This is a genomic window from Paenibacillus sp. JT31N7 (assembly GCF_059692095.1).
The window spans coordinates 519043-1441788 of sequence record NZ_JCAUAT010000001.1; the positions used below are offsets into that span (position 1 = coordinate 519043).

Genomic DNA, 922746 nt, shown 5'->3' on the forward strand with positions numbered 1-922746 from the left:
CTTGCGCAAATGTTCGGCCAAGCGCGTCCGGCCTTCCGCCGCAGCGCTGTATGCTTGGCGGAATTGGGAGCGGTATGCCGGAATCTCACAGAGATACATGAGAACAAGAGAAGCTGCCATCCCGGCGCATACCCACCAGAGCCGTCCAACTTGAAGCGCGGCCCCGGGAGACGCAAACGGTTCAAAAATGAGTCTTGCCGCTTCCACCAGCAGGACGAACGGAATAATTCCGATCAAGTTGGCCAGCGTTGTATAGAACACCGGCTTGATCAACGCGCGGGGGTTACCTGCCGTGATATTGCGGAGTAAGTCCATCGCCTTTCGCCTCCTTCTTCATGCCGATATGCCATTTTCCCGAATCCGTGTAGGTATGCCACATTCTGGCGTAGAGGCCGTCTGCGGCGACCAGCTCGTCGTGCTTACCTTGTTCGGAAAGTCTGCCGCCGCTCAGAACCAGGATCTGATCCGCATCTCGGATCACATGCAGCCGGTGTGCGATAACAAGGACCGTCTTACCCCGGATTAATTGTTTGAGGGCAAGCTGCATCTCATATTCGTTCTCCGGGTCCGCGAAGGCAGTCGCTTCGTCCAGTATGAGAACGGGCGCGTTTTTCAAGATCGAACGCGCGACGGCAATCCGCTGCTCCTCGCCTCCGGACAGGTAAACGCCGCCTTCACCGATCCGGGTCTCGTAACCATGGGGAAGCCGGCTGATAAACTCATGGCATTGTGCCGCTCTGCCAGCCGCATACACGTCTTCAGCAGGGGCACCGGGGCGGCCCACGGCGATATTGTTATACACCGTATCGTAAAACAGAAACGTTTCCTGGAATACAAAAGCGACCGTGTCCATTAAATCCGTAGTGGTCATATCCCGCACGTCGACCCCGCCGATCCGGATAGCGCCCTGTTTAACATCCCAGAAGCGGGGAACCAGATTCGCTACCGTCGATTTGCCCGCTCCGGAAGGACCGACCAGCGCAGTCACCTGTCCTTGTCCGGCGGTAAAAGAAAGTTCCGAGAGCGCCTCGCCGCTTCCGGGTTTATCCTCGTAAGCGAAGCTTACCTTATCGAAGGTGATGTCATAATGATCCGGCTTAACCGGGCGTTCCGGTTCCGGAATCGGTTTTTCCCCCAAGAGTCGGTCGATCCGCTCTACCCCTTCGCTTATATCGCGCAGGGTTGACATCAGGAACATAATTTTAAACATCGGAGCCGACACGCCTGGCGCCATGACAAGGAAAAACAGGAACACGGAAGCGAAAGCTGCGTTGCCCGGATCGCGGCTGAGCAGAAATACGCCGACCGGCAGCACGAATGCCGCAAACGAAACCAGAATCACTTTAAAAATCAAAAAGCCGTTCTGAAACTGGTCGGTAAATTTCACGCAATAATCACGATAGAAGATCATATCGGCATTAAATTTACGGAAAGAATGCACCGTTTGCCCGAACACCTTAACCGCTGGCATTCCCCGCACATATTGAATCGCCGAACTGTTTAATCTCTCCAGCGCATCGTGGTATTTTTTAACGTTTTTCTTCATCTCCGGTCCTGTCATTAAAATGATTTGTACGCCGAAACCGGCGAAAATCGGCACGATGCAGGCGATTGCCAGCCAGACGTTTAAGGAAAACATGACCGTAATCATAAGAAGGGTTGTCACCACGACGTGAATGAGATCCGGCAGCTGATGGGCGACGAAAGTCTCAATCTTCTCAACGTTCTGCTCCAGCGTCTTCTTGACCGCCCCGGTAGACGTTCCGTTCAGCCAGCCTAAGGGCAGCTTTCCGATATGGGAAGAAAGCTTAACTCGCAGGCCGTACAAAAGCCGGAAGGCTGCGATGTGGGAAATCAATCCTCCCGCGTACATCAGCATGAGACTTCCAATCAGCCCCAGAAGGGCGATGATTCCCCAACGGACCATGAACGCGCCGTCCGCTTCCATAGGATTTGCCGCATGATTGAGAAGCTCTCTCAGGATAAAATATACCGATATGTAGGGAACCAGCTGACCGATCGCGCTAAGTCCGGAAAGAACGCCCGAAGTTACGAGAAGGCCCCGTTTCTCCCCCGCGATCTGCAGCAGCCGACCCACGCCGGTCTTGTTGCTCATAAGATCCTCTCCTATTCTATTAACAGTGGGGTAGGCCTGGTTTAGCTGCCGCTCATGGCTTTCATAATTTCATCGATCGCCACGATTTTTCCGAGCGGCATCGGTCCGATAACCGAGCTGTCGTCCAGGATAAACACATGGTTGTTCTTGACGGCTTTCAAACGGTTCCAGACCGGGTTGTCTTTCATTGAAGCCATCACACCGCCGGCAACGGGTTGAACATAGTTATTCACAACGAACAGATAATCCGGGTCGGCTTCCGCCAGTCCCTCCAGATTAAAATTCCCCCCCTGCTTAAATGCCTCGACCGGTGTTAACCCCAGATCCTCATAGAAAACCCCCATCCGGCTCATATTGAAAGACGTGAATTCCTTTCCGCTGAACATGGCGGCCAGAACCGTTTCTCCGCGTTTAGACGCCAGCTTTTCTTTGTACTCGGCCGCTTTTTTCTCGTAATCGGCAATAACGCTCTCCGCCTTCTTTTCGGCTCCGATTATTTGAGCGATGATCCGAAGCTGCGCCCTCCAGTCCTCATTGTGAGGTATAATGACGGTCGGGGCGATTTTATTGTATTCAGTAAATTTGTTTTCATCTTCCGAGAGGATCAAATCCGGGGATGCGGCCAGCAGCTTTTCCATACTCGTTTCCCGGCCGAGATCCATGACATGCGATCCTTCCAGACGTTTTTTCAAATTCGGAAAGCTAGCGATCATATCCATTCCCTGTGAAGCGTGCGGCGGTTCCCCGAGTACGGTCAAGTAGTCCAAGTAAACGATGTACGGGGTAGCGACTTTCTCCGGTTTCTTGTCGAGCACCAAGGTTCCTTTCTTATGCTGGATCGTACGCGGGAACGCCTCCTTATCACCAGTCGTTTGTGCTGCGGGCACGCTGGACGGACTGCCTGCTTCTTTGGAAGCGGTTTTCTCTGCATTGGAGCATCCCGTCAAAAGTAGAATAAACAGGGCGGCTGCCCATAGAGTAGACGTTATACGGCTGCGGATCATTTTGTGTTAACCCTCTTTCTCAATTGATAATGATTTTCACTTTTGGTCAACCAACATCCTATACCAATTCATTCTTCATTGCCGCCTCTAGACGGATTTTAAAGCGGCCAGACGGATTTTTTTTATCGTGCGAATCTAACAAAAAAACACCGGATACAGGCATCCGGTGTCTCTTAAATGAATGAACGTACCGATCAAAAAACAGTCGAGGAGCTCCTCATGAATTCTCCAGGATTAACTCCATAGTGCTTGCGGAAGGCATCGGCAAAATAACTGGAATTCGTATATCCGACGTATGCAGCAGCCTCCCCCACCCGGAACTGCCCGCTCAGGAGCAATTGTTTCGCTTTTTCCAGTCTTTGCTCGCGTAAATATCCGAATACGGTCGTACCGTAAACTTTCTTGAATCCGGCTTTGAGTTTAAAATCGTTTAACCCTGCGATCCGGGACAGCTCCAGCAAAGACGGCGGAGACTCCATCCGTTCCAGCAATATTTCCCTGGCGCGGTGAATCTTCTCCAGTTCGCTCCGAGTCATGGAAAACGCGGAAGGACCGGATTCGTTCTCAAACAGCAGTTGCTGAAACGCCATAGACAGCATTTCAAGAACCTTGCATTCCACATGGATGTTGCGGACGGCTTGAGCGTAGGGCATATAGACAAGCTGCTTGACCAGTTGAAGCATAACGGGATTTATCGGCTGTCTGTATTGATGGAACGATTTCGTGCCGAGCAGACGATGAAAATCGGCCGTTTTTCCCTCTGCGATGTTTTCCAGATAATAATTGAAAGACGACACGGGAATATAAATACTCGCCGTTATGAGGGAGCGGCCGCCGACAAAACAAAATTCTCCGGCCCCCTGATTCATAAGACCGAGATTGACCGTGTTCGGGACAAGTGGAACCTCAAGACCGTTAACTAGTCCAACTCCCTCACCGTCCAGACAGATCGACAGTTCGACCATGGGAACGTCGAACCGGAAATTAACCTGTTTGTTCTTATATAACGTACAATTGGTGAGAACAACAATGAGTTCAGGTCGAGGCACAATACGCAAAGCAAAACCTTCACCCGCCGAATCGCGTCTCTCCATATTTTCCGTCCGGTTCAAAGAACGATAGAAAAAATCCATTTGATCAAAAAACTGATTCACATTGTGATGAACAGACTCTGTCATACCCTTCCCACCCCCATTCCGAATTCTTATTTGTAGTTGTTTTAATGATAATGATAATCATTTTCATTGTCAAGAAATTCAATTTCTTATTGATGGCGTCAACTTATCATATGAAATCAAAAAAAGCCGCCAATTTGGCGACTTCTTTAAACGTGCGGGAATGCCGATTACCGGTGACCGGCGAGCTGCAACAGCTCGGAAAGCCATTGCCGACGATCCCCTTCCGCCTTGGCGGCCATTTTCTTCAGCTTATCCGTTCCGCCCCAAATCAAGTAATGGATATGTACCACCTCATAGTGCGGAAGGCCGCGAACCCGATCAAGCAGGCTCCTAAGGTGCGAGTCGTCTTCCATATCCGCTTTGATCTTCAGCTTCATCGAATCCGTGCTGTGCAGCATGCATTTCACCAGTGTAGGAATTGTTTCCGGGTTAACGCCATGCCGCTCGGCCAAAGCGACCGTGAAGTGGTTCTGAACGGACTGGTGTTCTTCGTCAACCTTCCCCATGTATTCTTCCACTAACGGAAAATAGATCCGATCCGCCAGTCCGAGGCCGAAGACGGCATAACTGCCCGGCATGCAACTCTTTTCCCCTTCCGTGTCCGCATACCATTCGAACGGTTCCATCGTCGTCCGGGCGTACTCCTCCAGCAAGGGATGCAAATTCGGATATTCCACGGCTTGGGCGAAAAAGCGGTGTGTTCCCGACTTGGCCAGCCCTTTGACGGGCAGCCATTGCTTGACGCCGGATTTCAGCTTGATTTGATAGCTTTTGGGAAAGCCTAGGCTTACCAAGCGAATCAGAAACCGGAGCGCTCGCCCGTAGCTCTCCTCTGTTTCCTGCTTAATAACGAGGGTAACCTCGGCAAACACATCGTTGGCTGTGCATTCCGCCAGTTCGTCGCGAGAGCAGACGTCTTCCTTGGCGAACGTGCCGCTGCCTTCCGCGGTGAGACGTTTTGCCTTGGCACTTCCCAGCTCGATCGCGCAATTCAACATAGCCAGCCCTGTGCTTCTGCTATAGGAAGGTTCGTATTTCAAAATTAAGATGGCGGTATACATAATAAGTTCGATCGGACCCTGCTCGGTATTTTCCAGCCAGGCCTCGCTGTTTTTCTTATATTGTTTCTGGAACTGTGTCCCTACCTGATCAAAATAACGGGGCAGCCATTGATCCTCCGCCCAATTCCGCAAAGCTACCACCAGATCATTCCGATGCTCCGCAAGATGTTTGTTTCCTTTGTTCACTTGTTGAATCTTCTCGAAAAGAGAAATGATCCGCCCGGCATCCATGTCTGGAAACAGCCTCTCGTCCAACAAATGCCTGGAGAGGAAAAACGTCTCCAAAGGTTTGGTCGGATATTTTCCCGCTTCGAGCTTTTTCGCTATATAAGAAGAGATACGTTCCAGCAATTGGTTCTTCTTCGTCTCGTCGACGTATTCGTAAATACGAACGCGTACCTCGCCTTCCCTCGTCCGGAACTTGCCGTCCAGAGTAAAATGATAATCGATTAAAGCAGGCGTCAGAGCATCCAATGTATGCCGGATATAAGAAGCAAGCTCCGGGACGATCATCTCTCGAACTTGTTTCTCGGTCAGCGTTTCCGTAGAATCGCCGCTTCCGGTCGTACTTCCCGACCTTGTAAGATCGAGCTCCTTATCTGACATGTTCGCCCTGCCCTTGGCGTATTCCAGCAGAGCGTAATCGTGAATGCCTATCTGAAGTGAAGTTCGCTTCACGATTTGGTCCGCGTCCTTATCGCTGATATAGGCGGCCCATTTATCGATTTGCCGTTTCATTTCGTCCAGAATCGTTTCCGGAGTGTGATCCATGTCCATCTAGTGCTCCTTTATTTTGCGATATAGATTGATTTGCGCGCTCCCCTTCATCTCTTCAACGAAAAAAAGATAGGTACGCCGCCGTTACATTCATTCTTGCTAACTAAGGATATTTACTTTATTTTACTATACGATAACATCCAGCAGCAGAGCGATCAAATGAAACGTGCTCGGTATGGATGACTTGGGTGGCGCCTTCGACTAATGAACATCAGCGTGCAGAACGTGGGCGGGATCCTTTCCGCAATGTGCTTTTTTGGAGCTATCTGTATTTAAACAAGCCGGCCTGCTCATATTCTTATACAAAAGTACATTTGGGAGGAATTATATGGCGGATGTATTTGTTTCTCGTTCATTAGAGGAGATCAGGTTTTGGTCGCGCATTATGAAAGAGCATTCCTTTTTCTTACGCTTAGGTTTTAGATGCGAGGACACCCAACTGATCCATGAAGCAAACCATTTTTACCGTACGTTTGAGGCAATTGAGCAAAAAGCGCTCTCTTTTCCCGAGGAAACCGATCCGGCTACAATCTGTACCTTTAATCGAGAAGTACACACGGCTGTTTCTCATATTTGGGTTTTTAAACGAAAAGTACTCGGCCTCATTCTAACTTGCCGGCTGCCGGGTCAAACAAACTTCCCTCTCTTAGTGGATCATGTCAGCAGAGAAGCAAGATATTTCCGAAATCGGTTAGAGGAGTTGAATCAAGGGAAACTGGAGCCGCTTCCGGATGCCATTATTGATGAAAACGTTTTTTTCTTACGGATTATGGCGGACCATGCAAAATTTATCGGGCATCTTTTAGACCCATCAGAACGAAAATTAGTGGATCAAGCCAGGGATTTTAGCCATGATTTCGATCAATTGTTGTATCAGGCAAGGGATTTGGATTCTATGCGCCCGCAATCTCAGACAGTCCCCTTGTTAAACCAATTTCTTGATCAGAATCGAGTATCGGTTGCCTCTCTGAAGGATTTCAAGAAAACCGCAAGAGATTTAATTGAACAATGTAAAATCAAAAGCATCATACATCCCTTATTAGCGGATCATGTTTTTCGTGAAGCAGAAAGATTTTTGGAGATTATTGAGATGTTCGAACGGTCATTAACAGGCGTAAGCAGCAGTAGCCCTATACTCCATCATTAGTTAAATATTGAACACACGCATGAATCCTGGCAGCACGCTGCGGTATAAAGATAAAGACACCCCTAACAGCGTCTCTGCTACAAAGAGGTGTCTTCCTTCCATGGAAAATCAACTTACATTCATGATAGGCCGCTAAAAGCTATCCTTACACGGATTTCTTGATGGCTACGATGCGCAATCGGCTAGTGTCGACCATCCACTGACCTTCCCGCTCAAGGTGCGGCTTAACTCTTGCCTCGATGGCGCGGTAGATGGACGCTTTGTCATCCGGGGTGACGTCCGGAAAGAAATAATCTGTGAACTTATCCAGCCAGTTCCTAACTCCCGCCTCTCCCTTGAGCGGAGTGGGCTTGTCGAAGTGCTGAGCCAGCGTGACACGGAAGCCGTTCTGCTCCAGAAGGCGGGCGTATTCGCCAATGGTTGGAAAATACCACGGATTCCGTCCCGCCCACACATACCCATGCTCCTCCAGTACCTGCTCCATGGCGGCGGTCAGCACGGCAACATTGCCGCTGCCGGCGAATTCGGCAACGAATCTGCCGCCCTCCCGGAGGGCCAGCCAGATGGTCCGGGCGGCAGCTGGAGCATCTTGGATCCAGTGCAAAACCGCATGGGAGACCACAGCGTCAAAGGGGACATCCGTTCGGTACTGACAAACATCTTCCTGCTGAATATTCAGTTCAGGGTACTTCTGTCTCGCCCGCTTCACCGTTTCTTCCGACAGGTCGATACCTGTAGGTATGGCTCCGGCGGCTGTGATCTCAGCCGCTAAGTCCCCGCTCCCGCATCCTACGTCCAGAATTCGCTCCCCGGGTTGCGGCATCAGCAAGGACAAGATCCCGTCTCCCGGTTTGACGTTAAAAGACGGCTTAACACGATACACTTCCGAGTTCGAGTGATTGGTACCGGATTTGCTGTACATAGAATAGTCTCCTTTTTATAAGAAATAGGTACAAAAAGATGAATCATTCCATTCTTTGTAGACGTTACAGATATATAATATCTATAATTAGTCGAAACTTACCTTATCTTTTCCATACAAGGACCATACGGCTTGACGGCATCCATCAGGGAATTACTCCGATTTAGTAAGGTGATCTCCTCTAGTCTGTCTTCAGCCGGTATCAGCGGTCTGTCCCCCCGGCGGATCAGTACGTTTTTTTAGCGGTTTTCTCGGCGTTCGCTTATTATGGACTATATGCATCCATAATAACCACGAATGCCTCGGCCTGTCAAGAATCTTTTGGAAGAGCGTTTGATAAGCGAAGGGTTTAGACTTGCAATAACGTTTGAAATAGATTACTTTATACCTGTTGTAGCTTGTCGTCGTACAATAAGAATTTTTGTCAGATGAACGGAAAAACCATATCGCGGGGAGAATGGTCATGGATATTACCCAAGATTTCATGGATGAACGTTTTAAAACTTTTGTTCTCGAGCACTTTTGCGAGAATCGCGGACGGATTCAAAAAGGCGATGTGGAAGGAATCGTCACCCTTCAGCTCGCAAAACTGGGATTTTCCAGTCTGAAAGGGCTTGAACACTTCGCCTCTCTGGAGAAGCTTGATTGCTCGTTTAATAACTTGACGGAACTTGATATCGGAAGAAATGCGAACCTTACATTTTTGGAGTGCAACGGAAACAAACTACATTCTCTGGATACAGGCCATAACTTGAAACTGAAGACGCTGTCTTGCAACAACAACGAAATCTATTCCATAGATTTGACGGCCAATGTGCAGTTGGAAGCACTGGATTGCAGTTTTAACCGACTTAGGCACCTGGATGTCGGCCACAACCCCATGATCACCAAGTTGGTCTGCTGCTGGAACATGATTTCAGAATTGCGTGTAGAGCAAAACACCAATCTACAGGAACTTAACTGCTGCTATAATTCCATATTCAATCTGGAGTTGGATCAGAATACATCCCTCCTGTATCTGGATTGCGGAAACAATTATTTGATCGGCTTGAATATACATAATTGCGCCAGCCTGGTTGAAATCCGCTGCAACAGCAATCATTTGAAGCACCTGGATGTCACCCAAAGCCCGGTTTTAGAGAGCTTAAGATGCTTCCAAAATCATGTTACGAGCTTGGATCTCCGTCATAATCCGCTTTTGAACGAGCTGTACTGCTCGGAAAATAAACTCTCGGAACTCAATATCAGTTCTAATCCGATGCTGAAAAGGCTGGATTATGCCGATAATCTGATTGTTGAACCGGATCATACGATCCCAGGTATGGGAACTTTTCATTACGATAGCTCGTTATGTTCCTATCAAACCACACTTCGCTATAAGAGCAAGGAACTATCCGTTACAGCCGATGTACCCGCCGAGGCGGATATGAAAGCTCTGTCACCGGTGATTAAGAAAACCTGGGAACGATTGGATCAGCTTCATGATCAGGCTGAAGACCTGATTGCCCGGACTCATCCCGACGAAGATGTGACCGAATTAGTCTTGTCCGAGCTTGGATTTAATGATGACGCCACCATTCGGTTAGGGTACGATGCAGGCGATACTCCTGCCGGGCAGCTAACCATTTACGCCGTATTTAATCCTCAGCATGAAATTAACAGTCAACTCATCTATGAAACCTATTAATGAATCTGCCGGAGCCTTTACCGAAGTGGAGTTGGTGTTAACTGGTCCCCCGACATTCTAGAACGGTAAAAAAGCACTTAAGCGGAGCCTGCGAAATCTCAAAATGATTACGGCAGGCTTAAGCAAAAGTGCTTTTCGGCTAGGATTCATTTCTTCTACGATCTTGTGATAATCCTTCCCGGTGTCGTTTGCTTCCAAATCGGCGTTGTTCGGTCTTGGAGTCACTGTTAGTCACTGATTTCGTTAGTCCTTCCGACAATTCACCATTCATCAAAATGTTCCTCGATCAGCGCCTCGAATGAATCCGCTATTAACTCCGTCTCCCCGGTATCGTGATCACAGATAAAAACCTGTCCTGACGGATTGATTATTATCGGATTGCCGGAACCGTCCATAGAGATGACATAGCCGGTTCGCAAAACCTCTGCTAAGGGGAGCCCCTTGAATTGTTCCCGGAACCCCAGCGTCAAATCGACAACCGTTTCATTTCCGAGAGTGGAGCCATTAGAGAATGCATGTACCGCAAGACCTGCGTACGCTCCCCCAAACGTCCGGATAAAATGCGCATAATCCTCATGAAAGCTTACATTCAGCACCTGCTGTGCATGAGCAATTTCCTCTTGGCTCGCCGGACTGCCTACCAGTGTGCTATTATCTTCCCGTTGAAGGAAGACCTTTAATCTCTCCATTAACGCATCTTTCATAAGACAATCCCCCCTCTTCTCCATAAGTTTACCGAATTTCTTCCAAGTGATCAATTCAGCCTATGACAGCCGGGATCATACATTCCTTAATCAGTGTCCACCTGTCACGAGGATGAACGATGAATTCGGATGCGATAGCCACGATCAGGTCTTTTTCCGGGAACCAACAAATGACGTTCCCCCCATCCCCTAGTGCCAAATATGCCTGAACTCCGTCCTCTTCGCGTAACCACCATAAATAACCGTACTTATTGGCGTTCATCGCTGTCGATTCATCAATCCATGCCCCCGAAATAATCTGTTTATGATCCCAGAAGCCGCGGTTCAAATAGAGAAGACCGAAACGTGCCATATCACGGGGAGTCAGCGTAAGTCCCCAGCCGCCCGCGGAATTCCGGTTTGGGTCGTGAACCCACCCTCTTACCTTTTCCCCGAATAAGTCCTCGAACCCGAATGATTTCATTTCATAATCCGGAATTTCTTTCATGCCGATGGGGCTGAATAATCGTTCGTTGGCGAATTCACGGGCGCTTTTTCCTGTGCTGCGCGTGATGATGCTTGATAGCAGGTGCGCACCCCCGGTTGAGTACTTAAAAGTTCCGATTTCCCCATTTTGGCCCAGCATATCCAGCGTATACTTGACCCAGTCAGGCTGCATACACATCTTGTCCAGCGGTTCGTGCCAATCCTCGAACGAATATGGAGCCGTCATAGTGAGAAGATGGCGCAGGGTAATTTCTTTTTTCTGTCTATCAGCAGCTTCGGGAACATATTCGGGAAAAAAATCCAGCACCTTCTGGTCGACATGTTTAATAAAGCCTGCATCTATGGCAAGACCGATGAGGGCGGATAGGATACTTTTCGTTACCGAAGCCACATGATGCGTATCCTCAGGCCCGTAACCATTGTAATAGCTCTCATGAGCGATACATCCGTTTCTCACAATAACGATACCGTTAATATTGCCATATTCGGATTGTACGATAAGTTCAAGTTCTGCAAGCTTTCCCGGGTCCATTCTCACAACTGCAGGGTCTACTTCTTTCCATTCCGTGGTTGGCCAGTCGTTTCTTTTCATGGCAGATACCTCCCTAAGGAAAATGTCAGATCTTTGTGCTACTTTTTCTTTACAGGAAAATACACCTCGGTAACAATATCCCCGGAAGCCTTGGCTTGATCGGGATCGGTTACATATACTTCATAGGGTGATTTCACCAATGCATACCCTTCAGTTTCTATCCACTCCATCAGCTTGGCATATACCGATCTCAATTCTGAATAGGAGTCCTTTAGAACAGACTTCGCACAAAGACCTCCGGGCAAATCCCGTGTTCCCTTTATAATCTCCCCGATAGGGATGGCAAACTCCGTATCATTGCCCGCCGGATTGTATTCAGGGCTGTGATAAATGGTCATTGGCGTACCAAGCATGGTGAGTTTTTCAGCGGCAATCTTTTCATAGAGCCTGTTAAAATACTTTTCATATCCCGGAACAAAGTCATCGCTACTCATCATTTGACGCGTATAAAGGATATTCATGGACGGGGTTTCAACTAGCTGTACGTCTATCTTGTCAAGGTGTGACATAATCGGGATGCCCTTCTGTACATTTAAAATGTCCGTACTTATTTGGTTTAGGGTGTATTCAAAAGCATTCAGCTTATCCTGTATTTCCTTTCTCTTGCGGTTAAGGGCAGAACCAAGCTTCTCTTCCGATTGATCCTCTTCCATTTCCAGCATGGTTTTGATTTCTTCCAGAGAAAAATGATAAGATTTCAACCGGTTAATGAAGAGCATCTCCTTTAGCTGAATAATGGAATAATACCTATACCCGTTCTCAGGGTTAATTTCATCCGGTTTGATTAATCCGATTTCATCATAATAGCGAAGCGTTTTTGTAGATACTTCGCATATCTTCGAAAATTCTCCAATCGATAACAAGAAGTCACCTCTATTCTTTTTTTATTGACTATAAGGTTTACGTATCGCTGTTTTGTTCCATTTCACTGTACAGCTTACCCTAAGGGCAAAGTCAACCGCAAAACTATTGACCTTCCATCCTGCCAGGATGAACATGCGGATGCGATCTGCTGCTATTCAGCGTCTCGCGCCCGGGCAGGCTGTAGCGGTTCATAAAATTATAGCGATCTTCCTTTACATTCTTTCCATAAGATTGCATAATGATCTATTGTAAAGTAGATCGATTTATGTCCTATACTCACCAAAAGGAGAGTGTAATCTTTGCGTGAAACCTGTGTTCCGACTGGCGTGGCGCTTAAAGACACCGGCTTTGGATATACGTTGTCTTTAATAGGCGGTAAATATAAAATGATCATTATGTATTGGCTGGCCGAGAATAAGGTTATGCGGCACAACGAGCTAAAGCGAAGTATCGGCAGCATTTCCTTTAAAACGCTGAGCATCATGTTAAAAGAACTGGAAGCCGACGGCCTTATTCTGCGCAAGGAGTTTCCCCAAGTACCTCCAAAAGTTGAATATTCCTTATCGGAACGCGGTCTGTCTCTGCTTCCCTTGTTAAACATGATGTGCGAGTGGGGTGAAAACAATTTGCCGGCTCCTCGGGCCGTACAGCGATAGGCAAAACAATTTTGTTCCAATCAAAAAGAAGTATCTCCTCCACAAGGAAATACTTCTTTTTACTTGCTTCATTAAGCTGCCTGTTACAGGTTATCAATAAAACTCACATATTCTTGTGCGTTCTTTTCCAGATCGCTTGCAGACGCCTCATTTTCCGCACCGGGTTCATTTTCGCCAGACTCGTTTTCTGTACCGTAATACGCAAAGAACGAGCGATAATCCGCATGGCAGTAATGGAAGGTAGTTTCAAAAGGAGATAATAACTGTTCAAGCGTATAGCGGTATCTCCCCTCTTCCCTATAATCTTCTTTTTTAATTCCGGCAGATACAGCTAGAGCCGCTTTTCGATTTTTTAATTTATCGCCGTTAGAACCATAAGCCCAACCGTAAGTAAAAACGTCATCCAGCCATTTTTTAAGGAGAGGCGGACAATTAAACCAATAAACGGGAAACTGCAAAACAAGATTACCGTGCGATTCAATTAATTGCTGTTCTTTCTCCACATCCATGTTTCCGTCAGGATAAACCTTATGCAATTCGTGTACCGTATATTTTTCCGGGTATTTATTGAGTTCTTCTACCCATCGCTTATTGATGACGGATGTTTCCAGGCTCGGGTGTGTAACAATAACAAGGGTTTTCAAAGATTCGTCCTCCTTAAGATTTATTTACTCCTTGAGTATAAAGTGACTGCTTCAAATATGTAAGTATGCACTTTTATTACAGGTACTTACAAAAAGGTAAGTATCAGCACCCTTCGATTTTGTCCGTTCTCTTGTTCAACCTAAAAATCCCTTACCCGTCTTGGTCAAGACGGGCAAAGGATTTTATTTAGAGCGGCTCGTTCCTCATTCGGACACGGCTTCCTCTCTGATAATAGATTCTGAAACGGTTAAGGTGTTGGCGTACCGCCGTTAGCGTTAAGGGTTTCCCCGCTGATATAGCTGGATTCCTGACTGGCCAAGAAGACAAAGGCCGGGGCCATTTCAGCAGGCTGTCCCGGACGGCCTAGCGGCGTATTCGCACCGAATTCGGCCAACTTCTCTGTCGGTTGTCCTCCCGCAACTTGCAGGGGGGTCCATACGGGGCCCGGTGCCACCACATTTACCCGGATGCCCTTGCCCGCTACTTGCTGTGCGAGAGCTTTGCTGAACGTATTAATCGCTGATTTCGTAGTCGCATAATCCAAAAGAATCGGTGACGGTTTATACGCTTGAATGGAAGACGTATTGATGATGGAACTGCCCGGCTTCATATGTTTGACCGCAGCCTTGCAGAGCCAAAACAGAGAGTATACATTGGTCTTGAAAGTTGCATCGAATTGTTCGGTCGTCAGATCCGCAATGTCCTCTACGAACTGCTGTTTGCCGGCCACGTTGGCAAGAATATCGATCCCGCCCAGTTTGTCTACCGCAGTCGTAATCAGCTGCTCGCAGTACCGCTCGTCCTTCAGGTCACCCGGAAGGGCAATGGCTTTGCGGCCTGCTTCTTCGATCAATTTGACGACCTCCTGCGCATCCGCCTCTTCTTCAGGCAAATAAGACAGCAGCACGTCAGCACCTTCACGGGCAAAAGCAATCGCCGCCGCGCGGCCAATTCCGCTGTCGGCCCCTGTAACCACTGCTTTGCGTCCGGTTAACCGTCCGGTTCCGCGGTAGCTTGTCTCCCCTGCATCGGGCACGGGAGTCATTTTCTTCTGGAGACCTGGCTCAGGCTGCTTTTGTTTCCATTCAGGTGCGGGCTTCGGATATTGTGTGGTTGGATCTTGCACGGTATATTGGTCTTGATCCGGCATAGTCAAGTCCTCCTCCTGGTTTAAAGCTGTATAGGTAAGCAATTGTCTGAAAAGTGTTTAACACTTCTCTTTGTAACCAGGATGAAGGACATTTAAACGGTTTGCGGATTTCTTTTAATCGGAATGTCGTTTACCATGAACTCAATGACCGGATATGAAATCACATGGCGATCGCGGTAGGTAAGGGGAATAAGATCTTCTTTGGCACTCAAAATTCCACGCTGCAAAATGGCGGTCTTAAACCCGCGTTCAATCGCTCCATTGTAGGTAAATAAGACGCAATTTCCGGCGTCAAAGCCCGCTACCACGACCAGGCCAATCTGACGGTCGAGCAGAATTTGTTCCAAATCTGTTTTCCAGAAAGCGTTGGAGAACGTCTTCTTCACAATGAGATCGTCATTCTCCACTTGAATCTCGGGAATAAACGCGAGCCGTTCCGGACTAACCGTCCCGGCCTCTTCTACATCCTGGATATGAATGACTGGGTGTCCGCCGGAACGCAGAATTTGAGCGGTATGGTTAATATACTCGCTTGCGGTTGCCACCGGTTGTTCTTGCAGAAAATCAATTTGCATATCGACGATCAAAAGTGCAATGTTCACCGCTTCACTTCCTGACATCTCTAGTATTTTTTCACTATAAGGGGTCCCGCCAACAAAACGCGAAAAACGTACGTTAAGCGAAAATTATACAAAACAAGCCGTAAATTCCGTACGATAAGGAAATCCGGCTTGTTTTGTATAGCGCTATGGAAGATCCCTCTCTTCTTGACGTGCTTTAACCTTACCATACTATTTGATAAGACGAGCATTTACCCAATCGGCATGGTCACTATTTATACTATCTCCACCATCTGTTACTTTAAGTTTTAGCTCATTCTTTCCGGAAAGATTAACGTTTACCTCTTTTGGTTCTATATTATTATGCATTACACCACTAGAGAATACAACTTGATTGTCTACAACAACTTGGAACTCCACAGAACCTACAGTACCTACCTCCTTATCTACCCCGACTAGCGCGGCAAAGGATGTGTACTGCCCATCCAGTTTGTAGACAATTTCACTGTTAGCATGTGTGCCCAAACCTTTTGTATAGGTCTTGTTAGTTAACGTAAGTGTTTTTCCTTCAACACTCCGATCTTTTTGGATGGTTCCCCAGCCTGTCGTGGCAGAAAACCAATCCATATCGCTAAGATACGTTGTAACAGGTTGTGGTGTTATTGGATCGGTTTCAAAGACTTTAATCTCACTTGCAGATGCAAAACCATTAGTTCCACCACCTTGAGGTACTTCAAGTCGAACATATTTAGCAAGAGCAGGTGTGAAAGTTACGGTCTTTTCTGTTTTGTCCTTTGCCCAAGTGCCTGTGGCAACCTCAGTGAAGGATACCCCATCAAGACTAGTTAGGATTCTATATTTTGTAATAATGCCATTTTCTTGAGTTTGTCGCGGTAGATAGGTTAGTTTGGTGAATGTTGAGGGATTTAGGTACTTTGCTGTAATCTTGTAAGGAAACTGATTTGGTTTACTCCATTCGCTGTGCCACAAAGTATTTGGATTTCCGTCAAATGCATATGCTGCCGCATTATTTTCACCTGAAGTCTCTTGGCTATTTGTTGTTGCCGCAATGATACCCCCAATACCTTTTACCTTATCCATTCCATCAGTCGGTTTAATGATGTTGTAATCTGACCCAAACCAAATTGGTGCAGTTAGAAGAGGTAAACTCAATGAATTAATCTTATTTTTTGTTTCATTTGTTGCAGGTAAACCCCATTTATCAAAGAAAGGCGTCAGGTCATAGTGAGCTACTTTTGAAGTGTTTAGAATAAATGCCTGTTTTTTCTGATCATCAGTAGTTGGCAGATCAGTTATTGCCATCTCACGATATAAGCGATGTAAATCCGGGTAGAAGTTATCTCCAAAAGCAAGATTAAGTTGCCACAACATTTCTAATTTTGAATCAGAGTCTTTAAAATTCTTGGTTGGCTGATCTACAAACGTGAAAGCGGCTAAGTACTCGCCTTGTGACCTTGCAGGCTCAGTAGGTTTAAGGGCCTTCTTAGCAACTATAGAATATAGATTTACTGTCACCTCACCCATCTCACCCCAAGTCCAAGGTCCTTGTTGTCTCAAATGACCTGCCTCATGATACTGTCCCCAACCCATTCTTGTAAGGTTTAACGCATCCGCATTTGCTCCATTCCTTGTAGGCATAATCGCCCCATCCCAAGTTGCCATTGCATAATACGATCCTGTGTCAAATGGTGATTCAATAAAGCCGATCAAATGTTTGTCTAAATGATGTCTAGGATCAGAATCAGAATCTGATAATCCAGAGATTTTATCCTGTGCTGCAATAAACTTATCATAAGTCTGTAAAACAGGAACCGGGTCTTGATTCAAGATATGGTCTTTAGCAGAAGCATATGTGAAGACTAAGAGGGCTTTTTCTGATTGAAGAACAACAGAAGGTGCATTAGGATAAGCACTCATCATTGCCTGCCAATCCGCTTTTGTGTTCTTGCCTAATACAAAGAATGGAACAGGACTGCCCCCGCTCACTACATTTACATGAATACTACCTTCATTATTGCTGTTATCAAAAGACAACAAACCGCCATTTGGTGAGGAAATCGTGTTTTTACCTGCTTTTAACGGATACCTGATCGCCCACTCTTTATCATGACGATGTGTCCCAATAATCGCTGTAATTGGTTTGTCACCTGAGACTTCAATCTCAATTTGTTCATTGGCTTTTGCATATAGACCTGTTGGCTGAAATATTTTTCGAGCATCTGCATACCCCTTCGCTCTACGCTCTCGCTCGCCTTCCGCCCATATATCTCCAAGGGCTTTTACTTCAAAATTTCGCTGAACAACAAGATTACTTTGCTGTGTGACGGCTGCCTCTGAAGTTTGGGCTAGTACCCCAGATGGCGAGACAGATACTATAACTGCTGTTACCACCATTAGAGTTAAAATCTGAAGTGACTTCTTAAGTTTTCTCATCAAATCCTCCTAAATAAATTAAATTTATGCATAGCTAGCATTTAATTGCCGGCATATCCATTTTGGTATGTATTAAATAAATTTCAGACTAAGATGACACTATTCAATTCCTCTTTTTACCCATTAGTTAAATAACACCATTTATCTCTATTACTTCAATACCATCTTTATTCTTCTTTTAATAACACGGCATCCTATGCGGATACGGTTACAGAAAAACGGAGAAAGAGCAGCCGTATAGGCCACTCATTCTCCGCTGTCAAAAGCGTACAGGTACTTTTATGGCAATTATCCCTTTGTCTGCATTTGAATTTGCCGGGCAACCTGTTCTCCCAGTTCTGCCGAGGCTTGGTACAGATAGCTTAAGACGATGCTTTGCGTTTCCTGGGATATGCCGGCAAGATCGGCGGAAAGGTTATCCACCAGATGCTCTTGCTGCACAGGAGGCAGAGCGCGATAGTACTGGCCGGCCTGCGTAAAATTGTCCGGTTTGGGTAGGTCGGACCGCATGAGACGACCCTCCACATATCTACCGTTACCGCTGGTCACAAGGGAATCGGGCGTCCAGTTTTGTTGATGATTGACCGGAATTTTGCGAAAATCCGGCCCTAACCGCCGGCGCTGCGAATCCCAGTAAATATTCGCGCGTCCTTGCAGCATCTTATCGTCCGATAATTCAGCTCCATCCAAGAGATTGGACGGTGAGAAGGCTATTTTCTCCACCTGATCCATATAGTTGTCCGGATTGCGGTTCAGTACCAGCCGGCCAACCGGCATCAGAGGATACTGCCGGTCGTCCCAGACCTTGGTATCATCCAGCGGATCAAAAGAAAGGTTGGCTTCGTCATCCGGGTTCATAAGCTGCACATGAAGGCCATATTCAACCGTATTTCCCGCTGCCAGGGTATCAACTAAATCTTTACCTGCAAGATCCGGATTCTCGGTCAACCGGGCCGCTTCGTGGCGGTCTATAACCTGCACGCCTGCAAACGGAATCCAATGATATTTTACATAAGTGCGGACGCCCTGTTCATTTCTCCACACGTAGGTGTTTACGCTATGACCCGGGATGTGACGGAAACTCTTGACCGTGCCGGCGTCCGAGTAGAGCCAGACCAGGAAATGTGTGGATTCGGGCGCTCGGGCAACGAAGCTCCAGAACCGTTCCGGATCGATCAGGTTGTTTACAGGCGAGGGCAAAAAGGCTTTAATGGACTCCGGAAAGCGAATGGCATCCCGCACGGAAAATACGGGGATATGATTGCAGATCAGATCAAAAATACCTTGTTCCGTATAAAACTTGGTGGCGAAACCGCGCACATTGCGGGAAGTGTCCGGGGTGCCTTTGTTGCTTACGGCAAGGGAAAATCTTACGGTGACGGGGACCTGCTGGCCAGGATTTTGTAAAAAGCAGAGCTTTGTGTAGGGCGCCATGGAATGTACGGTCTGAAAGTAACCGAAAGCACCGTAGCCTTTCACGTGCACCGGCCTTTCTATAATCTTCGTATGTACAAAAGCTTCTAATGTTTCGTGCAAAATATTGTCCTGTTCCAGCACAGGACCTCTTTCACCTACCGTCTGCGAATGGAAAGCTGCCGGCATATCCCCCGTCCACTGCGCAGGAATGCGATCATTAGGAGGCTCCTCTTTCAGTCCATTTTGCGCTTCAAGTCTTTGCGGAGAACCGCTGCGTGAAGATTTGGCATCTGATAGAAACCGTCCGTTGTTTCCTTCCATAATCATCTTCCCTCCCACACGTCCGTTTTTTCCGGATACCCTATTGTATATGTTGAGTTTCGGAATATTTATAACCCCTGTACCCTATATCCGGGAAGAGCAATGACATCATCTCCACTGTCGAGTCTTGAGATCAAGTTGTAGCGAGGCTCAAGGTCACGCGGCCCGGCTCCGGAAGCCCGCATATACAGGTTCGAAAAAAAGACCACTCCTTTGCGAGGAGTGATCTTTTCTCTATATCCATGGATCTTAAAGATGATCGGCCATGTGACCGGACGGCAGGTCTACTGAATCGATTCCAGGTGCCCGCCCAGACGATCCCATGTTTCGGTGATGCCCTGCAGCATGCCCATGTCCATGACCTGCTTCAGGCTTTCAGCCGCTGCATATTCGCCCACGCTGATGACTTTGGTGCCGCCTTCGACTTCAACGAAGGTCAATGTGCAGACCTTAGCCGGCATCGTTTCCGCAATGTTGCCTTCCGCGTCGGAGAAATAGTCCGTATAAACAATCTTCTACGGTGCTTGGATCTCGCTGTATACCCCTTTGCCCCACGATTCCATACCGTAGAACTCGCCCTGATTCTTGTCCTCGCATTTCATAAAATCGAGACCTTTCCGCTCTTCTATCGCCCCCGCAGTCCTAAATCCCTACTCCTTAGCAGGTTAACATGAGTTGAATAAAACGAACAAGCAGCGCCCAAATCTATGAAGAAATAGTAGTCTAGTTTCAAAGTTTAATAATCTGATAGGTTATAATCCAATCAATCGCTAGTAGCCGTTCATATCATATAGCAGAACTAGCGAAAGGAGAGGAATGTATATGCCATTTTCTACAGGTGTAATTACCAATACGAGAGACTTCGGTACCGCATCTTCTAACATTGTGATGAACGTCAGAAACTTGGATACCACAAACCCGGTAACCGTTACGGTGCAGGTATTCGCTTCTGTAAATTCCACTACATTCTATACGGCCTATCTAATAACGTATGTGGTTCCTGCAAATTCTTATAATGTTAGACAATTTTTTATTGCCGGGAACGTCACTTATGAAGTTCAAATTAACACGGCTTCCGTTGCAACTCCCAATGCGTTACTCTCTGTGTTCGGTATCGACGCATTTGGAAACCTTGTCACGGATCAACGTATTCTTCAATCCGAATTAAGCTTTATTTCTTCCCTTAGCCCGGTGATGTAGATAGGATCAGTTCCTTGATCCGTTCTTGCGAGCCTCACGATCTTCAAAGAGAACTATATTCTTCACAATATCTTGTGAAGAATGTACATATGCAGTCTACTTAATCGGAATTGACTTTTTTGCTTGAAATCCAGTGATGCGTTACAAACAGGATCAGCATAATCCAAAAGAGCGTTACGAGTGTATGTCCCATTACTCTTGAAGGTATCGCCCCTGCGATCAGCAATTCCATGGCCAGCTTGCTCATACTTGCCGGATTTAGCAGATCGACGACCGGACTTACCCCCACTATAATTCTGGAGCCGATAAGCAAAACAATCGCTACTACTGCAATCATACTTTGGCTATTAAAAAGAGTGCTGAGCATCGTTATGAAAGAGGTGACAAAAAAAATCCATATCAGATAAAGCAATAAGGAAGTCATCATCTGGGAAAACGGAATTTTTGTAAAAAGAAAATTTACATATAAACAAGAAGCGAAGTATCCCATTGCTACACCAAACGCGGCCAACAAATAATTGGATATGATTTTTCCAGCTAGATAGGTACGGACAGTTACGGGTCGTGTTAGGATGAAAGCCAGCATGCCGTTCGCCTTTTCGCTTTGAATAATCCCCATCATGGAGACGGCAAGAATAATCAGGCCGAGTTGATCAAACTGAGAACCCAAGGTGCCGGCTAGAACTTCCCCGCCTTTTTGAGCAGCCAGGATCGGATCAATGGTGATCCCCTTCCCACTGCCTAATGCTCCCAGAATGGATGGCAAGTAATGAGTGACTATGGGCTGGGTCATTCCCAATAAAATAAAAACCACCGGCAGCCAGAACACTTTTAACTCACGTACCATTTGAACTCCTTCTTTTTTTGCGAGCACATAAAATGTATTCATTTACTTCACCACCAGTTGCAAAAAGATTTCTTCTAACGTGTCGGTATGAATTTCGAATTTTAGGATGTCCACTTCATGAGCAAGAGCGTTTTCCAATAATCTGTTTTTATCTGTTTGGATATTTTCGACTTCTATATCAATCCTGTGTCCGGTAACCTTTATCTCTCTTACGTAAGGCAATTTTTTGGCAACGTCCATCCATTTTAAATCTTTCGCTGTACATTCGATGCTCAGCTTGTTTTTGTTACTGCGGTCGTACAGGTCGGCAATCGTTGTGTCTTCTATTTTGATTCCGTTTCTTATCATGACAAATCGTTCGCATATTTCTTCAGCATCGCTAAGTATGTGGGTGGACAAAATAATCGTGGTATGTTGTTTGATATCCCGGATCAGGTTTACCACTTCCCGCCGGCCAATCGGATCCAATGCGGATACCGGTTCATCCATAACAATAAGCGAAGGCTTATGCAGCAGGGCTTGCGCAATACCGAGCCGCTGTTTCATACCACCGGAAAAGGTGCCGACTTTTGAATTCCCGGCATCACTTAGTCCGACTTTAGTCAAAATCTCCGGGATGGATTTTGTTAATTCTTCTATTTTCAGTCCCGAAAGTTGTCCCATGAACGTAAGAGTTTCCCGGGCTGTCATCCAATGATAAAAGTTCGGGTATTGCGGCAGATAGCCGATTTCTCTTTTCATTTGAGCTATTTTTTTTCCGTTAAGCAAAACTTCGCCTTCGTCCGGCTTGATCATATCTGAAATCATTTTTATTAAAGTCGATTTCCCCGCTCCGTTCGGACCGATCAAGCCGACACATTCCCCCGCATTAAGCTCCATCGAGAAATCATTGACCGCCATTTTATCTGGATAGGCCTTCTTTACATGCTTGATCTCCAATTTCATAGTTTCACGTCATCCTTTCGGCCTAGCACGAAGTACAGAATGGGACCCAGTGTATGAACGAAAAGAATGATACAAGTCCATAGGAGAACGCTCTTTCTCGTCGTCCTGTGCCGGTATAAATCAATTAAGGCAATCAGAACCAGCAGGATACCAATAGCTATAAACGGGAGAAGCATCGGGACAAAAGCCATAAAATCAAAGTTTTTCAATTCGTCGAACCCATAATGCAGCTTCATATGTGTACCATTCCTTCTTTTATTATCGTTATTGATAATGATAATATTACTTGCAAAAGCCCTTTATTGCAATACCTATTCTCATTATTTATAATAAGAATAAAGATATGGAGCATGGAAAACCAATTCATACCCTCAAGGAGAAGATGATGGCTAACAAAGTGGAAGTTTTAATGCATCCGGTAAGAATGAAAATCTCTCAAGTGCTGATGAGGAATAAAGACACGGGCCTGACATCCTTGGAAATGGTCAAAATCATCAAAGACGTACCTCAAGCCACTCTATATAGACACATACAGGTGATGTTGGATGCGGGAATCATACGGGTACTTAAAGAAAAAAAAGTGAAATCCGTTGTGGAAAAATACTATGTTCTGAATGAACTTGAGGCGAAGTTGAATGTGGAAGAATGGAAAAAAGCTTCTCATGAGAAGAAGCTTGATTATGTTTCCTATTATCAGCTATCCCTTATGACTCAATATCAAAGTTATCTCAAAAAAATAGAAGAACAAAACACCCGGGAAGACGGTGCCACTTTTTCATTGGTAGAATTGAAGCTGGATGAGGAACAATTTAGTCAGTTTCAGCACGAATTAAACGAATTGATGACCAAGTATTACCACTCGGGGAGCGAAGATACCGAAGCACCGGTCCGAACAATCGCCTTTACAATTATTCCGGATGCTTAGTGCTGAGATGCTGATACGGCTTGCCTCTAAATTTTAACCGACTTACAATAAGGAGATTTCCAGCTGAATATCACGAACCTCGCGGGTATAGATCGCTTCGTTAATCTCTACTGCCGGAACGCAGCCCATTTTGCGGTAAAAATACTGGGTCGCTACGGATGGGTGGGCACCGATATATAGTTTCTCTGTCCCCATCGATTGGGCTGCTTCTTTTGCGTTTAGAAAAAGAAGCTCGCCCACTTTCTGTCCGCGGGCAGAACGTGTGACATGAAGGTAAGACAGCTCGCGGTAGACGGTACATTCTCCGAAAGCTGCGGATTCGACGACGGCAAACCCGACCAACGATGCGTTCTGCTTAGCAATGAGCACGGCGCCTCCTCCCGCTAAAGCGTGTTTCCATTCCCGGACAATCTCTCGCTTGCGCGCAAGGGTCCAATCGTCCTCGAATTCATCCTCTGCTTCGACCCACAGCCCATGTTCGTACCAGAACACACGGGTCGTCTTCTGTGTGCGCTCGAACTCGTCAAGCATACCTGGGAAAACATGTTCGAGCCGTAAGGCTTCAACGCAGAGCATGTCCTGCATCCTACTCCTTTTTATTAAACTGATGTATACCTAGGATTTACGTGATCTTTTTACGTCTGACGCTATAGCATCTTATCGAGCTGGGAACACCCTTTATCTCAAGAATCCCCTCATAAATCAGCTGTCTCAGCCGGTATTCAAAATAGGCGTCTCCGATAAATTGCTCACAGCAGCCCATCGCTTCTCCAACGAGACGAGCTGCTTTCAGAAAATGGGGATCAGGGGCGGGTCTTAGTTTGTCCAGCTTTTCCAGCAAGTACGTGTCATAATAATCATCCGGCACCTCAGCCACTGCTCCGTCGCGCCAAATTCGAAGTGTTCCGCTTTGCTGTGAGAGAGCCTGCCATTCTCGCTCCAACCCGGCCTTATCCGCATCATTCAGGAAACTGCTGTCGTCCATACGGACAAGCGCCGCCTGCAGATTGCTTGACGGAATCTCTCCCGAGTATCTAAAGCTGTAAGTCGCATCCGGTCGATTAACAAGCTCCTCGCAGATTGCGCACGCATCATAGATCGCTAAAGAATTGGGGCGGCCGCTCAGCAACCGAATCGCGTGGAGCATCCCGATCTGCTCGCTTGCGTTGCGGCTAGCCCAGACAATAACCTTCGCCTGCTCCGGAATTTTGTTGACCCTTTCCAGTAACTGACCGTAATCTTCTTCAGGGTCCCTACTGACTTCAATGGGCTCCGTAATATGGTCCTGAAACCAGTCCCGCCTTGCTTTCCGTCCTTCGTAAGAGTCCAAGCCGCGAAGCGGTCCAATGGCGTAATTCTCGCTCAGCGTAATCACCTTATGTGTGCCCGACCAGTCGAGCTGCTTCAGAGCCGCTTTCATGAGGCCCGCAAAGGAATAGCCCACAACAAAATGGACATGGGTACAGGTCGGAACCGGGTCCCAGACCGCCTTTTTTTCTTCGGATTCGATTAATTCGTCATACAGTTCAATGAGTTCGGAAACCGCTGTTTCCGGCGGCGCTTCCCGCTCTTTCAGCTTCCTGATTTGTTCCAAAGCAAATCCCAAATACATCTTCGCGCTATGTTCCCCCAAACTATCGATTACCTTCGCGATTCCCGGTCTACCTCTCATTTTTATCATCCCTCTCTTTCCCTTTAAAATCTCCTCCACATAAAAATTTCATCTTTTACGCGGTTATCTAGAGAAACTTTAGCAAGATCGACCAAATTACAACAACTATAGGACCTATCACCGCAAACCCGATAAAAACGGCTAAAAATTTATAAGGAGTGGATAATCCTTTTGCTGCGCTTAAATGATCGATTTTTTCGTTTAAGTCCCTTAGTTCTTTTAATATTTCTTTATTGGTTTCATCATTCATAACACATCGCCTCTTTCATAGGTAACGAAGAAATAACGCACTCACTTATTTTACCATAATTAGGATTTGTGATGCTTGTATCTGGCCGTACAAGGATAGAAGCACCGCTTGAGAGCAGGAAAAATATTCCCCAATTGGCGACACCAAGCTGCTGTCCGTACAAAACCGCGAAAGAAAGAATCCCCCCGTACCAGCATATATACGGCTTAAGCAGCACTGCGCCTTAATTCTTCTCCATAAGCTTAGTTAGAGCCGCTTGGCAAGATTAACAGAATCCCAAGTGCGATGATCATCATAAATAAGTACCGCTCAAAATTTCCGGCGGAAATTCGCTTATTCAAGAGGACCCCAAGTCCGGTAGCCGCCAGAATAGCCGGCAAAGAGTACGCATACAAAACAAACGCGTCAAACGTCCACAATCCGCCGAGTGCATGTCCCGTCACAACGAGTAAGCCGGATATAAGAAAATGAGCTTGCAGCGTTCCCCGAAAACGATCCGGATTCCAGCGTCGCAAGGTACCGTAAACAACGACCGGTACACCGTTAAAATTATAGGCGCTGCCAAGAACTCCGGAAGCAAAACCGAACGGCAAAACCCATCCTCGTTTGTTTAGCAGCGGCCGCCCGATTTTCCGGGAAAGCATCTTCTTCAGTAAGGAATAGCACCCGAAAATGATTAAGAAAATACCAAGTGCGGAAGTGATCACGATTGCAGGAATAAGGTGAAGCAGGATAAGCCCGAAGGGAATACCGATTACTGTGGAAACGGCCAAACGAAGCAGGACAGGACGTTCGACATGACGCCAGCCGCTAAACACGGTCAGCAAAGCTACGGTCAGTCCCGCCAAACCGATCAGGGAAACCGACGTTTGCAGAGGCACCGGCAGCAGGGCAAGCAAAGGCATGCTCACGATCGCCTCCCCGAAGCCGAACATAGATTTCATGAAGGCGCCGACAAAAACCGCAGCAACTACCAGCACGATCAGAGAGATAGTCATTGTTCCCTCCCATCGGCTAAATAAGACCGCCTGTTCAACGATTTTGCATCTAACATAAAATAACGCAAAGAACCCCTCCTTTTTATACAGATCTATATAATAGCATACGTTATCCATGTATAAAATACGTGATTTAACGAGTTTTAACCGCTATTTAAACGATTTAAAGAGCATCAATCAAGATCCTATACATGAATTATTTTAAAGCCGTCAAACGTGGATTTAAGTCTTCCGATAAGGCATTAAATTAATGTATTTTTGTCTTGCACTTCCTGGTATATGTATAATTTCTCCACAATACATTCTAAATGGAGTAAACCACACGAAAGGGAGGGATTTGAGGATGAAGAAAAGCGTGGTAGCCGTTCTTTCCGGTTTTGCTTTACTTCGGGTTGAGTATAATGATGTTTGGGGTTTATCAATAGTTCGCAAACAATTTATAGCGGCTTGCTCCGCATGCCGGACCAACTGACGGACAGTGCAGCAACTGCTAGCCGCACTGTCCCGTTTCCTTCTCCTCTTCGCAGTCCGCAATCACCGCAATTTCTCCGGTTGGTTCCCCCTATTGCCTGTTCTTATCGTTAGTCGCGTATTTCACCCGGATCGCTTAGCGTGCTGTACGATGACTTCCGCCAAGTACTCGGCATCCCGGGCCATCCATCCTAACAAAGCGGAGCCGCGGCAGGATTGCCAAGGCAGGCCTAAATAAACCAATCCCTTCGCTTTGCTGACACCGCTGCGATGAATAGGCTTTCCGTTGACATCTACCGCATCCGGAATATCGATCCACGGATAAACCGTCCGGAAACCGGTTGCCCAAATGATGTTAGACACCTTCATTCGTGTTGCATCCTTAAAGAGAATCTCTGCGGAATCTGCATCTACCGCTCTTTGCCTTAAAGAAACGACTCTTTTTTTCAGAAGAGATTTTAATTGAGTCCCGTATACTTGCTCGGGTAGTTTTTTCAGCCAAGAACCAAGGGGAGACTCTGTGTTCGCTTTCAGCAAACCGAATGTTTCAAAATACCAGAAAATGTTTCTGCCGAATACATGCATCGGTTTGAAACTCATGGTCCGGCTCACCGAGATCGTGACTTGTCTGTACTTGGAAAGTTCAACCGCAATTTGCGCGCCCGAATTGCCGCCGCCGACGACCAGTACGGGACCGTCCGCAAGCTGGGATTCATTTTTATAGCCGGAAGAATGCATCTGGACGATTTCTTTCGGCAGTTTTTTCGCAAAATCCGGAATGACAGGTTCATGAAAGGGCCCCGTGGCCACGACCACTTGACGGGCAATAAAAGTTTCCTGTCCGGTTTCAATCTTAAAACCAAGTTCATATTTCGTAAGTGAATGTACGTTCGTCTGATGCCGGATAGGAAGAGCGAAAGCCTTGGCATACGCCTCCAAGTAATCAGCCGTTTCATCCTTGGTAGGCAAACCGCCAGCCACCCCCGGAAACTTCATGCCGGGAAGGCTGTTGTACATCCTCGGTGTAAATAAAGTCAACGAATCATAGCGCGATCTCCAGGAATCTCCGGTCCGTTTATGGGCATCCAGAATGAAGAAGGCTACTCCTTTCTGCTTCAGTAAATATCCCATAGCGAGACCGGCTTGTCCTCCGCCGATTATGATAACTTCCACATGGTTCATTTTCACATTTCCCCTGGCTGCGATAGTATCGTTTATCTATTGTCCCTTCAACAAACCTTGAGCGAATGTACGAACGCCGGACTGTAGAAAATCTTCGACTTTTACGAGTGTTATTTTTTGACCGTAGAGCGAAGCGGATATAAAATAGCCGAGATTCATCCAGATAAAAGTCATCGCCGACGCTTCAAAATCGGTTCGCTGAATGGCGCCCTTCTCGTGCATACGGGTTAAATAGTCGACAAGCAGGTGCTTCAATTGAATCGGTATTGCGGCTGTTTTTTCGTCTAGTTCAGGAAACTGTCCGGTCTCTTTTAATCCGATTAACACCATCTCGCCATTGTGCTTCATAAACTCCTGGTAGGTTCGCGCAATGTGGATCAGGTCGGCTTGAAGCTCTCCCGTCAAGCTGTCAAAGACTTGATGGATACCGGGAACATAGGAATACCGGGCTACTAAGGCGTCCAAAATTCCCTGTTTATTAACGAAATGCCGGAAAATCGTACTTTCATTCACGGCTGCTTCTTTTGCGATTGCCCGTGTAGTCATGCCTTTGTATCCTTTTTCCTTCATTAAAGAGATGGCGGCAGTTAAAATCTTATCCCGGGTTTCTTGCGCATTTTGTTCCATTTGCCTCACCTTTCACGCATGCAAGTACTTGCTTGCATTGAGTATAGCATGTCGGATCACATTTTGAAAGATCATTCCGGCTGCATGGGACCCATTCATAGTGGAGAAGCCGCGGGAAAGTTCTCCTAATTGTCAACACTGCCAGTAGGTGCGGTTATTCTCGCCAATTCGCCGGTTCATTGCTTCAAAATTAATGAACATTTTATTCTAAGGAAGGCGGTTAACTTTTAACCCAGAAGCAACATGGAGGATAAACATAGCCTAGTCTTTAAAAGAACGAACTATTATGCTAGCATGGTTTGTAATCCGCGCTGGATGTCAAAGGAGGAATTTCATTGGAGGATTTAAACAAATCCGATTGGAAGGAAGCTTCCATAAAAGCGGTTCTGTTCGATATGGACGGCGTCCTTATAGACAGCGAACCGATTTATTTTGATATTGAACGCCGTTCGTTCGATCATTTCGGCGTGCCCGTGAGCGAAGAGGACCATCATAGTTTTGTGGGTGTAACGCTGGAATCCATGTGGGAGCAAATACTGGACAAGCACCGGATTCCGTTTGCGCTGGAACAGGTGTTAACGTATCACAAGGACAATGTGATGAATATTTTGTCCGGACATACCGAGCTTACGGCCATGCCTCAAGCGGAACGCTGGTTAAGCTGGCTCAAAGAAAAGCAGATTCCGGTAGCTGTCGCCTCCTCTTCCCCCCGGCCGCTTATTGAGCTGATTATGGACAAGACCGGCCTTGGGCAATATTTCGACGTACGAGTCAGCGGAGAGGAAGTCAATCACGGAAAACCGGCGCCGGACATTTTTCTACATGCGGCCGGCTTGCTGGGAGTGGAACCCTCTTCCTGCCTCGTCATCGAAGATTCCCGCAACGGCGTCAAGGCCGCGAAAAGCGCCGGTATGCGGTGCATCGGACTTCAAAATCCCGGTTCGGGCAATCAGGATCTTTCACTCGCCGATCACCGGATAAGAAGTTTCGAAGAACTCCTGGCGTTAAAAGATTCGCTGCCTTTTGCCCCGCTTTCTTCATTGACTTGAAATTTACAAAAGACGAAAAGAGCTTGCCTTCTAACGAAGACTAGCTCTTTTCGTCTTTCCCACCAGTGCTTTATTTCGCTGAATGCAACATCCCACAGCTTCGCATTTCCTTTAAGGGGAATCGTAAATTCGTTTAGGATCTACTCTTCCTGTACATCCGCGCCTAATTCGCTCGCGACTTCAATGACTAAGGGAATCACGACTTTGTTCGTACCGGACACATAAATGTCACCCTCGTAATGCCTGAATGGAATCCGGGTATCCCCGTCGTAGTTCCACATGAAAAAGTCCCCTTCAATGGACATGCTGGTTGCGCCATTCACCGTAAATACGGTTGTATAAGAAAAATCAGCTTTGGACGAGAAATATTGTTTGCATTCCTCCAAAGAGATGATTTTTGCGGAATTGCCGTTTTCCTGAAACGCCCTTGTAATTCGATAACGCTGGCTCATTAAGTAGCCTCCCCTATTTTTTAGTACATTTATTATATCTCAGGAATGCATAAGGACAAAATGATCATCCTGTGAAAGTCGTGTTGTTCTTCAAGGCATTCTTCCTGGTCTTTAAGTAGACATTCAGTTTTTCCGAGAACAAGAGCATAGCTGCGGCGGACAGTACAATATAGAACGGGAAAACTCCGATGCTGAAACGGGAAGCCAGAATACCGAGCAGAGGAGGCATAAGCGTACTGCCCACATAGGCCACGGCCATCTGATACCCCATAATCGACTGGGAGTGTTTCCGGCCGAAACGCATAGGCGTTTCATGCAGCATACACGGGTAGATAGGCGCCAGACCCAGGCCCGTTATCATAAAACCCGCAAGAGAGAAAACAGGCGGCAATGGCAGAATCAGCAGCGCCGCGCCCGCTAGAGCAGTGATCTGACCCCCCCGGATAAGGGTCCGGTTAGCCACTTTGAACGTAATAAACCCCGTAACCAATCTGCCGACTGTGATTCCGGCATAATAAAGGGACACCCACTGCGCCCCAACCGCGGCCGGCAGCTCTTTCATATTCACCAGAAAGCTGCTTCCCCACAGCCCGATTGTCGCTTCCGCTCCGGAATAAAACAAGAAGGTGACCAAAGCCAGCTTAACTCCCCTGATTCGTAAAGGCTTTACGGAGCCTTCAGTACTCTGATCTCCTGTCCCGTACGGGTCTTCCGTATCTTCGCCTAAAGATGCGTGATTATTCTTTGCTACCCGGCTCCATAACGGCAGGGTGAAGAACAGGAGAATCACCAGGGCAAACTGAATCCCGGCAACCGTCAGGTATCCGTCTCTCCAGGAGTCCGGTCCTGAAATAAATTGTGCCATAATAATCGGTCCGAGCGTAGCCCCCACTCCCCAGAAGCAGTGAAGCCAACTCATATGATGCGCTTTGTAATGTGCGGCAACGTAATTGTTAAGGCCCGCATCTACGGCGCCTCCGCCCAATCCAAGGGGTATCGCGCAGATCATTAACCAGACAAGCGACGGGGCTGCGGCGAAGCCGAGCAGAGCACAGGCCGTCATGATGCAGCTGATGAGGGTAAGTTTCCCCGTTCCGAACCATTTAAGCAGGGTTCCGCTTGCCATACTGGAAACGATCGTGCCGGCTGCGACGGTCATAAACAGCAAACCGGCGGTTTCAAGCGGCGCGCCAAGATCCGTTTGCATGACGGGCCAGGCCGATCCCAATAAGGAATCAGGCAATCCCAGACTGATGAAAGCCATATAAATAATCAATAAAAAGAAAGTAGCCATAGGTCACCTCTTCTCCCGAATCATAAGATCAAGCCCGAGGTTCTGTAACCCGCTTAAATAATCCCTCTTCCAGTCGCTGGTCGTAAGTTCCGGCAGATGTTCTTCCGGTATGTAAGCGGCACTCCTGCTTGCGATTTGATCAAGGAGCTGTCCGTTTACTTCACCGTCGCAAAATATAATCGCGTGCGGATTAAGAATAGCCGTAAACGAGGCGACCAGCCTGCTAATGGCATCTATCTCCTTCTCACGGGCGGTTATCCCCTCCGACCCCGCTTCTCGCTTCAAAGCCTGCAGGAAATTGCGGTCATCATACTGGGGTACGAACGAAACTTCTCCCGAGAAGAACGTGCTTCCCCGTACCACGTCCCCATTGACCAGAATGCCGGCGCCGGGGCCGCTTTGCCCGAAATATAGATAGATCAATGACGGGTTTTCCGACTTGGCCGTGTTTAAGCTATAGCCGAGAATTGCCGCATTCATATCGTTCTCAACCGCTACCGGGATGGAAAAACGCTCTTCAAAGTCGCTTTTCAGATCAAACTGATGAAACTGCTCGTAACCGGGGATATGGATAATGCGGCCATTGTTGACGGCGCCGGGCACCCCGACCGCTATGGACCCGATTTTCGGGTACTTTGCAAGGATTCGCTCGATTTGATCCGATAAGCTGAAAACAGGGTCCAGCAGCACACCGGATGCTGTTCCTTGTTCTTTTATCTCGCCCGAACCGTTAAATATCGTGTAATTCGTTTCGGCTTTTTCCAAAAAAAGAGCCAATCCCAGCAAACAATCCGGATCATATACATATCGTGCGGCTCTTCTTCCCCCGTTTGAGTTATCAAGGCCGGAGGAATAAATTTCCCCGTCCTTCTCCATTTGCGCCAGAAACTTACTGACGGTAGGAAAACTGAGGCCCAGCTTGCGGCTTAACTCAACCTTCGTTGCACTTCCCAGCTCCAGAAGAGCTGCGCGTATACTGCGGAGGATCGCTTTCTTCATGCTGTCGTTGGATGTAGGAGGCAGCTCACTCACCCGTTATCACACTCCTTGCTATCTTATTAAACGAATTTAATAAGTCGTCCTGATCTTAGCAGAAAGTGCCGATGTAAGCAAGTGTGTTTCGAAATATTGATTTTACAATTGTTCTTCACTACGTTACCGGGCCGTAAGCTTTGACAGGACGGATTTTGACATATCCTGGCTATTTACATTTGTCCAAATAATTCATTGCGTTTTTTTCATTGTCCCCCCTTTTCACACAAACTATAATAACTCAGAGAATGATAATCATTTTCAATTGAATGCGAGAAGGAAAGGGGCAACAAGTGTGAAGAGACATCGTGGAAAGCGAATTATGCTATGGGGGGGAATTTTTCTCCTGTTGTTAATAGTATCGGCATGCAGCAATTCTGGAGGCAACGCATCTGATGTACAGGTAGAAGAAAATGAGAAAACATTTCAATATACAACGATTACAGGTGAACAGATTGAAATACCCGCACATCCAAAACAGGTCGTTTATATTGGTCCGACGCTTGGCGATTTCTTGGTGATGGATATTCCAATCGTTGGTAGTAATCTTATCCATACTAATCATAGTTACTATGAAGGTAAAACGGAAGGAATAGTTGATGTTGGCAATCCAGGTGACTTAGAGAAGATTCTAAGTTTAAAACCGGATTTGATTATTAATAGTTATTACAATGCGGATGCAGAGAAAAATAAGGCATTTTCGAAAATTGCTCCTACTATCCCCTTCAACCCCGCTCTTCCTTATACAGAACGTGTAAAGGAGATGGGAAATATATTGGGCCAACAGGAAGAGGCAGCTCAATTGATTGCTAAGTTTGAAAAACAGTCGAAAGAAATGTTTGATAAACTTCATTTAGCAGAAGGAGAGACGGCAACAGTTTTCTACCAGCTAGGTAAAACGCTTTATGTTATGGGCAATCGTTCACTTGGTGCCGTTATTTATGGAGAGAACGGCTTTGCCATCCCGCCGGCTGTACAGAAAAATATTATGGATCAAAAAGGGGTATCTTTCGTTAAGGTTTCGGAAGAGCTGCTTCCGGAGTTTGCTGGTGATCATTTGTTTGTACTTGTACAAGATAATGGTGAAAGTAAAACGGAATCTGACCAACTGCTAAAAAGCCCGATATGGGGAACTCTGCCTGCAGTCAAGAAGGGAAATGTTTACGTTGTTTCTGCTGAATGGAATACAGATGGCTTGTTAGCTTTGGAGCAATTGTTTAAAGAGCTGCCACAATGGATGCACCGGCCGTAAGAAATTGTATCTGCCCACTCCGTTCTTTAACCCATTGGGTTTCTAAAATAATGCATACTCGAACCGCTATAGTTGAAAGCAGGTCATTATATGTTATATAATGATAATGAGAATCATTTTCAACTGTTGGAGAGCTGCTTATGAATCTATCACCCCTGTATATTAGACTGCAATGCTATGATAGGTTTCAAGTTGACCAGATGATGCCGGCGAGAAGCCCTAATGAAGCAATTAATACCAATAAAACAAATTTATGCACATTATTGATAGCACTAAGTCATGGCATACGGCTGTATGTAGACAAAATGGCAATCGATCTGCGACAAGGGAGCTGCATGCTAGTTTTACCTGTACAACACTACACGGTGGAATCAAGTGACGGAGAGGCACAGCTTGCGCGCTTTATCTTTGAAACCTTTGAAGTAGAAGGATTGATTTTGAATCCGGTTGCTCACCCGCCCTTGCTTTGCGGTTATCCTTATAGTCTGTTATTTTCTCAAGTCAATCACGTATTAGGGAATGAAGCATGGATGAAAAATCGTTGCTCCTCCCTATCCACATCAGAAATGGCTATGATGCAAGGCAGACTTCAGCTTATTCTAGGGTTGATGGCCCAGTTAGATCAGCAAGCTACCCATTTGCAGAGCGAAGAAAAGATAAAAATGATTCAACATACTGTACATTATATGGACCAGCATTATGATGAAGACTTGACAGTAGAACAACTGGCTAACATGGCAGGAATGGTCAGATGGCAATATAGTCAACAGTTTAAAACATTGACCGGCCAAAAGCCGACTGATTATTTGGTGCATCTACGTATAAAACATGCCAAGAAACTTCTTTGTAATTCCACCGAGCCATTGAGCAAAATATCTCGACAAATTGGGTTCAAAGATGAATACTATTTCAGCCGGTGCTTTCGTAAATTAACTGGAAACACTCCGCGTGAATATGCCAATATCCATCTACATACTCAGCAAAGAACCGTTATCGATTCACTTGGCAGAAAAGTTCATGTTCCTAAAAATGCAACGCGTATTGTGACGGATGGCAAATATACACTGGGAGAATTACTCGTTCTGGGCATATCCCCTATTGGAGCGGCCATCTCTATGAAAAATAATGTGATTTATCACAATAAGTTACGAAATATTCAAAATATCGGGCACTGGGCAGATCCCGATAAAATAGCACAGCTGCAGCCTGAGTTAGTGTTGCTTAGCTATCATCATCATGCACAAGATTTACAAGTACTAGATGCAATCGCTCCTACTGTTGTGTTGGACAATAAGTTTAGACTATTTGATCGGTTACGATATATCGCTAAACTATTTGAGCGTGGTAGAGCGGCGGAGAAGTGGATTACTACCTATGAGGACAAAGTAAGACGGGTACGCAGGCAATTAGCAGATGCTTATGCTGCCGGGGAGACGGCTACTGTTTATCTCAAGTTAGGTGCAAAACTTTATATTATGGGCCACAGCGGGTTTGCAGCCACCTTGTATGAATCACTTGGCTTTCGTCCCGCTGCCAAAGTGATGCACCTAATCGAGCAAGGGCAATCATGGATAGAAATTCAGCAGCATCAATTGAATCACTATGCTGGAGACCGCAATTTCATCTTGGCTTCTCCCCTAGATTTGCAAACAGCTGCTCACTGTCCACAGATCGAGGCTATAGCCGAGTTTACTCCCGGTAAGATTCATTATATGGATGCTACATGGAATTATGAAGATCCCATCACACGTGGACGGTTGTTAGAGATGCTGCCGTATATTTTTAAGAGGAAAACGATGTGATTAGATTTAGTATCAAAAAAGGTACACACCCGTGTACCGTAGCTTAAACCCGCTAACTGAGATGCGAATCGGTAATAATTGAACTTTGGGAACGGCATTGCGCTCTTCCATATCGCTTGATCTGCACGGTTTGCATAAAAGTGAAGGAAATTAAGGACTTAAACCATACAGGAGGTAGCGGCATGACACAGGCGTTGGAGCTTTATGATATTACGATCATTGGCGGGGGGCCCGCCGGGTTGTATGCGGCTTTTTACAGCGGCATGCGCGATTTGAAAACGAAGCTGATCGAAGCGAAGGAGGAACTGGGAGGACGGCTGTTGATTTACCCGGAGAAAATGATTTGGGATGTCGGCGGAGTTACGCCAATCCGTTGCGAGCACCTCATCCAGCAAATGATCCAGCAGGCTCATACGTTTGATCCGACCCTCGTATTGGGACAACAGATCAGCGGACTGGAGCGGCTCGAGGATGGGACCATGCTTCTGACCGCCGTAACGGGGGAGCAGCACCATACACGTTCGCTCGTTTTGGCGCTGGGATATGGCGTGCTGAAGATGGCGAAGCTGGACATCGAAGGCGCTGAGCGTTATGAAGTGACGAATTTGCATTATACCGTACAGGAGCTTGAAGGCTTTCGCGGCAAGCGGGTGCTCATCTCCGGTGGCGGTGATTCGGCAGTTGACTGGGCCAACGCACTGGAGCCGATTGCCGCAAGTGTCACTGTCGTGCACCGCCGTGAACGCTTCGGCGGACATGAGAAGAATGTGAAGCGGATGAAGGAATCATCTGTCGATGTTCGTACGCCGTATGCGGTGAACCGGCTTCATGGCAACGTTAGCGGTGACGCCATTGAAGCGGTATCGATTGCAAGGGTGAATGCAGAGGGCATTGTAATGGAAGAAACGGAACAATTAGTGATAGATGCCGTAATCGTCAATCACGGGCTGCGCGGTGACTTCGGTCCGATTGTCGATTGGGGTATGGATATGGGGCAATGGAATATTAATGTGAACGAGAAACTCGCAACCAATTTGCCTGGTATTTTTGTGGCCGGGGATACGGCGAACTACCCATCTAAAGTAAATCTGATCGCCGGGGCTTTTACCGATGCAGTGTTGGCAGTCAATAGCGCCAAGCTGTACTTGGAACCGGCGGCAACGAAAATGGCCTATGTTTCTTCGCATAATGCCAAGTTCAAGGAAAGGAATAAAGCACTTGGCATGGCGGAGGAAGATGCGTAGAATGCTTCTATTAAAACAGAAAAATGGCAAACCAGATCGAAAGACTGGGACGCAAAGCCACGGGTCTTCTGCACGAGTGCAATGACCGGCGGGTTATGCGGTAACCCACCGTCTATTTATTCCAACTGACAGACGATAGGAATATATAGACTATGAAAGCCGCATAACCTGCGGCTTTTTTTGTTTTAAGTACCCAAGTTCTTGTTGTCCTAACTCCATGACGGGAACTTGAGTACTTTGCCGAAAATGACAAGAACTTGCGCACATACCCGATTAGCTGATTGTCTAATGTGAATCAAGATCGCAAAAATCGAATTTTCTCGACTATTTTAAAACAGAAGAATCGTACACGTTAGCCCTATATACAAACAAAGCGGACTATAGAACCACGTATCATTTCTTGCAAATACCGTGTGCTTCACTTTCTTGAAAAATCCTATATGTCTAAAGTCACCAACCGCCCGTAAAAAGAAAACAGAAGCGCAAACGATACACCCCATTCTTGTAAGGGTATTAGCTGGAAATCGCTCTATATAACCGCCTTGCACCAGGAGTATGAAACAAACCATTAAAAGAAAAACAGCCACTAAAAGCGTAGCCGACTTCCCAGGAATAAAAGCAGGCTTGTGCTCCCCCGCTTTCGAAGGTATGGCAGCACCGATTCCCCAGCGCCCCCCATAGGCCCAATAAATATGTAAGATGCTAATCAGAGCCAAAATACTTACGGTTGACAAAGCCAACCCATACAGCTGCATTGGGACACGAGTGTTCATATCTTTAATAAAATCTCAAACATTTTGTCTATATCAAAATTGGTATTGCTCTCAAACCGAGTCATCCATCCTACATAAGTTAAATAGGTAAGTCTGGACCTGTCTGCGGCCTCTGATAACGAAGATAAAGGACCCTCACTTCAAAGATTCCAGTTCATGGATCAGTTGCTTGAGAGTGCCTTCTTTTTCCGGCTCACTTTGCTCGTCATATAAAAATTGTTCCATGAATTCCCAAATATCTTCAAGGAGTCTCCTGATTTTATAAAATCGGAGCGCTTCTTCATCCATGACATAGTTGGGATGTACTTTTTTATATAAAGCGAAGAAATCGTGAAAATAAGTTTCATCTGTCAGGTGCATCAAGTCGGCTTCCACCGGTGCCAGCTTCAAACCTTCCCAATCAATCAAAATCAGCTGATGATCGCTCTGCATCATGTTCCAGGGATGAATATCCGTATGACACCAGCGCAAGGGCAGCATGCGACCGGCCAACTTCAAAGATAGGTCCTGCAAAATGGATATCTGTTCAAACAAAACGTTTTCGTAGGGTTTTATTGCGGATCTTAATCTTGGAGGCAAAGGGCGGGCTGCCATCGTTTCGTTAAGTTCGTTTATAAAAGGGACATGAAAATCCTCCGTCAGTTGTTCCGCAGGCACCGGGATGGAATTTCCGACCTTATGCAGTTCGGCCAATATCGTTGTCAGTTGTTCGGTCTGAGCTTGGTTTAAAGCTTTTTCTCCGATCGTTTCTCCATGAATATACTCGTAAAGAAGAAAAACACCATCCACATTTTCACATACATATTCCCCCGATTGAGTTTTCAACGGCACCGTGATTTTACCGGCCAGGTTCGTGTTTTCGTTAAGCCAGCACGTTACGGGGATATATGTATCCAGCCGTGAGGTTAATTTTGGAGTCGACGCCCGCTTTTTCTCATACTCTTTCAAAAAATAGGTCGAGTTACTTGGGGTCTCGATCCGGTACGCCAAGGAAGCCCAGCCTCCTTGCTGCCGGTTGATGCTAAGCGGCTCCAGATGATAATGTTCCGTAACCAATTTTGTGAGCCGGGCGAGCTTCAAGCTCTCTGTCTCCATTCCTTTTCCCCTCCAACGTCTGTAAATTCGTTAACCTTATTTTAAAACAGTCTGCGGACAGCAGACATACCCCCGTCTTTTAGCCATGAATTCACACCGGCGCTACCTTGGGAACTTTGAGAATTTTTGCTATAATACTCATTATAGTCCCCCTATAAAAAATAAGGTGAAATTACATGCTCTCATTTACCCGATTGATCAAATGCAAGCCCCCTATCCCGTAATACCCGGGACGAATTGAGATTTTTCAATTTATAGGGGGCATGAACTGTGTTAACAAAAAAAATCTCAACACCATCCATCTTGCTGTTTATTATTCTTGTGGGTTTCCCGCAAATTAGTGAAACGATCTATACGCCTTCTTTACCGGATATCGCGGATCATTTCCAAGTCAGCCGGAACTTGATTCAACTGACGCTTAGTATCTACTTCCTGGGATTCGCCCTTGGTGTTTTTTGCTGGGGAAGGCTCTCGGATTCAATTGGACGGCGTCCCGCGCTGCTTTGGGGAATTCTCGTTTATGGCCTCGGAAGCTTGGGCTGTTATTTGTCCGGCACCGCCGAATGGCTGCTGGTAAGCCGGTTCGTTCAGGCTTTTGGAGCCAGTACCGGCTCGGTTGTCACGCAAACCATCCTGCGCGAGAGTATCGACGGAGCCAAACGTCACGCCGTGTTTGCCCAAATTTCCGCAGCGCTGGCCTTCACTCCGGCGATCGGCCCGTTAATCGGCGGTTGGGTAGATCAAGCGCTCGGTTTCAGGGCGGTTTTCCTCACGCTCGTTATCATGAGCGCGGCCGTTTTTGCGTATACGTTCGCTGCACTTCCTGAAACAAAAGGAGCCATAACAACGAACATCAAAATCCGGTCTGTGCTCCGGCGCATGCTTGGCGATAGAAAGTTATGGGCATTCGGTTTTCTCATTGGCGCAACCAATGGTCTTTTGTTCAGTTACTATGCCGAGTCACCGTTTATCTTTATGGAGTATTTTCATCTGACACCGGGCGAATTCGGTATTTTCGGCGTTCTAGTGGCGCTTTCTTCTATTCTGGGCGCCTTGTTATCGAAAAAACTGTTAACGAGATTGACCGCTGAAAAGATCATCGTCACCGGTACGGCCGTATCCGCTATCGGAGCGGCCTGCATGATCGCCATCATCTTGTATAAGGCGAGTCCTTCCGCAATCTTTCTAATCCTTCTCGCCATCTGTATCTTCATCTTCCTGCTGGGAATCGGGATGGCTATACCCAACTGTCTAAGCTTGGCACTACTCCGATACAGCGATGTACTCGGGACTGCGGGCGCCATCTTCGGTTTAGGCTACTATATCCTTGTCAGCTTGATCACGAGCGGTATGAGTTACCTTCACAATGATTCATTACTCACCATGCCGCTTTATTTTCTCGTCTTGTCGCTGATGATGGTATTCGTAAGTAAAAAGCTGCTGCTGACCGTAAAATAAAGCGGCAATCTCAGGTAAGCGTTCTTCAAAGCCGATTTTCTGTATTCAGAAAATCGGTTTTTTCTTTTAGGCTATGTTAAATTTTATTGTTGATTTTCATGTTAAATAATCGACCGCTTGTTCTGCGGTCGATTATTCTTCTAATTTTTGTGACTTTCCTATCTTAATAATAGTGAAAGCAACTCTTCTAGATGACCTTCATTTTGATTTAACCAGTTATCGCGCTCAATTAGTTGATTCGCAATGTAGGCAAAAGCAGTAGAATTGTCCTTACCTCCCCCGTATTGTCCAATATATATGTGTAGGACAGCAATATGGTACAAACGGGTCAATGTGCGTAGTTGCAGCAATTCCTCAGATGAGCAGGTCCGAAACACAGCATACCCTTCAATAAAAGCTGCCGCCATTTCAAGTGAGCCGCCAGACATCTGGAGAACATGATTAAGGCTTATCACGAATTCCAAAAATGAGATATCGACCGCAAGGAAATCAAAATCTAAGACCCCCGTAATACAGCGGTCCACCGATAATAAGTTGAAGACCAATAAGTCGTGATGGACCAGTTGTCGGGGCAAGGACAATAGAGCTTCACGATTTGCCTTAACAGAAATCAGTGCTTCGTTATAAAAATGTTTTTGCTCGTCTGTAACTGGAAAAGGCGGTCGTTTCCAGAAAGAAGCTACATTTTCCGCACTAGCAAGAGGATGTAGCCGATACAGGTCAGTAAATTGGATTCCATCGTATTTTGTATCTTTCGGTCTTTCATATTCGCTCAGTCTCGCACTGACTTCACCGACGACGCGACCCAATAAGTGTGCATCATCTGGTGTTTGAAGCGGTGGAACCGTGCCCTGAATATAAGATACGAGAGCACCCATTGTCCCATCTGATAACGTCACAGACATGTTTCCATCCTGCGTTGGCAGAAACGAAGGGATATTAAACGAAAGAGTCGAGCGTAGCAGAAATGATGTTACTTCCATTTCTAAGTGCAAACTTTCTACGGACTTGGTATAACGGTCGTAATGACGAGCTACGTATTTTTGGTCGCTTACCGTTACGAAACAGGTTGTATTCGTTAACCCGAACGGAACAGGTTCAGTATTTACAGTTTCTAGAGGAAAGTAATGTTCAATAATTGATTGCAATGCATTTGTTATAAAAATACCCCCTATGCCAAAACAGCCAATACTTTGTTTGTTGGGCATGTTCTACTTGCTTACCAAGGCTATCCGTAAGCCAACTTTCTTAGTTTTGCGTTCGTTTCCCTGACTGAAAACAAACACGATGTTACCAACATATTCTTCTTATTCGACGTTGTATTTTCATCCTCCTTGCTATCGAGGTAGCGAAACCAAGCCAGATAGTGTTCCAGATACTTTGTTGCAACCCCATTGAAGCGGTCCATCCATTTTTTCAGTCGGCTATGGTAGCTGTTGACGTTCTGGATATGGTAAACGCCCTTGCTTTTGCTCTTGAATTTCATCAATCACTCGTACAGGTTCCGTCGTATTTTTGTTACGGGACTGCAAAAAGACCATGCTTATCCTTATTGTCCAACCCCTCAACAAGTTTAAACGGTTCCTTCAAATCCATAGGGTAATCAGCTCCGAGCCATATGATTACCCTAAATACGGAACAAACGTTCGTAAATTTCAAATATCAACAATGAAGTTAAACAAAGCCTTCTTTTAAAAAACCTTATGTTTATGCTCCCTCACCCTTAATGATCTCTTCCGACTATATAAATCAATAAATGCTTCAGGAAAGCGGTATTGCGTGGAATCTCTTTCAGGGTTTCCATAGCCAGGCAGTAATGTTCCCACATCTCTTTACCCGCGCCGTCCTGTCCCAATATCGTCACGAAAGTCGAGTTGTTGTTTTCAATATCCTTGCCAGCAGGTTTACCGAGCACATCCACGTTTCCTTCCGCATCAAGCAAATCGTCTTTGATCTGAAAGGCTATACCCGCATGATAGGCGAATTTTTTCAAAGCTTCTATCTCGGCAACCGAAACTTCCGCAAGAATGGCCGGCATAACGAGAGCCGCCTCGAATGCGATGCCGGTTTTATAAAAACAGATCAAGTTCAACTGTTCCAGGGTCAATGCTTTTCCCCTGGCCTGTAGGTCCATCGCCTGTCCCATACACATCTCTTCGGTCTTTTCGGCCGAATAGCGGATAAGTGCAAGGACGGATTTAGCCGGAAAACGGTCCAGCGATGTCTGCTCTTGGGTGGCCTTCTGGATCAGGTACAGACCGGTCAGTTCAGCGGTGGCAATATTATGCACCTGATGCAGGGTCGGCCGTCCTCTCCTCGTGGACGCATTATCCTGGGAAGGCAGATCGTCGAAGATCAGGGAGGCGGTGTGCATATATTCGAGCGATCTGAGAAGCGGGACGATTTCTTCCGCTTGCAGGCCGTATTCGTTTACGCCCATAACCCAGGTCAAAATAGGCCGGATACGCTTCCCCGATCCTTCCAGACTGTAATTGGCGGCATCAACAAGCGCTTCTTTCATTGCGGGCATTCCGTGAGGCTTGGAAATGTGCAGGAAGCTGTTGATCTGATCCCGGACAGCTCCGATCGTATCGGAGAAAGCCTCTTTCTCCCTCCGGTTGTTTTGGAGAACGGCAACCACCTGATCCCGCAGCAGTTTATCGAAGAAATCCACATGATCCGCTTTGTGCACCATGTGCTGCACGAGACGATTGAATTCGGGATTTCCCGACGCAAATATCTCCATAATCTCGTTATACTTGTCGGCACCGAGACGTTCTCTGCATCGTTTGAGTCCGTTGATCGCACGATCAAGGATGACCTCACGGGTCTTCGCATCGGACCGGTACACGTTATGAATCAGATGGGAGATGACCGTCCAGTACAATTCATAGGGGTTGATCAGATCCGGGCGGCGATCCCGGTATTTTAAATAGTAGGTATAGGGGGTTACCGCACCGTCTTTCCTGTCATCGAACATATCGGCGAAATCATCGGCCAACTGATTGTAAATGCCATAATAAAAGGTCCGGTTATCAAAGCCTTCGTCCTCGTCCGCGCTAAGTACGGAACGCACAATCAACCGGGAAGAAGAGGATTTTAAAATGATAGGGATATAAAGCTCTTCATTCGTGTAAGCCTCATAGGACAGATTCTTTACACGGTCCAGCTCCTGGGAGTGGAAAAACACATACGATTGTTCGTAAAAGGTTTTTAAGGTTTCCGGCCGCTGATATGCCTGAATTGACTCGAACGCATCCCGGAGCTCCGCATGAACGAATTCCAGCAAAGCCCGGTTATTTTCGGACCAATCGCCTAATTCAGGCACGGAACCCGTCAGAAGCGCGGTACGTATCATGCCGGTAAATTGTTCTTTCTCCCGGTCCGTTAAGATCCCCGAATCGAGAAGATCGTCGATGAACGGATAGGTCAGACCATACGAATATCCGAGCCGGATGGCTTCATCCAGTCTGCGGGAGCGTTCATCCGGCGGCGTTTCATCCTCCATATCGTCGTTTACGTGCAGAATGACTCCGAGAATGATTTTGAGCAGTTTGCGCTGGGCTTGCTCGGCATTCATTTCTTTCGGGATACGGGAAGAAACGTTTTTGAGCTTGGCTATTAACCAAATGGTGGCGGTTTCGATACCTTCCTTCTGGGCCCAGCGGTATAAACCCGCCCAGCTTATATATTCCGGCTGATCTCCCCCGTCTGCTTTGCCGGAATCCATCAACTGTTTCCGGACATCGCCGATTACGCGCCGGACCTTCTTCTGTGTGCCGGGGGAATCCAGGGCTTGGCCCAGATCCCGCAAATAAATGTAAGAGATGCTCCGGTCCAGGTAATCGTCCAATTTTCCGGTATAACGGAGCCATTGGATATAGCGGGAATAATCCCGGGAATCGGGCTTTCTTTTTCTCCGGGATAAGAAGGAAAACAGCGAAAAAGGCGGGATATGATTTTTTTTCCAGACATGGATATCTTCAGTCAGGACCGGCACATAGCTCTTCTCCGCGACCTGCGCATAAAGCGATCTGAAATACTGAGCAGCCCTCTGCTCAGCCAACCGGTACCAGGCATCTGCCTGGTCTGTAAATGTCTGATTCATAAGATGCACGACCTCGACTTCTATTTGGTTAAACCGTATTTGTCGGGAGGAATGGCGGCCTCGCCGGACGGCAACCGATTTTGTTCTATTTATACGGGAAAGAATCGTTTGGGTTACGAAATGTTTATCCTTGTCAGCAAAAAACCATTCGAAAAGGATGCGAAGTGAAAAATATAAGAGCGTCCGTGAGGGCAACGGCGCTCTTATTGGGGACATCTCCGCGTAATCTGTGCCGGCATATCAGCGGGGCTTCAATTCGACTGCATGTTATACAGCTTCGCGTACGTCCCTCCCTGTCTCATTAGCGTCTCATGAGTTCCCTCCTCGGCGATCCCCTGTTCCGTAAGCACAACAATCCGGTCGGCATTCCGGATCGTGGACAACCGGTGGGCAATGATCAAGGCGGTGCGGTTACAGGCCAGCATCTCCAAACTGTGTTGAATGATTCTTTCGCTTTCGTTGTCAAGTGTGGAAGTGGCTTCGTCGAAGATCAGGATGGCCGGGTTTCTGAGTATAACGCGGGCGATGCTGATGCGTTGTTTCTGTCCGCCCGAAAGTTTGGTTCCCCGCTGGCCGACAAAGGCTTCATAAGCGCCCGGTAAACCCGTAATGAATTCATGAGCATGAGCCAGTTTGGCGGCGGCTATAATTTCCTCGTCGGTTGCGTCCGGTTTTCCGTACCTAATATTTTCTCGTACGGTGCCCGCGAATAAATAAACGTCCTGCTGCACAATTCCGATTTGGCTGCGCAGCGATTTTAGCTTCACGTCTTTAATATTCGTATCGTCCACGTATACATTTCCTTCACAGGGGTCGTAGAAACGGGGAATCAATTGACACAGGGTAGTCTTGCCTGCCCCGGACGAACCGACAAGCGCAACGGTTTCACCTGGAAATACGGTTAAGTTTAGATGACTGAACACGGGGGAATTGTCGCCTGAATACCGGAAACCAACGTTTTCGAATCGGATTTTTCCTCGGACCGGGTTTAACGTCACTGCGTCTTCCGAGTCGGTTATATCGGGTTTTATCGAAAGGATTTCTACAAACCGCTCGAAACCCGCCGCCCCGTTTTGCAGATTTTGCGTGAAGTTAACCAGTCTTTTCACCGGATCGGTGATGGTGTTTATATAAAGCAGAAAAGTAATCAATTCCGTCAAGAGAAGCCTGTTATAGCTGATAAGGAGCGCACCCGCGACAACGACCGCTATATTCATCAAGGACATGAATGAAGTCAATCCGTTGAAAAATAAAGCCTCGGCTTTATAGCCTTTTTTCCTGCTCGCGAGGAACAACTCGTTACTGGTTCTGAATTTGGCGATCTCAATCTCTTCGTTGGCGAAAGATTGGACGACGCGAATACCGCCAAGGCTATCTTCCAACTGAGCGTTAAGATCTCCGATCCGTTCGTTGTTCCTTTTCAACGCTTCTTTAACCTTGATACTGTAACGGTAGGCGAACAGGAACATGAAGGGCAGAATCGATAACAGAGTCAGCGCCAATACGGGGTTCAGCAGCCACAAAATAAGCGCCGATCCCGCGATTCTTACGAACGAGATGACCAGATCCTCCGGTCCGTGGTGCGCAAGTTCGGATATGTTAAACAAATCATGGGTGGCGCGGGACATAAGCTGACCGGTAGCTGTCTTGTCATGGTAACTGAACGGAAGACTTTGAACATGCCGAAACAAGTCGTTTCGCATATCGGCCTCCATGGCGGCACCCATCGCATGTCCGTAATAGTCCGTATAAAAGCTGCTTCCATACTCGACCGCCATCAAAAATAAAAAAACGGCGATCATTTTGATAAGAAGCGCCGCTGCTATTCCCTCTTCACTGATCGCGTTCGAGGTCATAAAATGGACCAGCATCGGATAGGCAAGCGCGCACATGGAAGCAAGCGCCGCGAATATCAGATCGGCGATGAGTACTTTTTTATAAGGCTTGTAATAAGTCGCGAACCTTTTTATCATTTTCACCCGGATACCTCCGTTGGGTTTGGATTACACGGCCGGCTTTTCCAGTACAAATGACGTTCCTTTTAACTTTGGCTGCCGGGTAAAAAGTCATGGTTATCACTCCCGTTGTTTTTTATCAGGGTATCATTGCTGAAGTTTTATAGACAAAGGATAAATCGGTTTGCAGTTGTTTTTTACAAGTTTTTTTAGATCGTTTCAGGCATAAAAAAGATGCCCTCACTGTTAATAAGGCCATCTTTAAAGATGTTTAAGTGTATCAGAAATAAACGCTTCCAATACTCGGATTTAGACTCGGCTCTGCCGGTACGCCGCCTTCACTCCATCATGCAAGCGAGAGAGCTTGAAAAATAAAAACCGCGCAATGCGCGGCTTACGGATGGATTCACTTCTCGACGATGCACGATTTCTCCCGCTTGATTGCCGAACGATATTCCACCTACCACACGGTAAGAAACAAACTGCTTTTTTTATTTACAGAAAAACTTTAAAGTGCGCTTGAAGCTTGGACAACCAGAGGAACCAGAAGCCCGGAATCAAACGTCTCCCCTTTACGCAGCTTCAACGTTTTTCTTTCTGGAGGACCGTCAAACATTCCTTCTGGGAGCTGAAGATCGGAGGCGTTAAAGATCGTAAAGCTCACCGCATCTTTCGAGGTGGAGATGACGGCGGCGTATTTTCCGTTTTTCAGAAAATGCGGCTTTTTGTATTGAATCCGTTCCGCCACATCGGGGATAGCCTGGTGAACGACCTCACGCAGCCCGGCGGACAGTTCTTTCTGCCATTGTTCCTTCAATGCTTCAATAAACTCGGTTACTTCCTGGTTCGCGGGGGTCATATTTTCGTCTCCTTTAGGTATGTTTCAGCATATCGAGCTGAGTTTTCAAATCGGCTTCCAAAGCCCGTTCCAACGGTTCTTTTGCCCGATCGGACTGCTCAGTGAGCTCTCGGACTTCAATATCGAAAGTCCCGTGTACGGGCGGAACCGGCATCAGTCGCGCCCAGTTTACGGCTTCCTGTTCGGCATTCACCTCAATGAGTGTGTAGCCCGCCAAAAGCCCCTGCCCGGTTTGAAAAGGCCCCGCCTCGAACACCGGCTCCTCTCCATTCGGAGAATACCCTATCCGGATTCCGGTGGAGCTCGGCTGCAGCTCTTCCGCTGCAAGCAGCACACCGGCCTCTGCCAGTGACTTGCGGTACGCAGCCATCGCTTCGCTGTGCGCCTGGTCGGGTTTTACACCTGCCTCCGAAAAACTTGTCGCTTTTACAATCAGCATAAATCGCATCCCCGTTTCCTCCTTGCGGGAAGAATGCTTGCGGCAGTTTACTGCACAGCTCTTCCCCTTATTAAGACAACGAACGAGAAGCCTTGCGATCGACAAGCGGGCACAAAATTATTCGGGGGCTTCGGCCTTGCATTCAGCGGCCCGGCTCAGCAAGAGATCCCGTTCCCGGGCATTCCGCGTCATAGAAGCCGCCCGTTCGAATTCCGCACGGGCTTCTTCCGGCCGTCCGAGCTTCACCAGAAGGTCGCCGCGGACGCTCGGGAGCAGATGATATCCCTTAAGAGCAGGCTCGCCGCTCAACTCGTCGACTATCTGCAGCCCGAAGGCCGGACCGAATGCCATAGCGATGGCGACAGCCCGGTTTAGCTCGACAATCGGCGACGGCGCTGCTCTTGAAAGGGCTTCGTAAAGAGCAGCGATGCGGATCCAGTCGGTCTCCGAAGCGGTTGGCGCCTGCGCATGGCAGGCGGAGATAGCGGCCTGCAGCGCGTAAGGACCGAGCGGGCGTCCGAGCTTGCGGCTCCGTTCAAGTGCCGCCAATCCCCGCCGGATCAGCAGACGATCCCACTGCGCGCGGTTCTGGTCCATCAAGAGGACGGGTTCGCCCGCAGCGCCAATCCGTGTTCGAAACCGCGAAGATTGAATTTCCATCAGGGCAACCAGACCATGAACTTCCCCTTCCCCGGGAGCGATCTCTGCTAGCACGCGCCCCAGTCGAAGCGCTTCCCGGCACAGCAGCGGCCTGATCCAGTCTTCTCCCGAAGTTGCCGAATAGCCCTCGTTGAACATGAGGTAAATGACCTCAAGCACGGCCGTTAACCGTTCCTTAAGCGCTTCCCCGGCCGGTACTTCAAAAGGTACTTTTTGCGCGTTTAACGTTTTCTTGGCTCGCACGATCCGCTGGGCAACCGTTGACTCCGCAATCAGGAAAGAACGGGCGATTTCATCCGTAGTTAGCCCGCATAACAGGCGGAGCGTCAGCGCGACTCTGGCTTCCTGCGACAGCACCGGATGGCAGGTCATGAAGATCAGACGGAGGAGATCGTCGCCGATCTCCCCGTCCAGTGTGGGATTGAGGTCTTCCTCCGTATACAAATCCATGGTGCGGGACATTTCGGCATATTTCCGGTCACGCACTTTCGTTCTCCGCAGAAGGTCGATCGCACGCCGCTTCGCCGTCGTCATCAGCCAGGCTCCGGGATTGTCGGGAATGCCGGAGACCGGCCATTTCTCCAGCGCGATCACGAGAGCATCCTGCGCGAGATCCTCTGCGAGTCCTACGTCCCTCACCATACGCGTCAGTCCCGCGATAAGTTTGGCCGATTCGATACGCCATATCGCATCGATCGTCCGGTGTGCAGGGGACCGCGTCACGCTTTCTTCTGCTCCTCAACCTGCTTGCGGAGTGTTTTTTCCTTCTCGACCGTTTCGGGATTAGGCATCAGATCTTCCACCTCGAACACCTGCCTAAGCTCGATCTCACCTTGTCCGTATCCGTGAGGATCCGGCATACGCATAGCCCACTCGATAGCTTCTTCTCTTGTTTTGACTTCAATAAGCGTGTAGCCCGCAATCATTTCTTTCGCCTCAGTGAACGGTCCGTCCACCACCTTCGGTTTGCCTCCGGGTTCCGGATAGGTAATCCGGATTCCGCTCGAGCTTGGCTGCAGGCCGTCGGCGGCTAGCAGAACACCCGCTTTTACCAATTCTTCGTTATACTTCTGCATCGCCTCGATGAGCTCCTGGCTGGGCAGCGTTCCCGCCTCGGAATCTGTCGTGGCTTTCACAATCATCATAAATCTCATCGGTATATTCCTCCTCTTTTTCGTGAACCTTCATTTATACAACGAATGGGGATCTAAAGAATCGACAGCGGCTCCCATTTTCCCGTTTCGATTTTTTAAATTAATTTTGGTTACTAATTTTCGGCGAAAGCAAGTCTGTTTCCTGCCATTCGGACATATAGGTCATATTCCGGATGCGCCCCTTCCCCCCGCTTACCTGCCGGCTGCAATTCGAACTTCTCTGTTTCCGGTAAAAAAAGCCGAAAGTTCCACTGAAATTAATTTTGCGGGGAGCTTTTTCGTATGCCCGAGTCCTTTCTTGCTGAGCAATTGCGCATTTGGAAGGGCTTGGGCAAGTGCCTGGGCGCCATGTCGCAGACCCACCGGACTTTCCGTGCCTTGGAGCACCAGAACGGGCTGCGTGACGGAGCGCCATAATCCGGCTGGCAATGGCTTTCCTTCCATATAGCCATCGAGCAGAGCGGCATCGTAAGGGAGCGTATGGGCGACGGCCATCAAGTTTGACCAGACACCCGGCATCAGCTTCATCATGCCGACCACGAACGAAGGTGCTCCCATGCCCTGAGTCATAAAATATTTGATTGCCTCTGCACGGCGTCCGTCGGTAATTAGCTCGCTTACATGCTCCGTAAAATTGTGCGGCGGCTTCCGGTCGGCCGGATCGACCACGAACGGTGGTTCGTGCAGAGCCAATTTGGCGATGTCCGCCCCGTTCGCCGCCGCCTGTAGGGCTAGGGCCGCTCCCGAAGACAATCCCCAGACGAAAGCGGAGCCGCCGGCTTCGTCAATAACCGCCTGCAAATCCTCGATTTCGCGTTCGATGGCATAAGGCTGTTTGTCTCCGCTGTCTCCTCTTCCCCGCCGGTCGTAGTTGTACACCGTGAATTGCCCGGACAGCAGCTCCGCCAGCTGCACCTGTCCTGGAAATTTGCGGTAGCTGAACGCTCCCGTCACCAGAATAAGCGCCGGGCCTTGCCCCGTTTTGTCATAAGCGATTGTAGTGCCGTCTTTCGAAGTTACCGTGTTCATCATGCTCGTCTCCTTTTCTGCTACACCGATTATTTTGTTATCTTAAAACGGAACGCTGATTTTGGAAAGGACTGGCCGATGCAGACGGGTGTCTTTCCACCGTGCCTATCTTGAACCGTTACTTTCTCACCTTTTCTTTTCAGCTTTCTCTTGTCCGGATCGTCCCGAATGAATTGCTTCACCTGCCGCCTTCTAGTAAGACGACGAAGCGCAAACGGCTTAATCGACAACCCTGCCCAAAAAAAGAAAATTATTTTTTTCTTCATAAAAGGTCCGCATCTCAGCAACCAAAAAAGAAAGCCTTTCCGGCTTTCTTTCAAGTTCGTTAATTTTGCCCCAAACGCTTCTTTGTCAGACGGCATCCGCTTCCCGCTGGTGGTCGTAGTAGCTGGCAGGGAGCATTTTAAACACGCGTATATAGAGAAGAGAACTGAGGATGGTAACCAAAAAGATAAACCCGAACACCACTTGCGGAGGAAACCAGGCCGAGAACAAAACCGTAACGGGCGCAATCAGCCTGCCGATCGAAAACTGAAGACCCGATGCCCCCATATACTGGCCTCTGGCATGGTCCGGCGCATATTTGCTGATGAAGCTTTCCGTAACCGGGCTGCGTGACACCTCTCCAATCGTGAATATAACCGTGAAAATCAGCAGCAGCCCTATCTGTGTCGTGAACCCGAACATAAACATTCCCGCTCCGAACAGCAGGGAAGACAAGATAAGGACGTTGCGTTCCGGCCATGTTTCAAACCATTTCGTTATCGGCATCACACACAGGACGAACAGCAGGCCGTTCAGGCCGAGGATCAAACCGAATGCCTGCGAGCTGCTGAGGGTAAGGCTCCAATCCCGGATGGTCAGCAGCTTCTGCGCGGGCACATACTCGGTCACGTACACCGCCAGATACATATCCAGCTGCATAAAGGCGATCGTAACCAGAATGCCTGCGGCGATATAGAGAGCAAATAGTTTATCCCGGAAAATAACGCCGTAGCTGCTCGCCTGCTCCTTCAAAATACCGGACAGCTTCATGCCTTGCCGGGCTTCTCCGGCCGCTGCCGGCAGCGTCTCCTTGATCATCAGCAGGATGGCCAGCGAATACAGCAGCGTTACGGCGGTGCAGGTCCAGAGCAGCTCTTGCCGGTACTGGAAAAAGAAGACCGATCCGAGCGCGGGCCCGAACACGGCACCGATGTTCCTTCCGGTCACAAAAGTGGCATAGACCATCCGCCTGTCTTTTGGCGGCGTTATATCCGCCACCATGGCCGAGCTGGCCGGCATGTAGATGGCTCCGCCCAGGCCGATACCGATGTAAGCGAAATAATCCAGCCAATGAGACGAAGATAACGCAAACAGGGCAAACATCGAAGCTTGCATAAACGCTCCCAGCAGCATGGCCGGTCTCCTGCCCAGGCGGTCCGACAGAAAGCCGCCAAACAAGCCCCCTGCCAGGCTGAATATAGGCGGCACAGCCATCAGCACGCTGGCTACGGATTTGCCGAACGCTTCGCTGAAAAATAAGGTGATGAAAGGAAAATACATCCAAAAAAGCAGGTTGAATACGGTATCTCCGGTTAATCTGATTTTCAGATTCAGATCCCATTTGAGCCAATTCATGTGAAGTAATCCTCCCGATTCTTACTGGATAGGAGCTAAATTACCATGAACAGGGAACTTTTACAACCACGTATTTGTAAAGGACTTTCTTATCCCCTCCGTTTTGCTTGCAAAAGAAAGAAAGCAGTGTCCGCACGATGCGGTCGACTGCTTTCATTGTGTTAAACGGGGACATTCGCTCTATCACGCATTTGCAACTGATACATCTGGTAATAGATGCCCCGCTGCTTCATTAATTCGTCGTGATTGCCGCGTTCCGCAATTCGGCCCCGGTCCATCACTAAAATCAGGTCCGCATGATGGATGGTAGATAACCGGTGCGCGATCACAAACGTTGTTCTTCCCTTTTTCAACACTTCCAGCGCCGTTTGGATCATGCCTTCCGTCTCCGTATCGATATTGGACGTGGCTTCGTCCAGGATAAGAACAGGCGTGTTGTAGGCGAGCGCTCTTGCAAAGGAAATCAACTGCTTCTGCCCGACCGATAAGGTGCTTCCTTTTTCGATGACGGGTTCGTCCAATCCATTGGGCAAATGTTGAAGCACGCGCTGGGCTCCGACCGCTCTTAACGAATCTTCGATCAACTCACGGCTGATGGCCGGATTGTCCAAACTGATATTGCCGGCAATGGTGCCTGTGAACAAGAAAGGTTCCTGCAGAACGATGCCGATCTGTTTTCTTACATGCTGCCGGGAAAGGGTCTGGATATCTTGCCCGTCTATCGTAACGGTTCCCTCTTGCAGCTCGTAAAACCTCAGCAGTACGTTCATGATGGAACTTTTCCCCGATCCTGTATGTCCGACGAATGCGACCGTCTGCCCCTGTTTCGCTTCGAAAGAAATATCACGAAGAACGTAATGATCGTCCGAATAGGCAAAGGAAACGTTCTCGAATTTTACGTCTCCCTTCATTCGCGGCGTTTCCCCATCTATGACGTCGGCGCCTTCCTCTTCCATCAGCCTGAAGACCCGTTCGGCCGAGACGAGTGAATGATTCAGCTGAGCCAGCTGATTCACCATTCCCACAAGAGGCTGGAATAAGCGTTCCACATATTCTACAAAGGCATAAATCATGCCGAAGGTAAAAACGGCTTGATGGCTCAAACTGGCTCCGCCAAAATACCAAATGATTGCGGCGAGGGCGAGACTTCTGAGAACCGTAACGAGATTGTTGGAGGTGAGTGCTTTTAAGGTAAGCAGTTTATTGGAATACGTAAAGTAACGTACATTTTTATCCTCAAATTCCTGCCGTACGGTGTGCTGCCGGGAGAAAGCGCGAATGACAGGCATACATTGAATGGCTTCGTTGATCAATCCGTTGATATCGCTCAATGTGGAGCGGATCGTCTGGCTGTATTTGGATGCAAACTTTTGATAAAGCCAGATCCAGCCCGCAAGGGCAGGAATGATAAGCGTGCAAATAAGCGCGAGCCTAACGTCTAATATATAGAGAGCCGTCAAGATTCCGGTTATATAGACGGCTCCGGTGAAGAAATTTCTCAATACGGTAACGAACAATTCTTTCACGGCTTCGGTATCGTTGGTTACGCAAGATACGATCCGGCCGGCCGGTATTCGGTCGAAATACGGAATGGGAATCCGGTGGATTTGCTTTAGAACATCTACCCGCATTTTTTGAATGACACGATTGGAAGAGACTTGCAAGGCATACGTTTGACCGTATTCGAGCAGGCTGGCTGCCCCTACGAATCCGAAATAAAGAAGGATCAAGTTGACGATGCCCCCCAATTCCGGCTCGTAAAAGAGAAACAAGTCACTCGTGGAGAGAATATCGGCCGGATACGTCCCGGTTTCCACATTTCGCTTGACGATGAGCTGTCCGCCTTGTATGCGGCGTTCACCATCAATCTTCACGGCCTCAGGAACGAATACGAACTGCCGCTGCACCTGCAGAATGCGGACTTCTTGTCCCTTCTTTTCATGCTCGTTAAAATAATCGCCCCTTTTATAGAACTTCCCTTTATAGGGCACGGCATTTTCCCCGGGCTCCCGTGTTTCGTACCAAGGTTTTTCAATCCCCAGAATATGTCGGTCGATTAACTGTTTGGCGATAAGCGGTCCGGACAATTCCGCCGCTACCATCAGCAGAAGCAAACAAAGCGCCCCGATAAACGATTTCTTGTAATAAAGAACATACTTGAACAGTTTCTTTCCTACATTCATAGGATTTTCCACGCTCACTTTAACAAGTTCATTTGCAATTTTTGTGATTCGTATTGTTCTTTATACCAACCGTGGCAGGCAATCAATTGAACATGTGTGCCGCACTGGATAATTCGGCCCTGATCCATTACGACGATGAAATCGGAATGTTCCACAGCGGATAACCGGTGCGTCGAAATGAGCGTCGTACGTCCCTTTCGCTCCGCGATAAGGTTCGCGATTATACTCGCCTCCGTTTTAGCATCGACAGCGGATAAAGCGTCATCCAGCAGCATTATTTCGGGTTCGGAAATGATCGCCCGGGCAAAAGCGATTCTTTGCTTCTGTCCTCCCGACAAGGAGACCCCTCTTTCCCCTACCCGTGTATCTATCCCGTCCGGAAGCGTATGAATATCCTGCATAAAGGAAGCCAGTTCCAAAGCGCGGAGCACTTCCTGGTCGGTCGAGCTCTCCCTGCCGAATCGAACATTTTCTTTTACGGTTTTCGAAAATAGAAGCTGCTCCTGAGGGACATAACCGATCCACCGGTTCCAGGTCTCAAGCCGAATCCGTTCCAGGGGGATACCCGAAACGGTGATTTCGCCCCTGTCCGCCGGATACTCCCTAAGCAGTTGCCTTAACAGGGTAGTCTTGCCGCTTCCTGTCCGGCCGACGATACCGATGGTCTGACCGCGGTTAATGTGCAGGGTGATGCCGCTCAGGTTATCGGTTCGGGAAGAAGGATAGCGGAAGCTTACGTGGTCGAATCGTATGGGCTGCGGCAGCGCTATTTCCTCCTCCGGATCTTCCCCATCCTGTACGTCGGGCGGATAACTTATGATCTCATCCAAACGGTCCAAGGAAGCGCTCCCCCGCTGCATAATATTAATCAGTTCACCGATGGCGTACATGGGCCAGATCAGCATGCCCAAATAGACGTTGAACGTGATCAGTTCGCCCAGTGAAATACGCTGATGAAAAACGAGATAAGTCCCGTAGCCGAGTCCGATCAAATAACTGATCCCGATTAACATGCGGATGGTGGGTTCGAATAAAGCTTCGACCCGCGCGATGGCGATATTTTTCCGGAATAAATCTTCCGCCATGGTTTCAAAATTTTTCTGGTTCGCCTCTTCCCGCACATAAGCTCTAACGACGCGAATACCGGTGATGGTCTCCAGCACCCGATCGTTTAACGTGCCGAAAGCGTCTTGGGCGATCGTAAAACGGCGGTGAAGGTATTTTCCGAAGAAGGTAATCACTACCGCGATAAGCGGAAGCGGCAATATGGTAACCAGCATTAAATTCCAATCGATAAAAAAGCCCATCGTAATGAGGATCGTCACGGAAAACAAACAGGAATCGACTAAGGTCAGAATGCCGGAACCCGACGTTTCTCCAATGGATTTGATATCGTTAGTCGCCCGGGCCATGAGATCGCCGGTCCGGTACTTTTCGAAAAAGGCCGGCGTCATCTTCAGCAGATGGGCCATGAAGCGTGAACGCATCTTCAACTGCAGACGATTCGCTCCGCCGTGCAATTGATACATCCAAGCGTAATTCAGGGTATAGATGACGATGGAAAGTCCGAGAATAGACCCGATATACTGCGCCAGACTCGCCGCTGTCAGTGTGTTTTGCTGGATATGGTCCAGAGCGGATCCCAGCAGCAAAGGCGGCAGCATTTCGATCCCATTGACGAGGATCAGGATGAGTACCGCCAGCGTATACCGGATTTTATGCTCTTTAAAAAACCAGCCAAGCCTCAACAAAACAGAAACGATAACGATCACTTCCCTGCTTCCGGATTTCCCGTGTTACGCAGTTACCGCGCGCAATCAGACACTCATATTTTCGGCTATTCTTAAAGCGTTGGCCTGGATCGTCAAGGTGGGATTGACGCCGCCCGCAAAAGGCATGAAAGACCCGTCCGCCGCAAACAAATTGTCGATCGTATGGAATCTGCCGAATTTATCGACAACGGAAGTCAGCTCGTCCGTGCCTGCTCTGCACGTTCCATGCAAATGAGCGCTTCCTAAGTAGTAGTAAGAAGGGTTGCATTGTACCTGCTTGGACCCCATGGCCGTTAAAATTTCTCTGGCCCTCTCGATCATAAAGTTCAGGCGGCGCTTGTCCCATTCATGCGTCTGATAATCAAGAACGATTTTAGGTACCCCCGTAGCTTCTTTATCGTTCGATAACCGGACTCTATTGGACACCATAGGCTGGTCCGCTATGATACATTCCAGTTGAACATACATGCCGCTTCCTTCATTGCCGTAATAGGTCCATGGGTTCGCTTCGTAGATCAGCCCGCCCAGACCGGAATGACAATGCGGGTCTTGATAATAATCCGTAATCGAAACGGTGGAGTATAACCCTTTCAACGGTTCGTTCAGCTGCTCGTAAGGATGATTGTCCACCCAGCCGGATACGTATTCGCTGTTCTTGAAGCTTAGTCCCGAACCGACCAGACCGGATTTGTTCCCTACTCCGTCCGGCCACCATTTGTTCGTTGAACGCAGCACCAGAGCGGCGCTTTGGATCGCGTTTCCGGCCAGCACAAATTGTTTCGCTTTGATGTGGAATCTTTCATTCGTGCTTAGGTCCAGGCATTCCAAAGAGTCGATTATGGATGGGTTCGTCTGGTGGAACGCCAGAGCCTTCGTATTTTTCATCAGCGTCACATGCTCGAGTTTCAGCACGGGCTTCAAAATACGCGTAAAACTGTCCGCTTTGGCGCCGATCGGGCACGCATAATCCGTGCAGCTGGTTAAGTTGTCGCAGCCCGGATAGCCGTTATGATCCGTTGTGTTGACCGCCAGAGGAGTCGGAAACGGATTCAAACCGAGCTCTTTGCCGGCCCGGTCGATCAGGGCGCCCTGCTGACTGTAGGAATGGGCCGTTCGGAGCGAACCGGTACCGGTCCTGTTTTTGAACGGATCGGCATTCAAATCCCCGGACACCCCCAGCCACTGTTCAATCTTGTTGTAGTAGGGATCCAGATCCGAATACCCGATGGGCCACTGGGGATCCATCGCATCCGGCGCCACGTATTCTCTTGCATCGAAGTCGACGTCTTTGTATCGGAACGAGATGCCGGCATAGAAAATCGTTCCGCCGCCTACCGCACTCGCAGACCAGGGGTATCCGTTATCCCCCCAGGTCCCGTCCGATTCTCTCGCGTACGCTTTCTCCGCATGGCTCATAACCGAATCTATATTCGTTCCCGGTTCAATGAGCTCGCCTTGTTCCACGATGACGACTTCCAGGCCTTTCTCGGCCAAATACTTGCTGACGACCGAACCGCTTGCTCCGCTGCCGATCACGCACACGTCGAATTGCTTTGTCAAGGTGATTCCCCCCTACCTGATTATTTCGATTGCCAGGATTAAACGTTTATTCGGGTAATCTTAGTCACGATCTCATCGGCATGTATCAAATAAGGACCTTCCAAATTCATATCCAACGTACAGTCAAAAAGCGATTCAACCCGTTGGACAATTTCAAAGAAATCCCGCTTATCCACTTCCATCGGTCCCTGTTTAAACGTTTCCAAAAGCTCGTCCCCGTCCTCGCCGGTCACTCCGGAAATCGCATAGATCACTTGATACAAACAGTTCCGTTCTTTGTTATCCATCCCATCTCGCCCTCTCTTATCCGGTTGTTTGGAGATGTGAACGGTTGTTCAGACTCTCCAGGAGAAAACTGCTGCTGATCGAATCGTAATGAATGATATGCATCGCCGTATTGCTTGCTTTTATCTGCCACTGCAGGAGCTGTTCATTCCCTAGCCCGAGAAAAAACAGGATAGACAGCTGAATGCTGAAAGCGTGGGTAAAAATAACGATATTGCACGCTTCTTCGGCATGCTTCCGGAACAAATCTTTATAAAAGCACTCGAGCCGTTCCCGCTGTACGTCAAGCGATTCCAGTCCCTTTACGATTTCCAAATGAGGCGACTGGATCCGCTGCTCCAAATATAGATCCCACTGCCTCTGCGTAATCGGCGGGATAAAAGACTCCGGAGCTTTCAGCTCGCTCAAACGCTCGTCTTCGATGAAAGGCACGGCCGGAAACCGCCCCTGAAAAATGGATGCTGTTTCCCTCGCCCGTTTCAAAGGACTTGAATAAATGACCGACGGCGTCAGTGAAACCGGGTATTCATCCCGAAGCTTCACGGCCTGGCCGATCCCTGCTTCCGTCAGCCCGCAATGAGGATCATAAGCGTCCATGAGTGCGTCGTCTTCCAGAATGTTGCAGTGGGCCTGCGCGTGGCGGATTAAAATCAATCGCATGCTATCTCTCCCTCCGTTCGGATTGTTCGCTGCGGTTCCCTAAACCGGATTCGAAATCCCTTCCTTCACCCGGCTGAAATGAATAAAATCCTCCTCGCTGTACATGGAACCCAGCAACACGGCTTTCACGCCGAGCTTATAATACTCGTTCAAATAAGCGCCTACTTGTTCGTAATCCCCGACTAACACGGGGCTGTAAATTCCACCGTTCATGTATCCGCCCATCCAGAAAACCTCATCGTAAGTTTCACTTGCTAAAGCCAGTTCGGCCAGCGTCCGCTGCCAGCTTGATTCCGAATTTTTTTTCATCCGGAGCTGAATCGTCCCCTGCCGGTTGCTGGGATAACGGGAATGAGCGGCTTTCCATGCTTCCTCTGCCGATTCTCTGGCAATAATTTCGATTCTTATGGCACTTTGAACATGCGTTCCTTGCAGTTTTCCGCTAAAATGGTGTTTAAAATGTTCCAGGGGTCCCGGATGAGTGACGACGAAATCCGCTGCTTTTAAACCCGCTTCAAGACCTTCCTCGGAAGAACCGGACATAAAAATGTGGGGGAAAAGCCCCTTGTCCGGCAGCGTGGGCTTAAACTCCAAATTATTCAGTTCATAATAGTCTCCTTTAAACGAAACGGGAGAATCGGATTCCAGCAGCAGACGCAGTACCTGAACATATTCGTGCAGTTTCTTGTAGCGGGACGAATGGTCGATATAGCCCCCTGTTTGCTGGAGTTCGCCGGTTACGGCGCCGGTGATCATATTTAAGTCGATCCGCCGGTTGTATAAATAAGTGAAGCTCTGAATTAACTTGGCTGCCGTATAAGGAGGATACATATAGGGCTGAAGCGCAATAAGAGGAACATGGCGTTCCGTATGCTGCAAAATAACCGAGCTGACGGCCCAGGGGTCCAATACGGAATGGTTAAAAAACGACAGGGACCCGACTATGCCGTAAGAATCGGACAATTGAGCGATTTTAATGGAGTTTTCCATGAATTCTTTTTTGGTGGCATAATGGTTGACGCCTGGAATTTGGCAATAATATTGAATCGTATCCAATGCAATCATCCCCCTGCTTTTCGTATATTGGGCTTTCTATTTATCCACAAAGAGGAGATTGGGTTCCGTCTCTAACTGGGTCGCGACTAAGTCTTCCGCGGTTCCTTTCCGCCTGATTAGCTTGTACGAATCCTCCCGTTTGAGAATTTCAATGGGTGTCGGATGTCCCAGAAAATGAACCGGACTGAAGCTCAGACCGTAGGCGCCCGAATTCAGCACACATACGAGGTCACCCGGATACAGGGCCGGTATATGGACATCCTTGCCTATACAATCCTCGGGCGTACAGAGGGGACCGGCAATGGTGACTTTTTCGAGCTCCTGCCTGCCGGAGTCTTCCCTCATGGGAATGCATTCAATGGGATAATTGCTCCTCATACTTCTTCCCCGGAATGTAGAGGCCGCATGGTGGTGCATTCCGCCGTCTACGATAACGAAAATCTCTCCTTTGGACGCTTTCCGGTAAAGCACCTCGGTTACATACACAGCCGCTTGAGCCAATAAATATCTTCCGCTTTCGATAACAAAGGTCGTTTGAGGGAACAAGGAGTCTCTGGCCTCTTGAACGTAGTCACTGATCGTACGGGTAATTCTGCCGATATCCAGTGCCTTTTCGTGTGAGAAATAAGGTACTCCGAACCCTCCGCCAAGATTAATGAATTCGCAGACGATCCCGTATCGTTCATAAATTTGACGGCCTAAATCGACGGTATATTTCATCGATTCTATGATGCTGTCGGTATTCAGATTCTGGGTTCCCGTATAGACGTGAATCCCGATAAATTTCGTGAATTGAAGAGGACGGATGGCATCAAATACGGCATCCAGCATGGATTCGTCCATTCCGAATTGTCTCGGTACCCCGCCCATTTTGATGGCCGTGCTGCCGAAGCTTTTGTCGGGATTGATCCGGATCGCGACACGGACCGTTTTGTTTTCTTTTTCAGCCAGTTCTTCTATGTATCGGAGTTCCGGAATGGATTCCGCAATGATGCAGTAAATCCCGCTTTTAACGGCGATTTCGAGCTCGCTTCGTTTCTTCCCCGGCCCCGAAAAAATGATGTTTTCGGCTGAAAATCCGGCATGCCGGGCTAAAGCCAGTTCTCCGGCGGATGCAACCTCGACGCCAAGCCCCCACTTCCGGAACAATTTGGCCACGTGGATATTGTTGTTCGCCTTCAGGGACAAATAAAATTGAATAGCCGGGTTCGTCCGGCTTCTTATTTGCTCATAATGCGTTTCGATAAAATCGCCGTCATACAAATAAAAAGGAGTCTCGAATTGTTTCGTTAAGGCTTTGATTTCAGCAGGATCCAGGTTCATCCTTAAGTCCCCCTTCCTTCTTCATGACTTAATGAACACTTGTCGTCATTTTCGTGTTCAGCTCGTCAAGCAGGCTTCGGGCCTTTTTCAGCTGTTCGGAATTGCGGGCAGAGACTAACACAAAGAGCTTATAGGTATTTTTAAAGGCTCCCGAAGCCTTGCAGAAATTGTATAGATCGATTCGGACCGGTAAATCCCGAGTCACTTCCGAGAGATCGTTTACGTAATCTTCAAAATTCAGATCCGCCCTGGAATTGAACACCAGCACCCTGCTTTCGACAAACTCATAACGCTTCTTCTGTTCGATAACTAAAGGAAGAATATACGTGACTTGCGTGAGTCTGGCGTTAATCTCGATAACCGGAATCAGTTCTCCGTTCGTATCGATGATGGAATCGATTCCGAGGACGCCGGTATACCCCATCTGCCGGATCAGTTCTCCTGCCCGCAAAATTTCTTCGCGATAATCGGCCGATTCCGACTTCGATAAGGAAGGGGAGAAATTCGTTCCTTTGTAGACTCCGTTAGGGTCTACGATTTGCTCGGTAACGGCCAGAAGATGGACTTCATGTTCGGAAATAAACAACTGGGACGTTAAGCTGAGCCGGTGGGGATGCCAGCCTTCCAGAAGCAGGTCGACGTTTGTCTGCCGGTTTTGAATATAATTCAGCAAAAAACGGAAATTTCGTTCGTTGTCGATGACTTTGAGCCCTTTACCGGAGGAGCCGTAAGGAACCTTTAACACACACTTGGAAAAACCCGCTGAAACGAGCTGATCGTAGGCATGCTCCAAGCTCGCGATATCGCTGCAGAAATAACCGGTCGTGACGTTGAACCCGTTCTTCTCCATAAGTCTTCTCGTGTTGAACTTGTGATTGATTTCCCGGCAGACCGCCAAATCCGGCGCAATGATATCCATGTGCGGATACCGCCGCTTCAGCTCGAGCAGCTGATCCGAAATAATGAACGGGATAATCGTATAATGCGCAAGATCAGGCACTTGAGAAAGTTCGTCGCAACAAAGTATCGACGGCAAGGAGAGATGGCGCTCTTTCCAGTAATCTAGAAAGGCCTGCTCCGGCATCGTATGAAAAAATACCGTGTCCTGCGGCCTTGCCAGAAAGAGAAGCTGATGCTCCTGCTGCACGACAATCTTCTCGGACTGAGGGTCCTTGACGGAGGGAAAGTAATTCGACGCCTGGCTGTCCTGGTCTTCGCCGATGTTCATGTACCACAGGATTTGTTTGCCGTTCAGACGATAATAATCCAGCGGATGAGTGAACTTCATAGGATTCCCTCAAGTTTAGCCGCCACATGTTCCGTAATTTTCCGCACCGTTGAAAAATTTTCTACGATCAGTTCGTCGTCGTTAAACGTGATACCGAATTGGCCTTCCAAACTGACGATCAGATTAACGGCGGTTACCGAGTCCAGGCCGAGCAGAAACAAATCGGTTTCGGGGGTAATGGATTCCTTCGTCTGTAGAATTTCATTCACACAAGATACAATTTGAGCGGCCCGAACGTTTTCCTGAGTTTCTAGAGACATCACATTCAACTCCTTCTGTATTGGATCGCGGTTTCCTAATAATGATTTATCCGGTAGCTGCCGGAACTAGCTATAACGACTCTTTAGCTTCCGCATAAAGGTGTCCTCTTGTTCTCTTAGTTGCTGAATTTTGCAGGCTGCACCGTCCCAGTCCATTTGTTTCGCGATGATATGCCGCCTGACGATGGTGGCGATATGGTTGGCCAACTGATGATTATGGAGAAGGAGGGCGGATTCCTCCGGAGCGTCATCTATATAATGAAGAAACTTGGCGAAAACATGCCGGGATGCAGCGATTAAACGAAGCCCGTGATCCATCGAGATCAGCCGGTTTTCCTCATAACTCCGCATATCAAGCAGCACCCGGTCGTAGAAGATATAGTCGTCCTCGAAGGCTTGCAGCCACTGCCGGAACAAAGCCAAATCTTCTTGTTTGTTTTCCCGCATTTCCTCGTCGGTAAGTTCCAGAACCAACAAAGTTCTCATCTGCCCGGGCAGGCTGTTGAAAGCCGATTCTATATGCGGAGCCGGCAAATATCCATAAAGCCCGTCCCAATCTTCCACGTAGTACTCCTCGGTCTCACCGTTGTAACGAGTGACGACAAGCGAATGAGTGGAATGAATGGCGTGGAAGGCTTCTTTCCGGTAAGGCAAATAATACTCGTCCCCCCACACGAAAACGACTTTTTGCCGGTCCAGCAGTTCATTCAAGCAGGCGGAAGCCCTGCTAAAGTCGGGAAAAGAAGCCCGAACGGGCGTGATCCCTTTCCGGAGTAAATCTTCGTCGGATAAGGAAGGCTCCGAATACTTCCATTTGCTTTTATTTTCGATAAAGATTTGGCGGTAAATTTCCGATGTACTTTGATAGCTGTTATAAAATAAAGGGATGACGGGGACCCGGTGTGAGTCCAAGTAAGCGATTATTTGGGATTTTCGGCAATCGAAAAATTTCTCGTCATAACGAGTGAGGCACATCTTGCTTCTCCTCTATTCCGGCAGCATGCTGCAACCGGTATTGTTTCCAGTCGGAGAACCTTGTTTCCAGGTAATCGTCCCGGTTGTACACGTACGTCCAAGCCAAATGAGTTTCGTTGTCCGTGTTTACCTGGCATTCGATTCTGTCAAATAAGTTTCTTTCATCCCCGGGACCGAAATATTCTTCCAGCTCATCTATCCGTTTCAGCGTTTCTTCCGAAACTTCATACCATTCACCCGTCACAAGCTGATTGTCCGGCAGTAAGCCGGGGTAACCGTATCCGGTATCCACCAAGGAGCCGGCTATGCTGGCTTGTCGTGAAAGCAGGGTGGCTTCTTTCATATACTTGTAATTGTTTTCTCCCTCACGCAGGGTCCCGTAGACAAATAATTTGGGCATGAAAATTCTCCCCTTTAAACGCTTAGTAAAAGCATTCGCCTAACTGTTCAAAGCCTTAAGTTCCCTCACAGAGGCATGCTGTTTCCAAGATGATCGACAATATTGAAATCATAATCCTTCCCGGGCGATTCGATGATGCGTTCGTACAAATGACGGGAGATTTCACCGGGTTCATAAGGCGCATCCTCTCCCCCCATTTCAGTTTTCATCCATCCGGGATGAACCGCGAGCACCTTGAAGTGCTCCGGCTTCAGTTCTCGCTCCAGCATGCGGGTAAACATGTTAAGAGCGGCTTTGGAGATAGAGTAGCCGTACGTTTTTAAGGGAAGTTCGGAAATGCTTCCGGCCTCGGAGCTGATATTAAGAATGGTTTTGATCTCGCTGCTTTCCATCATAGGCTTGAGGTACTTGATAATGGCCATCGGACCCAAGACGTTCGTTTTCCACGTTTCCTCGAAGTCCGCAAGGTCCACTTCTTGGATTTTTTTGGATCGGATGCCTTCACGGGCCGCGTTATTGATAATCACATCAAGCTTGGGCGTCACGGCGGTAATGAGCGAATAAGCCTGCCGGATTGAATCCTGGCTGCTTACATCCACGGGAATGATGCTCAGCTCTTCCTTGTACTTGCTTTTCACCGGGAGCAGCTGCTCGGCTCTGTTCATGTTTCTCACTCCGGCAAGAACTTGATGTCCCCGTTCCAGAAAAACCTGACAAAGACTTAGTCCCAGCCCGCGGTTCGCGCCGGTTATGAAAACAATCATGGGCTTCCCCCTTATGAGTAGGTCAGAACAACCTGCAGAACCTCATGCGGATGTTTATCGATCAATTCGTATGCTTTCGGTGCGTCGCCGAACGGAATCCGGTGGCTGACCAGGTTACGCAGCTTCAGCTTGAGGAGCAGATCTTTCCCGATATTCCTTCTTCTCGCATCGTTATACATATGGCTGATGGAAGGATCGATCCCGAGGGTCTGGGAAGCGCGGATCGTAATCCGGTTCTGGTGAAATTCTTCGGAAAGATTCAGCACCGAATGTTCGCCTTGATACCAGCCTACGGCTGTAATCACCGTGTCCGGCGCCGCTATGCGAATCGCTTGATTCAAAGCGGACGAATGACCGGATACTTCAAAGACGGCGTCCGCACCCCGGTTATCCGTAATCTCTCTGATTTCTTTGGCGACATCCGTCCGGTTGGGATTAAAGACATGGTCGATTTCAACTTTCTTGGCGATGTTCAGCCTATTCTCAAGCGGATCCACTCCGACGACCGTGGCACCGGACAATTTGGCTAATTGAGCGATTAACTGCCCGACTACACCCAGTCCCGATACGACGACGACGTCACCGATTTTAATTCTCGTGTCCAGTACGGCATTATAGGCCGTCATCAGGTTTGTGTAGAAGATGCCGAGCTCAGGCTCGAGCGTTTGGGGAAGTTTAAAGATTTTTTTATGATGCTTGCATACGATCGTTTGATGCCTCCCGTGGGAAAACACGATATCTCCGACCGAAAATCCTTCCACGTCTCCTGCCACTTCAATAATTTTTCCTACGTTCGAATACCCGATAAACCAGGCATCGTCCTCGCAGCTCCGGATCGGATATTTAATTTTTTGCTCTTCGGCCAGGTCCTCGAATAAGCGGGTTTCATTATCCATATCTCTAGTAAAATAAGGAGCGATTCCTCGATAAGCTCCCATTTCCGTGCCGTGACTGATCCCCGAATAGAGGGACTGAATCCGGCATTCGCCGCTTTTTAAAGGTAATTCTCCTGCCGTTTCCACGATTAATTGGCTTGGACCCGTGTAGGTCAAAATTTCCATGGGAAGCACTCCTTTTTATTTTTGTCAGGTTTGAAGGGGTTCTGGACTTAACGCCCTGAATACCGACCAAACCGGAGTATCCGTTTCTTTTATCCAAAACAGCTCGGTTTGGCTAAGCACTCCGCCGTTACTGATATTCACTTCCGCATTTTCGCCAAACAATCCGAGCAGCTGCGTTTTGTATTCCAATACAGCGGCTGTTTTTACCGAAAGGTAAGCGCTGTTTGTCAATTCCAATTGCCGCCATCCGTCCTGTAAAAATTCATTATGCTGCTGCCAGTACGGAAATTCGGAATAGAAGAGAACCGGATAGCCTTGCGACAGCAATCTCATCCCGGCTTTAGTCAACAGCCGATGATCGACATGTTGGGAGATGGCGGGAAATACCCATGTATAATTTCGGGCCGGGTCGCAGGACAGCAAATAGTTTTCGATTTTGGGCAGGAAGTCTTCTTCATCCCGTTTATCCGGAATGCCGAATAAGTCCTCTTCCGTCCGGTAATAGGGCTGCCCCGCATTTTCCCTGTAAATGGCATCCGGAAAGGAGAGTACTTCAACCTGTACACCGGCAAGATGCCGGAATGCCTGCTGATCCTCCTGGAAGCGACGCGCCACGAGTATGGACAAGTGCTCGCCCTCTATTTCATCTTCGAACAGTCCCAAATCCTCGGCTGCATACTGTCTGACAATCTCGCTGGGTTGGAAGCGAACGGACGGGCAGCCCCCGAATACAGTCAAGACCTTGCAGGTGTGCCCCTGATTCACCATTTGCATTAAAGTCGACGCGCACGACAAAATGACATCATCGAAGTGAGGCGAAATGAACATAAAAGCACGCTTATCCTGCTTCATCCGGACAGGCCTTCCCTAATCACTTCTTTTATCAGCGTTTTTTTGACAGGGGTAAGCAGGGTTTTGTTATATACCGCGGGCTTCCCTACTCCACTTAGCAAAATCATGCCCAAATTATCCTCATCCAGCTTAATGTAGCCTCTTTTGTTATCGTGGATTAAATAATGGAAGATGGATTCCGGGTCTGATTTAAGCGGGATATCCTGCAAAGCCCCTATTTTATTTAAAAGCCAGTAATGCGAGGACACATCATGCTCGGACAGCAGATTCATCCGGTTCGCTATTTTAGCGGCGTAAATCATGCCGACTGCAATGGCTTCGCCATGCGTGATTCCTCCCTGCTCGGCAAGCTCGATCGCATGCCCGATCGTATGGCCGTATTCAAAGATCAGGCCCTTCTTTTTCTCATAAATATCTTCGCTTAGTACCGACATCTTGGCCGATATGCAGAAATTAATAAACGTCTCCAACTGCTTCGGAGAATACACATTAGTTGAATTTAAATCGTCCTCTGTAAATTCCTTGTCGTCGTTTTCCAAAATGAGCATATTTTTTACCAGCTCGCACATGCCCGCTTTGACCTGCCGGGGCGGTGACTCCGACAAGATTCCGGTATCGGCGAAGACGAACCGGGGCGGATAATAAAAACCGACCAGGTTCTTTCCGTTCGTTAAATTGACCGCCTGCTTGATCGAAAGAACGGAGTCGGAAGCCGCCAAAAACGTGGTGGGAACGTGAATTAGCGCGATCCCGCGAAACATCATGCCGGCCGCCACTCCCGCAACGTTCCCGGTTAACCCGCCGCCGACCGCTACGATTGCGGTCCTGCGGTTGGCTCCCAAAGCAATCGCCTGCTCTTGCAGACTGGTCACGGTTGCGAGTGTTTTATATTCTTCTCCCCCCTGGAAGCGAAGAATATGTACGGGGGCAAGCTTGCCGAAGTATTCGGCGGCATGATGAACAATGGAGTCCGGTACACCCGAATCCGAAATCACGATATATTGATCGAATTCATCCCGGGGAATATAATCTTCAATCGATTCCAATACCTGTTCGCCGAATGCAAAGTTAAAACACCGGTCCGCAAAACAAATTTGTTTAGTCGTCATGTTTAGCCTCCACCGATCAAATTATCGAGAAGTTTGAGCTGTTTCTCATACGGGAGCAAATCCGATGCCCCGTCAATCATGTTCCATGCAGTCCTGAACGTTTGCTCGGTTGAAACCTCTTTTCCCCGCAGGTGTTTAAATTGCTCCGATAAGACGTCGGTTACGTTCGTAAACCTGCCGATCATGTCCGTTTGAACGTCTTTGTCCATGCACAGGGAAAGCGATTGATTATCTCCTTCGAATAAAATGAGTCCCTGATTGAAGGCTTCCCGGTAAAATGCCTCCTCCAACTCTCCGTCGCCGAATACCAGCTGAAAAATGGAACTTCCGTTCACTTCGATAGGCAGGGAAGATTGAACAAAAAGCTCTTTTAAGTTCCCGGTCAAGGCTTGACCGTAAGAACGAATCACATCGTAGCCTTTACTGCTTTCCATCTTTTTCAACGTTTCCAGTGAAGACAAGATCGGCAGCATTTGGTAGTAGGATGTATACGTATGTTCCTTGGTCTCCGCCATAATTTCGTCCGAACTCACCACGCATGAGATCCGGTGCCCGTTCGACAAACCTTTTGAGAAGACGTACATATCGGCCTTCTCGGTCGTCACCAGCTCAAGCGAGGAGCCTTGACGGTGCCGGTAGCCTTGTTTCACATCGTCGCAGCAAACCAGGACACCGTGCGCACGGCATACGGATATGATTTTTTCTATCGTCGAAGCCGATAAATACGTATAATCCGGCGAAAATATGACCAGGGCGACTTGATCCTTGTGTGCCTTCAAGGCGCGTTCCAGCAGCTCCGGGATGAAATAAAACTCAATCACACCGTCATCATTTGGTTCCAGCAAGGTCCCCTTTTGTCTCCACATGGGGTCCCAGCCGTGATACCCGGAGCTGAGCACGATTTTCTTGCCGCTGTAATCGCGTGCGGCATATACGGCCGCTCTGCAAGCGGCGGTTCCGGTCGTATAGAACGAAACTCTCGCATCCGGCAAAGCGCTGTCTTTCTTAATCCGTTCGGCCAGTTCAATGATCGGTTTGGAAGGGCCCGTTACAATCTCCCTATCCTGCTCCAGAAAATTCCGCAAAGCGGCATTGACGGCCGCATCGTTATGCCCCAATATAATAGACCCTTTCCCGTTCATCAGGTCGATATAATTGCCGCCGTCGTAATCGAATAAATAAGCCCCGCTTCCCCTTGAAAACATCACTCTTTCATTGCGGAAGGGATCGACCGGCGAATCGATATAAGTACCGAGTACGGATAGCAATTGTTCCGAATTTTCAATAATCTCTTGTTTCATTTCATCGTTCACTCCTTAGTCATGACATGCGACACGGCAGATCAGATATACAAAATTTCTTTTTGAATGTCATATCTCTTTTTCCCGGGACCCGTAAGCCATGTATCCAGCAGTTGATTTTGCGCCTCCGTTCCGGCATATGGGACATACTGCAAATCGTCGGTTAATTGCTGCAAAATGTCTTGATCCAAAGAATCCGCATAAGCGTTGAGCAAAACCTGTTTGGCGCGTTTAAACGACTTGCCCCGTTTGCAGAGCTCCTTGGCCACGTCATTAACGGAAGAAACGGTTTTGAGATATTTGGCCGGACAATAATGCAGCAGCTTGTCTGTCACGCTGGATTGCAGCGCTTTATCCCAGGCCGGCAGCGTCTCAATGACTTTATTCGCGGCATCTTTATGCTTCAGCAAGTTTTTGGACACAAGATCGTAGGTCAACTGCCGGTCATGCAGCGTCTTTAGCTTGTCCACGGTCTCCAGAGGATAACTGGAAGCAAGCAATAAGGCGATATAGGTTGCCGATTCGTAATGCTCCAACCACTCCGAATATTGACCGGCGCGCGCCATCCCGTCTTCCAGTACGGCAAGCTCCCCGACCATACGATCGAACCCTTCCCGGTATAAGGAGAGCAGGCGGCTTCGCAGGGACGATGAAAGACACAGGTACGTAAAGAAAGTGGACATGGCGAACAATTTCAAATTGATAAATTGCCCCTGATCGTCGAAATTGACTCGATAGTTTACCAGCTTCCGAAAAATATCTTTCCATTCCGGTTCATTCAATTGAGCGGGCAAATCCTCAACGGCAGAAAGCGGATTATGCGAAAAATCGTAAGAGCTGTCTAAAACAAACCGGATGATGTGAAAAATAGTTTTGTAATCGCTTTGCTTCAGTGCGCCTTCTCCGCTGGATTTTACAGTCATATAACAGGTCCACGTTCCGGCTACCTTCTCGTAATGAGTACGGAAATGATAGGCCTCGAACCAGTCGTTGCATTTGTTCATAAAGGATGCAAAAGCCGATAATCTCGCGATTTCGTCGTCATGTACGGAAGGAGGCTCGCTAAATTCGACCGAAACGGAGTGCTTGTAGAACATAAACCCTGCCTTGTGCGTACACATCGCCAGCTCGATTTCGAAAAAATCCTTCTGCATCCGCAGCAATCGGTTTTCCTGTTCGGAAAAAGATTGGGCGAACGCCACCATTTCTTGGACGAAAAGAGGCATATGGGCACCCTCCGACGCGGGAACCACATGTAACGACCACTGGTGCAGCACGTTGTGCAGCTGATGCAAATTGGTTAACGACAAATCTCCGGCCTTGCCTGTTTCGGCTTCTTCAATTCTCGTTTTCCAATGAATTTCTTCCAGGAAGTAATCTTCGATTTCCGCTTGCCGGTCTTGTTGGAGCCGTATCCAGTCAAGGAAGGTTTGAATCACTTTCTCGTTCTTATCGAACTGCCGGATTAAACCGAGCCATTCGGTCAACAGTCTGATATACGCTTGATAATAGGACGGACTGCCGTCATCAATCACACTTAAAAGAATTTCTTTGGCCGATTTATCGTACGTTTCAACCACCGTATGAAAAACTGAGCTGCTTAACTCGCCGAGCGACTCGTATTTATTCATCTCATTGTTCAGATCGACGAAAACCTCGTTAAAATACGGAAATCTGCTGATAACGCTCAAATCGTACGGAATGATCGAAAACTCTTTGCTGACTAGAGAATAGTTGCGATAGAGATCGAACAATTCCCGGTTTGCTATGGCATGCTTTAAAAATTGGCACAGGTGCCCGGCATTAAAAATCCCGTTGCGGGATAGATCCAGAACGATTGGCAGATCTTCATCCTCAACCGAAGAAAGAATTCCGATAAAGCTTTGGATCAGTGCCTCTTCCTCCTGCTTCGAATAAATGCACAAGGCGTCCAAATACTGTTCAAATAAAAACAGCACGTCCAGCCGCAATTCGATAGCTCCCGAGTTAGCGTTCATTTCTGCACGGACCCGCTCCAGAAGCGTTTCACGGTCCCGGCTGCCGCACTTGCCCAGCAGAGGATGGATCCGCAGCACTTTCCAGTACACGAGCGTTTCTTTGTACCGGCTCGAGTCTTCCGGCTGCCGCTCGAAATAAGCGGCGATGCTCCTGTCTTTGAGCAAGTTTTTCGCATGAAACAGGGCCAGAAAATAATTGATCGATGCTTCCGGCCACTCACGGCTTTTTAAAAACGCGTCAACCGTTTCACCCGTCAACCCATCGGCGGCATTTGCATAATAGCTCGGTGAACGGACTCCATCTTTTCTGTGAATAATGAAGCTGTAATCCGGATAAGCACTGTTTGCTGCCAAATGCTGTTTAGTCTTTTCCGAGAAGAAGGGCTTGTTTAACACCCCGTTAAAGTACTCATCCGACGATACCGCCTTAGCTTCCGAGAGCTGCTTCTTCCCTTCCATATCTTGAACAAGAATACAGTTATCCGGAAGGGGAATAATTTCCCGGGTCTCGTATTCCAATGTCTTGACTTCTTTATTATGGCTGTACAAACGGCACTGCAGGGAAAACGGATCGAGAACGATATAATTCATACTTTCGGGTATAAGCGTTATCTCGATACGAATGACCGGGATTCCGACCTGGTTAAACATAATTCCGGCATGTTCCGTTCTCGTACCGAATTCCACCAGGATGGCGGCGATGTCCTCTTTATTGTCCTTGCTCGTGTACTGAAGATAGGCGTTCCAGGCCTCGTTCAAGGTGACCGCCTTAATAAATTTGCCGAAGAACGGCTTGCCGCCCTGCGAGATGAACTCTTTGGCATCCAGACAAAGGGCGGAGTCCTTTTCCAATGCCTTTGTGGAGGAATCCGACAGTTCGTAGACATGCTGGAACAAGCGGTAGTTCTTGGCCGGTCTTGTCTGCACCAGAAACAAGCTTTGCATGTTCACTTCCTGAAAAATATGACCCTGCCACAAATTCAAATCTTCGTTCGGCAGCAGATACCGGACACTATTATTCGCTTTCACATGCTGCGTTGAAAAAAGATCGAATCCGAATGCTATCTGCCCGGTGAGGTTCCCGTCTGCAAGTTCTGTTAAACTTGTCATGGAAATCGTTCCGAAATCCGTGTCCCCCACCCATTCACAATCAAGCGCATAATTCGGCATCGTGCCGTGCAGGTTTTTAAGCAGACCGATGATCGTCAGCAAATCCTCTCCCCTGACATAGGGGGTTGCATCGTACGGAACGGGATGGCCCGCATGCTCCGATTGAACCAACGGCTGGACAAAAACGGGAATAGGTTCATGATCGTGCAGATGCCGGTCCACGAAAAGCCGATTCTGATTCCTGGCGTGCTCCGTGCTTCCGCTCAGCATGACCTGCGCCAGCACCTCGTAAAAGTTATCCCTGTGCTCGCAAACTAAACTGAGATAAGCGCCGGCATTCGTTGTTTCGTTCAAGTCTTCTTCCCCGGAACTCCTGATTATCCATGGCAGGTCCCCGCAAACCTTTTCAATTTGTTCGAACGAGGAAGGTTCGCTTTGTTCTATGTACCGGGCTAACCGACCCGGTAATTCCTCCTCGGTTCCGCTGTAGTGTTCCAGGAATTCAACGGCTAGTTTAGGATCGATTGGATAGAGAGGGGGAATATGCGCTGTAAACGTTTCATTGTTCCGCAGCTCCATCAATCTCTCGCACTTTATTCCGAAGCTATTCATACAAAGCCTCCTCAAGCATGGACATGGTTTCGTTCGACCGTGACATTTATTTTACATCCGAAAGCTTCGGCTTCATGGCCTGAAGATACTCGAATGATTGCATCGTTTCCTTCAAAATCAGCTCTTTCGAAAAGCGGCTTTCCCCTTTGGCCTGTTTTAAAAGGTTCGTGATTTGCAGAACGCAAGCGATCGGCAGGGCATCGGTAACCGCTCGAACGGTTAAGGATTCCGTTTCTTTATTCACCCGGTTTACCAGCAGACGGACGTCATCGGGCCTTACCCTGTTTTCTAAAAGAAACGAAGCCAGCTCCACCTCGATGTTTGAAGTGCCTCCCCAGGTTGAGTCGATGTGAAAGCGGTACGCTTTCAAACGTTGACCGGATGAAAGCCCCACTCTCCAGTGCCCGTGTCCGTTTGCGTAAGGCAGCGACGTGTAAACATGAGGGGACAAGGTCCATTCGGTTTGCAAACTGCGTTCGAACCAGTCCATGTCATAGGGCAGCTTTCTCCCGATGAGGTCCTCCATCTCCCCAAGATGAGCATGCCAATGATCGGCTAAAGGATGAACGGAATGACCTCCGCTTACTTGACACGTCTCAAGCAGCGTCTTCCAGTAACCGGAAACGTTATCGCATATATCACCGCTCACGGTCGAAAGCATGGTGGCGAACATTTCTCTCATTTCCCGCAATCCCGGTTCATATTTCGTCATCACATAACCGTCCAGATACGCTAAAACATCAGGGAAATACTTTTCAAACTTTTTCAGCTGATGAAATTGAAAGTCACCGAAAAGGTCTTTCCCTATAAATTTTGCGAAGATGACCGGCTCATTCGTGCTTTTTCGCTGGACGTAAAACGGTGTTTTCTTCGGATTAATCCGAAAGGGAGCTTCATGGCGATACATCGGGTCATTCCAATGAGGCACGGATTTTTTATAAGGGACCACTTCCAAATCCGCCGGACGCGCGTCGGATAAACCCAGCTTCGGCCGAAGAAACTCTGCCAGCTCGTCCGAATTTCCGAGCATCTGCCATACGCGCTTTTTATTCGCCGCATTCAGAGGGACACGATCGGTCAATTTCGCAAGCCGGTTGTTCTCGATTTTAAACAACCGGCCCGGAGACGAGACCCAGACGGGCTTGCTCAACCGATACATGACGCGAAGTCTTCTGGCAAGCTCCAGAACAGTCCCGCCTGTATGCGGCTGATCTTCGAGGATCACGATATCCGTATCCGGCGTTATTGTTGCCGGCAGCATTGAGAGTTCCTCGGGCAAATACAACGACGCACCCGGATCGGTAGGCTTCCGCAGGGCACGAACTGTGCAATAAAGGGCCTCATTTCCCCATCTCTGCTTCAAAGCCGCTGACCAGAACGGAGCGTAGAAAGCGCCTCCGGTTCGAACGCCGATGAGTACAGGCGGTGAAGACGGATCGGCGCGGTCTCTCAACCAGTGCAGAGCATCTTCGGAGCATACCTCCAGATCGCACAAATCATACCCGGAGCATTCCGGGGTTCGAAGCTCCTGCATCACTCTGATTAAAGAGAGCAGCTCCGGTCTTTTCTGCGTAACGGAGGATGTTGCAACCTTATAGTCCGGCCATGCCAGTGTACTCCCCCACGCCTCCTGCGTACCTTCCGCAATATCGGAAGCAGCCTGCACGCAAAGGCTGCGCTGAGAAGCCAGTCGGACAGCCAGTCGATCCCTGTCTTCAGAATGTACGCCGCACCGGCTCAGCAAAAGCAAATCCGCCAATCGCTGCTCCAAGATACAGGCGTACATGTAACGATGAAGACGGTCCTTGCTTCCTCTGACGTAGCTTTCCAACTCGTGAAACAAAGAGATCGGATTATCCTTCATGGACGGCAGCCTCTTTTGAAGAATACAAATTCAAATAATTCGGATACACGCAGTGAGGCAAAAATTTACTGACCACCTCGGGTCTGGAATGCAGCCTGAGGGACTCGGCCACCGTGTCGTTCGTCAATATTTTATAAGCCTCGTCGGCGATTCCTTTTACGTCGCTCGGATCCGTTAAAATCGCGGTTTCTCCGTGAGTGAAAATATCGGCGGGACCACCGTTATTGGTCGAAATGATCGGAACTCCGGCAATGGCGGCTTCAATCAGACTTCCGCCGAATTCCTCATGATGGGAGGGCAGCAGGAACAGCTGGGCATGGTGCAGATAACAGGAAACAAATTTATGTGAAATAAAACCGGTTATGCGGAATTGGTTCTGCAAATTGGCCGCTTTAATTTGTTCTTCCATCGCCTCGCGCTGAGGACCGTCCCCGCATACGATAAATTGCAAATCGTCGATTTTGTTTGCAAGCTCTTTTGCAACGCTTACAAAAGTAGCCCAGCCTTTTTCGTGTGCGATTCTGCCTAGAAACAAAACCGTTTTTTTGCCGAGAAGTTCGCTCTTTAACCGGTTGCAAAAAGGACAATCGATAGAATGACTGAGATGATTCGACCCGATGCAGTCGCTGATCGCGGTCATTTTCGACGAATCCGCAAGGAGACGGTTGTAGCTATCCAGTCTCTTATCTGTAAGAACGACGGCTTTATGACTGAGTTCGATGCTCTTTAATTCCACGGATTTAACAAAACCGTGAACGAATTGATCCCACTTGTTCATGGGCTTGTACGTAAACATCCGGCTGCAATGAATCGTTAAAATCAAAGGCTTCTTTAAATATTTCTGAGCGAACATTCCGGCAAGTAACGGCCACACCACTCCGCTTGCATGGACATGAATCGCATCGTAGTTCTTCTTCTTCCCGTTCAGAACGATCCATTTGACAGCGCCCATGAACCAGCTCTGATCGAGAAACACCGTTCCCGTTTGGCTGGACTTAAACGGCAGCGTCATAAAACGAACGGAATGGACGGTCAACCGGTCCCGGAGCTTTAATGTTCTGGGGATACCGGGAATGCCAGTTGTAAGGACATCCTGCCTGACTCCTTGGTCGGCAAGCCATTCCGTCAAATTCGTAATTTGCACCTGCATGCCGCCCATCGGATCAAACCGGCTTGGCCATTCGGTAGTCTCAAAGTAGTAATGAGGGGTAAGCCGCAAAATATTCAAACGTACACCCCCTCTTCGTTACAGCACATAATCGTATTGTTCTTCGGTTTGCACGCTGACATTGTTGCAATTTTTGCACAAATCCGATTTGCCTCGATGCCCTTCTTTTAACATTTTCCGGAAGGACGTAAATTTGTCATTGTTCCAAATATCCGAAATATGATGTTCGCTGATATTGCCCATAACCATCTTCTGATTGAAATCTTCAAAGCATGGCAGCACATTCCCCAAAACGGTAACAACGGCCAGATTGGATGGCACCATGCACGACATGTTGGCTTTCGAAGCCTGGGGTATGTTATCCAGAATCCCACCGCGATTGGACAGAATCAGCTCCGAATGATCGAGATAGACCACTTTTTCTTTGTCCGCTCCCGCCAGTTGGTCGTATACGCCTCTGAATTTGTGTTTGGCTCCGGCATGCTGGGTCACAATAAATTTTTGAATACCTAGTTCCGTCAAAGTCTGCAGCCGTTTTTCGGTAAGAAAATCCCCGTTTGTGTAAATAATGGGCCTCGCTCTAGGAATATATTCCGTTGTCATGCCCACAAACAAATCGAGATTTTTGCATAAAAGCGGCTCCCCGTAAAAATGAAATGAAATACGACCCGAAAAATCCAGCGAACTTAACTGTTCCATCAGCGTTTTGTACAGCCCGGGGTCCATCTCTCCGTTTTCTTTGCGCGTGGAAACACTATTGGGGCAATACCAGCACGTGCGGTTGCATTGAGAATTCACTTCTACTTCGATCATCGAAAACAGCTTATCCATCCCAATTCCTCCTCGCTAATCATCCTTCGTTAATGAGTCACGCAAAATTTTCGGGCAAGTTCGGCTACGGCATCGACCAGAAGCGACAGATGTGAGGGTTCAGCCAATAAAATAGCATGGTGGATAACGATGGATTGCTCGGAAGCTTGTTCGGACACAGGGTAGTGCAGCCCTCTCCAATAAGCTTCTGTCTTACGAACCGCCTTCGGATAACGGTTCTTAGTCCAGGGACAGAATAGGGGATTTTTGTGGACGGGGAGGTACGGCGGATGCAGGTAAAACGTCCCCATATTGAGCTTATCCCGAAGAATTTCGCAGAACTGATCCGCATTCATCCCGCCGAATTTCACCGGATCGAACCGGAATACATACCCGTAATAAGTTTGTCTGCTGACTTGAGGAGGACGCTTCATCACCTTGATTCCATCAATTTTGCTTAACGCCTCGTTTAAGAACATGGCGTTCTTTTCCCGGATCGCGTTTTTGTCATCCAGCTCCTGCAGTTGATCCAGAAGAATGGCCGATTGAAATTCGGACAAGCAATAGTTAGAGCCTTGAATTTCTCCTTTTTTGACCAGCTGCATGTCACCGTGCATCAACTCGGAGGAATTATCGCAATAAACCCTGGAATCCGCTCTCAATTGTTGGATGAGTTCAAAAAGACGGGGATTTTTCGTCACGATAATCCCCCCTTCTCCGGCCGTTAACACCTTGCCCTGCTGGCAGCTGAACGCCCCGATATCTCCTATCGTTCCTGCACGCTGGTTGTTCCAAACGGAACCGTGGCTTTGCGCGCAATCTTCAATCACGAAGAGGTTGTGTTCTTGTGCAATTCTGCTTATTTCATCCATATTCGCCATGCTTCCGAACAGATGGACAGGGATAATGGCTTTCGTTTTATCTGTAATAGCCGACTTTATCAATTGAGGATCGATACAGTAGGTATCCGCCTCGACATCCACAAAAACAGGAAGAGCATTCACGTTTAAAACGGCGGTAGCGGTTGCAATCCAAGTCAGGCTGGGAACAATAACTTCGTCGCCTTCGCCTATTCCGAGTGCTTCGAGCGCAAGCATTAAAGCGGTGGAGCCACTCGTCGTCGGCACACAGTAGGGAACCCCGTTGAAATCCGCAAAAGCGTTTGCGAATTTCCGTTCCATGCTTTCCTCCCCCGTCCAATATCCGCTTATCGCCCATCTGTTCGACTGAAACACTTCTTCAATTTTCTGGCGGGTACGATCGGAGTGTTGAGGCCATTCTGGCCACTGGACAATTTGAATGGTCATGATAACTCTCCTTTGGACAAATAAAGTCTATTAATCGACTGTAGTTGCCATATTCTGTTATATATGGATACAATTACATCCTATAATTACCATAATTAAATGTCAACTACCATTTTTGGTAATTAAATGGTTTTTAATTTTGTTTTAGAGGTAAAATAAACGAGATATAAACCATAAATATATTCATTTTACCTATATTTGGTTTTTTTATCATCTTTTGCTTCTACGCATAAATCGTGTATCCGTTTCTCCTTTTACGGGAAATGAGGCTTGAGTCACAATGAATAGGTCTGAGCTTTCAATCGCTCAATCATCCTGCCCATCCTTTGTACCTAACGCTTGTCGGCATCGTTGTCGGCATTTTATGACAATATACGCCGAAATATTTGCTGGCTTATAGTCTCAACGCATTATAGGCAGCGCCTCAAAACTATGAAATCCCGTTGTAACGGTTCATTTTTCAGACAAGAAACTTTCCATTGACACCATACTATCTCCAACGATGCTACGTGATAGCCCCCAATGAATTAATTGACACAAAAATACCCCCAATCAAATTATTTGGGGGTATTTAGTGATATAAAGCTTTGTTAAGCTATGCTTAATTCCATCCATGTTAGCAACTACGGCGAACTATTTCAATTGAACTATCGTACCCGATAATTGAATTAGTGCAGGGTGTTGCCATTAAAGGAGTCCCGGTAACTTTTGACGCGCATTGGACACGCTCCATATAATGAAAGAGAACGACAGTGACAGGAGGATATCGAATGGGAGCATGGGGAATCAAAGCGTTGGAAAGTGATGCAGGGTTGGATCTATTGTCAGCGATAGAGGAACTGCTTCCTTGTGAGACGGTGGATTTGTCTGAGTTGATGGTGAAGCTCAGAGCGGATGATTTCCTCTATGACGAAACAGCGCTGGGCCTTGCGGAGCTGTATATCGAATTTCAGGAGAATGGCGGTTGGGATTACGAAGAACGCTCCTTGAAGCAAGTACGAGCGTTCACGGCCGATCATGCCGCGCTTGACGCTTTGCTGCAGCATCTGAAGGTTATTTGGAATGACATTGAGGATGGGGGCGGCGAACGGGATCTGGCGGAGCTGTGGCAGGAAACGCCAAGTTGGGATGAATGGCGGACGCATGTGCGGCAGTTGATGGAGAAATTGGATGCACGACTTGCCAAAGAACGGTAGAAGGATGATTGAACGAGACCACAAGCGCCGCTATCCGATGATAAGGTTCCGGCGTTTTTTTAGCGGATTTCCGCTATTTTCTGCTGTTGTTGTCAACGAACTGGTATGATAGACCCCCGACCGGTTGGTGGCAATAATAGAACTCTATGATAATTTTGCCTATTATGTACTCTATACTAGCGTTTGATTTTCCAATGACATTCCCAAGAGAACGCCTGAGGTGATCATAAACAATCGGAACGTTTGCAAAATTCGCCATAATTCTTCTTGTCGAATGACAGGGTCGATTACCGGGACATTTGATTTTTCCGCACAAAAAAGGCCCGGCTTTCAGGCCCTGATCTTCCTTCGATATAGTCCGTTAATCCTGTGAGCAGTCCGAATCCGTAATTGGAATAACGGTGTCTTCCTTTGGTCTTCGGAGTCTCCGACATGACCGCTTCCGTTAATTGTGACTCCGAATAACCGGCATACGGATTCATGCGGTCTTGAACGGCCGCTTTAAAATTCCCCGGTACCGTCCCAAGTCCTGCCGTATGAGTAACCAATTGAAGCAGGGTCGTCTGCCTGGCAAAAGGACTCGCGGACAAATCCGGAATTAAATCGGCTATCAGGCCGATCCGGGGCGGCATGGGCACTTTTATAGGTCTAGCCGATATAATCTTCAAACACTTTATGCAGCATCAGAGTGGAAGCCCCGATAATGAAGTTATTTTCCCCGTATGTGGCGGGAACGAGCCGGCTTTCTTCGAACGGTATCGGGAACGGAAACTGCAGGAGCCTCCTCTTCAGCTCGTTCATAAACTTCTCCGAGCGGTTCATCCATCCGTGCAAAACGACCGTCTCGGGGCTGATGAATCCGATAACGAAAGAAAGCAGCGTATGAACGAACAGATAACAGGTCCGTCCCATCACTTCCTCGGCCAGAGCCTCTCCCTCTTCATACCAGTCAAGCAATTCGTCGAACGATTGCGGAATGCGCCCGGCGTTTTGTTGGCGGGCGAGATTTTGCGCCTTCAGCAGGATCGACGTCTCCGTTAAGACCGTTTCGATGCATCCGATTTGACCGCACTCGCAAGGCGGACCTTCCGGATCGACCAGAATGTGACCGATCTCACCGGCCGCGCCTTTATAGCCATTGTAAACTTTACCGTCGATAACGAGCCCCATCCCGATACCGGCATCCAGAGAGAGGAAGGCGAGATTGTCCGATCTTTTGGCGCCGCTGCCCGTTTCGGCGAAGGCGGCCGCTTTAACGCCGTTAACGACGAGGACCGGGTAATCGAACTCGCGCCGGAGAAGCTTTTTCACTTGAAGCTTACTGATTTTAAGCCGCGTCGATTTGATGATCGTTTCTCCGAGGTCATCGATTATGCCGGGCGTCGAGACGACGATTCCCTTGATCTCCTGCTCGTCCTTCACCACACCGGATTCCAGCAGCCGGTTAACGGCATCCTTGATGAATTGCAGCACCTGGTCGTTGCCCTCGCAAACCGCCCGGTGAAATTCATAGACAATTTCGCTGCGGAAATTAACTAGTGCCGCGCCTAAACGGTTATTCCCGAGCCGGACCGAAATAATGTACCCTTTGTCCCGGCTGATTTCCAAAGCGATGGCTCTCCGGCCGGCGCCCGGCGAAGATTTTTCGCCGACTTCCACGACAAGCCCGTGCCGGATCAGTTCATCGACCAGCGACGAAACCGTCGTTGCGCTTAGCTTGGACCGCTGGGCAAGTTCCGCCCGTGACAAACTTCCTTCACGCAGCAGCATGTCCAGAAGGAGCGAGCAGTTTATTTTTTTCATCAGCTGCAAATTGCCTTTAACAACCTTCATGGCAGGTGAATTCCTTTCCGAATTAATAAGGACACTTTAATAATAGCGCCGCCGCCGCATAATATCAACAAACCCGATATGCTTAAGATGAAAAGAAACCCCGTGCTCCGTCGCGGTATACGAGGCGGATTACGAGGTGAGTAAGATGCGTCTCCGGCACTAAGTTATATTTCCCGCAGTCAACCGATAACTTCCACTACGTTTCCTTCGCTGTTCTTAATGTTTGTTTTCACGATACGGATGAGCGCTCCCTGCAGGGAAGGAATCTCAAGCACGCTCTCTTTAGGCACTAAGCCTCTGCTCAGCTCGCCGGCAGCCTTCTCATCGAGAATGATCCTGACCTCGTCTTCTCCGGCAGCACACTCCGGCTTTTCTCCCGCTTTAAAGATCACGCGGATTTCCGGTCCCACGAGGGTGAGATCTTTTCCTTTCAAGATCCGCCCTTGCAGCAGTTTGCCGATAATGCCGGCTTGTTTGGCCCCCAGCGTAAGCGCTGCGGGAGTTTTGCTCAGCCAGCCTTTTTTGCCCGGCTCCCAAGCGAGCTGATCCACATACAAAAAACCGGTATTGGAACCATCCTCCCGCATTCCTTTCTCCGCGGCTTCGGAAACGGCCTCCATTTTAAGCAGAGAATCCCGCGATATATTCGTTATGTACTGCGGCATATAGGGCAAACAAGCGGAAAGCATACCAAGCGTATTCCAGGTTTGCATGGCTTCCAGCTCATCTTTCGTAATTCCGACCATCTGGATAAATTGTACCCGCCCGTTAGGCGTATCGGCGGCAGGAAGCTCCGGATCTTGAATAAAAGCCAGAGCGGTCAGCCGGGTATCGGAACCGAGGCAGATCGGACCGTTGGCGTCCATGTAATCACCCGACTGAAAAATATTGCCGCTATTGAATATGTACCTCCCCATATTTTGCAGCAGGTTGAGTGCCCAAGCCGGGGGTTCTTCCTCATCCGCCTCCCGGGCCAGCCGAAACGTCAATTCGAATCCGTAGCCGCTTTCTTCCGGGTTGTCGGATTCCTTATCGTAAAGTTCCGAAAATCCGAACGTTACGAAATGCCAATGCGGAGCAGGCTCGTCCGCTTTGTACGCGCTGATTCCATCCAGCGGATCGGGTCCTCCCAGCGCATAGGAGATAAGCGTTCCGTAATGTTTCGGCTCCTGATCCCCGTAAAGCTTCACGAATTCCTTGTCAATGGCGTCCCAGCCCGCCGTATTCGGTTCTGTGCTCATGTCCGATTCCTCCCGATTTCTCACCATGTGTCTGTTTGGTACAAACCACTCCCATTATACTCTCCCGGAATCCGAACGTCACATAAGCCGAAGTTCCCCTTCTGAGGAACATCGGCTTTGCTTTTTACAGGGAGGCCTGCATCTTTTGTTTCATTTCGCTGATCATTCTCTGCCGTGCGATCCGGGGATCGAGCTCGGGAGTCAAAATATGCCGGACGTACCGTTCGGCGCTGCTCTCGATCTGTTCGTCGGCCGCCTGATTCGCACCGTGAAATTTGAAATGCGGAAGCATCGTCATGCCGATCTGATTGGCAAAAGCTTGCAGAGGGCGGGTCAATTCACTGATCGTGTACCCGATCAACCCGCCTGCCTGATAAGTCTCCTCCGCACCCCCGATGGAAACGGCGAGCAGGAGTTCTTTGCCCGCAACGGCTTTTCCGCCGGGACCGAACAGCCACGCCGTTGTAAACACTTCATCCAGCCACTGCTTCAGGAGCGGCGGTGTGCTGTACCATTGAAGCGGAAACTGCAGCACGAGGCGTTCACATTCCGCCAGTAAAACCTGCTCCCGCCCGATATCCAGTGCCTTCTCCGGATACGAGGCATACAGGTCATGCACGGTTACCTCGCCGGAATGTTTCTTCAATTCTTCCACCCATCTTTTGTTGACGCGGGACTGCTGCAAATTCGGATGAGCCACAACGACTAACGTTTTCAGAAAAACATCACTCTCCTTTACCACATCTTATTTTTGATTGATTTATAAGTCAATATTAAAAGTAAAAAAAATTAGCGGGGCCTTAACATGGAAACGGACGACTCCACCACCTGGTCCAATGCCATGTGCCATTGTTCTTTCTTTTCCGTCTCCGGAATTCCGTTTGCTATCCATTCCTGCTGCGCTTGATCCAAGTAATTCATCCCCTCCGATACCGCTCCCCAGAACTGCCTCGCCATGAGATCGGGATTCCCCTGCCGAATCGCGCCTTCTCCGATCCCTTTTTCAATGGCCTGAGTCATCTCCTGCAAAAAGCTCTGCATCCACGAAAACGGAGAAAATTCCTCCGGCGTATACAAATGATGCACGTCTAAACCAATCCGCATGTAAAAACGCGGGATCTCGGGATTAACCCTAACCCGTTCGCAAACAATCCGGGCATAACTCTCGAACCGTTCCAACACGGACCCCTCTTGCTCAAAATAAGAGTTCGTAAAGCGTTTGGACTCTTCCATCATGGTTTCGTAAAGCTCGCGGAACAACGCTTTCTTGTTTTTGAAATAATAATAAACGAGACCGTGAGCGAGTCCCGCCCGATCCGCTATATCTCCCATTTCGGCCGCCGCGTACCCTTTGTCGACATAGACCAATATAGCCGCCTGCAGCACTTCTTGTTTGCGCTGTTTCCGGATCGCTTCGTTTTGTTCTTTAGTACGTGGAGACATGCCGTTTCACCCTTAGTTCCGTCTTTAAAATCCAAGCAATTATAGATAATATAATGCGGTTCTGTCAACCGGTGTCCCCGTCTTGCGACAAGTAGAACCCGGCACCCCCTCATCGCGGCCGCCGGTTATCAGGTGTATGCCGTCTATCCCGGATGTGGGGCGGTTATTTCACGGAAAGCAGACTTTCCGATATGAATTTCAGTCCCTCCGCCTAATCATGTACCCGCTTAAAGCACTTGCTAAAGTTTTCCGCCTGAACCGGCTGTAGCCGCCTACTTTTTTGAGGCAAGCTTATCATTTGCATACATGTTGTAAGATGAAATTGTATTCCATAAAATGGTTAATGGAAGGGAGATTACACCTCATATGCCTACAACCAAAGCATTAAACGATTTCTTGAAAGAACAGCCGGAAAGCAAGATTGAGGCCGTGGCCGCCTTTATTGAATCTCATGTCCGCGAGAACTGGCAGGAGATTCTGGTTAAAGAGAACGACCGACTGCTTAAAGCTTACGCGGAAGCGGGAGATCCGGCTTACGGAACCTACTTGAACCTGCTCCTCCTGCCCGTGCACCGTCAGCTTAATGAAGCCGGACTGCGGCCGGAACCCCGCCTGCCGGGTAATTTCGACCTTTCCCGCGAATGGGGCCGGAATCCGGACCTAAGCGATCAGGAGCGCTGGATGTGGAGTACTCTTCATACAACCGATGGCTCGCCTGTCGGAACGATTGTCACCATTACCTACCACGACCATACCCGGTTTCGTATTCCCCGCGAGCCGGGAATTATCGCTCTTACCGAGACGAATCAACAGGACATCGTGGAAGCCTTGTCCGGCTTATCCGCCGAATTCAAGCAAGCGCTCGAATTCAGCGTCGAGTATGAGAATTATCTGCGCGGTTTGGAGCAGTAAAAAAGCGGATAAACCAGCGCAGGCTCAGCCTTCGGCACCTGGTGAAGCAAAAAAAACCGTACCGGATATCCGGTACGGTTTTAGCCGATCATTGGTTAACGAAGACTCACAGGCTCAGGATCTGCGCTTCTCTCATCGGCTGGCTGGAGATCTTCATAACCAATGTCAGCAAAACAGCCGAGTCAAACTCCCCTTTCAGTTTTGCCCGGCTTCTTCTTGCAGAAGAGAGTCTCTCACCTCAGTGAGTGCAAAACCAAGCAGGTTTCTCCCCCGCCATTTCATCGGGTTATCCGCGTCGGGATTGTCCTTCGCCATCCCGATTCCCCAAACCCGGTCAACCGGACTCGCTTCGACCAGAATACGGTTTTTCGTCGATTTCAGATAGCTCCATAGCTCCGGGTTTTGCCGGAACTTGGCAAGGTTCCCCTTCTTCACGATATCGTAGCAGCGGCTTTCCCACACATTGGCATCGAAAGATCCGACCGCGCGTCCGAACGCTTTCATCTCTTTAGGATGCCTGGCGTTCATAATCGCTTTGAGCATCTTATCGTCCCCGAAAAGCCGCGCTTTCTCGGCCATCATATACTGCTCCGTGCAGCTGTAAGGCTCGCCGTTCACGATAAAACTAGAGCCCCACCACTGGCTGAAGCAGCTCGAATTTATGCTGCCGTCGGCCGGTGGCGTATGTCCCCAGAAAAAAAGAAATTTTCTTTTCTCCCCCGCTTGATAGGCCTTCCGCAGTTCTTCAATGGTATAGTTCATTCCAATCCCTCCCAATTTCTCCGGTACAGCCGGGAAGGACGGTGCCCGGCATTCTCCGTATATTGATCGGTCTCTTTGACAAGAGGAGCCGTTTTGCGGCGGAAGGCCGCCTTTAGCAGTTCTCTGTCCAATATAACCTCGTATACCTGCTGCAGCTCCGTTAACGTGAAAAGCTTCGGCAGCAGATGCAGGGCGATATCGGTATCATTGAGCTTACCGCGCAGCCGTTCTATGGCACAGCCGATTATTTTGGCATGGTCGAAAGCAAGCCCTGCGTTTGAGGCAATGGCGTATTCAACAACCGAAGAATCTTCCGTCGATTGTTTTCTGCGCTCCACAACAGCCGTTAACGTCTCACGCACACCGGCCAGCTTCAGTTCGTATCTCCTTGTCACGCTGTAACCGTGCTCCAGGCGCTGCTTCTCTTCGTTAAGAAGCCGGCAGGTTACATCGAACCAGGCGGCTTCCGCCGCGTCGTCCCCTGCTTCTATCTTCACCTTGGAACTATCGATCAAGGCCATATAAGCACAGCTCATAACCCAAGTCCGGGGGTCGCGATCAGGCTCGCTGAAGGTATAGAGCTGTTCCAGATACACGTTATCCACAGATGTCTCTTCCCGGAGTTCCCTTCGCGCAGTCTCTTCCGTCGTTTCTCCCGGCCGCACGAATCCTCCGGGCAGCGCCCATTTACCGAGGAAGGGGTGCTCTCCCCGCCGAATGAGCAGAACCCGCAATTTTTTCTTCGGAAGCTTGCGGTAGTTGAACTCCGCGGTATCGGCCACCGTGAAGATCACCATATCTGCTGCAACCGAAGGACGCACGTAATCCCCTGCACGGTATTGTGCAAGGAATTGCTCCTCCGTCAGCCCGTTGCGGTCTCTTTTCATATCATATCCACCTGTTCGTATCAATTACTTATTATCATTTTGTTACTATCAACATACAGAATATGATTTATTTTGTCAACTAGGAATTCTCACGATCTCCAGTCCCGGGAAAGCAACGCAAAAAAAGAAGACTGATTTCCCTCAGTCTTCCGCTGCTGATTGTCGATTTACTCACCGGCTTTTATGAATGATGGCGATCAGGCGGTTTTCGATATCTTCCGCAATTTCCAACCGGTCCTTATTTTGTAACAGCCGGCCCCTATCAGGGATAAATTTTCTCGCCTTTTTCCAGCATCTCTATAAACTGACGGATGCGTTTTTCCCGGGTTTCCTCTTTTTTGACATTCTGGATTCTAAAGTGGATCGCATACTTATTCTGCTTGTTTAACGTGTCGTAAAACGCTTTTGCACGTGCATTAAGCTCCAGCCGGGCGGCAAAATCCTCCGGTACGGTACCGCTTCTTTGCGGTTCGTATGCCTTGTCCCACTGACCGCTCCGTTTGGCGTCTTCAATCGCCTTGAGGCCCGCCGGCTTCATTCTCGAGCCCGCGATAAGCTGTTCCGCCTTATCTTTATTCACCTTGGACCAAATGCTCCCGGCCCCGCGCGGCGTAAACCTTTGAAGCCACGACCGGTCGTCGAAAGTTTTCTTCTGGCTGTCGATCCATCCGTAACACAGCGCGCTTTCGAGGGCTTCCTGATAAGAAACCGTTACAAGCGGAGCATGTTTTTTCGCGATTTGTAAAAGGATTCCGGGCGATGCTGCATGATTGCTTTCGAGCCAAATCTCAAACGCCGCTTGATCCTCAAAGCAAAGAACCGGCAATTCGGGGGCTTTCTTGCTCATGGATTCCGCTTCCTCCTGCCATGAATAGTTCTGTAAGATAATTCAACTATACGTCAAGGAAGGGCATGATTCAATGCGGGTCAAGCTTCCTTCATCCCTGCCCCAATCGAATCCGATACCGCGATCATTACGCTTGAGCACCAATTTGTTTCCCAAGCAGTGCGCAACTTCAAAGAACCGCCGATTGATTCCCTTAATTGATCGTCGCACCGTTACTGTTCAGCTTCGGAATTCTTGTACTCTTCTCCGGCAGCGAATACCGGATACCAGAGAGGCGGCTTAATCAGCGCTTTGCGGCTGAATACCGTTATGCAGCACCACACTGCGTGCCGGAAGCTCCTGCGGCGGGTAAAGGTAGCTGCGGCTACCTTTTTCCAGCGAATAATTCATTCCTCCGACAGCGGCAACCGTACCGGCCGAAAGTATGATCGTGATCAAAACAAGCCGGACGATGCCCTGCAAATTGTCGCGGCTGCCGGGGACTAAGCGCTGCGCCCAAAAGCCTACGGCGGCCCCTAGTGTATTAATCACAATGTCGTTGATATCGAAAGCGCCCAAGCGGGTAATCATTTGCAAAGTTTCGAGAAGCGTAATCGACACCAGGAAGCACAGAATAAACGGGACAAATTTGCAGCGGAACAAAAGCGGAATGAGCAGCCCGAAAGGGACAAAAGCAGCAAAGTTGCCGAATTCGAAAAACCAGCTTCGAAACTCTCTGCCCATCGGATAATGCAGCGGAATTGCTTGCGGAATCAAGTTGTAGCGCATGCCCCGGTCTACGATGTGAGAGCTGCGGTTAAATCCGATATATAAGAAATAAAGAGTCAAACCGGTGTAGAAGCCTAACAAGAGAAATGTCATTTTTCGCAGGTTTCCTTGATACATGGGTGGGTATAATCCTTTCTTCCCTGCAAATTAGCGGCCGCACATGCAGTTTTTCGATGATTGATTTGTCTTGTTGAAGACGTTTGTTTGCATTATACAACGGAGGGCTGCTCTCATTCCGAAACGAAAAATAAATCCTTTATAAAGAAATTGTTACTTTCCTCTATACGCTCGTTTATAAAAGAAAAAAACCGTTCAAATGCTGAACGGTTTTGTTAATGCGTTTTTTAAAGATCCTTTTCTTGTCGGAAAAGGCGTTTATTTGACGGAAAAGACTTTCCGGCCCGGCAGCTCGAGGCAGTGCAGAAACCCTCCATACACGGCACCGCCGTCGATTCCGATGATGTTGTTTTCTCCGAAATAAACATCCTGCTTGCCGTGAAGGGTTTCCGTTATGGTGTGCCCGAACACGACCGTCTTCTTGCCCCGGTAGCCTTTGTGAAACTCGTCGCGGATCCACATCAGCACATAAGCATCCGTCTCTGCAAGCGAAGTCGCGGGATGCACGCCCGCATGGACAAAGATATAATCCTCGGTTTCATAAAAAGTTTGAAGTCCGTCCAAAAAGGAAAGGTGCTCCTTCAGCAGGGGCGTAAGCTCCAATGTTTCGGGAGTAGGAGCTTCTGCAGCGGCACCCGGATGTTCGTAGCTGGTCAATGTCGCACGGGCTCCGTTCCGGAACCAGCGTTCGATGAATACGGGGTCCCGTTCGAACGATTTGATCATCATATGATCGTGGTTTCCCTTGAGAACGATCGCGCCTTCCCGGTGGAGCTCCATGACCTTTTCCACCACTCGTTTGGGATCGGGCCCCTTATCCACGTAATCGCCGAGCAAAATCAGCTGGTCCTGCCGGGGGTCGTAGCTCACCTGTTCCAGCAGCCTTGTAAATTTGTCCATTTCTCCGTGTATGTCACTGACGACTAGAGTCCGTTTCATATCGTTCCTTCTTTCATGTGTGTGTAGATGACAGTGAGGTGCAAAACGATTCAGCAAAAACAATTAATGAGATTAAATATATTATATGATTAATGGCATTAAGTAATTAAAAGAGGCGGTATCGCATGTCTTACGGCTATTAATCCGCTACTTCCTGCCGGACAGAATCGTGCTGGATTGAATATTTTCTCCGAATGCTCCCCTTATGCGGAAAGCGCCGCTTTCAACTTCTCCTTTAACAGGAGGAAGGCTTGCCGGATCTTGTCTTTCGGTACGTTCTCATACCGGTCACCCACGCTGATCTCGGTGTAGCAGGTTCCTTCTTCTCGTTCATGCAGCCAAGAAGTCAATCCTACACCCGTGGCTTCGTATACTTCCGTAAGGATCGGGAGAACGGCCGTCTCCGGCAGCTTAAAATGGATATGGAACATATTGGACACCGGAACCGCGGGTTTTGTATAAACACCCTCGCATTCATTGAAGAAAGCGGCGAGTTCCTTCGCTTCCCCGAAGTACTGTGCCATTCTGCCTATTCTAAGGTCGAAATAATAATCCGACGTGATTATGTACGGGTAAAGACTAATCAGATCGCCCCCGTGGCGTCTCTTCCACACTTTGGACCGCTCCGTAAAATCACTGCTTCCCGCCAGAACGGCTCCTGCAATTCCGCCGATCCCTTTGTAGAAGGACACGTATACGCTGTCAAACAGCGCGCATATGTCAGCGGCCGATTTTTGGTAGTACGGCGTAATTTCGAACAATCTCGCCCCGTCCATATGAAGCTTAATGCCTTTATCGCGACAGTAAGCCGAAATAGCCTCCAGCTCTTCGAATGCCGGCAGTTGGCCGCCGATTTCCCGCTGGGGCAGCTCCAGGAGCAGACAGGAAATCTCCCCGCCTAACCGCTTCACATCCTCAAGGGTAATCAGCCGGTCCTTGTCCGCCAGCAAAACCGGCTCTATGTGGTGCAGCTCCTTCAAACCGTCTTCCTCGTGAATTTCCAGGTGACAGAGCGGATGATACGCGGCCCGCTTGCTTCCTTTCTCATCGCACCAGATTCTTAACGCAATTTGCTGCGCCATCGTTCCGCTCGGGAAAAATACGGCCGCTTCCTTGCCTAAATAGGCGGCTATTTTGCTCTGAAAGTCCTCAATCAGCTTCCCCGTTCCGTAAACGTCGCTTTCCAGCGTGCCCTCAATCTCGTCAAAGACCTGCTTCAAAACTCCCATATCCCGGGGCCCATTACCACCCAACGGATAAGACGTCCGCTTAAACGCTTCTTTTAAAACTTCCTTATTGCTCAACCCGTTTTCCCCCTTCGGCAAAGTCTTATCTCTTAGCATACTAAATCCCGCTCTTCAAAGAAATTGATTTTTAGTTGGTAAGCAATGTAGGACTGGACATACAAGAAGGAAGTTCCCGGTTAAGAACGAATTATACGGTTTCGCATAAAAATTTAAGGGGGCGGCTCAAGTGGGAATGTCTGATTATTATAGAAATCTGCGAGAAAAAGTGGGCTGTGAATGGATCTTCGTGCCAAGTGTGGCGGGAATTGTTCGTAACGAGTCGGGAGAAATTTTATTGCAAAACAAAGGAAACGGCGAGAAATGGAGCCTACCCGCAGGAGCCATTGAACTTGGCGAGGCGCCTGCCGAAGCGGAAGTTCGCGAAGTGCGTGAAGAAACGGGGCTGTATGTTTTCCCGAGCAAGTTGATAGGTGTATTCGGCGGAAAGGAATACCGCTATCAATATCCGAATGGCCATAAAGTGGAATATACCATCTTGATGTTCGATTGCGTCGTTCATTCCGGCACCTTGAATCCCTTGGACAGCGAAACAGCCGAACTTCGTTATTTCAGCCCGGAACAGATGCCTGAACTGGCATTGCCATATCCTGCGCATTTGTTTTCAAGAGAAGAAAAGAAGGAAATTTATTTTCAGTGGAAAGATGACTACTTGAAAAATCTTTTGTAAGCAGGCTGTAAGTCAAGTTGTTTTTTTAAGCGTTATCGAATAAAATTAGAGACAATCTAGCAGAAAAGGAGGCAAAAAGCGATGGAAACGATTTTCGTGCCGGCAAAAAATAAAAGCAAAAAATCCGGGGATCAGACTTTGACGGGATCCGTCTGCCTTTTTTCGGGCAGTGTTAAAACGAAATTTCATAGTGACAACCACCGGATGCTTTTTGCCTCGCGTAATGGAATCTGCAAAGTGAATGGACGTTTCTGATTAACCAGCAGATTTTAATCTAACACGCAACGACTTGGCGCCGGTTTGTGGAGGCGTCTTTTTTGCGTACTTTTTGCCCTTGTTCTTCTGCCTGAAAGGAGGTGACCGTTCGTGATAAATAAAACATGGGATTCCCCTCCTAAGATTGAGCCCACTTTAATTTTAGGAGGCAAACATACATGAACGTTCAAACGGATTCTAAAAAAAACCGGCAGCTTCCCCTGCTGCTTGTACTCGTCTTTTCCTTATTCGTTGCCTGCATGACAGCCGATATGGTCAACCCGGTTCTGCACCTCATAAGCAAAGACTTCGGAGCTTCCGAAGCCCGGACAGGCTGGGTAGTCAGCGGGATTCTGCTCGTGATCGCTATCGGCGTCCCGTTCTATGGCCGCATTTCGGACTTTTTCAGTTTGCGGAGGCTTTATCCGCTTGCTCTCTTGATATTTGCGGCCGGAAGCCTCGTCTGCGCAGTCGCCCCTACTCTTCTGGTTTTGGTACTGGGCCGCATGCTGCAAGGGGCGGGTTCCGCGGCCATTCCGGTCCTTTCCGTCATCACCGTCTCTCAGGTTCTTCCGTCCGGAAGCAGAGGCGCCGCACTCGGCATCCTTGCAGGCAGCATCGGCATCGGAACGGCAGTCGGGCCGATCTTCGGCGGACTTGTCGGCCAGCTGTTCGGCTGGCCCTCTCTCTTCTGGATCACTCTAGCGCTGCTGCTGGCACTTGTTCCCTGCGCTCTTTATGTGCTCCCGGACGGAAGTCCCGGCACCGAAGCCGCACAAGAGCGCCATTTCGACCTGCTTGGCGGCATTCTGTTCGGCCTGGCGGCAGGTTTATTCCTTTTCGGCGTCACACAGGGACAAGCGGAGGGATTCCGGTCGTTATCCTCCTGGGGCAGTCTGGCGGGCGCTTGTCTCATGACAGCCGCCTTCATCTGGCGAATTTACACGGCGGAGCACCCGTTCGTTCCGCCTGCCTTGCTGGCAAACAAAAGCTACGTGGCGACGGTCCTGGTAGGCTTCTTCACGATGTTCGCTTACGTCTCGTCGCTCGTCTTCGTCCCGCTTCTCGTCGTCGAAGTAAACGGCCTCTCCCCAGGGGCAGCGGGCCTTGTCCTGCTGCCGGGTGCCGCGGCCGTGGCCGTCTTCTCGCCTGCGGCCGGCCGTCTTTCCGACCGGATAGGAGCCAAAATTCCCGTCGCCGCGGGACTTTCGGTCATGGTTATTTCGCTCTTGTTCATTTCCACTTTCGCAGCGGGGAGCTCTCCTCTATTGGCCTCGACGGGAATGCTCGGGCTGGGCCTCGGCGTCGCCTTTACGAATTCTCCCGCGAACAACGCAGCTGCAAGTACGCTCGGAAAAGAGCAAGTCGGCGCAGGGCTCGGGATCTTCCAGGGAGCCTTATTCCTCGGGGCCGGAACAGGCGCTTCCGTTATCGGAGCCTTTCTGGCGGCGCGTAAAGAAGCCGCGCAAGATCCGCTGAACCCCTTCTATGTTCTGGGAGCCGCTCCTTACTCTGACGCTTTTCTGGCGATAGCTGCCGCGGTCATTATCGCACTTGTGTTTTCCGCACGTTTGCAGAGCGGCAGACGGGATGGTGCAGCTACACCCCGCGATAATTAAAGCTCATCTGCCTGTCTTTCATTTCTGCTAGACAAAAAAGCACCGGGAAATTCGGGCCAAAGCAAAGGCCCGTATTCCTGGTGCTTTTCTTTCCTGCAAAACTGTATACAATGGGCGAGGGTAACGTTCCTCATTCAAATTCGCGCTTCCGGTTTCCGATTTCGAGAACTCGGTCCACCCAACCCTCATAAAATTTCTGTTCATGTGACACCAGAATCAGGGTGCCGCCGAAGTGGATCAAGGCGTTTCGCAAAGCGTCTTTTGCTTCGGCATCCAGGTGATTGGTCGGTTCGTCCATGATAAGCACGTTGCAGGGCGAAAGCAGCAAGCGGCACAATTTCACTTTCGACTGTTCCCCTCCGCTCAGGGTACGAAGCGTTTGGAAAGCATGCGTTTCGTTTACTCCGCACTGTGCCAAATGACGCCGGATTTCTTTGTTGTTCAGCTGTGGATACCAGTCCGATATATACTGAACCGGTGTCATAGCGTCGTCTTCCCAGACCAAGTCCTGCTCGTAGTATCCGGTCTTCCCATGTTCCGCAAAACGGAATCCCCCGGAAATGCCCGGAATTCTTCCCATAAGCGTTTTGAGCAATGTGGATTTTCCGATTCCGTTGAATCCGGTAATGACGATCTTTTCCCCGCTCCCCACGGAAAAAGTTAACTTGGGCAGCAGAGGCGCCGTATACCCCACTTCCAGCTTGTTTACATGAAGCGCAACCTGAGCCCCTAGCGTGAGCTCCCTGAAGCGGATGAACGGCCTCTCGACAAAAGCAGGCGCAGCGATCCGCTCGATTTTATCCAGCTGCTTTTTACGACCGCGGGCGATTCTGGAGTTAACTCCGGCCCTATTTTTGCGGATATACTCTTCCGTCTTTTGAATCGTTTTCTGCTGGGCGTTGTACTGCCGGATATGATCTTCCCGTAAATGCTGCTTTTGCCGGAGGACATCCGAGTATTTTCCCGGATATTTTTTGATCGTTTCGCCTTCGGGTGGCCTAATTTCAGTCGAACATCAGGTACCAATACAGCGCAATTTCGTTGCTTTGTTTGTCGAGACCTTTATACAAGCAGCTATCGAATCCGCCTAAGACAAACCCGCAGCTTTCATAGAACTTACAGGCCCGGACATTGTTGTTCTGAGTCTCCAGCATGATTCCCGGCATTCCCCCTGCCTTCGCCCAGTTCTTGGCCTGGTCAATCAGCTTACGGCCGACGCCGTATCTCCGGTAGGAGGAATCTACTTTAATGTCCTCGACGTAAGCGTACCCGTTCCAGTTCTTCTTTAGCAGAATTTGACCTGCGATTCGGTTTTCCATGCAGGCCAGATACATGACTTGATCGGGATTCCCGATATAGCCGGCATACCCGGTGTCTTCCGTTTCCCCGTCCGGCTCGTCCGCATATCTTTTCGTATAGCGGGGCACTTCTTCGACCGTATAGCCGATCCGACGGTCCTCAAGTGTAAGGACGAGAATGGAATCGACCATAAAGCTCCCGTCCACCTCTATGCCCTCGAATTTGTCCTCTTCGGTCAACTTCCTGATCCGAATATCCATGTTCTTCCTCCCGACTGTTTGTTTTCCAACCGTAAAAGCATGAAGAACGAACGGATACCCGGCGGTCCGCGGACTTAACGAAACACGTATTTCTCCTTCATCTTTCAACCTCCCCTTTTGAATTCCCAAGGATCTTGCTTCTCCGGCAGCTCATCCGCTTGCGGCAAATATGCCATCTATCAGGCACCCGGTAATCCGTACTTTTCTATCCAGGCATCTATATTTTTATCGAACTTGCTCCGGGTCAAAATCTCGTGTGTGATAAAATGGCCGTTATAAAACAAGCTGTAGCTGGTGTAAGGCGTTGGTGCGGATTGCGCTTCCCAGGTGGACTCGATTCTCCTGACTTCGACCGGAATGGAGCGCTCGCGTGCACAATCCGCAAGTTCTCCCACATAATGATCCGTATAGGGACACTGGGCGGTGTACAAAACCAGAAATCCTTTTACAACGTCCACTCTCTGCTCCCTTACGCTTGGTTTGAATTTCGGTATCGGTGCGTCTTCCTTGAATTTCAGCACGACCAACTCGAAATAAGGAGCCGCCTGATCGCACACTTCGAATCCATTGTGGGTAAAAAACGACTTGTCGGATAAATAGGGCCGTTTGGTCCGGCTCGTTACCGCTATCGCCCCATTCTTCGCGCCCGCTTCCTCCAGGCATTCCCTGAGAAGCTTTTTACCGTATCCCTGGCCTTTGTATGAGCCGGCTACCCAGAAGCAGTTGATATAGATGTAACCGGGAGCTTCTACCGGGCACCAGGCGTATTCCGCCGGAATATATTCGATGAATACTTTCTGCCGGACATCCAGCTTTTTGAAACGCAAACCTTCCTGAAAGCGCTGCTGCAGCCATTCCTTTTTCAGCTTGACTCCGTTGGCGCATTTCTTGTCCGATATGGCACAGCAAATATGTTCCCGGCTGATATTCTCGGTGTCTAACGTTACAATTCCCGGTTCGTTCATCCCGGCCCCTCCCTGATTCGTATACGTTAAGATTACCTCAGCCCGGCGAAAAAAGCACGGATATCCGTCATCCTATTCTGCCTTGCCGGATTCCCGAAACAAATTCCTGCAAATAAAAAAAGCGCATCCTGTCCGTTGGCGGAAGAATGCACTGCGGGAAACACGGGCCGAATTGATTGAAATACAATCCGGCAGGTCCTGGCACGCATTAGCTAAACCTCATGCCAGCACCTTCAATACGTCTTCGATTTTTTTGCCGCGGGAGAGGATGCCGTAGTTCATCCAGGTCAGGAAATCGACCTCATAGACGCTGTTGTTCCGAACTCCGGGCAGCCGGGTGAGCCGCTCGTCTTCATGAACTCCGGCCGTGTGTCCCCAGCGTCTGTCAAACGTCACAAACAGATGATCCGCATCCAGCCCGGCCAGCCATTCCGGACTCAAGGCGGCACTTCTGCGCGAGCGGCCCGTTAATTGGCTGACGAGGCGATGCGGAGTCAGCCCTAAATCTCTGTAAAGAACGGGACCCGTGTAGCCCAGCTCCGGCCCGCCGTACAACGTAACGGCTTCGGCTGAAATGCGCAGGAACGCCACGGTCTGATCGCGTACGGAGCGTCCGAGGGCCTGTCTTGCTCGGTCCGCCCTGCTTTCGTACTCGCCGATAATGTCCCGGACGCGACTCTTCTTTCCGAGCAGATCCGCCACTTTATCCAGCGTAGACCTCCAGTCCTCCCCCGAATGAGCCATCTGGTAGGTAGGAGCGAGGCGGCTGTAGCTTAAAGGATGCGTTCCGGCGTCTAATAAAATAAAATCGGGCTGCTCCTGCGTAAGGCGCTCCAGACTGCCCTCTGAAACGTCGAAAACAGGGACATCGCTCATGTCCAGATAATCCTGTTTTCCCCATCCCTCGCTGTACCACTGCATCACCGGTGTAATCTCCAGGGCCAGCAAAAAATCTTCCAGGCACGGAGCGAACACCCGGACATGCTCCCGGTGATTGCGCCGGTATTGTCCCGGCGTAATGCCGACGGTCTGTTTAAACCGCCGATTGAGATAGTATTCATTGTTAAAACCGGCATGTCCGGCAATACCCGACAAAGGATCGTCGGTCAGCACGAGCAGCTGCTTGGTCCGTTCGATGCGGGTCCGGTTCAAAAAATCGAGCGGAGTCGTTCCCGTCCGTTCTTTAAACAGACGGGAATACTTCCAACGGTCCAAACCGGCGCCCGAGGCCAGCCCCTCTACCGTTAGCGTGCTCCGGTAATTGTCCCGGATCACGGCTATTGAGCGTTCTACCGCCTGCATCGCATCGAGGCCATCGGAAACGGCAGCACGCTGCTGTAGGAGGAAGCGAAGAAATTCCTGAAACCGCACATAGGTATCGAACGATTCGAATTCGCTGGCCGGATGGCGGCGCTCGTACATCGTCTCCAGCATCGTAACGCCGGAAGAAAAGGACGGGCAGGCGATTTCGCCCGGTTCCAGCAAGTTCTCTTTCGCAGCTCCCGGCGCCTGGCAGGACGCATCGTCACGTCGGTCCGCCGCGTCCGCGAAGCCGCCTTCCGCGTTTTCGCCATGTGTTTCCATCGCCAAGACCTCGTATTTCAGGAGGTAATAGCTTAAGTCCGCTGCATCCGACTCCATGCACGCACCGCTTCCGGGAGCGGTCAGATAGCACTTCCCGCATCCGGCAGCGTAACCTACTCCGTCGAGCATCATGCTGCCGCTGCCGCCTGTTACCGCCACAATGAAATGGCTGTCCGCTCCGGCAGCCTCTTGTTTCCAGCCGGAAGAAGCGGTCTCGCGGCTTATGCCCGTCAGCTCGTAAAACGAGGTGCGCCGTGCAAACGGCTTGTTCTGATTGTCATTCATGATCGTTCGTCCTCACGAGTTACTTGACCAGCAGTTTTAACAAATCGTCTATTTTCATGCCGTTGGCCAAAAAGGCGCCAGTTTGCCAGTGAGTACGTTCAACCTGGTATACGTGTCCTTTTTTGACCGCAGGAACCGATTTCCAGAACGGGCTTTTTAGCAATTGAACGGCTTCTTTGTTTTCTTCCGAATCCCAAGTGCCGTTGGAAGGCAGAAGGATAATATGATCCGCGTCGATTTGGGGAATCATTTCTTCGGAGATGATCTGCTGGAACTCTTTCATCTCTTTGGCCATTGGGGGCGGTGTAAGTCCCAGATCGCGGTACAGAATGGAGCCGATAAACCGGTTGTTAATGCCGAACAGCGTAAACGTTTTTTCTCCCACGTTCAAACGGATCACGGCCACCTTCTCTGTTCCGACGGCTTTCTCCAGAGCCGTTTTCGCATCGTCGACTTTTTTCCGGTACTCCTTCAGAATAGCATCGGCTTTCTCCGGCATTCCCAGCAGATCGGCTGTGGTTTTAAGGATGGCGGACGCGTCGGTCAACATTTCGTCGGGCAGCCGGTAAGTCGGAGCGACTTTAGAATACATGTCATATTTGGCTTTGTCCGCCCCGCCATCTACGATAATCAGATCGGGATTGGCCTCTAGAAGAGCCTCGATACTTCCGGTCATATCAAACTTCGGTACATCCAGCTTCAAATATTCCTGAATCCCCCAATTAGGGTTATACCATTGAACAACCGGAGTCACACCGAGAGCCGTTACGTAATCCTCCAGGTAGATGGCCGCCACCCTCTTCGGCTTTGCCGGGATTTTGATCTCTCCGAAAGCGTCTTTGACGACGCGACTATCATCCGTTGATTTCTCCCCTGCAGGAGTACTCTGTACAGCAGTTGCTGCCGTGCTCTCCCCTTTTCCCCCACAACCGGTTAAACTTGCCGTTAGAGCCAGTAGAGCCAGCAGACTCCATACGGCTCTTTTTGGACGTTTCTCTCTCATCTATCCATTCTCCTCTATCAATGATTTTGATAATCATTCTCAACAATGTAGGTTAAGTCTACTTCACTTTCACAGATTCCCGCAATACATATCGGGGATATTTTTTTATACATCCGTGAAAAATGAGTTGTTTTCGATAAAGTACGGCTGTTAAATTGATATCTATCATTTTTCGTTGATTTTTATTATTTACGAAACCCGTAACTCAAATTAACATTAATATGTAATTTTACTAATAATGGTAATTGCTCTTTTTAAAAGTATAGAGAGGAGGTTGTTTTACATGTCTAGCATAAATGAAATACTCGCTCGCAACCGGATTTTCGTGCAGGAAAAACAGGCTCTCCCCTTTCAGACGGCCCCGTGTCCGGACACAAAAATGGTGATCCTCACCTGCATGGACACTCAAATTCCGGAGCTTCTGCCTAAGGCGCTCGGGATCCGAAACGGGGATGCCAAAATCATTAAAAATGCCGGCGCTGTCGTGTCTCATCCGTCCGGAAGCGTCCTGAGAACCATCCTGCTTGCCATTTGCGAACTCAAGGCCAGAGAAGTGTATGTGATCGGTCACCACGAATGCGGGATGGCGAATTTAAGAAGCGCCGATGATATCGAATGCGCCCGGCAGTTCGGCGATCCGGACCCTTATATGCAGACATTGTCGGAAGCCGGCATTGATCTCAACGGATGGCTGACCGGATTTTCCAATATTGAAGAAAGCATTGCGAGCAGTGTCTCTATGATACGTTCACATCCGCTGTTCCCGGAATCGGTTCTTGTGCACGGGCTGGTCATTCATCCTGTTACCGGACGGCTGGATGTAGTCGTTGAGGGTAAACCTCTTCAGCCGAAAGAAGGTGTGAACGTACTTCTAACTTCAGAAGCTGCCCATGTACACACCACAATTGAAAGGGGGAATGAATAATGTAGCAACAAACGGAAGGGTGCCCGCGAGATTAGCGGGCACCCCTTTGTCCGTCTTTACGTATCCTGCCGGAACATGGACGGTTTCTTTCACTAGCCTCTTTTATCCTATAGGCTTGTCCTTTACTTATCGTTACCGATCTCGAGCGATTCTTTCCCCCGTTCGCTCCTTACGATCCGCCTGCGTACATAGAGGAAACCGATAAGCGCGCAGGATAGAGCCAGTCCCGTATAAATAACGGTCGAATAGATGTCCATATAGCCCACAATCGTCTCCCATGATGCACCGACGGCCGCCCCGACATAGACGAGTACACTGTTCCAAATAAGCGAGCCCGCAGTAGTGAGAAGCAGGAACGGGACGAAGCTCATTCCCGCACTTCCCGCCGGAATGGAAATCAGACTGCGGACCAGGGGGACGAGCCGTCCGAGAAATACGGCCCATACTCCGTACTTATCGAACCAGAAACCCGCTTTTCCGATATCTTCGGGTTTCAGGCGTAGAATCTTACCGTGCCGCGCGACTACCGACCTCAAGCGTTCCATCGACATCAGTTTTCCGGCTCCGTACAGGCAGACGGCCCCCAGAACAGAACCGGCGGTTGCAGCCAGAATAACACCGACTGCCGTCAATGCGGACGTGGTCGTCATGAAACCGCCCAAGGTCAATATGACCTCCGAAGGAATCGGAGGAAACAGGTTTTCCAGCGCGATCAGCAGGAAGATGCCGAAATACCCGAATGCCTCCATCGTTTCCGTAATCCACTGCTCCATTCGCATCTCTCCTCTCCATATCTCGTTAAATCGACGGAATTTCGCACGTCAGCGCTATCAGACCGCCGTTTCCTTTTTCTCTTTGGACAGAAACCAGCCGCACACGGCGATAAGAACCAGAACGACATAAAACGTATATTTCCATGCCGGCAGCTTCGCAAATCCTTCGGGCAGAACGGAAAGCGCCGGGTGAGACAGCGTGTATACGATCAGCTTGACACCCACCCAACCCACAATGACAAATGCGGCAATTTCCAGGCCGGGTCTCCGGTTGAGGAGATTTACGAAGTAAGATGCGGCAAAACGCATAATGATCAATCCGATAAGGCCGCCTGCGAAGACGATAAAAAATTGTCCCCCGTCCATCCCTCCGATTTTGGGCAGGCCGCTTTCCGGCAGCGCCACCGCCAGAGCGACAGCCGCGAGAATGGAGTCGACCGCAAAAGCGATGTCGGCCAGTTCAACCTTGAAAACAGTCGCCCAGAATGAAGAGCCTGTTTTGACCGTGTCCTCTTTTTTGCCTCCGCTTTCACCCTTCTTGACCAGCACTTTGCGGAAAATATGATTGAGCGCGATGAAGATCAGATAAACCGCGCCGATAGCTTGAACCTGCCAGACGTCAACGAGAAAAGAAATGATGAACAGGGAAAGGAAACGGAAGACGAAAGCGCCCGCCAAGCCGTAGAAAAGCGCCCTTTTCCTTTCTTCTTCCGGCAAATGTTTGACCATGATGGCGAGCACGAGGGCATTGTCCGCCGCGAGCAGTCCTTCCAGACCGACCAGCACGAGAAGCACCCAGCCGTATTCGAGAATTAGCGAAACATCCATAGGTTATCCTCCTGCGATTTAGAGTTTGCTTAAACCTTTGCCGGGCGGTTATTTCAAGTCTCTGAGCAGCCCGTTCATTTTCTTATAATGACCGCTTACCCTTTCGGCGAAAACCGAATAAGCAAGCTGATTTTTAGCCATCAGGGACATCTCGTAATCCATATCCACACTATTTCCATTGGTATTGAAAACGTACGGACCGAGAACCGACGTTTTGATGGGTCCGGCTTCTCCCGAGGCGAAAATCTTGAAATGCCGCTTATGGGTCATGACCCCTTCCATGGGCATCTTTCCTTCCGTCGCTCTCTCCAGCTCCTCCTCGAAGGAAACAAACTGACTCTTGTAACCAGGGGTATCCGCGTTTGCAAGATTGCTCAGGATCGCCTGATGCCTGGCCGCCGCAATGTCGAGCGCCTTCTCGTTCATCCGGGCAGTTGAAGAAACTAGCATGGTTGACACTCCTCCTCGTATAGTCTGATGCTGCGGTAATGAGTTTCAGTTGATAAACGGCGCCGTTTTTTCCTCCTTCCCCCGAAATAGGGCAAAATAAAAGCAGCCTTCACCGGTTGGCCGGCAAAGGCTGCTGTTTTTCCTAAAAATAAAAGACCAATGCCGTAAGGCAAAGGTCTCGCTAACAACGTGATCCATCTTACGTCGCATGCAAAGCCGGAGGCAATCAAGCCACGTAATGACGACTATGCATGTATAAGCTACTCCCCTTTGTAGGGTATGAAATTAATTTCAAATTAACAGATTCATCTGACCGTGTCAACCTTTTTATAAAAGAAAATTCCGTTATATTCCGCCGAAAATCGGGCGGTGCGTAAAATCAGCTTAAGAAAACCGCCCGATCAAGACCATCCCACAACACATCATCAACCCGAAATAAACATGTTCTTTCTTCGTTGTCGGCATTTCGATCATCCTCTCTGTTTACCTTTGTTAGTATAGGGATCATGGATGGCCCCACATAAGTGACAAGTTTATGAACATTTTGGCGATGAGTGTTTTCGGTTATGTACATTCCCCCGCCGCCTAACTTCGCTCAACCAGCTTAGTCCGGTTGCCCGCCATTTGCCGCAAGCTCTTGAGGTTAATCAGGAGAATGCCCACGATAATGGTGACTCCTCCTACAAGCGACAAAAACGAGAGAGGCTCACCGTAGAGAAAAACTCCCAGACTAAGAGCGATCAGCGGAGAAACATAGAGCCAGGTGGACGGAAAGACGGGATTCGTCTTGGCTACAAGCCAGTAGAATATCGTGTGCCCCATCATCGACCCGAAGACGATCAGATACAGCAACGAAAAAACGGCTTCGGGAACGAGCATCGCTTCCATATGTACTTGCTCCGTGAAAAGCGACAACAGCAGAAGCATGACTCCCCCGTACAGCATCTGCGCCGCATTCAGTGCGATCGGAGACGTATCGGAAAATCTCCGGATAACCCGCCGGGAATACACCGTACCCGCGGAATAAAAAACTTGTCCCATCAGGACCGCTATGCATCCCGTCACCCAAACCGTGCTGAATGCGACGGTCATACCGGGTACAAGCAGAATAACCACGCCGGCAAATCCCACCAGACACCCTGCCCAGGACGAGGCGGACATTTTCTGCCGGGTCATGCCTGTCTGGAGCAGCATAATCATAAGCGGAGCCGTCGCCGACAAAACAGCGGCGATGCCGGAGCTTAAATACTGCTCCGCCCAGTACAGACTCGCAAAAACACCGAAAGTGAGTCCGAGTCCGGTCAGCATCATCTCTTTGCGGAGCAGAAGCGAGATCCGTGCTTTCTTTTGTACAACCATGACAATAAACAGAATGGCGCCGGCAAGAAAAAACCGGACCCCGGCCGAGAAAAAGGGAGACGCTCCGGCGTCGATCCCCACTTTGATAGCCAAAAAAGTTGTCCCGAAAATTAAACACATCAGGATATAGTTGAACGGGATCATTTCCATTCCTCCTTTTCCCCAGTATAAACGGGTTCGAATAGAACAGATCCCAACTAACAGAACAGATTTGCGCCGAAATCGGCTATACTGAAGGAAACCGAACCTGAAGAAAAGAGCGATGTGTTGTGGAAAGAGAAAACCGTTCGAACGCCCCTTCCGATAAGCTTTTCGAACAAATTTACGATTACCTGCTGGAAAGGATCAGGCGCGGAGAATGGAAGGCGCATGACAAGCTTCCTTCTATCCGGTCACTGGCGGCGGACTTCCGGGTGCACCGGCTGACCGTTTTTAAGGCTTATCAACTGCTGAAGCGCAATGGCGATGTGTACGTGAAGGATAAATCGGGCTACTACGTGCACCCCGGCAGCCAGTCGATGCTGGGCCCGCTGAACGATCCGATCGTTTCCGCCTATGTGCATGAAAGCCACCTTTCGGAAATCCATCAGGTGCAGGCGGATTATCAATTTTCCAAAGCGCTGCTCGATCCTAATCTGCTGCCGAACCTTTATTTGTCCGAGTATGTAAAAAAAGTGTTCGATCTGTATCCGAAAGTGCTCGGCACCTACTCGACCGTTCAAGGAGACGAGGAGCTGCGTGAAGCGCTTTGCGATTATTTCACGAAAGGCTTTCATTTCTTCTTGTCTCCCGATGAATTGTTGATTACCTCCGGTTCCCAGGAGGCGATCGATCTGGTCGCCAGAGTTCTCGTAAGACCGAGGGATGTCGTCATGCTGGAGCGGCCTACTTACAGTCCGGCCATAGACGTTTTCAGCCGCCAGGGCGCCAAGATCATCCCGGTCGATATTCATCCGTCCGGCTACGATCTGGAGCAGGTGGAACGGATTATGCAGACCTGCAGGCCGCGCCTTTTTTACCTCAATCCCACCTTTCACAACCCGACGGGTTTCACCGTTCCGGCCGAACAGCGCAAGAAATTGGTGGAGCTGGCGGAGACGTATAAGTGCCTGCTGATCGAAGACGATCCGTGCCGCGATATTTATTTCGGGGATGAGCCTCCCCTGCCGCTCTTTTCTTACGATACCGCAGGGTACGTCATCTATCTCCGCAGTTTCAGCAAATACATCGCTCCCGGGCTCAGCATTGCCGCTGTCGCCTGCCGGCCGTCGTTCATGAACTACTTGATCCGGGCCAAATCGTTATCCGACAGCGGGGCTCCCCTGCTGAATCAGAAGATCTTCCTGCACTATTTCTTTTCCGACCGGATGCAGCAGCATTTGGCGAAACTGAGAATTGCCCTTGCCATACGCAAGGACATCATGGAAGAAGAATTGTCCGGAACCGGGTGGCAGTGGACCAGCCCTGCGGGAGGCTTTAATCTGTGGGTGGAGCTGCCGGTTTCGGTGCCGATGGACCGTCTGCTCAGCCGCTGTATGGAAAAGTCCCTCACCTTCGTCCCCGGTACGATCTGCGATCCGCTGAGAGAGTCGGCCTCCCGGGTGCGCATGAGTTATTCCTATTTGAATGAAACAGAGCTTCGCGCGGGGTTAAGGCGGTTTAAAGAAGTGGTTTTTTCCTTGATGACCTTTTCTTTATAATACTTCTAAACTTAAGGTGTCGTTATAAGTTTGATACCTTTCAGCCATATATTCGAAAAAATAGTGAGGCAGAATAGCCAAAGTGATCTTAAAATCTTCTCTGACTCCTGCGGTTAGAGTCTTAGGGTATTCGTTCGTGTACCATTTAACATTTCGTGCTGTTAACCTAAAATTTTAATAAGAAGTTTAGACAACGCTAACCCTGGGTCATATCCGTACAAAGTGCGATCAAGTTTATTTAACGGCTAGAACATGTAAAGTAAATTCGAGTGTTCGCACCGAGGCAGAAAAATTCCTCGCTAATCGACATAATGCTAAAACGGCAGATAATTATTGCAACATTTTCCAAAAAATGTAGTGATTACTATGGAAGGGATGTATACTACTACGTAGAGGATATTTACGCAGATACCGGACGCAATTGAAAAGAACTGTCTTGAGCGAACCCCAATTGGACGCAGGATATAAAGTTTATATCCCTACTAAAGATTATTACGATAATTAATTTTCTTAGATGATTAACAGGGCGGTGGTAACGTTATGAAAACTCGTACCCAAAGAATAATCCTGACCACCCCTTTTACTCTTGCGGCTCTCCTTATTGCAATAAAAATTGATACAATTTTATTTATTCTTGTGAGTACTTTTATTGTAGGTCCTGTCTGTGCTTGGGCGGGTAGAGGAACTTAAGAGGAATAGGTCAACGCTCTATACATTAGGTAAATAAAGCCCCGTCCAATTGGACGGGGCCTACTTGTTTATATGTAGATTAGGTCTGTTCTAAAACTTAATGCAAGTCACTTTTCTTCTGATAGTGCTGGTGTTTCTTTCTTAGGCTCTCTTAAACTTCATCAGGGATTTCTTCACTATTCATAAGGTCTACAGTCCGTTCATCCTGACTTCATTTTCAAACGGGCTGATATCCTCATTGATCATTCCTTTCGCCAAAGCATTTACCAGAGCTTCCATGCTGCCGTAAGTTATAGCTTGTCAAAGGGAAAAAAGCTGCGTAACGAGGATGCCGATCGAGCGCGGCGGTCCGGCTAACATAAACCGCGCTCCGATCGGAGTTCAGAGGTCAGAAAAGAACAGGCAGGCTGGTGAGCGAGCGCAGCTTTCCGTAGTTATAATCCAGCCGCTCCGGTTCGACTGCCAGACGCAGGTCCGGAAGCCGCCGCAAAAGCGTGCCGAAAGCGATCTGCCCTTCCAAGCGGGCAAGCGGAGCACCCAGGCAGTGATGAATCCCCTTTCCGAAGGCGAGATGTTCGTTCTCTTCGCGGGTGATATCAAGCTTATCGGAATCCGAAAATTTCTGCGGGTCCAGATTGGCGGCCGCCAATGCCAGCAGCACAATCTCGCCTTGGCGTATGACTTTGCCGTGCATGGCGATATCCTCTCCGGCAAACCGGCTGGAGATGACAACGGGGCCCTCCATGCGCAGCATCTCTTCTACGGCACCCGGGAGAAGAGAAGGCGTTTCCCTGAGCAGGCGCATTTGTCCGGGATGCTGCAGCAGCGCGAGCACGCCGTTGCCGATCAGGTTGACCGTCGTTTCATGTCCGGCGATGATAAGCAGCCAGATGGTCGAGAGAAGCTCATTCTCGCTCAGTTGGTCTTCCTGCTCGTAAGCCTGGACAAGGCCGCTCGTCACATCGGTGCCCGGATTGCGGCGTTTTTCGTCCAGCAGCGTCCGGATGTACCCGATGAACTCTTCCAGCGCCTCTTCCACCGCGGAACCTTGGCTTGGGTCCATTGCGGCTTGCAGGAGCTTCTGAGTCCAGCCCCGGAAAAGGTTGCGGTCGGCCGCCGGAATTCCCAGCATCTCCGAAATGACGATAATGGGCAGCGGATAAGCGAAATCCGCGACAAGATCCATCCGGCCCCGCTCTTGGACGGCATCCAGAAGCTCGTCGGCGATCTGCTGGATGCGCGGACGCAGGCCCTGAATCATCTGGGGCGTAAAAGCTTTCGAAGCGAGCCTGCGCAGCCGGGTATGATCGGGCGGATCGGCCGTAAGCATATTCGGCATGTTCCTCAACCATTCAAACAGTTTGCCCACATACGTGCTTGCTCCCGCTGCTTCCGGCTCGTTCTGCGGCACGTATTTCCTCATATCCTTGACCAAACGAGGATCTTTCAGCATCGCGGCCACATCATCGTGACGAAAAGCGATCCAGGCCCCTCCCATCCCGTAAAAATCGTCCAGACGGATAAGCGGCTCCTTCTGTGCAGCCAGCCGCTTATAGAACGCGGCAACATCACGCATCGTTTCCGGCGAATTTAAATCGCCGCCAGTAATTTTTTCCATGGATTTACTCCCTTCTATAAAAAGCGAATAAGCGGAAAAACGGCAAACGTTTATGCGGGAAATATCGTGCTGCGGCCTTAAGCGTGATCCTGCGCGATGCCATGACGGATCATTTTGCAGAACTCATTCATCTTCGTGAACATGTTTTCGATATAAAGGTCGTCGATGGCGCTAAGATCCGTAACCTCCGCTACGAACTTGTTCTCGAAATGCTCCAGGGTAATCATGACCAGCTCAAATGCCTGCTTGCGGTCCACTCCCTCCCGAAGAGGAACTTTTTCAAATAACCGCTCCCAGACCTCGTACTTGGAGGCAAGAACATGCCCGAATTTCTTGGCAATGTCCTCTTTCAGCTCTTCCGGGGTCGAATAGTAGACTTCGTAAATTAATTTGATTTCGTCTTTATGTTTGCGGAAATAATCGAGTTTTTTGCGGCTGTGCGTATCCATCGCTTCAAAAAAATCCCGGTAGTCCGGAACAGCATCCACCCGGAGTTCTTCCCTCGCTTTCTCGAAGCAGTGATCCAGCAAGCTGAGATACAGCATTTTTTTGCTTTTGAAATGGTGAAAAATCAACGCCTTGGAAATTCCGGCCGCCTCTGCCAGCATTCCGGTCGAAGTGTCTTTATACCCGTGGCGCGCGAAAACGGAAAGACAGGCTTCGAAGATTTCGTTTCTTTCGTAAAGTTGTAAAGGCAACCGGGGTCCTCCTTTTGTTATGCTAACCGATCGGTTAATAAAAGTGTAACGGATGCTGACCGGTTAGTCAATATAGAGAACGAAAGACGATTCAAACAAAAAAACGGCCTCGGGAGGGGCTGCTTTTTTTGCCTTCAGTTGATTAAATGGAGGGACTAGGGGTATCCGCTGACGGCTTACCCCTGCATCTGCGCCGTTGCAGAAACCTGAGATTAGATCCGGTTGTCCCAGGCTTCCGCAAGCAGCTCCGTGTTTATGCCCACGGCGGCAAGGGAACCGAGAGAAGCGGCCGTGATCGCCTGATACATTTCGGTTGCGGCATCGCCGGCACTGAAGACGCCCGGTACGTTCGTTTTGCCGAAAGGATCGGCCACGACCGAGCCCCCTTCTGTCATGCGGCAGCCGATTTCACGCGGCAGATCCGAACCGGCAGCGAGCTTGGGCGCAAAGAAAATTCCTTTGCACGGGATCGCACTGCCATCGGCAAGCACAACCCGCTCCGCCATACCGCCGGATGATTCAATTCGCACGATGGGCGAATCAAAAACCGGGATGTGATGCGCCTTGAGCTCCCCGCGCTGTTCTTCCGTCAACTCGTCGGGCCCGTTGGTGCAGATCGTCGTCCGCTTGGACCAGCCTGAAACCGTCCGGGCCAAATGCATGGCGGCCCCTCCCTTGACGATCAGAACAAGGGGCTGGTCCCTTAGCTCCCACCCGTCGCAATAAGGACAGACAAACGCGCTTTTGCCGTAAACGTCCGCTAAGCCGCTAATGTCGAGCGGAAGGTCCTTTTTTCCTGCCGCGAAAAGAATTTTTTTACACCGGTAAACCGATCCTTGCCCTGTGGTGATTACAAAATTGCCGTCCGCCCCCGCGACCGTTACCGCTGAATCCGTAACGAAACGGACCGAAGAATACGCGGCAATCTGCTCCCTCGCAACGCGCCGGAACTCCGCCGGGCTAATGCCGTCCCGTGTCAGAAAGCCGTGCGACTCGCGGGTAACCCGGTTGCGAGGCCGCTCTTCGTCGATGACGACTACGCTTTTTCTTGCCCTGCCCAGCACGAGCGCCGCGCTCAAACCTGCCGGACCCCCGCCGATAATGCCTACATCGATTTTTTGTTCCATATTATCATCCTCCTGGATCTTTAATGTCCATAATTGGTGCACAAGAAGATTATGGCTTCTTGTCAGCTGCCTCGCCGCTTCTGGCGGTAGCCGAGTCGAGAACGGACTGGATCGTGTGCCCCTTTAAATAGTCGTTCATATGCCGTTCGGCGCCCATCATCACTTTTTTGACCAGACACTCTCTATGGTCCGTACCGTCTGACGATTCAGGCTCCAAAACTTCCGATTCGAAAAACATCGGGTGATGCTCTTCACTGATTTTGAAACATTCATACATATGCTGGCGTCCTTCGATCACCTGAATCACGTCGAGAAAGGTGATTTGATCGGTCTCGCGCGCCAGTTCGTAACCCCCGCTTGCTCCCGGTACGGCACGAACAATCCCGTCTTGCCGAAGCTTGGACATGATTTTGGACAAGTAGCTTTCCGACACGCCGAGCCAGGCCGATAATTCCTTAATGCCTACGTTACGGCCGCGTTCCGTATGGGCTAAATGAATCAGTGCATGCAGAGCGTACCCGGTGCTTTTGGAAAATTGCATGATTTGGCTGGCGCCTCCTTCCGGTGCGAATTAAAAATGAACGAAGATTAACGCCGTATTCACCATTTTTAATTATAGATCTATAATGTCTATAATATACAACAATATATGGTTTGGCAAGCGGAAAACTGATTCTTCCCGGGCATGTCAATCGGCCGAACAGCTTCGCTACCAATATTACAATTAATAGGGTAAATTTAACCTGACGAATTCAAGGAGGATTTCTTTCTATGCGATTAAACAGAACGGCGTTTATTTTTATTTGGTTAATCGGGGCTGCACTTGTCTTTTACGGAATCATAAAATTGGAACGGTTCCTGGATGCTGAAAGTATCAAATCTACATACTCAATCATTCTCTTGCTTAGCGGCTTCAAAATTTTGTTGTATATGCTGACCGGGATTTGCAGCGGCACCCTGTTTCTCACCAGTCAACTGACGGTTCACCGGGCCCTATTTTTTGCGGTATTTATTCTGTTTTTCATTTTGAGCTTTTATCCGCTTCTGATATTTGCCATGCCTATGCCGATGACGGATTTCCTTATTCTCCATTACCAAAAATTCGCGTTCATAGCGGGTTTGTGCTTATTTATGTCGCTTTACAAATTCAAGGGAAAATTCCCGGCCCGCCCGCATCAGGCAGGAGAACCCGCAAGTGACCGGGCTGCAGGCTTTCGGGACTGACGGCAGGGCCTGACTTTAGACCATAAAAAAGACACGTTCTTATAAGAGCGTGCCTTTTTTTGTCCGTAAATTCAGAATCTAGCCGATTAAGGTTCAATACCTCATTCTCAAGTTCCTCTTTACTCGCTGGCATAATTTCTCTACATTTTTGTACGAATTCGTCCTCGTAATTCTCCCTAGCATACTTAATTAAAATTCCAGCCCTATCATTCAGAGCCTATCTGATTCGTTCCTTTTCAACCAGTCTTAGTTTATCAAGAATATGTTCCACTTCTCATTCATTAGCCCACGCCTTGTACGCTCGATGGATAGCATCTTAGCTGAAAAATTCTTTTTTAACCAACCCGCGAATTTCCTGACTAATTGGTCCTCAGTCGTCATTGAGTTTCATAATATTCATGGAACGCATGGATCATCGTCAATAAATTAAGGAAAAGCACCATAACCACCGGACATCAATATAGATAAATATCCCTATTCAGAAAAAAAGAGGTGCGTTATGTATCATATGCCTGGAATTGTTTGCCCCTGCTGCGGTGGTTATTATCAAATTCAGCCTTATCGACACAGTAATTTGAACTATCCCACTCAAACGTATGACTCCTTGTATAGACCCCCGATAAGTGAAATCACAACTGTGCTACCTGTTAAGGATGATCCGCAAGCAAAATTAATCACAGACCCTGCACTAATTAAACATTATGCGCAGAAGCTAAATGTTCCGACTACTACACCACAACATCACATATCGCCAAAACCAACACCAATCTCACCAGGGGCGGGCTATCAGCAAAAATCTCCGCCACATGCAGCACCAGGAGGATCTCAAAGTGGAGGCGCCAAACATGGAGGGGCTGGCTATGCATCTAATTTATATCATCGTGAATCGCTGTGGTTGTTTGGTTTTAAATTTCCCGAGTTCAAAGGAACAACATGCTATAAAGTATTTACAACCATATTTGGTAAAAGCAAAATCCCTTATCCATGTTTTTTATCCCGGGATTCCCAGATTGATTATTATGGATGGGTGGAATATCCCCAGAATCTTGAAGCATACCTGAAAGAGCAAATAAACAGTTGTTTATATTATGCCGAAGGGGCGGCCAAAGGCGCCGGAGTCACTGCTTTTATTGCGGCTTGGGAGGGTGGTATAGAAGCTGCCGCTGCAGCTGGACTAAGTGCGGCATTCACAGCGTGGCAGGTCGCAATGAGTGATTGCCTTAAAAAAATACCTGAAAACTTTAGAAATCAGGTTGGTTACGGGATAACTTGGTATATAACTTCTTTAAATGATTGGCATTAAACGTATTTTGTTTAGCTGTAGTTTCTGCCTTCCAAGAGTAGCCATTGGCTACTCCTTTTTCTTTAAAGACACTAAATGAAACGAAAGACATTCCGAGGGGGGGGTTAGGCCGGCATCCTGTAGCCGACACCCATTTGCCTCTTAGCTCTTCAAAATCTAAAAACCTTTCCCCCAACGGAACTTCAATGTGCTCAGTCTCTTTGCAAGTGCAACAGGTAATTCGGCTACCGTCGGGAATAAGATAATGTTCTTGTCACCCCACACCACACGTTATGTTGAATTGGTCTGGTAGAATAGTCTTTAATGGGAAAATTCCCCTTATCGACAATTCAAATTATTCCTGCCCCTCTTTTCGTAAATTTTACCACCATCCTTCCCTAACCCCAAAAAGAAAAGACCGCCTGGCGGCAGTCCTTCTCTCAAGCAAGCAAATTTTCTATTCCACGAGCTCCTCCACTTTCTCCGCCAAAAACAGCGAATATATGCGCACGATAATGATTTTCAGCACAATGTACGCGGGAATCGCGAGTATGACGCCCAGTATCCCTGCAATATCGCCGGCGACCAGCAGTAGAATGACCGTCGTCAGCGGATGGATATCGAGTCTTTTTCCGTAAATGTGGGGGGACAGCAGGTTTCCTTCGATTTGCTGCGCGATAACCGTCACGACAAGCACCCAGGCGACCATGGCGGGCGAAACGGTAAAAGCGACAATAATCGTCGGGATAGCGCCGAGAATAGGCCCGATGTACGGAATAATATTCAAAATCGTCGCCGCAATGGCCAGCAGAAGCGAGTAAGGAAGATCAATGATCAGAAACCCTATGTACAGCATGACGCCGAGCAAACTGGTGATGATCACGCGACCCACGATAAACCCGCTAAGCGCGGAATCGATTTGGGCCAGCACTTCCTTCCCGTCCCGGCGGTAACGCCTTGGAATGACAGTCAGAATCGAAGACGGAATATGCTCGCTTTCCTTTAGCATGTAATACAGAATGATCGGCACCGTCGCAATAATGATCACGAAATTCGTCAAAATCGAAACCACATTGGACACATAGTCGGAAGCCGCCGTAATGCCCCGGTTCAAGTATTCCGAAAGCTTCGTCGACAGATCCGATTCGCTTCCCGCGAACATGGAGAACATCCGGTTCTGCTGCAGACTGGCCATCTGATGCTTGAAATTCTCGATCAGGCCGGGAACCCCGTTCACGAAGTTCTCCACCTGATGCTGAAGTGTCGGCCATACGCCCGCTACGAAGACGGCTGTGATCGCACTCAGCACAAAATACACCAGAAGAATAGACAAGACTTTGTTCAATTTCCGGGTCGTTAAATAATGGATCACGGGACGGAGCAGATAAAAGAAAAAGCCCGCCATCATAAACGGAACGATCAAAATATTGATCATCGTGATCAAGGGGTTGAACACAAAGCTGATTTTGCTGAAAAGCAGAATAATCAGAAGCACGGAGATAATTCCCAGACATACACGGAAAAATCGGCTCTGAAGGTACATGTTCCTCTCCCCCTTCTCCTTTTTGTACGGCAAGCGCCGAATTACGTCCTGCCATACATTACCCGGATCGGAGGAAACTCAATACAAGAAAAAACACAGACCGGGACGCGAAATTTTGCCGCCGCGAGAAGGCCTGTGATAAAGTAAATTTGCAGAGGGAGCGACTATTTTCTTGCGAAAGGAAATTCGAATGTATGGACTTGAAAAAACTGCATTATTTTATCGCCGTGGCGGAAGAGCTTCACTTCAACCGGGCCGCGAAAAAACTGAATATGACCCAGCCTCCCCTAAGCCAGCAAATCCAAGTCTTGGAGGAAGAACTCGGCGTTAAGCTGTTCGAGCGTACCAAGAGACAGGTTCGGCTGACTCCTGCAGGAACCGTGTTTTTAGAAGAGTCCAGAAACCTTGTGGGCCAACTGGAACAGTCCATCAGAAAAACACAGCTCGCCGGACAAGGCAAAATCGGGAATCTGTCCATTGCTTTCGTGGATTCGGCAGTCGGCGGTACCATGGTCGAGGTTTTAAAATCGTTTCGCGAAAAGTTTCCCGATGTTCAGCTCACGCTGACGGAAATGACGACCACCCAGCAGCTGCAAGCTCTGCACGACGCCAAAATCGATGTTGGCTTCCTTCGTTCGGCTGATCCGTCCGCGCATATAACCTCGAGGCTTTACGCAAATGAAACTCTGCTTGCCGTATTGCCCGTTATGCACCCGTTAGCCGGACAAAAGTCCCTGTCTATACATTCTCTGGCAGATGAACCTTTTATCATGTCTCCGCACAATAAAGGGGCGGCTTTTCATGAGTTGATTTTCGATTTTTGCGGGAAGCATGGGTTTCAGCCCCGTATTGTCCAGGAAGCGGTTCAAATGTATACGATCGTTAATCTCGTAGCGGCCGGGATAGGGATTTCAATTGTTCCCTCTTCGGTATCCGCCTTCCGGCGAGAGGATGTCGTCTTCCGCTCCTTTAGTGAACTAGCGCCGTTCGTTCCTCTTTATGCTTCTTGGAAAACAGACAGAAACGAAACCGTTCTGATGAATTTTCTGGACGTCTTGGAAGAAAAAACAGCCGGCGAAGCTTCCCGGACTCCGCATGCTTAACCGGTCTTACTTGGATCAAACTCCGCAATATCACTCAGAATAAGGTCGATTTGCCTCAAGACCTCCGCATCCAGCCGGACTCCCGACGCTTTTACATTTTCTTTTACCTGCTCGGGCTTCGAGGCGCCGATAATAGCCGACGAAACGTGCGGGTTTTGCAAAACCCATGCCAGCGCAAGCTGCGGCATTGTCAAACCGGATTGTTCCGCGAGCGGACGGATCCGTTCGACGGCCTGGAGTACTTCTTTGTGCAGCCACTGTCCGGCCAAACGATCGAAGAACGGGGCACCCGCTTCCGCTGAAGCGCGGGAACCTTCCGGCACCGGCTTGCCGGGCGCATATTTGCCCGACAGAATCCCCTGCGCCAGCGGCGACCACACTACCTGTCCGATGCCTTCACGCTCGCAAGCCGGGATAACTTCGCCTTCAATCACACGCCACAGCATGGAATATTGAGGTTGACTCGCCACGAAGGGAACGTGCAGTTCTCTTGCCAGAGCCGCACCGCGCTTGATCTGTTCCGCGGTCCACTCGCTGACCCCGATATAAAGCACTTTCCCCTGTCGGACGAGGTCCGAAAACGCTAAAAAGGTTTCTTCGAGCGATACGTCCGAATCGAAACGGTGTGCGTAATACACATCGATGTAATCCGTTTGCAATCTGCGCAGAGAAGCGTCGCAGCCCTCCATGATATGTTTGCGCGACAACCCTCTATCGTTAGGTCCGCTGCCCGTAGGATGGAAGACCTTCGTACAGAGCTCTATGCCGTCACGTCGTATCCCCTTAAGAGACACTCCCAGAACGGATTCCGCTCTCGTCTCGGAATAAACATCCGCCGTGTCGAAAGTCGTGATTCCGGCATCCAGTGCGGCATTCACACAGGCTTGCGCCGTACGGTCATCCACTTGAGCCCCGTGTGTGATCCAATTTCCCAAGGCCATTTCACTAACCGATAAGCCGCTTTTTCCGAGTTTCCTGTATTTCATTTTTCTTTCCTCCTTCCGTTTGAATCCGATTATAACAAGCCTCTTTTGATATTAAAAATATATATTAATCACTCTATTAATATGTTTTTCGTATTATTTGTACTGCCTAATAAAAAGGCTGACCGTCCGGTTCCGGTGCGATCAACCTCTTGCGCATACCGGTACAAGCTCCCGGCGTCCGCGCGCTCTATTATTTCCGCTGCAAATCGGTCAGATTCCGCCATTTGATCCGCTTCATATTCTCTTTTGCAAGAATGTAGCGGATAACGACTTGAAGGCCAGGAACAGGTTCCCCTCGAAATTCGTCCGAAAGGAGCTTCGGGCTCCAACCTGTCCCTGCAGACGGAACGATTTTCCGACAAAACTGAAAACCGGAAGCGTAAAATCGCTTCCGGCTAAATGACCGGCACTTTGCGGCCGGCGGTTTTGTATGCTTTTATAGGAGGCTGTACTTGAGAAAGGTATGAATGGTTAGGAAGCTTTGCCGCAAAACCAGCCGGAGTATATCTTATACAGGGGGCAATTATCAGAATACGATACTTATAATCGTCGCCGACAAGAAGCTTACGAGAGCCGCTCCGTACAAGAGCTTAAGCCCGAAACCGGCCACTACGTTGCCCTGCTTCTCGTTCAGCCCTTTCACCGCACCCACGATCGTACCGATCGATCCGAAGTTAGCGAACGAGATAAGGAATACGGACACGATTGCCCGGGTACGTTCACTGAAATCGCCTTGAATTTTCACAAAATCAAGCATAGCCACGAACTCGTTCGCCACAATTTTGGTAGCCATGATGCTTCCCGCTTTTACGGCCTCGTTCCAAGGAACGCCTATGAGGAAGGCGAACGGGGCAAGAACGTACCCGAGTATGTTTTGGAACGAAATCCCGAACACACCGCTGAAAATGCCGTTAATCATGGCGATGAGAGCAACAAACCCGACCAGCATGGCGCCGACGATTACGACAACTTTGAAGCCGTCCATAATATACTCGCCCAGCATTTCGAAGAACGTCTGTTTCGTCTCGTCCCGGGTTTCCAAAATATCTTCTTCCGGCTTCACTTCGTACGGATTGATGATCGATGCGATAATAAATCCGCCCAGAAGATTCAGCACCAGTGCGGCCACCACATATTCCGGCTTCAGCATCGTCATATAGGAACCGACAATCGACATGGATACCGTCGACATTGCGGAAGCGCACAATGTATAGAGCCGGTTTCTCGGCAGCAGCCCGATCTGCTTTTTGATAGAGATAAACACTTCGTTCTGTCCGAGAATCGCGGAAGCTACCGCATTGTAAGATTCCAGTTTTCCCATGCCGTTCACTTTACTTAAGGCAAGCCCGATATATTTGATAATAAAAGGCAGTATTCTGTAATACTGCAGGATTCCGATCAGAGCGGACATGAACACGATCGGCATCAGGACGTGGAAGAAAAACGAGTGAATTTTATCGTTTACGATTCCGCCGAAGACGAAGTCCGTCCCCGCGTTGGCAAAGCCGAGCAGCTTGGCAAACCCGTCCGCAAATCCTTTTACCAGAAATTCTCCTACGCCTGTTTTAAGCAAAACCATTCCTAAAATGATTTGCAGAGCAATCATCACGAGGACCGGCCGGTACTTGATCTTTTTCTTATCCGAACTGACAAGCCATGCGAGCGACAAAATGACGATAAGGCCGATCAGAGCCACCGCATATTTCATACGGTATCCTCGATAATCGTCTGCAGGGCGACTTCGGCCATCTGATTGAAAGATTGCTCGCTGTCTTTGTGCGCGGAACGTTCGTTTGTAAGAAGCTGGCTGCCTACCGTCAAAATACTCAGCGCTTTCACTCCGTATTTGGCGGCAAGCGTATAAAGCGCGGTGCTTTCCATCTCGACGGCGAGAACGCCGAACTCCATAAACGTATGCAGTCTGTCGAGGGTATGGCGGTAAAACTCATCGGAATTGTACACATTCCCGGCAAATACGTTGGCGCCGCTCCGCTTGGCTCCCTGATACGCCTGCATCAGCAAGCCGAAATCGGCCGTGGGGGCGTAACTGCAGCCATGAAACATTTTGTCCGTCATGTTGCTGTCCGTCGAGACCGCCTGGGCCAGCACAAGATCGCGGATCTTGAGATTCGGCTGCATCGCGCCGCACGTGCCGATCCGGATCAGTTTCTTTGCTCCGTAATCCCGGATTAACTCCGTCACGTAAATGCTCATCGAAGGATTGCCCATGCCGGTACCTTGAACCGAAACGGGAACCCCTTTATATAACCCGGTATAGCCGTACATCCCTCTCACTTCGTTATGGCAGCGCACATCATTCAGGAAATTCTCGGCTACGAATTTAGCGCGCAGCGGATCTCCCGGCAGCAGGACGCGTTCGGCGATTTCTCCGGGTTTGGCTTCCAAGTGGATACTCATGTTGTGTTTCCTCCTCGATTGTCGTGGATCGGCGGTTCGCAACCGCTTTCAACCACAGCATAAAAGAATCCGCGGCCGGAAACTAGACACTTATAAGCCGTTGAATACGGAATAATCGGGACCAAGTGTATTACTCAAGCAGTTCTTTCCGAATGTTTTCCAAATCCCTTTTCGTCGGTATGGCGGAAATGATCACGGCGGGCACGGTTTTCAGCGCAACGGGCATCGTACTTATAATAAAATCAATCTCCCGCTCTCGGACGGTTTCATCGCTTAGTTCATGCAGGATGGAGGTTTCAATCGTCAACTCGTCGCCGATCTCCCTTTTAATCCGGTTGGCCACATAATGTCGGACGGAAAATTCTTCACCGATAATGAGAAAAGCCTTTTTGCTTTTATACCGGACATTGGAGCTGACGATAAAACCGAGCTTGACGAGATGGTACGAGCTGACCGATACGGCAGGGTATTCACGGCTCCAACGGTTTATGCACTCCGTTACCCCTTCGTAAATAAGAGGCTCTTCCTGGCGCATGTAGGCGATCAGCCGGCTTTTCGATACCGCCATCAGTTCGGGAATGGCATTATCGATCATCAGCTTCTCGAAAAACTCGCACATTTCCATGACAAACCGCTGGCCGGCAGCTAACGAAGGGAAAGTTTCCCTGAGCAAGGGTACAAGTTTGTTGATCATCCGGTATTTGGGCTCCTCGTTCCTATGGAGAGCCTCCTCCTGCTCCAGGGCCATTTCCCTTTCGTTCCGGTAATGGTACTGACTCAGGCTGAATAACGACTGCAGGAAATACATTTCTTCCCGGGCCATGGCCAGGCCGTATTCTTGTCTAAGCTTTCCGGCTAAACGGCGGACGGATTCATAGAAAGCGCCGTTTTCCCAGTCGTAAAACTCCCCGCTTACCGAAACGGAATGTCCCTGCCGGATTCTTTCCAGCGTAACGGCGATCAGAAAAATCAGACTGCGTTTGGAATTCAAAAAATAAACGATCCCTTGTTCTTCTTCTAATTCCGTTATCCAGTCCTGGATTTGCTCAAAATCTACCTCTGCGAACGGCCAGCCTGAATAAGGATGTGAATCGGAAAACAATTTCCAGTAAAAATACCGGATGTGTATTTCATTTCCTTTAAGCGCCGGAGAAGAATAAGCGAGCCGCAGGCAGGACGGCTTGAGATCTTCCCGATTCAGTTGAATAATGAATTTTTTAAACGACGAAGCGCTCATATAAAGCAGCTCCGCCAGCTCCTCGGCGGAAGCCTGACCGCCGTAGATGAACAACCTTTGCATAAGGCGGTAATAAGATGTCTGCCTGAACTGCTCCACAAGAACTTCCCGGATAGTCGGTCCGTGACGTTCGCGGCGGAAGAAGATGCCCTTGCCCCTGGAAACTTCGATACTCATGGTGCCCGGCATAAGCGTCGTGATCTCCTCCACCAACTTCCGGACGGACTTATCCGATATGCCAAGCTCCCTTTCGGCCTCCCCGAAAGTAAACCACCGCTCTTCGGAATCCAGCAGCTCGATCAATGCCTTCATCATTTTGAAATCCTTGTTCATTTCATCACCTTCCAGACCCGGTATCCCCCGACTTTCGTACCCTCATTATACCGGTATGGAGCGGATTATCCACCCTTCCGGTCCGGATCAATGTGTGCATAACTAAGGCTCTACCACCAAATGTTCCCTTCCGCACGCAAAATAATCCCAGTCCGGTTAACCGGACTGGGATTAGGATGTTCTGCCCTGCGCGGGCATAAGGGTAACTTTCTGCCGTACTGTCAGCCGTACAATCTCGCGTAATAACCGCCCTGTTCCAGCAGATCCCGGTGCGTTCCCCGCTCCACAACCGTTCCCTGGTTCATCACGGTAATGGAATCCGCCTTTTCCACGGTGCTCAGGCGATGGGCGATCAGAATCGTCGTCCGTCCCTTCATCAGCTCGTTCAGAGCCCGCTGCACCCAATGCTCCGACTCGTTGTCGAGTGCGGACGTCGCTTCGTCCAGGAGCAGAATCGGGGCGTTTTTCAGGATGGCTCTGGCAATCGCGATACGCTGTCTTTGTCCTCCGGACAAAGACGCTCCCCGCTCCCCTGCCTGGGTTTGATACCCGCCCGGCAGTTCCTCGATAAAATGATGGGCATACGCGGCCTTGGCCGCCTCGATCACCTCGTCCGCCGTCGCCTGCGGGTTGCCGTAACGGATGTTCTCCTCGATCGTTCCGCTGAACAGAAAAGGCTCCTGCGGCACATAAGCGATCTGGCCGCGAATTTCGTCCAGCGTGTAGGTGCCGAAGAGTTTGCCGCCGAGCAAGATCTCCCCGCTATCCACGGGATAGAAGCCGAGCAGCAGCTTGATCAGCGTGCTTTTGCCGCTCCCGCTCGCGCCCACAATCGCCGCAACCTGTCCCGGATATACCTGCATGGACATTCTGCACAGCACCTTCTTATCCGCCTGATAGGAAAATTCCACGTCCCGGAACTCCACCATCGCCTCCGAGGACTTTTCGGGATCGGGCAATCCCAACCTTTCCGGCTCTTCTTCCTCCGATAAAATTTCCTCAATCCGGTGTGCGCCGGCTAACGAATTTTGCGCCATAGACAGCACCGTCCCGAAATTCATAATCGCATGGGTCAGGTTGATTTGGAGCACCGCAAGCGCCGCAACGCTTCCCATCCCGATCAGCCCGTAAGCATACAGCAGGCTTCCGATGACGATAATTCCGCAGAACGTGACATAGCTGACAAAATGGTTAACGGCGGCCTGCAGCCCGTTCTTCCTTGCGGTTTGCTCGGCAAGCCGGGTCACTTCTTCGTTCAGGCTCCGGTACTGGGAATACACCGGACGGATATGAAACAATTTCACGAGCTGAATGCCGCCGATAAAGTCTTTAAACTTTTCGGTCATCCGTGCTAAAGTTTGCAGCGACTTCTCGGAAAGGACACGGATTTGCCGGGCAAACCGGGCACTGATCGAGAAAGAAACAAGCAGAACGAGCAGCGAGACGGAGGCGAATCTCCAGTCGATCAGCACCATCGAAAGGATGGAGCCGACACTGAACACCACTTGCAGCAGCAGCATGAAATAAATGCTGGAAAAAGTGAGTTCTACCGCGGCCACATCGTTATTTACCCGCGACATCAGGTCTCCGTGGTGCGTCTGTTCCAGATATTTCGGCCGGAGCCGGCAAAATTTCCGGTAAAGACGCTCACGCACGTCCACAATCGTAAATTCGACGCTGCGCTGGTACAAATACGTAAACCAGGGGGAAATGACATTTTCGAGGAGCAAAGCCCCCGCCAGGATATAGAAAGCACGATACATCAGAGCCGAATCGCGGTAATCGGCAAAGTTGACCAGATTCTGGACAACCAGGCTGAAGGAAACGAGAAACAGTGTCTGGTTGACTGCCGTAATACCGAGACCTGTGTAATACTGAATTTTGCGTCTGCGGTTCATGAATCTCATTAAGTACACGAGTTCTTTCACCTGTGAGATTAATCCGCCGCTCTTCATGTGTAAACTGCCTCCTTGCTTTCCGCAAGACCGGTAAACTCCTGGAGGAACGATTGAGCGTACAGCCCTTTCTTCTCCAGAAGCTGCGCATGGGTCCCCGCTTCGACAAGCTTTCCTTGCTCCATGACCCATATTTCGTCGGCATTCTGAACGGTAGACAGCCGGTGGGCGATAACGATTGTCGTTCTTTCGCTCATCAGAACACTCAACGCTTCCTGCACAGCGCCCTCGGATTCCGGATCCAACGCGGATGTAGGCTCATCGAGCAGCAGAATGGGAGCATTCTTGAGAAGCGCACGGGCAATAGCGATCCGCTGACGCTGGCCCCCGGAAAGAAAGCCGCCCCGTTCCCCGACATACGTCTGATATCCTTCAGGCAGACTCATGATGAACGCGTGCGCTTGCGCTGATTTTGCAGCCGCGATCACTTCGTCCATGGACGCGTCTTCCCGGCCGTACGCGATATTGTCGGCTACGGTGCCGCTGAACAAGTACGATTCCTGGGTCACAACGGAGAAGTGCGAACGCAGCTGATCCGGGTTGCTGCCGTTTATCTGCTGGCCGAATACGCGGATGTTTCCCTGCCCGTCCTCCAGCGGATAAAAGCCGCACAGCAGCTTGAAAACCGTGCTCTTGCCTCCGCCGCTTGCGCCCACCAGGGCGATCGTTTTTCCTTCCGGCACCGTAAAGCTCAAATTTTGCAGAATGGGAGAACCGTCTTTATAGCAAAAAGAGACGTTCAGAAACTCGACCGGGGCAGAGGCGGTTTTCGTAATCGCATGCCCCTCCTGATTTTCGGCAGGCTGTTCCAAAATATCGGAAACCCGCTTTAAAGCGCCGGACATCTCGAACGTACGCGTGATAAGTTCGGGAATATGATCGAGCGGCTCCAAGCACAGATTCAGCAGATAAAGAAACGCGATCAATTCTCCGGTACCGAGCTCCCCTTTGGAAATCAGATAACTTCCGTAACTTACGGCAAAAATGATAGGGCTGATCATCAGCGTGGACAAGAGAGGATTAACCCACGCTTCCCTTTTTTTCACGGCCAGTTTTTTCTGCGCCGTCAGCAGCAGAAGTGACTGATAGGAACGGAACAGCAGACCCGACAGCAAATAACTCTTCACCACCGGCATACCGCCAAGTGTATCCTGCAGATTCATATTCATCCGTCCCATATTCGCCTGGGCTTCTTCCGTCAGCTGCTGAAGCTGCTTGCCGATCCAGTGCGATACGAGCAAGGATACGGGAAAAAGCAGCAGACTGTACATCATCAGCTCCCATTGAATCCAGATCAGATAAGTGAAGCAGCCGACGAACAGCAGCGGATGATAGAACCACTGGGCCAAGTCCCGGCTCATAAATTGTTGAATGAGCTGAAGATCGCTGCTGATCCGGGAGAGAATATCGCCGGAATGCTGCTTTTCCACATAATGAATAGGCAATTTGCCGATATGGTTCATCACGTGATTGCGGATATCTCTCACCGCCAAAGCGCTGCTCTTCTCTACTCCGTAGATCATCAAGTATTTCGCGGGCACTCCGATCAGAATGACGAAAAAAACGGTCCATACGATTTCGATGACAACCGGCCCCGCTCCGTTTTCGGCCTGGGATGTCAATTGTTCGATCAAACTGCCCGTCCACACTTCGATGATGGCCGCGGCAATCGCGGATACGGTACCTGCGATCATCCAGCCTCTGTGACGGTTTACAAACGTTAATAACCAGCGGAATGCTTTCCATGCAGCGTATACGCGTTTGCTTTTTTGTGCCGCCATTGGGTCCCCCTTCCCGGCGATGGACCGCCCGTCAGCTTCCATGCAGCACCTTCGGCGTTGCTCCGTTTCGCTGCGCGATTTCATCCAGGATCCGTAGGATGACCTCAGCCGTCCCATCCAGACATTCCGGCTCAAGCAGCTTCTCGTGCGCGCCCGCAAGCTTGTAGTCCGTGTAGATTCCCGGAGCCGCTCCGCGCCATGACGGCAGTCCGTGCTCCAGCCGGAATGCGTCGCTGTCTTCGGCGATCAGCTCGTGGATATGCCCTTCAACCGTTCCTGTGTTTATGAGCTGCGCTTCATACATCAAAGTTGCGCGCACCTTGCTGCTGACACGCTCGCGGATTACGGGGTTCGCCATCAGTTCTTTTTCCGTATCCGACAAATCCTCCAGTATTTCCCGCCATTCGCTTTCGGTCGTCTCCAGAGGCGTCAAAGTTTCCTTGATCCAGGAATCCACCATGATCAAGTCCGAGACGCGATAGCCCCTCTTCTCCATCCTCTGCGCGACTTCAAACATTAAATTCCCGCCGAAACAGTAGCCGAGCAGCACGTAAGGAGCTTCCTCCTGAATGCGCACGATTTCGTCGACATAGTCGTCCAGCATCTCTTCGTAGCTTTCCGAATCTTCGATGAAATCGGTCCCGTACAGGACGAAACGGTCGTCCAGCAGGTTCGCGAGTTCCCGGTACCCGATACCGAATCCGCTTCCCGGCGGAAAGCAAAATACATTCAAGGCTCCGTTTTTATTGAGCTTGATAAACGATTGCCCCTTTATCTCCAGACCCGATTCGCCGCCCCCGAGTGCCATCTCTTCCACGGTAAGATTCTTAAACTGCTGATTCAGCGGAACTTCGATGCCGGTTTCGTCATAGATCGTTTGAATCAGCCGCATAAGACTCAGAGAACTGCCTCCGAGATCGAAAAAGTTATCTTTCACGCTGATGCTCCGAAGACCGAGCACGTCCTTCCAGATTTGGGCGATCTTCACTTCCAGCAGCGTACGGGGCGCGACAGACTCCACCGGCTGCTGCGTGCTTTCTTCCGGAGCGGGCAATGCCTTCCGGTCGATTTTGCCGTTCGGCGTCAGCGGCATCCGGAGCAGCTGCACAAAGTGCGCCGGGATCATGTAGCCCGGCAGCTCTTTAGCCAGCGCTTCCTTAAGCCCGGCGGCCGTCAGCTTCGACTGCGCCACGAAGTAAGCGCACAGCTGCTGACCGTCCGCCACCTCACGGGCGATAACGATCGCTTCCTGTACGGACGGCACTTTCAGAAGCTGCTCCTCGATCTCGCCGGTCTCGATCCGGTAGCCCCGGACTTTCACCTGATGGTCGATCCGGCCCCTGTATTCGATGCTGCCGTCAGGCAGCCACCGGGCCAGGTCGCCGGTCCTGTAAATCCGCTCGCCCGGCGAAAAGGGATTGTCCACGAACTTCTCGGCCGTCAGCTCGGGACGGTTCAAATATCCTCTCGCCAAGCCCGCGCCCGCGATGCACAGCTCTCCCTCTACTCCAGCAGGCACTAGCTGCCGATGATCGTCCAGGATGTAAATCCGGTGGTTCTGAATCGGACGGCCGATCGGGACCGATTTCAGCCCGTTAGTATCGGTACTTGCAGTCCAGACCGAAGTGACGATCGAAGCCTCCGTCGGACCGTAGGCGTTAAAATACCGCACCTTATCTTTCCACTGCTGCACGAATTCGGTCGATACGGCCGAGCCTCCCGTAATCAGTTTTTGCAGACTCGGCATCTGATCCGGGTTTAAATAGGCCGCATATGTCGGCGGCAGGATTGCGGCCGTAATTTCGTTTTCGTGCATGAAGCGCTGGAACGACCGGTTGTCCAGAATCGTGTCGGCAGCCGGGATATAGAGAGCGGCCCCGAAAAACAGCGCCTTGAACACTTCCCAGCACGACGCATCGAACGATAAGCTGGCGAACTGGACAATTCTGTCCGATCCGGTGATGCCGAGTGTATCCTGAAACATGTGCTTCAGGCTGACCAGCCCGTGGTGCTCCACCATCACGCCCTTAGGCTTACCCGTCGTACCGGACGTGTAGATAACATAAGCCAGATGATCCGGCCCGTTAACCGGCTCCGGATTAGTGCCGTCGGCGCTGTAGGAGTTCTCGTCATCGAGCGCCAGTACAGTTCCCGCATATGGAACCCGGTCCAGCAGCCGCCGCTGAGTCAGCAGTAGTTTCGCACCCGAATCTTCCAGCAGGTAGCGGATACGCTCCTCGGGATACTCGGGATCGATAGGCACATATGCGCCACCTGCTTTTAAAACCGCCAAAATACCGACGACCATCTCCAGCGAACGTCCGGCCATCAAGCCGACAAGCTGATCCGGCTGCACACCCTTCGCACGCAGCGTACGCGCCAGCCGGTTCGCCCGCTCGTTCAGCTCCCGGTAAGTGAGACGTTCCTGCTCGAAAACCACCGCTGTCGCATCCGGAACGCGGGCCGCCTGCTCTTCGATCAGCCCATGTATCGTTTTCTCCCGTTCATAGTGTGTTTCCGTGTTGTTAAACTCAACAAGCAGCTGCTGCTTTTCCGAAGGCGAGAGCATATCCGCTCCACCCAGTTCAAGATCCGGCTGAACTAACAGGACGGACAAAATCTGCACGAGATGCCCGGCGGCTTTTTCAATAAAATCGCCGTCATAGCGCTGGTTATGGAAACTCACGTTCATGCCGATGGAATTTTCGTTCAAATCGAATTGAAAAACAGTATCCGCAGCGGCTTTTCCTTGAACATCCGCCTTATGGATTTTTTTGTAGGTAACAATCGTATTCAGGACAGGGGTCCCTTCGGGATTCGTTTCGATATTCAGAGAACCCGTCATTTTCCGGAACGGGAGATGCTGATTTTCCAGCGCTTCGCCGATCGCCAGCTTGACTTGACCAAGCAGGGATCTGAACGTGGTTTCACGGTTTATGTACGTTTTAATCAGGAGAAAATCGTGGATCGACGGTTCTTCCCCGAGTCCCGTTTCGGCAGGGATCCCGACGAGCACATTTTCCCGCCTCGCGTATGTATAGAGCAGGCAGTTTACTCCCGCCAGCATGATCATAAAAACAGCCAAATCCGATCCGTTGGCAAGTCGGAGGATTCTTTCGGACAGCGCCGGCGGCAGTGTGAGGCTGACAGCGTCCGGACTCCCTTCGGAATTCAGGCCTGCTGCGGCCTTCGAGGACTGATTGTACGGAAGAAAGGTTAAGCTGTCTTCGGCATTGAATTTTTCTTTCCAATACATTTCTTCCTTTTCAAACAACGATTTCATGCGTACCTCCCCTAAAATGGATATCGGCCCATACCCGGAGCGCATGCCCCTGGTATCCGGACATACACTCTTCAGGCATGAACAACTAGTACCTGGCAGGGCTTTGTTTAAAAGGCAAATTCAATCGTTTCTACCGAACTCTTCGTGCCGGCCGAAGGCTTGAGGCATTGGATCTCGCTCAACCGGCTTTCGGGATTCTCACAAATCTGGGACAGGACATGCAAGTAATCCTGGACCATTGTCCGGATTCTCGCCGCTTTGAACAATTTCGTTCCGTAAAAGAATCCCCCGCCGAGCGTGCCGTTGTCTTCCGACATGAACAAGGTGAGGTCGAATTTCGCTTCTTCCAGATCGTCCAGCTCATAAGGCTTGAGACGAAGAGTCCCCAGCTCGGCTTCGGGTTCCTCGATATTCTGCATATCGAACACCGTATCGAACAGCGGATTGCGGCCTGCTTCCCGCTTCACATTCAAGCGCTCCACGAGCTCTTCGAACGGATAGTCCTGATGCTCGAAAGCTCCCAGCGCCGATTCCTTCACTTCCTCCAGGAATGAAAGGAAGGTTTTGTCACCGGCAGGCCGGTTGCGGATCGCCAGCATATTGACGAACATGCCGATAACCGGCTCCAAATCGACATCCGTTCTGCCTGCAACAGGCGTTCCGACAATCACATCTTCTTGTCCGCTGTATTTGGAGAGCAGTACACTGTAGGCGGATAAAAGGATCATAAACATGGTGCTTCCCGACCGGGCCGCCAGTTTATTCAGTTCAGCGGTGAGATCCGCACCGACTTCGAATTCCAGATGTGCGCCCTCATAACTCCGTTCCGCCGGCCGCTCATAATCGGCCGGAAGCTCCACGTCGGGCAGATCGCCGGCCAACGCTTGCAGCCAGTACGACTCCTGCTGCCGTGTCCGCTCCCTGTACGTTTCGCTCTGCTGCCATGCCGCGTAATCCTTGTATTGAATTCGCAGCGGAGGAAGTTCTTCTCCCGCATAGAGCCGGGAAAATTCGTCCACCAATATCGACATGGACACACCGTCGGAGACCATATGATGCATATCAAACATAAGAATGTGAAGCTCCGGTTCCAGCTCGATCAAGCCTGCGCGAAGCAGAGGCGGCGTCTTAAGGTCGAACGCACGGACAAAGCTGCGGACGATCTGCTCCGCTTCCTCTTTAGGGGCTTTACTCGTTTCGACCGTAAATTCCATTTGTGCGTATACCCGTTGAACCGGCTCTCCGTGAATCATCTCAAATCCGGTGCGCAGCGTCTCATGTCTCGCGATCAAAGTGCGGAAAGCTTCCTCTATCCGGCCGATGTCCACCGGCCCTTCCAGCTGCAGCATTTCCGGCATGTTGTATAGCTGATCCGCCCCTTCCAGCGTATGTTGGATAAAGAGACGTTTTTGCGCTGACGAGAGAGGATAATATTCCTTCTCTTCGGCAAGAGGAATGGCGACATGTTCCTGCCGTTCCATACGCGCGATTGCCTCTGCCATTTCTTCGACCGTCGAATGACGGAAAACGTCTCTTAACGGCAGATCGACGTTAAGCTCCTTATGCACTTTGCCGACAAGCGTTGTCGCCCGCAGGGAATGTCCGCCGAGGTCGAAGAAGTTATCGCGGATTCCGATTTCCTTCTGAAGTCCGAGTACGTCCTGCCAGATGGCGGCCAGCTTCGCTTCCAGCGGTGTCCTTGGCGCGATATATTCCGCGCCGCCGTCTGCGCCCGCTTCCGGTGCAGGCAGCGCCTTGCGGTCGACTTTCCCGTTCGGCGTCAGCGGAATCCGCTCCAGCCGGATGAAATACGACGGGATCATGTAACCCGGCAGCTCTTGTGCCAGTGCGCTTCGCAGACTGCCGGCGGCAAGCTCGCCTTCGGCCGTGTAGTAGGCGCACAGCGCTTTCTGGCCGCTGCCGTCTTCGCAGACGATCACGACCGCTTCGCGGACGCCATCCGCCTGGAGCAGCTGCGACTCGACCTCGCCGGTTTCGATCCGGTAGCCCCGGATTTTCGCCTGATGGTCGATCCGCCCGATAAAATCCACGTTCCCGTCTGCCGTCCACCGAGCCAGATCGCCCGTGCGGTACAGACGTTCACCCAGGACGAACGGGCTGTTCACAAACTTCTCTTCCGTCAGATCGGGACGGTTCAAGTACCCCCGGGCCACGCCCGGGCCGCCGATGCACAGCTCGCCCAGGACGCCTACCGGCACCGGGTTCAGGTGCGCGTCCACGATGTAGAACCTCGCGTTCAGCCATGCTTTGCCGACCGGTACGCTGCCCGTTTCCGGGAGCCTATCCAGCGGTTCATCGTAGAAGCTGGAATCAATCGCCGCTTCCGTGACGCCGTAGCTGTTGATGATCCGGAACTGCGAGCCGAAGCGCTCCTGCAGCACGCGGTAATCCCCTACGCTGCAGCTGTCGGAGCTGGTAATAAGCAGCTCCATCGAGCTCATCTCAAGCTCGTGCTGCGCAACGTGCTGCATAAACGGCACGATGAGCGCCGGGGTCGATTCGAACACGGTAATCTGTTTGTCTTGAATCCAGCCGTGAAGGCGGGCCGGGTCGATCCGGTCGTCTTTCGGCACGATGACCATCGTGCCGCCGTTGTACAGCGTCCGCGCGATATCTCCGACGAACACGTCGAAGGAGAAGCTCGCGAGCTGGAGCAAGCGGACCGGGAATCGGTCCAGCCGGTATTCCCGGCGGTAGGCGGCCGCCGTGTTCACGAGGCTGCGGTGCTCGATCATGACGCCTTTCGGCCGTCCCGTCGTGCCGGACGTGTAGATCACGTAAGCCAGATCGTGCGGCTGCGTCTCGACCGGGACACCGTCCGGTGTGCCTGCTGCGGACAAGCTGCCGGACGCTGCGCTATCATTCGTATGGCCGATTGCAGCGCCAGTTTCTTGACCGGCAGACATCCCGGCACGCTCTGCGGTGTCGCCCGCATCGCCGATAGTCTGACTGTCGTCAGCCTTGCTTCCGATCGCCGCGTTCTCTCCGTCCCCGCTGTACGACTTTTCGTCGTCCAGGCAAAGGATCGTGCGCAGCGCCGTCTCTTCCGCTTCCAGCCAAGCCTCGGCGCCCTCTCTCAAAGAAGCCTGCGTCAACAACACGGTTGCCCCGCTGTCTTCGAGCATAAAACGGATGCGGTCGGCCGGATAATCCGGGTCAAGCGGCACATACGCGCCTCCCGCTTTCCATACGGCGATCACGCCGACGAGCAGCTCCACCGATCGCTCGGCTAGAATGCCGACGATAGATTCTTTGCCGACACCTCCGGCGCGAAGCGTTCCGGCCAACCGGTTCGCCCGTTCGTTAAGCTCCCGGTAAGATAGCTGCTTGTCTTCGTAGACAACGGCTGCCGCATCGGGAGTGCGGGATGTCTGTGCCTCGAACAGCCGATGGAACGTCTGCACCTGCGGAAGCTCGGACATAGCCGGATTGAACGCTTCGAATAGCTGCTCTTTTTCGGAGAGAGTGAGCAGTTCCAACTCGGCGATTTTCGCCTCCGGCTTTTCCACGATGGCACCCAGCAGCTGCTCGTAATGCTTCGCCATCCGTTCCACCGTTTCTTTTCTATACAAAGCGGTCGAGTATTCAAAACTGTAATCCAAACCGCCGCTTTCTTCCATCACGTCCAGGCTTATATCGAATTTTGCCATAGTGCTGTCGCTCGGATACGAGGTCAGACGGAGGCCTTCGAGTTCAAAGTCTTTGTTATCGGTATTTTGCAGCGTAAACATGGTATCGAAAAGCGGATTGCGGCTTAGATCCCGGGCAACCTGCACCTTTTCCACAAGCTCCTCGAACGGATAGTTCTGGTGCTCGTATGCGCCGAGAGTCGTTTCTTTGACCTCCTGCAAGTAGGAGAGGAACGTTTTCTCAGCGGCCGGATAGCTGCGGATCGCCAGCGTATTAATAAACATTCCGATCAACGGTTCCACATCGCCGTGGTTCCGGCCCGCAATCGGCGTGCCGACAATCACGTCTTCTTGGCCGGTATACTTATGCAGCATAACGGTATAAGCCGCAAGCAGAACCATGTAAAGCGTTGTTCCGGTTTCCGCCGCAAGCTGTTTCAGAGCATCGCTTTTCTGGGCATCCAGGAAATATTCGAGTGTCTGCCCCTCATAGCTTTGGACGGCAGGACGCGCATAATCCGTCGGCAGTTCCAGCACCGGCAGTTCTCCCCGGAAAACATCAAGCCAGTAAGCCTCCTGACGCCGCAGCTGCTCTTTCTGCGCCTCGGACTGCTGCCAGACGGTGTAATCCTTGTATTGGATGCGCAGAGGCTCCAACTCTTCACCGGCATACAAGCGGACAAATTCTTCCACCAGCACGTCCATCGAAACACCATCGGAAACGATATGATGCATATCAAACATCAGAACACGCCGCCCTGCCGCCAGCTCCACCAGGCCAACGCGCAGCAAAGGAGGTTTTGTCAGATCGAACGGGCGGACAAAATCCCGTACCACTTCTGCCGCTTCTTCCTCAACCGTCGAAAAATGCTCCACGGAGAAGTCCACGGCCGCATACACCCGCTGCACCGCTTCCCCGTTTACCATTTCGAATCCCGTGCGCAGTGTCTCGTGCCGCCGAATCAACCTGCGGAATGCTTCCTCGAACCGGTTTTGATCCAACGCCCCTTCGAGCAGCAGCGCTCCCGGCATGTTGTAGCTCAGCTCCGCTCCTTCAAGCTGGTTGAGAATGTACAACCGCTTCTGCGCCGAGGATTGCGGATAATGGTCCTGTTCTTTCGCAAGAGGAATGGCGACATGCTCCTGCCGTTCCATACCGGCGATTGCCTCTGCCATTTCTTCAACCGTCGAATGACGGAAAACGTCTCTTAACGGCAGATCGACGTTAAGTTCCTTATGCACTTTGCTGACAAGCGTCGTGGCGCGAAGGGAATGTCCGCCGAGGTCGAAGAAGTTATCGCGGATTCCGATTTCCTTCTGAAGACCGAGTACGTCCTGCCAGATGGCGGCCAGCTTCGCTTCCAGCGGTGTCCTTGGCGCGATATAGTCCGCGCCGCCGTCTGCTCCCGCTTCCGGTGCCGGCAGCGCCTTGCGGTCGACTTTCCCGTTCGGCGTCAGCGGAATTCGCTCCAGCCGGATGAAATAAGACGGGATCATGTAGCCCGGCAGCTCTTGTGCCAGCGCGCTTCGCAGACTACCGGTGGCCAGCTCGCCTTCGGCCGTGTAGTAGGCGCACAGCGCTTTCTGGCCGCTGCCGTCTTCGCCGACGATGACGACCGCTTCGCGGACGCCGTCCGCCTGGAGCAGCTGCGACTCGACCTCGCCGGTTTCGATCCGGTAGCCCCGGATTTTCGCCTGATGGTCGATCCGCCCGATAAAGTCGACGTTCCCGTCTGCCGTCCACCGGGCCAAGTCGCCCGTGCGGTACAGGCGTTCACCCGGGGCGAACGGACTGTCAACGAACTTCTCTTCCGTCAGATCGGGACGGTTCAAGTACCCCCGGGCCACGCCCGGGCCGCCGATGCACAGCTCGCCCAGGACGCCTACTGGCACCGGGTTTAGGTGCGCGTCCACGATGTAGAACCTCGCGTTCAGCCACGCTTTGCCGACCGGCACGCTGCCCGTCTCCGGGAGCCTATCCAGCGGCTCGTCGTAGAAGCTCGAATCAATCGCCGCTTCCGTGACGCCGTAGCTGTTGATGATCCGGAACTGCGAGCCGAAGCGCTCCTGCAGCACGCGGTAATCCCCTACGCTGCAGCTGTCGGAGCTGGTAATAAGCAGCTCCATCGAGCTCATCTCAAGCTCGTGCTGCGCAACGTGCTGCATAAACGGCACGATGAGTGCCGGAGTCGATTCGAACACGGTAATCTGTTTGTCTTGGATCCAACCGTGCAGACGGGCCGGGTCGATCCGGTCGTCTTTCGGCACGATGACCATCGTGCCGCCGTTGTACAGCGTCCGCGCGATATCTCCGACGAACACGTCGAAGGAGAAGCTCGCGAGCTGGAGCAAGCGGACCGGGAATCGGTCCAGCCGGTATTCCCGGCGGTAGGCGGCCGCCGTGTTCACGAGGCTGCGGTGCTCGATCATGACGCCTTTCGGCCGTCCCGTCGTGCCAGACGTGTAGATCACGTAAGCGAGATCGTGCGGCTGCGTCTCGACCGGGACACCGACCGGTGTGCCTGATGCGGACAAGCTCCCGGACGCTGCGCTGTCAGCCGTGCGGCCGAATGCAGCGCCAGCTTCTTGACCGGCAGACAATCCGGCAGGCTGTGCGGTGTCAGCCGAATCCCCGATTACGCTGCCTTCCAAGACGACTCCGATAACCGCGTTCTCTCCGTCCCCGCTGTACGACTTTTCGTCGTCCAGGCAAAGGATCGTTCGCAGCGCTGTCTCTTCCGCTTCCAGCCAAGCCTCGGCGCCCTCTCTCAAAGCAATCTGCGTCAGCAGAACGGTTGCCCCGCTGTCTTCGAGCATAAAACGGATACGGTCGGCCGGATAATCCGGATCCAGCGGTACATACGCCCCTCCCGCTTTCCATACGGCGATCACGCCGACGAGCAGCTCCACCGAACGCTCGGCTAGAATGCCGACGATGGATTCTCTGCCGACTCCTCCGGCGCGCAGCGTTTCGGCAAGCCGGTTCGCCCGTTCGTTAAGCTCCCAGTAAGACAGCTGCTTGTCTTCGTAGACAACGGCTGCCGCATCGGGAGTGCGGGATGCCTGTTCCTCGAACAGCCGGTGGAACGTCTGCACCTGCGGAAGCTCGGACATAGCCGGATTGAACACCTCGAACAGCCGCTCTTTTTCGGAAGGCGTAAGCAGTTCCAGCTCGGCAATTTTCGCATCCGGCTTTTCCACGATGGCACCGAGCAGCTGCTCGTAATGCTTCGCCATCCGTTCCACCGTTTCTTTTTTATACAAGGAAGTCGCATACTCTAGGCTGCATTCGAGACCGCCGCTTTCTTCCACGACATCCAGGCTGAGGTCGAACTTCGCCATGCCGTACTCGCTCGGATAAGGAGTGAGCTTAAGCCCTTCCAGCTCAAAATCCTTGTTCTCCAGGTTTTGCAGAGAGAACATCGTATCGAAAATCGGATTGCGGCTTAAATCGCGGGCCGTCTGAACGTTTTCGACCAATTCCTCGAACGGGTAGTTCTGATGCTCGTATGCGCCGAGAGTCGTTTCTTTGACCTCCTGCAAGTAGGACAAGAATGTCTTGCCGGCGGCCGGGTAATTGCGGATTGCCAGCGTATTGACAAACATTCCGATCAGCGGCTGCACATCTCCGTGGGTCCTTCCGGCAATCGAAGTCCCTACGACCAAATCTTCCTGAGCCGTATATTTATGCAAAAGAACCGTATAAGCCGCAAGCAGAACCATATACAGCGTCGAGCCGCTTTCTGCCGCAAGACGTTTTAAAGCATCGCTCTTCTGCGCATCCACAAAAAACTCAAGCGTCTGCCCTTCATAGCTCTGTACGGCTGGACGGGCAAAATCCGTCGGAAGCTCCAGTACGGGCAGCTCTCCCTGGAAAACATCGAGCCAGTAAGTTTCCTGCCGTTTCAACTGTTCTTTCTGCGTCTCCGATTGCTGCCATACCGCATAGTCTTTGTATTGAATGGTCAGAGGTTCCAGCTCTTCGTCGCTGTACAGCCCGACGAACTCCTCCACCAGCACATCCATCGACACGCCGTCGGAAACGATATGATGCATATCGAACATTAGGATATGCCGGTCCGCCGTCAGCTCGACCAAACCTACCCGGAGCAAAGGCGGCTCCGCCAAGTCGAACGGTCGGATAAACTGCCGCACGGCCTCGCCCGCCTCTTCTTCGCTTGCCCGGATATGCTCCACCGAAAAGTCCACGTCGCGGTATATCCGCTGCACCGCTTCCCCGTTTACGATCGCAAAACCGGTACGAAGCGTCTCATGACGCGCGATCAGCCCGCGGAACGCTTCCTCGAACCGCTGCCTGTCAAGCTTTCCTTCCAGCAGCAAAGCCCCCGGCATATTGTAACTTTGGTCCGCCCCTTCGAGCTGCTGAAGGATGAACAGCCTTTTTTGCGCGGAAGATAGCGGGTAATAATCGGCTGGCTCTGCCTTGGGGATCGAAGCGAACGAAAGCTGCGTCAGGCTTGCAATCGCTTGTGCCATCTCTTCTACCGTCGAGTAAACAAAGACATCCTTCAGAGGGAAATCTACGTGAAGTTCTTTGCGTATCCGGCTGACAAGCGTTGTCGCTCGCAGGGAATGTCCTCCGAGTTCGAAGAAATTTTCCTTCACGCCAACCTTCTCAAGTCCCAGAACGCTCTGCCATATCGCAGCCAGATCCGCTTCCAGCGGGGTCCGCGGCGCAGTGTGCTCCGTCCCCTCCTGAAGGCTGATTTCCGGCGCCGGGAGCGCTCTGCGGTCCACCTTGCCGTTAGTCGTTAACGGCATCTCCTCCAGCTGAACGAAGTACGAAGGAATCATATACCCCGGCAGTTCCCGGGATAAGGCGCTTCTTAACCGGCTTGCCTGAAGCTCGCCGTCCGCCGTGAAATAGGCGCACAGCTGTTTGTCTCCGCTGGCGGTTTCACGGGCGATGACAGTCGCTTTCCGGATGGATTCCACCTTCAGCAGCTGTGCCTCCACCTCGCCAAGCTCGATCCGGAAGCCGCGAATCTTCACCTGATCGTCCATCCGGCCCACATATTCGATCGTTCCGTCCGGAAGCCATCTCGCCACGTCCCCGGTCCGGTACATGCGTTCTCCGGGAACGAAAGGATTGTCCACGAATTTTTCCGCCGTTAGTTCCGGCCGGCTCAGGTATCCCCTGACTAGGCCCTCACCGGCCACGCACAGCTCCCCGGCTACACCGATCGGCTGCAAATTATTGCGGGCATCCACGATATAGGCCGTCGTATTGCTGATCGGACGTCCGATCGGAACATTCACGGCGTCCTCGGCCACTTCGTTCACCACATAGTACGTAGCGTACACCGTGCTCTCCGAAGGGCCGTACAGATGAATGATTTTGCCCGGACCCAGATGAGCGACCGCTTTACGAACATGACCGACTGAAACACGCTCTCCGCCGAACAGAATGGCCCGCATATGCCGCAAGCAATCCACATTTACATCCACGAGCACGTTGAAAAAAGCGGTCGTAATAAGCGAAACCGTAACCCGCTGCCTTTCGATCAACTCGGCCAGCTGCCCGATTTCCAGCATGATCTCTCTCGGAATGAGAACGAGACCCGCCCCGTTGACCAAAGCGCCGAAAATGTCGGAAATCGACCCGTCAAATGAATAACTGGAAAGCTGAAGAACCCGGTCCCGCTCCGTAATCTCCACATAGTTTGTGTTCCGTGCGATCCGGATAATGTTCCGGTGGGACACCAGGTTTCCTTTCGGCTTCCCGGTCGTCCCCGAGGTATAGATCACACAGGCCAAATCGGCCGATTCGTTGATTCGCTCCAGTTCCGACCCGTCCGGATGATAAGACGTTTCGTCATCCAGTACGATCACGACGCTTTGTACGGGAATCCGCTCCTGCAGATGACGCTGTGTCAGCATGACCCGGGCGCCCGAATCTTCAATCAGATACCGGATACGTTCTTCCGGGTATTCCGGATCGATCGGTACATAAGCGCCGCCGGCTTTCAGTACGGCCATGATGCCGACGATCATCTCGATGGAACGTTCCACAACAATGCCTACGAGACTGTCCCGGCCGACTCCTTCGCTCCGAAGCGTACGTGCCAGGCGATTCGCCCGCTCGTTCAGCTCGCGGTACGTCAGTTCCTTTTGCTCAAATACGACCGCCACCGCATCCGGTATCCGCTCCGCCTGTTCCTCAAACAGCTGATGAAGGGTTTTCTCCCGCGGGAATTCCGTCGTTGTGTCGTTGAACGCTTCAATAATTTGCGATTTTTCAGCCGCCGTCGCGAGCTCCAAATCGCCCACTTCGACCCGGGGATTGCTCACGACTTGTTCGAGCACGTGCAGAAGTTGTCCTCTCAAACGCTCGATGTCCGCTTTCGCAAACACACCCGCATTGTAATCGAAGCGTATTTCAATGGCTTCTCCCGGCACGACAGTCATATTAAAGTCGTAATTCGTCTGTTCCGCCATCTCGACATCCGTAATAGCCAGACCGCCGGTTTGGCTGCCGCCCGCCTGCTGCATCTGCTCGTCCATCGGATAGTTTTCGAACGCGATAATGTGGTGGATAAGATCCTGCTTCTGGGAGCTCCGGGCCTGGATCTCATACAGCGGATAATAATCGTAACGGCCGGATTCCAGCGCCTGCTCCTGCACCTTGACCATGACGTCGGCAAAAGACGTATCCGCCTCGCTCGTTACCCGTACCGGAACCGTGTTGATGAAAAGTCCGATCATCTCTTCGATTCCCGGAATCTCAGCCGGTCTTCCCGAGACGACGCTGCCGAACACCGCATCGCCCGTCCCGTTAATCTTTTGTAAAACGACGCCCCATGCCGATTGCAGCAAGGTATTTAACGTGACCTGATGCTGCTTGGCCACGCGGTCCATCCGTTCGCTCAAGCTTTTGCCCAGTTCGCAAACCACATGCTCGGGAATGAACGGCCCGCTTTTCGCATCGGGCTTTTTCGGAAGCAGCGTCTGTCCTTCATAGCCTTGCAGGCAGCCGGACCAGTAGCGGGAAGCACTTTCTTCATCCTGTTTCTCCAGCCATTCGATGTACTGGTTGTAGTCCGCTGACGCAATCCGCTCCGGCTTCACATTCCGGACATAAGCCGAGTAAGTTTCGAACAATTCCTGCGTAAGCTGCGGCAAACACCAGCCATCCATCAGAATATGCTGGAAACTGAGCAGTACGTGATAGCGCTGTTCATCCGTCCGGAGTACCGTGACGCGCACAAGCGCATCCCGCTCCAGATCGAAGCCCATCCGCCTGTCTTGCTCCGCTTTCTGATCCGTTCGGGCTGTTCGCTCTTCAGGTGCGAGATGACGCAGGTCGTCAAATTCAAAGCCGACCGGCTTGTCCCGGTACACGATTTGCAGAGGCTCTACACCCCCGCCGCTGTAAAAATTAGTCCGAAGCACGACATGCCGCGCGGCCAATTCTGCCCAGCTTTTGGAGAAAACCTCGACATCCAGCTCTCCCAGTAGCGTAAAACGCGCTTGCTCGAAGTATGCGCCCGTCTGCGGGTCCATCGCACTGTGGAACCACATCCCCTTCTGCATGGGCGTGAGTGTGTAGATATTCTCGATCTCGCCGATAGGTGCCGTGTCTTCTGCAATCCGTTCCATGTCAGTAACGCTCAGTCCCTTGAACTGCACGTCGCTCGGCGTCAGCTCCGTCCGTTCCTTTGCCGCGCAGTGGGCAATAATTTCCCGGAGGCTCTGCTCCAGCAGCGAAACCAGTTTCTCTATCGTCGCTCTGTGAAACTGTTTCCGGCTGTAGCTGAGGTCAAGCGACAGCTTGCCGTCCAGGACCATGCCGTTTATGTCCAGCACGAAACTTCGCGCCTGCCGGTCGCTTGCCGGACTGCCACCCGGATATGGCGATAGACCCATCTCGTTATTTTGCAGATCGTCGTCGAACTGGCCTAAATAGTTAAAGTTGATTTCGGGTTCGGCTCCCCATGCCAAGCCGTCTTCTTTTTCCGAAAGGTACCGGCATACCCCGTATCCGATCCCTTTGTTCGGAATCCGGCGCAGACTTTCCTTGACCGTTTTGATTTGATGCGACAAGACTTTGCCGCTCTCCGGCTCCAGCACAACGGGAAACTTGCTCGTAAACCAACCTATCGTACGTGTAATGTCGATATCCGTTCCGATGAACTCGCGTCCGTGACCTTCCAGATTTAAAAGGACCCAGCCGTGTCCGCTCCATTTCTGCACGGCTGTTCCCAGCGCGGTAATCAGGATGTCGTTCATTTCCGTGTTATAGGCCCGGTTTACCCGTTTCAGCAGCAGTTCCGTTTCCTCGGGAGTCAAGACGGCAAAGAGCGATTCGCTGTCCCGCTGCAGGGAATCCTCCGCTTCCATATCCTTCGGCAAAGGAGGCACCAGTGTGCGCTCCACGCCCTGCCAGTAGGCCCGTTCGTTCTCCATGTCCGGGCTTTGCGCATAGGCCGCGAGCTGGTTGGACCAGGCAAGGTAGGAGTCGGTTTTCGCGGGAAAACGGATGTCTTCCCCTTTGCCGGCCTGCTCGTACCCGAGCCCGATATCTTCCATCAAGATCCGCCACGATACACCGTCCACGACGGCATGATGAACCGCGATAAGCAGATGATCTCCGTCTGCGCAGCGGAACAAGCCCGCTTTTACGAGCGGCCCGTCTTCCAATCCGATCCCGCTCTGAATTTCGTTAGCCTTCGCATCGACAGCAGCTCCGGGATTCGCAGCCTCCCTGAAATCGAAGATTTCCAGGCTGTACAACTCGCCTTCTCCGATTCCACGGTTCCAGGCCGTGTAGCCGTGCTCCGTTTTGCGGAACGCCATCCGCAGCGCATCGTGATGCTCCGTTAACTTCTGCAGCACCTTGCGGAGAACCGTCTCGTCGAAACCGTCATTGCGGTGCAGCAGAACGGATTGGTTAAAGTGATGCGCATCGGCGAATTCACGCTCGAAAAACCATTGCTGAATGGGAGTCAGTACGGCTGCTCCGGTCACTTCTCCCTGATCGACCGTCCGGGCGACGGGCTTCACGTGCAGGCTGAGCTGCGCAATCGTCGGATATTTGAACAAGTCGCGGATCTCCAGCTTGTAGCCGGCCTGGTGCAGCCGGGATGAAACCTGAATCGACTTGATGGAATCACCGCCGAGCTCGAAGAAGTGATCCGTGACTCCGACCCGTTCGGTATTCAGCACAGCTTTCCAAACGTCGGCCAGAGTTTGCTCCGCTTCGGTTCTGGGCGCGACATACTCGCCTCCCCCAAGCGCGTTTCCTTGCGGAGCGGGCAGCGCCTTCCGGTCGATTTTTCCGTTCGGCGTCAGCGGCATCCTCGGCAGCTGCACGAAATGCGCCGGAATCATATAACCCGGCAAGTTTTGCGACAGCGCTGCTCTAAGATCACTAACGGTCAGCGATTGATCTCCCACAACGTAAGCGCACAATTGCAGTCCGCTCTCTTCTTCGCGGGCGATGACAATCGTTTCCTGTACGAATGGAATTTTCAGGAGCTGCTCTTCAATCTCGCCGGTCTCGATCCGGTAGCCGCGGATTTTCACCTGGTGGTCGATCCGGCCCATGTACTCGATATTTCCGTCAGGCAGCCAACGGGCGGAATCCCCGGTCCGGTACATCCGCTCGCCGGAGGCAAAAGGATTGTCCACGAACTTCTCGGCCGTTAGCTCGGGGCGATTCAAATATCCCCTCGCCAGACCGACCCCTGCAACGCACAATTCACCGGCTACTCCGGCAGGGACAGGCTGTCCATGCTTGTCCAAGATATAGATCTTGTGATTCTGGATGGGACGGCCGATGGGAACCGATTTGAGGCTGATCTCATTCGGTTCAGCAGCCCAAACCGAAGTGACGATCGAAGCCTCTGTCGGGCCGTAGGCGTTAAAATAACGCACCTTTTCTTTCCACTGCTGCACGAATTCGGCCGATACGGCCGAGCCCCCGGTAACCAGCTTTTGCAGACCCGGCATATGTTCCGGGTTTAAATAAGCGGCATACGTAGGCGGCAGGATCGCGGCCGTGATGCCATTCTCGTCCATGTAGCGCTCGAAAAGCTGATAATCCAAAATCGTGTCGGCCGTTGGAATATAGAGTGCCGCACCGAAAAACAGCGCCTTGAACACTTCCCAGCACGACGCGTCGAACGACAAACTGGCGAACTGGACGACTCTGTCCGATCCGGTGATACCGAGCGTGTCCCCGAACATGTGCTTCAGACTGACCAACCCGTGGTGCTCCACCATTACGCCTTTCGGTTTACCTGTCGTTCCGGACGTGTAGATGACGTAAGCCAAATGATCCGGGCCGTTAACCGGCTCCAGATCGGTACCGTCGGCACCATAGGAACTCTCGTCGTCGAGCGCCAATACGCTTCCCTCGAAAGGGACCCGGTCCAGCAGCAGCCGCTGAGTCAGAAGCAGCTTCGCACCCGAATCTTCCAGCAGGTAGCGGATGCGCTCCTCGGGATATTCGGGATCGATAGGCACATACGCGCCTCCGGCTTTCAGTATCGCCAAAATGCCGACGACCATTTCCAGCGAGCGTCCGGCCATCAGGCCGACAAGCTGATCCGGCTGCACACCCTTCGCACGCAGCGTACGCGCCAGCCGGTTTGCCCGCTCGTTCAGCTCCCGATAGGTGAGGCGTTCCTGCTCGTAAACCACCGCTGCCGCATCCGGAACACGGATAGCCTGCTCCTCGATTAGCCCGTGAATCGTTTTTTCCGTCTCATAGTCCGTTTCCGTCTCGTTAAAAGCGTGAACCAGCCGATGCTCTTCCTCTGTAGACAGCATAGCAGCCCCTGCAACTTCCCGATCAAGGTTGTTTAAACCGCCTGCCAGTAAACGGTCCAGATGTTGGACCACTCCGCTCATAAAGCCCGGATGATACAAAGTTTCGTTGTACAAAATTTGAAGATGGATCGAACCGTCCTCCAGACGGAACTGGAACATGCAGTCGCAGACCACATTCCGGCCGACACCCGTCCCGTGCAGTTCATTCAGAGAAACGAGTGTGTTAACGACCGGCACTCCGTCGGTGTATTGAAGCTCCAGCTTCTCCGTCATTTTGAGGAAAGGAATCTGCTGATGCCGGATAGCCTCGGGAAGAGACAACTTCAATTCGTTCAATACCGATTTAAATGTGGACTCGCTGCCTATCCTATTTTTCAGAACGACCGTATGGTTAATGGGACGCCGCGTCTCCTGCGGTTTCTTCACAACCGGCATGCCGACAAGAATAGCAGAATCACCTGTATATCGGTACAGCAAGACTTGAACTCCCGCCAGCAAAATCATATAGGCGGCCAGAGGCGCGCCCTTGCTCATTTGAATGACCCGCTGTGCCGCCTCGCCAGACAAAATTCCGGAAACCGACTGAACGCTTGAAGCCGCATGGCTTGGAGCTTTACTGTACGGCAGCAGAGTGAGCGAATCATCTTCACCTGTGAATTTTTCGTTCCAAAAAAGGATTTCCTTTTCAAAAGCCACCTTCATCGTTCCCCTCTCTTTTCGTTAAAAAAAGCGATCCGGCGGATTGCGTACCGGAATGTGCCGCACGCACATCCGCCGGGCAAAGCTTTAGAAAACAATATCAATGGCTTCCAGCAAGTCCTCTTCCTGTTCCGAAGAACCGTTTAAAGAAAGATCCTTCAGCAGTACATGAGGCTGCTCGCAAATTTTGGAGAGGATGGTCAGAAAGTCTTCGGCAAAATTGTCGATCATGTTCCGGCTAAACAGCTTAGTCGCATATTCAAAATGACCGCTCATGCCTTCTTCCTCATGCGTAACTTCCAAGGTCAAATCAAATTGGGCGACCGTCTGGGCCTCGAAATAAGGCTCCACGGTTAAGTCTCCGAAGCGGCTGATCCGGTCTTCTCTGGTCTCCATCACAAACACCGAGTCAAAAATCGGATGACGGCTTAGGTCCCTTGCCGCCTGTACTTTTTCCACAAGCTCCTCAAACGGGTAATCCTGGTTTTCGTAGGCCCCCAGCATCGTTTCTTTGATTTCCTCCAAGTAAGAAAGGAACATTTTCTCGCCGGACGGGTAATTCCGGATCGCCAGCGTGTTCACGAACATCCCGATCAAAGGCTCCGTATCCGCATGAGTTCTGCCTGAAACCGGCGTGCCCACAATGATATCTTCCTGTCCGGAATACTTGTGCAGCAGAACGGTGTAGGCGGCGAGGAGAACCATATACAAGGTCGTGCCGTTATCGTCCGCGATTTGCTGCAAGGTCTCGCTTTGCCGCCTGTCGATGGCAAAATCCAGTACATCTCCCTCGTAGCTCCGCACGGCCGGTCTAGCGAAATCGGTCGGCAGTTCCAGCTGTGGCAGTTCGCCGTTCAGTACGTCCAGCCAGTACGCTTCCTGTTTTTTCAGCCGCTCGCTCTGTGCTTCGGACTGCTGCCACGAAGCGAAATCCTTGTATTGAATCCGCAGCGGCTGGAGTTTTTCGCCATTGTACATACGGAGAAGATCGTCGATTAAAATGCCGGTGGACACGCCGTCGGAAACAAGATGGTGAATGTCGAACATCAGAATATGCCGGTCACGTTCCAGTCCAATCAGGCCGACTCGCAGCAGCGGCGGGTGCTCCAGATCAAAGACGCGGACAAACCGTGCGGCAATCTCCCGGGCTCCTTCTTCGTCCGCTTGCCGGTACTCCAGGGCAAAATCCACTTCCAGGTAAATAACCTGCGCAGGTTCGCCGTTTACCATCTCGAATGCCGTACGCAAAATTTCGTGGCGGCCGATCAACCCGTGAAGCGCAGCTTCAAAGCGTTCACGGTCCAGTTCCCCTTTGAGGACCATGAGACCCGACATGTTGTAGCTCAGCTCCGCACCTTCCATCTGATGCTGGATGTACAGCCTTTTCTGTACGGAAGACAGCGGGTAATGAGCGCGTTTTTCAAGCGCGGGAATGGCGGTATGCTCCCGGTGTTCCAATCCGGCTATGGTTTGAGCCATTTCTTCGACAGTCGAATGACGGAAAACGTCTCTTAACGGCAGATCGACGTTAAGTTCCTTATGCACTTTGCTGACAAGCGTCGTCGCCCGCAGGGAATGTCCGCCGAGGTCGAAGAAGTTATCGCGGATTCCGATTTTCTTCTGAAGTCCGAGCACGTCCTGCCAGATGGCGGCCAGCTTCGCTTCCAGCGGTGTCCTTGGCGCGATATAGTCCGCGCCGCCGTCTGCTCCCGCTTCCGGTGCAGGCAGCGCCTTGCGGTCGACTTTCCCGTTCGGCGTCAGCGGAATCCGCTCCAGCCGAATGAAATACGACGGGATCATGTAGCCCGGCAGCTCTTGTGCCAGAGCGCTTCGCAGACTGCCGGCGGCCAGCTCGCCTTCCGCCGTGTAGTAGGCGCACAGCGCTTTCTGGCCGCTGCCGTCTTCGCCGACGATGACGACCGCTTCGCGGACGCCGTCCGCCTGGAGCAGCTGCGACTCGACCTCGCCGGTTTCGATCCGGTAGCCCCGGATTTTCGCCTGGTGGTCGATCCGCCCGATAAAGTCCACGTTCCCGTCTGCCGTCCACCGGGCCAAGTCACCCGTGCGGTACAGGCGTTCGCCCGGGACGAACGGGCTGTCCACGAACTTCTCTTCCGTCAGATCCGGACGGTTCAAGTACCCCCGGGCCACGCCCGGTCCGCCGATGCACAGCTCGCCCAGGACGCCTACCGGCACCGGGTTCAGGTGCGCGTCCACGATGTAGAACCTCGCGTTCAGCCATGCTTTGCCGACCGGTACGCTGCCCGTCTCCGGGAGCCTATCCAGCGGCTCGTCGTAGAAGCTCGAATCAATCGCCGCTTCCGTGACGCCGTAGCTGTTGATGATCCGGAACTGCGAGCCGAAGCGCTCCTGCAGCACGCGGTAATCCCCTACGCTGCAGCTGTCGGAGCTGGTAATAAGCAGCTCCATCGAGCTCATCTCAAGCTCGTGCTGCGCAACGTGCTGCATAAACGGCACGATGAGCGCCGGTGTCGATTCGAACACGGTAATCTGTTTATCTTGAATCCAGCCGTGAAGGCGGGCCGGGTCGATCCGGTCGTCTTTCGGCACGATGACCATCGTGCCGCCGTTGTACAGCGTCCGCGCGATATCTCCGACGAACACGTCGAAGGAGAAGCTCGCGAGCTGGAGCAAGCGGACCGGGAATCGGTCCAGCCGGTATTCCCGGCGGTAGGCGGCCGCCGTGTTCACGAGGCTGCGGTGCTCGATCATGACGCCTTTCGGCCGTCCCGTCGTGCCGGACGTGTAGATCACGTAGGCGAGATCGTGCGGCCGGGTTTCGGCTGGGACACCGTCCGGTGTGCCCGATGTGGACAAGCTGCCGGACGCTGCGCTGTCATTCGTATGGCCGATTGCAGCGCCAGCTTCTTGACCGGCATACACCCGGGCACGCTCTGCGGTGTCGTCCGCATCGCCGATAGTCTGACTGTCGTCAGCCTTGCTTCCGACAAGCGCGTTCTCTCCGCCCCCGCTGTACGACTTCTCGTCGTCCAGGCAAAGGATCGTTCGCAGCGCAGTCTCTTCCGCTTCCAGCCAAGCCTCGGCGCCCTCTCTCAAAGCAATCTGCGTCAACAACACGGTTGCCCCGCTGTCTTCGAGCATAAAACGAATGCGGTCGGCCGGATAATCCGGGTCAAGCGGCACGTACGCGCCTCCCGCTTTCCATACGGCGATCACGCCGACGAGCAGCTCCACCGATCGCTCGGCTAGAATGCCGACGATGGATTCTCTGCCGACTCCTCCAGCGCGGAGCGTTTCGGCAAGCCGGTTCGCCCGCTCGTTGAGCTCCCGGTAGGACAGCTGCGTGTCTTCGTAGACAACGGCTGCCGCCTCGGGAGTGCGGGATGTCTGCTCCTCGAACAGCCGGTGGAACGTCTGCACCTGCGGAAGCTCGGACATAGCCGGGTTGAACGCTTCGAGCAGCTGCTCTTTTTCGGAGGCAGTCACTAGATCCAGCTCGGCGATTGTGGCCTCCGGGCTCTTCGCAACGGCATTAAGAAGCTGTTCGAAATGCTTTGCCATTCGTTCTACCGTTTCTTTTTTATATAAAGAGGTTGCATATTCAAATAAGTAGTCCAGGCCGCCGGAGACTTCCGTCACATCCAGACTAAGGTCAAACTTGGACACGATTTCTTCGCTCGCATAAGGAGCCAATTGGAGGCCCGGAAGCCGAAGCTCCTTGTTTTCCGTATTTTGCAGCGTGAACATCGTGTCGAAAAGCGGGTTGCGGCTTAAATCCCGGGCAACATGCACCTTCTCTACCAGTTCTTCGAACGGGTAATTCTGATGCTCGTATGCGCCCAGAGTCGTTTCCTTGACCTCCTGCAAGTAGGACAGGAACGTTTTCTCTGCGGCGGGGTAATTGCGGATTGCCAGCGTATTGACGAACATTCCGATGAGCGGCTGCACGTCGCCGTGTGTCCTTCCGGCAATCGGCGTGCCTACGATCAGGTCTTCCTGACCTGTATATTTATGCAGCATAACGGTATAGGCCGCAAGCAGAACCATATATAAGGTTGTGCCCGTTTCCGCCGCCAGCCGCTTTAAGCTTTCACTCTTCTGCGCATCCATGAAAAACTGGAGCGTCCGTCCTTCGTAGCTCTGCAAGGCAGGCCGGGCATAATCCGTCGGCAGCTCGAGCACCGGCAGTTCACCCCGGAAGACATCGAGCCAGTAAGCTTCCTGACGCTGCAGCTGTTCCTTCTGCGCTTCCGACTGCTGCCAGACGGCGTAGTCCTTGTACTGAATGCGCAGTGGTTCCAACTCTTCTCCGCTGTATAGGCGGACGAACTCTTCCACCAGCACGTCCATTGAAACTCCGTCGGAGACGATATGATGCATATCGAACATCAAGATATGCCGCTCGACCGCCAGTTCAACCAAGCCGACCCGAATCAAAGGCGGTTTCGAGAGATCGAACGGACGAATGAAATTCCGCACAACTTCTGCCGCTTCTTCCTCGCTTGCCCCGACATGTTCCACGGAGAAGTCCACATCCGGATATACCCGCTGCACCGCTTCCCCGTTAGTCATTTCGAAGCCCGTGCGCAGTGTTTCGTGGCGCTGAATCAGCTTACGGAATGCTCCCTCGAACCGGTTCCGGTCCAGCCTTCCTTCGAGCACCAGCGTACCCGGCATGTTGTAGCTCAGTTCCGCTCCCTCAAGCTGATTAAGGATGTACAACCGTTTCTGAGCGGACGACAGCGGATAGAACTCTCTTTTTTCAACGGCAGGGATGGAAACATGCTCCTGCCGTTCCATACCGGCGATTGCCTCTGCCATTTCTTCAACCGTCGAATGGCTGAATATATCCCGCAGCGGCAGATCCACGTTCAGTTCTTTGTACACTTTGCCGACAAGCGTCGTCGCCCGCAGGGAATGTCCGCCGAGGTCGAAGAAGTTATCGCGGATTCCGATTTCCTTCTGAAGTCCGAGTACGTCCTGCCAGATGGCGGCCAGCTTCGCTTCCAGCGGTGTCCTTGGCGCGATATAGTCCGCGCCGCCGTCTGCGCCCGCTTCCGGTGCAGGCAGCGCCTTGCGGTCGACTTTCCCGTTCGGCGTCAGCGGAATCCGCTCCAGCCGGATGAAATACGACGGGATCATGTAACCCGGCAGTTCTTGTGCCAGTGCGCTTCGCAGACTGCCGGCGGCAAGCTCGCCTTCGGCCGTGTAGTAGGCGCACAGCGCTTTCTGGCCGCTGCCGTCTTCGCCGACGATCACGACCGCTTCGCGGACACCGTCCGCCTGGAGCAGCTGCGACTCGACCTCGCCGGTTTCGATCCGGTAGCCCCGGATTTTCGCCTGGTGGTCGATCCGCCCGATAAAGTCCACGTTCCCGTCTGCCGTCCACCGGGCCAAGTCGCCCGTGCGGTACAGCCGTTCACCCGGGGCGAACGGGCTGTCCACAAACTTCTCTTCCGTCAGATCGGGACGGTTCAAGTACCCCCGGGCCACGCCCGGGCCGCCGATGCACAGCTCGCCCAGGACGCCTACCGGCACCGGGTTCAGGTGCGCGTCCACGATGTAGAACTTTGCGTTCAGCCATGCTTTGCCGACCGGTACGCTGCCCGTCTCCGGGAGCTTCGCAAGCGGCTCGTCGTAGAAGCTCGAATCAATCGCCGCTTCCGTGACGCCGTAGCTGTTGATAATCCGGAACTGCGAGCCGAATCGTTCCTGCAGCACACGGTAATCCCCTACGCTGCAGCTGTCGGAGCTGGTGATAAGCAGCTCCATCGAGCTCATCTCAAGCTCGTGCTGCGCAACGTGCTGCATAAACGGCACGATGAGCGCAGGAGTCGATTCGAACACGGTAATCTGCTTCTCCCGGATCCAGCCGTGCAGGCGGGCCGGGTCGATCCGGTCGTCTTTCGGCACGATGACCATCGTGCCGCCGTTGTACAGCGTCCGCGCGATATCTCCGACGAACACGTCGAAGGAGAAGCTCGCGAGCTGGAGCAAGCGGACCGGGAATCGGTCCAGCCGGTATTCCCGGCGGTAGGCGGCCGCCGTGTTCACGAGGCTGCGGTGCTCGATCATGACGCCTTTCGGCCGTCCCGTCGTGCCGGACGTGTAGATCACGTAAGCCAGATCGTGCGGCTGCGTCTCGACCGGGACACCGTCCGCTGTGCCCGATGTGGACAAGCTGCCAGACGCTGCGCTGTCATTCGTATGGCCGATTGCAGCGCCAGCTTCTTGACCGGCATACATTCCGGCACGCTCTGCGCTTTCATTCGCATCCCCGAATACGCTGCCTTCCAAGACGCCCCCGATGACCGCATTCTCACCGTCCCCGCTGTACGACTTTTCGTCGTCCAGGCAAAGGATCGTGCGCAGCGCCGTCTCTTCCGCTTCCAGCCAAGCCTTGGCGCCCTCTCTCAAAGAAGCCTGCGTCAACAACACGGTTGCCCCGCTGTCTTCGAGCATAAAACGGATGCGGTCGGCCGGATAATCCGGGTCAAGCGGCACGTACGCGCCTCCCGCTTTCCATACGGCGATCACGCCGACGAGCAGCTCCACCGATCGCTCGGCTAGAATGCCGACGATGGATTCTCTGCCGACACCTCCGGCGCGCAGTGTTCCGGCCAGCCGGTTCGCCCGTTCGTTGAGCTCCCGGTAGGACAGCTGCGTGTCTTCGTAGACAACGGCTGCCGCATCGGGAGTGCGGGATACCTGTTCCTCGAACAGCCGATGGAACGTCTGCACTTCCGGAAGCTCGGACATAGCCGGGTTGAATGCTTCAAGCAGCTGCTCTTTTTCCGATTGGGTAAGCAGCTCCAACTGTTCGACGCGGATGTTCGGATCGGCCGCAGCCTGCTCGACCGCCCGGGAGAAATGACCGTGAATCCCCCGGATATCCTCCTCGCTGAACGTGTCCGCGTTATAGGTGAACCGGATCACGATCCGCTCGCCCGGAATAACGGTTATATCGAAATCGTAATTCGTTTGCTCCGGAGCCTGAATGTTGGAAATGGCCAAAGCTCCATTGCCTCCGACAAGCTCTTCGATCCGCTCTTCCATCGGATAGTTTTCGAATACCATGATATGGCTGATGAGATCGCGTTTTTGCTCGCTGAGCGCCTGGATTTCATAAAGCGGGAACGTATCGTACGCACCCGAAGCCAATGCTTGCTCTTGGGTTTTTCGCATAACATCCGCCACGGATTCTCCCGCTTCGCTCCGCACCCGGACCGGAATCGTATTGATAAACAGGCCGATCATGCTTTCCACACCGGCGATATCTGCCGGACGGCCCGAAACGACGCAGCCGAATACAACATCCGGACTGTTGTTATACACCTGCAAAACGAGACCCCAGAGAGTTTGGACGAACGTGCTTAGCGTTACCTGGTTTTGCCTGGACACGCGTTCGATCCGCTCGCTCAGTTCCCGGCTGAATTCGAAATCCAGTTCGACCGCGTTAAAACTTCCCGGCTTACGCTGCGCTTTTTCCTGAGGAAGCTTCGTATGCTGGTCGTAGCCGTTCAAATAACCGCCCCAATAGTCCGCTGCCGCATTCCGATCCTGTTTCTCCAGCCATTCGATATAACGGGCAAACGGGGTGACGGGAGGAAGTTCCGGTTTTCTTTGATCCAAAAACGCGAAATAGCTTTCAAACACTTCCTTGATCATGAAGGACATGCACCAGCCGTCCATCAGGATATGATGATGACTCCAGATAAGATGCCAGCTTTGTTCATCGGTCCGCACAAGAGTCACCCGCATAAGCGAGTCTTGCGCCAAATCAAATTTCCGGGCTTTATCGGCGTTTGCCAGTTCAGCGAGTGCTTGCTCCCGATCCGTCTTGTCGAGTCCGCTTATATCTTCGCAATAAATTTCGCCCTTCCGCTGACGGAACACGATCTGAACCGGTTCATCTTTCCATCCGCTTATAAAATTGGTCCGAAGCGCTTCATGCCGTTGAATCAGCACATCCAGCCCTTTCGCAAAAGCCTCGGCATCGAGGCTGCCCTGAAGGTCGAAAGTCACTTGCTCGAAATAGGCTTCCGAATCGGCGTCCAGCAGGCTGTGGAACAGCATGCCCTTCTGCATCGGAGTCAGCGTGTACACATTTTCCAGCTCGCCGATGCGGGCGGTGCGTGCCGTCAACTGCTCCAGCTCTTCCACGGACAGCTCAGGCAGCAGAACATCGCTCGGTGTCAGCTCAGACAGATCCTTGGACAAGCAGTGCGCAATTACTTCCCGCAAGCTTCTTTCCAGCAGGCTTCCCAGCCGTTCAATTGTCTCCCGGCGGAACTGTGTCGTTCCGTAACGGATGGTAAGCTCAAGCGCGCCATCGGTGACCATACCGTTCATGTCCAGCGCGAAATCCATCGCCGCATTTCCGCTGACATCGTTCCCGGTTGAGAACGGGGAAGGTTCCAGGCCGCTGCTCTGATAATCCTGATCGAACTGTCCCAGATAGTTAAAGCTGATTTCCGGATCGGAACCGAAAAGATCGCCTTTCCGCCCTTCCGACAAATACCTTAGAATGCCATAGCCGATTCCCTTGTTGGGAATACGCCGGAGACCTTCTTTGGTCTGCTTGATGTGCTGCGAAACCGTCCGATCACGACCGCTCTCCAGCACGACCGGAAATTGACTGGTGAACCACCCGACGGTACGTGTGATATCCACATCCGGCAGGATGTCTTCCCGGCCGTGGCCTTCAAGATTCACGAGCACCCGGCTCTGTCCGGTCCAGGCTTGAACGGCCATACCGAGCGCGGTAAGCAGGAGATCGTTCATCTCCGTATTGTAAGCGCCGTGCGCCTGCTTCAAAAGCTGCCCTGTCTCACCTTCCGACCATCTAACGGTCACGACATCGCTGTCTTTGAGCCGTGACTTCTCCTGGCCCAAATCTTTGGGCAGCGGTGTATGTTCGATCTGGCCGATCTGCCTCCAATAAGCCCGCTCGGATTCAAGCGCTGTGCTATCCGCATAGCGGGACAACTGCCCGGCCCATGTCTGGAACGAATCCGTTTTATGCGGAAGCGAAATCGCTTGTCCGCTGAGAGCTTGTTCGTAGCCGGCCGCAAAATCTTCAAACAAGATACGCCAGGATACACCGTCGACAACAAGATGGTGGATGGCCATGAGCAGATGATCGCCATCCGCGCAGCGGAACAGACCCAGCTTGACTAGAGGTCCCTTTTCAAGGTCGATACTTCCCTGAATTTCGCTCGCCTTTGCTTCAACGGCTGCCGCACAGTTTGCGAGACCCGTAAAATCCGCTACTTCCAGGCCGAACAGTTCTTCGTCCGTTCCCCGGTTCCATGCTTCATAACCGGTACCGGTTTTGCGGTAAACCGTACGCAGTGCGTCATGATGCTCGACCAGCTTTGCGATAGTTTTCCGCAGCGCCGTCTCATCGAAGCCTTCCCTACGGTACTGCATGAAGGCCTGATTGCTGTGGTGCGGGTCGGCCGGATTTTGTCCGAAAAACCAGCGCTGAATCGGCGTGAGTGTCACGGCTCCCGTTACTTCTTCCTGGCTGGCCGTTCTGCCGGCCGTCTGAAGCTGCGGACTTAGGGCCGCTATCGTCGGATAGTGGAAAAGATCACGCATGACCAGCTTGTAACCGGCCTGAAGGAGCCTTGAAGAAACTTGCAGCGCTTTAATCGAATCGCCGCCAAGTCCGAAGAAATTGTCCGACAGACCGACTCTGTCCACGCCCAGCACGGACTGCCAGACGGCGGCAAGCGCCTGCTCCGCCGGAGTTCGGGGAGCGATGTATTTGACCTCCGCCTGTACGCTTCCTTCCGGCTCGGGCAGCGCCTTGCGGTCCACCTTGCCGTTCGGCGTAAGAGGCAGCCGGTCCAGACGCATCACGCGAGCCGGCACCATATGCGAAGGGAGCGTCTGCTCCAGATACGCGTGCAATTCTCTGGTATCGATTTCATATTCCGACACCGCGTAGCCGCACAAATACTTCTGGCCCCGTTCGTCGGTACGGTCGGTCACGACCGCCTGGCGGATGCCGTCAAAGCGCAGCATGGCCGTTTCGATTTCGCCGAGCTCGATCCGGTACCCCCGGATCTTCACCTGATAGTCGATCCGCCCGATGAAGTCCACATTGCCGTCTTCCATCCAGCGCGCCAGATCGCCCGTACGGTACAAGCGCTCCCCGGCGTCGAACGGACTGTCCGCAAATTTCTCTTCCGTCAATTCCGGACGGTTCATGTATCCCCGGGCGACACCCGGTCCGCCGATGCACAGCTCCCCCAGGATTCCGACGGGGACAGCGTTCAACTGAGCGTCCACGATATAAAATTTCGCATTTAGCCAGGCTTTGCCGATCGGCACGTTTCCGGCTTCCGGCAGCTTAGAGAGCGGTTCGTCGTAGAAGCTCGAATCAATGGCCGCCTCCGTCACGCCGTAGCTGTTGATAATCCGGAACTGCGAGCCGAACCGTTCCTGGAGCTGCCGATAATCTTCCACGCTGCAGCTGTCGGAACTGGTGATGAGCAGTTTCATTGAGCTCATATCGAGCCCCTGCTGCGCCACATGTTCCATAAACGGTATGATTAGCGCCGGCGTCGATTCGAACACGGTAATCTGGCGGCTCTGTATCCAGCCGTGCAGGCGTGTCGGATCGATCCGGTCGTCTTTCGGGCAGATGACCATGGTGCCGCCGTTATAGAGGGTCCGGGCGATATCCCCGACGAACACGTCAAAAGAAAAACTCGCCAGCTGCAGCAGGCGTACGGGAAATTGATCGAGCCCGTATTCCCTGCGGTAGGCGGCTGCCGTGTTCACGAGGCTGTGGTGCTCGATCATGACGCCTTTCGGCCGTCCTGTCGTGCCGGACGTGTAGATCACGTAAGCAAGGTCCTCCGGCCTGCTCTCCGCCGGCACACGGCCGGTTTCTCCGGCGGCAATGGCCTCGTCCGTGAAGCCGGCCGGTGCGTTCGCCCTTTCTTCGCCGTACGACTTCTCGTCGTCCAGGCAAAGAATCGTATGCAGCGCGCCTCCTTCTGCCTGCCACGCTCCGGCCCTGTCCTTCAGTCCGGTTTGCGTCAGCAGCACCGAAGTCCCGCTGTCCTCGAGCATATAGCGGATGCGATCGGACGGGTAATCCGGGTCCAGCGGTACATACGCGCCTCCCGCTTTCCATACTGCCATGACGCCGACTAGCAGATCGACCGAACGGTCGGCCAAAATACCCACGACCGATTCTCTGCCTATCCCGGCACCACGCAGCGTTCCCGCCAGACGGTTGGCCCGCTCGTTAAGTTCCCCGTATGTGAGCTGATTGTTCTCGTACACCACTGCCGCCGTATCCGGTTTTAATGCGGCTTGTTCCTCGAACAAGCGGTGGAACGTTTTAGCAGGCGGCAGCTCGGGGACCACCGGGTTGAATTCCGTTAAAATCTTATTCTTCTCCTCATCGCTCAGCATAGACAGCTCGCGCACTGTCTGCCCCGGATTAAGGACGATCTGGTCAATAATCGTAAACAACTGCTCCGCAATCCGTAAAATCTCACTCTCATCGAACAATTGAACGCGGTAATCGATATTGAGATCGATCTCCTTGTCGTCCAGCGCATCTACAACGTGTACGGCAAAATCGCCCACTTCATGTCCGGAATGACTGCTCTTGCGGACCACGCTGAGGCCGTCGTAATTCGTCACGGTGACGGGCAAATATTCAATATCGACCCGGAACAGTTCGGGAACGTCCCACTGTTTGTTCCGTTCTCTCAAATCCTGGATGAGCTGGTTGTAAGGATACTTCTGATGGCGGAGATTCGCCTTCTGCTCTTTGGAGATATGCTGCAAAAACGCCAATACATGCTGATCCGGATCGAGCAGCATTCGGGTCGCAACCGTACTTACGAACATGCCCAGCGTATCTTTCTCCTGCTTGGATGTCCGGTTCGCGTAAATCGTACCGACCGTAATATCTTCATTTCCCGTTACCTTGTGAAGCAATATGTATAAAGCCGCCAAAAACACCGTAAAGGTACTGATGTTGCTCTCCTCGCTAAAACGCTGCAGCTGTTCGTAGCGCCTGCCTGAGAAGGGCACACTGACCCTGTCGGCATCCGTACTCACGGAGTAAGGCGAACTCGGTTTCATTCGTGTAATTTCCGAAAAGGACTCAAACTTGTCCAGCCAATAAGCTTTGTCCTTCTGGAAGCGTTCCGAACGTTCATATTCCTGTTCGGCATAGATATATTCTTGATAAGTACCTCTAGCTTTAGCGTCCGGTTCCTGCCCACCGATTATTTTCACGTAATTATCCATAATCGTCGCGCTAAGAAGATGTGACGAGATGCCGTCCGCTATACTGTGGTGAATTTTAATGTTAAACCAATGTTCTTCGTTGTTAAGATTTAGCAGACAGAATTTGTACAACTGATCGTCAAAAATAGACAATGGCGTATGATTGAACCGATCCAGCCATTTTTTGGCCTCGGCTTCATCGCCTATTTCCACATAATCGCACTGCGGTTCGATGTCGGATTCTTCCGCAAACCACTGGACGGGTTCGCCGGCATTGGTAGACGCGATCCGGATACGGAACGCATCATGGTCCCGGACTAGCTTATGAATCGCCTGCATCAAAGCTTCGGTATTTACGGGACCGCGAATAAACAAAGTACCCACGATGACTCCGACCGATGTATTCGGATACATCATTTCCATACTCCATATTCTTCGCTGCGCTTGAGTTAAAGCAAACCGTTTGTTAGTATGTTCACTCACATCGACACTCTCCTGTTATAGAGATTCGTTTTCAGGTATGCAACCCTGTTATCTAATTCCACACTCCGTAATTTTGAAAACTTATTTGAAAAACTTAGATAAAAAGTGAAGGGCAGCCTTCGGCAGGCTCGTCTAATTAATTGTCGGCGGGTGAAAATCCCCTCAAAACTTGACATATGATATCCGGTAGAGATAATGAGTACAGGCGGCCCCCCTTCGCGGGCGTTTTAGCAAATGGGCAAAACCAACCCGGTAACCGGGTTGTACGATAAGAGATCATGTGCTCGAAACGAAACGATCCGTAGTTTCAAAGCTTTGTAGAAGCACCCTTTGCTTCCTCGTCTTATAAAATTGCATAATTCACCATCAATTACCAATTATAACTGATGTCCCCCGAGTAAACATGGTATTTTTGAACTATTTTGTATTAATTTAATAATAAGGTCTATATTTATCCAGTTTTACAAAATAACAACATTCTGTGTGACACTTGTCATTGCTGAAGATCGCACACTTGTCGATTGAACTCGCTTCGCCGTGTAGATGAAGCTATACAAAAAGACCGCATAAAACGGCCCCCTTTTCTCCTGTTTTTTTGACTTACATCAAATTTCAACAGCTGCTTCCGAAATTTTCTCACATTCCTTGCTATTCCACGCATGCTTCTCTCCTGACTGCACGCCAATCCCGTCAAAAAGCCCGAGTTAAATGTTTATCTCCTTCTCTCCCTTCAATCTTCAAGTGGAACGAATTCTCAACAAATACAATTTATTTCTTTTCTTAATTTGGATTAATCCACCTTTTCCAAGAATATAAATAACAAGCCGCTTTCAAAAAACACGGTTTTGAACTTGTAAATGTTCCGCCAATCGTAATTATTTTTCCTTCTAAGGCAGTATTTACATAAATCGTACCTTCTTTTGACGATGAGCTAACAGACGTTCACTATGCTAAATAATAGAAAACGATTCAAATGGAGAATAAAGGAGAGAAAATCGGATGTTTACACGTTTGCTACGCACCACCGCGCTCGTTCTGACCGTCGGTACGACTCTGTTGACCGGAACGGTTATCCAGTCCGCTCCCGCACACGCTGCAAGCAACATGGTACCGGATTACGAAGTAAAGATTTTGATGAATCCGGCGGCCGTTCTGGGTTCGGACAACAAGCTGAAAAGCGAGGTGCTGAATTCGTTCGCCATGCCGTCCAGCGTCACTAAAATGAATGTGGCTTTCCTGGATACGAACGCCAAAGATATTTACTCGGCCGGCTGGAGCACACGCATCCGTAAAAGCGAAGGCGAGAGCAAATTCGAGCTGAGCTACAAAAAGCGGTACCCGATCGCAAACAACGATATCAATGCCGCACTTACGAAGGCGAACCAGGATGGATTCGACTCCGGCGATACGAACTATGAAGCGCAAGTCGAATGGGGGTACCAGAACAAAACCCTCAGCATCACGCGGAGCAAAAATGCCAGCAAATCCGGATACAGCGGCATGGATCTTCCGTCTGTCGGCGACGCCCGCAGCCTGATGATCGGCAACGCACCGGACAAGTTCGATGATTGGCTCAGCGACGGATGGGGCACGAGTCTGCTCGGAAGCTCCCGTTACTACGGGCCGGTGCTCGCCAAACGCTCGATCGGCTCTTGGAACGGCTTGAAGCTGTACATCGAAGTGTGGCCGATCCGGAACGCTGCCGGAACCGGCACCGAATACATAGTCGAAGCTTCGTTCAAGACGACGAGCGAGTCAACCGCTGCCGCGAAGCACGATGAACTGATCGCACTGCTGCAGAGCAAGGGCTGGTTCCTCGCGCAGGATTCGCTGAAAACCCAGCTGATTATGGACCGCTACTGACACGGGACAAAAAAAATAACAGGTGCAGGCTAAAAAAGCCTGCACCTGTTTGCGTTCGTATGCCGCATATACACTGCCCAATGTCCGCTCTCCGGATGAAACTTCAGCTGCTACCTGCTGTGTATGACGTGGTTTCACGCTTCGCGTTGCGCCGTGGTGTAACCACCGCCGTGGTCCAAAACCGCTCTGTACGGAGACGGGCCCGTAGGTTTTCTGAAAGTACATGAAGACCTTCCGGCCCCCTTTTTAACTATAATCTTCGATTAGGAGCAGTTTATCGTCTTTGATTTTAAATACCGACTTTCCTTTGAGAGCGATCTTTTCCCCTGCTTTAGGACCGTGAGGCAGATCAGCCGCTAGAGTTCCTTCATAATCAATCTCAACCACGACCTCGTCACCCTTGACCGCATAATCCGTTATCGTCTGACAGCGCTGGGAGAACAACTTTTTCGATTGTTCGGCTAATTCGCGAAAAGCCTCTTTCCCTTCCGTCTCCGCATTCACGATGCCGTTCGAGATGTTCCGGAACACAATCTCTTCTTGCATCAGCAGAAGCATGCCTTCGGTATCGAAAGCGTTGTAGGCCTCCACATATTTTACAATTAAATTTTTAGCCGCACGGTTCTCCATTGTGACGCTCCTCTCGAATAGTTACCCGGTCACACAGAAATCACGAAACAGCTGTTCTTTCACCTGCCGGACAGGATATTGCTCCGGGTAGGTCGAGATCATAAGAGAAATCCCGTGGATAGCCGAAGAAAAATGAAGAGACCTTATTTCCGGATCGGGAACCCCGAGCTTCCGGAACATCTCACACTGGAGCTGAAACTGCCGGGCCATCTCCCCATTGAGCATCTGGCTGTACCGGGACAACAGCAGATCTTCTTCGGGCTGCGTTTGCAGATGCAAATAAAACCGGTAAATTTTAGGGTGCTGGCACACATTGTCGATGGCGCCGTCGATGATATGCTTCAGCTGCTCGGAGGGGGTACCCAGAGACGCCGCTTTTTGCATAACACCTTCGATTTCTTCGATCCGGCTTTGTACCATATCGCCGAGAAGTTCTTCTTTCCCTGTATAATAATTGTACATGAGGCCTTTGGAAACCCCCGCCCTCTTCGCTATATCGGCAATAGAAGCGTTATAATAGCCCTTCTCTATAAAAACTTGCATGGCCGAAGTCCGGATGGTTTCTTTGGCAAGCTGGCGAACGCGCTCGTTCTCTTCCTTTGTACGCGGCATCAGATGAGTTCCTTCAGGAACTGTTCGATAAAACCGGCTGTTTCCGCGGGATGAGTCAATGTCAGCATATGGTCGGCACCGTCTATCCGCATGGATGTGAAAGAGGGCACACGCTTATACTCCTCCGCTACGCGGTCCATATCCTCCCATTCTACCGTTCCTTGCAGGAACAAGGTATCCGCGGAAATCTCCTCTAATCGCTCGATTGCGGGAGGCTGCGGCCAGATCACTTCGAAGCTCTTCCATTCCGTAAACACTTTTCGCATATAATCGGTATGCATCTCAATCAGAAAATCCCGCTGCGGACTCGACATGGTGACCCGGTAATTAGGACCGGCCAAGGAATAGTCGATCATTTTGTCGAGATCGGGGGCGAAAGAGTTTACCTGGGCCATCCAATCCGTAAATGCCTTCGAGTAAGGAAAGCCGGAAAGCGACGGAGCGAGCAGAATGAGTCGGCTTACCATGGAAGGATAAGACAAAGCGAATTCCGCTGCCGCCTGCCCGCCCATGGAATGACCGACCAGAACCGCCTGTCCGATATTCAAATGCTGAAGCAGCCGCTTCAGATCCTCGACCAAATCGGCCGGAGCGGTCAAAGCCGGAGACCTCCCGGTCCCCCGTCCGTCGAACGTGATCACCTGGAACGACCGCGCCAAAATCGGAGCGATATACTTCCATTCACGAGAGTCTACACCGGGACTGTGGATGAGCACGACCGGAACGCCCTCACCTTGTACTTCATAATACAGATCCATGTCCACAAACTCCTTTCACCATCTAAAATATTCCAAGTACTAGGTTTATTTTATTATTGAATGAACGTACAGTCAATATAAAACTTTAGGCGGCGGTTTTCTATCCTTCGCTGTCCGTTTGTGCTTTCATCGTAACAAAAAGACCCTGACAGCTATGTGTCAGGGTTCTTTTCGTTTCAAAAATTTTAGTACATGTCCCGCGCATCGGGATCAAGGAGTTGAACATCCCGTAAATACCGTTTAATTTTCTCCGCTTCTTCCGAAGGATAAGCGTATCCGAATTCAGCCGCCACTTGGAGGGCAAACGGCTCAAAAAGCTCTCCCATCACGTACAAAGCGTTCCAAACCTGCTCATAACTGCCGTTTTCATAGGTTAACAACAGCTTGTTCCAAGACTCTTCATCCAGGTACCGCTTTAAAAATTTCCCGTTCTTCCCGATACTGAGCGAGAAGCCGGTATCCATCCCGACCTTCCATTCCAGCATGTTGAGCAGCATCGCCCTTACCAGGTTCATGTGATCGATCGCATACAAAATTTCCTGTCTCCACAGTCCTTTGGCGACATAGGTAGACACCCACCAGAATTCGTTGCAGCAATCGGCGTAACGTTGGGCGTCGGGCCGCTGAACCCAGTAGTCTTTATCCGTCGGAGGCGGTACGGCCGGCAAATTGTTGTCCTTGTCGAGCAGGATTACCGTCAGCTTGTCTTCCCGGCAGTACATCTCTTTCTCCTCAAGAGGAATAAGCATCATGTCTATGCGATTCCCGTCTTCAAATAACATGAGATAGGAAAAACGGTTTCCCAGCTCGCTAGGAAACAAAGCCATATCTTCCGGCGTCTGCATAATCAGCCGTTTTCCGAAAACATTCACCCAATCGGGGTCGTTTATAAAAGATTCCATATCCGTGACGAGATAGACGATATCGTAGTCCCTGAACATGTCTTTGGGAACATTCGGATTCGTCCTTGAGCCGTTCAAACCGACCGCTCTTACACGGCTGTCCTTCTTTGCCACATCTAATACCAGATCAAACATTTCTTGTTCCGAACGCATGGATCGGCACCTCCTGAGTTTTCATATTCAAATTTTGAAATGAAGACGTTCCAAGGAGGTCCCCGGATTAACGGTGAATAGAGTTATGTAAAATGTTCCGCGAACGTCATCAGCTTGTCCTCCCTGTTAATTTTGGTAAAACAGGGCCGTTTAAAAGCCCGCTTACGCTGCGTATGTCAGTGACGGCTTTCTTGTTTGGTTCAGATCAGGTTCGGTTCAGTTGGGCTCGCTGCGGTTTCGCACGGCCATGACCCGGTGCTGCGCTTCGTCGGACTTCCGGCGGTTCTTGAAACCTGTCTTTTTACCTTCTAATAAATGTTACCATATTCGTGAAACAGACGGAAATTTTCCGTTTTAGGATGGAAGGAGACACAAGATCCCTACCTTGACAGTGGATAGATAGGGTTCTATATGTTAGGAATAATTCGGAAGAAAGTCTTGTGAAATGTTCTTGCTTGAATGAAAACTTCCTGCACTTGACTTTCCCCTGCACGGGAAACTGTATACTTTCATTAAGGCATAGATTGGAGATGATCGTTTGTTTAAAATCAGTGAGTTTTCCAGAATAAGCAAGGTCTCTTTAAAAACATTGCGCTATTATGACCAGATCGGCATATTAAAGCCGAGAAAGGTAGATCATGACACCGGCTACCGTTACTATTCAGCAGAGCAGCTTCTTGAACTGAATCGAATCTTTCTCTATAAGGAATTAGGGTTCACACTGCCACAAATTATACAGTTGCTTCGTGAAGATATTACATCGGAGCATATTCAAGGGATGTTTAAGCTGAAAAAAAGTGAAACCCAGCATATCATTGATAGGGAACAAGCCAAGCTCGCCCGGATTGAGGAGCGTATGCAGCTTATAGAAAGAGAGGGGCAAGCGGAAACGGAACAAGAAATCAGGATCAAAGCAGAAGGGGCTCAACCGTTTCTTTCTTTAAAAGCACGCGGGAAAGAAGAAGACATTCCAGATTTATTTCGTACATTTAATCAATTATTAACAAAAGAAGCTCGTCATTTGACTCAAACTCCCCAGGTTGTTTTGTGGAAAGAAATAGAAGAAAAAGAGGATGAGTTCGAATTTGAAGTCGGGTGTTTTTTAACCCGCGAGCTTCCATTATCTCTCGATGTACTTCAACTACGGCCCCTTCCTCCTGAGCCGATGATGGCCACCATGACGTTTCGTTCGGATTCTACCTTTGCTTGTACGGCCTGTGTTGATTTAGCTAAATGGATTGAGAAAAATAACTATGTGATCAAGGAAAACGAACCCGGCAGGGAGATCTATTTACCGTTATCTACAAAACAGGATGCACAATTAATGGAAATACAAATCCCGATAATAAATAGATAATTGGACAGGAGTGGTTTGAATTGAAAAATAATCGGATCGTCTATGTCTTGGCACTTCTTGTTTTTCTGATCGGAACCATGGAATACATCATTACAGGAGTCATTGAAATGATCGCCGTGGACTTGGGAGTGTCTACTTCCGAAGCTGGGTTATTAGTGACTGTATTTGCTCTCGCAGCGGCCATTGCCGCTCCGATTCTGATTGCTTTAACGATAAATGTGGATCGCAAGAAGGTACTCATGACTACCGTTAGTGTTTTTATTGCCAGCAACGGACTTATATTTTTAAACCTGTCATACGAAACAGTAGTATGGGTACGAATTATTCAAGGAGCTAGCGGAGGAATCGCTACGGTAGTAGCCATGGCAGTAGCGACACGACTCGTTGAAAAAGAAAGAAGGGGCCGTGCTATCGGTATTATTTTGATGGGGCTTAGCAGTTCGCTAGTGCTGGGTGTTCCAATCGGCACATTTTTCAGCGAGATGTTCGGATGGAGAGTTTTATTTATTTTGATCGGTTTACTAAGCCTTCTTCCATTGCTCATCATCTATAAAAAGGTGCCGGCAATCAAAGAAGAAGAAAAGGTTACCCTCAGGATGCAGCTCTCCATTTTAAAAAATTCAAAAATTCTGACTGCCCTGGTTATTACTTTATTGTATATCGGCGGCTATTCTACACTATTCACTTATATTACGCCCTTCTTACAAGCCGCATCCTCTCTTTCCATAACCGAAATTAGCGGTGTTCTATTCCTGGCGGGAATTTGCAGCTTCGTCGGATCCAAGGTGGGCGGTCAATTGGCAGATGCAAAGGGATCGAAATTCACCATTTGTTTCGGACTCCTGTTACAAGGAGCCACTCTCCTTTTATTCGCTCTAGCCGGTGTCAATCTCTTTATGTTGATCTTGGTTTTAATGATTTTTATGTTAGCAACTTGGAGTATTTCCCCTGCCCAACAGCTATATCTGGTTACTCTGGCACCCCGAAAGCCGGACATTGCCCTAAGCGTAAATACTTCGTTCATCCAATTCGGGTTTGCACTGGGATCCGGATTAGGCGGGCTTGTCATCAGCCGTACATCTGTCCTGTATTTGAGTTGGCTGGGTCTTGCCGCTGTAAGCTTAGCATTATTTCTTGCGATCTTGCTATTCAAAAAAATGGGCAGTGGGATTGGAACCCCTATTGTTACTAAAGAAAATGAAGGATAAATGTTGAGAAAGTGACCAAACGTGTGACCACGCCCCATAATCTTCAACACATCAAGTTCAAGCCTCCAACTCCACCTAACAAAACACGAATCAATAAAAAGAACCCGCTGCCCATAAGAAAATGGCAGCGGGTTCTGTCTTTTATCAGGCTTATGGACAGACGGGCAGTTCTGCCCGCAGTTCCGGCCGTTTACGCGACTCCGTATTTATCGTGAGTCTGAGCACCGATAGGTGCGGCATCGGGTTTCATAGGTTCCGGCTCTGTTACGGCATTGTCCGTTTCATCGAGTCGTTTCATAGCAGCCAGCCCTGCCGTATTAAGCAGGTTCCACGGTTTGTTATAGTGCGGCTGAAAGAAGAAATCCACAAAAGCAAGCTCCTGCACGGTCATCCGGTTCTGGATGCACACCGACAGCGTATTGACGGCCTGGGTCATATCCGCTTTCGACATCACCTGCGCCCCTACCAGGCGGCCTCCTTCCGCTTCGAAAACCAGCTTCAGCATCACGTCGTCGTAGGTCGGCATGAATTCCGGCCGGTTGTTCTCATGAATGAGGACGGCCTTTACGTTCATGCCTGCCGCGGCCGCTTCCGTAACTCCCGTCGAGGCGATGTTCCAGTCGAACAGCTTGATGGCCGAAGTCCCCTGGGTGCCCTGATACCGTACGGCCGGTTTTAGCAGATTCATGGCCGCCAGTGTTCCCATGCGCACCGCATTCGTCGCCAGCGGGATATAAGCCGCTTCGCCCGTCGGATTATACCGGACGGCACAGCTGTCTCCGGCGGCCAGCACGTCGGGATGGCTCGTGCGCATATAATCGTCCACGAGAATAGCTCCGCCCGGCAGCATATCCACCTGGCCTTTGAGCAGATCCGTTCCGGGACGGAATCCGATGCACAGCACGACCATGTCGGTCTCGAAAGTGCCGTCGGTCGTCACGACCTCGCGGACCTTGCCGTTCGTACCGCGGAATCCTTCGACGGTCCGTCCGAGTGCAAGCCGCACTCCCCGTTCCCTAAGCTCATTGTCAGCCAGCGTTGTGAACTCGGGGTCCAGGTACTTGGCCATGACGCGGTCCATGTTGTCGATCAGCGTCACCTCTTTGCCCAGATCGCGGAACGCTTCGACGAGCTCGATGCCGATATAACCCGCTCCGATTACCGTGATGCGCTTTGCGTCCGCTGCCCGTGCGATGATTTCACGGGCATGACCGTAGTTTTTGCACAACTGGATGTTCTCCAGCCCGATGCCTTCCATCCGCGGAATGACCGGCCACGAGCCTGTCGTCACGACCAGTTTGTCGTAGGTGTCGCCGAACTCTTCCCCGGTTTCCAGGTTCCGGGCCCGAAGCGTTTTGGCCTGGACATCGACGGCCAACACTTCGTGGCGCATCCGGGTAACTACTCCGAGCCGGGCAAGCTCTTCCGGGCTGCTGTAGAAAAGCCCCTGCGCATCCCCGATCACTCCGCCGACATGAAGCGCGATTCCGCACGAGAGGAACGAAATATTATCATTGCGCTCGTATACGGTGATTTCCGCGTCGGGATATTGTGTTGCAATGTTTTTAACAGCGGCGGTTCCTGCATGTGTGCATCCGATTACGGCAACTTTGAATGTCATGATGATAGCCTCCCGAAATTTTGTTAGTGAATTTATTCACATACTTTCTTTAAAAAAAGAGCTGTTGGCGATTAACCAAAGCGGGATAAACAAGAAACAACGGATTAAGATTAGTCTGTGAAATAAATCACAATGTCTTTATGGCCTTATCTTACACCTTTGCTTCAAAAGATGCAAGAGGTTTTTATGCCGTTGCAAAATGCCTGTAGAGGCATATGGCAAGAAGCCGCACTTGAGTGCGGCTTTTTCACATCACATGTTCTTGCTCTTGTTCTTGTTCTTGCTCTTGTTCTTGCTCTTGTTCTTGCTCTTGTTCTTGCTCTTGTTCTTGCTCTTGCTCTTGCTCTTGCTCTTGCTCTTGCTCTTGTTCTTGCTCTTGTTCTTGCTCTTGTTCTTGTTCTTGCTCTTGATCTTGTTCTTGCTCTTGTTCTTGCTCTTGTTCTTGCTCTTGCTCTTGCTCTTGCTCTTGCTCTTGTTCTTGCCCTATCTATATCTCTATATCGCTGTAGCTTTCTCTGAACTATCCTTGCAGGTCCGTCTTTTTTCCGGTTCCCTTCGTCTAGGCACTCCTGAACGGTACGGCCCTAATTTCAAAGCGTACGGAAAGTGAGTCCCCGGCAGTCGATAGGGATGCTAAACGTCTGCTCCTCACCGTTGTTCCCGCGGATCGTCACATTCAGAGTGAGACGCTCGGGAGCTTCCTCACTCCACGTACCGCTGCTCAGCCAGCCGTATCTTTCCTTGCCGGGCTGGATCACCGCCTGCTCGAAATCCGGATTAACTTTCGCTGCGAGTATCTTCTCCGAGCTTCGGTTCGGCAGACCTTCGTTCGTTATGACGCTAAAGCTTGCCAGATCCGGTGTGATTGACTCCCGGCCCGAAAGATTTCGGATCGTCACCTCGAAATCCGCCGTGTCGGCCTTAAGTCTGACGGCGTGCACAGTTACTTTGATGTTGTTCGCGGTTCGTGTCACCGGCAGCTGAGCATAAGCCTTCTCGCCACCGGACTCACCCCCGCCGTCAGGCACCGGCACCTTAATGTCTGGGATGCCGCCCGCTCCCGGAACAGCCGCCTTGCCGTCCGCAATACCCGATTCCGGCAGCGCAGGCCGCATAGCAGTTCCGTTCATCATCAGGCTTCCGGAAACAATTAAAGATCCGAGCAGCACACTGACGATCAATTTGTTCATCGTAAAATTTCCTTTCTTACTGCGGATTCGTCCAATTCTGTACCGTGAGTTCCAGCCGCCCGTCAGCTTCTGCCTTGTAAAAGCGCGTAACCGCCTGTCCGGCCCGGTCCGCTTCCACGGCTCCGTCCCCCCGGCTGATCCGGTACTCAAATGCCGCATAAAGGGGAACGTCGAGCCGCGCGGAATATACGTGTGTTTTGCCCGCCTCTTTGCGAAGCGGAACCCAGCTGTATAAGGCCGCATTTTCCGGCGTATCCGCAGGCACATGCACGAGCAGCTCCAGCGCGACATGCTCCTTAAGCTCTCCGGTGACCCGGATCGTCCGGGCTGCGGACAAACCGCCGAAACTCACCGTAACAGAGGTTTCTCCTTCACGCCCGGGCAGCAGGGTGCCATCTTCACGCACCTCTAAAATCTTCCGGTCTTCGGCCGCATAATCCGTCCTTAGCAGCGACATTTTAAACCCGCTGTCAAATTCCGCGATCGGATTCAGACGCATTTCCGGCCCCCGGATACCTGCGGTTTCCTCTCCCTCCAGGCTAAGCCTGGCAGGAGTTCCTTTTTTCCCGAACATATGGAGAAGCGGAGAAGACACTCTTGCGGCCCAGTCCTTTTCCGAATGAGTGCCGGCCGGGTCCAGGTAATAAATAAGCTCTTCATCCGGTTTGTAGCCCAGCCGCAGCAGGCTCTCCGTCACTTCTCGCACATGCTTCTCCAGAATGAGCGTACCCTCGCGGCTTCCCAAATCGATCCAGATCCGGGATAACGGGACCTTGTCCGTCCAGGTATGATACTGGCGCGCTTCCTCCAGAGTCAGGGGATCGACGCAGTAAAAATAAGGCGACAGGATGGCCAGCTTGCCGAACAAGTCCGGACGGCGCATACCGATATGGTAGGTGACTTGGCCGCCCCGGGACGATCCCATCATGGCCGTGTGCTCCGGTCCTTTTTTCGTGCGGAACAGCGAGTCGATATACGGCATCACCTCATCGGTGATGAACTGCTCATAAAGGTGCCCTTTCGGCCGGATGTCCACTTTGTCGCGCAAATAATCGACGCCTTCCAGCTCATGAGTGAATTCATCCGACCGCTCCATGCCCATATTCGCGATGCCTACCACGATGATTTCTTCCATCAGGCCGTTTCGAACGAGCCGGTCTATCGTTTTGTGAACGTTCCATGAATAGCCGTTGAAGGCGGGATGAAAAATGTTTTGTCCGTCATGCACGTACAAAACCGGATAACGCCTGCCGCTCTCTTCGCTGTAACCGGGGGGAAGATAAACGAGCAAATCCCGGCGGTTGTTTAGAAAAGCCGAATAAAATTGTTCGATTTTCAACAAACTCGACAGACTCTTCATCCGTTTGCCGCCCCCCTTGCTTCCGTCTCTAGCGGAACGTCTACCCAATGTTCCACATTGTAAGACAGCTCCAGACCCTCACGGGCCGTAAATTTGCGATAAGGAATTTCCTTTCCGCTTCCGTCCGTCTCGTGCTTGCCGAGGCCGCGTGAAATACGGAACTCGAAGGAAATGCCCCGCGGCACTTGGAACGTGCCTCCATAGAGCCTCTCCCCGATCATCGGCAGTTCGATGCCCGCATAGAGCGTATCCGTCCGGGGCGTGCAAGCAGGCACCTCAACAAACATCGTGACGCTGACCGTATCGGAAAGATATGGAACGACGGTCAGGTCCAGACTGGCCGTCAGCCCCCGCCCTTTGTAACGGACGCCGGCGCTTCCTTCCTTCTTCGGGATCAGCCTGCCTTCGGCCGTTGCTTCGACTATGCCCGGGTCCGTTACCACATAATCCGCGTCCAGGTCAGTCATCATAAAGCCGCTGTCATAATGAACGATAGGATTAAGCGCGCAGGGCGGACCCTGCAGACCGATCTTATCCGGGCCATGCAGATCTACGCGCACGGGAGTTCCGATTTCGCCGAAAAAATACAAAAGAGGCGCATGAACTCTGGCCGCCCAATCTTTCTGGGAATGGCCCGAGCCGACGGCGAAATAGTACATGAAATCGCCGCCCGGCTTGTAGCCCGCTTCCATCAGCGTATCCGCGACTTGTCTCACATGCTTCTCCATAACCGTGAAGCCTTCCGCATCTCCGACATCCATCCATATTTTCAGCGGTTTTTTGCCGGTATAGACGGCGCTCAGCCACCTGTCTTCCATCGTGGCCGGATCTACGCTTACGAAAAAAGGGCAAAGCGCTCCGATCATTCCAAACGTTTCCGGCTGCCGGAAGCCTATGTTGTAGGATACAAGTCCACCGGCGGACGATCCCATCAGAGCGGTATGCTCTCTCTCCGTCAAAGTCCGGTAGGTCTCATCTATGAAAGGCTTCACCTCATGGACGAGAAACGTCTCGTATAGTTCGCCTTGATTCGTAGTATTAAAAATGTTGTGGCCGTCCGGATTGGCGTGCATATATTCGGCGATGCGCGCGTCCTCCACGTGCGAAACGGCGACCACGATGATTTCTCTCATTCTGCCCTGCGCAGTCAGCTCGTCGACGGTGAGATGAACATCCCAGGACTCGCCCTTCCGGTCTTTGAAAAACACATGCTGGCCATCCTGCATATACAGGACGGGATACCTTTTCCGATCGTCTGACTGATAACTCGGCGGCAAATACACATAAATCGTCCGCTCGTTTTTCAAGGTATGAGAATAAAAAGGATTGATTTCGATTAACCGCGATGAACTCACCGTGAACTCTCCTTTGAGACGGATCGTTACGGAGTGCCGGACAAGTAGTAAAATTTTTCAGGATCTACATAGTCCGCATCTTGAATGTAACGATCCATTTTATGGACTATTTCCTGATAGTCATTCAAATCGAACGTAATCCTTCCTACCGTACCGGGAAGGACCTGCGGACAATGGCACGTGCATACGGCGGCGATGCGGGCACTTCTTTTCAGCACCTCGAGCGCCAGAAATTCGTTGATCACGATCCCCGGCTTTCCTTCAAAGCGAGACAGAAAATCGTTCAGCTGTTCCGGATTGTCGTACGTATAAATCCGTTCATCCTCCAAACCGGACTGCTCCCGAATGAAACCGGCAAGCTTCGCGTTATTGTAGGCATCCGTGACGAGAAACTCCGGACGGCCGCCGAGAACGGTTTCGCATGCCCGGAAGCTTTGCGCGAAATCCGGAATGATTTTGTGAAACAGCGAATCGTCGATATAACTGTCGATAACAAAGACGGGAATACCGAAACCGAAATAATTGGAGATCGTGCCGAACTGTTCCTGATCCGCATTAATGAGGAAAACGCCGTCCAAATTCCGCTCCATGATCATTTTGTAATCCGAGAGCTGGCTCCGGACCTGCATAAAAATGACATGATACCCCAGTTGTCCGCAAATCTTTTCGATTTTGCTTACCGTTTTGGCATATTTAAAATCGGACCAGTAGTGGTCGTCGTGCTCCTGAAACAGCAAGATGCCGATCAGGCCCGTTTTTTTGATTTTTAACGATTGAGCGGTCCGGTTCGCCACGTATTTAAGCTGCTGGGCGGCTTTCATCACCTTGACGCGCGTTTCGTCCGAGATGGACTGGGTCTTCACATCGTTCAAAATATACGAAACGGTGGCGATGGAAACGCCCGCCGCTTTGGCTATATCTTTGATGGTTGCTTTCTTCATCCTAATCGCTCCTACTTAAACGTTTAGGTTGATTAAAGCATATCCCCCTGTTCGGTGTCAAACCGCCGTAGGGGCACCGATGCGACGAGCCAGCCGAAAGGCGGCAGCGCTGCCGAGAGGCCGTTTTCGGTCCGGACAAAAGACCCCTGACCGAGAATCACTTCCGCTTCCGGACGGATGCGGCTTCCTCTCTCCGGGACCGGATGCGGCCCGTTTAGCGCATCCGCATCGGAAGACGCGAACTCGGGCTCGAAAACGTGGCAGGAGGCCTCCCGGCTGCTGTTATTCAAGCAGATGTAAAGCTCCTCCTCCGCGTTCTTTCTCAGCACGATAAGCTGATTCTTCTCCGCGTAAACAAACCGGAACGTGCCTTCACTCAAAGCGCGGCGGGTCCGCCGCAGGTCGATCAGCGTGCGGTAAAACGCGACAAGTCCGTGATTTTGCTGCGTGGTATCCCACTGCATCGGCTTCCGGCAATCCGGGTCCGGTCCGCCCTGCATCCCGATTTCATCCCCGTAATAAATGCACGGAGTTCCGGGGAGCGTGAACTGCAGCAGAACCGCCAGCTTCGCTTTCGCTTCGTCCGGCAGCCGGGTCAGAAGCCGCGGGGTGTCATGGCTGCCAAGGATGTTAAAGGCCGCCTCGTTCACCTGCTGCGGATAGGAAGCGAGCAGGCGGTTTATCCGGCTGCCGAGCTCCCGCGCATCGATTTCGCCGTAGGCGAAATAGTCGAGAATGGCGTCGGTGGCGGGATAGTTCATGACCGCGTCGAACTGGTCCCCCTGAAGCCACGGCATGGCATCGTGCCAGATTTCGCCCAGGATGTAGAAATCCGGCTTCAGCGCTTTGAGCTTCTTGCGGAATTCCCGCCAGAACTCATGATCGACCTCGTTGGCCACGTCCAGCCTCCAGCCGTCGATATCGCATTCCCGCACCCAATACTCGGCGACGTCGAGCAAATAGTTTCTGACCTCGGGATTTGCCGTATTGAGCTTCGGCATGTGCGACTCGAACGCGAAGCAGTGATAAGACGGGCTAGGCTCCGTCCGCAGCGGATATTCCTTGATGTGGAACCAGTCACAGTAAGGGGACTGCCGCCCCTTTTCCCGCACATCCCGGAACGGGGCGAATCCTTCGCCGCTGTGATTGAACACCGCATCGAGGATGACGCGGATGCCTCTTTCGTGAAACGCGGCAACCAGCTTTTTGAGCAGCGCCGTATCCCCGAAAGCCGGATCGACTTTCCTGTAATCGGCCGTATCGTACTTATGGTTCGTCGCCGCTTCAAACAGCGGGGTAAAATAGATCGCGTTTACGCCGAGCGAACTCAAATAGTCGATGCGGTCGTACACCCCCTGCAGGTCTCCGCCGTAAAAATCGTACGGCCCCGGATCGGAGTCGCTCCACGGACGGACGCCGGGGGGATCGTTGGCCGGATCGCCGTTCGCGAAACGGTCGGGGAAGATCTGGTAGAAGACGGCTTCCTTCACCCAGGCCGGCGGCTTAAGCACCTCTTGCGGCCATATGAACGGATAATCGAAAAAAGCGAGCGGATCCTGCGGTTTTTCCGTGCCGAATCCTTTCTCCGTCAACCATACGACCTCTTCTCCCGAAATCAGTTTAAAAGCGTATCTCAGCCTGTAATGCGGCGGGACAAGCTCTCCCTGCCAGTAGTCGAACAGCTTATCGCTGCCCGTTTTGTAAAGACGGGTTTCAAGAGCCGTCCGCTCCCAATCGTATTTGTCTCCGTGCAGCGCGTACACCGCGTCAACATCGTCTTTCTTCGTGCGCAGCCGGATATGCACGGTACGCTCATCGTAGGCGTAGCAGTAAGCCTGCCCCGACCGGTGGTCAATCGCTTCCAGTAACATGATCTGCTCCTTTTTCTCCTAGTATTCCGCTCTATTCGCTAGCCTTTGTCTGCCCCTGCCGTAATTCCGTGGATCAGATACTTCTGGAAATACATGTACAGGCACGTAATCGGAAGAGCCACAAGCACGGCACCGGCGGCAAACAGCGTAAAGCTCGAATTCGTTTCGGTGGCTACCATGCTGTACAAGCCTTGGGCCAGCGTCATTTTTTCCGAAGACCTCAGCACGATTTGCGGCAAAATAAAATCCATAAACGGCGTGATGAAGCTGTTCAGGGCGACGAAAGTAACCGCTGGCAGCGACAGGGGGAAAATGATTTTAAAAAACGCGTCGGCATGGCTCCCCCCGTCGATGAAAACCGCCTCCTCCAGGCTCTTCGGGATCGTATCGAAATGGCCCTTCATTACCCAAGTTCCCATCGAAACGGAGCCTCCCGCGTAAATGAGAATCAAGCCCAGGTGCGTGTCCAGCAACTTCGTCTGAAGCAGGAGAACAAATAAGGCCATGACGGATAAAAAGCCCGGAAACATCTGCAGAATGAGCAGGGTCATCAATCCCTGCTGCCTGCCCTTGAACCGGAACCGGGAGAAGGCATAGGCCGTCGCGGCCACAAGCGTTGTCGAAACGACCGCGTTCACCAGGGCGATCTTGACCGTATTGCGGTACCACAGCACAAAGTCCGTCTGCCTGATCAATTCGGCATAATGGGCGAACGTGGGATGATCCGGGATCATCCGGCTCACCAGAAGGCTCTGCCCGGGATTTAGCGAAGTGCCGATCACCCATAGAATCGGGTAAACCGTCGCGACAAGCAGCGCGATAAAAACGAGATAGATCCCCGTAACGGTCAGATTGTCTTTAAATTTCCTCATGCAGACCCATTCCTCTTCTCAAAGTGCCTTCATTCGTCTGTAATTCCATAAGGAGAACAGGGCAATGAACACAAACATAATGATGGAGACGGCCGAGGCCATATTGAACTGGCTCTGATTCAGCGTCATTTTGAAAATCCACGAAATCAGGATATCCGTACTTCCGGCGTAATAATAATCGGGATTGTTCGGCTTCCCGTCCGTCAGCAAATAAATCAGATTGAAGTTATTGAAGTTGAACGCGAACTGCATAATAAAAATCGGTGCCGTGGCGAGCTTCACGAGCGGCAGCGTAATTCCGAAAAATTTCTGCGCCGCGGTAGCCCCGTCCACGTCGGCCGCCTCATACAGATCACGCGGCATCGTCGTCAAGATCCCCGCCATCAGCGCCATCAGAAAAGGAGTCGAGAACCACAGATTCACGAGCAGAATCGACGCTTTGGCCATCGTCGGATCGGATAGCCAGGACACCGGCGGCAAGCCGAGACTGGCCAAAAATTCGTTGACCGGACCGAACGAGCCGTTCAATAGCACACGAAAGACGAGAATCGAAATGAACTGCGGAACGGCCCAAGGAAGCATAAAGGCGGTTCTCCAAAACTTTTTGAAACGGATACGCGGGTGATTGATCATCATCGCCAGAAGGAGTCCGCTAAAAAAGACCGTAATCGTAGAAGCCGCCGCCCAGACGATATTCCACAGCGAGATGCCAAGGAATGTCGACCGCCAAGCTTTCTGGGCGAACAAGTCGTAAAAGGTCCGGAGTCCGGTCCAATCGACCAGCGAACGATCCGGAATATGGCCGGGCGCCGAATAGTTCGTAAACGCGATCATGACGTTAAATACGAGCGGGATCACCGTTACGAAAAGGACAAACACGAACGCGGGCAGCAGAAGCAGGTACGGGAAATGCTTGAACCTCGCCTGCTTCACCGACGCCCAAAATCCGGGAACGGGCTTGCCTCTGTCTCGAAGCTCTCCGTTCTTCCATGCGTCCGCAATGTTCATGGCATAGAATCCGATGAACAAAAGCACGATCACGCATGTCATCACTCCATTGATCATCAGAAAAATGGAATGGTCGCCGGGTACGACTTTACCCCGGACCACTTTGGTCGGCACGTCGCCCAGGCTGATCAGTCCGGCAATTCCCCGTATGGCCAGCGGGCAGTAGCTCCAGATAAACAACTGGGCCGAAAGGAGAAACAGCAGCCCTTTGGCAATCTGCCTGTTGTAGAGCTGCCCCAAGCCGATGAGTACCGCCGAGCCCGCAGCGGCCCGTATCCGGTGCCGGCGATTGGTTGGATTTACTTGCATACGTCAGACCGCCTAACTTAGGTTTTGATGTTCCGCTTATTTCGTTGTTCTCATCGCGGTTTTGATTTGTTCCACGGCCTTCGTTAAGACGGCGGCCGGGTCCTGGTTCTCGTTCCACAGCGAGGAAATAGCGGTTCCCGCCGGCACCCAGACGTTGCCCATCTCGGGAATCGAAGGCATCGGCACCGAATGCTTCGCCTGCTCCAGGAAAGCGGGGGCGTAAGGATCGGAGGTAAGAACCGGGTCCGTCATAACGTCCTGCCTCGGAGGAAGCTGCGCCGTCATTTTAAACCGCTCGATCAGATGGTCCTTACTTGTCGCATAGCTTGCGAACAGCTTTGCCGCATCAGGGTACTTCGTGTACGAATTGACGTACAGCGCCCGGATGCCCGAGAAACTTACGGGATGCTCCCCGTTGGGCAGAAGCGGCAGCGGAGCGACGCCAAACTCGAAATCGGCATTGGATAAGCTGGAAATGAGCCACGACCCGTTAATGACGGAGGCTGTTTTTCCTTCCTGAAAAAATCCGGTGATGATATTATCATTGATATCATGGATATTCAGCGGCAAGATTTTTTTAAGCGATTGCAAGTACTTCGCTCCTTCGACCGCCTTCGGGCTGTTCAGCCCGATATCGTTCGGGTCCGTGCCTTTGCCGCCGAAAACATAGCCTCCGTAACCGGCAAGGAACGAATACGACTGGTACAGCTGCCCGACGTCCCACATCAGGGCGAACTTTTTGTTCGCCGGATCGTTGTAAGTTTCGGCGAACTTTACGATCTCCTCGTATGTTTTCGGAGCCTGGGGCATCGCTTTTTTATTGTAAAAAAGCGCGTAGGTGTCGATGGCCGTCGGAAATCCGTAGAGGGCGCCGGAATAGCTGACGCCTTCCAAAGCCGAAGGAAGCATCTGCTTTTTGTCCTCTTCGCCGAAAGCGTCGTTTTCCAGCACGAGGCCGGTCATAACGGCATTGCCGAGCTGGTCGTGCGGCGCGGAGAACACATCGGCACCGATTCCGGCCGGACCGTCGGTAGTCAGCTTTTTCACGGTATCGATGGCCGGGACGGGCTCCACCTTTACGGGAACCCCGTATTCCTTCTCGAAGCTTGCCGCGACGGTTTTTAAATAATCCAGCTCGGGCCCCTTCGATTCCCATACGACGAGCTTGGCACCGCTTTCGGGTTTAAGCTCCTTCTGCTGCGCATTTCCTCCGCCCTGTTCCTGCGGCTGCACGAAAGGCGAAGGTTGTTCGTTTCCGCAACCGGTTAAGCCGGTCACGCTCAAGAGAACGGCAATTCCGGCGGAAAATAAGCGTTTGGACATGATGTTTCCCCCTTCATTTGAGTGCTGAATCGTTTAAGTACTGAAACGTTTAAGTAATGCTTAACCACATCATAAAGGGTAGCTTTCCGAGGCGTCAATGATAAAAAATGGTAAATGCGATTGCCCTCAGTCATAGGGTGGGCTAACTTGCAGTCGTTCAAACATTTTTAAGCGCTTATGAATTTTGACACCCCATAGGATTTAGTCTACAATCTATTCAAATCGTTCTCTTCGCATGTATAAAGAAAGGGGTATCCGTCCATGAAGAAAAAGTCTTTGGGGTTTCTGTCCGCCGGTTACGGATACTCTACCGCTGTTTTTTTCTAGTATTCACTTTTATGGGTGAAGTCTGTCCAAAAGTGAGTAGTGAAAACGGCAGGTCATTTATAGAATGCGAGGTCATTTAATATGGAAAACTCCAAAATCATCAGAAAAAATCCGGCAGGCGTGTATAGCCCCGTAGGCAACTACACTCACATTACTAAAATTCCTAGAAATTCAGAGCTGTATGTTACTTCCGGTCAGATTGGAACGGATATAAACGGACAGATTCCCGATAGCATGAATGAACAAATCCGGAATACGTTCGATAATATCCAAACCGTCCTGCACTCCGAGGAACTAACATCCGAACATATTATTAAAGTCAACATATGGGCTACCCAAAAAATCGACTGGGATTTTCTATATGAAAAATGGGCGGAATTATTCGGCCGCAATTATCCGGCCATGACGATCGGTTATATTTCCGAATTAGGATTACCCGAACTAAAAATTGAAATTGAACTATGGGCGGCTAAAGTCTAAACCGGTTCACTTCATCTCCCTCACGTAATGATCATTGCGTGGGGGTTTTTGTTGATTTTAAGGCCGGACGGACACTTTTCTTCGTATAAACTTGCGTCAGTCTGAGCTCTCGCCATCTTTCGTCTTAAGCCATTCCTCACTCCCTATCATTAAAATAAAAAGACCGCGGTTATCGCGGTCCTGTAAGTGTGAATCCTGCGGCTCCGCCGGTACATTCAAGGGAACTGCATCTTGTACAGTTCTTTATACCTTCCGTTTCGGCGAAGAAGTACATCATGCTTTCCATATTCCACAATTTCTCCATGTTCCAGAACGACAATCTGATCGGCATTCTGAATCGTGGATAGCCGGTGGGCAATGACCAGACAAGTGCGGCCGGGAAGAAGGCGTGACAGGGCCTGCTGGATTTTTTGCTCGGATTCCGTATCCAGGGCGGCCGTCGCTTCATCAAGGATGATCAAGCGGGGATCTTTCAGGAAGGCTCTGGCGATAGACAGCCGCTGTTTCTGTCCGCCGGACAGTTTGACGCCTCTTTCCCCTATCGGAGTGTCGTAGCCTTGCGGCAAAGCGGTTATAAACTCGTGCGCGTTCGCGGCTCTCGCGGCCGCTTCGATTTGTTCGCCCGATGCGGCAGGCTGTCCGTACGCGATATTTTCGCGGATCGTGCCGTTCAGCAGAATGACTTCCTGCGAAACGATTCCCAGCTGGCTTCGCAGAGACTGCTGTGTGACCGCCTTCAGCGGATAGCCGTCGATGTATATATCTCCCCGCTGCACGTCGTACATACGGGCGATCAGGTCCGCAATGGTAGACTTACCGGAGCCCGACGAACCGACTAGAGCCGTCGTCTCGTTCCCGAGAAGCTTCAAAAAGAAACTCTCGAGCACAGGCTGCCCTTCGTCATAAGCGAAATCAACGTCGTAGAAAACGATTTCGCCCTTAACGGGCGGCAGCACAATCGCGCCTTCCTGATCGCGGACGTCCGGAACCGTATCCAGAATATCCCGGATTCGTTCGAAGGCCGCTGCCGATTGCTGGATTTTCGTAACCATTCTGCTGAAGGAACGGATAGGCGCCTGCAGCAGGCGCAGGTAAGCGAGATACGTGACGACCTCCCCCACAGTCAGGTTTCCCTGCATCGTCTGCCAGGCGCCGAACAGAAGAACGAGCGTCATCCCTATGTAATTGAGCCAATCGGTCAGCGGTGAAAAGAGCGCCGAAAGCCGCGATGCCGAAACCGCCGCGATCCGGTTCCGGTCGCTCAGCTTCACGAACTGCTTTTCTTCGTTTTCTTCGCTTGCGAAAGATTTGATCATGCGGATACCGGACAGGGTATCCTGTAGGAAGTTGTTCAGCTCGGCGGAGATTTGACGCACCCGTCTATAAGCGCTTTTAATCCGCAAGCTGAAAAAACGGGACGATATAAATAAAAAAGGCAGGGTCGCAACCGTCAAAAGCGCCAGCTGCCAATCCACATAAAACAGATAGCCGCATATCGCGACGAAAGTGACAAAATCGGCAAGAATGGATAGGCTTTCGGCTGAAACCAGCTCCTGAAGCTGGTTAACGTCTCCAGTCAATCTCGCCATAAGATCCCCTGTCCTGCTGCGGTCAAAAAACTTCACATCCAGCCTTAACGTATGGGTGTATAGTTTATTGCGCAGCCCCAGAATGGCCTTCTGGCTGACAACGGTCATCACGTAACTTGAAGTAAAATGAAGGAGTCCGAGCACGAGAGCCGTCAGAACAATCAGCCCCCCCGTTTCCAGCAGGGCGTCTACCTTTCTGCCTGGGATAATGTCGTCGATAACGGTTTTTGTCAGCTGCGGAATGATAAATTCACAGAACGAAATGAACAGGACGGCCAGCGCCCCGGTCAAAAGCAGGCCCCACTGGGTCTTTGTGTGTACAAACATCTCTTTGAGCATGCTACGTACGGTCATTATGGAGTGTGACCGGTCCGGCCGGTCTGTTGTCTGCTGCCTTTCTTTCATGAAGATCACGTACTTTCAACTATATTTAATTAGATTATCTAACTATAAAAGCACAATTTTCTTCGCCTCCTTTCATCCCGCTCTTTTTTAGTTAGATAATCTAATCACATGTCCAATATAGCTCATTGCTCCGAATATTGCAATTCCTATGGGGCTCGACCAATCACCGAGCAGCGTTGCAACACGCGCTTGGGATTCGCGCGCGTTGCAAAAGTTCTGCTTCTTACGGCCCGTTCAACCGGTTGAAGAGAGCCGACAGCCCCTCATTGAACAGTCTCCCGGTTCGGTCATCTCCTCTGAATGAATTTTTTCCAAGACCCTCTCCCAAATGTTTAAGCGTTTTAATTTAAAGGCGGTTATGAACTATAAAAGTTTGAATTCCGGACTTCTCCCGCTTCCGCTGCTTAAACAAAGCCGTTTTTCCGGTAATCCGAAGGCGTATAGCCCAGCTCTTTTTTAAAAGCGCGGATCAGGCTCGTTACATCGTTGTAACCGACCTCGCTGGCGATCTGGGGCATCGGCTTATCGCTTTTGAGCAGCAGCTCTTGAGCCCGTTTCAACCGCAGTTGGGTGCGGTAGGCCATATAGGAGATGCCTGTTTTGAGCTTGAACAGATAGCTGAAATAAGGCGCGGAATACCCCACGGACGAAGCCAGTTCTTCCAGCGTGATTTCCTTGTTGAAGTGCTGCTGGATATACTTCTGCGCGTTATAGATCATGCGCTGGTTATCCGTATAAGCCGCCAGCTTCACGGCATGCTGCAGGGCTTTAAAATCGGCCGTGATCCAATTCGTCAACTCGGCGCCGGTTTGACCGTGATAAGGCTGCAGGGAGCATTCGACCTCTCTCTCCAGCTTGGCTCCGGCGCTCTGCAAAAGGATGCGGTGAAAGGCACTATGCCACTTTACGCACAGATAAGGAGGCACCGCATGCAGCGAAGCCAGCCATTTGTGGCCGGCCTTCTCCTGAGCGGAGCGGTTGTCCTGAAGCACTGCTTCAACCCAGGAATCCGCAAGCCCTCTCCATCTGTCCGATGTCTCGCCGATGGAATGAACCGTTTCCGGAAGCTCCTCCAGCGTCCTGCGTACGGAACACAGGAAACGGTCTTTGCTAAGCGGCTTCAAGAGGTAATCTTTCACTCCGCAGAGCAGCGCTTCCCTCACGTAATCGAATTTATCGTGCTCGGACACGATAATGCTCGGCGTGTATCTGAACTCCCTGGAAAGCTGTCGGCACAGCTCCAAGCCCGTCATATAAGGCATGCTTGTGTCGGTGATAACAAGATCGGCCCCATACTCGCGCATCATCCCGAGCGCTTCTTTCCCGTCGGAAGCCTCGAGAATACGCTGAACCGGAAATTTGGAGCTCTCCAGCATATAACGCATCAATTTAATCGTCGTTGATTCATCGTCCACCAGTAAGATTGTATACACCTTACGAATCCCCTTTTCCGCATGTTAAAGTATCCTGACGGACCCGTTTACAACCTGCATCTTAGCGCCATTATAGGCTCATCCGTCCTTTAGGGGCTATCATCAGAAGCTAGAATGAATCATTAAAATACGGAATCGGACCGTTAAATCGCGCCGATCCTTTTCTTAGCCACCGTCCGGGTTCCCGCCCGCCAGACCGGCAGTCCGTTTGGCCGGTTATTCATTCAGATACGTGTTCACACGAATCTGGATCAGCTTGGCCGCTTCTTCCGCCGATTTCTGTCCGGTGAAAAACGCTTTGGTTTCCGTGAGCAGCATATTCTCGACTATAGAGTTATTCGCAGGAACCGGATTGCTCAGCTCTGAAATCAGCCGTCTCTGGTACTCGGCATCCGCCGGTTTAACGTCCACGGTCACGCCTTCATCGGGGCCGGCTTCGATCGTGACTTTGCCGGATTTCAGGACTTGGCCGAGCTGTTTTTCGTAAATGGCCTTGTTCAGGGGAAATCCGTCTAAACCTTTGTAATCCTGCATCTCTTCGGACAGCATAAACTTGATAAACTCCCAGGCTTCCGTTTTCACAGCGGATTTCTCGTTTATGCCCAGAGTCTGAAAACCCGTAAAGAACCCGCCCGGCTTCTGCCCGTCCGCAAGCGGACTCCGGTAAAGCTTGGGCTGCTTATAAAAGGCCCGGGGAAAACTGAAAAATTCCTCGGGATTTTGAATATACGTACTTCTGAAGGAGGCATCTGCCGCCTTGTCCGTAATGACATTTCCGTCGAATAATGCCTTGGTCTCGTTCAGCAGCTTGATAAAAGCAGCTTCACCGAAATTCGTCTTCCTGTGAGGTTCATCCACAAAAGCCGAATAATCGGCTCTGACCCTCGCTGTCAGCATGTTTTGCGGGCTGGCGGTATAGGCGGCCGGCGAACCGCTTTTTTTCAATGCCTTCGCAATCTCGGCAAAATCATTCCAGGTCCATGTGGTATCGTCTATGCGGACTCCGGCCTTCTGGATTGTCCTCTCATTCCCGACCATGATTTCCTGCATGAAGCGCATCGGCATCCCGTAAAGAACTCCGTTTATTTGGAGATTGCCCAAAATGTTGCCGAAGTACAGATCCTTATGGAAGGAAGGGTCTTGAGCCATGAGCCCGCTCAGATTAGCGAGTCCATTTCCGCTCACATATTTCCCTATAGGCAGCGGGTCCATAACGAGTACGTCAGGGCCTTTACCGGAAAGAATCTCCGTGTTCGTCGATTTGACGAACTTCTCCAGATCGCCTTCTTTCCAGTTGTCTTTCGTTTGCACGTACTTGAGCTGAATCTCGACACCCGGATGCTTTTCCTCGAATTTTTTCTTTGCCTCCTTAAACACGTCTTCGAGAAAAAGCATCGAAACGACCACGGTCTTTTTGCCGCTTTTGTCATTTACGCTTAACCTGCCGCCGGAATTGCGGGGTTGCTTCGGCTCCCCTCCTACGCAGGCAGCGGACATCGCAAGAAGCAGCAGGGTCGTGATCAGCCGCAGCATCGTTTTCATTCCAGCTTCCTCCATAAATTCACATGATTTGTACCGCCAACCCTAATAGGTGTTATCTCTAGTTATAAACCCTGCTTGTAAAAGAAAGCTCTCTAACTTGTAAACAAAATGTTTCCATTTTGGAAATCCGCGCCTGAACGAAAAAAAATCCCTGCAGACCGCCTTGGCGGAGACAGGGGGTTGTTTTTGTCCATGAAAGAGTTAAACATACAACAGCTAAAAAGGAAAATTGAAGTTCTTGAATATTGGAATTCAAAGTTTCTTATTTTATCGGAAATCCATTTAACTTTTTTGATAATTGGTGCTTTGCAGCCGTGATAATGTTCCAATTTGTTCAAAGCCGCCATGCATTTGAATTAGATAGCGCAGCTCGTTTTCAAATCGAATGTAGTCGGATTCTAAGACACGAGTTCCGCGACCTCCAATAAGAATGTGAATATTGGGGCTTTTCAGCATATCAAAATCAATGCAAGTATCCTGTCCATAAAGGTTTACGATAGCTAATCCTCCATATAACAGGCTTTGATTGATTCGAATCGAAACTTTTTTTATCATGCATTACCTCCCCTTGGAAATAAAAAAGAGGACGCCGCAATTAGCAGCATCCTCTTAATTCGTCCTATGTTAATGTAGGTTAGCGGCAGTTCGTTCGGGTTGGTTCACATTCCGGAACCATGGTACATTGTTGGACGTGTATGTAAAATTCCGTAAAGGCGCTCTCTTTGCCTGCTCGGTTGCTGAGCAACCAACCAGCCGGTCAAGGATATTGCCGATCGCAATCGTACTTGGAGGCACCTTAACTTCTTTGAGTATCCATGTTATATCCATGCTGAGCTTCCACGAAAGGATTGCGGAAATTGCAAACGGATGATGCGCGTGAACGTTCCTTGGGCCATAGATAAGCCGAAGCACTACTTTACGCTTTACTTTGATGCGCTCATCATTAACTTGGCCAAGGATATGCCGATGAATGCCATCAGCCAGTTAGTAAACGAACATGATACACGGCTGTGGTGTATTCTCCATCACTACGTGGATAACGCTATCGCAGCGCAAGATCTGTCCTATGTCACAAAGATTAGCACGAATGAAACATCAGCCAAACGCGGCCATAACTACATTACGATCTTCATGGATCCTGAGCAAAAGAATGTTATCTTCATAACCAAGTGAAGAGACGCTAACGGCAATATAAGTTAATGGATATCTTTTTTTACGTGATTTTTAACAAATAAAAGCGATGGCGATATTTAATAAAAAGAATATGAAGCGCGCATAAAACAAGGACGGCTGCATATTGTACAATCACAAAATCGTTAGCATCTGTATTGATTTTGGGTCTGTACCATTGCATGAGATAAAAGGGACCCTGACCGGCACCGCCTGTGAATAAACCGAAAAACACGTAAAATAAGGTCAGACATAATCCTATAGCCGAATTTTTAAATAAGGAGACCAGGGTTACCGTCAAGAAAAAAACCAATAGGAACGAAGGAAATGAATTTACTGCCATGTCAGCCGTCTTCGCGAATCCGTTGTTTGAATTGATACAGATTAAAAGAGCTGTTTCATAAAAGAATCCATATAGTACCGATAAGAAGCAAGGATATATCAGCCCGTATCGGACGGATGAAAGAGGAAGAGAAATGAATAACTCCTGCTGCCGGAGAGAGCCGATCTGATACGTGACGGCTACAGCCGGAAATACATGAATCCAAAACCCGACAAATACCATGAATTCTAGCCCGTTGAAATAGCCGTAGTAATTCCCCAAGCAAGCGAATGTGTATACAAGAAATGGCAAACAAATCAATATGGTTTGAGTTCGAAAGATAAAGAACAGCATGCTTAATTCTCGCTTAACCAAATCATATACCCCTCCTCCAGCGAAGGATCGGTGGGTTTAGCGTGTTCAACGGGCCGTTGGTTTGCCAGTACACGCACCGATAGTCTGCCTCCCGTTTCCGATGTGGCAACAATCCGGCACTCATCGCTATCCCTGATTTTCATAAATTCGTCCGGTGAAAGCTCCATACTCCACACTTTGTTTTCGGCCATTTGGGTTACATTTGCTAAAGAATTGTAAAAATCCAGATGCCCATTCTTCATCATGCACACACGATCACAGGTCATAGCCACGTCCTCAGTGATATGAGTGGATAACATAATCACTCTGTGTTGTGCTTGTTGGCGCAGCAGGCTTCGAAATCTAAGACGCTCCTCGGGATCGAGTCCCGCAGTCGGTTCATCGATCAGCAATAACCTCGGCTCATGTAGAATGGCTTGGGCAATGCCCAAGCGTTGCTTCATGCCGCCGGATAATTTTTTTATCTTATCATCACGTTTGTTCTCCAAATTAACCTCTTGCAGCACTTGATCAATTCTTTGGCGACGTTTTTTGGAGTCAGTTAGTTTTCGTAATTGACCTACGTATTCCAGATATTCATACACGGTAATGGATGGAAATAATCCCACATGCTGAGGCAAATATCCACATAGCTCCCTTATTTTTTCTAGGTCATGTTTCCAAGTCCATTCATCTAGTTTGATTTCTCCTTGAGACGGCTCATAAATGGTTGCCAAAATCCGAAAAAGTGTAGTTTTTCCTGCACCATTTGGTCCGAGGACACCTGTTACACCGGTTCCGATGGCAACATTGATTTCCTGCAAAACTTCACGTTTGCCAAAAGATTTTTTTAACCCCTTGATTTGCAGCATAGCAGTAATCCCTCCATATAGAACAACCTCTCACTTTTCTTTATCCGGGAAGAAAACACGGAATATATTGGAATCTATCTTACTCTTTGTAAGTGTAAGAAAATATTCATCAGGATTTGCGCTAAATATAGATCTAGAAGTTACGATAGAACCATGTTGGGGCAATGAAACAACTTTATCCGATGGCTGATGACCAGAATTTATAATTTCGGCTACTCGACTGACTGCTGCTTGCGCTTCCTTTAAAGTAATAAATTTTGGGATTGTAAGATCGGTTTCCTGTGTGTAAGGTCCGTATAGCAGTGTAGGACCATAAGCGACTCCTGTAAGTGTTTGATTCTCATTTTTCGATAAATTAGTTACTAGTCCTCGAAAATCCTTTACATTCACTTTCACAGAAAATTTTTCCTTAATTGCATGATACAACGGATCCTTAGCTTCTTTGGGATCCATAGGATACCAGGGGAGAGTTGATAATAATTCGAAGGAGGTCGGGTTCATGTCTCCGTACTTCTCCGAACGGATATGAAAGGATAATATACCCGTCTCCGTATGTCCGGATGGAAGCTGGACAAACAACAGATTTCGATCTCTGGAAAAGGGAACCGAAGCACCGTTCCAGCTTAAACTTTGAACATCCATGAAGTCCCATAGGGCTAGCGGAATTTGATCGGACTTTGTGCTTACATTCAAGTCTGCGACGTAAGAAAACAAATGATCCTCACGACCATGGTTGATTTGCATGTCATAAGAAGAAATAGTAAAGTCGGCGTAATCCGGAACAGCATCGTTAAACTTGTACTCGCGTGTAACATCCGTTATTTTTTGTGAGGGTGCAAAGCCTGCAAGACAAGTACAAACAAGAAGGTAGACAATCATAAGAATGCGGGCTTTTCTTCCTTTTCTTAACAACGGTATGGAAACGAAGAAAACGAAGAAGCATACGAGCACAGCTAGCGTTCTCTGCCAGAAAGCTCCGTCATTCAGAATCATATGTTCGGATTGATAATAACTTTGAGTTATTGAAAGGTTCGTGTCACCCACAGTCAGAAGAGGCAGCCACGAAGGCGGTATAAATCCCACGAACGAATTATAGGGTCCCAATAATATCCAAATGCTGATTAATACGAGATATGCGGCAAGGGAAGGCCATAACATATAAATGGAGTAACCGAGTACAAGTGAAATGAAAAAGGGAACCAGCCAGTTAAAAAAAGTATAGACCAATGTGATTCGGAACTGAAATAAAGTAGCATCATCATGAATCCCATATATTACATATAACAATGCACAAACCACAAAGATAACATACCAAATTAAAGCGAAGACAAACCAATAGAGAATCTTTTGAAGATAATACCGTTTTCCTTTGGGTAGTGAAGCAATCAATTCCGGAATGTGGTTGTTATGATCTGACCTCGCCTGCTCAGCCCCGTATAAAAGAAATAACAGATTAAAGCCCATTACAAAAAATATAAGGGAAGGAAAGTCCCTTAGTCCTTCCAAGTATTTCATCGGCAATAGGATGGAGGCCAATTCCGCAAAAATAAATAACAAGAGATATTGAGGTTGTCTCATTAATTGCTTAAATTCTTTAAGCATCTATAATTGTCTCCTATTTATTGAAGGATGCAAGAATAAAGAGTTAGGAAATGTCCTAACTCTTTAATTCTCTCAAGCAAAGTCAAGGTTTAATAGTTCCAAACATTTCCTGCAACTTCATCATTGTTATCACCCGTTGCTTTGATGTAAAAGAGAGTACCTTCATTCATATAGTAAGTTTTGAGGTCATATGTTTTACTTGTTCCCAAATCAATAAAATCTACAGCTTGGTCCGGCAATAATGTTCTTTGTTTATAAAAAGCAACTCGGCCGTTTTATATTTGGATATTTACCCAAATTTTACTTATATAAACATTATATCAACCAATAATACTTTGTATATTTTTTATGCTCTACGTGAAAAATAGCAATCTCCCTAATAATAGCACATGAATACATTTCCTGTAAAAAATCAGCCTTCCCATAGATGAGGGACAAGCTGCTTTATTCAGTGTGTAAATCCAACTATTTCATCATCATGGCACCATCTGATAAAGGTTGCTGGCATGCAGTAAATATGTATGGACGATAGCACTTTGTTTCATATCGACGACAACCCGGTGTTTTGTTGAAGTATCGATTTCTAACCTTAGATTTAATTGGACACTCTTACTGAGTTTATTTGAATTCGATCACAAGCGGGGTTTGTTCCACGCTGGCGGCGGAGGGCCCCAAACCGTATGATTTCCAGCCCGTTATCAAAATCTTTTTGTTATCGGGACTCCAGTCCATTTGAGACAACACAAGACCCTTATAAACCAATTTCTCCTTGATCATGTTATTCCCCTGCAGCTTTGCGACGTAGAGAGACTCTTCGTCTTTCGTGTAGGCGATATATTTCTTGTCGCCGGACAGGCGGAAAGTGCTGATCCCGGCAGACAGGGAGACGGTATTCTCATCGCGCAGGTCGTAAAGCGTCAGCGTATTTTTGGCGTCAAGGAAAATAATTTGACTGTCGTTCACATAATCGAACTGCCTCTCGCTGGCCGAATGTTCGAACTTCCGGGCCCACTTGTCCTCCGTTACGGCTCCGAGAGTAACATACGAACCTTCCTCCCCTACCCGCCCCATCAGGGCTGTGTTTCCGTCATCCGCAAATTTAACCGAAATCACATTATATTTGGTATAGCGCTTCAACGACCGTGGAGCGGGCGCCTCGCTGTTTTCCTGCCATCTCGGCAGAGGAATTTCCTGCGAATCCCGGTTTTTCATGTCGTATACGACGACCGACTCGGTCCCGTACTCTCTGCTTTTTACCGTAAAAGACAAGTACCGGCTGTTGCCGGACCAAGTCATGGGGCTTGTAATCCCTTTCCCTCTATCCGGTATCGCAAGGTCAAAGCTTTGCGCCGTGCTTACATCGAGTACAAACAAAGTCTCCCCTGTACCGGACTGCCCCGTATAGGCCATAAACTTCCCGTCGGGAGAAACTTTACCGGCCGCCGTATTCCCCTCAAGCCGGGTTAAGCCTACGGCGGATAGATTCCGGTAATCCACCGTTTGGATATCATGCTCCGTCCCCTGATTCTTGTAGGAACCGAGCAGCAGACGGGAAGACATCCATCCCCATAAATCCACGGCCTTGTTTCCGGGCAAGGAAAGCTTATAAATTTTGTTCGTTTCAAAATAATCGGTGCTGTTCTCTTCCGTTTGCGCGTCTTCTACCGTATTTCCGATCACGATGGTTTTCGCCTTCGGCGAATTCACGCAGCCGGCCAGCAGAGTTAAGACCACCAGAAGAAACGGCACGTTCAGCATGAGCCGTTTATTCATCGCGCTTCCCCCTCCCCCGAAGCTTCGTAAGGCAGTTCGATGACGACCGTCGTTACTTGTTCGGCGCTGTTCATCCGTATCGTACCGCCCATTCCTTCCACAATCGCTTTGCTGATGCTCAGGCCCAGACCGCAGCTGCCGGCTTCCCGTTCGGCCTGTCCGTTTACCCTGTAAAACGGTTCGAAAATTTTAGACAAAGCATCCGGCGGGATCGTATCCCCTTCATTCTTCACCGTGATCAGAACGCACCCCGGCAGCCTCTCGGCTTTGACATGAACTTCCGACGGGGACCGGCCGTATTTAATCGCGTTGTCGATAATATTGATATAAACCTGCCTGATTTTATCCGGATCCGCTGTCAGAATCAGATTTTCACCGGCCTCACAATGAACGGATTTGTTGTACCGCTGGGCTTTCAGCAGCATGCCGTCGCATACGTCGTGCAAAATTTGTCCCGCTTCGATCGTTTCCATCGCGTCCTGCCCGCCGTTTTCCCGGGATAAGGTAAGCAGTTGAAGCACCATTTCGTGCAGACGCCTGCTTTCGTTTACGATATGATTCATTCCTTTGGCAAAAAAAGCTTCGTCCCGGCTGCCTACTTCCCGGATGAGCTCGGCGTACCCGATGATCGAAGTAAGGGGCGTTTTCAATTCATGCGTGACATTATCGAAAAATTGCTTCCGGTGGCGGTTGAGTTCTTCCAGCCGGTCACGGTCCTTTTTGATCCGCTGGATTTGTTTCTTGATCTGCACGATCATATTGCCGAAGTTGTGCGCAAGCTGTCCGATCTCGTCTTTTCTGCGGAAGCCGATCTTGATATTCAAGTTGCCGTTCGTCACTTCCGAAGAAGCTCTAGTAAGCTTAATCAGGGGAATCGTAATGTTTCTGGACAGCAGATAGGAAAAAACAAACGCCGCTACAAAAATAGCAGTCGTTACGGAGGAGAAAACATCCAGAATGTGTTTTCTTTGTTCGTACAATAAAGAAAAATCTTTGCCGAAGCGCAGAATGCCTACTTTTTTGCCCTCGACGATAACCGGATAGGCATAAAACACTTCCGCCTTCTCGTCCATATAGTGAATCCGGTAGGCTGTTTTTCCGTCCAGCGCATGCTGAAGATCCTCCGGGTTCGCTGCCGAAAACCTCGCTTCATCCGAAGCGAAAATCAGCTCTCCTTCCACCGAATAAGCGCTTATATCGCTGGAGGTGACATGGTTCAGATCCCGGACCATTTCCTCCCCCATCTGCTGAAAGTACATGTCATCCGTGTTGAAATGGTTTATCAGAAACGCCTGTTTGACGTAAATGCTGCTGTTGTTTTTGAGCTCAATCAAGTCTTGGGTAATGATTTTCTCATTGCTGGTTTCAATGATCCGGACGACAAAATGATGAAGCAGCAGAAAAGAAACGGAGAAGATCACGAACAGGCCGATCAGAAATTTGGCTCTGATGGTCGATAACACACTTAACACCCTAATCCGCCTGTTTTTCAAATTTGTATCCCACCCCGAATACGGTCACGATCAGATCGCCCGCTCCCAGCTTTTTGCGCAGCCGCTGAATATGAATATCGACCGTTCTCGTATCTCCCGTATAATCGTAGCCCCACACGAAATCCAGCAGTTCCGTCCGGGTAAATATCTTCCCCCTGTATTTGTACAGTGTGAGAAGAAGATCGAACTCTTTGGGAGTCAGATCGACAGCCTCGCCGCCGAACGTGACGATTCTTTCATGCTCGACGATTTCGATGTCCCTGAACCGGATCACGGAACCCGCCGGTACGTTCGCCTGACTGACTCTTCTCAGCACCGTCCGGATGCGGACGGCTACCTCGCGCAAATCGAACGGTTTCGTGATATAGTCGTCAGCCCCGTATTCAAGCCCTTGAATCTTGTCGGTAATATCCGATTTGGCTGTGATCATAATAATCGGGATTTTATGGGAGGCCGTCACCTGCCTGCACACCTCCAGTCCGCTCAGATCCGGCAGCATCCAGTCGAGCAGAAGCAGATCCGGCCGCACCTGGCCGATCTTGAGCAATCCCTCCGCTGCCGAATGGGCCGTGAAAGTTTCGAATCCTTCCCGGTTCAGCCCGTACGCAAGCAAATCCGCAATGGCTGCTTCATCTTCGATAATCAGTAGTCTGGTCTTCTCCATACCTTCACTCCGTTCCTAGATGAAATCGTAGCACAACCGGTGCCGCCGTTACCAGAAACTAATTTACATTTATTTGCACCGGGCGGATAAAAAAAAGCCGCCCGTCCGCTCCGGGCGGACAGATGGCAGCTTTATTCCTGTAAAAACCTTCCGTCATAAACTGAACCATTCCGCTTACCTCATTTTTTTGACCTCCGTTGTCTCTTCCAGGTTAATCAGACAAGCTGACGCCAAGCCTATGCACAAAATCGAAGCGAGCAGAAGGAACGTAACGGGATAGCTGACGCTTTTCATCAAAGAGAGTGATATTACCGGACCGAAGCTCGTTCCCGCAAACAAAATAAACGTATAGACGGACACCGCTATTCCGCGCAGATCACCGCCCAACTGACCCACGAGCGACACGAGCGAAGGAACCGCCAGCGCGATGCCCGCCACGAATACGAGACTTACCGCCACGAGAACCGGCAGATTGGAGATGAGTCCCATCGCAGCTAATCCGGCTGCCGCCAGCGCCAGGAACCCCCGCAGTGTCGGGAGTAGGCCGAAGCGTTTCGAGACACGTCCGGCAAACGGCGACAGAAGCATGGCCGCGATTCCGATGGACCGCACAACCAAAATACCTTGTTTATCCAGACTGAAGGAAGCGCTGCTTAAGTAACTGCCTAGAACCGTATACATGCTTACGAAAGACATCAGCAAAACGAAAGCGACCACATAACTGAGCACAAGCTGTTTGCGGACAAAAACTTGCCCGATCTGTCTGATCGGCTCCCAGATATTCGCGTGAGCTTGCCGGATGCCTCCTTTCGGAAGAAAAACATAAACCAGAACCGCAGTCAGCGCGTAAACGCCGGCAAGCACATAGAAAACCGCATTCCATCCAACCTGTTCGCTGATGAGACTGCTGACCACCTGCCCGGCAATACCGGCTGTCAAAAATCCCGTGCTGATAAAACCGATCGTCGTCACGCGTTTTTCCGCCGGATACATTTCCACGGCATAGGCAAGAGCTACCGGGGAAAAAGTGGCCGCCGCCGCTCCCTGAAATCCTCTTAGAACCACGATCCACTCAAACGTATGAACCGTCCCTAACAGCAGCGAAATAAATGCCAGCACAAGGAGACCGGTAAAAATAACCTTTTTACGTCCGTATTTATCGGACAAAGCTCCATAAATCAGGCACCCGAGTGCAAAGCCGATCGAAAACGTGCTTCCCGCAGCGGCCGCCTCTGTCGGCGTAATGTCATACAACCGGGCAAAAACCGAAATCAGGGGAATCGTCACATACAGACTGGACATGACCGCAAGACCGGACCAGCACAAAATCACGGTCATAAGGGAATAGTTTCTGCGCACGACAGAAGCATCCGTAAGTTGAGTCGGACTATTCATACTTCACCTCATGTACTAAAAATTTAAAAAAAGTAATTAGATTATCTAACTACATGACCAAAAAAATTATCTGCCGGTACCGAGCCGTTTTTCTATTTCTGTGTTCAGCTTCATCAGCACCTTATCGAAAAGCGCCCGCTCCTCTCTGTCCAATTCCTCGACAAGAGATGCGCAGGTGGTCCAGAAAACCGGCAGCACCTTCTTTACTAATCCGCTTCCTTCGGAACTGAGCCGGATATGTGTCATCCGCCCGTCTTTGCTGTACGGCTCGCGGATGATCAGGTTTCTCTCATGGAGCCAGTTCAATAATGACGTAACCGACGAGCGGCGTATTCCGAGCCGGTCCGCTATCGAGGAAGGAGTCACGAGCTCCTTGTCTTGATGAAGGGAGATCAGCAGCAGAATATCCATCTTGCTCTCCGTGATGTCGTATTCGGATAAATGAATATCCATCACATCGAGAACACTGTCCCCCAGCCAAAGCATAAGGAGGCCGGTAAAAGCGGATTCCCGGTCCGTACCGGAATCGGCGGTCTGTTCCAATAAATCCCGGTAAGGTTTCGTTCCGAGCTTCGGCAGCTGTTGTCCGGTCGTGTATTCTTTGGCGGGCTTTCTGTTCACGGTTAGCACTCCCCTTCTCTGCTGTTCGCCGTTTCTTCGTTCGATTGTTCAAAGATAACCTTATCGCTCTTGTTAGTTAGATAATCTAATTAAATATACTATAGCGTACCGGGTTCGTTTTTGCAAGCGGCAGCGTAGATTGCGTGACCTGTCTCCCCTGTCCGCTTTTAACGTGGGGAGAAAAATGATTACGATGCCCGATATCTCCAGTCCCCATACAGAGCCGGTTCCGTCCGCTCCTCTCTTTTATATGCCTTTACGTAGCGCTGAAGTAAACGGCCGGTCCGCAACTTTTGCCGGCAGCGAACGCACGGATTATTTCCGTATTCTCATCGTTCTGGGCGGAAGCGGTGTGCTGCGTATGCATGAGGTGGCCCACGGCTTCGATAATCAGTATCTGGTCTTCTCCGTACCTACTCCGTTCTAGATGAAATCGCAGCATAACCGGTATCGTCGTTACCAGAAACTAATTTACATTTTTTTGCATCGGGCGGACAAAAAAGGCCACCCGTCCGCTCGCTGCGGACAGATGGCCAGACCCATTATTTTAATCTCGTAACCCGGTAGAGGATCACTGCCGCTTCCGCTCTTGTCGTCAGGCCGTAGGGCACAATGCCCGTTCCGCTGCCTTCGACGAGTCTTTCCCGAACGAGGGCGGCTGCGCTCTCCACCGCGTAGGGAGCAAGTTCGGAGGCATCCGCGAAACTCGCCAGATCCTCGGCTCTGCCTGGCTGAATGCCGTAACCGGCCGCATTCAGCGCACGGAAGATGAGCGCCATCATGTCTTGTCTCGTGATGAGCGCGCCGGGATCGAAAGTATCCGGACCGGTGCCTTCCGCGATGCCGAGCGCTTTCGCTATTCCGACCGCGTCGTAATAATACGCGTCGGGTAACACATCCCCGAAGCGGCCCGCCGTGTCGGCCTTTAAGCCGAGCGCCCGCACGAGCAGCGTCACGAATTCGCCTCTCGTAACCGGGCGCGCCGGTTCGAACGTGTCGGCGGTGACGCCTTGTATGACGGCTTTGCCGGCGAGAAGTTCTATCGCGTCTTTGGCCCATGCGAAGCGGCTGTCCACGTCCGCGAACGTTTTTCTCGCAGGTTCAGGCTTCGGCTCCGGCTCCGGTTTTGGCTTGCCGTCCGGATCCACAGGCGGCTTGGTGCCCGGGACGGGCGGAACCGTAGTCACCGGCGGCAGGGATGAGCCGCCGTCTCCTCCGGAAGAGCCGCCGCCGGACGAACCGTTATCTTTCCGGAAGTCGATCTGCACCGCATCGGAATTAGTCCGTACTCCGGCAGCTTTAATGAAGAAGGTATAGCTTTGCTGCGGATCAAGCTTGCCCAGCTCTAGCTTGTAGGTGCCGGAATTCGTTTCGGCCGGCACATATTCGCTCCAGAAGGGACGGATTTTATCGTCCTTCTCGTAAATCCGGTACCCTTTCACCGGCTCTTTGGAGTTCTTCGGAGCGTTCCATGACAGAACCGCCCCGCCGCTTCCGTTTTGTACGGCGGCATTTTCGACCTTCGCCGGTTTCTCGTCGGTCCGTTTAATGCCGTACTGGTCATACGGCTTGACGTCTTCTCCCTTGGCTGCCGTGTACGACGTGAATTTCATCACGTCTTTGGACACCGAAACATCGGTGAACATCTTTTTGAAAGGCTGCTCGTTGATCTTGGCGAAATAATCGTCGTATCCCTTGTATTTCTCGTAAAATTTGCTTCCGACCGTATTCGTCATCAGATAAACCGTTCCCGGTGGATTGAGGGCATTCCCTGCCCCATCTTCCTTGATGTCTTTTATAGGAACATCGTTCAGCATCTGATAAGATCTCATATACATGTGATCGTGGGCTTCGAATACGACATCAATGCCCATTTGATCCAATGCCGGAATTAAGTGTTTCTTGTAAAAGGCGATCCGTTCGCCTTCCCATTCCCCGGCATTGTCACCGGCCGAATAGGGCCCTTTGTGTAACGAAACGAATTTCCATTTCTTGTCGGTCCGGGCCACAACGTTCTTCATCCACTCCAATTGAGCGGTGAATTCCGGGTCCACCCACTCCACCTGGCCGTTGGAATCCAGTCCCCCTTCGAACTGGGTGTTGAACTGGATAAACAGGGCGTCACCGTATTCGAACGAATAGATCGAGCCTTCATGGGTACCCGGGACGATCTGCTTGGGCAGATTAAAATGATAATAAAAGTTGTTGTTTTCGGTATTCTCGTCACCCTCGTAGTCGTGAACCTCATGCCCGCCGAGGATCGGTACGTAAGGCGTGTGAGCCAGCTCGTTCTTGGCCGTATCCAGCAGCCACTGCCACTGCTGCTCCAGATCCCCGTTGTCCACGAGGTCCCCCGTTACCATAAAAAACTTCGGCTGGCCGGCTTTGTCCACCGCTTTGCGGAAAGTATCCTGCCATAATTCGAAGGAAGACTTGCTGGAGCCTTGAGAATCCGATCCCACAATAAAGCGGAAATCTTCGTCGGTCGCTCCATCCGTCGTAAACGATCCGATTGGACTCCAGCCGTCCGGGTCGCCGTTGCCCGCCCGGCACTTGTATACCGTGCCGGGCTTAAGCTTGTCGGCCGTTACTTTATGGCTGGCGAATTTCGTTTTATTGCCGGTATCCCGGTCGCTTTTGACGAAATAAGTTTCAATGACTTCCGAGCTGCCGGAGTATGCGGAAGCTTTCGCTTCCGGGAACACGCCGTCTTTCATTTCGGAAGCTTCGATGACTTGCACGATGGTTCCCGGAATGTCTTGGGGCGTATACCAGGCAAAGCCCATCGACGTTTTCGGGTCCCCGTTAAACGTCATGTTCAGCAGCTTCGGCGTTTTGGGCGAGGTTTGGGTCCTGAAGCTCCAGGTGACATCTTCGGCCAGCGGATATCCGTCCTCGGCCCCTTTTACAAGGCCTTTCGGAACCAGGACCGTATAGGTCTTTTCATACGCAAAAGGGGTATGCTTGATTACTAACGTATCGCCGGATACTTGAAGGAACGTTTCAGACACGTTTCCGTTCTCGTCCGCTACGGTTGCCTGCTTTCCGTTTTCCAGAGCGATTTTTTTATTGAATTTCACGGACACTTCCCGGTCCGCCGCAATTTCTTCCGACTTGTCTCCGGGAAATTCCGCTACTGCCACCGTGGGCACCGTAATATCCGAGCCGGCGATGCGCTCTCCTTTCACTTCGACGGCCCGGATCCGGCTCGAACCCGATCCGCCGATACCCTGCCCGCCGGACGTTTTTTCGTCGGAGCTGACGATCCAGCGGATATATAGCAGAGGCTGGTTATCCGCTTCGGAAGGAAGCGGCAAATCGTTCAATTTGCAGGAATCTCCGCTGCAGTTGTACGACGATTTGGCCATCACCAGATCGGCCACGGGGGTCCATGTCCGCTTGTCCGGACTGATCTCGACTTTAAAATTCCGCGGTCCCGATCCGGAAGAGTTCTGCTGGGACGACAAGGTGATGCTGCGGAATCCTTTGGTCGGGACGGACGCCAGCCAGTACTTGACCCCGTTTCCTTCATCCCATCCCTGATAGCTCAGCGTGTCGTCTTCCACGTACTCGAATACGCCTCCGGAATTGCGGAACGTGGACGCGGTGCCGTAAACTCCGTCCGACGAACGGTAAATTCCGTTGTCACCCGTACCGGCGTTCTTGAAATTCCATTGAACCAGGGTCGCACGATCTTTGCCGACTCCGTATGTGGCGGTTAAAACTCCCTGGTCGGGCTGCATATCCCCCGATCCCCGCTGCTCCGCAATTTGTTCGGCAGGCGCTGCCGTCTGCTGCGGCGCAGCAGCGGCAAACAGGCTGCCCACCGTACTTGAAAACAGGACGGCAAATACCGCCAATACCGTTAAAACGTGATAAAACTTCTTACTCAATCGCATGGCGCTTCCACACATTCCGCTCCCACATCCCTCTCTATTGTCCACAAGAAAAGGGCCTGCATACGGCAGGCGCTTTTCATTCGTTGCTTGTTATTGGCCGGGTGTCCACCAGTTGCCGGAAACGACTATCATACTCAGCAGCCGGATGCTGTTATCGAAATAATAGCTGTCCGAGGTAGGCGAATCGACGATGTCGCTCCACAGTTTGTTCAGCCACTGTTGATTGGACGAGTCTACCATCGCGCTTACCGCAAACGGCGCCGTGAACGCGATCGCGTGATCGGCGTTTTTCACATTGCCCTTCAGATCGTAGCCCGAACCGATTTTGGCGGGTTTGCCGCCCGTTGCGGACTGAATCCAGCCGTTCATCTGGCGGAGCTGCTCCAAAGCGCGTGTATCGCCGCTGATGAGATAATCCGTGGCTATTCTCCACGGTGTACGGGAGGAGTTCCAGCTATATTCGTCATCCGTCGGCTCTTCCAGGTATTCGTCCGGAGCCGGTGCGTATGTTCCGTCCGATTTGCGGACGACGAAATCCGGAAGCAGCCCCGTTTTCGGCGAGTGTTTTTTATAAACGGAGTTGATGATCTTGTAGGTCGTATCACTTACTTTGTCCCAATTCGCATTACCTGTCGCGTCCTTGAACGCTTTGAGATGATGGAGCATGAAATCCGACGGACGCGTGCCCGGTCCGTACTTCGAATCGCTGTCGGAAGCCCAGTCGCCCAGCTTAAGATGAAAATGTTTGGCGTGTACGTCCCGCTTCAGGATCGCATTGATCATCTTGACGGCTTCACTCTTGTAGTTGACCGCTCCCGAGCTGCCCCACTGTTTATCCGCGAGAAGCAGGGCAAAAGCGATGTCCAGATCCCCGTCCGTCGCGGAGTAGGAACCCGAACTGTCCACGATGTTGCCCGATGAGTCCTTGGCCTGCTGCCAAGCCATCAAAGCGGGATCGGCCGAACTCGGATGAGCTTTATAGAACCGGTACAGGCCGTCGAAATAAGTTTGCGCACCGGCGTCGTGCCCCGCCATATAAGCGGTAATGAGCATCCCGTAGCCGTGTCCTTCCGAGCAGGATACCACATTTTTCGGATCGTCCACGATATTTTCCCGGTTATAAAAAACATAATACTGGTTCGAAATTTTCGGATGCTTGACGAGGTATCTGGATTTCCATTCGTCATATTTTTTCTTTACCTGCTGGTCCATCTGATCTTGTGTAAAATGGTTCGGCTTAATCGTGCCGGAGGTGTAGGAAACATGCTGAGGAAACGGCTTCAACGCGGATGCGGCAATCGAAACATTGGAACTTTCCTCATAAAGTGGTTCGGTCTGGATGGATGAAGCCGGTACGGTTTCCTGAGCGGAAGCCGTCACCGGTCCTGCTATCAAAGTGCCTAACAGACAAGCGCAAGTGCTTAATCCCAGCAATCTTTTCTTCATAGATCCTTCTCCTCTCTAAATTGCGTTCCGTTATTCGGTAAACGTCGCTGCCAGCCTTTCTTATCCCGCTTCCGGCCACCTCCCTTACGCATTACACCCGTATTGCCTCCAATTAAATTAAAGCGCTATAACTCTAATTCATGAAGGGAATTCGGATGATATCCTTGTGATCACCGGAAATAAAGATTCCCGGCGAATTAGCGTGGCAGTAAATCGGCCATAACCCAACTAGAACAATAAGCGCTTTAATTTTTAATGTCAACGGCAAGCGTGCCATCGAATTTTAAAGGTTTTATGAAGGCGCTCCGAGTCGCCCTTACCGGCGCATAAGCGTCTAAATCTCCCCGGTAATGGTGCCGGAATGAGATCAAGCTCGGATGCAGAACAAACGCCCCCCGGATGGAGAGCTTCGCTATCAAGAAATCATTTTCCCGTCGGCCGCATTGCTTAAAAAAATCCTATTTCCGCGTAAACGGAACAGGGTCGGGCACTCCGGAGAAGCCCTATAGAAAGGCAGACACAGACTGTACTGCCACGTCCGGACCTGCCCCGGGTCGTTACCGTGCTTCCCGCCCTCTCAGCAGCGTTTCCGCAACCGTAACGACTCGTCTTGCCTGGTGGTTAGTGGGAGCTAGTGCCTTACGTCGAAATTACCGTTCATGTCCACCGTCGTTTCTTTTAGTTAGACAATCTAATCAAATGCCCTATAGCTTATCGTTTTCGTTTTTGCAAGCGGCAGCATGGAGTGCGTAACCGTCCGGTCCGGGTGTCCACTTTTCACGTTAGTTCCGGTCAGGAGCTTTTCAGAAAAATGGTTACGTATGCTCTGATCGTCCATCTTTTGCTATACTGGTACTATAATTGATAATGATTATCACTAAAGGAGAGAAAACTATCACCATGTCCGATATCTCCAATCTACATACAGAGCCGGTTTCGGCCGTTCATCTCTTTTATATCCCTTTTCGTATCACCGAAGTAGACGGGCGGACTATAAATCTTGTCGGCAACGAATGCACGGCTTGTTCCCGTATTCTCATCGTTCTGGGCGGAAGCGGCGTGCTGCGCATTCATGAGGAGGCGTACGAGGTTTCCAGGGGAAGCGTATACCTTTACGACGATTTTCAGAAGCTGGAAGCAACATCCCGAGACTTGCTGAAAGGCGTGCTTATCGAGTACCGCTGCCTGGGCACGGCAGTCGCGGAAACCGGCGTGTTAAACGATCCCGTACCACTGCCAGGCTGCCCGGACAAGCTCCTGAGACAGGCCGGCGAACTGCAAAAACTATGGGTCGAGCCCCGGCTTGGCGGCCCTTTCCGGGTACAGCAGCTGTTTATCGAACTGCTGGACGGGCTGCACGAAGAGCTGGCTTCAAGGAAGAGGCTCGGCTCTCCGTGGCTTAAGCAAAGCGTTTGTTTCATGCAAGCGCACTTTGACGAGGACTTGACGCGGGATCAGCTGGCCGGAAGAGCGAATGTAAGCCCGGAGCATTTTTCCCGAACCTTCCGCAAGTATACCGGACGAACCTTCAACGAATATTTGACGCTGCTGCGGATACGTGGCGCCCAGAAGCGGATTTTGATCGGTTCGCCGGACTTGAATACGCTCGCCCAAGAGATCGGGTACAAAGAAGGGGCGTATTTAAGCCGTAAGTTTAAAGAAACGGTAGGTGTCTCTCCTACCGTTTACCGGGGGCGGCCCAAACGGATCGCCGCGCTTAATCCAAACCATACGGCCATTCTGAACGCACTGGGGATTACTCCCGAGCTCGGCGTGTACACAGGCTGGACGGAGAAAATCGCGGGTGGTTCCGAAATACCGGAGGGACAGAAATTCAACCCTTACGGCCGTACTTCCTCCAGTTTTTATGAAGCGGTTGCCGCAGCCCGTCCGGACGTCATTATCAGCTACGATACGGAAGAGGAAAATAGTTCTCTTCTTCCGCTTGCCCCGGTGCTGGACCTGCCTTTCAAAACGATGAGCTGGCGGGAACAGTTCCGGATGATCGCCGACATCGTAAACAAGCGCCGGGAGGCAGAAGACTGGCTGGCGCTTTACGACAAGCGGCTGGTTCCGATTAACCGGCGGCTGGACCGCCTGCTTGGAAGCCGGGGAACGGCGGCCGTCTGGGAAATCGGCCCGGACAAAGCTTATGGCTTCGGCAGCAGCTTCGGCAGAAGCTGCCAGATTTTGTACGACGACATCGGCTTTCGTCCGCCTGACCGGATGCTGGAGCAGGGCTTATCCTGGCGCGGGTACGTGGAGACCTCCATGGAAGCCATCGTCCAATATGCAGCCGATCATATTTTTATTACCGCGCTGCCCTGCGATCCCCAAGGACGGCAGCGTCTGGCGCGGCTGTTCCGGTCGCCGGAATGGCTGGAGCTCGATGCCGTCCGACAGCGGAGGGTTTACCTGCTGGATCAACCGGAGCTGTTCTTCGGTTTCGATCCGCTCTCCTCGCTGGAGCAGCTTCGCGTATTAACAGGCGTATTGACACCGGATCACAAATTTACATGATCTTATATCATGTACGTGTATCGTTTTGGAAGTCTTTCCGCTGTAAATTTAATGAGAATGATTATCATTTTTATTTAGGAGGACTTATCATGTTTTCTCATCAGCCATTTACCGGATACCGTTTGCAGGCAGCAACAGCGTCTGCCTTACTGCTGCTCGTGGCCTTTATTCTAGCGGGCTGCGGCGGACGTCAGGATTCCGTTTCCGGAAATACCGCGGCCGGCACACCGAACGTACAAGCTTCGGATATGAACGGAAACCGAAACGATACAAAGAAAGAAAAAATGATTTCTACAGTCAAAGGAGAGATTCAAATTCCCGTCCGTCCGCAGCGGATCGTCGCAGAGGAATACCTGGGCAGCTTGATCGCCCTTAATACCATCCCCGTCGGGGCCCCGGGATTAACTCTCAACAATTATTACTTCAAAAAAGCGTTGAATGGAGTTGCCGATACCGGAACTTACGGAAAACCTTCCGTCGAGCGCATAGCCGGCCTGGAACCCGATCTGATCATTACCGGAAACGCGGAGACTTACGAACAGCTCAGCAAAATCGCACCGACCCTGGTTGTACCGTACGGCACGCTGAAAAATGCGCGCGAGGAGCTGGAATACTTCGGCAGCCTGCTCGGCAAAGAAGCCGAAGCAAAGACGTGGCTCGCGGATTACGACCGGCGCATCGCCGCGGCCAAGTCCAAAGTCGATGCCGTCCTGCCAGCGGAAGCTTCTTTTTCCATTATAGAGAGTTCCGATAAAAGCTTATGGGTTTACGGGGATAATTTCGGACGCGGAGGTCAGCCGGTTTACCAGGCTCTGGGCCGAAAGCCCCCTGCCGGAATCTCCGATGAACTCATGAAGAAGCAATGGGCCGAAATCTCGGCCGAAATGCTGGGACGTTATGCGGGAGATTATATCATCGTGACCGCTAACAACAAAACCGCCGAGGACTTCCGCACCGATCCGGTTTGGAGCACACTGCCTGCCGTCAAGAACGGGAGACTGTACGTGTGGCCGGAAGAACGGTCCTGGTACTATGACCCGCTTGCCGTCCTTTCCCAGACCGAAGAATTAGCCGAATGGCTTGTCAAGACCGGCAAGTAAAAGATCTGGCCGGAAGGCACACCTGTTTAGTCTCCCCCCCTAATCTAGCTCTTCTTCATAAATCTGCCCCCTCTCCATCGCATAGTTTTATCCCGGCCGCTCTTCTAGCAAGAGCGGTTTTTCCGTCTATAAAGGACTAAGAACGCTGCCCGTTCCGCGTCGTTAATACACATCGCAGCGCTGCATGTAACCATGGTTCTTCCGCTGGAGGAGAATAAAAAAAGACGGTATCCGAGCCATATTGCTCCGGTACCGTCTTCCGATATTTGCATGCGTGCTTTTTTTATGATAAGCGAAGCCAAGAGGGTTCCCGGCGGTTCGGAAAACTCCGCTTCCGCCGGGGTGGTCTGTCTCGTTACTCCCGCAGACTGGCCGGCCTCATATCGGTCCAGCTGCTTTCGATATAGTCCAGACATTCCTGGCGCGTGCCTTCCTCCAGAACGGCCGTCCAGCCGTCCGGTGTCCGGGTAAAAGCGGGCCAAAGCGAATACTGCCCTTCCCCGTTGACAAGAACCCGGAAGGAACCGCTCTGATCGTCAAACGGATTTCCCATGGAAACTTCCCTCCCCTTCCTTCGTGTTTGCGGACGACAGCTTCCCGGCCAGCATACGGCCGATGATGGACAGCGGTCCCGGCTGGCACAAATCTTTGTGCCGGCATTCGATATCGTGACGCTCGATTGTTCCTCCCACATAAGGAATCCACATGTCGGGATCGATAGGATCGAACCAGTCCGGAATGATCGTCGAATGGAAAAAGAGAAGATCGCCCTCGTATTTCTCCGGCACATAGGCCGCCAAAATCTTGACTGAATTTTCGTAGGTTACACGCAGCTGGCGGATCGTCTCGACACTGAGCGAAGCCAGCGCACTGTTGTCTCCGCGCAAAATCTCAATCGCGGTTTCCATCGTCAGGGGCTCGTCTCCGATGCTGTCGGGATCGTATCCGCCGAGAGCGAGCAGAGCGGTCAGCGCCTCTTCCTCATCCGGCTCGCCCCGCAGCGGCAGATAGTGGCTCGGAAAAGCGTCCAGCATGGCCAGAAACTCGACCGACTCGCCCTCTTTCTGAAGCTGAACCGCCATGGCTTGCGCCACGTTGCCTCCCAGCGACCATCCGAGCAGGCGGTACGGACCCTCCGGCTGAACGGTGCGGATGCAGCGGATATAGTCCTCCGTCATCTCGCCCAGCGTCTGCGGAAGCCGGTCGGGACCGGCTATGCCTCTCGCTTGAAGCCCGTAGATCGGAACGTCCGGATTCAGGTGTTTCATCAGACCGGCGTAGCACCAGCTGAGCCCTCCGGCCGGATGCACGCAGAACAGCGGAGCGCCGGAACCGTGGGACCGCAGCGGCAGAAGCATCTCCAGCGCCCCGTCACCCGTATCCTCCTCAAGCCTTGCGGCAAGTCCGGCAACTGTCGGCGTTTCGAACAGAACACCGATACCCGGCTCTTTGCCCCATACCTCCCGTATCCGGCTCATAAGCCGGACGGCCAGCATCGAATGCCCGCCCAGTTCGAAAAATCCGTCGTCGATGCCGACATCCTCCAAGCCGAGCGTTTCCGCGAACAGTCCGCACAGTACTTCTTCCTGCGGCGTCCGGGGGCTCCGGCTTCCGTTTGCCGCAGCGTAGACGGGAGCCGGCAGCGCTTTGCGGTCCAGTTTGCCGTTAACGGTCAGCGGCAGACTGTCCAGCACGACGATGCCGGAAGGGACCATATGATCCGGCAGCGCCGCGGAGGCATGAAGGCGGATCATTCCCGTGTCCGGCGCCTCGCCGGACTGGGCGGGAACGATATAAGCCGCCAGCCGTTTGTCTCCGGGCTGGTCCTCCCGCAGGACGACGGCCGCCTGCGCAACCGCCGGGTGCTTCTCCAGCACGGCTTCGATTTCGCCGAGCTCGATCCGGAATCCGCGCAGCTTCACCTGCTGGTCGGCCCGGCCCAGGTATTCCAGAGAGCCGTCGGCGAATCTCTTGGCCAGATCCCCCGTCCGGTACATCCGGCTTCCCGGCGGACCGAAAGGATCGGCGACAAAGCGTTGGGAGGACAGCTCCGGCTTTTGCCAGTAGCCTCTCGCGAGTCCGGCGCCGGACACGTACATTTCTCCGCTGACGCCGAACGGAACAGGCTCCAGGTTATCGTCCAGCACATATACGTCCAGGTCGGGAATCGGGATGCCGATCACACTGCCGGACCCCGCCGCCGCGCTGCGGCGGTCTAACGAATGGTAGCTTACGTGCACGGTTGTCTCCGTAATGCCGTACATGTTGACGAGTCTGGGGAAATGATCCGGATGACGGCTGTACCACTCCTCCAGCTTTGCGGGATCGAGCGCTTCCCCGCCGAAAATCACATGTTTGAGCGAAAGAACCGCAGCTGTCCCAGACTTCTCCCGATCCGCCTGAATCAGCTGATAGAAAGCGGAAGGCGTCTGATTGAGCACCGTTACGCCCTGTTCTTCCAGCAGACCCAGGAATTCGGACGGCGAACGGCTCACGGAGAACGGTACGACAACGAGCTTCCCTCCGCACAAGAGTGCGCCCCACAGCTCCCATACCGAGAAGTCGAAGGCGTAAGAGTGGAACAGCGTCCAGGTATCCGTCTCATCGAAACCGAACCATTCCTCTGTCGATTCCAGCAGCCGGATCACGTTTTCGTGAGGAATAACGACCCCTTTGGGCCGGCCTGTCGAACCCGACGTATAGATGAGATACGCAGGGTGGAGGGCGTTAAGCCTTCCCGCACGAAGAGCCGGTTCGGGATCGGTACCCAGCAGCTGCCGCAGGTGTTCCTCGCAGTAAAAATCGCCGAGTATTACGACTTTAAGGCCGCTTCTTTCCGGCAGACTTGCGGCGGCGTCCGCCGAGGTGACAAGAATCGAAGGTCCCGCATCCTCCAGCATGTAAGCCAGCCTGTCGGCAGGATAATCGGGATCGAGCGGCAGATAAGCCGCACCCGTTTTCAGAACGCCCAGTACGGCGGCAGGAAGATCCGCCGACCTCGGCAGAGCCAGAGCTACGAACTGCTCGGGTCCGGCTCCTTCCTTCATCAGGAGGCGGGCAATCCGGTTTGCCCGCTCATTGAGCTGCCGGTAGCTCAGCGTCTCCGCACCGTATACGACAGCGGGAGCATCCGGCCGAAGTGCGGCCTGCCTCTCGAACAGCTCCGCAAGGGTGCGCCCGGTGAGGGACGGTTTACCGACTTCGAGCGTTTGCTCGGCAGCCTCCGGTTTCGGCTTGGCCGTGAGCGCAAGCCTCTCTTCCTCCAGCAGCACGCTTATGCGGCCGACCGGCTGATCGGGCTGCGCCGCAGCTTGTTCCAGCAGCTTCAGAAACCGCCTGGTAAGTGCTTCAGCCGTGTGCGGCAGGTACAAATCCGCGCTGTATTCCAGCAAACCTTCTATGCCGCATGGTTCTCCGTCCGTGCGCCGGTGTTCTGTAAGTTCGAAAGTAAGATCGAACTTGGAAGAACCTGTCCCGCGCAGCTCCAGCTTCGAAGATATTCCCGGCAGATCCAGCCTCGTGGCCGGCGTATTTTGCAGCACAAGCATAATTTGAAACAAAGGATGCCGCGAACGGGACCGCGCCGGGCTCAGCGCCTCGACCAGCCGCTCGAACGGCAGTTCCTGGTTCTCGTAGGCGCTCAGGTCCGTCTGACGTACACGTGCGAGCAGCTCGCGGAACGTGGGTTGTCCGGAAAGATCCGCCCGGAGTACAAGCGTGTTGATAAACATGCCCACAAGCGATCCGGTCGCCTCGTCCGGCCGGCCCGCGGCGGGACTGCCGACCGGTATATCCTCGCCTCCGCCCAACCGGGACAGCAGCGCGGCGAGCGCCGCATGCAGCACCATGAACAGGCTGGCTTTTCCTTCCGCCGCCAGTTCAAGCAGTTGTGCATGCAATTCTTCGCCGATCCGGAACGGAATCATGCCTCCGGCCTTTCCGGATACGGACGGGCGAGGATGATCGGTCGGCAGCGGCAGCTCTTCGGGCAGACCCCGCAGCGCCTCTTTCCAGTACGACAGCTGGCTTCCCATCAGGCTCTCCGGTTCGCCTTCTTCTTCCAGCAGCTTTTCCTGCCACAGCGTAAAATCACCGTATCCGACCGGGGTATCGCCAAGTAAAGGGTCGCGGCCTTCAATCCGTGCCGCATAGGCGGCGGAAAGATCCGACGTGATTACCGAGAGCGACCAGCCGTCGGCCGCGATATGATGCACGACCAGCAGCAGGACGTATTCCCCTTCTTCCCGTTCAAAAAGGACCGCTTTCAGCGGGAGCTCCGAAGAAAGCTCGAATCCGTGCCGAACCTCCCGGTCGAGCGCTTCCTGCCAGCCGGTTCCTTCCAGTCCCCGTGCCGAAAGTTCCTGAAACACGAACATTTCGGCGGCGGCTTCGCGCTCCATTATGCGGATCTGCGGCATGCCGTCAGGCATTTCCGGAAATACGGTGCGCAACGGCTCATGACGTCCGATAACGTCTAGCAGGGCCTGTTTCAGCGCCTGACGGTCCAGCTTCCCGGAAAGTGTACACACCAGCGGGATGTTGTAAGTAGAACTCGGTCCCTCCAGGCGATACAGGAACCACAAGCGTTTCTGCGCTCTCGATAGAGGGACTGTTGCCCCCGGAGCTGCCGGAACGACCGGCGGGATAGCTGCGCCCTTCCGACTGAGCAGCTGTGCCAGCTCACGTACCGTCGGCGCTTCGAATATGCCGGATAACCGCACATCCAAGCCCGTCGTTTCGCGGATGCGCAGAACCGCCCGTCCGGCCAGCAGCGAATGCCCGCCGAGACGGAAGAAATCGTCGTCGATGCCAATCGAGGACAAACCGAGCACCTCCGCGAATACCTGGCAAAGAAGTTCCTCGTGAGGCGTCCGTGCGGAAGCTGCCGTTCCGGTGCCGGACATTTGCGGGGCGGGCAGTGCCTTGCGGTCGACTTTTTTGTTAGGCGTCAGCGGCAGGCTTTCCAAGGTAACCCATACAAGCGGAACCATATATTCAGGCAGCTCCTGGTGGAGCTGTTTTTTCAATTGGGCATGATCCGGTTCATGGAGCTCCTCGGGCACGACATACGCGGTGAGCCTCCGCTCCCCGGGCCTGTCTTCCCTGACCACGACAACCGCTTGAGCTATGCCGGGCTGTCCGGCGATACGGGATTCGATTTCGCCAAGTTCGATCCGGAAGCCGCGTAATTTTACCTGATGATCCGCCCGTCCCAGATAATCCAGGCTTCCGTCCGGAAGCCAGCGGGCCAAATCTCCCGTTCGGTACATGCGCGAACCCGGTTCTCCCCAAGGATCGGCTACAAAACGTTCCGCCGTTTGAACGGGTTTGTTCAGGTAACCGCGGGCGACCCCGGCTCCGGCGATGTACAATTCCCCTTCCGCCCCGGGCGGGACGGGCTGGAGACCGGCGTCCAGAATATACGTCCGGGTGTTGGCGATCGGCGGACCGATCGGAGGCTTGACCATCGAACCCGCCGGAAGTGCCGCCGCGGTAGAATAGATGGCCGTTTCCGTCGGGCCGTATTGGTTGTGCACCTCGCAGCCAAGTTCCTGCAGGGCTAGCTGCAGACTCAGGGGCAGCGCTTCCCCTCCCGCAATGACGCGCAGGCCGTCGAGCCGTCCCGGTCTTGCCGATACGAGTGCCTGCCACAAAGTCGGTGTCGCCTGCATCATGGAGGCACCGGTCGACCGTATTCTGCGGGCCAGTGCTCCCGGCTCGAGAATCAGCTCCCGGGATGCGATATCCAGGCAAGCGCCCCCGGTCAGCGGCAGTAAAATCTCCATCACGGAAATGTCGAACGCGATGGTCGTCACCGACAAGAAGCTGTCTCCTTCTTGAAGACGAAACTTTCTCTGCATGTCGTGGAGCAGATTGGCAAGACCGCCATAGGTAACGGGCACGCCTTTAGGCCTGCCGGTGGAACCGGAGGTATAGATCACATAGGCGGGACTTAGCGGGGACGGGCGCAGCGGAAGACATTCGGCATCTGTATGGACTCCGGTTTCCGGTATGGAGACGGGACTTTCCGCGTGGTCTCCCTTGCCCAGTTGATCGAGCAGCAGCAGGGACACGTTTCCCGTTTCCGGCAGCGAACGCATCGACTCCGTATCCGTCAGGAGGCAGGCCGGCTGCGCATCGTCCAGCATGTAGGCGATGCGTTCCGCCGGATAGTCCGGGTCAACCGGCATATAGGCCGCTCCCAGCCGGAGAACCGCCAGGATGGAAACGACGGCCGCCTCGCTCCGCGGGAGCGCAATCGCGACGAGCCGCTCCGGTCCGATCCCGAGCCGTCTAAGCTCCGCGCCAAGAACCGCTGCCCGGCCGTCCAGCTCCGCGTACGTCAGTGTCCTTCCGCCGCACAGAACGGCCGCCGCATGAGGCGTAAGCTCCGCACGCCGGCGGATCAGCTCCGCGGGTGAATCTCCGGGTACGTCGCAAGCGGTATCGATCCAGCGGTTCAGGAGCAGGTCCTTCTCCGCAGGCAGCAGTGTGTCCAGCAGTCCGGCAGGTGTATCCGGGTCGGCGAAGGCTGCGGATTCGAGGAAACTGAGAAAACGGCGCCGGTGGCCTGAAAGCTCCTGCTCGCTGTAGATGCCGGGATTCCCATCGAAATCGATCTGCAGGCCGTCGCCGTCGGAGGCTTCATAAATATGTAGGGACAAATCATCGGCGGGTCCCGCGTAAAGGGAGTGCCGAACCGTTCTGCCTAAAGCGAAAGAAGGAGTTTCCACGAACGGAATGATGTTGATCATCGGCCCGTAAAGTCTGCGTCTTTCGCCCAGCAAACCCAGATCTCTTACAAGATCATGCTGCCGGTAGCGCTGATGCCTGCGGAGTTTGCGCAGTTCCGCCGCAACTTGCTGTCTCAAGTCTCCCCAGCTCGTTTCCGGCTTGACGGTCAGGCACAACGGCAGGACGTTCATGACCATACCGGGTACATTCAGGGCCGAGCTGCCCAGCCGGTTCATCAAAGGAAGGCCGAGCCGGATATCCACGGAGCCCGTCATCCGGTGCACGTAAGCGGCGGCGGCGGCAAGCACCGCTTCCGCCCAGCTGCATCCGGCCTCAGCGGCGGATTCGGTCAGCACACGGCTTGCCGCGGCGGCAAGCCGTCCCGACTGCCGGAGAGGACTGCCGTCCGGGGCGTTCCCGCCTCTGCCCATTACGGAGGAGTCGGGAGCGTCGCCGAGCTTGTCCAGCCAATACGCCCGGTCCCGCTCGTGCTGCCCCGACGCCCGGTAAGCCTCCTCCTCACGGAGCACCTGCTCGGGAGAACCGAAATTTTCCGGCGGCACGGGTCCTCCGGCTGCGAGAGCGGTATAAATCTGAGCCGCTCTCCGGTGAAGCAGCGCATAGCCATATGCGTCGATCAAAATATGATGGATGCGCTGATACCAGCACCAACGGTCGGAAGCCAGCTTGATCAGCGCCTGGGTAAACAAAGGTCCTTCCGCGAGTTCAACGGGCTTCTGCAAATCCCGGCGCATCCAGGCTTCCGCCTCGGCAAGGGGATTCTTCATCCGGCTTACGTCCATCTTCAGCAGAGTCCAGTCCGTTTCGGGTCCCAGCTCTTGCCACGGTCCTTCTCCGTCCTCGCCAAAACGGGCGTGCAGCCATTTCGCTTCCTGCACCGTGAGCCGCAGCGCTTGTTCCAGAAGTGCCTCGTTCATATCGCCTTGAATTTCCAGCCATTCCGCCGTGTTATAAACGGAACGCTGTCCGTCCATTTGATGGGCGTACCAGATCCCTTGCTGAGCGCCGGAAAGCGGCAGCCGGAGGGCGCTCCCTATCATCAGCGATCCCCCCTTGCGGCCGCATCGTAATAATCCCCGTTCGGAACGAAGGTTACGGTTCTGGAAGCCAGCAGCCTGCTCCAGGCAAGCAGCGTCGGTTCTTCGGCAAGCTCCGCGAACGTAACGGACGCCCCCAGGCTTCTCCAGCGCTCGGCCAATGTCATAATCCGGATGGAATCGAGTCCCCAATATTCCGGCAGATTATCCTCATCCCCTATCGCATCCGGCCGTTCCCGCAAAAGCCCGGCAACCTGCTGCCGCAGAGCCGATAAGGCAAAGGCGTACGGATCGGGAGCGCCCGTCACTTCCGGCCCGTCCGCCGGGCTGTCAGCCGCAGCGGTTTCGGCGATAACGGCGGCTGCGCCGTTTAAGGAGCCGGCTGCGTTTGATGCGGCCCCCGATTCCGCTTGTCCGAAGTTCACAGCCTCGGGAGTCTCTTTTGTCCAATGCGCCAGCAATTGCTCTGTCGTCAGCGTGAACGCGCAGCGCTCAGCCGCGTATTCCAGCGCCAAGTCGTGTTTCTCCCTCGAAAAATCGGCGAGAGCGTCACTGACCACAAACGCTTCGATGTCTCTCATAAAAGCCTCGCAGGCCGTCATCAGGCAGCCGATATGGGCATAAATTCCGACGATGATCAGTTGGTCCCGTCCCATCGCTTTCAGCTGCTCGGCCAAATCCGTCTTCTGAAAAGCGCTGTAGCGCCATTTGGTCAGCCGGATATCGTTTTCCCCGGGTTCCAGCTCCGCAATAATTTGCTGTTCCCGAGGATCGGGTCCGATACCGGAACCCCAAAAATCTTGAAGAAGCTTGCGCTGTTCGGGTGTCTGGGCACCGGGCTGGGCCGAATAAATAACCGGCACCCCAAGCTCTCTGCACCGCTTTGCGAGCAGACGGATATGCTCCGTCAACTCAGCCGCGGGCGACTGGCCCGGTTCGAAGCAGGCCATAAAATACTGCTGCATATCGTGAATCAGGAAAGCCGCCCGGGAAGGGTCCGGTGTCCATGAAACCCGGTTGACCGGCAAATCCTCCGCTGTAGGCATCGGGTATGATTTTACTGATGGTATTGCCATTTCAATCCTCTCCTTGTCAGGCTCTATATAGTAAGCGGGGTCATCGTCGTCCGGTAACCCGCTGTGCGAATCTAGCTTGTAACTCCTGCTTCTTCCAGCAGTTGAGCCGCGATACGCTGGCGAAGCTCCTTTTTGCTAACCTTGCCGACTCCCGTCTGGGGAAACGAATCGATAAATTCGAACCGGTCCGGGATTTTATAAGCGGCCAGGCCGCGGCCGCGGAGGAAGGAACGCAGCTCATCGCTCCCCGTATGAGGGTCCCTCGACAAAATAAAAGCGCAGGAACGTTCGCCCAGAAATTCGTCGGGCATCGCCACGATGGCGGCGTCCCGGACGGCGGGATGGGCCAGCAGATGGTTTTCCACTTCTTCCGTGCCTACTTTGTCGCCGCCCCGGTTAATCTGATCCTTCGCCCTTCCTTCCACCACAAGGTTTCCCTCCGGTGTCAAACGGGCCAGATCCCCCGTCCGGTAAAAGCCGTCCGGCGTAAAGCTCCGTACATTGTGTTCGGGGGCCTTGTAATAGCCGCGGATGGTATAAGGTCCCCGGGTCAGCAGATGACCGATCGTTCCCGTAGCCACCGGACGGTCCTCGTCATCGAGAATAAGCACTTCGTCATGCGGTGACATGGGCCGTCCTTGCGTGCCTGTAATCATGCTTTCCGGATCATCGAGCCGGGTGTAATTCACAAGGCCTTCGGCCATGCCGAAAACCTGCTGAAGCGTGCAGCCGAGCTCCGGTTTGACGCGCTTGGCCGCTTCCTCGCTGAATTTGGCTCCGCCTACTTGAAGAACCCGCAGCGGATGAAGGCTTTCGCCTCTCGTCCGGGCGGCTTCCAGCCAGACGAGCGCCAGCGGCGGAACGACAGCCGCAATCGTACATTGTTCCTTCTTGATCAGCGGGAACACTTCGTCCGGACTGCCCGACCGCGCAAGCACGACCGTGCCGCCGGCATAAAGGGTTCCGAGCGCCCCGGGAGAGCTCAGCGGAAAATTATGCGCGACCGGTAAAGCGGCCAGATACACGCTGCCGCCGTCCAGCCCGCATACTTCCGCGCTGCGGCGAAGACTGTATATATAATCGTCGTGCGTACGCGGAATAAGCTTGGGCAGACCCGTGCTCCCTCCGGATAATTGAAGAAAAGCGCTGTCCCCGGGAGAAGGACCGACATCCGACGTATCCGGCAGCTCATTTGGACCATCGGATGCTTGTCCTTCGGATCTATCCACCTGCAATGGATGTAATTTACCCGGAATAGTCGGAATTTCGTTTATATACATATCTTCCAGACTCAGATGTTCACCCGGATTTCCGGCTACGAGTACATAACGAAGGCCCGGAACTTCGACTTTCACTTCCGAAGCCAGCGTGCGGTAGTCGAAGCCGGCGTATTTGTCGATGGTGATATATGCCGCAGCTTCCGAATAGGAAGCGATATGGACAATTTCGCTCCGGCGATGGAGCGGCAGCGCAAAGACAGGAAGAGCGCCAAGGCGGAACAGCGCAAAAATCACATCAAAGAAAACCGGCACGTTCGGAAGCTGGACGACAACCCGGTCGCCTTTCCGAATTCCGAGCTCTTTCAATCCCGCGGCCAGCCGGTCGGCGTTCAGATCCAGACCGGCGTAGCTGACACGCTCGTCCCCGCCGACAACTGCGGTCCGGTCTCCGTGAGCCGCGGCGCGTTCGCGGAGCATCCCGCCGAACGTTTCACCTCGCCAGCAACCGGCTTCTCGGTACTTCCGGACGAACTCGTCCGGCCAGTACGGATAATCCTCGCTCATACGCTTCCCCCTCCCCCGCCGCTTCCCGTCTGCAGTTCCATTCCCATCGCCAGAAGCAGCGTCTTGAGCTTAGAGGAGGTTTCGGCCAGTTCGGCAGCCGGGTCCGAACCTTCGACAATTCCGGCGCCTGCGTATAAAGTCACGCCATCTTCCCCGATTTCCGCACAGCGGATCGTTACCGCCCACTCGCCGTCGCCCTCCGCATCGCACCAGCCGACCATACCGGTAAAATACCTCCGGTCGAACGATTCGAGCTCGCGTATGGCTGTTCTTGCGGGACCCGTCGGGGTACCGCATACCGCAGGCGTCGGATGAAGGGCGACAGCCAGCTCCAGGGAGCTCGCGGCCGGCTCGAGCAAATCTCCGGTCACCACCGTGGACAGATGCCACATCGTTTTGGTCCCGATGACCGAAGGCTCGGCCGGCACATCGAGTTTCCGGCAGTAAGGCCGGAGCGCGGAGGCTACGGCTTCGACTACAACCGCATGCTCGTGGCGGTCTTTGGCCGACTGCAGGAGAGCGTCGGCACGGCGCCGGTCTTCCGCGGGATCGCTGCTGCGGGCGGCAGAACCTGCCAGGGGATTGGCCGTGACCAGCGCACCCGAGCGCGCGACAAGGAGCTCCGGACTGGCGCCGATCAGGGTGCGTACGGCAGAAGCCGCCGACGTGTCTCCGCCCTGTCCGGCGCTGTGGCCGCTGCCTGCCGCAAAAAGCTGCTGCCCCCGTAAAGGAACGGCAAACGTATAGCCCCGTGTGTTGCCTGCCGCGAGGCGGCGCAGGAGACGTCCCGTTTGAACGGGCGGGCAGTTTTCCAGCCGCAGCGAACGCGACAGGACGACTTTACGCAGTTTGCCGGACCGAAGCTGCTCCAGTCCTTTGCGAACCGCCGCCTCGTAATCGGATTCCGTCGGGAACGAAACGATTTTGAAGGTTCCGCCGTCCGCTTCCCCGGTAAAAACAGAACGGTCCGTATCGCCGGCAATCTCGGCAAGGGCCTCCTCCGCTTCCGCCAAGGGACCGGCCCACCGGGTTTGCCGCGGAACGAACAGCTCCGGTCCGACTCCGCTGTTCACGGTGAACGGAATCGCCCCGACGATTACGGGTTCGGCGGCATTCCCCGCGCGGACCCCCGCCAGCAGATCTGCGACCCGGCGGGGCAGCCGTTCCAGTTCTTCCCCTTTCCCGTCAACGGAAAGTTTGACAAGTTCCCCTTCCGCAAGCAGCGTACGGCGGGGCGATCCGAAATAAAACGCCGAGCCTTCGCGGTAAGTATCAAGCAGGTCGGCCGGGGATAACACTTTTTCCTTTTGTCCCAGCATCATGTTTATCCACTCCTTTTTATCTGTCAGCGGCCGAGCGTGGCTCCGCCGTCGATTCGAATATCGTGAAGCGTTATGTGGCCCGCCTGATCCGACGAGAGAAAAGCCGCCGCCCAGGCGATATCCTGCGGAGTCGCCAATTTACCGAGCGGAATGCCCAGCTTGTACAGCTCCGGCGAACCCGAAATGGTCTTGAATTCCCCGCCTTCGTCTTCCCACATGCCCCGCTGCATCGGCGTGTCCGTCGACCCCGGGGAAACGATATTACAGCGGATTCCCTCCGCGGCATGTTCAAGACCCATGCATTTCAGCATCATGGCCGCGGCGGCTTTGGAAGCGGCATAGGCGCTCATGCCGTGGCGCGGCACGGTCCCGGCATTAGAGCCGATCAGCACGATCGACCCCCGCCGGCGCGCGGACATGCGGCTGATGACGGAGCGGCACACATAGAAGGCGCCGGTCGTGTTTACCGAGAATGTCCGCTCCCATTCCTCGTCACTCATTGAAACGCCGGTGCCGTACTGCAGCACTCCCGCCGCATGGACGAGAATATCGACAGGGCCCAGCTCACGTTCGATGCGGCCGATGACTTCTTCCACGGCCCTGCTGTCCGCCACGTCGGCCGTATAAGCTGCGGCAGAAGCGCCCGAGCTTGCCAGAGCTTCGACAGCGCGCTCCGTCTTCTCGCCCTGGCGGTCTACGGCGGCTATTACGGCGCCCAGTCCCGCAAGAACGGCTGCCGCCGCTTCGCCGATACCTTGGGCGGCACCCGTCACGACAGCAACTTTGCCGGAGATTCCCGTGTACGGCATACCTGCAAACGGGCTTTCTTTCATCCTTCAATTCGCTCCCTTCGATTGGCTGTATTACCGGCTGTTAAGCCCGCTTTCGTCACGGACGGGAAGCGAACCGCAGCCCCCGGCTGATCAATCCCGGCAGTACGGAGACATGGCCTTCCTGCTCGAACGAATGCCACTCCGCGCTTAATCCCCGGCTCTCCATCTCAGCGAGTCTGGCGGCCATCTCTTTGGCCATCCCGTAATTGCCCGACGGATGAGCATTTTCCAGTTCTCCCATCGCAATCATGGCGCGGATACCCGAACTGGCGTGCAGCGAACCCGCATTAAGCGCTGCCGCAAACAGCTTCTCCCGCACCTCCAACCATTCGCGGTTCCAATGGATGGACGGGCTGCCGGCGATATAGGTACGGAAATAATCCGGTCTTGTAAAAAGCGCATGAAGCACGAACAATCCGCCAAGCGAATGACCCATGATCGTCTGATTCAGACGGTCGACGGGATACTCCCTTGCGATGACCGGTTTCAGCTCTTCCTGAATGAAATCGAGGAAGGCAGCCGCGCCCCCCTGCTCCGGAAGCACGGTTCCGTCCGGCTTGCGCGTATATTTGGATGTTTTTTCCGGTGTGTAATCGAAGTATCTTTGCGGATGAAACGGTTCGTCTGTCGGATACCCGATGCCGACGACAAGAGCCGCTTTAACGCCCGTGACCTCCGGACGGCGGCATTGAACCCGCACAGCCTCCACAACGGTGGCAAATACCGAATTGCCGTCCAGGACATAAAAGACGGGATAGCCCGTCGCAGGAGGCGGTCCCGGCGGAAGTGCCGTCATGATCCGGTAGGAAAGATTCGTTTTGGACGAACGCATCACCCGCTGTTCGGTGTTCGGAAGCTCTACGCCCCCATACGCCGTCTCTCCCTGAAAAGTTCTGCGGGGTGTTCCCACACGTGAAACCATTCTTAGCGGCCTCCTAATAAAGAAATGTAAATCAGTTTTCAGTGATATTGATAATCATTTTCAATTAATATTATATAGGCTCCTCTCTCCCCGTCACATGGAAGAAATCCGGAATTTATTTGTTCAAAATCCATTTTTAGCAAATATCACTCACAGAAAAAAACCGTGTCCGGGCTTAGCCCGGGCACGGTTCTCTCTATCATTTTGCAATCAGTTTAACCACATCGTCGATCATCATTTCGTCCGCAATCATTCCACTTCCGAGCCAATATTCGCTGTTTACTTCATAGGCGTGTCCGGATTGCACAGCAGGTATTTTTTTCCAGAATGGACTGTCGGTTATTTCTTTCATCCGCTCAGTCCCCTGACCGTATTGATTCATCATAAATATGTAATCCACATCCAGATCCGGCAGCACTTCAAGCGAGATGGCCGCGGAATTTTTGCCGTCCACCAGCTTGGACATACCTAACCCGAGCTTATCGTGAACGACGGCACCGGCCAGATATTTGCCGCCCATCAGGCTCACGCCTCTGCTCGCGAAACGGATCACGGCGGCTTTTTTCCCCGGCGCAGCCTGCTGCAGCTCGGCTTTCGCTTCCTGCACTTTCTTGTCGTGAGCCTGCAAAGCTTGCTTCGCTTCATCGGTCTTGCCCAGCAGCTCGCCGAGCTTACTGAGTGAAGAAGCCGTGTCGCTTGAAGCGTTTTTGAATACATACGTCGGAGCGATCTTGGAATATTTCTCGTAAACTCCGTTGGATGCGTACGATTCGGTTTGCAGAATAATCAGGTCCGGCTGAAGCTCGATCACGACTTCCGGAGAAGGGGGGCCGCCCGAAAAGTCAAGCTTAGGCACCTGACTCAGCTTTTCCTTCAAGTAACTGTTGCCTTGTCCCCCCGCCGACCACTGGGCGATTGGAGTTACGCCCAGCTTGATCAGCGAATCTTCCAAGTAGGGCGCAAAAACCCGTTTTGGAGAAGCGGGCACTTTCACGGTATGGCCTTGCTCGTCCGTAAAGGTGATCTCCTGCCCGGACGCCGCACCCGTTGGTACCGGCGAAGCACTTGCTGCCTCCGTTTTGCCGTCGGCGGCTCCGGTATTAGGGTTTGCTCCGCATGCGGTCAGCATCAGAGCGGTGCATACGACGGCGAGCACCTTCACCGTAAAGATTTTATTCATGATACCCAGTTGATTCCGCATAAAAAGACCCTGCCTCCTATGATAATGATTCTCATTCACAGGAATTATAAGTCAGCGGGAGGGCTTCCGCCATGCACATGATCCAGAAAGGCGTTTGGACATTTTCCCGTAAACAGCAGCATCGCTTCATCCAGCATACGCGCGACGGCGACCGGGGAGTATTCCAGCCAAGGATCGGCCGATATGGGATAAATGCTTCCCGAACGGACCGCCCGGATCGTTTTCCACTCGGGTGAATGCTGAAGGGCAAGCCAGTAAGCTCTTGACTCCGATTCGGGGCAGACCAGAACGAGAATCCGGTCGGGATCAAGCGCTTCGATCTCTTCCGGCAGGATGGGGACAGACTGCTTACCGGGAGTGACCTGCCGCAGGTTCAAATCTTTGAAAAGCACATCTTCCATTCCCGGGTTCTTGTAGGAATACAGCCCTTTGCCGTACAGGCGCACGATCAGGATCCGGTCATCTCCCAGGACCGCTTCCGACTGAGACCGGGCCTCTTCCGCAAGCTTGTCATAGTCCCGGATCCACTGCTCCGCTGCGCCGGTGCGGTTCAGAAAAGCCGCGACAATTCGCAAATATTCCCGCCACCCAAGCTCTCGTGAAGTCGGGACAAAAAGAGCGGGCGCGATCTTGCGGATGGTCTCCTGCTGATCTTCGCTTAACCCGTCCCCGGCCACGACGGCGTCCGGTCTCAGGCGGGCCATCAGATCGGCATTTTCCTCGAACGTTCCCGTAATATAAGGGTCCGTCAGCTTCAGCGCGTATCTGATTTTTTTCCGGTACGAGTAGTAATAGTGAGCCGTCCACTTGGGATCGAGCGGAGCCGCCAGCGGCGTCAGGCCGAGCGCGATCAGATACCCGGTCATATCAGGGGACCAGGCCGCGATCCGGTGTTTCGAACTCCGTGCGAACTCCGAAGGAGACATGCCCACTTCCTTTTTAAATTTCCGGCTGAAGTAATATTCGTCCTTATACCCTACGTGCTGGGCGATTTCCCTTAGAAGCGGAGGTTCCGGCTCGGACAAATAACGTTTGGCCCGGTTAATCCTCAAATCGGTCAAATAGTCCATGGCACTCTGACCGAACGTTTTTTTGAACAGATCGACAAAATATTTCGGGCTGACATGAACGCGTTCGGCAAGCTGCCGGACGGTCAGCGGCTCGTGGTAATGCGTATCCATATATACCCGGATGTCAGTCAGGTATGGTCTTGTGGCCGCTGCGCGCTCTCCGCGGCCTTCGATGCGTGCCGCTGATTTGCTCGGCTTCATCTGCATTCCCCCTCATCTGGGATTTATAATCATAAATTTCGTGATTCCAGTTCTTCTCTCTATTTTAGTTTAAATGATAATGATTATCAATGATAGCGAAAAAGAAAAACGTCCTGCCTCAAGCATGGAACGCTTTCCAAAATTCCCCCTCCTTGTCGATGATCGTACCGATCTGCGAATAAGGGATAGTAAAAGTCGGAAACCCTGCAGCGTAAGGGGCGATATCGTACGGAAAGAAATAGAGATGAAGAGCCTTTTCGGTCACATAAAACGGCTGATCCGGCTTAATGCCCGTATAGCTGTCCGTAAACACGTACGCATATTGCGGGTCCTCTTTAATCTGCCTGCCCACGATACCGCTCAGTATTTTGACATAATCGCTTCCCGGTTTAAACAAATCTTTAAGTGCGTACATCCGGCCGTTCTCCAGGTTAAGGATCGCATATGTTTTTGAAGGCATGCCATGGGCGGCGCCAAACGGAAAGTTGTACCCGGTCAGCTCCAGCTCAAGCAGCTTATCCTTGTAAAAAGCGACCTCGAAATCGCCGGAATACGAATAATCAAGCTTCCGGTTTCCGGGAACGGGCTTCACCCGGCTCAATTCCTTAAGCTTGGTGTTGACCGTCCGCCGCGCCGCCTCGTCCTTCATCCCTTCGACCTGCGGATAGTAGACGAGATAGTCCCGGTTCGGCTTATATTTCTCTTCTTTTACGGCGTAAGGCTGTCTAAGGGGAATAACGGTGTTCGGATGCCAAACGACCTTCCCGGCCCCGTTCAGATAAGCCAACCTTTGATCGGTGTATGCTTTGATTAGTCCTCCCGGCTCGAGCGTAAGTGTACCGCTTCCTTCCACACGCGGATAACCTGGCGCCGGCTTGCCGCTAAGATTGATGAAATAGGTTTGCTTCACTCCGGATACCGAAGCTAAACCGTTCTTGAAATCGGAAACATCTTCGTACAGAAACTCCGACAGCTGTACACCGTTCGAGTCCGCGATCGCGTATACCGAACCGAGAAAAGGCTGTTCGGGATCTACCGCTCTACCCAGCGCAAACCGCCCCTCCCCCAAATCCCTGATGTCGTTATAAGCGGGCTTGATCACGTACCGGCCCGCCTTGTCGATGACGCCGTATGTCCACTTGTAGTCTTCCGCCGTATTAACAATGGCCCGGCCGTCATGGAAGGGCAGGCCCGTCGTAAACGACGGCGGAATCACGATTTTTCCCCGCTCATCGATGTAGCCGTATTTGCCGCCGGAAGTTTGTTGAAAGGCAAGAAGGCCGTCTCCGTGCGGTCCGACGTATGCATAAGGATAGGATGCCAGCTTGCGGCCGTCCGGAGCGATGAGCGCATAGTCGTTGTCCCGGATCTTGACGACGGCCCTGCCGTCTTCAAAATCGTTGGCTTCTTCGTACTGCGCCGGAATCACCTCTCTGCCCTGTGCATCGAGATAGCCGTATCTGCTCGTTCCGGTATCGCCGCTTCCCCCGTCCGTGACATAGAAAACGGCTCTCCCGTCCTCCATATTGGCGATGAACGAATAGGCACGCCCGGTCAGAACTTTACCCTTCTCGTCGATCAGCTTGAAGCCTTCGCTGTCGATGACGACCGCCCGTCGCCCGGAAAACGGATTGATCGAATCGTAAACAGGCGGCACGACAAAATGTCCGGTCCCCTCGAACAGGCCGTATTTCCCGTTCTGTCCGACAACGGCGAGTCCGTTCTGCTGGAAATCTGCGGCGTCCTCGTAAATCGGCCGGATCGCAAACCTTCCGTCCGGACCGATGTAGCCCCATTTCAGTCCGGACACCGTTTTCAGCGAAGCGGGAAACAGGGCCGGCAACCGTGTTTCGGGTGAGCTGCCGAGGGCCGTCAAAATGTTCCGCCGGAGCTCCAGCAGCTTTTCACGCGAAGGAAAGGGATTAGGAAAAGACAGCGCCTTACGTACCGATACCAGCGCCGCTTCCGGCCTACCTGCCCGGTACTGGGCGTCGGCAAGATAATACCAGTAAAACGTATAATCCGGATGCTTACGGGTCATCGCCTCGTAGTACCGGACCACACGCGGAAAATAATACGGGTAGACATCGGGCGCCGGCACAAACGCCCCCTTGCTCCACCTCAGCACCTGGGCGCGGTAGGCTTCTCCCGTATCGTGAACCCACAGCGCCACTTCGGCTTTCCCGTCACGTCCGGCAAGGCCTGGCATATCCTCCGCTTCTAGATAACTGTAGCTCATGTCCGCAGGCGCGGCATCTTTCAGCCCTTCCCGCGTCCATTCGTAAACCGACAGCTTCGACCAGATCGATCCGATCTGCCAGCCGACGAGTAGATTGTTATGACCGGCCCGCAGCATGGGGGCGGACGACAGCAGCGTTACTGCGTAGCCGGTTCCTTTTACAGTCGCCGCTTTTTGCCAAACGCCTTCCCGGTAAGTCAATATAAGCAGGTATAGTTCACCTTTTAAGCGATAAACCGCCGCAATTTCCGGTATGCCATCCCCTGTTAAATCGGCCGAGTAATTGGCGGGATGTCCGACGGGTTTCTCTATCGTCATCAGTTCCGCCCCTTGCGGTAAAAATCCCGAAACAAGCGAAGTCATCTGCGTCTCGTTAACCGGCATAGTCGATCCTCCTTTTTCCCGTTTCTTCGCCTAATCGTATGCGTTCCTCCGGTAGATATGCTTTCAACAGCGAATTCGTTTTGGGGAAGTTTGAGCGCGGGCAACGGCACCCTATCCACAATCATAGCCTAGCTGTACGGACCTTGCGGACACGGCGAAATTCGGTGTACAATCGCTTCAAGTCTTCAGCAGCTTCCTTCAGTGCTGCCGGTCAAACGTTAATCCTGATTCTGTAAACGTTTATTGCGGAACGCCTTGGTTACAGAGAATCTTGATGCCCGGAATACGGTTACAGCCGATCATCGAAAGATAAGAGGAACTTCAATGAATAAAATCAAGCGCATCCTAAGAAGTAAATTTTTTCTTTTTACCGTCCTGCTCCTGGTCTTCCTTTATGTCTATAACAGCTCCCTTTTCGTCAAAAGGGATACGGGTACTCCCTATCTCCTCGCCCATCGGGGTCTTGCGCAAACCTTCACCATGGAGAATATCGCAAACGACACGTGCACAGCCGAGCGGATTTACCCGCCCGAGCATCCTTATTTGGAAAATACGATTCCGTCTATGGAAGCGGCTTTCGGGGCGGGTGCGGACAGTGTGGAGCTGGATATCAAGCCGACTAAAGACGGTCAGTTTGCCGTCTTTCACGACTGGACCCTGGATTGCCGCACCCCCGCCGCCGGTAAAACCTCATCCTACACAATGGCGCAGCTGAAAGAACTGGATATCGGCTACGGCTATACCCCGGATCACGGGCAGACGTATCCCTTTCGCGGCAAAGGAACCGGGCTTATGCCTTCTCTGCGGGAAGTGCTCGAGTTATTTCCCGAACGTTCTTTTCTGATTCATATCAAAAGTAATGATGCCGCGGAAGGAAAACAGCTGACCGAGTTTCTGTCCGTACGGCCGAAAGAACAGGTGGACCGGCTCACCGTATACGGAGGAGACGAACCTATTGACGCGTTAAAGGCGGAGCTTCCCCGAATACGAGTGATGTCGAAAGCCACGATGAAAAGCTGTCTTCTCCCTTACATAGCCGCTGGCTGGACAGGCTATATACCTTCGGCATGCGAGCGGACACAGCTGCACATTCCGGAGAAAATCGGGCCGTGGTTATGGGGCTGGCCGGACAAATTTCTGAACCGGATGGACGGGGCAAATACCCGCGTTATAGTAGTCGGCGGAGATGGCAGCGATTTTTCCAGCGGCTTCGATTCCCCTGAAGATATCAAACGGCTGCCCTCCGGCTATAGCGGCGGAATCTGGACGAACCGCATAGACAGAATCGCTCCGCTATACGGAAAATAGACTGAAGCCCCGCGGCGAACAGCTCCGCCGCATCGGCAAAAAGAACCGGCCTCTAGGTAGAGACCGGTTCTTTAACGTTCCGCAAGGACAGATGGTGTCCTTACTCTGGGTATTTAAGCGCTTTGGCGAGTTCCGTGAAAATAACTCCCAGCGCATGCGCGCCCGCATCGGGATAGCCGATGCTCCGCTCGCCGACGGTTCCCGCTCTGCCCATCCGGGCGACGATAGTTTCCGTCTCCTTCGCTCCGCGGACCGCGGCTTCGGCGGCGGCCGCTCCGGCGGACAGCAAGTCCGCGCCTGCCGCAGCGCTCGCTTCCCAGGAGTCGGCGTAAGGGACAAGCGCATCGATCAGCGTCTTGTCACCGACTACCGCTCCCCTGCCGAACGATCGCTCGCCCGTGTCCTGAATGCCCCGGACCGCAGCCTGCAGCATTCCGGCGATATCCGCTGCATCCAGGCCGTTTTTGTCCCACACGCTTCTGCCCGCCGCCCGGAAAGCCGATCCCCAGATCGGACCGGAAGCGCCGCCGCAGTGCTCCATAATAATCAGGGAGCAGGCATCAAGGAACGATCCGATATCCGAAGCCTGGGCGGTTAGTTCGTCCCATTCCGTTTTCAACTGCTTGAATCCTTTTGCGATGCTCATTCCGAAATCGCCGTCTCCCGCATGAGCGTCCAGCTCGCAGAACGGCACCTCGTTGTCGATAACGATTTCGCTCATTGTATCGATCAGATAGATCATATTGTCCAAAGACAGCCTGCCGTTATGAACGACGGCGCTTTCTTCCGGGGTGACTACGCTGAAGGAAACCAGTTTGTCCCCGTGTGCCTCCGTCGCCGGAACGACTTCGGCATAGCTCGCAGGCTCCAGATGCTCACGGATGGCGAGAGCGGGGGTATCGCATTCCGCGCGAAGCCATTCTTTCAGCTCGTCGTCCAGCTTCATCAGGGTAAGGGAAGCGCCTTCCATATCGATGCTGGTCATGTAATTGCCGACAAACGTTTTATAAACGGCGACGCTGCGCAAGGCCAGCTCCCTTTGAACGGAATGGTTCAGCAGATACAGTTCCTGCAGCGGGGTGCCGCCGAAACCGTTGACCAGCACGGCCACTTCCGGCGCATGACTGTTATCTTCGGGCAGGCTTCGCAGCAGCTCGGTAACCATTCTGCCGGCCAGTTCATCGGCCGTAAGCAGACGCTCGCGCCGGATGCCGGGTTCGCCGTGAATGCCCACCCCGTATTCCATTTCATTCTCTTCCATCGAGAATGTAGGGGTGCCTTTGGCGGGTACCGTGCACGACGACAAAGCGAACCCGATGCTTTTCGTACGGTCCACGGCCTTCTGCGCCGCCTGCTTTACCTGCTCCAGGGACAGCCCCGCTTCCGCGGCCGCGCCCGCTATTTTATGTACGAGAACCGTCCCGGCAACGCCTCTTCTCCCGACGGTGTACAAGCTGTCCTCTACGGCAATATCGTCGTCCACTTTCACATAATCGACCTGTATGCCGTCTTCTCCCGCAAGATGAGCCGCATTCCTGAAGTTCATGATATCGCCGCTGTAATTTTTAATCAGGAGAAGCATTCCCTTCCGGCTGGCGGTTGAACGAATCGCCTGATACACCTGGATCTGGGATGGAGAAGCGAAAACATCGCCGCAGACCGCGGCATCGAGCATCCCTTTGCCCACAAATCCGGCATGCGCCGGTTCGTGTCCGCTCCCCCCGCCGCTGATCAGCGTCACTTTATCGGGCGAAATCGTCTTTTTGAGGATAATCGTATGTTTACGGTCAAATTCGAGACCCGGATGAGCGAGCACGAAGCCGCTGCACATCTCTTTAACAAGGTTCTCCGGCGTGTTCATAATTTTCTTCATTATCAGGCTCCTCTCGTCGAACATGTTAAAAGGCTTGGCCTGCTGTTTCCGCAGGTTATCGTTTGTCGGCAAACTTGTTATGCTGCTATTATAACAATTCCGCCCTGTATTCTGTCCAGCAGCGCAGGGCCGCGTAGCCGCCCGGTTTTCATGTGCTTTTCAGGCAAAAAGAGCGTACAACCAACGAAACCAAGACTTTCAGACGTTCGTACTAGTAAAATTCGGTAAAAAAGGAGATGCCCGCAATGAATGAAGCACAGCCTTATCTGGAAGCCATCCGCCAGCGTTATCCCGAGTTGCCGCTGGACACGGCGGAAAAAATCGGAGCCGGGCAAAACAACGACGTTTGGCTCCTAAACGCCCGGCTGATTTTCCGGTTCCCCAGATACGAATCGGCCATCCGTGACATGGAAAGAGAAGCCGCTTTCCTGCTTTACGCGGCGGATCATGTGTCGTTGGAAATTCCACGACCGCTTTTTATCCATGCATGCCCCTCACCTAAAGAACACTCCTTCATCGGGTACAACAAAATCGCGGGAGAACCGCTTGAAGCCGATCTTTTGCAAGCCGAGGCATCGAATGATTCTCATAATGAACACGTTCCGAATGAAGCATTTCTGCGTTATATAGCCGGACAACTCGGTGATTTCTTGCAAGAATTGCACGGACTGGACCCCCAGGGTCTGGCGTGTGCGCGGCATGAACCCGGGTATGACGGCTACCGCGAATGGTCGAATATGTATGAACGCCTGCAAAGCCGGCTTTATCCCTGCATGAAGCAGGGCGCGCGTACTTGGACAGACCGGCATTTTTCCGCGTTTCTCGGCTGCAAAGCGAACTTCGAAATCGCCCCTTCGCTCATTCACGGGGATTTCGGGACTTCGAATATTTTGTATGAACCCGTATCCAAACGGGTGAGCGGAGTGCTCGATTTCGGCTCGGCCGGCACGGGAGATCCGGCAGTCGATTATGCGGCTTTACTTGCCTCCTACGGGGAATCTTTCTTCCGGCTTGTTCTGGATAACCCCGAAGCCTGCGAAATGCTGAGCCGGATAATGTTTTACAAGGGAACGTTTGCCCTGCAGGAAGCGTTGTTCGGAGTGGAAAACGAGGACCCCGAGGCGCTAAAGAGCGGACTGGAAACCCTGGAAGCGCTGGAGTAAGTTACGCCGAATCCCCTTATAATTTAATGTCTTGTTCCAACGATCATCCCTGCCGACATTTCGGTCAAGCCAAGGCGTCGGCCCCCGTATTGAACCAGATGTGATAAAAATCGACCCATCCGTAAGAGTTGATTTTTACTCCGCGGACGGATTGGTGGAAGGCGGTGTTCGTCGTTTTATGAACGAGGAACAAAATCGCGTGGGTCTGACGTATCCACCGCTCGAGCTGCGCAAATCTCGCTCTCCGTTCCGCCTCGCCCGGCTCGCGCAAAATCGCGGCCGTCTCCCGGCGGACGACCTTCTCGGTCTCGTTGTCCCAGAGGGCGGCAAAATAATTGTTCTGAAGGTACACCTCCAGTTCACGCACCTCGTCGCCTCCCAGAACAATGCCGTACAGCTGGCAGTCATAGCACTCCAGCGAAGCCCGGTCCGACCATTCTTCCGCGTTTCGGACCCGGATTTCAATAGCAACACCGAACGAGCGGGCGAGTTCCTGAATCCAGCGGGCGTCTTCTTCGTGATAGGAATACGTGACGAGCTCCAAAATTTCCCCGGCATAACCGCATTGCTCCAGAAGCGTCTCAATTTCAGACCGGCTCTTTAAGGGACAACAGGCTCCCGCCCTCTGCCCCATGTCCGCCTGCGGATGAAAACCACGGGCCGGGCATACCCGTTCGCCTTTCAGATCCGCGATCAGGGCTTCCCTGTCGACAATATGATGGAGCGCTTCCCGGAATAAGGGATGATTGTGGGGGCCGTGTTTTCTTTGATTGAACACGAGCATGCTGCTGCAGCTGAACAAGGTCTCCATGTTGCGCCAGCCCCCTCCTCCACTGACCAATGCTTCCCGTCTAGCTCCGGATGTCTCGCCATGGGACGTCATGATGGACGTCCAGTCGGGCTCTTTCAAACGTCCGTATTCCTCCGGCGGGAAAATGAGCACTTCCACACGGTCCAGATGGGCCCGGCCCCGAAAGTGAGCCGGGAAAGCTTCCAGCACGCATCTTCCTTCATTATGGCATACGACCTGAAAAGGCCCTGTGCCTGAAGGCGTCCGTGCAAATCCGGCCTCGTCCCGGCGCACAACATCCTCCGGTACGATTGCGGCCGCGATCGTGCACAAAAATCTCAGGAACAGGTAATTCGGTTCCCTAAGACGAATTACGACCGTTTTCCGGTCGGGAGCGTCCACCCGCTCTATGTCCCGAAACATCCAGCCGCTGTCATAACGATCCGGTTCGTTCCTGAGCCGGTTAAGCGTAAACATCACATCTTCCGCCGTGAGTTCCCGCCCGTGGTGGAACAGGATGTTTTTTCTCAAATAAAAAGTCCACTCTCTGGCGTCCGGACTGCTCTCCCAGGAGTGCGCGATGCAGGGAATAACCGTCTGCAGCTCTTCGTCATATTCGACGAGGGTGTTGAACAGCTGCCGGGCCATATGACAGTCGAAGGCATAGTAGACAAGTCCCGGGTCCAGCGTCGTAATCGAACGGAAAACGGGCATACAAAGCGTCTCCTGCGGGGAATCCGGCACTCCTTCCGTCGAGAAGCCGATGCCTTCGGAAATCCAGTCCATAAAACGGTCCTTGACGGCGGGACCGCCGAACCGGTTCATCAGCTCCATCGCTCCGTGAACCTCCCCCTGCTCCGTGCGTCGGCGGACTTCCTCCAGCAGAAGCTCGTCGGAATCCAGCACGAAGGTCAGTTTCGATTTGTTGCCGCGGCCCCTACCGGGCTGCCAATCGATCCACCCCTGCTCACACAGCGTGCGGACGATCAGCTTCACGTAGCGGGGTGTGCAGTGCCAAATACCGGCCAGCTCATCGATCGTAACGGGAAAGGACTTCAGCGGCTCCCTGTCCCTGAAGGACAGCCGGAGTTCCAAAAAAGGAAGTACGGTCTGCATGTTTTCGTTCCTCCGTTTCAATGCATTCGTTATAAAAGGTGAACTGATTCCGTCAAATCATACACTTTTCATCCCCTTTTGTGTAGCTATACTGAACTTAACGACAAAAAAGAAGGATGATCCCCATGAAAGCAAAAACGACAAAACGATTCCGTATTCCCTCCTTTCACCCTGTTGCCTGGGGAGTCATTATCGGGACCTTCCTGTCCAGAACCGGATTTTTTATGACCATTCCGTTTCTCGGCATTTATCTGGGCAAGGTCAAAGGCATCGATCCCGCGACGATCGGGGCCATCCTCGCCGTAAGCTTGTTCGTGGGCACGCTGGGCAGCTTTGCCGGGGGCGCGCTGTCCGACCGCCTGGGCCGTTATCCCGTGATGATTGCGTCGATGGCGGCCTGGAGTCTGGTGTTTATCGGCTTCGCCTTCGCGGATGCGACCTGGCTGTTTTTTGTCCTCAGCGCTCTGAACGGGCTCTTCCGGAACGTGTTCGAGCCTGCGGCACGTGCCCTGCTGGCCGATGTGACACCTGCCGAAAGCCGCACGGAAGTGTTTAACGCACGCTATTTCGCGATCAATATCGGCGGTGCCGTCGGGCCCTTAATCGGCCTGAAGCTGGGCGTCGGGGGCACGTCGTCCCTGCTGCCTTTTCTGGTCAGCGCCTCCATTTATGCCGTCTATACTGCGCTGCTGGTCGTATTTATGTTCTCCTTCAGGCACCTGCTCCAGAGCAAGGAAGAGCCCGGCGCGACCGTGAAGCAGATGATGAAGATCGTTTTTACCGATAAGGTGTTCCTCTATCTGCTGCTCGGCAATTTTTTCGTCGCCGGCGCCTACTCCCATCTGGACACAACCTTGTCGCAGTATATCGGCCATGACCGGGTAGCGGTCTACTCCAGCCTGTTTGTCGTCAACACGTTATGCGTGCTTGTCCTGCAGTATCCGTTGACCCGGTTTATGAAGCGCTACACGTCCCTGACGGCACTGAAAACGGGCTGCCTCCTGTTCGGGGCGGGACTTTTCGGTTTCGGCCTCTTTGAGAATACGATTCTGCTCTTTTTCTCGATGATTGTGTTCACCATGGGCGAGATTCTGTGCTTCGTCATCGGGGATGTGCTCATTGGCGAAATCGCACCTGAACGTCTCCGGGGCGCCTATTACGGAGCCAGCGGCTTCGCATTCCTCGGGCAGAGCCTGTGCGCCTGGATCGGCGGGCTGCTGCTTAAGGAGCTGGGCTTCGGTCAGGGACCGGTCATCTTCGGCATTTTGACGCTGCTCGCGCTCGCCGCATTTCCGTTCTTTCACCGGGGCCAGCAGCTTCGAGATCATGCGGCAGGCGCGAAATCGTCCGGGCTTTCCGACCCTTGCTGACGACGCAGCGGGAAGAACGTCCCCTTAACGTTAACGGGTGCGTCTTCCCGCTTTTCTTTTGCGTCTAAGCGGCCGCAGGCGAAATACAGCAAAACCGTTCCCAGGCGCTAAGTCCGGGAACGGCTTTTCAAGTTTATACACGTGAAGTGTTCGGTTTAATGGAACCGGTCTCTAAGGTGATCTCACTTTCCAGTATTGAAGAGGTTTAACAGCAAGATGCGAACCTCCAACGTTTACCGTGATCGCAATTCCAATATTAAAACCTGTTTTATCTTCATTTTTCAAACTCTCCATGATTATTATCTACATATAGGGTTAAACGTGCTGCTCTTTTTTATTTTTTCATCATCATTTTTCTGACCGCATTTTCGGCAGCTTCCATAATTACTTCTCCCAATGTGGGATGGGGGTGAATCGTCATAGCCAAATCCTCCACGGTTGCCCCCATCTCGATAGCAAGAGCAAGCTCCGATACGAGTGTGGATGCCTCCACTCCAACGATTTGTGCACCCATCACGATTCCAGAGGCCGGGTCCGCCACAATCTTGACAAATCCTTCGGGCTCCCTCAATGCCAACGCTCGTCCGTTGATCCCGAAAGATGCTTTTCCAATAACAACCGGGATGGCTTTTGCCTTTGCTTCCGTTTCACTCAAGCCGACGCTGGCCAGTTCCGGATTAGAAAAGACGACGAGCGGAATGGCTCTATAATCAACCTCGGACGTAAGGCCTGCGATAGCTTCTGCCGCAATCTTGGCTTCATAGGAGGCCTTGTGAGCGAGGGCCGGACCAGCCGTAATATCTCCAATGGCGAAAATATGCGGGATAGCCGTTCTGCACTGTTCGTCCGTCGTAATCAATCCCCTGCTCGTCACTGGCAAGCCTATGCGCTCCAGTCCCAACTTGCCGTCTGTATTTGGTTTTCTGCCGACAGTGACTAGCACATATTCCGCTGTAACATGATGCTGCTCCTGATTTTTGGAATAATGAAGTGTAATTGTATTTGCGTTCTGGACTACGTTCTCAGCAGTCGCCCCGGTAATCAGGTTCATACCATCAGATTTCAATTGCCGGACAACAGGGCCCACAAGGTCCGCTTCGAATCCGGGCAGCACTTGTTCTCCTCCCTCCAGAATCGTTACCTTTGTTCCGAATTTGGCATACATTTGCCCCAGTTCGACACCGATATATCCACCGCCTATCACGATGAGGCTGGTCGGAACCTCAAGGAGCGACAGAGCTTCAGTGGAAGACAAAATACGTCCTCCAACGGGGAATGCTTGCAGTTCAATCGGGCGAGATCCTGTTGCCAAAATGGCGTACTTAAAAGAAACAGTTTGCTCCTGTCCGGATTGATTGATAACAGCCGTATGTTCATCAACCAAACGGGCCTCTCCTTCCAGAATGCTCACACCAGCAGTCTTTAATAAATAACTAACTCCGCCTGCCTGCTTATTCACAATGCCCTTCTTGAAATCCTGAGCATTTTCAAATGAGGCTGCCGCATCTGCATGATTGAACTGTCTAAGCAAATCATAGCGATGCGATTCCGCTATTAAGGCTTTGGATGGAATGCAGCCCACGTGTGTGCAGACTCCGCCAAGCTGACTGCGTTCGACGATCGCCGTCTTCATACCAAGCTGTGAAGATCGCAGCGCCGCCACATAACCTCCGGGACCTGATCCAATGACTAACGTTTCTACCGATTCAAGCCTACTCATGTTCGGATACCCTCCCGTTGAAGTCGCTATAAAATATGATGATCATAATATATTATAGTCATCATATTTTAGAAACGTCAACATCCGTGATTAGCATTTCGATCATTTTGCATAAACCTAAGCCCTTGACGCGGAAAGACTTTCCAAACATAAAAAGGAATTTACCCTCAACTTGGAGTAGTTTTCAAGCGATCAAACAAGAAAACCCAAGGGAGTGAAGTTGCTCTGTGGGAAACCCGGCAGATCCAGATGATTACACTTAACCGTTAACGGAAAGCTTCTTGATGCTCATGCAGAAAAGCTGCTAGCGTACGGGGCTCTCGATTAAGCAAATGCCTGATCGTGTCCGTAGGTCTTTCCGGAATAACGGTTGCCATAGCTTGGATTTCTATGACATGGTTTGCGATCCAAGGTGGCAGTTGCCCTTGTTCTATTAAATTCCGGTATAATTCCTGAGAAGGAATGTTGATATATCGGATAGGCCGTTCAAGCAAGGCAGTAAGCATGCTAGCAATCTGAGGGTAGCTAAAAGTCTCCGAACCAGTAAGCGTGTAGATTTGGCCAGATGCCTTTCGGTTTGTCAGAACTACCGCGGCAGCGCCTGCGATATCGCGACAGTCAATGAAGTTGCAGGAGGAATCCCCCATGGATCCGAAGAAAATATCTTGCGCAGCTATTGGAGGGGCGAGACGCAGCAGGTTTTGCATGAAAGCATAGGGACGTAGCACCGTGTACAGGAGACCAGATTCCGATAAATTGCGCTCAATTTCTTGGTGCCAACCGGCTACGGCTACAGGCGATTTTTTCTCAAAAGCAGGACTTGAGATTTTGACAAGATGCTCAACACCGCATTCGACGGCAATTTGAATGATCGAACTCTCCAACTCGATTTGTTTAGGACTGTTGGACATGGCCATAAAGAGCTGGCTGACTCCCTTCAAAGCATGTCGCAGCGATTCGGGTTCGGCAGCATCAGCGGATGCTACTTCAATAACGGACCGATCCTTCTCCCCAAGTCGGGCCCGCAGCTTCTCCGGTTCTCTGCTTAGCGCACGGGCGGGCACATCAAGTTCAACCAAACGTTTCAATAAGGCATCCCCTATCGTACCTGTAGCTCCAATGATACCTATCATTTTCATCTTCTCCTTTGTTGGATTGCTTAGATTTGGCGATTTGATTTGACAGCTAAGCGCCACCGCCACGTTACGATTGTACTTGCGATCAATCCCGATAACGGAAAATCGATCCAGGCCCGATGAACCCAGGCCATGTGGCCGATCGAGATGATACTGCTCAGGCACTCCGATATGGCCCACGCCGCAACTAGGCCTAACATCCCCCCTCCCAATCCGAATAGGACAACAACGAGCAAGTGAGGCGCTCTGAGCATCCAGGTTTGATCCATAGGCCCTCCTCGTCTTCGGAGCCAAAGACCGAGCATCCACGCTATCAAAGCCGAGGTGCCTCCTATTGTAGTTAATGCTCCCAGTTGAAGCCCCCTATCTCCAGTAAGCAACCCTCCAATACCTGCCATTGAGGCTGGAGATACAAAAGCCATAACCACTTCACGCCAAAGCACAAATTTACGAGTCCCCGACTTTTTTACGGCTTTCATCTTGTTCATAGTCGTTCTTCCATCCTCTCATGGTCAAAGGGTTGCAAGTGCTTGTATATAATTAGCCGCCTAATTATATGGCGATGAAAAAAGGCTAGTCTAGCTAGCCCCAACTGCCTTCATGCTCATATGGCACATATTCTCTTGCATGCACGCTTTATTCGTCTGTTAGGGCTGAAATACCTTGTGTAATGCGACCTAACAGATCGAGAAAGACGCTGCGCTCTTCCAGAGTTAGCAAGCTCACCATCGCTTCTAACCGGGTAAAATGCTCCTGAGCCATCTCTTGAAGCTTCTTGGCCCCCTTCTCGGTCAGAATCACCGCTTTTTGTCGTCCATCCACTGAACTGGCTCGCCGTGAAACGAGTCCATCTCGTTCCAGAATGTCGATAAGCCCTGTAACCGTAGCACGAGTAACACTTAAGTGCTCCGCCAACTGCGAGGGTAGTTGTTCCCCTTCATGATCTTCCAGATCGGCCAATAAGCGATATCTCCCTGTGGATAAACCGAATCTGGAGAAATGGATCTCCGCGGCGTGTCCAAGCTTCGCCCCGGCCGCCATTAGCCTGGATGCAACGAGTACGGCTTGTGCATCTACGTCTAGGTTATAGCGGTCGATCTGACGCTTCGATTGAGCAAGAGAAGGAATAGCATTCAAGTCATTCTTTTGTAAATAATCGTTGTTCATGTATGTAGTATGGCACCTAACTATATGGATGTCAATATTTTTCCAAGGTTAAAAAGGCGATCTGTTAATTGATCATTTTGCATAACCCTAATTTCTTGAGCTAACAGTTACGGTGCCCCTAAATTGACAGATTTTATTATGATGCTTATAATATTTTGAAATAGTATGAAGCAGCGGGGTGACTATAATGCCGTATCCCAAAGGCCATAAGACAAAAGTGCGCAATAAGATCGTTGAAAGTGCCGCCCAGGCTTTTCGCACCAAGGGTATTCACAATGTAAGCGTTCCGTTCATTATGAAGGGGGCCGGATTGACTCATGGAGGGTTTTATGCGCACTTTGACAACAAAGAACAACTGGTTGCCGAAGCCTGCCGGTATGCCATAACCGATACCATCGCGCTTTTGCAGAAAGCCGCTGATCAGGAGAAGCAGACCCCCAAAATCAATACGGTCATCGATTATTATTTAAGTTCCTACCACCGCGACAAAACGGAGATGGGCTGCATTATTCCCGCCCTTTCTGCCGAAATATCCCGTTCTTCAGAAGAAGTTCGGCAGATATTTACCCATGAAGTGGAGCGGATGATTGCTTTTATCTCCAATCTGGCGGAAATTGACATATCCAAAGGTAGAGCCCTGTTCAGTACCATGGTGGGCTCTCTTATTCTTGCACGGACGGTTAATGATCCTGAACTGAGCGGCAACCTTCTCTCGGCGGGCAAGCAGGTTGCCAAAGAGCTGGTTAGGACCTGAAATGCCTAGTATGATTCAGCTGCCTTAGACGCCTGCAAAATGCTTTTTTCTCAAATGTGAGCTTGCTGGGGCACAACCAAAAGCATTGCAGATTCTCATGTCGAGATTGCAATGCTTCAGACGACTTTCCGTTGACTACTTCTACATAAACATGCCGGCGATCGTACCGCTTAATAGATTAGCTAGTGAAGCTGCAATCACGGCCTTAAAGGCAAGACGACCTACTTCAGTGCTTCGTTCAGGAGCTAACGATCGCATTGAGCCTATCAGGATCCCCATTGAACCGATATTCGCAAATCCGCAAAGCGCAAAGCTAACGATCGCAATCGTCTTGGGTGACAAATGCTCCATTTCCTTAGCAAAGGAACCAAAGGCGATCATTTCATTCATGACGAATTTCTGCCCCAATAAACTGCCCGTTATCGTAGCCTCAGACCAAGGAACGCCGATCACAAAGGCAAGCGGAGCAAACACCCAGCCCAGAATCATCTGAAGGGACAAGTCTCCGTACCCGAACCAGCTGCCGACCCAACCAAGCAGTCCGTTTAGAAGCGCTACCATAGAAACAAACGCGATCAGCATGGCGATAATCTGTACCGCCATCTTCATCCCTGCCGAAGCGCCTTTCGAAATAATATTAATGAGGTTATCCTTCGTTTCCGAATCTTCCTCTTCAAGTTCGCGGGAGCCTGCCTTTATCGGCGTATCGGTTTCCGGAATCATAATTTTCGCAATGATGAGACCCGCTGGAGCCGACATCAAGCTCGCGGACAATAAATAGGCTATCGGAATGCCTAACGCAGCATAGGCAACCATGATTCCTCCCGCGACGGAGGCGAGGCCGCCGACCATGATCGCGAACATCTCTGACCGAGTCAAGACCTTCATATAGGGTTTGATCATGATCGGAATTTCCTGCAGCCCCAGAAAGATATTCCCTGCCGCTGCTAACGATTCCGCACGGCTTGTCTTCAGCAATTTGCCGAGCCCTCCGCCAACAACCCGCATGAAGAACTGCATGATGCCGAATCGGTATAGAATGCCGATCAGCGGCGTAATAAATACAGCCAGCATCGCTACGCGAATGGCGAATATATTACCTGCCGGCTGCGTCTTATCCGCCAAGCTTCCGAATACGAAGGAGAGACCTTCGTATCCGTAATGGAATAAGTTCGTAAACCCTCTGGATACGACCTCCAGCGCCTGTTTGCCGATATCCCATTTGAGTACGATATAACCGAATAACAATTGAATCCCAAGCCCGACGATAACCGTGCGATAATTAATATTTTTCTTATGGTCTGACATCAAGTAGGCAATCCCCAAAATAACCGATAAGCCTACAAGCCCCCATAAAATGCTCATGTTATCAGCTCATTTCTGCTAGTTCGTGGGCATAGGGGATGGATTGAAATGCGCCTCTGCGCTGGACAACAATCGACGAGAAGCGACTGGCAAACTTGACCGCCTCCGCGACATGCTCGAGCTGCTTCCGCTCCTGCCTTCGCAGCATGGTGCAGAAGGATCCTATAAAGCTGTCGCCGGCAGCGGTAGTATCAATCGCGGCAACCTTTTCGGCGGGAATCGATAAATTGCCGTCCGGGTGGCAAATGAGGCTTCCCCGATCACCGAGCGTAACGATCACGCATCCTACGCCTTGTTCAAGCAGAGTCGCTGCCCCTTGCACCATATCCTGTTCGCTGTTCGTATCGCATCCGGTGATCACATGCATCTCGCTTTCGTTGGGAATGAGGAAATCCGTGACTTGAAGCAGCGTCGGCGGAATCGCCTTGGCCGGCGCCGGGTTCAGCACCGTGACCTTCCCTTCTTCCTTCGCAATTGCAAAAACATGCTGAATGGCTTCAATTGGCACTTCGAATTGAGCCAGAATGACATCGGATAATTGGATAATTTCTCTGGATTCCTCCACATCCTGCGCTGTAATTCCCATATTCGAGCCGGCGCTGACGACGATCATGTTGCTGCCGCTGTTGCTGAATAGAATCAAAGCTTCTCCCGTAGGCAAATCCGGATTTACGCTGACATGCTCGGTATGAATGCCTTCCTGCTGTAAGGTAGAGACCAATTCCTTGCCATATTCATCTGCCCCGACTTTGCCGATAAAGTGCACGGAAGCTCCAAGCCGGGCCGCCGACACGGCCTGGTTAAATCCTTTCCCGCCGGGACCGACAAGTTTCCCCGCTGCAAATAGGGTCTCTCCTTCGTGCGGGAGGGATTCCAGCAATAGGCTGGAATCCATATTAATACTTCCTAGTATGCATATCTTTTTCATTTTTCTCTCACTCCAATCCTTTAACACCCTCTGTTTAAGTGTTCTTACACAGCGATCATGTTACCGCTTAAGAGAACATTACGTAGGACAGCACCAGCGTACTGATGATGCCGACTATAATCGGAACAGAGGTCCTCTTGATAACTGCCATCGGGCTTTTCTGAATGATGCTGCAAACGACGATGATACATGCAGCCACTGGTGAAACCGAGCGCACAAGGTTCGCGATCAACTGCATCGGAATCGACAGCATCGCCCCGTCAATGCCTACGTTTTGCGCAATGTCGGGCAGCAATCCGACCGAGGCGTAGAATACCGCCAGTCCGCCGCCGCTGATCAGGCCGATAAGGGCCGTGATTCCCGAGAAAGCAAACATCAGGATCATGCCTGCGCCATTCAAATCTTTTACCGAATCTGTCAGCATGTCTACAATGCCGAGTGCTTTTAGGCCGTCAACAAGCAAGCTAGCGGCAACAAGCAGCGAAACAACCATCGCAAGCCCGTCCCCCATACCCCGGAAGAACACCATCAGTTCTTCGAACACCTGCTGAATTTTACGTTTACGGATCATTTCGACAACGACTGCAACGATCAGCGAAATAAAAGTGATTTCAACAAGACCGATTTTGATCGATTTAACGAAGATACCGAATACCGTAATCAGAACGAGTGGAAGAATCGGAAGGAAGCCATAATAGGTTGGCGGCAAATCCTCGCGCAGTGTTCCAAGCTTCGATTCGTCGATTGTATCGGTTTCGGGATTTTTCTTATCCATATATTTCTGCCAGAAATAATGCGCGATGGTCATCAATATAAGCGTCGGAATCGAAATGACGGCATGATACTTCATGACGTATTCCATTAAATCAATGCCCAGCGTCTGAGCGGCAATGACATTATCCGCGCCGAGCGGTGTCGGGATGATAGTCGCCGTTGTCGCAATAACGGCACCTGCCGTCAATCCGGACATGCCGATTCGCTTCAAAACCGGATACAGCGTAGCCATGAGCAGAATGGCAAGGCTCGAAGCGCTTGGAACCACAAGCGACAGCAGGTTACCGACAACGAAAATGACAGGGACGAGTACATAAACCGATTTGATTCCGGATAACGGCTTCATCAAGGTTTGAACGGTTACTTCGTTCGCGCCGATTTTCGTCATATAGGACGAGAAACCGAATAAAACCATGATCGTCATACCGATATTACCTAAGTTGCCAATAAAATTATTTGTAATCGACTTCATCGGGTCAAACCATCTGGAACCCGTCGCCGCATCCGCAGGCAAAACGTTATGCCCCATAAATACAGCGCCGTATAACAGTACAATTCCTGCAACGAACAAAACAACGGTGGCATTGACTTTCTTAGTAATCATCCAGCCTGCAAGCACGACAACGATTAAGCCAAATATAAGTTCTGCCAAGTGGAGGTCTCCCCTCTAAGTTGTTAAATTTATTTTGCTTTCGCAAGACATTCGATCGCCCATGCACGGAATGCATCGACGTCAATGTCCAGGCAAACGTTTACATTCGGTTCTTTCTGATACCGGTTATTTCGATCCACAATCGTCGTACCGGCCGTGTACGTACCCGCATTCTCAACATCTACGAAGTATTTCTGGGATTTGAACAATTCAGGCTTAACGATATAGGCGATCGCGCATAAATCATGCATTTTCAGGCCGGTCTTTAAGCTGCCGCCGCGATAATGCTGGAACATGGAATACAGCATGTTGCCGGTTTCATTCAAATCGCGAATCTGGACCACATTATCCGGTGTCAAGGTTGCCTTACTGGTTACATCCAATCCCACCATGGTAATATCCAGGCCTGAGGAAAAAACCATCTTGGCCGCTTCCGGATCCGCATAAATGTTGTACTCTGCCGTCTGAGTATGATTCCCTGCAGATGCCGAACCACCCATTAGTACAATCCGTTCAATGCGTGATTTGTATTCCGGGTACATCGCCAGGAACAAAGCGATATTTGTCAGCGGTCCGATCGGCACGAGCGTTACCTTCTCCTCGCTATCCATAATCGTATCGCGAATTGCTCGGACGGCATGTTCGGGATAAATGCTTTTGGTTGGCTCCGGAAACTCGTAGCCACCCATGCCGGACTCCCCATGAATGTGACTGCTATCCTCATATGGAATGCAGAGCGGTTGTTTGGCGCCTTTAGCAACAGGAGTGCCTGTACCGAAGAACTCGATCAGCTTAAGCGCATTTTGGGTCGTTTTTTCAACGGATACGTTCCCGGCGACGGTTGTCAGCAGCTTGACGTCCAGCGATTCATGATGCAGGGCTACACCAATCGCAACCGCATCGTCAATTCCAGGATCCGTGTCAATAATAATAGGAATTTTTCTTACGCTCATTCTGCTCAGCATCCTCTCAAATTAGAAAATTTAACCTTTAGCTTATCCTTCCCTAACAGCTAACAAAATAATTAATTGTGGAATGTGTAACCGGTTACCTACTTCGAGTTTATGTTAATTCAATACGAAACTAATGTCAACAAGAAGATCGTTGGAAAACCTGCATTGACAATCGCATGCCAATACAGTAAGATAATCAATATTTATTTGTGTAATCGATTACACCTTACTAATAGGAGATGAGAGCATCGCAACGATTCGAGATGTTTCTAAATTAGCTGGCGTTTCCGTTGCTACCGTTTCTCGTGTCATTAATCAGAAAGGTTATGTTCACGAGGATACGTTGCAGAAAGTTCATAAAGCCATTAAATTGCTTAATTACATACCGAATGATGTCGCGCGCAGCCTCTCCAAGAAGTCGACCAAGACTATTGCGCTGTTCGTTCCGGATATTACCAACCCTTTCTTTAACGAGCTTGCGCTTGCCGTAGAGAAAGTAACACAGATGTACGGGTATACAACGATCCTATGCAACACCAATGAGTCGGCCAAAATCGAAAGACAATACATCCAGAACCTAAAGCAGAAATATATCGATGGATTCATCATGGCAACCAATACCTTAACGGAGGAGGAAATTGACCAGCTCGATATCCCTATGGTCGCTGTGGACCGCAGCAGCACTCCCGTCGTCCCCACCGTCACTTCGAAGAATCGGGAGGGGGCTCACTTAGCCGTGCAAGCATTATTGCAGCAGGGATGCAACAAAATTGCGCATATCAGAGGGCCTAAAGGTTTGTGGATTGCGGAAGAGCGGTGCCAAGGCTACCTTGATTTGGTTGAAAATAGGTCATGGTTTACACCGAAGCTTATTGCCAATGGGAATTTCCAGTTAAAAGAAGCGACTGAAGCCGCGAAAAAGCTGTTCAAGGAGCATCCGGACATTGACGGGATATTCGCCGGTAACGACCTGATGGCAATCGGTACGCTCCGCGCATTGCAGGAACATGGTATTCGTGTGCCGGATCAAGTCCAAATTATCGGCTATGACGGCATTTCGTTAGCTGAAATGGTCTTCCCTGAATTATCAACGGTATCGCAGCCTATCTATGAAATGGGCATGCTCGCCGCTCGAATTCTGATCAAGAAAATTGAAAACAAACAATTGGATGAGGAAAACCACCAACTGGAGGTAAAGCTTATCCAGCGTGGAACTACACGACATTGACAATTCTCAGGCCAGATCGATTCAGGTTCGATGGGAGGCTTATTTCCCCACCTGTTTTTTTCATACAGGTTTGTCCAATAAAATTTACTGGTTGAAGGTTACAACAAAATAAAAGCTTGGGCCAAATGTAGACTGTACCCCTTGTAAAGGACATTCTTAAAAAGTCTAGGCAGATTGAAGAAGATGATCTCTGTATTGAACAGGGGTCATCTTTTTTAGATTCCATTGATATCGGTAGTGGTTATAATAAGTCATATAGTCCTTAATCTCCCGGTTTAACTCGTCCAAAGTCAAACAGGATTTGATTAAGGCTTGATCTTTAAAATGGCCGAAAAATGATTCCTGAGGAGCATTATCCCAGCAGTTTCCCCGCCTAGACATGGATTGTTTTAATTTCATCTTCTTCACTATTTTTTGAAAATCTGGATGTGTATAATGAGATCCTTGGTCAGAATGAATGAGAGCTCCTTCTGCTTTCTTAAACCTTCTGTTTTTCTTAAGCTTAAGAAGGGTATCTGTCGCAAGCTCCATCGTGATTCGATCTGACACATGATAGGCTACAATTTCATTGGTTGAACCGTCCTTGATTGTGGATAGATAGGCTTTCTTGCCTGAACCGTAACCTAAATAGGTGATGTCCGTCAGTAATACCTTACCGGGAATGTTCTGCTTAAACTCCCGGTTCAGCAGGTTGGGAACGACCCTGTGCTCTTGGGTAGCCTTCATCATCCTTTTATAAGGATTAGCCTTCCTGAAAGGGCACACAATGTCGTACTTTTTCATAATCCTCCTGATGCGTTTCAGATTGTAGACAACCTTAAACTGCCCCTCTAGTGTCATCTTAATGGAACGGGCGCCTTTCTTGCGTTTTTTGAATTGATACGCTTTTAAGATGATTTCTTTTACCTGTTCATCTTGCCGCTCTTGTTGGCTGCTCTTTTGCTTTGCCGCGGAAGACCAGTACCTATAATAACCGCTTCTGGAAACCTCGGCTACGTTACATAAATAGTTGACCATACGATGAAGTTGATAGTTCTGGATGACGGTACGGATGAGAATGTATTTTTGGTTAGGTGGCAGTGCTACCTTTTGCTTTGCCCCCTTTCCGCTAAACGAATCTTTTTTAACAGTTCGTTCTCCGCTTTTAACAAAGCGTTCTGAGCCTCCAGTCTGGCAACCTTCTCTTCCAGCGTCAGCTCTCGTTTAAGGGGTCTTCCTGAAGATTGGCTTCTCGTATCCTGCAAACCTAAGATGCCATTCTCCTGGTAATTCGCACGCCATCTCTTTCCTGAGGATTGAACTCTTTGAATCCCAATGACGGTTACGTCAAAACCACATTCCTCAAATATTTCCCTAGGTAGCTTACCCTTGTTATTTTCTGAGATAAACAATTCCTTAAACGCATCTGTATACGTAATTGCCTTAGAAGAAACAGACTTCACATAAGGATTATTAGATAGCTGTTTGATTTCGTTATCTGTAAATATGTTCTTGCTCATTTCAATTCCATCATCCCCATCTTTCTGCTATAAACAAAAGTACCCTACCGAGAGACTTTTTTAAAGTGTCTTCTCAATAGGGTACAGTTTAATGCGGCACAAGCTTTTTCTAATTTTACAAATCTCCCTTGTTATCGGGGGTCACTCCATGTTGTTCATCATGAGAAAAGCCTATGTCCACCGGTGGTTTGTAGGAACTATGCCCGTCAGAACTGCTGCGCAAAAATTGCACATTAATGGTTCCGGTCGCCGGACAAATAAAGCTCTCTTGCGGTCTGCAGGAACAGTTTCACCCCGTGTGGAGCCTCCTGCAAAGAAGGAACCGCCAGGTGAATCTCTCTAAACGGCTGTGGTTCTATTGTCCGGACGCGGACATTAGGCGGTAGTGCCGACAGCGACAACGAAGTTTTCGATACGATCGAGACGCCCAGCCCTTCTTGAATCATGCTCAACGCCGTGTTTATGTTGTGGCCGTCATATTTGGCGCGCAAAGTGGTTCCGAATTGCCGGAACAGCTCGTAAATCGGCGTTACAAACCCACCTTTGCACACAATCATAGGTTCATTGTCCAGATCCGTGATATGGATTGTCGGGCGGCTTTGCAATGGATGATCATCCCGAAGCAGCAAACATAATTCATCTCGGAAGAACGGAATCGTTTCCAGTTCGTTGCTCGGCGGAATAATCCATCCGACATCGATCATTCTGGAATCTAGCCACTTTTTAATCTCGTCTATGGTCCCTTCGTACAGTTCGAATGTCAGCCCCGGGTATTTCTCCCCGATCACCCGCAATATTTTCGGCAAGAAGTGCGCGGACATAATCGGGAACGCTCCGACGCGAACGGTGCCGACTTCAAACCCTTTTTCAGCCGTTACCTCCTGCTCTACCTTATTGTAGCCGTGCAAAATGTCTCTGAATATGGCAAGCAAGCGCAAGCCAATATCGGTGAGAATGACCCCGCTTTTCCGATCCCGTATCATGAGGGTGACTCCTAATTCCGATTCAAGCGCAGAAATGGCGCGGCTTACAGCAGGTTGCGTCATATTCAATTGCTCACCAGCTTTGGTAAAGCTGCCGGTCTCGACTATTTTCACAAACAACATCAGCTGCGAATGTGTCATAACAATTATGGTATCTCCTCTATAATAAACATGCATTTTATTTATCTAGTGAGCTATTGTACCATAGGAAGCACCATCACACAAAGGAGCTGTAGAACCATGCAACTTTCGCGAACACTTACTTTTATCCTTTTAACGTTTTTAGTTATGCTGTGGGGGGTGAACTGGCCGCTTTCCAAATATGCACTCGAATTCGCGCCACCGTTGCTTTTCGCCGGCTTGAGGATCTTTATCGGAGGTCTCATTTTGCTTCTTTTCGCTTTGCCACGCTATAGAAAACTTAATATGAAGCATACTTGGAACATCTACTTGATCTCCGCATTGCTGAATATCATTCTCTTTTTCGGCTTTCAAACTTTCGGACTGAATATGATGCCGGCCGGTTTGTTTTCGACGATCGTGTTCATGCAGCCCGTTCTACTCGGTATCGGAGCTTGGTTGTGGTTGGGTGAATCCATGACTGGTTTTAAAATAATCGGCTTGATTCTCGGTTTCATCGGAGTCGCTGTTATCAGTATAAACGATGGCTCCGGGAATATTTCGTCCGCCGGCATCTTGCTCGGTTTAGCCAGCACGATTACTTGGACGTTCGGTACGATCTATATGAAAAAAACCTCAACTAGAGTCGATGCGATCTGGTTGACTACTCTTCAAATGATCTTTGGCGGAATTGTATTGTTGGTTGCGGGTACTACCGTTGAAAACTGGACGGATATCGTCTGGAACCAGCCGTTCATCTCGACGTTGACGGTTATTGCGATCTTCTGTACGGCCTTGACCTGGCTCGTTTTCTTTCTGCTTGTCAGATCGGGTGAAGCCGGCAAAATCGGTTCGTTTAATTTTCTGGTCCCGCTCATTGCGATCGTGATCAGCGTTCTCTTTTTGGGCGAAACGGTCACTCCCAAGATGGTGGTGGGACTCATTCTAATTATCATAGGTGTTGCACTGGTAAACCTCAAACTGAAATCTCTGCAAAAGCGGGACAAAAAGCACATGGGGAATATGAAGACGAGGAGAGACCACGTATGACGATATCGTCCTTCTCCACGATGCCGGAGTGCATGTGGAGTTTACTCAAGAAGCATACAGACGTTTAATAGCTTCTAAGGTGCTTTCATTTGAATGACAACCACAAAATCCGGCCTTTTAATTAAAAAAAGAAAATGCTCCCGAACCTTTGGCGAGGACCCTCGGGAGCACTATGTATTAACAGAATTAAGGAGCAGTGAAGCGATGATGGAAGCCTTTGAAATGCGGTTCCATATGGAAACCCGCCGCTGGAGTGTACAGAGGCACAAGGCTGCTTTACCGCCTAAATTGCGGAGACGCTATGCTGTTTCAGATTGGAAGTCCTTACTCCAAACTTTTACGTAAGGAGATTGTCTACATACACTATAGGAAATTACTATCATCGACTGAACAAGAAGAACGTAAAGAGTTACAGTGTTCATTGTAAGGCAATTCGCCCCCGCCGATATGGCAGAGGCCTTTTTGGGCGTACAGATGCCAGTACATCTCGACTGTTAATTAGGGGCAAAGACTTCCGGATTATCGTTTCGCCAGGCGCCTATGCAGCCGATTAAACAGGCCGTACAGCTTATCATCCTGCTGCCGGACTCACTGTTAGCATATTGAATTGCGATATTTATGCCTGGCTTGCGCCATGCCAAAATCCGACCGGAAAATCCGGGCCATTCACATTCTTCATCCAGTTCGGGTTGACCATATGCCTTTATCGACTCATCCGGTGTTGAGCGCATCGTGATTCCTTTGGGAAGATCTCCGGGAAACGGAGTTTTAATTCTGTCATCCGACCCGGGCGCAAGAAAATGTATCGCGCCAATGATCCATCCATCTTCTTTTGTATAATTGAGCCCAGTCAGATCATTTATTTTGGGTGCGCGATAAAGATCGATGCGTATCGATGTTTTCACGGACCAGATGATATCGTCGTTAAAATAGCTGTTCGCGGGCGGCATTCGCTTGATGCCGAATGATTGCAGCAAAGCTTGAACATTCTTGGGACTGTACGGATGCCCAAGCATTTCAATGAGCTGTTCTGATGGTTCTTTCATGCTTATTCCCTTCCTTTCGTCCCCTCAAATGCACACACAACGTGACGCAGGCCCAGCATGTCCCTCTAGGGAGCAAAGGCTTCTGCCCAAATGGCTGTATGAATCTCTTTCAGCCCCGGAACCTCAATCCGTCTGGCGGTCTACAGATTTTCGATGTCCCGCAGCGATATCAAAGAATTCAACTCCAACTGCCGGAGATCATCCATCTTCGAGAAGTCGCACAAGCATTTTATGTATATCGACTAATATCCCTGCAATACATCACGGGCAGAGGCCATATTTTCGCTTGCCGTTTGTTGGAACAGCCAACTTCAAAAATTGAAACCTTTCCCCTTCAAAGGCTGCCGTCCACACGAGGCCATCCAAATAGTAGTTATCCAACTCCTCGGCTCTCCTCGTGGGCGTGCCCAGCTTGGCTTCGATCTGGGCTCTTGAATCGTTTTGTAACAATCCATAGGGAAACGGACCTACATATTTTCCATGTTTCTTATTTTCTTCCATAATTGTCATGGTTAATTCATCAAATATATAATCACCCTCGCTTTTCTTAGTGATACCGTTGTTTTCAGCGCCAATATCGAAATGGAGAACAAGACCCTCTCCACTCACAAAATAGGTCGTATTAAGACTCCTCTGCACATTCGGCCGCCAAGTTATCTTGTCCCTCGAAAGCTGATCGACCAAAGGAGGGTAAACGCTGCTGTGTCCCAAATATTCAATGTAATCCAGAGGGTTCATTCCTTCCACTTCCTTCCTGCCCTTTAGTTTTAATTATCCCGATTATTCGTTCAAGGGTCAATGTCACATATCCTATAAGCTATCGGCAGTATTCCGTAATAACACGAATGTACATGTTTAGTTGAGAATGGTAGGATGAGGAAAACATATTATGCAGTCGAGGAATAAAGGAGAAGAAAGAATTTATGAAAACCTGTGTATACATGGTCAGACACGGAGAATCACCTAAAATGGAAGGGAACGAAAGAACACGCGGACTGACTTTAAAGGGAAAATCGGATGCCCAAATTGTATCTCAAATGTTGAAAGATGAGGGTATAGACACGTTCATCTCAAGTCCATATAAAAGGGCCATATTAACACTAGAGGGACTAGCCCAATCTTTAGGCAAAGAAATGATTGTTATTGAGGAACTTAAAGAAATCGTATTTATTGGTGATGATAAAATACTGCCTGATAAGGAAGTATATCCGTTAGTCAAGAAGATGTTTTCAGACCCAGACTTTTCGTTGCCTGGAGGAGAGTCTTTTACAAATTGTCAAAACCGTGTTGTAACTATTTTTAAAAACATTATAAGCGAATATAAGGGGCAGAAAGTTGCTATTGGAACTCATGGAGCCGTTATGACGATGATGATGGGATATTTCGACCCCCAGTTTGACTTGGACTTTTTATTAAACACTTCAAAGCCTGATATCTACAAGATGGAATTTGATGAAGGAATATTAACTAGTACAGCGAGGCTATGGAAGGTAAGTTTGCCGGAACCTAAAGGGCAATAAAACGTCAGAAGCCTGCCGTTGGCAGGCAGGCTTCATTATTTCAGATGTGTCTCCTATATCGAACACCTATTATTTATGACCCTCGTGTCCTCAAACCCAAAATGAGTTTCCTATTCCTTTCACCGCGAAAACAACGAGGGTTAAAGCATTTATCGGAACACAGTTGAGCAGCAAACTATAGTTTTCCGCTCAAAAGTACAGAGACTGTTTCGAGGAACAGCTGATCGATTATTCGGAGCGGTATAGCTGGCCGCATGCCGCGTTAATGTCCGATCCGAACTGAGTTCGGACGGTGACACTGATTCCCTTTGACTTCAAGATCCGAACAAACGCTTTAATCCGATTAGGTTCAGATTGCTGATAGTTGTCCGGCGTAACTTCGGTCGAATTGAATGGAATCAAGTTAACGTGGTAGAGATGTTCCACAGGTCCCCTTCCCCTCAACAGCTCGGCAACTGCTTCCGCATGCGCCGTCGAGTCGTTGACTCCCCGAAGAAGAATATACGCAATATACACCTTTCTCCCTGTGTGTCGGATGTGACGATCCAATGCGTTCAACACGTCTTCGAGTGGGAATCGGTCGTTGATCGGCATCAGCTCGCTTCGCTGATCGTCGAACGGCGAATGCAGCGAGAAGGTTAGATTGACTTGCGGAAACTCACGTGTCAGCCTATCGATACCCGGCAGCAGACCGATGGTGGAAACCGTAATTCGCCGATGTCCCAAACCAAAGAGATGCGGGTCGGTCAAAATCGTTATGGCATCAAAAATATACGGGTTGGCGAGCGCCTCCCCCATGCCCATAAATGAGACGCTGTCCAAGGCGTGGCCGTTCAAGCGAAAGTGCAGTAATTGGTCGGTAATTTCGTCGGCGGTCAGATTTCGTTTCAGGCCGATGGTACCGGTGGCGCAAAACCTGCACCCGAAACCGCAGCCGCACTGCGTGGAAATGCAATACGATTTCCAGCCCCGCTCATAAGTAAGCCGTACGGCCTCCACGCGCTCGTCGCCCGCAATGGCGAACAGCACCTTGTTAACTTGTTTCGACGTGAGTTCTTTTACCGGAACGATACTGCAGACGTTCGGACCAAGCATACGGGTCAACTCGTCGCGCAAAAGTTGGGGCAGCATGGTCATCCGTCCGTATTCGCCGACGTTGTGCTTGAAAATCGCGTCCATAATCTGAGCATACCGATATTCGGGTTGCTTGAGGTCGGACAATATTTGCCGAATCGTTTCATATTTCGAGGGTAGTCTCATGTCTTCTCCTTACTGCCGGAGAAAACGTAAAAAAAGCAACCGTCAGTCGGCGCTTTGACACGTCGTTAACCAACTATACAGAAAAAGCGCATACAGTTTGCAGATGAATCGCTATGTGCACCTGTCGATAGATGGGTAAACCTCCGGCAACCGAATTGTTTTTTTGTGAACCGCTTCACCTAACAAGAACCGATTCACACAATCATCTACAACCTCGTTCTTCATCGCTTTCATCCTCCTAGAAATGGTTGATCTCTTTCAGCTGCACATTCTTTGTCAACATAAAAAAGAGCCACAAGAAAGTTACCTTTCTTGTAGCTCAAAAAATACGGCACATCCAACCCTATAAAGGGTAGGAAATGGATCTATTTTTTGAGTGAAAAGAATAAGGTAACTTTCTTGCCAATAAAGAATAAACCAAATTTTTGTTTTATTCTTTAAAAAGCGGCAGGAAAACTTACATTATTCTCTTCAACTCCGATCGTTAAGTGTCAGCACGATCTTAACATGCCCGCTTTTACATTGCAATATCCTAGATCTTAATAATCGAGTAGACCTCCATTATCATTCCATTGACCGTACATTTTGTTTTCTCTGGTATTTGTTATGAATTTGTCTAATCTGCTCCTAAACAATTCCGACTGATTCTTATTGCTTTGTATCGTGTCGATCCGAACTCTTTTATAAAGATCCGCAAATGCCACGAAATGATCGTATACTTGCTTTTCCTCTTTTAGCCTTTGCTCTATTTCTTCATCTATTCTAAAACAATTGTGATCCATATTAGGAAGAACCCTTCTTCCTACGTCTCTCATCAACCCCAACTTTTCGAGGCGGCGGGCACGTTCTTTATTTAATTCAGTCCATGAACTTTTTTTACTTCTGGGAGACAACCTCTAAGCCAGCTCCGTTTTGGAAACTTTCTTTTTGACTCCATCAATCCATCCAAAACACAAAGCTTCCTCGACCGCGTCCAAATATAACAACCTATTGGGGGTAATGATCCTTTCTAAATTGATTCCTATTTCCATACTAGCTATCGGATATGTGAGGTTGTCACGCGCCCGAATGAATTACTTTTTGTTAGAAATGACTTGATCAAGAAACTGATCTGCGTCGCTGTTGAATTTCCAGTTAACTCCAAATTTATCAACCAGCATTCCAAAGCACAAAGACCAAGGAGTATTGGATAACGGCATGATGACATGGCCGCCAACAGACAAATTAGTAAAGTATTCTTCCAGTTTTTGCTTATCATCCATGACCAGACTGATCAGAATATTGTTCCCTTTCACCAGCTCGCCTGTTACCGCCTTCATGGAAGGCAAAATATCCGACATCATTATTTTCCCGCCTGAGAATTGTATGGAAGACTCCATGATCATATTTAACTCATTTTCTGGCAGCGGATAGTTTGGATCTTGTGGAAAATCCCTGAATTTAACCTTTTTCACCTCGTTTGCATTTAAAGCCTCCGAATAAAATTCAATCGCTTGTTCTGCGATTCCGTCAAAGTTTACATATACAATAGCTTCCATAAAGCAATACCTCCTTCTTGTTATACATGTAGTATAATCGACTAAAAGTGACATCTGTATGTCACCGTTCTAAAATTAAGTAGAGAAATAAGAGGAGAAATATGGACAAGGTTGAGAGACTTATTTCAATAATAATGATTTTGCTGAAAAAAAATGTCGTTTCATCAAACGAATTCGCGCAATTATTTAATGTTTCCAAAAGAACCATTCTTCGCGATATGGAAACCTTGAGCTTATCCAACATCCCGATTTATTCTATCCATGGAGTTCATGGCGGCTACGGTATTTTGGATGAATACAAGGTTGATAAACGTCTTTTAAGCAGCTCCGACTTAGAGAATATATTGACGGCGCTCGGCGGATTGGAACAAATTCTAATTAGCGAAGAAGTTGAAATTACTATAAAGAAAATAGAAGCGATGGTTAGCCCATTGACTCTGAAAAGTTCAATTCAACTGTCATTTTATGATTGGGAGGGCCGGACTGAGATTATTCAAACCTTGAAGACGTGTCAAGAATCCATAGTAAAGAGAAGGTTAGTTTCCTTTGAGTATATAGATAAAAACGGCACCACGACGAATAGAATTGTCGAGCCCTATCAGCTTCATTTTAGCGAAACGAGTTGGTATCTGAAAGGATTCTGTTTACATCGTATGAGCAATAGAACGTTTAAATTATCTCGAATCGATCATCTTAAAATGGATGAACAAACATTTAACCCTAGAGAATATGTATGGGAACAAGAACGCGAAGCAAGTTATCAACCGCAGCTAGTCGCTATCCAGGCATTGATTTCGCCTAGCATAAAAGATCAATTCATTGAAAGGTACGGTCGAAAGAGTATTGAAAACAATAGTTCTGAATTTTTATTAGCCACCATTTATGTCCCTCAAAACAGTACGGGATTTCAATTTTTAGCAAGTTTCGGCACAAATCTAAAAATCGTAGAGCCCAAAACATATGTTGAAGACTTTCGAAATTATTTAAATAAAATGATGGATAGATATTCCTGAAAATGACACATTCGGCTAATGGTCTGTCACATTTCTTTGACGATATCTCTACTGTTCCTTGAAATACACAATTCCAGAATGTTACATTTAGATCGTGCAGTATAGTCACTACTAAAAATGGAAAGAAGGCTGACAACATGGCAATGAGAGGATATTACTTTTCTATTGATAACGAACTGGTGCAGCAAATCGCTGCAGGCGACATTGCGTTGAAGGATTTGAAAATAGACAAGTATCCCGGACTGGACATTGATAGATCCTGGGAGGCGATTCATTTCTTGCTTTGTGGAAGTATTGCCGATGGTGAGCCCCCTCTTGGCTATGTGGTACCGATAACGTCGGACAAAGGCATCGATTTCGGCTCATTCGGGGCGTTTTCCTTACGCGCCGAGCAAGTTGCCGAAGCGCTTCAGGCTATGTCTGAGCTGGATGAAGCGCAGCTCCGCTTGCGGTATGATTTCCCGGTCATGCTCAAGGAAGAGGTATATCCTCTTGAGGCTGGCATTCATTCAGACGAGGATGCGGACGAGTTTTTTGCCTACATGCTGCAGCATTTCAACGAAATCCGGCGTTTCTTCAGCCAAACTGCAGCCGAGGGCAAAGGTCTCATCTTCTATATTTTCTGATTACATAGGCTCTTGGGACCCACGGCCTTTCATGTTGTTGGACATAAGAAAACGACCCCGGACTTAACTAAAGTTCGAGGTCGTCAACTTTTTTACTCATTATCGATTTGCCCGGCGGTGAGATCCTGCGATAAAGCATGCGAAAGCTCGCGATCCGTTCATTTTTCATAACGTACTACGCCGTAGTTCATAAAAATACTGCACAATGGGATGCTTTAACTTCATCTTCTCGGACATGTTCAAAATCCGCTTTTTTCCAACTCGTCTGTCCACCAAAGCTAGAATATTCAATAAGATATCCTGGCTCTCTATGCTTTCCTCTATAGAAGTGGATAAAAATTTAGTAGCCACAACGATAAAATTTGATTTACTTAACGATGTCTGTGCCGACAAAAGCTCCTTTGCATGTTCTGAACTTTTTCTGCTTCTTGCCATTACTTTTAGACGATCCTCCGGAACTTTCCCTTTCGTTTCTTGTCTGACCGCTTCCATTTCTTCATGGCTGATAGGAATTTGGATATCCGGATCATTCTTAATTTCCAGCTCCGTCTGATACCATCTGATTAAGTTAGTTGCATCGTTCATATTGAGTACGTTCTTTTTATCTACCGTAATATAACAATCCCCTGCTTTATCAGGTAAATAACGGTAACTGGTTGCGCGGTATTCGACCCTGCCATGTAATGCGGGACAGAGAAAACTCTCCAGATTTTGTTTCAATTTGCTCCAGGACATGTACTCACCTTGTTCTTTATTAATAATAACGACCTATTGAGGCAGTCGCTCTATTATCTATCATACAATAACCAGCACTCAATCCTCTATGTTCGAATGAAAATACCTCCACCATCAACCAACCGCCTTTTGTTTTAATAGACTGATATGGAGTGTAGGCATAGAGAAAAACCGAAGGCAAATGTGCTCTCGGTTCTTTTTTGATATCGATACACAAATACCCTGTAACTACGATAGTCTTTTCATCAGTTATTGAATTCTAGATTTTATTGCATCCGAATTTCATTCTTTATCACTGATGTATCCTATGTGTTGGTCTAGGTAAACTAACGTATGCCTTTTCATTAATACCAACTTGGTTCATTATTTTACGTAAATCAGCCACTAACTTCATAAAATAGACTTCTTGAGTGATACTGCCAGCATATTTTTTTAGAGAATAATCATTGGATAACGAATGATACAATCCACCTAAATCATCTACAAGTATACTTTTTATAGCAATAGGTGTAATAGATTGATCTATACTGCATTCATTAACGAGTGCCTGTAATGTTTCATTAAGTGCACGTTCATCATATGATGGATGTGATAATAAATATTTTAAATCATAAAGATCCTTAAACCTTGGTCTCACAATGGTTTGATGTAGTTTCCAAGCAATTTGTATCGAAAGTGGTACCGAATAAGGAACACTGAAAGTATCACCAAGAACTGGTCGATACTCAATTGAAACGGGATCTACTGCCATTTCTAAATTGAATGAAACATCTAGATATATTTCACTATAATGATTTACTTCCCTAGGTTCATCTGTGAAAAAATAAGCAAGATCTGTATTTATTGTAGGAAAATCATCTGACATTGCATAATCTATACACCGCCAAAATGCATTCTCTCGAAAACTTCTAAACGTTATACCATCACCAAGATCCGTTTCAGTCACTTGGATCATCCAATTTGTAAATGTTTCATGTGCATGCTCTACATCTTTGATCTTATCCATATACAAAAAGTCGAGATCTTCAACATGCCTAGTATCTGGGTTATTCAAATATTGTCTTGTTAATAGGCTGCCTTTTAAAACAAATGGCATATTCACAAGTGATATTCTTCTCAAAAGTGCTTCTAAGACAATGAGTTCTCTATCCTCATCATTCATATCTTTTAAATTCTCAAGCTTAATCATTATTGCATCCCTCTATTGTGAAATTTATGAAACCCATCCGCTATCCAGTTCTTCTCTACTGTCATAGATACATAATTCATATTGTTCTTTCAGAACATCTATCTTATTTTCTTGCAAAATAGAATGCAACTTATCTACCCGTGCATAGAATTTTTCCTTACTTTCATATTCTCTGACTGTAATAAATCTTACTTCTCCATTTGTTGCTAAAGAGTTTCTTGAAATATGCCCGCCATGACCCTCACATAAATTTTTTAGCCTGGCAACTTCTTTCACAGCTACTTTGCCATGCCATTCGAAATAAGGCTTAGAATTCCTAGTTACTGGCATATGGAAATACTTTTCCTCATCTGGAGATATCTCTATTTTTGTCCTCATGATAGTAAATCCGTTTTTTTGAAATTTGGTTGCAATTTTCTCAATTTCTTTTTTCGCTTCATAATAATCAATACTTTCAATAATCCCTGTACACATAGGCTGATTAATATAATCCCCTTTGTCTAAGACAATCATAAGAGGCTTCACTTGTTCCAAAATACAAACATTAACAAAAAATTCCTTTTCGCCAAGCTTTAAATTATTGACTGTAATATGAAATTCAAATTCCATTATTTTGCTCCTATGCATTATTAGTTGAATTTGCTAGATTTACTGCACACTCAATATCATTATCAAATTTGCATTTTTAACCATTAGATATTAATCTGGTATTTCAATTAATTTTCTAAGATAATCGCCTTGTCTGATACACATCTGTTGTTTTTCCTGAGTGTACGCCCATCCGTTTTCAATAGCGTAATTAATTAAAGTTGAACATGTATCAGGTAGGTTAAGATTGAAATGCCAAGATTCTTCCCATGAGAAGTAAATTTCAAAAAAAGATGTTTTGGTGTTATGAGGGTACACTCGAAAAGAAACCGAATCATTTCTAAAATACTCATTAATCACACAATGAAATTGATGACCATTTACAGTTACTTTCTTGAAACGTTTTCTAAATGGCTTCAACCATGTCACCTCTAGCGATAATTGTAAACAGAAGCTATATTAAAAATCACACTCATCTATCGTCGAGGTTAACTCAGACCATCTTGCCGATAATAACTTAGCATAATCCAAGGAAACTAACCCATAATGCCCTAAAGAATAGCCATCGTTAACTTCTATTAACAATGTTTCACCTTTATCAGTTAACCCAAAATCTACGGCATAACCATTAGGAGCAGATTCGAATTGAGAGACGACATTTTCAATTACTTTATAATCAAAGTGCACTCTCCAATTCCCTTTATATCTTCTAATGTCTAGTATTTTCCCGTATCTAACAAAACATCTCCACTCTGCTACAAAGTTTACAACTTCCGAACATAATATAGCTGGATCTTCACCATTTGTACCACAACCTATTAAATCCTTAGTACTTCTAACAACAACACCAGTAAACTTTTTATCCTCAACAGGCTTAATAAATACATTCCAGTTCTCAGGGTTGTTTGCTATTACACTTAATTTTGAATTCCAAACCTTCCTACCCAAGTAGTTTTTTAATTCTTCAGGGTAATCAATTTCAGGTGGGATTATATCATGTTTAAAAAGTACTGTTCTAACATCATCAACATAACTAACTATTATATCTTCTTTTTTATTATCAGATAGCTCATCAATATTTTTAAAATAATGAATTTCAAATCCCATTTGTTTAAATCCATCATACGCTGTATAAAAATTGTGATTGGCAATTTCGTTATCAAAACTTTTTCTTATATATACCTTCATAAAAATCACCCGCCTCATTAATAATGCCGACCAATGAGAATGATATAAATTCCTAAATAAAATCTGAATTTTAATACATTAATCATACCAATTTTCACCAAATTAATACATATTAATCGAAGTATGCACAAAAAAAGAACCTCCTCTTAAGGAAGCCCCTCATTATAAAATTAATTAATCCACCCGATATATCCTTACCACGCACTCCACATGTGTCATCTGTGGAAACATATTCACCGGCTGCACCCATTCGATCTGGTAGCCGCCGCGGAGCAGCGTTTCGCAATCCTTGGCCAGAGTGGCCGGGTTGCAGGAGACGTACACGAGCCGCGCGGGCCTGGCTTGGAGAATGGCTTGCAGCAGCGACTGTTCACAACCTCCACGGCGGGTCAACGACAACGACATCGGGCTTGATGCAGCGCCCGACCCATTCCGGCAGCAGCTTCTCGGCGCCCCCCTCGAAGGAATACGCTGCACAAACTGCTTGGAATCCGGCAGCCAGTCCGTAGCGGTTATGAGTGTAAGCTGTACATGCCCCGTCACTTCGCCGACACGGGCGACGACTGTCCACACCACACCTTCTCGTGTACGTTCATTATAAGCGGGAATCTGCAATTCCGTCATACTGGCTTTTACCTGCTCAATCATCTGGTTAACGACAGGATGCTGGACGGCACATCCGCTAATATCGATCAAACGGTGCGAGCCGGAAGCGTAAAGGCCTGTTATGATTTTTTTATCCTCACGCCCTGCCGGCCAACTTCTTCTTCCGGCTATCCGGGCGAGCGGGACATCATGGACAGCATAAATTAAGTTAAGATTGAGCAACAGAGACCTGCTGCGCTTCTTTCTTCACTTTTTTGTCCGACGGCAGGAAAATCGTCAACAGCCCCAACAGCGGCAAGTAAGCGCAGCATTGAATAATGAAATCAATACTTGTTGTGTCGGCCATGTTGCCGAGAATGGCGGAGCCGACACCGCCTAAACCGAAAGCAAGCCCAAAGAAGATCCCGGAGACAAGTCCTACTTTGCCCGGCAGCAGCTCGTTGGCATAAACCATAATAACCGAGAAAGACGATGACAAAATTGTGCCAGCCAAGAAAATCCAGATGATTGAGAAAGTCAGATTGGAGTAGGGCAGCATCAATGCAAATGGCGCGGTGCCCAGGATCGAGAACCAGATCAGTGTCAGCCGGCTAAAGCGGTCTGCCAGCAAGCCGCCAAGCAGCAAGCCTACAACGTTAGCCGCCAGGAATACGAACAGAATGATTTGCGCCTGCCCCATCGTGACACCGAAACGGTCAATGACAAAGAACGAATAATAGCTGCTGATCGCCGCAACATACAAGTTTTTCGAGAATACCAAAATCATAAGAATTGTAATCGCAAGCACAATACGGCCGGTTGATAACCCGGTTGGACTCACTTGACTTTGTTTTGTTTTGGCGCCGGCAGCATCAGCTGGAACCAATTGATTTTGATACCAGCGGGCCACATAAAACTGGGCAAAAAAGCCTACCGCAATCACGATCGAAAGCCAAACGAGCCCTTGCTGGCCGGTAACGACAAACCAGACAGCAGTCAGCACTGGAGCAATCGCTTGCCCCATAAACCCGCCAAATTGAAAAATCGAGGAGGCTGTTCCTTTTTTATCGCCTGCTGCCAGAAACGACACGCGTGCCGACTCCGGATGGAAAATAGCTGAGCCAAGTCCAATCAGCATAACGGCGAACATGACAACCCAAAATTGATGCGCATAAGCAAGTGTGATGACGCCAAGCATTGTAAACAGCATGCCGAACGGCAGCATCATCGGCTTAGCCTTGTTGTCCGTGTAAATCCCGATCAGGGGCTGCATAATGGCTGCAGTCAAATTGATCATTAGTGAAATGAGACCGATTTGAGCAAAATTTAGGGACAATGACGATTTTAAAATCGGGAACAACGACGGGACAATAAACTGAATCGTATCATTCAATAAATGCATCATGCTGATCGTCAGCAAAATGGGATAAATCGTCTTCGCGGCAATTGATGCCGGTTGTATGGTTTTTGTTGCCATTGCAAACCTCTCCTCGTATAGTAGTGGCTTCCCACTCCAGAGAATGAAACTCATTCTCTTAAGATGGCTGACATACAGCCCTTTTTGTGAAAATCATATTATTCTCTCCTTCATCCCCCTCCCATTAAAAAACTCCTGCCGTCCAGATACGCAACACGCGTATAAGGGACGAAAGGAGCGAGTATTCTTCCGCGGTACCACCCATAATTGCTGCATGCATACACAGATAGTTCCGCGTACTCAGTACAGCCACTTCCAATCGGCTAACAGCCGATCAACGGCACAGTAACGTGCGCCACTCCGATTTCCTCTAATCGTTGACTGGTTCAAGGAAATAGCTCCGAGGCGAGTTGGCAGTAGGGTTATGACGATGCTCTCAGCTTCTGCACCGATCTCTGTACATAAGAGCCTCTGCCTGCTCCTCATCATTGCTTCATGTTGTTTGAACGATACAAGAACAAATCTTTATCGTAATATATTGCATATTATATTCTGCATATCTCATAGGCGCAATCTTTTTTTGCGATAAAAATAAAGCTTTTTCTCTTTTCTCTTTCATTGCCGCCCCTTAAGCGCTGTTTCTAATGCTCTTTCAATTGCTTTCAGCTGCAAGATGCGATATATTAAAAATCAAAATATTATGGAATAATGACTGTTGTTTTTGTCTATCAAGGATGAAGAGGATGAATGGAATGCCAATACCTGACAATTATTCGACACCAGTCCGCTCTACAGCCAAAGATCGGACATTGTCACAATTGCAAAAATGGATTATTGACGGCACGCTGCAGCCTAACGAAAAGCTCAATGATGCCGAACTTGCCGCTGCGCTGGGCGTGAGCCGGACGCCGGTTAGAGAAGCGCTGCAATTGCTCGAAGCACAGGGACTCGTCCAGATGTTTCCCGGCAAGGATACGCGAGTGACCCGGGTCGACAAAGACGATATTCATAAGCCGTACGCCCCCCTCGGTGTACTGCACGCATTGGCAGCCGAGACGGCGGCCCAACTGATTCAGCCGGAGCAAATCGAACAATTGCGGGAATTGAATCAAGCATTTACGAAGTGCATTCTTGAAAAGGATCTGTATCAGGCGCTTGAATATGATGAGGAGTTTCACAACCTGATTGTAGAAATCGCAGACAATTCGTATATCACGTCCTTTTGCTCTTCGCTACAATTGCATATCCGCCGCTTTAAATATGTGTTTTTAAACCATCCAATCGGACAGACACAAACGGCCGTTCAAGAGCATGAACAAATCATTCAAGCGCTGCAGGATCGCGATTCGGTAACAGCCGCACGCATTATCAAGCAGAATCTGTCCCGGCCGCTTGACGAGTTTCATAAGCAGTTGCATGAATAATACGGTTGAAACTTAATCGATTAAATACAAAAAAACCTCCCTTAATCGCAAACAAGCTGTCGTCATGAAACGACTTTGCGATTGGAGAGGTTTTTTTATTTATAAACACTTGCTTTCAATGCTATATAAGTTGAATTATTGAATCACTTATTTAGAATCTAACACAAAGACGATCGATGATGGACAAGGGATATTACATGATCTATTGTCAACGCAACGATTTTACCGATTTCCGTAAGACCATCAATATGTTTCTGGGAGCCAATTGTCATAGAAAGACCTCCTATTTTTCATACAATTATTTCACCACATCACACTGGTAGCTTATTCCACTATACCGTCCGTTAGCCATAACAACAGAATTAAAGTGTACACAATCATAAAAACCAATGCATTCGAGCAATACTATCACATCTCACCCTGCATTCTTGGCAGCGCGAACCATTCTGGTTAGGGATTTTTTTGTCAGTCTGATAGTTCGCTATCTTTTGACAAGCGGTGTTTATCGAAATCGGATGGGCGTATGTGCGCGCGATAAGGGATAAAACAAGAGCCGATAATTTGTGATAAGAATTAACTTATGCCATTATTCGTTGCATCACTTTCAGAAGTTTTCTGCTTAAAGTCTAATATTGTGTAGTCATTCCCGTACATGACACCTTCCTCAATTACTTTGTCATTATGCAAAATAAAGTAAGCGTTTCGTTGTTGCCCCTCTCTAAGCGGGTAAGTTATATATTTATCGCCCCCGCCCATGACTTTGATTGTGGACGGCAAGCCTAATTCTTCCGTAATATCGCCGTAAGTCTTTCCATAAGTAGTACCTCGAACAAACCTTGTGGCATAAAGCCCGGCGAGATTATCATTTGTTTCGGCTGTCGGGTTGTCAAAATAATACATAGCCGTGTATCCGGAATCATCATTTTTCAGATCGATGGATGGAAATTCACGAGAAAGTACGCTATGTTCCGTATATATCAATACGGTGGAACCATCGGGCTGCTGCCATATTTCATCCGGTTCGCCGTAACGGTCAGAAACATTCTCAAAAGAATAACCCAAAAACATTCTGAAAGGATATCCGAAGTATAATTCGGGTAATTGGATGTTTGTCGCTGATTTGAATACGCCGATAGCCTGCAAGCTTGAAAATTTTGTGACTGATCAGCATTCAAGTTTATCTTGAGCGGGCAAAAATCTTACGTCGATCATAAGAAAATAAGATCATCAGCAAACCTAAAATCGCACAAATGAGGTACATAAACGAATACGAAGAAAGATCCGCGACGGGGCCCATCACGACGCCGCCCAGCGAAACGCCTAAATCGGCTGTAGCGATAAATAAACCGAGCAGCACATTGCGATCATGCTGCGGCAATACAAAAGTCAAATACGTCGTTAAGGTCGGATAAAGCAGTGCCTGGGCGATGCCCGTTAAACCTGCGCCGACATAAAAAAACACCGTTCCGCCCGCTGCGGAAAAGCTTACACATTGCGCCCCTGCGGCTAAAATCAGCATGATCGCCATCATAAAGGACGAATGCCACTTTCCGTCCGAAGGAATTTTCCTCCTGAGCGTAAAACGGGCTGCCACTACGGCCGTCGCCTGAATCATGAGGTAAATGGCCGCATTTCCGCTTTCGATCTGCGCGGCATACAGGGGAATAAAGGTGGTCACCGCTCCGAATACAAGGGAAGCTGTCAGCATCAGAACACTGCATTTGAATAAATGCGGGTTTTTAACCAAATGGCCGAAGGAATGGAGCATCGTGGCGCCATGCCCGGGCTGACCCGCAGCAGGTTGAGCCTCTTTTTTTTCCATTCGGGCACTATAGCCCACAACTCCGGTAAGAATGGCAATCGTGATCATGGCCGTTATAAAATAACGGTTATCCGCCGTTTGCCACATGCCCAAAGCCAGCAGAGGACCCATAATATTCGGCATGGAAGCGCATAAGGAATACATCGAAATCCCTTGCGACCGGTCCTTATCCGGCAGCGCGTCTATAATACCCAACTGCAGGGCCATGGAGAAAAAAGCGGTACAGACCCCTTGCAGCATACGGGCGGCGAAGTATCCCCCGAGCCCGGTAAACGTGTACAGGAGTAAGGCGAATCCGTTAATAACAAGAATCGTGCGCAGCACTTTAATCGGACCATGCTTGTGAATGATATGACCCGCCCAAGGCCGAAAAAACATCGTTGTAAATAAGTACGCCCCCATAACAATCCCGATCGTTGTATTCGTGGCCCCCAGCGATTCGCCTTTCAAAGGGATGATCACATTTAATATCGAATTAGCGCTGAAATACAATAGAGTCAACATATACAGCCTCAGAAAAGGCCAGGACAAAGCTCCTCTCACCGTTCTTGCTCCTTCCCGAATTCTCTCCGTCCGCCTCATAACGCTAGGTAATGATCATCTGCAATAATTTCCTTGCATACGCGGATTGAACGTCTTTTAACTGTGCGATGTTCACCGTTTCTTCGATTTGGCCCTGTCGCATGAAAATGACCCTGTCGCAAATATAGGCGGCAGCCTGGATGTCATGGGTGATGAAGATGTATCCCATGCCGTAAATTTTCCTCAATCTCTTGAGCAACTCAAGCACCTGGATTTGAACCGAACCATCCAGCGAGCTGATGGCTTCATCCAGCAAAATACATTTGGGCTCGGTTGAAACGGCTCTGGCTATGCACACCCTTTGAGCTTCTCCGCCCGATAATTCATGGGGGTATTTTGTTCGATAGGACGAGTCCAGTCCAACTTGATGCAGCAGCAGATCAATCTTGCCTGAAGCCTCTTTGCGGGCTTTGTTTTGCAGCTTCATGGGTTCCATCATAGCCTGCTCGACGGTATAAAACGGATTAATGGAGGACGTATAGTCTTGAAAAACAGCGCTAATGTTCCCCCGTCTCGCTTTTCGCTCCCCTATCCTTTTTCCCTCGAATAAAACGGTTCCTTGATCCGGCTCCTCAATCCCTATGATCAATCGGCCCAGTGTGGATTTGCCGCTTCCGCTTTCTCCGATGATGCCCAGGCATTCCCCTTGCCCGCATTCGAAGCTAATGTTTGCTAACACCTTTTGTTTTTTCGCGGAAAATAAACCGCCCGTTTTGTACGATTTCTCGACGCCTTCAACCCTCAGCAATGCTGCCGCCTCCCATTATTTTCGTAAAATGATGATTCAGCGAAAGCTTCGAGGATACTAGATAGCGGGTATATTCATGGCGTGCTTCAGAGAAAATGGCCGGAGTCGGCCCTCTTTCCACCACTTCTCCTTCTTTCATAACCAGCACCTCGTCCGAAAGTTTTCGGACAATGCCCAGGTCGTGCGAAATAAAAATCATGGAGCAGCCCATTCTCTTCCGCAATTGCGCAAACTGTTCAACGACCTCGAATTGGGAGATCGTATCAAGTGCCGTAGTCGGTTCGTCCGCGATAACGAGATCGGGTTCCAGCACAATAGCCAGCGCAATCATAACGCGCTGAAGCATGCCCCCCGAAAGCTGGTGCGGATACTTATTCATCACCGCTATCGGATCTTTGAGCATCACGCTTTCCATCGCCTTTTTCATCTTCGCCGTTATTTCGTCACGGTTCCACCCGAAATGTTCGGCAAGCGTTTCTTTTAAGTGAACCCCGACCACGCAAGAGGGATCGAAGGCACGCATGCCGTTTTGCAAAATCATGCAGAGCTGTTTTCCTCTTCTTTTTCTCATTTCTTGCTCGGGCAGTTCGCTTAAGTTGACTCCGTTGAACAGAATGTCTCCGGATTGGCGGATATTGGCTTTAGTCAATCTCATAACGGCCCTGCAGGTCAGAGACTTCCCGCTTCCGCTTTCTCCAACGATGGCCAGACAGCTTCCCTTCCTCACATGAAAGGAACTATTCGGGATAATCACTTCCCCGGTTAAGTTATCCCAAACTTTTAAATGTTTCACTTCTAAACTATTCATAAATGGATTAAGCCACCCCATTTCCTTGAATCGCCGTACCGGAAGCGATGGTCTGACCTTGCAGCTTTTGCTTGGAAGTCCTTAATTTAGGATCTAACGCAGCTTGGAGCGCATCGGACAGAAAGTTGACGGCCGACACGACAAGAACGATCGCTAAACCCGGCGCTAACATAAGTTCCGGCTTCGAGAACATGACTTCCCTGGCCTCATTTAACATCATGCCCCACTCTGCATTCGGAGCTTGAACGCCTAAACCGAGGAAGGAGAAGCCGGACAACTGCAAAATCATGGAACCGAAAGAGCTGCTTGCTAGAACGGCAATGTCGGGAAGCGAAACGGGCACAATATGCTTGATCATAATTCGAACGCTGCCGGCGCCAAGCGCTTTAGAGAACTTCACATAGTCCGCTTCGGCGTATTGCAGGACAGACGTTCGGATGACGCGGGCAAACCATGCCCATTTCGTACATACAAACGCGATCAATATATTTTCAAAGCCTACGCCCACAATACCGATCACGGCCAAGATCATGACATAACCCGGAAAAGAAAGCATCACATCGCAAATCCTCATCACGACGGCATCTGTTCTTCCCCTGAAATACCCGGCAATAAAGCCGCAAAAGGCACCGATCCCTACCGTTAGGATCAAGGCGGCCATCACCCAAAGCACGCTTGGACGGATCCCGTAAATTAATCTGGATAAAACACAGCGCCCCAGGTGATCGTTGCCTAACAGATATTCCGGCGACGGACCCGCAAACCGAAGATCCATATGCACTTCCCCGGGAGCATGCGGCGTAATCAGAGGGGCAAAAATCCCTGCCGCGATGGTTGTGACGATAATGAATAAAGATAGGACAGCCGGCTTGTCTTTCCATATCGATTTAAATCGTTTCATTTACATCCCCTTCCTTAGTTTGGGATTCATCGCCGCAAGAATCATGTCCGACAAGGTATTGAACAGAACGAAGGCCGCCGCCAATACAAGGACATAAGCTTGGATGATCGGGAAATCCCGGCTAAGAATGGCTTTGACACTTAACGTACCCAGCCCGGGCCACGCGAACAGGTTTTCTACAACGACCGTACTTCCCAGAATAATGGGGATGGCCATACAAAACACGGAAACGGCCACCTGAAGCGAATTTCTTAGGATATGCATCGTTATTTTCCTCTCCGGTAAACCGCTTGCCCTGCCGTACAACACATAGTCCTCATTCAACTGGCCGATCATGGAGCTTCTGACGATCCGAAAGTATATGCCTGTGTAACTGACGGTAATCACGGTAACCGGTAAAAGATAACTTTGGAAAGAGTCCATGCCGCTGGTCGGGAGAAGATCCAAATGGACGGAAAAATACCACGCCATGAGCGACGCGAGCCAGTACGGCGGCATAGAAGTCAGCAAAAACGAGACCCCTCTAACCGATTTGTCCATCCTTTTCCCTTCTTTCCATGCGCAGATCACGCCTAGGACAATAGATAGGGCAACAATGGCAGCCATCGAAACCAGCGTCAGCTTTAAGGTATTCAGAAAAGCGGGTCCCAGCAAGGACCACACCGGTTTTCCCGTGACGTACGAATGGCCGAAATCGAGCTGCAGGCAGGAAACGAGCCAGTGGAAATAACGGATTAGAAACGGCTGGTCCAGTCCGAGCGTCCGTTTCGTTTCCGCGATTAATTCTTCGGTTATATCCGGCACGCCTTGCGCGTGCAGGACCACTTCGGCCGGGTCCAAAGGAGACAGATGATTTAGAACAAACGTCAGAAAGGATATGATCACAAGCAAAGGAAGCGATAGTAAAGCTCTTTTGAGGATATAACTGCCCATAGCCCTCTCCTTTTTTATACATGGCACGAAGGGGTCTCCCTGTGCATTCATTAGCTACTCAAAGTACATTCGCTCAAACGGCAGCTCGTATTGCGTTTGCTTAAACGAGATCCCTTTCAAATTTTTGGGAGCCAGGACGGTGACGCTGCCATTGGTAATGGGGATAAAGACACCTTCATCATGGACAATTTTTAGAATATCCGCGTAGTACGATTTCCGTGTCTTCTCGTCGGCGGACACCATCACATCATCGATTTTCGTGTAGAGTTCGGCCGCTTTCGGTATGCCCTTGGTTGTATGCAGATAAGAGCCTTCCGAAGTAAATGCGGCAACTGTACTTTGCGGATCGTACGCGAGCCCCCATGTTTGATTGAACAGCAAATCATAGTCTCCCGTGGCTCTTCTTTTCGCGATAGAAGAAGATTCTTCGCCGATAAGGTCCAGCTTAGCCCCGATTGTTGTCAACGTATGTTGAAGGAATTCAGCCTGCGTTTTTTGGGAGGAAGAATTGACGTCGTAGTAAAGCTTCATGGCTAACGGGTTTCCGGCTTTGGTTCTGATTTCTTTGCCACTCTCCAGGCTCCAGCCCGCTTCTTCCAAAATCTTTTTCGCTGTTTCGGGGTCGTAGCCCCGCTTCTTCAAATCGACGTCCGCATACGGGACATTGGAGGAGAACAGAGTGTTAGCCGCCGTCTCCATCCCGCTAAAAATTTGCTTGCTGACGGTTTCCCGGTCGATGGAATACCAGATGGCCTCGCGAACGGCCGTTTCATGTACGGGGCCTGATTTGCTGCTGTTGGCCACGATCATTTTCGTATTCATCGCTTTACTTCTGACAAGCTGGAAATCGCCCGAACGAACGAACTGATTCATCGCTTCCACATCAATACTGTCCGCGCCTCGATCATCCGTAAAGATAAAATTGACTTCCCCCTTTTTCAGCGCCAAAAATGTCATTTCCCCTGCCGGAAGAACTTTCGCCGTCACTTTCTTCACTTTAGGCGCGCCGCCCCAGTAGGTTTCATTGGATTCAAAAGTGGCGTACTGATCGGTTTTATGCTCTGTGAGCTTATAGGGTCCCGTGCCGTTGTGTCCGTTCACGCCATCCTTGGTCCCCCCGTTAACGAAATTTTTGGGGGAGATGAACACGTAAGGCCTGGTCATCGACAATTCCAATAAAGTCGGATAGTAGGGCTCCGATAGATTCAATTCCACCGTAAACTCATCAAGCACCTTACAGCTCACGATTTTAGTGGATAGCTTGATCCAGGAATGCTTGCTTGCATTTTTTTGCACGGCTTCGATGTTCTTCTTCACAGCCTCCGCGTTAAACGGCTCTCCGTCGTGAAAGGTCACATCTTTTCTCAGGTGAAAGGTGTATGTTTTCCCGTCCTTTGAGGTTTCCCAAGATTCGGCCAGCAGCGGCTTCATTCCGTCTTCCGTATTTTCGACTAACGATTCGTACACCATTCCCTGCGCCGGCATTGAACCCGTATACAAATGGGGATTCATATCGTTAATATCTTTTGCCGTGGCGTATACCAGTTCTTTACTTTGTTCCGTGGGCCCCGTTTTTGCAGCCTTTCCGCCGGTGCAGCCTGCCAGCAGGGCAATGGAAATCATTAAAGCAGCTAATAAAACCGCTATTCTTTTCGTCATGTCGTCTCCTCCAGTATGCAGCGTACTATATGTTCTTTGATCCCAACCTTGTTTCTATTTCACTGCGTATCCTCTTCAAGTCTTCTTCAAAGCTTTGCACGGTGAATGCATCCGACAACAACTCGTCCTTTAGCCTATGTCGGGCCGCTTCCTCTATTTTCCGCTCGTAAGTTGCAATGAATGTATCGATCGTTGGACAGCTTGAATCTACAAATCTCGCGATGCCTTGTATGATTTTTATTCGGTAGTAATCTTCCTTCGGCATGCGCGGGATGTCCCAGTACCCTTCATGGTTCACAAAGATTTGCCGAATGGGGACTGCCGAGAAATCGAAATATTTCCCATCGGGATCCGGCTCGGAAAAAGGATCGATCAACAGCGATGTATACCGGATGTATACCAAATACTCTTGATGGATCGTTTCGAAATGAAGAAAGTTTTCGATCTCGTGACGCGATAAGCTTTCCGGCCGCACCGGATAATTATCGTCTGTCATGAACTTAAGCAAGTTAAGGCCGTCTATATTTAGCTTGCGGATAAGGGCCGTCATCTCTTTCCAACAGGCCACCATATCACGGATTAAACCGGGTGTAATGGGACCTTCGGGAAACATTTTGTATACAAATTTCTTGGGAGCCGCTTCTCCGAACAGGACATTTAACGAAAAGTCATTCATAAACAGAGGCGGGTGGACATATAAGGAACTATTTCTCGTTTCCGCTTCGAATGGAGAACGCATGATTTCCAAGGTTATCCCTAGTGGTTCATACAACGTACAGAGCTTCGTCACATGATCGGATGGAGCCTGCGTCGAGCCAATGAACACTTTTTTCTTGATTCCTGTCGTGATGACCTGATCGGAAGGCTTGTCGTGCCTCCAGCGCGTATCGCCAAGATAGGTGGAAAAGCTAATAATTTCCGCATCCGCACGAATATCTGTCATGTAGTGGCGGATTAAGCTGTTGGAACCGAAGGTCGGAGAAATTAAGATCACACACCTTACTTGCCGTAAAAGCTGTTGAGGAATTTGTTTGAGTACGCCTATGTAAGCATCCGCTGTAACGGACAAAATTATGGTATCCCATCTTCCGGTAATGCTCTCATATCCGTGAAAAACATCATCGATGACGCACTCGCCCTGCAGCCGCCGGTGTTTTTCATTTTGAATGTCTGCGCGGACACGCCGGTTGCTCTGCTTAAGTGCCGCAAAAAAGTGTTCGGAACGCGCAGACTCTCGACCGGCGATTCCTACGCGGCAGTTCGTATATTTTTTCAGCAGGACGGCCAATTGAATCGAAGCCGGACCCGTTCCCAATACTAAGACTCGTTGAAAATCACCCATCTAACCCTTCCTCTCCCCAAATGAAGCCTGTGCTTTTTGATACAAAGCGATATCGAACACATGACCGGGACGTAAAATCGTTTCAACCAAGCTCCATTTGCGGCTATTCACCTCTTGCATGGGGTAATTGAATAACGATTTCAAGCCGCCGCCGTATCTCATGGCCACAATTACATCCCGATTGGTCAGCAGATCCAATTGGTCCAGCAGTTCGTATTTAATGGCAACCGTTGAGCTGAATATGATGTGAGTCACCTCTTGTATACCGTCCAGATGCTCTACGAACACGTTCTCCAGCCTGATTTTTAATCCGCTTCCCAACTCCTGTACAACTCTTCTTCCAAGTTCTACAGCCTCCCTGTCAATATCGATGCCGATCACTTCCGCACCCGTTTGCTTTGCTATGTACAGCGGCGTCATGGGGAATGAACCCGAGCCCACCAATAACACTTTCGAATCGGCAGTCACTTGAAAGCTTCCAAATTCCTTTTCGATGCATGATTCTATATTTCGAAAATACCCCGTCCTTTCCGCGTCTCCATTCAGCAGCTTCCATGCACGGTATTTTTCCATAATCGCGACGCAAAACGCCGACGTCTTCCTCAAATCTTCCACAAGCCGGGACATATGGCCGGGGTCTTGCCGGTTCAATTGTTGCCAGGATTCTTCGTTTGCCCCGTTCGTAATAAAAGCGGAATAGTCATCTAGGATCGCCTCTAACTCGGAGCTTCGCTGGACGGTACCTTCATAACGATCTGCTAAAAGCGCAAATTTTGCTTGAAACTCGGTTAAAGTTCGTTGAAATTGCTCGGTTGTACGCATACCTTACTCCAATCCGGTTTAGGATGTTAAACATCAATAAAAGCTCTGCCTTGGGCTACAATTCCAACGGATCCTTCAATGGTGAGGCTTGTTACCTCATCTTCCTCCCATTCGGCCATGACAGTCATAGTGCCGCCGGGCTGCTTGATTTGCGCAGAAACGGCCCCCTTGTTTTTCCAAGACAGGAAGGCACCAAGTGACGCCGTGCCGGAGCCGCACCCTCTTTCCCAAATCATGCTATCCAAGGGAGGGACATAAATGAGCGGAGCCAATTCATCCGAATCTGCCTTAAATAACAAAATGCCGATCACGCTGGCTTCCGAAGTCGCTCCAAGCAGCTTCGCTAAGGTTTGTGCCCGACTTCTCACTGTCTCATTGAAATGATCGACTTCGATCACAATATGTAGAAAGTCAGGATATCTCACCGTGACAATTTCCAAGTCATCGCCTTCAAACTTGATTGTCTTCCGATCGATTTTTTTGGGCACGGGCATGGCAAGCCGGCACACGTACTCTTCCTTGACTTTTTTCACCTGACAGGTGACTAACTGTTCCGTTCCGGAAGCTTCGAGGACAATTTCCATGAAGTCGTCAGGATTCATTTCTTTTTCAGAGGCAAGAAAAGCGGCTAAAGACATGCAAGCATTCCCGCAAAACTCACCTCCCGCCATTCGTAAATTTGCATCGGCTTCATATTTGCCGGGTTTTTCGATGAAGCCTACTTGTTCGGCGTACACACTGTCGTAGGACATCATTTTAGCTGCGATGGGCTTATACTCCTCAGCCAGGTGATTCGTTCTCACAAGAATGGTCATATTCTGGGTGGGATTGCATTTTACAAAGTCAATTTCACGTTTCATCAGACAACTACCCCTGGACCGATTTTTTTAAAAAATGAAAGATCATGTCGTTTGACCATAACTTAATCGTAATCGTAACGATTACTATTATCATACTCACAATGCAGGACAGCGTCAATAACATAAAAAAGATGCCCCAATCGGGCATCCAAGGTTCCGTTTTATTGAGTTAAGCTAAAGGATTGCCGCCTTTGCTCGAAACTCTTCCCGAAGAAGATATGCGGCCCTTACGATCCGGCAAACAGGAAAAACCCGCTTCCGCGGAAGCAGGTTTTTGCGGCGGTTCCGGCTTTAGGCATATTGTATCCGTAATCGCAGCGGAACGGGGGTTCAATAAAAAAGACTTTGCCCGTACATCCCAGAAGAGGGCGGAGCAGTTCGTTCCGTTTCTCGACTTCGCCGGGACGCAGGACGTTGTAGTCGAATAAGACTTCCTTGGCACGCTGCCGTTCGAGCAGAAGCTCCTCTCCAAAAGCTTTATAGGGTTTACCGGCCAGCATCTTTTGTTTCTCGGTCATAGGCTTCGGGTCCGTCATCGTGTCTGAACTCCTTTGGGTTTCGAACGTCGTAGGTGTCTAATTTACGCACTTTATGGATTTTCTTATCCTCCGCGGGGATATCTTTCAATTGCTCCTTCATACCGTACCTCCTAGGATGTACCGGCACGTTATTTACGTGTAACACGTTTACCCTGTACCGCAAAAATGATAAGCGTTTACATTTCGTATATATACCTTTTACTGGGATTTATGGTAGAATGAATTACGAAAGTATAAGCGCTTTAACTTTTGAAAGGAGGATCGCCTTCGTCTTTAAGCAAACCCTTAGTGCCATTCCAAACCAAAAGGACGTGTGGGAATGATTACGCATTGCAAACAGGTTGCTTTAAGTCTTTGCTTTTGTCTTCTATTTGTTTTAATACCCGTACCGGGATCGGCCAAGGCCGAAAGTGTGCCGGCTCCCTGGAAGCAGCAAAACATCGGTTCGCCCGCTCTGGCGGGCAGCGCCTCCTATGACCCGGGTGCGGGCCGTTTTGAAGTTAGCGGCTCCGGCACGGACATATGGGGCAAATCGGACCAGTTCAATTTCGTCTATCAGCCCTGGACGGGAGACGGCTCGATTGTAGCTCTCGTTTCCTCGCAGACGAATACCCACGATTTCGCCAAAGCGGGCATTACGATCCGGGAAACGCTGAAGCCGGATTCCAAACATGCCGATCTGCTTCTGACGCCTTCCAACGGATTCACGTTCCAGTATAGAACGGAAACCGGCGGCACCTCCGAGAGCGAGAAAATCGCTTCGACCAGCCCCGCCTGGGTTAAACTGGAGCGCAAAGGAAACGTCATCCGGGGATACGTGTCCAACAACGGGCTGAACTGGGGCGACCTGGGGACGCTGACTTTAAAGATGAACGCCTCCGTGTTTGTCGGCCTTGCCGTCACCAGCCACAGCACGTCCAAGCTGAGCACCGCCACTTTTACTAATGTGACGGTAAACGCGGCGGGCGATGTGTTTCCGCCGACCGAACCGACGAACGTTCAGGCCAAATCCGTAACCGATACGTCCGCTGAAATCGCCTGGACTCCATCGCTGGACGATGTCGGTGTCACCGGCTACGATTTGTACAAGGACGATGTTTTGACCCAGGCGAACGTTACCGGTACTTCTTATACCTTTACGGGCTTAAAACCTGCCACCTCTTACCGGTTTACGGTTAAGGCCAGAGACGCGGCCGGTAACAGCTCCGCAGCCAGCGCTCCTCTGACGGTGAAGACAACCAGCGGGTCCGATACGGAGAGCCCGGCCGCTCCCGCCGGACTTGCGAGTTCAAGCAAAACGTCCACGTCCGTCCAGTTAACCTGGACGGCAGCGACGGATAACGTAGGCGTGTACGGCTATGATATTTTCACGAACGGGAAATTGGCCGGCAGCACCGATAAGACCTCATTCAACGTGACGGGGCTTGCCGCCAATACCTCCTACAGCTTCACGGTGAAAGCCCGGGATCTGGCCGGGAACGTATCCCCCGCCAGCAAAGCGCTGTCGGTTAAAACGAACCCGGCCTCTTCGGAACCGTACACGCCTGAGGTCGTCGCTTCCAATCTGGAAACGCCGTGGGCGGTCGACTTCGCGCCGGACGGCCGGATTTTTTTCACCGAACGCAACAGCGGAAGAGTACGTGTCATCGTGAACGGTCAGTTGAAATCCACGCCGGTCATTACGCTGGGAGCGCCTTTTTACTACATGCCCAAGAGCGAGGGCGGTCTGCTGGGACTCGCGCTAGATCCGGACTTCGCCGACAATCATTATATGTACATTTACCATTCCTACAAGACCTCCGATAACAAAGTAGCCAACCGGGTGGTCCGGTTGATCGAAAGCAACAATACCGCCAAAATCGACAAGGTCCTGATCACGAACCTTCCCGGGGCGGTGTATCACAACGGCGGCCGTCTCAAAATCGGCCCGGACAAGAAGCTCTATTTCAGTGACGGCAACTACGGCAACAAGGACGACACGCTAACCTATCTCGGAGGGAAAATATTCCGGCTGAATCTGGACGGCACGATCCCGTCCGATAATCCGTTCGGCGCTTCTTCGCCGATTTACAGCCGGGGGCACCGGAATCCGCAAGGATTGGCCTGGCAGCCCGGAACGAACCGCCTTTTCGAATCCGAGCATGGAGAAGCCTCCAAAGACGAGATTAACTTCATTCAACCGGGAGCTCATTACGGTTGGCCGCAGTACGAAGGCGGAAATCAGAATCAACCGGGCATTACGCCTCCTCTCCTTTACGCCAGCGGTACAACTTGGGCGCCTTCCGGCATCACGTTTGTGACCAAAGGGCCGTGGGCGGGGAATCTGCTTGTCACCAATTTGAAGGGCAAACAGATTATCCGCATGACCGTCAAGGAACAGAACGGCAAGCCCGCCATCGACAGCGGGAATCTGAATTATTTGTACGTGAATAAATACGGCCGCATCCGCGACATTGTCGAAGCTCCCGACGGCTCGCTTTATTTCGTAACCAGCAATAACGGGGACAAGAACGGAGACGGGACACCCGATAAACTGGTCCGGTTAGCGCCTAACTTTTGAACATAGCGTGCGAATGAGAAAAGAGCGGGATCCCCCCGCTCTTTTCTCATTGCAGACAAACTCCCTTGTTTCCATCCGAACCAAGTTTGTTCATTTTTTCAGCTAACAAAAGAAGAATTATAGTGGAGGTAGACCTACACCACCCAACCTTCAGAGCCGGGCGGCTAACTTTTTGAGGTTCATGCAAGCAAAACGAGCATCGTTTGCATCGAAACTTTACATTAAGGGATAAGTTGGATGTCTTTTTTATTCAACAATCGTGCCAGATTGTTGAACTAAGAGGACTGGTCGACTTTACTAAATGATTTCAAGTGTTATTATATATATAACGATCATTATAAAAAGGAGTGCACATCATGGCATCAAAGAAAAGAGAAGCTATATTAAATACAGCAGAAACTTTGTTTTATGAATATGGTTTTCACTCCATTGGGCTGAAAAGAATCATAGCAGAGGCTGATGTAGCTTTAATGACTTTTTATAATCATTTCTCCTCTAAAGAAGATTTGGTTGTGGAAGTATTAAAAAAGAGAGAACTTTATTATTGGAATCTTGTAAGGCCACAAAATAGAGATCCTGAAAAGTGGGATATAGACGATGTGATGAATGGTCACGCTAAATGGCTGACCGAAAAAGGGGAAATCGGTTGTATTTTTTTACGAGCGTTGGAAGAATATCGAGGAAGAAGCGAAGCGATAGAAAAACTTACCATAGATCATAAACAGGCTTTTATGGACTATTTAAGAGATGTGCTATCCCAAAATAACCGTTCGCCAGATTTATATCTTCGTATCCAAACCATTATTGAAGGATCTACTTCCATGGCTGAAATAATTGGGCATGAAAAAGCGATAAAAGAGGCGAGGAGATTGTTAAAAACAATAATAAAATAAAAGAGAAGATCTTTTATTTTTTAGACAAAAATAGAATGATCGTTATATCTAATTTATGAAGGGAGTATTATTCTTTGGCTTATTTATATTTGTTTATTGCTATTTTGTTAGAGGTTTTTTCTTCTGTTCAGTTAAAATTGTCGCAAGGATTTCAAAGATTCTGGCCAGCTTTATTTACTTTAATTGGTTACGGTACGACCTTTTATTTTTTAGCATTGTCTTTAAAAAGTCTTCCCATGGGGATTGTTTTTGCAACTTGGTCAGGTATAGGAACGGCTTTTACCGTTTTCATCGGAATTCTTTTTTTGAAAGAAAAAATAACCATGAAATCCATAACTGGATTATTCGCTCTACTCTTGGGAGTATTTCTGCTAAATTTTGTATGAAGGGATGGGTACAATGTTAGAGAAGCACACTCTTTATTTAACAATTGCTATTGCATGTGGAATAACGGGCGGGACGTTTTTAAATTTGTCTGACGGATTTTCTAATGTATGGTCAACAACAGGCGCGTTGTCTTTTTATTTTGTCGCTTTTTTACTCTTATCTTTTTCTATGAAGGTTGTTCCTTTATCGATTGCCTATGCCGTATGGGGTGGGACTGGAGCAGGTGTGCAGGCTGTTATAGGCATAGCATTTTTTAATGAAAACATATCTGTCATCAAAATCATATCGTTGCTTTTAGTTGCACTAGGCATTGTGCTCATAAACATTTCGAAACCGATTGATCAAAATGAACAGCAGCAATAAAGATGTTCCTCAAACGGGCACGATTATGGAAGATGATGGTTAAGGATTTTGAATCGTTAGTCATTTCATGGTGTAGCAAACCGACGATGACGTGTACGGCATCCCGAACGTTCGAATTAATGATCTTGTGTAAATTCCGAAAGGAACTTTGTCTTCAGGCTGAAAAGAGCGGGATTCCCCCTTACTTTTTCACCTCATTTTTTGCTTCTATTTGCTTCTCTTCGCCTCCTTTTTAAAGCCGCCTGACGGCGGGCTATTCGTTGAAACCGGTTCAACTTAAGCCGTTTCTGCTTACGCTTTTGCTAAAAAACAGGCAAGCCAGTAGAACGGCAAGCATAAGGGAGCTAATCGCCGGAACGACAAGCTGCAAAAGAAGTTCAAGTCCTTTGCCGTCCACTACGAAAACAGCCGCGATCGCAAAAATCAAGATAAACAGGGCCAGAACGGTAAACCAGAAAGGTTTGCCGGAAACCCGCGATCTCTCCTCCACCGGTACGCGTAAATGCCGATGTATCCACCAGGCCGTCCCTATCAACCCGATCAGCGTGCTTCCGTGCTGCGCCGCTTTGTATACGGGAACTTCCAAGCTTCCCGCCGTTATCGTTCCGCTGAGGAAAGAGATATGGTTGACCAGCCAGGCGCCTTTGTGCGTGAATTGGTCCCAGAGCAGGTGGGTGCCGGTGCCTGCCAGGCCCAGAACCGCGACGGTAAGCCAGCCTTTAAAAGTAGCGGGAATTCCGCCTTCCCTTCTCCAGCGGTAAGGAAACCGGCGGGGCAAATAATCGTAAAGCGCCGGCCGGACAACGGTTTCGAAGAGCAGAAACAGCACGAGGATCATCGGAAGATTAAAAAAAATGATCCCCGCTCCATGGTGACTCCAAACACCGGCGGCCCGGAACCGGACAAAATATTCGAAATCCGGAGACATGCACCCGATAATCAGAGCGGATACCGGAAGTGTCGTTTTGTTCCACCACGGCATAACCGCGACGGGATGCGCGAACGTAAAAGGCATGGCTTTCCTCCTGCCTGCTACAAGGGTTTAAGAAATCGGGAGAGCCTTCCATTCAGGAAGGCCCCCTGTTGTTTATGCAAGCCGGGCTTTTATAATGAAACGGTGCTGTGTCGTTTCAAAATAACCCTTTTCTCCGATAATCCGGTGAATTTCGTACAACTTCTCCAGATAGAGGTTCTGCTCAAATCCGGGAACCTGCCAAGGTGTGGCATTCAAATAATAAATCAAGCTGCCGATATCGTAAAATCTTTGCGGAATGAATTCTTCTTTGCCCGTTACGATGTCAAAGCCGTTTGCCCTTAAACCTTCCACTGCCCTATCCAAATTCCAGCCGCTGAATTCTTCGTTCAGCGGAACGCCGAAATATTCATTCAGCTCACGGCAGTCCAGCCCGCCCGACTGCTGGGTCAGAAAAATACCGTCATCCCTGACGATTCTCCTCATTTCTGCCGGGCAGTAGATTTCGTGTTTGTTCAGAATCAGATCGAAGTGCTTGTCTGCAAAGGGCAGCTTGGAATCCTGCCCGATCCCAATCACTTTTACCCCGAGCGGCTCCAGTCTTTGCCTGGCTACGGGCACATTGGGTGCGTAGCTTTCCGTCGCATATACCTGATCGGGCAGCGGTCCCAGCATTGACAGGATTTCTCCCCCGCCCGTTCCCATATCCAGCATCGTAACGGCGTTCCGCACAAGCGGAATAGCCATGCTCCCGTAAGACCAGGAAAGCAGCCCGCTGTCTATACGTCCCGTTCCGGTCATTGATGTGAAATCCCACCCGGTGAAATCTTGATTAGCGCCGGTTACGAAATCCAGAAAAAGTTTATCCATTGTCATCGAATACCTCCTGTGAACTCATTGGTTTACGAATTCTATTCAAATGAGCCCGGTACCGGAGGACCTCTTATTCTCAGGCAAAGGAGTTATATCTCATGCTCCAGCAAATTTAGAATCACACTTGCTATCCTCCTTAAGCGGCAGCCCGGCGTCTGTCAGAAACAACCGCTTTTTTGGTTTATAAGAAAAAAATCCTTTCGCTCCGGGCGGATCTGCCTTTAAAATGGAGGTTGGCTGCTATACACGCATGGTTAAACGAAGGGAGTAACTACAATGTCTCAACCTCACGAAAATCCGGAAACGGGTTCCTATAAAAGCCCGCAGGGGCTCCTGTCCGACTGCGAGAAATGTTTCGGCCTGTGCTGCGTGGCGCTTCCCTACGCGGCATCTGCCGACTTTGCGAAAGACAAGGACGCCGGCCAGCCCTGTCCCAATCTGCAGCAGGATTTCCGCTGCGGCATTCACACCAGCCTGCGCCAGCAGGGCTTTAAAGGCTGCACGGTCTTTGATTGCTTCGGCGCCGGACAGAAGGTTTCGCAGGTGACCTATGCCGGACAAGACTGGCGTCAGGTCCCCGGGTCCGCGAAGCAGATGTACGAGGTGTTCCCGGTCATGCGGCAGCTTCACGAGCTTCTGTGGTACTTGTCCGAAGCGCTGACTCTCCAGCCCGCCCGCTCTATACACACTGAGCTGCGCACCGCGCTGGACGAGACGGAACGCCTCACTTTCCTCGCACCGGTAGCTCTTCTGGAGCTTGACGTCTCCGCACACAGAGGGAAGGTCAACGAGCTGCTTTTGCGGACGAGCGAACTCGTCCGTGCCGACGCCGCGAGCCGGCGGAAAGGCGGTACACCGCGCCGCAAAGTCGGCCGGGGCGCCGACCTCATGGGCGCGAACCTGAAGGGAGCCGATCTGAGCGGCGCCAACTTGCGGGGGGCGTACCTCATCGCCGCCGATCTCCGGAACGCCGATCTGAGAGGGGCTGACCTGATCGGCGCGGATTTCCGGGACGCCAATCTCGGCGGAGCCGATCTCCGCGGGAGCTTATTCCTCACGCAGGCCCAGCTCAATGCGGCGAGAGGCGATGCGCGCACGAGGATTCCGGCAGCGCTCGTCCATCCCTCGCACTGGCCTGCCGCCGGGCATTGAACGACACGGCGGACGACAGTGCGAGCAGGGTTTAAACGAGAGCATGAAGCTCGCTCGTAAGCGGCGGAACGGCAAACCTGCTGCGGAATGTTACGGGAGAAGAAGTACCGCGAACCGAATCGGCTTACGTTCCCGAACGCTCTCTTTTATACAGTATATAACTTTCCTCTTGCAATTTACAAAAAACGGATAATGCCGGTCGGATTCCGATTTAATAATAAGATATAGAAGCCTTCTCTATAAACAAACGTATTAAAGCAAAGCTAAAAGGCGTGAGTCGGCAAAGTACCCAACTCATGCCTTTTAGCACCTAACTGACCTACTTTTTGGAGTCACTTCCCGATAAAATCTGCTTTTTATGACCTGCTTACCATAAACGCATGGAGGGAACCATCGATCGCGGTCCTCCTCCTTATTGTTTGTTTCTAAATTACTTTAATTATGTGCTTTTGGGACCGTCAGGCGCCTCGAATCGCAGTACATACGCCTGCTCGTAAGCATATTGAAGATGGTCGGCCACACGTTGGTACCACCTTTTGCCCGGAGACAAATCGAGATACCATGTCGGGGTCATGCGCCGGATGCCAACACGGAAACCCTCTTGAAAGAACACTTCTGCTATGTGGTCGAGGGTATGCTCCTGCATGGGGATGGAGGCGTTGCTGTTAATCCGCTCTTGGATATAGGGCAGACTTGGATTTTCGCTGTAATCGGCGAAGGTAGCATAATAAACCCCTCCCGGCTTTAGCGCCCTCTTCATCTTCCTCGCATGTTCTCCGAGATCGGGAATCAGATACAGCACCGCTAAACTGAAAGCCAGATCAAATCGTCCCTCGAATTGTTCCGGCTCCGCAGTGGCCACATATTGAATCGGCAAATCACCTTTACGGCTATTGGCCACCTCGACCGATTGACGCGCCAGGTCGGTGCCGATGCCTTCCTTGAAGGGTCTCTGCTCGTAGAGCAGCCGGAGGAACCCCCCCTGATTGCAGCCAAAATCCAGTACGCTGCACTGCGAGAGGTCCTCTTCCGGGATAAAGCTGAGCACCCGTTTCCAGTGGGGAATATGATCGTTTTCCATCCCCTGGTCACCCTCTTCATGATGCTTCCACCAAACATCGTACAAAACATCCTGATTCATTCGCTTTTCCTCCTTGTTTCAACGGACACTTTCTACATTCTAAGCTTTGTCTTAGGACTACCTTGGCGATTCCCTCCGAACAATACCATGCAGCCGGCTACAATCAATACACCGCCTGCGACAGTCAGCAGGTCAGGAACCTCATTCCAGAACAGATACCCGAATAAGACGTTCAGAAATAACCCGAAATAGCTGACTACCTGAACAATTACCGCATTCTCATGGGTAAAGGCCTTCGTCAGGAACAACTGACCCAGCAGCGAGACAAGCCCGATAATCAGCAGCATGACAGCCTCCCGGGCATCCGGTATAACAAACGAGTCCCACATGAAGGGAACGGCAACCAGCGTAGAGGTCGCCACAAAATAAAACACAATCTCATAAGTTGGATGCGTCCTGCTCAGATATCGTATCGATATGCTCGCTGCCGCGGAGAAAAAAGCGCTGAGTAATCCGACGAGCGCATAGACCGAGTAACTAGAATATTCATGCGGTTTCATCAGCAGAAGCGCCCCCGCGAAAATAACAGGAAATACCACCGCTCCCCTGCGACTCAGCTTCTCTTTCAGAAAGAGTACGGATAGCAATGCTACGAAGATAGGCGCCAGCTGTGCCAAGAGACTCGCGTCCGTGAGCGGTATGTTGGATAACGTGTAAAAAAAGGCAAGCATATACAGGCCGCCGCTCAGCCCTCTTACCGCGAGCATCGGAATGCCCTTCCTTGAGAAGGCTACTCCACTGCAGCGCATCAAGATCAAGATGAGGAGGGTTCCTATAAGTCCGCGGAAAAACGCAATTTCGGCGGCGGGGATGGTACTGCTGATGCCTTTCACCAGCGCGTTCATCACACTGAACACGAGGGAAGACAGAAGAGAAAGCAGGATTCCGTTTTTCATATTCACCTCAGACTGCATCCTATTCGCGCATAAACGCCGAAACCAGCTGGCGCGTGTAAGGATGACGTTCTTCACTGCAAAGCTGGTCGACAGGGAAACGGTCAATAATTCGGCCTTCCTTCATTACCAGGATACGGCTGCACATGCGCTGAATAACAGCAATATCGTGAGAGATGAACAAGCAGGACATGCCGAGCTCCTGTCTTAACTGCTTCAGCAAAGTCAAAATTTGCGATTGTACGGTAACATCCAGACTGGAAGTGGGCTCATCACAGATGAGAAGCCTGGGTCTAAGCAGGATAGCTCGGGCGATGGCCACCCGCTGGCGCTGCCCCCCGCTGAGCTCATGGGGGTACCGGTCTCCAAGCGTACGCTCTAGACCGACCATCTCCAGCAGCTTTGCGGCCGTGTCTCTTCGTGACTGCCCCCTCCCTGCAAATTCCGAAAGATCATTCTTTTGAAAATTATCGAGCGGCTCCACAATAGAACGCCAAATGGGCAGCCGGCTGTTCAAAGATGAAGCGGGATTTTGAAAGACGGCCTGTATATTTTTACGTACCAACCGCAGCGCGCGCCCTGTAAGAGCATTCAAGGATACTCCGTCAAAAATCACGTTTCCCGCATCCGGCCGCTCCAGCGCTAACAGCAGCTTGGCGACCGTGCTCTTACCGCTACCGCTCTCCCCGACCAGCCCTAGACATTCCCCTCCATAAATTTCAAAAGAAATTTGCCGGACAGCTGCTTTCTGCTCGGTCTTGGCGTCGTAGCTTTTTACAAGTCCAACGGCTGTCATTAAAGGTTGAACGGGAGCCGTCTGATTCTCACATAAGCCATGATTGTTCTCCGTGCTCGTTAACCTGCCATGAGGTATGATCCGTGGACAAGCATCCCACAATTGCTGCGTATAGTGATGCCCAGGCAGCCTGCAGATTTCAGCCGTTCCCCCCATTTCCAACAATCGCCCCTCCCGCATAACAGCCACCCGGTCGGCAGTACGGTGAACATGGCGAAGATCGTGGGAGATAAACAGCACCGCGCATTCCGTTTGGGCGCGAAGTTCATCCAGCAGACCAAGGACCCGGTCAGCCGAAAGCGCGTCCAACGCTGTAGTCGGCTCATCCGCGATTAACAAGGCGGGTTGCAGCATAAATGCCGCGGCGAGCGCGGCCCGCTGCAGCTGGCCGCCGCTGAGCTGGAACGGATAGCTGTCGAACACACGCTTCGCGGGCAGCATTACCCTCTCCAGCCAGCTCAGCGCCAGAGTCTCCGCGTCTTGCGACGGCATCCTTTGATGGACACGGATCATTTCGGTCAGCTGAGTGCCGATTTTAATCAATGGAGTAAAGCTGCTTTGATAGTCCTGACTCACCCAGCCGATCCTGGGGCCAAGCAGCCCTTTTCTTTTCCTGCCCCGAAGTGTCAGAAGGTCATCTCCTTGAAAGGTGATTGTTCCCAGAGCTACCTGGAGCGATGAAGGCAACAGACCCGTAATGGCCGACGCGGTCACACTTTTGCCGCTCCCGCTCTCCCCGACGATGGCCAGCGTCTCCCCTTTGCGGATGGAAAAGGATATATCTTGGATAATGGGCAGAGACCGATCGCTTCCACTCCTGCAGATACATAACTCCTTTATAACCAGTACCGGCTCATCGGATGATGGGGTTACCTGCTCAAGTTCAATTGCAGACAATGAAGCGCCGATAGCTCCCGGGGACCTTTCTTCATGCTCCGTACGCATCACGAATACCTCCTCTTACGGTGGCTGTGACGGTCGCTCTGAACATCAAGCGCATCCCTCAAACCCTCGCTTAGCAGATTCAATGCGATTACAACAGCCAGAATAGTGACCCCCGGATAGATCATTAACTGCGGCGCCGCCTGGAAATAGGGCCGGCCTTCGCTCAGCATAGCCCCCCACTCGGGAGCGGGAGGTTGTACGCCCAACCCGAGATAAGATAATGCCGAAATAAGAAGGATTGTCCTTCCCACATCCAGGGCAGCCAGTACGGCCAGCTGGGAGGCGATATGCCGGATGAGATGACGCCGAGTCACCGCCCAAGCGGTACTTCCGGCGACGATTGAAGCCGAGATATAATCTTGATTCTTCTCGGACATTACGGTTCCGCGTACCACCCGTGCGTAGCCGATCCACTTGACGCAGGAGATGGCAAGCATAACCTTCATCAAACCCGGCCCCAAGAAACCCGTAACCGTAACGGCAAGCAGAAATTCGGGAAGAGCAGCCGCAGCGTCGGCCAGTCTCATGAAATAAGCGTCCGTGCGGCCGCCCCTATAGCCGGAAAGAATGCCAATCGGAATGCCGATCAGCATAACCACCGTCACGACGAGAAATGAGAGGCCCAGCGTGACCGATGTGCCCGCCAGAAGTCTGGACAGAATGCACCGGCCTAGATGGTCTGTACCGAGTGGGTACTGCAGGCTAGAGGACTTCAGCCGCTCCGACATGCTGATCAGCAGCGGATCATGGGGGGCAAGCCATCCCCCGAACAAGGCCGTCAGGAGAAACATGGCGATCATCAGCATCCCGACGCAGGCCATTCGGTTATGACGCAGCCTGTTCCATGTAGTGTTAGGAGCGAATGCGGTGTTATCCACAATGCGACCGTTCATGCTTCTCTCCCCTTCGAATAACGAATCCTGGGATCCATATACCCCAAGCTGATATCCGACAGCAGATTGGCAAGACCAATGCACAGACCTGAAAACAGAACATACCCTTGAATGATCGGATAATTACGCTGAGTAAAGGCTTCCATCGCAAGGCTGCCGAGACCCGGCCAGCCAAAGAGAGATTCTGTGACGACAGAACCGGCCAGCAGGCTGCCGACGCTCAGCCCGAAGAGCGAGATCACCGGAAGCAAAGCGGCTCTAAGCGCATGGTTGACCATAATCCTCCATTCCGGGATTCCCCTCCCCCGTGCCGCCCGGATATAGGGCTGCGAAAGGGTGTCCAGCAGCCCTGATCGCAGCAGCCGGATATACTCCGGCGCCATTACAAAACCCAGCGTAAGCGATGGCAGGACCAGATGCAGAAGATCTCCTCCGCCCATGACCGGCAGCCAGTTCAATTGGTAGGAGAATAGATAGATAAGCAGCAGTCCGAGCCAGAAGGTCGGCATGGAGATGCCCAGCAATGCGATCACGCGGCTGATATGGTCCGGCCAGCGGCCTTGATACTTAGCCCCCAGTACGCCGAGTGGAACTGCGGTCAGCAGAACGACAAGCATGGCTCCCGCCATCAGGAAAAACGTAGCCGGCAGACGTTCTAGGAGAATATCGAACACATCCCGGCCTGTCGTATAAGATTGTCCGAGATCCAGCCTTAGTACACCGGCAAGCCACCTTGCATACTGCTCGTAAACGGGCATATTCAGACCAAGTTTCTCTTGTACGGCCGCCACATCCACTGCGGATACCGCCCCTTCGTCCGCTTTCAGCACAGCCCGCACCGGATCGCCGGGTGCCAGTTTCATCAGGACAAAGGTAACGATACTCAAAAAGAAGAGAACACAGGCGAAATACGCCATCCGCCTTGCCGCAAGCTTGATCATCTAGTTCACATCCAGCTTATTCGTGACAATGTAGAACTCTTCCGCTCCGGGTTTCCACCCGCTGATTCCTTTGTTTATCCCTACCAGTATATTCGGATAAATAATATAGGAATGAGGGATAGCTTCCGCAATGGCTTCAACGGCCTGCTGTGTGAGCATATTGCGCTTGTCCACTTCCCCCGTTTCGTTCAGTGTCTTCAGCACAGGAGTAAGCTTCTCGACGTTAACCCCGGCGGGGTTAAAGGATTCACCCGGCACATAGGCCGAATTCAGGAACGAGCTCCCATCGCCGCGTGGCGAGGTTAGGTAACTTGATGTCGAAAGGTCCCAATTGTTGTGATCCTTTATATAGACATCCGGAAATTCTACCGAATCGATCTTTAGCTCGATTCCCGCTTTGGCCGCCTCCGATTGGAGCAACTGTGGAATCAGCGGGAGCTCAGGGTTAATTCCGCTGAAGGCAATCAGCTTGAGAGTAAGCGGTTTGCCGTCCTTCTCCAGCTTGCCATTCGCGTTTTTCTTGTATCCTGCACTTTCCAACAGTTGCAGTGCCCCTTGCGGGTCGAGCTTCTGATAGCTGCCTTTCCTGCCGAATGGCAGTGTGCTGTTAAACGGTCCGTTCGCAGGAAGCGCATGACCCAACATCACGTCTTTGACGATAGCATCCCGGTCGATGAGTTTATCTATCGCTTCTCTTACCCGAATGTCTTGAACCGTGGCGCTCTTCGGGTTATACGTAAAATAATGCGTACGGAGACTGGTAACCGATTGTATCGAAAGCTGTCCGTCTTGCTGGATCGCCGCCAGCGCTTCGGGAGCCAAATGATACACAATACCCGCCTGCTTGGACTGTAAAGCCAGCGTCCGTACGTTAGCATCGGAATTAAATTGATACTTGACTTCGCTGAGCTTGGCCTTACCGTCCCAGTATTCGGCGTTACGCACCAAGGTAACCTCTTTCCCCGGAATAAAGGAGGCTACTTTGAATGGCCCCGTACCCACCGGTGATTTATTGAATGCTTCCTTTCCCACAGATTTCTCGGCCGCTGTACTTATGACGCTTGCTGTCGGATGAACCAGCTCAGCCGGAAATGCAGGGAACGGTTCCTTGGTTTTAAAAATCAGCTCTTGTCCGTTTGCTTCAATGGACTCTAACTTCAAAGAAGCGGACAGGGCCGCGCTGTCCGCGATTCCCCGCTCGAATGACGCTTTTGCGGCGGCGGCATCCAGCTTAGTGCCGTCCTGAAAGAAGATCCCGTCACGCAGGGTAAACGACCATATCCGGAAGTCCTTTGTCTCCCACTTTGCGGCGAGCCAAGGCACCACCTGCATCTTTTCGTCCAGACGTACCAGCGTTTCCGAGACACCCGCTCTGAGGGGAACCCAGTTGTTATGCGGGTCCAACGTATCGCTCGGGACACTGTGGACGACGGTTAATTTCTTGGCGGCTTCCCGCTGCGCTGTATCGCCTGTCTCAGACGGTTGTCCTTCCCGCTGCGGAGCGGCTTGATTACAGCCGGTTAACAAGAGTACCGCACACAGCGCGATCATGGCTGAAGTCGTTCTCAACCCGGGCCGGCTTCCCCCTTTTCGTTTGAATAAATCATGCATCCTTCCCTTACTCCTCCCTATCATGAATCGGATTTATAAAAAATCCTATTCCACTTTAATTCCAAGATCGGCATGCCTTGTGACTTGTGCAGCCCAAGAGAGCTCCAGTTCGCTTAGAATAAGGTCTGCCTCACTTTCTGTCGTATCCGTGAAAAGATCGGGCTGGAAGTGCTCCATGCCCTCTTCTTCTACAAGAGAAGACAGCTTGCTCTCAAACTTGGTGATGAAGGCGGACGTTTGCGGCATAGAGAGATTTAACTTTTTCCCTAAACGCTCCACCAGCTTTATTTTCTTATAATCCTCGTACGGCACTCTGGGGATGATCCATTTGCCTTCGGGGTCTTTCGAAATTTGTTTATAAGGAAAAGCCGAGAAATCCGGATATCTGCCCTGTTCATCCGGTTCAGCAAATGGGTCGATCAGAATGGAAGCATATCGGATATACAAGAGATACTCCTGCTTTACCGGATCCGCTTGGGTAAAACCTTCGATATCCTCCCGGGAGAGTGTAGTCTCATGAACAGGATAATTGTCATCGTTAAGGAACTTAAGCAGATTGATCGGTTCAGCGTGCAAACGGGTGACAAGCTCCCCTATTTCCTTCCATAGCAACAGCATAGATTTGATCGCCTGTGGGGTAATGGGTCCTTCCGGGTACAGCTTGTACATATATTTTCTGGAGGGGGTACGGCTAAATATTTCACTCATTGAAAAGTCATTGATGAAAAAGGCCGGATGTACATAAGTCGTAATACTGCGACTTTCGGCAGCTGCAGGATGGGAAGCGCTTTCGAATTGGATGCCGAGCGACTCGATAAACCGTTTTACATCGCCTATCGTCTGACTGTCCGGCTTACTGCTGCCGGCTGTAACTTTGCGCTTGAGCCCTCGTACGATCGATCTCAGCACCGTGGACTGGCCTGCTTCAAATGCGAACCTGGAGGCGCCATAATAGGTGGAAAGAGAGAGGATCTCGATATCGGAGCCCGAGGGTCTCACCAGACTTTGCACCAGCAGATTCGATCCGATCCCCGGCGAAAGAAGCACAATTCGCTTTACCTGAGAGAGGTTCTCCAGCCTTAACGCGCCTATGACATCTGAATAGCTGTCGGATGGCGTACATAGAATCACGGTATGCCACCTATCGTCAATTCCATCGAAGCCATCGTAGTAAGAGTCCAGTCGGACCTCACCTGTAAGATGACTCTTTGATTGAATCTGTACGACAGAAGAAAGGGTATAGCCTTGCCGATCCAGCTCACGTAGGATACGGGTAGAATGCGCTCCCTTGCGATTCGCCAGGCCCAGCCGGCTGCACCATCCCCGGCCTATATCCACAGCGAGATGAATGCCTGCCGGCCCCGCTCCCACGATCAATGTATTTCCCAACGGGGGAATAACCTGCTCAGGACTAATCAAAGGCAATCGTCCTTTCTTGGGATAGTAGTTTGGATTCCATAAGAACCGTGTCGTATAGGCTGTTGTGTCTGACAACGGGCGTCAGATTCCACTCGTAAGACAAGTCCGCATGCAGAGGATAATTAAAAAGCGACTTCAATCCGTTGCCGTAACGTACAATAATTTTGGTGTCCGGCCTCGCCATGCGCCTCACCTCTTCAACGACCTCCAGCTTATTCGCAACGAGAGAAGCGACAAAGACATGGGTAACCTCTTGGATAAAGGGATGGTCCGATAGTCTGCCTCCCGCAAAATCCACTAGGGCTTGCAGTCCGGAAGCGGAGGCAACCTGGAAACCGAGTTCGACGGCTTCCTCGTCAATATCCAGGCACAGCACCTTGGCTCTCGATTCCTTGGCTATCGTTAAAGCCGACAGAGGATAAGCTCCCGAACCGATAAAAAGCACTCTGGATGCCGGGCCGATCCCGAATAAATCAAGCTCCTCCTGAACGGCATGGGACAGCTGCTCGATGTAAGAGGTAGCTTCCAACTCTTTGCTGATCAACAGCTGCGATTGATATTTCTCCATGTCACACAGTGCCTTGACCGATGTCTCCCGTAGTTTCTCGCTGTATTGTTTCACTTCAACATGGTTTCCCCATTCGTGCCAACGCTTTTCATTTTCGTCACTTACCATAAACTGGCAAAGATCATCAAGCTTGATCTTTAGAAGTTCAAAGCATTCCGGATACTCTCTTGAGAACGCATTCAATTGCTTGATTTCATACTCAAACGATTGCAACGAGAGCAAGAAAGCGTATTTACTTTTCACAAATTCACTCCCTCCCATTTTAATCATCCGCTTAGCGTCTTTAAAAAAAGCAATTGTAAGAGGCTCACTCCTTCCTGACTTAAGGTAAAATTGTGAAAGACAGTTTAAATATTACATCAATTGGATTCATAGAAATATAGCTAACTATGGCTATTTTTTCCTTTGCTTTGATTTCAACTGTTGAGCGGGTTGCCCACAATAGCGTATGTGTTACTGGCCCAGCGAATTTACTTCGAGTTTGTTTTTGCATCGAAACGCGCCGATAAATCACCCTATAAGAAATAGTTTAACTTTTTCATGTAATGAAAAAACCAGCAGTAGCAAGGTTTTTGCTACTACTGGTTTTAAATTCAGTCTCCAACATTGACACTAATTTTTCTCGTTTATTGATCAAATGAGTCTCAAGTATAGCCGTTACTCATCATTTAACATTTCTTCTGTGTCAGATGCGGTCTGCCGACTTTACCGGCTACAGAAGCAGCTTCAATTCATGAAGCCGGTCGAAAATAAGCCGGCTGACAGGAGAGACATGGTCCCGGTCCCCGTAAGTTAACCAGACCAGCTCCTCGATTTCGGAAGCCGGGCTTAGATCGCCTTCGAAATCCGCTTGGTAACAAGCCATCCGCACGAGTACTCCTTCCTCTTTTCCGTGAGCCTGAGCTTCAAACGTCCCGAAATGCGACACGGTTTCGGGCTTGATGCGGACGGAAACCTCTTCCTCCACTTCACGAACAAGCGTATCGGTGTCGGTTTCGCCGGGATCCCGTTTGCCACCGGGAATGTAATACGTATCTTTTCCTTTGGAGCGCGCGCTAAGAATGCGGCCGTTCTCCACATAAATCCACGCGATTTTATCAATACCTGCTGCTGACATTCGATGTACCCCCGCTTGATTTTTCTCAAAAGTATACCACCTTCCGCCCTTTTTTCAAAGGCTCCGGAAGCCGGGAAGCACACAAGCGCGCGGGGTAGCCGTGCATGCCTGCTTTCCGGGGAGGTCGACCGCTCATTTCCGGCCGGCGGCCCGAAGCAGCAGCGTTACGGCTTCCGCACGCGAAGCCGGATCAGCCGGCGCGAAAATGCCGCCTTCGCGTCCCGCGACAAGTCCCTGACCGGCGGCTGCGCCGACATATCCGCGTGCCCAGGCCGGGATGTCCCCGTTGTCGGCAAAAGCGGTCCGCGCTTCCGGTTCCGCGGGCAGCTTCAGCGCACGGGCGGTCATGACCGCCATCTCCGTGCGGGTGATTTCCGCCCCGGGTCGGAACGTGCCGTCGTCGTAGCCGTCGATGATGCCGGCTGCGACGGCTTGAGCCGTCGCCGTCCCGGCCCAGGCGCCGATATCGGCCGCGTCGGCAAAGCCGGGCAGGGACGCGGTGCCTTCAAGGTGCAGCGCTCTTGCCAGCAGCACGGTGAATTCAGCCCGCGTCACCCGGGCATCCGGCCGGAACGTGCCGTCGGGATATCCGCCGGCGATCCCGTCCGCAGCCGCGGCCGCAACCGCTTCCTCCGCCCAGTGCCCGGCGGTGTCCCGGAAAAGCGGAGGGGTCTTCGCCTCTTCCTCCATCCCGGCAAAGACGGCGAATATCCCCGTATCGGCCGCCTCCACGCTGATTTTGCCGTCCGCGGCTTCGCCTCCGAGCCGCATCCACTGCTTCCGGACGGGATCATAAGTGAAGACGGCCGCTTGACGATTCACGCCTGCCTTCCCCGCATCGTAAACCAGCGTCAGCTTAATCGGCTTATCCAGAGTACTGCCGGGGCTGCGCGTCACTTCAAAGACTGGGCTGACTCTCTCCCTTTCCCCGCCAGTAAATCCGGAAGGATCCGCTATTTTGCGGATGCCGAACGTGACGGTTTCCTTTGAGGCTCCGGCAGGTATCTCGACTCCGATTTCGTTTCCGAGAGCGGTTCTCCCCCCTTCGCCGGGCTTAATCGTAAGGTTTCCGGTCTCGCCCTCAGGCTGCGAACCTCCTGCGCCGCTTGAGCCGCCTGTAACTGGCCCGCTGCCTCCGTCTCCGGAGCCCGAGTCCGATCCGGGTTGATGAATAGACTTTTTTAAGCGGGCGTTTAAATCGCGGAGCGTGTCGATAACCGTCTCGAAGCGGACGGGATACTGCAGCAGCAGATTCTCTACCTGCCGGCGTATATCCGGGCTGCCTTTTCCCGTAGACAGCAGCTTGACGGATTCGGCGATCAATGCCTGGTAGGGCACCATTTTATCATCGCCGGATACTTCGAACTCATAGATCGAGTACCCGTACTTGGTCCCGTCAACCGGCTTTCTCTCGACTCCCTGAAATTTGACGTACCTCGCCTTTACAGGCTGAAAGTCGATAATGTCCAGCTTGCCCGCGGAAGTCAGTGTCTCGTCACTCCCTTTGACATTGGTCCATGTCTGCTTGTCTTCGGATACGAGAAGCTTAAATTTCTCCGCTGCCGTCTCCCATCCGATCTGGACTTTGTTGATCGTTTGAGATTTGCCGAGATCGACGATCATCCATGAAGCGTCATCGTACGCGCTCGACCACCGGGTGAACAAATTGCCGTCAATCGAATTGCCCGGCGTATGCTCGGGAGCTTCGAGGGGAGAAGACTCCGCTTTTTGATGAAGAGCCAGATTGTTGACATCCAGCAGAGGCAGAAATTCGTTGTAAATGTTCACATTGTCGATCGCACCTTTAAAAGCGTTCGTCCCGCTTCCGATTTTCTGAACCGGCAGCATCAGCGTCTGAATGCGTCTGACCGGCAAAGCGAGTTTTTCGGCGTATTCATTGCCGTTCACATAAAGAGAAACACCCTCCGCATTCCCCGTCAAGTAAAGATGCGTCCATTTGTCAGCCGGTACCTCATAGTTAAAAACACTGTCGTAATCCTCTTTGGAGAAGCCCAATTTGCCCGTTTTTCCTTGTTTCAGCTTGATTTTCCCCACAGACGACTCCATCAGTACGGCATCGTCCGGGTTATCCCGCTCGGGCTTGATCCACATGGATACCGTCCAGCCGAAGCCCATCGTGTCGATCGGGGTTTTGACGTAGCTTTTACCGCCCCGGAATTGGACCGCTTTCCCGTATTTACCTTCTGTAAAAGCAATATTTTCGCCTTTTCCGTGAAGCTTGCTGCCGGAAGTGTCCTGTGTACTTCCGTCGAACGGATACCCGATCACCAGGCCGTCCGGCCGGTCTGTGCGGACCCGGTGAAGGCGGTTTACGCCGGGTGCTTCGCCGATTTCCGCCGCCGTCGCCATAAAAGCGTCATAATCATTGCCTTCCCTCGCTCCCTGCCACATTTTCTCCGAAAGAACCTGCATTGCCGGCAGCATACGGATATGAGAATCGTCCATCGAAATACCGGTTTCGTACGAAATATCGTTCCAGATGGCGAACATGCCGCCTTTGAGCCGCGGAAGCCCGTAGGGCAGCGTAACGCCCGGCCATTTCACAGGCTCCCACTGCCGGTAAAGAAACGGGGTATTTAAATAATCCCGGTACAGCCGCGGAACGAGATACATATAATTGGTATCGAAATTGACGATGTCATAGCCCAAATCCATCGCCTGCTTCGGACCTCCGTACGGCTCATACCAAATGCCCATTGTGGCCTCGTTGCTGATGGGAGTCGTTCCGGCGTATTCATTCAGGCCGCCCCAAAGATACGGATGCTTGCCCTTGCTGTTGATGTGCTTGATTAGCGTATCCATATAGCCGCGGAAAACTTCTTTGGAAGGCCCCCCGTATTCGTCCGTTCCGATATGAACATCCGGCCCGAGAAAAGTCGGTTCCCCGTTGTTGTAGCCGTCGATGTATTCGTCGAAAAGACTTTTGACAAAATCCACGGTTGCGGGCTTCGAAATGTCAAGCGTATGGTCCGTCCCCAGCGAAGGATCGTAGGTCGTGAATATCCGCGAATGCCCCGGCGTGTCGATTTCAGGAATAATGTTGATTCTGTAATCGCTTCCAAGACGTTGCAGATCGCGGAATTCCTCCTTCGTGTAATGGCCGTCGGAGCTCGCCAGTCCGGGATAACGCTCGCTCTCCAGACGGAAGGCGGCCCTCTGTCCGTTCTTGAACGGAACGCCGACATCGTCGTTCAGATGAATCTGCAGATCCGTCATTTTGTACCAGGCCAGCAATTTCACGTAATCCCGCAGAAAATCAATCGTGTAAAACTTCCGGGCGACATCGATCATCAGCCCCCTCGTTTCGTACTTGGGGTAATCGCGCGCCGTTCCGGCCGGAACATGCCGGTGCTCGGGATCTCCTTTCAGAATCTGCAATACCGATCGGGTTCCCCAGAAAATACCTTTCGTTTCCGGAGCTGTAATCGTAACGGACTCTCTCACATCCAGCAAATAGCCGCCCGCGCCGAGATGCTTCAAGGCTGGGTCCAGCATCATGACCAGGTCCCCGGCGGATGCTTTTTTGTCTTGAATGATTTTCGGATTCAATCCGGTTATCTCTTTCAGGTCCGCCCGGACTGTCTCGGCCGTCTTCAACAGAGCGGGGTCGCTGATCACGATCCTGGAAGAGGCCGTCAAGGCGAAGCGGCCTGTTCCACCGGCCCATTCGCGCAGCGAAGGAATGACCTTCGGTTCGGGATTGCGATCCGGCGTCTGGGTGTACAGCCCGGGAACGTACACGCCGATGTTGCCGGTCACAGCTTTCCGGCCGGGATCGGCTTCGCTTTCCACCTGCAGAAGGAGCTGGACGGTGCGGTCCGTTAGCGGCGGGTGAATGCGGCCTTCTTTGTCGATCACCGGCAGGGCGTCACTGCCGTAGACGGATATTTTATAGCCGGGCGGCATGGGCGGCAGCGTAAGTGAGGTCTGTCCCTTGACGACCGGGTCAAGTTTGTGAATGCCGCTGATGATTTTAGCGATAGGGTCCTCTTGGTACACTTCGAATTCGTAAAAAGAATACCCGTACAGGATACCGTCGCTTGCCGGCGCCCGCTCCACTCCCTGGAACTTGACGTATCTCGCTTCACGGGAAGGAAAATTCAGCACCTCCCTGCCCCCTTCACATTGGATCAAAGCGTCGTTCTCCTTAATATTCTCCCACACGTCCCCGTATACGGAAGTAAGTACACGGTATGATTTGGCGGGCGTCTGCCAGTGGATCACCACTTGGCCTATGTCCTTTTTGGCGCCGAGATCCACCTCGAACCACGCATCATCCGTTTTGGCGGACGACCAGCGGGTCCCTTTGTCCCCATCGACAGCCATCTCGGGAAACAGACCGTAATCCACCTCGTTGCCCGAAACTTTAACGGATTTCTTCAAGGCAAAATTTTCGCCGCTGCCGGACGGCGCGATTAGGGGAGACGGGCGTCCAGCCGTTCCGCCGTACGTTTCTTCCGCAACGGGAATAGCCTCCGGAGCAGTTCCCGTCTGCACGTCCGCCGTTCCCAAACTTTTCGGGCTTTGATCGGCATAGACGGCAGGCTGGCCCGCGCTTAAAACGATCGAGCATCCAAGTACAAAAGTGAGTATCCGTGAAAGTTTCGCTTTTAGTCCTTGATTTGTCTTCATTGACTCATCCTCATTTCTTTGTGAAGGAGTTGAGATCGTAATTCCGTCCTGCGTTTTAGCGGCAAGGCTGGGCCCCGCATCCGATTTTTCCGTTTCGTCATTTACCTCCTTCCGATTCTTTATGCGATGAATAGACCCACCCACTGTTAATACTAAAAGTCGACCATCCCCGTAGAAAGAGATCGTTTCTTACATTAATATACAATCGTTTACTTTGGTCATCAGACCCCCCTTCATCCTGATGTATAAAGTGCACCGTTGGATCGCGAGAACCCCAATTCCGCACAAAACAAAAAAAGCCCGTGCGGCGCACGGACTTTTTATCGCAAAACTCCACACTTTTTTTTCTCTTCTCTGTCTGTCATCTGTAAAACGCCGGTTAACCGGCCTATTCTTTAACCGCACCTACAACGATGCCGGTTACGAAATAGCGCTGCAAGAAAGGATACACGAGCAAAATAGGCAGGGCGCTGATAAAAATTTGCGATGCCCGGATCGTACGCTGAGACAGGTTGGCAACGGCTGACGGGTCCAGCTTCGACATGTCGGCCTGCACGATAATCGTCTGCATAAACGTGGCAAGCGGGAGTTTCTCCGAATCCCTGATATAGATGATCCCGTCGAAATACGAGTTCCAGTGCCCGACCATCATAAACAAGGAGACGGTAGCCACGACGGGCAGGGAGACCGGCAGATACACGCTCAGGAACGTACGGAACTGGCCGGCTCCGTCAATGAAAGCCGCTTCCTCCAAGTCTTTGGGCACCGTGCGGAAGAAATTCATGAGCAGAATAATGTTGAAAACCCCCACGAGCCCGGGAAGAATAAGGGCCATCAATGTGTTCATGAGTCCGAGCTTCAGGATCAGAATGTAGCTTGGAATAAGTCCGCCGCTGAACAGCATCGTCACGACAAAATACCAGAGATACAGATTGCGGGCCCGAAATACGTGACTTTCTTTGGACAGCGCGTAAGCGGCAATGATGTTCACGACCAGAGCCAGCGCCGTTCCGATCACGGTTCTCTGCACGGACACCCACAACGACGACAGGAAATTCGCGTTATCGAATGTTTTGGCGTATGCTTCCAAAGTAAATCCGATCGGCCAGAAGGTGACCAGTCCCGCATTCGCCGGAGCAGTAGCACTGAGGGACACCATCAGCAGGTGATACAGAGGAAGCAGGCAAAGAATGGCCAGAACCGTTAAAAACACATTGTTGAACAGACTGAATATCCGGTAAGGCAGTGTTTTATGATACATCCGCTCTCTTCCCTTCTAGAAAATTCGGTACCCGGCAAACCGGTAGGCCAGTCTGTACGAGATCGCGATAAGGATCAGACTGATGAACGATTTGAACAAGCTGACGGCTGTGGCAAAGCTGAACTGTCCGCTGAGAAGACCTTCCCTGTACACGAACGTGTCGATAATATCGCCCTGCCGGTAAATCAGCGGGCTGTACAGGTTGAACACCTGGTCAAAGTTCGCGTTGAGTACGTTGCCGAGCGCCAGAGTCGCAATAACGATCGTAATCGGGATGAGCGCGGGAATCGTAATATAGAACGTCTGCTTCCAGCGTCCGGCCCCGTCCACTTCGGCGGCTTCGTACAGCGACGGGTTAATACCGGAAAGTGCCGCCAGGAAAATGATCGTATTGAAACCGAATTCCTTCCAGACGTCACTGAAAATAATGGTAAACCGGAACCAGCTGCCGTCTCCCAGGAAGAAAATCGGCTTAGTGCCGAACACGGCTGCAAGAAACTGATTGATGAGCCCGGTCTGAGCGAGCATGTCGATCAAAATACCCGAAAGCGTCACCCAGGACAAAAAGTGCGGCAAATAGACGAGCGTTTGAATCGTTCTTTTCAGCGCCATTTTCCGCACTTCGTTAAGCAGCAAAGCAAAGAAAAACGGAATGATCAGATTCATGACCATTTTCGAACAGGCAAAGAACAACGTGTTCCACATGATTTTTAAAAAATAATCGTTTTCCCACATATACCGGAAATGCTTCAATCCGACCCAGGGGGAGCCGGAAATCCCCAGCGCGGGTTTATAGTCCTGGAAAGCCATAATAATCCCCGACATGGGGATATACGAAAATATAAATACGAGAACAGCCGCCGGCAAAACCATAAAGTGAAGGATCCAGGGCTGCTTGTAGCCTTTTTTTCTGACTGTGCGCCGGGCTTTCCCGGCATTCACTTGCTGCACCGTGTTGGCTTCCATCGCTCTCTCCCGCCCCAAAATTATTTTGTGTGTTCGATGAATCTCTGCTATAAATAGTAGCAAGTATTTCGGAAAGCTGACTATAGTACAATGTTAGGCTTCCATAGGGATTTATTAGGGGCAGTGTCTGGAGGAGATCAGGATGGGTTTGGGATTAGCGGGGATATTTAGAAAAATCCAAGGAAAGGCACGGTACAGATTCAGTCTGTTTGCCAAAATGAACAGTTTGATCCTCGTGCTTTTTATCCCGATTATTCTTGTGTATACGTATTCAAACGATGTGACTTTCAATGTCGTCAGCACAGAGCTGCAAAAGTCCAGCACCAAGCAGCTTACTTTTTTAGCCGGTCAGATCGATTCGCGCATTAGTCAGATGATGGATTTCAGCCTGGTCTTCGCGAAAGATCCGAATGTCAGTAAATTCAACGGATTGAATATATGGGAGGACCGCTACGACCGGATGCAGACGCGGTACGTCATTCAGGAGAAAATGGCGCTCCAGTCCCGGGTGACCGACATTTGGCCGGCCCGGTACGCGGTCTACTCCCAGCAGAACAAAGACGTCATCTCCAATTACAAATCGCCGGCCTTCGACGAGGAATATTTACAGAACAACAGGAGCGGAAAATGGACCTACGGGGACGGAACCGGCGAAGCTCCGGGAGGGTTGGACGCTTTTTACTGGTTCTACAATGACTCCTTGGCCCAGCCCGGCATGTTGACGGGCAGCAGTCTCGTCATCGAAGCGAGCTTCAGCTATGAAAATATCCAGAATATGCTGGATACGTACAAAGCGGGCGGACAAGGCGATCCGTTCTTTTACCACAAAGGGGATACCCCGATCTTGAACCGCAGTGCGGATAAGCGCCTGTCGGAAGAATTGATAAGCTATCTGGATGAACATTCCCCCGACAACACGACGCAGCATGTCGTCAAGCTGGACGGCAAAAATTACCTGGTCAGCTCCGTAAAATCATCGTACCTGGACGGGCATCTGGTGGATGTGGTTCCGCTCGATCAGATCCTGGGGCCTATTTCGTTCAGCCGGAATCTGTTCTATTTCTCCATGTTCCTGCTGTTCCTTGTCGGCATCTCGGCTTCGATTCTGCTGTACCGGAACGTCCAGAAGCCGATTCTCAAGCTGATTAACGGACTGCGCCGTGTACAGCGCGGAGACTATACGGTCCGGCTGCATTCGAAAGATCATAACGAATTTTCGTTCCTGTTTTACCGGTTTAACGATATGTCGCGCCAGATCCAGGACCTGATCGAGAACGTGTTCAACGAAAAAATCCGGGCCAGGGAAGCGACGCTTAAACAGCTCCAGGCCCAAATCAATCCTCATTTCCTGTATAACTGCCTGGGCTATATTATTAATATGGCCCAGATGAAGGACGAGGAGGCGGTCGTCGCGATGGCTTATAACCTGAGCGCCTACTACCGCTATACCACACGGATGGAACGGGAAACGGCTTCTCTTGAAGAAGAGATCAAGCTGCTCGTGAACTATCTCGATATCCAGAAGCTCCGGAACGGCCGGATCGGCTATAGGATCGATATTCCCGAAGAAATGCGCAGCCAGTCCATTCCGCGCCTGATGCTTCAGCCGATTGTGGAAAACTCCGTCATTCACGGAGTCGGCAAATCCTATACCTCCGGCGAAATCCGGATCACCGGCGAGATGTCGGACGGTTTCTGCCGAGTGTACGTCGATGACGACGGACCGGGATTGAACGCCGAGCAGGAGAAGGCGCTGAACCGGAAAATGCGGGAGCCCCTACAGGAAGAAATGGGCTGCGGCTTGTGGAATACGAATCAGCGCATCATGCACCAATTCGGCAGCCGGTCCTATCTGGCTTTCGTCAAATCGCCGCTTGGCGGACTCCGGACCGAAATCGCCTGGGAACTCCCCCCTGCCGCCACCGCATCCGACTATCCGAGAACGCAAGGAGACCTTAAACATGCAAATGATCATCGTTGACGATGAAGCCCACTGGGTAGACAACCTGTCGCTGCACAAGCCGTGGCATGAATTCGGAATCGAACAGGTATACAGAGCCTATTCCGCATTCGAAGCGCTGCAAATCATTGATACCCATCCGATCGATATCGTGATCTCGGACGTTCAAATGCCTGAAATGTCCGGGATCGAACTCATCGAACGCATACGAATCCGCGACAAGAAAATGAAGTGCATCATCTTGTCCGGACATTCGGAATTCGAATACGCCAAAAAAGCTCTCCGGCATAACGCCGTCGATTATTTGCTTAAACCGCCGACCGACCAGGAGCTGTTCGGCGCCGTCAAAACCGCGATCCATCAGCTCAACGCGGAATGGGAGCTGGTCAGCTCGCTGGAGCGCACCCGGCATACGCTTCGCGAGAATTTGCCGATCTTGCGCGGGCAGCTTCTGCTCGACGCTCTGCAGGGCCATAGGCCCTCCACGGACGAATGGCTCCGGAAGCTCAGCGACTACGGACTGCCGTTCGATTTCGGGGACAGCGCGTTGATGCTGGTCCGGCTCGAAGAAGAATTCGGCCGGTACAAGAACAACGGACAGCCGTTGATCGAATATGCGATCATGAATATGGCAGAGGAAATTCTCGGCGAATTTATGGAAGTGTGGGGCGTCAAGGAGGAGCACGGCTATCTGGTCTTTCTCCTGCAGCTCAAAGAATCCGCAGGCGACGCGGGACAAGAAACCCTCCTGGAGAAGCTTTCCCAGCAGCTCCAGTACAAAGTGAAGCAGTTCCTGAAAGGCTCCCTCTCCATCGTCATCACGGAATGGTTCGCCTTTCCGGAGCAGCTACCCGACCGTTTCCGGCAGGCTTCCGCCTATTTCCGGGAAATCGTCGGCGACGAAAGGGATTTCGTTGTGCGCGTCAACGAAGTCGACCACACGCCGGCGCTGGGGCCGCTGAACGCGCTGTACGTTCCCCCCTCCCTCATTAATCTCCTTGAGGCCGGGCACTGGGATGCGGCCGAAGCCAAGCTTGCGGCCGTATGTACGGAGCTGGAGGAGAAATGGCCGGAATCGTGGGAGCACTGCATGGAAGCCGGCTTCCTTATCACCGCTTCCTTCAGCAATCTCGCCCACCGCAGCGGCTATACGCTAACGAAGCTGCTCGGAACCGGCGATATGGAGGCGCTGCAGAGCGGAGAGGCTTTCGTTTCCATCAAAAAACTCGGGAAATGGTCGAGGAGCGTGCTTAACAAGCTGAAAGAGGTCAGCTCCGGCAACGTCAAGGACAGCCGCTCCCAATACGTGAAGAAGATACAGGATTATGCGGACAAACATTTGCACGAGGACGTCTCCCTGCGGGCATTGGCGGACCATGTTAACCTGCATCCGACTCATTTGTCCAAAATATACAAGATCGAGACGGGCGAAGGCATCAGCGATTATATTTCCCGGCTGCGCATGGAACGCGCCTGCCATCTGCTCAAGGCAACCGGCAAGAAAGTGTATGAAATCAGCATGGAAATCGGCTACATGGACCCGGCCTATTTTATCAAAGTGTTCAAGCGCCATTTCGGGGTTACGCCTCAGGAATACCGGGACGGGGCTTTATTACCATGACAGATTCCTATCGAAACTAACAAACTCATATAGATGCTTTCCCCGGAAAGTTGATACAGTAACACATGTAAGGATCACACAAGTAGGGGGAAATGAAGAATGGTCAAGTTCAGGAAATTGGGATCGGTTCTCATCGCGGCGGGACTTGTCACGCTTACGGCCTGCAGCGGAGCATCCAATGACACAACGAAAGGCAGTCCTGCTTCCTCCGGAGCCGAAGCCGCCTTCTCCAAAGGAAAATATGATCCGCCGATCGAAATCAGCGCGGTACTGATGCCCAAGAAGTACGTGCAGGGCGACACCAAGGAAAACAACGTCCACGACCGCTGGATGCTGGAAACGCTAGGCATTAAACATAAGGATACCTGGTATCCGGCCAATGATGACCAATATAAGCAAAAGCTTCAGCTTGCGATCGCTTCGGGAGAAAAATTGCCCGACTTCGTATCCGTACCGACTAATCCGGTACTCACCAATCAACTCATCGATTCCGGCCAGTTTATGCCGATTGACGAGCTTTTCGACAAGTATGCCAATAAAATTTTAAAAGATCATTCCGCAGCGCATCCGGAATTATGGTATCCGTTCACGAGAGACGGCAAGAAATACAACATGCCGATTCTCGAGTATACCGACAATGACGACACCCTGCTGTGGCTTCGCGAAGACTGGATGGAAAAGCTTAACCTTCAGGCGCCTAAGACCATTGCCGATCTGGAAAATATTATGGACAAATTCAAAAACCAGAACCCGGACGGTCTCGCTCCGAAAGACGTTTTTCCGCTTGCGATATCGTTGAAAAACAATACGAACACCTGGATGGGCTCGCTTGATTGGCTGTTCGGCGCTTACGGGACGATCCAGGAGCAGTGGAACAAGGACGCTTCCGGCAGCCTTGAATACGGCTCCACCAACCCCGGTGCCAAAGAAGCCCTCGCCAAGCTGAAAGAATGGATGGACAAAGGCTACATCCATACGGATTCCGCTTTGTGGGACGAAGCCAAATCGGCGGAAAGCTGGACCAAGGGAGCCGCAGGCATCCTGCCCGGAGCCAACTGGGTACCGGACTGGCCCGCACCGGATCTGCTTAAAAACGTAAAAGGCGCGAAATATAAAGCTTATCCGGTCCCCTCCGGACCTGACGGTCTAATCGGGACGAAGTGGCAAAATGCCGGCGTTAACGCCAGCATCATGATCAACAAAGACGCCAAACATCCGGAAGCCATTTTCCTGTATTACAACTACCTGCTCGACAATCTGGCCAATCCGACAGCCGGAAGCAAGTACGAATACGGTTTTGCAAAAGGCTACGACTGGGATCTCATCGACGGGAAACCGACCAGCGACAAAGAGAAAATCAAGGATTTCTCCAACGAGTTCCCGTTCTTGACCGGTCCTGCCCGAATCCCGGATCTGTATATGAAAACGCTCGTGAAGCTCGCCGACGGTAAAACACCGGAAACCCCTTACGAGAAGCAGATGGCCGAATTCCGCAAACCGGAAAACTGGGCGGCGGCCAAAGTCGTCATGTCCCAGCAGGGCATCCGCAAGCAGAACTATTTCACAGGGGCGGCTACGCCGACGATGGTATCCAAGTGGAACCTTCTCCGTCAATCGGAAATGGAGACGTTCAACAAAATTATTTACGGCAAACTGCCCATCACCGCTTTTGACGAATTTGTCGCCAACTGGAAAGCAAACGGCGGCGAGCAAATTACGAAAGAAGTCAACGACTGGTACAAGTCGGTTTCATCCAAATAAAGATTTCACCGAAAAAAGCCCGGCAAACGGATCGTTTAGCGATCTGCTGCCGGGCTTTTGGTTTGGAAGGCGGAAGTCCGGTACTTACCTCCGGACGGGAAGAAACCGGAATTCCTAATCTAAAAGATTAAAGTGCTAAGATAATCTTTATGTACACCGCCACCATAAAATCAGCATAATATCGGCGCTTCCTTATCACTTGCATCCATGTTGTATAGTGAGGATATAGGAAGAAAGGAGAGGTGGATATGTACGTTACTTATGAGCGGCCCGGCCCTATGGAGTATGTCGAGCTGCGGAGACTCGCAGGATTGACTCCTTTAGAAGAAACCGCCGCCGCGGCCGGTTTGAACGGCTCCATTTTCACGGTTGTTGTGCGCGACGAGAAATCACGGCTCATGGGAATGGGAAGAATCGTCGGGGATGGAGCCTGCTATTTTCAAGTGGTGGATGTACTGGTGCATCCTTCCTGCCGGAATCAAGGGACGGGTACCGAAGATACGCTTATGAAGGAAATTGTTCATTACCTGGATGAGAATACGTCCGAAGGTGCCCAGGTGATTGTCATCTCGGATATGCCGGGAATCCGGTTGTACCAGTCTTTCGGGTTTAAGCTTATGTACCCGGACTTTTACGGAATGTCGCGGAATTCCCTGCAGCCGGTTTAAAAGGCGCGGAAGATTGATCACGGGTGAGTTTCGCGTCAGCCTCGGGTGAACCTCGGTCCGCTCCGGAGAGCAAATGCCTGCCGGCGTGTCTGAAGCTTCCCCCTCCCGTAGAGAAACGCGCCCGCCCGCCGAGAACGGCCCACGCACGAATAAAAAGGTTCCTGAACCTGCCTGGAGAACAAGGCGGTGCACGAACCTTTTTGGCCTTACAACCGATTCCGGAACGTATCGCGGCTCCTACCCCATCATCTGCTTCACGAGCTCGCGGTTCCGTTTCTTGAAGATGTCGTTATGGGAAGAAACCATGCCGGTTTTATCCGCGCCGGGCTGGATATACTGCTTCGCCTGGTTTACCGCGTTCGCCGCGTCTTGGAAAGCGCCCGCGATTAAATGAAGCTTGCCGTCATGCTTCAAAATATCCCCGGCCGCATACAGCCCTTCCACCGTCGAGACGCTTGAAGCGTTGCCCGCAATGTAAAAATCGTCCGCAAGCTCAATCTCCAGCCCGCTGCTTTTGAGCAGAGTGCTGTCCCGTTCATAGCCGTGATTGATGATCACTTCGTCGACCGGCAGATGTGTGAGTTCCCCCGTCGCATGATTGGTCAGTTCGACATACTCGATAATGTCGTGACTGGAAGCGGCGATCAGTCTCGTGATCGACGAATTCAGGAAGCAGACGGCGGAGCTTTCCATCAACTGCTTAACCTGTGCTTCGTGACCGGTAAGCGCCTCTTTGCGGTGGATCAGATACACTTGCTTCGCTATGGATTCCAGCTCGTTCGCCCAGTCGACCGCCGAATTTCCGCCTCCGGAAATAATCACCGTCTTGTCCTTGAAGCGCTGCAGCGATTTCACCGTGTAGTTTAAGTTCGAAACTTCGTACCGCTCCGCTCCCTCGATTTGCAGCCTTTGCGGCTTCAAGATTCCTCCGCCGACAGCCACGATCACCGTTTTGGAATAATGCGTCTGTCCCGAAGCCGTATGTAAAACAAAATTCCCTTCGTCGTCGCGGTTAATCGACTCCACCTTTTCATTCAGCACCACTTCGGGACGGAACGTCAATCCCTGCTCCACCAGCTTATCAATGAGCTCGGCTCCGGGAAGAGGCGTATGTCCCCCGACATCCCAGATCATTTTCTCCGGGTACACATGAATTTTCCCGCCCAAATGCGGCTGAAACTCGATAATCTTCGTTTTGAGTTCCCTTAACCCACTATAGAAAGCGGAATAGAGCCCCGCTGGTCCCCCTCCAATGACGGTTACATCGAATAGTTCTTTCTCGTTCATGTTCCCTCACTCCTTGCCGTTAAGTTGTGATTGATTATCATTCTCAATAAAATATACGACTTTTTCTTGAATTTTACAAGTTAAAATGCAGGTTGACAAATGATTGGCCCCCATTTAAAGTATGGTATGTGATGACGATGATAATCATTATCAACGAAAACGGCGTTTACTTTTTACACAGCTACTGGGGGTTGCATCATGGTTCGCCTATATACAGATGAACTGAACATTGGGTACGGGGAGCGTTTAATCGTCAAAAATTTGAGCGTGTCGTTTCCCGACAAAAAAATCACGACGATTATCGGCGCCAACGGCTGCGGCAAATCGACACTGCTGAAAGCCGCTACCCGGATTATTTCCCATCAGTCGGGCTCTATCCTCCTGGACGGCGAACTGATTTCCAAAGAAAATACAAAGGTTTTGGCCCGAAAAATGGCCATCCTCCCCCAATCTCCGGAAAGCGCAAACGGGCTAACGGTCGGCGAACTCGTATCCTACGGCCGGTTTCCTTATCAGACGGGCTTCGGCCGGTTAACGAAGAAGGACTACGAGGTCATCGATTGGGCGCTGGAGGTCACGGGCACCAATGAGTTCAAGTATCGCCCCGTCGACGCCTTGTCCGGAGGACAGCGGCAGCGCGTCTGGATCGCCATGGCGCTGGCTCAGGAGACGGAAATTATTTTCCTCGACGAGCCCACCACGTACCTCGATATGGCGCATCAGCTGGAAGTTCTGGAACTTCTGCAAAAGCTGAACCTGGAACAAGAACGCACCATTGTCATGGTTCTTCACGACCTCAACCAGGCCGCCCGGTTCGCCGACTATATCATCGCCCTTAAAGACGGCGAAGTCGTAAAAGCCGGGAGCTGCGAAGAAGTGATCAACCACGAAGTTTTAAAGCAAGTGTTTCAAATCGACGCCGAGATCGGCCGAGATCCCCGCACGGGCAAGCCGATGTGCTGCACCTATAACTTAATCAAGGGAGATTAACATCATGAAAAAACTTCTGCTTCCCGTTCTGCTCGTTCTGGTTCTCGCTCTATCCGCCTGCGGCACCAAGCGGCAAACCACCGCCGATAATGGAGGCGCTTCGGACAACAAACAACCTGCGGCCATTACCTACCAGTCCGAAAACGGTCCGGTTGAAGTTCCCGCAAACCCCCAGCGTGTTATCGTGCTTTCGTCCTTCGCCGGCAACGTGATGGCTCTCAACGTAAACCTGGTGGGCGTGGATTCCTGGTCCAAAAATAATCCCCGCTTCGATAAATTAAAGGACGTTCAGGAAGTTTCCGACGAAAGTCTGGAGAAAATCATCGAACTGAAGCCGGATCTGATCATCGGCCTTTCCACTATCAAAAACGCCGACAAGCTGAAGCAGATCGCTCCCACCGTCACTTTTACATACGGAAAAGTCGATTACCTCACGCAGCACCTGGAAATCGGCAAACTGCTCAATAAAGAAAAAGAGGCCAAAGCGTGGGTTGACGATTTCAAAAAACGCGCGGCTCAGGCCGGTGACGATATAAAAGCCAAAATCGGAGCGGACAAAACGATTTCCGTCATTGAAAGCTTCGACAAGCAGCTGTACGTCTTCGGCGATAACTGGGGACGCGGCACGGAAATCCTGTATCAGGAAATGAAGCTGAAAATGCCGGATAAAGTGAAAGAAATGGCTCTCAAAGACGGCTACTATGCTCTGTCGGCCGAAGTGCTGCCGCAATATGCCGGCGATTATGTCATCTTCAGTAAAAACCCGGATGCCGATCATGCGTTCCAGCAGACGGAAACGTACAAAAACATCCCGGCGGTTAAAAACGGTCATGTATACGAAGCAAACGCCAAAGAGTTTTACTTCAACGACCCGCTTACTCTCGATTATCAGCTCAATTTCTTTATCAAGCATCTAGGCAAATAAGCAGCACCATCCTGAAGGAATTCCAGAATAGAAAAGATGAGACAGATGAACAAACAAAACCCGCGTATCCTTCCCTTTCCATACAAGCTTGCAGCCGGTATCTTCGTATTTGCCGGCATGTTCATGGCGGCTATGCTTTTCGGCGCGGCCGATGTCTCCGTGAAGGATGTCTGGCTCGCTCTCACTTCTTCCTCAGCGGACGGACAGATCACCCTGCTCCGGGAAATTCGCCTGCCGCGCGAGGTTGCCGCCGTTTTCGTAGGGGCCGCGCTGGCCGTATCCGGCGCCGTCATGCAGGGCATGACCCGCAATCCGCTGGCCGACCCCGGCCTGCTCGGTTTGACCGCCGGCGCGAACGCCGCGCTCGCCTTCACGATCGCTTTCGTCCCGTCGGTAGGCTACTTCGGCATCATGACGGCCTGCTTCGTCGGAGCCGTTATCGGAGCCGGACTCGTTTTCGGCATCGGGACGCTCAAAAAAGGCGGATTCTCTCCGCTCAGAATCGTACTGGCGGGCGCCTCCGTATCCGCCTTCCTGTATGCCGTTTCGGAGGGCATCGGGCTTGTTTTCAAAATTTCCAAAGATGTGTCCATGTGGACCGCAGGCGGACTCGTCGGTACGAATTGGAGCCAGCTTCAGGCTATCGCCCCTTTTATCGCGGCGGGAATTCTTATCGCGTTTGTTCTCTCGAAGCAGCTCACCATTCTCAGTTTGAGCGAAGAGGTTGCCGTAGGGCTGGGCCAGAACACGCTCCGGGTGAAAGTGGTCCTCTTTGTCGTCGTCGTTCTGCTCGCCGGCGCTTCCGTCGCCCTCGTCGGTAATATGGCGTTTATCGGCCTGCTGGTCCCCCATATCGTCCGTGTCATCGTCGGAACCGATTACCGGTTCATCCTTCCGATGTCGGCCGTATGCGGTGCGTCTTTCATGCTCTTCGCCGACACGCTCGCGCGGACTATCCACGCCCCTTACGAAACGCCTGCGGTCGCGATCGTAGCTATGCTGGGTCTGCCTTTCTTTCTGCTCATTGAACGCAAAGGAGGGAGAGCCCTGTCATGATCCATCCTTCTCTAATCCGAAAACAACGGCTCCTGGTCGCTGGCGCTATCGTGCTTATCGCCTTAACCATCGTGGCGGGCATGGGCCTCGGGTATTCTTCTTTGTCGTATGACCGCCTGCTTCCCACCCTGCTGGGCCAGGGGTCGTTCAAAGAGAACTTTGTCTTGTTCTCGATACGGCTGCCGCGGATTATCATCACCCTCCTGGCGGGGATGGGACTGGCTCTGTCCGGTGCGGTTCTCCAAGGCATTACACGTAACGATCTGGCCGATCCGGGCATTATCGGGATCAATTCCGGCGCAGGCGTCGCCATTGCCGTTTTCTTTTTATTCGTCCCGATCGATCCGGGGTCATTCGTCTATCTGCTGCCGGTAGTCGCTTTTATAGGCGCACTGATTACCGCCTGCCTGATTTACGTGCTGTCGTACAGCCTCAAAACCGGCCTGCAGCCCGTAAGGCTCGTGCTGATCGGCGTAGGATTCTCCATGGCGCTGTCAGGCGTCATGATTGTGATCATCTCGTCCGCGGAACGGGTCAAGGTCGATTTCATTGCGAAATGGCTGGCCGGAAGCATCTGGGGAGCGGATTGGCCTTTTATCGGCGCCATTCTTCCGTGGCTGATCCTCCTCATTCCGTTCGTCCTCTATAAAGCAAACCGCTTGAATCTGCTCGGCATGAGCGAAAGCGTAGCGGTCGGCGTCGGCGTCTCGGTCGAAAAAGAGCGGGCCGGCCTCCTTCTGGCGGCCATCGCGCTGGCGGCTTCCGTCGTATCCGTAACGGGCGGCATCTCCTTCATCGGTCTTATGGCGCCCCATATCGCGAAATCGCTCGTAGGCCCGCGAAACCAGATGTTCATCCCCCTCGCCATCCTGCTTGGCGGCTGGATGCTTCTGGCTGCCGATACGATCGGACGCAATATCATCGAGCCCGACGGCATTGCAGCGGGTATTATGGTCGCCTTGATCGGCGCCCCCTACTTCATCTATTTATTGCTAAAAAAATAAAGAAACCCGTCGGCGCAGAGGCTGACGGGTTTCTTTTTTGTGCCCGGCTTCGGTAAGACGCTGAGCTCCTTACTCCATTTCAGGTGGTCGGGACCGACCTGTTTTGGCAAGACCGGCGGGCAAAGTTGAGAAAGCCGCTCGGATCGGCAGCTTTTTTGCCATAAAAATTCGGGGTTCCGATCCAGCCGGTAGAGCTGTCAAAACAGCCCCGGACGCGTTTTATTCGGGATCATCGCGAAACTCTTCTCATTGTACCCGCTGTTGACCACCGTCATATGACGCCGAGCACCGCGCGCCGGGAGCTTCGCGCGGTGCGGAAAGTCTACACGGGTATGGATTCGATCAGCGTCCCCTTGACGATAATCCGGTGGGTCGGATTTTTCATCGGATGGCAAGTTATGAGAGTAATTTCACTATCCTTGCCGTTGCCTTGAAGTACCTCCACCTGCTCCGGCAGCACGTACCGTTTCTCTTTGACTTGGTAAATGAACTTTCCCGAGGACGTATCTACTTCTATCGTATCCCCTGCGGCCACTTCATCCAGCCGGTTAAAATTTTTACCGTAGGCGAAGTTCCGGTGACCGGCAATGGCATAGTTTCCGGTTTGCCCCGGCTTCCCCGTTTTGGCGATGCTGGCAAGAGAAACTTTCAAGTTTTCTTTGGTGGCATCCGTCAGAATCGGGAGCTTCAACTGGATTTTGTCGATCACCAGAATCCCCTCCACGTTTTTACCGCCCATCGCAAGCGCAATCGGATCTTCCGCTGTGCTTGGAGCTTGTCCGGCAGAAGAAGCGTCTGTTTCGTTCTCCGGCTCCGATTGATCGATATTTAGCAAATTGGCCTGCCACTGCTCCAGCAGCTTGTTCTGCTGAATATGGTCATAACGGTCCCGGAGAGTCGGATACAGAAAAACAGCGATGCCCAGGATCACGCACAGCAGGGGGAATATCCGTTTTTTCATCTGAACACCCCGCCTTGATTTCTACTGTTTCCGTTCTTTCTTGCGTAGAAAAACCCTTTAAGTAAACCCGTTTAGTCTCTAAACAATGTCTACTTAAAGGGTGTCCGTCATTCAATAGGCGACCTTATTTTTTTACGTTTAATTTTCTTCTCCAAAGCAGTCCGAGCGCAATTAAAGCGAGACCTGCCGCTTGTATATACCAGCGCCCGTATTCACCCGTTTGAGGCAAGACGGCTGCCGGAGCATCGGGGCTTTGTTGGCCGGAGGCCGGCTTTGTCTGTACCGTAACATCAAGAAGCGCGAGTATCGTTTCATTGCCTTGGCTGTCCTTGGCTGCAACGGCAAAGCGGTCCTTACCCGTATAGCCCGGATCGGGGGTATACGTCCAACGGCCGTTATCGTCAACCGTTACTTTTCCGTGTTCCGGCTGCTTGCCGATCGACGGCTTTTGCCCTTCGGGCACATCGACTTTTCCTCCGATAGGCGTATCTTTGTCCGTGGTGACTTTACCTGTCACCGGAGAGGACGTTGACGCCGGCGTTGGTGTCTCCGACGGTGTCGGTGCCGGTGTCTCCGACGGTGTCGGCGTTGGTGTCTCCGACGGCGTCGGGGTTGGTGTCTCCGACGGTGTCGGCGTTGGCGTCACCGACGGTGTCGGCGTTGGCGTCACCGATGGTGTCGGCGTTGGCGTCACCGACGGTGTCGGCGTTGGTGTCTCCGACGTATTGTCGGACGGTGACGATGACGGTGTCGGAGTCGGTGTTGGTGTCACCGGCGGTGTCGGTGTTGGTGTCACCGGCGGTGTCGGTGTTGGTGTCACCGGCGGTGTCGGTGTTGGCGTCACCGGCGGTGTCGGTGTTGGTGTCACCGGCGGTGTCGGTGTTGGTGTCACCGGTGGTGTCGGTGTTGGCGTCACCGGTGGTGTCGGCGTCGGTGTCGGTGTCGGCACAGACACCTTCGCGTTTGTCACGTTCAGCGTAAAGCCCGCTGTGGAATTAATCGTGACGGGACGGTCGGTATTGTCAAGCACGTAGCCGGACGGCGCCGCTTTTTCTTTGATGATATAGTCGCCGGCAAGCAGCTTTTTAAAGACCAATGTGCCTGTCGAATCCGTTGTTCCGCTATCAATCAGGGATCGCGAAGCTCCGGATTTGCGGTACAGCTCGAACACGGCGCCCTGGAGCAGATGCGAACTGTCGGCCGCGTCCGCTTTCTTGACGGTAAGCGAACCTCTGATTCCGCTGCCCGTACCGGAACCGCTGGATACTCCAACGATGATACTGTTGGTGGTTTCCTTCGATACCACGCTTACGTTGTTTCCGCTAAAGCTGACCTTGTTGGAAACCGTATCCTGATCGTTCGCCACGATCAAAGATTGATAATCAAGAACGTAAGGCGCTGTAATTTCGTTGAGGAAATTAAGCTCGAACGTCTGCTTACCGTCATCGTCTGTCCGTATCACAAGGTTGTAATCCGTACCTTTGACCGCCTCGGCACTTTTGACGACGTCTCCGTTAGCGGCTACGGTCGTCGTGTACAGCCGGAAAGATTCAGGCAGAAGCAGCTGGTTCTCCGTAGGCGTATCTACGATTTTCGCGTCCGCTACCGTCGATTGTCCCCGGTTGATGTTGATGGTCCAGTTGATCTTATCTCCGTTCTGGGAACCGCTCTTGTTGACGTACTCGCCGCCTTTCGGAATCGTCACCTTGGCGGTAAGTTTCTCCGATACGGCAGACGCAGCGTCGAACAATTCCGCGGTGTTGCTGACCGTGCTGTCGATAAGCTCCCCGTCCAGACTCGTTTTATAGGCGATGTAGAATGGCGTCGAGGAAGGATTCAGGAGTGTCACCACCAGCTTGTTCGCATTGTCAACCGAATAGCTGTATTCGGAGCTGTCGATGATCGTACCCATGGAAGGATTGCCGTTCGCCGCAATGTTCATTGTATACAGAGCAAGCGAGCCCGGGACCAGGGTTTGTTTCGATTCGAGAAGGTCTTCGACGCTCGGGCTGTTGAGAGGCTTGCTATTGTAATTGACGCCGATCGTCCAGCTTAGCTGTTTCGTCGAAGCGTTGTACGAACCGTTTTTGAATCCGTTGTTTTTAGCCTCGCTGCGCGGGGTGAAAGTAGCCGATACGGACTTTGTTTGCGCTGTGGATGTGCTGTCCTTCCACGTGATGTCCGCATTGTTCACAAAGTTTTTGGTGCTGCCCGGAGGCGTTATCCAGTCGAAATTGTACTCCGTTTTGTAGCTGATCGTGACGGTCTCCGACAGAGGACCCGCGAACGTCAGTTTAAATCCGGAATCTTCCGTTACCGTACCGTCCAGCGTGTAGTCGGCAGGGCTGTTCAAAACCGTGCTTCCCTGCTTGACTTTAAACGTGCCCGGTACGATCTTCATTCCCTTATTCGGGAACGCATCCGTAATGACGACTTCGCTCATGGGCTGTTTATCGCCGTTTACCGATAATGTCCATGCGGCCGTTTTGTCCTGATAGTTAGGGGCATCCATGGTTTTGACCAGAACGACCTGCTTGACGGGACGGTTACCTGTCGCACTGTCGCCGCTTCCGGAAGTCACTTTGTTGTTAACGGTACCGTCTGCAAGCACGCGGTCGGCGGTCTTGGTTTGGTAAGTAATTTTATAGGCGCCGGTGACCGGCTGGTTAAACTGCAGCTTGAATCCGTTCTTTCCGGCAGCGGATGCGGATGTCACCGTATAATCGCCTGCCGGAATTTCGCCTCCGACCGTTTCGTTGCCGGCGCTATCCAGCGTAACCGGGTATACGCGGACCGAATTTGCCGCCAGTTCATGAACATCGTCGAACAAATCGGTCAGAACGGCATTCGTCTGGGATATCGCTCTTTCGTTGTAATTGTACTTGATGTCCCAGCCGATGGTTTGCGTGGCCGCGTCGTAGCTTACGGAGCTCTTGCTTAGCGCGCTTCCGCGCTGCACGGTTACGGTTGCGCTCGCGCTGACCGCGCTCTGATTGCTGCCCTTAAACGTGGCCGTGTTATTGAAGGCCGCCGGTGAACCATCCGTTAGGGGCGTTGTAAACTGAATGCGGTACGCGGTCGTAACAGGACTATCGGCAAAGCTCACCTTTACCGTTCCGCCCGATGTATCCAGGGTATACTTGCCGGGATCGACAAGCGCTCCCTGAACGACCGTACCGTCCAGATTTACATCCAGATCATACACGGCTGCCGTTACCGGAACGGAAAGTCCGGCCGGAAGCGGATCTGTCATCACCGCATTTTCAACGGATTTTAATTCTTTGTTTACGTCCACCGTCCAATCGATATTTTTAGCGTTGTATCCTTGAGGGACACTGCTTTTTCCGATTGTCGAGGCTACGCTCGGTTTAAAACGGAGTGAAAAGACCTGCTCTCCGCCTTTAATCGGAATTTTGATTTTCTGAAGAGTCGAACCGGTGATCTTCTGTTTGTCAAACTGGGTTTTGATCGTTAAAATCCCCTGTATGTCATCATGTGTTTCTATGTAGGAATTGAAGGTCATGACCACTTGACGGGTATCCTTATTGACCGTAAACGAACCCACATCATCCGCTTCGATAAGAAGAGGCCCGGTTATGTTGTTGAAAAGAAGAAACTCCGCAGGCAGGGTAAAAGTGAACGTATCCCCGTCCTTGTAACCGTGCCCGTCAGGCAGAGACCAATGGTAATCCACCTGCACTTTGGAGCCTTGTTCATAAACATCGTTTGTCACGACGTTACCGGCTTTGTCGTACACGGCCAAGGTTACGCTGTCCAAAATAGATCCGGTAATGCCGGCCGCATTCGCCGCGCTCCACTGGCCGAACCCGTTAAAAACCTGGACGAAGACCAGCAGCGCAACAAGGGCAGCGCTAATTTTTTGCTTCAGCATGAACGTTTCACGCCTCCATTCCCTCATTTATTTGCTGAAGTCAATATCACCCTATCTTTGTAGTTAACTTGCAAGAGGATCGATCACCTGCACCGTGCAGGAAGAAGACTCCAGGACGCTGAAGACGTCCGGCTCCTCATCTCTTCGGACAAGTGAATACAAAATGGACAGAGACTTCAACGGTGATTTTTTTGCCGTCCGGCATCATCAGGGTCTGATCTCCAGAAGTTCGCTCCTTTCTCCCGATCGGTTTATGCCGCAAAAAGGCACACTTTGTATTGTAACGCGTCCATCTCGACAAAATCTGAACAAGACGGACATGCAAAAACCGGACTGTGCGCACAGTCCGGTTTTCTTATAAGCAAGACATGGAAAGCAAGAACGGAATCAAGTTCAAAGTAAGTTTCAGACACGTTTCCGCCACTCTTCCATCCACGTTATAACGGATTTTTCTGGACGCACGTCCATCTCCTGGAGCAGCGCAGCCAACCGGCTGAATTGTTCTTCTACGGCCTTACGGTCTCTGAGAGAAGCATACAGCTTCATGAGCGGAAAGCAGCTTCCTTCGAAGTGCGGGTATTTCTCCTGCAGTCGGTTGTAGATCGTGACCGCTTCGTTCAGCTGACCGTGCTCCGTGTAAAATTCCCCCAGTTTCTGAGCATGGCCGATCCACAAAATGCGCAGCCGCTGCCGTTCATTCTCCGCCCACAGATAATCGCAATCCGCCAGAAAGTCTCCGGGATACAAGTCCAGCACCCCCCGGTGCTCCGCCGCATTGCCGGTATGAACGGCTTCCAGCCGGCACAGCTCCCGTTCCCATTCTTCCGAGTCGATCGGGATGTCTCCGGCATCCAGCACATAACCCTCTTTTATGTTCATGCTCCGGATCCCGATGTCCGTTCCCGTCTGTTTTAAGGCCTGCCGGATATGATAGATGGTGGTATAGAGATGAGCGGCCGCTTTCTTGGCCTCCAGATCCGGCCAGAACATCTCCAGCAGGTCGCTTTTACGGATGACCTGTCCCCGGTGATAAAGCAAGTAGGCGAAAAGCTCCTGCGCTTTGGCCGTGCGCCATTTCAGCGTCTCGGCCGTCCCGTTCCGCCGTTCCAATTGTATCGTTTGCAGAAGACGAATACGTACGGGGCGAGACGAATCGTCGGCACGGCCGCTGCGGAAGAGGCGGGCGTTTTCCGTAAGGCGATGGACGGTTTTCAGGAGACGTTCCTTGCGCAGCGGCTTCATCACATAATCGACAGCGTTCAACTCAAACGCCTGAATGGCGTATTTATCGTAGGCCGTAACAAATACGATGTCCAATTCCGGGCAAACCTCCTGCAAAAGCTCGGCCGCTTGCATCCCCGATTTACCGGGCAGATGGATATCGAGGAACGCTACATCCGGCTGCAGTCCTTTGACCATGGCTATCGCTTCCTCCGCATCCGAATAGGAACCCGCCACCTCAATCCCCGGGATTGCTTCCAGCATGCGGTTCATTTGTAAAGCGGCAAGGGGCTCGTCTTCCAGAATAATGGCTTTTAACATCCTCAGTCCCTCCGAATCAACCTCTATTCTTCCATTCAATTATGTACTTATCAGCATGATGTCAGGACACTTAGTCTAAAGGACCAAACAATGAAGGTCTTCGCGTCCCAATCTCTACCATATCAGAAATGTAAGGAGTCTTCCTACCTATTTTTATCAGGCCAAAAGAATTACATAGTAGGAAAACGCGTTTTGAAATGAGAAAGGATTTCTTTCCGTTTTGTCGAAATGCAACAAGATGAAAACGTACAAAAAATGGAGAGTGTTTATATGGGTGCTTCTATTTTTCCTGTCGCTCGGCGGGCTGCGTCTGATTTGGTCTCAAATGACCTCCATTCCCGCTCATCCTCCGGCCGTTAAAGGAACGCTGAATTTGCAAGACTGGGATTTTACCGAAAATCCGCTGGTAACATTGGACGGCGAATGGGAATTTTATCCCCATCAGCTGATTCCTTCCGACAGCGGCTCGGCGGCACCGGCGAGGATGCAGTATTTGCCCGTTCCCGGTTCCTGGGAGGGGGCCTTTGCCAAGGAAGCGAAAGACAGCTACCGCTTCGGCAGTTACCGGCTGCGTGTGTCTCTTCCCCGCGATACGAAGCTGACATTCAGCATCCGCTTTCCCGACATCCGTTCGGCTTCCGGGGTGTTCGTAAACGGTCAGCCGCTCCATCAAACCGGCCGACCGGCGGAGACCGGCGAAGACTTCAGCCCGGGGTACCGTCCCGCCTCCGTCACGTTTACGGCGGACAGCGGCCAAGCGGATCTGATCCTTCATGCAGCCAGTCCGTCCTACATGAAAGCCGGAGGCATTACGGGTTCGGTCCGTTTCGGTGAAAAGGCCGCCCTGACGCGCACCGTCTGGATCGGTATCGGCTCGCAGCTTGCTATTGCCCTCGTGCTGCTGATTCACTCCGCCTATGCGGTGCTGCTTTATTTGATCGGCGCGCAGCGCAGATCCGTGCTCACATTTGCTTCGCTGGGCCTCTTTGCGGCAGTCGCCGTGCTTTCGGACGACGGCAAGCCTCTGGCCGTCTGGCTGAATATGGATTACGATACTACCGCGAGAACGATATTGATTGCCTACACGGGAATCGCTCTTTGCCTGATTCAGCTCGCGAAATTGTGGTTTCTCAAACAGACCGGCAGACGAATTTTTAAACTGCTTCAGTCCGTCTATGTCTTATACACTCTGTTCATTCTGTTCGCGCCCGCTTATATGGTCTCCCGCTCCTCTTTCTTTTTAACGTTATCCGGCTTGTTGACGGACCTCGTCTTTCTTGTTCTTATGCTGAGAACAGTAAAAAGGGAAAAGGAAGACGGCATTTTTCTGCTGCTCGGAATTACGGCGGTCGTCTCCAACGTGTTCTGGGGCGCCATAGAGCCGATAACCGGTCCGGAACCGGATTTTTATCCGCTTGACCTGCTTGCCGCTTTGTTTGCGCTTGCCGCCTACTGGTTTAAACGTTATTTCCGTACGTCCGCCAGGACGGCGGAGCTTGCCGAAAGATTGCAAAGGGAAGACAAACGGAAGGATGACTTCCTCGCCAACACGTCCCACGAACTGAGGAATCCGCTTCACGGCATTTTGAATATGGCACAGGCGGTTCTCCACACGGAACAGGACAAGCTTACGGAGGACAGCAGAAAAAACATGGAACTGCTCCTGACGGTCGGACAGCGGATGTCTCTGCTGCTCAATGATCTGCTGGACATCACGTTATTAAAAGAAAACCGCGTCCGCCTGCAGCCGAAAGAGCTTAACATCCAGTCCGTCGCGGCTGGCGTGGCGGATATGCTGCGTTATATGACTGTCGGCAAGCCCCTGGAGCTTAAGCTGGATATTCCCGAAACATTACCGCCCGTGATTGCGGACGAGAACAGGCTGACCCAGATCCTGTTTAACCTCGTCCACAACGCGATTAAATTTACGAACGAAGGGACGATAGTCATCGAAGCGCGGGTCCGGGAAGGTCACGCCGAAATCCGGATTGCAGATACGGGAATCGGAATGGACGGGCAGCTGCTGATCCAATTATTTCAGCCCTACGAGCAGGCCGATTCCGGGATTACCGCACCTGCCGGAGGGTTGGGTCTTGGTCTGGGCATCTGCAAAAGCCTGGTGGAACTGCACGGCGGTGTACTCGCAGCTTCCTCCGTACCTGGGCAGGGCAGTATATTTGCTTTTACCCTGCCTCTCGCGGAGCCGTTGCGGACCGCTGACTATCCGGCTGATCCGGCCGAGCCGGACATGAACGCTCCCTCCGGAAACGACGCCCCGTCCTCGGCTCCCTTGGCGTCCGCCGAAGAAGAACTCTCCGCAGCCAGCCCGACCGTACGGGTCGCGCAAACCGCCCGGCAAGAAGAAACGGGACGGCTGCCGGAGAAGCTGCCGAATATCCTCGTCGTCGACGATGATCCGGTCAACCTGACGGTGCTTCGCAACCTGCTCGCACCCGAAGGCTACCGCGTCGAAACGGCGGCAAGCGGCAGAGAAGCTGTGTCCCTGCTGGGCGGAAACAGCTGGGATCTTGTCATCAGCGACGTCATGATGCCGCTTATGTCCGGCTACGAACTGACCCGGATCATCCGCGGCAGGTATACGCTGGCCGAACTGCCCGTTCTCCTGCTTACGGCACGCAGCAGTCCGGAAGATATTACGGCGGGCTTTCTGGCGGGTGCGAACGATTATGTCACGAAGCCGCTGGGCGCTTACGACCTGAAGGCGCGGGTCCACTCCCTGATCGGCCTCAAGCTGTCGGTAGAAGAGCGGCTGCGCATGGAAGCCGCATGGCTGCAGGCTCAAATCAAGCCGCATTTTTTCTTCAACACGATTAACTCCATCTCCATCCTCAGCGAGATCGATCCGGCAAAAATGAGATCGCTTCTGGAGGAATTTGCGGCTTACTTGCAGAACAGCTTCGACTTTCAAAACTCGGAGCAGCTTATTCCTCTTCAGAGAGAGCTCCAGCTTGTCCGTTCCTATCTCGCTATAGAAACCGTCCGTCACGGACACAGGCTGGACATTCACTGGGAAGTCGATGACATTCCCGGGCTGAGACTCCCGCCTCTATCCATCCAGCCGCTGGTTGAAAATGCGCTCACCCACGGCGTGCTTGAGAAAAAGTCGGGAGGCGTTATCCGGATCGAAGTGAAAAATCGCGGAAACGGGACGGAAATCCGCATTACGGATAACGGTATGGGGATGGACCCGGCAGTCCTGGAGAAGCTCCGGAGCGGCGCCCACACCGGAGAAGAGCGCCGGGGAATCGGGCTGGCAAACACCGACCGCCGGCTGCGGCATATGTACGGCACGGGATTGACGCTCGAAAGTTCTCCCGGTCTCGGGACCGCCGTTTCTTTCTTCATCCCCGTCAATTAAATGTCAGGCGGCAGCTCACAGCCGCGTAAACAACAGAAAAACGCAGTCTCTCCGGGGAGAGACTGCGTTTTTCATTTTTTTGACTTCCTGCATACCCGTCAGTCCGGCAATCCCTGCGGCGCCCTGCCCGCGGACGGCTCGGCTCCTTGCCTGCCGCCGAATTTGAACAGCACGATGCCGGCGACGATGACCAGCACCCCGATCAGCTTGTTCAGCGTAAACGGCACCTTCTCCAGCCCCAGCCATCCCATCGAGTCCCAAAGCAGGGCAAAACTGAGCTGCGCCGTCAGCACGATTGAAATGGCATAGGTCGGGCCCAGAATCTTCATTCCCTGTACGAGGCAGATGACGACGCCGACGCCGATCATGCCGCTCACCCAATACCACAGCTGCATATTTTGCAGGGCGAAAGTTTGCTTTCCTTCCACAAGCAGACTGATGGTCAACGAAGCCAGGAACCCCATTCCGAGTACCAGGGTGGTCGTTGCCCAAGATCCCGTCCGCTCGTTTACTTTGCTGTTGAAAACCGTCTGCAGGCTGACCAGCGAACCGGCCAGAACCGCCAGGAATAATCCCAGTATCATGGTTTTGCTTCCCCCTCTCTCTAAAATACACTTTTCCGCATCGCATAAACGGTGAGAACCGTTAAACCGATCACTCATAAATATTGTGACCGGCCAGCGCGCTTAGCCCTTCCCGGTCTTTAATCGTGATAAACCCTCTCGTACGCTGAAGCAGTCCTTCGCTGCAGAACTTTTGGATCACCCTGTTCAGATGCCTGTAGCTGGTTCCGATCAAATTGGCCGCATCCATGAGGTGAGTCGTGCTCAGCTGCCCCTGGACCAGATTATCCGACTCTTCGCAGAAAACCGACAGCAGATAGCTAGCCAGCCGAACTTCTACCGGATACATCAAATTAAAACTGGAAAAATTCGAGTCGATGTAAAACTTCTGCGTAATGATTTCCAATAAAAAACGCAGCAGCGGAGCATGATCGTTCCCGTATTTTTTGAGCCAGCGGTGATGGATCCCGATCATATGGACCGTTGATACGGCCTCTACCGTGTTCACGATATCGCTGCCTCTTACATATTCAATATCGCCGATCACTTCTATCGGTGTCTTGAAGCAGAGAATCAGCGTCTTGCCCTCCGCGGAAGACGTGTAAATTTTAATTTTTCCTTTTACCAGCACATATAAATAGCAAGCCGGCTCGCCCCTGGAACAGATCATCTCTCCCTGCTCGAAGCTGAACAGAGACAAATGAGGGTTCAAGGCTTCGTTAAAAACCGTTTCCAACCGGTGTTCCCGCAAATAACGGGCCAACTGCTCCCGATCCTGAATTTCTTTCACTGCCGGTCCACCTCCAGCCTTTTCCTTATCCTGTCCCGGAATCGTTATCCTATCACAGTTTCAGGATCACGACACCCCCGATCATTAACCCGATGCCGATAAACTGCGGCAGTTTCATTTTCTGTTTGGCGACGCCGAACCATCCGTTGATATCGACGAGAAAAGTAAGGCTGAGCTGGGCAATCAGCAGCGCGGCAATCGTAAACGTAACCCCGATCTTCTGGATCGCCGTGACTTCGCTGAAAATAATAACCGCCCCCAGAGCGCCTCCGAACAGATACAGCGGCTTGATCCCTTTGAAACTTTGCCGGTTTCCGTCCCGCACAAAAAGCAGAATAACCAGTGCAATCAGGAAGCCCGTCAGCTGGGTTATCGTGGCGGCCTGCCACGTGCCGATATCGTGGCTGATGCGTGCGTTGGCGACTCCCTGCAGCGTAATGCAGGCCCCGCCTAAAAATGCAAATAAAATCCCTTTCATTGCGGCCGTCTCCTTCGCTTAGAACTTCTTTCTTATTAAATCCCAGCCGGAGGAGTGCAGAAAAGGACATATGTCCTAAAGGTCTAAGAAATGCTTCCTAGCTTACCGCTTCATCGAAAAAAATAACCGGCCTCCGGAGAGGCCGGTTATTCGGGTGCTGCTTTAAAGCGGCAGCGTGCAGAGACCTGCCTAATAGGCTGTTCTGCTTAACTAACAGCACCGGGGCTTAGTCGGTCTTTCGCAAGCTCCGGAGACGGCAAGCAAACGAAGATGAGGAACTAATCTTCCAGCGTAGACAGGTCGCCGGTCGGCAGCCCCAGTTCCCAGGCCTTCAGAACGCGGCGCATAATTTTGCCGGAGCGCGTCTTCGGCAGCTTGTCGCGGAACTCGATTTCGCGGGGAGCCGCATGCGCCGCCAAGCCTTTTTTGACGAACTGCTGAATTTCTTTGATCAATTCCTCGGAAGGTTCGTAGCCGTCTCTCAAAGCGACAAACGCTTTAATAATTTCGCCGCGTACCGGGTCCGGTTTGCCGATTACGCCCGCTTCCGCTACGGCCGGATGTTCCACCAGCCTGCTTTCGACTTCAAAAGGTCCGACACGCTCGCCGGACGTGTTGATCACATCGTCGACGCGTCCCTGGAACCAGAAGTATCCTTCTTCGTCCTTGTAAGCGGAGTCGCCGGAAATATACCACGGCTTCAGCCGGTAATACTCGTCGTATTTCGCGGGATTGTTCCAGATGAGGCGCATCATGGAAGGCCACGGAGCGCGTACCGCAAGATTGCCCATCCGGTTCGGCGGGAGCTCGTTGCCCTGATCGTCGACGATGGCCGCATAAACACCGGGGATCGGCTTGCCCATGGAGCCCGGCTTAATCGGCATCGCCGGATAGTTGCAGATCACCTGCGCGCCGGTTTCCGTCATCCACCACGTATCGTGAATCCGTTTGCCGAATACTTTCATTCCCCAGCGTACCACTTCCGGGTTAAGGGGCTCTCCGACAGACAGGATGTGACGCAGAGAGGACAGATCGAACTGCTTGAGGAGATCGTCGCCGGCCGCCATCAGCAGCCGGAAAGCGGTCGGAGCCCAGTACCAGACCGTGACTTTGTAGGTTTCGATCGTCTGGTAGCTGTCATTCGACGAGAAACGGCCGCCCCGTACAAGCGAAGTCGTCCCGTTGAGCCATGGCGCCCACATTCCGTATACCGTTCCCGTTACCCAACCGGGATCGGCGCAGCACCAGTAAATATCGTCCGGCTGGAGATCCAGGACCGTTTTGGCCGTATGAAGATGCTGGATCATCGCGTTATGGACGTGCAGAACCCCTTTCGGTTTGCCGGTGGACCCGGATGTGTAATGGAGCTGCAAACCGTCTTCCAGTCCGACCCATTCGATTTCGAGCTGATCGGACGCTTTTGCCATCAGATCCTCGTAAGAAATTTCCCTGTCGCCCGGCTCGCTATTCTCACCGACCACGATGACATGCTTGAGCGCGGGCAGCTCGGAAACGGGAATGCGGTCTTTAAGCGCAGGCGTTGTGACAATGGCCACGGCTTCAGAATCCAGAAGCCGGTCCTTCACAGCCGCTTCCATAAAAGCTTCGAACAGAGGGCCGACGATCGCCCCGATTTTTACCGCCCCGATATAAGCCGTATACAGCTCCGGTGAACGCGGCATAAACACGAAAATACGATCTCCTTTGCCGATGCCGAGAGACCGCAGAGCATGACCGAATTTGTTTGAGAGTGCTTTCATTTGAGCAAACGTATACGTTTCTTTCCTTGCCGCGTCCGTGTAAATAAGTGCCGTTTTCTCCCCCCGGCCTTCCTCCACATGACGGTCGAGCGCCTCGTAGGCGATGTTTACTTTCCCCGTGCGGGACCATGTGAATTCCTTTTCCACGTCCGCCCAGTCGAAATTGGCATAGGCCTCTTCATAATCGGCCAGATTATTACCCGATGTCAGAACCGGTATGATTTCCTGCTCTTCCGATTGCATGGTCATCCTTGTCCCCATCCTCCCATTCTCTTTCCCGAATTCAATTTGTAATTTATTCTAATAAATTCCATCGGAATTGATTATATCTTACATTTACGGACTCCACAATAAAAAAACGGTGGAACAAACGGCTTCTTGAACGAAGTAATGAGGCTTACATTCACGGTTAAATTTGCTGTTCCCGTGATGGTTATGCCAATCGGCACAGAGCTTTACGTCTGCTGATGTCCCTCAACAGCTCTTCTCCATGTTCTGCCAAGGTCTGTGTCCTGCCGATGTGTTTGCTTTACCGAGCGCAGATCTGTATTTTTTTGTTGACAATGATAATCATTATCAATATAATGTTGCTTGGAAAAGGTTATCCTTTCAACCTACATATATGGAGGACTTCTACTATGTTTATTCGAAAAAAGACGGGTTCGCTCGCTTTATTTATTCTCCTTCTGCTCGCCTTGACGGCAGGCTGCGGCAATAAGGAGAGCGCACAGCCGCCCCGGCAGCAAACGGTTACGGACGGGATGGGCCACCAAGTGAACATACCTGCCGAGCCCAAGAGAATTATCGCCTCATACCTGGAAGACCCCCTGCTTTCTCTCGGCATCAAGCCTGTGGCTCAATGGTCCGTAAAAGGCGGAAACGTGCAGGAATATTTGCGCCCGCAGCTGGAGGGAATTCCCGCCATCCCCTCGAATCTGCCGCCGGAGACCGTTCTCAGCTTTAACCCGGACCTGATCATCCTCCGCCCGGAAGCCGCCGCTCAAGATAACCTTTACGAGCAGTACGCCAAAATAGCGCCTACCTTCGTCCTCTCGAAGGAGGACGCCGACGATTATAAAAAAACATTAACGAAAATGGCCGAATTGTTAAACAAACAGGAGGAAGCGAAAAAAGCGCTGGACGCCTACGACCGGAAAGCCAAAGAGTCGAAAGACAGCTTGCAAAAAGCGCTCGGAGACAAAAAAGTCGCGGTTCTGTGGCTCACCAAGAAAAACTTCTACGTCGTCAACGGAAATGTTTCCAGCGGAGCGGTGTTGTATGGGGATTTGGGCTTGAACAAACCGACCCTGCTGAATTCTTTGCCGGACTCCAAGGCCAATTGGGTTCCCGTGTCGCTGGAGAAGCTGGCCGAGCTCGACGCCGATTATCTTTTTCTAGTCAATTACGATAAAGGCCAGGCCGGAAACCTGGAAGAAGAACTCTGGAAAAATATCCCGGCGGTAAAAACCGGTCACGTTTATGAGATTGCTTCAACCAGCAGCTGGCTGTATAACGGTGTCATCGCGGCCGAGAAAATCGTCGACGACGTCATGAAAGCGCTGCGTCAATAACGGCCGGACTCCGTGCAGGCGTATACCGCCTGCAGACGTTCGCCCCGACTGCGTCATCCGTTCCGGTTCCGGCTTCGGCTTCGGCTCGACCGACCGCCGCGCAGGGGCGCTACGCGCCGCTTGGGAATCGCGCGCTTTGGAATCCGGGCGGCAGTCTTCCTTTGCCGGATTAGGCGATCCATAAGGGCGGCGCGTCTACATTACCGTGCCTCAGAACAGCAAGCGTCACCAAGAAAAAAGGACATCAGGGCAGCCGCCCCGATGTCCTTTTTACATGACGGTTATCTCACGGTGACGCGGTAATAATCGTTTACGCTGCGCTCGACGAAGCCCACCGATTTGTATAAACCCAGTGCGCGGTCATTGCTGGCCGCCACCTCCAGAGCCAGCTTGCCCGGAAGCTGTTTCGACTCCGCTATCGAGATCGCTTTGCCCAGGATCACTCGGCCGTGACCTTGTCCGCGGTATTCCGGGAGCACGCAAAATCCGGAAATATACCCGCCGTCGTAGAGCTGAATGTTGATTTTCCCGATGGGAGTCCCATCCAGCTCGGCAATCCAGAAGCTTTCTCCGGCCGCGGCTAATTTCTGTTCGTTGTATCCTCTGGCATCCGATTCCGTGACGCCGAACCCGGCAACGTCCAGCCGGACGGCTAAGTCCATATCCGCTTGCTCCGCGGGACGCAGTTTGATTTGACCGGCAGAAATGACGGAGTTCAGCACGTCCCGGTCATAACCCGAGGGCAGCTCCATCCAATACTCGGAAAATTCATAAGCGGCTCCGGCATATCCGGCGAAAGAGCGCCCCGACTCCGACCCCCGCTGCACAATAAGCAGTTGTTCGGGTATCCCGCGCTTTCGGCATTCCTCGGCGGCCGCTTCGAACAGTTTCCGAAAAAATCCCCGGCGGCGGTACTCCGGGTCCACCATGCCGCTGATTTCCGCTTCGCTGCTTTTAAAGGCAAACAGCGCCAGAAATCCGACTGCTTTTCCGTTCTCGACGTAAAGCCAGTCGCTGCACTCTTCCGCTTTCCGGTTTTCGAGCATATCCCAATTCAGTTTTAATGTAATGGAATCATATTCGTTACAGCGCTTTTCCAGCTCTTTCACTTGCGCCAATTGGTCGTGGGTTAAACGATTTACAGGCAGAACAATTCCGGTATCCGGCATTAGGATTCCCCTTATCCATGTAGTAAGAGCCGTGAAGGCTCACAGTCCTATCCATTATAATGGAAAAATAGACCGGGCCGTTAGGGGGGATTTGATTATAGACGTTTTTTCGGCCCGTCGGCTTGCTGCACCTTACAAACTCATCGCGCGCGATTCAGGCGGCAGACATACGGCGCACGTCTCCCGGCGCAATGCGGAGTCGCGTCACGGCAGGGACCCGCTGGCGGCCAGCCACTCGTCTTGGCTCCTGCAAGGCACGCAGAATTCCGCGGGATCGGAAAAGCCCCTGGCGGGGCCGGAATCCGGCCGCGTTCAGGGGCTTCTTTTAATAGGCGGCGGCCAGAGCCTTCTTCAAGAAGCGTCCGGTATGGGAAGCTGCGGCTGCCGCGACTGTCTCCGGGGTGCCCGCGGCCACCACTTCCCCGCCCTTGTCTCCCGCCTCGGGCCCGATATCGACGACCCAGTCGCACTCGCGGATCATGTCGAGGTTGTGCTCCACGACGATGACCGTGTTTCCCGCGTCGACCAGCTTGTTCAGCAGCACGAGCAGCTGCCGGGTATCGCGCGGATGCAGGCCCGTCGAGGGCTCATCGAGCAGATACAGCGTATGCCGCTTCGTTTTGCCGCCCAGCTCCTTGGCAAGCCGGATGCGCTGCCCTTCTCCCCCGGACAGGGTCCGGACCGACTGGCCCCAGTGCAGGTAGCCCAATCCGACCTCGGTCAAAAGCGCAATTTGTCCGTCCATCTTGATTTTGCCCCGCAGCAGGGGCAGGCTTTCCTGGACCGTCATGTTCAGCAGGTCCGAGATGGAATACCCGCCGCAGGTGACCCGCAGCACTTCTTCCTTGAACCGCTTCCCCCGGCAAACCGGACAGCGGACTTCCAAGCCGGGCAGGAAGAACATGTCCATCGGCACGACACCGAGTCCCTGACAGTGCTCGCAGCGCCCGCCCGGCGTGTTGAACGAGAAATGCTTCGCGGTCAGACCCGCCCGCTTCGCTTCGGGCAAGCCGGCGTACAGACTCCGCATGGCCGTGAACACGTCGGTGTAAGTCGCTACGTTGGACCTGCTCATCCGCCCGATCGGCGACTGGTCGACCGTTACGATTCCGCCGATGTCCCCGAAACCGGTGATGCTCCGGCAGCCGTGGCGCTGCTGCTCGTCGCGCCCGCCCGCGGCCACCAGATCGAAAAGCAGGGTCGATTTGCCCGATCCCGAGACGCCGGTGACGGCGGTCAGGCAGCCGAGAGGGAACGACACGTCGATATGCTTCAGATTCCGTTCGAAAGCATCGTACACGTTCAGAGACCGGCCGTTTCCCGGCCGTCTTTGCCGGGTTGCGGCCTGGCCGGAAGACCCGTGAAGGAACGCGCCCGTAACGGAATCGGGGTTATTCATAAGCTCGGCGAGCGTGCCTTCGCCGACAACACGGCCCCCGAAGCTTCCCGCACCGGGGCCCATGTCGATTACATGGTCGGCGGCCTGCATCATTTCGACGTCGTGCTCGATGACGAGAACCGTATTGCCGAGGTCCCTGAGCTGTTTCAACACGCCGATTAGCCCTGCGGTATCCCGCGGATGCAGCCCGGCTGTCGGTTCGTCGAGGATGTACAGCACGCCGGTCAGCCCCGAGCCGAGGATGGAGGCGAGCCGGAGACGCTGCGCCTCCCCTCCGGAGAGCGATACCGTTTGACGGCTCAGGGACAGGTAGCCCAGGCCGACGGCCACGATCCGCTCCGTCCGGACGGTCAGGTCGTGCAGAAGCGACCCGACCATCTCCCTGGCCTCGGGCTGCAGCTCTCCCATCAGCCGCTCCAGCCAGCCGAGCGCGTCCTGCAGCGCCCAACCGGAAATATCGGAGATGGAAGCGCCGCCGACCGTCACCCGCCGGATGCTCTCCTTCAGCCGGGCGCCGTTACAGGTTCCGCACGTCTCTTCGAGGAACAGCGCCGATTCGCCCGATTCGCCCCCTTTCTCCTTGTAACGTCTCCAGATGCCGGTTACAACGCCTTCGAACTTCCCGCCGCTGACCGACTTGGGCGGCTTTACACCGGGAAAATGTGCGGAGAACGCCTCGCTCTCGACCCCGTAGTAAAGCAGGTCGCGCTGGACGGTCCCGTATTCTTCAAGAGGCAGGTCCGCATCGAAGGGGAAGCCGTAATGTTCCCCCGCCGTTTTGAGAATCGAAAGGTTGTATTTCGTAATCATGTCGTACCAGACCGTTACACAGCCGTCCCGCAAACTCTTCTTCTCATTGAAAACGGCATCCACGTTCAGGTTGACCGTATGACCGAGCCCGCCGCATTCTTCACAAGCTCCTTCCGGCGTGTTGTAAGAGAAATACCTGCGCGTCAGACGCTCCATTCCTGCGCCGCAGTGCGGGCACTGTACGGCCGATTGCAAATCCGTCTCGTCTTCTCCGTCTCCCGGTCCGGGCGCTTCGCTGTCAGGCCCCGGAACGAAGCGGATGCCGCAGTGCGGACAGGGCCGCTCGCCCAGCTTCTCGTAAATGACCCGCAAGTACGTGTGAATATCCGTGATCGTACCGACCGTCGATCTCGGATTTCGGTTCGTGACATGCTGCCCGACACTGATGGACGGGGACAACCCGACAATCGCGTCTACCTTCGGCTTGGCAATAGCGTCCGAGGTCATGCCCATCGACTCCATATACTGCCTCTGACACTCGCGCTGGAGTGTATCCATGGCCAGTGTCGATTTGCCGGAACCCGAAGGTCCTGTCAGCACAACCAGTTTGTATTTGGGAATGCGAAGCGTCACGTTCCTCAGATTGTTTTCCCGGGCTCCCCGGATCACGATCTCGCTGCTCACAAGTAAGTCCTCCGTTCGTATTTGATTTTTCTTCCTTATTAGGTGCTTTATTTCCTGTTTCCAGCCGCACAACCTTATTCTATAACATTCATGCAAATGAGAAGGTTGAGGTCTTTTTCACTTGGTATATCAGGCACTTGCTTGTAAAATGTATAGCCATGCACTTTAAGGTTCTAAATAAATTGGAACGACAACTGCGCGGCAAAAAAAACTCGTTCCACGGACAAAAGCTCTCCGCCCAGGAAAACGGCGTGCTTGGCACCGGAAACTTTGTTTCATTAGACGAATGATTGAACGGAAACAAAAAGACACAGCACATAACGTGTTGTGTCTATAAACCGCAGCGGATCGCCTCCGGTCCGGACTTATTCTTTTCTTTTATTCGGGCGGGCCGTAAAATTTTCACCCCGCACTCGCACACATCGTGTACTTTTTTAACTCGCAGGGGTTCGCTGGCTTTACACCGTGATTTCTATGCTATTTCCTTCCGGGTCCAGAACAACACTTTCAAAATAGCCGTCGCCGGTTACTCGGGGCTCGCTCTCGACCGTATATCCGTCACGTCTTAACCGTTCCGTCAGTTCCACGACCTTGTCTTCGCTTCCGGTTGAGAATGCGATATGGGCATAGCCCAGGTAAACCCGCCCCTCTTCTCTCCCGCTGCATGCCGGTTTGGTCATCAGTTCCAGTCTGGCGCCGCCTTCAAACCGCAAAAAGTACGAGTGAAACTGTTTTTTGACGTTCGTATACTTGTCGCCCGCCTCTGCGCCGAAATAAATTTCATAAAAGGATTTCATTTTTTCCAGATCGCTCGTCCAGAGAGCGGCATGCTCGATTTTCATAAAAGTCCGCCTCCCTTCCATAAAAATAACCGTCGCTATTTCAGCTACCTATGTGACGGCAAATGCAGGCTGCGCCTTCAAGCTGTAAATACCCGCCCAGTCGTCTTTGGCGTAGCGTCCCTCCGTCTGCAAACCGTCCAGCCGCTTCCGGGCTTCGTCCGGGCTTACCTGATGAATATTCGCGTAAGCCTGCCGGTTTTCCTCTTCCGCGTCCGGCGCCATCCGGCTTCCGTCTCCGCATACATACAGCCGCCCGCCTTGATCCAGCAGGGCGATCGGCACCGCCGTATTCTCTTTCATCAAGTGCTGCACGTATGATTTCGGCGTTCCTTCCACAGAGGGAGCGGGCGTCCCCCGAATTTCACATGGACAAGGAGAAAAGGGTCTCGCTTGTCGAAGTAGTTTACCAGCAGCCGGTAACGGTTAGAAAAGGAGGTCGACTTATAATGAAGGTTAAACGAATCATCGCGAATCTGGAATCGCCGGATCTTGCGGCGGCCACACGCTTTTATCAAGAGGCGCTCGGTCTCGATTTGCTCATGAATCACGGCTGGATCGCAACCTACGGGAACCGCGAGACGATGAACGTCCAGCTCAGCATCGCTTCGCAGGGAGGCTCCGGCACCCCTACACCCGCTTTATCCATTGAAGTGGACGATCTGGAAGAAGCGCTTGCGCGTATGAAGGAGGCCGGTTTTCCTGCGGAGTACGGACCTGTGGACGAGCCCTGGGGCGTCCGGCGCTTTTTTGTCCGCGATCCGTTCGGCAAGCTCGTCAACATTTTGTCCCATGCGGAAGCGGACTGAACCGGGTTAAAAAATAGGATTCCCCGTAGGGAACCGGACCGGGCATAGAACGCCAACAGCCGTATCCGGCCGTTATCGCAACGGTTCGAATGCGGCTTCCGCCTGTCCGAGCCTGTTCATCCCCTCAACCGGAGGGCTTGAATGAACAAAGCCAGGGCCGCCAGGCACGCGGCCGTACGCACATGATTCCAGGCGGTCCATTTGACGACATAACGCGACCATAAGTCGGCACCTGCCGGACTTCCCGGGTTTACGGCTTCAAGCGCGTTATTCAGCGGAACATTGAAAACCATCGTTACCGCAAAGCCGGCAACATAAACCAGGCTGCCTGCCAGTAACCAGGGACTGTCCGGCTGTCCCCCGTTCAACAACGAAACGACCGCCAGCACGCCGCTGAGCAAAGCCGTTCCCATAAACACGATGAAGAACAGGGGATTCAGGATCGTGGCGTTAATTGACTGCATCGCCGCGATACCCTGCTCCGCCGGAATCCGGGCGAGTGCGGTCATAACGAACGCCGAGAAGGCGAAGAACAAACCCGCGTTCAATCCCGAACCGAGGGCGGAACAAAACGTTAAAACCGTAAGCAAACTGCCGCTCATGACGAACCCTTCCCTTCCGCTAAAGCCGGCTGTATCCGGCTATCTTCTTCTCTCATTGTATATCGGACTGTCATGCCGGGTAAGCAGCATTTTGCTAGAACCGATTTGTACCGAAATCAGGTCGTCGGCAGGGTTTCCGCCGTTTCCTGCCGCTCCTGTATTTTTTGCCACTCCGAATGGGCCGCCTCGACTCTTTTCCAAAGATCGTCCCGTTCCGGCTTGCTGTAGTTGACAAGCTGTTCATCGAACACATCGGCCAGAACGTCGAGCCATTGCGATTTTGAACGAAGCTCGGTTTTCTTCAGCCCGCTTGCGTCCCGTTTACTCCAGATACAGCCTCTGAGTTCATTGCCGTCCTCCGCATTCCTTTGTCGGATCAGAAACTTATTAAACCAGGGAGATTCCTCGGAACGGATATAAAACTCGTGGTTCGGCTTGAACTCTTCAAGATCCGTCAGCACGTCGGGCGCATAATCGACACCCGGAAAAGAAGCGAGCGGATCATGCTCCAGCCGCCAGCCGTCCGCCGCGACTCCCGACTCCGTCACCTTGTAGGTGTAAGGCTCCTGAACATAGCTGCCGTGTATCAGGGGCAGCGGCTCGAAAGGCATATCCCCTAGCCCTACATCCGTGATCCATGTCCCGTCCCCCGCTTCTTCATCGAAGAAATCAACGGTCAGTCCAAGATGAAAAGAATTGATCCTCGGCTCCGCCCCCATCGGCTGAACGCCGGCACGATGCAAATTCACCCTATAGCCGAGAGAATGCAGAAGAATGCCGAAAGCGCCGTTCAAATGGAAGCAGTAGCCGCTTCGCTGAGTCAGAACGAGCGCCACCGACTCTTTAAATCCGATAGGGGCCGGTTTTCCGCCGAAAATGTCCAGCGTCTGCCAGGAAAGATGTTTTACGTGGGCTTTGTGCAGCTCGGACAAATAAGGGAGCGTAGGCGCCCCGATTTCTGCGATTCCGATTCTTTTTAAATAAGCGCGTATTTCTTCCCGCGTCAATGTATACATAAGGAGTCACCCCGGATACCTGTATTACGCCTGTCTGGAAACGAGTTCCTGCCGCGTACTTCCATTCTAGAAGGAATCGGAGACTCCTACAACGCCGAAAAGGAGCATCTGTACCGGTACAGATGCTCCCCGAAAATTGTTGAGTATCTTCGTGCGGCGCCTTACCCCGGGATGAAAAGTTCGTGTGGTGCCTGGCAGCCCGCCCTAAATCCGCTGCGCATAAAGAATACGGGCAGATACTTTCTAGTGGAAGGTCTGCCTGCCGGATAAGCGCACGCGCGAACCCCGGGCACGCGTTCCGGACTGCTTGGCGCCAGATAGAGCGCTGCGGGTCACGGCTCACAGCTGCCTGCCGAACATGACAAGGGGCACCCTCACCATACCTGGTAAGGATGCCCCTTGTCTATAAAAATCACGGGCTTACAAATTACGGCCAATCACTTCCTGCCGGGTTCAATCAGCTCCAGCCCCCCCTTGTCGGACAAGCGGACTCTGCTAGCGCAAGTTTCCCCGGAAACGGTTCCCCGTGCCGACACTTCGACAACTCCGTCCGAAAGCCATCTAAGCTCTGCCGCATGACCGGCCCGGTAGACATGGATAAAATCGGCTGCCGCTCCCGTATGCCTATGCACAATAGCGGTCAGAAGACTGCTGGGGTCGACGGAATCTCCCGGAGTCTGTACGGTAAGCAGCTCATCACCCGGCCTGACAAGCGCCGTGTGATAAACGGATTCGCCGCCGGCCAGCTGGTACCGCATCTGTACGGAAGCCGGAGCCGCAAGGCCCTGCTTCCCGGCTAACTGAAATCTCCCGCCGGATGCCCTCGTGAGCAAATAATTCATAAGGCTCTCCGCAAGAAGAACGGGATTTCCTTCCCCGTTGCCTTCGAACGCTCCGGCCGCGGCCGGATACCCGATGCTCGGCAGTTCTCCGGCTTCCTCCGAAACAGGCAGTGGCTCTGCAACCGGATGCATCCACCACTCTATGGAGCGCGGCCCGCTGTCGCCCGTATTTACCCGGAACCAGTCCAGCAGCCAGCCGTCCGTCAGCAGGAGATGCCGGTCCAAGGTGCAGCCGGGATACGCCCCGGTCGATTGAAACGACGCGTACAGAGCCTCCTCCGTTTCCTCGAAGCGCCTGCACCGCCCCGTATGTGGCGCCTGTGAGAGGCCATCCAGCGTAACGGTGTTGTGGCTTCGCGATTCAGAGTACCACGCCTGACGCAGGGCGGAACCGTAAGGCACCACCCCGAAGTCGGGCGTCAGTGTCCCGGCCGGATGCATCACGGTGAGATGAAGCTTGTCGAAATGGCCGTGGGCCCCGCCGTGCCCGCCGAAATCGGCGAGGAACGAAAGCGGACTTCCGGCCCTCCGGCCGACGGCGAAGCCGGTGTCCGCCCAAAGCCTCGGGCCTCGCCGGGAATCCGTTCCGCCTCCGGCCGCATCCTGCTGTACGTCCTCGCCGTACAGCAGCGCCTCCAGCCCGCAGCGGCCGCAGGGCGAAGCGAGGGTCCCGCCAAGCTGGCGGTACGCCTCGCGGAGGATCGGCCGCAGGCCGCCGATCCCGTAGCGGGACAGCCCCTGCTCCGCGATCTCGGCGATCTCCCGGGCGTAGGGGCCCCGCTCCATCGGGCCGTCGTGCAGGGCCGGGAGCACGCCCCGGTCGTCGGCCAGATCCGCCATGGCCTCGAACATCCCGCGCATCGACTGGCCGGTCCTGCCTTCGCAGGCGTACAGGTCGATGCCGAACCTCTCCGCCATCCGGGCGGAGATGAGATAGGCGCGCAGCACGAACACATGGTAATACGTGCTGCCTTCAAACTCCAGTCCATCCGCGTTTACCCCGATGGACAGATGGTGCCTGAAGCCCCCTTCGCCTTCGATCAGAGCCTCCAGCGCGTCCTTCCGGCCCTGGGCCGCATAGACGCAGGAAAGGGAAGCGTTCAGCCAGGCGGTATAGTTATTCTCGGCATTTTGCCGCTCGTGGATCAGAATATGACGGTATTCCGTCATACTCTCCTCCAGCATTCTCATGAAGATGCCGAGCGTTTGTGTCTCCTCCTCGCTGAACGATACGCCTTCGTCGCGCAGCAGAAGGTAAGCGCCGAGCAGCGTCGTCGACCAGATGGCTTCGGTCAGCGCCTGATGGAAGGCTCTGCCCTTCAGCATCCATCCCTGCGCGCCGGCGTGCACGGGATAGAGCGGGAACTGCGCCGCATACGCGAGAAGCAGTTCCCTGCCGAGCTGCGCGCAGGATTCGTCGCGCAGGGACGCATGCACGGCAGCCGCTTCCAAGGCGGTCCGCGCCAGCGACTGGTGCTTGAACACCAGCCAGGCGCCCCGGTACTCTTCGCCTTCCAGCATGCACCCGTACGGGCAGTGGAACGACGAAGCCTCCGCTTCGGCCGGATCGAACAACAGCTCCGTATGATGCACCGGGCACACATACTGGTGCCACCAGCCGCCAGGGTCATGCGGAATCGCCAGACTCCCTGCGGCATTCAGCCGGAAAAGCTCCTTCCGGATGGCTTCAGCCGTCTCTCTCGCCCAGGGAAAACGGGCCGCTTTGTCCCGGAGGCTGGCCTGTGACAGGGACAGCGGTTCCGAAGATGCAGCCTTCGTACAGGCCTTCCCGCTCAGATTCTTCTGCGGCATGGCCTTTCCGGGTGCGTCCTGAAACTGCCGCCCGGCATTTTCAGTGCGCGGATGCGCGGAATTGCCCGGCCGCTGCTGTCCGGATGCGTTCCCAAGCCCCTGCCGGGATTCACTGCCATCGTGCATCCTCACTCGCTCCCGCTCCCGTTCTCTTGTCATCTCATCATCATCCCGCCGTTAACCTCGATCGTCTCCCCTGTCAGGTAAGATGCCAGATCAGAGGCGAGATATAGCACCGCTCCGGCCACATCCTCGGGCGTTCCCTCGCGCTGAAGCGGAATGCCGTTAATCGTGGCCTGACGGGCGGTATCCGTCGTAAACGTGGCGTGGAACATCGTGTTCCCGATAAACCCGGGAGACACATTGTTGACGGTAATGCCGCTTCCGGCGGCTTCTTTGGCCAGCCCCTTGGCGTAAGCCATTACGGCGCCTTTGCTGGCCGCGTAAATGCTGGAGCCCGGCCCGCCCCCGTTATGGGCGGCGACCGAGGTCATATTGACGATGCGGCCGGAGCCTTTGGCGGCCATGCCGGGCAGCACCCTTTTGCACATAAAGACGGTGCTCTTGAAGTTGACATCCATGATCCGGCCGTACATATCTTCCGTCATTTCGGCGTTCGGAACACGCTGCACCAGGTGTCCGGCGTTGTTCACCAGAATATCGACGGTGCCGCCGAGGGCCGCTTCCACCTCGCTTACAAGACGGTCGATTTGCGCGAGGTCCGTCACATCGGCCTGGACCAGTACGGCTTCGCCTCCGGCTGCGCGGATCGTTTCCACGACTTCCTCACCCTGGGCCGTATTGCTCAAGCAGTTAATGCCGACTTTCGCTCCGTGAGCGGCGAGAGCGATCGCGACGGCGCGCCCGATTCCCGCATTGGAACCCGTTACAAGTGCAATTTTTCCCGTTAAATCGATAGCCATTTCAAATTCCCCCTGTTTATCGGATAGATGTGCGCAGCTCGGTTAAAGCCGGTTGAAGAAGTTGTGCCAAATGTTCCCCCATGCGGATATGCCCGTAATCGGAAGGATGGATTAGATCAGTCGTCAGGGAAATAAAATCGGTCATGATTTCGCTCCCCTCCAGCAGATGAAGATGTGAATGATTCCGGTCGGAAACATATCGTCTCAGAATGTCATTGAAAAGCAGATCCCGCTTCGTAAACACATGTTCCTCATCCTGAAAAAAAGTCGCCCGGTTCGGATAGATCGTCGTGACGAAAACAGGCTTGTGCGGGTTGCGCCCCGTCACCTCATCGAGCAAATACGTAATCCGGCGCTGGAATTCCGGCGGCTCCATGACACTGCGCATATTGACCCCCAGCTCCAGAAATGCGGCATCCCAGCCGCCGCTCTGCGCCAGATAGTCGGCGGTTTCCTTCTCGCAGTAGCACGTTCCGCTGAGCCCCAGATTTACGACGTCCGCTCCCAGCCGCCGGGCAGCCTGCTGCACGTAGCTGTTGGTATGGCTGAGCGAACCCGCGCCCTGCGTGATGGAAGATCCATAGGCCAGCAGAGTCATCTGCGGCATCTCCGCTTTATGCGGCGGCCGGACCTCGTAACCGAAAGCGTCGACGTCATAAAAAACAGCCGTAAAGCGGTCGCAGTAAATGCGCCACACATCGGATGAAAACGCCCCGCTTTGCAGGGCGGACCTGCGCACCTCGGCAAACCTTTCCGGTTCCTCCAGCTGAAGGGTGACTGCCGTTCCGGCCTTCAGGTCATAAGCGGCGTGGAAAAAATCGCCACGGAACGCATAGACGCGGCCGTCTTTTTCCCGGGCACCGAGCGTGACCCGCACATAGGGCGCTTCCGTCACAAAACGGAGCTCGCATCCGCCGGACTCCGCCGCTTTCGTCCGGCCTTTGGCCGACAGTGCTTCACGGACTTCCCGGGGAAACCGCTGAAGGAGGAGGCCCGGCAATCCCGGCCTCTGCTCCAGCTCCGAAACATTATGAAAATACACTCCGTTATGCAGCATGTTTGCGCCTTTCCCCGCTTATCCGAAAGCGGATAAGATGGCCCGGGAATGACTCCCGGGCTTTTAACATTCTTTTTCAAAAGGATTTTGATAAGTTCTGTGCTTAGTTACGGATCAATCGTCGTGATAAGCAGGACGGGTGCCTTGGCCGGATCCGTTCCTTCGAGGGAAGCGATTCTCGCCTCCCGGTCGTTTTCATTCATGCTCAGCCGGAAGCTGAGAACGCCGTCCTGAGCGGCCTGCAGGTTTTTATAAAACTCCGTGACATCGAAAATCACGTAGCTGCCGCCTGCCAAGGGCGTCTTCGTACCGAGCGGGGTATCGGAATAAGAACGCGCGGGCTGGTCGTTTGCGGTTACCGCCGCCGGATTCCAGCCGTCGTTCCGAATGCCTGTCAGCTGCAGGTCCGAACCCGACTGGGCGGAGGTGACGAACAGCTTCAGCTGGACCGAATCGACCGTTTGCGCGAGCGCCGGGAGGGTTACCTTAACGTAACCGTTTCTGCGGCTGGCCGATTTTCGCTTGATCTGCATCTCGGGCTCCGTACTGAAGTTCGTTCCCGCCTTGTCGGAAAGAATATTGTCCACATATGTGTCTCCCCCGATCGCAAACGGATTCGTGGAAGAAGGACGCACCGTGTATACAACCGCCGGGGCGGTTTTGCCCCCGTAAGCGGCGCTTACCGAGGAAGTGCCCGGACCTGTCGGAGTCAGCTTCCCTTCGGCCGAGACAGCCAGCACGCCCGGCTGGCTGCTTGAGAAGACGGCGCCGGAAGGAACGGGTTCCGTAGACCCGTCGGAATAATGCGCGAGCACGGCAAGCTGTTTCGGCACTCCGCCGAGAGCGAGCTGGGCCGGTACGCCCGCGAGGCTGATTCCCGTAAAAGCGGGTGTTGTCACACTGACGGTGTTACTGGCTGTCGCATGTCCCGAGCTGTCCAGCGCTTCGATCTTGAACGTGTAAGCCGTACCCGGCTGCAGAGAACCCGCCTCGTACGACAAGACATCTCCGAATGCCGTGTCGATTAGAGCGCCGTTGCGGTAAATACGGTAACCGGTAACGCCGGTATCGTCCGAGGCGGCTGTCCATGTCAGCTTCACCGTACGGGGGGAAATGCCGTCCGCCGCCAGCGGATTCGGTGACGACCAGGCAGGCGCTGCGGCATCCGTCCTGCCGTCGGCTTTATACTCATCCGCTCCGACATCGGGGATTCCCGTCCGGGCTTCCCTGTCCATGTCTTCCGTTACGAAAGACAGCGGACCGCCGCTCGCGTAATTGCCTTTGGATGCGTCGATAGCCGGACTGTCCGCTGCAAGCTTCTTATAGGCGATATGGCGCAAGGGCTCATACTCGCTGGAAGCCCACAGCCACGGATAGTCTTGAGGCCCAAACTCCACGGTGGCGTTCTCCATGCTCGGATAGATGACCTTGACCTCGTCTTCCGTCAGCGGCGCGGAATTTCCGGTAACGAGCGGTACGCCTTTCTGCGGGAACATGATGTTGCCCGACCACGTCAATCCCGGTATCGGAGTCATGATGCGGATCAGCTCGTCCCTGGAGCCGACAACGATGTTATTGGCGAAAGTGAGATTTCTCGGCGCCGTTCCGTAGCGGACCATACCAAGCTCGATACCGCTTTTGTTGTTCACCAGGGTGTTGTTGGCGATCACGATATTTTTAGCGATATAGTGGTTGTTCGTCGGATCGATGGGACCCGTCATGTTGTCGTTGTCCCCGGTCGTGAACGCAAGCGTAGCGTCCCAGTTCGTGCCGGTCAGACCTTCGAAATAGTTGTTGTACACTTTGTGGTTCTCGCCGTAGACACGGACTCCGCCGGTGCCGAGCGGAGCATCGTCGGGATCGGGGCTCAGCACCTGACGCCCTTTGCCGATGAACATGTTGCCGTACACGCTGGAGCCGCTGCCCGTACGCAGCGTTACGCTTCCGAGCGACTCGACGAAATAGTTGTAGCGGATAGTGTTGGCTCCGCTTTTCACCGAAACGATCTCTGTATCCGAATCGCAGTGATCGAACACGTTGTACTGGATCGTGGCATGGGCATCGAGGCCGGATAAAACCGATACCCCGATGCGGATGGGCTCCGATTCGTTGGACTGCCGCTCCAGCGTATTGCGGAAGACGTTGTACTCGACTGTATCGTACTGGGTAATTTCGTACGGGATGGTCGAGCCTTCCGGTCGGCTGGATACGCCGTCGAACAGAATGAACTTGCCTCTGTCGCGTTTGTTTTCCATCAAGTTGTGATCGATGCGGTTGTGGTGGCTGTTTGTTCCTTTGATATAAATCCAGTTCGACTTGTCCGCAGCCGTCGTCGTGTTTTGGGAATGGAAATAGTTGTTCGTAATCCGGATGTTGTTGGAGCCGTTCAGGTTAATCCATTTGTCCTGCGGATTCATCCGGAACTCCATATCCTGAATGGTGATATACGAGCTCGTTTCGACCGTTATGCCCGTAGAAGGAAAAACGGCTTTGCCCTTGTGCTGCGCTTTCACGACAATCGGATTCTGCGCGGTGCCGTTCTTGCTGCGGACCGTGAAGCCCGTGTAGCTGCCGTCCGCCAGCTCGATCACTTCTCCGGGCACCGCCGCATTGAGCCGGGTCAGCAGCTCCGCCGTCGTCGTAACGGGCGGCTTAGCGGCCACCTGCGGCACGGCGCTCACCGGCGCGCTTGCGCCGCCCTCGCCCGAAGCGTTCACGGCGCTGACCGTGAAATAGTACGTCTGTCCCGGCGTCAAGCCGGCGGCGGTGTACTCCGTCACCGTAACGGGTGACGCGCTGAGCTTCGTGAAAGGTCCGCCGGCGTTCGCGGACATGCTCACGTTATAGCCGGTGGCGGAAGGCGCGGCCGTCCACGTCAGCTTGACGGCTCCCGCTCCCGAAGGGGACGCCGACACGTCCGCCGGAGCGGACGGGACACCCGGCTGTCCGGGTCCGCCGCCCGTGTAGGCCGCCGCCTGAATATCGTCGAAGGCGGCGGTGCCCGATTGGCTGTAGAGGCCGACCTGCCCCGCCGTCAGCGGAGAGGCGTCGGTGCCCGACAGGACAAGCGTGCCTCCGTAGTAGCCGTCCAGCCTAAGGCTGCCGTCTCCCTGGTGAATCACGTCCAGCTTCAGCGGCAGGTAGCCCTGGCTGTCGAAGGAAGGATTCAGCACCGTATTCGAAACCGATACGCCGCTGGCGTTAGAGGTTCCGGGCGTCTGCGGGACGGCCGTTTTGGAAGTCCCCGTCACCCTCTCCAGGTAAAACTGATAGCTGACCGAATTTTTCTTGGTCGTAAACCGGTAATAGGCCGGCTTCGTACCGTTGACCGAATATTTGGCGGCCAGTCCCGCGTAGGTGCTGTTGGCACCGGTAACCTTTACCCGGCCGGACAATGTTATACTGCCGTCCGTAAGGGCGGGATTATCCGTTCCCCAATAGCCGCTCGCGATCAGATAGGCCGTGCCGCTAGCCGGATCTGTCTGCTGCAGGAAATGATTGACCCCGGAAGAGCCCGGTGCAGGCTCCTCGCCTACGCTCCAGACGTCGCTTCCGCCTGTGACCGCTTTCCAGGGCTGGGCGGCCGTCGGGTTGGCGCCGACCGGAGATGTGTATCCCGTCTGGGAAGAACCGTAGCTTTCGAAAGGCTCAAGCCACGGGCCGGTCAAGCCGGCGGCTGGGGCCGGCTCGGTTAATTCCGCAGGCCCGCTTGTTTCGGTAGCGCTTACAGTTGTGACGAAAGCTAAGGAAAGGCATAGAGAGAGAACCAGCTGCAAACTTAGAAAGACACGGACACGTGCCCTAAAACCCGGCATGCTCTTAATCATCCATCCACCATCCTCTCGGTTTCAATTCATGCCTATTATAAGTTCCGCCGGACCGCAAACCCATGACGCCTTTTAATCTGCATTGTGTTTTTTTAATTTCCGCCGCCTCCCGTAAAATAAAAAAACGCCTGCTCTATACGAGCAGGCCCTGCTTGCTATTGCATCCGGCTCAGGACCCGATGTTCGGAAACCGGATGGAAATCGAGGTTCCTTGGCCCTGGACGCTGCTTACGGACAGGCCGTACTTTTCTCCGAATACGAGCTGAATGCGGCGGTGCACGTTCATCAGCCCGATTCCCCCGTGCCCTTTGCGGCCGACGAGCGTGGAATCCGCGAGCTGGTTGGACTCCAGCTGCCGCTGCAGGGAAGCCAGCTTCTCCGGAGGAATGCCTACCCCGTTGTCCTCGATCACGATTACGAGGTCTCTGTCCTCCTCATCCATCCAGGCATCCAGCCGGATATAATGGTAATCGTCGATACCGTCCGCGAACGCGTGCTGAAACACATTCTCGATAAGCGGCTGAAGCGTGAGGCGGGCCGTTTTTTTCAGGAAAAATTCGGGCGTTATCCGCACATCCAATTCGAAATCCCGGCCTACCCGGTGCTTCATGATCGTCATATAATTCAGCACATGCTTAAGCTCGTTGACGATGGCGGTTTCTTCGATATGCGTCTGCACCGAGTAGCGGAACATGGCGGCGATCGCGTCCACGATTTCCGTGATTTCTTCGGACTGCCGGATCACCGCGTAGCAAATAATATTTTCCAGCGTATTGTACAGAAAATGCGGGTTGATCTGGAGCTGCAGAGACTGAAGCTCGGCTTTCTGCCTTTCCAGCTCCGCGTCTTTCTTGCTCAGCTCGGTTTTGTACAAGGTATCCATCAGCTCGGACAGGCTTGCAACCATCAGATTGTAGCGGTCGATAAGCTCGCTGAATTCATTGCGGGTGCGCAGCTGCGGAATCTTCATCCAATTTCCCTGCTCGGTCTGCCGCATGCCTCTTTTGAGAATATGGATCGGTTTCGTGATGACCCGGCCGAACCGGTACGAAATGAGCAGCGCGATAAGCAGGGTGATGCCTCCGACGAGAAACGATAAATACCGGATGCTGGCGATGGGCCTGTTAATGTCTTCGGTCGGAATCGACACCATGAGATTCCATCCCGTGTACGAGGACTTCCGGCTGACGATCATCCGCTCTTCTCCGAACGAGGCGTCCGTGAACGAAGTCAGCTGCTTGTTTTCGAGCTTGGCCAGCAGATCGCCGCCTATGACCTTGCCGATTTGTGTTTTATCCGGATGATGCACAATCCTTCCTTCATGATCCACAATGGAAAAGAATCCGCCTCGTCCGAGGTTGACTCCCTTCCAAAGCGTGGAGAACTCATCCGACTTAATCTGAATCGTCAAAATGCCCTTGAATTCGTTAAATACCTGGCCGTGTATTTTACGCGAGAGCGTAATGAGCTGGGTGTCGCTTTCCGAAAACACGCTGTTATTGATGATCGTCAAATTGCCGTTGGCATCCGTTTCCTTGTCCAGCTCCTCCAGCGTCGCTCCGGGAACAGGGTCCTGGATAATTTTCAGGGCCGGGTTTACGAAGTACACCCAGTTCTTGTTGTAATCCGTCAAATAAACGGTCATAATCTCCGGCGTTTTCAGAAAAAGCGGATCGATGACCTGCTTCTTAAGCGTATCGGTATATTGAAAATACGCATAATCGTCCTTTGGCGGCGAATCGAGAAATTTTCTAATATCCGGGTGGGTAAAAAGGGAAAGATGGGCGCGTTCGTACAGCTTCAAATACAGATCCGTATGGTTGACCGCGTTGGTTACCGCTTCGATCAGATGCTGTTCGTTCTGCTGCCGCAGCTGACTGGAAGAAATATGGTAGGAAAACCAGCCGATCGACGACGCCGTGATAATCACGACAATCGCGATGTAAATAAAGATGGTCCGGGACAACGTCTTCTTCATTTATTTGATGCCCAGCTGCTGCCGGTATTCTAGCGGGGAAACGCCGGTCACTTTTTTAAACATCCGCGAAAAGTGAGGGTAATTCTCGTAGCCGACCTCGTATGCGATATCGTTGGTGCGGTAACGCGGAATTTCCAGCAGCTTTTTGGCCAGCTCGATCCGCTTGAGGATCCGGTACTGGACGAACGTTTCTTTGTGCACTTTTTTGAACAAAAAGCTTAAATACTGCGGGGTGATGCCCAAATAATCGGCCGTGTCTTCCAGCGACAGTTCCTTCGTGATATGAGCGTCCATATAGTCTTTGGCCTTCAGCATCAGATCCTGTCCCCCTCTTTGCAGCGCGAGCTCGTCGATGATTTTCAGGATACTGACGTGCAGCATTTCGAAATAACGAAGATGATCGCCCGAATCCGGAATTTCCCCGACTACCGGGTAAAACCCTTTTAGGGCAAGCCTTTTCTTCAGCATCGGAAGACAATCCTTCAACAGCTGGACAAAATCGTAGTCCGTCCGGGAGGCTGTAAGACAGTAAAGCTTGAGCTGCTCAAAATACGTTTCCACTTCCTCGATCCGCATCGACCACACCGAATCCGCTATGTTCCCGATGAGATCCTCGTACTTGGAAATGGACAGAGCCGGATTCCCCTGCGAAATGAGCCGGCCCAGCAGGTCTCCGATTTTAGCGGGTGTAAACGGTTTCAAAATATATTCTTTTACACCGTACGAAATACAATTCTGCGCATATTCAAAATCCCCGTACCCGGAAATGATCACCTTCTGCACGAGAGGGTATTGGTCATGCACCTGTCTGCACAGCTCCAATCCGTCCATTTTGGGCATACGGATGTCGGTTAAAAGAAGCTGCGGCAGGGACTCCTTCATCCGTTCAAGCGCCTCCTGCCCGTTGCCGGCGGTTCTTACCCACTCGAAATCGTACGGCAGCTGCCCCAGCATGGCGACCAGCCCCTGGCGGATCAACGGTTCATCGTCGACAACCAAAATTCGCTTCATGCCTCCCCCTCCTTCTTATAAAGGATCTGATGTTCTGGATGGCAAAAAACATTTATCCGCCCCGGAGAGTGGATAAATGTTTAATCCCTTATTTCGAATCGCCGAGCTTGACGCCTTCTTTATTGTTATACCGCTCGGTTGCTTCCTTAATGATATCATTTCCGCCTTTGGCTTTCCATTCCTCCAGCACCTTCGGCCAATCGGAAATCGGTTCCTTGCCGTATACCATTTTGAGCATATGGTCGAGGATGACCGGCGGCATATCGGAGAACTTAAGCCCCGCATCGGTGAATTTGGCGCTGGACGTAAGCTCCGGTGCGAACGAGATGCCGTCCCGGCCTTCTTTGGCCACGATCGTATCGAATTGATTGATGAGCTTCTTTCCGTCCTCCGTCTGGTTCAGCAGCGTACGGTTCAGAGCCGTATCCTCGACAAGGCGCAGAATGACCGAGCGGAACTGCTCCTCGTACGTTTCTTCCGGCGTTTTAGGCTGCTTGTAGACCACTTTGCCGTCCTGCGTCTGATACGTGTCGCCTTCGATCCCGAAGTTGAAGAACTTGTCGCCCTGCTCGGTCACCATGAAATTGAGCATTTTGACGATGGCGGCCGCCTTCTCTTTGCTCACCTTGCTGTTGATATATGTCAATCCGCCGGTATAACTGTACTTCATCATGCCGCCTTTGCCGTCGTCGCCGACCGGAGACGGGATGATGACGACTTCGGATTTCGGATTCGTCACCTTCGTCGTGTTGATCCATGTCATGAGCAGGTTGGCGTTGTGATTCCAGATGCCGGATTTGCCCGCATTGATGTTGTTCGTCCATTTGTTGCCGTCCACGCTGGCGAAGTCTTTGGTCATCAGCCCTTCGTCGTACATGGTTTTGTAAACCTGAAGGGCTTTCTGCATCTGCTCGACTTTAAAGAACTTCGGCACGACCTCGTCGCCGATTTTCTCGAACATCGTGCTGTAAGGCATCACATCGTAAGCGCCGAAAATAAAATCGGAATAGACGAAGTTTTGCCGGAAAGCGAACGGCTGCTCGACCCCGTTCTTTTTCATGGCCCGCAGCACATTCAGAAATTCATCGATCGTCTTCGGAGCGGGCAGCCCCGTCGCGTCCAGAAGATCTTTGCGGATAAACGTGGCTCTGCGGGTCGGTACCGATAAGTATTCCGGAATGGCATAGATTTTCCCTTTGTATTTAACTTCCTCCCACGCTTCTTTTGGAATCGCTTTCAATAAATCTTGACCGTATTCTTTCAAAAGATCGTCAAGCGGCATGAACAACCCGCCTTTTATCGCGCCGAGCATATCCGGCCCTTCCGGGAACATACCCTGGATGGTATTCATGACGTCGGGGAGGTCGTTGCTGGCAAACATGAGAGCCGTCTTGGGTTTAAATTCGGCATGCGGTACCAGCTTGATATCCAGCTGTACGCCGGTCATCTCGCCGAGCTTTTTCACCCATTTGTCGTTGTTGATATCGGCGCTGGCGAGCGCATATTTGTTCAAGGAATCGCTCAGCGACAAAGATACTTTCACCGGCCCCGACGATTCCTTCGGATTGGCTCCCTGGCCCGAGCAGGCCGTCAGAGCCAAAGATGCGGTCAACGTGAGGAGCAGCGCGCTTTTTTTCCATCTTTTCATGTGGATATCCCCCTTGAGTACGTGTGCCTAACCTGGTTAAAAGCATCTTGCATTAAGACTTGATCGATCCGATCAGCATGCCTTTAATAAAATGCTTCTGCAGGAACGGATAGACAAGCATGATCGGGATCGTCGCAATGACGATGACCGCCATTTTGAGGCCTTCCGGCGACAAGTTGGCTATATCGCCCGCCGTATTGGCAAGGTCCGAGGAATCCGTGACGACGTATTCCCGCAGCTTCACCTGGAGCGGGAACAAAGCCCGTTCGTTTATATAATAAAGCGCGTTGGAGTAGTTGTTCCAGAGGGCTACGGAATAAATGATGCTCATCGTGGCCATCGCCGGCTTCGAAAGCGGCAGAATCATCGTCCACAGGATGCGCAGCTCCCCCGCCCCGTCTATCCGGGCCGACTCGATCAGTTCGTTCGGGATCGACTGGAAGAAAGAGCGCATCACGAACAGGTTAAACGCGCTGATCGCGCCTGGGAGCATCAGGGCCCACAGGCTGTCGAGCATCCCCAGCGAGCGGATGAGCAGGTAGTTCGGGATAAGCGGCGCGTGGAAGATCATCGTGATCAGCACGAGCACGAGAATCCCTTTGCGCTCCCTGTATTCGGTCCTTGACAGCGGGTAAGCCAGGCTGGCCGTCATCACGAGCGCGATCAAGGTTCCGGCGACCGTAACGAGGGCGCTGATGCCGAACGCCCTCCAGATCGCCGACTGCTGGAGCACGGTGGTATAATTCGACAGCGTCCAGTCGGAGGGCCACAGCAGTACGCTTCCGTCGCTGAGCGCTCCGGCCCCGCTGAACGATTTGGCCACGATGTTCAGGATCGGCAAAATCATGGCAAGTGAGATCAGAAGCAGCAGCACGGGATTGAGCAGCGCCGTCTTGCTTTGTTTTTCCAAGGGAGACAAGCTTGTTCCTCCTTCCTAGTATAATCCTTCTCCGGTAGTTTTTTTGCTGAATTTATTCGCCGATACGATAAGCACAAAACCGATCACGGACTTGAACAGGCCGATTGCCGTCGTGTAGCTGTATTCCCGCTGAATCAGGCCCACTCTGTAGATGTACGTGTCGAGAATGTCGCCGCTTCCGTTCGTCAAGGGATTGAGGAAAACGAAAACCCTTTCAAAACCGAGATCCAGAAAATTCCCGATCTGCAGCAGAAACAGAATCGTAATCGTCGGCATGATCGACGGAATCGTAATCGAGAACGTCTGCTTCCACCGGCTCGCTCCGTCCATCTGTGCGGCTTCGTACAAATCGGGGTTGATGCCGCTCATGGCCGCGAGATAAATGATGGTGCTCCACCCGGCGTCCCGCCAGATCCCTGAGCTTACGATAATGGAGCGGATGTACGAATCCTCCCCCATAAAGTACACCGGTTCCCGGCCGAAGAGGCCGAGGACATAATTGATGGCGCCGCTCGTCGGGGACAGAAGCTCGATCACAATCCCGCCTACGACGACCCAGGACAGGAAGTGAGGCAGATAAACCGACGTCTGGACAAAACGTTTGTAAGCCGCATTGCGCAGCTCGTTCATCATCAGCGCCAGGATGATCGGAATCGGGAAGCCGAACAGCAGCGTGTAAAACCCGATGGCGAGCGTATTCCCCAGAATGCGCCAGAAATCCGCGTACTCGATCATCCGCCTGAAATTGTCGAGCCCGACCCAATCGCTTTGCCAGATTCCCGCGAATATGTTGTAATCCTGAAACGCCATCACAGATCCCGTCAGCGGGATATATTTGAAGATCAGGAAATACGCGATACCCGGGAGTGACAAGAGGTATAACACTTTGAACCGGCTGTAATAGGAGAAAAAACCGGCCTTCTTCCTCGTACGCTGTTTTTTCATTTCGGCTCCGAGACCGGCCCCGCTGTAGCTCACATTCCATCACCCTTGCTTTGTTTGGTATGATTGAAGTGTACCTTACGGGCTGCTCAATCGGGATACCGTGACTTAACATGAGTTATCTTTTTTTAAGGTTCCGCAATTCCTAAGAAAAAACATCAACGGCCCCGTGGTATAGTAAGCTTAGTTTTATCCGCTCCCGAGAAAAGACACCCTTTATTTACGGAGAGGAGGTAACTTTGTGCCGAGTAACATGTCTGACCAACCGGATAAAAAAGCCGCGGCGTCCGGACCGGAATCCGATTTTCCCGCAGGCTTGTCCAAGCCCGCTCTCCGCGCGCTTGCCGGAGCCGGTTTCCTGCGGCTGGAGCAGCTGACCCGGGTCACCGAGAAAGAGCTTCTGCAGCTGCACGGCATGGGTCCCAAGGGGATTGAACTGCTGCGCCCCGCCCTGGCGGCCAAGGGCCTGTCTTTCGCCGCAGGGTCCGGAGCATCCGGTACATCGTCTTGAACAAACGCTGAAACCGCCGCTTTCCGTGCGGAGAAAGGTCCGAGACATGGAGTACTACAAGCCCGTCGACATTGCCCGAAAACTGAACATCAGCACGAGCGCCTTGCGGCATTACGAATCGTGGGGCGTCGTACCGGCACCGGACCGGGCCGCGAACGGGTACCGCCTGTACACGAAGCTGCACCTGGCGTATTTCCGCTGTCTGCGCGCCATGTTCCCCGCCTTCGGCGTCGGACTCAGCTGCGACGTGCTTCGCCATATCCAGCGCGGCGATATGGACAGCGCGTTCTGGCTTGTGAGCCATGAACAGTCCGTCCTCCAGCATGAAAAAGCGGTGGCCGACAAGACGCTCGCTCTCCTTCAGGACCCCGAGCTGCCGATCCTGGCCAACAAAAAGCTGAAAAGCGCGATGACCATCGGCGAGGCCGCCTCTCTGACCGGTGTCCAGGACTCCGCTATCCGTCACTGGGAAAAGGAAGGGCTGCTCAAGCCGGGAAGAGATCCGGACAACGGGTACCGCATTTTTACGCCTATGCACATCCGCCAGATTCTGCTGATCCGCACGCTGCGGAGAACGGTTTATTTTCTGGAACGAATGAAGGATATCGTACAAGCCGTGGAACACCAGAGCATCGGAAAGGCGAAAAAAGTGACGGAGCAAGCGCTCCTAAGCATCCATGAAAGAAACCGGCAGCAGTTCCGGGCTGTCTCTGAGCTCGTCGAGCTTTGCAGAGAAGTCGGATTAATGGAACGGGATTAACCTGATCGGAACGCTTGCATTTTCATACAAAAAAAACCGCCCGCTTCCTTCAAGGGAAGCGGGCGGCGGTTCTTCGGGCCTGACTGTGCGTATACGTGCCAGACGTACGACAGGATCAGGCCCCTTTCTATTTTCAAGTCATCCTTTACCTGTAATCGTTAGTCACTGCTTGCACTCCTTAGTTCATGTACGCAGTCACCGTCCGGAATGAACAGCTCCGCGCCGGTCAGTGCCTACTTCAAGATTTTACCTGCCACGGCAGAGAGGTCCTGATTGTCGATTTTACCGTCCTTCTTGATATCCAGATGCTTGACCTGCTCCCAGTCCGGACTTTGTTTCGTTTTTCCGTACGGAGCCGCCACGATGGCCAAATCTCCAACGCTCATTTTGCCGTCTCCGTTATAATCGCCCGGCACCGATCCCGGGGTTTGTACCGTCAGGGACGAAGGCGCAGCCTCCGCTTCTTTTCCCTCGCGGTCGCCAAGTACCGCACTCGTGACGGAGACGACTCCTTTGATCGTCTGATTATCCTTTTTGCTGTGGAAGGTGAATTCCAGCAGCTTGGCGGGACCCGTCACGGCATGGCTGTCTCCTTGACTGGCCATCAGCAGCCGGAGCTGTCCCGGCGTTTTTTTGTCGGTTTCGAGCAGGGAGATTCCGTCCAAGACGGGCTTCGCGGACACAAACTCCATAAAGGCGGCATCATATTCGACTTTAATATCCTGCGCGTATACCGCCTGCGATCCTCCGGTCAGCCCGTAGGTAACGGAGAACTTCTCCCCCGCCGGAACCGTTCCGCTGCCTGTCAAAACGGTCTGCCAGCCCGTCTGCCCTGCCGCAATCGTCACCGTCACCGTGGCGACGTTGGAATCGTTCTTGCCGTCGCTGACTTTGAACGTGAACGTGTCGGTTCCCGTCTGGCCCTCGCCCGGCGTATACGTGAACGTCCCCTTTGACGCATCCGTCACGGCCGCCTTTCCCTTGGCTCCGTTGCGCACGATGCTGTAAGTCAACGGGTCGCCGTCCGCATCCGCCGCCGGCAGCGTGCCGGAGACAGCCGTATTCGGCGGTGTGCTGAGCGCGCTGTCTGAAGCAACGGGAGCCCCTCCCGCCGGCGCCCCGCCTTTGGTGAACTCGTAGAGCTTATCGTACAGGCCGCGGATTTCCGGATCGGAGCTTGCCGCCGCCTGGGCCATGACAGGCCCGCTGCCTTTATAGTAAGCCTTGAAGGAGCTTCCCTTAAAGCCGAACTGCTCGCCCGCATCCAGGTATTCCAAGAATCTCTTGCGGAATACGGCATCGGTCAGCATCCGGTCGTCAAATTCAAGCTCGACGCCCATTCCCAACCTCTTGGCCGTTTCGGCCGCGTCTTGCAGGCGGTCTATGTTTTGAGGTTCGAAATAATAGTTCGGCTGGTAAGTGACCGCGTCGAATCCCACATCTTTCCACATATAACTTTTGTACGCGAGGGAATGGGGAATCCAGAACGACTTCAGCCCTTTCTCGTGAACGAGACCGTTCGTAAAGCGTAGAAGATCCGGCCCCGTGCTGCTCGTTCCCACCTGCTCCTGCAACCAGTAGTAACCGGAAAGCTCCAGATTGGAATAGTGCTTTTCCTCAAACTTGCGGCTGACCTCGTCGATCCACCAGCGGATCACCTTCTGCCGGTTGGCGATGGCTTTATCCTTGCCGACCACGCCCTCGTTGAAATTCTCGGTGACGCCGTCTCCGTCGATATCCCCGAAATCGGTTGTATATTCGCCCGGATTAGGGATCATCATGACCGTTTTCGTTTTGTGGCCGGGCTGTCCCAGCTTCTGGCCGACTTCCTTCGTCGCTTCGTTCAGCTGATCCAGGTCTCCCTGAGCTGCGAACGTTTTGTCCAGGTACCATTTCCAGTCCGTCAGCAGGCCCCCCCCTTCTCCGAAATCGCGTCCTTGAGGCGACATCAAGCCGAGGACTAGGACTCCGTCAAAAAACCAGTCGACGGGCTTTCCTTCCTTGTTCACGTAGCCGATCTCGGGAACCAGTTTTTCCTTCGTCATTTTGACGCCGTCCGAGTAGTACCCGTTGTACAGCAGCGACAGGTTGCGGATTCCGGCCGTATTTTCACCGGGCTGCATATAGTCGAAAGCTTCCGCAGGCACCTGCTTCGCTCCTTCGATTTTGCCGTCGTCTCCCCAGATCTCGATCTCGTCGATAAACTCCCACGCCTTCGGATGCATAGAGAACATCACTTTGACATAACGAGCATAGGCCATCTTCGCATCGGAGCCCGCATTCGGGATGCCGTCCTTGCTTCCGTCCCACGTATAGAACTGGTCGACAGGAGGACCGTCCACCCACAACTGCTCCGTCGCTTTATGGGCAACCGTGCCCCAATTCTGCTTGTCGTCGGACACATACATGGAGACTGTCAGAGGGAAAAGAACCGCCGATCCCGGCCAATCCTGCATAAAATGCGCCCGGATCTTGGAAATAGACTTGGCCTCGCCCAGATCGAAAACAATTTCACGGGTCTGCTTATTCAAGCTTCCGACCCAGGACGGATCCGTCACATTAGCGCTGCCAATCACTCCGTCGGTAAGCTTACCGGTCGTATCGGGATAGCTTGAATGGGGAGCTTCGGACCATTCGTACTTCAAGCCTTTGGCAAGATTGCGCATTTCAGGCTGAGCCTGGGCGCCGTATGCCTGGGGAAGCATCGTCGCCATCAGGGTCATTCCCAGGGCCAGCGATAGCCATTTTTTCTTCGAACTCATAATTTCCCTCCTAAAATGAATGGTATGTAAGCGTCTACACTGTAACCTTAAGAGACCTGCCTTTCGAATAAAAGAGATAACTTCCGACTTTTATATACACTTCTTTACTTCTTGCCTTCCGCTCTCGCATTCTCACTTATCCCGTGAAAGACCATTACGGCCTTCTATTTTCTTCCCTCTAGACGTAAATGAAACGGACAAAAGGCAAAAAAACCGGGCGACCACGGCATTCCGCGGTCGACCAGTTTTTGAAGGTGATTGGACCCGCCTTCGTTTCCCTCTTCTTTTTTTTGCCGTTCAGGCCGGAGATCTGCTTCACTTTGTTAGCCGGCAAAATCAGCCAACCCCCACAAAAAGTCAAGCTTGATAGCTTCTCGTATGGGCAGATGCATAAGCAGTCGCCTTGATCCTGAATAAAGTGTCTTAGTTCCCTATAGAAAGGCAGGACTGCGATCCATGCTGAAAGCAACCCATATCCAAAGAAAAAAAACACCGAGAGTCATTGCTTCGATACCTGTCGATTCTCCCCTGCATGTGGCCGTTAACCGCAAAACGAACCGGGTGTATGTAACCCGGAGTCTGGATGCGCTGGCTGTCATCAACGGTCTTACAAATCGTGTCATCAAAACCATTCCTATTGACAATGCCCCGAATTACCTTGTGGTCAACGCCCGAAAAAACCGGGTTCACACGTTAAACACGGCGGTAACGGCGAATCCCCGCGGATTTACCGGAAGCGTGAGTCTGGTGAACGGTGCGACGAACCGGTTGGTTTCGTCCGTTAACGTCGGCAAGGACGGCGCGGCTATCGCCTTGAATCTCGCAACCGGCCGGGTATATGCCGTCAATGCGGGCAGCGACTCGGTCACCGTAATCAACGGCCGGACCAACCGCGTCGTCACAACCGTTAAAGTGGGCGACACGCCGTTTTACGCGGCCGTCAATCCGTTCACCAACCGGATCTACGTGTCCAACAACAGCGCCGGCACAGTTTCCGTCATCAACGGAGCCATCAATAAAGTAATCGCTACCGTTAAAGTAGGCACAGGACCAGACACCATAGCGATTAATCCCCTGACCGACCGGATCTTTGTGGCGAATACGAACAGCAGCACCGTTTCGGTCATTAACGGGAAAACGAATAAAGTCATCAAAACGATCCGCGTGGGCGCATTTCCATCCGATATCAAAGTCAACGTAAGAACCGGCCGGGTCTACACCGCAAATTCGTCCGGCAATACGGTTTCCGTCATCAGCGGAAAAAAACTGTCGGTTATCGACACGATCAGGGTCGGAAGCCAGCCTTCCGTTCTCGGTATCGATACAAAGAAGAACCGCATCTTCGTCGCTAACGATTCTCCGAATTTATTGCGGGGAACCGTTTCGGTCATCAGCGGTTTCAAGAACAAGGTTATTGCCACCCTTAAGGTCGGTGCCCGGCCGTCGGATCTCAGCGTCAATTCCAAAACGCACCGGGTGTATGTAACCAACAGCAACGGAGACAGCGTTTCGGTTATCCGGTCTTAGTCCAGGCGCTGGGGACAGCAAGACAACGAGACGGCGGGCAACCACTCGAAGTCACCCCGCGTCCGCGGTCTCTTACCCCTCAAAGATTATCCCTCCGGCCTTGACTGCCGGTAGGGAATAAGGAAGCCCGGTCGTTCATCCGGATGAACGGCCGGGCTTCCTTTCCGCTTAGGATGCGGCATGATTCCCGCAGAAGATGTCCGGGACGGGCCCGCCGCATAAAAAAGATGACTCCCGAATATTCGGAAGTCATCCTGGGACTTGTCAGCGTCGGCTGTTAAGAAATTACTTTCCACACGCCGGAGCTGCTGCTTGGCGTTTCACCTTGCGTCCACCATTTGGCTTCGTAGTTGACGCCGTTGTGAGTCACCTTGCTTCCGCCCGTATAAGCGGTCGAAGCGTTCCAGGCCGGATAAGTCGTGCCTACGATTGTCGTGAAGCTGGCGGTGTTGCTTGCCGCCGATACATTGCCGGCAGCGTCAACCGCTTTGACCGTAATAGCGTAGGCCGTATTCGCCGTCAGCCCCGTCAAGTTGAAGCTGAGCGCTCCGCTGGTCGTGCCGATTTGAGTGGAACCGTTGTAGATCCGGTAGCCGGCTACACCGACATTGTCGGAAGACGCCGTCCAGGATACGGTAGCGCTTGTAGCGGCAACTTTGGAAGCCGTCAGGCCCGCAGGCGCCGTCGGAGCGGACGTGTCTGGAGTTCCCGGAGATCCGCCGAAGTTTACGTCGATTACGTTGTAGAAAGCGTTGGCCGTATCGGCGATTTCCCAAACGGCCAGGATAACTTGGTATCCCGTTCTGCTCGGAACGTTACAAGTGTCGGAATACGAACCGGAAGGTTGCCCCTTGTACGGCACGTTGCAGAAAGGAGTCAGGTCGAAAGAAGCGCGGCTCAGAGGCGCGTTCGGGTTCCAGTCCTGCTTCGTAATGTAATATTTCCAAGCGGACGTGGCATGCGGAACTTTCAGCGTCCAGTTGAATGTCGTCGGGCCCGGGCTGAGGTTTACTTTGGTCCAGCGGGTGGCCGACTGCTCGTCCAGCGGTGCGAACTGGCCGTTGGCGCTTGCGATTTTACCGTCGGCGGGTCCTGCAGCGGGGAAGCCTTTGAGCGCTTCGAGGCTGTAAGGCTCGTAAATAATCAGACCGCAGTTTTTGTTCACACCGCTGGCGCAAAGAGCGGCACGGCTGGACGGGTTACTGACATACCCGTGAGCGGAAGCTTTATTTTCCAGCAGAAGAAGCATGGCGATGGACAGCATGAGCATAATAGCCCCGGCCGCAAGCATCTTGATCATCCCTTGATAGGGCAAACGAATGGTCACTATAAATTCCTCCTTTTAATGGGCAATGAAAATGAGAGCGTTTTAACAAATGCCGGCGCTCAAGCCGGGTCTGGCTTTAAGTTACTAGCGGGCAGCGGCAAAAATTATTCCTGCGGATACCCCTGCATCCTCCTCCTTTCATAGGTTCGCGGCCTGACTCCATACAAAGCTTACCGCCTCTTTCCTCATTGCGTCAGCGTGCGTAAGCGATTTCAAAAACAGCCTGAAAATAAGCTGCATGGCCACAGCCATTCGGCTAGAACGTGGAACCGGGCGCACACCGCCGAAAATACACCTCATATTATACCTCATATTACAAATTATACAAGAAAATGATACAAATGTTTCTTTTCTTTTTGCGACAGCGTAATAACGGTTATTTTCACCTAATTCAAAAAGATACACCCGCAGAAAACGGATGTGTTTTTTAATGCCACGGTTCTATCAAAAAAGAAAGGCTGCCGGTTTCCGGCAACCTATACTTATAAATCCCGTCGGCAACTAATTAGGAAGTGTCGCCTGATATTCCGTCCAAAGCGTATTTACGTTCGTGCCCGTAAGCTCCTGGATTTTGCCCTCTGTCCAGTCCTGTCCGTCGAACGGCGTCAGGCTGGCATTCAGCTGGCGGATAAATCCGGGCTTTTTCGTGTCCTCGATCCAGCGGAAGAAGTTGCCGGTAATGCCGTAGCCGTCCTGCCACGTTCCGCCCTTGGTCATGCTGTAGCGGTCATGGTAGCCGACTGCGAAGCGGAGCGTATCCGCAAGGCCCTCGACCATGTAGCTGACCCCGCCGACACTTTTGTCCGCATACCGGTTGTCGTCGTACTGGTAGCAGTGTGTCAGCTCGTGGTAAAGGACGCCGAGAATTTCGTCACGCACCGATTTGTTCGGATCGTTCGCGATATCACGCAAAAACCGGGAGCTGAAGCCGACCGTTTTCTGGATGTGGTCACCAGACGCCCAAGCCACTCCGGGAACATCTTCGATCGTAACCTTGATTTTCTGCACGCCTCCCTGCAGCTCGCCGGGATTGTTGTACAGCAGCTCATTTACTTTGCGCACGATCACCCGGATATCGTCCGTCGCATTAGGCAGTGCCTGGTCGAACAGCTGACCGTTGCCTGCGGCGTCAAGATTTTGGACCTCGATGACCGGGTTCACGGCATGCCACATGTCATTCTTGCGCGAAAATTCGACTTCAGCGAGCTGCAGGATGCCCCCGCTGTGATTGGTAATGTTGTTCAGCCGGTAGTATTGATAAGCGGTATTATTGCCGTTCAAAACGTAATGATTTCGCTGATGCCGGAGTCTGAACGATTCATTGCTCTTGGTATCCAGATTCGTCCATGTGGCGTTATCGTTAGAGCCTTGAAGCACCCAGCTTTTGGGATCGCGCTCGGGAGAGTCGTTGGCCGCCGAAAGCGCGTAACCGTCGATCGTGACCGGTGTGCCGAAGTCGAATTTCAGCCAGCCCGCAGCATTGAACGTCAGCCATTTGGTCACGCTGGTTCCATCGACAAGATTTTCTTTGCCTTCGCTTGGCGCATTTTCAGCGCTGGCCGTAACGGTCGGCTTAATCGTGGTCCACGTATCGACGGAGCCGTCGAATAATTTGATCTCCGAGATCTGGAGGATTCCACCCGACTGGTTTGTAATGCTGTCAAATTTAAAATATTTAAAAGAGGACGCGTTCGCTAACGAGTAGGATTTTGTCTGATAGCGGTATGCAAAAGCTTCATTTTGCCGGGTATCGAGTACGGTCCACGTCGATCCGTCATTGGAGCCTTTGAGCACCCAGCTTTTCGGGTCTCTTTCGGGAAAATCTTCAGCAGCCGTAATCGAGTAAGAGGTGACCGTTTTCGCGGTGTCGAGTTTGACTTGAATCCAGCCTGTGGAACTGAACGTAAGCCATTTTGAATAAAGAGACTGGTCGAATGCACTTTCCTTGGTCTGGGTCGGCGCATATTCGCCGCTTGCCGTTACGGAGCCTCCCGCCGCCACATTTTTGGGGGTAGTCGTAGACGTCGTTTGAGCCGCCTCTGCCGTAGGAACGCCGAAACCGCCGATCAGGCTCAGTCCCAGAAAAGCCGCTGCCGTCAGGTAAGTCAATTTTTTCATGTTTTCTCCATCCTTCTCTCTCGTTTTGGTCAAATCCGGGGTTCACCGCTTTTGCCGGCAAACTTTCTATCACCTCTCTATCAAAACGGACAAACTCTCTCTCATTTTAACAGAAATATGTAATTTTTATCTATTAAGGTTTTTTGTGACTTTTCTAAAAAAATCTGAATTTATGCCAATTGAAAGCCGCTTCCCGCAAAAGGAAACGGCTCTCAGGAAGATCGCCGGCATATCCGCAGGAATCCGTCTCCCTCTTTATCCGTTCACGCCGACCTCCGCCGCCCCCCGTCTATGATAATCAAGCGGATCGCCCAGGCTCATCGGGCATCAAAAAAAAGCCTCCCCTCTCCCTTGCCCGGAAGAGGGGAATGCTTTCAAAATGCGCGGTTACAGTTTGCCGCCTTCTGTAATGACATCGTTCGGATCGGTACTTGTGCCAAGCTCCTCTTTCACGTACGTGTTGTAAAGCTTCAGCAGGAACTTCTCCTGCCCGAGCGTCTCCAGCTCCTTGTTCACCCAATCCCGGAGCTCGGTATTCCCTTTCTTGACCGCCGGAGCGATCGGCGCTTCTTTCTCCAGCTTCTCCGGAATAAGCGTGAACCCGGGATTTTGGCGGGACCAGGCGAAGAGAACGAAGTTATCCTGAGCATAACCGTCTCCGCGCCCGTCTTTGAGCGCCTGCAGGGATTCCGTATTTTTCTCGTACTTCACCAGCTCTACGTCGGGGCGGTTCTTGGTCAGAAACAGATCGGCTGTCGTGCCCTTCGTGACGATAATTTTTTTGCCCTTCAGATCGGCCAGCGTCTTAAGTCCGCTTTTCTCGGACACGAGGACCTGCGTCGCTACTTTCATTGTGGGATTTGTAAAATCCACCGCTTCCTTGCGCTCGTCGGTCACCGTCATATTCGCCACGATCAGGTCCACCTTGTCGCTTTGCAGAAACGGGATGCGGCTGGCGGGCTCGACCGTCACGAACTCGATCTTCGATTCGTCCCCCAGCAGATCCTTCGCGAAACGCTTGGCCAGATCGCTGTCGAAGCCGATCTTGTTCCCTTTGTCGTCGGTAAAGCCGAACGGGGGCTTGTCCGTGAAAACGCCTACGATCAGCTTGCCCCGGTCTTTGATTTTCTGGATGCTTCCTCCGCCGCTTTCTCCGGCCGATGCGGGTTTAGCGCCGTTTCCCGTGGCGTCTTTCGGATCTTTGGCGGCTCCGCAAGCGGCCAATACTCCCGCAAGCAGGACGACCGTTACCCATACAGCTATTCTTTTTCTCATGCTTCTTCTCTCCCTTTTCCGGTCTCCATTTCGAAAAACTGATTCAAAAATTGCTTCGCACGGCCGCTTTGCGGACGGTTAAAAAAAGTATCCGGCGGTGCGATTTCGCGAATTTCGCCTTCGTCCATAAAAACGATCCGGTCGGCGACCGCACGGGCAAATCTCATTTCGTGAGTGACGATCAGCATAGTCATGCCTTCCCGCGCCAAGTCCAGCATCACCTCCAGCACTTCTTTCACCATCTCGGGATCGAGCGCCGCCGTTACTTCGTCGAACAGCATCACCTCGGGCCGCATGCAAAGCGCCCTGACGATGGCGATCCGCTGCTGCTGGCCGCCCGATAACTGACGGGGATAAGCGTTCTTTTTATCCAGCAGGCCAACGCGTGCCAGCAGCTTTTCCGCATCCGCGGCCGCTTCGCGCCGGCTCCGCTTTTGCACTTTTAGCGGTCCCAGCAAAATGTTATCGAGTACCGTCATATGCGGGAACAGATGATAGCTCTGAAAAACCATGCCGATTTTCTGCCGGGTCACCCGCCACGGCACTTTCCCGGCGTTGGGGTCTTCCCCTTTGAACAAAAGGGTGCCGCCCTGTATCGGTTCGAGCCCGTTCAAACACCGGAGCAGCGTGCTTTTGCCGCATCCGCTGGGGCCCAGAATGACGACGACCTCTCCCGGTGCCACGTCCAGATCGATGTGCTTGAGCACCCGGTGCCCGTCAAACGATTTCTCCACTTGTCTCAGCTGCAGGAGCGCTTCCCCCATAACAGCCTCCTTTCCGAGCCGGTTAGCGGGGGCTAGTCGGCCCATCTTCTTTCCAGTCTGCGCGAAAATACAGACAGCGGGTAGCATAAGGCAACATACAGCAGAGCCATAAGGCCGTAAATCACGACGGAGGCGTAAGAAAGCGTGTAATGACGTTCAATGATCTGCTGGCCCGATTTGATCAGTTCCGTCACCCCCACCAGCACCGTCAGGGAGCTTGTCATGACGATCCGCGTAAACACGTTGATGGCCGGCGGAACCATACGTCTCACTGCCTGCGGGACAAGCACGTAAACCAGCAGCTGCGGCCCGCTCAGTCCTAACGATTTCCCTGCCTCCGTCTGTCCTTTGGGCAGAGATTGCAGGGCTCCCCGGACGATTTCTCCGATTTCCGTCATCCCCCAAAACGACAGGACAAGCAGGGCCGAAGCGAATGCGGGAAGATGGATGTCGAACAGGATCGGCAGCCCGAAGAAAAAGAAAAACAGCCAGACCAGGATCGGAACGCTCCGCACCAGCTCCAGAATCGTTCTGGACAGCAGACGGGCGAGAAACAGGCGCGAAGTTCTGAGCAGCCCGAACCCGATTCCTCCGGTCACGCTGAACACAATGGTCAGAAGCGAGATTCGCAGCGTCTCCCACAACCCTTCCGCAAGCTGCGGCAGGCTCCTCACGAGAAGCTCATAAGCCGAAAGCGCCATGCCGGAACCTCCTTTCCAGATAACTGAGCAGAAAGGACAGGGGCAGAAAAATAACGAGATAGCAGAGCGTCATCATCAGAAGCATTTCGTACGTTTTGTAATAGAGCGAAATATAACTGGTCGTCGTATAGAGAAGCTCCGGTACCGCAATCGCGGACACGACCGTCGTTTCTTTGAGCAGGAAAATAAAGTTCGCGAATAACGACGGAACGGAAATCCGCAGCGCCTGCGGCAGGATGACATACCGGAAAAGCTGCCTTTTCGAGAGCCCGATGGCAAGCCCGGATTCCGACTGCGATTTCTCTACGGCCTCCATTCCGGAACGGAACACCTCCGTAAAATATCCGCCTCCCAGGAAGGTCATCGCGATAAAGACCGCCGTCATTGCGGACAGTTTAACCCCTAGCTGCGGCAAGGCGAAATACAGAAAAAACAGCTGGATAAGCAGCGGTGTGTTTCTCGCTAATTCAATATGCAGCCGGACGGCCCAGGTCAGGGGGCGGATGCGGAAATACAGAATAAACGAATGAATGACAGCCACGAGTAGGGAAAAAAAGATGGCAATGCCTCCGATTCTGAGCGTTTCTCCTCCGGCTCGCACAAAATCGGGCAGATGTTTCCACATAAAGTCCGTATCGAGATGCACAATTCTCCTCCTAGATTTAAACCATCTATTCACACCGGATAACAAGGTTTAAAAGCAGCGCTTGTACCGGTTCGGAATTTCCTCCCACCTCCTGTGTACATAAAAAAACAGCCGCACGGCTATCACCTGTTGGGTCCGCCTGAGGCTGTCTGGATAGGAAAAATCATGCTGTGCAACCCCGCATGGAGCAGGAAGAAGCCGTTATTTCCATATCTTATAACATATTTTTCCAAGCTGTCAACTTGGTTTTATTGCTCTTCTCATTAAACCAATTCGGAAATATAAAGCGGAACGGTTCCCTGCTCCGGCTGAAACCCCAAAGAGCGGTAAAACGATTCCGCCCCCTCGTAAGAGATCAGCACTTTCGTTTTGTACGCCTTATACTTGTCGAGAATCGCGATCATCAGCTTCTTCCCGATCCCGTGATTTTGGTAATCGGGCCTCACCAGCATGTAATGAAAATACGCCGTCATCACCCCGTCGGAAAGAGCGTTCACCAGCCCGACCAGCTTATCGCCGTGCCATGCCGTCACGACCGAGTGAGAATTCAGGATCGCTTCATGCAGCTCGTCGGGGTGCTTCCCCGATTCCCAGTCTACGGAAAGGAAAAGCTCCTGGAGTTGGCTTTTGTTTATATGGCTCGTATGACTATAACGGATATCCAATTTCATGAATCCTCCTTGCCGACTTCAGCTGAGCACCTCGACGACAAAGCCGCCGGGAGCATGGACATAGAATGTCCAGCCATGCATTCTTTGGGGCGGTTCCACCTCGAACCCGTCCTCTTTCAGACGCCGGTTGATCTCGTTCACCTTTTCTTCGCTTTCTTGGATAAAACCGATATGAAACGTTTTCGGATAGCTGACTTCCGCGCCTTTCATCAGGGTCAGGACAGCCCCGTCGTCATCGGATAGAACAGCGAACGCGTTTCCGCGCGTACTCCGGGTTTTCAAACCGAAATACGTTTCCAGAAAAGTTTGGGACGCCTGAACGTCCGTAACTGTCAAATTAAGATGGTTGAGCTTCATCATCCGCACCGCCTTGGAACCAGATTTGGATCGCATGATCCGATAGGTTTAGTTTACACCTTTCCGGTAAATATTGTTGCCTTTTTTGGTAAAAGATGACTAAAGCTCTGCGGATACGATTTTCCACCTAACACGGGAAAAGACATTCACGTAACCCTCGTAAGAAAATCCATTCTACGCATAATCCCCCCGTTTGGTACAATCGCTTCCTCCTAATGACTAGGCGGAACTATCCCTATACCCCCGTACCCAAATCCCGGATGCGGTTCAGCACCGCCTCCCACTCCCGTCTCATCCTTTCCCGCATGTACACATCTTCGAGCATTTCCTGGTGAAAAGAAATCGTTGTCCCGCCCGACTTTGCGTCCGTCAAAGTAATTTGCAGCCGTGAAAAATCCGCCCATTCCTTACGCTTCCATGTCAGGCGTAGCTTCTGAAACGGAACGACCACGGCAAGTTTTCCCGAAACTCCTTCATCGGAGCAAAATTCCGCCCCCTTCTCCAATGGAAACACCGGCACGCTTCCTAACCAAAGCGACAATCCTTGCGGCGAAGTCAGATAGTTCCAGGCTTGCAGAGGGTTCATCGCAACCGTTTTTCTTACTCCGATCTGAACGCCAGCGTCCTTCGTCATACCGACCGGAGTCCGTCCCAAATAGGGAGCGTACATGGCAGCCAGCCATTCTCCCCACTCGTCTGAAACGCCGTAACAGCTGCAAATGTGATCCTTGATCTGCTCGTGCGACCAAAGCTCGTTCACGGAACGCTGGAGCTTGACGACCCATTCGTCCCAGGAAATTTCCGTTTCTTTCCGAACGTTTTCTTTAAAAAGCTCTCCGGGCATTCTCGTCCCTCCTGACAGTCATTTATTGGTAATCGGCACGGTTTCGCAGCCCATGAGCAGCTGCATCGCATTCGTCTTCGCCAGAATGACCGCTCCGATGTGGGGCTGAATCTGTCCGATCCGGACGAAAATGCGCCTCTACAAGCTCGCTCGATGTCCATTTGCCCGCTTTAATTCCACGGGCCATGATACCCCATATTTCTCCACCTGTAAATGGGGAGTTGAGTGCTCTCTTCCTCCGATTTCAGCCCATACAAAAAAGCCTCCCGCTTTGGATAGAATGCGGAAAGCTTCCGGGCAGGCAGCGGCCTTTCAGGGTGAAACGCCTAGGTTTTCTTTTTTTCATTGAGATAGGGCTGTCCCGGATTGGCCGGTTTTCCCGGTTCGCCCTGTACAGAGACCGGCGGTCCGATGCGGACCGTTTCCGTAATCGGCGCGAAGGCTTTGCCGGCAAGAGCGGCATTGACGTTGAAGGCGTTCTGCAGCACTTCGGGCGGAGTCAGCCGCAGAATATCGGAGCCGTGGACCGTCTCGGGCTGCTCGTGATTGAAGAAGGCATGAAGATGCACCTTCTCGGAGACCGGCGTAATCCAGTGCCACCAGCCTGAGGGGACGAAAACCACCTGACCTTCCTTTGCGCGATAGTTCACCAGTTGAGGGCTGTCGGAACTGATCACCGAAATCTCCGCCTCCCCCGCTACAATGACATGAAGCTCCCACGCATTCGGATGCCAGTGAGGCTCCCGGATATGTCCCCTGCTGAGCCGCAGATCCGCAAAAGCTCCGCCCATCATGGACGGCAGCTGCGTTGAAGTGACTTCATACGCCACATTGTCTTCATTGCGCTTAAAAAGCACGTTATCGCGTACGTTAAAAGCGAGATTGGGCATGCCGGAACTTTTTTGATGATTCGTCGGGCCGGCCCTATAACCGTATCCGCTCACAAGCCAGGCTCCTCTCCGCATTCCGTTTCCTGCATTCCTTCATACATATGCGGGCATCCGGAACATTATCCGAAAGCGGAAGAAGTACACGTTCAACACGGCAAAGCAGCGTACGGCATGAGCTTCCCGTTCACAGCGTGCGGTTCACCAGGCTTAACCCTACTCCAGCTCCATCGTCTGCCCGGACGAGAACCGCTTCTCAATCTTTTTGCTGACGATCAGCGATACGGCGACGAAAAGGACGACATAGAGCAGCTGGTACGGATTCTCGATATATTTGGCCACATCGTAGCCGATATACGAAACGGTGAACACCATGATGCCTTTGCCGATCAGAACGGCCATCAGAAACGAACGAAGGCGCATGCCGGCAAGTCCCGCCGCTATGTTAATGACCACGAACGGACCCACGGGAAACAGGCTCAGCAGAAAAACGTAGCTGTAAGCGTTCCGCCGGATCCACTTCGTCGTTCTTGCGATTTTCGGCTTGCGCGCCAGCCTTTCCAGATAAGGATGACCGGCGATTTTGCGGACGATCAGGAACGTTACCAGACAGCCGCTCACGATCCCGATCCAGGAGTAAAGAAAACCGGCCCAGAGTCCGTAAACCGCCGCATTTACCCCTACAATGAGCAAAGTCGGCAGGGGCGGGACAAACGATTTCAGAAAGGTAAGCAAAATGCCCGGAAACGGACCGAGCGACCGGTACTGTTCCAGAAGATTCTTTAAACGGTCTTCATTTGTTACAAAGGACACGATGTCTGATATATCCATGAATTGCGCTTTTTCCTTTCGAGTTCATTTGGACGGTCATTTCCGCTAGCCTAAGCTTACCTTAAAAACCTCCGCTTTCCCACCCTTACTTCCGGGAAAACAAGGCAGCTTTTGCATGCCTGCCGGCAGTTTCCCCACTTTTTTTCCAAAACCAGCTCTTCTCCTCTGTCATCTGCCGCCTCAGTTGGCTCTCCCCCTTAATATACTACGATATCTTAACGGATAAGGAGGTCTCAACTCGTGGTTCATACGAAGACCAAATCCTACACCTATAAAGTGGGAAAAAACAAATTCCTTGTCATCAAAATCGTCCAGTCCGCAGTCGCCAAAACACGCTCCGGAAATGCACTGGCAAGCAACGCAGCAAATGTGAAAGTGTTTAAAAAAGATAAAAAACGTTAATAGGTCAAACCGCTTGGAAAGGAGGTGAAAAATATGTCTAAACACTGGAAGAAACACAAACATGAGAAGAAACACACGAAAGTGAAGGTCACGAAAGTAAAAAAATCTCATACCACTGTCATCGTTAAGCAAGCGGCAAAAGCTCGCACGGGGCAAGGGGGCAACGCAATCGCCATCAATGCTTCTGACGTGGGTGTAGTAAGAACCAAAGTTGGACGTCGATAAGGAAAATCAGGTCAAAGGGAGGACGGCACTGCTGCGTCCTCTCTTTCTATTGCTTCTTGCAAAAAGCGGGGATTAAAAAAGATGACTCCTGTGCCTTACAGGAATCATCTCTTACGTGCTGCTTAGCTCTTTTTTTCAAAGTGTCCTTGACTAAGGGGCCCGCCCGTTTAGTCTGCTTACGGAGGCGGCTGCTTTTCTTTTAAGACGGAGCCGTTCAGTTAACCGTCACCGTCAAATGCCCGCCCAGACGTCTTTGGCGTAGCGTCCGTCCGTCTGCAAGCCGTCCAGCCACTTCCGGGCTTCGTCCGGGCTTACCTGATGAATATTCGCGTAAGCCTCCATCAGCTGCTCTTCCACGTCCGGCGCCATCCGGCTTCCGTCTCCGCATACATACAGCTGCCCGCCTTTATCCAGCAGAGCGATCAGCTCCGCCGCATTCTCTTTCATCAAATGCTGCACGTACGTCTTCGGCGTTCCTTCCGCCCGCGAATACGCAGTGTGCAGCTTGACGAGGCCTTCCCGTTCATACCGCTCCAGCTCATCCCGGTAAATGTGTTCGCTCTCGCACCGGCAGCCGAAATACAGGTGGGCTTCCCCAAGCTCCGCTCCTTCCTGCCGCATTGCGCTGCGGGCCTGCAGGAATCCGCGAAACGGCGCGACGCCCGTGCCGGGGCCGACCATGATGACCGGTGTCTTCGGATCGTCCGGCAGCCCGAAGCCCGATTCCGGCGTCCGGACGAACATGACGATCGCATCGCCAGGCTGGCGCTCCGCCAAGTAGTTCGACGCCACGCCCCGGTACTCGCCGCGTCCGCTCCACGCCCGGCCCTTCACGACCCCGACCGTGATGCTTGCCTCTTCCGGCTGCACCTGCGGGGCGCTGGAAATCGAGTAGTACCGCGGCTTCAGCGGCGGCAGCAGCTCCAGGAAGCGCTCGAACCCCAGCTCGCACGCTTCGTACCGCTCCAGCAGGTCGAGCATGGACACGCGCTTCTTCCACACCTGCTCGCGGTACGCGTCTTCCTCCAGCAAGGCTTCCAGCTCGCGCTTGTGAGGCGGGCACGCCGTGCAGCCCGCCAGTTCGCGCAGCTGGGCCCGTGTGGCCGCTTCCTGCAGGTCCACGCTGTGGCCCAGCAGATCGTCCAGGCTCACCGGGCGGTCCAGCGGCAGATGGGCGGCGCTCCGTCCGCTTCCGCTCAGGATGAGGTGGTCGCTGCCCTGCAGCTCGAACCGGCGGAGCACGCGCGCCACGCTTTCGCGGGAGTTGCGCGGCAGGACGCCCAGGTGATCGCCGACCCGGTAGGTCACGCCTTCGGGCAGCTTCACCTCGATCCGGCGGGTGCTGCGCCCGCTTCCCTCCCCCTGAAGCTCGGTGCTGCCGGCGACGACCGCATGCACGGCATCGTACGATTCCGCCAGAGGCGTACCGGCGAAGCCGCTCACGAACTGCAGGCTCAGGGAGCTTTTTTCCTTCTCCGAAATCTCGGTAAGCTCCAGACCCAGCGCCTTCATGACATCCGGCCACAGCGCTTCGCGCCAGTCTTCCAGCTGCTTCTCGAAATCGCCGCTGGCGTCGCCCTCTCCGCGGCCGGCGAGGCGCTGTCCTCCCTTGGAGGCAAGCAGCTCGTCGGCCCGGCGCGGAACGTCCTGGTACGTGCTCGCCCAGTTATGATCGCCGCATCCGAACACGGCGAACGGTACGCCGGCGATTTCGCCCGGCTCCGCGCTTTCGAGCCAGTCCATGAAATCTTTGGCGTTGCTCGGCGGCTTGCCGTTGTAAGAGGCGGTTACGAGGAACACGGCCCCTTTCTTCGGCAGCTTGCCGGCATAGTCGTTCATGGGAGCGACTTCGGGACGGAAGCCCTGGTATTTCGCCGCATCGGCGAGCTCACGCGCAATGCCTTCGGCCGTACCGAGGTTCGAGCCGTACAGCACGAGCAGCGGCGTGTTATGGGCGTTCACGCTGAGCGGTGCGGCTTGTTCTTTGACCCGCGTGTCCTCCGCCTCGGAAACCGCGGTACCCGGAATAGTGACGGCAACTCCCTGATGGCGCGGTTCCACTTTCATCGTAAAGCCTTCGGGTTTCATCGTCAGCGTTTCTTTTACCTTCAAGACGTAATCCGTATGCTGCCTAATGTTAAAATGCTTCAAAACCATCCCGAGCACAAGCGTAGCTTCCTGCATGGCAAACTGCTGCCCGATGCAGGCGCGCTGTCCGTTGCCGAACGGTTTGTACGCATCGTAAGGGATCTTCCCCGGGTCTTCGAACCGCTCGGGAATGAAGGATTCCACGTCATCCCCCCACACGGTTTTATCCCGGTGGAGCTTCGGAATGAGCACCGTCAGACTGTCCCCTTTTTGCAGCGGATATTGATCGGCCAGCAGGGTGTCTTCTTTGGCATAAAGCACGAAAGCCGGAGCCGTCGGCCATAGCCGCAGCGCTTCGTTCAAGATCATCCGGATGTAATGCAGCTCGCGAACTTGTGCGTAAGTCGGCACGGGATCGGTCAGAACCCGGTCCACTTCTTCATACGCTTTGCGGAGCTTGTCGGGATTCTTGAGAAGGAAATAAAGGGCAAACGACAGCAGTCCGCTCGTAGTCTCATGCCCCGCGATCAGGAACGTAATGATCTGATAGCGGATATTCTCGTCGTCGAGAGATTCGCCCGTTTCCGGGTCTTTGCCGTTCAGCATATGGGACAGCAGGTCATCGATTCCTTCCGTTCCCTGGGCTCTGCGTTCGGCGATTAGCTTGTCCACCAAGGCGAACATAGCCTGGATGTCATGGTTGAATTGTCTTTTCGTAATGACCATCAGCTTGTCCTGAAGCCCGAGACGCTGGGTCTGATTCATCGCTTCGTGAAGCGCTCTTACCATACTTGTAATAAAAGGATGCGGCTGCTCCCGGTAAAAGCTGTTAAAGCGGTAGTTAAATCCGCACAATCCGATTGTGTCCAGCGTCAAGCGCGTCATGTCCTCAGGTACATCGATGATTTCGTCCGCATTGAGCCGGGACCATTTCTGGATGAGCTGGACCGCAATGTCCACCATCATGTTGTGGTATCCCTTCATGGCACGCTGGCTGAACGTCGGCAGCAAAATATGGTGAGCCTTCTGCCAGTTAGGCTCATACGTGTGAGCGGTAAACAGCCCGTCCCCGCCAAACGCACGCACATTCGAAAGAGCGGCCCCGATTTTTTTGTCAAAACGGGATTCGTCGCACGCGTCTGCGACCAGTTCGTGGCTGGAGATCAGCAGCTGCGTTCTGCCGGGCATCTCCAGTTTGAAGATGGGACCCAGCTCATCCGCCAGCTTCATCATCGATTGCAGCGGACTTTCTTTATCAATTAACGGAAGATTTCCGAGCGGCCCGTAGGTTTTGGGCTGCGGAATTGAAGATTCTGATTTAGCCAAAACACTCTCGCCCTCCTTGTTAGTGCTATACGAATATTTACACACCCTTACTACTATTTGAAAAGAAAGGAACGGCTATCCATATCTTTTCAGCCTTTCGTGAGTGTCCACGAAAAATTACCACTTGTATGGATGCCTTATGTAAACATTTCCAGTATAACGCGAAAAATCATCCCCGCTAAATAGACAATTCCAGTGAATTGTCCAAAAACAAAACACTTTTATAGGATTGTCTATGTATACGATTCCGATTTTTCCGTTAACAGAACCGCCCGTAAAGAACACACGATCCCCAATCAACCACCAACATTTTAAAAAAGAAGACTCTTCCTTTATACTGGAAAGTGGAGTGTGGAGAACCATATCGAGGTGACACGATGACCGATTCGCAAATGACCAAAAAAGCGCTCGCCGCATCGCTTAAAAAGCAGATGGAAACGAAACCTTTGGCGAAAATCAGTGTTCAGGATATTTCCTCCGGCAGCGGACTGAACAGACAAACCTTTTATTATCATTTTAAAGACAAATACGACCTGGTTCACTGGATTTACTATTCGGAAGCGGTGGAAAGCATCGCCGATTACCGCGATTACGGGCACTGGAGCGACATGGCCGTACAAATCCTGCATTATCTCATGAAAAACCGGCTGTTCTATATCAATGCGCTCAATACTCCGGGGCAAAATGCGTTTGACAGCTATTTGTTCGAGGCTACCAAAGATATGATCAAACGTGTAGTGGACGATGCTTCCGCCGGCCTTGACGTATCGGATTCGGACAAATGTTTTATCGCGGAATTTTACACCTTCGCGTTCGTAGGCATCGTCGTCAAATGGGTCAAGACGGGTATGAAAGAAATGCCCGAAACGATGATGAAACGGATCAGCGACCTGGTGGACGGTACGCTGATCCGTGCGCTCACCCGTCACGCCGGGTTGCAGCCGGCCGATGCGGCGCCTTAAGACGCCAAAAACGCCACCCCTTCTCGATGAGGGGGCGGCGTTTTTGTGGATGATTGACCCGCATTCTGGCGCTTCTTCCAGGCGCCAGAAGCTTAGCGCGGTGTTGCCGAGCTGCGGGATGATTTTGACTGCCCTAAGCTAGTCGGTGCTGTCCGCGGCCGCGGCCGTCCCTTGCCCTTCGAGAGGAGGTTCCGTCCGGCGCAGCATTAGGGGAACAAGCAGCAGTGCGCCGAGCAAGAAGAGAATTCCGCTTCCGGCATAAACCGTTTGAAGGGACAACATATCCTTCATAAATCCAGCGGCAGACATGCCGATGACCATGAACCCCATAAACATCGGCGTAAGCACGCCCCCCACGCGGCCGATGAAAGCCGCTTCCGTGTTTTTCATCATCATGGTGTTAATTCCGATCATAACGCACGGATAAAACAGCCCATTCACCACCTGGAAAAAGATCGTCAGCGGAATGCTTGTGGACAAGCCGATTCCTATCGTTCCAACGGTGCTGGCGATAAGCCCCGCCGCAAGCAGCGATTGCGGCTGCATTTTTTTCGAGAGTGCCATGACGAACCCCCCGCCTGCCAGCATTGCGATTCCGTTCGCCGCCAGAAGCCATTGCAGAAACAGTTTATCCTGCCCGAGATTTTCGATAGCGATAAACAGCATCAACGGCTGAATAACACCTACCGCCAAGCCCGAAACGGCGAACGTTCCTCCAAGCGTCTTCAATGCACGGCTGTTCCACACGTAACCGAGTCCATCCTTCAGTTCCTGCATGAAATTGCGTTCCGCCTTAGCCGGATTCTCCTGATCGGCCGGGAGTGAAGTAAGAACGGCGGCGGAGGCGATGAAACAAACCCCCATGACCGCAATTGAAATTTCCAGACCGTAGTGCTGGTAAACGAATGTGCCGAGAATCGGGCCGAATACCATAAAGATGGCCATCAACGTCTGGAACATCGCCATGACCCCTTGAAGCTGCTCTTCCGGGACATGCTGTTTGAACAGTTTTAACGCGGACGGCTGGGAGAATTGCGACAAAATCGCCGACACCAGCGTAGCGAAAAACAGCGCGTGCCACGAACCGAACATCACGACGAGCAGGACGGCGAATACGGACAACGCCGAGAGAAGATCGCAAACGATCATGGTCCGCTTCGGTCTCCACCGGTCCGCGAATGTTCCCCCGATAATCGCAAAAAGAAAAATCGGAGTAAATTCGGCGACAGAGATTAACGAAACAAATTTGGGATTGTTGTTCGTTATATCCGTCACATACAGCAAAATGGCAAAGTTTCTTATCCAGATGCCAAGCTGCAGCAGAACGTTGGAAAGAATAATCGTTCGGACAAAAGCATTTTTAAACACAACTGTGTACCCCTTCCTGCGAATCCCTGAGATTCTGTTCAGACTGAAAATAAAACCCTTTTAACTAACAAATATATATTACGTTTGCTAATACATAAACATAATATATTATCGTTTGTTTAATGGTCAACAAGAATTTGTTTTATCCCACAAAAAAAGATTTTATAGTCGGCTCATTCCGGTTTGAGTATCCCTACCCTTCCTTGAGCTTTTCCGAATGTTTCAGTTTTTCTTTCGTTATCCCCAGCTGTACTCCTTTCGGAGAAATCCGCTGATCGAACTGAATCACATCGTTATGAGAAAAATAAACATAATTCACTTCGGGCTCATCCTTGAAAACAACGACCGTATAGAAGGGGGGCATCTTGATTCCCCAAACTCCTTTGACCGATGCCAGCTCTTCTTCTTTGTAGTCTTTTTCCTGGAGCAGGTAGCTCCTAACTCTTTCCGCATAGGCCATTTTATTTCCCTGAACATAAACAAACGGAGCCAGTAAAACGATCAGAACGACAGACAGCGCAAACATCTTTCTCCTGCTTATGTTCCGCACGTTTCCGTCTCGCTTCCAATGTGCCTCGACAAATCCGCGTGCGCCTCTCTAAGCCATGGATGAACAACTCTGAGCGTGTCTTTCCGGCTCCATAAGTAGCGGATATAGGCAAATGCGGCATGGTCTATCGAAAGTGCGAGTCCCCTATTCAGCTCTTCAAGATACGGGGGCGTGCCCATCTGATCCCAGGCAATTTTGTCGGCTGTAAAAAGTAGCTTATCCATTTGCGATGCCTGTTTTTTTAGCGTGGTATGGCATTCAACCGCACTCAAGATGGCAGGGGCCGCCACTCCGAATAAATCCCGTGCTATCGCTTTCGACATCTTTTGGTGAATGATCATCGGAAAGCTTTCTTCCTCTGGAAGCACTTCGATCCCAAGCTGAACCGACACGGAAATACGCGTATCGTTGGAAAAAACGGCGCTGATATCATGCAAATAGCCGGATGATGCCGCTATTTCGGGGTCCGCCCCGAACCGCATGGCCAGTTCCCGGGCCTTCTCGCCCACTTTCATGCAGTGCTCCGCGGTTTCGCGATGTCCGTTTTCGGTCAGAAAAGCATACACATCTTTTTTCAAGTCGCCTGTTAAATTCGGTTGGATCAGATGCTCGTAAACGCTCATTTTCATCACTCCCCGTACGTTTTATAAGGGTCCCTTTGTAAGTATAAAAGGATATTCCAAGGAATTCCAAATAAACCTTTCCTAAAAACAAAAAAGCCTGCCGCACGCTTCCGTAAGAAACGCACAACGAGCTGTATTCCGCAGCCGGGATCGGAGAGGGGATCGCAGCTTTTCTTGCACACAAAGAAAAAGCCAGCCGGCAATCCCGGCTGACTTTTCGTAGATTCATCGCGTTCGCCGCCCCGATTCCAAGGCAACCGTGCTGCACTTTGCGGAATATTAAGCCCAATTTCCTTTGCGGAAAATAGGTTCAAGCGTCCCGTCGGCCAATTCGCCGTCAATGTCCATTTCCGCCGAACCGATCATGAAGTCCACGTGGGTAATACTGTCGTTGAGACCCGCCTTCGTCAGCTCGTCCACGGACATTTTCGTTCCGTCCGGAATGCTGAAGCCGAAGGCTTTTCCCAGGGCAAGGTGATTCGACGCGTTCTCATCGAACAGCGTGTTAAAGAAAATGACGTTGCTCGCGGAAATAGGCGACTCATGAGGCACAAGCGCAACCTCGCCGAGATGGCGGGCTCCTTCGTCCAGTTCGAGAAGTCCTTTTAACGCTTCATACCCTTTCTCCGCCTGAAAGTCCACGACACGGCCGTTTTCAAACGTAAGCGTGAAATTCTCGATCAGATTTCCCTGATAGCTCAGCGGCTTCGTGCTTTGAACAACCCCGTTCGTACCGTCCTTAAGCGGAGAAACGAATACTTCCTCCGTAGGAACGTTCGGATTGAAAGCATCCCCCTTCTCGTTCACAGTCGAGCCTCCGCACCAGATGTGGCGCTCCGGCAGCACTACGCTCAGCTCCGTGCCAGGCGCCCGGTAGTGAAGCTTCCGGTACTGTTTGGCGTTCAGCTCTTCCACTTTGGCCCTGAGCGAGGCATTATGCCGCTCCCAGACCTGAACGGGATTATCCTGGTCCACGCGGGTAGCTTTGAAAATCTCCTCCCACAAAGCGGCTACGGCTTCTTCTTCAGGCAGATCCGGGAATACTTTACCGGCCCAGCCGGTGGAAGGGGCGGCGAGAATCGACCACGTCATCTTGTGGGAGGTCATGTATTCTCTCCATTTGGCAAGCGCCTTGCCCGCGGCCTTGGAATAAGCCGCGATACGTTCCGGCTTCACTCCTTGAAGCAGTTCCGGATTGCCCGATTCGATAAGCAGATAGGCGCCGCCGTTTTCGGCAAGCTCTTCTACCGCCTGCGCTCTCCACGCCGGATAAGTATCGAACGAATCGTCGGGCGCAAGCGTATATCTCAGCTTCGTAATGGTATCATCCATCCATTCGACGTGAACCGATTTCGCTCCCGCTTCGTATGCTTTTTGCGTAATAAAACGGGCTAAAGGAGCCTGCTGAATGGAAGCGTTCACCCATAAGGACTGACCGGGCTGTATGTTCAAACCGACTTTCACCGCCAGCTCGGCGTATTTCTCCAGGTTTTTTTCGAATTGATTCGCCATATTCATTCTCCTTTATACGTAAATTCAATAGTCGGACTGCTCGTTATGTAGGTGTCTCTTACTTCTTCGACTTTCGAAGCGGTATTCCTTGTGGCACGGCCGTAAACGCTCGAAAGCCGGATCATTCGTTTTCTTTCCGGCGTTTCCGGAAGCGCCTGACTTTCATCAGGTTGCCGCACATCTTATCGTCGCACCACCGGGCCGTCCGGCTTCTGCTCTCGTCGAAGAAAACCCAGCGGCAGTCTTCGTTGGCGCAGATTTTGAGCCGCCGCACGTCTTCTTCCGCCAGCAGCCGCGCAAATGCGACGGCCACCTGCCCCATTACCGCGGCCCAGCCCCTATCGTCCGTCCTGCGCTCCAGCCGCCAGCCGCGGCCTTCTTCCCTCGCCAGAACCGGGCGGGAAGACACTTCAGCCATCGCTTCGTTCAGCCTGGCGATGTCTGAATGATCCGGCTCCCTACCTGAGCTTGCGCATTCCGTGATCGCACGCATGGCTTGACGGAGCTCGCCAAGGGCGGCGCGTTCATGGGGCTGCGGAGGAAGAGGTGCCTCCAGCTCCCACTTCTCGAGAAAAGCTTCCAGCCAGCCCGGCCGGTCCAGCCTGTCCTCGCTCCGCCCCGTTCCCCGCCAGTCATGCCACTGGCTGTTCATAAACTCTAAAGCCGAATTTTCCAAAACAACCTCCGGATAAACATTGAGTCTTCTTCCAGTTCATGTTAAAATTCAAACAGATGTAACCATCGTAATTTATTTTGGTGGTTACACACATTGCATGTGCGAGTTCTTCCTTTTCCGGGAAGGCGGATTGCTCGACCCGTCCATGTTCGAATGACTTCGCATTTCTAATTCTACACCATTCTTATTTTAGGAGGAAATCGAATGAACGGATTGGATCTTCTTAAACGCGGCTGGGAACACGCTTACGGTACGGAAGACTGGTATGCCCCTCTGAAAGACGCCGTCAGCGGTATAAGCGCGGAGCAGGCTTCCTGGCGGCCGCCGGGTGAAGCGGGCAATACCATCTGGGAGACAGTCAACCATCTGGTTTACTACAAGCAGCGGCTGCTGGAGCATCTACAGGGCGAGGAACCGGACAACTGGGCCCAAAACAACGACGACACGTTCAAAACGTCCGATACGCACGGTTCCGAAGAAGCGTGGCAGCGGACGCTCCGTGGGCTTGACACCGTTCATACCCGTATCGGCAGCCTTCTGGACAGCAAATCCGATCCGGACATGGACGCTGTATACCGCGATTCTCCGATCGGCTTCCGCATCAGCAGCGTTATCCAGCACGACGCTTTTCATACCGGCGAGATCGTGCTGATTCGCAAGCTTCAAGGCTCCTGGCCGGCCACTCGCCGGTACGAATAGAGACCGCGCCGGCTCCGCTATGCCAGCAAAAAAACCGTCTGAAACTCTTCTTTCCCGGAAGAATCTCAGACGGTTTTTTCAATATGGAACGGTTCATGTTGCCGGCGGCGGCCGGAAAGCACCGCCTCCCGCGCGGCCGCTCACATCCGCTCTCTTACTTGGGCCAAAGCGTCCCGCTTTATTCCTTCCGATTCACCCAAAAGAAGCGTTCCTTTGTCCCTATACACGTTCCGGCTGTCGCTGGACATTGTATTCAAGTTGATTTCCACGGTGATCCAGGCGGATTGTACCGCGGCTTCCAGCATCAGAACGGCAATTCCCAGATCGGACACCACATTCTTGTTGACTTCCGGGACCAGGACCGCCAGCCGCCGCATGACAGCAAGGCAAGCCTCCATCAGTTCCAGCGGCACATCCGCCGCATATACGGAGGCTTCCCGGATGGCGAGACTCCGGCGTTCCTTCTCCTCGGGAGTGGCAGCCGGCAGTTTCAGCGCCTTCATGAACCGGTTGAAGGAAGCCATGTCTTTTTCCTGCAGGGCTTCGAACCGTTCGATGGCCTGCAGGAAAAGCTCCGCGTTCTCAAGCATCGCGGCTTGTTGCTCTTTGAACTTGGCGCCCGTGGTCAACCGGGCCGTCATCGAACCCATGGAGGCTCCGAGGGCCGCGGCCAAAGCGGCAATGCTTCCTCCTCCTGGAACCGGAGAGGCCGAAGAAGCCTCGGCCAGAAATTCGCGAATAGACTGATCGTACACACTCATCAGAGTTTTCCCTCCCCGATCTGCATTCCGACCGCTTTCAACAGATTTTCAAACAAGATGAGCGTCGTTAGCGTTCCTACGCCTCCCGGCACCGGCGTCATTGCTTTCACCCGCTGCAGAGCATCCGGGCTAACATCCCCCGCTATTCCAGTGGCCGTTTCGTTAATGCCCGCATCGACAATCACCAGATCCGGGTGTACCATATCCGCGGTAACCATCCCCGCCCGTCCGGCCGCTGTAAGGAGGATGTCCGCACCGGCAATATGGCGCGCGAGATTCTGCGTGTGCGAATGGCACACCGTAAGCGTCGCGTGCTCCCGCAGCAGCATAGGCATCAAAGGCCTGCCGACGGTTTCGCCTCTTCCGACGAGCACCACATGCCGTCCTTTCAACCCGAATCCGAATTCCTGCAGAATGCGGATACAAGACTGGGGAGTTGCCGGGTACAGTCCCTCCGTGCCGAGGTAACAGGCAAGTTTGCTGCCGGGCGCAATTCCGTCCACATCTTTATCGGGACGGATAAGACCCGCAGCTTCGGCCCCGTTCAAGTGCCGGGGCAGCGGAAGCTCCAGCATGATTCCGTGCACGTTGTTATCCGCGTTCAGCTCCCCGAGATGACCGAGCAGATCCGTTTGCGTAATAGCCGGATCGAATTCCGTCAGACGGTAGCCGATGCCGAGTTTTTGCGCCGTCTTTTCCTTGGCTTTGGCGTAGTATTCGGAAGCCGGATCACCTTTTATGAGCACAACCGCCAGGGAAGGCTCGATTCCCTTCTTTTTCCACATGTCCGTTTCTATTCGGATCGATTCCCTTAACCGACCGGCAAGATCTGCCGTTTTCATTAACATTCCCACGTTTTCCGCCCCCCGATTTATTGGTTCCCTGCAAAAAGAAAACAAAAAAAGTATCCGCGGACACGGTTTCCCGTTATCTGCAAATACTTTCGCCCAGGCGTACGGCTATATTTTCCCGTGTGCTCCCCCGTGGTTCCCCACGTTCCGCCAGTTACACACCGTTCCGGTGGCCTCAGTTTAGCACAGCCGGCGTTTGCGGTAAAGTACCGGAGCCATTTCTTCGCCGCAGGCCGTTTTACACACAGTTTCACCTACAAAGTTTGTGCGTTTTCCGGCTTTCTGCTGCGGCGTTCTTTTAGCATCGTTCTTGTAATGAGCAGCATGGAAACGACAATGAGCATACCGGGGATATAAAAAATAGACGGAGTGATGCCTTCTATAAGCAGCGGCAGGAAATAGCCGACCAGAGAAGCCATTTGGGTAATCACGACGTATAGGCTGGCTCCGAACCCCGTTTTGTGCAAAAACATGCGCTGAACGTAGCCCATTGCCACCCCGAGCAGCACGGCCACGTAAAACGAATACAGCGGCTGCATAGCGAAAAAAAGCGGCAGATAATCCACATTCGCGTACACCACATAGACGATCAGCGCGAACAGGCTGGCGAATAAAATAACCGGCTTGAAGCCGTATTTCAGCGCCCAATAGCCCGCAACCGTCATAAACAACAGCTCGAATACCGCCTGTGCGCTCCATATGTATGACATGAGCTCCGGATTGCCGAACTTCTCGTTCACGACCAGGGGAAGATACAGTCCCCTTATCGCATCGGCGCACGAGAGCATGAGCAGCGCGACCAGCATTGCCAGCGAGAACGGCTCGCCGCTCTTTTTAATAACCGCTTTGGAAGGCGCTTCCACCGTTTCCCGGTAAAACAGCAGAAGAACGAAGAGGGCCGTATATCCCGCAAGATTGCCCCAGAGCACTCCGTAAAAAGTAAACCACAAATAAATGTTCGCACCCAGCAGCAGCCCCGTAAAAAAGCCCACGCTGAAAGACGCGCGCAGCCAGAGCTGCGAAATCTCCACGATGTCCGGCGCCAGCTTCGAGAAATGATTCCGGGCCATGGCAAACATCTGGCCCATCACCATCCCGGACGGGGCCGATGCGATCGACATGCCCACGAGCGCGGATACGTATCCGTCGGCTCTCATATAAATCAGCAGCCCGGCCGCACACACTACCGAAGCCGCCATGGGAATGATCTTCTTCCTCGGAATCTTATCGCTTAGGATGCCCACGCTGATCGTGAAAATCATATTGAGCACAAGCGAAATACCAAAAATCGAAGCGATCTCGCCTTTCCCGAGTCCGACCCCTTCTTTTAAGTAAATGGCGTTCATGGGCGCCAAAATTCCGACGCCGATTCCGTACAGAATCATCGCCAGAACCAGGACCCACGCTTTTTTAACCGAAATAAACATTTTGATGTCTGTCGCCACACTCATATCCGGCTCACTTCCTTCCTGTTCTGCACATGTTTACATCTAATTCGTTCCTTTCGACATATTTCCTTTTATTTCTAAACTTTTTTCCGTTTTGCGACATATACAAAAAAATATCCAAAATTAAAGGATTTTTCGGAGGAGATGTTTTACTATTTACACCATTTTATGTATATAAATAGTTCTAAAGACCTACTTCCATTACTTCTACCTTGTACTATAATATGGATATGAGGAGGTGAAATGAACCGTTTAGACATAAACTGACAGGAGGTAGATGCTAAACATTTTGACAGGCAGGAATTAAAGCTCATTTGCTGTTCTCGGTAGATAGCCATTCACTGCTTACGATGCCGAATCCTGACCTTTCCACCAGATTACTCTGGTTTGAGTCCTTATTGATTCTTGTACGATTCGCGTCAGTATAGCTCTAAATTCCCTGTATTCCAATTTACTAAAATCGGAGGTATTAAACTAATGTCCCAATCCATTTCATGGAACCGCTCTCTTTTCAAAGTTTCTCCTTTTCTCGTAGCATTTGCAGCGCTTGTAATCGGAGCTATCTGTTCGCTCGTTTTCGCTGAAAGCGCTTCCGCACACGGTTACATCACAGGTCCGGCAAGCCGCGCAGCCCTCTGTAATCAAGGCATTAACAAAAACTGCGGAGCCATCGTGTACGAGCCGCAAAGCCTTGAAGCACCTGGCAGCTACCCTGCGGGAGGCCCTGCTGACGGTCAAATCGCCGGCGCTGGCGCCGCTTTCCCTGAACTGAACGCTCAAACTGCAGACCGCTGGTCCAAAGTGAACATCAACAGCGGAAGCAACACGTTCACTTGGAAGCTGACTGCCGCACACGCAACGAGAGAATGGAAATACTACATCACGAAAACTGGCTGGAATCCTAACGCAGCTCTGAAACGTTCCGATTTCGAACTGTTCTGCTCCTTCAACGACGGCGGTAAAAAACCGAATCCTTCCACTTCCCACACCTGTGACGTTCCTGCCCGCAGCGGTTACAACGTAATCCTGGCTGTTTGGGAAATCGCCGATACGCCTAACGCTTTCTACAACGTAATCGACGTTAACGTAAACGGCGGGGGTGGCACACCTACCGACAATCAAGCTCCTACTGCTCCTGCAGGCGTGACTGCTTCCGGCGTAACAGCTAACTCCGTAACTCTGAACTGGAGCGCTTCTTCCGACAATGTCGGCGTAACGGGTTACGATGTATACCAAGGTTCCACTCTTGTAGGAACTTCCACAACAACTAGCTACACGGTAACAGGCCTGACGGCTGACACTAGCTACACGTTCACGGTTAAAGCGAAAGACGCGGCAGGCAACACTTCCGCTGCAAGCTCCGCCGTAACAGCTAAAACAACTGCCGGCGGTAATGGCGGCACTGCACCTGCTTGGAGCGCATCCTCCGTTTACACAGCAGGCAACCGCGTTACTTACAACGGTGTCGTATACGAAGCCAAATGGTGGACACAAGGCGAAACTCCAGGTAAAGCTGACGTTTGGAAAACCGTTTAATTCACTCAACAAGAAGGACCATCCGAGCTCTTATCGGGTGGTCTTTTTTAGTTGGAAAAGATGGGGTTGCACGGCTGCACCGCCCTCTCTTTTTAGTTTATTACGCGGAAAAATGTTTAGCATCGGGCTGAGCGGGTAATTTTCTGTAGAGCCAGCAACCTTAACATACGAGGAGGTAAACGAAAATGGGTAAAAAAATGATGTTTACTGCAATTGGTCTAGGAGCTGCTTACTTACTCCGCAATAAAGACGCCCGCCAGAAATTAAAGGATCAATTTCAGACCTTTGCGGGTTCCGCTAAAACTCAACAGTCCCTGCAATAAAGCATTGGAAAGTTAAAAATCCTCCACACCCTTTAATGGGTATGGAGGATTTTTTTACCACTTTAATTAATTAGGGACTTTTTACCCGGATTACAAAAACATAAGGAAGCTCTGCACGCTCCCTTCCACTCCCCCTCCTTAATGAAGACATTCGGTTTGCCGGTCAGCATTGTTTCCTGTAAAATGAATTTAAACGTAATGATTACGATTTTTTTGCATGTTCGTTCCCGGACAAGCATACAATGAGAACATATCTTTTATTTCAGAAAGGAACTAGAACCGTGAAAATCCCTGTACTCGTACTTAGCGGTTTTTTGGGCAGCGGTAAAACAACGCTTCTGCTCCGGATGCTCGAAGAATCGAAGAAACTCGGCCTGCGCCCGGGGATCCTGATGAACGAGCTGGGCAAAGCGGATGTCGACGGCTTGATTTTGGAAGGGCACAGTTCCGCTTCGATTGAAAAACTGCTGGACGGCTGTGTCTGCTGCAGCAAGAAAAGCGAGCTTACCGGCAGTTTGCAGGCACTGCTTCTGCGCAATCCGGATATTTTATTCATTGAGCTGACCGGCGTGGCCAACCCCGAAGAAATTGCCGATGTGCTCACGGAACCCGGTCTGTTGGACCGCGTTGCCCTCAAGCAGGTCATCACTGTGCTCGATGCCGAAAACTTCATGGACTACAACAGCCTGTTCGCATCGGACAAACAGCTCGTGCGGACGCTTCGCAGGCAGGTCGAAGTTGCCGACCTTATCCTGGTCAACAAAACGGATTATGTGCACCGCATTCGGCTGCACCAAATCGAGAAAGCGATACGCAAGCTGAACGGGCACGCCATGCTCGTGTATACCACTCACTGCCGCATTGAGATTCAGCCGATCCTGGAAGGGATCCAGCCTGCGCAGAATACGCCTCTGACGGTCCGGCCTATTCGGATGACGAAGATTCGGACTCATCCGAAGGAGCCGAGTACGGAAGGCTCAGGAAGCGCCAAGCACCCCGCCGACTCGCCTGCACCGGCGCAAACGGCGCCTTCCCACTCCCGCGTCCGTACCGTCACTCTTCCGTGGAATCAGGCTGCGGGGCTGACCAAAGCGGATGTGGACGCCTTCCTCCAGCGGTGGAAGGATGGTCTGATCCGCGCCAAAGGGTATGTGACCTTCAAGGAATCCGGGCCTACGCATCTGCTGCAGTACGCAGGAAAACGGAGTTACTGGGAGCCTTCCTTTTACCGGGGGAAACCCTATCTCGTGTTTATCGGGATCGATCTGGATGTGGACCGGCTGAGTCAAGAATGGAAACGTCTGCAGGAAATGCCGCTGCCCGTTGAACCGGAGCCGGGCCGCCGGAGGTAGCAACAGGTAAAGTCAGGCAGGTGCCTGCCGCTCGGCGAAATTTATCGTCAAACGCCAGGCATCGCTAACTGGAAACCTTGCGCCGTACGGAACGGTTTTCTTGCACCTGCTCCCAATTCTGTTGATCGTGTCTCCCCGCCAAGTTACCTTCCCCCTACCGGCTCTTGCACCGCACAAAACCGCCTTCCGTCGGAAAGCGGTTTTTGTTTTTGCCCTAGCCTCTACTTCCCCAGATCTGCGAAATCACCGGCATACGGATACACGTAGGGGGACGAAGGCTCTTTGATTTTTTGGATAACGGCTCCCTCCAGCTTCATCACGTCTTTATTTTCGTAGACGGACTTTCGGATCGTGCCTTTCACCGTCACCCATGCGTCCTTGGGATACGATTCCGCACCCGGAGCCTCCACGATAACGCCGTACGGGGATGCATCGGCCGAGCAGCACTGCATCGTCAGTCTTGCGACGACGAACTGGTTTTTGGGCATGCCGTCCTCCCGGTAAACGAAGCCGCTGATTTCCATTTGTTTCCCCGCAAAATTCCCGGCGAACAGATCTACTGCCGTCAGCGTCTCCATAAAGCCTTTCTCACCGATAAGAATGGTTTTGTTTTGATAAAGCCGCATGGCCAGCTTCGCGTACTCTTCCGTAAACCGGCTGCCTTTGAACATCTCCTTAAGCTTGGCTTCTTCCGTATCTCCCTCGCCCTGACTTGCTTCCCCTGATGATAGTTGCTTGTGGGGAGGATCGTCCCGGGGACCTTCGTTCCTCTGCGTCTGGAGGTTGGAGGTATTCAATTGAATCCCTTTAACCTGAACGATATCGCTCCCCGTTATCCGGTCGGGCAGCAGAAAGCCGAGCAGCAGCGGTAAAAGGAACAAGGAATAAGCCGCACCGTGCGAAAGCTTCGATTTCCGTACATCGGGCTCGCATCCGCAGTCGAGTTCCCCGCCTGCGGCGGGCTGCAGAGCCAGATAAATCTGGATCACGGCCAGCACGAACAGGGCAATCGCCGAAGCTTTGACGTACGGTACCAGGCGGGGCGCCAAATAATGCGGCATACTGCCCGTTTTGACGAGATAAACGATATAAAACGAAAACCCGCATAGAATCGCCGCCCTGATAAAATAATGGAAGGCGTAAACGCGCCTGTCTTCCACCCGGTCCACCTCCCGAATTCAAATCCTTATTTGAAAAATAGGTGCTCGACCATAACAGAACCGGCAAACACGGTCACCGTTATTACTGCGGCAAGCAGCAGGACAAACTTCGTTTTGAAAACGGATAGAAGCATCAGCGTGCTTTTAAAATCGAGCATGGGACCGAAAACGAGAAACGTGAGCAGAGAACCTTTGGAAAACGTCTGGAGAAAGGAAGAAGCGACAAATGCGTCCGAGGTGGAACAGAGCGACAAAATATAGGCAAATCCCATCATAAACAGATGGGGAAGCACCTCCCCCTCCCCCAGCGCCGACAAATCGCCTCTCGGCACAAACGCCTGAATAACGGCCGTGATTAGAGAGCCGAAAATAAGATATTTCCCCATATCGAAAAATTCCCCGCCCGCGTGACCCATCATCGTAACGAATTTACCGCCCCCCTGCACGTGCGTGCAGTCTTGTCCGTTTCCGGCGTACAGCGATTTCAGGCTGTGTTTCAGAGGATTTTTGTTTATAAACGCGTAGACGAACAAGCCGATAAATGCGCCCGCTCCCAGGGCCAGCCCCATCCGGGCGTACAGCATTTCGGGATTCATCCGGAAGGCCGTGTACGTAGCCGCATAGACAACCGGATTGACGATAGGGCCTACCAGAATGACGACTACCCCTATGTAGAGCGGCATTCCCTTGTTGATCAGCCGCCGGACGACCGGAATCATACCGCACTCGCAAATCGGAAACAGAATGCCGAGCAGGCAGGCGAACACGAGTCCGAGAAAAGGGTTCCGGGGGATCGCTTTACGGATCCACGTCTCCGGGATATAGACCTGCATGAACGAGGAAAGCACCACACCCAGCATAATAAAAGGAACCGCTTCGAGCACGATGCCGATGAACATCGTCTTGAACAGCCGGATGACCGAGGGGTCCGGCAAAACCGCATTTCCTGTCCGTAAGGCTTGCCAGGCCAGTACAGCCAGGAAACTTCCCGCTGCGATAACCATCAGGTTTCTTTTCCTCATCCTTCTGCTTGTTCCGTCGAAATGCACGATCTCCCCTCCTTTTTGCAGCAGTCACTTTATTTTAATCGTAATTATTACGTTTTTCAACAAAAAAGACTTCTCCCTCAAACGATTCCCGTTATTCATCCCTATGCGAGTCTGTCCGAATCTATGACAAGCCCTTCCCTTGTCCGGTCGTGAAGACAAAAAAATCCCGGCACGCGAAATCGCGTTACCGGGCAAATGCTTCAGCGGGGTCTGATTTAAACCTGCACCAACCGCTTCACTTCCGTGGGCAGGTCGGCAGGTTCCAACCGTTTTTCCGGCTTCCAGTAAAGGAGTGCCGCTTTGAAATGGTGCGGGTAAATCAGCTTGCCGTCTTCTTCACGTACATAAGCGTATAACAGGTCAACCGCCTTCTTGCGGTCATACTCCTTGTCCAAAACCGCGCTCAGGTTGTCTTTCAGCAGCTCTTCCTCCGTATCGTAGGCGTATGTTTTGTGCAGGTTGACGATTTTACAGTTCGCATCGATTCCCAGCTCGTAAAGCAGATTGTGCAAATGGATGTAATCTCTGCGTTGAAACTTGATCCTGCAGCCCAACTGCTCCTGGATGTCTTTGTAATGCGGTCTTTCGGGACCGCTAACCATGCCCGCGATTCCAAGACGCTTCGCCGTGTTGTTGATATGCAGAAGCGCGCGATCGATCTCCTGCATCCGATAGTAACAATTGACGCCGAATACCACGTCGGCTCGCTCCACCTCGGGAAGTTCTTCCCACTTGGCATGCACGAAGTTTACATGATTCCAGCCCTTCCGCTCCGCTGCGGCTTTCAGGAAAGCAAGCACGCTCTCGGAGCTGTCGACGCAGGTGAGGGAACCCGCTTTCTCGGCCGCTTCGAATGTATAGTTTCCCCAGCCGGGACCGATTTCCAGCACATCCTCGCCGGGATCGATAAAAGAAATCAGCTCCTTGCGCAGGTCGGCGACCCAGGAATCCACCCCGGATTGTTCCTTCTTTTTCATAAAAGCGTTCCAGAACCCTTCTTCCTTGACGTCATCCGTCATCCGTACGGGAAGATTTCCGTCCCAGTCCTTCATGCCCTCCTGCCAGAGGGTTTTATAATTCGTATTTAATTTAACTCCGTAATACATCCGTTTTCCTCCCCGGCCCGTTTGAACATTTTTTGTTACGAGCTGCCTATTTTCTTATGCGTAATTAGTACGGTTAAAATGCGGCGGACTTTATTTTGCCTGTATGGCCGGAGGCGTAAATACATCCGAAACAAATAAAAACATCCCGCCGGAGGCAGGATGTTCGGGTTCATCGCATGAATACGCCCGGATTCCTTCTTTTAGCAGATGAAAGCAGAAGGACCCTGACGATTAGGGAGAACATTCGCATCAACGCCATCCTATATCCGCGTAGGAATGAAGTTACCGGTAAACAGGCAGGTCTCCTGACTCGGGAATCCTATGCGCGCCTTCCCGGATTAACCAGTGACGTGATGCGCTTCGGCCGGGGGATTCTCCCCTTTCCCCTTACAGTGGCGGGTCCGTATCGGAATTGCACCGAACTTCCCTTTTAATCCGTTCCCTCTCCCCAGAGAAAGAACCGGAACCTGTTTGATAAAGAATGTTTGATATTCACTTGTCTTAAGAAAAGCATCTATGCCACACAACTTCACGGTTAATAGTAGTCCAAATCCGGCGTTTTGGCAAATGACCGGAGCAAACGGGCAAGCATGTGTACCGGTAAGGCGGGCCCGCCAAACTTCGAACTATAGTGGAGCCGCGACGGGTTATGACTCCGCTATTCCCCTTCCATAATCAGGTTTATTTGATTAATAAACTCTTTTGCTCGTTCAAGCTGTTTATAAGCAAATTCCAAATCCCCGTTGCCTGAAAGTGCGAAATCCAAGTTACCTAAAGTGGACATAAGTATGCGTGCGGTAACAGCAAATCCAAAAGCTTGCTTATCGGCCTGATTATTTATCTGACTCCAGATATATTGAAAGGTTGGCTCCTGAATTCCGTTGAATAAGGCAAGATTGCCTACAAATGAAGCCAAATCCCAGTATGCGGGCATCCAGGATAAATCTTCAAAGTCCGACCAGACCCAGCCTTCAGGACTCGGTAATAAGTTTCTTGAATGGGCATCTCCGTGAGACGGTATTAGCAAGCTTGTTTCGAGACGCATCTGTTTATCAATCGCGAAGAACACATTTAGCAGATCTTGTATACGCTGATCCGGAAGCTTCATTAATCTAAAAGCCGATTGACATGTCCGCTCCCAAACACCAAGCAGAGGAATCTCGCCGGTAAAATCTTTCAGTGCCAGTGAAAGTCTATTAACCAGTTCAACTGCTTCGCTTGGCGAAGGGCATTGCAGTTCTGTGGGGGGAACATACTTCCAAAACGTCATCCATGTGCCGCCAATATCGTATGGTCCTGCATCCGTACGATCAGTTGGCAATAGCACTGGCACACCCTTGGAATGGAGATGACGGGCTGCCCTTAATTCACGGTCAAGTACCTTATACGCATAATCTGCATCATCTTTTGAAAGCACAGTGGCTATTCGGGCCACAATCGGATACGGGGCCAAATGAACGATCAGGTTCCCGCCATTACCAAGCTCGAGAGGGGTAATGTCCTTTAATCCGGCTTTTTCTGCTATTAAAACCGTTTTTGAAATAAAGTGGCTATTATTCGGCACTCCGAGGGCTCCTTAATTAAGGTTAAAAATATTTTAGCATCGTTCTCGTATCCCAGATAGGTATTAAATATTTAACAATCAACTATTCCCCATTAACTCTTCTGTTAACTTGATCTTCCGTCTGGAGGTACTGACAACTTGCGAATTTCCGCTCTTCGACATAGGCTGTCATAACCCACCGCGAACGGAGTCTGAGAAGATGAGCCTGTCAAAGGTCCCCAAGCATCTCGCCTGGCACGAAACCTTGGAGCTTCACGAGCTTGTGAGCCTTCAAACCGGACAACTGATCGCTTTTAAGCAAAAATTGCCGACGCTTACGGACGAAGGGCTTCGAACGCTGTTCAGAGAGGCGATACAAACCTTGGAGCAGAACCTGAAAGAACTGCTTGCGTACTATCCCGAAACGCTTGTCGCCTCCAGGACTAAAAAGCCCGAGCTGCCCGTCCTGGAAACGGGTCAACTTCTCGGTTTTGCTAAAACCGCTGTCCGAAGCTACGCCTGCGCCCTTACGGAAACGGCGACTCCCCGCCTCCGGGCAACCTTTGTGAAGCATCTGCTGAGAGCGGTCGAATTTCACGCCAAAGTATTCAACCGGATGTATGCGGACGGCTCTTATCCCGCTTACGAGCTGAAGGAACTGCTGGAAAGCGACGCGGCAAACGCTCTGGCTGCCCTCTCCCTCGAATAACGCAAAAAAGACCGTCAAGGAACGGTACGACTGTTCCTTGACGGCTCTTCGGCGGTCGTGCGACGGCTTCCGCCTTCGCACGACCCTTATTGAAACCGGTAGGTCCATAACCGCTCGCGGCCGAACCGGTTCTGCACCTCTTCATCGTTCGCGGATTTGCCGCTCAACTGTCCGTTCAGCTGGAACTGGGAGCTGTGGGCAAGTATCGAGCCCAGCTTCTGTCCCAGATACGGTCTGACATCGTTCACGATATCCGCTTTGCCGAGCACCTCTTCGCATCCTTTGGAAAAAGCGATGCAGTGAACGACCGGTCTCTCTTCAAGGGGCATTCTTTGAACCGCATCAATCACGGCCGTACCCGTTGCGTCATGGTCCGGATGCACGCTGTAGCCCGGGTAGAACGTAATCACCAGCGAAGGATTCAGCTCCTCGATGAGTCCGCGGATTTTGCCGACGAGCAGTTCGCGGTCTTCGAATTCAATCGTTTTATCGTGAAAGCCCAGCATGCGCAGATCCTGTATTCCGATTGACCGGCACGATTCCTCAAGCTCGGCTTTGCGGATTTCAGGCAGCGTTACGCGGTTGGCCGTAAGGGGATTTCCCATGTTGCGTCCCATCTCTCCCAGAGTCAAGCATGCGTAAGTCACCGGGGTTCCCTGCCGTATATGGCCTGCAAGCGTACCGGATACGCTGAACGCTTCGTCATCGGGATGCGGCAGGACGACCAGTATGTGTCGTTCCATCTCCATCTACCTTCTCTCTTTGTAAGTTAAAAAGGGGCGCGGCTCAGCTGCAGCGAAACGACGAGCTTGCCGTCCTTATCATGCCCCGACAGTATCAGTCTCTCCGTCTCCGTTTCGTCCCAGTGGGTAAGACCCTCGGAATAAACCCAGCCCTCTTCCATTTTAAGCCCTACCCTGTAGGGACCGTTTCCGGCAATGGAACCCTGCAGATAACGGATCTTGGAATTGCGGATAAACGTCGAGGCCGTATGCTTGGACTGATCCAGATGGGAAGCGTAAGCCCCGTTCGTCATTTCCAGATGAATGTACAGGTCTTGGCCTTTTAGCAGATCAAGAACCTGCTGAACCGCTGCCTGATTAATAAACTGCATGAAGATTCCTCCAGTAATATACTGACGTATTCACCTAAACTATTGTACGCGGCTAATCTATTGTAGGTTTAAATGTAGCTAATTATAAAACATTATGCGCGACTTCACAAATCGCCCCCGGTGCGGATAGACCCGGTAATTCGGCCTTTACAAAGAAAAAACCCGCTTCACGGCGGGTTTTCATGGTTTCTATCATTCTTTTATCCGGGCGGACCACTCGGCAAGCAGACGTTTAAGCTCACCCGAAAGGACCGGTTTGCTGATATAATCGTTCATCCCGGATGCCAGGCACTGCTCTTTGTCTTCCTCTCTGGCAAACGCGGTTACGGCAATAATGACGGGAGATACCGGGTTCTCCCCATATTTCTCGCGAATGAGACGAGTCGCCTCGAACCCGTCCATAACGGGCATCTGCACGTCCATAAAAATGATATCGTACGCACCCTCACCTGCAGCCTGTACGGCCTCCGCACCGCTGTTCACGACATCCGCGGAGAACCCCAGCTTGCCGGTTAACGTATGAAGCAGCATCCGGTTCATCGGATGATCGTCCGCAATGAGCACCCGCAAAGGCACAGGCTGCGCCTCCGGAAGAGACGGAACCGGGGCGGCTGACGCCTCGGGGATGCCGGGATCGGGGTCTGAAGTCTCCGCACTGCCCAAACCGGAGTACAAGGTAAAGAAAAAGGTGGAGCCGGCGCCCTCTTCGCTCTCGACGCCGATTTCGCCTCCCATCAGCTCGACCAGCTTCCTGCTGATCGACAAGCCAAGCCCCGTACCGCCATATTTGCGGTTAATGGCGGGATGGAGCTGGGAGAACGATTGAAACAGCCGGTGGATTTTGCCGGCGGGAATTCCGATCCCCGTATCGCGGATTTTAAACTCCAGCAGCACCGACCGGGAATCGGGAGAAGGCGTCATTTCCACCGTTACCGATACGCTGCCCTTCTCGGTGAATTTGATCGCGTTGCTGATCAGGTTGATCAGCACTTGCCGGATTCGCACCTCGTCCCCTATCACGTACCGGGGCACCCCGGCCGTGATATCGTGCGAAAGCTCCAGGTTTTTCTCCTCCGCCTTAACCCGGAAAAGCTCCATAACGCCCGCCAGCATTTCCCTTAAATCGACTGCGTCCAGGTTCAATTCCATTTTGCCGGCTTCGATCCGGGAGAAATCCAGAATTTCATTTAAAATATGCAGCAGGGCATCGCTGCTCTCCCGGATAATATCCGCGTAGCTGCGCTGCTCTTCGTCCAGCATCGTTTCCTGAAGCAGGCCGGTCATGCCGATAATCCCGTTCATCGGCGTGCGCAGCTCATGGGACATAATGGCCAGAAACTCCGACTTTGCCCGGTCGGCCTGTTCGGCGGATTCTTTGGCCCGGATAATTTCCTTCTCGTTCGTCACATCGCGGAATACGACCACGACGCCTTTTCGCTCTCCCTTATCGAACAGAGGCGTAACTTGATAAGACGCCAGGAAGCTCGTTCCGTCCTTCCGCCAGAATATGCCTTCGCTCGGAGATACCGATACACCGTCCCGTACCGCATGTTCGATCGGCGAGTCTCCGGGAAGATACTGATTGCCGTCCGGGCAAGCCTGTTCAACGGTTTGGAGATGCCGGTTCCCGATCAGTTCTTTGGGGTTAAATCCGAGCACGGATGCGCCGGCGGGATTGATAAACATTCCCTGTCCCTGCAAATCCAACCCGAAAATTCCTTCGGAAACGGAATTGAGAATCAGCGCGTGCTCATAGCTCAGCTTCTCGATCTCTTCCGTATACTTTTTCCGGTCCGTAATGTCGCTCGTCAGGACATACACCCCGACAATGCTGCCCCCGAGTACGATCGGAACATTTATGATACTCGCTTCAATGCGGTGACCGTCCTTATGAATGAGACCTGTTTCGTAAGTCTGTGGTTCCCCTTGTACCGCCAGTTCGAAATTCCGGAGGGTCTTATCGTAATCGGCCGGATGAACAAGCGATGCGAAATGCCCGTCGGTCAGCTCTTTCTCGGAATAACCCGTTAAAACCTGCTGGCCCCGGTTAGCCGTCAGCATCTTTCCTTGCAGATCGAGCGAAGTTACGCCGACCGGATTGTAATCAAACAGCGACTTGTATTCCTGGAGACGGAGCTCCGTGTTTTTACGCTCCGTAATATCGCGGGAAATGGCTACGATCTCCTGATTTCTGCTTTGATCGTCCACGGTGTAGCGGCTGGTCGTTTCAAACCAGACATACGTGCCGTCTTTGCGGAAGAACCGAAACGTAACCTTCTCCGTTCCTTCCCCGTGAAGATTTTCCTGCAGATATTTTTTAACATAGCCGACATCTTCGGGGTGAATGTAGCTCAGGCCCGGTGTGCCCACCATTTCTTCTGGCTCGTAACCGAGCATCGTGCGGCAGATCGGGGACACGAACAGGAACGTCGCCTGCTCATCGACGGCATGTCTGGAAATAAAATCAAGCGAATATTCCGAGATAAGCCGGTAATTCTGCTCGCTTTCCAGAATCCGCTCTTCCATCCGCCGCCGTTCGGTTATATCCTGCACCATACCGATGATTTGGATGGGCCGGTCGAATTCGTCGGTAACAACCTGCCATTGGCCCGCTATGGTATGGACCGACTGATCCGGCAGACAGATTTTGTAGATGAGCTCGCCGGATTCCCCTTTTGCGATCGCATTCCCGATACTTTCGCGGACACGCGGAAGATCTCCGGGGTAAATGCAGCTCATGAATAAATCCGCATTGGAATCGACGGAATGGATGGCATAACCGAAAATACGGCGCATTTCATCCGAGAAAGAAATACGCGAATTAAGCAGATCCCATTCCCACGAACCGATATGCGCGATACGCTGAGCCTCGGCCAGTGTTTCTTCATACTTTTTGCGTTCCGTCACGTTGCGGCCGATCGCTAAAATTTTGATGACGCGGCCCTCGCTGTTACGCACCAGCTGAAAGGCGGTCTCCAGCCAAATATAGTGTCCCTGCTTATGCCGGACCCGTCTTATGAAAACCTCTTTCTCCGAATAAAGCTTGTCACGGTTCCGCATTTGGAAAGCATCTTCGGGGTGATAGAAATCGACACGCTCACGTCCGATCATTTCTTCCGGCTTATAACCGAGGAGCCCTTCCACGGAAGGGGAAATATATAGAATCGTCCCGCTCGGCGAGCTGAACGAAATGACATCCTGAATGTTTTTGGAGAAAAGCAGGGAAAGATCGCGGTTGTCGTCCAGCTCTTTATCGGCTGCTTTTTTGTCCGAAATATCCGTGATTTCATGGAGAAGATAGAGCGGTTGGCCTGTCTGGGCATCGCGTGCGAGAGTTGTGCGGACGGATACCGAAATGACGCTCCCGTCTCTATGGAAATACCGTTTCTCCCTTTCGTAGACGTCCCCGTGAAAATCGGTTAACTTCTTCATCACATGCCCGTGTTCGTCGGCGAACCGGTCATCTGGATGCAGAATCCGTTGTTCGGCTCTCTCGAGCAGTTCCGCTTCCGTATAACCGAGGATTTTGCCTAAAGCCGGATTAACGCTGAGCCACTCCCCGTTTTCAGGAGATGCAATTACAAGACCATTCGCGGCCTGACCGTACAAATGAGTAAAAAGGGTTTCTTTAGCCTGCGAAGGGATGTTCACGGGAAGCCTCCTTGATTTCTGCCCCGAATCGGGGGCTCTGTTTCTCCGAAACCGGCAAACCGGCCGGAAAACAGATAGGTTCGATGTAGTTATTATAACAACAACGAACCATTTAGAAACGCCGAAATTACTTCCTCCCTCTAAAACTTTCAATCTCTCTCCGATCGGCCGAAAAAAAGACCGGATTTCCTTCGCCTGCAAGGATATCCGGCCGGGATCAGGCCCCGTCCCCGGCGGGTCCGGCATGCGGTTGAAATCCGTCATGCGGCTCCTCCCCACGCGCTGCAGTTCGCGCGGTATAACAGCCGGAAATCCGTGGCGGAGTATGGGAGGCTGCTTGCGCGGAGCCGTGACGTGATAGGCGCATCCGACTACCGCGGAGCTGCCGCACCGCGCGGGAATTTCCCGGTGCATCCCGAAGGCCCCCTCTAAACGGCTGCGGAACGAAACGCTGCTCTAGGGGCCGGAGCCGAGGTCCGTTACAGCTTCGGCAGACCTGCCCGGGTTCGCCAGCTTACGGTTACCGACATCCGGAGAGCCGTGCCCAGAGCAAGGAGCCAGATGAGCATCCCGGCGGCTGCCGCGAACGTCCAGGGCGACAGCTCGGCGACGGACATGCCCAAAGCCGTCTGGAGACCGACCCCCGCGACCGCCAGCATCCAGCCGATTGCGCCGGCGTGGACAAGCAGGACTTTGCGGGGCTGCGCTTCGTCCGATTTTTCCAGCAGCCAGCCAAGCAGCGGAAGCGTCTGAACCGCATGAAACCCCAGCCCGTGCAGGACGATCAGATTCCCCGATAAGCCGGTAAAGCGGCTCTGGAGCACGACCATGCCTATACCGGCCGCCACGGCTGCCATTGTAGAGAGAAACCCGTAACGGATGCCGAGAATGACAAGCGGCCGGTCCGCAAAGACCGATTTTCTGTAAAAAGCCGCCGCAAGCCAAACGATGAGCACAATCAGCAGCATGGAGTCAACACCGAAGGTGATGCCTGCGATGCGATCGACGACGGAGCCCGCCTGCGTAAAGCGCGGATTGATTCCCCTCAGATGCTGGACGGACTCCAGCAGATAGGCTGCCCCTGCCGTATATGCGAGCAGCCAGCGGAATACTTTGCGCGAGCGGCTGCCCATTCCGGCCAATGGCAGAATGGCCGCCATCGACAAGATGAAGATGCCTAACGCGGCGTTAAAGGAAAAGGCGCTCTCCACGTTGCCTTCCGGAAGTACCGTGCTTCCGTATAAAGTCATATAAACCGCCATAAAAGCGGCGAGGACCAAACCTGCCAGTCCCGTCCAGATTAATACGCGCTCACCGGAAAACATCGGTTGTGAGCCGTTGAACCCGTTAGAAGAAGATAGTTTCATTAGATTCACGTCCTTTTTAAAATATTTATTTATTAGTCAATAAATGATTCTGCGAAAAAATAGGCAGCCTTAACGTGCCGCCTTGGTCTGTCCTAGCAGTTCATGTCTTTGAAAGGAAGCAGCCCGGGGAGCTGCAGCACATCGGCAGTTACAATAAGGAGTCCGATCGCCATGAAATTGCCGGCGGCCGTCTTGACATCATCTACTCCCGAATCTTCGAATTTCCGTACGATTGTGGCGTGTATCAGCGCAAACTTCTCGCCCATATGCCTGCGGATTTCGGGTTCTGATATGGCAGGCGCCTGCAACACCATCAACATTTCCGCCCGGTTAACCCGCATGAGATCTTTGAACGCCTGGCCCATCGATTCCATAATGAGATCCCCTGGAGCCTCCACCTGTATGAAGACATCATAGAGCCGCTGTACGGCCCGGTCAATCACCGCCTTGAACAGCTCTTCCTTGCTCTTGAAAAAATGAAACACGTACGGCTGAGTCACGCCCGCCGCTTTAGCCACCATGGCTGTCGTTGCTTTGTAATACCCGAGTTCCGCGAATATTCCCACGGCTGCGTCTATAATCTGTTCTTTGCGATCTTCGCGGACAACCAACTCCGCACCCCCTTTTATTTATCGATAAATAAATAATAAAAGCCGAGCAGCTGTTTCGTCAAGAGGCAAAGCTAACTTTTTTTCCCAGCGTGCTCTGAAAGCCTGCTTCCCGCTTCCATATTAGTCGAATTTCTTGCCGACTTCAAAACAGATCGGCCTTGCGTGCAGCGTACAGTGTTATTCAGCCTACATAGGAGGGAAGAACGAATCAGATGTTCCGATTGATTCAGCCCGATACCTGCGGATGTTCCAGCCTTCAGCGAACGTTAAAAAGCCGCCAGACTTGGATGCCCGGCGGCCGTATTTTTAAAGCCTTATTTGTTCAAAATGTCTGTCAGAACGGGAACGATCTGCGATTTGCGGGAAACGACGCCTTTCAGCACCGCTTTGTTGTCGGCAAGCGTTACGTTGTACGCTTCTTCAACCGCTTTGGCGGAGGAGCCGAGCGCCAGACCGATGGAATCGTTGTTAAGAATGTCGGTTACGACAAACAGGAAAAGATCCAGTCCTTTTTTCTCGATAATCGCGTTCAAAGCCGCTTCCAGTTCATCCTGGCGGGCAAGAACATCGTTCGTGTCCACCGCGTTTACCTGCGCGATTTCTACCTTGCGGGAGCCCATCTGGAACTCTTTCGCGTCCAGCGAAATGAGCTGCTCGATCGTTTTGTCGCTAAGGTCCGCGCCCGCTTTGAGCATGTCCAGTCCGTAGCTTTCGAGGTTAACGCCTGCGATCTCCGCCAGTTCGCGGGCGGCCGCCACGTCCTGCTCCGTGCAGGTCGGCGATTTCAGAAGCAGCGTGTCCGAAATAATGGCGGACACCATCAGTCCGGCAATGTTTTTGGGAACGGACTTGCCGTTTTCTTTGTACAGCTTGTTCAAAATAGTCGCCGTGCAGCCGACCGGTTCGGCGCGGTAGTAAAGCGGGCCGCTCGTCTCGAAATTCGCGATGCGGTGGTGGTCGATGACTTCGGCTACGCGCACTTGATCGATGTCGCTTACGCTCTGCTGACGTTCGTTATGATCGACGAGAATAACGGTCTTTGCTTCGCCGGCAACCGTCTCGACAAGACGGGGAGCTTCTGCCTTAAAAGTATCCAGCGCGAATTGGGTTTCGCCGCTTACGGCTCCCAGGCGGACCGCTTCTACGTTTTCGCCAAGCTGGGTTTTCAAGTCTGCATATGCGAGTGCGGAACAAATGGTGTCGGTGTCCGGGTTTTTGTGTCCGAAAATCAATGTTTTTTCCATCATAAAGGCTCCTTACTTCGTTTGAATTTGAAATGGATCGCGTAATAAGCTAAAAATCCTAACTCGATTATAGCGTTAAAATCAGCTTATTCCAATCCCTATACAGAGAATAATCGGACGGCTGCTTTAAAGTCTCCTGCCAATGTACAAAAGGTGCGAGGATGAGCCGAGATTGTACGGATCTTCGGCCGCCTGCAGGATCAGATCCAGCACTCTGCGGGCAACTTCCTCCCCTTGCGAGCGCCAATAATTCCACTGCTCCTCCGTCATTCCGCTGGCGATACTTCCCGAACCGATCAGCTTGACCGTCCCGAAGCCGTTTGTCTCCATAAACGGGACAATATCGCCAACCGGAAAATAGTACGCGCCGGTAAAACGCCCGTCATCGCTGTGATCGAAGCGGCCCGTTTCGGCGAAAGCCTCCAGCCCGCGGACCGTATCGTTCGGCTTCCAGTTCTGCGGAAAGCGCAGGGAATTGGCGAGATGCCTTATCCGCGGCATAAAAGCGACAAAGACCCAGCCGTCTTTGGCGGTTACCCGGTGAAGCTCGCGTACCGCCTTCACCCGGTCTTCAGCGGCTTGCAGGTGATAGAGCGGCCCGAGCATCAGGGAGGCGTCGAACTGCCCGTCTCCGAACAGGCTGAGGTCCCTGGCATCGGCTGCATGAAAGCCGCGGAACCGGTCCAGCAGCCCCAGCTCGCCGGCTTTGCTCCGCGCCGTTTCCACGAGCTTCGGCGTCAAGTCGGCAAGGGTCACGCCATGGCCCTGACGAGCCAGCTCCATGGCGTATTTGCCCGGTCCCGCTCCGTTATCCAAAACAGCGGAGCCCGCGGGCAGGTACTTTTTTATAAAAGACAAATTTATGGTGTACTCCCACGGTTCCCGTTCCAGTCTCCCCCACTCGTCAAATTGGCTGTAGTAGTTTACGATAGGTTCCATTTTTGCACCTCCCGATTGCTGTTATCCAAATCAATTCGAGCCGAAAGCCGTTTTTCCTCTTCCCGAAAAAGGAATTGGGAGACGGATGTTTAATAGGAGTAAAGGTGGAGTTGTTAGAAGACAGAAACCGTATAAAAGGAGAAAAAAAACGATGAACATTACGGAATTGCGCCATGGCGAACCTTATCCGATGGACCTGCTGCTGCTTGCCGATCCTTCGGAAGAACTGGTTCGGGAATACATAGAAAGAGGACGCTGCTTTATCGGCACGGCTGCGGATGGGACCATGATAGGCGTCTATGTGCTGCTGCCGACACGTCCGGGCACAGTGGAGCTCGTTAACGTGGCCGTCCGCGAGGATTGTCATGGCAAAGGCTACGGCAAGCGGCTGGTTCTCCATGCCGTCGGACAGGCCCGGGATTCCCGCTTCAAAACGATCGAAATCGGAACAGGCAGCACCGGTGTCGCCCAGCTTGCGCTTTATCAGAAGTGCGGATTCCGGATTACGGGAATCGACAAGGATTTTTTCGTCCGGCACTATACCGAAGAAATCTACGAGAACGGAATGCAGGTAATCGATATGGTCCGGATGTCCCAGGATTTATAAAATTTTAATGAGGACGCTCTCAACCTCCGACATTTTCTTCGCTTTCCGTTTGGTATGCTTAGAGTGCGCTTAGAGAACTAAGTGTACAATTGGAGGGATGAACGATGGCAGAGTCCGAAAAAGTAATTCAATTGTCTGAAGAAGAAGCCGCAGTCTCAGAAACAGCCGCTGCCGGCGAGGTTGAAGCTGCCGAGGAAGCCCAGGCGGAAGCGGAAAACGCCGCCGAAGCTGCGGAAGACGAAACGGCGGAAGGTGTGGAACCGGCCGAGGATTCCCCGGAAGACATTACGGAAGCGGACGACGGCGAAGTCTCGGAAGCCGATGGAACCGGTGAAACGGATGAAGCCGGTGAAGACGCGGCATCCGAAGAAGTTTCGGATTAAACCCTGCAACCCCTTCGCATCTTATACTTACATCTGCCGAGCCTGTTCCTCCGGGAACAGGCTTTTTATGCGGCCGCATCCTGACTTCATATTACTTCCGGTTCTTCGGCATCCGTACGACGGCAAACGGTTCGACTTCTATTCGGTGTCCATTCTGCAATCACCGGGCGGCCTTTGTTGCGCAGCAAAAAACATGCAAAATAAGGCTTCCCTCCACCATCCGAAGACGGCCAGGTAAGCCTTTTGCCAGAATGACGGGATTGTTAAGGACGAAGAAATGCCCTTTCATCCGCGCCTTCTATTGGTCCTGTGGAAGATGTTCCCTGCAGAACGTATCGACGACCGCAAGCTCTTCGTCTTCAAGATCGAACTCAAGATAGGTATCCGTCGAATTTTCATGGATATCGTACTTGATTATCCGGCTTTGGCCTTCGTCCACGGCGTATATCACCCGCAGATAGATTCCGTTCGCCGTGTACAGCTCGTCGTCTTCCGGTACATCTACCTCCAGATTAAATTCATAACGTTTTCCCGGAATAATCCCGAACGGGTCTTTTACAAATTCTACACTAAAAGCTGTAATCGTTAGCATGTCAGCATTCCTTTCTCATCAAAACCTTCGAAGCCTATTATACACCGAATCCGGAAAATTCCCATCCCCTCTCTTCCGGGCGAATCTTCAGGAAATCAGTCCGAGCGTCTTAGCCTGTTCTTCGGTCAGGACAAATTCCTCGCTGGCCCACACGTCGTCCTCTTGATTCAAACCGAACATTTTCATCACTTCGGGCCAGATTCCCTTGTCCAGCGCCTCGCTTTGCGTAATCATGATTTTCATCTCTTCTTCCCCCTTCGAATGGTCTGTCGCTGCGTCCTGCTTCTACTCATTCATTACCCAGAAATGCAATTTCTATGACAGCGGGAGCTATCTGAATTTAAACGAATAAGATGGCATGCTTGAACGGCAGATTACCTTTACCTTGAAATAATAAAAAAAGCCCGCCGAGCTTGTGGCTCGGCAGGCTTTTCGTAACAACTTTTTATTGTGCAGTGCCGGTCGGTTAAACCGCTCTGGTTGAACGATTAACCTTCAAGCAGCAGGGATTCCGGATCTTCGAGCAGTTCTTTTACAGTTACGAGGAAGCGAACCGCCTCACTGCCGTCTACGATACGGTGGTCGTAGGAAAGCGCGATGTACATCATCGGACGGTTTTCCATTCTTTCCGCATCGATCGCAACCGGACGGATCTGGATTTTGTGCATGCCCAGAATACCCACTTGCGGAGCGTTAAGAATCGGCGTGGACAGCAGGGAGCCGAATACGCCGCCGTTCGTGATCGTGAACGTACCGCCTTGAAGATCGGACAGTGCCAGCGTGTTGGCACGCGCCTTGCCGGCCAGGTCACCGATTTGCTTTTCGATATCCGCAAAGCTCAGACGGTCCGCTTCGCGAACGACCGGAACGACCAGGCCTTCCTTCGCGGATACGGCGATTCCGATATCGTAGAACTGCTTCACTACGATATCGTCTCCGTCGATCTCGGCGTTCAGATGAGGGTATTTCTTCAGAGCGCCAACGACCGCTTTCGTGAAGAAAGACATAAAGCCGAGGCCCACGTCGTGCTTGTCAAGGAACGCCTGCTTGCGGCGTTTGCGCACGTCGAGGATGGCCGTCATGTCGACTTCGTTGAAAGTCGTCAGCATAGCAGCCGTGTGCTGAGCTTCCACGAGACGGTTCGCGATAGTCTGGCGGCGGCGGGACATGCGCTTGCGCTCAACCGGTTTGCCCGGTACCGCTTGCTGTGCGGCTTGTCCTGCGCCTCCTGACTTCGCTGCAGCCGGCGCGCTTGCCGGTTGTGCCGCTTGCGTGCCGTGGGACTTCACGTCGTCTTGGTACACGCGGCCGATCGGATCCTGCGATTTGACCTGGCTCAGGTCGATACCGCGCTCTCTGGCAAGCTTTCTGGCGGCCGGCGAAGCTGCCAATGCCGCGCTGTCGCTTTCCGCTGCGGAAGCCGCAGGAGCTTTGGCAGCCGCTTGAGCGGCCGGAGAAGCTGCAGGAGCTTCTGCCGCTTTCGGAGCCTCAGGCGCTGCTGCAGGAGCCGCAGCTGCCGGTGCGCCGGAGGAAGCGCCGATCACGCCGACGATTTCGCCGACCGATACGTTGTCGCCTTCCTGCTTGCGGATCTCAGACAGGACGCCGTCTTTTTCCGCGCTGATTTCCAGGTTTACTTTGTCCGTTTCAAGTTCAAGCAGCAAGTCGCCTTGACTTACCGTACTTCCTTCAGTCACAAGCCATTTAGAGATGGTTGCCTCAGTAATAGATTCGCCTAATTCAGGCACTTTAATATCAGCCACGATGGTGACCTCCTATGCAGGGTTATTATTCCGGTTGTTTAAGAGCGAGCGAGATAATCTGGTTATGTTCGAACGTATGAATCTCCTGGAAGCCGCTAGCCGGGCTGGAGCGGTCAGGCAGACCCGCGTAACGCACGTTGACTTTGTCCGGCGCAAGGGAACGGATTCTGGATTCCATGAAGTTCCAGGAGCCCATGTTCCGCGGCTCTTCTTGTACCCAGACGATTTCTTTCAGTCCCGGGTACTTCGCGATGATTTCCGCGATATCCTGTTCCGGCAGCGGGTAAAGCTGCTCTACGCGGGCAATATGAAGCCACGAGAAATCGCGGTCTTCGGAAGATTCAAGCGCTTCTTCCAGATCGATCGCCATTTTACCGGTGGTCAGCACAAGACGTTTCACTTTCTTCGGCTGATCGCCAAGACCTTTCTGTTCCATGACCGGCAGGAAGGAGCCTTCGCTGAATTCCTTGCCGTCGGACGACACGCGCGCGTTACGGATAAGGCTTTTCGGCGCCATAATAACGAGCGGACGAGCCTCTTCGCGTTCCGTGATGGCAGCCTGGCGGCGGAGAATATGGAAATATTGCGCCGCGCTGCTCAGGTTAGCGACCGTCCAGTTGTTCTCTGCGGAAAGCTGCAGGAAACGTTCCAGACGGGCACTGGAGTGCTCCGGTCCTTGACCTTCGTAGCCGTGCGGCAGAAGCATCACGAGACTGGATTTTTGCTCCCATTTGGAGCGGCCCGCGGAAATGAACTGGTCGATGATCACCTGCGCCGCATTGGCGAAATCGCCGTACTGGGCTTCCCAGATCACGAGCGTTTCCGGCGAATAGACGTTGTAGCCGTATTCGAAAGCAAGGACAGAGCCTTCGGACAGCGGACTGTTGTAAATAGCGAACGATGCTTGCGCCTGAGGCAGCTTGTGCAGAGGCGAATAGGTCGAGCCGTTCTTCACGTCGTGCAGAACAAGGTGACGGTGCGCGAACGTTCCGCGGCCTACGTCCTGTCCGCTGATCCGGATCGGCTTGCCGTCGGCCAGGATCGAAGCGAACGCCAGCGTCTCCGCGAGCGCCCAGTCTACCTTGCCGCCTTCGTTAAGCGCGTCTCCGCGGCGTTCCAGGATACGCTGCAATTTCGGATAAACGTTGAAATCTTCCGGCCATGTAATCAGCTCGCGGTTGATTTCCTGCAGTTCCGGAAGCGGAACGGCCGTATTGATTTTCTTGAGATCGTCGAAAATAGCCGGCTCGGCGACACGCTTTCCCTTGCCTTGGTGATTTTTGACGAGTTCGTACGCTTCCTGAAGCGTGTTCTGAATGTTCTGGATCATCTGCTGGTAGCCGTTGTCGTCTACAAGCCCTTCCTGCTTCAGCTTTTCCGCATACAGGACGGAGATCGTGGAATGGTTCTTCACCTTGCCGTACATCAGCGGCTGAGTCGTTTCCGGATCGTCGTTCTCGTTGTGGCCGTAGCGGCGGTAACCGATCAGGTCGATCAGGAAGTCTTTCTTGAACCGGTTGCGGTATTCGCAAGCCAGACGCGCCGCCGCTAGGCATGCTTCCGGGTCGTCCGCGTTGACGTGAACGATCGGAATCTCGTAGCCTTTGGCCAGGTCGCTCGCATAGTGAGTGGAGCGGGAATCCGAGCTGTCGGTCGTAAAGCCTACCCGGTTGTTGACGATAATATGGATCGTACCGCCGTTCTGGTAACCGGTCAGCTTCGTAAAGTTGAGCGTCTCGGCAACGATTCCTTCACCCGGGAACGCGGCGTCGCCGTGCATGACAATACAAGCCGCCTTGTTCAGATCCTGTTCTGGATAGCCGGGATTTTCACGATTATCTTGTGCGGCACGCGCAAAGCCCTCAACGACTGCGCCTACAAACTCCAAGTGACTCGGGTTGTTCGCGAGTGTCAGCTTGGCTTCTCTAGTTTCGCCTTCCTTGATTGAGCGTCGTGCACCCAGGTGGTACTTTACGTCCCCTGTCCAGCCGTAGTTGATTCCTGTGGAACCTTCGGACGGAATGATGTCTTTGTTCGGCGCATGATGGAATTCCGAAAAGATTTTCTTGTACGGCTTGCCCAGAATGTGAGCGAGCACGTTTAGGCGTCCACGGTGAGCCATCCCCATCAGAATGTGTTCCGCTCCGTCGTGAACGACTTCATGAACGATTTCGTCTAAAAGTGGAATAAGTACGTCCGTACCTTGCAGCGAGAAACGCTTCTGGCCGACAAACGTGCGGTGCAGGAAGTTTTCAAACTGCTCTGTCTGTACAAGGCGGTCCAGAAGCTTAGTGCGCTCTTCTTTCGTCAGCGGCTCGATAGATGCGCCCGATTCCGCTTGACGGTTCAGCCAGTTACGCTCGTCTTCTTCATGAACATGGCTGAATTCAAAACCGATCGATTGGGAATATCTTTGACGCAGGCGCTGGATCGCTTCCCAGCCGTTCGCCACGTCGGACGGAGCTTCTTCCCAGACGATTGATGCCGGCATAGCCATCAGATCTTCTTTGGTCAGGCCGTATGTGCCCGGCTCAAGCAGTCTTGTATCCGGGTTAGTGCTCAGACCCAGCGGGTCCAGGTTGGCAGCTAAGTGCCCGTATGTGCGAATATTCCACACCAGTTTGCCGACGGCGACGACTTTCTTCAGCACGTTCGGGTCGCTGGTGGTAGTGGTTCCTGCGTTTGCCTGACCTTCGGATTGGACGGTTTGTACCGATGCCGGAGGCGCTCCAAAACGCGCAAACAGGTCCCGATAAGCTGCTTCCACAGAGTCGGGATCGTTCAGATACTGCTCATACTTCTCTTGAATGTAACCTAAGTTCGGCCCGTAATAAGATTCCCAGGGCCATCGACTGCCTTCCACTTCATTCCTCATAGCTGTAATTTTCCGCCTCACTTTTAAGATATTAGTTCTGCTCGTATAGAACTTCTAGCATAACAATAACGATAGCCCTCCTCGTCGAGAATCTCTCCTCAACTTCAGGTATCGTCATCAAATGTGGAAATTACAATACTTATTATAATGCAGTCTATAGAAAAGTCCAAAAAATTTGCGCATTTTGTCACAAGAGTTCACAATTTAACCGGCAATTATGGCTTTTTTGGTAAAAACCTCATAGATTGCCGGTTTTTTCGACAAATTTTCAGACAATTCACCTTAAAAAAAGAGGGAGTTCAGCCGTTATTTCTTCTCCGGCATCGCCCGTTCTTCGAAATGTTCAGAAAGTGTTCGCAATCCTTCCACCAAATCCGATCCGCAAACAGGTCTTCCATGTCCCGTGACGGCCAGAGACGGCTGCAAACCTTCCAGAAACCGGACGGAAATTTGGGCCGCTTCCCAGTCGGTCGTAAAATATTTCGGGGGCCCGTTCACCTCCGGCGTCTGCATGATTACTTTATAAAGCGACTCCTGCTTGACGTTCACGAAAGCGTCGCCCGCGATTAAAGCTTTATCCTTGTCCCGGAAAAGGGAAATGTGACCGGGTGTGTGGCCCGGCGTATGAATCCATCTCCATCCCGGCATTTCGGGAATGGAGCCGCCCGAAGGAAGCTTGCGCAGATAGCTGCCCAGATCGATCCCTTCGTTCGGGAAAGTCGGCGACATTCTCGCGACGAGCCCGCTGTCCACGTCCGGGTCGGCCGGCGGATAGTCCTGCATCCCGTTCAGATAAGGAATCTCAAGCTCGTGCGCGTATACGGGCACGTTCCACCGTTTGACCAGATCGGTAATGGCCCCGACATGGTCGAAATGACCGTGGGTCAATACAATTGCGCGCGGGGGCACCGTCCCGAACCGTTTTTCCGCGGCTTGGATAATCTCATCCGCGGAACGCGGCATCCCGGCATCCACAAGCACCCAGCCCTGCGGATTGCTGACTTCCCCCACAAACACGACGTTCACGATCTGCAGAGTGAGGCAGTAGATATCCGGGGCGACCTCGGTGCCTTCCCCGCTCTTGATAGACGTAACCGGCATCCTTTTGTCTTCAAATGTATTTTCCATCCATCCGGCTCCTTTCCGTACTCCGTAGTTTCCCAGAAAACGCTGTGCCTGCTTATACTTACCCCATTCTCCCCAAAAAAATCGGCTCTTTCCCGGCATTTCTACGAGTTGTCAGGATGCGCATGTGCGTTAAAGCGGCAAATTTGATAGGAGGTATAAATCTTCCCTCTTTTCACAAAATAGGAAAAACGGACGGAGAGGTGATCGGCTATGCGTTTCAAAAAATGGATGCGTTTGTTGTCCGGTACGAATCCCCCTTCGCCCATCACCCGGCAAATTCATGCCGTCCCTCCTGTGCTTGACACGATCAGAGAACAGTTTAAATACTGCAGCGATCTTACCGAGCGGGAATTTCCGGAGCTTGCGATCACGCTTTTTTATTTTAAACATATGGTCAGCCCCGATTTGTTCGAGCGCGAAATTCTGACCCCTCTTGAAAATATCCAGGCGGACGAGACGGACGAGCTGCTGAAAAATTCGATTTTTATCCGTGTGACCGAGGAAAGCATCCTTGTCGAGAAAATCGTCAGCGGCTGGGCCGCCCTGTTCGTCAAGGGAGCCGCCTATGCCGTCGATATTTACGGGCCCGAAGTCCGGGCCATCGAAAAGTCGGAGACGGAAGGCGTTATCGTCGGCCCCCACGACGCTTTTACGGAATCTTTGGAAGCGAACTTGTCTCTCATCCGCAGACGGGTGAAAAGCAATCATCTGAAAGTTCAAACGTTTAACGTGGGTGAAATTACACGCAGCAAAATATTCGTCCTCTACATCGATGGAATCGCCAACATGGAATACGTCAATACGATGACGCAGCGTATAGAGGCCATCGAGACGGACGCGATCTGCGATGCGACCATGCTCGTTCAGCTCATCGACGATTTTCCCAACTCAGTGTTCCCGATTATGCTGAACACGGAACGCCCCGACGTTGCGGCCTCCAAACTTGTGGAAGGCAAAGTCGTCGCCATCGTGGAGCAAAGCCCGTCGGTCATCTGCGGACCGACTTCCTTTTTCGAATTTTTTATTTCACCGGACGACTATTACAGCCGTTGGGCGGTCGGCACCGCGACCCGCTTGCTGCGCTACACGGCTTTTATTATCACGATTTCGTTTACGGCCCTCTACGTCTCCATTACGACGTACCATTACGAGATGATTCCGGACAATCTGATCACAACGCTGACGGAATCCCGCAGCCGGGTTCCGTTTCCGCCCGTTTTCGAAGCGCTTCTGATGGAGACGACGATTGAACTGCTCCGGGAAGCCGGAGCCCGGCTTCCGACCAAAATCGGGCAGACGATCGGCATCGTAGGCGGTATCGTGATCGGACAGGCGGCCGTCCAGGCGGGTTTCACGAGCAATATTCTGATTATTGCGGTGGCTTCTTCGGCGATAGCCTCCTATGTGATTCCGAGCTATACGATGAGCGCTTCCATCCGGCTGATCCGCTTCGGGCTGGTCATTGCCGCCGGCGTACTGGGCAATTTCGGCCTCATGGCCGGTATCGCCCTGATCATCATTCATTTGGCCAAATTAACGAGCTTGGGCGCTCCTTACACCATACCTGTCGCCCCTATTAAATTAAAAGACTGGAAAGACATCTTCATCCGCGCCCCTTTCTGGAGCCTGAAAAGCAGGCCTAGCCAGTCCCTTTCTATGAACAAAAAATACAACAAGCTCAAAAAGTAGGTGGTCGGCTTTGTCCAGGGAGACATTATGTACCCACCATGTCGGGTTTCTCGTTTTCAATACGCAGATGGGTGTCGTATTCTTCACTCTCCCGCGGATCGCGGCCACTCATTTCGGAACGAACGGCTGGGTATCCATGCTTTTCGTCGGGATTCTCGTTACGTTCAATATTTATCTGATCTCGCTTGTCAACAAGCTTGGAAAAGGAGCGTCCTTCTTCGACATCGTGGAGAAGACGATTCCCAAATGGGTGCTGGCACCGCTCTATCTGTTCATGACAGGCGTGTACAGCATGATCGCATGCCTGGTGGTCAAGCAGTATGCGCTCATCTATCAGCTGCTGATTTTTCCTTCCACGCCCGATATGCTTTTGAAAATGGTTCTGGACATTCTGGTTCTGCTGCTGCTTCTCAAAGGCATTTACACCATCTCGAAAGCAAACATCATATTCTGTCTGCTCTTGCTGCTGCTCGTTCCGATCTTCATCGCTTTCACGACGGAGTTTGATTCGGTCCGTCTCACAACTTCCTTTTTCAAAGACGGAGAAAGTATGGCCAAGGGATTCGTCAAAATGTACAGCGCGTTTATGGGCTACGAAGTCAGTCTGTTCCTCATTCCCTATGCCAGCCGGAGCGTGAACTGGATGAAGGGGGCTTACATCGGGAACTTTGTGGTGATGTTCGTATATATGATGGTCACGTTCATCTGTTACGGCGTTTTCAGCTATGTCCAGCTTAAACATCAGTCTTTTCCGCTGCTGGATCTGCTCGCTTACGTGAAATTTCCGTTTATGGAACGCGTTCAAAATTTCCTGTACAGCGTTTTTCTCATTTCCGTAATCGTTACGGCCTCCATGTATTTCTGGAGCAGCAAAGAAACACTGGCCCGGCTGGTTCCCAAAATAAACGCCAAATACATGTCCGCCGCTATCGTGCTTGTCACCTTTCTCATTTCTTACATTCCCAAAACTCTCATCATCGTGGAAAAGTGGTTCGCCAATCTCGGTGTCATGACGATTTGTCTCGCGTTTTTTTTGCCGGTATTCGCTCTCGTTGTCTTACTTTTCCGTAAAAGGAGGCGGGCGAATGTGTAAGCTGCGGATTCTTGTCCTTCCTGCGCTTTTTCTTCTTGCCGGCTGCACAAGCGACCAGAACATCCTGGAAAAGATCGGCTATGTGCAGTCCGCCGCGTATGACTGGGCGCCGGACAACAAAATGAAGGCAACTCTGAGCATCCCGGTTATCGAGAGGGAATCCCAGGACGGGCAGGACGAAATACTGACGGTAACGGCATCGAGCAATAAAGCGGCGAAAAACCTGCTCTCCCGGAAAACGAGCCGGACGCTTGTCAGCGGCCAGCTCAGAAACGTGCTTTACGGCATCGAGCTGGCCAAAACCGGCCTCCGCCAGCATATGGACAGCCTTCTGCGCGATCCCTCCATCTCCAAAAGAGCCAATATCATCCTGACGGAAGGCGAAGCGCACGAGATCATCAGCCGCAATTACCCCGGCCATCCCAAAACGGTGCAGTATGTAGCCAAGCTGGTGCAAAAAGAGTTTCAGCTTCAAAACATGCCACGCATTCTTCTCCATCAGTTTATCCGGGATTATTTCGACGAGGGCATCGATCCGATCGCGACCGTCATCCGCATATCCGGGAAGAATTTGGAGATCAGCGGAATCGGTTTATTCAAGAACGATGTCTATGTCACGAAGCTTCCCACAAAAGACATGATCTTCTTTAATCTGCTGTACCAAAATCAGAAACAGGGTGAATTTTCATTCGCCCTGAACGATGAGGAAGTCAAATCGATCATGTTCAACGCCATCACCAGCAAGCGGAAAATTAAAATCCGTAAAGACGAGAAGGGCGTTATACACGCAGATATCCGAATGAAGGTCCATGGAAGCGTCCTTGAATATGTCGGCAGTCTAAATTTGAGCACGGATGACCGGATCAAGGTGGAGAAGAAACTGGCGGCCTACATCTCGGAGCAGTCCGAAAGGGTGTTCTCCATCATGCAGGAAAACGGGGTCGACAGCATCGGGCTGGGCCGGTATGTTCGGAACAAGCTGGGCTTTAAGGCGTGGAAGAAGCTGGACTGGGAAGAGAGTTATCCGGCTATACAAGTCCATGTCAAAACCGAGTTTTACATCAAAAATTTCGGTAATTTTCATGACTGAACGCAGACAAATGCAAGAATAGACGCGGCAGCTCGTTTGGACGGGTGCCGCGTCTTTTTTGTTGATTTCTTCGAAGCCCGAAAATCAGCAGAAGTACCTATTTTTCCTCCATGCCTTGTGCGAAGCGGGCTTTCCTTGTATACTGTCTTAGCAAACATATGTTTGCATTCCTAACATCGTCAGTCAACGGAGGCATTATGAAAGGTTCAACTCATCTCGCAATCGGCACCGCCATCGGACTTGCCGCGTCCGCTTCTCATCCCTTTACCCTAACGAATTTCGCGGTATACATATCGGTAGCCGCTTTCTCCGCGCTAAGCGCGGATTTGGACGGTCCCAGCATGCTGAGCAGCAAGCTCGGCAAAATTTCCAAATGGCTGCGCGAAGTGTTTCTTTGGGGAGGCGCCTTGCTCCTTGCGGCCGTGGCCTACCTCTTCTTTACGAAGCATCAGTTTTATCCGGAACGGATGACCATCGCGGTTATGATCTTTCTGATCGGCTTCGTGACCAAAGAAGGCATCATCCGCAACGCGCTGGTCAGCCTGGTCGGAGCGGGGCTCATTTACTGGGGCTGGGAGACCCAGATGAAATGGCTGCTCGGGCTCGGCGCTTTTGTCGTCTGGGCTCCCTGGCTGAAACACCGAGGGATGACGCACACGGTATGGGCGCTTGCGGTGTGGGGCGCCATCGGCATGGAGCTGGAGAAACAGCTGCAGCTGGAAGGCATAATGATGGTCGCCGTCGCGGGTTACTTCTCTCATCTGTTCGCCGACACCTTGACGCCAAGCGGTGTTAAATGGCTGTATCCGCTCTACAAAAAGTCTTTCAAAATCCCGTTTCGGTAAGTTTTGAAGGGGGTCGCTCTCCGCCGCCGTCTTATTAAGCAGATCACATAAGGACGGTGGAAGACAATGAATAAATCTCCAGACTTGACAGCATCCTTTTTTTATCTGCTCGCTCTTCTTCCCACGGGACTGTTCGGCTTTGTATATGCAGTCGTAGGAATAGCTTTGTCCATCGCGCTTATGCCGCTATTTATCGGGTTCCCGCTTCTTCTGTTCGTACTGCGGACGAATCGGCACCTGACGGACCTGGACGCCCGCCTCGCCTCCCGTCTTCTTGGCCTGGAACCGCAGACCAAGGAGGAAACTTCCGGCGGCTTATTTGCCGAAGAAGGGAAGTCCTTCTGGGCCCGGCTTGGCGCGGAACTGGTCGACACGCGCTCGTTCAGCGCGCTGCTTTGGCAGTTCATCCGCCTTCCGCTTGGCATTCTCGCATTTGCGTTCGCGGTTTCGATCGCTTCGGTCGTGCTGGCCCTGCTGGTTTCTCCGATTGTGTACGGGGTTCTTCTTCAGACCCTACACATCGATATATTTCATGATCAGCTGAACTTCTTCCTGATGAACGAACGGATCGATTCCATGCAGCTTTCCCTGATCCATACGGGAATCGGCATCCTGGCCGCTCCCGTCGGAATGATCGCTATCCGCAAGCTGGCCCAGTTCATGGGTTCCGTCGCCGTAGAGATGACCCGCATCGGGGCGCCATCGTTTCAAGCCGCTCCCCGGTTCCGGTAGTACAAAGAGCTGTCTCCTTCACAGGGAGACAGCTCTTTATTTAATACATCCTCTTCCGCTCCGGCTCGTTAGGAATTCTATCCCAAACGACAATGAGCAGAGTAGCCAGCGGCCCGATCAGCAGCGAAATAAAAAACCAGTTTAAGCCGCTCCGGTTTTTCCCCTGGGCCAGACCCGCATTGATCAGCGCCAGCGTCAGCCAGCCGATGCCGTTTTCCTCGTTTACCTGCATAGACGCGTACCTCCATTTCCCCTCAGGAAATAACTTGAGAAACAAGCCCTTCATTTCCCGGGCAACCGCATAAAACGCTAAGATGAGCGTTCAGATGACAACCTTCTCCAAAGCCGGTCCTTCCGCATGCAACCAGCACGCCGAAAGATCGTCAGTCCTCCGTAAGAGGAAAATAGTCCGACACCCGGGATTCCAGGAGTTCAATAAGCTCCTCATCCATAAATCCGTACTCGTCCGGAATCTCCAGGCAAATCACCCGTTTCTGCTGCACGATGGAGCTGAATTTTTCCGCAATTCTTCTTTTATGCTTCTTCTCCATGACGAAAACAACGTCCGCCCAGCCGATGTGACCTTCGGTCACCTTAATACGCGCGTTCTCTTCCGTTCCGGCGGAGCGGACCTGCCAATCTTTCACCCCGTTAAATACTTTCTCGGCCGTTAAACTCCGCCACCTGTTTCTGCTGCAAAGAAATAATAGTTTAATCGTCCTTCTCTCTCCCCCGTGCCGCGAAATTCAGCAGAAGCCGGCCTTCGCAGATGCTGCTCTCCAGATTGAGCGCGGAAATGCTGACAAACGCCAGTCCTCCGTATTCAAACAACTTGGCCCCTTTGTACAATGATAGTGTACGGTAAAGGCTGATGGGCTCCCTTCCCGGAAAATTGAACGTATATTCGATTTCCACCTGGGACATTACGTTTTTAAAAACCTGTACGGACAAGTATAATTCGCCTTCCAGACGAATGAGGGCATATTCCTTATGACTTTCCGGATAAACGTTAAAATCCGCGGACTCTACCGCATATTCCGGTGAATATTTCATAATCATATGGAGCTGGTCGCCCGTTATCGGCACTCCAAGCGCTCTCAGATACGCTCCCTGTTGAAAATCCACAAGCTTAGACAAGGACATTAGGACAAAACCACCCACCAAACTTATAAACGCTGCCGGCAGATTGCCTGCCGAAAAAGAGAAAAACGTTCCAAACACGAGCAGAAACAAGCCTGCGATACTTTGAATGGTCGTCACGGCGACTTCCTTTCTAGAACCGAATTTGTTTGAGCTGGGTCAGCAGGCGGTCGGCCTTCTTCCGGATTGTGCTCCTGTTGTCGGGCAGAAGCTGTATACCCGCAATGGCAGCAATCTTCTCGCTTACTTCACCGATGGTCAAGAAATCCGTATCCAGGTGATGTTTGAAAACTTCTTCCGAGAGTCCCTCCCTGCAGCGGTCTATCTGACGGGCCGCCCACGAATTCGGACCTTCCCCTCTCGATCTTAATCTTCTAAGCAGTGTTTCTTTGGACGCACAGAGAGCGAAGTGGTGAACCATCCTGTTATCCCGCCGCAGCCTCCCCACGATCTCATCGAAGTAAACCGGATTGACGAGAGTCATCGGAACGAGAATAACGCCGTCAAATTTGCCGCTTATGTAATTCAGCATGCCGTAATTGCTTTCCCGCCACATCGGATAATCCTGAAAATCATCCAGCGCCGTGGAAGGAGGCACATTTTTGCGTATAAAATATCCCGCATTTTCGGGATCGTATAAAAACGAGCCGGGTATCCGCCGGTGCAATTCGTGCGTCGTTTGGGACTTGCCGGAGCCAAAGGCGCCGTTCACCCATATAATCACGGAAGTCACCCACTTTCTTTAAAATGTGTGGAGACCGCTCTAGCCCTCCAGAGTCAGCACGATCACCGAGTGTTTGTGCGGAATAGACCCCAGGCAAAAGAAGCGGTTGTAAAAATCATCCTTTTAATCGGGGAAATTACAAAACTTTGTCTCCTTACTCGTACTCGGCCATCCCTGCGAATACAAGACGGTTCGCGCCGGGCGCGGCACTTTTTCCCCGGTTATTTAAGGGATAGCTGAAATTGTAAAGGAGCACCACCGTATTCCAGGCGCTCCCCTCGGGAAGACCCTGCGCCTCGAATTGAGGAAGGATCTTTTCGTCGTACGAACATCCTTCCAGGAGCTCCGCTAGCGAAAAGGTTTCCTCCTCAACGAGATAGGCTTCGAAAAAATCTTCGTCGAACCAGCCGATTCCGAAATCGGCGCAAAATGCCGGCGATACGCTTTCTCCGTCTTCATCATACGTAAATTCGGTATACTGCCTGAGGTCTTCATCCTCGCCGAACTGTCCCACCCACAAGGAAACAAAGCCGGGACGTTCCCCTATAAGCTCCTTTTCTTCCTCAACGTCTGGCATCAAGCCCGCCTCCTTCAAGTGTATACTGCGAAGTCTCAGTACATTCTCTTCTCATAGCTTTCCTTCAAGCCTTTGGAAACCTCATCCGCCGTAATGTCCGGACGGTTGGCATGGGCGGCGATCATTTCCGGCACGGAGGGCAGCGACGCGGGCCAGGTGTTCGTATCCCACAATTCGGATCGTTTAAACGCTTTCGCACAGTGGAGAAAAACTTCTTCCACCTCGATTCCGATCGCCAGCTTCGGGATCTTGCCGTGCGCCTCAAGCGGAGCGAGCAGGTCGGGATCTCTCGTCAGGCACGCTTTTCCGTTGATCCGCAAAGTTTCTTCCAAGCCCGGTATAATAAAAATAAGACCGATATGCGGATTCTCCAGGACATTCCGGTATGTATTCATCCGCCGGTTGCCCGGCCTTTCCGGTATAATCAGGTGATGATCGTCCAGCACCTTCACGAAACCGGGCGCGTCGCCTCTAGGCGAAACGTCGCAATTTCCCTGGAGATCGGCCGTTGACGCGAACAGGATAGGCGACAGCCCGATAAACTCCCGGCAGTGCCGCTCCATATAAGTGATTTTCATCGCCTCAACGATTTTGTTGGGATACCCGAGCATCTCCCGCAATTCGGCTTCCGCTTCGATACGATCCTCAAAAAAGTCCATCTATCCAACCTTCTTTCATTGGAACAATTTTACTTTATTTTTGATTATATCGGATTTTATATCTCGCTTGCATCTTTTCGGGTTAAACGTAAGCAGCGTCGCCCTCTGGGTACGCAAAATAGCCGGTAATCTGCCCAAGCAGATTCCGGCTGTACATTTTATCGGGCGGTACTACTGCGGACCTGTTTTACTGCGCATGTAAGACGGCGGATGGACCGTATCAATAAGCAGCAGACCGTCAAACTGATCGCGTGGGATGAAGCTTTCCTGCATCATTCCCCAATCGAGCGAGAGGCGCGGTTCGAACATCCAGGAAGTACCCGGTTTGTCTTTGCGGTATTTGATGTCGACAAACGTATAAGGGTGCCCGTGCTGCTTTAAAATGTCTTCAAGCGAACCCCGTTCCGGTTTCACGATGGGATAGCTCTGCCCCATATTGTTGGCGGCTTCGCCTTGATACGTATACAGGCCGATCACATAGCTCTGTTTCTTTAAACGGGCCGGCATGCTCTCGCCCATAAGGCTCAGACCCGAGTAGGCCGAATTTAATACGGCCGAGTTTTTCTTGCGGATATGTACGTTATGTCCCCAGACGATGATTTTCTTGTCCGGGTAAATTTGTTCGGCAAGCCAGGTCAGATTGCCGGCCATCATCTCGTCACGCATCCTCATCGACTCCTGGAAGGGGACGATATCGTTCTGTTTGATCGCAAGATTGCTGCGGATATTAACCTCGGTATACGTATTAACCACCTCAATTCGGTTATCCAGGACGCGCCGGGTCATCTCGATCAGGTGCGGATTGCGGGGATAGTCCGTTTTCAGCTTATCGGCGTTCTCGTTCACAAACGTTTTCATGCTTTCATACGTCTCAAGGAGGCGCGGTTTCGCCTTGGCGTACCCCGCTTCGTCTTCACTGTAGCTCCAATCGCCCAGCTCCTGCTCCGCATCCACGAACGCTGCGGCCAGTTTGGCGTCTCTGGACCCGATCCAGTCACGGACGAACTCCGAATACGGGGACTGGATCTGCATATCGAACCCGCTCAGGATCAAAGGCTTGTCCGTTGCGAGAGTCTGTTTGATATAGTCAAAAAGCGGGAGCGTCTCCTTGGACCACCACACTCCGAAAATGGCTTCTTTCATCATTTGTTCCGGGGTCGAATCGGCACTCTTGGCAAGGGCGGCGGACGCATTTCCAAGTCCCGATTCGAAAGCGATGACATCGTAACCTAGCTCCTGGTGCAGGTATTGAATAAGGCGGACTTTGGAAGAACTGTATTCCGCCGCCCCATGCGTGTTTTCACCGAGGTAGACCAATTTTTTGTCGATCAGCAGCGGTTTCAGAAATTCCAGATCTTTAAACCGGTCTTTCTCTATGACGCCTTTCTCGCTGGCTTCAGGCTGGATGCGGTCCAGCGCATACGCATGGCTTTGAATCCAGTTCGCCCAGCTGCGGCCGTATTTTTCCGTTGTGCTGACTGCGGGCGGCTTGCTGTCCGCTGCGGTATCGGCGGCTGCCATACCGGCAGCGGGAAACGCTAAGATGGCGGCGATAGTCAAGGCGATGGTCGTTTTGATTGTTTTTAGCTTCAACTGATGTGAATGCAAAAGAAATTCCTCCTATGTAAACCGGTAAGTAAAAGCGTCATAACGAGGATGACCAGCTTTATACTAAACCTTGCGATTTAAAAGGAGGAAGGGTTTTGTTTAAATTTGGTTTAAATTTCGGAAACGATCAGACCGATTTTCCTTGCGGTGCGCTGCCGCTTATCAATGCTTCTCCCCTGCCGCGCTTTACCGCAGCGAGTACGACGATAAACTCCGCCAGCGTTCCGACCGACTGGGCAAATGCGCCGATAGCCCCGTTCCAGCCCGGCGTTAACACGATCAGCAGCACAAGCGAGACGAGCATGACGGTAACGTTGGCCGACTGCGAATAGACCATCGTCCGCGTTTCCCGGCGCAGCATAAGAATGCCGTTGCAGTAATCGAGCCAGGGAAACACGAGCGTGAGAATCATAAACACGCGCAGCGTTTTGATCACTTCCTCCATCAGCCGGTCGCCGACCCCGATGACCTCGGTCAGAAACCACGGTCCGGCAGCCGTATACGCAAGTAAACCGATCAGAACGGATGGAATGAAGCTGATGACCAGCACGAAACGTTTGACGCGTCCGGGATGAATCCGGTAGAAATTCAAGACAATCTGATGGATATACGAAAAAAAACTTTGAACGAGCTGCGTCAAATTGGAAGCGACTGCGAAAGCCGCGATGGCGATCACCGCATCTCCCGCCTTGCCGAGCAGAGCGTTAAGCGACGGACCGATCACAACCGCAATAAACGACGAGAATAGAAGCGGCTTGTAAAAGCGGAAAACATCGCCCGTTTTTTCAACGGTATGCCCCGGGCTCTTCTCCGGTATTTTATGCTTAAGCAGCGCACTGCCCTCCCACACCGCAACGGCGCTCTCGATCACCATGCCCACCAGAAAAATAATCGCGCCCACGCTGCTTCCGGTAACTCCGTGTACCCGTATGTAATACTGCGCGACGAGATACATGCCGAAAAGACGGACAACCATCCCAATCGTGAGCCAGAACGTTCTTTTGTTATAAATAATCAAACCGTGATAAAGGCATCTCAACCCGGAAAACAGACTGACGAACATGAGAATCCGGTATACGTTCAGAACGTTTTCGAGCTGAGCGCCGCCGATGCCGAACACGGCACCCATCAGCCATTTTCCGGGTGGTAAATAAGACAAGATCAGTCCGGCCGCCATAATGGACGCGAATACATAAAACGCGACCCGCCGCATGGCGCGAAACGAGACCCGGTCGCGGACAAGCGCGGAACACGTCTGCCTGAGCAGCACGGCCGGCTTCTCCGTTATGCCCAGAAGGCTCATCGCAATGGCATAGCCCGCGATAACATGCTCGGGATCGGGCGCCCGGGCAAGTGTACTGTTAATGATCGAATGAGACATTGTGACCAGACTGGCCGCTATGCCGAGCGGTACAAAGAATACGAGCAGCTTCCAGAAGGTAACCGCTTCATGAACCGGAGGCGCGTGTTCCTCCCCGCGGTCTGAGCCGGCAGAAATTCCGGCTGGTTTGGCTTCCTTGAGACTTCCGGTTTCCTGTAAATCATCGGGTTCATCATCTGACATAGCGTTGCTCCTCACTCACGAAGTTTGGACTAGAAATCAAGCGCAAGGCACAAAGTTATCTCGATTGTAGCACAAATAAACGGCCTTCCCCCCGATATAGTTATAACTTCGTAAAAAGTGACAAGTAATTCTTATTGAAAAACAACCCCAATCCCTTAAAAACACACAAAAAAACCGCAATTGCTGCGGTTCGCAACGTAACTATTTGTAGGGCGACCACCAGTTCCACTTGCCCAAAAGTTTCATCAAAGCAGGCACCAGAACCATGCGGATCAAGGTGGCATCCAGAAAGATGGCCCCCGCAATTCCGGTTCCCAGCTGTTTGACCCCCGCTACGTCCGCTCCCGCAAACGGAAGCGTGACGGCGATCATGATAGCCGCCGCCGATGTAATGATCCGGCTTGTCGAGGCCAATCCGGCTGCAACTGCGTAATCGTTGTCCCGGGTCTGCCGGTAAACCTCGGCAATGCGGGCAACCAGGAACACTCCGTAATCCATACTGATGCCGAAAACAAGGCCGAAGATGAATACGGGAATCATGATCGCGATAGAGCCGCCGCCTTCCGCCGCCCCTTCCTGAAAAATCCAGGTCAACAGACCGAATGAAGCGGTAATGCTGAGAACATTCATGAGGAGCGTTTTAAGAGGGATGAATACGGACCGGAACGCCCCGTACAGCAGGACGAAATTCGTAAGCGTAACGAATAGCAGGACCTTAAACAGGTTTGTAAAAATGGCATCGTACACTTCCTGACGATACTTAGCCTCTCCGCCTAGCTGATAAGGAATCCGTTCTTGACTTCCGGCCGCTTCCCATTTGCGCAGCCACTCCCTCGTTTCTTCCGAATCCGAATCCGTTCGGAGATAAACGTCCATCACCAGCTGATTATGATAAAAATAAAAGGGAAGCACGGCGGCGTTATCGCGGACAACCGGCTTCTCATAAAGAAGACGGAGCTGTTCGCCGTTCATGTCCAGTCTGGAGAAAACCGAATCCACCCGGACCACTTGCGGGTCCCGCTGAAGCTGCTGAAACACCCTATAAGCATACTCCCAGTCAAAACTTTGTCCGCTGTCCGGGCTTGCATCCGGCACTCCGAGAAGAAGGGTAGCATCCGGGGAAGGAAAACGCGTAGCCAGCCGTTCGGCAGCGGCGCGCGATTCCGTGCCTTCGGGAAGCGATGCCGCGTCCGGAACCGCCAGCTTCATCCGGCCCACTGGCAGGACGAACAGGAAAACGACCAGGATAGCGAGCAGCGCCATCCGCAAAGGCCTTCTCATTACCGCCATAGACAGGCGATACCAGAAACGGCTGCCGGTTCCGTTGGGCCTGACGGCGTTCTCGGCTTCGATCCTCTTTCTCAGGAAGGACAAAACCGCAGGCAGCAGCGTAAATGATAAGAACACGGAGACAAGCAGGACAGTAAAGGCGGCCCAGGCTACCGAGGCAAACATCGGCAGAGGGATGAACAAGATTCCGAGCAGGCCAAGCGCTACACAGCCAGCCGAATACAAGACCGCACTTCCCGAGGTCCGCATAGTAACCCGAAGCGCCTGTTCAGCCCTGCCGCGGCTCAGTTCTTCCCGGAACCGGCTCACCAGCATGAGCGAAAAATCAATGCTCAGCGCCAGCCCCACCATCGGAATGACATTCAGAACGAAATTGGACAAATCCGTCCGCATTCCGATCCCGTAAACGATCCCCATCGAGACGACCGTGGAAACCAATCCGAGTACGACCGGAATCAAAGCGGTCGCCGCTCCGCCGAAGGCTATCCACAGGATAAGAAACGCAGCCGGAAGCCCGATCAGCTCCGCTCTCCTCATATCCGCTTCGCTCGCCGCATTCACATCCGCCTGAACGACCGGCTTCCCGGTGAGCTTCCACGCAAAGCCGGGATGAACGGGCAGGCGTTCGCGCAGCTCCTGGAGCACCGCTCGTTCATCCCGGCGGGTAAAGCGGATATCCAGCAGCGCATAAGCCTTGCCGGAACGCAGCATTTCCCCGTTATCGAGGGGTGAAACGATCCTCTTCAGTCCGGGCAAGCCCTCGGCATTCCGCAGAACGGACCGGATATAAGCTTTAAATTCCTGCTTCGGGCCGGGTGCTCTCTGCTCGAACCAAAGAACGACCGGTTCGGCAGGCCGGTTAAAGCCCGCGTCCAGCCGCTGCCGGACAGTCCCGAACGAGCCTTCGGGGTCCAGACCGTGCCCCTGGAGCACGGAAGGCAGGTTGAGGGCATAGCCCCCGAAGAACATGAGGCAGGCCGTCCAACAGACGATAATGATCTTCGGGCAGCGGAAAGAGAGGACAGCCAGTCTGTGCAAGCCCATGCCCCTCCCCTCTTTCCGAATAGGTACCGAAGATTAGCCTTCTTCTTCCGGCTTCAGCCGGGTGGCCTCCAACAATCCGGAGGCCAGACCCGGCGATAGCTGCGCGAGACGCAGCAGCAGCCGCACCGCAGCCGGACTGCCGAGGGAGGACTGCAGCAGCCGTCCCCACCTCAGCGGCCCCCCGAACGTCCGCGTAACGGCGCGGACGTACTGCTCTTCCCACCCGGCAAGGCTCAGCTCCCCCCGCAGATACCCGTCTGCCAGGGGGGCGCACAGCCGCGCCGAGCGGAGGGCCATGGACATGCCGTCCCCGCACAGCGGGGGAATCATCACCGATGAATCCCCCAGGCGCGGCACCATGTCCCAAGGGTTCAGGCGCCGGTTCAGCTTCACCGGCGCAACCGCTGCCTGTGCACCCGGCACAGGCAGCCCCCGCTTCAGCTTCGAATGTAGCGGGGGGCACCGCTGCGCGGCGGCTTCGAGCAGAGCGAGGACGCTCTTGCCCGCGCCGCGGAACGCATCCCGCGACAGCAGCGCGGACGCGTTGACGAGGCCGTCTTCTATGGGGCACAGCCCCAGGTAGCCGCCGGGGAAGACATACAGCTCGACTACCGGCTCCATCTCGATTCCCGTGTAGTGAGATTTGACGCCCATATAGCCGGAGGTGCGGCTCTCCGGGTTCAAGGTCCGTCGGCTGCGACCCGACAATACGGAGCGGGCCTGTTTTACGGGGCATGCCGGGTTTGATGAGCTTGTCGGGCTTGTCGGGCTTGCTGGGCTTGTTGAGTTTGTCGGATTTTTTGAGCATGCCGGGTTTGATGAGCTAGCTTGGTTTTTCTGGTCTGCCGGGTTCAGTAAATTTAACGGCATGAAAGAATATAGCGGACTCTCCGTTTCCGCGCTTGTCAGGATTGGCGTATTTGGAGGCCCTTGCAGCCTTCCCTGTCCTCCGGGAAATCTACCCTCGCCGGGCTCTCCCGGGCAGGAGGCACCGGTTACGAGAGCCTGCCCGTTCGCTCCCCAGGCGGCAATAACCGTGCGGGCCCGGATGACCTCCATACCGCTTTCTCTCTTCACTCTTACCTCGCAGCTCTCGTCCGCGAGCCTCGTAACCGAGAGAACCGCCGCTGAGGTAAGGACCCGGGCTCCAGCCGCTGCGGCGGCTTCATGCAGCGCTTTGTCTAGCCGGAAGCGGCTGAGTCCCATGGCGGTTCCCGGCAGCGGGATGTCGACATGGCCGCCTTCCGCGGAAATCAGCCGTACCCGCTCCACCGAGGCGGGGCCAAGGGACAACACCCGGTCCAGCAGACCGGAGGCATCCAGCATCTGCCGGACTTCCGGCGACAGAAACTCTCCGCACACCTTATGGCGGGGAAAGCGGTGCCGGTCCACCAGTAGTGTCCGCCATCCTTTCTCCGCAAGGCTTTTGGCAATGAGGCTTCCGGCTAAGCCCGCTCCCAGAACGGCAACGTCCGTCTCGGTTACGGTCATGGCTTCGGCTCCGATCCCTCAGCCGGGTACGGCTGCCGGGGAATAACGACCGCATAGCGGAACAGCGGTCTCCAGGAGACGTGATAACCAGGCGTCTCCAGAGCTTTCCCGAGCACGGACCAATCCTCCGACGAGAATCCTTTGGCGACGGACAGCGGTCCGTCATGGCGGATGTACCGGTTCCCCGACAAAACGCGGGAAGCCAGCCAAACGGCCGACCAGGCAAGCCAGTGGCGGTGGATATCGTTGACGGCGATGCCGATACGGGAAGTCTGGAGCATGGTCCGGACGACACCGGGGAGCTCGTCCGGGGAGAAGTGGTGGAGAAACTGGGTGCCGGTCACAATATCGGCGCACCCCTCGGGAAGCTCGAACAAACTGGCCCGCCTGATCTCCACTCTCGGTTCGCCGCGGAACAGCCGCCGCGCCTCCTCGCAAGCTTCCTCTGTAATATCGCTTAAGATGACGTTCACGCGTACCCTGCGGTCGTCCGCCCAACGGAGCACTTGACGGTTAACGTCGCCGGAGCCGGAACCGATGTCAAGCACGGTCAACTCTTGCGGCTTTCCGGCTGCCGTCCACAATTTTTCGATCCCGTACAAGGTCGGGCCGGACGCCGCAAACAGACGGTTGAGCCTGCGGAGATGCCGCAAAGCTTCCGTGAGTTCGGCTCCTCCGCGGGTGAGGTCGTCCATATACTCCGCTTCCAGCGAACGGCTGCGCAAGCGGTCAAACGGCGGCATCCGCTGTTTTCTCCCGCGCCGCGCCTACCGGTATGTAGGTGAACCGGATAAGCTCCGCCGTTAGTCCGGGACCGAAGGCCAGAGCGATCCCGTCGGCGGCATCCGCTCCCGCTGTCCGGAGCTCCGTTCGCATCTGCTGCAGGACGAAAAAAATCGTCGCGGAAGAGAGGTTTCCGAAGTCGCGCAGCACCTGTCTGCTGGGCGCAGTCTGCTCTTTTGTCAGGCTGTATACCTGCTCGAGCGCATCCACAATCCCCTTGCCTCCGGGATGAATCGCCCACAGCCCGGGAAGGCGTTCCCCGCCCAGCAGTTTGCCGATTTCTTGCGGAATCCGGTTCTTAATGAGCTTGGGTATATGGGGAGACAAATACAGGTCGAAACCGAAGTTGCCGACTTCCCAGGTCATCTCCTCCGCCGCTTCCGGAATTAGGACGGACCGATGGTCGCCGAGCCCGAATATCCCCTGGCGCGATTTTCCCGTGCGCCCGATTACGCAGGCGGAGGCACCGTCCCCGAAGAAGGACGCCCCGAAAAGAGCCTCTTTACCGCCGGAGGGCTGGATGTGAAGCGTGCACAATTCGACGCTTACGATCAGCACGTTCGCCTGCGGAGCCGAATCCGCTATTTCACGGGCCAGGCATACGGCACGCAGTCCTGCCGCGCATCCAATGAATTGAAGGGGAATCCGGGAGACTTCTCTGGACAAGCTCAGTTCTTTTACAAGCGATGCATCCAGTCCCGGCAGGAACTGTCCCGTACAGCTGACGGTGATCAGATGCGTGATGTCCGATGCGGAGAGTCCGCTGTCCGCCAGTGCCTGTCCGGCCGCTTGACGCGCCAGCGGCACCGATTCTCTTTTATAAACCGCCATTCGTTCGGCAGTCGACGGTATAAGACCGGGCTCCGTATCCGGCAAATAGCGGCATGAAGAAACCGGCTCCAGAAGACCGGGTTCGCAGGTGTACCGGGTTTCCACGCCGCACTGTTTGAACAGCCGTTTGGCCCAGCGGGCGGAATCGGGATAACGTTCCAATGCCTGTGCCAATCGGAGGATTACTTCCGATTGATCCAGCGGGTAGGCCGGAACTGCCGTGCCTATTCCCAGAATTGCGGTTGCAGGAGTCGTCTGGTCCATCTACCGGTTCATCTCCTCGTCTATGAATAGGCCTGATCGGCCGAAAACAGCGAAATCGGCAGGCCGGTTCTCATGTTCAATCAGCCTGATCCTTATACTCATCTGTATTCATAGCGGGCGAAGCTTAGTACAGGCTCTCCATTTCGAGCAAAATTATTGCCGTGCCGCTTCATAGGTAAGTAACATGCAGTTGCTAGCGTCATGGGACGCTAAACGCCGTGCTGGCAGCTTCGCGCGGTTTCGATATAGGTTTAATTCTTTTTTACACAGCAGCGTATCCGGATGGAAGAGCACCTTGGACTGCCGGCCCCCAACCGCTTTAGTCAAATAAAAAAAAGCCGCAAAAAGCGCGACTTTTAAACTTATGAATTTTTGCCGAAAAAATAGCCGGTTAGCTTAAGATATTCCGTAAAAGTAACCATTAGGCTCTTATTGTTGCCCCACCATTGCCCGGGAGTAAAATTTTTATCGGGGGCGGCCACGAAATGCAGCTGAATGTCGGAATCTTTAAACGCCCGGTCGAAAAGGAGCTTGACCCGTCTCATATGGAAGTCCGAAGAAACGACGGTCACGGATTTGAACGCATGTTTCTCGATGACTTTTTTGGAAAATACGGCATTTTCATACGTGCTGTCCGCCCGGTCCTCCAGGACGATAGCTTGCTCGGGAACGCCAAGCTCCATTGCGTGTTCTTTCATGAGATCGGCCATTCTGCTGTTCCGGTACACTTCGCCCCCTGACAACATGAGAAAAGGGGCAACTCCGTTTTTGTACAGTTCGGCTCCTTTCTCTGTCCTTTCCCCCCTGTCTCCAGAGAGAACGAGGATCACATCGGATTTGACCGGTTCTTCCGTATAGACGAGGAAAGAACCCGCGTTTTTCATCACGATCATCAGGACAACGAACAGTCCGAAAGCAAGTATGAGTTTAATTTGTTTTTTCGTCAAAAAGCCTCACTCCATTTACCGGGTCCATGCCCCCTATCTTACCACAGATGAACGCCGGATTTCTTCCCGATCTCGTAAACGCGTGCAGCGTGAAGCTTTCACCTCGTTCCGCGTTCTTCTCCGATGAACCGGTTCGCCGCGGCGCCCTGACCGACGACAAAGAGCAGAACGGCGATTGCGGCGAGCAAGAGAAGCGGGGTCGTCCACCCGCCTGTCATGTCGTGCAGAAAACCGAACAAAATCGGACCGGCGGCTGCCAGCAGGTAACCGAACGATTGCGCCATGCCGGACAGCTCGGCGGATTGCTGGGCGTTTCGCGTGCGCAGGCTGAAGAACATCATCGCCAGACTGAACGCACAGCCCCCCGCTATCCCCGTCAGGATAATCCACAGCGGCACAAGAGCCGTGCTTCCCAGCAGCAGTCCGAGAATTCCGGCCAGGAACAGCCCGGACGTGAGGGTAACCAGGAACCGCTGATTGGCCATTCTAGCCGCCAGGATGGGCACGACAAACGAAATGGGCAGAAGCGCCAGCTGCATCAGAGAAAGCATCCATCCGGCATACCCGGCGGAAAGTCCTCTGGTGTTCAGGACAGCCGGCAGCCAGGCGACAAACGCATAGAAAAAGATCGACTGGAGTCCCATAAACAGCGTGACTTTCCAGGCCAAAGGCGATTTCCAGATAGAAATGGTATTATCGCCGGAAAGATTCGCCGAAACAGCGGATACCCTGGCCACCCGGCGCGCTTTGCGGGCGCCGGTCACCTGCGGCAGCCAAAAGAGCAGAGCGAGAACGCTCAGCCCGGCCCAGGCCCCCAGAGCGCCTTTCCAGCCGAGACCCAGGCTGCTTGCCGCCGGTACGCTGATACCCGATGCCGCCGCGCCGCTCAAGTTCATCGACACGGAGTATAAGCCAGTCATCAGACCGATCCGGGCGGGAAAATCCCGCTTGATCAGACTGGGAAGCAGCACGTTGCAAAGGGCGATGGCAACTCCCAACAGTGCGGTTCCCACAAAAAGCGTACCCGCTCCGGACGCCGAACGGAGTAAAATTCCGACCGTCAGGATAGCGGCCGCGGCGAGCAGCACCGTCTCGGTCCCGTACTTGCGCGCCCATTTGGGCGCGAACGGAGAGATGACGGCGAACATCAGCAGAGGCAGCGTCGTCAACATGCCTGCCAGCGTATTGGAGATGCCCAGCTCTCCCTTAATGGTGCCGATCAAAGGACCGACGGATGTGAGCGGAGCCCTCAATACGGCTCCGATAAACAATATGCCGACGATCAGCAGCCAGCCGGCGGTTCGCGCCGTATCTTGATCCTGCCGCGCCAGCGGAAGTTCTTCGGATTGTGTCATGTTCATGATTGTTCCTCCAAGCGTTTCAGATCGTTTCTCGACTGCGAGATATATTCGTGGACCGACTCCACGGCTTCTTCCACATCCTGACGGATGATGGCGTCGATCATTTTGGCGTGACTGCGGTGATAAAGTCCGATTTCCGGGATAAGCCCCGCCAGACTCCGAACGGAATGATCCAGCGCTTCGGTCATGTGCGCATAAAGCTCGCTGAACAGCTCGTTGTGCGCCGCCGCGACGACTGCTTGGTGAAGCCGGATATCCTCGCCCAGATAAGCCGTCATGTCCCCTGCTTCCGCAGCCGCCGCGCACGCTTCCAGATGACGCTTCAGAGAGGCGACGTCTTCATCCGTCCTGCGCTCCGCCGCAAGTCTTGCCGCTTCGCGTTCCAGCGCCTGCCGCACCTCCAGCGTCTCTATCAGCGTGGACTGCCTGACCCGCTTCTGCAGAACGACGCCAAGGATACTGGACGAGCACACATACGTGCCGTCCCCCTGCTTCGTCTGAAGCAGTCCGGCATGAACCATAGCCCGCACCGCTTCGCGGATCGTATTGCGGCTGACGCCGAGCCTCTCCGACAGCTCCGGCTCCGGAGGAATACGCGTTCCGACGGGCCATTGGCCGGATTCGATTAAAGTCTGCAGCTGATCCGCAACTTGCTCGACCAGCGTTAATTTTTTCGGTTTTTCCAACATGTTCTGTAAACCTCCAAACATAGGATGATTGGTCTTTATAAAAAATAACACAACGAAACCGATTTGTAAATCGCCTTCCTGAAAATAAAAAGGATTGCCTCTCTATGAGACAACCCTTTTTACCGCTATCCAGTTGATGCAAAGCCCTAACGTATTTTGCAAGTCTAGGAAGAAAGCTCCCTGCCTTTGGTCTCGTCCCCCCAGAACAGCACAGCCAGTGCGCCGATCAGGATCATGACGAAAAAGAGGATGAAAATCGCCTGAATGCCGATTCCCCATCCGACGAGTACACCGACCAGCAGCGGGGCGACGATGCCTCCTATCCGCCCGAACGAGGCGGCAAGTCCCGCACCCGTCGAGCGGATCGCGGTCGGATACAGTTCCGGCGTATAGGCGTACAGCCCGCCCCAGGCTCCGAGGTTGAAGAAAGACAAGCACATACCCGCGGCGATCAGCATGCCTTCCGTGGAAGCCCCGCCAAACCATATGGCGCTGAAAGCGGTCAGGACGAGGTAGGTGACCAGAACGAATTTGCGGCCGAATTTCTCGATAAAATAAGCGGCCGTAAAGTAACCGGGAAGCTGCGCGAGTGTCATAATCAGCACGTACTGAAAGCTTTTGACGAGCGTAAAGCCTTTCAGCACCATGACCGTCGGAAGCCACAAAAACATGCCGTAATACGAAAATACGACCGTAAACCACAAGACCCACAGCATGACGGTCGACCGGCGGTAATCGCGGGACCAGACGGATTTCACTTTCGCGGCGAACGAAGATTCTCCCGACCGTTCTTTTCGGAAACGGGGCGGATCTTCAATCGCCCGCCTCAAATACAAAGCGTAGAGCGCAGGTACGGCCCCGATGACGAAGGCGGACTGCCAGCCGTACTGCGGGATGACAAAGTAGGCGATCAGCGCCGCCAAAATCCAGCCGCCCGCCCAGAAGCTTTCGAGCAGCACAACCGCTCTTCCCCTGTCCTGCACGGGCATGCTCTCCGACACGAGCGTGGACGCGACGGGAAGCTCCCCGCCCAGTCCGACACCCGCGATAAACCGCAGGATGCACAGAACGGTAAAACCGGTGGCCAGAGCGGACAAGCCGCTGGCGGCCGAAAAAATGAGCAGCGTCCAGACCAGGACGGACTTGCGCCCGTAACGGTCGGCCAAATAACCGGCTATTGCCGCCCCGAAGGCCATCCCGACCGAGTTGATGCTGGTCAGTACACCGACCTGCCCCGCACTGAGCTTCCAGTGGACCGTCAGAGCGGCGATGATAAACGAAATAATGCCTACATCCATAGCATCGAACAGCCAGCTTAAACCGGCGCTGAACAGCAGCTTCCTCTGCTTAGGATTTTGAAGCATCGCGATAGCGCGCATTGGGCTTCTCCCTTGTCTTTTAGTAGGTATGAGTCTGCTTATTCTGCCCTCTCTAACGAGGAGCATTCCGGGGTGCCCCTATTCTTTTCCAGTTAAAAAGAAAAGCGGACCGGGTAATTCACTATTTTACCCCGATTCAGTTAAATTGGCTAACTTTTCCGCACAAAAATAAAGCAGGTTCTAAAACCGGGAGGAAACAGACACCATGACAGCATCTAACGAGACCGAGAGAACTTCCGAAGAAAAGCTTCTGAAGGAGCTGGAAAAATATCCTCGACAGAAACTGCACAAAGAGGATGTCGAACGCGTCACCGAGATGGTCCGGGACTATCAGGGGAAAATCAAGGCGCATTTGCACGAACAGCAGGAGAAAAAGACGAACAATTGGGACCGGATGGCCGATCACGTTGCTATCCTGGCCGGCAGCTGGTGGTTTGTTACGTGCTCCGCGGTCATTATTACGGTATGGATGTTCATCAACAGCGAAAGAAATTCTTTGTTTATTTTAAGCTTCTCCCTGTCCATCCTTTCCCTGTTCCAATCGACGCTGATTCAGAAAAGCCAGAACCGCCAGGCCGCCAAAGACAAACAGGAGCAGATGCTCGACATCGCCATCAATTATAAAGCCGAGCAGGAGAATCTGGAAATTCAGCAAAACTTAAAAGAGCTCGAAGTAAAGCTCCAATGGATCGAGCTCCGGCTGTCCGCCCGTTCACGCGCCAAAGGCCGCCCCGGACGGTCCAAGCCCCCGCGCTCAAAGCGGAAATAAACAGGTTTAAAACAAGCTCCAGTCAAAGTTCCCCGACAGCTTCTCAAGCAGATCGACGCCTGCAACGCTGTTGCCCTTGCGATTAAGCGCGGGCCCGACAAGACCGATTCCGTACCGGCCGGGCACGAGAGTCAGGATGCCGCCGGAAACGCCGCTTTTGGCCGGCAGTCCGACGCTGATGGCGAATTCCCCGGAGGCGTTATACATGCCGCAGGTGGTCATGAAGGTTTTGGCGATCTGAACACAGCGCCGCGGAATGAGCGTTTTGCCCGTAAGCGGATCTTGTCCGTCAAAAGCGAGAATCAAGGCCATCCGCGAAAGATCGCCGCATGTGACCCGGATCGAGCAGTGGCGGAAATACACCTGAAGAACTTCTTCCACACTGCCGCGCAGAACCTCGTTCTCCTTCAGAAAATACGCCAGCGAACGGTTCATATGCCCCGTTTCATTTTCCGACCGGTACACCGCCTCGTCGTAATCCAGCTTGTCGTTTGCGGCGAGCTCCCGGAAAAACGACAGCACTCTCGCCGACTTCTCCTCGGGGCCGTCCCCTTTGATTAACGAGGACACGGCGATCGCTCCCGCATTGATCAGCGGATTAAACGGAATGCCCGGCTCGACCAGCTCCAGCTTCAGCATGGAGTTGAAATCGTCGCCTGTCGGCTCTTTGCCTACCTTCGAGAAAACCGTCTCTTCTCCGTGATCCATTAGTGCGAGAATCAGCGTAAACACTTTGGAAATACTCTGCATCGTAAAAGGCAGCCCGCAGTCTCCCGCGGACAAATGCTCCCCCTGCCCGTTCAGCAGGTGAATGCCAAGTGCGGAAGCCGGAGATTTTGCTAGCTCCGGAATGTAAGACGCCACCTTTCCCAGGGAAGTCAGCTTGCGGCTTTCTTCGATCCACAGCGGAAGCGCCGCCTGGATGGCTTTGAATTCATGATCGGCTTTCACGGACTTCCCTCCTCTGTCTGCATCCGGTTTACTTATTTGTCGTTTTCTTTCCGGATTCCTTCTCTATACGACCAGTATGACCGCCATACGAAAAAAAGATGACAGAAACGCTCCGCGTTTCTGTCATCTTTTATTTAACTTCTTCAACGGCAGCTTCGGTATACTTGTTCAGCATCAGGGTAAAGAGCAAATCCGTCTCTTGCTGCCTATCGCTTTCCGTCCAGATCTGGCCTTCCATAAGGTCTACCAGCTTCTTGCTGATCGCCAGGTCCAGGCTCGTTTCATAGACGGGAACGGACGATGCGCCCGCTTGGCCGCCCGCCGTTTCCAGCAGAAGCTCCAGCTTATCGGGTTTAATGAGCGGCGCTTTGACGGCGAAACGGATATGGTAGGCATCGGGATTCTCCTCATCCGTGAGCTTCACCGCAGCCAAGGTAAGTTCCCCGGATCGGGCGTTCTTGGAGGCGTGATCAAGCAGTTTGAGCAGCACATCCCGGATTTTAACCGGATCGCCGACCACGACGGAAGGAAGTCCGGGCGCCGCGTCGAGGCGGATGGCCCGTCTTCCCGTACTCCGGATTCCGTACAGATTCACGACTTCTTCCAGAGCAGGAAGCAGTTCGAAGGGCTCCGCCTCAACCGCCACGCCGCCCGATTCCATTTTACTGTAGTCCAGAATGTCCGTGACGAGATTAAGCAGCGAGTTATTGCTCGTTTCAATGATGTTCATGTAGCTCTTCTGCTCTTCGCTCAGCTCCGTATCCTGCATCAGATCGGTCATCCCCATGATACCGGTCATCGGAGTCTTGATCTCCTGCCCGATCATGGCAAGAAGCTCGCTCTTGATCCTGGACGACTGCTCGGACGCGGCATGGGAATCCCGCAAAATCTGCTGGGCTTCCCTCAGCTCCGCGACCGCATGTTCAAGCTCCACCACATGGGCAAGAAAGACCGCCATCGCGCTCAGCGTCTTGAGATCCGTCTCCGAAACGGGATAAGACGGATGATCGAGAATACAGATCGTGCCGTAAAAATGCCCGTTCTTCAACATAATCGGCAGTCCGATAAAAGAACGGCTTCCCAGCGCCCGCGTTACTTCCAGATCCGCGGTAAGCGGGCTGGCCGCCGTGTCGGCAATAACGAGAGCCTCACCGATATTGCGTCCCACCAGGCTGCAGTAGCTGATATCGAAAGGGAGCTCATCGCCTTCCTTCACGAGCTGTTCCTGACGGTTGAACGCCTTCAGAATCGTATTCGTCCGTCCATCGTTGGTTGCCACAAAAATCGTATTGACTTGAAGCAGTCCGCTGACGACATCAATAATATGTGCGGCGGCTTCTTCTATATTGTTATAAAAACCGGATGGGTCCTGATACTTGTTTGTCATAGCTATCACACAGCTTTCTATACTTTCAGATAACGATCTTTCTAAGTGTACTATATCTCCGCCTCTTTCAGGCATAAAGGTTTCGAAAAAATAGAATATTTCTAGAAATCCTATCTAAATTCACGGATATAACAACATTTACCGGAAATCTGAAAGATTGTAAAGAAATCACTGGATAAATAGCCTTATACAAACAACTGGACCTTCTTCTCATAGGGGGCGTCGTATACCTTCCCCTTCATAAGCTGTTCCAGGTAAGGACGGATCAGGTCCGCCTGCGTGGAATGAAAGCTCTCGCCGCCCCACCGCTCTATCGCCCGCTGCTGGGTTTCAACGATGGCGATGTCCTGATTCAAGGTTTTTTTCAGAAAAGGGGTCAGCACCCGCTTTTTCAGCCCGTTCGTGAACCGGCCGCGCTTCATCGTGATGACCGCATAAATATCCTGGTAAGCGAACGAAGTCGGTCTCATCACGGCCGTAATGAGCAGCGTCAAGCCTTTGGCCGAAGAATATTCGATCTGGGCGACGCCGGGCATAAAAAACCGGCCGAAGCTCCGCTGCCTGTCCCGCTCGAACAAGCGCGAGATAAGACCGGCCTGCCCGGATTCGCCGGTATATTCGATTTCGACGGCGGCGCCTTCCGCCCGGATGCGGGCGCCCACGGTCTGGCGGCCGCTGTCCGTCCGGACGAGTCCGGCGTGGACATAGTGCGTATGCGTGGCGTCCAGCAGGTTTTCCGCCGCGTTCAGCAGCGAACCCCGAACGGCCGTTTTCCAGACGAAGGAGTAATACTCCGGATTGTTCATAAACGGCAGGGACAACGGCTCGGGCCCAGATACTCCTTGGAGCTTTCCGGCCCGATCCCCTTCACCGAACCGGACCCACAGAAAGCCGTCCCGCTCCCGCAAGGCCACCGGCGACGCGTCTTGATGGGGACCCGGCTTAAAGGTGCACAGCCCGGGCACCCGGGTGCAGGCGCCCGTCCCGTCGAACTCCCACCCGTGGTAAGGGCAGACCAGCTTTCCCGCTTTCAGCCTGCCTCCCGAAAGGGGTACGTTCCGGTGCGGGCAGCGGTCCAGCAGCGCGTGCACGCCCTCTTCCGTGCGGAACAGGACGAGCGGCACGTCAAGCACCGTCAGACCGAGCGGCTTCCGCTTAAGGTCCTGCGACGGGCAGAGGGGGAGCCAGTGCTTTTCCAGCTCCGCATAGAGGGCTTCCTTCCCGCCGTCCGTTTTGCAAACATCATTTCTCGTCAGATTCATAACTGATACTTCCTCATCACGGGTACCCCAACTCCATTCAAAAGATGACTCAATCCGAGCCATACGGCTCGCCGCCTCAGAGGCAGATGCCGGATGTAGACGGCGCTGTATTCGATGGCCGGTCGTCCACCCCGGATACGTTTGAAGTGCGCGGCGCCGGAGCTTAAATGCAGCAGCTTCGCTTCCTCGGCAGCCCGGGTCAGCACGAGATTCATCAGCATCCGGTAAAGCCCGTCCTTTTGCGGAAGAGCGGTGTTGTAGCCGACCAGCGGCGCCGTAAGGACGCCGGCTTTTTCGAAACAGCCGATTACGCCCTGCAGCACCCCCGAACTGTCCCTCAAGCCGCGGATCCGGAGCAGCCCGTGCCGATGGCAATTGGCGATGTAAGCCTCCGTGAAACGCGGATTCAGCCGCGAATATTTACGGATGTACAACTCCTCGTAAAGCTCCACGATGCGCGGATAATCGGAGGGCTTGATCCCCTCGTGCTCCACAATCCGAAGCGGTGAGCGCCCGAGCAGCTTTTGGTCCCATACGTTGTTCGGTTTGTGCAGGTAATCCGGCTTGCGCCCGTCGAAAAAATACACCTGCCTGCTCGGAACGAGAATCCACCCCAGTCCGGTCAGATCTTTCATCAGCTGCGGATTCGTCACCTCATTCAGCGACCTGAAAATGACCGCATGCGACGGAAAACGTTCCAGCAGGCCGTCGGTCAGCGTTCGGATATCCTCTTTCGGCAGCTCCTCATACAAATTCGTGGAGAGCAGCCAGTTATTGACGTGCACGTTCCGGTTGATCCGGGCGCTTTTCAGCAGCGGCGAGAGGAGGCCGATCACTCCCCGTAATACGCCTTTCAGCAGCTCGCTCTTGAACAGAACCAGCTCTTCCAGCGCGTAGGACACGTAGGTCGAATAGGGCGAACAAACATAGGAGTTCTCGTACTCCGTATCGTTCACCGTCACGGGAAGCAGCTGCTCCCCGGCCCGGACCAGTTCCATCTCCGTCCGGACATTCCGGATATACGCTTCGGTACCGCTGCCGATCAGCGGTTCTGTGTAGGCTGTCGTCATCCCGTTAGCCGGATGATCTTTACCGGGGCCGCTTTCATTCACGGAGGAAACCCCCGCTTCAGTCCGGTTCCGGGACGTCGGTCCCGCCTGCCATTTTATAGATTCAGCCGGCTGTGTCATCCTGTTCCTCCCCGGCCGTTTACGTGTAACGGCTGTCTAATTCATCGTCCAGCGAGCTTCTTCCCCGGCACAACGCCTCGAAGGAATCCGCCACCCGGATGCAATCTTCGTACCCCAAACTGCCCGAATGCGCGGCAAGAATAGGATATTCTCCTCCTACCGGCTCTTTTCTCATATCGAAAAGATAATGGTTGCCGCAGCCGTCCATCGCAAACGAAACGGATAAGGGCATGTATTCGGGCAGTTCGTACGCCAGGTTCATTTCCCTGAAATCGGAAGTGGAGAAAAACTGGAAGTATCGTTCTCCGTTCTGAAATTCCCCTCCGTCCGAGTAACGCAGAAATTCCGCATACGCGTCCGGCAGTTCTCCCTGCGGCAAATGCCACGCCATGGGATCGATCGGTTTATATTGACCGTAATAAGGCGAGTTCGCCGGAAAAGGATTTTTCTGTCTCGCGGCGATTTCCTGAATTTCGTCTTCCGTCAAAGGCAGCTTCCATGTTTGGAGAAACCTCTCCACAATTTCATCCGCCGCCCCCGCTTGTTTTACAAACACTTCGTCGAAAAAATGTTCCCGCACCGGCAGGCACCTCCTGTTCCATCATTGGTCTTCCGGTAAAAAAGGCCGTCGAAACGCGGCTGGCCCTCCGTTCAAATCTTCGCCGTCCCATTCGATATCGGCCGTTGCCGCATCCTTAAAACGAATCCGCTTCCGCAGCGAGTCGAAAACCGTTTCGGCCAGACTGCCGGCATGCAGCAAAGGCACCCACGGGTCTTCCCTGCTGAAGAGCACATCGCGCCCGTGCCGGAAATCGTCGAACCACCGCCCGATTCCGGCGGGGCTATAGCCATGGTAAAAGGGATTTGCCAGCATCGCGTACCCGATCATTCGGGGAGTTTCCTCAGGCTCGGGGCTTCCCGAGTTTGACCGCCCTGCCGCTCCTACCGATCGGCTGTTCGGCGCAAGAGCATGGCCTCCCCCGAAAAGCTTTTCCGCGGATGGGTCCGGAATCCTTTCTCCCATGCGGCCGAACGGCTTCATCAGCCCCGCGGAGCTTGCTAGATGCAATCCGCTTGTCGCCCTCGGGTTGCATTCGAGCACATGCAGGGTTCCGTCATTTTCTTCGATGTAATCGAAAGCCACGTGCCCCGTAAAATCAAGCTTGCGGACCAGTTCGGCCGCGAAGCGGTTGATTCGCTCCCGGTGTGCCGGCTTGAAGTAATAGCCGGAAGCCTGGCCGAGCCGGTACAAGGGCTCGTAGGAGCCGGCCGCGGCGATTTCGCCGTTCACGGCCAAATGATAGCTGCAGAGCTCCCGGCCCTGGACATACCGCTGCGCGATCCAAGGCCGGTCCGCGGACGGCGCAAATCCCTCCGGCAGCCGGGACGGAGCCAGAAGCGCCTCCGAAGCGAAGCGGCTGTAAACCGGCTTGAACACGAAGGCGGAAGGATCGCCGAGTTCATTCAGCCGAGCGGCGGACGTGAGCAGCTTCGTCTCCGGAGTCTGCACGGACATTCCTTCCGTCAGTCCGGAAAATGTCCACTTGTTATGCAGCGATTTCAGCACTTCGAAATCGCCGCAGAACACACGGCAGTGACGGGCCAGCTCTTCCCGCCCATGAGCGATATAAAAAATTTCCTCGCTTGTGGGAAGGAGCAGATCGATTCCGGCAGACCGGATAACGGCCGACAGCGCGGAAATGAATTCCCGGTATTCTTCTCTCGGAGAAGGAATATGGAAGAAATGTTTGACCGCCCGTGAGCCGCGGCACACCGGAAATTTGACGCTGTCCGCCGCAAATACATTCCACCCGTAATCCCGGAACCGCCTCGCCAGATCCAGCGCCGTGTAGGAGCGGCAGCCTGTGATGAGTACATTCATGCCAGACCTTTCCACCCGTCTCTTGACGTCGTCTCCGGCTCCACCGCATAGGCGCGCTCAATTCTGCGCAATTTCGTCAAGCCCGGCTGAAACGAGTAAGGCGTAAACGTAATTTCCGGAGGCCGGCAGCCATGCTGCGCGAAAATCCCGGCCAGTTCCCGCCGGAGCGGTCCGGTGACGTCCGGCGCTCCTTCTTTCGTGCGCACCGATACTTCCAAGCGTTCCGGGTCGAGCTGGACGACTTTGTATTCAGCTATTGCGTCCGAAGCCATCATGACCGCGCGCCGGATAAAATCCGGAAAGACCGGAACATCCCGCCCTCCGTCCGTCTTCCGGCCGAAGAACAAGTCGTCCGTGCGTCCGCTGACGGATTCGACCGCCGTGAACACTGAACCGCAGGGGCAAGGTTCGTCCCGGAGCGTGAGCAGATCGTTCAGCCGGTAGCGGATGATGGGCTGGGATGTACGGGAAAAATCCGTAATTACCGGCATAAACATCCGCCGCCCGGAATCTACGTACTCCCGCTGGATCACGGCGATATCCTCGTTGAGATGCAGCGTCCCGTGTTCGCAGGTTGCGCCCAGAAACCCTTCGGTGCATTGATAAATCTGGTGCAGCCGGGTGTTGAAAGCAAGCTCGATCACCTGCCGGTCGACCGGTTCCAGCACTTCCGCGACGGAAATGATTTTGTCCGGCGCAATCGCCAGTTCTCCCCTCTGCTTCGCTTCCGCCAGCAGCCGGAGCATGGACGGCGGGGCGATCAGGAGGGTCGGCTGCAGCCGGCCGAGCTGCTCGATATGATCCGGCACCGGGCGGATCATGTCGAAGAAGCTGAACCGGATTCTCCTGGACTGCACCGTCTGGTACAGGTTGCTGTCCGCCCGGAGAAAGAAGGCGATCCGGTGCTTCCGCAGCAGGGAGCCCGGCAGAGCTTTGGCCAGGGCGGCGCCCGCCCAAGCCGCTCTTTCCTCGGCGCTGACGATGAAGAGCCCGCGGTTGCCAGACGTGCCCGAGGAAAGCCCGACGGTAACCCCGTTCAGCTCGGGGGTAAAGTCGCGTTCCCGCTCGGCTTGAAGGGCCGCATGGAGCGCTTCGTCCTTCGTGATGCCCGCGGTGTTCAGCTCGTCGAAGGCGTCCATCATGGCCGTCTTGTCGATGGTCGGCCATTCGCGCCAGCTTTCCAGCCCGAGGCCTTCATACAAGCGGGCGTAGAATGGCGACTTGCGCCGGGTTTCTTCCAGAAAAGCCCGGACCCGCGCGTTTTGCCAGGCCTCAAGGTCTTCCCGGCTTTTCCATCTTTGCCCGTTCCATTTGGTCCGGACATATTGTTTGAGCAGAAGGGCGAGTTTCACAGGAGTTCAATGCCCTCCTTTCCGCAAAGTTCCCAGGCTTCCGCGCAGTGGGTAAAAAGAAGGCGCATCCCGGGCTGTCTGCGCTGCAGCTCGACGAGATTGCCGAAAGTACGTGTGTAGTCCCGCCTGCCGTCGAACAAGATAAAAGCGAGCGGATTGGGCAGCCGGTTTTCCCGCACGGCCTGCGCCGACCAGCTCGCGTCCGCACCGAGCAGCACGGGATTTCCGTCCGCTCCCCTCAGGAAGACGCCGATCTGGTACGCGGCATGCCCGGCAAGGCCGACGGCGGTCACGCTTCCGTCGCCAAAGAGGTCGTACCCCCGCTCGAACGGGCGGCACGCGGCGGGCAGCGCCGCTTCCGGGCACTGCTCCACCCAGTTGGCCCGGGCTTCGAAATCCCGAGGAATCAAGTCCGGGAGCACCGCCCTTTTTACGGCGGCCAGCCCTTTTAAGGAAGCGACCGAATCGTAGCCCGCTTTCGAGCAGATGAACTTCGCATTCGGAAAGTCTCCCAGCCCGCAGATGTGATCTCCATGAAAATGCGAAATAATGACCGCAGTCACATCCTCCGGAGCATATCCCGCCGCCCTTACATGCTCCGCGGCGGATAAATGCTCCCCCGTCTCCACCGGAGTCGTCCAGCGGTACAGCGCATAAGGCAGCCGCCTCGTCGCCTCCGCAAAACGCGGGGAATATCCCGTGTCAAACAAAATTAACCCTTTGGAAGGATGCTTAATCATGGCAAAAAGACCCGGAAACGCGATGGACCGCCATTTCCCTCCGCGGATGGACAAAGTCTCCATCTGCTTGCAGGTACCTGTGCAGTGCATAGTCAGCTTCATACGCGTCCCCCCTGTTCCCGCCACCACCGGCTGAAGCGCCGGATGCCGTCCGCAACGGACACCTGCGGCTTGTAGCCTAGCTCGCGCCGCGCTTTGGAAATATCCAGTGTCTGGCTGAAAGCGAGCAGCGCCACCGTATATCTCGTGAGCATCGGTTCTTTGCGCACGAAGGGAAGTTCCGCGAACGCTTCCATCGCAGCGGCTGCGCCGTAAGCCGCCGGATACGGAATCTTCCTGGCGCGGAAGGGCATCTCCAGCAGCCGGAAAAGCTCCGCCAGCAGCTCGTAAACATAGACGGGCTCGCCGTTGGTGATGTTGTACTTCTGCCCGTCACAGGTCTTATCGGCGCGGGCGCAGCACAGAAGCGCTTCCGTAACGTTGTCCACGTAGGTGACATCCATAAACGCGCGTCCGCCGCCGAAAACGGGCAGAAACTTCTCCTCGTTGGCCCGCAGCAGACGCGGAAAAATCGCCGTGTCTCCCGGGCCGAAAAGCCCTCTCGGCCGGATCGTGATCACCGGAAGCCCGGCCTTGCCCGCGGCGTCCAGTTCGCTTTCCGCCAGACGTTTCGTCTGGGCATAAGCATTGACGCCTCTGTGCGGCAGCGGTTCTTCTTCGGCGATATCGTAGCGGTCCCGATAGTCGAAATAGATCGACGGCGTCGACACGTTTACGAGCCGCCGGACGTCGTGCTTCATGCAGCCCCGGATGATCTGCCGGGTACCGGTCACATTGGACGTGTAGAAATCCCGGTAAGCCCCCCACGGAGCGGACATCGCTCCGCAGTGGAACACAACCTCGTGGCCGCGCACGGCCTCCGGCATTTCCTCCGACGCCAGGTCCATCCGTACAAAGTCGGCCCCTTCCAGCACAAGTCTTCTTCCGGCTTCCGGGTTGCGGCCGACCGCCGTCACTTCATAACCTTCCTCCAGCAGGCGGCGGATCAGATTTCCTCCGAGAAAACCTGTCGCCCCCGTCACTAACGCTTTCATAGTAACCATTCCATTCGATGTCGTAAGTGGTAATTTCTTTAAGCGGCACGCGTTTTGCCCGCGCCTCTCTCCATAAGTCCAGCAAAATCCGGCCTTGGGCCAGGGCAGGCCCCCAATCGCCCGGACTGAAAATCACGTCCCTGCCACGCGCAAGGCTGGCGATCCAGTGAAGAAGCCCGGCAGGCTTTCCGCATCCGGCCGCCCCGTACATCAGCATCGCAGCGGTAATCATCGCGGGACGGCCGCCGGGCGAAGGGCTTATAACCGTGTCCGTGCAGTCCATCAGGGCCCGGTCTATTCCTTCTTCGGGCGTAAAAAGATGCAGCCCGCTGGTTGCCCGCGGATTGCACTCCAGCGGATAAATGACCCCGGCTTCATTAACGATGAAGTCAAACGCGATCTGTCCCGTAAATCCGATTTCGCGGACAAAATGCTCCACCCATCCGAAGAGATCCTGCCGGCCGCACGATTTAAAATAAATTCCGGCCCCGCGTCCCGCCGTGTAGTCCGCGGCGTAATCCGCATAGGCGGTCAATCGTCCCTTATGTGCGATGGCATATACGCAGTACTCCCGCCCTTCGACGAAATGCTGGGCAACCCACGGATTCTCCGGCGAAACGTCAATCCGGGGCATATCTTCTCCCGGACTGTACAGGCGTACATGGTTCGCAAATCTGGAGAAAACGGGCTTTAGCACCCATTTCCGCGTGCCCTCCCGTTCCAGAAGCGCCTGTGCGTCCTCTTCCGTTTCCAGCAGAACCGTATGAGGTGCAGGCAGTGCCATCTCCTCTACCCGGCGGATAAAGGACGCTTTATCGTGAAGCGCGATCAGCTTGCCGAAATTATCCGTCAGCACGGTACAGCCCTGCAGCTTGTCCTTTATTTGAGCGATATAATAAATCTCTTCGCATGTCGGAATCAGCAGATCGATCCGCTGCTCCCGCACAATAACCTGCAGCGCTTCCGCAAAAGCGGACGGATTTTCCCGCGGCCCCGGAATGCGGGTGAACTTCTCTATGCAGCGGGAAAAGCGCAGCAGGGGGCTCGCCAGACTGTCCGCCGCGTAAATCGTATGGCCGAGTACCGAAAGCTGGCGGGCCAAATCCAGCGCAGCGGGCGCCCGGCCGCCGGTAACCAGGATGCGGCGGCTTTCGGGCTTCTTCCTAATACTCAAGGAGAAGCCCGCCCAGGGACAGCCCGGCCGAGATGCCGATAACGGCCGTCAAATCACCGCGCTTCAGCCGGCCCGATCGGACCGCTTCGTGCAGGCCCATCGGCAGCGAGGCGGCAATCATATTGCCGTGATGTTCGATGATGTTCATCAGTTTGCCGTCCGGGATTTGCAGCTTCCTCTGGAGCAGCCTCATCGCCATGGCACTTCCCTGATGGGGGATGACGAGGGCGATGTCTTCCATCGAGACGCCGCCTTCTCCGAACAGCTTTTTCAGAAATTCGGGCAGCAGCTTGGACGTCTTCTTAAAAAGGGCTTCACCCTGCATATCGAACAGGAAATCCGCTATGCGCTCCGGTTCGTATGCGATCGAGGGCAGCCTGGAGCCGCCGCCTCTCACTTCGGAGAGCGCCGCGCCGGAGCCGTAGGTTTCTATGCGGGAAGCCACGATCCCCGAGCTTTCGCCCGCAGGTGTTTTCCCGACTACCACGGCGGCCGCTCCGTCCCCGAACAAGATCGCGCTTTCCGACTGGCTGTAATTCAGGCCGACCGAGGCGATTTCCGGAGCCACCAGCAGGACTCGCTCATACCGGCCCGCGTCGATCAGGTAGGAAATCAGATCCAGACCGGCCAGAAACGACAGGCAGGTGGAATTGACGTCCAGACACGGGATGCCCGAATCACCCAGCTTCATTTCGTTTTGAATAAGCGCCGCCGTACACGGAATGGGCTGCTCCGGAACCGCATTCGTGCAAATGATGCAGTCAAGCTGCCCCGCTTCCAGACCGGAGTCCGCCAGTGCCGTGAAGGCGGCCTTCGCCCCCATCTGCGAAACACTCTCGTTTTCCGCGTAATGCCTGACCTTCACCCCCGATTTTTTATACACCCAGCCCTCGGGTTTGCCAAGCCTTGCATCCAAATCTTCCGCGGTTACCCGTTTTTCCGGCAGATAGGCTCCTGTTCCCAAGATTTTTACTTGTCTAGTTTTCATGCTGTTTCCGTCACTTTCCGTTTATTTACAAGCTTCCCGCATCTCCGGGCAGTTCCGCCCCCAAGAGGAAATATGAAAAGGACCCGGTGCAGGCAGCGAGTCGAATTGACCTAGGTCTTAAGAATCACATTCGACATTCCGCCCTAGTTTTCCTGCTTTTGTTCATGCCGATAAGGATTCTCTTATCCGGTCTCCGCCCTCTTTTTTCTATTGAAAGAAAGAAGTAGACAGGGACACAAACGGGTTGGACCGCCCTCGCATATCTTACTGCATGACTTTCGATAGATTTTGATAAATGGAGATGAAGCGAGTATGAGCGAAGCTTCCGGAAGCGGCAGAACCCCCATCGATGTGCTGATCCCGGCTATCGACAAAGATTTGGAAACTCTCCCCTTCGTCATTGACGGCCTTCGCCGGCATGTCAAGCATCCGATCGGCAGCATCTATATCGTTTCACCCGACAGTCCCCGGATCAAGAACCTTTGTAAGGTTAAAAAATGCAAGTTTGTGCATGAAAATTCCGTTCTCCCGCTGACGAAAAAAGATATCCGTTACCGTTCCAAACGATGGGACCGCTCCGGCTGGCTGTACCAGCAGCTGCTGAAACTCAACGGCGATAAAATTTGCGCCAACCGCTATTTCCTCGTCACCGATGCGGATACCGTGCTTATACGCCCTCACCGGTTTCTTGAAAACGGCAAGCAGGTGTTTTTTACGCGGAGCTGGAGCCACCCGGAATATTTCCGCATTCATGCCAAGCTTCTGGGACAGAAAGCCACTTCCCGCCCTTCCTATGTCAATCACTATATGCTCTACGACAAAGTCAAGCTGTCCCATCTGAAAAAAGCGATCTCGGCCCGTCACAAAATGCCGTGGTACAGGGCCATTCTCAACAACCTGAATACCACCAAGCAGTTCGGATTTTCCGAGTTCGAAACGTACGGCAACTTCGTTCATGCCCGGTATCCAGGCACTTCCCTGTTAAGACCCGCCCTCAACAAGGAATTCAAGAAAAGCATCCGTTTCGTCCCGAACAGCGAGAGGGAGAAATGGGCCGGCAAATTCCGTTCGCTGTCGTTTCATAAACGGGGAGGCTACTATTTTAAAGCCAAAAAAGCCAAATAGCTGCCGGTCGCCCGGCGAATTTTCCTGACCACAATTTTTCAGACAAGGAGGAAGAGTCGTGAAAATCATTTTGCTGTCGGGGGGATCCGGCAAGAGACTTTGGCCGCTGTCGAACGAAATTCGATCCAAAACGTTTCTGAAGCTGTTACCGGCGCCTGACGGCGGCAGAGAATCTATGCTGCAGCGGGTATGCAGGCAGTTGAATGCGGCCGGTCTGCTCGGCTCGACATCTATCGTTACCCACTTCAGCCAGCTTGAAATCGTCCGAAGCCAGATCGGCGAAAAAATTCCCGTTTTGGCGGAGTCGCACAAAAGAGGGACGTTTACGGCGATCGGCCTTGCCAGCCGTTATCTGCACACCCAGGGCATAAGCCCCGATGAAATCGTCTGCTTTATGCCTGCCGATCCGTTCGTGGACGCCGCTTTCTTCGAGAAAGTCGCCTCCCTCCCCTCCGTTCTCGCACAGTCCGGCGCCCGCATGGCTCTAATCGGCACGAAGCCGTCCTTCCCGTCCACCCAGTACGGATATATCGTACCGGCGGCTGCACGGGACCAGGAGGCAGCGCCGTATCTTTCCGTGGCGGAATTCGCGGAAAAACCGGACGAACAGGGTGCTTCGGCGCTCTTGTCGCGGGGAGCCCTCTGGAACAGCGGCGTGTTTGCTTTTGCGAATTCTTTTATGCTGGAGGTGCTGGCATCGCGCGGTTTGCCGGACGATTACGAGCAGCTGCTCGGCTTGTACGACAAGCTGCCGGAACTGAGCTTTGACGAGGAAGTCGTCGAGAAGACGGAGCCCATCGTCGTTCTTCCTTACGAAGGCAAATGGGATGACTTGGGGAACTGGGAAGCGCTGGCTCCGCATCTGGAAAGCCGGGCCGTCGGACCCGGCCAAGTATCCGACGACTCAGCGGACACGCACATCGTCAACGAGCTTTCTTCCCCCGTCCATGTCATCGACGTGTCCGGGATTATCGTAGCGGCAAGCCCGGACGGAATTCTCGTTGCCAGCAAGGCAGGCAGCAGCCGGATCAAACAGATCAATCCGGGCAAAGGCAGGACTCCCATGTACGAGGAGTACAGGTGGGGCGCCGTCACTACGCTCGGCAGTGCGGAGAACAGCGGAGAAACCGAGGCGGTTATCCGCCGGATTACCCTGCTGCCCGGCAAATCCTTTCCCTACCGGGCCCACGGCAGCGCGAAAAAAAGCTGGACCCTGCTGTCCGGCTCCGGTCAACTGATTCTGGACGGGCGGTTAACCCGCGTAAAAGCCGGGGATGCTTTCCATCTGGAGCCGGACGCAGGGCATGCGCTGCTCGCGGATTCCTCCGGTCCGGTTCAGCTGATCGAAATCGAGTTCGGTCCTAACGATCCAAAACCTGCGCAAGCCGCACCTTCTTTATCTTGGGAAGAAGCGCTGCTGCTGTGCGGGGAGGGCCGGGAGCAAGATCACGGGGATGAATGAGGCCATCTTGAGAGATGGTCTTTTTTTGTTTACAACAATTTTATTTAAATATAAACATTTCACTTGAAGTATTGATATTGAAATTTACATATTTTATAATTAATTACAAATATTGGAGGAAGTGATTTTGTAAAACTTTCTTTTATTCTCTCTCAAAAAACTTAAGGAGGTATTAGCTTGAAAAATTTATTTGCCCTGTTATTGGTCATTACCTTAGTTATTAGTCTCTCGTTATCCCCGATGTATGCTGAACAAGCACTTCCTGACACAACTAAAGATAATCAAAAATTAGTGAAAGGGGATAACAAAGCAAAAGAACAATTAAAAACTCTTCACCAGCTTGGTTATCTTGACAAAGATTATACTAACGAGTTACTTACCGACTATGAGCCAGAAGCTATAAAAAAATATAAAGGCAACTTAGAAGTATTAAACGAAGGTACCTACTTAGTGGCGATCGACACCAATACTAAAAAGCAAATTTCGGATGTTCAAAGTATTATCGAAGCTGGGAAAAATACTTCACTAATATCTCCCCATAAATCAAGCCTTGCTTTCTTTTCAGTAAAATTTTATTTTGTAGTAGGTAACCCAGACACTACAAACGCAGAAATCGTTAATACTGGAACTGTAACCAAGTGTTGGGGCGTTGGCTGTCCTAAAGAGTATGAAGTTAAGTTAAAAATGCTTGTATCAACAAATCAATCTGGTTATTATGGAGTATATTCCCAACAATCTGAAGATGCCAGAGTATTAGAAGATGTTGTTGATATTGAAAAAATCTATAACACGCATTTTTGGAAATATGACAATATTATTTACGCTGAAAAAGATCCAAATTGGCCGGCAGGTTCAGAATCAGGGGGCGCCTTTCTTTTAAATAAAAAAGGAGCCAGTTATCCACTTAACTATTCAGATCCGCAGTCTGGAATCAAATTGTATGTACCTCCAACAAATCTTCCCATTAATCCCATAGATAGATCAAGTGACTATCGATCAAAATTCGAAAGTCATTACGTCCAAAATTGGGGAAATCCGTACAAGTTTTCCTGGAATCAGGTTGAGATACATCACATGAAGCCTTTAAAATATGGAGGAAGCAATGATGTGTATAATTTAATTCCTCTTATGAATTATAACAATTCGTCTAACACTATTCTAAAACATTCACAATTAACAAGCTGGTGGGCCTCATACTGACCCGACACAAGGAGGAAGACATCTTCCTCCTTGTCTTTCACTCATCTACATTTAGAGGAGAATCCGAATGGGACAAACTTTGCTGAAAAAAACTCTCGGGAGCTTAAAAACGAGATACCGCCAAAACTCCGTTCTTACCCTGCAGGGCAGAGACGGCTATTTGGTAGAGACGGTATGCTCTTTCCAGCCTCCGAACCGGCCGGACGCGATTACGAATTTTTTTACAAAAAACCACTGGGCCTTGCCGGACGACTACAGGCTTTTCTTGGAGCTGCATAACGGTGCCGGGCTATTTCAACATGCGGATTCTCAAAGCGGCGGCTTGAATTTGCTGAGCCTTGAGCATATTGCTGCGGTAAGGAAAGAGTACGGGTACCTGTTCTCAAAAGGAAGCTATCCCGTTGCGTTTCTGAACGCTGCCGTACTTTTTATCCGCTCTGAAGATGTGCGGCAAGGAAATCCCTCCTATCTGTACTGGCAGGATTGCAACGATGATACGCCTCTTAATCTGAAGGCTTCCTTCGAAACGTGGCTGGACCTGATTGTTGTCGCCCAGGGGTCGGAATACTGGCTTTGGCCGGCCTTTAAATCGTGAAAAAAGGAAGAAAGTCATGCCGTTCGCCCTTCTTCCTATTCTTTTTCCTTCTATAAATAGTTCGCTTGCATACTGCGGGTGACCGTAGTCATAAGACGCCGCACCCCCGCCGGAGAGTTTTCTTGCTTTTGTGTTTCACCGCTTGCCTCCCTTTCCCGTTTCTTCAACCGGAGGCGATTAGTTTTGTCGTTCCCCCTTTTAGTCATTCACTCTCACATTCACGTTCTTGCTTTCGTCTAGACCGTCGAGAAATTTTTTCACAACGGCATAATACCCATCGGGATCGTCGGAATGAACTCCGTGACCGCAATGTTCAAAAATTTCAAGAGAAGTATTCGGCCTCCGGGATTTCATCAGCTCCGCGTGTTCGGCGTTCATGACAAAGCTTTTTTTGCCGTGAATGAGCAGGATGGGACAAGTCGACGAGAGCCAGTCTTCCCACCACTGCCCGTTACTGTTTTCACAGGAAGACTTCATTCCTTTTAAATCGGTCCGGAATCCCCAGCCTTTCTCATCCTCAAACACGCTTTCGGAAAAATAATCAATCGCTCTAAGTCCCAGCCGTGCCAGCGAATCTCTCAAATCCTGCATGGTCGCGGAACGCTCGGGAAGCTTTTCGGCAAAAGAAAGGTCGGCGTGAATTTCCGCCCCGATGTCTTCCACGATCACCGCCCGGACATATTCGGGATGACGCGCAGCGAACTGATAGGCATTGATGCCGCCCAGCGAATGGCCCAGTATGACAACGGGCTGACCGCCAAGCTCCTGACGGACCAGATTTAGGATATCGGTGACGTAGCTCTCTCGGGAATAATCCGTATCGGCCGGATGTTCGCTACAGCCGTGTCCCCGCTGATCGAGACCGATGACCCTCCAGTCTTTTTTCAACCGAGAGGCCAGATCCGTAAACGTTCCCGCATCGTTCATATGTCCGTGCAGCAGCAGAAGAACCGGTTTATCGTCACCGCCGTAATCCACGTAAGAAAGCTCGTTGGCTCCGGATTTGAAATAGTTACGTACTGCGGATGATTGTTCCTTAAGATGTTCCATCTTTTTAATCTCCTTTTCATCGTTCAAATTTTGAAGAATCCCTCCGGTATGACCGGCTTTTCCGGGCTCCCTTTCGGGAACGTTGCTGGACTTTGTACTCAGTATAACGCATAATAGTGACAACTCTTGTCATAATTAAAAAAATGGAGTCCATACCATGTCCAAATCAAAACGACTCATGGAACTGATGATGACGGTGAACCGGAAGCGTAAGTTTACGGTAGGAGAGCTCGCGCGGGAATTCGGTGTATCGCAGAGAACGATTTTGCGGGATTTGCAGGAACTGGGTGAATTAGGAGTCCCTCTCTATTCGGAAGTCGGTCCGCACGGCGGATATCAAGTGCTGAGGGAAAGACTCCTGCCTCCTATCGCCTTCACCGAAGAAGAAGCCGTGTCTATCTTTTTCGCCGTTCACGCCCTCCGGCACTATTCATCCCTTCCGTTTGAAACGGAGTCTTCCTCCGCCTTGAAAAAATTTTACGCGTACATGCCCGAGGATGTCCGGGAACGTATCGATCAGATGAAAAACCGGGTGGATTTTATCACACCGGCGCGGATGGCTGTCTCTCCTTTTTTATCCGCCCTCCTCGATGCGGCCGTTCAGCAGAACGTGCTGATCATCGGGTATCAATCCCGGGAAAAAAGTTCCGACCGCGAAATCCAGCCGATCGGCATTTTTACGAGAAACGGCCTATGGTATTGCTCCGCCTACTGTTTCCGGTCGGAAGGGATGCGCGTGTTCCGGTGCGACCGCATTCATTCGGCTGCCCCTTCGGCAGCGGAACCGCTTGACCTCCGCCATATTCACCTTGAGAACAAGGCGTCGGCGGGACGCAAGGAGCAGGGCGAGGTACCGGTTTTCGCGGAATTGACCCGTGATGGGGTCGAGGCATGCGAAGCGGAGCCGTGGCCGGAACCCAGGCTTACGGTCCGTGAGGATGGCACCGGCCTACTCCAAGGAACCATCTCTAGAGAGGATCTCCCCTATTTCGCGAAGTTTTTTATAGGCCTGGGCGGTGAAGCAACCGTGAAAGATTCGCCTGAGCTTCTGGCGGAAATGAAAGCCATGCTTGCCGAACTGCTCGGCAAATACAGCTGAGATCCGGACGTTGACGCCGGGCTCGCAGACGCCGGGCTCGCAAACGCAAATAAACCGGATCGTAAACTTCACGATCCGGTTTATTTGGCGTCTTTACTGCCGAGCGGGGACCGCTATCCCTTCAAGCCCGGGAAACGCTTTTCCGCCGCCGCGACTATGTCCGCATAAACGTCCCTAAGCTCGCGTATCGTCAGCAGCTCGGGAACAGCAGCGATTTCTTCCGCTGTATGGTTGGCCAGCACGCTGTTCAACCCGTCCAGATTAAATTTCAGTTCTTGATGGGACTGGCTCAATTTCTCCAGAACCACCCCGATAAGCGTCTGATAGTGCTCCATGTCAATCTCCCATCTTGTTAAGCTTCCGTCGCCGCCTGCCGGAAAACCGGAGCAAGCGCCGGATATAAGTTCAAATAGCGGGCATATTTGGCCTCGTAATGCGCTTTTTTTTCCGCATCCGGCCTAAACGTTTCGCAGTCTCGTTTACTTTTGATCTGTTCGCACAACCGCTCATACCTGCTTTCCCATCCCAAGCCGGGAAATCCGAGTGCCGCTGCACCCAGGCAGGGCAGAAACTGCGATTCCGAGGGAACGGATACTTCCGTCCCGAAAACATCGGCCAGTATCTGGCACCACTGGCGGCTTCTCGCTCCTCCCCCGATAAGGGTCAGAGAAGCGGTCCGGTCAGGCGCTCCGCGCAGCTCCATGACCTGCTTCATCGCGAAGGCAACACCTTCAAGCACGGCGGCCGCCATATCGGCTTTCGTCGTGGAAGGACGCAGACCGATGAAGCAGCCCGACGCCTCCTCATCCCGAACGGGGCATCTCTCCCCGTTCAGATAGGGCAGGAACAAGATCTTGTTCCTGCTCCGGTCGGACGCTTCCACGAGGCGTTCAGCCGCCTCGTACATCTCGCGGCCGTCCGTCCCGGCCGCTTCCGGACCGAACACTTCGGCGGCCCAATGATGGGCATTGCCGGCGTTCGTCAGCGGAGCGACATTGATGTAGCGTCCGGGCTCCGCGTAAGCGAGGTTGAACAGGCCTGCCGCAGGGTCCGCGACTCCGCCGGATACGCCGGCTATCCAACCGGTCGTCCCGATGTAGGCGTACACCTCGCCGGGCTCGTAGACACCGGCGCCAAGCGTCGCGGCTCCCGCATCGCCGATGCCGCACAGCACGGGTGTGCCCTCGGCCAGGCCCGTAAGCCGGCTGCCCTCCGCTTGCACCCGTCCGGCCGTCTCCCCGGAGGGGAGAATGTCCGGCAGCTTGCCGGCGGGCAGCCCCATCCGCACGAGCCAGTCCTCCCTCCACTCCCGCCGCCTGATATCCATGCACCCCGTGGTCGCCGCGGAGGTCGGGTCCGTAACGAAAGCCCCGGTCAGACGCGCGATGACATAGTCTTTCGAAGAAATGAGATAGCAGTTTGTACGTGCGCAGTTGTCCGCCTCATGCGTTTGCAGCCAGAGCAATTTGGGAAACGTCAAAGTTCCGTCCATCCGGTTGGCTGCGCTCCGGAGGATCTCTTCTTCCCCGATTTCTTCGCAGATAAGCCGGGCTTCGGCTCCCGCGCGGCTGTCCGAGTAAAGAACGGCCGGCCGGACAGCATGCCCCTGTTCATCCACCGGGATACAGTCCTGCATTTGCCCGCTGAGCGCGACAAGGCCGATTTGTCCGGCGCCGATCCCGCCCTTAAGCCACTCGCTCACAATGACGCCTACCGCTTTAAACCACTGCTCGGGCTCCTGCTCAATGAAGGGCGGCTCTTGGCGGCAGGTCAGCGGGACATTCTGTTCGTGAAACAGCTCCCCGTCCCTGTCGACGAGAATTCCTTTTACGTGGGTCGTCCCGATATCAAAGGAGGCTATGTATGTCATGATTTTGGTTCCCCCCGGCTCCTGAAATCTTTTCACCCATTATACCAACATCGGGACCCCGCCTACAAAAAGAAAAAAGAGGCGCACCGCCGTCCGGACGCATCACCTCTTAACTTTGGCTTTCTTTCGCTCGTTTACGCTCTAGGCTCTCTGTTGTATCCTTTGTCGCCATAGGGCTGAAGGCGGTCCAGCCACTTTTGCTCCATTTTTTTCAGCGCATCCTTCAGGTCGAAATAGCCGGTTTTTTTCTTCTCGACGATTTCCAGGACCTCGAAAACAAAGTGGTCCTCCCCCAGCTCCGTCCAGTCTTTCTGCAGCTCCCTGTTTAGATGAGACCCTAGGTTGAGTTCAAACTTCCGCCCGTTTAAACCTTTGAAATTAGGGGAACTTTCCACGAAAATCTTGCCGTTCGTCGTATTGCGAATCTGATAAACTCCAGCTTCCGTCTCCGTCTCTTTAAACTGCCGAATCAGCTCTGTCCTTCTGTTCATCGCTCTCTCCTCTTTCATTAACCAAACATTAATTGATTTCGTTTGTATTATATTAGATATTGTAAACTAACGTTTGTTCACAAGTCAATGCGCAATTCATCCGGATTCACACTTCCCTTACACCCGTCCGTCATCTCTAAACAAGCTGTCCGCGGATGTCGATATAAATAAGGATGTTCCCGTTTTTCGGGAACCGGATTTAGCAGGAACAAGGAGACCATTGAATGTCGCTCAGTTTACGCACTACGTTTGCCCTGATTTCCGCCTTGGTCATCTGTCTTCTGACGCTGGTACTAAGCACGGTGATCGGCAAAAAAACGACCCATCAGGTCGAGGAAACGATCGGTACCTCGCTTTCCCAAGTCGCTTATCAAATGGCCGACAAGCTGGACCATTATATGTGGTCTCGCGCCGGTGAAATCGAGGTCTTAAGCGAGCTTCTCTCTTACCGGGAAGACGCCGGAGACGCCAAAGAGCTGAGGAATCTGCTCGAACAGCTGAAGAAAAGCTTCCCCTCCTACACGTGGGTCGCTTTTATCGATCCCGATGGAAAAGTGACGGCTTCGACGGACGGAATATTGACGGGAACCAACATCGCGTCCAGACCCGTTTTCACCGAAGGGAAGAAAGGGCGGTTTATCGGAGACGTCCACGAGGCCGTCCTGCTCGCCAAACTTCTGCCCAATCCGTCGGGCGAACCGCTCCAGTTCGTCGATATCAGCACGCCGGTCTACAACAAGCAGGGTCAGCTTACCGGTGTTCTCGCCGCCCATCTCAGCTGGGAGTGGTCCCGGGAAGTCGAAGCCACGCTTCTGCAGCCGCTCAAAGACCAAATGAAACAGCTTGAAGTGCTCATTGTGAGCAAAAAAGAAAATACGGTCCTTCTCGGACCGAAAGAATCCCTGTATCGTCCGCTGGATACGGTCAGCATCAGTCAGGCTCAGGCAGGAGGCAACGGCTGGCTGACAGAGTTGTACCCCAACGGGCAGACCTATCTGAGCGGCTATGCATACGGTGACGGCTATCTGGACTATCCCGGGCTAGGCTGGTCCGTTCTCGTGAGGCAGCCCTCAGACGTCGCCTTCACGTCCGTTCGCGAACTGAAAACGTACATAACCGCAGCCGGTATTATCCTGTCTCTCGTATTTGCGATACTTGCCGCATTTCTCGCAGGCTGGGTCGTCCGTCCGCTGCAAAAAATTACCCGGTCCGCGGATAAGCTTCGAAAAGGCGAGCCTGCCGCGTTCCCCGCTTTCACGTTTATCCGTGAGATCCGCATCTTATCGGACTCCCTGCGCAACCTCGTCGATAACTTGACGAAAACCGAGAATGCTCTGGATCATATGTCCGATCTGGCCCTTCACGACAAGCTGACGGGGCTCCCGAACCGCATCGCCCTGGACGACTATCTGGAGCAGGCGATGCGGCAGGCGAAAGAGAACGGGACGACTCTGACGTTTCTTTATTTGGATCTCGATGGTTTCAAAAAAGTAAACGATTCGCTGGGACATCTATTCGGAGACAAGCTTCTCCAGCAGACCGCCTTCAGGCTCGCACAAGGAATGAGTCCGGACAGCATCTTGACACGGGTAGGCGGAGACGAGTTTGTCATTGTCCTTCCGACGGGCGCTACCGCTCCCGATCCCGCCGCTATCCGTCTGGCCGGGAGCATTCTGGAGAGAATGAACGAGCCGTTTCTCGTGGACGACCAAGCGTTAAGAATCGGCTGCAGCATAGGCGCGGCGGTATGGCCGCTTCATCATGAAGATCCGATCGAAACGATGCGCCTTGCCGACCAGGCTCTGTATATGTCCAAGCGCAGCGGGAAAAACCGTATGACGTTCAGCCCGGATTCCCGGAGGAACGTGTAATTACATACAAAAAGGCGGTTTCCCGGGGAATGTCCCGTGAAACCGCCTTTTTATATCCGTTAAGGACCCGAACGGGCCGTTTTCGTGCCGCGCTGAAGCTCGGCGATACTTAAACCGTAGCTCAGCTGCAGATGGGGATAGTCGGGGAAATTGGTCCAATCCCCTCCCCATTCGAAACCGAGCTCCTTGGCAATCGCGACGACCTGCATCCAGTCTTTGCGGCCGTCGCCGTTCGTGTCGGCGTTCATGTCCCAGATGATTTTGCCGGATTTCGTTTTCAGGGCAAAATCAATCGCCAGGCCGTAGTTGTGATAAGACTCGCCCGCCTTGGCGTGCGTCACGATTTTTCCTTCGCTTGTCCGGCCCTGGCTGTACAGCTTGTCCTGCTCTTCCATGCTGCGGAAATCGTCCGTAATGACAATCTTAATGCCGATAGCCGCCGTTTTGGCCAGCAGCTCGTCCATTTTCCGGACGACTCCCGGGTCCAGTCCGGTCAACAACCGGGCGCTGTCCAATCCGAGCTCCTCCAGATTTTTCTCGTCCGTTTTCGTCATAAGAAGCTGAATCAGCAGGATGGCGGACAATACGGCGGCCAGTATGGCGAATGCGGCTCTGATCAGCCGTCTTTTCGCGGTCATTCCCGGCTTCTGTCTTTGTTTCAAAGCTCCGGCATTTCTCACTTCACTGCGTCGATCCGCTGCCAATCGCTATCCGTAAACTGGCCCATATACCACAGGGAAACACCTTTTAAACCGTAGTAGCGCGCCAGCCAGATTTTGCGGTCCACGCTGTCGGAATCCTCGTAGAATAATTCATGCGAGCCTCCATCCGTATAGCGGATATGTCCGAGAAGATAAGGGACGGATAAGGTCGACTGCACACCCGGTTTCTTCAGGCGCTCTTCCACGGCCGAACTCGCCGGCGAAGCGTAGGTCGTCGTTCCGCCCTGATCGATAAACTGGTCCGTTTTCTTGCTGATGCCGAGAACGAGTTTCTCAGCCGGCACGCCCGCTTTGATCGTATCCCTCACGGCTTCGGCAGCCAAGGGAAGAGGTGCGGACGGGAGACGGTCCGGCTTGTACAGAAACCCGTACGCCATAAGAATGACCGTGTCCGCCGTCTTTCCTATGGACGGAAGATCATAGCCTTCGAAATAGTAGGTCGGAGGCACCGCTACGGTGAGCGTTTTGCCTTTCGCCGCTTCCTTGACTTCGCTCAGGAAAGCGGCAAACTCCGCTTTCTTGTCCGCTCCGTACAAATCCTCGAAATCGATGCAGACCCCAGTGAAGCCGTATTTCGGATCGGAAAGAGTTTGCGCAAGCGCTGCCGTAAACGCTTTGCGTGCGGCCGCATCGCCCAAAAACTCTTCCACGCGGTGCGATTTATTGGCAAACACCATCAACTCTTTGGCTGTGCTGCCGGAACTTGCGGCCGCCGTCACTTCCTGCCAGCCCTCAGGCTGATTGAACTTGAACGGATCGTTCGACGAACCGAGCTTTGCGGAGCCGGCGCCTTCGTAGCTCAGATGCCACCAGCCAAGGGCAACGCGGTCCAGCAGAGGCATTTTATCCAGGCTGTTATACGACTGCACCGCATAAAACCCGGTGACCTCCAACGGCTTGTCCGCAGCTTCCTTGTGCAGCAGCCGATTGATAACCGCCGCCGCTTCCTGGCGGCTCAGCTGCTTATCCGGCTCAAGGCCGTTCTCGCTGCCTTCCAGCATTCCGCGGTTCACCGCGTAATAGACGTAAGGCTTCAGCGCCTCGTCGACTCCCGCCGCGTCCGCGAACGCCCGGCTGCTCTGCTCCCGCTTCCAGCCGCTCTCCAGCCAGCTTGCGCGTTCGGTTTCGCTCAGCTTGTCCAGCAGCAGGCTTCCCATCGCGTAGGCCACCTCTTCCCTGCGGATCGGTTGTGCCGGATGAAAGGCTCCGCCGCTGTCCACCATCGCTTTGATCCAGCTGCGCTGAAGAGCCGCGCCGATCATCGGGTAGGACCAGCGGTCCCGCCCGACGTCCGTAAGGGTGACGGGATGAGCCGGATCGTACCCGGTTTTTGCCGCCGTGACGAGCAGCTTGATAAATTCTTCGCGGGACATGGCCGCAAGCGGACGAAACCCGCCGTCCTGGTAGCCGTCCAGCGCCTGCACGGCCGCAAGCGTATAAATATGTTCGGCGGACCAGGCGCTCTCCGGCACATCCCCGAACGGTTTCAATCTCGATTCATACGCGTTCGCTGTGGCCGAACTTGCCAGCATACAGCCTAAAACGGCTGCCGCGACCCATTTTTTATTGTTCATTATGTGCCCTCCCCCATGTGTTCGTTTTATTGGACGCAAAAAATGACGAAAAGTTACGGTTTTCGTTTCTAAATGGGCAAGAGAAAAACCACCCTCTCGGATGGCCGTCCCTAAAATACTTCACTTGTAAGGCGCTGTTTCAAAATAGCGGCAAGTTCCTCCGCCGATTCCCATACGAAAGGCCGGATTTTTTCGGAAGGAGATGCGGCCGTCTCATCCCCGACCCGTCTGGACGTCCAGATGACGGGGATATTGCGCCCGAGCGCGTACCCGCCCGCAAGAAACACTTCCGGCCCAGGTGCGCCCAAGTCCGCGATGAGAAGTTTGCTTCCCGCGATCATGCGGAGGCTGTAGTCGGCATCCTTTTCCCTCGCGGTTTTCTCCGCCGTACGCGGCTCGTAGCCGCATTGCTCAATGACGGGCAGCACTTTCTCCGTCCACTGGAGCCGGGTCTCCCCGTCTTCGGGAAGCAGCACGAAGCACGGCTTAAGCCGCTTGCCGCCCAGGCTCTCTTCGGCCGTTTTCCAGCCTTGCGCCGTCAGTTTAAAGCTGGAGCCCATTCGTTCGAGAAGCCGTTCTTCCTTCAGCTTCTCGATGATATAGATCAGCTCCTGAAGGTTCGGCGAATAGGTCAAGTTGTAACTCTTCGGAAGTTGCTGCAGCACGACGGCTTCGTCGGGGCCTCCGCTGTGCCTGTGAAAAAATTGCAGAAGCCGGATGCCTTTGTCTTCTATCGTAACCGGTACTCGGGGCGAGTTCCGGATTCCTTCCAGATCGTCAATGGTAAGGCGAACCGTCTCCCCGCAGTCCGTAAGCTCCCGGATATAGGCGGATATGACGGGAAACATGAGATGTTTGGTCTGATAAGACAAAACACTGTAAGGGTCATAGCTGTCCCGGTGAAGTCCGTAGGAGCCATCCGGCGAGCAATAGCACCCTGTATATAAATCGTACCCGTCCTCACGGCCGATCGGCACGATTTGATCGCAGAATAAACACCGTTTTTTTTCCATCCTTCCAATCCCCCTTCTCCTTTACCTTTCGTACCGCAGTGAAGATATGGGGGTGGCGGGCGGCAACTTCCAGCAATCTACCAGCGGCGGGCTGTTCCCTTTTTAACGGTAAAGACCTGACTCTCTCCGGCATGTATGGTAACATAGAGCGGGTAAAGACTTACAAATAAGAACGTGTTAACGATCAAGGAGAGCTGCCGATGTCCCAAAACCGCCGTTTAACGACCGACCAGGATTTTAAAGAAGCCATGGACCGCCAATCATCGGTCCGCGTGTTCAAAAACGATCATATTATCGATTCGGGAGCCGTAATTACCCGCTTCGACGATTCCACGGTTGTGGTGCAGACAAGGGTCAGCGAGTTGACTTATCACGACCGTCTCGGCTGCGAGTTTTTCGAAATGAGAAAAAGATAAAGACATAAAACAAGACTGTCTCCCCGGGGAGACAGTCTTTATCGTTAACCAACCGCAACCAGCATAGCGGGTTCTTGAACGGCCGGTTTCCAGGACACTTTCTCATCCAGCACACATGCGAATGCCGGACCGCAGTTGGTCGGAATGACCCATACCGTATGATCGTGAATGATCGAGCGCGGCAGGTGATAGCCGGATAAGCCTGCTTGAAGTACCGATGCGTAATCTTCCGGGCTGCTTGTTCTCAGCCTCAGCCGGATCGTGCCGTACACCTTGAAACGGCCTCCTTCACGTATATCCTCCACACGCGTCCACTCGACCGCATCTACGGATTCCATCCGGAACTCGGCTTTCTCTCCATACTCGTTGATCATCTGGACGGGGCTAAGATCAATGCTTTCCCGGTTTAACAAGAAAGCAGCCGTTTCGGCAGCCTGCGATTTACTCCCTGCAGACACGACTAAAGACAGCGAAGCTTGGAACAAAATCACGGGTTCTTCTCTTCTCTCCATAAACAATTAATCTTCTCCTTCTGTGCATATCAATTAGCGTTTACCTGTACTCTACAAAATACTTTATGACCGCACCCGCTTGGATATGTGCGATTACGCGCATAAATGTGATTATAGATCTTATGGGCCGAGATGTTTGTCAAACCTTCGGCGATTATTTCCCAATTTTTTGTTGGAAAATGGAAAAAGACAAGTCGGAATTTTTGAGCGTCCGGAATAGTCCGGTCCGTCTCTAGCAATCTATCTGTTCGGGTCGGGAAACTCCGGATTTCTTTGCGGGCTGATCTCGGGTGTGACCGTCGGCTTGATTTCCGGCGGCGAAGCAGGCGGTGTTTCGGGCACCGTCCGCGGAGCGACTTCCGGCACATCGTTCGGCTTGATTTCCGGTGGCGTCTCGGGTGTTATCTCAGGAGTCTCATTGGAAAAAACGGCCTTGCTGGCTTCCTCATTGTTTCTCATAACCTAATCAACACCTCCTCTCTTCTTACTTAACCAATCCCGGGTAGTTTGAAAGGGGGTTTTTTACAAAAAGACCTTCGGCACGCAGGCAAATATGTTAATATTATGAAAAAAGCGAGTTTCTAGGGGGCTTACTTGATGGAGCGCTTTTTCGGCGCAAACGAAGCGGAGGGGTTTACCGCCTTTTCGGGGGCGCATTGGGCGGCTTTAACGGTTTTTGCGGCTCTCGTTCTTGCGCTCTATTGTGCGAGGAATTGGTTCAGGCAGGGAAACCGGGCTCTCTGGGGACGAATCGCCATCGCTGTTATTCTGGTGCTTTGCGAAGCGGGCCTGAACGTGTGGTACGCGGCGGAGGGAATCTATGATGTCCGGTACACCCTCCCGCTGGAACTTTGCAGCATTTCCCTTTACCTCAGTGTGTTTATGCTGGTTTTCAAAAGCAGGCTTCTGTTTCATGTGGTTTATTTCACCGGAATCGGCGGGGCTCTTATGGCGCTGGCTACGCCCGTACTCTGGTACGCGTTTCCGCACTTCCGCTTTTTTGAATTTTTTGCCGCTCATATCGCCATCATTCTCGGGGTTCTTTATCTGATCTGGGTGGAGGGCTTCCGCCCGGCCTTCAAATCCGTATTCCTGGCCATGGGCTATCTCAATGTGCTGCTTGTAGGGGTCGGGGCCGTGAACCTCCTCACCGGGGGCAACTACATGTTCCTGGCCCGCAAACCCGAAAGTGCTTCCCTCCTCGACTATCTCGGTCCGTATCCGTGGTATCTTCTGTCTCTGGAGGCCGCAGCTTTCGTGATTTTCCTGCTCCTGTATCTTCCGTTCGCCCTCGGCTCTTACCGGTCGAAGAATCCCCGGCTTCCCTACATCCGGTAGTCTTCCGGCCGTCAGCTAGCCATCAGCTATCCACTCCCGCTTCCGTTCCCGCCTAACAAAAAAACCGCAGGTTCCGTTCCGGGTGGAACGAATCTGCGGGTCCGAAAAACCGGAAACTTCCGGTTTTTTTATTTGTAATTGGCAGTAAACCGACAAAGCCCAGCATGCTTCCACGCTCTTTTATACGCGCATAAGGCGGGATGAATTAAGCTCCGATCGGCTGGAATTCGAGCTCCAGTTCGTCTATCGCTTCGTGATAAGCCAGCAGCGACTCCCGGATAATCTCGTCGAGCATCGGGCCGCTCGTTTCCGGCAGCAGCGCGCGGGCGTAAGCCCAAGCGTTTTCTTCGATGCGCAGCGCGGTCCGTCTACGCTCCAGTTCGCTGTCCGACGTGTCCATCAGGGAAGCCAGACGGTCCAGATCCCCGTCCTCGGCGTGACCGATTTCGTGGGCAAGCACAATGTCGACATACGCTTCCAGCAGGTCGTGAGAACCGTAAAGCTGCATGCACTGCGCTTTGATTTCTTCTATATATAACGTGATGAGATGACGGCCCATATTGTACTTTCCGCCGGCCATCCGTCCTCCGGGAAAATGCGACTCCAGCGTGACTTGAACCTGACTGTTCGAATCGTGCAACAGCTGTGCGACACGATTTTCAATCAACCGATTTTTCAACCGATCCTTCAATCCCTTCCTCGATATTCTTCGTTAGTCTTACCCTTTATTATATCGAATCCCGGAAAGGAAATAAACCATCTATTTACCCGTTATCACTCCGGCTGAATCAAACAAAAAAAACTCCGGTTTTTCCCGCCGAAGTCTTTTTGCCTTGCGCATTCTGCCTGCCGTGAGCTTATTCCCAAGGATATTTAGCCGTTAGGAAGTCCGCAAACGTTTTGCTGGCTTCTCTTCTTACCTTGCGGATTTCCGCCCGGTGTTCGGCAGTTTCGTAGAGCTTGTTCTCTTCTTCCGTTTCGGGAATGACTCTCGGAACCGGAACCGCCTTGTTATTATCGTCCAGGCCGACAAAGGTCAGAAAAGCGGTCGCCGCGATTTTTCTTTCGCCGGTCACCAGGTCTTCGGTAATGACTTTAACGAACACCTCCATGGACGTTCTGCCTGTCCAGGTGACGAAGGACTCGAGGGAAACCGAATCGGACGGACGGATCGGGTATAGGAAATCGACGGAGTCCGTTGATGCCGTTACAGCCGTTACCCGGCAGAGCTTGGACGCCGAGATGGAGGCAATATCGTCGATATAAGACATCAGCTTACCGCCGAACATCGTATTGTGGTTGTTTACATCGGGAGGGAATACCCGGGCTACTTTCATACATCTTGTTTCTTTGACAAATTTGCTTTCCATTATGCAGACGCTTCTTTCGTAGTTAGAATTTGGTAAAGGGTTCTATTCCGCGGGGATAACCCTGAATTTTGACGGACTCCTAGTGTAACAATTTCCGTAACGCTTTGTCAAAGCACCTTTTAAGTTTTTCCACTAACCTCCCGTTTCATCCTGCAATCTCCTGTTAATGAATCAAATGAAGCAAAATAAGCTGTCCCGGCAGCCCGTGTGCACCCAAACAAAAAACGAAGCTGATTTTCGCCAACCGAAAACCAGCTTCGTTTTTTATTTTTTCAATCCGTTGATATACCCGATCCATTTCGTCAGCACGTCCTCGATTTCCGCGATCCGGAACGGCTTGCTGACATAATCCTGCATCCCGCTCGCCAGGCAGTTTACCCGGTCCTCTTTGCGGGCGTAAGCCGTCACGGCTACGATGACGGGACTGTTGTCCCCAGGCGCCGCCTGGCGTATTCTTCTCGCCGCCTCAAGGCCGTCCATGTTGGGCATCGCGATATCCATAAAGATGAGATCGTAGGCTTTACGCGCAAAAGCTTCGACCGCCTCGGCTCCGTCCTCCGCGATGTCGGGTTCGAACCCGCGCTTTCTCAGAATCGTCTGCAACAGCTTCCGGTTCATCGGATTGTCCTCCGCGATTAGGATGGACAAGTCCTCCCCTTCCCGGGAATATCTCTTCGAAGGAGCCGTAGGCAGCAGCGAAAGTGCCGGAAATGCCGGACCCGGCGAATCCGAGAAGCGGAATAACAGATAGCCGCCTGTCAGATCCAGCTCCCTGGAAACGGCTGCTTTTTCCGGCAGCCTGATTTTTCTTTCCAATATATACGTACATACTCTCGGCTTAGAGTTTTCGGGCAAGTGTCCCTCGAAACTCGCGTCCGGTCCGCCGGAAGGCCTGCCGCCCTCTCCTTGGTCATAGGGCATCTTCTTTCTCTTTCCATGTAAGTGTATCAAGAGTTCCGGATTCCTCCTTGTAACGATTTGATTCAATAAAAAGCAAGAGCCAAGAAACGCGCTTCCGCGCGTTCTTGGCTCATGACCAGCGTATGTATGATATCTGGGCATTCAGTCCGTCAATTTATTTAAATGTATAGACCAGAACGCTTCTGTCTCTTTCGAAATCCCAGTCCAGATATAAACCGGTTACGGTTCTGCCGATCGCTTGTTCCATATCGACATCATGCAGTAAGAGCTTTTTTTCGAGGGAGATTTTGGCGACCCTCAGGGCGTTCTCGTAGCCCGTTTTAATCAGCTCTTTTTCCAGCATAATGAGCAAGCCTTCCCTGACGATAATGAGCGTTCTCGGATTCGTCCAGAACGAGTATATACGTTCGGGAATTTTTTGTACGTGTGCCGTTACATCGCTCACCTGTTGATGAACTTTCTCGTAGCCGGCGTATTTCTCCTGTATATCCGCATCGAGGGATTTGTTCGTCAAGCCGATCATAATGCCCGAGTGGTCTTCCAAATCCCAGTCATAATAGATTTCCTCAATCGCGATGCCCACGGTCTGGGTAATGAATTCCTTCAAGTCCGGCAGCAGCACATCCATAACCATCTGACGGGTTTCGCGGACCGCTTCGCCTTTCTGCTTATCCAGCAGAATCATTTCAACTGCACTTACGAAATTCCGGAAATGTAGAGTAATGCCGTATTCATTATACGAGATAAAAATGGACTCAGGTCCTTTGCCAAAACGCTCCCTGAGCATCTTTCCCGTCTGGCTTGATAATTGGCTCAGTGCAGTCTTCTTCTCCAAAAGTAACCTTCCTTTAAACCGTTGGCGTCTACGTCCAAGGATCCTAAATTTGTCTGCCCAAAAATCAATGGCGTTCATGTCCAGTGATCCACTAGAAATTATAATACAATTTGCGCGTTTTATAAAGGTATTCTTATCCTGCCCGGTTCCGGACTTTTTATGAAAAAAAGTGAAAGCCGCCCGGACCGCACGGCGGCTCCTCTTTCGGCGCTTAATGCGCTTACCCTTTTACCGCCCCCGATTGAACGCCTTTTATAAAATAGCCCTGGAAGCCGATAAATACGGCCAGAATGGGCAGCAGGGCAATGACCGAGCCTGCCGCGATCAGCCTGGTGTTCGTGACGAACGTGCCTTTGAGCTTGTAAAGGCCGAGTGTGAGCGGATAAAGGCGGTCGTCCTCAATGACGAGGTACGGCCATAGAAAATTGTTCCACGAGCCGATAAAGCTGAGAATGGCAAGCGTGGCCAACATCGGCCTTACCATCGGCATCATGATCAGCAGGAAGATCCGGATCACGCCCGCCCCGTCGATCACGGCCGATTCTTCGATTTCTTTGGGGATGCCGAGGAACCCCTGTCTCATCAGAAAAATGCCGAAGGCCGAAACGGCGGCGGGCAGGATGACGCCTGTATACGAGCCCAGAAGATGGAGCTTGCTGAGGATCAGGTAGACGGGAATCATCGTCACCTCGCCCGGAATCATCATCGTCGCGATAATGACCAGGAATACGGCTCCTTTCCCTTTGAACGTCATCCTTGCCAAAGGAAAAGCCGCCATGGAGCAAAACACGACCGGAAGCAGCACCCCGAAGAAGGCGAGCACGGTGCTGTTCCATACGTACAAAGGCAGCGGCAGGGAGTTCCATACCGTCGCGTAGTTTTCCAGCGTAAACAGCTCGGGTATAAAGCGGGGCGGCATCGAGTAGAGGGTCTCGTTCTGCCCTTTTAAAGAGGTGGACAGCGTCCACAGAAAAGGAAGAATCATGACGACCGCTATCAGAGTCAAGCACACGTAAGAAATAAGGTGCCGGACTCCCGGACGTCTCTTCCGCCATGTCCGCCGGCCAGGGGCAGACGGTACGACTGCCGGTTCTATCCGCATCGCGTCCTTCACTCTCCTTCCATCGAACGCTTGTTAACGAGCGTTAACAGCAGAATGACGACAAAAAGCACGAACGAGATGGCGCTGGCGTAGCCCATATCCAGCTGCTTGAAAGCTTCGTCGAACACCATGTAGACAACGGTCGTCGAAGCCCCGATGGGCCCCCCCTCCGTCATGGTCAGCATGAGCGTGAACTCTTTGAAGGCCCCCATCGTAGATACGACGGAAACGAAGAATATAACCGGCTTCAGCATGGGAAACGTGATGTGGATATGCTTGCTCCAGAAGCCGGCGCCGTCCAGCTCCGCCGCTTCGTACAGATCTTCCGGCACGGCCTGCAATCCGGCCAGATAAAACAGCATATAATAGCCGAGCCCCTGCCAGACGGTTACGATAGCCAGACTCGGCATCACGACATATTTGCTCGTCAGCCACTTGACCGGCTCCGCTCCGAACAAGCTCAGCATATAATTGAAAATGCCTTCGCTCTGAAACATCCAGCCCCACAAGAAGGCGGTGACGACGACCGATACAAGCGCGGGAAAATAGTAAATCAGGCGGAAAACTTTCACGCCGGTCAAGCCCTGATTAACCAGGATGGCAAGAAAAACGGGAAGAATAACAAGGGCGGGCGTAACGAGAATCCAGTAATAGAACGTATTGAACATGGCCCGCCAAAAGTCCGAATCCCCGAGCAGGCTTCGGTAATTGGCCAGCCCTACCCATTCCAACGGTTCGAATACGTTATAAGACGTAAAGCTGAGATAGAGAGCCGCCGCGGAAGGGAAAATGCTGAACAGGAGCAGCAGTATCCCGGCCGGGGCCAGGAAAGCCCAGGCGTGAATCGTCTTGTACATCTCGAAGAGACCTCCTAGTCCGTTCATCACCGGACGGTACACGTGCACAGCCCGGTGACGGGATCATGTCTTCTTCCGTAAAATCGTGATGTCAGCCCGCGCCGACTCGCTTATTTAAGCAGCTTGTTTACGGCCGCTTCGGCATCGTTCAACGCTTGAGCCGGATCTTTATCCTCCAGCAACACTTTATGGAACTCGTCGTTGATGGCTTTATTGATCTTGGAAATATTCTCGACCGGCGGGAACATATTCTCCGAAATCTCCAGCTGCTTGGCCGCATAATACAAGCCTTTCTCCGCGGGATCCGCTGAATCTTTCCCCTTCGTGAAGAACGGATCTTCCGCCGCTTTCTTGACCGACGGCAGAATGGCGACGATTTGGGCGAACTTCAGCTGGTTCTCGCCGTTGGTCAGGAACTTGGCGAAATCCGCCGCTTCTTTTTTGTGTTTGCTTTTGGCGGATACGGCGATGTTCATGATGGCTACATTCACCTTGCCGCTGGAGCCGATCAGAGCGCCGGCGGAATCCGATTCGGCGTACACTTGAGGCGACAAATCTTTCACCTGCCGGAACAGCTGCGGCCCCGTTCCCCAGAACGCGATTTTCTCCTGAGCGAACCACTCCTGCGGCTTCGCCTGGTTCAGCAAAATTTCATCGGGGATTAGGCCCGCTTTATACCGCTCCTTGAATTTCTTGAATATTTCAAGCGTCTTTTCGTTGTTAAAAGCCGCTTTCTTGTAATCGTCGCTGACCAGCTTGATGCCATTCTGAGGCAGATATAAGTGAATGTCTTTCAAGGTATTCCCAAAGGCACCCGTCTTCTCTTTGATCACCCTGGACATTTCCCACGATTCTTCTTCCGTCTTCGGGGGAGCGTCGAAGCCCGCTTTCTTAAGCAATTCCTTGTTATACAGCTGAACGCTGTTCGACAAATACCAGGGCAAGGCGTACGAAACTCCCTGAAACTCGCCGGCCGACCATACCCCTTCGAAGTAATCCTTTTTCACGTCGGCAGCCAGTTCATCCATGTTGGCGACAGCGCCGAGAGCGGCCAGCTTTTTCAAATAATCCGTGTTCAGATTCAGCACGTCGGCCAAGGAGCCCGAAGCAGCAGATGTAAGCGTTTTCTGTTCCATGGCCTCAAAAGGAATGTCCTGCCAGTTCACCCCAACGCCTGGATTTTTACTTTCAAAATCTTTGATGACACCATTCAAGTAATCGTCGAATGTCGGGCTTAACGCGATCGTCCAGAACGTAATTTCCTTCTTATCTCCCTTACTTGACTGCTCTGCGGTAGCCCCCGGCGATGCGGACGTTCCCGGATCTTTTCCGGATTTGGAGCAGGCTGCCGTGAACAGCAGCAGTATGGCAATAACCAATGGAAGCCATCGTAAAGATTTTTTCAATAAAAACCCTCCCCAGACTGAAGTATAGGATAATACTACCTAAATATTGTTCCAAATATGAAATATTCCTTCCACACAAAAGAAATCGCTTTCAAAATGCTTGAAACTAATCTACGCACGCTTCAGGAGCTTAAAAAAGGTCTCCTTATAAATAGACGCCGTTCAGCGGCCATTTATTCATCCGTACACGATTCCATACAATCCTCGGGCAAAAAAAATAGCCCCTTAAGGGGCTATCGGTCGTTCGCATGCGCTTGTCATCTCGACTGCTTACTGGAGAGTCAGCGAATATATGGCGCGTTCCGTTTTCAGCACGACGCTGTCCACGCTTAAATCCGCTACATATAGGCCTTCGAGCGGGATAACGAAGGTGCCTTGAGGAAGAGCTTCTTCGCTGCCGTTATTGAGAACCGTTCCTTCCCCGTAAAGAAGCAAAGCGCTGCCGTTCGTATAGTCGTCCGGAGCATCGGGCTGATACTCCCGGTATTCAAACTGGTTCAATTGAAGATCGACCCGGTCGATATCTTCCTGTTCTTCTTTGGCGATCCGGATTGACTTGTTCGTGTTGGAATTTAACCAGTCCGTGACGGGCTGGAGCTCGTTAGCCATGGGTAACCCCTCCTTCTCGTAATGAGGCTCTATCTTCTTTTACCCCGATTCTGTATAAGTTGAACGAAATCTTTCGTTTTCATTCTCCGGTCCGCCGAAGCAGGAAAAAAAATCAGCCGATATAACGGGATAGGACGGACTCGTACACGGATTTGGGACGCAGCCCGACAAGTTTTTCGACCGGCTCGCCTTTATGAAGGACAAGTACGGTAGGCATCGACATGACACCGAAGGCCGAAGCTGCTTCCGGGGAGTGGTCGCAATCAATTTTCAGGATGTTCGCTTTACCGGCATACTCGGCACTGAGTTCCTCCAGAATGGGCAGAAGCGTTTTGCAAGGCGGGCACCACACGGCGGTAAAATCGATAACGGTCACGCCTTCGTTAGAAATATGATCCGCGTATGTGGCATCGTTTACGGTTGTCAGGCTCATTGAATTTTCTCCTCCTTGGTTCCGTTTTTTAAAATATAATGGATTCTTTCTTCCAGATTCGATTTGATGCTCTGCAATACCCCGATCTGCTCTTCGATTTCAGAAAGCTTCTGCTTGTAAACCGGAAGCACTTCGGAACAGAAGGCTTCATTGTTCATCAGCACGCAGTGAAGAAACCCGGAAATTTGCTCGGTATTCAGGCCAAGCCCAAGGTACAGCTGAATCGTCCGCACCTGTTCTACGGCGAACGGAGCATATTCCCGGTATCCGTTGTCCCCGCGGATCGGCGAAAGCAGCCCCTGTTCCTCGTAGTAGCGCAGGGAGCGGATGCTGACTCCGGTACGGGCGGAAAGTTCTCCGATTTTCATTCCGGCAAACTCCTCTCTGCCTTTATTTGTTCCTGAGGCTATTATAAACCCTCACATTAATGTCAGTGTCAACAGCAAAAAAAGCCCGGACTAAATTCCGGGCCGTACCATTTAAGGAGAAAGCGTGGCGGATCGTTGCCCGCAACGGTTCTTGCGAGGGCAACATTATGGCAGGCTCAGTTGCAGCGTCCGATTCCGTCCGTTTTCTCTTCCATTTCAGTGATTTTGTGACTCATCGAAGGGACTTGGCGGAGCAGCTCAAGGGTCCGTTTCTTCTGATCGGCCGCCAGCGAATAGTAGATCCACTGCCCCTTTCTTGTCTCGCTCACCAGTCCCGCATCCTTCATCTTCCGCAGATGCTGGGAAATGCTGGGCTGGGACATCCCCGTCACGTCCACCAGGTCGCAGACGCAGAGCTCCCGTTCCCGCAGGAGGGCAAGAATCGTCAGCCGGGTTTTGTCCCCCATGAGCTTAAACGTATCGGCCAAACTTTGCAGTTGTTCCACCCTTCAAGCTCCTTCCGTATGTGTATATGCTTACATAATTATATAATGGAATCCGCCGGATGGGCAACTGCGGTCCTACCCGCCTGAAGCGGGAGCGATCCGCCCGTTAAAATCAAAGCAGCCTGCCGGAGCAGACTGCCTGGGGTTGCTTGCTTATTTGTATTTGCGCCAATCCAACTCGCTGTTGGCCAGCAAATGTTCGAAATTGTTGTCCAGCCTTTTCTGCTCGGCCTTGCGGGCCTCCGCCGCTTTCCGCTGCTCTTCCTCGCGCCGATTCGCCTCGTCCGCTTTCATCTGGTCGGATTGGGCCTTCAGCTTCTCGATAACCTGCGGATTAAGCAGGTCTTTAAGCGTTGCGGGCTTATCCGTATCGGCCGCACGCGGCGCAGGGGCGGGTCTTTTCTTCTTCCCCATCACTCATCACCTCGGTTCCCACATTATAGCAGGTTCGCGGGCCGGATTCCAGCCTCCTCGCCTTGCTTCGGGCCGTGCCTCGACCGTCGGCGGCGCAGCGGAACCCGATATTTCCGGCCGAGCTGTCGGGAGTGTTTTACTCCTTGCGGCAGCCCGGTAACGGTTGCAGTAGGAGCCTGTGACAGAGGTAGGAGCCTCCGCATAACGCGGTTACCCCCGGAAGCCGGCCCCTGCGGATTATCGGCGGGGCTGCTTGCGTAATAGGCCGGACTGAGCTCCCCAGACCGCGTTCCTTCCGGCAGGCCTCTAAGTTCCGTGAACTGCCCGCGGCTCCCCTAGCAGCAGCTATTTACCGGTTTCGGCTCCATGACTGTTTTCCTTCGTTGTCGGCGTTCGGCCTTCCGCTTTTTTAACCCCTATATCACATGCCGGAGGGCTTATCTTCCCGAAGTATGTTCCGAAAAAAGTTTTTCGCTCCCTCAGCTTCCTTTCTTCCCGGTAAATGTAAGTAAAGAGAGCTCCTTCCGGTCATACTAAGCGGACCAAGCCCGCACGGGAGGATATGACGGCCTAATGTCTGATTTTACTATCGGCAGCTATGAGGATTTCAAAACGTACTGTTCCCTGGATACTAATCAGGTCCAAAGCAAAATTATCGGGATACCCGGAGAATCCTACGAGCTGTTCTACCTCGACCAACTGATTAACAAAGATATTCTGCACCGCGATATTCTCCATCCGCTGCTGGAGCTCGGCGGGGGCCTCGGGCCGGATCAGCTTCTTTCCTATCTGCCTGTCGGCGGAGGCAAGAAATTAGAGGACTGGGCTGAAATCGCCTCCCTGCTCCTCGCCGGATGGATTTACGTCCATCCGGCGTCTTTCGACAAAGGGGTTATCCTCCAGGCCGACCAGATTCCCGGACGGAGTCTGACGGCAGCCGAGAACGAAAGCCAGATTTTCGGGCCCCAAGTCAGCTTTGCGGAATCGCTGGACCAGAACATGGCTCTGATCCGCAGCATCCTGAACGATCCGCTGCTCAAAACCGAATCGTTCATTATCGGAAAACAGACCCAAACCCGGATCATCATGTGCTACATGGAGGGACTCAACAATAATGCGTACGCCGAAACGATCCGCAAACGCTTGTCCAATCTCAAGACGGACGGCATTCTGGACAGCGGCATGCTCGCCAAGCTGCTCGAAGATAATCCCGACAGCATTTTCCCCATGTATTTCTTGACGGAAAGGCCCGACCGGACCGTCGGCGCCCTGCTCGAAGGCAAAGTGGTCGTGCTTGCCGGAGGCAGCTCCCGGGTCATGATCGCCCCGTCCACATTCATCGACTTTTTCAAAGCCGAAGAAGACCGCTATGTACACTGGCAGATGTCTGCTTTCGTATTCATCCTGAGGATGCTGGCCGTCTTCTTCTCCATGCTGCTGACTCCACTCTATGTGGCCGCGCTTACGTTTCATTATGAGATGATTCCGTCGGCTCTGCTCGACCCTTTGTCGAGCTCCAGGGCGAAGGTTCCTTTTCCGCCCTTATTCGAGGCGCTGCTGCTGGAATTCATCATTGAGCTTCTGCGGGAAGCCGGCGCAAGACTGCCGACCAAAGTCGGACAAACGATGGGCATCGTGGGCGGTATCGTCATCGGACAAGCCGCCGTTCAGGCCGGCTTCACGAGCAACCTGCTTATCATGATTGTCGCGCTCGGTGCGCTGGCCTCCTTCACTTCCCCGGGATTTATGATGGGAACGGCCATCCGGATTCTCCGCTTCCCGATGATCATGATCGCCGGATTTTGGGGCGGGATCGGCATTGTCATCGGCATCGCTTTTCTGCTCATCCATCTCTCGAGGCTCACGTCGCTCGGCACGCCGTACCTGAAGCCGTTTTATCCGTTTGACAGCTCCGAATTTACCGAATTGTTTATCAGACGGCCTTACGGAAAATTCATGGAAAATATCGTTAAAACTTTCTCTTTCCAAGCCCGGAAAAAGAAAGGGCAGGGCTCCGAAACCCCGGATAACCGGCAAAACATAGATTTGTTCGAACAATTCCAAGAAGAAAACTAGGTGACTGACATGAACAGCTATCCGGAATCTCCCCACACTTCACTGCGCGCTTACCTGCTTTTCTTTATCATTACAACGACGCAGATAGGTGTGGGAGGAGCCAGCTTTCAGCGCAAAATTTACAAAATAGTCGGCCAGGATTCATGGGTTACCGTCCTGCTCGCCGGACTGTTCTGCCATCTTGTCGTCTTGGCCATGTTCTCTTTTCTCAAAAAATACCCGGGCAAGGATCTTTACGGCATTCATAAAGAAGCTTTCGGAAAATGGCTGGGCGGCGTTCTGTCCTTCCTTTATGTGGCCTACCTGACACTCATTGCTTTGACGATTCTCCGGAATTATGCGGAAATCGTGCAGACGTGGATTTTTCCGGACATGCCTCCCTGGTTCCTGGCCCTTATGATTCTTTCCCTCACTTTGTACGGTGTGCTCGGAGGCATCAAAGTGATGGCCGGAATCGGATTTATGAGTATTCTGATCCTAACGTTCGAGATGCTGCTGTTGTACTATCCTCTCCAGTATGCGGATTGGGGATATCTGCTCCCCGTCATGAATCATTCTCCGGAGGAATTTCTGAATGGAACGAAGGAAATTTCCTTCTCGGTTGTCGGTTTTGAACTGCTGATGTTTGTTTTTCCTTTTATAAGGGATCCAAAAAAAGCACCGAAATACGCACATTTCGCTATTCTGTTCACTACGGTTACTTATCTCATTTACATGGTTACAGCACTCGTCTATTTCAGCGGAGGGCAGCTTATCCACACCATTTGGCCGACTTTGACTCTGCTGAAAATCGTGGAATTTCCTTTTATCGAGCGCGTTGAATATATTACGGTTTCGCTCTATCTCATTGGGATTTTGCCGAACGTTATGCTGGTTGTGTGGTCCGCCTCCCGCGGTATTCCGAAAATAAGCCCGCTGAAAGAAAAAACGTCCCTTTACCTCGTTGTCGCCATTTTGTTTGTGATTTGCACGCTTTTCAGCAGCAGGCTTGAAATCAAGCGGCTGAACGACATAACCGGGAGAGTGAGCATGTACATGGCTTTTGTGTATCCGCTTCTGCTGGGCATCATCCTTTTCTTTAGAAAAAAGATCGTACGGACTGCGAACGGAGGTGATTCCCCGTGAAAAAAAGGCGGCTCTGCCTTCTGGCCCTTGTGACCGTACTGGTTGCGACGGGATGCGTGGAACGGCGTGTCTTCGAGAGAATCGGTCTTGTGGTGGCGCTTGGTTACGATAAAGGCCCCGACAGCCGCCTCAGCGGCACATCCGTCATGTATACCCTGGATAAAGAATCCGGTCACCGGGCTACGATTCTGTTCAACCAGGCTTACACGACTAAGAAGCTGCGAGAGGACCAGAACCGCAAATCCTCCAAAAAGCTGATGCTGGGCCAGCTGCGCGTCGTCTTGTACGAAGAAGCGATCGCCCGTGACGGCCTGATCGATCTCGTCGATTCTCTGATCCGCGATCCCTCCATCGGCACGAAAATATATCTGGGAATCAGCACCGAAAAAACCGCCGATCTGCTCCAGCATCCGTATAAGAGCATCAGCAATATCGGGACATACCTATAAGTACTAATAGGTTGTGACTAATACCGATAAATTATGTAGACAATCTTGGGGGTAAATGGTATATTTTTCTTGACCGAAAGCATCGGTAAACAAAAAGGCCAAGGGAAAGAATCCCTGGCCTTTTTTATGTATATACGCTTATAATGTCATCCCACTTGATCCAGTCCCAATCGTCATCATAGTCAATCCTCAAACGTTGCAGTTGCATATCAAACTTGGTGACTTTGCCACGCAGCTCTCGATCTTCAAATGGGTCAAAGAGTACCAATGTAACTTCTTTGTCCGCAGCCCTGGCGTCTACAATGTCCAGGAGCATCAATTCCCATGCCTGCTCATCTAAAATTGGCTTCACCCTGCGATTTATCTCCCTCAGCTGCCGCTGGATCGCCTCTTTATGCTCCGGTAGGATCATTCGACTTGATTCGTAAAGGCCATTACCCTCTAACTTCTTCCCCATGATGCCATCCTCCTCAGTCCATCCAAGGGTTTATGTATGTTTTCTTCTCTTCCTTTTTCTCTCTAGGCCATCCTTCAATAATCTTAACTTCCGAGAGCTTTTTGCCCATGATATATCCCTGTTCTCGCAAGGTGCTCAGAGCCTGCTTGATATTTTCCTGGTTGTACCCTGATTTAGTCTCCAACTCGGACAAATCGGGCATACAGTGATGGATATTCGAAAAATTGTACAGGATGCGCAGTACCTTCCGTTCGGTATCACTTAGCACATCATTTCCTCCTTATAAAAGAACGTATGTTCTTATTATAATCGGATTTGGGGCAGAGTAAACAAAAAAATCCCCGCCATTTATAGGCAGGGATCAAAATTACTTCGCTATGCGGTTCATAAGCGTAAACATCAGCCAGGGCAGGTCCTTCTCGATCTCGCCTGCCTGTAACTGTTTCTTCCACATTTCTGCATCGGACAAAATCCCCTTAGCCGCCAGCTCATCCATCGCTGTCATCGCCATATCAAGCTTCCATTTTTCCAATTTCGTCACCTCCAGTTTTTGATTTGGCTGTAATCCGTAATGCTTGACGATCGCATTAACAATGGCTCCTGCGCATGTCTTGCGGTAAGGTTCTTGCTTAAGCAGTTCTGACTCCGCGTGATTGGACATAAAGCCGCACTCGACCAGGATGGACGTCATGTGCGTCTCTCGTAGGACATGCAGGTCACCAAGCTTTACGCCACGGTTGCGGAGACCAGTCGCCATGACCATCTGCTGCTGAACGACTTCAGCGATGGCCCGGGAGTCCTTCGGATTCGACGTGTAAATAAAAGTTTCAATACCACTGGCATCGCTCCATCCCTGACCACCAGCAGAGTTTGCATGGATGGATACAAAAAGATCGGCGCCCCATCTATTGGCTTGGTCTGTACGCTCTTTCAGGGGCACGTCGCGGGCATCTGAGTGCGTGAATTGCACTTCCACCCCTTTATACTCCCGGAGCATGGGAGCTGCGAAATTGGCTACTGCGCGGTTGAATACGTACTCCCTTAGAGTCTCATCCGGCGTTCGTTTGCCTGGCGTGTTCTCGCCGTGTCCAGCGTCTAGGATAATCTTCATTTATCTCACCTCTCTGTCGATCGGTTTCATATCACTCAAAATCTTCTCGACCATTACATACCGGCGCGCAGCCTCTTCAGATTGGACCTCGTTACCGTTCTCCAGCAACTTGTAGTAGTCGTTAATTTGGTTATGGACATTCTCTACACGCTTGTAAATCTCGTTGTGCGTCATGGCTGCTACATCATCGTGTGTGATGTGTGAGGCTTCTTGGATAACATCGCCTTCAGCTTGAATATCTGCGGCCTTCTTTTTCTCATTAGCCACGTCCTTGACTGCTTTAGCTGTGATGTACGTGGCAACCAGACCGGTCAACAGGAACACTTCTTCCTCATTGATTGGGATCCCGAGGTATTCAGAAAATCCGAGAATGAGGCAGGAGATTACGACCGTGACAAACTTCGTACTATTAAAGGTAATCTTCTCGCCGTTTTTGATTTTTTGGATATCGACAACGATCTGTGCAACAAGGAAATTACCCACGATGATGATGGCCGCGACAAGCTTATCAGTCGATACCTGCCAACCAAAATTTTTATTGATAAAGACGGCTATTAATGAAGCAATTACCGTCACAAACTTCGGGTCCACCCATTTACTCATTTATTCCACTCCTTCCCGGGGCTATACCGCCGGTGATGATGGTAAGGATTTCTTTAAGCTCGTCGCTACCTGTTCGCAACATTGCGTCAAATCGCCATAGGCGTACAGAAGCTTGCTCGCTTCCTCCGGCCCGTACAGTTCCCGGATGATTCTGTATGTCTCGTCCTCTACTGCTTTTTCCATCGGTTCTAGTAGCAATGGCAACCCACTCCTTTGCATGCAAAAAGACCGATCGTTTGACCAGTCCCTATTTTAAATTCAGTTCCTTCTTCAGTTCTTTCCGGCCTTTCTCTCCGGCCTTGCTGAGCGCATCGATCATCGCTTTAACCTTTGCATCATCGCTTTTGTTTTCAGGGATCTTGCCAATAAGCCGCGCTGCTTCTTCGCCCACCGATTTCTGATATCGGACAAATTGATCTGGGTTGAGGTCGATTTTCTTGCTCTGCTTCGTGGTCTTGTCGGTTCCCGAGATGTATTTGTCCACCATACGCGGTGCAATGCGCTTGTCACCAGTAGCATTGAGCAGGTCAACAACTTTCTTTGCCTCAGGAGAAACATTGTATCTGTTGGTGAACGAAGGGTTCAGGAACACATTCCATAGGCTATTATCCTGGAAATTAGTCTTGCCTTTACCCAACGTATCCACCGCTTGAGGCAAAGAATCGGACAGTCCAGGGATCTTGATCTTTGCTTTATTGATCGATTTCTGGATGAAGCTAGGATCATATGTCTCTCGCTTCGTATTATCACGGTATTGATTAACCTGATTTACCGCTGTTGGGACGAAAGAGGAAAGCATACCTGAGCCTACATTCTTCAAAAACCCTTCGATGGTATTGTCCTCTCCTGGATTTGTTGAGAAAGCATCTTTAACTCCTTTAAGAACGGACTGTTCTGTGATGGTATTAAGGCCTCCGGTGATTGAATTAAAGGCAGTTGAAAGCAATCCTTCTCCTACTTCTAGGCCCTTCTTACCTTTTTTCTCTGATTCAGAGATATTTGCTCCTGCGGAAAGCGCCATCGAAACAGGTTGAGCCCAGTCATAGTTGTATAAAAGGTCGCCTTCGCGTAGTTTGGCTGCATCTCGCATCGAGTTGAAATTACCTGTAACCAATTCCTTAGCCCAGCGATTAAGTGCGCTACCATTAATTTGGTACTGAGCTTGTCCAGCCTGTCTCTCGAGTTCACGAACATCACGATCGTTATCCGAAGCACCAGTGATAATTCCGATATTTGATAAATAATAACCAAAGCCTGTGATTCCTGTTCCAACTGAAGCTCGCATAGCACTTATAATCACATCTTCCCGAGTTTTCACACTACCCTTTTTAAGAAAGGGTTCAGCCACTTCATACGCAGCTTTCAGGAATCCAGCCGGTGAATACTCTAAAGCGCGTGTAATCAGGTTCCCAGGAGTCTTCGGATATTTTATGACCAATGATCCAATGCCGAAATCTAGATCTTTATTTAAGAACTTTTTTGTTCCTTGCAAGCCTTTGGCGATAAAGCTATTATCTTGGAAGGTAATATATTTTCCATATTCATCAGCAATAGCCTTCACGTTTTCATCGATGTTCATTAAATAACGTTCAGTGTGGCGTTTTCGAGCTTCTCCTTTCAATCCCTTATTTACAGCGTCTAAGTGGGCCATTTCCCGTAGACGTTGATTGACTGCGCGGTTATAGGCAGCATAATCAAAACCTTTAAGAGTAGCGCCTAATGTTTTTTCTAAATATGTCATCGGATTAAGTTTGCTTTTGAATGCTTGGCCCCGGATATCATACTGCGTGGTTAGTCCGTCCGGATTAACACCCTTCCATCCGGCTTTAGTTCCAATTTTTAAACCTTTAAAATAATCTTGTGTGGGCTTAAACCAATCTTCCCAACCATTTCTCGCAATGGTTATTGTTCGGTCTTTACCAGTTAGCTTTGATGTTGCCCAGTCTACAGGAGTAGCTAGTGTTCTGTTTAATCGTTCAACTCGATAAAACAACTCATTACCAACGGCATTACGGATCATTGTTTTCGGATTTAAAAGCTGGCCGATCGTCTGAGCAGAATCAATTTTCCGGAGTAGCCCAGGTCTTTCAAGTGAATTGAGAACTACCTGCAAATCTTGACTTGCCTGAGATTTAGCGTCACCAGCTAAGGAAGATACCTTCTTGGCTAATGCTTCAATTTCGGCGATGCTTTCTGGCGATAAGTCACGATCTTTAATGAAGCGTTCGGCGATTTTCTCGGATTTCGATATGGTTTCATCACTAATTTTCTTGCTGCTGGTGATTAATTGTTCTTGCGCTTTCTCGTATAGCTCCGTGAGATGAGGACGAATCGCTTCGCCGAAATCCCTCACCATCGCAGCGGACCAATCTGCAAACTTAATGGTACCTTGCGCGAGCTTAGATGCACCGATAATCGCGTAGTTTGCCGCAATTGTTGGGTCGATACCAGATGATATCTGAATGCCCTTGGCTCTTAAACGTTCCTTGGCGGCTTGTTCCTGGTCTTCCAAAAACTTGACCACTTTATCTTTAACCCGACTGTCCCCCATTTCCTTTGGAACCTTTGCAGATTTGGGTTGTTTGGTTTTAGTATTTATAAACGATTTTGCATCCTGAACAAATTTTTGCACTGCGGCTTTTTCTTCACTCGTAACGGTTTGTCCAGCACGATATTTTTCAAGAATGTCTACCACGCTCGATGCCGCTGTTTTATTTCCGCCCATTTTCTGTACGGTACCAGCCAGTTCGGTGAGTTGATTCGCCATTTCTGGCGTAATTTTCACTTCTTTGCCTGGAGGAAGCTTTTCAGTTACCTTTTTAGCCACGCGTTGGGCATATACAAGTACGCCTTCGGGAGTGAGGCGGTTATAAATAGTAGCAGCCTGTAAAGTTTGTCCTGTCTTCGTTAGCTTTTCGGCCACTTTCATAGCCACATTGACGGCTCTTTCTATCATACCCTGTGACTGAAACTCATCAATTAATCGGTATCCAGTTGCAAGGTCTTCGGGGCCGAAGTTGTTTTCCTTGTTCATTAATTCTAATTCTGCTTTATTTAAATCTTTAACGCGCTCATTCGCCTTTGCAACCGTCCCGGCGTTCGTTATAGTTTCGTGGTATCTGAATTGTTCAGCGCCTTCCTTGAATGGCTCTGTGGCTTTTGATGACTGGGTTAATGTGTCATATGTGCCACGCTGTTTAAGGACTGGTTGCGGCTCGATTAAGCTATCTGACAACCTAGCCGGTTGGATCTTGTTTTCTGTTTTAGCCGCCGCAAGCAAAGCCTCTTCCTCATCCAAATATCTTTTAAAGTCAGTAAATGAGGGTAGTCCAGTCTTTCCGCCAATCGGCTTACTTGGACTAATTAGAGATTCGTTCAGCAATTCTTTCGGAACGGAAGCAGCGCGAGGTGCAGGAAGCGCTAGTTGTGGCTCCGGTAATGCTAATCTCGGCTCTGGTAAAGCTAATGGCTGCTCTACCGGTGCTGGTCCAAACCGCTTGCCCAATGCCTTAACACCGGCACCTAATCCGCCGAGAAGTGCGCCACCAGCAGCTCCATAAGCACCTTCAATAAGCATATTCTTCGGAATGTCACTAATTTCCCCACCAGTCATTAATGTTCGTGGGGCAGCATATGCAGCGGATCCTAATGCTTCTTGGGCGATCAAACGAGGTACGCCAGTCAATGTCGGAGCACCTAACTTTTGAGTCGCTTTATTAATGGCCGTATTAATCATGGGACCACCAAAAAAGGTATTGGCAACGTTCATTTCTGTCTGTGCCGGATTTACAAATAATCCTCCTGCTGCACCGGCGAATTGGGCGGCAATATCTCCTACCTTACTACCGGTTGATTGAGCAGGATAAGGCATAGGCGCTCCATTCATATGAGAAGCGCCCTGGTTAAAGTTTTGAAGTACTTTACCAGCAGTTGTGTCGTACAGTAATTTATCCATTGCCCCAGCGTAAAGGTCGATCGTATTATTTTTGATGGATTTCAAAATGGAGTTCTGTGGGTCCTGCTCAGCCCTTTTTGCTTCGTTGACGTACATTGGATTCGGCACAATGTCCTTAATCATTTGCCGTGCATTGTACACCGAATTACGTCCAGCTTCAGCTGCTTGTGCCTGGGAGATTGCTTTTAAATCTAATTTTCCAGTTGCGGAACCTAAACCGCTAACAGCACCCATCAAGTTATTAGAAATTTTGGAGGTAAGGGAGGGACGAGTGTCTTCTATGATTCCTAACCTCATCCTGTTTTCATCGAATAGACTTTTGCCGTTAGTGCTCGCAGGCGCATTCCCTGAATTCGAAATACCCAACCGTTTTCTGTTCTCGTCAAAAAGCGATGCCACCGATCTCACCTCCCCATATTACTCATAACTTTAGGCACATAATTTTGTGTCTCTTTCGGCAGATATTTCGAGACGGCGTTCCATTCGCGGGAGCCCGCTTTTTTAATGGCCTTGTCCACGTTTCCGGGACCAGCGTTATATGCGGCAAGCGCCAATTGTACGTTCCCATACTTCTTCAACTGGTAACCGATGTAGGTCGCTCCGCCAAGCACGTTTTGTGCTGGATCATTCGGGTTGACGCCGAGAGACTTAGCTGTGGCCGGCATCAACTGCATAAGTCCAGTAGCTCCGACATGGCTCTTCGAATTTTGATTAAAGGACGATTCCGCCTTTGCGATCGCACCTAACAGATTCACGTCAATGCCGGTTTTAGACGATACGTCAGAAAAGATCCCCCGGTATGCCTGTGGTATTCCACTAGCCCCGGGGGATGTCAGTTTCCCCGTGAATTCAGTAATTTCTTTTGCTCGTCGTTCATTGGCAAGTTGTATCTTGCGAATAGCTTGGCATTTTCATAATCAGACATTCCAGCTCCGAGGATCATCGTTTCCAACTGTTTTGGGCTTGTAGTTATATTTCCGTCATCATCTCTAGTAATTACCTTGTCTATATAACCTGCATAATCTTCAGCGGTAGCTGTCTTCTGGCCTTTATTGTTCAAAGCACCAATCTGAGCATTTTTATATAGGTTATCCGGGTTACTAGGATCTTTACTCCAACCTAAAGTTGCCCATTTATAAGCATTATCTTGTCCCATATTAGCAATGTTCGCTTGTTGGCCTAATCGTTGAAGATCGTAAGAACGATCGCTTTCGAGAACGCCGCGGCTATAATCCCTATCACTGATTGCCTTCTGCCAATCAAATTGCTGTGCATTAAACGGCTTCATACCAGCCACCTGATTAAATGCCACCTGAGTATCATACTTCGGCTGAGCGTCTACACCGTAAGTCTGGCTAAGCCACTGAGCGAGGCCGATGCGTTCATTTTTTTGCTGATTAGCCAGTACATCTTCGCGGTAAGCATTGTCTGTGTCTTGTTGGTTTAGTCCGTTTAACAATTGCGCGAGTGCTGATTGGTTCTTAAATTGATCCTGCCCAGCTTGATAGTTCATACCCTGCACTTGCAGATCTCTATTCGCCTGGTCTGCATATTGCTGATAAGCTTGTGGAATGAGTTGTGTTATCGCAAAGTCACTTGCGCGCCCATATTCCTGGAGTGCACTCTGATCTCCACGATCTTTGGTGATAGTAGAATTTAAGAGACCCCTTTTGTTCATATCTGCAGAGATATTTCCAACCGCTCTTTGGGAATTTACTTCCGCTCTCCTTAACGCCGCTTTATACTGCGGATCATCTTCCACATTGTAGTTAAACTGTTCTGGCGCCTTATATTGAAATGGCTCCCTATTAGCGCTCTGCGTCATCGTATTTACGGTATTGTTGATTTGGTTGGTCCTATCAGAACCACGGTAATCACGTAATGCCTTGGATAGCTCCGATTGAGGGGCATATGTGCTACCCTGTTGGAGTCCATAATCGGCATTCGTCTGCGCTTGCGGGTTCGTTTTATAAAAGTCTTTCCCCTTAAGCTGTACCGTTCGGCTGTTCATATCGTATGTGATATCATCGTCGCCATATCCGTTATCACGAAGGTATTTTCTAATTCCGTATAGTTGTTCGGCCATGTTCCACCCTCCTTTGAGCATTAAAAAAGAGCCCGGCATATGCTGGACTCTATCATTTATGGTATAATCTTCCTCGTACACAGAATGGCTTTTAGTAGGGCGGTTGGCTACTCTCTCTTAGAAGGGAGGGATAGCTATGGAAGTATACCAAGCGATGACGCTTATGATTTCTTTTGCGACGTTGGTTGTGTTGATACTTTCTTTCCATAAACGGAAATAAACCGCCCTCGCCAAAGGATGCGGTTTATTTCTCGACACGTCTTTTGAAGCCGACCGCCCTTAAAAGCGGCTGCTGTACAACCAAGGGGCCAGTAAGCGCTGGCTCCTTACTTTATTTTACCCTTGTTGACTTAATTTTATCACATGGTTACAAGTATTTACAATCCTTCATCTATCCCAAATATCCCTCCTCTGGTAATATCTATACTTATGGGAGGAGGTGTCGAAATATGGCCGCAACATTTGAGCATGAAGTTGCAAAAGAATTAACATTAGTAGCAATTCCTCATTTGAACCTTATCCCTAAAGAAGGTAAGAACAGGAATGAATACATTGCTGAGGAAATCGCGAAATTGTACCAAACTATTCTTGCAGGAGTTGTCAAAGGTTCCGAGATTTAGTTGCTTCAATCAAATTAGCAAGTCCGTTCATAACCTCCGGCAGAATGTGTAGTTCTTGGCTGGAGGTTTTTCTTTCTACTACAAGCTGAATCCAGTCACATGATTTAGTGATCGTTTCATTGATTTTGTTTGCTGTTTCCATATTCATTTTTTCATCTCCTAATTATAAAAGCCCACCATATGGTGAGCTTTTTTTTATTCCGTCGTCTGAATAACGTCATAGGTCAGTTCAGCTTTCTTGTCTTCACTGTTGATGGATGACATAAATAGCACCGTGTACGCTTCTTTTTGATCGCCGTTCAATACTGTAATCACGTTTTCGTTCTGCTGGACCTGTGCATCTGGGTTATGCAAGGAAATCATCATTAGGACTTTAAGCAGTATTTGATTTATTGTCATTTCGGCACCGCCATCATATATTTTGATAGGACTATTGTACCGTTTTATACAGTATTTCTCAAGGAAAAGCAGGTGGTGGGTATGGCCTACTTTCAAGTTGAGCAACACGATATTCTAGACTGCTAATCCTGCTTGATATCGATCCGCCTGGAATAATTAAATCATCGGCATAAATTCTATTGTTCACGACCATTCCCTGAGGGCTGTCAATGTTAAATGCTACAAAACCATTTGCACTAAACGTGAGATCACCCGAGAGATATCTTATAAATGCATCATATCCAGGTGCATTTGAAAAACGAATAGATTTGGTAGTTCCGTCGAATTGATTTCCGAGGTAAACATTATTGCCTATTGTAGCATCGGTTTGAATGTTGATGGTCCCACCTTGAAATTGACTTGCCTTAATGACAACACCTTCAACTATTCCAGCTTTAACATGTCCGATATTTGATGTAATTGCAGACAGTTCATTTACATCCAGCCGATTTGCTGTAATACTGTTTGCTCGAATGTTTTTATCGTCCAATCCCCCTTGAAGCAAATATTCCAGCATCTTTTGGGCTTTGCCGAGCGCTTCCCTGATGTCCTCCAGGCTTGCGTCCCCATCAATCCGACCAAAATTCATTATTGGCATTTCCTCACTCCTATCTCAAAGGCAAATAATCTTCTTCCCGCGCAATTTCGTGCAGCGTCATCGGTCCCGAACCTTCGATCTTGATCCGGATAAACCTCGCATTCGCCGCGATATTTGAGGCAATGCAGAGTGGTGTGCTACTGATCAAACCGGTTGTCGGGATGGAGCGGACAAGCACCCACTGGGAATCGGTGTCCGGTGAGTTGGTAAGGTAAATATTCATCGTATTTCCGGGCCGTAAATTGGCTGCAATCCAAATTTTGAGTCCCCGGATGACCTGAGACATGGACTGTGCGGTAAACGGCTTAGAAACCCACCTCCAGCTAATTGAACCACCATTATCCGTTCCACCGCCTATTTCCAGCACGCGGCCATAGTTGTCGCCGATGTACCACTTGCCAGCCATGCGAGTAAAGCAGGATGGAGAGATGTCATTCCAGACGTACCACGTACCAAATTCCGGGGTAAATTCGATGATCGTGTCTGGTGTGCTGCCGTTCATTGGGATCGCAAAATAGACCCGTTTACCGTCTGTACCGGCACAACATGTCTGAATCGCTGATTTATTCATGTTGTCGATATACCACTGCATGGGGAATGAATATCCCTTGTCCGGTCTCGCGCCGCCCCCATAGCGGTATAAGCCGCGCTCACTTATAAAGTACAGCACACCGTCCAAGAGGGCACTACTTTCGTTATTAATCATGCCAATATCCGGTGCCGCCTCAATCATTCTATAATCTGATGAGCTCGTCCCATAAAGCTCAAATGCTGCGGTTGGGAAGAATACAGTAATGTGTCCGGCCCCTGCTTTCATTCCTGTTATTTTTCGCCCTGTATTGATCTCTTTGATAAACGATCCTGGGTCGCTGTCATCTTGATTTATTTGCGTCCAGTTCGTCGCCACACTCAATTCCGAGTAATATACCTGCGTTCCATCTTTTACACAGTATAACCGGTTGTCATGCTCATCAATAAAGTTGGCTCCCGCAGGCGCCCCAGACAAGTCCGATACAGATGATCCATTATATTTCTTTACAGCGTCCACTCCATTGGCTCCGATAAGGTTGAAATCACCAAAGTTTCCTTTAAAGTTACAAAAGCTCCATTTGGCTGTCGTATTCAGTCCGGACGCCAGCGTGCTCCACGATCCACCATTCCACTTTCTCCATGTCCCATCGTTAAATACAACATGTAGCTCTGTATCTTTCCAGACGCCCATACCAAGTACCTTAGAACCAGCAGAAGTGCCAAGTACTGAATACCCAGAACGGACCGACATGGCCGGGTACGCTGCAGAGGTAAGATTCTTTGTTTCCATTGCAAGCTGAGGTTGCAAAGATAGAGCATCCAACCGACTCTCGCCTTTAAACTCACGTTGTATGATAGCTGGCTTATTTCGTACTGGAGGTAATGGTATCATGTTTCATCACCTTTAATAATTATTTGCGACATGTTTGTTTGTTCCGGTGCCTGAATCACTTATTCCGCCTATCCCATTACCACTAACAAGATTATCTGCAATGATATAACGATCACTCGGACCTCCAGTGACGATTACTCCCCATCCTTGTTTTCCATAATTACCACTGTTGTAGAATGTACAGGACTGGACAATGAAGTCGGTAGCCCCTCCGTTAATCCAGAGCCCGTGCTGAGTGTTTTCAGCAGCTGTAGAGTTTCCTTCGAAAGTACATCCTAAAAATTTGACCCTTTTGCTGGTCGTTTCGAGAATACAACCATTTTTAGCATTATTTACGAAGGAACATTGGCTAAATACAAAATCTGTAACATTACTTACCCTACACCCTGAGCCCGGTCTATTACTAAACCAACATTGATTAAGCATAAAATTGTTAACACTTTCGAATAATGCAGCATCGGCGCACGAGTCAAAATATACTTGTTCGAATCGGCAAAATGAAGGGGCGCTGCTCCCTACTTTTTCTGTTTGGAGTGGGTAGTTGCACAGAACAACTTCAAGGTTAGAGAAAACAGTAGCGTCGCATTTTCCCACCATTTTTATACCAGCAGAGTTAGGAGACGGCGTTCCATTCCCAGCCACTTCGCCGTTTATGAAACAATCACGAATAAAATTATCGTTATTATTCCCGCTAAAATAGAATCCATATTGTTTAAAATGCCACATGTCAATATTTCGGTATTTGTTTGCTTGTGAATTTCGCGTTTCGACTCCATTGAAAGTATGTTCAATCAATATATTCTCGATCCACCCATTACTGCAGTTTGCATGAATAGCTGATCCACCGGTTGGGCTGCCTAAATGTTTAATTGTTAAGTCTCTAATCCCCCATCCACTACAGTCACTTACGTAGATGCCGTGGTTATTTGATGCCCCGCCTAAAGTAATCTTGGTAGCATTACGACCAGAACCAACTAAAAACAAGGATTTATTAAGCATATTAATCGTACCTGTATTGATGTAATAATCTCCTGGAGGAAAGAATATCGTGCCACCTACAGATACAGAATCAATAGCGGCTTGAATTGCGTTTAAATCATTAACAGATCCATCACCACGCGCGCCGAAGTCTTTTACGTTAATTACTAAATTCGGAATGTCTCCAAATTGTTGTATCTTTCCAGCGAAACCACCTACAAATGTAGCATTGTCTCCAATAAAGGATACTTTGTCTGCATTGGTTAACACGGTCACATAGTATTGCCCATGAGGGAAAAAAATTGCTTTCCGGCCTTCGGCTATCGCTCGGTTAATAAGCGCCTGGAGCTTCGCTGTTACGTCTGGTCCGGGAAATATGCCAAAAACGGCGACATTATACATAACTGCATCCCAAACACGTTTGTTGATGTGTGAATTAAAGCCTTCTTGAATCTGTTCTGCTACGCTCTGCCCCATCTCACCACCCCGTTTCGTTCGTTATTGTTATGACTTCCGGATCTTGGAACTCTGTCATGATTTCACGTTCCATATCGTTGTATTGCGATATGTATACGTTAGATACGTCATAGTCTCGAAGTTCTTCTGCTGCTTGTTTACAGAGATAATAGACAAAAATCATGTGGTAATCCTCATGCAATGAGGGAATGTCGCTTGTCTTAGTTATATCTTCCGGTGTCCCGTAGTAATAAACTGTCATCGTTCCGTCGGTTGTTGGTGCCGGATGCAGGATCGTGTACCCACTAAGGTTGGTGTAATACCTACTTGCATAGGAAGATGAAGCCACCAGCTGCTTGGGTCGATACTCTCTTCCATCCACTACAACGGTGATGAATTTTTCGACGTCGATGCCGGTTGGATAATCGGATTGTCCTGCCAAAACCTCGAACGATTCAGCTGCTGGTATCTTAAACTTTCGGTGCAACCGCTTATTAAGATCGTTAATATCGTATAGCTTCTCTGACTCCAATCGGGCATTGGGATATTTTAAATCCGCCTTGGCAATTATTTGAGCTGCCGTCAGTCCCATAACGTCATACTCCTTCAGTAACGAGCAATACTTTGTTGCCGGACGAACTGATTGCATTGATCGCGCCTTGATAGACGTTGCCTTGTGTGGACGTCATTTCAAAGCTACCGCCATTAGGGTTAAGCCTGACACCCGTGTTTAGTGCAGCTGGACCTCCGAAATTGAGGTAGATCACTTCATCGCTGTCATTGATTAACAATAGGTACCTGCGCACGGAACTGATGGTATTAACGGCCGTGTTCGAGCTTCCTACGGTAATTGCGGTATGTTTGGATACGGAATAACTGGACATTAGACAGCACCTCTTCTTTTGCGCTTGATTACTTCCGGACGCTTCGTTTCCTCAGATTTATGTGGACGAGATTCCTCTCGATTCTGTTCTTCGTTATGTTTGTTCGTTGCTTCCAGGTGGTTCAAAATTCGGTTTTGAATCTGTAAAATCTCCCACAGCATTACACGCTCTGGAGTGGTCAAACTTCCTTTTAATTGATCTAATGAGTACATAAACTCTCCCCCTTATTGAAAATAAAAAAGGAGAGCAATTATGCCCTCCTATGACTGATTACGCATCCGGTGTTACACGCTCAACTTGTGTTCCTGCACCATTCACTTGTACGATTGCCGTCTTTCCGGACGCCACAGAGACGGCTGTGCCTCCGGCTACTTTGATACTTGCCACCAGGGCGCCGTCGTTGTTCTTCACAATGTACGCCTTGCCCGGCGTCTTCGGCACGATAACAACGTTCGTCGCGTGCCCGGTAGCCACTTCAATACGCCCAAGTTTTGCTTGATCTGAAGATAACGTCACGTCTCCACCGGCAAGCGTCACGCCGCCGAGAGTCTCAGTCCGCAACGTAATATTTCCGTCGATGTCTAAACCCGTGTAGCCCATCGTTTCACCTCTCTTAGGTCAGAATTGTACCAAGGCCTGGATCTACTTTTACAATTGGTCTCCAGTTGTTTGGAGCTGCTCCGAAACGAGCGCGTCCAGCCCAAACGTTGTTATCCGTGTTGTTATCAACGTAAGATTTCACAGTAAGTGGCAAGCGCTCCAACCAAACTAAACCGGAATAATTCTGATTAAAAGTGCTGTCCATCACATACCAACTATCTGTTCCACCCGTGATACCCGTAGTATTGTTGAGATAAGGGCTGATGATGATATTCCAACGGTCATACTGGTAAGAGAATGAGTTATTTCCTGTGTTGGGAATGCCGTCTGCACCTACAGCATCAAATACAAGCTTCTTAATACGGGCTTTATTCGGAATAATGATCGTATCAGGCATCATGTTAAGTAGATTGCCATCATCATCACGGAAGTTTTGCATAGCTTCTTCGACGAGAGCCAGGGCATCGTAGGAAAACGGAAGACCGAAATAGTTGGATTGAGTTCCATAGTTTCCTGTTGCAGATGGATGATCAATCGCAAATAACGGTTTTTTATCAGCAGCAGTAATATCGAAGATTTTACCATTCGTTCCGAATGCCATAGTCGCTGAGGAACCGTTATTCAGGATACCTGCAGCAAACTTTTCACGACCACGGTTATAAGCAAGTGTGAATTGTCCGGCGCGTTGTTGCATTTTACCGATTTTACCGTCCTCAACCATCTGTTGAGTGATTTCAAAAGAGTTTTTCCACTCTTCAGGTTCGATTGATTTGCTGAATCCTTCTTGGAAGGTGCTTCTTGGATATGCAGCACCTTCTCCAACTGCCTCAAAGTCTCCAAGCGATGTTTCGTAGCTGTATTTTTCGGCGTAATTACTTGTTTCGTCTTCATAAAATACATTTGAGATAATCGAATGTTGTTCAAATGCCTCGATCTGTTGCTCAACATATAGCTTTAGAGGCTCTTGCGATTTTCCAAACACTGAATCATTGACACCACTTGCTTTTGAAATTACTACACCTGCCATATATTTAGCCTCCTATCGACGGAAATACCCGCGTACTTTTGAATTTGGTGTTGCTCCATCTGTTGCGCTAATTAAAAAGACACCACTCGTTGTAGTCGGGGTGACTCGAAGAGCATCCGTATGAAGTGTTACTTTCGATCCCGCCAAGGTTTGAGCGACTGGTGCAGTAGAGGGGACCTCAAATTCCCGCATTTCATCCACTCGAATCACCGGAATCGCCTTGGTGCTTGTCGCCTCGGCAGCCTGCGTACGCATTGCGATAAACTCAGGAGTGACCGTTGCACCCGCTTTAGTCAGACGCCCGTTTGTCTGCACTAGAGCCTCACCAATTACAACGCCCTCATTGTCAGTCATAAGCAAATATTCAAACGGATCACTTGCTCCGTCTAATGATTTAACAGGAATGAATCCCATAGTTCTGCCTCCTTAATTCCTACTTTTCTTATAGTGATTAATAAAATCGGACTCTTTCATCTTTCCGGTCTTAAGATCTTTCGCAAACATCCTGCGGTAATTCGCCATCACGTCATCAGGCACACTCAGCGCATCAATATCGCCACCAGAACCACCAGAAGGCTTGATGTGCTGCTTACTGTTGATGTTGTTCCTAGTGGCCTGTTGTGCGGCTTTGGTGCGCTTTTCAAGGATGGTATCTCGGTTCGTCGTTTCGAACGCATCGAGCAGGGAATAACCACTCGCAATCTTCCTTGCGATCACTTCACCGTTTGGCAGGTTAAGAATGTCCTGCTCATTGTTGAAAGAAAACTTATACTCCGGATATGCTTTGTTGAACTCTGAAACCTCTGCATCAATAGCTGCACGCATGTTGGCTTGCTTGGCTCTCAGCACCTCTGGATGGCTGTCCAATTCTTCCTTGACAGCTTTCTTGACCACATCGTAATCAAGACCTTGTTCGCTGTATTCCTGCCGTCTTTTTTCTTCGGCCAATGCCTTCTGATAGTCATCCCAGGTATGTAATCCGTGTGATTCTCCGAATTGCTGAGAGACCCAGGCGTCACTTTCTTTCAATCTGCGCTCGGCATCTTCTTTTGCACGCCTTAGTTCAGCAAAAGCGCGGTCTTTCTCGAAGTCTCGTTCGGGTACCGGTTCAGTATCATCACCATCTTGCTCTGGCTCCTCTGTTTCCATTTCCGCGTCGAAGTCCTCAACTTCTGTATCTACATAATCAGCGCCATCCGCTGTTTCGATCGATGGTTCAGCGACCTCCATCGTTTCTGCGCTTGTTTCAAATTCTGGTGGCATAAGTCCTCCTTAGAGGGGATTTTTGCGCTGTCCCCAAGCGAGATATAGAGGTTGTTACTTGCTTCCTTTGGTGCGCAGGTCGCCCCCTTTGCGTACGGTCGGCTTCTTGCCTGTTGCGGATGCTTGTGGTGCTTTTACATATGCGCTCGATGCGTTAGATACCTTGTAGCCGCTCTTACTGTTGCTCATGTGTCTCACCACCTTTCAGGTAAACTGATCAAAGGAAAAGGGCACCCACGCGGCGGTGGAATGCCCTGTCATTCTTTCTTTTCAGTTTTTTCAGCCTTGGGTTTCTTCTTACGCGGCTTTTTGTCGCTCTCCTTGAAGATATAAGCCATGTTGTCGTTAAGCGAGTCATCACCATTACGAAGAGGCATTGTAATCACCTCTCTTTAGGAATAAATTCATCATTTCTGGCCAGATCAGATAGGCTCTCTTTTGCCATCTCTAGTGTCCCTAGTGCGCCACGATACGTGTAAGTATCATATACAAAAGTGCATGTACCGTCTTTCATCTGGAACATGCAGATGAATTCGTCGATCTCATGGAAGTTCTGCTCGATCCAGTTTATAACGCCTGTTTTGGATTCCGGGTATATCCTTTTCACGTTTCCACTCATGCCGCACCTCCCATAGCTTGCTGCATGATCGCCTGTTGTTCTTCTGGCGGCAGTGATTGTAATTGTTCCAACTGCTCCGGACTCAGACTAGCAAGCAACTGCTCAGGTGATTGTGGTGCAGGCGGAGCACCTTGCATCATCCCCTGCTGCATCATTGCCTCTTGTTGCATCTGCTCCTCGATCTGCGACTTGATCTGCTTAGCCATTGGGAAGTTAAGCGACTCGAGGATCGTCCAGTACTGCAGCTTATCAATCGCACCCATACCAAGCATTTCTTTGATCTGGTTATACATAAAGATCGGGTCTTTCGGCAGTCCGGATCCTACGTCAGCAGAGAATAGGAAGTCAGTATTGTAGTAAAGCTCCCCATTGTCGTCGCGCATGAGGAACTTGTACTTGTCGAAATCCTTATAAGCATCGTTGCCGTCAATATCCTTAGCGAGATACGGTCTTGGCTCGTCATAGAAGGCCAACTTGAAGTAAAACATCAGTTCAAACAACTCTCTGAAGGATGCGTTTTTGTTGTACTGCTTTGACTGTAGCCGGCCGCTGGCTTGTTGAACCTGTATCTGCTTGGCTATACCGCTCTTTGCACTGTTGTCTTCTTTGCCCTGGAAGGAGTTAGTTATGCCTAGCATTGACTGGGCATTTTCGTAAAGCATTTTTGCGTATGCTATTTCTTGACCTATATCTGCCTGCAAATCTTCGGACCCAATAGCTCCCAGTTGGGGTATAGTTCCTTTAATTATCTGATACGTCACATTTGTGATATTTACGTTCAGTTCCTCAGGCACCTTGATAATAGATCCGGATTGCAGAACCTTTTCTTCCATCTTCGTGACAACTTTTTTGATAGCATCCTGTTGATCACGGATCACATCAATATCACTTTGTCCACCAAAATCAAAGTTACGCGGCACATTACGCCTTATTGCAGCAGGGTAAACTGGGGGAATAAAATAAGGCACCTCAGTGCCCGCAGGAACCGTTGTGCCATCTCCAATTACTTTATCCTCGTATAAAACTTCCTTGTCCTCAACATGCGTTTTAAAGCGCTTAGAACCACACTCCATTTCGATACCATCTACATCGATCGTGTTCTCACATACATCCTCATACGATATCTGTCCACACTCTTGGCAACGTCTCACACGCCGGTAGAAGTACTTTGGCAGGTCCTCTAATACGGTATCGTTGATCCAAACAAACTTACCAATGTCGCCGTCCTCGTCCTTGTACCAGCACACGATTTCGGTTAGTGTGCCATCACCATTGAGAGACGACCTGTTATTACTCACTGATGTAGTACCCGCAAGACTCGTATTCTCCGTGTATTGCTCTTGCTCCCGATCCATGTCCTTTCCATATCGGCGCTCGACGTAATCGGCTGTGACAGTGGAGAGAACAAAGAAGTAATCCATCTTCTGCAGCCGGTACACCCTTGGTTGAGGGATAAGCTGCTTCGGATGCCGGGAGTAGAGTTCCAAGTCACCGCGATACCTCTGGTGTTTGATGTCTGGATTCCAGGAAAGTTCCATGATCGAGTACCCCTGCACCGGTGTAATGCGCTCGTTGGCGTCGTTAATGTCTTCGATGTCAATCCGTTTGAGAGTGTTGGTCACGCTGTCCTCAATCATGCGCGCCTGTTCTGCAAACTCTTGCCGCATACTTTTAACACTCGGCTGCGGGATCTGAGTATTTACCTGCGTCTCAATAAACTCAAATATAATATTATTCACAGTATTCGCATGCTTTGTGGGCAAGTCTTTACTGTTGATGTTCTTGTCCACCATCCGGTTACCGAGGTACAGATATTCGCGTTCGTCCATCAGGTCCACGTTATGCGATGCTTTCGCTGTATCGAACTTCTTCTTCCACTTCTGAAGCCGTTCGCTATTCTTTGCCTCGTCTGCATCTTTGTCGATTGAATCGCTCACCTTATCGACGACATCCTTCACTTTACTCACCACTTTCTTAAATGGAGCCAGTAGGTCCATGTGATCACCTATTCCGTCTTTAATTTAATTTTGATTTGACCACTTGGATTAGCAACAGGTCCATATAATAGGCAAACGTTCGGGTGTTCTTGCACGATAATTTTCAGAGCATCGGCAGTTTTCTTTATGTTACTACGAGGACGCCCTCTCTTGTATCCGCAGCCTTCCGGTATAATATCACCATTAATGACTGTAATTCCGTCCTCCATCCAAGGATAGTCGGGTATTGGAATAGTCTTAACCAAAGGATTTAAATACCGATTCATCCACTTTTTCACGAGTCGCTTTTTCATACAGTCACATCCTCTCTGCTATCTCTTCTAACTTTTGTGCAATGACATTAGCTAGTGTATCCGATAGCGAAATTGTTCGCGTACCTTCAGGATTATCAGCAGTCGCACCGTCTCTTTCCGCCTCTCTTAGGCTTTTTGCCAATTTAACGAGATATTCTTTATCAGTCAGCGTAGTCATTCCCCTTTCGTTAGTCCCCACTTTTGTGCTAGGTACTTCTTCTGCTCCGCATTCGCCCGGTTCCAATCCTCTTGCAGATCGGCCGGCAGCTTGGAGACATCAAATTTAACCTGATTGTTGATCGTGTACGTCTGCTGATCCCTAATCTGGTAGGTAATCGCTAACCCCATAATCAGATCATCCTTACTGCCCTCCTGAGCCTCTGGACGGCCGTTTTGATTCTTGACAAAGGTAAGCATCTCCTCAAGCGTTGAGATGTCATTTATGAGCTCTGGCGACTCTTTAACAATGGTCACGAGGTTAGAGACGATAAGCGGACGCGTGATCTTGTTCGTTTGAAATCCAAATCGTTTCTCGAGCCGGTGCGTGTAGGAGTCTTGAGCTTCCCGGACATACATCTTCGGATAGTGCCATTCCTCCAACTTACGCGTTGGATAGGTCGAGAAGTTGACCTCCAGCCCGATCAGCGCCGTGTTGTAATATCGACCCAGGCAATATATCTGCCGCGTGTAATCGATCTCGTCAAACTGCTGATGGATCCGGGCCACTTGCTTACCGTTGGTGTTGTCGATGACATGTCCGCTGAAGTAATCGCTGCCCTCTCCGGCCGTATCTCCACCGAGTACGTATGGGTGTTTTTCTTTCACATTCTCGAACAGCACGATACTGCCGTCATCGTCATCTTTCCATTTGATCGTGTCGTTTTTCGGTTTGCCGTCCAAATCCAGCTCAAATGCAAAAAAGCCCCGTTTAACCGGCGGCCTTGTTCGTAGATATGAGATTCGCTCGGAAACTATCCGGGCGTTGAATATGGTCTTACCAAGGACACCCCATTCGCCCATTGCGTAAACCTGATAAAAGTATGGGTCCGTCTCTTTAAATGCCTCTAAGACACGAATAGCCTCGTTATCTAGGAACTTATTGTCCTTGTAAGTACTGTGGATCGTTGTGGCATTGGGCTTCGGTTTATCAAAAAACTCCTTTTTGAGCCAATGATTGATATCAATCGGGTTGAATGTAATCATCAGTTGCTTATAGTTGAGTGTCCGGCCCCGAAGACGAATATCCAACTGCCTAAAGTCTTCCGGCATCGTCTCGCTTGCTTCCTCGATCCAAATACTCGTAATGCCCGAGATGGATTTCAGCTTCTCGACATCATCCAGACCGGCGAAAAGGATCTCATTGCCGTTTATGCAGGTGATATGCAGTTCTGAACTGGTTCCTTTGGGTATCTTGAAGAGACTTTCCAATCCCCACCGATAAATGACGTTCTTTATCTCCATGAAAACCGACTCACGAAGAGTCTTGGCTACTTTACGTAGAACCAGGAACCGGTGCTTCTTTTCCGTCAGCATACGGACAATGACCTTTTGAGCCGTAAACACCGACTTACCCGAACCACCGCCACCCATCAGCACCAAGTATCTATCCTTGTTATTGTAGAGTGGATAGAACTTGTCATTGGTCAGGTTCGGAAGCTCGTTTAAATCGACATTAATCGTCGGCATCGTCACCAAACCCTTTCGGCAGACTCACTTTAATGACCATTTCCCCGGTGTGTTCCACCTTATCCTTGAACATGCCGTAGTGCTTGCCCACACTGTCCAATGCTCCTTTAGCAACTGTTGGATCTACATCAATATTATTCTCGATGATATGCTTGTACTTTTCCAATACCCATTGAACGCTCATACCAGAGTCTTTCTGCATTTTGTCCTGTCTTTGTCCGATTTCGGACATCACGTCAACATTTGTCAACAAACGGCTTGCAGCACGACGCGCTGCTTCTTCAGAACAATTGTATCCGGCACGAAGGTAAGCTGCTGTCGCGTTCATGTCCTTCATGTATTCGTTTATGAAATTCATCTGCTTGTCCGTCAATGCCATTGTCATCCCTCCTCATCATCGTTGTAGTATTCAACTACATTTGCATGAGTTTCTCGTAACACGCTTTAATCACTCTGGCATCATGTTGTGCATTGTGCTTCTCGCCTTCGATTCCAGCAAACTCTTCTCGGTTGATATCAGGGTTCACACCTTTGACTTTCATGAGTGTGCAGATATCGAAAGGGATGTAGTAGACGTTTTTCGGAATATTAAAGGCGTGTCCGAACATTTGATTAAACAATACCCAATCGTATGAGAGGCAGTCGGACCAAATTTCCACTTGTTCAAACTGTGATAGCCACTCTTCCATTCTGCTCGCAATTACATTGGAATTGTCCTTAATTATGGAGTCATTATCGGTTATGCGATAATATCGATCTCTTTCGGCGTGGACGATGAGATTATTAATGACGTTTGTTTGCAACCATTCGTCGATCTGACTTTTATCATAATCAGTAAATTCAGCGTAAAATGTCTTTCCATCTTCGCTTATCAACCCAATACTGATTAACGTTGTATTTTGGTGGAGTCCTGTAAACTCCGTATCAAAAAACACCTTCATTCTTCCACGTCCTCTTCGTCGTTATAGTAATCCTCCGTGTACCAAATCGCCTTTAGCCCATACATACAGACCAGCGCTATAAAACACAGTGGATCTAAAAAGTCATATGCGGGATTTGCGAGTAATTGATCCATCGTTGCCCACATATGACCACCTCATCATAATCGAAAAAGAGCGCTATCTACGTCCGGCTCCCGGAGTGGATGCGCCCTATCGTGGGTACGTTGGCATGCCTTTTAACTTTCCCATGGTATAAATATAGCAGGTTCTTCCGGTAATTTGGCGGTAAAAAAACGGTAAATTTCCGGTCATTTAATCTACTTTATAGCGACTTTTAAGCAACTGGACGATTTCATCCATCTTTTCTTGCGCCCATTCCTCCACTTGTGTCTTCACTTCATCGTACGTCTCTCCTTCGAACTCCTTCGCATCTAAGGTGAGGTCGTCCTGTTCTCCAAAACGCAGAAAAAGTTCGCTCTTCGCATGAGGTTTTACGAACTTTCCGCCAATCGGGGTATAGTCGTTCTCCGGCCAGTAACGCGTTGTGATGCTGACGATATTACCGTCGTAGTCCTTTTTCCCTTGGCTATCATCCGTCCATTCAGCGCATAACGCATACTTTTGCAAATTGAGTTCCCCTTTACCGATTAGTTAAATCCTTTATATCACACCACGATCACTTCATCCAGATTGATTATCTCCGGTGTATCCACGAATCTTAGGGCAACGGTCAGTTTGTTTAAGGCGCGCTTATGAATATTCCTCACCGTTTTTTCACACGGACCTCTCCGCTCTGCAATCAATGCCAACGTCAGCGTGTTACGCTCCATATACTTGAGCTCGATCACGTTACGCTCTTCATCATCGAGTACGTCACGTACTGCTCCATCAATCAATGTCACCGCCAGCTTATAGCGTTGATAGTCCATCAGACTGCTTAGAATCGTTCCTCTGCCCCCGAATCCCGCCGGAGGTCTGCTTCCATATCCTCCGCCTAATGGCATGCCTGTGGTGTCGTCTGATTGGTGAGAAGCTACTCCGTTAGAGATAGCATAGCGGTAGCTGCGGTAGTTCTTGAGCATCTCTGTTACTTTATTCTGGTTCATACCCATCCATCCTTTCTAGGAATCATAGATGAATTAACAATGTAAATTGTATTTGGTGGTAGAAAGTTGTTGTACTCTATCTTAAGCAATCCGTGTTTCGTTTTTACACTTGTTGCATTCTTCATTTCCCTAAACGATGTGATAAGTACAGCATCTTCAATGTTGTTGCCGTACTCTATAAAACCATCTATAGCTTCATGATCGAATTTCGGAAAAAATGAATCAACAAGATTCTCAAGATCTTCCCGAGTTAATTTATTTTTATTCATCCAATTCCTCCCTTGTAAAAGATAGCCTCGCTATGTTATATAACGAGGCTTTGTAGCCGGCCCCCGCTTACGCTGGGTTATTCGTTGGCCTTCGGCCGTTTTAAGTTACTCTGATCAGTTTAAACTCCAACCTGCCTTCGGGCTTCGATACGCTGACCAGTTTGCATCCCAGCATCATTTTCCACGCCATATACTGGATTCCACGGGATACATCCTCTACGCGGTCATATTGCTCATATTCGCACTCCACATGGATGTTTATGCCGTTGTCTGTGATCTTCACGCTATGTGCCCTTTTACAAGGCCGTATTCGTTGACGAGCTGCTGGAGCCTTTCTTCAAGCTCCGCTCTTGTGATCGGATCAGACGCTCCTTGTACTTCTCCACCTCGCTCTCCTTCAGCCACTTGAGTTGGTACGGTTGGTATTGGTAGCGCGGGGATTTGAAAGGTTACCTCCTTGTCTGGAGCGTCGGTATCACCCAATGTACGATTTTCATTAGCAAGTTTGGCCTCTTCACGAAATCGCTGCACCTCTTGTTGATCTTCGACGACGTTGTACTTTCCTTGCTCCAGGTAGCTGAATTCGATCTTTTCGTCAGTCTCTACCAACTTCGCCTTGAACCGGGATTGCTTCGTGTCCAGTGGCTGCACACCGTAAATCTTCGGACGTTCTGCTTTAATCTTCATGAGCGCTTCTTTGTACTGCCGTTTCTGCTCCTCCGTATCAATCACCTTGTACGCATTTTGGGCGCCTACAGCCATTTCCTTACGTAGATCGTCTACATGTCCGTTTAGCCGTTCAATCTCTTTCTTAGCCTCTTCTAGTGCCATAGAAGCGTTGTCACGTTTAGCCTGCATGTCAGCCAGTTCGAGTTTAGCGGAGTTGAGTTGTTCCAATGTTAGCTTGTGTTCGTTTTGCAGTGAGTCGAGTTGCCTCTGCAGCTGAAGCTCTCGCTCTTCACTTGCGCGAGCCTTATCCGCATGAGATTTTTGTATCTCGCCGATCTCTTCGCTGAAACGCGCAGCTTGGTCAGCATATTTACGTTGTACTTCGATACGAAGGATCTGATAGTGACTCTCTGACAAGCACATATCACGCATACTCATCCCCTCAGCATCGATCGTATCCAGTAGATAGGAAATTTCCTGAGCTGACGCTTCCACACGTTGCTCGTGTTCTGCCTTTTGGATCTGGTCCATCAGCTCGTTCTCTCGCAATTCAAGTGCGTAAATTTTCCCCGTATCCGCCAATGCCCCGCGCTGCCTCTCGCTTGCCAAGTCCGATTGTACCTTCTCCAGTTCCGCCTGCAGGTTTGCTTTATCCATGTCATGCCTCCGTTATCAATGTTTGATCATATATTCAAATGTATAGGTATATTATACCACAGAATTACGCCATTTTCACTACATAATGTATGTTTTTCTGCAATTTTCTTCGATTTACTACTATATATTGTGTTTGACTTTTCGTGGAGAGCATTTCACCTTAGGCTCCGGCTTTTCTCCCTCCAGCTCGACATATCCTGCCGGTTTTTTGGTGTCATAATAGACATCCTTACCGGTTTCCTCGTCTCTTCCGATGTACATTGTCACGTTTTCTTTCCTCCACTTGATCGCCATAGACTCACCCCACTTTGATTTCTTTTATTGTCAGTTTCGGATACCTGTGCTCAAACCACTTCCGTTTAATGCCGTATACCTCTGTCCGCTTGCCCTTTACGTCGATGATCTCTTCTGTCCCGTCTTTCCAGGTTACGCGGAAGTCGGCTACGTAGGTAATGGGACGATATTTCTTGCCGTGTTTTTTAAATCCCTCTAGCAATACAAATACCGGCTGTAGCTCGATTGATATTACATTCCCTTTATCATTTTCGCTCTTAAGGTACAGGTAGTAATGCGCCTCCGCCTTACTGTCAAACCTAATACCGTCTACCATCGTGGGTTTAGCTCTGTATTTGCTCATTTACCTTCCTCCTTTTGCTCAGACTGCTTTATATGAGCCGTCATGCTTTTCAATAAGCTATTGGCCCTCTCATTCCCTTGTGCCATTAGGTCAATGGCTGTGCTGACATGTTCGATGTGTATCGGTCTGCTCATATCTGTTTATTCCTCCTAAATTTTTCGAATTAGCTATTGACGCATGTACGACAGTAACATATATTTGAGTTAATGACGCACATACGCCAAAAAGGGTGATGATGTTGGAAAATACTATTGATAATCCGTCTCCGTTAGACAAGGTAACCACTGTTAAAGGTTACGCGCTTAAACACAATATGAGTGTTCGTACAGTTCAACGGATGTGTGAGTCCGGAAAGTTAAAATCCAAGTTCATACATGGTGTTTGGCTCATCGAAGATGATAAACCTGCGCCGGTTCCAATAGCCCCAATCGGTTACTACTACGACGATGCTGGGAACTTAAAAGTAAATCCAAATGAGGCGGTCGGTGTAAAGCTCATTTATGATTTAACGAACGAAGGTCTTCACAGTAACGAAGTAGAGGTGCTGCTCAAAGAATTTAACGTCCCCAAGAGAATCGATCCATCCCAGCCGACGCCCATTATCTCCGAAGATATCTTCAAAAGAGCAAAAGAGATTATCGAGAATCGCGTAGATGAAGAAGAACTAGAAGACTAACTTATATGGGGAGGGATTTCCTCCCCTAGTTGATGTCAATCTATGGTCAGTTCCCAATCAACAAGCCCTCTATATTGCCTTTTAGCAGAGACTTCAAAGATATGACCATCTACAGGCGATCCAAAAAGCGGACTATTCTGCAAAGTTCTTACAACTTGAAGTTTGAATTTTTCCCAGTCTGCATTAGAATTATCTTCTAAGATGTTTACCTCTGCTACAAAACCACTCTCTCTATAAATTCCTTTTTTCATATAACCCTCCCTTAGTTGATGTTTAGGATTCCCATGTATTTCTGTGTTAAGCCTGATCGATTCGCTCATAATCCTGACAGTCGGCCACCTCTTCAGACTCGATTCCCCATAGGTCTGTTTCCTTCTTCATGCAAGCCGTTTCGCCATAAGGCGATTCCATGCAGGGCATCATGAACCAGAAGTATTTACAGGTTTCACACTTCATCCCGTGTACACCGTCCTCCCATGTATTTCTGTGTTTAAATACCGTCTTGCTGGACTCGTTCACGGTCAAGGGTAACAATAGTCCCCGACTCTACTTCAACGCTGACTTCGTTGTACTCGGCGTCTGCTCCGACAACCCGTCCACTTACTCCTGCGAGCAATCCGTCGATAATGACGGCTCCCTTATTTATCAAGATTGGTTGCATATAAACCCTCCCTTAGTTGATGTGTGGCCTCCCATGTATTTCTGTGTTAAGCTTCAAAATTAAGGCTGCTCCGGGATAACAAGTGGAGTCCAGTGCGTGTGATAGCCGGGCCATTCAGAATCAAGAGGCGTGCCGCAATACGGCGGTTCTTCAATTGGGAATGCCCACCACAATACAGCTCCGTTATCTTCGTGCCATTCGTCAACCGTCCGCACCTGCGGTATTCCTTTAGCCAATCGGTCAAACGGTTGGCAAGTACCAGATAGAGCTTGTCGAGCGATATCGCGAATACCGTATGCCTGTATTGAGTCAGCTCGATTTTTGATTTCTTCCAACGCACCTCGCAGTAGAGCTGCTTCTCCTTTGATTCGTTCTACTTCCGCGAAAGAGTATCCGTGATCTAATTCCCTTAGACCAGCGGCATAACCGCGAGAATATTCATCACTCATTGTGATTCCTCCCATGTATTTCTGTGTTAGATTTGCTTTTTCATTCGCTCATGCCATACGATTTTGCCTATCAGATCCGCTCGGCAGTCACGACACAAAGAGATTGACGACGTTTGGTTTTCATCATTGCCGACACTAATTAGCAAGTTTCCTTCTTTATTCAAGCAAGAGTTGCACCATTTTTTTGTTTCTTCGCACTTTATCACCTTGTACACCGTCCTCCCATGTATTTCTGTGTTTAGACCTGCTCGTCGGCAGGCATATCGCCTTCGCCGTAACATTCAGGACATTCAGGCTCCGTTCCATCGTCTTCAAATAAGACACCATGCCCGTCACATCTAGCGCAATCTTTTACCAAGTAACCGTCCATTGATGTACACCGTCCTTTAGATGCCCTATAGGGGGATTAATCTGTGGTTCCTTTAGCCCAGCTTGCAAAGGACTTCAGCGATAAAATGTACACGCCGCCCTTGTTTGGTCCGGCTAGCTGCTCATATCTGATACCATCGGGTCTCATTAGTCTGCTAAATGGTTTATGCCAGCCGACACCAATATCCAACACCTTTCGCTCGCTATAGGACCGCGGCCCCGTTTTTCCGTTGTGGTAGGTCTTGCCGGGCATGATTTCATGTGGTGACATTGGCTTCCTCCACCTTATCTAGTAGATCAATCCGATAATACGCGCTTATAAACCACAGTAGCTTCGGGTTGTCTTTCGGTTCCCAATCTACTTGCGCCCGTATGCCACTCTTCGCGATGCCACGAACAAGCCCGCGAACCAAATATTTATCCTTCTTGTGCTTTACAATATCTCCCGGCTTCATCGTTTATCCCTCCGCACTTTCGAGATTTTCAAGACGACAAATATTCCTGAAAGCACATGTCATCCAGTCATATTGATGATTTGTCCAAGCTATATATGCGGAGAGCCCACTCTTAGATAGCCTCTCAATTTCTCCGGTGCCCCAATGTTTATGTTTTTTGTGTGTTACCTTGTCTCCGACTTTAAAGTTCATCTATATTCCCTCCATGTGGGTGTTTAGGCTCCTTTGTGCCTTGTGTTTTGAGTAATGGTACGTCTTAGTGGAAGCCCTAGATTGTCCGTCTCAGGCTTTAAATTACGGTAACGTTCCAACTCTTCAGCGGAGAGCTTATAAGACGTTACAGGGCCATTTACGGGCGTTAAAAGCGATGTCTTGGAGATAGGGTCGTTAGCAAATCGTCCAGGGTATCCCTTTTTCATGCCGTCTCCTCCTCTTTGCTGTTAAATCCGTTTTCAATAGCCCATTGATTGAGCGTAAATCTGGGGATTTTAAATTGCTTTACCAGTTGCGATCTTGGCGTCGTCTTGTACTTCTTTTCGAGCTCCCGGTGTATATCCGGACTAATAGTTCCTTCTCTCAGCTTAGCAGGTGCCCCTGTAACGTTCGCATTCGCCTCATAAACGATTTTTTTGTCGGTCGATGACCACAAATGTCTGACCATCATCATTCCGTCTTATAAGGCCTTTTGCGACGAGCGAAATGAGAGCACCGTGCATTGAGCCGACCAGAATAGAGCAATCATTCACTATTTGCGTCCGAGTTTTACCCTTCAGGATCTCTCCGTATACTTGCATTTGCAGCTTGCTTAGTTTGATCATGGGATTCTTCTCCTTATCCGTTTACTGGTTTAGGGGTGTTAAACATTTCATCCATCTTTCTTGCTTTTTCTAGCATCATTTCAAGTTCGGCTTCGCTAGGCGCCTGAGAATTCGATGACCTTGGAACAACGTGTATCGGCGGCTTACCTTTGCTATAAGGTGATTTAGAATATGACTTGTTCGGAGCAGCTGGCATTTTAACCGGTTCAGCAGCTTTCGCTCTTCTCTCCCTGGCTTTATCAATCACCCAGTTTAAGATGGCTCTGTAATCGCTGGCGTATTTCTTGCCATTTGCGCCTTTATAATTGTCCAGGATGGAAATGCACTCTTTCGTGAATTCTTCTCCATGATCTGTGATTAGTTTTTGATATTCTTCTTCAGATAGTTTTACAAATTCAGCGTAGGCGATCTTAGTATCTATCTTTTCTTTTACTTTACTTTCCTTTACTTTACTTTTACTTTCCTTTACTTTACTTTGTGTACTTTCTGCCTGGGTTTCTTGGGTAGTTTCTGCCTCAGAAACCGGAAGTGCCCGGTTCTTATAGGATTGGCGCATCCTTTCGCGCTTCTCAATGACCACATCAGAGCGTTTTTTGATGCCATTTGACGTTAAAACGTTGCGTTCGTGATAAGATTCAGGGTCAAAACACTCTCGTTTTATCGCCGTCGAAAGCATCTGCTTGAATTCTTCCTCCGTTACTGCGATTTTTTTGGCGAGTATCTGAATAGTTTCTGCGTCAGAAATATCAAGCTCGAAATCGGGCTCCCGGTAGATCATTTCAAGTAAGATGAAGTAAAAAGCGTAACCGTCATTTCCGTATAGCATTCTGAGTGCTTCAATTTTTCTGTCATTTGTCGCGTCTGTATCGTGAGGGAAGTAGTCCATCCCCTCCTTTTTAGGACGAGCCATCAGACTACCTCCTAACCGGCCATAAGCCGTTGTAACTCTGCTTCACATTCTTGTTTTTTCTTGGCCCAGGCTCGTCGGCTGTTGTCGTCATACGATCGCACAATCTGTGCGGAGTACATCATGATCAGTGCCTTCAACAGGTGTTCCCTGCTTACATCTGCGATAGCCATTTGGCGACCCTCCCGGGAATATAGTGACGTACGAACCAAATCAGCGCGTCAGCGTTCTTGTTCATTGTTCATCAGCCCTTCGCGAAATCTTGCCGCCCATTCTCTGCCGGCTTTGGTGTAATCCACTTTCCAGTGACAGGTTCCGGTGTTCACGCTTGGCCCGCACAGCAGGGCAATGTCATTCGCGGTTGTTTCATCTAACTTCCAACGCCGGACCAGATGCGCCCGCTGTAAGCCCCATACTTGGCTTCTGTGGGCTCCGCACCACTCACAGCAGTCATTCGCTCGTTCCTTTACTTCCCGGTCCACAGAAGGGGTTATATCGCCCCTCTGCTTCGCGGTCTTCTTAACGCGCTTACGGCTAACCTGCTGCTCTTTCGTGTAAGGTCGGTATGCAAACATGGCTTGTCCTCCTAAAATGGCAGGTCATCGTCGCTTAAGTCCGTCTGCGGCTTGTAGTCTGGTTCCTGGCGTTCCAGGTTCTGACCTCCACCGGCTGATTCCAGAAACCGTACGTTGTCCGCGATTACCTCAGTCACGTAGACCTTTCGGCCCTCGCTGTTGTCGTAGCTGCGAACTTGAAGGCGCCCTTCGGCTGCGGCTAAACGTCCTTTGCGAAGGTAGTTCGCGCAATTTTCTGCAAGCTGCCTCCAGGTGACAACTGGAATGAAGTCTGCTTCCTTCTCCTGCCCCTGTCTTTGAAATGGTCTGTCAACTGCCAACGTAAAGGTAGCGACTGCAACACCTTGTGGCGTATATCGAAGACTAGGGTCAGCAGTAAGTCTTCCGATCAGAATAGTCCGATTTAACATTGTATTAGGCTCCTTCCGCAGCTTCCTGCTGGTCTTTTTGCTTCAACATTTCAAGAAATTCCTGTCCTTGCGGTTCGCTGAGTTGTTCCAATTTCAATCCATACAATTTGGTTGATTGTGCATCTATATGATCAATGTTCAAACCAAGATCGGTCCATTTTGTCTTAAGCCGGATTATCGTATTGGTTTTGATGAATTCCACACCGGTTTCAAGCCATTCCAGGAGTTGTTGCCCTGTTTCTATTCCCAGTTTGAAGTGCTGTCCATCAAAAAGGCTTGTCCGGTCTTTAGATGCTGAAGCAATGTGTTGTTGCGAAAGATCAAGCATCACTGTGAATTCGTATTCCATACCGTCTCGCTGGATAGGCGCTAAGCCGACCTTGTTAATCTGCGTCTTGCCGCGTTCGTCCTTTTCCTGTACGTATTCCGTTTTAGCCCTCATGGTGCAGATAATATGACACTTACTTTCCAGGATGGCGTCCACTAGTGCATTGTGCTGGGGCGTAACCTCTCTCCATGCCGTGTAGCTGTTGCCACTTCGACTTGCCGATGCAACCGCTGCCTGGATGTCTAGAATGCCTCCTGTGCCCGCCCAGGCATGAGTTAAGGAATCTATAATGATGACTGTAAATCCGGCCTCCTCGAAAGCTTGAATAGCTTTGATGTACTTATCCGGCGTGTACGGCTTGTCTAAATCAATTTTTGAAAACTCTCCAAGGTGAGCATAAAGGTCACCACTGCGATTTTCCGTGTCAATCATGCCGACCTTTTCCCAATCGCCAGCAATGCCATAGGCCATTAACAACGAGCTGTATGTTTTGCCAGCACCACTTGGGGCAGAAATTCCGAGTCTAAGCTTGGCCTTTTTACGTTCAGCTTTGCGAATTTGCATTGAGTTGTTCCTCCTTTTCAAATATCCGCCGTTCAATCTGAACCACCTCAAACCTTTCCGGTTCTTTCGGTGCATGAATGCTCGCATTGAGAAAACGATCAGCATCATCTTTAACCGTGAATTTTATTGCTGAGAACAAATCTGCCGTGACGCCGGACACACGCCGGTCCAGATAACCGTTAGTGCCCTTCAACTTGATTACATAGCCAGTTTGACTCTGCATTCCCGATCACGCTCCATTTGTGGTACAATGTTCGTAGAATAGTTTTCTAGTGGGCGCCAATTCAGCTGCAACTGAAGGGTGCCTTTTTTATATGCGTTAATCAGTAGATTCCGGTTCATTACTTTGTTGTGGGGTCTTTGACTCGCTAACCAGCGGTACATTTCCATTGTCCCCATGCTCCTTTTTGGTGTAATGCTCGATTATGTCTTGTATGGTTTGAAACATGCTGACTCCTTATTTCTTTTTAGGGCAATCCTTGTTAAAGCAGATCCAGTAACCGATAAGTCCGTTTTTCTTGTCTGTTCCTTTAAATGCCATAGGCTCATTACAAAATCCGCAGTTCATAACCCTTCAACCTCCTATTCATACCAATCATCTTCTTCGGTCATCTCCCTGACCGACCCATGTAAAGGCTGATTCCCGCACTCTGGACACTCTTCCCAAGTAACGAACAATCCGTCCACCCATTTGTTTCCGCATTCGCATACCCAAGGAAGTATTTTATTAGCCACTGCATGTACACCCACCTATTCCGTCTGTAATGCAAGCGCAAAGCCGAAAAGTAAAATTCCCATGACAACTATCATGTGACCGATATAAAAGTCTTTTCTTTCCTTCCTGATCACATAGGCGATATTTACGCCTACTGCCATCAACAATGCGCCGGAGCAGAGAGTTACAATAAAGATGAAGTTAATCCAACTGATCATCCTGCAGCACCTTGCTCAATCTCCCGGTTATGACGCCAGTTCCATGTGACTTGCCGATCGTCTCTCTCGATCTCTTCCGTGATCGCTCTCCATTCCAGCACTTTTTTGACCAATTTAACGTTGATAAGGTCTATACGCGGCTCGAAGTGTGGGACTTTCGTATATAGCTCAATGTGCCCCTCTGCACTCTCGCGGTAAGCTGACATTTCGTCTGGACCGTAATACTCAACTACGACGAACTCTTTCCCCTCATGCTGGATTGTCGCACTCATGCTATTTCCTCCTTTACCAGAACCCGTTGCAGGTCCCGAAGTAATTTGATCGTGTCATGATGGTTGTATTTTACGAAGTCCGAGACGGCCTCTTCGTCTTGTGGGATGGTGCTTAAGAATTCGATTTCGTCAATAATCCGAGAGTTGAGTGAATGTGCGATTGGGCTCACTGTATTTCGCTCCTTTGTGATATATTGGGATGGAATTTACTTATTAGCTGCTTGTTTTTGCGATTCTTGAGCAAGCTTGTCCTTGTATTTGTTCTTACATATCTGCCCGACTGCGGCGAAGGTTTTACGAATTACATATGGGTCAGTTGGTTTGTGGAAGATAACCTGCATTCGTTTCACCTTCCTTGTTCCAAGATTCAAACATTTGAGAGAATGCAGCGTAAGTTGCATGCGCCCTATTTATAGGACTTTTCACTGTTCTCGCAAAACAAATAGTCGCAGATAGTTCAGTATTCAACATATTAAGTTCTTCTGCGTCTTTCTTGATCCAATTTAAAACTTCGAAGAGATTGTTATTGCACAATCTAACCATCTGACTGTACAAATCTTCTTTTGCTATACTTAATCTGGATCTCATAACCTGCATTTGGGTTAGCTCCTTTGTGATATATTGGGATGGATTATACATATTGCTTCATCTTATTGACGATCACCCAACCGGCCGCGTGATGCTCGTCTAGCACCCGTTCGACCTCTTCGGGCGTTTCTGCAAAGTAACCGTCACATATATGCACGACACTGTTTCCGTATCGGTAGGTCTCCACGATCTTTCCGGATTGATTAGGTTTCATCTCGTGTTTTTTCACAGTCGCATTTCCTCTAGATCTATGGGCATGCGGCTGGTTCTCTCGGACAATCCAAGGAATTGCTGTCATGGTGTTGGCCTCCTATCCGATTACTTGCAACTTCGTTTCATTGCGTTTCTGCATCCGTTTGGCGATAAAGTCGAATCCTTTAGCTGTTACTTTGGTGACTACATCATTTACGACCTTGTCCCCGGTTGCTCTTGGACGCTCTCTGACAACGAAGTATCCGGCATCAATGTACCTTTGATATGGGATCGTTTGATTTTTAATGATGATGCCTTCTTCGCGGAGGATTTGAAAAAGTCTGGTGCGGCCAGTTCCAAGCGCCTTAGCCACCTCAGCCATTGATTGGTAGTTCATAGCCGATATCGCAAGGTTGTAAATGGCTACTGGCGCCTCTTGTTCCTTCAACTGGCGTTCTTGTTCAGCCGTCTTAAGGGCTAACTTCTCTTTCTCAGCTGCGATTCGGTCATTCTCTTCACTGAGGTTCGCGGCCAGGCGGAGCGCTTCGGATAAAGTCTGAGGAATTTGGAATTGCGGCTTTGTTAGCTCGTCGCGCATCCGGTTGAACTCTTTAATGTAGATTTCTTTGAACCGGGCTGCTTCTTTGCCGGTGTAGCCCATGACAAGGAAGGAAAAACCATCTTGTGTGATTAGATATTTGGGTAACTCCTTGTTCTGAACAGATAGATAGGAGGAAGGTCCGAAATTGGACTCTCTAAACTCATGGCTGCATTCCAAATCTTTAATGTCACGCATTACATGCTTGTGGTCTTTACCGAACACTTCGGCAACAGTTAGGCTATCAGTCACGCTTCTACCACCTGATACAAACACAAGATTTCTCATGCAAGTACCTCCTTATGATATTTTTTGTCGCTTCAAGCGACTTTCATTTTCAAAAAAAAGGGCCCAATCAAAGCCAAGCAACCGAGCAACTTTCTTTGCGTTTTCTACTGTTGGATTCCTGCGCCCAACTTCATACTGAGCATATGTAGAACGAGGAATTCCAGTGAACGATTCAATGTCATCTTGAGTAAAATTCTTTTTTGTGCGTCTTTTAATGAGCCATTCTCTTTTCACTTTTTACCACCCCTTAAGTCGCTTAGTGCGACATTTGATATCTTGATTATAAGTCGCTTGAAGCGACAAGTCAATACCTTTTCTGGCTTACTTGTTATAATGTGCGACATTCATTTTAGGTCGCGTCAAGCAACGGTATAATTATTAATGTTGCACCTTTAAAAGAGTTTAAAAGTCTTTTAAATGTCTCTTAGGAATTGGAGGTGGTTATTCTGCTGGAGCAGAGATTGGTTGAATTGAGGAAAAAACATAAACTTACACAAGCACAGATGGCTGAAAAAATTAACATATCGCGCTCTACTTATGCCCAATATGAAGTTGGGAGAAGAATCCCAGAGTATGCAACCCTGGAGAGAATGGCTGATTATTTCGGGGTTTCAATTGATTATTTAGTAGGTAGAAGTATTCCTCCGACAGAGAAAGTAAATCAGGACAAAACAGACCTGATTGTCAAAGAAATTATCAAGAAACATAATCTTGATCTCTCAGATGATCCAGTAAGTGTTCAGTTGCTTGATGAAATAATTGGAGCAGTTACAAAGAATCGCATTCATCGGAATAAATGAAGTCTACAAAATCTTCAATTTCTTTTAGGAAATCTGTAGGAGTAATTTCTAAGCCAGTTCTCTTGATAAACTCCTGGATCTTGTCTTCATTATTTTCACCCATGAATTATCCGCCCCTTGTTGTTATGTAAGGTTATAATAACAGACTACTTGAATTATAGAAACATATGTTCGATTTTGAGATAAAAAAAATATAAGGTGGCATTGTCATGGTTTTTGAGCCTAAACAATGCCTAATCCCTGAGTTACTTCACAAGATCGGTAAAACGCAGCAATGGCTCTCGGAGCAAACCGGAATTTCGCCCCAACGAATTTCTGATTATAGCAATCTCCGACACGTTATGGGAATCTCTATTGCCAAGCTGGTTTCCCATGCAATTGGCTGCTCTATAGACGATCTTTACACTTGGCGTACCATCAGGGATTAGGAAAGAGTAGAAGTTCTACTCTTTACACCATTCTACCCAATCTTGGGTACTTTAGGCGAGTAGAAAAATATTCATTCCGGACATTGCGCTAATTTACCAAATCTTCTTGCTAGTACTATACCATACACAATATGTTAGATATATAACCTAAATCTGTGACAAGTTGGTTGTTTACAAATGCAAAAGAATGTGATACGGGAAACATTTCAAAAAAACTCTGAATAAAAAACAAAAACCGACAAGAAATGTTAATCTGTCGGACTTTTTCTAGGCAAATGTTTAACCTTGTGCTTGTTAGCTCTTGATACATGGGCGTGTATATTATTGTCGAAATGTGCCAGCATCAGGACTGGGTCATAATATTTTATTTTTTTCATATTCGCAATATGGCCGGCATGAATTTTATCAAAACCGAAACCAGCTAGAAAGGGCACGGCGTAATCAAGCGGCACATAAAAGCACAGCGTTAGTTCTTGATCAGCAGTGACCAGAACATTTTTACCCTTACTAAGGGTCATATAATAGACGTCATCAGGCGATATGATCACCATATCGCCTTTAGAGTTATGACAAGGTAGCATATACATATCCCTACCACACTTTATTTATTTAGCAGTTCTTTTGGAGCTTCAATTTCACCAATTGCGCCTTTGAAGGATACAACAAATACTACAGCAACAAACATAAGTGACATAGAGGCTGCGCGAGCGATATACTTTTTCAAATAGTTCACCTCCTTTTTGGTATCAACAGTAGTGATTGTAGCAGAAATGATACTGCAAGAACGGGCGAAGATATAAAAAAGTTAGAGCAAACCAATAAAATTGCTAAACCCTTAAATAGTGGCTTATTATTCTCTGTTAATCTGGTTCCCGCAAAACTTGTAGGCGCTTTAATAATGACAAGGACTAAAGTGACCAGGCCTAACCAAATTTTAATATCTGTTACAAAGAGTGCCGCATAGGGAACCGATGACAACAAAATCACGGATACGATTACACAAACTTCTAGAGATTTAAAATGAAATCCTCCAGATAACATTCTTAATGAAACAAAAGCCCATATAGCTGCTGCAGTCTCAACAACTTTCCCCGTCATGTATCCAATTACCAAGCACGGTATAACAACAAGTAGAAGGTTGATAAGTATACTAAGAGCATATTTTAAAATATCCAAACTCACAGGGCCTTCTGGGTCAGCTTCCTTAATCCAATGAGCAATTTTGTCAGACATGCGAAGTATCATCGCCCATAATCCCTCCGGTATGAAAAATACAGCAACAAAGCCAGAGATCCTAAAACGGTCGGAATTACGATGTAAAGGCCGTTATGGTAATTAAGTATCCAATACATGGTACTACAAATTACAAGGGCTGCAAGGGTGCTTACAACGCTCCAGAACAGCTTCACACCTTTTAGTTTGTAAAGAAGGAAACTATCGTGCGGCGGCCAGGAAATATGTGAAAATCCAAGATTATAACGGCATACTAGAAACGCCACTAAATAACAGACTACATCGGTTGTGATTTGTATGATCGATGTCCCTAAACCGGTCAGCACTTGGGCATCATCCGTTGTGACTATTGGTGTCAACAGCAGCATTGGATAAACAATAAACTGGATACCGATAAAGGATAGATAGCCCACTGAAGCAAGATCTATCGCATATGGCAGCGCTACTTTAAATATGACCACCAGAATTGTTATGTAGAGTAAAAATTGTATTGCCATATCCCAGTTCGCAATGCCTAAGAGATTACGATTCAAATAAGATACAAACGAAATAAACAAACTTGCAGCCGCGATTTCTTTAAAGTACTGTCGCAAAGGGAAACTAAATATTGCAAACATCAACACAAAGCTAGAAAGTGAATCAAGCATGCCTAAAATTATGTAGATAAATGTATTCATCCCTATCCCCTTTGCCTTTAAAGACGACTGTATTTTCTATTAATAATCATAATCTATACTAAAGCAATCTACTAGTAAGGATTATCCAAAACGTGTCTTAAATAAAGAATTATTTAATAGGAATCATCAGGAAAATGTGATTAAATGAGGATTGTAAATATTTGTAGATTGGAGACGTAAAATGAAAAAGAAAATTATCATGTTGGTCGCTACTTTTAGTGTGTTCGCGGGGGTTGTTTCGGCATCGAGCATTAACGGAGATTATAAAGGGAATGCCATCGTAAAGGTCAAGGTTAACGGTAATTACGTCAACAGTGAGGTCCCAGGGATTAACTTAGACGGCACAACAATGCTTCCTGTACGGGCTATTTCTGAGGCTCTGGGCGCAGAAGTTAAATGGGATCAGAATACATATACTGCAAGTTTAACTACAAATGCTTCTTCTGTGGGAAACGAAGATGTTAGGACACTCAAAATGTATTCAAAACTTGCTGAGCATTATAAGAAAATTCTTGTAGCAGGAGATGTTATAGCTGGGCTTGGTAGTGGATTTAGTAGTAGTTGGAATGGCCTCGCGGCTAACCTTAATAGTGAAAAAGTATTGAATGATGCAAATAAACAACTCAACAACGCTATAGATATGTACAAAGCAACTATCGAAGCTATAGCCATCATGAAAAAAGAAGCCGAAAGCTCTAATATAGAAGGCGCTTATATGTTTGATGCTGAATCAATTTTAAAAGACTATTCAGATGCCATTAATTACTTCAAAGAATCATACAAGGGACTCGAATTATATGCAAAACAAAAAAGCGAAGCTAATTTTAATATATATCTAAACAATAGCTCTAAAGGGTTTAATCTTGTTACTGACACAAGGTTCTATGTCAATGACAGGTACTTTGAATACTACAACAAAATTCAAAATTACTGATTATGAAGGGGTCTGCTCAAGTTTGAGGACACCCCTATGACGTAAGTTCAACTTACCCCATCTCACCTATTTAATCCATAATACAAAGTATTAATAAAAAGACCCTCTTTATGAGGGTCTTTCCTGTTCACTTCAAAAGAATTGCTACGACGCATGCAGCTATTCCGACAATAGTAGCAATTGAGATTGCCGTAATATGCTTATACGTGTTGTCTGTCTTTGATTCGATTTTGTCTAAACGCGATGTAACGCTTGTTTCGATTTTGTTTAATTGTGAATTGAAATTTTGAAATTCCGATTTAATATCATTGCGCATCGATTCAACGAGACTGGTTATTCTATCTTCCCGCTCTTTCGATTCTTGATGATACCTGGATTCCCGTTCTTTGGAGTCATTATGGTAACGTTCTTCACGTTCGCGGGAATCACGTTCTAAGCGTTCCAACATCATTTTTGTTCCGTCATCCATGGTACCACCTCCTTGAGCCGCTGAAGCCATAGTGTTTAAAGTTTCACTTATATTTTCAATTGCGATTTTCATTTTTTCTATTTCGGCTCGCCTCGGCGAAGAATTTTTTCTATTTGGTTCCCTCGACATATAATCAGTTATGTTCGCCGGTGCTTCAGCATAGTAGTCAACCTTGCTTTCTTTAATTATACCGTTTATTTGGTATTCTGGCTTGTATGATTTTTTTTCATCCATTATTCTCACCGGAAGTGTGTTTTATAAGAGCTTCATTCATGTGATTCAATCTTTTTATTATATTCCCCATAAAAATTTGTAGTTCAGATTGGTCCGACTTGCTAAGATCATTTACAAATTCAGCCTGTACAATATCAAGACAACTAGCAATCAAATAACCCATATTATTCATGTTCAAGGAAAAATCAATGCTTTCGTTATCTGCGCGAATAAATCTGAGCGTTGAATCCATATGTGTGATATTTATGATGCTATAGGCATCAAACAGAAATTTACTTCTTCTTAGTACTCCTACTGAAAAGGTACTAACTAAGAATCTAAAAAATTTAGCATTTTTATATTCTTTCATAGAAAGGAATTGTAAAGAATCGGTTTTTGCAATTATTGTGAATTCGAATGCGTATCCAATATTAGTGCCGAATACTTCATCGAATAAATTTCTAAGGTAAATATGATCAACGGAATCTAAATAGTTCTTTATAATTTGAACAACTAATTCTTTTTCAGATGGATCAGCATTAAACCTCTCTTCAAGCACATTAAAACATGACTCAATAACATCATAAGATGGATACATTACATTCTCACCAATTTCCAGTTTATTTTTAGGATAATCTTACCATGTAAAAATTTCTCTGGATAGTGACCGAGTCCTCTATTTATAGTCACATTTTGTGTATTCTTAAGCTTTTATTCGCAAGAAATAAGAACACCCTCTCACTAACATATCTTGTATACTGTAGGTACATCCATGTAGAGGAGAGTCCGTTATGTACAGCTTACCTCCAGGCAAATACTGTGCTTATAAGCGCAAATCCCGGGCTGACAGAGAGTTAGAAGAACGTGGGGAAGAAGATATCTACGTTAAACATCAAAATATTATTATGGAACTCTCGCGTAGATATGGTGTCATTATCACTGAAATTTACAGAGAGAACCCAATGTCCGGGGAGAAGATTTCAGAACGCCCAGAAATGATGCGATTAATGGCGGATGTAGAAGACGGTAAATGGTCGGGCGTCTTTGTTGTTGAGGTAGAGCGTTTAGCCCGCGGTGACACTATGGACCAAGGGTTAGTTGCTCAAACATTTAAGTACTCGAATACGTTGATCGTTACCCCCATGCGTATATATGACCCTACTAATCCAGATGATGAGGAGTACTTTGAATTTGGACTTTTTATGTCTAGGCGTGAATTTAAGTCGATCACACGACGTCTGTTAAGCGGGCGGGTCGGGGCCATAAAACAAGGAAAATATATCGGAAGCATACCGCCATATGGTTATACCAGGGTAAAGCTTTTGAAGGGATATACACTCGCTCCTCATCCAGAAGAATCTGAAATCGTCAAGCTCATATACGACCTGTATACACATGAAGACCCCAAGCAACGTATGGGATCGGATCTAATCGCTCAGTATCTAAATAATAAGAATATACCTTCGGCTAAACAAAAAAAATGGACAGTTCCCGGGATTAATCGGATACTGCGTAATAGAGTTTACATTGGTTTTGTTCAATGGGGAGAGCGGCCGGTTATAAAACGAAGATCAGGAAAAAGCAGACCCCTTCGCGAGCCGCTAACTGTAAGAGGTCTGCATCCAGCTATTATCGAAGAAGCGACTTTCACCAAAGCACAGCAATACTTAAAATCAAACAGTCATCCTCCGGCACCTAGAGGCATTATAACCAATCCACTCGCCGGGTTAATTCGATGTGATATATGCGGCGGACCTATTATTTGCAACCCACCGAGTGGGAACAGCCTCGGCCGTTTACCTATGCTTCTCTGTACCGCAAAAGGATGTCCTAATATAGGCGCATACCTACATCTGGTAGAAGAGAGGTTAATTTTATCGCTGAAGCAATGGCTGAAACAGTACAAGGCTCAATGGTTAAAAAAACAACCACAAAGCAAGAAAGAAGACTCAGTCAAGGTCAAGGTATTTGAAAAAGCATTAGCAGCTGCGAAAAATAATTTAGAAGAGTTAAACGGGCAGAAAGGTAATTTACACGACCTACTAGAGAAAAAGGTATACTCGATTGATGACTTTATAGAACGGTCGAAAATACTTTCAGAACGAATAGATATGGCTAAAAATGATTTAGAACGCGCGCAGGACGAACTACAGCAAGAGAGGGCTAGGATTGAAGCGCAAGTTGACATTATACCTCAATTGGAAAATGTTCTGGAATCCTACGACAAAGCAGATGATCCAGCCGATAAAAACAATTTGCTTCGATCTGTATTAGCAAAAGCAACATACCGTAAAGAAATCGGCGGTAGATGGAAGCCGATTGATAATTTTGAACTGAAATTGTACCCGATTCTGCCAAAAAATCAGTAACATCTCATAAGAGCGTATCTGTATGATACGATCAAACAAAATGTGTTGGAAGGCCAAATTATTTCGCCGACGCTCCACGAATTTCTTCGGGATTTTTATTCCGCGGGCAAAGATGCCGTCCTTCCCGTTTTTATCCGGAAGGGCGAGACCATCGCCTCTGAAAAGACGGCATTATTCCAATCCGATAAAGTTGTCGGAATGCTGTCCAACAGCGACGCCGCTTATATGAAGCTGATCCGCAACCGGTTCAAAGCCGGGACCTTCGAGCTGAAGCTGGACAAGAAGAAGCTGGAGCCTTATTTAAAGGAAAATACCGAGGACCGGCGGGAGCATATTCATACGGTCGTCCGGATTGTCCATTCGAAACAAAAAATCCGTATCACGGACCGCGGCAAGCCCGCTTACGAGCTGAATATGAAGCTGAAATTTGTTCTGGAGGAAATTTCTGCGGGGATCAATTTAACCGAGCCCGAAGTGACGCGCACGATCGAGAAGCTCGTAACCGAGGAATTTACGAAGAAAATGGAAAGCGTGCTCGCTAAAATGATCGAACTAAAAACGGATCCCGTCGGTTTCGGAGAGATCTACCGCCAGTCGCTTCGCGGAAGCACGCTGACCAAAAGCGACTGGCATGAGAAAATGTCCTCCATGTCCGTCGATGTTCACCTGAACATGGAACTGCTCCGCACGGGGGTCGTGGAATAGGGCAGCAGCGCGAGGCGCAAAAAAGAGAGAACGCCACAAGCGTTCTCTCTTCTTGTTCATGCGGACGGCGGAACGGGTTCCTTTAATGGCCCGCATGAGACATGCCCGGCATGTCGGTCTTTCTGGAACCGGAGCCCGTTCCCGCTGCGCCGCCGGTGCCGGAATTTTTACCGGCATCGCCGCCGACTGTCCCGGATTGGTCACCGGCGGCCGGTATACCGGACATGCCGCCATGGCCGCCGTGTCCTCCGCCTGTTTTGGAGACGATTTCGAGCATCGAATCGATCTCGCCCTGGCCCGCAGCCGAAATCGAACGCTCGTCTCCCGTCAGCCACGCGTGGTTGAACGGGCCCTCTACGGGAGACTTGTCGTACTTCGGCTGCACGGACATCAGGTACGCCATGACGGAATCCGGCAGCTTGTCCTTCTCTGTCCAGATGAGGGGCGCGTGCTTGCCGAGATGCGAGAACGGGGCGGCAGCCAGGGCCAGATCCGGGTTCTCCTTGCTGATCAGCGAGAAGTTGTGGCCCGGCGTCGTGATTCCCCAGCCGAAGCCCGTTGCCGGGTCCTTGTACTTGGCGAACGCGATGCTGGTCTCGACGGGGTCTTTCCCGGCTATCCGCACGACTTTGCCGTATTCGCCGAGCTGCTTCTCGACCGCTGCGGAAATGACGGAGGCCGGGCCTAGCAGGTAGATGTTGGCCTTGCCGTTCCGTGTTTTCAAAGCGTCGATCGTCTCCAGGGGAACCTTATCCTTGCTCACGTAGAGCAGAGGCTCGGGCATATGGGAGATCCAGTTGACGGCCGGCATCGTGTATTCCTTGCTCTCGCTGGAGCCTACGATAACGGAGGGCGGATTCTCCTTCGCTACCTTCGCGTAATAAGCATCAATCGCTTTTGCCGCCGCGGCGGGGTTGTCCGCCGTGATCTTGTCCGTTTTCAGGCCCAATTCCTTGGCCTGTTTTTCCACGTTAGGGTCCAGATTCCCGACGAGAATGGCCTGCACGCCTTCGTTGGATTCGACTCCGGCCGGTTTCAGACGTTTCAGCTCCCGCACGGTTATATCCGGGATGCCGTCCTTGTTGACGAAAAGCACCGGCCCGTTATTCGGATGATGAATCAGATCGGCGCTCGCCAAGGCGACCTGCCACTCCTCCGGATTGACAAGCACCACGCCCCCCGGGCGATTGTCGGCGCTTGTCGCCATCCACAACGTACGCGAGGTGAGCACCGCCGCTTCGTAAGGATCGCTTGTATGGATGCGCGTCGTGTTCTTGGACGCGATCCACGGTGCCTTTGAATCAGCTCCCCCGCTGCCCGCTGCCGTCACAGGCTGAGCCGCCGCCGCTCCACCGGCTGTATTTTGGGTCGGAACGTTAAAGCAGCCCGTAAGAGCCAGCGATGCGGTCAAGAATATCGTTCCGACACCTATCCGTTTTTTCATTTGACGGATGCCTCCTTCACAAATTCAGATTGGTCCTATTGATCAGTGTACCCATCAATTATGAAGAACCTGTGTAGGCAAGGCATCCTCCGGCATTTATTTTTAAACGTTACGCATCTCCGGATTCAGGCTCCTGCAAAACCTGCGTCTTAATTGCCGAAAGCGGCGGCTGCGCTGTGGAAAGGATAATCAGGAAAACCGCTCCCCCTTCATTGGCCGCCGAAATCCGGCCTCCGTGCGCCTGCACCAGCTTGCTGACGATGGCAAGTCCGAGCCCGCTGCCTCCGGACCTGCGGTTACGCGACTTGTCACCGCGGTAAAAGCGCTCGAAAATATACGGCAGATCGTTTTCACGTATACCCGGCCCGGTATCTTTGACGGTAATGAGCACCTTGTCTCCCGCACGCCGGCCTTTGAGCGCCACCTCCCCGCCGGGCGGCGTATAGGTCAAAGCGTTGCTGAGCAAATTGACCAGAATTTGCGTGAGCCGGTCGGGGTCGGCATCGAGATACACGCTCCGGGGGGCGTCGACGGTGAATCGGATCCGCTTCTCCAGGAAGGCGGCGGACATGAACGCCTTGACCTTCTCCATCACGGTTTCAAGCGACACTATCGTCCGGTTGAGCCGGAATACCGGCGAGTCCAGTTCGTTGAGCTCTTCCAGCTCGTTAATGAGATCGGCCAGACGGACGATCTCTTCATAACACGAATGGATGCGCTCCGGTGTCGGCTCCCAGATACCGTCCTCCAGCGCCCTCATGTGGCTTTTCAGCTTCGCCAGGGGCGTGCGGAGCTCGTGGGCGATATCCTCCGTCATCGTGATGCGGATCTTCTCCAGCTTCTGCAGCTGCTCCGCCAGCTCGTTGATCGACCGCCCGAGCTCCGCCAGCTCGTCGTCTCCGCCTACGGCGGTCCGGCTGTCGAGCTGGCCTTCGGTCATTTTCTCGGCGACGGCCTTCATTTCCACGAGGGGAGCCGATACCCGCTTCGCTACGAAGAAGCCCATGCAGGCGGCCAGCACGATCGAGCCCAGGAACGTCCAGAGCACCGATTGCATGATAGCCTGTTCCAGATGCGTATTAAGCCGGGGCATATCGTGCATCGCTCCGTCGGCCTGGTTCATGTACATCGTGATATGATAATGCGTGCTGATCAGAATGGTCGCAGTCGAGATGATCAGAATTCCCGTAGCCATCGCGACGATCATCACGGCAAGCCGGACATGCAGCTTCTTCTTCACTTGAGCTCACCGGAGAAACGGTACCCCGCTCCGTAAACCGTCTGAATGTAGACGGGATTTTTCGGGTCCTTCTCGATTTTCTGGCGGACGTTCTTCACATGCTGATCGATGGTCCGTACGTCTCCGTCATAAGCGTAGCCCATAATTTTATCGACAAGCTCGTCCCGCGAAAAGCTTCTTCCGGGATAACGCGCAAGCGCTATCAGAAGTTTGTATTCGATAGGCGTCAGACTTACCGGCTCTCCTTCGCAAAACACGACCTGCCGCAAAGAATCGATCTCCAGATGCCCGTTCCGAAAAGAAATGCGGTCCGCCAGCAGCTGGCTGTCGTCCGAACGACGCAGAATGGCCCTGACGCGTGCCACAAGCTCCCGCGGATCGAACGGCTTCGTCAAATAATCGTCGGCTCCCAGCGACAGACCGTGGATCTGATTATTTTTGGACGCTTTGGCCGTAAGCATCAGCACCGGCAGCGCGTCGGTCCGCCGGATTTCCCTGCACACCTGTTCCCCGTCCATATCGGGCAGCATCAAATCCAGGACGAGCAGGTCGACGCCTCCTAGCCGGACCGTTTGCAGCGCTTCTTGGCCGCAGCCCGCTTCGGCGGTACGAAAGCCTTCTTTTTGCAGATATGATACGATGACTTCCCTGATTTTCTCTTCGTCATCCACTACCAGAATCGTTTTCAGGGCAGATTCCCCCCTTTACTCAGCGTTGCCGGATTAGGTCCGGTCGGGCCCAATTCTACTTTACCAGCACAATATGTAGAAATGATGTAGATCTACTTGTAGTATGGACAGAAAAAAGAAAAGCCGCAAGGAACGCGGCTCATCATCGTCATTTTAGTTATCGGAGCTGCTTTTCGTAGGCCTTGGCCGCTTCGTTCACTGCTTTCAGTTCGCTTCCCTGCACATAGGAAGGGAAGTTCTTGCTGTCTTTGCGGACATAGACGGTGCTGTCCGCTGCTGTCAGCAGCTCGGCGGACACCGGGAAATAATAGAACGTCGTGTCCGCATTCCGGAAAACGGCCGCTCCGCCCAAGTCCTGTTTGACTTTCAAAAGGTCATTATCCGCGCCTTTAAACGTAATCCGGCTCGCTTTTCCCTCGTTATAAGTCACGACGAAATTTTTATAGGTTTCCTGCGGATTGCCGTCCGCTTCGTCCTTGCCTGTTGCGAACGGGTTCCCGAGCAGCGCGTGAACCTCATCCATCGTCTCGCCCGTTGCCAGCCCGTTCAGGATAAACTTGCCGTTCTCCGCTTTCACCTGAAGCGTATCGTGGCGTTTGCCGTATTTGCCGTTTTTTTCGAAGAGACGGTCGATAACGACGGCGGCCTCGGCACGGGTTAAATTCTGGCCCAGCGCCAGGTCGGTATCGGTTCTTCCTTGAAGAATTCCGTTCATCCGGCTGACGTCCGCCGCCGTTTTGTCGTCAACCGGCTTGGAACGAAGCGACGGGTCGATCACGCGGCTGACGATTCGGGCGAGTTCAAGCCTCGAGATCGGCTTGTTCATGTTTTCTTTTTTCACGCTGCCGTCAATAAAGCCCTTGCTCTGCATAGCTTCCGTAAAGTACGGCTGCCACCAGCTGCCGCCTCCGGCGCCGTTTGCCGTAAAGGCTGGGTTATCGGTCATCACGACCATCTTGATGAACTGCGCCCACGTAACTTGGCTCTGCGGGTCGAATTCGTGATCGGCGATGCCGTCGATGACATTCATCTGGTACGCATTGATGATACTGTCCTGAGCCCAGGCGACTTGGTCGATATCTTTAAACAGCCAGTGAGCCTGCGTGGTCGAGTTCAGCGAAAGAAGCAGAACGCCTCCGGCTGTCAGTGCGGTTGTCCATTTTTTGATCCGTTTCATCCTTTATCCCATCCTTTCTCGTTCAATTAGCGGATTTCACATCCGGAAATGCGGCGGCGATACGGACATCAAGCCCTTTCCAGAAAGCGTCGATGCCGGGTTTGGGATCGCCGATGATGCTTTCGCCTTTTTTGCCGGGGTTATAAATAACATCCTTGTTCTCGGTGATCACCGCCAAGTAATCTTGCACGATGCCAGCCGTCTTCGAGTCCGGGTTGTTTTTGACGAGTTTCTCGTAGCTCTGCTTCACCAGCGGAATAAGCTTCATGCTCGGCTCTTCGATCGCCTCGTAGCGGTAGCCATGAATATATTCATGCAAATATTCACTGTATAGAGCTTTCATTTCTCCCGCCTTCAAACTTTTAGGGTAGGCGGTCAAAACTTTCTCCGCAGCCAGGGTCCGTTGTCCAAGCTCGTCACGCGATATTTTCAGGCTGGCATCGGAACGGAAAGGCGTCTTGTTTTCCAATGACTGGATTGCCAGGTACTCCTTCAAATCGTCCGACACATACGGCGCATAGGCTTTGTTCAGCGCTTCATAGTCGACTTTCCAGTAATAGCTGCCCTCTCTATCGGACAGCTGGAGCTTGGCCGCCGTCTGGTTTTTCAGCCACTGCTTCAACGTATCGTCGTTCACGATCTTGTTGAAATCCGCGGGATAGCCGATTTCGCCCATTTTGTCCGCCGTACCGGGCTGGCCCATCATTTCGGTAAAACTGGCGTTCAACCCGGGCAGATGTTTGTCGTAAAATTTCTGAAGCTCGATAAACAATTGGTCCGCCGTCGCTTTATCGGCTTTAGGCATGTTTTCGTCAAGGAAAGCCGTGACCTCCCTGGCTTCTTTAGCCTGGGAGATTTTCAACTGAAGCTTGGCGAGGACATTGTCGCTTGCAGCCGTCCCCGGGCTCGGTGACGCCGTCTGGGCGGAGTCCGGCCCGGCCGGCTCTTTCACTTCAACATTGTGATCTTGGGTTCCGCACCCGGCGAGCAGGGATGCGGTCAGCAGAGCGCAGACCGCCGTTTGTTTGACTAGGTTCGCTTTCAATTTCTCTTCACTCTCTCTGTGTCTGAATCTTTATTTAAATTGATAGAGGGTCGTGAATAATTGGTCCGAAATCTCACCGGACAGAAATTCACTCACCGTAAAGGAGGTCCCCGCAGGGCTCCAGTCAATGACGCTTTTTAAATTAGGCTTATACGAGACGGGGATCATCCGGCCCGAGGCCGTGTCCATCACGTAAAGTCCCGTCATTCCCTGATCCGGGCTGAATACGGAGAAGGCGAGCCGGCTTCCGTCCGGTGACCACGACAGCGGCTGCAGAAGGCGTCCCCTCGCCGCCGTCTTTTCCCTGCCGCCCCGCGCGGCATCGGCCAGTACGAGCGTGCTTTGATCGGGTCCGGTCCGGCTGACCAGAGCAATCTGCTTCCCGTCTGGGGACAAAGCGAAGTCGGATACCCCGCTTCGGGTCCATACCCGGGCGCCGCCTTCCCCCGTTTCCGTGACGGTCAGCTCCCGGTCGCCGCTCAGGACAAACAGCCTGCCGGATTTTATTGCGGCTCTAACGATACCGGACGGCACGTTCTCGTGTTCTACGGGTGTCATTCTGCCGTCGATGTCGAATTGAACCAGCCGGCTCTTCTGCTCCGCGAGAACAGCCAGATACGACTTGTCGTCCACCCACGCTCCCGCAAGCTCCCGGGTCTGGGGTTCGGTCCGGATAGTCCGGCCGGTCTCCAGATTATACAAATCCGCGGCTCCTTCATACCGGTGATAGATCCAGGCATTCTTGCCGTCCGGCGCCATCCGCACCCCTGTCGCCCCTTTTATCCCCATATCGCGGATCTTATCTCCCGCAGCATTCCGGAACTCCAGGGGAGCGCCGACCAGGGAAGCACCCGAGATGCCGATAAGTTCGCCGTGCGGGCTCCAGCCCATCGCATAGAAATGTTCCAGGTGCTGAATTCCCTCCAGGACGGTGTCCCCGGTTTTCCCTGCGGCCGGGGGTTCCACAACGGTCACCATCGGGGAAGGCGACTCGTCGCATCCCGGGGCGGCTGCGAACAGGAACATCACTCCCGCCCATACGGTAAGCCGCCTACCGATTCTACCGAGCTTCAGAATGACGTCCTCCTTTCAAGCTCTACATAGACTATAACCCTCAAAGTTTTCCGCAAGATTTCAACTTGTTTCGAACTTGTAAATGTTTCGGCAAAACTTTTCACCGGGGTCTTGCCGGAAAAGTCACGATAAACGACGTCCCGCCATGGGCGGGATGTTCGACCCGGATTTGCCCGTGCTGCTTGTCTACAAGCTGCCTGACGAGTGACAGCCCGAGGCCGCTGCCTCCCGACTTTCTGGCCCGGTCCTTGTTTACCGTATAAAAAGGTTCGAAAATCCGTTCTCTGCGGTCTTCCGGAATTCCGAGTCCCGTATCGGTGAACTCGACCTCGATTCCCCCTTGTTCCGTGATCCGGCCGCGAATTAGAACGGTTCCGTTCTCAACGTTGTATTTAATGGCATTGTCGAGCAGATTAAGAAAAATCTGAATCAGGCTTTCCCGGTCCGCCCACATTTCCGCCGGTACAAGTTCATGAGAAATGTTCACGCCGAACTTTTCCGCTTTCCCTTTCATACGGGAGGAAAGATCCTCCAGAAGTCGGTCGACCCGGATTTTCTCCGGCTGCTGCTCGAATTCATACTTTTCCAGCGCCGCCAGCTTCAGTACTTTCTCCACCAGTTCGTAGAGTCGCGCCGCTTCCTTGTCAATCACGTCCCGCGCCTCCCGGACGAGTCCGGGGTCGTCCTCGTACATATGGAGCAGATCCGTGTAAGCGCGGATGGAAGTCAGCGGTGTTTTCAGCTCATGGCTGATGTTGTTGATAAACTGCTGCTGTGTCCGCAAACTGCCCTGCAGGGCTTGGCTCATTTCGTAGATGCCGCCGCTGAGCGAGCCCAGCTCGTCTTCGCGCCGGAACGGCGGGGCGTCGATAAAATTCCCGATCCGGATGTCGTCGGCCGCTTCTTTCAGCCGCCGGATCGCCTTTGCCTGACGGTTCATATAGAGGAGACCGAGGACAAAACTGAACAGCAGGACGGCACTGCCCCCCATAAGAAAGGAATTTTGCAAATTCCGGTAAAACGCGTTCTGGGCCGCCAGCGACACCTGAAAATGAAGGACGCCGATTTGTCCGTCAGGACCTCCTGCCGGAGCCAGATAATCCTCCGTATCCCCCAGGATCTTGTAAACGATCTTGTCGTTCAGGGCATGGGAAAGCACGCCGCTTACGTCGGGAGATTCGGCCATGGGAAGCGAATCTCCCGTTTTGGCGCCCGTCCTATCGTAGAGAAGGAACCTCATGCCGCTCGTCGCTCCGATTTCTACGGCCATATTCTGGCCTTGAAGCTGCATGAACGTTTCAGGATCGAAGCGCGTCCCCGTCACATACTGCTGCCAGATCCGGTTATTCGCGATTTCGGCCTGCCGGTTCAGCGTCTTCTCCATCTCTTCTTTCTGGTAACTATGTACGCCGTTCAACACGAGCACGCTGAGCACGCCGATGGCGAACAGAAGCAGCGCGGCGATAAACAGCGCAAACTTCCATTTTAAGCTTATCCGCATGAAACCTCCCCGACGGCTTTATATCCGATTCCGTATACGGTCTGCAGCACATGCTGGTAAGGTTCGCCGAGCTTGGTTCTCAGCCTTTGTACGTGGATATCGACTGTCCGCGTTCCACCCGCGTATTCCATTCCCCATACGAGGTCCAGCAATTCTTCGCGCGAGAAAGCCCTTTTTAAATTCGACAGCAGCAGGGCAAGCAGATCGAATTCCTTGGGGGTGAGATTCAGCGTTTCCCCTTTCAGGCTAACAAGCCGCTGCTCGGGGTGCAGACTCAGCTCGCCGATCTTCAAAACGGAGAGCTCTACGTTGCTTCCGCTTTTATCCAATCGTCTGCACAAGGCTCTTACGCGGGCAATCAGCTCCCGTAAATCAAACGGCTTCGTCATATAATCGTCTGCGCCCAATTCGAGCCCGAGAATTTTATCCACAATATCGTTTTTTACGGTAAGAAGCAAAATACCGAGATTTTTGCGGCTTTCCAGCTTTCTGCACACTTCAAAACCCGTCAGCCGGGGCATCATGACGTCCATGACTAACACGTGAGGCCGGAACGATTCCGTTTTGCGCAGAGCCTCCTCTCCGTCCGCGGCCGTTTCCACAATAAACCCTTCCCGTTTGAGGCCGTATGCGATTGCGCTCGTAATCGTCTGCTCATCATCTGCTACAAGAATTTTATAGTCCATGCCGTTCCTCCGATTTCACTCCGAACTTTTCTCCATTATACACGACCAAGATGACCCGGCACGTCAAGAAGATGTAACCTTGTAACTCGCCTCTCGATGCGATTAAAAGGAGGTATAACGCGTTCCGCCGGATCAAGATCCCGTGAAATACCGGAGACTTCTTATGGCTGTACCTGCTTACCCTTGCGCAAAAAAAGAAAAACCGTGACCGCAGGCAGTCAAGGTTCTTCATGCAATCGTCTTCTTCCGCGGAAGCGGAGGAGACTATTCCCCTTCAGGGGCGTTTAGGATTCCGCAGGACCCGGGATACCCGTCGTTTTCTCTCATTTCGTCCAGATGTTCGCGCATTTCGGGATCGCCGGGAAGATCGGCCGTCAATTTAACCGCCGGCTGCCGGAATTCCACGCGGCCTTTAGGATGCTTGTCCGTCATCGTTTTGCACTCCCTTCGCTTGTAAAAGCTTTCTTTATAGTTTTCCTGCTTGGAAAAATACTATTCGGGAAAGCCCTCCGAGCGTGGAGTCTTCTTTTCACACCGCGTGAAGCTTCCGACAAGCGGCGTGGCGTCGCTTGTCGGCGGTCATCTGCATGAGCTTTCCTTGCTCCCGACGGCATCCAACGACCCGACGTCGGTCCCGGAAGCATCGGCCGACTGGACGGGTTAGGCCCGAATAACCCGCGGTTGACATCCTTGTCGTCCCGGCCTATGCTTAAATCATTGAGAATATTTATCAATGGAAAAGGAAGGTGGCAGCCATGCCTACGGATATGAAGCTCACCGAAGCTATCAGCGGCCGGAGATCCATCGGAAGAGTGAAAGACGAGCCGCTTCCGCGCGAAATCATCGAGGAGCTGCTGGAAGCCGCCAACTGGGCTCCGAGCCACCGCTGCACAGAGCCGTGGCGCTTCTTCGTCATGACGGGAGCCGGACGCGGCGTCCTGGCCGAAGCCTATGCCGATATCGCGGCCGAAGGCTCCGGCGCTTCCGGTGAAGCGCTGGAAGAGCTGCGGGCCAAGCAAGGAAGCAAGGCGTACCGCGCCCCGGTCATCATCGGCGTTGCCGTCTCTCCCTCCGAAGATCCGGCCGTGAACCGGATGGAGGAGTTCGCCGCCGCCCACTCCGCGGTGCAGAACATGCTGCTTGCGGCGCACGGGCTCGGGCTTGCCGCCGTCTGGCGGTCCGGGGATCCCATGTACCATCCCCGGATGAAAGCGGCCTTCGGCTTACAGGAGAAGGACGAGATGGTCGCCCTCGTGTACGTGGGCTACCCGCAGATTGCGCCGCAAGCCGGCAAGAGAAACCCCGTGCAGGAGAAAACCGTCTGGATCACGGAAGGCCCCGCGGCTTCGGCCGAATAACGGGCGTCTCCCGCTTCCGGCGGGAAGCTTCGCACCGTAGAACCCGAGCCTACCGGTCGGTTTCAAAAGAAGGCGCGGCACCCGGCAAGCTCGGACGTCCGATTTGGACCGGCGTGGCGTTATGCCCGGGCGTCCTGCTTTTAGCATGCTTTCTTTTCGTGCGGTAACCGGTGCCAGCATCGGCGCAAATAAATAGCCTCCGTCTCCCTCTATCTGGGGGACGGAGGCTATTTATTTGCCGTTAGCGGACCGTACGGACACCAAGCAGCACTTTACGGTGTTCTGCCTGCTTATTTGTACGAGCGGTGGATTCCCATCATGGATATCTCCCTGCTTTTGTATTTTATTGTTGAACACTATGTCACGTCGTGATATAGTCGAGACACGACATATATACCTGTGACATAGTCAAACGGGTACAAAGACAAGGGAGGTGGATATTCTGGACACTGAAAAAGTGCTGAAAAAGTATGTACCCATGACAGAAACGGCGTTTTATATTCTCCTATCTTTAGCCGAACCGCGTCACGGATATGGAATTGTTAAACACGTGGAAGAAATTTCGAATGCACGAATTCGATTAGGTTCAGGCACCGTATACGGAACTTTAACAAAAATGCAAAAAGACGGGATTATAACCGTATTTTCCGACGAAGAAAGAAAAACCGTATACGAAGTGACTGAGATTGGACATAAATTAATCACGGCTGAGATCGCTAGACTTAAAGAGCTGTACCAGAATGCACTGAAATACGGGGAGGTTTTTTTATGATTACAAAAGTATTTAGGCCGTTCTGGAGCTACGATGTGCAGAAAACCGAAGAGTGGCTCTCATCTATGGCAGAAAAGGGGCATGAATTAGTAAAAATAAATCGAGGAACACGGCATTTTTTCTTTCAGCAAGGCGAGCCGAGAAAAAGAACGTACAGGATCGGGTTCAATAAAATTCAAACCAATTCGCTGTCTAGAGTTTTATTAGATGACGGATGGGTGAAGGTTTCGCAGAGTGGAAACTGGTATGTAACGGCGAATGAACAGCCTCTGGAACAAATTAAGACCTTCCCGGTACGCGAAGGTATAGTCAAACATAATAAGACGACCCTGTACATTTTCGCGAGTGTTTTAATCTATTTAACGGTCCTTGCTATATTTAATCTTATCCTCGGTTCGGTCATATTTTTCCAAGATGTTCCTGGTCATTTTGTCGAAAGTCCTCTTTGGATTTTAACCTACTGTTTAATAGGCATTGGAATTGCCCTATGGGTACTTGCCCTTTATTCTGTTATTAAAATTAATAAGACAAACAAGAGATTGATCGGAGAAAACATACAACGAAAGGAACTGCACGGAAGGCAGCAAGTTGAAAGAAGGCTAAGCAAGGATGAAGAGAAGCGGTTAAGACGTTCAGGTCAACTAATTGTTAAGAGAAGATTTGGATGGATGTATGCTCCGGATAAGCTTGAAAAGTGGCTCGAAGCAATGGAAGAACACGGGCTTAATCTTTATCGTGTTGGTCAAACAGGAACCGTTTTTTATTTTACAATGGGAAGTCCTCGTAAAGTAAGTTATTGCGCGGATTATCAAAATAGGGCGGATGAAGGCTACTTCGACATTCACAGAGATGCCGGCTGGAAGAGTGCTTTTATTTCCACCTCATCTTTTCAAAGATGGACCTTATGGAGCCGTGAATATTCAATGGACGAGGAACAGCCACAAATCTACAGTGATAAGTCACATCAATTAAAACACGCTAGGCGCATAGCCATCACCTATTCTTGTATGTTTCTTCCTTTAGTCATTTCTTATATTTTTATCATTGGGGCTAATATTCACCTGATGTCCAATCACAATCCGGATAACATGCAGATTATAAATATGATTTTGTTTGTCCTCTTAATTCTAAATTTTGGTTCGTTCTCAATCAGAACTTGGCTGTATTACAGGCGGCTAAGTAAGCGTTATAAGTACGATTTGTGATTATAAGAGGGGTATAAGTTTTCCGCTTTTTGTTGGCGGTACCCCGGCTCCGATAGCCAAAGAAAATAAAAATAACAGCAGCCGTCCTACCGGGAATCCCGCCAAAAAAGAGACCCGGCACCCCACCGGGCCCGAATCTCTTTTGATTTTACCGCTTTGCGCGTTCTTCTCCCGCCTGCTCCAGACGGTCGCAATAAATATGCATCGCTTCTTTCAGGAAAGCGGCAAGTCCGGTCCCGTGCCGGTCAATGTTTGCCGTAAAACGTTCGTCGGTGACATACAAGTCGCCGAGTCCCCGGAAAATGTCCGGCGTGCACTCGTAAAAATGCCCGGCAATCCACTGCCGGAGTTCCGCTGCCGCTTCCTGAGCCTGCGGGCTTGACGGACCTTCCGCCATTGCGGCTGCGGCTTTGGCATAAATCCGCTCGGACTGCCCCATGATATCCGCCCACTGTTCCTTTGTATAGGAACCTGCGCGTTTCTCCACGGCATCCATCGCTGCGCTTCCGTACTTTTCGCGCGCTTCGGCGGCAACCTTTTTCTTATGCTCTTCCAGCGGGGACCGGTCGAAACTTTCGAATAATTGTTCTTTTCTCATCGGAATACCTCCCTTGACAGAAGCAATCGTTCTGTCCACGGTGTCGATGATGTCTTCCAGCCGCTTCTTCTTGCGGAGAAGCAGTTCTTTGTGTCCGATCAGCGCGCGTTTACGGTCAAAATCGGGACTCTCCAGCATCGCCTTGATCTCTTGCAGGGCAAAGCCGATTTCTTTAAAAAACAAAATCTGCTGGAGACGTTCCAGATCCCCGTCCGCATACAGCCGGTAGCCGGCGGCGTTAACCGAGTCGGGTACAAGCAGGCCGATTTCGTCGTAATGATGAAGCGTGCGTATGCTCACGCCCACCAGATCCGCCACTTCCTTCACCTTATACGCCACAACATCACCTCGATATGAACTTTACACGATCACGTAACGTGAGGGTCAATCCCCGATTCCGCCTATTTCCATCTTTTCGTCCAGCATCAAAATGTCGCGGATCTCCTGCTCCGTCATCGTAGACACCGATTCTTCCCCCGGCCGGATCACTTCCTCGATAAGCGTGCGCTTTCTCTGCTGAAGCTGGAACATTTTCTCCTCGACTGTGCCCTGGCTGACAAGACGGATCACCTGCACCACTTTCTTCTGGCCCATCCGGTAAGCACGGTCCGCAGCCTGCTGCTCGACAGCCGGATTCCACCACAAATCGTACAGAATGACGGTGTCCGCTCCCGTCAGATTAAGTCCGGTTCCCCCTGCTTTCAGCGAAATGAGGAAAACTTCTTTCTCCCCTTCGTTAAAACGGCTGCAAAGCTCTACCCGTTCGCTTCCTTTCGTTTTGCCGTCCAGGTAAAAATGCGGCACTCCTTCATAGCCGAGTTCCCGGGAAATGAGGCCGAGCATTTCGGTGAACTGCGAGAAAATCAGCATCCGCTTGCCCGCGCTGCGGCATTCCTCCACGATCTCCATCAGCTGCTCGAACTTGGCCGAGCTTCCCTCGTAGCCGTCGACGAACAAAGCGGGATGGCAGCATATCTGCCGCAGCCGGGTCAACCCGGCCAGGATGCGGATGCGGTTCTGCTGGAAGCTTTCTTCGTGGAGATGCTTGAGCGCTTCCTGCCGGAGCTTCGCCAGAAAAGCGGTATACAGCTTCTTCTGCTCCGGCAGCAGCTCCGATGCCTGCACGGTTTCGATTTTGTCCGGAAGCTCCTTGAGCACATCGGTTTTGAGGCGGCGCAGCAGAAACGGTCTGGATCTCCGGGCTACCGCCTCCCGTGACAGCTCGTTAAACGCCTGACGGGCCGGAAAAAGCCCCGGAAAGACGGCGTCGAAGATCGACCACAGCTCTTCGAGCTTGTTTTCCACCGGCGTGCCGGTCAGGGCGAAGCGGTAGGCGGCCCGGATTTGTTTGACGGCCTGAGCGGTCTGGGTCGTGTAGTTTTTAAACATCTGCGCCTCGTCGAGGATCAGCGTGTGGAACGATTCTTTCGCGTAAAGATCCGTGTCCCGCCTCAGCAGCGGGTACGAAGTAAGAACGACATCCGCCCTCGTTCCTTTGCGCAGAGCGCGGCTGCGCTGCGTTTTCGTTCCGTCGGCGATGACGACGCGGATTTCCGGCGCGAATTTTTCCAGCTCGCGAAGCCAGTTGTACACCAGAGAAGCCGGGGAAACGATCAGCGCGGGCAGTTTCTTTTTCCGGATATCCGGCAGCACGGACACGAGAAAGGCAATGCTCTGAATCGTTTTGCCGAGCCCCATATCGTCCGCCAGGATTCCGCCGAAATGGTAATGGGCCAGCGTTTTCATCCATTGGTAACCGAATTTCTGGTAATCCCTCAGAATGGGAGAGAGCCGCTCCGGCACAGGGAAATCCAAGTTGTCCGGATTACGCATATTTTCCAGCAGACGCCGGAACGACTTGCCGAGTTTAACGGAGCTGCCTCTTTCCCGCGCGTCCCTCAAATGCAATCCGCGGTTAACCGGCAGACGGAATCCCGTATCCGTCATGTCCCCTTTCCCGGCTCCGGCCTCGTTCATCAGGGCGATAATCTCCTGGAACTCGGCGCTTTCCAGCGGAACAAGGGAGCCGCCCGGCAGCCGGTGATACTTTCTCTTGATCTGCATGGACCGGATCAGATTCCGGATCTCCGCTTCCGGCAGACCCAGCAGTTCGAATTTGAACTCGAGCCAGTCGGTGCGCTCGTCCACTTCTACCGTAACTTGGGGCGGGAAGCCGGTATAGAGCCTTTCTTTTACGGCCGAAGTCGCATAAATATCCAGCATCCGCTCCAGCAGGGGGACCGTATGATACAGGAACTCATACTCCGCTTCCTCGTCGTCCCAGAAATACCCGCCTTCCGTCTTGGCAAACGAGTTCTGCTCCATAAGACGGATGATGGTTTCTTCTTTCTCGGTGTCCCGCATCACAATATAGTCGGTCCCGCGCTGCCGGCCGGCTTCCTCCAGCGGATTCAGGACCACATTGCCGTAATGGAATTCCAGACCGGCCAGCAGCCGGTCCCTGACCCGGTCCAGGTACAGCTTCGCCTTGAGCGGCGTCTGGTAAATCCGGTCCGACACGGAGGGTGCGATCCGGACCTGCCCGAGCTTCATCAGTCCGGGGACCACTTTCTCCATGAACGGCTCCATCTGGCCCGGCGTAATGATCAGGCGGTTCCGGTGCGCCGTCTCCATCAGCTGCTTCAGCTCCGCCAGCCGCTTGCAGTGGTGAGCCGGAAGCTCCAGCAGTTCTCCTTGGTACAGGACGATTCCGTACGCTTCCATCACCGTAATGCGGTCCAGGCCCTGAACGTCCAACCGGTAGCCGTCCGTTTCCGACCGGTCAAAATCGAACTGGAGCGGAAGCGGCTCGCCCGAAACCCGTATGCCGTCGTATACTCCGTCCGCAAGCTCCAGCTTGACGCCCGGTGCATGAGCGAGCAGCGGCAGCAGCGTCGTCCACGAAAACGGCGGAATGGGGAGCATCCGCTCTCCTCCCGGAAATGCCTTCGCGAAAGATCCGGACGAATGCCCGGTTTCACGGTACAAGCTCTCGTTCTGATAAATCTTGATAAGCTGGCGCAGAACGTCATCATGTTCCTGCCGGAAACCGTGAAGATTCGGCTCATACGTGAACACTCTGGAAAATTCGTACGCTTCTCTGCGGTCGAGCCGCTCCAGGAAATCTCTTATTTTTTGTACGATATATAATCTTTTCGGCCCGATTTTCAGTTCGGCGGCGAACATGACTTTACGGAACCCGTAGGCGAAAGGCCGGACCACGATTTCCAGCTCCAGCGTTTCCCGTTCATCCCGCGTAAACCGGGTGCTCCCCGGCCGCCTGCTTCCTCCGAAAAGCCCCAGCATGCTGCTGGTCAATTCGGTGTCATAAGGGGAAGCTTCCTCCGCTTGAGCGGACTCCGGCAATCCGGAGGGTGCGGCTGCGCTTTCACTCCGGCCTTCGGACGAGCGTTCAAGCAGAGCCGCCCCTGGGAAATCCTTGTCCGTCCGGCTGGAATCAAGCAGCTTGAGCAGCACGGCCGCCGTATGCTTGCAGGATTGTCTGAAAGAAGGAAGCGACGGGCAGGTGCATTCCGCGTTGATGCCGCCTCCGGACAGCACGCTCACTTTTACGAGATAGCTCTCGCGGTCGTCCACAGTCGCCTCCACACTCTGCAGGACGGGATCATGGAAGGTAAAAACAACTTTTCCGGAGCGGTTTAGCGCCTCTCCTTTATCGTAAGCGGTCCGGCCGCATAACAGCTGGATCGCTTTGCGTGTCAATGCAGAACTCATCCGGTAACTCCTTTCCGGCAAAAAAAATCTCTAGTTTGTCCGTCCTGGTTCGGACGTCGTGTCCTCTTATGATACCAGAAAGGACCGGAAAGAAAAGAAAGAGCCTTCCCGAAGCTTCATACGCTTCAGAAAGGCTCTTTACAAGTTTGGTACGGCTCCCGTACGAGCGGCCCGGGCCAATACGCGGATAGGCAGGCAATGGCTCTCACGTGAGCTATCTTGCATCCGAACCGGATGCCGAGCAAGAGTTACAGCTTCACCCGCTGCAGCCTCAGTGCATTCAGCACGACGGACACCGAGCTGAGCGCCATGGCGGCCCCGGCGATCCACGGGGCAAGCAGGCCCAGTGCGGCGACCGGAATGCCGAGCGTGTTGTAGCCGAGCGCCCAGAACAGATTCTGGCGGATGTTGCCCATCGTTTTGCGGCTCATATAGATCGCATCCGGGATCGAGTTGAGATCGCCCCGCATCAGGGTGACGTCCGCCGCCTCCATGGCGACATCCGTACCGGTGCCGATCGCCATTCCGATATCCGCCTGCGCCAGCGCCGGAGCATCGTTGATGCCATCGCCGACCATCGCCACCTTCTTGCCTTGGGCCTGAAGCTTCTTCACTTCTTCGGCTTTGCCTTCGGGAAGTACCTCCGCCCTTACCTGGTCGATTCCGACCTGGCTGGCAATGGCCTGAGCGGTCCGCTCGTTGTCGCCGGTAATCATGATGACTTCGATGCCCATTGCCTTCAGGCGGGCAACGGCTTCTTTCGATGTCTCCTTGACCGTATCGGCGACCGCCACAAGCCCGGCGTAGCTGCGGTTAACCGCCACGAGCATGGCCGTTTTGCCTTCCTGCTCCAGCCGCGCCATCGTTTCGTCCGCATGCCTCGCATCCACCTCGTAGCGGATCATCAGCTTGCGCGTTCCCGCCAGAACTTCCTGTCCGTCCACAACCGCACGGATTCCGAAGCCGGGAATGGCTTCAAATTCAGACGAAGCCGGTACGCGGACGCCTCTTGCCGCAATACCGCCGACGATCGCTTCCGCCAGAGGATGCTCCGAATTTTTCTCCGCGGCGCCCAGAAGCTCCAGGAACCGGCTCTCATCCATCGAATCGGTCAACACATCCGTAAGCTCCGGCTTGCCTTTCGTCACGGTTCCCGTTTTGTCCAGAATAATCGCGTCGATTCCGTGCGTCGATTCCAAATGCTCTCCGCCCTTGAAAAGAATCCCAAGCTCCGCCGCCCGTCCGGAACCCGCCATAATCGACGTCGGTGTCGCCAATCCGAGCGCGCATGGGCAGGCAATCACGAGGATGGCGATCGCTTTTTCTAGAGCTCCCGCAAAATCGCCCGGCGTTACCCAGAAATACCAGATCACAAAGGCCGCGAACGCAATACCGACGACAACCGGTACGAAAATGCCGGATATGACGTCCGCCACACGCTGGATTGGGGCTTTGGAGCCCTGAGCCTCCTCGACCACTTTAATAATCTGGGCCAGGGCGGTATCCTTGCCGACTTTGGTCGCCCGGATTCTCAGGCTGCCGTTTTTGTTGAGCGTCGCCCCGATGACCGGATCTCCGGCTTTTTTGCCGACAGGCAGGCTCTCCCCGGTCAGCATCGACTCATCCACCGATGAGCTGCCTTCCAGCACTTCTCCGTCCACCGGTATTTTCTCGCCGGGTTTGACCAGCACGATATCGCCCGCGATCACTTCTTCCACCGGCACCGCCGCTTCTTTCCCGTCCCGGATCACAAGCGCCGTTTTCGCCTGCAGCCCCATCAGCGATTTGATCGCTTCCGAGGTGCGGCCTTTGGCCAGCGACTCGAACAGTTTGCCGAGAAGAACGAGCGTGATGAGGACCGCACTCGTTTCGTAATACATTTCCGGCCCGTCGTGAACGCTGCCGCCGTGCCCCGCCCACTCCACGGTCAGATACAGGCTGTAAAAATAAGCCGCGGAAGTTCCGAGCGACACGAGCACGTCCATGTTGGCGCTTTTGTTGCGCAGAGCTTTATAAGCTCCCATATAGAACTGGCGTCCGATATAAAACTGCACCGGAGTGGCCAGAGCAAGCTGAAACCACGGGTTCATAAACAAGTCGGGCAGCCAGACCCAGGACATGAAGGTAAAATGGCTGACCATCGACCAGAGCAGCGGCAGGGACAGAATGGCCGAAAGAATCAGCTTGCGCTTGTGCCTCTTAAGCTCCTCCTGCCGGTGAACCGCCGGGTCTCCCTGCTCCTGCTTGAGGAGAGCCTTGTAGCCGAGCTTCTCCACTTTGCGCTGCATATCCGCGGGGGTGACCTCGCCGGACTGATACTCGACATGCGCCGTTTCAAGCGCGAAGTTGACGGTCGCGGACGTGACGCCCGGCATTTTGCCGATTCCTTTCTCGATCCGGCTGGCGCAAGCCGCACAGGTCATACCCGCTATCTGCATGTTTGCCTGTTTCGTTGTCTCTTCCCCGGCCGCTTTCACGTCTGCTGTCATTCCGAAACACCTCTTTCCGCCTCAATATCCGCTTCGTTTTATAAGATAAGAAAAGTACCTCTTGTTCATTCGCTTGATTATAGTATACCCCCCTACCCTATATTTAGCAAGAGCCAATCTCTACTTATTTCAAAAAAGTAACAATCTCCCGAAATGTGCTCCTTAAGACACGCGGAAGGGTAATACTAGTAGAAGACAGAGGATGAACAGACTAAAGCATGTTGGAACAGCATGTATCGAAACGGAGTGATCGCAATGAACACGACGAACCTTCCCGTCAAAAAAACCGCCCTGCTCGCGCTTCTCACGGCGGTATCCCTTACCGCCTGCAGCTCCGCCGGCCCGACGGCAGCGGGAAACGCCCCGGGCAGCGGCAGCGCATCGGCATCGGCGGCCTCAAGCCCGGGCCCGGCTTCCGGAACGGCCGCTCCGGCAAGCGCAGCGCCTGTACCTTCGGTTAAACCGGATCAGATCCAGACCCGGCTGACCGATTTTCAATTAATCTCGGATGAGGCGGGCTTCGCCTGGGGAGAGACGAACGGCTCCCTGCGGCTGTACCGCACCGATGACGGCGGGCAGAACTGGACTCTCCTGAGTCCGTGGGACGATACGTTTAAAAGCGGCGCGCCTGTTGCGGGCGGCTCCCTTTACTTCCTCGACGCACAGCACGGCTGGACGGCTGCCGCGGATGACGGCCGGAAGGCCGTGACCGCTTTTACGGCGGACGGCGGACAGAACTGGACCAAAAGTACGCTGGATAAGCCGACTTATGCGGCCGGTCTCTCCTTTGCCGATCCGCTGCACGGCTGGATGCTCACTTCTTCCGATGCGGCGATGGGCAAATCGGAGAAAACGCTGTACGCCACGGATAACGGCGGCAAGGACTGGAAACCGCTGACGAGCGTTTCCCTGGATAAGCCCGTGCCGGGAGCGCTGCCCCTGTCGGGACATGCATCCGGCATGACTTTCAAGGACGCCGCCAGCGGCTGGATTGCCCTCGCGGGCAATGAAGAAAAACCGGTCCTGTACCGCACGCGGGACGGCGGGAAAACGTGGAACACTGTCCTGATGAAGGTTCCGCAGGAGTTGAACGATTCTTCCGTCACGCTGGACGGGGCGCCCGTATTTTTCAAGGATAAACCGGACAAAGGCTGGATTCCGGTTCGGACGGTGAACGGCAATACGGACAGCCGTGACGCTTATGTAACAGAAGATGGCGGAGAAACATGGACCTACAAGCGAACAGGCATGAAAGACGCCCTTACTTTCGCGGACAGCCTCCACGGCTGGGGAATCAAGGACAAAGTTCTCTATGCGACTCCGGATGGAGGCCGATCCTGGAACCCGGTTCCTTCCGATCCGGTTTTGACGGATACGGTCAACAACAACCCGAACGTGATCCGGCTGGGATTCGCCAACCCGCAGACCGGCTGGCTGCTGCTCGGCACGGAGGACGGCAAGAAATCGAAGCTGCTCAAGACGTCCGATGCAGGCAAGCATTGGACTCTGCTGTAGCTTTCCCTCCTGTCCTGCAGTTGCAACCGTATAACCCAAAAAGCAATCCTTCCATTCGGACGGGATTGCTTTTTCGGGTTATAACGCGCCGATTAATCCAGCAGTTCTTGGAGATAAAACGAACGATTTTCCAGAAACCGGCGGGTAATCCGGTAATGGTCGGTTTCCTCGTACGGGGTGAGGCGGACCGGCGATTCGTTGAAATTGTAAATATCCGCGTGGGGATAGCCCAGCAGAATAGGCGAATGAGTGGCAATGATGAGCTGCGACGTCCGGGCCAGCTCATGGATCATGCTCAGAAAAGCGAGCTGGCGGGCCGGGGATAACGCGGCTTCCGGCTCATCGAGCAGATAGATGCCTCTTCTCCCGAAGCGGTTCTTGAACAAGGACAGGAACGATTCGCCGTGCGACTGCTCATGAAGCGACCTGCCGCCGTAGGCTTCGTATGCCCTGCAGTCTTCCCGCGCCATCTCGTCGATATGACTGGCGAAATTATAAAACGATTCCGCCCGCAGAAAAAAGCCCTCATTCATCTTCGGCATCCAGGAGAGGCGCAAATAGTCTCCCAGCTTTGCCTCCGATGAATCCAGTTCGTACAAATTATTCCGGCTTCCTCCCGCCGTATTGAACCCGCATTGGTAAGCGATCGCTTCCATCAGAGTCGATTTACCGGAACCGTTCTCACCGACGAAAAACGTGACGTTTTTATGGAATTTCAGCCGGTCGAGCTTGCCGATCGCCGGAATATGAAACGGATACTCGTGCGGATTTCGAATTTTCTCGTTCAGTTTGATGACTTCGTGCAGGTATATCATAGCGATCCGGTCCTTTACGGATGAATTAGAAGCGGAACGGATAAAAATCCCGGTACTTCTCCGCCGCTTCTTTCTGTAACCTGCAGACTACTTCTCCTTCCGTGGCGCAATTCCCTTCAATTCTGCCCGGCAAAAAACCGAAAGAGCCGTGATTCCGCCAAGAACCACAGCTCTTCTTCCTTTACACACAGTCTCCGTGCAAGACCGGTTACGGTTTCAAAACGACTTTAATGCAGTCTTCCAGCTTGTTCATAAAGACATCGTAGCCGTGCTCCGCATCCGTTAAAGGCAGCCGGTGAGTGATAATATCCGTCGTGTCGAGCTTGCCAGTCTTGATCTGGCGGTAGAGCTCGGGCATATAATGAATGACGGGAGCCTGTCCCATCTTGAGTGTGATATTGCGGGAAAACAAATCACCCAGCGGAAACATGTTGTACGTCATCCCGTAAACGCCGATGAGCTGGATCGTGCCGCTTTTGCGGACTACTTTCGTTGCGGTCTGGATCGGTCCCAGCGTTCCTCCTTGAAGCTTAAGGGCCGTCTCCACCTTCTCCACGACGGATTTTTCTCCGTCCATCCCCACGCAGTCAATGACCACGTCGGCTCCGCCGCTCGTCAAATCGAACAAATAACCTTCGATATCGTCTTTTTCCTTGAAGTTATAAGCCTCGACCTTGTTGATCTTTCTGGCGTGCCGCAGCCGGTAATCGACGTGGTCGACGGCAATGACGCGCTTGGCGCCCTTCTGCCAGGCGATTTTCTGCGCGAGCAAACCGACGGGACCGCTTCCGAGAATAAGGACGGTGTCGCCTTTTTTGACTCCCGAATTTTCCACCGCCCAGTAAGCAGTCGGCAAAATGTCCGAGAGGAACAGGATCTGCTCATCCTCCAGCTCCGCATCTTCGGGAACGACGAACGGCATGAAATTGCCGTAAGGGACGCGCAGCAGCTCCGCCTGCCCTCCGGGATACCCCCCGTAGGTTTCCGAATAGCCGAGATAAGCGCCCGTATCTTTGGCGGGATTATCGTTGGAGTTGTCGCACTGGCTCTCCATTTGGTTTTTACAGAAGAAACATTCCCCGCAGGAAACGTTAAACGGAATAATAACACGATCCCCCTTCTTCACGCGGGTCACTTCCGGCCCGACTTCCTCTACAATCCCCATAGGCTCATGACCGATGACATAGCCTTCCGGCATACCCGGAACCATCCCGTTCACTAGGTGAATATCGGAACCGCAAATGGCGGTAGCCGTAATCCGGACCAGAATATCGTCCTTTTTTTCGAGAACAGGGTCCTTGACCTCTTTAACTTTTACGTCTTTTTTCCCTTGGTAAGTTACGGCTTTCATGGGCTGGCTCCTTTCGGGTTTAAGAGTTTACTTTTCTTTCTTATCCCGTAAGCCTTATTTTTCCCCAAAAACCGAAAAAACCGACTCTGCTGTGCAGAACCGGTCATTTGCAGCCTTGCTTTGCCGAATGGTTCGAATGGTTTTAGGTATCCGCTAACTTCGTCGTTGCTTCTTTCCGCTTCGTCTTGCTCTGACCTTCTTTCGTATCCGGTCTGGCCGCGAGTTCGTCTTCATATGTATAGCTGATCTGTTCTTCCACAGGTCTGCCGCCGATCAGATGCTCACGGATAATGCGCCGTCCGATTTCCGGAGTCACCTCTTTGTACCATACCCCCTCCGGGTACACGGTAATAACGCAGGCATCCTCGCATCTGCCCTGACAGCGGGTGCGGGTTGTATGGATACGGCCATCGGCTTCCTGCCGCTTGATTTCATCGCGCATCGCCTCGACGACTTCTTCAGCCCCTTTTTTGGTACAGCTGCCCCCATTACAGAAGAATAGATGGTGCTTCATGCCGTTCAGGTTCCAGGTTGTCATCACGGTCTCCTTTTTTAAAGATAGGAATGGGAAAATAATTAATTATTCGTAACTATTACGATAAAACGTATCGTACACAGATTTTCCGGTCCTGTCAACGTATCCATCAAAAAACCGCCTTCCCGCAAGGAGAAGACGGCCTCATGATTCGATATCAAGGGTTCAGTAACGCCGCTCATCTTCAGGCCCTTTACTTAAACGCTCCTGATTGTGATTCTTCTGCGTGTGCTGCGTCTGCATGTCCAGCAAACGATCCAATTTTTCTTCGATTCTCTGCAGCTTGGTCAGCGTAAACAGTCTGCGGTTGACTCTGGTCCGGATAAACATGGATAAACTTGTAATAAAAATGGCGATCATTCCGATGATAATGAGCAAATAAACGATGCTGGTCCAGGTAACAAACCCAATCGTGTCCATTATTCTTTGTTCGACCTCGTTTCGTTAAATCGGTCTTACGTCTTTCCGCTTGTGTCCTTCGTCTTTGCGGTTTGTCCTCTTCAGCCGATCTCTCTCGATAGCACTTCAATCTCGTGTTTATTGCGCTCCCCATGCCCGATACGGAGACGATGCCCATCCAAATCCCGGATCACGAACTCTCTCATTCCCCAAGATTTGGACTGGAGCTCCTCTATGAAATCCACCTGCTGCGTTTTCAAAAATTGGTAGACTTGATCCGCATTTCGGACAAAAAAATAAAGCGTTTGGGCTTCCACCGTGTCCGATTTGGTAAAATGAACCTCGATATTCCCATTGTAGACCGATCCGTATGTATCCTCCAAAACCCAGGCCAGGTCAAACTTAAGCACGTCGCGGTAAAATTCAAGCGCCTTAAATACATCTTTAACGGGCAGTACCGGTGCTTGATGCTGAATATATTTCTTCATCTTCTTCTCCTTATTATAGTGAGCGCAGATGTCTGTCTGTGCGTCTTTCCCCGATGATCCCCACGATCCACACCAATAAATTCAATCCAACGAGATTTGAAACCAGATACATCCACCAGGCGTACAAGCCGAATCCTTCGGGATGCGTGTTCAGGTAAAGCAGCGATAGCAGACAGCTGAGTACAAAATAAGTTCCTTTCTTCATAAGACTCGCTCCCGAAGAAAAATCAACCTCTTCCAGTATATGGTTTATTCCCTGTTGTTACAACTATTTAGCCCGCCATCCCTTTACGGACGGTTCCGCCGCGAAGCCGCCAGACCATCCAGGCGCTTGCCGCATACAGAAACGCGCTCAAATAAAACAACACGTCGATCGTAAGCCAATCGATCAGATATCCGCCGGCAATAACCGCAAATCCGGAAGCGACCGACGTCCAGAAATGATAGGTCCCGAGAGCGGGCCCTCTCTCTCCGCGGTCCGTATAATCGGCGAGCAAAAGCCTCTCGCTCATTCTCTGCATGGCGCTGCATATTCCCATCCCCGCCTGCAGCACGAGTACCCACCCGTAGGAGCCGACCCAGGGAAAAGCCAGCATGGCCGCCGTCATTCCCAGCGAGCTGAGGGCCAGAATCTCTCTGCCGGAGCGGTCAAGCCTCGGCCCCAAATAGCGGGATACCGCCGCGGAACTGACGGTAAAAACGGCGAACGCGAGCCCGTACTTGGAATAACTGTTTCCCAAATTTTTCAGGAAAAGAAGGTAATACGGATAAATCATGCCGGATGCCAGCGTGATAACGCTTTGGAAGCGGATAAGCCACTGGATATTCATCTATTTATCCCCTCTGTAGGTCTCATAAAATTCGTTCATAAACAGATGATCGGGGTCCACCTCGTCTTTTTTACGGAAAAATTGCTCGTACCCCGGGTAAACCTGTCGGAACTGTTCCACGCTCGGATAGGCGGCATAGGGCAAATAGTAAGTCCCGCCGCTCCGGATCACCTCGTCGACAATCCGCCGGATGCCCGTTTTAAAGTGCGCCTGCGCTTCTTCCGACAGTGAGGTGTTAAACAGGCACACCAGAGCCAGCATATCGTCCTGCGCGTAGGAAAGCACGGCTTCTTCATCGCGGTTCACATACCGGACCGTAATGTTCAGCAGGTTCAGGTCCTCTTCCAACAGCACGCCGCGCAGGCGGTCTACAAAACCGGCAAATTCGTCTACCGGGATAAAATATTCCTGAAGCAGGTCGTTCTTCCCCGCCTCCCGGTATTCCATAAAAGCGGACTCCGAACGCATCGCGTTGTTCCTTGACACGATCTCGTTCTGGCGGTAGGAGAAATATTTCTTTTGCAGCGACCAGAACAAATTTTTGCCCCAATCCGAACTCCGGTTGAAGTGAAACAGCATCTTGCTCGGCAGAACTCCGTGCTCCCGCGTTTGAAGGCGGTTGTATTCGGAGAGAGTCAGCGACGGATCGGCTATGTAACGGGTGGCATACATATCCGTCAGGAAATGATCCGGAGCTACCGAGATTCGCGCGATGCTCATGCGGACGTCCGGATTGCCTTTTATCCGTTCCTTGAAATAGGTGCCGAAAGCCTCAACCCGGGTCGCTTCCGTGGCCATCCGGTAAACTTCGTCTTCCGCAAGAGTCAGCGTGACATCCAAAATCACGCCGAACAGGCCGTATCCGCCGAGCACATAGGGAAACAAATCCGCGTTCTCCGTACGGCTGACCTGTTTGATAACTCCGTCCGCAGTCAGGAGCCGGAACGACTCGACGCTGCCGATCAGGGAGCCGCTGCGGATATCCCGGCCGTGGGCATTGATGGAAACGGAGCCGCCGACGGTAAAAATATTTTGGGACTGCATCGTTTTGACGGCCAGCCCGTAAGGATGGACGGTATCCTGTACGTCTTTCCAGGTCGCCCCGGCCTGGACGCGAATGGTACGGGCCGCGGGATCGAATGAAAGAACACGGTTATACCGCGTCATGTCCACGACGATCCCGTCCTTGTAGTACGTATGGCCGCCCTGGCTGTGCCGCTGCCCCGATACGGACACGGTCAGCTTCTTCGCTCTGGCTTCCTCCAGCAGCTTGACGAGCTGTTCTTCCTCACGCCCCTCCACGACGCGCTCCACTTTAACAGGATGCAGGCGGCTGTAGTCCGTAATGAGGTAAGGGTCCTGGTCCGGCGTACCGGTGCGGATGTACTCCAGTATGCATAGGGCAGCCAGCAGGACAAGAGCGGCCGTTCTAACCGCAGAGCCGCTGACAGCGCGTTTGCCGGGTGATACCGGATCGTTTGACGGAGCCTGTGCTTCCGGAAAGCCGCTCCCGAAAGTCCCGTTACTGGTCTTGTTTTCTTCCGGCATAATCCCCTCCAGCCTTCACGTCTCTGTTCCTTAGCCATGTATTCGACAGACTTCCATCTTATCCCTTTTCCTTTTATGTAAGACTATGTAAGATTTTATCCCTTTATCCGACAAACAAAAGACAGCTCCTGCGAGCTGTCTTAAACGCTAGATCGATTTCCGTCTCCGTTTTCCTCTTGAAATGATTCCACGGTCAGCACACGACCCCGTCTGCGGGTCCGGCTACTCCCTGTATTTGCGCAGCACAATAACCGCATTGTGTCCGCCGAACCCGAACGAGTTCGAGAGACCGATTTGAAGCTCCGCTTTTCTCGCCGTACCGGGAACATAATCCAGATCGCAGTCCGGGTCCCTTTGCTCCAGATTGATCGTCGGAGGAATGATGCCTTCCCGCAAAGTTTTGACGAGGGCGATCGCTTCCGCGCCGCCTGCCGCTCCGAGCATGTGGCCCGTCATCGATTTGTTCGCCGTGACGGGTATGCGGAAGGCGTCTTCTCCGAAGAGACTTTTGATCGCGATCGTCTCGGACTTGTCCCCTACTCCCGTACTCGTCGCGTGCGCGCTGATGACATCCACTTCGCCCGGAGCAATTCCCGCGCTCGCCAGAGCCGATTTCATGGCCCGCCGTGCCCCTCTCCCGTCGGGATGAGTCGCCACCATGTGATAGGCGTCGGAGCTTGCGCCGTATCCGGTCACTTCCGCGTAGATGCGGGCATTCCGGCGCTGCGCATGGCTCAGCGACTCCAGAATCAGGATGCCGGCCCCCTCGGCCATCACGAAGCCGTCTCTTCCCGCATCGAACGGGCGGCTCGCTTTCGCGGGCTCCTCGTTGCGCGTGGAAAGCGCCGTGGCGTTGCCGAAGCTCGACAGCGAAATTTCGCTGACGGCCGCTTCCGAGCCCCCGGCGATGATGACATCCGCATCGCCTGTACGGATCGTGCGGAACGCTTCGCCGATGGCAGTGTTGCCGATAGAGCAGGCCGTAACCGGCGACATCGTCGGCCCGAGCGTCTGATGCCGGATCGAGATCATGGCCGCCGCCATGTTCGAGATCATCATCGGCACAAGCGTGGGGCTGACCCTCTCCGGCCCGCGCTCCAGCAGCACCCGGTTCTGCTCCAGCAGGGTGCCGATTCCGCCGATGCCGGAGCCGACATACACCCCGACGCGTTCTCGGTCGGTCCGGTCCAGATCCAGCTCGGCGTCCAGCAGGGCCTGATCGGCGGCGGCCAGAGCGAACTGGCTGAAGCGGTCCATTTTTCTCGCTTCCTTGCGTCCGAATAAAGCTTCTCCGTCAAAATCGCGCACCAGTCCGGCAATTTTCGATTTGTAGCGGGTCGTATCGAACGTATCGATCCGGGATATCCCCGATTGGCCCTGCACCAGACTCTTCCAAAACGGGTCCACCCCGTTGCCCAGCGGCGAAATAATACCCATTCCTGTAATAACGACTCGTTCCATCGTACATCCTCCTCCATAAAAGCTGTCCATATCCCCATCTTGTCACCGGATGTATCCTATTACAAGTTGTAGTTTATTCTAGTATAATTACTACTACGATAAGAGATCCGAGGAGATGAGCGAATGAACAAGGAGGAACGGCTGGAAGCTTTGTCGGCTTTTCTGAAAAGCCAGCGGGCCAAACTGCTCCCGCAAAACATCGGGCTGCCCGCCGGTACCAGGCGAAGAACTCCGGGGCTGCGCAGGGAGGAAGTGGCCCAGCTTGCGGGGGTCAGCACCACCTGGTATACGTGGCTGGAGCAGGGGCGGGATATTAAAGTGTCGGCCTCCGTGCTGGAAAATATCGCTTCCGCGCTGCAGCTTACGGTAGATGAGCGGAAGTACCTCACTTCCCTGGCACTGGAAACCAGCTCGGGCATTCACCTGCTCCATGAGGAGCTTCCGCAAATATCCCCCTCCCTGCAGAAAATCCTGCAGGAGCTGAAAAACTGCCCGACCATCATCTCCGACCGCAGGTGTACGATTGTCGGCTGGAACGAGGCGGCCACGCGCGTTTTTCTCGATTTCGAGAAGATTCCGCCCGAGCAGCGCAACATGATCTCCCTCCTGTTTGCGCGGAAGGAATTCCGCCGGCTGGCGGTAAACTGGGAAGATTTCGTCAGCGGCTTTCTGGCGATCTTCCGCGCCTATTACGGCCAGTATTTTGAAGACGAATGGTACAACGGATTTCTGGCCGAAATGAAGGGAACCTATCCCGAATTCAACCGGCTGTGGGAACAAAGCAAAGTGAGCTCCGCACCGGAAGTTCTAATCGAGTTCCGCCATGCTAAAGCCGGGAAAATGCTGTTCGACCTGACGTCCCTACAGGTTCACGGCAGCACGGATTTGCGCTGCAGCATCTATACTCCCGCACAGGAATCGTCGACGGAAATGAAGCTGATGCAGCTGATGGACCGGAGCTGAGACACCGTATGCGCCAAGCGGCTCCGCACAGCACAGAGAAAGCCGGCGTCCGCTTGCATGAAGCGGACACCGGCTTTCGTGTGCGGACCGGATTGCCGGAAGCATTCCGGAATCCCTTTTTAGAAGCCCGAATGGTACTTGTCCGGACTGGAAGAATCGGACTTCGTAGCGGTCTTGTCCTTTTCTTCCTTCTGCTCCATATTTAAATCTTCCATCGGAATCGGATCGACGTTCTTTTCGCTTTCGTGAAGATCGAACAAGCTCTCCTTGTCGGTCGGATACTGCTCAGGATGGTCGCGGTTGCCCTTTTGCTGAGTCTGGCGTTCCGATTCACGGCTCGTTTTTTGCGGTTCCGTCATGGGACTCACCTTCCTTCGGTAGATATACCATAAGTACCTCAAACAAGAGAATCTTAAACAAAAGCCGCACGATAACGGCTATAAAAATCCGATTCCCCTGCGGAAAAAGCCCCTGCGTTCAGACGAGGGAACGGAGGAAGAGCAGCTGCTCCAAAATTTTTTGTTTGTCCTTTCCGTTCTTCACGAAGCAGACACGGACATTCTCCCCGCAGTTCTCCAGCTTTTCCAGGAGCTGCGGTCTTTTGTGCCTGCGGAAGGACCACACCCATTTGACGAATTCCCAATCGAGCTGTTCCGGACAGCCTTCATTAAGATCCGGCCGCGTCCGGTTGTGGTACATAATCCGGCGTTTAAGAACTCGGTAAACGGTCAGCCAGGAGGGCAAATCGAAAAAAATAACAACATCCGCAGCCTTCAGACGCAAATCCAGTGTCCTTCCGTAATTTCCGTCCATAATCCACGCAGGCTCCCGAATCAGTTTGCCGATAAATTCGTCCCATTCTTCATTCGGAGTCGGCACCCATCCGGGTTTCCAATAGTACGCGTCCAAATGGTAAAGAGGCAGTTCCAGCTTCTCGCCGAGTTCCCGGGCAAAGGTGGATTTACCCGAACCGCCGGGACCGATCAGTAATAGTTTCATCCAAGTTCTCCTATTTCCCCCACTTTAGGCGGTTATTTTCGTTTTCTTCATGACAGCCGGAAAATTTTATCAGGTTCGGCAAAAGAGTACAATAAAAAGTTGGCGGCGATCTTCGGTACGGGAACGGCCTCTCTGTTTGCGGCGGTCATACGCGCCTTGGTTTCCTTTTCTTGTCCTCAGCGGTTGTAAACCGCCTTCTGCTGGCTGTCTGGTCGCAATAACCGGCGGACTTCCCCTTGATCCGATCCCCCTCCCTGGCTGCTCTCTATTCCTTCTCGTTCCTCGGCATCCAGAATAAAGAAAACGCTTGAAGACAAACTAAGAGGACATCACGAGTAAAGGCAGAGGATACGCCATGGCATTCTTTCTTCGCGGTTTTCCCAAAATCGCAAACCGTCCTTCCAAAAGCCAGCCGCGGCAGCAGCCGTCTCCGGGCTCTTCGGATACCGGTTCCGCAGCCGCATCCGGCGTTCCCGGAGAACCGGACGACGTTTCGCTGGCGGAAAGAACGGGCTGGCTGAAGGCGCAGCTCGCCCATTGTTCCGATGTCGTTTATCACACTTTCAAGGCGGGAAAAAATACGCCCTGCCTCCTTGTCTATATCGAAGGTTCCGTGGACCGGAACGATTTGCAGCAAAACGTGCTGAAAGTGATTCTCGACGACCGGTTCGTGCAGGGAGCAGAAAATCTCGCCGGAAACCTTTTCGACCGGAAAATGCTTCCCGCCGACCGGCAGAAAACGCTCCTGAAGATGTCGGATGCGCTTCAGGATATTTTGGAAGGCAGCGCGCTGCTTCTGCTCGATCAAGAGCCCCGCATGATGTCATTCGGGCTGAGCTCCTATATCAAAAGACAAATCGACGAACCGAACAGCGAAACCGTCATCCGCGGGCCGAGGGAAGCGTTTGTCGAAAGCATCCAGGACAATTTGTCCATGCTCCGGAAGCGGCTCCGAACGCACAATTTCAAATGCACGGAACAAATCATCGGCACGAAGACCCGTACCCGGGTCATTACGGCCTACATGGAAGACGTCTGCAGTCCCTCGCTGGTCGATGAAGTGGCCCGACGACTGGCCGGCATCGAGATTGATTCGGTTATGGGCTCCAGCTATCTCGAGGAGTTTATCGAAGACAATCCGTACTCTCCTTTTCCGCAGCTGCAGTATACGGAACGTCCCGATGTCGTCGCCTCCGCCCTTCTCGAAGGGAGAATCGCCATTATTGTGGAAGGTACGCCCATTGTCATTATGGCGCCCACAACCTTGTTCATGATGATGCAATCCGCCGAAGATTATTACCAGCGGTTCTGGGCGGGATCGTGGATCCGCTGGATCCGGTACGTGTTCCTGTTCGTTTCTTTGCTGCTGCCGTCCTTTTATATCGCCGTAACGACGTTTCATCCGGAAACGATACCCGAAAGAATGCTGATTACGATCGCCTCTTCCAGAGAGGTCGTCCCTTTCTCGGCGTTTGTCGAGGCGCTGATCATGGAAGTTTTCTTCGAAGCGCTGAGGGAAGCGGCCACGCGTATTCCGAAATCAGTCGGGCAGGCCGTTTCCATTATCGGCGCGCTTATTATCGGGACGGCAGCCGTACAAGCGGGCATCGCCTCGGCGGCAATGGTCATTATCGTCTCGCTGACGGGCATCGCTTCTTTTATTATTCCGCACTACGATCTCGGGCTCTCCTTCCGGCTGCTGCGCTTTCCCATCATGATCCTGGCAGGCGGATTCGGGCTGGTGGGCATTGCCTGCGCCATGATTCTGATCTATATCCATCTTACGGAGCTGAGGTCGTTCGGCATCCCCTACCTGTCTCCGGTCGTGCCGATGGTTCCGAAAGATATGAAAGACATTTTCGTGAGAGCGCCGTGGTGGAGGATGATCACGCGGCCGAAGTTTACTTCCTCCCGTAATCTTCACAGGCAGAAACCGGACGGCCGCAAGTGGGCAAACCCCGCCGAGGAAGGAGATTGAATGAGCATGCGCATGACGGCAAGATTAGCGGGAATCCTTCTGTCCCTCTTCCTGCTTGCAGGGTGCTGGTCCTCGGTTGAACTGAACGACCGGGCATTCGTGCGGATGGTGATGGTGGACAAGACGGATGAGGGCTACGAGCTTGTGCTGGGCATGCCCCTGGCGAATCGGCTCATCCCCGGAGAAGTGGGAGGCTCCTCCCAGTCGGAAGGACAGCCGTTTACGTACTTTTCCAAAATCGATTCGAACCTCAGCGACGCATTCCGTAAAATCCAGAACGATCTCTCGCGGAAGATCACATTCGGGCAGACCCGCGTCGTCATTATCGGGAACCGGTACGCCGAAGAAGGAATCGGATCGCTTCTGGACCTTATCGCCAGGGAACCCAGAGTGCACATCAATGCGAATTTGTTCGTGACGCACGGCAGCACCGATCAGGTTATCCAGATCCCGTTGACTATGGAACGGTTCCCGTCCGACATTTTCTACTCCTACGGAAGACGGAAAATAGCGACGACCATCAATTTCAAAGATATCTTGAAAGCTCATTATATGGGGGGAGATTTTCTGGCGACCCGACTGGTTTTCGGTAAAACGGGCATTATGAACGAATCCAACGAGGAGAGCTGGATGGGCCCCGACGGCGCGGCGGTATTCAAAGGCGATAAAATGGTCGGCTCGCTTCCCGGCAAAAAGGCCGCCGGGGCATTGTGGATACAGGGTAAGCCCGAAACAAGAGAAATTACGGTCCCTTCCCCGACGGACGGTAAAGTCGTAAGCCTGCTCGTCGAACGGAATTCGACGCGGATCCGGCCGCAGTTTAAGGGAGATACCCTCACTTTCGATATCCATGTCAGTACGGACCTCGATGTCGTCGCTTCTTACTCCGCCATTGATCTAAAAAATCACGAGCAGCTCAAAAAAATGGAAAAAAGTGTAGAAAACAAAATTAAGGAAGACGTCGAGCACTCGATCGAGCTGAGCCGGCAGATGGGCACGGATGCGTTTCAATTAAACCGGTTCCTGGAGTGGAAGTACCCCAAGCAGTGGAACCGTCTCAGCAAAGACTGGAATGAGTTTTTCAGCAAAAAAGTAGAGATCCGCTGTACGACCGACGCCACCATCCGCCGGATCGGAGTGGTCAAGAAAACGTTCTCGCAAGAACCGCACGGGGGCGAGGAGGTTTCGAAATGATTGCGATTCTGCTGACGTATGCGATCGTGATGAGAATCCAATGGAGATATCTGGTGCGCTGCGGCAAAAAGAAGCGGACCTTTGCCGTGTCCCTGAGCGTAACGGGCGTCCTCTGCGCGTGTATCCTGTTTTTGTACTATACGAGAAACGGGGAAACGTTAGTCAACTGGCTCGAAATCGTATTCGGTTCGTTGCATGTGATGTCTTAAAACCGGAGGCTATCATGGACAAAATAACGCCTTTGCAGACTTATATGCTGTTCACGCAGTATCTTCTGTCTACACTGGTCAGCTTTCTTGCGGCGCCTCTTATCCAAAACGCAGGGTATTCGGTCTGGATTCCCGTCATTGCCGGCAGCTTCCTGGGAGGAGTTCTCACCTACCTGGCTTATAAATTAGGCTGCCGCAGACCCGGGCGCTATATGGCGGAGTACGGCCAGGAGATTATCGGGCGGCCCCTGCATTATCTGTTCGTCCTGTTTATGGCGCTTGTTTATTTGTTTACGGCGGCGCTTGTGCTGAGGCAATTGACGGATTTTATCGTCGAAATTTATCTGCCCGGCACTCCCCTCTGGGCCGTAGCCGGCATACTCGGCCTATGCACGACGAGGCTTGTCCATTCGGGAATAACGAACATTTTCCGCTCGACCCAAGGTGTGTTTTTCGTGACGCTGGCTATGGTTGTGCTTGTCGCCGTAGCTTCCTGCCAGGATATCGTCCCCTATTCGGTCGTTTCCCTGGTCACCAACTTTGACGGACACGGCATTTTTAACGCAACGGCCATGATTACGGGACTTTTCGGAGAAATGACGTTTATCGCGCTCTTTTTCCCCAAGTTCAAAGAAACATTCAAGACGATGAAAGCGCTGGTATGGGCTATCGTCACCGCCGGAGTTCTGACGCTGGGGAATCTGATTCCGATGGTGCTCCTTTTCGGTCCTTCTCTGGCAGCCAATCTGACTTACGCCAATCTGGAAATGACCCGCTACATACAGCTGGGCAATTTTATCCAGAACATGGATCCGATTCTCATTCTCATGTGGTTGTTTATGCTGCTCATCAAAATCAGTCTCTTCCTGTATATCTCGGTGATCGCCGTCACGCAGACACTGAAAATGAAAGATACCCGGACGCTCACCCTGCCTTTCGGCGTTACGGTCGTCTTCTTCTGCCTCTGGATGGTGAAATCGTCCGAGACGCTGGACCGGTTCGCCGGTACGGCCCAAGTGCCCATGATCCTGCTGGCGGAGCTGATTCCCGTCGTATATCTGCTGGTCGACGCGCTCCGTTCCCGCTTCAAAAAGCGGCAGCCTGTTCAGGAACCTTCCACTTAATTGACGGAGATGGCCCGCCTGAAGAGTTGTCCTGACGGTCTCCGCACCTAAAAAGGCCGTGCCCGTGTATCGGACCGGCCTGTTTGCCGACTGCTTTTCTCGCTCCGTTTAATCCGTCCCGTCTCCCTTAAGAAGATTATACAATCGCTTCAGAACAACCGCCTCCGCCCACAAAGGAAGCGGCTCGTCAAGTTTGTCTTTCCACGCCGGATCGGTCAGAAGTCCTTTCTCGTAAAGCCAATCCACGCCTTCCGTTTTCCAGGCCGGTATTATTTCCGGCTGCACTCCGGGATTCAGTCCCATCGCTTTTGCCACCCCGTCTCCTATGGCGTTCGCCAGATTTTGAAGCATGCCGGAATTGCCGAGCAAGTTGCCGTCGGTAGCGTTATCAATGAACAGATTTTCAAGAAGCACCGCGGACATATCGGTTTCCCGCAATACCGCGAAATCCGCTTCCTTCTTGCCCCGGTCGGCGGCTCCCAGCGTGCTCAAATAATTCACAACCGTATCGTGCACAATCGTGCGCTTCTGTCCCGTCACTCCGCTAGAAGTGCCCGGATAAACATACGATTCGAATCCTTCCCCGCCCCCGGCGTTGATATGGATGGAGACGAAATAAGCCGCTCCCCAGCCGTTTGCCAGGTTTGCGCGATCGGACAGAGCGACGAAAACGTCCGTGCTCCGTGTCAGCTTGACATTGGCCGCGTAATCGCTTATGAGCCGATCCCGGACCTGCAGCGCCAGCGTAAGCGTCAAGTTTTTCTCCAGCAGGCCGCTGCCCGCAGCGCCGGAATCGGTGCCGCCATGACCTGCGTCGAGCACGATAAGCGGTTTAACGGTCTGCACCGGAACCGGAACAGGAGCCGCCGCCACCATGCTGCCGTACAGCTTGAGGATGGAGTGCCCGTATGTTTCCCCCGCTTCCAGGGCGGCCTGCAGGCTGGCGTATTTTTTCCTGTCATAACCGGGAACGGCCCAACGGCCCGCAAGATCCTCCCAGTTCGGCGCGATGCCGCGCGTGACGAGCGTGAACCGGGGATCGACGACCGTTTCTCCCGCCGGAAGCGGATTTTTGGACGCATAAGCGAAAAGATGCTGAATCTGCGCCGTTACGCCATCCTTGATCGTCGGGAAGCTGTTGCCGGGAACTCCCCCTGTCGCTCCGATACCGGCAAAGTTGTTCTGTCCGGGTTTGACGTCTCCCCCGAACCTGAACCAGTTCGTTTCATGAATAGACTGGGCGACGGCAATATCGCCACGGACGCCGTATTTGGCTCCCACGGTCAGAAATTGCCTGGCTATTTCCGGGTTGAAGGACGGATTAACCTTGCGAATGAATGCTGTGATGATATCCAGCGAAGCTTGTGAAGCTGCCACGATCGGATGCTGGGATACAGCCATTCTCCTCACCTCTTCAACGTCATGTATGATACGACAGAATATGCCGGTTTCCCCCCGGCCGCAAGTGTGTATGTCCCATCTGCTTCCAATATAGCTCAATCGCCCTTGTACACGCGAGAGAAATCCCAGAAGAAGTCAATTTAACCCGGCAGGTAAACAAAAAGACCTTCTCCCGGAAGAGAAAGTCTATTGGGCGGAGCCGAAATTCTTATTTAAATACTTTCACGCGGTCTTCAAGCGGTGCAAACTGTTTTTCGCCGGTTTCTGCGGCAGGCTTGCCGAACGGCATTTGGGCCACAAGTTTCCATGTGGCAGGCACGTTCCATTCGCTGCGAACCGCTTCGTCGACGAGCGGGTTGTAGTGCTGCAGGGTAGCTCCGAAACCTTCGGCTTCCAAACTCGTCCAAACGACGAATTGCAGCATGCCGGAAGAATGATGGGACCAGATCGGGAAATTATCGGCATAGGCCGCGAATTGCTGCTGCAGACCTTCCACGACAGCCTGATCTTCAAAGAACAGGACCGTACCGTAACCGTTTTTGAAAAGAGTCATTTTCTGGGCGGTTGCTTCGAACTGCTCGCCGTCACCGACGATACCGCGCAAAATTTCCTTTGTAAGATCCCAGAACTTGTCATGCTGTTCGTTCAGCAGAACGACAACTCTCGCACTTTGGGAGTTAAAAGAAGAAGGCGTATGTTTAACAGCCTCGTTTACCAGTTCTACGATTTTCTCGTCCGATACGACGGCTTCTTTGCTGATCGCATAGATCGAGCGTCTGTTTTTTACAGCAGTATTGAAATCCATGATTTCTTAGCCACCTCCGTTTAGTAAGTAACGTACTTTTATAGTGTAACCTATTTCGAATAAAAAAGCATCTTTTTTTTAGCGGGTAGCAAATCGTTTTTTTTGCGCATAAAAAAAGGCTGAACCTCCCGCTTCACCTAGTGGAAGCAAAGAGTATTCAACCGTTTTATAAACCGTCAGTGCCTACCCGCCGCGGAGTCGGCCGGCTGTCCGGCGCGTGCGGTGTAGCGCTTGACCATGAAATAATAACAAAGGATGGCGCCAACGTCCGATACCGCGATAACGATCCCCATCGGAACGGCCGTGCCGCTCCCCGCGATCCCCACCAGCGGCGCGACAAGTCCGCCGAAAATAAACGACAGCAGACCGAGCAGGGCCGAAGCGCTGCCTGCGGAATGCCCGTAATTTTGCATCGCCAGTGAAAATCCCGCGGTGTTCACGATCCCGACGCTCGACACCACGAAGAACAGCGGGATCAGGATAGCCGTCAGTCCGGCTCCGGCCAGAATCATCGCAAGAAGCGTGACACCACCGAGACCGGCCATAATCAAGCCGCTGATCAGCAGCGTCGTCTCGCTCACCCTTCCGGCCAGGCGCCCGGCAATCTGACCCGCCAGGATTATGCCCAAGCCGTTGATGGCGAAGAAGAGACTGAACATCTGCGGGGAAGCGCCGAAAATATTCTGGATCACGAACGGCGATCCCGAAATATAGGCGAACATGGCCGCGGCCACAAGGCCCTGCGACAGCGCGTAGCCCATGAAAATCCGGTCGCGCAGCAAGGTTTTGAATGTGGCGACCGTCTGCTTGACGCCGCCCTTTGTCCGCCTGTCGGCGGGAAGTGTTTCGGGAAGGCCCTTCCAGGATGCGAGCAGCATGATCACGCCGATCAGCGCCAGCACGATAAACACGCCCTGCCAGGAGGTGAACTGGAGGAGCTGCCCGCCCGCAATGGGCGCAAGGATCGGCGCCACTCCGTTTATGAGCATGAGGAGCGAGAAGAACCGTGTCAGCTCCGGTCCGCTGTACATGTCCCGCACGACCGCGCGTGACAGCACGATGCCCGCGGAACCGGCCATCCCCTGTATGAAGCGGAGCACGATAAGCCCCCATATGGACGGTACGATAGCGCACAGCAGGGATGCGGCCGTATAAATGGCAAGACCGATCATAAGCGGCGCCCGGCGGCCTTTAATGTCGCTAATGGAGCCTGCGAACACCTGCCCGATCGCGAGGCCAAGCAGACAAGAGGTCAGGCTCAGCTGAGCCAGCGAAGCCGTCGTATGCAGATCGTCCGCCAGCCTGGGAAGCGCGGGCAGATACATATCCAGCGACAGCGGTCCGAAAGCCGACAGAGAACCTAAGATGACGGCGAGCGTAATTTTCCGCGAACGGCCTGCTCCTTCCGCTGCGGCGAGACTGTTGTTCCTCATCCGATTCAACCCTATCTTGTGAATTTTGATTGCATGGTCCGATTTCTACTTTAAACGAAAGTTTCCGTAAAAAGAACAACGTTTACTGTAACTTATAAAGTTACAAGATGTCAACACCCTTCCGGAATCCCGCAAAAAAAGCGGAACGTCCGCATGCAGACGTCCCGCTTTTCCTTTTCTTCCGTGTTCATAGCCCGCCGCGCCGAGACAGCCGCGTTCTCCGCTTGAAGTCCCGGCTTGCCGCCGCAATCGCCCCAACCCTCCCTGGGGCGCCGCCATCATGCCGGCTGCGGCGGAAGCTGCGCCTATCCGCTTCGCCGTATACGCCCTGAGCATACACTCCGGCAGCGCCCGCTGCTGCGGCTCTTACAGATAAGCCGGCCGCACATAGACCGGCTTCGACACCGCGGCCGACTGGCCGGTATACTGCAGCCGGCCGCTGGAGCGGTCCACACGGAACGTCGCGATGTTGTCCGTGTCGCGGTTTGCCGCGATCAGGAACGCGCCGCCCGGCGTCAAGGCAAAATTACGCGGATGCTTGCCTTCCGCGGACACGTGTTCCACAAGCGTGAGCTTCCCGCTTGCCTGATCCACCGAGTAGACGACGATGCTGTCGTGGCCGCGGTTGGAGCCGTACACGTATGCGCCGTCTTCCGACACCAGAATCTCGGCGCAGTAGCTCTCGCCCGTGAACCCTTCGGGCAGCGTCGTCACCGTTTCGATCGGCTCCAGAACGCCCGTCTCTTCGTCGTAGTGAAAAGACGATATCGAAGAGATGAGCTCGTTGATGACGAACGCCAGCTTGCCGCCGGGGTGAAACGCCATATGGCGCGGACCCGCACCCGGTGGCACAGCGGTTTCCCCATGCGGCTTCAGCACATTGTTCTCCGTATCCAGGGCGTAGGATACGATCCGGTCCAGACCCAGATCCGGCACGAACACGAACCGGTTGTCCCGGCTGAAGAAAGCCGAGTGCGGATGAGGCTGCTCCTGGCGCTCGGGATTCGGCCCGTGGCCTTCGTGCTGCTTCTCGTCGAGCAGTCTGCCGATCGTGCCGTCCGCACGTACTTCGACGAGACCGACCAGGCCATCGTGATAGCTCGCCACGACGAGGTAGCGCCCGCTCGCATCTCTTTGGATGTGGCAGGTCGGCGCGTTTACGGTGACGGCATGGTTCATCTCGGTCAGGCTTCCCTGCCCGGGATCAATGGTATATGCATACGCGGACCCCGTCCTGGCGCCCTCGCTCGTCGTTCCCTCTGAAATGGCGTAAAGCTTGCGTCCTTGGACATCCACATTCAGAAACGTCGGATTTTTCAGGCCGGATATTTCATCCAGCTTCGTAAGCGCACCCGTTTCTTCATTTAATTCCATCACATACACACCCGGGCTTTCCGGTTCCGCATAAGAACCGACAAAGACCAGCAAACGTTCACCTTGACCGGACATTCATATTCCTCCTCATGATAAGTGCTTAACAACCGTTATGTAAGTGCTGCGCTTTCTCCTCTAAATGTACACGCTTCTTGCTGTAAAAATCAAACTTCTTTTCCAAAACGAAAAACACCCATACAGGGAAACTCATCCCCGATGGGTGTCCGGCTCCTTCGCGCCTCCGCCCGCCCCTTACTAGCGGGATAAAAGCGGTTTGAGTTCGGTAATCATTCCCTCCATGGACCGGGAGCATTCCTCAAACATCCGTTTGGCTTCCGGATCGTTCGTGGACAGGCCGAACATCTCGATATCGGCCTCGCATTTCTTAAGCAATGCGAGCAAAGCCGCTTTCTTCTGGGGCTGGGGAACCTGCAGCTTGTCGTCGAACAAATCGACGTAAAGCTCGCCGTAGGAGTCCACCTGTCCCAGAAAAACGTTGTCGATGGTCGCGTCCATCGTTTCCAGCTGCGTCTGGAGCCAGCCCCGGTTGAGACCGATGGCGGCCAGGGGTTCATCGAGCGCTTTGCCGTCCATGATAACGGCCTGCGGCTCTTCCGCGGGACCGACTTTGATGCCAAGGTGCTTCGGGGTCAGAGGCTGGTTCTCCTTTTTCAAAAGCACGTTGATCTCCCCGCTCGCTTCCATCACCGCAAATTCAACGTCGGCCGCCTGAAACACGTTTTTCCTGCGCAGGCTTTGCAGCAGATCGTCCGTAGTCAGCCGTTCCTTCTTCAGGTTTTCTTCCATAATTTTCCCTTTTTTGATGAGAATCGCTTCCCGGTTATCGATGAAATCCCGGGCGGCTTTGCTTTTCATCTGGAGAAACCCGATTCCGACGGCGGCCAGAATCCACACAAGCAGAGCTATAATTCCCAAATACCAGTCGGCGGTGCGGCTCAGCGTTATATAGACGGCCAGGACGGCTACGGCAACTCCCGTTGTCACTTCAAAGAACGACAACCGGCTGTTCTGCCTCTTCCCGAGCAGCTTGGCGGCGGCCAATACGATCACGATGACCATCAAGGTTCGTAAAGCAACCACGATCCAATCCGGCATGATCCGGTACCTCCTTCTCTCGTCCTTGAATTCATCCTTCGGTTCCTAAAAAAGTTGTCCTATTCCGGGTCATTTTATTCTTACGCACGGTCATTAGCCCGCCGCTGTTTCCAGCCGTAAACGTGAATGAAACAGGTTCTGTCCGGTTAGATTACGTTTTGTCCATTTAGGATTTCTTGACAAGGAGGTGTTGACCATGACCGTAGGTTCCCAAGTAAAAACTTGCCTGGCTTCCCTGAAAAGCGCCCAAGCGAGCCTAGAGGCATTTGCTCTGAGCACACAAAATCAGGATGCGAAATCACTGTTCGAAAATGCCGCCAAAACTACCCAGGAAGTAGTGACGCAGGTACAAGGCCGCGTAGAGCAGTTGGAAAACGAAGAGCCGCAATACCAAGGTTTCTGACCGCGATAACAAACAGCTCTGCCCGCATAAGCCGGCAGGGCTGTTTTTGTTTTTGCATCGTTCCGTTTACGGGAAATAGGCGGGGTGGCAGGACTTAGCTGCGGGGCTGCCGTGTATTATTGCGGAAGTCTGCAAACAATGAAACCAACTACATGGTGCGAAAAGGATGTGAACCCTTTGACGATCCCTTATGCCGATTGCGATTTTTCACCGATGAAACAAAATTTGAAAGACGATCTGGAGAAGCTGATCCTCCGTCTTCATCGCAGTATTCAAACATTGGACGAAGAAAATCATTGCATGCTGAGCGAAATTGAAGGCATCAAGGAAAACTTCCTGAATATCGAGTCCCGGGCGTCCTCCTTTTACTTAAACTGCTACCTCTCCCCTTTTACCGATAAATATACGGAACTGTCCGTCAGTGTACAAAATTTGTCCAAACGGCGTCACGGTGCCTTGATCGTCGTTCAGCGCAACGACTCGCTCGACGGGCTGCTCCAGCCGGGAGTCGCTATCGGGGCGTCGGTCACACAGTCCTTGCTGGAGTCGTTGTTCTATCCCGGGACGCCTTTGCACGACGGGGCCGTCCTGATCAAGTTCAACGAGATCGTCTCCGCCAAAAACATTTTGCCCCTCTCCCACATCGTCCAGGCGGAGCCTAAACTCGGCACGCGGCACCGGGCGGCCATCGGCATCACGGAACTGAGCGACGCCATTGTCCTCGTCGTTTCGGAAGAAACGGGGCGCGTCTCTTTTGCCTCCAAAGGGTACTTGTACCCGATCGTTCCCCGGTAAGGCCGCTTCCGCACAGCAAAAAAACTCAGCACCGCAGGGATGCTGAGTGAGTGCCCGCCGTAGAAGACCGGGCGAGGCTTCCGCACAGCGCGAAGCTCCCCGCGCGGTGCTCGACGTCACATGACGGTGGTCAACCACTGGCTTTGGGGTCGGTCCCGAATCGTTAGCATGGCCGCACTTTAGGCTGTGACCGGCTCTGTTCGGACTCTGGCCCAGGCTCTGTCTGCGTTTCAGGCTCCTATCCCGCCGTCTATGTTTCCGGCTTTGTTTGTATGGAGCTTGTGATCCTCAGGGCCTTGAGGCTGCGGCTTCAGCTTCCGGGTGCCGTTAACGGCTGCCCCGGCTTTGTATGGCGTTTCTGCAAGCCGCCGGTCCGGGCTGCGTTTCAGGTGCCGATTCCGCGGCGGGATGGTTGCAGCAGCTTGGGATCAGCTTTCCGTCTGCCGGGAGCCGGGAAACAGTCCGTCTACCGCCAGATAGCGGCTGCCTGTCAATACGAGCAGCAGCGAGAGGGCGAATAGCGCCAGATCCAGCTCGAAGCCCGCGGATTGGCCGTTGCCGGTAAATCCGGCGGAAAACTTGACGCTGAACATCGCTCCGATCATCAGCACGCCGAACAGCGCGGCAGCGATCCGGGTTCCGAGGCCGAGAATGACCGCGGCTCCCCCTACGGTTTCGATAATAGCCGTTACATACGCCAGAAAGCCGGGAAGGCCGATACTCTCAAACCAGCCCGCGATGTTCCCCAGTCCGCTTTGAAATTTGTCCAGCCCGTGGACAAGAAACGTTACCCCTAATACCAGTCTGACGATCAGCAGACCGATTTCTGTTTTTCCGTTCATCATTAACATCCTCCCATTAATGGTTTTAATTGGTTTTCGATCTATTCATATGGACCCCGCCCGGGAATCAGAATCAAAACTGCAGGCACAAGTAGCTCAATGTTCCGAATTCGTAACCGCGGTAAATCACCCGGGGCGTCTCTTCTTCGTTTCCGCTGCCGAGCGCAAGGAAAAACGGGACAAAATGCTCCGCTCTAGGCACGGCCATCCGGCTGTGGGGAGCCAGCGTCTCATAGCGGAACAGGGTGTCCGTATCCCGCTCCAGCGTATGCCGGATAAGCCAGTCGTCGAATTCGACGGCCCACGGTTCCGGTTCCTCCTGTCCCCAGTTGACCATCCGCAGATTATGGACGGTTACTCCGCTGCCGATGACCAGGATATCCTCTTCGCCCAGCCCTCGCAGAGCTTCACCGATAGCGGCCTGCTCTTCAGGCGGAAGATAGGGATTGACGGAGAGCTGAATCACGGGGATGTCCGCTTCGGGAAACATTTTGTAGAGCAGCGTCCAAGAACCGTGGTCGAGTCCTCTTCTGGAGTCGGTATCCACTTCAATCCCCCGTTCCCGGAAAAGCCCTTCCAGCTTCGAAGCCAGCTTGACAGACCCTTTGGCCGGATAGGTAATCCTATAGAGTTCGTCCGGAAAACCGTAAAAATCGTAAATCGTCTCGTACGTCCCGTCGGTCGAAGTCACGGTCAGAACCTCGCTCTCCCAATGAGCCGTAAAGACGACGATCGCTTTCGGTTTCCACTGCTGCCCCAGATCCCGCAAAAATGTCGTATACTCCGTATCTTGAATAGCCAGAGCAGGTGATCCGTGCGCTAAAAATAACGAAGGAATCATGATGGGTGACCTCCTTTAAAGTTTATTAAGTTACTTTTCGTAACCTAGTGTATGATTGTAACTTTATAATGTCAAGTAATTTATTTATTTACCGTTACTATATTTTTATTAGTTGAATGAGCGTATACTGGAGGAAGGAGGGATGCCTGATGAAAGAATCTAACTTATGTCCCCGTTTCGAAAAAGGAATGCAGCTCATCAGCAAACGCTGGGCCGGCCTGATCGTCTATCAGCTTTTATCGGGTCCGCAGCGTTTTTGTACGATAGAATCGAATTTGCCTTTAAGCGGGAAAATTTTGTCCGAAAGATTGAAAGAGCTCGAGCAGGAAGGCATTATCCGGCGAGATGTGTATCCCGAAACACCGGTAAGGATCGAGTATTCGCTTACGGAGAAAGGCCTTGCCCTGGAACCGATTATCCGCGAAGTGGAACATTGGTCTTCCGTCTGGATTCAGCCTGAATGACGCGCGAGGATTGACAGCGGGAATGCGCGTACCTATACTATTTAGAAGTTCACACATGCGCGTAAATGATTATCGTCCGCATCTGTTTGACGGAGGTGAGACCCCATGACCATCAGCAGCCGCTTTGCCGTAGCCGTTCACATTTTATCGCTGCTGGAGCTGAATAAAGAAGGACGCAACACGTCCGAGTATATAGCCGGAAGCGTCAATACGAATCCGGTCGTCATCCGCCGAATTACCGGCATGCTGAATAAAGCCGGCTTGACCCGGACGAGCCCCGGAGTCGCCGGCGCCGCTCTGGGCCGGTCTCCCGCGGAAATTAGTCTGCTCGATATTTACCGGGCGGTTCAGGCGGAGATGCAGGATGAGCTATTCGCGATGCACGAGAATCCGAATCCGGACTGCCCGGTCGGCAAGAACATTCAAAGCACGCTCGAAACGCAGTTCAACCGGGCTCAGCTTGCTATGGAACGAGAGCTTGCCGGTGTTGCTCTGGCCGATATCGTAGCGGACCTTGCCCGCTGCGAATAACCCGCCCGCGGATTGATCGGGCGGGCCGTTTGCCCGTGTGGAGTCGCGAAAGCGGATTCAGCAAACAAAAAGACATCGGGACCTGCCATCCAGAGCAGGACTTGATGTCTTTTTTTCCGATGAACATTCCCGGAAGGGCGAACTCCAGCCCAAGCTTATCCGGATGGGCAATACGCTCCCCCATCAGGCCGCCGGCCATAGTCGCCGCGAACCCGATGCTCAATTAACCCAGAAACGTAGGCACGCAGTCCTTGACGATCTGGAAAAAGCTGTCGCCGTCCGCATGCTTCTCCGTTTCCGTTACCGGCCTATTCGCATTCATTCCTCTCGGACCGGCCGTTCTTAGAGCACCGGTCGTCCGGCTTCAGCCCGCTCACACCGTTATTCGCCTGTTCGAATACGCCGACCATTCGCGAGAGGAACGTATTAATGAGATCCAACTGCTCCGGCGTATAAGCCTCGCAAACTTCCCGGGTCATATTTCCCAGCGGCTTATAAAGCGCCCCGATAGCCTTTTGCTTCTCTTTGACCGGAACGATGATGACGCGGCGGCCGTCGTGAGGGTCCTTTTCCCTGCGTACGAATCCCGCCTGCTCCAGCCGGTCGATCAGAGCCGTGACGGTTCCCGTAGTCAACCCGGTCAGCTTGGCAAGCTCTCCTGCCGTAATCGGTCCTTTTTCGTTCAAGATATCCGCCGTTTTCAAATCGGTATGTATGACCCCGAGGGAATGTGCCGCATTTTGCTGAAAAAGAACGATTCGCGTAGTCATTCTACGCATATGACCGATCAGCTCCAGCATTTTATCTTCAGATTCGGGTAAAACGCTTGACAAGTAAAATTCCTCCTCATAAACTAGAAATTATCTTGAAAATCAAGATAATAGGTTGACGAGATTGTTCATTTATTTTAACGAATAAACCTTTTTTTGCAAAGGAGATGTCTTCCAGACGCCGGAGAAGGACCGCTAAACTTGGAACCGCAACTTATTCAGAGGAGGATTTCCCCTTGATTCAGAAAGACAACAACCTTAACCAGGTCGTAGCCGGGCTGCTGCTGGCTATCCTGATGTCGGCCATGGATAACACGATTGTCGCCACAGCCATGGGCACCATCGTCTCGGATTTGGGCGGGTTCGACAAATTCGTCTGGGTCACGTCCGCCTACATGGTGACTACGATGGCCGGAATGCCGATCTTCGGCAAGTTGTCCGATATGTACGGGCGCAAACGTTTTTTTATCTTCGGTCTTATCGTTTTCCTGCTGGGTTCCGCCCTATGCGGAATTGCCCAGAGCATCGTGCAGCTCAGCATCTACAGGGCGATCCAGGGAATCGGAGGCGGCGCGCTGCTGCCGATCGCGTTCACGATCGTCTTCGATATTTTCCCGCCCGAGAAACGGGGTAAAATGACCGGACTGCTGGGTGCGGTGTTCGGCATGGCGAGTGTGCTCGGCCCCCTTCTCGGGGCTTACATCACGGAATACATAAGCTGGCACTGGGTGTTCTACGTCAACCTGCCGATCGGCCTTGTATCGCTGTTCCTCATTATGCGCGCTTACAAGGAATCTCCGCAGCATGTCGAACAGCGCATCGACTGGTGGGGAGCAATTACGCTCGTTGTCGCGGTCGTGAGTCTCATGTTCGCCCTTGAACTCGGCGGCAAGAAATACGCGTGGGATTCCGTTCCTATCGTAAGCCTGTTTGCGGGCTTTGCCGTGTTCTTCATTCTCTTCTTTATTATCGAGCGGAGAGCGAAGGACCCGATCATTTCGTTCTGGCTGTTCAAGCGCCGCCTGTTCGCGACCTCCCAGCTTCTTGCCCTGCTGTACGGGGCCACCTTCATTATATTGACGGTGTATATCCCCATTTACGTGCAGGCCGTCTTCGGCGGTTCCGCAACGAACGCGGGCCTTATCCTGACGCCGATGATGCTGGGAAGCGTGGCGGGCAGCGCGATGGGAGGTATTTTCCAGACGAAAACGAGCTTCCGGAATTTAATGATTATTTCCGTCTTCTCGTTCCTAGTCGGCATGTACCTGCTCGGGGGACTGACACCCGAAACGAGCAGAGCTCTCCTGACCGTATTTATGATCATCGCCGGTTTCGGTGTCGGCTTCTCCTTCTCCCTGCTGCCTACTGCTTCCACCTACAACCTGGAACCGCGGTACCGCGGCACGGCGACCTCCACGAACTCGTTTCTGAGATCGTTCGGGATGACGATCGGCATTACGATTTTCGGCAGCATTCAAGCGAACGTGTTCACCGGCAAAATCCAAACCGCGTTCCAGGGAATGAACGGCGGCGGAATGGCCGGATTCGATATGAGCAATCCGCAGCAGATTTTCCAAGCGGACAAACGCGCCCTGATTCCGCCGGATATTTTAAACAAAATTATTCACGCCCTGTCCGAGTCGATCGCCTTTACCTTCATGGTCGCTCTCATTCCGATCGTTCTGGCCGTAATCATTGTGTTCCTCATGGGGAACACCCGGGTCGTACCCGCCAAAGAAAAAACCGGCCAGCCTTCCTGATCGGGTAAGAAAACGGAGATGAGCAGCCGGAATGCTGTTCATCTTTTTTTTGTTGAAATTTGGCTGTTTCATTCGTTAAAATTCGGGTATATAACCCAAAGGATTAATTTTGAATCTTAATTATTCCGTCTCAAGGAGATGATAACTTACATGACCAGCCTGCAAATTAATCCTCAGTCCCTGGTGGACCACTTGTTTGCCCATACGACAAACGGCCTTGCCTTGTATTCCCGGAACGGCGTTTGGATGCAGGTAAACGAACCCTGGTACCGCCTGTGCGGCTATTCTCCGGAGGAACTCGCCCGCTTCACGTTAAAAGACCTTATACATCCGGACGACTGGAGAGATGAAGACCCGCAAACATCCGCACCGGACAAACACGTTCAAAAAATTCGCTTTCTTCATAAATCCAGGCGCGAAATCCCCGTCCTGCTTACAACAAGCCGTCTGACCGGAAATTCGCCCGGCACACCGGAATGTTATGTCCTGGAGGCGTCCGAGCTTCGACCTGACCAAGAAGACGTACAGACCTGGAATAAAATCAAGCAGCAGTACCAGCTTATTTCCGAACATTCCCGGGATATCTTCTATCATACGGCTTCGGACGGAACGATTTTGGATTGCTCGCCTTCCATCCGGCGGATACTGGGGTATTCGCCGGATGAGCTCATCGGGATCACCGAGGACAAGCTCTACGTCTCTCCCTCCCTTTTGCAAATTCAACCGTCCGCTTCAGCCGCCAATGCAGAAAACACACGGCAGGTCAAAATGGTTCACAAAGACGGCCGCCGGATCTGGTTCGATTTAACCGTAAAAAAGGTGAGCGGTGACAACGGTGAAGATCTTTTCCTGAGAATAGGCCGGGAGATTTCGGACCGCAAAAAGAATGAACATTTCATTGCGGAAGCCCAGCGCATTGCCTTGATGGGAAGCTGGGAATGGGACATTTCAAGCAGCGAGATTCTTTTCTCGGACCAGCTCTTCCTGGTGTCGGGCATTGATCCGGAAACAGCGGCCGATCACGGCATTCTGAGCCTGGTCAGCGAGGATCTCCGCCCTGCTTTTAAAGAAAAACTGGATAAAGCCTTGGTGGACAAGGAGCTCAGTTTCGAGTACCTGAGCCGGCAGGAAGGCGGCCAAGACAAATACCTGCATATCCGCGGCCTTGTTACGTACTCCGACCGGGGAATTCCCCTTAAAATCAACGGTACGATTCAAGATATTACGGACCGCAAGCTGGTTGAACGCAAGCTCCAGGAAACGGTCGAACGCTATACGTCGCTGAAAAAATACAACCACGACGCCGTTTTTTCGCTGGATCTCGAAGGAAAAATCCTCAACACCAACATGATGGCCCAGGAAATGACGGGTTATGCGGTTCACGAGATGATCGGCGTCAGCTTCACGGAGCTGTTCGGTACGGAGGGGATTACGGATATCCTCGAGGCTTCCTTAAAAGATATCTCCGCCGATAAACGCATCGACAAAATTACGGACAAGTACGGCAACACTGTGGAAGTGCTGACAACGATCGCCCCGATCATCATCAGCGAAGCGAACGTCGGGTATTACATTATCGCCAAAGATATCCGGGAACAGAAAAAGCTGATGATCGAGAAGGAAAGCGCGGAAGCCACGAACAAAGCCAAGGGCGAGTTTCTTGCCATGATGAGTCATGAAATCCGCACACCCATGAATGCGGTGATCGGCATGACGGATCTTCTGCTTGAAACGACCTCCCTCAGTTCGGAGCAGAGAGAATACTTGAATATTATCCGCAAAAGCGGCGACACGCTGCTCGGCATCATCAACGATATTCTGGACTTCTCCAAAATCGAGTCGGGCGTAACCGAATTGGTCGAGGAACCGTTCGATATCCGCACCTGTATCCTGGAGTCCGTCGATCTTCTGACGCCCAAAACGATGGAAAAAAATCTCGAGATGACCTGCTCCTTGAGCCAGAATATACCGTCTACTCTGCTTGGCGACGCCAAACGGTTAAAGCAGGTGCTCATTAATCTGATCGGGAACGCCGTGAAATTCACGAGTACGGGAAACATCACGGTTTCCGTCAAAAAGCAGGCACAGTCGCAGGGAACCGTAGAGCTGTTGTTCCAGGTTAAAGATACGGGAATCGGAATTCCGAAGGAAAAAGCCGACATGCTGTTCCAGCCTTTCTATCAGCTGGATAATTTCATGACGCGCGAAACGGAGGGAACCGGGCTCGGACTCGCCATCTGCAAGAAGCTGGTCCAGCTCATGGGAGGCGATATCTGGGTAGAACAACCGGAAGAACGCGGCGCTCATTTCCTCTTTACCGTCGTTCTCAAAGAAGTGACCCGGGAGGCTACGCCTCCTTCTAAAGACATGACCGTAGCGGAGAAATCTTCCGCCCGTTCTCTCAACATCCTCGTTGCGGAAGACAACCGGATCAATCAGCTCGTGCTCGTCAAAATGCTCAACAACCAAGGCCACACCGTCCGCGTGGTGGACAACGGCAGCGAGGTCGTCGAAGCGGCACTGACCGAACGCTACGATCTCGTGTTTATGGATGTGCATATGCCGGAAATAAACGGCCTGGATGCGGCGCGGATGATCAAGGAAGCGCTCAGGCCGGAAGAGTATCCGATCATCGTGGCCGTTACGGCAAACGCGCTCAAAGGCGACCGGGAAAAATGCCTCGCGGCCGGCATGGACGACTATATCAGCAAGCCGATATTCAGCCGGACCGTCACCGAAACGATCCAGAAATTTTTCACTTTCAAGCAGGCTTAACACCGGCATGCGACGATTTACACACAAAAGCTCCGTACAGGCTGCATGCAGCAGCTTGTACGGAGCTTTTTGGCGTATCTTTCCGCTAAATCAAATCATCCAGTACGGATTCTTCTTCGCGGACGGGGTTTTTCTCGCCGCGCAGCCAGACGAGCACGAAGTTTTCGTAAGGAAAATCTTTGCTCTCCGGGAGCGTTTCGCTTCTGCCGAACGCTTTCTCCACGGAGAACCGCTGGGACCGGTGCGCCAGAAGGGCCTGGGCTTTAATCTTCCAGTAGGGCGCGGTTTCGAGCCTGAGCACGGAAGGCATATCCGCCTTTACGCCCGCAAAAGGCAGGTTGTAATAGTATTTCTGAACGCTAGGACACCGTCCGCCGAGAACGGCCTCGTTTACAGCATGATGGATAGCGATGTGATCCGGGTGGCCGCTGATTCCGTCCGCCGGAAATGTCACGACAACGGACGCTCCCGTTTCGTTCAGGAATTCGGCCACCGCATCCGCCAGCGCCGGCCTGTCCATCCCGGCCAGCTTGCCGTCCGGCAGCCCGAGGTGCTCCACGGCCGATACGCCCAGCAGATCGCAGGCGGTCTGCAGCTCGATTTCCCGGGCGGCGGCTAACTGCTCCGGGGTCATGGGACCGAGCGGTCCCGGGCTCCCCGCATCACCGCGCGTAGCGGACAGCAGGACGGTGCGTATTCCCCGATCCGCGAGAGAACGGATCAGACAGGCGCTCGCGAACGATTCGTCGTCCGGATGCGCGTATATAAAAGCGACTACAGGGGCCATTCGTACCCGTCTCCTTCCGGTCTTTAAGTCAGACCCGTTTTCACAGCCGTTTTAGAACAATCTCTTCGGCGATGCCGTCTACGTGGAGATCTTTGCCTTCCAGATACCAGACGTCTTTTTCCTCCATAAAAAAGGTGACGCCGCCGGCTTCGGCCGTAACGGCCGGGTAATGAGGAGCATCTTTAATGATCCCGAATGAAAAGGCATCTTCGCCCCCGCCGCTGTAACGCACAAAAATGCGCACATGATCTCCGCCGCCAAACCCCCAGTCTTTCCTGAAAAGGTCCGTCGCGGCTTCCGTGATTTTAATTTGCATGCTCTGGCGCCTCCTTCCGATGACTCTCTGAATCCGTTGTTCACGATGAGTCCGACTATGTACGTCATTCCGTTCCGAACCGGATTCGGTCCGCCTTCCTCCTTATTATAAACCCTACAAGGCTGTGTCACGCAAGTGCCGCTTGTTTTCCCCGGCTTTAGGACGGGTATGTATAGGTAACCCACACATTTAGGAGGGATTGGACATGGAACAGCCCAAAGGACAAGAAGTGCGCAACGAGAAAAATCCCGATCACAATTCTCCCGAGCAGGAGCACAAGGTGGACCGCAAGCAGGACATCGAGCCTCAGGCGGAGGAATGGAATACACGCAACAAGATCAGCGGCACTCACCAGGACGAGAACAGCCGCAATTTATAAGAAAGGGTTTACACGGTATGAAAATAAAAAAGCTTCGCGCGGTGCGGAAAAGCGCCGGGACTGTAGAAGTCCCGGCGCTTTTCCATGCCATTTGCGTTTATTTGACCCAGTTGCCTTTGCGGAAGATCGGCTCTATCGTGCCGTCCGCAAGTTCCCCGTCGATGTCGAGATCGGCGGAGCCGACCATAAAGTCGACGTGCGTCAGGCTCACGTTGGCTCCTCTCGCCAGAAGTTCCTCCTGGCTCATCTTGGTCCCGTTCTCCAGGGTGAACGGGTAGGCGCTTCCGACGGCAAAGTGGCAGGACGCATTTTCGTCGATACCCGTGTTGTAGAAGATCCGGTTCAGATTCGAAATCGGCGAATCGTGCGGCACCAGCGCCACTTCTCCGAGACGTTTCGCACCCTCGTCGGTATCGAACAGGGATTTAAGGTGCTCCAGCCCGACTTCGGCGGTATAGTCCACCACGACTCCGTCCTTGAACGTGAGCTTGAAATTATCGACGAGCCGGCCGCCCAAATTCAGCGGCATCGTGCTCGATACGGTTCCGTTGACTCCGTCGCGCTTCGGCATCGTGAACACTTCTTCGGTCGGCATGTTGGCGACGAAATAATCGCCCTGCTCGTTCTCGCCCCCGCCGCCGAGCCACAAGTGGCCTTCGGGCAGCTCCACCGACAGGTCCGTTCCCGGCGCTTTATAATGAAGACGGCGGTACTTCTTGCCGGTCAGCCGCTCATGCGTCTCGGACAATTGAGCGATGTGCTCTCTCCAGGCGGCGACCGGGTCGTCTTTATCGACACGGTTCATTTTAAAAATCGTGTCCCACATGACGGAAACGCGCTCGTCCTCGGGCAGGTCGGCGAAAACTTTATCCGCCCACGCTTTAGTCGGCGCTTTGACGAGACACCAGCTGAACTTATGGTTGCGCACATAGCCCTGAAAGCGTTGTCTTGCGATCGAGGCCGCTTTGCTGGCACGTGAAATCTTGCCCGTATCGATGCCCTTGAACAGCTCGGGATCCGGTACCTTGATGTTCAGCAGGGCTCCGTTTCCTTCGGCAAGCTGTTCCATCATTCTCGCCGTCCACTCCGGATAGAAGTCAAACGACTCGTCAGGCGCGGATTCGTACCGGATGCGTGTCGTCTGCTCGTCGCTCCAGTTCACCTCGACGAATTTGGCTCCCGCTTCGTAAGCTTTTCTGACGACATGACGCGTAAACTCCACACTTTCGATCGGCGATTCAATGTACAGAATCTGTCCCGGTTGAATGTTAACGCCTACTTTTACGACCAGTTCGGCATATTTCTCCAGCTGTTTCTGGAATGATGTCATGAAGGACAACCCCCTATGTAAATGATTCTGATGCACCCTTTTACTCTACTCCTCCGTCTCCAAAAAAGAAAGTCCGCTCCATTCTCGGAAAGACCTTTTGAATTTCTTCGCTTTCTGCTCCCCTGGAGACAAGTTTCTTATAAGAAGTCCTTATTTTTTAGAAAAAAGGAGAAAATAAAAGAAAACCGATTATTAAAGCGTTATTATCGGCTGTCAGTGAAATGAAACGCTTCCTTCTCTTCGTTATAATGTCTTGTAGTGATCAACGGCCCCGACTTTCCTGAGAGTGGATAGTCACCCTATTAACCTGCAGGTACAATAACAGAGGAGGATTTCCAACTTGCTTAGACAACTGAATAGAACCTGGTTTTCCAATCCGCGCAGCGATATTTTGTCCGGGATCACGGTAGCGTTGGCGCTTATTCCGGAAGCGATCGCTTTCTCGATTATCGCCGGGGTCGATCCCATGGTGGGACTCTACGCCTCGTTTACGATGGCGTTCGTCATTTCTTTCTTCGGCGGCAGAGCCGGCATGATTTCGGCGGCTACGGGTGCGATGGCGCTGGTTATGGCCCCGCTTGTCAAAGAATACGGGCTGGAGTATTTGTTCGCCGCGACGGTTCTGACCGGAATCCTTCAATACATTCTCGGCCTGCTTAAGCTCGGCAAACTTGTCCGCTTCGTGCCCCAATCGGTTATGACCGGTTTCGTGAATGCCTTGGCGATCCTTATTTTCACGGCACAGCTCACTCATTTTGTCGGTCAAAGCTGGGTCATGTATGCCCTCGTCGGCGTCACGCTTGCCATTATTTATATCCTGCCGAGATTTACGAAGGCGATTCCATCCGCGCTTGCGGCTATCATCCTGGTTTCCACTGCCACCATTTCTTTCGGCATCCCGGTCAATACGGTCGGCGATATGGGCCGGATCACGAGCTCGCTGCCTTTGTTCCATGTGCCGCAAGTCCTGTTTACGTGGGATACCTTGAAAATTATTTTCCCGTACTCCCTGTCTCTTGCTTTCGTCGGTATTCTCGAATCGCTGCTCACAGCCACGATCATAGATGAAATGACCGACACGCCAAGCGATAAAAACCGCGAGGTCCGCGGTCAAGGCACGGCCAATATCGTGACCGGCTTCTTCGGCGGAATGGCGGGCTGCGCCATGATCGGACAATCCGTCATCAACATCAAATCGGGCGGACGGACCCGTTTGTCCACACTGGTTGCAGGTCTGTTCCTGCTCTTCCTGATCCTTGCGCTCGGTCCCGTCGTCGAGAAAATTCCGATGGCGGCTCTCGTCGGTGTGATGATTATGGTCTCCATCGGTACGTTCGATTGGAAGTCCCTCCCCCAATTGACGAAAATTCCGCTGTCCGATGCGCTTGTTATGATCGTCACGGTAGCGATTGTCGTCGCCACTCACGACCTGTCCAAGGGAGTGTTCGCCGGCGTTCTGATCAGCGCCGTCGTTTTCGCCTGGAAGATGGCCAAGATCCGTACGACAGCAAAGCTGAGTGCAGACGGAACTAAAACATACACGGTATCCGGCCAGATGTTTTTCGGCACGATGACACATTTCATCGAGCAGTTCGACTACATGAACGATCCGCAGCGGATCACGATCGATTTCTCCCATTCCCACATTTGGGATCATTCCGCCGTCACGGCTATTTCCAAAGTGGTGCTGAAATACGATCTTCTTCAAAAACGGGTGGCTATCACGGGACTCAACGAAGAGAGCCGCCGGCTCGTAGAGCGGGTCGGCCTCGCGGCCCCCGGCGGACACGGATAAAAAAGCGCATCCCGGTTTTTAACCGGGATGCGCTTTTTGTTATACACACGGGAGGCGTAACCTCCGGTTGTTCACATCTACCGGTTCTCACTTACGTGCGGAAGAGAAACCCTGGACGTAGGTGCACCCGGGCATCAGGTTGTTTTTTTATCTCCGATTGCGTTACTATGGAATAAAAACCGTCGCTGCTTACTGTCAGACGCAAGTAGGAATATTTACGCCTGTCTTCATCCGTGACGGAAGGAGGCCACCATCTTATGGAAGAAGTCATCATTGTAGGAGCCGGTCCTTGCGGAATCTCGGCTGCCGTCGAATTGAAGAAAGCGGGCTGCCCCGCGCTCGTGATCGAGAAGCACTGCATCGTGAACTCCATTTATTTGTACCCGACCCATCTCCAGTTTTTCAGCACGCCCGACCTGCTGGAAATCGGCGATATTCCGTTTACGACGCCGAGCGACAAGCCCAGCCGCCAGGAAGCTCTTTTTTATTACCGGAACGTTGCCCGGCATTACGATTTGAACATCCGGAGCTACGAGGAGGTCACTTCCATCCGTAAGAAGGACGGCCATTTTGTCGTCACTTCCGTAAACCGCGGCGGACAGCACATCGAAACCGAAACGAAACATGTCGTCATTTCAACGGGATATTTCGATACGCCGAACCTGCTCGGAATCCCCGGAGAGGAACTTCCGAAAGTAACCCATTATTACCGGGAGGCCCACCCGTATACGAATATGAAAGTCGTGATTATCGGCGGAAATAACTCGGCTATCGATGCGGCTCTTGATCTGATGCGCGTCGGCGCGGAAGTGACGGTCGTGTACCGGCAGGAGCAGATGTCCCCGTCCATCAAGCCTTGGGTGAAACCGATTTTCGAGAGCATGGTTGCCAAGGGCCATATCCGCATGCTCTACTCTTCGCGTGTCGTACAGATCGACGATCTGACGGTAACCATCGACACGAACGGGACGCAAAGCGTGCTGGATAACGATTTCGTCCTGGCCCTCACCGGATTCCGGCCCGACCGGACCTTGATGATCGAAGCGGGCGTAGAGCTTCAAGGCGAGCATATGAAGCCCGTCTATAATCCCGAGACGATGGAATCCACCGTGCCGGGTCTGTATGTAGCCGGCGTTATCGCTTCGGGCCACAATGCCAACGAGATTTTCATCGAGACGGGCCGCAAACATGGCGTGGCCATCGCGCAGCATATCGCATCGAAGGGGCAAAACGCTTCATCCCGCTAAATTTACCCGGCTGCCGCTGCCTGGCAGAACGCGCCGCCGCGATAAGGAGGAACCGGCTTGTTCGAACGGAAAGATTACTTATTGACGATGATCACGCAGATGACCGAAGCGATTGCGACCCGCATCCTCAAGCTTCGCAAAGAGAAGAAGCATGCGGAAGCGCTGGCCGAGCTCGGCGAGCTGTACGGCCGGATGCAGCTTCCGCCGTCCAAGCTGCTCGGCTCTGTTCCGGAGGAGGACGCCCTCCGCATGATGATGACGGGAGCCTCGCTGAGCGGCGAGAAGCTTCTGGCGGCCGCCAAGCTCCTCCGCGAGGAAGCGGACATTTACGAAGAAATGTCCGGGGAGCGCGAAGCGTACCAGCGCAGGGTCAATGCGCTGTATTTTTATTTGACGGCGGCTGATCTAGGCGCGGAGTCGGACGATATCTCCCTTCACGCGGAGATCGCCTACCTGAACCACCGGCTGAAAGCATACCGACAGTCCGAGACGGTCTTGTACAAGCTCATGGAGTACTGCACCGCTGCCGGAAGCTATGACGAAGCGGAAAACCTCCTCTATGAGCTGAAAGGCAGAGATTCCTCGGGAGACGGAGAGCTTCCCGGGTTGGGCCTTGCCTTCTACCGGCGGCTGCTCGCTTGCAGCGACGAGAAGCTGATCGCAGGTAAGCTTCCCCGCGACGAAGTCGAAGCGGGCCTGCGCGAGTGGCAGGCGGCCTGGCCCCGGATCTCGGCCGGAGGGACAGGCACCCCCGCCGCCGAGAACGCGGAGAGCGCCGGCTGAACGGCGGCCCGCACGGGCTGGACCGGGACGTCCAGCGCTTTATGCACCTGACGCATGAGGTGCCTGACGAGCGGATGGCTGCGCGCCAAGCGCGTGGGTTCGCTCGTCAGGCACGTGGAGCGCCAGACGCGAACGCCCGATCCGGGCCTGCCGGTTGACCGCTTATCGGCGAATTAGCCGCTCCCAGAGCGAAGTGCCGAGCAGGCCGGCTTGACCTTGAGGTAAACGGCCTGCTCTATTGACCCGCTGACGCTTCCAAAGGAATCATGAGCGGGCCGTCAGCGTTTAGCGCCCCCTAAGAGCCAACAGTGCGCAGCGCGGCTTGCCGGGCGGCATTCAACCGCTAACAGCGCATCGCTGCCCCTGGTTAACCGTATGGCTACAGTATCCGTTTGCTCTGCTCCCACAGCAGTAGAGCGCCTCATCCACAAAAAAGGACCGTTCCGGACAGCCTTCAAAGGCTGGCGGAACGGTCCTTTTATTAAACTATCCATGTCGGGCGCTTTAGCAAGTCCGTTAAACTCCGGCTTACTGGAGTCCGCGCACCTCAAATTCGTAAATCCGGGCCGCCGTATCCCCGCCCTGGCTCGCTTTAACGATATTCAGCTTCACATAGCGAGCCTTTACAAGCGCTACGGCGTCGTTCGTCTCGCCCGCCCGGTTTCCTTTTACTTCCAGGATATCCGTCCACGTAACGCCGTCCGCACTCACCTGCAGCGTGTAGTCGCTCGTGTTAAAGCCTGCCCATTCGCCGCCGGCTTCCGCATGTTTAAGGACAAAACCGCTGATCGTCCGCTCCGCTCCCAGGTCCACCGTGAGCCAGTGAGGCAGGCTGCCAAGAGCGCACCATTTGCTGTTGCCCGTGACCTTGCCGTCTACCGCGTATGCCGCTCCTTCCGCAGGACCGCAGGCGTTGTCCGCCTTGGCGGTTTTGCCCAGCGCCAGGTTAACGGCCGTACCGGCGTCTTTGCTGACGGTAATAAGCGCATCCTTGGTCACGGAATCTTGACCGGCGCTGTTTTTGGCCGTGAGCGTTACGCTGTACGTTCCTTCTTTGGCAAACGTGACGACCGGTTGTTTGTCTGTACTTGTAGAGGGGCTTCCCCCCTCTATCGTCCACAGCCATTCTTCGGTGACTTCCGTCGACTGGTCGATCAGTGTCACCTGCTCACCGGGAGCGACAAGCGTTTTATCCGTTTTAAAACGGGCCGCCGGTTTCGGATAAGCCGGCCACTTGATCGCCGCCTTGGCGGCTTGCCCCGCCCGGTACTGTCCGTTGACCGCGACCACTTTCAGTACGGTCGTGTCTTCTTGACTGCTTCTTTTCATTTCGGGTACATAGTAAACGTTATTGGGAGTAGCTCCTATGAACTCCTCTTTACCGTCCGGAAGCACGCGATAAATTTCGTACTGCTTCACGTCTTTGTCCAGGGCCGTCCACTCCAGGCGGGCATCGCCGTAAATGCCGTCGCGAAAATCGGAACCGGTGACCTTGAGGTCCTTGACGGCCGGCAGAGGCGCCTGCTTCTCCTCCTTCGTGCTGCTGACCGAAAGCTTGCCGACGTTGATCGCGTAGGCCGGGATCGTTTCTTTCGAGTCGAACACGAGCGAAATCGACGAAATGCGCTTTCCTTTATAAGGCGTCAAATTAAACGTTTCGGTCGTCCAGCCGGTCTGAACTTTATCTTTTACGTCCAGATAGACGACTTCGTCCTTCGGATCGGCAAAAGTCAGGGCCACTTTCATACTCGGTTTTTGCGAAGTTTTATACGTGACCGACAGTTTAGTGGCCGGTTCGACGGTCAGGTCCGTCCGGTACAGCTTGAGGGTCGTGGCATTGGCCGGACTCAGCGTGCCTTCCACCTTAAGTGAGCTGCCGCCGTAATAGGCGTCCGACCAGTCGAGGCTCGGTTTAAGCGCGGTTCCCTTACTCTCCGCCATCCAGCGCCAGGTCGGCAAAATATCCTGCAGGCTGCGGTTGTTCCAGCCTTTGTCGCGCACGAGTTTGCCGTCCGCGTAGTACTGCTCCCCGCTTCCCGTGTTGAAATGCGTGACGAAAGGCAGCCGGTCAACCGGGGATTGTTCAACCACGTAATGGGCCATGCCTTTCCAGGCTTGATTCGTATCCGTGCTGCGGGGATCTCCGTTCTGGCCGACCCAGAATTTATTCTCCCTCGCGAAAAAGTCCTTCATGCCGTCCGCGCTGTTAAACGCCCAGTCGGGACGGTAGATGCCCAGCGAAGTCGCCGCCGGTTTGCCTTTCGGGAACAGCAGGTCCCACTGGATGCCGGTGTCGTAGCCCTTGGCCTCGACGTCGATGCCCGCGAACAGCTCGTACGGGCTCCGGCCCAGGCTTTTCGCTTTGGCGGCCGAACCCGCCAGATCTCTCCACCAGAAGTTAAGGAACATGCTGTCCGAAACTTTCTGCTGCTTGTCCTGCAGGAACATCTCGTTCTTGTCGTTCAGCGCGTTCTGCCAGCTGATCGAGCCGTCTTCGGTCATGGAATCGTACCACATGATCTGCATGGACGGGGATTTGCGGGCCTCCAGATATTTCAGGAATTCCTTCATTTTCTGGGCATCCGCCGGCGTGCCGCCCTCGGTTTCCTGGTTGATGAACCAGCCGTCGAAACCGTACGTTTTCGCCACTTCGATCAGCTTATCGGCTACCGGGAACGAGCCGTCCGGCTTCTGCTGGAGCGTCTGCTTCACCCAATCGTATTTGCCCCCGTACACGCTCGGCGGGAAAAATACGGTGCCCATGATCGGCACGCCGTTCTTATGGGCGGCGTCTATGGCGTCTGCGCTTGGCGGCACGATGATGCCTTCTCCGGCCGAGCCCCCCCAATAGACGAGCTTGTCCACATACTGCCAATAACCGAACGTATTGGCCGTGAATTTGTCCGAGCCCTGCGAAGGAACGCCGCTCGTTCCCGCGTTAAGGGCGGACAGCGCCACGATTTTGGGCTCCTTGGACGCATTTGCGTTCACCTTCTCGCCCGTAAAACGTTCCTGCAGCGGGATCGAGCTGCGGTTGAATTTCGCATCGGGATCGGATCCCGGGCTCCACTTTAGCAATTGCTCCGGATACCAGTACGAGGAATGGGGCTGCGCTGCGGACGCGGATAAACCCATTGCCGCGAACGCCGCGAAGGATACAGCCAGACTGACGCCAATCTTTTTCATTTGTGACCTCCTATGTAAGTTGAGACATGCACGTGCAGCGGGACGGCAATCGCGCCTAGAGAATGAGGCGCCGGACCGACTCTGCCTGCCGGATGAGAATTCCGAATCATTTCCCTCCTGTTTGTCGCCGGCTTGGTAATGATTACGCTTTCATTATAACAACGAGGCCAATTCGCTTCCTAGTGGTGGAATTAAAGGTTGCATGTACATATTAAATACGTTTGGCGGAGATTTCCTTCCCGTCCTCGCCGTATCCGGAATCCATAAAAAAAGCGGCCGCACGTCTGATATGATCCCCTCCAAGTAGACCATAGTGCGCTTTTCACACACGATCCGCTTAAAGGGGTACTATCACGACCGCGGCCGCTTCTTTACTAGAGAGAACGTACTCTCATTTCTTCTCCGCTTTCCATGTATCGAACTGCTTTTGAGCTTCGGCCATGACTTTATCGAGGCCGGCGGCTTTCATTTTTTCCATCGCTTTCGGCAGGTATTCATTCGGATCTACGGACCCTGTCATAATAGCCGGGTAAAACTCGCGGGCGATTGCGGAAATGGCCGCCACTTCGGTTTTGACCGGATCGACGTCGAAGTTGAAACCGAATGTCGGCGAGACTTTGGCCGAATCGTTAAACTTCTTGAACGCCTCCCATTTGTCGGCCGGTTCTTCTTTGTGCAGGTACGTCAGGTACATGTTTCCGAGCGCAAAGCCCGGCATCTGGTAGCCGTCCTTCAGCGCAGGCAGGTCTTCAATGACATTTTCGGACACTTTCTTGTAGTGCGTGCCTTCGATTCCGAAGCTGAACAGGTTGCGCAAATATTTATCCGTGTTGAGCAGGTTCAGGAACATCATGGCACGTTCCGGATTTTTGGAGTTCGCCGAAATCGCGTGCATCGCGCCGGAAGCCGAGCCGGTGAACACGACCGGGTCCTGCATCGGAGTCGATACGATATCGTAGCCTGCGCTACGGGACCAGCCCAGATCCGCGTACGGCTGAGTGATCTCGCGGTCTACGAACCATTTGCCCGTCTTGATATTGTCGATGCCGTCAAGCGTGGCGACATCCTTGCGCAGATATCCCGCCCGGTAGTAGTTGCGGATCGTTTCCAGAGAAGCTTTCAGCTCGGGGGTCTCCAAAATATTGACGAATTTGAAGTCCGAAGCGTTTTCCTGGATCTTCATTCCGACCGGGAATTCATCCCCGAGAATAAAGTCGTACGGAATATACGGCTTGAATCCCTTCGGTACGGCAAGCGGTGTAATGTCTTCCGGTTCGCCTTCTTTAATCTGTTTCAGGTAAGGCTCCAGGTCTTGAAGTGTACGTACTTTGGTCATGTCGATCTTGTATTTGTCCACGTATTTCTTGTTGAAACGCCATACCCACTGCTCGCCAAGCTCCTTGTTGACCGGAACGGCGTAGTTCTTTCCGTCGATTTTGGTTCCTTCGAGGAATCGGGGATCGAGCTCTTCCTTGATGCCCTTGCCGTATTTATCGAGCAGGTCGTTCAGCGGCATAAACGCGCCCTTAGCCGCATTGGTGCGGTACTCGAACGCCCACGAGGACGTGAAGGCGATATCGAAATTTTCGCCCGACGCGGAAAGCACCTGCATCCGTTTGGAATAATCGCCCCAGTCGATCATCGTAATATCGAGCGTCGCGTTAATCTTTTCCTTTACATATTTATTGATCTCTTCCTGAACTTTAGGCAAATCCCGCTGCGGGCCGCCGATTAGGTACACTTTCAATTTAACTTCCTTCTCGGTCGAATCGCCGGCGCCCTGCTTGCTGTCTCCGCCCTCGCTTTTGCTTCCGCAGCCTGCGAGCAAGGAACTGAGTGCCAGCATCAGTGCGAGCATGAACACAAGTGCTTTTTTTCCCGCCATTCCTGATTCCTCCTGACAAAATAGTAATGATAACGCTTTCTTTATAGGCATGACCTCTCCTACGGCCTTGTAAAGAAGAAGGCCTTGAAGCCTACTCTTTTACCGAGCCGATCGTCAGCCCCTGGATAAAATATTTCTGGAAAAACGGATAAGCGAGCGCAATCGGCAGGGTGGCTAATACGACCATCGCCATACGCACCGTTTCCGTCGGAAGCGAGGCCGCAATATCGTACGACACGACCTTGGAACTGTTCTGAACGACAAAATCCATATTGTTCTGAATACGCATCAGCATCGTTTGAAGCGGGATCAGCGTCGGCTTATCGATATACAGCAGCGCATTGAACCAATCGTTCCAAAAAGCGAGCGTACTGAATAAGCCGATCGTCGCAATGCCCGGCAGTGAAATCGGCAGCACAATTTTCGTAAAAACGCCGAATTCGGTTGCGCCGTCTATTTTGGCCGATTCTACAATGGCGTCCGGAACCGTCGTGGAGAAGAACGTCCGCATCACCAGAATGTAGAAAGCGTTCAGTACCGACGGCAGAATGAGCGCCCAAATCGAGTCGCGCAGATGGAGAAATTGGGTCACCACGATATACGAGGGCACCAGACCTCCCGAGAACAGCATCGTAAAAAAAGCGAGAAAGCTGAATAATCTCCGCTGCTCGAAGCTTTTTCTCGATAGTGCGTACGCATACGTGGCGACGAGATAGAGCGTAAGCAAAGTGCCGAGCACCGTCACCAGAAGCGTGACTCCGAACGACTGAAGCAGCTGCTGCCCCGAGTTCATCAGAAACCGGTACGAAGCTGTGCTTAACTGGCTCGGCACAAGGCTGAATCCTTCGATAGCGAGTGTTTTCTCGTCGGTAAACGAAATGATAATAATAAACAGAAACGGAAACACGCAGGACAAAGCGAACAAACCCACGCCCGCCGAGAACACGAAATTCCAGAACGGCGAAATCGCATTCAAATCTTTCGGCCTCTTGCCCCTTCGGGCTTGCGCCGTCGTCCCTGCCTTAACCGATCCGCTCAAGTCTGACATTGCTGGCACCCCCTAGCCGGATCCTTGCTGCTTTTACGTTTAAAAAACGGCATATTCTTTTTCGATCTTCCGCACCGCATAATTGGCCGTCAGGACCAGAATCAGGCCCACAACCGACTGGTAAAGTCCGGTAGCCGTACTCATTCCCGTATCGCCCATAACCGTCAGTCCGCGGTAAACGAACGTATCGATTACGTCTGTAACCGGATACAAAGCACCCGAGTTTTTCGTCACCTGGAAGAACAAGCCGAAGTCCGAGCGGAAAATACCACCAAGCGCCAGCACGGTTAAAATAATCATCAGCGGTTTGAGCTGCGGAAGCGTTATGTACTTGATTTGCTGCCATTTGCTGGCTCCGTCGATCATCGCGGCTTCGTAATACGAACGGTCGATTCCCGCAATGGCGGCGAGATAGACGACGCTGCCGTAGCCGATGTTTTTCCAGATGCCCATAAAAATCAGGATGTACGGCCAATATTTCGGCTCGCTGTACCAGTTGACGGGATCGGCTCCGAAATACGCGAGAAGCTGGTTGAACACGCCCTTTTCCATATTGAGAAAAATCAGCACAAAGTAACTGATAATGACCCAAGACAGGAAATAAGGCATAAACATGGCCGTCTGATACACTTTGGTCAGCCGTTTGTTCAGCAGCTCGTTCATGACGATCGCGAAACCGACCGCACAGACCAGTCCCAGAAAAATCAAAGCCAGATTGTACAAAATCGTATTGCGTGTGATGATATACGCATCGTTGGTGGAGAACAGAAACTCGAAATTTTTGAGTCCTACCCATTCGCTGTTAAAAACGCTTGCAAAAAAGCCGTCCGGATGAATACGAAAGTCTTTAAACGCTACGATCGTACCAAACATGGGCAGGTAGGCAAAAACGATAAACCAGATCGCTCCCGGCAGCACCAACAAGAGAAACGCCCGGTTTCTCACTAAACTTTTCACGATGCCAGGCACGGCGCTTTTCCCTCCTTTGCCTTTTCTTAGGTTGTCTTCTACGGTTGTTAATCCCCTATAATCAACAACGGTAACTCACGCGGGACTTTCCGTCTCGCTCCCGTTTTCATTATCCCCGCTGACTGCCTCCGCCGTATAGTTGAAAAATCTAATCCAAGATGGAGAAATTAAAGAAATCTTTCGTGATTTCATAAAAAAAAGCACGCCGGTGCAGGCGCACATGCATGCTTTTTCCTATTTTTACCTTTTTGTATACATAGAGCGGAGTTCCGTCGGCGATACCCCGGCGTATTTTTTGAACGTCCTGTAAAAGTAAGACGAGTCCCAATAGCCGACCTCCTGGGCGATCTCGGCCGTCTTCCCCTCCGTATGGAGAAGAAGGTGCGTAGCCCGCTCCACCCGGTACTGGTTCACATAATCCGAGAAGCTGGTCCCCACCTCCTGCTGAAACAGCTGCCCGAGGTAATTCGGGTGCATGTGCAGCTTCTGGCTGAGCGTCTTCAGCGACAGCTCCCGGGAGTAGTGTTCTTTCACCTGCTCCAGCATCGCCGCTACATGAGAGCTGTACTCGCGGACCGCATCGGACTGGCTGTCCAGCATCCCGCTTGCCACCCGTTTGATCTGTGCGGAAAGTCCGCTCAGCGTCTGAATCCGGGAAAGGGCCGCGAAAACTTCGCTGTAATCCGGCTGCTTCTCCATCTCCTTGACCGCCAGCATAAGCTGAATGGCCGCATTGAAGTAAGGCTGCCTCGGGATGGGATTCGCGCTATCGTCCCGGACAAAAAACGTGTCCGCAAACTCGTCGATCTCGTCCCGTTTCCCCTCCGCCAGCAGCTTGACGAACCGGTCCATCGCGGGTTCCAGCTGAGCCGGACGCTCTTCGTCCCGGAAGGCATAAGCCGCCAGGTCGTCGACGATCACACCGGGATGTTCGCTCATTAAGTGTGCCTGATACCACGCTTGAACGGCGCGGGCGCTGGCCGGATACCCCTGATACAGCTCTTCGGGCTGACCCGCCGCGCACCAGACCCGAAACCCGGTGAAGCCGGCGATCCACTCCGCCATTCTCCGCAAGGCCGGAAGCACTTTGACCTCGCTCCCGCTTAGGGCGAACAAGATCGTGATTTCATCGCCGTCCCCCGGAAAAGCGATCACTTCGCAGTTCTCCGGCAGCTCCTCCGTTCCGATCCGTTCGCACTCCTCGGCCAGGCCGGGAAGACGGTAAAACTGGAAGGCAGGCTCGTTTTCCGTCACGATCCGCAGCGCTGCCGAACGGTAAACCTCGTGATCGATAGGAATGCCGAGCATCCTCGCCCGCTCCCTGAACTCCTTGGTGTCGATAGTCCCGTTCGCCCAGCGGTGCAAAATATTGTTGCGCAATATTTTCCAGTCTTCATCCAGGCGGAACCGGCTGATTTCTTCCCGTTCCCAATCCCGCAAAATATGCTTGACCGTCGATTCCAGCTCGTCGATATTGATGGGCTTGAGCAGGTAATTTTCAATGCCCAGCAAGATACCTTCCTTCACGTATTTAAATTCGTCGTAGCCGCTCAAAATAATGAATTTCGTCCGCGGATTCAGCAGTTTGACCCGGCGCAGCAGCTCCAGTCCGGTCATTTCCGGCATCATAATATCCGTGATGAGCAGGTCCACCGGCTCTTCCTTCAGCTTGTCCAAGGCCTCCCGGCCGTTTCGGGCGGAGCCTGCGATTTGCAGGTCGTACTGCTCCCAGGGCAGCAGGTTGTACAGCCCCTGGACGATAAGCGGCTCGTCGTCGGCAAAAAATAGTTTTCTCATGAAAGCACCTCCCCCTGTATCGCCGGAAGTTTCAAAATCACTTCACAGCCTTGATCCGGGCCGCTGTTGACCGCGAGTCCGTATTCGCTCCCGTAGTGGGAGCGAATACGCTCGTTCACGTTGAGAAGGCCCAGCGAACCGCCGCCAAGCGCATCGGAATCCGGCTTCCTCGCCAGCCGCTTGCGGATTTCGGCCAGCTTCTCCGGCGGCATTCCTTTTCCGTTGTCCACCACCCGGACGACGATGTTCTCCTCTTCGCGCACAACGCTTACCGCGATCCGGTTCGAGTCCGATTCGGGCCGGAACCCGTGCACGAGGTAGTTTTCGACGACCGGCTGAATGAGCAGCTTGACCACCTGGCAGTTGGCCGCGTTTTTATCCAGGTAGGTCTCGACCTCCAGCCTGTTTTCAAAGCGGTACTGGAAAAGCTTCAAGTACATGCCGTTCATCTCCATCTCTTCCGCCAAGGTCACATTCGTCTGCTTGCGGATCATGTCCCGGAACAGGGCGGCCAGAATATAGATCATCTGACCGACATCCCTCGCCCCGGACGTGATGGCCTTCATACGGATGCTTTCCAGCGTGTTGTACAGAAAATGAGGGTTGATCTGCGCCTGCATCGCCACGAGTTCGGCATTCTTCTGCTTGATTTCCGAGCGGTACACCTGGTCGATGTACGTTTCGAGCCGGTCGCACATGTAATTGAAATTTTGGGAAATATCCTGCAGCTCATCCTCGCCGGTCAGCACGATGCGTGCGCTCAAATCGCCTTCCTGAAGACGCCGGATGTGCGTCACGATTTTGCGGATCTTTTTGGAATATTGCCGGATGATCGTAAACGTAAACATAAAACTTATCGCAATACAAAGGGCAGTAATCCCGATTAGACTCAGCCGGATTGTATGCATGCTCTGCTCGATCCGGGATTTCGGGATAATCCCCGCGATTGTCATTCCGGTGTTGCCGACGGTCAGCACGTTCACCTTGGACGGCTCTTCGAGCTCCACCCAGTCCTTCTGCTCCTGAAGCTGCTGCCAGTACGGATAGATCTGCCCCTGATAACGATTTTCGGAATCGTAAATGACCTGCCCGCCGGACGTCATCATCAGCATTTTAGCCCCGCGGTCCTTCAGCTTGCTTTCTACCAGGCGCTTGATCGCATCCGTATTCAGATCGAAAACAATGGCCCCGTATTTTTGAAGCGACACGGTATCTTTTAAAATATGGGTGTACGAGTAGACCGGTCCGCTATCTTTCCGCGCCTCCCACAGGACGGATCCTTTGTCTGTCAGCTGCCACTGATGATTGACGGTGGAATCGAACCAGCCGGGGCTGTCCTGCGGAATCTCCGACGGATAATAAAACCGCTGGCTGCCGGGATTCATCAAATAAAAAAAGCGCTCCCCCTTGCTGTACAAAAGAATATTCGCGATGGAAGGCTCGTCTTTGAGAAACGACCGGAGCTGGCTGTCGAAATTTTTGGGTTCCGTTCCGCTGCTCTGGATGTACTGGTTCAGCCGCCTTTTTAAATAATCTTCATACTCGTTCGATAAAAAATAAGTCAAATCCTCGTTAACCGCCGCGTCCGTGTACAGCTGCTGGATGGCCGAATACATCCGTTCGTACAGCTGATTCAAGTTAACGCTTACAAGATCCAGATCTTTAAGGACGCGGTCCGTCTGCTCCCGCACGCTGCGCTGCTCATAGTACTGATAAGCCAGGATGGACACGCCCAGAAACAGCAGCACCATGACAATCGAGTAAAAAAGAAGAATTTTGTTAAACATCCGTTTTTTAAGGTGAATCCGGTAAAACGTTTTTAAGCTCGGCATGGGTCGGCACCGTCACTTTCGGTCAATTCGCGTATAAGCTTATCACCGAAGGGGGAAATTAGGCAATTGCATTCCCCTCTCTCCACGGACTATAATAGAGCCATCCCTATAATCACCCGTACCTCCATAAGACAGGATTTTCCTCCTTTTCTCGCTCCCTAATCAGGTTCCAACAGGGGGTTTCTTCGACATGTTCCTCACCGAACACAAATTGCAGTCACGTATCCGTGAACTATCCGAGCTTCGCTACCGGGATAAGCATCCCATACCGTCTTTTCTTTCTCTTGAAGACAAACGCAAAGAAATCAATCCGAGCCTTCCCGCTCCCGCTGAGGACTGGAAGACGATGAACGTCGGCAATACGTGGACGGGCCGCGATCTTTATTTGTGGCTGTCCGCTGAAATACATATTCCGCAAGACTGGTCCGGCAAACGCATTCTCGGCCGCTTTGATTTCGGCGATACGGGCGGCGGCAACAATTCGGGATTCGAATCTTTGTTTTACTTGAACGGCAAACCGTATCAAGGGGTCGATTCCAATCACAAAGAAGTGTTCCTCCCGGACGATGCGGCGGGTACCTCCCGGGACCTTTTGTTCCGCCTGTGGTCGGGACTGGAAGGAGGCGGGCAGCCCCAAGATCAGACGCATGCCATCCGGCAGGCCGAGTTTTGCTGGCTGGACGAAGCCGCGGACGACCTGTACTTCACCGCGCAGGCGGCACTGGATACCGTCCGCATTCTGGATGCCAACGCTCCCGAGAGAACGGCGCTGCTTCATGCTCTGAATCAGTCGTTTAAACGGATCGACTGGACCGAGCCTGCCTCCGACGATTTTTATGCGTCGGTAAATGCCGCGAGAACCGAACTGAATACCCGTATCGAGCGGATGGACAAAAGATCCGATGTGACCGTGACCTGTGTCGGTCATACGCACATCGACGTGGCCTGGCTGTGGCGGCTCAAGCACACCCGGGAGAAGTGCGCCCGTTCGTTCTCCACCGTGATGCGGCTCATGGAGATGTTCCCGGACTACACCTTCCTGCAGACCCAGCCTCAGCTGTACGAATACGTCAAACAGGATTACCCCGAGCTGTACGAGGCGATCAAGGAGCGTGCGGCGGAAGGCCGCTGGGAAGCGGGCGGAGGCATGTGGCTGGAAGCCGACTGCAACCTCACTTCCGGCGAATCGCTGGTCCGGCAGCTCTTGATCGGCACCCGCTTCCTGGCGGACGAGTTCGGCACGGAATGCAAATATTTGTGGCTTCCGGACGTTTTCGGCTACAGCTGGTCCCTGCCGCAGATTTTGAGGAAATCCGGCATTCATACGTTTATGACGACGAAAATCAGCTGGAACCAGTACAACCGGATGCCGTTCGATACATTCCACTGGCGCGGAATCGACGGTTCCGAGGTGCTCACTCACTTCATTACGACACCGGAGCCGTGGTCCGGACCCGATTCCTGGTTCTATACGTACAACGGCCAGATTATCCCCAAAACCGTAAAAGGTATCTGGGACGGCTACCGCGATAAGGAGATGAACCAGGAGCTGCTGCTTTCCTACGGCTACGGGGACGGAGGCGGCGGTGTCAACCGCGACATGCTGGAGATGCGCCGGAGATTGAACAACCTGCCCGGCCTGCCTAACGTGGAAACGGGGCGCGCCGATGACTACTTTGAACGGCTGCAGGAAACGGCTGCGGACACCGACGCTTACGTGCACACGTGGGACGGGGAGCTGTACCTGGAGTACCACCGGGGCACTTACACGAGCCAGGCTTACAACAAACGGATGAACCGTAAGCTGGAACTCGCTTACCGCGAAGCGGAATGGCTCAATGCCATGCAGAGCGTACTGCATAACGATTGGAGCCTGTACAAAGGCAAGGAACTGACCGAAGGCTGGAAGATCATTCTCCGCAACCAGTTCCACGACATTATTCCCGGTTCTTCCATCCGTGAAGTGTATGAGGACAGTGTCATCGAATACGAAGAAGCGGAAGCGATCGGGCGCGCTGTCGACGAACAAGCGGTCGAGGCGATTACCGCAGGCAAGGATCTTTCCGGTGCAGACGCCTTCATCGTTTGGAACTCGTCGCCGTGGACGGTAACGGAGCTTGTGACGATTGCGGCTCCGCAGCAGGGAAAATCCGGGCAATGGCTTGACTTGCAAGGTCATGTGCTTGGGGCGCAGCTTCATGATAATGTGTGGATCGTGGAAGTGGAAAACATTCCGCCTATGGGCTACACCACCGTCAAGTTCGCGGCCGATTCCGGGCAAGCGGAATCACCGAGTCCTTTCGCGTGGAATCAAAGCGGGATTGAGACGCCGTTTTATGCACTGGAATGGAACGCGCAGGGTCAATTAACCCGCATCTACGATAAAGAGCAGCGTCGTGAAGTGCTTGCTCCGGGCGCAAAGGGCAACGTGCTGCAGCTTTTCGAGGATAAGCCGCTCGCTCACGAGGCGTGGGATATCGATCTTTTTTACCAGGAAAACATGCAGGAAATCCGGGATTTCACAGGCGCGGAAATGGTCGAGGAAGGGCCGCTGCGTGCCGTGATCCGCTTCAAATGGGTGTACCGGAACTCATCCGTCAGCCAAGATCTGGTGGTGTACGCCAGCCACCCGCGCATTGATTTTGTGACGGAAGCCGACTGGCATGAGCAGAAGCAGCTGCTGAAAGCGGCCTTCCCCGTCGATATCCGGACAACGGAAGCGACCTTCGATATCCAGTTCGGCAACGTGAAGCGGCCGAATCACTGGAACACGAGCTGGGACTGGGCGCGGTTCGAGACCGTCGGGCACCAGTGGGCCGATCTTTCGGACCGGGGCTACGGCGTCAGCCTGCTCAACGACTGCAAGTACGGATACGACATCAAGGGCAGCGTGATGCGTCTCACCTTGATCAAATGCGCAACCCACCCGGATACCCATGCGGACCAGGGGCATCATGCCTTCACCTATTCCCTGCTTCCCCACCGGGGAGATTGGCTGCAGGGCCAGACCGTGAAGCAGGCCTGGATGCTGAACAGCCCGCTACGGGCTTCGGCGGGAGCCGCGGAAGTTCCATCCCGTTCGATGTTCACTTTGTCGGGAGACACCGCTATGATCTCCGCCGTCAAAAAAGCCGAAGATTCCGGCAAAGTCATCGTGCGTGTTCACGACTATTCCGGAAGCCGCAACGCGCTTCAGTTGACGAGCGATTTCCGCATCGTTTCCTGGCGGGAAACGAACTTGATGGAGAAGCCCGTAGGGCCTGTCGTCCATGAAGGAACGCTTTCTTTCGTGCTCCAGCCTTATGAAATCAAAACGTTCGAGATTGAACTCCAAGCGTAAGCGTCCCGTCAGATGACGGCTTGGTGCCAACGCGAACACGAAAAAAAGCTTCCTCAGCCATACGGCGGGGAAGCTTTTTTGGGCTGCGGCAGACAACCCGGGTGACGGGAATGGGACTCTATTCCGCCTGACGCTTAAGCGGAAGCCAATCCAGAACCCGGCTGATCTGCTGATCCCAGTAACTCCAGTCGTGGATTCGCCCCTCTTCCTCTTCATAAAGGAGGGGAATATTCAGACTATGCACATAATCGCGGAAGGCGATATTTTCGTCGTACAGAAAATCATCCGTCCCGCAGCACTGGTAAAGAGCCGGCAGCTTCGTCTTCTTCTCTGCCGCATGACGGGCCAGCGCGAACAGATCGCTTGCTTCCAGCAGCTCCCGGTTGTTTCCGAAAACGAGACGGAAATCTTTGGGGAACCGCTGTTCGATCTTGCTCGCCTGAGTAACACCCGACAAACTGGCGGCGGCCGCGAACTGTTCCGGCTTTTTCAGCGCCCATTTGAAAGCCCCGTAGCCTCCCATCGACAAGCCGGCGACAAAGTTGTCCTCCCGGCGGTCCGATAGCGGAAAAAAGGAACGGCATACCTGCGGAAGCTCCTCCGACAGAAATGTCCAGTAATCGTAGCCGTTCTCCATGTCGGTATAGAAACTGCGCGCCGCATTCGGCATCACGACGGCCAGCCCGAGAGGAGCGGCATAACGCTCGATAGCCGTTCTCCGCATCCAGATCGAATCGTCGTCCGACAACCCGTGCAGCAGATACAAGGTCGGGTGCTTGCGGCCCGTCGCGCTGCCCTCTAACCCGATTTGGCTGGTCGTCCGCTGAGGCAGAATCACTTGGATAGAAGTTGACATGCCGAGTACTTCGGAATAAAAATCACATTGGATGAAAGCCATGCTGCCCATCTCCTCCTTGTTTATATTTACCAGGGGTAAAATAACCGTTGACTTCAAAAAATCCTTAGGTTATACTCGGAATTGTCATTTTACCGTCTAATTTCGGACAACCTCATACTATACCGATTCTTATCAAGAGTGGCGGAGGGACAAGGCCCTGCGAAGCCCGGCAACCGATCGCAGCAATATGCGCGATGACAATGGTGCCAATTCCTTCAGGATCCAGGCGGATTCTGGCAGATGAGAAGGTCGTTTTCGATACCGGAAAAGCCCTTTTTGTCTTTACAAAATGGGCTTTTTCTTATTTTTCAAACAAAGAAGGTGAAGCAATTGATCGAAATCAGGAAGCTGCGCAAGCAATACGGCAGCGGATCCCGCATAACACACGCCCTGAAAGAAATTAATCTCACGATTGATAAAGGCGAGATTTACGGCATTATCGGCCACTCGGGCGCCGGCAAAAGCACCCTGCTCCGGACGATCAATCTCCTGGAGCGCCCGACCGAGGGCAGCGTCGTCGTGGACGGCGTTGATCTTACGGCACTCAGTACCAAGAAGCTTCAAGATCAGCGCCGCCGGATCGGCATGATCTTTCAGCATTTCAATCTCCTCTCCTCCGCCACGGTGGAAGAGAACATCGCATTCCCGCTTCGCCTGGCCGGTACGGCCAAATCGGAAGCTCGGCGTCGGGTTGCCGAGCTCCTTGCCCTGGTCGGACTGACCGAGCACGGCAAGAAGTACCCGGCCCAGCTGTCCGGGGGCCAGAAGCAGCGTGTCGGCATCGCGCGGGCACTTGCGACGAATCCGCACGTCCTGCTGTGCGATGAAGCGACTTCCGCACTCGACCCGCAGACGACGAATTCCATTCTCAATCTGCTGCTGGACATCAACCGCAAACTGAAGATCACCATCGTGCTCATTACGCACGAAATGCAGGTCATCCGCTCCATCTGCGACCGCGTTGCCGTCATTCATGAGGGCCAGATCGTGGAGCAGGGGCCAGTGGCGGAAGTTTTCCTGAAACCACGGCACGACGTAACCCGGCAGTTCATCGAACAGGTTGCGGATTCGGTCGAAATCGAGAAGCCGGACGCGGCGGGAGTTCCTGCCCAGGACGGCACGGTGCTGAAAATCACGTTTCTCGGTGAAACTACGTACGAGCCGATTTTATCCAAAACGGTTCAGCAGACAGGCGTGACGTTCTCCATCCTGCAGGGAACCATTTCACGGATGAAAAACACGCCTTACGGCCAGCTCGTCGTTCGTCTGCAAGGCCCGCGGGATGCGGCGGAGAATACGATCCGCCTCCTGCGTGAGCATGGCCTGGATGTGGAGGTGTATTCGAATGGATTGGTCTAAAATCGATTGGAGCGAAATCGGAACCGCCACGAACGACACGATGATGATGCTCGGCCTTTCGGCCCTGTTCACGTTCGTGATCGGGCTGCCGATCGGCGTACTGCTCTATCTGACTTCGAAAGGAAGTCTGCTGGAAAACCGCACGTTCAACATCGTCATCTCGTTTGTCGTCAACGTGCTGCGTTCCTTCCCTTTCATCATTCTGATGATCGCCGCAATACCGCTGACGAAGCTTCTCGTCGGCACCTCCATAGGCGTCAAGGGAACGATTCCGCCGCTTGTCATCGCGGCCGCGCCTTTCTTCGCGCGTCTCGTCGAGACGGCACTGCGCGAGGTGGACCGCGGCATTATCGAAGCCGCCCAGTCTATGGGCGCGGGCAGATTCCAGATCGTCCGCCGCGTCCTGCTGCCGGAAGCTCTTCCCGGCCTTATCGCCGGCATTACGATCACCACCGTTACGCTTGTATCCTATACGGCTATGTCCGGTATGGTCGGCGGCGGCGGACTCGGCGACCTGGCTATCCGCTACGGATACCAGCGTTTCCAGACGGAAGTCATGATTGCGACCGTCGTTATTTTGCTTATTCTCGTGCAAATTTTGCAGATGATCGGAGACCGTTTCGTTCTCTATTTCACACGCAAATGATGCGATAGATAACCGAATCCAAGGAGGAAACCCTGATGAAAAAACGTTCACTGATCGTCTTATTTCTGATCGTCGCCATGACGGCTCTTGCAGCCTGCGGCAAACAAAAAGCCGAACCTTCGGCTACGGCTACACCGGCTTCCGGCGCAGGTACCGACGAGAAAGCCGCCGTTACCTTGAAAATCGGCGCGACTGCCGTACCGCATGCCGAGATTCTGGAGTCCGTTAAAGACAAACTGAAAGCGGAAGGCGTTAACCTGGACATTAAAGTGTTCACGGACTACGTTCTGCCGAACACGCAGCTTAACGAGAAACAGCTGGATGCCAACTTCTTCCAGCATCTTCCTTACTTAGAAGAGTTCAATAAAAGCAAAGGCTCTAAACTTGTCAGTGTTGGAACCGTTCATATCGAACCGTCCGGCGGCTATTCCCGTAAAGTGAAAGCGATCGGCGAACTGAAAGACGGCGCAACGATCGCCATCCCTAACGATCCTTCCAACGGCGGACGCGCTCTCGCTCTTCTGGAGAAGAACGGCCTGATCAAGCTGAAAGAAGGCGTCGGCATTGCCGGAACCGTGAAAGATATCGTAGAAAACAAGAAGAACTTCAAAATCAAAGAACTCGAAGCGGCTATGCTGCCGCGTGTACTGGACGAAGTCGATCTTGCCCTGATCAATACGAACTACGCGCTTGAAGCGAAGCTGGTACCTGCCAAAGACGCTCTTTTTGTAGAAGACAAAGATTCCCCTTATGCCAACATTGTCGCGGCTCGCGAAGACAATGCGAAATCCGAAGCGGTTCAGAAGCTGATCAAAGCTCTGCAAACGCCTGAAGTGAAGAAATTCATTGAAGACAAATACCAAGGCTCCATCCTGCCTGCGTTCTAAGAACGACGAACAGGAACGAAAAACCTTTCCGCCGGATAACCGGCCGGAAAGGTTTTTTTATTCGCGTCTAGCGGCTTAACGATAAGCCTTGATAAATTCGACGGCCTTGCGGATATCTTCCGCGGGATCGTCGCCGACTTCGCGCTCAATCGTCAGATAGCCCTGATAACCGATTTCTTGAAGCGCCTGGAAGTAGCGGTCGAAGTCGACCTTGCCTTCTCCGAGCGGCAGCTCTTCGAACAATTCGCCCTCACGGAGCATATCGGCAATGCGCTCGTGCGCCATCGGCTCGAAACCGACCGCGCCATACAGGATACGGGGATCGAATTCTTTATGGCGCAGGCCGTCTTTTACGTGCGTGTGCACGATATAGTCTTTCAGCGTATAGACGCCCTGAACCGGGTCGTCGCCCGTCACCATAATCATGTTAGCCGGGTCGAAGTTCACGGATACTCCGTTCGTGCTGAGGGTATCCAGGAAGCTCTTCAGGTGAGCGGCCGGTTCTGGGCCGGTTTCGATCGCGAAGTAAGCGTCCACACTCTTGGCGTATTGGCCCAGCTCTTCGCACGCTTCCTGCATCGCTTCGTAAACGTCGTCCTTCTCGGACGGAACGATCCCGATATGGGTCGTCACGATATTGGTGCCGAGTTCCAGAGCCAGGTCCAGAACGCGTTTGGATTTCTCGATCTTTTCTTTGTTCTCGGCCCGGATTTGGAAGCCGTGACCCCCGAAGTCGCCTACGAGTGCCGAAACCTGCAGCCCGAGCGAATCGATGTAAGCTTTAAGCTCCTTACGCTGCGCGGCAGTCAGGTTGTCCGGGTACATTTCGCCCTTAACGGCATAAATCTGTACACCGTCGGCGCCGACATCCTTCGCTTTCTGAAGGCCTTCGCGGACGGGAAGCCCGAAGCTGTCTACGATAACCCCGATCGGGTTCGGAACGCGGATACTCATGATATTGGAGTTCTCCCCTCAACTATAATTAATTCACTTGAATTTCTTTGCCGGCTGCGCTGGATTCGTAGATTCCGCAAAGAATTTTCATCAATTCCAGACCGTCTTCCACAGGCGAAATCGTTTCATGCTTGCCCAGGCAGCAGTCTACGAAGTGCTCGATTTCACGGCGGAATCCCGCTTCGAAGTCGAACGTCAGATGATCGATCTGAGGCGTCGCGTTCAGAATGGTATTATGCTTCTCCGTCACGAGCATCAGTTCCGGCTCGATCTCGGCCCCGCCCTGGTCTCCGAACAGCTTGACGGAAATCTCGTCTTTCTTTGCATGCAGCGTGAAGCTGGCTTCAACGGACAGCGCCGCGCCGTTTTCGAAACGGATCAGGGCGGATGCCATGTCTTCGACCGTATTTTTTGCCGCATCGTAATCCGCAGCTTTATAGAAACTCAAATTCTCGATATGTGAACGGTTGCCTAACTTGTCATATGTAACGGCGGAAACGGATTTCACCTTCGGTTTGCCCATCAGATACCAACACAGATCGATCACATGAACGCCGATATCGATAACCGGGCCGCCGCCGGAACGATCCACGTCCGAAAACCATCCGCCGGGATTGCCCAGGCGTCTCAGTACGGTAGCTTTGGCATAGTAAATGGAACCGAGTTCGCCGGAATCGATAAAGCGTTTCGCAACATTCGTATTCGTGCCGAAGCGGCGTACGAAACCGACCTGCAGCACTTTGCCGGACTTGCGGACGGCTTCCTGCACGGCATGCGCTTCTTCCACGGTTTTGCACAGCGGTTTCTCGACGAGCACGTGCTTGCCTGCTTCAACGGCCGCTTTGCTGATTTCCGCGTGCGTATTGTTCCAGGTGCAGATGCTGACGGCATCGATTTCAGGATCGGCCAGAAGTTGTTTGTAATCGGTAAACGTTTTCACAGCACCGTATTGTTTAGCTTTCTCTTTGGCCCGCTCTTCGTTCAAATCGCAAACGGCATGAATTTCAACTTGCGCATTTTTGGCGTAGGCGCCGAAATGCAGTTCGGAAATCGAGCCGGCACCAATAACGCCGATTTTAAGTTTTGACATGCTTCTCCTTCTCCTCCACATCTATAAGGTTGAATCTATTCCATTCTTACATGAAAAGGAAGCGTCTTCAAGCTTATTTGAAGAAGAGGTGAACACTTTTTTAATTCTATTGATTAATTATATTTATCGGATATCAAAATAATAGTTATTTAAACCAAAAAAGCATAACGGAATTTTCCGTCATGCTTTAATTTTATGAATATTTTTACCATCTAATTTACAGGTTCGTTTCCAGCCTTAAACACTTCCTGCTGGAAAGCGGCGATCGCCGAATATTCCTCTTCCAGCTTGCGTGACAGCCCGATGAAGATCGGGAGAAGCTTGTGGTATATGCGGGCATTGGCCTTATCCGGCTCATGCTTATGCGTGGCTCCGATCATTCCGGAAACGACGCCGAGGGAATCGACCCGGCCTGTCGCATACAAGCCCAGCACGGCCGCCCCCAGACAGGAGCTCTCAATGCTTTCGGGAATGATGACTTCCTGATCGAAAATGTCGGCCATCATCTGCCTCCAGAGAGCCGAGCGCGCAAAGCCGCCGGTCGCGTGTATTCTCGCCGGGCGTCCGATTTTCTCTTCCATGGCCAGCAGCACCGTGTACAGGTTGAAAATGACCCCTTCCAGCACCGCACGGATCATATGCTCTTTCTTGTGGTGCAGGGTCAAGCCGAAGAAAGATCCGCGCGCGTCCGGATTCCACAGGGGAGCCCTCTCCCCGCTTAAGTACGGATGGAAAAGGAGCCCGTCGGAACCGGGGCGAACTTGTCCGGCGATCTGGGTCAGCAGATCGTAGGAGTCGATGCCGAGCCGTTTGGCGGCCTCCACTTCCGAGGCGGCCAACTCGTCGCGCACCCAGCGGAACAGCATTCCCCCGTTGTTGACCGGCCCTCCGATCACCCAGTACTTCTCCGTCAGCGCATAGCAGAAAATGCGCCCTTTCGGATCGGTTACCGGCCGGTCCACGACCGTGCGGATGGCTCCGCTGGTCCCGATCGTCGCGGCGACCACCCCGGGTTCTATCGCGTTTACGCCGAGGTTAGACAGGACGCCGTCGCTCGCTCCGACGACAAACGGCGTAGACGGCGCAAGGCCCATCTCGGCCGCGTAAGACGCGTTCAAGCCTTCGACGACATGAGTCGTCGGTACGGGCCTGGACAGCCTGTCGGGAGTTATTCCGGCAAGCTCGAGCGCCTGCGCGTCCCAGTCCAGCGCCTGCAGGTTGAAAAGGCCCGTGGACGAAGCGACGGAGTGATCGACGAGATACGTCCCGAACAGCTTGGCAAATACATATTCTTTGATCGAAATGAATTTGGCCGTTTGGCCGAAAATCTCGGGATGATCGTGGCGGAGCCACATCAGCTTGGTCAGCGGCGACATCGGATGGACCGGCGTGCCCGTACGCAGGTAAAGCTCGTGGCCGCCCAAGTCTTTTTTGAGCCGCCCTGACCACTCCGCGCTCCGGTTATCCGCCCAGGTCAAGCAGCGCATCAGCGGTTTTCCGTCTCGATCTACCGGAAGCACACTGTGCATGGCGGAGCTGAAAGAAACGAAAAGAACCTCGCCCGGCAGTATCCGGGCTTGGTCCATGACGCTTCTCACCGATTTAAGGACAGCCTGGAAGATCTCATCCGGGTCCTGCTCGGCTGTTGACGAGGTCGGGGTATACAACGGATAGCCGCCGCCCGCTTTGGCGGCGACCTTTCCGTTTTCTTCGAAAAGCACCGCTTTAGTGCTCGTTGTTCCGATATCGACTCCGATCATATAGCGGGTCATGCTGTTCATTTCCTACTCCTTCTTTCTCTCTTAAGACTGACGGCCCGGACGTATGTGCCCGGGCTGTCTGCGGAACGTTCCTTAAACAAACACACTTAGAATCATAATGAAGGCCAGACCGATAACCGACAGCAGGGTTTCCATGACCGTCCATGACTTCAGTGTCTGCGGAACCGACAAGTTGAAAAATTCCTTCACCATCCAGAACCCGGCGTCGTTGACATGGGACAGGACGATGGAACCCGCGCCCGTCGCAAGAACGACAAGCTCCAGGTTAGCGCCCGGCGTTAGCGCGAGCACCGGCGCTACAATGCCGGCTGCGGTCGTCATCGCTACCGTTGCGGAGCCGGTGGCAACCCGGATCAGAGCCGCTACGAGCCAAGCGAACAGGATTACGTTAACGTTAGCCTGTGTAGCGAATTCGGCGATTGCGGCTCCTACGCCGCTGCTGATCAGAACCTGCTTGAACGCGCCGCCTCCGCCGATAATGAGGATAATCGTCGCCGTAGGCGCCAGACATTCGCTCGTGAAGCGCGAGATGTCTTCTTTTTTGAAGCCGCGGGCAAAGCCGAGCGAGAAGAAAGAAAACACGACGGCGATCAGCAGCGCGATAATTTCGTGCCCGATGAATTCGCAGAAAACGGTCAGGCTGCTCGTGCTTTTCGGATCGACAATGTTGGCAACGGAGCCGACCAGCATGAGGATGACCGGCAGGAGAATCGTAAACAGCGTAATACCGAAGCCGGGCAGATTCCGGTTTTCGCTTACGGCAAACTGTTCGGCCAATTTGGCCGGCGGTTCGGCCTGGATCCGTTTTCCGATAAATTTACCGAACAGAGGTCCGGCAATAATCGCCGTCGGCAGTCCGATCAACAGCGAGTAAAGAATCGTTTTGCCTAAATCAGCCTTGTACGCATCAATGGCGATCATCGGAGCGGGATGAGGCGGAACCAAGCCGTGCACCGTCGAAAGACCGGCCAGAATCGGAATTCCGATCTGCAGAAGCGGCATTTTCGTTTTGCGTGCCACGGTAAAGACGATCGGAATGAGCAGAATCAGCCCCACTTCGAAAAACACGGGAATCCCGACGATAAAACCGACGACCATCATGGCCCAGTGGACACGTTTTTCACCGAACCGGTCGACCAGAGTCGTCGCGATTTTTTCGGCGCCGCCGGATTCCGCCATCATTTTGCCGAGCATGGTCCCCAGCGCGATGACGATCGCGATCGTGCCCAAAGTGCCGCCTAAACCGCCGGTGACCGCTTTAATGACATCCTGAGCTTTCATCCCGGACAGAAGGCCGAGCATGAGAGCCGAAATAATGAGGGTAACAAACGGATTCCATTTGAATTTAGCGATAAATACCACTAAAAACACAATCGAAATCAGAGTCCAGACTAATAAAGTGACGGAATGACTAAGTCCGAAAATGCTGTTCATGACTGACCTCCAGATGTGTGATTCAAAAATTTTACCGCCTAATAGCGCTTTCATTCGGTTACTGCCGGAATCGTTATGTTGTATACATGTCGACAAGTTTATTCGTACGCAAGCGCCCTTTTACCGGCCGCTCACATTTCACACGTTTTTTAAGTAGGTAAGCTGTTTTCAAGAGTTTGCCGAGAATCGGCGAAATAATTGCGGACCACTTGCCCGATAACAGCGGGATCATGGGTTTCAAGACCTCTCACGATGGTGCGGTGTTTCTCGATTACGGCCAGGAGCTTCTCTTCTCCCTGCGAAAAAACTTCATCCGTTGTAATGAGCAGAACCGTGATGACGATCTGCCGGATGCTGGTCCACAAATGCAGCACTCTTTTATGGCGGGCCGCTTCGATAATCGTTTCGTGAAACGTAATGTCCTGAAAAGCGAAATCCTCGGGGTCGCCGTGCTTGACCGCCAGCTCCATCCTATCGATAATCTGGTTCAGCTTACCGATCAGTGATGCCTGATTTGCTTGTGCAAGCCTGTCCTGCACGAAACTTTCGATAATAAAACGGACATCGTATAACTCCTGCACATCTGTCTGGCTTAGCCCCAACACGACCGCTCCCATGCGTTCCAGACGGATCAGACCTTCGTTGGACAACACTTTCAGGGCTTCCCGGACAGGCGAACGGCTTGTGCCGAAATCGGATGCGATGCGGTTTTCGGAAATCACTTCACCGGGCTTGATGCTCCCGCTAATAATTTGCAGCCTTAATTCGCTGGCGATGGACTCTCCCAAAGAAACGCCTCTGAGCCACGCAGACGGATAACGCATGATGCACAACTCTCCTTACCATTGGGCTAAAGGTACGCTGACCTTATCCGGCGGATGAAAAGCCGTCCAATCGGACCGCTCTTTTCCCGCCTTCCAAAGTCACGTCAATTGTAGCATATCTTCAGCCGGAGCATCCATGCCGGGGAGCTATCGGTCAGCAGCCTTCCGGCGGTATGCATTCGTATCAATCGCCGCTGCGTACGACGGCATGTCCGCCGAACTCGCCCCGCAGCGCGGCCACAACTTTGCCGTGGAACGTGTCCGTTTCCAGCGAACGGTAGCGCATGAACAAAGACATCGCGATGACCGGCGCATTCGCTCCGAGATCCAGCGCGGTTTCCACGGTCCACTTGCCCTCGCCCGAGCTCTGCATAACGCCGCGGATTCCTTCCAGCTTGGGATCTTTGGAGAAAGCCTGTCCGGCCAGCTCCATCAGCCAGCCCCGGATAACGGAGCCGTTCGACCATACTTCGGCTACCTTCTCGTAATCGAAGTCGAAGCCGCTTTTATCGAGCACCTCAAAGCCTTCCGCGATAGCCTGCATCATCCCGTATTCGATTCCGTTGTGAACCATTTTAAGGAAATGGCCCGAACCGCTTTTGCCCGCATATAGATACCCTTTATCGACGGCCATGTCGCGGAACAAAGGCTCGATTTTCCCGAACGCTTCCTTGTTCCCCCCGATCATGAAACAGCCGCCGTGCTCGGCTCCTTCCGTTCCTCCGGAAGTTCCGACATCCATGTAATGAATCCCTTGTGCGGCGAGCTTTTCGGAACGCTCCACCGATTCCTTATAGTGGGAATTTCCTCCGTCAATAAGCACGTCACCCGCTTGAAGAAGCGGAAGCAGCGAATCAATCACGCTGTCGACGATTTTACCTGCAGGCACCATCATCCACACCGTTCTGGGAGCTGGAAGTTTCGCTACCAGTTCCTCCAGGCTTTCCGACGGAACGGCGCCCAGCTCGGCGAGCCGCTTTCCCGGATCGGGATCTTTATCGAATACAACTGCCTCATGTCCGTGACGGAGCAAATTTTGAACGAGATTGTAACCCATCTTACCCAGACCGACCATACCGATTCTCATGATGTCTATTTCCCCTTCTGGTATACTTGTATACAAGATATGTTTTTATCATAACTCCGTTCGCGGATTCTGTAAACACTCTTTTTGAAAGCGCTCTATAAAACGGAAAAATGTTCTTTTTTACGAACCGTATATATTGCAAATAATTCCTTATTGTTGAAAGTCATACTTTATAGAATCCTTTGTTTACTTCCACCTGCGCTCATTTTCGTCTTTTTAAGCGTGTTTTACGAGGTTGATTCGGCATTTTCCAATTGTCTTTTTCAGTCGTTTGCCCTATTATTCCCGCTTTCGGATAGAAAATGACGGATTTTTCACGAAAATGATTGCCATTTTCAGAAAAAATATGGCAAAACTACTTCACACGGGAACAAACGTTTGATATACTAAAAACAAACATTCGTTCGCATACCCGTCGTATGCGTCCCAAGGAGGGTTTTGCTATGAGTCTGTGGAAAAATGTTCGCTTCATCGAACGCGATTTTTGGTTTCAGAAAATGTTGAATGATACGGAATCTCTGCATTCATGGCAGATCCATGACCTGCTGGGCGAAACGAATGCTCAATGGGATGACCTGACTTTTAAATTTTTTGATGACGGCTCCGTCACCATTATAGATAACGATACAGACACCCGTGTTTCTCCCCGAGAGCTTAAAGGCGCGGCACTCGATTTTTATATCCGCAAGCGCATCGAATTCATTCGTGCAAGCCTGCAGGAGAAGATCCTGTTGTACGCCTGAACCGCCCGGCATACCCCCTTTACAAACCGAAAGGGAACCCCAGCTGTAGAGGTTCCCTTTTTTCTTCTCGTATTCTAACCCTGTTCTTCTCGAACGAGTACGAATTATTCCTCATTTAACATGATTTTTTTCCGGACCTATTCTCCCCCCGCTTAAGAACGGCCATTTTTTATGTTTGGTTGGCCGGATGACACATACAGGTCGTCAAATGATCGTTGACCAGTCCCGATGCCTGCATGTACGCATAGCAGATCGTTGAGCCTACGAATGTGAATCCGTCTTTTTTGAGGGCCTTGCTCATCGCATCCGATTGAGGAGTGCTGGCTGGCACTTCATGCAGCGAATTCCATTGGTTCTGCACGGGCTGCCCGTCAACAAAACTCCAGATGTAATCGGCAAAGCTGCCGGTTTTTTCCCGAATCTGCAGAAACGCCTGCGCGTTGCGGACAAACGCGTTTACTTTCAGCCGGTTGCGGATAATTCCCGGATCCTGGAGCAGCTCGGCCAGTTTGTCCTCACCGTAGCCCGCAATTTTCTCCGCATCGAACCCGTCGTACACGTTCCTGTAATGCTCCCTCTTCTTAAGCACCGTATACCAGCTTAAACCGGCCTGAGCGCCTTCGAGACACAGCATTTCAAACAACTTCCGGTCGTCCCGCTGCGGAACTCCCCATTCGTGATCGTGATAATCCATGTAGAGTGGGTCCTGATTGACCCAGCCGCACCGTATAAGCTCCATTTTGTATATACGCCTCCCGTTTCATGCTTTATCCGTCATCGGGAATCTTTCGGCTGCAGCCTATAAAAGGTGCAGGTGTTGCCGTACACTTGCGCAGCCGCTTCTTCTACCGTGACCGATTTAATCCCGGCTATATGTCTCACAACGTCAGCCACCATCAGGGGATGTGTCATCCTGCCGGCGTAAGCTCCTTCGAACGGCCAGGGACCGTCCGTTTCGGCCATAATCAGCTCCAGCGGATAACGGGCTGCCAACTGCCTGATTTCCTCTTCGTAGGAGATGTCCGGGGTTATAGATATATAATACCCTAAACCGATCATACGTTCGACTGTTTTTTCCGAGCCCTTAAACCAGTGAAAATGGGCACGTTCTATTTTATAACGCTCCAGCAGATCAAGCACGAGGTCCGCGTCTTCGTATACGGCGTGTAAAACGACCGGCTTGTTGTGTTTAGCGGCAAAAGAGATAAAGCGCTCCAGCAAATCGATGTACGGCTGCAAATAAAATGCTTGCCCGGCCTTCTCCGCTTCCGTCCGCATGTAATAAGGCAGACCGACTTCCCCTATCGCGGCGGCCTCGTGAACGGTCTGTTCCATCCAGTCCAGCAGCTCCGCGAGTTCATCCGCCGTGGGAAGCTGCTGCTCCGGATGAAATCCGTAGGCGGGCCGGACTATATGGGGATACCGGCGGTAAAGCTGCCGGGTTCTCACGCAAGAGGATAGGTTCATAGACACGGCAAGCAGCATGGAGACGGGAATACCCTCCGCAATATCCTGGAAAATCAAAGCCCGCTCCTGCTCACCATACTGGTCCAAATGGATATGGGCATCGATATAGCAAAGTTCGTCCGGACTGTGCACCTGACGATCAACTTCGGCTTCGGCTTCGTCCCTCTTCAAATCAATCAACGGTTCCTTCATTTCTCGCAGCCTCCGTTTCCGGTCACTCCGTGACCTGCCGATATACAAGATAGCCCGCAGGAAGCGGGAGCCTAATGGTTCAGCTTCCGCTTCCTACGGACTTCATAAGATTGATCAGTTCTCTTTTCATCGAGATAAACGCCGGGTCTTCCGTAATCGTGAGCGCCCGCGGACGCTCGAAAGGAACGATGACTTCCCTTTCGATCCTGGTCGGCTTATCCGACAGCAGATAAATGCGGTCCGACAGCAGCAGAGCCTCTTCCAGACTGTGCGTAATGAACAGAACGGAGCGTTTATTCTGCTCCCATATCTTAAGCAGCCAGTGCTGCATGTCTTCACGAGTCAACGCATCCAGCGCACCGAACGGCTCATCCAGGCACATCAGTTCCTGAGGACTGAGCAGAGCCCGCAGAAACGAGACGCGCTGCTGCATTCCGCCCGACAAGACGTGAGGATGCTCCTTTTCATAGCCTTGGAGGCCCACTTTAGCCAGCCATTCCCTGGCGAGATCCAGCGATTCCGCTTTAGGCAGGCCTGCCGTTTCCCGGGCCATGATCACGTTCTCTTCCACATTCCTCCACGGAAACAAAGACGCCTGCTGGGGCATATAGCTGACGAGCCCCTTCTTGCCGGTCACGTCACTGCCCTCCATTAAAATCTGACCCGACGACGGCCGAATCAATCCTCCTATGAGGTGAAACAACGTCGTTTTGCCGCTGCCGGAAGGACCGATCAGAGAAACAAATTCGCCTTCGTTCACATGAAGGTTAATCCCGTTAAGAATTTTCGTATCGCTTCCGCCCGTGGAGAACGACTTGGAAATTTCTTTTAATTCCAGTTTTTTCATCGCTTTATTCCTCCTAATGTTTATCGGGTTTCCAGCGGACGGTCCATTTTTCCAGCAGCACGATGGCTCCGAACAGAAGGAGACTCAGAACGACAATAAGGAAGATGGCCACGAACACGCGGTCCGTGCGGAAGGAAGACTTGGCCAGCAGCATAAAAACCCCGATTCCTTTATCGGAACCGAGCCATTCGGCGATAACCCCGCCCATGACGCTGTAGGTGGCGGAAATTTTCAGACCCGAAAAGACGGACGGCAGAGCGTAAGGAAGCTCCAGTTTCCAGAATAACTGGTTGCGCCGTGCTCCGATCATTTCCAGATACCGGTGCATGCCCGGATCGGGGTTCGACAAGCCTCCGAGTGCCGCAACCGTCACCGGAAAGAAACAGACAAGCGTAATGACAATAAGCTTCGGCAGCAGCCCGAAGCCGAACCAGATCATCAAGAGCGGCGCCAGCGCGATCGTCGGAACGTTCTGGGACAAGACCAGCAGCGGATAGAAAGCCGCCTTCATTCCCGGGATCACATGAAGCAGACAGGCAATGAGCAGCCCGAGCGCCGATCCGATGGCAAAGCCTAGCAGCGTAATGGAGACCGTAAAGCTCACGTGCTTGCCCAGCAGGGGCGCCTGCCGGATGCCTTCCTCCACGATCTGCAGGGGAGCCGGAAGCCTCCAGGCCGGCGTACCGGCCCAAGTGACGCCAAGCTGCCATAAAAGCAGCAGAAGGATGGCCGTCAATAAAGGCGGCCATCCTTTCTTCCATAAGGATCGGATCATGGACGATATTTCTCCGTCAGCTTGTCCATCGATGCGCCCTCGGGATTAAAATAAATCTTCACTTGTGAGATGACATTGGGGCTGCCGATCTCGATCATCGCTTCGTTCATTTTCCGGACCACGTCCAGCAGTTCGTTTAAATCGCCTTCCATCGTCGTTTCAAGCGGGTGAACTTCATGCTTGACGCCGGACTGCTGAATCACTTCGATTGCGCGGTCCACATAGGGGATCACATCTTCCCCGTTTTTCGTTTTCGGGATAATCTGAATACTGACGAGTGCATTAGCCATAAGAAAATCCTCCTCGCCGAACTTCGCAGAACGGCATCATCTATGAACGTATAAGGGAAACCGGATGGACTGTTTCTCCGTTCCGGACGTTACTTGCCAGCTGCGGGCAAAAACTCGTTCGTGAATGCCTTGTCCGCTTCCAGGCTTTTCTCCAGAAGCTTGTGATCGAGCATCCATTTCGCGTAATTTTCCCACACTTCTTTTTTCTGCTCGCCCCAACGCGGAGCATCGTCCTTGTATTTCGGGCTCAGCCATTTCTGGCTCGCGAGCACGAGGTTTTTGTCCAGCTCGGGCACCGCTTCGGACAGAACGCCCGCCGCCTCTTCGGGCTTGTCGATCGCGAACTGGTAGCCTTTCGAAGCCGCCTCCAGGAACGATTTCACGAGCTCGGGCTTTTCTTTGATCACTTTCTCGCTGGTGGAGAGGACAGGTGTATAGTAATCGAGCTGTTTCGAATAGTCGGTTAGATAAACCATATTCAGCGGCTCCTTGCGAAGCTCGGATTCAATGCCTGTCCAACCGTAATAAATCCAGGCAAAATCAATATCGCGCTTCACGGCGGTAAAGAAATCCGCGTCGCCCATATTGACGATTTTCACCTTGGACGGATCGGCCTTATCGGTCTGCATCAGCGAGTCGATCATGGCATTCTCGGCCGGAGATCCCCACCCGCCGTATGTTTTGCCTTCGAAATCTTTAGGCTTCTTGATATTTTTAGCGGCCGGAGATGCGAATCCCGACGTATTATGCTGAATAATCGCCGCAATGGAAACGATCGGCACGCTTTGCGTACGGGCCTGCGTAATTCCCTCCTGGTAGCTTACGCCGAAGTCCGCGGCACCCGAAGCGACCATAGCGTCCGCGCCTCCCGCTCCCGGCTGGATGATGTCCACATTCAACCCTTTGTCCGCAAAATAGCCTTTGGCTTTGGCGACGTAAAGGCCGGTATGATTCGTATTGGGCGACCAATCCAGAACGATCTTAATGTCCGTTTTCTGAACCGCTGCAGGCGTCTGCGCCGTTCCCGGCGACGTTTGCGCCCCTTCATTTCCCCCTGATTTGCCGCATCCGGCAAGCGCAACGGCAAAAGCCGCGGCAAGCGCTGTTGTACGTATGACCCGTTTCATCGTCTTCTCTCCTTCTTTATCCGCAGACAAACCAAAAAGCGCCCCCTGATCGGGAGCGCACATAAAATCGGATAGTATCCGTACGATTTCCTACGCTGGCATTATCCAGATCAGGTGTAAGGGTCAGTATCTTTATGGGATACAATCTCAGCCGGCCGATTCCAGCACCCCTGCGTCTTATTCGGTTGTCGTGCATTTCTGGGTCTATTATAGCATACGGTCCCCGTTTGTCCATATAAAGGGCAAGGCTTGTCCGCTATGACAGCCACTCCCGCAATCTTTCTTTCGCTTCCGCGGCGTCTTTGTAGCCCAGATCGTGCAGCGCTTCGAGCTTGGACGCATCCTTCTCCATCCGTCCTACCTTGAACGGGGCTGACGGACGGATCACGATGACTTTGCCCTCCCGCTCCAGCCGCTCGATGTCATCCAACGTCCGGTTGTAAACCAGGCTGCGCTCCACCATAGCGCGGACAAGGCCCGGGTAAGACGGATAAAACCGCTGAGCCAGCCACTGCTGCTTGAACGGTTTCTTCCGGTAACCTTTCGGGCGGGTGAGCACCACGATATTGCGTTCGTTCCCGTCTTTCATCGACTGGTGAATCGGAATGGGCGCCGTGATGCCGCCGTCAAACAGCGTTCTCTCCTGATACAGCACGGGCTGGGAGACGAACGGCAGCGAGCTTGAAGCCCGGATAAGCGACAGCGACATTTGGGGCGCTTCGTTTTTCCGGAAAAAAACAGCTTCTCCGCTTAGTGCATCGGTCGTTCCGATCACCAGTTCATGACTTTCCCCGTAAAACGTCTGAAAATCGAAAGGAACCAGGTTATTCGGGATTTCGTCGAAGATAAAATCCATCCCGAAGATGCTTTTTTCCCGGATCAGATTGCGATAACTGATATATCTGCGGTCGGTAATGAAACCGATCGTGACTTTCTTATTGCGCCCGGGCTGCCGGGAAAGATACGATGCGGCATTGCATGCGCCGGCAGAAACGCCGATTACGTAAGGAACATACCAGTCCTTCTCCATTAAATACTCGAGGACCCCCGCGGTATAAACGCCGCGCATTCCTCCCCCCTCAAGCACCAAACCAAGTGAAGCCATTTCTGTCCCTCCCTTCATATCTCTCGTTCCAGTATGATTAGCATACTACAATTTTACCGCTAAACAAAACGGCACGCAGCCTGATTTTATCGGGTTTTTCTCGCTTTTGAATGTCGTCTCGAGCTATCCCTATCAAATCCGCTTCCTGAAAGAAAACAAAAATAAAAACCCGCTCTTATGCGGGCTTTCGGTTTTCAGACCTTTTTCAAACCTTGTTATTCCTTTTCGATTCAGCCGGCGCGCATAATTTCCCGCAGACGGTTTTCATTGCCCTGTCCCTCGCCTTAAGAGAGGCGGGTCCGGCTCCATTTGCGGACGACAATGCCTTGGGAGGGTGAGAACAGGAAGGCAAGCAGGAATAGCCCTCCCGCAGCACAAATCATACAGCCTGCTATGGAAGCATCCAGCACATAAGCTAGCCCGTAACCCAAAACCGCGCTTGCAGCCCCGATCCCCATACTGAGCGGAATCATGACAACCAGCCGTTCCGTCAGGAGATAAGCTGCGGCAGGCGGCACAACGAGCATCCCGACGACAAGAATAGCGCCTACGCTTTCAAACGAAGCTACGGTCGTCATCGAAACGAGCCCCATAAGCAGATAATGGAACAGCGCGACGGGAATTCCCAAGGCCGCCGCCATCGCAGGATCGAACGAACAGATTTTGAACTGCTTATAAAATATCCCGATGAGCAGGAGGCTGACAAGAAAAGTAAGGCCGATCGCCCAGACCGCTTTGGGCCCCGCGGCTATTCCCGCAATCGTGAGTGTATCCCAAGGAACGTAAGCAATTTCGCCGTACAGGACGCAATCCAGATCCAGGTCGATATGTCCCGCATATAGGCTGACAAGCACGACACCTACCGCAAAAAGCGCCGTAAAGACAACACCGATGGAAGCATCGGCCTGCACTCCGCTTTGCTTGAAAAACTGGATTAAAAAAACCGTGAGCAGACCGACCGCGGATGCCCCCAGCATCATGACGAAGGAATCCCGGGAGCCGCTGATCAGAAATGCGATCACAATGCCCGGCAGCACGGAATGACTGATGGCGTCGCCGATCATGGCCATATTCCGCAGCACAAGGAAACACCCGACCAGAGAGCAGGCACAAGCGGCAAGAACGCCGGTAAGGATAATCCATCCGCTAATCACCGACACTCACCCCTTCCCTCTGAGCTCTCTTGCCGCCATACGGGAGTTTCGCCTTTTGAACCGAACGGGATACCGACCATTTCTGCAGAAGTTTGGGCATGAGTCCCTTGCGCGTGCCGAAGACGAGCGAAACCAGGAACCAGGCCGTTGCCGCAAGAACGCTGAGCGGACCTGTCGGCATATTGCTGCCGATCGTACTGAGCAGTGTGCCCAATGCGCCGCTCATCGCACCGAACAAACCGGACAAAACGACCATGGTTCCGAGTTTTTCCGTCCAATATCTCGCCGCGACCGCCGGAGTGATGAGCAGCGCCGCCATCAGAACGACCCCAACCGCCTGAATGCCTACCACAACGGCAACCAGAATGAGCAGCAGTACAAACTGGTCGAGCACGGCGGTCGGATAACCGATTCCTTTGGCAAAACCCGGATCGAAGCTGGAAAGCTTCAGCTCTTTGTAAAACAGCGAGCAAATAAGCAAGAGCAAAACGGAAACGCCCGCCATGGTGTATACGTCCTTCATGACCATAGAAGCCGCCTGCCCGAACAAGAACTTATCCAATCCGCTCTGGTTGCCGCTGGGACTGTGCTGAATCTGAGTCAGCAGAACAATCCCGAATCCAAAAAATACGGATAAAACGATACCCAGAGCCGTATCCTGCTTCAACTTGGAGTGCCTGGTCATCCAACCGATACTTAACGTGGCTAACAAACCCGAAACGGCGGCTCCGGCCAGAAAGCCCAGGATGGACTTGGAACCCGTCACCATAAAAGCCGCGCACACGCCGGGCAGTGCCGCGTGTGACAGGGCGTCTCCCATTAAAGACTGCTTACGCAAATAAGCAAAACTGCCCAATACACCGCCGCTGAGTCCCAGCAGCGAACTGCCGGAGAGAATCCACTGCGTATTGGGATCCTTCAAGGCTCCTAACCATTCCAGCAAAGCAAACGCCTCCTTTCCGTTCTTTCCCTATAAGCGGCGGTCCAGCAGTGCCAGCCGTCCGCCGTAAGTTTTCTGAAGATTGCCGCGGTTAAACACCTCGGATACGGGACCCGCGGCAATCAGACCGACATTCAGCAGCATGACCGTATCGAAGTATTCCTCCACAGTCGACAAGTCATGGTGGACAACCAGCACCGTTTTCCCCTGATTTTTCAGTTCTTCCAGCAGCGTGATAATCGCTCGTTCCGTCGCGGCGTCCACGCCTACGAACGGCTCATCCATAAAATACAGGTCCGCGTTTTGAGCCAAAGCTCTGGCCAGAAAAACGCGCTGCTGCTGTCCGCCGGACAATTGGCTGATCTGACGGGAGGCGAAATCGGCCATCCCGACCTTGTCCAGGCAATCCAGCGCGAGCTTCCGTTCCGTTCCCCCGGGTCTGCGAAACCAGCCGAGCCTGCCGTAGGTGCCCATCGTAACGACATCGAGTGCGTTCGTCGGAAAATCCCAGTCCACCGATTCCCGCTGCGGAACGTAACCGACCCGTTTGCGCTGTTCCCGGTACGGCTTGCCGTAAATGGACACCCGCCCCTCTACCCGCGGGATCAAACCGAGCGCCGCCTTGATCAGGGTCGATTTCCCCGCCCCGTTCGGTCCGACTATGCCGACCAGGCTTCCTTCGGGAGCCGCGAAAGTGACTTGCCTGAGTACGGGCTGTTTCCGATAAGCGACGGTCATTTCTTCAATGAGCAGAGGCGGCTTTTGCTGCTGCTCCTGCGCGAGATGCTGAGTCTGCATGATGATTCCTCCTTTGTCCGTTTAGTCCGTTTAGTCCGTGTTGTCCGTTTATTTCAAAGCTTTCACGATCGTATCGACATTGTGGCGGACCATCCCGATATACGTCCCTTCGGTTGTGCCTTCCTCGCCCATCGCGTCGGAGTACAAAGTGCCTCCGATTTTAACCTCGTGGCCTTTCTGCTTCGCGCCTTCAATGACGGCGTCTATGGCCTTCTGCGGAACACTCGATTCGATAAAAACGGCTTTGATTTTGTTGGCCACCAGAAAATCGCGCAGATCGGTCACATCCTTAGCCCCGTATTCGGAAGCCGTGCTCATCCCTTGAAGGCCCATGACCTTGATGCCGTATGCGTCACCGAAATAGCCGAAAGCGTCGTGCGCGGTAACAAGAACCCGGGCCCCTTCGGGTATGGCGGCAATTTCGGAGCGGGCATAGGCATCCAATTCTTTTAATTTCGCCAAGTATGCATCGGACCGGCCGCGGTAGTCCTGCTCGTGAGCGGGATCGAATTTGATCAGCTCATCCCGGACTTTCTCCGAGGCGGCCATCCAGTGCTTCACATTAAACCAGATGTGAGGGTCATACTGGGTACCGGCATCGTCTCCCGAACGAAGCTCCTTGCGGTCAATGGGATCGGACACGGCAACCGTCGGTTTTTTGCCGCTCATTTGTTCTAAAATTTCCGTCATTTTCCCTTCCAGATGCAGGCCGTTGTAAAAAACGATAGCCGCTTTGTCGAGCTTGGAGATGTCTCCCTGGGAAGCTTTGTAAAGATGGGGATCGACCCCCGATTTCATCAGGCTGGTTACTTCCACATGTTCTCCGCCTATCTCGCGTGCAATATCGGCAATCATACCGATCGTGGTCGTGATCCGGACTTTGGATGCGTCTCCCGTTTTTTCTCCGGCCATTGCGGAAGGTTTGGGACTGCAGGCCGACAAAGCCATCACGCTTCCGACGATCAAAACAACTAGGGAAAGGCTTCTCCATCTCCCGCGCTTTTTCGTGCCCCGTTCAAGCATTCGATTCATTTTTGTTCTCCTCCTGATCATTAGTAAGCGAACTTATTCAGCGGTTTGCCCGTCATCGGACGCATTCTTTCTACGAGGAAAATATGTTTCCCGAGGGAAACATAAAGGGCAAAAAAAAGTTCTCTTTTCACACTTATTATTAACTATAAACGACAATTTTGCAATAGGGAAACTTTTTTATACATGCGCAACTTATCTGATTCGGCACAAAAAAAGAAACGCTGCCCTTGCGGAAACAGCGTCGGATCAAGCCTTTTAAGATTGTGTGACAAGCGAGCGGTTCCTCTTTAAGTTTACGACTCGTTTTTGTTAATTTCGTTTAAGTTCGGTGAGTATTCCGATGCTTTGCGCGAATTTAAGGTCACAGCTTCCGATTTCAGCCGGCTTTTGTTCTGCTTGTCATCGATTTTGGTCGATTTGTTGAACGGCATTTACCCATTCACCTCCACTGTCGTTATCTTTCGTAGGTTGCCCAAATACCGTCACTCCATAACGGGTTATTGTACGAATTTAGGACGTTATCTTAATTTTCAGAATATTATGTCGAAATTTCGGCGGCTTTATCGAGTTTTGCGCTTACCCAGGAAATAGTTCCGCTTAGGGAAATAACCGTATGAATCAGCCCCCAAATGTACATCGTATAGAAAAAGGAGGTTGTTACGCATGGTAGAAAGTCAGCAGCACCAGCAGTTTATCCGGCATGCCGTCGAGGCGGCGGACTCGGCCATTCTGGCGGCGCAGGAAGCGGAGCATGAGCTTCAGGGGGCCATTACACAGGCCGATCCGAATGCGATCCAGCGCGCACAGGCCAAACTGGGCTCGGCCAAGCGGCAGGTAGCCGAAGCCGAAGCCCAAATCACCTCGTTCGACGGGGATCAGTACGGCCAGCAGCTCAAGCAGACGATCGAACAGCTTCACCAAGCCAAGCAGGATTTGGAAGTAAACGAAGATCATTACCATACGCCGAAGCAAGTCCGGTGATTTACGCTCCGAAAGGAGCTTTTTCTTTTTGAAAAAATTCTACATTATGATAAACTATTCAGGGTATATAAAGCGCCGGCCACACCTTAAAGGGCGCTGAACAGGGAGGGCCTTCATAATTTATGTTAGTCATTGGGATAGCCGGGGGAACCGGTTCGGGGAAATCAACGGTCGCCCGTTCGATCATAGACGAGCTCGGAACGAAAAACGTTACACTCATTTGCCAGGATAATTACTATGCGGACCGCAGCGAGCTGTCCATGGATGAACGCGCCAAAATCAATTACGATCATCCGAACGCGTTCGAAAACGAACTTCTGCTGAAGCATCTCGGGGAACTTCGGAAAGGCCGCGAGATTCAGGTCCCGATATATGATTTTACACAGCATGCCCGTTCCTCGGACACGCTGCACATTCAAGGCACGCCGATCATTGTGATCGAAGGCATCCACGTCCTGACAGACGAGCATCTGCGTAAAGCACTCGACATCAAAGTGTTTGTCGACACGGACCCGGACGTCAGAATTCTGCGCCGCATCATGCGGGATACGAACGAAAGAGGCCGCTCTCTGGAATCGGTTGTCGACCAGTACATCACGACGGTAAAGCCGATGCATGATGCGTTTATTGAGCCGTCCAAAAAGTATGCGGACATCATCATTCCCGAAGGCGGAGAAAACGAGATCGGCATACGCCTGCTCACGACTCTGACGGAAAGCTATATGGATACGCTGCTGACCGATCTTAATTAACTCCGAAGATCAACTTCGGATTACCGCGTTAGAGCGCTTAGTTACACAAATTTTACCTCACCTTTGCTTAGGCTTGAAGAAGCGGCTGCGGCCCGCGGACGCTCATGAAAAAAAGACCTGGATACAGCCTCGGCTGCATTCAGGTCTTTTTGAGTTGGAAAAAGGAGGCTTGCCTCGTTCCGAACCTCCGTCTGCTATAAGCAGGCAAATCGGTCCGGCCGGCAGCAAGTGCACGTACACTACCGCGCAGTCGGATTGATGCCGCCGTCAGCGGCAGCTCGCAAACCGGCAGCTAACCCGCGGGCATTTTACGCTTCACGGGTTAGCTGCCGGGGTCGGCCCCTGCCCTTTTCCGGGTCCGGATCGCAAGTCCCGTAAGAACGAACAAGACGTACACGGAACCCAGCAGGAAAAAGAGGCTGCTCAGGGAGATATACTGGATGCCAAGTCCCCCCAGATTAGGCCCCACAACGCTGCCGATGCTGAACAATATCGAGCCGATGACGTTGGCTGACGGCAGAAGCTCCCTCGGAAGCAGGTCGGCCGCGTAAGCCAAGCCCAGCGAGAAGAAGGACCCGATCATGCCTCCTGCCATCAGCAGGAGAAGGCCGATTCCCCATACGGAACCGCCGGCGAAAGGCACGGCCAGGAAAGCGGCCGCCCCCATGGCGGCAGCCATCATAAGCACAGGCTTACGGCCGATTTTGTCGCTCAGCATACCGAGCGGAAGCTGGAGGATCAGCCCTCCGAAACCGACCAGCGGCAGCAGCATCGATACCGACGTATCGCTGAGTCCGAGCCGGAGGCCGTAGAGAGGGAAGCTGCTGTTCAGCACCGCTTCGGTGTATCCGTACAGGAAGGTCGGTATAAGCGCGAACCAGGCGATTTTGGCCGCTTTGCCGTATCGCTTCTGGCCGGGCGACTCCTTCCCTTCCGACTGGATCTTCTGGTCGGGAAGCTTTTGCAGCAGTAAAATCACGACCGTGTAAAACACCGCCACCGTCAAAAACGGCGCGTAGGAACCGAGCGCGAGCAGATTGATGCCCGCCGGGCCGATGCTGAAGCCGACTCCGTACGCCATGCCGTAATAGGAAATATAACGGCCCCGGCGTTCCGGGGGAGCCGAAGTCAGAATCCACAGCTGCGTCGTGTAATGCAGAATGGAATTCCCGAATCCGATAATGAACCGCAAAATAAACCAGAACGTAAGATTTCCCCATACGGGGATCAGCAAAATAGCCACTGTTTCCATGGCGATTCCGAGAATTAAAATTTTCTTGTACCCGAGGGCGAGCAGAATCCGTTCGACTACGAACATGGACGCGAAGCTGCCGATATACATGGCAGCGGCGTTAAACCCGTTTACTCCCGAAGATACGCCTGTTTGCTCTAGCAGGATGGTCAGCAGCGGAAGCAGAAGTCCTTGACTTAAACCTGAAATGATGACAACCAGCAGCAGAAGTACCAGGCGGCGTGTCGGACTCATCGTCTTTAACGACGATACGTTCATGATGATTAACCTCCCAGCCTAATGAAAAACACCTCGACTATTGTACCATCGGCTGGAACGCTTGTGAATTGACCTTCGGTTAATTTTTTTAGACTTCAACGCTTTCCCCTTTTTCCCCGATAAAGTCCAGCCGGTCCCCGTAAGCCAGCAGCTTGCCCGGGAGCGGCACGCCGAACCGCTTCCAGACGAGCAGACGGACCTTGCGGATCCATTCATCGAAGCCTTTGTACCCCGCAAACATGGCTGCATAATGATCGTTCATCATGACAAAATAAGGGCTGGCGTATTTGTCCGTCAAAAACCGGAGCGACGTGTCGACGGGGGTATACTTCTTACGCTTGCCTTCCCACGTGTCCACCGTGTACCGCTCCGCCGGTTTTTCCCGGATCAGGTCTTCCAGCAGCTTCACCCGCTTGTGATACACAGCCGCACAGGGGACGCCCATCCGCTTCAAGCTTTCCTCATGCTGGGGATAAAAGACGACTTTCCTGAATTTGCGCTCGTCCGCGATCGCTTCCACCAGAACGATTTCCTGCTCCGACCAGTCTTCAAACGTTTCAAAAACGAGCAGCGTGCCGCGCCGAGCGGGCGGCTCCTCCTCGTATCCAAAAGGCACCATCGTATTGCCTCTCGCCACTTGCGAACGCCTCCTTGTTACCGTTATTTGTTTAGGATCTCATGGTTGCTTTCATTTTACCCGAAACGATCCCGATGAACACACCCGAATGACTGGCGAGCGGCAGACCTCACGAAATTATTGACCGACAGAAGAATGTATGTTCCAGTTTTTTCACTATTTTTGGAGCCGTCTTCTACACATCCCCAAAATGTACTATAATGGGAAGAAGCATGCCTTCAGTACCCCGTACTGACATTTTTTACATAGAAGGAGTTCCTGCCCATGAGAGATCCAAGAATGGTTACGTTTGCACGCAACATTATCCACTATTCGGTTGAACTTCAGCCGGGCGAAAATATTTTGATCGAGCTGATCGGCGTTAAAGATCCGGAGCTCGCGAAGTGCTTTATCGAAGAAGTGTACGCGGCCGGCGGCAATCCAATCGTCGAACTCCGCGATCCGGCGATCAACCGCAGCATGATGCTTGGCGCTACCCGTGAAACGCTGGAGAAAAAAGCCGTGATCGAACTGAGCCGCATGAAAGAAATGCAGGCTTACGTGGCCGTACGCGCCGGCGACAACGTGACGGAAACCGCAGACGTTCCGGAAGACCGCTTGAAGCTGTACATGAGCGTTTATGCCAGACCTGTGACCAACCAGCGCGTCAACCATACGAAATGGTGCGTCATGCGTTATCCGAACGGCTCTATGGCCCAACTGGCCAACACGAGCACCGAAGCGTTCGAAGATTTCTACTTCCAGGTGTGCAACCTTGACTACAGCAAAATGGAAACGGCAATGGAGCCTCTCGTCCAGCTCATGAACCGTACCGACAAGGTGCGCCTTGTTTCTCCGGGAACCGATATTTCGTTCTCCATCAAGGACATTCCGGCGATCAAGTGCTGCGGCAAACGCAACATTCCCGACGGCGAAGTGTACACCGCGCCTGTGCTCAACACCGTAAACGGTGTCATTTCCTATAATACGCCTACCGTGTATTCGGGAACTTCATTCGAGAACGTCGTCCTGAAATTCGAAAACGGGAAGATCGTTGAAGCGACGAGCAACAACTCCGCCCGCATGAACGAAATTTTGGATACGGATGAAGGCGCACGTTACATCGGTGAATTTGCGATCGGCGTGAACCCGTACATTCTGCACCCGATGAAAGATACCCTGTTCGATGAAAAAATCGACGGTTCCATTCACTTTACGCCGGGACAAGCCTATGAAATCGCCGACAACGGCAACCGTTCTTCCGTTCACTGGGATATCGTGCTTATTCAGCGTCCCGAATACGGCGGCGGCGAAATCTGGTTCGACGACGTCCTCATCCGCAAGGACGGACGTTTCGTTATTCCCGAGCTGGAGTGCCTGAACCCCGAAAACCTGAAATAAACAAAGCCTGTATAGCAGCGGCGAAGCGCTCCCGTACAGCTATCGCGATGCGCATCACGAAACAGCTTCATCCCACCGGGTTGAAGCTGTTTTCTTTTTACCCGTGCGTACCAAAAGGATTGACCCGACGTTCGCCCGGGTAATCGTAAAGGGATAGGAGCTGGTGCAGGATAGAGCAACGTTCTTACGGCAAGACGATTTTCTGAACGGAGATCTGGAAGACTCGATCGGAAAAGCGCTGCGCTTCACCTTATCGGTACCCGGGGTTTCAACGGCGATCGTGGGCACGAGCAAGCCGGACCGCTGGTTGCAGAACGCGCGGCTGGCCGGGCAGGGCCCGCTTCCGCGGAAAGAGCTGGAAGCGATCCGCGCGCGCTGGAAAGAAGTTGCGCGCCCCGATTGGATCGGGCAGATATGAACGGCAAAAGAGCAGTCTCCCCTCATTTGAAAGGGAGACTGCTCTTTTGTTTTTGCGAGCCGGCTGGAACGTGCCGGATTGCAGGACGCCGCTTGCTGCAATTGCAGCACAATTTTACTTACGGCTCCGCATGGCCGGGTTCGGCGGAAATTACAGCGGATGCAGCGTCACCTGCGGACAATCCCTCGCTTTTAGTTTTCCGTCCCTGACTCAGTGCCCGGGAGCAGGCATTCATTTGTGAGCCGGATACCGGAGGCGCCTTTCTACGACGGATTGACGCGTACTGCCGCCTGCTTGCCGCTGACCTGGATGTTCGTCTCCTTCGTACCCGCGGCTGACAGATCCTTAACCAGCCGTTCCAGAAGCGCCTTCGCTTTCGGCCCTTCTTTGCCCTGGAGGCGGACGACGAGCTGTACGGCGTTCCCGGAAGCCAGAAGCTTCTCGGCCTGCCTCTGTTTCGTTTCGTAGTCGTGGTCTTCGATGTGAACGGTGAGCCTCAGCTCCTTTACTTTCAAAGGCTTGTCCTGACGGCGGGCAGCCTGGTTGTCTTTCTGGACCGCCTGCTTCGCCGTTCCGCGTGCGGCAAGCTTGCAGGGCGGCGGACTGCTCATCAAAGACGTGCAGACCAGATCGGCGCCCGCTTCCTTCGCCAGCTTCAGCGCTTCTTCCCTCGGGAGTACCCCGAGCTTTTCCCCGTTCAACCCCGTAAGCTCCACCTCGGCCGCTTTTATTTTCTCGTTCATAATAAGCATCATAAGTTCCTCCCGGATGTTGTGCTGTCCGGAAACTTCTGCCGTTATATGGCTGCGCTATAGAACCGGTTCGTTTCCGTTACCTATCCCTCCTATTGTAGGGGATGCGGGAAGGAAATACAAAGGCCCCGGCAGGGAATCCTCCCATACGAGCACAGCGGCATAACGGGGGGCCGTCAGCCCAGCCAGTGGAACACGGTCCCCGCCGGGGCGCGCTCCCGCAGAGCAGGCGCTCCCGGAGGACGCAGCGCCTCGGCCGCTGCGGCAAGGTCGAGCCCGCCGCTTCCCGGCGAAGCGCCGGCGGCGGGTACTGCCCCCGCGATGCGAACGGCGGTGCCCTTTACAGGCGCCCCTCCCGAGACAGGCGCGGCATCGGCCGCGGATCCGGCTCCCGACGCAGGCCCGGCCTCGGACGCGGACAGGGCATCGGCGGCAGGCGCAGTACCGGCGATGCGGACCGCGCTGCCCTTCGGCACGAGCGCGAACAGCGCCTGCATGTCGGCATCGCCGATCCGGATGCAGCCGAGCGAGCGCCCGGCGCCGACAGAGGCGGCATCCGCCGTGCCGTGCACCGCGATGGCGCCAAGCCCCAGGGCCGCGGCACCGTACACGCCCGGGGTCTTTCCCGCAGGAGCGGTGACCCGCTCCTGCACGGCGAACGTGCCGTCCGGCGTCGGCGACTCCGGACGGCCGATTCCGGCGCGGGCCTCCAGCACCGCGCCTCCAGCCTTTAAGAGCAAGCGGTGTTCCCGCTTGCTCACCGTCACCTGCACAGGCTCGAACGGGACGTTCGCCTGTGCGGCAGATCTTGCGGGAGGAACAACGCCCGCAAGCGAGGCTCCCGGCAGGTTCGGCGTCAGGGCCGAACCTGCCTCTGTGGCGGCGGGCCGGTAGACCCACCCGCCCCCGCCGTCGTAAGACGGGCTCACCCGGGTGGAGCCCGTCACGGCTTCCCGCGGCACGAAGCTGAGGTAATTTCCCGGATAATCGCGGACCAGTTCGTCCAGACTTGCCGGAAATTCCCCTTCGTGGTCCACCGCGTATGCCCGGAGTGCCGTCCGGATGAGCTGGGTCCCTAGCCGCGTCAGCACCTCGGCGCGCGGAGCGCCTTCACCCGGATAGGTGATCTCCACGGTTTTGCGGAGCGCCGGCACATATTCCGCCAGCGCGAAAGCGTTCTGCAATTCCGCGGGGTCGCTGGCCGGGAACGCTTGTCCCGCCGCTGTATCCGCCGAACGTTCAGTGACGGTGCCGGTTTGCCGGATCCCGTAAATGACCCGGCTCTTTTGCGGATTCCGTTCCATAAGTTTCTCCATTTCCCGCCGAAGCAAAGCCTCCACGAGAGCGTTATCCGTGTCAGGGTCAACCCGGAGCAGGTAAGGCCGTTCGTCCGGTTCTACGCCCGAAAATTCCTCCGGGCGTAAAGAAGCAGCTTCCGGCGAGAAGCTGCTTCCTTCTTGAGGCTGAACTGCATGCGATTCGTAGCTTGGGGACGATCCGTTTTCCGCTGCGGAAGCAGTCTGCTTACCACCTGTTCCGGAGAGAAGAACGACCAGCAGGACCAAATTGATGACGATAAGCGCATAAAGAAAGGTCCGCAAAAATTTATTGAATTTGCTTCCCGTTGCCGCCTCCAACTCTTTCCGGACTCCCGCCAGGTCGCTCTCCTCCCGCTTCGCCAGCTCGTGCACAGCCCGGTTGGCATCGGAGTAATACGGAGAGGGGTACGTTTTCATCACCTCTTGATAATGAAAAAGCGCCCTGGACAGGTTCCCCTGCTCCCTTGCCCGCTCTCCCATGCGAAAATGTGCTTCGGGAGACGTTTTATCGGCATAGCGGATAACTTTATCGAAATACTGCGGGTCTCCCCGGCTGATGTACAAATTTTTGTTGACCCGCACCAGCTGCGGTTCCAAAGGATGCGAAAACCGGTTCGTCGCTCCTCCCATTCCCTACCTCCTGTTTTTGCCGTCATGAGAGATTAATAGGCTGTTCGATACATATTGTATCAACATAAATACAATTTGTATAGTTAGAATCGTGCGCCAATTTTTGCGCTCGCCCCTTCGCTATTTTTCTCTCTATTCCGCCTCCGTACGGTGTATGAATTGTTCCCCCGGCAAGCAAACTAATAATCGGAGGTGGATTCCATGGCAGGAAGAAACAGCAAGCCCAAAAATCGCGGTCCAGCCAGTCATCCGGGCAGACTCGACCAGTTCGGCGACAAGCTGGCCGACGGCAAAGGTCCAGAACCGAAGCCCGAAAACGTTTTAGGGGAGTAACTTCTTTTCTCCGCGGGATTCCGTCTTCACGCGAAAAAAAGCCTTCGGCCCTTTCGGTCCGGAGGCTTTCTTTATTCATGCGTTTTATCCCAGTACATACCGGCTCAGCATCGCGTACACGTCATTGATGTTGGCGCTTTTGTTAAATTTTTTGACGATAGGTTCGTGCGTACTCGACAGCCAGATTTTAAGCTCGGCATCGAGATCGAACGTCCCGGCACTCTCTTTCGCAAACCGGATAATGCTTTTGTAAGGCACGGACATGTATTCAACCTTGGAGCCCGTTACCCCTTGCTTGTCGATAAGGATCAGGCGCTTGTTCGTAAAAACGAACCCGTCCCGGATGATTTTGTACGCGATCTGCACCTGCTCTCCCGGAATGAGAAACGGCTCCAGTTCCTTCTGAAGCTTCTCCGGAGACATTTCCGAGGCGTTTCCCAATAAACCGTCCAAGATCCCCACAGCTCATCAACTCCCTTGCCCATAATCCTTATTTTACCACACCCTGAGCCGGGCCGGAGCCGCCTTCTAAAAATCTCCGCCGTCGGCGTCCTGCGCGGCTTCGCGTTCCAGCCTGGCCAGCACGGACTGGATGTCTTCGGGCTGAAGCAGCTCCACGGGTGAAACTCCCTTCTCGAAGTGGAGGGAGCTACCGCTCAGCAGCACGACATACTGATCGCCGAACTTGGCAAAATGAACTTTTCTGCCGTAATCGGCCAGCTTCCCTTTTACCGTCAGATGATCGAGCTTAAAGGTCATGCCCAGATCCGGCTGCTGCTCCACAAGAAAGTTAGCGGCCTCCATGACAAGCTCCGGCGCCCATTTCTCCTGCAGCTCGCGCTTCTCGCTCGCCGCCCAGAGTTCAAGGTCCCTCTCCTCCGCTTCTTTCTGCTCGGGATGGGCTTCCAGCGTCTGCTCGATATGCTGCTGAACCAGATTGACTACCTGATGATTAAGCAGCTCGGGCATGGACTTTTCATATTCCACGAATTTAAGCAGATCCTCGAAATATTTGGCATGTGAAGGTTGATGGATTTTCAGCTCCCAGTCCTCAATCATGCCGACCTCCGGCATATACGGATACTGGATCGCTTTCATATTTTTCGCGTTGATGGCCATTTCCACTTCATGAAGCAGGCTGGATTCATCCGTGATGCGGGCTATTTTGGGCTCGAAATCGCATTTCATTACGAATACGAAGGGCTCGTCGAAATACTGCGGCAGCTTGGCGCTGGCCGTAATGAGCGCACCGCTGCGTACCGAGCTTGTCTGGATATAGGCTCTAGCCAATTCGTCGCTCTCTTTCAGAAAATCCTCCCGGGATGAGGCACTGCGCAGTCTCGCGAACATATTGTAGTTCGGATTCGTTTCGAGGCCGCATCCCGGTTCCGTTATAAACCGTCCGATTTTGGTCGGAACCTGCTCGGACTGCGGATTACGCTCCACCTTGCGTTTGGCAAGCCTGGCAAACTCGCCGCCCAGAAACTGTTCCAGCGCACTGCCTTCGTAGGCGTCCCCGTCCAAAGTCTGAAAATGACGGTAAGCCTTACCCGTCCCTTCTTCGCGTATGACAAAAAATGAGATAAATTTCACTTCGAATTTCATGCTATTTTCCCCTTTATCCGTTAACCTGCTGTCTAACCTTCTATGATTGTAGCGAATCCCGCGATTTTTGACAAAAGAAACTGATTCCGGACAAAAAAAACTGCCAGGCCGTGTGATTATTGGAAGCCTCGACCTGTCTATAGTAATAAGAACGATAGAAATACGATTTACTATGGAGTTGGGGTGTACGATGAGATGATTTATGGAACGAAGTTGTTGGAAACAGATTTCGAATTGTTCGCCGCAGCACTTTCGCAGACCGAAGTCTACATCTGGGGAATGGATCACAACGATGTGTATGTCCAAATCGGACGAGGTTTTATCGAGAAGTACAACCAGGACCAGGTGAAAATCCGTTCGAGCCTCAATAGCTGTACAACGATTTACTCAAGAGAAAAATGCGAATTCAGCGCCAAAACAGAAAGCACGGAAGAACAGCCTAACTAAGCAAGCCAGCAAACCCGTATAGATAGAGATGAAATGAAGCCGACCCTACATAACCTACAAATTCGCCCTATTTAAATAGCAGGAACAACTTCCAGACGATAAATAATCATTCTTATTAACTGCTAAAACCCCCTCGCCGAGGGGGTTTCTTTTTGTCCGCTGCCGGGCCCGAAGCGGCCGGGAACCTTCGTACGGGACCTGCATAAGCTGTAGCAGTACAGGATGTAAGCCCAAGACGGAGGGATTCCCGTGAGTGTGGAACTGGTGGGACTGCATGTCGTTTATGTATGTTTTATTGCCCTTATTATCGGGTTTATGCTGTTTCGTAAAGATACGACGCCGGTTTGCCTGATCGGCATTTTCGTACTCGGCCTCGCTGCTACCGGTTCTCTTCCCCAATCGGTCGGAGGCATTTTCTCGAGCCTCATCTATGCGATGCAAGAGCTTCTGCCGACCATTCTCGTCATCTCGGTCATTGTCGGCATGAGCCAGGTTCTCTCGTTGTCCGGCGTCAGCGACACGATGATATCTCCCGCGGCGAAGCTCATCCGCAGCCCCGGAGCGGCCTTCTGGATCATCGGCATCGTCATGATGACCGTTTCCTGGTTTTTCTGGCCGTCGCCGGCCGTCGCGCTGATCGGGGCTGTGCTGCTCCCGGCGGCGGTCCGGGCCGGTCTGCCGGCCATCGGGGCCGCCGTGGCCATGAACTTGTTCGGCCACGGCATCGCGCTTTCCGGCGACTACGTCATCCAGGCCGCGCCGAAGCTGACCGCCGACGCCGCCGGACTTTCGGTAGGCAGCGTCATGGAAGCTTCCATCCCGCTCGTCGCTGTGATGGGGGCCGTCACGACCGCGGCCGCTTTCTGGTTTCTGCGGCGCGACTTGAGAAGCGGCGCTTTGAAGCCGGAAAGCGCCATCAAGCCGCTAGCTCCCGTTATCGGCGGCGCTTCTTCCGGCGGGAAGCTGCTGACCGTCAGGCGGCGCCTGGCTCTTGCGGTCGCGATTCCCCTGCTGTTCGCGGCCGACATTGCGGCCATGTTCAAGCTGAACCTGCAGGGAGGGGAGGCGACCGCGCTGATCGGCGGGACGGCCGCCCTGATCCTGCTGCTCGTCTCGCTCATGGCCCACCGCCGGGCCGGGTTCGGCAAAACGACCGCTTACCTGGTTGACGGGTTTCACTTCGGCTTCAAGGTATTCGGTCCCGTCATTCCGATCGCGGCCTTCTTTTACCTCGGCGACGCGGCTCTTACCGAGCTGTACGGGCATGTCCTCCCGGCCGCTTCACTCGGGATCGTGAACGATCTCGGACTGGCGCTGGCCCAGACCGTGCCCGTCCATCCGGCCGCAAGCGCCGTCACACTGACAGCCGTGGGCGCCATCACCGGACTGGACGGCTCGGGCTTCTCCGGCATCTCGCTGGCTGGCTCGGTCGCCAACCTGTTCTCTTCCGCCCTCGGCGCGGGAGCCGCCACTTTGACGGCGATGGGCCAGGTGGCGGCCATCTGGGTCGGGGGCGGTACACTCATCCCGTGGGCGCTAATTCCCGCCGCCGCCATCTGCGGCGTCGATCCTTTCGAGCTGGCCCGGCGGAACTTGAAGCCGGTAGTGATCGGTCTGGCCGTCACGACTGTCGTCGCGATGTTTCTGATATGATCCGGCGGAGATCATGCCATGCTCAGGGTGCGCTCCGGCCGTGGCTAAGTTATTTACAGACTCTTTCCCGCGTCGTTCTTTTCTTGGTTCTTCCTCGATCCTACTTGGTGCTTGCTTGGTTCTTCCTTGGTTCTTCCTCGAGTCTTCCTTGAGTCCTACTTGGTGCTTGCTTGGTGCTTCCATGACATAGGCTGCCTTGTTGTCTTTTCCGCCTTCTTGCCATGCTCCAGAATGCTCCTGCATCCTTCGGCAGCATGTACGGCATCTAACATCCGGCAGCGGTGCCGCCTTCGCAAGGCTGCCCTTCGCCTTCTTCCCCGCCTGCCGCTTCCGGCGGGCATTCTTTTTCGAATGCCGCGATAAGATCCTTCATGAGCTTCATGGCCGATCCCGCGTCCAGCGCATAATATTTTTCCGTGCCCTGCTGACGGATCGTCACGATCTCCGCCTGCTTGAGCAGTTTCAGATGATGGGAAATGGCCGGCCTCGACAGATGCGAATGCTCCGTGATGCTTTTAACGTTCATGGGCCCGTGCTTGCCGAGCAGCAGAATAATTTGCTGTCTCGCCGGATCTCCCAATGTCCGGAACACATTCGTGCACTGCTCGAAGTATTCCATTGTGGTCCGTTCAGTTGTTCCGCTCATACGATCACATCTTTCTTCATCGATGCGGCCGGAAGGGATGCCGGAAGGAGAACGCCTAGATCAGCTTGCGGCCGAGACTCTCGACTTTTTGAAGCCAAGATTTGCGCTTGTCCGCCGTAGATAATTTAAGCGATCCGAGCGTTGTCACGCGCACAGGCTTAAATCCGCTGAATTCGAGCGTCCCCTTCTTCATCGCCTTATGGCCGGGGCTTCCGCCTATAGTCTGATAATACCACACCGGAGTGTCCATCGTCACAATCAGGCGGGCGCTCTTCCCTTTCAGCAGTTTTTCCCATGTAACGGAATCTTTGCTCTTGTACTTAAAAGCGAAGCCCGGAAGAAACACACGGTCGATCATCCCTTTAAGAAGAGCGGGCATGGTCCACCACCAGGTCGGATACACGAATACGACGTGATCGGCCCAGCGGATCGACTCCTGGATTCCGAGCAGGTCCGGTTCCAGTTCCGTCCGCTTTCTGTACCCGTAAGCCAGATTCGGGTTAAAATCGAGGTCGCTGATCTGCACGAAACGGACTTCCGCTCCGGCGGCGATTGCCCCTTTCCGATACGATTCCGCCAAAGCGGTGCAGTAGCTCTCCCGGTCGGGATGTCCCTGAATGATTAAGACGCGTGACGGTGCCTGTGTTGTCATAAGAAATGACCTCCATAAGATCGCTTTATATAGTTTATAGGTTTAAACACTTAAACCTTTAAACCAAAGATAACCCTCCTCCCTCTTCTTGTCAACCAAAAATCATACGGCTGATAAATCCGTAACAAAAAAAGCCTTCATGCGAAGGCTTAAGAATTACCGTATATCTTCCGGTATTTTTCATTAAAAGCGTCGATCCATTCCCTATTAATCGGCCCGTTTTTAATTTCGTACAAGCGGTCCATCAATACATAAACGGTATGAGTATTCGCGTAAATCAAAACCGGTTCGCCTTTATCGCGCGCGAGTTCAAATTCGAAAGCGGACCCGGAGTTCCTCAAGGCAGTAACCTCTTGACTCAACGCTTCGTAGCCGACATGCTTTCTTTTCACTCTATATTGGCTTAAAAACGCGAGAAGCTCCTCCATCGGCTCCTTGTCTTTCGTTCCCCATTCAAACGGTTTATCATCCAGCTCAGGCCGGTTTTTGCTAAAGTTCATCCAAGTCACTTCACCGGTATGAAGCGGGATTACATCCGCCACACTTTTTTCCCTATACTCGTTCCAGTTGTAAAGAATGACACCAGCGGCAATCGCAAGCAGCAGCACAAGCCCGATTTTTTTAATCATGCTCCACCCCTTTATGGGCGATGACGTTTTTCCTACGCCTTTAATTTAACTATATATTTACATATACGCGCATTTGAAGGATTAGTCGCAAGAAAAAAAGACGGCCCTCTCTTCAGACCCCCTTCACTTATATATTCCGCTCTAACCAAATCCCCCACTTGTTCTGCGACGATCTGAGGCGGATCAGGCAGCCGTTCGTGAAATAGGATTCTATGATTCCTACTCTTGCTGCTCAAAAAAGCCTGTAACACGGTACGAAAGATGCAGTTTCCGGAACCAACAAAAAAAACCGCGCATGCGCGCGGCTTTCGAATGACGGATTCGTCGGATAAACTTGCCCTGTTTACAACTAAATTTAAAAGTGCCGCGTTTCCAACCGCTCCCGCTTATTCGGGCAGACACCAGTCAATCGGCTCGATTCCCTGTTCCCGAAGCCATGCGTTGGCTTTGGAATAAGGCTTGCTGCCGAAAAATCCCCGGTGGGCGGAAAGCGGACTCGGATGCGGAGCTTTGATGACGCCATGCCGGTTCAGGTCGATCAGCTGCGTTTTAGATTGCGCATGACTGCCCCACAAAATGAAAATAACGGGTGTTTCTTTGCGGTTAAGCGTCTCGATGACTTTATCCGTAAATAGCTCCCAGCCTTTCCCCTTGTGGGAATTCGCTTCACCGGCCCTAACGGTCAGCACGGTGTTCAAAAGGAGCACGCCCTGGTCCGCCCAGTGCTTCAAATACCCCGTGCCCGGGACCGGACAGCCGATGTCTTCCTTCATTTCCTTGAACATGTTTTTGAGCGACGGAGGTGCGGGTACACCCGGTTTGACGGAAAAGCTCAGGCCGTGCGCCTGACCCGGTCCGTGATAAGGGTCCTGCCCCAGAATAACCGCCTTCACATCCTTGAACGCCGTGTAGTGCAGAGCATTGAAGATATCGTGCATCTCCGGATAAATCGTCCGTTCCGCGTATTCCCCCTTCAAAAACTCCCTGAGCTTCAGATAGTATGGTTTCTCGAATTCCTCCGACAGTAACTCTGCCCAGTCGTTCTTTAAGATCGTCATAGCCTCGTCTCCTTCCTATTCCTCCGTTTCCAGTCTTCCGGTCGACGGATCGGCAAGCACCAGCCTGGCGGAAACTTCCTCTCCGCCCTGCCGCTCCAGTTTGAGCTTGGCGGTTTTGCCTTTTTCCAGCAGTGCCTTCACTTGGGCATCCGTCAGGCTCCGTCCGAAGCTTTCCTTCCAGATAACGAAGGTACAGCCGGTCTTGTAATGCGAACAGCCATACCCTTTCTTACCCATAAAAATGGTTCCGCCGCAGCCGGGCCGCGGACAAGTGCCGACCACGCGAGGCCCGTCCGCCGGTTTAGCGGCAGCCGGAGCTCCCTGGACGGCTGCCTGTCCGGCGAATGCTCCGCGGGAGCTCTGGCCCGCGGCAGGCCGGGAGCTCTGAGCGGACGCTTGAGCCGCGCCACCCGCAGCCTCTCGCACGGGCGCCTGTCCCGCGCGGCCGCCGGCCGCTCCGCTCCGGGCCGAAGACGCCCGGCTTGCCGGTGCGCCGCTTGCGCGGGCCGCGGTGCCTGCGGCTGCGCGCGCCTTGGGCGCCGTTCCCGCGGCTGCGCCGTCCGGGCCGCCGGCTTTGGCGCTTCGGCGCGTCTTGCCGGCCGCGGCCCGTCCGCCCGCTTTCCCGGCGGGCTCGTCGCCCTCGAAAGCGGTTCTCGCCGCGCGATTCTGTACGCGGACCTTGTCGACGATGAGCGTGGCGAACTTTTTGACATTTCGCATAAACGTCTCATCGGACGCTTGTCCGCGTGAAATTTCATTGAGCCGGCGCTCCCACTGTCCCGTCATCTCCGGCGAAGTGAGCAGTTCCACGCCCGCCGCGCGGATGAGCTCGACGGCCGTCCGCCCTTTGGGCGTCAGCGTGAGGCGCTTGCCCTGCATCGTGACGTAGCCGACATGCTTCAGGCGCTCGATGGTCGCCGCGCGGGTAGCGGGAGTTCCGAGACCGGAGTCTTTCATCGCGTCGCGCAGCTCTTCATCTTCGATCTGCTTGCCGGCGCTCTCCATCGCCTTCAGCAGTGTGCCTTCCGTAAAAGCTTTAGGCGGCTGGGTCTCCTTCTCCTTGGCCGCCGCATCCCTGCAGTGGGCGCCGAGAGAAGCGTTCAGGTAAAACGGCTCGGACGTTTCTTCCTCCTCGGCCTCTTCCTCTTCTTTTCCCTTGTCATCCTTCGCTTTTCCGCGTTTGCCGTCTTTCTTGGAATCCGGGTACAGCACTTTCCAGCCGAGCTGCAGCAGCTCCTTGACCGTCGTCTTGAACGTTTCTTTCTCCACTTCCGTCAGAACGGTGTGCACCTTATACTCAGCCGCCGGGTAAAACTGCGACAAAAACCGGCGCACGATCAGATCGTACACCTTCTGCTCATCCGCCGACAATCCGTTCGCCCGTTTGCCGGTCGGCAAAATCGCGTGATGGTCTTCCACTTTCGACGGGTTGCAAATCGCTTTATTGTTCTTATGGACCAGATTCCGGTTGGCCTTACGGACCCACTCGTCGTACGCCGTTCCCTGGAGGGCCGACAACGTTTTGTGCATCTCCGGGATGTTCTGCTCCGTCACGTAGTTCGAGTTCGTTCTCGGGTACGAAATGACTTTATGCTTCTCGTAGAGAGCCTGGGCCACGTCCAGCGTTTTTTTAGCGGAAAAACCGAGCTTTGCATTGGATTCCCGCTGAAGGAGCGTCAGATCATACAGTTTGTACGGATATTCCTTCGTATCCTTGACTTCGTAAGACGCGATGCGGGCCGGTTTTCCTTTTACTTTCGCCGCAATACCCTCGGCTTTGGCCGGGTCCGTAATGCGTTCTCCCTGCCACAACCCGCGGTATTCCGTCTGCTCCTGAGTAAAGAACGCCTCCACCTCGTAAAATTTCAAGGAGGAGAAATCTTCGATCAGCTTTTGCCGGTCGTAAATGAGGGCCAGCACGGGAGTCTGAACACGCCCGACGGATAGTAGCACGTTATGCTTGGTCGTAAAAGCCCGGGACCCGTTCATCCCGATGATCCAGTCGGCTTCGCTCCGGGCCTTTGCCGCTCTGGTCAGATTTTCGAAATCGGAGCCGTCCTTCAGCTGCTGAAAGCCGCTCCGGATCGTTTCCGCGGTCAAATCGGAGATCCATAAACGCTTGACGGGCTGTTTCAATTTCAAATGGCGCTGGATCAGCGAAAAAATGTGCTGGCCCTCCCGCCCCGCGTCGCAAGCGTTGACGATTTTGTCGCACTGTTTGGCAAGCTCTTTGATCACTTTGAGCTGATCCTTCGTCCGGGGATTCGGCAGCAGCTTAAATTCGTCCGGTATAATCGGCAGATGCTCGAAGCGCCATTTCTTATATTTTTCATCGTATTTATCGGGTTCTGCAAGCTCTATAAGGTGTCCAATGGCCCAGGTAATGATATAATCCGATCCCTCGATATACGTGCGCTTGTTCGCCGCTTTCGGTTCGATGACAGCGGCAATCGTCCGGCCCATATCCGGTTTTTCGGCAATCACAAGTGTTTTCAAAGGCTATCTTCCTATCTATGTATCTCGCTGCGTTTCCCGCAGTGCAAGACATCCTCTTTAGTATCGTTCCGGCCTCAGTCCGGTGTTTCTCGTACACTTCAGTATATCGGCCCGGGAGAATCCCTGCAAGGGAAGGAAGGGTTTCTTCTCGGAATGGACGGCGGCGGCACGCATACCCGTGTTCTTGCAGCGGATTTATCGGGAAATGTAACTTGCTTATGCGAAAAAGGCGCCTCGTCCATCCACAAGGACGACGAAGCGCGGGAAATTGTTCACGGAGCTATTCGGGAACGGTCGCACAGGTCGGCAGAACAGCGGACCAAGCGGTGTCTCTAACCGCGGAATGGCGGGATACGATTCCGAATCCGATCTGCCCTGGGTTAACGGACTGACCGACGTGGAAGGATTAAGCTGCCCCAAGCAGTTGGTGACCGTCGCCCTCATCGCCCACAGCGGAGAAATTAAGCGTAGGCACCCACAGGACCTGCCTCTGGAAACCGCACGCTTTCCCGCCTGAGACCGGTGCTGTCCTGTTGGGATACCGCAGCCTGGATATTTCTCTGACGGAGGAGCTGCTGGATCATTTGCGGATGGCACCCTGCCTGCCGAAGCTGCTGCCGTACACCCCGGTCATCTCCGCCGGGCGGTATACAGCGGCGATATACAGCGAACGAACGAAAACTCCGGACCATCGGCGGTCCGGAGTTTTTTAACGACGGCTGTAAAAGAACGGGCAGGCGCCCGTTTTAACCCCAAGCCAATCTTCTCTCATCTGCTCAGGCTTTGCAGCAGCTTCTTCACTTCCGAAGAGCTGGTCAGCTCACCCGGTCGAACGGCCGCAATCTTGCCCTCGGAATCGATCAGGAAGGTGGCCGGAAGGCCGACAACCCGGTATTTTCCGGCGGCCTCACCGCTCGGATCGAGCAGGACGGGAAAAGCAAGGTTTCTCTGCCCGGCGAATTCGCTTGCCGTTCCTCTCGATTCGCCTACGTTGACGGCAACAATCTCTACGTTCGGTACTCCTTCGAGATACGCTTCATTCATGCGGGGCATCTCATGCGTACAGGGGCCGCACCAGGAGGCCCAGAAATTAAGCAGCACGCCCTTCCCCCGGTATTCGGAAAGCGAGACGGAACGGCCGTCCAGTCCGGTAACGGTAAAATCAGGCGCCATTGCACCGGCCCGGATGGCACCGGCCGTCTCCCGTGAATCCGCATGGAACAGGGTGTACGCTAAAGCGGCCGCTATCAGTCCTGCGATAAGCAGGACTGATCCTCTGCGCAGCTTATGTGTCAATGTTCCCACCTCCCGCTAAGTCCGGCCGTCCCCGGTACGATAGCCGAACAGCTTGGAGAAGGCCGCCTGCAGCCCTTGCGGGCCGTATGCTTCCCTGAAAGACTCGGCCGTCCCCTCTTCGGCTATGCGCCCTTCTTTCAGGAACACGACGTGGTCGGCCGCCGACTCAGCCACGCCAAGCTGGTGCGTGGAGAACAGCACGGCATGACCTTCCGCTTTCGCGTAACGGACAAGCTCGACGAAGGAATCCATCCAGTAAGGATCGAGTCCGTTCGTCGGCTCGTCCATGATGAGCAGCGCCGGCTTGGCCAGCAGCGCCTGGGCGAACAGCAGCCGCTGCCGCATGCCTTTGGAGAAGGAGCTGACCGGCTTGCGCCTCACATCGGCCAGTCCGACCAGCTCCAGGGTTTCCAGCACCCTCGCTTTGGAAACCTTCCGCAGCGAAGCCCAGAATTGAAGTGTTTCCTCCGCCGACAACCCTTGGCCGAACAAATAATCGTCCGGCATGTATCCGATCTGCTGCGCGTACGCCGTTCGGTTTTCTGTCCACTTGCGGCCGTTCACCTCGATAACCCCCGCAGTGGGCTGCGTAATCCCGGCGATCATGCGCAGAATGGTGCTTTTCCCGGCTCCGTTCCCACCGCAAAGAGTCAGCACCTGTCCCCTGTTTATCTGAAGGTTGACCGAATGGATAATCGGCTGCTTGCCGATTTTTTTATGCAAGTCGGACACTTGCAGGACATGCTCAGCCACGGGAACGCCCCCTTTCCCAGATCCAGTTGGCTATGCCTGCGCATACGGCGATCCAGACCAGGCACAAGCCCAGAAATACCAGAGTGCCTTCCGGACGGCCGATCCACCGGACCCATTCGTAATATTCGGGCCCCAGAGCCGCCCCGCCGCCGAGTTTCACGATGACAAACAACCGGACAAGCTCCGCCGGGTTCAGGAACGTGAGCGCCACCAGCGCGCTTTTGATCCAGACGTAAGGAAGCAGACCGAGAACGGCAATCAACAGCGTCGGCCAGCCGATCACCGCGAAAAACCATACTGCCACACCTGCGGTCAGCGCCTGCCAGCGGTTTTTGGCAAACGTGCCGAGCACGAGTGCAATCGCGAGAAACAGCAGAACGAGCCCCGTGGAAAAGGCAAAAAACAAACCGAGCGTACCCGGCTGCAGCCCTTTCCCGGTCAACGCCCCGACCACGCCCGTCAGTCCGTACCCGAAGGCCACGATGGTCAGCATGACTACAGTGAGGCCGGTGTATTTCCCGGCAATAAACGCGAAGGTAGCAAGCGGATAGGTGGAAAGAAGCTGCCAGCTTCCTTCCTCCTTCTCCGCCGTTAACGAAAACGAGCCCAGCAGAAGCGTCATAAGCGGCAGTAAATATAAAATCAGATTGAGCATGGATGAGGTTGAGCTAGAATAGCCCTGCACGAAGCTTTGGGCGTTAATAAGCAGCAAGGACAAGCTGAATAAAGAAAAGAGGGCCATAAACGAATAGGCCCACGGGTTTCTGAATCCGACTTTCACCTCGCGCAGTGCGATCGTCAGCACGTTCATTTGCCGTGCGTTCCATGGTCGCCGGCTTTGCCGCCGTGAGCGTCCTTATCTCCGCCCGCCTCCGGCGTAACGCTGTGGTCATGGCTTCCGCCCATGTTCATCATGCTTTTGTTCTGTTCCCACGAGTGCTTGCCGAGATCCGCAGCCGTCAGCACCTTGCCTTTTTTCTGGCTGTCCGCGAACTTCTGGGCTTCCGCTTTGTCCTTAAACGAATAAATGCCGTAAGCCATCGGAGATTTGAAGGAAGGGTCGTACACGTAGGTCGCATCCTCATACTTGATCCACTCTTTGTTGTTATAATCCCGGACAAACTGGACTTGGATGGAGTCCGCCGCATTTTTCCCTTTCCATTCGTTCATGCAGCCGAGATCGTCGAATTTGTAGGTTTTTCCGTCTTTCGTTTTGAGCTGGACGGCAAACGCGTCATCTTTGATCTGCATGTTGCAGATCGCGCATTTATCCGTTTCTTCGTTGATGGGCTCCGCCTGATCCTTCGCTTGTCCGCATGCGGACAAAACCGTCAAAATCAGCAGAACACTCAGCAAAAACAATCCTTTTCTTTTCATACCCTTCTTACCCCCACATAATAAATTGTACTAACAGATGCCAACAGCAGCAGAAGTCCCAGCAATAGAGTCGTATTCCCCGTCACTCCGCTTATCGGCTTTTGTTCCTGCCCCCTTCCGGGCTTCATCAGCGGCGCTCCATCCTTGCTCCAGCCTTCACGGCCGGAAGTGTACATGCCTTCGAGAAACTGCATCCCCGGCGACTGGAAGAAAAGCTGGTAAGCGGGAACCTCCCCCGTCAGTCTTTGAAAAAAAGGATTCAGCGCATACGACAGCTCGCTCTTGCCGTCCCCGTCGCTGTCCAGACCGCGGAACGCTTCCCAGAAATTGCCGCTGAATGCGTTGCTCTCGCTCTCATTCGCTTCCGCCTCGATCACGTTGCCGATAAAGCGGTTGCCGGTGAAGCGGTTATTTTCCGATTCCAGAAACTGGACGCCTACGAAATTTTGCAGCACGTCGTTGTTTGCGAAATCGTTGGAGCCCGACTGCTCGACATAAAGGCCGACCCGGTTGCCCTCCACTTTATTGCCGGTTACTTGCGAGTTATGTACGTCGAAAAACAGCAGGCCCTGCGAGTTCACGCTCTCGCTTTGTTTGGTAAAGGAATTGCCGGATACCTCGGCTTCCTTGACGCCCATGATCATGGCGCCCGTGACGTTGTACATGCCGGTGTTGCCGCGCACGACCGTCCCCTTCGTGTACATGCAGTGAATCCCGTACCGGGAGTGTTCGACGGAGTTGGCCTCCACCTTGTTCCGGTGGCTGCTTTCCAGATAGATGCCGTCGTTCATGGAACTTACCCGGTTGCCCGAGATAACGTTATCGTGCGCGTTGAAAAGATCAATGCCGTTGCGTCTTTCGGACAGCTTGGCCGCTTCGCTTCCGACCCGGACGACGGAATTGTTCTCGATCCGGTTATTCCCCGTATCCCTCAGCAGGATGCCGAAAGCACCCGTGCGGATATCCAGCGTATGCAGCCATGCCCGGCTTCCCTGGACAAGCACCGCCGGCGTGTCGGAGGACGCCCCTTCCCCGTCCTGCACGATCTGCAGGCCTTTCAGGGAAACATCGTCCGCCCGGACAGTGATGGCGGGCTTCCCGCTCCCGGCCTTGTTCCCGACGACGGCGCCGCTCTGCCCCTCGATCACGATGGGGCGGGTAATCACGGCGGGACCCTCGTAGGAGCCTGCCGGAAGCTGGAGCAGACCGCCGGACGGCGTACGGTCGATGAGCTGCTGCAGCGCGGCGGTCCGGGCCGTACCCGCGTCCGGCGGAGCCCCGGCCGCCCGCTGGTCCGGCAGCCATAACCCGGCGGCTGCCGCGGCACAGACGCACAGCCACAGGGGAATCAGACGGAGCTTCATGAAACGTCAAGCGCCTTTCTCTTGGTGATGTGCGTCACTCCCTGGTAGAGATGCACGTAAATGGCATATTTGCCGGGCTCATCGAACGTTTTCTCTATCGAGTAATTTCCGTCCCCGCTTGTTTTCGCATCCAGCAGCTCCGGAAGCCCGCTGTTGTCCGCCATGCGGACGTCGAGCTGGACTCTCGCCCCCTCTTGTGTGGTTAATCCGGTAATCTTCGCCGTGATCACCGCTTTCTCGCCTGTTTTGACCGGCGAAGGCTCGGTGACGAGATCGACTTTGACTTTGGCCGGGTCCTGTCCCTTAAGGTCTTGAGAGCAAGCCGTGACGGCAAACACCAGAAGAACGGCCAGCAGGAATCGGCTGATCGGTTTTAGCAAGGCAAGGCCTCCTTTCCTTTCACTTCCATTATTCTTACACGCGGCTGCCCTTTTTAATATGACTCAACAGGGCTATTCCCGTTAACATTGTGTGAATAGTTTATTTTGTCCGGAACAAATAAGTTTTCCTGCGATTAATTTGTTGCGCGGCGGAAACATTAAGCGGAAGAAACAGACAGACAAAGGAGAGCTGCACATGTTTATGGTATACGGAATCGCCCTGCTTCTGGCGGGACTTCTTACGATCAACAGTATCTTCTCGTACCAAAGCAAACATATCGATCCTTCGCTCTGGACGACCTTGTGGTTTCAATGCAAAATGATCCCGCTGGTGTTTGCCGCCAACGTCATGATCGGTTACGGCGTCAAGTTCTGTTACAAGACGACCGGCAATCTTACCCTGTCTCTAGGCATATCCAAAGGCATCGAGATTTTTATTTGCGTATTGATGGGCTATCTCTTCCTGAAGGAAATTCCGAACTGGAAAACCTGGGTGGGCCTGGGCATCGTAGTCGGCGGCTTTGTGATCACCAAGCTGAAATAGCGGCCGAGCGGCATGTGGAGAGCAGCCGGCCGCACAAATCAGGCCGAGGAGGACAGGCTTTGAGCCAGTCTTCACCTGTTTTGAGCCCGGCCCGGCCTATCGGAAAGTACTGCCATACTGCCAGGCGGCTCTTCACCCCCTCGCTCCTTAGCTGCACGGCGGGCATACGCCCGGACGAGCCAAAAAAGCTCCGGACCGTAAAAGGTTCGGAGCTTTAGCTATAAAAACGGTTCGGCCGCCGATGACGGTCAGGCGCGAATGTGTAAAACCTGCTGCGGAGCGTCCGGCGTCCGGAGCACGATCTCGCCGCCCGCTTCGTCGTAAGCCCAGCCGCTTGCGGACCGGTCTCCGCCGATCATGCCAGCCTCCAGACGCCGGAGGCCTTCGATCGCCGTAGGGACGAATTCCGCGTGCTTGATGCGGATCAGGAAGCTGCGGTCTGCGTTTGGCAGCCCGCCGTGCTCGTAAGCCCAAGCCAGCTTCATGCCTCCGTCCGCCGCTTCCGTAGACATGCGGATCACATTGTACGCTCCCTGCTCGTACCCGTAGGTGATCCCGTCGTCTTCGTACACGGTTCCCTCGGAACTTCCGCCGGACGCATAAATGTTCCACGTCAGAGACGATGCCGTTTGCTCGTCCGCATGCTGCTTAAGCAGCTCTTCCGCAAGAATAGCTCCCGCTTTGATGTACATCGGCATAATGTGGAGCGGCGCGTGGGCGAGGATATGCTTCGGCCCCGTATACTTTTCCCCGGTCCAGTAGTCGATCCACTTGCCTTCCGGGATATACACGGCGCGGTGCTCCGTATCGGGACGGTAGACCGGGGCGACGAGTACGCTGCTGCCGAGCAGGAACTGGTCGCTGAGGTTCGTCACCTGCGGATCGTGCGGATATTCCAGCACAAGCGGCCGCAGAATCGGCATCCCGGTCCGGGAAGCTTCGTGGAACAGCGTGTACAGCACCGGCATCCAGCGGTAGCGCAGCCCGATATAGCTGCGGCAGATCGCTTCGGTCTCTTCGCCGAACGACCACGGTTCCTGGCGGACGGAATCGATCACGCTGTGGTTGCGGCAGAAAGGGAACAGCGCTCCCATTTGCGTCCAGCGGGCAAGCAGCTGCCCCGTGGAGTGATGCGCAAAGCCGCCGATATCGGGGCCCGTGAACGGAATTCCGGACAATCCCAGGTTGAGTACCATCGGAATCGCCATCGCCATATGTTCCCAGAAGCTGCGGTTGTCGCCCGTCCATACGGCGGCATAACGCTGCACGCCGCTGTACCCGGCGCGCGTCAGAACGAACGGCCGCTCTCCGCCCAACTGCTCCCGGAGGCTTTCGAAAGTCGCTTTGGACATCATCATGCCGTACAGGTTATGCAGCTCTTCGTGCGTCTTGCTGTCGCCGTTATTGCCGTGGATGACGTCGAGATCCATCGTTTTGGATTCGTTGAATACAGCCGGCTCGTTCATATCGTTCCAGATTCCCGTGATACCGAGGTCCACGTAGAACTTATGCTTCTCCCCCCACCATTTGCCCACGGCGTCTTCCGTGAAATCGGGGAACGCGCTTTTACCGGGCCATACGTCTCCGATAAACAGCTCGCCTTCCAGCTTTTTGCAGAAATAGCCGTTTTCGATCCCTTCCCGGTAGATCGGATATTTGGGATCTTTTTTGACGCCCGGATCTACGATCGGCACGATGCGCATGCCAAGCTTTTTCAGTTCCGCCATCATTCCTTCCGGGTCCGGGAAACGGTCCTTGTCGAACGTAAAGACGCGATATTGATCCATGTAATGGATATCCAGATGAATGACGTCGCACGGGATGTTTTTCTCGCGGAACGCACGCGCCAGCTCCAGCACTTCCTGCTGGTTCATATAGCTGTAACGGGACTGATGGTAGCCGAGGGACCATTTCGGCGGCATGGAGATGCGGCCCGTCAGCTTCGTGTAGCGGCCGACGACGTCTTTGGGCTGCGGACCGAAAATGAAGTACAGGTCGTACTCCCCCGTCGTACACTGAATCGTAAAGAGATCGGGATGCGTGCGCATGTCAAAATCGGTACGGCCGGGATTATCCAGAAACAACCCGTAAGAGCCGGTTTGATGCATGTGAATGAGCAGAGGGATCGATTCGTATAACGCCTCGATTTCCGGCACATGCGGCGCGAACACGTCGGAGTTCCACATCGCATAGCGCTCTCCCCGCTTGTCCAGGAAGCTCGTTTTCTCCCCAAGCCCGTAAAAATGAGAGTCCGTCCCCATCACATAGGAGCCGCTCAGCGAACCCCGGGTCGTCCACGATAGCGTAGGCTGCTTCATCAGAAGCTCGCCTTCCGGCGTTTCGACCGTCAGGGCGAACGTTTCCTTCTCAATGATAAGGCGCAGCGCGGAGGTGCGGAATTCGAATCCTTCCGGGCTTTCCGACCGATCGGCTTTAACCGGTTGAAACGAATCCGCCAGTACAGCGACGGTCGCGGCCTTGAACTCCGGCTTGCTCCCGTGGAACAATTTGATCTGGAACAGCCCGCTTTCCAAAAAAGTCAGCAGCAGATTGGCGTGCTCGCCGTGAATAAGATAAGAATCGTCCAGCTCCGTTACGCCGGTAGCGCGTCCAGGTGCTTTAGGGGCCACTTCCAGCACCGTATCGATGGATTTGTCGGGATGAATGGTTTCGCTCGTTTGCATGGCCTATTCCTCTTTCTGAATGGAGTTGGGTTGGGTACGCCGGGCAGTGCTTTGGCGGCGTTTAAGTTCGACGGGCAGCGTAACGGAATACTCGGCCGGAACGCTTCCGCGGATCATGCTGAGAATGCGGCGTATCGCCGTCTTCCCCTTGGTGCCGATATCCTGCCGGATCGTGGTCAGGGAGGGCGTCAGAAAGCCCGCGTAGTCGATATCGTCGTATCCCATGACGGAGATATCGTCGGGAATGCGTACGCCGAGCTCCTGCAGCCCTTTCATCAGTCCGATGGCAGCGACGTCCGAAAAAGCGAATACGGCGCTGACTTTCGGGCTGAGCATATAAACCTGCTGGGCGCTGTGATAGCCGCCGAGCAGAGAGACCGGCGTCTCGACAAGCAAAGCGCGGTCCGCTTCGATACCGCTCTCCTCCAGCGCCCGGGTATAGCCGAGCCAGCGTTCTTCATAGACGCCCGAAGTGATGATGTCGCCCGCAATGACGGCAATCCGCTCATGCCCGAGCGAAAGCAGATGCTTCGTCCCGAGGTAACCGCCCATCCGGTCGTTCATGTTGACGACCTGAAGGTTCTCCCCTTCGGTGAGATAGCAGTCCAGATACACGCACGGAACGTCAAGCTGGGCGATGCGGCCCAGGAGCGGCGAATCGCCGGTTATCCCGATGGCGATAATACCGTCGAGCTGCCGTTCCTGGACAAACGTGAGCGGGTCCTCTTCGGTCACGCCCGATACGATGACGTGCAGGCGTTCTTCCCGCGCTTCCGCTTCGACGGCCATGACGAGCTGCCAGTAAAACGGATTGTCTTCGAGCCGTCCCCTCTCGCCGGTCGGCACCAGAATTCCGATGAGCTGGGAGCGCCTTTCTTTCAGAAAACGGGCCGCCGTGCTAGGCGCGTAATCGTGACGGTCGATGACCTGAAGCACTCTCTTCGCGGTTTCACCGGAGACTCGCCCGGTGCCGTTCATTACGTTGGATACGGTCGCGATGGATACACCGGCCTCCGCCGCTATGTCTTTGATCGTTATTTTGTTCATCGTTCCCCCAAATCGGCCGATTTGTCAGAAAATTGATTAATCGTTTTACACCTAAAAGATCTTACGTTGTTTCTTTCTATTTCCTACGAGATGATTGTACTGCGGATCGTTTTGATAGATCAACGATTAAACGTTTTATCATTTTTTAAGCAGCGACTATTTTAAAAACTTTCGTCTTTTTTCGTAAAGCTTCGTTACAGTTTAAACTTGATATTTGCCGCAGGAAGGCGTATGTATTAGGTACCGTAGTTAAAGGGTTGAGGCTATTCGCAGTCCATGAGAAGACATCTGGTTCCTGTTAACTTAAACCTAGCTGTTTGGATGGGAGGTTATACCATAGTGGCTGAGAAGGGCGCATGCGAATTCAAAAGGCTTCACCAAACTTCGGATTTGTGCTTATTGTTGTCTGGTTAACGGGCAGGATAGTCGAACAATAAAGAAGAAAATGAATATAAAAAGGGGGATTGGATATGATTGCTTGGCTTAATCTTGGCAGCCTCATGTTTGGAGCAATCGCCTGGATTCTTCCGGCTATTCATATATTCAGATATGATAAGCAGCGTTCTCAAAATCGGGTCGTTCTTTCTATTGTGAGCTTTAGTGCTTGTTCTATTTCGTTGTTTTTTCAGATTTGCAGTTTCTATGTTCGTGTAAAGGCTGAGGATTGGTCTGCTCTACTGGATACAGTAAGTGTTATCGCATCTGTTCCGGCAATATTGCTCGTCGGTACATTCCTATTAAATGTAGTTACATTGTATTTTTATCGTAATAAGGCACCACAATAGGATGTCAATTTTAACAGTTCGCAAGAAGAATAGTGGAACGGTGTAATTAAACCAGAGGGAAACGATAGTTCAATGAATCGCCTGTTCACCAAGGCGGACTTCTTAAGGTCAATATCAACATCAGAATTTAACATAGCTTTAAAAAAAGACAGCCGCCTTTTCAGCGGCCGTCCGTGTTGGCGATGCCCGGTTCCCTTATTGTCTTTGACGCTCAGCAAGTCTATTCCCGGGAATCGAAATAAATATGTCTCGCCTCGGTCTTCTCTCCGTCCGTCTCGATCAGTCCGAACGAAAACCGCGGCTGCCAGCGCTTGTCCCAAGGGGAGCCCGGATTAAACAAGAGAAGGCCGTCGATCCTCTCCGAGTAAGGAATATGCGAATGGCCGAATACGATCACATCCGGGTGCTCGTCCTGAAAAGTGAAAAGGGCGCGCTGCTCCGTCGTCCTTCCCCTGCCGCGATCCCCGTGGACGAGCCCGATTTTGAGCCCGCCGGCCTCGATCAGCTTGCTGTATCCGAATCTGCGCACGATATCCGGGCCGTCATTGTTCCCCGCAACAGATTCGACGGGCGCGATCTTCTCCACCCATCCGATAATTTCCGGGCTCGTCCAGTCTCCGGCGTGAAGAATGAGATCGACTCCCGCCAGCCCCTCCAGAACGGCGTCAGGCAGTTTACCTGCCGTCGGCCTCATATGCGTATCGGACAATACTCCTATTTTCATGCGCAAACGCTCCTTTCAAACGGGAAGTATCGGCTTACAATTCGTCCGGAAAAAGAATCCTTACCTCGTCCCCGGCGGAAACGATGCCGGGCCTCTCGACCGAAGCCACGATTCCCCTGCGGTTCCAGGCGGCTTTCACGAACTTGCCCGCGAGTTTGGGGTTCCCCGCTTGCTCGGCAATCACCTTACCGGGATGCACGCACGGTTCGTTTTCCCCTTCGCACACGAGTCCCGCTCCGCTCGGAAACAAAATTCTCGTTCCCCGGGGCAGTGCGGTCAGACGATCCAGACCCTTGAACGCCATGTTCGCTCCCAGCCACTCGGGGGCAACCCGTTCGATTCCGAGGGCGGCCGCAATCTCTTCGCATTCCTCTTCGGATACGATGCTGATCTGACGCCGGTTCATGATCTCGGTTCCGCGCGGATACATCGGCTGGCGGACGTCGGCCTTGCTTGTCACTCCGAAATGCCGGTCTCCGACCAATCCCCCGAACTGCAGCTCCACCCAATCGAGATGGTGCGTAATAAACGTTTTGGGCTTGTCCGCAATAAGAAGACCGGTCATAACGGCTTGTTGTTCGTTTCCTTTTTTCATGTCAGCTCACTCCAGGTTCGATTATGAGAACTCGCACTTCATAACAAATCCGGTTCCCTGAATATATGCAGTCATTATATCACAAGGATGATCTTGCCAGAAACTTAGAGCTTGCCGCTTCCGGCTTAGTGCTTTTCTTTCCCTCCAGCTTATACGGTGCGGATCCTATCCGCCATGCCGGGCGTTGTTGCCATTGTTTGCCGTTTATGATATGTTATTTCTTCATGCTCAAAATCTGATCTTAGGGGGTAACTGATCTTGGATAAGAATCAAAGTGCCTATCAAGAAGAACAAAACCGGCTGGACGCCATCCTCGCGGACGTCAACCGGAGACTGGCGGAGCTGCAGGCCGTTCCCGTATACCGTGGACAGGATTTCACGGAACAGGCACTTGAAGCCTTGCGCGAAAGCAGCCGCCAGTCTCTTGCTCTGGCTTCGGACGAACCTTATTTCGGCCGGCTCGACTTTCAGCCTGAAAACGCTGCCGGAAAGTCCGCTTTATACATCGGCAAGTTCGGCGTCGACGACGAGAACGGCGGAGAACCTCATGTCATTGACTGGCGGGCGCCGGTAGCCAGCATGTTCTATTCCTACACGGGCGGAGACGAGAAAGCCGCGTACGAATCTCCCGACGGTCTTGTGGAAGGTCTGGTGTATTTAAAAAGAAACCTGGTCATCCGCAAGCAGATTCTCCAGCGGGTCGTGGACACCTACGACCGGGAAAGCGACCTTCTGTCCGGAGCGGGCGGAGACGAGTTTTTGCTGTATCGCCTCGGCGAGAACAAAGACAACAAGCTGCGCGATATCGTTTCCACGATTCAGGCGGAGCAGGACAAGATTATCCGTTCGGCCAAGAACGCGGCTCTTATTATTCAAGGCGTCGCCGGAAGCGGAAAGACGACCGTCGCTCTCCACCGTCTCGCTTTTCTGCTCTATCAATACCGCGACCAGGTTAAAGCGGAAAATATGATGATTTTCGCACCGAACTCCATGTTTCTCGATTACATATCCGGGGTTCTCCCAGAGCTCGGAGTCGGTCATATCCGGCAGAGTACGTTTGCGGATTGGGCCATAGAGCTGACGCGACTTCCTTTCCCGCTGGAGAATCCCGCCGACGAAAGTGCCGTCTGGTTTGCCCTCGGCTCCAAGCGTCCGCCGTTAAACGACCAAGTATCCGGCCGCTGGAAAGGCTCCGTCGCCTTCCGGGACTTCCTGGAGAGCTGCTTTGACGGCTACGCACGGACCTGTCTTCCGCAGGAACCTTTTCACCCTTGGGACGGAAAAACGCTCCGGGGCGATACGATCGGCGTCTGGTATAACGAAGAATACAAACATCTCCCTCCCGCCAAGCGCAGAGAGCGGGTCGTCGCCCGAATCAAACGCTGGATAACGATGGAACTGGACAAAGTCTGGGACGCCAAGCAGAAAAAAGAACGGAAAACCAAATCGACCCAGCGGCTGAAAGCCTACCTGAAAGGCTGGCCGGAGCTTGATGCGCTGTCGTTCTATAAAGCCGTGTTCGATCCCAAAGCCGGGGCTCTCTGGATGACGGAAGAACTGCGCGGCCGGATTCCCGAAGCCGTGGCGAAGGATACGCTGGCCTCCTTCCGCCGCAAGAAGGTGCGCCACGAGGATCTCCCGGCGCTCGTCTTTATCCATGCCTCCCTGCACGGCATCGAAGGCTCGGAGCGGTTCGACCACGTGGTCATCGACGAAGCGCAGGACGCTTCGCCGTTCCAGATTGCCGTGCTCGACCAGTACACCCGGCAGCATTCCTTCACGATACTGGGCGATCTGTCCCAGGGAATTCATGCCTACCGGGGAACGCAGGACTGGGCCGAAGTCACGTCGCTCTTCGGGGAAGGCGAAACCGCTTATTTCGAACTGGAGCGAAGCTACCGCTCGACGATGGAAATTATCCGTTTCGCGAACCACGTCCTCTCTACCGGAGTCGGAGCCGGTCTCCTGGCCGTTCCCGTATTCCGGTCCGGCGAACGGGTCAAGGTGCTTCGGGTAGAGAAGGAACGGGAGAGCGCCTTCCTCCGCGAAGCGGTTGAGCGGCTTCTCCGCCGGAACTACGATACGGTGGCGGTGATTACACGCACCGAGGAAGACGCCGTGCGGCTTCACGCCCAGCTCGGAGAGCTGGGGCTTGCGGCGAGCAGAATCACGGCGGACCAGAAGCAGTACGCCGGCGGAGTATCGGTCGTGCCCGTCTACCTGACCAAAGGGCTCGAGTTCGACGCCGCCATTCTGACGGATGCCGACCCCGCCCATTACGGCGCCGACGCTCAGGACGCCAAGCTGCTCTACGTCGGCTGTACCCGCGCCCTGCACGATTTGTGGGTGCTCTACGACGGCGAGCCTTCCCCGCTCGTCAGCGTCGACGATCCCGAGATTGTAACCCGGGAGCTTCCCGGGGAAGACAGCGCGGATCGGCGGGCGGAATAACACATCCACGCATGCGAGCGCAAAAAAAAGGCTGTTACCGGTCCGGCGGACCTGTAAACAGCCTTTTGTATGTTCATGCCTGTATGTGCACCGCACTGGTCAGCCGGCGCAAACAGCTTTCACCATCAGCCGGGAGCGGCTGTCAGCAGCTGTTAGCAGCTGATAAGGATGCCGCCCTCTCCCGCGTAGGTGCCGATGACCGGTCCCATCTCGGTGATGACGACCTGCCCGAACGGGAACAGCCGAAGCAGCTGATCTCTCACGTCCCGGGCGCGGTCCTCGCAGTTGCTGTGCGCAATGCCGAGGATGCACCGCTCCAGATCGTGCCGGGTTTCGCTCACCTTCTCGCTTACCCGTTCGATCAGACGCTTGATCGCATTCTGGGTCCCGCGCACTTTCTCGAAAGGCTCCAGAGTGCCTTCTTCGCTCGCTTTCATGATCTGCTTGATGTTCAGTACGGACGCCACCGCACCGCGGACGCGGTCGAGGCGGCCTCCTTTTATGACATTTTCAAGCGTGTCCAGGAAAAAATACGTATGATGGCTTTTGATTTCTTCCTTCATCCGGCCTGTCAGCTCTTCGAAGGGCATGCCTTCTTTCGCGAACTTGGCCGCTTTTACGGCAAGAAGACCCTGACCCAGAGAAGCCGTGCGGGAATCCAGCACTTCGATCCGGCCTGTATAGCCGTCCTCCATAAGTTGTTCCCTCGCCATGAGGGCATGATGATAGGTACTACTGAGATTAGACGAAACAGAGACTACCAGAATGTCACTTTGTGAAGCCTTGCGGTACTCTTCCATAAAAGTATGCGGGGCGGGACTCGACGTCTGAGGAAGCTTGGGCTCCTGCCTCATCAGCTCATAGAATAATGTTCTGCTCATGTCTGAAGTCATTTCCTTATCGCCGAAACGGACGAGCAGGGGAACGACTGTGATGTCTAATTCCCGGGCCAGCTCCTGAGGCAAATCGGAAGTTCCATCCGTAATAATCTTGATCGTCAAGAAGTACCCTCATTTCTAAGATTTAATAAATACGATGCCCACTGTCTGAGGACCGCAGTGACTGGAAACGACGCATCCGGTTTCCGTAATCTCAATTCGTTTGACGCCCGTTTCCTGCAGAAGACGGGCACGTACAAGCTCCGCTTCCTCCTGCGCCATGGAATGCGTAACGAACAGGACATCCGGGTCCATCTCGTGCTTGAAGGCCAGCGCGTTGTCCACCAGCTGTTCCAACGCTTTCTCCCTCTTACCACGCACTTTGGAAGTTAGAATCATGGAACCGTCCTTAACCTGAACGACCGGGCGGATTTTCAGCAGGCTCCCGAAAAAAGCCTGTACACTCGTACAGCGGCCGCCTTTATGCAAATAATCCAGCGTATCGATAATGAATTCCGTACTCACCTTAGGAATGAACGATTTTACCATGGCTTCGATCTCCGCCGCACTGCGTCCCTGCTTGGCCGCTTCCACGGCTTTGCAGATCAGAATGCCGATGCCGGTAGCCAGGTTGCGGGAATCGATGACGGTTACCCGTCCTTCGGGAAAGAGATCGGACGTTAATACGGCATTCTGATAAGTCGAAGAGACTTCGGAAGAAAGGCCGATATAGACGATATCGCAGCCCTGTTCGATATGAGGCCGGAACGCTTTCTCGAAATCGGCCGGAGACGGAGCCGCCGTCTTGGGCAGCTTGCCCGACTGCTCGACTTTCCGGTACAGGACCTCCGGTGTAATGTCCACCCCGTCCCGGTACGAGTCGTCGCCGAAGACAACATAAAGGGGAACGACGCCAATTTCGTTTTCCTTCAAATAGTGCGGATTTAAATCGTTCGTACTGTCCGTAAAAATTTTAATCGGCGCCACGAGACTTCCTCCCTGCTCTGCAGTAACAATTTCACGTTCTATCTCGCTTACAGCACCTTACCCAGGAATTCCTTCGTCCGGGCATGCTGCGGGTTCGAGAACACTTCTTCCGGCCTGCCCTGTTCGACGATGACGCCCCCGTCCATGAAGACGACGCGGTCGCCTACTTCGCGGGCAAATCCCATTTCATGCGTAACGACGACCATGGTCATGCCGTCTTTCGCCAGCTTTTTCATGACATCGAGCACCTCGCCGACCATCTCGGGATCGAGCGCGGAGGTGGGCTCGTCGAACAGCATGACGTCGGGGGACATCGCCAGCGCGCGTGCGATCGCGATCCGCTGTTTCTGTCCTCCGGACAGTTGGGCCGGATAAGCGTCGGCTTTTTCCGCCAATCCTACTTTACGGAGCAAATCGGCCGCGGTTTCATTCGCCTGGCTCACCGACATTTTTTTCAGCTTGCGCGGAGCAAGCGTAATGTTGTCTTTGACCGACAGGTGGGGGAACAGGTTGAACTGCTGGAACACCATGCCCATCTTTTGCCGGACGGAATTGATATCCGTCTTCTTGTTCGTTATGGAAATTCCCTCGAAAAGGATCTCGCCGTCGGTCGGCACTTCCAGCAGGTTGATACAGCGCAGGAACGTGCTTTTGCCCGAGCCGGAAGGCCCGATGACCACGACGACCTCGCCTTTTTGAATTTCGATATCGATTCCGTTCAGCACGTTTAATTTCCCGAAATGTTTATGAAGGTTCGTAATGTTAAGCATTCGACTTCGCCAGCCTCCTTTCGAGCAGTCCGACGAGCTTGGACAGCGTCAGGGTGATAACCAGATAAATAAAAGCGGCGATGATCAGCGGTTCGAACGAAAGCAACAGGCTTCCTTTGACCGTGTCCGCATTGAACATCAGTTCGTTGAGGCCGATGACCGAAACGATCGAGGTTTCCTTGATAACGACGACCAGCTCGTTTCCGAGCGCCGGAAGTACGGTGCGGAACGCCTGCGGAATTATGACGAGACGCATCGCCATCCACGGCTTCATCCCGAGGGAACGGGCCGCTTCCATCTGTCCTTTGTCCACGGACTGGATGCCCGCGCGCATAATTTCAGCCACATAGGCCGTGCTGTTGAGTCCGAGCGTAATGACGGCTGCGGTAAATTCTCCGCCGTACTCTTCCAGAAACGGAAACGGAGGGAAATGAAAGTCCGGAATAAACTGCGGCAGTGCGTAATACACGAGGAAAATTTGAATAATGATCGGTGTTCCCCGGAAAAACTCGATATAAGCCGTAGCCAGCCACCGGAGCGGCCAAACACCGGACAAACGGAGCAGGCTCATCCCTGTTCCGAAAATCGCGCCTAAAACGACAGTAATCACGGACAGAAGAAGCGTGACCTTCGTTCCGTCCACAAAATAATGCCCGTATTCGTTTAAAAATGAAAAATTCATGGGCTGTTACTCCTCCTTAAATGCGGATGGACACCGCTAATTATACAATTACTAACCACCTTGTGACCATCCCTGAAAAAAGAAAATAGCGGAGGGTTCTCCGCTATCTCACATTTATTGCAGTTACCGGTCCGACAACCTTGCGCTTACTCGGCTTCCACCTGGCTGGAGGCTTCGGTTACGAACTGCTCGATCTTCTTCTCTGCGATCAGGCGGTCGATGGTCTTGTTCACCAGGTCGATCTTGTCCTGGCTGCCTTTTTTGAAAGCAACCGCGGAACCCGCTTCTTCAACCGTCGGAGTCGCTTCGGCAATCACAATGCTCTTGTCGCGGCTTACGTGGGAAGTCGCAACCGGAAGCTCGATAATCGCGGCGTCGGCATTCTTGTTTTTCAGCTCAAGCACGATGTCGGTAATTTTGCTTAGCGTTTTGATTTTGGCGTCCTTGATTTGTTCTTTGGCTACCGTCTCTTGAATGGAAGCTTTCTGAACGACGATCCGCTTGCCGGTCAGGCTTTCCATCGTCTTGTACTTGTCTTTGTCTTCCGCGCGGACAACGATCATCTGCTTCGCGGTGTAATACGTTTTGGAGAAATCAACGTTCTTCTTGCGCTCTTCGGTAGGCGTCATTCCGGAAAGGATCATATCCACGTTGCCGGATTGAAGCGCCGGAAGCAAACCGTCGAACTTCATGTCTTTGATTTCCAGCTCGGCTCCCATGTCTTTCGCGATTTCTTTCGCGATCATGATGTCGAAGCCGATGATTTCGTCTTTGCCGTTCGTCGATTTGTGGAATTCATACGGCGGATAATCCGCGCTCGTACCCAGGATAAGCTTCTTGGCAGGTGCTGTTGTTTGGGCGCCGCCGGCTGCATCTTTCGGTGCTTCGGTTTTTTTGCCGCATGCAGCTATGAGGCTCATAGTCAGTACAAGGGCAATAAGTGTCAGTCCCCATTTTTTCATGGCAAGTGCTCCTTTATGGAAAGTAGTTTATTAACGCAGGGTCAATTCGAAAAAAGAACATGATTTAGTATAACGAAATCGCCTCTTTTATGCAAGATGCTTTATGAAAATGCTTTTTAAAGCGTATATAGGGCCTCAAACCTGTATATTTATGCAGGTTTTGAGCCTTTGGACGTACCTTTAAAGGCCCTTTGGCTAAAAGTTCCATATAAATAGGAACAAAAACGGGTAAAAACCGTTGAAGGGTTTTGTCGAGGAAACGCGTCTAAGTAGTCATTAGCCAGTAAATTGGGCATCCGGTCCCGGATAGCTTGGAGGTAATATCTATGGAATATTCACCGCGCGAAGAAGTCGCGAACGCCGTTTCGCATGGAATCGGCACCCTGCTGAGCATTGCCGCTCTGGTTCTTCTCGTCATGCAGGCCACCACGTACGGAAACACCTGGCATATCGTCAGCTTCAGCATTTTCGGCATTTCCCTGATTCTGCTTTATCTGTGTTCCACGCTCGTTCACAGCGCTCCGGGAGGGAAGCTGAAGGACATTTTCGAAATCATGGACCACTCCGCTATCTACGTGCTGATTGCCGGCTCCTACACCCCCTTTATGCTCGTTACGCTGCGGGGTGTGTTTGGATGGACCCTGCTCGGCATCGTCTGGGGGCTTGCCCTTCTCGGAATCGTTCTGAAGATCTTCTTCGTCAAAAGGTTTATCGTCCTTTCGACGGTCTGTTACATCGGCATGGGCTGGCTGATCGTACTGGCCATTAAGCCCCTGGCCGAGCATTTGTCGGCAAACGGCATCATCTGGCTCGTCGCGGGCGGACTGCTCTACACGGTCGGAACGGTGTTCTACCTGTGGCGGCGCATTCCCTACCACCACGCGATCTGGCATTCGTTCGTCATCGGAGGCAGCGTCTGCCACTTCTTCGCCGTGATGCATGTTCTGCCCGTCCCCGCGTAAACCGAAAAAAACAGTGAGGCAGCCGCTTCACTGTTTTTTTTAATGCCTGCCGCCTCCGGCAAGGGAAGTGAGCGGGACGCTTTGGGCGATGCATTCCGCTATCCGCTTGTAGCCTTCCGCATTCGGATGAAAAAGATCGTCGGAAATCAGACGGCTCTCCGCTCCCTTGAAAGCCGGATACACATCCACGTACCGGACCGTACGCGACCCGAGCCGGACCATCTGCTGGTTGAAGCGCTTGATCCAGAACTCCGCCTCCGGCAGCATGGAAATCGGATTGTACAATCCGACGAGAATCACGAGCGGCGACTTGCCGTCCGGCGTCGGAAGCTGGGTGTAGCGCACGATCTGGCTCAGGTTTCCCCCGAACGTACGCAGGCTGCGCTTCAGCACGCCCGTATCGCGGCTGTTCAGATACGGCATGGCCGAGCGGATGAGATCGTTCCCTCCGGCCGTAATCGTCACGATATCGGCGGTCGCCAGCCCCCGCCGCAAATCGCCCTCGTTGCGCAAGTACTGCAGCAGCTCTCCCGACGTGGCGCCGTTCGTACCGGCATTGCGCAGGCGTACGCTGCGTCCCAGCGCCGCTTCTGCCATGCCGCGGTATCTTGCGGTGAAACCTTCACGCGTCGGATCGCCCGTACCGACGGTCAGCGAATCTCCGAACGCGATGTAGCGTAGTGCTTTTCCCATGACGGCCCCTCCTGTCGCTTACGTCTGTAAGACAGTATATTCCGGAGCCGGCCTCCCGGTCTCACCTTTTCTAACGCAATAGGAGAGAATGCATTTCCGCCGAGCAGTGCTCTTCGAGAAAACGGGCAATTTTCTCCTTCTCGCCCGGGGTGAACTGGTATTCGCAATCGCACCCTTCATCCAGCAGGATGATCTGGACAATCGCTCCTCTAAGATCGCAGATGACGTACACGCTGGGATCGTGCAGCTCTTCGGGCAAGGTCTCGCCTTCTTCCGGGTGAAGCGCCAAATGAATGTCCAGCCACTGTCCTCGGCGCTCGACTTCTTTGCAGGCCAGCGTAAAGCGGTGATCCTGCCAGTTATCCGATCCGTATTTATTCATAAATATCCTCCTCCTGGGCTATGTAAACACCTTCGCTGAATGGAATCTTTCCTTCGGTATGTCGCGTAAATTGCAGCAATTGGGGACTTTGCGCTTTCCGTGCTTTATTGTAACGCAAAGGAGCCGGAAGTGGTAGCGGGTCCGAGTTTGTATTACAATGGACTTACATCCGAAAGATAACGACGGGGCATCGCCCCTATCACTTACATAAGGAGAATTCCCATGAAGGAACGTATCTTTAACACCATCGATTTCCACACGCCGGAATTTCAAGCGATTTCAACTTATATCGGGCAAAATCCCGAGCTCGGCCATGAAGAATTTCTCGCCTGTGCCCGGCTGATCGAAGAACTGGAACGGCACGATTTCACGGTTGAACGGGCCGTGCTCGACATTCCGACCGCTTTCCTGGGCGTGTACGACTCGGGCAAGCCGGGACCGACTGTCGCCTTCCTGGCGGAATACGACGCTCTTCCCGAGCTGGGCCACGCCTGCGGACACCATCTCATCTGCATGATGAGCATCGGCGCGGCCGTCGGGCTTAAATCCGTCATCGACGAGACGGGCGGCGTCATCCGCGTCTACGGAACGCCCGCCGAGGAAACCAAAGGCGCGAAAGTGCCCATGGCGGCCGCGGGGCTGTTCGATGACGTGGACTTCGCGCTGATGGCGCATCCTTATTATACCTATGAGCGCTCAGGCGAATCGCTGGCTCTAGATGCCATCCAGTTCGAGTATTTCGGCAAGGCGGCGCACGCCGCCGCTTCCCCTTACGAGGGCGTGAATGCTCTGGACGCCGTGCTCATGCTGTTCAACTCCATCAATGCGCTGCGCCAGCAGCTCCGCAGCGATGTGCGCATTCACGGGATTATCACGGAGGGCGGCCAGGCCGCGAACATTATTCCCGACTATGCCGTCGCCCAGTTCTATGTCCGCTCCTCTTCCCGCGCATACACGGACGAAGTCGTGGCGAAGGTGCTGAAATGCGCGGAAGGGGCCGCTCTGCAGACCGGCTGCACCCTCACCACCTCCAACTACGAGTACTCGTATGACGAACTGAACACGAACGAGACGCTGTCGGCGGTGTTCAACCGCAACCTGTCTTCGGCGGGCATTACCGAAGACATGATCCAGACCGGCAAGGACCACGGCTCCCTTGATCTGGGGAACGTTTCTCTTCACTGCCCGACGATTCATCCGTATATGAAGGTCATTGAAGAGAAGCACCTGCTCCACACGCCGGAATTCCGCGATCTCGCGATGCATCAGCGGGCGCTGGACGGCATGATTCTGGCCGCCAAGATGCTGGCGGCCACCGCCTATGACGTCATCACGGACCCGGCGCTGCTCGCCGAGATCAAGGCCGAATTCGAACGCACACGTTTGGCGCGTTAAGCTGCCGCTTCTCCTCCGCCTGGCATATAAAAACCCGCTGTAAACCGGTCCGGGACCGGTACAGCGGGTTCTTTGTTGTCCGGCCGGAGCCGGAACTGCGCGAGACAGAAGGACGTGACAGCCTTCGCGTTACGTCCTTTTCAGCTCGAAGCGCTGAGCGAACAGGGAGATGCAGTAGTTGACGACGAAGTACATCAACGCGGCGAGCAGGAAGATCGGCACCACGTACTGCTGCTTTTGCCCGTTGATGATCTGCGCATTATGCATCAGTTCCGGCGCGGCAATAATGACCGTAAGCGATGTATCCTTAAGCAGCGAAATAAATTGGCTGACGATCGGAGGGACCATCCTGCGAACCGCTTGAGGAAACACAATGTGCCATAGCGTCTGTACGTAAGAAAGCCCCGAAGAACGGCTGGCTTCGATCTGGCCTTTATCAATCGAATTTAACCCCGCACGGATGATTTCCGCGATCATGGCCGATTCGAATATCGTCAGGGATATGATGGCCGAAGTCAGAATGCTCATTTTTATGTCCGTTACTTCCGGTACGGCAAAGTACACAAAGAAAATGATGAGCAGCAGCGGCAAATTCCGGACAACTTCGACCAGAATCATCATAATCTGGCTCAGTACCGGGATTTTGGCATACCGGATCACACCGATTAAGCTGCCGATAATAAAACTGAGTACGATAGCGATAACCGCCATTTCAAGCGTACCGAGAAAACCTTCGAGTAAAAACATCAGATTATCCGCGCTGTAAGCACCTGAGAAATCCATTCCGACACCCCACTTTGACATTCACCGGATCTTGTCCCGTCCGGAACCGATTAGGCCCGCGCCATTCTTCTTTCGAGATACTGAACCAGCAGACTCAGCGGTATCGTGAGCACCAGATAGAAAAGCGCGACCCCGATATACACATTAAACGTATCGAGCGTATCGGAATTGATCAGATCCCCGAAATACATGAGATCCATCCCGGCGATAACCCCGAGAATGGAAGAGTTCTTGATCAAGTTCAGAAACTGGTTGCCCAGAGGCGGGATTACAATCTTAATCGCCTGGGGAAGAACGACGTGAATCATCGTCTGTGCGTAGGTAAGACCCGAGGAACGAGCCGCCTCCGACTGACCAGCGGGAACGGCCAGAATGCCCGCCCGGATCGCTTCCGCAATAAACGCGGACGTGTAAATGGTCAATCCGATTGTTCCCGCGGTAAACCCGTCCAGGGAAAGACCGAATTCGGACGATCCGTAATAAAAGAAGAAAATAATCAGCAGCAGCGGAATGTTCCGCACGAATTCCACATATACCCCGCTGATCGCCCGCAGCGCTTTAAAAGGCGAGATCCGCAGGACGGCCACCAGCGTCCCGAGCAGGAAGCTGAGCACGAGCGAGAGAAGACTGACCATCACGGTATTGCCGAATCCTTCGATATATCTGTCCCAATTCTCTGTAATTACGCTTACATCCACCGGCAGCACCCCGATCTGTTCCATCTGTTAACGTTAACCCGGAAGAAACGGGACAAGCGGCCGCCGGCCGCCTATCCCGCTCCGTTTTACTCGGCCGGTTTCTCGCCGATCCATTTCTCGTAAATTTTCGCGTATTCGCCGCTGTCCTTCAGTTCTTTCAGAACGTCGTTAACCGCCTTCGTGAATTCGGCGTCGCCTTTGCGGACCGCGATGCCGTAGGGCTCATCCGTGAACGTGCCGCCTACGACTTCATAGCCCGGGTCCTGCTTCGTCATTCCGTAGAGAATGGCGTTATCCGTCGTCAAAGCTTCCCCTTTGCCGGATTTGAGAGCCGTGAACGCTTCCTGGTAGTTTTCAAATTCCAGCACCTGCGCGTCCGGAGCTTTGGCACGGATGTTTTTCGCGGAAGTGGAGCCTTTTACGGACAGGACTTTAACGCCCTTCTTCTTCACGACGTCGTCGATCGACTTGATGTCGCTGCCTTTTTTGACGAGCAGGGATTGGCCCGCTTTGAAATAGACGTCCGTGAAGTCCACTTCTTTCTTACGCTCATCCGAAATCGTCATCGTCGCGATAATGGCGTCGATATCTCCTTTTTGGAGCATCGGAATCCGAGTCTTGGAAGTCACTTCTTTCAGTTCGACTTTCGTTTCATCACCGAGCAGCTTTTTGGCGATGGCTTTGGCGATGTCGATATCGAAGCCGTTGACCTGACCCGTTCCCGGATCTTTCAACCCGAACAGGTTTGTATCGAATTTGACGCCGACCACGAATTTGCCGCGCTGCTTGATCGCATCGAGCGTTTTCGTATCCGTCGTCGGCGCGGCGGAGCCGCCCGGAGTCGATCCTCCTGTCGATCCGCCCGAATCTTTCGCTTTGCCGCAGGCGCCGAGCACCAGAATAAACGTAAGCAGAAACATGCCGATTTTAAAAGGCTTCCAAACTTTCATAAGTAGACCCCTTCCTTTTTCCGCTTCTGTATTGGATTAAACCGTATCTCCCTTACTCAGTTAATGCGCAAGCAGGCGGCTCAAGAACAATTTGGCCCGTTCTTCCCGCGGATTCTCGAAAAATTGTTTCGGAAGCGCTTCCTCAACGATTTGTCCCTGGTCCATAAAAACGACCCTGTCCGCCACTTCACGGGCAAAGCCCATTTCATGGGTCACGACGACCATCGTCATTCCTTCCTTCGCCAGCGTTTTCATAACGTCGAGAACTTCTCCGATCATCTCGGGGTCGAGCGCGGAAGTCGGCTCATCGAACAGCATGATGTTCGGCTCCATGGCAAGCCCTCGGGCTATCGCTACGCGCTGCTGCTGTCCGCCTGAAAGCTGAGATGGAAAAGATTGCGCTTTATCGGGAATTCCTACCTTTTCCAAATAAACCATCGCGCGCTTCTCCGCTTCCGCTTTCGAGAGCCCCAGCACCTTGACGGGAGCCAGCGTGATGTTGTCGATGACTTTTTTGTGAGGATACAGATTGAAATGCTGGAAAACCATTCCGATTTCCCGCCGGAGCTTGTTGATATCGGTTTTCTTGTCGTTCACCCGAACGCCTTCCACCGTCAGCTCCCCCTGCCGGATCTTTTCCAGCCGGTTGATGCAGCGCAGCATCGTGCTTTTCCCCGATCCCGAAGGACCGATTACGACGACGACTTCGCCTTTTTTCACTTCGAGGTTGATGTCCTGAAGCACGTGAAATGATCCATAATACTTGTTGACATTGGTAAAATTAATCATGGCATCCCCCTCTTTGTCAGCATGGCGTCCATCTTATCAGGTATAAACCCGCAGGAACGCCTAACAGTACCCGCTATGTTTATATGGGTAGTTTGCTATTTATTATCCTAATTTTGGGATTTTGAAACAGGCGGTTTTACAAATGAAGAAACTTTTATAAGAAATCTTTATGACCCAAGCAGCACCAAAATGACCTAAATTCGTTTAACTATGAAAAAAAGCCCCTTAAAGGGACTTTTTTTTGCGCTTTTGTGTATTTTTGCGGCGTTTTATTTCTTTCTGTTAAGAAGGAATACTAATCGTTCAACCGTCGGCTAAAGGAGGCCGGGAAGCGCCCGTACGCTCCTCCGGCATTTCAGGCAGGGGCGCGGGTACGGCGGGAGTCGCCACCATTTCGTCCTTCCCTTTCCTGCCCTGGCTGCGGATAAACAGCCAGATGCCGAACAGCAGCAGGCAGCCCGCCCCGATTTGGATGCCGGTTATCGCCTCGCCGAGCAGGAAGAACGCGAGTACCGTCGAGCCGAGCGGCTCACCGAGTACGCTCATGGATACTGTCGCGGCTTTCACATATTTCAGCAGCCAGTTGAAGAGATAGTGGCCGAACATCGTCGGTACGATAGCGAGCAGCAGGAACATGAGCCAGTCATTCTGCGAATAGCCCGTAAGCGGTGTCCCCTGCACTAGGTTGTAGACGCCGAGAGCGGCGGCGGCGGCCAGGAAGACGAAGAAGCTGTACACGAACGCGGACATGGACTGCCGCATCGTTTTGCCGAGCAGCATATGAACGGCAACGGCCGCGGCGCTGACGATAGACAAGAGATCGCCTTTCAGGGCTTCCCCGGAGAACCGGAAGTCCCCCCAGCCGATCATGGCGGCCCCGATCATCGCGATCAGCATGCCGATGACGGTGCCCCAGCTGTTCTTCTGGCGGAACAGCCAGTACGCCCCGATCATCACGAAGATCGGTTCAAGCGTAAGCAGCGCCGTAGAGGAGGCGACGGTCGTATAGCTCAGAGACGCCATCCAGAGCAGAAAATGCAGCGCCAGAAACAAGCCCGAGCCGATCAGGCCGAGCACCGATTTCCAGCGGATCGCTTTGATCTCGGCCGTGTATTTGAACAGAAACGGCAGCATAATCAGGTTCGTCAGCAGCAGGCGGTACATGGCGGTTACGGCCACGGGAGCTTCGCTCCAGCGCACAAAAATGGCAGAGAAAGAGATTCCGATAATGCCGACGATAAATGCGAGAGGCACCGGAATCAGAGGTTTGTCGTTCGATTGTGTCGTCATGATTTCTGTGTTCCTTTACCATGGGTCAATTTATGTACTCGGATCAGTATACCTGATTTGGAAACGAAGGGCCATCCTCCGGAGCAAAAAAAATAACCTGAGCCCACCCGGGCAAAGGTTATGAAAAAAAGATCCGACGGACGGCTACTTTCCACGATACCCGTCCGTAAGACAAGTATATCGTACATCATTTCGTATATACAGGTGTATATATTACCAATCTAACAAATTAGACAGATGTATCCGTACCTCTAGCTGATTCTGTTAGTCCAGTACCGCGGAAATGTGCTTGGACGTTACCGACCAGTGGGAAGTATTCCATTCCGCAAACTTGTCCTTCACGTAAATAATTTGCGGGGAAGCATGCTTCACGCCGACATCCTCGGCAATTTTATTGGAGACGGGACGGGATTCGATCACCTTAACGAGGTAATAGTTTACCTTCTCGTTAGGGTTCTTGCCCAAATATTCGTCGTATTCTTCCAGTGCGCTGGCGCTGACCGGGCAGGTTGTGCTGTGCTTCAGCATGACGAAAGGCTTCTCGGCGGATCCATCGAAAATCTCGTTCCATTGTTCCAGTGCGGTTACTTCAGTCCAATTTGCCATGTTGATTCGCTCCCTTCCATACTTCCTGTTTATAAGGATTATAAATAGTATAATGAATTATTCGATTGCACACAACCGGATCAAACTTCTGAAAAGGACTGGCGCTTCCCCGTTTATGGAAAAAACCTGAAGAGATCGCCTCTTCAGGTTCTTTTTCAACCAAATCCGGCTCTCTCAGATTACCCGGAACGTTCCGGTCCCCAAGGTGCCCAGACGCCCTTCCGCATCCGTGACCCGGCCGATGGCCGTAAGCATTTTCCGCGACTGATGGACAATTTCCGCCGTCACGTACAATTCGCCGGGCTGCATGGGCGCCACGAACTGCACATTCAGATTCGTCGTCACAATCTTGTCGTCGGGTCTTGCGAGCATGAGCACGACACCCATGGCGTTATCCAGCATGGAAGAGGTGACTCCCCCATGAACAATTCCGATCAGATTGAGATGATGCTGCTGGGCGACAAGCCGGACCACGACTTTGTCCGCGGCCGCCTCCACGATCTCACAGCCGAGATACTCCCAAAACGTATTTCTGGCTCGTTCCATCAGATGCCGAAACTGCGGACTGACTGTATTCTCTTGTTCCATCGGTATCCCTCCCTTCTCTGTTAGCGCCATTATACCGGCATGTTCCGGAAAGAAAAAGCCCCGTTCCGGGGGCTTAAGCGATGGAGCGGGCCGGAAAAACGGGCGTGCTTATTCCTTCTCGGCGGAAATTCGCTGGAGCTCTTCCTCCAGCAGTCTGCGGCGCAGAACTTTGCCGACCATTGTTTTCGGAAGCTGCGTCCGGAATTCGTACCGCCGCGGCACTTTGAAAGCCGCCAGACGCTCCCGGCACCACGTATTGAGCTCCTCTTCCGTAAGGTTTTCTCCCTCCCTTACGATGACAAAGGCTTTCACAGTCTCTCCCCGATAAGGGTCCGGTATTCCGATCACGACCGCTTCCTTGACGGACGGATGCTCGAAAAGAACTTCTTCGATTTCCCGCGGATAAATATTGAAACCGCCTGCAATAATGATATCTTTTTTCCGGTCCACGATTGAAAAATAGCCTTCCTCGTCCATACGGGCCATGTCTCCGGTGTAGAGCCAGCCGTTCTTCAAAACGGCCTCCGATTCATGCGGTCGGTTCCAGTATCCCTTCATGACCTGCGGCCCCTTCACGATTAGCTCGCCGATCGAGCCGATTCCCGCTTCCTCTCCGGTTGCGGGGTCCACGACTCTGGCTTCCGTGTCGGGGAACGGAATGCCGATCGAGCCGATCTTCCTTCTTCCCCAGATGGGGTTCGCGTGCGTCACCGGGGACGCTTCCGTTAAGCCGTAGCCTTCGATCAAGCGGCCGCCCGTCAACTCTTCGAATCTTTCCTGCACTTCCAGAGGAAGCGGGGCGGAGCCGCTGATGCACACATTAATCGAAGACAAATCGTACGACCGGATGTCGGGGTGATTAATCAGGGCAATGTACATCGTCGGCGCGCCCGGAAACACGGTCGGCTTCAGCTTTGAAATGAGACCCAGGATTTCGCTCACTTCAAACTTCGGGACAAGCACCATCAGGCCGCTGCGGACGACCGCCTGATTCATGAGCACGGTCATGCCGAACACATGAAAAAATGGAAGCGCTGCCAAATAAATTTCTTGTCCGTCTACCGCCCGGTAGAACCAATGCCTCGTCTGCAGCGTATTGGCGATGAGGTTCAGGTGCGTCAGCATGACGCCCTTCGAGAGTCCTGTCGTTCCTCCGGTGTACTGGAGCAGCGCCACATCCTCGGCCGCATTCACTTCCTCCATCACGGGTATTGCCGATGAGGTTGCAAGCAGAGTATGGAAGGAACGGACGGAATCGCTCCACGGGACGCTCAAATCCGCCCCGTCCCGCTTCGCTTTAATCGGATACAGAATGTTCTTCGGAAAAGGCAGATATTCTTTCAAAGAAGAAACGAGCATGTGCCGCAGGTGTGTTCTTGGCATAACCGCGCTGACTCTCCGGTACAGCAGATCCAGAGTAACGATCGCGACGGCCCCGGAATCGACAAGCTGATGCTCCAGCTCCCGCTCCATATAGAGCGGGTTCGTCTGCACCACCACCGCGCCGGCAAGCAGCGCCCCGTAATAAGCGATCACGCTCTGGGGGCAGTTGGGCAGCATAATCGCCACCCGCTCCCCTTTCTTGACGCCGAGCTGTCTCAGTCCGTTCGCGAACCGATAGCACGCTTCCATCAACTGACCGTACTTGATTTTCTTGCCCATAAAATAAAGGGCAGGCAGCTGCGGGTTTTTCCCCGCCGCCTGCACCAGAAAGTACGCTAAATTATGCCTGGGATACTCGTAAGTCGAGGCGACTTCACTTTCGTAGTGATGCAGCCATGGCTTAGCCGAATCCATACAAGATCATCCCTTTCGCGGGCCATATCGTCAGATGACGTATTTCTCAGCAGCTATGACACGAGCCGCAATTTCGCGCTTCAGTCCGACCGCATCGACCGGGGTGCTGCGTGTGAGCTTCTTGAGAACGGACAGCTGGGTGCGCAGCACGTCGCCGGTTTCCATGGCGGCCAGCGTATCCTTGGCGAGACGTTCGATCTCGGCGAACGCCTCTTGAATGAAGACATCCGTCATTTGGATCGCGTTCTTCGCTTTCTCTTCGCCGGATTTCGCGATGAGCTTGCGCGTACGCACCAGCGTCGTTTCCATGGCATAGATCTGGATCATCATATCCGCCAGGTTGCTGAGCACTTCCTGCTGTTTCTCCAGGTTCATGCCGTATTTCTGCACGGCGGAGCCGCCCGCCATCAGGAATACTTTTTTCGCCATAGCGGTCAGATGGGCTGCCTGCTCCAGCGTTTCGTCGAACGTTTGCCCCGGAATAAGCTGCATGAGCTCGGATTGCAAAGCCTGCGCTTTGCCCATGAGATCAAGTTCGCCCTTCATCGCTTTCTTGAGCAGCGTTCCCGGAATGAGAAGGCGGTTAATTTCGTTCGTTCCTTCAAAAATGCGGTTGATCCGCGAGTCCCGGTAAATCCGTTCGATCTTATACTCCTGAATGAAGCCGTAGCCCCCGTGAATCTGCACGCCTTCATCGGCCACGAAATCAAGCGCTTCCGATGCGAACACCTTGTTAATGGAGCATTCCAGCGCATACTCGGCGATCGCTTTGGCGGACTGTTGTCCCGCTTCCGCGCTGTTGTGGTCGAGATTCTGGAGCGCCGTGTCGATCATGCCGGATGTGCGGTACACGATGCTTTCCGTTACATACGTACGGATATTCATTTCCGCAAGCTTCTTGCCGATAAGCGGGAAGGAAGAAATCGGCTGCCCGAACTGCGTACGGGTATTGGCGTATTTGGCGCTGAGCTCGATGGCTTCCTTGCTGGCGCCGAGACAGCCCGCTCCCAGCTTGAATCGACCAATGTTCAAAATGTTAAATGCGATAATATGGCCGCGTCCGACCTCCCCGAGCAGGTTTTCGACCGGCACATGCACATCTTCAAAATAGAGCGGGCAAGTGGACGAGCCTTTGATGCCCATTTTCTTCTCTTCCGGTCCGACGGAGAAACCTGACAGATCGCGTTCCACGATAAAGGCGGTAAAATCTTTGCCGTCCACCTTGGCGTATACGATAAATATATCGGCGAAACCAGCATTGGTAATATACAGCTTAGAGCCGTTCAAAATATAATGCTGTCCGTCTTCCGACAGCTTTGCCGTCGTTTTCGCGCCCAGCGCGTCCGAGCCGGAAGTAGGCTCCGTCAGGCAGTAGGCTGCGATTTTTTCGCCCGCAGCGAGTTCGGGCAAATATTTTCTCTTCTGCTCCGGCGTACCGAAGAAGACGATCGGCAGGGTACCGATTCCGACGTGGGCGCCGATGGACAAGGCGAAAGCGGAGGCTTTGGACAAGTTTTCGTTAATGACGGTCGAGCTGATTTTATCGAGCCCGAGTCCGCCGTATTCCTCCGGTACATCCGCGCCCAGCAGGCCGATTTCTCCCGCTTTGCGCATCAGTTTGACGGTCAGCTCGTAATCGAGCTTCTCAATTTTTTCGTCGTTCGGCAACACTTCTCCTTCTACGAAGTCGCGGGTCGTCTCCATCATCATTCGCTGTTCTTCGGTAAAATCCTCCGGGGTTACGAGAGCGTTTATATCCAAATCTTCGATTACAAAACTTCCGCCTTGTGTCCATTTTCTCGTTTCAATCATGCGCAATCTCTCCTTTATGGATTCATATGCGAAGATAAGCTTGCTTTATTTCCGGTTTCCGCCGCTTCCGGCAGACCGGTGGATGGTTCGGTTAACCCTCGCATGGACGAAGCCTTGATGTTTCGAAAAGAAAACCTCACGGCTCCTGCAAACCGCGGAGCCGTGAGCCGGCAACCTTGCTTTGATGCCCAGACAACCGGAACCCGTTATTCTCCGTAAACTTCGAACACCCCCGCCGCTCCCATTCCGCCGCCGATACACATCGACACGACACCGTAACCGCCGCCTCTGCGTCTCAGCTCGTGAACGAGACTGGCCGTCAGCTTCGTGCCCGTACATCCCAGCGGATGACCGAGCGCGATAGCGCCGCCGTTTACGTTCACCTTCGCTTCGTCCAGTTTCAGCTCGCGGATAATGTGCACGCACTGCGAAGCGAACGCTTCGTTGATCTCGTACAAATCCACCTGATCCTGCGTGATGCCAGCCAGCTTCAACGCCTTCGGAATCGCTTCGACCGGTCCTACGCCCATTATCTCGGGCTCGACACCCGCCAGGGCGAAGGAGCGGAAAGCGGCCAGCGGCCTCAGGCCCAGCTCCTCCGCGCGCTCGCGGCTCATCAGCACAGCCGCCGCCGCGCCGTCGCTCGTCTGCGAGGCGTTGCCGGCCGTTACGCTGCCTTTCAGCGCAAAGGCGGGACGCAGCTTCGCGAGCACGTCGGTTGTCGTATCGGCACGGACGCCTTCGTCCGTGTCGAGCACGACCGGCTTCTCCCAGCGCTTGCCGCCGGCATCCACCCCTTTCACGCTCGTTTCGACGGGAACGATCTCCTCCTTGAATCGGCTTGCGGCAATCGCGGCAGCCGCTTTGCGGTGGCTCTCCGCCGCAAAGGCGTCCTGATCCTCGCGGGTGATTCCGAACCGCTGCGCGACGTTCTCCGCCGTGTGCCCCATGCCCATATAAACCTCGGGCATCTCCACGGCCAGCTTCGGATGCGGCGACAGCTTGAACCCCGTCATAGGCACGTGGCTCATACTTTCCACGCCTCCGGCCACAATCACGTCGGCATACCCGAGCATGATCCGTTCCGCCGCGTAGGCGATGGACTGAAGCCCGGAGGAACAGAACCGGTTGATCGTGACGGCCGGAACCGAAGCAGGGAAACCCGCGTACAGCGCCATCGTCCTGGCGAAGTTCAGCCCCTGCTCGCCTTCCGGCATCGCACAGCCGATAATGATGTCCTCCACGTCTTCCTTGCGCAGCCCCGGCGCCCGTCTGACCGCCTCATCCAAGACGATGCGCCCGAGATCTTCGGCCCTCGTCTGGGCAAGACTGCCTTTCTTCGCTTTTCCTACCGGAGTGCGCACTATCGATACAATGACCGCTTCTTTCATTGTGTTCTCCCCTCGCTTCGTCCTGAATTAGTTGCGCAGCGGCTTGCCTTGGGTCAGCATGTGCTGCATCCGCTGCTGGGTTTTCGGTTCGCCGCACAGGCTCAGGAAAGCCTCGCGCTCCAGATCCAGCATGTACTGTTCCGTTACCAGGCTCCCGGCCGGAACGTCTCCGCCTGCCAGCACGTGCGCCAGTTTGTTCGCGATAAGCTGATCGTGGCCGCTGATGTAGCCGCCGAGCTTCATCGTGTATGAAGCGATTTGCAGCACCGCTTTGCCGCTGTCGCCGACGACCCGGATCTTCTCTTCCTGCGGAAGCACATAGCCTTCGCGATCCATGGCCAGCACCGCCTGCTTGGCGGTATAAATCCGGTGATCGCCGTTCAGTACGACGGAATCTCTGGGGCCCATGTAGCCGAGCCGCTTCGTATCGTAACCGCTGGTGGACACCTTCGCCATCCCGATCGTTTCGAAGTAACGGTTGATGTGCGGCTGAAGGTCCACCTCGGGATCGCCCGCAGCAAGCTGGCTGCTCCGCAGAGCCATTTCCTTGCAGCCGCCTCCGGCCGGAATGACGCCGACCCCTACTTCAACCAGGCCGAAATACGTTTCCGGCGAGAAAATAATCCGGTCGGCCGGCAGACACGCTTCGACACCGCCTCCGAGCGTCATGCTGTGAGGCGCGGCGACGACCGGCTTCTCCAGCCTTTTCAGCGTCATCATGGAGTTCTGGAACAGGCGGATGATGCTGTCCACTTCATCCCACTCCCCGTCCTGCGCTTCCATGAGCAGGATCATGACGTTCGCGCCCACGCAGAAGTGACGGCCTTCATTGGCGAGAACCAACCCGCGGTAATTGCGTCTCACTTCTTCCGTGCTTTTCTGCACCATCGTCAAAATATCGGCGCCGATCGCATTGTTTGGCGAATGAAACTCCAGACACGCCACGCCGTCTCCGATGTCGATCAGACTCGCGCCGCTGTTGCTTAAAATCACTTTATTTTGCTGCTTGAGCGCTTTTAGCGAAATATGCTCCGGACGCGTATCGACTTCCTTGTACGTGCCCCGGTTATAATAGAACGTCGCACCTTCACGTTTTTCGTAAAAACTAGTGTGACCGGCGGCTATCCATTCCTTCACCCAGGCGGGAACGGTGTCCCCTTCCTGTTCCATTCTTTTGACCGAGCGTTCCAAACCGATGACGTCCCACAGCTCGAAAGGCCCCAGATCCCAGTTGAAGCCCCACTTCATCGCATTGTCGATTTCCACGATGGAATCCGCGATTTCGCCCAGTTTCTCGGCCGAATAAAGCAGGGCGGGTTTGACCACGTTCCAGGCCAGCTCGGAGTATTTATCCGGCGTTGAAAGCAGCGCTTTGATTTTACCGGCCGTACCTTTGGTATTCTTGGCCGCCTCGAGAGATGCAGAGGTAATTTTCCGCGACGGAGCATACTCCATGGTCCCGAGGTCCAGGGCCTGGATTTCTTTTCCAGATCCCGTTTTTACCTTTTTATAAAAGCCCTGGCCCTTCTTCTCGCCGATCCACCCCTGCTCTACCATGCCCGTCAGTACCGCCGGAACGTCGAAAATCGTTTTCTCCGCTTCGTTGTTGACCAGGTCGAATACATTCCTTGCGACGTGCACGAAAGTATCGAGCCCGACAAGATCGAGGGTGCGGAACGTGGCGCTTTTCGGACGGCCGAGCGCAGGCCCCGTTACGGCATCGACTTCTTCGACGGTATAGCCTTTCTCCAGCATTTCCCGGAGTGTGACGAGCAGCCCGTATGTGCCGATCCGGTTGGCGATAAAATTCGGCGTATCCTTGGCCGTAACGACGCCTTTTCCGAGCCTCTTCTCGCAAAAATCAGCCATAAACCGAAGGACTTCGGGATCGGTTGATTCTCCCGGAATCACTTCAAGCAGCTTCATATATCTCGGCGGGTTAAAGAAATGAGTACCTAAAAAGTGCCGTTTGAATTCCGGGCCGCAGTCCTCCGCCATCGATCCAATGGAAATTCCGGACGTATTCGAGGACACAATCGTTCCCGGCTTCCAGACCTGCTCGATCCGGGCCAGGAGCTGTTTCTTCACGTCCAGGCGTTCCACGACCACTTCGATAATCCAGTCGACGCCCGATAATTCGGCCAGATCGTCTTCCAGGTTTCCGGGTGTGATGCGTGCCGCAAACGCTTCGCTGTACAGCGGAGCCGGATTCGTTTTCTTCAGCCTCTCAATCGCTCCCGCCGCCAGGCGGTTTCTCACCTTCGGCTGCTCCAAGGTCAGACCCGCTTTCGTTTCCTCATCCGTCAAAGCCGTCGGAACAATATCCAGCAGCAGGCACGAAATCCCCGCACCTGCCAAGTGTGCCGCAATGGCCGCCCCCATCACGCCGGAGCCGATAACGGCCGCTTTTTGAATCTGATTCACCATGTCGGATTCCCTCCTGATCTTCATCTGCCGTCCGGCCGCTTTTTCTTACGAAACGGTTTGGAACGGCGCCGGTGCCTTGGCACCAAATACGGATTCTTCGAGTAGTTCCGCGATATCCCGGGTTTTGACCGTTTCTTCGACTTCTTTCATTTTCGCGCCGTCTTCCATCATGGTCAGACAGTACGGACAAGCCGATGAAATCACCGTCGGGTTAACCTCCAGCGCCTGCTCGGTCCGGGCCAGATTGACTCTCTTGCCGGCCGTTTCCTCCATCCACATCATGCCTCCGCCCGCACCGCAGCACATTCCGTTCTCACGGGTGCGGGTCATTTCAACCAGCTCCACGCCGGGAATCGCTTTGAGCACATTCCGGGGCTGATCGTAGACGTTATTGTAACGGCCGAGGTAGCACGAATCGTGATACGTGATCCGTTCGTTCACCTCATGGCTCGGAGTCAGCTTTCCGGTGCGGACCAGTTCATCCAGAAGTTCCGTATGGTGAAGAACCTCGGCTTCCAGTCCGAATTCGGGATATTCGTTCTTCAACGTGTTGTACGTATGCGGGCAAGCGGTCACAATTTTGCGCACCCCGTATTTCCGGAAAATCTTACTATTTTCCTCGCAAAGCTGCTGGAACAAAAACTCGTTCCCCAGCCGCCTCGGAGTATCGCCGGAGTTCTTCTCTTCGTTGCCGAGAATAGCGAAATTGACGTTCGCTTCATTCATAAGGCGGACGAGCGAACGTGTGATTTTACGGCTCCGGTTATCGTAAGAGCCCATTGAACCGACGAAAAACAGGATGTCGAATTCCGGGTTATCTTTGACTGTCGGAACGTGGAGTTCGCCTTTCGGATCGATTTCCTGCACCCATTTGGCCCGGTCGTTGCGCGAAATTCCCCATGGGTTGCCCTGGCGCTCGATGTTCTGCATAGCCCGCTGTCCGTCATGCGGCATGGAGCCCTGCATCAGGACGAGATGTCTGCGCAGATCGACGATTTTATCCACATGCTCGTTCGCTACCGGACACTGGTCTTCGCAGTTGCGGCACGTCGTGCAGGACCAGATTTCCTCTTCGGTCATAACACCGCCGACCAGTTCCATTTCCTCCGGCTTTTTGTCCGTCGTCACCCAGGAATGCTTCTGCGCGTTCATCGTCGGGGCGATGTCGGTAATGCCCGAGCCGTTCCATGCGCCCAGCTCGTGGCCCTCTGTATTCATTTCATGCACCGTACTGCCAGAGAAAGCAAAGGCAGGAACCCAGGGAGACTTGCTCGTAACCGCAGCTCCTTTCTCGGTCAGGTGATCGCGCAGTTTCACGATCATATGCATCGGCGAGAGCATTTTACCGGTACTGGAGGCGGGACACACGTTGGTGCAGCGCCCGCATTCCACGCACGCATACAGATCGAGCATCTGCTTTTGGGTCAGGTCTTCGATCTTGCTCAGCCCGAACGATTCCGCTTCCTCATCTTCCAGATCCAGTTTCCGCAGCCGTCCGGCGGGTTCCCGTCTTTTCAGCAAAATGTTAAGCGGTGCCGTAATCAGATGAAAATGCTTGGACTGGGGCACATAAACCAGGAACGCCAGCAGAATGAGCAGGTGCGCCCACCAGAACACGTGATACAGAACGACGGCCGCCCCAAGAGGCGTCCACCCGAACCCGGCGGCCAGCACGGATGAGATCGGTGCCATAGCGGAAGGCTCCAGCCCTTCCCGGATCCGGTCGAAAGCAAGCGTCAGAAGGACCGACAGCATCAGGCTGAAAATAAAGTAGACGACCAGGCTCGGCTTCCATCCTCTCTTCAGCCGTTTCAGCTTCTCTCCGTACCGGCGGTATGCGGCGTAACCCATGGCGATCAGAATAGCCGCTACCGTGATTTCCTGGAACAGACCGAAAGCTTCGTAACCGGGAAGCGGCAGCCCGTGACCGGAAAGCCCTTTGACGATAATGTCCAGTGCACCGAACTGAAGAATAATGAACCCGTAAAAAATGACGATGTGCATGATACCGCTTTTCTTGTCCTTGAGCAGTTTCGTCTGGCCGAACACCTGAACGGCGAAATCTTTCAGCCTTTCCCCGATCTGTCCTCCCCAATCGACCGGCTGTCCGAGCTTCACATAGAGGTAACGGTGGTACACCGCTTTGGCGAACAGGTAAACGCCGAATCCCGTCACGCCCAGAAACAGAATCAACTGCACGATCGCTCCCGGCATCGGAAACAACCCCTTTCTCGGATGCTAACATCTTTTATCACTTCCACCATATAAAGCGTTTACATGACCCCGGCAAATAAAAGCATGGTTCTCCTGGCTAACGTTCGGATTAATCATGCTCTTCTCATGGTGCCACAACCTCGGAACTTCGCCTTTACAGCGGGTCATTCAGTCATTGACATTGCCCTGGATCTATTTTATGATGTCTGTAGAAAATGAATGAGTATTCATTCACTATTTAATTCGTATTTTAGCACCGAGGTGATTCCATGACAAGCAAAAAAAAAGAAAAATATGATTTAATTCTCGAAGCTGCGCTGAAAGTATTCGCCGAACACGGGTTTCACCGCTCTCAGGTTTCCAAAATTGCCAAAGCGGCCGGCGTCGCGGACGGTACGATTTATTTGTACTTCAAAAGAAAGGAGGATATTCTCATCTCCTTGTTCCGCGAGAAACTCGGCGAGCTTGTAGGCAAGTTTCATATGCACATCGAGCAGACCACGGGCGTTAAGGAAGCGCTCCGCAAAGTTTGCGAGATCCACTATACGGAGCTGGAAAATAACGTCGATCTCGCCTTCGTCACTCAAATCGAGCTCCGGCAAAGTTCATTGGAGCTTCGCAAGGAAATAGGAAAAGCCGTTAAGCCGTATATTGAATTAATCGAGAAGCTTCTTGTGCAGGGCGTCGAGGAAAAATTGTTCCGGGCCGATCTCGATGTGAAGCTTACCCGTCTGCTGCTTTTCGGGGCGATGGATGAAGTCGTCACCTCTTGGCTCATTTCCGGACGCAAATATTCGTTGTCCGCTCAAGTGGACGGCACCGTGCAGTTCTTTCTTCAGGGAATTCAGGCTTAGAAGCCGATTATCCATAGTGGATACTCATTTCAAAAGAGGAAGGGGACAACAACGATGGACATTTTCGTGCTGCTGAAACAAACGTTTGATACCGAGGAAAAAATCGTGCTTGAAAACGGACAAATTTCGGAAGATGGCGTCAAGTTTGTCATCAATCCCTATGACGAATATGCCGTCGAGCAGGCAATCCAGCTCCGCGACGAGCATGGAGGCAAGGTCGTCGTCGTTTCCTGCGGTCCGTCGCGCTCGGCAGAGGCTCTGCGAAGCGCGCTTGCTATGGGGGCCGACGAAGCCGTCCTGATTAACGACGAGCGCATCGGCGGCGATGAGCATGCCGTGGCACAGGCGCTTCATGCTTTCCTGTCGCAGGAAACGTACGATCTTCTGCTCGGCGGAAACTTCTCCGTCGACAACGGCGCCGGCCAGGTGGCCGTCCGTCTGGCTGCGCTGCTCGGTATCCCCCACGTCAGCTCGATTACGAAGCTTGAGACTGCCGGCGGGAAGGCGAGTGTACACCGCGACGCCGAGGGGGACCTGGAAGTGGCGGAAGTGACGCTTCCGGCGCTCTTCACGGCCCAGCAGGGATTAAACGAGCCCCGCTATCCTTCCCTGCAGGGAATCATGAAGGCCAAGAAGAAGCCGTTCCGGGAAATCACGCTGGATGATATCGGTCTTAGCTCGGTGGAATCACGCACCGAACGCGTGGATCTGTTTCTGCCGCCTCCCCGCAAAGCCGGAAAAACGCTCAAGGGCGAACCCGCGCAGACGGCTGCGGAGCTTGTGCAGCTTTTGCGTACGGAAGCGAAGGTCATCTGATTGTTCCGCATCCGCGATCATTATGCGCACTTATTCCCTTTATGAGTCCATTTAGGAGGCGACTGAATCATGTCCAACACATACCTGATTGTAGCTGAAGCTAAAGGCGGCGCTCTGCGCCAGGTCTCTTTCGAAACGATCGGCGCGGCGAAGGCGGCCGCCGCCGAAGGGGATTCCGTATTAGCCGCACTGATCGGCTCCGGCGTGGCGGGGCTTGCGGATGAACTGGCCGCTTACGGCGTCGAGAAAGTTTACGTGACCGACCATGCCGATCTCAAAGACTATAACCCGGAAGCTTACGGCAAAGCGCTTCACGACATCATCCGCAGGGCGGTACCCGACGCGGTCTTGTTCGGCCATACCGCCATCGGCAAGGATCTTGCCCCGCAGATCGCTTCCCGGCTAGGTGCCGGACAGATTTCCGATGTGACGGCCGTAGAATCGGACGGCGGCAAAGCCGTGTTTACGCGCCCGATCTACGCGGGTAAAGCGCTCGAAAAGAAAGCGTTTACCTCGTTTCCCTGGGTCGTCACCGTCCGGCCCAACAACATTGCCGCTCCCGCTTCCGCGGAAGGCGCGCCGGCAGCGGTCGAAAACGTGGCGTACGAAGCCCCGTCCCTTCGTACGGTCATCCGCGAGGTCGTCCAGAAGACCTCGGGCAAAATCGACCTTGCCGAAGCCAAGGTCGTCATCTCCGGCGGGCGCGGCGTCAAGAGCGCCGACGGCTTTAAGCCGCTCGAGGAGCTTGCCGGCGTGCTCGGCGGAGCGGTCGGGGCGTCGCGCGGAGCCTGCGACGCCGGGTACTGCGACTATGCGATGCAGATCGGGCAGACCGGCAAGGTGGTCACCCCCGAGATTTACATCGCATGCGGCATCAGCGGCGCCATCCAGCATCTGGCCGGGATGAGCGGATCGCGGGTCATCATCGCGATCAACAAGGACCCGGAGGCGCCGATCTTCAAAGTCGCCGACTACGGGATCGTCGGGGACCTGTTCGATGTTGTGCCGCTGCTGACGGAAGAATTCCGCAAAGCGCTGTAGCTTTGCGGCACGGCAGCCCGCCCATATAAGCGTCAAAAAAGCCCCGAACACGCCGGTAAACCGGCTGTGCTCGGGGCTTTTCCGCTGGACGGGCGGGTGCGTGCCGCCTGGGTTCCGGCCCGGCTGTGCGGGTACGTCCCGCAGCGGCCACGGCCACGGCCTCGCCGGGCGGTTTTACGCAGCCAGGCCGTCTTCTCTCGGGACGCTTTCGTGCCCGATACGTACTCTAGCCCTGTCGCGTCCCGGACGCTCTCCTATCCGGTCCATGGTCTAGCCCTGTCACGTCCCGGACGCTCTCCTATCCGCTACATGGTCTAGCTATGTCGCGTCCCGGATGCTCTCCTGTCCAGTCCATGGTCCAGCCCTGTCACGTCCCGGACGCTCTCCTGTCCGGTCCATGGTCCAGCCCTGTCACGTCCCGGACGCTCTCCTGTCCGGTCCATGCTCTAGCCCTGTCACGTCCTGGACGCTCTCCTGTCCGGTCCATGGCCTAGCTCTGTCACGTCCCGGACGCTCTCCTGTCCGGTCCATGGCCTAGCCCTGTCGCGTCCCGGACGCTATCCTATCCGGTCCATGGTCCAGCCCTGTCGCGTCCCGGACGCTCTCCTATCCGGTCCATGGTCCAGCTCTGTCTCTCACGCCGCTGCGGCTTAACCGCTTTGCATAATGACCGGTCTGCCGGCATTATGCTTAAGCTTTTCGCGCTTGCAGGCTTTAGAGTTTGGCCGCTCCCTGTCTCACGAACAGCTTAAGCATGCACCCTCCCTTAAATTTGCGCCGCCAGCACAAGCGTCCCCCGGGGCTGTGTTCCCCCCGCATCCGGCTCCAGCGTAATGGCGACCGTGTCGTAATCCTGCGGCTCGAAGGTGTAGTAGAGAGCGCCTGTGCCGCCCTGCGGGAGGAAAGTTCCCGCGTTTACCTTCTGCTCGCCTTTTATGAGCCATACCTGAAAAGCCTGGGAATCCCGCAGTGCAGGCAGTTTCTCGGCCTGGACAACCAGATGGGTGCCCTTGGCGTCGATCACGATCGTCGCGAGGCCTTCCGCCACGATGCCTTCCACGGCAGGGTTCAGTTTCACCACTTTGTTCGCCTTCGATGCCTGTGAAGGCTGACCGGCCAGCGTAAGCTGCCCCTGAAGCGAAGATACGCTTTGCTGAAGAGAAGCATTGAGGCCTTTCAGCGAACGGACGTCCTCTCTCAGCTGCATGTTGATCCATCCGAGGATAACCGCAGCGGCAGTGATTCCCGTGCCCGCCATCCACCTGATAAAGGTTCGGCTTCTTTTGCCAGCGGGTCTTCTCGCAGACACCGACTCATGCTCCACGACCGGCACCGGTTCGGGTTTCGTCCCGCCGGAATGCTTTTGTAATTCGGCTTCTGCGGACGCATCCGTTGCACGATAACCGCTCTGTGTCTGTATCTGTTCCTGAAGAACACCCGCGGCTGTCAAAGGAGGTTGTCCGGAATTATCCGTTTCACTCCCCAGAATACCGCCAAGAACGCGCTGTTTCATTCCGTCCGGAACCGGAGCAGGCTCCGCCGTATAAGGAAGCAGGTCCATGACAGCCTGCAGTTCTTCTCTTTCTTTCTTGCATGCTCCGCAATGACTCAGATGCTCTTCCATCTGTTCTCTCTCGGACCGGGACAGTCCCCCGAGCATATAAAGTTCCAGCCATTCGCACATAGTGGGAGATTCTTGTCTGCTCATATGGGCGCACCCTCCTTTCCGCGGCCTGCCAACTTCTCCTTAAGCTGCTTCATGGCCAGCCTTACCCGGCTTTTTACCGTACCGAGCGGAATCTCCTGTCTCTGGGATACTTCTTGATGAGTATATCCTTTAAAATAAATAAGATCGATCACTTTCTTCTGATCCTCGTTCAGATCTTCCATCGCCATAGCAAGCTCTTCCCCCATAAAACGGAGTTCCACTTCCTCCTCGGTTCCCCTGCTCCGGTCCGCCACCTGGAGCAGCTTGTCCGGCTCGGCAAGCTGTCCCGACGTCCGCGTCTGTTTCCTGCGAAGCGTGTCGATGGCAATGTTGCGGGCTATCGCGAACATCCACGTTGACAGCTTACCCTGAGAGTCTTCGTAGCGCTCGGCATGATTCCAGATGCGCAGGAAAAGCTCCTGAACGATCTCTTCCGCCATCATCGAATCCTTGACAATGCGATAGGCAAACGAATACATCGGACGTTCGTAACGGTCGTATAATTGCTCCAGCGCTTGGGGCTGCTTTAGAGCGATGCGGCGCACTAGCTGCGAATCTTCCAGCCACTCATTCATGTTGGAGCTCCTTTCCACCAAAGATCGCCCTTATCTTCCTTTTCGCAAAAAACGCGGAGTTGGATTCCTTTTGCACCGATAAATTTATTTGTAAAAATGCCGTTGACCCCCTCTGTTTGCACCACCAGCAAAATTAACCAAAATCCCGGGGTTCTTAAACGTCTATTCCCTAGCCTGCTATAAAACAAAAACGGACCGCACGGGTCCGTCTCTCACAGCCAAGTCTGCTCACACCCAACTCATCCGGCTCCTGCCGTACCGGGTCCGTGTCAATCACGCCGCTTACGGGGAAGTCTTGCCCCAAGCCACTTCCAGATCGCATATAGCGCCGTGCCTGCCGCTGCGGCAAATGCCGTTGTCCGGGCTTCCAGCAAATACGATTGACCGGCAGTCGGCCCTCCCCCGGCTTCAACTGCCGAAGACCAACCCGCTCCGCAGTAAAAAGCGTAGAGAACGAACAGGAGCATGCACAGGAGTGTTTTCAGGCTTTCCGCGAATCCTTCCGCTCTTTTATAACCCATATAACGTAAACAGCCGCTAAACAGGATCACCGTCAGAAGAAGAACCGAAGCCCACTCCTGCTTTGAAACAAGGCCCGCCGGCTCGTTTTTGCCCAACTGATAGATCCAATACGCATGTTCGGCCAATCCGATTAGCAGGATGACGGGAACAGCCGTCCGGTACGCCCCGCTTTCCAAAATCCGCTCCAACCATTGCGCAGAGTAGGCGCGGTTCCGCTTCTTCACTGCCGCTTTCCGTTTTTCAGCCGCCAAGACCGTTCCCCCCGCTTAAGAATTATTGCTTTGCTAACACTATACGGGTTTCTTTCGGGAAACATGTCTCATACGGACAAGAGCTGCTTTACCTTATCTTTATTTAACAGTATTTGCCACCCCTTCCAACCTGCGATAAACTGAAGGAGATGGAGAAAGCTGCCATGCGTTTATTTAACGTCTGACCGGTCCGAGCGAAAATATTCGGTTTACCCGCCAGAGCTTAACCGGCCGATGGACAGGGATGCGCACACATATTCCGGTCCCGGAACGCGCCCCGGGGCTCACATCTTATAACAGACGTCTTCGTTCAGGAAGCTTTACAAGAGATCAAGCGGCTCGCCAAGGATGTGCTGGCCGCCATGGGGGCAGCAAAAAACCGGGACCCGTAGGCCCCGGCTGCGCGCAGGAGTAGCGATTAGTACAGTTTATCCAGAACAGATTTCGCCGTGTGCTCCAAAGCCCGGTACGTCTGATCTTTCATTTGCATGGCAACGGCCGTGGACAAAATATCCAGCAGGTGGATTTGAGCCAGCTTGGAGGAGAAGGCTCCGCCCTGCAGAGGTGTTTCCTTCGCCGTAGCGAGAAGAACGACGTTGCTCTGATTCGCAATCGGCGAGCGGGCGTGGTTGGTCAGGCAGATGATGTAAGCGCCTTTCTGCTTCGCCAGGCGGACAGCGTCGACAAGATCTTTGGTACTGCCCGTCGAAGAAATGCCGACGACGACATCGCCCTTTTCAACCAAAGACGCGTTCATGGCAATAATATGGCCGTCGGTACCGGCGTCCACATTAAATCCGAGTCTCATGAACCGGTATTTGGCATCCTGTGCGGTAATGCCCGAAGACCCTACACCGAAAAACAAAATTTTTCGTGCCGCCAGAATAGCGTCGATCGCTTGCTGCAGCTCCTGGACGTTGAGCAAAGATGTCGAGTTCTGCACCGCCTGCGAGTTTTGGGAGGTCATTTTCTTCATGATCTGGTCGAGATCGTCGCTTTCCTCAATCTTGCCGTGCACCTGCTCGCTTGGCGTAGCCAGCACCTGGACGAGCGATAGTTTAAATTCCTGATATCCCTTATAGCCAAGCTTGCGGCACAAACGGATGACAGAAGTTTCGCCTACTTCCGCTTTTTCCGCCAAATCCGTAATCGTATAGAAAACGGTAGCTTCAGGATCCTTTAAAACGGTGTCGGCCACTTTCTGCTCGGATTTGGTCAGTGAGGAATAAATACTGTTGAGGAGCAGCAGCGAATTGTTCAAATCGGCGATTTTGCTCATAGATGGGACTCCTTTTCGTCATTCTGCGCGGTCAGACAATTCACGGTTTTCTTTTCTAGTCTCTACATGAATAGTACTTGAATCTAGGCGATTTGCCTAGTGCATCTCCATATTTTTCAAAGTTTGCCTATGCGTACACATGGTCTTTTATTGTAGTTTCTTGTCATACAAAGGGTTTTTCATGCTGAGAACTGTCGATTTCTGGATGGAGAGTACAACTTTATTTTAACTTATATTTACCACAATTTATCATTTTCATATAAAATTATCAACCATAATATAGGTATTAAGACCTATAAAACCTTCATTTTAAGTTTGATTTTTAAATTGTCCCTCAGGCGCAAGTGATTTCGGATATATCCCCTCTAATCTCCGCATAGAAACTGGAAGGGCCTTCTATTCTTTAAAGGCTCTATAAAATTTTTTTGAAAAAAGTTTTAAAAAAACGTAAACAGGGTCCGGGAAAATGGAGTCACTTCTTTTTTACCGACATAAGCCGCGAACCAAAATGAGACTTTCGTCGTATTAAAATAGGAACATATGTTTGCTAAAATAGAGTGGATTCCATTATCAGGAAAATATATAGACCGTGGAGGGATTCGACTATGAACCGTGAACTGAAAGCAGATGTCGTGATTATCGGTGGAGGTGTCGGCGGCTGTGCGGCCGCACTGTCTTCCGCAAAAATGGGCATGAAAGTAATTATGACGGAAGAAACCGATTGGATCGGCGGACAATTAACCAGCCAGGCCGTACCGCCGGACGAGCACAAGTGGATCGAGCAATTCGGCTGCACCCGCAGCTTCCGGCAGTTCCGCAACGGAGTGCGCTCCTATTACCGTGATTATTTCCCGTTAACGGCGGAGGCGCGCGCAATCGTTAATCTGAATCCGGGCAACGGCGGAGTAAGCCGCTTGTGCGCGGAACCGAGAGCCATGCTCGCGGTCCTTGAGCAGATGCTTGCTCCTTACGTAAACAGCGGCAAACTGATCATTCTCACGCGCCACCGCATTACAGCGGCCGAAACGGACGGGGATAAAATCAGAGCCGTCAAAGTCAAACACTTGGATCTGGGCCACAAACACACGCTAACCGCTCCGTATTTCCTGGACGCGACGGAGTGCGGAGATGTTCTTCCTCTCGCCAAGGTCGAGTATGTGACAGGTGCCGAATCCCGCAAAGACACGGGAGAGCCGAGCGCTCCCGAAGTCGCTGATCCGAAAGATATCCAGGCGTTTACCGTCTGCTTTGCCATGGATTATTTCGAAGGTGAGAATCATGTCATCGACAAACCGAAGGATTACAATTTCTGGCGCAATTATAAGGCGGACTTCTGGCCGGACAAGCAGCTCAGCTGGATTTCTCCGAACCCGGTGACGCTTGAGCCTGCCGAAGATACCCTGTTCCCGGGCACCGAGAAATATCCGCTGTTCAATTACCGCCGGGTAATCAATAAGGCGAATTTCATGCCCGGTACGTTCCCGAGCGATATTTCCCTCGTGAACTGGCCGCAGAACGATTACTGGCTCGGCAATATTTATGACGTCCCCGAAGCGGAAGCGAAGAAAAATCTCGAACAGGCGAAGCAGCTCAGCTATTCTCTGCTGTATTGGCTCCAGACCGAGGCTCCGCGTCCGGACGGCAAAGCCGGTTATCCCGGCCTGCGTCTGCGTCCCGATGTCGTCGGTACCGAAGACGGAATGGCTAAAGCTCCGTATATCCGGGAATCGCGCCGGATCAAGGCTGAATTCACGGTCAAGGAGCAGCACGTGAGCACGGCGATCCGCGGCGACAAGGGTGCGGAAGTGTTCCCGGATTCCGTAGGAATCGGCGCTTACCGGATCGATCTCCATCCGAGCATGACGGGACGGAATTACCTGGACGTGTCCTCCCTTCCGTTCCAGATTCCGCTCGGCAGCCTTATTCCCGTGCGGGTCAACAACCTTCTGCCCGCGTGTAAGAACCTCGGCACGACCCATATCACGAACGGCTGCTACCGTCTGCATCCGGTGGAATGGAATATCGGCGAAGCCGCAGGCTTCCTTGCCGGCTACTGCGTACAGAACGGGTATCAGCCCCGGGAAGTGCATGCGGACAAGACGAAGCTGGAAGGCTTGCAAAATATTTTGTCCTGGAACGGCGTAGAGCTCGCATGGCCGACCATCACCCCGCTGTAACTCCCTTGAAATAACCCGGTCTTGAACCGAAAAGCCGCCTTTAGCAGAGCGCTCTGCTAAAGGCGGCTTTCCCCGTTCATCCGCGGCGGGCTGCTTCCCGAATTTCCAGTCCGGCTCCGCGGCTTGTCAATACCGTTTAACAAATCGTGCCGAAGGAAGCCACTCCCCCGTGTTGTGCCTGCGTCCGCGGATCGTTACCGAATGCGGCGCCACCTCGACGAGGACGCTTTCGCTTTCAACGGGCGCGGCAGGGTCAATACCGTCCCCGATGGGCCTGCGGACAGAGGAGGTCCCCATATGAGAGCAGCCGTCCTCGAAATATATCCCCGGGCTGGCCAGCGTATAATGAGTGTGCCCCGAGAAGAAGCACACGTTCGGGTGCCGCCCCAGCAGCTCTCTAAGCCGCACATCCTGCACGACGCCCTTCTCGCCGGGGTCATAGCTTCCCGCAACGGTGTGCGGTAGGGGCTGATGCAGGAAAACGAACACAGGCCGTTCCCGCCCGTACGGGCGGTATGCTTCTTCCCCGCGGGAATCCGCGGACCCAAGCAGGGCCTCTTCCTCTCCCGGCGAACCGGCGGCCCCCGCTTCGCTATTCGCAGCTTCAGCGGCTTCGGGGACTCCCGGGTCCGCCTCGGATGCAGAGGCCGTTTCGGACCGGCCTTGCGCTTCGGCATGACGGGGACGGGATTCCTCCCGCAGAATCCGCTCCAGCCAGGCGAATTGCTCGTCGCCGATCCAGGCGTCCTCCCGGATAGCCGGATCGGTGTCCCGGTAGCGCTCGGCGCTCATAAAGACGAAGCGCAGCCCTTTCAGGCGCAGGTCGTAATAGGGCCGGGACTTTCCCAGAAAGCCGAGAAACCGTGCCATCGCTTCCGCCGTCGACCAGCCGTTCGGGAAGGTATCCACACTGAAACTCCCGTCCTTATACCACATCCGGTAATATTCGTGGTTTCCGTTCGTTACATAGACGGGAACGCGGACATGTTCGGACAAAATACGTTTTAACACGGTATAATCCTCGGCGAATCCCTCGGTTAAATCCCCGTTAATGACGATAAACTCGGGCGGATGCTTCATAGATGCGTAATCTTTCAGGCAGACTTCCAGACGGCGGTGGGACTCGGGGTCCCAAGCTACCACATGAATATCGGACAACACCGCAAACGTAAATTTCATGGATCTGCACCTCTTCTCTTCCTCTAAAGGATTGAAAAGCATATTTTTGCAGCCTTTTCTGAAACCACATACGGTCTGTTTAACCTCTCGGTTCTCCCGGTTGTTGTATCCCGATAAAACGGCGTCATTTCCCCAGCCTGACCTTCATTACTCTTCGAAAGCCCGACCCGGCAGTTTGTCGCTGCTATCAGATCAACAGGTCCCGCCTTACTGCCCTCGCCTACTCATGTGCCTCACTGGCCTCATCTTCCACATGGGTCACCCCGGTTTCATTGAATGCATCCGCTTCATCGGCATCATTCCCGCCTTTCCCCGACTTGGCTGCCGTAATTTCGGAAATCTTGAGTGCTCCCTTCAAATCGTACAGCATCCGTTCTTTGACTTCGGCATTCAAACGAGTATCGGACAAGATATCCTTAATCAGGGACGCCAGTGATTTTCTTACCTGCTTCAGACGTCCGGGATTCAGCCGGGGATTTTTCTCTCCGCCCAACTTTTTGACGATTGATTCAATCTCATCGGTATACCGGCCGGCTTTGCGGGCATCCATTCCTTTAAAAGGGATATACAGTTCCTTTACTTTCCGTTTTTGTCCCGCAAGAATAGCGGCAATAGACCGGGCCGGGTCCCTGTCGGGAACGACCGCTTCATTCCGGTAAACGCCCAGGACGGTATTTTTGTCATAGCCCTGATCGAAAAACGATTCATACTCGAACACGGCGCTGCCGCTGATTCCGAGCAGATGGCTCGCTGTGATCTGATCGATGAACGCGTCTTTGGTCAGATCGATAAAAGAACCGACCCCTATCGTCACATACGATTTATCTTTTGCGATCTCGAACGTTTTGCGCGCATCCGCCACGACGAGTGAGGTGTCCAGCTTATAGGACATCGGGAACACGTTGTCGATCAGGTTATGCTTCACCCAGTTCATCGAATCCTGAAGCACGTCTCCCCGGGCAATTTCATATTCGGGCCATACCGCGGCGGTCAGCTTTACTTGAGGTTTCCACCTCTTCACTTTCTCGGCCAGGCGGAACACAAACTTGTCGACGAACCCGACGCGCATATCCACCCACTGCGCCCACATCGCATCTCCCGGGTGCAGACGGATCGGGTCGGTCCCGTATTTCTTCTGGAACAGGCTCCGGGTATAGACATCATATCCGAAATCGTTCGTAAAATCTCCCGAGCCGGGATATCTCGCGTAATCAAGGTGCAGGCCGGCTACGTCATATTTGCCGAGCAGCTCTTTATAGACGTCCAGCAGGAAATCATGCGTTTCATCCAAAGCCGGGTTGATAAAATAATAACGGAATCCGCTCGACGCATCTTCCTGATAATTTTGGCCTTTTCGGCTGAGCAGCGACCATTCGGGCTTGCGCTCCACGATCGGCCCGGGTTCCGGTCCTCCCACAAAGAAGTTTTCGACCCAGGCATGGATGTCGATGCCCCGTTTTTTCCCTTCTTCCAAGTAAGCCTGAAGCACATCAAATCCGCCGTACATGGGATTATGAGCCGTAATGTTGTTTTTAGTCGGATAAATGGTGTACCCGTTCCAGAACGTTTCCAAATAAACGGAGTTAAGATGAGCCGCCTTAATCTTATCCAGCGCCCGTTTAACTTCTTCAAGAGACTTCTCCTTGGGCCGAATCCAGATTCCCCGGTTTTCAACGGTTCTAGACTCCACATTCATGTAGTGAACGCGCGTTGCCTTTCCATCCAGTTCGGCCAGCACTCCCGTCAACCCTTCGACGCCTTTTTCCTCCAGATGCTTGCCCGCCTGAATCTCCAGCTGCTTCACTTGTTGAATTTCTTTGGAGATTTCCCCGTAAGGAACATCCATAAATCTGCGCTTGGATTCCTCTAGTGCCTGCTCCGCAGTACCGGCGGTTATCCGCGCCTTATCCAGATAAGATTGCGGGGTGAAAATAAGCAGTACCTGCTTTTCCGCCCGGTTGATCTTCACGGTCGCCCCAATGGCCGCATAACGCGAAAGCCAAGCCATTTTGGAGCCGTGTCCGGAAAGAACGTATCCCCCTGCAGGAATCGGCCGGTTGTTGCCTCCGCTGCTTATGATTTTGCCGTCCGCGTTCACAACCGCCTCGCCGCCCCACGGATTCGTACCGGTGGAAGCGCCGTAGCTGCTGTCGTACACGATCAGCTGCTCCGCTCCGCGATGCCCGGGATACGGCTTGTTGTTCGTATCGTCCCAGCCAGCCGGATTGTCTTCCCTCGTCCGGGGATTAAACGCGTCGTAGGCCATTTTGGACGCAAAATACATGGGATAAGCATTCAGCTCCATGGATACGGACAACCCCGGAGCCGCCAGGGCCAGCAGATCGGCATAATAAGGACTTGCCGCCTGCACGGAAAGGACGTAACCTCCCTTGGGGATCGGCGAGTCATTGTCGATAAATTTTCCGCCGGAATCCATAAGAATTCCTTTAACCCCCGTGACCCGGCCATTCTGGAAGGTCACTTCGATTCCCCACGGGTTCGTGCGGGTGGAGGCTCCGTAACCCGAGTCGAAAAGCACGGCTTCCCCCTGATTCCGCGGCCCGTTCACCCGGTCCACGGGTATAATCAAATCGGCGACCTTCACATACTTCGTCGGCAAGACAGGAATTTTAATGTTCACGGCGGTAAGGCGGTCGCCCACATTCAGCTGCTGCAGAAGCGCCTTTGTACTTGCGGTACCCGAAAGAACATACCCGTTTTTGGGCAAATAGGTTCCTTTTTTGCCGTCTGCGATTTTGTCAACGATAATGCCTTCCGTCACAATAAGCTCGATCGTCCGGTCATCGAAAGGAGACGTATACGTTCCGTACGTACTTGTATATACGGTCAGGGCGTCCTCCGTGCGCTCCTGATCCATTCCGGCTACCGGATGCAGAGTTCCGTCGGGAAGCTTGATATGAGGACCGTAAACGGATTCATTTACCGTCACGTCAAGAGTCGTCTGCGGAAGCAAAGGGGGCCCCGGCCCGTTCGCCGAACGAAAAGGGTCCTGATCGGCAGGCCCGGATTTCGGGCTGTCGGGCGGAACCGCGATGCCTCCGTAAGGCCCGGGGTTCTGCGCATTAGCAGCCGCCGCAGCCAAGACCGGAGCGGCGGCGGCAGTTCCGTCCAGCGGAACGCAGCCCGCAGCGGCAACAGACAGAAGCAGGACAGCAAACAGCGTTCCGCGGAGCAGCCCGCTTAAGCGAAGAGATCTTTTCACCGTCATCTTCCTCCTTCAGGTGTAAACTAGCTCCAGACATACAAAAACGGAGAACATCCGAGCAGGTTAAGCTGAGCCGCTAATCACCTCCTGATATTTTCTCCCCTGTTTGCCAATCCGATTACACGTATTGTAGCACCATCTTGGACAATTTGGAATATTATTCTTTTAAATTACAATATTGTGGATATTAACTCCTTTTTCATGCTATTTCGACATATCCGCAAAAAAAAGAAGCTCTCTTTTTCAAGAGAAGCTTCCCGAATAGGTCTTCCTTACCGGCTGATATAAGGCTGATCCCATCTTTTGCGATCTCGGATTACTTTGATCAGGAGCCATACGGTTGCCGCCCCGACGATTGCAGCCAGAGACCAGGCCGAATTGCGTACCCATACGTCCGCCTGCTGTTCGACGCCTATGCCGATGAAGGCCCAGACAAAAACTAGCGCAAAAGGCACATCTTTCTTCCCGTAGCTAAAAGCGACAGCCAGTACGCCTGCTGCCGTCAGCAGAATGACGGCCCACATCCGGGGGTCGATGCCCCATCCGTTCCAGCCCAAGTCCTGCAGCCATACGGTAACGTTTACGATGGAAGCGACGAAGATCCAGCCCAGATACAGGCTGAAGGGCACTTGAACGAAGCTGTACTCCCCTATGGCCCGCGATTCCCGGCCGTAGCGGATTCTCTGATAGATCGCTATAAGCGTCAGCAGAAGAGCCGCCATGACCAGCGTACTCCAGCCGATTTTTTCATAATGCCATAGAAAGATCCACGCCGAATTCAGCAGACAACTGACGACGAACCAGTAGCTGATCCGTTCCACTGCCGGGCGGTTCCCCGTATCCTTGCGGGCCTGGTAAATTGCGAAACCGATCAGCCCCAGATAAATGACGCTCCAAATCGTGAAAACATACCCGGCTGGCGTAACATAGGTATGATGCCGGTCCGATATCTCGCCGGTCGTCACACCGTTAATAGGCAGCGCTTGGGACAACGTATTCACGATCAGAACCAAGAGGAGGCCGGCAATATTCGTTATTTTACGCAAAACATGCATGGCTGTCACATCCTCTCCTTTTGTTCATTATGTATGTTTAACCGTATGGGCTTAGAATTAATCGAATGCAAAAAGCCTGCCCCGTTATTCCGCAAGGAATACATGGAGCAGGCTTTCACCGCGGCAGATCAGCCTCCGAGAACCGTCAGCTGTTTAGGGAAGGAAGTCAGCACCTCGACTCCTTCGGATGTAACCAGAACATCGTCTTCGATACGGACTCCGCCCACGCCCGGCACATAAACACCGGGTTCAATGGTGAATGTCATGCCGGCTTTCAGAACCGCCTCGTTTCTTCCGTGAACGGACGGATACTCGTGAACGTCGAGTCCGAGTCCGTGACCGAGCCGGTGGTTGAAATAGGTGCCGTATCCGTCCGCTTCGATCCGGTTTCTTGCCGCAGCGTCTACGGACGCGCAGGTAACATCCGGGCGGACGGCCTGAATGGCCGCTTCGTTGCCGGCCAGGACCGCATTGTAGATGCGGCGCTGTTCTTCCGACACTTCTCCCACCGCGAAGGTGCGCGTAATATCGGACGCATAGCCGTTCAGATAAACGCCAAGATCGAATAAAAGCAGGTCCCCGTGGCTGATTTTACGCGATCCGGGAACGCCGTGCGGCAGAGCCGAAGCCGGACCGGTCAGAACCATCGTTGAAAAAGAGGGGGACTGGGCCCCGAGTTTTTTCATCTGGAACTCCAGCTCCGCGACCAGTTCGATTTCCGTCACGCCGACAGCCACCTTCTGCAAACCGCGCTTCAGCACTTCCTCCACAAGCGTCACGGCATCCTTCATAAGGCCGATTTCGCTCTCGGATTTGATCACCCGCATATCCCGCAGCAGCCCGTCGACCGAAGAAACCTGGCTTACGCCGATGTAAGTCTTCAGTTCTTCATAGCGGCTGACTGTCCAATGCTCGGTTTCGATGCCGATACTGCCAAGCGATGCCGGCAGCAGTCCGCGAAGCACTTCATAAGCGGAATCCGTGTCGCTGTGCGTATGGATCCGCTGTACCGAGGACGCCTGGGCAGCCGCTTCCGCATCGAGAGCCGGTACGAGTAGAAACGGCTCTTCTCCTTTCGGAAGAATAAGACCCAGGAAGCGTTCGTGCGGGTCGGAGGCGAATCCCGTCAAATAATACACGTGCCGGGGAACCGTAATGATAACGGCATCCAGGTTGTTTTGTTCCATATGATCGCTGATTTGTTTAAGTCGATTGTTCATTTGATCACCTGTTCTTTTCAAGGTTTTTCGCTGTTTGCTTGGGATGAATCCTTTTTCTATCATAGCATGTAAGGAGACAAAAACCCACATTCCCGCCCCGCTCCGGTTCTGCATTGGTTCTGCATTGGTTCTGCATTGGTTCTGCATTGGTTCTGCATCGGGTTCTGCCACAAGTCTGCATGGTTCCCCTACGGTTCTGTATGAGACTTGAAAGTCGGCCTGATCTACGATGTAAGCGCCTGCTTTTCTTCCTTCTGCCTATCCGCTATACTGGATTAGAGTCTTTATTTTGCCATACGAAGGAGAGAAGAGCATGTACGATCTTGTTATTATCGGAGCGGGACCTGCCGGTGCCAGTGCCGGACTGATTGCCGCCAGAGCAGGCAAAAAAACACTCATTATCGACAGCGGGCAAAGCATGACAAAACGAGCCTGGATCGAGAATCACTACGGAGTCGCCGAAATCAGCGGTCCCGACATGGTGGAGCTGGGCAAAAAACAAGCAGCCAAATTCGGCGCGGAAATAGCCGAAGGCAAAGTGGAATCTGTCGACAAGCAGGACGACGGCTTTCTCGTCACTTCGGATCAGGGCAGCTACGAAGCCAGACACGTCCTGCTCGCGACCGGAGTCCTGGCCGATCTTGCCGATAAAATCGGAGTCACGACGATACCGGGCACCGAGCCGCGGATCAAAACGGTCGTTCAGACGGATGCGAACAACAAAACGAGCGTGGAAGGGATCTGGGCGGCGGGAACGATTGCCGGCATGAGCGTACATACGATTGTAACGGCGGGCGACGGCGCCAAGGCGGCCATTAATATCGTCAGCGAGCTGAACGGCGAGCGTTACGTGGACCACGATGTTCTGAAATCTTAATCTTTCTGTTTTAAAAATATATAAAGAAGACTCCTGCCCGGTTCCGCGGAACCTGCAGGAGTCTTCTTTCGGTTTCGACGGAAGCGGGTCGTCAGAACAGAAGACCCGCTTCCTTTTTTCAGTTAAACGGCACTTTCTTCTAATCAAGCCCGTTCTATCTTCTGCCGCTCCGCTTGATAAATTCCACGAACAAGGCAAACAAGACAAAGCCGGCCAGAAAACCGCCCAGATGCGTATAAAGATCCACATTAGGCACGATCACGGAAAACAGCAGACCGCTCACCAGAATGATGATAATCGTCTGTCTCGATTGCTGATCCAGCAGCTGCCGGCGGAACAAGGCCAAATAGAGATAGGCCGCATAAATCCCGTAAATGGCACCGGAGGCCCCCGCTGCGACATAAGCGTCCGTATGGAGCCAGTAGGAGAATGCGCTGCCGAGCGCCCCGCTGGCTAAGTAAAAGACCGCGTACCGGACACTGCCCAGCAGACGTTCCAGCGGCGGTGCGAAAATAACCAGGGCGAAGCTGTTAAACAGCAGGTGAGACAAGCCGATATGTAAGAACATGGCGGTGAAAAAGCGCCACCACTCGGGGACAAAACCCGGAGCGGAAAATAAGGCTCCGTAATCGAGAAGCGTTCTCGTGCTTGTCGATGAGCCGCTTACCTCCATCAGCACAAACAGCACCACATGGATAAGGACGAGAAGACTCGTAACCGGGTACCGGCGTATGTATTCCTTGAAGCTTTCTTGACGGACGAACAGCATAAATAGATACCTTCTCCTTCGGATGAGATACCCCCATCATATAGGAAAAACAAGAACGCCTGCAAGCATGCGCCGCAGACGTTCTTGTCTTATGGATGAAATCTCGTTAAAGCGCCTTTTTGATGGCCGCAATAAACGCAGGCTCGTCCTTCGGAGTCCGCGACGTAATCAGGTTGCCGTCGATCACGACTTCCTGATCGGCGAATTCCCCTCCGGCGTTGCGCACGTCGTCCTGAAGCGGCGGATAGGATGTGAGCTTCCGGCCTTTGATCAGATTAGCGCTGATCAGAATCTGCGGTCCGTGGCAGATAGCGGCCACGGGTTTTCCGGCCTCGTCGATCTTTTTTACGAACGTTTGAATGTCCGCATCCAGACGCAATCCTTCCGGAGAGGAGCCTCCCGGAATAACGACGGCATCATACTCGTCCGGTTTGACTTCTTTGATACCCTGATCGGCCGTATACTCGGCTTTCTTGTTTTTACCGGTAAGCAGTTCACCCTGCTTTAATCCGATAATGACGACCTCATGTCCGTCGGCCTTCAAGGCTTCATACGGTTCCTGCATTTCAGAATCCTCGAATTGGGGTGCCAGTAAAAATGCGATTTTACTCATGGTCTCTCCACTCCTTTTCGTTTATCTGGTTTTAATCTATCGATTCAACGTATCCCTTGTTGCTGCGAATGATCTCCACGATTTCCGTGTAGTCGGAATCCGGCACCTTGGCCGTCAGCACATAGCGCAAATTTTCGGCCTCATCGTCGCCTTCGCCAAAGATGAGATCCGCCAGCGGCCCGTCGTCTTCGCCCCGGATGGTTCGGTCGGGATCGTGCCGATCCTCCGCCGCCCGGACCGGTATGAAGCCGCCCGGACTCGGAGAGGTGCCGATCGTCGCACCGGGCACGCCCACGGCTCCGGACGCCCCGCCTGCAAAGGCCGGAGGCGCAATCAGACCGGTCCCTGAGACGCGTCCCTGAGTCTCCCCGACTTCAAGCTGCTCGACGGAATAAGTTTGGAGCCGGATACGAACATCCTCCGCCTCGTTTTCAGTGCGGAAATAGGCTTGAATATGTTTGCTCATCACGAACACCTCATCCTTTTTTAAGATTCTCTCCTGTTGATATTACCCGCAACTTTCTTTTCCTACACAAGCTTAGGGGAAAAAGTTCACAATCTTCTTCAGCGGAAAAAGAAATCCCCGCTCCTCTCATAACGAGAAGTGCGGGGATTAAGCGGCTATCCTGTTTTTTGCGTCGTTTCCTGGTTTTGCGGAGTCGGCGTCGGTTTAGGGGCCTCCGTATTTTTCGGCGTCGCCGTCGGCTTACCTGTCGGAACCGGAGTAACGCTGCCGCCCGGTTTGCGGGTCGGGTTCGGCGTCAAGCCCGGTACAACGTCGTCGTCTTCCGGAGTCGAGCTCGGCCTTACTGTCGACTTAGGCGTCGGTATCGGTTTGATCGTCGGCTTAGGCGTATGAGTCGGGACGCCCGTCGGCTTGGGCGTGCGCGTCGGAGTTATTTTGCCGTCCGAGTCGGTATTGCCTCTATTGTCCGTTCCTTTAGACGAATTCGTGGAATTCGGGCTGCTGCTCGGCACCCAATTCGGATCCAGACGAAGCTTCAAAGCGTTCTTGGCTTCCTGAATTTCTTCATCTTTCACGACGATATAAGGGCTGATCCAGTCACCCTCCATATGGATGAGTTCGATATTCTGGGTATCAATCGTAATATATTGGGAAATCATATCGTAAATCTGGCTGGAAGGAATATCCGTTTTGAGGTTATTGCCGACTGCTTCCAAAATGCCGGAAGCTTTCGAGACCCCGCCCAGACTTTTCATGTTTTTAAGAATTTCATTCAATACCTGCTGCTGTCTCGCGTTACGCGCCGTATCGCTCGATTCCGCGGTTTCGAATTTCGAGCCCGGGTTCGATTTACGGTAACGTACAAAGTCGAGCGTTTGTTTTCCGTCCAGTTTCTGGACGCCTTTTTTGAGATTGATTTTCGTGCCGTCCCAATTGTCTACATAATACATATCCTGGTCGACATCAACCGTTACTCCGCCAAGCTCATCGACAACCTGTTTAAATCCTTCGAAATCAATGGTCACCATGTAGTCAAAAGGAACCTCGAAAAAGTTGCCGAAAAACTCCTTCGTCTTTTTCATGGCGGTTGCAGGTTCAGTTAACGTGAAATGCGGGTAAAAATAATTAGCCTTATGAGAGTCGCCGTTCTTCTTCAGCTTCATTTCAAGATCGCGCGGCAGGGATACGATCGTAGCGGACTTCGTCTCGGGATTCATCGAAATCGCCATCATCACGTCGCTGTTCAGCGAGCCGGTTTCTTCCCGGGAATCGACACCCATCAGCAAAATGCTGAGCGGTTTGACTTTCGCGGAATCTTTAGGAGCAACGACTTCAGTCGTACCGACGTTCTTGATGACCTCACCGGCTTTGCTGATGAGATAACCGGCGTACGATCCGATTCCGATGACGATAAGCAGAACAATAATCCCGCCGGTTACGGCTATTTTTTTCCATAAGGGCCATTTTGTTTTCTTTTTAAGTTTGGATTTACGCGAATTAGTACCGGAAACGGGGGTTGAATTCGGATTAATAGGGTCTGACATCATTAAAAACCTCAATTCTGGAGTATGGTATACAATTCCTTCGGAATGTATAGACAGGAGTGTAGGAGCAGACGATATCATTATAGTTGGCTAGACGGTATAATTATAGTGAGAAATGCGGAGTAAAGTGTTACAAATAAGTTAAAAATTCGACAGCTTCCCTAATTCATTATGCCAAAGAGGTGACGATCATGCAATTCTTGAATATTTTATGCGCGTATGATGGTTCTGAAGTATCGAAAAAAGCGTTGGAAAAAGCCGTCGGACTTGCAAAAAGCAATCCGTCCGCCAAGCTGGAAGTCGTCCATGTGGCGAATATGCCTAACCTTGTCGTCGGTGAAGCCCTTATTTCCACGCCTGCCGGCATGTCCGGAGAATATTACGAATTGGCGGAACAAATTAAAGACGAAGCCAAGCAGCGTCTGGTTTCGCTTTCCCAGCCGGCCGAAGTATATCTGCTGAACGGCAATCCGGGCCGGGCCATTCTCGAACACGCCGAACGTACCGGGCGGGATGTCATCGTCATCGGCAGCCGGGGCCTGAGCGGGGTTCGCGAGTGGGTGCTCGGAAGCGTCAGCCACTATGTCGTCCAGCACGCGCAAATTCCGGTGCTCGTAGTCAAATAGCCGCCGGAGCCCAGCAAGTAGATAAAGTGCCGCGACAAGCGGCAAACCCGAAGAAAGCAGGACCTGCATGCAGGTCCTGCTTTCTTTTTCATTTCAGCCGGTATATGTCATAGCCGCCCTCTACGGGAATTTTCTCAAACTTCGCGTTAAGATAGCGGCGCAGCTCCCCCGCTTTATCTCCGTCGATCTGCCCTTTGAGCGGAACAAAATAAGCGGCTCCGCCCGCCCGGAAATACTCCAGCTCTTTGACCGGATCGTCCGGAATGGAATTAAGCACCCTCCAGCCTACCCGGTGGCTGGCGTTCAGAAGCGAGGGATCGTCGGTGCCGACGACAATGAGATCGCCCGGCTTCGTTAACCGTTCGACTGCCCGGGCCTGCTCCAGAATGACGGTTTTCTCCTTCCCGTAATCGGGATTGATCATGAGGATGCAGGCCCATCCGATTCCCGCGACAACGACTGCGGCGAGAATCCAGCCGAACCGGAGCTCCGTCAACCGGCCGATCGTTTTCGCGGCGAGCAAAGCCGCCACCGGAGCAAAGAAGATCAAATAGTAATCGAATTTGATCACCGCCACGATCGTGGCCAGCTCCAGAAGCATCGCCCATGCCCACACGCGGACGGGGATATCCTTCTGTCCGAAGCCGGCAAGCAGCCCGACGGCCGCCAATGCCAGAAGCGGCCAGGTAAAGGCTTTCGGCAGCTCCCGCAGGAAGAAGTCCCAGGTCTCGGGCGTGAACATCGCCGTCGCCATTTTCGGGAAAATGTGCTTGGACGCGATCCCCGATACGAATTGGAACTCCGCTATGGACGAGGCCCAGGCGTAATACAGCGCGGGGAGGCCCAGAGCCAAAGCGGCGAACAGCCACAAGCGCCAGTTCACGACCATTTTCACTTTGAATTTCGCCGCCGCCATGAAAAGCATGGGAATGCCGACGAAAACCGTCGGCACCTTGAGCGAGATTGCCAGCGCCGTAAACAGCGCCGCGGTAAGCACAAAAGCCGTGCCGCCCTTGCGGATCCACACCGTGAACGCATAGAAGGCGCCGAGATAGAAGAATAGCGAAGCCGCTTCCGGCATAATCGCCCGGGAATAAGTCACCGCAACCGGTAAGATCCCGTACAGCAAAACCGCGATCCAGGCCGTCCGCTTCGTATAGAACGTGCGCGCGATCAGGTAGAGAAACCATGCCGAGCCCATAAAAAACGCCAAAGGCACAAGCCTGGCCAGCCAGTACTGATAACCGAACAATTTGTACAAAATCGCAATCAGAAACGGGGTAATCTGAAATTCCAGCTCCACATAGTTGGGAAGCGGCCCCTGATAATTGAACTGCGGATAGAAAAGATTAAATTTGGTTTCCACGAAATGGCGGGCGATCGATTCCGTATCGGACTGTCTCCATGAATCGATTTCATACGGGGAATTGGTTATGTATGGAATTCTCAGCGCGGCAATCGCAATAAACAAGAAGGCGGTTATGAGCCACGCAGGAATACGCGTCTTGTGTTCCATGCGCTTCTCCTTATTTATTAATGATAATGATTCCGATGATGATCACTGCCATACCGACCAGCTTTTGCATCGTAAACGCCTCTTGGAACCAAAGGAACGACATGACGAACACGATCACATAGCTCAGGCTCATCATCGGATACGCATAGCTCAGTTCTACTTTGGTGAGAACCTTGACCCACAGCAGAAAACTGGTTCCGAATAAAATAAGTCCGATCAGGATTTCGGGAGTTTTGACCATACGGAATAGATCCGGAATCAAAGTAGCCGGAGCCAGCGAGAGTTCACCCAGACGGTTCGCTCCGGCTTTAAGAAGAACTTGACCGACCGCTCCCATACCGACCGATAATAAAATGACCCAAAGTGCGCTCATACGGTACCCTTCACTTTCTTTTGCGTCCCCTGCACAGGGGGTTTAACTTTCATCAACAGGCGGAAATAGCCCGCAATCGTCCGCTTTACGTTCATTTTGCTGCGGCCGACTTTTAAATGGTATTCCAGCACGAGAGGATACTCCCCCGCTTTAATGCCGATTTTACTGAACCGGGCCATCATTTCGGCCATACAATCGAAACCGCTGGTCGTGATCAGTCTTTGTTTGTAAAGGTTCATAGCCTGATTGAGATATCCGATCCGGTATGCGCGAAAGCCGCTCGAATAATCATGCACTCCCTCGATCGGAAAAAATAACTTAAAAAATACCATCGCCCCGCGGCTGTACAGCCTCCGGATAAGCGACAAGCCCAGCTCTTGGCCCCCTCTGGCAAAACGGGACGCCACAACCAGATCCAGCTTGTTCTCCTTCAGTTTCGCCACGAGCGCCGAAATCAGGTTCGGATTATGCGTATTGTCCGCGTCCAGCGTCACAAGCACATCGCCCGACTGGTACTCGCTGGTTACAAATCGGACCAGGGTGTTCATGGCCTCCCCGAGTCCACGGTTGCGCTCATGGTCGATAACTTGAAGCCATGCGTAGGTTCGGCACGCTTCCTCTAAGAACGCGGCCGTTCCGTCCGAGCTTCCGTCGTTGACTACGACCACGCGAAAAGCCTCGCCAAACTGCATCGACAATTGTTCCATCTTCGGAAGCAGTTTAGGCAAGGCATCCTCTTCGTTGTAGGCCGGGAGGCCTACAATAATAGTTTCCTTCATAAACGATAACTCCTCAGGCAACAAAAATTAGGTCTTCACTATGATTACATGCACATCAGCAACATTTACCCAAATAAGTGCGGGATGAAACAGGCTTTCAGTCATAGACGTAATGGGGGAAGGAAGGTTGCACTTTTGAAGGACTCTTCACCTAATTATAACCTTAATGTCCTCATTCCGGTCACCCAATTGTTAGAATACCTTTATAGTTTTTTCCATCTGTTTGTGCTTCTTCCCGCTCTTCTGAAAAATAAAAAAGAACCCTTGCAGGGTTCCCTTTTAAGCCGGTTCTTCTAACCGTTTTCTAGTCGAGCCGACTTTTCCGCAACTGCTGCAATTAAAGTCGCTCGCTTATTTATAACGCATTAAGCCGCCATTCTGCGGCAAGCTTCCGCACAGGAGCGGCATACTTTGGCACACTCTTGGCAGTGCTCATGTTCATGTTCCGCACATTCTTTGGCACAAATTTCGCAAACCGTCGCGCAAAGATTGCAAATTTCCACAATGAACGGGCTTTGACGGGTCATGGCCGATGCGGCATAGGTACAAATGTCCGCGCATTCACGGGTCATCCTGATGCACTGGGCCATATGGGAAGCGTGCTCTTCCTTCAGACAGGCATCGAAACAATAATTACAAGTTTTAATACAATTTATACATTCTTCGATACAGCGTTGAATTTCTTCGTTAACGCCTTCGTGAGTCATATCATGGGGCATGGTTATATCCTCCTTTGTCTCTAGCTGCTGCTATACGGATATTAACCTTTTTTAGTGAATTTGACCCAAGCCACGCTACCCGTTTGTCTTAACGGGTTACCCAGTATGCGCTTCCGTCATCGTGACGCTTCATAAAACCATATTCGATAAGGTACCTGCGGATAGTCACATAATCGTGCCACGCTTCTTTCAGGACCTCGTTCACTTCTTTTTCCGTATACTGCCGGTCCGTTTCGAATCGCGTCGCCAGTTGACGCAGGATCGCGACCTTCCTCTTCTCTTTTTTCGGAAATTTATTGAGCGGCCCGTCTGTCCCTTCTGAAAAATACAGCTTCAAAAACTGTTCGTTCTCCTGCTCCGTAATCGCAAATCTTTCATCAAGCACCGTAGCGCTTTTCGGAACGGCAATAAAAGAGGGCGCTTTACCGGCATCCGGCCGCTGGTCCAGGAGCCCCATAAGCGCCAAATACACTTTGGCCTGCTTCTCCCGCTCCCTCATCGTAAACCGGTGATTACGGATCGTTGAGGTGCTTCCGCCGCCAAGTTCTCCCACAATCTCTTTGTCGGACAAACCGTCGTGAAAAAAACCGAGCAGCTGCTTCTGCAGATCGGTCAGCCCCGTCAGTTTCTTGTTCAAGTTGAGCAGGTAATGGAACATGGACCCATGCTCGGCGGCGATATGCAGAGACGCAAACTTTTCTGCTTCGTAAAACGTCTCGTCTTCGCGGTAAATGATCCCTTTAGTGAACGATTTCCCGCAAACCAGACACACATAGGCTTCTTCCTGATCCGAGAAAATGTATCCCCGTTTGATTTCATCCGTCGATGCATTCCAAAAAAGTTCTGAAACATCTTTCAAATCAAACACCTTCATTCTTCGTTTGTATTTATATAAACAATTTAAATTACTGTTTGATTTTTGTCAAATAACCTTATAGTGAATGTACGGCAAAAAAGCCGCTCCCGCAACCGGAAACGGCCTTTTTTGTAAATGCACCCTTTATTCGCTGCAGCTGGAAGGCGGTTGTGCCGAACCGGACTCCACCGTGATTTTGTCCGCAATGGTATCCCTTATCACGCCCATAACGAGTTGAAGCAGGTAGTTAATATCCGCCTGGGATTGCTGAAATTCACTGACGATCGGAATATTGTCCAGCTCATCCTGCAGGCTCTCGATTTCCTTCTCGATCTTTTTGACCATAATTTCGTTGTCGAATTTTTCAAAAGCGACAATTTCTTTCTGCTTTTTCTTCATGGCCTGAATCAGAGACTGAATGTGCTCGTTCTGGTTAATCTGTTTTTCGGCCTGTTGAAAAAACTGCACCTCGGAAGAGGTGGTAAGAAGCTCCGCCAGCTCTTTCGTTTTCGCCAAAATATCTTCTCTTACGACCATTTCGGTATTCGTGTAATGCTCCATCCTGCACACTCCGCTTCTTCATTATGGCGTTCTTAGCTTAACATTTGCAGCGGCTCCGCGACCAGCTCGCCTTTTACAAGCCACGTTTGCGGTTCCATCACGCGTACACGGGCGAAAGATCCGATGAGATCCTTGGATCCTCTGAAAAGAACGAGCTTATTCGTCCGGGTCCGTCCCGAGAGGACCTCCGAATTCTTCTTGCTCTCTCCCTCAACAAGAACTTCAACTACTTCACCGCGAAGCTTTTCGTTACTTTCCTTGCTGAAAGCTCCGAGCACCTCATTGAGCCGGTACAGACGCTCCTTCTTCACGTCCTCGGGAACGTTGTCTTCCATTGCGGCAGCCGGAGTTCCTTCACGAGGGGAATAAATGAACGAGTAGGCAAAATCGAACCGGACTTCCTTCACGAGAGACAAAGTCTCTTCAAACTGCTCGTCCGTTTCTCCCGGGAAACCGACGATAATATCCGTGCTGAGCACCACGTCGGGTATAGCCGTCTTGATTTTGCGCACAAGATCCAGATACAGCTCACGGCTGTATTTGCGGCTCATTCTTTTCAGCACTTCCGTGCTCCCCGATTGGACCGGCAGATGAATATGCTCCATCAAATTGCCTTTGTGCGAAAGCACCTCGACCAGATGATCGTCAAAATCACGCGGATGCGAAGTGGTAAACCGGATTCTCGGCACATCAATTTTACGCATATCCGCCATCAGATCTCCGAAGGAATACGAGATATCTTCGAAATCTTTGCCGTAAGCGTTGACGTTCTGTCCGAGCAGCGTAATTTCCTTAAACCCTTGACGGGCCAGATCGCGCACCTCCGCCAATACGTCCTCCGGACGGCGGCTCCGCTCCTTGCCGCGGGTGTACGGCACGATGCAGTACGTGCAGAACTTGTCGCAGCCGTACATAATGTTCACCCAGGCGCGCATGCCTTCCCGCTTTTTGGGCAGGTTCTCGATAATGTCGCCTTCTTTGGACCACACTTCCACGACCATTTCCTTGCTTAAGTAAGCATCCTGCAGAAGGGCCGGAAGGCGGTGAATATTGTGGGTGCCGAATATGAGATCGACATGCCCGTGTTTTTGTAAGATCCGCTTAACGACGCCTTCCTCTTGAGACATGCAGCCGCAGACTCCGAGCACCAGATTCGGCTTCTCCGTTTTGAGGTGCTTCAAGTGCCCCAGCTCGCCGAACACCTTATCCTCGGCGTTCTCCCGGATCGCACAGGTGTTCAGAAGGATCACATCGGCTTCCTGTTTCTCTTCCGTGGAGGTATACCCCAGTTCCTCGAGCATGCCTTTCATCGTTTCGGTATCGTGTTCGTTCATTTGACAGCCGTACGTGCGAATCATGTACCGCTTGCCTTTGCCAAACTCCTTCATCTCTTCCGGGATGTTGAAATCATACAGCACTTCAATGTTTTCCTTGCCGCGTTTTTTCGCATCCTTATAAGAAGGAGGTTGAAAATAGATCGAAAAATCCTTATCGGATTTAGCGGTTTTCACCGTCATTTCGCCATTCCTCCTGAATATTCCATGCTGGACTCATAAATCTGATTATACCATGCCTGGTCCCCGGACAAAAGAAGAAAGAGCCGGGCGGAGGAAATCGGCTCCCCCTACCCGGCTCTATGCGTGCTTCCGGACAACTTGTCCGGGCCGCTTCCTAATCTACAATAATTCCGACGTCGCCTGTTTTAAGCCCTGCGGCGTTGCCTTCATCCGTATCGATATGCATATCCAAGGCGAACTGGTCCGATACACGGGCAATGACATCCTCGAAGATTACTGGACGATCCGTCTCCACGCGGACACGCAGGCGCTGCTTGTCCTCAATGCCCCATTTCTTCGCATCCTCCGTATGGAAATGGATGTGGCGGGCCGCAACGATCACGCCCTCTTCCAGCTCCACTTCGCCCTTGGGACCCACAATCTTGATTCCCGGCGTCCCTTCAATATTCCCGGATTCTCGTACCGGTGGATTAACCCCGAGTGCAAAAGCATCCGTGCGCGATATTTCCAGCTGGGAAATATTCCGGGCCGGTCCAAGGATCCGGACTTTGTCGAACCGGCCTTTGGGGCCGACGACCGCTACGGTTTCGCCCGCAGCGAATTGTCCCGGCTGGGACAGGTCTTTCAGAACAGTCAGCTCATAGCCCTCGCCGAAAAGGCGGGTAATATGCTCCGGCTTCAAATGAATGTGACGGGCGGAAATCCCGATAGGTATTTGTTTCATTCTGTCTTCATCCCTTCCTGTATCCATTCTCTGTCTCTGTAGCAGGTTCTCCCCCTCAGTTTAACCTCTACACGGATAAAAAAAAAGCGCGCAGAGCACTCTGCACGCTTTTCTATCCCGCTTATTTGAATTCTGCAACCAATTTGTCAAAATCAGCTTGGCTCAGCTTCATATCCTGCTTGGCAAGTCCTTCTTCTTTAAAGCCGGTAACGAGGTTCTCGTAGCTCGGCTTCGTTTTGTTCTGATAAATAATGCCGGTCAGCATGCCGTCGGTTTCCATCAGCTTCGTCATCGCCTGGATCCGGTTGTTCGGATCGTAATCCGGGATCGTCTCCAGATCCACGATATTCTCCTTGAACCAGTCGTACGTGTTCACTTTGTTGAAGGTGACGCACGGGCTGAATACGTTAATCAGCGAGAAGCCTTGGTGCTTGATGCCTTCTTCGATGATGTGTGTCAGCTGCTTCAAGTTGCTGGAGAAAGACTGCGCCACGAAAGTCGCACCCGCAGCAAGCGCCATCTCAAGAGGCGCCAGAGGCGTTTCGATCGAACCGCTCGGCGTACTCTTCGTTTTGAAGCCTTCGCCGCTTCGCGGAGACGTCTGGCCTTTAGTCAGGCCGTAAATCTGGTTGTCCATGACGATATAGGTCATGTCGATGTTCCGGCGGATCGCATGGACCGTATGAGCCATACCGATCGCGAATCCGTCGCCGTCGCCGCCGGAAGCCAGAACGGTCAGCTCGCGGTTCGCCATTTTAAGCCCTTGGGCAATCGGCAGGGAACGGCCGTGGATTCCGTGGAAGCCGTAGCAGTTCACATAGCCGGAGATACGGCCGGAACAGCCGATACCGGAAACGATCGCCAACTGCTCCGGTTCCAGTCCTACGTTCGCGGCCGCGCGCTGAATGGAGGCCTGGACGGAGAAATCTCCGCAGCCCGGGCACCAGTTAGGCTTTACATTGTTGCGAAAATCTTTTAACGTTGCCATGCTACAGTCAGCTCCTTGCATTCTTGATAAACTTCGGACGGCAGGAACGGGGTTCCGTCGTATTTCAGCATGTTTATGATTTTATCGGCACTGCCTGCATTCAGCTTGATCAGATTCGCCAGCTGCGCAGTCGCATTATTTTCAACGACAATTACATTTCTTGCTTTCTCCAAATGAGGCTTCAGCTCTTCGGAAGGGAAAGGATGCAGCAGACGAACGTGAACATGGTTCGTTTTGAGACCGTCCTTCTCCAGTCTGCCTCTTGCTTCCTCAATCGTTCCGCCCGTCGAGCTCATGCCGATGATCAGGACATCCGGCTCTTCATGAGGCGCATTGGCGAGAATCGGGTTGGTTACTTCCACGTGCTTGAGCTTCTCCAGGCGCTTATCCATCATTTTCTTCCGGTTTACCGGACTCTCGGACGGACGGCCTTCCTGGTCATGCTCAACGCCTGTCACATGGTGCAGGCCGTATTTCGCGCCCGGCAGCACACGCGGCGATACGCCGTTCTCCGTAAGCTCGTAACGCTTGAACAGTTGTTTGCTGTCCTCCACTTCCTCGGGCTGCGTGACGAGGTTGCCGCGTTCAATAACGATTTTATTATAATCCAGCACTTCGGAAGACTGCTTGCCCAGCGAAAGCTGGAGGTCTGTCAGCAGAATGACCGGAAGCTGTAATTTTTCCGCAATGTTAAACGCTTCGATCGTATCGTAGAAGCATTCTTCGATCGTGCTCGGCGCGAGTACGACTTTGGGGATCTCGCCGTGCGTGCCGTAAATCATGGCGTTCACGTCACTTTGTTCCTGTTTGGTCGGAAGTCCCGTACTCGGGCCGCCGCGCTGTGTATCCACAATCACGACGGGCGTTTCCGTCATGCCCGCCAGACCGATCGCTTCCATCATGAGGGACAGGCCCGGACCAGCCGAGGCTGTCATGGCGCGTACGCCGCCGTAGCTGGCGCCGATTGCCATCGTACAAGCCGATATCTCGTCCTCTGTCTGGATGACGGCTCCGCCGAATTTAGGAAGCACCTTCGTCAAATATTCCATAATCTCCGAAGCCGGAGTGATCGGATAAGCCGGCATGAAGCGGCAGCCGGCGGCTACAGCCCCGAGAGCGATGGCGTCGTTGCCGATCATGAACAGCTTCTGCTCGCCGTCCGCAGGCTCCAGCTGCAGTTCCGCGATCGGACCGCCTGCCAGCTCCAGCACGGATTCCGCGCCTTTGCGCACCGCTTCGATATTCTTCTCGACCACGGCTGCGCCTTTGCGTCCGAATTCCTCTTCGACCGCTTTGTTGAATACATCTAAAGGCAGCCCCAGCAGCGCCCAGGAAGCGCCGGAAGCCGCCATATTTTTAAACAGGGAAGTTCCAAGCTCTTCCGCAATCGCCGTGATCGGCACCGGGAACAGACGCGCGTTAACGCCTTCCGGCAGGGTGGGATTAAACTTCGCGTCCGCGACAATCACGCCGTGGACTCCCAGCTCATGAGAGTTCAAATCAATCGTTTCCTGGTCGAAAGCAACCAGAATATCCAAATCATCGGAAATCGAGCGAATCGGTTTCGTACTGATACGGATTTTGTTGTTCGTATGTCCTCCCTTGATGCGCGAAGAGAAGTGACGGTAGCCGTACAAATAGTATCCGAGACGGTTAAGCGCCGTCGAGAAAATACGGTCCGTACTTTCTACACCCTCCCCTTGTTGTCCCCCGATCTTCCACGATAACTGACTAATCACCTTGCGTTCACTCCTTTTGATGGTGAGCTGCTCCGCCTCTTGCAAACCATTTTGCAAAACGAGCCCTGCTTTAGAACGATGCTTGTATGATAGATTGTAGGATATAAAAAAATTTTTTCAAGCTATCCAAATTCTATTCCTAGACCCCGCAAATTGCAAGGGTTTTCCGTAAAAGGGACAGATAGCTTTTTTAGATGATACCCATATCAAAAAGAGATCGCTCTCTAGGACACCGGCAGACTGCGTTCCAGAAAGGCATACCCGTTCTGCCAGAGGAATTTCTGGGCTTGGACGGGCGTGTAGTGCTTGTACAGTTCATTGGCCAGGTTCGCGTACATGCCGGCATTTTCCAATCCACGGATATATTTGTCTATCCCGTCGAAGTCGGATCCGAAGCCGATAAAGTCTTCTCCGCCCAGCGAGCAGATGTGATCGATATGCCGGAAAAGGTCGGTAATAAATACCGAACCCGCCTTCTTCACAAACCAGGGAACGAAGGTAATTCCGATCATCCCTTTACGCTCGATAAGGCAGCGGATTTGTCCATCGGTCAAATTCCGCGGATGGTCGCATGCCGATTTGGCATTGGAGTGGGAAGCGAACAGATGCAGCCCGGGTACATCGGCTGCTTCCCAGAAAGCTTTTTCCGAGAGGTGAGAGGCATCGAACAACAGCCCGAGCTGATTACTTTCTTTTATCAGCTGCTGTCCCCGGAGGGTGAAGCCCCCGTTTCGGGTCTCCATGGCCCCGTCTACCGCCCAATTGGCAAAATTCCAGGCGGGTCCTATGCTTCTGAGCCCCAGCCGGTACAGGATACGCAGTTGAGCCTGGCTGCCCCTCAGTCCTTCCGCGCCTTCCAAAGTCAGCAGCACACCCCGTTTTCCTGTGGTCAGCACGTGCTGAAGGTCCGAGCGGCTCTGGATCAGGACGATATTCGGATTGCAGAGCACTCTTCTGTACAAAATATCGACATACTCCAGAATGTGTCCCACATCCGGGTTCTTGATTTCCTCCGGCAGGTAGACCGCCATATACTGGATTTTGACTCCCCCCTGCTTCATAAGCGGGTAGCTTACATCCAACAGAGGCTCGGCCGCATTAAAATCAAGCAGCGGATTCCGGTACATCTTCATCAAAGCATCGCAGTGAGCATCGATAATCATGGTTACCTCCAGACTTTTTAATGGAACCTGCCTTTCACGATGCGAAAAAAAACCTGTCTACAGAGTATGTAAACAGGTCCGTTCATGTATGTACAACCCGAGGAGCGCTCGTGTATCATCTCGGTTCTACGATGAGTTTGATCGCCGTGCGGTCTTCCCCGTCAATGACGATGTCTGTAAAGGCGGGTACACAAATTAAGTCGACTCCACTGGGCGCCACAAATCCTCTAGCGATCGCTACCGCTTTGATTGCCTGATTCAGAGCACCCGCGCCAATGGCTTGAAGCTCCGCCGCTCCGCGCTCCCGTAACACGCCTGCAAGCGCCCCTGCTACGGAGTTTGGATTGGATTTTGCTGAAACTTTTAATACTTCCATGGAAAAGTACCTCCTTGGGTTGATGGATAAAGGATTAAGGATTAAGGTTTCCTCTTTCCATCCTATTCGGACAGGTGATCAAACATTCCTGAACCGGTATCCCCGGGAGATCCAAGTTAAATTCTGTGGCAGAAAGCCGATTGCCGCATGTTCTTATTCGAAAAGAAGATCTTCCTCGTTGATCCGAATGAGTTCGATCTTGCCGGCTTTGCCTGTCGTATCGTCAAGATCTATGACGGTCGCATGAAAATGCCACTGCCCTTCGTCTACGACGAATCTTACCGGCAGCTGCGTCGTAAACTTCCGCAGAACGGCTGAACGCTCCATTCCGAGAACACCGTCCCGGGGACCTACCATGCCTACATCCGTTACGTAAGCCGTTCCCTGCGGCAGCACGCGGTTATCGTTCGTCTGGACATGTGTATGCGTGCCTACAACCGCCGAAACACGACCGTCGAGATGCCAGCCCATGGCAATTTTCTCCGACGTAGTCTCCGCATGAAAATCAACGAAGATATGCTTGTACTTTCCTTTCGCCGCCTCGAGAATCTCGTCTACCTTGCGGAACGGGCAGTCGATCGGGGGTAGAAAAGTCCGTCCCTGCAGATTGATCAGCAGGATTTCCTGGTTGCGCACCTTCAAAACGGTATGTCCCCGGCCCGGCGCTCCTTCGGGAAAATTGGCGGGACGCACCATCTGGACTTCATCGTCGATGAAATCAAAAATCTCTTTCTGGTCCCAGGTGTGGTTTCCGAGTGTGATTCCATGAATCCCGAGCTGGTACAGCTCTTTCGTAATTTGCGAGGTAATCCCCCGGCCTGCGGCCGCATTTTCCCCGTTCGCGATAAATATGGCATTCGCATATTTTAATTTTAATTTAGGGACCATCGTTTTTACTGCATTCCGACCGACAGATCCGACAATATCTCCGATAAATACGATCTTAATAACCCATCACTCCTGCCTCTTTCTCTTTCCGGCTAAAAAAAGGAAAAGTGGCTTACGCAGCCACTTTTCACAAGTATACTTCTTTTATTTGGCGTATTCAACCGCGCGGGTTTCACGAATGACCGTGACTTTGATATGACCGGGATAGTCAAGCTCGTTCTCGATCTTCTTCGTAATATCGCGGGCAAGTCTGAACGCTTCCGCATCGTCGATTTTCTCCGGTTGAACCATGACGCGAACCTCGCGCCCGGCCTGGATGGCGTACGATTTCTCCACACCTTCGAACGATTCGGAGATGCCTTCAAGCTTCTCAAGACGCTTGATATAGGTTTCCAGCGTTTCCCGGCGTGCACCCGGTCTTGCCGCAGACAATGCGTCCGCCGCTCCGACGAGCATGGCGATAACCGAGGTCGCTTCCACGTCTCCGTGGTGGGAAGCGATACTGTTCACAACGACAGGATGTTCCTTGTACTTTTTGGCGATTTCAACACCGATTTCAACGTGTGACCCTTCCACTTCGTGGTCAAGCGCTTTACCGATGTCATGCAGAAGCCCGGCACGTTTCGCCAATGTCACGTCTTCGCCGAGTTCTCCAGCCATCAAACCGGAAAGATAAGCAACTTCCATCGAGTGTTTGAGAACGTTCTGTCCGTAGCTTGTACGGAATTTGAGACGTCCCAGGATTTTGATCAGATCCGGATGCAGACCGTGTACGCCCACTTCGAACGTAGCTTGTTCTCCATACTCGCGAATCCGCTCGTCCACTTCCTTGCGGGATTTCTCCACCATCTCCTCGATACGAGCCGGATGGATACGTCCGTCGGCCACGAGCTTCTCAAGCGAGGTCCGCGCGATTTCCCGGCGGATCGGATCAAAGCCGGACAAAATAACGGCTTCCGGAGTATCGTCGATAATAAGATCGATCCCCGTCAAGGTTTCAAGTGCTCGGATATTACGGCCTTCACGACCGATAATCCGGCCTTTCATTTCTTCATTCGGAAGACTTACGACAGATACCGTCGTTTCGGCAACATGGTCGGCAGCGCAGCGCTGAATGGCGAGCGTGATGATTTCACGCGCTTTCTTGTCGCCTTCTTCTTTGGCCTGCTGCTCTATTTCTTTAATAAGTTGTGCGGTTTCATGACGAACTTCCTGTTCAACGCCGGATAGGATGATGGTCTTCGCTTCTTCCATGGTCATGCCGGAAATGCGTTCGAGTTCCGAAACCTGTTTGCGGTAGAGCTCATCAATCTGATTCTGCGTTTCTTCAATTCTCTTCTCTTTGTTGGCGACTTGCTCTTCTTTGCGTTCAAGAGATTCTAATTTTTTATCCAGCGACTCCTCTTTTTGCAACAATCGTCTTTCATGTCGTTGAGATTCATTTCGACGTTCACGAATGTCTTTTTCAGCTTCGGCCCGGAGCTTATGAACTTCATCTTTAGCTTCCAATACCGTTTCTTTTTTCAGTGCCTCCGCTTCTTTGCGGGCATTTTCTACAATTTGTGCAGCGGCAGTTTCAGCACTGGAAATTTTCGCTTCTGCAAGAGACTTGCGGATAAAATAACCAATCCCTAAGCAAATAACGCCAACAACGAGAATGATCAGGACCCAGATAATTGGATTCATCATGTTCACCTCCTCGTTGGTTCCTCCAAGGTGTTAGCTTGGGATGATTCGGTTTTTTTAATCCGATATTCGTTTGTTCAAGCCGTATGGACCACATTCCGTGCTAGAAAATGGTTCGGTTTGTTTGTCCGTACAACGGGGGTTGTTCGGAACAGCATGGAGCAGAAGCAATCTTGGCGGAAATCGCTTCCGTTACCTCATAGAAAATCTGATGATTTTTTATGAAAATATACAATTGTATTTTATCTGTTCACAAAGAACATTGTCAAGCTATTGGCTTCGTCAACCGTGCCTGAGTACGCTTTCATGGAGGTGCTATTCCTCATTTTCGAGCTCTTCGTCGGAAAGCCGGCGCATCACATCGTTAACGAGCGAAGACGGATAGCCGCGCCGAAGCAGAAAAGCCATCGTTTTTCTTTTGCGGTCCACCCTCTCGCCTGACACTGTTTTCCATTTCTTGCGGCCCACAATAAGGGCCCCTTCCATTTCTTCCTCCGTATCGACCGCAGACAGCGCTTTGGAGATTTCGTCGCGAGAGAGGCCTTTCTGAGCCAGCTCATAGCGGACCGCGTTTCGGCCTTTGCGCTGGTATTGAATCCGCTGCTCCGTCCAGAGCTTCGCGAAATCGGCATCATCCAGGTACTTTTGTTCCAATAAACGGCCCACCGTCCAATCTATCAGCTCGGCTTCGTAGCCGAGGTCCTTAAGCTTCATCTTTACTTCCTGGACGGATCTGGGCCGGACCGCCACGAAACGGATCGCTTTCAGATAGGCTTCATGCTTCTCGTCTTCCTCCAGCGCTTCCCGCAAACGCTGCGCATCTATCTGTTCCCCTTTGAGCAGGCGGTTCTTGATTAGAATATCTTCATGCACGGAGCAGGTATATTCCTCATCGACATAAACGTTATATCGTTTCTTGTTACGTTTTTGCCGTTCTATTCCCGTTATCACGGAAGCTTCTGTTTCGTCTTTCATGAGCTCTTTCCCCTTTCGGCATCTTATAGGTCCATAAACAAAGAAAAGCTCCCCAGGGAGCTAAAACAAGGCCGCATCCTGCGTTGTACGTAAGAGGCGGCCCTTGTCCTTATTCTTCGTCTTCCTTAAAGAGTGCCAATTCTTCGTCCGGATCGTCTACATCCACGCCTGTTGGAGGAACTACATTCGTAAGATTGCACGCTTCTCGGATTTTTTGTTCAATAACCTCGGCAATTTCCTTGTTTTCCTTGAGGAATTGCTTCGAGTTCTCACGTCCCTGGCCGAGACGGTCGCCGTTATAGGAATACCAGGCACCGCTTTTATTCACGATATCCAGTTCCGTTCCGATATCGATGATACTACCTTCACGGGAAATGCCTTCGCCGTACATAATGTCAATATCGGCCTGTTTGAACGGAGGCGCTACTTTATTCTTCACGACCTTGATACGGGTACGGTTACCGACCATATCGTTGCCCTGCTTAATCGTTTCAACACGGCGAACATCCAAACGCACGGTCGAGTAGAATTTCAATGCGCGGCCGCCCGGTGTTGTTTCAGGGTTACCGAACATAACGCCGACTTTCTCACGCAATTGGTTAATAAAGACGGCAATAACCTTCGACTTGTTGATGGCACCGGAAAGTTTACGCAGCGCTTGCGACATCAGACGGGCCTGAAGACCGACGTGGGAATCCCCCATCTCGCCTTCGATTTCCGCCTTAGGAACCAGAGCGGCAACGGAGTCGATAACGATAATATCAACCGCTCCACTGCGTACAAGAGCTTCCGCGATTTCAAGCGCCTGCTCGCCTGTGTCCGGCTGGGAAAGCAGCAATTCGTCGATGTTGATTCCGAGCTTGCTTGCATAAAGCGGATCAAGAGCATGCTCCGCATCGATAAATGCGGCTTGTCCGCCGGACTTTTGCACTTCCGCGATTGCGTGAAGAGCGACCGTTGTTTTACCGGAAGATTCCGGTCCATAGATTTCGACAATTCTACCGCGAGGAAAACCTCCGGTTCCAAGTGCTATATCCAAAGCAAGGGAACCGCTGGGAATGGTCTCCACCTGCATGTGTGTTGATTCTCCGAGTTTCATGATCGAACCCTTGCCAAACTGCTTCTCAATTTGGCGCAATGCCATTTCTAATGCGGCACGACGATCTGACAATACACTCACTTCCTTTAACTGTTATAGGTATATCATACCTTCTTTTTCACCCGTTGCCAAGTATTTTTTCGAACATACATTCGTTTTTTTTGTGACAGCCTTCAATCCCCGTCCGGTAAGGAATTCAGACAGAAAGCTCCTCTTATTAAAGGGAAACGGCGCTCCTTTCGGTCGTTGCGCGGCAAAAAAATAAAAACCGCAGCAAAGACAAATTCTTCGCTACGGTTCTTCCGTTAACATACTTCCATTATAGCTTAATAGTTGCGGTTTTTCAACAAAAAACGCCGATCAGCCGTCCGCTTTTACAAGTTTCCAAAGCTGGTGCAGAGCCGTTTTGGCCGCTCGCATCTTGATTGTCTCCCGCAGCCCGGGAAGCTGGAGCTTCTGAACGTGAATATCTCCGTCCCTGCAGCCGACTCCGACATAGACAAGCCCGATCGGTTTGCCTTCCGAGGTAGTCGGTCCGGCAACACCCGTCACGGACACGGCATAATCCGCATTTGTGCGCTCCAGCAGGCCGCGAACCATCGCCTCGGCCGTTTCGGCGCTGACCGCTCCCGGAGCATCCTCGCCTTCCAGCAGCTCCGTAGGAACGCCGAGCATGCTGTGCTTCATTTCGTTGGAATAAGAGACGACTCCGCCCAGAAATACCGAGGAACGTCCCGGGATAGACGTAATCAAATCACTCAGGAGTCCGCCGGAACAGCTCTCAGCCGTTGCCAAGGTCTGATTTCTGGATTGAAGTATCGTCAAGACGGCTTCCTCGATCGGAATATCCTCTTCCGCATATAAATGTTCCCCTACGCGGCTGCGGATTTCCCGCTCGACCTGCTCCATCTTGCGGAGCGCTTCTTCTTCCGTGTGCGCTTTCGTCGCCAGACGGATCGTCACCTCGCCCTCCTTGGCATAAGGAGCGATGGTCGGATCGGTCTGTTTTTCGATGAGATCGAACAGCTTATGCTCTAGAGAGGACTCGCCGATTCCGGCAAACTTGAGCATCTTCGAATACAAAGGCATCTCGTCGGTCATCAGGCCGCTTAACCAGTCTTTGGCGTAACGCTCGAACATCGGCTTCATTTCCTTCGGCGGGCCGGGAAGAAGCAGATACCGGGTCCCCTCGTGATCCAGGCCTAGCCCTACCGCCAATCCCGTATCGTTCGGAAGCGGCTCCGCTCCTTCGATCATGTTCGCTTGCCTGGAATTGCTTTCGACCATATGAAGCCCCTGCGAATCGAACAGCTCGCGGATCTTGGTCATCGAAATCTCGTCGATAAAGAGCCGGCGGCCGGTCATATCGGCCAATACGTCCTTCGTAAGATCGTCCAGAGTCGGACCGAGTCCTCCCGTCGTGATAACCAGATCGGCCCGTTTGCCGGCTTGTTCCAGCGCTTCCCGAATGCGGATGGGGTTGTCGCCTACGACGGTCTGGAAATACAAGTCGATGCCGAGCATCGCGCACTCCTGCGCCAAATACTGAGCATTCGTATTTAAAATCTGCCCCAGCAGAAGCTCTGTTCCGACGGCAATCAATTCTGCTTTCATGCTGTAGATCCTCCTTCACTTATGTGAACTTCCATTTGCGGGCCTGGTCATTTCTTCCTGCTTCGCTTGTTAAAAAATAAACGGCCGGACAAACCCGTCCGCCTGTCCGATCCCAAACGCTTGTCCCCACGAACAGCCCCGTTAGTTGTATGGTTCGCGTGAACATCCGGATTCCATTCCCTGCTGCTGCATCTATCCCGTGTCATCCCCAGCTTGTTTCCGAAGACGAAGAAAACACAGTATCTACTGTGTTTTCTCGGAAAAATCAATAACATGCTTATTTTTAATGAAGTAATCGAGCCCGGAGTACACCGTGATGATCGCGGCAATCCAGCTTGCGATCAAATCGAACGGAACGTTGATAAACGCAAACGGAAAGTTGTTGATGAGCAGCGCAATAATCGCCGTGATTTGCGCCGCTGTCTTAGCTTTACCCCATTTGCTCGCCTGAATAACAGCCCCCTCCAGCAGTGCGATCTGCCTGAGTCCGGTAACGGCCCATTCGCGGCTGATGATCACGATCACGATCCATGCGCCCAGTTTATCCATTTCAACGAGAGACACCAGCACGGCGGTTACAAGCAGCTTATCGGCCAGCGGATCCAGCAGCTTTCCGAGGTTCGTGACCAGCTTGTTTTTACGGGCGATGTAGCCGTCCAGACTGTCGGTGCTCGCCGCGATAATGAAAATGAGCGCAGCGATAATCTGGTTGTACGTGATGGAAAACGTTTGAATCTTAATATGCGGAAACTGAATGTTCACAAGCAGGAAGAACATAATAATCGGTACCAGGAAAATCCTGACAAGTGTAATTTTGTTGGCTAAATTCATGATGCGATTACCTCCCCGGAGAGGTCGAATTCAAAGGAGTGGGTAACCCGCACTTTTACAACGCCGCCTATTCCGATATTTTTGCCTGTCACGAATACTTCCCCGTCGATTTCCGGCGCATCGTATTGGGAACGGCCGATATACACATCGTTGGGGCCGTCGTAGCGCTCGATAAGCACATCCACCGATTCGCCCAGCCTGCGGCCACCGCGACGATTGGATATCTCGCGCTGAAGCTCCATCAGAGCAGCCGCGCGGTATTCCTTTGCCGCGTCCGGCATTCTTTTGCGGATTTTGAGAATAAGTTCCCGGGCATCCTTCTCTCTTCCGGGACGTCTCATCCGTTTGAGGATAGCGTCGGAGCTGTGCTGCAGCGGCATATCTATGTATTTGCAAATCTTCGGATTGGCTGCCATCGTTTCGATCAGCTCATCCGTAAAAAATCCGGGATAGGCGTAATGCAGCCGGACCCATTCGATTCCTTCCACTTCGCTCACCCGTTTTAGCAGTTCGGGAAGCATAAACTTATCGTACAAATCCGTTCCGTAATTCGTGGAATCCTGGGCGATGAGGCTAACCTCCTTAACCCCTTGCGAAGCCAATTGCCGTGCTTCCGAAAGAACGGACTCCATCGAACGGCTACGGAATTTTCCCCTCATAATCGGAATGGAGCAGAACGTACAGGCCTTATCGCAGCCTTCCGCGATTTTGCCGTATGCGGTATACCGGGGAGTAGAAACCTTGCGCGGAAGCGCTTGCTCGTAGTTAAACACCGGGTTCCCGACATAGACCGGCTTCTTGCCTTTCAAATTCCCGGTTCTTTTAAAATCGGCCATATCCAGAATGGTATTAACCGATTCTTCTTTGGCAGCATCGATAAATCCGCACGTATTTACAATGATCACGGTGGCTTCTTCGTTGTTCTCGACCACGCTGTACCCCCGCTGATCGACCAGTCCGGACATGAGCTCGGAATCCACCAAGTTTTTCTCACATCCAAGCGTTACTACCCTTATCTTTTCCGTCATGCTGAAACCTCCAAACGTCGTAGCAAAGCCATCGTTACAAGTATAATACAACGTTAATCCGAGTGTCAAAATAGCGAAACCCTCCGATATCCGCGGGAAAAACCGGGATTCCGGAGGGCTGCCTTTACTTATCTGAAATTGTCAAACTGCAGATCGATAGGAAGATCGGCGCCTTTCAGCATTTGAATCACTTTCTGCAAATCGTCTCTGCTTTTGCCGGTTACACGGATGGAATCTCCCTGAATCTGGCTCTTCACCCTCAGCTTGGAATCCCGGATCATGATGTTAATCTTCTTTGAGATATCCGCTTCGATTCCTTGTTTCAGCTTGACGCGCTGGCGGACCGTTCCCAAAGAAGCCGACTCGATTTTGCCGTATTCGAGATTTTTAAGGGCAATGCCTCGTTTAGCCATCTTGGCATGAAGAATGTCAATCACGTTCTGAAGCTTGAAATCGTCGTCCGAAAGAAGAACGAGTTCTTCTTTTTCCAATGTGATCTCGCTCTTGCTGCCCTTGAAATCAAAACGGGTTTCGATTTCTCTCTTGGCCTGCGTAATGGCGTTGTTTAATTCCTGCATATCCAGCTTGGATACGATATCGAAAGAACTTTCCGAACTCATTATGGCTTCGTCCTCTCCTGCGTTTTTACAACGATAGATTCACGATTAAGGCTGCGGCTGCAGCGTAATTTTAATATTTTTAGGGTTGGAGGCATCTCCGACGTTGAGCTCCTGCCCGTTTACGGTGATTTTAGCGGCATTGGCCGCGCCTACACGAATCTGTGCGGTAGTCGTCAAGGAGAACGTCTCCGTTTCGCCCTGCTTCAGAGTTCCCTGTTTCTCCATCTTCTTGCTGTTGTTCGGGAAACTGTCGACTCTATACCAGCACTGCGTCCCTGCCGCCGTAACGGTAATGTCGAGCTTACCGCCCACTGCCGTGTAATTGTCCAGACTGCTGCTGCTGTTCACAAGCGTCAAAGCTCCTGCAGGCGTCGGCGTCGGTGTAGGCGTAGCGCTCGGCGTCGGTGTAGGGGCCGGCGTAGATGTGGCTGCCGTGTTCCCTCCGTTGCCCGGAGTAGGACTCGGAGCGGCCGTCGCGTTGGGATCCGCCGTATCCGTCAGCCTGTTGGGCTCATTGATCGCGCCCGAGCTGTCTCCCTTGTTGTTCATCACGACGAAATAGTACACAATGGCCGCAATCAACAACACGAACGAAACAACCATAATGGTAGACGCCCACTTGCTGAGTCTGTCCGTGCTTCTGGCTGAGCTCCGGCGCGGTGTGCGGATCGTTTCGACCGTAGGCTCCGGCGGTGCTGCCGGAACCGTGCCCTGATACATGTTCAGAACTTCGTTCGGATCGAGACCGACCGCTTCCGCATAGCTTTTGATAAAAGCCCTCACATAAAAACTGCCGGGCAAAACTTTATAATTTTCCTCTTCAATTGCTTCGAGGTATCTGGTTCTGATTTTCGTAACTTCCTGTAGATCCTCCAGAGACATTCTCTTTTCCAATCGGGCCTGCTTCAATCGCTGACCGAGTTCCGACATGTTCTCACCTCCGTAAATTCAGTGGGTCCTTCCCCTTTAGACGAACAAAACCTCAAAATGGTTCTGTGTTGTAAGTAAAACTGTCATAATTGATTTCTTCGTCCGGGCTGTTGCGAAGTTCGATGATGTAATTGAAATCGTTATACGTATAGTGGGACTCTTTAATAAAAATATCCGGATGCTCGATTACTTTGGTAGAAGGCGTCGCCATAATCTCCTGCAGCAGCGAGAAGTGTTTCTCGTTGGAACGAATGGTCGAAACGATTCCGTCAATGATAAAAACGTTGTTCATGGACATCTCGTCCTCCGAAAGCTGGCTGCGCACGGTCTGCCTTAATAAAGTGGACGACACAAATGTCCAGCGTTTATTGGAACATACGCTGCCTGCAATGATGGACTCGGTCTTGCCTACCCGCGGCATTCCGCGAAGTCCGATCACCTGATTGCCCTCGCGTTTGAATACTTCGCCCAGAAAATCGACCAGGAGTCCGAGTTCGTCTCTTGTGAAACGGAACGTTTTCCGGTCGTCGGAATCGCGTTCTATGTACCGGCCGTGTCTTACGGCAAGAATATCAACCAGTTTTGGGGTTCTAAAGGCGGTTATGGTGATATTATCCACCTTTTTTAACATTTTACCCATTAACTCGATTTTTTCATCATCGTTGGTTTGAAGAAGCATCCCGCGTGTGCGGTCCTCCACCCCGTTGATCGTCACAATATTAATATCGAGCATCCCCATGAGGGAAGCGATATCCCCCAGAAGCCCCGGACGGTTCTTATGTATTCGATATTCCATGTACCATTCTTTAATTTCCAAAACGTAAGCACCTCATTTGCCATGGCACGAATTAGACATTCCGAAGTTATTATTCTACAACGTTTGACAAAGTCCTGCCAACTTCTTTGTAACTACGACTTTTTTAGAAATTCGACTTGTTTCATTTCATCCGCAGAATAGGTCTGTATACCCGGCTTCCATTCCCCTTGAATCATCCGGTTCTGCTCCTGTGCCATTACGGCTTCCCAATTCACTTGTACGGCAAAAGATTGGTCCAGTGGCACGACGGGAATACCGAGCGATTTAATTTTCTGCTGATCCGTTTTCTGAAGAGCCGTATATTGGATAATCCATCTTGACCGATGCTCGGCGGCCTGCTTTTTCAACTGCTCGAACCATTCGGGATTGCTGTCCGTGTTTACGGTGTGACCGGATAATCCGGAAGGAGATAAACCTGAGGGTATGGGAACCGAAGATTTGGTTACCCATTCGATGGATTTTCTTTTGTCCGCCTGTTCTTTGACCCAGCCGCTCATCGCCTGTTCGATCATCGCATGATCTACGTCGCGAAGAACGGTATTCGGTGGGGCCGTCTTCTCCGCCTGCATACCGGGATCTTCAAAACGGTCCGCAAGCAGGACGAATTTCTGATTCTTGAGCCTGACCGCCTCTGATGAAGCTTGGGGGACAAGACTGCTGCCGATTACAACGACATAATCATAGCGTTTCGAGTCCAGCTGTTTGCCCAGAGCGCTGTCAAAGGCCGCGTCCTGTTTCCACTCCGAAGTGAGCCCGCTGCCGCTTCTCCATTTTGCGAGTGCCGCCGCCACGCTCGTTTTCGTTTCCTGTGTGACATCCGGGGCCGTTACGACCAGGACCGAATGTTTGGACGCCAGCTGCTGTTCGGTGATCGTCGGAAGCCCGCGAGTCCCGCATGAAGAAAGCATGACCGTGATGACTGGCAGGAAAAGTACAAGTTTTGCCCGCGAGAAACTCATGATACCGAATCCTTTCCTGAAATGATGGCATGGAAAAGCCCCGCAGTGAAGTGGGGCTTTTCGCATGTACATCATCTATTCTACTCTTAATTCACCAGTTTGACCATTAAACGCGCCATAACCTTGCGCTCGTTCTCGTCACCTGCATCCCAGAGTTCTTTGAGCAGGCGCTCTTCGCGGTTTTCCGGGTCCACTTTATTGGCCAGAAACTCACCGATTTGAAAAGCAAGCTTGGAGATTTTCTCGTCGTTCAGGCCTGCTCTCTCGGCTTGGTCCACCCGTTCAGCCAAAAATTCTTTCCATTTGTCAAACACTGTAAGTACCGTAGACATGGGTCGGGCCTCCTTTGAATTGTTAGGATGAGAGGAACACCTGTAATATCTGCATCCTGACAATCAAATATTCCCGGGAAGCTACCCAATCCCTTGGTAATTAAGGGAATCCCGGCAGCCGCCGCTTAAGTCAGCCAGCCCCCGTTGGGGCTGATAATCTGGCCGGTAATGTAGCCGGACTCCGGCAGAGCCAGAAAATACACCAGCGAGGCGATTTCGTCGGGCGCCGCAAAACGGCCGGCCGGTATTTCGCTCGCAATCGCTTCTTTCTCCGCGTGGTCGAAGCCGGACATCATGTCGGTATCGACCGCTCCCGGCGCAACCGCGTTTACGGTGACTCCCGAAGGAGCGAGTTCCTTGGCCAACGCTTTCGTGAACGCGTTGATGCCGCCTTTTGCCGTGGAGTAGATGACCTCGCAGGATGCGCCCGAAATTCCCCAGATGGAAGACACGTTAATAATGCGGCCGTATTTCCGCGAGATCATTGGGTCCATAAAGAGCTGGCTGCACAGAAACGCACCCTTCAGGTTAATGTCCATAACACGGTCCCAATCCTCTTCCGTCACATCGGACAGGAGTCCGTAGTGGGATATTCCCGCGTTATTGACCAGCACATCGGGCATAAATCCCCGCTGCTCCATTTTGTCGCGCATGGACACGATCTGTTCCTTCGACCTCAGATCCGCGCACACCGTCATGACCTTCGCCCCATGGTTCATACAGCGGCGCGCCACTTCATTGGCGGATTCATGGGACTGCAGATAATGGATCACCACGTTCATGCCCAGCTTGGCGAACCGTTCGGCGACGGCCGCTCCGATTCCGCGGCTGCCGCCCGTTACGAGGACCGTCTGCTCGGTAAACGGCCGGAGCCCCGTCACGGACGCTCGCTTCGCACGAGCGAAACGGCAAAGCGGCTCCAGTTAAAATGTTCACGGAGCCTGGACTCCGCTTCTTCTTTCGTTATGGATTCGTAGGTTTTCAAAATGTTAAACATATCGGCGCCTTTGAACAGGTACCGGGTAAATTCGTTCGTGATCGCCTCGGGGGAGTTCAGCATCCGCAAAAATCCGCCGATTTTTTTTCTGCGGCTTCTTTCGAAAGCTTCTTCGTCCAGCCCTTCCGCTTTCACGCGGTCCAGCTCTTCACGGATTCGGCTCAGCAGCAGATCCGGATCTTTCGTATCCCCGCCCATCGCGGAAAACGCATACTCCGGAGACGAATTATACTCATGACTGAAATTGTCCGAGATGAGCCCTTCGTTGTACAGCTTCTGGTAGATCGGAGAGCTTGCCCCCAGCAGGACTTCCAGCACAAGCTTCGTTGTAAGCTCTCTTTTGAGGATCGCGTCCCCTTCTTCATGGAGAGCTTGTTCTTTAAAACCGAATAGGCATTTAGGCAGCGATACCGGCAGGATCGTCTCCTTCCGTTCCGTCTCGACGGCTTCCGGCTCTGACTCGAAAAATCTGCGAATCTCGCCTTGGGGCTTGAACGTTTTGGCCGCCTGATTGGCACGGATATGTGAAATCACTTCCTCGGGATTCACCCCGCCCGCGATAAAGACGGTCATGTTGCTCGGGTGATAGAACGTGTGGTAGCAGTCATACAGCATATCCTTCGTAATTTCCGTAATGGACGGGATGGTGCCCGCGATGTCGATCCGCACCGGGTGTTTGCTGTACAAAGCCTCGATCAGGCCGTAGTACGCCCTCCAGTCCGGATTGTCGCGGTACATGTTGATCTCCTGCCCGATGATGCCCTTTTCCTTCTCGACATTTTCTTCGGTAAAATAAGGATTCTGAACAAAATCGATCAGGGTAGTGATATTCTCCATAATCTGGCCTGTAGCCGAGAAGAGATAGACCGTTCTCTCGAAGCTCGTAAACGCATTTGCGGAAGCTCCGCGGGATGCGAACGTAGCGAAAACATCGCCGGTAGGCTCCTCGAACATTTTATGCTCCAGAAAATGGGCGATCCCGTCCGGCACGCGGATTTCGGGCCCGCCTTCCACTTGAAAATGGTTATCGATCGACCCGTAGCGGGTGGAAAACGTCGCGTACGTTTTTTGGAAGCCTTCCTTGGGCAGCACGTATACGTGAAGGCCGTTCGGAAGCTTTTCTTCATACAAGGTTTCGTTTAGGTGAGGATAGGGAATGACGTTCACTTGGCTTCCTCCTTTTCATCCCTCAAGAAATAGATGGTGTCCAGGAATACTCCCTCGGCCGCCTGCTGAATTTCTGCGATGCTTGTGTCGGTCACTCCGTCGATCAGCTCTTGAGCCGAACGCTCTTTGCCCGACAGAACGGCATTGAAATCGAACGCGATCTGTTCGAAGGCGGAATCCTGCATTTCGCGCAGCTGGTTGGCTATCATCGCTCTTGTCTGGCTGAGCTCGATATCGCTGATAAAGCCGGTTCTCATGTCTTCCAGCTGTTTGCGGATAATATCAACCGCTTTCTCATAATTCTGCATCTCTATGCCCGATTGGATCGTCAGAATGCCTTTGTGCCCGTCAAGACGCGAGGAAGCGTAATAAGCGAGGCTCGCTCTTTCGCGCACATTCAAGAAGAGCTTGGAATGGGGGTACCCCCCCAGAATGCCGTTGTACATAAGCGCAGCGGGATACGCATCGTCTCCATACGTAATCGGTGTGCGCAGACCCATGTTCAGCTTGCCCTGGGTGACGGGGAATCGTTCCACCACGACGTTGGTCTCCCCTGTCCGGCGCTGAGGCGCCGTGCGCGTGTAGACGGGATTCTCTTCCCTTTCCAGCCGGAAAGAACGGCTCACGATGTTTTCGACTTCCTGGAGGGTTGTATTGCCGACTACATACAGGTCGATGGGCGCTTCGGCCAGCCATTTTTTGAAATAGGCAAAAAGGGATTCCGGCGTGGAAGCGGGAATATCCTTCAGCTCGCCCAGCGGATGCAGCCGGTACGGCTCCCCTTTGCACATTTCGGCAATGCAGCGTTCGGCGGCGAAGCGGATTTTATCGTTAATAATGGATTCGATCCGTTTGCGCAGCGTGTCCTTCTCGGACTCCACATACTTGGAAAGAAAAGCGTTTCCTTCGGTTGCCGGCTTCGTGATGGCTTCTCCGAGAAACGAGAGGGCTTTCTCCAAAAGAGATTCCGGGGACGACACAAACCGGTCGTTAATTACATCCATGCGGAATTGAACAATCTGGTAGTCTCCCCGCTTGTAAATATCAAAACCGAAGCCCGCTCCGTAGAGATCGTCGAGATGCTCGCGGAACTGCTTCGTATCGGGATAGCTCTCCGTTCCTCTTCTCAGAACAAAAGGGACCAAAGCCGTTTGCGTCACGTCTTCCTCGGAAAGGGGACGTCCTATGTAAGCGGAAATGGCGAATGTTTTATAGCGGTCCGTTGGCAGTACATGCAGCCGGATCTGGCGCAGTGTACTCCGTTCAAACTGTTGGGTGCTCAATGCTGTCGTTCTCCCTTCACAACCTTCTTGGGTCTAAACTATTCGGTTCTTCAAATGGCTATACCCATTATATTCCTTCATAAACAGAAGAAGCAACCGAGCGGTTACTTCCTCTGTCGTTCTGTTCAGTTCAACTTATTTGCAGAAAATATGCTTGCCGATGGTTTTCACCTGCGGGCGTGACCAAATCCATTTGGACGTAGCCGTTTCCGGGTTAAAATAATATTCGCAGCCGCCGGTAGGGTCCATGCCGTTGATGGCATCCCGGACTGCTTTTTTGGCGTTTTCATTGGGCGTAAGCCAGATTTGGCCGTCCGCTACAGCGGTAAACGCGCCGGGCTGAAAAATGACGCCGGAAACGGTATTCGGGAAGCTGGCCGAATCCACGCGGTTCAGAATGACCGCCGCAACGGCCACCTGACCGATATAAGGCTCGCCGCGGGATTCGCCGTAAACGGCGTTAGCCATCAGATCAAGATCTGATTTGGAAAATCCTTTGTGCGTCGTCGGCGTCAGGTTCGATCCGGAAGCGGCCGTACCGCCACCGCCTTGATTCCCCTGATTGGCCTGGCCTGCCGCATTGCCTGCATGACCGGCATTACCCGCTTCAGCCGCAGTCGGCTTCCAGTTCTTCGTGGCCTCCCACAGTTTAAGCTTGGTTTTGGGGCCCACATGGCCGTCCACTTTCAAGCCGAAGTCGCTTTGAAACCATTTTACGGAACGGAGTGTTCTCCAGCCGTAATCGCCGTCTACCGCCCCCGTGTAAAATCCGAGAAACTTGAGCCTTCCCTGCAGTTCGTTGACATCGGAGCCTTTGGCTCCATAGCTGATGAGATTTTTGCTGAATGTAGCTTCGGTCGTGAAGTTCTGCTTAATTTGCAGAGCCGCAAACAGCGTAAATACGACGCAAACCGTGATGGCGATCAAACGTTTGTTCATGCGTTTATTCATGCTCCATTATCAACCTTTCTCTCATGATGACTGGCTGTTAGTGATTATTATGAGAAAGGAGGAAACGTTCTATGCACCAAAAACGCCCTGCCGTAAACCCGGCAGGGCGTCCTTGAACTCGGATCAGGAACTCATGCGATTATGCTGAAACTGTTCCAGTGAAATAAGCACTTCACGCGGCTTGCTTCCTTCATGCGGCCCGACGATTCCATTGGATTCCATCGAATCGATAAGCCTTCCCGCGCGCGCATAGCCGATGCGCATCCGCCTTTGAAGCAGAGACGCCGAAGCCTGCTTGGCTTCGATGACGATCTGTACGGCCTGATCGTAGAGCTCGTCCCCGAACTCGTCCTGCTGCTCCGGCTGCTCTTCCACCTGAGGCACCATGTCTTCCCGGTAATTCGCTTCCTGCTGAGTCCGGACAAAATTGACCACCGTCTCAACCTCCTGATCGGAAAGGAACGCGCCCTGAACACGGACGGGCTTAGACGCTCCCACAGGCAGATAAAGCATATCGCCGCGGCCGAGAAGCTTCTCGGCCCCCACCATGTCCAAAATCGTCCGCGAATCGACCTGGGAGGATACCCCGAAGGCGATCCGCGAAGGAATATTCGCTTTAATAACGCCGGTGATGACATCCACGGACGGGCGCTGGGTCGCAATAATCAGATGGATGCCGGCTGCGCGCGCCATCTGGGCAAGCCGGCAGATGGCATCTTCCACATCGTTGGCAGCCACCATCATCAGATCGGCCAGCTCGTCCACGATGACGACAATGTACGGAAGAGGTGCTTCCGTACCGTTTTCGATCAGCATGGCATTGTAACCTTCAATATTCCGCGTACCGCTCTTGGAGAAAAGCTCGTACCTCTTCTCCATCTCGACGACGACCTTTTTCAGAGCAAGGGATGCCCTTCGCGGGTCGGTGACGACCGGAGCCATGAGGTGCGGAATGCCGTTATACACATTGAGCTCGACCATTTTGGGATCGACCATCAGGAACTTGACTTCGTTGGGCTTCGCTTTGTAAAGAATGCTCGTAATAATCCCGTTGATACAGACGGATTTACCCGAGCCCGTAGCGCCGGCGACGAGCAGATGGGGCATTTTCGCCAGGTTGCCGACTATCGGCTGTCCGGAAATATCCCTGCCCAGGGTCACGGACAATCTCGAGCTCGCTTCCTGGAAGGCGGATGTCTCCATCACCTCGCGCATCGTAACGACGGATACCTCCGAATTCGGCACTTCGATACCGATCGCGGATTTGCCGGGAATCGGCGCTTCCATCCGGATATCTTTGGCGGCCAGGGCCAGCGCGATATCATCCGTCAGGCTGACGATCCGACTCACTTTCACTCCTACGTCCGGCTGGATTTCATACCGGGTCACCGCAGGTCCGCGGACGACTTCCAGCACCTTCGCACGTACGCCGAAGCTTTCAAGCGTGGCTTCAAGCTTTCGGGCATTGGCTTTGTAATCCGCCATCTCGGAGCCCTTGCCCGCCGCCGGTTTCGTTAGAAGCGTCAAAGACGGCAGATCGTAAGGGGGGAGAACCGGCGGCTCGGCTGTGTCAACCAGCTGCAGGTCATCCGCAGCTTCAAGCTGCTCATCGGCCGGAATCTGCTCCCCGTTTGCGGAAAGGGCTGCTTTAGATCCCACAGCCACAGAAACGGGCTCAACCTTACCTACCGGGACAGGAGCGGAGGGTAAGACCTTTTCCTCCTTTTGCACCTGCTCTTGAAAGTCCCGGAAAACGGTGGAAAACTCTCGGTCGGTCTGAGGTTCACCATTCATGTCCGGCGCGGCCGGATTCCCACCGGAATCGACCTTGTATACAACCTTCTCCTCGGGATAACCGCTGCCGGCACCGGCAACGGCCAAGTCGTCCTCGTCCAGATCGTCATCCTGCCGGGGACTAGGCTGCTTTAAAAGCTGTAGGAAACGGGGTTTCTTCCTCTTCGGATCCGGACGGTATACTTCCTCGTCGAATTCGTCGTCATAAGGAAAATCAGGCTCTTTGTAGGTTCGTTCGCTTTTGCTCGCGGAAACGGCGGCCTTTCCTTTTGTTTTAGCAGCCGAGGAAGGTTGGCCTGTACCGCGCTGCATGCTTTGGAATTTCTTTTCCAGCAAGGTAAAAAAGCGTTTCGCGCGCGCGCGCAGCTTTTGCACGGCTTCCACGTAAGACAAGTTCGTCACCAGAATGAGCCCGATCGCAAATAAGGCGAACTGGACAAGACGCGCACCCATGTTGTCGAACAAAAAGTACAGCAGGCTGTAGACGATCGCTCCGATCATCCCTCCGCCCACATCGTTCAGGAGAATCTTGCCGTTGGCGGGCTGCAGGCCCTGCTTCAGAGCTTCCCAAGTCACGGACAGAATCGTTGTCGCCTCGTAGTTCCCTCCTGGAAAAAGAGCTTTGAATAAATTAATATGATTCATGACAAGAAGACCCGTCACAATTAACAAAACCCCTGTTTTGCGGGTTGTCCATCGTGAGGGCCAGGAACGCTTCACCATAACATGCAGTGCTATGTATATGCAGATCAGCGGGATCAGAAAATCCCACGTACCGATGAAAAAGCGGCAAACGTAATGAAACGAACGTCCCACATGACCTTCTCTGGCCAGCGCAATCACCGAGAAAATCAGGATTAAAATACCGTACAGCTCAAACATGAGATTAGTCTTGACCGTCTTGCTTTTCTTACGGCGTTTTGCCACTCTATTCCACCTCCGATAAATCATTATACCACAGTTTCGGTAGGCGGAACACGGGCGGCAGTGCCTAGATCCCCTGCGGGCTGGGCACGTAATTGATCAAACTACCTGGCGTAAAAAGCGGATTTAAGTAATGTTTTGGCTCCGGGCTGTAGAGGCGGACGATCCGCACCCGGCTCTCATCGACAGCTTCCACCTGCATCAGGACACCGCTGATTTCAATATCCCGGAAGCGGGGTTCATGTTCATCCCAGCCTTCGTAGACGACCTCATCCGGCAGTATCGTATAATGGGTCATGCCGTTCCGCCTCCCGGGGAAGCTCTACGCTCTTCGATTCTGCGGTTCAGCTCGGCAATTGCCTGTCCGATGCCTCCCACTTCGTCGATCAGTCCGTATTTAACGGCGTCTTGTCCGATAACCGTGGTTCCGATGTCTCTTGTCAGCTCGCCGGTCTTGAACATAAGCTCCTTGAACTGCTCTTCGGAGATTTTGGAATGTTTCGTGACAAAACGGGTTACCCTCTCCTGCATCTTCTCCAGGTATTCAAACGTCTGCAGCACACCGATGACAAGTCCTGTCAGGCGGATCGGATGAATTGTCATTGTTGCCGTTTCAGCGATAAAAGAACGGTTCGAGCTTACCGCTATCGGCACACCGATGCTGTGACCGCCCCCCAATACAAGCGTAACCGTAGGTTTCGAAATCGTTGCAAGCATCTCGGCGATAGCAAGCCCCGCTTCCACATCGCCGCCAACCGTATTTAAAATAACGAGGATTCCCTCGATTTTCGGATTTTGTTCGGCTGCTACCAGCTGAGGAATCAAATGCTCATATTTGGTCGTTTTGTTTTGCGGCGGCAGTACGATGTGCCCTTCCACCTGACCGATGATGCTCATGCAGTAAATATTCGACTCACCGGCCGGCGTATTGATTTGCCCCAGCTGCTGAATAGTCTCTACGGCTGCCAGCTTCTTCTGTTCCTCCGTGGGCTGCTCTTCGCTTCTGAAAGATGGCGGCTCGTTAAAAGGGGCCCGACCTGGAAAAGGTGCCTGAGGACGCGGGCTGTAGTCGCTTGTAACGGAGGCGCCGGCTCTAAGCGTCGCAGCACCCTCTCCCAGCTCTTCAAAATGAACCTGCTGCAGCGTCACATGATCGGCATCGTCAGCCGCTTCTTCCGCTGCGTTGGACGTTTCGTTTTGTCTGAAGCCGTACGACGGTCCCTGGTTAAAGGGATTGGATGCCACCTGTTCATAAGCGCCTCTTTGAGGCCCGCCGGAGTAGGCGGAGTATGTATTCCCCGCATCTGCAGAAGCACTCTGTCCCACGCCCTGTTGACCGCCGTATTCGTTTCCTCTGCCAAGCGGGCTGCTGCTCGCGGAAATACCCGCTTGCTGAGACGAATATTCGTTTCTGCCTCCATAACGGTCCGAAGATACACCTGCTCCCGTGTAGGGAGGTCTATTCTGTTGTCCTTTATAACGATTTCCGTATCCCATGGCTATTCCTCCTAATTGATAATCGAGGTTAGTGTGGGCAGGAATGCTGTTACTTTATTCACACTCTTCTCAGGCAGGATGAAAGAGCGTGTGGGGACATTTAAAAAAGCCCTCTCCGGAAATGGAGAGGGCTTTGGTTTCGGTTGGGTTAAGTGACTAGTTTGAGAGACTAAACTTCCATGATGATCGGAAGAATCATTGGTCTTCTTCTGGTTTGTTCATATAAAAATCGTCCAAGCGCGTCTTTCACATGTGTTTTTAAAGACGCCCATTCATTTACGTTATCATTCATTAATTTATTCAGCGTACTCGTCACGATACGGTTCGCTTCGTCCAATAAACCTTCGGATTCGCGGACATATACAAAACCGCGGGAAATGATGTCCGGACCGGAAAGAATGGTCCCATCCTGTTTGCTTAGTGTCACGACAACGACCAGAATGCCGTCTTGAGAAAGAAGCTTTCTGTCGCGCAAGACGATGTTACCTACATCTCCGACACCCAGTCCATCAATCAAAATGTTGCCTGCCTGAATTCTTGCACCTTTACGAGCTACTCCACCCTGGATTTCAACGGTGTCCCCGTTATCCAGAATGAAGATATCTTCTTGGTCCACTCCGACGGATTCGGCAAGTTGACCGTGAAGACGAAGCATGCGGTATTCCCCGTGAATCGGAATAAAATATTTCGGTTTCATGAGGTTCAGCATAAGCTTGAGCTCTTCCTGGCTTCCGTGTCCGGAAACGTGTACGCCCGTCTTAGAACCCGGTCCGTAGATGACATCCGCACCCAAACGGAACAGTTCGTCTACCGTACGGCCGACATAGCGTTCGTTACCCGGAATAGGAGTAGCTGCGATGATTACCGTATCGCCTGGAAGAATGTCCACTTTACGATGAGTGGAGCGAGCCATACGGGTCAAAGCCGACATCGGCTCTCCTTGGCTGCCCGTACAAAGAACGACCACGCGGTCGGCCGCCATACGGTTTACTTCTTCAGGTTCAATCAGCATGCCGTCCGGAACGCGGAGATATCCGAGTTCCGAAGCGATCGACACCACGTTAACCATACTCCGTCCGATTACCGTAACTTTACGGCGGGTAGCCTCAGCTGCGTCGATAACCTGCTGAACACGGTGAATGTTCGAGGCAAAAGTCGCGATAACTACGCGCTGCTTGGCTTTGCGGAATACTTCCTCGATAGTAACGCCGACGCTTTTCTCAGAACCCGTGAATCCGGGTTTCTCAGCATTGGTGCTGTCGGAAAGAAGGGCCAGTACCCCTTTCTGTCCGATTTCGGCCATCCGGTGCAGGTCAGCATATTGATCATTAACCGGTGTCTGGTCAAATTTGAAGTCTCCGGTGTGCACGATGACTCCTTCGGGGGTTTCAAGAGCAACCCCGACGGAATCCGGAATGCTGTGGTTGGTTCTGAAGAACGTGGCTGTAATCGTTCCCAAATTAAGCTCGGAATCCGCATTGATCAGAATCCGCTTGGTTTCGCCAAGCAGATTCGCTTCTCTCAGCTTGTTTTCGACAAGTCCGAGGGTAAGCCGCGTACCGTAAACAGGCACATTCAAGTGCCGAAGTACGTAAGGCAAGCCTCCGATATGGTCTTCATGGCCGTGAGTCAGCAAAATACCGCGGACTTTGTCCTTATTCTCGAGCAGGTAGTTGATATCCGGAATGACAATGTCGATTCCAAGCATATCTTCCTCAGGAAACTTCAAACCGCTGTCGATAACCACAATATCATTCGCATATTGCACCACATACATATTTTTACCGATTTCGCCCACGCCGCCAAGGGCAAAAATCAGAACTTTATCGTTATTTTTCTTAGACAAAAAAGTAACCTCCTTGAATTCATTTGACGACGATTTTTATAATTAAACCGAACCAGTCACTTGCCACCATTATACAGGAAAGATCTACCCGATTACAAGTTGATGCGTATATGATTTGTAGTCTTTCCTAAAATGACAAAACCGATGCCATGCGGCACCGGTCGTAATAAGGAAATTTTTGTGTTTGATTTAGAACAGAGACGCCACAAAAGCTTGCTCCTGCTCGCTTAAATCGAGAAGAGGAAGACGAACGCTGCCTGTGTTGACACCTTTCAGATTGAGAGCATACTTAACCGGAGAGGGACTAGGAGCGCAGAATAGACCTGTGAATACCGGGAGCAGCTGTGCATTGAGCTGAGCCGCGCGTTTGACATCACCGGATGTATACGCTTTAACAAGCTCCTGCATCTCTTTGCCGACTACATGGCTCGCGACGCTGATAATGCCGTGACAGCCGACGGCCAGCGCGGGAAGTGTCATGCTGTCGTCACCGCTGTATACCGTAAAGCCCTCGGCCGCTCCGGCGACCACGATCGTTAAATGGTCGGTTCCGGCACAGTCCTTGGTAGCCACGATGTTCGGCACGTGGGAGAGTCTGATTGTCGTATCCACATCAATGTTGACGATAGAGCGGCCAGGAACGTTGTACAGGATAATCGGCACATCGACGGCTTCGGCGACAGCTTTGAAATGCTGATACAAGCCTTCCTGGCTGGGCTTGTTGTAATACGGAGCGACAAGCAGGAGCGCATCAATGCCCAGCTTAGCCGCTTCCCGCGATAACTCGATCGTGTGGCTCGTATTGTTGCTGCCGGTTCCCGCAATGACTTTGCACCGGCCGTTCGCATGCTTGACGACGGCTTCGATCAGCTTCAGTTTCTCTTCGTCCGTCAGGGTCGGCGATTCGCCGGTCGTTCCGCAAACAACCAGCCCTTCGCTTCCCTGCTCGTTAATCAGATAATCGACCAGGGGGCCGACCTGATCCCAATCAATTTCCAGTTGTTCGTTTAATGGAGTTACCATTGCTGTAATTACTCTTCCGAAGTCCAAAATTCCCGCCTCCTACTTATGCTTTTGCCTATTTATGCAAATGAAATGATTTATGAAGTGCTCTTACCGCGCTAACCATATCTTCGCCGTGTACCAAACACCAGATGGTTGTATTGGAGTCCGCAGATTGCAGAATTCGGATGTTCTCTTCCGTAAGGGCCTCGACGATCTTGGCCATAACGCCGGGAACACCGTTCATACCGCCCCCGATTACGGACACTTTAGCGCATCCACTCAGTGAAGTGGGTTTATAGCCGAGCCCGCGCAGCAGTTCAAGCGCTTTTTCCGCTACGTGGTCAAAAACCGTATAAACAACCCCCGAAGGATTTACGTTAATAAAATCGACGCTGATGCTGTGCTGCGCCATCGTTTTAAACACCTGAAGTTGAAGGTCGTATTGGCCTTCCGCCGCGGGTACTTGAATTTGTGTAATATTCCCAAAATGGGCGATCCCCGTCACGTGACGGTCCTCTACCCGTTTCTCCGCCCCGTACAAAGAATCGGGATTGGTCACGAGCGTGCCTTCCTCTTTGGAGAAAGTAGAACGTACCCGTACCGGAACGTTCGCCTGCATCGCCACTTCCACCGCACGCGGATGAATCACTTTGGCGCCGTTATGGGCCATGTTGCAAATCTCCGCATAGCTTACACGCGTTAAAGGCCTAGCATCTTCAACGATGCGCGGATCCGCTGTCAGAATCCCGTTGACATCGGTAAAAATGTCCACGACTTCGGCCTTAAGCGCCCCGCCGATCGCAGTAGCGGACGTGTCGCTTCCTCCGCGTCCGAGTGTCGTAAACTCATGATCGGCCGTCTGCCCCTGAAACCCGGCGACAATCACGACCTCGCCCCGGTCCAGATGCTCCAGAATCCGCTTCGGCTGAACCGAAACAATCTGGGCGTTGCCATAAGCGTCATTCGTTTCGATCCCCGCCTGGCCGCCTGTCAGAACAACGGCCGGAATGCCTTCCGCTTGAATCAGACTGCACAAATTGGTTGCGGAAATCCATTCCCCGCAGCACATCAATAAATCTCTCTCCCTTGCAGGAAGCTGGTCTCCATTCTGCCGGATCAAACCGAGCAGAGTATCGGTAGCATACGGCTCTCCCTGCCGTCCCATCGCAGATACAACCACGACAAGCTGACAATCCTCGCTGCGCGCAGCTTGAATATGTTCCAGCACATGTTTTCTGGCATCAGGCGTGGACAGGGAAGTGCCACCAAATTTTTGAACTCGAATACGCATGTCCTTCCCTCTTTTCCTACTCGCTTTTCTTGTCGATGTTTAATCATGATGCGAGCAATCGGCACCGTCTTATGACGATGCCGATTGTGTGAGTTTACTTGTTCTGTGCAAAATATTCTGCGATCTGAACCGCATTCCAGGCTGCGCCCTTCAGCAGGTTATCGGATACGATCCATAGGTTGAGCGCGCGCTTGTTGTTGAGATCACGGCGTACACGACCTACGAACGTCTCCAGTTTCCCGGTCGCTTCGGTTGCAAGCGGGTACTGCTGCTCCTGCGGGTTGTCAACGAGTACGATGCCTGGCGCACCCGCAAGAAGATTGCGCACATCTTCAAGCTCGAAGTCTTCCTTCAATTCAACGTAAACCGATTCGGAATGACCGTATACGACGGGAATCCGTACGCAGGTTGCCGTAACCTCAAGGGACTCGTCGTTCATAATCTTTTTCGTTTCGTTAATCATTTTCATTTCTTCATTTGTAAACCCGTTATCGAGAAACTTGTCGATTTGCGGAATCGCGTTGAACGCAATCTGATGTTTAACGGGAAGGGAACCGACCGGCAAAATGTCCGGGTTCACCGGATTGCCTGCCAACGCTTCACGGGACTGGCGAAGCATCTCATCGATCGCTTTACTGCCTGCTCCGGATACGGCTTGATATGTAGATACGATGATTTTGGAGATGCCGAAACGATCATACAAAGGTTTCAGAGCAGCCACCATTTGAATCGTCGAGCAGTTAGGATTCGCGATAATGCCTTTGTGCTTATGAACCTCGTCAATGTTAACTTCCGGCACGACAAGCGGTGTTTCGGGATCCATGCGGAAAGCATTCGTGTTGTCGATACAAATCGTACCGCCCGCAGCCGCAATCGGCGCGAGTTCTTTACTCACGTCGCCGCCGGCGCTGAACAGGGCGATGTCTACTCCTTTAAAGCTGTCCGGCGTTGCCGTTTCAACTGTGATTTCTCTGTCTTTGAAACGAATTTTCGTACCCGCGGAGCGCGGGGACGAAAGAAATTTTAATTCCTTAATGGGGAAATTGCGTTCATCGAGTAAGCGGATAATTTGTTCTCCGACGGCGCCGGTTGCGCCAACCACTGCTACGTTAAAAGTTTTTTCATTAGACATGTCGTTTGCTCCCCCATTATTTAAATGATCTATGATTAAGAATATTGAAATCGCTCAATAATCATCGGCTGGAGCTGTTTGCCGTTCAGAGCCGCTTCGCATGCCTCCAAAATCAAATCCATTCTGGCTACTAGTGAATTCGGCTTCGCTTCCGGCGCATCCTGGCCGAACGGGACAAAATAAATGCTCTTCGTGACGAGCAGTTTCGCAATATTCGCGGAATTCAGTCCGAGCCCGTCATTAGTAGAAATGGCCAGTACAAGCGGACGCTGATTGCGCATCTGTGCTTTAGCGGCCATTAGGACTGGGCTTTCCGTCATTGCATTCGCGAGCTTGCTGGTCGTATTGCCCGTGCAGGGGGCGATCACCATGACGTCGAGCTTCTTGGAAGGACCGAGCGGTTCCGCTTCGACAATCGTCGCAATGGGATCGCTGCCCGTCATATCTTTAAGCTGCTTCTGCCAATCCACGGCTTTTCCGAATCTCGTATCCGTCGTCAAAACGGATTGAGAGACGATCGGTACAACCGCGGCGCCTGCGTCTATGAATCTCTGAATCTGCGGCATAATCTCTTCCAATGTGCAGTGAGAACCCGTCAACGCAAACCCTACCGTTCTCCCGTTCCAGTTCATTCCGGATCACTCCCATTCCTGATGTCTTCCACCATCAACTGACTCAGCGTATTCGCCAAAATCCGACCAGCTGTTTTCGGTGCGACGATCCCGGGTAGGCCTGGAGCGAGCATCGCCTTAATCCCTCTCTTCTCGGCAAAGCGGAAGTCCATTCCGCCCGGCTTGGAAGCTAAGTCGATTAATACCGCGCGATGCGGGATATTCGTTATTATTTGCGCTGTGACTATCATAGTCGGAATTGTGTTAAAAAGCAAGTCAATATTCGCCACTTCCTGATAGAGTTCGCGGGTATAAAACGGCGTAAAACCCATCTCCAATGCTCTGGCAAAATGCTCCGGTTTTCGCACTCCGACCTTCACTTTTGCTCCCAATCCCTGAAGGGTGCGAGCCATCGTTAAACCGGTTCTTCCGAACCCTAAAACCATCGATTGCGAGCCGTGAATCGTAATGTCCGTATTCTGAATGGCAATCATCAAAGCGCCTTCCGCCGTCGGAATCGAATTATAGATCGCCACGTCGTCCCGCTCGAGAAGTTCGACCAGTCTCAGACCCTGCGCCGCGCAGAGCTGCTTCAAATATGGTTTCGCCATGCCCGTATAGATCACGGCATGTTTTGGAAGAGCGCCCAGCAGATCCGCCGTGAGCGTCAGTTCGCTGCCCGAAAAAATCCCTTCCACATGCCCTTGTTCATCCGTACCCACAACCGGCAAAACGAGCGCGTCTGCTTTCTCCAGCGCTTCGGGTGAAAGCTGCTTAATGGCCGCTCCGGCGAATGGCTTCTGCAGATTATCGAATCCGATTAAAGTCACGGACGCATCGAGCTCGATCAACTTATCGATCACTTCAAGCTGACGGGCATCGCCGCCGATAAAAATCACTTCCGCTCCGGTGAGCATACTGTCTCCGTTCCTCCCTTACGTGCATCCGTCTTCATAACATACAGTATGCCGCCGCCTACCTAAGGGTGACAGCCGCTTGCCCGGCGTCCGCACATTGCGGCTTCATCCTTATTTCAAGGGAAAATCTTTGGCGGACACAAAAAAAGGCCTCTTCTCAGCTTCGGACTGAAAAGAGGCCTTTCTGTATTAAAACCGTCCCCGCAAGGCTGGGTAATGTCATGATAGAGCATGTCCGGCCCGCCAACTGTGGGGGCCTGCCCAGCCAGCGATGAAAACCGGGGCTGGCCGCTGCCGTGCTTGTTCACTGCCTGTATTCCGAGAGGAAAGCAGCTATTTCCGCGCTTCGGTAGTCAGACCCGTATGCCCGAAGCCGCCTTCGCCGCGCGTCGTATCATCCAGCTCGTCCACTTCCGTCAATAGGACGGCCGGCACGAGCTGGAACACCATCTGCGCGATTCTTTCCCCGCGGCGGATCGTGAATGTCTCCTGACCATGATTGATCAGGAGCACTTTAACTTCGCCGCGATAGTCCGCATCGATCGTGCCCGGCGAATTCAGCGTGGTGATGCCGTGCTTGTAGGCCAGTCCGCTCCGCGGGCGGATCTGGGCCTCAAGCTCTACGGGCATCGCCAGGGCGAACCCCGTCGGAACGAGCGCCCGCTCACCGGGCGCCAGGTCGAGGGGTTCGATATTCGCCGCATGCAGATCGAAGCCGCTTGCCGCGGCGGACATTTTCTCCGGCAGCGGAAGACCTTCGCTGCCGGGCAGGCGTTTAATACGGATGGGGAATGCAGGTATGCTATTTTCCAAGAAGTTCATCTCCTCTGATTGACTGCAATGCCTCGTCGCGGCTGCCGACCATCGCGATGGCGAATGGCTTGGAGAACAGCTTGCGGGTCAAGGCGTGGATATGCTCCATTTCAACGCTTTCGATCCGGTTAATCATTTCGTCGAGCGTATAATGTCTTCCGGTCATCAGCTCGTTTTTGCCGATCCGGTTCATCCGGCTGCTGGTGCTTTCCAGACTAAGAATCAGGCTGCCTTTCAGCTGTTCTTTGCCTTTTCTCAGTTCCGCATCCGTCATGCCTTTCTCCGCGATTTCGCTGAGCATTTCGATCGTTACTTTCAAAACTTCCTCCGTTTGTTTCGGAGCCGTTCCCGTATAGATCGTAAATACCCCGTTGTCGATGTGAGAAGAATGATAAGAATACACCGAGTATGCCAGTCCCCGCTTCTCGCGGATTTCCTGGAACAATCTGGAGCTCATGCCCCCGCCGATCGCATTATTGAGCAGTACCATCGGATAGAGGTTTTCTTCACGAAGGGAAAGACCCGGAAGCGACAGGCAGATATGGTTCTGTTCCGTCGTTTTGGCCTGGAAAACCCGCTCGCTCATAAACGCGGGTTCTTCCTGGTTCTGCTGCGTACCGGAAACGTTGAAATGACCGAAATGCTTCTCCAGCAGTTCGAACACACTGTCGTCAATGTTCCCCGCTACGGCGATCACGGTATTCTCGATGGTATAGCATTCTTTCATATAAGCCCGCAAATCGTTTGGCTTCATGCCGGACAAATGCGCCTGCGTTCCCAAAATGGTATACCCCAGCGGATGGTTGCCATAGGCGGCTTTTGCCACAAGATCGTGAACCAGATCATCCGGAGTATCTTCATACATGGCGATTTCTTCGAAAATGACGTTCTTTTCTTTCTCGAGTTCTTCTTCATTAAAGACGGAATTAAAAAACATATCGGATAAAATATCTACCGCAATGCCGAGATGTTCGTCGAGCACCTTGGCGTAATAACATGTATATTCTTTGGATGTGAAGGCATTCACATTTCCGCCGATCCCGTCGAACACTTCCGCGATGTCTTTCGCGCTGTGGCGCTCCGTGCCTTTAAAGAGCATATGTTCGATAAAATGGGAAATCCCGTTGTTCAGCTGAGTTTCGTTCCGGGAACCGGTTTTTACCCAGATTCCGATCGCTACCGAACGGCATGTCGGAATTTTCTCGGTCACGACTCTGAGCCCGTTATTTAAATGGGTTTTATTCACCAAGCTGTTCCTCCTCAAATGTACGCACAATGGGGTCCGCTTAGGAGCCCTTAAGTTCAACTTTGATTTTAACAAAAATGTCGAAGTGACTCAACCTGACCGCTTTTCGTCCGCTTGGCCCGCTCCCTGACCAGAGGCCGATATCCGCTGCGGAGACAGCGTTTCGCTGACCGTTCCCAACTGCAGCCCCTTGCCCTTGATAATCGAAATCATTTCGGGAAGCGCACCGCTGGAAGACTGGGTCGGATGCATCAGAATGAGCGAGCCCGGCTCTATATTTTTGCGGACTTTGGCAAGGATCGCGGGGGCGCCTGGGTTTTTCCAGTCCACTGTGTCCAGCGTCCACATGACGGTCTTTAACTTAAGCTCCGCGGCGATTTTCACCGTTTCGGCATCAAAGTCTCCCGAGGGAGGAGCAAAAAGGACATTGGTGACACCGAGCTCCTTTTTCAGCAGATCCTCGGTTTTCACAATTTCCTCATACGCCTTGGAGCGGCTGAGCGTGCTCATATTTTTGTGTGAATAGGCGTGATTGGATAATTCGTGTCCCTCTTTTTGAATTTCCTTGGCGATGTCCACATGCTTCTTCAGCCAGCTTCCGTCGAAAAAGAAGGTGGCTTTCACATTTTCTTTGCGAAGCGTCTCCAGTATAGACGGAAGAAACTCTTCCCCCCAAGCCACATTGATCATGAAGGAAACCATCGGCTTATTGGGGTTGCCTTTGTAGATAGGCTCCGGCGGAAGGTCGTTCAAGTTAACTTTAGGCGGGACTTGCTTCATGACGAAAGGCAGTTGGTCTCCCGCCCCATTCTTTTTGGCTGCCTCGTAGGTCTTGTCGATATCGACTTCCAGCCCGTTATAACCCGGCACCGCTTTCCATACTCTGTCCACTTTCGCATCAATGGGAGCAATGTACAGACCTTTCGCTTCTTCCCGGATCCGTCCGAGTAAAGCGTCCTCTGCCGGTTGTGCGGTCTTTCCGTCGACCTCCGGCTCTGCCGCATGGTTGGAAAGCCTTGTCTGAGTTTGCACCGAAGGCTGCTTTCCCTGTCGGATCGCTCCCACAAAGGTATGTACACTTTCGCTCTGCAGCAGCACCCATATACACCCGGCCGCTATACCGCCAAGCAGAACCAGCTTCTTTTTTTGCATGAGATTCCGACTCCTCCGTAAAGATTATGTCAGAGTTTATGCAAAACCGGACAGGGTTATGACTTGGACGATACGGCCGCACACGAGAAAATTCGGTTTAAACATGCAAAAAAGAGACAGAAAAATCTGGCTCTTTGTATGTTTGTTGCGATTCGGTTGTTAGGATTGAGTGGAAACTTCGCTGTTCGCGAGCGTTGCTTTGCGGGACAGGTTAACACGTCCTTGATTATCGATTTCCGTGACTTTAACGGTAATCGTATCGCCGACTTTAACGACATCCTCCACTTTGGCAACCCGTTCGGTAGACAGCTGGGAAATGTGGACGAGTCCTTCTTTACCCGGCAGCACTTCTACGAAAGCTCCGAACTTCTCTACGCGTTTTACCGTACCCAGGTAAGTTTCGCCGACAACGACGTCGCGTACGATGCCTTCGATAATCTGCTTGGCACGTTCGTTCATCTCCGCATTGGACGAAGCGATAAAGACTTTACCGTCCTGCTCAATGTCAATCTTAACGCCGGTTTCTTCAATAATTTTGTTGATGATTTTGCCGCCTGCTCCGATCACGTCACGGATCTTATCCGGGTTGATCTGCATCACGACAATTTTAGGTGCGTATGCGGAAAGTTCTGTCTTAGGTTCCGAGATGCGCTCCAGCATTTTGTTCATGATAAACGCACGGCCTGCTTTAGCCTGATCCAGGGCCTGCTTCAAAATGTCGCGATTGATTCCGTCAATCTTGATGTCCATTTGAAGAGCGGTAACCCCTTTAGACGTGCCTGCCACTTTAAAGTCCATATCGCCGAGATGGTCTTCCATCCCTTGAATATCCGTCAGAATGGAGAAATGTTCTCCTTCTTTAATAAGACCCATGGCGATACCGGCAACCGGAGCCTTGATCGGAACACCCGCATCCATCATTGCCAGAGTGGAAGCGCAAATGCTTGCTTGGGAGCTCGAACCGTTGGATTCCAGAACTTCCGAAACGAGACGGATTGTATACGGGAACTCGGCTTCGTTTGGAATGACGTACGAAAGCGCGCGTTCTCCAAGAGCGCCATGTCCGATTTCGCGGCGTCCCGGCGGACGAAGCGGTCTTGCTTCCCCTACGCTGAACGGCGGGAAATTGTAATGGTGCATAAAGCGTTTGGTTTCTTCGAGACCCAAGCCGTCGAGGATCTGAACGTCACCCAGCGCCCCTAGCGTACATACGCTTAATGCTTGCGTTTGTCCGCGTGTAAACAGGCCGGAACCGTGCGTGCGCGGCAGCAGGTTAATGTCCACGTCGATCGGACGGATTTCATCAAGTGCACGTCCATCCGGTCTTACCTTATCATGTGTGATGAGGCGGCGGACTTCGTCTTTCACGATATCGTGAAGCACTTCCTTGACATCTTTCATCTTCTCCGGCGTTTCTTCATAGACCGCGGTAAAATGAGCAATGGCATCCGCGTTGACCGCGTCGATCGCTTCCTGGCGCGCATGCTTCTCTTGAACCTTAATCGCTTCCACTAGACGGGCTTCGGCAAACTCGCGCACGGTTGTGTTGATTTCGCCGTCAACCGCATGAAGCTTCACTTCCATTTTAGGAACGCCGGCTTCTGCAACGAGCTGCTCCTGAAGGGCGATCACTTTCTTGATCTCGTCATGCCCGAACATAATCGCTTCCAGCATAACATCTTCCGGAACTTCGGCAGCGCCTGCTTCTACCATCATAATGGCATCCTTGGTACCTGCCACAACGAGATGAACGTCGCTCTTGTCTTCCTGAGCCGGCGTCGGGTTCACGACGAAGTTACCGTCGATACGACCTACAATGACACCGCCAACCGGACCGCTGAACGGTACGTCGGAGATCGACAGTGCGGCGGAAATACCGATCATGGCCGTAATTTCCGGCGGACATTCCTGATCCACGCTCATGACCACCGCGACGATCTGTACATCGTTACGGAATCCTTCCGGAAACAGCGGACGGATCGGACGGTCAGTCAGACGGCTGGAGAGAATGGCCTTCTCGCTCGGACGACCTTCTCTTTTGATAAACCCGCCCGGAATTTTACCTGCCGCATATAAGCGCTCTTCATAGTTGACCGTCAGCGGGAAGAAATCAAGATCTTTCGGCTCGCTGGAAGCGGTCACGGTACAGAGCACAACTGTATCGCCATAGCGGGCAAGTACCGCGCCGTTGGCTTGCTTGGCTAAACGACCGGTTTCGAGAATAAGCGGACGTCCGGCCAAGTCCATTTGCACACGTTTTTCCATACTAAACCTCCTAATTTTATCTCAAAACACGCGGGAATCGAACTATACCGCGCAAAATGGTTCCGATTCGGAGAATACGGTAGGATTTGCGGGATATCGTGCCTCCTGCATCCCCTTATATTCTGCGTATGTACAGTATTTCCTTCTTTGCAACGATTTAAAATACACAAAAAGCAACCCGGAGCCGCTGCGGAAGCTCGGCTCGGAGCCCACCACAGAGAACAGCAGGGTTGCTTTCTGAATGCGGATTTTATCTACGCAGACCGAGCTTTTCAATCAAAGCACTGTAGCGTTTAACGTCTTTGTTCTTAAGGTATGCCAACAGCTTACGACGTTGACCGACCATTTTAAGAAGTCCGCGACGGGAATGATGGTCTTTCTTGTGTGTACGGAAATGGCTCGTAAGGTTTACGATGTTTTCCGTCAGGATAGCAATTTGCACTTCGGGAGATCCCGTATCGCTTTCATGCGTTTTGTGCGTTTGAATCAGTTCCTGTTTACGCTCTTGAGTTAATGCCATCCCAATCACCTCCTATTCATATAATCGCCTGTGGCCCAGAGTGCGTCGGTGAAGCGCGGCTCCGCGCCAAGGTTCGTAATTGAAGCTTACGGCAACGCCGAAGCAACGTAAATCAGTATAGCATACATGATGGACAGAAGTAAATGCCAACGCCTACAGAATCTGCGCAAACTTCGCTTCGGCCGTCGCAACATCTCTTCTGAGCTGGGTGATCAGCTCATCGATGCCGTTAAACTTGCGCTCGGGGCGCAAATAGTCGATAAATTCGACAAACACGGTGCTGCCGTAAATGTCCTGGTCGAAGTCAAGCAGATGCACTTCGAGCGACATGACTTCGCCGCTGTGGAAGGTCGGCTTCGTGCCGATGTTCATGACGGCCCGGTACCAGTTCCCTCCCACAAACGCACGGACGGCGTAGACGCCGGAAGCGGGCACCAGGAAGTTCTCGGACATCTGCAGATTCGCCGTAGGAAATCCGAGCTGACGGCCGCGCTTATCGCCCGATACGACGACACCGCGTATTCCGTAGCCTCTTCCGAGCAGCTCGGAAGCCGCCGGTGGATGCCCGGTCAATAACGCCTCTCTAATTGCCGTAGAACTGACTTTGGCACCGTTCATCCGGTACGGGCGGATCACCTCCACCGCAAAGCGGCCATGACCCAGTTCGCAGAGCGTATCCGGCGTGCCCCGGCCTTTGTAGCCGAACGTAAAGTCGAATCCGACTACGACGGTTTCAACGCCAAGCGCCTCTAGGACACGATCGACAAACTGCTGCGGAGAAGCTTGCATGAGTGCCGTATCAAACTTGAGTACATACGTGCAGTCTACGCCCAGCTTCTCGAAGAGCTCCATCTTGTAGGAAGTCGGCGTCAGCAGCCGGGCATATTTCTCCTGGCCGAGCAGCTCCCGCGGATGAGGATCGAATGTCATGATCGCGGCCGGGACTCCCAGCTCGCGGGCGTTCTCGACAGCGCGCTGGATAACTTCACGGTGTCCGAGGTGCACACCGTCGAAATCGCCGATAGCGATGACCTTTTTACCGGCCAGCGGAAGAAGTTCCGCATTTTCGATGGGATAAGACAAATGAATGGTTTGCATGGGTACGAGTTCACCTACTATTCCTTGAACCGCTTGATACCGCCAGGGGTTAGAAGATTCCGGCCTAGGGCCGGCTTACTTACATCCTAATTAAAAACTTTGACCGGAGCAAGATGGCCTTCGGTTGCATTCCAGGAGAACAGACCGATAAACCGTTTATGAGGATCATAAACACGGATGACTCCCGTTTGCTCCACGCCGGTCTCACTGTCGTTACTGCTCTGCAGGGCAGGCGCCTCATGGAGCCTGACTTTGCGTCCCTGCAGCGCAAAAACGGACAGCTGCTCATTCAGCACGAGGAAAGGCAAATAATCGACTGCTTGGTCCGCCTGAATGATCTTTGTATCCAGAAGACCTTCCTCTCGTAACCGAGGGAGGTCTTCCAGTACTACGCATTGTTCCAATCCGATTCTTCCGGTGGAGGAGCGGACCAGCTCCTTCATCGCCGCCGGAACGCCCAAGGCTCTTCCTATATCCACACACAGGGTGCGGATATAAGTGCCTTTGGAGCAGAGTACGCGGAAGCGGACTTCCGGATGATTCCGGATCAGGTCCAGTTCGAGCAGCTCGATCTCGTAAATGGTTACGTTTCGGGCTTTACGCTCGACTTCCACGCCCGCTCTCGCCAGTTCATACAACCGTTTTCCGTCGACTTTCACGGCGGAATACATCGGGGGAACCTGACTGATCTCCCCGACGAACGATTGGATCACGGAACGGACCTTATCCTCCTCAAGTTGAACGTGCTGAATTTCTTCCAGAACGTTCCCGCTCAGATCTTCCGTATCGGTGGCCAATCCAAAAACCATGGCTGCCTCATACTGCTTGGGCAGCTCCTGGATGTATTCGACCATGCGGGTTGCACGGCCGATACAAAGCGGCAGCACGCCGGTAACCTCAGGATCAAGCGTACCGGTATGACCGATCCGCTTAATCCCAAGAAAACGGCGCGCTTTCGCTACTACATCGTGGGAAGTCATTCCCTTTGGCTTAAGGATTGGAAGTATTCCTTCTATCGTCATGGCAGTTTATTCCCTACTTCCTCTACAACCCGTCGGATGGCTTCCTCGATGGAGCCGTTAATCGTACAGCCCGCGGCGCGGACATGACCTCCGCCTCCGAACGACTGTGCGATTTGAGCCACATCTACCGCACCTGCGGAGCGCAGACTCACTTTAACCGCCGATTCATTTCTTTGTTTAAACAAGAGCCCGACTTCGACTCCTTCGACGTTACGTGCATAATTGACCAACCCGTCCATATCTTCGTTGGTTGCGCCCGTCGCTTCGATTACCCCGGTGGATACCTCAATCGTAGATATCCGTCCATTCTTATGGAAATCAAGCGTAGCGAGTCCCTTTTGAAGAATACGAATCTGTTGAAAGGTCATTCGCTCCAGAAAAGCTTCGGCGAGTTCGGACCCTTTTACTCCCCATTCCAGAAGTTCTGCCGCCGTTTTCATCACTTTGGGTGTCGTGCTGGAATACCGGAAACCTCCCGTATCGGTCAGAAGCCCCGTGTAAATACAGGTCCCGAAATCGATGTCCGCTTTCATTTGAAGGTGCCTGGATAAATCATAAATGATTTCAACGGTTGCCGCGGCGGAAGCCTGTATGACGGAACATACCCCAAAGCGGTCGTTAGTCGCATGATGATCGATATTGAGCAGCTTGGCATCGGGGGTAAATTTCTCGCTGACCCTTCCGATTCGTGCAAAATCGGCGCAATCCACACTTACAATCGTGTCATAAGACAAGTGATCGGGCAGTTGGGATAAAGTCCGAATGCCGTCAAATCCCCAGAGTCTGCTGAATTTCCCCGGTATGTCCCCCTCGTTAGCAAGCGTATAGCGCTTTCCCATCCGGTCAAGCAGCCATGCAATGGCTAAAGTAGAGGAAATGGCATCCCCGTCCGGTTGGACATGGGATACCACTAGGAAATCATTATGATCGTGCAAGAATTGCTTTGCCGCCTCCAACTGCTCCAAGTAGCTGCCGGAGGCGCCGCTGCCTACAAACTGGCCCGCCGTCATTCAGCGGATTTCCCATCGTTAAGATCATGAAGCAGACTTTCGATCCGGCTTCCGTAATCAATCGATGTGTCGAATTTAAAGATAAGCTCGGGTACTTTGCGCAATCGGATTCTTTTGCCCAGCTCGGAACGGATATATCCGCTCGCACTGCTTAAGGCTTTCAGCGTTCCTTCCTTTTGCTCGTCCGTACCAAGCACACTGAGATAAACTTTGGCCTGAGACAGATCATTCGTTACGTCAACCCCGGTTACCGTAAGAAATCCGATGCGGGGGTCTTTAATTTCGCTCTGCAAAATTTGGCTGATCTCTTTCTTGACCTGCTCCCCCACTCTGCCTACACGAACTCTAGCCATAGCTGATCACCTCTCTACTGTTTCCATGACGAAGGCTTCGATGATGTCCCCTTCTTTAATATCATTGTATCTTTCCAGGGAAATACCGCACTCGTAGCCTTGCGCCACTTCTTTGGCGTCGTCTTTGAAGCGTTTCAGCGCGTCCACTTTGCCTTCGTAGACTACGATGTTGCTGCGAAGCAGACGAACTTCCGCATTACGCGCGATTTTGCCGGAGGTAACCATGCAACCCGCAATGGTGCCCACGCCCGTAATTTTGAAGATGTTGCGGACTTCCGCATGCCCGATAATGTTTTCTTTGAAAATCGGATCGAGCATACCCTTCATGGCTTGTTCAATTTCTTCAATCACATTGTAGATGATCCGGTGCAGACGAATGTCTACTTTCTCCTGATCCGCCGTTATTTGAGCGGCAGGCTCCGGCCGAACGTTGAAGCCGATAATAATGGCATTGGAAGCCGATGCCAGAATGATGTCGGATTCGGTGATGGCACCTACGCCCGTGTGAATCATCTTCACGCGTACGCCTTCCACTTCGATTTTCTCGAGGGAACCGCGCAGGGCTTCGAGAGAACCTTGAACGTCCGCTTTGATAATGACGTTCAGATCTTTAATTTCACCGTCTTTGATGTGCTTATACAGATCATCCAGCGTAACGCGGGAATTCGCCGTAAGCTCGGACTGGCGGAGCGTGATAGAACGCTTATCGGCAATATCGCGCGCTTTGCGCTCGTCTTCGAAGGCAAGCAGCGGATCTCCCGCTTGCGGAACCTCCGTGAGGCCGGTGATTTCAACCGGAGTCGAAGGACCCGCTTCTTTAAGACGTTTGCCTTTATCATTTACCATTGCGCGGACACGGCCGAAACATACGCCTGCAACAAAACTGTCGCCGACTTTGAGCGTACCGTGCTGTACGAGAATGCGGGCTACAGGACCGCGTCCTTTGTCCAGCTCCGCTTCGATTACCGTACCTCTGGCACGCTTATCCGGATTTGCTTTATATTCTTGAACCTCAGCTACGAGAAGAATCATTTCAAGCAGGTTTTCCAGGCCGATCCGCTGTTTAGCCGAAACTTCGCAGAAGATTGTTTCGCCGCCCCACTCTTCCGGTACGAGTTCATACTCGGTAAGAGCTTGTTTGATTTTCTCCACATTGGCTTCCGGCTTATCGATTTTGTTAACCGCCACGATGATCGGTACGCCTGCCGCTTTCGCGTGGGCGATCGCCTCAACGGTTTGGGGCATAACGCCGTCATCCGCCGCTACGACGATAATCGTGATGTCGGTCACCTGAGCGCCGCGTGCACGCATGGTCGTAAAAGCTTCGTGGCCCGGGGTATCGAGGAACGTAATTTTCTTGCCGTTCGCTTCAACCTGGTAAGCTCCGATATGCTGGGTAATACCGCCCGCTTCGCCTTCCGTCACGCTTGTATGACGGATTGCGTCAAGAAGGGTTGTTTTACCGTGGTCAACGTGACCCATAATGGTAACGACCGGAGGACGTTCTTTCAGATCCGCCGCATCGTCCACTTCTTCTTCCAGCTCGAAACGGTCGTCTTCGACACGGATTTTCAGATCCACTTCGACATTATACTCCCCGGCTACGAGCTGAATCGTATCGAGATCGAGTTCCTGGTTGATGGTAGCCATTACGCCGAGGAACAGGAGTTTCTTGATGACTTCGGAAACGTCCTTGTGGAGAAGTTTCGCAAGTTCACCGACCGTCATTGCGCCGCGCACAATAATCTTCTTCGGTGTATTGTCGATCTTTTCTTTCCTAACCATCGAATCTTGACCGCGTCCGCGGCCGTTATTGCGTCCGCCGCGGTTGTTGCCGCCACGGTTGCCTGCACCGCCGCGTCCGCCGCGTCCGTCGTCGTAACGGCTGGATTTGCTGCGGTCGTCGCGGTTGCCCTGTCTGTTGTCGCCCGTACGCTGGCCGCTGCGGCCTGCATCCGTGCCCGCAGCCGGACGTCCGTCTGTTCTGCGCGGAGCTTGGCCGGGTCTTGCACCGGCACCGGCACCCGCAGATCCGCCGCGGTTCTGGCCGCCTTGACCGCCGCCGCCCTGAGGACGCTGGCCGCCTTGACCGCTGCCGCCTTGAGGTCCGCGGTTGAAACCGCCGCCCTGGCCGCCTTGCGGACGTGGTCCGCTGCCGCCTTGACCGCCGCTCCGTGGAGCGCCGCCTTGGCCCTGCGGACGCTGACCGCCCTGCGGACGGCCTTGACCGCCGCTTTGCGGGCCGCGGTTGTATCCGCCCTGGCCGCCTTGCGGACGCTGTCCGCCGCCTTGGCCGCCGCTGCGCGGTGCACCTTGGCCTTGCGGACGGTCGCCGCGTGGCGCGCCCGTTCTTCCGTCTCCGCTCGGACGCGGTGCACGGTTATCCTGGGAGCCTTGCGGACGTGCTTCTGCAGCCGGACGCTCCTCTTTCTTCGCTTGCTCGGACCCTGTTTGCTGCACAGGCTGCTTAGCGCTTACCTCTGCTTTAGGGTTGGACTGTTTGTCTGGTTTGGGTTGATTTGAATTTGGACTCACGTTACCTCCATCTGATCCTGCCCGTTTGGCAGCCGCATTCGCTTTAATGTCACGGAAAAACTTTTCTACGCTGCTGACCGCATTGTTTTCCATAACGCTCATGTGGTTGTTCACGGGGATATTCAAACGCTTCAGGATCGTTATAATTTCCTTGCTGCTCATATTCAAAGATTTGGCATATTCATAAACCCGAAGTTTATCCTTAGGATCTTGTTTATTTGTCAAACCCATTCACCTCCGGAGGTTATACCCGATACTTTTTCAGCATCCTGGCGAAGCCGTCGTCAACGACGGCAATCGTGACTCGAGCTTCCTTCCCTATGCTGGAACCAAGTTCCTCACGGTTGCCCAGGACCAGCAAAGGTACGTCGTATGAACGGCATTTGTCCTGAAACTTCTTGCTTGTATTGTCAGCCGCATCTTCCGCCATAATGACCAGCTTCGCTTCACCCGATCGGATAGCCTTCAGCACGCTCTCTTCTCCGGTGACAAGCTTGCCTGCTCTCATGGCGAGACCTAAGTTTGAAAAATAATTTTTATTCGTCATCGTCCATCCCATCTTTGCCCGCATGGAATTCTTCTTCCACCTGGATAAAATCCTGTTCAAGCTGATCATAAATGGGAGCGCCCACCGATTGCTTCAACGCACGGTCCAGCGCTTTGGATTTTTTGGCAAGCCTGAAGCAAGCCACTTTGCCGCACAAATAAGCGCCTCTGCCCGACTTTTTGCCTTTCAGATCGATTTGGATCTCCCCTTCGGGGGTACGAACGACCCGAATCAATTCTTTCTTCGGCATCATTTCCTGGCAGGCCACGCATTTGCGCAGAGGTATTTTCCGCTGTTTCACGTCATCCTCACCTCGCCCCGCCGGCGTCAGTCAAAGCTGACGGAATCTTGATGCATTTCCTCGATCTGCGATCTCGGACGGCCGTATTCCTGCTCCGCCTGCGCTTCGCTCTTGATGTCGATTTTCCATCCGGTGAGCTTGGCGGCCAAACGCGCGTTCTGCCCCTTGATCCCGATTGCCAGCGAAAGCTGATAATCCGGAACGATGACGCGGGCCATTTTCTCGTTCTCGAACACGTTGACTTCCAGCACCTTCGAAGGGCTGAGCGCGTTAGCGACATACTCTTCCACGCTCTCCATCCAGCGCACGATGTCGATCTTCTCGCCGCGGAGTTCGCCGACGATCGTCTGGACACGCAGTCCTTTCGGACCTACGCAGGAACCGACAGGGTCCACTTCGGTGTTGCGGGAGTGCACGGCGATCTTGGAACGGAAGCCGGCTTCCCTCGCAACGGACTTGATTTCTACAACGCCTTCGTAGATTTCTGGAACCTCCAGCTCGAACAGGCGTTTGAGAAGCCCCGGATGTGTACGGGACAAAATGATCTGAGGCCCTTTTGTCGTGTTTTCCACCTTGGTAATGTACGCTTTAACGCGCTCGCCCTGTTTGAACTTCTCGTTGGGCATCACCTCGGTCAGAGGCAGAACCGCTTCGACCTTGCCAAGATCGATATAATAATGGCGCTGATCCTGACGCTGCACGATTCCCGTAACGATATCTTCTTCTTTTTCGATAAAAGCATTGTAAATAAGTCCACGCTCGGCTTCGCGGATGCGCTGCGTCACAACCTGCTTGGCGGTCTGAGCCGCAATGCGTCCGAAGTCGCGCGGTGTAACCTCAATCTCTACAATATCGTCCATCGTATAATTCTGGTTGATTTCCCGCGCAGCATGCAGCGAGATTTCCAGCCTCGGGTCCAGCACATCCTCCACGACGGCTTTGCGTGCGTAGACGCGGATTGTGCCGGTTTGCCGATTAATATCCACGCGCACATTCTGCGCTGTGTTAAAGTTGCGTTTATAGCTGGAAATCATCGCGGCTTCGATCGCATCAATCAGCAGATCCTTGGAAATGCCTTTCTCTCTTTCGATCTCAGCCAACGCTTCGATAAAATCCATGTTCATTTGAACCGAGTTCCCCCTTTCAATGGTTCGCAGACGCGGATAACCGCGTCAGAATACGATGGCAAGCCTCGCGCTGGCCACTTTGCTGTATGGAATGGCGCTGCGTTTCTTCGGGGTTTGCACAACAAGCTCCTCGTCGTCAAACGACAGAAGCTCACCTTCGAATTCCTTGCTATTGTCAATTGGCTCGTATGTAGTTACAAATACATGTTTGCCAACAGCCTTCTTAATGTCTTCCGGTTTCTTAAGCGGCCTCTCGGCACCCGGTGAAGAGACTTCCAGGAAATAGGCCGTCGGAACCGGATCGTTCTCATCAAGCTTGGAACTTAGAAATTCGCTGATGCGGCCGCAATCGTCAATATCGATGCCGCCTTCTTTGTCTACGAATACACGGAGAAACCAGTTGCTTCCCTCCTTGACATATTCGATGTCGACCAGCTCAAAGCCTTGCTCGTTGAAATAATCCAGCAGCATATCTTCCACGACGGATTTAATTGGTGAATTCATATGTTTTCTCTCTACCCTCCTGTATGACCTTCCCGGTGAACCTGCCAAAAAGTCTTAGCAAAATGTAAAGAGTGGGTTTCCCCACTCTCCGGTTCACAGTCGATATCCTCATTATTGCCAAGAAAAATTATACCATAACCGTCTAAAGGTTGACAATAGCAAGAAAAACTTACTCACCCTGTCACTAAGCGCTCCGGACCTGCTAAAACAAGGATAGCTGATTGGATTCGGGCAGTCCCCGGAAGCAACCCATCCCGTTCAACAGCTCGACGACCGTCTTCGAAGCCTTCGAACGGTTCTGGAAATCTTCGATCGAAAGAAAGTCTCCGCTTTCCTTGGAAGCGGCAATGTTGCGTGCCGCATTCTCCCCGATTCCCGGTACGGCCGAGAAAGGGGGAATAAGCGATTCGCCGTCAATAATAAACTTCGTGGCGTCGGAGCGGTATAAGTCGATGGGCTTGAAACTGAAGCCGCGCGCGGTCATCTCCAGCGCCATCTCGAGAATGGAAATCATCGCTTTTTCCTTCGGAAGCGCCTGGAACCCTTTTTCCTCGATTTCGATCAGTTTTTTCATGATCGCATCGTAGCCCTGGCAGAGCAGTTCGAGATCAAAGTCCTCCGCACGGACCGTAAAGTAGGTCGCATAATACGCGATCGGATGGTAGACCTTGAAGTAAGCCGTACGCACCGCGGAAATAACGTAAGCGGCGGCATGGGCTTTCGGGAACATATATTCGATCCGCTCGCAGGATTCAATGTACCAGGCAGGCACATTGTGCTTCTTCATGTCTTCCTTCCACTCATCGGTGAGGCCTTTCCCTTTCCGTACGCTTTCCGTGATTTTGAAGGCCAGGCCCGCATCCATGCCGGCTTTATAAATGAGATAGAGCATAATATCGTCCCGGCAGCCGATTACGGTCTTAATGTTGCAAATGCCTTTCCTGATCAGTTCCTGCGCGTTGCCCAGCCATACGCCGGTTCCGTGGGAAAGCCCGGAAATTTGCAGCAGATCGGCAAAACTGCTCGGATGAGTTTCCTGAAGCATCTGACGGACAAACTTCGTTCCCATCTCCGGAACTCCATAGGTGGCGACAGGCGTCCTGATTTTCTCAGGCGGAACTCCGATCGCATCCGTCGAATGAAAAATGCTCATGACTTTAGGATCGTTCATCGGAATCGTCGTCGGGTCAATGCCCGTCAAATCTTGAAGCATCCGCATCATAGTCGGATCATCGTGCCCCAGAATATCGAGCTTAAGCAGGTTGGCGTCAAACGCGTGATAGTCGAAATGTGTCGTTTTCCACTCGGAATTCTTATCGTCGGCCGGGAATTGAACGGGAGTGATGTCGTCCACTTCCATATAATCCGGCACGACGACAATACCGCCGGGATGCTGTCCGGTGCTTCTCTTAACGCCGGTACACCCTGAGGCAAGCCTTACAATTTCGGCGTTCCGCCATTTTTTGCCCTGGCCTTCCTCATACTTTTTCACATAACCGAAGGCTGTCTTATCCGCAATAGTACCGATGGTGCCTGCGCGGAACACGCTTTTTTCGCCGAAAAGAACCTTAGTGTAGTTATGAGCGACCGGTTGGTACTCCCCGGAAAAGTTCAAGTCGATATCGGGAACCTTGTCCCCTTTAAAGCCGAGGAACGTTTCGAACGGAATGTCCTGGCCCTCGCCTTTAAGCTTGTCGCCGCAGGTCGGGCAGGTCTTATCCGGCAGGTCGAACCCGCTCGGAATGCTGCCGTCCGTAAACCATTCGCTGAATTTGCACGAGCGGCAAACATAATGCGGCGGAAGAGGGTTAACCTCCGAAATACCCAGGAATGTGGCGACTACGGAGGAGCCGACAGACCCCCGTGAACCGACGAGATAGCCGTCTTCGTTGGATTTTTTAACAAGCCGCTCCGAAATGAGATAGTTGGCCGAGAACCCGTATTTGATGATCGGCACCAATTCTTTTTCAAGCCGCTGCACGACAATCTCTGGAATTTCATCCCCGTAAATCTGACGGGCCGTGTCATAGCATTTGTCGCGGATTTCGTCGTCCGCTCCTTCGATGATCGGCGTGAACAGCTTGGTCGGAAACAGTTCGATTTCTTCAAACCGGTCGGCCAGGTCGTTTGTATTGCGCACCACGACTTCGTGGGCTTTCTCCTGACCGAGGAAGCGGAATTCTTCCAGCATCTCGCGCGTCGTGCGGAAGTGGGCGTCCGGCTTCTTCATATCCTTCAAGGGGCTGAAGCCGGTGATGCCATTGATCGTAATATCACGTGCGACTTTGTCCCGGGGCTCCAGGTAATGGACGTTCCCCGTTGCAATAACGGGTTTCCCCTGTTTTGCGCCGATGGCGACAATCCGCTTCACCGCGTCTTCGAGATCCGCACGGCTGCCGACCAGCCCTCTATCCACCAGATGCATGTTGTAGCTGACGGGCTGGATTTCCAGAACATCGTAAAACTCGGCAACACGCTCGGCCTCTTCCTGCGATTTGTTAAGAACCGTCTCGAAAAACTCGCCTTTCTCGCAGCCCGAAGCAATAAGCAGGCCTTCCCTAAGCTCGATGAGCCTGCTTTTCGGAATGGTCGCCACTTTATTGAAGTATTCCGTGTGGGAAATGGAAATGAGTTTAAACAGATTTTTCTTTCCGATCGCATTCGTCGCATAAATGCAGCAGTGGAACGGACGCTGGTTCGACAAGTCTTTCCCGACAAAATCATTCATACGTCCGAGATTGGTGATATTCCGGTCGTACGCCTCGTTAATCAGATGCTGGAGCACATGTCCCAAGGCAATCGTATCGTCAATCGCCCGGTGATGGTTTTCCAGACTCACTTTAAATTTGTCCGACAAGGTATTCAGCCTGTGGTTTTTCATGGAAGGGAACAACAGTCTGGCCATTTCCAGCGTATCGAGAACCGCATTCGTCATCTGCGGGTGGCCCAATCTTTTCAAGTTGGCCTGAATAAAGCCGATATCGAAGCGCGCGTTATGAGCGACAAGCACGGAATCGCCGATAAAGTCGATAAACTTGGGAAGCTCGTCCGCGAGCTCCGGTGCGTCTTTTACCATCTCGTCGGTGATATTGGTGAGCTGCTGGATGTGATAAGGAATTTTTTCATGCGGCTGGATAAATGTAGAATAACGGTCGATTTCTTTGCCTTCCTGTACCTTCACGCCGGCAATTTCGATAATCTTATTATTCAGAACGGACAGACCCGTGGTCTCGATATCAAAAACGACATAAGTGGCTTGCTTCAAATCCGCATCAATCGGGTTTAAGACGATCGGAACGGAATCGTTCACCACATTCGCTTCAACGCCGTAAATCACTTTGATGCCGTTTTTCTTGCCCGCCTTGTTCGCATCCGGATAGCTTTGCACTCCACTGTGATCCGTGACGGCGATCGCTTTGTGGCCCCATTTTGCAGCCGTCTTGATGTACTGATCGATCGGAGTGATTCCGTCCATCGTACTCATCGTCGTATGAAGGTGGAATTCCACGCGTTTCTCTTCGGCGTCATCCATTCTTCCTTTGGGCGGCAGAACTTCGTTGATGTCCGACGGAATCATGACAAGCTCGGGCACCATCATGAAACGGTCGTATTCCACACGTCCGCGCGCACGGATCCAGCAGCCGTTGGAGAGCAGATTGAGAATGCGCACGTCTTCCTTCGTCTTCCCGAACGATTTCAACATAAGGGAATCGGTGTAGTCGGTAACGTTAAACGAATAAAGGGTGCTGCCGTTCCGCAGTTCTTTCACTTCCAAATTGAAGACGGCCCCTTGAATCGTGACCTTCTTCTCCTCTTCCACAATGTCTTGGATCGGCACCGGCGCATCTTTGATATCGTAGCCGACCATCAGCCGGACATCCGCATCCGGGATGGCCGACGCCTGCAGCTCCTGCTCGATGGACTGCATAATCTCCTGTGTAACCAGCTTCTCTTCTTCGACGATCTGCTGGGCAAACCGTTCGAATTCCTCGGTGCTTTTCTCGCTGAGCGCGTACTTCACGGTAAACTCGGTTTTAAAATAGTCCTGGAAGAAGGACTTCACCCAGTTATCCATGTTCTTTTTCTTCGCGAGTTCAAAACCGATTTGATCCAGCAAAATCAACGTCAACTGATTTCCCTGCACTTCGGTTTTGGCTTTGCTCAGCCATCCGTTTACCGTGACGGCTTCACGCTGAACCCACTCCAGAAAGAGACTCCAATATTCTTCCACGAGCCTGCCCGGCTCGGCCTTCTCCATGTGTATGACAAATCGCGTCTTGGCGATATGAGCGAACTTTTCCTGAACGTTCCGGCAGAAAGACCGGTACACGTCCTGCGGAACCAACTCCTGCTTTACCAGGTGGAAGGTCCACTCCCGGTTTTTCCGGCTGATTTCTACTTTGTCGATATACCCGTCCGCAAAATGAACCGTCGACATCTCGTGCGATATTTCGGCCTGCTTCATAAGAAGCTCGAACCGCTGCCTTTTATCCGGTGTATGACTCATGTCTTCTCTCCCCCAAGCTTCCGGTTTGCTCCGATTGCCGCCTTACTCTCACCCGGCCGGAAAAAGAAAAGGACAAAGAGAGAAAGTAATCTCGTTTGCCCTTCATTGTAATCGTGCTTAATAAGATTTACCGAAAACGACGGTGTGCTTGGCTTTGTCTCCGCAAACCAGACAGGTTTCTTTGGATTCCCGCGGCGAAAACGGAATGTTACGGCTCGTTGCTCCCGCCTCTTCTTTCACTTGGGCTTCACAAGCTTCCGAACCGCACCAGCCTGCAAGCGCAAAACCGCGGTTCGTTTCCAAGTATTGCTTGAACTCATCCAGCGTGTCTACCGCGATCAAATGCTCTTCGAGGTGCTGCTTCGCACGGTTGTACATCTCCTGGTGTATCTCTTCCAAGAGCTGCTGGACTTCCTGAACGAAGTTGACCTGCTGGACGATTTTCTTCTCTCCGGTAATCCGGGAAACGAGAACAATCTGACCGTTCTCCATATCACGCGGACCCAGCTCGACGCGGATAGGAACGCCGCGCATTTCGTACTCGTTGAATTTCCAGCCCGGGCTCAGATCCGGACGGTCGTCCACTCTTACCCGGACACCCGCCTGCTTCAATTCGGCAAACAGTTCGTCCGTACGGGCCACGACCTGCTCCCTTGTTTTAGGAGGACCGATCGGGATCATGATCACTTGTGTAGGAGCTGCTTTAGGCGGCAGTGCCAGTCCGCGGTCGTCCCCGTGCGCCATGATCGTCGCGCCGATCAGACGTGTGCTTACTCCCCAAGAGGTGGTGTGCACGAACTGGTGCTGATTTTCCCGGTTCAAATATTTGATGTCGAAAGCAACCGCAAAGTTGGTGCCGAGGTAATGCGAAGTACCCGCTTGTACCGCTTTGCCGTCTTTCATCATGGCTTCGATCGAGAAGGTATCCACCGCTCCGGCAAACTTCTCGGAAGGTGTTTTCTGGCCGATAATTACAGGCATGGCAAGGAAATTCTCGGCGAAGTCTCTGTAAATTTCCAGCATCTGCATCGTTTCGCGCCGTGCATCTTCTTCGTCTTCGTGAGCGGTATGCCCTTCCTGCCACAAAAACTCCGTCGTCCGAAGGAACGGCAGGGTACGCTTCTCCCAGCGGACCACGTTTGCCCACTGATTGATAAGGAGCGGCAGATCACGATAGGAATTGATCCATTCCGCATACATATGGCCGATCATCGTCTCGGAAGTCGGACGGATGGCCAAACGCTCTTCGAGCTTCTCTCCTCCCGCTTCGGTTACCCAGGGAAGTTCAGGATTGAAGCCTTCCACGTGCTCCTTCTCTTTCTGGAAAAAGCTCTCCGGAATGAAAAGCGGAAAGTAGGCGTTGCGGTGCCCGGTTTCCTTGAAACGCTTATCCAGCTCACGCTGGATGTTTTCCCAAATCTCGTAGCCGTCCGGCTTAAAGACCATGCACCCGCGAACCGGGGAATAGCTCATCAGATCGGCTTTTTTAATAACATCAATGTACCACTGGGAGAAATCTTCGCCCTGCGGCGTAATTTCCCGGACAAATTGTTTATCTTTGGACATACGGATCCTCCTACGGAAGTCTGGCCAGCGGGGCAAACGCAAGGTTCGCCCGGTCGGACGGACAGGCATCGTTTCACTTAACGGTTACATCTATCTATCATAATACAGATTAGCTTTTAATTAAACGTAAAATATCGTTATAGGTCACGGCGACCATCAATAGCATGAGCATGGCAAAGCCGATAAAGTGAACCATGCTTTCGCGGTTGGGATCAACCGGCTTGCCGCGAACCGCTTCGATGGCGAGGAATACGAGCCGGCTTCCGTCCAGCGCAGGAAACGGCAGCAGGTTAAACAGCCCTAAATACAGGCTGAGCAGCGCGACCCAGTAAATGTACGATTCGCTGCCGTGGCTGGCGAATTCGCCGGTTACCTGCACAATGCGTACCGGTCCGCCCAGATCGTCCATTTTGAACTGCCCCAGCACGAGCTTCTTGAATCCGTCCAGGATTCCTACCGTCGAGGTCGACACATAGTCGTAGGTTCCTTTAAAAGTTTCCCCGAAGGAAGCCGAACGCTTGTCTCCCGTGATATAAACCCCGACCTTGCCGTTCTCGTCCGGAGTGATTTCGATTTTTTTCTCGACGCCGCTCCGCTGGATAACCCAGTTCATTTTCTGGTTGGGCGAGGAACCGACCACTTTCATAAACTTTTCGCGGCTGTCCCCGATTGTTTCCTGATTTACCGAAACGATGACGTCTCCGGCCATAAGCCCCGCTTTCTCGGACGGACGGCCAGGCTCCAGCTTGTCGACTTTAACGTTCGTCGGAACTCCCTGCATAATAACGAGGGTAAGAAACAGTACCGCGGCCAGCAAAAAGTTCATAACCGGACCCATCAGGATGGACAGGAAACGCTGTCCCACCGTCTTGCTGCCAAACTGCCTGTCAAGCGGAGCGATCTGCGTTTCCACACCGCGGGTAACCATGAGAGCATCCGGCTGAACGGGATAACGGACCTGCTCGTCCCCCACTTCAAGCTTTACAAAAAGGTCTTTCTCCAGATCGATCTGCTGTACGGAACCTTGAATAACGTTCGCCCGCTGGTCAAGCTGGTCCAAATAAAGCTTGGTTACTTGGTTGTCCTTGTTTAACTTCACGGCAATCGTCTGTCCGTCTTGGATTTGTACAATTTCCGGATCTTCACCCGCCATACGGACATAGCCGCCGAACGGGAGCAATCTCAAGGTGTAACGAGTTTCGCCCTTTTTATATGAAAACAATTTTGGTCCGAACCCGATAGCGAATTCACGCACCAAAATTCCGGCCCGTTTCGCAAAATAAAAATGTCCCCACTCGTGAATCGTAACGAGGACGAAGAACATAAGGACGATTTTCAGTCCTGTCTCAATGCTTCCCAACCCGCATCTGCCTCCTCCGGCGCTTTCTCTCCTGAAAGCCGTCTCGTTTATGCTTACGTATGTTCCTAATGTACCATTATTGAGCGGCCTAATACAAGCAATCGCCTATGTCAGTATACGCAGGAACAGGGAGCTCATAGACTAAAAAACCGGCCGTCCGGAAAATTTCCAGCGCGGTCGGTTTATCCTTCATCGAGGCTCAGCCGAGCAGAGACGCGGTTTCACGCGCCCACCGGTCGGCTTCCAAAATATCACCGATCTGCGGATTGCTCATAACCGAATGTCTTTGCAGACATTCTTCTATTATCGTTTCAATGCGGAGAAACGGAATCTCTCCCTGCAAAAATTTCGCTACGGCTTGTTCGTTGGCCGCGTTGAACACGGTTGGCGCCGTGCCTCCGGTCCGGCCGCTTTCGTAAGCCATCCGGAGGCAGGGGAACCGTTCAAAATCCATAGGCCGGAAATTCAGCGTAGCGATTTCCGCAAGATCCAGGGATTTGGCCGGGGAAAGCAGCCGGTTCGGGTAGGATAGCGCATATTGGATCGGCACGCGCATGTCCGGGTTTCCGAGCTGGGCAATGATGCTGCTATCCTTGAACTCCACATACGAGTGAATGATGCTTTCCGGGTGCAAAAGCACAGCGATTTGATCGTAGGGCAGGTCAAAAAGCCAATGGGCTTCCATGACTTCGAGCCCTTTGTTGACCATCGTGGCCGAGTCGATCGTAATCTTTGCACCCATCGACCAGTTCGGATGGTTCAAAGCCTGCTCGACGGTAACCCCTTCCAGCTCCGCCCGGGTACGATCCCGGAAAGAACCGCCCGAAGCCGTAATGGTGATTTTCCTGACCTCATCCCGGCGTTCGCCGTTCAGACATTGGAAAATCGCGGAGTGTTCGCTATCGATGGGCAGCAGCCGCACACCTTTGCGTCTTGCGGCTTCCGTTACCAGATGCCCCGCGCTCACAAGCGGCTCTTTATTCGCAAGGCCGATCGTTTTGCCTGCTTCAATCGCGGCGATCGTCGGTTCCAGCCCCTGGTTGCCGACTACGGCCGTTACGACGAAATCTGCATCGTTTCCGGCAGCCGTCTCCAGGAGACCCTCTTCACCGAACAGAATCCGCGTACCTTCGGGTATCAATGCGGATAACTGATCCGCCAGTTCCCGGGTAGCCACGGAAGCCAGTTTCGGCTTGAACCGGCGGATCTGCTCGGCTAGAAGCTCAACGTTCCGACCGCCGGCAAGAGCCTCAACCGTAAAATGATCCGGATGATGGGCAATAACATCAAGCGTTTGCGTACCGATCGATCCGGTGGAACCAAGTATTGCTATTCGTTTATTCATAATCTCCCCCGTTGGATGAGCCTGAGCCGATTCTGTCTGGTGGACGGGTATACGGGTTCAGGAAGGAATCAGTGCAAGCCAGTGGACAAGCGGAAAAACGATAAGCCAGCTGTCCACGCGGTCGAGGATTCCACCATGACCCGGCAGGATGGTCCCCGTATCCTTGATTCCCTTCACCCGCTTGTAGGCGGATTGGATAAGGTCGCCCAGTTGACCCGACACGGCGATAACGACACCGATCAGCACTGCGCGAGCCGGGGACAGAAGCTCAGGACGGGCCAGGGAAAAACACAGTCCCGCCACAACAGCAATCAGTACTCCGCCGAGGGCTCCCTCAACCGATTTTTTCGGGCTGATTACCGGCCACAGCAAGTGTTTGCCGAATTTCGATCCGACAAAATACGCACCGGAATCCGTAGCCCAAATGCAGACAAAAATAAGGAGCGTCCAAAACAAACCATGCTCGGGTATCCACCGCGTCATGATCATATAATGAAATCCGACACCTATGTACACGACTCCGAGAAAAAGAAGCGACACCATGTCGATGGTGATTTTGTTTTTGGACAAGACCGTAGCGGCCATCAACACGAAGGCGGCTCCCCAGATCAGGCCGACCTCATTGAGTTCGTAGGTAAACCGGTGCATTTCCCATGGAAGGGTGAGCAGAATCAAGGCGATCATGCCGACCAACCATGTGATCCTGTGGTCTTTCAACTTGTTCATTCGCACATACTCATCAAAGCCGATTATGGCCATTAGTACGATCAGGGCGGCAAACCAGTTACCGCCGACAGCCAGCAGGCCTAAAAATCCGGCTCCGGCTATCGCTCCAGTCAGAATCCTCTGCTTCAACGCTTCATTCCTCCAAACCGATGCTTACAAGCCTCCGTATCGTCTTGCCCGTCGTTGGTATTCGGCAACGGCCCGGTAAAAATGCTCTTCCGAAAATTCAGGCCAGTAAGCTTCCGTAAACCATAATTCGCTATATGCGAGCTGCCACAGCAGAAAATTGCTTAGCCTCAACTCTCCGCTCGTCCGGATCAGCAGGTCGGGGTCAGGAAGCCCGGAAGTGAGCATATACGAGGAAAATGTTTCCTCGGACAATTCTTCCGGACGAAGTTTGCCTTCCTGAACATCCCTCAGCACATCCTGAACGCCGGCGAGCAGTTCCTTGCGGCCACCGTAATTCAGAGCAAAGTTTAGGATGAGGCCTGTGTTATTCTTTGTACGCTCGATTGCATCCTCAATGGCATTGAGTGTGTAATCCGGCAGACTTTCTTTCCAGCCGGTCATGCGGATACGCACATTTCGTTCGATCAGTTCTTCGATTTCCAGTGGAAAGAACTCCTGGGGCAGCTTCATAAGGAATTCGACTTCCTCTTTAGGGCGCTTCCAGTTTTCCGTGGAAAATGCATACATCGTCAGCACCTTGACTCCGATGTTGTCGGCTGCAATGGTGATTTTCTTCACATTCTTCATACCGGAATGGTGCCCGGCCACACGGGGAAGTCCGCGCTGTTTCGCCCAGCGTCCGTTTCCGTCCATGATAATGGCAATATGAGACGGAACGTTGTCCAACTCCAAATGGGGAGACTTCTCGTCCTGTGCAGACTCGTTTCCAAGCCATTTTTTCAGTTGATTGAACATCTCTTTTCCCCCACTATGGAAAGATGAAAAGCCCCCGGTATTTCAGGGGGCGACGGTAGCCGTTTACACTTCCATAATTTCTTTTTCTTTACCTGTCAGGACTTTCTCGACTTCGGCCGTGAATTTGTCCGTAAATTTCTGAATATCGTCCTGGTGACGACGGGACTCGTCTTCGGAAATGCCGTTTTTCTCCTGCTTTTTGATGTCATCATTGGCATCGCGGCGGATATTACGGATCGCAACTTTGGCTTCTTCCCCGTATTTGCGGGTCAGTTTAACCAGATCGCTGCGGCGTTCTTCCGTAAGGGGAGGAATGACCAGGCGGATCACCGCACCGTCGTTAGCCGGAGTCAAGCCCAGCTCGGACTTGAGAATGGCTTTCTCGATGGCTCCCATCGAGCTTTTATCCCACGGCTGAATGATCAGCGTGCGGGAGTCCGGCGTGGAGATGTTAGCCAACTGGTTAACCGGAGTCATCGCGCCGTAGTATTCCACTTGGATTTTATCGAGCAGCGCAGGGTTTGCGCGGCCTGCGCGCAGAGTGGCCAGATCGCGCTTGAGTGCGTCGATAGCCTTGCTCATCCGCTCTTCTGCATTCTTTTTAATCGATTGCGGCATACGATTTATACACTCCCTTTGACAATGGTACCGATTTTTTCGCCGAGGACGACCCGTTTAATGTTGCCATTCTCCGTGATCGAAAATACGATAAGCGGGATATTGTTGTCCATACACAGCGAGGAAGCGGTCGAATCCATCACGCCGAGATTTTTGTTGAGCACCTCAAGATAAGTAAGGGTCTCGTATTTCTCGGCCGTTTCGTCTTTGAAAGGATCTGCGGAGTAAACTCCGTCTACTTTGTTCTTGGCCATCAAGATAACTTCCGCTTCAATCTCGGCCGCTCTAAGCGCAGCCGTCGTATCCGTGGAAAAATAAGGGTTACCTGTTCCGGCAGCAAAGATGACGACTCGGCCCTTCTCCAGATGACGAATCGCTCTTCTGCGGATATAAGGCTCCGCTACCTGCTGCATGGAAATGGAGCTTTGCACACGGGTCGGCACGCCAATATTCTCCAGCGCGTCCTGCATAGCCAGGGAATTCATGACCGTTGCAAGCATGCCCATGTAGTCTGCCGTAGCCCGGTCAATGCCTTTGGCACTGCCTGCAATCCCGCGCCAGATGTTGCCTCCGCCCACGACGATAGCAACTTCCACCCCGAGATCAACTACATCTTTCACCTGCAGGGCGATAGAAGAAATGATGTCCGATTCGATCCCGAATCCTTGCTGTCCGGCAAGAGCCTCACCGCTCAGCTTTAAGATTACTCTTTTATACAAAGGTCGCTCCAACTTTGGTACCCTCCGTTCTGACAAATCAGCGTGCTTCTATCTTTCTTGTACCGTTTCTGTTTACAAAAGAAGGAACACAATGTGTTCCCGCTTTTGGTCCGTTCGGTATTAGGCGTTGCCTTTAGCTTGTGCCATTACTTCTTCAACGAAGTTGTCGACTTTCTTCTCAAGACCTTCACCAAGCTCATAGCGAACAAAGCGACGGATGGAAATGTTCTCCCCGATCGTGCTGATCATTTCGTTCAGCAGGACGGATACCGTTTTGTCCGGATCTTTGATGTAGGATTGTTCCATCAGACAAATTTCTTCGTAGTATTTGCTGATGCGGCCTTCAACCATTTTGTCCACGATGTGAGCAGGTTTGCCTTCATTCAGCGCTTGGTTGCGAAGAATTTCTTTTTCTTTATCAAGCTCTTCCGTCGGAACTTCTTCACGACGAACGTAGGAAGGGTTCGCAGCGGCGATTTGCATCGCGATACCTTTTACGAAATCACGGAAGTTGTCCGTTTTGGCAACGAAGTCAGTTTCACAGTTAACTTCGACAAGAACGCCGATACGTCCGCCGGCATGAATGTAAGATTCTACAACGCCTTCGGTAGCTACGCGGCCCGCTTTGTTAGCGGCAGCGGCAAGACCTTTCTCACGAAGGATTTCGCTTGCTTTCGTCAGATCACCGTTTGCTTCGTCCAGCGCTTTTTTGCAATCAAGCATGCCGGCGCCTGTTTTTTCACGCAATTCTTTTACCATTGCAGCTGTTACTGCCATAATAGGGACCTCCCTAAGAGTGTAAGTATTTTAAAAAAAGGGCGGTGATAGGCTTAAGTGCCTTCAGACCACCCTTTTCCTGTTACGTTCGTTTATGTCGATTAAGCCGTTGTTTGTTCGCCTTGGTTAGCTTCGATCACAGCATCGGCCATTTTACCAGTCAGTAATTTAACAGCGCGGATCGCGTCGTCATTACCTGGGATAACATAGTCGATTTCGTCCGGATCGCAGTTCGTATCAACGATACCTACGATTGGGATACCAAGTTTGCGAGCTTCTGCAACCGCAATACGCTCTTTGCGTGGATCAATGATGAACAGGGCGCTAGGCAGGCCTTTCATGCCTTTGATGCCGCCGAGGAATTTATCGAGGCGATCTTTTTCCTTGTTCAAAATGATAACTTCTTTCTTAGGAAGAAGTTCGAACGTGCCGTCCTGCTCCATTTTTTCAAGCTCTTTAAGACGGTTGATACGCTTTTGAATGGTTTGGAAGTTGGTCAGCGTGCCGCCGAGCCAGCGTTGGTTGATGTAGAACATGCCGCAACGTTCCGCTTCTTCTTTAACGGAGTCTTGAGCTTGTTTTTTGGTACCTACGAACATGATCGTACCGTTCTCAGCAGAGACCGATTTAACGAAGTTGTAAGCTTCCTCAACCTTTTTAACCGTTTTTTGTAGATCGATAATGTAAATGCCGTTTCTTTCAGTGAAGATGTATTTGTCCATTTTCGGGTTCCAACGACGGGTTTGGTGACCGAAGTGTACCCCAGCTTCTAGAAGCTGCTTCATGGAAATTACTGCCATCCTCACACACCTCCTCAATAAAATGGTTTTAGTGTAATGCTCCTCCGACAGCCGCATCTCCGTATAAAACTCGCCGTGCGCAAGGCCCGGACAAGCACCGTTATACGAATTAACTGTCGTGTGTTTTTAACACCGTCAATAACTATACCACAAGTCGCATACGGGATGCAACAGCGTTTGGAGACAACTTTCGGCAAGATTTTTAATCCGCGAAAAGCCTTTCGCCAGTCGTTATTTATTGTTCCCGTCCGCACACCGAAAAAGACCCTCGCGAATGCAAGAGCCTTATTTTTATTCCGGCTTGCTGGTCAGATTCTGAATGATCTCGTCCAGTGTCGGTTTGCCTGTAAATTTATGAACGCCCGACTTGATCTTCCCTGTCGCCGCCTTAGCAGCCATCGCCTGCTCAAACTGCTCTTGGCTTTCGACTAACCCGCTCACGGAAACGATCTTGGCCACCTGGCTGGATCTCATTCCCGGCGCGATGTAGACGGCGGTTATTGGAGGCTGCGCCGAAGGAGCGGGCTGGGCGGACGGCGCTTTCGCTTTCTCTGCCTCCAGCTGCTTTTGCAGTTCCTGCTCATGCTGCTCTTTCGTGAAAACGGGCTCGCTTTTGTCGAAAACTTGATAGTACTTCCCGGCTTCGGTTTTCAGTTTGCTCATGTCCATCTGCTCAATGGAAACGGCCGAATTCTGCGACAAAGGCTGGACGGGCCGGGCAGCCGATATCATCAACTGAAGAAGTGCCGAGCCCACGATCATGCCGATGCCGATTCCGGCCAGCAGCGTTTTATTTACTTTCATCGGAATGTCCCTCCCGTTTAGCCAGCTGCATGATCAGCATGACTTCCCCTTTGTTCATCCCGAGCTGTTTGGCGATTTGCTCCGTGGATCTTCCTTGGTCATGCAGCTCAAAAAGGGCCGCATACCGGGCGCGCACGGAGAGTTCCTGCTCCGTTTGAGGAGCTTCCTGCGGCTGAACGGGTACGGCCGCAGCTGCGGCCAGGAGCTCCTCCTTCTGCGAAGGGCGGGGCGTTTCCGGCGCAGATCCGTGTGTCTGCACGGCAGGGTCCGTGTAGACATGCGGTTCCGTGCTCCGGGACCCTTGCCGGAATACCTCCGGCGCGGACTCGCGCCCGCCATGCACCGCCGCCCCGCTTCCGTCCACGCTGCGGCGCTCCAGTACTTCAAGCCTGGCGGTCAATTTGGCGACCTCGAGCTTGTGCTCCCTCTGCGTCTCTTTGAACATGTCGATGAGCGCCTGGTTCTGCTGCTCAAGATCGGACGCAAAGTGAGCCATGCTCTCTTCCAGCTCTTTCACGAGCTGGGCCGAAGGCGCCTGCCCGCCTTTTTTTGCGGCCGAACGGGGAATCACTCCCGCAAACACCACAATAACGAGGCCAAGAAGAACAATCATCTGCCAAGGATCCATTTTTACATCACCTGTACTTTCAAATCTTCCTTTTATAAACTCAAATCGATATGCGAGCCTTTAAAAGGGTGAACCGCCTTAGGTGGCTCCGCTTCTTGAGAAGGAGCCTCCTTCCTCTGCTGCCGGCCCTGTCCGCCGTGTCCGCCGTTCTGCCTGCCCTCTTTACGGATTTGAGACTCTTCGCTCTCTCCGATTTTCTCGCTGGCTTTCCGGTTATGTTCGGCGGTCTTCTCATTTTCCGCTCCCAGCAGGACCTGGTCCATCTCGGGCTTGTGGTTCAACTGCTGCTGCCGGATGCCGGCCTGATCGTTCTTGTGAACCGCGAACTGCAAATCGACCGGTTTCATATCCATAAAAGTTCCACCTCGTCATTATCGCTGGTTATTGACTTGATCAAGGAGCCTTTACTTAGGCATATAGACACTGTGCCCGATATCCCCTGCAACAAGCTGGAACACGACATGGCTCATCGGATCTTTGATGAACTTCGTGTAGCGGCCGATCACGATTTTGGCTCCTCCGTATACGGTAGAGATCACTTCTACGCTGGAGCGATCGCTGTCCTCAAGCGATTTTTCCATTTCGAAAATCCGTTCACGGAGCTCACGCTGTTCTTCTCCGGCCTGCCGCTTTGTATGATTCAGCTTAATTCGCAGCGCTACTTTGTCCGGTCCGAGCTGGCCGGACGCTGCCAACTGGTCCAGCAAAATAAGGGCTTTGTCTGTCTTGGACTGATTATCCGCAAGCGCTTTGAGCTGGGAACGAAGCTGAATCAATTCATTGCGAAGCTCTGGCAGCACCCCCACCTCGATTGCAGTCGCATTGGAGAGGGAATTTCCGATCGTTCTGGCGATCACCTTCTCGCCGGCCTGAACGATTCCGCCCACGATCAGCCCTTTGGGCCCGTTGCAAGCGACGGTTTTACCCGCACGTATTGTCGAATGAAGAATACTTTGGGAAACCGTGATCGCTTCCGCCGCTTCTACCGTCGCATCCTGGATAAAGGAAGATTTCACGTTTTTCCCGGCCCGGATTACGGCTTTGTTCCTGCCTACGATACCCGCGGTTATTTCAATGGAGCCGCTGGCCTCGAGTTCGGCCGCTTCCACACCGCCGACTATGCGGATATCCCCGGAAGCTTTGATTTTGAAACCGGGGCTCACGTTTCCGCGGATGACGACGGTTCCGACGAAATCGATGTTGCCGGTACGGTAATCCACATCTCCGTTCACCTCGTATACGGGGAACACGTTTACTTTGTTCCGGTCCGTGTAGGTAACGAGTCCGTCGATAGCGGCGTAAATGGCTTTCTCCTCGCTATCCGTCACGACGTTTTTCCCCAGTTTGAACCTGGCTTCCTTGCCTGCGCGTGTCGGCAGCGGCTCTCCGGTTACGGCTTTGCCGGGCGTTCCTTCGGTCGGAGGAATTTTTTTGCCGATAATCTGGCCTTTAATGATATTGTTCAAGGTGGATACTTCTTTGAGATCGACGCGCCCGTCTTCCGTCTCGACAGGCTTATGCGTATCGTTGTTGCGCCCGTACAAATAATGGACGTATCCGTCCGTTCCGTTAACGGGAGGGGTGCCTCGGGCGATCACCGTTTCAGTGAGCAGATAAGGCTGAGGATCTATCGCTATGCGGAGCAGCACCTCCGTATCGAGTCCGTGGACAATGCTGTTCGCTCTGGCCAATCCTTGAAGCTCGTCAAACGTGACTGTAAAATCATCCCCGACATCGGCAAACTTCAGCAAGGATGTCAACTTATCGTCCGTGACGGAAATCCTAATGGTTTGGTCCAACTCCAAAATCCGTTCCATCCTGTATCGACAACCTTTCCCGGCAGCTTCTATTTTTCAAACAACTGAACTTTATATCGACTCAAAACTCCTCTTAAGCGCAGCATGGCTTTGGAGTGAAGCTGTGAAATGCGGGAAGGCGACAAGCTCATTACTTCCGCAATTTCGCTCAGGGAAAGTTCTTCGAAATAAAACAGAGAGACGACGATCCGCTCTTTCTCCGTTAATTTCTCTATCGCCCGTGCAAGAGTTTCTTTGAGGTAAAATTCGTTAACTGTAAATTCCGGATTTTTAGCACGCTCGTCCACCAGAAGCGAAAGCCGGGTTTCGGATTCTTCATCACGAATCGGTTCGTCTATGGAACAAATGGATGTTACGGCGATTTCCTGAAGCATGTGCTGAAACTCGTCCTCCGTAACCTGGAGGTAATCGCTGATCTCTTCGTCCGTCACAGTCCGAAGATACTTCTGCTCCAGCTTCTGATACGCTTCCTCAATTTTCTTGGCCTTCTCTCGCACGGAACGGGGAACCCAATCCCCCTGTCTGAGGCCGTCGATAATGGCTCCGCGTATGCGCCAGGACGCGTAAGTTTCAAACTGCAGACCGCGTTCGTAGTCAAACTTCTCGACGGCGTCGATCAGACCCATGATTCCGAAGCTTCCGAGGTCTTCCTTGGAAACGTTTTTGGGAAGACCAATCGCCAAACGGCCCGATACGTATTCGACAAGAGGCAGGTACGTTTCAATCAGCGTTTGCTTGGCTTCTCTGGAACCGCCCTGCTTCCACTGTCTCCACGTATCGAAATGCGCCAGATTAGGTTTTTTATCAATCATGGCTGTACACCGTCCTTATTCTTCAGACATTTGACGAAGGGCTCTGACCGATTGCTCAGTGTCAGGCTGCTTCCGGGTAACTAGCTTCTTGGGTAGCAGCGGCGCAAATTCCGCATCCTCCCTGTCCACTCCGTCCGCCGCTTCCTGCGGGGTTTCATCGGGAGTAGTCAGATCGAGATGCTGGCCGAGATTCTTGTTCGGAGCGGCTCCTTCTGCGGCACCCGCGTCCGTTTCATTCACGGCGGGGTTGTTAGCGGATAGGAGCAGGCCCATAATAAACCGAAAACCGAATGTGACGGCAAATAAAATGACAAAACTGTAAACGCTTCGCAGCAGCGTGGTCAGCCAGACGTTGCTGCCCAGCGAAAGAAGAAAGGTAAGGACGAAGGACACGGCACCGACTATGAAGTTCCAACGAATCGTTCCCGCCATCTCTACAAATCCTTCAAGCCGTGCTGTACGCTTCGAATCGTCAGCACGCCCGTATCGCAATTAAGTTCAATCGTTCTTCCGTAGTTCTGGCCCGTATCTTCACCTTTGACTCGGATCTTGTACCTGATCAGCATTTCTTTGCAAGCCTCTACATTACGAGGTCCAATTCGCATCGTATCGCTCCCTCCGGCAAAAGCGAACATCTGAGCTCCCCCTGCCAGTTTCGCTTCCATTCGATTGATTGAGGCACCAAGACGGGTCATCCGGTCGATCAATTCGGGAATGGCGGTGTCTGCATATTTGGCTATGTTGACGGTGCCTTCTCGGGCGATTTCGGATGTCGGCAGCATAACGTGCGCCATGCCGCCGACTTTGGCATAGTCATCGAATAAAGTAAGCCCGACGCAGGAACCGAGTCCCGTCGTTTTAAGCACGCCCCCCGGCATGCCGATATTAAGATCCGCCATACCGACTTTAATGATCGTCTGTTGATTCATGTGCCTCTACCCCTAGTGCCGCAAATAATTTCCCGAACGATTCCGGGTCCGGAATAAGGAAGAAGTTTCCTTGGACTTCTTCGTTTCCTTCCAGAAACTTCGTGTCAATCAGCAGTGCCTGATCACCCATCTCCCCGAACTGAAGCAAGCCGTAACTTAAAATGGCTCCCGCCATATCAATAGCCAGGGAAGGTACGGTCGGGGACATAGACAACCGTGTAAAATCGGCCAGCGAGGACAAGTACGATCCCGCCAAAATATTGCCGATTTCGTTTAATGCCGAAATTTCCAGTTCCGTATACTCACCGCTGTCGGAAAGCTCCATCCCGATCAGGGAAAACAGCATCCGTTTGGCGGATTCTAGATTCAGAATAAAAAACATATTGCCCGGAGCATCCCCGACCACCCGCAGAAAAATAGCGAGTACGACTTCCTCCGCTCCGCCCACGATTTCAGGGATCTCCTCGAAAGGAAGAACCATAACTTTGGGAACGAGCATATCCACAGGCTTGTCCAGCAGGGTGGACAGAGCAGTGGCCGCATGACCGGCACCGATGTTACCGATTTCCTTGAGCACATCCAATTGATAATCCGCCAACTGCCTGAGCGTATCCACTTGCTTAGGCCTCGATCTTTTCCAATTGAATGATTTCGTCCCTGCTCAAAACCTGTTCCAGGTTCATCAGCACCAGGAGACGGTCTTCTCCGATTTTAGCGATGCCGTGGAGATATTTCGCCTTGATGCCGCCGACAACTTCGGGAGGATTCTCGATATTGTCTTCGTTCAGGTCAATTACGTCGTTAGCGGAATCTACAATAAGCCCTACTTCGAGTTCGTTAACCGCTACGATGATGACACGGGTATTATCCGAATACGGGGTTTCCGGAAGCCCAAAACGGGAACGGAGGTCGATAACCGGCACGACCACGCCTCTGAGGTTAATGACGCCTTTGACGAAAGCAGGCGTTTTCGGAACACGGGTCATAGGCTGCATCCGTTCGATCGTTTTGACCTTATCCACTTCTACTCCGTATTCCTCATGCGCCAGCGCAAATACGATAATTTTTTTATCTTCAGCCATTTGAACGGCCTCCCCTGCCAGATTATTTAATGAGTTCATTCGTATCCAGAATCAATGCGACTTGACCGTCGCCGAGAATGGTCGCTCCCGAAATCGCGAACAGCTTTGTAAAATATTTACCCAATGTTTTCAAAACGATCTCCTGTTGGCCGATAAACTCTTCCACCATGAGTGCGGCCATTTTCTCGCCTTTGCGCACGACCACGACTTCGGTTTCCGTCTCGTCCGCTTCACTGTAGTCGGGAATATCGAGTACGGAACTGAGCGAAACGAGCGGAATCATGCTGCCTCTGAAATCGATCATCCGGTTTCCTTGCACGGAACGGATTTGTGCCTGCTGGATAAGAGCCGTCTCCACGATCGAAGAAAGCGGAATCGCATATTTCTCGCTGCCGATCTTGACCAGCATGGCCGAGATGATCGAGAGCGTAAGCGGAAGCTTGATCGAGAAGATCGAACCGCTGCCCGGATTGGATTCGACATGAATATGCCCCCCGAGCGAGTGGATTTTCGTTTTTACAACATCCAAGCCCACCCCGCGACCGGAAATGTCCGAGATTACGTCGGCAGTACTGAATCCGGATGCGAATAACAGCTGATCGATATCGGAATTGCTCATTTTCTCCGCCATTTCAGGCGCGACGATCCCTTTCTTCACTGCGGTCGCAAGAACTTTCTCACGATTGATGCCGTTACCGTTGTCTTCGATCTCGATGAAGACGTTGTTACCGCTGTGATAAGCGCGGAGATGAACGGTTCCGCTCTCGCTTTTGCCCTTTGCCACACGCTGGGTCACGGTTTCAAGCCCGTGGTCGACCGCGTTGCGAAGCAGATGCACGAGCGGATCGCCGATTTCGTCGATTACCGTGCGATCCAGCTCGGTTTCTGCGCCGGTTATGACGAGATCGACTTTTTTGTCCAGCGATTTGGCGATATCCCGGATCATCCGCGGGAACCGGTTAAAGACCGTATCGACCGGCACCATCCGCAGCTTAAGCACGATATTCTGCAAATCGCCGCTGACCCGGGCCATATGCTCGACCGTCTCCGTCAGCTCATTGCGCTTGATTTCGCTTGCCAGCTGCTCCAGGCGTACCCGGTCGATAAGCAGTTCGCTGAAGAGATTCATCAGGGAATCCAGACGCTCGATATCTACCCGAATGGTACGGGTTCCCACAGGCCCGCCGCCTGCAGCCGCTGCCGGTTTGGCAGCTCCGCCTGTTTCCTTGGCCGGCGCCGGTTTGGCTGCCGGAGCGGGTGCAGCAGCCGCTGCCGCCTGGGCTTCGCCGGCCTTGACCTCCGCCTGGGCCGCGCCGCTTCCCGTCATCTCGTCCAGCGTTTCGCGGTCGAGTACGATGATTTGAACATGCTCGATTTCGGAGACATTCGAAATTTCTTTCTCCAGATCGGCTTTTCCGACGTTAGCTATGTAATATACGGAGAAGGTACGGTCGAATTTCTCCTGCTCGATCTCCTGGACGGAAGGCGTCGCTTTAATGACTTCGCCGGAACGCTCCAGAATTTCGAACACCATGTAGGCACGAACCGCTTTCAGGACGCAGTCTTCCCGAATGGTGACCTCGACATAAAACACCTGCATGTTGGCGTCGATCGATTGCTGGAGAACCGAGAGCTGGAACTGGTCCAGGGCAATAACGCTTTCTTCCCGGCCTTCCGCTCCGGCTCCTCCCCCAACAGTAGGAGCGGATTTGAGATAATCTCCGCTTACGATGGATTTCAACGCGACGACAATGGCCGTAACATCGGCCTTACCCGTTCCGCCCTGAACGATATCCTCGACCATCGAATCCAAAGCGTCCAGACTCTGGAAAAGGCTGTCGAAAATGAACGGATCCATTTTCAGCTTCAGATTCCGGACCAAATCCAGAACGTTTTCCATTTCGTGAGTCAGCGACGCGAGATCTTCGAATCCCATCGTCGCGGACATACCTTTAAGTGTGTGTGCCGAGCGGAAAATATTATGAACGATATCTATGTTGTCGGGACTGTTTTCCAAGCTGAGCATGTTGTCATTAAGAGCCTGCAGATGTTCTTTCGATTCGTCGATGAACATCGATAAATATTGGTTCAACTCCACAGAACTGCACCTCCGTCAATTTAACGAGTACTTTCTTTAGCGGCTGCCGTTTGTATCCGTCACCCGTTCGACAAGCTTCGGAGCAATGTCCCCCAAAGGAAGGACATACATGGCGGCTCCGTTCTCCACCGCGACTCGCGGCATGCCGTAAACGACGCACGTCTCTTCGGATTCGGCAATCGTGGTTGCCGCTCCGTCCTTTCTGAGTTCTCCGATCGTTCTCGCTCCGTCACTGCCCATCCCTGTCATAATAACGGCGTGCCGGGTCAGCTCCTTCAAGGGAAGCAGGGATTGGAAGAGCTTGTCCACGGAAGGACGGTGTCCGGATACCGGCTCGCTTTTGCTCAAAGAAATCCGGTATTTCTTGTCGTCGGCCCTGACGACGGTCATATGCAGTCCGCCGGGAGCGACATAAGCCGTACCGGGTTCGAGCACCTGGGCTTCCTCCGCTTCCACTACCCGAACGGCACATTGGTCGTTAAGGCGCTGGGAGAGCGATTTCGTGAAATTCGGAGGCATATGCTGGACGATAAGAACAGGGGCCGGAAAATCCGCCGGCAGGCCGCTCAGCACCTTCTGCAGCGCTCGGGGTCCCCCGGTCGATGTGCCGATCGCCACAAGATCCTGAAAGCCTCTCGAACTTCCGGCACCGATCCCGCTTGCGGGTTTTCCCGTTTCTTGCGGCTTCGCAGTTGTTCTCCGGGGAGTCTCTGCAGCCGATGGAGGCTTCATGAACGAAGCGGACGACTGAACGAAGCGTTCGGGCTTTTTCACCGGTTCTATCGGCGGCTGCGGCCGCATGCGCGTTTTGACCGCAATCCTCAGCTTCTCATGCAAAAGCTGCTTGACCTTGAATAAATCCAGCGAAATCGAACCGGACGGTTTCCGGATAAAATCAATCGCGCCGAGTTCAAGGGCGCGGATTGTTTCAACCGCGCCCGACATGGTCAGCGAACTCAGCATAATGACGGGAGTCGGAGTGGCGGCCATAATACGTTCGAGCGCTTCCAGTCCGTTCATTTCAGGCATTTCAATATCCATCGTAACCGCGTGCGGTTTTAGCTCTTTTGTCTTGACTACGGCTTCCGTACCGTTCTTTGCGACGGCTATAACACGGAAATTGGGGTCTTCTTCGATCAGATCCGTAATGATCTTCCTCATGAACACCGAATCGTCGACTACCAGAATACGGTACGGCTCCATAGGGTCCCTCCTGAATTGGCTCTAGATGTGAGTAGTTTAGCGGCCGATCAGCCGGCTGAGGAAACCTTTAAATCCGCCGGTTGAATCCGCTTTGGGCTGCTGGCCCAGAAATTGATCGACGAGGACATTCATACTTTTGGCGGCAGGAGAGTTAGGATAAGCAATTGTAAAAGGAGTCTGCTCCTTAACGGCCCGAGATACATACTGATCGTCTTCCACGAATCCCAGTGTCTGGAGTTCGATGGACAGAAAGCGGCGGGCCACCATAGCGATTTTCTCGGCCGTTTCCTTTGCCTCCCGGCTGTGAGCGGCTCGGTTGACCACGAGCTTGAAAGCTACATCGGGATCTTCGCTGCGGACCATTTTAATGAGCGCATACGCATCCGTAATGGACGTGGGCTCCGGCGTCGTAACTACAAGCGTTTCTTGGGCGGCGGCTATAAACCGCTGGGTTTCTTTGGAAAGACCGGCTCCCGTATCGAACAGGATAAAATCGGCCATTCCGCCAAGTTCCTGAATCTGGTCGGTAAAAGAATCCGCTTCGGAATCCGACAATCTGACCAGATCGTAAAGCCCCGAACCCCCTGCGATAAACTGAAGGCCTTTAGGTCCCGTCTGAACGAGTTCTCCGATCGTTTTTTCCCCTTTAATTAAATGAAGCAGGTTGGCTTTGGAGGAAATCCCCATCAGCACGTCAATGTTGGCAAACCCGATATCGGCATCGAAAATGAGCGTCTTGTATCCCCTGGCCTGCAGGCAGAGAGCAAAATTCAAGGTGAAATTCGATTTACCTACCCCACCCTTGCCGCTTGTAACGGTAATAATCCGCGTCTTTCGCTCCGGCTGGCCGGTTAGCGCGGAACCCGGGGACGGCGTATCCTTCTCATGCCTCAGGCGGATCAGATTACGCAGTTCCTGGGCCTGGTCACTCATACGAGTAACCCTCCAGCACCGCGTCGACAATCCGGTTCTCGTCCGCTACCATGATATCGTCGGGTACGTTCTGTCCGTCCGTCACGTAGGAAAGCCGGATCGGAAATTCATCCAGCAAATTCAGCATGGCGCCGTAAGAATACGTCTCATCCATTTTGGTAAAAAGGACTTTATCTACTTTAAACTTGGAAAAGTTAGCGGTAATGGCTTTCATGTCGCTGTACTTCGACGTAAGGCTGAGCACCAAAATCGTTTCGCTCGGCCCCTGGTGCCTGATCAGCGTATTGAGTTCGGATACGTACATTTCGTTGCGGAAATTGCGTCCGGCCGTATCCATGAAGATCACGTCGGCTTCTCTCAAGTTGTGCAGAGCTCTCGTCAGATCGGCCGGAGAAAACACGACTTCCACCGGGACGTCCAAAATATTCGCGTACGTGCGGAGCTGCTCGATCGCGGCAATCCGGTAGGTGTCGGAAGTGATCAGCCCGACCTTGCGGCGCTGCTTCAGCACCTGATCGGCGGCCAGCTTGGCGATCGTCGTCGTCTTGCCGACACCGGTCGGCCCGACGATGTGGACGATCTTGGAGTCCGCCGAGATCGGCTTGCCCTGCGGCGGCGGGAACAGTGCAAGCATCCGCTTGCGGACCGCTTCCGCCGCCTGCCGCGCCCCCGCCTCGTCGGCCGAGGCGGCAAGATCTCTTCTGGCGCTTTCGATCAGCTGCCGGACCAGGTCCGGCTGCACTTCCTGCGCCAGCAGATGCTCCTCCAGCCGCCCCCATACGGGCGGCAGCTGGGGCTGTGCGGATGGCCGGGCAAGGCCGGCCATCATGGTTTTGAGATGCTGGAGCTCTGCCAGCATCAGGTCCTCGCGGGCCGCGCTCTGGGCCGCGGCCGCTTCTGCCGCCGCCTCCGCCCGGGAGGCGGCCAGTGCGGCGCGCAGCGACTCGGCCTGCTCGTCGGCGAAGCCGCCCGTTTGCGGCGCTTCGGCGGCCTGCGCGGCCGGAGCTTCCGCCGGCGGCAAGCCCCGCGGAGCCGCTTGGGGCGGCGGGCTCTGCCGCTGCTCTGCGGCGGCCGGCCGTGCCTGCGCGTAAGCGGCTGCGGCAGCCGCCGGAGGGCGCAGAGGAATCACGGGCAGCGACTCCTCTGCGCCCGGCTGCCCCGCATTTGCCGGCGCTGCGGACCGGGTGTCCGCCGGGCGTCCGGTCGGACGGTCGATGGACGCGGGAGATGGCTGCGGGGATTGCTGAGCTGGTGCAGGACGTTGGTACGCGCCTGCTCCGTTCACGCTCCCGGATACCTCTCCGATGGAGGAAGTCTCTAAAGCCGCCGTGATGGCGTTAGCCTCCCCCGTCTCCTGCTTCTTGAGAAGGCCCGCGCCCGCTTTGTCGACCGTCTCTCGGTTTCCGTAAGTCGGAACCGTTTCATTTTGCAAAGCGGATTGTCTGAGCAGAAGCTCCGCAAACTCTCTTTGCCTCAGCTCCTGCTCTTTATTGTGCCGGGGCTGATCGGCTGCCTTCTCCGCCTCTTCTTCCTGCCGCGCTTTGGCAACGGCCGTTACGGCAGCCGCGGCAGCCGCTTTAGAGGACGGACGGGCTTGAACGCCGCCTTCCGGACCGTTATTACCGGAACCGGATTGGCCTTCCTCGAGAGCTGCAATCACTTCGATGCGTTTTTTTCCGAAGAGTCCCAAGAACCCGCCGGTTTTCACTTCTTTGGTGCTTAAAATAACGGCGTCCTTGCCGAGATCAGTTCTGATTTTATGAAGAGCGTCCGGCATTGAATCGACAATGTAACGTTTCACTCTCACAAGTTGACAACTCCCATGCTTTGAATTTCTACACTCGGTTCAAGTTCACTGTAAGACAAAACCGGAATGTCCTGCATGGTACGCTCCAGAAGCTGGCGTAAATACATACGGATCGTCGGTGAAGCCAGGATAACCGGCTGGTGGCCGGACTGGACCATCTTACTCACCTGCTCACCCAGCTTGTGATAAATGACTTGCGAGGAAGACGGGTCGATAGCCAGATAAGACCCCTGATCCGTCTGCTGCACGGAATCCGCGATTTTTTTCTCCAGTCCCGGTCCTACGGTAATGACGCGGAGCGAATCCTGCGGAGACGAGTACTGCAGCGTGATCTGCCTCGAAAGAGACTGCCGTACATACTCCGTCAAAATATCCGGATCTTTGGAGTAAGGTCCGTAATCCGCCAGCGTTTCCAGGATGGTAACCAAATCGCGTACGGAAATTTTTTCGCGGAGCAGTTTCACAAGCACTTTCTGAACGTCGCCGATGGACAGGACATTGGGAATCAAATCGTCCACGAGAGCCGGATACGCTTCTCTGACGTTGTCGATAAGCGTCTTGGTTTCTTGACGTCCCAGAAGCTCATGGGCGTGTTTCTTGATGATTTCCGTGAGATGCGTAGCGACTACGGAAGGCGGATCCACCACGGTGTATCCGGACAATTCCGCCCGCTCTTTGGTCATCTCATCGATCCACAGGGCCGGCAGTCCGAACGCCGGTTCGGTCGTCTCGATTCCCGTGACGGATTCGTCTTCGAATCCCGGGCTCATGGCCAAGTAGTGGTTAAGCAGCAATTCGCCGCCCGCAACCGTATTGCCTTTAATTTTGATGATATACTCGTTAGGCCGAAGCTGAATGTTATCACGGATCCGGATAACCGGAACCACGATACCGAGTTCCAGCGCACATTGTCTGCGGATCAGAATAATCCGGTCGAGCAAATCTCCGCCCTGCTGGGCATCGGCCAGCGGAATGAGCCCGTAACCGAATTCGAATTCGATCGGATCCACCTGCAGCAAGCTGATTACACTTTCCGGACTCCGTACTTCTTCGATCTGCTGCTCTTCCACCATCTGCTCTTCCTCTACCTGTCTCCGGTTCAAGTTCTGCTGCATCTTCCGTGCCGCGAAAACGAGTAGAACCGCAATAGGAATGGTCGTATACCAATGGATCGGAGTGAAAATTCCCAGAAAAGCAATCGTTCCCGCCACGATATACAACAGCTTCGGATAAGCGGTCAATTGACCGATGATATCGTTACTGAACGTTCCTTCCGAAGAGGCGCGCGTCACGATAATGCCGGAAGCGGTAGAGATCAACAGGGCCGGGATCTGGCTGACCAGTCCGTCACCGATTGTAAGAATCGAATACGTATGTCCGGCTTCTCCGAACGACATGCCTTTCATGGAAATCCCGATGATCAGTCCGCCGATCAGGTTGATCAGCAGGATGATAATCCCGGCAATCGCGTCCCCTTTGACGAATTTACTCGCTCCGTCCATGGCTCCGTAAAAGTCCGCTTCGCGTTCCACTTTTCTGCGGCGATCGCGCGCCTGCTGCTCATTGATCATACCGGCGTTCAAATCGGCGTCGATACTCATCTGCTTACCGGGCATCGCATCCAAAGTAAAGCGGGCAGCTACTTCGGCTACGCGCTCCGAACCTTTCGTGATGACGATAAACTGCACGATAACCAGAATAAGAAACACGATAAACCCGACTACGATATTGCCCGCCGCGACGAAGTTACCGAACGTCTCGACCACGGCTCCCGCTTCGGCATGAGCCAAAATATTTCTGGCCGTCGAAACGTTAAGTGCCAAGCGGAACAAGGTCGTCACAAGCAGCAGGGCCGGGAAAATGGAAAACTGCAACGCTTCCTGCGTATTCATCCCGACCAGAATAATCATCAGGGAGATCGTAATGTTAATAATGAGCAAAAAATCGAGGAGGGCGGTTGGAATCGGCACCACCATCATCAAGATAATCCCGATTACCCCGATCAGTACAACTAAATCTTTTGGTTTCATGTACGGCCCCCCTTTCTACATGTTCTTCACTTTGCCCTTAATTTTGTATACATAAGCCAGCACTTCGGCTACGGCTTGGAACAGATCGCCAGGAATCGACTCTTCCAGATCGACCTGAGCGTAGAGCGCCCGTGCAAGCGGCTTGTTTTCCATAATCATAATGCCGTGTTCCTTGGCGATTTCACGTATTTTCAAAGCCACGTGATCCGTCCCTTTCGCAACCACCTTAGGAGCCTGCATATTGGCCGAATCGTACCGGATGGCAACCGCGAAATGCGTCGGGTTTGTAATAATGACATCCGCCGTTGGAATTTCCTGCATCATCCGCTGCATGGCCATCCGGCGTTGTTTTTCACGAATCTTCCCTTTAATAAGGGGATCGCCTTCCATTTTCTTATATTCGTCTTTGATGTCCTGCTTAGACATCCGTATGCTTTTCTCAAATTCATATTTCTGGTAGAGGTAATCGAACAAGGCAAGCACGACCAGAATTAAAGCGATTTTGATTCCCAACGAAAGCGTCAGTGACCATATATAATGTAGCGAATTTTCCAGCGGTACATGACTGAGGCTGAGAAGCTTCGCTTTCTCGTCCCACAGCGTCATATAAACAACGGTTCCGATCACGCTCATTTTCAGCATGGACTTTAGGAAGTCAACGACCGAGCGCATCGAAAATATTTTTTTGAACCCTTCAATGGGATTCAGTTTGCTTAACTTGATTTTGAGCGGATCGCCTGTAAAAAGAATACCGATCTGAAGGTAGTTTCCCGCCAGCGCAATCACCATCGTTAACATTAAAATGGGAGCAAGCAGGATCAGGAAATGAATTAACAGCCGGTAAAATAACATCCGCACATTCGCCATGGTCACATCCATCAGCAAATCGTGCCTCAGCGTTCCCGAGAACAGGTCTATCAGACGTTCCTTCATAAATCCGCCGATCATGTAAAACGATAAAAATGAAAAAAAGAGGATAAAAGCAGCAGGCAGCTCCATACTTTTTGCCACTTGGCCTTTTTTACGGGCGTCCTGCCTCTTTTTCGGTGTCGCCGGTTCCGTCTTCTCTTGCGAGAATAACTGCAGGTCCAGCTTTAAACGGAGCGGTTCCATACGTATCCTTTCCTTTCCCGTACAGGTGCTACGGTGCTTCCAGCGCTTTGCCGGCCACTATGTTTAGCAGCTTTTGCATCGCTTCGAACATCCGGTCGAACAATTGGTGAAACAAACCGATCAACTCGGGCATAAGCAGGGCGATCAGGAAAAACCCGATGATGATCTTCAGCGGCACCCCGACTACGAAAATGTTGAACTGGGGAGCGACACGCGTCAGTAAACCCAAACCGAGGTCCGTCAAAAACATCGCTGCGACAACAGGAGCCGCCAACTGCATCGACAGAGAGAAAACACTCGAGAAGGTTTTCACCAGAAACTCGGTAATCTGTCCCCCGTAAAGCTGGGCAAACAAATGGTTGGACAGCGGAATCCATTCGTAGCTGTTCATGATACCCTGCAGCATAAAATGATGCCCGTTAAAGCTTAGCAGCAGCAGCATCGCAAGCATATACTTCAGATTCCCCATCAAGGGTACGGTAGTTCCCGACATCGGATCGATCACATTGGCCATCCCGAGTCCGATCTGCATATCGATAAAGGAACCCGCGATTTGTACGGCCGTAAAAAATAGATAGGCGATAAAACCGAGCAGCAGGCCGACGATTATTTCCCGGATGACCAGCAATACATACTGCGTGTCCATCGGAACCAGCTGGGAGGTCCCTTGAGCCGCCGTCACGATCAGAGTCAGAAATAAAGCGAGTCCGATTTTGAACATACTCGGCACATTTCGAGACGAAAACAGCGGTACGACGACAAGGAACGAGGTCATTCGACAAAAAATCAGCATAGCGTTGGGCAAAAGTTGAAACCAAAGCTCCATGGCCGCCTACCCGATATATTGATGAAGATTGTTGAACAGATTAAATGTAAAGTCGACCAGCGTGTTCAAAATCCAGGGTCCGAATATTAAGACAGACAGCAGGACCGCCACGATTTTCGGCACGAATGCCAGCGTCTGCTCCTGAATTTGTGTCGTGGCCTGAAAGATACTGATGAGCAGACCGACCGCCAGGGCAATCACCAGCATCGGGGCGCTGGCTTTCAGCACCGTATAGACCGCTTCGCCGGCCAGCTTTATGATAAATTGCGAACTCATGTTAGGTGACCTCCAGCTTCCGCGTTCATGTACTGTAACTGAGGAGCAGCGATTTAACGACCAGATACCAACCGTCCACCAGAATAAACAGCAGGATTTTGAACGGCAGCGATATCATAACGGGCGGCAGCATCATCATCCCCATAGCCATCAGCGTACTGGCGATAACCATGTCGATAACCAGGAAAGGAATAAAAATCATAAAACCCATTTGAAACGCCGTTTTCAGCTCGCTGATGGCATAAGCCGGAACCAGGGCTGTCAGCGGTGTATCTTCGACTCCTTTGGGAGCCTCCGCTTTCGTGTAATCCAAGAAAAGCTTCAAATCTTTAGGCCGGGTATGATTCCACATGAACTGCTTGATGGGAACGGACGCTTTTTGAAGAGCCTGCGTCTGATTCAATTCCCCTTTCATGTAGGGTTGAACGGCCGTATCGTTGATCTGCCCAAGCGTCGGGGCCATGATAAACAGAGTGAGAAACAGGGCCAGTCCGATCAAAACCTGGTTGGGCGGCATCTGCTGCGTCCCTAGAGACGTGCGCACGAACCCCAGCACAATGACGATTCTCGTAAAGCTGGTCATCAGGATCAGAAACGAAGGCGCAAGACTCAGAACCGTTAACAGCAAAATGACGCTGATCGTGCTTGAGGCCCCGGAAGCTCCGCTTCCCGAATCTACATTGACGCTTATGCCGGGAATCGGATTTTGCGGGTCCGGAGCGGCATAAGCCGTATTCCCTGCCAATCCGATGAACACAAGTAAAGCAAGCAGAATAATAAGGTTTCCTTTATTTTTGCTCATTTGACTTCAACCGATCTTGTTCGTTTTCTTCCTGCAGCCATTCTTCTACGCTTTTATTGCGCTGGGCGACATTCTGCAGTTTATCCTGAAAGACCTGGTGAAAATTCGGCGAAAGCTCTTCTTCTTCCACCACGTTGTTTTCACCCGGCTTCTTGCGTATTTTTTCGAGCCATTTGCCGACTGTAATAAATTCCGTCGCCGCCCGGGTTTGTGCCGTAATTTGCTCTTTCAGCCTTGCCGCCTCGCCGGCATCGGATATTTTCTCGAGAAGCTGGATGTTATCCCCAACTCCGACAATGTACAGTGAATCCCCGATTTCGACGACTTGGATCGACTTGTTTTGGCCGAGTGGAACTCCACCCAGCGACTGCATGGCACGTCCGAAGCGGAATCCGCTTTTTTTCGACAACATCTTCATAATGCCGTAAAAAAGACCGATGATAAGAAGGAGAAAGAAAATCACCTTTCCGATCATCACGATCGAATCGATACTCCCCGTCTCTCCCGTTTCCGAACCGGGCCCGATTTTACCGCCCGGCTCAGGTGCCCCAAAACAAACGGAAGTCCAGAACGGCAGCTGAACGATCAGTCCTGCCGTTGCCAGAAGCAGCTTTCCTGCCTGTTTCTTCAAGCTTCACATTCCTTCCTTATTCAAAAGCTTACGCTTAGCCCATTGTTTTCTTAATGGCTTCGATAACACGGTCCGCTTGGAAAGGTTTCACGATAAAGTCTTTGGCGCCGGCTTGGATCGCATCGATTACCATCGCCTGCTGTCCCATCGCCGAGCACATGATAACCTTGGCATTAGGATCAATTTTTTTGATCTCTTTCAGCGCATTGATTCCATCCATTTCCGGCATGGTGATATCCATTGTTACGAGGTCTGGACGCAGCTCTTTGAATTTTTCTACGGCTTGTATGCCATCGTTTCCTTCGCCGACAACCTCATATCCGTTCTTAGTTAAAATATCGCGAATCATCATTCTCATAAAAGCTGCATCGTCTACGATCAAAATTCTGTTCCCCATGATAAAATAATCCTCCCAAAAGATAGTTATTGTATTTTTTGAATGCGATCCCACTGACTGACGATATCGGTGACGCGAACGCCGAAGTTCTCATCAATAACGACAACTTCTCCCTTGGCGATCAGTTTGTTGTTAACCAGAATATCTACCGGTTCACCGGCCAATTTATCCAGCTCGATGATCGAGCCTTGCGAAAGCTCCAGGATGTCCTTGATTACTTTCTGCGTTCTTCCCAGCTCGACCGTTACTTTCAGAGGGATATCAAGCAGCAGATTCAGGTTCGTATCGTCGGTCTGGTTGTATCCTCCCTGCTGAAGATTGGAGAACTGCACCGGTTGTACGTTTACATTCCTGTTCATTCCTCCGTAATTTCCTCCCTGTGGTGGATGATTCATCGGCTGCTGCGCGTGTGACTGTTGTGCAGGCTGTTGATTCATAGGCATCGGGTTGCCCCCCATCGAAGGATTCGTGTACGGCGCTTCTGCGGGGTTTGTATAAGGCGGCTCCTGAGCCGGCTGTTGATAAGCGTTAGCGTTGGTTTCCGCTTGCACCTGGTCGATAACAGCAGGCGGAACTTCTTCGCTGACTGCGGCCGCCGTTTCTTCGTGAACCTCTTCGGAACCCCCGCCCATCAGGATGTTTACCATTTCTTTGGAGAAATTGACGGGAAGAAGCTGCATGATAGTCGAATCGATAAGGTCCCCGATTGTCAGTCTAAAGGATATCTTTATAAATACGTCTTCGTTCGGCAGTTTTCCTTCTCCATTCGACAGATTCAAAATATCTATTCCCGGAGGAGAGATATTAACGAACCGGTTGAATATCGTAGACATCGAAGTCGCGGACGAGCCCATCATCTGATTCATGGCTTCCTGGACGGCGCTGACGTGAATTTCGGATAGCTCATCGCCCTCCACATGGCCGTCTCCACCCATCATCAGATCCGCAATGACTTGAGCGTCGCGGGTCTTGATCACGAGCAAATTGATACCGTCAAAGCCGTCTACATAATTGACGTGAACGGCGACGTGCGGTTTGGGAAACTCCTTAACCAGCTCTACGCGCGGAATACACGATACTTTAGGTGTCGTAATGTCCACTTTCTTGCCGAGTAGGGTGGATAGCGCGGTTGCTGCGCTTCCGAACGTGATGTTGCCGATCTCTCCCAGAGCATCCTGCTCCAGCGAGGATAAGTAGTCATCGATATTCGAAGAAAGAGAAGAAGATGGATTATCGTCGGAACGCTCATCTACCGCCTGCTTTAACAGCGCGTCTATTTCCTCCTGCGACAAATAATCTTTACTCGTCATGTTCTTCTGCTCCTTCGTTTACAATTTCGCCGATTTGAACGGCCATTTTGCTCTTGGTTGTACCTGCGCTGCCTGTAAATTTAAGCTTCTCACCGACTTTGATGTGTAGTGGCTCGTTTACCGGCTTGTTCAATGTAATGACGTCCCCGGGCTGCAGATTCAGAAACTCGTGAATCGTGATTTGCGATTCTCCCAGCTCCGCAATAATGGGAAGCTTGGCATGAGTCAGCCTGTCCTGCAAAATCTCGACTTCCTCGGGAGCCCGGCTTTTCTTCTGGGACACAAACCAGTGGTGCACAGACAGGCGGGGCATGATCGGCTCGATAACGACATGCGGGATACAAAGGTTGATCATCCCGGTCGTATCGCCGATTTTGGTGCTTAGCGAAATCAGAGCGATGGTTTCATTGGGAGAAACGATCTGCATAAATTGCGGATTCGTTTCCAAAGCCTCAAGCCGTGGAGACAAATCGATGATCGTCTTCCATGCTTCCTGGAGGCTCTCAAACGCCCGGCTGAAAATCCGCTCCATGACGATCGTCTCGATCTCGGTCAAAGCCGCGATTTTCTGCGGAGACACGCCGACACCGCCTAGAAGCCTGTCCAGCATTGCGTACGCCACGTTCGGATGGACTTCCAAAACCATTCTTCCCTCTAATGGCTCCGCTTCAAAAATGTTCAAAATCGTCATTTTAGGAATCGAGCGGATAAACTCGTCATAAGGAAGCTGTTCGACCTGAACGACATTGATCTGGACAAACGTTCTTAGCTGTGCCGAGAAATAAGTCGTCAAGTACCGGGCAAAGTTTTCATGAATCCGCGTCAAGCTCCGGATATGGTCTTTGGAAAAGCGTACGGCCCGTTTGAAATCATACAATCGAACTTTTCGCTGCGTATCTTCTTTCTTAAGTTCTTCTGCGTCCATTTCACCGGAAGAGAGAGCTGCCAGAAGAGCGTCGATTTCATTCTGTGACATAACATCAACCATAAGAGTCACCCCCTTTGTGCGTATCCGATCTATGTAAAAGGCTACTCAAGTACAATATCGGTAATATTAATGCGCCTTATTTTTCCTTCATTAAGAAGCGGATTAAGCTTGTTGATCAGTGCGTTGGTCAAGTTATCCTGCCCTTTGCTGCCTGAAATCTGATCGGAATTCATGTCAGAAAGAGTCCGGATGATTGTTCCTTTGATACGGGAATCAATCAGATTTTCGAAATCCGTTTTTGCTTTTTTGTTTTCCAGCTCAAAAGCCAGACTGATTTTCACGAAGCTGCCCTGACTGGCCAGGTTTGTCGTAATATCTTTCATAATGACGGTATTTTCTTTGATCTCCGCCGACGTTTGAACCTTCTCTTCAGCGGCCGATTCCGATTTATTGTCCATAACCGTCCATAAAACAAATGCAGCCGTCAAGACTAACGTGATAGCGACAAGAATGGAAACCAACATCAGAAAAAATCGATTTTTAAGCACTACAAGCCCTCCGTATTCGCCGACTTGATCGTTGCTTGAACCGCACCGATCCGTTTCAAAAATTGTTCCACCATCTCTGTGACCACTGCCTCTTGTTCAAGGACCATAATTTTCTTTCCGTTAATCAACGTAATCACGGTGTCCGGTGTTTCTTCCATCATTTCAATCATAAGCGCGTTGATCACTAGCGGTTTGCCATTCATCCGGGTCAAACGTACCATGGTTCCCTCCATAGGTTCCAGGAGGGGGACCAGGCCCCCTTACCTTTTACCTTTGCCTGTTATTAGCGTTTCAGGTTAACGATCTCTTGCAAAATTTCATCCGACGTGGTGATAATCCGAGAGTTCGCCTGGAAACCACGCTGGGAAACGATCATTTCGGAAAACTCTTCGGTCAGATCCACGTTGGACATTTCAAGCTGACCGGCGATGATAGAGCCTGTGCCTTTAGCCGGATCAGCTGGTGTCCAATCACCGAGATTATCAATCGGTTCCATAGAAGCATTCGGAGAATATTCATACAAATTGCCGCCGGCTTTTGTTAAACCACCTGGATTAGAGAACTTAACGACTGCAATATTGTAAGTGGAAACCTCCGGAACTCCATTTATCACCTGCACAATTTTTCCATCCTGCGAGATAGAGAACTTCGTAGCTGCCTCATCCAATTGGATCGGTTGACCTTCCGTAGAGAAGAGGTACAATCCATCCGGATTCACAATAAAATTATCCGCATCTACTGTAAAGTTTCCCGCACGGGTAAAATAGGTTGGGGTGTCTCCACCCACTTCAGTTGCTCCAACCGCAAAGAATCCGTTCCCGTCAATACGCAAATCTGTAGGAACATTCGTAGTCATCGCGCTGCCGCCGGTATGAATCGTGTCAATGGCCGCAGTTCCAACGCCAAGACCGATCTGCTTGGCATTGACCCCGCCTTGCGTGCCTCCGCCGTCCGGTGCTGTTACGCCCGATACTGTCTGGCTGAGAATGTCCTGGAACATGACGCGGCCTTTTTTGAAGCCTGTCGTGTTCACGTTGGCGATGTTATTGCCGATCACATCGAGCTTTGTCTGAAAACCGCGCATGCCCGAAATACCGGAGTACATGGATCTTAACATTTATAGTTCCTCCTCTTATGTCGCCCGCCTGGGTGGGCACTTTCCTTTAAAGCCGCTTCTATCGGTCCGCAGCTTTCAGGGCCTCCTGCCTAGGTCCGGCCCGCTTTGGTGTGTAAAAGTTCTATGAAATAATGACAGCACTGTCTATTTGCGTAAAAACCTGATCCTGCAGCTTGGCTCCGTCCAATGCCGTGATTACCGTCCGGTTCGGGACGTTCACGATAAGGGCCGTTCCTCCGAGCACCATGAGCGTATCTTTGGCGCCCTTCGCGGCCGCTTTATCAATCGCATGTTCAAGCTTCGTCAACTGCTCGTTGTCGATTTGAATTCCCCGCTGTTTCAACCGGGTTTCCGCATGATGGCTGAACTTGACCAGTTCGCTTTGCAGAAGCTGATCGAATTCGGAGCGTCCGGCAGCCGGTTTCGGACTACCGTTTCGCTGAAGAGGTACCGGCGGAGTGGGATATAGTCTTCCTACCGTAATACGTTCGGTCATGGTGCAGGAACCGCCGGCTTGGAGTTTTCTATCTTAAGGACTTCCTCCAGCTTGACTTCCTTCCCGCCGACCGTCGCATACTGCACACCGTCCCGGACGATAATGGACTCGACGACTCCGTTCGTCATCACCGTTTCTCCGCTGTCTGTTTTGCCCATCCAGCTGATGTCCTTCCCGATCAGACTCGAAGTGAATCCGAGCGAAGACCGAAGCAATTTCATCTCGGAAGCCATGTTTGACAGCTGCTCGACCGAAGTGAATTGGGCCATTTGCGCCACGAACTCTTTATCCTGCATGGGCTGCATAGGATCCTGATTTTGAAGCTGGGTAATCAGGATTTTAAGGAAATCATCTTTGCCGAGGATCGAGCCGTCTTTCTTGTCTTTGGCTTTCGAGGCCGCGCTTGCCGTGCTCGTTGTTGAGCCCGTTTTGCTCAAATCTCCCCAAAGTTCTGCCATTTCTGCACCTCCTATCTAAGCTGAGTTATGCCAATCTCGATCAAGCCGAGGTTTCGAAGGAATTTCCTAAAGCCGCTTTTCTGGTTTCCTCCAAAATTTTCAACTCTTCGTTCCACTCTGTCATCTCTTCGGAATTGTTCTGGTTTCCGCCTCCGCCGCGCTGCTGTAGAAACTGCTGCGAAGACTGCTGCTGTCTGGAATCCTGGAACATCGTGGAAGACGTCGTGTTTTGGCCGACTTCCATTTTGTCTACCTGAACGCCTTGACTGTGCAGAGATTGTCTCAAGTGTGCGAGTTGGCTTTCGAGAAGCTCTTTTCCCAGTGCCGTATCCGCTGTAAACTGGGCAACCAATTGCCCGTTTTGCATCGTAAGGACCACATCAATGGTTCCCAGATGCTGCGGACGAAGCGAAAGTTTCGCTTCCGAGAAGCCATTCCCCATTTTCAGGCTCATGCGCTTTACCATGAACTGACTTAGTTCTTGAGCGAAGTTTTGAGCTGAAATCGTTGGAGCCGCCGCTTTGGCCGCCTGCTCGGGAAGAGCTGTTTTCACGCCTTCTTGAAGTCCTGTCAAACCATTCGCTGCCGGCTCGTTTTCGGATGCCGGAGTCGTGGAGGTCTGTACCGCCTCCAGGGTTTCATGAGCCGCTTGTCTCACGGAGTTCCAGACTCCGGTTCTTGCAGCCAACAATTCCAATGAAGCTTTGACGTTGCCTGTCTTCGTGACGGTCAACTCCGGCGCAGTGTCGGGATCACTAGCTGCTGCCCCTGTAGGGAGAGCCAAATCCGTTTGTTCCGCCGCCTTGGCCGTTGCTTTACCGGTTGCACCCGTCTGCTGGTTTAAAAGAGACGGCAGTGCCGTTTCTACCAGCTGCTTGAATTCGGCCGACAGCTGCTGCAAAAGGGGATGATCGGGCTGCTGTTTAAGCATGGCCGTCAAATCCAAAATCGTTTTCTGCAGTTTCAGCGAAGCATCGCCGTTATCAAGCTGAATGGCCTGTAATCCGGTTTGCTGCGTGCCGCTTAACAGTTGAAGCAGAGCCGAAGCATCGTTCGCCCACTGCTGCATGGCATCGGATTGGCTTAGCTGGCTGAACAGCTCCGGACTGCTCTGAATACTGCTGAGCAAAAGGTCCGCCATTCCTTCCGTTCCCGTTTGTCCTTCCATATCGCTCAGAGCTTCCTGAACGGGCACCGGGAGAAAAGGAATCACTTGAAGCAGGCCGGCCAGGATGGAATCGACGGGGCTGGCATTTTCCTCACCCGCTTCCTTCAGAAGCTGGCCGGTCATGACCTCTTGGAACGTTTCCGCATCGCCCTTGCCGCTTCCTGCTGACGCCGCAGCCGCTGCTGTAGTCTTTGCCGTTCCCGCTTTAACCGCCGTAGATCCTGCTGACGGTGCGGACGGAGTCGTGCTTGCTACTGGCATTTCCATAATTTATTTTCACCTCCTTTCATTAAAGAGCTATGGAACCAGATTGCCGGTAATGGAAGCAGCGGTTTCCTTGCTGATGCCTGCGATTTCGCCCATTAAAGCGGCGCGCTTGCTCGTATCCATCTCCCTCAGGATGGTTAATACCTGACCCGAGTTCTTCCCGTACATATCGGTTAATACTTTCGCGGCTTTGGACGCGTCCATCGATGCGAACGTCTGGCTCAGCTCAGCCGAAGTCATCTTCTTTTGCGCGGAATCCGGCTTTTGCTGAAGAACGAGACGATCTTGGAGAGCCGCGATCTTTTGATCCTGCGAAGAAGTGAGATCCTTCAGCGCGATCGAAGCGTCAGCCGCTTTCTTCGGATCCATTTTTTCGAGCACCTTCACCCGTTCGTCTGTTTTCATCGCGTTCAGAACGAGGATTGTTTCCTGCGGACTCAGGTTTTGAATGATTTGCGCCGCCTTGCTCGGCATCATCTTCGCATAAACCGATGCAAGTTCACGCACCTTTTTGTCGTACTCTTCATCCTGCTTGGCCAGCTCTTTATCTTCCAGCTCCGCCTTTTGCTGTTTGAGGTCCAGAATCGTTTTGTCCTTCTGTGCACTCGTTTGATCCGCTTTGTCCAGCTCTGTTTTAAGTTCCTGCACCTTGCTGTTCAACTGCTCGATTTCTTTGGTATTCGTCTTTACTGCATCTTCTTCCGTCCCCTTAGCTGCGGGGTTGCTTTGCGCATCCTCTTTCGGCAGGGGAATCATTTCCCCCACGACCGGGATTTTGTTCAGCGTCCGCTGGACAGTTTTCATCACATCGTAATCAAAAACGGATAGAAGAACACCAAGAAGAACGGCCGTAAACACGAACGGGATCAGAAACCAGACCAGAAAACGTTCCAACTTACCGCCCGAGGACGACTCTGTGCCTGCTTCTTCCATGACGCCTCCTCCTTTCGTGCGGGTTTACTGATAGGACAACCGGATATGCCGGTTGGATGCAATTTCGTCTAACGCCTCTTGTTCCTTTTTCAGAACAAAACCCGTAAACTGCTCCAACGCTTTATCCCGCGCTTTCGTCCAGACTTTCTCGTCGACCATTTTGTCGTTCAGGAGGTCCCTGTTGTGATTCACATGGCCCTGGGCCTTGGAGACATCGTGACGTTTGCGCGCAATCAGATGCTCGATGTGATCCACATAAGACTGCAGCTGACGAATTTCCAGCATGGAAACCGGCCGCATGGAAGTTTCCAGCATTTTCTCCTGGGCTTCGTTTTTGAGACGAATCAGCTCTTGAAGAGAGCTTTCTTCGTGATTCAGGTTGCCGATGGCAGTAGAAAGATTCCACTCCGCCTGCGAACGCTCGTTATTCTTCAAATTTACGATTTGCTGAAACGCATACTGGAATTTCATATTAGCCTCATCCTAACGAAAAATGATCGATCAAGTGCTGTTGCGCTTCTTCCAACGACACTTTTTCATTGGTTTTTTGTTTAACAAATTCAAGGATCTCATCCATATATTGAAGAGAAATATCAATTTCTTGATTTGACCCTCTTTGGTACGCCCCCAAATTTATCAAATCTTCCGAATCCTTATAAACAGAAAGCATTCGTTTGAGATGAGCCGCAGCGTCGAGCTGCTCCTGGGTAACGATTTCTTTCATAACCCGGCTTACGCTGGCAAGGACGTTAATGGCGGGATACTGGCCTTTGTTGGCGATATTCCGGTCCAACACGATGTGACCGTCAAGAATACCACGAACCGCATCCGCGATAGGCTCATTCATATCGTCACCGTCCACCAGTACCGTATAGAAAGCGGTAATCGAACCTTTCAAACCGGTGCCGGACCGTTCGAGCAGCTTAGGCAGCAGGGCGAAAACCGAGGGCGTATAACCCCGCGTCGCCGGAGGCTCTCCGACCGCCAGACCGACCTCACGCTGTGCCATCGCGAAGCGGGTTACGGAGTCCATCATGAGCATGACGTTCATTCCGCGGTCACGGAAATATTCGGCAATGCTCGTTGCGATGAAAGCTCCTTTGATCCGGACCATCGCCGGCTGGTCCGACGTAGCGACGATCACAACAGAACGCGCCAAGCCTTCCGGTCCGAGGTCTTTCTCGACGAATTCCAGAACCTCGCGGCCCCGTTCTCCAATAAGCGCGATCACGTTGACGTCCGCCGACGTGTTTCTCGCAACCATGCCGAGCAGGGTGCTTTTGCCCACACCGGAACCGGCGAAAATACCGACCCGCTGTCCCTTGCCTACGGTAAGCAGCCCGTCAATCGCACGGACACCTACGCCGAGAGGCTCTTGAACCCGCGGCCTCGACAAAGGATTGCTGGGGACATTGTTCGTAGAAACATGAGCCATTCTTGACGGTAAGAACGATCCGTCCAAAGGCTGGCCGAGACCGTTTAACACTTTACCCAGCAGCTCGTGACCGACCTGCACAGTGAGCGGCTTGCCTGTTCCGACTACATCGCAGCCGGGGCCGATCGCTTCCAATTCGCCAAGCGGCATCAGAATGACCTTGTTCCCTCTGAATCCGACCACTTCCGCCATCAGCGGCTGATTGGATTTATGAGGATAGATGTGGCACAACTCGCCGATACTTACATCCGGACCTTCCGATTCAACGGTCAAACCGATCACTTGCGTCACTTTGCCGTTTACCCGGACAGGATCCAGCTGCCTTAGAAAGTCTACATATTTGCCTGCATTCGGGCTACCTTGACTCATGATTCATCACCTTCACCATGAAGGGCAATGCGCTGTAAGGCCAGCTTGATCTCGTGAAGCTGCGTATCGATGCGGGCGTCAATGCTTCCGAACGTGGAACGGACTACACAGCCTTCATCCTGAACACTCGCATCCGGGATAATTTCTAGCTCCGCCTGCGAGTCGATTGCCGACAGCAATTCTTCACGGGCATCCTGAATGTAAGCGAAGTAGCGAGGAGCTACGCAGAGTGTGATCGTCCCGCTCTCTTTTCGACGGGCCAATACGCTTCGAATCGTTTCGACCATCCATTCGGGTGATACGGTCAGCTGCTTGGAAATGATTTTCTCCGCTATAGAGCAGCTCAGTTCGATGAGAAAAGGTTCCGCTTCCTGAATAACCTGCTGTTTCACCTGGTAAGCCTGCTGCAGTACCTGCCGCGCTTCCGATAACATGTCATCGTATTGCTGCTGGACATCCTGCCGGGCTTGATCCAAGCCTTCTTGATAACCCGTTTCGTAACCGGTTGTCCGGGCCTGCTCCTGATGCTGCTCATCTTCTTCGCGCCGCTGGTGCCACCAAGCTTCGATCTCGGCTTCCGTGTGTTCCTTCAGATCGGACACTTCCTGGATCGCCTGCTGCATATGGGATTGTGCGAAAGATTCCGCATCATCGAGAATTTGCCGTTTCAAGCTTTCCGCTTCGCTAAGCTGCGCTTCTTCTTCGGGAGTGAACCGCGGTTCATCGTCCGGAAGCTCGGCTTGTGGTGTATAAATCGGTTTAACCGGTACCCGGTAAGCATTTGTCTCATCCGCAGGAGCATAATGGAAAGGCTTTAGGATGTTAGACAATAATATCGTCTCCTCCACCGCGTGCGATGATGATTTCTCCGGATTCTTCTAGGCGGCGAATCGTGGATACAATCCGGGTTTGCGCTTCTTCGACATCGCGCAGCCGAACCGGGCCCATAAATTCCATTTCTTCTTTGAATGTTTCCGCCATCCGTTTGGACATGTTGCGGAAAATAGCTTCGCGGACTTCTTCGCTCGCCACTTTAAGCGCAAGCTGAAGGTCGGCATTTTCGATATCGCGGACAATGCGCTGAATGGAACGGTTGTCCACATTGACGATATCTTCGAAAACGAACATCCGCTTCTTGATCTCTTCGGCAAGTTCGGGATCTTGAATTTCGAGCGAATCCAGGATGGTACGCTCCGTACCTCTGTCTACTCCGTTCAAGATTTGAACGATCGAAGAAATACCGCCGGCCGATGTGTAATCCTGTGTAACGGTGGCCGAGAGTTTCTGTTCGAGCACTCTTTCTACTTGAGAAATCACTTCCGGTGACGTGCTGTCCATCAGAGCGATCCGTTTCGCAACATCCGCCTGCTTCTCCTGCGGCAGCGAAGACAAAATGATCGAAGCTTGTTCCGCTTGTAAATAAGACAGGACGAGTGCAATGGTTTGCGAATTCTCGTTTTGGATAAAGTTTAAGATCTGTGCAGGATCCGCTTTTCGGGCAAAATCGAACGGCCTTACCTGCAGATTAGCCGTTAGTCGGTTAATAATGTCGACGGCTTTGTTGGAACCGAGCGCTTTCTCAAGAATTTCTTTCGCATAGGCGATACCGCCTTGGGAGATGTATTCCTGAGCCCGGCAAATTTGGTGGAACTCCGATAAAATCGATTCTTTCTCTAATGCGTCTACTTTGCGTACATTTGCGATCTCGAGGGTAAGCTGCTCAATTTCATCTTCGCGCAAATGCTTGAAAATTTGAGCAGAAACTTCCGGTCCGAGGCTAATAAGCAGAATCGCCGCTTTTTGCCTTCCCGTTAACCCCTGATGTATTGCTCCTCTTGCCAAACACCCACACCTCTATTCATCCACCAGCCAGGTTCTAAGCAAATTGACAAACTCGTCCGGCTTTTTCTTGGCTAGCGTCTCTAATTGCTTTCGTACTTGATTTTCGTTGGAGACATTCTCGATATCGATCGTAGGATATTCCACTTTTGCCGGCGGAAGGTCAAGCTCATCCTCATCTTCTCCAGCTTTTTTCTTTCTTCTGATAGCGTACATGCCGAGCGCACCGAGCAACAGAGCAGCCAAGCCGATTCCACCGTACAGAAGATATTGCTGCCAATTCGTACCCGCAATTCCGGATGGTGTTACGAATGTTTGAGGAACCACTTTCACTTTGTCCTGAATTTGAGCCGGTGTGTATTCAACCTTGTTGTCGGCAAGCGCCGCACGAACAATGTTCGCCATTTGCCCTTCGATGAGACCTTTCAAATCCGCTACCGCGGCCTGGTCTTTCCCGGTTGAATCAAATCCGATATTGATGCTCATATCTTTCACGACATATGGTGTCTGGATAATATCGTTCGTGATGCGGTTAATTTCGTAATTGACCGTTTTGCTGCTTTCTTCGGAGTTTGCATTCCCGGATGCGGCTCCTCCCGGATAACCAGGCACGTCCGTTTGACCGGTTCCTGCCACTCCCCCCGTATTTCCTCCTGTGCTTGTTGTTGTTTTAGAGGATTCCTGGGTAGAAATTTCAAGTCCCTTCTTGTCTTCCACATTTGGCGGTGTAACCAGATTTTCCGTCGTTTTCTTCTGGTCGAAGTTCATCGTCGAGAAAACGCTGACCACCACTTTGTCAGGACCGAGCATTTTGTTGAGCAGGTTTGTAATATTTCCCTGTACGCTTGTTTCAAACTTGCGTCTGATGTCGAATTGGTTCTGAACCAGACCCGAAGTGCTTTGACCGCCGTTCGTTTCCTTGGAGTAAGCCAGGAACTGACCGTACTGGTCGGAAATCGTTATGTTCTGCAGCGGCAAATTTTTAACGCTGTGCGAAACCAGGTTATAAATCGTGTCTACTTGCCCTTGATCCAGCGAATAGCCCTGCTTCACATTCAGTACAACCGACGCCGTGGCTTCCTGCTTCTGATTGGCGAGAAATACTGTCTCATCCGGCAGCGAAATCAGAACCTTCGATTTATCCACCGCTTCGTTGGAATTGATAAGCTGTTGAAGCTCTCCCTGCACCGCGCTTAAATATTTCACCTTAAACTCGTTGTCCGTCATTCCGAAAGCACTGTCCGAAGCGAATGCGTCGTAACCGATCGAACTTCCTTTGTTCAAGCCCTGCGATTCAATGCCCAGTTTGACATTGGCGACTTCATTCTTCGGAACTTCAATGCTTTTGCCGTCCGAACTGAGGTTGTAAGGAATTTTCGCCGTGTCCAGGTACCCTTTAATCGCGGCGGCATCCGCCGGCTGGAGATTCGTATAAGCCAGTGAATACTCTGTCTTCGCAAGATTGTAGCTGATGATTCCAATAGTCAATAGGAGAACGAACAATGCAGCTACAAAAGTAAGCTTGGTCGTTTTGCTATATTGATTCCAATACTGTTTGACTTTCTCCCAATATTGGAGCAATCTTTCGTTCACAATGTCACCCCATCCGATTCAATCAATGTCGATCATGGTTCAGCCGCCGTTAGAGCTGCATCCTCATGACTTCCTGATAAGCTTCCACGACTTTATTGCGCACCTGGACGGTGAACTCTAAACCGAGCGATGCTTTTTCGGAAGCAATCATCAATTGATGGACGTCCGATAATTCCCCTTTGGCAAACTGCTGGTTGAGTCCGTCTACCGTATGCTGATCCGAATTCAACCCATTCATGGCCTCGTTGAGAAAAGAGGAAAACTGTTTCGTAAATTGGGAGGCACTTGCAGGCTCGCTCCCCACCGGCTGCTTTATTGTCTGCACCGGAGAAAATGCATTTAGATAAGTCGGGTTTACCACACTCATTCTCCTTTTTATCTTTTATTATCTGCCGATTTCAAGCGCTTTTGTAATCATGCCTTTGCTCGCGTTAAGTGCTGTTACGTTTGCTTCATAAGACCTTGTAGCGGAAATCATATCCACCATTTCCTTGGCCACATCGACGTTCGGCATCATGACGTACCCCTGCTGATTGGCGTCCGGGTGCGTAGGATTGTAAACCTGTTTGAACGGAGTGGTATCTCCGGAAATACTGGATACCCGAACCCCCTGCCCCGTGCCGTCCGTCATTGCCGAGTTGAGCATTTGAGCGAACGTTGGCTGGTTTTTCGGTTCAACCGAAACGATTTTGCGCTGGTAGGGTGTCCACTGCCCGTTCACGAATGACGCCCGGGTCGTATCGGCATTCGCGATATTCGAAGAGATGACATCCATTCTTAAACGCTGCGTCGTTAATGCCGATGCGCTGATGTCAAAGCTGTTCGTGATTCTCATCCTTTATCTTCTCCCATCCATCGCAATCTTCAGTTTACGGAACTCGTTGTTCATTTCTTGTATCATCGTGTTGTATTTAAGCTGATTTTTGGCCATCAATGACATCTCGTAATCCATGTCGACGTTGTTTAAATTGTTGTTCATCATGCTGTTCGGATCTGATTCAACAATCGCTTGACCGGGTAAGTTGGTATTAGACGGAATCTGAAGGTGCCTTGAATTTGTTCGTCTGCCTTCCAATACCGGCTGGTTACCGGTCATTTTCGCTTGAAGCAATTCCTCGAACAGAACGTCTGACCTTTTAAAATGAGGAGTGTCGGCGTTGGCCACATTGTTGGAAATCACCCGCTGCCGGAGGGCTGATGCATCCAGCGATTTCTCCATCCACTGAAATCCGGCTTGGTTTAGCAAGAACATGGTTACCCCACCTTTGATATCTTTATGAAACTAAATTCCATAATGGAACTTCACATTCCTCCTAACTTCGACACAAGGATTATTCAAAGTGTGTACATTATGTAGAATAATGTTGCTAAAATTATCATGAAGAAAAGTCTGGAAATAGACAATGAGAAAAAAGCCCTATCTTTAGGAAGATGGGCCTTTGTTTGGTTCACGTACAAGTATGAAATTTTTGTTACATTTTGGACTTTACTTGGTCAATCGCCTGCATCAATTGGTCATTCAATATGCGAATATACGTTCCTTTCATGCCAAGAGAACGCGTTTCAATGACACCCGCACTTTCCAGTTTGCGGAGCGCATTTACGATCACGGATCGAGTGATTCCGACACGATCTGCAATCTTGCTTGCAACGAGAAGTCCTTCTTTTCCTTCTAATTCTTCGAAAATATGCTCCACAGCCTCCAGCTCGCTGAACGACAAGGAACCGATGGCAACCTGAACCACTGCCTTGCTTCTTGCCTCCTGCTCAACCTCTTCCGCACGCATATGGAGGATTTCCATGGCTACGACTGTTGACCCATACTCTGCCAATATATAATCATCATCTGTAAAGGCAGAGTGCGTTCTGCATAGGACTAAAGTCCCAAGTCTGTCACCGCCTCCCAAAATCGGTACGATGGTGAAGTAGGTATATTCTCTTAAGTTCTTCATTTCTCCCACAAAAGTTGGAAACATTTCAAGTGCATCCGAATTCGACGTAGTTTCATCCACCTTTAGAAGAAAATGGTTGAATTCCGGCGAAAATCTTTTCTCCTCCGCCACGATTTGGTTGATTGCCGAAGTCGGCAGTTCATTCGTCGTTGCGTATCCTAACAATTTGCCTCGTCTGCTGACCACATACACATTGGAATGAATGGTGTCCCGTAAAACCTCGGCCATATCCATAAAACTGACAGCACTCACCGCCTCCTTCTGGAGCAGACGGTTAAGCCTTCTCGTTTTGTTCAACAAGGTCATTGGCTTGCCTCCTACAATCTTATACCCAAGAATAGAAAACCGAAGGCGGTTACGCCTTCCGGTTTACAAAATATATTGGCTCAAATCCCGGTTCTCAACGATGTCGCCCAGCTTCTCACGGACGTATTCAGGCGTGATTACCATTTCCTCCAGATTTAATTCGGGAGCTTCGAACGATAAATCTTCCAGCAGCTTCTCCAAAATGGTATGCAGCCGCCGCGCACCGATGTTTTCCGTATTCTGATTGACTTCGACGGCAATGCGCGCAATTTCTTCGATCGCGGATTGGCTGAAATCGATCCGGATTCCTTCGGTTTCCAGCAAAGCGGTATACTGCTTGGTTAACGCGTTTTTAGGCTCCTTGAGAATGGAAACAAAATCTTCAAGCGTTAAATTGCTAAGCTCAACCCGGATCGGAAAACGCCCCTGAAGCTCCGGTATCAGATCGGAAGGTTTGGAAACATGAAAGGCTCCGGCCGCAATAAACAGGATATAATCCGTTTTGACAGGCCCGTACTTCGTTACGACCGTGGAACCTTCCACAATCGGGAGAATATCGCGCTGGACGCCTTCGCGAGACACATCCGGTCCGCCGCTTCCACGGCCGTTACCCGCGATTTTATCGATTTCATCCAGAAAAATGATTCCGCTTTGTTCGGCGCGCCGGATGGATTCCTGATTAACCTCATCCATATCGATCAGCTTCTGCGCTTCATCCTGGGTAAGCACTTTTCTGGCTTCTTTAACGGGAAGCTTCCGCTTCTTCGTGCGTTTCGGCAGGAGGCTGCCGAACATTTCCTGCATATTCATGCCGGCTTGATCCTGTCCCTGGCCAGCCAGCATATCCAGCATGGAGGGAGAATTATCTTCCACATCGACTTCAACGATGTAATTTTCGAGTTCACCGCGACTAAGTTGTTCTTTAATTTGCGCGCGCTTCGTTGCGATCTGAGGATCTTTATCATCTTCATCAGGTTCCTGGGCGCCCTGCTGATTGCCGAATATCATCTCCAGCGGATTTCGCTGGAATTTGGGACGGCTCGCGCTCGGTGCCAGAATGGCCACCAGTCGCTCGTTGGCAAGCTCTTCCGCCCGCTCTTTCACACTCTCGGTACGTTCGCTCTTAACCATGCGTATCGACGTTTCAACGAGATCCCGGACCATGGACTCCACATCCCTGCCCACATAGCCGACCTCGGTAAATTTTGTAGCTTCCAGCTTCACAAAGGGGGCTCCGACCAGTTTAGCGAGTCTTCTTGCTATCTCCGTCTTGCCTACTCCTGTCGGCCCGATCATCAAGATATTTTTGGGCACAATTTCGTCACGCATGGATTCATCCAGTCTGCTGCGGCGAAAACGGTTACGCAGGGCGACGGCTACGGACTTCTTGGCCTGCTTCTGACCGACAATATACCGGTCCAGCTCTTGCACGATTTGTCTAGGTGTAAGGGAGCTTGTGCTCAAAAGGAACCCCTCCTTCATATAGTGCCCGATAAGGACTTGGTTACAAGCCTTACCTGCCCATTGCTCGTCGGTCGGCGTTATATTTCTTCCACAATAATATTATGATTCGTAAACACGCAAATATCTGCGGCCATTTCCAGAGAAGCTTTCGCAATGTCGGCTGCGCTCATGTCGGTTGCGTAACGGGATAAGGCGCGACCTGCCGCCAGGGCAAAACTTCCGCCGGAACCGATCGCAACGATGCCGTCATCCGGCTCGATAATTTCTCCGTTGCCGGAAATAAGCAGAAGCCCGTGTTCGTCCATCACGATCATCATGGCCTCCAGTTTGCGCAGAACGCGGTCGGATCTCCATTCCTTGGCCAGTTCTACGGCCGCCCTCTGAAGATTTCCGTGATGTTCTTCCAGCTTACCCTCGAACTTCTCAAACAAGGTAATCGCATCCGCGACAGACCCTGCAAACCCGGAAATTACTTTCCCCCGGTACAGACGCCGCACTTTCTTCGCCGTATTCTTCATAATCATGCTGTTGCCGAAAGTCACTTGGCCGTCTCCGGCTATCGCCCCGCGACCGTCTTTGCGGATGGCAAATATCGTCGTGGCATGAAAAGTCGCATTGGTCGGATCCATAGTTCACCTCTCGATTCTTTTCCGAAGCTGCTTGCTGCGAGAGAACGGAAAATAAGAAGCAGCAGCAAAAGGTTGTTTTGATGCTGCTTCCGGAGTTTGATTTAAAGTGGTTGTGTACAGCGTCGTTCAAAACAACTTAATCGTAACACAGCCGCACTTTCACTTACAAGCTGACTGGACTGTATTTTGCGAAAAATTCTGAATAGTCTCAATTGCCCGTTCCGCAAGCTTTTCGTACTTCATTTTTTTATTACGGATTTTTTCGCCTAGCGGCGGGAAAAGACCAAAGTTGGCATTCATCGGCTGAAAATGCTTCGTGTCCGCAGTCGTAATATACTGCGCCATGCTGCCAAGGGCGGTTTCCAGCGGAAACTGCAGGCAATCCAGCCCCTGTGCCAATCTTCCCGCATTAATCCCGGCGATCAGGCCGGATGCGGCCGATTCGACATAACCTTCTACCCCGGTCATCTGTCCGGCAAAGAACAGATTATCCCGGTTTTTGAACTGATAGGTCGGTTTCAGCAAACGGGGGGAGTTGATAAAGGTGTTGCGGTGCATAACCCCGTAGCGCACGAACTCGGCATTTTCAAGACCTGGGATCAGCTGCAGAACCCGCTTCTGTTCGCCCCATTTCAGATGCGTTTGAAACCCGACCAGATTATACAGCGTGCCTGCTGCGTTATCCTGGCGAAGTTGAACGACCGCGTAAGGAAGTTCACCCGTGTGCGGGTTAATAAGACCTACCGGCTTCATCGGGCCGTACAGAGCGGTTTGTTTGCCGCGTTTGGCCATCACTTCGATCGGCATGCAGCCTTCGAAATAGATCTCTTTCTCAAATTCCTTCACAGGTGCCGTTTCGGCTGTGATCAGAGCTTCGTAGAAAGCATCGAATTCCGCCTCCGTCATCGGGCAGTTCAGATAAGCGGCTTCTCCTTTGTCGTACCGGGAAGCCAGATACACTTTGCTCATATCGATGGAGTCTTTCTCGATAATCGGCGCGGCCGCATCGTAGAAATACAAATACTCTTCTCCCATAAGCGCCTGCAGACTTGCAGACAAGTCCGGGGAAGTAAGCGGCCCGGAAGCCACAACGGTAATCCCATCCGGAATTTCCTTTAGTTCCTCGGTGCGCACTTCAATGAGAGGATGATTGCGGAGGGTATCCGTGATCTCCCCGGAGAAGCCGTCACGATCCACCGCCAGAGCGCCTCCGGCGGGTACTGCATGCTTGTCGGCACTGGAGAGGATGAGAGAGTTCAGCTCCCTCATCTCCTGCTTCAGAACGCCTACCGCGTTCGTCAGACCGTTCGCGCGAAGCGAGTTGCTGCACACAAGCTCGGCGAATTTATCGGTAATATGCGCCGGTGTCTTCCGCACCGGACGCATTTCGTACAATACAACGGGCACGCCCTGGCTAGCGATTTGAAAAGCCGCTTCGCTTCCTGCCAGGCCGGCACCGATTACGGTTACTTTTTGTCCTGCTGTCAATGTTCACACCTCTAGTTCAATCGTTAGCAATCCGATCAGCCTTCGTCGTTTGCCTCATCTTTTACTTCTTCTTTTAATCCGCATTCCACGCACTGGTGATTGACGGATGTTTTCGTCCGCTTCTCGATCATCATGGAACCGCAGTTCGGGCATGGCTGGGCAACCGGTTTGTCCCATGACACGAAGTCACACTCGGGATAATGGTCGCAGCCGTAAAAAATACGGCCCTTTTTGCTGCGGCGCTCGACGATTTTGCCTTCCTTGCATTTCGGGCAAGTGACGCCGATATCCTTAACGATCGGTTTGGTGTTGCGGCAATCCGGGAAACCGGAGCAGGCAAGAAACTTGCCGAAACGCCCCATTTTATACACAAGATGTTTGCCGCACTTCTCACAAATTTCATCCGAAACTTCGTCCTGGATCTCGATTTCCTTCATTTCTTCCTCGGCAAATTCCAGCCGTTTTTCGAAGGAAGTGTAGAATTCGTCGAGAACTTTGACCCAGTTTTCTTTGCCTTCGCCTACATGGTCAAGCTCTTCCTCCATCTGTGCGGTAAATTCCACATCCAGGATCTCCGGGAAAAACTCGCTCATCAGTTGGATAACCAGTTCTCCCAGCTCGGTGGGCACGAACTTCTTTTCTTCAATGGCGACATAACCGCGCTTCTGGATCGTCTCAAGCGTCGGGGCATATGTACTCGGCCTGCCGATGCCCAGTTCTTCGAGAGCGCGTACGAGACGGGCTTCCGTATACCGCGGAGGCGGTTGCGTGAAGTGCTGTTTCGGTTGAATTTCATTGGAAGCGACCTGATCTCCGGATTTAAGCGGAGGAAGCAGTTTATCTTCTTCCGTCGTCCCGTCATCGTTGCCTTCCACGTAGACTTTCATGAATCCCGGAAACTTGAGTTTGGAGCCGACCGCCCGGAAAACCGTGTTTCCGACGTTCAAATCGATTGTCATCGTGTCCAGCACGGCCGACGACATCTGGCTCGCAACGAAACGTTCCCACACCAGCTTGTATAAGCGGAATTGATCACGCGACAAAAATTCCTTAACGGAATCCGGATCCCTCGTTACGGAAGAAGGACGAATCCCTTCGTGCGCATCCTGGGTGTTGGAGCCCTTCTTCGTATAGACGCGAGGAGTTTCCGGGTAAAAGCTTTCCCCGTATTTACCCAAGATGAATTCCTTGGCTTCTTCCTGGGCTACCGGAGAAATCCGCGTGGAATCGGTACGCATATAAGTAATTAAACCGACCGTGCCTTCTTTGCCCAAGTCGATCCCTTCATATAACTGCTGCGCTACGGACATGGTCTTGGCAGCGCGGAAATTGAGCTTGCGGGCCGCCTCCTGTTGAAGCGAACTTGTGATGAATGGCGGCGAGGGATTGCGGTGCCGCTCTTTTTCCTTCACTTCCTTCACGACGAAAGGAGCTCCTTCAATCGCTTTCAGGACCGTTTGAACTTCTTCCTCGGAACCGAGCTCTTTCTTGGCACCGTCCATTCCGTAAAACTTCGCTTCGAAGTGGGCTTTGCCTGCCTCGAGCATGGCGGTAATGGTCCAGTACTCTTCGGGAACGAAGGCTTTGATTTCGTTTTCCCGGTCCATAATGAGCTTGACGGCTACGGATTGGACGCGTCCGGCGGATAGGCCCTTTTTGACTTTCTTCCATAAAAGAGGGCTGATCTTGTAGCCCACAAGCCTATCGAGAATACGCCGGGCCTGCTGCGCGTTCACCAGATCGATATTAATCGGCCGCGGTGTTTTGAATGCATCTTTAACCGCCTGCTTCGTAATCTCATTGAATACGACGCGGCAGTTATCGGTGTCGTTTAACTCCAGATAATGCGCCAAATGCCAGGCGATAGCCTCCCCTTCGCGATCCGGGTCAGCTGCGAGATAAACTTTTTTCACTTTTTTGCTGGCATCCTTCAATTCCTTCAAAACGGAGCCTTTACCGCGGATCGTAATGTATTTCGGTTCGAAGTCGCGTTCAACCTCAACACCGATCTGGCTTTTCGGCAGGTCCCGGATATGACCCATCGACGCTTTTACAATATATTTACTTCCCAAATATTTACCGATCGTTTTGGCCTTAGCCGGTGATTCTACAATCACTAATGAGTCTGCCATCGGTCGAATGCTCCTCCCCTCAGTGTCATCTGCTGCTGCATGTATATCATCATCGTTTTTAATAGAAATTTCATATGGAAACGTAAGAAGAGCCTGGAAGCTCCGCTATCACCTTTTTCAATAGCAAGGATATCAGAACTGAATGCAAATGTCCAAACGTAAATTGAGTCTGCTCCAGGAGGACGTCAATGGAGACAGGCACGCTCGACAGCAATCGATAAAGAATAGCCTCGTCTTCTGTCAACTGCCTTTCCGGTGACGGCATGGAAGCCGGCTTGGCCAAGGCTCCTATTTGTCCACTCAGGGAAGACATCAAATGCGAATATTCTTCGTAAATATCCCTGGGATCCGCCACCATTTTGGCCCCCTGCTTGATAAGCGATAGCGCTCCTCTGCTCTTGGGAGAATGGATGGGACCCGGGACGGCAAACACATCCCTTGATTCCTCCAGGGCGAGATCCGCTGTAATCAGGGAGCCGCTTCTTTCCGCCGCCTCCACCACGATCACACCCAGACTGACGCCGGCAATCACCCGGTTGCGCATCGGAAATAACCCCGGGTGCGGGACCGTACCGAGCGGGTACTCGGACACGACTAGACCTCCTCCGGCGATGATTTCCTCATGCAGCCTCGCATGCTCCGGCGGATAAATCCGGTCCGGCGGCACACCGAGCACGGCAACCGTTCCGCCCGCTCCATCTTTGGCGCCGCGGTGAGCCTCCGCATCGATGCCCCGCGCCAAACCGCTTACGACAACAAAGCCCGAGGCCGACAAAGCCAGGCTGAGCTCACGCGCGGCTTTCCGACCGTAAGCGGTCGGTGTCCGCGTGCCTACGACCGCGAGGGCCGGTCTTAGCAAAACCTCCTGCCGGCCCCTGCAGTAGAGGACCCACGGAGGCTGCGCGGTTTCTTCGAGCAGTCGCGGGTAGCCGGGATCGAAGCGGGTCAGCATGCCGATGCCAAGCGACTCGTACTTTTCTAATGAAGCTTCAATTTTAAATGGAGTCAATTCATCTATTAACCGCTGGATTCTCGCTGCCGGAATGCCAAGCCTGGCGTATTCGCCGGCTGGCCAAAGCAGCAAATCCTTCAAATCGGAACATGAACGGACCAGCAGATCGATGGTCTTCCATCCCACTCCGGTTATGCCGTGAAGCCCGATAAGTACAGAGCGATTCTCCATAGTATAAAACACTCCCTTGTCATTCACAAATTTTACAGGCCTAAACAAAAAAACCTTCCAATTCCCAAAGGGAACTGGAAGGTTGCTTACCATCCATAAAAGCGCCGAAACCGGCAGCTTTATTATTTTTTAGTGATGCATTTTTCCAACAGGCCTTTTTCTTCCAGGACGCTCACGAGAGTGGAGCCCATTTCGGAAGGAGTAGCCGCTACGCGGATACCGCAAGCTTCGAGTGTTGCCACTTTTTCAGCCGCCGTACCTTTACCGCCGGAAATGATGGCGCCTGCGTGGCCCATACGTTTTCCTGGAGGCGCTGTTTTACCGCCGATGAAGCCGACAACCGGCTTCGTCATGTTCGCTTTAATCCACTCGGCCGCTTCTTCTTCAGCGGAACCGCCGATTTCACCGATCATGATTACTGCGTAGGTGTCCGGATCTTCATTGAACAGTCTGAGAATGTCGATAAACTCGGAACCTTTAACCGGGTCGCCGCCGATACCAACTGCGGAAGACTGGCCGATGCCGCGAGTTGTGAGCTGGTGAACCGCTTCATACGTCAAGGTACCGGAGCGGGATACTACGCCCACGTGGCCTGGAGTATGAATGTAGCCCGGCATAATGCCGATTTTGCATTCGCCCGGTGTAATTACGCCCGGACAGTTTGGTCCGATAAGACGAGTGCGTTTGCCTTCCATGTAACGGGAAACCTTCACCATATCAAGAACCGGAATACCTTCGGTAATACAGATGACGAGATCAAGATCAGCGTCAACGGCTTCCATAATGGAATCCGCCGCGAAAGCCGGCGGAACGTAAATAACGGATGCCGTAGCACCTGTGGCGTCCTTCGCTTCTTGTACCGTGTTATAAACCGGAAGAGTAACGGTAGAGCCGTTTTCAAGCGTGAAATCGACTTGTGTGCCGCCTTTTCCCGGAACCGCTCCGGCTACCATTTGCGTACCATATTCAAGACCGCCGAGTGTATGGAACATACCGGTCTTACCAGTCATGTTCTGGGTAATGACTTTTGTGTTTTTATCAATCAAAATAGACATGGTAATTATTCACATCCCCTGAATTTTTTGAAGAAAAGAAAGCTTGTACTCAATAGACCGAAATTACTTAACGAGCGCAACGATTTTCTGCGCGCCGTCAGCCATCGAATCCGCGGAAACGATGTTCAGTCCGGATTCATTCAGGATTTTCTTCCCGAGATCCACGTTGGTGCCTTCCAGACGAACGACAAGCGGACGGTCCAGACCCAATTCCTTGGCTGCGGCGACAACGCCTTCGGCAATAATGTCACATCTCATGATTCCACCGAAAATATTGACGAAAATGCCTTTTACTTTCGAGTCGGAAAGAATGATTTTAAACGCTTCGGTAACTTTCTCTTTCGTAGCACCGCCCCCTACGTCAAGGAAGTTAGCCGGGTCTCCGCCGTAGTGCTTGATGATATCCATCGTAGCCATGGCAAGTCCGGCACCGTTAACCATACAGCCGATATTGCCGTCAAGGGCGATGTAGCTGAGGTCGTATTTGGAAGCTTCGATTTCCTTCTCGTCTTCTTCTTCGAGGTCGCGCAGCTCTAGAATGTCTTTGTGACGGAACAGTGCGTTGGAATCGAAGTTAAGTTTCGCGTCAAGCGCCATTACGTTGCCGTCGCCGGTTACGACGAGCGGATTGATTTCGGCAATGGAGCAATCTTTTTCCACGAACGCGGTATAAAGGGCAAGCATGAACTTAACCGCTTTATTTACGAGTTCTTGAGGAATTTTAATGGCATAAGCCAGTTTGCGTGCTTGGAAAGCCTGCAGGCCGATTGCCGGATCGATGATTTCTTTGAAAATCTTCTCCGGAGTGTTAGCCGCCACTTCCTCGATGTCCATACCGCCTTCTTCGGAAGCCATCATCGTAACGCGGCCCGTTCCACGGTCGACAACTACGCCTATGTAGTACTCTTTCTTGATATCGCAGCCTTGCTCGATGAGCAGGCGTTTAACTTCCTTGCCTTCAGGACCGGTTTGGTGAGTGACCAGCACCTTGCCCAGGATTTGCTCCGCATAAGTCCGGACTTCGTCCAGATTTTTAGCTACTTTCACGCCGCCCGCTTTACCGCGGCCGCCTGCGTGAATTTGCGCTTTTACAACTACGACCTGAGTGCCCAGCCCTTTAGCTGCTTCGACCGCTTCATCCACGGAAAACGCCACTTTGCCCTGGGGTACGACAACGCCGTACTGCTTCAGGACTTCTTTGCCTTGATACTCATGGATATTCATTTGCAAATCCTCCTAAACGTATTGTTTCTCCCTGTATGCACGAAACCTCATCCGAGCTTCGAATTTATCCGCATAACCAACGTAGGGTATTCGCCGTTTGACAGGGGAAAATCCTGCCCGGCTCTCATGGGGTCCGGACAAACATTTGCCATCGATAATTGTATCACTTTTTGTCGACAGTTTCCTCTCTTTTTAAAAAAGAAATCGTTTTTTCTAATTGCTTAGGAAATCGTTAACTCTGCTTCCACCCTCTTCATGAAAAAAAAGCACTTCCATCCCCATCCGGTTTCGGAAGCGCTTGAATCACACAATTGCCTATACGTAAGTCGGGTTGGTCGGGGTTACGGTGCGGGGCTCGCGCTCCGCCTGCTTGACAAATCGCATCTCGTTGCCGACAAAGCTGCATACCTGGCACTGAATCGTCGGCTCGCTCTCGGCAATCGCGTTCGGTTCGCTGGATTCCGTGACCGCTCCCGTATGGGCGTCCTTCACAAAAGGCTGCGAATAGCTGGTCATCAGACTGAATTTGATCCGGTTGGAGCGGCAGTTCGGGCAGAAATACGGTTTATCCTGCATATCAATCACCTCGAAGTTAGTATGACCAATTATGCCGAACTAAAAGAACATTTTCATAACTGGGTATTTTTGGTATACTAAACGAATAACCATGAAATAACAACGAAACGGATCATAAGGAAGCACCTTTGACCTTTCCACTGTGAAGGGAGAAGGTGTTTTTGCATGTATGGTAAAGTAACCGGGGCATGTCTGCACGGGATCGACGGAATCTGCATCGAGGTGGAAACCGATATCGCGAACGGGCTCCCCCAAATTAACGTGGTCGGGCTTCCCGACACCGCCGTCCGAGAATCGGTCGACCGTGTACGCTCCGCCATCAAAAACTGCGGGTTCCAGTTTCCACTGGAACGCATTACGGTCAATCTGGCCCCGGCCGATCTGAGAAAAGAAGGCGCCTCCTTCGATCTGGCCATTGCGGCCGGCATCTTGCTGACCAGCGGCCAGATTGAGCTGCCCGGCATAGGCGATTGTCTGCTTGTCGGAGAGCTGGCGCTTGACGGCGGACTCCGTCCCGTACCGGGAGTGTTGTCCCTAGTCGATGCCGCTCGCCGGAGAGGAATCCGGCGCGTAGTGCTGCCCTTGTCCAATGTGGACGAAGCCCGCCTGATTTCCGGCATGGAAGTCCTGGGGATAAGCACTCTGTGGGAGCTGGGGAACACCGGCAAGCGCGGCATGACAGCAGACTGTGCACCCCTTTCGGGGAGCGAATCCGCTTCAGAATCCTTCCCCTGTGAAGTTCTTTCCGCTCGTCCCGAGGTTCCTGACGGGATACACCGCGCCGGGACGGGCTCCGATGATTATGCCGATGTAATCGGGCAGCATCACGCCAAGAGAGCGATCATGATTGCTGCGGCCGGCATGCACAATCTGTTATTTATCGGTCCCCCCGGCACGGGCAAAACGATGCTGGCCCGCCGGATTCCCGGGATACTTCCACCCCTGTCCGACGAAGAAGCGCTTGAGGTGACGAAAATCTACAGCGTGTCGGGAAAAATGGGCGCCATCAGCCGGTTTATGAGGCAAAGGCCCTACCGCTCGCCTCATCACACCATTTCGGCGGCCGGTCTCATCGGCGGAGGCTCCGTACCGAAACCCGGTGAGGTAAGCCTGGCTCACCAAGGTGTCCTCTTTCTGGATGAGCTTCCCGAGTTTTCACGGAGCGTGCTGGAAGTGCTGCGTCAGCCGCTGGAAGACCGGACAGTAACCATAGGGCGGGCACGCGCCTCCTTCACGTTTCCGTCCGGATTCCTCCTTGCCGCATCCATGAACCCCTGCCAGTGCGGATTTTACGGAACGGAAACCGCCGAACAAAGCTGCGTCTGCTCCCCGCTTAAAGTCAGGCAGTACAGGGCACGCATTTCGGGCCCGCTTTTGGATCGGATCGATCTCCATGTGGAGGTTCCCCGGCTGGATTACACCGCCATGACCGACAAGCGCCCTTCGCTTTCCTCTGAAGACATGCGCCTACAGGTGTTTGCCGCTCACCGTAGGCAGCAGCTTCGTTTTGAGGGCAGTTTTATGCGTTTCAACGCAGAGCTCGGCGGCAAATGGCTCCGTAAATACTGCGTACTGCCGCCCGAAGCCGAAGACCTACTCAGGCAAACATTCGACCGGCTCCACTTAAGTGCGCGGGCACATGACCGGATTTTGAAAATCGCACGGACGATCGCGGATCTGGAAGCAAGCGACGGTATCACCTACGGGCATATTGCCGAAGCGATCCAGTACAGAAATCTGGATAAATCTTATGCGCTCTAACGGAACAAGAGGGGACAATCCATCCCGGAGCGTGACCATGTTCTTATCAGATACAAGCTTGCATACCTGTTTCAGCGATGCCCGCTAGGTTGCCGGGATATCCTCCCCTTCCCGGACCGCCTTGTCCTGAACGGAGACGCTCTGATATAAGACGCTAACGCGAAACGTCGGTATTCGAATTTACTGAAGACACCGTAAACGAGAAGCTCTAAACGTGACGCAAATTCATTGTCTATCCCTTACCCCATGCTAAAACAACATGTGTGACGGACCACCGTCATGCGGTTTTTCGTCCACTACCCCATACCTTCAAAGGGTATGAAAACAAAGAAAAGGCGCCCGTCCATGCGACGGGCGCCTTTTCTTACTATCATCCTGTCTATTTAACCGGCAGTTCCGAACACAACTCATGGACCGTTCATTCAAAATGCACCCGCCAGATGCTCCAGACGGTTAAACTCCCCTTCCGGAGTCAGCTCGACCGTGATCACATCAAACCGCACCTTACGTTCGCTCTGCTTTGCGGCGTACAGGTACATTTGTGCGGTCTGACGCACTTTCAGCTGTTTGCGGGCGTCTACGGATTCTTTCGCGGTACCGAACCGTCCCGTAAGCCTGCGCGTACGCACTTCGATAAAAACAAGCTGACCGTCCGCTTCGGCTACGAGGTCGATCTCGCCCGAACGGCAGCGCCAATTGCGGGCCACAATACCATAGCCTAGAGCGGCTATATGCTCTTCCGCCCTCTGCTCGCCGTAACGCCCCAGATCTTTTCTGGATAAAGGCGAAAACGCCATTTTACAGCCCCTTCCGCTGACTGTCTCTCATTTCCTTCATCCGGTTGTCCGACCGGTAAATGTAACTGAGAACCTCGGCGACAAGCGAATAGAGCTCTCCCGGTATTTCTTGGTCGAGCTCCAGTTTCGAGAGCACTTCCACAAGCGAAGCGTCTTCCTGTACGGGAACTCCGCTCTCCCTTGCCTTCTCGACAATCGCCTCGGCGACTTTGCCTTTTCCTTTTGCAATGACCGTAGGCGCTTTCTGCTCTCCGGGCGCGTATTTCAGGGCAACCGCTTTGCGGATCGCGTGTGCTCCCGTACCTTCTCCGTCAACCGGTTCCTTGGAGGGACCGGAGTTCGGCGGAGTCTGGCCTTGCTTGGCAGAAAAATTCATATGCGCAGATCCACTCCCCGATACGCTTCTCCCGGCACGATGGTATCCATCATAACGGCACTTAGCGAAGAACCGGAATCCCCGCCGGAGAAACTTGCCGACGCCTTCGGATATTCCGCTGTTTTCATAGAGAGAAACTGATAACCCAGTTTATCCAAAGCGGCTGCAATCTCTTCTTTAGAACCGTTCAGCAGCTCGCCGATTATCGGCTCGTCATTAAACACTTGCAGACTGACCATTCTATTCATCACACCGACGTCAACCAAAGTGTGGCCCATCGATTTCATTTGCAGGTCGAACAAAAGCCGGCAGTTCTCCGCATCCAGTTCTCCGCGTCTGCCCTTGCGGGATTGGATGTGAACGGCTGCCGTAGGCTGCCCGTCCGCTCCGAGAAGGGGGACAAACAGCGTCACGTGCGTAAACACCCCGCTGCGGTCCGGCGAAAGAAGCAGCTGCTGCCCTGTAATCTGCTGCAGTGCCTGCTGCGCGGACTCCCGGATCGGAGCCGGGAGATCGTCAGCCGCCGCCAACTGGAGCAGCAGGCTCTTGAGCGTCTCGGCGCTGTCCGCCTTAAGCGCGGCAGCTTGCCCTTCGCCGGCCGCGGCCAAGTGTGCCCCGCCTGTGTGCGCGGGGTTGCCCTGCTGCCTCAGGAGGCGGCTTTCGTGGTCGACGCCCACCGCCCGCAGCAGCTCGCGCACCCAGCCGCTGCCTGCCGCCGGGCGCTGATCGCCCGCAGAGGCCGTGCGTGCGGCGTCCGCCTCGGCGGCGCCGTCCGGGCTGGCGGCTGCCTGCGCCGCGTGGGCATCGGCCGCCGCCCGCGGCGCGCTTGCCGGCTGCCCGGGAGCGGGCTGCGGCTGGGCTGCGGCATCCGGCCGGGCAGCCCCGAGGGCGGCTCCGCTGCCGGATGCCGTGCCGGGCGCCTCCCCGCCTGCTGCGGGGCGTCCCGCGGCTGGCGTCGGCCCTGCCGCACCGCCGGCAGGCGTGCCCGGAGCTGCGGTCGGAGCGCCGCCGCCCGTTTGCGCCGCGGACGTGCCGCCGGCAGCCTGCGCCTGCGTGCCCGGCGCGGATGCACCAGCCGCAGGCCGGCTCGCTCCTTGCGGCAGCTCTGCGGCTGCGCCAGCCTGCATACCCGCTGATGGCGGCAAGCCCGATGTCCCCGGCGGCGCCTGGCGCCCTTGACCCGCGGTCTGCGCAGTACCGCCGCTTCCATCAGGACGGATTCCTGCCGGTTGGCGTGTATTCGCCTCTCCGGCGGTTCCCGTACCGCCGCCTATATTTGCCGGGGGCGTTCCCGCTGCCGGTCCCGGCTTGCCGGTTCCGCTTTCCAGCGGGGACGCCGCTCCGTTCGAGGCCGGTTTTCCTACCACCTCCGCTGTTGTATCCTGCATCGTCCGCAAAACATCGGCTAACTGCCGGAGCAATTTTTCTCCGCTGCCGTTTGCTCCATCCGCCAGGCCGTTTTGCAGTAGTTGGCTTAATGTCTGAGTCAGATTTTGCAGCGTTTCTCCGAACGGCTTGCCGAATAAAGCTTGGTGGATGGCTCCTACCGTGTCCGCTGTCAAGGGAAGGCCTTTGCTTACGGCCACGCCGACGGCCTGCACCCACTGCTCGGGCTTCACCGAAGCCGGGATGCGGCTCATGATCTCTTGAAGCGGCGCTGCCGCCTCCTTCGTCAGCGGAATGCCCTGCTGCTTCATCATCTGGACAAGCTCGCGGTTCACCGCCGTATCTTTTAACCCCGTCTGCTTCAGCATTTGTCCGATTTCTTCCTGTGTAGCCGGTACGGCCGGTCCCGCTGCCGGTTTAAGAACGACCTGTCCGCCCGTACTTTCCGGCTGCACCTGCAGCCATGCCGTCTGCCCGGGCGCCAGGGGAGTCTCCAGCTTGGCCCTCACCTGCACGCCGTCGATCGACATTTGGGCTTCCTGATTATCGTAAACCTGCAAAACCACACCCTTGACAACCTGTCCGGGCTTCAACTCCAGTGTTTTGGGCTCCGCCGCCTGCATGCCGCCGGCCAAACCACGAATCAATCCGCTTATGTTCATGCCGACCCGCCTTTCTTTTTGCATTCTTTATGTATATATATCGGACGGAACCTCCATTAAAATAACTCCTGCTGCATAACCATCACGTTGCGGATAAAAAGCTTCCGGTGAAGGGGCGTCGGCCCGAATTCGATCAGCATTTCCCTATGCTGCCGGGTCGCGTATCCCTTGTGCTTGGCAATGCCGTATTCCGGATGAAGCTTATCCCATTCCCGGCACATCCGGTCCCGGGTCACTTTGGCGATAATCGAGGCAGCCGCAATCGACTGGCTCGTCGCATCCCCGTGAATGATCGCCATCTGCGGGATATTCAGATCCACTTTTTCCGCATCGACCAGCAAATAATCGGGTGCAGGGTTAAGCTGATCCACCGCCAGTTTCATCGCCAGCCTGGAAGCCTGTTTAATATTGATTTCGTCAATCGTTTTTACATCTATCGTACCGATGCCGACGGCAATCGCTTCTTTCATGATCACATCATACAATTCTTCGCGTTTTTTCTCGGAAAGCTTTTTGGAATCGTCCACGCCTTCCAATAGTAAGCCCTGGGGCAAAATAACGGCAGCCGCAACGACATCTCCGAATAAACAGCCCCGTCCGACTTCATCGACTCCCGCAATCCGGGAGTAGCCTTTTTCCCATAATCCCGTCTCTTCATGAAGCATGGTGCAATCTCCTCCCGCTCTCCATTATACCGGAAAAATCGACACATTGTCCCGTGAAAACAACAAAAAAACGTGCGACTGATCCCCTCCGGTTCTCGAAGAGGACTGTGCACGTTTAGCTGCTTTGTCCTAATAAATGGCTGTAAAAGACAGCCGGCACTTTAAAGGTACTCTTTCGGTACTTCCAGCGAAACCCGCCCTAACTTGCCGGAACGAAGTTCACGCAAAAACAGCAGGGAGGTCTTGTCGAGATCGACGCGTCCGCCGCTGACTATAGCTCCGCGCTTGCGGCCGATGGACTCCATTACTTCGATGACTTCGTTAGGATTTTCGCTGTCCGCGGGAAGTTCCTCGATCCCGTAGCGCTCCTTAAGACGTTCACCGTAGTATTCGGTCATGTAACGGATCGTATGAAAGGCGATATCGTCCAGATGCAGAATTTCTTCCTTAATCGCACCCGTTGCCGCCAGCTTCATGCCCACGTTCTGATCGTCGAATTTCGGCCACAAAATTCCCGGTGTATCGAGAAGGTCCATATCCGTTCCGAATTTAATCCACTGTTGGCCTTTCGTGACACCCGGCTTATCACCGGTATTCGCTATTTTCCGCCCGGCCAGTTGGTTAATCAGAGTGGATTTCCCCACGTTCGGAATTCCCACAATGAGTCCCCTTATAGCCCGCGGGTTGATGCCTTTACGAAGCTGTGTTTCGATTTTGGCGCTCATGAGTTCTTTGCATCTCGGCAAAATCTCTTTTACTCCGGTACCGGAGGAAGCATCAATCGGCAAAGCCTTCAATCCTTGGTCCGTAAAATACTTCACCCATTCCGCCGTTATCGCCGGGTCCGCCAAATCCGCCTTGTTCAGAAGAACGAGACGCGGCTTTCCTTTCAGGATATCATCTACCATAGGATTTCGGCTGGACATCGGAATCCTTGCGTCGAGCAGCTCGATAGCCACATCAATGAGCTTCAATTTATCTTCGATTTGTCTTCTTGCCCGGGTCATATGGCCGGGAAACCATTGAATCGTCATCCTATCACCTCTGCATACAAAACGAGCACTTCTTCATCAGAAGTGCACGAAACCTGCTTTATTTAGGGGCCAGAACACCAGATCCGCACGGCCGACTATTCTATCGTATGAAACAAACCCGACTTCTGCGAAACGGCTGTCCTTACTGTTCGAGCGGTTATCCCCCATAACGAATACGGACTTGTCCGGCACTTTAATCTCTGTCGTGCCCTCGCTGCCCGCTTCGGGGAAATTGCGCCTGTTATAAGCATGCCCTTCTTTTACCGCATTATCTATGGCTTCTTTTATGTAAAGCTCTTCAATGACCTTATCGTTGACGTATACCTTGTCGCCGTCCACCTTGATCGTTTCTCCTGGCAGAGCCACGACCCGCTTGATATAATCGATGCCTTCCGGCGCATGAAGTACGATGACTTCGCCCCGTTTCGGTTCACTGAATTTATACTTGATCTTATTTACGATTAACCGTTCACCCGTATGAAAGTTCGGTTCCATGGAGGGACCTTCGACGATGAAGGGGGCAAACAGCAGCCAACGAATCAAAAATACAAGAACGGCAGCGATAAGCAGAGCTTTGATCCATTCCCATGCTTCCTTTTTTACGGGATTTTTCGCCGGAGCTGCCACATTTTCGGTTTCGGCCGAAACTTCCTGCTCTCTTCTCTCCATCATCCAAACCCCATTTCCTGATCAAATGAACATGAGCTTTTAAGAAACTAAAAGGGGACTTGAAAACAAGCCCCCTCGGTCTTTATTATCGAATTTCTTTAATTCTAGCCGCTTTACCGCGAAGACCGCGCAGGTAGTAAAGTTTCGCACGACGAACTTTACCACGACGAGCTACTTCAATCTTTTCAATCTTCGGAGAATGAAGCGGAAGTGTTCTTTCCACGCCAACGCCGTAAGAAATTTTACGAACTGTAAACGTTTCGCTGATTCCGCCGCCGCGACGCTTGATCACGACACCTTCGAACAGCTGAACGCGTTCGCGGGTTCCCTCGATTACTTTTACAAATACTTTCAAAGTATCGCCGGGACGAAAGCTCGGGATATCAGAACGCAATTGTTCTTTCGTAATTTCCTGAATGAGATTCATTTAAGATTCCCTCCTTCCACAATAGGTGTTCATTCCGCCATCTCTTAGCTGTCAAAACCATGTTTGTATGCGTAGAGGACCACCCGATTCAAACAACACAACATTGGATATTCTATCATACGTTCAAGAGAAAAACAACCAAAATCGTTCGTATTTTCTGTTTTGGTAGAAAAGATTCGGAATAGCCGTAAGAAATCCCGATTTCCGGGTCGTTTTCAGCCCTTCTCCTCTTCCTCGGCCATTTTTTCACGCAGCCAGCGTTTCTCTTTGTCCGTTAACGGGGCATTCTCAAGCAGTTCAGGCCTGCGTTTGAGCGTGCGGTAAAGCGACTGCAGCCGGCGCCATTCGGTAATGTTCGCATGATGGCCCGAAATCAGCACATCCGGCACGGTCCATCCCCTGAATTCAACGGGACGCGTGTAGTGCGGGTACTCCAGGAGGCCCGTGCTAAAGGAATCCGTAACCGCCGATTGTTCGTTGCCCAGTACGCCGGGAAGCAAACGCACGACACTGTCGATGACCACCATGGCCGGAAGCTCTCCGCCCGTGAGAACATAGTCGCCGATAGAGAGCTCGTCCGTCACGAGATGCTCCCGTATCCGTTCGTCATAGCCTTCATAGTGCCCGCAAATAAAAATAAGATGCTCTTCCCGGGACAGCTCTTCCGCCTTCCGCTGGGTAAACGTCTCGCCTTGGGGACACATCAGAATGACACGCGGCTTGGCTCCGGTCGAAACCGGCTCTCCGGCCGTTTCCGAGCTGCTGGAAGGCACATCAAGCAGGGATTCCACCGCCGCAAAGATCGGATCCGGTTTAAGCACCATTCCGCCGCCGCCGCCATAAGGGTAATCATCCACCGTGTTGTGCTTGTTGCCTGCAAAATCCCTGAAATTTACGGTGGACAGATTCACGATGCCTTTTTCCCGGGCTTTGCCCAGAATGCTCGACGTAAATACGCCTTCAAACATGGCAGGAAACAGAGTCAGTACGTCTATGTTCATAAATCGAGCAGCCCCTCCAGAAGATGAACCCTTACGATCTTCTTTTTCACATCCACATCCAGCACTACGTCGTCGATCACAGGGAGGAGCAGCTGTTTTTTATTCGGTCTTCCTACTACCCAGACATGGTTCGCGCCCGGTGTCAGGATTTCCTGAATCGTGCCGAGTTCTTCACCTTCTTCAGTTAAGACGCTGCAGCCTAAAATCTCGTGATAATAGTACTCGTCTTCATCCAGGCTTTCCATATATTTTTCTTCCACCCGCAGTAGGGAGCTCTTTAAAAGTTCGACCTCGTTGATGTGAGAAAACTCCTTGAACTGGACGATGTACATATTTTTGTGCAGCCGTGAGCTTTTAATGGTCACCGGTGTAAGTTTACCTTTGGCATCCTCTATGACAAGTTTGCTGCCGTTTGCAAAACGCTGCTCGGCAAAGTCCGTGTGCGGCACAACTTTCAGTTCTCCTCGCAGACCGTGCGTATTGACGATGGTCCCGACCGTATATAATTTATCGCTCATATCCGTATTTTTCCACCTCTGTCCCGTTTCCATACTTCTTCCGATCCCGGACGCCGAAAAATGATCAAAACCGGTTTCCGTCCGCCTGCCCGGTCTTGTTTCCTCGAATGCCTTCCGGCAGGAAACGGTTTCTCGTATTCAGATGCAAGAAAAAGGTTAGGAATGATCCTAACCTTCTCCTCTATGACATAATTTCAACGGTAACCCGTTTGTTTTCCTTGACTGCAGCTGACGTGACGACTGTGCGAAGAGCTTTGGCGATACGCCCCTGCTTGCCGATAACTTTACCGACATCCCCGGGGTGTACGGACAGTTCATAGACGACACTGTTCTCGCCTTCCACCGCATTCACACGCACGTCTTCCGGATGATCCACGAGTGCCTTCGCGATAACGGTAATGACCTCTTTCATAAAGACCTCCGAAATGCCTGGGTAGGATTACTTCTTCAGCTTAGACTCGTGGAACTTGGTCATAAGACCTGCTTTGCTGAACAGGGAACGAACCGTATCGGACGCTTGCGCGCCGTTTTGGAGCCATTTCAGTGCTTTTTCCTCGTCGATTTTAACGACTGCAGGTTGAGTAATCGGGTTATAGTAACCGATCTCCTCGATAAAACGTCCGTCACGCGGAGAGCGGGAATCGGAAACAACTACACGATAAAAAGGAGCTTTGTGAGCACCCATACGCTTCAAACGAATACGAACTGCCATGAATATCACCTCCCACATAGAATAAACGCGTTGTATCGAAACCGCCGGCTGTTAACCGAACGGAAACTTGAAACCTTTGCCCATCTTTTTCATGTTCTTCATGGCTTTGGGGTTCATCATGCCCGAGAACTGCTTCATCATTTTGCGCATATCTTCAAACTGCTTCAGCAGCCGGTTGACATCCTGAACGGAATTCCCGCTGCCGAGCGCGATGCGTTTGCGCCGGTTGGCATTAATGATTTCAGGCTTGCGTTTCTCTTCCTTCGTCATCGATTTCACGATGGCCTCGACACGGCCCATCTGTTTGTCATCGACTTTCAGGTCTTTCATGCCTTTCATTTTGCCGGCTCCGGGGAGCATATCCAGCAGCTGGTCCAGCGGACCGAGCTTCTTCACCTGTTCCATCTGTTCGAGGAAATCGTCGAACGTGAACTCGGCATTACGCATCTTGCGTTCCATTTCCTTGGCTTTATCCGCATCGATACCCGCTTGCGCCTTCTCGATCAGGGTGAGCATATCGCCCATGCCGAGAATCCTCGAAGCCATCCGTTCCGGATAGAAAGGCTCCAACGCGTCCAATTTTTCGCCCATTGCGGCGAATTTGATAGGACAACCGGTAACGGCTTTGACGGAAAGTGCGGCACCGCCGCGTGTATCGCCGTCGAGCTTGGTCAGAACGACACCCGTCAGCTCCAGCTGCTTGTGAAAGCTTTCGGCCACGTTGACGGCATCCTGTCCCGTCATCGCATCGACGACCAGCAGCGTTTCGTGCGGGCCGACCGCTTCGCGCACATTTTTCAGCTCATCCATAAGTGCTTCATCAATGTGCAGCCGTCCGGCCGTATCGACAATCACGTAGTCGTTATTGTTGTCCTTGGCGAACTGAAGCCCGTTCTTCGCGATTTCAACGGGACTGACCTGGTCGCCCATCGAAAACACGGGAACCTTCAGCTGCTCGCCCAGCACTTGAAGCTGCTTGATGGCAGCGGGCCGGTAAATATCGCCGGCAACCAGCAGCGGCTTGTGATTTTGCTTCTGCAGCATTTTAGCCAGCTTGCCGGACGTTGTCGTTTTACCCGCACCCTGCAAACCGACCATCATAATAACGGTAGGCGGTTTGTTCGCTTTGGCCAGCTTCGTGTGCGTTCCGCCCATAAGGTCGGTAAGCTCTTTGTTTACGATGTCGATGACGACCATGCCGGGGGTGAAGCTTTTCATCACGTCTTGTCCGATCGCGCGCTCTTTCACCTTGGCGATGAAGTCCTTGACTACTTTGAAGTTAACGTCGGCTTCCAGAAGAGCCAGACGCACTTCGCGAAGCGCCTCGCTCACGTCTTCTTCCGTCAGCTTGCCTTTGCCCCGGAGCTTATCGAATACGCCCTGCAGCCTGCCGGTTAATCCTTCGAATGCCATCTAAACCGCCTCCTTCCTGCCTGTTTCAATTGCTTTGAACTGCATCTTGCTTGTTGTATGGGGTCTCTGCCTCGCAGAGTTATTCGTTCTATTCCGTATGAACGATCCGGCGCATATAATCCGCGACCCGGTCCGCAAGGTCGCCCGGCGACTGAAGGAGCATCTCCTCCGCCTCGCTCAGAAGCTTCAAGCGGCGTTCGTGTTTCGTCAGCAGCAGAAGTTTGCTCTCGTAATCTTCGAGCATCTGCTCCGCACGTTTTACATGTTCGTAAACAGCCTGACGGCTGATCTTGAATTGCTCGGCGATTTCCCCGAGAGAGTAATCGTCGTGAAAGTACAGTTTTAGCACAGCCTGCTGTTTGTCTGTCAGCATGGGCTCGTAGAAATCAAACAGAAGATTAATTCGGTTCGTTTTCTCCAGAATGCGATCTTCCGTCATAGGGCCCGCCTCCGTCAAGGTTATGCACTTTACACCAGCAACAGTCCTTATATTAACGGATGCCGGATGGGATGTCAAGCCCTGCACCTTGTCAGCTAAAAAACAGCTAAAATAATTCCGCCGCTGCGAAGTACGGTCTTCAAGAAGGCTCATGCCTACTAGCCGTGCAAGCACGAACCATACCAACCGCACGGAAATAAGCCGGACAGCAGGCCGGTTAAGCCTCCGCTTTTTCCTCGGCGATCCACTTACCGAACAGCGCATGAACGAACTGCTCGGAATCAAACGGCTGCAAATCGTCCATTTTCTCGCCTAGTCCCACGAATTTCACGGGAATGTTCAGCTCCTGCCGGATCGCAACCACGATGCCGCCTTTGGCCGTACCGTCCAGCTTCGTTAATACGAGGCCGGTCAGACCGGTTTTGTCGCCGAACATCTTTGCCTGCTGGAGAGCATTCTGACCAGTCGTGGCGTCCAACACGAGCAGCACTTCATGCGGAGCATCGGGAACTTCCCTGCGGATCACCCGGTAAATCTTGTTGAGCTCCTCCATCAGGTTCACTTTGTTCTGCAGACGTCCTGCCGTATCGCACAACAGAATGTCCGCCCCGCGGTTCTTCGCGGCCTGTACGGCGTCATACATGACAGCCGCCGGGTCGGAACCCGCCTGCTGCTTGATGACGTCTACGCCGACACGCTGGCCCCACGTTTCGAGCTGCTCGATCGCACCGGCCCGGAAAGTATCGCCAGCCGCCAGGATGACTTTTTTCCCCTGCGATTTGTACATGTGCGCCATTTTTCCGATTGTGGTCGTTTTGCCCACGCCGTTGACGCCGACGAACAAAATAATGCTAAGTTCACCGGAAGCCAGCTTTATACTGCTGTCTTCGCTGCCCTTCAGGAGCTCCGTCAGCTTCTCGGATAGTACCGGTTGAAGGTCGTTAGGATCTTCGATTTTACGTTTGCGCACCTCGCTGCGCAGCTGCTCGATCAACTCCATGACCGTGTTTACCCCGACGTCGGCGCCGATCAGGATTTCTTCCAGCTCTTCGTAAAATTCCTCGTCGATTTTTTTGCGGCGGCTGAACAGGTCGTCCACACGGTCCACGAAGACATCGCGCGTTTTGGTGAGACCTTCCTTAAATTTATTCGTTACCGCCTCGGTTTTGCTCGAAATGCTCTCTTTTAACCGTTTAAAAAAACTCATCTGAAGCTGTCCTCGCTTTCTGAAATGGCTCTTGAAGAGCCTGTAAAGGTGGCTGATTTGAAAATACACGTTTATATAACCGGATTACGGCCCGTGAAATCAGTTTCCCGGACCATACTCGTCCCCTGAATGGCTGCTCCTTGTCAGGAGGCGGAAATCATCGCTTCCTCGTCCTCAAGTCGTACGGATACGAGCTTGGAAACCCCGCCTTCTTCCATCGTAACCCCGTACAGCACATCCGCTTCCTCCATCGTTCCCTTGCGGTGCGTGACCACGATAAACTGGGTCGTTTCGGAGAATTCACGCAGATATTCGGCAAAACGGGTGACGTTCGCTTCGTCCAGCGCCGCTTCGACCTCATCGAGCACGCAGAACGGAACGGGCTTGACGCGCAGGATTGAGAACAGAAGCGCAAGCGCCGTGAGCGCTCTTTCTCCACCGGAGAGAAGCTGCAGGTTCTGCAGCTTTTTACCCGGAGGCTGGGCTACGATCTCGATACCCGTCTCGAGCAGGTTTTCCGGATCGGACAAAATCAGGTCCGCCCGGCCTCCACCGAACAGCTTCACGAAAACGACCACGAAATGGGAGCGTATCGCATCGAAGGTCGTTTTGAAACGCTTCGACATTTCCTGATCCATCTCCCGGATCACGGTGTAGAGCGTTGTTTTGGCCTCTACCAAGTCGTCCTTCTGGACAGAAAGGAAATCGTAACGCTCGGAAACCCGGGCGTATTCCTCAATCGCGCCCAAATTGACATCGCCCAGCGAAGAAATGGAGCGTTTCAGATCGCGCACCTTGTTCTGTGCGCCCGTGATATCTTCGGGCACCGGGTAGCGCTCTTTGGCGAGCTCGTAGCTCATTTCGTACTCTTCGCCAAGCTTTTTGAGCAGGTTTTCAAGCTCTACGTCCAGCCGGTTCACGCGCACCTCATGCTGCAGGCACTGCTCCTCCACCTGCTTGAGTTGGGTACGCTGTTCGCGGGTTTCGTTCTCGGCCTGCTGAAGCTTGTCCATCCACCCCGCACGTTCGGAACGTTTGAACTCGATGTCCTCCGTGCATTTCTGCTTGCGGAGTTTCAGCGTATTGAGCAGTTCCACCTGCTTGACGCTTTCTTCCGCATGGAATTCCATCTCGGCGCGAAGCTGCCACAGCTGGCGGCGATTCATCTCCAGCTCCTGTTTCGCTTCCGCCAGATCCTGCTGGAGCCTCCGCTGCTGATCTTGAAGCGACTGCTTCTCCTGCGAAGCGGAAGCGACGCGAACCTTGAGATCCGTCAGCTGGTTCTGCAGTTCCTCCTTCGCCGATTCGTTCGCTTTGCGCGAAGATTCGGCGTCCCGGATGGCCTGCTGGAGCGCCTCCTCTTCCTGCTGCAGCTCTTCGAGCCGGCCGCGGTTTTCTTCGATGCTGCGCTCCTGCTGGCCGCGTTCCTCAAGCAGCGTCGAACGGTCGTCGCGCTCCAGCGTCAGCTGCTCCTCCATGCGGCGCACTTCCGCTTCAAGCGGAGCCAGATCCGCGCGGATTTGCTGTTCTTCGATCCGCTTCTGCTCACCGCGTCCCCGCAGTTCTTCCAGATTCGCGTTGTCTTCGACAATCTCTTTGCGGGCTTGGGAAGCCCTTGTCTTGAGCTGCTGAAGCTGCGTCTCCGTAGCTGCGATTTCACTGTCAAGCTCCTCGATCTGCCGCTGGCGGCCGAGCAAGTTGGAGCTTTTCTTCTGCAGGCTGCCGCCCGTCATGGAACCGCCCGGGTTAACGATATCTCCTTCAAGCGTAACGACACGGTACCGGTAATGCGCTTTGGCGGCAATCCGGTTTGCATCTTCCAGCGTTTCCGCAATAATAACAGTGCCCAGTAAACTGGAAAAAATATTCTGATACTGCGGGTCGAATTTAATCAAGTCAACCCCGATACCCACGAACCCGTTCGAAGATATCAGCGCCCCGCGTTCGCTTTCACCGATCGAACGGCCACGGATGACATCCATAGGCAGAAACGTCGCGCGTCCCATCTGTCGTCGCTTCAGGAAGGCAATCGCTTCGCGGCCGTATGCTTCCGTTGCCACGACGATATTTTGCAAGGCTCCGCCGAGAGCCGTTTCCACGGCCAGCTCGATTTCCGCCGGCACGCTGACAAGCTCCGCAACGGCCCCGTGAATCCCTTTGAGCCCGTCGGGACGGTTCTTTGCTTTTAACACTTCCTTAACGCCGTGCATAAAGCCGTCGTAGTCGTTCTGCATTTCCTTCATCGTGTCACGTCTGGATGTGAGCGCGTCGATCCGCTGCTCCCATTTGCGCAGCATGCCGGACGATTCTTCCAGCAGAATCTGCTTCTTCTTGAGACTTTCACTCAAATCCAGATAAGCGGAGCGGATCTTCTCGACTTCTTTACGGGTCTGCTCCAGTTTCGTTTGGAGCTGTTTCTTGCGGGCGGCGATATCGGACTGCAAAGCGGTCCTTTTCTGCCCTTCTTCTTCCAGCTTTTGAAGCCGCCGTGCCAGCGATTCGAGCTGCTGCTCCGCATAACGGATTTCGTTGCGGCACTGCGCCATCGCATTCATTTTATCGAGGAGCTCGGATTTCAGCTGATCCTCCACGCCCGAATTCAAACCGCCGCTTACCCCCTGGAGACGATTCTCCTCTTCGGACAGCTTGGCTTGATATTCGAACAGCTGCGCGCCGATATGTACGATTTTCTCACGGTGCCCGGCCAGCTCCGCTTCCTTCTCCGCAAATCTCGTTTCCTGAAGAACGATGGTCTGCTCCAGCTGCTGCTCGTTAGAAGCGAAATTTTTCTTCCGTTCCTTGAGCACCTCGCCGTGGCCTTCGCATTTTTCGAAATCCTCGGAGATTTGCAGCAGGGTTTCCTGTAGCTTCTCCAGCTCTTCTTCCAGCCGTTTCGTTTCCCAGCGGTGTTTTTCCAATTGGGCATCGTGCTGGCTGACAAACGTGGATAAGCTGAGCCGCTCCTCTTTCAAAGCGGCAAGCTTCTCGTTTGTCTCCGACCAGGAGACATAGATCTGATCGATCTGGTGAACGTACACGGCGATTTCGCTGTGCTTCAGTTCTTCCTTCAGCTCTTTGTAGCGGATCGCTTTCTCGGCCTGCTCCCGCAGCGGATTGATCTGGTCTTCCAGCTCCGTGACGAGGTCATGAATGCGCAGAAGGTTTTGCTCGGTTTCCTGAAGCTTCTTCTCCGATTCCTTCTTGCGCGATTTATATTTGACGATTCCGGATGCTTCCTCAAAAATACTGCGGCGCTCTTCCGATTTATTGCTCAAAATTTCTTCGATCCGGCCTTGGCCGATAATCGAATAGGCCTCTTTGCCGATTCCGGTATCCATAAACAGTTCGGTAATGTCTTTCAGCCTGCAGGACTGCTTGTTTATAAAATACTCGCTGTCCCCGCTCCGGTGTACACGCCGGCTGACCGTCACCTCGTTATAATCGAGAGGCAGCGACTGGGACGTATTGTCGAGCGTGAGCGACACTTCACCGTAATTAACGGCTCTGCGGGCGTCACTGCCGGCAAAAATAACATCTTCCATCTTGCCGCCGCGCAAGCTCTTCGCGCTCGTTTCCCCGAGCACCCAGCGGATGCCGTCTGAAATATTGCTCTTTCCGCTGCCGTTGGGCCCGACTACGGCTGTGATTCCTTTGACGAATTCCAGCTCCGTGCGGTCCGCGAACGACTTAAATCCGGATAATTCAATCCGCTTCAAAAACATAGATTCTTTTCACCTCAAAACTTTGCGATAGCAAAGTTACTTCGTAAGGACTACTAAACTTTGCGATAGCAAAGTTACTTCGTAAGCGTTGCTGAACTTTTCCTAAGAAAAGTTACTTCGTAAGGACTGCTAAAACTTTGCGGATAGCAAAGCTGCTTCATAAACGTTGCTGAACTTTTCGCAAGAAAAGCTGCTTTGTAAGGATTGGCGGGCTGCGTTAAACAGCTCTCCTAACTGCCTAAGCCTTAAAACAGGCTGGACACCCGCGGAGCCGCTCGGCTTCCACAACCGCTCTGACCGGCTATCCGGTAAACCGGGCGGATTTATTCCGCAAAAAAGTCTCTGGCCCGGCGCTAACCCAGCCTCTATTGTACCATATCCCGCGTTCAAAATAGAGCGCAAAAGAAAAGAGCAGCTGCTGGGCTGCTCTTCCTCTGCTTTATCGGGCGGCGCGCTCGGAGACGGTACTCCGACGCGCCAGCTTTCTTGTTGTGCTTCTAACTCTCCATGGGCACATTCAGCTTCGTTAATGCCTGAGAAGCCGCCTGCTGCTCCGCTTCTTTCTTGGAACGTCCGGCCCCTTTGCCGAGCTGTCTGGCGTCCATGTAAACCTCAGCCACAAACTCTCTCTCGTGAGCCGGACCGCGCTCTTCCACGATGCGGTATTCGAGCGCCCCCATATTGTGGTGCTGAGTATGCTCCTGCAGCTGCGTCTTGTAATCGATCACGAGCAGCTTGCCCTCCGCAGATACATAGGGAAACACATGCTGCTGCAAAAAGAGCTTAACCGCTTCAAGCCCCTGGTCCAGGTACAGCGCTCCGATAAAAGACTCGAAAACATCGGCAAGAAGCGCGGGACGCGAACGGCCTCCCGTCATTTCCTCGCCTTTGCCGAGCTGTACGTAGCTCCCGAAATTGAGCTTCTCCGCAAAATTGACTAGCGAAGGTTCACAAACGATCGACGCCCGAAGCTTCGTCAGCTCTCCCTCTGTGCGGTGCGGATACTTGAAATACAAGTATTCCGACACCGTAAGTTCCAAAACGGCATCACCCAAGAACTCAAGACGCTCGTTGTCCTGGTAATTCGCCATCCGGTGTTCATTCACATAGGAAGAGTGCGTAAAAGCCTGCCTAAGCAAATCGAGGTCTTGAAAGCGGATCTCCATGTCGGCTAGAAGCTGGTTGACGTCTCGGTTCATGTTCTCACCACCGGCCGGTTGTTAGGCTTGATATTTTTTCAAAATAATCGTTGCGTTATGTCCGCCGAACCCGAAGGAGTTGGACATGGCCACCTGAACGTCGCTCTTGCGGGGAACGTTCGGCACGTAATCCAGATCGCATTCCGGATCCTGGTCATCCAGGTTCATCGTCGGCGGAATGATACCGTTTTCGAGCGTAAGCCCGCAAATAACGGCTTCAACGCCGCCGGCTGCACCCAGAAGATGACCGGTCATGGATTTCGTCGAGCTGACAGCGACTTTGTAAGCATGCTCACCCAGCGCTTTCTTGATGGCCGTTGTTTCGGACTTGTCCCCGACCGGCGTGCTCGTACCATGCGCATTAATGTAGTCGATGTCTTCCGGCGCGATGCCTGCGTCCTTGATCGCTTTGACCATGCAGCGGGCCGCTCCGTCCGGATCGGGCTCCGTCATATGATGCGCGTCTCCGCTCATTCCGTAGCCGATGACTTCGGCGTAAATGTGGGCACCGCGCTTCTGTGCGTGCTCAAGCGACTCAAGCACGAGGACGCCGGCACCCTCGCCCATCACGAAGCCGTCACGGCCCGTGTCGAATGGACGGCTTGCCTTCTCAGGCTCGTCGTTGCGGGTGGACATCGCACGGAGTGCGCAGAAGCCTGCAACGCCCGTCGGGCTGATCGTCGCCTCGGCTCCGCCGCAGATCATCACATCGGCGTCTCCGCGCTGAATCAGTTTGAACGAATCTCCGATGGAGTGCGTTCCGGTTGCGCAAGCCGTAACCGCCGTGCTGTTCGGACCCTTCGCTCCGGTAATCATCGAGATTTGGCCTGAAGCCATATTCGCGATCATCATCGGAATGAAGAACGGGCTGACCCTCTTCGGTCCTTTTTCAAGCAGAATCTTATGCTGTTCTTCCCAAGTCGACAGGCCGCCGATTCCGGAGCCGACATAAACGCCGACCCGCTCGGGATCCGTATCTTCCTGTATGTTCAAGCCGGAGCTCTTCAAGGCGTTGATGCTGGCCGCAACCGCGAACTGCACGAAGCGGTCCATTCTTCTCGCTTCACGTTTATCTATATAATCTTCGGGGTTGAAATCCTTAACGGATGCGGCGATGCGCGTCGGATACTCGCTTACGTCGAAGCTTTCGATAGCGCTGATACCGGATTTGCCCGCTAGCAGATTGCCCCAGAAAGTATTCACTTCTTGACCCAGGGAGCTCATAACTCCAAGTCCTGTAATAACGACTCTATTCACGTGTACCACCTCTGAATTAAGGGTGTTTTCTCTCGCTTTTTCTACGTTCAGAAAATGAGGAGAAGTCCCGCCTTTATGAGAACGGGACTCTTTTTTAGAATGGGACTCCAAAGATTTTTACGTATGAGATTTTATGTAATTCACTACTTCTCCCACAGTCGTAATCTTCTCAGCATCTTCGTCGGAAATCTCCAGATCAAATTCATCTTCAAGTTCCATAACCAATTCTACAACATCGAGAGAATCAGCACCTAAATCTTCTTTGAAAGACGCTTCAAGGGTAACTTCAGACTCTTCTACCCCTAAACGGTCGATGATAATTTTCTTTACGCGATCTAGTACGTCGGACATCCGGCTCACCTCCTCCTTGGTATTATACGAGAATACGAATCAAAATGCCATACTTGTCTAAGCGGGACAACCGCCGACTGCGGCATGGGGCCCGTAGGGCTGTCTTACATGTACATGCCGCCGTCGACATGAAGCGTCTGGCCGGTCATGTAGGAACCCTCGTCCGAAGCGAGGAAACGGACGATTTTAGCGATATCTTCCGGCTTGCCGAGCTTGCCGAGCGGAATTTGCTGCAGAAGGGCTGCCTTCTGCTCTTCCGGCAGCTTGTCGGTCATATCGGTGGAGATGAAGCCCGGCGCTACCGCATTGACGGTAATCCCGCGGGACGCAAGCTCTTTGGCGGACGCCTTCGTGAGACCGATGACGCCTGCTTTCGCCGCCACGTAATTGGCCTGCCCGGGGTTGCCGAGCACGCCCACGACGGACGAGATATTGATAATCCGGCCCGAACGCTGTTTCATCATGGGGCGGGTGGCCGCTTTGGTGCAGTTGAAAACGCCTTTGAGATTGGTCGCGATGACGATGTCAAAGTCTTCCTCTTTCATCCGCATAATGAGGTTATCCCGGGTAATTCCGGCATTATTCACCAGTATGTCCAGACTGCCCAAGGCTTCAATCGTCTGCTTGACAAGATCTTCGGCTTCCTGGGATTTGCTTACATCCCCGCGGAGCTTGACCGCGCGTCTTCCCATCGCCTCGATCTCTTTAACGACTTCTTCCGCAGCTTGCTCGCTGCCTGCATAGTTGACTGCCACATCGGCGCCGCTTGCGGCAAGTTCCAGGGCAATCGCACGGCCGATTCCGCGGGAAGCTCCGGTAACGAGCGCCGCTTTACCACTCAGCATGGCTTGTGTCCTCCCGACTACATAATGAATTGTGTGACGCTTAAATCTCGGCCTGCAGCGCCGCTTCCAGGCTATTGACGGAGACGACTTTCACGCTCCGGCTGACTTTCTTGATCAGACCGGCGAGCACCGTCCCCGAGCCGATCTCGACGAAGGTGTCCACACCCTGCTCGATCAGCCACACGACGGTGTCTTCCCACAGCACCGGAGAATACACTTGACGGACCAGAAGACCCTTGATCTCATCCGGCGAAGTGACCGGACGCGCCGTAACGTTGGCCACGACGGGCACGGCGGCTTCCTGCAGGCTGAGACCCGCAAGCACGTCCGCCAGCTTCTCCGATGCCGGTTTCATCAGCGAGGAGTGGAACGGTCCGCTCACTTCGAGCGGAATCGCCCGTTTCGCGCCGATTTCCTTGGCGCGGTCCACGACCGCTTGCACGCCTTCGCGGGTGCCGGAAACGACGATCTGGCCCGGGCAGTTGATATTGGCCAGCTCCACCGCTCCGGTTTCATCGCTGACGGAGCGGCAAAGCTCGTCCAGCGCCCCGCGCTCGGCTCCCAGTACGGCAGCCATCGCGCCGAGTCCGCCCGGTACGGCCTGCTCCATAAATTCGCCGCGGGCACGCACGGTGCGCACGGCATCCTCGAAGCCGAGCACGCCGGAGGCTACCAGCGCGGAATACTCGCCCAGGCTGTGCCCGGCCGTAAAGTCCGGCACGATGCCTTTTTGGCGGAATACTTCGAGATAAGCCATACTCGCGGTAAGCAGAGCGGGTTGTGTATGATACGTAATTTTCAGTTCGTCCTCGGGTCCCTCGAATATAAGAGAGGATAAGGAATAGCCTAGTGCCTTGTCGGCCTCGTCGAAGACGCGTTTCGCTCCTTCATGAGCATCATAAGCATCCTTCCCCATGCCGACCGACTGGGCTCCCTGTCCCGGAAATACAAAAGCTATCTTGCCCATAAACGTCAGTATTCCCCTTCCACTATTTTACCAGACCAGCACGGACGCTCCCCAAGTCAGACCGCCGCCGAAGCCGACCAGCACCGTGGTATCGCCTTCTTTAAGCCGGCCCTGCTCGGCAGCCTCCGCCAGCGCTACCGGAATGGAAGCGGCCGACATGTTGCCGTAACGGTCCAGGTTGATCATGCATTTGTCCTCGGTCAGCTCCAGACGGTTCAAGGCGGATTGGATAATCCGGATGTTCGCCTGATGCGGAATCAGAAGATCGATATCGTTTTTATGAAGTCCCGCTTTGCGGAGCGCTTCTTCCGCGGCCGATCCCATGATGCGGACCGCGAATTTGAACACTTCGCTGCCTGCCATATAGATGTAGTGAAGACGCTGGTCTAGGCTTTCGGAGGATGCCGGATTGCGGGAACCGCCTCCGGCGATCTTAAGAAGCTCCGCACCGGAGCCGTCCGCACCGAGTTCAAAGGATTTGAACCCGCGTCCTTCCGGTACCGCGCCGATCACGACGGCACCCGCTCCGTCCCCAAACAGAATGCACGTATTGCGGTCCGTATAGTCCGTAATCCGCGACAAGGTGTCCGCTCCTATGACCAGGGCATACTTGTAAATACCGTTCGCGATAAAATTGGACGCATTGGCCAATCCATAGATAAAACCGGCGCACGCTGCGGCCAAATCGAAGGCCGCCGCGTTTTTGGCACCCAGCTTCTCCTGAAGAATGCACGAAGCCGACGGAAATGCCATATCCGGCGTAACGGTAGCCACGATGATCAAATCCAGCTGATCCGCCGTAATTCCGGCATTTTCAAGCGCAATGCGTGAAGCTTCGAGCGCCAAATCGGAGGTTGCCTGCTCGGGAGCCGCCATTCTCCGTTCCCGGATTCCGGTGCGCGTCACGATCCATTCATCGTTCGTCTCCACCATAGACTCCAGTTCCTGATTCGTTAAAACCCGTTCGGGCACATATTTTCCCGTGCCCAGAATGCCTACTGGAATGCCATTCATTAGGTCCACTCACTTCCCGTTCTTGATTTCCGTAGCGATTGCGCCGACCAGATCGTTCTGCAGCGCCGTTCTCGCCTGGCGCACGGCGTTCTTGATCGCCTTCGCGTCGGACGAGCCGTGGCTTTTCAGCACGAGGCCGCTTAATCCGAGCAGCGGAGCCGCTCCGTGCTCCGTATAGTCCAGCTTTCCCTTAAAAGCGGACAAGCCCGGTTTCAGTACGGCCGCGGCCAGTTTGGTCAGCGTCGTACGGGTAAACTCAGTCTTCAAAGCGGAGAAAATGGCCGATGCCGCTCCCTCCAGCGTTTTCAGCATAATATTGCCGGCAAATCCGTCGCACACGATAACGTCGCATTCGGCCTGGAGAATGTCGCGGGATTCAACGTTGCCCACGAAATGAACGGGAGCTTGCTCCAGCAGCGGATACGCCGCCTTTGTCAGCTCATTCCCTTTCTTCGCCTCCGTGCCGATGTTCAGCAGACCTACGCGCGGACGGTCCATGCCGTGAACCTTGCTTCTGTACATACTGCCCATGATGGCGTATTGGAGCAGGTTTTCCGGACTGGAGTCCATGTTCGCTCCCAGATCAAGGGCGAGAACACCGCTGCCGTCCAGCGTCGGGATCATCGGTGCGAGAGCCGGGCGCTCGATGCCGGGTACCCGGCCGACTACGAGAAGCCCCGTCGTCATGAGGGCACCGGTGTTGCCGGCCGAAATCATCGCGTCGGCTTCGCCTTCCTTGACCAGCCGGCCGGCGACGACCATCGAAGCGTCTTTCTTGCGGCGTACGGCACGGACAGGCTCATCTTCGGCTTCGATGATCTCGGAGGCGTGGATGACACGCAGATTCGAGGGGCGCTCCGAAAGCAGCGCCTCGATCTTGGCCGAATCGCCGACGAGCAGAAGCTCGACATCTGTCCATTCCTTGGCTGCCGCCAGAGCTCCTTCCACGACGATTGCCGGGGCGTGGTCGCCGCCCATTGCGTCAATTGCGATCCGCATTGGCTTGCCCACCTTCTGTTCGTAGTTGTTCTTTCTTGGAGTGAAAGATGACGAAGCTGCCTTCGAAAACAACTTCATCTCCGATAAACGTCTGTACGTCCACCTTGGCTTTCCCCTTCGACAGAGACTTGACGTACGCTTTCGCGATACATTTCTCGCCAAGCATGGCGGAACGGATAAACCGGATGTCCGCCGAAGCGGTAAGCGCGATAGGATCGTTGATTACCGCAACGGCGAGTGAATTGGCCTGGGCGAAAATATGATGCCCACGCGCGATTTTCGTACGGGAAAAAACATGGTCTTCGGTCAGTTCAAACATGGAAATGCCGCTCTTGTCGAGCTGCAAATCGATGATTTCCCCGATTACTTCATCAATGGGCAGGGAACGCACCTGGTCGTAGGAGCGTTCCGCCATATGCTTGATCCGTTCGCGCAGCTCGGGTATCCCCAGTTCGAGACGATCCAGACGAACGGTTTGAATGCTAACCTGAAACTTGCGCATTAACTCTTCATCCGTCAGAAACGGATTATCTTCAATTGCCTGCAGCAGCTGCTGCTGACGAGTGCGTTTCGGAAGACGTTCGATGACAAGCACCACCCTGCTTGTGGAGACGGCCGGTAGTATGGCCTCCTCTTATTACCTAGTACTAAAAGTAGTATATATAATTTGCGTGCAAAAGGGAAGCCTTGCGGATAAATCCGCCCTGCTCCTCCTTTTATCTTATCCGCTCGCCGCTTTTGGACAAAAAAAATAGCACCTCACCTAAGATGAAGTACTATTTGTCAGCTTAACGAAAATTAAGCTTGTACGATTTCTCTGCCTTTGTATGTGCCGCAGTTTTTGCAAACGCGGTGAGAAAGTTTCAGTTCTCCGCACTGCTCGCACTTAACCATGCCCGGAACTTCCAATTTGAAGTGGGTACGGCGCTTGTCGCGGCGGGTTTTGGATGTTTTTCTGAACGGTACTGCCATGAATTCCACCTCCTTAACGTAATCCCCAAATCCCTACGAGTTGAAAAAATCAGCCAGACCGGCCAGTCTTGGATCGATCCGTTCGTTCTTGCAGCCGCAGTCGCGTTCGTTGCGGTTACTCCCGCATTCGGGACAAAGCCCCTTGCAGTCTTCCCGGCAAACCGGCGCTATCGGCAGCTCAAGCTGTATATTCTCTTCAATGTAAGGGTTCAATTCCACTTTATCTTCGCGAACCAGATGGACGATCTCATCCTCATCCGCGGAAGCCTGCGCTTCCACTTCCGGTTTCGAAGTAAAAATTTCCCGAAAGGGAATGTTCAACGTCTGCTTGAACGGGGTCAAACAACGGGAACAGCCAAACTCAAGCTCGACGGAAACACGGCCGGTTACTTCCACGACGTCGGACGCCGCTTTCGCCTCCAGATCCGTAACGATCGGTCCTGCGGACAAAATATCCTTGCGGCCCTTCAGCAGCGCTTCGCTGTTAAGCGATTCGCGGATGGCAACAGGCTGTCCTTTGGCCATGATGTCTTTAAGTTGAATCCACATGTTTTTATCACCTCAAACAAACAAAGATAATTATAGCTATTATTCTTCTAGTTTGTCAATCATTTCGGAGGAAGCTCTGCCAAATACTTTAGGGCGTCGTCCATCGTGGCGACGGGAACGATCTTCATCTTGGTTCCGATTTCCTTGGCGCGGGCCAAAGCTTCCGTGTAATTGTAGATCGTACCTTTGTCCGTTTTGAGATCCTGGGGAGCAAAAAAGATCTCCGCTCCTTCGCGGTCGGCCGCGATGACTTTATGCTTGATACCGCCGATAACGCCCACCTTGCCTTCCGTGTCGATCGTTCCGGTTCCCGCGATTTTGTGCCCCTTCGTGATATCCTCGGGAAGCAGCTGGTTGTAAATCTCCAGGGAAAACATCAGACCTGCGGAGGGTCCGCCTATTTCGCCCGCTTTAATGGTAACCTGCTTGGCGGGATCGTCCGCCTGGACACTTTGCATTTCGGCCATCGTAATCCCGATTCCAACGCGGCTCTTGCCGGTGTCTTTATCGGGCGGCAGCTTGGCCAGCGTGAGCGGCGCCGTCATCTCTTTATCTCTGCGGATGAAGGTCAGCGTAACCGTGTCCCCTTCTTTCTTGGTTTCCAGAAAGGCGAAAAGGTCCTGAGAAGTTTTGATCTCCTTCTCGTCCGCTTTGGTGACCTTGTCTCCGGCCTGCATCACTTTCTCCGCGGGGAGACCCGGCGAGAGGCCCGTGACCATTACGCCCTCCCCTTTTATATGGAAAGGAACGCCCGCTTTCTTGTAAGCGGTCTGGATGGCGTCGCTTTGGGAAGTCAGCATGACGAACTGCTGCTGCTGGCTGTAATCTTTCTCGGACATCCCCCGGAGGACGTCTTTCTTGAGCTGGAGTTCATCGTATTTGTTGGCCAGAGACCACAAATACGTCACTACGTTCGCATTGGCCACCCGGACCGTAACGAGCATAAGCGAGCCTTTTTCATCGGTCGTGTCGCTCTTGGGGACACTGACCATCGGGTGAACGGCCTCAGCCGTACCCGGCATATAAATAAAAAAGGGCAGAGGAACGTAAAACAGGACAACAAAGCAGAGAAAGCCGACAAGAAGCGACGTAAAAAAACGTCTGGAGCGTCTCTGCGGGTGCGCCCGTCGGATGACGGGCCTCTCCCGGACATCGTCCCCGTTCTCGAAGCCGGTTTCCCGTTCGTTTTCTCCTTGTTCCTGTTCGTTGTTGTAACGCTGGTTTTCATGATCTTTGTCGGTCATTTTCAAGGACTCCCTCCCGTTCCGTTTCCGAAAATCGGAGAATGGATGTTTGTTAGTGTATGCGGGGCGGGCTTGGTCTAAACATCTTCGGTCCGGCGTACACATGTAGCAAACGAATCGAGGTGTTTACATGCCGAAATCCCTAACGCACCGCGGCGGCGGGTATCTTACCACGCTTCTGCTCGGCAGTCTTGCGGCCGCCCTGGTCGCGTCGATTATCGCTTTTCCTGACAAGGCGCTCCAGGCTTCCCTGGAGGGCATCACGATCTGGTGGAACATCGTATTCCCGGCGCTGCTGCCGTTTATGATTCTTACCGAGCTGCTGCTCGGGTTCGGTCTCGTCAACGCCCTCGGCACCCTGCTGGAGCCGCTCGCACGACTCCTGCTCCGCCTCCCGGGCACGGGTGGTCTGGCGCTTGCCGCGGGAGCCTTGGGCGGCTTTCCAAGCGGCGCCCTCTTCACGGCCAAGCTCCGCCGGGGAAAGCTGCTCACGCGCGGGGAAGGCGAGCGCCTGTTGGCGCTGTCGCATCTGGCAAGCCCGGTGCTGATCGTCACCGTGATCGGCACCGGGTTCCTGCACAGTCCGCGCCTGGGGCTTCTGCTTGCCGGCGTGCACTACGGCGGAGCGCTGCTGCTCGGCTTCGTGCTGCCTTCGCAGAAGAAGCCGGCGGGCGCGGCGCCCGGGCAGCCCGAATCCGCGGACGGAGCCGGGGATTCGGGCGAAGCCGCCGGCGGGGCCGCCGCGGAGCCGGCCCGCCCGCACGCGGGCCCAGGCGACGCGCCTGTGCCCGGCCGCGGCGGCGAGGCCCCGCCCGCGAAGCGCCGCGGGGCGGGGAGCCAGGCTTCCGGCGCTCCCCTGTGGCGGCAGGCCGCAGGCAGCCTGGCCCGCGCCCGCAGCGAGGACGGCCGCGCGTTCGGCCAGCTGCTCGGCGAGGCCGTCACGGCTTCGGTGCAGTCGCTGATGGTCATCGGCGGCTATATTATGATTTTCTCCGTCATTATTCACATGCTGACGATGCCGGATATGCTCCAAGCCGCCGGCGGGCTCCTCGGACTGACCGTCGGGCCGGACCTGCTGCATCATCTGGCCTCCGGCTTGTTCGAGCTTCACTTGGGCGCTCATGCCGCAGCGGCAGAACAAACGCTGCCTCAGAGCATCAAACTCGCCTTAATCGCAGCTTTTCTCGGGTTCGGCGGGTTATCTTCCCACGCACAGGCTTTGAGCGCCGCCTACGGCGCCGGACTGCGGTATCTCCCCTTTCTGATGGCGCGCCTGCTTCATGCCTGCTTCTCGTACCTGCTGGTTCTCCTGTTATGGCGCTTCACAAGCGGGCTGTTTCCATCCGCGCACTCCGGGCGGCAAACGCTCGAAGTTTCGGGAATTTCTGCCCCCGTGGCAGGAACGGAAGAGTGGTCTTTGCTTGCCCCCTCAGGCGTTTGGATACCTGTCTTCGCACAGCTTGGCTTTCTTCTGCTCGTTCTGGCCGCAGCCTGCATCCTATCTTATGCTCTGCACACATTCGCACAACGCAGACTCCATGCGGGCCCTAAAGCCTGACAAGCCCGTAAAAGACAGAGGAAGCCTGCGCCCGGCAGCCTTCCTTGTTCTACGGTTGCCGTGTGCTTGCGGCAAATTTCAGTTTCAGCTCTTCCTCCACTTCCCGGGGAACGAAATGGGAAACCGGACCGTGAAAACGGGCAATTTCTTTTACAATGCTGGAGCTGAGGAAAGAATACTGCGGCGAAGAGGTCATAAAGAACGTTTCGACTTCTTCGTTCAATTTGTTGTTCATCGTCGACAGCTGCAGCTCATATTCGAAATCGGAGACCGCCCGGAGTCCCCGGACAATAATATGTACATCTTTGGACTCCATGTAGTTGATCAAAAGATCCCGGAATCCGTCCACCTCGACGTTCGGAATGTCCCTCGTTACTTTCGTCAGAAGCTCAATCCGTTCTTCCAGTGAAAACAAAGGGTTTTTCGAAGTGTTATTCAGTACGGCTACGATTAATTTGTCAAAAACTTTTGCCGCCCGGCGGATAATGTCCAAATGGCCGTTCGTCACGGGATCGAAGCTTCCCGGATAAACCGCTATTTTCAATCGTGGTTTTTCCTGATGCACAGCTGTGTCAGCTCCTTCTTCATGTTCGGTTTCCGTTCGGCCCGGTGTCTTCAAAGGTATACAAGGTCACAGCCGTATCCCCGTAATCGGCACGCCGCTGCATGGCAAAACCCTCGAAAACCTCAGGAAGCTTATCCGCGGCGTCATGTTCCACCACGATCGTCGCCCCCTGCTCGAGCAGTCCCAATCCCTTCATCTTTTGCATAAGGTCTCCGGTAATTTTAAACCGGTAAGGCGGGTCCAGGAAAACAAGCCCGAACTGCTTTCCCCGTTTCTCCAGAGCCTTCAGTGCCCGTCCCGCATCATTGCGGTATATTTCCGCACGATCCGTCAATCCGGTAACCTCCAGATTGTGGCGCACGGTGTCCAGACTTTTTTTCTCCAGGTCGATAAATATACACGTGTCCAGCCCCCGGCTTAACGCCTCGATCCCGAGACCGCCGGTTCCGGCGAACAGATCGAGCCCCGTGCCCCCGTCAAAGTAAGGCCCGATCATCGAAAAGATCGCCTCCTTGACCTTGTCGGTCGTCGGACGCGTGCTCATCCCGGGTACGGCTTTTAAAGAACGGCCCCGGGCACTTCCAGAAATCACTCTCATACGCTGAATTCCCCACTGTAATGTTCTTGTCGGTTTTCTGTTATCGTACCACAATCTTTGTTCGTTGCACAAAAAGGCTTTGAAAAAAATTTCCTGTCCGGGTATAGCCTGTCTTTTTTTCGGATATGCTTAAATTATCGACATCAAAAGTGTCGTAGACAACCGCGGAGAAGACTTACGTTTCCCCATAAGCTCTTCGTCCGGTTTCTCCTCTCCCATGAAAGGCCCTCGTAGTGATACGGGGGCCGATTTTTATTTAAAGACCGTTACATATCAAGCATTGTACTTACTTTTGCTTCTTGCATCCTGATTAAGGCGGCCAAAAAAAAGCCCCCTAAAGTAAGGGGGTCTTAAATAATAAGGTATCTTATTGTCCACTATCAGTTTATGAAAACTATAAAATTTTGACTGGACTTAATTAATAGATACTAGACTAAACCCCCTCCGCATTAACCTCTTTTTTCAATAATAGGTTAGTGTCCTTTCGTTTGTTGGATACTTGACATAGGATGCTCTTGTATCAAACATTTCGAGGAGGTATCTTACATGAGTTGTCCAAAGAGAAAGAGATGTCATAAAAAAACGGTTATTGTGTGTAAACCAAAGAGAAGAAACAAAATCGTGATTGTAAAAAAGAAAATCGTAAGAGTGTCCTGTCCTCCGCCAACCGTAAATGTGACGCCCATTCCCGGACCGCAAGGGCCGCAAGGAATCCCCGGCCCCCAAGGTCTTACCGGTTTAACGGGGCCGCAAGGAATACAAGGTCCTGCCGGACCTCAAGGACCCCAGGGACCCGCAGGCGGAATTTCATCCTTTGCCTTTCTGTGCAGTACAGAGGCACAGACGATAGCCGCAGCACCCGTTCCAGGCGGGCAAGGCGGGGCCGTATCCTTTAACGGCTCCGTCATCAGTGCGACAGCCGTCACATTCGCTCCGCCGTCCAGCATTATCATAAATGAGAATGGATTTTATAAAATAACTTATGAGGTGTTCCCTACACCCGGAAATAACGCTTTCGGCTTGTTCTTTGACCCGGATGCGGCCGGCCCGCTCCCTCCAGCTTTAGTTCCATGCAGCAACTACGGAACCAATGCCGGAAACAACCCTTACCCGGGGCAAGTTATCGTTCAATTAACGGCCGGTGGGGTATTAACCTTAAACCGAATAGATAACACGGGTGCATTAACGTTACAAAATGCAATCGGCGGCGGAACCCCAACAGTAAGTGCATCTATTTCAATTGAGAAGTTAGCCTAGTCTCGAATCCAATATATAAAAGAGCCCCCGGCCGTTAAGGCGCAGGGGGTCTCTTTGTTATGGCACAGGATATTCGCTGTTCACTCGTTTAAAGCAGCGGAAACGCCTAGAAGTATAAACAAAACACGACAAGAAAAACTTCGTTCCTCCGCTCCTTTTGCTTCTCCTTCCGGCGGAAAAATTGATTATAGTTAAACGCTCCCCTATAAATTATAATCCGCGTTGCTTATGATAAAGGCTAATCCAACCGATCATTAGAGGTGACCCTTTTGAACACAGGCATTATTCGGAACATTGATTTTCATGACACCGGGCTCGTACGCAGCCTTTACGAATTACAGCGGGAATCTTATTTAATTGAAGCTAAAATTATTAATTTCTACGAGATTCCTCCGTTAAAAGAGACTTTCGAGGAATTTCAGGCATGCGGGGAAGAATTTAAGGGCTATTTCATAGACAATCAGCTTGCCGGAGCCGTTTCCTATACGATTGAAGAAGAAGCGGTCACGATTTGCCGGATGGTCGTTCACCCTGATCATTTCAAAAAAGGAATCGCCCAGCAGCTCTTAAACACGCTGGAGTCCGACATGGGTCACATGTCCCTGTTCAACGTAGCGACGGGCAAGGACAACGTTCCGGCGAAGAATCTTTATTTGAAAAACGGCTACAAGCACGACCGGGACCTGGAAGTCGCGCCGGATTTTTACATCAGCTTTTTTCAAAAGACGGTCAGTTAAGTATTTTCCGGACGACCCGGACCGCCCCTTACGCTCCTGCAACAACCGCAAACAGAAGCAAACCGCCCCGTTTAGCGAGGCGGTTTGTTTTTCTTCTATGCACGAACGGGTCCTATCCGAACAGATGCTGCGCTTCTTTCGTTTTCTCTTCTACGATACGGTAAGTAGACCTACCCATGTACAAGGGGATTTGAAGCTTGCCTAAATCGGGCAGGCCGTTGTCCAAAAACAATTCCTCATCCTTATACCGCTGCAGAATTTCTCCAGCGATCCATTCATGATCCCCGTAAGTCCGGATATCCATGACTCTGCACTCGTAAGCATAGTACGCATCCCTTAACACAGGAACATCCGCCGCAAGTCCGTTGTCATAAGCGATGCCGAACTCCTTGTACTTGTCCATGTCTCTTCCGCTGAACGTTCCCACCGCCTGTATGAGCTCGGACCGGGAACCCGGAAGAAAATGAACGCCGAATACGCCGCTTTGCTCAATTAGAGCGTAGGTATACGTCTCTTTCCTCAAAGAAATTCCGTATATGCCGGGAGAGGAGCCTATGTAGGTGTGCCAGCCGGAAGCCATAATATTTTGCCGGCCCCCATAGCGTGAAGTCACGACGGCCACCATCCCCGGATAACTGTACCATGCCTGATCGTCCGTAGGTGTTCTCATAATAACCCCCTTTCCGGTCTCAGCCGCCATTCGCAAGCGGACCTTTTCTAATGCTTCCGCAAACAGTTAAGGCAGTTTTTTGACACCCATCACATGATCGAGCGGGATAAACCCGATTTTCCGGCTGTCGTCGCTGTGGTTGCGGTTATCTCCCATCACGAATACATGGCCTTCCGGCACCGTCCACTTATGATCGGAAACGAACTCCATCGTTTCTTTTATATACGGTTCCTCGAGCACTTGACCGTTCCGGTACACCTGATGATCTTTGAACTCCAGAACGTCCCCCGCTTTGCCGATCACTCTTTTGACGTAAAAGGTTCTCTTATTCGTGCTTCCCGCAATCATCTGAATGACCGGCTGTTCCATCAAGCTGTCCTTAAACGTACGCGGACGGTCCACCCGGCTGTCGATGACGACGATGTCCCCGTATGCCGGTTCCTGAGCAAAGGTATGCACCAGTTTGGAGATATAAATGCGCTCTTCGTTCTGAAGCGTGGGCTCCATGGAATGACCGTCAACTTTGTAGGGCTGAAAAACGAAAATACCGATAAACAGGACGAGGACAAACGAAACGCCGATAGACCCGGCCCAACCCATCGCTTCCTTGAATATTTTCACTAAGACATCTTCCTTTCTAAACCTTATTCCCTAAATTATACCACGTCTTTATGCCACTTGCGAAAAATGACTTACCGGTACGCCGTCTATCTATCCCACCTGTTTCCATTGCTTTAACCCGTCCTCCCGGTGTATAATTATAGCAACTTAAAATTGCAGTTCCCGGAGGAGCCTGTCACCAAGGCCTTGCTGTGTCTACACAGCGGGTTTTGGTAACGGGCTCTTTTTGTATGCTTTTACAGGCTCCGGGACTACAATAAGAACAATAAGGAGTGTGAGGCGGTACGTGCTAATTTTTCAACTGGCTATTATTTTGCTCGCATCGAAACTGGCCGGGGACATCAGTGTAAGGCTCGGGCAGCCCTCGGTTCTGGGAAAGCTTCTTATCGGGATTGTGCTGGGACCTAATCTTCTCGGACTCGTGACGAATACGGATGTGCTGCAGGAAATCAGTCAAATCGGGGTCATTCTGCTGATGTTCATCGCGGGCCTCGAAACCGATACGGAGGAGTTTAAACGTACGGGCAAAGCCTCCGGTTACGTCGGAATGGCCGGCATTATCGTCCCGTTCGGCCTCGGTTATCTCGCCGGCATCCTACTGAATCAATCTCCGCTGGAAGCTTCGTTTCTCGGCCTTCTCCTGTCCGCGACCAGCGTCAGCATTTCGGTCCAGGCGCTCAAGGAGATGGGCAAGCTGAAGTCCAGAGAAGGGACGACGATCCTCGGAGCGGCCGTCATTGACGATGTGCTGGTCATTATCGCGCTTGCTTTTCTGATGAGCATGGCGGGCGGAGACGTTAATTTAGGCATGATTGTCGTGAAAAAGGTCGTTTTCTTCGCGGCTGCTCTTCTTTTCGCATGGAAGGCGGTCCCCTGGATTCTGAAAAAATTCGCTCCCCTGCGTGTTACGGAGACGGTAATTACCGCCGCACTCATCATCTGCTTCGGTTACGCTTATTTGGCGGAATATGCGGGAGTCGCGGCCATTATCGGCGCGTATATCGCCGGAGTCGCCATCAGCCTGACGAATTTCAAGCACGAAGTGTTCGAAAAAGTGGAGACGATCGGCTACTCTATCTTCGTTCCCGTTTTCTTCACCTCCATCGGAGTTACCGTACAGTTCCAGGGAATCTCCTCTTCGATCGGGCTTATCGTAATCCTCAGCCTTCTTGCCATCGCGACGAAGCTGGTCGGTTCCGCCATCGGGGCCAGACTCGCCGGATTCAAGTGGCGCAGTTCTCTAGCCATTGGCGCAGCCATGGTATCCCGCGGTGAAGTCGCCTTGATTATAGCCGCCATCGGTCAGGAGTCCGGGCTGCTTTCCGAAGAAATGTTCGCGGTGATTGTCGTGGTCGTTCTCGTGACCACCATCGTAACCCCGCCTATGATGAAGCTCTTTTTCAGCGAAAAGAGCCCCGCTGCCGCGCCACGGAATACCGACGAGTGATTTGCGCCTGACACAAAAAAACGCCTCTCAGCCCGTTAAAATCGGCTGGGAGGCGTTTTTGTACACCGCGCGCAAATTTCCGCTCACGCGGTGCAGCGTCGCATGACCGGGCACCCGCATGCGTTTTGGCGGATGCCTGTGATCGGCGCAAGCTTCACGAAGTCTCGCATAACGCGCGGCGTGAAGCCGGGGAAACGTTCCGGCTTTCCACGACCTCGAAGTGGTAGATCGTGTTCCGGGTAAGCACCCGGAACTCCGCTCCGTCCCGGTCGATGGCTTGAACCCGGGTTGTCTGGAAAGACCGGAAATCGTCTACCCGGCAGAGTACCATGGAACTTCCTACTTCCGTAGGCTTCATTTCCTGCAGGATGGTTCCGAGCATTTGCTCGTATCGGAATGAGGTGGCGCGTTTAGGCGTCATGCCGTCATTTTCGTAAATTTGCAGCAGTTTAAGGTAGCTCATCGTCGTCCCTCCTCATTTGAAGGTATGCCCGCCGCCTTTATTTTTATCCGGCTTACGTTCCGGTAAATATAGGCAGACGGACGGTAAAAGACGTTCCCTGACCCGCTTCGCTTGTGACCCGGACACTTCCGTTATGGGCCTCCACATACTGTTTGACCAGAGCCATTCCGAAGCCCAGCCCCGGTTCGGAAGCCGCGGCGGCCGACGGATAAGCGGTCCGGTAAAAGCGCTCGAACAGATGCGGAATCTCGTCGTGCGTAAGGCCGGATCCGTCGTCACGGACGGTGACGGTCACTTCCAGATCGTTGACAGTGACCGATACGGCGGCCGATGAACGAGCCAGACGTACGGCGTTCCCGAGCAGATGGCCGAAAGCCTGCTCCAGCTTGTGGCGGTCGCCGTAAAGGCTGACCTCCCTGGACGGCGAGTAGCGCAGCTCGATGCCGGAGACGCGGGCCTCCGCCTCCAGGCGGGCGATCAGCGGATCGAGGCTCGCCCGGAGCGAGAACCACTGCCTCTCCAGCTCCAGATGGCCGGATTCGGCGAGCATGAGCTGCTGCATGTCGTTCACGAGCGCCGACATGCGGCTGACTTCTTCGAAGAGTGCCGCCGCTTTATCGGTCGTCAGTCTCTTCTCTTCGATCTGCGCCTGTTCCAGGCTGGAGCGCAGCACCGTAAGCGGACGCCTGAGCTCCTGGGTCAGATCGGCGACCATGCGCGGACGCACGGTTTCCATCTGCCTCAGCTTGTCCTCTATGCCCGTAAGCAGCGCGTCTACTTCCGCGGTCCTGGCGTTTATGTCTGTACCGCCGTTATCTTTGCCCCGCCTGAAGGAGGAATCCGGTTCGCCTTCTCTCGCCAGAATGGCAAGACGGAAGAGGATCCGGTCGAGCACCGTCCGGAGCCGGTTGTCCCCCCTTTTCAGATAGAGACCGGCGGCAGCTCCGACGAGCAGGGAGCCCGCCAGAACGGCGGCCCAAAACGGCGGCTCAGGATGATGGAATGGCGCGGCGGGCAAACTATAGTAACCGAGAGTCCGGTTCCCGTCCTTAACGGTTCTCAAGTCAATGAGGCCGGATGCAGGGTCTTCCTTATCGGAAGAAGACGATGCACCGGCGTCGAAAAGCAGTTTCTGGTCGGCATTGTATAGGCGAAGACCGGCATCTGCGGCCACGCGCTGCGGGTCTGAATCTTCTTTTAACTGTTTAATTACGGAAGACCAATTTTTATCGACGCCATACATGGCGTATAAATACGAATCCCAGAACAGATGGTTCCGGCTGTTCGCCTTCTGCTGCTCCGTCCAGAGAAAAGCATACGCTTGTCCGATCAGGATGCAGGCAGTCAGCAGGCCCAGCAGGAAGCCGATCCATACCGGTTTTCTGTGTTGGTTTATCGTCGTTCTCATCTATACCCTCCGCAACTATACCTGCTTTCTTCATTGTAGCACATCGGGATAGCGTTTTGCTTCTTTTCCGGCAGAGCGCTCCGCTTTTTGTAAATCAATTGATTGACTTTTTTATGTATACAACTTAATATTTATATAGTTTAAATAATAAACAATGAACATATTTTTTGAATCCGAAAGGAGGAGACTATCTTCCGTGCTTGATAACGAAGATTACGTAGCCCGAATTTTACGGGCCACCATGTCCTTTTACCGCAGGATCGGGCCTCAGATGTCTCACTTTAAAGAAATGGGGCTGACCGGTCCGCAATTTCACGTGCTGAACTGGATCGCGGAGGCCGGTCCCGGTAAAATCACCCAGCTGGCCGAAATGATGGAAGTGAAGCCCAGCGCCATTACTGTCATGATCGACCGGATGGAACAGAACAAGCTTGTCGTCCGGCATCACGATGAGAGCGACCGCCGTGTCGTAATGGTATCCCTTACGGAACACGGGCAGAGCGTGCTCAAAGAAGCGAAGCTCAAAACTTTCGAAGTCATCAAGCAGTATTATTCGCGGCTCGACCAGGACGAGCTGGAGTCGCTGATGAAAATTTCCGAGAAGCTGCAAAATATTGCCGGAAATGAAGATGACTCGAGCGGAAAATGCTGCAAATCATAGAGAAATGGAGTTTAAACGAAAGATGGGAGAAACACTTAAACTGGAGCAAGATCAACAAGAAATGACCAAACACCGTGGTATGCTGATTACGGGTTTGATTATCGCCATGCTTTTCGGAGCCCTCGAAGGAACGATCGTAGGCACCGCTATGCCGCGGATCGTCGGAGAGCTAGGCGGCCTCGGTTATATGACATGGCTGACTACCGCCTACATGCTGACCTCCACCGCGGTTGTGCCGATTGCCGGTAAACTGGCCGACCTTCTTGGCCGGCGCGTCATCTATGTGACGGGGCTTATTATATTTATGGTGAGCTCCGCGCTTTGCGGAACGACCGACAGCATGGCTCAGCTTATCGTATACCGGGGCATTCAAGGTATCGGCGGCGGTATTATGATGCCGATGGCAATGATTATCATCGGGGACTTGTTCACCGGCAAGGAGCGCGCCAAATGGCAGGGGGTTTTCGGCGCCCTTTACGGCCTCGCTTCCGTCATCGGTCCGCAAATCGGCGGCTGGATCGTGGATGGGCTCAACTGGAGATGGGTGTTCTACATCAATCTGCCCGTCGGGATTATCGCCGTTATCTTTATCGCCATGGGCCTCAGCAAGCACAAGACACAAGGGCCCGTCAAGTTCGACGTAGCCGGCATGTTTACCATGATTGTCGGGGTCGTCAGTCTCCTGCTCGGTCTCAGCTTCGGGGGCAGTGAGTATCCGTGGCTGTCCTGGCAGATTATCGGCCTGTTCGTTCTCGCCGTTATCTCCATCACCGCTTTCATTATTATCGAATCCCGCACGGAGGAAGCCATCCTTCCGGTGCGCTTGTTTAAAAACCGTACGTTCACCGTGCTCAACGGCATCGGCTTCCTGATGAGCATCGGCATGTTCGGCGCCATTATTTTCGTGCCGCTCTTCATGCAGGGGGTTGTCGGTGTCAGCGCCTCGGCGTCCGGCACCATCATGACCCCGATGATGATTACCATGATCATTGCCAGTATTATCGGCGGGCAGATCGTCTACAAAATCGGGCCGAAAGTCCAGATCAGCATCGGCATGATCGTGATGGCGGCGGGATTCCTTCTGCTGACGACGATGAGCATTGATACGACGAAGCTTACCGCTACATTGATTATGCTCGTAATCGGTCTTGGCATGGGACTTGTGATGCCGATCCTGACGCTTGTTCTCCAGGAATCGTTCCCGAAATCGGAGCTGGGAGTCGTCACTTCGTCAAGCCAGTTCTTCCGTTCCATCGGCGGAACATTCGGCATGACCATCCTCGGGGCGATTATGAACCATAAATCGACCAACCAGTTGACCGACACGCTTATCCCCGTGCTGCAAAAGCTTCCTGAGCAGGCTAAGGAACTGGTCGCCGAATTTACGGAAATGATTCACACAAATCCGCAAGGGATGTACTCGTTCCTGTTCAGCCCGGAAGCGCAAATGCCTGCGGAGTTCCTGAAGACCATCGCTCCGATTCTAAAAAATTCGCTCGTCTCCTCTCTGCATTCCGTCTACTTGTTCGCTCTGATTTTCATCGTGCTGGGAGCCGTGCTGACGGTTGCCGTACCGACAATCAAACTGACCGAGCGGAAAAAAGCGGATCCGGCAGGCAAAACCAAACCCGCCGCGGAGTAAACCATCAACCAAAAAAAGACGGGATCCTTCACACGAGGATCCCGTCTTTTTTTGGTGTTTAACCGGGCCGAGAGCGAGTCCTCCCGTATAACTCGCTTCCGGTAGGAGGCCGGGACGGGACCAGGCAGGCCCGAACCGGAAACGAGGGCTCGCCGCTCCCGGCTCGCCGGTCGAACGGGCAACCGACCCCCAAGGGAGACGAGCTAGCCCTCCGGGCCGGTCCCGGAATCCGGAGACGCCGCTTCCTCCCCGCCTGTCCGGAGAGACTCGATGTGTTCCCGCAAAGAACGGATCGCATCCATGTGATCCGGCGTCCCCTGCGGACCGCCCTCCTCCTCCGGACCGGCGATCAGCCGGGCAAGCTGAAGCTCCAGACGGCGGATTTCATCGCTCCGTGCGCTCGGAGGCGTCGAGGCGCCGCTTTGATCGCGATCCGCATACTCGGCGTACGTACCCCGGAAAAATTCCGGCGCACCGTCCGGCGGATGAAGCACCAGCAGCCGGTTGGCCGTCCTGCGGATCAGATAGCGGTCGTGGGAAACGACGGCTAGCGCTCCCGGAAAGCGTTCCAGCGCCGCCTCGATCTGCTCCCGCGTGTCGATGTCCAGATAGTTCGTCGGCTCGTCGAGCACGAGGAGATTGGCTCCGCTGAAATACAAGCGGAGAAACGCCGCCCGGCACCGCTCGCCCATGCTCAGGTCCGACAGCTTTTTGAAAGCGGCGTCGGCCGGAAACAGGAAGCAGCCGAGAATCGTGCGGGCAGCCGTCTCCGTCATGGACGGAAGCGCAAGCAGGGTATCCAGCAGCGTCTCCTCTCCCGCCAGCCCTTCCAACTCCTGGGAGAAGTATCCGGTGCGCAGACGCGGATGACGGACGACTTCCCCGCTATCCGGCTCCAGCCGGCCGAGCAGGAGCTTGAGCAGCGTAGACTTGCCCGCTCCGTTGGGTCCGAGTACAGCGAGCCGGTCGCCTCGTTCGATCGTCACGTTTAAACCTTCGAATAACGGCTGTCCGCCGAAGGCCAGCCGGAGGTTCTCCGCCCGCAGCAGCACCCGGGCGGCTAAGTCCTCGCCGGCCAGCTCCATGTTCAGCCGGGGCCCGCCGCGCGGTTTATCCACCTGCTCGGCTTCCAGCCGCTCCAGTTCACGCTCCTTCGCTTTGAAGCGGGATCTGTTTTTGTTGGCTTTGGCAAGATAGAAGCTCTTCGTAACGCCGACTTCCACTTTCGTTGCCGCCCGGTGCGCCTGCTGAAACCACTGCTTGTAATTGCGGATGCATTCTTCCAAATCCCGCCGGGCACGCTGCTGCTTCTTGTACAGCCCTTCCCGGGTGCGCATTTCGAGTTCTTTCTGTGTCTTGTATGCCGAATACCCGCCGCTATAGCGGGTGGTTCCTTTTTCCGTCAACTCGTAGAGAGAAGTCGCCGTACGGTCGAGAAACTCGCGGTCGTGTGACACGAACAGGATGGTGCCCGGGTATGTCCGCATCCACTGCTCCAGCCATTCCAGCGACTCGCTGTCCAAATGATTCGTGGGCTCGTCGAGCAGCAGCAGCTTGGGCGAGGACACCATCAGCGCGGCCAACTGCGCACGCGTCTTCTGCCCGCCGCTCAGCTGCATGAACGGGACCCGCCAACATTCGGGTCCCATTTTGAGCTGCTGCAGGCGTTTCTCGACTTCGACTTCCCAGTCGTAGCCGCCCAGCCTCGCATAACGGTCCATAAGCTCGCCGTAAGCCTCGTACGCGGTCTCCACGCCCTCCGCTCCGGCCGGGTATTCTCCGGCCATGCGGGCCTCTAGCTCGTGAATTCCGGTCTTAAGCATATGCAGATCGGGGTTGCTGTACGCTTGAACATACTCCAGCATCTCCGTCTGCGGCTCCACCTGCGCCTGTTGGCGCATCCAGCCCCATTCCGCCGCAGGCAGCCGGCGCTCGACGCTTCCTTGATCCGGCTGCAAATCACCTATCAGCAGGCGGAAAAAGGTCGATTTTCCCGTACCGTTCCGGCCGAAGAGCGCCACCCGATCTCCTTCGTAAATTTCGATGCCGGCGTTCTCGAACAAAGTCCGTCCGTTCCATTCCTTCGTAAGTCCTGCCGCTTTTATTAATAAAGTCATGCTCGTTTCCTCCTAAGGCGATCCCGCGGAAAAGCCGCAGGCGGGTGCCTGCGGCTCAGTAGAAACGAGAGAAAACGGATATCGGGCGATATGAACGATTCCGATTCGAACGGAGTAAACGATGAAGACCTTCGCCGCCCTAACCCCTGCTTTCCTTGCGGAAGCGGCTGTAAAGCCGTTCCTGCGGCAAGACGGGAGTTGACGGGTACCGGGCGGCTCCGCCGGAAGTGCAGGAGGCGCTAATGCCTCAGGCGATGTATCCGGCTTCTGGCTGCGGGATAAACGTACAGCCGGAAAAGAAGCGCCGCATGATCATTGCGGGAAAATGCGCGTGGCAGTCCCGATAAATCTGCGGCTTATCGTCGTTATTCGCGTTGCGTTCGTTCGGAGGAGTCCATCCCGCCGGACATACGGATCCCATCGCCTTCTGCTGCCGCAGGGCGCCCTGTCGCTTGTCAATTTGTCGTTCAAGCCGGGTGAATGGAATCGTCATGTCAGTGCTTCATGTCGGGATGGTTACCTCCGCTTTCATCAGATTACTTCGAGTCTATCGCTGTGCAGTTCTTCTCGCAAGGGATACTTTTATTATAATTCAATTTTCCGCACCTCTGATCCGTTTGCCGGCATGGCCCTGCCGCACACCGGCAGGAGGTGCGCTTCGGTGCCAGGAATCCACAGACGAGCGTGCAGTACCGGGAACGCCTGCTGCCGAAGGTTAAGCCCTTCGCCAGGGCTGATCCTATAAAATGGCCGCGCCACCCGGTATTCACACGGCGGTTCAGCCATCTCCGGGACTCGTTCAGACTTGCCGCCTTGCTCTGACTTGTCCGCACCGGCCCTGCCCGGGCCGCTTCTTACAGCAGCCACCCTTCCTGTACGGGGCTGTCCGGCGGCACTATCGGTTCGATCAGCTGCGGACTGTCATTGCGCACATTCCCGACCAGCTGCGAAACCGGGTACGCCTCCATCTCTGCGGCAGGATATGCCCGCAGCAAAGACAGCAGATCGGCCGGGTCCTGAACCTGCCGGTCCAGCCAGAAAGCCTCGTCCTCCCGCCGCAGAATAACCGGCATCCGGTCATGAATATCCGCCACGAGCGGGTTCGGTGCCGTCGTCAGTACGGTACAGGTGCTGACGCGGCGGCCGTCGGGCGAAAGCCAAGTGTCGTAGAGACCGGCCATCGCGAACAAACCCCCGTCTTTCAGCCGGATTCGCATCGGTTGCTTTAGTCCCCCCTCCCGCTTCCATTCGTAAAATCCGTCAGCCGGAATAAGGCACCGCTTGCGGCGCAGCGGGATGCGGTAAGCGGGTTTGTCTGCCGCCGTTTCCGCGCGGGCGTTCAGCATTTTGGAGCCCGCGCTTTCTTCCTTGGCCCACTCCGGGATCAATCCCCATTTCAGTTCGCCGATCCGGTTATTCCGGCCGTCGTTCACGACGGAGAGCACCATCTGGCCGGGGGCCACGTTATATTTCGGTCTATGATAAGGGATGCCCGGCGCATCGAAAAGGCCGAAGCGGGCCATAAGCTCCTCTACCGTTACCGTGATCGTATACCGTCCGCACATGGACATTTCCTCCTTATTCACACAAGTTATGTACAGCCTAATACAACGGCGGGTTGAATTCAAATAAAAAACGAAGCCTCCGAGGGACCAAGTTCTGGGTGTCCCGTGCTCCCGGCAGCCCTCCCCGGCATGCTCATTTATGAATACGATCAAAAATATGCTGCTGCATTTTAGGAGCCAGCTATAGGCTTATGTAAAGAAAAGACACATCACATCCGCCCGGCGGAAAGTGCATGTGTCTTTCGTTCATTCCGGCATCCGTGCGGAAGCCCCTCTCCACCTTCCGGCTTCCGGTAAGTCAGCCTGCGTGTTCGCGCGTTCTTTCCGCTGCTGCGGATTTATCCGACCCGCCTTCTTCTTCCAGCCAGCCGATAAACAAGGTAGCGAAGTGGGGGTCCCACTGCGTGCCCCTTCCTTCTTTCAAAATGGACAGCGCCTTCTCGGCAGACATGCCCTTACGATACGGGCGGTCCGAGGTCATCGCGTCGTAAGCGTCGGCAATGGCAATCACCCGGCCGAAAAGCGGAATATCCAGGCCCTTGAGACCGTCCGGATAGCCCCGGCCGTCAAACCGTTCGTGATGGGAACGGACTCCCGGAAGGAACGGAGCCATCAGGCTCTGCGGCTCGATCTGCCGCAGGATCCGCTCTCCCAGCGCGGGATGCATCTGAATTTGGGCAAACTCGTCATCCGTGAGCTGCCCTTCTTTTAAAAGAACGGTGTCGCTGATTCCGATTTTGCCGATGTCATGCAGCAGCGCCGTTTTGCGCAGTTCCTCCAGGTCGTGTTCGGAGAACCCGGCCAGACTGCCGATCCGGACGGAATAGCTCGCGACCCTTTCGGAGTGTCCCGCCGTGTAAGCGTCTCTGGCATCCAGCGCGGCGGCCAGCGCGGCAAAATAGCCGGAAATCAGTTCGTGGTTGATCCGGTCCCGCTCCCGGAGTCCTTCCACCATGTGGTTAAATCCCGCCACCAGGCGCGAAAACTCATCGGGATAAAGATCCGGCGCATGAATAGCCAGATTCCCGGCCCGGACTTCACCCATAACTTTATGAATCTGCCCGATGGGATGCTCGATATCCCGGGAAAGCAGCCAGGCACCGAGCGAAGCGAACAGAATGCCCAGCAGGATAATCATCGCGTCCCAGTTCCAGTAATTCATCAGCAGGGACGTATCCTCGCGGACCAGACGGAGCTGAACGGTCAAATAATACAGGAAAAGCGGGAAGGTGCCGATCAGAAACGCGCTCCACTGGAACTTTTTCCGGATCGAAAACAAAACTCTCCCGTCCAGAGACACCTCCGTGCCGTGCATGCGCAGGGCAAGATCGTGCGAATGCCGGATCGCCGGGCGGATGGAATACGCGGTCAGAAAAAATTCAATCATCGCATGCATGCACGCTACAAGCAGAGCGCCGAGCACGGCGAGCGTCAGGTCAAAATAACTGATCTCCAGCATGCCCATACGGATCGCAGCCACGGCCAGCACGACGGCAGGCAGAACCATTCCGAACAAGTGCGGTCCGAAAATCCGTTTGACCGCCAGTACCGGAAGCTGGTGAATGCGTATATAAGCTTCCTTGATTTCCCCGAGAGTGGGACTATGTTTGAGAAAGATCGCATGGATCGGCCTCATTTGACGCGCAAATACGGTCAGTTCGGCCACTATCATCACAAGGAGCGAAATGCCCAGGATAACCAGCATGGCGGACATTTCGCGATTCGTCGCCCGCAGCGTGGAATAGATCAGAACGCCGCCTACTCCCAGCACCGCAACGGCGGAGCCGAGCAGATAATTGCGGAGCAGAGCCAGCAGAAGCCGCCGGTATGTATATGTTCGCAAGATGCGTCCCCTCTCCCAATAAATGGCATGTTGCTCTTTTTTTTATTGTACATGATCTCTTTTTTTACGGCTACACGCAAAAGGAGCGCTAAACTGGCGAACTTCTCTCAAAAATGCCAAATAATTCTCTTCTTGAAAATCGAATATACGTTCGGTATTCTGAATATACTACATAAGAACATACGTTTCCATACCCGAGGAGTGAGACATCATGCAGCCGCCTTTGCAAACCCGTGACGATTCTATGCTCGTTAAGCGGTATGTGCTGCTTCCGGTTCTGTTAGACGTACTGGAAAAAAACATTTCGCTGCTGGAAAGCTCCGGCAAACTTCCCGAGCCCCTGATCGGCCATCTTCGCCTGATCCAGGATCGCGTCACGGCCGACATGGCTTTTTTGCGCAAGCAGTTCCGCCGGCGGGGCATCCGGATTTACGAGCAAAAGCGCACGACAGAAGGGTTGAACGTCGCTTACATATGCCGCGGCTATCACCACCGTTTTTCTTTGCTATGGCGGCTGATTCGCGCTGAAATCGTTACCGCACTGGAGGTGTACCTGGATCCTGCCGCCGGGCCGGACACCGAAAACACCGAACAGGCAAACATTTCCGGTTGTTAACCGAATAAATGTTCGTGTATGGTTGAATATAGATATACGAACACAAGTTCGATTTACTCAAATTCATTTTCTCATTCCGACAAAATGGCAGGTGTTACCGATGACCGCCTTCCCCGAGCAAGGCAAACGTGTAATCATGCTGGCGGACTGCCAGTCTTTTTACGCATCCGTGGAAAAAGCAGCCCACCCCGAACACCGCGATAAGCCTGTCGTCGTAGCGGGCGATCCCGCCCGCCGTTCCGGCATTATTCTGGCCGCCTGTCCCCTCGCTAAAGCGCACGGCGTCACAACGGCCGAAAGACTCGGCGAGGCCCTCCGGAAATGTCCCGAGGCCGTAGTCATCCGCCCCCGCATGGAAGAGTACATTAAAGTCTCCATGCAGATTACGGCCATTCTTCAAACGTACACCGATCTTGTGGAGCCGTTCAGTATTGATGAACAATACCTCGATGTAACGGGCAGTCTGCATCTCTTCGGCACTCCCGTCGAAATCGCCAGAGACATCCAGCAAAAGGTGCTGCAGCAAACCGGTGTATGGACGCGGATCGGTATCAGCGACAACAAAGTGCTCGCTAAAATGGCCTGCGACAATTTCGCCAAAAAAAACCGGGAGGGCATCTACGGGCTGCCCAAAAGCGAAATCGCCAATCTCTGGGAGCTGCCCGTCAGCAGAACGTATCTGATCGGCTCCCGGATGACCCGGCATCTTAACCGCATGGGCATCCTAACCGTCGGCGACTTGGCAAGAACTCCTCTGGCCCGTCTGCGCGCCCGCTGGGGAATCAACGGGGAAGTCATCTGGCGGGTAGCTAACGGCATCGATCCTTCTCCGGTAACCCCTCAGACTCACGAGGGACAGAAGGCCGTCGGCCATCAGATGACGCTGCCCCGCGACTATGCGACGGCGGAAGAAATCAAAGTCGTGCTGCTCGAGCTCTCCGAGCTGGTATGCCAGCGCTGCCGGGCCAAAGGCAGTAAGGGCCAGGTGGTCTCCGTCGGCTGCCAAGGCGCGGATTACGACCATCCGAGCGGGTTTTACCGCCAGATGAAGCTGCCGGACCCGACACAACTTACCGATACGGTCTACGAAACGGCCCAACTGCTGTTCCGCAAGCACTGGGACGGCCTCCCCGTACGCAAGGTCGGAGTCACGCTGGGAGACCTCGTGCCCGACGATCAGTACCAGCTGCTGATGTTCGGAGACGAGGAGCGCAAAATCGCTCTGGAGCGGACGACGGATACGATCCGGCAGCGGTTCGGAAGCACAGCCATTATGCGCGCGGTTTCCGCTACTCCGGCCGGCCAGGCCAGAGACAGATCCCATAAGATCGGAGGTCATTACAAGTGAAATCTTCTTCGGCCGGTTCCAAAACAGGCAAGAAGCTTCAGGGAAACGGCCTGCACGAATCGTCCCGGATGATGCTGCCCGAACATAAGGAAGCCTACCTGCGCCACCAGCGGGAGCTGAACCGCCGGGCTCACCCGTCGCTGGAAGACGAAGAACGCCAGCGCATAGGCAGTCTTCTGGCCCAGGCGAAGACAACGGGGCGGGTGCTCACCCTCACGGTATTCGGTCCTTTCGAGGACGAGGAAATAACCGGGATCGTTCGGCGCATCGACACTCTGAAGCAAGAAATCCATCTTGAAGTACCGGGAAACGAGCGCCGGATCGCTTTTGACGATATTCTCAGAATCAGCGATTAAAAGTCCGGTTTCCATGTAAAAGTAACCTCTGAGTAAAACTCAGAATACCCGGGATTAAAACATGCTTCTTTTCGAATTAACCTGCGGTAAAAAATGAAAAAGCAAAAAAACCGTCTCTCTTCTTTATCGAAGAAAAGACGGTTTTTTTGTAGATGGGCACGAAAAATAACGGAACCTTTCGCTGCCTATTCATCTGCGGGAGCGGCCAGCCTTTTTTAACGGAACATCCCCCACAGCTTTAATAAATGGAACGTGTTGTTGGGGTCTATTTTTTGGGCGATAACAAAATCAATCAGAGACGACGACTGGGCCTGGGTAAGCGGTTCGCCCAGCACTTTGGAAAACCGGGCGACGAAAGCGGCGACTTTCTGCCGGTTTTGCAGATCGTACTTCGTGACCCCTTCCAGCAGCCTTTTAATGCGTTCTTTAATTTCCGGGTTTTTCATTTTCCATTTCACGCGTTCGACCAGAGCCGGATCGATTCCATATTGCTGATAGCTCACTTGAACACCTCCCCGTTATCCATCCCTGCTAACATATGTCGGCAGCCGCCCGGATGTGCCTAGATTTTGCAGGTGGAAAGGCTTGCGGCCCGTCCGGCAGCGGGATCGAATTTTCGTCTTAAGTCTCAATCAGGAGGACGATTCACCGGAATTCCCGGCCCCGGTCACCAAACACGGGCCGCCTCTCGCAGCAAAGAAGCGATTCGACTGCGGCAGGAACGGCGGTCAGCCACATGTGGTGCCAAGGCCCCCGATGCGCCGGGAGCATCACGCGGCACAAAAAAACCGGCCGGCGGCGCCGGTCGGTTTCTGTCTGTCTAAGCCGTTCCTCAGTCCATGATATCCCCGTCGAAAATAAGCTCGCGCTGGAGAAAGTCACGAAGCGGAATATACTCCGCCGCCGTCCAAAACTCCGGCCGCGCTACAAGCTCGGCGGCATCGTCACGGGCCATCTCCATCGTTTCGAAGTCGACCATCATGTCGGCAATCCGGAAATCCGGCAGGCCGCTCTGCTTCGTGCCGAAGAAATCCCCGGGTCCGCGAAGTTCCAGATCCCGCCGGGCGATTTCGAAGCCGTCCGTCGTATCCGTCATCGCCTGCATCCGCTCCTTGCCGACTTCGGTTTTCGGATCGGCAATCAGGACGCAGAACGATTGGTGCTCCCCGCGCCCGACCCGGCCCCGCAGCTGATGCAGCTGCGACAAGCCGAACCGGTCCGCGTCGTATACGACCATCAGTGTCGCATTCGGCACGTCCACCCCAACCTCGATGACCGTTGTGGATACGAGCGTGTGGATCTCGCCGTTCTTGAACCGGTGCATAATGTCGTCCTTCTCGGCCGCGGTCATCCGCCCGTGCAGCAGACCGACCAACAAATCGGGGAACGCCTGCTGAAGCTGGATATGTACGTCAATCGCGTTCTGCACGTCCAGCTTCTCCGACTCCTCGATCAGGGGGCAGATCACGTAAGCCTGGCGGCCCGCATCCGCTTCCCGGCGGATAAAGCCGAGCACCCGGTCGAACATCTCGTGACGCACCCAATACGTTTTGATGGGTTTGCGCCCCTTCGGAAGCTCCCGGAGCGTCGAGACATCCAGATCGCCGAACGCGGTAATCGCCAGCGTCCGGGGAATCGGCGTCGCCGTCATCGTAAGCACGTCGGGGTTCATCCCTTTGCGCCGCAGAATGCTGCGCTGGTTTACCCCGAACCGGTGCTGCTCGTCGGTGACGACAAGCCCCAGCTTGCGGAAGAAGACGTCTTCCTGGATGAGGGCATGCGTGCCGACCAGAATGTCGAGCATGCCCATCTGCAGGGATGCGAGAATCTCCCGCCGCTGGCGGGCGGTCGTGCTTCCGGTGAGCAGGGCGACCTGCAGCCCGTAGGGCTCGAACATCGCCGTCAGCGAGCGGTTGTGCTGTTCGGCGAGGATCTCCGTCGGCACCATGAGAGCGCCCTGGCAGCCGGCCGTTACCGTCGCGTAGAGCGCCGCCGCGGCGACGACCGTCTTGCCCGCTCCGACATCGCCCTGAAGCAGGCGGTTCATCGTGTAAGGCTCCTGCATGTCCTGCAGGATCTCCGCGATGACCTTCTTCTGCGAGGGCGTCAGCGTGAACGGCAGGCCGCGCACGAAGGCGCGCACCTTCGGGAGATCCACCTGCTGGGCGAGCCCGTCGGCGCGGTTACGCGTAATGGCCCGGAAGGCGTGCATTTTGAGCTGGAACAGGAACAGTTCCTCGTACACCATCCGGCGCCGGGCCTCGTTCCCGTCCTCCGTCCCTTGGGGACGGTGAATGATCTCCATGGCTCTTCTGCGAGGCAGCAGGCGGTATTTGCGCAGCAGCTCCGCCGGGACGATCTCGCTTACCATAGTGCCGTACTGGGCAAGCGCCTGAGCCGTCGCCTTGCGCATAAAATGCTGGGTAAGAGAGCCGCCGACGGAATAGACCGGCTGCAAAGTGCCGGTCTTGGACGTTCCCCTATCGGGAAATTCGGAGTCCGAAACCGTCATCTGATGACGGCGCTGGTCCCACTTGCCCGTCAGGACAATTTCCCGTCCGGGAACGAGCTGGTCTTTCAGAAACTGCCGGTTAAACCAGACGGCGGTAACAAAAAAGTGGTCAATGACCACTTTGCAGGTGAGTCTGTTTTTGCGGCCATACCTTTGCAGGACAGGCTCGGACATAATTTTGCCCTGCACGGTAATTTTCTCTCCGTCCTTGACCTGGGTCAGATCGCGGATGGAGTAATCTTCATAACGGAACGGATAGTACTCGAGCAGATGAGCAACACGGGTAATGCCAAGCGCCTGCAGTTCTTCGGCCTTCTGTCCGCCGATTCCGCGGACTTCCGTAACCGGAATTTCGTTAAGATCCATGTCAGGCCGGACTCACGAATGCGGCTACGGTTCCCGGCCCCGCATGGGTTCCGATAACCGGACCGATGGTGATATACTGCATGCTCTTGACCGTAAAGTTCTGCTCGATAAGGCGGTACAGCTCTTCCGCCGCTTCCGTGTTGTTCGCGTGTGCCACGCTGATGTGAATTTCCCCGCCGGGAATGTCCCGCCGCATCATTTCGATGATCCGGGCCATCGCCTTCTTCTGCCCGCGCACTTTATCCACCGAAGCGATTTCTCCCTCCGGATCCACGGACAGAATCGGCTTAATGTTGAGCAAGGAACCGATCAAAGCGGACGCTTTACCGATTCTGCCCCCTTTTTGCAAATATTCGAGCGTATCGACAAGGAAGTAAATGACGAAGGATTCGCGAATTTTTCGCACGATCTCCACGCATTCTTCCAGGTCTTTGCCTTCCCTGGCCGCTTCTGCGGCAGCCACAACAAGGGCGCCGATACCGTAACACGCCGTTTTGGAATCGATCACTTGTACGCGGTCTTCCTCGTTCAGCATCGATTTGGCCAGCAGGGCGGACTGGTACGTTCCGCTCATGGCCGACGACAGATGGATGGACAAAATTTGAACCTCACGATCTTCGGCCAGCAGTTTCTCATAGAGCGCAAGAAACTCCGCAGGCGAAGGCTGAGAGGTTGTCGGCATGCTGTGAGCGGCGACCAGTTTGTGATAAAACTGCTCCGCATCCAGGGTAACCGCATCCAGATAAGTTTCTCCGTCGAGGTGGATTTTGAGCGGAACCATTTCAATACCGAGTTTTTCACGGGTAGCTTTCGGAATATCCGACGTGCTGTCCGTTACAATACGAACACGGCTCATATGCAAACCCCTCTCTTACTCTACGGAAAATATATAGGCGTACAGCGGCTGTCCGCCCGGATGAAGCTCGATCTCCACATTCGGATACCGGGCTTCGATATAGGCGGTAAGCTGCTCCGTCTGCTCGTCGCCGGCATCCTCGCCCGTCAGGATCGTAACGATCTCGGCTTCGCGGATCATATGATCCAAAAGCTTCTGGCTCGCTTCGACAAGCTCTGGTTCGGATACGACGATTTTGCCGTCCTCAATGCCGATAAAATGGCCTTCTTTGATTTCGATCCCGTCGATGGACGTATCGCGAACCGCAAAGGTAACCTGACCGGAACGGATGCCCCGAATCGCTTCGTTCATGGTTTGTTCGTTGACGTCGGCGCCGGCTTTTTCCTGGAATGCCAGAATAGAGGCCAAGCCCTGCGGAATCGACTTCGTCGGGATGACGATAATCCGCTTGTCTTCCACAAGATCCTGCGCCTGCTTCGCGGCCATGATGATATTGGAGTTATTGGGCAGAATAAACACGGTTTCCGCATCGATCTGCTCAATCGCTTTCACAACGTCTTCCGTGCTCGGGTTCATCGTCTGTCCGCCGGACAAGACGACATCCACGCCTACGCTTGTGAAAATCTCCGTAATCCCTTGGCCCAGAGCCACGGCTACGAATCCGTACGGCTTGAGTTCTTGGGCGGCCGGCACCACCGAACGCTGAGCTTCCTCTTCGGCGGCACGCTCGTAGACTTCAGCCGCTTCTTCCAGGATATGCGAATGCTGATCGCGCATGTTCTCGATTTTGATCCGGGTCAAGTCTCCGTATTCCATGGCCAGATTCATGACTTGTCCGGGATATTCCGCATGAATATGAACTTTTACAAGCTCATCGTCCGCCACGACAAGCAGCGAATCCCCATGCTTCCCCAGCTGGCTGCGGAAATTAATTTCGTTGAATTCGTGGCCTTTCGTCTTGCCGGGAACGACCTTCAGCAAAAACTCGGTACAGTAGCCGAATTCGATGTCATCCGTAGACATATGAAGCTGCGCAGGACCCGTGCGGTCCATATGATGGGCCTCGGGAGCGAGCTGGAGCGTTGCAATGTCCTTGTCCTTGGCGGCCTGCCCCAGTACGGGCGCATCCGCAACGATAAAGGAGGACGTATCCTCCTGCTGCTCGCCGTTCAGCGCGGAAACGAATCCTTCGTAAATGCAGACAAGACCTTGTCCGCCCGCATCGACTACACCTACCTGTTTGAGAACAGGAAGCATGTCCGGCGTTTTGGACAGGGTTTCTGCAGCCTGCTTCAGCACCTCTTCCACGAGCTCCGTAACGTCCGCACAGCGTCTTGCCGAGGCAACGGCATGCTTCGCCGCCTCCTTGGAAACGGTCAGTACGGTGCCTTCCACGGGTTTGACGACCGCTTTATAAGCGGTGTCCACACCCTGCTGCAGAGCAGCGGCAAACTGCTGTACATCGATCGCTTCCATATCGTGCGTGTATTTGGCGAAGCCTCTGAAAAGCTGGGACAAAATAACGCCGGAGTTGCCCCGGGCGCCCATCAGCAGTCCCTTGGACAGAGCTTCCGCCGCTTTGCCGATATGTGCGGACGGCTTGCGTTTCAGTTCCTCTACGCCCGACGTAAGCGTCAGGTTCATATTCGTTCCGGTATCTCCGTCAGGGACCGGGAAAACGTTTAAACCGTTCACCCTGTCAACATTTCTGCGAAGGTTGTCAGCTCCAGCAAACACCATCTGCATAAAATCATTTCCATTTATTGTGCTAAAGCGCTTACTCAATGGTATTCTCCTTCCTGATTACCGGGATACCCTAACCCCTTGAACGAATATGTGAACTTCATCAACATGCAGACCGACCACTTCATTTAATACATACTTCACTTTTGTCTGGACATTGTGCGCCACCACGGATATTTTGGTTCCGTAACTTACAATAATGTATAGATCAATCTCTACACGGTCCTGTTCGCGGCGAACTTCCACACCCCGTCCCAGATTATCCCGTCCGAGTAATTCTGCAATGCCATCTTTTAATTGTTTGCGTGAAGCCATACCGACCAGCCCGTAACAATCCAATGCGGCGGAACCCGCAAGTACGGCGATCACTTCGTCGGTTACATGAATTTTACCTAATTCGTTGCTTACCTCGATTGGCATGAAAATACCAACTCCTTCAAAAAGGGTCAATAGGACTAATCCTCATTGTACTATAACCGATGGAATAAATAAATGACAAAAATGGCGTCTATTCGTTGACTATCTCTTTTTCGCTGTGCTATTATATCTAAGTGTGTTTATTGAATGCGGTAGAACGAAGCAAACCGATGCCCTGAACCTAAACAGGCCGACGAGCCACATGCTAACAAAAGCTGCCTTGCTGTGTGCTAGGCCTAGGCTTGCCATGCTGGCAGTTTCGTATACTTATAAGGAGGTGTCATTCATGTCTCGCAAATGCTATATTACTGGCAAATCCCCGAAGTCCGGAAACCATGTTTCCCACGCGAACAACAAAAACAAGCGTACATGGGGCGTTAACGTACAAAAAGTACGCATCCTGGTGGACGGCAAACCGAAGCGCGTTTACGTCAGCACCCGTGCCCTGAAATCCGGCAAAGTGGAACGCGTATAGCCAACGCTTAAGCGAAAAGACAAAAAGCACCGTAACGGGTGCTTTTTTTCGTGCCTTTTAACAGGCGCAACGGCTGCAGCTATTAATTTTTGCTGAACGTGTTAAGTACGGCCTTGACAAAACCGCCCAAAAATTTCGGCAGCTTGACTGTGTAGAATTTCATCCTCTACCCCTCCTTCGTGATTGCCGGCAGACCGCTCTCATCGATTCCAGTATATTCGCACATTCCCCAAAATGTGCCTGCCCCCGAAAACGAATACACGGCTTTCTTTCCCTGCTGCGTGGGCATCCTGACATCCTTTTATCCCATAAAAAAAGGTTACAAGAATGCTTAAATTCTCGTAACCAAGTGTATGCCCCCGCCGGGGGATTTATGACAAGTCCGCTCTGCAGCGTCCGTCGAACAAATGCGGCATGCTTTATTTTCCCGCGGATTCGCGGATCAGGCGGATCGCTTCCGCACGGTCGGGGCGGCCGAACACCGCGTTGCCGGCAACCGCCATGGTGGCTCCTGCCTCAGCGACCAGCGGCGCGGTCTTTTCGTTGATTCCGCCGTCCACTTCGACCTCCACGCGGCTCAATTCCCGCTCCTGGAGTCTGCCCCGAAGGTCACGGATCTTCGAAAGCATGCCCGGTATAAACGATTGTCCCCCGAAGCCCGGGTTAACGGTCATGATGAGGACCAGATCCAGATAGTCTTCCAGCACATGTTCGATAGCGGACAAAGGAGTGGCGGGATTCAGAACGACTCCGGCCTTGACCCCGTGTTCCTTAATCTGATGAAGCGTGCGGTGAAGGTGAGGACACGTCTCCACATGCACGGAAATCAAATCTGCGCCCGCTTTGGCGAAGTCGGCGATATATCTTTCCGGCTGCTCAATCATCAGGTGTACATCGAGCGGCAGGGACGTGTGCGGCCGAATCGCGGATACGACAAGAGGCCCCAGCGTGATATTCGGCACGAAGTGACCGTCCATGACGTCGACATGTATCCAGTCGGCGCCCGCTTTCTCAACCTCGCGAATTTCTTCGCCAAGCTTGGCGAAGTCGGCGGACAGAATGGATGGAGCTATGCGCAGCATCTTAGTACCTCCTCTTTTTCTCTTTCATTTCCTGTAAAAACTGCAAATAGTGCTCGTAGCGGCTTCCGGCGATTTCTCCCTGCTCGACTGCGTCGCGGACTTTGCAGTTCGGCTCGTGAAGATGCAGGCAGCCCCGGAATTTGCACGTTTCGGCATAAGACTGGAATTCGCGGAAGCAGGACCCGAGGTCTTCGGCTTCCAGTTCGACAAAGTCAAGCTGACTAAAGCCCGGTGTGTCCGCGACATATCCGCCCTTGGCGAGCGGAATCAGCTCCACATGCCGCGTCGTATGTTTCCCCCGGCCCAGCCGGTGGCTAATCTCGTTGGTCTGGAGCTCCAGACCCGCCACGATCGCATTCAGCATGGACGATTTGCCGACCCCGGACTGACCGGCGAATACACTGATTTTGCCGTCCAGGTATTCCGCGACCTGGCTGACGCCTTCGCCCTGCCGGGAGCTCGTCAGCATGACGGGGTAACCGATTTTGCGGTACAGTTCGACCGCGTCGGTCAGCCAGCCGGGCAACGACGAAGGGCCGGAGCCAGCGGTACTCTCGTCAGAAGAGTCATCCGGAAGATCAACCAGATCGGATTTGGTCAGGCAAATAGCCGCGTGCAGTCCCGTATTCTCGATGTGGACGAGAAACTTATCCAGCAGCTGCAGGTTCAGATCCGGCTCGACAACCGAGAAGACGAGCATGGCCGTGTCCACATTCGCGATGGGCGGGCGAATCATTTCGGATGTCCGCGGATTGATTTCCGTTACCGTTCCTTCGCCGTTCTCCGTCGTTTCGTACTTCACCCGGTCGCCGACCAGCGGTGAAATCCCTCTTTTCTTGAAAACGCCTCTGGCCCTGCACTGCACGAGAGAATCGGAGCCGAGCCGGCTTCCCTCCGGAAGGACATAATAGTAGCCGCTGAGCGCTTTTACGATCAAACCTTGGGGCATCGCGGATCTCGTCCTCCTTTTTGAATACCGATGTCGGTTCTAGTCATCTTTATCTTTGTTTTTATCCTTGTCTTTGTCTTTGTCTTTGTCCTTATCCTTGCCCTTGCCTTTGTCTTCTCCGCCGCCGGAAACAAGCTTGGAGCCTCCGTGCTGCATTGAAGTCTGTCCCCCGGTTTGCTGGGGAGTCGGTGTAGGCGAAGGGCTGTTTGTCTGCTGGTTCAAGAAATCTTGATAAGTCCGTGTCGTCACGTTGACGACCTTGTCGTCTTCCTTGACAGTGATGACGGCGTTTTTGTCCGGCGCCACGATCACTTTGACATCGACTGCCGATGGCGCGGTGATAGTCTCGGTCCGGTATTCGCGGTTGTCACCCTGGGCGTCGCTCACAAGCACCTTGAACGTCGATTTCTTTCCTTCCGAAGAAGGAATGAGAGGCACGTTTACAACCATCTGGCCTGCTTCCTGCGGCATACCGGAGCTTACGATCAAGCCGATGGCCTGGCCGATGGGAACGTCATTGTCCGGCTCGTAAGGGAACTGCTTGATGACTTTGCCTTTGGCCACTTTATAGCTAGGCTCTTCGGTAACAGCTCCCAGTTTTAATTTACTCACCGTAATACGGCTGATGGCTTCTTCCTTGGACAGCCCGACAAGAGGAGGCATCTTGACCGTTTCTTTGCCTTTGCTCGCGATCAGCTTGACTGCAGCCGCGGCGGGATTCAGTTCCTCGCCTTCGCGCGGAGTCTGCTCCAGAACCGTATTCGCTTCCTGGTCTTCAGAGTACCGGAACGTAACCGAGATCTGATCCTCCTTGAGACCGAGCCCCTGCATCAGCTGAGCTTTGGCGTCATCCACGCTGTGATTGACCACCGAAATCATTTTCTTTAACTCAGGCCCTTTGCTCACCTTGAGTTTGACTTTCGTCTGCTCTTTGGCTTTCATCCCCGCCTGCGGATTCTGGTCGATGACGGTTCCCGCAGGCTGCGGATCGGCGACCTCTTCCACTTCGTAACCGAGCTTGACGGCGGTCAGCTTCTCCTGAGCCTTCTGGAGGGTATCCGTTTTTACGTTAGGGACCGGAACCTCGGCGATGACTACTTTCCCCTGGACGTAATAAATGGCACCGGCGAGCAGCAGGGCGAGCAGGACAAGTATCGTGATCCACAGACCTGTCTTTTTCTTTTTCTTCGGCGGCTGGGACGATTTGGATGCGGCGGGCTCCGTTTTGCCGGGAACCGCCGCTTTCTCCGCATCATCCTCGTCATCGAATATTTGAACCTGCTGATTAGGACGGATGGCCGGCAGAACGAGCGTGTTCTCGTCATCGTCATGATCGTCGTGATGAAAGCTTATTTTAGGTTCGTCGCGGCGTTCGGGCTGCAGGCAGGTTTCCAGATCCTCCATCATGGCGCGGGCGGACTGATACCGCTCATCGGGCTTTTTGCGCACCGCTTTGAGAATGATATTCTCCAGACTTTGCGGAATCATCGGATTAATCCGCCTTGGATCCTCCACGTCTTCCTGCAGATGTTTCAAGGCCACGCTAATCGGGCTTTCGCCGTGAAACGGAAGTTCGCCCGTCAGCATTTGATACATAACAATCCCGAGCGAATAAAGATCCGATTTTTCTCCCGTATTGGTTCCTTTGGCATGCTCCGGCGAAAAATAATGAACCGAGCCGACGACGGAACCCGTCTGGGTGATCGTAGAAGAAGTAGCCGCTCGGGCGATTCCGAAATCCGTTACTTTAACGCGGCCGTTTTTTCCGATCAGAATATTATGAGGTTTAATGTCCCGATGAATAATTCCGTTATGATGCGCATGCTCCAGAGCATCGCAGATTTGGGCCGCATAATGAACGGCTTCCTCGACAGGCAGCGGGGACCGCTCTTTGATAATTTCGTTCAGCGTCTTCCCCTCGATATATTCCATCACAATGTAATGGAGATCGCCTTCCTGGCCCACGTCGTAAATGCTGACCACGTTAGGATGGGAAAGCGAAGCCGCCGCCTGGGCTTCCCGCCGGAAACGGCGGATGAACTCTTCATCGTTCACGTACTGCTGGCGGAGCATTTTGACGGCCACCTTGCGGTGGAGCAGGATATCGAGCCCCTTGTAAACAAGAGCCATTCCTCCGCCGCCAATGCGTTCCAAAATTTCGTAGCGGCCACCCAGCTTCGTTCCAATCATGCGGGATCCCCTCCCGAAACGGGTCCTGGGTCTCCCGATGCAAGAATGATCGTGATGTTGTCGTCTCCGCCTGCATCCAGCGCAGCCTGCAGCAGGCTCTGAGCCATGGCTTCCAATTGGGATTCCCCGCGCACGATCGAGAGGATCGTCTGGTCGTCGACCATTCCGCTCAATCCGTCGCTGCAGAGAAGCAGAATATCTCCGCTCTCCAAGCTCAGATGCTGAACGTCAGGCTGCGCGTCGGGATCCGTTCCCAGAGCCCTGGTAAGCACGTTGCGGCGCGGATGGCGTTCCGCTTCGTCGGGCGTCAGCTGGCCGTTCTTCAAAAGTTCGTTTACCAGGGAATGATCCTCCGTCAAACGAAGAATAGAGGGCCCGCTTATTTTATAAGCGCGGCTGTCTCCGATATGCGCCAGGATGGCCCGCTGTCCGGATGCCAGGAGAACGACGACCGTCGTGCCCATTCCCTGAAGCTCTTCCCTGGCGGAGGCGTATTCGAACACCTTGCGGTTGGTCGAACGGATCGCTTCCTTCACGGCGAGCTCGCACTCTTCAACCGTCATCGCGGAACTCAGGGATTTGAGTTCTTCCCGGATGATATCGATGGTCATCTGGCTGGCGACGTCGCCCGCCTGATGACCGCCCATTCCGTCGGCCACAATGCCCAGGGAATATCCTCCGACGTCATGCTGAATAACGGCTCTGTCTTCATTAACGGACCGGACTCGGCCGGTATCTGTCACACTCACCATTTTCATCCGCATTTCACTCCGTTACTTCGCTTCCATATGCTTGGCCCGCAGTTGTCCGCAGGCGGCGGCAATGTCGCTGCCCTGCTCACGGCGTATGGTCGCGTTGATTTTGTTGCGTTCCAGAATGCGCTGGAAGTTAAAAATATCGTCGCGCGTCGTCCGCACGTAATCCCGCTCCTGCACGTAATTGACCGGAATGAGGTTGACGTGGCACATCGGCAGCTCTTTCAGAACTTCGGCGAGTTCCTCGGCATGCTCGGCCTGGTCGTTTACGTTGCCCATCAGAGCGTACTCGAACGTAATGCGGCGGCCCGTTTTGGCCATGTAATATTTACACGACTCGATCAGATCGGCGAACGGGAAGCGTCGGTTAACCGGCATTAACTTGGAACGGAGCGCATCATTGGGCGCATGGATGGAAATCGCCAAATTGATCTGCGTATCTTCGTCCGCAAACCGGTAAATGTTCGGCACGATACCGCTGGTCGAAACGGTGATGTGGCGCTGGCCGATATTCAGACCCTTCGGATGAATCATAATGTTCAAAAACTTCATCATCGCATCGTAGTTCTCGAACGGTTCGCCGATTCCCATGATGACGATGGAACTCACGCGCTCTCCCGTCGCATCGAGCAGCTGCTGCGCTTTAACAATCTGGGCGACGATTTCGCCCGCGCGCAAATCACGCTTCAATCCGCCGAGTGTGGAGGCGCAGAACGTGCAGCCGATCCGGCAGCCGACCTGAGTCGTCACGCATACGCTGTTGCCGTAGCTGTGCTTCATGATAACGGTCTCGATCGCGTTTTTGTCCGCCAGCTCGAACAGGAACTTCACCGTTCCGTCCTTCGACTGCTGTTTGGCGATTTCGGTCATCGTGACGAAGGAAAAGCTGGCCTTCAGTTTCTCGCGGAGCGTCTTCGACAAATTTGTCATCTCCTCGAAGTCCGTGACACGTTTCACATACAGCCAGTCGAAAATTTGTCCGGCACGGAAGGCCGGCTCTTTGTTCTCCTCGGTCCATTGCTTCCAGTCTTCCAGACTGTAGTCGTACACAAAGGGTTTATCTACTTGCAAGGTTTTATTTTTCACAGTAATCACACCTAACTTATTTTCCAAATAAAAAATGGGATGTTCAGCCGAATCCTTCCTATTTTATCATAAAAGACAGCTGAACACACTAGAGTGCGGCAGCGGGAGTCCGGCGTCTCGCGAAGGCAGTTGAAGGAGCTGCCCTATGTCGAAGCCAAGCCGGGGCTGCTTGCGCATTCCGGTCCTTTTGTCCGCAGCTTAAGCCTTGCGGCGCATCCGGGCGATAAAGAAGCCGTCCGTCCCGTACCGGTCCGGCATAATAGAGATCATGCCCGAAGCCGCCTGCTCCAAAGGCGCGGATTCCGGCCAGCCTGCCGTCGGTATCGGATCAAGGACAAACTCCGGATGAGCCTCCAGGAAGCGGGCCACCGCGTCCTCGTTCTCCGTCCGCTCGATCGTGCATGTGCTGTAGACAAGCACACCGCCGGGCCTCAGCAGGCTGTGAACAGCCTCCAGGATGCTCTGCTGGACGGCCGCGATCCCGGCGATGTCCTCCTCCCGCTTGCCCCATTTCAGGTCGGGCTTCCGGCGGATAACGCCGAAACCCGAACAGGGAGCGTCAAGCAGGATGCGGTCAAATGAAGCCGGCTCGAATTCCCCGGCAAGCTCCCTGGCATCCTTCACCAAAGTGCGGACCGACTTCAGGCCCAGCCTCTGGGCCTGCTCGTCGATCAGCCGCTTTTTGTGAGGATGCAGGTCGCAGGCCCACACCGTGCCGGCGTCGTCCATCTTCTCCGCGATGTGCGCCGTTTTGCCGCCCGGGGCGGCGCAGCAATCCAGGACGGTCATGCCGGCCTCCGGCTGAAGCGCTTCGGCAACGAGCATGGAGCTTTCGTCCTGGATGGAATAGTCGCCCCGGCCAAAGCCCGGCGCCAGCGCCATGTTTCCGCCCGAGGAGACGACAATGCCGGCCGGCGACAACGCCGAAGGCTCGGCGGCAGCCCCGGCCAGCCGCAGCTGTTCCAACAGCGCATCGGGCCGCTGATGGCGCTCATTCGCGCGGATGCTGACGTGCGGCGGCTCGTTGTTCGCCCTGCAAATGCGCTCGCAGGCTTCGGCGCCATACTGCAGGATCCAGCGCCGAACCAGCCACTCGGGATGGGAATGCTCGAGCGAGATGCGCTCGGCGTCCGTCATCCCCTGCGGAAGCGTCAGCTCCGCACGCTGGCGGATCGCGCTGCGCAGCACGCCGTTGACCATGCCGGAGATGCCCTGATGGCCCCGGCGCTTCGCAATGTTAACGGCCTCGCTGACAACCGCGTGATCGGGCACCCGTTCCAGATACAGCAGCTGGTACAAGCTCATCCGGAGCAAGCTGCGTACCCAGGGCTGGAGCTTGCTGATCCCCTTGGTCACCAGTTTTGCCAAATAATAGTCGATTGTATTCCGTCTCTGGATCGTTCCGTACACAATTTCCGTCGCCAGAGCGGCATCAGGCCGCTCAAGGTCCGCTTCGCGCAGAATCTGATTCAGCTTGAGGTTGCTGTAGGCCCCCGCTTCCTCGACGCCTGTCAACACGCTGAGCGTGGCGTCGCGCGCCGATTTTTTCACATTCTCTCGTTTCGGCTTTGCGGCCTGGTTGTTTCTCCGGTCGGTCCGAGTACGGCTTGCCGGACCGCTGCCGCCTCCGGCTTGTCCCTTCCGGTTATCCGGCTCATTTTTTTTCACGGGACTTGCACACATCCTTTGCTTATTAAAATCGTACGTATGTAGCTCCTGCTTTAGAATCATCGCTCGGCAGGGACTTATGCATCGTTTACGGAAAAACGCAGGAACCGTCGGCCATTCACCGAAAATTCCTGCGCATTACGTGCCACGCGTCTGCTATTCACCCAATACGGCGCCTTGCTTCATGGCGCCGCCCCGTACAAGCTGAGCCGCATCCATGGCCTTCTTGCCGGCAGGCTGGACATTCAGCAGCTTTAAGCTTCCGTCGCCCGTAGCCACTTCGATTCCGTCGTCGCCCGCTTCGATAACCGTGCCGGGCTTAAGTCCGGCAGCCGAAGACCCTTCCGTTCCCGGTGCGGGACCGTCAGGCTTTTTGCACACCCACACTTTCAGGATTTCCCCGTTCCAGGTTGTATAAGCGCCCGGAAATGGATTTAATCCGCGAACCAGATTCCAAATATCCTTGGAAGACCGGTTCCAGTCGATTTTCTCGTCTTCCCTGTTAATATTCGGCGAATAGATCGCTTGGGAATCATCCTGCGGAACAGCCCGTGCCGTACCCGCAATCAGTTCGGGCAGCGTACGCTTAAGCAGCTCCGCACCCGCCAGGCTAAGCTTGTCGAACATCGTGCCGGTCGTATCGTCGTCCCCGATCGGGACTTCAACCTTGCTGATCATATCTCCCGTATCCAGCCCTACCGCCATGTACATGATGGTAACGCCCGTCACCTGCTCGCCCTGTATGATTGCATGGTGAATCGGAGCGCCCCCTCTGTATTTCGGCAGAAGGGAGGCATGGATATTGATGCAGCCCAGGCGGGGAATATCGAGCACCGCCTTGGGCAGGATTTGGCCGTATGCCGCCGTCACGATAAGATCCGGAGAAATTTTCCGGATTTCATCGACCGTGTCGGACGTGCGCAGCTTTTCCGGCTGAAACACCGGGATACCGTGCTTCTCGGCCTCCACTTTGACGGGAGGCGGCGTCAGCAAACGCTTGCGCCCTTTCGGACGGTCCGGCTGTGTAACGACGGCAGCCACTTCATAGCCGCCCTCGATTAGCGCCTTTAGGGAAGGAACCGAGAAGTCCGGGGTTCCCATAAAAATCAGCTTCACGGTCAGTTGCCCTCTTTTTCTTCGAGTTCAGGGCGGTACAGTCGGATCGCCAGATCCGTGAACAGGACACCGTTCAAGTGGTCCACTTCGTGCATAATGCAGCGGGCCAGCAGCTCTTCGCCTTCAAGCTCGAACTCTTCGCCGTTGCGGTCCTGGCCTTTCACTTTTACTTTCAAGGGGCGCTTAACCTCTCCTTCGAGTCCCGGAATACTCAGGCAGCCCTCCGGTCCGATCTGTTCGCCGCTTTGTTCGACAACGACCGGATTAACGATCTCGATCAGTCCGTTCTCGTCTCCCACGTCCATAACGATGACACGCTTGAGAATGCCCACCTGCGGAGCGGCCAGGCCTACGCCCGGCGCATCGTACATCGTATCCGCCATATCGTCGAGCAGCTTATGGAGGTTGGAATTAAATTTCGTTACCTGTTTGGCGGTTTCCCGCAGCACAGAGTCTCCTTCTTTAACAATCATGCGAATGGCCATTCCATCCACCTGCTTTCTTTGAAGTCGTTCTATGAGGGCACAAGGGCCTGAGCCCTTGAATGGGTTTAAGAGATCCGTATGAGTTTCCCGCCGTTTATATACGCGTCAATCGGCACGAGCAATCATCCGTTTCTTTCTTACACCGGGCTTTCCGTTCCGAAAGATGCGGATTACATAAGCATTTGAGGATCGACGTCCACACTGATCGTCAGCTTTTCTTTCGTCGTCCTCTCGGCAAATTCATCCAGAACCTTGGCCACAATACGGGAAGCGGACGCCTCCCCACGATATTTTACCACGCATTGGAACCGATATCTATCCTTGATCCTCGGAATAGGCGAAGCTACCGGACCCAGCACATTCATAAAAAAATCCTCTCCCGTACCGGACGCAAAAACGTTCTCCTGCTCGGCGGCCCCGAGCTCCCGAAGACGCTGGGCCACCCCTTCCGCGGTCCGGACCAGCAGAGGCACCTGCTCGTGGGTCAACGTGATGAGAATAAGCCGGCAATACGGCGGATAACCGAGCTTCCGGCGGTGCGGAAGCTCTTCCTCCACGAAACCTTCATAATCGTGGCGGCTCGCCGTAATGACGCTGTAGTGCTCCGGCGTATATGTCTGGACAAACACCTCGCCGGGAAGCTGATGCCGCCCCGCCCGCCCGGCCACCTGCGTAAGCAGCTGGAAGGTACGCTCGGCAGAACGGAAGTCGGGCAGGTTCAGCACGGTATCGGCCGCGATAACGCCGACAAGGGTAACATCGGGAAAGTCCAGTCCTTTGGCGACCATTTGGGTGCCGAGCAGGACGTCCGCCTGTTTGTTGCGGAACATCGTCAGCCACTTCTCGTGAGAACCTTTCTCCGTCGTCGTGTCCACATCCATCCGGATGACGCGGATGCCGGGAAAGAGCTTCACCAGCTCTTCCTCGACCCGCTGGGTTCCGGTTCCGAAATGCCGGATATGCTCCGAGCCGCAGTCGGGACACAGCTCCATCTGCCTTTCGGCATACCCGCAGTAATGGCAGCGCAGCGTCCGCGACACCTGATGATAAGTCAGCGAGATGTCGCAGTGCGGACAGCCTGCCACATAGCCGCACGTCCTGCACATGACGAATGTCGCGTATCCCCGGCGGTTTAACAGGAGAACGGTCTGCTCTCCTTTGAGGAGCCGTTCTTCCAGCCCCCGGTGAAGAAGCCGGCTAAACATGGACCGGTTCCCGCTGCGAAGTTCCTCCCGCATATCGACGATATGCACGGGCGGAAGAGGGCGTCCGGCGACCCGGGACTTCATTTTGAGCAGCTTGTATTCAGACTTGCCTCCGGGGGCTGCTTTCGTTTTTTGAATACTCTCAAGCGAAGGAGTCGCCGACCCCAGTACCACGGCCGACCCGTTATAACGGGCTCTCCAGGCGGCGATATCCCGTGCGTGATACTTCGGGCTCTCTTCCTGCTTGTATGAAGATTCATGCTCTTCATCGATAATAATCAGACCCAGCTTCCGGAACGGGACGAATACGGCCGAACGGGCCCCGATGACAACCCGGACCTGGCGTCTCATTATTTTGCGCCATTCGTCGTAGCGCTCTCCCAGTGAAAGCCGGCTGTGCATCACGGCGACCTCGTCCCCGAAGCGGCCTTTAAAACGCTCTACCATCTGGGGAGTCAGTGAAATCTCCGGCACGAGCACGATCGCTTCCCGTCCCTGTTCCAGACAGCGGCTGATGGTCTGCAGGTATACTTCCGTCTTCCCGCTGCCCGTCACGCCCTGGAGTAGATAAACCTGATGGCTGCGGCTGTCCAGCGTAGCGGCAATGTCGTCATAAACGGACTGCTGCTCCGGCGTCAGAGGCAGCGGCTTCGTTTCTTCAAAATGCCGGTTTGCGTACGGATCCCGCATCACTTCTACTTCGCGCAGGCCGATCCAGCCTTTGTCCGCCAGTCCCTTTACCGTACCGGCGCCGACCTGCAGCTTGTCCATCAGTTCCGTCAGACGGATCGGCAGGGGGTTCTCATGCAAATAGCGCAGAACCTCTTTCTGCTTATGGGAGCGGGCAGGAAGCTCTTCTGCGATGGCCAGTAAATCGGGGGAACCGCCTGATCCGGAACTGTTGCCGGACGTACCGGCTGCTTGGACGTCCGCTGCGGCTTCCGAGGCTTCGCGGGCTCCAGGCGGAAATACCGTCAGAGCTTTCTTCGTCGCGAGCCTGTCCTTCATCCCCTGCGTTTCGACAAGCTGGCCCTCGTCCAGCATTTGACGGATCAGCCCGCCGTCTTTCGGAAAGGCCTCCAGAAGCTCTTCCATCTTCGCTTTTCCTTTTGAGCGTAAATAATTCAAAATGTTCTCCTGGGCCGGCAGCAAAAGCAGAAGCTCCGTTCCGCCCGCGCTTCCTGCTTCCGCGGCTTGAACGAAGCGTTCATACTTGGCTTTCAGCGCCCCGGGAAGCATCGCTTGCAGAGCGGTTACTTCATGGCACAAGTACGTGCTGCTCATCCAGTGTCCCAGCTGTACCAGTTCTTCCGTTAAAGGAGGAGCGGCGTCCAGCACATGACGGATCGCTTTCAATCTTTTAGGGTCTACCGTTGTCGTTTCGTGAAGTTCCACCACAAATCCCTGCAGCACACGGGGACCGAAAGGAACGCCGACACGGCTTCCGACCTCCACCCAGCCCTGCAGAGACGGGGGCACCGAATAATCGAAGGCCCGGTTCGTCTGCTTGGCGGGGACATCGACTATCACTTTGGCGAACATGGCGTTTCCCCTTTATCTGCCCCCGGTTCCTCGGCGTCCTGTCCCGGAGTCTCCGCTCCCTTGTGACTCATCTGCTGACGGCTGGCCGCCAGCCGGACGATATGCTCGGCTATGGCCGCCTTGGTCATCATGGGCGGCGCTTCTACAAGACCCCCGGCATCGAAGATGCGTACCACATTGGTGTCCGTTCCGAAACCCGCTCCCTGCATGGAGACATCGTTGGCGACGAGCAGGTCGCATTTTTTATGCAAAAGCTTATCAAGCGCATACTCGTCCACCCGCTCGGTTTCCGCCGCAAAGCCGACTACGAACTGGCGGGTTTTGGCTTCTCCGAGAGCTTGGAGAATGTCCGGATTTTTAACAAGCTCGATCGTAAGGGTTTCCCCGGATTTTTTCATTTTCTGCCCGCGCTGTTCCGAAGGACGGTAATCGGCGACCGCAGCCGCTTTGAAAACGAGATCCGTCTTCTCAAAACGGGCCATAACCTCATCGTACATATCCAGAGCGGATGTGACGGATACTCTTTCGACGCCTGCGGGCACGGGAAGTGAAGATGGTCCGCTGACGAGCGTAACATTCGCCCCGAGCCGCTTGGCGGCCTCTGCGATAGCGTAGCCCATTTTGCCGGAAGAATCGTTTGTAATATAACGCACGGGATCGATGCGTTCGACCGTCCCTCCTGCCGTCACAAGCACGTTCCGGCCTTGAAGCGGTGTTTCCGGCTGAAAATACGCGGCGATCTCCTCAAAAATGTCCTCGGGTTCGGCCAAGCGTCCTTTTCCGACATAACCGCACGCCAATTGGCCGGTTCCGGGTTCCACAAACAGAACGCCTCTCTCCTGAAGCACTCTCATGTTGCCCGCGACCGCCGGGTGCGTGTACATGTGCACGTTCATGGCAGGAGCCACCATTACCGGAGCCGTCGTAGCGAGAAGCGTCGTGCTGAGCATATCGTCCGCCAGCCCGTGAGCCATTTTCGCCAGCATGTTCGCTGTCGCCGGAGCGACGACAACCAAATCCGCGCGGTCGGCCAAGTCGATATGGGAAATAACGGCCGCTTCCTTCTCGTCGAACGTATCGACAGCTACCGGCTTGCGGGTCAGCGACTGGAAAGTCAGCGGCGTAATAAACTGGACCGCGGACTCCGTCATAATCACCCGCACGTCCGCTCCTGCCTGACTCAGCTTGCTGCAAAGCGCAGCCGCCTTATAAGCGGCTATTCCTCCGCATACGCCGACTACGATTGTTTTACCTGATAACATCGGCAGTTCCCTCCCGGCAAGAAAAAAATAACAACCACAATGGGTTGTCCTGATATCCGGTCTACTTCCGTCCCGTTATTATTCAGGATCGCAGTATCCGGTTGTATACATAGAACGGCAGTCACAGGGACTGCCGCTTTGGGCCGAACTGACCGCTTGGGATCTTATTCGGCGTCTTCTTTGGTTTCGATCTTCTCGTACTTCACAAGATCTCCGTACAATTCTTCCAGAGCCACTCCAACCTGTTTGTGGGATTTAATATCCTGCAGGTGGGTGTTCGTACCGTCTCTAAGCGCTCTCGCACGCTTGGCGGCGGCAACTACGAGCGAATATTTGCTATCCACTTTGTCGAGCAGTTTATCAATTGAAGGATACAGCATACTTGTCGTTCACTCTCCGATCCATTGTTCCAATCTGGGTAAAATCCGGTCGCACTTACAGTGTTCAGCCATAAGAATGGACTGGATTTTGTAGCAAGCTTTGTGCACCTCGTCATTGACGATACCATAATCGTAATGCCGCATCAAACGAATCTCGTCGACAGCCATGGACATGCGGCTGCGGATAATGTCGTTCGTTTCCGTACCGCGAGTCACGATACGGTTCTCCAGCTCGGCCAGAGAAGGCGGAATCAGAAAGATAAAAGTCGCCTCAGGAAACTTCTCCTTGACCTTCAAAGCGCCCTGCACTTCGATTTCCAGGATGACGTCCTTGCCGGAGGCGAGCGTTTCTTCCACAAAGCGGCGAGGGGTACCGTAATAATTGCCTACGTACTCGGCATATTCCAGCATCTCGTCGGAAGCGATTAATTGCTCGAACTGGTCTTTCGATTTGAAAAAATAATTAACACCCTCCACTTCGCCTTCTCTTGGCTTGCGGGTTGTGGCGGAAACAGAATAGACCAGCTCCGGCGACATCTTGCGAAGCGCGGAACATACGGTTCCTTTGCCGACGCCCGAAGGGCCTGAAAGCACGATCAGAATTCCTCTATCCCGTTCCAGTGTATTCGTATTACTCGTCATGATCATCGTCCTTGTTAGAAAGTCGGTGAGCAACGGTCTCCGGTTGAACCGCAGATAGGATCACATGGTCGCTGTCCGTAATGATGACGGCACGGGTTCTTCTCCCGTAAGTCGCGTCAATCAGCATATGGCGGTCGCGCGCCTCCTGAATGATCCTTTTAATCGGAGCGGATTCGGGGCTTACGATCGAAATGATACGGTTTGCCGAAACAATATTGCCGAACCCGATGTTGATCAATTTGATGGCCATTGAGTTTCCTCCTCGTGACACCGTCAGCGGTTCACTCGATATTCTGTATTTGTTCTCTCATTTTCTCCAATTCGGCTTTCAGCTCAATGACCCTGCCTGACACTTCAATGTGTCCCGCTTTGGAGCCGATGGTGTTTGCTTCGCGGTTCATTTCTTGAATGAGAAAATCGAGCTTGCGACCGACAGGTTCCCGGGAACCGAGCAGCTGCCTAAATTGGCTGATGTGGCTGTGCAGCCGGGTCATCTCTTCGTCCACATTGGAGCGGTCCGCAAACAAGGCAATCTCGGCTGCGAGCCGCTGTTCATCCACCGGCACTTGATCCGTCAGCAGTTCCTGAATCCGCTGGCGCAGCTTGGCCGCATACTCTCGGATGACTTCAGGAGCGTAACTTTTCATATCAACGTTAAGATCTTCAATCATCGTCAGCCGGGCGGTCAAATCTTCCGACAGGTGGGAGCCTTCTTGTTCCCTCATGCCGTTCAGCTCGGCGAGCGCTTCCTCCGTGCAGGCAACCAAAAGATCGGCGAGCGCATCGTCGTTCCCCTCGCGCTGCTCGGAAATGGCAAGCAAATCCGGCAGTTTGAGGAGATCCGACAAATGCAGCTCCCCGGTTAAGCCATGCTTCTGGCGAAGCTGCTCCGCAGCCTGCATATACCCGTCCACGAGCGCCCAGTCGACTGTTACCGATTTATTAGAAGCGGAGTCCCGCTCAATCGTCACAAAACAATCGGCACGGCCGCGTTTAATGAAGCGGAGCACCGTTTTCTTGATGGTGTCTTCGTAGGCCATCCATTCTTTCGGCATACGTACAGAGATGTCGCAATAGCGGTGATTCACGGTTTTGATATCCATCGACACCCGGTAGCCTTGCGAAGAAAGCGAGGCATGTCCGAATCCGGTCATACTTCGTATCATATAGGGGCTCACATCCATTAACCTATTGTAATTCATTTTAAAAGGGGGGACAAGAGAAATTCACGGCGCTCGGCTTTTTGCCAGACGTACTGTGTAAGCTGCACGCTCATGTCATAAAACAGGAACGGTGTCATGAAATAAATGCCATTAAACAGAGGCACCGCAGCATCAAGCAGTTCTTTGGCGATAGCCACGCCTTCTTTTCGTCCCGTTTCCCCCTCCAGCCCCGCCATTCTGGCGCGCACTTCGTCCGAAAGCTGGATACCGGGGACCTCGTTGTGCAGATACTCCGCGTTCCGGCCGCTGGCCAAAGGCATGATGCCTATGAAAACGGGAACATCCAGATGCTTGGTCGCCTCGTGCATACGTTCGATCAGCCTAGGATCGTAAACGGGCTGGGTCATGATGTAATCCGCGCCGGACTCGATCTTCCGTTCCAGCCTTTGGACCGCCTTGTCCAGATATTTCACGTTGGGATTAAAAGCCGCGCCGACGATGAAATTGGCTTTCTTCTTGAGCGGCTTGCCCGAAAAAGCGATGCCTTCGTTAAGCTGTTTGATCATGCGGATCATCTCGAACGAAGTCATATCATAGACGGAGCTTGCGCCCGGCAGATCGCCGAATCTCGCAGGATCTCCCGTCACGGCGAGCACGTGATCGATCCCCAGCGCATGGAGGCCCATCAGGTGGGACTGCGTACCGATGCTGTTGCGGTCGCGGCAGGCGATGTGAATGAGCGGACGCGCCCCGTGCTGTTCTTTAACGAGCATGCCGAGCGCGAGATTGCTCATCCGCGTCACGGCCAGTGAATTGTCGGCCATCGTTATGGCGTCCACATGCATGTCCTGGAGGGCTTTCGTTCCTTCCATGAACTTGCCGATATCCAGGTCGCGAGGAGGGTCCAACTCCACGATCACCGTATGACGCTGCTTCACAAGGTCGACCAGCGTAGGTTCCGCATCCGCATCCGGGGCGGATGTCTGCGGAGCCGCTTCGGTCACGACGGCCCGTTCCGAAACGGATTCCGCCGCATACACTTCGCTTCGTTTCGGCTCGTAGCCCTGGAGAGCCTTGACCATAGCCGCGATATGCTCCGGAGTCGTTCCGCAGCAGCCGCCGATGATCCTGGCGCCTAAATCCGCGAAGCGAAGCGCGCTTTCGGCAAAGTATTCCGGCGTTGCGGCATACGAATAACGGCCGTCCACGTAGTCCGGAATGCCCGCGTTCGGGAACACCGAGAACGGGATGTCGCTCAGTTGGGCGACTCCCTGAAGGGAGCGCAGAATGCCGTTGGGACCCGTACGGCAGTTAAATCCGATCACATCGGCCCCTTCCTCTTTCAGGCGGAGGAACGCGTCCTGCAGGGAAATGCCGTCATGTGTCGTGTTGATTCCTTCAGTAGCGAACTGACAGATGACGGGAATCGAACTAAGCTGGCGGATCAGGCGCAGCGCGATAAGCATCTCCTCAAGATCGTAGAACGTCTCCAGCAGCAGCCCGTCCACCCGGGTATCGAGCAGCACGAGAATTTGTTCGCGCAGCGCATCCTCGACATCCGCCGTGCGGACGTTCTTGCGCATGCCCGCCCGGATAGGGCCGATCGCTCCGACCACGTAAGCATCCTCGCCGACCGAACTGCGGGCAAGCTCGACGCCGGCTCTGTTAATGGCCTCGACTTCCTGCTCAAGGCCGTATTTGGATAATTTTTCCCTATTTGCGGAGAAAGTATTCGTTTCAATAAGCCGGGCACCGGCTTCATAATAGCGACGGTGTACGTCGGCAACCACTTCAGACTGAATCAGGTTAAGCTCCTCGTAGGAAATTCCGACGGGAAAGCCCTGCTGGTATAAGTAGGTCCCCATCGCTCCGTCCCCGATAAGGATCTTCTGCGCAAGCACCTGGCGGAGTTCCGGTTTCATGTTCTTCCCACCCCATCAAAATAGTACATTTACTTTAACACAAACGACCGGCAAACTTAAAGGCTTTTTAAGTTCAAAGTAAAACCGGCGGCTTCGCGCCGCCGGCCGTTACTCTTCGACTTTTCCGTGATAAACCTCCGCGGCCGGTCCGGTCATGTATACCCGGTTGTCGGCCTCGTTCCATTCGATCAGCAGATCGCCGCCTTTAAGCGAAATCGTGGCGGTCCGGTCCGTTTTGCCCGTCATAACGAGAGCGACGAGCGTGGCGCACGCTCCGGTTCCGCAGGCGAGCGTCGGCCCGGCTCCCCTTTCCCATACGCGCATATCCGCGTAATCCCTGGAGCGGACCGTCACAAACTCGACGTTGGCCTTGTTCGGGAACAGCGGATGCCGCTCCAGCAGAGGCCCCCAGGCGGCCAGATCGAAGCTCGGCGCGTCTTCCACGTCGATGACACAGTGCGGATTGCCCATTGAAACCGCCGTAAACGTGAAGGTGCGCCCTCCCGCTTCGATCGGCCGGTCGATCACCCGCTCGGCATCGATTGTCGTCGGGATTTGGAGACCGTGAAGCACCGGCTCTCCCATGTCGACGCGGATCGCTTTGGCGATTCCGTTCTCCGCCGTCACATGCACCTGCTGCACGCCTGCCCCGCGCGTTTCTACGGTGATGGCTTCTCTTTTGCCGGGATCCCGGTCGTACACATATTTGGCGACGCAGCGGATCGCATTGCCGCACTGTTCCGGTTCGCTGCCGTCCGAATTGATGATGCGCATCTGCACGTCCGCTTTCTCGGAGGGCAGAATAAACACCAGCCCGTCGGCGCCGATCCCGAAATACCGGTTGCACCAGCTGACAGCGAGTTCCGCTACATTCTCAGGAAGTTCTTTAAAGCCGGACAGCACGATAAAATCGTTGCCCAGACCGTTCATTTTCGTAAATTCCATAAGGATTCCCTCTCGCTAGATCGATGTAATGTCATTCCCTTTATCATAGCGCAAAAGAATATCTCTGGCTATCGCCAGTTTCCCGAAAAAAAGAAAAACCCGTGACGGCGTCGACCGTTTCACGGGTTTGAAAAATTTCCGGGCGATCCGGTTCGTGAGAATTACCGGAAGCTCGGCTTGGAACTGTACTTCGCCGTTTTTTTCCTGGAAGGATTCTGCATGACGCTCCCCAGCCCCATCAGGAAGGTTGGAATGCCTGCCGCAATCAGCACGATGATCCAGTCTTTGAGACCTAACGGAACGGTTTTGAAAATAGGCTGCAGCTGCGGGGTGTACATCACGCCCAGCATCAGAACGAGCGAAGACAGGACCGCCAGGACCAGGTACTTGTTCTGAAACGGATTGCGGTGAAAAATGGAGCGCGAGCTGCGGCAGTCGAACACGTGGATGAGCTGCGCCATAACAAGCGTCGCGAATGCAACGCTCTGCGCCTTGACGAGATGCTGGGCATCTCCCGGATTTTCCCGCAGCACGAGCCAGAAAGCACCCAACGTGCAGATTCCGATAAGAAATCCCCTGGAAATAATTTTCCATCCCAGGCGGCGTGCGAAAATGTTTTCTTTGGCCGAGCGGGGCTTGTGCTGCATAAGGTCTTTTTCCGCCTGATCGACGCCCAGTGCCATGGCCGGCAGGCCGTCGGTCACCAGGTTGACCCACAAAATCTGAATCGGGATAAGCGGCAGCGGAAGACCTGCCATCATGGCAAGGAACATCGTCAAAATTTCACCGACGTTAGAAGCGAGCAGATACCGGATGAATTTCCGGATGTTCTCATAGATTCCCCGGCCTTCTTCGATAGCCGCGACGATCGTCGCGAAATTGTCGTCGCTGAGAACCAGGGACGACGCTTCCTTCGTCACGTCCGTGCCGCTTATTCCCATGGCGATGCCGATATCCGCCGCCTTGATAGCCGGCGCGTCGTTGACTCCGTCGCCCGTCATCGCGACGACATGGCCCTTGGCCTGCAGCGCTTTGACGATGCGGAGCTTGTGCTCCGGCGAAACGCGGGCGTAGACGTAGATCTCGTCTACTCTGCTTTCGAGCGCCTCATCGTCCATGGCAGCAAGCTGGTGGCCGCTGATGCACAAGCCGCCGGCCGGGAGCATCCCGAGCTGCTTGGCGATGGCTTCCGCCGTCGTCAGGTGGTCACCGGTGATCATCACGGTCTTGATGCCCGCCTTGCGGCACTTGGCCATGGCTTCGCGGACTTCGCGGCGCGGCGGATCGATCATGCCGGCCAAGCCTACGAAGATGAGCCCGCGCTCGGCGTCTTCGTGATCCTCGCACGCCTCCGTCGGCTTCAGTTCCCGGTAAGCCGTTCCCAGCACGCGAAGCGCCGAACGCGCCATTCCTTCGTTCGCGGCCATCACTTTGGTTTTCAGCGTGGATGTGAACGGAATCACCTTGTCGTCCCATAAAATGTAGGAGCAGTGCTGCATGAGCACATCCGGCGCTCCCTTGGTCATCACGAGCTTGCGGCCTCCGCTCGAGACGATAACCGACATCCGCTTTCTTTCGGAGTCGAAAGGGAACTCGGCCTGCCGGCTGAACTGCGGGTCCAAAGCATCGTGCGTAACGCCGGCTTTAGCGGCCAATACGACAAGAGCGCCTTCCGTCGGATCTCCTTTTACGTTCCATACCGTTTCCGGCGGTTCGTCTTTGGCGCGCTTTTTCTTGACCGGTTCCGCTTCCTCTTTATAAAGGACGGCATTGCTGCACAAAGCCGACACCTGCAGAAACTGGCGCAGCATCGAATTTTTGGCGGGGTTGACTCGCGTGCCGCCGCTGCTGATCTCGCCTTCCGGCGTGTATCCGTCTCCGCTCACTTCCAGCAGGCTGCCGCCGACCCACAGATGGGTCACCGTCATTTTGTTCTGGGTCAGGGTCCCTGTCTTGTCCGAGCAAATAACGGAGGCGCAGCCGAGCGTTTCGACGGAAGGCAGTTTGCGGACGATCGCCTTGCGTTTGATCATGCGCTGTACGCCAAGGGCCAAAGCTATCGTAACAATGGCGGGCAGTCCTTCCGGAATGGCCGCTACCGCCAGGCTGACTCCCGCGAGAAACATCGCATAAGGAGGCTGTCCGTGCACGATACCGGCGACAACCACCATGACCGTCAAGCAGAGCGCTACGATAATGAGGATCTTGCCGAGCTGCTCCAGCCGGTGCTGCAGCGGGGTTTCGAGCGTCTCCGTGTTCTGGATCAGGTCGGCGATCTTCCCCATTTCGGTCTCCATGCCGATCCGCACGACCGTGCCCTTCCCCGTACCCCGCGTGACCATCGTGCCCATAAATCCGAGATTACGCTGATCGCCGATCGTCACGGTGTCGGAGCTTAAAGGATCGACGGTTTTTCCGACCGGAACGGACTCGCCCGTCAAAGCAGATTCCTCTACGTAGAAGCTGTTCGTCTCGATGAGCCGGATATCCGCGGGAACCCGGTCTCCGCTCTCCAGGAGAATGATATCCCCGGGAACCAGATCGCGGGCCGGGATCATCTGCAGTTCGCCTCCGCGCATTACCTTGGCTCCCGGCGCCGAGAGCTCTTTCAGAGCGCGGAGCGAACGCTCGGCACGGAATTCCTGTATAAACCCGAGAATTCCGTTCATGATGATAATGGCGACGATCGTTATCGCGTCCAAATATTCGCCGAGCAGTCCCGATACGAGTGTGGCTCCCATGAGTACGAGAACCATAAAGTCTTTAAACTGGTTTAAAAACAAGGTGACTGGCGAAACGCTTTTTCCTTCGGACAGTTCATTGCGACCGGCTTCGGTCTGCCTGTTGTCCGCCTCTGCCGATGACAGACCTTCGGACGGATGAACGCGCTGCGTCTGCAGGACTTCATCCGCCGTCATCTGGTACCATTCTTTCTGACTCATCACCGTTTCCCCTCCCGGTTACTTTGAGGTGCAAGACCCGCTTCTCTTGCTAAATGTATTCAGACAAGCCGCAAAATATCCCAGCTTGGACGACGCTTCTAAAGAAAGAACTTAAAATTTCCTCGCATTTATGGCATGATAGAATGTAATGAACTTGGATAGGAGACTTTCATCATGGCATTAGACGGACTGGTCCTCCATGCAATCGTGCACGAGCTGCAGGAATGTGTAGGAGGCCGGATTAATAAAATACATCAGCCCACGGGCAGTGACGTGGTTATGCAGATCCGCACCCGCGGGCGTTCGCTTAAACTTCTTCTCTCCGCGAATCCTACGTATCCGCGCATGCACGTGACGGAAGGGCAGTACTTGAATCCCCAGGAAGCCCCGATGTTCTGCATGCTGCTCCGCAAGCACTGCGAGAGCGGCATCATCGACTCCATCGAGCAGGTCGGGCTGGAGCGGATCGTTCACTTCCGTGTGCGCCAGCGGGACGAACTCGGGGATGTGAGCACGAAAACCATCGTCGTGGAGATCATGGGAAGACACAGCAACCTGATTCTCATGGATCCTTCCACGGGAACGATCCTGGACGGGATTCATCACGTGACGCCCGCGATCAGCTCTTACCGGATCGTGATGCCAGGCAGTGCCTACGTGGAGCCTCCGGCTCAGGATAAAGCCAATCCGCTGGATACGAGCGAAGCCGTGTTCCGCAGGAGCATGGGCGCGGGGATCGGGGAAGACGCCGCACCGGAGAAGCAGATGCTCGCTTCCTTCAGCGGCCTGAGCCCGCTTGCGGCGCGTGAAATCGTCTACCGCAGCGGAACCCGGCTCGGCGTGCCGTACGGCGAAGACGCGCTCGCTCCGCTGTGGCAGTCTTTCCGCAACGTCACAGACGCGGTGCGCGAGCGGCGTTATACCCCCGTCATCGTTGAAGAAACGAAGACGGGCAAACTTTTCTTCTCGGTCATGGAACTGACCCAGATCGAAGGCGAGTCCCGTGTATTCCCGACCGTCAGCGAGTGCCTCGAAAGTTACTTCGGGGACAAGGCGGAACGTGACACCGTCAAGCAGCGTGCCGCCGATCTCGTCAAGCTTTTGCAGAACGAGAAAGCCAAAAACATCAAGAAGATGGATAAACTCCAGGAAACGAAGGAAGAAGCGAAAGACGCGGACCGTTTCCGCATTATGGGAGAGCTGCTTACGGCCCATCTGCATCAAATCCGCAAAGGGGATAAGGAGGCGGTTGTGGTCAATTATTACGAGGAAGCCCAGCCGCAGCAAAGCCTGGCGCTCGATCCCCTGCTTACGCCTTCGGAGAATGCGCAGCGCTATTTTAAACGGTACACCAAAACCAAAAACAGTCTGGCCTACGTGGAGGAGCAGATGGCCCAGACCGAGATGGAGATCCAGTATCTCTCCTCGCTTCTGCAGCAGCTCGGTTCCGCATCTATGCGGGATATCGCGGAAATCCGGGAGGAGCTTGCGGAGCAGGGTTATGTGCGTGAGCGCCACACGAAAGGCAAGCGCAAGAAAAAATCCGATAAGCCGTCCGTGGCCTGCTTCACGTCAAGCGAAGGCGTTCCGATCTACGTCGGCAAGAACAATACCCAGAACGACTATGTGACCAACCGGCTTGCGAGCGCCGGAGATACTTGGCTGCATACGAAGGATATTCCCGGCTCGCACGTCGTGATCCGCAGCCAGTCATTCGGCGAAGCCACCCTTCACGAGGCGGCCCAGCTTGCCGCTTATTTCAGCCAGGCGAAGGAATCGAGCTCGGTCCCCGTGGACTATACCCTCATCCGCCACGTGCATAAGCCGAGCGGTGCCAAGCCGGGATTCGTGATTTACGAACAACAGAAAACGCTGTTTGTGACCCCGGACGATCAGTTGATCAAACAGATGCCGCAGACCGTGAAGGCTTAAAAATCAAGTACAACGCTCCCGGGAAACATGCAATACCGGAACTCGCGTCCGAGTCTAAACTGCGGAAACTCGCCGTGCCGCCGAACAAAAAAAGCTGACAGTTCAATAGGCTGTCAGCTTTTTCACTTTAAGCGCGCATTCCCGCGCATCGCCGGAAAGCAGGTAAATATGCTTCGTGCCGCGAAGCACCTCGTCGCGTTCGATCGCATTCCCGCCGATAAACACTTTGGTCCGGCTGCCGAGCTCCCCGATTCTCCCGTCCAGTTTTGCATAGAACGGATAAGCTTTGTCCAGCATCGACTTCATCGAAGAACCGAAGGCGAACGCCACGGGACGATTCTGCTCCAGACAATCGAAGATGCCTTTCTCCGAAGGCGAGGCCCCGAGATACAACGTCTGAAAGCCGTTTTGCAGCGCGAAATAACCCAGAAACAGAATCCCCAGCTCATGACGCTCGTAAGGGGAACAGGCGGTAATCAATCTGGGTCCGTCCGGCGGAATGGAAAATAAGTTCTTTAACGCCAGCAGACGTTCCCGGATAAATTGACTCCCGAAATGCTCCTGATATTCGGAGATTTCTCCCCGTTCCCACATCTCTCCCACTCGGATCAGCGTCGGTTGCAGAACTTGCAGCAGAATAAAGTCCATTTGGTGCAGTGCCACCAGCTGGTCGAAAAACCGCTGAGCGCCCGCCTGGTCCAGATGAAGAAAAAAACCGAGCAATTTCTCCCGGTACTCCTTCAGTTCGCTGCCGATAAACGGAAGCTCGGCATCGGCCGGAGAGATGGTCTCGGTCGAAGCCGAGCTTTCGAGCTGCAGCTGGTGTTCCTGAACGGCGAGACCGATGGGAACACCGGAATCCGCCTTGCTTTTCAGCCCTATCAATGTTTCTATATCCTGATTCGTGTAGCCTCTATATCCGTTCGGAAAACGGTCCGGTTGAACGGCGCCGTAACGTTCCTCCCATTTGCGGATCAACTGGGTGGAAAGCCCGGAACGCATCGAGGCTTCCTTGATTGTATAAAGTCGGCTCATGTCTTTGTACCCCCGGCTAACCTTGAACATGGCCCAATTATAAACCATTTACAAAGCTTATACAATGAACTGTTTAAACCGCTCCGGGGAATGCGGGGCGTCCGACGGACATATAAGTAAAGCCTTTCGCCGCCATCTCGGCGGGGGCAAACATGTTGCGCCCGTCGATAATCAGCGGCTCCCTGACCAGGTTGCGGAGCCTATCGAAATCGATACGCCGCAGGTCTTCCCAATCGGTTGCGATCACAACGGCTTCCGCATTTTCCGCGGCCTCATAAGGATCGGTAAGGCAGCGTACACCGGGAAGCAAAGCAGCCGCCTTGGAAGCCGCAGCCGGATCGTACGCCGTCAATACCGCTCCCAGCTCCTGCAGGGAGCGGATAATATCCAGCGCAGGGGCATCGCGGAGATCATCGGTGTTCGGCTTAAACGCAAGCCCCCATACCGTTATGCTCCGGCCCTTTACATTTCCGCCCAAAGCCGCCGTCACCTTCTCGACAAACCGTTCGCGCTGAAGCGTATTGACCTCGATGACCGCCCGCAGAATACGAAAATCATAATCGGCATTCTGGGCGATTTTCAGTTGGGCCCTCGTATCTTTGGGGAAGCAGGAGCCGCCGTAGCCGATTCCCGCCTGCAGAAACTTGGGCCCGATCCGGTTATCCAGCCCCATTCCCCGGGCCACGAGGCCGACGTCCGCGCCTACTTTCTCGCATACGTTCGCCATTTCGTTGATGAATGAAATTTTAGCGGCCAGGAAGGCATTGGACGCATATTTAATCAGTTCGGCACTCTCGGGGTCGGTCCGCACAACCTCGCCGCCAAACGCGGCCTGGAGCTTCTCTACGCGGAGAGCGGCATCGGCATCGTCGGACCCGATCACGACCCGGTCGGGATGAAACGTATCGTGAATGGCCGTTCCTTCTCTTAGGAACTCCGGATTGGACACGACGGAGAAGGGAACGGGCCGCACCTGCCCTTCTTCCATCCACTGGCGGATGCGCCTGGACGTTCCTACGGGCACCGTGCTTTTCATCACGATGATTTTATAATCATCCATCTGGCGCGCCAGTGTCTCCACTGCGCCGCGGACCTGCTCCATGTCGACTTCCCCGTTTTCGAGCGTAGGCGTTCCTACCGCAATAAAAATGATGGACGAGTCCTGCAAGGCTCTGGCCAGATCGGTCGTGAAAGACAACCGGCCGGCGGCCTGGTTCGAAGCTACAAGCTCCCCCAGCCCAGGTTCGTAAATCGGAATTTCGCCAAGGCTGAGACGGCGGACTTTATCGGGATCGATGTCTACGCAGATAACTTCATGCCCGATTTCGGCATAACAGCATCCGGTCACGAGCCCGACATACCCCGTCCCAATAACGGAAATGCGCTCCATTCAAGATTCTCCTCCTTATCCGATATGAAACTCGTGACGGACGAGGTTCGTTAAATACGAGCGCAGCTCCTCCTGCAGCCCTTCCCGCTCCAGAGCCATTTCGATAGTGGCCTGGATATAGCCGAATTTATCGCCGACGTCGTATCTTCTCCCCTCGATCGGATAGGCGACCATCGGCTGCTGTTCGTTCAAAATGCGCAGCGCGTCCGTCAGTTGGATTTCGCCTCCGCGTCCGGGCTCGCATTTCTCCAAGATATCGAAAATCTCCGGCATAATCAGATAGCGGCCGATTACGGCCAGATTGGAAGGCGCATCGCTGCGGTCCGGTTTCTCCACGAGATCCGCAATTTTCTTATAAGCGGTGATTTCGTCCGAGGGTGCGACAATTCCGTATTTGCTCACATCTTCCCAGGGAACTTCACGGACGCCGATCACGGACGTCTGAGTCTCCTCGAACACGTCCATCATCTGGCGCAGAGCGGGTTTGGACGAACGGAGGATATCGTCTCCGAGAAGTACCGCAAACGGTTCGTTCCCGATAAACTTGCGGGCGCAGTAAATCGCGTGGCCCAGACCCAGCGGCTGCTTTTGACGGATATAGTGCACATCGGCCAGGTTGGTTACCGTACGGACCAGGGAAAGAAGCTCATCGTTCCCCTTCTCCTCCAGCATCATTTCCAGTTCGACCGATTTGTCGAAATGATCCTCGATCGCGCGCTTGTTGCGTCCCGTGACGATTAGAATATCCTCGATCCCGGATTCGATGGCTTCCTCGACTATGTATTGAATGGCGGGTTTATCCACCAGCGGCAGCATTTCCTTGGGCTGTGCCTTGGTGGCGGGCAGAAACCGCGTTCCGAGACCGGCCGCGGGAATGATCGCTTTACGAATTTTCACGGTTGTTCCTCCGTTCCTGAAGCTTCCGCACGGTTTCCAGCGAAGTACGCTTGGAACCGAGAGGAGCGTGAAATACCTGACCGGCACGAACGCCGTGGAAATCCGAGCCTGCCGTTGCAATCAGCCCGTGCTCGCGGGCCAAACGGCCGTAGTGGGCTTCCTGCTCCGGCGTATGATCCGCGTGGCAGACTTCAATCCCATCTAAACCATATGCGATGAGCTCCCGCACAATGTCTTCATCGCCGTAAAGACCCGGGTGAGCAAGCACAGCGGCTCCGCCGGCCTCCCGAATCCAGTCGATGGCCGTGACGGGACGGATGCGCGGCGGATTGACATAGGCGGCTCCGCCTTTGCCCAAATATTTCTCGAACGCTTCGCTCATCGAGTTCACATAGCCTTTCGCAAGCAGAACGTTTGCGATATGGGGGCGTCCGATCGTGTCCTCTTTACTTTTGCCGGCCTCCAGATGTTGGACGACTTCCTCCATCGAAACGGCCAGGCCCAGCTCATTCAGACGCTCCAGCATCATCTCGTTGCGCTTGGTGCGCGTATTCCGGAGCTCTTCCAGACGCTTCAGAAAGCTTTCCCGCTCCGTATCGATGTAGTAACCGAGCACGTGGATATCCTGCCCGCCGGCCACCGTGCTGATTTCGACGCCGGGAACGACTTCAATCCCGATCCGCCTGCCTTCAAGCTGCGCCGCCCTGACGCCGGAAACTGTATCGTGATCGGTTATTGCTATGGCGGCAAGCCCGGCTTCCTTAGCCAGCCGGACGTTTTCCTCGGGCGCCTGCGTGCCGTCCGATGCCGTCGTGTGCGTATGCAAATCGGCCCATTGAGTCATAGTTGGTGCCCCTCCTTTTTCTCCGGCGAAGTATATCCGGTCATCTCTATAGGGATGCTAGTGTCCGTTTCTAAAGCCATTTGACCAGATCGTCGCGCCGCATAAAAGTTAAAAAGCTCACAGCCGACAGCGGCAGAAGGGTCGAATTCAAATAGATCGCGTAAAAACTGCGGGAAAAAGACACGCCTTCGATTTCCTTTACCTTTAATATGCCGAGTCGGACTTCATGTTTAACCGAAGATTGCGACAAAATAGAAACGCCAAGACCGGCCTCTACCGCCGATTTGATCGCTCCCGTGCTGCCCAGTTCCATGACAATGTCCATTCGGCTGCACGGGATGCCCGCCCGCTCCAGCTCTTCTTCCATTACACGCCGGGTCCCCGAGCCTTCTTCCCTAAGCACGAACGGGTATTGGAAAACGTCTTCCATACGGATCGTATCCATCTCCGCCAGCGGATGCCCCGCAGGAACAATGAGCTTCAGCTCATCGCTCAAAATGGCTTCCGTGTGGACATCGGGATGCTGGATCGGAGCCTCGACAAGACCGAACGTCAGCTGATGGGCAAAAATTTCGTCCAGAATTTGCGTCGTATTCATGACTTTCATCGCAACCGAAATATTCGGGTATTCTTTGCGGAAAGGTCCCAGCAGACGGGGCAGGATATACTCTCCCATCGTCAAGGAGGCTCCGAGCTGCAGCCGTCCTTCGGCCATAGCCGTAAAGCCCGTCATGGCATTCTCGGTTTCCCGGATGAGCTCGACGCACTTGCGGGCATAAGGAATCAGCGTCCTTCCCGCTTCCGTCAATTCGATTTTTTTGGTGGAGCGGTGAAACAGCTTGATTCCGAAGTGATCCTCAAGGGACTGCACCTGCATCGTTACCGCGGGCTGCGTCATATGCAGCGCCTGAGCGGCGTGCGAAAAGCTGCCTTTTTCGGCTACCGTGTAAAAGATGTGAAGCTGATGAAAATTCAGAGCCATCGTCATCGCCGCCCTTTCTCCGCATTTATTATAGCATTTATAAGATGGAAAAAAGAGCATGCCTGCAAAATGCAGGCATGCTCTTCGCCGCGCCGTAAATCCTTCATCTGCCGGAGTTACCGCCGCTTGCGGCTGTTCTTGATCAGCGTCATCCGGCGGGAGTGGCGGAGCCACGAGTAGTACGACTTCAAGTCGCGCAGCTCGATGGTCTCCGACATTCTGCCGAGGAAGGTTACGATAATCATTTTATGGAGCGGATTGCCCGCAATATCGGTCTCATTCTCGATTACGGAAAATTCGGCGACCATCACCAGATCGTCGTCCACGAGATAAACATCCTGCTCGTTCTTGTAATACGAAGCGATCTGTCCGTCTTTCAGTTTCTCCCATAAAAAATCGCAAATGTCCTCGAAGCCGGTTTTCTCGCTTTCGACCCGGTCCGCCCAGCGGAGACGAGCGTGATTCGTGATCACAATGTCCGCAATTTTTTTGTCGTTCAGGTTAACATAAAAAGGTTCGTACGTGCTCCAGCGGTCCATTGTTTTGTCCCTCATGAATCACAACTCCTCTCCAAGCGTTTAGGCCTTTATACCTACTGGTTTTCACCATTGTAACTCAATATTTAAATATTTCCAAATAAAAACGCTCACTTAATTTAAAATATGGCGCGGCACAAGAAAAAATGTCACACAACTGTAGAAAATTCAAAATTAACAAAAAAATCAATCTTCTCATAAATGGCAAAGATGGCGAAATAAGATTTCAGAATGCTTGTCCCCGTTGCAGCGCAGGCAAGAGTTGACCTTCGGTCAAAAACGGGCTCTATCCGTAAAAACACATTTGCTCTTTTGCTCTACAGTGTGTAAAATTTTGATTTGTCCGGACCGTGGCTTTCGTACTCGGTTTTAATTTCACCGCGGTAAGAACGTTCCACCTTGCGTACGTAGGCCAGCTTCTGAAGTTGGCGTACGGTTTCGTCATACCGGCTGGCATGAATATACAGCACCACATAGTGCATTTTCTTGGACATGTAGTGCACAGATCCGAAGCGCTCCAAATTTTTGGCGGCTTTCAAATCAGTCACCCATATGATAAGTCCGGTTCGCTCCGTTATCATGTCGTTTGACTCCTTTAGCAGTATTCGCTTTTGATAAACTGATTTTATTTTACGGGTTGGAGATGATCCTAATGTCGGCTTCTTCGGCTGTCATTGCCCGCGTCATTCGCGGGCCCATTACAGAAAGTATTCACCGCGGCCATATCGCTGTCGTCGATCATACGGGCCGCCTTCTTCACAGCCTGGGCGATCCGCACGCGGTTACATTCGCTCGCTCCACCGCAAAGCTGATCCAGGCGCTGCCCGTTCTCGAATCCGGCGCGGCCTCCGACTTCGGCTTCACGGACGCCGAAATCGCTCTGATTTGCGCTTCCCACAACGGGGAAGCCCAGCACGTCCGCACGGCTCGCTCCATTCTCGCCAAAGCGGGTGCGGAAGCGGACGATCTGCAATGCGGGTCGCACTATCCGTTCCACAAGCCGACTTCGCGGCAGATGCGTCAGGAGGGGGAAGCTCCCACGCCCCTGCACAACAACTGCTCCGGCAAGCACTCCGGCATGCTCTCTCTGGCGGCTAAGCTCGGCGTTAGCACCGAGCATTACATGTCGCCCGAGCACCCGGTGCAGCGCCAGATGCTCCAGGCCGTCGCCGAAATGGCGGGCCTTGCCCCCGAGGATATTCCTCTGGGCGTAGACGGCTGCGGCGTGCCCGTGTTCGGGCTGGCCATCGACCGCCTCGCGCTCGCTTACGCGCGTCTCGGCAAGCCCGACGGCCTCTCCGCCGAGCGCACGGACGCATGCCGCCGCATCATTGCGGCCATCCGGCGGGAGCCTTCCTACCTCGCGGGAAGCGACCGCTTCGACACGCGGCTGGCCGAGGCGACCGGCGGCAGAATCATCGGGAAGATGGGCGCCGAAGGCCTCTTCGCCGTCACCGTGCCCGATGAAGGACTGGGCCTTGTCCTAAAAATCGAGGACGGCGCCCAGAGAGCGCTTTACTGTGCGATGTTCGAAGCGCTTGTCCAGCTCGGTCTGCTGCATGCGCACGAGATGGAAGTCCTTGCGGAATTTCGTGAGCCGAAGGTCACGAATTGGCAGGGCACCGTCGTAGGCTCCATTCAAGCCGACTTCAAGCTTACTTAAACAGCAGCCGTGTCCGCGGAATCTCCCGCAGGCACGGCTTTTTTTAAAATCAGCTATTAGCGTCTCCTGTAAAAGAGACGTTCTGGATTGTCAAGGTTGGTGGTACGGGAACCGCGAGGGGGCTTAGCCCCCGGTTCCGCTTGCCCGGCTCTGCAGTGATTATCCGCAGCTGGAGCAGCTCCCGCCCGATGCGCAGTTGCCTCCGCAGCTGCCCGATCCGGTGTCGAGCCCGCCGGGAACTTTGATCGTATCGGATACGGCGGTCGCGATTGTTTTGGATATCGTATAGAGCAATTGGTCAAGCCGCTCCTCCGCTTCCTTGAAGCTGCCTATGCTCTGCACCTGCTCAAGCCGGGACTGTACGGCCTGGACTTTTTCCAGTGCGGCATGGTAATCGGGATGGAAATGACCGAAACGTTCGCATTCCTCGAACAAATCTTTGGCTTTGTTGAACTCTCTCACGAGCCTCTGCGCCTCGAAATCCTGTTCCACCGCTTGCTTCCAATATAGATAATCCGCCACTTCGGCAGAGTTGTTAATGAGATCGCCCACCTGATACGCGCCCATAAGAATGGACGACATATCCATCGTCTTGGCTTCCGCCACACTCACAATCGATCACTTCCTTTTGTGTTTCCTACGTACTCCCCTATCATATCATAGTTCCCTAGGACTTTCTCCATTTTTTGAAAGCATCCGGGGTGACTTTTATTGGAGATTTCTCAGAAAAAGAGAGGGTTTTCGAGCTTCCTGGTGTTACAAAATAAAGAAATGATTCGCACAAAACAAATTATATTACATAATTTTCCATAAATCAAGCTTAACAAAATTTAACCCCGGACACTCCGGGCAAAAGGATGCGGATATGGCTGATACGGCCGGCTTGAACAGTCCTTTTACGGCCTATGTCGTCCAACAGTTCAATGATCAGCTCTTCCCCCCGTTCCACGGCCTGGCGCGGAATCCATACCGCCGCTTCACTGCCTTCGGCCTCGGCTAAAACAAGAGCTCCCCAGGAGATCGCCTGCCGCACGATTTTAAGAGTGGTCGACGGATGGTATCCCCTGCTTTCCTGATACCAGACTGCAGGAATATCCCTCATTCCGGGATACATTTCATCTACAGATGGCAGACGGGTCTCCAGTTCGAGGTACTGGACAGGGTCCTGATCGTACACAATCCCTTTGAGCGTCTCTGTTTCCGGATCTCCATCCGGACCCTGCGCTTCCTCTTCGTCCTGAAAATCGGCCGCCTGGCGGGGAGAAAAACCCGCTGCGTCCAGCAGCTTCATCATGTCGGTCATTTTGCCCGCCGGAACGATAAAATCAGCGTCTCCGATTTTTTCAAGCAGCAGCCTTCCGATCTTCGGATGGCGTGAGATTTGTTCCGCCAGCTGGGCGTCCGCGCAGCGCAGAAGAGTCACATCCCCTAGGACAACCCGGCCGTACTGATCGCCCCAAGCGGTGATCGTAAGCCGGACGGTTTCCGGCACACCGTGGCGGGCATGACTTTCGAGAATTTCCAGGGCATGTTCCGCCGGAATTCCGCGATCCGCCCCTCTTTGGACGCTTTCTTTGGTCAGGCGGTACACGGCCATCCGGTCGCTTTTCACGAGCTCGGCGATCCGGGCGATTTCCCAACGTACCGTAAACGGACATTCCGGCGCGACCATCACCTCGAAATCCGGCTGTATGTATAGAAAGGCGGACGATTTTTCCGTTTTCTGTTCCTCATTCACTCTCTGTCCGCACCGTACGGGATAAAGCCAGCTCACCGATACGTCCCCGCTGTCTTCCGGCTCCCAGTCGAGCCATCCGAACGCCCGCAGAGGCTGAAGCCATTTCTGGACCAACTGGAGGGAAAAACGCGCTCTCTCCTCCTCTTCTCCGGTCAGCGCTTCCCGTCTGTTCAGCTCGGCTGCCAGGCGGCTCAGCCGTATTTTGGTGCCGGTTGCGAGCTTTTCGAGCAGGCATACCGCGTGCTGCAGCTCCACTTCTTCGGGAAAACGGTGTTCCGTCCAAAGCCGGTACAACATTTCCGTTTGAACCGCCTCATCCGTGGCGAGCCAGTCACGGAGCCGGGACTTGTGCAGAAGGAGCCGGTCCCGGCTACGGTACAGAAGCCCCAGCCGCTGCAAAAAATCCAAGGCTGCCGCCAGTGATACCGGATAGGTATCGGCATGCGCGAATTGGAACCCGCAGCCGGCGAGGTCGGTTTCGCCAAAGCCGAGAAGCGCCGTCATTTTCTGTACGTGGCGCTTGTGCAAAGCTCCGCGCTGTGTAAGCGGCAGTTCATGCAGAGCCGCATAATTGAGCAGGAGAAACAAGTCCAGCGCGAGTCCCTGGCGCGGCTTGTCGCCCTGCTCGTAAAGCTGCTGCAGCTTGGCGCTATCGCCGCTGTCGATACTCCAAGGGCTGCCCGCTCCTCCGCCGCGCCCGTATGCTTGCGCGGTTGAGGGGGTCGGCAGATCCGCTGCCGGAGACGGATTACGGACCTCGGTCTGGGTCTGGTTCACGGTCTGGTTCACTCTCCGCTTCTCGGTCTGGATCTGGTTCACGGTCTGGATCTGTTTTCCTCTCTGGTTCTCGGTCTGGTTCTCGGTCTGGTTCACGGTCTGGTTCACTGTCTGGTTCCGGTTCTCCCTCTCGTTCCGCGCTCCAGGCGCCCCCTCCCCTTCGCTCTTGTCCCCGTCGTCAACGCCGGGATCGAAAAACACGGCCAGCCACCCCCGCAGCCCATCCTGCGGAAGCAGAAAAAGCCGGTCGCCCCACGACTTGCGGAAGGCTGCGATCAGCCCCCGTCTGCGCAGGCCCGTGAGGGCCGTTTTAACCAAAGCCCCCGCCCAGTCCGCCGTTTCCTTCTCAAGCTCTGCCGGTGTAAACGCCCGGCTCCCGAAGCGGACGACGATCAGCCGAAGCAGCTTCTCTTCATCGGGATGCAGCCTACCCCTGAGCTTTCTGAGCAGCTCCTCACTTCCGAAGGCTTCCCGGGCCTCCAAACCATGTGCCGCCGCGCTTCGTATCCAATCTTGGCCAAGCAGCTGTTTGGAAACCGCCGGCGGCATTTTATCGAACACTTGTGCATAGTTCATCGCTCCCGTCCTCCTCTATCCTGTACTCATACCCCTGCTCCAGCAGAAAAATCCGCCGTTTAAGCGCATATTCCTGCTCGCTCGTCCCTCTGCTGACCAGTGTGTAGAAAAAAGCCTCGTTGTTCCCCTTCTTGGGCCGGAGTACGCGCCCCAGGCGCTGAGCCTCTTCCTGTCTGGAACCGTAGCTTCCCGAAAGCTGGATGGCGACGGAAGCATCCGGAAGATCGACGGCGAAATTAGCCACCTTCGAAACGGCGAGAATCCGGACAAGCCCCGAGTTAAAAGCTTCATAGAGCCGCTGCCGGTCCGCCTGCGGCATTTCGCCGGTAATAAGCGGAACGTTTAATTTCCGGGCAACTTCTTTTAACTGGTCCAGATATTGACCGATAATGAGAATCGCTTCTCCATCATGGCGGGCCAACAGACGCGTTAACGCGAGAAATTTGCGGGAGTTTTCCCCTGCTATGCGGAACCGGCTTCTTTTGTCCGCCTCGTAGTAGCTCTGCAGCTCACCGGTCTGCAGCTCCACGCCGACCTCCGTACAGGTAACCCGTGCGATCCACCCTTCCTGCTCCAGCCGCTTCCAGGGCATATCGAACAGTTTGGGCCCGATCAGCGAAAAAACATCTTCTTCGCGTCCGTCCTCGCGTACGAGGGTTGCCGTCAGTCCGAGCCGCCGGGTCGCCTGAATATCCGCGGTCGCCCGGAAAACGGGTGCGGGCAAAAGATGTACCTCGTCATAGATAATGAGCCCCCAGTCGCGGCTGTTGAACAGCTCCATATGAGCTTGTTCACCCCCTTTTTCACGCCGGTGGGTAAGAATTTGATACGTTGCGATGGTGACGGGCCTGACAAGCTTGACGTCCCCGCTGTATTCGCCGACCAGAGATTCTTCCAGACTGGTCTTGCCCAGAATCTCTTTGATCCATTGTCGGACGGATGTCACATTCGTGGTCAGGATAAGTGCCGCACAGCTGAGTTTGGTCAGCGCGGCGATGCCGATGACCGTTTTTCCCGCTCCGCAGGGCAGAACGAGCACTCCGCTGCCTCCGTCCGAACCGCCGGCCGGATGAAAGCACTCTACCGCTTGGCGCTGATAATCTCTCAGCTCTACTCCCCTAAGTTCGGCAGGGAGTTCTTCTCCCGCATGATAGCCCGCCAGATCAATGACCGGATACCCGAGCCGGATCAGCTCCTGCTTCATGACGCCTCGCATGTCCGGCCGGACTGCCAACGAGGGGCTCTGAACGGTTTCCGGGGGGCCTTCGTCTTCCCGTTCGAAAAACCGCCGGAACTCTTTCAAACCGCTCAGTTTGGCCAACAAACCCATGTCTCCGGATTGGAGATAAAGCCTGCCCCTATCGGAAACAAGCCGAAGCAGACCGTATCTGCCCAGTATAGAGAGAAGTTCATCCTCCATGCGGCGGGAAATGCCATATTTGGACTCCTGCTTCAGAAAACGGATAATATCGCTGCTCCGCAGACCCGAAGCCGCCGCATTCCACAGGGATAGGGGGGTTATTTTGTAGGTATGCAGATGCTTAGGACTTTTAACCAGATCCGCAAAAAGCGCCAGCTCCGCACGGATCGACTCGAAACGCTCATGATCCGCCTCCGCCAGCACAGTGAGGTCCTGTTGAACGATTAGCGCATTGTCAAGTGCCGGATTCACGGCGAGGCCTCCTTTGTATCCGAATTCTCTCTTTCCTATTCTTAGTATGAAAGGAACCTCTACGAAATAAACGCTGCTTCATCATTTGTGCTCCATTTCGGAGCATTGTATAATAGCTAGGTTCCTCTTCCAAAAAGAAGCATTCAAACTGACAATAAGGAATTGATCTCATGAACACAAAAATGAACACAAAAAAAGCCCTTCTTCTGTTTATTCTTGCCGCCCTATTTCTTACAGCCTGCGGCTCCGCCAAACAAAACACGGATTCCGGGTCGTTTAAAGAAACCGTCCTTGCCCGCTATCCCGAGCTCAAAACGCAGAAAATGTCGACAGCCAAGGTCAAAAGAGCAGTGGACGGCGATACGTTCGAGCTGGAGAACGGGGAAAAAGTGCGGCTGATCGGCTGCAACACGCCTGAAACCGTCAAGCCGAACAGCCCTGTCGAAACTTACGGCAAGGAAGCGTCCGACTATACGAAGAAACGGTTGACCGGGGCAACCGTCTATATGTTCAACGATGCCGGAGATACCGATAAATACGGCCGGCTGCTCCGCTACGTCTTTATTGAAGGGGAGTCCGTCATGTATAACGAACTTCTCCTCCAGGAGGGGTATGCCAACGTGATGACCATTCAGCCCAATGTAATGTTCTCCGATCGTTTTGTAAAAGTAGAGCGAGAAGCCAGATCCAAGAACAAGGGCTTATGGGGCGCTAAAAGCAGTTCATCCGCCACCAAAACCGACGATTCCAAAAACGGCAGCTCCGGCAAAAATCCGGAAGACTCCAAACAAACCGCGGCCTGCCCCGCTCCTCAAATCAAGGGCAATATCAATTCGAAGAAAGAAAAAATTTATCACGTTCCAGGGAGCGCATCGTACGAGCAGACGCAAGCGGAAACGATGTTCTGCACGGAGAACGACGCCAAGAAGGCCGGCTTCCGTAAAGCCGGATAACCTTTTTTATAACCAGAAAAAACGCACCGGCCGCCGGTGCGTCTTTTTTTGGCTGCCGAGCAGCATTCATTTGTTCGAGGACGTGCTCCGGCCTTCCGAAATGCGGCTGAGCGCTTCTCCCGCTTCGTCTTCCAGCTTATCCCGCACCGCAAGGTCTCCGATCGCGATTACGCCGACCAGATTGCCGTCCTCGACGACCGGAAGGCGGCGTACCTGGTGCTGGGCCATTAGTTTGGCCGCTTCCTGTACATCCGTTTCCGGCGAGATCGTCGTTACTTGTTCGGAAATGACTTTCTTAACGGCCGTGGATCCGCTGTGTTTCTCCGCATAGCCTCGGACAACCAGATCCCGGTCGGTTACGACGCCGATCAGCTTGCTTCCTTCCACGACGGGAATGAACCCGATATCGTGCTGCTTCATTTTAAGCGCGATTTCGTATACGTTATCCTGCAGCGTTACGGTTACGCAGTCTGTAGACATGACATCTCTGACTGTAGGCACGAAAATTCCTCCTTCACTTGCAAGACGGCAAGTTATATTAAGGCTGGAATTAGCGTGTCCCCGTTTCGTCCAAAACATGCAGAGCCATTCTCGTCAGCAGTTTGCCGGCGGTCAGCATCGCCCTCTCATCCAGATCGAACTTCGGATGATGATGCGGATAGTCCGCACCCGTCTGCGGGTTCCCGGCTCCCACGAAAATAAAGCAGCCCGGCACTTGCTGAAGGTAATACGCGAAATCTTCGGCGGCCATCACCGGCTCAATCGTAAGAACGCGGTCTTCCGGAAGCATGCCGGAGGCGACTTGCCGGAACCGCTCGAACTCGCCAGTGTGATTGACCAATGGCGGATACCCCAACCGGTAGTCCATGACCGACTCGGCTCCGTACATTTTACAGGTCGAAGCCACAATTTCCTCGACTCTTTCTTTCACCTGCAGCCTCAGATCGGAATCGAACGTCCGGGTCGTCCCTTTCATTTTGCAGGTTTCCGCAATGACATTGAAGCTGGTTCCGCCGTTTATGGAACCGATCGTAACCACGCAGGACTCGATGGGACTAACCGTCCGGCTGACGATGGTCTGCAGATTCACGACCGTGTGCGAGCCGATGACAACGCTGTCAATCGCTTGATGAGGCATCCCCCCGTGGCCGCCTTTGCCGCGGATTTCAAAATGAAACTCATCGGCGGCGGCCATCATCGCACCCGGGGTCGATCCCACAACCCCGTAAGCCAAAGGGGTCCACAAATGTACACCGTATATAACGTCCACCCCTTCAAGGGCACCCGCTTCTATCATGGAAGCGGCTCCGCCGGGGGTAATCTCCTCCGCATGCTGAAAAATAAACCGGATTCTGCCCTTCAACCTCTCTTTTCGCGTACTCCATATTTTCGCGGCGGCAAGCAGAGTGGACGTATGCGCATCGTGTCCGCAAGCATGCATGATGCCGGGAACCTTCGATGCGTAGTCGCACTGTTTTTCGTCCTGTATCGGCAGTGCATCCATATCGGCCCGTAGAGCGACCGTAGGTCCGGGAGCGTCCCCTTGAAGATCGGCTACCAGTCCGTTTCCGCCCATTCCCGTGCGGACTTCAAGCCCCCACTGGGTAAGCTTTTCCGCTACGAACGCTGCCGTATTGACTTCCTTATAAGAGAGCTCCGGATGCTGATGGAGATGTCTTCTCCAGGATACCATCGTCTCGTACATCGCTTCCCACTCTTTATCCAGTTCCACAACCTGTCTGATCATGGTATCACCCGCCCCCGTATTTGATACGATCCTTCCTTTCATTGTACCAAATCCCCCCACGTCTTTCACCGCCAAACCGAGAACTATTTTACACGATTCCGGGTCTGCTCTTACTTGCAAGACGTAGGGAAACATACTATCATGGTTAAAGAATGTATAGAAATTGGAGGCGTCTGAATTGATTATTGAAACCAAAGGGTTTAAAGGCCTGAAAAGCGATCTTGCCCACCTCGACGAAGTAACATCCAAACTCGGTTTTGTACGTGGGCAGTGGGAATATACCCGTGCGACTTATGATTTGAAAATGGAAGACCCGACGACAAAATCCGACTACTACCTGCGTGTGAACACACGTGCCGAATCCGGCAAGCTGGAATCTCCTTACGCGATTCTGTACATCGAAGAAGCATACATAGGAAGAGCTACTTTCCCGCACGGTCTCGACTATGAATCCCCGATTCCGGACGCTATCTTGAATAAAGCGAAGCAGAAGTTGTCCCAACTTCAACAACTGTTGGCGTAACAGGAGACTCACTTGAGTACCCCGCGCAGAGGAACGCCAGATTTTCTGCTTCTTTTCTTGACCTTCGCATTGGTCTGCTTCGGCCTCGTGATGGTTTTCAGTTCCAGCTCGGTATACGCATCGACCAAGTTCAACAATCCTTGGTATTTTGCGACCAGACAGATTTTATTTGCCGTAGTCGGGACTTTCGGCATGCTGTTCTGCATGAATATCCGGTACAGCAAACTGAAAAACTGGGTCAAGCCCGGCTTTCTAGTTGTGATCGCCATGCTGGTAGCCGTCCTTTTTTTCAAAGGAATTAACGGCTCCAGAAGCTGGCTCCCGCTCGGAAAATCGTTCAGCCTCCAGCCCGCCGAATTTGCCAAGCTCGCCATAATCGTTTATCTGGCGCAGTTGATCAGCAAGAAGGGCGACAATATCCAGCATATGAAAAAGGGCCTTCTGCCGGCTGTTGTCATTACGGCTTTTATCGCCTTCTGGATTATTCTCCAGCCGGATGTCGGTTCGGCCGCTATTCTTATCCTTTGTGCCAGCGTGGTGATCTTCGTAGGAGGCGCCCGTGTGAAGCACCTGTTTTCCCTGGGGGTGGCAGGCGGACTGGCCGCTACGGTGTTTCTCGGCTTCTATTTTCTGTTTAATTTTAAATCCGCTTCCGATCATGTCGGTCTAAGAATGAAACGTTTCAGTGCTTACTTGAATCCGAAGGACGATGTGCTGGATAGCGGTTTTCAGGTCATGCAGTCTCTTTATGCTTTCGGGCATGGCGGCATTACCGGGGCCGGTTTTGGACAGAGCATTCAGAAGCTCTACCTGCCTGAGCCTTACACGGACTTTATTTTCGCGATTATCGGCGAGGAGCTCGGCATGATCGGAAGCATACTTTTCCTTCTGGTCTATATCATCTTCCTGTGGCGCGGACTGGTCATTGCCGTCCGGTGTCCGGACCGGTTCGGGATGCTGACCGGCGTCGGCATCATGACCATGATCGGAATTACGGCGATTATCAACATCGGCGGGGTAACGGGAACCCTTCCTATGACCGGGGTTACACTTCCTCTCATCTCCTACGGGGGATCATCCATGATGGTCACGCTGATCAGCATGGGAATCATGCTCAGCCTTTCCCGCGAGCAGAACCGGCTGGAGAAGAAGGAGAAGGTCGAGAAGGTTACGCAGACTACGCGCGTATACCGCTAATTGCGTCCTCTCCTTCATTCCAGGCAGTGTGTACGACAAAAAAAAGGATGCCCTCGGGCATCCTTTTTTTTGTATGTACGCTGCCCGGCAGCCGGGCCGGAACCGGATTATTTCACGCGGTGCGGATCGTCTAGCGATACGGCTTCGTCTTCCTTGAAAGAAACGCCTTCGACTTTGACGTTAACCTCCACGATGCGGAGTCCCGTCATGTTCTCCACCGCTTCGCGCACGTTAAGCTGCAGTTCTCTGCATACGTCCTGGATCTTGCTGCCGTAAAGGACGATGACCCGGAGATCGACGGCCGCTTCCACTTGTCCGACCTCTACAGAGACACCGCGCTGAACATTTTTACCGCTCAGACGTTTGGCGAATCCTTCCGATATTCCGCCGGACATCGCGGCGATTCCCGGTGTTTCCAAAGCAGCCAGGCCGGCAATCGTAGCGACCACATCGTCTGAAATGCGTATATTACCCGTTTGAATTTCTTCGACCATCCCGAATCACTCCTTCAGCAATCGTTATCCTTATTGTAATTGCTGGCAATTGAGAAAGCAACCAAACGCCTCACAGGCGGAAGGAAGAAGATATTTTCTATATAGCGGAAATCTTATTTTACAACATTGCCATTTGTGGGTATATTATTTAAAGCGTACATACCTGTAAGATACTTAACCTTAAGCGGAGGGATAGCTTTTGAGAAAGAACCTGTTCAATATCGGTTTAATTGTCACATTCGCACTTAGTGCCGTCGCGCATTATATGCACTGGGGCACGACGATCCAGTTCGCGATCTCGTGTTTGGCCATCCTATTTGTGGCCGGATTTCTGGGCAAAGCGACCGAAAGCGTCGCCCACTACGCCGGTGACCGGATGGGTGGATTCCTGAATGCGACTTTCGGGAATGCCGCGGAGCTTATCATTGCCTTCTTTCTTGTCAAAGACGGCATGTTCGATGTAGTGAAAGCCAGTTTAACGGGAGCCATTATCGGTAATCTTCTACTCGTTCTTGGTGCGAGCGTGCTGGCGGGCGGTCTGAAGTTCAAGGAACAAAATTTTAACATCAAGCTGGCCTCGCATAATGCCTCCTTGATGACACTTGCCGTGATCGCCTTATTCATTCCGGCGGTGTTTGCAAAGAGTCTGACCCAGAAAGAAACGACACAGATGAGCTTGATCGTGGCCGGCGTCCTGATTGTCGCTTACATTTTGTGGCTCATTTTCTCGATGGTGACGCACAAGAAAGAACTCTCCGATCAAGTTGTCGAACACAGCGAGCCGGCTTGGTCCAAACGGACGTCGATCCTCTTCCTTATTCTCGCCACGGTTATGGTGGGCTTCGAAAGTGAGTGGCTCGTCGGAACGCTGGAAGAATTCACATCCCAATTCGGACTCTCCGAACTGTTCGTCGGCGCCTTCCTCATTGCGATTATCGGGAATGCGGCCGAGCACAGCGCCGCGGTTATGATGGCTCTGAAGAACAAAATGGGAGCCGCCGTAGAAATCGCGGTCGGGAGTTCGCTCCAGATTGCTTTATTCGTAGCTCCGGTTCTTATTTTCTCGAGCTTCTTCATGGGAAACACAATGGACATCGTCTTCACCACTTACGAGCTGGTTGCCATCGGGGTAGCCGTTATAATCTCGAAATCCATCTCCCAGGACGGTTCCTCCAACTGGTATGAAGGGGTCCTTCTGCTGGCGGTCTACCTGATCCTCGGTGTAGTGTTCTTCCTCGTCTAATGAACATTCCTATATAATCAACAAAAAAAGTAACCCGCCTGGTGTGGGTTACTTTTTATTTAAGGCTTCATACAGTTTCGCCAAATTACGCTCAAGCTTATTCAGCAGTTCCTTACCCACATTGGCGGGAATAAGTCCTGCACGGATTGCGAAATCGATCTCCCGCGAATACCCGTACATTTGTGTATCGAGCACCTCTTCGTACAAAGGGCATTGACGAGTCGTCAAGTTTTCCATTTGAATTTCGATCAGCTTTTCGATTTTATATGCATCTTCTTCAAGAAGATTAAGTGCTTTCTGGTTCAAGCTCACCAGCAAATCCGATGAAGACATCCTTCTTTTCCCCCCTGTACAGATTCCTACGCCTTAAGTCTAATATAGACGAAAATAAGCCAAGTTACAAGAGAAAGGGCCTTCGCCTTCCTTTTCCCGCCATATAAAAAAAGCGCCCCGCAGCCGGGACGCCCTTATTTCTCGGATTAGTCTTCCACGATTTGAATGGCCAGCTGATGCTTGGCGAATACTTCGCCCATTGCTTTCTTGGCTTCTTCCGCATCCGGTCCGTGAACATGAAGCTCATAGTTGCCGGAGCTCAGAAGTGTCGTGAACAGACCCAGAATGCTTTTAACATCAATATACTTGTTATCGTATTGCAGTACGATGGAAGATCTGAACTGATTCGCAGTCTGGGAAATTTCCACAATCGCTGCATTGTTGGCACTTGGCATGAAGCATTCCTCCTATACGGTTCAACGTCGTCATATAGTTCCATGTTACACGATGAAACCCCTTACATGCAACAACTTTTTCCATTGCACGTTCTAAAAGGGCTTATTTCAGATTTTCGGGATTCAGGCCCTGAAGTTCGGGAATCACGAAACGGCCGTCTTTCCGGATAAGCACGTCGTCAAACCACACTTCTCCGCCGCCGTACTCCGGACGCTGAATCAGAACAAGATCCCAGTGCAGTGAGGAACGGTTGCCGTTATCCGCTTCTTCATAGGCTTGTCCGGGGGTGAAGTGCAAGCTTCCGGCGATTTTCTCATCAAACAAAATGTCTTTCATCGGATGCTGGATATAAGGGTTAAAGCCCAGGCTGAACTCTCCGATATAACGGGCGCCTTCATCCATATCGAGTACCTCGTTGATGCGCGCCGTGTCGCTGCTTGTCGCTTCCACAATTTTGCCGTTCTCCAGACGGAACGAGATGTTGTCGAACGTAACACCCGACTGAATCGAAGGCGTATTGAACGTGATGGTCCCGTTTACGGAATCGCGTACAGGTGCCGTAAAGCATTCCCCGTCCGGAATGTTATTTTGACCGGAGCACTTGATCGCCGGAATTCCTTTGATCGAAAAAGTCAGATCGGTACCGGGCGCTACCAGCCGCACCTTGTCGGTCCGCTCCATCAAAGCCTTCAGCGGATCCATCGCCCCGTCCATGTTGCCGTAATCGAGATTGCAGACATCGAAATAGAAATCCTCGAAAGCATCCGTGCTCATGCTGGCCAACTGCGCCATGGAAGCGTTCGGATAGCGGAGCACCACCCAGCGGGTATGCTTGATTCTCTGCTCCAAATGAACAGGCTTCTGATAGTAGAGGCTGTAGAGTTTCATCTGCTCTTCGGGCACATCCGCCCATTCGTTCACGTTCTCTCCCGCTCTTACTCCTATGTAACCGTCCATTCTTTTCATGCGGGCAAGATCGGCTTCTCCCCACTCCTGCATTTGTTCCTTCGTAGCGGATTTAATCAGGGAGCCGAGTACGCGCCGGTCGATCAGATCCACGTAAGGCTTACCGCCGCGGGCATAAACTTCTTCAACCAGGCAGCGGACGAGTTCCCGTTCAGAACCGTACATCTCGATCCATACATTTTCTCCTGGCTTAACATCAAGTGAATATTGGACCAAATTGGCCGCAAGCTGTTGAATTCTCGGATCGCGCATAAACTTCGTTTCCTCCTTGAAATGAGTAGCCGGTTCTGTATCTCCCCGGGTTATGAGGACGGCTTGTCCTGCTTCCGGGCATCCAGCCGTTTTTTGAAAAAACTACCGAGTACCATCAGAATAACAAAAATGGCAAGCAGAACGAATAATCTGCCCTTATAGGCTTTGAAATGAAATAAATCATGGGCAATCAGGGATTCCAGCAGCACCATCGGAATTTTGCCGATCGTCGTCCCCAGTACGAACTGGCGAAACGTTACCGGAGTGACACCGGCACCAAAGCTGATGGCTGATGAAGGAATGACGGGAATTAGCCTCCCCATTAGGATGTACAAAAAACCGTGATGCTCCAGCTTCTTGTTGAACTGCTGTACGAGCGGTTTGGAACTCAGTTTTCTTTCGACCCAGTCATGGGCAAAATAGCGGGCGATAATAAACGCCGTCACGCTGCCGAGCACCGACATCACGTAATTCACCACAAAACCCCATTTGATTCCGAACAGCGCAACGTTGGCACCCGCTATGAGCACGAACGGTACGAAGGGAAACAGGGTTTGAAGATAGACCAAGGCTATACCCAGAGTTTTGCCCAGCATGCCAAGCGAAATAAGCCATGGAGTCAACTGCTCCATAGACATGCCTGTATGCCTCCAGGCCGATTTTCTATATAGAAGCGAAAGAACGGCAATAATAACCAGTACTATCGTCATCCCATAAATAAATCGTTTGGTACGAAAAAATGTAAGCCATTTCAAACTCGCCATCCTCCTGACATTTTTATTGTAACATTTTCTGGGATGATGTAAACTATGAGGCCCATTATTACGCGGCATGTTACCTTTTAACCGATGAAATTACCGCACGAGGCATTATTTCGTGGCATTTAATGTAATATTCGAGGTCGGGCACTGCCTAGATTCAGCCGCTTTGGCATAAAAAAAGCGCTCCTCACGAAGTGAAGGAGCGGCTTTGATCCATAACGATTTGATTCCGGCCATCATGCTTGGCCTGGTACAAGGCCATATCGGCTTTGTAGAACAGAGATTCCACGCTGATTTTATCATCTTCCCAGAACCAGTCCGAAACTCCGCAGGACACGGTTACTCCGGGACGCGTCTCGTTCATGACCCTTTCGCGGATTCTTTCGGCGACGCGGAGAGCCTGCTGTTTCCCGACCTTCGGTAAATATACGGCCAGCTCTTCGCCGCCCCAGCGGGCAGCGATGTCCGTGTCGCGGATACTTGAAGCGAGAATACCGCTGACCTGCATAAGAATCTGATCGCCGACCTGATGGCCGTATGTATCGTTCACTTGTTTAAAATAATCGATATCCACTACGATCAGGGACCCGCAGAAATCTTTCTTCTGCATCTCCTGCACCTGATTATTCAAATAATGGCGCGCATACAAACCGGTCAGCTGATCCATGATGACAAGCCGCTGAAGCTCGGCGTGCAAAGTCGCGTTCGTGATGGCCAGACCGATATGGCTGCAGAGCGCCTGAAGCAGTTTGAAGTTATCGTAGGAGAAATAGTGGGGTTCGCGGTGAGCGACCAGGATAACGCCAAGCACCTCTCCCCCTCCGAGAATCGGGGCCGCCATCAGCGATCTCGATTTCGACGATTCCATCAGCTTCGATGAAACGTGGAATCGCGGGTCGTAATCCGAAACGATGACGGCTTCCTTCCTGTCGTAAACGAGCCCCGAGTAGCCTGTCCCCATCTCAAGATGCTGGTAATGCAACGGGTCGAAGTTGCTTGCTTTGACGACAAGCCGATCTTTCTCTCCATCCTTCTGGAGTATACAGCAGAAGTCCCCTTTGAAAATATCCGTAAGCTCTTCGCAGGCGAAATCGAAGATTTCGTGAAGGCTCAAGCTTTGAGTAAGCTTCTGGGTCATATCGTTGATGAGCCGCAGCTCGTTGACCAGCAGATTCGAATGCTCGTAGAGTTTCGCATTCTCGAACGCCGTTCCGGCCGCGTCCGCGAGCAGGGTTATAAAGGACAGCTCTGCCGGATCGACCGTATCGCACGTATATTTAAGATGAAGAACTCCGTATACGCCCTGATTTCCCGAAAGAGGAGCCGCGATTTCCCTGCGGCGGATTCCGTCCCCCAGTTCTTCTTCGTAGACGAACAGTTCGCCTTCCAGAAACGCGTTGGCGCAGATGTCTTTCTCGCCATGCTGGTAGCGGAGAAGCTTGAAGGGAAGAGCTCCGTTATGATGGTCCTGCGAAAGCAGCAAATCCAGTACGACAAACGGATACAGTTCCTGGATGCAGTCGATCACGACCGTAAGAACGGCGTTAACGTCGATCTGGGCATGCAGCTTATTCGTCATCTCGAACAGCATCTCCCATTTGCGGAGCTCCCGCTCGCTGCGGTTGATCTGCCCCGACAGGGAGAGCGCCGTGCGGTTAGAATGGGCGCTCATGCTGAACTGCTGCAGCGACAGGATCTGAGACTCGAGCAGCGCCTCCAGCAGGGCGTGATCCTCGACGGCTCCGGCAAGGATGCCGATCGTTCCGACGCATTCGCCGGATAAGCTGTACAGCGGAGCGGCGCAGGTTACGCAGCCGCGCAGCGCCCCTTCGTTATATTCGGAACCGTCGACGGTAACCAGACTCTGGTGGCGCTTACACCGCAAGAAAGCGGTCTGTTCGAGCAGTTCCTTCGTCCATGCTGTTCCGTCCCGGTAAAGAGGGTGCAAAAAATTTTCCGCGGTGTAAAATCCGATAATTTGACCGTAAGAATCAAATAGTTCCAAAGAACCATTAAAATTACGCAGATACCGAGCCGACCGGCCTATCCATTCTTTGAAAAGCTGATAGAGTTCGTCGCGCTGCGACAGAACGCCGCCCTGCCTGCCAAGATGGAGAACATAGGGCTCAAGGCTTGATTCATCAAGCTTTTTCGCGTTTTTGACGGGATAGTATGTTAAGGGGTGGTGAAGTTTGTCGCTCATAGACAACTCCTTTTCCACTTCCGAATAATTAAGAAGTATACTCCTAATGATACTAAATTTTTAGTAGTTATGCACTATCTTTTCCAAGAGTTTATACGGAGGGTTGCACTTGACATATGTCCTTTTTTTGCATAAAATAAGTAGTCGAGTACAAAAGGTTATCGGGAGATTTTCGTGACTCACCCTCTATAGCTTCGCTGCTGATTAGCCTGCGGCTGAACAAGCTTCTCAGAGGACGCCCTTCGCGTCCGCCGGCGAAACTATCACGTGATCTGCCCATCTATCCAAAATAACATTTGAAGAGGGGTAACATCCATATGTCACGTTATACAGGTCCTAAATTTAAACTCAGCCGTCGTCTCGGTATTTCTCTGAGCGGCAGCGGCAAAGAACTCAAGCGTCCGTTTCCTCCAGGTCAACACGGCCCGGGACAACGCAAGAAGATGAGCAACTACGGCATGCAGCTTCAAGAGAAACAAAAGCTTCGTCTCATGTACGGCGTACACGAGAAGCAATTCCGTAACCTTTACAGCTTTGCTTCGAAGCAAAAAGGGATTACAGGCGAAATGTTCATGCAGCTTCTTGAAAGCCGTCTGGACAACCTCGTATTCCGTCTTGGTTTCTCCAACTCCCGTGCAGGCGCGCGTCAGCTTGTTGCTCACGGTCACGTGACTGTAAACGGCAAAAAAGTCGACATCGCTTCCTACTCGGTTAAAACCGGCGACGTGATCGGTCTTCGTGAAAAAAGCCGCGGTCTCTCCGTAGTTAAAGAAGCACTGGCTAACCGTAACTACCTCCCGGCTTACGTTGAATTCAACGAAGCGGCTGTGGAAGGTAAATACGTTCGTCTGCCAGAGCGTTCCGAGCTTCCGCAAGAGATCGACGAGAAGCAAATTGTCGAGTTCTACAACCGTCTTTCCTAGTCAACCGTCAGGTTCGACTGCAAAAGAGCCCCGATCTCCGGATCGGGGCTCTTTTTTGTGCTTCCCCCGAATGTTCCGGAGGAAGTATACAGCGTGCATTAAGCTAATTTGATTTTCGCGAATTTGCGCTTGCCTACCTGAAGGATATCGCCGTCCTTCACTTCTACCGCCGCATTCGGGTCGGTTACTTTCTCTTCGTTCAAACGGACACCGCCTTGCTGAATGCTGCGCTTCGCTTCTCCGTTGGTCGCCTGCAGGCCCAGCGTGACGAGCAGCTTGACCAGGCGGATTCCGCCTTCCTCAAGCTCTCCGGCCGCAAGCTCGACTTCCTCGATGTCGTCCGGCAGTGCACGCTGTTGGAATACCGTGACGAAGTGGCGCTCCGCTTCGCGGGCGGCTTCCTCGCCATGGTACATGCGTACAAACGTAGCGGCCAGCCGCATTTTGGCGTCTCGAGGGTGAACGCTGCCGTCTTCGATTCCCGCACGGAGAGCGCTGAACTCGTCATGGCTCAGATCCGTCGCCAGCTCGTAATACTTCAGCATGAGCTCGTCGGGCACGGACATCGCTTTGCCGTAAATCTCATTAGGCGCCTCATCGATCCCAATGTAGTTGCCGAGGCTCTTGCTCATCTTGTTTACGCCGTCAAGCCCTTCAAGCAGCGGCATCATGATCGCTACCTGGGTCGGTACGCCGTACTCCTTCTGCAGGGTGCGTCCCATAAGCAGGTTGAATTTCTGGTCCGTGCCTCCAAGCTCCACGTCGCATTTCAGCGCAACGGAATCGTAGCCCTGCATAAGCGGGTAGAAAAACTCGTGCACGTGGATAGGCTGACCGGAGGTGTAGCGTTTGGAGAAATCGTCGCGCTCCAGCACGCGGGCAACCGTCAATTTGGCGGACAGCTCCACCACATCGGCAAAAGTCAGGGGGCTGAGCCATTCCGAGTTGTAACAAACGGTGGTCTGCTCCGGATCCAAGATCTTGAAGATTTGCTTCTTGTACGTCTCCGCATTCCTCTTCACATCTTCTTCCGTCAGCTGCTTGCGCGTCTCGGATTTTCCCGTAGGATCCCCGATACGGCCAGTGAAGTCCCCGATCAGAAGCTGCACGTGATGCCCCAGTTCCTGGAACTGCCGGAGCTTGTGAAGCACAACGGTGTGGCCCACATGAATATCCGGCGCGGAAGGGTCCAGACCCAGCTTGATTTTGAGCGGCCGGTTGTCCGCAAGGGACTCGGCGATTTTCAGCTTCAATTCTTCCTCCGGCACAATTTCAACCGCTCCGCGGCGCAGGATCTCAACCTGGCGCTCCGCTTCGGCCTTCTGCTCGGCCGATAACTTTTCCCATGTGTCTTTCATCGTCATCTTGCTTCCATCCCTCTCATCGCTGAAGTTTTATCGCTGCATAACAAAAAGCCTTCCTGTCCACAAGGGACGAGAAGGCTTTAAACTCGCGGTACCACCCTAATTAAAGCACCTTCACCGGCATAGGGCCGGGCGGGCGCTTTCACTCCATTCGGATAACGGGAAAGATCCCGGAAGAAAGCTACTGAAAGAAACTTCCGCCCCATCCTGTCCAGGCGGCGCGGTCGTCAAGCCGCTCCGAATGATCCGGCCGGCTGCTCTCGTGTTCACAATCCCTGCTCCGGACGGTATTTCGCTGAGGAGACCGGCACCGATTCGCACCTGCCATCGGCTCTCTGTTCCCTGCATCTTCCCGCTACTGAAGTCCATCGACGCATTTTGATTAATATCCAGTTCCTTAAATTTATATCATAAAGAAACAAACGGTGTCAATCCGCAGTACCTAAGGCCAAAGTCACAACGGTATTCAAGATTTTGGCTTTGTGCTATAATTGAGGCGGTTATTAAAGGAGGAATCCTGGTAATATGGCAAAAAAACTTTCTTTTTTACAAAATCCGGGAGTCCGAAAAACGCTTAAAGTCACCTTTCATACGGTTAAGTGGTTGTTTATGGCATTTCTTGTTGTCGGAATTATGGGGGGAGCCGCCGCTTTCGGTTACGTAAGCGCTCTTGTCAAAAACGAACCCGTCCGGAATAAAGAGGAAATGCGTAAAAAAATCGAAGAGAACGCCATCACGGGTTTTGTCTATTTTAACGACGATGCGGTTATCGGACAGCTTCGTACGGAAGAAGACAGACGGCTTGCCGAATTGGCGGAAATTCCTCAAGTCGTTCTCGATGCGGTGCTCGCGATTGAAGATAACGATTTTTACAAACACTACGGGGTTGACGTAAAAGGCTTATCCCGTGCCGTAACGCAGAAACTGCTGAACGAAGACGTACAAACCGGCGGGAGTACGATTACCCAGCAGCTGACCAGACGCGTTTTTCTGACATTGGACCGGGATGCGGGGCGTAAAGCCAAAGAAATCCTGCTGTCCCTGAGGATGGAAAGACTTTTATCCAAAGACGAGATTCTGCTGGCCTATTTAAATAAAATCCCATACGGTAACGGAGCCACGGGCTATAACCTGTTCGGCATTAAAGCCGCCGCCAAAGGCATCTTTAACATCGACGATCTGAATCAGCTGAATGTCGCCCAGGCAGCTTACCTTGCCGGCCTGCCCCAGCAGCCGAGCAACTACTCGGCTTACACGAGCAGCGGCGCATCCAATCCGACGGGCCTCAAAAACGCGATTACACGCCAGAAGCTTGTGTTGAAGCGGATGCGCGAGGAAAACAAAATAAACGAAGCGCAGTATAATGAGGCACTCGCCTTCGATATTGAAGCTTCTCTTGCCAAGCGCCAGCAAAAAGCATATGCCAGCTACCCCTATCTCATGATTGAAGCCGAGAAGGAAGCCGTCAATTTGCTTCTTACGCAGCAAAATCCGGACCTCGATCCCGAAAAAAATGCGGCCGCCTACAACGAAGCTTCCAAGGCTATGCATACCCAGCTTCTGCGCGGAGGCTACCAGATTTACACGAGCATAGACAAAACGATTTATGACTCCATGCAGACGATCGGCAAAGAAGCGAAGAACTATTCCCCGACCGATTCCAAAAAAGGCGAGGAACAAGTCGGAGCGGTCATGATGGACAGTAAAACGGGCGCCGTTCTCGGAATGATCGAAGGCCGCGATTTCAACAAATCGCAGATGAACAACGCAATCCAGGCCGTCAGGCAGCCGGGTTCCACGATGAAGCCGATTGCGGCTTACATTCCCGCCATGGAAATCGGCAAAATCCAGCCGGCCAGCGTTATCGACGATTCGCCCGTCATTTTGAAAGACGGAGGGAAAGGCTACCACATTCCCGAGAACTGGAACGACAAGTACAACGGACTGGTCACTGCCCGCAAGGCGTTGAACCAATCCTACAACATCCCGGCGATCAAGCTGTTCACGGACACCGTCGGGATTAAGGAAGCTTGGACGTTCGCCAAGAAACTGGGAATCTCTACAATTGAAAAAGACGATTACAATGCTCAAACGGGTGTAATCGGCGGTCTTAAATACGGCGTGACCGTCAAGGATATGACCGGTGCTTATGCGGCCATGTCCAACAAAGGACTGTACAACGAAGCGTTTATGATCCGTAAAATTACGGATTCGACCGGCAAAGTGATTTATGAGCACGAAATGAAGCCAACGCGTGTCTTCTCCGAGGAGACAGCCTACCTGATTACGGACATGATGAGAACCGTTATAACTGAAGGAACGGCGACAAGTATCAAGAAAAGCTTTAAATTTTACGGCAAAATACCGGTGGTCGGTAAAACCGGCTCTACGCAGGACGATGCCGATGCCTGGTTCATGGGGTATACTCCGAACGTTACGGTCGGTGTGTGGGCAGGTTACGAGCTTCCGGTGAACAAGCTCAGCAAAGCCGGGACTCAGCGTGCCATGAACATGTGGTCACTCATTATGAACGCCGCCGTCGAGAAGAAACCCGAGTTGTTCCCGGACACCTCGTTTGAACGGCCTTCTACGGTTGTTCGGGCGACCGTTTCCGACGTGTCCGGCAAGCTTCCGAGCGATTTGAACCGGCAGTCCGGACACGTGGTGACGGATTGGTTTAACCGCAAATACATCCCTAAAACCGTCGATAACTCGATGAAATCCATGAGTACCATCGAATACAACGGCATTAACTATATTGCGCAGGACCAGACTCCCGGCGATATGGTAAAATCGAAGGTTGTTATAGTCCGCGAGAAGTCGGTCAATTCCCTGCTGAAAGAACTCTCTGCGGTTCTTAACAAACTTCCGGCCAAAAACCGCCGTTCGCTCAACTTCTACAAACCGAAAGATTACGACGAGGACGCGCCATCCGAGATCGATCCGCGCAAGGATGACGGAAGCGATCCGAGTGCCCCTTCGAGAGTAGCGGCAACCAAATCGGGCGGCTCCGTTGTCATCACGTTCCAGCCAAGCGGGAACAACGATGTAGTCGGCTACCGGCTGTACCGTTCCGACAACGGCGGTCCTTACATCCGGCAGACGGGCAAGGTCGTCATGACCGGAAGCGACAGCAAGTTTACGGACAGCGTCAGTCCGTCCTCCGCTCAATCCTACTATGTCACGGCTGTTGACGTAGCCGGACGGGAATCCGGTCCCGGAAAATCCTCTTCGACGGGCTCCGGCTCCTCCATGGACTCCGGATTGGTACCCGGAGGCGGAGGCAGCGGATCAGACGGGGGCAGTCAAAACGGAGGGAACGGCGGTTCCGACCAGGAAACGGATTCCAAACAGACACCGTCCTCTCCCACAGGACTGACCGCCAAAGGAAGCGGCAGCGGATTAAGGCTGAAATGGAACGAGAATTCTTCCAAAGATAAAGTGAAACGCTACAATGTTTACTTTGCCGAGAAAGCGGACGGAAGTTACAAAAAGATCGATGCCGCTCTCTCTGCCGAATACGCAATCTCGTCCGTAAAACACGACGGGTATTACAAAGTCTCGGCCGTGAACGATGCCGGAGAATCCCGGTTGTCTTCCGCGGTAAAATATGCGGCTCGTTAAGCCCACAAGGGCCGCGCCAAATAACCTTAAAAGAAAAGCCCGTGAAGTCTGCTAAGCTTGATTGCTTGGGGGCTCTCCAGGCTTTTCTTTTGGCTTTTCTTTTGGCTTTTCTATCAAGCGGAATCGCGGAATTTGCATCAGAACGGAAACCGAACCCTTGAAAAAGAAGTTAATAAGAGCAAAAAAAGAGCGGCCGCCAGGCCGCTCTTTCCTCTCTTAATCTTCAATCGTCGACAGATCGCCTGTCGGCAGGTTAAGTTCCCAAGCTTTGAGCACACGGCGCATGATTTTACCGCTGCGCGTTTTAGGAAGTTTGTCTTTAAACTCGATCTCGCGAGGAGATGCGTGTGCAGACAAGCCTTCTTTTACAAACTTGGCGATATCCGCTTTAAGTTCATCGGATGGCTCGAATCCTTCGCGAAGCGCGATGAACGCTTTGATGATCTCGCCGCGCATCGGATCCGGCTTGCCGATAACACCCGCTTCCGCAACGGCCGGATGCTCGACCAGTTTGCTTTCCACTTCAAACGGGCCTACCCGCTCGCCCGCGGTGTTAATAACGTCGTCGATACGGCCCTGGAACCAGAAGTACCCGTCCTCATCCATGTAAGCGGAATCCCCGGATATATACCAGCCGGTTAATCTGAAATACTCTTCGTATTTCGCAGGGTTGTTCCAAATTTTGCGCATCATGGACGGCCAAGGTGTTCTGACCGCGAGGTTACCCATTCGGTTTGGCGGCAGAACATTGCCGCTGTCATCGATAATGGCGGCTTCCACACCCGGAATCGGACGTCCCATGGAGCCCGGCTTGATCGGCATGCTCGGATAGTTACAGATGAGCTGGCCGCCTGTTTCGGTCATCCACCAGGTGTCGTGAATACGCTGGCCGTATACTTTCAGCCCCCAACGGACGACTTCCGGGTTAAGAGGCTCCCCTACGCTCAGTACATGGCGGAGCGAGGACAGATTAAACTGGCTGACCACATCGTCTCCGGCACCCATCAGCATGCGGAAAGCGGTCGGAGCGCTGTACCAGACGGTCACGCCGTATTTCTGAATCGTATTGTACCAGTCCTGCGGACTGAAACGTCCGCCTCGGATTACGTTCGTAGCTCCGTTAAGCCAAGGGGCGAAAATACCGTAAGATGTACCGGTAACCCAGCCAGGATCGGCCGTACACCAATATACATCGTCTTCTTTAAGATCAAGGACAATATTGCCCGTATAGTAATGCTGAACCATGGCGTTATGTACATGGAAAACGCCTTTAGGCTTGCCTGTCGAACCGGATGTGTAGTGCAGAATCAACCCGTCTTCGCGGTCTACCCATTCGATGTCGAGTTCTTCGGACGCCTGCGCCATTTCCTTGTGGAAATCAACTTGGCCTTCCTGCAGATCAAGATCTTCACCGACGACAATGACATGCTTCAGATTAGGTAGCTCGGCCGTTGGAATACGGTGAACGAGTGCGGGGGTCGTAATAATGGCGACAGCTTCGCTGTCCTGAAGACGGTCGCGTACCGCCATTTCCATGAATGCCTCAAAAAGCGGTCCGACTACCGCACCGATCTTGATGGCTCCTAGAAGCGCCATATACAGTTCCGGGGTACGCGGCATGAAAATAAAGAAACGGTCTCCCTTATTCACACCAAGCTTGCGCAGCACGTTCCCGAATTGATTGGATTTCGTTTTCAATTGAGAGAAGGTATAGGACTCGTCTCTCTGCTGGTCGCTATAATAGAGGGCAACTTTGTCTTTTCTGGAAGATTCGGCATGGCGGTCGATCGCTTCGTAAGCCATGTTCACTTTGCCCGTATCGAACCAGGAAAAATTGGATTCTATCTCTTCCCAATTGAACGATTCCCGGGCTTTCTCGTAATCGCCTAGATTGCCGTTTTGTGAAACTGCATCTACTACTTCACCTTTTAATTGGTTCATTTCTCCTACCTCCCGACAATTGAAACGCTTTCAATCTTTTTTGAATGCTTTGTGCCTGACAGGAAGAAAAGCTCACTTTTCACCATGTATATTATATCACAGCAGGTTATGTTTGCCTATTGCTTTTCAATTCGCCGAGAAATGTGATATAAGAGAGTATAGAGAGAACTGCGTTACCGACGCCGCTTTTAAGGAGACTCCCTCTCATGGACCATAAAAAAATTTATCATTCGCACTCTTTCGTACCGCCTGACCTGGATGCAGAGATTACCGTGGAGGGTCCCGTATCCCCTGATCACCTGCGCAGCCTTCAGATGCATGCGGATCTTGATGCTTTCCGCAAGCCGAGAGACCAGCACGAAGCCCTGATCGAAATCGCGGAGCTTCCCGAGGGCCGCATTATTATCGCCCGTACCGGGGACTGGATTGTAGGCTATGTCACCTTCCATTATCCCGATGAAATCGAACGCTGGTCCCAAGGCAATATGTCCGACCTGATTGAACTCGGGGCAATCGAAGTCGCCAACAGCTACCGGGCTCTCGGACTCGGCAAGAAAATGATCCGGCTCGCCTTTACGGACGGACAACTAGAGAACGTCATTACGTTCACGACCGAATATTATTGGCATTGGGACCTGGAAAGCAGCGGGCTCAGTGTATGGGATTACCGCAAAATGATGGAAAACCTGATGAAATGCGTAGATATGGTGTGGTTTGCCACCGACGATCCGGAAATATGTTCGCACCCGGCCAACTGCCTGATGGTTCGCATCGGAAGCAAAGTTCCCCTGGCTTCCGTCGAGCAGTTCGACCGCATCCGCTTTCAACAACGGTTCATGTATTAAGAACCATTTCCTGGGTTACGGGAGGAACAGCTCGAGATGAAGAACGAATCGGTTTTTGTATTTAACGAGCATGAAGCGACCTACAAGTTCAACGAGGAACATCCGTTTAATCCGAAAAGACTGCTGCTTACGATTGACCTTCTCAGAAAGGCCGGAGCTCTGAACGACTCCGAAATCGTCACTCCCCGTGTAGCCACGGATGACGAGCTTCTCCGCGTCCATCAGCCCGCCTACATTGATGCCGTGAAAGCGCTTAGCGAGCTCTCCCCTTCGCTTGAGTGGGTAAACAGCGCGGCCAAGTACGGATTAGACACGGAAGACACGCCTTATTTCGCCTGGATGCATGATGTGACCTCAATGGTAGTCGGCGGCTCCATAACGGCTGCCGATACCGTTATGTCAGGCAAAGCGAAGCGCGCATTCCATCTAGGCGGCGGCCTGCACCACGCTCTGCAGAGCAAGGGGGCCGGCTTCTGCGTCTATAACGACGCTTCCGCCGCCATCGCCCATATTACGGAGCATTACAACGCGAAGGTTCTGTACATCGACACGGATGTCCACCACGGCGACGGTGTCCAATGGAGCTTTTACAGCGATCCGCGCGTATGCACGTTCTCCATTCATGAAACCGGTAAATATTTATTTCCCGGGACGGGGGATGTCACGGAGCGGGGCGAGGGCGAAGCCTTCGGTACCTGCGTGAATGTTCCCATGGAGCCGTACACCGAAGACGATTCCTGGCTGGAAAGCTTCGAGGCGGTTCTGGTGCCGCTGATTGAGCGTTTCAAGCCCGATATCATCGTGTCGCAGCACGGCTGCGACGCGCATGCCCTTGATCCGCTGGCCCATGTACATTGTTCCATGCGGATTTACAAAAGAATGCCCGAGCTTATCCGCGAGCTGGCCGACAAGTGGTGTGAGGGCCGATGGGTTGCGCTCGGCGGCGGAGGCTACGACATCTACAGGGTCGTTCCGCGTGCCTGGAGCCTGGTCTGGCTGGTCATGACCGGCCACCCGCTGCTTCAGGAGCTGGAGGGCAATCCGCTCCTCCCCCTGCCCGCAGGCTGGATTGCCGAGCATCAGCCAGGCAGCCCTGTTAAGCTGCCTGCTACTTGGCTCGATGCCGTCGATGAATGGGAACCGATCCCGCGCCGGGAAATTATTGCCGAAAAGAATAAGAAAACCGTGGAGATTGCTCTGCTTTATTTGAAATGAGAGCGATCCCCGCTGTTTTTCCATTGAGTTTGTTTCCGTTCAAACGTAGTATCTTCGTTCCTCCGCGCATACCATACGGAATTTCTTTTAAAACCGTTGGAACAAAAAAAGGCTGACCGGTTTAAAACCGGTCAGCCTCTTTCATATGCCTGTTACTCCGTTATAACGAACGCACCATATGTTCGATGATCCGGTGCGAATTTTCGGAAGCCTGCTTGGTAAACTCCGCAAAATTCACATGGGCCGAGCCGTCCGCTTTATCGGACATGGAGCGGATAACGACGAACGGAACTTTGTTCATCGAACAAACCTGCGCCACAGCGGCACCTTCCATCTCCGTGCAGGTCCCGCCGAGCTCCTGGTGAAGCTCCGCCACTTTATCGCGCGAAGCGACGAATTGGTCCCCGGACAGGACGAGTCCCTGCTTCGTCCTTCCCTGGAACAGCTCACGGCTTGCCGCATCCGCCAGTGCCACCAGCTGAGGGTCCGCTTTGAAGACCGAAACTTCCTCGTAAGGAATTACTCCGCGCGGGAAGCCAAGGGGCGTCACATCCATGTCATGCTGCATGCAGGATGTGGAAATGACGATATCGCCGATATTCAGCTCTGGATCCAGCGCTCCGGCAACGCCTGTAAACAACACGGCATCAACGCCGAAGCTGTCAATCAGAATTTGCGTGCAGACGGCCGCGTTCACCTTGCCTACTCCCGATTTGCAAACCACAACGGATTTGCCTTCAAACTGGCCTTCCCTGTATGTAATGCCGGCTTTATTCGTTTCGGTTACGCCGCTCATCCCGCCGACAAGCAGTTCGATTTCTTCATTCATGGCACCGATCAGACCGATTTTATTTACCATCCTTGAGTAGCCTCTACTTTCCGCTCAACAAAAAGCGGCTCAACGAGGAGCCACTGAGCTGCGCTTAATGATTTCATGCGGGAGAACGACTTGAGTAAGTTCCATCGTTTCCTTGTTCATCAATTTCGTAAGCAGACGCATGGACACCGCGCCGATATCGTACATAGGCTGTGCCACCGTCGTTAATTGAGGACGCACCATAGAAGCCATCCGGATATTATCGATACTCATCACGGAAATATCCTTCGGTACGGAAAGCCCTTCGTCCTGAATTTTGTGAATAGCGCCGATGGCCATTTCGTCCGTCGCCGAGAAAATAGCGGTCGGGCGCGTCGGCAGCTTCAGGAAATAATCCGTCGCATCGATTCCCGATTCATACCGGTAGTTGCCCAGTCTTACGTAATCTTCATTCACTTCGATGCCTGCGCTCTCCAGTGCCTTCTTGTAGCCCTGGTAGCGTGCAAAGCCATTGGCCGGATCCTGAAGAGGTCCGGAGATCATGGCGATCGTACGGTGGCCGCTCTCGATCAGAAGCTGCACGGCATCGTAAGCCGCTTTCTCGTGATCGATATCGACGGACGGCATTACGTTCTGCTCGTCGGCCGTACCGCAGAGCACAACCGGAACGGAAGAAGTCCGGAACGCATTGATATGGTCTTCCGTCACGACACCGCCCATAAAGAGAAGACCGTCCACCTGCTTCTCCAGCAGGGTGTTAATGACACGGATTTCTTTCTCTTTCTTCTTGTCGGCGTTGCTCAAAATAATATTGTAATGATACATGTTCGCAATATCTTCGATTCCGCGCGCGACTTCCGCGAAGATCGAGTTTGAAATATCGGGAATAACCACGCCGACTGTCGTTGTTTTCTTCGATGCTAGCCCCCGGGCAACAGCATTGGGGCGGTAACCGAGCCGTTCGATTGCTTCGAATACTTTCTTCCTTGTCTGCGGCTTCACGTTCGGGTTATTGTTGACGACACGCGAAACCGTGGCCATCGATACTCCTGCTTCTCTTGCTACGTCATAAATAGTAACGGTCACGGTCACTCTCTCCATTTATTCAAATATTCGTCGTCCTTGCCATGTTACAGACTATCATACGACATTATTTCCCTTTTCGCAATTAAAACACTTTCATACCTAATAGTAGCAAAAAATACGCATGAAAGCCAACTCGGCGATGTTCATACCCGCTTTCGCAGGAATCCTCATCGTTCAAGTTGGCTAAATAATCAACTGCAATCCTATCCCAGGCGCATCCGCGGATGGGTATGTAAGAAAGGCCAGTGTCTGCAATCAGCCACTTGTCTTATCCGCAAAAGCTTGCTGCAGCCGTTCGTCCGCCAGCATATGCTCGCTGATTTGAGCCAGCCTGCTGCGGATCTCCCCCGCCCAGCCCATATCCCCGACGGAAGTAGCCAGAAGCAGCAGATCCAGCAGTTCATTGACTCTTTCCTCCACGGCCTGCTTGAATCCGTACCCTTCCTCGGGAGAACAGGCGAGCCGGACAATGAGGCAGGCGACTTCGGACACGTCTTCGAACCGCAGGATCTGCTTTTCCGGTTTCGGGCCCAGCGTATCGATCAATTCCGTCACTTTAGGCTTTACGCTCGCATAAACAACGCTTTTCCCGCATGCTTCACATGAGTAGATGGGTACGTTTTCAATCTCAACCTTTTGTTGAAACACGACGGTTCTCAGACATAGATGAACCGGTTGTCCGCAGCAGTACCCTTTTTGCATAATCACTCACTCCTTTAGCAGCCGATAGAACCTTGCTGTCTTCGTCCTACCTAGCTACTTCTATCCGGGCGAATGATATTCCTGCTTTTCAGGCCCTGTCACATATTCCCTTTTTTTGAAAATTTCAATTTGTCCTGCAGACAGCGCAGTCTCTACGGCAAAAGCTAATTTCCGGTTTTTTTCTGAATCAATACCTCGATAAAAGCTCTCATAAAAGCGGGCAGATCCGGAGGACGACGTCCCGAAACGATATTGCGGTCGACCACGGCTTCCTCGTCTACCCAGATCGCTCCGGCGTTTTCAAGATCGTCCCGGATGCCCGGCGTAGAGGTCATCGTATAGCCTTCCACGATTTTCGCCGAAATCAGGACCCAGCCCGCATGACAGATCTGCGCAATCGGTTTTTGCGCCTCGTGAATCTCGCGGGTAAAACGCAGAACGTCGGCATATCTGCGCAGTTTATCGGGCGCCCAGCCGCCAGGCACGTAAAGCCCGTCATAATCAGCCGCGCTTACGTCTCCGAACGCGACATCCGTCGTAATCGGTACGCCGTATTTACCGTGATAAATTTCACGCGCTTTAGGTCCTGCGATATCAACGACTGCCCCCGCTTCCCGCAAGCGAAGAACGGGGTACCACATTTCCAAATCCTCGAATTCCTCATCGACAAAGGCCAGTACGCGCTGGCCTTTCAAATCCTGTACGGTCATAGTAAATCCCTCCTGGTTTAGTGAGAATGGGTTAAGAAGCGCTTGATCTGGAATCCGCCTGCCGGAGCACCTGCTCGATTTCCTCACTGGTGCCGCACTGCAGAACTTCCTGAAGCAGGCGTTCGCACTCGGCGTGATTGCTCGTCAGCAGACGGTGCTTGATCGGAAGAATGAGCTGGACGGACATGCTCAGCTCCTCGATGCCAAGACCCAGCCAAAGAGGCAGCGCGCGGATATCCCCCGCGAACTCCCCGCATACGGCAACGGGAATACCGGCCGCCTTGGCCGCGTCGATGGTCAGCTTCAGCAGGCGGATGACGGCAGGATGATACGGGTTATACAAGTGGGCGATGCTGTCGTTCATCCGGTCGACCGCCAGCACGAACTGGATCAGATCGTTGGTTCCGATGCTGAAGAAATCGACTTCTCTGGCAAGAACATCGGCAATCAGGGCCGCGCCCGGCACTTCGATGGTCAAGCCGACCTCAATGTCGGGGTTAAACGGCTTGCCCCGGCTTTTCAGCTCCTGCTTGGCTTCGGCCAGCAGCGCGTTGGCCTGTCTCAGCTCGCCGAGAGAGGAGATCATCGGGTACATAAGCTTTACTTGACCAAAGTGCGAGGCCCGCAAAATCGCGCGGAGCTGGGTTTTGAACAGCTCGCGCCGATCCAGCGAGATCCGGATAGCCCGGCATCCCAAGGCCGGATTCTCCTCCACCTGAAGCGGAAGATAATCCAGCTTCTTGTCTCCGCCGATATCCAGCGTGCGGATGATGAGCGGTCTGCCGTCCAGCTTGACCGCGGCCTGCTTATACACCTCGGTCTGCTCCTCTTCGTCCGGCAGCGAGTCGCGGTCCATATAGAGAAATTCCGAGCGGAACAAACCGACCCCGACGGCGCCGTTTTTGAGCACCTGGTCGATTTCTTTGATCGAGCTGATGTTCGCCGCCAGCCGGACCTGCTTGCGGTCCTGAGTCATGGACGGAACGTGGGCGATTTCCTGCAGCCGCTCGCGGTGCATGAGCCAGTCCGTCTTCCGCGACTCGTACAGCTCCACGGTACTGCTGTCCGGGTTCACGTAGACGATCCCTTCCTCGCCGTCCACAATCATCAAATCTCCGTTCTGAATAGGCCGGATAAGCTTGCCTTCCAGCCCCAGCACGAACGGAATTCCCATCGCGCGGCTCATAATCGACGTGTGCGAGGTCAGTCCGCCCATCATCGTCACGATACCCAGAACGCGGGCCGGGTCCAGATGCACCAGCTGGGAAGGGGTAAGCTCCTTCGCCACGAGTACATAGGAATGATCCGTCGGTGGCGGAGTATCGTCCCCGCTGCCCAGCAGATGCTTCAGTAGACGGTTGCCTACGTCTTTAATGTCCATGGCCCGTTCTTTCATATAGTCATCGTCCAACACGTCGAACATTTCGACGAATTTGTCGATCACTTCTTTGACGGCCACCTCTGCGGCTTTGTACTGCCGGCTGATGATGCCCTGAATTTCGTTCATAAACACGGGATCTTCCAAAATCGCCAGATGAGCGTCGAAAATGTACGATTGCTCCTGGCCCAGGACGTCCCGGATTTCTTGTTTGATGTGTTCCAATTCGTCTTTGGACGAACGGATCCCGTCATACAGCCGTTCGAATTCAAACGACAAATCGGTGACGTCCACCATCTTATCCGGGAACTCCCAATCCCAGGCGGGGATCACGTAAGCGGGACCCATGGCGATCCCCGATGAAGCTCCTATCCCTTTAAACATTTGAAGTCCCTCCGCTCTGTTCCGGTTTTTTCAGCACAACGGACATCACGGACGCCTGCCCTTTTTTAACGGATTTATAGGGGGCGAAGCTCCATGATTTGACACGGTCCGAATTAGTAATCACCATAGGGGTGGCCAGCGATTTGGCGTGCTTCTTCAACTGATTGTAGTTAAAACGGATCAGCAGTTGCCCCGCCTCCACCTCGTCTCCGGGCTGTACCTGGGCCTCGAAGAAATTTCCGGTTAATGTGGATGTGTCGATGCCGATGTGCAGCAGAACTTCAAGTCCTTCCTCTGTCTGAATCCCGAGCGCATGCATCGTCGGATAGACGTGCATGATTTTACCGGCTACCGGCGACAGCAGCTCCCCTTTATCCGGTATGAAAGCAACCCCGTTGCCGACAATTTTTCCGGCGAAAATGCGGTCCGGAACGTCCTCCAGCGGAATCATTCTCCCCGTCATCGGGGAACTGAAAAGCACGAGCTGGATGTCTTTGCGCAGCAGCTTCATGATTTCTTCCCGGATCAATTCCGAAAATGTGCCGAAAACGACCTGCACGTTGCCGCCGCCCAAACGGATGACTCCCGCCGCTCCCAGGTGCTTCAGTGCGGCGATATCCATGAGGCGGTCGGATTCAAGCGTCAATCTCAGCCGTGTGATGCAGGCTTCGATTTTCTTGATATTCCCCTTGCCTCCGAGCGCTTGGACAATAAGCGGCGCCCGGTAAGGAATGTCGCCTGCCCATTCTTCGAGCGATGAACCTTCCTCCCGCCCCGGGGTCGGGATGCGGTAACGCCGGATGGCGTACCTGAACATGACATAGTAAACCGCTCCGAACACTAGTCCGATCGGAATCAGCATCCATCCGTTGCGCGATAAATGCTCGTTAATGACAAAATCGATAGCTCCAGCGGAATAAGAGAATCCATGCGAGATATTCAGCGCATATGCGATCCACATGGCAAAACCGGATAAAATGGCGTGAATCACGAATAAGTAAGGAGCGACGAACAAAAAGGCAAATTCAATCGGCTCCGTGACGCCGGTCAGAAAGGAAGTCAGCGCCGCCGTCATAAAAGTCACTCGGACATGAGGCTTCAAATCTTCCCGGGCCTCGTGGATAATGGCGAAGGCAATGGCGGGAAGCGCGAACATCATTATCGGATACAGTCCGGCCATGTAGGCTCCGGCCGTCGGATCACCCGCGAAGAAACGGGGCAGATCCCCGTAAACCATGTCTCCGTTCGGTTCTTTGTAAGCGCCCAGCTGAAACCAGAAAAAATTGTTCAGGATATAATGAAGCCCGGAAGGCACCAGCAGCCGGTGCGCGATACCGTACAAGAAAGCGCCGAATCCGCCGAGGCTGAGAACCCATGCCGTCAACTGCTCCATTCCGCTTTCCAGGACGGGGCCCAGCTTGATCATCAGGATGGACAGCACAAGCGTAACGACTCCCATAATAAGCGGAACCATCCGCGGCCCTCCGAAAAACTGTACGTATTCGGGGAGCTGGATTCGCTTGCACCGGTGGTACGCGACCGCCGATAGCAGACCGATCAGAATTCCTCCCGCGACACCCAGTTGAAACGTTTCGCCCAGCTGATGCTGGGTCAGTACGGTGAATAAAAAGTAGCTCATCAGTGCGGAAAGTCCGGCAATACCCGCATTCTCCGTCAAGCCCAGAGCAACACCTACCGCGAACACGAGCGGCAAATATGTAAAAATGGTATGACCCGCAAGCAGCATCATGTCGCCGAGCCATGCCGCTCCCATACTATCCCATGGCAGGATTCCCAGTCGTATAAGTACTGCGGCAACAGGGAGCGTAATCATCGGAAGCATTAAAGAACGCCCGAATTGCTGCAAATTTCCCATCCAGTTCAACTTAAGCCCTGCCTCCTCTCTATTTCGATCCTAATGGCTGCCGCACTTTTTGTCAAAAACAAATAAGCGGGTCCGAAGACCCGCTTGCTGGCAACTTACAGCATGACCATGCTGTAAGTGATCGTTAGGCTTTAATTAAAACGTACCTGTCGTGTACGGAAGGCCCGTGTTGAATTGGCCGGATTGAGCCGAACCTACGCTGCTGGTGAAACCGCCGCCGAACTGCTGCTGTGCAGGAGTTTGGGAATCGGAATTCAGGTAGCTGTCATGAGCCGGCTGGTCGCCGCGGTAGTTAGCCGTGTGGTAAGACTGCGGAGACGCGGATTGGCTGTAGCTTTGCGTGCCGTAGCCTTGGCCGTAGGATTGGGAACCGACGTTCTGGGAGCCGTAACCTTGGCCGATAGCGGATTGACTCAGACCGAAAGAAGCTTGGCCGAAACCTTGCTGCTGTGCCGGAGTTTGGGAATCCGAACGCAGGTAGCTGTCGTGTCCCGGCTGATCGCCACGGTAGTTAGCCGTGTGATAAGACTGAGGGGAAGCGAATTGACCGTAGCCTTGTTGTTGACTCGTGTAGGATTGATTTCCTTGGTTGCCGTAAGCTTGGGAACCGAAGGATTGAGTCAGACCGTAGGAAGCTTGTCCATAACCTTGTTGCTGGGACGGAGTTTGGGAATCCGAACGCAGGTAGCTGTCATGGCCCGGTTGGTTGCCGCGGTAATTAGCCGTGTGGAACGATTGCGGGTTTTGGTAGCTGCCGTATTGGGAATTTTGGAACTGATTTTGACCGTACGAAGATTGAACATAACCGGTCGGCTGGAACTTGTTTTGGTACTGGGACTGGGAGCCGATACCAGCTTGATTTTGATACTGGTTGTACATGCGGTGTTCCTCCTTTAAGGAAATTCATGAGTCTTCCAGACAAGTCTTTCCTTGTTCTGGAGCCTCCCCTATTGTTTGCAGCAGCCGTTGAAATTATGAACCTTCCCAAAAAAAATTTTCCCTAAAAAAACAAAACCCGACTATAGCTTGCGCTTTAGTCGGGTAATGACATTTTTATCGGCCGTGCCTTAACGGTTCAGTTGTCTCTTGGATTCAAAATCGCATCTTCGACTTTGATGCAGCGGTCCATAACGACAGTCAGTCCGCCGCGTCGTGCGATTTCAGCCGCTTCTTCATTATAAACGCCCTGCTGCAGCCAAAGAACTTTGGCTCCCTTGCGGACCGCTTCCTCCGCGATCGGCACAACCTGATCGCTCCTCCGGAACACATTGACTATATCCACGTTTCCCGGAATATCGGACAGACTGGGATAGCTTTTGCCGCCCAAAATCACATCCGCATTCGGATTGACCGGAATAATTTCGTAACCCCGGGACTTCATCGCGGCCGATACCATATGCGACACCCTTTCCGGGTTGTCGGACAAACCGACGACGGCAATAGGGCCGGCGGAAGCCAGCAATGTTTTGATTTCATCTCTGGACGGATTTTCAAAAGGCATGAAGAACACTCCTTTTCGCTATTTTAAAGACCGACATTGCCGCTTTGTCTGTACTTAATCAGCCGTATAGGACAAGCCCTGCTTGCCCATCGCTTCCCAGATGCCGATGAACAGCTTTTTATCCAGCCGGACATTTTTGCTGCCCGTCCACGGGTCGTTCACGTATACGGACGTCTCATCATAACCGACCATTAAGACCGCATGCTCCGAAAATGTCGCGCGAATCGGACCGATGGATGTATTCCACTCGGACCAGCGGGTCGGCATTGTGAAGCCGATGGTCGTCCAAACCACGACCGGACGGCCGTTTGCGATCTGTTTTTCGTACACGTCGAAGGATTCGCCCGTTAAATCTACGGCAGAAGGAATATACGACTTTAACAGCGGAAACAACGCCTTGTGGTAAATTCCGAAGCCTTTGGATTTACCGGTACCGTCTCCCACATAGCCGATATTCGGGTGACCCCATGAGGCAATGGTGCCGTCCTTGTTCCAGACGATCGGAGTCGGATCCTTCGGCATTTCGTCGTACAGCTGCATTTTGTCCAGCTTGATGCCTTTATAATGAAGCATCATCGCGATCGAGGTAATTTCACAGCCGGACGGCAGCTCGGGTTTTTGCGCGATAACGGGGGCATCGATCATGGCCTTCGTTTTCGGCTGCTCCTGCACCTGTTCCGCCGGCGGCGGCTCCCGTCCCGGCTGTTTTTCCAGCTTGGCGTCCATGGCCATCACGGTCTGAACGTCCTGCCCGCTTATTTTGGCATATAGCATCACAGACATGAAACCGCCTGAGAACAATAATCCGAGGATCAGAAAGAAACCGAATGTTACTTTCATGCCCCTCCAAATAATGCGCATCTTATTCACCCATTCATTCGTTCGTTAATTCGATGTGCGCTCCTAGTGAAATCATATGATCGAAAAACTGCGGATAAGATTTGGCCACATGGTGGGCGTCACGGATAACCAGCCCCTGCTTGCTCCGCAGACCTGCCACGGACAGAGCCATAATAACGCGATGGTCATAATGCGCGTTAATTTCCACGCCGCCTTCAAGGCCTTCCGGCCGTCCGTGGACGATGATTTCGCTTTGACGCTCTTCCACGTCGGCTCCCGCTTTGCGCAGCTCGTTCAGGAAATCCGTAATCCGGTCGCACTCTTTGTAGCGGAGATTCTCCACGTTGTAAAAACGCGAGGTGCCTTCCGCGAACACCGCGGCCGCTACCATAGCAAGTACCGCATCGGTAAAATGATCGCCGTCGAATTCGCCGGCTTTAAGTCGGCCCGTGCCTTGTACGCGCACGATTCCATCCTTATGAGTCAGCGAGACGCCCATGGCGCGGAGCACATCCACGCAGGCTTTCTCGCCCTGACGGCTGTTTTCGTCCAGCCGGTGTACGGTTACATCCGACTCGGTAACCGCAGCCGCCGCCAGAATCGCCGCAGACCCGGGGTAATCCCCCTGCACGACATACTCCTGAGCACGGTAGGACTGATTGCCGGGAATCCGGTAATGCATAAGATCTTCGCTGGCTTCCACGCGAATCCCTGCTTGTTCGAGCACTTCCAGCGTTTGTCCGACAATCACTTTGGACTTCAAATCGTGAAGCACTTCGATTTCGCTGTCTTCTTGGAGCAGAGGAGTCAAAAACAGCAGGGAGCTCAGAAATTGCGAGCTTACGCTGCCGGATACGGTAATTTTGCCACCGCGGGGCTGTCCCCCTTTAATAGTTATCGGCAGACGGCCTTCATTATGTTCGACTTCGACGTTCATTTGTTTCAGCGTATGAATGAGATCCAGATGGGGCCGCTTGCCGAGCGATTCCGGATATTGATTAATGAATGTAACTTCGCTTTGGCAGAGGGCTGCCGTAGACATCAGAAAACGGAGGACCGCTCCCGCGTTCCCGACGTTTAATTCTTTGACCGGGTGAGGGTTTTTGCCGAATCCCTTAATCACCATCTTATGCTCGTCTTCTTCGATAACCGCACCCAAATCGCGGATGCACCGGCGCATGGCGTCACTGTCTTCACTATGGGCCGGGTAATGAATGGTGCTCGTACCCTCGGCCAGCGCCGCAATAAGGAGGTAGCGGGTCGTGTAATTTTTGGAAGACAGCGCCTGAATTTCTCCCTGCAGGCTCGGTGTCGCTTTTACAATGGCTTTCATGGAATTCATGGTTTGTTCTCTCCTTTGATCGATGAATGGTGTGTGTACTGTCTTCTGGTTATATGTAAAAGCCGACAAAAGCCAAACCGATTCCGGCCAGATAGCTCACGGCCAGATAGATCAGCTCCAGATTAAAATGTTTTTTCTTTCTCAGCTTCCAGCTGTCCAGCTTTAAAGTGGAAAACGTCGTGAAGGCGCCGGAAAAGCCTGTGCCCAGTCCGATTAACAGGGACGCATCCGTTACATGCCCAAGCAGCCAGCCCAGAAAAAAACAGCCGGTAAGATTAACGGCCAGCGTACCGAAAGGAAACGGAGAAGCCGTCCGGCTCTGGACCCAGCCCGCTAACTTGTATCTGGCAATGGAGCCGACGAATCCCCCGGCTCCAACAAGCAGCGCATTCATCCAGCCCGCATTCATAAGGCTTTCTCCTTCCTGCGGTGCGCGGCTGCCGTGCCAAGACTGACGGCAAGAAGCCCTCCGAACAGACTGACGCCAATGTACAACAGGGCTAACGGCACCCGTTGATCCTGAAGCATCCGGACCGCTTCCACACTAAAGGTGGAAAACGTCGTGAAGGCTCCGATAAAGCCTGTCGTAACCGCAGTACGCAGCTCCTGCGACCATTTCGGCAGCAGAGCTTCGCTGAAATAACCGAGCAGCAGGCAGCCGATCATATTGCAGGCCATCGTGCCCCACGGGAAGGAACCGTCCCCTTCGTTCCAGAGAACGGATAAACCGTAACGGGACAAGGCTCCGAAGACGCCGGCTGTTCCGATGATCCAACTTTTCATGGGCAAACCACCTATTCTGTCCCGCATTTTGCTTTGAAGCTAGACTTGTGGGAGTCCGGGTCCGGTTTGACTCCGTGCTTCAGGGTTTTGTATAGTTACAGGGAAATCGAGAATACAGGAGGTGCACTTCATATGAATAAGATTCAACCCTCGGAATTGAAAGCCAGACTTGCTGCGGGTGAACCTCTGTGCGTCATCGACGTACGCGAGCCCGAAGAAGTCGCGGCCGGTCAAATTGCCGGAGCCAAATCAATCCCCTTGATGGAAATTCACACCCGTCTTCACGAAATCCCTAAAGAAGGCGAAGTCATTCTGGTTTGCCGCAGCGGCAACCGGAGCGGGAAAGCATACGATTTCCTGGAGTCCCAAGGCTTTGCGAATTTGAAAAACATGGAGGGCGGAATGCTCGCCTGGGAACAGCTTTAAGCCTGCCGCCGAGCGGCGCGGGTCAGCCTGAAACCTCTTCCTGCTTCAGCCGTTCTTTGGTCCAGGCGTTTAAGATGTGTTCGGCAATGTCGTCCGCGGCAAGCGGTGACGTGTCGATTGTAAGATCGGCAAACCTGTATGCATCTTGACGTTCCTGGAGCATCGTACGGACCTTTTCTTCCAGTCCGCTTCCCTGCAGCAAAGGCCGGTTGGAGTCGTTTTTAACCCGCTCCACGATGGTTTCCAAACTTGCGGACAAAGCCGCGACAAAGCCCCGCTCGCTCATGCACGCCCGGTTCTCCTCCGCCAGTACGGCACCGCCCCCGGTTGAAATCACACGCTGGCTGCCGGCCAGCGTCTCTCGGACGACCTCACGCTCCAAAGTCCTGAAATGAGCTTCCCCGTGCATGGCAAACAGCTCCGGAATCGACATTCCGGCTTTTTTTACAATTTCCTCATCGGTATCTATCATAGGCCAACCCAGCCGATCAGCCAACTTTAACCCGACAGTCGTTTTACCAGTGCCCATAAACCCTATCAGCACTATATTTGATCTCGGTTGTGTGCTCATCGTGCCCGTCGATCCTCTCTTCGGTTTAAACTTTCCACTATCATATCACAGCAAAAGCCCCGGATGAATACAAATTGCATCAATTTCATATGGTATAGTGAATAAACCTTTTCAAAGACAGAAAAAATGAGAGTACGTACGCAATCCGTAGAAGAATCAGTAGATTACAAGGAGCGATGTCCGATTGATGCCTCATCCCAGGATTCCCGATCCCGCCCGGAATACTTCCGGTCGGCTGAGTCAGATGCTTCAGCCCTCGTACATGCTGTGCAGAGATGACGTAGTCTGGGCACTCGAATTTATACGCAAAAAAATGGCTGAGCAGGATCCCCGTTTAAAGGAACTCACTCAGCCACGTCTATTGAAAAACTTTCAATCTTTCGCCGAAGTGTCCATGATGCTTGTCCATCGCAGAAGCGCCTTCGATCAGGAAGCAGACCGTATCAAAAGCTGTCTGAAAGAGGCTTCGTACGGTCTATTCGAGAATGAACTTCCTTCGGATTCAGAGCGGGGTTCCTCACCCGGAAACGATTAGAAAGCACGAACGCTGCCGTTCCCAAATTAAAGGCCGCCGAATCGGACGCGCTGTCCGGAAAAGCAAAACGGAGCTCGGTTCGGGTTCCGTTTTTAGCTGTCGAGCCAGTTGTAGTGGAAGGTGCCTTCTTTATCCACACGCTGGAACGTATGCGCGCCGAAATAATCGCGCTGGGCCTGCAGAAGATTGGCCGGCAGGCGCTCCGTGCGGTAGCTGTCGTAATAAGCCAGCGCGGAGGCGAAAGCCGGTGCCGGAATACCGCGCGTTACCGCAACGGTAACGACGTTTCTCCAAGCATCCTGGTAGTTTTCCACGATGTTTTTGAAGTAATCGTCCAGGAGCAGGTTGCGAAGTTCCGGATCGCGGTCGTACGCATCCTTGATGTTCTGCAGGAAGCGGGCACGGATAATGCAGCCCCCGCGGAAAATCATGGCGATTTCGCCGTAGCTCAGATTCCAGTTGTACTCTTCGGATGCGGCGCGCATTTGAGCGAAGCCTTGTGCATACGAAGCGATTTTGCTTGCGTACAAAGCTTTGCGGACCGCTTCGATGAACTCTTCGCGGTTGCCTTCAAACGGCTTCACTGCCGGACCGTTCAGCACTTTGCTCGCAGCTACCCGCTCTTCTTTCATTGCGGACAGGAAGCGGGAGAATACGGATTCCGTAATAATGGAAAGCGGCACGCCCAGATCCAGGGAGCTTTGGCTTGTCCACTTGCCCGTGCCTTTCTGGCCCGCTGAATCGAGGATAACGTCGACCATCGGTTTGCCGGTTTCTTCGTCGTATTTCGTGAAAATATCACGGGTAATTTCAATCAGGTAGCTGTCCAGCTCTCCTTTGTTCCATTCCGTGAAAATTTCGTGCAGCTCTTCCGTGCTGACATTCAGCACGTCTTTAAGCAGTTGATAAGCTTCGCAGATCAACTGCATATCGCCGTACTCGATGCCGTTATGTACCATTTTAACGTAGTGACCGGCGCCGTCCGGACCGATATACGTGCAGCAAGGATCGCCGTTCACTTTGGCGGAGATGGCCGTCAAGATCGGTTCCACGAGCTTATATGCGTCTTTCTGTCCGCCAGGCATGATGGACGGACCTTTAAGCGCGCCCTCTTCACCGCCGGAGACACCTGTGCCGATAAAGCGGATGCCGCGGGCTTCCAGTTCTTTGTTTCGGCGCTGCGTATCCGGGAAGTAGGCGTTTCCTCCGTCGATCAGGATGTCTCCCTCGGACAGAAGTGGAACAAGCTGTTCAATGGTCGCATCGGTCGCTTGTCCGGCTTTGACCATAATTAAAATTTTGCGCGGAGTTTCGAGCGACTGCACGAATTCTTCCATGCTGAAAGTGCCGACCAGGTTGCGTCCGGCCGCCTCTTCAAGAAGTTCTTTCGTTTTCTCAGGCGAGCGGTTAAAAACGGAAACGGTAAAGCCGCGGCTCTCGATATTAAGCGCCAGGTTTTTACCCATGACCGCAAGACCGATTACACCAATTTGCTGTTTGGACATGAATCAAACACCCTTTCCTCTTGTATTAGATCGTCACCGCTCCCACTTGGTGTCAGAACGGCTGCCGAAGGATGGATTCGACCCGCTCGGGATAAACGGCGGCATTTTCCGTACGGACCATGCAAGGACCGTTGTTCCCGGCTCGAGGCAAAGCTTCCGGGCTTGCGTTTGCTGGACAAGATTCGGGGCGATACACGTTAAGAACAGACCGAAATTTGTGTGAAAAAAAGCACATTGCCCGGTGTCTTCCACATTCTCGTAGATTTCCCAAAGCATCTGCGCCTAATTCCGCGTGCCGCATGTTCCAGCTCTTCACATGGACCCGAGCGCCCCGATAGCACAGACCAGTCAAACCGCCCAACATGCTGATTCCGCCCGTGAAGCGCATTATGACGTTAAACCACTGCAGTCATAAATGAAACGTGGCATCACAAATGTGCGGAAGCCGCATCGAACTCATCGTTGACTTGATGATAAACGTTCCGCGGATCGGATGTCAATTTTATCGGACAATCTTTTTCGGTAGAGCGCTTTCTTTGTTCCTTCCCGAAAAAGAGGGTTTTACACCCGCCCGTTGATGCATTCCTTCGGATAATAACCGGCTGCAGCAGCGGCTTTCGGGCTTGCAAAGGTTTCCAGAATCTCCTGGGGCCGCGGGCACCGGCTGCTCGTGAAATAAGGGAGGTTATTTTGCCGGTATCCATAAAACACGGGCCTCTTCACAATCCTTGCCCCTCCCAGCGCATAATTGTTATAGGTCCGGTATCCGACCGGAATACCCTGTACAAAAGCGAGCATCCCCACATCGTCGATCGCATTGCTCCATTCCTCGCCCGAAAGGAGGGGAAGCGTGAACGTATAGGCCGCTCCCAGACGGCGTGTCTGAACATTATGTTCCCGGATCGCATTTTCGAGCTCGCGCTGGATGGTGTTTATAATCGCGCTTCTCCTGACTTCGTCAAAGCGTGCCCCCGGCTTTAAAACCGCTGCTTGCGTCTTAGGCTGGATCTCGCTCCGGAAGCCTTCTACCCAGCCGGTTCCCGCAGCATTTTTCACGGTTACGTATTCGTCCAGCGTAAAAGCTATAACCTCTCCTGCCGGGTCCTGGTAGACGTACGGCCTTTTCGGTCCTTCCAGTCTCCGGTTCCGCTTAAATCCATCATCCCCCGTATAGCTTTCGAATGTGTAGGAGTAGCAGCCGTCGTAGCCGACAATGAGAAGAGCGGAAAGATAGGAATCAAGAACCTGTTGGCCCACCGTATCCTCCGACACACCGAAATTCGAATACAGGGTTTTATAAAAGCTATCGACAGCCTCTTTCCGGTTGACCCGGATCTTCTTCAAGGATTCGTACCGGGCCTCTTCCCCCTGCTTTTCATTGACGGAAAGAGCTGCCGCGCCGTCCTGGACGGCCGCGTTCACAGCCGCATCATATTTCGTCTCCAAAAACAACATTTGAAACTGAGCCTGTGTATCGAATTTGTTTAACCAGGCGAAGGGTACATAAATGAGGACAAAGAAGATGGCCAGTTTAGCTGTCTTCATTGCGGACCATTCCCCCGTATGGCATGTAAAGCTGTCCACCGGGCGTATTCGTCCCGTTTAAAGCATCCTGCCAGACAATTGCCGGTGTACGGCTCAGGCTGCGCACGGTCACGTTGAAAACATCGCCTGCGCCAAGTCTGTAGGTACGGTCCGCATGGTCCGGCGGAAGCGAATTTTCCGGGAACAGAACGGGAAGAATCTGGGCGTTGTAAAAAGCTTCGTCCTCCACCGTATATTTCTCCGCGAACCGCCCCTGGTCGTCATATACGGGCACGTACCGTTTGTGTTTATGCTCCATCTTGACATCAAACTCCTGGCCGGAGGTTGTCAACTCCTTTTGAAATTGTCCGTACATGGCCGGCGTCAGGGCTCCTTTATCGCGCACGCTGTCGACAAAACGTGTCATCGTCTCAAAAGCGATTACCCGAGACAGATCGTCCTCTCTGGCCGCCGAATCCGACAGCGGATAAATATACAGCAGCAGAACCGCTAAAATGAGGACAAAGGCCTTGCTGAGCGTATCCACCTTCTCCCCTCCTTTTTCCGCCTCACAATTAAGGCGTCGTATATACGATTCGTTTTAACGTTCCCCCGGCATCGCGCAGCGCATAAGAACGGTAAGCTGCAGCCGGATCTATGCCGGTCGGATCCGTTTCGTCTTTCTGCCGCCCGCCCGGATAGCTTTTGCCGCTCACCTCAATGTCGTAAGGTTCTCCGGCGCTTAAGTAAAGGGACATAATCAGATCCGACCCTTTTACCAAAACCGCTTGGAGCTCGGCATTTGCGGGCTGCTGGTTATAATCGAGAAGCTTTCGGGATAAATAAGTGTCCGTAATGGCTTCCCGTACGTTTTGGAGCAGCATCATGCCCGTGACTAAAGCCGAGACGAACATGCAGACCGAAACACCAACAAACAGCATGGAGCGAGCCGAATCGTTCATCGCTTCGTTTACTGCTGCATAAATTCAATCGCACGGATTACATTGCTCTTATCCTTAATAATGTGCGCTTTGAATTTACCGCTCGGATTCACGTAATCCATATGAGACTCCAAGGTGGCGTTCGCAATAGCATCCCTGGTTATCGAGGCGATTACTGTACCGTAATGGCTGCTTGATGGCGATGTGGTATCGATTTTGTTCGTATACCAGGAGCCAACCGGATTTTTTCCCGTTTGAACCTGAATCCCGAACTGCTCCTTATCGGCAAATTTACGCAGCGCGTTTACAACCTGACTCCCCGAAACCACGGTATTGTCGTATACGGTAAAAGCCGTCTGGGAAAGTTCCGTCTGTATATCCGAAAAATTGTTTTGCGCCGCTTTCGTGGCATCCTGTGCGGAAATAAACATCACCACCGCAATCGTAATCAGAGCAATGGCCAGAAAAAAACCTGCCGCCATGATTAGTGCTTTCTGTGCATTTCCCATTGTAATCCAGCTCCTTATGTTTAAGAGATTTTACCGATCTGCTGATAATACGAATTCATCTGCTGCATGCTCATATAAACGAGCGGGATGACCAGGTACAGGAAAACAAGAGCATACATGGGGGCAAAACCGATCCAGCGTCCCCAGCCGGCTTTGGTTTCGATCATCCGCTCATAATCCTGCTTGCGCTGCTCGAAGTGATACTGCTGCTCCGCTTCCAGATCGTCAAACGCCTGCTTGACCGGAATATGGTTAACGGCAGCCTGAAGCCGTTCAACCAGACGGACAAAGGGAGTATAGGGGGCTTCCTCCTTCAGCTTTTCCAGCGCCTCATCAGCCCCCGCTTCGTAGTCGAGCAGACATGCGGACAGCGGAGGCTGAAACAGGACGGCAAAACGTTCCAGCCATTCCAGTATGTGCTCAACGGACATTCTTTCGAAATGAGCCAGTATGGTCAACAGCGTATAAAACTGGTCCACCTCGTTTTTCATTTCCATCCTGCGCATTCGTTTCTGCATGTGCAGCAGCCAAACCGGACTCCGGTAGCCCGCCCAACCGGCAATTAAACAGAGCAAAAGCTCCGGCCAGCCTAAGTATGCCCCCGCAATACGGTCCAGTTTTGCCTTAATCCGTTCGCCCGCGGTGTTGAGGACGGTTGGATCCGGCTGGAATCCCTGGTGCCGCATTTCTTCGTCTATCATTTCACGAAGCTCTCTGCCGGACCGCTCCAATTTCTGAATGACGTTCCGGTCAAAGGCCGTAGCTTCCAGCGCTTTCCGTTTTTCTTGTGGAGAAAGGCTGCCGAACATCGCTTGATTCCGGGTCGGCGAAAAGTAAACCTGCTGAAGGGTCAATCTCTGCATAACCAAAAACATCCCCAGCACGAGAAGAAAACAAGCGAGGCCCGTAAGCAGGCGGCGAAGGGTAAGCCATTCAAGCAGCAAAGGGGAATTGGCTTCCCTGAGAAGCTTTTGCATCCTGCCCCGTTCCATGGAATGTACGGCGGGGACAAATCTCTGCGTGACCCCGTTGACGAGCCGGTTGTCCAGCCATTTTTGCTCGGGCGGTTTCCGGCCTTTCCTGCGGTTTCCCGTTTCCTCTGCCGTATCCTGAAGCTTTCTGAGCAGGATAAAACAGACGATAATAAGCACAAAAATGCCTGTTTTGACTGCAAATCCCGCGGCGCCCGTATAAAATTCATCCATCGCCGGGAAGTTATTCCGCGCCCACGTTTCAATGGGCTTGGCAGCCATAATCGGGGAAATCGCAATAATAGAGAGCCCTTTTAAAAGGTAATGGAGTTTTTCTTTACGAAGTATTTCGAGGCGGATTTCAGAGGTGATTTTGCTGAGGGCATGCAGATACATGGAGCCATACGGAAGCAGCTTGTCTCCAAATTCCCTAACTAGAAAGGAGACGCCCGCAAAGCTTTTCAGAAATCGGTTCGGCGCATGCTCATAGTAGATTTCCAGACTGCGCTCCGGATGGTCGGAGGTCAAGGTGCCGTACACCGCTTCCGCATGGAGCGACAGCTGCCTGGGCGCGATCTGAGCGGCGTCATAAACCGCCTCGTCCACCATTCCGTGCTGGTGATAATAGTGCCGCACATCCGATAAGAACTCGGTCGTTTGCCGGAGCAGACGGTCTTCGGCCCGGTGGACGAGCGTATCGATGAGAATTCCGTGGAGAACCAGGCTTCCGAGCAAAATCATGAGCATGTAAGAAACATCCGGGTAGAAAAGAAAAATAAATCCCGTGGTGAACCAGACGATCAGGAGAGCAAGCAGCGTAATCCGCCCGGTTTCCATTCGGATCATGCTCTCGTCGTAGGAATATAAAAGAGCAATTCTCCGGCGTATACGCTGTGTATAAAGGGAAATTCCAGGGATTTTGATCACGAATTCGTATAATTTCCCGTACAGCCGTTCGAACCGTTTTCTTCCATTCCCTTTTAAAGGAGAAATCAGCTTCTGAAGCTCGTACTGCCCGTAACCGCTAAGCTTTGCCCGTCTTTTACCCGCGTATACGTATAAAAGCCAGATTACACATGCGGCGCCCGCACTGAATAAAGCGATCCCAAGCAACCAATCACGAAGCGGCAATAATATCGCCTCCCCAATGCGTTTCCAAAAATCTTTCGAATGCCCGGGCATCCGCTGATGTCATATGATCCAGCATTTCCTCGGTATTGCGGAGACTGATTGGCAGGCAAGCCCGGTAGGCACCGTCCCGATACTCCACAATATTTCGTTGTTCGTAAAGCTTGCGGTCCGTTGTCCTCCGAAAAAATTCGGAGGCATCGTCCAGAAAGCCGGGGAGTTCAACCGTATCCTTGTCGGTCAAGTCCGCTTTTTCGCTCGGGTACAAATCGCTATCCAGCGGAACACATTCCGTTATCCGTTCTATAAAACGCGTTCCGTCGGCGCTTTTACGCAGATGAATGTCAAAATGAATCACGCGGATAACCTGCTTTTCGGCCATGACTTCATTTTGGAACATTCCCGTTTTGAGCAGAGAGTTGCGGAGCGAGTCGATCAGGCTGGCAAACGTTTTGGCATGATGGGTAAAAAGGGTGAACAAGCTGGCTACCTGGGCCATTTGAATCATCCAGGCAGCTACCGTGTCGGTCGCCACTTCCCCCAGGATATGGACGGCTCCGTCCGTTTTTTTCTGCACATCGAGACCCTGCTGCCCCGTAATGTGATCCGTCTCCCGGAAACTTAAGATATTGCGCTGCGGGTATAAATTTCTCAGATGCAGTTCGTACGCCATTTCTTGTACGCGAAGCGTTAGGGTCGCAGAAATGGATTGCACCATAGCCATCAGCAGGGTTGTTTTCCCGCTTCCCTGGGCTCCCGTCACAGCCGTTATCCGGCAGCCTTTGACAAGGTGACGAATCAGCTCGACAGCCAGCCCTGCATTGCTGCCTTGAACAAGCTGGTCCAGCGAGGCTTTGGGCAGATCGAACTTGCGGACGAAAAACGCCCACGATTCCGAAAAGGGAGGCCGGACTACAACGACACGGGATCCGTCCTTCATGTCGTTCACTTTGTATCCGTTCGTTTCGGACAGCTGACCCGGATAATTATATTTATAGATGTTTTGACAGACCCGCCGCAGCTCTTCATGAGTGCCGAAACTGAGGAACGAAAAGTGGATGGATTTTCCCCGGTAGAAAATCCACACGCTATCGTAAGCCGTGATTTCTTCTCTCCTATACCGGTGAATCCCGTCAGCCTCTCTCTCCGCAAACGAAACTCCATGATGGCCTGCACTGTCCGGAAGCGCTCCGGAAACTCCTCCCGAAACACCGTCGATGTGCATCTCGCGGATGGCATCGATCACGCCGAAACCTTTGTAATGCTGATAAATCCGCTGTACCACAATTTCCAGCTTATCCTGAAAAAACAAGAGTCCGGCTTCCTTGCCGAATACGTGCCCTATCTCTTCCGCCGTAACGATATAAGAAGGCGTGCGGCCGTCTTCAATCACGTGTTTAACGGCATCCAGCTTATGCCTTTGGATCAGCTCATGAAGGCCGTCGTAACCGTACTTTTTCCGATACAGATGAAGCAGAATGTCAAACCGGTCCTGTGCCGAGAGCTGCTCGGGCTTATGAAAAGGCAGAGAAAGGTGAATGGTTGTTTCACCAAGTCCGTAAACACCGGTCAGCAGGTCCAGCATGACGGATTTTACATATCGTTTATCCTGCAGATCGCCGTGTCCGCATCCCTTCAAGGCTCTTTTTAGCTGAAGCCTTTTATTCCGGCTGCGCCGGTATTCCTCCCCGGACAACCGGAGTTCGCTTCCCCCGCCCGCCGTTATCTCGGCAAAAGCTTCTTTAATAAACACCGTCATAGCCTCGATAGAGTAACTTTTTCCCCGTCTCGGACCGGAAGATCTTCTGCCGTGCCGGCTTCCCGTTTTGGTAAAGAGCCATACTGCCGCAAAAATAACCGCCATGGTAATCAAAGCGAGATTTAACCTGTCCGTTGACATGGAGGGCTAAGCCCCCCTTTCCTGCATAAGCTTCGAATCCAGACCCAACCGGTTGAGAAGAGCTTTGGTCAGCTTCCTGACCTCCGTGACAAATGCGTACGAGGAATGACCCGGCCCCGCATTTCGGCTCCTCAGAAAAAACTCCAGGACATTTTTATCGCTGCAGGCATCCAAATAACCGGTGCAGTGCGGAACGGTATAGAGCGGCTGCCTCCATTTGAATTTCCTGGCCAGATTAACGGCATTGAAGCGGGAGCTTCCGTCATAATCGCCCAGCACGAGCAGAAGAGGTTTGTTTTGCAGAGATTCCGTCCAAAGCTCCTTGTTGAAATAGCGCTCCAGCAGCTCAAGGTTTTGACTGAGATTGACGACGATCAGATCCGAATTACGAAGAATGGCCTCCGAGCTGCCTTCCTTATACCCGTCTCCGACGTCAACAAAGGTAAGGTCATAGTAACGGCTGGCACTGTTTACGATATACGGCAATGTTTCTTCCCGGAAACAATCCGGGTCAGCCAGCGGCTTCCTCGATCCGGGGAGCAGGTCCAGCCTATCCTTGACGATCGGTTTTGTGTAGTCTTGAATCGTCTCGGGCGTCAGCTTGTCGCTTTGAAGCAGCCTTTCCAGCGCATCCAGTCCGTATTCGCTAAACGACAGCAGGTTGTTGTCCGAAGAAGAGGGCCGCCCGAAGGCATTTTCCAGCGCCGTTCTTGTTCTTTTCGTATGAGTAATCATAATCCGTGCGTAATAATCGAGCGCAATCATCGTAGAGACGGCGAGCACATTCGATGTTGCGGCTCCATGTCCCCGTACGGGTGCCCAAAACGCTACCTGACTCATCCTGTTTTCCTCCTCATGGCTTGTTTGATTGTCCGTTTGAGGACGGCTCTGTCCTCTCCGGTTATTTCGTTCGTAACAGCCAGCAGCACATTCCTGTACGTTCTCGACATGCGCCTGATTCCGACTTTTCCCTGGTATTCACTGTCGATGCGTACAGCGAGATCCACTTCGTCGAAGGGCAGCTTGTGATATTCGTCAGGCGTTATGAACGGCAGCGGAGCCAGCATCTTATCCACATACTCTTCGTCAATGCCGCATTCCACGGCATCCCGTATGATGACCGTACTTGTAAGGGTATTTACCTGACAGACTTCATTCAGTGAACAAATCAGTTCGGCCGTTCTCCGCATCGTATATATATCATAGGCCGTTGTCAGGAAGAGACCTTCGAACGGATAGGTGCCTGCCGCCCCCAGAAAATCGGCCCGGTCCGTATCGACCATCACGATATCGTAGTCTTCCAAAACCTGCCCGCTTGCGGCGGCGTGCTCCAAGGCTTCGTACAAGTGGCCGTAATGGCAGGCAACATCAATCTCATCATATTGAACCAGCTCGGGCTCAGGCCGGGCTGCGACCAGGCAGCTTAGCCTGCGGGATGCCGTTCCGTCTATAAGCAGCACGCGCATTCCTCCCACCGCCGCTAACCGGCAAATGCCGAGAAGCAGGTCACTGTGTTCCTTCGCTCCAACGCAAAGCAGCTTCATGTGCGTATCTCTCCTCTATGAACCGGGCGGGTCATGGCTGTACCGCTTCCCGGAAAATATCTTCCTGTCTCTCCCTGATTTCAGAGGGAGGCATTTCGGGCCCGGCGCTTTCCGCCGGCTTCTTCTCGGGTAATCCGGTTAAACCGTGCGAGACGCCGCCCGGTTTAACACTCACCTCAGGTTTAGCCGACGGCCGGGTAGAAGACCCGTAAACCGAAGGGGCTTCCTCTCCCTGAGCGGCGCCAATTCCGGCAGGGTTATCACCTGTTCTGCCGGAGCCTATTCCGCCCGTTACTTTCTGCTTCGAAGCATCATCCATATTCTGCAGATCCTTGTCCAGCAGCAGCCTCATGCTTTTCATCAGTTCCAGCTTAGCCGTCTCCAGCACATTCGGGTCCGTGCGGATCAGCTCAAGCACCTTGGTATTGACCGGGTAAGTAGGCTCGGCTTTGTCCTGCATCTGGGGATCCACGTAAGGGAGCGAATAGAGCTTCGCTCCATGTAGATGCGCATCGACGACGGCGCTCGACATATCGAGAATCTCCTTCTCGCTGAGCTTAAGCCACACCGTGCCTTCCGAGACGTTGTCCACTTTTTTCTTAGCCAGTATGATATAATCCTGACCGGTCGGAAAGCTGATGCGCACATCGACGAAATCGTCTTTCTTCAGCTGGCTCGGCAGCCCGATTACTTTGAATTCTTCCTGACGGACATCTTTGGGCAGCATACCTTCCTCATACAGCATGGAAGCCAGTACGGGCGTGTTTTTAACGCCGGCAAGCTTGAACGTCCTGCCGGCGACCTGCCGCAGATCAAGATCCGTTCCCGCAGGCGCATCGGCCGCATTCATTTCCAGATACTTAATGTCTTCGTCCCCAAGCCTTGTTCCCGCTTCGATATCCCGGGTTAACACAACCACCTTCCTCCTTTCGGTCTTGGCCGACGAAGATTTAGCCTCCGATAGGTCGGCCTGGTACCGATACTCCAGCTCGTTGAGCTTTTTACGGTGCTGAAGCGCCGTATAAACAAATCCTCCCGAAGCAAGCAGTCCTGCGGTCAATGCTCCTATCAGACCCGAGTAGATCAGATGTTTCGTTCGCTGGCGGATAATGGACACGTTCTCTCTCCTTTCGTTATTTCGGCACTCGCGCACGGAACCATCTGCGCACAAACGGGCCGGCGCCCTGCTTGAGCGGTTCCGAGAATCCCAGCCACCCGTCGAGCAGCTCAGCCGTCTCCTGCTGATGACAGAACGGGTCCGTATGCACCGGCAGGCCGATAAGCCGAACGTCCGGCAGCATGCGGCGGATATCCCTCAGCATTTGTGCGGACGCAATCGGCACGAACAAGCTGCACTTGGCAGGATCGGGTACGGGATGGCTGCGGAAGAATTTCGCGATGTCCCGGCGCTTCCATTCACAACCCGTACCTACGACAACCTGGACAGCGGCACGCATAAACTCCCCGAACCACTCCGTTTCGTCGCAGCTTCCGAGATCGAGAACGACGAAATCGTACGATCCCGACAAAGTCCCGATCATGTCCAGCCCGTCGCCCGCTTTGGCGTACCGCACCCCCCGCAAATCAAATGCGGCGCTGCCGCGAAGGGGCTCGTCCGAGCCCTCGTACACGGCCTCGATGCGGCTGAAATGCCCCGATGCGTTAGCCTCGGCCAATACGACGGTACGGCGTTTACGCGCAAGGAAATGAGCCAGTAGTACGGCTGTATGCGTGCAGCCTACGCCGCGTCCGGTCCCGCAGACCGCGATCACAACCGGGCCGAGAAACCCGCCTGAACGTGCGGGCGGCCCCTCGTAGCCGCGCAAAGCCGCGTAAACCCCGCTGAGTTCTGCCCGCAGCTCTCTTGCGTTCGGATAGCGGTTGTCCGGTTCTGGCTCCAGCAGCTTCTCGACCACGACGGACAAGCCGTGCGGAACCTCCTTATTCAACCGCGCGAGGGGGACGCCGGAGGCATACGGATACTTGCCTCCGCTCAGAAGGTAGTACAGCACCGCGCCCAGCGAATACAGATCGGTCCTGCGATCGGTTTGAAGCTGCTGAAACTGCTCCGGAGCGGCAAATCCGATTGTTCCTATTTGGACCGTATCCGCATGGCTGCCGCTTTTAAAATGCCGGGCAATGCCGAAATCGATCAGCCTGACTTGTTCCTGGCCGTCGATCATAATGTTGGAAGGCTTCAGATCGCGATAGATCATCGGAACCGGCAGCTCGTCATGGAGATAGTGGAACAAATCGCAAAGCTGCAGCGCATAATTCACCGCAGCCGCAACTCCCATTTGGCCGCCCGTGCGGTTAAATCGTTCGGCCAGCGTCTCCCCTTCGATATAGTCCATCACCAGATAGCTGAAGCCTTCTTCGTCCGGGGGGAAGTAATCCACAATGCCCGGCAGATGAGCATGATGAAGGCGTATCAGCATTTCCGCTTCATCTACGAACCGCTGATAATCCTGTACCTGCTGAAGTGTCTCTTTGACCGCCCAGCGCTTTCCTTTCAGTTTCAAGTCTTCGGCCAGATACACGGTTCCCATGCCGCCTTTGCCGACGGCTGAAACGATTCTGTAGCGGCTGCCGAGAATATCTCCCGCATACAGCCGGCATGGATCGGGTTTCACCGCTACCGTCTCCCCTTTTGCTGTTTTTTCCCGGCGGCAGCACAAAAAACCGCCCACGGCATGCAGGTAAGCATGCTCATGGGCGGTTCTTCCGCACCGGTTGATTCAATTCTTTTTTAAGATAGCATACCTGGCCCGTCCTGACAACAATATTTTCCATTACCTCTATATTTCGGGCTATATTTCGGCTAAACGGCCGTTTCAGATCGTTACATTTCAAGCAGGAGCATCTCTTGGCGCATTTCGGTCAGCTTCTTCTTGGAATCGACGACAGCCTGGACATCGCCCTTCTGAATCGCTTCGTTCAGCACGGCCAGCTCGTAGTCAAGTTCAAGCCGCAGGACGGGAATCCGCTCCTCGGTACGCCTGGACCGGAAAGCCTGAAGCATTTCCTCGAATGTGACGACAGGCTCTTTCTGAAACAGCACTTTATGTTCGATCCCCGAAATCTCGACCATGCGGATGATTTCACCGAACATGATATTCTCGATCAGGATCTGACGGTCTTTAAAACGCTTGACGACTGCATGCCCCCGCGTATCTCCAATCAGTTTTTCCATCATTTCGGCAAGCTTCTCATCTTTAAAAGAATAGTTGCCGACGATTTTATACCGTTCGCCTATGCGTTCGAATTTCAGCTTGACTAGTTTTCTTCCGGAGCGGATAGAAATCACAAACTGGTGGTCGTTTTCGTTCCAATAAAGGGAATACCCCTCTTGAATCAAGGCTTTAATAAACTGCCGGATGAGCCGGCGGTCGAATCTTAATTCCAGATTGCAGTATTCGACTTCGTGATTTTTGCTCACGGCAATCCCCTCCCGAAGACTTCGATTGGCTGCTTTGACAGAAATTTCAGACAACTTGGAGTTTACTTTATCTTATTATGATTCATATGTTTTCGCAACTTGGATATTGACAATTTTTTACCCGAATTCCGAACAAAAATAACGCTCTCTCCCCAACAATTTTTATCGCTGGAAAAAGAGCGTCTTTTTCGAGTATCCCCCGCAGCACGTTTAAGCTAGATTGAACACTGCCGCGGCCTACATTCTCACCTTGTTTTCACTCGGCCGTAAGATGGCCGAACCGACGGCGAGCAGCACAACCGCCATGAGACCCGAAATCGCAAGGGGCAGGCGTACATCGGTCAGAGAAGCTCCTGCCGCCATTTTTTCGATGGCTTGGATGGTCCGCGTCTGCGGCATGAAGTTGGACAGCTTCTGAAGGTAGTCCGGCATAATGAATATCGGCCAGAAGCACCCGCCCAGCATGGAGGTCGGCGTCACGATCGTTGAGTTGATCATGCTCGCGTTGCCCGGATTTTTAATAATGCCGGCGAGCAGACCATCGTGACCAAAATCGCGGATGGGCTCTCGAACAAAGAAATCGCCCAGGAATTATTCCTGAGCGAAGGGACGGTCAAAAACTACATTTCTGAAATTTTAGGAAAGCTGGCGCTGAGAGACCGGACGCAAATCGCCATCTTTTACTGGAAGCAGGCACGGCTTTAATCTTAGGCGCCTGCCGGTAAATCCGCTCCCGTCAATACGGGTCTACGGCGGTTTTACCCAACAGCTGCTTGGAAGAGCTGCCTACGATATAAAGATCTTTCTGCATCTCGGTCAGTTTCAGGATCACCTGATAATACTGGCCGTTTTCTGTCAGCAAATACCGGTATGTATTGGCCTCTTCAAGCTTCTCGATAAAAATCGGATTGTGGAAAAAGTACGTATCGCCGATTTTGTAATTCGACATGTCCTTGACGTATCCCCGCAGGGCGCGGATTTTGAAATCGTCTTTCTCCCCGGCGATGATCGGAGGCATTTCCTCCCCGTACGTGAGGATCGGATTTTCCTTCCATACCTTCCGGAGTTCAGTCTCGTTGATGTAAATCTCTCCCGTGTACTTTTCTTTGGCTTTCCGGAGGCCCTTCGTATCCATGCCCATCTTCTGCACGTCGCTCTGCCGGTAGTACATCCCTTTGCTGAGCGTCACGAGAACCGGATAATCCCCGCCCAAATATTTCATGATGTACGCGGTCGGATTTTCCAGCACAATCTCGTCGTACACGACATCGCCCGTTTCGGGCTGCTCCGGATACAATCGGGTGTTCACGTAAATCGTCTGGTTGGAGTCCTGCCAGTTTACGTTCGCGTTGAGTCGCGAAGCGATCTCCTTGAGCGGCAGATAACTGTTGTTGTCGTAGATCAGAACCGGGCTGCTCAAATTGGCTGGTGTCCCGTTCACGACTACTTTGAAATCGCTGCGGACATAAGCCGTCACCTTCTGAATCCAGTCATCGGCGTAAACGCCTGCCGCGAATGAAACGCTCATCAGCACGCCGGCTGCCGCAGCTATCATTTTTTTGCTCGAAATGTTCATGGTTCTCTCTCCTTTTCAATTAAATCCCGCGACTTCTATAGGGCCGCACCTTCCCCGTTATGGCCATGTCAAGCGTTTGTGGTATAGTAAACTACGTAAGCACGCTTCATCTGCCTTACTTAAATTTTAACAAGCATTCATGCCAGGGAGGTCCCATGTCCAACTCCACAACCATTCGCCCCGCTTTCCAGGGGTTTGATTCATCCGATTTCGAAACGTTTGCGATTGAAGGTCTGGACGAGCGCATGAAAGCGATCCAGGAACGAATTCAGCCGAAATTCAAAGTTCTCGGCGAAACCCTGTGCGAAGATGTCGCTTTGCATGCCGGAACCGAAATGCATCTGCATATCGCGAGGCATGCCCGGCGCACCGTAAATCCGCCCAAAGACACCTGGCTGGCTATCGCCGCCAATAAACGCGGATACAAGCAGCACCCTCACTTCCAGATCGGCTTGTTCGACGATCACGTTTTCCTCTGGTTCGCCCTGATCTACGAGGTGCCGGACAAGCTGGCGATCGCGAGACGTCTTCTCGCGAGCCAAGACGAGCTGTACCGGAGCATCCCGGAGCATTATGTATTGTCGTTCGATCATATGCAGAAACGCAGCGTGCCCGCCGGCGACCTGACGGCCGAAACGTTCGGCGACGCTCTTGTCCGCTTCCGGGATGTGAAAAAAGCCGAGTTTCTCGTGGGACGGCATTTTGACCAGCAGGACCCGATTTTGCGAAAGGGCGATGCATTCACCCGGATGGCGAAGGAAACGTTCGAGTCCCTGATGCCTTTCTACCGGACGGCCCGGGGATAAGCCACCGGCTGGTCCTATCCCCTATATCGGCAATTCCGCACAAAGTGTGAACCCGCCGCTCTCATAAAAAAAAGAAACGCGGCCCGCAAATAATCCGCTCCCGCTTGGGAAATACTAGGAAGGACATCCGATCTACAAGGAGGTTCTTCCTATGTTTTTACAGCCATCGAAGAAAAAATGGGCCGGTACGCTGGCACTCGCCTTTTTACTCGGTTCGGTATCCCTCGGCGCCAGACAGGCAGCCGCCTTCGGCTCTCCGGAGGAACTACCAGACGAAGCCGTCCTCAGTCAGCCAACTCCATCCGCGGGCGTGCCCGGACGACAGGACTCCCATAACCCGAAAGACAGCAGCGTCACCGGTCTCCCGATTCTCGAGGAAGCCGCCACCATTCTCGGCACAACCGTCCCTTCTCTGAAAGAATCGCTGGACAAAGGCAAAAGCCTCTCCGACGTGGCCAGAGAAAAAGGAGTCAGCGAAAAGGATCTGACGGCCAAGCTGCTTGCGATCCGCGATTCGAAGATTGATCAGGCGGTAAAAGAAGGACGCCTCAATGCGGAGCACGCAGCGGCCTTGAAGCAGAGAATGGCGGAGCATCTTAAGCGGATGCTGCAGGATAAGGCGCTGTTGGACCACCATAACCGTCACCAGCACGGGAAAATGCGTCACGGCCTCAAGCCGGATCAGGAAAAACTCGCCCAGGCCATCGGCATCAGCAAGGAAGACCTCCACCGCGAACTCCGGCAGGGAAAATCGCTCCAGCAGATCGCCGAAAGCAAGGGCATTACGAAAAGCCAGCTCATCAGCCGCATCCAGGCCCTGCTCGCTCCGGACCTGGAAAAATACGTCGAGCAGCGCGTTCCGGCGCGGGAGTCCTGATTTTTTGCCCGCCACGTTTGCGCACTGTCCGACCGCTTCAGTCCGAACGATAGAAGGGAGTGCCTGCAGGAGGCACTCCCTTTTTTGCCATTTCACGTTCTCAATAGGTCGTCACATTGCCCTTGTACATGTTCCCGGCCGGATTCCTGATATTGTCGTGCGCCTTGGCCTGCGTCCCTTGAGAAGCGTTAATGACATAAGCGGAAGATTGATCCAGGTTGACGGTATTGCCCAGGAAATCATTATTCACGCCCCAGCCCGCCACAATCTGGTGAAGCTGAAAAGCGTCGACGATTACGTTGTTCCCGTTCCTCGATCCCGTATTGTTGCGGATAACGGCGTTGTTGCCTTTAACGTCGATGAAGCTGTCCGCATAATTTTCGCCGCTGATGCCCGTGCCGTTGAACACGCAGTTCTCGACTAGCGTTCCGCTCGTTCTTTCCTTGATGTCGATGTGCTCCGCGGTGACATTGGGACCGATTCGCACGCCCCGGATAATCGTATCGTTTACGGTCTGGTTGTAGCTGGCTCCTTCGGCGGACCCCACATATACGCCTTCCCCGAATCCTTTGTTTACGGTGCCCGTGTCGTGAATATACGAATTTTCGATAATGCCCCGCGAGCTTCCGTCGCGGAAGTGCACGCCTTCATAGCCGATACCGTATACTTCGACCCCGGAAATAAGCGTATCGTTCGAATTGTCCAGAATGATGCCTTTCTGGGCGTTCGTGAACTTGAGATTTTTGATCACCCAGTTGTCGCCCGTAATTTTCAGGCAGTAACCGCCTCCCGCTGAAGTGCCGGATACGATGGCCTGATTGGCCGGGTCCCAGCTTTCAATCGTAATCGGATTCGCTTTAGTGCCGTTGACCGACGAGGAAAATGTCCCCTTGTACGTACCCGGCGCAAGCAGGATACGATCCCCGGGCAGCGCGTTTTTCAAGGCGCTCTGGAGGCACGAAGTCGACGAACACGATACGGTGCGAAGCGCCGCAGCGGCCTGTCCTTCGATTCCGGCGGGTACCTTATCCGGGGAAGAGCCTGATTCAAACGGCACGGCGGCATACATGGCGGGCGCCAACACGGAGCCGAGCAGGACGGCGGACAGCAGACTTTTACGCAGCAGCCTTTGTCGGGTTAACGTAATTTTCATCACAACAGCCTCCTTTAAAATGGGTACAACCAAAAGTTAAAGCGCTTTCACTTTAGGGTTTAACGAACTCCTTTGCTTCCCTTCCACCTCCTATTCTTCGGTCTGCTTTCAGTATAGCACAGCGCCTCACTGGAATCAGATGGTCTTTCTTACGATATTTACATGTATCTGCCCCCGATGTGTACACCTCCTCCTCCTGCGCCGAATCATTACAGGGGCTTGCCCTCGGGAATCTGGCTTCGCCCCATTAAAAAAAGCCCCGCAGCGAAGGCGGGACTTTCGGGACGCCCTTCGGCAGAGGAGCCTCAAGAAGCGATCCACGCCGGCTCAGCCGGTATAGGGTGCGGTACTCCCCCCGCTCTTAGCCAAAATCCTCCACTGGAGCACAAGCAGAAGCAGCAGCACCGATCCGCTCACCGTAAAGGGCACGGACGGGCCGAACGCATCCCACAGCTTGCCGGAAACGATGGGGCCCACGATCATGCCGAGCCCTTCAATGGTCAGGAAAAAGCCCCAGACGGCGCCTCTCTTCTCTTTGGGCACACAGGACGCGATCAGGGCATTCCAGGACGGAATGATAAGCGCGTAGCCGATTCCTAGCAGCCCGACGACGGCATAAACGGCTCCGAGCTGCCTGATAAATCCGAGCGCCAGCAGAGAGACCGAGCTAAAAATAAGCCCGGCGGTCAGCAGTCCTTTGATGCCCTTGCGGTCCACGAGCTTTCCGACCGGAACGAGCAGGGCTACTGCCGCTCCGCCCCCGAGAATGAGCAGCATGCTGTACTGACCCGGCGAAAGATGCAGAACTTCACGGGCATACAGCGTCAGGATAGGAGTGAGAACTCCGAGCGCGAACGTCTGGATGAACATCGCCGGAAACAGCAGCCGGCTGACCTTCATCTCCCGCAGTGAGGCGCGGACTTCCCGCATGTAGAGGCGCACGCGCTCCCCGAGCGGCTGCTTGTCCGCGGCCGGCATAACTGCCGCACTGCCCGAGTCTCCTCCAGCCGCGGCTGCGGTGACGGCCTCCCCGAGGGGATCGCCGCCCGCTTCCATCGCCGCGCCCGCCGGGAATGCGGCGCCGGCCGGAGCATGCCGGCTCACTTCCGCACGTCCTTCCCCGCCTTCGCGGAGCAGCGGTTTGCGCGGCAGAAACAGGGCGATCAGCAGAACAACGCCCATGGAAATGAGCAGCAGCCGGTAGGCCGGGCCGTAATTCGACCCGTGAATAAAGAAATTGATCACGACAGGCCCGAGGCCCGTACCGCTGAGCCATGCCATGTAGACCACGCTCATGATCGTTCCTTTCGCCTTGTCTCCCGCGACCTCGGTCGTTCCCGCTATGACGGCCGGCCACAGCGGGGCCGTACCGACGCCCAGCATGGCGCATGCCGCCACCATCCAGGCGTGATGCGTGAAGGTCGCCATGATCAGCACGGAGCTCCCCGAGAGCAGAATGCCGATCAGCATGGACAGCCGGTAGCCGGCTTTGTCGATCAGCCATCCGACCGGCGTACGGAACACGTTGTCCCCGATATACTGGGCGGCCAGAGACCAGCCTATGACGAACGCCGTCGCACCCAGGACCGTTTTCATATAAACGGGCAGAATCGTCAGTAGGAGCGCCCCCTTCACGAATTCCACCACAAACATTATAACCAGCAGCTGTACGACAAAGGGCGTGGCCGCCCCCGCCTTCCTTTTCCAACCCGCCAGATTCATCACAATATCTCTCGCCCCTCTCTTGCAGCGTTCTTTTGTTAGGTTTTCCCCAGGATGGACAAACTATTTTCAAAAAATATACTTGCATGCCCGTCCGTTTTTGTTATACTCTATTTTGTTTGTTCAATCTCGTGATTCGTATCAGCGATTCGCAGAAATTCCACGCAGAAGGGAAGGGTTGCCGGATGGATCAACATCGCACACCCCTATTCTCGGCCTTGCGCACGCATGCAGAGAAAAATCCGATCCAGTTCCATATTCCAGGTCACAAAAAAGGAGTCGGGATGGACCCTGAGTACCGGGAATTTCTCGGCGAAAACGCACTGTCCATCGATTTGATCAATATCGCACCGCTGGATGACCTTCACCAGCCCACAGGCGTTATCGAAGAAGCCCAGAAACTCGCTGCCCACGCTTTCGGCGCGGAGCATACCTTCTTCTCCGTCCAGGGCACGAGCGGCGCCATCATGACCATGATCATGTCGGTAGCCGGTCAGGGGGATAAAATCATCGTACCGCGGAATGTGCATAAATCCGTGCTGGCCGCTATCATTTTCGCCGGAATCAAACCGGTCTTCATATCGCCCGCCCGTGACGCAAACCTCGGGATCGATCACGGAATTACGACCAAGTCCGTACGCCGCGCGCTGGAGAAACATCCGGACGCCAAAGGGGTCCTGGTAATCAACCCTACCTACTACGGCGTATGCACGCACTTGAAAGAGATTGTCGATCTCGTTCACAGCTACGACATTCCCGTTCTGGTCGACGAGGCGCACGGGGTGCTTATCCATTTTCATGATAAACTTCCGATGTCCGCAATGGAAGCGGGCGCCGATATGGCGGCTACAAGCGTACATAAGCTCGGCGGCTCTCTAACGCAAAGCTCCGTGCTGAATGTACAGGGAAGCCGCGTAAACCCCAAGCGCATTCAGACGATCATGAGTATGATGACGACGACTTCGACCTCATATATCCTGCTCGCTTCGCTGGATACCGCCCGCCGCCATCTGGCCTTGAACGGCCATGAACTGGCGGAACGCACTATCGCCCTGGCCGAATACGCACGCAGCGAAATCAACAAGATCCCCGGCCTGTACTCATTCGGGGAAGAAATTCTCGGCACGGAAGCCACGTACGCTTACGATGCGACCAAAGTGACGGTTCATATCCGTCATCTCGGACTAACGGGCTACGATGTGGAAAACTGGCTCCGAGACCGCTATAACATCGAGGTTGAGATGAGCGACATGTACAACATCCTGTGTCTTGTCACGCCTGGCGATACTTCAGATAACATCGACGTGCTTCTGCAGGCGCTGCGCGAATTGTCCGCCGAGCACTATACCGGCAATGCCGAAGACGATCTGATCGTGATCATCCCGGAAATACCGCAGCTTTCCCTGATCCCCCGCGACGCCTTCTACGGCGATACGGAGGTGGTTCCGTTCAAGGAATCGGCGGGAAGAATCATTGCCGAATTCATCTACGTGTACCCGCCGGGTATTCCGATTCTGCTGCCGGGTGAAGTGATCTCGCAGGAAAACATCGACTACATTGTGGAACACGTCGAAGTCGGGCTGCCCGTAAAAGGACCGGAAGACCGCAGCTGCCAGTTCGTCAAAGTCATCGTGGAAACGCAGCCGATTTTCTAATTCTGCTCCAAGCGGCACAAGATTGTCAAAATTGTCCACGGATGCTATGATGTGGGGGATTGCAGTTTTGGAGGTGCCAAGCAATGAGTCAAAGCGCATTTATCCGTTTTGTCACAGGCTCCACAATGACTTCCCCCACCCTGGACGAACTGAAGAACCAGCTCGAGCATTACCGCGAGCAGCTTTCCAGAACCGGCGCCCAGCTGAACTGGGAATACGATTCGGCCGGCTTTCCCTATACGGTCGAGACGAAGCCCGAAGGGGAAGGCAAATGGTTCTATTTGAAAGGAACCACGCCTCGTTACCGCAGCATTGTTCTAGGTGTCGGAAGCGAAGCGCGGGAAGACACTCTTCAGCATTACGTCCAGATCGTTCTTCCGGATACCGCAACCCACGGGGATAAATCCAAAGCCAACGAACTCGGGAAATATTTGGCCCGCCAGTGGAAAGCTCAACTGGACCTGTTCAACGGCCGCACCATGTACTTTAATCCCCGCAAATAACGAACCTTAACGAGAAATGCAGAAATCCCTTCTCCTTATACAGGAAAAGGGATTTTTTATCGTACGCACGCATGCCGTACGTATGTATGCCGGATACGGAACCTATTCGCGTTCTTCTTCCGCGATAATCTGATTGTAGACCGCTACGACGCGCTCCCATTCAGCTTCATCTTCGATGTTCACCAGGTAGGCGTCATCGTTTTCTTCTTCTATACGGAAGATAACACCGTCTGCTTCGGGATCGTTTCTGTCCAGCAGTACTGCATACAGCTGATCCTGAGAGTCAAATGTGTACACCATGACCATTTCATGCTCTTTGCCTTCTTCGTCCGTTACAATAAACACGCTTTCTTCATGCTCATGGTCGTGATCGTGTCCGCAGCCGCAATCCTGATCATGATCGTGTTTGTGATCGCTCATTGTAGAACCTCGTTTCGTTTTAAATTTGCATCTTTCGATGGTATCGTATCACGGAAAACGGAACAGGTCAAACGCCCGTCCGCACCGGATTTTTCCTTATAAATCCAAGCATTGCAGAATTGCCGGCAGCCCGATTCAAAAGGAAGCAATTGAGGTTAATGGGAATTACAGGATATAATCGCTTCATGGGGATATACTGTTTCTTTGGAAACCGTTTTCTCCAGAAACGCTATAACACGACGGGCATATTCTGCCGATTCTAAATGGTAAGAGCCCACATGAGGCGCTCCGGCCGTCCGCCAGAAATCGAACGCATCCGGATGGCATCTCCACATTTCTTCGGAAGAAGATGGGGGAATTGCGTGATCGTCGCTGCTGTGTATGAAAAAAACGGGCCTCGGATAGATCGCTTCAACCGCCTTAACCGCATCGACCCCCTCGGGATCGATTTTAAGCAGAGGCGGAAAAAGGCGTAAGATAAGCGGAGTAAAAGGAATGTTCGGCAGACCCGACCATACCGGCAAATTTGATTTCAAATATTTTTTGAGATGATGAAACGGACTATCCGCCACTACGGCGGCAACCTTCTCATGTTCGGCCGCCGCCAGAAGAGAGGTCGTCGCTCCCATCGAAAACCCCATCAGACTCACGGCTTCACCGGGATACGCTTCCGCTGCCCAGTCGATGACGCCGAGCAGATCATGCTTTTCGTAGTAGCCTACGGAGGTCATGCTTCCTTGGGACTTCCCGGAATTCCGGAAATCGAACATAATCACACGGAAGCCCGCTGTAACGAGATCCCGCGCTAACGCGAGTGCCGGAAGCCCGCGTTCGAGCCGGTTTCCGGCGTATCCGTGAGACATAATGACGGTCATCGGGTTCTGCCTGACCGCCGTATCGAAAGGAGGAAGATGCCAGCCGCTCAGCAGAATGTCTCCCGTACGGCTGGCTATCTCCACCTCCTCGAAAGCAAGCCCGTAATTCAGGGGCGAGTCGTCGACAGGCTGCCTTTTCGGATGAGTCAGCTGCCAGCCCACATAAGCGGCAATGCCGACCGAAGCAAGAAACCCGGCAATAAGGAGCAGAAGGACGCTCCACACGATCCATATCAATGCTTTCACTCTCCGTACCCTATCTAGTCTGCAGCCGCTGATGTCCGGCTGTATAAATTACGATCATGCAGGAGGAGATCCCGTGCTCACGTCCATGAACCGATCACTTGACCTGGAAATCGAATACCTCAAAAGCGTCCTTACTTATATGGCCGCGCAATACAAATATGAATTGAATCATCCGCGTGTCGTCGAAGTCAGCCAGCAGCTGGACGGCCTCATCGTGGAACAAATGAAAAAACGGGCCGCCTCCTAACCTTATTCAGGCCGTAAAGCGGCTCGTCAGATTCAGCTGTTCATCAGTTTGCGGTACTGCACGTACATAGCCACCCGCCAAGGAAGCAGCATTCCGAACGCCAGGATAAAGAATACGGAGGCCGTCTGGTACACCGTAATGTAATCTTCCACGTACGAATGCAGAAATAAACGAATGGCGAGCAAGATGATCAAAATGATCAAAAACGCTTTGGAACGATGAAGATACACATGATCGCCCTGCTTCGAAAATCCGGATGTCCGGATTAACGGGTAGGCAAACACGACCGCTCCCACCGCGAAAGCGATCAACCCCCAAGTGACCGGTATTCGCGTCAACGGAGCGACAAACATAAGAAACCCCGTGCTCATGCCGATTGGCGGCATTAATATTTTCATCGCGTTTACCGGCCGTTTGGAAGCTTTCATCCGGATGGCAATCACGAGAAGCGCCATGCCGAGCGTACCGAACAGAGAAATCGCGTGTAAATTCGAACCCACTGAGAAAGCCAACTCCTTCCCCTTCCTTCCCTCACCTCGCTGCAAATCTTTCATCCTTTATTATACCACTCCTTGGCTTCGGGAAGAAGCCGTTTTACTTGAATATCACATGGTTTTGACAGATGAAAGCGGTTGAAATCCAACTTTTTCCGTGCTAGAGTGTGGGTAGTACGTTACTCTACAGATCGGAGGCTTATTCTGTGAGCTTGCAGCTGCAAATGATCGGAACCGGCAGTGCGTTTGCCAAGAAATATTTCAACAACAATGCACTTTGGACTTGCAGCGGCTTTACTCTCCTGGTCGATGCCGGGAATACGGCGCCGCGCGCTCTGCATGAGCTGAATATGAAGCCGGATGAACTGGACGCTGTCCTGATTACGCACCTTCACTCCGATCACGTCGGCGGGCTTGAAGAGCTGGCCCTGCAAATGCGTTACGTATACGGGCGAAAGCTCAGACTGCTGCTGCCCGCGGCACTGGAGGCTCCTATCTGGGAACATACCTTAAAGGGCGGAATGGAGAACACCGGAGAAAATTTAAACCGCTTGGCGGATTATTTCGACGTCGAACTGCTTGAAGAAGGCCGGACTTCTGAAATTCATCCGGGATTCCGTATCGAAATTATCCGGACGCCTCATATCTCCGGCAAACCCAGCTTCTCCCTCTTCGTTAACGACACCATTTTCTACAGCGCGGATATGATCTTCCAGCCCGAGCTGCTTTTAAACGAAGTCGTCGGGAAAAGAGACTGCCGCCATATTTTCCACGACTGTCAGTTGGAAGGGCCCGGCGTCGTTCACGCTGCGCTTGAAGAGCTGCTCACGCTCCCCGAGTCGGTCCAGTCCAGGATCCGGCTTATGCACTATGGGGACAGTATGCCCGCTTATATCGGAAAAACGGGAAAGATGTCGTTTATCAAGCAGCATCAAATTTACACTCTATAAGCCGCATCCGTTTAAAGAAACCAGGTGACCTGCCTGGTTTTCGTGTTTTTTAGGAAGACAGGACTAAAGTACTAATCCAAAAACTTTGGCCTTACGCGCTTGTGAGCCCGGCCCCGTTCGTTGGCTCTGCTGCGCGGCACGGCCTTTTTCAAGTGGGGTGGATTGTGTGATTTACAAATGGTTCGTTATCTTCTATGCCTCGGTCATCAGCATCGCTTCGTGGAAGCTCGGTTTGTCCGTTAGTGGATGGCTCCCGCTCAGCCTGCTGTTCCTCGCTGCCGCCGTCCTCGGCCTTAAGAGATCCTCCGTCACCTTTTCAGCCGTCAAACTGGTTCTTCTTACGCTGTTTCACTGGAGCAGCCAAACCGATTGGTGCTTTACCCTTTATTTGCTCCTGCTCGCTTCGGAAGTTTACGAGTCCAAGTCGCGGAAAACCGTCTGGATGCTGGTTACGCTCAATCTCATCACCTTTGCCGTTATCGCGCTGATAACCGCTCCCGCCTTTTCCGTGTATCCGCCACTCTGGATGATTCTGCTTTACTTAAGCAACTTCGCCATCTTTATGGGACTCGCCTTGACCGTATTCAACACATTTAGACAAAGAGACAAACTAGCCGGGGAAAGAAGGCGGCTGATGACCCATGACTCCCTCACAGGTCTGCCCAATTTCGAAGCGTGCCATTCGATGCTCCTTAACCTGGTCGACAAGGAAAGCCGGCTGCTGTTTATCCTGATTGACTGCACGGACCTGAAGGCGATGAACAAAACACAGGGCTTTCACGCGGGCAACCAGATCCTGAAGCAGATCGCGGTTCTGCTGAAAATCAAGTTTTCCCAGGCGGCTTTCATTTCCCGTTACGGAGGAGACGAGTTCGCGGTAGCTGTTACCTATGAGGACAAAGAAACGATGCTGGCCTATGTGGATCAGCAGCTCGGATCCGAACTCCCCAAGTTGACGGGGATTCAAATCACCTACGGTACCGCGGTGCTCCCCGATGACGGATCTTCGAAGGACGATCTTGTGCTGGTCGCGGAAAACAGCCTGTTCAGCATGAAGCGGGAAATGTGGCTGAAACGCGAGGAACACATGCTCCGCTCGGAAAAGCTCAGAATCGTCGGCGAACTCGCTTCCGGCATGGCGCATGAAATCAGGAACCCCCTGACCACCATCAAGGGTTTTCTGCAAATCTCGAAATCGAACGGCTACAACATCGAAACCTGGTATCCTTTGATCATGGACGAAATCAGCAGAATGAGCGAGCTGACCGCCGAATTTCTGCAGTTCTCCAAGCCTCACGCCGTACAGTTCAGGGTACAGTCGATGCAGGCGTGCATTCAGCGCGTGATTTCGCTGACCTTGTCCGAGATATCCCGGCTGGGTCATGAAATCGTGTATCATCCTCCGGAAAAACCGATGAATATTTGGATGGACCAGGATAAAATGGTGCAGCTGCTCATTAATCTCTTTAAAAACGCGTATGAATCTATGGAGGACAATAAAAAAATGGCGATCCGCTTATATGAGCGCGATCACCATGCTGTACTTGAAATCGAAGATCAGGGCAGCGGAATTCCCGTGGAACAGCTGGACCAGATCTTCAACCCCTTCTTTACGACCAAAGACAGCGGAACGGGACTGGGCCTATCCATCTGCCATAAAATTGTTCAGGATCACAACGGTACGATCGAAGTGGAAAGCTTGATCGGCAAAGGCACGACCTTTATTATGACCTTTCCCCTTGCCGAGCCCGAATCGTCCCCCTGCTATCCGCTTAACCGGCGCAAAGACGCGGTGTGAGGCTTATAAAGATTTGACCATTCTTACGTGAGGGATACCGGCGTCGTCGAACGGTTCCCCCGGGATCGTTTCGTACCCGATTTTTTTGTAAAAAGGCTCGGCTTGGCACTGCGCATCCAGAACCGCTCCCTTATAGCCGAGTTCTTTGGCATGGGCTTCCATCGCTTCCACGAGTACGGATCCCAGGCCGGTTCCCCGGTTCGCCTTGAGGACGGCGATGCGCTGCAGTTTCGCCCGGTTTTCTTCAAAAGGCTTCCACCTGGCAGCCGCGATCGCCATCCCCCCTTCTCGGATCAGAAAATGATGACCGCTTTGGTGAGACGCGTCCAGCTCGTCTATTTCAAGTTCCAGCGGCACGTTCTGCTCATCAACGAAGACTTCTTTGCGGACGCTCAAGCATTCTTTAAGCTGTTCGTCCGTCGTAACCCGGATAATTTCCATCTGCCATTGTTCCCCTTTCGTCCAAACGATACGAGATATCATAGCTTATCCGCGCATCCTTGTCCAGACGAAACATCCCCGTATCCGGCCGGTTTTTCTTCTCGGGTCATCCGGTGTTTCTCCAAACTTTCCCCTTCTGCGGATTCGTTTCTGACTCCCCGATATAGTATAATAGATCGTGAGAAATGATAAATTGCGCTTTTTACGCAAAGGAGTATTATTCATGAATATTGCCTTTTTTCTTTTGCCCAAACTTGAAGTGATCACAACGACGATTGATGCCACACTAAGACAAACCCTGGAAAGAATGGAATATCACCGCTATACGGCGGTTCCCATCCTTACAGAGGACGGGAAATATATGGGGACGGTAACCGAGGGCGATCTGCTCTGGTTTTTGAGAAATTCTCCGGGCATTACCTTCGATAACGCCCACAGGCATACTTTGGAGGAGGTTCCCCTCCGGATGAGAAATAAACCGGTACACATTCATGCGAACATGGAAGATCTCATTGATCTTGCCAAGGTGCAGAACTTTGTACCGGTCGTGGATGACGCAGGTAATTTCATCGGAATTGTGCGCCGCAGTGACATTATCGAATACTGTGCCAAGCAAATGTTCCAGGCACCCGTTTAGCGCAAGCTGCGGGATGAAGATGTTCGCGGCCTCTCCTGTCCGGAGAGGTTTTTTTGCATGGAGTCGAATATGTACTAAGACGGGGGGAGTGTGTAGGAAGGAAGGTGGTAGAGTAGGAAGGTTGAGGTCCGAATCCTGCTGACATCCGTGTTAAACGGAAAGAGAGACAAACTCATCCGAAGGTCTGTTCTCGTAACAAGGACGAAGGCTTTCCATACGGTAAGCCGGCTGTTTTTCCGGTTCCTGCTGCCGCTCTTTGGCCAGCCAAGACTCCAAGGATTCGGTACCAAATCCAAGCTGCTTGCTCATGACTCGAATATCGATGTTTCTCATACTCCCTGCTCATCCTCTCTAATCGTCCGGTTCTTGCGGGTCTAGCCCCTGTGAGTAAACAACACTATCATTACT

At 52.5% G+C, this 922746-nt stretch carries 834 protein-coding genes, 8 pseudogenes, 5 riboswitches and 1 other annotated feature (1 of these 848 only partly in view); of the genes and pseudogenes, 167 read left to right on the forward strand and 675 right to left on the reverse strand.

Going from position 1 to position 922746, the window contains the following annotated elements; translation table 11 throughout:
- The 5 genes from AC58P5_RS02300 to AC58P5_RS02320 all read right to left on the reverse strand — a co-directional run.
- On the reverse strand, positions 1–315 hold the 5' end (the start) of the coding sequence (locus AC58P5_RS02300) for an ABC transporter ATP-binding protein (RefSeq protein WP_497384323.1). The gene continues 1422 nt to the left of window position 1, outside the view; only the first 315 of its 1737 coding nucleotides appear in the window; the start codon lies at positions 313–315; its stop codon lies off the left edge, out of view.
- Complete coding sequence (locus tag AC58P5_RS02305) at positions 284–2116, reverse strand: ABC transporter ATP-binding protein (protein ID WP_497384324.1); 1833 nt, start codon at positions 2114–2116, stop codon at positions 284–286. The genes AC58P5_RS02300 and AC58P5_RS02305 overlap by 32 nt, the downstream gene beginning before the upstream one ends.
- Before the next feature lie 41 nt (positions 2117–2157).
- Complete coding sequence (locus AC58P5_RS02310) at positions 2158–3120, reverse strand: ABC transporter substrate-binding protein (RefSeq protein WP_497384325.1); 963 nt, start codon at positions 3118–3120, stop codon at positions 2158–2160.
- Positions 3121–3314: 194 nt separating this feature from the next.
- Positions 3315–4298 (reverse strand): helix-turn-helix domain-containing protein, encoded by a 984-nt coding sequence (locus tag AC58P5_RS02315; RefSeq protein ID WP_497384326.1) that lies wholly within the window; start codon positions 4296–4298, stop codon positions 3315–3317.
- A gap of 167 nt (positions 4299–4465) precedes the next feature.
- The gene (locus AC58P5_RS02320; protein WP_497384327.1) at positions 4466–6136 is read right to left on the reverse strand and encodes a DUF6138 family protein; all 1671 of its coding nucleotides are present in this window, start codon (positions 6134–6136) and stop codon (positions 4466–4468) included.
- Positions 6137–6464: 328 nt separating this feature from the next.
- Between AC58P5_RS02320 and AC58P5_RS02325 the strand changes: the two genes are divergently transcribed.
- On the forward strand, positions 6465–7283 hold the full coding sequence (locus AC58P5_RS02325) for a DUF2935 domain-containing protein (RefSeq protein ID WP_497384328.1): 819 nt from the start codon (positions 6465–6467) through the stop codon (positions 7281–7283).
- A gap of 145 nt (positions 7284–7428) precedes the next feature.
- Here AC58P5_RS02325 and AC58P5_RS02330 read toward each other — a convergent pair whose 3' ends face one another.
- Complete coding sequence (locus AC58P5_RS02330; RefSeq protein ID WP_497384329.1) at positions 7429–8205, reverse strand: class I SAM-dependent methyltransferase; 777 nt, start codon at positions 8203–8205, stop codon at positions 7429–7431.
- A gap of 463 nt (positions 8206–8668) precedes the next feature.
- On the opposite strand from AC58P5_RS02330, the gene AC58P5_RS02335 reads away from it, so the two are divergent.
- Positions 8669–9892, forward strand: coding sequence for a leucine-rich repeat domain-containing protein (locus tag AC58P5_RS02335; protein ID WP_497384331.1), 1224 nt, complete (start codon positions 8669–8671; stop codon positions 9890–9892).
- A 260-nt stretch (positions 9893–10152) separates the two neighbouring features.
- Here the strand turns inward: AC58P5_RS02335 and AC58P5_RS02340 are convergent, their stop codons facing one another.
- The 3 genes from AC58P5_RS02340 to AC58P5_RS02350 are packed head-to-tail and all read right to left on the reverse strand — an operon-like array spanning position 10153 to position 12537.
- Positions 10153–10596: an SMI1/KNR4 family protein gene (locus tag AC58P5_RS02340; RefSeq protein ID WP_497384332.1), complete on the reverse strand. Its 444-nt coding sequence runs from the start codon at positions 10594–10596 to the stop codon at positions 10153–10155.
- Positions 10597–10651: 55 nt separating this feature from the next.
- Complete coding sequence (locus tag AC58P5_RS02345; RefSeq protein WP_497384334.1) at positions 10652–11674, reverse strand: serine hydrolase domain-containing protein; 1023 nt, start codon at positions 11672–11674, stop codon at positions 10652–10654.
- A gap of 38 nt (positions 11675–11712) precedes the next feature.
- A complete protein-coding gene (locus AC58P5_RS02350; protein WP_497384335.1) occupies positions 11713–12537 on the reverse strand; it encodes a MerR family transcriptional regulator in 825 nt (274 codons plus the stop codon).
- Between the two features lie 300 nt (positions 12538–12837).
- Between AC58P5_RS02350 and AC58P5_RS02355 the strand changes: the two genes are divergently transcribed.
- Positions 12838–13194 carry a winged helix-turn-helix transcriptional regulator gene (locus AC58P5_RS02355; protein WP_497384336.1) on the forward strand — a complete coding sequence of 119 codons (357 nt, stop codon included), beginning with the start codon at positions 12838–12840 and terminating at the stop codon, positions 13192–13194.
- Between the two features lie 83 nt (positions 13195–13277).
- Here AC58P5_RS02355 and AC58P5_RS02360 read toward each other — a convergent pair whose 3' ends face one another.
- The 6 genes and pseudogenes from AC58P5_RS02360 to AC58P5_RS02385 all read right to left on the reverse strand — a co-directional run.
- On the reverse strand, positions 13278–13838 hold the full coding sequence (locus AC58P5_RS02360; RefSeq protein WP_497384337.1) for an NAD(P)H-dependent oxidoreductase: 561 nt from the start codon (positions 13836–13838) through the stop codon (positions 13278–13280).
- 248 nt (positions 13839–14086) lie between these two features.
- On the reverse strand, positions 14087–14989 hold the full coding sequence (locus tag AC58P5_RS02365) for an SDR family oxidoreductase (protein ID WP_497384339.1): 903 nt from the start codon (positions 14987–14989) through the stop codon (positions 14087–14089).
- 92 nt (positions 14990–15081) lie between these two features.
- Positions 15082–15591, reverse strand: coding sequence for a cysteine hydrolase family protein (locus AC58P5_RS02370; protein WP_497384340.1), 510 nt, complete (start codon positions 15589–15591; stop codon positions 15082–15084).
- A gap of 189 nt (positions 15592–15780) precedes the next feature.
- Positions 15781–18003 carry an NPCBM/NEW2 domain-containing protein gene (locus AC58P5_RS02375; protein ID WP_497384341.1) on the reverse strand — a complete coding sequence of 741 codons (2223 nt, stop codon included), beginning with the start codon at positions 18001–18003 and terminating at the stop codon, positions 15781–15783.
- A gap of 288 nt (positions 18004–18291) precedes the next feature.
- Positions 18292–19605: a catalase gene (locus AC58P5_RS02380; RefSeq protein ID WP_497386013.1), complete on the reverse strand. Its 1314-nt coding sequence runs from the start codon at positions 19603–19605 to the stop codon at positions 18292–18294.
- Positions 19606–20024: 419 nt separating this feature from the next.
- A pseudogene (locus AC58P5_RS02385) lies at positions 20025–20342 on the reverse strand (SRPBCC family protein); the annotation flags it as partial.
- 220 nt (positions 20343–20562) lie between these two features.
- Here AC58P5_RS02385 and AC58P5_RS02390 point away from each other — a divergent pair.
- Positions 20563–20940, forward strand: a complete 378-nt coding sequence (locus AC58P5_RS02390; RefSeq protein ID WP_497384342.1) for a hypothetical protein — start codon at positions 20563–20565, stop codon at positions 20938–20940.
- A 100-nt stretch (positions 20941–21040) separates the two neighbouring features.
- On the opposite strand, the gene AC58P5_RS02395 is transcribed toward AC58P5_RS02390, so the two are convergent.
- The 3 genes from AC58P5_RS02395 to AC58P5_RS02405 are packed head-to-tail and all read right to left on the reverse strand — an operon-like array spanning position 21041 to position 22968.
- A complete protein-coding gene (locus tag AC58P5_RS02395; RefSeq protein ID WP_497384344.1) occupies positions 21041–21829 on the reverse strand; it encodes an ABC transporter permease in 789 nt (262 codons plus the stop codon).
- On the reverse strand, positions 21830–22732 hold the full coding sequence (locus AC58P5_RS02400) for an ABC transporter ATP-binding protein (RefSeq protein ID WP_497384345.1): 903 nt from the start codon (positions 22730–22732) through the stop codon (positions 21830–21832).
- Positions 22729–22968, reverse strand: coding sequence for a PLD nuclease N-terminal domain-containing protein (locus tag AC58P5_RS02405; protein ID WP_497384347.1), 240 nt, complete (start codon positions 22966–22968; stop codon positions 22729–22731). The genes AC58P5_RS02400 and AC58P5_RS02405 overlap by 4 nt, the downstream gene beginning before the upstream one ends.
- 149 nt (positions 22969–23117) lie before the next feature.
- Here AC58P5_RS02405 and AC58P5_RS02410 point away from each other — a divergent pair, with 149 nt between their 5' ends.
- Entirely contained in the window at positions 23118–23657 is a 540-nt protein-coding gene (locus AC58P5_RS02410; protein WP_497384349.1) for a helix-turn-helix domain-containing protein, read from the forward strand.
- Between the two features lie 42 nt (positions 23658–23699).
- On the opposite strand, the gene AC58P5_RS02415 is transcribed toward AC58P5_RS02410, so the two are convergent.
- The 6 genes from AC58P5_RS02415 to AC58P5_RS02440 form a co-directional block, all read right to left on the reverse strand.
- The gene (locus AC58P5_RS02415) at positions 23700–24233 is read right to left on the reverse strand and encodes a GNAT family N-acetyltransferase (protein ID WP_497384350.1); all 534 of its coding nucleotides are present in this window, start codon (positions 24231–24233) and stop codon (positions 23700–23702) included.
- Between the two features lie 46 nt (positions 24234–24279).
- Positions 24280–25329 carry a DUF1835 domain-containing protein gene (locus AC58P5_RS02420; RefSeq protein ID WP_497384351.1) on the reverse strand — a complete coding sequence of 350 codons (1050 nt, stop codon included), beginning with the start codon at positions 25327–25329 and terminating at the stop codon, positions 24280–24282.
- Between the two features lie 67 nt (positions 25330–25396).
- Positions 25397–25579 (reverse strand): hypothetical protein, encoded by a 183-nt coding sequence (locus tag AC58P5_RS02425; protein ID WP_497384352.1) that lies wholly within the window; start codon positions 25577–25579, stop codon positions 25397–25399.
- A 242-nt stretch (positions 25580–25821) separates the two neighbouring features.
- Complete coding sequence (locus tag AC58P5_RS02430; protein ID WP_497384354.1) at positions 25822–26577, reverse strand: sulfite exporter TauE/SafE family protein; 756 nt, start codon at positions 26575–26577, stop codon at positions 25822–25824.
- Positions 26578–27171: 594 nt separating this feature from the next.
- The gene (locus AC58P5_RS02435) at positions 27172–28230 is read right to left on the reverse strand and encodes a flavin-containing monooxygenase (RefSeq protein WP_497384355.1); all 1059 of its coding nucleotides are present in this window, start codon (positions 28228–28230) and stop codon (positions 27172–27174) included.
- A 36-nt stretch (positions 28231–28266) separates the two neighbouring features.
- Positions 28267–28857: a TetR/AcrR family transcriptional regulator gene (locus AC58P5_RS02440; protein WP_497384356.1), complete on the reverse strand. Its 591-nt coding sequence runs from the start codon at positions 28855–28857 to the stop codon at positions 28267–28269.
- 335 nt (positions 28858–29192) lie between these two features.
- On the opposite strand from AC58P5_RS02440, the gene AC58P5_RS02445 reads away from it, so the two are divergent.
- Positions 29193–29906 (forward strand): HAD family hydrolase, encoded by a 714-nt coding sequence (locus AC58P5_RS02445; RefSeq protein WP_497384358.1) that lies wholly within the window; start codon positions 29193–29195, stop codon positions 29904–29906.
- Positions 29907–30046: 140 nt separating this feature from the next.
- Here the strand turns inward: AC58P5_RS02445 and AC58P5_RS02450 are convergent, their stop codons facing one another.
- From AC58P5_RS02450 to AC58P5_RS02460, 3 genes are all read right to left on the reverse strand, one after another.
- The gene (locus tag AC58P5_RS02450) at positions 30047–30358 is read right to left on the reverse strand and encodes a hypothetical protein (protein ID WP_497384359.1); all 312 of its coding nucleotides are present in this window, start codon (positions 30356–30358) and stop codon (positions 30047–30049) included.
- Positions 30359–30422: 64 nt separating this feature from the next.
- A complete protein-coding gene (locus AC58P5_RS02455; protein WP_497384361.1) occupies positions 30423–31652 on the reverse strand; it encodes an MFS transporter in 1230 nt (409 codons plus the stop codon).
- Positions 31653–31655: 3 nt separating this feature from the next.
- The gene (locus AC58P5_RS02460) at positions 31656–32651 is read right to left on the reverse strand and encodes an ROK family protein (protein WP_497386014.1); all 996 of its coding nucleotides are present in this window, start codon (positions 32649–32651) and stop codon (positions 31656–31658) included.
- A gap of 328 nt (positions 32652–32979) precedes the next feature.
- On the opposite strand from AC58P5_RS02460, the gene AC58P5_RS02465 reads away from it, so the two are divergent.
- From AC58P5_RS02465 to AC58P5_RS02475, 3 genes are all read left to right on the forward strand, one after another.
- Positions 32980–33936 (forward strand): ABC transporter substrate-binding protein, encoded by a 957-nt coding sequence (locus AC58P5_RS02465; protein ID WP_497384362.1) that lies wholly within the window; start codon positions 32980–32982, stop codon positions 33934–33936.
- A gap of 140 nt (positions 33937–34076) precedes the next feature.
- Positions 34077–35738, forward strand: coding sequence for an AraC family transcriptional regulator (locus tag AC58P5_RS02470; RefSeq protein ID WP_497384364.1), 1662 nt, complete (start codon positions 34077–34079; stop codon positions 35736–35738).
- A 182-nt stretch (positions 35739–35920) separates the two neighbouring features.
- A complete protein-coding gene (locus AC58P5_RS02475) occupies positions 35921–36982 on the forward strand; it encodes an NAD(P)/FAD-dependent oxidoreductase (RefSeq protein WP_497384365.1) in 1062 nt (353 codons plus the stop codon).
- A gap of 15 nt (positions 36983–36997) precedes the next feature.
- A riboswitch (cyclic di-GMP riboswitch) is annotated at positions 36998–37083 on the forward strand.
- 228 nt (positions 37084–37311) lie between these two features.
- Here AC58P5_RS02475 and AC58P5_RS02480 read toward each other — a convergent pair.
- The 3 genes and pseudogenes from AC58P5_RS02480 to AC58P5_RS02490 all read right to left on the reverse strand — a co-directional run bounded on the left by AC58P5_RS02480 (position 37312) and on the right by AC58P5_RS02490 (position 38835).
- Positions 37312–37737 (reverse strand): DUF3995 domain-containing protein, encoded by a 426-nt coding sequence (locus AC58P5_RS02480; protein ID WP_497386015.1) that lies wholly within the window; start codon positions 37735–37737, stop codon positions 37312–37314.
- A gap of 14 nt (positions 37738–37751) precedes the next feature.
- Positions 37752–37871: pseudogene (locus tag AC58P5_RS02485) on the reverse strand (TetR/AcrR family transcriptional regulator); the annotation flags it as partial.
- A 19-nt stretch (positions 37872–37890) separates the two neighbouring features.
- Positions 37891–38835, reverse strand: a complete 945-nt coding sequence (locus tag AC58P5_RS02490; protein ID WP_497384366.1) for a phosphotransferase enzyme family protein — start codon at positions 38833–38835, stop codon at positions 37891–37893.
- A 285-nt stretch (positions 38836–39120) separates the two neighbouring features.
- Here AC58P5_RS02490 and AC58P5_RS02495 point away from each other — a divergent pair, with 285 nt between their 5' ends.
- Positions 39121–40308: a multidrug effflux MFS transporter gene (locus tag AC58P5_RS02495; RefSeq protein WP_497384367.1), complete on the forward strand. Its 1188-nt coding sequence runs from the start codon at positions 39121–39123 to the stop codon at positions 40306–40308.
- A gap of 158 nt (positions 40309–40466) precedes the next feature.
- Here AC58P5_RS02495 and AC58P5_RS02500 read toward each other — a convergent pair whose 3' ends face one another.
- From AC58P5_RS02500 to AC58P5_RS02655, 32 genes and pseudogenes are all read right to left on the reverse strand, one after another.
- Positions 40467–41516 carry a phosphotransferase enzyme family protein gene (locus tag AC58P5_RS02500; protein ID WP_497384368.1) on the reverse strand — a complete coding sequence of 350 codons (1050 nt, stop codon included), beginning with the start codon at positions 41514–41516 and terminating at the stop codon, positions 40467–40469.
- A 20-nt stretch (positions 41517–41536) separates the two neighbouring features.
- Positions 41537–41773: pseudogene (locus AC58P5_RS02505) on the reverse strand (IS1595 family transposase); the annotation flags it as partial.
- Between the two features lie 258 nt (positions 41774–42031).
- Positions 42032–44416, reverse strand: a complete 2385-nt coding sequence (locus AC58P5_RS02510) for a polyprenyl synthetase family protein (protein ID WP_497384370.1) — start codon at positions 44414–44416, stop codon at positions 42032–42034.
- Positions 44417–44667: 251 nt separating this feature from the next.
- Positions 44668–46395 carry an ABC transporter ATP-binding protein gene (locus AC58P5_RS02515; RefSeq protein WP_497384371.1) on the reverse strand — a complete coding sequence of 576 codons (1728 nt, stop codon included), beginning with the start codon at positions 46393–46395 and terminating at the stop codon, positions 44668–44670.
- Positions 46396–46879: 484 nt separating this feature from the next.
- Positions 46880–47230 (reverse strand): DUF1801 domain-containing protein, encoded by a 351-nt coding sequence (locus AC58P5_RS02520; protein ID WP_497384372.1) that lies wholly within the window; start codon positions 47228–47230, stop codon positions 46880–46882.
- A 13-nt stretch (positions 47231–47243) separates the two neighbouring features.
- Positions 47244–47678, reverse strand: a complete 435-nt coding sequence (locus tag AC58P5_RS02525; RefSeq protein ID WP_497384373.1) for a YciI family protein — start codon at positions 47676–47678, stop codon at positions 47244–47246.
- Positions 47679–47786: 108 nt separating this feature from the next.
- Positions 47787–49052 carry an RNA polymerase sigma factor gene (locus tag AC58P5_RS02530; protein WP_497384374.1) on the reverse strand — a complete coding sequence of 422 codons (1266 nt, stop codon included), beginning with the start codon at positions 49050–49052 and terminating at the stop codon, positions 47787–47789.
- Entirely contained in the window at positions 49049–49483 is a 435-nt protein-coding gene (locus tag AC58P5_RS02535; RefSeq protein ID WP_497384375.1) for a YciI family protein, read from the reverse strand. Before AC58P5_RS02535 ends, AC58P5_RS02530 begins: the two co-directional genes overlap by 4 nt.
- A 192-nt stretch (positions 49484–49675) precedes the next feature.
- The gene (locus AC58P5_RS02540) at positions 49676–50512 is read right to left on the reverse strand and encodes an alpha/beta fold hydrolase (protein WP_497386016.1); all 837 of its coding nucleotides are present in this window, start codon (positions 50510–50512) and stop codon (positions 49676–49678) included.
- Between the two features lie 29 nt (positions 50513–50541).
- On the reverse strand, positions 50542–50874 hold the full coding sequence (locus tag AC58P5_RS02545) for a hypothetical protein (RefSeq protein WP_497384376.1): 333 nt from the start codon (positions 50872–50874) through the stop codon (positions 50542–50544).
- Entirely contained in the window at positions 50864–52132 is a 1269-nt protein-coding gene (locus AC58P5_RS02550) for an MDR family MFS transporter (RefSeq protein WP_497384377.1), read from the reverse strand. The genes AC58P5_RS02545 and AC58P5_RS02550 overlap by 11 nt, the downstream gene beginning before the upstream one ends.
- A 161-nt stretch (positions 52133–52293) precedes the next feature.
- The gene (locus AC58P5_RS02555) at positions 52294–54315 is read right to left on the reverse strand and encodes an ABC transporter ATP-binding protein (protein WP_497384378.1); all 2022 of its coding nucleotides are present in this window, start codon (positions 54313–54315) and stop codon (positions 52294–52296) included.
- A gap of 14 nt (positions 54316–54329) precedes the next feature.
- Positions 54330–56078 (reverse strand): ABC transporter ATP-binding protein, encoded by a 1749-nt coding sequence (locus AC58P5_RS02560; protein ID WP_497386017.1) that lies wholly within the window; start codon positions 56076–56078, stop codon positions 54330–54332.
- Between the two features lie 54 nt (positions 56079–56132).
- Positions 56133–57647, reverse strand: a complete 1515-nt coding sequence (locus tag AC58P5_RS02565) for a GMC oxidoreductase (protein WP_497384380.1) — start codon at positions 57645–57647, stop codon at positions 56133–56135.
- Positions 57648–57685: 38 nt separating this feature from the next.
- The gene (locus AC58P5_RS02570; protein WP_497384381.1) at positions 57686–57934 is read right to left on the reverse strand and encodes a DUF6137 domain-containing protein; all 249 of its coding nucleotides are present in this window, start codon (positions 57932–57934) and stop codon (positions 57686–57688) included.
- 16 nt (positions 57935–57950) lie between these two features.
- The gene (locus tag AC58P5_RS02575; protein ID WP_497384382.1) at positions 57951–58592 is read right to left on the reverse strand and encodes a histidine phosphatase family protein; all 642 of its coding nucleotides are present in this window, start codon (positions 58590–58592) and stop codon (positions 57951–57953) included.
- 39 nt (positions 58593–58631) lie between these two features.
- Positions 58632–59657 carry an LLM class flavin-dependent oxidoreductase gene (locus AC58P5_RS02580; protein WP_497384383.1) on the reverse strand — a complete coding sequence of 342 codons (1026 nt, stop codon included), beginning with the start codon at positions 59655–59657 and terminating at the stop codon, positions 58632–58634.
- A gap of 27 nt (positions 59658–59684) precedes the next feature.
- The gene (locus AC58P5_RS02585) at positions 59685–60971 is read right to left on the reverse strand and encodes a type III PLP-dependent enzyme (protein WP_497384385.1); all 1287 of its coding nucleotides are present in this window, start codon (positions 60969–60971) and stop codon (positions 59685–59687) included.
- A gap of 28 nt (positions 60972–60999) precedes the next feature.
- On the reverse strand, positions 61000–62259 hold the full coding sequence (locus tag AC58P5_RS02590) for an ATP-grasp domain-containing protein (RefSeq protein WP_497384387.1): 1260 nt from the start codon (positions 62257–62259) through the stop codon (positions 61000–61002).
- The gene (locus tag AC58P5_RS02595; protein ID WP_497384389.1) at positions 62256–62519 is read right to left on the reverse strand and encodes an acyl carrier protein; all 264 of its coding nucleotides are present in this window, start codon (positions 62517–62519) and stop codon (positions 62256–62258) included. The genes AC58P5_RS02590 and AC58P5_RS02595 overlap by 4 nt, the downstream gene beginning before the upstream one ends.
- A gap of 66 nt (positions 62520–62585) precedes the next feature.
- Positions 62586–63494 (reverse strand): BtrH N-terminal domain-containing protein, encoded by a 909-nt coding sequence (locus AC58P5_RS02600; RefSeq protein WP_497384390.1) that lies wholly within the window; start codon positions 63492–63494, stop codon positions 62586–62588.
- On the reverse strand, positions 63475–63894 hold the full coding sequence (locus AC58P5_RS02605) for a gamma-glutamylcyclotransferase family protein (protein ID WP_497384391.1): 420 nt from the start codon (positions 63892–63894) through the stop codon (positions 63475–63477). The genes AC58P5_RS02600 and AC58P5_RS02605 overlap by 20 nt, the downstream gene beginning before the upstream one ends.
- Positions 63895–63959: 65 nt before the next feature.
- Complete coding sequence (locus AC58P5_RS02610; protein WP_497384393.1) at positions 63960–64658, reverse strand: SDR family oxidoreductase; 699 nt, start codon at positions 64656–64658, stop codon at positions 63960–63962.
- 11 nt (positions 64659–64669) lie between these two features.
- Positions 64670–65719, reverse strand: a complete 1050-nt coding sequence (locus AC58P5_RS02615; protein ID WP_497384394.1) for a zinc-dependent alcohol dehydrogenase — start codon at positions 65717–65719, stop codon at positions 64670–64672.
- 24 nt (positions 65720–65743) lie between these two features.
- Positions 65744–66571, reverse strand: a complete 828-nt coding sequence (locus tag AC58P5_RS02620) for a PIG-L deacetylase family protein (protein WP_497384395.1) — start codon at positions 66569–66571, stop codon at positions 65744–65746.
- Positions 66568–67680 carry a 2-deoxy-scyllo-inosose synthase gene (locus AC58P5_RS02625; protein WP_497384397.1) on the reverse strand — a complete coding sequence of 371 codons (1113 nt, stop codon included), beginning with the start codon at positions 67678–67680 and terminating at the stop codon, positions 66568–66570. The genes AC58P5_RS02620 and AC58P5_RS02625 overlap by 4 nt, the downstream gene beginning before the upstream one ends.
- A gap of 2 nt (positions 67681–67682) precedes the next feature.
- Positions 67683–68981: an aminotransferase class III-fold pyridoxal phosphate-dependent enzyme gene (locus AC58P5_RS02630; RefSeq protein WP_497384398.1), complete on the reverse strand. Its 1299-nt coding sequence runs from the start codon at positions 68979–68981 to the stop codon at positions 67683–67685.
- A 41-nt stretch (positions 68982–69022) separates the two neighbouring features.
- Positions 69023–72700 (reverse strand): hypothetical protein, encoded by a 3678-nt coding sequence (locus tag AC58P5_RS02635; RefSeq protein ID WP_497384400.1) that lies wholly within the window; start codon positions 72698–72700, stop codon positions 69023–69025.
- 46 nt (positions 72701–72746) lie between these two features.
- Positions 72747–74564 (reverse strand): Neamine phosphoribosyltransferase, encoded by a 1818-nt coding sequence (locus AC58P5_RS02640; protein WP_497384401.1) that lies wholly within the window; start codon positions 74562–74564, stop codon positions 72747–72749.
- Positions 74554–75792, reverse strand: a complete 1239-nt coding sequence (locus tag AC58P5_RS02645) for a glycosyltransferase (RefSeq protein WP_497384402.1) — start codon at positions 75790–75792, stop codon at positions 74554–74556. The genes AC58P5_RS02640 and AC58P5_RS02645 overlap by 11 nt, the downstream gene beginning before the upstream one ends.
- A gap of 18 nt (positions 75793–75810) precedes the next feature.
- Positions 75811–76563 carry an SPASM domain-containing protein gene (locus tag AC58P5_RS02650; RefSeq protein WP_497384403.1) on the reverse strand — a complete coding sequence of 251 codons (753 nt, stop codon included), beginning with the start codon at positions 76561–76563 and terminating at the stop codon, positions 75811–75813.
- A 29-nt stretch (positions 76564–76592) separates the two neighbouring features.
- A complete protein-coding gene (locus AC58P5_RS02655; protein ID WP_497384404.1) occupies positions 76593–77849 on the reverse strand; it encodes a DegT/DnrJ/EryC1/StrS aminotransferase family protein in 1257 nt (418 codons plus the stop codon).
- A 770-nt stretch (positions 77850–78619) separates the two neighbouring features.
- Here AC58P5_RS02655 and AC58P5_RS02660 point away from each other — a divergent pair.
- Entirely contained in the window at positions 78620–79045 is a 426-nt protein-coding gene (locus tag AC58P5_RS02660; protein ID WP_497384405.1) for a DUF4259 domain-containing protein, read from the forward strand.
- Positions 79046–79332: 287 nt separating this feature from the next.
- Here AC58P5_RS02660 and AC58P5_RS02665 read toward each other — a convergent pair whose 3' ends face one another.
- From AC58P5_RS02665 to AC58P5_RS02685, 5 genes are all read right to left on the reverse strand, one after another.
- Positions 79333–79677 carry a serine hydrolase gene (locus tag AC58P5_RS02665; RefSeq protein ID WP_497384406.1) on the reverse strand — a complete coding sequence of 115 codons (345 nt, stop codon included), beginning with the start codon at positions 79675–79677 and terminating at the stop codon, positions 79333–79335.
- 16 nt (positions 79678–79693) lie between these two features.
- Positions 79694–80878: an ROK family transcriptional regulator gene (locus tag AC58P5_RS02670; protein ID WP_497384407.1), complete on the reverse strand. Its 1185-nt coding sequence runs from the start codon at positions 80876–80878 to the stop codon at positions 79694–79696.
- A 179-nt stretch (positions 80879–81057) separates the two neighbouring features.
- A complete protein-coding gene (locus tag AC58P5_RS02675) occupies positions 81058–82119 on the reverse strand; it encodes a suppressor of fused domain protein (protein WP_497384408.1) in 1062 nt (353 codons plus the stop codon).
- A gap of 124 nt (positions 82120–82243) precedes the next feature.
- Positions 82244–82861: an NAD(P)H-dependent oxidoreductase gene (locus AC58P5_RS02680; protein ID WP_497384409.1), complete on the reverse strand. Its 618-nt coding sequence runs from the start codon at positions 82859–82861 to the stop codon at positions 82244–82246.
- Positions 82862–82908: 47 nt separating this feature from the next.
- The gene (locus AC58P5_RS02685; protein WP_497384410.1) at positions 82909–83562 is read right to left on the reverse strand and encodes a TetR/AcrR family transcriptional regulator; all 654 of its coding nucleotides are present in this window, start codon (positions 83560–83562) and stop codon (positions 82909–82911) included.
- Between the two features lie 366 nt (positions 83563–83928).
- On the opposite strand from AC58P5_RS02685, the gene AC58P5_RS02690 reads away from it, so the two are divergent.
- Positions 83929–84474 carry a DUF6022 family protein gene (locus AC58P5_RS02690; RefSeq protein WP_497384411.1) on the forward strand — a complete coding sequence of 182 codons (546 nt, stop codon included), beginning with the start codon at positions 83929–83931 and terminating at the stop codon, positions 84472–84474.
- A 195-nt stretch (positions 84475–84669) separates the two neighbouring features.
- On the opposite strand, the gene ybiA is transcribed toward AC58P5_RS02690, so the two are convergent.
- From ybiA to AC58P5_RS02720, 6 genes are all read right to left on the reverse strand, one after another.
- A complete protein-coding gene (gene ybiA / locus AC58P5_RS02695) occupies positions 84670–85236 on the reverse strand; it encodes a riboflavin biosynthesis intermediates N-glycosidase (protein WP_497384412.1) in 567 nt (188 codons plus the stop codon).
- Positions 85233–86123, reverse strand: a complete 891-nt coding sequence (locus AC58P5_RS02700) for an NUDIX hydrolase (RefSeq protein ID WP_497384413.1) — start codon at positions 86121–86123, stop codon at positions 85233–85235. The genes ybiA and AC58P5_RS02700 overlap by 4 nt, the downstream gene beginning before the upstream one ends.
- A 262-nt stretch (positions 86124–86385) precedes the next feature.
- On the reverse strand, positions 86386–86970 hold the full coding sequence (locus tag AC58P5_RS02705) for a YdeI/OmpD-associated family protein (protein WP_497384414.1): 585 nt from the start codon (positions 86968–86970) through the stop codon (positions 86386–86388).
- Between the two features lie 279 nt (positions 86971–87249).
- On the reverse strand, positions 87250–87831 hold the full coding sequence (locus AC58P5_RS02710; RefSeq protein WP_497384416.1) for a VanZ family protein: 582 nt from the start codon (positions 87829–87831) through the stop codon (positions 87250–87252).
- Between the two features lie 282 nt (positions 87832–88113).
- Positions 88114–88794: a metallophosphoesterase family protein gene (locus AC58P5_RS02715; protein WP_497384417.1), complete on the reverse strand. Its 681-nt coding sequence runs from the start codon at positions 88792–88794 to the stop codon at positions 88114–88116.
- Between the two features lie 203 nt (positions 88795–88997).
- On the reverse strand, positions 88998–90098 hold the full coding sequence (locus tag AC58P5_RS02720) for a threonine aldolase family protein (RefSeq protein WP_497384418.1): 1101 nt from the start codon (positions 90096–90098) through the stop codon (positions 88998–89000).
- A gap of 169 nt (positions 90099–90267) precedes the next feature.
- Between AC58P5_RS02720 and AC58P5_RS02725 the strand changes: the two genes are divergently transcribed.
- Together AC58P5_RS02725 and AC58P5_RS02730 are read left to right on the forward strand one after the other, a co-directional pair.
- A complete protein-coding gene (locus AC58P5_RS02725; protein ID WP_497384419.1) occupies positions 90268–90768 on the forward strand; it encodes an NUDIX domain-containing protein in 501 nt (166 codons plus the stop codon).
- Positions 90769–91202: 434 nt separating this feature from the next.
- Positions 91203–92642, forward strand: coding sequence for an MFS transporter (locus tag AC58P5_RS02730; RefSeq protein ID WP_497384421.1), 1440 nt, complete (start codon positions 91203–91205; stop codon positions 92640–92642).
- Positions 92643–92772: 130 nt separating this feature from the next.
- Here the strand turns inward: AC58P5_RS02730 and AC58P5_RS02735 are convergent.
- The 5 genes and pseudogenes from AC58P5_RS02735 to AC58P5_RS02755 form a co-directional block, all read right to left on the reverse strand.
- Positions 92773–93624, reverse strand: a pseudogene (locus AC58P5_RS02735) (ATP-binding cassette domain-containing protein); the annotation flags it as partial.
- Positions 93625–93646: 22 nt separating this feature from the next.
- The gene (locus AC58P5_RS02740; protein WP_497384422.1) at positions 93647–94201 is read right to left on the reverse strand and encodes a GNAT family N-acetyltransferase; all 555 of its coding nucleotides are present in this window, start codon (positions 94199–94201) and stop codon (positions 93647–93649) included.
- A 179-nt stretch (positions 94202–94380) separates the two neighbouring features.
- Positions 94381–95166, reverse strand: a complete 786-nt coding sequence (locus AC58P5_RS02745; RefSeq protein WP_497384424.1) for a GNAT family N-acetyltransferase — start codon at positions 95164–95166, stop codon at positions 94381–94383.
- Between the two features lie 219 nt (positions 95167–95385).
- Positions 95386–97035 carry an AraC family transcriptional regulator gene (locus AC58P5_RS02750; RefSeq protein WP_497384425.1) on the reverse strand — a complete coding sequence of 550 codons (1650 nt, stop codon included), beginning with the start codon at positions 97033–97035 and terminating at the stop codon, positions 95386–95388.
- A 19-nt stretch (positions 97036–97054) separates the two neighbouring features.
- Entirely contained in the window at positions 97055–98038 is a 984-nt protein-coding gene (locus AC58P5_RS02755) for an ABC transporter substrate-binding protein (RefSeq protein WP_497384426.1), read from the reverse strand.
- A 283-nt stretch (positions 98039–98321) separates the two neighbouring features.
- On the opposite strand from AC58P5_RS02755, the gene AC58P5_RS02760 reads away from it, so the two are divergent.
- Positions 98322–98963: a beta-class carbonic anhydrase gene (locus tag AC58P5_RS02760; RefSeq protein WP_497384427.1), complete on the forward strand. Its 642-nt coding sequence runs from the start codon at positions 98322–98324 to the stop codon at positions 98961–98963.
- A gap of 122 nt (positions 98964–99085) precedes the next feature.
- Here AC58P5_RS02760 and AC58P5_RS02765 read toward each other — a convergent pair whose 3' ends face one another.
- The 4 genes from AC58P5_RS02765 to AC58P5_RS02780 all read right to left on the reverse strand — a co-directional run bounded on the left by AC58P5_RS02765 (position 99086) and on the right by AC58P5_RS02780 (position 102517).
- Positions 99086–99736 (reverse strand): DedA family protein, encoded by a 651-nt coding sequence (locus AC58P5_RS02765; protein ID WP_497384428.1) that lies wholly within the window; start codon positions 99734–99736, stop codon positions 99086–99088.
- A 57-nt stretch (positions 99737–99793) separates the two neighbouring features.
- On the reverse strand, positions 99794–100564 hold the full coding sequence (locus tag AC58P5_RS02770) for a TerC family protein (protein WP_497384429.1): 771 nt from the start codon (positions 100562–100564) through the stop codon (positions 99794–99796).
- A gap of 48 nt (positions 100565–100612) precedes the next feature.
- Positions 100613–101014, reverse strand: a complete 402-nt coding sequence (gene flgB / locus AC58P5_RS02775; protein WP_497384430.1) for a flagellar basal body rod protein FlgB — start codon at positions 101012–101014, stop codon at positions 100613–100615.
- A 585-nt stretch (positions 101015–101599) separates the two neighbouring features.
- Positions 101600–102517 (reverse strand): DMT family transporter, encoded by a 918-nt coding sequence (locus AC58P5_RS02780; protein WP_497384431.1) that lies wholly within the window; start codon positions 102515–102517, stop codon positions 101600–101602.
- A gap of 125 nt (positions 102518–102642) precedes the next feature.
- Between AC58P5_RS02780 and AC58P5_RS02785 the strand changes: the two genes are divergently transcribed.
- Complete coding sequence (locus AC58P5_RS02785) at positions 102643–104073, forward strand: aminotransferase-like domain-containing protein (protein ID WP_497384432.1); 1431 nt, start codon at positions 102643–102645, stop codon at positions 104071–104073.
- A 1078-nt stretch (positions 104074–105151) separates the two neighbouring features.
- Here the strand turns inward: AC58P5_RS02785 and AC58P5_RS02790 are convergent.
- From AC58P5_RS02790 to AC58P5_RS02805, 4 genes are all read right to left on the reverse strand, one after another.
- Positions 105152–106381, reverse strand: a complete 1230-nt coding sequence (locus tag AC58P5_RS02790) for a cytochrome P450 family protein (protein ID WP_497384433.1) — start codon at positions 106379–106381, stop codon at positions 105152–105154.
- A 77-nt stretch (positions 106382–106458) separates the two neighbouring features.
- On the reverse strand, positions 106459–107079 hold the full coding sequence (locus AC58P5_RS02795) for a TetR/AcrR family transcriptional regulator (protein ID WP_497384434.1): 621 nt from the start codon (positions 107077–107079) through the stop codon (positions 106459–106461).
- A 212-nt stretch (positions 107080–107291) separates the two neighbouring features.
- On the reverse strand, positions 107292–108206 hold the full coding sequence (locus tag AC58P5_RS02800; RefSeq protein WP_497384435.1) for an NAD(P)/FAD-dependent oxidoreductase: 915 nt from the start codon (positions 108204–108206) through the stop codon (positions 107292–107294).
- A 49-nt stretch (positions 108207–108255) separates the two neighbouring features.
- Positions 108256–108747 carry an RrF2 family transcriptional regulator gene (locus AC58P5_RS02805; RefSeq protein ID WP_497384436.1) on the reverse strand — a complete coding sequence of 164 codons (492 nt, stop codon included), beginning with the start codon at positions 108745–108747 and terminating at the stop codon, positions 108256–108258.
- 1182 nt (positions 108748–109929) lie between these two features.
- Here AC58P5_RS02805 and AC58P5_RS02810 point away from each other — a divergent pair.
- Positions 109930–110733: a hypothetical protein gene (locus AC58P5_RS02810; protein ID WP_497384438.1), complete on the forward strand. Its 804-nt coding sequence runs from the start codon at positions 109930–109932 to the stop codon at positions 110731–110733.
- 436 nt (positions 110734–111169) lie between these two features.
- Here the strand turns inward: AC58P5_RS02810 and AC58P5_RS02815 are convergent, their stop codons facing one another.
- The gene (locus AC58P5_RS02815) at positions 111170–112255 is read right to left on the reverse strand and encodes an AI-2E family transporter (protein WP_497384439.1); all 1086 of its coding nucleotides are present in this window, start codon (positions 112253–112255) and stop codon (positions 111170–111172) included.
- Between the two features lie 194 nt (positions 112256–112449).
- Here AC58P5_RS02815 and AC58P5_RS02820 point away from each other — a divergent pair, with 194 nt between their 5' ends.
- On the forward strand, positions 112450–113358 hold the full coding sequence (locus AC58P5_RS02820) for a LysR substrate-binding domain-containing protein (RefSeq protein WP_497384440.1): 909 nt from the start codon (positions 112450–112452) through the stop codon (positions 113356–113358).
- Here AC58P5_RS02820 and AC58P5_RS02825 read toward each other — a convergent pair.
- From AC58P5_RS02825 to AC58P5_RS02865, 9 genes are all read right to left on the reverse strand, one after another.
- The gene (locus tag AC58P5_RS02825) at positions 113355–114344 is read right to left on the reverse strand and encodes an aldo/keto reductase family protein (RefSeq protein ID WP_497384441.1); all 990 of its coding nucleotides are present in this window, start codon (positions 114342–114344) and stop codon (positions 113355–113357) included. The two genes, AC58P5_RS02820 and AC58P5_RS02825, sit on opposite strands and share 4 nt — an antisense overlap.
- 526 nt (positions 114345–114870) lie before the next feature.
- Entirely contained in the window at positions 114871–116052 is a 1182-nt protein-coding gene (locus AC58P5_RS02830; protein ID WP_497384442.1) for a NupC/NupG family nucleoside CNT transporter, read from the reverse strand.
- Positions 116049–116762, reverse strand: a complete 714-nt coding sequence (deoD, locus tag AC58P5_RS02835) for a purine-nucleoside phosphorylase (RefSeq protein WP_497384443.1) — start codon at positions 116760–116762, stop codon at positions 116049–116051. The genes AC58P5_RS02830 and deoD overlap by 4 nt, the downstream gene beginning before the upstream one ends.
- A 130-nt stretch (positions 116763–116892) precedes the next feature.
- The gene (locus AC58P5_RS02840; protein ID WP_497384445.1) at positions 116893–118332 is read right to left on the reverse strand and encodes an AcpB/EbpR/MafR family transcriptional regulator; all 1440 of its coding nucleotides are present in this window, start codon (positions 118330–118332) and stop codon (positions 116893–116895) included.
- 221 nt (positions 118333–118553) lie between these two features.
- Entirely contained in the window at positions 118554–120287 is a 1734-nt protein-coding gene (locus tag AC58P5_RS02845) for an ABC transporter ATP-binding protein (RefSeq protein WP_497384446.1), read from the reverse strand.
- Complete coding sequence (locus tag AC58P5_RS02850) at positions 120284–122068, reverse strand: ABC transporter ATP-binding protein (RefSeq protein WP_497384447.1); 1785 nt, start codon at positions 122066–122068, stop codon at positions 120284–120286. Before AC58P5_RS02850 ends, AC58P5_RS02845 begins: the two co-directional genes overlap by 4 nt.
- 31 nt (positions 122069–122099) lie before the next feature.
- Entirely contained in the window at positions 122100–125351 is a 3252-nt protein-coding gene (locus AC58P5_RS02855; protein WP_497384448.1) for a non-ribosomal peptide synthetase, read from the reverse strand.
- A gap of 107 nt (positions 125352–125458) precedes the next feature.
- On the reverse strand, positions 125459–140497 hold the full coding sequence (locus tag AC58P5_RS02860; protein ID WP_497384449.1) for an amino acid adenylation domain-containing protein: 15039 nt from the start codon (positions 140495–140497) through the stop codon (positions 125459–125461).
- Positions 140498–140581: 84 nt separating this feature from the next.
- A complete protein-coding gene (locus AC58P5_RS02865; RefSeq protein WP_497384450.1) occupies positions 140582–153223 on the reverse strand; it encodes an amino acid adenylation domain-containing protein in 12642 nt (4213 codons plus the stop codon).
- A 999-nt stretch (positions 153224–154222) separates the two neighbouring features.
- Between AC58P5_RS02865 and AC58P5_RS02870 the strand changes: the two genes are divergently transcribed.
- Positions 154223–155086, forward strand: a complete 864-nt coding sequence (locus AC58P5_RS02870; protein ID WP_497384451.1) for a hypothetical protein — start codon at positions 154223–154225, stop codon at positions 155084–155086.
- Between the two features lie 246 nt (positions 155087–155332).
- Here AC58P5_RS02870 and AC58P5_RS02875 read toward each other — a convergent pair whose 3' ends face one another.
- The 4 genes from AC58P5_RS02875 to AC58P5_RS02890 form a co-directional block, all read right to left on the reverse strand.
- On the reverse strand, positions 155333–155716 hold the full coding sequence (locus AC58P5_RS02875) for a nuclear transport factor 2 family protein (RefSeq protein WP_497384453.1): 384 nt from the start codon (positions 155714–155716) through the stop codon (positions 155333–155335).
- A 21-nt stretch (positions 155717–155737) separates the two neighbouring features.
- Positions 155738–156328, reverse strand: coding sequence for a TetR/AcrR family transcriptional regulator (locus AC58P5_RS02880; protein WP_497384455.1), 591 nt, complete (start codon positions 156326–156328; stop codon positions 155738–155740).
- Complete coding sequence (locus AC58P5_RS02885; protein ID WP_497384456.1) at positions 156328–157086, reverse strand: alpha/beta fold hydrolase; 759 nt, start codon at positions 157084–157086, stop codon at positions 156328–156330. Before AC58P5_RS02885 ends, AC58P5_RS02880 begins: the two co-directional genes overlap by 1 nt.
- 185 nt (positions 157087–157271) lie before the next feature.
- Positions 157272–158141, reverse strand: coding sequence for an aminoglycoside 6-adenylyltransferase (locus AC58P5_RS02890; protein ID WP_497384457.1), 870 nt, complete (start codon positions 158139–158141; stop codon positions 157272–157274).
- 538 nt (positions 158142–158679) lie between these two features.
- Between AC58P5_RS02890 and AC58P5_RS02895 the strand changes: the two genes are divergently transcribed.
- Together AC58P5_RS02895 and AC58P5_RS02900 are read left to right on the forward strand one after the other, a co-directional pair.
- On the forward strand, positions 158680–159498 hold the full coding sequence (locus AC58P5_RS02895) for a MerR family transcriptional regulator (protein WP_497384458.1): 819 nt from the start codon (positions 158680–158682) through the stop codon (positions 159496–159498).
- 20 nt (positions 159499–159518) lie between these two features.
- Complete coding sequence (locus AC58P5_RS02900) at positions 159519–160706, forward strand: MFS transporter (protein ID WP_497384460.1); 1188 nt, start codon at positions 159519–159521, stop codon at positions 160704–160706.
- A 190-nt stretch (positions 160707–160896) separates the two neighbouring features.
- Here the strand turns inward: AC58P5_RS02900 and AC58P5_RS02905 are convergent, their stop codons facing one another.
- A complete protein-coding gene (locus AC58P5_RS02905) occupies positions 160897–162327 on the reverse strand; it encodes an FAD-dependent oxidoreductase (protein WP_497384461.1) in 1431 nt (476 codons plus the stop codon).
- 186 nt (positions 162328–162513) lie between these two features.
- On the opposite strand from AC58P5_RS02905, the gene AC58P5_RS02910 reads away from it, so the two are divergent.
- On the forward strand, positions 162514–162846 hold the full coding sequence (locus AC58P5_RS02910) for a hypothetical protein (RefSeq protein ID WP_497384462.1): 333 nt from the start codon (positions 162514–162516) through the stop codon (positions 162844–162846).
- 71 nt (positions 162847–162917) lie between these two features.
- On the opposite strand, the gene AC58P5_RS02915 is transcribed toward AC58P5_RS02910, so the two are convergent.
- Genes AC58P5_RS02915 through AC58P5_RS02950 form a run of 8 tightly spaced genes read right to left on the reverse strand, consistent with a single transcriptional unit; the run spans position 162918 to position 172556 of the window.
- Positions 162918–163517 carry a hypothetical protein gene (locus AC58P5_RS02915; RefSeq protein WP_497384463.1) on the reverse strand — a complete coding sequence of 200 codons (600 nt, stop codon included), beginning with the start codon at positions 163515–163517 and terminating at the stop codon, positions 162918–162920.
- 16 nt (positions 163518–163533) lie between these two features.
- The gene (locus tag AC58P5_RS02920) at positions 163534–164877 is read right to left on the reverse strand and encodes an alpha/beta hydrolase (RefSeq protein WP_497384464.1); all 1344 of its coding nucleotides are present in this window, start codon (positions 164875–164877) and stop codon (positions 163534–163536) included.
- On the reverse strand, positions 164874–166232 hold the full coding sequence (locus tag AC58P5_RS02925) for an alpha/beta hydrolase (RefSeq protein WP_497384466.1): 1359 nt from the start codon (positions 166230–166232) through the stop codon (positions 164874–164876). The genes AC58P5_RS02920 and AC58P5_RS02925 overlap by 4 nt, the downstream gene beginning before the upstream one ends.
- A gap of 26 nt (positions 166233–166258) precedes the next feature.
- Positions 166259–167173, reverse strand: a complete 915-nt coding sequence (locus tag AC58P5_RS02930; protein WP_497384467.1) for a LacI family DNA-binding transcriptional regulator — start codon at positions 167171–167173, stop codon at positions 166259–166261.
- Between the two features lie 32 nt (positions 167174–167205).
- Positions 167206–169044 (reverse strand): glycoside hydrolase family 13 protein, encoded by a 1839-nt coding sequence (locus tag AC58P5_RS02935; protein ID WP_497384469.1) that lies wholly within the window; start codon positions 169042–169044, stop codon positions 167206–167208.
- A 38-nt stretch (positions 169045–169082) separates the two neighbouring features.
- Complete coding sequence (locus AC58P5_RS02940) at positions 169083–169916, reverse strand: sugar ABC transporter permease (RefSeq protein WP_497384470.1); 834 nt, start codon at positions 169914–169916, stop codon at positions 169083–169085.
- An 18-nt stretch (positions 169917–169934) separates the two neighbouring features.
- Positions 169935–171233: a carbohydrate ABC transporter permease gene (locus AC58P5_RS02945; protein ID WP_497384471.1), complete on the reverse strand. Its 1299-nt coding sequence runs from the start codon at positions 171231–171233 to the stop codon at positions 169935–169937.
- Between the two features lie 36 nt (positions 171234–171269).
- Positions 171270–172556, reverse strand: a complete 1287-nt coding sequence (locus AC58P5_RS02950; protein WP_497384472.1) for a sugar ABC transporter substrate-binding protein — start codon at positions 172554–172556, stop codon at positions 171270–171272.
- A gap of 408 nt (positions 172557–172964) precedes the next feature.
- Between AC58P5_RS02950 and AC58P5_RS02955 the strand changes: the two genes are divergently transcribed.
- On the forward strand, positions 172965–173363 hold the full coding sequence (locus AC58P5_RS02955) for a RidA family protein (RefSeq protein ID WP_497384473.1): 399 nt from the start codon (positions 172965–172967) through the stop codon (positions 173361–173363).
- Positions 173364–173578: 215 nt separating this feature from the next.
- Here AC58P5_RS02955 and AC58P5_RS02960 read toward each other — a convergent pair whose 3' ends face one another.
- The 4 genes from AC58P5_RS02960 to AC58P5_RS02975 form a co-directional block, all read right to left on the reverse strand.
- Positions 173579–175279: an ABC transporter ATP-binding protein gene (locus tag AC58P5_RS02960; RefSeq protein ID WP_497384474.1), complete on the reverse strand. Its 1701-nt coding sequence runs from the start codon at positions 175277–175279 to the stop codon at positions 173579–173581.
- A 482-nt stretch (positions 175280–175761) separates the two neighbouring features.
- Complete coding sequence (locus AC58P5_RS02965; protein WP_497384476.1) at positions 175762–176790, reverse strand: response regulator transcription factor; 1029 nt, start codon at positions 176788–176790, stop codon at positions 175762–175764.
- A 216-nt stretch (positions 176791–177006) separates the two neighbouring features.
- Positions 177007–178332 carry an ABC transporter substrate-binding protein gene (locus AC58P5_RS02970; protein ID WP_497384477.1) on the reverse strand — a complete coding sequence of 442 codons (1326 nt, stop codon included), beginning with the start codon at positions 178330–178332 and terminating at the stop codon, positions 177007–177009.
- A 282-nt stretch (positions 178333–178614) separates the two neighbouring features.
- Positions 178615–178887: a hypothetical protein gene (locus AC58P5_RS02975; RefSeq protein ID WP_497384479.1), complete on the reverse strand. Its 273-nt coding sequence runs from the start codon at positions 178885–178887 to the stop codon at positions 178615–178617.
- 99 nt (positions 178888–178986) lie between these two features.
- Here AC58P5_RS02975 and AC58P5_RS02980 point away from each other — a divergent pair.
- A pseudogene (locus AC58P5_RS02980) lies at positions 178987–179502 on the forward strand (helix-turn-helix domain-containing protein); the annotation flags it as partial.
- Between the two features lie 678 nt (positions 179503–180180).
- Here AC58P5_RS02980 and AC58P5_RS02985 read toward each other — a convergent pair.
- From AC58P5_RS02985 to AC58P5_RS03015, 7 genes are all read right to left on the reverse strand, one after another.
- The gene (locus tag AC58P5_RS02985) at positions 180181–181050 is read right to left on the reverse strand and encodes an ABC transporter ATP-binding protein (protein WP_497384480.1); all 870 of its coding nucleotides are present in this window, start codon (positions 181048–181050) and stop codon (positions 180181–180183) included.
- A 30-nt stretch (positions 181051–181080) separates the two neighbouring features.
- Positions 181081–182652, reverse strand: coding sequence for a hypothetical protein (locus AC58P5_RS02990; RefSeq protein ID WP_497384481.1), 1572 nt, complete (start codon positions 182650–182652; stop codon positions 181081–181083).
- A 618-nt stretch (positions 182653–183270) separates the two neighbouring features.
- The gene (locus AC58P5_RS02995; protein ID WP_497384482.1) at positions 183271–184425 is read right to left on the reverse strand and encodes a TolB family protein; all 1155 of its coding nucleotides are present in this window, start codon (positions 184423–184425) and stop codon (positions 183271–183273) included.
- A complete protein-coding gene (locus tag AC58P5_RS03000; RefSeq protein WP_497386018.1) occupies positions 184422–185888 on the reverse strand; it encodes an ATP-binding protein in 1467 nt (488 codons plus the stop codon). Before AC58P5_RS03000 ends, AC58P5_RS02995 begins: the two co-directional genes overlap by 4 nt.
- A 10-nt stretch (positions 185889–185898) precedes the next feature.
- Positions 185899–186582: a response regulator transcription factor gene (locus AC58P5_RS03005; RefSeq protein ID WP_497384483.1), complete on the reverse strand. Its 684-nt coding sequence runs from the start codon at positions 186580–186582 to the stop codon at positions 185899–185901.
- Positions 186583–186756: 174 nt separating this feature from the next.
- Positions 186757–187977 carry an MFS transporter gene (locus AC58P5_RS03010; protein ID WP_497384484.1) on the reverse strand — a complete coding sequence of 407 codons (1221 nt, stop codon included), beginning with the start codon at positions 187975–187977 and terminating at the stop codon, positions 186757–186759.
- A gap of 66 nt (positions 187978–188043) precedes the next feature.
- Positions 188044–188598 carry a MarR family winged helix-turn-helix transcriptional regulator gene (locus tag AC58P5_RS03015; RefSeq protein ID WP_497384485.1) on the reverse strand — a complete coding sequence of 185 codons (555 nt, stop codon included), beginning with the start codon at positions 188596–188598 and terminating at the stop codon, positions 188044–188046.
- 184 nt (positions 188599–188782) lie between these two features.
- Between AC58P5_RS03015 and AC58P5_RS03020 the strand changes: the two genes are divergently transcribed.
- A complete protein-coding gene (locus AC58P5_RS03020) occupies positions 188783–189025 on the forward strand; it encodes a hypothetical protein (protein ID WP_497384486.1) in 243 nt (80 codons plus the stop codon).
- A 115-nt stretch (positions 189026–189140) separates the two neighbouring features.
- Here AC58P5_RS03020 and AC58P5_RS03025 read toward each other — a convergent pair whose 3' ends face one another.
- Positions 189141–192491, reverse strand: coding sequence for an S-layer homology domain-containing protein (locus AC58P5_RS03025; protein ID WP_497384487.1), 3351 nt, complete (start codon positions 192489–192491; stop codon positions 189141–189143).
- A gap of 96 nt (positions 192492–192587) precedes the next feature.
- On the reverse strand, positions 192588–193943 hold the full coding sequence (locus AC58P5_RS03030) for a family 8 glycosyl hydrolase (protein ID WP_497384488.1): 1356 nt from the start codon (positions 193941–193943) through the stop codon (positions 192588–192590).
- A 900-nt stretch (positions 193944–194843) separates the two neighbouring features.
- Here AC58P5_RS03030 and AC58P5_RS03035 point away from each other — a divergent pair.
- Together AC58P5_RS03035 and AC58P5_RS03040 are read left to right on the forward strand one after the other, a co-directional pair.
- Positions 194844–196463 (forward strand): ABC transporter substrate-binding protein, encoded by a 1620-nt coding sequence (locus AC58P5_RS03035; RefSeq protein ID WP_497384489.1) that lies wholly within the window; start codon positions 194844–194846, stop codon positions 196461–196463.
- A gap of 89 nt (positions 196464–196552) precedes the next feature.
- Positions 196553–197563 carry an ABC transporter substrate-binding protein gene (locus tag AC58P5_RS03040; protein WP_497384491.1) on the forward strand — a complete coding sequence of 337 codons (1011 nt, stop codon included), beginning with the start codon at positions 196553–196555 and terminating at the stop codon, positions 197561–197563.
- A gap of 355 nt (positions 197564–197918) precedes the next feature.
- Here AC58P5_RS03040 and AC58P5_RS03045 read toward each other — a convergent pair whose 3' ends face one another.
- From AC58P5_RS03045 to AC58P5_RS03090, 10 genes are all read right to left on the reverse strand, one after another.
- A complete protein-coding gene (locus tag AC58P5_RS03045) occupies positions 197919–198116 on the reverse strand; it encodes an MbtH family protein (protein ID WP_497384493.1) in 198 nt (65 codons plus the stop codon).
- Positions 198100–205359, reverse strand: a complete 7260-nt coding sequence (locus AC58P5_RS03050) for an amino acid adenylation domain-containing protein (protein WP_497384494.1) — start codon at positions 205357–205359, stop codon at positions 198100–198102. The genes AC58P5_RS03045 and AC58P5_RS03050 overlap by 17 nt, the downstream gene beginning before the upstream one ends.
- Entirely contained in the window at positions 205359–206432 is a 1074-nt protein-coding gene (locus AC58P5_RS03055) for an isochorismatase family protein (RefSeq protein ID WP_497384495.1), read from the reverse strand. The genes AC58P5_RS03050 and AC58P5_RS03055 overlap by 1 nt, the downstream gene beginning before the upstream one ends.
- A 71-nt stretch (positions 206433–206503) precedes the next feature.
- Positions 206504–208216: a (2,3-dihydroxybenzoyl)adenylate synthase gene (locus AC58P5_RS03060; RefSeq protein ID WP_497384496.1), complete on the reverse strand. Its 1713-nt coding sequence runs from the start codon at positions 208214–208216 to the stop codon at positions 206504–206506.
- The gene (gene dhbC / locus AC58P5_RS03065; RefSeq protein WP_497384497.1) at positions 208213–209538 is read right to left on the reverse strand and encodes an isochorismate synthase DhbC; all 1326 of its coding nucleotides are present in this window, start codon (positions 209536–209538) and stop codon (positions 208213–208215) included. Before dhbC ends, AC58P5_RS03060 begins: the two co-directional genes overlap by 4 nt.
- 23 nt (positions 209539–209561) lie before the next feature.
- Positions 209562–210371 carry a 2,3-dihydro-2,3-dihydroxybenzoate dehydrogenase gene (locus AC58P5_RS03070; protein ID WP_497384498.1) on the reverse strand — a complete coding sequence of 270 codons (810 nt, stop codon included), beginning with the start codon at positions 210369–210371 and terminating at the stop codon, positions 209562–209564.
- Between the two features lie 55 nt (positions 210372–210426).
- Positions 210427–211293 carry an alpha/beta hydrolase gene (locus AC58P5_RS03075; protein WP_497384499.1) on the reverse strand — a complete coding sequence of 289 codons (867 nt, stop codon included), beginning with the start codon at positions 211291–211293 and terminating at the stop codon, positions 210427–210429.
- 199 nt (positions 211294–211492) lie between these two features.
- Positions 211493–212494: an ABC transporter substrate-binding protein gene (locus tag AC58P5_RS03080; RefSeq protein ID WP_497384500.1), complete on the reverse strand. Its 1002-nt coding sequence runs from the start codon at positions 212492–212494 to the stop codon at positions 211493–211495.
- A 44-nt stretch (positions 212495–212538) separates the two neighbouring features.
- On the reverse strand, positions 212539–213765 hold the full coding sequence (locus tag AC58P5_RS03085; protein ID WP_497384501.1) for an AraC family transcriptional regulator: 1227 nt from the start codon (positions 213763–213765) through the stop codon (positions 212539–212541).
- Positions 213766–213883: 118 nt separating this feature from the next.
- A complete protein-coding gene (locus AC58P5_RS03090; RefSeq protein ID WP_497384502.1) occupies positions 213884–216388 on the reverse strand; it encodes a WG repeat-containing protein in 2505 nt (834 codons plus the stop codon).
- Between the two features lie 324 nt (positions 216389–216712).
- Between AC58P5_RS03090 and AC58P5_RS03095 the strand changes: the two genes are divergently transcribed.
- Positions 216713–217696, forward strand: coding sequence for a glycerophosphodiester phosphodiesterase family protein (locus AC58P5_RS03095; RefSeq protein ID WP_497384503.1), 984 nt, complete (start codon positions 216713–216715; stop codon positions 217694–217696).
- A 100-nt stretch (positions 217697–217796) separates the two neighbouring features.
- Here the strand turns inward: AC58P5_RS03095 and dhaK are convergent, their stop codons facing one another.
- Positions 217797–219569: a dihydroxyacetone kinase subunit DhaK gene (dhaK, locus tag AC58P5_RS03100; protein WP_497384504.1), complete on the reverse strand. Its 1773-nt coding sequence runs from the start codon at positions 219567–219569 to the stop codon at positions 217797–217799.
- Between the two features lie 245 nt (positions 219570–219814).
- On the opposite strand from dhaK, the gene AC58P5_RS03105 reads away from it, so the two are divergent.
- Positions 219815–220732 carry a phosphotransferase family protein gene (locus AC58P5_RS03105; RefSeq protein WP_497384505.1) on the forward strand — a complete coding sequence of 306 codons (918 nt, stop codon included), beginning with the start codon at positions 219815–219817 and terminating at the stop codon, positions 220730–220732.
- Between the two features lie 64 nt (positions 220733–220796).
- Here AC58P5_RS03105 and AC58P5_RS03110 read toward each other — a convergent pair whose 3' ends face one another.
- Positions 220797–222638: an SgrR family transcriptional regulator gene (locus AC58P5_RS03110; RefSeq protein ID WP_497384506.1), complete on the reverse strand. Its 1842-nt coding sequence runs from the start codon at positions 222636–222638 to the stop codon at positions 220797–220799.
- 125 nt (positions 222639–222763) lie between these two features.
- Here AC58P5_RS03110 and AC58P5_RS03115 point away from each other — a divergent pair, with 125 nt between their 5' ends.
- Positions 222764–224008, forward strand: a complete 1245-nt coding sequence (locus tag AC58P5_RS03115; RefSeq protein ID WP_497384507.1) for an MDR family MFS transporter — start codon at positions 222764–222766, stop codon at positions 224006–224008.
- A gap of 334 nt (positions 224009–224342) precedes the next feature.
- Here the strand turns inward: AC58P5_RS03115 and lpdA are convergent, their stop codons facing one another.
- From lpdA to AC58P5_RS03130, 3 genes are all read right to left on the reverse strand, one after another.
- Positions 224343–225728, reverse strand: coding sequence for a dihydrolipoyl dehydrogenase (gene lpdA, locus AC58P5_RS03120; protein WP_497384508.1), 1386 nt, complete (start codon positions 225726–225728; stop codon positions 224343–224345).
- A gap of 266 nt (positions 225729–225994) precedes the next feature.
- Positions 225995–226861, reverse strand: a complete 867-nt coding sequence (locus AC58P5_RS03125) for an SDR family oxidoreductase (RefSeq protein ID WP_497384509.1) — start codon at positions 226859–226861, stop codon at positions 225995–225997.
- Positions 226862–227500: 639 nt separating this feature from the next.
- Complete coding sequence (locus tag AC58P5_RS03130) at positions 227501–228031, reverse strand: MarR family winged helix-turn-helix transcriptional regulator (protein ID WP_497384511.1); 531 nt, start codon at positions 228029–228031, stop codon at positions 227501–227503.
- Positions 228032–228218: 187 nt separating this feature from the next.
- On the opposite strand from AC58P5_RS03130, the gene AC58P5_RS03135 reads away from it, so the two are divergent.
- On the forward strand, positions 228219–228785 hold the full coding sequence (locus AC58P5_RS03135; protein WP_497384512.1) for a TetR/AcrR family transcriptional regulator: 567 nt from the start codon (positions 228219–228221) through the stop codon (positions 228783–228785).
- A 141-nt stretch (positions 228786–228926) separates the two neighbouring features.
- Here the strand turns inward: AC58P5_RS03135 and AC58P5_RS03140 are convergent, their stop codons facing one another.
- The 4 genes from AC58P5_RS03140 to rihC form a co-directional block, all read right to left on the reverse strand.
- A complete protein-coding gene (locus AC58P5_RS03140) occupies positions 228927–230150 on the reverse strand; it encodes a NupC/NupG family nucleoside CNT transporter (protein WP_497384513.1) in 1224 nt (407 codons plus the stop codon).
- A gap of 4 nt (positions 230151–230154) precedes the next feature.
- Complete coding sequence (gene rbsK / locus AC58P5_RS03145) at positions 230155–231078, reverse strand: ribokinase (protein ID WP_497384515.1); 924 nt, start codon at positions 231076–231078, stop codon at positions 230155–230157.
- 67 nt (positions 231079–231145) lie between these two features.
- Complete coding sequence (gene dcuC / locus AC58P5_RS03150; protein ID WP_497384516.1) at positions 231146–232504, reverse strand: C4-dicarboxylate transporter DcuC; 1359 nt, start codon at positions 232502–232504, stop codon at positions 231146–231148.
- A gap of 29 nt (positions 232505–232533) precedes the next feature.
- Positions 232534–233457: a ribonucleoside hydrolase RihC gene (gene rihC, locus AC58P5_RS03155; RefSeq protein ID WP_497384517.1), complete on the reverse strand. Its 924-nt coding sequence runs from the start codon at positions 233455–233457 to the stop codon at positions 232534–232536.
- Between the two features lie 247 nt (positions 233458–233704).
- Between rihC and AC58P5_RS03160 the strand changes: the two genes are divergently transcribed.
- A complete protein-coding gene (locus AC58P5_RS03160) occupies positions 233705–234685 on the forward strand; it encodes a LacI family DNA-binding transcriptional regulator (RefSeq protein WP_497386019.1) in 981 nt (326 codons plus the stop codon).
- A gap of 165 nt (positions 234686–234850) precedes the next feature.
- Here AC58P5_RS03160 and AC58P5_RS03165 read toward each other — a convergent pair.
- Together AC58P5_RS03165 and AC58P5_RS03170 are read right to left on the reverse strand one after the other, a co-directional pair.
- Positions 234851–236184 (reverse strand): IS3 family transposase gene (locus AC58P5_RS03165; protein WP_497384518.1). Its coding sequence is split into 2 segments (ribosomal slippage): positions 234851–235794 and positions 235794–236184, totalling 1335 coding nucleotides; the frame shifts between segments, so codons are not numbered across the junction.
- Positions 236185–236417: 233 nt separating this feature from the next.
- Positions 236418–237308 carry a LysR family transcriptional regulator gene (locus AC58P5_RS03170; protein WP_497384519.1) on the reverse strand — a complete coding sequence of 297 codons (891 nt, stop codon included), beginning with the start codon at positions 237306–237308 and terminating at the stop codon, positions 236418–236420.
- Positions 237309–237407: 99 nt separating this feature from the next.
- On the opposite strand from AC58P5_RS03170, the gene AC58P5_RS03175 reads away from it, so the two are divergent.
- Positions 237408–238337 (forward strand): DMT family transporter, encoded by a 930-nt coding sequence (locus AC58P5_RS03175; RefSeq protein WP_497384520.1) that lies wholly within the window; start codon positions 237408–237410, stop codon positions 238335–238337.
- A gap of 494 nt (positions 238338–238831) precedes the next feature.
- Here the strand turns inward: AC58P5_RS03175 and AC58P5_RS03180 are convergent, their stop codons facing one another.
- Both AC58P5_RS03180 and AC58P5_RS03185 read right to left on the reverse strand, forming a co-directional pair.
- A complete protein-coding gene (locus tag AC58P5_RS03180) occupies positions 238832–239383 on the reverse strand; it encodes a hypothetical protein (RefSeq protein ID WP_497384522.1) in 552 nt (183 codons plus the stop codon).
- Between the two features lie 261 nt (positions 239384–239644).
- Positions 239645–240121, reverse strand: a complete 477-nt coding sequence (locus AC58P5_RS03185; protein WP_497384523.1) for a hypothetical protein — start codon at positions 240119–240121, stop codon at positions 239645–239647.
- 185 nt (positions 240122–240306) lie between these two features.
- Between AC58P5_RS03185 and AC58P5_RS03190 the strand changes: the two genes are divergently transcribed.
- Positions 240307–240903 (forward strand): histidine phosphatase family protein, encoded by a 597-nt coding sequence (locus tag AC58P5_RS03190; RefSeq protein WP_497384524.1) that lies wholly within the window; start codon positions 240307–240309, stop codon positions 240901–240903.
- A 228-nt stretch (positions 240904–241131) separates the two neighbouring features.
- Here the strand turns inward: AC58P5_RS03190 and AC58P5_RS03195 are convergent, their stop codons facing one another.
- From AC58P5_RS03195 to AC58P5_RS03205, 3 genes and pseudogenes are all read right to left on the reverse strand, one after another.
- Positions 241132–242163, reverse strand: a complete 1032-nt coding sequence (locus tag AC58P5_RS03195) for a Cfr family 23S rRNA (adenine(2503)-C(8))-methyltransferase (protein ID WP_497384525.1) — start codon at positions 242161–242163, stop codon at positions 241132–241134.
- 539 nt (positions 242164–242702) lie between these two features.
- Positions 242703–243161: pseudogene (locus AC58P5_RS03200) on the reverse strand (YdeI/OmpD-associated family protein); the annotation flags it as partial.
- A 75-nt stretch (positions 243162–243236) separates the two neighbouring features.
- Complete coding sequence (locus tag AC58P5_RS03205; protein WP_497384526.1) at positions 243237–243701, reverse strand: VOC family protein; 465 nt, start codon at positions 243699–243701, stop codon at positions 243237–243239.
- A gap of 101 nt (positions 243702–243802) precedes the next feature.
- Between AC58P5_RS03205 and AC58P5_RS03210 the strand changes: the two genes are divergently transcribed.
- The gene (locus tag AC58P5_RS03210; protein ID WP_497384527.1) at positions 243803–244714 is read left to right on the forward strand and encodes a helix-turn-helix transcriptional regulator; all 912 of its coding nucleotides are present in this window, start codon (positions 243803–243805) and stop codon (positions 244712–244714) included.
- A 137-nt stretch (positions 244715–244851) separates the two neighbouring features.
- Positions 244852–245340 carry a YfbM family protein gene (locus AC58P5_RS03215; protein ID WP_497384528.1) on the forward strand — a complete coding sequence of 163 codons (489 nt, stop codon included), beginning with the start codon at positions 244852–244854 and terminating at the stop codon, positions 245338–245340.
- 165 nt (positions 245341–245505) lie between these two features.
- Here AC58P5_RS03215 and AC58P5_RS03220 read toward each other — a convergent pair whose 3' ends face one another.
- From AC58P5_RS03220 to AC58P5_RS03245, 6 genes are all read right to left on the reverse strand, one after another.
- Complete coding sequence (locus AC58P5_RS03220) at positions 245506–246075, reverse strand: SF0329 family protein (protein ID WP_497384529.1); 570 nt, start codon at positions 246073–246075, stop codon at positions 245506–245508.
- A 292-nt stretch (positions 246076–246367) separates the two neighbouring features.
- Positions 246368–247264 carry a nucleotidyl transferase AbiEii/AbiGii toxin family protein gene (locus AC58P5_RS03225; protein ID WP_497384530.1) on the reverse strand — a complete coding sequence of 299 codons (897 nt, stop codon included), beginning with the start codon at positions 247262–247264 and terminating at the stop codon, positions 246368–246370.
- 24 nt (positions 247265–247288) lie between these two features.
- Complete coding sequence (locus tag AC58P5_RS03230) at positions 247289–247873, reverse strand: hypothetical protein (RefSeq protein WP_497384531.1); 585 nt, start codon at positions 247871–247873, stop codon at positions 247289–247291.
- A gap of 438 nt (positions 247874–248311) precedes the next feature.
- A complete protein-coding gene (locus AC58P5_RS03235) occupies positions 248312–249040 on the reverse strand; it encodes an ATP-grasp domain-containing protein (protein ID WP_497384532.1) in 729 nt (242 codons plus the stop codon).
- 174 nt (positions 249041–249214) lie between these two features.
- The gene (locus AC58P5_RS03240) at positions 249215–249664 is read right to left on the reverse strand and encodes a hypothetical protein (protein ID WP_497384533.1); all 450 of its coding nucleotides are present in this window, start codon (positions 249662–249664) and stop codon (positions 249215–249217) included.
- Between the two features lie 190 nt (positions 249665–249854).
- The gene (locus AC58P5_RS03245) at positions 249855–251102 is read right to left on the reverse strand and encodes an MFS transporter (protein ID WP_497384534.1); all 1248 of its coding nucleotides are present in this window, start codon (positions 251100–251102) and stop codon (positions 249855–249857) included.
- A gap of 692 nt (positions 251103–251794) precedes the next feature.
- Between AC58P5_RS03245 and AC58P5_RS03250 the strand changes: the two genes are divergently transcribed.
- The gene (locus tag AC58P5_RS03250) at positions 251795–252466 is read left to right on the forward strand and encodes a GntR family transcriptional regulator (protein WP_497384535.1); all 672 of its coding nucleotides are present in this window, start codon (positions 251795–251797) and stop codon (positions 252464–252466) included.
- Between the two features lie 573 nt (positions 252467–253039).
- Here AC58P5_RS03250 and AC58P5_RS03255 read toward each other — a convergent pair.
- The 11 genes from AC58P5_RS03255 to AC58P5_RS03305 form a co-directional block, all read right to left on the reverse strand.
- Positions 253040–253534 (reverse strand): hypothetical protein, encoded by a 495-nt coding sequence (locus AC58P5_RS03255; protein WP_497384536.1) that lies wholly within the window; start codon positions 253532–253534, stop codon positions 253040–253042.
- A 109-nt stretch (positions 253535–253643) separates the two neighbouring features.
- On the reverse strand, positions 253644–254831 hold the full coding sequence (gene cntE / locus AC58P5_RS03260) for a staphylopine family metallophore export MFS transporter CntE (RefSeq protein WP_497384537.1): 1188 nt from the start codon (positions 254829–254831) through the stop codon (positions 253644–253646).
- Between the two features lie 43 nt (positions 254832–254874).
- Complete coding sequence (locus AC58P5_RS03265; protein ID WP_497384538.1) at positions 254875–255618, reverse strand: ABC transporter ATP-binding protein; 744 nt, start codon at positions 255616–255618, stop codon at positions 254875–254877.
- Positions 255605–256426 (reverse strand): staphylopine uptake ABC transporter ATP-binding protein CntD, encoded by an 822-nt coding sequence (gene cntD, locus AC58P5_RS03270; protein WP_497384539.1) that lies wholly within the window; start codon positions 256424–256426, stop codon positions 255605–255607. The genes AC58P5_RS03265 and cntD overlap by 14 nt, the downstream gene beginning before the upstream one ends.
- Positions 256427–256433: 7 nt before the next feature.
- A complete protein-coding gene (gene cntC / locus AC58P5_RS03275; RefSeq protein WP_497384540.1) occupies positions 256434–257327 on the reverse strand; it encodes a staphylopine uptake ABC transporter permease subunit CntC in 894 nt (297 codons plus the stop codon).
- The gene (gene opp1B / locus AC58P5_RS03280; RefSeq protein WP_497384542.1) at positions 257328–258260 is read right to left on the reverse strand and encodes a nickel/cobalt ABC transporter permease; all 933 of its coding nucleotides are present in this window, start codon (positions 258258–258260) and stop codon (positions 257328–257330) included.
- Positions 258261–258314: 54 nt separating this feature from the next.
- Positions 258315–259919: a staphylopine-dependent metal ABC transporter substrate-binding lipoprotein gene (gene cntA, locus AC58P5_RS03285; protein ID WP_497384543.1), complete on the reverse strand. Its 1605-nt coding sequence runs from the start codon at positions 259917–259919 to the stop codon at positions 258315–258317.
- A gap of 25 nt (positions 259920–259944) precedes the next feature.
- Positions 259945–261261, reverse strand: a complete 1317-nt coding sequence (locus AC58P5_RS03290; protein WP_497384544.1) for an opine metallophore biosynthesis dehydrogenase — start codon at positions 261259–261261, stop codon at positions 259945–259947.
- On the reverse strand, positions 261262–262083 hold the full coding sequence (locus AC58P5_RS03295; RefSeq protein ID WP_497384545.1) for an SAM-dependent methyltransferase: 822 nt from the start codon (positions 262081–262083) through the stop codon (positions 261262–261264).
- 26 nt (positions 262084–262109) lie between these two features.
- Positions 262110–262943 (reverse strand): histidine racemase CntK family protein, encoded by an 834-nt coding sequence (locus AC58P5_RS03300; protein ID WP_497384546.1) that lies wholly within the window; start codon positions 262941–262943, stop codon positions 262110–262112.
- A gap of 227 nt (positions 262944–263170) precedes the next feature.
- On the reverse strand, positions 263171–263479 hold the full coding sequence (locus tag AC58P5_RS03305) for a maltose acetyltransferase domain-containing protein (RefSeq protein WP_497384547.1): 309 nt from the start codon (positions 263477–263479) through the stop codon (positions 263171–263173).
- Between the two features lie 322 nt (positions 263480–263801).
- Here AC58P5_RS03305 and AC58P5_RS03310 point away from each other — a divergent pair, with 322 nt between their 5' ends.
- The 4 genes from AC58P5_RS03310 (at position 263802) to AC58P5_RS03325 (ending at position 267685) form a co-directional block, all read left to right on the forward strand.
- Positions 263802–266042: a PQQ-dependent sugar dehydrogenase gene (locus tag AC58P5_RS03310; RefSeq protein WP_497384548.1), complete on the forward strand. Its 2241-nt coding sequence runs from the start codon at positions 263802–263804 to the stop codon at positions 266040–266042.
- Between the two features lie 356 nt (positions 266043–266398).
- Positions 266399–266935, forward strand: coding sequence for a TetR/AcrR family transcriptional regulator (locus tag AC58P5_RS03315; protein ID WP_497384549.1), 537 nt, complete (start codon positions 266399–266401; stop codon positions 266933–266935).
- A 74-nt stretch (positions 266936–267009) separates the two neighbouring features.
- Positions 267010–267321: a DMT family transporter gene (locus tag AC58P5_RS03320; RefSeq protein WP_497384551.1), complete on the forward strand. Its 312-nt coding sequence runs from the start codon at positions 267010–267012 to the stop codon at positions 267319–267321.
- Between the two features lie 13 nt (positions 267322–267334).
- Entirely contained in the window at positions 267335–267685 is a 351-nt protein-coding gene (locus AC58P5_RS03325; RefSeq protein WP_497384552.1) for a DMT family transporter, read from the forward strand.
- A 271-nt stretch (positions 267686–267956) separates the two neighbouring features.
- Here AC58P5_RS03325 and AC58P5_RS03330 read toward each other — a convergent pair whose 3' ends face one another.
- Together AC58P5_RS03330 and AC58P5_RS03335 are read right to left on the reverse strand one after the other, a co-directional pair.
- Positions 267957–268700, reverse strand: coding sequence for a DUF4184 family protein (locus tag AC58P5_RS03330; RefSeq protein ID WP_497384553.1), 744 nt, complete (start codon positions 268698–268700; stop codon positions 267957–267959).
- Between the two features lie 72 nt (positions 268701–268772).
- Positions 268773–269534 carry a class I SAM-dependent methyltransferase gene (locus AC58P5_RS03335; RefSeq protein WP_497384554.1) on the reverse strand — a complete coding sequence of 254 codons (762 nt, stop codon included), beginning with the start codon at positions 269532–269534 and terminating at the stop codon, positions 268773–268775.
- Between the two features lie 273 nt (positions 269535–269807).
- Here AC58P5_RS03335 and AC58P5_RS03340 point away from each other — a divergent pair, with 273 nt between their 5' ends.
- Positions 269808–270683: a pentapeptide repeat-containing protein gene (locus AC58P5_RS03340; RefSeq protein WP_497384555.1), complete on the forward strand. Its 876-nt coding sequence runs from the start codon at positions 269808–269810 to the stop codon at positions 270681–270683.
- Positions 270684–271122: 439 nt separating this feature from the next.
- On the opposite strand, the gene AC58P5_RS03345 is transcribed toward AC58P5_RS03340, so the two are convergent.
- The 12 genes from AC58P5_RS03345 to AC58P5_RS03400 form a co-directional block, all read right to left on the reverse strand.
- On the reverse strand, positions 271123–271824 hold the full coding sequence (locus AC58P5_RS03345) for a class I SAM-dependent methyltransferase (protein ID WP_497384556.1): 702 nt from the start codon (positions 271822–271824) through the stop codon (positions 271123–271125).
- 32 nt (positions 271825–271856) lie between these two features.
- Positions 271857–272720 (reverse strand): DMT family transporter, encoded by an 864-nt coding sequence (locus AC58P5_RS03350; RefSeq protein WP_497386020.1) that lies wholly within the window; start codon positions 272718–272720, stop codon positions 271857–271859.
- Between the two features lie 19 nt (positions 272721–272739).
- Positions 272740–274458, reverse strand: a complete 1719-nt coding sequence (gene nikE / locus AC58P5_RS03355) for a nickel ABC transporter ATP-binding protein NikE (protein ID WP_497384557.1) — start codon at positions 274456–274458, stop codon at positions 272740–272742.
- The gene (gene nikC, locus AC58P5_RS03360; protein ID WP_497384559.1) at positions 274458–275351 is read right to left on the reverse strand and encodes a nickel transporter permease; all 894 of its coding nucleotides are present in this window, start codon (positions 275349–275351) and stop codon (positions 274458–274460) included. Before nikC ends, nikE begins: the two co-directional genes overlap by 1 nt.
- Complete coding sequence (nikB, locus tag AC58P5_RS03365) at positions 275348–276292, reverse strand: nickel ABC transporter permease (RefSeq protein ID WP_497384560.1); 945 nt, start codon at positions 276290–276292, stop codon at positions 275348–275350. The genes nikC and nikB overlap by 4 nt, the downstream gene beginning before the upstream one ends.
- On the reverse strand, positions 276293–277861 hold the full coding sequence (gene nikA / locus AC58P5_RS03370; RefSeq protein WP_497384561.1) for a nickel ABC transporter substrate-binding protein: 1569 nt from the start codon (positions 277859–277861) through the stop codon (positions 276293–276295).
- A gap of 87 nt (positions 277862–277948) precedes the next feature.
- Positions 277949–279322, reverse strand: a complete 1374-nt coding sequence (locus AC58P5_RS03375; protein ID WP_497384563.1) for an opine metallophore biosynthesis dehydrogenase — start codon at positions 279320–279322, stop codon at positions 277949–277951.
- The gene (locus AC58P5_RS03380; protein WP_497384565.1) at positions 279315–280133 is read right to left on the reverse strand and encodes a nicotianamine synthase family protein; all 819 of its coding nucleotides are present in this window, start codon (positions 280131–280133) and stop codon (positions 279315–279317) included. The genes AC58P5_RS03375 and AC58P5_RS03380 overlap by 8 nt, the downstream gene beginning before the upstream one ends.
- 469 nt (positions 280134–280602) lie before the next feature.
- Positions 280603–281007, reverse strand: a complete 405-nt coding sequence (locus tag AC58P5_RS03385) for an NUDIX hydrolase (RefSeq protein ID WP_497384566.1) — start codon at positions 281005–281007, stop codon at positions 280603–280605.
- A 132-nt stretch (positions 281008–281139) separates the two neighbouring features.
- Entirely contained in the window at positions 281140–285660 is a 4521-nt protein-coding gene (locus AC58P5_RS03390; RefSeq protein ID WP_497384567.1) for a galactose-binding domain-containing protein, read from the reverse strand.
- 388 nt (positions 285661–286048) lie between these two features.
- A complete protein-coding gene (locus AC58P5_RS03395) occupies positions 286049–286921 on the reverse strand; it encodes a carbohydrate ABC transporter permease (RefSeq protein WP_497384568.1) in 873 nt (290 codons plus the stop codon).
- Between the two features lie 15 nt (positions 286922–286936).
- The gene (locus tag AC58P5_RS03400; RefSeq protein ID WP_497384569.1) at positions 286937–287887 is read right to left on the reverse strand and encodes an ABC transporter permease; all 951 of its coding nucleotides are present in this window, start codon (positions 287885–287887) and stop codon (positions 286937–286939) included.
- Between the two features lie 142 nt (positions 287888–288029).
- Here AC58P5_RS03400 and AC58P5_RS03405 point away from each other — a divergent pair, with 142 nt between their 5' ends.
- The 4 genes from AC58P5_RS03405 (at position 288030) to AC58P5_RS03420 (ending at position 293897) form a co-directional block, all read left to right on the forward strand.
- Positions 288030–289868, forward strand: a complete 1839-nt coding sequence (locus tag AC58P5_RS03405; protein ID WP_497384570.1) for a sensor histidine kinase — start codon at positions 288030–288032, stop codon at positions 289866–289868.
- Positions 289849–291468: a response regulator transcription factor gene (locus tag AC58P5_RS03410; protein ID WP_497384571.1), complete on the forward strand. Its 1620-nt coding sequence runs from the start codon at positions 289849–289851 to the stop codon at positions 291466–291468. Before AC58P5_RS03405 ends, AC58P5_RS03410 begins: the two co-directional genes overlap by 20 nt.
- Positions 291469–291567: 99 nt before the next feature.
- A complete protein-coding gene (locus tag AC58P5_RS03415; protein WP_497384572.1) occupies positions 291568–293229 on the forward strand; it encodes a type 2 periplasmic-binding domain-containing protein in 1662 nt (553 codons plus the stop codon).
- Between the two features lie 248 nt (positions 293230–293477).
- The gene (locus tag AC58P5_RS03420; RefSeq protein ID WP_497384573.1) at positions 293478–293897 is read left to right on the forward strand and encodes a GNAT family N-acetyltransferase; all 420 of its coding nucleotides are present in this window, start codon (positions 293478–293480) and stop codon (positions 293895–293897) included.
- Between the two features lie 237 nt (positions 293898–294134).
- Here AC58P5_RS03420 and AC58P5_RS03425 read toward each other — a convergent pair whose 3' ends face one another.
- Positions 294135–295184: an NAD(P)/FAD-dependent oxidoreductase gene (locus AC58P5_RS03425; RefSeq protein WP_497384574.1), complete on the reverse strand. Its 1050-nt coding sequence runs from the start codon at positions 295182–295184 to the stop codon at positions 294135–294137.
- 198 nt (positions 295185–295382) lie between these two features.
- On the opposite strand from AC58P5_RS03425, the gene AC58P5_RS03430 reads away from it, so the two are divergent.
- From AC58P5_RS03430 to AC58P5_RS03445, 4 genes are read left to right on the forward strand one after another with little or no spacing between them, the layout of a single operon-like run.
- Positions 295383–296174 carry an ABC transporter ATP-binding protein gene (locus tag AC58P5_RS03430; protein ID WP_497384575.1) on the forward strand — a complete coding sequence of 264 codons (792 nt, stop codon included), beginning with the start codon at positions 295383–295385 and terminating at the stop codon, positions 296172–296174.
- 4 nt (positions 296175–296178) lie between these two features.
- Positions 296179–297099: an iron-hydroxamate ABC transporter substrate-binding protein gene (locus AC58P5_RS03435; protein ID WP_497384577.1), complete on the forward strand. Its 921-nt coding sequence runs from the start codon at positions 296179–296181 to the stop codon at positions 297097–297099.
- Between the two features lie 45 nt (positions 297100–297144).
- Positions 297145–298155 (forward strand): FecCD family ABC transporter permease, encoded by a 1011-nt coding sequence (locus AC58P5_RS03440; RefSeq protein ID WP_497384578.1) that lies wholly within the window; start codon positions 297145–297147, stop codon positions 298153–298155.
- Positions 298152–299159 (forward strand): FecCD family ABC transporter permease, encoded by a 1008-nt coding sequence (locus tag AC58P5_RS03445; RefSeq protein ID WP_497384580.1) that lies wholly within the window; start codon positions 298152–298154, stop codon positions 299157–299159. The genes AC58P5_RS03440 and AC58P5_RS03445 overlap by 4 nt, the downstream gene beginning before the upstream one ends.
- 322 nt (positions 299160–299481) lie before the next feature.
- Here AC58P5_RS03445 and AC58P5_RS03450 read toward each other — a convergent pair whose 3' ends face one another.
- The 3 genes from AC58P5_RS03450 to AC58P5_RS03460 form a co-directional block, all read right to left on the reverse strand.
- The gene (locus AC58P5_RS03450) at positions 299482–300120 is read right to left on the reverse strand and encodes a class D sortase (RefSeq protein ID WP_497384581.1); all 639 of its coding nucleotides are present in this window, start codon (positions 300118–300120) and stop codon (positions 299482–299484) included.
- Positions 300121–300244: 124 nt separating this feature from the next.
- Positions 300245–304012, reverse strand: a complete 3768-nt coding sequence (locus AC58P5_RS03455; RefSeq protein ID WP_497384583.1) for a collagen binding domain-containing protein — start codon at positions 304010–304012, stop codon at positions 300245–300247.
- Between the two features lie 405 nt (positions 304013–304417).
- The gene (locus AC58P5_RS03460; RefSeq protein ID WP_497384584.1) at positions 304418–305554 is read right to left on the reverse strand and encodes a response regulator; all 1137 of its coding nucleotides are present in this window, start codon (positions 305552–305554) and stop codon (positions 304418–304420) included.
- A 238-nt stretch (positions 305555–305792) separates the two neighbouring features.
- On the opposite strand from AC58P5_RS03460, the gene AC58P5_RS03465 reads away from it, so the two are divergent.
- Positions 305793–308933 carry an ATP-binding protein gene (locus AC58P5_RS03465; RefSeq protein ID WP_497384585.1) on the forward strand — a complete coding sequence of 1047 codons (3141 nt, stop codon included), beginning with the start codon at positions 305793–305795 and terminating at the stop codon, positions 308931–308933.
- Between the two features lie 98 nt (positions 308934–309031).
- On the opposite strand, the gene AC58P5_RS03470 is transcribed toward AC58P5_RS03465, so the two are convergent.
- The 4 genes from AC58P5_RS03470 to acsA (AC58P5_RS03485) all read right to left on the reverse strand — a co-directional run bounded on the left by AC58P5_RS03470 (position 309032) and on the right by acsA (AC58P5_RS03485) (position 312773).
- Complete coding sequence (locus tag AC58P5_RS03470; RefSeq protein ID WP_497384586.1) at positions 309032–309517, reverse strand: DMT family transporter; 486 nt, start codon at positions 309515–309517, stop codon at positions 309032–309034.
- 70 nt (positions 309518–309587) lie between these two features.
- On the reverse strand, positions 309588–310286 hold the full coding sequence (locus AC58P5_RS03475; RefSeq protein ID WP_497384588.1) for a Crp/Fnr family transcriptional regulator: 699 nt from the start codon (positions 310284–310286) through the stop codon (positions 309588–309590).
- A 52-nt stretch (positions 310287–310338) separates the two neighbouring features.
- Positions 310339–310764 (reverse strand): DMT family transporter, encoded by a 426-nt coding sequence (locus tag AC58P5_RS03480; protein ID WP_497384589.1) that lies wholly within the window; start codon positions 310762–310764, stop codon positions 310339–310341.
- Between the two features lie 278 nt (positions 310765–311042).
- On the reverse strand, positions 311043–312773 hold the full coding sequence (gene acsA, locus AC58P5_RS03485; RefSeq protein ID WP_497384590.1) for an acetate--CoA ligase: 1731 nt from the start codon (positions 312771–312773) through the stop codon (positions 311043–311045).
- 389 nt (positions 312774–313162) lie between these two features.
- Here acsA (AC58P5_RS03485) and AC58P5_RS03490 point away from each other — a divergent pair, with 389 nt between their 5' ends.
- Positions 313163–314095 (forward strand): ABC transporter substrate-binding protein, encoded by a 933-nt coding sequence (locus AC58P5_RS03490; protein WP_497384592.1) that lies wholly within the window; start codon positions 313163–313165, stop codon positions 314093–314095.
- A gap of 281 nt (positions 314096–314376) precedes the next feature.
- On the opposite strand, the gene AC58P5_RS03495 is transcribed toward AC58P5_RS03490, so the two are convergent.
- The 4 genes and pseudogenes from AC58P5_RS03495 to AC58P5_RS03510 all read right to left on the reverse strand — a co-directional run.
- Positions 314377–315264 (reverse strand): GNAT family N-acetyltransferase, encoded by an 888-nt coding sequence (locus AC58P5_RS03495; RefSeq protein WP_497384593.1) that lies wholly within the window; start codon positions 315262–315264, stop codon positions 314377–314379.
- A gap of 325 nt (positions 315265–315589) precedes the next feature.
- Complete coding sequence (uvrA, locus tag AC58P5_RS03500) at positions 315590–318097, reverse strand: excinuclease ABC subunit UvrA (RefSeq protein WP_497384594.1); 2508 nt, start codon at positions 318095–318097, stop codon at positions 315590–315592.
- Between the two features lie 458 nt (positions 318098–318555).
- Positions 318556–318939, reverse strand: a complete 384-nt coding sequence (locus AC58P5_RS03505) for a VOC family protein (RefSeq protein WP_497384596.1) — start codon at positions 318937–318939, stop codon at positions 318556–318558.
- Positions 318940–318987: 48 nt separating this feature from the next.
- Positions 318988–319275: pseudogene (locus AC58P5_RS03510) on the reverse strand (NADPH--cytochrome reductase); the annotation flags it as partial.
- Between the two features lie 110 nt (positions 319276–319385).
- Between AC58P5_RS03510 and AC58P5_RS03515 the strand changes: the two are divergent.
- Entirely contained in the window at positions 319386–319745 is a 360-nt protein-coding gene (locus AC58P5_RS03515) for a VOC family protein (protein WP_497384597.1), read from the forward strand.
- A 116-nt stretch (positions 319746–319861) separates the two neighbouring features.
- On the opposite strand, the gene AC58P5_RS03520 is transcribed toward AC58P5_RS03515, so the two are convergent.
- From AC58P5_RS03520 to AC58P5_RS03570, 11 genes are all read right to left on the reverse strand, one after another.
- On the reverse strand, positions 319862–320347 hold the full coding sequence (locus tag AC58P5_RS03520) for an anthrone oxygenase family protein (RefSeq protein ID WP_497384598.1): 486 nt from the start codon (positions 320345–320347) through the stop codon (positions 319862–319864).
- 116 nt (positions 320348–320463) lie between these two features.
- On the reverse strand, positions 320464–321363 hold the full coding sequence (locus AC58P5_RS03525; RefSeq protein ID WP_497384599.1) for an arylamine N-acetyltransferase family protein: 900 nt from the start codon (positions 321361–321363) through the stop codon (positions 320464–320466).
- Positions 321364–321800: 437 nt separating this feature from the next.
- On the reverse strand, positions 321801–324176 hold the full coding sequence (locus AC58P5_RS03530; protein WP_497384600.1) for a heparinase II/III domain-containing protein: 2376 nt from the start codon (positions 324174–324176) through the stop codon (positions 321801–321803).
- Positions 324173–324940, reverse strand: a complete 768-nt coding sequence (locus tag AC58P5_RS03535) for an SDR family NAD(P)-dependent oxidoreductase (protein ID WP_497384601.1) — start codon at positions 324938–324940, stop codon at positions 324173–324175. The genes AC58P5_RS03530 and AC58P5_RS03535 overlap by 4 nt, the downstream gene beginning before the upstream one ends.
- A gap of 16 nt (positions 324941–324956) precedes the next feature.
- Positions 324957–325997 carry an SGNH/GDSL hydrolase family protein gene (locus AC58P5_RS03540; RefSeq protein ID WP_497384602.1) on the reverse strand — a complete coding sequence of 347 codons (1041 nt, stop codon included), beginning with the start codon at positions 325995–325997 and terminating at the stop codon, positions 324957–324959.
- Between the two features lie 107 nt (positions 325998–326104).
- Positions 326105–329824: a chondroitinase-B domain-containing protein gene (locus AC58P5_RS03545; RefSeq protein ID WP_497384603.1), complete on the reverse strand. Its 3720-nt coding sequence runs from the start codon at positions 329822–329824 to the stop codon at positions 326105–326107.
- Between the two features lie 169 nt (positions 329825–329993).
- Positions 329994–331802 (reverse strand): cache domain-containing sensor histidine kinase, encoded by a 1809-nt coding sequence (locus tag AC58P5_RS03550; protein WP_497384604.1) that lies wholly within the window; start codon positions 331800–331802, stop codon positions 329994–329996.
- Positions 331803–332813: a response regulator transcription factor gene (locus AC58P5_RS03555; protein WP_497384606.1), complete on the reverse strand. Its 1011-nt coding sequence runs from the start codon at positions 332811–332813 to the stop codon at positions 331803–331805.
- 88 nt (positions 332814–332901) lie between these two features.
- On the reverse strand, positions 332902–334461 hold the full coding sequence (locus AC58P5_RS03560; RefSeq protein WP_497384608.1) for a type 2 periplasmic-binding domain-containing protein: 1560 nt from the start codon (positions 334459–334461) through the stop codon (positions 332902–332904).
- 52 nt (positions 334462–334513) lie between these two features.
- Positions 334514–335380 carry a carbohydrate ABC transporter permease gene (locus AC58P5_RS03565; RefSeq protein WP_497384610.1) on the reverse strand — a complete coding sequence of 289 codons (867 nt, stop codon included), beginning with the start codon at positions 335378–335380 and terminating at the stop codon, positions 334514–334516.
- 15 nt (positions 335381–335395) lie between these two features.
- On the reverse strand, positions 335396–336358 hold the full coding sequence (locus AC58P5_RS03570; protein WP_497384612.1) for an ABC transporter permease: 963 nt from the start codon (positions 336356–336358) through the stop codon (positions 335396–335398).
- A gap of 205 nt (positions 336359–336563) precedes the next feature.
- Between AC58P5_RS03570 and AC58P5_RS03575 the strand changes: the two genes are divergently transcribed.
- Both AC58P5_RS03575 and AC58P5_RS03580 read left to right on the forward strand, forming a co-directional pair.
- Complete coding sequence (locus tag AC58P5_RS03575; protein WP_497384613.1) at positions 336564–336833, forward strand: helix-hairpin-helix domain-containing protein; 270 nt, start codon at positions 336564–336566, stop codon at positions 336831–336833.
- A 46-nt stretch (positions 336834–336879) separates the two neighbouring features.
- Complete coding sequence (locus AC58P5_RS03580) at positions 336880–337593, forward strand: TioE family transcriptional regulator (RefSeq protein WP_497384615.1); 714 nt, start codon at positions 336880–336882, stop codon at positions 337591–337593.
- A gap of 233 nt (positions 337594–337826) precedes the next feature.
- On the opposite strand, the gene AC58P5_RS03585 is transcribed toward AC58P5_RS03580, so the two are convergent.
- Entirely contained in the window at positions 337827–340355 is a 2529-nt protein-coding gene (locus AC58P5_RS03585) for a DUF4855 domain-containing protein (RefSeq protein ID WP_497384617.1), read from the reverse strand.
- A 456-nt stretch (positions 340356–340811) separates the two neighbouring features.
- On the opposite strand from AC58P5_RS03585, the gene AC58P5_RS03590 reads away from it, so the two are divergent.
- Positions 340812–341882, forward strand: coding sequence for a YncE family protein (locus AC58P5_RS03590; protein ID WP_497384618.1), 1071 nt, complete (start codon positions 340812–340814; stop codon positions 341880–341882).
- Positions 341883–342159: 277 nt separating this feature from the next.
- Here AC58P5_RS03590 and AC58P5_RS03595 read toward each other — a convergent pair whose 3' ends face one another.
- The 11 genes from AC58P5_RS03595 to AC58P5_RS03645 form a co-directional block, all read right to left on the reverse strand.
- Positions 342160–343209, reverse strand: a complete 1050-nt coding sequence (locus AC58P5_RS03595) for a lytic polysaccharide monooxygenase (protein ID WP_497384620.1) — start codon at positions 343207–343209, stop codon at positions 342160–342162.
- A gap of 501 nt (positions 343210–343710) precedes the next feature.
- Positions 343711–345327 carry a basic secretory protein-like protein gene (locus tag AC58P5_RS03600; RefSeq protein WP_497384622.1) on the reverse strand — a complete coding sequence of 539 codons (1617 nt, stop codon included), beginning with the start codon at positions 345325–345327 and terminating at the stop codon, positions 343711–343713.
- A 387-nt stretch (positions 345328–345714) separates the two neighbouring features.
- Positions 345715–346602, reverse strand: a complete 888-nt coding sequence (locus AC58P5_RS03605; RefSeq protein ID WP_497384623.1) for a transporter substrate-binding domain-containing protein — start codon at positions 346600–346602, stop codon at positions 345715–345717.
- Positions 346599–347366 (reverse strand): amino acid ABC transporter ATP-binding protein, encoded by a 768-nt coding sequence (locus tag AC58P5_RS03610; RefSeq protein WP_497384624.1) that lies wholly within the window; start codon positions 347364–347366, stop codon positions 346599–346601. The genes AC58P5_RS03605 and AC58P5_RS03610 overlap by 4 nt, the downstream gene beginning before the upstream one ends.
- A gap of 32 nt (positions 347367–347398) precedes the next feature.
- Positions 347399–348067 carry an amino acid ABC transporter permease gene (locus AC58P5_RS03615; RefSeq protein ID WP_497384625.1) on the reverse strand — a complete coding sequence of 223 codons (669 nt, stop codon included), beginning with the start codon at positions 348065–348067 and terminating at the stop codon, positions 347399–347401.
- The gene (locus AC58P5_RS03620) at positions 348048–348713 is read right to left on the reverse strand and encodes an amino acid ABC transporter permease (protein ID WP_497384626.1); all 666 of its coding nucleotides are present in this window, start codon (positions 348711–348713) and stop codon (positions 348048–348050) included. Before AC58P5_RS03620 ends, AC58P5_RS03615 begins: the two co-directional genes overlap by 20 nt.
- A gap of 263 nt (positions 348714–348976) precedes the next feature.
- Complete coding sequence (locus AC58P5_RS03625; protein WP_497384628.1) at positions 348977–349384, reverse strand: GNAT family N-acetyltransferase; 408 nt, start codon at positions 349382–349384, stop codon at positions 348977–348979.
- Positions 349385–349402: 18 nt separating this feature from the next.
- Positions 349403–349741, reverse strand: a complete 339-nt coding sequence (locus AC58P5_RS03630) for a VOC family protein (RefSeq protein ID WP_497386021.1) — start codon at positions 349739–349741, stop codon at positions 349403–349405.
- A gap of 235 nt (positions 349742–349976) precedes the next feature.
- A complete protein-coding gene (locus tag AC58P5_RS03635; protein WP_497384629.1) occupies positions 349977–350585 on the reverse strand; it encodes an SRPBCC domain-containing protein in 609 nt (202 codons plus the stop codon).
- A gap of 326 nt (positions 350586–350911) precedes the next feature.
- Positions 350912–351529 (reverse strand): cupin domain-containing protein, encoded by a 618-nt coding sequence (locus AC58P5_RS03640; protein WP_497384630.1) that lies wholly within the window; start codon positions 351527–351529, stop codon positions 350912–350914.
- A gap of 159 nt (positions 351530–351688) precedes the next feature.
- On the reverse strand, positions 351689–352303 hold the full coding sequence (locus tag AC58P5_RS03645) for a TVP38/TMEM64 family protein (protein WP_497384631.1): 615 nt from the start codon (positions 352301–352303) through the stop codon (positions 351689–351691).
- Between the two features lie 240 nt (positions 352304–352543).
- On the opposite strand from AC58P5_RS03645, the gene AC58P5_RS03650 reads away from it, so the two are divergent.
- Both AC58P5_RS03650 and AC58P5_RS03655 read left to right on the forward strand, forming a co-directional pair.
- Positions 352544–352705, forward strand: coding sequence for a hypothetical protein (locus tag AC58P5_RS03650; RefSeq protein WP_181024295.1), 162 nt, complete (start codon positions 352544–352546; stop codon positions 352703–352705).
- Positions 352706–352738: 33 nt separating this feature from the next.
- Positions 352739–352930: a hypothetical protein gene (locus AC58P5_RS03655; protein ID WP_497384632.1), complete on the forward strand. Its 192-nt coding sequence runs from the start codon at positions 352739–352741 to the stop codon at positions 352928–352930.
- 231 nt (positions 352931–353161) lie between these two features.
- Here AC58P5_RS03655 and AC58P5_RS03660 read toward each other — a convergent pair whose 3' ends face one another.
- A complete protein-coding gene (locus AC58P5_RS03660; RefSeq protein WP_497384633.1) occupies positions 353162–356344 on the reverse strand; it encodes a bifunctional cytochrome P450/NADPH--P450 reductase in 3183 nt (1060 codons plus the stop codon).
- A 377-nt stretch (positions 356345–356721) separates the two neighbouring features.
- Here AC58P5_RS03660 and dhaS point away from each other — a divergent pair, with 377 nt between their 5' ends.
- Positions 356722–357306, forward strand: a complete 585-nt coding sequence (dhaS, locus tag AC58P5_RS03665; protein ID WP_497384634.1) for a dihydroxyacetone kinase transcriptional activator DhaS — start codon at positions 356722–356724, stop codon at positions 357304–357306.
- A gap of 138 nt (positions 357307–357444) precedes the next feature.
- On the opposite strand, the gene AC58P5_RS03670 is transcribed toward dhaS, so the two are convergent.
- The 5 genes from AC58P5_RS03670 to AC58P5_RS03690 all read right to left on the reverse strand — a co-directional run bounded on the left by AC58P5_RS03670 (position 357445) and on the right by AC58P5_RS03690 (position 362035).
- The gene (locus AC58P5_RS03670) at positions 357445–358674 is read right to left on the reverse strand and encodes an MFS transporter (protein ID WP_497384636.1); all 1230 of its coding nucleotides are present in this window, start codon (positions 358672–358674) and stop codon (positions 357445–357447) included.
- A gap of 193 nt (positions 358675–358867) precedes the next feature.
- On the reverse strand, positions 358868–359200 hold the full coding sequence (locus AC58P5_RS03675) for a DUF3139 domain-containing protein (protein WP_497384638.1): 333 nt from the start codon (positions 359198–359200) through the stop codon (positions 358868–358870).
- 11 nt (positions 359201–359211) lie between these two features.
- Complete coding sequence (locus tag AC58P5_RS03680) at positions 359212–359847, reverse strand: HD domain-containing protein (RefSeq protein WP_497384639.1); 636 nt, start codon at positions 359845–359847, stop codon at positions 359212–359214.
- A gap of 279 nt (positions 359848–360126) precedes the next feature.
- A complete protein-coding gene (locus AC58P5_RS03685; protein WP_497384640.1) occupies positions 360127–361359 on the reverse strand; it encodes an aminopeptidase in 1233 nt (410 codons plus the stop codon).
- Positions 361360–361480: 121 nt separating this feature from the next.
- On the reverse strand, positions 361481–362035 hold the full coding sequence (locus AC58P5_RS03690) for a CGNR zinc finger domain-containing protein (protein WP_497384642.1): 555 nt from the start codon (positions 362033–362035) through the stop codon (positions 361481–361483).
- A gap of 204 nt (positions 362036–362239) precedes the next feature.
- Between AC58P5_RS03690 and AC58P5_RS03695 the strand changes: the two genes are divergently transcribed.
- On the forward strand, positions 362240–362734 hold the full coding sequence (locus tag AC58P5_RS03695; RefSeq protein ID WP_497384643.1) for a DinB family protein: 495 nt from the start codon (positions 362240–362242) through the stop codon (positions 362732–362734).
- 140 nt (positions 362735–362874) lie between these two features.
- Here the strand turns inward: AC58P5_RS03695 and AC58P5_RS03700 are convergent, their stop codons facing one another.
- From AC58P5_RS03700 to AC58P5_RS03710, 3 genes are all read right to left on the reverse strand, one after another.
- A complete protein-coding gene (locus AC58P5_RS03700) occupies positions 362875–363495 on the reverse strand; it encodes a cyclodeaminase/cyclohydrolase family protein (RefSeq protein WP_497384644.1) in 621 nt (206 codons plus the stop codon).
- Positions 363495–364349, reverse strand: coding sequence for a bifunctional 5,10-methylenetetrahydrofolate dehydrogenase/5,10-methenyltetrahydrofolate cyclohydrolase (locus tag AC58P5_RS03705; protein WP_497384645.1), 855 nt, complete (start codon positions 364347–364349; stop codon positions 363495–363497). The genes AC58P5_RS03700 and AC58P5_RS03705 overlap by 1 nt, the downstream gene beginning before the upstream one ends.
- A gap of 84 nt (positions 364350–364433) precedes the next feature.
- A riboswitch (ZMP/ZTP riboswitch) is annotated at positions 364434–364514 on the reverse strand.
- Between the two features lie 86 nt (positions 364515–364600).
- The gene (locus AC58P5_RS03710) at positions 364601–365797 is read right to left on the reverse strand and encodes an MFS transporter (protein ID WP_497384646.1); all 1197 of its coding nucleotides are present in this window, start codon (positions 365795–365797) and stop codon (positions 364601–364603) included.
- Between the two features lie 474 nt (positions 365798–366271).
- On the opposite strand from AC58P5_RS03710, the gene AC58P5_RS03715 reads away from it, so the two are divergent.
- The 3 genes from AC58P5_RS03715 (at position 366272) to AC58P5_RS03725 (ending at position 369005) form a co-directional block, all read left to right on the forward strand.
- A complete protein-coding gene (locus AC58P5_RS03715; RefSeq protein ID WP_497384648.1) occupies positions 366272–367330 on the forward strand; it encodes a lytic polysaccharide monooxygenase in 1059 nt (352 codons plus the stop codon).
- A gap of 185 nt (positions 367331–367515) precedes the next feature.
- Positions 367516–367653: a hypothetical protein gene (locus AC58P5_RS03720; RefSeq protein ID WP_009672324.1), complete on the forward strand. Its 138-nt coding sequence runs from the start codon at positions 367516–367518 to the stop codon at positions 367651–367653.
- 281 nt (positions 367654–367934) lie between these two features.
- A complete protein-coding gene (locus AC58P5_RS03725) occupies positions 367935–369005 on the forward strand; it encodes a CobW family GTP-binding protein (RefSeq protein ID WP_497384650.1) in 1071 nt (356 codons plus the stop codon).
- A 221-nt stretch (positions 369006–369226) separates the two neighbouring features.
- On the opposite strand, the gene AC58P5_RS03730 is transcribed toward AC58P5_RS03725, so the two are convergent.
- From AC58P5_RS03730 to AC58P5_RS03745, 4 genes are all read right to left on the reverse strand, one after another.
- Positions 369227–370165 (reverse strand): TIGR03943 family putative permease subunit, encoded by a 939-nt coding sequence (locus AC58P5_RS03730; protein ID WP_497384651.1) that lies wholly within the window; start codon positions 370163–370165, stop codon positions 369227–369229.
- A gap of 26 nt (positions 370166–370191) precedes the next feature.
- Positions 370192–371214 carry a permease gene (locus tag AC58P5_RS03735; protein WP_497384652.1) on the reverse strand — a complete coding sequence of 341 codons (1023 nt, stop codon included), beginning with the start codon at positions 371212–371214 and terminating at the stop codon, positions 370192–370194.
- 215 nt (positions 371215–371429) lie between these two features.
- On the reverse strand, positions 371430–372320 hold the full coding sequence (locus AC58P5_RS03740) for a class I SAM-dependent methyltransferase (protein WP_497384653.1): 891 nt from the start codon (positions 372318–372320) through the stop codon (positions 371430–371432).
- 278 nt (positions 372321–372598) lie between these two features.
- Positions 372599–372806: riboswitch (cobalamin riboswitch) on the reverse strand.
- Between the two features lie 172 nt (positions 372807–372978).
- A complete protein-coding gene (locus AC58P5_RS03745; RefSeq protein WP_497384654.1) occupies positions 372979–373884 on the reverse strand; it encodes a phosphotransferase in 906 nt (301 codons plus the stop codon).
- Positions 373885–374083: 199 nt separating this feature from the next.
- On the opposite strand from AC58P5_RS03745, the gene AC58P5_RS03750 reads away from it, so the two are divergent.
- Positions 374084–374572, forward strand: a complete 489-nt coding sequence (locus AC58P5_RS03750) for a spore coat protein (protein WP_497384656.1) — start codon at positions 374084–374086, stop codon at positions 374570–374572.
- 86 nt (positions 374573–374658) lie between these two features.
- On the opposite strand, the gene bshB2 is transcribed toward AC58P5_RS03750, so the two are convergent.
- From bshB2 to AC58P5_RS03785, 7 genes are all read right to left on the reverse strand, one after another.
- A complete protein-coding gene (bshB2, locus tag AC58P5_RS03755) occupies positions 374659–375315 on the reverse strand; it encodes a bacillithiol biosynthesis deacetylase BshB2 (RefSeq protein WP_497384657.1) in 657 nt (218 codons plus the stop codon).
- 26 nt (positions 375316–375341) lie between these two features.
- Positions 375342–375686 carry a YojF family protein gene (locus tag AC58P5_RS03760; protein WP_326050386.1) on the reverse strand — a complete coding sequence of 115 codons (345 nt, stop codon included), beginning with the start codon at positions 375684–375686 and terminating at the stop codon, positions 375342–375344.
- Between the two features lie 192 nt (positions 375687–375878).
- Entirely contained in the window at positions 375879–379337 is a 3459-nt protein-coding gene (locus tag AC58P5_RS03765) for a PAS domain S-box protein (protein WP_497384658.1), read from the reverse strand.
- Positions 379338–379816: 479 nt separating this feature from the next.
- Positions 379817–380704, reverse strand: coding sequence for a hypothetical protein (locus tag AC58P5_RS03770; RefSeq protein WP_497384659.1), 888 nt, complete (start codon positions 380702–380704; stop codon positions 379817–379819).
- A gap of 92 nt (positions 380705–380796) precedes the next feature.
- Complete coding sequence (locus AC58P5_RS03775) at positions 380797–381315, reverse strand: TetR/AcrR family transcriptional regulator (RefSeq protein WP_497384660.1); 519 nt, start codon at positions 381313–381315, stop codon at positions 380797–380799.
- 314 nt (positions 381316–381629) lie between these two features.
- Positions 381630–382559: a manganese-dependent inorganic pyrophosphatase gene (locus AC58P5_RS03780; RefSeq protein WP_497386022.1), complete on the reverse strand. Its 930-nt coding sequence runs from the start codon at positions 382557–382559 to the stop codon at positions 381630–381632.
- A gap of 126 nt (positions 382560–382685) precedes the next feature.
- Positions 382686–383498, reverse strand: coding sequence for a class I SAM-dependent methyltransferase (locus AC58P5_RS03785; RefSeq protein WP_497384661.1), 813 nt, complete (start codon positions 383496–383498; stop codon positions 382686–382688).
- A 151-nt stretch (positions 383499–383649) separates the two neighbouring features.
- On the opposite strand from AC58P5_RS03785, the gene AC58P5_RS03790 reads away from it, so the two are divergent.
- Positions 383650–384105 carry a GNAT family N-acetyltransferase gene (locus AC58P5_RS03790; RefSeq protein ID WP_497384663.1) on the forward strand — a complete coding sequence of 152 codons (456 nt, stop codon included), beginning with the start codon at positions 383650–383652 and terminating at the stop codon, positions 384103–384105.
- Positions 384106–384209: 104 nt separating this feature from the next.
- On the forward strand, positions 384210–384488 hold the full coding sequence (locus AC58P5_RS03795; RefSeq protein WP_497384664.1) for a hypothetical protein: 279 nt from the start codon (positions 384210–384212) through the stop codon (positions 384486–384488).
- Positions 384489–384786: 298 nt separating this feature from the next.
- On the opposite strand, the gene AC58P5_RS03800 is transcribed toward AC58P5_RS03795, so the two are convergent.
- The 5 genes from AC58P5_RS03800 to AC58P5_RS03820 form a co-directional block, all read right to left on the reverse strand.
- The gene (locus AC58P5_RS03800; RefSeq protein ID WP_497384665.1) at positions 384787–385080 is read right to left on the reverse strand and encodes a DUF6509 family protein; all 294 of its coding nucleotides are present in this window, start codon (positions 385078–385080) and stop codon (positions 384787–384789) included.
- An 87-nt stretch (positions 385081–385167) separates the two neighbouring features.
- Positions 385168–385323, reverse strand: coding sequence for a hypothetical protein (locus AC58P5_RS03805; RefSeq protein ID WP_497384666.1), 156 nt, complete (start codon positions 385321–385323; stop codon positions 385168–385170).
- Positions 385324–385568: 245 nt separating this feature from the next.
- Positions 385569–386843: a 2-oxoglutarate dehydrogenase complex dihydrolipoyllysine-residue succinyltransferase gene (gene odhB, locus AC58P5_RS03810; protein WP_497384668.1), complete on the reverse strand. Its 1275-nt coding sequence runs from the start codon at positions 386841–386843 to the stop codon at positions 385569–385571.
- A 25-nt stretch (positions 386844–386868) separates the two neighbouring features.
- Entirely contained in the window at positions 386869–389718 is a 2850-nt protein-coding gene (locus tag AC58P5_RS03815) for a 2-oxoglutarate dehydrogenase E1 component (protein WP_497384669.1), read from the reverse strand.
- Between the two features lie 306 nt (positions 389719–390024).
- On the reverse strand, positions 390025–390846 hold the full coding sequence (locus tag AC58P5_RS03820; protein WP_497384671.1) for an MBL fold metallo-hydrolase: 822 nt from the start codon (positions 390844–390846) through the stop codon (positions 390025–390027).
- A gap of 210 nt (positions 390847–391056) precedes the next feature.
- On the opposite strand from AC58P5_RS03820, the gene AC58P5_RS03825 reads away from it, so the two are divergent.
- From AC58P5_RS03825 to AC58P5_RS03845, 5 genes are all read left to right on the forward strand, one after another.
- The gene (locus AC58P5_RS03825; protein ID WP_497384672.1) at positions 391057–392535 is read left to right on the forward strand and encodes a spore germination protein; all 1479 of its coding nucleotides are present in this window, start codon (positions 391057–391059) and stop codon (positions 392533–392535) included.
- A gap of 10 nt (positions 392536–392545) precedes the next feature.
- On the forward strand, positions 392546–393628 hold the full coding sequence (locus AC58P5_RS03830; protein WP_497384673.1) for a GerAB/ArcD/ProY family transporter: 1083 nt from the start codon (positions 392546–392548) through the stop codon (positions 393626–393628).
- On the forward strand, positions 393621–394718 hold the full coding sequence (locus AC58P5_RS03835) for a Ger(x)C family spore germination protein (RefSeq protein WP_497384675.1): 1098 nt from the start codon (positions 393621–393623) through the stop codon (positions 394716–394718). The genes AC58P5_RS03830 and AC58P5_RS03835 overlap by 8 nt, the downstream gene beginning before the upstream one ends.
- Positions 394719–394915: 197 nt before the next feature.
- Positions 394916–395563 (forward strand): metal-dependent hydrolase, encoded by a 648-nt coding sequence (locus AC58P5_RS03840; RefSeq protein WP_497384676.1) that lies wholly within the window; start codon positions 394916–394918, stop codon positions 395561–395563.
- A 66-nt stretch (positions 395564–395629) separates the two neighbouring features.
- The gene (locus AC58P5_RS03845; RefSeq protein ID WP_497384678.1) at positions 395630–396295 is read left to right on the forward strand and encodes a sensor domain-containing protein; all 666 of its coding nucleotides are present in this window, start codon (positions 395630–395632) and stop codon (positions 396293–396295) included.
- A gap of 40 nt (positions 396296–396335) precedes the next feature.
- Here AC58P5_RS03845 and AC58P5_RS03850 read toward each other — a convergent pair whose 3' ends face one another.
- The 16 genes from AC58P5_RS03850 to AC58P5_RS03925 all read right to left on the reverse strand — a co-directional run bounded on the left by AC58P5_RS03850 (position 396336) and on the right by AC58P5_RS03925 (position 412646).
- Positions 396336–396527 carry an antitermination protein NusB gene (locus tag AC58P5_RS03850; RefSeq protein ID WP_497384679.1) on the reverse strand — a complete coding sequence of 64 codons (192 nt, stop codon included), beginning with the start codon at positions 396525–396527 and terminating at the stop codon, positions 396336–396338.
- A 151-nt stretch (positions 396528–396678) separates the two neighbouring features.
- Entirely contained in the window at positions 396679–397011 is a 333-nt protein-coding gene (locus AC58P5_RS03855) for a low molecular weight protein tyrosine phosphatase family protein (RefSeq protein ID WP_497386023.1), read from the reverse strand.
- Positions 397007–397555 (reverse strand): hypothetical protein, encoded by a 549-nt coding sequence (locus tag AC58P5_RS03860; RefSeq protein WP_497384680.1) that lies wholly within the window; start codon positions 397553–397555, stop codon positions 397007–397009. The genes AC58P5_RS03855 and AC58P5_RS03860 overlap by 5 nt, the downstream gene beginning before the upstream one ends.
- Positions 397556–397568: 13 nt before the next feature.
- The gene (locus tag AC58P5_RS03865; protein ID WP_497384681.1) at positions 397569–398159 is read right to left on the reverse strand and encodes an AAA family ATPase; all 591 of its coding nucleotides are present in this window, start codon (positions 398157–398159) and stop codon (positions 397569–397571) included.
- 154 nt (positions 398160–398313) lie between these two features.
- Positions 398314–398736, reverse strand: a complete 423-nt coding sequence (locus AC58P5_RS03870) for an immunity 22 family protein (RefSeq protein ID WP_497384682.1) — start codon at positions 398734–398736, stop codon at positions 398314–398316.
- 35 nt (positions 398737–398771) lie between these two features.
- Positions 398772–399395 carry a pyridoxamine 5'-phosphate oxidase family protein gene (locus AC58P5_RS03875; RefSeq protein WP_497384684.1) on the reverse strand — a complete coding sequence of 208 codons (624 nt, stop codon included), beginning with the start codon at positions 399393–399395 and terminating at the stop codon, positions 398772–398774.
- A gap of 171 nt (positions 399396–399566) precedes the next feature.
- The gene (locus AC58P5_RS03880) at positions 399567–401003 is read right to left on the reverse strand and encodes an erythromycin esterase family protein (RefSeq protein WP_497384686.1); all 1437 of its coding nucleotides are present in this window, start codon (positions 401001–401003) and stop codon (positions 399567–399569) included.
- Positions 401004–401130: 127 nt separating this feature from the next.
- Positions 401131–402567, reverse strand: coding sequence for a multi antimicrobial extrusion protein MatE (locus AC58P5_RS03885; protein WP_497384688.1), 1437 nt, complete (start codon positions 402565–402567; stop codon positions 401131–401133).
- A 201-nt stretch (positions 402568–402768) separates the two neighbouring features.
- Positions 402769–404901 (reverse strand): MMPL family transporter, encoded by a 2133-nt coding sequence (locus AC58P5_RS03890; protein ID WP_497384690.1) that lies wholly within the window; start codon positions 404899–404901, stop codon positions 402769–402771.
- A 33-nt stretch (positions 404902–404934) separates the two neighbouring features.
- Positions 404935–406392 (reverse strand): NAD(P)/FAD-dependent oxidoreductase, encoded by a 1458-nt coding sequence (locus AC58P5_RS03895; RefSeq protein WP_497384691.1) that lies wholly within the window; start codon positions 406390–406392, stop codon positions 404935–404937.
- Positions 406389–407135 carry a methyltransferase domain-containing protein gene (locus AC58P5_RS03900; RefSeq protein WP_497384693.1) on the reverse strand — a complete coding sequence of 249 codons (747 nt, stop codon included), beginning with the start codon at positions 407133–407135 and terminating at the stop codon, positions 406389–406391. The genes AC58P5_RS03895 and AC58P5_RS03900 overlap by 4 nt, the downstream gene beginning before the upstream one ends.
- Positions 407122–408270 (reverse strand): type III polyketide synthase, encoded by a 1149-nt coding sequence (locus AC58P5_RS03905; RefSeq protein ID WP_497384694.1) that lies wholly within the window; start codon positions 408268–408270, stop codon positions 407122–407124. The genes AC58P5_RS03900 and AC58P5_RS03905 overlap by 14 nt, the downstream gene beginning before the upstream one ends.
- A 362-nt stretch (positions 408271–408632) precedes the next feature.
- Positions 408633–409217 carry a YdcF family protein gene (locus tag AC58P5_RS03910; protein WP_497384695.1) on the reverse strand — a complete coding sequence of 195 codons (585 nt, stop codon included), beginning with the start codon at positions 409215–409217 and terminating at the stop codon, positions 408633–408635.
- A gap of 98 nt (positions 409218–409315) precedes the next feature.
- Positions 409316–410578, reverse strand: coding sequence for a CynX/NimT family MFS transporter (locus AC58P5_RS03915; RefSeq protein ID WP_497384696.1), 1263 nt, complete (start codon positions 410576–410578; stop codon positions 409316–409318).
- Positions 410575–411267, reverse strand: a complete 693-nt coding sequence (locus tag AC58P5_RS03920; RefSeq protein ID WP_497384698.1) for a FadR/GntR family transcriptional regulator — start codon at positions 411265–411267, stop codon at positions 410575–410577. The genes AC58P5_RS03915 and AC58P5_RS03920 overlap by 4 nt, the downstream gene beginning before the upstream one ends.
- Positions 411268–411431: 164 nt before the next feature.
- Entirely contained in the window at positions 411432–412646 is a 1215-nt protein-coding gene (locus AC58P5_RS03925) for an MFS transporter (RefSeq protein WP_497384699.1), read from the reverse strand.
- Between the two features lie 205 nt (positions 412647–412851).
- Here AC58P5_RS03925 and AC58P5_RS03930 point away from each other — a divergent pair, with 205 nt between their 5' ends.
- A complete protein-coding gene (locus AC58P5_RS03930; RefSeq protein WP_497384700.1) occupies positions 412852–413415 on the forward strand; it encodes a DUF1003 domain-containing protein in 564 nt (187 codons plus the stop codon).
- Positions 413416–413421: 6 nt separating this feature from the next.
- On the opposite strand, the gene glsA is transcribed toward AC58P5_RS03930, so the two are convergent.
- The 11 genes from glsA to AC58P5_RS03985 form a co-directional block, all read right to left on the reverse strand.
- Positions 413422–414366, reverse strand: a complete 945-nt coding sequence (gene glsA, locus AC58P5_RS03935; RefSeq protein ID WP_497384702.1) for a glutaminase A — start codon at positions 414364–414366, stop codon at positions 413422–413424.
- Positions 414367–414496: 130 nt separating this feature from the next.
- Positions 414497–415753 (reverse strand): sensor histidine kinase, encoded by a 1257-nt coding sequence (locus AC58P5_RS03940; protein WP_497384703.1) that lies wholly within the window; start codon positions 415751–415753, stop codon positions 414497–414499.
- Between the two features lie 185 nt (positions 415754–415938).
- A complete protein-coding gene (locus AC58P5_RS03945; protein ID WP_497384704.1) occupies positions 415939–417015 on the reverse strand; it encodes a Rieske 2Fe-2S domain-containing protein in 1077 nt (358 codons plus the stop codon).
- Complete coding sequence (locus AC58P5_RS03950) at positions 417012–418205, reverse strand: GNAT family N-acetyltransferase (protein ID WP_497384705.1); 1194 nt, start codon at positions 418203–418205, stop codon at positions 417012–417014. Before AC58P5_RS03950 ends, AC58P5_RS03945 begins: the two co-directional genes overlap by 4 nt.
- 19 nt (positions 418206–418224) lie before the next feature.
- Positions 418225–418785 (reverse strand): SMI1/KNR4 family protein, encoded by a 561-nt coding sequence (locus AC58P5_RS03955; RefSeq protein ID WP_497384706.1) that lies wholly within the window; start codon positions 418783–418785, stop codon positions 418225–418227.
- 21 nt (positions 418786–418806) lie between these two features.
- Positions 418807–420087 (reverse strand): ATP-grasp domain-containing protein, encoded by a 1281-nt coding sequence (locus tag AC58P5_RS03960; protein WP_497384707.1) that lies wholly within the window; start codon positions 420085–420087, stop codon positions 418807–418809.
- Positions 420084–421439 carry a F390 synthetase-related protein gene (locus tag AC58P5_RS03965; protein WP_497384708.1) on the reverse strand — a complete coding sequence of 452 codons (1356 nt, stop codon included), beginning with the start codon at positions 421437–421439 and terminating at the stop codon, positions 420084–420086. The genes AC58P5_RS03960 and AC58P5_RS03965 overlap by 4 nt, the downstream gene beginning before the upstream one ends.
- Positions 421436–422281: an MBL fold metallo-hydrolase gene (locus AC58P5_RS03970; protein WP_497384709.1), complete on the reverse strand. Its 846-nt coding sequence runs from the start codon at positions 422279–422281 to the stop codon at positions 421436–421438. The genes AC58P5_RS03965 and AC58P5_RS03970 overlap by 4 nt, the downstream gene beginning before the upstream one ends.
- Complete coding sequence (locus AC58P5_RS03975) at positions 422278–423273, reverse strand: NAD-dependent epimerase/dehydratase family protein (protein WP_497384710.1); 996 nt, start codon at positions 423271–423273, stop codon at positions 422278–422280. The genes AC58P5_RS03970 and AC58P5_RS03975 overlap by 4 nt, the downstream gene beginning before the upstream one ends.
- Entirely contained in the window at positions 423197–424447 is a 1251-nt protein-coding gene (locus tag AC58P5_RS03980) for an ATP-grasp domain-containing protein (RefSeq protein WP_497384712.1), read from the reverse strand. The genes AC58P5_RS03975 and AC58P5_RS03980 overlap by 77 nt, the downstream gene beginning before the upstream one ends.
- Positions 424437–425435: a beta-ketoacyl-ACP synthase III gene (locus AC58P5_RS03985; protein WP_497384713.1), complete on the reverse strand. Its 999-nt coding sequence runs from the start codon at positions 425433–425435 to the stop codon at positions 424437–424439. Before AC58P5_RS03985 ends, AC58P5_RS03980 begins: the two co-directional genes overlap by 11 nt.
- Positions 425436–425747: 312 nt before the next feature.
- Between AC58P5_RS03985 and AC58P5_RS03990 the strand changes: the two genes are divergently transcribed.
- The 4 genes from AC58P5_RS03990 to AC58P5_RS04005 all read left to right on the forward strand — a co-directional run bounded on the left by AC58P5_RS03990 (position 425748) and on the right by AC58P5_RS04005 (position 429817).
- The gene (locus AC58P5_RS03990) at positions 425748–426560 is read left to right on the forward strand and encodes a DUF6492 family protein (RefSeq protein ID WP_497384715.1); all 813 of its coding nucleotides are present in this window, start codon (positions 425748–425750) and stop codon (positions 426558–426560) included.
- A gap of 58 nt (positions 426561–426618) precedes the next feature.
- Positions 426619–428022, forward strand: a complete 1404-nt coding sequence (locus AC58P5_RS03995; RefSeq protein ID WP_497384717.1) for a sugar phosphate nucleotidyltransferase — start codon at positions 426619–426621, stop codon at positions 428020–428022.
- 177 nt (positions 428023–428199) lie between these two features.
- Complete coding sequence (locus AC58P5_RS04000; protein ID WP_497384719.1) at positions 428200–429222, forward strand: HNH endonuclease; 1023 nt, start codon at positions 428200–428202, stop codon at positions 429220–429222.
- Between the two features lie 67 nt (positions 429223–429289).
- Positions 429290–429817 (forward strand): SMI1/KNR4 family protein, encoded by a 528-nt coding sequence (locus tag AC58P5_RS04005; RefSeq protein ID WP_497384721.1) that lies wholly within the window; start codon positions 429290–429292, stop codon positions 429815–429817.
- Positions 429818–430015: 198 nt separating this feature from the next.
- Here AC58P5_RS04005 and AC58P5_RS04010 read toward each other — a convergent pair whose 3' ends face one another.
- Positions 430016–430867 (reverse strand): alpha/beta fold hydrolase, encoded by an 852-nt coding sequence (locus tag AC58P5_RS04010; protein ID WP_497384722.1) that lies wholly within the window; start codon positions 430865–430867, stop codon positions 430016–430018.
- A gap of 157 nt (positions 430868–431024) precedes the next feature.
- Between AC58P5_RS04010 and AC58P5_RS04015 the strand changes: the two genes are divergently transcribed.
- Positions 431025–431966 carry a helix-turn-helix transcriptional regulator gene (locus tag AC58P5_RS04015; protein WP_497384723.1) on the forward strand — a complete coding sequence of 314 codons (942 nt, stop codon included), beginning with the start codon at positions 431025–431027 and terminating at the stop codon, positions 431964–431966.
- A 113-nt stretch (positions 431967–432079) separates the two neighbouring features.
- Here AC58P5_RS04015 and AC58P5_RS04020 read toward each other — a convergent pair whose 3' ends face one another.
- The 3 genes from AC58P5_RS04020 to AC58P5_RS04030 all read right to left on the reverse strand — a co-directional run bounded on the left by AC58P5_RS04020 (position 432080) and on the right by AC58P5_RS04030 (position 434327).
- Positions 432080–432301, reverse strand: coding sequence for a hypothetical protein (locus AC58P5_RS04020; protein ID WP_497384725.1), 222 nt, complete (start codon positions 432299–432301; stop codon positions 432080–432082).
- Between the two features lie 17 nt (positions 432302–432318).
- The gene (locus tag AC58P5_RS04025; RefSeq protein ID WP_497384726.1) at positions 432319–433836 is read right to left on the reverse strand and encodes a xylulokinase; all 1518 of its coding nucleotides are present in this window, start codon (positions 433834–433836) and stop codon (positions 432319–432321) included.
- Between the two features lie 134 nt (positions 433837–433970).
- Positions 433971–434327, reverse strand: a complete 357-nt coding sequence (locus AC58P5_RS04030; protein ID WP_497384727.1) for a GIY-YIG nuclease family protein — start codon at positions 434325–434327, stop codon at positions 433971–433973.
- A gap of 224 nt (positions 434328–434551) precedes the next feature.
- Between AC58P5_RS04030 and AC58P5_RS04035 the strand changes: the two genes are divergently transcribed.
- Positions 434552–436198, forward strand: a complete 1647-nt coding sequence (locus AC58P5_RS04035) for a cache domain-containing protein (protein ID WP_497384728.1) — start codon at positions 434552–434554, stop codon at positions 436196–436198.
- Between the two features lie 59 nt (positions 436199–436257).
- Here the strand turns inward: AC58P5_RS04035 and AC58P5_RS04040 are convergent, their stop codons facing one another.
- The 3 genes from AC58P5_RS04040 to AC58P5_RS04050 form a co-directional block, all read right to left on the reverse strand.
- The gene (locus AC58P5_RS04040) at positions 436258–436836 is read right to left on the reverse strand and encodes a M15 family metallopeptidase (protein WP_497384730.1); all 579 of its coding nucleotides are present in this window, start codon (positions 436834–436836) and stop codon (positions 436258–436260) included.
- A 38-nt stretch (positions 436837–436874) separates the two neighbouring features.
- Positions 436875–438494 carry a glycosyl hydrolase family 18 protein gene (locus AC58P5_RS04045; RefSeq protein ID WP_497384731.1) on the reverse strand — a complete coding sequence of 540 codons (1620 nt, stop codon included), beginning with the start codon at positions 438492–438494 and terminating at the stop codon, positions 436875–436877.
- Positions 438495–438604: 110 nt separating this feature from the next.
- Entirely contained in the window at positions 438605–439507 is a 903-nt protein-coding gene (locus AC58P5_RS04050; protein ID WP_497384733.1) for a hypothetical protein, read from the reverse strand.
- Positions 439508–439707: 200 nt separating this feature from the next.
- On the opposite strand from AC58P5_RS04050, the gene AC58P5_RS04055 reads away from it, so the two are divergent.
- Complete coding sequence (locus AC58P5_RS04055) at positions 439708–439923, forward strand: hypothetical protein (RefSeq protein WP_497384735.1); 216 nt, start codon at positions 439708–439710, stop codon at positions 439921–439923.
- Positions 439924–439967: 44 nt separating this feature from the next.
- On the opposite strand, the gene AC58P5_RS04060 is transcribed toward AC58P5_RS04055, so the two are convergent.
- Positions 439968–440435: a hypothetical protein gene (locus tag AC58P5_RS04060; RefSeq protein ID WP_497384737.1), complete on the reverse strand. Its 468-nt coding sequence runs from the start codon at positions 440433–440435 to the stop codon at positions 439968–439970.
- Positions 440436–440675: 240 nt separating this feature from the next.
- The gene (locus AC58P5_RS04065) at positions 440676–440894 is read right to left on the reverse strand and encodes a hypothetical protein (protein ID WP_497384738.1); all 219 of its coding nucleotides are present in this window, start codon (positions 440892–440894) and stop codon (positions 440676–440678) included.
- A gap of 138 nt (positions 440895–441032) precedes the next feature.
- Between AC58P5_RS04065 and AC58P5_RS04070 the strand changes: the two genes are divergently transcribed.
- Complete coding sequence (locus tag AC58P5_RS04070) at positions 441033–441773, forward strand: YwaF family protein (protein ID WP_497384739.1); 741 nt, start codon at positions 441033–441035, stop codon at positions 441771–441773.
- 205 nt (positions 441774–441978) lie between these two features.
- On the opposite strand, the gene AC58P5_RS04075 is transcribed toward AC58P5_RS04070, so the two are convergent.
- The 12 genes from AC58P5_RS04075 to AC58P5_RS04130 all read right to left on the reverse strand — a co-directional run bounded on the left by AC58P5_RS04075 (position 441979) and on the right by AC58P5_RS04130 (position 450594).
- Positions 441979–442452 carry a hypothetical protein gene (locus AC58P5_RS04075; RefSeq protein ID WP_497384740.1) on the reverse strand — a complete coding sequence of 158 codons (474 nt, stop codon included), beginning with the start codon at positions 442450–442452 and terminating at the stop codon, positions 441979–441981.
- Positions 442453–442630: 178 nt separating this feature from the next.
- Positions 442631–443143, reverse strand: coding sequence for an acyl-CoA thioesterase (locus AC58P5_RS04080; protein WP_497384741.1), 513 nt, complete (start codon positions 443141–443143; stop codon positions 442631–442633).
- A gap of 264 nt (positions 443144–443407) precedes the next feature.
- Positions 443408–444064, reverse strand: coding sequence for a response regulator (locus tag AC58P5_RS04085; protein ID WP_497384742.1), 657 nt, complete (start codon positions 444062–444064; stop codon positions 443408–443410).
- Between the two features lie 154 nt (positions 444065–444218).
- Positions 444219–444899, reverse strand: a complete 681-nt coding sequence (locus tag AC58P5_RS04090; RefSeq protein ID WP_497384744.1) for a Na-translocating system protein MpsC family protein — start codon at positions 444897–444899, stop codon at positions 444219–444221.
- 220 nt (positions 444900–445119) lie between these two features.
- Positions 445120–446001: a carbohydrate ABC transporter permease gene (locus AC58P5_RS04095; protein WP_497384745.1), complete on the reverse strand. Its 882-nt coding sequence runs from the start codon at positions 445999–446001 to the stop codon at positions 445120–445122.
- Positions 446002–446009: 8 nt separating this feature from the next.
- Positions 446010–446858 carry a carbohydrate ABC transporter permease gene (locus tag AC58P5_RS04100; protein WP_497384747.1) on the reverse strand — a complete coding sequence of 283 codons (849 nt, stop codon included), beginning with the start codon at positions 446856–446858 and terminating at the stop codon, positions 446010–446012.
- 110 nt (positions 446859–446968) lie between these two features.
- The gene (locus AC58P5_RS04105; protein WP_497384748.1) at positions 446969–448264 is read right to left on the reverse strand and encodes an ABC transporter substrate-binding protein; all 1296 of its coding nucleotides are present in this window, start codon (positions 448262–448264) and stop codon (positions 446969–446971) included.
- A 270-nt stretch (positions 448265–448534) separates the two neighbouring features.
- Positions 448535–448873 carry a protein YmzB gene (gene ymzB, locus AC58P5_RS04110; RefSeq protein WP_497384749.1) on the reverse strand — a complete coding sequence of 113 codons (339 nt, stop codon included), beginning with the start codon at positions 448871–448873 and terminating at the stop codon, positions 448535–448537.
- Between the two features lie 112 nt (positions 448874–448985).
- Positions 448986–449306: a thioredoxin family protein gene (locus tag AC58P5_RS04115; RefSeq protein WP_497384750.1), complete on the reverse strand. Its 321-nt coding sequence runs from the start codon at positions 449304–449306 to the stop codon at positions 448986–448988.
- Positions 449303–449674 carry a MerR family transcriptional regulator gene (locus AC58P5_RS04120; RefSeq protein ID WP_497384751.1) on the reverse strand — a complete coding sequence of 124 codons (372 nt, stop codon included), beginning with the start codon at positions 449672–449674 and terminating at the stop codon, positions 449303–449305. The genes AC58P5_RS04115 and AC58P5_RS04120 overlap by 4 nt, the downstream gene beginning before the upstream one ends.
- A gap of 176 nt (positions 449675–449850) precedes the next feature.
- Positions 449851–450180 (reverse strand): ArsR/SmtB family transcription factor, encoded by a 330-nt coding sequence (locus AC58P5_RS04125; protein WP_497384752.1) that lies wholly within the window; start codon positions 450178–450180, stop codon positions 449851–449853.
- A 153-nt stretch (positions 450181–450333) separates the two neighbouring features.
- On the reverse strand, positions 450334–450594 hold the full coding sequence (locus tag AC58P5_RS04130; protein ID WP_497384753.1) for a YqkE family protein: 261 nt from the start codon (positions 450592–450594) through the stop codon (positions 450334–450336).
- Positions 450595–451167: 573 nt separating this feature from the next.
- On the opposite strand from AC58P5_RS04130, the gene AC58P5_RS04135 reads away from it, so the two are divergent.
- From AC58P5_RS04135 to AC58P5_RS04145, 3 genes are read left to right on the forward strand one after another with little or no spacing between them, the layout of a single operon-like run.
- A complete protein-coding gene (locus tag AC58P5_RS04135; protein ID WP_497384755.1) occupies positions 451168–452670 on the forward strand; it encodes a spore germination protein in 1503 nt (500 codons plus the stop codon).
- Positions 452671–452679: 9 nt separating this feature from the next.
- Complete coding sequence (locus AC58P5_RS04140; protein WP_497384756.1) at positions 452680–453795, forward strand: GerAB/ArcD/ProY family transporter; 1116 nt, start codon at positions 452680–452682, stop codon at positions 453793–453795.
- The gene (locus AC58P5_RS04145; RefSeq protein WP_497384757.1) at positions 453792–454244 is read left to right on the forward strand and encodes a Ger(x)C family spore germination protein; all 453 of its coding nucleotides are present in this window, start codon (positions 453792–453794) and stop codon (positions 454242–454244) included. Before AC58P5_RS04140 ends, AC58P5_RS04145 begins: the two co-directional genes overlap by 4 nt.
- Positions 454245–454368: 124 nt before the next feature.
- Here the strand turns inward: AC58P5_RS04145 and AC58P5_RS04150 are convergent, their stop codons facing one another.
- From AC58P5_RS04150 to AC58P5_RS04180, 7 genes are all read right to left on the reverse strand, one after another.
- A complete protein-coding gene (locus AC58P5_RS04150) occupies positions 454369–454701 on the reverse strand; it encodes a YolD-like family protein (protein ID WP_497384759.1) in 333 nt (110 codons plus the stop codon).
- Positions 454702–454714: 13 nt separating this feature from the next.
- Positions 454715–454969, reverse strand: coding sequence for a helix-turn-helix domain-containing protein (locus AC58P5_RS04155; RefSeq protein WP_042233289.1), 255 nt, complete (start codon positions 454967–454969; stop codon positions 454715–454717).
- A gap of 99 nt (positions 454970–455068) precedes the next feature.
- A complete protein-coding gene (locus AC58P5_RS04160; RefSeq protein WP_497384760.1) occupies positions 455069–455812 on the reverse strand; it encodes an N-acetylmuramoyl-L-alanine amidase in 744 nt (247 codons plus the stop codon).
- Positions 455813–456415: a hypothetical protein gene (locus AC58P5_RS04165; RefSeq protein WP_497384761.1), complete on the reverse strand. Its 603-nt coding sequence runs from the start codon at positions 456413–456415 to the stop codon at positions 455813–455815. It lies immediately after the preceding gene.
- Positions 456416–456662: 247 nt separating this feature from the next.
- Positions 456663–460769, reverse strand: coding sequence for a hypothetical protein (locus AC58P5_RS04170; protein ID WP_497384763.1), 4107 nt, complete (start codon positions 460767–460769; stop codon positions 456663–456665).
- Between the two features lie 5 nt (positions 460770–460774).
- Complete coding sequence (locus AC58P5_RS04175; protein WP_497386024.1) at positions 460775–461269, reverse strand: lytic transglycosylase domain-containing protein; 495 nt, start codon at positions 461267–461269, stop codon at positions 460775–460777.
- Positions 461203–462456 (reverse strand): hypothetical protein, encoded by a 1254-nt coding sequence (locus tag AC58P5_RS04180; RefSeq protein WP_497384765.1) that lies wholly within the window; start codon positions 462454–462456, stop codon positions 461203–461205. Before AC58P5_RS04180 ends, AC58P5_RS04175 begins: the two co-directional genes overlap by 67 nt.
- 136 nt (positions 462457–462592) lie before the next feature.
- On the opposite strand from AC58P5_RS04180, the gene AC58P5_RS04185 reads away from it, so the two are divergent.
- The gene (locus tag AC58P5_RS04185; RefSeq protein ID WP_475717038.1) at positions 462593–462676 is read left to right on the forward strand and encodes a putative holin-like toxin; all 84 of its coding nucleotides are present in this window, start codon (positions 462593–462595) and stop codon (positions 462674–462676) included.
- A gap of 229 nt (positions 462677–462905) precedes the next feature.
- Entirely contained in the window at positions 462906–463076 is a 171-nt protein-coding gene (locus AC58P5_RS04190; protein ID WP_497384766.1) for a hypothetical protein, read from the forward strand.
- On the opposite strand, the gene AC58P5_RS04195 is transcribed toward AC58P5_RS04190, so the two are convergent.
- From AC58P5_RS04195 to AC58P5_RS04320, 26 genes are all read right to left on the reverse strand, one after another.
- Complete coding sequence (locus AC58P5_RS04195; protein WP_497384768.1) at positions 463057–463224, reverse strand: hypothetical protein; 168 nt, start codon at positions 463222–463224, stop codon at positions 463057–463059. The genes AC58P5_RS04190 and AC58P5_RS04195 overlap by 20 nt on opposite strands.
- 309 nt (positions 463225–463533) lie before the next feature.
- Entirely contained in the window at positions 463534–464112 is a 579-nt protein-coding gene (locus tag AC58P5_RS04200) for a hypothetical protein (RefSeq protein ID WP_497384770.1), read from the reverse strand.
- Between the two features lie 10 nt (positions 464113–464122).
- A complete protein-coding gene (locus AC58P5_RS04205) occupies positions 464123–465535 on the reverse strand; it encodes a hypothetical protein (protein ID WP_497384771.1) in 1413 nt (470 codons plus the stop codon).
- Positions 465536–465547: 12 nt separating this feature from the next.
- Entirely contained in the window at positions 465548–466990 is a 1443-nt protein-coding gene (locus AC58P5_RS04210; RefSeq protein ID WP_497384772.1) for a glycosyl hydrolase family 28-related protein, read from the reverse strand.
- A 1-nt stretch (position 466991) separates the two neighbouring features.
- Positions 466992–467561, reverse strand: coding sequence for a phage adaptor protein (locus tag AC58P5_RS04215; RefSeq protein ID WP_497384773.1), 570 nt, complete (start codon positions 467559–467561; stop codon positions 466992–466994).
- Positions 467562–467565: 4 nt separating this feature from the next.
- Positions 467566–467853 (reverse strand): hypothetical protein, encoded by a 288-nt coding sequence (locus tag AC58P5_RS04220; RefSeq protein WP_497384774.1) that lies wholly within the window; start codon positions 467851–467853, stop codon positions 467566–467568.
- Positions 467853–468065: a hypothetical protein gene (locus AC58P5_RS04225; RefSeq protein WP_497384776.1), complete on the reverse strand. Its 213-nt coding sequence runs from the start codon at positions 468063–468065 to the stop codon at positions 467853–467855. Before AC58P5_RS04225 ends, AC58P5_RS04220 begins: the two co-directional genes overlap by 1 nt.
- Positions 468066–468123: 58 nt before the next feature.
- On the reverse strand, positions 468124–468414 hold the full coding sequence (locus tag AC58P5_RS04230; RefSeq protein WP_497384777.1) for a hypothetical protein: 291 nt from the start codon (positions 468412–468414) through the stop codon (positions 468124–468126).
- 52 nt (positions 468415–468466) lie between these two features.
- Entirely contained in the window at positions 468467–469480 is a 1014-nt protein-coding gene (locus tag AC58P5_RS04235) for a phage major capsid protein (RefSeq protein ID WP_497384778.1), read from the reverse strand.
- Positions 469481–469492: 12 nt separating this feature from the next.
- Positions 469493–469894, reverse strand: a complete 402-nt coding sequence (locus AC58P5_RS04240) for a hypothetical protein (protein WP_497384780.1) — start codon at positions 469892–469894, stop codon at positions 469493–469495.
- Positions 469895–469906: 12 nt separating this feature from the next.
- Complete coding sequence (locus AC58P5_RS04245) at positions 469907–470743, reverse strand: hypothetical protein (RefSeq protein ID WP_497384782.1); 837 nt, start codon at positions 470741–470743, stop codon at positions 469907–469909.
- Positions 470744–470797: 54 nt separating this feature from the next.
- A complete protein-coding gene (locus AC58P5_RS04250) occupies positions 470798–470932 on the reverse strand; it encodes a hypothetical protein (RefSeq protein WP_497384783.1) in 135 nt (44 codons plus the stop codon).
- 193 nt (positions 470933–471125) lie between these two features.
- Entirely contained in the window at positions 471126–471362 is a 237-nt protein-coding gene (locus tag AC58P5_RS04255) for a hypothetical protein (RefSeq protein WP_497384784.1), read from the reverse strand.
- The gene (locus AC58P5_RS04260; RefSeq protein WP_497384785.1) at positions 471359–473359 is read right to left on the reverse strand and encodes a hypothetical protein; all 2001 of its coding nucleotides are present in this window, start codon (positions 473357–473359) and stop codon (positions 471359–471361) included. Before AC58P5_RS04260 ends, AC58P5_RS04255 begins: the two co-directional genes overlap by 4 nt.
- An 8-nt stretch (positions 473360–473367) precedes the next feature.
- Positions 473368–473652, reverse strand: a complete 285-nt coding sequence (locus AC58P5_RS04265; RefSeq protein WP_497384786.1) for a hypothetical protein — start codon at positions 473650–473652, stop codon at positions 473368–473370.
- A 4-nt stretch (positions 473653–473656) separates the two neighbouring features.
- Entirely contained in the window at positions 473657–473830 is a 174-nt protein-coding gene (locus AC58P5_RS04270; RefSeq protein ID WP_497384787.1) for a hypothetical protein, read from the reverse strand.
- Positions 473827–475338: a PBSX family phage terminase large subunit gene (locus tag AC58P5_RS04275; protein WP_497384788.1), complete on the reverse strand. Its 1512-nt coding sequence runs from the start codon at positions 475336–475338 to the stop codon at positions 473827–473829. Before AC58P5_RS04275 ends, AC58P5_RS04270 begins: the two co-directional genes overlap by 4 nt.
- Positions 475325–475717 (reverse strand): terminase small subunit, encoded by a 393-nt coding sequence (locus AC58P5_RS04280; protein ID WP_497384789.1) that lies wholly within the window; start codon positions 475715–475717, stop codon positions 475325–475327. The genes AC58P5_RS04275 and AC58P5_RS04280 overlap by 14 nt, the downstream gene beginning before the upstream one ends.
- Before the next feature lie 34 nt (positions 475718–475751).
- Complete coding sequence (locus tag AC58P5_RS04285; RefSeq protein WP_497384790.1) at positions 475752–476279, reverse strand: 3'-5' exoribonuclease domain-containing protein; 528 nt, start codon at positions 476277–476279, stop codon at positions 475752–475754.
- 312 nt (positions 476280–476591) lie between these two features.
- Positions 476592–476906 carry a hypothetical protein gene (locus tag AC58P5_RS04290; RefSeq protein ID WP_497384791.1) on the reverse strand — a complete coding sequence of 105 codons (315 nt, stop codon included), beginning with the start codon at positions 476904–476906 and terminating at the stop codon, positions 476592–476594.
- Positions 476907–476944: 38 nt separating this feature from the next.
- The gene (locus AC58P5_RS04295; RefSeq protein WP_497384793.1) at positions 476945–477385 is read right to left on the reverse strand and encodes a sigma factor-like helix-turn-helix DNA-binding protein; all 441 of its coding nucleotides are present in this window, start codon (positions 477383–477385) and stop codon (positions 476945–476947) included.
- On the reverse strand, positions 477382–477654 hold the full coding sequence (locus AC58P5_RS04300; RefSeq protein WP_497384795.1) for a hypothetical protein: 273 nt from the start codon (positions 477652–477654) through the stop codon (positions 477382–477384). The genes AC58P5_RS04295 and AC58P5_RS04300 overlap by 4 nt, the downstream gene beginning before the upstream one ends.
- 100 nt (positions 477655–477754) lie before the next feature.
- Positions 477755–477937, reverse strand: coding sequence for a hypothetical protein (locus AC58P5_RS04305; RefSeq protein ID WP_497384796.1), 183 nt, complete (start codon positions 477935–477937; stop codon positions 477755–477757).
- Entirely contained in the window at positions 477934–478980 is a 1047-nt protein-coding gene (locus AC58P5_RS04310) for a hypothetical protein (protein WP_497384798.1), read from the reverse strand. Before AC58P5_RS04310 ends, AC58P5_RS04305 begins: the two co-directional genes overlap by 4 nt.
- A 120-nt stretch (positions 478981–479100) precedes the next feature.
- Positions 479101–479274 carry a hypothetical protein gene (locus AC58P5_RS04315; protein WP_497384799.1) on the reverse strand — a complete coding sequence of 58 codons (174 nt, stop codon included), beginning with the start codon at positions 479272–479274 and terminating at the stop codon, positions 479101–479103.
- 4 nt (positions 479275–479278) lie between these two features.
- Entirely contained in the window at positions 479279–479617 is a 339-nt protein-coding gene (locus AC58P5_RS04320) for a DUF1064 domain-containing protein (protein WP_497384800.1), read from the reverse strand.
- A 232-nt stretch (positions 479618–479849) separates the two neighbouring features.
- On the opposite strand from AC58P5_RS04320, the gene AC58P5_RS04325 reads away from it, so the two are divergent.
- On the forward strand, positions 479850–480293 hold the full coding sequence (locus AC58P5_RS04325; RefSeq protein WP_497384802.1) for a hypothetical protein: 444 nt from the start codon (positions 479850–479852) through the stop codon (positions 480291–480293).
- Between the two features lie 35 nt (positions 480294–480328).
- Here the strand turns inward: AC58P5_RS04325 and AC58P5_RS04330 are convergent, their stop codons facing one another.
- The 18 genes from AC58P5_RS04330 to AC58P5_RS04415 all read right to left on the reverse strand — a co-directional run bounded on the left by AC58P5_RS04330 (position 480329) and on the right by AC58P5_RS04415 (position 488934).
- Positions 480329–480544 carry a hypothetical protein gene (locus AC58P5_RS04330; RefSeq protein ID WP_497384804.1) on the reverse strand — a complete coding sequence of 72 codons (216 nt, stop codon included), beginning with the start codon at positions 480542–480544 and terminating at the stop codon, positions 480329–480331.
- A gap of 239 nt (positions 480545–480783) precedes the next feature.
- Positions 480784–480954, reverse strand: coding sequence for a hypothetical protein (locus AC58P5_RS04335; protein WP_497384805.1), 171 nt, complete (start codon positions 480952–480954; stop codon positions 480784–480786).
- A gap of 59 nt (positions 480955–481013) precedes the next feature.
- Positions 481014–481403, reverse strand: coding sequence for a hypothetical protein (locus tag AC58P5_RS04340; RefSeq protein WP_497384806.1), 390 nt, complete (start codon positions 481401–481403; stop codon positions 481014–481016).
- Positions 481404–481809: 406 nt separating this feature from the next.
- Positions 481810–482043 carry a hypothetical protein gene (locus tag AC58P5_RS04345; protein ID WP_497384807.1) on the reverse strand — a complete coding sequence of 78 codons (234 nt, stop codon included), beginning with the start codon at positions 482041–482043 and terminating at the stop codon, positions 481810–481812.
- Entirely contained in the window at positions 482030–482227 is a 198-nt protein-coding gene (locus tag AC58P5_RS04350) for a hypothetical protein (protein ID WP_497384808.1), read from the reverse strand. Before AC58P5_RS04350 ends, AC58P5_RS04345 begins: the two co-directional genes overlap by 14 nt.
- A gap of 614 nt (positions 482228–482841) precedes the next feature.
- Complete coding sequence (locus AC58P5_RS04355) at positions 482842–483045, reverse strand: hypothetical protein (protein WP_497384809.1); 204 nt, start codon at positions 483043–483045, stop codon at positions 482842–482844.
- A gap of 13 nt (positions 483046–483058) precedes the next feature.
- Positions 483059–483955 (reverse strand): DUF4373 domain-containing protein, encoded by an 897-nt coding sequence (locus AC58P5_RS04360; protein WP_497384810.1) that lies wholly within the window; start codon positions 483953–483955, stop codon positions 483059–483061.
- A gap of 11 nt (positions 483956–483966) precedes the next feature.
- A complete protein-coding gene (locus tag AC58P5_RS04365; protein WP_497384811.1) occupies positions 483967–484125 on the reverse strand; it encodes a hypothetical protein in 159 nt (52 codons plus the stop codon).
- Between the two features lie 48 nt (positions 484126–484173).
- A complete protein-coding gene (locus AC58P5_RS04370; protein WP_497384812.1) occupies positions 484174–484527 on the reverse strand; it encodes a hypothetical protein in 354 nt (117 codons plus the stop codon).
- 11 nt (positions 484528–484538) lie between these two features.
- Positions 484539–484937 carry a single-stranded DNA-binding protein gene (gene ssb, locus AC58P5_RS04375; protein WP_497384813.1) on the reverse strand — a complete coding sequence of 133 codons (399 nt, stop codon included), beginning with the start codon at positions 484935–484937 and terminating at the stop codon, positions 484539–484541.
- Positions 484938–484941: 4 nt separating this feature from the next.
- Positions 484942–485829, reverse strand: a complete 888-nt coding sequence (locus AC58P5_RS04380; RefSeq protein ID WP_497384814.1) for an ATP-binding protein — start codon at positions 485827–485829, stop codon at positions 484942–484944.
- Positions 485810–486052, reverse strand: a complete 243-nt coding sequence (locus AC58P5_RS04385) for a hypothetical protein (protein ID WP_497384815.1) — start codon at positions 486050–486052, stop codon at positions 485810–485812. Before AC58P5_RS04385 ends, AC58P5_RS04380 begins: the two co-directional genes overlap by 20 nt.
- Before the next feature lie 527 nt (positions 486053–486579).
- Positions 486580–486762 carry a hypothetical protein gene (locus tag AC58P5_RS04390; RefSeq protein ID WP_497384816.1) on the reverse strand — a complete coding sequence of 61 codons (183 nt, stop codon included), beginning with the start codon at positions 486760–486762 and terminating at the stop codon, positions 486580–486582.
- A complete protein-coding gene (locus tag AC58P5_RS04395; RefSeq protein WP_497384817.1) occupies positions 486759–487034 on the reverse strand; it encodes a hypothetical protein in 276 nt (91 codons plus the stop codon). Before AC58P5_RS04395 ends, AC58P5_RS04390 begins: the two co-directional genes overlap by 4 nt.
- Before the next feature lie 312 nt (positions 487035–487346).
- Entirely contained in the window at positions 487347–487631 is a 285-nt protein-coding gene (locus AC58P5_RS04400; RefSeq protein ID WP_497384818.1) for a hypothetical protein, read from the reverse strand.
- A 34-nt stretch (positions 487632–487665) separates the two neighbouring features.
- Positions 487666–487920 carry a hypothetical protein gene (locus AC58P5_RS04405; RefSeq protein ID WP_497384819.1) on the reverse strand — a complete coding sequence of 85 codons (255 nt, stop codon included), beginning with the start codon at positions 487918–487920 and terminating at the stop codon, positions 487666–487668.
- Between the two features lie 12 nt (positions 487921–487932).
- Positions 487933–488700 (reverse strand): Rha family transcriptional regulator, encoded by a 768-nt coding sequence (locus AC58P5_RS04410; protein WP_497384820.1) that lies wholly within the window; start codon positions 488698–488700, stop codon positions 487933–487935.
- 12 nt (positions 488701–488712) lie between these two features.
- Positions 488713–488934: a helix-turn-helix transcriptional regulator gene (locus tag AC58P5_RS04415; RefSeq protein WP_497384821.1), complete on the reverse strand. Its 222-nt coding sequence runs from the start codon at positions 488932–488934 to the stop codon at positions 488713–488715.
- 203 nt (positions 488935–489137) lie between these two features.
- On the opposite strand from AC58P5_RS04415, the gene AC58P5_RS04420 reads away from it, so the two are divergent.
- Complete coding sequence (locus AC58P5_RS04420) at positions 489138–489500, forward strand: helix-turn-helix domain-containing protein (RefSeq protein ID WP_497384822.1); 363 nt, start codon at positions 489138–489140, stop codon at positions 489498–489500.
- Positions 489501–489709: 209 nt separating this feature from the next.
- On the forward strand, positions 489710–489928 hold the full coding sequence (locus AC58P5_RS04425) for a helix-turn-helix domain-containing protein (RefSeq protein WP_497384824.1): 219 nt from the start codon (positions 489710–489712) through the stop codon (positions 489926–489928).
- Between the two features lie 248 nt (positions 489929–490176).
- Here AC58P5_RS04425 and AC58P5_RS04430 read toward each other — a convergent pair whose 3' ends face one another.
- Genes AC58P5_RS04430 through AC58P5_RS04445 form a run of 4 tightly spaced genes read right to left on the reverse strand, consistent with a single transcriptional unit; the run spans position 490177 to position 491838 of the window.
- The gene (locus AC58P5_RS04430; RefSeq protein WP_497384825.1) at positions 490177–490515 is read right to left on the reverse strand and encodes a LytTR family DNA-binding domain-containing protein; all 339 of its coding nucleotides are present in this window, start codon (positions 490513–490515) and stop codon (positions 490177–490179) included.
- A gap of 14 nt (positions 490516–490529) precedes the next feature.
- Positions 490530–490652 carry a hypothetical protein gene (locus AC58P5_RS04435; protein ID WP_497384826.1) on the reverse strand — a complete coding sequence of 41 codons (123 nt, stop codon included), beginning with the start codon at positions 490650–490652 and terminating at the stop codon, positions 490530–490532.
- Between the two features lie 5 nt (positions 490653–490657).
- On the reverse strand, positions 490658–491173 hold the full coding sequence (locus AC58P5_RS04440; protein WP_497384827.1) for an accessory gene regulator ArgB-like protein: 516 nt from the start codon (positions 491171–491173) through the stop codon (positions 490658–490660).
- A complete protein-coding gene (locus AC58P5_RS04445; RefSeq protein ID WP_497384829.1) occupies positions 491170–491838 on the reverse strand; it encodes a hypothetical protein in 669 nt (222 codons plus the stop codon). The genes AC58P5_RS04440 and AC58P5_RS04445 overlap by 4 nt, the downstream gene beginning before the upstream one ends.
- A 181-nt stretch (positions 491839–492019) precedes the next feature.
- Between AC58P5_RS04445 and AC58P5_RS04450 the strand changes: the two genes are divergently transcribed.
- Positions 492020–492772: a stalk domain-containing protein gene (locus AC58P5_RS04450; protein ID WP_497384830.1), complete on the forward strand. Its 753-nt coding sequence runs from the start codon at positions 492020–492022 to the stop codon at positions 492770–492772.
- Positions 492773–492899: 127 nt separating this feature from the next.
- Here the strand turns inward: AC58P5_RS04450 and AC58P5_RS04455 are convergent, their stop codons facing one another.
- A complete protein-coding gene (locus tag AC58P5_RS04455) occupies positions 492900–493475 on the reverse strand; it encodes a hypothetical protein (RefSeq protein WP_497384831.1) in 576 nt (191 codons plus the stop codon).
- Entirely contained in the window at positions 493468–494052 is a 585-nt protein-coding gene (locus AC58P5_RS04460) for a hypothetical protein (protein ID WP_497384832.1), read from the reverse strand. Before AC58P5_RS04460 ends, AC58P5_RS04455 begins: the two co-directional genes overlap by 8 nt.
- 193 nt (positions 494053–494245) lie before the next feature.
- Here AC58P5_RS04460 and AC58P5_RS04465 point away from each other — a divergent pair, with 193 nt between their 5' ends.
- Positions 494246–495823, forward strand: a complete 1578-nt coding sequence (locus AC58P5_RS04465; protein ID WP_497384833.1) for a recombinase family protein — start codon at positions 494246–494248, stop codon at positions 495821–495823.
- A 42-nt stretch (positions 495824–495865) separates the two neighbouring features.
- Positions 495866–496528, forward strand: coding sequence for a Ger(x)C family spore germination C-terminal domain-containing protein (locus AC58P5_RS04470; protein WP_497384834.1), 663 nt, complete (start codon positions 495866–495868; stop codon positions 496526–496528).
- A gap of 82 nt (positions 496529–496610) precedes the next feature.
- Here the strand turns inward: AC58P5_RS04470 and AC58P5_RS04475 are convergent, their stop codons facing one another.
- The 9 genes from AC58P5_RS04475 to AC58P5_RS04515 all read right to left on the reverse strand — a co-directional run bounded on the left by AC58P5_RS04475 (position 496611) and on the right by AC58P5_RS04515 (position 505816).
- On the reverse strand, positions 496611–497972 hold the full coding sequence (locus tag AC58P5_RS04475) for a cell wall-binding repeat-containing protein (RefSeq protein WP_497384835.1): 1362 nt from the start codon (positions 497970–497972) through the stop codon (positions 496611–496613).
- 109 nt (positions 497973–498081) lie between these two features.
- Positions 498082–499212: a sensor histidine kinase gene (locus AC58P5_RS04480; RefSeq protein WP_497384836.1), complete on the reverse strand. Its 1131-nt coding sequence runs from the start codon at positions 499210–499212 to the stop codon at positions 498082–498084.
- Positions 499209–499901, reverse strand: a complete 693-nt coding sequence (locus tag AC58P5_RS04485) for a response regulator (RefSeq protein ID WP_497386025.1) — start codon at positions 499899–499901, stop codon at positions 499209–499211. Before AC58P5_RS04485 ends, AC58P5_RS04480 begins: the two co-directional genes overlap by 4 nt.
- A 157-nt stretch (positions 499902–500058) precedes the next feature.
- The gene (locus AC58P5_RS04490) at positions 500059–501078 is read right to left on the reverse strand and encodes an S-layer homology domain-containing protein (RefSeq protein WP_497384837.1); all 1020 of its coding nucleotides are present in this window, start codon (positions 501076–501078) and stop codon (positions 500059–500061) included.
- Between the two features lie 22 nt (positions 501079–501100).
- The gene (locus AC58P5_RS04495; protein WP_497384838.1) at positions 501101–502123 is read right to left on the reverse strand and encodes a hypothetical protein; all 1023 of its coding nucleotides are present in this window, start codon (positions 502121–502123) and stop codon (positions 501101–501103) included.
- A 30-nt stretch (positions 502124–502153) separates the two neighbouring features.
- A complete protein-coding gene (locus tag AC58P5_RS04500; protein ID WP_497384839.1) occupies positions 502154–503149 on the reverse strand; it encodes a YncE family protein in 996 nt (331 codons plus the stop codon).
- Positions 503150–503297: 148 nt separating this feature from the next.
- On the reverse strand, positions 503298–504698 hold the full coding sequence (locus AC58P5_RS04505; RefSeq protein WP_497384840.1) for a sensor histidine kinase: 1401 nt from the start codon (positions 504696–504698) through the stop codon (positions 503298–503300).
- Complete coding sequence (locus AC58P5_RS04510; RefSeq protein ID WP_497384842.1) at positions 504689–505384, reverse strand: response regulator transcription factor; 696 nt, start codon at positions 505382–505384, stop codon at positions 504689–504691. Before AC58P5_RS04510 ends, AC58P5_RS04505 begins: the two co-directional genes overlap by 10 nt.
- 264 nt (positions 505385–505648) lie before the next feature.
- Positions 505649–505816 (reverse strand): hypothetical protein, encoded by a 168-nt coding sequence (locus AC58P5_RS04515; protein WP_497384843.1) that lies wholly within the window; start codon positions 505814–505816, stop codon positions 505649–505651.
- Positions 505817–506139: 323 nt separating this feature from the next.
- On the opposite strand from AC58P5_RS04515, the gene AC58P5_RS04520 reads away from it, so the two are divergent.
- From AC58P5_RS04520 to AC58P5_RS04530, 3 genes are all read left to right on the forward strand, one after another.
- Positions 506140–506742: a nitroreductase family protein gene (locus tag AC58P5_RS04520; RefSeq protein WP_497384845.1), complete on the forward strand. Its 603-nt coding sequence runs from the start codon at positions 506140–506142 to the stop codon at positions 506740–506742.
- Between the two features lie 442 nt (positions 506743–507184).
- Positions 507185–507514, forward strand: coding sequence for a PadR family transcriptional regulator (locus AC58P5_RS04525; protein WP_497386026.1), 330 nt, complete (start codon positions 507185–507187; stop codon positions 507512–507514).
- Positions 507511–508719: a DUF2812 domain-containing protein gene (locus tag AC58P5_RS04530; protein ID WP_497384846.1), complete on the forward strand. Its 1209-nt coding sequence runs from the start codon at positions 507511–507513 to the stop codon at positions 508717–508719. Before AC58P5_RS04525 ends, AC58P5_RS04530 begins: the two co-directional genes overlap by 4 nt.
- A 148-nt stretch (positions 508720–508867) precedes the next feature.
- Here AC58P5_RS04530 and AC58P5_RS04535 read toward each other — a convergent pair whose 3' ends face one another.
- From AC58P5_RS04535 to AC58P5_RS04545, 3 genes are all read right to left on the reverse strand, one after another.
- The gene (locus AC58P5_RS04535) at positions 508868–509656 is read right to left on the reverse strand and encodes a MerR family transcriptional regulator (protein ID WP_497384847.1); all 789 of its coding nucleotides are present in this window, start codon (positions 509654–509656) and stop codon (positions 508868–508870) included.
- A gap of 45 nt (positions 509657–509701) precedes the next feature.
- Positions 509702–513052, reverse strand: coding sequence for a DEAD/DEAH box helicase (locus AC58P5_RS04540; RefSeq protein WP_497384848.1), 3351 nt, complete (start codon positions 513050–513052; stop codon positions 509702–509704).
- 248 nt (positions 513053–513300) lie between these two features.
- Entirely contained in the window at positions 513301–515541 is a 2241-nt protein-coding gene (locus AC58P5_RS04545) for a heavy metal translocating P-type ATPase (RefSeq protein ID WP_497384850.1), read from the reverse strand.
- Between the two features lie 255 nt (positions 515542–515796).
- Between AC58P5_RS04545 and AC58P5_RS04550 the strand changes: the two genes are divergently transcribed.
- On the forward strand, positions 515797–517056 hold the full coding sequence (locus tag AC58P5_RS04550) for a WD40/YVTN/BNR-like repeat-containing protein (protein ID WP_497384852.1): 1260 nt from the start codon (positions 515797–515799) through the stop codon (positions 517054–517056).
- Positions 517057–517148: 92 nt separating this feature from the next.
- Here AC58P5_RS04550 and AC58P5_RS04555 read toward each other — a convergent pair whose 3' ends face one another.
- The 9 genes from AC58P5_RS04555 to fabF (AC58P5_RS04595) all read right to left on the reverse strand — a co-directional run bounded on the left by AC58P5_RS04555 (position 517149) and on the right by fabF (AC58P5_RS04595) (position 524483).
- Positions 517149–517871, reverse strand: a complete 723-nt coding sequence (locus tag AC58P5_RS04555; RefSeq protein WP_497384853.1) for an AAA family ATPase — start codon at positions 517869–517871, stop codon at positions 517149–517151.
- Between the two features lie 208 nt (positions 517872–518079).
- Positions 518080–519222, reverse strand: a complete 1143-nt coding sequence (locus AC58P5_RS04560; protein ID WP_497384855.1) for a zinc-dependent alcohol dehydrogenase — start codon at positions 519220–519222, stop codon at positions 518080–518082.
- A 142-nt stretch (positions 519223–519364) separates the two neighbouring features.
- Complete coding sequence (locus tag AC58P5_RS04565) at positions 519365–519760, reverse strand: (2Fe-2S) ferredoxin domain-containing protein (RefSeq protein WP_497384856.1); 396 nt, start codon at positions 519758–519760, stop codon at positions 519365–519367.
- Between the two features lie 162 nt (positions 519761–519922).
- Complete coding sequence (locus AC58P5_RS04570) at positions 519923–520177, reverse strand: DUF4083 family protein (RefSeq protein ID WP_497384857.1); 255 nt, start codon at positions 520175–520177, stop codon at positions 519923–519925.
- Between the two features lie 80 nt (positions 520178–520257).
- Positions 520258–520644 (reverse strand): VOC family protein, encoded by a 387-nt coding sequence (locus AC58P5_RS04575; RefSeq protein ID WP_497384859.1) that lies wholly within the window; start codon positions 520642–520644, stop codon positions 520258–520260.
- A 13-nt stretch (positions 520645–520657) separates the two neighbouring features.
- Entirely contained in the window at positions 520658–520849 is a 192-nt protein-coding gene (locus AC58P5_RS04580) for a hypothetical protein (protein WP_497384861.1), read from the reverse strand.
- 67 nt (positions 520850–520916) lie between these two features.
- On the reverse strand, positions 520917–521474 hold the full coding sequence (locus AC58P5_RS04585) for an MFS transporter (protein WP_497384862.1): 558 nt from the start codon (positions 521472–521474) through the stop codon (positions 520917–520919).
- A complete protein-coding gene (locus AC58P5_RS04590; RefSeq protein WP_497384863.1) occupies positions 521475–523022 on the reverse strand; it encodes an FAD-binding oxidoreductase in 1548 nt (515 codons plus the stop codon). It abuts the gene before it with no gap.
- Positions 523023–523244: 222 nt separating this feature from the next.
- On the reverse strand, positions 523245–524483 hold the full coding sequence (fabF, locus tag AC58P5_RS04595) for a beta-ketoacyl-ACP synthase II (protein WP_497384864.1): 1239 nt from the start codon (positions 524481–524483) through the stop codon (positions 523245–523247).
- A 123-nt stretch (positions 524484–524606) separates the two neighbouring features.
- Between fabF (AC58P5_RS04595) and AC58P5_RS04600 the strand changes: the two genes are divergently transcribed.
- Positions 524607–525446, forward strand: a complete 840-nt coding sequence (locus tag AC58P5_RS04600) for a helix-turn-helix transcriptional regulator (protein ID WP_497384866.1) — start codon at positions 524607–524609, stop codon at positions 525444–525446.
- 119 nt (positions 525447–525565) lie between these two features.
- Here AC58P5_RS04600 and AC58P5_RS04605 read toward each other — a convergent pair whose 3' ends face one another.
- Together AC58P5_RS04605 and AC58P5_RS04610 are read right to left on the reverse strand one after the other, a co-directional pair.
- Positions 525566–525805, reverse strand: coding sequence for a YczO family protein (locus AC58P5_RS04605; RefSeq protein WP_497384867.1), 240 nt, complete (start codon positions 525803–525805; stop codon positions 525566–525568).
- A gap of 118 nt (positions 525806–525923) precedes the next feature.
- Positions 525924–526445: a DNA topology modulation protein gene (locus AC58P5_RS04610; RefSeq protein ID WP_497384868.1), complete on the reverse strand. Its 522-nt coding sequence runs from the start codon at positions 526443–526445 to the stop codon at positions 525924–525926.
- A gap of 355 nt (positions 526446–526800) precedes the next feature.
- Here AC58P5_RS04610 and AC58P5_RS04615 point away from each other — a divergent pair, with 355 nt between their 5' ends.
- Genes AC58P5_RS04615 through AC58P5_RS04630 form a run of 4 tightly spaced genes read left to right on the forward strand, consistent with a single transcriptional unit; the run spans position 526801 to position 530950 of the window.
- Entirely contained in the window at positions 526801–528423 is a 1623-nt protein-coding gene (locus AC58P5_RS04615; RefSeq protein WP_497384869.1) for a spore germination protein, read from the forward strand.
- Positions 528424–529617: a Ger(x)C family spore germination protein gene (locus AC58P5_RS04620; RefSeq protein WP_497384871.1), complete on the forward strand. Its 1194-nt coding sequence runs from the start codon at positions 528424–528426 to the stop codon at positions 529615–529617.
- A complete protein-coding gene (locus AC58P5_RS04625) occupies positions 529614–529826 on the forward strand; it encodes a hypothetical protein (protein ID WP_497384872.1) in 213 nt (70 codons plus the stop codon). The genes AC58P5_RS04620 and AC58P5_RS04625 overlap by 4 nt, the downstream gene beginning before the upstream one ends.
- Positions 529827–529840: 14 nt before the next feature.
- The gene (locus AC58P5_RS04630) at positions 529841–530950 is read left to right on the forward strand and encodes a GerAB/ArcD/ProY family transporter (RefSeq protein WP_497384873.1); all 1110 of its coding nucleotides are present in this window, start codon (positions 529841–529843) and stop codon (positions 530948–530950) included.
- A gap of 108 nt (positions 530951–531058) precedes the next feature.
- Here the strand turns inward: AC58P5_RS04630 and AC58P5_RS04635 are convergent, their stop codons facing one another.
- The 5 genes from AC58P5_RS04635 to AC58P5_RS04655 form a co-directional block, all read right to left on the reverse strand.
- Complete coding sequence (locus AC58P5_RS04635; RefSeq protein ID WP_497384875.1) at positions 531059–532351, reverse strand: N-acetylmuramoyl-L-alanine amidase; 1293 nt, start codon at positions 532349–532351, stop codon at positions 531059–531061.
- 208 nt (positions 532352–532559) lie between these two features.
- On the reverse strand, positions 532560–533156 hold the full coding sequence (locus tag AC58P5_RS04640) for a nitroreductase family protein (protein ID WP_497384876.1): 597 nt from the start codon (positions 533154–533156) through the stop codon (positions 532560–532562).
- A 176-nt stretch (positions 533157–533332) separates the two neighbouring features.
- Positions 533333–534589, reverse strand: a complete 1257-nt coding sequence (locus AC58P5_RS04645; RefSeq protein ID WP_497384877.1) for a multidrug effflux MFS transporter — start codon at positions 534587–534589, stop codon at positions 533333–533335.
- 366 nt (positions 534590–534955) lie between these two features.
- On the reverse strand, positions 534956–536038 hold the full coding sequence (locus AC58P5_RS04650) for a lactonase family protein (protein ID WP_497384878.1): 1083 nt from the start codon (positions 536036–536038) through the stop codon (positions 534956–534958).
- A gap of 180 nt (positions 536039–536218) precedes the next feature.
- Positions 536219–537079 carry a DUF421 domain-containing protein gene (locus AC58P5_RS04655; protein WP_497384879.1) on the reverse strand — a complete coding sequence of 287 codons (861 nt, stop codon included), beginning with the start codon at positions 537077–537079 and terminating at the stop codon, positions 536219–536221.
- Positions 537080–537275: 196 nt separating this feature from the next.
- Between AC58P5_RS04655 and AC58P5_RS04660 the strand changes: the two genes are divergently transcribed.
- Together AC58P5_RS04660 and cdaS are read left to right on the forward strand one after the other, a co-directional pair.
- Positions 537276–537482 carry a DUF1657 domain-containing protein gene (locus AC58P5_RS04660; RefSeq protein ID WP_217559184.1) on the forward strand — a complete coding sequence of 69 codons (207 nt, stop codon included), beginning with the start codon at positions 537276–537278 and terminating at the stop codon, positions 537480–537482.
- A 138-nt stretch (positions 537483–537620) separates the two neighbouring features.
- The gene (gene cdaS, locus AC58P5_RS04665; RefSeq protein WP_497384881.1) at positions 537621–538277 is read left to right on the forward strand and encodes a sporulation-specific diadenylate cyclase CdaS; all 657 of its coding nucleotides are present in this window, start codon (positions 537621–537623) and stop codon (positions 538275–538277) included.
- A gap of 428 nt (positions 538278–538705) precedes the next feature.
- Here the strand turns inward: cdaS and AC58P5_RS04670 are convergent, their stop codons facing one another.
- Positions 538706–539122, reverse strand: a complete 417-nt coding sequence (locus tag AC58P5_RS04670; RefSeq protein WP_497384882.1) for a DoxX family protein — start codon at positions 539120–539122, stop codon at positions 538706–538708.
- A gap of 70 nt (positions 539123–539192) precedes the next feature.
- On the reverse strand, positions 539193–539960 hold the full coding sequence (locus AC58P5_RS04675; RefSeq protein WP_497384883.1) for a DODA-type extradiol aromatic ring-opening family dioxygenase: 768 nt from the start codon (positions 539958–539960) through the stop codon (positions 539193–539195).
- Between the two features lie 149 nt (positions 539961–540109).
- Here AC58P5_RS04675 and AC58P5_RS04680 point away from each other — a divergent pair, with 149 nt between their 5' ends.
- Positions 540110–540424 (forward strand): winged helix-turn-helix transcriptional regulator, encoded by a 315-nt coding sequence (locus tag AC58P5_RS04680; protein WP_497384885.1) that lies wholly within the window; start codon positions 540110–540112, stop codon positions 540422–540424.
- A 105-nt stretch (positions 540425–540529) separates the two neighbouring features.
- Positions 540530–540955, forward strand: a complete 426-nt coding sequence (locus AC58P5_RS04685; RefSeq protein WP_497384886.1) for an Rrf2 family transcriptional regulator — start codon at positions 540530–540532, stop codon at positions 540953–540955.
- 308 nt (positions 540956–541263) lie between these two features.
- Here AC58P5_RS04685 and AC58P5_RS04690 read toward each other — a convergent pair whose 3' ends face one another.
- Complete coding sequence (locus AC58P5_RS04690) at positions 541264–541755, reverse strand: MarR family winged helix-turn-helix transcriptional regulator (protein ID WP_497386027.1); 492 nt, start codon at positions 541753–541755, stop codon at positions 541264–541266.
- Between the two features lie 266 nt (positions 541756–542021).
- Between AC58P5_RS04690 and AC58P5_RS04695 the strand changes: the two genes are divergently transcribed.
- Together AC58P5_RS04695 and AC58P5_RS04700 are read left to right on the forward strand one after the other, a co-directional pair.
- Positions 542022–543485 (forward strand): MDR family MFS transporter, encoded by a 1464-nt coding sequence (locus AC58P5_RS04695; protein ID WP_497386028.1) that lies wholly within the window; start codon positions 542022–542024, stop codon positions 543483–543485.
- Between the two features lie 150 nt (positions 543486–543635).
- Complete coding sequence (locus tag AC58P5_RS04700; protein WP_497384887.1) at positions 543636–546260, forward strand: PAS domain-containing hybrid sensor histidine kinase/response regulator; 2625 nt, start codon at positions 543636–543638, stop codon at positions 546258–546260.
- Positions 546261–546345: 85 nt separating this feature from the next.
- On the opposite strand, the gene AC58P5_RS04705 is transcribed toward AC58P5_RS04700, so the two are convergent.
- The gene (locus tag AC58P5_RS04705; RefSeq protein ID WP_497384889.1) at positions 546346–547047 is read right to left on the reverse strand and encodes a PIG-L deacetylase family protein; all 702 of its coding nucleotides are present in this window, start codon (positions 547045–547047) and stop codon (positions 546346–546348) included.
- 40 nt (positions 547048–547087) lie between these two features.
- Positions 547088–547363 carry a HesB/YadR/YfhF family protein gene (locus tag AC58P5_RS04710; protein ID WP_497384890.1) on the reverse strand — a complete coding sequence of 92 codons (276 nt, stop codon included), beginning with the start codon at positions 547361–547363 and terminating at the stop codon, positions 547088–547090.
- Between the two features lie 205 nt (positions 547364–547568).
- Here AC58P5_RS04710 and AC58P5_RS04715 point away from each other — a divergent pair, with 205 nt between their 5' ends.
- Positions 547569–547742: a hypothetical protein gene (locus tag AC58P5_RS04715; protein ID WP_009672764.1), complete on the forward strand. Its 174-nt coding sequence runs from the start codon at positions 547569–547571 to the stop codon at positions 547740–547742.
- 97 nt (positions 547743–547839) lie between these two features.
- Here AC58P5_RS04715 and AC58P5_RS04720 read toward each other — a convergent pair whose 3' ends face one another.
- Entirely contained in the window at positions 547840–549072 is a 1233-nt protein-coding gene (locus tag AC58P5_RS04720; RefSeq protein ID WP_497384891.1) for an aminopeptidase, read from the reverse strand.
- 340 nt (positions 549073–549412) lie between these two features.
- On the opposite strand from AC58P5_RS04720, the gene AC58P5_RS04725 reads away from it, so the two are divergent.
- From AC58P5_RS04725 to AC58P5_RS04735, 3 genes are all read left to right on the forward strand, one after another.
- A complete protein-coding gene (locus AC58P5_RS04725; RefSeq protein WP_497384893.1) occupies positions 549413–550867 on the forward strand; it encodes a SulP family inorganic anion transporter in 1455 nt (484 codons plus the stop codon).
- Positions 550868–551124: 257 nt separating this feature from the next.
- The gene (locus AC58P5_RS04730) at positions 551125–552114 is read left to right on the forward strand and encodes a YpdA family putative bacillithiol disulfide reductase (protein ID WP_497384894.1); all 990 of its coding nucleotides are present in this window, start codon (positions 551125–551127) and stop codon (positions 552112–552114) included.
- A gap of 57 nt (positions 552115–552171) precedes the next feature.
- On the forward strand, positions 552172–552897 hold the full coding sequence (locus AC58P5_RS04735) for a DUF6483 family protein (RefSeq protein WP_497384895.1): 726 nt from the start codon (positions 552172–552174) through the stop codon (positions 552895–552897).
- A 528-nt stretch (positions 552898–553425) separates the two neighbouring features.
- Here the strand turns inward: AC58P5_RS04735 and AC58P5_RS04740 are convergent.
- The 6 genes from AC58P5_RS04740 to AC58P5_RS04765 all read right to left on the reverse strand — a co-directional run bounded on the left by AC58P5_RS04740 (position 553426) and on the right by AC58P5_RS04765 (position 563614).
- Positions 553426–556083 (reverse strand): endo-beta-N-acetylglucosaminidase, encoded by a 2658-nt coding sequence (locus AC58P5_RS04740; protein WP_497384897.1) that lies wholly within the window; start codon positions 556081–556083, stop codon positions 553426–553428.
- A gap of 391 nt (positions 556084–556474) precedes the next feature.
- Positions 556475–557968: an ABC transporter substrate-binding protein gene (locus tag AC58P5_RS04745; RefSeq protein ID WP_497384899.1), complete on the reverse strand. Its 1494-nt coding sequence runs from the start codon at positions 557966–557968 to the stop codon at positions 556475–556477.
- A 91-nt stretch (positions 557969–558059) separates the two neighbouring features.
- On the reverse strand, positions 558060–559016 hold the full coding sequence (locus AC58P5_RS04750) for a carbohydrate ABC transporter permease (protein WP_497384901.1): 957 nt from the start codon (positions 559014–559016) through the stop codon (positions 558060–558062).
- A gap of 39 nt (positions 559017–559055) precedes the next feature.
- Positions 559056–559985: an ABC transporter permease gene (locus AC58P5_RS04755; protein WP_497384902.1), complete on the reverse strand. Its 930-nt coding sequence runs from the start codon at positions 559983–559985 to the stop codon at positions 559056–559058.
- A 240-nt stretch (positions 559986–560225) separates the two neighbouring features.
- Positions 560226–561782 (reverse strand): response regulator, encoded by a 1557-nt coding sequence (locus AC58P5_RS04760; RefSeq protein ID WP_497384903.1) that lies wholly within the window; start codon positions 561780–561782, stop codon positions 560226–560228.
- Entirely contained in the window at positions 561779–563614 is a 1836-nt protein-coding gene (locus tag AC58P5_RS04765) for a cache domain-containing sensor histidine kinase (RefSeq protein ID WP_497384904.1), read from the reverse strand. Before AC58P5_RS04765 ends, AC58P5_RS04760 begins: the two co-directional genes overlap by 4 nt.
- A 190-nt stretch (positions 563615–563804) precedes the next feature.
- Between AC58P5_RS04765 and AC58P5_RS04770 the strand changes: the two genes are divergently transcribed.
- Positions 563805–566954, forward strand: coding sequence for an alpha-mannosidase (locus AC58P5_RS04770; RefSeq protein ID WP_497384906.1), 3150 nt, complete (start codon positions 563805–563807; stop codon positions 566952–566954).
- A gap of 118 nt (positions 566955–567072) precedes the next feature.
- Here the strand turns inward: AC58P5_RS04770 and AC58P5_RS04775 are convergent, their stop codons facing one another.
- A complete protein-coding gene (locus AC58P5_RS04775; protein ID WP_497384908.1) occupies positions 567073–567852 on the reverse strand; it encodes an alpha/beta hydrolase in 780 nt (259 codons plus the stop codon).
- 126 nt (positions 567853–567978) lie between these two features.
- Positions 567979–568099, forward strand: a riboswitch (SAM riboswitch).
- A gap of 83 nt (positions 568100–568182) precedes the next feature.
- On the opposite strand from AC58P5_RS04775, the gene AC58P5_RS04780 reads away from it, so the two are divergent.
- The 3 genes from AC58P5_RS04780 to AC58P5_RS04790 are packed head-to-tail and all read left to right on the forward strand — an operon-like array spanning position 568183 to position 570744.
- A complete protein-coding gene (locus AC58P5_RS04780) occupies positions 568183–569211 on the forward strand; it encodes a methionine ABC transporter ATP-binding protein (RefSeq protein ID WP_497384909.1) in 1029 nt (342 codons plus the stop codon).
- Positions 569198–569857 (forward strand): methionine ABC transporter permease, encoded by a 660-nt coding sequence (locus AC58P5_RS04785; protein ID WP_497384910.1) that lies wholly within the window; start codon positions 569198–569200, stop codon positions 569855–569857. The genes AC58P5_RS04780 and AC58P5_RS04785 overlap by 14 nt, the downstream gene beginning before the upstream one ends.
- 35 nt (positions 569858–569892) lie before the next feature.
- The gene (locus tag AC58P5_RS04790) at positions 569893–570744 is read left to right on the forward strand and encodes a MetQ/NlpA family ABC transporter substrate-binding protein (RefSeq protein WP_497384911.1); all 852 of its coding nucleotides are present in this window, start codon (positions 569893–569895) and stop codon (positions 570742–570744) included.
- Between the two features lie 75 nt (positions 570745–570819).
- On the opposite strand, the gene AC58P5_RS04795 is transcribed toward AC58P5_RS04790, so the two are convergent.
- The 6 genes from AC58P5_RS04795 to gnd (AC58P5_RS04820) all read right to left on the reverse strand — a co-directional run bounded on the left by AC58P5_RS04795 (position 570820) and on the right by gnd (AC58P5_RS04820) (position 577914).
- Positions 570820–571698 (reverse strand): sugar phosphate isomerase/epimerase family protein, encoded by an 879-nt coding sequence (locus tag AC58P5_RS04795; protein WP_497384912.1) that lies wholly within the window; start codon positions 571696–571698, stop codon positions 570820–570822.
- A gap of 28 nt (positions 571699–571726) precedes the next feature.
- Positions 571727–572788, reverse strand: coding sequence for a Gfo/Idh/MocA family protein (locus tag AC58P5_RS04800; RefSeq protein ID WP_497384913.1), 1062 nt, complete (start codon positions 572786–572788; stop codon positions 571727–571729).
- 212 nt (positions 572789–573000) lie between these two features.
- Positions 573001–574569: a gluconokinase gene (gene gntK, locus AC58P5_RS04805; protein ID WP_497384914.1), complete on the reverse strand. Its 1569-nt coding sequence runs from the start codon at positions 574567–574569 to the stop codon at positions 573001–573003.
- A 72-nt stretch (positions 574570–574641) separates the two neighbouring features.
- Entirely contained in the window at positions 574642–576003 is a 1362-nt protein-coding gene (locus tag AC58P5_RS04810; RefSeq protein ID WP_497384916.1) for a GntP family permease, read from the reverse strand.
- A 149-nt stretch (positions 576004–576152) separates the two neighbouring features.
- Positions 576153–576827 (reverse strand): GntR family transcriptional regulator, encoded by a 675-nt coding sequence (locus tag AC58P5_RS04815; protein ID WP_497384917.1) that lies wholly within the window; start codon positions 576825–576827, stop codon positions 576153–576155.
- Positions 576828–577011: 184 nt separating this feature from the next.
- On the reverse strand, positions 577012–577914 hold the full coding sequence (gnd, locus tag AC58P5_RS04820) for a phosphogluconate dehydrogenase (NAD(+)-dependent, decarboxylating) (protein ID WP_497384918.1): 903 nt from the start codon (positions 577912–577914) through the stop codon (positions 577012–577014).
- Between the two features lie 443 nt (positions 577915–578357).
- Here gnd (AC58P5_RS04820) and AC58P5_RS04825 point away from each other — a divergent pair, with 443 nt between their 5' ends.
- Positions 578358–578657 carry a hypothetical protein gene (locus AC58P5_RS04825; protein ID WP_497384919.1) on the forward strand — a complete coding sequence of 100 codons (300 nt, stop codon included), beginning with the start codon at positions 578358–578360 and terminating at the stop codon, positions 578655–578657.
- Positions 578658–578826: 169 nt separating this feature from the next.
- Here the strand turns inward: AC58P5_RS04825 and AC58P5_RS04830 are convergent, their stop codons facing one another.
- The 12 genes from AC58P5_RS04830 to AC58P5_RS04885 all read right to left on the reverse strand — a co-directional run bounded on the left by AC58P5_RS04830 (position 578827) and on the right by AC58P5_RS04885 (position 588815).
- A complete protein-coding gene (locus tag AC58P5_RS04830; protein ID WP_497384920.1) occupies positions 578827–579396 on the reverse strand; it encodes a DNA-3-methyladenine glycosylase I in 570 nt (189 codons plus the stop codon).
- A gap of 35 nt (positions 579397–579431) precedes the next feature.
- Positions 579432–580316: a TatD family hydrolase gene (locus AC58P5_RS04835; RefSeq protein ID WP_497384922.1), complete on the reverse strand. Its 885-nt coding sequence runs from the start codon at positions 580314–580316 to the stop codon at positions 579432–579434.
- Positions 580317–580395: 79 nt separating this feature from the next.
- The gene (locus tag AC58P5_RS04840) at positions 580396–581163 is read right to left on the reverse strand and encodes an ABC transporter ATP-binding protein (protein WP_497384923.1); all 768 of its coding nucleotides are present in this window, start codon (positions 581161–581163) and stop codon (positions 580396–580398) included.
- A gap of 13 nt (positions 581164–581176) precedes the next feature.
- Positions 581177–581938 carry an ABC transporter permease gene (locus tag AC58P5_RS04845; protein ID WP_497384925.1) on the reverse strand — a complete coding sequence of 254 codons (762 nt, stop codon included), beginning with the start codon at positions 581936–581938 and terminating at the stop codon, positions 581177–581179.
- On the reverse strand, positions 581935–582228 hold the full coding sequence (locus AC58P5_RS04850; protein ID WP_497384927.1) for an MTH1187 family thiamine-binding protein: 294 nt from the start codon (positions 582226–582228) through the stop codon (positions 581935–581937). The genes AC58P5_RS04845 and AC58P5_RS04850 overlap by 4 nt, the downstream gene beginning before the upstream one ends.
- Before the next feature lie 89 nt (positions 582229–582317).
- Positions 582318–583355 (reverse strand): ABC transporter substrate-binding protein, encoded by a 1038-nt coding sequence (locus tag AC58P5_RS04855; protein ID WP_497384928.1) that lies wholly within the window; start codon positions 583353–583355, stop codon positions 582318–582320.
- Positions 583356–583424: 69 nt separating this feature from the next.
- Positions 583425–583537, reverse strand: a riboswitch (TPP riboswitch).
- 74 nt (positions 583538–583611) lie between these two features.
- Positions 583612–584460 carry a patatin-like phospholipase family protein gene (locus AC58P5_RS04860; RefSeq protein ID WP_497384930.1) on the reverse strand — a complete coding sequence of 283 codons (849 nt, stop codon included), beginning with the start codon at positions 584458–584460 and terminating at the stop codon, positions 583612–583614.
- A gap of 284 nt (positions 584461–584744) precedes the next feature.
- Entirely contained in the window at positions 584745–585620 is an 876-nt protein-coding gene (locus AC58P5_RS04865; protein ID WP_497384932.1) for a metal ABC transporter permease, read from the reverse strand.
- The gene (locus tag AC58P5_RS04870; RefSeq protein ID WP_497384933.1) at positions 585607–586557 is read right to left on the reverse strand and encodes a metal ABC transporter permease; all 951 of its coding nucleotides are present in this window, start codon (positions 586555–586557) and stop codon (positions 585607–585609) included. The genes AC58P5_RS04865 and AC58P5_RS04870 overlap by 14 nt, the downstream gene beginning before the upstream one ends.
- Before the next feature lie 27 nt (positions 586558–586584).
- Complete coding sequence (locus AC58P5_RS04875) at positions 586585–587352, reverse strand: metal ABC transporter ATP-binding protein (protein ID WP_497384934.1); 768 nt, start codon at positions 587350–587352, stop codon at positions 586585–586587.
- Between the two features lie 48 nt (positions 587353–587400).
- Complete coding sequence (locus AC58P5_RS04880; protein WP_497384935.1) at positions 587401–588384, reverse strand: metal ABC transporter solute-binding protein, Zn/Mn family; 984 nt, start codon at positions 588382–588384, stop codon at positions 587401–587403.
- Positions 588385–588677: 293 nt separating this feature from the next.
- Complete coding sequence (locus tag AC58P5_RS04885) at positions 588678–588815, reverse strand: hypothetical protein (protein ID WP_497384936.1); 138 nt, start codon at positions 588813–588815, stop codon at positions 588678–588680.
- 232 nt (positions 588816–589047) lie between these two features.
- Between AC58P5_RS04885 and AC58P5_RS04890 the strand changes: the two genes are divergently transcribed.
- Positions 589048–589365 (forward strand): hypothetical protein, encoded by a 318-nt coding sequence (locus tag AC58P5_RS04890; protein ID WP_497384937.1) that lies wholly within the window; start codon positions 589048–589050, stop codon positions 589363–589365.
- A gap of 122 nt (positions 589366–589487) precedes the next feature.
- The gene (gene udk, locus AC58P5_RS04895; protein WP_497384938.1) at positions 589488–590117 is read left to right on the forward strand and encodes a uridine kinase; all 630 of its coding nucleotides are present in this window, start codon (positions 589488–589490) and stop codon (positions 590115–590117) included.
- Between the two features lie 322 nt (positions 590118–590439).
- Here the strand turns inward: udk and AC58P5_RS04900 are convergent, their stop codons facing one another.
- Both AC58P5_RS04900 and AC58P5_RS04905 read right to left on the reverse strand, forming a co-directional pair.
- Positions 590440–591627, reverse strand: a complete 1188-nt coding sequence (locus tag AC58P5_RS04900; RefSeq protein WP_497384940.1) for an MFS transporter — start codon at positions 591625–591627, stop codon at positions 590440–590442.
- Positions 591628–591715: 88 nt separating this feature from the next.
- Complete coding sequence (locus tag AC58P5_RS04905; protein WP_497384941.1) at positions 591716–592264, reverse strand: hypothetical protein; 549 nt, start codon at positions 592262–592264, stop codon at positions 591716–591718.
- 264 nt (positions 592265–592528) lie between these two features.
- On the opposite strand from AC58P5_RS04905, the gene AC58P5_RS04910 reads away from it, so the two are divergent.
- The gene (locus AC58P5_RS04910; RefSeq protein WP_497384942.1) at positions 592529–593644 is read left to right on the forward strand and encodes an aminopeptidase; all 1116 of its coding nucleotides are present in this window, start codon (positions 592529–592531) and stop codon (positions 593642–593644) included.
- Positions 593645–593807: 163 nt separating this feature from the next.
- Positions 593808–594062 (forward strand): hypothetical protein, encoded by a 255-nt coding sequence (locus AC58P5_RS04915; protein ID WP_497384943.1) that lies wholly within the window; start codon positions 593808–593810, stop codon positions 594060–594062.
- 263 nt (positions 594063–594325) lie between these two features.
- On the opposite strand, the gene infC is transcribed toward AC58P5_RS04915, so the two are convergent.
- Positions 594326–594814 carry a translation initiation factor IF-3 gene (infC, locus tag AC58P5_RS04920; RefSeq protein ID WP_497386029.1) on the reverse strand — a complete coding sequence of 163 codons (489 nt, stop codon included), beginning with the start codon at positions 594812–594814 and terminating at the stop codon, positions 594326–594328.
- Positions 594815–594990: 176 nt separating this feature from the next.
- The gene (locus AC58P5_RS04925; RefSeq protein ID WP_497384945.1) at positions 594991–596763 is read right to left on the reverse strand and encodes a L,D-transpeptidase family protein; all 1773 of its coding nucleotides are present in this window, start codon (positions 596761–596763) and stop codon (positions 594991–594993) included.
- A gap of 201 nt (positions 596764–596964) precedes the next feature.
- Here AC58P5_RS04925 and AC58P5_RS04930 point away from each other — a divergent pair, with 201 nt between their 5' ends.
- Complete coding sequence (locus tag AC58P5_RS04930) at positions 596965–597096, forward strand: hypothetical protein (RefSeq protein WP_009672691.1); 132 nt, start codon at positions 596965–596967, stop codon at positions 597094–597096.
- An 84-nt stretch (positions 597097–597180) separates the two neighbouring features.
- Here AC58P5_RS04930 and AC58P5_RS04935 read toward each other — a convergent pair whose 3' ends face one another.
- Together AC58P5_RS04935 and AC58P5_RS04940 are read right to left on the reverse strand one after the other, a co-directional pair.
- On the reverse strand, positions 597181–597558 hold the full coding sequence (locus tag AC58P5_RS04935; RefSeq protein ID WP_405082675.1) for a PH domain-containing protein: 378 nt from the start codon (positions 597556–597558) through the stop codon (positions 597181–597183).
- A gap of 66 nt (positions 597559–597624) precedes the next feature.
- Complete coding sequence (locus AC58P5_RS04940; protein WP_497384946.1) at positions 597625–598701, reverse strand: DUF3900 domain-containing protein; 1077 nt, start codon at positions 598699–598701, stop codon at positions 597625–597627.
- A 195-nt stretch (positions 598702–598896) separates the two neighbouring features.
- Between AC58P5_RS04940 and AC58P5_RS04945 the strand changes: the two genes are divergently transcribed.
- Both AC58P5_RS04945 and AC58P5_RS04950 read left to right on the forward strand, forming a co-directional pair.
- Positions 598897–599148 (forward strand): hypothetical protein, encoded by a 252-nt coding sequence (locus AC58P5_RS04945; RefSeq protein ID WP_497384947.1) that lies wholly within the window; start codon positions 598897–598899, stop codon positions 599146–599148.
- Positions 599149–599397: 249 nt separating this feature from the next.
- Entirely contained in the window at positions 599398–600801 is a 1404-nt protein-coding gene (locus AC58P5_RS04950; protein ID WP_497384948.1) for a hypothetical protein, read from the forward strand.
- Between the two features lie 265 nt (positions 600802–601066).
- On the opposite strand, the gene AC58P5_RS04955 is transcribed toward AC58P5_RS04950, so the two are convergent.
- The 5 genes from AC58P5_RS04955 to AC58P5_RS04975 all read right to left on the reverse strand — a co-directional run bounded on the left by AC58P5_RS04955 (position 601067) and on the right by AC58P5_RS04975 (position 606282).
- Positions 601067–601447, reverse strand: a complete 381-nt coding sequence (locus AC58P5_RS04955) for an ArsR/SmtB family transcription factor (RefSeq protein ID WP_497384950.1) — start codon at positions 601445–601447, stop codon at positions 601067–601069.
- Positions 601448–601502: 55 nt separating this feature from the next.
- Positions 601503–602099 carry an NAD(P)H-dependent oxidoreductase gene (locus AC58P5_RS04960; protein ID WP_497384952.1) on the reverse strand — a complete coding sequence of 199 codons (597 nt, stop codon included), beginning with the start codon at positions 602097–602099 and terminating at the stop codon, positions 601503–601505.
- 149 nt (positions 602100–602248) lie between these two features.
- On the reverse strand, positions 602249–602728 hold the full coding sequence (locus tag AC58P5_RS04965; protein ID WP_497384953.1) for a hypothetical protein: 480 nt from the start codon (positions 602726–602728) through the stop codon (positions 602249–602251).
- A 386-nt stretch (positions 602729–603114) separates the two neighbouring features.
- Positions 603115–603786, reverse strand: a complete 672-nt coding sequence (locus tag AC58P5_RS04970) for a uracil-DNA glycosylase (protein WP_497384955.1) — start codon at positions 603784–603786, stop codon at positions 603115–603117.
- Between the two features lie 15 nt (positions 603787–603801).
- Positions 603802–606282, reverse strand: a complete 2481-nt coding sequence (locus AC58P5_RS04975) for a type IA DNA topoisomerase (RefSeq protein ID WP_497384956.1) — start codon at positions 606280–606282, stop codon at positions 603802–603804.
- Between the two features lie 343 nt (positions 606283–606625).
- On the opposite strand from AC58P5_RS04975, the gene AC58P5_RS04980 reads away from it, so the two are divergent.
- Both AC58P5_RS04980 and AC58P5_RS04985 read left to right on the forward strand, forming a co-directional pair.
- The gene (locus AC58P5_RS04980; RefSeq protein ID WP_497384958.1) at positions 606626–606799 is read left to right on the forward strand and encodes a hypothetical protein; all 174 of its coding nucleotides are present in this window, start codon (positions 606626–606628) and stop codon (positions 606797–606799) included.
- A 16-nt stretch (positions 606800–606815) separates the two neighbouring features.
- Positions 606816–606995, forward strand: coding sequence for a hypothetical protein (locus AC58P5_RS04985; protein WP_497384959.1), 180 nt, complete (start codon positions 606816–606818; stop codon positions 606993–606995).
- Positions 606996–607050: 55 nt separating this feature from the next.
- Here the strand turns inward: AC58P5_RS04985 and AC58P5_RS04990 are convergent, their stop codons facing one another.
- Genes AC58P5_RS04990 through AC58P5_RS05015 form a run of 6 tightly spaced genes read right to left on the reverse strand, consistent with a single transcriptional unit; the run spans position 607051 to position 611452 of the window.
- On the reverse strand, positions 607051–607578 hold the full coding sequence (locus tag AC58P5_RS04990; RefSeq protein ID WP_497384961.1) for a peroxiredoxin family protein: 528 nt from the start codon (positions 607576–607578) through the stop codon (positions 607051–607053).
- A gap of 15 nt (positions 607579–607593) precedes the next feature.
- The gene (locus tag AC58P5_RS04995; protein ID WP_497384963.1) at positions 607594–608331 is read right to left on the reverse strand and encodes an ABC transporter ATP-binding protein; all 738 of its coding nucleotides are present in this window, start codon (positions 608329–608331) and stop codon (positions 607594–607596) included.
- The gene (locus AC58P5_RS05000) at positions 608324–609142 is read right to left on the reverse strand and encodes an ABC transporter permease (protein ID WP_497384964.1); all 819 of its coding nucleotides are present in this window, start codon (positions 609140–609142) and stop codon (positions 608324–608326) included. The genes AC58P5_RS04995 and AC58P5_RS05000 overlap by 8 nt, the downstream gene beginning before the upstream one ends.
- Positions 609139–609708 carry a nitrous oxide reductase accessory protein NosL gene (locus AC58P5_RS05005; RefSeq protein WP_497384966.1) on the reverse strand — a complete coding sequence of 190 codons (570 nt, stop codon included), beginning with the start codon at positions 609706–609708 and terminating at the stop codon, positions 609139–609141. Before AC58P5_RS05005 ends, AC58P5_RS05000 begins: the two co-directional genes overlap by 4 nt.
- Complete coding sequence (locus AC58P5_RS05010) at positions 609705–611072, reverse strand: right-handed parallel beta-helix repeat-containing protein (RefSeq protein WP_497384967.1); 1368 nt, start codon at positions 611070–611072, stop codon at positions 609705–609707. Before AC58P5_RS05010 ends, AC58P5_RS05005 begins: the two co-directional genes overlap by 4 nt.
- Positions 611069–611452, reverse strand: coding sequence for a FixH family protein (locus AC58P5_RS05015; RefSeq protein ID WP_497384968.1), 384 nt, complete (start codon positions 611450–611452; stop codon positions 611069–611071). Before AC58P5_RS05015 ends, AC58P5_RS05010 begins: the two co-directional genes overlap by 4 nt.
- A 196-nt stretch (positions 611453–611648) precedes the next feature.
- Here AC58P5_RS05015 and AC58P5_RS05020 point away from each other — a divergent pair, with 196 nt between their 5' ends.
- Positions 611649–611996: a hypothetical protein gene (locus tag AC58P5_RS05020; protein ID WP_497384969.1), complete on the forward strand. Its 348-nt coding sequence runs from the start codon at positions 611649–611651 to the stop codon at positions 611994–611996.
- Between the two features lie 248 nt (positions 611997–612244).
- Here the strand turns inward: AC58P5_RS05020 and AC58P5_RS05025 are convergent, their stop codons facing one another.
- Both AC58P5_RS05025 and AC58P5_RS05030 read right to left on the reverse strand, forming a co-directional pair.
- A complete protein-coding gene (locus AC58P5_RS05025; RefSeq protein WP_497384971.1) occupies positions 612245–614680 on the reverse strand; it encodes a glycoside hydrolase family 31 protein in 2436 nt (811 codons plus the stop codon).
- Positions 614681–614683: 3 nt separating this feature from the next.
- Positions 614684–615727, reverse strand: a complete 1044-nt coding sequence (locus tag AC58P5_RS05030) for a LacI family DNA-binding transcriptional regulator (protein WP_497384972.1) — start codon at positions 615725–615727, stop codon at positions 614684–614686.
- Between the two features lie 470 nt (positions 615728–616197).
- Here AC58P5_RS05030 and AC58P5_RS05035 point away from each other — a divergent pair, with 470 nt between their 5' ends.
- On the forward strand, positions 616198–616512 hold the full coding sequence (locus AC58P5_RS05035) for a hypothetical protein (RefSeq protein WP_497384974.1): 315 nt from the start codon (positions 616198–616200) through the stop codon (positions 616510–616512).
- Positions 616513–616732: 220 nt separating this feature from the next.
- On the opposite strand, the gene AC58P5_RS05040 is transcribed toward AC58P5_RS05035, so the two are convergent.
- Positions 616733–617236: a metallophosphoesterase family protein gene (locus tag AC58P5_RS05040; protein ID WP_497384975.1), complete on the reverse strand. Its 504-nt coding sequence runs from the start codon at positions 617234–617236 to the stop codon at positions 616733–616735.
- 34 nt (positions 617237–617270) lie between these two features.
- Positions 617271–617831 (reverse strand): MOSC domain-containing protein, encoded by a 561-nt coding sequence (locus AC58P5_RS05045; RefSeq protein ID WP_497384976.1) that lies wholly within the window; start codon positions 617829–617831, stop codon positions 617271–617273.
- 258 nt (positions 617832–618089) lie between these two features.
- On the opposite strand from AC58P5_RS05045, the gene AC58P5_RS05050 reads away from it, so the two are divergent.
- Positions 618090–620282, forward strand: coding sequence for a HelD family protein (locus AC58P5_RS05050; RefSeq protein WP_497384978.1), 2193 nt, complete (start codon positions 618090–618092; stop codon positions 620280–620282).
- 152 nt (positions 620283–620434) lie between these two features.
- Here AC58P5_RS05050 and AC58P5_RS05055 read toward each other — a convergent pair whose 3' ends face one another.
- The 5 genes from AC58P5_RS05055 to AC58P5_RS05075 form a co-directional block, all read right to left on the reverse strand.
- Positions 620435–621283, reverse strand: a complete 849-nt coding sequence (locus AC58P5_RS05055; RefSeq protein ID WP_497384979.1) for a DegV family protein — start codon at positions 621281–621283, stop codon at positions 620435–620437.
- Between the two features lie 15 nt (positions 621284–621298).
- Positions 621299–622147, reverse strand: a complete 849-nt coding sequence (locus AC58P5_RS05060) for a DegV family protein (RefSeq protein WP_497384980.1) — start codon at positions 622145–622147, stop codon at positions 621299–621301.
- 47 nt (positions 622148–622194) lie between these two features.
- Positions 622195–622917 carry an amino acid ABC transporter ATP-binding protein gene (locus AC58P5_RS05065; protein ID WP_497384981.1) on the reverse strand — a complete coding sequence of 241 codons (723 nt, stop codon included), beginning with the start codon at positions 622915–622917 and terminating at the stop codon, positions 622195–622197.
- Entirely contained in the window at positions 622910–623599 is a 690-nt protein-coding gene (locus tag AC58P5_RS05070) for an amino acid ABC transporter permease (protein WP_497384983.1), read from the reverse strand. The genes AC58P5_RS05065 and AC58P5_RS05070 overlap by 8 nt, the downstream gene beginning before the upstream one ends.
- A gap of 146 nt (positions 623600–623745) precedes the next feature.
- A complete protein-coding gene (locus AC58P5_RS05075; RefSeq protein WP_497384984.1) occupies positions 623746–624561 on the reverse strand; it encodes a transporter substrate-binding domain-containing protein in 816 nt (271 codons plus the stop codon).
- A gap of 326 nt (positions 624562–624887) precedes the next feature.
- On the opposite strand from AC58P5_RS05075, the gene trhA reads away from it, so the two are divergent.
- The gene (trhA, locus tag AC58P5_RS05080) at positions 624888–625523 is read left to right on the forward strand and encodes a PAQR family membrane homeostasis protein TrhA (RefSeq protein WP_497384985.1); all 636 of its coding nucleotides are present in this window, start codon (positions 624888–624890) and stop codon (positions 625521–625523) included.
- Positions 625524–625562: 39 nt separating this feature from the next.
- Here trhA and AC58P5_RS05085 read toward each other — a convergent pair whose 3' ends face one another.
- Together AC58P5_RS05085 and AC58P5_RS05090 are read right to left on the reverse strand one after the other, a co-directional pair.
- Entirely contained in the window at positions 625563–626216 is a 654-nt protein-coding gene (locus AC58P5_RS05085) for a GDSL-type esterase/lipase family protein (protein WP_497384986.1), read from the reverse strand.
- Positions 626217–626286: 70 nt separating this feature from the next.
- The gene (locus AC58P5_RS05090; protein WP_497384988.1) at positions 626287–626598 is read right to left on the reverse strand and encodes a hypothetical protein; all 312 of its coding nucleotides are present in this window, start codon (positions 626596–626598) and stop codon (positions 626287–626289) included.
- A gap of 222 nt (positions 626599–626820) precedes the next feature.
- Between AC58P5_RS05090 and AC58P5_RS05095 the strand changes: the two genes are divergently transcribed.
- Positions 626821–627993: a M20 family metallopeptidase gene (locus AC58P5_RS05095; RefSeq protein ID WP_497384989.1), complete on the forward strand. Its 1173-nt coding sequence runs from the start codon at positions 626821–626823 to the stop codon at positions 627991–627993.
- 129 nt (positions 627994–628122) lie between these two features.
- On the opposite strand, the gene AC58P5_RS05100 is transcribed toward AC58P5_RS05095, so the two are convergent.
- The 12 genes from AC58P5_RS05100 to AC58P5_RS05155 all read right to left on the reverse strand — a co-directional run bounded on the left by AC58P5_RS05100 (position 628123) and on the right by AC58P5_RS05155 (position 643338).
- On the reverse strand, positions 628123–628776 hold the full coding sequence (locus AC58P5_RS05100) for an amino acid ABC transporter permease (RefSeq protein ID WP_497384991.1): 654 nt from the start codon (positions 628774–628776) through the stop codon (positions 628123–628125).
- A gap of 50 nt (positions 628777–628826) precedes the next feature.
- Entirely contained in the window at positions 628827–629498 is a 672-nt protein-coding gene (locus AC58P5_RS05105; protein WP_497384992.1) for an amino acid ABC transporter permease, read from the reverse strand.
- A 62-nt stretch (positions 629499–629560) separates the two neighbouring features.
- Positions 629561–630424 carry a transporter substrate-binding domain-containing protein gene (locus AC58P5_RS05110; protein ID WP_497384993.1) on the reverse strand — a complete coding sequence of 288 codons (864 nt, stop codon included), beginning with the start codon at positions 630422–630424 and terminating at the stop codon, positions 629561–629563.
- A 60-nt stretch (positions 630425–630484) separates the two neighbouring features.
- Complete coding sequence (locus tag AC58P5_RS05115) at positions 630485–631213, reverse strand: amino acid ABC transporter ATP-binding protein (RefSeq protein WP_497384994.1); 729 nt, start codon at positions 631211–631213, stop codon at positions 630485–630487.
- A gap of 303 nt (positions 631214–631516) precedes the next feature.
- Positions 631517–632503 (reverse strand): DMT family transporter, encoded by a 987-nt coding sequence (locus tag AC58P5_RS05120; RefSeq protein WP_497384996.1) that lies wholly within the window; start codon positions 632501–632503, stop codon positions 631517–631519.
- 264 nt (positions 632504–632767) lie between these two features.
- Positions 632768–633109, reverse strand: coding sequence for a bacillithiol system redox-active protein YtxJ (ytxJ, locus tag AC58P5_RS05125; RefSeq protein ID WP_497384997.1), 342 nt, complete (start codon positions 633107–633109; stop codon positions 632768–632770).
- Between the two features lie 174 nt (positions 633110–633283).
- Positions 633284–633697 (reverse strand): PaaI family thioesterase, encoded by a 414-nt coding sequence (locus tag AC58P5_RS05130; RefSeq protein ID WP_497384998.1) that lies wholly within the window; start codon positions 633695–633697, stop codon positions 633284–633286.
- Between the two features lie 108 nt (positions 633698–633805).
- Positions 633806–635494: a long-chain-fatty-acid--CoA ligase gene (locus tag AC58P5_RS05135; RefSeq protein ID WP_497384999.1), complete on the reverse strand. Its 1689-nt coding sequence runs from the start codon at positions 635492–635494 to the stop codon at positions 633806–633808.
- Positions 635495–635524: 30 nt separating this feature from the next.
- Positions 635525–637306, reverse strand: coding sequence for an acyl-CoA dehydrogenase FadE (locus AC58P5_RS05140; RefSeq protein WP_497385001.1), 1782 nt, complete (start codon positions 637304–637306; stop codon positions 635525–635527).
- Between the two features lie 206 nt (positions 637307–637512).
- Positions 637513–638697, reverse strand: coding sequence for an acetyl-CoA C-acyltransferase (locus AC58P5_RS05145; RefSeq protein WP_497385002.1), 1185 nt, complete (start codon positions 638695–638697; stop codon positions 637513–637515).
- A gap of 27 nt (positions 638698–638724) precedes the next feature.
- Complete coding sequence (locus AC58P5_RS05150) at positions 638725–641124, reverse strand: 3-hydroxyacyl-CoA dehydrogenase/enoyl-CoA hydratase family protein (RefSeq protein WP_497385003.1); 2400 nt, start codon at positions 641122–641124, stop codon at positions 638725–638727.
- A 45-nt stretch (positions 641125–641169) separates the two neighbouring features.
- Positions 641170–643338, reverse strand: a complete 2169-nt coding sequence (locus AC58P5_RS05155; RefSeq protein WP_497385004.1) for a (Fe-S)-binding protein — start codon at positions 643336–643338, stop codon at positions 641170–641172.
- A gap of 269 nt (positions 643339–643607) precedes the next feature.
- Between AC58P5_RS05155 and fadR the strand changes: the two genes are divergently transcribed.
- From fadR to AC58P5_RS05170, 3 genes are all read left to right on the forward strand, one after another.
- Complete coding sequence (gene fadR / locus AC58P5_RS05160) at positions 643608–644192, forward strand: fatty acid metabolism transcriptional regulator FadR (RefSeq protein ID WP_016423441.1); 585 nt, start codon at positions 643608–643610, stop codon at positions 644190–644192.
- 54 nt (positions 644193–644246) lie between these two features.
- Positions 644247–645008 carry an electron transfer flavoprotein subunit beta/FixA family protein gene (locus AC58P5_RS05165; protein WP_497385006.1) on the forward strand — a complete coding sequence of 254 codons (762 nt, stop codon included), beginning with the start codon at positions 644247–644249 and terminating at the stop codon, positions 645006–645008.
- 69 nt (positions 645009–645077) lie between these two features.
- On the forward strand, positions 645078–646049 hold the full coding sequence (locus AC58P5_RS05170) for an electron transfer flavoprotein subunit alpha/FixB family protein (RefSeq protein WP_497385007.1): 972 nt from the start codon (positions 645078–645080) through the stop codon (positions 646047–646049).
- A 766-nt stretch (positions 646050–646815) separates the two neighbouring features.
- Here the strand turns inward: AC58P5_RS05170 and AC58P5_RS05175 are convergent.
- The 4 genes from AC58P5_RS05175 to AC58P5_RS05190 form a co-directional block, all read right to left on the reverse strand.
- A complete protein-coding gene (locus AC58P5_RS05175) occupies positions 646816–647757 on the reverse strand; it encodes an anti-sigma factor domain-containing protein (RefSeq protein WP_497385008.1) in 942 nt (313 codons plus the stop codon).
- Complete coding sequence (locus AC58P5_RS05180) at positions 647754–648332, reverse strand: RNA polymerase sigma factor (RefSeq protein WP_497385009.1); 579 nt, start codon at positions 648330–648332, stop codon at positions 647754–647756. The genes AC58P5_RS05175 and AC58P5_RS05180 overlap by 4 nt, the downstream gene beginning before the upstream one ends.
- Before the next feature lie 269 nt (positions 648333–648601).
- Positions 648602–649105: a hypothetical protein gene (locus AC58P5_RS05185; protein WP_497385010.1), complete on the reverse strand. Its 504-nt coding sequence runs from the start codon at positions 649103–649105 to the stop codon at positions 648602–648604.
- Positions 649106–649523: 418 nt separating this feature from the next.
- Complete coding sequence (locus tag AC58P5_RS05190; RefSeq protein WP_497385011.1) at positions 649524–650384, reverse strand: MurR/RpiR family transcriptional regulator; 861 nt, start codon at positions 650382–650384, stop codon at positions 649524–649526.
- A gap of 605 nt (positions 650385–650989) precedes the next feature.
- On the opposite strand from AC58P5_RS05190, the gene AC58P5_RS05195 reads away from it, so the two are divergent.
- Entirely contained in the window at positions 650990–652561 is a 1572-nt protein-coding gene (locus AC58P5_RS05195; protein WP_497385012.1) for an FAD-dependent oxidoreductase, read from the forward strand.
- 126 nt (positions 652562–652687) lie between these two features.
- On the opposite strand, the gene AC58P5_RS05200 is transcribed toward AC58P5_RS05195, so the two are convergent.
- The 4 genes from AC58P5_RS05200 to AC58P5_RS05215 all read right to left on the reverse strand — a co-directional run bounded on the left by AC58P5_RS05200 (position 652688) and on the right by AC58P5_RS05215 (position 659241).
- Positions 652688–653740 carry a metallophosphoesterase family protein gene (locus tag AC58P5_RS05200; RefSeq protein ID WP_497385013.1) on the reverse strand — a complete coding sequence of 351 codons (1053 nt, stop codon included), beginning with the start codon at positions 653738–653740 and terminating at the stop codon, positions 652688–652690.
- Positions 653741–653960: 220 nt separating this feature from the next.
- Positions 653961–656969, reverse strand: a complete 3009-nt coding sequence (locus tag AC58P5_RS05205; RefSeq protein WP_497385015.1) for a glycoside hydrolase family 10-like protein — start codon at positions 656967–656969, stop codon at positions 653961–653963.
- 269 nt (positions 656970–657238) lie between these two features.
- On the reverse strand, positions 657239–658021 hold the full coding sequence (locus AC58P5_RS05210; RefSeq protein ID WP_497385016.1) for a TspO/MBR family protein: 783 nt from the start codon (positions 658019–658021) through the stop codon (positions 657239–657241).
- 128 nt (positions 658022–658149) lie between these two features.
- Positions 658150–659241 (reverse strand): M24 family metallopeptidase, encoded by a 1092-nt coding sequence (locus AC58P5_RS05215; protein WP_497385017.1) that lies wholly within the window; start codon positions 659239–659241, stop codon positions 658150–658152.
- Between the two features lie 313 nt (positions 659242–659554).
- Here AC58P5_RS05215 and AC58P5_RS05220 point away from each other — a divergent pair, with 313 nt between their 5' ends.
- Positions 659555–660118, forward strand: coding sequence for an NAD(P)/FAD-dependent oxidoreductase (locus AC58P5_RS05220; protein ID WP_497385018.1), 564 nt, complete (start codon positions 659555–659557; stop codon positions 660116–660118).
- A 154-nt stretch (positions 660119–660272) separates the two neighbouring features.
- Here AC58P5_RS05220 and AC58P5_RS05225 read toward each other — a convergent pair whose 3' ends face one another.
- From AC58P5_RS05225 to AC58P5_RS05240, 4 genes are all read right to left on the reverse strand, one after another.
- Positions 660273–660887: a rhomboid family intramembrane serine protease gene (locus AC58P5_RS05225; protein WP_497385019.1), complete on the reverse strand. Its 615-nt coding sequence runs from the start codon at positions 660885–660887 to the stop codon at positions 660273–660275.
- A 106-nt stretch (positions 660888–660993) separates the two neighbouring features.
- The gene (locus AC58P5_RS05230) at positions 660994–661500 is read right to left on the reverse strand and encodes a type 1 glutamine amidotransferase domain-containing protein (RefSeq protein WP_497385020.1); all 507 of its coding nucleotides are present in this window, start codon (positions 661498–661500) and stop codon (positions 660994–660996) included.
- A gap of 31 nt (positions 661501–661531) precedes the next feature.
- Positions 661532–661966, reverse strand: coding sequence for a hypothetical protein (locus tag AC58P5_RS05235; protein ID WP_497385021.1), 435 nt, complete (start codon positions 661964–661966; stop codon positions 661532–661534).
- A gap of 155 nt (positions 661967–662121) precedes the next feature.
- Positions 662122–663513: an LCP family protein gene (locus AC58P5_RS05240; RefSeq protein WP_497385022.1), complete on the reverse strand. Its 1392-nt coding sequence runs from the start codon at positions 663511–663513 to the stop codon at positions 662122–662124.
- 188 nt (positions 663514–663701) lie between these two features.
- Between AC58P5_RS05240 and AC58P5_RS05245 the strand changes: the two genes are divergently transcribed.
- Positions 663702–664136, forward strand: a complete 435-nt coding sequence (locus AC58P5_RS05245; protein WP_497385023.1) for a universal stress protein — start codon at positions 663702–663704, stop codon at positions 664134–664136.
- A gap of 88 nt (positions 664137–664224) precedes the next feature.
- Here the strand turns inward: AC58P5_RS05245 and AC58P5_RS05250 are convergent, their stop codons facing one another.
- From AC58P5_RS05250 to AC58P5_RS05780, 107 genes are all read right to left on the reverse strand, one after another.
- Positions 664225–665652 carry an ArnT family glycosyltransferase gene (locus tag AC58P5_RS05250; RefSeq protein ID WP_497385024.1) on the reverse strand — a complete coding sequence of 476 codons (1428 nt, stop codon included), beginning with the start codon at positions 665650–665652 and terminating at the stop codon, positions 664225–664227.
- Positions 665653–665662: 10 nt separating this feature from the next.
- On the reverse strand, positions 665663–666025 hold the full coding sequence (locus AC58P5_RS05255; RefSeq protein ID WP_413004676.1) for an EamA family transporter: 363 nt from the start codon (positions 666023–666025) through the stop codon (positions 665663–665665).
- A complete protein-coding gene (locus AC58P5_RS05260; RefSeq protein ID WP_497385025.1) occupies positions 666022–666804 on the reverse strand; it encodes a glycosyltransferase family 2 protein in 783 nt (260 codons plus the stop codon). The genes AC58P5_RS05255 and AC58P5_RS05260 overlap by 4 nt, the downstream gene beginning before the upstream one ends.
- A gap of 365 nt (positions 666805–667169) precedes the next feature.
- The gene (locus tag AC58P5_RS05265) at positions 667170–667523 is read right to left on the reverse strand and encodes a four-helix bundle copper-binding protein (protein WP_497385026.1); all 354 of its coding nucleotides are present in this window, start codon (positions 667521–667523) and stop codon (positions 667170–667172) included.
- A gap of 88 nt (positions 667524–667611) precedes the next feature.
- Positions 667612–668382: a DUF2087 domain-containing protein gene (locus AC58P5_RS05270; protein ID WP_497385027.1), complete on the reverse strand. Its 771-nt coding sequence runs from the start codon at positions 668380–668382 to the stop codon at positions 667612–667614.
- Between the two features lie 141 nt (positions 668383–668523).
- Positions 668524–668940 (reverse strand): YlbF/YmcA family competence regulator, encoded by a 417-nt coding sequence (locus tag AC58P5_RS05275; RefSeq protein WP_497385028.1) that lies wholly within the window; start codon positions 668938–668940, stop codon positions 668524–668526.
- Between the two features lie 32 nt (positions 668941–668972).
- Complete coding sequence (miaB, locus tag AC58P5_RS05280) at positions 668973–670457, reverse strand: tRNA (N6-isopentenyl adenosine(37)-C2)-methylthiotransferase MiaB (protein WP_497385029.1); 1485 nt, start codon at positions 670455–670457, stop codon at positions 668973–668975.
- Positions 670458–670611: 154 nt separating this feature from the next.
- Positions 670612–671181: a phosphate propanoyltransferase gene (gene pduL, locus AC58P5_RS05285; protein ID WP_042233131.1), complete on the reverse strand. Its 570-nt coding sequence runs from the start codon at positions 671179–671181 to the stop codon at positions 670612–670614.
- Positions 671182–671302: 121 nt separating this feature from the next.
- Positions 671303–672169 carry a 2-oxoacid:ferredoxin oxidoreductase subunit beta gene (locus AC58P5_RS05290; protein WP_497385030.1) on the reverse strand — a complete coding sequence of 289 codons (867 nt, stop codon included), beginning with the start codon at positions 672167–672169 and terminating at the stop codon, positions 671303–671305.
- Positions 672157–673908, reverse strand: a complete 1752-nt coding sequence (locus tag AC58P5_RS05295; RefSeq protein WP_497385031.1) for a 2-oxoacid:acceptor oxidoreductase subunit alpha — start codon at positions 673906–673908, stop codon at positions 672157–672159. The genes AC58P5_RS05290 and AC58P5_RS05295 overlap by 13 nt, the downstream gene beginning before the upstream one ends.
- Before the next feature lie 224 nt (positions 673909–674132).
- On the reverse strand, positions 674133–675071 hold the full coding sequence (locus AC58P5_RS05300; RefSeq protein ID WP_497385032.1) for a dipeptidase: 939 nt from the start codon (positions 675069–675071) through the stop codon (positions 674133–674135).
- A 115-nt stretch (positions 675072–675186) separates the two neighbouring features.
- A complete protein-coding gene (locus tag AC58P5_RS05305) occupies positions 675187–675447 on the reverse strand; it encodes a stage V sporulation protein S (RefSeq protein WP_005550495.1) in 261 nt (86 codons plus the stop codon).
- A 153-nt stretch (positions 675448–675600) separates the two neighbouring features.
- The gene (locus AC58P5_RS05310) at positions 675601–676395 is read right to left on the reverse strand and encodes a TIGR00282 family metallophosphoesterase (protein ID WP_497386030.1); all 795 of its coding nucleotides are present in this window, start codon (positions 676393–676395) and stop codon (positions 675601–675603) included.
- An 84-nt stretch (positions 676396–676479) separates the two neighbouring features.
- Positions 676480–678024 carry a ribonuclease Y gene (gene rny / locus AC58P5_RS05315; protein ID WP_009674960.1) on the reverse strand — a complete coding sequence of 515 codons (1545 nt, stop codon included), beginning with the start codon at positions 678022–678024 and terminating at the stop codon, positions 676480–676482.
- A 312-nt stretch (positions 678025–678336) separates the two neighbouring features.
- On the reverse strand, positions 678337–678996 hold the full coding sequence (locus tag AC58P5_RS05320; RefSeq protein WP_497385033.1) for a RecX family transcriptional regulator: 660 nt from the start codon (positions 678994–678996) through the stop codon (positions 678337–678339).
- Positions 678997–679105: 109 nt separating this feature from the next.
- Positions 679106–680167, reverse strand: a complete 1062-nt coding sequence (recA, locus tag AC58P5_RS05325; RefSeq protein WP_497385034.1) for a recombinase RecA — start codon at positions 680165–680167, stop codon at positions 679106–679108.
- Between the two features lie 288 nt (positions 680168–680455).
- A complete protein-coding gene (locus AC58P5_RS05330) occupies positions 680456–681709 on the reverse strand; it encodes a competence/damage-inducible protein A (RefSeq protein WP_497385035.1) in 1254 nt (417 codons plus the stop codon).
- 243 nt (positions 681710–681952) lie between these two features.
- Positions 681953–682540 (reverse strand): CDP-diacylglycerol--glycerol-3-phosphate 3-phosphatidyltransferase, encoded by a 588-nt coding sequence (pgsA, locus tag AC58P5_RS05335; protein WP_491310944.1) that lies wholly within the window; start codon positions 682538–682540, stop codon positions 681953–681955.
- Positions 682537–683568: a MiaB/RimO family radical SAM methylthiotransferase gene (locus AC58P5_RS05340; protein WP_497385036.1), complete on the reverse strand. Its 1032-nt coding sequence runs from the start codon at positions 683566–683568 to the stop codon at positions 682537–682539. Before AC58P5_RS05340 ends, pgsA begins: the two co-directional genes overlap by 4 nt.
- Before the next feature lie 128 nt (positions 683569–683696).
- A complete protein-coding gene (locus AC58P5_RS05345) occupies positions 683697–684188 on the reverse strand; it encodes a YajQ family cyclic di-GMP-binding protein (RefSeq protein WP_497385037.1) in 492 nt (163 codons plus the stop codon).
- Between the two features lie 45 nt (positions 684189–684233).
- Positions 684234–685118, reverse strand: a complete 885-nt coding sequence (locus AC58P5_RS05350) for a helix-turn-helix domain-containing protein (protein ID WP_497385038.1) — start codon at positions 685116–685118, stop codon at positions 684234–684236.
- Positions 685119–685170: 52 nt separating this feature from the next.
- A complete protein-coding gene (locus AC58P5_RS05355; protein ID WP_009674943.1) occupies positions 685171–685935 on the reverse strand; it encodes a DUF3388 domain-containing protein in 765 nt (254 codons plus the stop codon).
- 92 nt (positions 685936–686027) lie between these two features.
- The gene (locus AC58P5_RS05360) at positions 686028–686894 is read right to left on the reverse strand and encodes a hypothetical protein (protein ID WP_497385039.1); all 867 of its coding nucleotides are present in this window, start codon (positions 686892–686894) and stop codon (positions 686028–686030) included.
- Positions 686895–686980: 86 nt separating this feature from the next.
- Positions 686981–687226, reverse strand: a complete 246-nt coding sequence (locus AC58P5_RS05365; protein WP_497385040.1) for a DUF3243 domain-containing protein — start codon at positions 687224–687226, stop codon at positions 686981–686983.
- Positions 687227–687351: 125 nt separating this feature from the next.
- Positions 687352–688107, reverse strand: coding sequence for an elongation factor P 5-aminopentanone reductase (gene ymfI, locus AC58P5_RS05370; protein WP_497385042.1), 756 nt, complete (start codon positions 688105–688107; stop codon positions 687352–687354).
- Positions 688104–689390 carry an EF-P 5-aminopentanol modification-associated protein YfmH gene (gene yfmH / locus AC58P5_RS05375; RefSeq protein WP_497385043.1) on the reverse strand — a complete coding sequence of 429 codons (1287 nt, stop codon included), beginning with the start codon at positions 689388–689390 and terminating at the stop codon, positions 688104–688106. Before yfmH ends, ymfI begins: the two co-directional genes overlap by 4 nt.
- The gene (gene yfmF / locus AC58P5_RS05380) at positions 689387–690673 is read right to left on the reverse strand and encodes an EF-P 5-aminopentanol modification-associated protein YfmF (RefSeq protein ID WP_497385044.1); all 1287 of its coding nucleotides are present in this window, start codon (positions 690671–690673) and stop codon (positions 689387–689389) included. Before yfmF ends, yfmH begins: the two co-directional genes overlap by 4 nt.
- 135 nt (positions 690674–690808) lie before the next feature.
- Entirely contained in the window at positions 690809–691612 is an 804-nt protein-coding gene (gene sleB, locus AC58P5_RS05385; protein WP_497385045.1) for a spore cortex-lytic enzyme, read from the reverse strand.
- A gap of 135 nt (positions 691613–691747) precedes the next feature.
- Complete coding sequence (locus AC58P5_RS05390; protein WP_497385046.1) at positions 691748–694345, reverse strand: FtsK/SpoIIIE family DNA translocase; 2598 nt, start codon at positions 694343–694345, stop codon at positions 691748–691750.
- A 64-nt stretch (positions 694346–694409) separates the two neighbouring features.
- Positions 694410–694640, reverse strand: a complete 231-nt coding sequence (locus AC58P5_RS05395; protein WP_497385048.1) for a YlzJ-like family protein — start codon at positions 694638–694640, stop codon at positions 694410–694412.
- On the reverse strand, positions 694637–695311 hold the full coding sequence (locus tag AC58P5_RS05400) for a ClpP family protease (protein ID WP_497386031.1): 675 nt from the start codon (positions 695309–695311) through the stop codon (positions 694637–694639). The genes AC58P5_RS05395 and AC58P5_RS05400 overlap by 4 nt, the downstream gene beginning before the upstream one ends.
- 697 nt (positions 695312–696008) lie before the next feature.
- Complete coding sequence (locus AC58P5_RS05405) at positions 696009–697685, reverse strand: ribonuclease J (protein WP_497385049.1); 1677 nt, start codon at positions 697683–697685, stop codon at positions 696009–696011.
- Between the two features lie 189 nt (positions 697686–697874).
- Complete coding sequence (gene dapA, locus AC58P5_RS05410) at positions 697875–698735, reverse strand: 4-hydroxy-tetrahydrodipicolinate synthase (RefSeq protein WP_497385050.1); 861 nt, start codon at positions 698733–698735, stop codon at positions 697875–697877.
- Positions 698736–698763: 28 nt separating this feature from the next.
- Positions 698764–699981 (reverse strand): aspartate kinase, encoded by a 1218-nt coding sequence (gene dapG, locus AC58P5_RS05415; RefSeq protein ID WP_497385051.1) that lies wholly within the window; start codon positions 699979–699981, stop codon positions 698764–698766.
- Between the two features lie 94 nt (positions 699982–700075).
- A complete protein-coding gene (locus tag AC58P5_RS05420; RefSeq protein ID WP_497385052.1) occupies positions 700076–701113 on the reverse strand; it encodes an aspartate-semialdehyde dehydrogenase in 1038 nt (345 codons plus the stop codon).
- A 35-nt stretch (positions 701114–701148) separates the two neighbouring features.
- Entirely contained in the window at positions 701149–701745 is a 597-nt protein-coding gene (locus AC58P5_RS05425; RefSeq protein ID WP_497385054.1) for a dipicolinate synthase subunit B, read from the reverse strand.
- Positions 701742–702641: a dipicolinate synthase subunit DpsA gene (gene dpsA / locus AC58P5_RS05430; RefSeq protein WP_497385055.1), complete on the reverse strand. Its 900-nt coding sequence runs from the start codon at positions 702639–702641 to the stop codon at positions 701742–701744. Before dpsA ends, AC58P5_RS05425 begins: the two co-directional genes overlap by 4 nt.
- A 333-nt stretch (positions 702642–702974) precedes the next feature.
- Positions 702975–703454, reverse strand: coding sequence for a dUTP diphosphatase (gene dut, locus AC58P5_RS05435; RefSeq protein WP_497385056.1), 480 nt, complete (start codon positions 703452–703454; stop codon positions 702975–702977).
- Entirely contained in the window at positions 703444–704700 is a 1257-nt protein-coding gene (locus AC58P5_RS05440; protein WP_497385057.1) for a M16 family metallopeptidase, read from the reverse strand. Before AC58P5_RS05440 ends, dut begins: the two co-directional genes overlap by 11 nt.
- Before the next feature lie 90 nt (positions 704701–704790).
- A complete protein-coding gene (locus AC58P5_RS05445; RefSeq protein ID WP_497385058.1) occupies positions 704791–705852 on the reverse strand; it encodes a polysaccharide deacetylase family protein in 1062 nt (353 codons plus the stop codon).
- 159 nt (positions 705853–706011) lie between these two features.
- Entirely contained in the window at positions 706012–708117 is a 2106-nt protein-coding gene (gene pnp / locus AC58P5_RS05450) for a polyribonucleotide nucleotidyltransferase (RefSeq protein WP_497385060.1), read from the reverse strand.
- A gap of 250 nt (positions 708118–708367) precedes the next feature.
- The gene (gene rpsO / locus AC58P5_RS05455) at positions 708368–708637 is read right to left on the reverse strand and encodes a 30S ribosomal protein S15 (RefSeq protein WP_009674959.1); all 270 of its coding nucleotides are present in this window, start codon (positions 708635–708637) and stop codon (positions 708368–708370) included.
- Between the two features lie 153 nt (positions 708638–708790).
- Positions 708791–709735 carry a bifunctional riboflavin kinase/FAD synthetase gene (locus AC58P5_RS05460; protein ID WP_497385061.1) on the reverse strand — a complete coding sequence of 315 codons (945 nt, stop codon included), beginning with the start codon at positions 709733–709735 and terminating at the stop codon, positions 708791–708793.
- Positions 709736–709821: 86 nt separating this feature from the next.
- Complete coding sequence (truB, locus tag AC58P5_RS05465) at positions 709822–710757, reverse strand: tRNA pseudouridine(55) synthase TruB (protein WP_497385062.1); 936 nt, start codon at positions 710755–710757, stop codon at positions 709822–709824.
- Complete coding sequence (locus AC58P5_RS05470; protein ID WP_497385063.1) at positions 710754–711767, reverse strand: DHH family phosphoesterase; 1014 nt, start codon at positions 711765–711767, stop codon at positions 710754–710756. Before AC58P5_RS05470 ends, truB begins: the two co-directional genes overlap by 4 nt.
- Positions 711764–712120 (reverse strand): 30S ribosome-binding factor RbfA, encoded by a 357-nt coding sequence (rbfA, locus tag AC58P5_RS05475; RefSeq protein ID WP_009672009.1) that lies wholly within the window; start codon positions 712118–712120, stop codon positions 711764–711766. The genes AC58P5_RS05470 and rbfA overlap by 4 nt, the downstream gene beginning before the upstream one ends.
- A 6-nt stretch (positions 712121–712126) precedes the next feature.
- A complete protein-coding gene (infB, locus tag AC58P5_RS05480; protein WP_497386032.1) occupies positions 712127–714817 on the reverse strand; it encodes a translation initiation factor IF-2 in 2691 nt (896 codons plus the stop codon).
- A gap of 82 nt (positions 714818–714899) precedes the next feature.
- Complete coding sequence (locus AC58P5_RS05485) at positions 714900–715226, reverse strand: YlxQ family RNA-binding protein (protein ID WP_497385064.1); 327 nt, start codon at positions 715224–715226, stop codon at positions 714900–714902.
- Positions 715192–715503 (reverse strand): RNase P modulator RnpM, encoded by a 312-nt coding sequence (gene rnpM, locus AC58P5_RS05490; protein WP_009672016.1) that lies wholly within the window; start codon positions 715501–715503, stop codon positions 715192–715194. The genes AC58P5_RS05485 and rnpM overlap by 35 nt, the downstream gene beginning before the upstream one ends.
- Before the next feature lie 26 nt (positions 715504–715529).
- Positions 715530–716627, reverse strand: a complete 1098-nt coding sequence (nusA, locus tag AC58P5_RS05495) for a transcription termination factor NusA (RefSeq protein WP_497385066.1) — start codon at positions 716625–716627, stop codon at positions 715530–715532.
- Between the two features lie 48 nt (positions 716628–716675).
- Positions 716676–717134 (reverse strand): ribosome maturation factor RimP, encoded by a 459-nt coding sequence (gene rimP / locus AC58P5_RS05500; RefSeq protein ID WP_497385067.1) that lies wholly within the window; start codon positions 717132–717134, stop codon positions 716676–716678.
- A 202-nt stretch (positions 717135–717336) separates the two neighbouring features.
- On the reverse strand, positions 717337–721641 hold the full coding sequence (locus AC58P5_RS05505) for a PolC-type DNA polymerase III (RefSeq protein WP_497385068.1): 4305 nt from the start codon (positions 721639–721641) through the stop codon (positions 717337–717339).
- Positions 721642–721758: 117 nt separating this feature from the next.
- Positions 721759–723207 (reverse strand): proline--tRNA ligase, encoded by a 1449-nt coding sequence (gene proS, locus AC58P5_RS05510; protein ID WP_497385069.1) that lies wholly within the window; start codon positions 723205–723207, stop codon positions 721759–721761.
- Between the two features lie 109 nt (positions 723208–723316).
- A complete protein-coding gene (gene rseP / locus AC58P5_RS05515) occupies positions 723317–724567 on the reverse strand; it encodes an RIP metalloprotease RseP (RefSeq protein WP_497385071.1) in 1251 nt (416 codons plus the stop codon).
- 199 nt (positions 724568–724766) lie between these two features.
- On the reverse strand, positions 724767–725912 hold the full coding sequence (locus AC58P5_RS05520) for a 1-deoxy-D-xylulose-5-phosphate reductoisomerase (protein WP_497385072.1): 1146 nt from the start codon (positions 725910–725912) through the stop codon (positions 724767–724769).
- A 57-nt stretch (positions 725913–725969) separates the two neighbouring features.
- Entirely contained in the window at positions 725970–726767 is a 798-nt protein-coding gene (locus tag AC58P5_RS05525; RefSeq protein ID WP_497385073.1) for a phosphatidate cytidylyltransferase, read from the reverse strand.
- Positions 726768–726791: 24 nt separating this feature from the next.
- Positions 726792–727562 (reverse strand): undecaprenyl pyrophosphate synthase, encoded by a 771-nt coding sequence (gene uppS, locus AC58P5_RS05530; RefSeq protein WP_497385074.1) that lies wholly within the window; start codon positions 727560–727562, stop codon positions 726792–726794.
- Positions 727563–727625: 63 nt separating this feature from the next.
- Entirely contained in the window at positions 727626–728180 is a 555-nt protein-coding gene (frr, locus tag AC58P5_RS05535; RefSeq protein ID WP_497385076.1) for a ribosome recycling factor, read from the reverse strand.
- A 5-nt stretch (positions 728181–728185) separates the two neighbouring features.
- The gene (gene pyrH / locus AC58P5_RS05540) at positions 728186–728911 is read right to left on the reverse strand and encodes a UMP kinase (protein ID WP_009676779.1); all 726 of its coding nucleotides are present in this window, start codon (positions 728909–728911) and stop codon (positions 728186–728188) included.
- 108 nt (positions 728912–729019) lie between these two features.
- Entirely contained in the window at positions 729020–729676 is a 657-nt protein-coding gene (gene tsf, locus AC58P5_RS05545) for a translation elongation factor Ts (protein ID WP_497385077.1), read from the reverse strand.
- Positions 729677–729777: 101 nt separating this feature from the next.
- Positions 729778–730476: a 30S ribosomal protein S2 gene (rpsB, locus tag AC58P5_RS05550; RefSeq protein ID WP_009676777.1), complete on the reverse strand. Its 699-nt coding sequence runs from the start codon at positions 730474–730476 to the stop codon at positions 729778–729780.
- A gap of 291 nt (positions 730477–730767) precedes the next feature.
- Complete coding sequence (locus AC58P5_RS05555) at positions 730768–731280, reverse strand: hypothetical protein (RefSeq protein ID WP_497385078.1); 513 nt, start codon at positions 731278–731280, stop codon at positions 730768–730770.
- Positions 731267–731908, reverse strand: coding sequence for a DUF6115 domain-containing protein (locus tag AC58P5_RS05560; RefSeq protein WP_497385080.1), 642 nt, complete (start codon positions 731906–731908; stop codon positions 731267–731269). Before AC58P5_RS05560 ends, AC58P5_RS05555 begins: the two co-directional genes overlap by 14 nt.
- Before the next feature lie 32 nt (positions 731909–731940).
- Positions 731941–732261, reverse strand: a complete 321-nt coding sequence (locus tag AC58P5_RS05565) for a hypothetical protein (RefSeq protein WP_497385081.1) — start codon at positions 732259–732261, stop codon at positions 731941–731943.
- 51 nt (positions 732262–732312) lie between these two features.
- A complete protein-coding gene (locus AC58P5_RS05570; protein WP_497385083.1) occupies positions 732313–733725 on the reverse strand; it encodes a flagellar assembly protein A in 1413 nt (470 codons plus the stop codon).
- A 29-nt stretch (positions 733726–733754) separates the two neighbouring features.
- Complete coding sequence (locus AC58P5_RS05575; protein WP_497385085.1) at positions 733755–734537, reverse strand: FliA/WhiG family RNA polymerase sigma factor; 783 nt, start codon at positions 734535–734537, stop codon at positions 733755–733757.
- Between the two features lie 15 nt (positions 734538–734552).
- Positions 734553–734969 (reverse strand): hypothetical protein, encoded by a 417-nt coding sequence (locus AC58P5_RS05580; protein WP_497385086.1) that lies wholly within the window; start codon positions 734967–734969, stop codon positions 734553–734555.
- Between the two features lie 2 nt (positions 734970–734971).
- The gene (locus AC58P5_RS05585; protein WP_497385087.1) at positions 734972–735466 is read right to left on the reverse strand and encodes a chemotaxis protein CheD; all 495 of its coding nucleotides are present in this window, start codon (positions 735464–735466) and stop codon (positions 734972–734974) included.
- Positions 735444–736082, reverse strand: a complete 639-nt coding sequence (locus tag AC58P5_RS05590) for a chemotaxis protein CheC (protein ID WP_497385088.1) — start codon at positions 736080–736082, stop codon at positions 735444–735446. Before AC58P5_RS05590 ends, AC58P5_RS05585 begins: the two co-directional genes overlap by 23 nt.
- Positions 736083–736086: 4 nt before the next feature.
- Positions 736087–736548, reverse strand: coding sequence for a chemotaxis protein CheW (locus AC58P5_RS05595; protein ID WP_497385089.1), 462 nt, complete (start codon positions 736546–736548; stop codon positions 736087–736089).
- 22 nt (positions 736549–736570) lie between these two features.
- Complete coding sequence (locus AC58P5_RS05600; protein WP_497385090.1) at positions 736571–738646, reverse strand: chemotaxis protein CheW; 2076 nt, start codon at positions 738644–738646, stop codon at positions 736571–736573.
- A 36-nt stretch (positions 738647–738682) separates the two neighbouring features.
- On the reverse strand, positions 738683–739849 hold the full coding sequence (locus AC58P5_RS05605) for a protein-glutamate methylesterase/protein-glutamine glutaminase (protein ID WP_497385091.1): 1167 nt from the start codon (positions 739847–739849) through the stop codon (positions 738683–738685).
- 36 nt (positions 739850–739885) lie between these two features.
- Positions 739886–740782: a MinD/ParA family protein gene (locus AC58P5_RS05610; protein ID WP_497385092.1), complete on the reverse strand. Its 897-nt coding sequence runs from the start codon at positions 740780–740782 to the stop codon at positions 739886–739888.
- Positions 740775–742589 (reverse strand): flagellar biosynthesis GTPase FlhF, encoded by a 1815-nt coding sequence (gene flhF, locus AC58P5_RS05615; RefSeq protein WP_497385093.1) that lies wholly within the window; start codon positions 742587–742589, stop codon positions 740775–740777. The genes AC58P5_RS05610 and flhF overlap by 8 nt, the downstream gene beginning before the upstream one ends.
- A complete protein-coding gene (flhA, locus tag AC58P5_RS05620; RefSeq protein WP_497385094.1) occupies positions 742586–744619 on the reverse strand; it encodes a flagellar biosynthesis protein FlhA in 2034 nt (677 codons plus the stop codon). The genes flhF and flhA overlap by 4 nt, the downstream gene beginning before the upstream one ends.
- Before the next feature lie 15 nt (positions 744620–744634).
- The gene (gene flhB, locus AC58P5_RS05625) at positions 744635–745732 is read right to left on the reverse strand and encodes a flagellar biosynthesis protein FlhB (RefSeq protein WP_497385095.1); all 1098 of its coding nucleotides are present in this window, start codon (positions 745730–745732) and stop codon (positions 744635–744637) included.
- Between the two features lie 28 nt (positions 745733–745760).
- Positions 745761–746558: a flagellar biosynthetic protein FliR gene (fliR, locus tag AC58P5_RS05630; RefSeq protein WP_497385096.1), complete on the reverse strand. Its 798-nt coding sequence runs from the start codon at positions 746556–746558 to the stop codon at positions 745761–745763.
- Positions 746559–746564: 6 nt separating this feature from the next.
- Entirely contained in the window at positions 746565–746834 is a 270-nt protein-coding gene (gene fliQ / locus AC58P5_RS05635) for a flagellar biosynthesis protein FliQ (RefSeq protein WP_497385098.1), read from the reverse strand.
- Positions 746835–746859: 25 nt separating this feature from the next.
- Positions 746860–747636 carry a flagellar type III secretion system pore protein FliP gene (gene fliP, locus AC58P5_RS05640; RefSeq protein WP_497385099.1) on the reverse strand — a complete coding sequence of 259 codons (777 nt, stop codon included), beginning with the start codon at positions 747634–747636 and terminating at the stop codon, positions 746860–746862.
- Positions 747623–748267: a flagellar biosynthetic protein FliO gene (gene fliO / locus AC58P5_RS05645; RefSeq protein ID WP_497385100.1), complete on the reverse strand. Its 645-nt coding sequence runs from the start codon at positions 748265–748267 to the stop codon at positions 747623–747625. The genes fliP and fliO overlap by 14 nt, the downstream gene beginning before the upstream one ends.
- Before the next feature lie 34 nt (positions 748268–748301).
- On the reverse strand, positions 748302–748664 hold the full coding sequence (locus tag AC58P5_RS05650; protein ID WP_497385101.1) for a response regulator: 363 nt from the start codon (positions 748662–748664) through the stop codon (positions 748302–748304).
- Positions 748665–748690: 26 nt separating this feature from the next.
- Entirely contained in the window at positions 748691–749974 is a 1284-nt protein-coding gene (gene fliY, locus AC58P5_RS05655) for a flagellar motor switch phosphatase FliY (RefSeq protein WP_497385102.1), read from the reverse strand.
- Complete coding sequence (gene fliM, locus AC58P5_RS05660; protein WP_497385103.1) at positions 749964–750962, reverse strand: flagellar motor switch protein FliM; 999 nt, start codon at positions 750960–750962, stop codon at positions 749964–749966. Before fliM ends, fliY begins: the two co-directional genes overlap by 11 nt.
- A 41-nt stretch (positions 750963–751003) precedes the next feature.
- A complete protein-coding gene (locus tag AC58P5_RS05665; protein WP_497385104.1) occupies positions 751004–751450 on the reverse strand; it encodes a flagellar basal body-associated FliL family protein in 447 nt (148 codons plus the stop codon).
- On the reverse strand, positions 751450–751671 hold the full coding sequence (locus AC58P5_RS05670) for a flagellar FlbD family protein (protein ID WP_009676773.1): 222 nt from the start codon (positions 751669–751671) through the stop codon (positions 751450–751452). The genes AC58P5_RS05665 and AC58P5_RS05670 overlap by 1 nt, the downstream gene beginning before the upstream one ends.
- A gap of 62 nt (positions 751672–751733) precedes the next feature.
- Positions 751734–752567: a flagellar basal body rod protein FlgG gene (gene flgG / locus AC58P5_RS05675; protein WP_497385105.1), complete on the reverse strand. Its 834-nt coding sequence runs from the start codon at positions 752565–752567 to the stop codon at positions 751734–751736.
- A gap of 121 nt (positions 752568–752688) precedes the next feature.
- On the reverse strand, positions 752689–753063 hold the full coding sequence (locus tag AC58P5_RS05680) for a TIGR02530 family flagellar biosynthesis protein (protein ID WP_497385106.1): 375 nt from the start codon (positions 753061–753063) through the stop codon (positions 752689–752691).
- Entirely contained in the window at positions 753060–753521 is a 462-nt protein-coding gene (locus tag AC58P5_RS05685) for a flagellar hook capping FlgD N-terminal domain-containing protein (RefSeq protein WP_497385107.1), read from the reverse strand. Before AC58P5_RS05685 ends, AC58P5_RS05680 begins: the two co-directional genes overlap by 4 nt.
- A gap of 40 nt (positions 753522–753561) precedes the next feature.
- Positions 753562–754956, reverse strand: a complete 1395-nt coding sequence (locus AC58P5_RS05690; RefSeq protein ID WP_497385108.1) for a flagellar hook-length control protein FliK — start codon at positions 754954–754956, stop codon at positions 753562–753564.
- Between the two features lie 30 nt (positions 754957–754986).
- A complete protein-coding gene (locus AC58P5_RS05695) occupies positions 754987–755889 on the reverse strand; it encodes a MotE family protein (protein ID WP_497385109.1) in 903 nt (300 codons plus the stop codon).
- Between the two features lie 24 nt (positions 755890–755913).
- A complete protein-coding gene (gene fliJ / locus AC58P5_RS05700) occupies positions 755914–756360 on the reverse strand; it encodes a flagellar export protein FliJ (protein WP_497385110.1) in 447 nt (148 codons plus the stop codon).
- A 7-nt stretch (positions 756361–756367) separates the two neighbouring features.
- On the reverse strand, positions 756368–757693 hold the full coding sequence (gene fliI / locus AC58P5_RS05705) for a flagellar protein export ATPase FliI (protein ID WP_497385111.1): 1326 nt from the start codon (positions 757691–757693) through the stop codon (positions 756368–756370).
- Positions 757690–758523, reverse strand: coding sequence for a flagellar assembly protein FliH (fliH, locus tag AC58P5_RS05710; protein WP_497385112.1), 834 nt, complete (start codon positions 758521–758523; stop codon positions 757690–757692). The genes fliI and fliH overlap by 4 nt, the downstream gene beginning before the upstream one ends.
- Entirely contained in the window at positions 758516–759535 is a 1020-nt protein-coding gene (fliG, locus tag AC58P5_RS05715) for a flagellar motor switch protein FliG (protein ID WP_016423453.1), read from the reverse strand. Before fliG ends, fliH begins: the two co-directional genes overlap by 8 nt.
- A 12-nt stretch (positions 759536–759547) precedes the next feature.
- Complete coding sequence (gene fliF, locus AC58P5_RS05720; protein WP_497385113.1) at positions 759548–761125, reverse strand: flagellar basal-body MS-ring/collar protein FliF; 1578 nt, start codon at positions 761123–761125, stop codon at positions 759548–759550.
- Between the two features lie 49 nt (positions 761126–761174).
- A complete protein-coding gene (gene fliE / locus AC58P5_RS05725; RefSeq protein WP_497386033.1) occupies positions 761175–761486 on the reverse strand; it encodes a flagellar hook-basal body complex protein FliE in 312 nt (103 codons plus the stop codon).
- Between the two features lie 24 nt (positions 761487–761510).
- On the reverse strand, positions 761511–761960 hold the full coding sequence (gene flgC, locus AC58P5_RS05730; RefSeq protein ID WP_497385114.1) for a flagellar basal body rod protein FlgC: 450 nt from the start codon (positions 761958–761960) through the stop codon (positions 761511–761513).
- Between the two features lie 3 nt (positions 761961–761963).
- A complete protein-coding gene (gene flgB / locus AC58P5_RS05735) occupies positions 761964–762377 on the reverse strand; it encodes a flagellar basal body rod protein FlgB (protein WP_497385116.1) in 414 nt (137 codons plus the stop codon).
- Between the two features lie 220 nt (positions 762378–762597).
- Positions 762598–763383: a GTP-sensing pleiotropic transcriptional regulator CodY gene (codY, locus tag AC58P5_RS05740; RefSeq protein ID WP_497385117.1), complete on the reverse strand. Its 786-nt coding sequence runs from the start codon at positions 763381–763383 to the stop codon at positions 762598–762600.
- Positions 763384–763446: 63 nt separating this feature from the next.
- Complete coding sequence (gene hslU, locus AC58P5_RS05745) at positions 763447–764847, reverse strand: ATP-dependent protease ATPase subunit HslU (RefSeq protein WP_497385119.1); 1401 nt, start codon at positions 764845–764847, stop codon at positions 763447–763449.
- Positions 764848–764924: 77 nt separating this feature from the next.
- A complete protein-coding gene (gene hslV, locus AC58P5_RS05750) occupies positions 764925–765476 on the reverse strand; it encodes an ATP-dependent protease subunit HslV (protein ID WP_009674471.1) in 552 nt (183 codons plus the stop codon).
- Between the two features lie 159 nt (positions 765477–765635).
- Complete coding sequence (gene trmFO / locus AC58P5_RS05755) at positions 765636–766964, reverse strand: FADH(2)-oxidizing methylenetetrahydrofolate--tRNA-(uracil(54)-C(5))-methyltransferase TrmFO (protein WP_497385121.1); 1329 nt, start codon at positions 766962–766964, stop codon at positions 765636–765638.
- Between the two features lie 35 nt (positions 766965–766999).
- Positions 767000–769096 (reverse strand): type I DNA topoisomerase, encoded by a 2097-nt coding sequence (gene topA, locus AC58P5_RS05760; protein ID WP_497385122.1) that lies wholly within the window; start codon positions 769094–769096, stop codon positions 767000–767002.
- A gap of 70 nt (positions 769097–769166) precedes the next feature.
- The gene (gene dprA, locus AC58P5_RS05765) at positions 769167–770279 is read right to left on the reverse strand and encodes a DNA-processing protein DprA (RefSeq protein ID WP_497385124.1); all 1113 of its coding nucleotides are present in this window, start codon (positions 770277–770279) and stop codon (positions 769167–769169) included.
- A gap of 122 nt (positions 770280–770401) precedes the next feature.
- Positions 770402–771334, reverse strand: a complete 933-nt coding sequence (gene sucD, locus AC58P5_RS05770; RefSeq protein WP_497385126.1) for a succinate--CoA ligase subunit alpha — start codon at positions 771332–771334, stop codon at positions 770402–770404.
- A gap of 63 nt (positions 771335–771397) precedes the next feature.
- Entirely contained in the window at positions 771398–772558 is a 1161-nt protein-coding gene (gene sucC / locus AC58P5_RS05775) for an ADP-forming succinate--CoA ligase subunit beta (RefSeq protein ID WP_497385127.1), read from the reverse strand.
- A gap of 315 nt (positions 772559–772873) precedes the next feature.
- Entirely contained in the window at positions 772874–773134 is a 261-nt protein-coding gene (locus AC58P5_RS05780; RefSeq protein ID WP_497385128.1) for a hypothetical protein, read from the reverse strand.
- A gap of 165 nt (positions 773135–773299) precedes the next feature.
- Here AC58P5_RS05780 and AC58P5_RS05785 point away from each other — a divergent pair, with 165 nt between their 5' ends.
- Complete coding sequence (locus AC58P5_RS05785) at positions 773300–774895, forward strand: YifB family Mg chelatase-like AAA ATPase (RefSeq protein ID WP_497385129.1); 1596 nt, start codon at positions 773300–773302, stop codon at positions 774893–774895.
- Positions 774896–775317: 422 nt separating this feature from the next.
- On the opposite strand, the gene AC58P5_RS05790 is transcribed toward AC58P5_RS05785, so the two are convergent.
- The 26 genes from AC58P5_RS05790 to AC58P5_RS05915 form a co-directional block, all read right to left on the reverse strand.
- Entirely contained in the window at positions 775318–775692 is a 375-nt protein-coding gene (locus AC58P5_RS05790) for a YraN family protein (RefSeq protein ID WP_497385131.1), read from the reverse strand.
- A 1-nt stretch (position 775693) separates the two neighbouring features.
- Positions 775694–776068, reverse strand: coding sequence for an EscU/YscU/HrcU family type III secretion system export apparatus switch protein (locus tag AC58P5_RS05795; protein WP_497385132.1), 375 nt, complete (start codon positions 776066–776068; stop codon positions 775694–775696).
- Entirely contained in the window at positions 776065–778116 is a 2052-nt protein-coding gene (locus AC58P5_RS05800; protein ID WP_497385133.1) for a TP0910 N-terminal domain-containing protein, read from the reverse strand. The genes AC58P5_RS05795 and AC58P5_RS05800 overlap by 4 nt, the downstream gene beginning before the upstream one ends.
- 56 nt (positions 778117–778172) lie before the next feature.
- Entirely contained in the window at positions 778173–778781 is a 609-nt protein-coding gene (rnhB, locus tag AC58P5_RS05805; protein ID WP_497385135.1) for a ribonuclease HII, read from the reverse strand.
- 161 nt (positions 778782–778942) lie between these two features.
- Complete coding sequence (gene ylqF, locus AC58P5_RS05810; RefSeq protein ID WP_497385136.1) at positions 778943–779815, reverse strand: ribosome biogenesis GTPase YlqF; 873 nt, start codon at positions 779813–779815, stop codon at positions 778943–778945.
- A 36-nt stretch (positions 779816–779851) separates the two neighbouring features.
- Complete coding sequence (gene lepB / locus AC58P5_RS05815; protein WP_497385137.1) at positions 779852–780487, reverse strand: signal peptidase I; 636 nt, start codon at positions 780485–780487, stop codon at positions 779852–779854.
- An 82-nt stretch (positions 780488–780569) separates the two neighbouring features.
- Positions 780570–780911: a 50S ribosomal protein L19 gene (gene rplS, locus AC58P5_RS05820; protein ID WP_042232818.1), complete on the reverse strand. Its 342-nt coding sequence runs from the start codon at positions 780909–780911 to the stop codon at positions 780570–780572.
- 215 nt (positions 780912–781126) lie between these two features.
- Entirely contained in the window at positions 781127–781912 is a 786-nt protein-coding gene (trmD, locus tag AC58P5_RS05825) for a tRNA (guanosine(37)-N1)-methyltransferase TrmD (RefSeq protein WP_497385138.1), read from the reverse strand.
- Positions 781909–782430, reverse strand: a complete 522-nt coding sequence (gene rimM, locus AC58P5_RS05830; protein ID WP_497385140.1) for a ribosome maturation factor RimM — start codon at positions 782428–782430, stop codon at positions 781909–781911. The genes trmD and rimM overlap by 4 nt, the downstream gene beginning before the upstream one ends.
- A gap of 181 nt (positions 782431–782611) precedes the next feature.
- Positions 782612–782842: a KH domain-containing protein gene (locus AC58P5_RS05835; RefSeq protein ID WP_009673354.1), complete on the reverse strand. Its 231-nt coding sequence runs from the start codon at positions 782840–782842 to the stop codon at positions 782612–782614.
- Positions 782843–782869: 27 nt separating this feature from the next.
- Entirely contained in the window at positions 782870–783142 is a 273-nt protein-coding gene (gene rpsP, locus AC58P5_RS05840; protein WP_497385142.1) for a 30S ribosomal protein S16, read from the reverse strand.
- A gap of 51 nt (positions 783143–783193) precedes the next feature.
- Positions 783194–784555 carry a signal recognition particle protein gene (ffh, locus tag AC58P5_RS05845; protein ID WP_497385143.1) on the reverse strand — a complete coding sequence of 454 codons (1362 nt, stop codon included), beginning with the start codon at positions 784553–784555 and terminating at the stop codon, positions 783194–783196.
- Between the two features lie 88 nt (positions 784556–784643).
- Positions 784644–784994, reverse strand: coding sequence for a putative DNA-binding protein (locus tag AC58P5_RS05850; protein WP_497385145.1), 351 nt, complete (start codon positions 784992–784994; stop codon positions 784644–784646).
- 217 nt (positions 784995–785211) lie between these two features.
- Positions 785212–786201: a signal recognition particle-docking protein FtsY gene (ftsY, locus tag AC58P5_RS05855; protein WP_497385146.1), complete on the reverse strand. Its 990-nt coding sequence runs from the start codon at positions 786199–786201 to the stop codon at positions 785212–785214.
- A gap of 143 nt (positions 786202–786344) precedes the next feature.
- The gene (gene smc / locus AC58P5_RS05860) at positions 786345–789923 is read right to left on the reverse strand and encodes a chromosome segregation protein SMC (protein WP_497385147.1); all 3579 of its coding nucleotides are present in this window, start codon (positions 789921–789923) and stop codon (positions 786345–786347) included.
- 497 nt (positions 789924–790420) lie between these two features.
- Positions 790421–791122: a ribonuclease III gene (gene rnc, locus AC58P5_RS05865; RefSeq protein ID WP_497385148.1), complete on the reverse strand. Its 702-nt coding sequence runs from the start codon at positions 791120–791122 to the stop codon at positions 790421–790423.
- A 21-nt stretch (positions 791123–791143) separates the two neighbouring features.
- Complete coding sequence (fabF, locus tag AC58P5_RS05870; RefSeq protein ID WP_497385150.1) at positions 791144–792379, reverse strand: beta-ketoacyl-ACP synthase II; 1236 nt, start codon at positions 792377–792379, stop codon at positions 791144–791146.
- A gap of 117 nt (positions 792380–792496) precedes the next feature.
- A complete protein-coding gene (acpP, locus tag AC58P5_RS05875) occupies positions 792497–792730 on the reverse strand; it encodes an acyl carrier protein (RefSeq protein WP_042232799.1) in 234 nt (77 codons plus the stop codon).
- Positions 792731–792834: 104 nt separating this feature from the next.
- Entirely contained in the window at positions 792835–793575 is a 741-nt protein-coding gene (gene fabG, locus AC58P5_RS05880) for a 3-oxoacyl-[acyl-carrier-protein] reductase (protein WP_497385151.1), read from the reverse strand.
- Positions 793576–793615: 40 nt separating this feature from the next.
- A complete protein-coding gene (gene fabD / locus AC58P5_RS05885) occupies positions 793616–794542 on the reverse strand; it encodes an ACP S-malonyltransferase (RefSeq protein WP_497385152.1) in 927 nt (308 codons plus the stop codon).
- Between the two features lie 27 nt (positions 794543–794569).
- Positions 794570–795556, reverse strand: a complete 987-nt coding sequence (locus tag AC58P5_RS05890; protein WP_497385154.1) for a beta-ketoacyl-ACP synthase III — start codon at positions 795554–795556, stop codon at positions 794570–794572.
- Positions 795557–795565: 9 nt separating this feature from the next.
- Positions 795566–796555, reverse strand: coding sequence for a phosphate acyltransferase PlsX (plsX, locus tag AC58P5_RS05895; RefSeq protein ID WP_497385155.1), 990 nt, complete (start codon positions 796553–796555; stop codon positions 795566–795568).
- The gene (fapR, locus tag AC58P5_RS05900) at positions 796539–797153 is read right to left on the reverse strand and encodes a transcription factor FapR (protein ID WP_036739470.1); all 615 of its coding nucleotides are present in this window, start codon (positions 797151–797153) and stop codon (positions 796539–796541) included. The genes plsX and fapR overlap by 17 nt, the downstream gene beginning before the upstream one ends.
- 200 nt (positions 797154–797353) lie before the next feature.
- Positions 797354–797527 carry a 50S ribosomal protein L32 gene (rpmF, locus tag AC58P5_RS05905; protein WP_009673368.1) on the reverse strand — a complete coding sequence of 58 codons (174 nt, stop codon included), beginning with the start codon at positions 797525–797527 and terminating at the stop codon, positions 797354–797356.
- 33 nt (positions 797528–797560) lie between these two features.
- Positions 797561–798076 (reverse strand): YceD family protein, encoded by a 516-nt coding sequence (locus tag AC58P5_RS05910; RefSeq protein WP_497385156.1) that lies wholly within the window; start codon positions 798074–798076, stop codon positions 797561–797563.
- A gap of 59 nt (positions 798077–798135) precedes the next feature.
- Positions 798136–799320, reverse strand: a complete 1185-nt coding sequence (locus AC58P5_RS05915) for a SepM family pheromone-processing serine protease (protein ID WP_497385157.1) — start codon at positions 799318–799320, stop codon at positions 798136–798138.
- A gap of 130 nt (positions 799321–799450) precedes the next feature.
- Here AC58P5_RS05915 and AC58P5_RS05920 point away from each other — a divergent pair, with 130 nt between their 5' ends.
- A complete protein-coding gene (locus AC58P5_RS05920) occupies positions 799451–800878 on the forward strand; it encodes a nucleoside recognition domain-containing protein (RefSeq protein WP_497385158.1) in 1428 nt (475 codons plus the stop codon).
- Between the two features lie 49 nt (positions 800879–800927).
- On the opposite strand, the gene coaD is transcribed toward AC58P5_RS05920, so the two are convergent.
- Together coaD and rsmD are read right to left on the reverse strand one after the other, a co-directional pair.
- Positions 800928–801443, reverse strand: a complete 516-nt coding sequence (gene coaD / locus AC58P5_RS05925) for a pantetheine-phosphate adenylyltransferase (protein WP_217557615.1) — start codon at positions 801441–801443, stop codon at positions 800928–800930.
- A gap of 19 nt (positions 801444–801462) precedes the next feature.
- Positions 801463–802041, reverse strand: coding sequence for a 16S rRNA (guanine(966)-N(2))-methyltransferase RsmD (gene rsmD, locus AC58P5_RS05930; RefSeq protein WP_497385159.1), 579 nt, complete (start codon positions 802039–802041; stop codon positions 801463–801465).
- Positions 802042–802587: 546 nt separating this feature from the next.
- Between rsmD and AC58P5_RS05935 the strand changes: the two genes are divergently transcribed.
- Positions 802588–803298 (forward strand): collagen-like protein, encoded by a 711-nt coding sequence (locus tag AC58P5_RS05935; RefSeq protein ID WP_497385160.1) that lies wholly within the window; start codon positions 802588–802590, stop codon positions 803296–803298.
- A 269-nt stretch (positions 803299–803567) separates the two neighbouring features.
- Complete coding sequence (locus tag AC58P5_RS05940) at positions 803568–804035, forward strand: GNAT family N-acetyltransferase (RefSeq protein ID WP_497385161.1); 468 nt, start codon at positions 803568–803570, stop codon at positions 804033–804035.
- 112 nt (positions 804036–804147) lie between these two features.
- Here the strand turns inward: AC58P5_RS05940 and AC58P5_RS05945 are convergent, their stop codons facing one another.
- Together AC58P5_RS05945 and lepB (AC58P5_RS05950) are read right to left on the reverse strand one after the other, a co-directional pair.
- Positions 804148–804705, reverse strand: coding sequence for a flavin reductase family protein (locus AC58P5_RS05945; protein WP_497385163.1), 558 nt, complete (start codon positions 804703–804705; stop codon positions 804148–804150).
- 66 nt (positions 804706–804771) lie between these two features.
- The gene (lepB, locus tag AC58P5_RS05950; protein ID WP_497386034.1) at positions 804772–805305 is read right to left on the reverse strand and encodes a signal peptidase I; all 534 of its coding nucleotides are present in this window, start codon (positions 805303–805305) and stop codon (positions 804772–804774) included.
- A 307-nt stretch (positions 805306–805612) separates the two neighbouring features.
- Here lepB (AC58P5_RS05950) and AC58P5_RS05955 point away from each other — a divergent pair, with 307 nt between their 5' ends.
- Complete coding sequence (locus AC58P5_RS05955) at positions 805613–806773, forward strand: cation:proton antiporter (protein WP_497385164.1); 1161 nt, start codon at positions 805613–805615, stop codon at positions 806771–806773.
- 154 nt (positions 806774–806927) lie between these two features.
- On the opposite strand, the gene AC58P5_RS05960 is transcribed toward AC58P5_RS05955, so the two are convergent.
- Both AC58P5_RS05960 and AC58P5_RS05965 read right to left on the reverse strand, forming a co-directional pair.
- Positions 806928–807236: a hypothetical protein gene (locus tag AC58P5_RS05960; protein WP_497385165.1), complete on the reverse strand. Its 309-nt coding sequence runs from the start codon at positions 807234–807236 to the stop codon at positions 806928–806930.
- Between the two features lie 52 nt (positions 807237–807288).
- Entirely contained in the window at positions 807289–808644 is a 1356-nt protein-coding gene (locus tag AC58P5_RS05965) for a sensor histidine kinase (protein WP_497385166.1), read from the reverse strand.
- Positions 808645–808840: 196 nt separating this feature from the next.
- On the opposite strand from AC58P5_RS05965, the gene AC58P5_RS05970 reads away from it, so the two are divergent.
- Both AC58P5_RS05970 and AC58P5_RS05975 read left to right on the forward strand, forming a co-directional pair.
- Entirely contained in the window at positions 808841–809305 is a 465-nt protein-coding gene (locus AC58P5_RS05970) for a MarR family winged helix-turn-helix transcriptional regulator (protein ID WP_497385167.1), read from the forward strand.
- Positions 809306–809366: 61 nt separating this feature from the next.
- Positions 809367–810947 carry an MDR family MFS transporter gene (locus AC58P5_RS05975; protein ID WP_497386035.1) on the forward strand — a complete coding sequence of 527 codons (1581 nt, stop codon included), beginning with the start codon at positions 809367–809369 and terminating at the stop codon, positions 810945–810947.
- A gap of 203 nt (positions 810948–811150) precedes the next feature.
- Here the strand turns inward: AC58P5_RS05975 and abc-f are convergent, their stop codons facing one another.
- The 4 genes from abc-f to AC58P5_RS05995 all read right to left on the reverse strand — a co-directional run bounded on the left by abc-f (position 811151) and on the right by AC58P5_RS05995 (position 816472).
- A complete protein-coding gene (gene abc-f, locus AC58P5_RS05980) occupies positions 811151–813064 on the reverse strand; it encodes a ribosomal protection-like ABC-F family protein (RefSeq protein WP_497385168.1) in 1914 nt (637 codons plus the stop codon).
- Between the two features lie 247 nt (positions 813065–813311).
- On the reverse strand, positions 813312–813557 hold the full coding sequence (locus AC58P5_RS05985; protein ID WP_497385170.1) for a hypothetical protein: 246 nt from the start codon (positions 813555–813557) through the stop codon (positions 813312–813314).
- A 361-nt stretch (positions 813558–813918) separates the two neighbouring features.
- Positions 813919–814629, reverse strand: a complete 711-nt coding sequence (locus AC58P5_RS05990; RefSeq protein ID WP_497385171.1) for an SOS response-associated peptidase — start codon at positions 814627–814629, stop codon at positions 813919–813921.
- Positions 814630–814927: 298 nt separating this feature from the next.
- On the reverse strand, positions 814928–816472 hold the full coding sequence (locus AC58P5_RS05995; RefSeq protein ID WP_497385173.1) for an HD domain-containing phosphohydrolase: 1545 nt from the start codon (positions 816470–816472) through the stop codon (positions 814928–814930).
- Between the two features lie 211 nt (positions 816473–816683).
- On the opposite strand from AC58P5_RS05995, the gene AC58P5_RS06000 reads away from it, so the two are divergent.
- From AC58P5_RS06000 to AC58P5_RS06010, 3 genes are all read left to right on the forward strand, one after another.
- On the forward strand, positions 816684–817088 hold the full coding sequence (locus AC58P5_RS06000) for a YhjD family protein (RefSeq protein ID WP_497385174.1): 405 nt from the start codon (positions 816684–816686) through the stop codon (positions 817086–817088).
- Between the two features lie 100 nt (positions 817089–817188).
- Positions 817189–818436, forward strand: coding sequence for a DNA polymerase IV (locus tag AC58P5_RS06005; protein ID WP_497385175.1), 1248 nt, complete (start codon positions 817189–817191; stop codon positions 818434–818436).
- Positions 818433–818792, forward strand: a complete 360-nt coding sequence (locus tag AC58P5_RS06010) for a YolD-like family protein (RefSeq protein WP_497385176.1) — start codon at positions 818433–818435, stop codon at positions 818790–818792. The genes AC58P5_RS06005 and AC58P5_RS06010 overlap by 4 nt, the downstream gene beginning before the upstream one ends.
- A gap of 215 nt (positions 818793–819007) precedes the next feature.
- Here AC58P5_RS06010 and AC58P5_RS06015 read toward each other — a convergent pair whose 3' ends face one another.
- From AC58P5_RS06015 to AC58P5_RS06035, 5 genes are all read right to left on the reverse strand, one after another.
- On the reverse strand, positions 819008–819295 hold the full coding sequence (locus AC58P5_RS06015) for a stage VI sporulation protein F (protein WP_497385177.1): 288 nt from the start codon (positions 819293–819295) through the stop codon (positions 819008–819010).
- 329 nt (positions 819296–819624) lie between these two features.
- Entirely contained in the window at positions 819625–821670 is a 2046-nt protein-coding gene (gene recG, locus AC58P5_RS06020; RefSeq protein ID WP_497385178.1) for an ATP-dependent DNA helicase RecG, read from the reverse strand.
- Between the two features lies 1 nt (position 821671).
- Positions 821672–822526 (reverse strand): DegV family protein, encoded by an 855-nt coding sequence (locus tag AC58P5_RS06025; protein WP_497385180.1) that lies wholly within the window; start codon positions 822524–822526, stop codon positions 821672–821674.
- Positions 822527–822541: 15 nt separating this feature from the next.
- A complete protein-coding gene (locus AC58P5_RS06030; protein WP_497385181.1) occupies positions 822542–824311 on the reverse strand; it encodes a DAK2 domain-containing protein in 1770 nt (589 codons plus the stop codon).
- Between the two features lie 18 nt (positions 824312–824329).
- Positions 824330–824689 (reverse strand): Asp23/Gls24 family envelope stress response protein, encoded by a 360-nt coding sequence (locus AC58P5_RS06035; RefSeq protein ID WP_009672588.1) that lies wholly within the window; start codon positions 824687–824689, stop codon positions 824330–824332.
- 283 nt (positions 824690–824972) lie between these two features.
- Between AC58P5_RS06035 and rpmB the strand changes: the two genes are divergently transcribed.
- Positions 824973–825161 (forward strand): 50S ribosomal protein L28, encoded by a 189-nt coding sequence (rpmB, locus tag AC58P5_RS06040; protein ID WP_009672666.1) that lies wholly within the window; start codon positions 824973–824975, stop codon positions 825159–825161.
- 82 nt (positions 825162–825243) lie between these two features.
- On the opposite strand, the gene spoVM is transcribed toward rpmB, so the two are convergent.
- The 18 genes from spoVM to AC58P5_RS06130 form a co-directional block, all read right to left on the reverse strand.
- On the reverse strand, positions 825244–825324 hold the full coding sequence (gene spoVM, locus AC58P5_RS06045; protein WP_036739476.1) for a stage V sporulation protein SpoVM: 81 nt from the start codon (positions 825322–825324) through the stop codon (positions 825244–825246).
- Between the two features lie 256 nt (positions 825325–825580).
- On the reverse strand, positions 825581–826243 hold the full coding sequence (rpe, locus tag AC58P5_RS06050) for a ribulose-phosphate 3-epimerase (RefSeq protein ID WP_497385182.1): 663 nt from the start codon (positions 826241–826243) through the stop codon (positions 825581–825583).
- A 1-nt stretch (position 826244) separates the two neighbouring features.
- On the reverse strand, positions 826245–827192 hold the full coding sequence (gene rsgA, locus AC58P5_RS06055) for a ribosome small subunit-dependent GTPase A (protein WP_497385183.1): 948 nt from the start codon (positions 827190–827192) through the stop codon (positions 826245–826247).
- A gap of 39 nt (positions 827193–827231) precedes the next feature.
- Positions 827232–829382, reverse strand: coding sequence for a Stk1 family PASTA domain-containing Ser/Thr kinase (gene pknB / locus AC58P5_RS06060; protein ID WP_497385184.1), 2151 nt, complete (start codon positions 829380–829382; stop codon positions 827232–827234).
- Positions 829379–830140, reverse strand: a complete 762-nt coding sequence (locus AC58P5_RS06065; RefSeq protein WP_497385185.1) for a Stp1/IreP family PP2C-type Ser/Thr phosphatase — start codon at positions 830138–830140, stop codon at positions 829379–829381. The genes pknB and AC58P5_RS06065 overlap by 4 nt, the downstream gene beginning before the upstream one ends.
- A 15-nt stretch (positions 830141–830155) precedes the next feature.
- Positions 830156–831223, reverse strand: coding sequence for a dual-specificity RNA methyltransferase RlmN (gene rlmN, locus AC58P5_RS06070; protein ID WP_497385187.1), 1068 nt, complete (start codon positions 831221–831223; stop codon positions 830156–830158).
- Positions 831224–831421: 198 nt separating this feature from the next.
- Complete coding sequence (gene rsmB / locus AC58P5_RS06075) at positions 831422–832906, reverse strand: 16S rRNA (cytosine(967)-C(5))-methyltransferase RsmB (protein WP_497386036.1); 1485 nt, start codon at positions 832904–832906, stop codon at positions 831422–831424.
- 141 nt (positions 832907–833047) lie between these two features.
- A complete protein-coding gene (fmt, locus tag AC58P5_RS06080; RefSeq protein ID WP_497385188.1) occupies positions 833048–834007 on the reverse strand; it encodes a methionyl-tRNA formyltransferase in 960 nt (319 codons plus the stop codon).
- Positions 834008–834009: 2 nt separating this feature from the next.
- Complete coding sequence (def, locus tag AC58P5_RS06085) at positions 834010–834492, reverse strand: peptide deformylase (protein WP_497385190.1); 483 nt, start codon at positions 834490–834492, stop codon at positions 834010–834012.
- Positions 834493–834662: 170 nt separating this feature from the next.
- Positions 834663–837239, reverse strand: a complete 2577-nt coding sequence (gene priA, locus AC58P5_RS06090) for a primosomal protein N' (RefSeq protein ID WP_497385191.1) — start codon at positions 837237–837239, stop codon at positions 834663–834665.
- Complete coding sequence (gene coaBC / locus AC58P5_RS06095; RefSeq protein ID WP_497385192.1) at positions 837224–838501, reverse strand: bifunctional phosphopantothenoylcysteine decarboxylase/phosphopantothenate--cysteine ligase CoaBC; 1278 nt, start codon at positions 838499–838501, stop codon at positions 837224–837226. Before coaBC ends, priA begins: the two co-directional genes overlap by 16 nt.
- A 164-nt stretch (positions 838502–838665) precedes the next feature.
- Positions 838666–838881 carry a DNA-directed RNA polymerase subunit omega gene (gene rpoZ, locus AC58P5_RS06100; protein WP_103993742.1) on the reverse strand — a complete coding sequence of 72 codons (216 nt, stop codon included), beginning with the start codon at positions 838879–838881 and terminating at the stop codon, positions 838666–838668.
- Between the two features lie 9 nt (positions 838882–838890).
- Positions 838891–839523 carry a guanylate kinase gene (gmk, locus tag AC58P5_RS06105; RefSeq protein WP_103994253.1) on the reverse strand — a complete coding sequence of 211 codons (633 nt, stop codon included), beginning with the start codon at positions 839521–839523 and terminating at the stop codon, positions 838891–838893.
- On the reverse strand, positions 839513–839773 hold the full coding sequence (remA, locus tag AC58P5_RS06110; protein ID WP_009672664.1) for an extracellular matrix/biofilm regulator RemA: 261 nt from the start codon (positions 839771–839773) through the stop codon (positions 839513–839515). Before remA ends, gmk begins: the two co-directional genes overlap by 11 nt.
- Before the next feature lie 31 nt (positions 839774–839804).
- Complete coding sequence (locus AC58P5_RS06115; protein WP_497385193.1) at positions 839805–840689, reverse strand: YicC/YloC family endoribonuclease; 885 nt, start codon at positions 840687–840689, stop codon at positions 839805–839807.
- A gap of 32 nt (positions 840690–840721) precedes the next feature.
- The gene (locus tag AC58P5_RS06120; RefSeq protein WP_497385194.1) at positions 840722–842608 is read right to left on the reverse strand and encodes a bifunctional homocysteine S-methyltransferase/methylenetetrahydrofolate reductase; all 1887 of its coding nucleotides are present in this window, start codon (positions 842606–842608) and stop codon (positions 840722–840724) included.
- 108 nt (positions 842609–842716) lie between these two features.
- Complete coding sequence (gene dapF / locus AC58P5_RS06125) at positions 842717–843553, reverse strand: diaminopimelate epimerase (protein ID WP_497385195.1); 837 nt, start codon at positions 843551–843553, stop codon at positions 842717–842719.
- Positions 843554–843714: 161 nt separating this feature from the next.
- Complete coding sequence (locus AC58P5_RS06130; protein WP_497385196.1) at positions 843715–846495, reverse strand: calcium-translocating P-type ATPase, SERCA-type; 2781 nt, start codon at positions 846493–846495, stop codon at positions 843715–843717.
- Between the two features lie 174 nt (positions 846496–846669).
- On the opposite strand from AC58P5_RS06130, the gene AC58P5_RS06135 reads away from it, so the two are divergent.
- On the forward strand, positions 846670–848427 hold the full coding sequence (locus tag AC58P5_RS06135) for an Rqc2 family fibronectin-binding protein (protein ID WP_497385197.1): 1758 nt from the start codon (positions 846670–846672) through the stop codon (positions 848425–848427).
- A 102-nt stretch (positions 848428–848529) separates the two neighbouring features.
- Here the strand turns inward: AC58P5_RS06135 and AC58P5_RS06140 are convergent, their stop codons facing one another.
- The 7 genes from AC58P5_RS06140 to AC58P5_RS06170 all read right to left on the reverse strand — a co-directional run bounded on the left by AC58P5_RS06140 (position 848530) and on the right by AC58P5_RS06170 (position 854692).
- The gene (locus AC58P5_RS06140) at positions 848530–849462 is read right to left on the reverse strand and encodes a MerR family transcriptional regulator (RefSeq protein ID WP_497385199.1); all 933 of its coding nucleotides are present in this window, start codon (positions 849460–849462) and stop codon (positions 848530–848532) included.
- A gap of 73 nt (positions 849463–849535) precedes the next feature.
- Complete coding sequence (locus AC58P5_RS06145) at positions 849536–850852, reverse strand: UDP-glucose dehydrogenase family protein (protein WP_497385201.1); 1317 nt, start codon at positions 850850–850852, stop codon at positions 849536–849538.
- Positions 850853–850867: 15 nt separating this feature from the next.
- Positions 850868–851749: a UTP--glucose-1-phosphate uridylyltransferase GalU gene (gene galU, locus AC58P5_RS06150; protein ID WP_497385202.1), complete on the reverse strand. Its 882-nt coding sequence runs from the start codon at positions 851747–851749 to the stop codon at positions 850868–850870.
- Positions 851736–852593, reverse strand: a complete 858-nt coding sequence (locus AC58P5_RS06155; protein WP_497385204.1) for a PHP domain-containing protein — start codon at positions 852591–852593, stop codon at positions 851736–851738. The genes galU and AC58P5_RS06155 overlap by 14 nt, the downstream gene beginning before the upstream one ends.
- 70 nt (positions 852594–852663) lie before the next feature.
- Complete coding sequence (locus tag AC58P5_RS06160; RefSeq protein WP_497385206.1) at positions 852664–853575, reverse strand: selenium metabolism-associated LysR family transcriptional regulator; 912 nt, start codon at positions 853573–853575, stop codon at positions 852664–852666.
- 116 nt (positions 853576–853691) lie between these two features.
- Positions 853692–854129 (reverse strand): hypothetical protein, encoded by a 438-nt coding sequence (locus AC58P5_RS06165; RefSeq protein WP_497385208.1) that lies wholly within the window; start codon positions 854127–854129, stop codon positions 853692–853694.
- Between the two features lie 299 nt (positions 854130–854428).
- Positions 854429–854692: a YlbG family protein gene (locus tag AC58P5_RS06170; RefSeq protein ID WP_009672616.1), complete on the reverse strand. Its 264-nt coding sequence runs from the start codon at positions 854690–854692 to the stop codon at positions 854429–854431.
- 71 nt (positions 854693–854763) lie between these two features.
- Between AC58P5_RS06170 and AC58P5_RS06175 the strand changes: the two genes are divergently transcribed.
- On the forward strand, positions 854764–855774 hold the full coding sequence (locus AC58P5_RS06175) for an asparaginase (protein ID WP_497385209.1): 1011 nt from the start codon (positions 854764–854766) through the stop codon (positions 855772–855774).
- 159 nt (positions 855775–855933) lie between these two features.
- Here the strand turns inward: AC58P5_RS06175 and AC58P5_RS06180 are convergent, their stop codons facing one another.
- From AC58P5_RS06180 to AC58P5_RS06190, 3 genes are all read right to left on the reverse strand, one after another.
- A complete protein-coding gene (locus tag AC58P5_RS06180; RefSeq protein ID WP_497385210.1) occupies positions 855934–856386 on the reverse strand; it encodes a YlbF/YmcA family competence regulator in 453 nt (150 codons plus the stop codon).
- Positions 856387–856594: 208 nt separating this feature from the next.
- Positions 856595–858865, reverse strand: coding sequence for a helicase-associated domain-containing protein (locus AC58P5_RS06185; protein WP_497385211.1), 2271 nt, complete (start codon positions 858863–858865; stop codon positions 856595–856597).
- Positions 858840–860537: a DNA repair helicase XPB gene (locus AC58P5_RS06190; protein WP_497385212.1), complete on the reverse strand. Its 1698-nt coding sequence runs from the start codon at positions 860535–860537 to the stop codon at positions 858840–858842. Before AC58P5_RS06190 ends, AC58P5_RS06185 begins: the two co-directional genes overlap by 26 nt.
- A gap of 170 nt (positions 860538–860707) precedes the next feature.
- Between AC58P5_RS06190 and AC58P5_RS06195 the strand changes: the two genes are divergently transcribed.
- Positions 860708–861490, forward strand: coding sequence for a thermonuclease family protein (locus AC58P5_RS06195; protein ID WP_497385213.1), 783 nt, complete (start codon positions 860708–860710; stop codon positions 861488–861490).
- A gap of 66 nt (positions 861491–861556) precedes the next feature.
- On the opposite strand, the gene AC58P5_RS06200 is transcribed toward AC58P5_RS06195, so the two are convergent.
- A complete protein-coding gene (locus AC58P5_RS06200) occupies positions 861557–861991 on the reverse strand; it encodes a CBS domain-containing protein (protein ID WP_497385215.1) in 435 nt (144 codons plus the stop codon).
- A 49-nt stretch (positions 861992–862040) separates the two neighbouring features.
- Entirely contained in the window at positions 862041–863237 is a 1197-nt protein-coding gene (locus AC58P5_RS06205) for a M20 metallopeptidase family protein (protein WP_497385216.1), read from the reverse strand.
- Between the two features lie 178 nt (positions 863238–863415).
- On the opposite strand from AC58P5_RS06205, the gene AC58P5_RS06210 reads away from it, so the two are divergent.
- A complete protein-coding gene (locus tag AC58P5_RS06210; RefSeq protein ID WP_103993723.1) occupies positions 863416–863760 on the forward strand; it encodes a YugN family protein in 345 nt (114 codons plus the stop codon).
- A gap of 12 nt (positions 863761–863772) precedes the next feature.
- The gene (gene ftsW, locus AC58P5_RS06215) at positions 863773–864957 is read left to right on the forward strand and encodes a putative lipid II flippase FtsW (protein ID WP_497385217.1); all 1185 of its coding nucleotides are present in this window, start codon (positions 863773–863775) and stop codon (positions 864955–864957) included.
- Positions 864958–865064: 107 nt separating this feature from the next.
- Here ftsW and AC58P5_RS06220 read toward each other — a convergent pair whose 3' ends face one another.
- Positions 865065–865451: an Asp23/Gls24 family envelope stress response protein gene (locus AC58P5_RS06220; protein WP_497385218.1), complete on the reverse strand. Its 387-nt coding sequence runs from the start codon at positions 865449–865451 to the stop codon at positions 865065–865067.
- A 199-nt stretch (positions 865452–865650) separates the two neighbouring features.
- Here AC58P5_RS06220 and cax point away from each other — a divergent pair, with 199 nt between their 5' ends.
- On the forward strand, positions 865651–866694 hold the full coding sequence (cax, locus tag AC58P5_RS06225) for a calcium/proton exchanger (protein ID WP_497385219.1): 1044 nt from the start codon (positions 865651–865653) through the stop codon (positions 866692–866694).
- A 48-nt stretch (positions 866695–866742) separates the two neighbouring features.
- On the opposite strand, the gene AC58P5_RS06230 is transcribed toward cax, so the two are convergent.
- From AC58P5_RS06230 to AC58P5_RS06250, 5 genes are all read right to left on the reverse strand, one after another.
- On the reverse strand, positions 866743–867027 hold the full coding sequence (locus AC58P5_RS06230; RefSeq protein ID WP_042232658.1) for an Fpa/YlaN family protein: 285 nt from the start codon (positions 867025–867027) through the stop codon (positions 866743–866745).
- Between the two features lie 146 nt (positions 867028–867173).
- Positions 867174–867422 carry an HPr family phosphocarrier protein gene (locus tag AC58P5_RS06235; RefSeq protein WP_497385220.1) on the reverse strand — a complete coding sequence of 83 codons (249 nt, stop codon included), beginning with the start codon at positions 867420–867422 and terminating at the stop codon, positions 867174–867176.
- A gap of 103 nt (positions 867423–867525) precedes the next feature.
- Entirely contained in the window at positions 867526–868641 is a 1116-nt protein-coding gene (locus tag AC58P5_RS06240; protein ID WP_497385221.1) for an aminopeptidase, read from the reverse strand.
- 50 nt (positions 868642–868691) lie between these two features.
- On the reverse strand, positions 868692–869396 hold the full coding sequence (locus tag AC58P5_RS06245; protein ID WP_497385222.1) for a TVP38/TMEM64 family protein: 705 nt from the start codon (positions 869394–869396) through the stop codon (positions 868692–868694).
- 193 nt (positions 869397–869589) lie between these two features.
- A complete protein-coding gene (locus AC58P5_RS06250; protein ID WP_497385223.1) occupies positions 869590–871605 on the reverse strand; it encodes a diguanylate cyclase in 2016 nt (671 codons plus the stop codon).
- Between the two features lie 317 nt (positions 871606–871922).
- On the opposite strand from AC58P5_RS06250, the gene rpsD reads away from it, so the two are divergent.
- On the forward strand, positions 871923–872528 hold the full coding sequence (gene rpsD / locus AC58P5_RS06255; protein WP_497385224.1) for a 30S ribosomal protein S4: 606 nt from the start codon (positions 871923–871925) through the stop codon (positions 872526–872528).
- A gap of 98 nt (positions 872529–872626) precedes the next feature.
- On the opposite strand, the gene tyrS is transcribed toward rpsD, so the two are convergent.
- Entirely contained in the window at positions 872627–873886 is a 1260-nt protein-coding gene (gene tyrS, locus AC58P5_RS06260; RefSeq protein ID WP_497386037.1) for a tyrosine--tRNA ligase, read from the reverse strand.
- Positions 873887–873954: 68 nt separating this feature from the next.
- Positions 873955–874273 (reverse strand) — a binding site (T-box leader).
- 144 nt (positions 874274–874417) lie between these two features.
- Here tyrS and AC58P5_RS06265 point away from each other — a divergent pair.
- Complete coding sequence (locus AC58P5_RS06265; protein WP_497385225.1) at positions 874418–877516, forward strand: transglycosylase domain-containing protein; 3099 nt, start codon at positions 874418–874420, stop codon at positions 877514–877516.
- A gap of 216 nt (positions 877517–877732) precedes the next feature.
- On the opposite strand, the gene acsA (AC58P5_RS06270) is transcribed toward AC58P5_RS06265, so the two are convergent.
- Positions 877733–879457, reverse strand: coding sequence for an acetate--CoA ligase (gene acsA / locus AC58P5_RS06270; protein ID WP_497385226.1), 1725 nt, complete (start codon positions 879455–879457; stop codon positions 877733–877735).
- Positions 879458–879663: 206 nt separating this feature from the next.
- Here acsA (AC58P5_RS06270) and AC58P5_RS06275 point away from each other — a divergent pair, with 206 nt between their 5' ends.
- Positions 879664–880302, forward strand: a complete 639-nt coding sequence (locus tag AC58P5_RS06275) for a GNAT family N-acetyltransferase (protein WP_497385227.1) — start codon at positions 879664–879666, stop codon at positions 880300–880302.
- 36 nt (positions 880303–880338) lie between these two features.
- The gene (locus tag AC58P5_RS06280; protein ID WP_497385228.1) at positions 880339–881517 is read left to right on the forward strand and encodes an acetoin utilization protein AcuC; all 1179 of its coding nucleotides are present in this window, start codon (positions 880339–880341) and stop codon (positions 881515–881517) included.
- A gap of 160 nt (positions 881518–881677) precedes the next feature.
- Here AC58P5_RS06280 and AC58P5_RS06285 read toward each other — a convergent pair whose 3' ends face one another.
- The 12 genes from AC58P5_RS06285 to crcB form a co-directional block, all read right to left on the reverse strand.
- Positions 881678–882376, reverse strand: a complete 699-nt coding sequence (locus tag AC58P5_RS06285; RefSeq protein ID WP_497385230.1) for a 5'-methylthioadenosine/adenosylhomocysteine nucleosidase — start codon at positions 882374–882376, stop codon at positions 881678–881680.
- 39 nt (positions 882377–882415) lie between these two features.
- Positions 882416–883435, reverse strand: a complete 1020-nt coding sequence (gene ccpA / locus AC58P5_RS06290; RefSeq protein WP_497385231.1) for a catabolite control protein A — start codon at positions 883433–883435, stop codon at positions 882416–882418.
- Between the two features lie 240 nt (positions 883436–883675).
- Entirely contained in the window at positions 883676–884122 is a 447-nt protein-coding gene (locus AC58P5_RS06295) for a hypothetical protein (RefSeq protein WP_497385232.1), read from the reverse strand.
- A 164-nt stretch (positions 884123–884286) separates the two neighbouring features.
- Positions 884287–884832, reverse strand: a complete 546-nt coding sequence (locus AC58P5_RS06300; protein WP_497385234.1) for a type 1 glutamine amidotransferase domain-containing protein — start codon at positions 884830–884832, stop codon at positions 884287–884289.
- A 31-nt stretch (positions 884833–884863) separates the two neighbouring features.
- A complete protein-coding gene (gene ptsP, locus AC58P5_RS06305; RefSeq protein WP_497385235.1) occupies positions 884864–886594 on the reverse strand; it encodes a phosphoenolpyruvate--protein phosphotransferase in 1731 nt (576 codons plus the stop codon).
- The gene (locus AC58P5_RS06310) at positions 886587–888479 is read right to left on the reverse strand and encodes a glucose PTS transporter subunit IIA (protein WP_497385236.1); all 1893 of its coding nucleotides are present in this window, start codon (positions 888477–888479) and stop codon (positions 886587–886589) included. Before AC58P5_RS06310 ends, ptsP begins: the two co-directional genes overlap by 8 nt.
- 135 nt (positions 888480–888614) lie before the next feature.
- A complete protein-coding gene (locus AC58P5_RS06315; protein ID WP_497385238.1) occupies positions 888615–889358 on the reverse strand; it encodes a hypothetical protein in 744 nt (247 codons plus the stop codon).
- A gap of 196 nt (positions 889359–889554) precedes the next feature.
- Entirely contained in the window at positions 889555–889980 is a 426-nt protein-coding gene (locus AC58P5_RS06320; protein ID WP_497385239.1) for a CoA-binding protein, read from the reverse strand.
- A 54-nt stretch (positions 889981–890034) separates the two neighbouring features.
- On the reverse strand, positions 890035–890820 hold the full coding sequence (locus AC58P5_RS06325) for a C39 family peptidase (RefSeq protein ID WP_497385241.1): 786 nt from the start codon (positions 890818–890820) through the stop codon (positions 890035–890037).
- A 34-nt stretch (positions 890821–890854) separates the two neighbouring features.
- Complete coding sequence (gene aroA, locus AC58P5_RS06330) at positions 890855–892153, reverse strand: 3-phosphoshikimate 1-carboxyvinyltransferase (protein WP_497386038.1); 1299 nt, start codon at positions 892151–892153, stop codon at positions 890855–890857.
- Positions 892154–892211: 58 nt separating this feature from the next.
- Positions 892212–892571 (reverse strand): fluoride efflux transporter FluC, encoded by a 360-nt coding sequence (locus tag AC58P5_RS06335; protein WP_497385242.1) that lies wholly within the window; start codon positions 892569–892571, stop codon positions 892212–892214.
- Positions 892568–892945, reverse strand: a complete 378-nt coding sequence (gene crcB, locus AC58P5_RS06340) for a fluoride efflux transporter CrcB (RefSeq protein WP_497385244.1) — start codon at positions 892943–892945, stop codon at positions 892568–892570. Before crcB ends, AC58P5_RS06335 begins: the two co-directional genes overlap by 4 nt.
- Positions 892946–893077: 132 nt before the next feature.
- Here crcB and AC58P5_RS06345 point away from each other — a divergent pair, with 132 nt between their 5' ends.
- Entirely contained in the window at positions 893078–893371 is a 294-nt protein-coding gene (locus AC58P5_RS06345) for a rhodanese-like domain-containing protein (protein WP_009672581.1), read from the forward strand.
- Between the two features lie 22 nt (positions 893372–893393).
- On the opposite strand, the gene AC58P5_RS06350 is transcribed toward AC58P5_RS06345, so the two are convergent.
- Positions 893394–893942, reverse strand: a complete 549-nt coding sequence (locus AC58P5_RS06350) for a shikimate kinase (RefSeq protein ID WP_497385245.1) — start codon at positions 893940–893942, stop codon at positions 893394–893396.
- A 187-nt stretch (positions 893943–894129) separates the two neighbouring features.
- Between AC58P5_RS06350 and AC58P5_RS06355 the strand changes: the two genes are divergently transcribed.
- A complete protein-coding gene (locus AC58P5_RS06355; protein ID WP_497385246.1) occupies positions 894130–894477 on the forward strand; it encodes a hypothetical protein in 348 nt (115 codons plus the stop codon).
- A 92-nt stretch (positions 894478–894569) separates the two neighbouring features.
- On the opposite strand, the gene gnd (AC58P5_RS06360) is transcribed toward AC58P5_RS06355, so the two are convergent.
- From gnd (AC58P5_RS06360) to AC58P5_RS06420, 13 genes are all read right to left on the reverse strand, one after another.
- Positions 894570–895982, reverse strand: a complete 1413-nt coding sequence (gene gnd / locus AC58P5_RS06360) for an NADP-dependent phosphogluconate dehydrogenase (protein WP_497385247.1) — start codon at positions 895980–895982, stop codon at positions 894570–894572.
- 561 nt (positions 895983–896543) lie between these two features.
- Entirely contained in the window at positions 896544–897527 is a 984-nt protein-coding gene (locus tag AC58P5_RS06365; RefSeq protein ID WP_497385248.1) for a hypothetical protein, read from the reverse strand.
- Positions 897514–898053 (reverse strand): hypothetical protein, encoded by a 540-nt coding sequence (locus AC58P5_RS06370; protein WP_497385250.1) that lies wholly within the window; start codon positions 898051–898053, stop codon positions 897514–897516. Before AC58P5_RS06370 ends, AC58P5_RS06365 begins: the two co-directional genes overlap by 14 nt.
- 28 nt (positions 898054–898081) lie before the next feature.
- Positions 898082–898468, reverse strand: a complete 387-nt coding sequence (locus AC58P5_RS06375; RefSeq protein WP_497385251.1) for a hypothetical protein — start codon at positions 898466–898468, stop codon at positions 898082–898084.
- A gap of 8 nt (positions 898469–898476) precedes the next feature.
- Positions 898477–898956, reverse strand: coding sequence for an ABC transporter permease (locus tag AC58P5_RS06380; RefSeq protein ID WP_497385252.1), 480 nt, complete (start codon positions 898954–898956; stop codon positions 898477–898479).
- 20 nt (positions 898957–898976) lie between these two features.
- Positions 898977–901058: a hypothetical protein gene (locus tag AC58P5_RS06385; RefSeq protein WP_497385254.1), complete on the reverse strand. Its 2082-nt coding sequence runs from the start codon at positions 901056–901058 to the stop codon at positions 898977–898979.
- On the reverse strand, positions 901045–902955 hold the full coding sequence (locus AC58P5_RS06390; RefSeq protein WP_497385256.1) for a pilus assembly protein CpaF: 1911 nt from the start codon (positions 902953–902955) through the stop codon (positions 901045–901047). The genes AC58P5_RS06385 and AC58P5_RS06390 overlap by 14 nt, the downstream gene beginning before the upstream one ends.
- A gap of 6 nt (positions 902956–902961) precedes the next feature.
- A complete protein-coding gene (locus tag AC58P5_RS06395) occupies positions 902962–903795 on the reverse strand; it encodes a CpaE/TadZ family protein (protein WP_497385257.1) in 834 nt (277 codons plus the stop codon).
- Positions 903792–904499, reverse strand: coding sequence for a hypothetical protein (locus tag AC58P5_RS06400; protein WP_497385259.1), 708 nt, complete (start codon positions 904497–904499; stop codon positions 903792–903794). The genes AC58P5_RS06395 and AC58P5_RS06400 overlap by 4 nt, the downstream gene beginning before the upstream one ends.
- A gap of 31 nt (positions 904500–904530) precedes the next feature.
- A complete protein-coding gene (locus AC58P5_RS06405; protein ID WP_497385260.1) occupies positions 904531–905616 on the reverse strand; it encodes an SAF domain-containing protein in 1086 nt (361 codons plus the stop codon).
- Between the two features lie 16 nt (positions 905617–905632).
- The gene (locus AC58P5_RS06410) at positions 905633–907132 is read right to left on the reverse strand and encodes a serine/threonine protein kinase (RefSeq protein WP_497385262.1); all 1500 of its coding nucleotides are present in this window, start codon (positions 907130–907132) and stop codon (positions 905633–905635) included.
- A 209-nt stretch (positions 907133–907341) separates the two neighbouring features.
- On the reverse strand, positions 907342–907938 hold the full coding sequence (locus AC58P5_RS06415) for a YkzI domain-containing protein (protein ID WP_497385264.1): 597 nt from the start codon (positions 907936–907938) through the stop codon (positions 907342–907344).
- A gap of 237 nt (positions 907939–908175) precedes the next feature.
- Positions 908176–908436: a hypothetical protein gene (locus tag AC58P5_RS06420; protein ID WP_497385266.1), complete on the reverse strand. Its 261-nt coding sequence runs from the start codon at positions 908434–908436 to the stop codon at positions 908176–908178.
- A gap of 33 nt (positions 908437–908469) precedes the next feature.
- Between AC58P5_RS06420 and AC58P5_RS06425 the strand changes: the two are divergent.
- Positions 908470–908643 (forward strand): annotated as a pseudogene (locus tag AC58P5_RS06425) (response regulator transcription factor); the annotation flags it as partial.
- A 31-nt stretch (positions 908644–908674) separates the two neighbouring features.
- On the opposite strand, the gene AC58P5_RS06430 reads toward AC58P5_RS06425, so the two are convergent.
- Positions 908675–909514 carry a stalk domain-containing protein gene (locus tag AC58P5_RS06430; protein ID WP_497385267.1) on the reverse strand — a complete coding sequence of 280 codons (840 nt, stop codon included), beginning with the start codon at positions 909512–909514 and terminating at the stop codon, positions 908675–908677.
- 155 nt (positions 909515–909669) lie between these two features.
- On the opposite strand from AC58P5_RS06430, the gene AC58P5_RS06435 reads away from it, so the two are divergent.
- Both AC58P5_RS06435 and AC58P5_RS06440 read left to right on the forward strand, forming a co-directional pair.
- A complete protein-coding gene (locus AC58P5_RS06435; RefSeq protein ID WP_497385268.1) occupies positions 909670–910320 on the forward strand; it encodes a YktB family protein in 651 nt (216 codons plus the stop codon).
- A gap of 151 nt (positions 910321–910471) precedes the next feature.
- Entirely contained in the window at positions 910472–911197 is a 726-nt protein-coding gene (locus tag AC58P5_RS06440) for a hypothetical protein (RefSeq protein ID WP_497385270.1), read from the forward strand.
- A gap of 100 nt (positions 911198–911297) precedes the next feature.
- On the opposite strand, the gene AC58P5_RS06445 is transcribed toward AC58P5_RS06440, so the two are convergent.
- On the reverse strand, positions 911298–912350 hold the full coding sequence (locus AC58P5_RS06445; protein WP_497385271.1) for a right-handed parallel beta-helix repeat-containing protein: 1053 nt from the start codon (positions 912348–912350) through the stop codon (positions 911298–911300).
- Positions 912351–912677: 327 nt separating this feature from the next.
- On the reverse strand, positions 912678–914072 hold the full coding sequence (locus AC58P5_RS06450; protein WP_497385273.1) for an MFS transporter: 1395 nt from the start codon (positions 914070–914072) through the stop codon (positions 912678–912680).
- A gap of 185 nt (positions 914073–914257) precedes the next feature.
- Between AC58P5_RS06450 and AC58P5_RS06455 the strand changes: the two genes are divergently transcribed.
- Both AC58P5_RS06455 and AC58P5_RS06460 read left to right on the forward strand, forming a co-directional pair.
- Positions 914258–915727, forward strand: coding sequence for an aminotransferase class I/II-fold pyridoxal phosphate-dependent enzyme (locus AC58P5_RS06455; protein ID WP_497385275.1), 1470 nt, complete (start codon positions 914258–914260; stop codon positions 915725–915727).
- An 83-nt stretch (positions 915728–915810) separates the two neighbouring features.
- Complete coding sequence (locus tag AC58P5_RS06460; RefSeq protein ID WP_497385277.1) at positions 915811–916230, forward strand: DUF1885 family protein; 420 nt, start codon at positions 915811–915813, stop codon at positions 916228–916230.
- A gap of 102 nt (positions 916231–916332) precedes the next feature.
- Here AC58P5_RS06460 and AC58P5_RS06465 read toward each other — a convergent pair whose 3' ends face one another.
- Together AC58P5_RS06465 and AC58P5_RS06470 are read right to left on the reverse strand one after the other, a co-directional pair.
- Positions 916333–916650, reverse strand: a complete 318-nt coding sequence (locus tag AC58P5_RS06465) for a DUF1292 domain-containing protein (RefSeq protein ID WP_497385279.1) — start codon at positions 916648–916650, stop codon at positions 916333–916335.
- A gap of 155 nt (positions 916651–916805) precedes the next feature.
- Positions 916806–917771 (reverse strand): alpha/beta hydrolase, encoded by a 966-nt coding sequence (locus AC58P5_RS06470; RefSeq protein WP_497385280.1) that lies wholly within the window; start codon positions 917769–917771, stop codon positions 916806–916808.
- A 73-nt stretch (positions 917772–917844) separates the two neighbouring features.
- Here AC58P5_RS06470 and AC58P5_RS06475 point away from each other — a divergent pair, with 73 nt between their 5' ends.
- Positions 917845–918018 carry an aspartyl-phosphate phosphatase Spo0E family protein gene (locus AC58P5_RS06475; protein ID WP_497385281.1) on the forward strand — a complete coding sequence of 58 codons (174 nt, stop codon included), beginning with the start codon at positions 917845–917847 and terminating at the stop codon, positions 918016–918018.
- Positions 918019–918050: 32 nt separating this feature from the next.
- On the opposite strand, the gene AC58P5_RS06480 is transcribed toward AC58P5_RS06475, so the two are convergent.
- The gene (locus tag AC58P5_RS06480; protein ID WP_497385282.1) at positions 918051–918518 is read right to left on the reverse strand and encodes a CcdC family protein; all 468 of its coding nucleotides are present in this window, start codon (positions 918516–918518) and stop codon (positions 918051–918053) included.
- Positions 918519–918718: 200 nt separating this feature from the next.
- Here AC58P5_RS06480 and AC58P5_RS06485 point away from each other — a divergent pair, with 200 nt between their 5' ends.
- Positions 918719–919462: an MBL fold metallo-hydrolase gene (locus tag AC58P5_RS06485; protein WP_497385283.1), complete on the forward strand. Its 744-nt coding sequence runs from the start codon at positions 918719–918721 to the stop codon at positions 919460–919462.
- A 166-nt stretch (positions 919463–919628) separates the two neighbouring features.
- Positions 919629–921260, forward strand: coding sequence for an ATP-binding protein (locus tag AC58P5_RS06490; RefSeq protein ID WP_497385284.1), 1632 nt, complete (start codon positions 919629–919631; stop codon positions 921258–921260).
- Positions 921261–921263: 3 nt separating this feature from the next.
- Here the strand turns inward: AC58P5_RS06490 and AC58P5_RS06495 are convergent, their stop codons facing one another.
- Entirely contained in the window at positions 921264–921743 is a 480-nt protein-coding gene (locus tag AC58P5_RS06495; protein ID WP_497385286.1) for a GNAT family N-acetyltransferase, read from the reverse strand.
- Positions 921744–921924: 181 nt separating this feature from the next.
- On the opposite strand from AC58P5_RS06495, the gene AC58P5_RS06500 reads away from it, so the two are divergent.
- Positions 921925–922338, forward strand: coding sequence for a CBS domain-containing protein (locus tag AC58P5_RS06500; protein ID WP_497385287.1), 414 nt, complete (start codon positions 921925–921927; stop codon positions 922336–922338).
- Positions 922339–922488: 150 nt separating this feature from the next.
- Here AC58P5_RS06500 and AC58P5_RS06505 read toward each other — a convergent pair whose 3' ends face one another.
- Complete coding sequence (locus AC58P5_RS06505) at positions 922489–922671, reverse strand: hypothetical protein (protein ID WP_497385288.1); 183 nt, start codon at positions 922669–922671, stop codon at positions 922489–922491.
- Between the last annotated feature and the right edge of the window lie 75 nt (positions 922672–922746).

Coding starts and splice junctions, on each gene's coding strand:
- AC58P5_RS02305 (WP_497384324.1), bottom strand. CDS start 2,116: ATGAGCAACAAGACCGGCGTGGGTCGGCTGCTGCAGATCGCGGGGGAG.
- AC58P5_RS02310 (WP_497384325.1), bottom strand. CDS start 3,120: ATGATCCGCAGCCGTATAACGTCTACTCTATGGGCAGCCGCCCTGTTT.
- AC58P5_RS02315 (WP_497384326.1), bottom strand. CDS start 4,298: ATGACAGAGTCTGTTCATCACAATGTGAATCAGTTTTTTGATCAAATG.
- AC58P5_RS02320 (WP_497384327.1), bottom strand. CDS start 6,136: ATGGACATGGATCACACTCCGGAAACGATTCTGGACGAAATGAAACGG.
- AC58P5_RS02325 (WP_497384328.1), top strand. CDS start 6,465: ATGGCGGATGTATTTGTTTCTCGTTCATTAGAGGAGATCAGGTTTTGG.
- AC58P5_RS02330 (WP_497384329.1), bottom strand. CDS start 8,205: ATGTACAGCAAATCCGGTACCAATCACTCGAACTCGGAAGTGTATCGT.
- AC58P5_RS02335 (WP_497384331.1), top strand. CDS start 8,669: ATGGATATTACCCAAGATTTCATGGATGAACGTTTTAAAACTTTTGTT.
- AC58P5_RS02340 (WP_497384332.1), bottom strand. CDS start 10,596: ATGAAAGATGCGTTAATGGAGAGATTAAAGGTCTTCCTTCAACGGGAA.
- AC58P5_RS02345 (WP_497384334.1), bottom strand. CDS start 11,674: ATGAAAAGAAACGACTGGCCAACCACGGAATGGAAAGAAGTAGACCCT.
- AC58P5_RS02365 (WP_497384339.1), bottom strand. CDS start 14,989: ATGCCGGATCAAGACCAATATACCGTGCAAGATCCAACCACACAATAT.
- AC58P5_RS02375 (WP_497384341.1), bottom strand. CDS start 18,003: ATGAGAAAACTTAAGAAGTCACTTCAGATTTTAACTCTAATGGTGGTA.
- AC58P5_RS02380 (WP_497386013.1), bottom strand. CDS start 19,605: ATGCCGGCAGCTTTCCATTCGCAGACGGTAGGTGAAAGAGGTCCTGTG.
- AC58P5_RS02390 (WP_497384342.1), top strand. CDS start 20,563: ATGCCATTTTCTACAGGTGTAATTACCAATACGAGAGACTTCGGTACC.
- AC58P5_RS02395 (WP_497384344.1), bottom strand. CDS start 21,829: ATGAATACATTTTATGTGCTCGCAAAAAAAGAAGGAGTTCAAATGGTA.
- AC58P5_RS02400 (WP_497384345.1), bottom strand. CDS start 22,732: ATGAAATTGGAGATCAAGCATGTAAAGAAGGCCTATCCAGATAAAATG.
- AC58P5_RS02405 (WP_497384347.1), bottom strand. CDS start 22,968: ATGAAGCTGCATTATGGGTTCGACGAATTGAAAAACTTTGATTTTATG.
- AC58P5_RS02410 (WP_497384349.1), top strand. CDS start 23,118: ATGGCTAACAAAGTGGAAGTTTTAATGCATCCGGTAAGAATGAAAATC.
- AC58P5_RS02415 (WP_497384350.1), bottom strand. CDS start 24,233: ATGCTCTGCGTTGAAGCCTTACGGCTCGAACATGTTTTCCCAGGTATG.
- AC58P5_RS02420 (WP_497384351.1), bottom strand. CDS start 25,329: ATGAGAGGTAGACCGGGAATCGCGAAGGTAATCGATAGTTTGGGGGAA.
- AC58P5_RS02425 (WP_497384352.1), bottom strand. CDS start 25,579: ATGAATGATGAAACCAATAAAGAAATATTAAAAGAACTAAGGGACTTA.
- AC58P5_RS02430 (WP_497384354.1), bottom strand. CDS start 26,577: ATGACTATCTCTCTGATCGTGCTGGTAGTTGCTGCGGTTTTTGTCGGC.
- AC58P5_RS02435 (WP_497384355.1), bottom strand. CDS start 28,230: ATGAACCATGTGGAAGTTATCATAATCGGCGGAGGACAAGCCGGTCTC.
- AC58P5_RS02440 (WP_497384356.1), bottom strand. CDS start 28,857: ATGGAACAAAATGCGCAAGAAACCCGGGATAAGATTTTAACTGCCGCC.
- AC58P5_RS02450 (WP_497384359.1), bottom strand. CDS start 30,358: ATGAGCCAGCGTTATCGAATTACAAGGGCGTTTCAGGAAAACGGCAAT.
- AC58P5_RS02455 (WP_497384361.1), bottom strand. CDS start 31,652: ATGGCTACTTTCTTTTTATTGATTATTTATATGGCTTTCATCAGTCTG.
- AC58P5_RS02460 (WP_497386014.1), bottom strand. CDS start 32,651: ATGAAGAAAGCGATCCTCCGCAGTATACGCGCAGCTCTTCTGGAGCTG.
- AC58P5_RS02470 (WP_497384364.1), top strand. CDS start 34,077: ATGAATCTATCACCCCTGTATATTAGACTGCAATGCTATGATAGGTTT.
- AC58P5_RS02475 (WP_497384365.1), top strand. CDS start 35,921: ATGACACAGGCGTTGGAGCTTTATGATATTACGATCATTGGCGGGGGG.
- AC58P5_RS02480 (WP_497386015.1), bottom strand. CDS start 37,737: ATGCAGCTGTATGGGTTGGCTTTGTCAACCGTAAGTATTTTGGCTCTG.
- AC58P5_RS02500 (WP_497384368.1), bottom strand. CDS start 41,516: ATGCCCAACAAACAAAGTATTGGCTGTTTTGGCATAGGGGGTATTTTT.
- AC58P5_RS02510 (WP_497384370.1), bottom strand. CDS start 44,416: ATGAATCAGACATTTACAGACCAGGCAGATGCCTGGTACCGGTTGGCT.
- AC58P5_RS02520 (WP_497384372.1), bottom strand. CDS start 47,230: ATGACCCCCGCGAACCAGGAAGTAACCGAGTTTATTGAAGCATTGAAG.
- AC58P5_RS02525 (WP_497384373.1), bottom strand. CDS start 47,678: ATGCGATTTATGCTGATTGTAAAAGCGACAAGTTTTTCGGAGGCAGGT.
- AC58P5_RS02535 (WP_497384375.1), bottom strand. CDS start 49,483: ATGAGATTTATGATGATTGTGAAAGCCACGACAGATTCCGAGGCGGGA.
- AC58P5_RS02540 (WP_497386016.1), bottom strand. CDS start 50,512: ATGAACACGGTAACTTCGAAAGACGGCACTACAATCGCTTATGACAAA.
- AC58P5_RS02545 (WP_497384376.1), bottom strand. CDS start 50,874: ATGCCGTCTGACAAAGAAGCGTTTGGGGCAAAATTAACGAACTTGAAA.
- AC58P5_RS02550 (WP_497384377.1), bottom strand. CDS start 52,132: ATGAATTGGCTCAAATGGGATCTGAATCTGAAAATCAGATTAACCGGA.
- AC58P5_RS02555 (WP_497384378.1), bottom strand. CDS start 54,315: ATGAATGTAGGAAAGAAACTGTTCAAGTATGTTCTTTATTACAAGAAA.
- AC58P5_RS02570 (WP_497384381.1), bottom strand. CDS start 57,934: ATGGATAACAAAGAACGGAACTGTTTGTATCAAGTGATCTATGCGATT.
- AC58P5_RS02575 (WP_497384382.1), bottom strand. CDS start 58,592: ATGCGATTGATTTTAATCCGCCACGCGCAGGCCCACTGCAACATTCTG.
- AC58P5_RS02580 (WP_497384383.1), bottom strand. CDS start 59,657: ATGATTGCATTGGATACGATTCAATATTATTGCCAAATTCCAGGCGTC.
- AC58P5_RS02585 (WP_497384385.1), bottom strand. CDS start 60,971: ATGAACCTGGATCCTGCTGAAATCAAAGCCTTAACGAAACAATTCGAG.
- AC58P5_RS02590 (WP_497384387.1), bottom strand. CDS start 62,259: ATGAAGTTCACTCATCCGCTGGATTATTATCGTCTGAACGGCAAACAA.
- AC58P5_RS02595 (WP_497384389.1), bottom strand. CDS start 62,519: ATGTCTCTAGAAACTCAGGAAAACGTTCGGGCCGCTCAAATTGTATCT.
- AC58P5_RS02600 (WP_497384390.1), bottom strand. CDS start 63,494: ATGTGCCTCACTCGTTATGACGAGAAATTTTTCGATTGCCGAAAATCC.
- AC58P5_RS02605 (WP_497384391.1), bottom strand. CDS start 63,894: ATGCCCAAATTATTTGTCTACGGGACCCTGCGTGAGGGAGAAAACAAT.
- AC58P5_RS02610 (WP_497384393.1), bottom strand. CDS start 64,658: ATGATTGTTTTCATAACCGGCGCGAACCGCGGGCTGGGACTAAGTCTT.
- AC58P5_RS02615 (WP_497384394.1), bottom strand. CDS start 65,719: ATGGAAATTTTGACCTACACGGGTCCAAGCCAATTAATCGTGGAAACG.
- AC58P5_RS02620 (WP_497384395.1), bottom strand. CDS start 66,571: ATGAAGCAGGATAAGCGTGCTTTTATGTTCATTTCGCCTCACTTCGAT.
- AC58P5_RS02625 (WP_497384397.1), bottom strand. CDS start 67,680: ATGACGACTAAACAAATTTGTTTTGCGGACCGGTGTTTTAACTTTGCA.
- AC58P5_RS02630 (WP_497384398.1), bottom strand. CDS start 68,981: ATGAAACAAGAGATTATTGAAAATTCGGAACAATTGCTATCCGTACTC.
- AC58P5_RS02635 (WP_497384400.1), bottom strand. CDS start 72,700: ATGAATAGCTTCGGAATAAAGTGCGAGAGATTGATGGAGCTGCGGAAC.
- AC58P5_RS02640 (WP_497384401.1), bottom strand. CDS start 74,564: ATGAAGGATAATCCGATCTCTTTGTTTCACGAGTTGGAAAGCTACGTC.
- AC58P5_RS02650 (WP_497384403.1), bottom strand. CDS start 76,563: ATGGATAAGCTGTTTTCGATGATCGAAGTAGAAGTGAATTCTCAATGC.
- AC58P5_RS02655 (WP_497384404.1), bottom strand. CDS start 77,849: ATGACCATTCAAATTGTCCAGTGGCCAGAATGGCCTCAACACTCCGAT.
- AC58P5_RS02660 (WP_497384405.1), top strand. CDS start 78,620: ATGGGAGCATGGGGAATCAAAGCGTTGGAAAGTGATGCAGGGTTGGAT.
- AC58P5_RS02665 (WP_497384406.1), bottom strand. CDS start 79,677: ATGCCGCCCCGGATCGGCCTGATAGCCGATTTAATTCCGGATTTGTCC.
- AC58P5_RS02670 (WP_497384407.1), bottom strand. CDS start 80,878: ATGAAGGTTGTTAAAGGCAATTTGCAGCTGATGAAAAAAATAAACTGC.
- AC58P5_RS02675 (WP_497384408.1), bottom strand. CDS start 82,119: ATGAGCACAGAACCGAATACGGCGGGCTGGGACGCCATTGACAAGGAA.
- AC58P5_RS02685 (WP_497384410.1), bottom strand. CDS start 83,562: ATGTCTCCACGTACTAAAGAACAAAACGAAGCGATCCGGAAACAGCGC.
- AC58P5_RS02690 (WP_497384411.1), top strand. CDS start 83,929: ATGCCTACAACCAAAGCATTAAACGATTTCTTGAAAGAACAGCCGGAA.
- ybiA (WP_497384412.1), bottom strand. CDS start 85,236: ATGAACTATACCATTGAAGAACTGCGGAAGGCCTATCAAGCGGGGGAG.
- AC58P5_RS02700 (WP_497384413.1), bottom strand. CDS start 86,123: ATGAAAAGAGACCGCAACGGGCTGACGGAGGAGCAATTCCTTGCACAA.
- AC58P5_RS02705 (WP_497384414.1), bottom strand. CDS start 86,970: ATGAGCAAGAAAGCCCCCGAATTGCCGGTTCTTTGCTTTGAGGATCAA.
- AC58P5_RS02710 (WP_497384416.1), bottom strand. CDS start 87,831: ATGACATTTCTCTTGTTAGGCTTCTACACCGGTTTGACTCTTTATTTC.
- AC58P5_RS02715 (WP_497384417.1), bottom strand. CDS start 88,794: ATGAAACGGACTCTAGTCGTCAGTGACATACACGGAGAAATGGACAAA.
- AC58P5_RS02730 (WP_497384421.1), top strand. CDS start 91,203: ATGAACGTTCAAACGGATTCTAAAAAAAACCGGCAGCTTCCCCTGCTG.
- AC58P5_RS02740 (WP_497384422.1), bottom strand. CDS start 94,201: ATGGATATTCGGATCAGGAAGTTGACCGAAGAGGACAAATTCGAGGGC.
- AC58P5_RS02745 (WP_497384424.1), bottom strand. CDS start 95,166: ATGAACGAACCGGGAATTGTAACGTTAGACACCGAGAATATCAGCCGG.
- AC58P5_RS02750 (WP_497384425.1), bottom strand. CDS start 97,035: ATGAATGACAATCAGAACAAGCCGTTTGCACGGCGCACCTCGTTTTAC.
- AC58P5_RS02755 (WP_497384426.1), bottom strand. CDS start 98,038: ATGAGAGAGAAACGTCCAAAAAGAGCCGTATGGAGTCTGCTGGCTCTA.
- AC58P5_RS02760 (WP_497384427.1), top strand. CDS start 98,322: ATGTCTAGCATAAATGAAATACTCGCTCGCAACCGGATTTTCGTGCAG.
- AC58P5_RS02765 (WP_497384428.1), bottom strand. CDS start 99,736: ATGGAGCAGTGGATTACGGAAACGATGGAGGCATTCGGGTATTTCGGC.
- AC58P5_RS02770 (WP_497384429.1), bottom strand. CDS start 100,564: ATGGATGTTTCGCTAATTCTCGAATACGGCTGGGTGCTTCTCGTGCTG.
- flgB (WP_497384430.1), bottom strand. CDS start 101,014: ATGCTAGTTTCTTCAACTGCCCGGATGAACGAGAAGGCGCTCGACATT.
- AC58P5_RS02780 (WP_497384431.1), bottom strand. CDS start 102,517: ATGATCCCGTTCAACTATATCCTGATGTGTTTAATTTTCGGGACAACT.
- AC58P5_RS02790 (WP_497384433.1), bottom strand. CDS start 106,381: ATGGAAAAAATTACTGGCGGCGATTTAAATTCGCCGGAAACGATGCGT.
- AC58P5_RS02800 (WP_497384435.1), bottom strand. CDS start 108,206: ATGGAACAAAAAATCGATGTAGGCATTATCGGCGGGGGTCCGGCAGGT.
- AC58P5_RS02805 (WP_497384436.1), bottom strand. CDS start 108,747: ATGCAATTTTCCAAAAGCACCGGGTACGCTCTGCATGCACTGATTCAT.
- AC58P5_RS02810 (WP_497384438.1), top strand. CDS start 109,930: ATGTATCATATGCCTGGAATTGTTTGCCCCTGCTGCGGTGGTTATTAT.
- AC58P5_RS02815 (WP_497384439.1), bottom strand. CDS start 112,255: ATGTACCTTCAGAGCCGATTTTTCCGTGTATGTCTGGGAATTATCTCC.
- AC58P5_RS02820 (WP_497384440.1), top strand. CDS start 112,450: ATGGACTTGAAAAAACTGCATTATTTTATCGCCGTGGCGGAAGAGCTT.
- AC58P5_RS02825 (WP_497384441.1), bottom strand. CDS start 114,344: ATGAAATACAGGAAACTCGGAAAAAGCGGCTTATCGGTTAGTGAAATG.
- AC58P5_RS02830 (WP_497384442.1), bottom strand. CDS start 116,052: ATGAAATATGCGGTGGCTCTGATCGGCCTTATCGTCATTTTGTCGCTC.
- deoD (WP_497384443.1), bottom strand. CDS start 116,762: ATGAGTATCCACTTGGAAGCCAAACCCGGAGAAATCGCCGAACGCGTC.
- AC58P5_RS02840 (WP_497384445.1), bottom strand. CDS start 118,332: ATGAACAAGGATTTCAAAATGATGAAGGCATTGATCGAGCTGCTGGAT.
- AC58P5_RS02845 (WP_497384446.1), bottom strand. CDS start 120,287: ATGAAGAGCGGCGGATTAATCTCACAGGTGAAAGAACTCGTGTACTTA.
- AC58P5_RS02850 (WP_497384447.1), bottom strand. CDS start 122,068: ATGGCGGCACAAAAAAGCAAACGCGTATACGCTGCATGGAAAGCATTC.
- AC58P5_RS02855 (WP_497384448.1), bottom strand. CDS start 125,351: ATGAAATCGTTGTTTGAAAAGGAAGAAATGTATTGGAAAGAAAAATTC.
- AC58P5_RS02860 (WP_497384449.1), bottom strand. CDS start 140,497: ATGAAGGTGGCTTTTGAAAAGGAAATCCTTTTTTGGAACGAAAAATTC.
- AC58P5_RS02870 (WP_497384451.1), top strand. CDS start 154,223: ATGTTTACACGTTTGCTACGCACCACCGCGCTCGTTCTGACCGTCGGT.
- AC58P5_RS02875 (WP_497384453.1), bottom strand. CDS start 155,716: ATGGAGAACCGTGCGGCTAAAAATTTAATTGTAAAATATGTGGAGGCC.
- AC58P5_RS02880 (WP_497384455.1), bottom strand. CDS start 156,328: ATGCCGCGTACAAAGGAAGAGAACGAGCGCGTTCGCCAGCTTGCCAAA.
- AC58P5_RS02885 (WP_497384456.1), bottom strand. CDS start 157,086: ATGGATCTGTATTATGAAGTACAAGGTGAGGGCGTTCCGGTCGTGCTC.
- AC58P5_RS02890 (WP_497384457.1), bottom strand. CDS start 158,141: ATGCGTTCGGAACAAGAAATGTTTGATCTGGTATTAGATGTGGCAAAG.
- AC58P5_RS02905 (WP_497384461.1), bottom strand. CDS start 162,327: ATGACATTCAAAGTTGCCGTAATCGGATGCACACATGCAGGAACCGCC.
- AC58P5_RS02910 (WP_497384462.1), top strand. CDS start 162,514: ATGCCGTTGCAAAATGCCTGTAGAGGCATATGGCAAGAAGCCGCACTT.
- AC58P5_RS02915 (WP_497384463.1), bottom strand. CDS start 163,517: ATGAACAAATTGATCGTCAGTGTGCTGCTCGGATCTTTAATTGTTTCC.
- AC58P5_RS02920 (WP_497384464.1), bottom strand. CDS start 164,877: ATGAAGAGTCTGTCGAGTTTGTTGAAAATCGAACAATTTTATTCGGCT.
- AC58P5_RS02930 (WP_497384467.1), bottom strand. CDS start 167,173: ATGAAGAAAGCAACCATCAAAGATATAGCCAAAGCGGCGGGCGTTTCC.
- AC58P5_RS02935 (WP_497384469.1), bottom strand. CDS start 169,044: ATGTTACTGGAAGCGATTGACCACCGGTCGGGGCAGGCTTACTGCTAC.
- AC58P5_RS02940 (WP_497384470.1), bottom strand. CDS start 169,916: ATGAGGAAATTTAAAGACAATCTGACCGTTACGGGGATCTATCTCGTT.
- AC58P5_RS02945 (WP_497384471.1), bottom strand. CDS start 171,233: ATGCAAGTAAATCCAACCAATCGCCGGCACCGGATACGGGCCGCTGCG.
- AC58P5_RS02950 (WP_497384472.1), bottom strand. CDS start 172,556: ATGTCCAAACGCTTATTTTCCGCCGGAATTGCCGTTCTCTTGAGCGTG.
- AC58P5_RS02955 (WP_497384473.1), top strand. CDS start 172,965: ATGGAAAACTCCAAAATCATCAGAAAAAATCCGGCAGGCGTGTATAGC.
- AC58P5_RS02960 (WP_497384474.1), bottom strand. CDS start 175,279: ATGTTTGTACACACAAAGACCCAGTGGGGCCTGCTTTTGACCGGGGCG.
- AC58P5_RS02970 (WP_497384477.1), bottom strand. CDS start 178,332: ATGAAAACGATGCTGCGGCTGATCACGACCCTGCTGCTTCTTGCGATG.
- AC58P5_RS02975 (WP_497384479.1), bottom strand. CDS start 178,887: ATGATAAAAAAAGTTTCGATTCGAATCAATCAAAGCCTGTTATATGGA.
- AC58P5_RS02985 (WP_497384480.1), bottom strand. CDS start 181,050: ATGCTGCAAATCAAGGGGTTAAAAAAATCTTTTGGCAAACGTGAAGTT.
- AC58P5_RS02990 (WP_497384481.1), bottom strand. CDS start 182,652: ATGCTTAAAGAATTTAAGCAATTAATGAGACAACCTCAATATCTCTTG.
- AC58P5_RS02995 (WP_497384482.1), bottom strand. CDS start 184,425: ATGAATAAACGGCTCATGCTGAACGTGCCGTTTCTTCTGGTGGTCTTA.
- AC58P5_RS03005 (WP_497384483.1), bottom strand. CDS start 186,582: ATGGAGAAGACCAGACTACTGATTATCGAAGATGAAGCAGCCATTGCG.
- AC58P5_RS03010 (WP_497384484.1), bottom strand. CDS start 187,977: ATGAATAGTCCGACTCAACTTACGGATGCTTCTGTCGTGCGCAGAAAC.
- AC58P5_RS03020 (WP_497384486.1), top strand. CDS start 188,783: ATGATTACGATGCCCGATATCTCCAGTCCCCATACAGAGCCGGTTCCG.
- AC58P5_RS03030 (WP_497384488.1), bottom strand. CDS start 193,943: ATGAAGAAAAGATTGCTGGGATTAAGCACTTGCGCTTGTCTGTTAGGC.
- AC58P5_RS03035 (WP_497384489.1), top strand. CDS start 194,844: ATGTCCGATATCTCCAATCTACATACAGAGCCGGTTTCGGCCGTTCAT.
- AC58P5_RS03040 (WP_497384491.1), top strand. CDS start 196,553: ATGTTTTCTCATCAGCCATTTACCGGATACCGTTTGCAGGCAGCAACA.
- AC58P5_RS03045 (WP_497384493.1), bottom strand. CDS start 198,116: ATGGGAAATCCGTTTGACGATCAGAGCGGTTCCTTCCGGGTTCTTGTC.
- AC58P5_RS03050 (WP_497384494.1), bottom strand. CDS start 205,359: ATGATAGGGAGCGCCCTCCGGCTGCCGCTTTCCGGCGCTCAGCAAGGG.
- AC58P5_RS03055 (WP_497384495.1), bottom strand. CDS start 206,432: ATGGCAATACCATCAGTAAAATCATACCCGATGCCTACAGCGGAGGAT.
- AC58P5_RS03060 (WP_497384496.1), bottom strand. CDS start 208,216: ATGAGCGAGGATTATCCGTACTGGCCGGACGAGTTCGTCCGGAAGTAC.
- dhbC (WP_497384497.1), bottom strand. CDS start 209,538: ATGATGCTGGGACAAAAGGAAAAAGTGTTATCCCCGGCCGACCTGCTT.
- AC58P5_RS03070 (WP_497384498.1), bottom strand. CDS start 210,371: ATGAAAGAAAGCCCGTTTGCAGGTATGCCGTACACGGGAATCTCCGGC.
- AC58P5_RS03075 (WP_497384499.1), bottom strand. CDS start 211,293: ATGGTTTCACGTGTGGGAACACCCCGCAGAACTTTTCAGGGAGAGACG.
- AC58P5_RS03080 (WP_497384500.1), bottom strand. CDS start 212,494: ATGCGGAATCAACTGGGTATCATGAATAAAATCTTTACGGTGAAGGTG.
- AC58P5_RS03085 (WP_497384501.1), bottom strand. CDS start 213,765: ATGAAGCCGAGCAAATCAGCGGCACGCATCGAAGGCCGCGGAGAGCGC.
- AC58P5_RS03090 (WP_497384502.1), bottom strand. CDS start 216,388: ATGCCGGTTAACGAGACGCAGATGACTTCGCTTGTTTCGGGATTTTTA.
- AC58P5_RS03095 (WP_497384503.1), top strand. CDS start 216,713: ATGAATAAAATCAAGCGCATCCTAAGAAGTAAATTTTTTCTTTTTACC.
- dhaK (WP_497384504.1), bottom strand. CDS start 219,569: ATGAAGAAAATTATGAACACGCCGGAGAACCTTGTTAAAGAGATGTGC.
- AC58P5_RS03105 (WP_497384505.1), top strand. CDS start 219,815: ATGAATGAAGCACAGCCTTATCTGGAAGCCATCCGCCAGCGTTATCCC.
- AC58P5_RS03110 (WP_497384506.1), bottom strand. CDS start 222,638: ATGCAGACCGTACTTCCTTTTTTGGAACTCCGGCTGTCCTTCAGGGAC.
- AC58P5_RS03115 (WP_497384507.1), top strand. CDS start 222,764: ATGAAAGCAAAAACGACAAAACGATTCCGTATTCCCTCCTTTCACCCT.
- lpdA (WP_497384508.1), bottom strand. CDS start 225,728: ATGAGTAGGCTTGAATCGGTAGAAACGTTAGTCATTGGATCAGGTCCC.
- AC58P5_RS03125 (WP_497384509.1), bottom strand. CDS start 226,861: ATGATAGGTATCATTGGAGCTACAGGTACGATAGGGGATGCCTTATTG.
- AC58P5_RS03130 (WP_497384511.1), bottom strand. CDS start 228,031: ATGAACAACGATTATTTACAAAAGAATGACTTGAATGCTATTCCTTCT.
- AC58P5_RS03135 (WP_497384512.1), top strand. CDS start 228,219: ATGCCGTATCCCAAAGGCCATAAGACAAAAGTGCGCAATAAGATCGTT.
- AC58P5_RS03140 (WP_497384513.1), bottom strand. CDS start 230,150: ATGAGCATTTTATGGGGGCTTGTAGGCTTATCGGTTATTTTGGGGATT.
- rbsK (WP_497384515.1), bottom strand. CDS start 231,078: ATGAAAAAGATATGCATACTAGGAAGTATTAATATGGATTCCAGCCTA.
- rihC (WP_497384517.1), bottom strand. CDS start 233,457: ATGAGCGTAAGAAAAATTCCTATTATTATTGACACGGATCCTGGAATT.
- AC58P5_RS03170 (WP_497384519.1), bottom strand. CDS start 237,308: ATGACACATTCGCAGCTGATGTTGTTTGTGAAAATAGTCGAGACCGGC.
- AC58P5_RS03175 (WP_497384520.1), top strand. CDS start 237,408: ATGCAACTTTCGCGAACACTTACTTTTATCCTTTTAACGTTTTTAGTT.
- AC58P5_RS03180 (WP_497384522.1), bottom strand. CDS start 239,383: ATGAAAGAACCATCAGAACAGCTCATTGAAATGCTTGGGCATCCGTAC.
- AC58P5_RS03185 (WP_497384523.1), bottom strand. CDS start 240,121: ATGAACCCTCTGGATTACATTGAATATTTGGGACACAGCAGCGTTTAC.
- AC58P5_RS03190 (WP_497384524.1), top strand. CDS start 240,307: ATGAAAACCTGTGTATACATGGTCAGACACGGAGAATCACCTAAAATG.
- AC58P5_RS03195 (WP_497384525.1), bottom strand. CDS start 242,163: ATGAGACTACCCTCGAAATATGAAACGATTCGGCAAATATTGTCCGAC.
- AC58P5_RS03205 (WP_497384526.1), bottom strand. CDS start 243,701: ATGGAAGCTATTGTATATGTAAACTTTGACGGAATCGCAGAACAAGCG.
- AC58P5_RS03210 (WP_497384527.1), top strand. CDS start 243,803: ATGGACAAGGTTGAGAGACTTATTTCAATAATAATGATTTTGCTGAAA.
- AC58P5_RS03215 (WP_497384528.1), top strand. CDS start 244,852: ATGGCAATGAGAGGATATTACTTTTCTATTGATAACGAACTGGTGCAG.
- AC58P5_RS03220 (WP_497384529.1), bottom strand. CDS start 246,075: ATGTCCTGGAGCAAATTGAAACAAAATCTGGAGAGTTTTCTCTGTCCC.
- AC58P5_RS03225 (WP_497384530.1), bottom strand. CDS start 247,264: ATGATTAAGCTTGAGAATTTAAAAGATATGAATGATGAGGATAGAGAA.
- AC58P5_RS03230 (WP_497384531.1), bottom strand. CDS start 247,873: ATGGAATTTGAATTTCATATTACAGTCAATAATTTAAAGCTTGGCGAA.
- AC58P5_RS03235 (WP_497384532.1), bottom strand. CDS start 249,040: ATGAAGGTATATATAAGAAAAAGTTTTGATAACGAAATTGCCAATCAC.
- AC58P5_RS03240 (WP_497384533.1), bottom strand. CDS start 249,664: ATGACGGAATTGCAGATTCCCGCTTATAATGAACGTACACGAGAAGGT.
- AC58P5_RS03245 (WP_497384534.1), bottom strand. CDS start 251,102: ATGGCAACAAAAACCATACAACCGGCATCAATTGCCGCGAAGACGATT.
- AC58P5_RS03250 (WP_497384535.1), top strand. CDS start 251,795: ATGCCAATACCTGACAATTATTCGACACCAGTCCGCTCTACAGCCAAA.
- AC58P5_RS03255 (WP_497384536.1), bottom strand. CDS start 253,534: ATGTTTTTGGGTTATTCTTTTGAGAATGTTTCTGACCGTTACGGCGAA.
- cntD (WP_497384539.1), bottom strand. CDS start 256,426: ATGAATAGTTTAGAAGTGAAACATTTAAAAGTTTGGGATAACTTAACC.
- cntC (WP_497384540.1), bottom strand. CDS start 257,327: ATGAAACGATTTAAATCGATATGGAAAGACAAGCCGGCTGTCCTATCT.
- opp1B (WP_497384542.1), bottom strand. CDS start 258,260: ATGGGCAGTTATATCCTCAAAAGAGCTTTACTATCGCTTCCTTTGCTT.
- cntA (WP_497384543.1), bottom strand. CDS start 259,919: ATGACGAAAAGAATAGCGGTTTTATTAGCTGCTTTAATGATTTCCATT.
- AC58P5_RS03290 (WP_497384544.1), bottom strand. CDS start 261,261: ATGGGTGATTTTCAACGAGTCTTAGTATTGGGAACGGGTCCGGCTTCG.
- AC58P5_RS03295 (WP_497384545.1), bottom strand. CDS start 262,083: ATGCGTACAACCGAGCAATTTCAACGAACTTTAACCGAGTTTCAAGCA.
- AC58P5_RS03300 (WP_497384546.1), bottom strand. CDS start 262,943: ATGAAACGTGAAATTGACTTTGTAAAATGCAATCCCACCCAGAATATG.
- AC58P5_RS03305 (WP_497384547.1), bottom strand. CDS start 263,479: ATGACGGACCCGAAGCCTATGACCGAGAAACAAAAGATGCTGGCCGGT.
- AC58P5_RS03310 (WP_497384548.1), top strand. CDS start 263,802: ATGATTACGCATTGCAAACAGGTTGCTTTAAGTCTTTGCTTTTGTCTT.
- AC58P5_RS03315 (WP_497384549.1), top strand. CDS start 266,399: ATGGCATCAAAGAAAAGAGAAGCTATATTAAATACAGCAGAAACTTTG.
- AC58P5_RS03325 (WP_497384552.1), top strand. CDS start 267,335: ATGTTAGAGAAGCACACTCTTTATTTAACAATTGCTATTGCATGTGGA.
- AC58P5_RS03330 (WP_497384553.1), bottom strand. CDS start 268,700: ATGCCTTTTACGTTCGCGCATCCCGTCGCGGTTATGCCGTGGTGGAAC.
- AC58P5_RS03335 (WP_497384554.1), bottom strand. CDS start 269,534: ATGACAATGGATAAACTTTTTCTGGATTTCGTAACCGGCGCTAATCAA.
- AC58P5_RS03340 (WP_497384555.1), top strand. CDS start 269,808: ATGTCTCAACCTCACGAAAATCCGGAAACGGGTTCCTATAAAAGCCCG.
- AC58P5_RS03345 (WP_497384556.1), bottom strand. CDS start 271,824: ATGAATCAGGATGTTTTGTACGATGTTTGGTGGAAGCATCATGAAGAG.
- AC58P5_RS03350 (WP_497386020.1), bottom strand. CDS start 272,720: ATGAAAAACGGAATCCTGCTTTCTCTTCTGTCTTCCCTCGTGTTCAGT.
- nikE (WP_497384557.1), bottom strand. CDS start 274,458: ATGCGTACGGAGCATGAAGAAAGGTCCCCGGGAGCTATCGGCGCTTCA.
- nikC (WP_497384559.1), bottom strand. CDS start 275,351: ATGAACGGTCGCATTGTGGATAACACCGCATTCGCTCCTAACACTACA.
- nikB (WP_497384560.1), bottom strand. CDS start 276,292: ATGATCAAGCTTGCGGCAAGGCGGATGGCGTATTTCGCCTGTGTTCTC.
- AC58P5_RS03385 (WP_497384566.1), bottom strand. CDS start 281,007: ATGTCAGCAGCAGGTATTGATAAAATCGCGTGGATTTATGTGGAGAAC.
- AC58P5_RS03390 (WP_497384567.1), bottom strand. CDS start 285,660: ATGAAGACAAATCAAGGACTAAAAGCGAAACTTTCACGGATACTCACT.
- AC58P5_RS03395 (WP_497384568.1), bottom strand. CDS start 286,921: ATGTATCATAAAACACTGCCTTACCGGATATTCAGTCTGTTCAACAAT.
- AC58P5_RS03400 (WP_497384569.1), bottom strand. CDS start 287,887: ATGGAAGCCAACACGGTGCAGCAAGTGAATGCCGGGAAAGCCCGGCGC.
- AC58P5_RS03405 (WP_497384570.1), top strand. CDS start 288,030: ATGGGTTTGGGATTAGCGGGGATATTTAGAAAAATCCAAGGAAAGGCA.
- AC58P5_RS03410 (WP_497384571.1), top strand. CDS start 289,849: ATGCAAATGATCATCGTTGACGATGAAGCCCACTGGGTAGACAACCTG.
- AC58P5_RS03415 (WP_497384572.1), top strand. CDS start 291,568: ATGGTCAAGTTCAGGAAATTGGGATCGGTTCTCATCGCGGCGGGACTT.
- AC58P5_RS03420 (WP_497384573.1), top strand. CDS start 293,478: ATGTACGTTACTTATGAGCGGCCCGGCCCTATGGAGTATGTCGAGCTG.
- AC58P5_RS03425 (WP_497384574.1), bottom strand. CDS start 295,184: ATGAACGAGAAAGAACTATTCGATGTAACCGTCATTGGAGGGGGACCA.
- AC58P5_RS03430 (WP_497384575.1), top strand. CDS start 295,383: ATGGTTCGCCTATATACAGATGAACTGAACATTGGGTACGGGGAGCGT.
- AC58P5_RS03435 (WP_497384577.1), top strand. CDS start 296,179: ATGAAAAAACTTCTGCTTCCCGTTCTGCTCGTTCTGGTTCTCGCTCTA.
- AC58P5_RS03440 (WP_497384578.1), top strand. CDS start 297,145: ATGAACAAACAAAACCCGCGTATCCTTCCCTTTCCATACAAGCTTGCA.
- AC58P5_RS03445 (WP_497384580.1), top strand. CDS start 298,152: ATGATCCATCCTTCTCTAATCCGAAAACAACGGCTCCTGGTCGCTGGC.
- AC58P5_RS03450 (WP_497384581.1), bottom strand. CDS start 300,120: ATGAAAAAACGGATATTCCCCCTGCTGTGCGTGATCCTGGGCATCGCT.
- AC58P5_RS03455 (WP_497384583.1), bottom strand. CDS start 304,012: ATGCTGAAGCAAAAAATTAGCGCTGCCCTTGTTGCGCTGCTGGTCTTC.
- AC58P5_RS03460 (WP_497384584.1), bottom strand. CDS start 305,554: ATGTTAAAAGCCATTATTCTGGAAGACGAGCCCCTTGCCGCTTTACAA.
- AC58P5_RS03465 (WP_497384585.1), top strand. CDS start 305,793: ATGAAAACGTACAAAAAATGGAGAGTGTTTATATGGGTGCTTCTATTT.
- AC58P5_RS03470 (WP_497384586.1), bottom strand. CDS start 309,517: ATGATACTGGGATTATTCCTGGCGGTTCTGGCCGGTTCGCTGGTCAGC.
- AC58P5_RS03480 (WP_497384589.1), bottom strand. CDS start 310,764: ATGAAAGGGATTTTATTTGCATTTTTAGGCGGGGCCTGCATTACGCTG.
- acsA (WP_497384590.1), bottom strand. CDS start 312,773: ATGACCATGCAATCGGAAGAGCAGGAAATCATACCGGTTCTGACATCG.
- AC58P5_RS03490 (WP_497384592.1), top strand. CDS start 313,163: ATGTTTATTCGAAAAAAGACGGGTTCGCTCGCTTTATTTATTCTCCTT.
- AC58P5_RS03495 (WP_497384593.1), bottom strand. CDS start 315,264: ATGCCGGATACCGGAATTGTTCTGCCTGTAAATCGTTTAACCCACGAC.
- AC58P5_RS03505 (WP_497384596.1), bottom strand. CDS start 318,939: ATGAAAATCGAGCATGCCGCTCTCTGGACGAGCGATCTGGAAAAAATG.
- AC58P5_RS03515 (WP_497384597.1), top strand. CDS start 319,386: ATGAAGGTTAAACGAATCATCGCGAATCTGGAATCGCCGGATCTTGCG.
- AC58P5_RS03520 (WP_497384598.1), bottom strand. CDS start 320,347: ATGAGCGGCAGTTTGCTTACGGTTTTAACGTTTTGTTCCGCCCTCGGT.
- AC58P5_RS03525 (WP_497384599.1), bottom strand. CDS start 321,363: ATGTATACATTGACGCGGGAAGAAATACGCGCTTATTTAAAAAGAATC.
- AC58P5_RS03530 (WP_497384600.1), bottom strand. CDS start 324,176: ATGACAAGAGAACGGGAGCGGGAGCGAGTGAGGATGCACGATGGCAGT.
- AC58P5_RS03535 (WP_497384601.1), bottom strand. CDS start 324,940: ATGGCTATCGATTTAACGGGAAAAATTGCACTTGTAACGGGTTCCAAT.
- AC58P5_RS03540 (WP_497384602.1), bottom strand. CDS start 325,997: ATGCTGCATAACGGAGTGTATTTTCATAATGTTTCGGAGCTGGAGCAG.
- AC58P5_RS03545 (WP_497384603.1), bottom strand. CDS start 329,824: ATGATTAAGAGCATGCCGGGTTTTAGGGCACGTGTCCGTGTCTTTCTA.
- AC58P5_RS03550 (WP_497384604.1), bottom strand. CDS start 331,802: ATGAAGAAGACGTTGTCCCGGACCATCTTTATTTACATCGCGATTGTC.
- AC58P5_RS03555 (WP_497384606.1), bottom strand. CDS start 332,813: ATGAAGCGAATTTTGGTTGTCGACGATGAACCGTTGATCCGCCAGGGG.
- AC58P5_RS03560 (WP_497384608.1), bottom strand. CDS start 334,461: ATGAAAAGATGGAAAAAAAGCGCGCTGCTCCTCACGTTGACCGCATCT.
- AC58P5_RS03580 (WP_497384615.1), top strand. CDS start 336,880: ATGGAGTACTACAAGCCCGTCGACATTGCCCGAAAACTGAACATCAGC.
- AC58P5_RS03585 (WP_497384617.1), bottom strand. CDS start 340,355: ATGAGTTCGAAGAAAAAATGGCTATCGCTGGCCCTGGGAATGACCCTG.
- AC58P5_RS03590 (WP_497384618.1), top strand. CDS start 340,812: ATGCTGAAAGCAACCCATATCCAAAGAAAAAAAACACCGAGAGTCATT.
- AC58P5_RS03600 (WP_497384622.1), bottom strand. CDS start 345,327: ATGAAAAAATTGACTTACCTGACGGCAGCGGCTTTTCTGGGACTGAGC.
- AC58P5_RS03605 (WP_497384623.1), bottom strand. CDS start 346,602: ATGAGAAAAAGAATAGCTGTATGGGTAACGGTCGTCCTGCTTGCGGGA.
- AC58P5_RS03610 (WP_497384624.1), bottom strand. CDS start 347,366: ATGGGGGAAGCGCTCCTGCAGCTGAGACAAGTGGAGAAATCGTTTGAC.
- AC58P5_RS03615 (WP_497384625.1), bottom strand. CDS start 348,067: ATGGCGCTTTCGGCTTATGAGCTTCTCGTGAGGAGCCTGCCGCAGCTT.
- AC58P5_RS03625 (WP_497384628.1), bottom strand. CDS start 349,384: ATGAAATTGGATATCCGTTATAGTCATACGAGCCATATAAACAAAAGC.
- AC58P5_RS03630 (WP_497386021.1), bottom strand. CDS start 349,741: ATGAAGCTCAACCATCTTAATTTGACAGTTACGGACGTTCAGGCGTCC.
- AC58P5_RS03635 (WP_497384629.1), bottom strand. CDS start 350,585: ATGCCCGGAGAGCTTTTTAAAGAAAACGTTCGGAAAGAAACGGAAATT.
- AC58P5_RS03645 (WP_497384631.1), bottom strand. CDS start 352,303: ATGGATATATCAGACATCGTGTCCTTTGTAACAAATGAAGACCGTTTA.
- AC58P5_RS03655 (WP_497384632.1), top strand. CDS start 352,739: ATGTCTAAACACTGGAAGAAACACAAACATGAGAAGAAACACACGAAA.
- dhaS (WP_497384634.1), top strand. CDS start 356,722: ATGACCGATTCGCAAATGACCAAAAAAGCGCTCGCCGCATCGCTTAAA.
- AC58P5_RS03675 (WP_497384638.1), bottom strand. CDS start 359,200: ATGTTTGCGCTGTCTGTCGTTCTGATCGTTTTACTGGCTCCGTTTGTT.
- AC58P5_RS03680 (WP_497384639.1), bottom strand. CDS start 359,847: ATGAGCGTTTACGAGCATCTGATCCAACCGAATTTAACAGGCGACTTG.
- AC58P5_RS03685 (WP_497384640.1), bottom strand. CDS start 361,359: ATGGCGAATCAATTCGAAAAAAACCTGGAGAAATACGCCGAGCTGGCG.
- AC58P5_RS03695 (WP_497384643.1), top strand. CDS start 362,240: ATGAACGGATTGGATCTTCTTAAACGCGGCTGGGAACACGCTTACGGT.
- AC58P5_RS03700 (WP_497384644.1), bottom strand. CDS start 363,495: ATGAGTGTGTACGATCAGTCTATTCGCGAATTTCTGGCCGAGGCTTCT.
- AC58P5_RS03710 (WP_497384646.1), bottom strand. CDS start 365,797: ATGAGTGTGGCGACAGACATCAAAATGTTTATTTCGGTTAAAAAAGCG.
- AC58P5_RS03715 (WP_497384648.1), top strand. CDS start 366,272: ATGTCCCAATCCATTTCATGGAACCGCTCTCTTTTCAAAGTTTCTCCT.
- AC58P5_RS03720 (WP_009672324.1), top strand. CDS start 367,516: ATGGGTAAAAAAATGATGTTTACTGCAATTGGTCTAGGAGCTGCTTAC.
- AC58P5_RS03740 (WP_497384653.1), bottom strand. CDS start 372,320: ATGTATTACGGAGTTAAATTAAATACGAATTATAAAACCCTCTGGCAG.
- AC58P5_RS03750 (WP_497384656.1), top strand. CDS start 374,084: ATGAGCCTGTCAAAGGTCCCCAAGCATCTCGCCTGGCACGAAACCTTG.
- bshB2 (WP_497384657.1), bottom strand. CDS start 375,315: ATGGAACGACACATACTGGTCGTCCTGCCGCATCCCGATGACGAAGCG.
- AC58P5_RS03760 (WP_326050386.1), bottom strand. CDS start 375,686: ATGCAGTTTATTAATCAGGCAGCGGTTCAGCAGGTTCTTGATCTGCTA.
- AC58P5_RS03770 (WP_497384659.1), bottom strand. CDS start 380,704: ATGAAACTATCTTCTTCTAACGGGTTCAACGGCTCACAACCGATGTTT.
- AC58P5_RS03780 (WP_497386022.1), bottom strand. CDS start 382,559: ATGGAAAAAACATTGATTTTCGGACACAAAAACCCGGACACCGACACC.
- AC58P5_RS03785 (WP_497384661.1), bottom strand. CDS start 383,498: ATGGAACCTATCGTAAACTACTACAGCCAATTTGACGAGTGGGGGAGA.
- AC58P5_RS03790 (WP_497384663.1), top strand. CDS start 383,650: ATGAACATTACGGAATTGCGCCATGGCGAACCTTATCCGATGGACCTG.
- AC58P5_RS03795 (WP_497384664.1), top strand. CDS start 384,210: ATGGCAGAGTCCGAAAAAGTAATTCAATTGTCTGAAGAAGAAGCCGCA.
- AC58P5_RS03800 (WP_497384665.1), bottom strand. CDS start 385,080: ATGCTAACGATTACAGCTTTTAGTGTAGAATTTGTAAAAGACCCGTTC.
- AC58P5_RS03805 (WP_497384666.1), bottom strand. CDS start 385,323: ATGAAAATCATGATTACGCAAAGCGAGGCGCTGGACAAGGGAATCTGG.
- AC58P5_RS03815 (WP_497384669.1), bottom strand. CDS start 389,718: ATGAGGAATGAAGTGGAAGGCAGTCGATGGCCCTGGGAATCTTATTAC.
- AC58P5_RS03820 (WP_497384671.1), bottom strand. CDS start 390,846: ATGGAAAATACATTTGAAGACAAAAGGATGCCGGTTACGTCTATCAAG.
- AC58P5_RS03825 (WP_497384672.1), top strand. CDS start 391,057: ATGCGTTTCAAAAAATGGATGCGTTTGTTGTCCGGTACGAATCCCCCT.
- AC58P5_RS03835 (WP_497384675.1), top strand. CDS start 393,621: ATGTGTAAGCTGCGGATTCTTGTCCTTCCTGCGCTTTTTCTTCTTGCC.
- AC58P5_RS03840 (WP_497384676.1), top strand. CDS start 394,916: ATGAAAGGTTCAACTCATCTCGCAATCGGCACCGCCATCGGACTTGCC.
- AC58P5_RS03845 (WP_497384678.1), top strand. CDS start 395,630: ATGAATAAATCTCCAGACTTGACAGCATCCTTTTTTTATCTGCTCGCT.
- AC58P5_RS03850 (WP_497384679.1), bottom strand. CDS start 396,527: ATGCAGGTAAACGAGGAAAACGGCATCGGCTGGCTGACGCTGGCGCTG.
- AC58P5_RS03870 (WP_497384682.1), bottom strand. CDS start 398,736: ATGCCAGACGTTGAGGAAGAAAAGGAGCTTATAGGGGAACGTCCCGGC.
- AC58P5_RS03875 (WP_497384684.1), bottom strand. CDS start 399,395: ATGGACTTTTTTGAGGATCGTATCGAAGCGGAAGCCGAATTGCGGGAG.
- AC58P5_RS03885 (WP_497384688.1), bottom strand. CDS start 402,567: ATGTCAGATGATGAACCCGATGATTTACAGGAAACCGGAAGTCTCAAG.
- AC58P5_RS03890 (WP_497384690.1), bottom strand. CDS start 404,901: ATGGGCTTGCACAGACTGGCTGTCCTCTCTTTCCGCTGCCCGAAGATC.
- AC58P5_RS03895 (WP_497384691.1), bottom strand. CDS start 406,392: ATGACCGTAACCGAGACGGACGTTGCCGTTCTGGGAGCGGGCTTAGCC.
- AC58P5_RS03900 (WP_497384693.1), bottom strand. CDS start 407,135: ATGCCGCCGTTTGACCGCTTGCGCAGCCGTTCGCTGGAAGCGGAGTAT.
- AC58P5_RS03905 (WP_497384694.1), bottom strand. CDS start 408,270: ATGGACCAGACGACTCCTGCAACCGCAATTCTGGGAATAGGCACGGCA.
- AC58P5_RS03915 (WP_497384696.1), bottom strand. CDS start 410,578: ATGAACATGACACAATCCGAAGAACTTCCGCTGGCGCGGCAGGATCAA.
- AC58P5_RS03920 (WP_497384698.1), bottom strand. CDS start 411,267: ATGTTGGAAAAACCGAAAAAATTAACGCTGGTCGAGCAAGTTGCGGAT.
- AC58P5_RS03925 (WP_497384699.1), bottom strand. CDS start 412,646: ATGCGCGCTATCGCGATGCTTCAAAATCCTAAGCAGAGGAAGCTGCTG.
- AC58P5_RS03930 (WP_497384700.1), top strand. CDS start 412,852: ATGACAGCATCTAACGAGACCGAGAGAACTTCCGAAGAAAAGCTTCTG.
- AC58P5_RS03940 (WP_497384703.1), bottom strand. CDS start 415,753: ATGACAAACAAGTATCAGGACCCATCCGGTTTTTATAACAATATAGAA.
- AC58P5_RS03945 (WP_497384704.1), bottom strand. CDS start 417,015: ATGAATCTGACGAGAAATGATGTTTGCAAAACGGACGGCGGGAAGGAA.
- AC58P5_RS03950 (WP_497384705.1), bottom strand. CDS start 418,205: ATGACACAGCCGGCTGAATCTATAAAATGGCAGGCGGGACCGACGTCC.
- AC58P5_RS03960 (WP_497384707.1), bottom strand. CDS start 420,087: ATGAATGTACTCATCACAGGCTGCCGCTCCTACACGGCGCTGGATCTG.
- AC58P5_RS03970 (WP_497384709.1), bottom strand. CDS start 422,281: ATGAAGCTGACTATGCACTGCACAGGTACCTGCAAGCAGATGGAGACT.
- AC58P5_RS03975 (WP_497384710.1), bottom strand. CDS start 423,273: ATGAAAGCGTTAGTGACGGGGGCGACAGGTTTTCTCGGAGGAAATCTG.
- AC58P5_RS03985 (WP_497384713.1), bottom strand. CDS start 425,435: ATGAAAACTAGACAAGTAAAAATCTTGGGAACAGGAGCCTATCTGCCG.
- AC58P5_RS03990 (WP_497384715.1), top strand. CDS start 425,748: ATGAGCGAAGCTTCCGGAAGCGGCAGAACCCCCATCGATGTGCTGATC.
- AC58P5_RS04005 (WP_497384721.1), top strand. CDS start 429,290: ATGGGACAAACTTTGCTGAAAAAAACTCTCGGGAGCTTAAAAACGAGA.
- AC58P5_RS04010 (WP_497384722.1), bottom strand. CDS start 430,867: ATGGAACATCTTAAGGAACAATCATCCGCAGTACGTAACTATTTCAAA.
- AC58P5_RS04015 (WP_497384723.1), top strand. CDS start 431,025: ATGTCCAAATCAAAACGACTCATGGAACTGATGATGACGGTGAACCGG.
- AC58P5_RS04020 (WP_497384725.1), bottom strand. CDS start 432,301: ATGGAGCACTATCAGACGCTTATCGGGGTGGTTCTGGAGAAATTGAGC.
- AC58P5_RS04025 (WP_497384726.1), bottom strand. CDS start 433,836: ATGACATACATAGCCTCCTTTGATATCGGGACGACCCACGTAAAAGGA.
- AC58P5_RS04030 (WP_497384727.1), bottom strand. CDS start 434,327: ATGAACAGAAGGACAGAGCTGATTCGGCAGTTTAAAGAGACGGAGACG.
- AC58P5_RS04035 (WP_497384728.1), top strand. CDS start 434,552: ATGTCGCTCAGTTTACGCACTACGTTTGCCCTGATTTCCGCCTTGGTC.
- AC58P5_RS04040 (WP_497384730.1), bottom strand. CDS start 436,836: ATGACCGCGAAAAGACGGCTGATCAGAGCCGCATTCGCCATACTGGCC.
- AC58P5_RS04045 (WP_497384731.1), bottom strand. CDS start 438,494: ATGAACAATAAAAAATGGGTCGCGGCAGCCGTTTTAGGCTGTATGCTG.
- AC58P5_RS04050 (WP_497384733.1), bottom strand. CDS start 439,507: ATGGAAAAAAAACGGTGTTTATTCTGCGATCAAATCGTGCCGATCGGC.
- AC58P5_RS04055 (WP_497384735.1), top strand. CDS start 439,708: ATGTCCCAAAACCGCCGTTTAACGACCGACCAGGATTTTAAAGAAGCC.
- AC58P5_RS04060 (WP_497384737.1), bottom strand. CDS start 440,435: ATGGAGAGAAGAGAAGAACCCGTGATTTTGTTCCAAGCTTCGCTGTCT.
- AC58P5_RS04065 (WP_497384738.1), bottom strand. CDS start 440,894: ATGAGAAACAATGAGGAAGCCAGCAAGGCCGTTTTTTCCAATGAGACT.
- AC58P5_RS04070 (WP_497384739.1), top strand. CDS start 441,033: ATGGAGCGCTTTTTCGGCGCAAACGAAGCGGAGGGGTTTACCGCCTTT.
- AC58P5_RS04080 (WP_497384741.1), bottom strand. CDS start 443,143: ATGGAAAGCAAATTTGTCAAAGAAACAAGATGTATGAAAGTAGCCCGG.
- AC58P5_RS04085 (WP_497384742.1), bottom strand. CDS start 444,064: ATGCCCTATGACCAAGGAGAGGGCGGCAGGCCTTCCGGCGGACCGGAC.
- AC58P5_RS04095 (WP_497384745.1), bottom strand. CDS start 446,001: ATGCGGATAGAACCGGCAGTCGTACCGTCTGCCCCTGGCCGGCGGACA.
- AC58P5_RS04100 (WP_497384747.1), bottom strand. CDS start 446,858: ATGTACAAGACGATTCACGCCTGGGCTTTCCTGGCCCCGGCCGGGATA.
- ymzB (WP_497384749.1), bottom strand. CDS start 448,873: ATGGCTAACGAGCTCCAGCCCGTCACGGACTGGTTAAATTCCAACACG.
- AC58P5_RS04115 (WP_497384750.1), bottom strand. CDS start 449,306: ATGAGCCTGACAACCGTAAACGATGCCACATACGCGGATCATATTTCT.
- AC58P5_RS04120 (WP_497384751.1), bottom strand. CDS start 449,674: ATGAAAATCGGAGAACTTTCCGCCCGTACCGGAGTCAGCATCCGCTCC.
- AC58P5_RS04130 (WP_497384753.1), bottom strand. CDS start 450,594: ATGGGGAAGAAGAAAAGACCCGCCCCTGCGCCGCGTGCGGCCGATACG.
- AC58P5_RS04135 (WP_497384755.1), top strand. CDS start 451,168: ATGTCTGATTTTACTATCGGCAGCTATGAGGATTTCAAAACGTACTGT.
- AC58P5_RS04140 (WP_497384756.1), top strand. CDS start 452,680: ATGAACAGCTATCCGGAATCTCCCCACACTTCACTGCGCGCTTACCTG.
- AC58P5_RS04150 (WP_497384759.1), bottom strand. CDS start 454,701: ATGGGGAAGAAGTTAGAGGGTAATGGCCTTTACGAATCAAGTCGAATG.
- AC58P5_RS04160 (WP_497384760.1), bottom strand. CDS start 455,812: ATGAAGATTATCCTAGACGCTGGACACGGCGAGAACACGCCAGGCAAA.
- AC58P5_RS04165 (WP_497384761.1), bottom strand. CDS start 456,415: ATGAGTAAATGGGTGGACCCGAAGTTTGTGACGGTAATTGCTTCATTA.
- AC58P5_RS04180 (WP_497384765.1), bottom strand. CDS start 462,456: ATGGCCGAACAACTATACGGAATTAGAAAATACCTTCGTGATAACGGA.
- AC58P5_RS04185 (WP_475717038.1), top strand. CDS start 462,593: ATGGAAGTATACCAAGCGATGACGCTTATGATTTCTTTTGCGACGTTG.
- AC58P5_RS04190 (WP_497384766.1), top strand. CDS start 462,906: ATGGCCGCAACATTTGAGCATGAAGTTGCAAAAGAATTAACATTAGTA.
- AC58P5_RS04195 (WP_497384768.1), bottom strand. CDS start 463,224: ATGAATATGGAAACAGCAAACAAAATCAATGAAACGATCACTAAATCA.
- AC58P5_RS04200 (WP_497384770.1), bottom strand. CDS start 464,112: ATGCCAATAATGAATTTTGGTCGGATTGATGGGGACGCAAGCCTGGAG.
- AC58P5_RS04205 (WP_497384771.1), bottom strand. CDS start 465,535: ATGATACCATTACCTCCAGTACGAAATAAGCCAGCTATCATACAACGT.
- AC58P5_RS04210 (WP_497384772.1), bottom strand. CDS start 466,990: ATGGGGCAGAGCGTAGCAGAACAGATTCAAGAAGGCTTTAATTCACAC.
- AC58P5_RS04215 (WP_497384773.1), bottom strand. CDS start 467,561: ATGGGACTGACGGCAGCTCAAATAATTGCCAAGGCGGATTTAAAATAT.
- AC58P5_RS04220 (WP_497384774.1), bottom strand. CDS start 467,853: ATGTCCAGTTATTCCGTATCCAAACATACCGCAATTACCGTAGGAAGC.
- AC58P5_RS04225 (WP_497384776.1), bottom strand. CDS start 468,065: ATGTACTCATTAGATCAATTAAAAGGAAGTTTGACCACTCCAGAGCGT.
- AC58P5_RS04235 (WP_497384778.1), bottom strand. CDS start 469,480: ATGGCAGGTGTAGTAATTTCAAAAGCAAGTGGTGTCAATGATTCAGTG.
- AC58P5_RS04240 (WP_497384780.1), bottom strand. CDS start 469,894: ATGGGATTCATTCCTGTTAAATCATTAGACGGAGCAAGTGATCCGTTT.
- AC58P5_RS04245 (WP_497384782.1), bottom strand. CDS start 470,743: ATGCCACCAGAATTTGAAACAAGCGCAGAAACGATGGAGGTCGCTGAA.
- AC58P5_RS04250 (WP_497384783.1), bottom strand. CDS start 470,932: ATGAGCAACAGTAAGAGCGGCTACAAGGTATCTAACGCATCGAGCGCA.
- AC58P5_RS04255 (WP_497384784.1), bottom strand. CDS start 471,362: ATGAGTGGAAACGTGAAAAGGATATACCCGGAATCCAAAACAGGCGTT.
- AC58P5_RS04260 (WP_497384785.1), bottom strand. CDS start 473,359: ATGGACCTACTGGCTCCATTTAAGAAAGTGGTGAGTAAAGTGAAGGAT.
- AC58P5_RS04265 (WP_497384786.1), bottom strand. CDS start 473,652: ATGAAAAAGCGACTCGTGAAAAAGTGGATGAATCGGTATTTAAATCCT.
- AC58P5_RS04270 (WP_497384787.1), bottom strand. CDS start 473,830: ATGACTACGCTGACTGATAAAGAATATCTCGTTAAATTGGCAAAAAGC.
- AC58P5_RS04275 (WP_497384788.1), bottom strand. CDS start 475,338: ATGCCGACGATTAATGTCGATTTAAACGAGCTTCCGAACCTGACCAAT.
- AC58P5_RS04280 (WP_497384789.1), bottom strand. CDS start 475,717: ATGGCATTGACGGACAAGCAGATGAATTTCATAAACGAATACATGAAG.
- AC58P5_RS04285 (WP_497384790.1), bottom strand. CDS start 476,279: ATGAAGGTGTTTTTTGATACGGAGTTTACAGGACTCCACCAAAATACA.
- AC58P5_RS04295 (WP_497384793.1), bottom strand. CDS start 477,385: ATGAACCAGAATAAAGTAACAGAGATGCTCAAGAACTACCGCAGCTAC.
- AC58P5_RS04300 (WP_497384795.1), bottom strand. CDS start 477,654: ATGAATAAAAATAAATTAACTCGGGAAGATCTTGAGAATCTTGTTGAT.
- AC58P5_RS04310 (WP_497384798.1), bottom strand. CDS start 478,980: ATGGATAAAGCAAACCTGCAGGCGGAACTGGAGAAGGTACAATCGGAC.
- AC58P5_RS04315 (WP_497384799.1), bottom strand. CDS start 479,274: ATGGCGATCAAGTGGAGGAAAGAAAACGTGACAATGTACATCGGAAGA.
- AC58P5_RS04320 (WP_497384800.1), bottom strand. CDS start 479,617: ATGAGCAAATACAGAGCTAAACCCACGATGGTAGACGGTATTAGGTTT.
- AC58P5_RS04325 (WP_497384802.1), top strand. CDS start 479,850: ATGATGTTGGAAAATACTATTGATAATCCGTCTCCGTTAGACAAGGTA.
- AC58P5_RS04330 (WP_497384804.1), bottom strand. CDS start 480,544: ATGAAAAAAGGAATTTATAGAGAGAGTGGTTTTGTAGCAGAGGTAAAC.
- AC58P5_RS04335 (WP_497384805.1), bottom strand. CDS start 480,954: ATGCAACCAATCTTGATAAATAAGGGAGCCGTCATTATCGACGGATTG.
- AC58P5_RS04340 (WP_497384806.1), bottom strand. CDS start 481,403: ATGAGTGATGAATATTCTCGCGGTTATGCCGCTGGTCTAAGGGAATTA.
- AC58P5_RS04345 (WP_497384807.1), bottom strand. CDS start 482,043: ATGTCACCACATGAAATCATGCCCGGCAAGACCTACCACAACGGAAAA.
- AC58P5_RS04350 (WP_497384808.1), bottom strand. CDS start 482,227: ATGAAGCCGGGAGATATTGTAAAGCACAAGAAGGATAAATATTTGGTT.
- AC58P5_RS04355 (WP_497384809.1), bottom strand. CDS start 483,045: ATGATCAAACTAAGCAAGCTGCAAATGCAAGTATACGGAGAGATCCTG.
- AC58P5_RS04360 (WP_497384810.1), bottom strand. CDS start 483,955: ATGGCTCGTCCTAAAAAGGAGGGGATGGACTACTTCCCTCACGATACA.
- AC58P5_RS04365 (WP_497384811.1), bottom strand. CDS start 484,125: ATGGCTATCGCAGATGTAAGCAGGGAACACCTGTTGAAGGCACTGATC.
- AC58P5_RS04370 (WP_497384812.1), bottom strand. CDS start 484,527: ATGTTTGCATACCGACCTTACACGAAAGAGCAGCAGGTTAGCCGTAAG.
- ssb (WP_497384813.1), bottom strand. CDS start 484,937: ATGTTAAATCGGACTATTCTGATCGGAAGACTTACTGCTGACCCTAGT.
- AC58P5_RS04380 (WP_497384814.1), bottom strand. CDS start 485,829: ATGCAAATTCGCAAAGCTGAACGTAAAAAGGCCAAGCTTAGACTCGGA.
- AC58P5_RS04385 (WP_497384815.1), bottom strand. CDS start 486,052: ATGCAGAGTCAAACTGGCTATGTAATCAAGTTGAAGGGCACTAACGGT.
- AC58P5_RS04390 (WP_497384816.1), bottom strand. CDS start 486,762: ATGATCAGTTGGATTAACTTCATCTTTATTGTAACTCTCTGCTCCGGC.
- AC58P5_RS04395 (WP_497384817.1), bottom strand. CDS start 487,034: ATGAGTGCGACAATCCAGCATGAGGGGAAAGAGTTCGTCGTAGTTGAG.
- AC58P5_RS04400 (WP_497384818.1), bottom strand. CDS start 487,631: ATGCAGGTTATGAGATCCAGATTAAGTATAGCAAAAGAAGATTTGTAC.
- AC58P5_RS04405 (WP_497384819.1), bottom strand. CDS start 487,920: ATGACAGCAATTCCTTGGATTGTCCGAGAGAACCAGCCGCATGCCCAT.
- AC58P5_RS04410 (WP_497384820.1), bottom strand. CDS start 488,700: ATGAGAAATCTTGTGTTTGTATCAGGTGGTAGAAGCGTGACTGATAGC.
- AC58P5_RS04425 (WP_497384824.1), top strand. CDS start 489,710: ATGGTTTTTGAGCCTAAACAATGCCTAATCCCTGAGTTACTTCACAAG.
- AC58P5_RS04430 (WP_497384825.1), bottom strand. CDS start 490,515: ATGTATATGCTACCTTGTCATAACTCTAAAGGCGATATGGTGATCATA.
- AC58P5_RS04440 (WP_497384827.1), bottom strand. CDS start 491,173: ATGATACTTCGCATGTCTGACAAAATTGCTCATTGGATTAAGGAAGCT.
- AC58P5_RS04445 (WP_497384829.1), bottom strand. CDS start 491,838: ATGAATACATTTATCTACATAATTTTAGGCATGCTTGATTCACTTTCT.
- AC58P5_RS04450 (WP_497384830.1), top strand. CDS start 492,020: ATGAAAAAGAAAATTATCATGTTGGTCGCTACTTTTAGTGTGTTCGCG.
- AC58P5_RS04455 (WP_497384831.1), bottom strand. CDS start 493,475: ATGGATGAAAAAAAATCATACAAGCCAGAATACCAAATAAACGGTATA.
- AC58P5_RS04460 (WP_497384832.1), bottom strand. CDS start 494,052: ATGTATCCATCTTATGATGTTATTGAGTCATGTTTTAATGTGCTTGAA.
- AC58P5_RS04465 (WP_497384833.1), top strand. CDS start 494,246: ATGTACAGCTTACCTCCAGGCAAATACTGTGCTTATAAGCGCAAATCC.
- AC58P5_RS04475 (WP_497384835.1), bottom strand. CDS start 497,972: ATGAAAAAACGGATAGGTGTCGGAACGATATTCTTGACCGCATCGCTG.
- AC58P5_RS04490 (WP_497384837.1), bottom strand. CDS start 501,078: ATGAAACGGATCAAAAAATGGACAACCGCACTGACAGCCGGAGGCGTT.
- AC58P5_RS04500 (WP_497384839.1), bottom strand. CDS start 503,149: ATGTTCCTGTTCGCAGCCGCCCCGGGATGCGACGAGTCGCCTTCCCCG.
- AC58P5_RS04505 (WP_497384840.1), bottom strand. CDS start 504,698: ATGCGGATAAGCTTAAAATGGAAGTTTGCGCTGTTTATCGCCGCGCTG.
- AC58P5_RS04510 (WP_497384842.1), bottom strand. CDS start 505,384: ATGGACTATAAAATTCTTGTAGCAGATGATGAGCAGACGATTACGAGC.
- AC58P5_RS04515 (WP_497384843.1), bottom strand. CDS start 505,816: ATGACGGACAAGCATCCTAAAGGCCGCGTGGAATTCCGGCAGCCGGCG.
- AC58P5_RS04520 (WP_497384845.1), top strand. CDS start 506,140: ATGCCTACGGATATGAAGCTCACCGAAGCTATCAGCGGCCGGAGATCC.
- AC58P5_RS04530 (WP_497384846.1), top strand. CDS start 507,511: ATGATTACAAAAGTATTTAGGCCGTTCTGGAGCTACGATGTGCAGAAA.
- AC58P5_RS04540 (WP_497384848.1), bottom strand. CDS start 513,052: ATGAGTTCTGCATTGACACGCAAAGCGATCCAGCTGTTATGCGGCCGG.
- AC58P5_RS04545 (WP_497384850.1), bottom strand. CDS start 515,541: ATGACAGCAGACGTGAAAGCGGCCGGGGAAGAGACAACGAAACAGGCA.
- AC58P5_RS04550 (WP_497384852.1), top strand. CDS start 515,797: ATGAACACGACGAACCTTCCCGTCAAAAAAACCGCCCTGCTCGCGCTT.
- AC58P5_RS04555 (WP_497384853.1), bottom strand. CDS start 517,871: ATGATATACCTGCACGAAGTCATCAAACTGAACGAGAAAATTCGAAAT.
- AC58P5_RS04560 (WP_497384855.1), bottom strand. CDS start 519,222: ATGAAAGCCGTAACTTACCAAGGGAAAAAAGACGTAAAAGTTAAAGAG.
- AC58P5_RS04565 (WP_497384856.1), bottom strand. CDS start 519,760: ATGACAACCTGGAACCTGAACGGCATGAAGCACCATCTATTCTTCTGT.
- AC58P5_RS04570 (WP_497384857.1), bottom strand. CDS start 520,177: ATGGACACGATTGGGTTTGTTACCTGGACCAGCATCGTTTATTTGCTC.
- AC58P5_RS04575 (WP_497384859.1), bottom strand. CDS start 520,644: ATGAAGAAATATATTCAGCATCAAGCACCGGTACTGCCCGTTAAAGAT.
- AC58P5_RS04580 (WP_497384861.1), bottom strand. CDS start 520,849: ATGAAGAAAGGAACTTATTTTGTACTCAGCTGTCTGCTATCGCTGCTT.
- AC58P5_RS04585 (WP_497384862.1), bottom strand. CDS start 521,474: ATGAATATCCAGTGGCTTATCCGCTTCCAAAGCGTTATCACGCTGGCA.
- AC58P5_RS04590 (WP_497384863.1), bottom strand. CDS start 523,022: ATGCCGGAAGAAAACAAGACCAGTAACGGGACTTTCGGGAGCGGCTTT.
- fabF (WP_497384864.1), bottom strand. CDS start 524,483: ATGGAACGAGTCGTTATTACAGGAATGGGTATTATTTCGCCGCTGGGC.
- AC58P5_RS04600 (WP_497384866.1), top strand. CDS start 524,607: ATGAACAAGGAGGAACGGCTGGAAGCTTTGTCGGCTTTTCTGAAAAGC.
- AC58P5_RS04605 (WP_497384867.1), bottom strand. CDS start 525,805: ATGACGGAACCGCAAAAAACGAGCCGTGAATCGGAACGCCAGACTCAG.
- AC58P5_RS04610 (WP_497384868.1), bottom strand. CDS start 526,445: ATGAAACTATTACTGATCGGTCCCGGCGGTTCGGGTAAATCCACCTTT.
- AC58P5_RS04615 (WP_497384869.1), top strand. CDS start 526,801: ATGGCATTCTTTCTTCGCGGTTTTCCCAAAATCGCAAACCGTCCTTCC.
- AC58P5_RS04620 (WP_497384871.1), top strand. CDS start 528,424: ATGAGCATGCGCATGACGGCAAGATTAGCGGGAATCCTTCTGTCCCTC.
- AC58P5_RS04625 (WP_497384872.1), top strand. CDS start 529,614: ATGATTGCGATTCTGCTGACGTATGCGATCGTGATGAGAATCCAATGG.
- AC58P5_RS04630 (WP_497384873.1), top strand. CDS start 529,841: ATGGACAAAATAACGCCTTTGCAGACTTATATGCTGTTCACGCAGTAT.
- AC58P5_RS04635 (WP_497384875.1), bottom strand. CDS start 532,351: ATGGCTGTATCCCAGCATCCGATCGTGGCAGCTTCACAAGCTTCGCTG.
- AC58P5_RS04640 (WP_497384876.1), bottom strand. CDS start 533,156: ATGGATTTCAATACTGCTGTAAAAAACAGACGCTCGATCTATGCGATC.
- AC58P5_RS04645 (WP_497384877.1), bottom strand. CDS start 534,589: ATGAGGAACAACAGTCTCGCCGCAGCGGAAGGAGCAGGCCGTTCGCGG.
- AC58P5_RS04650 (WP_497384878.1), bottom strand. CDS start 536,038: ATGTCCGGTCAAGGTGAACGTTTGCTGGTCTTTGTCGGTTCTTATGCG.
- AC58P5_RS04655 (WP_497384879.1), bottom strand. CDS start 537,079: ATGCCGGATTGGATCGTGGTTGCTTTACGAACCTTGATGGTCATCGTG.
- AC58P5_RS04660 (WP_217559184.1), top strand. CDS start 537,276: ATGACCGTAGGTTCCCAAGTAAAAACTTGCCTGGCTTCCCTGAAAAGC.
- cdaS (WP_497384881.1), top strand. CDS start 537,621: ATGAAACCAACTACATGGTGCGAAAAGGATGTGAACCCTTTGACGATC.
- AC58P5_RS04670 (WP_497384882.1), bottom strand. CDS start 539,122: ATGATGAACGGAAAAACAGAAATCGGTCTGCTGATCGTCAGACTGGTA.
- AC58P5_RS04675 (WP_497384883.1), bottom strand. CDS start 539,960: ATGATTCCTTCGTTATTTTTAGCGCACGGATCACCTGCTCTGGCTATT.
- AC58P5_RS04680 (WP_497384885.1), top strand. CDS start 540,110: ATGAAAGAATCTAACTTATGTCCCCGTTTCGAAAAAGGAATGCAGCTC.
- AC58P5_RS04685 (WP_497384886.1), top strand. CDS start 540,530: ATGACCATCAGCAGCCGCTTTGCCGTAGCCGTTCACATTTTATCGCTG.
- AC58P5_RS04690 (WP_497386027.1), bottom strand. CDS start 541,755: ATGCTGGAGCTGATCGGTCATATGCGTAGAATGACTACGCGAATCGTT.
- AC58P5_RS04695 (WP_497386028.1), top strand. CDS start 542,022: ATGTCGGCCATGGATAACACGATTGTCGCCACAGCCATGGGCACCATC.
- AC58P5_RS04700 (WP_497384887.1), top strand. CDS start 543,636: ATGACCAGCCTGCAAATTAATCCTCAGTCCCTGGTGGACCACTTGTTT.
- AC58P5_RS04705 (WP_497384889.1), bottom strand. CDS start 547,047: ATGGCCCCTGTAGTCGCTTTTATATACGCGCATCCGGACGACGAATCG.
- AC58P5_RS04710 (WP_497384890.1), bottom strand. CDS start 547,363: ATGCAAATTAAAATCACGGAAGCCGCGACGGACCTTTTCAGGAAAGAC.
- AC58P5_RS04715 (WP_009672764.1), top strand. CDS start 547,569: ATGGAACAGCCCAAAGGACAAGAAGTGCGCAACGAGAAAAATCCCGAT.
- AC58P5_RS04720 (WP_497384891.1), bottom strand. CDS start 549,072: ATGACATCATTCCAGAAACAGCTGGAGAAATATGCCGAACTGGTCGTA.
- AC58P5_RS04730 (WP_497384894.1), top strand. CDS start 551,125: ATGGAAGAAGTCATCATTGTAGGAGCCGGTCCTTGCGGAATCTCGGCT.
- AC58P5_RS04740 (WP_497384897.1), bottom strand. CDS start 556,083: ATGAAAAAGATTGGCGTCAGTCTGGCTGTATCCTTCGCGGCGTTCGCG.
- AC58P5_RS04745 (WP_497384899.1), bottom strand. CDS start 557,968: ATGGCGGGAAAAAAAGCACTTGTGTTCATGCTCGCACTGATGCTGGCA.
- AC58P5_RS04750 (WP_497384901.1), bottom strand. CDS start 559,016: ATGTCAGACTTGAGCGGATCGGTTAAGGCAGGGACGACGGCGCAAGCC.
- AC58P5_RS04760 (WP_497384903.1), bottom strand. CDS start 561,782: ATGAGAAAACTATTTTTTGCCGACGACGAGCCGCTTATCGTCCAGGGG.
- AC58P5_RS04765 (WP_497384904.1), bottom strand. CDS start 563,614: ATGCCGAGCTTAAAAACGTTTTACCGGATTCACCTTAAAAAACGGATG.
- AC58P5_RS04770 (WP_497384906.1), top strand. CDS start 563,805: ATGTTCCTCACCGAACACAAATTGCAGTCACGTATCCGTGAACTATCC.
- AC58P5_RS04775 (WP_497384908.1), bottom strand. CDS start 567,852: ATGGCTTTCATCCAATGTGATTTTTATTCCGAAGTACTCGGCATGTCA.
- AC58P5_RS04785 (WP_497384910.1), top strand. CDS start 569,198: ATGGATTGGTCTAAAATCGATTGGAGCGAAATCGGAACCGCCACGAAC.
- AC58P5_RS04790 (WP_497384911.1), top strand. CDS start 569,893: ATGAAAAAACGTTCACTGATCGTCTTATTTCTGATCGTCGCCATGACG.
- AC58P5_RS04795 (WP_497384912.1), bottom strand. CDS start 571,698: ATGAGTATCCGCGTTCCGAACCCGATCGGGGTTATCGTAGACAGCTTC.
- AC58P5_RS04800 (WP_497384913.1), bottom strand. CDS start 572,788: ATGTCAAAACTTAAAATCGGCGTTATTGGTGCCGGCTCGATTTCCGAA.
- gntK (WP_497384914.1), bottom strand. CDS start 574,569: ATGAACAGCATGACCCGCTATATGATCGGAGTCGATATCGGAACAACG.
- AC58P5_RS04810 (WP_497384916.1), bottom strand. CDS start 576,003: ATGAACAGCATTTTCGGACTTAGTCATTCCGTCACTTTATTAGTCTGG.
- AC58P5_RS04815 (WP_497384917.1), bottom strand. CDS start 576,827: ATGCGTTATCCGTCTGCGTGGCTCAGAGGCGTTTCTTTGGGAGAGTCC.
- gnd (WP_497384918.1), bottom strand. CDS start 577,914: ATGAGAATCGGTATGGTCGGTCTGGGTAAGATGGGTTACAATCTCGTT.
- AC58P5_RS04825 (WP_497384919.1), top strand. CDS start 578,358: ATGAGTCTGTGGAAAAATGTTCGCTTCATCGAACGCGATTTTTGGTTT.
- AC58P5_RS04830 (WP_497384920.1), bottom strand. CDS start 579,396: ATGGAGCTTATACGGTGCGGCTGGGTCAATCAGGACCCACTCTACATG.
- AC58P5_RS04835 (WP_497384922.1), bottom strand. CDS start 580,316: ATGAAGGAACCGTTGATTGATTTGAAGAGGGACGAAGCCGAAGCCGAA.
- AC58P5_RS04840 (WP_497384923.1), bottom strand. CDS start 581,163: ATGAAAAAACTGGAATTAAAAGAAATTTCCAAGTCGTTCTCCACGGGC.
- AC58P5_RS04845 (WP_497384925.1), bottom strand. CDS start 581,938: ATGATCCGATCCTTATGGAAGAAAGGATGGCCGCCTTTATTGACGGCC.
- AC58P5_RS04850 (WP_497384927.1), bottom strand. CDS start 582,228: ATGGCTAATGCACTCGTCAGTATTCAGATTATCCCGAAAACGAAAAAC.
- AC58P5_RS04855 (WP_497384928.1), bottom strand. CDS start 583,355: ATGAAACGGGTCATACGTACAACAGCGCTTGCCGCGGCTTTTGCCGTT.
- AC58P5_RS04860 (WP_497384930.1), bottom strand. CDS start 584,460: ATGGCTTCACTTGGTTTGGTGCTTGAGGGGGGAGGAATGCGCGGCGTT.
- AC58P5_RS04875 (WP_497384934.1), bottom strand. CDS start 587,352: ATGCAGACTCAGCATCTCGCGCAGGAGCAGCAGCAAAAGCCGCCTCTG.
- AC58P5_RS04880 (WP_497384935.1), bottom strand. CDS start 588,384: ATGAATCGAATGCTTGAACGGGGCACGAAAAAGCGCGGGAGATGGAGA.
- AC58P5_RS04885 (WP_497384936.1), bottom strand. CDS start 588,815: ATGCCGTTCAACAAATCGACCAAAATCGATGACAAGCAGAACAAAAGC.
- AC58P5_RS04890 (WP_497384937.1), top strand. CDS start 589,048: ATGGTAGAAAGTCAGCAGCACCAGCAGTTTATCCGGCATGCCGTCGAG.
- udk (WP_497384938.1), top strand. CDS start 589,488: ATGTTAGTCATTGGGATAGCCGGGGGAACCGGTTCGGGGAAATCAACG.
- AC58P5_RS04900 (WP_497384940.1), bottom strand. CDS start 591,627: ATGAACGTATCGTCGTTAAAGACGATGAGTCCGACACGCCGCCTGGTA.
- AC58P5_RS04910 (WP_497384942.1), top strand. CDS start 592,529: ATGAGAGATCCAAGAATGGTTACGTTTGCACGCAACATTATCCACTAT.
- infC (WP_497386029.1), bottom strand. CDS start 594,814: ATGCTTATTATGAACGAGAAAATAAAAGCGGCCGAGGTGGAGCTTACG.
- AC58P5_RS04925 (WP_497384945.1), bottom strand. CDS start 596,763: ATGGGAGGAGCGACGAACCGGTTTTCGCATCCTTTGGAACCGCAGCTG.
- AC58P5_RS04930 (WP_009672691.1), top strand. CDS start 596,965: ATGGCAGGAAGAAACAGCAAGCCCAAAAATCGCGGTCCAGCCAGTCAT.
- AC58P5_RS04940 (WP_497384946.1), bottom strand. CDS start 598,701: ATGAAATTCGAAGTGAAATTTATCTCATTTTTTGTCATACGCGAAGAA.
- AC58P5_RS04945 (WP_497384947.1), top strand. CDS start 598,897: ATGATTTATGGAACGAAGTTGTTGGAAACAGATTTCGAATTGTTCGCC.
- AC58P5_RS04955 (WP_497384950.1), bottom strand. CDS start 601,447: ATGAGCGGAACAACTGAACGGACCACAATGGAATACTTCGAGCAGTGC.
- AC58P5_RS04960 (WP_497384952.1), bottom strand. CDS start 602,099: ATGACAACACAGGCACCGTCACGCGTCTTAATCATTCAGGGACATCCC.
- AC58P5_RS04965 (WP_497384953.1), bottom strand. CDS start 602,728: ATGATTAAAAAAATCGGGCTTGTGCTGCTGCTTGCGATTGCCGCTGGT.
- AC58P5_RS04970 (WP_497384955.1), bottom strand. CDS start 603,786: ATGACGATCTTAAAGAACGACTGGGCAGAGTTACTGTCGGAGGAATTC.
- AC58P5_RS04980 (WP_497384958.1), top strand. CDS start 606,626: ATGGCGGGATACGATTCCGAATCCGATCTGCCCTGGGTTAACGGACTG.
- AC58P5_RS05000 (WP_497384964.1), bottom strand. CDS start 609,142: ATGAACGTGCTGACGATCGCACTGCGCGAGGTGAAAGTCGGATTCAGA.
- AC58P5_RS05005 (WP_497384966.1), bottom strand. CDS start 609,708: ATGAAAAGAAAAGGATTGTTTTTGCTGAGTGTTCTGCTGATTTTGACG.
- AC58P5_RS05010 (WP_497384967.1), bottom strand. CDS start 611,072: ATGAAGCTCCGTCTGATTCCCCTGTGGCTGTGCGTCTGTGCCGCGGCA.
- AC58P5_RS05020 (WP_497384969.1), top strand. CDS start 611,649: ATGTTTATGGTATACGGAATCGCCCTGCTTCTGGCGGGACTTCTTACG.
- AC58P5_RS05025 (WP_497384971.1), bottom strand. CDS start 614,680: ATGCAAACGAGCGAAACCATTCATCCCGACAAATCCATCGATACGGTG.
- AC58P5_RS05030 (WP_497384972.1), bottom strand. CDS start 615,727: ATGAACAAAATAACGATCAAAGACATAGCGGCGGAGGCCGGTGTATCC.
- AC58P5_RS05035 (WP_497384974.1), top strand. CDS start 616,198: ATGATTGCTTGGCTTAATCTTGGCAGCCTCATGTTTGGAGCAATCGCC.
- AC58P5_RS05040 (WP_497384975.1), bottom strand. CDS start 617,236: ATGAAAATAGGAGTATTGTCCGATACGCATATGAGGCCGACGGCAGGT.
- AC58P5_RS05045 (WP_497384976.1), bottom strand. CDS start 617,831: ATGAAAAAAGGAAACGAACAACAAGCCGTTATGACCGGTCTTCTTATT.
- AC58P5_RS05065 (WP_497384981.1), bottom strand. CDS start 622,917: ATGCTTAACATTACGAACCTTCATAAACATTTCGGGAAATTAAACGTG.
- AC58P5_RS05070 (WP_497384983.1), bottom strand. CDS start 623,599: ATGAATTTTTCATTTTTAAACGAATACGGGCATTATTTTGTGGACGGA.
- AC58P5_RS05075 (WP_497384984.1), bottom strand. CDS start 624,561: ATGAAAAAATGGGGACTGACACTTATTGCCCTTGTACTGACTATGAGC.
- trhA (WP_497384985.1), top strand. CDS start 624,888: ATGGAATATTCACCGCGCGAAGAAGTCGCGAACGCCGTTTCGCATGGA.
- AC58P5_RS05085 (WP_497384986.1), bottom strand. CDS start 626,216: ATGGGAAAAGCACTACGCTACATCGCGTTCGGAGATTCGCTGACCGTC.
- AC58P5_RS05090 (WP_497384988.1), bottom strand. CDS start 626,598: ATGAATAAATACGGATCGGATAACTGGCAGGATCACCGCTTTACGCTG.
- AC58P5_RS05095 (WP_497384989.1), top strand. CDS start 626,821: ATGAAGGAACGTATCTTTAACACCATCGATTTCCACACGCCGGAATTT.
- AC58P5_RS05100 (WP_497384991.1), bottom strand. CDS start 628,776: ATGGATTTCTCAGGTGCTTACAGCGCGGATAATCTGATGTTTTTACTC.
- AC58P5_RS05105 (WP_497384992.1), bottom strand. CDS start 629,498: ATGGAACAGATCGGGGTGCTGCCGGTGGATGTAAGCGTAATTACAGAG.
- AC58P5_RS05110 (WP_497384993.1), bottom strand. CDS start 630,424: ATGAAAGTTTGGAAGCCTTTTAAAATCGGCATGTTTCTGCTTACGTTT.
- AC58P5_RS05115 (WP_497384994.1), bottom strand. CDS start 631,213: ATGATTAATTTTACCAATGTCAACAAGTATTATGGATCATTTCACGTG.
- AC58P5_RS05120 (WP_497384996.1), bottom strand. CDS start 632,503: ATGACGACACAATCGAACGACAAACCTCTGATTCCGGTGCCTCTCGCA.
- ytxJ (WP_497384997.1), bottom strand. CDS start 633,109: ATGGCAAATTGGACTGAAGTAACCGCACTGGAACAATGGAACGAGATT.
- AC58P5_RS05130 (WP_497384998.1), bottom strand. CDS start 633,697: ATGGAACAAGAGAATACAGTCAGTCCGCAGTTTCGGCATCTGATGGAA.
- AC58P5_RS05135 (WP_497384999.1), bottom strand. CDS start 635,494: ATGGATTCGGCTAAGCCATGGCTGCATCACTACGAAAGTGAAGTCGCC.
- AC58P5_RS05140 (WP_497385001.1), bottom strand. CDS start 637,306: ATGATTGAAACGAGAAAATGGACACAAGGCGGAAGTTTTGTAATCGAA.
- AC58P5_RS05145 (WP_497385002.1), bottom strand. CDS start 638,697: ATGAAAGAAGCGGTCATTGTATCGATAGTGCGCACTCCGGTAGGAAAA.
- AC58P5_RS05150 (WP_497385003.1), bottom strand. CDS start 641,124: ATGGTGAATCAGATTCAAAAAGCGGCCGTTATCGGCTCCGGCGTGATG.
- AC58P5_RS05155 (WP_497385004.1), bottom strand. CDS start 643,338: ATGCCGGGAGCGATCGTGCAGTTGATTCTGTTTCTGGGCGTGACGGGA.
- fadR (WP_016423441.1), top strand. CDS start 643,608: ATGACAAGCAAAAAAAAAGAAAAATATGATTTAATTCTCGAAGCTGCG.
- AC58P5_RS05165 (WP_497385006.1), top strand. CDS start 644,247: ATGGACATTTTCGTGCTGCTGAAACAAACGTTTGATACCGAGGAAAAA.
- AC58P5_RS05170 (WP_497385007.1), top strand. CDS start 645,078: ATGTCCAACACATACCTGATTGTAGCTGAAGCTAAAGGCGGCGCTCTG.
- AC58P5_RS05175 (WP_497385008.1), bottom strand. CDS start 647,757: ATGAGCAGACAAGAATCTCCCACTATGTGCGAATGGCTGGAACTTTAT.
- AC58P5_RS05180 (WP_497385009.1), bottom strand. CDS start 648,332: ATGAATGAGTGGCTGGAAGATTCGCAGCTAGTGCGCCGCATCGCTCTA.
- AC58P5_RS05190 (WP_497385011.1), bottom strand. CDS start 650,384: ATGAGCAAAATCGCCGATTTGAACAATTCGCTGCTGCTCCTCAACAGT.
- AC58P5_RS05195 (WP_497385012.1), top strand. CDS start 650,990: ATGAACCGTGAACTGAAAGCAGATGTCGTGATTATCGGTGGAGGTGTC.
- AC58P5_RS05200 (WP_497385013.1), bottom strand. CDS start 653,740: ATGAAATTTACGTTTGCGGTGTTGTCCGATATTCATGTGGTAGCTTGG.
- AC58P5_RS05205 (WP_497385015.1), bottom strand. CDS start 656,969: ATGACGGTGAAAAGATCTCTTCGCTTAAGCGGGCTGCTCCGCGGAACG.
- AC58P5_RS05210 (WP_497385016.1), bottom strand. CDS start 658,021: ATGCATGTTTTGCGTAAAATAACGAATATTGCCGGCCTCCTCTTGGTT.
- AC58P5_RS05215 (WP_497385017.1), bottom strand. CDS start 659,241: ATGAACAATCGACTTAAACAAATCAGCGATCATATGGAACAAAACAAC.
- AC58P5_RS05220 (WP_497385018.1), top strand. CDS start 659,555: ATGTACGATCTTGTTATTATCGGAGCGGGACCTGCCGGTGCCAGTGCC.
- AC58P5_RS05225 (WP_497385019.1), bottom strand. CDS start 660,887: ATGCTGTTCGTCCGTCAAGAAAGCTTCAAGGAATACATACGCCGGTAC.
- AC58P5_RS05230 (WP_497385020.1), bottom strand. CDS start 661,500: ATGAGTAAAATCGCATTTTTACTGGCACCCCAATTCGAGGATTCTGAA.
- AC58P5_RS05235 (WP_497385021.1), bottom strand. CDS start 661,966: ATGAGCAAACATATTCAAGCCTATTTCCGCACTGAAAACGAGGCGGAG.
- AC58P5_RS05240 (WP_497385022.1), bottom strand. CDS start 663,513: ATGATGTCAGACCCTATTAATCCGAATTCAACCCCCGTTTCCGGTACT.
- AC58P5_RS05245 (WP_497385023.1), top strand. CDS start 663,702: ATGCAATTCTTGAATATTTTATGCGCGTATGATGGTTCTGAAGTATCG.
- AC58P5_RS05250 (WP_497385024.1), bottom strand. CDS start 665,652: ATGGAACACAAGACGCGTATTCCTGCGTGGCTCATAACCGCCTTCTTG.
- AC58P5_RS05255 (WP_413004676.1), bottom strand. CDS start 666,025: ATGAGCGCACTTTGGGTCATTTTATTATCGGTCGGTATGGGAGCGGTC.
- AC58P5_RS05260 (WP_497385025.1), bottom strand. CDS start 666,804: ATGAAGGAAACTATTATTGTAGGCCTCCCGGCCTACAACGAAGAGGAT.
- AC58P5_RS05265 (WP_497385026.1), bottom strand. CDS start 667,523: ATGCCCCATGATATGACTCACGAAGGCGTTAACGAAGAAATTCAACGC.
- AC58P5_RS05275 (WP_497385028.1), bottom strand. CDS start 668,940: ATGGAGCATTACACGAATACCGAAATGGTCGTAAGAGAAGATATTTTG.
- miaB (WP_497385029.1), bottom strand. CDS start 670,457: ATGACGGTGAAAACCGCTAAATCCGATAAGGATTTTTCGATCTATTTT.
- pduL (WP_042233131.1), bottom strand. CDS start 671,181: ATGAAACAAATACCTATCGGGATTTCCGCCCGTCACATTCATTTGAAG.
- AC58P5_RS05290 (WP_497385030.1), bottom strand. CDS start 672,169: ATGGCAACGTTAAAAGATTTTCGCAACAATGTAAAGCCTAACTGGTGC.
- AC58P5_RS05300 (WP_497385032.1), bottom strand. CDS start 675,071: ATGATTATCGATGCTCACTGCGATGCTTTGATGAAGATGTACCGGAAT.
- AC58P5_RS05305 (WP_005550495.1), bottom strand. CDS start 675,447: ATGGAAGTATTAAAAGTTTCAGCAAAATCCAATCCAAACTCCGTAGCA.
- rny (WP_009674960.1), bottom strand. CDS start 678,024: ATGATGAATCCAATTATCTGGGTCCTGATCATTCTCGTTGTTGGCGTT.
- AC58P5_RS05320 (WP_497385033.1), bottom strand. CDS start 678,996: ATGAAAGACGAAACAGAAGCTTCCGTGATAACGGGAATAGAACGGCAA.
- AC58P5_RS05330 (WP_497385035.1), bottom strand. CDS start 681,709: ATGAAAGCAGAATTGATTGCCGTCGGAACAGAGCTTCTGCTGGGGCAG.
- pgsA (WP_491310944.1), bottom strand. CDS start 682,540: ATGAATTTAGCCAACAAAATTACACTTGTCAGGATTTTCCTGGTACCG.
- AC58P5_RS05340 (WP_497385036.1), bottom strand. CDS start 683,568: ATGACGGAAAAGATAAGGGTAGTAACGCTTGGATGTGAGAAAAACTTG.
- AC58P5_RS05345 (WP_497385037.1), bottom strand. CDS start 684,188: ATGAGTTCGGAAAGTTCTTTCGATATCGTATCCAAGCTGGATATGCAG.
- AC58P5_RS05350 (WP_497385038.1), bottom strand. CDS start 685,118: ATGTCGGAACTCGGTCAGCGATTGAAGCAGGCCCGATTGGAAAAGAGA.
- AC58P5_RS05360 (WP_497385039.1), bottom strand. CDS start 686,894: ATGAGTTTCTCGCGGGCAAAACTTGTACTTTTCCTGCCAGTCATCACG.
- AC58P5_RS05365 (WP_497385040.1), bottom strand. CDS start 687,226: ATGTCTACGGTACTTACAGTGTTTGACAAATGGAAAGAATTTTTGGCT.
- sleB (WP_497385045.1), bottom strand. CDS start 691,612: ATGAACAAACGTTTGATCGCCATCACGGTTTGCGTCGTATTTACGCTG.
- AC58P5_RS05395 (WP_497385048.1), bottom strand. CDS start 694,640: ATGACCCATTATACGATACTGCCGGATGAGGTCGTCTACGAAGGCTGG.
- dapG (WP_497385051.1), bottom strand. CDS start 699,981: ATGCGTATTCGAGTTCAAAAATTTGGTGGCACTTCCCTGTCCACGCCT.
- AC58P5_RS05420 (WP_497385052.1), bottom strand. CDS start 701,113: ATGTCTAATGAAAAAACTTTTAACGTAGCAGTGGTTGGCGCAACCGGC.
- AC58P5_RS05425 (WP_497385054.1), bottom strand. CDS start 701,745: ATGAACTGGAACGGGAGAACGGTAGGGTTTGCGTTGACGGGTTCTCAC.
- dpsA (WP_497385055.1), bottom strand. CDS start 702,641: ATGCTCACCGGAGCGGAAGTGATTTTTATCGGCGGCGATGCCCGTCAG.
- AC58P5_RS05445 (WP_497385058.1), bottom strand. CDS start 705,852: ATGCAAAAAAAGAAGCTGGTTCTGCTTGGCGGTATAGCGGCCGGGTGT.
- pnp (WP_497385060.1), bottom strand. CDS start 708,117: ATGGAAAAACGTGTGCAAATGGACTTGGCCGGACGTCCGCTTATTCTC.
- rpsO (WP_009674959.1), bottom strand. CDS start 708,637: ATGGCATTAACTCAAGAGCGTAAACAGGAACTGATTCAAACGCACAAA.
- AC58P5_RS05460 (WP_497385061.1), bottom strand. CDS start 709,735: ATGCAAACCATTCATTTGTCTTATCCCATCGAAAATGCGGAACTTCTT.
- truB (WP_497385062.1), bottom strand. CDS start 710,757: ATGACGATAGAAGGAATACTTCCAATCCTTAAGCCAAAGGGAATGACT.
- AC58P5_RS05470 (WP_497385063.1), bottom strand. CDS start 711,767: ATGACGGCGGGCCAGTTTGTAGGCAGCGGCGCCTCCGGCAGCTACTTG.
- rbfA (WP_009672009.1), bottom strand. CDS start 712,120: ATGGCTAGAGTTCGTGTAGGCAGAGTGGGGGAGCAGGTCAAGAAAGAG.
- infB (WP_497386032.1), bottom strand. CDS start 714,817: ATGAGCAGCAAGGAAATTATAACGATCCTGAAGCGTTTGAATATCCCC.
- AC58P5_RS05485 (WP_497385064.1), bottom strand. CDS start 715,226: ATGCGGGCAAAGATGGGATGGACGATGACGAATAAAAATTATTTTTCA.
- nusA (WP_497385066.1), bottom strand. CDS start 716,627: ATGAACATGGATTTTATCGAAGCGTTGGCTGAGATCGAAAGAGAGAAA.
- rimP (WP_497385067.1), bottom strand. CDS start 717,134: ATGAATTCACCAATTAAATCCGTCGTGGAAGATATGCTGCTGGATTAT.
- AC58P5_RS05505 (WP_497385068.1), bottom strand. CDS start 721,641: ATGAGTCATACACCGGATAAAAGGCAGCGGTTCGAGCTTCTTATGAAG.
- proS (WP_497385069.1), bottom strand. CDS start 723,207: ATGTCCAAAGATAAACAATTTGTCCGGGAAATTACGCCGCAGGGCGAA.
- AC58P5_RS05520 (WP_497385072.1), bottom strand. CDS start 725,912: ATGAATAAACGAATAGCAATACTTGGTTCCACCGGATCGATCGGTACG.
- uppS (WP_497385074.1), bottom strand. CDS start 727,562: ATGTTCAATCAACTGAAAAAATGGCTTGGAAACGAGTCTGCACAGGAC.
- frr (WP_497385076.1), bottom strand. CDS start 728,180: ATGCCGCAATCGATTAAAAAGAATGCAGAAGAGCGGATGAGCAAGGCT.
- tsf (WP_497385077.1), bottom strand. CDS start 729,676: ATGGCAGTAACAGCTGCAATGGTAAAAGAATTGCGTGAAAAAACAGGC.
- rpsB (WP_009676777.1), bottom strand. CDS start 730,476: ATGGCAGTAATTTCCATGAAGCAGCTTCTAGAAGCTGGGGTACACTTC.
- AC58P5_RS05555 (WP_497385078.1), bottom strand. CDS start 731,280: ATGAAAGTAAATAAAACGCTGCTGGCCGGAATCGGCATCGGCATGATC.
- AC58P5_RS05560 (WP_497385080.1), bottom strand. CDS start 731,908: ATGGATCCTTGGCAGATGATTGTTCTTCTTGGCCTCGTTATTGTGGTG.
- AC58P5_RS05565 (WP_497385081.1), bottom strand. CDS start 732,261: ATGGATATGAAACCGGTCGATTTGCAGTTCGCGGTTCACAAGAACGAT.
- AC58P5_RS05570 (WP_497385083.1), bottom strand. CDS start 733,725: ATGGAACGGATTTTGGAGTTGGACCAAACCATTAGGATTTCCGTCACG.
- AC58P5_RS05575 (WP_497385085.1), bottom strand. CDS start 734,537: ATGATTGATAAAAAACCTAATCTGGCGCATTTCGATACGTGGAGACAG.
- AC58P5_RS05580 (WP_497385086.1), bottom strand. CDS start 734,969: ATGGCGGGAACGATTCGTTGGAACTTCATAGTCGGTGCCGTGTCCTTC.
- AC58P5_RS05585 (WP_497385087.1), bottom strand. CDS start 735,466: ATGAATCAACAGACGATCATTAAAGTCGGTATGGCGGATCTTAATATC.
- AC58P5_RS05595 (WP_497385089.1), bottom strand. CDS start 736,548: ATGGCTGAAGATAAAAAAATTATCGTATTTGCGCTGGCGCATGAGGAA.
- AC58P5_RS05605 (WP_497385091.1), bottom strand. CDS start 739,849: ATGGAGCCGTACCGTATTCTGGTAGTCGACGATTCGGTGTTCATGAGG.
- AC58P5_RS05610 (WP_497385092.1), bottom strand. CDS start 740,782: ATGAGTGACCAGGCCCAGGAACTGCGTAATCTGATCCGCCTGAGGCAT.
- flhA (WP_497385094.1), bottom strand. CDS start 744,619: ATGAAACCAAAAGATTTAGTTGTACTGATCGGGGTAATCGGGATTATC.
- flhB (WP_497385095.1), bottom strand. CDS start 745,732: ATGGAACCGCTCCGTTTAAAGCTGGACCTGCAGTTATTCTCGCAAGAG.
- fliR (WP_497385096.1), bottom strand. CDS start 746,558: ATGGAGCTTTGGTTTCAACTTTTGCCCAACGCTATGCTGATTTTTTGT.
- fliQ (WP_497385098.1), bottom strand. CDS start 746,834: ATGAGTTCGCAATTTATCATAAAGCTGGCCGGCGAAGCGGTCTATACG.
- fliP (WP_497385099.1), bottom strand. CDS start 747,636: ATGAGCAAAAATAAAGGAAACCTTATTATTCTGCTTGCTTTACTTGTG.
- AC58P5_RS05650 (WP_497385101.1), bottom strand. CDS start 748,664: ATGGGGAACAGAATTTTGATCGTAGACGATGCAGCTTTTATGAGAATG.
- fliY (WP_497385102.1), bottom strand. CDS start 749,974: ATGACGAGTAAAGATTATTTGTCGCAGGAGGAAATAGACGCGCTGTTA.
- fliM (WP_497385103.1), bottom strand. CDS start 750,962: ATGGTTGATGTTATGTCACAGAATGAAATCGACGCTCTTCTGGCAGCT.
- AC58P5_RS05670 (WP_009676773.1), bottom strand. CDS start 751,671: ATGGTACGTTTGACCCGGATGAATGGCAAACCGCTAGTGATCAACGCG.
- flgG (WP_497385105.1), bottom strand. CDS start 752,567: ATGTTAAGATCCATGTACTCCGGTATTTCGGGCATGCGCGGTTTTCAG.
- AC58P5_RS05680 (WP_497385106.1), bottom strand. CDS start 753,063: ATGACCGAACGTATTACGGTAGGAAGACTATATCCCACTCCGCCGGTA.
- AC58P5_RS05685 (WP_497385107.1), bottom strand. CDS start 753,521: ATGGCAGAACTTTGGGGAGATTTGAGCAAAACGGGCTCAACAACGAGC.
- AC58P5_RS05690 (WP_497385108.1), bottom strand. CDS start 754,956: ATGGAAATGCCAGTAGCAAGCACGACTCCGTCCGCACCGTCAGCAGGA.
- AC58P5_RS05695 (WP_497385109.1), bottom strand. CDS start 755,889: ATGGAAGAAGCAGGCACAGAGTCGTCCTCGGGCGGTAAGTTGGAACGT.
- fliJ (WP_497385110.1), bottom strand. CDS start 756,360: ATGAAATTCCAGTATGCGTTTCAGCAAATCGTAAATTTGAAGAATAAC.
- fliI (WP_497385111.1), bottom strand. CDS start 757,693: ATGAGTCAAGGTAGCCCGAATGCAGGCAAATATGTAGACTTTCTAAGG.
- flgC (WP_497385114.1), bottom strand. CDS start 761,960: ATGAGAATCACGAACAGCTTTGACATCAGCGCATCGGCATTAACGACG.
- flgB (WP_497385116.1), bottom strand. CDS start 762,377: ATGTTCTTGCTAAACCAAGCCGGATTTCAGTGGATGGAGAAATCGCTG.
- codY (WP_497385117.1), bottom strand. CDS start 763,383: ATGACCTTGTTGAACAAAACGAGAAGGCTTAACCGTCTGCTCCAGAAG.
- hslV (WP_009674471.1), bottom strand. CDS start 765,476: ATGGATCCGACCAATGCGACTTTTCATGCCACGACGATATTTGCCATC.
- topA (WP_497385122.1), bottom strand. CDS start 769,096: ATGGCAGACTCATTAGTGATTGTAGAATCACCGGCTAAGGCCAAAACG.
- dprA (WP_497385124.1), bottom strand. CDS start 770,279: ATGGAGAATCGCTCTGTACTTATCGGGCTTCACGGCATAACCGGAGTG.
- sucD (WP_497385126.1), bottom strand. CDS start 771,334: ATGTCTATTTTGATTGATAAAAACACAAAAGTCATTACCCAGAACATG.
- sucC (WP_497385127.1), bottom strand. CDS start 772,558: ATGAATATCCATGAGTATCAAGGCAAAGAAGTCCTGAAGCAGTACGGC.
- AC58P5_RS05780 (WP_497385128.1), bottom strand. CDS start 773,134: ATGCAGGATAAACCGTATTTCTGCCCGAACTGCCGCTCCAACCGGATC.
- AC58P5_RS05785 (WP_497385129.1), top strand. CDS start 773,300: ATGTATGGTAAAGTAACCGGGGCATGTCTGCACGGGATCGACGGAATC.
- AC58P5_RS05790 (WP_497385131.1), bottom strand. CDS start 775,692: ATGGCGTTTTCGCCTTTATCCAGAAAAGATCTGGGGCGTTACGGCGAG.
- AC58P5_RS05795 (WP_497385132.1), bottom strand. CDS start 776,068: ATGAATTTTTCTGCCAAGCAAGGCCAGACTCCGCCGAACTCCGGTCCC.
- AC58P5_RS05800 (WP_497385133.1), bottom strand. CDS start 778,116: ATGAACATAAGCGGATTGATTCGTGGTTTGGCCGGCGGCATGCAGGCG.
- rnhB (WP_497385135.1), bottom strand. CDS start 778,781: ATGCTTCATGAAGAGACGGGATTATGGGAAAAAGGCTACTCCCGGATT.
- ylqF (WP_497385136.1), bottom strand. CDS start 779,815: ATGACGATTCAATGGTTTCCCGGCCATATGACCCGGGCAAGAAGACAA.
- lepB (WP_497385137.1), bottom strand. CDS start 780,487: ATGATGGAGAGAAGAGAGCAGGAAGTTTCGGCCGAAACCGAAAATGTG.
- rplS (WP_042232818.1), bottom strand. CDS start 780,911: ATGAATCTCATTCAGGAAATTACGAAAGAACAATTGCGTTCTGATATC.
- trmD (WP_497385138.1), bottom strand. CDS start 781,912: ATGAACATAGACGTACTGACTCTGTTTCCTGCCATGTTTGAAGGCGTA.
- rimM (WP_497385140.1), bottom strand. CDS start 782,430: ATGAGCGATAAATTATATACGGTCGGGACCATCGTCAATACGCACGGT.
- AC58P5_RS05835 (WP_009673354.1), bottom strand. CDS start 782,842: ATGAAAGAGGTCATTACCGTTATCGCGAAGGCACTCGTGGATCATCCG.
- rpsP (WP_497385142.1), bottom strand. CDS start 783,142: ATGGCAGTTCGTATTCGTTTGAAGCGTATGGGTGCTCACAAAGCTCCT.
- ffh (WP_497385143.1), bottom strand. CDS start 784,555: ATGGCATTCGAAGGATTAACCGGCAGGCTGCAGGGCGTATTCGATAAG.
- AC58P5_RS05850 (WP_497385145.1), bottom strand. CDS start 784,994: ATGACGGAAGATCGCATTCTGGAGAAAACGAACCGAATTAATCTTCTG.
- ftsY (WP_497385146.1), bottom strand. CDS start 786,201: ATGAGTTTTTTTAAACGGTTAAAAGAGAGCATTTCGAGCAAAACCGAG.
- smc (WP_497385147.1), bottom strand. CDS start 789,923: ATGTTTTTGAAGCGGATTGAATTATCCGGATTTAAGTCGTTCGCGGAC.
- rnc (WP_497385148.1), bottom strand. CDS start 791,122: ATGAACCGAGACGTCAACCAGCTTCTAGCCGACATGGAGATCCGCTTT.
- acpP (WP_042232799.1), bottom strand. CDS start 792,730: ATGTCCGACGTACTAGATCGCGTAAAGAAAATTATCATCGACCGTTTA.
- fabG (WP_497385151.1), bottom strand. CDS start 793,575: ATGCTGAGTGGTAAAGCGGCGCTCGTTACCGGAGCTTCCCGCGGAATC.
- fabD (WP_497385152.1), bottom strand. CDS start 794,542: ATGGGCAAGATAGCTTTTGTATTTCCGGGACAGGGAGCCCAGTCGGTC.
- AC58P5_RS05890 (WP_497385154.1), bottom strand. CDS start 795,556: ATGAATGGCATTCCAGTAGGCATTCTGGGCACGGGAAAATATGTGCCC.
- plsX (WP_497385155.1), bottom strand. CDS start 796,555: ATGCGGATCGCAATTGACGCAATGGGCGGCGACCACGCCCCGGCAATC.
- rpmF (WP_009673368.1), bottom strand. CDS start 797,527: ATGGCAGTACCGTTCAGAAAAACATCCAAAACCCGCCGCGACAAGCGC.
- AC58P5_RS05910 (WP_497385156.1), bottom strand. CDS start 798,076: ATGTGGATTCAACTTAAAGACATCATGGCCAAAGGACAGCCTGTTGCC.
- AC58P5_RS05915 (WP_497385157.1), bottom strand. CDS start 799,320: ATGACCGACAAAGATCATGAAAACCAGCGTTACAACAACGAACAGGAA.
- AC58P5_RS05920 (WP_497385158.1), top strand. CDS start 799,451: ATGCCGAAATCCCTAACGCACCGCGGCGGCGGGTATCTTACCACGCTT.
- rsmD (WP_497385159.1), bottom strand. CDS start 802,041: ATGAGAGTGATTTCTGGAAGTGCCCGGGGCCGTTCTTTAAAAGCCGTA.
- AC58P5_RS05935 (WP_497385160.1), top strand. CDS start 802,588: ATGAGTTGTCCAAAGAGAAAGAGATGTCATAAAAAAACGGTTATTGTG.
- AC58P5_RS05945 (WP_497385163.1), bottom strand. CDS start 804,705: ATGAGAACACCTACGGACGATCAGGCATGGTACAGTTATCCGGGGATG.
- lepB (WP_497386034.1), bottom strand. CDS start 805,305: ATGGGTTGGGCCGGGTCTATCGGCGTTTCGTTTGTCCTCGTCCTGTTT.
- AC58P5_RS05960 (WP_497385165.1), bottom strand. CDS start 807,236: ATGAGCTACCTTAAACTGCTGCAAATTTACGAAAATGACGGCATGACG.
- AC58P5_RS05965 (WP_497385166.1), bottom strand. CDS start 808,644: ATGAGAACGACGATAAACCAACACAGAAAACCGGTATGGATCGGCTTC.
- AC58P5_RS05975 (WP_497386035.1), top strand. CDS start 809,367: ATGACCAAACACCGTGGTATGCTGATTACGGGTTTGATTATCGCCATG.
- abc-f (WP_497385168.1), bottom strand. CDS start 813,064: ATGACTTTATTAATAAAAGCGGCAGGACTTACGAAGGAATGGAACGGA.
- AC58P5_RS05985 (WP_497385170.1), bottom strand. CDS start 813,557: ATGACGATTCCATTCACCCGGCTTGAACGACAAATTGACAAGCGACAG.
- AC58P5_RS05990 (WP_497385171.1), bottom strand. CDS start 814,629: ATGTGCGGACGGTATACGATCACGGTAACGGTAGAGGAGCTTATGGCC.
- AC58P5_RS06000 (WP_497385174.1), top strand. CDS start 816,684: ATGCAGCCGCCTTTGCAAACCCGTGACGATTCTATGCTCGTTAAGCGG.
- AC58P5_RS06005 (WP_497385175.1), top strand. CDS start 817,189: ATGACCGCCTTCCCCGAGCAAGGCAAACGTGTAATCATGCTGGCGGAC.
- recG (WP_497385178.1), bottom strand. CDS start 821,670: ATGGATCTTAACGAAATTCCGGTTACGGAAGTCCGCGGAATCGGCGGA.
- AC58P5_RS06025 (WP_497385180.1), bottom strand. CDS start 822,526: ATGAGCCGTGTTCGTATTGTAACGGACAGCACGTCGGATATTCCGAAA.
- AC58P5_RS06035 (WP_009672588.1), bottom strand. CDS start 824,689: ATGCCAATCGAGGTAAGCAACGAATTAGGTAAAATTCATGTAACCGAC.
- rpmB (WP_009672666.1), top strand. CDS start 824,973: ATGTCTCGCAAATGCTATATTACTGGCAAATCCCCGAAGTCCGGAAAC.
- spoVM (WP_036739476.1), bottom strand. CDS start 825,324: ATGAAATTCTACACAGTCAAGCTGCCGAAATTTTTGGGCGGTTTTGTC.
- rpe (WP_497385182.1), bottom strand. CDS start 826,243: ATGCTGCGCATAGCTCCATCCATTCTGTCCGCCGACTTCGCCAAGCTT.
- rsgA (WP_497385183.1), bottom strand. CDS start 827,192: ATGCCCCAAGGTTTGATCGTAAAAGCGCTCAGCGGCTACTATTATGTC.
- pknB (WP_497385184.1), bottom strand. CDS start 829,382: ATGATTGGAACGAAGCTGGGTGGCCGCTACGAAATTTTGGAACGCATT.
- AC58P5_RS06065 (WP_497385185.1), bottom strand. CDS start 830,140: ATGAAAATGGTGAGTGTGACAGATACCGGCCGAGTCCGGTCCGTTAAT.
- rsmB (WP_497386036.1), bottom strand. CDS start 832,906: ATGTGTGCAAGTCCCGTGAAAAAAAATGAGCCGGATAACCGGAAGGGA.
- def (WP_497385190.1), bottom strand. CDS start 834,492: ATGGCCATTCGCATGATTGTTAAAGAAGGAGACTCTGTGCTGCGGGAA.
- priA (WP_497385191.1), bottom strand. CDS start 837,239: ATGTTCGCCAAAGTGATAGTCGATGTCCCCGCCAAGCAGACGAACCGG.
- coaBC (WP_497385192.1), bottom strand. CDS start 838,501: ATGTTATCAGGTAAAACAATCGTAGTCGGCGTATGCGGAGGAATAGCC.
- rpoZ (WP_103993742.1), bottom strand. CDS start 838,881: ATGCTGTATCCTTCAATTGATAAACTGCTCGACAAAGTGGATAGCAAA.
- gmk (WP_103994253.1), bottom strand. CDS start 839,523: ATGACGAGTAATACGAATACACTGGAACGGGATAGAGGAATTCTGATC.
- remA (WP_009672664.1), bottom strand. CDS start 839,773: ATGGCCATCAAATTGATCAACATCGGGTTCGGCAATATTGTTTCGGCA.
- AC58P5_RS06115 (WP_497385193.1), bottom strand. CDS start 840,689: ATGATACGAAGTATGACCGGATTCGGACATGCCTCGCTTTCTTCGCAA.
- AC58P5_RS06120 (WP_497385194.1), bottom strand. CDS start 842,608: ATGAAACCGGAACTCCGCCAGGTGCTTGCGCAGAAGATCCTTATCGGG.
- dapF (WP_497385195.1), bottom strand. CDS start 843,553: ATGGAATTTACGAAAATGAACGGTCTGGGCAACGATTTTATCGTGCTG.
- AC58P5_RS06130 (WP_497385196.1), bottom strand. CDS start 846,495: ATGAGTCAGAAAGAATGGTACCAGATGACGGCGGATGAAGTCCTGCAG.
- AC58P5_RS06135 (WP_497385197.1), top strand. CDS start 846,670: ATGGCATTAGACGGACTGGTCCTCCATGCAATCGTGCACGAGCTGCAG.
- AC58P5_RS06140 (WP_497385199.1), bottom strand. CDS start 849,462: ATGAGCCGACTTTATACAATCAAGGAAGCCTCGATGCGTTCCGGGCTT.
- AC58P5_RS06145 (WP_497385201.1), bottom strand. CDS start 850,852: ATGGAGCGCATTTCCGTTATTGGGACGGGGTATGTCGGGCTCGTGACC.
- AC58P5_RS06155 (WP_497385204.1), bottom strand. CDS start 852,593: ATGACTCAATGGGCCGATTTGCATACGCACACGACGGCATCGGACGGC.
- AC58P5_RS06160 (WP_497385206.1), bottom strand. CDS start 853,575: ATGGCTCTGAATTTTCATCAGCTTCACATCTTTTACACGGTAGCCGAA.
- AC58P5_RS06165 (WP_497385208.1), bottom strand. CDS start 854,129: ATGAGGGACAAAACAATGGACCGCTGGAGCACGTACGAACCTTTTTAT.
- AC58P5_RS06170 (WP_009672616.1), bottom strand. CDS start 854,692: ATGATAACGGAGCGAACCGGACTTATCATATGGGTGACTGATTTGAAA.
- AC58P5_RS06175 (WP_497385209.1), top strand. CDS start 854,764: ATGTCGGCTTCTTCGGCTGTCATTGCCCGCGTCATTCGCGGGCCCATT.
- AC58P5_RS06185 (WP_497385211.1), bottom strand. CDS start 858,865: ATGAACTATGCACAAGTGTTCGATAAAATGCCGCCGGCGGTTTCCAAA.
- AC58P5_RS06195 (WP_497385213.1), top strand. CDS start 860,708: ATGAACACAAAAATGAACACAAAAAAAGCCCTTCTTCTGTTTATTCTT.
- AC58P5_RS06205 (WP_497385216.1), bottom strand. CDS start 863,237: ATGATCAGACAGGTTGTGGAACTGGATAAAGAGTGGGAAGCGATGTAC.
- AC58P5_RS06220 (WP_497385218.1), bottom strand. CDS start 865,451: ATGGTCGAAGAAATTCAAACGGGTAATATACGCATTTCAGACGATGTG.
- AC58P5_RS06230 (WP_042232658.1), bottom strand. CDS start 867,027: ATGTCTTCATCGGATTTGCTGGTGAGCTTGAACCAGAAAGCACTTAAT.
- AC58P5_RS06235 (WP_497385220.1), bottom strand. CDS start 867,422: ATGCCAAGTGCCAACAATGCAGCGATTGTGGAAATTTCCCAGACTGCG.
- AC58P5_RS06240 (WP_497385221.1), bottom strand. CDS start 868,641: ATGCGCGATCCGAGAATTCAACAGCTTGCGGCCAATTTGGTCCAATAT.
- AC58P5_RS06250 (WP_497385223.1), bottom strand. CDS start 871,605: ATGAGCGACAAACTTCACCACCCCTTAACATACTATCCCGTCAAAAAC.
- rpsD (WP_497385224.1), top strand. CDS start 871,923: ATGTCACGTTATACAGGTCCTAAATTTAAACTCAGCCGTCGTCTCGGT.
- tyrS (WP_497386037.1), bottom strand. CDS start 873,886: ATGAAAGACACATGGGAAAAGTTATCGGCCGAGCAGAAGGCCGAAGCG.
- AC58P5_RS06265 (WP_497385225.1), top strand. CDS start 874,418: ATGGCAAAAAAACTTTCTTTTTTACAAAATCCGGGAGTCCGAAAAACG.
- acsA (WP_497385226.1), bottom strand. CDS start 879,457: ATGAACCAATTAAAAGGTGAAGTAGTAGATGCAGTTTCACAAAACGGC.
- AC58P5_RS06275 (WP_497385227.1), top strand. CDS start 879,664: ATGGACCATAAAAAAATTTATCATTCGCACTCTTTCGTACCGCCTGAC.
- AC58P5_RS06280 (WP_497385228.1), top strand. CDS start 880,339: ATGAAGAACGAATCGGTTTTTGTATTTAACGAGCATGAAGCGACCTAC.
- AC58P5_RS06285 (WP_497385230.1), bottom strand. CDS start 882,376: ATGGTAAATAAAATCGGTCTGATCGGTGCCATGAATGAAGAAATCGAA.
- ccpA (WP_497385231.1), bottom strand. CDS start 883,435: ATGGAGAGAGTGACCGTGACCGTTACTATTTATGACGTAGCAAGAGAA.
- AC58P5_RS06295 (WP_497385232.1), bottom strand. CDS start 884,122: ATGCAAAAAGGGTACTGCTGCGGACAACCGGTTCATCTATGTCTGAGA.
- AC58P5_RS06300 (WP_497385234.1), bottom strand. CDS start 884,832: ATGACCGTACAGGATTTGAAAGGCCAGCGCGTACTGGCCTTTGTCGAT.
- ptsP (WP_497385235.1), bottom strand. CDS start 886,594: ATGTTTAAAGGGATAGGAGCTTCATCGGGGATCGCCATGGGTCCCGCT.
- AC58P5_RS06315 (WP_497385238.1), bottom strand. CDS start 889,358: ATGTACAACCAGTATCAAAATCAAGCTGGTATCGGCTCCCAGTCCCAG.
- AC58P5_RS06320 (WP_497385239.1), bottom strand. CDS start 889,980: ATGCCTTTTGAAAATCCGTCCAGAGATGAAATCAAAACATTGCTGGCT.
- AC58P5_RS06325 (WP_497385241.1), bottom strand. CDS start 890,820: ATGAAAGTAACATTCGGTTTCTTTCTGATCCTCGGATTATTGTTCTCA.
- aroA (WP_497386038.1), bottom strand. CDS start 892,153: ATGAAAGCCATTGTAAAAGCGACACCGAGCCTGCAGGGAGAAATTCAG.
- AC58P5_RS06335 (WP_497385242.1), bottom strand. CDS start 892,571: ATGAATGCGGGCTGGATGAATGCGCTGCTTGTTGGAGCCGGGGGATTC.
- crcB (WP_497385244.1), bottom strand. CDS start 892,945: ATGAAAAGTTGGATCATCGGAACAGCCGGCGTCTTCGGAGCCTTGTCC.
- AC58P5_RS06345 (WP_009672581.1), top strand. CDS start 893,078: ATGAATAAGATTCAACCCTCGGAATTGAAAGCCAGACTTGCTGCGGGT.
- AC58P5_RS06350 (WP_497385245.1), bottom strand. CDS start 893,942: ATGAGCACACAACCGAGATCAAATATAGTGCTGATAGGGTTTATGGGC.
- AC58P5_RS06355 (WP_497385246.1), top strand. CDS start 894,130: ATGCCTCATCCCAGGATTCCCGATCCCGCCCGGAATACTTCCGGTCGG.
- gnd (WP_497385247.1), bottom strand. CDS start 895,982: ATGTCCAAACAGCAAATTGGTGTAATCGGTCTTGCGGTCATGGGTAAA.
- AC58P5_RS06365 (WP_497385248.1), bottom strand. CDS start 897,527: ATGAAGACAGCTAAACTGGCCATCTTCTTTGTCCTCATTTATGTACCC.
- AC58P5_RS06375 (WP_497385251.1), bottom strand. CDS start 898,468: ATGAACGATTCGGCTCGCTCCATGCTGTTTGTTGGTGTTTCGGTCTGC.
- AC58P5_RS06380 (WP_497385252.1), bottom strand. CDS start 898,956: ATGGGAAATGCACAGAAAGCACTAATCATGGCGGCAGGTTTTTTTCTG.
- AC58P5_RS06390 (WP_497385256.1), bottom strand. CDS start 902,955: ATGTCAACGGACAGGTTAAATCTCGCTTTGATTACCATGGCGGTTATT.
- AC58P5_RS06395 (WP_497385257.1), bottom strand. CDS start 903,795: ATGAGTCAGGTAGCGTTTTGGGCACCCGTACGGGGACATGGAGCCGCA.
- AC58P5_RS06400 (WP_497385259.1), bottom strand. CDS start 904,499: ATGAAGCTGCTTTGCGTTGGAGCGAAGGAACACAGTGACCTGCTTCTC.
- AC58P5_RS06420 (WP_497385266.1), bottom strand. CDS start 908,436: ATGATCAACTCAACGATCGTGACGCCGACCTCCATGCTGGGCGGGTGC.
- AC58P5_RS06430 (WP_497385267.1), bottom strand. CDS start 909,514: ATGAACATTTCGAGCAAAAAAATGATAGCTGCGGCAGCCGGCGTGCTG.
- AC58P5_RS06435 (WP_497385268.1), top strand. CDS start 909,670: ATGTCCAACTCCACAACCATTCGCCCCGCTTTCCAGGGGTTTGATTCA.
- AC58P5_RS06440 (WP_497385270.1), top strand. CDS start 910,472: ATGTTTTTACAGCCATCGAAGAAAAAATGGGCCGGTACGCTGGCACTC.
- AC58P5_RS06445 (WP_497385271.1), bottom strand. CDS start 912,350: ATGAAAATTACGTTAACCCGACAAAGGCTGCTGCGTAAAAGTCTGCTG.
- AC58P5_RS06450 (WP_497385273.1), bottom strand. CDS start 914,072: ATGAATCTGGCGGGTTGGAAAAGGAAGGCGGGGGCGGCCACGCCCTTT.
- AC58P5_RS06455 (WP_497385275.1), top strand. CDS start 914,258: ATGGATCAACATCGCACACCCCTATTCTCGGCCTTGCGCACGCATGCA.
- AC58P5_RS06460 (WP_497385277.1), top strand. CDS start 915,811: ATGAGTCAAAGCGCATTTATCCGTTTTGTCACAGGCTCCACAATGACT.
- AC58P5_RS06465 (WP_497385279.1), bottom strand. CDS start 916,650: ATGAGCGATCACAAACACGATCATGATCAGGATTGCGGCTGCGGACAC.
- AC58P5_RS06495 (WP_497385286.1), bottom strand. CDS start 921,743: ATGATATCTCGTATCGTTTGGACGAAAGGGGAACAATGGCAGATGGAA.
- AC58P5_RS06500 (WP_497385287.1), top strand. CDS start 921,925: ATGAATATTGCCTTTTTTCTTTTGCCCAAACTTGAAGTGATCACAACG.
- AC58P5_RS06505 (WP_497385288.1), bottom strand. CDS start 922,671: ATGAGAAACATCGATATTCGAGTCATGAGCAAGCAGCTTGGATTTGGT.